The sequence below is a fragment of the Cryobacterium sp. TS_SC_7 genome, assembly GCF_056156285.1.
In genome coordinates this window covers 455,517-1,369,700 of sequence record NZ_CM149589.1, presented here as the reverse complement: position 1 = coordinate 1,369,700, position 914,184 = coordinate 455,517, and the positions used below count along the sequence as shown (strand labels likewise).

Below are 914,184 nucleotides of genomic sequence, written 5' to 3'. Positions count from 1 at the left end.
TGGCCCACTCGCGACGCTGCTCGAACAGGTTCGGGTCGTAGTGGCCGAGCACGGGCTGTTGCTTCAGCAGTCGGCGCTCGCCCGTGGCGACGACGTGGTCGTAGACCGTCGACGGTGTGACGAAGCTGGTGTAGCCGAGACGGATGGTCGGCTGTTCCCACTCGGGATTGGCCGACGTGCCCACGGAATACAGGGGCTCCTCGAAGGCGAGCTCGACGAAATCGAGCCCGTCGCCGCCCGTCACGCCGTTCACGCCGCTCACGGCGACGCGGGTGAGCCCGTCCCGCCGGTATTCGGCCACCACGAAGTCGCGGAACGCGTCGACGTCTTCCAGCCGCACGGCCGGGTCGTGGGGCAGCAGCATCCGCTTCGCACCCTGCGGTTCCGCGGCGGAGACGCTGACCAGTTCGAAGTTGACCGCGTGGTCGTTGTGCACCACCAGCAGGCGGTCCTCGCCATTCAGCACCGCATGCTCCACGCCGTACTCGACGCCGTCCCGCCGCGGCCAGACCACCGTGAACTCGCCGGTCGGGTCGGCGGCATCGAGCAGCCGGGTCTCGGTGGTCACACTCGAACCGGCTTCGATCAGCAGGAACCTGCGGCTGCGGGTGAGGCTCACGCCCACCCAGAACCGCTCGTCGGGCTCGTGGAAGACCGGCACGTCGGCGGAGACCGCGGTGCCCACCTCGTGGCGCCACACGGTGTCGGGGCGCCAGGCATCGTCGATGGTCGTATAGAAGATGTACCGGCCGCTCGGGTCGAACAGGGCGCCCTCGCCGGTGTTCGGGATCTCGTCCGCGAGGGTCTCGCCGGTCGCCACGGTGCGCACCCGCAGGGTGTAACGCTCGTCGCCCTCGGTGTCGACGGCGTAGAGCAGCCGGGTTCCGTCGACGCTCACGTCGGTGCTGCCGAGTGAGTAGAACTCGTGGCCGGCGGCCTCGGCGTTGTCGTCGAGCACGATCTGTTCGCCCGGCAGGCCCGCGGTGGTGGTCTCCCCGGGAAGCGGCTCCGGCAGAAGGGGCGGGGTCCAGTCTCCGGGGTCGGAGATGGGTGCCCGGCAGTGGATGCCGTATTCCTGCCCCTCGACCGTGCGGGTGTAGTACCACCAGGTGCCCTGACGCACCGGAACGCTGAGGTCGGTCTCCTGGGTGCGGCCCTTGATCTCCTCGAAGACCTGCTCCTGCAGCAGGGAGAGGTGCGCGGTGCGGGCATCCGTGAACGTGTTCTCGGCTTCGAGGTGCGCGATCACCTCGGGGCTGTCCTTGTCGCGCATCCACTCGTAGTCGTCGGTGAACACGTCGTTGTGGAAAATGCGCTGCTGCGGTTTCCGGGCTGCGCGGGGAGGAGTGGTCATGGCTCCCAGCGTAGTTCCGCGGGCGTCTTGTTCGGCAGGCCCGGCGGTGTGCGGCGATCGGGAGCGGTAGCGGGCTCGCCCGAGTGCGCAGAAGCGGCGATTTCCTGAAGCGCAGCGAGATGTCTGTCGAAGGCTGTGCGCCCTCGGCTCGTCAGGGAAACGTTCGTCGTGCGGCGAAGATCGTTCCGATCCGGCGACGAGTGCTTCGATGTGGAGAGATACCCGAGTTCCACCAGATTCCGAATCGTCTTGGAGAGGTTCGCTTCGCTGACACCCAGGGTCGCCGTCAGAGTCGCGAACTCTGCGAAGTCCACGGGCCTCAGCATTGCGCAGAGGCGCAGCCGAGTGGGCGCGTGAATCGACTCGTCGAAAAGGGCCTCAGATCCCACGGGACAGCTCCAACCCGTACACCCGGTCATACAGCAGGCCGCCTGGGTACATCGTGAGGAAGCCGATCGAAACCGTCACGACGACCCAGGATTGCTGGCCGCTCGCCGCCAGCCACCCGGTGACGGTGAGCATGGCTACCACCGTGACTCCCATCCCGATCAGCACCAGCAGGGAACGAGGGCCAGGAATCCGATTGGTGGACAGCCCGGTTGCCCTCCTGTACCCAAGCTCCAGGAAGGCGATGGCAGCGCAGGCCAGACCAATAAGGGTGAACATCCACACGGCGTCGGGGATGGCCCGAGCGCCGACGATCGCCGCGGTAGCGACAGCCGCCGCCGGGTAGTACCAGACGGGGGCTTTGGCGCGACTGGCCAGTTTTTGCCGATCCGCCAGAAGTGCGTCAAGAGATGCCTGCGCAGCCGTCGATGCTTCCCGCCCCGAAGAATTACTTTCCATGCAGTTAAGCATTTCACTTAACCAAGAGTTATGCAACCATCGGTGCCGGCCAATCCGTCAGAGCCGCCGGCTCCTGATTAGCCGCCGAGGAGCCCGCTCCCCCCGCCGTGCCCGGAACGCGCCCACCGTGTCGATAGGGTCGTTGACTAGGTGCATCCGTCTGCACCGTGAGGGGGGAACCATGGGCACCGTAGTGGTTGTGTTCGCAGGGCTGTGCGTCGGGGCACTGATGGCTCTGTCCGACATCCCGCGCACCCGGTATCTTGTCTGGTTCTGCGCGGCTGCCCTCGGGCTGGTACTGGCTGCGGTGTTCGTCGAATCGCGGAACGGCTCCTGGTTCGATGGTTCGCTCTTCGCGGCCTCCGCACTCGTGGGGGCATCCGTCTATGGTGCAGAGCTGTGGAGGCGGCTGGGCCTGAGAGAGGCCTACTCCTACTGGGAATTGATCTGGATGACCACTCTCCGACCCGGCTATCTTCGAGCCTCCTGGAAACAAGCGGAAAAAGAGTAGAGCAGCCAGCGCGGCCACTCCCCGCCGGATAGGTCTCGGAGCGTCGGGGGCGCAGACTTGAGGGGTACCCGCCCCACGACGAACGGAACCACCATGACGCAGCCCGCACCCAGCCCGCTCGACACGACCCTGGCGGAGGCGCTGCAGGGGAAGGTCTTCCAGGGGGTGCTGTTCGACATGGACGGCACCCTGGTCGACTCCACCCAGGCTGTCACCCGGTCCTGGCTGCGCTGGGCTGCCGAGGTCGGCCTCGGCCCGTCGTTCACCGGCCCCGAGCACGGGGTTCCGGCGCGTCAGATGATCGCGACCCTGGTGGCCGAGGAGCTGGTGGAGGCATCCGTCACCCGCCTCACCGAACTCGAACTCTCCGACACGGATGGCGTCACGATCCTGGCCGGCGCGGCCGAACTCATGGCCGGCATCCCCGAGGAGCGCCGGGCGATCGTCACCTCCTGCGGCCGTGAGCTGTGCCTGGTGCGGCTCGACGCGGCCGGCTTCGTCGCTCCGCGCACGGTCGTCACGATCGACGACACCAGCCGCGGCAAGCCCTTCCCCGAGCCGTTCCTGCTCGCGGCCGAACGCCTCGGCGTCGACCCCGCGCGCTGCGTCGTGGTCGAGGACGCCCCGGCCGGTCTCGCGGCGGCCCGCGCCGCCGGCTGCGCCACCATCGGCGTCGTCGGCACCCACCTCGCCGCCCAGCTGGAAGCCGACCTGGTGGTGCCCAGCCTCGATCGCCTGCGGGTGAGCGTGCAGGATGATGGCGTGGTGTTCCACCTCGTCACGGGGGAGTAGGAGCCGACCAGGCTCAGCTCTGGTAGATCTCCAGCGGCAGACCGTCGGGGTCGCGGAAGAAGAACATCGCCCTGTGCGTATTCGGGTCCACCCGGAGTTCCTCGCAGTCGACGTTCTTGCCGAGGAGTTCGTCGCGCGCTGCAGGCACGTCGTCGACCTCGAAGGCGAGGTGGCGCAGCCCGAGCGCTTCCGGCCCGCTCCGCCTTGGCGGGGTGTCCGGAAAGGAGAACAGCTCGATCAGGTAGTGGCCGTTCAAGGCGAGCTTGCCCATCCACGACTGCCGCTCGGCCCGGTAATACTCGGCCTCGAGCGTGCACCCGAGCACGTCGAGGTAGAAGGCCTTGGACAGTTCGTAGTCGCTGGCAATAATGGCGATGTGGTGCACTCCGTTGATGAGCATCTCGGCAGTTTCGCATACTCCAGGGGCGGAAGAGGTCAGGATGAAACCGGACAGGCAACCGGGCTCACTGACCGTCGCCCGACCGGCATCCGGTCCGGCCCGCCACCGTCGCCGCTCGCGCTGGCGGAGCCGGGGGCTTCCCGTGCTGCGATTCGCGCTGATCGCCCTGGGCGTGTTGCTGGTCAGCGGCACGGTGCTGGCATCGGTGTTCGTCAACGAGTTCTCCGCCCGAGTGGCCGGGAACGCCGTCGACATTTCCAACGGGCGAACCGCCGCCGCAGGTGCCGGTGCCGCCGCCGACGGCAGGATTCCCGCTCCGGCCCTGCCCTCGATCACCGCGTTCGACGGCGGCTTCACCGTGCTGATGGTCGGCGTCGACAACGCCAGTGACCAGAGCGCGGGCTACGGTTCGCGCGGCGCCACGCTGAACGACGTGAACATCCTGCTGCACGTGGCCGAAGACCAGGCGAGCGCCGTCGTCGTCAGCTTGCCGCGCGATCTCGTCATCCCGCAGCCGGCCTGCACGGATGCCGACAGCGGCACCGTGTCCGCCGCCGTGTCTGCGGCCCCGATCAACGCGTCCTTCGGGCGAGGCGGGCTGGGCTGCGTGGTCGCCACGGTCGAGCGGCTCACCGGTCTGTCGATTCCGTACGCCGGGCTGATCTCCTTCGAGGGGACCGTGGCGATGGCCGACGCGGTCGGCGGCGTGCCGATCTGCCTGACCGAGGCCATCGACGACCCGTACACCGGGCTGAACCTCCCGGCCGGAGTCAGCGTGGTGGCCGGAGAGACGGCGCTGTCCTACCTGCGCAGCCGCCACGGCGTGGGCGACGGCAGCGACCTGGCCCGGATCTCCTCCCAGCAGGCGTACCTCTCCTCCCTGGTGCGGGTGCTCACCAGCGGCAGCACGCTCACCGACCTGCCGAAACTCTCGGGGCTGGCGAGCGCCACCGCCGTGAACCTCCGGCTGTCTGAGTCACTCGCCACCGTGCCGACCCTCGTGAGCATGGGTCTCGTGCTCACGAAGATCGACCCCGACCAGCTGCTCTTCGTGCAGTACCCCACGCTGCCCAACCCGGAGAACCCGGCCAAGCTCGTGCCGGACCCGGCACTCGCCGGGCGGCTCGTGCAGAAGCTCGCGGCCGATGAGGAGTTCACGCTCGCGCCGGAGTCGCTCGGATCCAGCGCGGCCCTCCGGCCCGGCGGCACGGCGGCACCGGTGACCGCGGCTCCGGTGCCGCCCGCGACGGGCACGGTGGAGCCCGAGAATCCGAGGGAGGCTGCGGGTGAGCCGGGTGAGCCGGGGGAGGCCGAGGTTCTCGCGGGACTACGCGGTCAGACCGCCAGTCAGCAGACCTGCTCGGTGGCGTTCGGCGAGTGAGCCGTGCGGCGGGCAACTGCGGGTGGTCGGAGGCACTGTTACCGTAAGCTGTTAGGCGAATTGATTATTAGGAGACTGAGATGAATGCGATGAGGAAGCGCGCAAGCAACGATCTACTGCGTCAGACGGTGGTGCTGGTGAGCGCGATCCTGGCCATCGTCGGATCATTCATCGGGTCGGGCGCCGCCGGCGGAACCCCGATCCAGAACGCGTCGGGCGGGGCGCTCGCCGCCGACGCCACCCCGATCGCCCCCGACGGCCCGGCCTTCGGCATCTGGACCGTCATCTACCTCGGGCTGATCGCCTACGCCGTCTGGCAGTTCCTGCCCGCGCAGAAAACGGATGCCCGCCAGCGCACCCTGGGCTACCCGATCGCGGCGTCGCTCGTGCTGAATGCGGCCTGGATCCTGAGCATCCAGTTCGACCTGCTCTGGCTCAGCGTGCCCGTGATCGTGCTGCTGCTGATCGTGCTGATCCGGGCCTTCCAGCTGACGCTGCTCTCCCGGCCGGGGAACCTGATCGAGACGATCGTCGCCGACGGCACCGTGGGCCTCTATCTCGGCTGGGTCAGCGTGGCGACCGCCGCGAACGTGACGGCCGTTCTCGTGGCTGCGGGCTTCGACGGGTTCGGGCTCAGCTCCGACCTGTGGGCCGTCCTGGTGATCGCCGTGGCCGGCCTGGTCGGCGTGCTCGTCGCCGTCTACGGCCGCGGCCGGCTCGCCCCGGCCGCGTCGCTGTCGTGGGGGCTGGCCTGGCTGGCCGTGGCCCGGCTGACCGGCAACCTGCTCTCCACCCCCGCGGCCATCGCGGCCATCCTCGCCGTGGCCGCCATCGTGATCGTCACCGTGACCCTGCGCGTGCGCACGCCCCGGTCGGCCGTCACCGGACTGGTCTCCGCGTGAGTACCGCCGTCACCCCGGCCGCGCCCGGCGGCGCCACCGCCACCTCGGCCCGGCGGCGCTGGGCCGGCCTCGTCTTCATCAGCGTCGCGGTCGCCCTGATCATCGTGGACTCCACGATCATCAACGTGGCCATCCCCTCGATCGTCGACGACCTGGCGATCACGTCCACCCAGGTGCAGTGGGTGCAGGAGAGCTACACGCTCGTGTTCGCGGCCCTGCTTCTGGTGTTCGGCACCCTCGCCGACCGGTTCGGGCGACGGCGCATCCTGATCCTCGGCGTGATCGTGTTCGCCACGGCATCCGTTTTCGCGGCGCTGTCGCAGACGGGCGAGCTTCTGATTCTGGCCCGCCTGGTACAGGGCGTCGGCGGAGCCATGGTTCTACCCACCACGCTCTCGATCATCAACGCCACGTTCCGCGGCCGCGACCGAGGCATCGCATTCGCGATCTGGGGCTCGACCATCGGCGGCATGGTGGCGGTGGGTCCGCTGCTCGGCGGCTGGCTGACCACCTACTACTCCTGGCGCTGGGCCTTCGGCATCAACGTGCCGCTGGGCGTCGTCATCATCATCGGCGTGCTGGTCTACGTACTCGAATCGAAGGATGCCGGCGAACCGCGCCGCATCGACGTCGTCGGCGCCGTGCTCTCGGTGATCACCAGCGCATCGCTCGTCTTCGGGCTGATCGAGGGCCGCACCTACGGTTGGTGGTTCACCAACAACCCGCCCACGGTGGGTGACTGGACCTGGCCGTACGACATCTCGATCATCCCGTTCGTCTTCCTGGTCACGGTCGTGTCCGGCGTGGCCTTCGTCTACTGGGGGCTCTACCGCGAGCGCGCCGGCAAGACCACCCTGCTCGCCTTCTCCCTGTTCCGGATCGCGTCGTTCCGCAACGGCAACATCGCGGCCATGATCGTCTCGCTCGGCGAGTTCGGCATCATCCTGTCGCTGCCGCTCTGGCTGCAGAACGTGCTCGGCTACGACGCCCTGCAGACCGGGTTCGTGCTGCTCGCCCTCGCTCTGGGTTCCTTCGTGGCCAGCGGGGTGTCCGGCGCCTTCGGAAACAAGACCTCGCCCGAGACCATTGTTCGGATGGGTATCGTCGCCGAGATCGTCGGCGTCGCCGGCCTCGGCCTGGTGATCACCGCGCAGTCCACCTGGCTCGTCGTGGTGCCGTTCCTGTTCGTCTACGGGATCGGCGTGGGCCTGGCCACCGCCCAGCTCACCGGCGTCGTGCTCAAGGACGTGCCCGTTGCCCAGAGCGGCCAGGGTTCCGGAACCTCCAGCACCGCACGGCAGATCGGTTCGGCCCTCGGCATCGCGGTGCTCGGCACCGTGCTGTTCACCTCGGTCGGGGCGTCTCTCGACGCGAAACTGGCCGAGGTGCCCGGGCTGCCGGCCGAGACCCAGAGCCAGATCGTCGACGCGGTCGTCGACAGCGCCGGTTCGGTCATCCCGTCGCTGGAGGAGCAGAGCCCCGAGCTGGCGGATGCCGCGCGTGAGGCGTTCAGCGACGGCACCCGGTACTCCGCGTACGCCGCCGCCGGGTTCCTGGTGCTCGGGTTCCTGGCCACGCTGCGCCTGTCCGGCACCGCGCCCCACGTGGAGCCGCGCCCCGAGGACGCGGCCCCCGGCGCGGACATCCCGGCGGCCGAGACCGCGGGCGAACCCGTCTAGCCGAGCCCGCGCAGGTGGGCGACTCAGGACATCCGTCGCGGCGCAGGTCAGGGAAGCGGGCGCACGGTAGAACGTGCGCCGGCTTCCACAGGGTGCGCCGCGAGCGGCGCACCCCGTGGTCGGTGCCTGGTGCGGGCGACTAGATCTCGGAGTCGTCCAACGGCCCCGCGTTCGGTTCGCCGCTCGTGCGGGGCCCGGGACCGGGCCCCGTTGCGGTGCCCGTGCGCTCCTCCGCCCGCGCCGCGCGACGGCTCGGCTGCGGTTTCTGCACAGACAGTTCGCCACCCAGTCGACCGCCGAACGGGCGGCCGTGGTCGGCGTATTCCTCGCGGAAGTAGGCCATCCGCCACGGGCCCATCTCGATGCGGGCTCCGGTGCGCAACACCTGACCGTCACGACGGCCCTGCCTCGGCTCCCGTTTGGCGCCGCCGGAGACGTCGCCGAGCGGGTACAGCACGTACTCGTCATTCTCGTCGTGACGAATCTCGGCATGGAAGGGTTGCAGCCCGGCCAGCTGCAGGTCGGCATTCGGGGCCGAACCGATGGTGGTGACGGTCGGGCTCAAATCGAACTCGCGCGGCATCTGGCCGTTCCAGTTCTCCGATCCGATCACGAAGATCAGCCGGGGCCGACCTGCACCCGGGGTGTAGTGGGTCGTGGTCACCCGGCGACGAATGCGCCGGTCGAAGGTCGGCACCAGCGGCAGCAGGGTGGTCGGCGGCAAGGTCAGCGACAGGCTCTCCGACCCGGCCGTGCTGCGTCGCCGCAGCAGCGGAGCCAGCGCGGCCCTGCTCCCGAGGGCGATGTGGGCGGAGCCGGTCAGCAGCCGCTGGATGACGGGCGCTTTGACGGCTCCGAGCCGCACGATCAGCCCGTTCGGGCCCGACACGGAGACGCTGAGGCCGCGTTCCGCCAGGTCGCCGGCCAGACCGCGGAGGTCCTTCAGCTTCATGGTGTTGGTGCGCACGAACATCTCGGGCTTGCTGGCGAAGATCTCGACGTCGAGGCCGCTCGCCTTGATGGTGCCCTGCATCCGCTCGGCGCCCGCCGCATCCGCGGGGTCGCCGGTCGGATCCGGCTCCGCGAGGGAGAACTCCAGATCGATGTCGAGGCGGGTGGTGGGACTCATGGCTACTTGGTGAGCGGTTCGGTGCCGGAACCCTCGCTCGTGGTGACCCGCAGGGTGCCGTTCAGCTTCCAGGTGGCCCGCGGTGCGTCCGGCCCGATGTCACGCGGCACCTCCACGGTCATATCGATGAAGCTGTAGTTGATGACGGCGCTCTTGCCGGTCAGGTAGGACCACATCTCCTTGCCGAGGTCGGTCCAGTCCTTGATGTTGTGGGCGTCGGGGCCGGAGGCGTTGGAAGCGGGTGCGGTGTTTTGGCTGTCAGTCACGGTGTGTTCCTTCTCGCTTGGTTGCAGGGAATCGGCACTCGGTCGTCACACATCGGGCCACATACGGCCAGAATCGGATCAACAGTGAACCGCCGCGCGGGCAACCGTCAGGAGCCTCGGCAGCCGCGTGTGAGCCAACCCTAGTTGAGCGCGGCAGTCGGGGGAAGAGCCCGGAAGCACCGGTTCCGGACCGGTTTCGGGCCGGGCTGAAACCGGTGCGGCCCCGGCTCGTGTCAGTGGTCTCGACTAGCCTCGAAATACCCGTGATCGGCGCTTCCGGAGCCGGCTGCGCCCCGCACGAAGGAGATCCGCGTGTTCCTGTCCGGCCCTGCCACCGTCGTTTATTCCGCGAGCGATCTCAGCGCCGCGGCGGCCTGCGAATGGGCCCTGCTGCGGCGGCTCGACGCGAAGCTGGGGCGCATCGACGCCGTCCCCGGAACGGAAGACGCCATGCTCATGCGCACCGCCGAGCTGGGTGACGCCCACGAGCTGCGCATGCTGCACCGGCTGCGCGCCACCCGGAGCGTCGTGGAGATCGACCGCGGCGACCTCGCCGACATCATCAGTGGTTCGACCACCGGTGCCGCCGTCCGCACCGAGGCTGCCCTGCGCGACGGCGCCGAGGTGGTGTTCCAGGCTGCGTTCTTCGACGGGCGTTTCCTCGGCTATGCCGACTTCATCATCCGTTCAGAACCTGTCGGCAGAGCGCACGCCGCCGGCGACGCGCCCGTGTACGAGGTCTACGACACGAAGCTGGCGCGCTCGGCGAAGATCACGGCGCTGCTGCAACTGGCCGCTTACAGCGACCAACTCGAACGGATGGGCGTGGCGACGGGGGAGAACGTGCACCTGCTGCTCGGCGACGGTCGCACCAGCTCGCACCGGGTGCAGGACATCCTGCCGGTCTACCGCACGCGGCGGGCCCGCCTCGAACGGCTGGTCGACGAGCGTCTCGCCGATACCCGGGCCACCCCGTGGGGCGACCCGCGCTACACGGCCTGCGGCCGCTGCGACGTCTGCGAGGAGCAGGTGCGCCTGCACCGCGACGTGCTCCTGGTCGCGAACCTGAGGCTCGGTCAGCGGGCCCGGCTGCGCACGGCCGGCGTGGAGTCCATCGAGCAGCTCGCCACCCGCACCCTGCCGGTCCCCGGCCTGTCCGACGCCACCCTGGCCACCCTGCAGGGTCAGGCCCGGTTGCAGATCGAGCCGCCGCGTCGCGGCCGCCCGCTCAACTGGGAGATCATCAACCCGGCCGCCCTCGCGGCGCTGCCTGCCCCCGACGCGGGCGACGTGTTCTTCGACTTCGAGGGTGACCCGCTCTATCAGGAGGGCGGCGACGAGGGTTCTTCCGGCTCCGGCACCGTCTCCGGCACCGTCTCCGGCACCGGCTCCGGCACCGTCGACTGGGGACTCGACTACCTGTTCGGGCTGGTCGAGCCCGACGACACGTTCCGCACCTTCTGGGCGCACGACCACGCCGAGGAGCGCCAGGCGCTCATCGACTTCCTGGAGTACGTGCGGGAACGCCGCTCGCGGCATCCGGGCCTGCACATCTACCACTACGCCCCCTACGAACGCACCCACCTGCTCTCCCTCGCCGCCCGCCACGGCGTCGGCGAGGACGCGGTCGACGACCTGTTGCGTGCGAACGTGCTGGTGGACCTCTACCCGATCGTGCGTCAGGGGCTGCGCATCGGCAGTCGCAGCTACTCGCTCAAGAAGCTCGAGCCGCTCTACATGGGCGCCGAGGAGCGGGAGGGCGTGGCCAACGCCGCCGACTCGATCACCGAATACGTGCGCTCGCGCAGCCTGCTGGCCGCGGGGCAGACGGATGCCGCCCGGCAGATCCTGCATGACATCGCCCGCTACAACGCGTACGACTGCCGCTCCACCCTGCGGCTTCGCGACTGGCTGCTGGCGCGGGCGGCCGAGCAGACGGGCGACGCCGCGGAGCCGGCGGCGATCCTGGCGGCCCTGACCCTGCCGGTGCGGGAGCCCGATCCGGTCTACCTCGAACTCTCCGCTCTCCTGGCCGAGGTGCCGCCGGCCGACCGCACGGCCGACCAGACCGCCCTCGCTCTCGCCTCCGCGGCGATCGACTACCACCGGCGGGAGCAGAAGTCCTTCTGGTGGGACCACTACAGCCGCCTCAGCGCGCCCGTGGACGACTGGGCCGACACCAGGGATGTGCTCGTCGTCGAGTCGGCCACGGTGCACCTGGGCTGGCACCGGGAAGGCCGCCAGGCCCTCGACCGCCGGGTGCTGCGACTGACCGGGGCGCTCGCGCCGGGCAGCTCGATCAAGGTCGGGCAGCAACCCTTCCTCCTCTACGACCCGCCGTATCCGCCGATCCGGCGCAGCGACGCCCCCGGCGCCCGCACCGCGCACAACAAGGCGACCGTGGTCGACGTGATCGACGAGTCCGTGTTTCTGGTCGAAGAGGTGCTCGAGCGCGACGCGCCCGCACACCGGCAGCTTCCGATCGCCCTGACGCCGGGCACCCCGCCGCCGGCCGGCAGCCAGGTCACCGCCATCTCGGAGTGGGGACGCGCCGTGCTGGACGCCTGGCCGGATCCGTTGCCGGATGCCGCCTTCGACCTGTTGCGCCGCACACCGCCCCGTCTGCACGGTGGGGTCGGTCTGGCCCAGCCCGGCCTCCGTGAGGGCGGGGGAGAAGACGGCGGCGACGTGCGAACAGCCATCCGCGACTCCCTGCTCGCACTCGACCGGTCCTACCTGGCCGTGCAGGGTCCGCCGGGAACCGGCAAGACCTTCGTGGGGTCGCGGGTGATCGTCGACCTCGTGGTGCGGCACGGCTGGCGCATCGGGGTCGTCGCCCAGTCGCATGCCGCGGTCGAGAACATGCTCCGGGCGGTGCTTGCCGCGGGGGTCGATGCCGGGCTGGAGCCCGGTCAGGTCGGCAAGAAGCCGAAGAACGGCGACGAGAAGAAGCCCGTGCCGTGGACCCCACTGGATTCCAAGACGTTCGGCCGGTTCACGGGCCAGTCCGGCGGCTGGGTGCTCGGCGGCACAGCCTGGGACTTCAGCAACGCCGACCGGGTGCCGCGCGGATCCCTCGACCTGCTCGTGGTCGACGAGGCCGGGCAGTTCTCGCTGGCCAGCACCATCGCCGCCGCCGTGGCGGCAGAGCGGCTGCTGCTCCTGGGCGACCCTCAGCAGTTGCCCCAGGTCAGCCAGGGCACGCATCCCGAACCCGTCGACGGCTCAGCGCTCGGCTGGCTCAGCGACGGGCACCAGGTGCTCCCTCCGCACTTCGGTTACTTCCTCAAGACCAGCTGGCGCATGCATCCTCGCGTGTGTGCGCCGGTGTCGGCGCTGTCCTACGAGGGCCGGTTGCTCTCTCACCCCTCGGACCGATTCCTCGACGGAGTCGAGCCGGGTCTGCACCCGATACCCGTGCCGCACTCGCTGAATTCCACGTCGTCGGTGGAGGAGGCCGAGGCCGTGGTCTCGCTGGTGAGCGGCCTGCTCGGCCGCCCGTTCACCTCCGGAGGCCGCACCCGACCGTTGGGCCAGGGGGACGTGATCGTCGTCGCCCCCTACAACGCGCAGGTCGAGCTGCTCCGCACGCGCCTGGGTCAGGCCGGGCTCGGCGAGGTGCCCGTCGGTACGGTCGACAAGTTCCAGGGTAAGGAGGCGGCCGTGGCGATCGTCTCGCTGGCCGCGTCGTCGGCGCAGGAGGTGCCGCGAGGCCTGGAGTTCCTGCTGCTGGCCAACCGGCTGAACGTGGCCGTCTCCCGGGCGCAGTGGGCGGCCTGGCTTGTCTACTCGCCCGCGCTGACCGAGACTCTGCCGACCACCGTGGCGGCGCTCGCCCAGCTGAGCGCGTTCATCACCCTGGTCACGCCGGCACCTGCCTGACCCACCGAAAAGGCACCCTCGCTCCGCCGTTACGGCGCGGAACGAGGGTGCCTTCTGAATTCGTGTTACTCGGCGTCGAGGTCCGTTTCGAGGAGCTTGACGAGGGACTCGAGTGCGGCATCCGCTCCGTCGCCTTCGGCGCGCAGAACGACGACGTCGCCGTTGGACGCACCCAGGCTCATCAGCGACAGGATGCTCGAGGCATCCATCGCGTCTTCGGCCGGGTCGGTCTCGAGGGCGATGGTGACCTCGATGGTCAGTTCGCCGACGGCCGCCGCGAAGATCGAGGCGGGGCGTGCGTGCAGGCCGACGCGGCTCGCGATGGTTGCTTTACGTTCGGACATGGTTCCTCCTAATTGGTGCCCGGCGAAGGGGTGGCTCGCCGGTGATGGTGCGATGCGACGGGTGTCCGAAGCGGCTAGAGACCCAACTCTTCAAGTATGGGCAATTCTGCGCGCACCTTGGTACGCGCCTCGTCCGAATTCCGGGCCGAAACCGCGAGGTGGGCGAGTTTCTGCGCCTGTTCGAGCGTGACGGACTTCAGCACGGCACCCACAGCGGACATCGACCGGCTCGTCATGGACAGGGTGTTGACGCCCAGTCCGACGAGCACGACCGCGAGAACGGGGTCGGCGGCGGCTTCTCCGCAGACGCCGACGGGCTTGTTGTTGCCCTCAGCGATCGATCCGGCCACGGTGAGCTGGATCAGTTGCAGCACGGCAGGCTGCCACGGCGAGTTCAGCGCGGCGAGCGTGCCCAGCTGCCGGTCGGCGGCCATCGTGTACTGGGTGAGGTCGTTCGTGCCGAGGCTGACGAATTCCGCCTCGGTCAGGATGCTCGCGGAGCGGAGCGCTGCGGAGGGAACCTCGACCATGACGCCGGGGGTCTTCAGGCCGGCGACGCGGCACATGGCGGCGAAATCGGCAGCCTCGTCGACCGTGGCGATCATCGGCGCCATCACCCAGACCACGGCGGAGGACGCTTGCGCTGCGGTGGCGATGGCCGTGAGCTGGCGCTTGAGCACGCCGGGGCTGGTCAGGTCGGTGCGATAGCCGCGCACGCCGAGCGACGGGTTGGGCTCGGTGCTGTCGGTGAGGAACGGGAGGGGCTTGTCGGCGCCGGCGTCGAGCGTGCGCACAACGACCTTCTTGCCGGGGAACGCGTCGAAAACGCCCTTGTAGGCGACGACCTGTTCGTCGATGGTGGGTTCGGTGTCGCGCTCGAGGAAGCAGAACTCGGTGCGGAGCAGCCCCACGCCCTCGGCGCCGGCGGCGGCGGCCTTGACCGCGTCAGCGGCCCCGCCCACGTTGGCCAGCAGGGGAACGAGGTGGCCGTCGGCGGTGCTGCCGGTGCCGTCGAACACGGACAGGCTGGCGGCGACATGCTCCCATGCCGTGACCGCGGTGCGCTGTTCGTCGCCCGGGCCGACCAGGAGGGTGCCCGCGGCGCCGTCCACGTAGACCTCGGTGCCGTCGGTGAGGGCTTCCACGCCGGCCGCGGCGACGACGGCCGGCAGGCCGAGGGCGCGCGCGATGATCGCGGTGTGCGACTGCGGTCCGCCGCCGCTGGTGACCAGGGCGAGGACCTTGTTCGGGTCGAGGGTGGCGGTGTCCGCCGGGGCGAGATCTTCGGCGACGAGCACGAAGGGCACATCGGACTGCGGGATGCCGGGGGCGGTGACGCCGCGCAGCTCGGCGACGATCCGGGCCCGTACATCGAGGACATCCGTGGCCCGTTCGGCCATGTAACCGCCGAGGTTGTGCAGCATCTCGGCGACGGATGCGCCGGACTCCCAAATTGCGCGTTCGGCCGACGTTCCGGTGGCGATTAATTTCACTGCAGCTTTTATCAGCATCGGGTCGGTGGCCATCAGCGCGGTGGCCTCGAGAACCGACTTGCTGGCACCGGTGGCTTCCTCGGCGCGGCGTTGGAGCTCCGCCTGAACGACCTTGGCGGCCGCTCGTAGCTCGACGGTCGCCACTTCGGGCGTTGTCGCCGCTTCCAGGCGTTCACCTGCCGGAGGTTCGCTGATCGGTTTGGGCATCTGGCGAACGGATCCGATGATCCGGCCGGGGCTTACGCCTACACCAGTGAAATTCTGCACGGGACAACCTCTATTCTTGCGCAGCAAAAATACTGCGCTATTGATGCTACGCGTCGGCCGCCCCGAATTGCTCGGGGCGGCCGACGTGCTGTTAAGCGTTGACCAGGGCGGGCGCTGCTGCGTTCGCGATGACCAACGGTGTCTTTCGAGCGTAACGCTTCAGAACGATCACCAGGAGTGCCGCGATGACGGTACCGATCGCGATCGCCAGGGCGAAGAGAGCGAAACTGTCGATGGCGAAGAAGACGAACATCCCGCCGTGCGGGGCCTTGGAGGTGACACCCCAGGCCATCGAGAGAGCACCCGTCACTCCGGCGCCGACCATGGAGGCCGGGATCACGCGGAACACGTCTGCGGCAGCGAACGGGATGGCGCCTTCGGAGATGAACGACGCACCCAGCAGCCAGGCGGCCTTGCCGTTTTCGCGCTCCGCTACGGAGAACAGGCGGCGGTCGAGCACCGTGGCCAGAGCCATGGCGAGCGGCGGAACCATGCCGGCAGCCATGACCGCGGCCATGATCTCCCACGGCGCCTGGTTGGCGACGGTTGCCGTGCCGAGACCGGCGACAGCGAAGGCGTAGGCAACCTTGTTGACCGGACCGCCGAGGTCGAAGCCCATCATGAGGCCCAGGATCAGGCCCAGCAGGATGGCGGAGGCGCCGGTCATGCCGGACAGCCACTCGTTCAGGGCGGTGGTCAGCAGCGCGATCGGGCCACCGAGAACCAGGAACATCAGGCCCGAGGCGACGATCGACGCGACCAGCGGGATGATGACGACGGGCATCAGGCTGCGGAGCCAACGAGGAACGTCGAGCTTCGCGAAGCTGGCGGCCGCGAGACCGGCCAGCAGACCACCGGCGATGCCGCCGAGGAAGCCGGCACCCATGAACCCGGCGACGGCACCGGCGACGAAACCGGGGGCGATTCCGGGGCGGTCGGCGATCGCGTAGGCGATGTACCCGGCCAGTGCCGGGACCAGGAAGCCCATCGACAGGGCGCCGATCTTGAAGAAGACGGCTCCCAGGTAGGTGAGCATGCCCCCTTCCGGCAGGTTGAACAGGCTGTTCTGCAGGGTGACCGTGTCGGCGACCTCGGTGATCTCGTAGCCTCCGAGGAGGAATCCGAGGGCGATCAGCAGACCTCCACCGGCGACGAACGGGATCATGTAGCTGACACCGGTGAGCAGGGCGCGCTTGACCTTCTGGCCGAAGTGCTCGCTGGTCTCCGCGGCCTCGGCCGCACTGACGGTGCCGCCGACGCGGCGGGCGTTGGGGTTCTCGGCCGCGGCCAGCGCATCCTTGATGAGCTTGGCCGGCTCGTCGATGCCGCGCTTGACGGGCACCTGGATGACCGGCTTGCCGGCAAAACGCTCACGACCGCGAACGTCGACGTCGACGGCGAAGATGACGGCGTCGGCTGCGGCGATGACAGCCGGGTCGAGCATCGTGAGTCCGGCGGAACCCTGGGTCTCAACCTGGAGGTCGACGCCGGCAGCCTTGGCCGCGGCGACGAGGGACTCGGCCGCCATGTAGGTGTGGGCGATCCCGGTCGGGCACGCGGTGACGGCCACGATGCGCTTCACGTCGGCGGATGCCCCGCCGGGCGTGCTGCCGACGTTGGCGTGGGCGGCACCTCCGGCGGCAACGGGGGTCGGTGCGACGACGCTGGTGACCAGTTCGACGATCTCCGCCTGGGTCTTGGCGGCGCGCAGAGCGGCGGTGAAGGGGGCCTTCATCAGCGAGCGGGCCAGCTTGGCCAGGATTTTAAGGTGTTCCTGGTCCGCGCCCTCGGGAGCGGCGATCAGGAAGACGAGGTCCGCGGGACCGTCGGCGGCGCCGAAGTCGACCGGGGACGTCAGGCGGGCCAACGCCAGCGTCGGCTCCTTAACGGCTGCCGAGCGGCAATGCGGGATGGCCAGGCCGCCGGGGATGCCGGTGGCCGTCTTCGCTTCGCGGGCCAGGGCGTCTGCGTAGAGGCTCTCGATCTCGGTGGCGCGGCCGGCTCCGACGACGAGCTCGGCAAGATGCCGGATTACGCTCGAAGGTGCGGCTCCAAGGTTCTTATCCAGAGCAACAAGCTCCGGGGTGATCAGTGCACTCACTGGACATCCTCCTTTGGATGGGTGTTGAGCAACGTCAGGGTGACGTCACCCGGTCTGGTTTGGTGCAGTGCCGGAACAGTCGATCCGGGCAGGGAGGCGGCTGCGGCCCCGTGGGCTGCAGCCTGGCGAAGAGATTCGGGGGCGGTGTCGCCGGCGATCGTGCTGAGCAGGAAACCGGCGAGGGCCGAATCGCCGGCGCCGACGGTGCTGACAGCGACCATGGGTGGGGTCTGGGCGAGCCAGGCGCCGTCTTTCGTCACCAGCACGGCGCCCTTGGAGCCGAGGGTGGCCAGGACGGCTCCGACGCCGGTGGCGACGAGTCGCTGGGCGGCGCGGGCCACCAGCACGGGGTCACCCTCGAGGCTGTCCGAGTCAGGCAGACCCGTGAGTTCGGCCAGCTCCTCCGCATTGGGCTTGATCAGATCGGGCCCGGCCGTGACGGCGGCGGCGAGGGGGGCTCCGGATGAGTCGACCGCGACTTTCGGGGCGTGCGCGCCGAACCGGCTGCGCAGCTCGCGGGTGATCGCGGCGTAGAAGTCCACGGGCACGCCCGGCGGCAGCGATCCGGCCAGAACGAGCCAGTCGGCACCCTCGGCCTTGTGCAGGACGAGTTCGATGAGTTCGCTCTGCTGGGCGGCGCTCAGCACGGGGCCGGGCACGTTGACCTTGGTCGTGGTGCCGTCGTTCTCGGTCAGCGCGATGTTGCTGCGGATCGTGGCGCCGATGGCCATTCCGAGGTGGGGAACCCCCGCGGCGCGGAGGGCGACCAGCACCGGGTCCAGACCGTCACCGGGGAGGATGGCGAGGCTCGGCACATCCGACGCGACGAGGGCGCGCACGATGTTCACGCCTTTGCCGCCCGGCTCTTCGTGGGAGGAGCCGGCTCGCTGCACCTCGCCGCGGGCCAGAGGGGCGCGGAGCTCGATGGTGCGATCCAGGCTCGGATTCGGGGTAAGCGTGATGATCACGCGATCACAACCTCAACGTCGGCCGCGGCCAGGGCTGCGGAAAGTTCATTAGATGGGAGGGCGTCCGTGATCAGCACGTCGATGTCGCCCAGGGCCGCGAAGCGGATCAGGGTTTCCTTGTCGAGCTTGGAGGAGTCGGCGAGCGCGACGACGCGACGGGCCGAACGAACGATGGCTGTCTTCACGGCGGACTCAATCGCATCCGGGGTGCTGAAACCGAACTCGGCATGCACACCGTTGGCGCCGATGAAGGCGATGTCCGGGCGCAGTGCATCCAGTTGGGCGATGGTGCTGGGTCCGACGACGGCGCGGGTGAGGCCGCGCACCCGGCCGCCGAGGATGTAGATCTGGATTGCCGGGTTGGTGGCGAGCTTGGTGGCGATCGGCACCGCGTTGGTGATCACGAGCAGCTCGTCGGCGGGAGCAGCGGGGGCCCAGTCAACGAGGAGATCGGCGAGCAACTCGGTCGAGGTGCCGGCGTCCAGCAGGATTGATCCGGTCTGGCTCGCCGGGATCAGGGCGAGGGCCGCGGCCGCGATGCGCTGCTTCTCATCACTGTGCTGGGTCTGTCGCTCTTCGAGGCTGAGCTCCGCCATGCTCTGGCGGTCGAACGAGACGGCGCCACCGTGAACGCGGCGGAGCTGGCGCGAGCTCTCCAGGGTGTCGAGATCGCGGCGCACCGTTTCCGGGGTGATGTCGAAGCGGGTGGCGAGGTCACTGACCGTGACCCGGTTCGAACTGGCGACCAGATCGACGATCAGGGCCTGACGCTCTTCTGCGAACATTTTCGACCTCCTCGACGCTGAATTGAAGAATACGAAAATCGTACCTGTGTTTGTTTTTGTTTGTCAAGAAAAACACAGATAAACAAAGATGAGGTTCCGGACGTCCTTGGGGTGTCGGTCGTCGGCGCTAGCGTGAACAGAATGAAGATCCTGCACACGTCTGACTGGCACATCGGGCGCACCTTCCACACGCATCCGACCCTGGAACACCTGCGCCAGGTTCTGGACGCGCTGGTCGAGGTCGTGCGGGAACGACAGGTCACGGTGGTGGTCGTCGCCGGCGACGTCTTCGATTCGGCGATGCCGTCGGCGGAGAGCTACACCCTGCTCGCGGCCGCGCTGCGCGCGATCCGGGAGGCAGGGGCATCGGTCGTGATGACGAGCGGCAACCACGATTCGGCGACCCGGCTGGGCTTCCAGTCGGAATGGGCGGGATTGGCGGGCATTCACGTCCTGACCCGACCGGAGCAGTACCTCGAACCCGTCACGATCCTCGACGACGACGGTCCCGTGCACTTCTACGGCATCCCCTATCTCGAGCCTGCGCTGATCCGCCACCTCAGTTCCTTTCAGGTCGAGGGGCAGCAGCTGAAGACGCACGAGCAGGTGCTCACCTTCGTGATGCAGCAGATCCGCGACGACCTGGCGGTGCGCGGGGGGCGGTCGGTCGTGCTCAGCCACTGCTTCGCAGCGGGCGTGCCCGCCGCCGCCGCCACCGACGCCGTGCGGGACATCACCGCCGGCGGCCTCGACCTGGTGCCCGTGTCCGTTTTCGCCGGAGCGGATGCCCCGCTCGCCCCCGCGCAGGCGGGCGTGGCGCAGGTTGACCCGGACTATGTCGCACTGGGCCACATCCACGGCCGGGCCCGGCTCACCGACCGGGTGCGCTATTCCGGGGCTCCGCTGCACTATTCGTTCTCGGAGGCCGGCAAACCCCGGGGCTGCTGGCTGGTCGAACTCCGGGCCGCTCTCCCAGCGCAGATCGAGTGGGTCTCGCTGCCGGTCCCGCGCCGGCTCAGCGTGCTCACGGGCGAGATCGACCAGCTCCTCACCGACGACGCCCTCACGGAATTCGAGCCCGACTGGGTGTCCGCCATCCTGACCGACCAGGTGCGGCCGCTCGACGGCATGCGTCGCCTGCAGAAACGCTTTCCGCACTGCGTCACCCTCGAGCATCGGCCCGCGATCGTCGCCGACCCGGATGCCGCCAGTTACGGCGACCGCATCCATCGGCGCACCGACCACGAGATCGTCGCCGGATTCCTCGAATTCGTGCGCAACGGGGTCGGGCAGACCGAATTCGAGCGCGACCTGGTGGCGGAACTCCTCGCCGTCGATGCGATCAGAGAGGTCAGCCGGTGAAGATCAAACGCCTGCGGATCGCCGGTTTCGGCCCGTACAAGAACGAGCAGGTGATCGACTTCGAACGGTTCGACGCCGACGGCATCTTCCTGATCACCGGCAAGACCGGGGCCGGCAAGTCGAGCATCCTCGACGCCGTCTGCTTCGCCCTCTACGGCAGCGTGCCGCGCTACGAGGGAACGGAGTCCCCGCTGCGCAGCGACCACTGCGATCCCGACGACCTCACCTTCGTCGAGCTCGAATTCGGTCTGAACGAGAGCGATTACCGCATCTATCGCACGCCCCGGTATGAGAAGGCCAAGAAGCGTGGCGTGGGAACGACCATGTCGCCGCCCGACGCGCGTCTGGACATCCGTGACCTGCCGGGCGAGCCGGGCGCTCCAGGTGGCTGGCGCAGCGTCGCGGCCAAGCCGGTCGACGTCGGTAACGAGCTCAGCCGCATCCTGCCGCTCAAACAAGACCAATTCCTTCAGGTGATCCTGCTGGCGCAGAACCGGTTCCAGCGGTTCCTGCTGGCCAGGACCGATGATCGCCGTGGCGTGCTGCGCACCCTGTTCGGCACGGCCCGGTTCGAGCATCTCGACCTGGAACTGATCAATCGGCGCAAGGGCCTCGACGATGAGGTGCTGTCGGTGCGTCAGAGCCTGGCGGGACTGGCGACCACGGCCTCCCGCCAGCTGCAGCCGGCCGACGCGTCCGGGCCTCCCGTGGTTCCCGAGGTTCTCGATCGCGGCTGGTTCACCGACGCGCTTGTGCACCTGGACGATTCTCTGGCGCACGCGGTGGACGCCGCCGAGCGGTGCACCGCCGCGCTGGACGCGGCGACGGCGAAGCTGCAGTCCGACGAGGAACTGCGCGGCCGGCAGGAACGCCGGGCCGCGGCGCACACCGCCTGGACGGTCCTCGATGGCCGGGAGCCCGGCGTCACCGCCGATCGGGCGGCCGTGCAGGCCGCGAATCGGGCTGCCCGGGTGTGGCCCGCGCTGCAGGCCTGGCAGGAGGCCGACGCCGCGCTCGAGCCGGCCCTCGCCGCCGAGCAGCTGGCCCGCGAGGCCTGGCGCGCGTTCCAGGCCGACCCGGCTGCGACGGAGACGGCGGCGAATCTCACGGTCGTGTCCGAGGATCTCCTCGGCCGACTCGGGTCCCTGAACGATGTGGCGCTGGCCGAAAAACAGCTCCCGGGCATCGAGGGCGAGATCGCGCTGCTGCAGACCGACCTCGACCGGCAGGCGGCGGCCGTGCTCGAGACAGAGTCGCGTTTGGAGGAATTGCCGGAACGGCTCGACGCGGTGGATGTCGAGCTCGCGGAGGCGGCCCTCGGGGCGGCCCGTGAACCCGAGGCGCGGGCCCGGCTGGAGCGGCTGCAGGCGGCCCTCGCCGCGTCCGACGAGGTGCGGCGTCTTGACGCCGACCTGTCGGCGGCGCATCTCGCCGATGCGGTGGCGGCCGGCGAGAACACGGCCGCGGCGGTGCACTACCAGACCCTGGTGGACCGCAGACTGGCCGGCCACGCCGTCGAACTGGCCTCGAACCTCCTGCCGGGCCTTCCGTGTGAGGTGTGCGGCTCGACCGTGCATCCGGCCCCGGCCACCGGCGACGACGAACCGGTCACCGAGGCCGATATCGCGGCGGCCCGGTTGCGCTTGAAATCCGGGCAGGCCCGGCTCGAGCAGACCCATGCCGGCATCGGCACGGTCGCCACCCGGCTGGCCGAGGCCCGTGTGCGGGCCGGGGACCGCGACACCGAGCAGCTCGGTGCCGACCTGGCCGTCGCCGAGGAGACCCTGGCCGCGGCCGGCAGCGCCGGGCTGCGGGAGAAATCCCTTGGCCAGGACCGGAGTCGGTTACGGGCCGAACTCGACGCCGCCGTCCGCACCCTGTCGGGCCTGCGGTCCACGCGCGACGAGGTGGCCGCTCAGCTGGCTGAGCGGCGCAGCGCCCGGCTGGCCATCGATGACCGGGTGGAACTCCAGCGCGGCGACTTCGCCTCGGTCGGCTGCCGGGTCGACCGGCTGCACGCCGAACTGGCGGCGGCGCGCACCCTCGACGAGGCCCTCGGCCTCAGCCGCGAGCATCGCAGCGTGCTGCAGGCCGCCGATGCATCCGTGCAGTCCCAGCTTGTCCGGGAAGGCTTCGCCGACGAGGCGAATGCCGTCTCGGCCCACCGTGCCGAGGCTGACGTCCGCCAGCTCGACGAGCGCATCCGCAGCCACGACGATGAGGTGGCGGCGGCGCGATCCGTGCTCGCCGAGCCGTCGCTCGCCGGCCTGCCTGCCGACCTGCTCGACCTCGCACCGGCCCGGGACGCCGTGGCGGGGGCCGCGGCAGAGCGCGACGCCGCGCTGGCCGCCCGCGGCTCGCTCCGGGAGCGGGTCGCGGTCATGGCCGGGCTGGTCGCGGATGCCCGGGCGCACTTCGACGCCGGGGACGAACTCCTGTCCCGGCAGGCCCAGGTGCGGGAGCTGTCGGCCGCGGTGCACGGCGACGAACCCAACACCAAACGGATGCGCCTGGAAACCTACGTTCTCGCCGCGCAGTTGGAGCAGATCATCGCCGCGGCGAACAACCGGCTGCGCACGATGACCGGCAGCCGGTACACCCTCGAACACGACGACTCGGTGCAGTACCGGGGGAGTCAGTCCGGGTTGGGGCTGATGATCCGCGATGCCCACACCGGGCGCGCCCGGCCGACCCACTCGCTCTCGGGCGGCGAGACCTTCCTGGCCTCCCTGGCCCTGGCCCTCGGTCTGGCGGAGGTCGTGTCGAACCAGGCCGGCGGCATCGCCCTCGACACCCTGTTCGTCGACGAGGGCTTCGGGTCGCTCGACAGTGCCACCCTCGAAACCGCGATGAGCACCCTGGACGGCCTCCGCGCCGGCGGCCGCACCATCGGGCTGATCAGCCACGTCGACTCCATGAAGGAGCAGATCCCGGCCAAGCTGGTCATCACCGTCAGCCCCCAGGGTTACAGCGAGATCGGAGACGTCGTGGTGTCGGGTTAGCCCGATTGCCCTCACCGGCACCCGACTGCCCTGGCCCGACCCGCTCCGGGGGAGTCCCGGTTCTACCGGACCGTGGCCGCGTAGGCCGTCTGGCCCGGGCAGTCGACGAGAATCCGCCCCATGGCATCGTGCTCGGCCGGGGCAACCCACAGACCGTAAGCGGCCTTCACCGAGATCTGACGGGCCACGTACTCGCAGCGGAACGACTTCTGGGCAGGCAACCAGGTGGCGGCGTCCCCATCGCCCTTCTGCGAGTTGGAGCTGCCGTCGGAGGCCAGCAGATTCAGAGGGTCGTTGGCCAGGGCGATCCGTTCGGCCCGGTCCAGCTGCTGGGCGCCGGTCTGCCAGGCGTTCGACAGGGCCACCAGGTGGTCGATCTGTACGAGCATCGAGCTGGTCTCGCCGCGCTCGAACGCGACCGACTCGCCCGTGTACGGCGCCAGCAGCGTGCCGCTGAGCACCCGGCAGGTGTCATCGGTCACGAGGGCGGTCAAGTCGCGGGCCAGGATGTCGTTGCGCGTGTCACATCCGTTGTCGTCGACGTCCTGCCAGGCCGAACCGAACTCGCCGGTTCGGTCGTAGCCCGTCTTCGGGGCCTTGCCCTTGACCGGCAGGGTCGCGAGCAGGTCGGCGGCGTCGCCGGTGGCCGCGGGGGCACCCACGCCGGGAACGGAGGACGCACCCGGCTCGAGGCCCGGCGTGGTGCCGGGGGCGAGCCCGGGTGTGAGGCCTGGCACACCGGCCAGGATCGCCCAGACCAGGGCCAGAAGCGGCAGAACCACCACAAGCGCTGTGGCGGGGCGTCGGGAGCGCCGATTGCGGGCCGACGCCGACGCGCGCGGTGAGTGTGGCATGGTGGCGCTCCCAGGGGTCGGCTTACGACCCTACCGGGCAGCCATAATGGCCCATGACCAAAAACTGGACCCCGCTGGCCTTCGTATACCTGGCGCTTGCCCTGGCCGGTCTCGTGGGCACCTGGACCTTCAACGTGCTCGCTATCGTGCAACTGCGCGACTTCGTCGGGGACTGGGTGAACAGCGGCCCGGCGGTGTCATCGCTGACCGTGGACCTGTTGGTGGTGGCGGTGGCCGGCAGCATCCTGATCATCGTTGAGGCCAGACGCCTCGGGATGAAGCGCGGCTGGCTGTACGTGGTGCTCTCGGGCCTGACGGCCTTCGCCTTCACCTTCCCGCTGTTCCTCGCGATGCGCGAACGAGCCCTGCAGGCACGCAGACTGCAGGTTGCGCCCGCCGGCACGCAGCCCGGCTAATCGGTGTCGGTGGACGACGCCTTCGTCGATGACGGCTTGGCGGCCGGCTTCGTCTTCCGCGGCTGTTGCTTCGCCTTCGCCTTCGCCTTCGGTTCGGTGACCGTGCCGTCGAAGTGCTCCTCCGAGGCCTGGGCGTCCGCACGGGTCAGGTGCACGATCGCATCCTGGTGCTCCGGTGGCGCGTAGATCGTGGCGAGCCGCAGCACCTTGCCGCCGGAGTTCACCACGTTGTGCCGCGCCCCGGCCGGCACGATCACGGCCGAGTTCTTGCGGATCTTCGTTCGGGAGCCGTCGATCCAGATCTCTCCCTTGCCCTTCTCCACCCGGAAGAACTGGTCGCGATCCCGGTGCACCTCCTCCCCGATGTCCTCACCCGGCTCCAGCGCCATCACGACCAGCTGCAACCTCTCCGAGGTGTACAGCACCTGCCGAAAATTGGAGTTGCGGATGGCTGCGTCTTCGATGTCGTCGACAAAACCCTTCATGGAATCCTCCTTCGTTCCCGTGCACGGTAGTCGCGGCGGCAGCCCTGCTCAACCGCCGCGGTTTGGCCAAAAGGGTGAAGTATGCTTCACTGGTTCGCGGAGGGGAGTAATCCCCAGTTTGTGGTCGTCATTACGGTTTCGTCAGTGAAACCCGGCCGCAGGGACCCGATCCGGGTTGGACCAGACCTCCAGTCGAAACAATGACTGGAAGGCAATCCCCATGAACGTTCCTCTGTACGCCTGGCTGGCGGTGTTCGGCGTGATCGCCGTCATGTTGGCCGTCGACCTGTTCGCCCACCGTAAGGCCCATGTGATCGGGGTCCGCGAGGCCGCGGTCTGGTCCGTGATCTGGGTGGTGATCGGCATCGCCTTCGGCGCCGTGATCTGGGTCACGGCCGGGGCCGAGTTCGGACAGCAGTACTACGCCGGCTACCTGATCGAGAAGTCACTCGCGGTCGACAACGTCTTCGTCTGGGCGATCATCTTCGCGGCCTTCGCGGTGCCGCGCCAGTTCCAGCACCGGGTGCTGTTCCTCGGCGTGCTCGGCGCGCTCGTGCTGCGCGGAATCTTCATCGCCGCGGGCGCGGTGCTGATCGAGAACTTCTCCTGGATCCTCTACGTCTTCGCCGCGTTCCTGATCTTCACCGGCTACCGCATGATCCGCACCCGCAACGAACACGCGCACCCCGAGAAGTCGCCCGTGCTGCGCATCTTCCGCCGCTTCATCCCGATGACCGACGCGTTCCACGGCCAGCGCTTCCTCGTACGCAAGAACGGCATCCTGCTCGCCACCCCGCTGCTGGCGGTTCTCGTGCTGGTCGAGGTGACGGATGTCGTGTTCGCCGTGGACTCCATCCCGGCGATCTTCGCGGTCACCAGTGAACCGTTCATCGTGTTCACGGCCAACGCCTTCGCGATCCTCGGCCTCCGGGCGATGTACTTCCTGCTCGCCGACCTCATGCACCGGTTCGTCTACCTGAAGATCGGCCTCTCTCTGGTGCTGATCTGGGTGGGCGTCAAAATGCTGCTGCTCGACGTGTTCTACATTCCGACGAACGTCTCCCTCGGTGTGATCTCGCTGATCATCGCGGTCTCGGTCGTGCTCAGCCTGCGGGCCACCCGGGGACAGGGTCGGCGCGAGGTCGAGGCCGCCCCCGCCGGCGCATTCCGGGAGGCCACCGCCGAAGAGATGGCGGAGATGGAGCCGGTCTGGCGTCGATCGGCTCGCACCCGCGAGCGGGAGGCCCAGAAGTCCGGGCAGAAAAAGCAGGAGAACGAGACCCGCCGATGACCGAGCTGCCAACAATCGAACCTCAGACCCCGGCGACGGATGCCCCCGGCAAGCCGTGGACATTCCTCACCCACCACGCCCACCTGCTCCTCGCCATCGCGGACAACCCCGATGCGCGGGTGCAGGAGCTCGCGGACACGGTGGGGGTGTCGTCGCGGGCGGCACTCAGCATCACGGCCGACCTGGTCGAGGCCGGGTACATCCGCCGGGAGCGGGTGGGCCGGCGCAACCACTACAGCCTCGAGCGGAAGCGGCCGTTCCGGCATCCGTCGACCGCCTCGCACAGCGTGGACGAGATGATCGCCGTGTTCACCACGCTCTCGTCCGCGGTGCCGCAGCCGGATGACCGCGGGCGCGGATCAGGACGCCGGCTCGGCCTCCAGAGCCCGGGCCCGCAGGCGGCTGGCGGCGATCGCGGCCGCGGCCAGGCCGCCGATGAAGACCGCGATGCCGAGCACGTACAGCGCCACCGCGGTGAAACCGCCGGGTTGGGCAGGGTCGAGGAACGGGTAGGTGTAGAAGCCGGTCGTCATTCCACGCACCAGGGCGTAAACCACCCAGAGAACGGGGTAGATCAGGGCGAAGCCGAGACGCTTCCACGCCACGGCGGGTCGCCCCGGCGAGAGAACCCAGTCCAGGGCGATGAAGATCGGCGCCCACACGTGGAGTACCTCATTGGGCCAGCCGACGCCGATGAAGCCGTCGGAAACCACATTGCGCAGCAGCGCGTTGTACACGACCCCGGTGACGACTGCGTACGTGAGGACCGACATCCGCACCGTGGTGAGAAGTTCGGGATCGACACGACTGCGCAAGGCGAGGGAACCCCCGACGAGCAGGACGACCACGTTCATCAGGCTCGACTGGATCGTGAAATAACCGAAGTATTCGGTGGCCACGAAGGCGTCGTTCCAGATCTGGTCGGTGACCTGGGTGGCGATGCTCGCGAACAGCAGCAGGCCCATCCCGATCCGGAGCAGACCGGAGAGGCGTCGGAGGGCGGAGGGCGATGAGGAGTCGGAGGCCACCGTAGAAATCGCTGTTGAAGTCACTGGAAAAGAATAGTGCTGCCGGGCTGGGGAATCAGCAGGGCAGGCCGCTCCACCCTTCCGGCTCACGAATCCAAGTTACGCAATCACAAATCTGGTCCCTACTATTGGGGCCAGACCAAAAATCCTCACTGAGGATCTGACAGGAAGGTCACAGTTGCTGGAAGTAACTGCGCTCCGCTGGACGCTCACAATCGCACTCATTCTCGGTCTGCTCGCGCTGGACCTGGGCCTGGCCATGGCTCGGCCGCACGTCGTCAAATTTAGGGAGGCCGCACTCTCCTCGGTGCTGTACATCGCGGTCGCCATCCTGTTCGGCCTCGTTTTCGCGGCGCAGGTGGGCTGGGGCTTCGGCGCGGAGTACTTCGCCGGGTACATCGTCGAGAAGAGCCTGTCCATCGACAACCTCTTCGTCTTCGTGATCATCATGTCGACCTTCGCCGTGCCGGAAAAGTACCAGCAGAAGGTCCTCATTTTCGGGATCGTGCTCGCACTGATTCTGCGAGGGATCTTCATCGCGCTGGGCGCCGCCCTGCTCTCGCTGTTCTCCTTCATGTTCCTGATCTTCGGTCTGGTGCTGATCTTCACGGCCGTGCAGCTGTACCGGCACCGCGACGTCGACCCCGACGTGCAGGACAACGTGCTGGTTCGGGTGGCCCGTCGGGGCCTGACCGTGACCGACGACTATGTCGACGGTCGAATGTTCACCCGCAGCGCCGGCCGCCGCGCGGTGACGCCGCTGTTCATCGTTCTGATCGCGATCGGCAGCACCGACCTTCTGTTCGCACTCGACTCGATCCCGGCGATCTTCGGAATCACCGACGAGGCGTACATCGTCTTCACCGCCAACGCCTTCGCACTCCTCGGGCTCCGGGCGCTGTTCTTCCTCGTCAAGGGACTCCTCGACCGGCTGGTCTACCTGTCGACCGGCCTGTCCCTGATCCTGGCCTTCATCGGTGTGAAGCTCGTTCTGCACTGGGGACACGGTCTGGACGACCGCGTGCCCGAGATCAGCACGAACCTCAGCCTCATCGTCATCGGTGTGGTCCTGACCGTGACCACGGTCGCAAGCCTGATCAAGACGCGCAAGGATCCCACGGCGCGAGCTCACGCCGGCTCCCTCCGGGCAGCGGATCAGCCCGAGTCCGAGCCGGCGGATCAGTCCGACTCTGAGCGCACGAGCTGACATACAGGTGAGGGGCTGAGCCGCTGCACGGCGAGGTCGGCCCCCACACCTGGATGCGAACCTAGAAGGGGAACAGCAGCCGGTGCAGGAACTGCCGGGTGCGTTCCTCTTTCGGGTGGCGCAGCACCTGTTTCGGGTCGCCGTGCTCCACGATCCGGCCGCCGTCGACGAAAGCCACCTCGGTGGCCACCTCCCGGGCGAATTCGAGTTCGTGGGTCACGATCACCATGCTCCAGCCCTCCAGGGCCAGTTCCTTGATCAGGCGCAGCACGTCGCCGACGAGTTCCGGGTCGAGCGACGAGGTGGGCTCGTCGAAGAGCAGCAGCTGCGGGCGCAGGGCGAGCGCGCGCACGATGCCCACGCGCTGCTGCTGGCCGCCGGAGAGCTCGAACGGGTAGCTGTCCCTCTTGGAACTGAGTCCAACGCGGTCGAGCAGGGCGAGCGCCTCCGCCGTGACCTCGTCTTTCGGACGTCGCTGCACCACGACGGGCCCCTCCAGCACGTTCTCCAGCACGGTCTTGTGCGGGAACAGGTTGTAGTGCTGGAAGACCATGGCCGACCGGTCGCGCAGGGCCGCCAGCTGCTTCTTCGTCGGGGGAGTGCCGAAGTCGAGCGACACCTCGCCGGCGACGTCGATCGTGCCGCCGTCGGCCAGCTCCAGGCCGTTCAGGCAGCGCAGGATCGTGGTCTTGCCGGAGCCCGAGGGGCCGATCAGCGCGAGCACCTGGCCTCTACCCACGGTCAGTTCGATGGACTGCAGAACCTGGTTCGGGCCGAAGCTCTTCTTCAATCCGCGCACGCGGAGCAGGGCGTCGGATTGCGCCGCGGCATCCGGGGCCGTCGGGCCGGCCGGATCGGTCGGGTCAATCGGGTCAGTGGGCGACATAGCGGTCCAATCGCTTTTCGAGAACGCTCTGCACCGAGGACAGGGCCAGGCAGATCACCCAGTAGATCAGGGCGGCCTCGAGGTAGAGCAGCATGAACTCCGAGCTGAAGGCAGCCACCTGCTGCGCCTCGCGGAACAGCTCGGTGACCAGGATCACCGACGCCAGGGAGGTGTCCTTGACCAGGCTGATGAAGGTATTCGACAGCGGCGGCACCGACACCCGGGCGGCCTGCGGCAGGATGATGCGGGTCAGCGCCCGACGATGCGACATGCCGATCATGTACGCGGCCTCCCACTGGCCCTTGGGCACGGAGAGGATCGCCGCCCGAATCACCTCGGCGGCGTACCCGCCGACGTTGAGCGAGAACGCGATCACGGCGCTCGGCCACGGATCGATCACGATGCCCACCGAGGGCAGGCCGTAGAAGATCACGAACAACTGCACCAGCAGAGGCGTGCCGCGCACGATCGAGATGTAGACCCGGGCGATGCCCGACACCCACCCAAGCCGGGACAGACGCATCAGTGCCAGTCCCAGCGCGAGAGTCAGCCCGATCGCGAACGAGGCGAGGGCCAGCGGGATCGTGCCGAGGATCGCCCCCTGCACCATGGGGCCAAGCGAGGACCAGAAAAGGTCCCAGGCAGATTGGTTCATGGCTGGAACGGGTTACTTGGAGACGTCGGACCCGAAGTACTTCTCCGAGATCGACGTCAGGGTGCCGGCGGCGGCGAGCTTCTCGAGGGCGCCGTCGACGGCATCCGTGAGCGCCGTGCTGCCCTTGACGAACGCGAAGGATGTCGCGGACTTCTCATCGGTGTTCGCGGCGACCTTGAGGCCGGCGGCACCGGTCTGCTTCTGGTAGTCGAGGAAGGTCAGGTTGTCGTTCACGGTCGCGTCGACGCGGCCCTGTTCGACCAGGGCGACCGACTGGGCCCAGCCCTCGACGGCCTGAACGTTGGCTCCGCTCTCGGTGGCGAGGGTATTCCAGTTGCTGGTGAGCGACTGGGCCGTGGTCTTGCCGGAGAGGGACTTGAAGGAGGTGATCGACGTGTTGTCGCTCTTCACGACGATGACGCCGGTCGAGACGGTGTACGGGGTCGAGAAGTCGTACTTCGCGACGCGTTCCGGCGTGGCCGTGACCTGGTTGGCGATGACGTCGAAGCGCCCGGCCTCGAGGCCGGCGAAGATGCCGTCCCACTGGGTTTCCTCGAATTTGACCTTGACGCCGAGCTCGGCTGCGACGGCCTCGATGATCTCGACGTCGTAGCCGGTCAGCGCGCCGGAGCCACCCTCGTGGAAGGTGAACGGGCGGTACGTGCCCTCGGTGCCGACGGTGAGCACTCCCGCATCCGTCACGGAGGACAGCGAGGTGTCGGCGCCGGTGGTGGTCGTGTCATCGGTGTCGGCGGCGGAGCAGCCGGCCAGCGACACGGTGAGCGCTGTGAGAAGTACCGCCGACATGATCTTGAGCTTCATTGTTTCTGGCCTAACCGAGGTTGCAGGTGCGTATTCATCGCCGAAAAGCGACGTCCGAAGACTAACAAGGAGTGTGTGCCGGTCAGTATTCCCGTGACACCGTGCGTCACATCGGTCGGGCTGATGTCAACACCCTTGTTCGGGCTTCCGCCTCGCAATAGGCTGCGCGAGGCCTGCGGGCTCACTGTCGACACCGGAACCGCACTCGTCACCGCCCCCTCTTCTGCCCGTTCTCGATCCTCTCTCAGACCTACGCTCGGCCCCACTCGAAGGAGCCCGCATGAATCTCACCGCCGCCCAACATGACCGATCGGCCGGGGTTCTCCTCGGGCTGGCCTGCGGGGACGCCCTCGGGGCAGGCTACGAATTCGCCGGACCGCTGCCCGACACCGCTCCGGTCAGCATGCGCGGCGGCGGCGGATTCCACTGGGCCCCCGGGGAATGGACCGATTACACGGCCATGACGGTTCCGCTTGCGGTGGCGGCGGCGGCCGGCCGGGACCTTCGAGACGAGTCCGTGCTCAACGAGATCGTGGCCCAGTGGGTGAACTGGGCGAAATCGGCGCCGTATGCCGGGACCCAGCTGGGTGCCGTGCTGTCCGGCAGCGAGCCGACCGCGGCCGGCGCGCGCCGCGCGGCCAGGGAACAGCACGAACGCAACGGACGCAGCGCCGGCAACGGCTCCCTGCTCCGGACCGCGGCCGTCGCGCTGGCCTATCTCGACGACCCGGTCGCCCTGGCCGAGACCGCGCGCCGGGTCAGCGAGCTGACCCACTGCGAAACCGATGCGTCGGATGCCTGCGCACTGTTCGGGCTCGCCCTTCGGCAGGCTGTGCTCGAGGGGGAGTTGGACATCCGAGCGGGGCTGCCGACGCTGCCGAGTGAGCGACGTGAGATGTGGACGGCCCGGTTCGACGATGCCGAGCACAAACGGCCCGCAGACTTCCCGGGGAACGGTTGGGTCGTGCAGACTCTGCAGGCCGCCTGGTCGGCGATCACGCACGCCCGGGCCACGGATGCCGGCCAGGTGCGCCGTGCGATCGAAGCGGCGGCCCGGGGCGGCGGAGACACCGACGCCGTCGCGGCGACCGCAGGAGCGCTGACGGCCGCCCGCTGGGGGCTGGCCGCCGTGCCGACGGCCTGGCGCCACCTCGTGCAGGGCTGGCCGGGGCTCCGCGGCGTGGATCTCGTGCGATTGTCGATGCAGGCGGCCCACCGCGGCGAAGCCGGCGAGGTCGGGGGAGCCGTGGCCGACGAGGTCGACCGGCGGCGCACGGTCAAACTGCGCGCAGTGCGCTGACGCTTCGACCGCTCAGGACTTCAGCGCCAGCGCGAACGGCAGCACCGCGACGACTCCCTGCCGGCGAAGCAGACGGCCCGCGACCGTGAGGGTCCAACGGCTGTCGGCCAGGTCGTCGACCAGCAGGATCGGCCGCCCCTGCACCTCATCGAGGGCCGCGGCCAACTCGGGCCCCACCGAGAAGCGGTCCCAGACGTTGGAGAGCCGGTAGGCGCTGTTGCCCCCCGCCGTGCCGGTGGGCCCGCCGTTCACGAGGTCGAGCGAGCCGAGCCAGGGCAGGCGCCCCGCGTCGGCGAACGCCCGGGCCACCGATTCGACCAGCACCGGATGCCGGCGCGAGGGCACGCTGACCACTGCGGCCGGGCGTTCGTCCCAGCCCCACTCCGCCAGCACGCGGATGCAGGCCTGGATCAGGGCGGGGCTCGCCGGGGCATCCGTGCCCGGCGCACCGGAGGCCTGCGCATCTGCGGTCTGTGTGGCGAACAGGTCGCGCAACGGGCCGCCCCAACCGAGGTCGGTGAGGCGGGCGAGGGCGCGGCCGGGCAGCATCCGTTCACCGGCCGGGATGTTGCCGCGCACGTTCACGCCCAGGCTCGCCACCCCGGTGGGCCACTGGGCGCGCGGCTCGATGGCCACCCCGACCCGGTCGAGTGACGCGGCCGCGGCAGTCGCCATCTCGGGTGCCACGTCGCCGGGGAACCAGGCTGTGGTGCAGTTGTCGCAGCGTCCGCAGGGCACCGCGGTGTCGTCGTCGAGCGCGCGCTGCAGGAATTCCATCCGGCAACCGGTGGTGCGCTCGTAGTCGAGCATGGCCTGCTGCTCATTCACCCGGGCGGCGGCGATGCGCTCGTAGCGTTCCCGGTCGTAGAACCAGGGCTGCCCGGTGGCCACCCAGCCGCCGGTGACGCGGCGCACAGCCCCGTCCACATCGAGCACCTTGAGCAGCAGCTCCAGCGGGCTGCGCTTGAGGTCGACGCGGGCCTCGAGCGCGGGAGTGGAGAGCGGGGTACCTCCGTGCTCGGTGAGAGCCCCGATCACGGCCTCCGCCTTGTGCTGGCTGGGCATCGAGGACGTGGCGAAGTACTGCCAGATGTCTTCGTCCTCGACTCCGGGCAGTAGCAGCACGTCGGCGTTCTCGGTGGCGCGGCCGGCACGGCCGACCTGCTGGTAATAGGCAACGGGGGAAGAGGGGGCACCCAGGTGCAGCACGAAGCCGAGGTCGGGCTTGTCGAACCCCATGCCCAGGGCGCTGGTGGCGACGAGGGCCTTGACCTCGTTGCGCTTGAGCATGCCCTCGGATTCCTCCCGCTCAGCGGTGTCGGTCTGCCCGGTGTAGGCGCGCACCGGGTGGCCCGCGTCCCGCAGCAGCCGGGCGGTGTCTTCCGCCGCCGAGACGGTGAGGGTGTAGATGATGCCGCTGCCCGGCAGCTCGTCGATGTGGCTGAGCAGCCAGGCCAGCCGGGTGCGCGAGTCGGGCAGGCGCAGCACGCCCAGCCGCAGGGAGGCCCGGGCGAGCGGCCCGCGGATGGTGACCACCTCGGTGGTCGAGCCCCCGGTGGTCGAGCCTGTCGAGCCCGAGCCCCCGGTGGTCGAGCCTGTCGAGACCGGCGAGCCCCCGGTGGTCGAGCCTGTCGAGACCAGCTGCGCCGCGACATCCGTCACCACCCGGCTGTTCGCCGTGGCCGTGGTCGCCAGCACCGGCACGCCGGCGGGCATCTGGGCGATCAGGTCGCGCAGGCGCCGGTAGTCGGGCCGGAAATCGTGGCCCCAGTCGGAGATGCAATGGGCCTCGTCCACCACGAGCAGACCCACCCGGGCCAGCAGCGCCGGGAGCTGCTCGTCGCGGAACTTCGGGTTGTTGAGCCGCTCCGGGGAGACCAGGAGCACGTCGACCTCGTCGTCCTGCAGCTGCTGCTGCACCTCGGCCCACTCGTGCGGGTTGGAGGAGTTGATCGACACGGCGCGCACCCCGGCGCGGGCGGCCGCGGCCACCTGGTCGCGCATCAGGGCGAGCAGCGGCGACACCAGGATGGTCGGGCCGGCACCCTGACGGCGCAGCAGCAGCGTGGCGACGAAGTAGACCGCCGACTTGCCCCAGCCGGTGCGCTGCACGACCAGGGCCCGGCGGCGCTGGTCGACCAGGGTCTCGATCGCCTCGAACTGCCCCTCGTGGAAGTCGGCGTCGTCACGCCCGACCAGGTTTCGCAGGATCTCGAGGGCCATGGTGCGGGTGTCGGTCATCCGTCCAGCTTCGCAGGTGCGGGTGACAGTGCGCCGAGCGGGGTGCGCACGATGCGCCGACGGTGCGCCGACGGTGCGCCGGACCACGCTCGCGGCGCAGGTTTTGGAAGCAGGCGCACGTTAGACCATGCGCCTGCTTCCACAGGGTGCGCCGCGAGGCCGGGGGATGCGGCTAGAGCGCGTCGAGGCGAGCGGCGACGTCGGCCGGGAACCCGCCCGTGCCGATCGGGCTCCACCGTGTCGGGGTGATCCGGATCAGGGACTTGTCCTGCAACGCCATCGCCGCCCGGTACTCGGCCCAGTCGGAGTGCTCGCCGGCGATGCAGCGGAAGTACTCGACCAGCCCGTCCGCAGCGTCGGGCATGTGCAGCACCTCGGCGTCGCCGTCGACCTGGATCCAACCGCCGTCCCAGTCGTCCGAGAGCACCAGCACGGAGGCGTGCACATTGCGCTCGGCGTTGCGCGTCTTCGCCCGGGACGGGTAGGAGGAGATCACGATGCGGCCGGCAGGGTCGACCCCGCCGGACACCGGCGAGATCTGCGGGCGGCCGTCGGAGCGGGTGGTGGCCAGCAGCATCCGGTGCCTCGGGCGAACGAAGTCGAGCATCTCGGCGAGGTCGACGACGGTGGTGGTTGCAATGTCTCTGGCCATGGTTCAAAGCTACGGCAATACGGATGCCCGGCCGCCGTGTCGCACCACCTCGCTATGCTCCAACGGTGAAGGTCACCCAGGAACTCGAAACCCGCATGCACCCCGACTCCGTCGCCGGGTTCCGCCTGGTGCTCGCGGAGGCGCGGGTGGCCGACACCATCCTGCTGCCGGTGCGGGCGATGGAACGCATGGTGACACCGGTGCAGTGGATGCTGCGTCGCGTCGGCGCGCACGGCATCCGTTTGACCCAGGCCGGCTATCTGCCGCCGGCGGTGGTTGTGGAAGCCAGGGCCCAACTCGACTGGGGTCGGCCCGGCACGGCCAACCGGGAGAGCAACTTCCTGCCGCTGCTCGAGCTGCGCGCGCACCTGCGCACCGTCGGCCTGCTGCGCGTGAGCCACGGCATGCTGCTGCAAACCAGTCGCGGCCGGGCGCTCGCCGAGGCGCCGCGGGAGCTGTGGTGGCACCTGGCCCGGACCGTGGACCAGAGCCGCGACCCGGCCGAGACCGACGCCATCAGACTCCTGCTCCTGCTCATCGCGCGGCGGGGATTCGACGAGAGCGACCTGTTCAAGCAGCTGCTGGCCCTGAGCCTGGAGACCGTCGGCTGGGTGCGGCGAGACGGCGACCCGCTCTCGGCCGAGGCGGCGTTCGACCTGGTGCTGCCGAAATGGCGTCTGCTGCGCGGGCTGGGCGTGTTCGACCTCGGCGCGAGCAGCTACAGGCGGTGGATCGTCACGCCGGGCGGGGCTGCGTTCGCCCGGGCCGCCCTGCAATCCGAGGCGTGAGCGCGTTCGCGGCTGGAGCCGGTACCGCTCACGTCACCGTTTCGAGGACCACCACGGCCGTCTCCCCGGGGCGACGGCGGGCGTACCCGTCGAGGATGAACCATCGAGACTGCGGTGAACCGACACGTTTGAGGGGTGCCAGCCCGGCCGCACCCCTCAAAGTTGTCGGTTCGGCACCATTTCGCCGAGGGGGAAGTCGCGGGTCTCACCGGGGGAGAGGGTGGCCTCGCTGCCTTCGATGCGCACCCGGATCGGGGCGGCGCCTCCGGCCCTCAGTTGCAGGCGCAGGTTGCCGGGAGTCAGTTCCAGGCGGATCGGCTGTTCCCGGTAGTTGATGCTGAAGGTGACCTCTGTGAGTTCCTCCGGCAGCATCGGGTGCAGCCACAGCATGTCCTGCCGGATCTCCAGACCGGTGTAGCAGCGCACGACCATGTCGACCGATCCGGCCATCGCTCCGAGGTGGATGCCCTCGTGGGTGGAACCGCCGAGGATATCGCCCAGGTCACTGTCCAGAGCCCGGGTCAGGTAGGCCCAGGACCGTTCCCGGTCGCGTCGGGCATCCAACCAGGAATGCACCACGTTGCTGAGCGTGGAGCCGTGCGTGGAGCGCGCCGAGTAGAACTCGACCGTTCGCACGATGGCCTCCGGCGGCAGGGCGTAGCCCATCGTCTCGAGCAGTTCGCGCAGTTCTTCCGCGGAGAGCAGGTACAACAGCATGAGCACATCGGCCTGCTTGGAGAGCCGGTAGTTGTTGGTGCTGTCGCCCTCGGCGTTGAGGATCAGGTCGAGCCGGGCGATCGAGGGATACCGGGCCCGGTACGCGTCCCAGTCGAATTCGGGGAGGTCCTCGTAGCCCTCGAACTGGCTGATGACGCCGTCCGCGTGGAACGGCACCCTCAGCCTCAGGCTGATCCGGGCCCACTGGTCGACCTCCTCGGGCCGCAGTTGCAGACGGTTCCAGAGGGGCCGGCAGTAACGGTTCTGCAGCAGTGCCACGGTGTCCACCGCGCGGCGAAGCACCCACGCGGTCATTACGTTCGTATAGGCGTTGTTGCGCACGCCGCTGCCGGGTATCCCCGGGTACCCGTCGTGGAACTCGTCCGGCCCCATCACCCCGTCGATGTCGTAGCGGTCGTCCGCCTCGTCGTAACGGACCAGGCTGGCGAAGAAGCGGGCCACCTCGAGCAGCATCTCGGCACCCTGGTGAATCAGGAATTCGGTGTTGCCGGTGGACTGGTAGTACTCCCAGACGCTGTAGGCGACGGCGAGGCCCACATGCCGCTGGTTCTGGGAGTTGTCGGGCATCCACTGCTGGGAGAGCGGGTTGAAGAGTTCCGTCGGGGTGGACTCGCGCCCATCGATGCCGCTTTGCCACGGGAACATCGCGCCTTCGCAGCCGATTCCCCGGGCTGCGGCCCGGGCCTCGCCGAGGCGTCGGTACCGGTAGCCGAGCAGCGCGCGGCTCAGGTCAGGGCGGCGCAGGGTGAGGATCGGGTAGACGAACAGTTCGTCCCAGAACACGTGGCCGCGGTACCCCTCGCCGTGCAGCCCTCTGGCCGGCACGCTCGCGTCAAGGTCGGCGTCGACGGCCGCCACCGTCTGCAGCACATGGAACGTGTTCAGGTTGAGCGCGAGCGACTGGTGATCGCTCGCGCGCATGCCGACGGCGAATTCGTCCCAGAGGACCTGCCAGGCCAGCTCGTGCGCCGCCAGCAGGTCCGCCGGGTCCGGTAGCCGCCGCATCCAGGCGGCCACCGCCCGCGCCGGTGAGGCGATGGCCCGGTCCCGAGATGTGCTGACGATCACGGTTTTCTCCACCCTGACCGGATGCCCCGGCTCCAGATCGAGGGTGAACTCGTGCGCCACCCAGCCGGCGTCGTCGGTGAGCAGGTGCCGGGGGGGATCAACGGCCTGCTCGTCCCTCCGAACCCGGGTGCGAGCGGCAAGGGCGATGTGGATGCCGGACTGTGTGGTCTCCATTTCGAGCAGCACGGTCTCGGCGTCGACGGCCGCGCTCGTGCGGGGGAGCAGGTGCGTGTCGCTGAGCAACCGGTCCGCGGCCACATTGCGGTTGAAGACACGGCCCTCGAGGGCCGAGCGCACGGTCAGCGGGCCGGACCAGTCCTCGGCCTCGAACGTGGTGTCGAGCACTGCCACATGCGGCGCCGCCTGCGACAGGAACCGCCGGGAGGTCACCCGTGTGGTGCGCCCGGCCTCGTCGCGAAAACGGATGACCCGGGTCAGCAGGCCGCGGCGCAGGTCCAGTTCCTGCAGGTAGGTGACCAGCCGGGCCCGGCCGACGTCGAACCAGTCGCCATCGGCCACCCGGAATCCCAGCGGGAGCCAGTTCGGGACGTTGACCAGGTGCTCGTCTTCGACGGTGCGCTCGCCGAGGTCGGTCTGCACCCGGTTGTAGACGCCGGCAAGGTAGGTGCCCGGGTAGTGCACGCCGTCGTCGGAGGCCTCGGCGGCCGCGCCGCGGGTTCCCCAGTAGCCGTTGCCGAGGGTGCACAGCGCCTCCCGCAGCCCCTCGGTGGCGGGGTCGTAGCCGATGTAACGCAGCAGCCACGGGTCGCTGCCGGACTCTCCGCCCGCCCAGCCGCGATTCTTCCCGGTCACGGCGGGATCCAGGGCGGCCAGATCCAGGCCGGCGAGGTCGGTCAGCAGCAGATCGGCTCCGGCCGAGTGCAGCCGGTCGTCGCCGTTGCGGTCCATGCCGATGACCAGGGCGAATCCACCGCGCGCCGCGGCCTGCACCCCGGCCTCGGAGTCTTCGATGACCACCGTGCGGTCGGGCGTCACGTGCAGCCGCCGGGCAGCCTCGAGGAACAGGGCCGGGTCGGGTTTGCCGGCCAGGTCCATTCGCAGGGCGTCAGTACCGTCGACGGTGACGTCGAACAGGCCCGTGACGCGCGCCGCGGCCAGCACGGCGCCACTGTTGCGGCTCGAGGTCACCACGGCCACCGGCAGACCCTGTTCCCGCAGCTGCTGCAGCAGAGCCAGCGTGCCGGGGAACGCGCTCACTCCGCCCGCGGCGAGCTCGCGGGTGAAGAGCTCCTGCTTGCGAGCGGCGAGGGCGTCGATGGTCGCCCGGCCACGCTTCGGCTCGATCCCGCGCGACGCGAGGAACGCACGGATGCCGTCCTCCCGCGCCCGTCCGTCGACGTACCGTCGGTAATCGATCCCGATCTCGAACGGAGGCACCGGTGATCTGGTCAGCCCCGGCAGCGCCTCGTCGAAGAGGGCCTTCCAGGCCCGGGCGTGCACGGCGGCCGTGTCGGTGACCACTCCGTCGAGGTCGAAGATCACGGCGTCGAAGGCGGCGCGGGACGGGTGCGGCTGCTTGTTCGCCGGGTTCGTTTCACTCATGGGTGCGCTCCTTGGGACCGTGATGGCAGGCCGTGGGTGTCGGGCCGTGACAGAGCACATAGTACGCAGAGTGGTTGGATTGACCCATGACCTTCACACCCGACTACATCGACGACTTCGCCGACTTCATCACCGCCTCCCCGTCGTCGTACCACGCGGCGGCCGAGGTCGCCCGCCGCCTGGACGCCGCCGGTTTCGGCCGCGTCAGCGAAACGGACGAGTGGCCCCAGGAGGGCGGGCGTCGCTACGTGGTGCGCGACGGCGCCGTCATCGCGTGGGTGCAGCCGGACGGCGCCGGCCCGACGACCCCGTTCCGCATCCTCGGCGCCCACACCGACTCGCCCGGCTTCAAGTTGAAACCGAAGCCGACCATCGGCGCCCACGGCTGGCTGCAGGCCGGTGTCGAGGTCTACGGCGGCCCGCTCCTCAACTCCTGGCTCGACCGCGAACTCGAATTCGCCGGCCGCCTCACGACCGTCGACGGCACCGAACACCTGGTGCGCACCGGGCCGTTCTGCCGCATCCCGCAGCTGGCCATCCACCTCGACCGCGACGCCAACACGGCCCTCACCCTGGACCGGCAGCGGCACCTGACCCCGGTCTTCGGCGTCGGCGAGAAGAGCCAGGCCGACCTGATCGGGCACCTCGCCGGTCTGGCCGGTCTGGCGGGGGCGGATGTTGCCGGGTACGACATCTTTACGGCCGACACGGCACCGCCGGCGCGGTTCGGCCTCGGTAACGAGCTCTTCGCCGCCGGGCGGATGGACAATCTCTCCTCGGTGCACGCCGGCCTCGTCGCCCTGCTCGCCGCCCCCGCACCCACCGGGCAGATCCTGGTGTTCGCGGCCTTCGACCACGAGGAAATCGGCTCCGAGACCCGCTCAGGTGCGAGCGGACCGCTGCTCGACGACATCCTGACCCGGATCGGGGCGGGGCTCGGGGCATCCGTCAGCGATCGCCTGCGCGCCTACGCCGGCTCGTGGTGCCTCTCGGCCGACGCCGGCCACTCGGTGCACCCGAACTATCCGGAGAAGCACGACCCGGCGAACTTGGTCGTCGCCGGGGGCGGGCCGCTCCTGAAAATCAATGCCACCCAGCGCTACGCGACGGATGCAGCGGGTGCGGCGCTCTGGGCCCGCACCTGCGCGCAGGCCGGCGTGGCGTACCAGGAATTCGTCTCGAACAACACGGTGCCGTGCGGCTCCACGATCGGGCCGCTGACTGCCACGCGTCTCGGGATCCGCACGGTCGACGTGGGAATCCCGCTGCTGTCGATGCATTCCGCCCGGGAACTATGCCACGTGAACGACCCGGTGGCGCTGAGCGGCGCGATCGGCGCGTTCTTCGCCCCCGAGCACTAGCGACCGGCGGGCGCCTTCGGCAGCCGCGGCGGACGCAGGAATAGGGGCCCCATTACTTGCTAGATAGTTCGTATATCTGATACTTTAACTATCAGAAAGTCGCACTATCATCACGACGGCTCTCTCGTCGTCCGCAGAGGAGATTCTCATGACCGTCCACCTCATCGCCGGCGCCGGCTACATCGGCGAAGCCCTTGCCCGCGCCCTCGTCGCGCGTGGGGACACCGTGCTGCTCGCGACCCGCTCCGGCACGAACGTGCCCGGCACGACGTCGATCACCCTCGACGCGTCCGATCCGGACGCCTTGGCCACCGCAGCAGCAGGCGCCGCCACGATCTTTCTCGCGACCGGTCCTCGCCAGTATCACCGCTGGCCGGAGCTGTGGCCCCCGATGCACCGGGCTGCCATCGAAGCGGCCCACCGGTCCTCGGCCCGGCTGGTGTTGATGGGCAACCTCTACGGCTATGGCGAGGACAGCGCCATGCCCATGTCCGAAACGACGCCGCTGCACCCGACCGAGCCGAAGGGGCAGGTGCGCGCCGAGGGCTGGACGCTCGCGCTCGCCGCTCAGGCCCGGGGCGAGATCGAGGTCGTCGAGGTGCGGGCGAGCGACTACTTCGGACCGGGCGCCGGCCGGAACAGCCAACTCGGCTCAACTTTCTTCGGGCCGGTTCTGGCCGGCAAGACCGCCCGGGTCTTCGGCAGCCCGACCGAACCGCACAGCTGGTGCTACCGGGCAGACATCGTTGCCACCTTGATCGCGGCCGCGGACTACCGCGGTGCGTGGGGCCGGGTCTGGCACGTGCCCGCTGCAAAGCCGCTCTCCCGCGCCGAGATCGCCGAGCGGGTGAATCGGCTCACCGGTGAAGAAGGCAGAGTCAAGGCGCTGAGCCCGGTGTTCCTGCGACTGCTCGGCTTCTTCGTGCCGTTCATCCGGGCGGCCAACGACTCGTCCTACCAGTTCAACCGGCCGTTCCTGGTCGACTCCAGTGAGACCGAGCGACTGCTCGGTGTGCATGCCACACCATGGGCGGAGTCGCTGGCAGCCGTGATCGAAAGCTATCGCGCGCCGGCCGAGCGGGCGGGCGCCTGACCATGGCGGACGCCGACCTGAAGATGGCTGAACTCAGCGCACGCAGCGGTGTAGCGGTCGCGACGATCAAGTTCTATCAGCGGGAGAACCTGCTGCCGGCGGGCGTTCGCACGGGTCCGAATCAGGCGCTGTACGGAGACGCGCACCTCGGTCGCATCCGTCTCATCCGCGGCCTGACCGAGGTCGGTGGCCTCTCCGTCGCCGCCGCCCGGCGAGTGCTGGAAGCCATCGATTCCGAGCTCCCCCTGCCGGAGACATTCGAGATCGCCCAGCATGCCGTGTCCGAGGCGGTCGATCCGACGACGGTGACAGCGGATGCCCTGGCCCACGTCGACACGCTGATGGCGGGCTGGCACGTCTCGGACGACAACCCCGGTCGCCTCGCGGCGGCCCAGGTCTTCGACACGTTCACGGGAATCGGCCAGATCGACGCCGCCGGTTGGTTCCGGCGGTACGCGGCCGCCGCCCTCGTGGCGGCCGAGGCCGACATTGATGAACTCGACGCTCGCATCGAGCGGGCGGCCAAGGCGGAGATCGTCGTCGTGGGCACAGTGCTCGGCGACACTCTGTTCTCCGGTCTGCGCCGGGCGGCCCAGGAGCATCTGTCCTCGCTCCGGTACTCAGCGCCTCCGGCGTCCGAACTCTGAAGAAGATCGCACGCCGAGCCGACGAAATCCGCCGACGAAATCCGCCGACGAAACCACAAGGTCCGAGGAGTGATGTCGCCGCCAGAAACAGCCGGGGACCGGGTCAGCCGGCGTAGACCGGGCGGCGGCGTCCCTGCACGGGATGCCCGGAGCGTGATTCCACGAGATCCTCGTCGTCGGCAAGTGCGCATCCGCCCTCATGCACGATCACCGGCCATACGATGCGCCGGTCGGACCCGACGTGGGCTGTGGCGCCGATTCCGCACTCCCGGCAGTGGATGGTCAGTACCCAGTCGATTGATCTCATACTTGGAGATTTCCTCAGATCAGGGAGATCGACAAGGGGGTGTACTTCGGTGGCGCGATATGCGATGCGTTGTGTGATGCCGCCCAAGGAGGCCGGCTGCCCGGTCAGTGGACAGTGATCCGGTCAAGGAGAAGGGCCGCGATAGCCCGGTATCCGGTGTCGTTGGGGTGGAAACGGTCGCTCGTTCCGCCGAAGACCTTCCGCCCGGCAGGTCCGCGGTTGGCCTCGATCGGGTACAGCCCGTACAGGCTGACGAAGGCTCCGCCCTGCCGCGCGCATTCCCGGTCGATGAGCGCGTTGTAGGTGTCGGACCCGTCCGCGCCGCCCGCGCTGCCCCACGTTCCCACGCAGAGCAACGGCACCCCGGGCGACTCCGTGTGCACACGGTGGAGAAGTGCGCGGTAGCTGCGGGCGAAATCGTCCGGTGCGGTCTGGTCGACCACGTCATTGGTGCCCAGCTCGACCACGGCCAGGTCGAGTCCCTCCGGCACGTCGACCAGCCGGGACACCGCGTGCGTGGTCGCCCCGGCGCGATTCGTGTGGAACTCCTGAACCGGCCCTCCCTTCGCGAGCGCATCGACCATCAGCGGGCGAAAGCCGAGGTCCTGACGCTGGGCGTTCAGACCGTAGCTGATCGAATCCCCGACGAACAGCACCCGTAGCGGGCGATCATCCGTGCGAGTCACGCGCACAGTGCCGTCGGCGGCGGACAGGGGAAGGACCACGCTGAGTCCGACGGCACTCGCGATCAGCACCGCCACGCCGACCGCGACCACCCGGACCGGGAAACGGCGAGGAGGGTTTGCGACCGGGAATCGGCGGCCGTGGTGCGGAGGCATCCGCCAAGCCTAGGCCGGATTCGCCTCGGCGAGGCGTGCGATGCGGGCGCGGGCGGCATCCTCTGAGGTCGAAGACCGGCCCAGCAGCAGGCGAACCAGACCCAGAACGGCTCCGGTCGCCCAGACCGCCGGGAGCAGGGAACGGCGCAGTCCGAGCAGCTCGCGGTATTCGCGGGGGATCGAGGCGACGGCGCCGGCGAACATCACCCGGTAGAACGGCATCATGCCGGGCCGGAGCGGGGGATTGCGGATGAAGCGCACGGCCTCGGCGACGCGCTCGTCACTTTTCAGGATGCCGGCATCCTTGAACGCAGCGAGCTGGGTCTGCAGTTCGGACGCGGAGCGCGGGGGATTGTGCACGCCGACGAGTTCTCCGGCCTTGGCCCATTCGCGCACGTAACCGTCGGCGCCGCCCGGGATGGGGCCTCCCCAGATCGAGTGGGTGGCCAGGAACGCGTCGGTGAAGACGATGTGCACCCAGGCGAGAAGTTCAGGGTCTCCGGCGGCGTAGGGACGCTCGATTCCCTGGGCGTCGCGGTAGGTTCCGGTGACACGGTCGTGGAAGCGCCCCACCCGGGACGACTCGCTCTCGGCCAGCGTCGTGTCGGCGAAGGTCACAGTGACGAGCCACTGGATAGTCCCGGAGAGGCGCCCGAGCGGGTCTTCCTTATAGCGAGACCAGTCGTGCACGCCGGCCATGGCGCCGGGATGGAGGGTCTGCATGAGCAGGGCACGGATGCCGGCGACCATCGTCGCGAGCCCGCCGTGCACGGCCCAGGAGGCGGAGCCGGGGCCGAAGAAGCCGACGTCGTCGCCCAGTTCCATCTTCTCCACCCACTGCGGGCGGCCGTCGCCATTTCCGGAGAGGGTCACCAGAAGATGCGACCGCCAGCTGTCTGTGAACCTGCCCATGGACCGAGGTTAACCCGTCGTGGCTGGGCATCGGCCTCGAACCGTGCGTGCGGCAGCGGTGCGCGTGCCGGGGTGCGCGGCGGGGGTGCGCGGGAGCATCCTAAACTCGAACCATGGCAGTGCCCCGCTTCATCTTCGCCGACCAACTCGGCCCCCACTTCGACGACGGCGGACCTCTCCTGATGGTGGAGTCCGTCGGTGTACTCGGTCGGCACCCGTACCACCGTGCCAAGGCGCACCTGATCCTCAGCGCCCTCCGGCACCGGGCCAGAGAACTCGGTGACCGGGTGGAATACCTGCACGCCGAGCACTACCGCGACGTGCTCACCGGTCGTGACCTCGAGGTGGTCAATCCCACCTCCTGGGGCTCCCGGGCTCTCGTTCGGGAGCTCGGAGCACGGGTTCTGCCGAGCCGTGGCTTCGTGACCAGCGAGGAAGACTTCGCCGCGTGGGCGGAAGGCAGACCACCATCCCGGATGATCATGGACCAGTTCTATCGCCAGGTGCGCACCGAGACCGGGCTGCTCATGCGCGGGCCCGACCCTGAGGGCGGCAAGTTCAACTTCGACCACGACAATCGCCAGCCGCCGCCGAAGGGAGCGGTGAGCCTGGGGCTGCCGGACCCGTTCCGCCCGGTCGAAGACGACATCGACGAGCAGGTGCGCGCCGACCTGGACACGTGGCAGGCCGAGGGACGCATCCACCTGATCGGCGAGGACGGACCTCGCCTGTTCGCGGCCACCCGGACGGAAGCGCTCGCGGCGCTCGCTGATTTCGTCGAGACGCGCCTGAACGATTTCGGCCCGTTCGAGGATGCCTCCCTGCTCGGTGACGAGACGATGGCCCATGCGAAGCTGAGTGTTCCCCTGAACCTGGGGCTGCTGCATCCGCGGGAGGTGATCGACGCCGTGATCGCCGCCTACGAGACCGGGGGAGCCCCGCTGCAGAGCGTGGAGGCCGTGGTGCGCCAGATCATGGGCTGGCGGGACTGGGTCTGGCACCTCTACTGGCACCTGGGCGAGGACTACGTGCGGCGCAGCAACCACCTCGAGGCGAACGTGGCACTGCCGCGGGAGTTCTGGGAACTCGACGGCAGCGCGGTGCGGGCGAAGTGCCTGAGCCATGTGCTCGGGGAGGTGCGCCGCACGGGATACGCGCACCATATCCAGCGTCTGATGGTGCTCGGCAACTGGGCGCTGCAGCGCGGCTACCAGCCGGCTGAGCTCACCGAGTGGTTCACGAACGCGTTCGTCGACGGCACTCCCTGGGTGATGCCCGCCAACGTCGTCGGGATGTCCCAGCACGCCGACGGCGGGATCGTCGCCACGAAGCCGTATGCCTCCGGCGGCGCCTACATCTCCAAGATGAGCGACTTCTGCGGCTCCTGCACATTCAACCCGAAGAAACGGCTGGGCGAGGACGCGTGCCCGTTCACCGCCGGGTACTGGGCGTTCCTCGACCGGGTGGAGCCGCGCATCCGGGGCAATCACCGCATGGCACAGCCGCTCGCCGGGCTGCGCCGCCTGGTCGACCGTGACGCGGTCGTCGCCCAGGAACGCGCCCGCACCGACTGGTGAGTGAGGGTGCACCGCTCCCGCACGCTCGTCGCGGCGCACCGTGTGGAAGCAGGCGCACGTAAGAACGCTCGCCGCGATCCACAACCTGCGCCGCGTCCCGGTGGTCGGGCCCCGCTCCCGGTGGTCGAGCTTGTCGAGACCCGGTGGTCGAGCCCCACTCCCGGTGGTCGAGCTCGTCGAGACCCCGGTGGTCGAGCCCGTCGAGACCTGGCGAGCCGACCCTGTCGCGACCCCGGTGGTCGAGCCTGTCGAGACCCCGGTGGTCGAGCCTGTCGAGACCCCGGTGGTCGAGCCTGTCGAGACCCGGCGAGCCAACCCGTGACCGTTTAGAACACGACTTCGAAAAAGCTTTGACTAATAGGTGACAGACTCTCGACTACGCGTACTATTCCTGATATCCTCAACGCATGACCACCACCGCAGACGACCTCAGAACGGCAACGGATGCCGTCGCTCGCCTGGGCTCGTCCTGCGCCGACTATGAGGCCCTGCCCGACGCTGAGGTGCTGGCCGGCCAGAAGCAGATCGCAGCCGCCCGCCGTCTGCTCGACACCCGCTCCGCCTGGATGGCGGCGACCATCGCCCGCCGCTCCCGGCCCGAGCTCGGCCATTCCGGTCTGGCCGCGCAGCAGGGCTTCCTCTCGCCCGAGGCGCTGATTCAGACGGTGACCGGCTCGACCAAGAACGATGCGTTCAAGCTCGTCGCGGTCGGCACGATGATGGCCGATGCCGAGGCGGCGGAGAAACTGGTCGAGGCTGCCGTGGAATCATCCGATGTGGATGCCGCCGCGGTCGCTTCTTTCGCCGCGAAGGTGCCATGGCAGGCGCCGATCGCCCGGGCCGTCACCGACGGCACCCTCTCGGTCGATGCGGCCGAGTCGATCCGTTCCGGCCTCGGCCAGATCGACGCCGCGGTCACTGCGGAGAAACTCGGCACAGCCCTCGATTCCCTCCTCGTTGAGGCCGCGTCACTGAACGCAGATCAGGTCTTCAAGCTCGCCCGGCGGATGCGCGACCAGCTCGACGAGGCCGGCATCGCCGCCCGCGAGAAGCAGGCCCACGACGACCGATTCCTGCGGGTCTACCGGCTCGGCAACGGCAAGGTGCGCCTGCACGGCCTCTTCGCACCCGAAGACGGCGAATTCGTGCTCTCGACTTTCGACTCCGTGACCAGCCCTCGCCGTGGCGGGGTGCGCTTCGTTGACAAGGAGAAGGCCGCCTGGGCCAAACGTGTGCAGGATGACCCGCGCAGCACCGAGCAGATCGCCGCCGACGCCCTGGTGCAGTTGCTGAAGATCGCCGGTGAGGCCGACCAGGGCCGGGTCTTCGGCGGCCGCCGCCCCGCGGTTCGAGTGATCGTGACCGAAAAGTCCCTCAAGACGGATGGACCGGTGCCCGCCGAAGCCGCCGCCCATGGGCAGATCGAGGGCAGCCCCGTTCCCATCTCGAAGGAAACGATCGACCGGCTGCTCTGCGACACCGGAACCCGCGGCATCCAGGTCGACGACACCGGTCAGATCATCAACGTCGGGCGTGACCAACGTCTTTTCACCGAGGCGCAACGCGCCGCGATGGGAGTGCGGGATGGCGGCTGCCGGTGGGTCGACTGCGATCGATCACCTGCGTGGTCAGAAGCGCACCACATCAACGAATGGCTCGCTGACAACGGGTACACCGACTTTGCCGACGGGGTGTTGCTGTGCCATCCGCATCACCTGTTGCTGCATAACCAGCACTGGAGCATCATCCGCACCGGCAATGACTACTGGCTACGACCACCGGTCGACGTCGACCCGGAGCAGACCCTGATTGCACTGCCGAGTAAGCGGGTGACGCTGTAGGAGCTGGTCTTTGGTCTTTGGTCTTGACGGGCTCGACCACCGGGTCTTGACGGGCTCGACCACCGGGTCTCGACGGGCTCGACCACCGGGTCTTGACGGGCTCGACCACCGGGTCTCGACGGGCTCGACCACCGGGTCTCGACAGGCTCGACCACCGGGGCTCGAGCAGCGCGGCGTGGAGGGTGCCTACCTGACCTCCGTCGGCCAGTCCGTTACACGGACCAGAGCCGCCTGCAGCGCCAGCGCGGACATCCGGGCCTGCTCGACACTGTGCGGGCTGAACACATCGATCGCAAGCGGCGGCGCCTCACCGAACTTCGGAATCTCCACCTCGACTCGGCCGCCGCCGACGAGCGGCACAAAGGGATGGGCCGTGGCGGCATCCTGAACGGTCGAACCCGCCGCCTCCGCGATCAAGCGCAGCGCATCAGGTTTCGTGACATGCGCCTGCGCCACGATCGTTACCGAGTAATGCATGGGTCTCCTTCGCCGCAAGCGGGTAGCAGCGGCCACACGTCGCCGGACACACATCGAGACCAGCCGCGAACACGCTTCCCGATGCAGGCTACGGCATGGCGCTCCCGACCGGGGCCGGGTCGCCCGGGCAGCAGCGAATGCCTCGACCTGCATGGGGAGCCGGAGTACCGTGGCCTCGTCTGCTCACTTCCGTCCCTCGTTCCAGAATGCTCAGAAGCCGGAGTCACCATGTCGTCGCTCACGAACTACGGCCAGGCCATCGCCTCCACGACCGTCGCTCTGCAACGGCTGCTCTCCTCGCCACCGATCGGGCTGCCGGTCACGTCCTACGCGCTCGGCTCCCCGCGAACCGGTGTCACCGGCCCGTCCATCAACCTGTTCCTCTACTACGACAGCCTCATCAGCTACCGGGAGGAAACCCAGCGCGGACCCAGCCGGGTCATTGCCGAACTGCACTACCTGGTCAGCGCGTATCCCGGCGACGAGGTCGACACGGATGCCGGAAGCCACCGCGTCTTCGGCACGGCGCGAGCCGTCATCGAGCGCCACCCCGTGCTGAATGTCCCCATCGGTTCGGCGGACAACCTGCAGGTCTGGCTCTCGCCCTCCCCGCTGACCAACGAGGTGCTGACCTCCCTGTGGCTGGCATCCCAAGCGCCCCTGCGGCTGTCCTTCGCCGTGATGGCGTCGTTCACCCTGGACGCGGCGGAGCGCACTGCGGTGGTCGGCACCGTGCGTGACGTCGTGAAGCTGGCGGGGGCCGGCGCGATCGCCGTGTTCACGGGAACGGATGCCGCGGGCAAGGCCACGGCAGCGGCATCCGTGGCGAGTGAGCTGGGAAAAGCGCTCGTGACCCTGCCGCTGGGGGATATCGTGGGCGCCACCCAATCCGAAACCGAAGCCAAGCTCGCGCGCGTGTTCGAGCAGGCCGAGCACCGGGGAGCCGTGTTGATGGTGGCTGCCGCCGACCCGCTGTTCGGCGTGCGCCCGGAGGAACTCGACGTCGACGACCCCTACGCCGGGGTGGAGATCGGATCGGTCCTTGACCTCCTCGGCCAGGCTCCGAGCGTCGTGATCATTGAGTTGACTCATCCGGCCGGGGATGAGCTGGCGGACCGGACCCGGGTCGAAGTGCGCTTCCCGGGGACACCGCCGCCGTCCACCGAGGATTGACCACGTCGAGCAGGAGGAGCACGAACACCAGCTCCAGCAGGCCGCCGCCGAAGTAAACGGCCTGCAGGAAGCTGAACGGAATGAAGATCATCTGAACGAAGACCCAGATCAGCAGCCCGAACCCGGCGACCGAGGCCGCGGCCGGAGCGGAGCGTCGGCGTTGCCGCAGCAACAGGAACGCGACGAGATGCGTGCCTCCGACGACAGCGACCAGGATGAGACCGGGCAGCAGATAGGAGTCGAACCCGGTGCCCGCGAGCAACTCGGCCGGCGGCACGATGCCGAGCGGGCCGAGGCTGGGCCCGAACATGAGGGCCATCCCACCCGCGAACGAGGTCAGAGCCAAGAATCCCTGCAGAACCAGAAGGGGAATACGCCAGAGCATGTCGACCTCCATTCGGTCGGGTAGCGGAGTCTGCCGGCAGCGGAGTCTGCCGGAAGCGGAGACCGGGACGGAGCCGGTGGCTCCAGTAGACACCTCTTCGCTCCGGTCCGGAACACCTGCTTCCCCGCCTACGCTGGCTGAATGCCCTCGTTTCGCATCACCCTGATCATCGGGTCCCTCCGCCCGGGCGTGGCCCCGGACTCCGTACTGTCGTCGCTCGCGGCCGCCGCCGCCGAGATGACGATCGTGGAGGCATCCGACCTCGCCGTCGTCGCCGGGGCACCCCGCGCGATCGTGCGGTTCACGGCGGATGACGCCGCGATGGCGCTCGAGGTGGGTGACCATGTGCTCGCTGCGGCCCGCGCCCGTGTGGAACCGGTGTCGTGGCAGGTGACGGAGCGGGTCAAGGCGCGCTGGTACCCGGTGCGGTGACGAGCCGCGCCCCGTCGTCGCCGCGGCGCTGCTCCGGCCGGGCCGGCGCGATGATGGTCGGGCGCTGACCGAGCTCCGACACGTCGTCGAGGGCGCCAAGGACCTGGCAGCGCTCCATGCCCCGGTGCCACCAGAGCGAGGCCGTCCAGGCGCAGAGCAGGGCATCGATCAGGTCTTCGCGGTGTTTGTAGGGTCGGTCGACCAACGGTGACGGCACGGTCACCAGGGCGTCCGAGACGGGGTGGGAGCCCAGGTCGAGCGGTGGCGAGGCTCGGGTGAGCCGCCAGATCCGTTGGATCAGGTCGTCGCAGACCGCGGCCCGCGCCGCCCGGCGCTCGTCCGGCGGAAGCGAGGTGCCCATGCGCTTGTAGCGGGGTCTCTTGTCGACGTAGCCGAACTCTGCCGCGCCCACGAGCGTCGTGTAGGGGTAGCACTCGAAGAAGCTGGGGGCTGCCGGATCGACCGGCGTGAGGCCGTCGGTGTAGGTCCAGCCGGAGGCCTCCAGCCGGCGGCGGATCGCCACCCCGCCGGCCCACGGGCGGCCGAGGTTCGAGGCGTTCGCGGAGACGTGCCAGCTGCCGTAGCGACTCCCGGTCTCCCGCTCGCACAGGCGCATGCCGGTGAGGTTGTGAACCACCAGGGGGGCGTCGACCGCCAGCACGGCGCCGGGCTCCCACAGGGAGTCGATCCAGGCCATCACGGCATCCGTGCCGCGGGCCCAGCCGGCGTCGATCACCCGGCCGGTCTCATCGATGCAGGCCAGGCCGGACTCGTTGGCCGGTTTCGACGCGCTGCCTTCGGCCCAGGCCAGGTCAACTCCGAGGAATCGCGTCATGGCTCATGAATAGCACAGGCAGGTGACGGTCGTATGCCGCCGCCGATTATCGGCACCCCCTGTTCGGGCGTAGTCTCTTCCGGATTGTTAGACAATCAGTTAGAGGCAGTGACGATGTTCCAGACCGAGAAACCATCCACGAACGGGAAAGTCATCGCGCTGGCTATTGCAGGTGCCTTCGGAGGGTTCCTGTTCGGGTTCGACGCATCCGTGATCAACGGCGCGGTGAATGCCATTGAAGACGAGTACGCGCTCACGGCGACCCTGACCGGCTTCGCGGTGGCGAGCGCGCTCCTGGGGGCCGCCGCCGGCGCCTATCTGGGCGGCCGGGTCGGCGATCGGTTCGGCCGCATTCCGGTGATGCTCCTGGGCTCGATCATGTTCTTCGTCAGCTCGGTCGGTTCCGCCTTCGCCTTCAGCGTCTATGACCTCGTGCTGTGGCGCATCGTCGGGGGTCTCGGTATTGGGCTGGCATCCGTGGTGGCCCCGGCCTACATCGCCGAGATCTCGCCGCGAGCGATGCGTGGGCGTCTCGGATCGCTCCAGCAGCTCGCCATCACGATCGGTATTTTCTCCGCGCTGTTGTCGGATGCCCTGTTCGCCAACACGGCCGGTGGTGCGGGTGAGCCCTCCCTGTTCGGGATCGACGCCTGGCGGTGGATGTTCCTGGCCTGCGCGTTCCCCGCTGCCGTGTACTTCGTGATCGCCAAGATCCTGCCGGAGTCCCCTCGTTTCCTGGTGCTGAAAGACCGTGAGGATGAGGCCCGTGCGGTCTTCCGGAAGGTGTGGCCCAACGGCGACGTGGACCGGGAGATCCGGGACATCCGTGCCTCGATCAAGGCCGACGCCCTGGGTCAGCGTGCCGGGTCGCTGCGCGGCAAGTCCTTCGGCCTGCGCCCGATCGTCTGGATCGGCATCCTCTTGTCGATGTTCCAGCAGTTCGTCGGCATCAACGTGATCTTCTTCTACTCGACCACCCTGTGGAAGGCGGTCGGCTTCGAGGAATCGAGCTCGCTCACCATCTCGGTGTTCACCGGGCTGACCAACATCGCGGTCACCTTCATCGCCATCGCCCTGATCGACCGGATCGGACGTCGGCCGATCCTGATGACCGGATCCATCGGCATGACGCTGTCCCTGGCCACCATGGCGGTCGCCTTCAGCCAGTCGGTCACCGTGGGCGGCGAGATCAGCCTGCCCGGTGCGTGGGGCCCGATCGCCCTGGTCGCGGCAAACGTCTTCGTGGTCTTCTTCGGCGCCTCGTGGGGCCCGGTCGTCTGGGTGCTGCTCGGCGAGATGTTCCCGAACACCATCCGGGTCAAAGCGCTCGGCATTGCGGCAGCGGCCCAGTGGATCGCCAACTTCCTGGTCGCGGTCACCTTCCCGTCGCTGGCAGCCGTCTCGCTGCCGCTGACCTACGGTATGTACGCGCTGTTCGCGGCGCTGTCGTTCGTCTTCGTGCTGACCAAGATCCCGGAGACCAACGGCATGTCCCTGGACGAGGCGAACACCCTGCTGCCGCCGAGGAACGCGGCGAGAAACGCGGCCAAGACCGCTGCGAGGACCCCAGAGGTCAGATCAGGCCGCGAAGCAGTACCTCAACGCTGACGCCGAGCCGGGCGGCGCGCTCCGACAGGCGGGCGTGCTCGTCCGGGGACAGTTCCAGGGACACGGTGTGGGAGGTCGGCGGCTCGTCGAAAGCGAAGAGTTCCGGATGCGCCGGTCCGGCCGGGAGCTTCCGGGCGACGGTCGGAGCGGCGACGGCCCGTGCCTTCGCCGGAGCGGTCAGCGCGGGCCGACGGGCAGCCGGGGCGTCGCCCGCCCGGACCCAGCCCGGGCCGGCGTTGATCGGTGATTTGCGCTGGAACGCCTCCGACACAGCCCGGGCACGCGTGTCGGCGGCCTCGTTGAGCGGGTGGTTCGCGTGGCCCTTGACCCATTCGAACCGATACGTGCGTCCGGCCAGAGCCTCGTCGAGCTCCTGGAGGAGATCAAGGTTCATCACGGGCTGGCCGTCCGCCTTGCGCCAGCCCTTGGCCTTCCACCCGCGCATCCACTTGGTCACGGAGTTGATCACGTACTGGCTGTCGCACAGCACGAGCAGGTCGTCGTCGAGGTGCGCGGTGGCCCGGAACAGCTCGAGCACGGCCTTCAGCTCACCCTGGTTGTTCGTGGCGTGGTTCCAGCCGCCGGCAGCCCAGCAGGAGTCGTCGACGTACCACGCCCATCCGGCGGGACCGGGATTGCCCAGGGCCGAACCGTCGGCGGCGGCGATGATAGTCATGCTGAGGGCCTTTCCTGGGGTCCCGCGCGTTCAGGACCTGTCTAGTCTGCCACCGCGGGCTACCCGCTGATGCAGGAGCCGGAGGAGACCGGGGCGTCGAGCGCGGATGCCTGAGCCGCGACCGGATCGACCTCCTCCATCGCCAGGGCGTAGCCGAGGTTGTCGGTGATGGTCGACTTGGCGAACATGACGCCGGCCACGACACCGGCTTCGCTGAGCAGAGGGCCGCCGGACTCGCCGTGGTCCACATCGGCGGCCAGCGTATAGATCTGCCGGGACGAGGGATCCGCGCCATAGATGTCGGCCACCATGGCGGGCGCGACGGCGACCACCTCGGCCGGCGCGGACTCGAAGGGCCCGCCGAAGGGGTAGCCGCCGCTCACGGCGAGGCTGCCCGGTCCCAGGTTGTCGCCGAGCGCGAGCGGTTGGGCGTCCAGCCCGGACACCGCGATCACGGCGAGGTCGACGACCGGATCGAAATAGACGACCTGACCCGACTGGGCCCGGCCGTCGGGGGTGACCACCACGGGCTCCGACACCCCGGCGACGACATGGGCGTTGGTGAGCACCCGGTCGGTCGCGATGACGAATCCGCTGCCGGACTGGTTCTGGCCGCAGGCGTAGGCGGTTCCGGTGATTTTCAGCACGGATGCCCGCGCCGCCAGCAGTGCCTCGCTGTCGGTGCCCACGCTGGGCACGACCGGGGCCGGGCCGTTGAAAGCCTCGACGACGCGCGGGATGCCCTCGGTCGCCACGATCGACCGCAGCTGGGCCAGGAAGCTCGTGACCGGGTCGGGGGTCAGCGAGTCGATCGAACGGATCACGCTGGACGAGCTCACGGCCGAGGAGACCACCGGCACGCCGAGGGCGCCGATGCTGAAGGCGATCATCGAGGCCACCAGGGCGGACACGGTGACGGCGGCGCCGGCACCCAGAATGCGATCGATGACGCGGAGCTTGTTGCGGGTTCCCTGAGGGGTGAGCAGGCGGCCGACGGAACGGCCGAGGGAGAGACCGCCGATCAGGAGGACGGCGGCGGTCGCCAGGGTGGCGGCGGTGCGCCACTCCGCAGCGGGAACCCAGGTGCCCACGAGCGGCACCAGGAAGTAGGCGGCCACGGCTCCTGCGACGAGTCCTGCGATTCCGCTGAGGCTTCCGATCAGCCCACTGCGATACCCGGACACGAGATAGCCGAACAGCACGATCAGGAGCACCACATCCAGAATCGTTGAAAACGCCATCCGTGAACCTCGTTCTCTGTCGGTGTCGTGCTTGCCCACCGGCCGCATCCGTCTCGATCCAGAGTACGTGGCCGGGCCTCCCCAGAATGTGAATCCGCCGAGTTGTGCACCGACCGGGCCCGGATCGGGAGGGGAAGCCGCTTCCGATCAGGGTGGATCCATGAACAGGACAATCGTCAAGACCAGGGAAGCGCATGACTTCCTCGCCCTCGTGCCACAGCTCGTCGGGTTCCTGCCCGAGAAGAGTCTGGTGCTCGTCGCCTTCCGCGGCAACCGCACCTGCGGGGCCATGCGGTTCAACCTGCCCGAACCCGGAGCCCCGCAAAAAGTGCTGGGGCGCATCGCCACCACCCTCGTGGGCACCGTCTGCAAGATCCCGGGCGTCGACGCGCTGGTTCCCGTGTTCTACAGCGACGAAACCATCGCGGGCGTGACCGGCCTGCCGCAGGAACGCTTCGCGGAGGTGTTGTGCGCGCGAGCACGACTCTCCGGTTTCCTGGTGCGCGACGCCCTCTGTGTGGCACCGGACGGGTGGGGCTCATACCTCGACCCGGACTGCCCGGCCGGCGGGAATCCGCTGAGCGCGATCGCCGCCTCCGACGTGCACCGGGCCATCCCCGCCGCGGTGCGCACAGACCTGGCCACCCTGCAGAGCCGCGCCGACCTGCCGGCGGTCGACCCGTCGATGAAGGCGAAGGTCGCCCGGCGGCTCGCTCGGTATCAGCGCCTCGGCTCGACGTCGCAGACGGTGCCGGAGCTGCTCGAGCTGGCCCGCGACATCCTCGACCCGGTGCCGGCCGCGGAGGCCGCGCTGGGCTTCGACCTCGAGCAGCTGGGCGTCGACGACGCGGCCACTGTGCTGTACCTCGTGCAGGGGCCGGCCTGCCGGGACCAGATGATGCTGCAGTTCGCCTTCGGCGAGACGGTCGGGCGGCAGACGCACGAACTGAACCTGCGCTATGCGATCATCCAGCGCGCCACGGGGCGCAGCCTCGACGACATCATCGGCGAGGAGCAGGCCGCCGGGAACGACAGCCCGAACACCCGGGCCACCGGCGACCTCATGCTCGGGCTCTCACGGGAACGCCCCGACCCGGAGCGGATCGAGCGGGCGATCCGGCTGTTGAAACTGCTGGTGGCTCTGGCGCCGCGCCGGGCCCGGCCGGCACCGCTGTGCATGCTGGCCTGGCTGTCCTGGGCGATGGGGCGCGGGTCCGTCGCCGGCATCTTCGTCGACCGGGCGCTGGCGATCGATCCCCGCTACCCAATGGCTGAACTGCTGCGCACAGTGTTCGGTGTGGGGCATCTGCCGGATTGGGCGTTTGCGGTCCCGCTGGACGAGACCGCAAACGCCTGAGTCCGCGTGACCGGTGCGCGAATCGGCACCGGGACGCCGAACGCTACAGGTACTTCGGGGCCTCCGAGAGCACGCCGTGCAGGATGTCGCCGATCTCGGTGAACTCGGCAGGGCCGATGGTCAGCGGGGGAGCGAGCTGCACGACCGGGTCGCCTCGGTCGTCGGCGCGGCAGTACAGTCCCGCTTCGTACAGCGCCTTGGAGAGGTAACCCCGCAGCAGGCGCTCGGACTCGGCGTCGTTGAACGTCTCCTTGGTGCCTTTGTCCTTGACGAGTTCGATTCCGAAGAAGTAGCCCTCGCCGCGCACATCGCCCACGATCGGCAGTTCGAGCAGTTTCTCCAATTCCGCGCGGAAGAGCGGGGAGTTCTCGCGCACGTTCTCGTTGAGCTTTTCCTCCTCGAAGATGTCGAGGTTGGCCATGGCCACAGCGGCGGAAACCGGGTGGCCACCGAAGGTGTAGCCGTGGTAGAACGTGGTCTCGCCGTGCTTGAAGGGCTCGTAGATGCGGTCGCTGATGATGGTGGCGCCGATCGGTGAGTAGCCGCTGGTCATGCCCTTCGCGCAGGTGATCATGTCCGGTTCGATCCCGAAGGTGGTCGACGCGAACATGTTGCCGATACGTCCGAAGGCCGTGATGACCTCATCGGCCACCAGCAGCACGTCGTACTGGTCGCAGATCTCGCGCACACGCTTGAAATAGCCGGGGGGCGGCGGGAAGCAACCGCCGGAGTTCTGCACCGGCTCCAGGAACACGGCAGCAACGGTCTCCGGTCCCTCGAACTGGATCATCTCCTCGATCCGGTTGGCGGCCCACAGGCCGAACTTCTCCACGTCGTCACCGAACCCGGAACCCATCTCGTCGGCGCGGTAGAAGTTGGTGTTCGGCACACGGAATCCGCCCGGGGTCACCGGTTCGAACATCTCCTTCATGGCCGGGATGCCCGTGATGGCCAGGGCGCCCTGGGGGGTGCCGTGGTAGGCCACGTTGCGGGAGATGACCTTGTGCTTGGTGGGGCGGCCCTGCAGCTTCCAGTAGTACTTGGCCAGTTTGAAAGCGGTCTCCACGGCCTCGCCGCCGCCGGTCGAGTAGAAGACCCGGTTGAGGTCGCCGGGCGCGTTGGCGGCCAGGCGGTCGGCCAGTTCGATGGCGCTCGGGTGGGCGTAGGACCAGATCGGGAAGAACGCGAGTTCCTCGGCCTGCTTGGCTGCCACCTGGGCGAGGCGTTTACGGCCGTGGCCGGCGTTGACGGTGAACAGCCCGCTCAGGCCGTCGATGTACTTCTTGCCGTTGGAGTCCCAGATGTGATGTCCGACACCCTTGGTGATGATCGGCACGCCGTGACCCGATTCGAGCACCGACTGGCGCGAGAAGTGCATCCAGAGGTGGTCTTTCGCTTTTTGCTGCAGGGCGGCGTTCTCGGCATCCGTGTAGACGCGCGGTGCAGCCGGGGCCTCGGCTACGGTGTCGCCGGCGCTCGCGGTATCGACCGTGGCGTCGACCAGTGCATCGACGTGGGCGTCGACTGCGCTGTCGGTCGCGGCGGAGTGCGTGGTGGGTGCTGTGGTTGTCATTTTTTTACCGTGTTCCCCAGTTGTAGAACTGCTTGTGGAGTTTGAGATAAACGAAGGTCTCGGTGGAGCTGACTCCGTCGAGACCGCGGATCTGAGCATTGAGAAGGTCGATCAGTTCCTCGTCGTCCTCGCAGACGACCTCGACCAGGAGATCGAAGGAGCCGGCCGTGAGAACGACATAGTCGACGGCGGGGATGGCGGACAGCTGGTCGGCGAGCACCCGGGTGTCCCCGGTCGCACGGATCCCGATCATGGCCTGGCGGTAGAACCCGAGCTGCATCGGGTCGGTGACGGCGACGACCTGCATGACGCCGGCATCCGTCAATTTCTGCACGCGCTGACGCACGGCGGCCTCGCTCAGACCGACGGCTTTGCCGATCTCGGCGTAGGAGCGCCGGCCGTCGACCTGGAGTTGCTCGATGATCTTCTTCGAGACCTCGTCCAGCGGTGCCGACTTGCCCGCAACATTGCGCCCGTTTACGCTCATCCAGCGAGTATGCCAGTGGGAGTTGCCTCAGGCAAGCGATTCCGCAGTAATACACAGCAAGGACAACGGAATCCACTGAGTATTGACTGGTTTGGGCTCGATTCCCGCCGAGATGATGCTCAATGTGCGTCGGATCTTCGGCGGCGTCACCGTGGAATCGGATCGATCCCGCAACCGATGGTGTTGACTTGCTCGTGTACTGAATGGAAGGCACCAATCCCGTGGGGCGCGTCGGATACCAACTCGAACCCGGCAGACAAGCCGGTTGGACGTTCGTGGTGGGCCGCGGCTTCATCGCGGCGCTGCCGGACGACACTCCGTCGGCGGTGACCGCGACACTGGCCGCGCTCGTCACGGCACCCCACGTCGAAGCCGAAGCGCTGGTGGCCCTGCTTCCGCTCGGTGGGGAGACCCCGACCGCGCACTTCGCAGTGATCGTGCAGCGCGCCCCCACCGACGAGGACGGAATCCCGGTCTCCGTGATCGCTCGCGGCGACGTGGCGGTCGACGTGTTCTCGGTCGGTGGATCGCGTCGGTTCTCGGCCGGCGGAATCCGCCCCTGGCTGCTGGCTGACTTCCGGTCCGTGATCGGGCTCACGATCGGGTTCGCCGGCCGGCCGGTGGTGCCCGCGGCCGGCCTCGGCTCCGGTCATCCGTTCGGGTTGGGATCTGTGGACGCGACCACACTGTTCTGGTCGTTGTCGGATCTGGCACTGCCGGCCCCGGCCGACGCGGCCCCGGGAGCGGCGGACCCCCCAGACGACCCCCCAGACGACGCCACGATCATCCACGCCGGGGGCAACCAGAGTCCGGCCGACGCGGACACCGTCCTGGGCCGCCCGGCCCGGGCCACCCCGACAGCGGCAGCAGCTCATCCGGTGCGTCCCGCCGAGGCGCGGCTGCGGTTCCGGCTGCCGAACGGGGAGGAGATTGCGCTTGACCGGCCCAGTCACGTCGGGCGCCGTCCGCGGCCGCCGCGCATCACATCCGGTGCTCCGGCGCGGCTGGTGAACGTGGACTCACCGACCTCCGCGGTCTCCGGAACCCACCTCGAAATCCGGCAGGAGGGCAGCTCGGTGGTCGTCACCGACCTCGGTTCCACGAACGGGTCGATCGTGATTCCGCCGCGTGGACGCAGGCTACGTCTCCACCCCGGACAGTCGCTCACGGTGCTGCCCGGTACGACAGTGGACATTGGGGACGGTAATATCATCGAGATCCTCCCCGCAGCCGGCACGACGCCCGCTCAGTAATCGCTCGGCAATTTCGGAAGGCACAACCGTGACCCAGATTGGTCAAGGCTCAACCGGTTCCACCGTCCTCCTTCCAACGGTGCAGAAGACCGTGACCCTGGCCTGGGCGGCGCTGACCGACACCGGTCACCGCAGGCAGATCAACGAAGACAGCCTCGTCTCGGAAATTCCCGTCTTCTCGGTCGCCGACGGGATGGGCGGGCACTCCGCCGGCGACGTCGCCAGCGCCGCCGTCGTCACCCGGCTGGCCGAACTCGCCGGCACGGACCACGTCGAGGCGCAGCAGATCAACGACGCGCTCAGCCGCTCGGTCGTGGACATGGCCTCTGGCGAGGGCGTGACCGACCTCGGCACCGGAACCACCGTCACGGGAGCGGCGCTGGCCGTCGTCTCCGGAGTGCCGCAGTGGATCGTTTTCAACATCGGCGATTCCCGGGTCTACCAGCTCACCTCAGGCGTGCTGGAGCAGATCACCACCGATCACTCCGTGGTCCAGGAGCTCGTCGACGCCGGCCGGATCACGCGGGACGAGGCCGATGTACACCCGCACGGCAACATCGTCACCCGTGCGGTCGGGTTCCACGAACCGCCGGTGCCCGATTACCGCATTCGCCCCCTGCAGGCCGGGATGCGGCTCCTGATCTGCTCCGACGGCCTGACCAAGGAACTCACGGCGTACGGCATCCGTCATTTCCTGATCTCCAACCCGCGAGCGGATGACGCGGCCAAAGCTCTCCTGGAGGCCGCGCTCGACAACGGCGGCCGCGACAACGTCACCGTGATCGTGCTGGACGTTCTCGCCGTCGGCGACGCCGTACCCCCAGAGTTGGGGTAGTTTCCCGCCACCCCAACGGCGGGCACGCTCCTGCACGTCGGCAGGCCCCTAAAATTAGGGGCGCCCGTCGAGTCACCCGGTCGACGTGCGCCTGTTCACACGTTTGACACGCATCGACGGTACCGGGAGGCGACATGGCACGGCGCTTACCCTCGACGCCGCCGAACCTGCCGGGATTCTCCTATCTGCGGCTGCTCGGGTCCGGCGGTTTCGCCGACGTGTTCCTGTACGAGCAGAACATGCCGAGGCGCCAGGTCGCCGTCAAGGTGCTCCTCGCCGAGATCGTCAACGACCACGTACGCCAGCTCTTCCAGGCCGAGGCGAACCTGATGGCGCAGCTCAGCTCGCACCCGTCGATCCTGACGGTCTTCCAGGCGAGCGTCTCCGCGGACGGGCGTCCGTACCTCGTGATGGAGTACTGTTCCTCGACCCTGAGCCAGCGCTATCGCGTGCAACCGCTGCCGGTTCCGGAGACCCTGCGAATCGGTGTGAAAATCGCCAGCGCCGTCGAGACCGCCCACCAGGCCGGCGTTCTGCACCGGGACCTGAAACCGTCCAACATCCTGGTGACCGCGTATGGGCACCCGGTGCTCTCCGACTTCGGGATCGCGGCCACCCTCGGCGAGGCCGAACGATCCGACGCCGTGGGACTCTCGATTCCGTGGTCTGCCCCTGAAGTCCTCCTCGGCGAGATCTCGGGATCGGTCGCCGCGGAGGTGTGGTCGCTCGGCGCCACGCTCTACTCGCTCCTGGCCGGACGTTCACCGTTCGAACTGCCCGGGATCGAGAACGGTTCCGCGGCGATGATGGCCCGGATCAACAAGGCCCGCATCCCGCCGCTGAACCGCGCCGACGTGCCGGACCGGCTGGAGGCGATCCTGACCAGGTCCATGTCCCGGCGGCCGGAACTGCGCCAGGGAAGTGTGCTGGAGCTCATCCGCGAGCTCCAATCGGTCGAGGCCGAACTCGGTCTCGCCCAGACGCCGCTCGAGGTGGCGCGAGACGGCTGGGCGATGGAGTCCGTCGACGATGAGGACGACCGCACCCGCATCACGGGTGTCAACTCCGTCGACGCGTACAGCGCCCCGCGTCGCCGCCGGAAGGCACCGGCCAGCAGCCGGGGCACCCGGTCGGCGACGTCCGGACGGGCCGGCACGGGCACTCCGGGCGTCACCGTGACCACCGCGCCGAGGGCGCGGCGGCGCCTGCTCACGGTCTGGGGGCTGGTGGCCGCCGCGGCCGTCATCCTGGGTCTGGCCGGTACGGCGGCGTCCGTGCTGGTACGCCAGACCGGCACCGAGATCCCCGGGGTCAGCGATCTGACCGGTGAGCTCCTCTCCGGAACGGTCAGGTTCACCTGGTCCGATCCCGGTGTGCGGGACGGCGACAACTACGTGGTGACCCTGCGCACCGGCGAGAGCAGCATCCAGCGCGGAACGGAATTCACGGTCGACCCGCAGGGCCGGGCGCGGGTCTGCGCGACCGTCGCCGTGAACCGGGACGGCAAGAGCGGGGAGCCCAGCGGCGAGAAGTGCGTGGACAGCGCACCCGCCGGTACGCAGACCGGGACTGGCGCCGATCAATGATCCGTCGCTGGCTCGCCACCCACCGGTCACTGTTCGCCACCACTCTCAGTGCAACCCTGGTGGTCGCCGTCGTCGCCACTCTGGCCGTGGTTTCGGGCGGCTACACCGCGCAACGGCTGGACCTCGGTGACGCGGCAGTCTGGGTGACGAACGAGGCCCGGCAGGTGGTCGGACGGGCGAATACGGCCGTGTTCGAACTCAACACGGTCGTCACCGCCGGCAGCGCCAGCCTCGACGTGGTGCAGCAGGGTGCCACCGTTCTGGTGCTGGACCGCGGCAACAGCGCCCTCGACATCCTTGACCCCGCCACCGCGGAGGTGGCCGACAGCGTGGCGCTGCCGCCGGAAGCCGCGTCGGTCATCCTGGCGGGCGACCGCGCGGTGATCACCGCGGACGGCGACGTCTGGAACGTGGCCGAGAACCAGCTGTCCGGATTCGACAGCACCGCTGAGCCGACGCTGGCCTTCGGCGCCGGCTCGGTGATCAGCATGGATGACGCCGGGGTGCTCTTCGCCTTCACACCCGCTACCGGCGAGCTCGCCCGGGTCGATCTCCTCACCAGCGACACCATCACCAGCACCGTCGTGGTGGCGGCGGGCGAACCGGATGACCGCTACCAGCTGACCAGCGTCGACGGCCGCTGGGCGCTGCTGAACGCGTCGACCCGGCGAGTCTTCCACGCCGAGGGCGAGGACGACCTGTCCGGGAGTATCCGAGCCGCCGACGATCCGATCCTGGCCGAGCCGAGCCTCACCGGCGACCGCGTCCTCGTCGCCCACCGGGAAGGGCTCGTCTCGGTTCCCGTCGCGGGCGGCCGGCTGAGCACGCTCGTCACCGGCCGGAACGGCGACGCCGCCGCCCCGGTGCTGGACGGTTCCTGCGCCCACGCGGCCTGGTCGGACGGCACCGTGTGGCGCGACTGCGGAGAGGATGCCGGCACCGCGGGCGGCGGAGCAGCATCCGTCGACGCCAACACGGCCACGCTGTCCGGGGTGGTGGGTGATGCCCGGCTCGCCTTCCGGCGGAACGGCTCCGGACTGGTGCTGAACGACGCCCGCAACGGCGCGTCCTGGGCGGTGCAGCAGGACAACGAACTGATCGACAACTGGGCCGACCTGGTCGACACGGAGGAGGATCAGCAGCAGGTCGAGCAGACCACGGACGACAGCACGCCCGAATACGAGAAGGCACAGGTGCCGCCGGTCGCCGTCGACGACGATTTCGGCGGCAGGCCGGGGCGCACGGTGACGCTGCCCGTGCTGCTCAACGACTTCGATCCCAACGGCGACGTGCTGGTGATCGAATCAGTCACCGACCTGCCCGCCGCGGACGGGCGGCTCGAGCTCGTGGCGGACACCCAGCAGGTGCAGCTGACCCTCGCACCGGAGGCATCCGGCAGCCTGGCCTTCGACTACACCATCAACGACGGGCGGGGCGGCAGCGCCTCCGCCACCGTCACCGTCACGGTGCGCGGCCCGGAGGAAAACTCCGCACCCGTGCAGGCGCGCGCGACGAACACCACCGTGCACGCCGGCGGGCGGGTCACCACCGCCGTGCTCGGCGACTGGATCGACCCGGACGGCGACCCGTTCTACCTGGCTGCCGCGACCACGCCGGAACCCGACCGGGTCAGCTTCACCCCTGCCGGATCCGTCGTCTACACGGACGGTGATTCCGGCGGCGGCGCGAAAACCGTCGGCCTGACCGTCTCCGACGGCCGGTTGTCCGGTTCGGGCACCCTCGCGGTCATGGTGCGCCCACGCGGGTCGGTGCCCATCGTCGCCGAGGCCTTCGTCGTGCTGGCGACCGCGGGCAGCGAGGTGACCGTCTCACCGCTCGAACACGTGCGCGGTGGGTCGGCGCCGCTGCGCCTGAGCAGTGTGCCGGCCAAACCCGAGGTCGATGTCGTCGCCGACTTCGACGCCGGAACGTTCCGGCTGCAGAGCAGCGTGGTGGGCGTTCACGAGATCGAGTACGCGGTGACGGATGGCGAACTCACCGCCACCGGACGCATCCGGGTCCAGGTGACGGCCGCGCCCGATGCGAACACCCCGCCGATCACGGTGCCGCACACCGCCTTCATCCGCGGCCAGCAGGCCACCCTGGTGGACGTTCTCGCCTCGGACTCCGACCCGGCCGGCGGAGTGCTGCTGGTGACCGGCACGACGGATGTCCCCGCCGACAGTGGGATGCGGATCGAGATCCTCGACCAGCGCATCCTGCGGGTGACCCTGACCAAACCGCTCGACGGCGGCACGGCAGTCTTCGGCTACCGGGTCAGCAACGGCCTGGCCGAAGCCGTCGGCACAGTGACCGTGATCGAGATCCCGCCGCCGGCGCAGAAACAGGCTCCCATCGCCGTGCCGGACACCATCTCCGTGCGGGTGGGCGACGCCATCGACATTCCCGTGCTCGCGAACGATGAGCACCCCGACGGGGACCCGTTGACCCTCGCCCCGGCGCTCGCGACCGAGCTCCCGTCCGGCGGCGGGCTGCTGTTCGTCTCGGGCAGCGTGCTGCGGTTCCTGGCGCCGGACACGGCCGGCAACGTCACCGCCGTCTACCGGGTGAACGCCCCGGACGGCCAGTTCGCCAACGCCGAAGTCAGCATCGCGGTGCGTGAGGCCGACCCGACCTCCAACAGCGCCCCCGTGCCGAAGACCGTGACCGCGCGCGTGCTCGCCGGCGACACCGTGAGCATCCCGATCCCGCTGTCCGGCATCGACCCCGACGGCGACTCCGTGCAATTGGTGGGCCAGGAGTCCAGCCCCGAGAAGGGCACCGTCTCGGTCACGGGAACCGACTCACTCTCCTACACGGCCGGGGAATACTCGGCCGGAACGGACACGTTCACCTACTCCGTAGTCGACGCGCTCGGGGCCAGGGCCGTAGGCACGGTCCGGGTCGGTATCAGCCCACGCCTCGACGGCGCCCGCAACCCGGTCGCCGCGCCGGACGAGGTCGTGGTGCGCCCCGGCAGCACCGTGGCCGTGCGCGTGCTCGGCAACGACTCCGATCCCGACGGCGGCACGCTGAGCATCACGGGCGTCGAGGGGAGCGGCGACTCCGGCACCGATGCGGGCAGCGCCGTCGTCGACGGCGACACCGTGGCCGTGACGGCACCGCCGACAGAGGGCCGCTACGGTTTCATCTACGCGATCCAGAACGAGCGCGGCGGCACGAGTTCGACCTTCCTCACCGTCGTGGTGCAGGAGGATGCGCCCCGCTCGCGACCGGACGCGCGCGACACCCACGTGGCTCTCTCCGACGTGCTCGAGGCGCGCACGGTCGACGTCGACGTGCTGGCCAACGTCTTCTTCGCCGAGGGCCCAGCCAGTGAACTGGATCTGACGGTGCCCGACCGCTTCGCACCGGTCGCCGAGATCACGCCCGCCCGGCGCATCCGCGTCACGGTGGGTGCTGCCAGCCAGATCATCCCGTTCGCGGTCGCCCACCCGGAAGACGCGAGCATCGTGTCCTACGCGTTCATCTGGGTTCCCGGGTCGGACGACGCCCTGCCCCAGGTGCGCCGGGGGGTACCCGCGCTCACCGTGCGGAGCGAGTCGCTGCTGACCATCGACATCAACGACTACGTGGTCGCGGTCGGCGGCAAGAAGGTGCGGCTCACCGACAAGAGCCTCGTGCAGGCCACCCATTCCGATGGTGCGGCTCTGGTCGGCAGTGACACCAGCCTCGCCTTCACGAGCGCCGACAAGTACTTCGGTCCGGCCTCCATCTCCTTCGAGGTGACCGACGGGTCAGGGGCGGCGGATGCCTCCGGCCGCACGGCCACCATCGTGCTGCCCATCCTCGTCACGCCCCGTGAGAACCAGCCTCCGGCGTTCGGCGGCGCCGTGCTCGACGTCGAGCCGGGCCAGGAGAAGGTCATCGACCTCACCAAGCTCACCAGCTACCCGTATCCGAAGGACCAGGCCGAGCTGGCGTACACCGTGCTCGACCCGCGCCCGGTCGGTTTCAGCTACACGCTGGTCGGCCAGACGCTCACGCTGCGTGCCGCGGAATCCACTGCGAAGGGTGCGCGGAGCTCCATCACGATCGGTGTGCGGGACGACCTCAACGACGGTCGCGCCGGCCGGATCGACCTCGGCGTGGTCGCCTCCACCCGGCCCGTCGCGATCCCGCAGGCGGATGCCGCCGTCGCCCCGCGCGGGCGCACGACCGTCGTCGAGGTGCTCGCGAACGACGGCGCAACCAACCCCTTCCCGGCGGTGCCGCTCCGCGTGCTCGCCGTGCGAGGGCTGGACGGCGGCCGCGTCCCGGACGGGGTCAGCGTCACGCCCAGCGCCGACAACAGCAAGCTGACGGTCACGGTGTCGGCGGACGCCGCTGCGACCGACCTGAACCTGCAATACCAGGTGGCCGACGCGACCAACGACCCGAGCCGCTACGCCTGGGGCACGGTGCGCGTGTCGGTTCAGGACAAGCCGGACCCGGTGTCCAGCCTGCGCGTCACAGGCTTCGCGGACCGCACCCTCTCGGTCTCGTTCAACGCCGGCGCCTTCAACAACTCGGCCATCACGGGCTTCGAGATCACACTGCGGGATGCCGCGTCGGGTGCCGTGGTCGGCACCTCCCTCTGCCAGGCCACGGCCTGCGAGGTGGCGACGCCCGGCAACGGTCAGAACAACGCGCTCCGGCTCTCCGTCGCCGCCCGGAACACGATCGGCCTGTCGACGCCGACCGTTCTCGGCGATCGGGTCTGGTCCGATTCGATCCCGTCCGCACCCACGGGACTGGTGGCCGAGCCGCTCGACGGCGGGCTGCGCCTGCGCTGGAACACCGTCGCTCCGGCCGGCGGCGGAACCGCGATGCGCGGCTACGTCGTCACCGCGAACGGCGTCGCGGCGCCGGAGGTCAGCGCCACCGGACCGGACTGCGGCGCGGCATCCTGCACCGTCGACGTGATGGGCCTGGCCAACGGAGTGAACACACCCTTCACCGTCAGCGCCCGCAACGACGCTTACCCAGCCCTAGCCGGCTGGAAGAGCGCGTCCGGCAGCGCGACGCCGTTCGGGCCGGCCCGCGCCGGCGGGATAGCAGCCACCGCTGCGGACGCCGCCGGGGCCGTGACCGTGTCCTTCGACCCGTTCGATGGCCGGGGCGCCGTGATCGGCGGCTATTTCGTGCAACAGCTGAACGCCGACCGGGTTCCGACGGGTGCGCAGGCCTGCACCGTATCCGCGTCGGGGGCGGTGCAGGCACCGAGCCAGGGCGGCATCGTTGCCAGGCAGCAGACTCTCGGCGGCGAGGCGAGCAGCGTCGTGTTTGACGACCTGCTCACCGACAACGGACGGTACTACTTCGTGGTCTGGGGGTACAACGCGGCCGGCTGCGCGTCGACAGCCGTGACGAGCGTGCTCGTTCGTCCGGCTCCGGGGCCCGTCACCGACGTGGCGAGCACGATGGCGCCGCGTGGAGAAGCCTGGGATCTGCGTGTCGACGGGATCAGCCCGTCCGCGGGCATCCGTGACTATCGACTGCGCGCGGTGGATGCCTCCGGCGCTCCCGTCCCGGGTTCCGACAAGACCTTCGGCGGGACCGGCTGGCCGCGTGAACTGCTCGGACTCCCCTTCGGCGAGGTCGTGCGCTACCAGGTCTCCGCCTGCACCGACTGGGGCTCCTGCGGGCCGTGGTCCGGCACGCTCACGGCGCCGGAGGCATCCGTCAGCTTCACCGTGACCGGGCTCGGCTACAACCCGGCGACCGGCGTGATCAGCTGGACCAACGGGCCGGACAACAACGACTTCCCCGCCGACTACCGGTGCTCGGTGCCTGGTGACGCGTCGGTGGCCCCGCGCGCCGCCGACTCCCCGAACACCTGCAGTTTCGCCACTGACGGTGCTCCACCGCCCGCCGGATCGGTGAGACTCACGGTGACCGTGAATAATCAGAGCTATACCTACGCACCATGAAACCCACGAAAGTGATCACCCCATGACGATGACCGCGGAGCAGGCGGCCCAGTTCGCCGACGTTTTCGACCGACTGGTGACCGGGGTCGAGCAGGTTCTGCTCGGCAAACACCACGTCATCCGGATGTCGTTCACCGCGCTCCTCAGCGGCGGGCACCTGCTGCTCGAAGACGTGCCCGGCACCGGCAAGACATCGCTTGCCCGCGCCATCGCCCAGAGCGTGCGGGGAACCAGCAACCGGGTGCAGTTCACCCCCGACCTGCTGCCCGGGGACATCACCGGGGTCAGCATCTACGACCAGCGGAGCGGGGCGTTCGAGTTCCACCGCGGTCCGATCTTCGCGAACATCGTGCTCGCCGACGAGATCAACCGGGCCAGTCCGAAGACGCAGGCCGCGCTGCTCGAGGTGATGGAGGAGGGCCAGATCACCGCCGACGGCGTCACCCACCCGGTTGCGGCCCCGTTCATGGTGATCGCCACGCAGAACCCGATCGAACAGGCCGGCACCTACCGACTGCCCGAAGCCCAGCTCGACCGCTTCATCATGAAGGCCTCGATCGGCTACCCGGACCACGCCTCGACGGTGCGGATCCTCGAGGGCGCCGGGCACCGCGCCCACGAGATCACGCTGCCGCCGGTGGTCTCCGCACAGACCGTCGTCGAACTCGCCGCCCTCGCCCGGACGGTGTTCGTGGACGCCACCATCAACGACTACGTGGCACGGCTGATCGACGGCACCCGCACGAGCTCCGAGGTGCGGTTGGGGGTGAGCGTGCGGGGGGCGCTGGCCCTGATCCGCACGGCGAAGACCCTCGCCGCCGCCAACGGTCGTCACTACGTCGTGCCCGATGACATCAAGGAACTCGCCGACGCGGTGCTCGCGCACCGGCTCGTGCTCGACCCCGAGGCCGAGTTCGACGGCGTCACCGCGTCCAGCGTGATCGCCCGAGTGCTGATGGAGACGCCGCCGCCCAGCGACAGGCAGGCTGCGTGACCCAGCGCACGCTGGGGACGGTGGGACCGCCGCTGCCGGCCGCGGCACCCGCGCTGCCGGCCGCGGTCGCTGCGCCGGGGCCGGACGCCGGCGACGGCCGCCTGGCCGACCTCATCGCACGAATCGTGCGGGCCGGCAGCACGGCCGCCGCGGTGCTCGCCCGGGCGCTGGGAGCACTCTCGTCCGTGGTCACCCCGCTCGGTTGGGCCAGCCTGGTCGTCGTCTGCACCGCATTCCTGTTCGGGTATGCGCTCGGCTGGACCGAGCTCGTCGTGATCGGCTGGACCGGACTCGTGCTGATCGTCGCGGCATCCACTTTCCTGATCGGACGGAACGCGTTCGACATCCACCTGCTCCTGCCCGTGGACCGCGTCGTGGTGGGGGAGCGGGTCCCCGGCCAGGTGACCGTCTCGAACCCGACCCGTCGACGGCTGCCGGGGGTGAGCGTCGAGGTGCCCGTCGGGGCAGGGATGGCCGAGTTCTCGGTGCCGAGCCTCGCTCGCGGCGGCAGCTTCGAGGACGTCTTCATCGTGCCGACGCGCAAGCGCGGAGTCATCCCGATCGGTCCGGTGCGAACGGCCCGCGCCGACCCGATCGGCTTGCTGCGCCGGGAAGTCGTCTGGGCCGAGCGGGTGGAACTGTTCGTGCACCCGCGGACAGTGTCGATTCCGAGCATGAGCACCGGTTTCATCCGCGACCTCGAGGGCAATCCCACGCGCGACCTGACGAACAGCGACGTGTCCTTCCACGCCCTGCGCGAGTACGTCCCCGGTGACGAACGGCGCACCATCCACTGGAAGAGCACGGCGAAGACCGGCCGGTACATGGTGCGCCAATTCGAGGAATCCCGGCGCAGCCACCTCATGGTCGCGCTCAGCCTGGCCGAATCCGACTACGCCGGCGAGGAGGAGTTCGAGATGGCCGTCAGCGTCGCCGGGAGCCTGGGCGTGCGGGCCATCCGTGATGCCCGCACGGTCTCCGTGGTCGTCAGCGTGGCGCCGCCGGAATCCACGCGGCGACGGATGCCGGCCCTCCGGCCGCTCAGCACCCTCACCCGCACCCGGCTGCTCGACGATCTCAGCGGCGTGGATCGCTTGGGTGCCGCCCTGCCGGTCAGCGAGCTGGCCAAGGCCGCCGCGGACACGGTGGCCGGTATCTCGGTCGCCTTCCTCGTCTGCGGGTCGGCCACCACCCTCTCCCAGCTGCGCACAGCCGCCGGCCGCTTCCCCACCGGGGTCGACGTCGTCGCCGTGGTCTGTGATCCGGAGACCGTTCCCAGCTTCCGCCGGGTGGCCGAGCTGAGCGTGCTCACCATCGGCTATCTCGAGGACCTGCAGCAGAGCCTCAGCCGAACGAAGGCGGTATGAGCGGGAGGGGCCGGCGCGGAACCGGGGTGCGCCGCGACGGACTGACGGCCCGCGGCATCCGTCTGGACTGGCGTTTCATCGTCGGGAACACGATCGGGCTGTTCCTGGCGACCCTCACGGCCAGCGCGTCGTTCTGGCCGGTCTATCAGAGCCGCGAGTTCGTCGTCCTGGTCGGCGTGACTTTCGTACTGGGTTCGATCATCGCCATTCTGGGGGCGCTCTTCCGCTGGGCGGCGTGGCTGGTGGGGCTGGCGACCGTGGGCGTCTACCTGCTCGCCGGGGTGCCGCTGGCGGTGCCCGGGCAAGCGGTGCGCGGCGTTCTGCCCTCCCTGAGCGGCTTGCTCGACCTGGTCGTCGCGACGGCGCTCGGCTGGAAGCAGCTGGTGACCATCGTGCTGCCGGTCGGTTCCTATCAGGCGCTGCTCGTGCCGGCTTTCATCCTGGTGCTGCTCAGCACCGTGGTCGGGCTTTCGGTGGCCCTCCGCACCCGCGTCGGCGAGTTCGGAACCCTGGCCCCGGCGGCCCTGTTCGTGGCCGGGATCATCCTGGGGCCGACGGTCGAGCATGCCCCGATCGGAACCGGCCTCGGGCTCTTCGTCGTGCTCCTGTTCTGGCTGCTCTGGTTCCGCTGGATGCGCCGTCGCTCGGTGCTGAGAGTCTCGTTGCAGCAGTCCCGCCGCACCACCGCTTCGTCGTCCGACCGGCACGTCGCGGCCGCCCGCGGGCTGGTCAGCGCCGCCGTCATCGTTGCGATCGCCGTCGCCGCCGGCACCGGCGCCGCACTCCTGCTGCCGGCCGACGTGCCGCGGGACGTTCTGCGCGCCCGGGTGCAGCAACCGTTCGACCCCCGGGACTACCCGAGCCCGCTGAGCGAATTCCGCGGCTACCTGCAGGCCGGGCAGGCGGACGCCGTGATGCTCGAGGTGGCCGGGTTGCCGAGCGGCGGCCGGTTGCGCCTGGCCACCCTCGACAGCTACGACGGGATCGTCTACTCCGTGGGCAGCGACCAGGTCAGCAGCGCCTCCGGCTCCTTCACCCGGCTGCCGGACCGTCTGGACCAGTCCGCCGTCGACGGCGACGAGACCCGGCTGACGGTGACGATCGCCGACTACACCGGTGTCTGGGTGCCCGGCACGGGCCAACTCGAACGGATCACCTTCACCGGGCCGACCCGGACTTCGCGGTCCGATTCCTTCTTCTACAACGACAACAGCGGCACTGCTGCGGTGCTCACGGGCCTGGTCCGGGGCGACAGCTACCAGACCTCGGCCGTCGTGCCGAGGGCGCCCGGCACCCTGGCCGACCTGCGGCCCGGTACCGCCGTGCTGCCCGAGCCTCCGGTCCTGCCGGACGAACTCGAACAGGCGCTCGCCCGCTACGTTCGCGCCGGTGACGCGCCCGGGGTGCAGCTGCAGGCCATCCTCGACGGGCTGGCGACGGATGGCTACATCAGCCACGGCATCCTGCCGGACGAGCCCGTGAGCCGGTCGGGCCACGGCGCCGACCGGATCAGTGAACTGTTCACCGACCAGCCCATGCTCGGTGACGCCGAGCAGTACGCCGTGGCGGCGGCTCTGATGGCCCGCCGGATCGGCTTTCCGGCGCGGGTCGTCGTCGGATTCGTCCCACAGCCAGCGGCGGAGTCGGCTGAGTCGGCAGGGTCTGCAGGGTCGGCGCCCGGTGCCGCCACCGTCTCGGTCGTCGGATCCGATGTGTCGGCCTGGGTCGAGGTGCAGTCCGCCGACGGCTGGGCCACGATCGATCCGAATCCGCCCGTGCGCGAGATCCCGGCCCGGGCGCCCGACGATCCGACCGTCGTCTCCCGGCCGCAGACCGTCGTGCCGCCGGCCCTTCCCGATCCGCCGGAAATCCGCGATCTCGCACCGCCGGAAAGCACCAGCGACGATCCGCCCGCACCGCCGAACCCGCTGCTGGCCTTCCTGCTTGCCGCCGCCGCGGTGGCCGGGTGGACCCTCCTCGGCCTCGGCATCGTGCTCTCACCCTTCCTGCTGATCATCGCGGCCAAGGCGCGGCGTCGGCGTCGGCGTCGCAACCGTGCCGCGCCGCTCGACCGGATCCGGGGCGGCTGGCGCGAATTCTCCGACGCTGCGCTCGACTACGGCATCGACGTTCCGGTGGGAGCCACCCGCACCGAACTGGCGATGCTGGTATCCGGGGCGCGACCGCGCACGGTCGCGACGGCGGTGGACCGGGCCGTGTTCTCGCCGGAACGGCCGGGCAACGCGGACGCCGAGGAGGTGTGGAACGCGGTCACCGAACTGCGCCGCTCGCTGGGCGCGGGGAAGAAGCGTTCGGTGCGGCTGCGGGCGCTCGTGTCGTTGCGCTCGCTGGGTCGGTACGCTGGAAGGGCATCCGTTCGTCGGACGCTGCCACCGGGGAGCCGCCCGGGCCAGGGAGGAGTGCGCACGTGAATTGCCTGATCTGCGGGGCACAGCTTCCCACCGGCGCCATGTTCTGCGGCGAATGCGGCAGTTCGAGCACGGCAACGCCGCAAACCAGGAAACGGCCGGATCCCCGTCCGAGCGACACCACGGTGATCCAGCCTCTGCCCCGCCAGCGCGTGGTCATCTCGGTGCCGATCGGGGAGGACTGGCAGACCGAAATCGTGCCGGCGTCACCGCGGGTGCAGGATCCGGCTCCGGCTCCAACCCCGGTTCCAACCCCGGTTCCAACCCCGGTTCCAACCCCGGCTCCAACCCCGGCTCCAACCCCGGCTCCAACCCCGGCTCCCGTGCCCGTCGCAGTGCCCGTGCAGCCGACCGCCTCGCTCTTCGTGCTCCAGTTCAGCACGGGGGAGACGGTGTCCGCCCACGGCACGGGGCTGATCGGCCGCCGGCCGCTGCCCCAACCGGCCGAACACGTCGACATCCTGGTGCAGATCAACGACCTGGGCCGTTCCGTGTCGAAGAGCCACCTCGAATTCGGTCAGCACGACGGCGAGTTCTGGGTCAGTGACCGATTCTCGGGAAACGGCACCATCATCCGTCGCCCGGATGCCGCGTCCGTGCGCTGCGAACCGGGACGGCGTTACCTCGTGCCGCGCGGTTCCCGCGTCGAGATCGCGGATCAGTTCTTCATCCTGAACTGAAACGGGGCCTCACGGCCTCGGCCGGATTGCGACCCGCACTCGCGGTTTCGCCACCGGTCCCTCCCCAGCGCGGCCCGGTGCCGACCCCGCACGGATGCGCGTCGGCACCGTTCGAGCGCCTCCCTGACGTGCTCTGCTGGTGCGGTGATCCGAGCCGACGTCCCGCTGACCCTTCCCGCTCGCCCCGCCGACTCGCCGCGGCCGGGGTTCCCGCTGGTCGCCAGTCTCGCGCCGCTGGCCGCGGCCGGGGTGATCTGGTTGATCACCGGTTCGGCATTCGTGCTGATCTTCGCGGTTCTCGGCCCGGTCATCGCCGTGGCCGGCATGGTGGACGCCCGCCGCACCGGCCGCCGCGCCCGGCGCGCTGCCGCAGCCGACGAGGAGCGCGCCCTGGTGGCTCTGCGGGCGGAGGTGTCTCTGCGCCACGAGCAACTGCGCCGCCTGCGACGGCAACGCACTCCGTCGGCCAACGACATCGTGGCGGCCCCGCACTCGGCCCTGCGGTGGGCCTCCTCGGGTTCGACCAGCGGGGCGGGCGCCGGCACCGAGGTGAGCCTGGGATTCGGAGCGGTGCCCAGCGGGTTGCGGCTCGACGGCGGTTCCGGTCCCGACGACCACCGCGCCCTGCGCGACTGGGCGGCCACGCTCACCGACGCTCCCATTGGCGCGGATGTCGGCGGCGGCATCGGCATCGTGGGGCCGCTTCCGCTCGGGCGGGCTCTGGCCCGGGGACTGCTCGTGCAGCTGGCGTGCGCTCTTCCGCCCGACCAGGTCGCCATCCGCGTGCCCGACAGCGGCTGGGCCTGGGTTGCGGCTCTGCCGCACGACGCGGGGCAGCCTTCGGCCCGCCGGGTCGTGGTCTGTGAAGCCCCGGCGACCGGGCAGGCCCTCGGCACGGCCGGGGGACCGGGGGGAACCGGGACGACGCTGGTCGTTGCCCTCGCCCGCGCAGTCGACGAACTCCCCTGGGGCTGCGACACCATCGTGCGCGTGCAGGGGCCGTCCCGGGCCGAGGTCATGCGTTCCGCCGAACATGCCTGGGGCACCGCCTTCCGACCCGAGCTGATCACCGCGGTGCAGGCGCTGCGAGTCGCCGACGAACTGACCGCGCGGGCGGGGGCGGCCGGACTGGTGCGGGGCCGGCGCTCGATCCCCGCATCCGTTCGCCTGGGAGAGCTGTCGGGACACCTGCTCGACGCTCATCCCCGGCACCGACGTTCCGCAGCGCTGAGCCTGAATTGCGTGATCGGTGTCGGCGAGCAGGGAGAGGTCTCGCTGGACCTGGTGGCCGCCGGGCCGCACGCGGTGGTCGGCGGAACGACCGGCAGCGGCAAGAGCGAGCTGCTCGTGACGTGGGTGGCGGCGATGGCCGCGGTTGCCGGACCCGCCGAGGTGACGTTCCTGTTGGTCGATTTCAAGGGCGGCGCCGCGTTCGCCCCGCTCCGAGCCCTGCCGCACTGTGTGGGACTGATCACCGATCTGGACGGGCACCAGGCGAACCGGGCGCTGGCCAGCCTGGCTGCCGAGCTCACCTATCGGGAGCGCGTACTACGGCGTGCCGGCGTGCGCGACATCGTCGACCTGGCGGCGCAGAACACGCAACAGGCTCTGCCCCGGCTCGTCATCGTGATCGACGAGTTCGCCACCATGCTCACGACTTTTCCCGACCTGCACGCCCTGTTCGTCGACGTGGCCGCGCGCGGCCGATCCCTGGGGGTGCATCTCATCCTCTGCACGCAGCGGCCCACGGGCGTCGTGCGCGACGCGCTGCTCGCCAACTGCACCCTGCGGTTGTCGCTGCGAGTGAACAACCGCGCGGACAGTGTCGCCGTGCTGGGCACGGATGCCGCGGCGGCCCTGTCCGCGGAGGAGCCCGGACGGTGCCTGATCGCCGTGGCGTCGTCGGGGCCGGAGCTCTGCCAGGTGGCCACGACCTCGGCACCCGACATCCGGGCTGTGGCCGAACGGCACGGCAGTGCGCCGGTCCTCCGGCGCCCGTGGCTCGACCCGCTGCCCGCCGCCGTCCGCCGGGGCACGCTGCTCGCCCTGGTGGAGTCCGGCGCAGCGGTCGACGAGGCTGCCCCCGGCTGTCTGCTCGGGCTGCTCGACGAACCGGAGTCGCAGCGCTACCGGGTGGCCCGCTACGACCCTGCAACCGACGAAAGCCTGCTCGTGATCGGTGGCGGGCGGTCGGGCAAGAGTACGGCCCTGGCCTCGATCGCGGCCCAGTTCGCACCCGCCGGGCCGGTCGACCGGCCTGGCGGGGATATCGAAACCGTCTGGGATGCCCTCGTCGAGGCGCGCCGTCGCCTCGAGGCCGGGGAGCGTGCGGCCTCCCGGCTGCTGGTGCTCGACGACTTCGATTCCGTGCACGCACGCTGGGACCAGGAGTACCGCCCGGCGGCCCTCGAACTGCTGGCCGGGCTGCTTCGGGACGGGGCGGAGGGTGGCCTGCGCATCATCATCGCCGCGCAGCGCCTCACGGGCTCCCTGCAGGCGCTGCCGGCGCTGTGCCGCAGCCGCCTGATCCTGCGCCTGCCCGATGTGCCCGAGCACGTCGCGGCCGGGGGCGTTGCCGCGCTGTTCGATACGGGTCTTCCGCCGGGCGGCGGCAGCTGGCAGGGCCACCGCATTCAGCTCCTGCAACCGGACGCGTTGGGTTCCACGCCCGACGACCCGGTCCGTGTGAGCCCCGCGGTCCACCCGGATCCCGTGACACCGGCCGGGAGGCCGGGTCGCACGCTGCTCGTCGTTGCGGGTGCCCCGGCCCGCGCGGCCGCGTCGTTCGGGGCGGTGCCCGGAACACGGGTCGTCGACCTGGCCTCGGCGTCCCCGGCAGCGGTGGCGGAGGCACGGCGCACGGCGGAGGCAGAGCCGGCCGGTCCCGGATCGCTCCGACTGACCGAGGCGGAAACGGGCACCGTCTTCGTCGGCGACGTGGACGCCTGGCAGGCACAGTGGTCGTTGCTGAGCATCCTGCGCCGGAGCGCCGACCTCGTGTTCGACGGGTGCAGCCTCGCCGACTACCGTGCGATCAGTCGCCGACGGGACCTGCCGCCGCCGCTGGCACCGGGCCGCGACCGGGTCTGGGTGCTGCAGCCCGACGGAACCGTGCGGCGGGCCGCGCTGCGGCCGCGGCTGTGATCTCCCTCACCGGCTTCAGGCCAGGACCTCCACCAGCTCGAGAAGCGGCAGCGAGTGCGCAGTCGCCACGGGAGCGCTGGTGACCCGGCCGCCGACCGTGGAGAGTCCGGCGGCGAGAGCGGCATCCGTTCGCAGCGCATCCTTCCAGCCTCGGGTCGCGATCAATCGAACGTAGGGCAGCGTCGCGTTCGTGAGCGCCGAGGTACTCGTGCTGGGCACGGCGCCGGGCATGTTCGCGACGCAGTAGAACAGCGACTGGTGCACCAGGAAGGTTGGATCGGCGTGCGTCGTCGGATGCGAGTCGGCGAAGCATCCGCCCTGGTCCACGGCGATGTCCACGAGTACGCTGCCCGGCTTCATGCGGGAGACGAGTTCGGTGCTGACCAGTTTGGGAGCACGGGCACCGGGGATCAGCACCGACCCGATCACCAGGTCGGAGGTCAGCAAGGCCCGGTCGATCTCATAGCTGTTCGAGGCCACGGTCTGCACCCGTCCGTAGTACAGGGCGTCGATCTCGCGCAGGCGGAACAGATTCGTGTCGAGCACGGTCACCTGGGCGCCGAGTCCGACGGCAACCTGCAGGGCGGCGGTTCCGGCCACGCCGCCGCCCAGCACGGTGACCCGGGCCGGATGCGTTCCCGGCACCCCGGGCACGAGCAGGCCCGGTCCGCCATTGGGCTTGAGCATCGCGTGGGCACCCACGATGGGCGCCAGGCGGCCGGCGACCTCGCTCATCGGTGCGAGCAGCGGCAGCGCCCCCGTCGGAAGCTGCACGGTCTCGTAGGCGATGGCCGTGACGCCGCTCGCCAGCAGCGCCCGGGTCAGGGCCGGTTCGGCGGCCAGGTGCAGGTAGGTGAACAGCAGCAGGTCCGGGCGGAAATAGCCGTATTCGCTCGGGATGGGCTCCTTCACCTTGAGGAGCAGATCGGCGGCGGCCCAGGTGGACGCGGCATCCGGCAGGATCGTGGCGCCGGAGGCGGCGTAGCTCTCGTCGCTGAGTCCGGAGCCGCGCCCGGCCCCCGTCTCGATCAGCACCTCGTGCCCGTGCGCCACCAGATCCTGCACGCCGGCCGGGGTGATCGCCACCCGGAACTCGTTGTTCTTGATCTCTGCCGGAACTGCGACCCTCATGGCGCTCCCTTGCTGCACACCCGCGGCGGTGGACCTCAGGTTCTGGGCGCCAGCCTACCGCCGCCCCACGGCCCTTTTCGAAAGAAAACAACGGCGAACGGTGCTGATCTCGTGCCTGAGATGAGCAAAAATTAACGATTCGGCCTCTCTTGGGTGCGCCGGGGGCGGTCCTGTGCGAGTATCGACCAACTCGCTACGCAAGCCGTGAGAGCTCACCCGCTGAGAAGTGCAAGGAGACCCGACCATGAAGCCCAGGCCGTTGCCCGCCGATCCCATGATTGCTCAGCTCGTCCGTCAGGCGCGGGCGACCCAGATGGGGCGACGCACCCTCCTCGCCGGAGCCGGCGGCGGGGCCGCGGCCCTGGCGCTCGCCGCGTGCTCGACCGGCGGGGCGACCAAGCCCACCGCAGCCCCCGACGAGTCCGACACCAGCAAGCTCGTGCGCTGGGACAACTGGGCGCTCTACATCGACGTCGACGACGCCGGCAACTACCCCACCCTGGACGCGTTCACGGCCGAGACCGGCATCAAGGTGGAATACACCGAGGCCGTCGACGACAACAACACCTACTACGGCAAGGTCAAGGACCAGCTCGCCCTCGGCAAGGACATCGGCGCCGACGCCGTCTGCCTGACCGACTGGATGGTCGGCCGCTGGATCCGTTTCGGTTACACGCAGGAACTCGACCTGGCCAACATCCCCAACTTGAAGAACCTGATCCCGTCCCTGAAAGACGTCGGCTTCGACCCCGGCCGCAAGATGAGCGTGCCGTGGCAGGGCGGATTCGCCGGCATCTGCTGGAACAAGGAGAAGCTGCCGAACGGCCTGGCTTCGGTTGAGGACCTGTGGGGCCCCGACCTCAAGGGCCGAGTCGGCGTCCTGTCCGAGATGCGCGACACCATGGGCCTGATCATGTCCGACATGGGGGTCGACATCGCCGGCGATTGGGGCGACGACGAGTACTTCGCCGCGATCGACGTGCTGGAGAAGCAGGTCGCCGACGGCCAGGTGCGCAACATCAAGGGCAACTCGTACAAGGAAGACCTCATCAATGAGGACACCCTCGCCGCCATCGTCTGGTCCGGCGACATCGTGCAGCTCAACGCCGAGAACGGCGACAAGTGGGACTTCGTGGTCCCCGACAAGGGCGGCACCCTGTGGAATGACAACTTCCTGGTGCCGATCGGCTCCACGCACAAGCGCAACGTCGAGACGCTGATCGACTACTACTACGACCCGGCCGTCGCCGCCGAGGTCGCCGCCTACGTGAACTACATCACACCCGTCGTCGGGGCCAAGGAAGCCGCGATGGCGATCGACCCCGAACTGGCTAACAACCAGCTGATCTTCCCGGACGATGCGACTCTGGCCAAGGCGCGGGTCTTCCGCACCCTGACTGGCGCGGAAGAGCAGAAATACGACGCCGCCTTCCAGGGCATCCTGCTGGGTTCGTAGGGATGTCCAGCGGAGAATTCGCCAGCGCCGGGGCCGACCTCGAGCTCGTCGGCATCCAGAAGAGGTTCCCGGGCTTCACCGCGATCGAGCACCTCGACCTGAAGATCCCGGCCGGGTCGTTCTTCGCCCTGCTGGGCCCGTCCGGCTGCGGCAAGACCACCACGCTGCGCCTGGTGGCCGGCCTCGAAGAGCCGACCGCCGGGCGCATCCTGATCGGCGGCACGGATGTGACGAACCAGAAATCGTTCCAGCGTCCGGTCAACACGGTGTTCCAAAGCTATGCCCTCTTCCCGCACATGACCGTGCTGGAGAATGTCGCCTTCGGGCTGCGCCGGCGCCGGATCGGCGACCCGGTCGCCAAGGCCCACGAGGCGCTGCGCCTGGTGGAGCTGGACCATCTCGCGTCGCGCCGGCCGCAGCAGCTCTCCGGCGGGCAGCAGCAGCGCGTGGCCCTCGCCCGCGCGATCGTGAACCGGCCGGCCCTGCTGCTGCTCGACGAGCCGCTCGGCGCGCTCGACCTGAAGTTGCGGCGACAGATGCAACTCGAGCTCAAGACCATCCAGGAAGAGGTCGGCCTGACCTTCCTGCACGTCACCCACGACCAGGAGGAGGCCATGACCATGGCCGACACGGTCGCGGTGATGAACAAGGGTCGGATCGAGCAGATGGGTGCCCCCGAGGAGCTCTACGAGCTGCCGCGTACGGCATTCGTCGCCAACTTCCTCGGCCAGTCGAACCTGTTCACCGGCCCCGTCGTCGGCAGCACCAGCGAGGCCATCTCGGTGGACGTCGCCGGCCAGAAGGTCGTGGTCCCGGCAGCCCGCGCGCACCGGCACACCGGCGAGGTGACCATCGGCGTACGCCCGGAGAAACTGACCCTGCACCTGACCGAGCCCGTCGATGACGTGGCCCGCAACGTGATGGGCCCCGGACACGTGGTCGACGTCTCCTTCAGCGGGGTCAGCACCCAGTACATCGTCGAGGTGCCGGGCATCGGCAACCTGATCGTCTTCGCGCAGAACATGGCGTTCGGCCCCGTCGCCCACGAGGGTTCCGAGGTGTGGATGAGCTGGAACATCGAGCACGGCTTCGGACTCGAGGACGACGCCTCGGCGGAGCCCCGCTTCGAGGCCGACGACACCACCCGGAGCATCGCGACGCAGAAGCGCTCCTCCCTGCTCACGGAGCTTGAGGGAGCCTAGGATGGCCTTCGCGGCATTCTCCGCCGGCACCACCGGCACCGAAGCGGCCCCCCGCCGCAAGAGCCCGATCGCCCTGCTCCTGCTGTTGCCGGGCATCCTCTATCTGGTGCTGTTCTTCCTGGCCCCCCTCGTGTCGCTGCTGCTGACCTCGTTCCAGGCTCCCTCGGGATTCGGGGACGTCGGCCAGTACTCCTACGCGTTCCGCTGGGAGAACTACGTCGAGGTGATCACGGCCTACTGGCCGCACATCATGCGTTCCTTCGGCTACGCGCTGATCGCCACCGTGCTCGCCCTGGTGTTCAGCTATCCGCTGGCCTACTTCATCGGCGTGAAGGCCAGGGCCTGGCCGTTGCTGCAGAGCCTCATGCTGGTGCTGGTGATCGCGCCGTTCTTCATCAGCTTCCTGCTGCGCACCCTGGCCTGGAAACAGCTCCTGTCCGACGAGTCGTTCGTGATCACGTCTCTCAAGGCCCTGTCGCTGATTGCACCGGATGCCTACTTCACCGGCACTCCCGTCGCCGTGATCTTCGGGCTGACCTACAACTTCATCCCGTTCATGACCCTGCCGCTGTACACGACGCTCGAACGGCTCGACCTGCGCTATCTCGAGGCCGGCAGCGACCTCTACGCACGTCCGTTCGACGTGTTCCGCAAGATCACGATCCCGCTGTCGATGCCCGGCATCGTGGCCGGCACACTGCTGACCTTCATCCCGGCCGCCGGCGACTACATCAATGCGAGCCGCGACTTCCTCGGCGGACCGGACACCCAGATGATCGGTAATGTGATCGAGGCCAACTTCCTGGTGCTGCAGAACTATCCGGCGGCGGCGGCGCTGTCGATCATCCTGATGTCGGTGATCCTGGTGATCGTGAGCATCTACGTGAAACGTTCCGGCACGGAGGAGCTGCTGTGAAATTCTCCCTGGGCAAGTGGCTGCTGCCGCTCTACACGCTGCTGGCGCTGATCTTCCTGATGGTGCCGATCGTCTACACGTTCGTGTTCTCGTTCAACGACTCACAGAAGTCCAACATCACCTGGCGCGGCTTCACCTTCGACAAGTGGCTCAACGTGTGCCAGGTGCAGAACGGCGCCGTCTGCGAGGCGTTCGGCAACAGCATCCTGATCGGCGTGGTGGCCACGGTGGCCGCGACCACGCTCGGCACCATGATCGCGATCGCCCTGGTGCGGTACCGGTTCCGGTTCCGGTCCCAGACGAGCCTGCTCCTGTTCCTGCCGATGGCCACACCCGAGGTCGTGCTCGGCGCAGGCCTGGCCGCGCAGTTCCTGTCGGTGGGCGTGCCGAAGGACATGGTCACGATCATCCTGGCGCACACCATGTTCTGCATCAGCTTCGTTGTGGTGACCGTCAAGGCGCGCGTCGCGGGCCTGGACCCCGCGCTCGAGGAGGCCGGCCGGGACCTCTACGGTTCCGCAACCCAGGTGTTCGCCCGGATCACCTTCCCACTGCTGCTGCCCGGCATCCTGGCGGCCGCGCTGCTGTCCTTCGCGCTCAGCTTCGACGACTTCATCATCACCAACTTCAACTCCGGGCCGGTGACCACGTTCCCCAAGTACATCTACGTGTCCGCCGCCCGGGGTATCCCGGCCGAGGCGAACGTGATCGCGTCGGCGGTGTTCATCTTCGCCCTCGTGATCGTGATCACCGCCCAGGTGTCCCGCGCGGCCCGGGCGAAGCGGTTGGCGAAACAGGGCTGACGCGACGGCTGCGCGTTTCGGCCCGGCCCGCGTTGGTGCGCGGGCCGGGCCGATCTGACGGGCTGGTGGTGTGCGTTACACGTAGCTTGCGCGGATCTCGCCGACCGGCAGACCGCCGCCCTGCACCGCGAGGTGCAGCTCGGGCACGATCGCGTCGACGTCGGAGTGGGCTATCGCTCCGGCATCCGCCAGCAGGCGCAGGGCCACGATCATGGTCGCCCGCAGGTTGCCGTCGAGCATCTTGAGGGCGACAGTGGTGCCGTTGGCGGCGGACGCCACGCAGATTCCCTCGGCGCCGGACTTCACGAACAGGCCCAGGCGGTCGATCACGACCGTGTCGGGCATGCCCGGTCCGGCGATGACCCAGCCGTTCTGCCGCATGGCTTCGCCGAGGAAGCCGGCCTCACGGTAGATGGCGAACGGCGAGTTCGACTTGGACGTGGCGATGCGCGCGATGCCGCGGGCCAGGGCGGTGAGGGAGAGCGCGTGAACCGGCGCGCCGCATCCGTCGACGCCGGACGCCGACGGGCGTTCCCCCGTGAAGCGTTCGACCACGTCGAGAATGCGCTTCTGCAACGGATGTCCCGGCTCCAGGTACCCGGACAGGGCCCAGCCGTTCTGCTGGCAGGCCACGAGCATCGCGGCGTGCTTGCCGGAACAGTTCATGTAGATCGGGGCCTTGCCGGCTCCCAGTCGCACCAGGGCGTCCCGGGTGGGGGAGTCGTCCGGCCAGGCCGCCGGGCAGCCCAGCGCCGTCTCGGGGATGCCGGCGCGGGCCAGGAGCCCGCGCACGAGGTCGGCGTGGCGCTGCGTGCCGGTGTGGCTGGCCGTGGCGATGGCGGCGTCCTCCCCGCGCAGGGTGACCCCGCTGGCCATCACGGCGATGGCCTGGAACGGTTTCATCGACGACCGCGGGAAGATCGGGGTGGTCACATCGCCGAGGGCGCGGAGGACCGCGCCCTCGCTTGTGAGCACGACCGCGCTGCCCGCATGCCTCGACTCGACGAAGCCGCTGCGCTCGACGACGGCGAGTTCGACCGCATCGGAGACGCTGAACGTCTGCCCGGCGTGCACGGGCAGCTCGAATGTCGTTGTCACGGTGTGGGCGGCGCGCTTAGAGCGCGGCGATGGCGTCGTCGATGACCGAGAGGGCATCGTTCAGCAGGGCGTCGCTCACGGCCAGGCTCGGCAGGAAGCGCAGCACGTTGCCGTAGGTGCCGGCGGTGAGCAGCAGCACGCCGTTCTGGGCGGCGTAGGCGGCGATGGAGGACACGGCGGCGGCGTTCGGCGCCTTGGTGCTGTCGCCGGTGCCCGGCTGCACGAGCTCGATCGCGATCATGGCGCCGCGGCCGCGGACCTCACCGATGATGTCGTACTTCTCCTTGAGCGCCCCGAGGCCGGCGCGCAGCGTGTTCTCGATGCGCACACCCTCGGCGAGCAGGTTGTTGTTCTCGATCGACTCGAAGACCGCGATGGCCGCGGCGCAGGAGACCGGGTTTCCGCCGAAGGTGCCGCCCAGACCGCCGGGCTGGGAGGAGTCCATGATCTCGGCGCGACCGGTGACGGCGGCCAGCGGCATGCCGCCGGCGATGCCCTTGGCGGTGAGCACGAGGTCGGGGATCCAGCCGAAGTGCTCGCTGGCGTAGTACTTGCCGGTGCGGGCCATGCCGCTCTGGATCTCGTCGGCGATCATGACGACGCCGTTCGCGGTGCACCAGGCCTGCAGGGCGGTGAAGTAGCCCTCGGCCGGAACCATGAAGCCGCCCTCACCCTGGATGGGCTCGACGACCAGGCAGGCCAGGTCGGTGGGTCCGACGACCTTCTCGAGGTAGGCGATGGTGCGCGCCGCGGCATCCGCACCGCTCAGACCGTCGTGATACGGGTAGGAGCTGGGGGCGTGGTAGACGTCGCTGGCGAGAGGGCCGTAACCGGTCGCGTAGGGCATGGCCTTATAGTTCATGGCCATGGTCAGCACGGTGCGGCCGTGGTAGGCGTGGTCGAGCACGGCGACGGCGCGGCGGCCGGTGTGCTTGCGGGCGATCTTGACGCCGTTCTCGACGGCCTCGGCACCCGAGTTGATCAGTACCGACTTCTTCGCGAAATCACCGGGGGTGTGCTCGGCGAGAAGCTCGCAGACGCGCACGTATTCCTCGTACGGCGTGATGGTGAAGAGGGTGTGGATGAAGTCCTGGGTCTGCTCGACGGCGGCGGCGACCACGCTGGTGTCGGTGTGGCCGATCGTGGTCACGCCGATGCCGGCGCCCAGGTCGATGAACTGGTTGTCGTCGACGTCGACGAGGATGGCGCCGTTCGCCTTCTTGATGTAGACGGGGAGGGCGGAGGCGACGCCGCCGGACACGACGGCGAGCCTGCGCTGCTGGAGTTCCTTCGAGCGTGGGCCCGGGATCGCGGTGACGATCTTTCGTTCCTGCGGCACCGTGTAAACCGGGGTTGCGGAGGTGGACGGGGAGGTCGAGGGCGTCAGCGTGTCAGTCATGATGGGACCAGTTTACCGATCCGTGCGACGGGCGGCGCAGCGAATTGCTGAGACAATCGATTCCCGGGCCGCGTTTGGGCCGGTTGTGGGCCACGGATCGGGCCCGCACGGACGCGCACATCGAAGGAGACGCCGTGATCGGTTCCCACCACTACGCCGTGAACGTCGTCTGGACGGGAAACCGCGGCACCGGCACCAGCGGTTACCGGGAGTACGGCCGGGACCACCTGATCACCGCGCCCGGCAAGGAGCCGATCAGCGCGTCGGCCGATCCGACCTTCCACGGGGACGCCGACCGGTGGAACCCGGAAGAACTGCTGCTGGCCGCGCTCAGCGAATGCCACCTGATGAGCTACCTGCACGTCGCCGTGAAGCACGGTGTGCGGGTCGTCGCGTACACCGACGACGCGACCGGGTCCATGGTGCAGACGACGGATGGCGGCGGCCACTTCACCGAGGCGACCCTGCGCCCGCGCGTCACGGTGGCCGACCCGGCTCAGGTCGAACTCGCGCAGTCTCTGCACGCGGAGGCCGCCCGGCTCTGCTTCATCGCCGCATCCGTGAACTTCCCGGTCGCGCACGAGCCGCAGACGGTCGCCGCCACCACCTGACAGCCCTGAAAGTCGCGCCCCCCACCCGTCGTCGCACCCCCGGTGGTCGAGCTTGTCGAGACCCGCTCCGGAGCGGACCGGGTTTCGACAGGCTCAACCACCGGGTTTCGACAGGCTCAACCACCGGGTTTCGACAGGCTCAACCACCGGCCGCCGGCGGAGCTGCGGGCTACAGGCCGGAGAGGGCGGCCAGTGTTTCCTCGATCACGGAGGCGGCGTCGTCGATCAGGGCCTCGGAGATGACGACCGAGGGCATGATGCGCAGCACGGAGTCCCAACTGCCGGCATCCAGCACGATCACGCCGTTCGTGGTCGCGTGCTTGATGATCGCGGTGAGGGCCTCGGGGTACGGCGTGGTCGTGCCCGGGTGAACGAGCTCCACTCCGAACATGGCGCCCTTGCCGCGCACGTCGCCGACGACCGAGAACCGCTTCGGCCAGTCGCCGATGCGCGCCCAGAGGGCCTTCTCGACGCGGCGGGCCTCGCCGAGCAGGTCGTCACGCTCGATCAGGTCGAAGACGGCGAGGGCGGCCGCGGTGGAGACCGGGTTACCGCCGAAGGTTCCGCCGATTCCGCCGGGCTGCACGGAATCCATGATGTCGGCACGGCCGGTGACGGCGGCGAGCGGGAACCCGCCGGCGATGCCCTTGGCCGTGGTGACGAGGTCCGGCACCACGTCGTGGTGCTCGATGCCGTACCAGGTGCCGGTGCGGGCGATGCCGGCCTGGATCTCGTCGGAGACGAAGACGATGCCGTTCTCGGTGCAGAATTCGCGGAGGCGCTTGAAGAAACCGGGGGCGGGGATGACGATTCCGCCGTCGCCCTGCACCGGTTCGATGAAGAACGCGGCGATTTCGGTGGCACCGATGTGGGTGTTGATGTAGTCGATGGTCTTCTCGGCGGCCTCTTCGCCGGTCAGTCCGTCGCGGTAGGGGTAGCTGGTGGGCACGCTGTAGATCTCACCGGGGAACGGTCCCATTCCGGCGCGCTCCGGCCAGGGGCGGTACGTCATCGCCATGGTCAGGTTGGTGCGACCGTGGAAGGCGTGATCGAGCGCCACGATGGCGCGGCGGCCGGTGAACTTGCGGGCGATCTTCACGGCGTTCTCCACCGCTTCCGCACCGGTGTTCACCAGGATGGAGCGCTTCTCGAAGTCGCCCGGGGTGATCTCGGCGAGCTTCTCTGCGACGGCCACGTAGTTCTCGTACGGGGTGACCGTGAACAGGGTGTGGGTGAGCTTGGCGGCCTGCGCGGCGGCGGCCGCGGCCACCTCGTCGTTCGCATGGCCGATGGTGGTCACGCCGATGCCGCAACCGAGGTCGATGATCTGGTTGCCGTCCACATCGACGAGGATCGCCCCGGCTCCGTGATCCATGTAGATGTTCGCCAGCGTGCCGGCGCCGCGCGAAACCGCGCGCAGACGCCGTTCCTGCAATTCGACGGACTTGGGGCCGGGAAGGGCCGTGACGAGCTTGCGCTCCTGGGGTACCGAATACGTGTCAGACATACCCCCCAGCTTAGGTCGCGTCCATTTCCGGGGTGTTTCCCGGCTAGACGCGTTCGCGGGGGAAGACCTTGTCGGCGATCTTCTGCAGCGTGCCGGCCGGCGGTGATTCGTTGTATTTCCCGGCCAGTTCCTGCCGGGACAGGCCATGGATCGCGGCCATGATCTCGTCGGTCGCGCCGCGCCTGGCCTTGCCCGACTCCGCGGAACCGTGGTGGCCGAGGTCGAGGGGTTCGCCAAAGGCGACCGTGACCTTGCGGATGCGGGGGTACTTCGCACCGACCGGCTGGATCTCCTGCGTGCCGATCAGTCCGACCGGCACCACGACGGCGCCGGTGGTGAGGGCGAGCCACGCCACGCCCGTGCGGCCCTTGTACAGCCGCCCGTCGAGGGAACGCGTTCCCTCCGGGTAGATCGCGAACGCACTGTCCGCCTCGAGGATGCTGCGGCCCGCGTCGAGCGCGTCCTGTGCGGCCTGTCCCGCGCCACGTTCGACCCCGACCGCACCGATCGAGGTGAAGAAGGTGCGCGAAACGAAGCCCGTGAAACCGGTGCCGGTGAAGTAGGTGGACTTGGCCAGGAACTGCACGCGCCGGGGTGCGACGAGCGGAATCACGATGCTGTCGATGAAGGACAGGTGGTTGCTGGCCAGGATCACGGGGCCGGTACGGGGGATGTTCTCCCGCCCGGTGATGGTGGGCCGGAAGACCAGGCGTGCGATCGGGGCCATGATGCCGTAGCCCAGGAAGTAGACGAATCCGGGCCGTTTGGTGGGCTCCGATTGCCCCGCGGATGGGTCGACGGGAGATTCGTCCTGGGGTTCTTCTTTGGCACCGGTCATCCTTGGACCCTACCGCCACGGCCCGCCCCGGCACGAAAGGCGGCGGCGCCACCTACAGTTGCAGGATGCGCAGACGAGTAGTAATTCTCGGGTCGACCGGCTCCATCGGAACCCAGGCCCTCGACGTGATCAAGGCCAATCCCACCCGGTTCGAGGTGGTCGGACTGTCGGCCGGCAGCAACCGGGAGATGCTCGAGGCGCAGGCCGACGAATTCGACGTGGAACACACGGCACTCGGCGCGGACGAGGCCGAACAGCTGGTGCGGGATGTCGATGCCGACGTCGTGCTCAACGGCATCACGGGCTCCGTGGGCCTCGGCCCGACCCTGGCCGCGCTGCGGGCCGGGCGCACCCTCGCGCTGGCCAACAAGGAATCGCTGATCGTGGGCGGGGACCTGGTGAAGTCACTGGCGGCACCGGGGCAGATCGTGCCCGTCGACTCCGAGCACTCCGCCATCGCGCAGGCGTTGCGGTCGGGGACGGCCGGCGAGGTGCGGCGACTGGTGCTGACGGCATCCGGGGGCCCGTTCCGTGGTCGCCGGCGGGGCCAGCTGGCGGAGGTCACCCCGGCGGAGGCCCTCGCGCACCCCACCTGGACCATGGGACTCGTGGTCACCACGAATTCGGCGACGCTCGTGAACAAGGGCCTCGAGGTGATCGAGGCGCATCTGCTGTTCGACGTGGAATACGAGCGGATCGACGTGGTCGTGCACCCCCAATCGGTCGTGCACTCCATGGTCGAGTACATCGACGGATCGACCATCGCGCAGGCCTCCCCGCCCGACATGCGCCTGCCGATCTCCCTCGGGCTGGACTGGCCGAACCGCGTCGCTGCGGTCGGCACCCCGATCGACTGGACCACCCCACAGAACTGGACCTTCGAACCCCTGGACACGACCGCGTTCCCGGCCGTCGATCTGGCCAAGCAGGTGGGGCGCGCGGGCGGCACCTATCCCGCGGTGTTCAACGCCGCGAACGAGCAGGCCGTTGCGGCCTTCCACGCCGGCACCATCGGGTTCCTGGACATCGTCGACACGATCCAGCGCGTCGTGGACACGCATGAGCAGGACGGCCCGCTCACCCGCGAATCGCTGTCCGGAGCCGAGGAGTGGGCCCGCGCGACGGCCGACAAAATGCTCGCCCGCTGAGAGCGCGCAGCTCAGGGACCGGCGTTCAGGCTGTGTCTGTCGAGGCGCGGTAGCTGTCGGCGGTGGTGAAGAGGGCATCCGCCCACGGGGTCTTGGCGACGCCGAGAAGGCGTTCGGTCTCGATGGAGTCGATGATGTACGGCACCAGGAACTGGTAGCTCGAGGCCCAGATCTCGTGCATCATCGGGTTTAGCAGACCGAGTGATGTGAGCAGCCACTGGGGGTAGCCGGCGACCGTGCCATGGCTGCCGTAGTGCCGGTTCAGCTGGGCGGCGATGTCCCAGCGGGTGACCGCCGTGCTCGGCACATGCCAGAGGCGGCCCCACTCGCCCGGGTGGTCGGCCGCGGCCACGAGGGTGGTGACGATGTCCGGCAGGTAACTCCAGCTGTGCACCCGCCCTGGCCGGCCCACGACCCGCGCCGTCTCCGATTGCAGGATGGCGGTGAAGAACCGGTCGCCGAGGTGGGCCGTTCCGGCGACGCCGGGCCCGAAGTAGTCACTCGCCCGCACCTCGACGCCCGTGATCTCGTGGCGGGCGTGGGCATCCCGCACTCGGTGCCAGATTTCCTTCCGCACGAGGCCCTTGGTCTCGGTGGTCGTCTCCGGTGAGTGCTCGGTCATCGGCCCGGTCGGTGACCCGTACGGGTAGAGGTTTCCCATCACGACCAGGCGGGCGCCGGTCGAGGATGCCGCCGCGATCGCCGCGTCGATGACCGGAGGCCACTGCGTGGTCCAGTCGGTGTATCGCGGGTTGGTGCACAGGAAGATCGTCGACATTCCGGTCGCCGCCCGCGTGAAGGCCGGGCCGTCGCCCGCATTCAGCACGACCGACTCTGCCCCGGGTACTCCAGCGCCGGAACGGGTCCCTACCGTGACCTGATCACCCCGGCCGGCAAGGCGCTCGGCCAGCGGGCGCCCGATCATGCCGGAGCCGACAACGAGCTGGTGGGGCATGGGTCCTCCCGGCATCAGGTCGACACTGTCGGCCCTAGTCGTCGCCGTCGTCGTCGCAGTCGTCGTCCTTCTTCTTGCACTTACCGTTGTCCTTGTTGTTGTCCTTGTCAACGGATGCCGGTTCGTCGCTCGGGGCCGGGGCAGGGGCCACCGTCGGCGCCGGCTTGCTCGCCTCGATCGCGGCGGCCAGATCGGCGGAGACCAGGTTGAGGGCGGACTGGATCTGGGCCGCCCGCGCCGCGCTGACCTGGTCGGCCGCGGCGGCGGTCAGCAGGTCGGCCTGCACCGCGTCGAGCGAGGCTTGAGCGGCCTCCAGGTCGCCGGCCGCTGCGGCCGTGGTGAGGGTTTGCACTCCCGCCTGCAGCTGGGTCGCGGTCGTCTGCTGCAGATCGGGGGGCGGGCTCGAGCATCCGGTCAGGGCGGATGCGACGACGACGACGGCGGCCAGCGCGATCGCCAGGCGGGTACGGGGCGTCATGGCGTCACGCTTTCCTGGAGCTGCTTCAGATTGGTGCCGAGAGATCCGTCGACGGCCGGGTAGGTGGCGGCCGGCGGGGCCGGTTCGGCAGCCCGGGGGGAGAAGACCACGACCGCGAGGATGATGAGCGCGACCAGGACCCCGAGGGCGACCAGCACGCGGGGGCGGCGCCACGGGGGAGTCGCGTCGGTGGTGGTGGGCGCGCTGCCCGGAGAGCGTTCGGGTGCGCTGCCGGCCGACCGCGCGGCCGCGGGGGTTCCGGCCGGGGTCAGAAACTCGGTGGCGGCATCCGCGCCGGGGCGGGGCGCGGTGAAGACCTTCGTGGCAGCCAGCACGGCGGTGGGCTCGGGAGCCTCGGTCGCCGCACCGAGCACGGCGGTGGGTTCCAGGATCTCTGTGGCGCCAAGCACCTCTGTGGGTTCCAGCCGCTCGGTGGCACCGAGGACGGCGGTGGGATCCAGGATCTTTGTGGCCCCGAGGACGGCGGTGGGGTCCAGGATCTCGGTGGCCTCCGTGGCCCCGGCGGCTGCCATCGCCACGGTGATCGCGGTCACATCGGCGGTGCTGTCCCCGGTGGCCAGGCGCCGCAGCTGCACGGCCGCGTCCCCGGCACGGAGCCGTTCTGCGGGCTCGCGGGCCGTCATGCCGAGAAGAACCTCGGCCCACGCCTGGCCGAGTTCAACCGGGATGTGCGGTTGACGCTGCAGCCTGGCCATCGCCGACTCGATCGCCGTGCCGGTGAAAGCGCGCTCGCCGGTGAGGCACTCGAGCAGCACGAGCCCGAGCGAATAGACGTCGCTGGGCGGGCCGATCGTGCTGCCGAGGGCCTGCTCGGGGCTCAGGTAGCCGGCCGTGCCGAGCAGCGATCCGGTCGCGGTGAGGCGGGTCGCATCGAAGAGGCGGGCGATGCCGAAGTCGGCCAGCTTGGCGTGCATGGCGCGCCCGGGGAAGCCCGACGGGGCCAGCAGAACGTTCGCCGGCTTGATATCACGGTGGATGATGCCCTGCGCATGCACGTAGTGCAGCGCCTCGGCGAGGTCGGCGCCCATGACGGCGACCTCCTCCGGGTTGAGCGCTCCGGCGGCGATCTTGCTGCGCAGATCCGTGCCGTCCACGAGTTCCATCACGATGAACGTTCGTGAGACGCCGTCGATCACGGCGGTCCCGGCATCGAACAGGGTCACCAGCGCGAAGTGGTTGAGGCTCGCGAGCACCGTGACCTCGCCGCTCTGGCGCTCCGGCCCGGCGTCGTCGGCCGTGTCCAGCCGGAACAGCTTGACCGCGACCGTGCGGCCCAGGAACAGGTCGGTGGCCCGGTAGACGGATGCCATCCCGCCCGTTCCGAGGAGAGCGTCGATTCGAAAACGGTCGGCCAGGCTGATGCCGATGGGGCCGACGGTGGGTTGCTTGGACAGAAGGGACCTCCTCGTGGATCCGTGGAGTCAAGCAAACCACACCTTGCAGAGGGAACGGCCAGCGCCCTTGCAGGCTGGAGTGGGTACTCTACGACTGTGGAAACCGTGCTGCTGTATATTCTGGGCGTTCTGATCGTCGTGGTCGGCCTTGCCCTGTCCATCGGCCTGCACGAGATCGGGCACCTGCTGCCCGCCAAGCTCTTCGGCGTCAAGGTCACCCAGTACATGATCGGCTTCGGCCCCACCCTGTGGTCCCGGCGCAAGGGAGAGACCGAATACGGCGTGAAGGCCATTCCGCTCGGCGGCTATATCGCCATGATCGGCATGTTCCCGCCGGCCAAAAAGGGCGGCAAGGTGCAGGCATCCAGCACCGGTTTTTTCAACCAGCTGGTGCAGGAGGGCGAGCCCGAGAAGAAGCCCGGTGCCATGGCGACCATGGTCGACGACGCCCGGCAGTCCAGCGCCGACACCATCGGCGAGGGTGAGGACCACCGCGCGTTCTACCGTCTGCCCGTCGTCAAGCGCGTGATCATCATGCTCGGCGGGCCCACCATGAACCTGCTGATCGCGGTCGTGCTCTTCGCCGTGCTGTTGATGGGCTTCGGAACAGCTCAGGCCAGCACCACCGTCGGCAGTGTGTCCGAGTGCGTGCTGCCGGCCACCAGCAGCCGGCAGACCTGTGAACCCACCGACGAGCAGGCACCCGGCGCCGCGGCCGGCCTGGCGCCGGGCGACCGCCTGGTCAGCATGAACGGCACCCCCATCGACAGCTGGGACCAGTCCACCGCGATCATCCGCGAGTCGCCGGGCACGCCGCTCGCTGTGGTCGTCGAACGTGACGGCACCGAGCAGACCCTGACCATCACCCCGAAACTCACCGAACGCTACGTGAGCGATGCCGACGGCGAGATCGCAGAGGATGCCGCCGGCGAGCCGGTGACCCAGCAGGTCGGCTTCGTCGGAATCGGACCGGCGGGCGAGCTCGTGCCGCAGCCGGCGACCGCCGTGCTGCCCGCGGTGGGCGAGAACATCGGTGCCGTGGTTCACATGATCGCCAACCTGCCGCAGCGCATGATCGACATCGCCAACGCGGCCTTCGGGCCCGGGGAGCGCGACCCGAACGGCCCGATCAGCGTGGTCGGCGTCGGCCGTGTGGCCGGTGAGATCGCGAGCATCGACGCCATCCCGGTGAACAGCAAGATCGCGAGCATGCTGGGGCTGCTGGCCTCGCTGAACGTGGCCCTGTTCGTGTTCAACCTGATTCCGCTGATGCCGCTCGACGGCGGCCACGTCGCCGGCGCGCTCTGGGAGGGGCTGCGCCGCCAGTTCGCCAAACTGTTCAAACGCCCCGACCCCGGCCCCGTCGACACGGCGAAACTGATGCCGCTCACCTTCGCTGTCGTGGTCGTCCTGGGTGCGATGAGCCTGCTGCTCATCTACGCCGACATCGTCAAACCCATCAACATCTTCGGCTGACGCGCGGCGCCGGGCAGCCCTGCGGCGAGGGTCGTCGAGTGTCGCCGGAAGCGCCGAGAGTCGCCGTTCCGCCAGGTCAACTGGGCAGAAACGGCGACTCTCGGCGTCGGGAAGGTGCCTAGCGGGAGAGCAGCAGCGCCTCACCCTGGCCGCCGCCGCCGCAGAGGGCGACGGCGGCTTTGCCGGTGCCGCGCCGAGCCAGCTCGAGTGCCGCGTGCAGCGCGAGGCGGCCGCCCGAGGCCCCGATCGGGTGCCCGAGGGCGATCGCCCCGCCGTGGATGTTGACCTTCTCGGCGGTGAGTCCGAGCTCCCGGGTCGATTCGAGCGACACCGCGGCGAAGGCCTCGTTGATCTCCACCAGGTCGAGCTCGGCGGCCGTCCAGCCCTGGCGAGCCAGGGCCTGGTGGATCGCGTTCGCGGGCTGGGAGTGCAGCGAGTTGTCCGGTCCGGCGACCTGGCCGGAGGCCTCCACCACAGCCAGCCAGCTCAGCCCGTGCTCCGCCGCGTAGCGGCGGCTGCACAGCACGAGCGCGCTGGCGCCGTCGCTGAGCGGCGATGAGTTACCGGCCGTGACAGTGCCGGCCGGGGTGAAGGCAGGGCGCAGCCGTCCCAGGGTGTCCGTGGTGCTGTCGGCGCGCACCCCCTCGTCGGTGGCGATCACGAGGGGATCGCCCCGGCGCTGCGCAACACTGATCGGGGTGATCTCGTCGTCGAAGAGGCCGGACGCGGCGGCCGCGGCGGCACGCTGGTGCGAGGCGGCCGCGATGGCGTCCTGGTCGGCGCGTTGCAGGCCGAGACGCTCGTTGACATGCTCGGTGGAGAGACCCATCGAGAGGCCGTCGAAGGCATCCGTCAACCCGTCGTGGGCGGCGTGGTCCAGCATGGTGACGCTGCCGTAGGCCCAGCCCGCGCGTGAGCCGGGCAGCAGGTGCGGGGCGTTCGACATCGATTCCTGCCCGCCGGCGACGACGACATCCGCTTCGCCGAGACGGATGAGCCGGGCCGCGTCGATCACGGCGGCCAGCCCCGACAGACACACCTTGTTCAGGGTCATCGCCGGCGTGTTCCACGGGATGCCGGCGCCGATGGCGCTCTGCCGGGCCGGGTTCTGACCCGAGCCGGCCTGCAGGACCTGGCCCATCAGGACGAAGTCCACCTGGTCGGGCGTCACGCCGGCGCGGGCGAGAGCTCCGGTGATGGCGGCGGTTCCGAGCTGCACGGCCGTGAGGCCGGCGAGCTGGCCGTTCACCCGGCCCTGCGGGGTGCGGGAGCCCGCAAGGATGACGACGTCATTGTCGTGCACGGCAGTGGTGTTCATGGTCTGGCTCCTTTGTCGGGCCGATCGGGGTTGGGGCGGGTGAGTTCGGCGGGGGACTGGGCCCGTGTGGGGCCGCCCGGCATCCGTTCAGATTCCGCCCGGGCCTGGCGCGTAAGCTATCGCCGTGGCTGCAATCAACCTGGGAATGCCCAAAGTACCTGAAGTACTCGCTCCGCGTCGCAAGACGCGTCAGATCAAGGTCGGCAAGGTGCTCGTCGGCGGTGACGCGCGTGTGAGCGTGCAGTCGATGACGACGACCCCGACCACGAACATCAACGCGACCCTGCAGCAGATCGCCGAGCTCACGGCATCCGGCTGCGACATCGTGCGCGTTGCCGTTCCCAGCCGCGACGACGCCGAGGTGCTGCCGATCATCGCGGCGAAGAGCCAGATCCCGGTCATCGCCGACATCCACTTCCAGCCGAGCTACGTGTTCGCCGCGATCGACGCCGGCTGCGCCGCCGTGCGCGTCAACCCGGGCAACATCCGCAAGTTCGACGACCAGGTCGGCAAGATCGCCGCCGCGGCCAAGGCCGCCGGCGTCTCCCTCCGGATCGGCGTCAACGCCGGCTCGCTCGAGCCGAGCCTGCTGCAGAAGTACGGCAAGGCCACCCCGGAGGCGCTCGTCGAGAGCGCCGTGTGGGAGGCGAGCCTGTTCGAGGAGCACGACTTCCACGACTTCAAGATCTCGGTCAAGCACAACGACCCGGTGATCATGGTCAAGGCCTACCGCCTGCTCGCCGAACGCGGCGACTGGCCCCTGCACCTCGGCGTCACCGAGGCCGGACCGTCGTTCCAGGGCACCATCAAGAGCGCCACGGCGTTCGGCATCCTGCTCGGCGAGGGCATCGGCGACACCATCCGGGTGTCGCTGAGCGCGCCCCCGGCCGAGGAGATCAAGGTGGGCCTGCAGATTCTGCAGTCGCTGAACCTGCGCGAGCGCAAGCTCGAGATCGTGTCCTGCCCGAGCTGCGGCCGCGCCCAGGTCGACGTGTACAAGCTGGCCAACGACGTCACCGACGGCCTCGAGGGCATGACCGTGCCGCTCCGGGTCGCCGTGATGGGCTGTGTCGTGAACGGACCCGGCGAGGCCCGCGACGCCGACCTCGGCGTGGCGTCGGGCAACGGCAAGGGCCAGATCTTCGTGCGCGGCGAGGTCATCAAGACCGTGCCGGAGTCCGAGATCGTCGCGACCCTGATCGAGGAGGCCAACCGTATGGCCGCCGAGATGCCGCCCGGCGAGGACTCCCTCGGCGCCCCCGTCGTGACGGTCGGCGCCAACTAGCCGAGCTTCACCGCGAATGCTCGCGGCGCAGGTTGTGGACGTCGGCGCACCGTAGAACGTGCGCCCGGTTCCGCCGGGTGCGCCGCGACCCCTGCTCGCGCGCCGTAAAGTAGGTGCGTGCCTATTCGTATGTCCAACTACTTCCTCCGTACCCTCCGCGAAGACCCCTCGGACGCCGAGGTCACCAGCCACCGCCTGCTCGTGCGCGCCGGTTACATCCGCCGCCAGGCCCCCGGAATCTTCGCCTGGCTCCCGATCGGCCTGCGCGTCAAGGCCAAGATCGAGGCGATCGTGCGCGAGGAGATGGCCGCGGCCGGCGCCTTCGAGGTGCACTTCCCGGCCCTGCTTCCGCGCGAGCCCTACGAGATCACGGGCCGCTGGGACGAGTACGGCGACGGCCTCTTCCGGCTCAAGGACCGCAAGGGCAGCGACATGCTCCTCGCGCCCACCCACGAAGAGGTCTTCACCCTCCTGGTGAAAGACCTGTACAGCTCCTACAAGGACCTGCCCCTGTCGATCTTCCAGATCCAGGACAAGTATCGCGACGAGGCCCGGTCCCGCGGCGGGCTGCTGCGCGGCCGCGAATTCACGATGAAGGACGCCTACTCCTTCGACTACACGGATGCCGGCCTCGACCTGAGCTACCAGGCCCAGCGCGACGCCTACGAGCGCATCTTCACCCGGCTCGGCCTCGAGTACGTCATCGTGCAGGCGGACGCCGGCGCGATGGGCGGATCCAAGAGCGAGGAGTTCCTGCACCCGACCCCGGTCGGTGAGGACACCTTCGTGCGCTCGGCCGGCGGCTACGCCGCCAACATCGAGGCGTTCCGCACGGTCGTGCCGCCGTCGATCGACTGGGCCGGCTTCCCGGCCGCCGAGGTCTTCGACACCCCGGACACCCCCACCATCCAGACTCTGGTCGACCGGGCCAACAGCGACCACCCGCGCCCCGACGGCCGCGCCTGGACCGGCGCGGACACCCTCAAGAATGTCGTCCTCGCGCTGATCCAGCCCGACGGAACCCGTGAGCTCCTCGTCATCGGCCTCCCCGGCGACCGCGAGGTGGACCTCAAGCGCGTCGAGGTCGCCGTCGCCCCCGCCGAGGTGGAGGCCGCGAACGAAACCGACTTCGTCAAGTTCCCCGGGCTGGTCAAGGGCTACATCGGACCCTGGTCCGTGAACGGAGCGGTACTCGGCGAGAAGTCGGCCACGGGCATCCGTTTTCTGGTTGACCCCCGCGTCGTCGAGGGCACCGAGTGGATCACCGGCGCGAACGAGGCCGGCCGCCACGTCTTCGGACTCGTCGCCGGCCGGGACTTCGCGGTCGACGGCGCCATCGAGGCAGCCGAGGTGCGCGCGGGTGACCCGGCACCTGACGGCTCCGGCCCGGTGGAGCTGGCCCGTGGCATGGAGATCGGCCACGTCTTCCAGCTCGGCCGCAAGTACGCCGAGGCGCTCGGGCTCAAGGTTCTCGACGAGAACGGCAAGCTCGTCACGGTCACGATGGGCTCCTACGGAATCGGCGTGACCCGCATCCTCGCCACCATCGCCGAGCTGAACAACGACCCCAAGGGCCTGATCTGGCCCGAGACCGTGGCACCCTTCGACGTGCACGTGATCGCCACCGGCCGTGACGAGGTGGTCTTCGAGACCGCCGGGACCGTGGTCGACATGCTCGAGGGAACCCGCCGCGACGTGCTCTACGACGACCGCCGCAAGGTGTCGCCCGGCGTGAAGTTCGGCGACGCGGAACTGATCGGCATCCCTGTGATCGTCATCGTCGGCCGTGGTGCGGCCGACGGCATCGTCGAACTCTGGGACCGTCGCACCGGTGAGCGCACCCAGGTGGCCGTCGCCGACCTGGCCGCCAGCTTCGCCTGACGGACGCCTGGACCGCGCCGCTCCGCCGCGCGCGGAACCGTCGCGGCGCACCCTGCGGAAGCAGGCGCACGGTCTACCATGCGCCTGCTTCCATAACCTGCGCCGCGACGGCCTGAGCGCAGGTCGGAAGACGCAGGTCAGAAGAACGGCCTGAGCGAGGGTCAGAGGCGGGCGAGACGAGCCCGGGCGAAGCAGTACACCCCGTAGGCGATGAGCCCGGCGCCGACCAGCACCAGGATCGCCATCCCGAACGGCAGCGCCACGAGCGACTTCAGCGCGCCGTCCATGCCCGTCGCCTTCTCCGGGTCGAGCGTGAACGCCGCCACGGTGAAGAGGATGCCCAGGGCGGCCAGGGCGATGCCCTCCGCGATGTAACCCACGGTGCCGAGAACGACGACCAGCGTGCCGGCCGGGCCGCGAGGAACCGTGATGCTGTCGGTGAACCCGTGGCTGGCCCCGCGGAAGACGAAAACGCCGCCGATCACCACCACGGCCAGGCCGGCGACGACGAGCAGGACAACGCCGCCGGGAATCGACAGCAGCATCGCGGTCGAGTCGCTGGCGGACTCCGACGAGCTCGACGACGCCCCGCGAGCGAAGGTGAACGCCGTTCCGGCGATGAACAGGAAGACCGCGCCCTTGCCGATCAGGACGGCGCGATGAGCCCACTTGCGTTTCGGGTCGGGTGCCGGTTCAAGGAAGGCCTGCACCAGGTACCACGAACCCAATGCAGCCAGCGCGAAGACCGCGACCCAGAGCGCAAAGACCCCGCCGGGGGTGCGTGCCAGCTGGCCGAGCGCGCCGGACTGGTCGGCGGACTCTGCGCCTGCCCCTCTCGCCACGCCGATCGCGATGGCGCCGATCATGATGTGCAGTAGCCCATTCGTGGCGTAACCGGCCCGCGCGAGCAATTGGAAGGTGCGGCTGCCCTCGGCCGCGCGAGCAGCCTGTTGGGCGTTGTCGGAGACGGAATCGGCGGCCATCCGCCCAGCGTAGCCCCGCCGCCTCGTTCGGGTGACGAGGCACCGAGGATTCGGCTACCCTAGAACGAGCCCGCTGCGCAGTTTCGCGGCGGCAAGATCTGAATAGAGGAGGCCGGCCATGGACATCGACCTCAGCGTGTTGCGGCAGTTGGAGCGCGAGAAAGAGATTCCCTTCGAGGAACTCGTGCAGATTATTGAGCAAGCAATTCTGACGGCCTACGTGAAGCACACCCAGCAGGGTGGAGCCAGCGAGAAGCAGGCCGTCGAGGAAGAGCCGGAAGCGCGCGTCGTACTCGACCGCAAGACCGGCCACGTCGACATTTTTGTGCCCGAACACGATGAAGAGGGCAACGTCGTCGGCGAAGCCGTCGACAACCCCACCGACTTCGGCCGCATCGCGGCCTTCGCGGCGAAGCAGGTCATCAACCAGCGTCTGCGCGACCTGGCCGATGACGCCGTGCTCGGGGAGTTCAAGGGACGCGAGGGTGAGATCGTCGCCGGGATCATCCAGCAGGGGCCCAACCCTCGCATGATCCACGTCGACCTGGGCACGATCGAAGCGATCCTGCCCCCCGAAGAGCAGGTGCCGAGCGAGAGCTATGTGCACGGGCAGCGCATCCGCGTCTATGTCACCGCGGTCGGCAAGGGTCTCAAGGGTCCGCAGATCACCGTGTCGCGCACGCACCCCTCGCTGGTGCGTCGTCTGTTCGCTCTCGAGGTCCCGGAGATCGCCAGCGGCGTCGTCGAGATCGTGTCCCTGGCCCGCGAGGCCGGCCATCGCACCAAGATGGCCGTTCGCGCCACGGAACCCGGCGTCAACGCCAAGGGTGCCTGCATCGGCGAACTCGGCCAGCGTGTGCGCGCCGTCACGGTGGAGCTCAACAACGAGAAGATCGACATCGTCGACTACTCGGCCGACCTCGCCACCTTCGTCGCCAGCGCACTGTCGCCGGCCAAGGTGACCAGCTCCTATGTGATCGACGAGTCGATCAAGGCCGTCCGGGCCCTCGTTCCCGACTACCAGCTCTCGCTGGCGATCGGCAAGGAAGGCCAGAATGCCCGCCTCGCGGCGAAGCTCACGGGTGCGAAAATCGACATCCAGCCGGACAGCATTCTGGAGGACACGGAATAGGGGGTACGATGGATCCCGTTAGAACGTGCATTGGATGCCGTTCGCGCGCTCCGCGATCTTCTCTTCTGAGGGTTGTAGCCCGAGAATTGGAACTCGTGGTGGATGAAACCGCCACTCTGCCCGGGCGAGGCGCGTGGCTGCATCCCACTACCGCGTGCTTCCAGGACGCACAGCGGCGACACGCTTTCGGGCGTGCCCTTCGCGTGACCAGTTCTTTGGACGCGAATCAACTAGAGAACAGGCTGAACAGGCTTATGGATAACTAATGAGCGGCTCGAAATGAGACCCGTCCGTTACTAACGGTCTGCCCCTTTCCGGGTGCAGACCCGGAACAGGAGAATTGTGGCTGCGAAACCACGCGTACACGAGATCGCTAGCGAGCTCGGCGTCGACAGCAAGGTAGCCCTTGCTAAATTGAAAGAGATGGGCGAGTTCGTCAAGGGACCGTCCAGTAGCGTTGAACCCCCGGTGGCACGTCGTCTGCGTGCCGCCCTTGCAGCCGATGGCTCCAGCACCGCGGCCCCCGCGGCTGCCGCCGCACCGGCCGGCACCACCCCCACAGCGTCGGCCACGCCCGCGAAGCCGGGCGGCGCACGCCCGTCCCCGGCCAAGCTCGCCGTCAAGCCGGGTGCCCGTCCCGTCGTCGAGGCTCCCGCAGCGGTTGTTCCCGCCGCGGACGCCCCGCCGATGCCGTCGGCTCCGCTGACCGTCGCCGAGCGTCAGGCTCAGGCCGCCGAGAAGGCTCAGGCCGCCGAGAAGGCCGCCGCAGCCGAAAAGGCTGCCACTGCAGCCGCCGTCGCCGAGACCGCACCCACGAAGGACGCCCCGGTCGCCAAGACCGAGGGTGGCCCGTCCAGCGCCGCCAAGCCCGGGGCATCCGTGCCGAAGCCGCCGGCCGCTCGTCCGGGCAACAACCCGTTCGCCAGCAACCAGGGCATGGGCAAGACCCCCACACCGCGTCCGGGCAACAACCCGTTCGCCAGCGCGCAGGGCATGGGCCAGCGCCCGCCGTCCACGACGTCGCCCAGCAACATTCCTCGCCCCGCGGCCCCGCGGCCCGGAGCACCTCGCCCGGGTGGACCCGGCCAGGCCCCGCGCCCGACCGGTTTCGGTCAGCGTCCGGGTGCCTTCCAGCGTCCCGGTGGCGCTCCCGGCGGCGCCGGCGGCGCCCGTCCCGGCTTCCAGCGTCCTGGTGGCGCCCCGGCCGGAGCCCCCGGCTTCGGCCCGCCCCGCCCTGCCGGTGGTGGCGGCGCTGGTGGTCGCGGTCGCGGCCCCGGTGGCGGAACCGCTGGTGCGTTCGGTCGCGGTGGCGGCAAGAACAAGGCCCGCAAGTCCAAGCGTACGAAGAGAGCAGAGTTCGAGCTGCGCGAGGCTCCGTCGCTGGGTGGCGTGAGCGTACCCCGCGGCGACGGCGGAACCGTGGTGCGTCTGCGCCGCGGTGCGTCCATCACGGACTTCGCCGACAAGATCGACGCGAGCCCCGGAAACCTGGTCACCGTGCTGTTCCACCTCGGTGAAATGGCCACGGCGACCGAGTCCCTCGACGAGGCGACGTTCGACGTGCTGGGCTCCGAGCTCGGCTACAAGATCCAGATGGTCTCGCCCGACGATGAGGACCGCGAACTCCTGCTCGGCTTCGACATCGACATCGACCAGGAGCTGGAAGACGAGACCGACGAGGAACTCGTCGCCCGTCCCCCCGTTGTCACCGTCATGGGTCACGTCGACCACGGTAAGACCGCGCTCCTCGACGCGATTCGCAACGCCAAGGTGGCCGCGGGTGAAGCCGGCGGAATCACGCAGCACATCGGTGCCTACCAGGTCATCAGCGAGCACGAGGGCATCGAACGTGCCATCACCTTCATCGACACACCGGGCCACGAGGCGTTCACCGCCATGCGTGCTCGTGGTGCCCAGGTCACCGACATCGCGATCCTCGTGGTTGCGGCGGACGACGGCATCATGCCGCAGACGATTGAGGCGCTCAACCACGCTCAGGCCGCCAACGTGCCGATCGTGGTCGCAGTGAACAAGATCGACAAGCCCGGCGCCAACCCGCAGAAGGTCCGTCAGCAGCTCACCGAGTTCGGCCTCGTCGCCGAAGAATACGGTGGAGACGTCATGTTCGTCGACGTATCGGCCAAGCAGGGCACCGGCATCCAGGAAGTCCTGAACGCCGTGCTGCTCACCGCCGACGCCGGTCTCGACATGCGGGCCAACCCGGACAAGGATGCTCGCGGTGTTGCCATCGAGGCTCGCCTCGACAAGGGTCGCGGCGCCGTGGCGACCGTGCTCATCCAGTCGGGAACCCTGCACGTCGGGGACTCCATCGTGGCGGGAACGGCCTACGGCCGTGTTCGTGCGATGGCAGACGAGAACGGCGTGCCCGTCCTCGCCGCGACCCCGTCCCGTGCAGTCCAGGTTCAGGGCCTCTCCAGCGTTCCTCGTGCAGGCGACACCTTCCTGGTCATCCAGGAAGACCGCACCGCACGTCAGATCGCCGAGAAGCGCGAAGCCGCCGAGCGGAACGCCCTGCTGGCAAAGGCCCGCAAGCGCATCAGCCTCGAAGACTTCACCCGTGCACTCGAAGAGGGCAAGGTCGAGTCGCTCAACCTCATCATCAAGGGTGACGTTTCCGGTGCTGTTGAAGCCCTGGAGGAGTCGCTGCTCAAGATCGAGGTCGACGATTCGGTTCAGCTGCGCATCATCCACCGCGGTGTCGGTGCGGTCACGGAGAGCGACGTCAACCTCGCCACCGTCGACAACGCCATCATCATCGGCTTCAACGTGCGCCCCGACACGAAGGCACGCGAACGCGCAGCCCGTGAAGGCGTCGACGTGCGCTTCTACTCCGTCATCTACAACGCGCTCGAGGACATTGAGAACTCCCTCAAGGGAATGCTCAAGCCCGAGTTCGAAGAGGTGCAGAGTGGTGTCGCCGAGATTCGCGAGGTGTTCAGCTCCTCCAAGTTCGGAAACGTCGCCGGTGTCATCGTCCGGTCGGGTGTCATCACGAGGAACGCCAAGGCGCGGGTCATCCGCAACGGCGTCGTCGTGGGAGACAACCTGGGCATCGAGTCGCTGCGCCGCTTCAAGGACGACGTCACCGAGGTCCGTACGGACTTCGAGTGTGGTATCGGCCTGGGCAAGTTCAACGACATCCAGATCGGTGACGAGATCGAGACGATCGAAATGAAGGAAAAGCCGCGGGTCTAACGACCAGCGGATGATGGGTGCGGGTTTCGCCGGGTTTCCTGAACAGGGACGCGGCGGGGCCCGCACCTTCGGAAGTTTTTCGACAATAGGAGTAAGACAATGGCAGATCCGGCACGCGCCAGGAAAATGGCCGACCGCATCAAGGTCATCGTGGCCAAGCGCATCGAACGCGGCCTCCGCGATCCGAGGCTCGGTTTTGTGACCATCACCGACGTCAAGGTGACCGGTGACCTGCAGCACGCATCGGTGTTCTACACGGTCTACGGTTCCGCGGAGGAACGCGCGGACAGCGCGGCAGCGCTCAAGGCGGCCACCGGCATGCTGCGCAGCGAGGTAGGCAAGAACATCACCGCCCGCCTGACGCCGTCGCTCGAGTTCATCGCGGACGCCATCCCGGAGAACGCGGCCCTGATCGACGACCTGCTCCGTGAAGCGCGCGAGCGCGACACCCAGGTCGAAGAACAGGCCCGCACGGCGAAGTACGCCGGTGACGAGGATCCCTACGTCAAGCCGCGCGAATACGCCGACGACGAGGATGACGACGACGACGACGAAGACCAGGACGACGACTCGGAGGACGGCCCCGCGGCCGGCCAGCACGCCGAAGTCACCGCCGAAGCGGAGTCGCAGAAGTAGCACAGCAGCACACCCCGGTCAGTGGCCGGCAGGCCGGGCCGTCCGGCATCACCCGTGAGGGGATGCGGGGCGGCCCGGCCTTCGTCGTGCGCCGGGCGCGGCCCGTGCGCGCGGGTCACTCGTGCGGCAGGGTGTACCGGCCGGGACCGGTGGCCACGGCGAGGCCGTCGGCCAGCAGTCCGGCCAAAGCCCGGTCGCGCTGAGCAGGGTCGGGCCAGAGGCCGGTGATCTCGGCATCCGTCACCGGGTGATGCGTTGCCCGCAGTTCGGCCATGATCAGTCCGCGCACCTGCCGGTCGCTGCCCTCGAACTTCTTCTGCACGGCCTTGCGCGGGCCGGAATAGGCCGGGTAACCGGCGAGACGCCAGGCGCAGGAGCTTTGGATCGGGCAGTCGCCGCAGCGGGGGTTCTTCGCGGTGCAGACCACCGCGCCCAGTTCCATCATTCCGGCGTTGAAGATTGCGGCGTCGCCCCGTGGCAGAGGCAGCAGCGCCCCCATGGCGTCCAGGTCCCTGGTGCGGCTGGGCGGTGCCGGTTCGGCTTGCCCGGCCACGGCCCGCGCGATGACGCGTCGCGTATTCGTGTCGACGACCGGATGCCGCAGACCGTAGGCGAACGCGGCGACGGCGCGGGCCGTGTAATCGCCGATCCCGCTGAGGGCCAGCAGCTCATCGATGTCGGACGGGACCACTCCGCCGTGCCGCTGGGTGATTTCCACGGCGGCGGAATGGAGCCAGAGCGCGCGGCGCGGATAGCCCAGTGTCGCCCAGGCCCGTACCGCCTCGCCGGGAGGCACTGCCGCGAGGTCGCCGGGGGTCGGCCAGCGCTCCAGCCACTCCGCGAGACGGGGGATGACCCGGTTGACCGGGGTCTGCTGCAGCATGAACTCGCTCACCAGCACGCCCCAGGCGCCGAAGTCGTGCCGACGCCAGGGCAGGTCGCGCGCGTTGCCCACGAACCAGGCGTTGATGGCGAGGCTGAGGGCAGGCGAGTCGGCGACGGGGCGGGTCTCTGCACAGGCTGTTTTCGTGACGGTGGCATTCACCGTTCTAACCTAGGCTCGAATAATGAAGCTTGTCTCCACTCCCCGGATTGAGTTCCTGCGGGAGCTCTCGACCGAAATCCTCGGCGTCTACGGTCTTGGTCGCACGGTCGTCGCCATCGATGGCACGGATGCCGCGGAGCGAGCAGCCTTCGCGGACGACCTGGCCGCCGTGTTCGACGAGCGGGAGCATCCGGTGTTCCGGGCCTCGCTGCGCGATTTCCGGCGGTCGCGCGCCGAGCAGGAGCGCTTCGGGCCGGAATCACCCGAACGCCTGCTGCGCTACCTCTACGATTTCTCGCTGCTGCGCCGCGTGCTGCTGGACCCGTTCCGCCTGGGCGGGAGCGCCGGTTTCGTGACGCGGGCCTTCGACACCGACCGGGACACCTGGATCCAGCCCACCTGGCTGACCGGGCCGCCCGACGCCACGCTGATCCTCGACGGCGAATACCTGAATCGTAAGGAGCTGCGCGACCTGTGGTCGTACAGCGTTCTGGTGGAGACCGAGGCGGATGCCGTGCGCTTCGGCCCCGGCGAAGGCGACGAGGCCGGCACGGTCAACGAGCACGTGGTGGCCGACCGGCTGTATCGCGGCGAGGTGCGCCCGCGCAGCCGGGCCACGGCGGTCGTCGACGTGAGCAATCCGGATGACCCGCGCCGCGTGTTCCTCGACAGCTGCTGACCGGGTCTCGACAGGCTCGACCACCGGCAGGCGCGACCACCGGCAGGCTCGACCACCGGCAGGCTCGACCGCCGAGTTGCTCGCGGCGCAGGTTGTGGAAGCGGGCGCACGTTCTACCGTGCGCCCGCTTCCACAACCTGCGCCCCGGCGGTCAGCGGCGGAGGGCCGCGAAACGCTCGAGCACGTCGAACGTGGACAGCGGCACCCCGCGCGCCTCGACCTCGTGCACAAGCGCGGTCAGCAGTTCGTTCACGGGCACCCGCACCTCGGCCAGGGCGGCTTCGCGCACGACGGCGCCGTTGAGGAAGTCCACCTCGGTGAGCTGCCCGCGCTTCAGGCTCTGCTGGGTCGAACCAAGATTGGGCACGTCGCCCATGCGTGAGCGCAGCCGCAGCGGCAGAACCTGGCCGAACGCCGCCGGCAGCCGCGAGAACGCGCGCAACGGTCCGTCGCCGAGCCCCTGCAGATTGCCGAAGCGCACCCCGCGCCGCATCCCGACCCGCACGGTCTCGCGCATGCTCTCGGTCATCACGCGGCGGAGCCCGGCATGGTCCACGACCTCCTGAACGCTCAGCCCGGTGATCGCGGGCAGGGCGTTGAGCATGTTGACGACCAGTTTCGTCCACTGGGCGCCGACGAAGTTGTCGAGGGCGAGCGTCGGCACGGCGCCCGCGAGCACGTCCCGCCAGGCGAGGGTCGCGGCATCCGCGACCCCGGTTCCCCGGCCCAGGTAGGTGGGAGCGGCGGTCGTGACCGTCACCTGGCCGGGGGCGGCGTAGTTCGCCGCGATGATCGACAGGGCTCCGAAGCAGTCCGAGCGGGGGAGCAGCGCACTCGCGGTGCGCACCCCGTCGAGGCCGTTCTGGACGACGATCACGGGGGAGCCGTTGAGAACGCGGGCGTTGTCGCCGATGGCCGCGGCGGCATCCTGCGCTTTGGTGCAGACAAGCGTGAGCTGGGGGGTCTCGGCCAGGCGTTCGAGGGCGACGGGATGCCCTCGCGCGGCTCCGAAGGCCCCGGTCAGGGAAATCCCCTCGGCCCGGATGACCGCCAGCGCCGGCCCACGCGCCGTCACGGTCACGGTGTGGCCGGCCCGGGCGAGCAGGGTCGCGAAGGTGCCGCCGAGGGCGCCGGCGCCGATCACCGCAATCTTCATCCCTCCAGCCTAGGTCGCGCACGAAGCGCCGAGGCGCGGCGGGAAAGCTCACACCCGGTGCCGGATACCATGGCAAGAGTGAATGAACAAGCAGCGCAGGGCAAGGTCGGCGCGACCGCCAGCGGCCTCCTCCTGGTCGACAAACCCCAGGGCTGGACCAGCCACGACGCCGTCGCCCGCACCCGCCGTCTGGCCGGTACCCGCAAGGTCGGCCACGCCGGCACGCTGGACCCGATGGCGACCGGCCTGCTGATCCTCGGCATCAACAGCTCCACCCGTCTGCTGACCTACGTCGTCGGCCTCGACAAGGAATACCGGGCGACCATTCGGCTGGGTGCCGCGACGACGACCGATGACGCCGAGGGCGAAGAATTGACACGGGCATCCGTCGCCGTCGTGGCCGCCCTCAGCCCGCACGCCATCACGGCCGGCATCGCCGCTCTCACCGGCGACATCGCCCAGCAGCCGAGTTCGGTCAGCGCCATCAAGGTCGACGGCAAGCGCGCCTACGCCCTGGTGCGCGCCGGTGAAACGGTCGACCTGCCTGCCCGGCCCGTCACCGTGAGCACCTTCGAGCTGCTCTCCACGACGACGGTCGACGGGTTCCTCGATCTCGAGGTGCGGGTCGAATGCTCGTCGGGAACGTACATCCGGGCGCTCGCCCGTGACCTCGGTGCCGACCTCGCGGTCGGCGGCCACCTCACCAGCCTGCGCCGCACCCGGATCGGCCCGTTCCGGATCGAGGCGGCCCAGCCGCTGGCCGAGCTCGACGTCGCGGCCGGCCTGATCGTCCCGACGGATGCAGCCACCCGCCTCCTCGGACGCCTCGACCTGACCGAGCAGCAGGCCATCGATCTCGGCCACGGCAAGCGCATCACGGTGGATGCTGCGTCCCGCACGGTCGCCGGGCAGGGCGACGACGGATCCGGCGGGCCTGTCGCAGCGGTCGCGCCAGACGGCCGGCTGGTCGGTCTGGTCGAATTCCGCGGCGACCACGCCAAGTCCCTGCTCAACTTCCCACGCGACGAGGCCGCCGAATGATCGAGTGGTTCACCTGGCTGCAACTCGGCGTGGCCGGGGTCGCCGGCCTGCTCTGCATCGTTCTCGGTCTGGCCGGCCGCAAGCCCAACGACCTCACGATGGGTGCCACCGCGCTCGTGGAGCTGCTGCTGATCGTGCAGCTCGTCGTGGCCATCGTCGCGCCGTTCACCGGCAACACCGCCACCGGCAGCGTGCTGGAGTTCTACACCTATCTGATCAGCGCCATCCTGGTTCCCGTCGCCGCCGTCGGTTGGGCGTTGATCGAGCGCAGCCGGTGGAGCACCGTCATCCTCGGTGTCGCCGGCCTGGGCGTGTTCGTGATGGTCTACCGCATGTGGCAGATCTGGACGGTACAGGGCCTGTGACCGCTGTGACCGCTGTGATCCGACGCACCACGGATGCTGCGATAATTAGGAAGCCATGACCGCCCCTTCGAGCACCCCCGCGAGCACCCCCGAATCGACCGCCGCGTCGACCGCCGCCGGGGCCGCTCGCAGCTCCCGCGTGACCGGCGTCGGGCGGCTTCTGATTGCCGTCTACGGCCTTCTCGCCCTGGCGGCGACGGGGCGTTCGTTCGTTCAGATCGTCGCCAAATTCGACGAGGCCCCGCTGTCCTACTCGCTGTCCGCGCTGGCCGCGGTCGTCTACATCGTCGCCACGGTGGCCCTGATCAAGAGCGGCGGACGCTGGCGTCGCGTGGCGTGGATCACGATCGGCTTCGAGTTCGTCGGCGTGCTCGTCGTGGGCACTCTGAGTCTTCTCGATCCCGAACTCTTCCCGCACGACTCGGTCTGGTCGCTCTACGGCCGCGGTTACGTGTTCATTCCACTGGTGCTGCCGCTGCTGGGCATGTGGTGGCTGTCCCGCACCGGGAAGGCGCGCCCGTGAAGGTGTTGCGCGGCGTCGCCGACATCCCCGCCGACTGGCCGGCCTCCGCAGTCAGCATCGGCAAGTTCGATGGCGTGCACGCGGGCCACCGGGCGGTGATCGACGAGCTGAAGGGCGTCGCCGACCTCAACGGCCTGGCCTCGGTGGTCGTGACCTTCGACCGGCATCCGCTCGCCGTGCTGGCACCCACCCGGTGCCCGCAGACCTTGATCAGCACCGAACAGAAGCTGGGCCTGCTCGCCGAGACCGGCGTGCACGCCACCCTCGTGCTCGAGTTCACCGCGGCGCTGGCCGCCCTGCCGCCCGTGGAATTCATCGAGAGCATCCTGGTGCAGGGGCTGCACGCGCGCACGGTGCTGGTGGGCCGCGACTTCCGATTCGGCGCCCACGGTGCCGGCGACGTGCACCTGCTGCAGGAGCTGGGGGACCGGTTCGGCTTCACCGTGCGACTGATCGACGATGTGAAACCGGACCGGATGCGCCGGGTCTCGTCGACCTGGATCCGCGAGCTGCTCACCCGTGGCGAGGTCGGCGCGGCCACGACCCTGCTCGGACACCACCCGACCCTGCGCGGCGAGGTCGTTCACGGCGCGAAACGCGGACGCGAACTCGGCTTCCCCACGGCCAACCTGTCCCCGGCGTCCGAGGGGCTCATCCCCGCGGACGGCGTGTACGCCGGTTGGCTGACGGATGCCGGCATCCGCTACCCGGCGGCCATCTCGGTGGGCAACAACCCCACCTTCGACGGTGTGGCGCAGAAGCAGGTCGAGGCCTACGTGCTCGACCAGGACATCGACCTGTACGACCACGTGGTGGAGGTGGAGTTCGTCGAGCGCATCCGCGGCATGGTGGCCTTCACCGGCATCGAGCCGCTGATCGTGCAGATGCACGACGACGTCTCGAAGGTCCGCGGCATCCTGGCCTAGCAGGCAAGCGCGGGCCGCAACTGTTGCCCGTGCGGACAAGTGTTGCCCGCACACCGGCAACAGTCGTCCGATGCGGCAACAGTTGCTCGAGAGGACGCGCCCCTAGACTTGCCCGATGACGGATGCCGCGCCCCGAGCCCTGTGGGCCGGCCGCACCCTGGCGCTGGTCGGCATCCTGCTGGTCGCGGCCAACCTGCGCACGGCCGTGGCGGCGCTCTCCCCGATCGTGACCCAGATCAGCGTCGATGTGCCTCTCGGAGCGGTCGCCATCGGGGTGCTGGGCATGCTGCCACCGGTCTGCTTCGCCGTCTTCGGCATCTTCACCCCCGTCTTCACCCGGCGGGTGGGACTGGAGCAGGTTCTGGTGCTGGCCCTGATCGCCATGCTGGCCGGGCATGCCGTGCGCGGACTGTCCGGTTCGGTGGGCGTGCTCCTCCTCGGCAGCGTGATCACGTTCGCGGGACTGGGCATCGGCAACGTGCTCCTGCCGCCGCTGGTGAAGAAGTACTTCCCGGATCGAGTAGGCCTGGTCACCTCCCTCTATGTGACCATGATGTCCCTGAGCACCCTGCTGCCGCCGCTCGTGGCCGTGCCGGTCGCGGATGCCGCCGGCTGGCGCGTCTCCCTCGGCCTGTGGATGCTGCCGGCCCTGATCGCCCTCGTGCCCTGGATCACGATGCTGGTGCGGCATCGGGCGCAGGGGGTGGCCGGCCCCGTGCCGGAGGAGGCGGAACCGGCGCTGCTGGGCCGCATCTGGCATTCATCGGTCGCCTGGGCCATCGCCGTCGTGTTCGCCGCGTCGTCCCTCAACGCCTACGCGATGTTCGCCTGGTTGCCGCAGCTGTTGATCCAGACCGCCGGGGTGACGCCGGCCCAGGCCGGAACCCTCCTCTCCCTGTATGCGGCGGTCGGCCTGCCGTGTGCCCTGGTCATCCCCTATTTCACCGTGCGGCTGAAGAATGTGGGGGTGCTGGTCTACATCGGCGTGCTCGCGTTCCTGGTGGGCTACCTCGGTCTGCTCCTGGCGCCGACCGTTCTGACCTTCGTCTGGGTCTTCTTCGCCGGCCTTGGTCCGCTGTTCTTCCCGCTGGCTCTGGTGCTGATCAACCTCCGCACCCGCACGCATGAGGGGTCCGTGGCGTTGAGCGGGTTCGTGCAGAGCGTCGGCTACACGATCGGCGCCCTGGGGCCTCTCACGGTGGGTCTGCTCCACCAGCTGACCGGTGGCTGGACCTGGCCCCTCGTCTTCCTGATCGGAACTGCCCTCGCCGTCACCTTCGCCGGTGCCGTGCTGTCCCGCCCGCACCTGCTCGAGGACGACCTCGCCCGCTAGCCGGCGGGCCTCAGGCGACCAGGTCGGCTCGGTGGATCAGGGCTGCGGCGCCGATCAGCGGGCCGTCGCCGGAGAGAGCGGATGCGACGACCCGCACCCGGGTCGCGAAGGAGAACACCGTGCGCTCGGCGACGGCTGCCCGCACGAAGTCGAACAGGTCAGGTGTCACGTGTGAGAACCCTCCGCCGATCGCGACCACGTCGAGGTCCACGAGGTTGGTCGCCGAGGCGATCGCCTGGCCGATGGCCTGGCCGCAGCGCTTCACCGCGGCGACCGCGATCGGGTCGCCGGCGGCGTACGCGGCCGAGAGGTCCTCGCCGGTGAGGCCCGTCCAGCCCTGGGCGCGCGCCCAGGCCACGGTGCGCGGGCCGGACGCGACGGCCTCGAGGCATCCGGTGCCGCCGCAGGCGCAGGGGTCGTCGAACCCGCCGACCTCGATGTGGCCGATGTGCCCGGCGTTGCCGCTGGAACCCGAAACGGTGGTTCCACCCAGGATCAGGCCGCCACCCACGCCCGTGGACACGACCATGCCCATCAGGCTGCCGGCACCCTGCCCCGCGCCGAGCCAGTGCTCGGCGAGCGTGATGCAGAGGCCGTCCAGGCGCAGGCGCACGGGCGCATCCGGCACGAGTGCGGCCACGAAGTCGCGCAAGGGGTAGTCCCGCCAGGCGGGAAGGTTCAGCGGGGAGACCAGACCCGTCTCCACCGTGATCGGACCAGCGGTGCCGATGCCGACGCCGAGCAGGGGAGCGCCGTCCGGCAGGCTTGCGTGCGCACGGCTGAGCACGGATTCGACGGCGGCCGCCAACTCGTCGGCGGTTCTCTGTGGGCCGGTGGGGGAGCGGTGGCGGCTGGCAGCGAGCACGGCGCCGCGCTCGTCGACGAGGGCGGCTTCGACCTTGGTACCACCGAGGTCGACGGCGAGAGCATAACGGGGGAGCATGCTTCGAGCCTAGGGCGTGCCGAGTTCAGCTGCTCATGCTCAGGTGAGCAACATAAACAACAGCCGTTGATCGAGGGAGACCGGCGACCTAGGCTGGGGTCATACCGGACGGAGCACCATGGCGGACACTGACGAGCTATTGTCTATTCGCGCGGCCGAGTTGTACTACGAGGAAAACAAAACACAGGACGAAATCGGCACCGTGCTGCGCCTGACCCGCTGGAAGGTGGGCCGGCTCCTCGCGCAGGCGAAGGCCAGCGGCTTCATCCGCATCGAGATCGTGCATCCCCGCGCCCGCCGTCTCTCCATCGAACGCCGGCTGCGCGAGAAGACCGGGCTGACGGATGCCATCGTCGTCTCCTCCGCCGGCGTCACCGGTGACGAGGAACTCCAGTCCCGCACCGCGCAGGCCGCCGCCGACTACCTCGCAGCCCTGCGCCCGGTGCCGCGTACGCTCGGCATCAGCTGGGGCCGCACCCTGCACGAGGTGTCGCTGCACGTGGCCCAGGGGTGGGCCACCGGAGTCAACGTCGTGCAGATCAACGGCGGTGTCAGCCTCAACCGGCGGGCCGGCACGGCGGCCGCCACGGCCGTCACCATCGCCCACAAGGGTTCGGGCGCGGCGACCCTGTTGCCGAGCCCGGCCATTCTCGAGCATCTGGAGACCAAGAACGCGATCGAAGCCGATCGCTCCGTCGCGGCCGTGCTCAATCTGGGCGCAACGGCATCCGCCTATCTGTTCAGCGCCGGCCAGGCCGACCAGAATTCGGCCCTCGTCGACAGCGGCTACCTCACCGCCGAGCAGATCGCCGAGCTGGTCCGCAAGGGAGCCGTGGGGGACGTCGTCGGCCGCTACATCGACAGCACCGGCAACATCGTCGACCCCGAACTCGACTCTCGCACCGTCGGCATCCAACTCGAGCAGCTCCGCCATGCGAAAACGGCGGTCGCCGTCATCGCCGGGAGTTCCAAGCACGCCATCGCCCGAGCCGTCGTCGGCAGCGGCCTGTGCACCGTTCTCGTCACCGATGAAGAAACCGCCCTCGCCGTGCTCGGCGACGACTCCTGACCGAACCCTGACCGAACCCCGACCGCAAGGACTCTTCATGACAACCAGCCACTCGGTTATGGCCCAGTTGAACACCGGGGAGCGCGCCCTGGCGCTCATCGGCGGGGAAGCCACGGATGCCAACCTGCGCCGCTACCTGCACGGCATTCCCGGCCTCGACGCCGTCGGCCTCGAGCAGCGCGCTGCCGACCTCGGCACCCGCTCGATCAAGACCAGCTCGAAGAAGTGGGCGATCGACAAGATCATCAGCCTGATCGACCTCACCACGCTCGAGGGTGCCGACACCCCCGGCAAGGTGAAGTCACTGGTCGGCAAGGCCCTCACCCCCGACGCCGGCGACCTCAGTTGCCCGCGCGTCGCCGCCGTCTGCGTTTACGGCGACATGGTGCAGCACGCCGTCGCGGCCCTCGGCTCTGCGCACTCCCGGGGCACGGATGCCGGCGTGCGTGTCGCCGCCGTCGCCACCGCCTTCCCGAGCGGCCGGGCGTCCCTCGCGGTCAAGCTCGCCGACGTGCGCGACGCGGTCGACGCGGGCGCCGACGAGATCGACATGGTCATTGACCGCGGGGCGTTCCTGTCCGGGCGGTTCGCTCAGGTCTACGACGAGATCGTGGCCGTCAAGCAGAACTGCCGCCGCCCCGACGGCAGCGCCGCACACCTCAAGGTGATCCTCGAAACCGGGGAACTGAACACCTATGACAACGTGCGCCGCGCGTCGTGGCTGGCCATTCTGGCCGGCGCCGACTTCATCAAGACCTCCACCGGCAAGGTGCCCGTCGCGGCCACCCTGCCCGTGACCCTGTCGATGCTGGAGGTCGTGCGCGACTGGCACCGCCTCACCGGGGCGAAGGTCGGCGTGAAGCCGGCCGGTGGCATCCGCACCTCCAAGGACGCCACGAAGTACCTCGTGACCGTCGCCGAGACCGTGGGCGAGGAATGGCTGTCGCCCGGCCTGTTCCGATTCGGGGCGTCGAGCCTGCTGAACGACGTGCTGATGCAGCGCCAGAAGATGACCTCCGGGCACTACTCCGGTCCCGACTACGTGACGATGGATTAAGGATTACCCCATGAGCTTTCTTGACTACGCTCCGGCCCCGGAGTCCCAGTCCGTGCTGAACCTTCGTGCGGACTACGGACTCTTCATCGACGGCGAGTTCGTCGCCGGTCGGGGGGAGCCGTTCCAAAGCATCAACCCCGCCACCGAGAAGCAGATCGCCATGATCGCGCACGCCAATGCGGCGGATGTCGACGCGGCCGTTGCCGCCGCTCGTCGCGCCTACGACAAAACCTGGTCGAAGCTCTCCGGCAGCGACCGCGGCAAATACCTGTTCCGCATCGCGCGTCTGGTGCAGGAGCGGGCCCGCGAACTCGCCGTCGCCGAGACCCTCGACAATGGCAAGCCGATCAAGGAGAGCCGCGACGTCGACGTGCCCCTGGTCGCCGCCTGGTTCTTCTACTACGCCGGCTGGGCCGACAAACTCGACCACGCCGGGGTCGGCCCGACGCCATCGGCACGGGGCGTCGCCGCCCAGGTGATCCCGTGGAACTTCCCCCTGTTGATGCTCGCCTGGAAGATCGCCCCGGCCCTCGCGGCCGGCAACACGGTCGTGCTCAAACCGGCCGAGACCACCTCGCTGACCGCCCTGCTCTTCGCCGAGATCCTGCAGCAGGCCGACCTGCCGGCCGGCGTCGTCAACATCGTCACGGGCGGACGTGACACCGGCCAGGCCCTCGTCGGTCACCCCGGTGTCAACCTGGTCGCCTTCACCGGGTCCACCGGCGCCGGCCGGGCCATCGCCCGGTCGATCGCCGGCACCGACAAGAAGGTCATCCTCGAGCTCGGCGGCAAGGCGGCCAACATCGTCTTCGACGACGCCCCCATCGACCAGGCCATCGAGGGCATCGTCAACGGCATCTTCTTCAACCAGGGCCACGTCTGCTGCGCCGGCAGCCGCCTGCTCGTGCAGGAGTCGATCCACGACGACGTCATCGAGCGCCTCAAGGCGCGTCTGTCCACGTTGCGCCTCGGCGATCCGCTGGACAAGAACACCGACATCGGCGCCATCAACAGCGCGGAGCAGCTGGCCCGCATCCGTGAACTGACCGACATCGGCGAGCAGGAAGGCGCCGAGCGCTGGAGCCCGGACTGCGTGCTGCCGGAGACCGGCTTCTGGTTCAAACCGACCATCTTCACGAACGTCTCCACCAGCCACCGCATCGCCCGCGACGAGGTGTTCGGCCCCGTGCTCTCGGTGCTCACCTTCCGTACCCCGGCCGAGGCCGTGGCCAAGGCGAACAACACGCCCTACGGTCTCTCCGCCGGAATCTGGACGGAGAAGGGCAGCCGGATGCTGGCCGTGGCCGACAAGCTGCGCGCCGGTGTGATCTGGGCCAACACCTTCAACCGGTTCGACCCGGCCAGCCCCTTCGGCGGGTACAAGGAATCCGGCTACGGACGCGAGGGCGGCCGCCACGGTCTCGCCGCCTATCTCAAACCCGCCGCCGGCCGTTCGGCCGCGCGCGCCGTGCCCCCCGCGGAGAAGACCGCCGTTCCCCGAAAGAAGGCCGCGAAGTGACCCGTCTCGCCGTTCCCAAGACGTACAAGCTCTACCTCGGCGGCAAATTCCCGCGCAGTGAATCGGGACGGGTCTATGCGATCCAGTCCCACGACGGGGAATTCCTCGCCAATGCTGCCAAGGCCAGCCGCAAGGATGCCCGCGATGCGGTCGTCGCCGCCCGGTCCGCCCTCGGCGGCTGGGCCGGGGCCACGGCCTACAACCGTGGCCAGGTGCTCTACCGCATCGCAGAACTGCTCGAGGGGCGCCGGGCGCAGTTCACGGCGGAGATCGTTCAATCGGAGGGGGTGAGCGTCGCGGTCGCCGCCGCCCAGGTCGACGAGGCCATCGACCGCTGGGTCTGGTACGCAGGCTGGGCCGACAAATACCTGCAGGTCGCCGGCAACGCCAACCCGGTGTCGGGGCCGTACTTCAACCTGTCGGTGCCGGAGCCCACGGGCGTCGTCGCCATCATCGCGCCGCAGACCGGCGGTTCGCTGCTCGGACTGGTCAGCGCGGTCGCCCCGGCACTGGTGTCCGGCAACACGGTGGTCGTCGTGGCGAACGAGACCATGCCGCTGTCGGCGATCAGCCTGGGAGAGGTACTGGCCACGAGCGACGTTCCCGGAGGCGTGGTCAACGTGCTCACCGGGTCTCCGGCCGAGATGGCGCCGTGGCTGGCCAGCCACGCCGACGTCAACGCCCTCGACCTGGTCGGCGCCGGCGACCTCGACTGGATCCACCTCGAGATCGACGCGGCCGAGACGCTCACCCGGGTGCTCCATCCCGAGAACGGTCCGGATGCCGCGAGCCCCTCGCTCGCCCGCATCCTGGCGTTCACCGAGACCAAGACGATCTGGCACACCAAGGGCCTGATCTAACCAATTCGACGGAGATTCTGGCGAAAACGGCCGAAAGAATGCTTGTCCGGCCTCAGGGCCGGAAAATCTCCGTCGAATTCGTCAGGGCCCGATTGCCTACCGAGATGCCCTCGTGAGCTACGCCTCGTGCGGCCGCTCGGTGTCGTCGTCGCGGAGCAGATCCTCGAGGGCCTGGTCCACCTCGTCGAGCACGGGCTCGGCACCCTCAGCCGAGCTGGTCAGGCGGGCCACGAGGGCCTGCGGGTCGTCGAGGTCGGTGGACGAGGGCAGAAGGTCAGGGTGGGCCCACAGTTCGTCGCGCTTCTCGTTGCCGACGGCATCCGTCACGGCTTGCCACATGAAGGCGGCCTCGCGGAGGCGGCGGGGGCGCAGTTCGAGCCCGACCAGGGTGGCGAACGCGGACTCGGCGGGGCCACCGGATGCCCGGCGTCGCTTCACCGTCTCGGCGATGGCGTCCGCGCGGGGCAACCGGCTCGTGGCCTCGAGGGTGACCACGTCGACCCAGCCCTCGATCAGGGCGAGCATCGTCTCCAGCCGGGCGAGGGCGGCCAGCTGGGCCTCACTCTTCGGCGGGATCAGCGAGCCGTCGACCATGGCCGCACGCAATTCCTCCGGGTTGGCCGGGTCGAAACCGTCGGCCAGTTGCTCGAGACGGCTCGAATCGATGTGGATGCCGCGGGCGAAGTCTGTGATCGAGCTGATCAGGTGCAGGCGCAGCCAGCGCGAGTGGCGGAACAAACGCGCGTGGGCGAGTTCGCGCACGGCGAGGTAGATCTGGACCTGGTCGGCGGGAACGTCGAGACCCTCGCCGAACGCGGCCACGTTCTGCGGAAGCAGGGCGGCCTGTTGGTCGCTGAGCAGGGGGATCCCGATATCGCCGCCGGAGACGACCTCGGTAGACAGCTGGCCGACAACCTGGCCGAGCTGCATGGCGAACAGGGTGCCGCCGATGCTGCGCATCATCTGACCGGCGCCGGCCATCATGCCCTTGAGCTCTTCCGGGGCCTGGTCCGTGAGCACGCGGGTCAAAGAATCGGAGATGCTCGTCGCCACGGGTTCGGCCAGTTGCGTCCACAACGGCATGGTCGCGGTGACCCACTCCTTGCGGGTGATCAGGCGCGGGGGAGCGGTGAGCTCGGCGACCGAGATCACCTCGTCCAGCCACAGGGCGGCGATGTGGAAGGCCTGGTCGAGGGCCACCCGTTCGTCGGGGGTCACGACGAGCTGCCCCTGCGCTGCGCGTTCCTGCCCCTGGCTGAGCGCGGCGTCCCAGTTGGGGGACCCGTCGCCGCCTCCGCGCAGAGCACCCTGAAGCTGGCTCATCAGCGCTGAGATGCTCGCGGGGTCACCCGGCAGTCCGGCCGCACCGGCCAATTGGCTCGGATCGATTGACGACTTCCCGCTCAGGATGTCGCGCAGCATGTCCCGAAACTCATCTTCGGGATTGGGACCCTCATCGGGTCGGGAGTCATCGTCGGCCATTTCAGGCACCTCTCAGTCACGTGCTTCTACGCTAGCCCGAGATCCCCGGCGCGGACTGGGAAATGTCCTACGCTGGTAAACCGGTGTCCGCCTGTCGCGAACAGCCCGCATAATCCCTGGAAGGAAACCGGTGGCCCTCTTCACCGATCACTCAGCACGACCGCCTGCTCGGTCCGATCGCGCCGTCAGTGCCGGCTGGGTGGTCCTCGGTATAGCGATGATCATCGGCCTCATTCTGGCCGTGACCCCGTCGCCGTACGTGATCGAGAAGCCCGGACCCGTCTACAACACCATCGGCACAGCCGAAAAGGACGGCGAGCAGATTCCTCTCATCTCCGTGTCCGGCGAGCCCGTCTATCCCACCGAGGGAACCCTGGATCTGCTGACCGTCTCGCTGGTGGGCAACCCCGACAACCGACCGAGCTGGTTGACGGTTGCCGCCGCCTGGCTGGATCCCAACCAGGCTGTGATCCCGATCGAGTCGGCCTTCCCGCCCGATGTGAGCACGAAGCAGCGGGAGGAGCAGAACCAGGTGCAGATGGTGAACTCGCAGCAGGATGCGATCGCCGCAGCCCTGACCAACCTCGACTACGACTACCCGACGATCCTCTCGGTCGTCTCCCTGCCCGACGACTCGCCCGCAGCGGGCATCATCGAGGCCGGCGACCAGGTGGTCTCTGTGAACGGTGAAGACGTCGGCGACATCACGGCACTGCGCGGCGCGCTCGCCAGGAACGGGATCGACTCCCCGGCCTCGATCGGCGTCATCCGCGACGGAGAGGCCCGGACCGTGGAAATCACCCCGATTGCGTCGGGCGACGCCGTGGTGGTCGGGATCAACGTCACAAGCGAGTACGACTTCCCGTTCGACGTGGCCATTCAACTGGACTCGGTCGGCGGACCCAGCGCCGGACTGATGTTCGCGCTCGGCATCATCGACACGCTCACCCCGGGCTTCCTGCAGGGTGGCGCGGATGTCGCGGGCACCGGCACGATCAACCAGGCCGGCGAAGTGGGTCCCATCGGCGGCATCCGTCAGAAACTGATCGGAGCAGACGACAGCGGCGCGGACTGGTTCCTCGCACCGGCCGACAACTGCGACGAGGTCACCGGTCATGTACCGAAGGGGATGACCGTCTTCTCCATCGAGACGCTCGACGATGCGCTGGCCGCGCTCGACGCCATCCGTACCGACGCGGACACTGCCGCGGACACCGACGCGCTGGAGCAGTGCCCACTCGGTTAAGCCCGGGCTGCTGCCCAGCGAACGTGCGGCATTCGTTCGGAACGGCTGTCTAGAATGAAACCTGACCGTCGATTTCGAGATCAAGAGGCCAATCCGTGAGTTCACAACAAGCCCGTAGCGCTCCCCAGCGCAGCCGTGCTCCCCTCGCCATTACGGCAGCGATCATTGCCGGGCTGGTGATCATCTTCTTCGTATTCGCAGGGCTCTATGCCGACGTGCTCTGGTTCGACCAACTGGGCTTCCTGAGTGTGCTGACCACACAGTGGTTCGCCGGTGCCGGCCTCTTCGTCATCGGATTCGTCGCGATGGCGGTTCCGGTCTGGGTGAGTATCCAGATCGCCTACCGTTTGCGGCCCGTCTACGCGAAGCTCAATTCGCAGCTCGACCGTTACCAGCAGGTCATCGAGCCGCTGCGCCGGCTGGCGATGTTCGGTATCCCCGCTCTGCTCGGCCTGTTCGCCGGTGTTGCCGCCGCGACCCGGTGGCAGGTCGTGCTGATGTGGCTGAACCGCACGGAGACCGGCCGGGTCGACCCGCAGTTCAAGTTCGACATCTCGTTCTACCTGTTCGACCTTCCCTTCTTCCAGTCGGTGCTGGGCTTCGCCTCGGCCGTTGTGCTCATCTCGGCCCTGGTCGCCGCGGCAACGAGCTACCTGTACGGTTCGATCCGGGTGAGCGGGCGCGAGGTCATCGTCTCCAAGGCCGCACGCGTTCAGATCGCCGTCACCGCGAGCCTCTACCTGCTGTTGCAGGCCGCGAGCATCTGGCTCGAGCAGTATTCCACTCTGACCAACGCGAACGACCTGATCACGGGCGCCGGCTACACCGACGTCAACGCGACGATCCCCGGCCGCGCCATCCTGGCCGGCATCGCCGCGGTCGTCGCGATCCTGTTCCTAGTCACGGCTGTCGTCGGTCGCTGGCGTCTGCCCATCGTCGGCACAGCGCTGCTGATCGTGAGCAGCCTGCTGGTCGGCTCCCTCTACCCGTGGGTCGTGCAGCGCTTCCAGGTGGACCCGAGCGCGAAGACGCTCGAGGAACCGTATATCCAACGCAATATCGACCTCACCCGCGACGCCTACGGTCTGGCGGACATCGAAGAGATCCCCTATAACGCGAGCACGACCGCCGAGCCCGGCGCACTGCGCGCCGACGCCGAGACCACGGCGAACATCCGTATTCTCGACCCGGCCCTGGTCAGCGATGCGTTCTCCCAGCTTGAGCAGTTCAAGCAGTACTACCAGTTCCCGCAGAACCTCGACGTAGACCGCTACACGATCGACGGCAAGTCCCAGGACACCGTGGTCACCGTGCGCGACCTCAAACTCGAGGGTCTGAACGCGGGCAACACCTGGGTCAACTCCACCGTGGTGTACACGCACGGTTACGGCGTGGTGGCGGCGTACGGCAACCAGCGCTCGGCCGACGGCCAGCCTGTGTTCCTCGAGTCCGGCATCCCGACCACCGGATCGCTGCCCGAGTACGAGCCGCGGATCTACTTCGGTGAGACGAGCCCGCCGTATTCCATCGTGGGTGCGCCCGAGGGCAGCAAGCCCGTCGAGCTCGACTACCCGTCGGGCACGGATGGCGCGCAGCAGACGTACACGACGTTCACCGGTGACGGCGGGCCGAAGCTCGACAACGCGTTCAACAAGTTGATCTACGCGCTCAAGTTCCAGTCGGAGCAGATCTTCCTGGCCAACGCCGTGAACGAGAAGTCGCAGATCCTCTACGACCGCGACCCGGTCACCCGCGTGCAGAAGGTGGCGCCGTACCTCACCCTCGACTCCGACGCCTACCCGTCGGTCGTCGACGGCAAGGTCAAGTGGATCGTCGACGGCTACACGACCTCGGCCAGCTACCCGTACTCCACCTCGGTGGGTCTGAGCGACGCGATCGCCGACACGGAGACGCCCCCGCAGCCGTTCGCACTCGACCAGATCAACTACATGCGCAACTCGGTCAAGGCCACGGTCGACGCCTACGACGGCTCGGTCACCCTGTACGCCTGGGATGACGAGGATCCGCTGCTCAAGACCTGGCAGAAGATCTTCCCGACGACCATCAAGCCGATGACCGAGATGAGCGGCGACCTGATGAGCCACGTGCGCTACCCGGCGGACCTGTTCAAGGTGCAGCGCAAGGTTCTCGGCAAGTACCACGTCACCGACCCAGGGTCCTTCTACTCGGTCGACGACGCCTGGACCACCCCGAACGACCCGGTGTCGCCGTCGACGAACACGACCCTGCAGCCGCCGTACTACCTGACCATGCAGGTGCCCGGCCAGGAATCGCCGTCGTTCTCGCTGTACTCGACCTTCATCCCGGATGCCAGTGGAGCCACCAGCCGTAACGTGCTGACCGGTTACCTGGCGGTCGACGCGGACGCCGGTTCGACCGACGGCAAACGGTCAGAGGGCTACGGCAAGCTCCGTCTGCTCAACCTTCCGGAGGATGTGACCGTGCCCGGCCCCGGCCAGGTGCAGGCGAAGTTCAACGCCGACCCGACCGTGTCCACCCAGTTGAACCTGCTCAAGCAGGGTCAGTCGAAGGTGCTCAACGGCAACCTGCTCACGTTGCCCGTCGGTGGCGGTCTGCTCTACGTACAGCCCGTCTACGTGCAGTCAACCGGTGAGACCAGCTACCCGCTGCTGCAGAAGGTGCTCGTCGCCTTCGGAGACCAGATCGCGTTCGAGGACACGCTGGACAAGGCGCTCGACGTGCTCTTCGGCGGTGACTCCGGCGCCAACGCCGGCGACACCTCGGTGCCGCCGTCGGAGACGCCCGTCGAAGGGGAGGCACCCGCTGAGGGTGACACCACGCCGTCGACCTCGACCGGGGACCCGGCGACGGATGCCCAGCTGAAGTCGCTCCTGGCGGAAGCCAAGATCGCCGTCACCGACAAGCAGGCCGCTTTGACGACCGGTGACTTCACGGCTTACGGCGCCGCCGACAAGAAGCTGAACGACGCGGTCGCCAAGATGCTGGTGCTGCTCGACCAGTAGCGCCCAGTAGGCCGCTTCATCCGCTGCGCGGGTGCTGCGCCGTTTCGCGGGAGGCATTTCTCCCGCAGAGCGGCGCAGCACCCGCGCTCCGCGTTGCGGGCATGCTCCGCGCCCGTGTGGTCGGACCGCACCCGGGGCTGTGGTAAATTAGTACTTGTAACGCGGGGTGGAGCAGTTCGGTAGCTCGCTGGGCTCATAACCCAGAGGTCGTAGGTTCAAATCCTGCCCCCGCAACCACTGCACAAAACAGGCCGGTCCAGCAGAAATGCTGGGCCGGTCTTTTTTCTTGTCCGGTCGTCGTCCGTCCCCTGGAGGAATCCGCAATGGCTGAACTGCTCTACCGTCTGGGGAGGCTGGCAGCTCGCCGTGCCTGGGCCGTGATCGCGGTCTGGGGTGTCATCCTCGTCCTCACCGGGGTCGGGTTCCTCGTGGGATTCAAGGGCCTCACGACGAACTTCGACATCCCCGGCACCGCGTCGGGCGCAGTCGCCGAGAGACTCCAGGAGCAGCTTCCGGACTTCGCCGGGGCATCCGGCACCGTGGTCTTCGAGACCACCGACGGGTCGGCGCTCAACGACGACCAACGTGCGCAGATCGGCTCACTCGTCGCCGGTGCCGGCGGCCTGCCGGACGTCGCCGACGTCATCGACCCGTTCGAGGCCGAGCAACAGCGGGCTGACCGTGAGCAGGACGTGGCCGATGGGCGCGTTCAGATCGATGCCGGACGGGCGCAGCTCGACGCCGGGCAGGCCGGGCTCGACGCCGGCCGTGCCCAACTCGCCGCCGCGCAGACCCAGCTCGAGCAGGCCTGGCTACAGCCCGACCAGCCCCTCGAGCAGCTGGCCGCCTACGAGCAGCAGCAGGCTCAGCTCGACGCCGGGGTGGTGGAGCTGGACGCCCAGCAGACCACGCTCGACGACTCCCGCAGCCAGCTCGACCAGGATGCGGAAGAGCTTGAACTGGGCGCCGTGCTCCTCGATCTCTCCGCCGGAATCCGCGTCGTCTCGGAAGACGGTGCGGCCGCCCTCGTGAACGTCTCTTTCTCCGAGCCGCGCATGGAGCTTCCCGCCGAGTCGCAGCAGGCCGTCATGGACCACTTCGAGTCCGAGCCGGTCGACGGTGCTCGGGTGTCGTTCTCCTCCGACATCGCGCAAACCGTGCCGCAGCTGATCGGGATGGGCGAGGTCGTGGGCGTCAGTTTCGCTGCGATCATCCTGCTCGTGATGCTCGGCTCGGTGCTGGCCGCCGCACTACCCATCGTCACGGCCCTCGTCGGCGTCGCGATCGCCTCCCTCGGAGCGCTCTCGTTTTCCGGCGTCGTGCAGATGGCCTCGGTCACACCGTTCCTCGGGGTCATGCTCGGCCTGGCGGTCGGCATCGACTACTCACTCTTCGTGATCAACCGGCACCGCAGGCAGCTGCTCGAGGGCGCCGAGGTGCGCGAATCGATCGGCCTGGCGAACGGAACCGCCGGCAACGCGGTGGTCTTCGCCGGCACCACGGTCATCGTCGCGCTGCTCGCGCTGAATGTCACGGGCGTGCCGTTCCTCGGCCTGATGGGGACCGTCGGAGCCGTGGCCGTCGCAGTCGCCGTGATGATCTCGATCAGCCTGACGCCCGCGATCCTCGGGCTGCTCGGTGAGCGCGTGCTCGGCCGCCGTGCCCGCACGCGCATCGGCCAGGCACACCACGAAGACACGCAGGCCCGGCCGATGCCCACCTGGCGCGCGATCGCCACCGTGCTGGCGGCCGTCGCGGTGCTGCTCATCCTCGCCATCCCGTCACTGTCGATGCGGGTCGGCCTGCCCGACGGGTCCGTCGAACCGGTCGAATCCGCGTCCTACCAGGCGTTCACGGCTACTGAGGAGAACTTCGGTGCCGGCGCGAACGGACCGTTACTCGTCACCGCCACCCTGCCTGAGGGTCTGGATCGCCCCGGGGTGCTCGGCGCCCAGGTCGGTGTGGCGCGCACTCTCGCCGGTCAGGACGGCGTTGTCGGCGTCGCTCCCATCGCCGTCTCCGCGGACAACTCGCTCGCCGCTTTCCAGGTCGTTCCGACCGGGGGACCGAACAGCGAGTCCACGGAGCAGCTCGTGCGGGACATCCGTTCGATGCCGCCCCATAACAGCGGCGTGACGCTCGGCGTTGCAGGTCAGGCTGCCATCAACATCGACATCTCCGAGAACCTCGCAGACGTGCTGCCGACCTATCTGGCGGTCGTCGTCGGGTTGTCGCTGCTGATCATGATTCTGGTGTTCCGCTCGATCCTGGTGCCACTGATCGCGACCGGCGGATTCATCCTGTCGCTGTTCGCGACCTACGGGGCGACCGTCGCCGTGTTCCAGTGGGGGTGGTTCGCCGGCCCGCTCGGCATCGCGACCGGCCCGATCCTGAGCTTTCTGCCGGTGATCCTGGTGGGAGTGCTTTTCGGGCTGGCGATGGACTACCAGCTGTTCCTTGCCTCCGGGATGCGCGAGGCGTACGTGCGCGGGGCATCCGCCCGGCTCGCGGTGGCCCGTGGGTTCCGCGCCGGCCGCTCGGTGGTCACTGCCGCCGGGCTCATCATGGTGTCGGTCTTCGGCGGTTTCGTTTTCTCCGAGTCGACGATGATCCGCTCCATCGGATTCGGGCTCGCGTTCGGTGTGCTCATTGACGCGTTCGTGGTGCGGATGCTGCTCATGCCGGCACTCATGCACCTGCTGGGCCGCGCCGCCTGGTGGCTGCCGCGCCGGCTCGACCGCATCCTGCCCAACGTCGACGTGGAGGGCACAGCGCTCGCGCGACGCCACCACGGCTGAGCCCAGGGCAGGCCGCGCCTGTGGGCTGCCTAGGCCGCGGCGCCGGCCGTTGTGGCTGCGGGTACCTCGACCAGCCGGCCCGTCGCCACATCGTAGATGTAGCCGTAAACCGGGATGCCGCGCGGAACGAGCGGGTGAGCCTTGATGCGGGCCACGTCCTCGAGCACGCTCGTCGCCTGGTCGGTGATGGTCAGCCAGTCGATGTAGTTCCCCTCGGTGGAACCCGGGCCGGAACCGACCTCGTAGAACCCGGCGTCGCCCAGGGCTGCCGTCTCCAGACTGTTGGCGAGCAGCCCACGGATCACCTCGTCGGTGAAGAACTCCATCCCGCAATTGGTGTGGTGGATGACGAACCACTCCTTCGTGCCCAGGAGTTTGTAGGAGATGACGAGCGAACGGATAGCGTCGTCGGACGCGCGTCCGCCTGCGTTGCGCATGACGTGGGCGTCGCCCTCGCTCAATCCGGCGTACTTGGCCGGATCGAGGCGGGCGTCCATGCAGGTGAGGATCGCGAAACCGCGCGCCGGCGGCAAGGCGAGTGCGGACTTGTCGCCGAATTCGTCGGCGTACGCGGCGTTGGCGGACAGGACTTCTGCGAGAACGGTCACGGAGGGATCCTTCACTGTCGAGGGGTGCGGGGGGTCGTGCCGCCATCGTAGCCACCCTCTCTGAGGCGCAGCCCGGCGTCGCAGAATGATTACCCCGTGTGTCGGCCTGCCCCGAGGCTGTGGTAAGTTTGTCCTTGCAACGCGGGGTGGAGCAGTTCGGTAGCTCGCTGGGCTCATAACCCAGAGGTCGTAGGTTCAAATCCTGCCCCCGCAACCATCAGCCCCCGGAACCACACGGTTCCGGGGGCTTTTCTGTTCCCGCCGCACAGGTTTGTGCGACGGGCGTTCCATCAGAAGGAGTCGCTCATGCCACTGGTTCGAATCGATCTGAACCGAGGCCGTTCGAATGCGGCCGTGACCGCAATCGCCGATGCGATCCACGAGGCGATCGTCGAGGTCTATGGCATTCCTCTGCGCGACCGTTTCCAGATCGTCACCCAGCACGATGCGGGCGCGATCATTGCACAGGATGCCGGTCTCGGCTTCGAACGAAGCGAGGGCGTGGTGATGATCCAGATCTTCACCCAGCGGGGTCGTAGCGTCGCCACCAAGCAGGCGCTCTACTCCGGCATCAACGCCCGACTGGGCCTGGCCGGGGTCTCCGGTGAGGACGTCTTCATCGGCTATGTGGAGAGCGGTCCGGAGGACTGGTCCTTCGGCTTCGGAACCGCCCAGTACATCACCGGCGAGATCGCGGTCCCGGCGAGCGGGTCCCCGGTCGAGTAAGTTCGATATGCACCAGGTCACCGGCGAACCCCCGCTGTTTCAGGCCACCGCACGACAGTCGGGAACAGTTCAGTTATGAAGCTCAAGATCAGCCTTCTAGCCGCTTTCGGTGTCGCTTCGCTAGCGCTGGCGGGATGCACCGGCACCGGCACCGGTTCGGGCGACGGCGGTTCGCCGGCGGGGGAGCCGGTCACGATCGCCGTGGTCACCCACGGCACCGCCGGCGACGCCTTCTGGGACGTCGTCAAGAGCGGCGCCGAGCAGGCCGGCACCGACCTCGGAGCCACCGTCACCTACCAGGGCGACGGTGACCCGGTCAAGCAGAGCCAGCTGATCGAGGCGGCCATCGCCACCGATCCGGACGGCCTGATCGTGTCGATGGCCAACCCGGATGGAGTCAGGGGTGCGGTCGAGAAGGCCGTGGCCGCGGGCATCCCCGTGATCACCATCAACTCGGGCCTGGAGAAGTCCCGCGAGTTCGGCGCGCAGACCCACATCGGCCAGAGTGAGTTCATCGCGGGCCAGGGAGCCGGCGAGAAACTGGCTGAGGCCGGCGTGTCCAACGTGATCTGCGTCATCCACGAGGCCGGTAACTCCGGGCTCGAAGAGCGCTGCGCGGGCGCAGCGGACACGGTCGGCGCAACCGTGAGCAACGTGCAGGTCGACGTCGCCAACCTCGCCGATGCCCAGAACACCATCAAGAGCAAACTCCTGGCCGATCCGTCCATCGACGCCGTGCTCACGCTGCAGACCGGCGTAGCCGTGGCCGCGAGCCAGGCCGTCGATGAAGCGGGCAGCTCGGCCACGCTGGCCACCTTCGACGTCTCGGCCGACGTGACCCGGCTCATCCTGGACGGTGGCATGTTGTTCGCCGTCGACCAGCAGCCGTACTCGCAGGGTTACCTGCCGGTGTCGTTCCTGACTCTGCAGAAGCGCAATGGCGATGTCGTCGGTGGCGGGCTGCCCGTCTATTCCGGTCCGGGCTTCGTGACGAAGGAGAACGCGGCCGAGGTCGCCACGTTCGCGGAGAACGGCACGAGATGACCGTCGTCGTGGAGGCAGAGTTCACGGATCGGCTGAAACGGTCGCATCCGCTGCTCACTCTGTTGCGCCGGCCCGAGGTCGGCGCGCTTGTCGCGGCCGTGGCGATCTTCCTGTTCTTCTCTTTCTTCACGCAGGCATTCCTGACCCCTGCTGGTGTGTCCACCTGGCTGTACTCAGCCTCTCTCTTCGGGATCATGGCCGTGGCCGTCGCCCTGCTCATGATCGGCGGAGAGTTCGACCTCTCGGCCGGGGCGATGACGGGCACCACCGGGCTCATCGTGGGTGTGGTGACCACCCAGTGGGGACTGAACCTCGCGCTCGCGCTCGTGCTGGCCCTGGCCGTTGCCCTCGCGATCGGCGCCGCCAACGCGTTCGTCGTGATGAAGACCGGCCTGCCGAGCTTCATCGTGACTTTGGCCACGTTCTTCATCCTGCAGGGCTGCAACCTGGCTGTGACGAAGCTCGTGACCGGCAGCGTCGCCATCCAGGGCATGAATGCTGTGCCCGGTTTCCAGCAGGCCAAGGTCTTCTTCGGGTCGTCGTTCCCCGTGCTGGGCCTGGAAGTCAAGGTCTCCATCGTCTGGTGGATCGCACTCACCGCACTGGCCACCTGGGTTTTGCTGCGCACCCGGCCCGGCAACTGGGTCTTCGCCGTCGGCGGCGAGGTCACGAGCGCCCGGCAGGTCGGGGTGCCCGTCTTCCGGGTGAAGCTCGGACTGTTCATGACCACGGCCGGCGCCGGCTGGCTGGTGGGCATGCTGCAACTCTTCGACGTGTCAACCGTGCAGGCCACCACCGGAGTCGGCCAGGAGTTCATCTACATCATCTGTGCCGTCGTTGGCGGATGCCTGCTCACGGGCGGTTACGGTTCGGCGATCGGCGCGGCCCTCGGTGCCCTGATCTACGGCATGACGCTGCAGGGCATCGTGTTCGCGCAGTGGGACAACAACTGGCTGAAGGCCTTCCTCGGCGGGATGCTGCTGCTCGCCGTGCTGGTCAACCTCCTCGTTCGCCGCCAGGCCGGGATGCGCTCATGACGCCGGCGCCGATCCGTCCGGAGCCGATCCTCGAGGTGCGAGACATCGGCAAGGCCTATGGCGCAGTGCGGGCGCTGCAGGGCGTGTCGGCATCCGTCGGCGCCGGAGAGGTGCTCTGCGTTCTGGGAGACAACGGCGCGGGAAAGTCCACGTTCATCAAGATCCTGGCGGGCGCCCACCCGCACTCGGAGGGCACGCTCCTCGCCTTCGGGGCGGAACGCCGCTTCATGCATCCGCGGGAGGCGCTCGACCTCGGGATCGCCACCGTGTACCAGGATCTGGCCGTGGTCGGGCTGATGCCGGTGTGGCGCAACTTCTTCCTCGGCGCCGAGCTGACCCGCGGCAGAGGCCCGCTGCGGCGACTCGATGTGGCCGGGATGCGCGCCACGACGAAGCACGAGCTCGCCCGGATGGGCATCGACCTGCGCGATGTGGACCAGCCGATCGGAACGCTCTCCGGCGGGGAACGGCAGTCCGTCGCCATCGCGCGCGCGGTGTACTTCGGGGCGAAGGTCGTCATCCTCGACGAACCCACGTCGGCGCTCGGCGTGAAGCAGGCCGGGGTCGTGCTCTCCTACATCGCCCGGGCCCGGGACCGGGGGCTCGGCGTGGTCTTCATCACGCACAATCCCCACCACGCCTACCCGGTCGGCGACCGTTTTCTGCTGCTGCAGCGCGGCCGGAGCCTGGGTGACTTCGCCAAGAGCGAGATCACGATCGACGAGATGACGGCTCTGATGGCCGGCGGTGCCGAACTCGAGGCGCTGGCCCACGAGCTGGAGCGCCGGTAGATTTCGGAGGAGTGCCGGGCGATCACCGCTCGTTATTATGTCTGATGCTCACCAGAATTTATTTCTGCTTTCACTAGAATATGTGTTCTAACTGAGCTAGAATCATCTTGTGACCAACCCCACCGAAACCCTCGCAGCGGATGCCGCGCCCGGCCCGTCAGCCGCGGCGCTGGTGGTGGCTGAGCTGCGGGCTCTCGCGGGTGAACTGGGGTCGACCCTGGCGTGTGCGGGGGTGCGGAGCTTTGACGATGACGGGTTGCTGCAGGTGACCACGGCGGTCGAGGTGCTCGGCCGCCGCGTCGACGCACTCCGGGTGGCGGCGGCCGGGGAGGTCGCCGACCGGTCCCGCCCCGAGCTCGGCACCTCGCAGTTGTCGGCGAAGAAGGGCTGCCGCACCGCCGGCGAACTGCTCGAGCGGCTCACCCTGGTGTCGGGCCCGACCGCCGGGCGACGGATGCGGCTGGGCAAGCAGCTCCGCACCGGCCGCTCCCTGAGCGGCGAACCGCTGCCGCCCACCTTTCCGGCGACCTCGATCGCTCTGGCCACCGGCGCGATCGGCGTCGACACGGCCGACGCCATCCTGACCGCCTTGACGCCCACGCTGCGGTGCACCGACCTGGACTCGGTGCAGGCCGCGGAGAGCGAGCTGGTGGCGTCGGCGACGGGCACGAGTGCGCAGACCCCGGTGCCCGCGCCGGCGGATGAGGTCCGGTTGCAGGGCTCCGTCTGGAAGGCCGTGCTCGCGCCCGACGGGTCGCGGCCCGACGACCACGCCGCGGTGGCGCGGTCGTTCCGGCTCGGCCGGGAACGCGACGGCGTGGTGCCGGTGTCGGGGTCGTTGATGCCCGAGATCGCGGGCAAGCTGCGCCGCCTGTTCGACGCGTATCTGTCGCCGAAGAGTGCGCCGGTCGCCTTCCACGCCGAGGAAGACGCCGACACAAACCGGGAGGGGCTCACACCGGAGCAGGCGCGGGAGCAGGCGCTGCTCGAACGGGATGACCGCACGCCCGACCAGCGGCGGCACGACGTGTTCGCCGTGATCGTCGACGTCGCCGCCCGCGCCGGCGAGGCACCGACCATCGGCGGCGCCCCCGCCACGGTGCTGGTCAGCGTGCGGGAACAGGACCTCAACGCGGACTTCGGCCAGGGCCGCGGCGTCGGCTGGATCGACGGCGTCGATTCCCCGATCCCGATCAGTGCCGTCAAGGATCTGGTCAGCACCGGCGGACAGCAGAAGGTCGTGATCAACGACGAGGGCCGCATCATCAAGCTCGGTTCCCCCGAGCGCTGCTTCACGCCCGCGCAGAGACGCGCGATCCAACTCCGCGACGGCACCTGCATCATCCCCTGGTGCAAAATCCCCGCCGGCATGACCGAGATCCACCACGTCATCCCGCATTCCGAGGGCGGGGAAACCCACACCGACAACGGCGTCTGCCTCTGCTGGTTCCACCACCGCTACCTCGCCGCCTCCGGCTGGGCCATCCGGATGGTGCGCGGCGCCGTGCAGATCATGGCACCACCCTGGCTCGAAACCGGGGCACGCAAATGGCGAAGGGTCACGAAGTCACGCACCCGGATGACCGACGCCATCGAACGCAAGAACATGACCCGCGACGATCAGTAGCCTGTTATCGTCGCGTACCGTGGAGTCCCAGGTTGTCCGACGACAGGAGCCCCATGATCACACCCCGCGATGCGTCCGATCTGGCCGCCCGGCAATCGACCCTGGCCCTCGCGCGGCAGGGTACGAAATTCTTCGGCCGCGAGCTGCACTCGCTCACCGATGACGAACTCGATGGCGACTCGCTTCTGCCGGGTTGGACCCGCCGTCACGTGGTGGCACACGTGGCATCCAACGCCCGGGCGCTGGGCCGACTGGCACAGTGGGCCGACACGGGCGTGGAGACCGTGATGTACGCCTCGCCGGAGGCGCGGAACGCCGAGGTCGCTGCGGGCAGCATCCTCCGCCCTGACGCGTTGCGTCGATCCTGGGCCGACTCGGCCGCCGACCTCGATCGCCGGTGGCAGAGTCTGCCGGCCGATCGCTGGTGTGCGCCGGTGCGGAACGGACAGGGTGCCGCGATCCCACTGCGGGACAGCATCTGGATGCGCGCCCGCGAACTGTGGCTCCATGCCGTCGACCTGGGCCACGGCGCCGGCTTCGAGAGTCTCCCCGGGGAGGTCCTCACGAGGCTTCTCGGCGATATCGTCGGAGCGTGGACGGCTCGCGGTGATGCCGACTACCGGCTCACCGCCACCGATTCGGCGCACGAGAGCTACGGCAGCGCGGGTGCCGCCGAGCACGTCACCGGCAGCCTCGCCGACCTTGCCGCCTGGGCAGCCGGCCGGGGCAGTGGCGGCGTGGTGTCCAGCACGGGGGAGCCCTCAGCGGCCCCGCGCTGGCTCTGATCTGGCCTCAGTCCCCGCAGAGCGGCTTCGACCGGCAGAGCCCGGCAGAGCCCGGCAGAGCCCGGCAGAGCGGCCACGACATGAAGAACGGCCCCGCACCTGGAGGTACGGGGCCGTTCTTCATTCATTCAGGCGGAGAGACTACTTGCCTGTCTTGCGGGCCGGCTTCTTCTCGGCCGGTGCCAGTGCTTCCACGGCCTTGCGACCGGCGCGGACCTCGTTGAACGAGGTGCCGTAGTACGCGGCTTCCATGATCGTCTTCATGTCCGCGAGCATGGGCATCCGCGGGTTGGCGGGTGCACACTGGTCGCCGTAGGCGCCCATCGCGAGGGAATCGAGGCGACCGATGAAGTCCTGCTCGTCGACACCCTGAGCCTGGAAGGACGGCTTGATGCCGACCTGGTCGCGCAGCTTCTCGACGGCCTGTGCGTAGGACTCGATGCCCTCTTCAGGCGTCGAGGCCGGGAGGCCGAGGTGCTTGGCGATCTGCTGGAAACGCTCGGGAGCAATGTAGCTCTCGTACTTGGGCCAGCTGGTCAGCTTCGTCGGGATGAGGCCGTTGTAGCGGATCACGTGCGGCAGGTACGTCGCGTTCACCCGACCGTGGATCAGGTGGAGCTGCGCGCCGGTGACGTGAGCCATCGCGTGACAAATACCCAGGAAGGCGTTACCGAACGCCATGCCGGCGATCGACGAGGCGTTGTGCATCTTCTCGCGCGACTTGATGACGGCGGCATCCGTGCTGTTCGACGTGCCGTTGGCGCTCGTGACGATGTTCTCGAAGATGAGCTTGATCGCGTGCAGGCACAGGCCGTCGGTGAAGTCGTTCGCGTAGACGGAGACGTAGGCCTCGGTCGCGTGCGTCAGAGCGTCGAAGCCCGAGTCTGCTACCAGGAACGACGGCATCGCTGCGGTGAGCGACGGGTCGATGATCGCGACGGTCGGCAGGAGCGCGTAGTCGGCGAGCGGGTACTTCACTCCGGTCACTTCGTCCGTGATCACGGCGAAGGGGGTCATCTCAGAACCGGTACCCGACGTGGTCGGGATGCAGACGAGCTTGGCCAGTTCACCGAGGTCAGGGAACTTGAACGCGCGCTTGCGCACGTCGAAGAACTTTTCCTTCATGTCCGAGAATTCAATTTCGGGGTGTTCGTACAGCAGCCACATGACCTTCGCGGCGTCCATCGGCGAGCCTCCGCCGAGGGCGATGATCGTGTCCGGCTTGAACGCGCGCATTTCCTCTGCGCCCTTCTTGACGGCGGCGACGGTCGGCTCCGGGAGCACGTTGTCGATGATCTGCAGGGAGACGCGGTTCTCGCGACGGTTGAGCACGTCAAGGATCTTGTCGACGAAACCGAGCTTGGTCATGGTGGCGTCGGTCACGATGGTGACGCGCTCGACGTTGCGCATGTCCGCCAGGTAGCGAACGGCGTTCGGCTCGAAGTAGGTCTTTGCGGGAACCTTGAACCACTGCAAGTTGTTGTTCCTTCTGCCGATGCGCTTGACGTTGATGAGGTTGATCGCCGAGACGTTGTTCGAGACGGAGTTGTGTCCGTAAGAACCACACCCGAGCGTGAGCGACGGGATGAACGCGTTGTAGATGTCGCCGATGCCACCGAGCGAGCTCGGTGCGTTCGTGATGATCCGGACCGCCTTGACGCGGATTCCGAACTCCTCGATGATCGCCGGGTTTTCGCTGTGGATGGAGCCCGAGTGGCCGAGGCCGTCGAATTCAACCATCTGCTCGGAGAGCGAGATGCCCTCTTCCGCGTCCTTGGCGTGCAGCACGGCGAGAACTGGCGCGAGCTTTTCGCGGGTCATCGGCTCGTGCGGTCCGACTCCGCTGACCTCGACCAGGAGGATCGAGGTGTCCTCGGGAACGGTGAATCCGGCCTGCTGGGCGATCCAGACCGGCGACTTGCCGACGACGGCCGCGTTGAGCTTGGCCTCGCCGCAGTTGGTCGAGTTGGCCTGGACTCCGAAGATGTAGTCCTCGAGGAGGGTCTTCTCGGCCGGGGTCACGAGGTAGGTGTGAAGGCGCTTGAATTCCGTCATGGCCTCGTTGTAGAGAGGCTCTTCGATAATGACGGCCTGCTCCGACGCGCAGATCATGCCGTAGTCGAAGGCCTTGGAGAGCACGACGTCGTTGATGGCGCGCTTGAGCTTGGCGCTCTTCTCGATGAAGGCAGGAACGTTACCTGCACCGACGCCGAGGGCGGGCTTGCCGCAGGAGTAGGCTGCGCGGACCATGGCGTTACCACCGGTGGCGAGGATGGTTGCGACGCCCGGGTGGTTCATCAGCAGGCTGCTGGCCTCGAGTGAGGGCGTTTCGATCCACTGGATGCAGTTCGCCGGTGCGCCGGCGAGGATGGCGGCGTCACGCACGACGCGCGCTGCGGCCACGGAGGACTGCTGGGCGCCCGGGTGGAAACCGAAAACGATCGGGTTGCGGGTCTTCAGCGCGATCAGCGACTTGAAGATCGCGGTCGAGGTGGGGTTCGTGACGGGGGTCACACCGCAGATAACACCGACCGGCTCGGCGATTTCGGTGATGCCGGTAATTTCGTCGTGGCTGATGACACCGACTGTTTTAAGGTTCTGCATGGAGTTCGTAACGTGCTCACATGCGAAGAGGTTCTTCACGGCCTTGTCTTCGAAGACGCCGCGTCCAGTCTCTTCGACTGCGTGAACTGCCAGCTCAGCGTGCTTGCTGAGGGCGGCTACGGATGCTTTTTTAACGATGTGATCAATTTGCTCTTGCGTGAAGTTCGCGTAATCCAGAAGCGCGACCTGAGCGGCTTTAACCAGGGAGTCAATTTGAGTGGCAAGTGACTCGGTGACTGGTTTGTCGATTATTGTCATTGTGTCCCTTTTTGGCGGCCCAACTTGGGCTTATCGCCTCTTGTCTATAACCTTACGACTTCAGCCAGATGGTCGCATGTCAGGGGAGGCGTATTCGGCCTCCCCGAGACCGGGTCTCGGTAAGAGATATCCTGATCGAGGCACGTTTCTTCGGGCGTGACGGGTCCTTCGTTAATTGTCTGACAACTCTCCTCGCTTTGTCGGGTCGCGCGCGTGCACACGCGCGAAGTCCGCGCGTGCACACACGCGTGCGCACGATGTGCGCCAGCGCCGTTGGGACCGGGTAAGGCCGTTCAGCTGCCGAGACCGCGCACGGTGGCCACGGCACCCTCAACGGATGCGGCGGCGTGCGCGGCATCCGCTGCTGTCGTCGTGGAGGCGAGCGTGAACCGCACGGCGGTCTGGGCGACCTCGGCCGGGTAGCCCAGCGCGGTCAGAACGTGGGAGGGCTCGTCACTGCCTGCCGCGCAGGCCGACCCGCTGGAGCAGACGATGCCGCGCGCTTCGAGTTCGAGCAGCACAGCCTCGCCACTCGTTCCAGGGAAGACGAACGACGCGGTGCCGGGCAGACGCTCGGTCGGATGTCCGGTGAGGCGGGCGGACGGCGTGCCCGCCAGCACTGTGGCGATGAACGCGTCACGCAGGGCAATGATGCGGGGGGCAGCCTCCGCGCGCTCGGCCTCGGCCAGGCGCAGTGCGGTGGCCAATGCCAGAGCCCCCGGGACGTTCTCCGTGCCGCTTCGGCGCCCGCGCTCCTGGCCACCGCCGTGCAGCACCGGCTCGACTGCGATCCGCCGGCGGAGGAAGAGGGCGCCGGTGCCGCTCGGCGCACCCAATTTGTGGCCGGAGATGCTCAGCGCGTCCACACCGAGCGCGCCGACGTCGACCGGAAGCCAGCCGGCAGCCTGGACGGCATCCGTGTGGAACGGCACCCGGGCAGAGCGGGCGAGTGCCGCGAGCTCGGTCAACGGTTGGAGGGTGCCGACCTCGTTGTTGGCGTACTGCACCGAGACGAGGGTGGTGTCCGCGCGCAGGACGGCGCGAAGCTGTTCCGGGTCGACCCGGCCGGAGACATCCGTGTCGAGGAGGGTGACCTCGAAGCCGTGCAGGCGTCGCAGATAATCGCAGGACTCGAGCACGGCCTCGTGCTCGATCGCCGTGGTGATGAGGTGGCGTCCGCGCGGGGCGCCGAGGGCGATGCCCTTGATCGCGAGATTGTCGGCCTCGGTGCCGCCGGTCGTGAAGACCACGTCCGCCGGGCGGCAACCGAGCACGTCGGCAACGCTCGCCCGTGCCTCGGCCAGGGCTGCGGCAGCAGCCTCGCCCACCCGGTGGTGGCTCGACGGGTTGCCGAATCGGCCGGCGAGCTGCTGCCAGAGCACCTCGAGCACCTCTCGGCGCACCGGGGTGGTCGCGGCGTTGTCGAGGTAGATCATGACGGCGTCCGATCAGCCCTCGGTGAGGATGACGACGTCGAGGCCGAGGTCGAGGGAGCGCACGCTGTGCGTGATGGCCCCGACCGAGATCACGTCGACGCCGGTGGCGGCGATGCCGCGCACGGTAGCCAGCGACACACCGCCGCTGGCCTCAACGAGAGCTCGTCCGTTCGTCAGGCGTACGCCCTCGCTCAGGTCGTCGAGCGAGAAGTTGTCCAGCATGATCGTGTCGACGCCGGCGGCGAGCACCGGCTCGATCTGGTCGATCCGGTCCACCTCCACCTCCAGGTGCGTGGTGTGGGAGATGCGGTCGCGAACCTGGCGGAGCGCCTCGGTGAGGTTGAGGCCGCCGGCGGTGAGCACAGCGAGGTGGTTGTCCTTGGCCATCACCGCGTCGGAGAGACTGAATCGGTGGTTGTGGCCGCCCCCGTCCCGCACGGCCGCGCGCTCCAGGACGCGCAGGCCGGGGGTGGTCTTCCGGGTGTCGACGATGCGGGCCCGGGTGCCCTCGATCTCGGCCACGTAGAGCGCGGTCAGAGTGGCGATCCCGCTCATCCGCTGCACGAAGTTCAGCCCGATGCGTTCGGCCTGCAGGATGCCGCGGGCGGACCCCGACACCTCGGCCAGGGCGTCGCCGGCCGCGAATGCCATGCCGTCTGCCACCAGCATCCGCACGACGATTCCTGCGTCGGTCAGCCGGAATGCCGATGCGAACACGGCCCCGCCGCTGAAGACCCCGGCCTCGCGCGCCACCAGCTGGGCGGTGGCAACGGCGTCCGCCGGGATGAGCACCTGCGAGGTCAGGTCACCCCAGGGGGCGTCCTCATCGAGTGCGGCGCGCACAACGGTGTCGATGGCGTTCATGGTCAGCATGCAATGGCCTCCTCGGCCTCGGTGAGGTGGTCCAGGTTCACGGTGCTGTTCATCTCGGCGGCGGTCTCCCCGGCGCCGCGGCTCCAGACGATGGAGTGGGCGAGCTCAGGGCGACTATCGGGAAAGTCCGAGCGGTGGTGGGCACCGCGAGATTCCTGCCGGGCCAGGGCCGAGGCCACAGTGACCCCCGCCAGGTCGAGCAGGTTGGCGTCCTCATATGCCCGAATACGCATATTCAGCGGGGCGGTGCCGTCGGGCTCCGGCCTCCGGGTCGCCCAGTCGGCCAGGGTGACGGATGCGGCGGCGAGTTTCGCCCCGCTCCGCAGCACTCCGGCACACTCCCACATCAGCTGCTGCACGGCCGCCCGATCTCCGGTGGTCGAGCCTGTCGAGACCGGGCCTCCGGTGGTCGAGCCTGTCGAGACCGGGCCTCCGGTGGTCGAGCCTGTCGAGACCGGGCCTCCGGTGGTCGAGCCTGTCGAGACCGAGGTCCCCCCATTCCGCACACCCCGTACCGGCAGGCGCAGCGCGCGCACCGCACGGTCGGCGAACACGGCGGCTTCGAGCAGGGAGTTGGACGCCAGCCGGTTGGCGCCATGAGCGCCCGTGCGGGCCGCTTCTCCCACCGCGAACAGGCCGGGCAGGCTGCTGCGGCCCCAGATATCGGTGAGCACGCCGCCCATCCAGTAGTGCGCGGCCGGCGCGACCGGGATCGATTCCACGGCCCAGTCCAGGCCGGCCGCACGGCAGGCCGCGGTGATGGTCGGGAATCGTCGCTCAAGCAGCTCCCGGCCGAGACCGGTCGCGTCCAGCCGCACCGGAACGCCGCCCTGCCGGGCCATTTCACGGGCGATGCCCCGGGCAACGACGTCGCGCGGGGCGAGTTCGCCGTCGGGGTGCACCTCGAGCATGAAACGGTGGCCGGCGGAGTTTCGCAGTACGGCGCCTTCCCCGCGCACCGCCTCGGACACCAGCGGGGTGCCGGGTACAGCGAGCGCGGTCGGGTGGAACTGGTAGAACTCGAGGTCGGACACGGATGCCCCGGCTCGCCACGCGGCCGCGACTCCGTCGCCCGTCGCCAGGGTGGGGTTCGTGGTGTGCGGGAACAGCTCGCCGGCGCCGCCCGTCGCCAGGATCACCGTGTCGAAGACCAGCGGGGTGAGGATCTCGTCGGGCCCGAGCAGTACGGCCCCGGTCACCCTCCCGTCCCGCACGGTCAGGTCCACCAGCATGGTGTGTTCCAGTATGTTAAGGCGGGCGCCGGGGTCCCGCAGCGATCGGGCGGCGCGCTCCCGCACCGTCGCCACCAGGGCAGCCTCGATGGCGGCGCCGGTGGCGTCCCCGCCGGCGTGCAGCACGCGCGAGCGCGAATGGGCGGCCTCGAGACCCCGGGTCACCCCGGACTCGTCACGGTCGAAGTCGACGCCGAAGCGGATCAGATCGCGCACCCGGGCCGGCCCCTCGGAGCAGAGCACGCGCACCGCGACGGGGTCGCAGAGCCCGGCCCCGGCCCGCAGGGTGTCCTGAACGTGGGATTCGACGGAGTCGTCGGGGAACATGGCCGCGGCGATGCCGCCCTGGGCGTAACGGGTGTTGCTGTCGGGCAGGCCCGCCTTCGTGACGAGCGTGACCCGGTGGCCGGCATCCGTCGCCCGCACCGCCGCGATGAGTCCGGCAAGTCCGCTGCCGACGACGAGCACATGGGTCATGGTCAGGCTCCGCGCGAGACTGGCGGCTTCGCGGCGAGCATCCGCTCGAGCGCGATGCGGGCATTACCGGCGACGTCCAGGGGTACCTGAATCCGGTTCAGCACCTCGGGCGCACGGTCGGCCGTGCCCACAAGCGCCTCGAGCACCCAGGCCAGGTAGCCGGAGTGGATGCGATACATGGTGGAGCAGGGGCAGACCACAGGGTCGAGGCAGAAGATGGTGTGCTCGGGGTGCTCGGCGGCGAGGCGCTGCACCAGGTTGATCTCGGTGCCGATGGCGAACGTGGTTCCGGCCGGGGCTGCCTCGATGGCCTTCTTGATGAAGTCCGTGGAACCGTAGGAGTCGGCGGCGTCGACCACGCTCATCGGGCATTCCGGGTGCACGATCACTCTCACGCCGGGATGTTCCTGTCGCGCCACCGCGATCTGGTCCACCGTGAACCGCCGGTGCACGCTGCAGAATCCGTGCCAGAGCACGACCTGCGCGGCTTCGAGCTCCGCCGTGCTGTTGCCGCCCAGGGGCTTGCGCGGGTTCCACATCGGCATGCGGTCGAGCGGCACACCCATCGCCTTGGCCGTATTGCGGCCGAGGTGCTGGTCGGGGAAGAACAGCACTCGGCGGCCGCGTTCGAACGCCCACTCGAGCACGGTTTCGGCGTTCGACGACGTGCAGACGATGCCGCCGTGCTCGCCGCAGAACGCCTTGAGCGCGGCCGAGGAGTTCATGTACGTCACCGGGATCACGGGCACGCGGCCGTCGGCGTCAGGCTCGGTGCCGTAGAGGTCTTCGAGCTGCTCCCAGCAGTCGGTGACGGAGTCGATGTCGGCCATGTCGGCCATGGAGCAGCCGGCGGCGAGGTTCGGCAGGATGACGGCCTGATCCGCGGTGGAGAGCAGGTCGGCGGTCTCGGCCATGAAGTGCACACCGCAGAAGATGATCGCCTCGGCGTCGGGCCGGCTCTTCGTCGCCTGCGCCAGCTGGAAGGAGTCGCCCACGAAGTCCGCGTGCGCAAGCACCTCGTCGCGCTGGTAGAAGTGCCCGAGAATCACCACCCGGTCGCCGAGCGTGGCCTTGGCGGCGCGGATGCGCTCACCCAGTTCCTGCGTCGTCGCGCGACGGTAGACCTCGGGCAGGTCGCCCTGGCGTGGTGACCCGGTGGGGATGACGTCGCCCATCGACGCCCCGGGGCCGTAGCCCGGCGCGCCGGAATCGAACTCCCAGGGGGCGGTGACCAGGTCGGGGCTGCAGGTGCTTCCGGCGGCCGCTCCCGTGCTGATGAGTCGGATGGTCTGGTCGACCGATGCGATGGTCATGGGGTAACTCCTCGGTGTTCAGAAAAGCGGTGTTCAGAAAAGCGGCGTTCAGACAAGGGGCGTTCAGGCAGGTTGTGCGTGGCCAGGGGGCCTGCGGGGCGGGTGGTCGTCATGCTTATCCGATCGCCGGCTCGAGTGCACCCGAATCGACCGCGTGCACGGAGTCGTTGTAGCGGTACAGCCGCGGCGGGCGGTGCGGCACCCCGGCGACGCGCTGGCCGGTGTCGACGACCGTGCCCGACGATTCGATCGTTCGCCGGAAGTTGGCCGGGTCGAGCGCCTTCTGCAGCACGGCCTCGTGCACCTCCCGCAGCTGCGCGAGAGTGAACGTCTCGCCCAGGAATGCGTGCGCGATACGGGAATACTCGACCTTCGTGCGCAGGCGCCAGAGGGCGTACTCGACGATGCGGTTGTGGTCGAAGGCCAGCGGCGGCAGATGGTCGGCGGAGAACCACTGCACGTTCTTGTCCACGACCGCCAGGGCGGCCTCGTCGGACTCCACGAGTGCCCAGTAGACGACCGAGACCACCCGGCCGCCGGGGGAGCGGCCCGGATCACCGAACGTGTAGAGCTGTTCGAGGTATTTGGGGGTCAGCCCGGTGGTTTCGCGCAGGGTGCGGGCGGCGGCGCCGGCCAGTTCCTCGTCGGTCGGCAGTCCGCCGCCGGGGAGTGCCCACTGGTCGAGGTAGGGCTCGCGGGTGCGGCGCACGAGCGGCAGCCACAGGGTCGAGAAACCCGACTCAAGGTCCGGCCGCAGGGCGAAGATGACCGTCGACACGGCGAGGGCCGCCCCGATCTGTCCGTTCATCCGCACCATCCACTCGGTAAAGGTCAATCTGACTCTAACTGAATGGGACCATCTTATAGTCAGACTGACCAGAAGTCACGCGCCTGGGGCGGGTGACGGGGAGGGCGGGGACTCCGTCAGGCCGCCCGGTCAGCGGCCCTGCGGCACGGATGCCGGTGGGAGCACAGCAGCGCGGCGGGCGTTCCTGCCGGTGAGACCCCAGATCGTGACCCGACCCATGGCCTCGGCCACGATCGAGCCGCTCATCTTCGAGGATCCGAGGGTGCGTTCCACGAATGTGATCGGAATCTCGACCACCGTGAGCCCGGCCCGCACCGCACGCAGCAGCATGTCGATCTGGAAGCAGTAGCCCAGGCTGTCGACACTGGACAGGTCCATGCGCTCGAGCGCGTGGGCGGAGTAGACGCGGTAACCGCCGGTGACGTCACGCTGGCGCAGGCGCAGCAGAACGCGCGAGTAGACGGAACCACCCCGAGACAGCAGGCGGCGGTGCCACGGCCAGTTCTCGACCGCGCCGCCGGTCACCCAGCGCGAGCCCAGCACCACGTCGGCCGCATCCGTCGCCCTCAGCAGCGCCGGCAGCTGTTCGGGGAGGTGCGATCCGTCGGCATCGAGCTGCACCAACCGTTCGTAGCCGCGGGACAGACCCCAGGTGAACGCTTCGAGGTAGGCGGCGCCGAGGCCCTCCTTCCGAGTGCGGTGCAGCGTGTGTACCTGGGAATCCGCGGCGGCCAGCGCGTCGGCCAGCGCTCCCGTGCCATCGGGGGAGGAATCATCCACCACGAGCACGTCGCCCGCCGGCACGCTCGCCCGCACTCGGCCCACGATCGACGCGATATTGTCACGTTCGTTGTAGGTCGGGATGATGATCAGGGTCCGAGCCATGGAGCTACCTTGCCATTTCGATGATGAGCGTGCGGTTCAGCAGGGTCGACGACGTGACCGTGAAGCCGAGCTGCTGCAGGCTGCGGATGTCGTCCCCGCGTCTATTCTCGCCGCTGCCCTCGTACTGCAGCACCCAGACCCGGTCGGTTCCGGTGAGCCGGTCGGTGACGTCGGCCAGAGGCAGCGTCACATCCCACAGGGCGTCGGTCGAGTCGAAGGAGCGGCCCAGGGTGACGTCGTTCAGTCCCGCGAAGGCGTCCGGGTACACGTGCAGGGCCAGCCGGGGTTTCCGCGACGGTCTCACACTCTCGTCGAACACGACCGCATCGCCCGGCTGGGCGCCAGCCCGCACGACCTCGGCCGCCTGACGCAGGTCGGCGCCGTAGTTCTTGCCGAATTCGCTGCGCTGGTCGAGGTAGCTGGGCAGGGCCAGCGCCGCGATGAGCACGAGGGCCGCGGCCTGAGTCCAGCGTGGCCGCAGGCAGGCGATCCCCACGGCGATGGCGATCGCGGCGGCCGGTGTGCAGACCGACAGGTACCGTAGCGAGTACATCGGGGTGATGAGCTGTGTGCCGATCAGGAGTGCTGCGCTCGGCAGGATCATCCAGGCCAGCATCACCGCCAGCGCGGCCCTGGTGTTCGGCCCTGCCGATTCGACCATGGGCACGGCGAACCGACCGCGGCCGGTCACGACCAGGCCGGCGAACACCAGCACGACGGCCACCAGCACCAGACCCCAGGCCAGAATCGCCAGGGACGTGTTGCCGAACCACTGGTACACCGCGGCGGTCAGCACCGCGATCGGAGGGCGGCGCCCGATGAAGGCGATCTGGTCCCGCTGCTCGATACTGGCCAGCATCACGGGTGCGGCCAGGGCGAGGCCGGCGGCGGTCGCCAGCACCCAGGCGCGAAGGCTCGCCATCCTGGCACCTGCGTTCGGCGTCAGCAGCAGCACGGCGAGGCCGAGAACCGGAACCAGGAGCAACACATAGAGGAAGAAGTAGATGCCGGCGGCCAGCAACAGGGAATAGCCGCCCCAGAGCGCGAACCGCGTGCCGGCATTCAGGTCGCGGTCGCGCAGCAGGCGCACCAGCAGCACGGTCAGCCAGACGGCGACCGCCGTGGCGATGGCGGTGGAGCGTGCCTCCGCGCCCATATAGGTCACCCGCGGGAGCACCGCGAAGACGAGGGCTGCGATCACGCCGACCCGGGTGGAGATCAGGGTGCGGGCCAGCGCGAACGTCCCGGCCGTCGCGACGCCGACGGCCAGGGCGCTCAGGGCCCTGGTCGACAGTTCGGAGGACCCGAAGAGGTCGATCCAGACGTGCAGAACGAGGTAGTAGGCGCCGTGCACGGCATCGACATTCCCGAGCAGCGCGAACAACCCGGGAATCGACCGTTCCGCCGACATGACGCTGGCCGCCTCGTCGCCCCAGAACGACGGCTGCCATGACCCGGCCACCGACACGAGAAAGCCGAACAAACCGAGGAGCGCTGCCAGCCCACCCGTTCGACCCAGGGGACGGGTCGGTGCTTCGGTGCGAGCGAGGCGGGAAACCACAGACGGGGAGGACACGCATATACGTTAGGCCACCTCGCTGAACCCTGATACCCGGTCGGGCAGGGCTGCCTGCGGGTGTCGACGGGCAGACGGGCACGGATGCGGCGGGCCGGTTCGCGGTTTCCCACGGCGGCTAGGCTGGCGGCATGATCGATCCCCGCGTGACCCGCGCTGTCGCAGCCGTCGATCCCGGCGCCCACCCCGTGGGGTCTGGTGTCGGAGTGGCCGTGGCCCAATTCGCCCCCGGTCCCGACCAGGCCGCCAACCTCTCCGTCATGCGCGCGCTCGCCGGGACGGCCGTCGCCCGCGGGGCCCGGCTGATCGTCTTCCCCGAATACTCAGCGTTCTTCGAGCCGGTGATGGGGCCGTCCTTCGCCGCAGCGTCCGAGCCGCTCGACGGGGCCTTCGTTGCGGCCCTGGGGACGATCGCCGCCGATCTCGGCGTGCATGTCGTGGCCGGCATGCTCGAGACGACCGACGACCCGGACCGATTCTCGAACACGCTCGTTGCCCTGGACCCGGCCGGCCGCCTGGTCGCGAAGTATCGCAAACTGCACCTCTACGATGCGTTCGGCGACCGCGAGTCCGACTGGGTGCTGGCCGGACCGGTGCAGGAGCCCGAGACGTTCCAGGTGGCGGGGGTGCGGGTGGGCATGCAGACCTGCTACGACATCCGTTTTCCGGAGGTCACGCGACGCCTGGTCGACGTGGGGGTCGAGCTTGTTCTGGTGCCCGCGGAATGGGTGCGGGGCCCATTGAAGGAACAACACTGGCGCACACTGCTGACCGCGCGGGCCCTGGAGAACACCGTCTACGTGGCCGCGGCCGACCACGCGCCGCCGGTGGGAGTCGGCAACAGCATGGTGGTCGACCCGATGGGTGTGGAACTGGTCACGATCGGCGAGACGACGGATGTCGCGGTCGCCTGGGTGGCGACGCAGCGGCTGGAATCCGTGCGCGCCCGCAACCCCGCGCTGGCGCTGCGCCGGTTCACCGTGGTTCCACGCTGACGGGACGTACGATCAGAGGTCGGTGGCGATGGTGTCCTGCGAGGCAGGCGCGGCGCGCACCGTGAACTTCTGGTCCGGGCGCTGGCTTCGCTCGGATCGTTCCGGCCGTTCGGGCTCGGCCATCGCCCGCTCCTCGCCCGTGGCAACCAGACCCTGCGAGCTGTTCGCGGATCGGGTGAGCTGCGCGAGCCAGAGCGGGTTGATGCTGGGCGGCTGGCCGCCGGAGAACTTGAAGTACAGGGGGATGGCCGGATGCAGCCAGGCGGAACTGCGCCCGTTCCCGGCTTCGGCGGCGTTGCGCCAGGAGAGTAGGAAACTCTCCCCGCGGCGAAGTTTCTGCACGATCACGATCTGGAGATGTGCCAGAATCCGGTCGTCGAACTCAACCGTGACTCTGTCATACGTCAACGAACCCATGGCGCGCCGCTCTCAATCGATAGGGCTGTGCAGAAGGCCGCCCACAGCGAGTGGCCTCCTGAGGAATGATCCTCAGTTTGGTCGTATTGATCCCGGTTGACAAGTGAATCCGCCACGCCGCCGCGATCGCCCCCTACTGCGGGACGGGTGGCTGCAGGAGGCCGTGCAGTACCACATCGATCTCGGCGCTGAGAACCCGGGGCAGATCCGTCGCGGTCGAGCGCCCGATGCTCGCACGGATCAGTTCCATATGCAGCACCGAGAACACGGTGCGCGCCGCCAGCGAGGCATCCGTTCCCGGTCGGAGGCGCTCGACGCCGGGCATCGTGCCGTCGAAGCTGAGGAGCGCCGTTCCGATCGCCTCTTCCAGCTGATCGACCAGGGTCAGTGCCTCGGAGCGGTACGGTCCCGGTTCGCCGAAGAGGATCTCACGCTGGTAGACGGCCGTATTCTCCCGGTGGCGGGCCCCTGCGGTGACCAGCGGCCCCAGCAGGGCCATGATCCGGGTGCGCGGGTCCGAGCCGGCCGCCGCAGGCTCGTGCTCCAGGCTGCGGCGCCAGTCGTCGTTGAAGACCATCAGGAGCAGCTCCGCCTTCGATGAGGCATAACGGAAGAGGGTACCGATGGCGACATCCGCCCGGTCGGCGATGTCCTGTGTCGTCACCGCGGAGTAGCCCCGCTCGGTGAACAGTGCCGCTGCGGCGGTGTGGATGCGGGACTGCTTGTCCTGCTTGTTGCGCTCCCGCCGACCGGGGGCGACGGCGCTCGTCGGAGCCTCGTTCGGGGCGGCGCTGGTCGCCTGGCTGTGATCCATCGCCTTCAGCCTAGGTGGCGGACCGGCTTCGGCAGTCGGTCAAAAGAAAGGAGTACGCTCATTTATGAGTTACTTATAATTTTAAATCAGGAGTTGGTCATCATGGGTCGGGTTCAAGGCAAAGTCGCACTGATCAGTGGGGGCGCTCGGGGGATGGGTGCATCGCACGCCCGGCGTCTGCTTTCCGAGGGAGCGCAGGTCGTCATCGGGGACCTCCTCGACGACGAGGGAGCCGCCCTCGCGGCGGAACTGGGTGAGAATGCGCGCTACGTGCACCTCAACGTCACGGAGGAGGCGGACTGGACGCAGGCGGTGACCTTCACAGTCGAGACCTTCGGCGGCCTCGACGTGCTCGTCAACAACGCCGGCATCGCCAGCGCGGCCCCGATCGAGAACTTTCCGATCGACGTGTGGACGCGCACCCTGGAGATCAACCTCACCGGCACGTTCCTCGGAATGCGCGCCGCCATCCCGGCACTGTCCCGGCGGGGCGGCGGATCGATCGTCAACGTCTCCTCGGTGGAAGGGCTCCTGGGCAGTGCGGGGCTGCACGCCTACGTCGCATCCAAGTTCGGCGTTCGCGGCATCACGAAGTCGGTCGCACTGGACGTGGCGCCTCTCGGCATCCGGGTCAACTCGATTCACCCGGGGTTCATCGAAACGGCGATGACCAAGTCCCTCGACGTGAACATGGTCGAAATCCCCCTCCGTCGCGGGGCGAAGCCTGAAGAGGTCTCGAGCCTGGTGCTGTACCTGGCCAGCGACGAGTCCAGCTACTCGACCGGAGCCGAGTTCGTCATCGACGGCGGGCTGACGATCGGAATCCCGCACAACTGACCACGCAGGCCCGGCACAAGGTGTCGCAGCGTGGCGAAGGGCTTCTCCACGTGCGCGAAATGACCGGTGCCGGGCATTGTGGTGTGCTCGAAGCGGGGGATGACAGCATGGAGCCGCGCAGCATCCGTGTGCGCGACGAAGATGTCGGCGTCACCCTGCACCGCACGCACCGCGCACTCGATCCGGGACCACGACCGGTCGGCGTCGTAGCCCCCGGCCAGATCGGATGCCACGGCGAAGGCGTGCGGGCGCAGCTCGGTGGCGAGTGCACCGACCACGCTCTCGTGCAGCAGCTGCGGACGACGAAAGAGCGGAGCCGCAAGTAAGCGCAGCAGGTTCGTGCGGTGGAGTAGTCGGATCAGGACGTCACCATGGCGCCCGGCCCAGGCAAGAGCCCGCATCACCGGCAGCAGGGCGCCATACCCGGGCAGCGCGGCGAATCGGGCGACCGGGTGCCGCACGGTGTCGATGACCGAATAGGTGGTGGCCGAGACGAGGCCGACGAACGCGGTCGACCGGGTTTCGCAGGCGGCAAGTTCGAGGGCGACGAAGCCGCCCAGGGAATGGCCGATCACGCTCCACGACGTGTAACCGAGTGCCCGGGCGATCTCGGCGACGGCGGCCGCGGTCGCCTCGATCGAGCGGGAGGGCCCATCGGCCGGGAACGGCGAATCGCCCCAGCCGGGGAGGTCGGGGATGATCAGGTCGGTCAGGGCCAGCCCGGAGGCGTCGGCTGCGGCCAGCAGCGGCGTCCACGTGGTCCACGAACCGGCGGCGCCGTGCAGCAGGATCGTTGCCGTGGTGCTGCCGGTGCGGCGGCCGTGCCGAACCGAGACGGTGGTCCGGCTCAGGCGCATGGAACTCGTCGTGAGCCGCAGGCTGCGGGCATCCTTTGTCAGCGGGAACGGGCAGTAGGCACCCTGGTCCGGTACTTTCGGCGCCGGGGGGATCCGGCTCGGCAGGACCCGCGGATAGGTGGTCGGCCTGGTCTGGGCGAGGATGCTCATGGGGGTGGTTCGTCACGGCCGCCGCTGTGGATTGCCCGTTGTCATTCGCGGAACGGAATATGTGAGGGATCGGTGCCGTTGCCATCAGGGGGAACCTGCTTCCCCAGGCCGGCTGCGGCGCACGCGTCCCGATGGCACCCCTGCCCCACAGAAAGAGCTATTCGTGAATCTTTTCTCCCCGCTGACCCTCGGTGACCTGCAACTGCCCAACCGGCTCGTGATGGCGCCGCTGACCCGGGTGCGTTCCGGCATCGAAGGTGTGCCCGGCCCCCTCGTCGTGGAGCACTACAAGCAGCGCGCGTCCCTCGGCCTGATCGTGACCGAGGGTACCTACCCCAGCCACGCGGGCCAGGGTTTCCCGGGCCAGCCCGGCCTCGTGACCCCCGAGCAGATCGCCGGCTGGACCAACGTGGCCGACGCCGTGCACTCCGCCGGCGGGCGCCTGGTCGCCCAGGTCATGCATGCCGGTCGCGTCACGCACGAAGGCACGAACGGCGGCCGCGAAGTCGTGGCACCCAGCGCCATCGCCATTGCGGGTGAGACCCGCACCTACGAGGGCAAGGCCGCCTACCCGGTGCCGCACGCCCTCACGACGGACGAACTCCCCGGCGTGATCGCGGACTTCGTGCAGGCCTCCCGCAACGCCATCGCCGCCGGACTCGACGGCGTCGAGATCCACTCCGCGAACGGCTACTTGCTGCACGAGTTCCTGTCTCCCGCCTCCAACCAGCGCGACGACATCTACGGCGGCTCGCCGGAGAACCGCGCGCGCTTCGTCGTTGAGGTCGTCACCGCGGTGGCCGAGGCTATCGGTGCCGGCCGGGTGGGCATCCGTGTCTCCCCGGAGCACAACATTCAGGACGCCCTCGAGACGGATGCCGCCGATGTGCTGGCGACGTACGGCGCTCTGGCCGACGCACTCGCCCCGCTGGGACTGGCCTACCTGAGCGTCCTGCACCGCGAGCCGGCCGGTGACCTCGTGCAGCAGTTGCGGACCCGTTTCGGAGGTCCCCTCCTGGTCAACAGCGGTTTCGGCGAGGTCACCAACCGGGACGAGGCGATGGCCATCATCGCCGACGACCTGGCCGATGCTGTCGTCGTCGGACGTGCCGTGATCGCCAACCCCGACCTGGTCGCCCGCTGGCTCAAGGACCTGCCGCTGAACGCGCCCGATCCGCTCACCTTCTACGGTGCCGGAGCCGAGGGCTACACGGACTACCCGGCCCTGGCGCACTAGCACCAGCTTCCCGGCCCTCTGGCCTGACCTCATCCCGGCCCTCATCCCGGCCCGGCCCTCATCCCGACCCGGCCATGTGCATAACTCCTGCAATTTCTGAAGCGTTTGCGCCCCGCCCCCGGAATTCCGGGGGCGGGATGTCGGCGCCGACGAAATTGCAGGAGTTATGCACGAGGAAGCCGGGCTCCCGGCAGACTGCGGGCACGGCCGGGAGGCTACGGGGGCTGCCGGCTGTTACCGGGGGACGAGGCCTGCCAGTTGTGCGGCGGCGCGCTCGAGCACGTCCACCTTCTTGCAGTAGGCGAAGCGCACCAGCGAGGAGTACTCCGGACGGTGCGCTGCGGAGCAGAACGCGCTGATCGGCACCGCCACCACCCCGGCCAGGTCGGGCAGCGCCCGGCAGAGCTCGGCTCCGTCGGTGTAGCCGAGCGGCGCGGCATCCGCCACGATGAAATACGACCCCTGCGGCCGGCTGACTGCGAAGCCCGCAGCGGTCAGCCCTCGTTCGAGCACGTCCCGCTTGGCCTCAAGGTCGGCGGCGATGCCGGTGAAGAAGCTGTCCGGCAGGTCGAGGCCCCGAGCGATCGCGGGCTGGAACGGCGCACCGTTCACATAGGTGAGGAACTGCTTCACGGCGAGGATCGCAGTGACCAGGGAAGCCGGTGCGGTGAGCCAGCCGATCTTCCAGCCGGTGGTGCTGAAGGTCTTGCCACCGGAGGAGATCGTGATCGTGCGTTCGGCCGCGCCCGCCAGCGCCGCAACCGGAAGGTGGGGAACACCGAAAGTGAGGTGCTCGTAAACCTCGTCGGTCACGATGAGGGCGTCGTGCCGGTGCGCGAGGGCAACGATGAGCTCGAGAGTCTCGGGCGGCAGCACGGTGCCCGTGGGGTTGTGCGGGTTGTTCACGATGATCAGCCGGGTGCGGTCGGTGATCGCGGCGCGGAGATCATCGGGGTCCGGCTGGAAGTCGGGCGCCCGCAGGCGCACAGTTCGATGGATGCCGCCGCCCAGCGCAATCAGACCCCCGTAGGCGTCGTAGAACGGCTCCAGGGTGACCACCTCGTCGCCCGGCTCGATCAGAGCGAGAATGGTGGCGGCCAGCGCCTCGGTGGCGCCCGCCGTCACCAGGACTTCGGTGTCCGGGTCGACGGACAAGCCGTAGAACCGGTGCTGGTGACGCGCAACGGCACTGCGCAGCACGGGCAGACCACGCCCCGGCGGGTATTGGTTCACCCCGTCGGAAATCGCCTGGCGTGCGGCCTCGAGCACCTCAGCCGGACCGTCTTCGTCTGGAAAACCCTGACCCAGGTTGATGGCACCGGTGCGCAGGGCGAGGGCGCTCATCTCCGCGAAAATACTCGCGGCGACGCTGCCGTCTTGCGCCAGCAGCCCGGCCCCCCGGGCCGTGCGTCGCCAGGCCCCGGAGATTGTCATCGTGTCACCTGCATTCCTCCAAACTACGACATGTGGATAGTTCGAGCGCCGCCGGGCCGGATGCCCTAGGTTGGCCGGATGCGGACCGTCACGCGTCACCTCAGCCTGAGCCTGGTGCTGCTCGCCGCGCTGTCACTCGCCGGCTGCGCCCCCGAGCCGGCACCGCAGGCATCGGAGACGACCGCGCCAACGGAGGCCCCCGTCTTCGCCTCGGACGCCGAGGCCCTCGCCGCGGCCACAGAGGCCTATGCGGCGTACCTGGCCATGTCAAGCCAGATTGCTCGAGAGGGTGGCGTCGCACCCGAACGAATGAGGCAATATGCGAGCGGAGGTGCTCTCACTGCAGAGATGAAGTCCTTGAACGGATTGGCCGCAGGTGGTTTGCGAGGGGTAGGGGCTCTGTCCTTCGATTCGATCACTATCCAGGAGGTTGACTTGGCCGTGGGAAGAATAGAAACGTACTTGTGCATTGACGTGTCCGGGGCAGACGTTGTGAATGGGGATGGTGTGAGCACCGTTCCCACTGATCGATCGCTGAGAGTCCCGCTCCAAGTCGGGTTCATCCACCTCGACACAGGTGATCAACTCCTCGTTGAGAAATCAGAGTCATGGTCCGGTTCAAATTTCTGCTGAACGCGGTCACTGTTTCTTGGCTGCTCGCTTCAACGGCCCAAATAGCATCCCCACTTATATTCGACGTGTCCTGCGCGGGGTGGGGAGCGACTCAAGGTGAATGTCAGCCACCAGCAGCATCGGGCAACATCAACAACGGCGGAGTGGACCTGTCGGCGGGGTACGAGACCGGCGGCGGCCAGGCATCCGGCGGCCAGGAGTCCGACGGCGGGTCAGGTTCCGGCGGTGAGGGCGACGGGAGCGGCGACGGGAACGGCCCCGGGGGCGGCGCTCCGGGGGCCGCACCCGTAGCCGATCCGCTGACGGTCGTGCGGGACGACTTCACGGTCGGCTGTATCCCCGGGTCGCCGTGTGATCCCAATCTCATCGTGCGGGTCAGCGACCTCGTCAACTTCCAGCCGTCGGCGCCGACCCAGGCGATGGAGCCTCGCGGCTGGAGCGTGGTGGGGTTGCCTGCGAACTTCATCGCCGCAGCATCCGTTCACACACTGTCGGGCACACTGCTGGGGTTTCCGGCTGAGGTGCGCTTCACCCCGATCGGCTACCGCTGGTCATACGGCGACGGGGCGGAGGCCCGCACCACGGGGGGCGGGGCAACCTGGGCGGCGCTGGGCCTGCCGGAGTTCTCCGATACCGCGACCAGCCACGTGTTCCGCCGTGCGGGCGTCTACTCGGTGCAGGCCTCGGCCGTCTACTCGGCTGAGTTCCGGTTCGCCGGCCCCTCCTGGCGCGCGGTTCAGGGTACGCTGCCGGTGTCGGCCGGCCCCCTCGGCGTGACCGTGGGCGACGCTCGCACGGTGCTCGTCAACCGAACCTGCACCACGAATCCGGCCGGTCCGGGCTGCTAACCGCGGGGATCGACGGGGTGCGGAGCAAGTCACGGCTTCGTCATTGAACGCTCCCAGCTTGCGCATAGCATTCGTACAGGTTCACGCGTCAAGGTGGAATCGCTTGGAAGGAGCACCCATGACCGACAACACACCGGAAACCGGCTCATCACCCGACTCCGACAAAGACGCAGTTCCGTTCGAAGTGAACGCGGCCGGCGAGGCCAACGCCCCGGTGCAGCCCACCTCCGTCAATTCCTCCCCGAGTACCCCCACCGCCCCCACCCCGGCGGATGAGCAGGCGACCGAGGTCATCGCACCCGATTCCCTGCCCATGGGCCCTCAGCCGGCACCTGCCCAGCCTGCCGCCGCTCAGCAGCCCGCTTCGGCCACCCACCCGACACAGTCATACGCCACGGATGCCTTCGGCCGCCCGATCCAGGGTGCACCGTCCCCGAGCACCCAGAACGCCTACGCGCCGACCGCGGCCCCGCAGGCCTACGCCCAGCAGAACGGTCAGACCGGGTACCCCGCCGATCAGGCCGGCGCTGCCCGCAAGGCCCCCCGTCGCTCGGGAAACGTCGCCCTGATCGCGGCCCTCGCCATCGGAGCACTCGTCGGCGGGGCATCCGGCGCCGGCGTCACCGCGTTCATGCTCACCAGCCAGAGCAGCGGCATCCCGGTGAGCGAGGCCAGCGGCCCCAGCAGCGTCGTGGTCAACAACACGGACAGTGTCAACCAGATCACCGCCGTCGCGGCCAAAGCCACGCCCAGCGTCGTCACCATCAGTGCGTCCAGCGACGGCTCGGGCGGAACCGGATCCGGCGTCATCCTGAGCGAAGACGGTTACATTCTGACCAACACCCACGTGGTCACCCTCGATGGCGCCGCCTCCGACGCCGCGCTCCAGGTCACCGGCAGTGACGGCAAGCTGTACACCGCCACCCTCGTCGGCACCGACCCGATCTCTGACCTCGCCGTGATCAAGCTCGACGACGTCAGCGGACTGACGCCGATCAAGTGGGCCGACTCCAGCAAACTCAACGTCGGCGACACGGCCATCGCCATCGGAGCCCCGCTCGGCCTCTCCGGCAGCGTCACCGACGGCATCGTGAGCGCGCTCAACCGCAGCATCTCGATCGCCTCCTCGGCCGCACCGTCCACCCCGGACAGGACCGAACCCGACGACCAGAGCCCGTTCTTCTTCGACCTGCCCGACCAGAACGGCGGCCAGGCTCAGGCTCCCTCCACCGGCAGCATCTCGCTCTCGGTGATCCAGACGGATGCCGCGATCAACCCGGGCAACTCCGGCGGCGCCCTGCTCAATTCCAAGGGTGAACTGATCGGCATCAACGTCGCCATCGCCAGCGCCGGCGGAGACTCGGCTGCGGCCGGCAGCATCGGCGTGGGTTTCTCGATCCCGTCCAACCTGGCCAAGCGCATCTCCGACGAACTGATCGCCACCGGCTCTGCCAGCCACGGCCTCCTCGGCGCCAGCGTCACCAGCGCGGCCGGCAGCGAGGGGAGCACCACCGTCGGCGCCCTGATCAGCGAGGTCTCGCAGGGCGGTGCGGCCGACAAGGGCGGCCTGAAGGCAGGCGACATCGTCACCAACCTGAACGACGTTCCGATCACCGACGCGAACGACCTCACCGCCCAGGTGCGCGCTCTTGCTGCAGGCGAGAAGGCCGACGTGACCTATGTGCGCGACGGCAAGTCGGTCACCGTCTCCGTCACGCTCGGCGAGCTCACCAGCTGACCCCTGCTCCTTCACAGCACCCGCTGCGCCTTCGGTGAGTCCACCGGCGGCGCAGTCGGCGTTAACGGGCCCGATGCGGGCTCTAAAGGGGTGGCTGGTAGGCTCGGACATCCCTCCAGAAGAATGGAACTATGACCAGCCAGGAGCCCACTTCCGGAGTCAAATCCCTGCTCGGGGTTTCCTATGTGATGCCGGTCCTGAACGACGTGACGCATGTGCGCGCCGCCGTGACCAGCCTGCTTCGTCAGGACTATGAGGGACCGTTCGAGGTCACTCTGGCCCTCGGCCCGAGCATCGACGGAACGACCGAACTGGTCGAGGAGATGGCGGCGGTCGATCCGCGCATCCGTATCGTCGCCAATGAGATCGGTTCCACCCCGGCCGGACTGAACACCGCCATTCGCGCTTCGCAGTATCCGGTCGTCATTCGCGTCGACGCCCACTCGGTACTGCCGTCGGACTATGCCCGCATCGCGGTCGAGACCCTGGAGCGCACCGGTGCCGACAATGTCGGCGGTGTGATGGACGCCCAGGGTGAGCAACCGTTCCAGAAGGCCGTCGCCCGCGCCTACGGCACAAAAATCGGGCTCGGCGGAACGCCCCTGCATGTGGGCGGGCCGGAAGGCGCGGCGGAAACCGTGTACCTGGGGTGTTTCCGGATGGACGGCATCGTGCGGGTCGGTCTCTTCGACGAGGGCATCAAACGCGGCCAGGACTGGGAACTCAACCGGCGGCTGCGGGAGGCCGGGGGCGTCGTGTGGTTCACGCCCCGGCTCCGGGTCGTCTACCGGCCGCGCCCGAGCCTGGCCCGGCTGGCCCGGCAGATGGTCTCCACCGGCCTCTGGCGGGGCGAGCTCGCGCGCCGCTATCCGGCGTCCAACGGCATCCGTTACTTCGCGCCGCCCGTAATGGTCCTGGGCGTCTCGGTCGGAATCCTGGCCGGAGTGGCCGGTCTGGTTCAGCTGGTCACCGGGGTGACCCCGTGGCTGCTGCTCGGGTTCCTGATCCCCGCGGCCTATCTGCTCCTCGTGGCCATGGCCACGGTGCTCGTCACCCGGCCGGACGGGTTTCGTGCCGGGGTGTGGTTTCTCGTAGTCTTGCCCTGCATTCACTTCTGCTGGGGGATCGGCTTCCTGCTGGGGTATTTGAAACTCACCACCAACATCACGGCCCATACCGGAAGGCAACCATGACGTCAGCGAATCCCGCGGCGGCTCGCCCCTCCTCGATCGACGAACTCCGCCGGGTGGCCCAGCCGCCCGAGGTGCGGCTGCGGGCGAACGCCGAGCACTGGACGGCGTCGCTCTACCTGCGCGACATCTCCCCGTACCTGACCTGGATGCTGCTGAAGACCCGCATCTCCGCGAACGGGGTCACCGGCCTGATGATCCTGGTCGGCTGGTCCACGGCCGCAGCCCTGCTCATCCCCGGCATCTGGGGTGCGTTGCTCGCGCTGGTGCTCGGGCAGCTGCAGATGCTGGTCGATTGCTCTGACGGCGAGGTCGCCCGGTGGCGCCGACAGTCCTCCCCGGCCGGCGTGTTCCTCGACAAGGTCGGGCACTACACGACCGAGGCCCTCATCCCGATCGCATTCGGCATCCGGTGCGCCTTCTACCCGTTCGAAGCTCCGGCCGACTTCCTCTGGACGACCCTCGCCCTGCTGCTCGCCCTGATCATCGTGCTGAACAAGGCGCTCAATGACATGGTGCACGTGGCCCGTGCGAACGCGGGGATGACGAAGCTCGCCGATCGCAAGCATGAGCAGACGCCGACGTCCAGCCTCATCGCCCGTGCCCGGCGCCTGGCCCGATTCCTCCCGTTCCACCGGCTGTACCACTCGGTCGAACTGACCATGCTGATCTTCGTCGCCGCGGTCGTCGGCAGCTTCCTTGGTGAGCCGACGGTCGACAGGTTCGTGCTGGTCGCGCTCGTCCCGCTGGCTTTCATCTCGCTGGTGGGCCACTTCGTGGCCATCATGGCGTCCAAACGTGTCCGGTCCTGACGCGTCTCCGGTCAGCCTCACCGTGCCGACCGTGGGGGTCGTACTGCTCACGCAGGGCACCAGACCCGATGACCTGACCCGCGGCATCCGGAGCATACTGGCCCAGAAGGGCGTACTCCTGGACGTGGTGTGCGTGGGCAACGGCTGGCAGCCGACCGGCCTGCCCGCCGAGGTGAAGACCCTCGGGCTGCCCGAGAACCTGGGCATCCCGGCCGGCCGTAACCGGGGCGTGTCCCAGGTCTCCGGGCAATATCTGTTCTTCCTCGATGACGACGCGAGCATCCCGGACCCGAATTTCCTGCGTGACGCCATTGCGGTGCTGGTCGCTGACCCGACCATCGGACTCCTCCAGCCCCGGGTGGTGGACCCGACCGGGATCGAATCGCCTCGCCGCTGGATCCCGCGAATCCGCAAGGGCGAAGCCACGCAGTCCAGCAATGTCTTCTCGGTGTGGGAAGGTGCCGTGCTGCTTCCCCGGGCCGTCTTCGACGCCACCGGGGGCTGGGCCGAACCGTTCTTCTACGCCCACGAGGGCATCGAGCTGGCCTGGCGGGTGTGGGATTTGGGGCTGCGCGCCTGGTACGCCGGCGAGCTGGAAGCCAACCACCCGGTCATCCAGCCCACCCGCCACGCCGACTACTACCGCCTGAACGCCCGCAACCGGGTCTGGCTGGCCCGGCGAAACCTCCCGGCCCTGCTGGTGCCCGTCTATGCCGGGTCATGGCTCCTGATCCAGCTGCTGCGGTGGGCGCGCACGCCGAGTGCCCTGCGTGCCTGGCTCGCCGGGTTCCGCGAGGGCTGGACCACCGACCCAGGGGAGCGGCGTCCGCTGAAGCTACGCACGGTGTGGCGGATGACGCGGGCCGGCCGGCCACCTGTCGTCTAACGATTCCGTCGTCAAGATCCCCTTCGGGGGTCATCGTCGCTCGAGGCGACCGGCAACGCCGGTATTCTTGACGCGTGGGTATACAACGGGACGTCAGGCTTGGGCTCAAGCTGGTCAGGGACGTCTCGGCGTCGCGTAAGGCGCAGCGTCTGCTGAACGGGCGGCTGTCGACGCGTGAGCCATTGCCCCGGCAGCATTTCAAGATCGCCGTGTACTTCGCCGATGGCGGCGTCAACCTCTACCAGATGCGCCAGTGGTACAAGCCGCTGGCCAAGCTTGCCGAAACCTGGCCGGTGCTCGTGCTCAGCCGGAGCGGGGCAGGCGCGCTCCCGCTGATCGAGGAGTCGCCGGTGCCGGTTGCCTACGTGCGCCGGGTCGCCGACCTCGAGCGGGTCCTGGCGGAGCAGGACATCCGGATCGTGTTCTATGTGAACCAGAATCCGCGCAACTTCCAGATGATGCGCTACGGGCGCCGCTGGCACGTCTTCATCAATCACGGTGAGAGCGACAAGATGTACATGGTCACCAACCAGATCAAGGCCTATGACTACGCCTTCGTCGCCGGTGACGCCGCCCTCGCCCGCCTCGACAAGGTGCTCTGGGACTACGACTTCGACAAGCGGGCGATCAAGATCGGGCGCCCTCAGGCCGACTACTACTCCGGGACGACCCCCTACCTCGCCGACGAGCGCCAGGTCATCCTCTACGCCCCGACCTGGGAAGGAGACCGGCCGGCCGCCGCCTACGGCTCCATCGCCACCCACGGTGTCGCCCTCGTGACGGCCCTTCTGAAATCAGGCCGCCACCGGGTGATCTACCGGCCGCATCCCCGCAGCGGCGTGGTCGACGCCGAGTACGGCGCCGCCAACAAGGCCATCATCGCCGCCATCGCCGCGGCCAACGCCCGGGATGCGTCCGCCCGGCACATCTACGACGCCAGCCCTGACCTCGGGTGGCAGCTCTCGGCCGCGGATGTCGCGATCGTCGACATTTCCGCGATGGTCTATGACCGCCTGGCCTCGGGCAAGGCCTTGATGGTCACGCGCCCGGTTGATCCGGCCGCCCAGATCGACACCAGCGGCTACCTCTCCGACTGCGAGTGGCTGCAGGACGACCGGGCCGGGAATATCCTCGACGTGCTTGACGACCTCACACACGACAGTGAGGCCCAGGACCGGCTCTCGGTCTGGGTCGAGCGCTACTTCGGCGACACCGGACCCGGGGTGGCCACCGATCGATTCCACGCCGCCGTGGCCCACCTGATGAATGAGTGGGAACGGTGCGACGCCGCGCACCCGCAGGCCGTGCGCATCGAGACGACGAACCCGACCGTCGAGGGGCCGGCGCTCGAAACCACGGACGTCGAGCCGCTTTAGTCCACGCTCCCGGGGGCCTGCGGATCCGGGGTGGGGGGCATCCGTCGACGCCCCATGCGCCCGGTGAGGCCGGCCAACGGGATGCGGGCCAGGCCGGGGATGCGGCGAGGCGAGGTGGTGCGGTCGACGATCTCCCGCACCCTGGGGTCGAGTTCCGGGCGGAATCCGAACGGGGGCTGGCCGAAAGCCAGGCGCGAGGAATGCACGACCCGCTTGCCCAGGATGTGGTTGCCGGCACCCCCGATGATGGCCCCTACGCCGAACGGCAGGGCCTTGCCGATCACGCTGGCGCCCCCCTTCGCGGCAAACTGCCGGATGAAGGAGCTCTGCAGCCGGTCGGTGAGTGGACCCATGATGGCCCGGGGGATGCTGGTCGTGACGAGTTCGCCCCAGTAGGCGGTGCGCGGGGCTCCGGCTCCGGATGCCTGGCCGGCCAGCTGACGCACGAGATCGGATCCTTCCCGGCCGAGCATCATGGTCATGACGAGGGCGCGTGCCCGGTCGGGATCGTCGACGGCGATTCCGTGCACCTCGCTCACGGATTGGGTGAACAGCGCGGTGGCCTCGAGGAACCCGGCCGTCTCGACTCCGGACAGGGCCAGCGTGACGCCCGTCCCGACGCCCGGGATCACGGCGGTCGCACCGACGGCAGCACCCCCGGTGGTGACGGCGGCAAGGTAGCGTCGCTCGAGGATCTGGATGATCTCCACCGGCGACGCGTGGGGTGAGCGACGCCGAACCGAACGGATGTGCGCCAGAACGGCGGGACGGTGGATCGCCATCACACGGTCGAAGCCGGTGATGATTCCCGACGGCAGCTGGCCGCCTTTCGGCATGCCGCCCGTCTCAGAGATCAGTGGTTGTGGCTTTCTGGCCATCAGAGTGCCCTCCTTCGGTCTCGCGTCGAGTTTACGTGCCCAGCCTGCGCCTCTGGCGAAAAACACGGTCCGCGCCTATACACAGAGAATGCCCGAGCCGAAGTCAGAAGCATCCCGTATCCTCGGCGTCCGTCTGCGTCACCGGCGCCGCCAGCTGTCCCTCAACCAGGAAGCAGTCGCGCATCTGGCCGGCCTCAACGTGTCCAATTACGCCAGGATCGACCGCGGCACCGGCAACCCCACTTTCCATACCCTGATTCGGCTCGCCTCGGTGCTCGGCATGGAGCCGGGCGATCTGGTCACCGGGTTCAACGCCGATCACCTGCCGCCCAGCGGAAACGGTGTGCCGGCAACGGATGTCGCAGCCGGCCGCCTGGGTTAGGCCGGTTTGATCCCGTATTGCGAGTTGTAGAGCGCCAGAACCTCGGCGATGGGAGCGTCCAGGACCAGCGCTCCCTTGTCGAGGTAGAGGCCGCGGGTGCAGAACCGCTTCAGGTCCCGCTCGTTGTGGGACACGAAGAACAGGGTTCGCCCGCCGGCGAGCAGTTCCTCGATGCGGCGGTAGCACTTCTCCCGAAACGCCTTGTCACCGACGGCGAGCACCTCGTCGACGAGCAGGATGGGCTCTTCGAGCCGCGAGATCACGGCGAACGCGATGCGCACCTTCATCCCGCTGGAGAGATGCTTGTAGGGGGTCTCGACGAACTCGGCGATCTCCGCGAATTCGATGATCTCGTCGAAGCGCTCGGCGATCTGCTTCTTGGTCATGCCGTGCAGACCCGCGGTCAGATAGACGTTCTCGCGCACGGTGAGGTCGTCGACGAACCCACCCGTGATCTCGATCAGGGGAGCGACGCCCTCGGCTACGCGCACGGTACCCTCGTCCGGCAGGACGACGCCGGTGACCAGCTTCAACAGGGTCGATTTGCCTTGGCCGTTGCGCCCGACCACTCCGATGGCCTCGCCGGGCTGCACGGTGAACGCCACGTTCCGCAGGGCCCAGAACTCGCCGGGACGGATGCGACGCCGTCGCGCCGAGAACATGTCCTTGAACGAACGTCGGCCGCGCCGGTTGCGGCGAAAACGGATGCCGACGCCCGACAGGGTGATCACCGGTGCCGGCATCAGATCTCCTTCAAGACCGCGCGCTCGGTGCGCGTGAAGACAATCAGGCCGATCCCGAGGAAGAGCAACGACATCAGCGCGCTGATCAGAACGAGGGTCCAATCGAGCTGCTCGGGGAAGAACGCGGCCCGGTACAGATTGAACAATCCGCTGAGCGGGTTGAAGCCGGCCCAGAACTGCAGTTCCGTGGGCAGGTCCGCGGTGCCGTAGATGATCGGGGAGGCGTAGAACAGGAAGCGAAGGATGAGCTTCACCGCCCGCTCCAGGTCGCGGAAGAAGACCACGAGAGGAGCGACGATCAGCCCGATCCCCGCGGTCAGGATGGTCTGGATCAGGATCGCAAGGGGGAAGAGCACCACCCACCCGCTCAGCTCGGCGCCGGCGACAGTCGCGAACAGCAACAGCACCGGGATGGAGGCCACGAACTCGATGCCCTTGGACAACACGAGCCGGTTCACCCAGATCGTTCGGGGGATGCGCGTGGACCGAATCAGCTTCGCCTCGCGCAGGAACGCGCGGGTGCAATCGGACACGGTGCCGTTGAACCACATCCACGGCAGCAGCGCCGAGAGCAGAAAGACGATGTACGGTTCGTGGCCGACGGTGCGCTGGAAAACCTGGGTGAAGACGAACCAGTAGATCCCCGCCATCACCAGCGGGTCGAGGATCGACCAGAAGTAGCCGAGCAGCGACGTCGAGTAGCGCACCCGAAGGTCCCGCTGTGTGAGCAACCAGAGGGAATGCCGATACCGGGCGAACGATGTGCGCTGCTCAGGGCGCACTTCCGCGTAACTACTCACGCGCTCTATCGTAGGGGCGCAACACGCGCCCTACGAAAGGCACCGCTAGACGAAGAGGTTAGCCCGCTCGAGATCTTCGGCGAAGTCGACCTCGACCGCGTAGAAATCGGAGATGTCGAGAGGTTCGACCAGAAGGTTGTTCTTCTCGATCGCGAGCTCGATGCCGCGTTCGAAGTAGTCCTGGTCAGCAACCTTGGTGAGGTGGTGCAGCAGCACGGCCTTGTACGAGCTGGAAATGTAGTTGATGCCCACGGCCTCACCGAGGCCGCCCGTGACGGTCTTGGAGAGTTCCTTGATGTAGCCCTCGGCGCTGGTCGTGTACTTGACCTCTTCGTCGGACACCTTGGAGGTGTTCACGGTCACGAAGGACTGGTCACGGGCGACCATTGCCGCGGCGCGGTCGAGGATGGCCGGGTCGAAGACGACGTCGCCGTTCATCCACAGAACGCCGCCGGTGGTGGATGCCTGAAGGGCGCGCATCAGGCTCTTCGACGTGTTGGTCTGGTCATACTCTTCGTTATAAACAAAGGATGCCTGCGGAAAGGCCTCGATGATGTGCTCGAGCTTGTAACCGACGACGATGGTGACCTTCGCCTTCTTGCCGAAGGCGTGGGCAATGTTGTCGAACTGCTGCTGCATGATCGTTCGACCGTCGTTGAGCTCTGTGAGCGGCTTCGGCAGCGAACGGCCCAGTCTGCTGCCCATGCCCGCTGCCAAAATGACTACCTGGGTGGTCACGATTGTCTCCTCAAAAAGAATTCGAGTGAACGAGAAAACTCGTGTTCGTACCGAGTTTGTCTAAGGTTCACTTCTAAGTTCATGTATAGACACACCGTTATGCCAACTCCAGAGTACCCTACGGCTTCCAAAGGAGGGAAGGGGCGCAACCCTTCCGTGTCGTTTTCGTGACCCTCTGGCCGTGGCCGGACCCCGAAGAAATGTGTGCGCGGATGACCCCCGACCTCTGCGATGTCAGACGGTCCTTGGTAGGTTAGCGAGGTGACTCCCGAGCCCCCGAAATCAGAGCCCGACAAGAAGCTGGCGGCTGCGACCGCGCCAGAATCCGCAGAAAAACAGGCATCGGCACCGGCCGAGGTGCGCACAGCGCCGGTGCGTAAGGCCCCGGTCCGCAAGCCGTCGGCTCGCCCCGCGGCTACCCCCCGAACGACCACAGCCCGAACAACCGCACCGCGTAAGCCCGCTGCCACACCGACGCCCACGAAGACGCCGGTTGTCACGCCGGACGGCGAAGCAACTGCACCGACGAAAAGCGCCGGTACGTCGAAGTCCGTTCCGGCCGGCGCGACCGCGGCCCGGGCAACGGCTGCGCGCACAGCCACAGCGAAGTCGGATTCCACCGCCAAGACCGGCGCGGCCCGGGCGACCGCGGCCAAGGCCAGTGCGGCCCGTGCTGCGGCGAAGCGCGCGGCGGCCCTTGCCGCTGCCGCGGCGGCGCTCACTCCGGTCGCCCCCGAACCCACGGCAGTCCCTGCCGATCCGGTGTCTCCTGCTCCGGCGCCGCCGGAGAACGAGATTCCGCTCGTTCCGGAGGCAGGCGCTCCGTCCCTCCCCACAGTGGACGCCCCGGTCGAGCCGGAGATCGACGTGACCGTGGCGGCAGAGCCGGTCGAAAGTGACGCGGCCGTCGAGGCTGACGCGGCCGTCGAGGCTGACGCGGCCGTCGAGTCTGACGAGGCCGTCGAGTCCGACGAGAACGTCGGGTCTGACGAGAGTGTCGAGGCTGTCCAGTCAGACGAGCCTGACGAAGCGGACGAGTCGGACGAGTATGTCGCATCCGTCGCCGAGGTGTCGGCGAAACGTCCCGCGGGGAAACGCGTGCCGCGCAAGCGCACCCCGGTGCCGGTGGCGGCGACGCCGGATCCGGAGGCGCCCGTGGTTCTCTCCGTCAGCGGACTGCAGAAGAGCTTCGGACATACCGTGGCGGTCTCGGGGATCGACCTCGAGGTTCGCGCCGGATCGTTCTTCGGGATCGTCGGGCCGAACGGTGCCGGCAAGACCACGACGCTCTCCATGGTCACGGGGCTGCTCCGGCCGGACGCCGGCAGCGTCACTGTGAACGGAATCGACGTCTGGGGCAGCCCCATGTCGGCCAAACGCGTCATCGGGGTTCTGCCCGACCGTCTGCGGCTCTTCGACCGCCTGACCGGCGCCCAGCTGCTCTACTACTCCGGTGTGCTTCGCGGCCTCGACGATGTCACGGTGCGCCAGCGGTCGGCCGACCTGGCCACCGCCTTCGGCCTGGAGGACGCGCTCAATCGTCTTGTGGCCGACTATTCCGCCGGTATGACGAAGAAGATCGCGCTTGCCTGCGCCATGATCCACTCACCCCGCCTGCTCGTGCTCGATGAGCCGTTCGAGTCCGTCGACCCGGTTTCCGCCGTCAACGTCACGGAGATTCTGCAGAAATACGTCGCCAGCGGCGGAACAGTGGTGCTGTCCAGCCACGGTATGGACCTGATCCAGCGCGTCTGCGACCATGTGGCCATCATTGTGCAGGGCGCCGTGCTGGCGTCCGGCACCATCGACGAGGTCAGAGGCGAGAAGACGCTCGAGGAGCGGTTCATCGAGCTGGCCGGGGGACGCAAAGTGGCGGAGGGCATGGAGTGGTTGCACAGTTTCTCGGACTGAAGGTCCGCCTGCTCGCCAATCTGTTCCGGCGCAGTCCTTGGCAGGTCGTCGGCATCATCGTCGGCCTGCTCTACGGGCTCGCTCTCGCTGTCGGCCTCTTCGTCGTGCTCGTGGGTCTGCGTTTCACGGGTGACGTGGTGGCCGTGCGCGACGGCGTCATCGTCGCCGGGTCGCTGGTCGTACTCGGTTTCGCGCTGTTCCCGCTCGTGTTCGGGATCGACGACAGCATGGACCCGCGCAAATTCGCGACCATGGGCATCCCGACCCGGCGGTTAGCTCTCGGTCTGGCGTTGTCCTCGCTGATCGGCGTGCCGGCGCTCGTCCTGACGGTCGTCCTGGTCGGCACCGTTGTGACCTGGTCCAGGGGGGTGGGGGAGACACTGTTCGCCCTCGTCGCCGGCGCACTATTGCTGGCCACGTGCATGCTGGTGTCGCGGGTGAGCACATCCGTGGCGGCATTCCTGCTGGCGACGCGTCGGTCGCGGGAATTCACCGGCATCATCGGGGTGCTGCTGCTGGTCATGATCGCTCCCGTCGTGCTGCTGGCGCTCAACTTCGACTGGGACCGGTACGGGCTCGATCTGATCGGCGGGGTGGCGGCGATTCTGGGCTGGACCCCCCTCGGGGCAGCCTGGGCCGCGCCCGGGGACGCGTCGACCGGTCTCTGGGGAGAGGCCGTGCTGAAGCTGCTCCTCGCCACGGTCACGACCTACCTGTTGTGGCTGGCGTGGCAGGCGCTGGTGGCACGGATGCTCGTCACACCCGGTCGCGAGGCCCAGGTGCGCCACTACGGCGGGCTGGGATGGTTCGACAGCCTGCCGCACACCCCGATGGGCGCGATCGCCGCCCGCAGCCTCACCTACTGGCGCCGGGACTCGCGCTATTGGATGTCGGTCCTCATCATCCCGGTCATCCCCGTGATCGTGATCCTGCCGCTGTCCTTCGCTGGGGTTCCGATCAGCTATCTGGCGCTGCTCCCGGTGCCGCTGATGAGCGTGTTCCTGGGCTGGACCCTGCACAACGACGTCGCCCTGGACCACACCGCCGTGTGGTTGCACGTGGCCTCCGGCACCCGGGGCTTCGCGGACCGGATCGGTCGGCTGGTTCCGGCTCTCTTCGTCGGGATCCCCATGATCGCGGCCGGCTCAGCCATCAGCGTGTCGGTGTACGGCGACTGGGCGGTGATGCCGGCGATCCTGGGGGTGAGCACCAGCATCCTTCTGACCGGGCTTGGTTTCTCGAGCTATTCGTCGGCCCGCTTCCCATACCCGGCCAGCAAGCCGGGGGACAGCCCCTTCGTGCAGCCGCAGGCATCGGACACGGCCGCGGCTCTGATTCAATCCCTGACCTTCGCGGGGTCCATCATCCTGTCCCTCCCGGCGCTTGTGTGCGGCATTCTGGGCGTGTTCGTGGACCCGGTCTGGAACATCCCGGCGCTCGCCCTCGGCGTCGGTGTGGGCCTGTTCACCCTCGTCGTCGGGGTGTGGCTGGGCTCGCGCGCGTTCGAGCGGCGCGGTCCGGAGATGATCTCCTCGGCCGTCCGCGCCTAGGGAAGCCGACGCTGGCGCGGCATCCCCAGCGGCCGGCATGCGCAGCCAGTGCGCCCGTTCCGGTCGAGAGTGCCCGTTCCGCCGGTCACTCTCGACCGGAACGGGCACTCTCGGTGCCGGGACCAGACCGGCCTGCCCATCCGGGCACGGGTTGTTTTAGACTGGGAGCATGACTGAAAACTTTCGCGTGAGCATCGCAGAGCCCGGCAGCCCGGGCGCAGGCGGCGGCACGTCCACGCTCGACCGCGAGCTCGAGGAGCTCATCAACCAGGAGCAGATCGAGCCGGGCGACCACGAGCGTTTCTCGCACTACGTGCCCAAGGACAAGATTCTCGAATCGGCCATCTCCGGCAAGCCCGTGCGCGCCCTCTGCGGCAAGAAGTGGCTGCCCGGACGCGACCCGGAGAAGTTCCCGGTCTGCCCGAGCTGCAAGGCCATCTACGAGAAGATGAAGGCCTGACCGACCGGGTGTTCACGACCGGGTGATCACGGCCGGTACAGGGTCGGAATCACGGGATCGCCGCGGCCGAGACGGAACGCCTCGATCGGCAGTTCCTGCATGACGGATGCATGGTGCGCGCGGGCGAGGGACGTGCCGGCGGCTCCGAGGTAGCGCTCGTCGATCACGCCGTCGGTGATCAGTGGCACGAGCAGCACCCGGTCCCTGCCCTCGGCCTCAACCGGCAGGGCGGCATCGGCGGGATCCTCGCCGATCAGGATGACCTCCGCGCGGGCGATCCCCGCGGCGTCGAGACGGCGCACGGATCGCTTGCGGCCGCCGACCGAGACCTTCGCAGCCGAGGTCTTGGCGACCGACACCCACTCCCCGGCATCATCGCGGTGGGCGACCAGTTTGTAGACCATGCCCGCGGCGGGTGAGCCTGACCCGGTCACGACCGAGGTGCCAACGCCGAAGGCGTCCACAGGCGAGGCGGACAGCGCGGCGATGGAGAACTCGTCAAGGTCGCTGGTGACCGTGATGTGAGTGTTGACAGCGCCGAGGGAGTCGAGCTGGGCGCGGGCTTCGGCGACCATTGTGGGCAGGTCTCCGGAGTCGATCCGGATCGAGCCGAGGGCGGGGCCGGCCACAGTGACGGCCAGGTCGATGCCCTTCACGACGTCGAAGGTGTCGACGAGGAGGGTGGTCGACGGACCGAAGGCGGCGACCTGGGCGCGGAAGGCATCTTCCTCGCTGTCGTGAAGGAGGGTGAAGGAGTGCGCGGCCGTGCCCATAGTCGGGACACCCCAGCTGCGGCCGGCCTCGAGGTTGCTGGTGGAGGCGAACCCGGCGATGTAGGCGGCGCGGGCGGCGGCGACCCCGGAGTACTCGCCCGTGCGGCGCGAACCCATTTCGGCGAGCGGGCGGCCCAGGCTGACCGACACCATCCGTGCGGCCGCACTGGCGACGGAGCTGTCGTAGTTGAGAACACTGAGAATGAGTGTCTCGAGAATCACGCACTCGGCGAAGGTGCCGTCGACCGTGAACAGGGGGGAGCCGGGGAAGTATGCCTCGCCCTCCTGGTAGCCCCAGATGGTGCCGCGGAACGCGTAATCGGCGAGCCAGTCGAGGGTGGGCTCTCGGACCACGTTGTTGTCCCGGAGCCAGGTGAGTTCGGCGTCCGTGAACCGGAAGGCGCGGATCAGTTCGAGCAGGCGCCCGGTGCCGGCCACGATGCCATAACGACGCCCGGAGGGCAGGCGGCGGGCGAAGGCCTCGAACTGGCACTCCCGGCCCGCGGTTCCGCTCTGGATCGCGGCGTCCACCATGGTGAGTTCGTACCGGTCGGTGCGGAATGCTGAAGATTCGGTCACCGTCGAAGCCTATCCGGCCTGGTCGGTGCGCATTCGTGCCTGGGCTGAGGCACCGGGCCTACAGTGCCCCGAAGGCGACGATGCAGTTCTGGCCGCCGAAGCCGAAGGCGTTGGCCAGGGCGAACTTCACCGGCTTCTCCCGGGCGACCTTCGGCACGTAGTCGAGGGTGCAGTCCGGATCGGGGGTCGTGTAGTTGATGGTGGGCGGGATGATGCCGGTGCGGACCGACAGGGCGCAGAGCAGTCCGGAGAGGGCGCCGGCGGCGCCGATCATGTGGCCGGTCATCGACTTGGGGGCGGTGACGGCGATGGAGTCGGCGGCGTGCCCGAGTGCCTGGCGGATCGCCGAGGTCTCCGCCCGGTCGTTGGCCTGGGTGGACGTGCCGTGGGCGCAGATCATGTCGATGTCGCTCGGGTTGAGTTTCGACTTGATCAGGGCGCGGGTCATGGCCAGGCTCGCGAACTTGCCGGTGGGTTCGGGCGCGACGATGCTGTGGCCGTCGCTGGTCAGGGCGCCGCCCAGCACCTCGGCGTAGATCTGGGCGCCGCGGGCTCGGGCGTGGGAGAGGAGCTCCATCACGAACACGACCGCACCCTCGCCGAAGACGAGGCCGTTGCGGTCGGCATCGAAGGGGCGGCTGGCCTCAGCCGGGGAGTCGTTGTTCGTGGACGCCGCGTGCATGGCGTTCAGGCCGGCGAACATGACGGGTGTGATCGCGGCCTCCACGCCGCCGGCGATCACGACGTCCGCGTCGCCCATCATGAGCATGGTTCGCGCTTCGAGGAGGGCGTACGCGCCGCTGGCGCAGGCCAGGGCGCTCGCGTTGACCGGCCCATGGATGCCGAGGTCGATGGCAACCTCGCAGGCAGCCATGTTCAGCAGGGCGGAGGGCACGAAACGCGGCGGGATACGGCGGGAGTCGCCGGAGTTGACCAGCTCGGTGGCCTCCTGGATCTCCGCGAACCCGCTGACGGCGCTATTGACGACGACCGCCGTGTCGATGCCTTCCATGGAGGTGCCGAAGCCGGCATCCGCCACTGCCTCGCGGGCGGCGGCGATGGCGAGCTGGGAGGACCGGGACGCGCGCTTGACCTGCTTCACGGTCATCCGCTCGGCCGGAACGAAGTTCTTCACTTCAGCTGCGATCTGCGTCGGCAGGCCGGTGGGATCGAAGTGGGTGATCCGCGCGACGCCGCTGCGGCCGCTGGTGAGACCAGACCACGTATCGCGCCAATTGTTGCCCAGGGGGGTCAGAGCGCCCAAACCGGTGATTACGACTCGATCATTCACGGTGATCATCTCCTCAAACGACGCATGTGACGAAAACTTCGGTGCGGCATCCGTCGGTTGGCGGTGGCCATATTCCGAGTGTAGTTACGGCCATATTCCCCGATGGGAACGTGCTGGAGCCCCGAAGCGGAGCCTGAGAATATGCCTTCAATCTCCCTGTTCGGGGGTCGAACGCGTCGTGTGCCGTTGCCACCTCCGACGTACACGGGTGGGGGTCAGGGATTCCGACTAAGCTCGAACGTCGTGACGGATGCACCGATTGGAATCTTCGATTCCGGAGTGGGCGGCCTGACTGTCGCCCGGGCGATCAAGGATCAGCTGCCCAACGAATCGATCCTCTATATCGGAGATACCGCGCATTCTCCGTATGGCCCGAAGAAGATCGCGGATGTGCGTGGCTTCGCCCTTGACGTGCTCGACGACCTGGTCGCCCAGGACGTGAAAATGCTGGTCATCGCGTGTAACACCGCGTCGGCCGCGATGCTCCGCGATGCCCGTGAACGCTACAGCGTTCCTGTGATCGAGGTCATCCAGCCCGCCGTGCGGAGCGCCGTGCGCACCACCCGCAACAAGCGCGTCGGCGTGATCGGGACCCTCGGTACCGTCAAGTCGCGCGCCTATGAGGACGCATTCGCCGCGGCCACCGACATCACGCTGCTGACCCAGGCCTGCCCGCGGTTCGTCGAGTTCGTCGAAGCGGGAATCACCACGGGCGACGAACTACTCTCGGTCGCCGAGGGCTACCTCGCCCCGCTGCGCGCTGCGGAGGTCGACACGCTCGTGCTCGGCTGCACGCACTATCCGTTCCTGCGCGGTGCCATCTCCTATGTGATGGGGGATACCGTGACTCTCGTCTCCAGCGATACCGAGACGGCCAACGACGTGTACCGGCTGCTGGTCAGCCAGGGTCTGGAACGCACTGAGAAGGCGCCGCCCAGCTACCGCTACGAGGCGACCGGCGACAGCGCCGACGATTTTCTGCACCTGGCCCACCGACTGATCGGTCCGGAAATCGGCCGCGTCGACCTGGTAGAGACCGGGTCCTACAACTTGAGCGAGCTTGCCGAGTTCGCCGCATCGCATCCCAACCTCAAGGAGACCCCGTGACCGACACCGTGCGCGTAGACGGACGAACGAACGACCAGCTGCGCCCCGTCACGATCGAGCGCGGGTGGAGTGACCAGGCCGAGGGGTCGGCCCTGATCTCGTTCGGACGCACCAAGGTACTCTGCACGGCCTCGTTCACCAACGGTGTGCCGCGCTGGATGGCCGGCAAGGGCAAGGGCTGGGTCACGGCCGAGTACTCCATGCTGCCGCGCTCGACCAACTCCCGGATGGACCGCGAATCGGTCAAGGGCCGCATCGGCGGACGCACCCACGAGATCAGCCGGCTGGTCGGTCGCAGCCTGCGCGCCGTGGTCGACATGAAGGCCCTCGGCGAGAACACCATCGTGATCGACTGCGACGTGCTGCAGGCCGATGGCGGAACCCGCACCGCGGCGATCACGGGCGCCTACGTCGCCCTCGCCGACGCCCTGGAGTGGGGCCGGGAGAAGAAGTTCCTCAGCCAGAAGGCCCAGCCGCTGACCGACAGCGTCGCGGCCATCTCCGTGGGCATCGTAGGCGGCAAGCCCATGCTCGACCTGGCTTACACGGAGGACTCACGCGCCGAAACCGACATGAACGTGGTCGTCACCGGCCGCGGACTCTTCGTGGAGGTGCAGGGCACGGCCGAGGCCGCGCCGTTCGACCGCACGGAACTCAACTCGCTGCTCGACCTGGCCCTGGCCGGGACGATTTCCCTGACCGAGTTCCAGAACACGTCGCTGGGGCGCTAGAGCCATGCAGGTCGTTCTCGCCACCCACAATCAGCACAAGGTGCAGGAGCTGCGCCGCATTCTCGCGCCGCGGTTGCCCGATCTCGAGGTGCTGGCGTACGACGGCCCGGAGCCGGTCGAGGACGGCGTCACGTTCGCTGAGAACGCGCTGATCAAGGCCCGGGCCGCTGCGGCGCACACCGGCCTGCCGGCCATCGCCGATGACTCCGGCATCTGCGTGGACGTGCTCGGCGGTTCACCCGGAATCTTTTCCGCCCGCTGGGCCGGGCCCGCCCGGGACTCCGACCAGAACCTGCAGCTGCTGCTCTGGCAGCTGGGGGACGTGTCCGCGGAGCACCGCGGCGGGCACTTCACCTGCGTTGCCGCCCTCGCCATGCCCGACGGCACCGAATGGCACGTCACCGGGGAATGGCCAGGCCAAATCCTGGCCGAGCCCAGCGGCGACGGAGGCTTCGGCTATGACCCGATCTTCCTGCCCGACGGCTACGCGATCTCGGCGGCCGAGCTGACCCCGAACGTGAAGAATGAGCACAGCCACCGGGCGAGGGCCTTCGGCAAGCTGATTCCGGTGCTGGAGACGCTGCTGGACGCCTGACCGGCGCATCCGCCCGGCTTGGTGAGAACGGCATTCATTCCCAACTGGCGGCTGAACTGGCGGTCGGGTGCCCACGGCCATACCGTGGAGGCATGGGCCACGACCACGCGCACACCTCAGAGACGAACCGCGCGCGCCTGTCGGCGGCGATCGCCATCGTCGCCGTGGTGCTCGTGGTGCAGATCGTCGGGGCCTGGCTCACCGGATCGCTGGCCCTGCTGGCGGACGCCGGGCACATGTTCTCCGACCTCGCGGGCCTGGTCATCGCACTCACGGCCACCGTCGTCGCCGCCCGGCCCGCCACAGACCGACAGACCTTCGGCTACCAGAGGGCCGAGGTGTTCGGCGCACTGCTGAACGGCCTCATCCTGCTGGCGGTGGCCGTGGCCGTCGTGATCGGCGCCGTCGGGCGCCTGGTCGACGCCGGCGGCACCGAGGTGCGGGCGACGCCCATGCTGGTCGTCGCCGTGGTCGGCCTTCTGGCCAACGTGGCGGCGCTGCTCCTGCTGCGGCCCGCGGCAGGGTCGTCGATCAACATGCGCGGTGCCTACCTCGAGGTGCTGGGGGACACCCTGGGATCGGTGGCAGTCATCGTGGCGGCCGGGGTCATCCTGCTCACCGGTTTCATGCAGGCGGATGCGATCGCGTCGCTGGTCATCGCCGGCATGATCGCGCCGCGCGCCTTCGTGCTGCTGCGGGATGTGCTGCGCGTGCTGAGCGAATCGGTGCCCGCCGACACGGATGTCGCTGAGATCCGGCGGCACCTGCTGGACACTCCGGGTGTGGTGGCGGTGCACGATGTGCACGTCTGGATGATCACCTCCGGCGCCCACGTCTTCAGCGCCCACATCGTGGTCGAGCCGGCCGTGCTCAGTTCAGGAGGATCCGGTGCGCTGCTCGACGCCCTGTCCGGCTGCCTGGCCGAGCACTTCGACGTGGACCACTCCACGTTTCAGCTCGAACCGGCCGAACACGCCGAGCACGAGGAGAACCCGCACCGTTAGTCGTGCTTGTGCTCGTCGTGTTTGTGGTCGTGGGTCTGCTCGAAGGCGTCGGAATCGAGCACGAGGCTACCCGTGGCGGTGGCCGGCGTCGCGGAGGATGCGGTGGTCGCATCCCGACGGGCCTTGGACGCGGCCTGCAGATAGTGGATGACGGTGGGGATGAGGGTGATGACGACCGCACCGATCAGGATGATGTCGATGTAGTTCTGCACGAAGTCCGCGACGGGCGGGATATAGCCGAGGAAGAATCCGAAATAGGTGAGTCCGGCACCCCAGAGCAGTGCCCCGATCAGGTTGTACAGCGAGTACTTGCGGTAGTCCATGTGACCGACTCCCGCGGCGACCGGGGCGAAGGTGCGCACGATCGGCACGAAGCGCGCCACGATCACGGCGACGCCGCCGAACCGCACGAAGAACGCGTTCGTGCGTTCCACGTTCTTGATGCTGAAGAGCCCCGATTCCTTGCGTTCGAACACCTTGGGCCCGAACCTGTGCCCGATCAGGTAGCCGACTTCACCGCCGAGGAACGCCGCGAAGCCGATGGCCAGGGCCACCCACCAGATGTCGATCTGGATCACTCCCGCGAAGGTGAGCAGGCCGGTGATCACCAGCAGCGTGTCGCCGGGGAGCAGGAAGCCGACCAGCAGGCCGGTCTCGGCGAAAACGATGGCGCACACACCCAGGAGGGCCCAGGGTCCGAAGCCGTTGATCAGGACTTCCGGGTCGAGCCAGGGGATGACGGCAGTAGGAACCAGGCTGGTGTGGATCACGAAGAAACTCCTGTGGGCGACGGTCAGATCGGCCGGGCGGCGGGATCACTGTGTGCTCAGGTACAGGCTAGCCCGCTTTGCCGTCAGGAAGCCGTGCGCGATCAGGCCGCGGGGTCGTCGAGGACGGCGCCCCGGGCATCCCGGCGGTTCTGAGCACGGTCGGCGATCCAGGTGCGCACGCCGAACACGATCGAGGCGGTGATGAAGACACCGGCGATCACATAGGCGGCGCTCTTGACTCCCGGGATGGCGGCCGCGTAGTACCCGGTCAGGGTGAGGCCCACACCCCAGGCCAGGGCTCCGACCAGATTGCTGGTCAGGAACTTGTAGTAGTTCATGCGGCCGACGCCCGCGATGACCGGCACGAACACCCGGCCCCAGGGCATGAACCGGGCCACGACCACCGACCACCAGCCGTACTTGTGATAAAAAGTCTCAGTCTTGGCGATGGCCGCCCGTGTGCGGCGCCCGCCATGGCGGTCCAGGTAGGAGCGACCGTAGTGGCGGCCGAGCAGGAATCCGACCTGGTCGCCCAGGAATGCGGCGATACCGGTGCCGACGGCCAAAACGGCGATACTCAGATTCGGGGTCGACGCGGCCACCAGACCGGAGCCGAAGAGCAGCGAATCGCCCGTGATGAACGGAATGAACACCCCGAGGAACACCGCCGTTCCGGCGAAGACCAGCGCCCAGACAAGCAGGTAGAAGACCACGACGCCGGTGTTGGCCAGCAGGTCGCTCAGTTGGCCGTCCAGGGCCGACATATTTCTCATGTGCGGGAGAGGGGACTTGAACCCCCACGCTCGAAAGCACAGGAACCTAAATCCTGCGTGTCTGCCAATTTCACCACTCCCGCGAAGTGCGCCCCCAGTCTACTTCGTGAGCCTGCCCTGCTCGGGAGGACGCAGGTCAGTCGGAGGACGCGGCCCCGAGCAGCGCCGCCGTGAACGCGGACGTCTGCGCCCGGAGGGCCGTGACGACGGCCGCGACGGCAGGTTGGTGCAGGGACTCCTGCCGGAGAACCATCCAGTACTGCAAACGTTCCTGGAACTGCTCCGGCAACAGACGCACCAGGTCCGGATGCTGATCGCCCATGAAGCAGGGCAGGAATCCGATTCCCGCTCCGGCCCGGGTGGCTTCGACGTGCACGAACACGTTGGTCGAGCTGATCGAGGCCTGCATCGACGGAACGAGGCGCCTGGGCGCATCCAGATCATCGACCAGCAGCATCGCGTCGACGAAATAGACCAGCGGATGCTGCGTCAGCTCGGCCACGGTCGTTGGTGTGCCGTGCTCGGCGAGGTAGTCGCGCGAGGCGTACATGCCCAGCAGGTAGTAGCCCAGCCGGAACGATTCGGCCCGGTGAGTCTGAGGCTCGCCCACCACCACCTCGATATCCAGACCCGAGCGGTGCTGCAGGGCCCGGCGGGTCACCGTCACGATCTCGACGCGGAGGGACGGATGCGTGCGCTGCAGGCCCGCGATGGCGGGGGCGGCGATGTAGGCGCTGAAGCCATCCGTCGCTGACATGCGAACGACGCCGGACAGCTGATGCGGCTCGCCCGTCGGTCCGTTCAGAATGGCGATCGCGGATTCGACGTTCTCGGCGGCGTTGAAGGCACGTTTGCCCAGCTCGGTCAGCTCCCAGCCGCCGACCGTGCGGGAGAGCACACGCCCGTCGAGCGCCTTCTCCAGGGCGGTGATGCGGCGGGACACGGTGGTGTGATTCACGCCCAGGCTGTCGGCGGCCGTGGTGAACCGGCCGGTGCGGGCGACGGCGAGGAGGATGAGCAGGTCGTCCGGGTTGGGCAGGGACGCGGAGGCAGACTCGAAGCTCATATCTGCAAGTATGCACACTGCATGTGTCAAAGTGGTTATTGATGCAGAACTGACTGGCGGGAATACTCGGGGGAGCCGTGCTGGGCCGTCAAGGTCCATCCGCCATCCACCACGACGTGTCAGAGACGACACCGAAGGAGACAGACATGAGCGTCAATTCGCGCGTCGAGGCCGGTTCCGGAGGAACCACCTCGAACAGCGGTAACGAGAAGTCCGGCCTGAAGAAGATTGTTGCCGCCTCCATGGTGGGAACGGTCGTCGAGTGGTACGAATTCTTCCTCTACGCCACGGCCGCGAGCCTGGTGTTCGGGACGGTGTTCTTCCCCAACGCCGGCAGCGAGCTGGACGGCATCCTCGCCGCCTTCCTGACCTACGCGGTCGGTTTCCTCGCCCGACCGCTGGGCGGCATCGTGTTCGGCCAGATCGGCGACCGCCTGGGCCGCAAGCACACCCTCCAGGTCACAATCATTCTCGTCGGCGTGGCCACCTTCCTGATGGGGTGCCTGCCCGGCTTCGACACCATCGGCTACTGGGCGCCGGCGCTGCTGATCGGGCTTCGTTTCATCCAGGGCTTCGCCGTGGGCGGTGAGTGGGGCGGCGCCGTGCTGCTCGTCGCCGAGCACAGCCCCGACAAGTCCCGTGGGTTCTGGTCGAGCTGGCCCCAGGCCGCCGTTCCGGTCGGCAACCTGCTCGCCACCCTCGTTCTGCTGACCATGTCCTGGATCCTGCCGGCCGAGCAGTTCATGAGTTGGGGCTGGCGCGTCGCGTTCTGGCTGTCCGCCGTGATCGTGGTCATCGGCTACTACATCCGCACGCACGTCAACGAAGCACCGATCTTCCTTGAGGCTCGCGCCCAGGTCGAGGCCGAACAGGCCATCAGCTACGGGGTCACGGAAGTCATCCGCAAGTACCCGCGCGGGATCCTCAGCGCCATGGGCCTGCGGTTCGCCGAGAATATCCTGTACTACATCATCGTGAGCTTCTCGATCGTCTATCTGGTCACGGTGCACGCGTATGACACCAGCCAGCTCCTGTTCGCACTGCTGCTGGCCCACGTCGTGCACTTCCTCGTGATCCCGCAGGTCGGCCGGCTCTCCGACCGTTTCGGACGCAGGCCCGTGTACCTGGCCGGAGCGATCCTCGGCGCGACCTGGGCGCTGTTCGCCTTCCCGCTGTTCGACACGCAGAACCCCGTGCTGATCATCCTGGCCATCACCCTCGGCCTGTGCTTCCACGCGCTGATGTATGCGGGTCAGCCGGCGATCATGGCCGAGCTGTTCCCCACCCGGATGCGCTACTCCGGCGTCTCCCTGGGCTACCAGGTGACGTCGATCCTGGCCGGCTCGATGGCGCCCATCATCGCCGTCGCCCTGCTCAAGGAATACAACTCCTGGGTGCCGGTCGCGCTGTACCTCGCAGGCGCCTGTGCGATCACCGTCGTGGCTGTGCTCACGCTCAAGGAAACCAGGGGGATCTCGCTGCGTGAGGTCGACGCCGTCGATGCGCGCAAGCACGGCCTGGCGCCGGCCACGCCCGTTCGCTGAGTGCCGCGCGCCGGCTTCACTCCCTCGGGCATGACACACAAAGGAAACCGTAATGACTGATGCATCCGTGGCCGCTTCCATCGCAGGATGGGAGCGGCCCCGGCCGCTCTCCGGCCGAACCGCCCTGGTCACCGGGGGTGGGAGCGGCATCGGGGCCGCCGTCGTGCGTTCGCTCGCGGCCCGTGGCGCCCACGTCATCGTCGCGGACATCCACCGCTCGTCAGCGGACGAACTCGCCGATGAGGTCGGCGGCTCCAGCTGGATCGTCGACCTGGCGAACCCGCTCGCGCTGACCGACGAGGTGCTGCAGAAGGCCTGTGCGGGGGTGGACATCCTCGTCAACAACGCGGGCATCCAACGGATCAACCCGATCCAGGACTTCGCCCCGGCCGACTTCCGGCTCATCCTCGCCCTGATGCTGGAGGCACCGTTCCTGTTGACCCGGGCGGTGCTGCCGCACATGTACGCCTCCGGCTTCGGGCGCGTGATCAACGTCACCTCGGTGCACGGTATCCGGGCATCGCCGTTCAAGAGCGCCTATGTCGCCGCCAAGCACGGCCTCGAGGGGCTGTCGAAGGTCACCGCACTGGAGGGCGGGGAGCACGGGGTGACCAGTAACTGTGTCAGCCCCGGGTATGTTCGAACGCCCCTGGTGGAGAAGCAGATCGCCGACCAGGCGCTGGTGCACGGCATCCCCGAATCGGAGGTGCTCAGCAAGATCATGCTGACCGAGAGCGCCATCAAACGCCTGGTCGAACCGGATGAGGTCGGGTCGCTCGTCGCCTGGCTGGCCGGGACCGAGGCTGCCATGGTCACCGGCGCCAGCTACACGATGGACGGCGGCTGGTCGGCCCGCTGAGCCGGGCGCTGCTGCGCTGCCTGCGCTGCCTGCCTGCCCTGCCTGCGCTGCCTGCCCTCAGGACGTGCCTCCGTGCATAACTCCTGCAAATCCTGTGCGGCGGCGCTGCCGCGGCCCGGAATTCCGGGTGCATCCGGCCGGCCCTGAAGATTTTGCAGGAGTTATGCCCACGGTGTTGGCGCGAGGAGAGGCTCGGGCGTCGCGGCGGGTGGGAACGGCGTCGGGCGGGAAACGTCGGCAGGCTGTGGATAAGTCGGGCGTGGCCGGCGGGGCATGGGCGAGTATGCAGGAATGAGCGAAGCCGTACGCATCATCACCGAGCAGGTTCGCACCCGGGTGCGCCGTGACGGCGTCGACCTCTCCTCGAACAACGGGCTCACCGAGCAGTACGTGCGCGACGAGGTGCAGCGCTACGCCGAGCGGGCGCTCGGCAACTCCTTGCCGCTGATCGCCGACGAGCGCCAGGCGGCCCGCGAGGTCGTGGCCTCGCTGACGGGGTTCGGGGCGCTGCAACCGTTCCTCGACGATCCCGGCATCGAGGAGATCTGGATCAACGCCCCTACCCGCGTATTCATCGCCCGCGACGGAGTGCCCGAGCTGACCACGATGGTGCTCACCGAGCGGGAGGTGCGCGACCTGGTCGAACGGATGCTGCAGGCATCCGGCCGCCGCGTCGACCTCTCGTCCCCGTTCGTCGACGCCTCTCTGCCCGACGGGTCGAGGCTGCACGTGGTCATTCCCGACATCACCCGCCGGCACTGGGCGGTGAACATCCGCAAGTTCACCCGGCGCATCCGTGACCTGAACCAGCTGGTCGGGCTCGGATCGCTCACGCAGCAGTCGTCCGAGTTTCTGCGGATGTGTGTGCTGGCCGGGCAGAACATCCTGGTCTCGGGGGCCACGCAGACCGGCAAGACCACCATGCTCAACGCCCTGCTCTCGGCCACGCGCACGACTGAGCGCATCGTGACGGTGGAGGAGACCTTCGAGCTCGACCTCGCCGCGCGCGATGTCGTGGCGATGCAGTGCCGTCAGCCCAGCCTCGAGGGCACCGGGGAGATCACCCTGCGCCGCCTGATCAAGGAGTCGCTGCGGATGCGCCCCGACCGGCTGATCGTCGGCGAGGTGCGCGAGGCCGAGAGTCTCGACCTGCTCATCGCCCTGAACAGCGGGCTGCCGGGCATGTGCTCGATCCATGCGAACAGTGCGCGTGATGCGCTCGGCAAACTGTCCACGCTGCCCCTGCTCGCCGGCCGCAACATCGACTCGTCTTTCGTTCTGCCGACCGTGGCCGGCTGTATCGACATCGTCGTGCACTGCGAGATCGACCGGCACGGGCGGCGCCGGGTGACGGAGATCCTCGCACCGAGCGGTCAGCTGTCGGGCGCGTTGATCGAGGCCAGCCCGATCTTCCTGGCGCGGAACGGCGTGCTCGAGCCCACCGGGGGCTACCCGACGAAGCTGGCCAAATTCCACGCCGCCGGACTCGACCCGGCCATCGTGCTGCGGGCGGGGGCCGCATGACGCTCGCCCTGGGGGGACTGCTCGGCGCTGGCCTGTTGCTGCTCGCCGCACCGTTCCTGTGGCCGCGCCAGACCGGGCCCGCCCGCATGCGTACCCCGGGGCGGTGGCGCACGGTCCTGGCCCAGGCCGGGCTCGGAAACCTGCCGCTGCCGGCCTTCGTCGCCCTGTCCCTGGTTCTGGCGCTCGCCGCGTCGGCGCTCAGCCACGCCCTTCTCGGTATCGCGGCGCTGTCGCTGGTCGCGGCGCTGGCCGGCCTGGCGCTGCCCGCACTGATGGTGGTCTGGCGGGCGCGCGCCAGGCGGCGGGCGAACCGCGCCGTCTGGCCCGACGTCGTCGACCACCTGGTCTCGGCGGTGCGGTCGGGACTGGCGCTGCCCGACAGCGTGGGCAGCCTGGCCGGGGCCGGTCCGCTGTCGACGCGGCCCGCGTTCGCCGAGTTCGCCCGGGATTATCAGGCCACCGGCAACTTCAGCTCCGCTGTCGACGGGCTCAAGGCGTCGCTGGCCGATCCCGTCGCCGACCGCATCCTCGAAACGCTGCGCATGGCGAGGGAGGTGGGCGGCAGCGATCTCACCGCCGTGCTGCGCAGCCTGGCGGCCTGGATCCGTCAGGATGCCGCGATCCGGTCGGAGGTGGAAGCCCGGCAATCCTGGATCGTCAACGCGGCCCGGCTGGGCGTGGCCGCGCCCTGGATCGTGCTGTTGCTCCTGGCCTCCCGGCCGGAGGCAGCCGTGGCATACAACACCTCCGCCGGGGTGGTCGTGATCGTCGGCGGCCTGGGGGTCTCCGTGGTCGCCTACCGGGTGATGGTGGCTCTGGGGCGGCTGCCCGAGGAACGCCGGTGGTTCCGGTGAGTGCCGCGCAGGCCTGGGCGCTGTTCTTGGGCACGGCACTCGGCGTCGGTCTCTGGTCGCTCGCCAGCCTCGTGCCTCGGCTGAGCCGCCCCCGCCTCGCGCAAAGGCTCGCGCCGTACATCCAGGACGTGTCGGCGGAGGCGCGGCTGTTCGTGGGGCGCACGACGGTGCATCCGTTGCCGGTGCTCGGCACCCTGTTCGCCCCCGTGTTCGGTGCCCTGAAACGCGCGTTCGGCGCGGTTCTCGGCGGGTCGGAGTCGATCGAGCGGAGACTGCGGCAGTCGGGGTCGGACCGCAGCACCGATGAATTCCGGTCGGAGCAGGTGGTCTGGGCTCTCGTGGGTCTTGCCGCCGGTGCCGGGGCGATCGTGGCTCTGCCGACGTTCCGGTCGCTGCCGCTGCCCGTGCAGGTCTTCCTGCCCGTGGTCGCCGGGGCGGGCGGCGCACTGACCCGCGACTGGATGCTCAGCCGCGCTGCCACCGCGCGACTGGCCCGCATGCAGAGCGAGTTTCCGACCGTGCTCGAGTTCATGACGCTGTCGTTGTCGGCGGGGGAGGGCATTCTGGACGCCCTCGGCCGCGTCTCTCGCACGAGCATGGGCGAGTTGGCGAAGGAGTTGGCGGGCGTGGTGGCGGATGTGCGCACCGGAGTGCCGCTCGCGGTCGCCCTGCATGAACTGTCGCGGCAGATCGCATTGCCCTCGGTGACGCGGCTGGTCGACCAGGTCACCGGTGCCCTCGACCGCGGAACCCCGCTCGCTGAGGTGCTGCGCGCCCAGGCGCAGGACGCCCGGGACGAGGCCAGGAGGGGGTTGATCGAGGTGGCCGGCAAGAAGGAGGTGGCCATGCTCGTGCCGCTGGTGTTCCTGATACTGCCGATGACGATTCTGTTCGCGATCTTCCCCGGCCTGTTCATCCTGCAGAGCGGTTTCTGACCCGATTGCCGACGAGAACCCCATGAAAGTCGAACCCGCCCCGAACCCACGAAAAGAATGAGGAGCAATCATGACGACATTGAGACGGCGATTCCCGGACTGGTCGGGCGACGAGCGCGGTGACGTGCCGGGTTGGGTGCTGATCACCCTGATGACCGCCGGCCTGGTCATCATCATCTGGGGGCTCGCCGGACCCGCCCTGAGCGGTGTGTTCCAACAGGCGATCGACCGGGTCAGCGGGATCTGACCGGGCATGGTCGGCACACGGGGGCACCGGGCACGATCGCCCGGTGGTGACGAGGGCTCGGCGGCGGCCGAGTTCGTGATGGTCGGGGCGCTGCTGACCGTGCTGACGCTTGCCGTCCTGCAGCTCGGGATCGCCCTGCTCGTGCGCAACACCGTGCTCGACGCCGCCGCGGAGGGCGCGCGGCATGCCGCGCTCGCCGACAGCGGGCTGGGCGAGGGAGCGGCCCGAACCCGCGAGCTGATTACGGCGACGATCGGCCCGGCCTATGCGACCGATGTGGAGGCGACATTCGGGGACTACGGCGGGTTCCCGAGCGTGCAGGTGCGCGTCGTGGCGCCCCTGCCGCTGCTCGCACTGTTCGGCGTGGATCGCGGGCTCGAGGTGGTGGGGCATGCGGCGGTCGAGACCCTGGATTAGCGGGAGCGCGGCTCGTCGGTGCGCTCCGGGCGATCGCACCGTTCTTCGCAGCGGCGCCGGCTGGTGGCGACCGTCGGCCGTGGCCGACACCGAGCGCGGGTCGGCGTCGCTGGAGTTCATCACGGCCGGGCTGATCCTGCTGGTGCCGCTCGTCTACCTGGTGCTGGCGATGGCGGCGCTGCAGGGCGGCGCCCTCGCCGTGGAGGGAGCCGCTCGCCAGGCCGCCCGCGTCTACGTGCAGGCGCCCGACGAGGCCACGGCCGCGGCGAGGGCCGAACGGGCCGTGCAGTTCGGGCTCCTGGACTACGACATCGACCCGGTCGGCGCCGAGGTGAACGTGGCCTGCACGGGCGGTGTGAACGGATGCCTGACACGGCAGAACTCGGTCACGGTGACGGTGCGCATCCGGGTGGCCCTGCCGCTGCTGCCCGACCTGCTCTCGCTCCGCGACTCGGCCAGCGTGCCCCTGGAGGCCCAGGCCACACAGACGGTGTCCCGGTTCTGGCGGGCCGGATGAGCGGCGCCGGCGTGGGCTCTCCGGTTGCGCCCACCGGAGCACGGGCCGCGCGTATGCCGGGCCGGCTGCCGATCCGGGCCGGAGGCGACGACGGTTCGACGCTCATCCTGACCATTTTCTACGGGTTCCTGGCGATGGTGCTGATCCTCATCGTCGTGGCGGCGACGTCGCTCTATCTGGAGCGCAAACGCCTGCTGACCCTCGCGGACGGCGCGGCGCTCGCCGGGGCCGAAGCATTCGACCTGGGCGCGGTGACCGTCGCCGGCGACGGTTCGGGTGCGGCGCTGCGGCCGGCCCTGTCGTCGGCCGAGGTGTGGGCCGCCGCCACGGAGTATCTCGCCGCCGCCCCGCACGGCCGGATGGAGGAGTTGAGGGTGAGCGATGCGGCATCCGTGGACGGGCGGAGCGCCTCGGTCTCGCTGACCGCCTACTGGCGCCCGCCGGTGCTGAGCATCCTGCTGCCGGAGGGGGTGCCGCTCGAGGTCACGGCGGTGGCGCGGTCGGTGTTCCGCTAGCGTTAGCGTGACGCGCCTGCCCCGGCGCCGGGGGAGGAGCATCGTGACGGCTGAACGCGACCGCCTGACCGGTGCCGGCGCCCAGCTCGTGACCGAGGTGAGCATCAACTTCGGGTCGTCGCTGGCGGGCCTCGCCATCCCGCTCGTGGGCTCTCCCGTCGTGGTCGCCGTGCGGCAACTGGTGATGGCGGCCACGGTGCTGCCGTTCTACCGGCCCAAGCTCGCCGGCCTGACCTGGCGGCGGCTGTGGCCCGCGTTGGCGCTCGGCGTCGTGCTCGCCGTGATGAACCTGACCTTCTACGAGGCCGTCGACCTGCTCGGACTCGGCATCGCCGCCACGATCGAGTTCCTGGGCCCGTTTGCACTCGCTCTGGCCTCGTCGCGTCGCCTGCTCGACTTCGTCTATGCCGCGGCGGCGGCGGGCGGGGTGTTCATGCTGACCTGGTCGGACGGGGCGTTGAACGTGCTCGGCATCCTCTTCGCCCTGACCGCGGCGGCATCGTGGGCTGCCTATATTCTGCTCACCCGCAAGGTGGCCGTGACCTTCCCGGGGCTCGAGGGCATCTCCGTGGCCAGCGTCGTGAGCCTGACGCTTCTGGTGCCGTTCGCGCTGCTCACGGTCGATTGGACCACCCTCAACTGGGGTGTGATCGGGCTGCTGCTGGCCATCGGCGTGCTCTCGTCGGCGTTCCCGTACACGCTGGACACCTACATTTTGCGCCGCATCACCCCGCGCCTCTACGCGATCATCACCAGCTTCGGCCCGGTGATCGCGGCCCTGTTCGGCGCGCTGGTGCTGGGGGAGACCTTCCTGCTGCAACAGCAGATCGCCATTCTGGTGGTGTGCGTGGCGGCCGGCGCGGCCATCGCCAGTCAGCGCGACACCCCGAAATCCGAACTGGAGATCATCGCGGGCGCGACTCCCTGACCGGGCGTGCGGGTATCCGTCACAGGCCGCCCCGGAGCGCCCTGCCCGGCGTTCAGGCCGGTGAGCCGACGAGCCTTTACGTGACGATGATGCCCAGGTGCGCCGCGAGAACGGGCGCGAGCAGGCTGAGCTGGGCGTCGTCGATGGTGGCGCCGCGCAGACCCTCGAGTCCGTGGATGGCGCTGAAATCGCTCGAGCGCAGGTCGGCGTCCTTGAGGGTGGCGCGGGTGACGTCGAGGGTACCGATGCGGCAGTCGCGCAGTTCCAGGCGTTGCACGGTGGCGCCGCCCAGGTCGAGCTCCTCGATGATGCAGTCGGAGAGGAGCACGTCGGTGAGAGTGGCCCCGCGCAGGTTCACGAAGTCGAGCTTGGACCCGTCGATGTGCACCGAGCGCAGGGTGGCCTCGTAGAGCTCGACCGACCCGAGCCGGGAGTGCTCGATCGAAACGTCCCGCCAGCTCGAGCGCGGCGCGGACAAGACAGACGCGTGCAGCTCGCCGGCCACGCAGTCGGCGACGGATGCCCCGCGCAGCTGGGTATCGCTCAGCGACACTCCGCGCAGCTCGCACTCCTGAAAGCCGATGCCGGTCAGGTCCCGGCCGGACAGGTCGCAGCCGGTGAAACGCTCGGCTTCCCGGCTGTCACCGGCGCGGAGGTCGCTGCCGTCGGCATCCGTCAGGCCGGCCAGCACGATGGGGTCGAGCTGCGGGCCGCGGGTCTTCGCGCGCGCCACCTCTAGGAAGCAGAGGCGGCGTCGGCGGGAGGAACAGGCTCGAGCACGAACACCGGGATGACCCGGTCCGTCTTCTTCTCGTAGTCGGCGTAGTCGGGGTACGCGGCCACGGCCCGCTGCCACCACGCGGCGCGTTCGGTGCCGGTGACCTCGCGGGCCAGCATGTCCTGCAGGATCGGGCCATCCTGCAGCTCCACGAGCGGGTGGGCCACCACATTGCCGTACCAGACCGGGTTCTTCGGGCTGCCGCCGAGGGAGGCGATCGCGGCGTAGGCCCCCTCGTGCTCCACGCGCATGAGCGGGGTCTTGCGCAGCTTGCCCGACTTGGCCCCGAGGGTGGTCAGCACGATGACGGGCATGCCGCGGAGGGTGGTGCCCTGAGTGCCGCCGGAGCTTTCGTACAGGTCGACCTGGTCGCGCACCCACTGCTGGGTGCCGGGCTCGTATTCTCCGATGAGGGGCATGTGACCATTAAACGCCCTCGGGTGGACATCTGTTCTTAGTCAGCGGGCAGGTCTGCGGAGGCTCAGGGGCGAAGGCGCGGACGGCGGGGTGCGTAGCGGGGGATATAGCGGCCGAGGATCACGGCGCCGAGCAGCCCGAACACGCCCACCACGCCGCTGGCGATCGAGATGGTGGCGACCGCGGTCAGGCCGGCCACGGCCAGGGGGGCGACCGCGCCGCCCAGGTCCGCGGTGAAGCGCCACGCGCCCAGGAACGGCGCCGGGCTGGTGTTCTTCGGCGCCAGGTCGGCGCCGAGGGTCATCAGCAGGCCGCTGCCGATGCCGTTGGCGAGCGACAGGAGCATGGCCACGGCGATGAACCACTCCACGTTGCCGGGCAGGTCGTGCGTGAACGCGAGGATGAGGTGCCCGGTGCCCAGGCCGATCATCGACGGGATGGCGGTCCACATGCGGCCGAAGCGGTCCATGATCTGGCCGCTGGCATAGAAGAGGGCGAAGTCGACCGCGCCGGCGATGCCGATGATCAACGCGATGTCGGGCACGCTGATGCCGATGCTGACCGCCCAGAGCGGGAGCAGCACCGTGCGGGAGGCGCGCATCGCCCCGACCAGGCCGGCGCCGGTGCCGAGGCGGAGCAGCACTGCGCGGTAGCCCCAGAGGGTGCGGAACAGCCCCTGGGACTCCTCGGCCGCGAGCTCCTGCCCGGCCGGCATGACGGCGCCGTCGGGCGCCGTCACCAGCTCTGGGCTGCCGAAGGTGCTCTCGGGGTCGGGCAGCAGGAGGAGCATCGCCGCCGCGCCGAGGCAGCAGACCACGAATACCCAGAACACCGACTCGGTGCTTCCGGTGAGGCTGAGCAGGGCGGCGGCGATGAACGGGCCGATGAACCAGCCGGCGCGGAAGATGCCGCCGAGGGTGGAGAGTGCCCGGGCCCGGTAGGCCAGCGGCACGTAGCTGGTCATGAACGCGTGCCGGGCGAGGGCGAAGACGGCGGTGGCCAGGCCGATCAGGAAGACGCCGACGCCCAGCACGAGGGGGTTGGGAGCGACGATGCAGATCAGCACGGCGATGATCGCGAGCAGGGATGCCCAGAGCATCGCGTTGCGCTCGCCGATGTGGGCGACCACCCAGCCGCTCGGGATATCCCCGGCCAGTTCGCCCACCATGATCATGGCGGCGATGAACCCGGCGATCGCGAGCGTGGCCCCGAGATCGTCGGCCACGATCGGGATCAGCGGGATGATGGCGCCCTCGCCGATCGAGAACAGCAGCGTCGGGAGAAACGCGGCGAGTGCGACGGAGCGCATCTGGAAGGGGCGCTCGGCGTTACTCATGGCGTCTCGATGCTATCTCGCGCCGGGCCCGGCGCGTTCCGGCCCGGTAGGCTGGGGTCCGACATGATTGAGCTGGAATTCTCGGAGCAGATCGCCGCACTGCGGGCCACGTTTGACGACATCCGGTCGGTGATCGATATCGATCGACTCCGCACCGATATCGCCGACCTGAATGAACAGGCCGGTGCGCCCGACCTGTGGGACGACTCGGACCATGCGCAGAAGGTGACCAGCGAACTGAGCCACCGCCAGTCGGAACTGGCCCGCATCGTCAGCATCGAATCCCGCCTCGACGACCTCGAGGTGCTGGTCGAGCTCGCCAACGCCGAGGGAGATCAGGAATCGGCCGACGAGGCCACCGCGGAACTCGCGAGCATCACGAAGGTGCTCGGCGACCTCGAGGTGCACACGCTGCTCAACGGCGAATTCGACGTGCGCCCGGCGGTCATCACCATTCGTTCCGGCGCCGGCGGCGTGGACGCGGCCGACTTCGCCGAGATGCTGCTGCGCATGTACCTGCGCTGGGCCGAGCAGCACAACTACCCGGTGCAGGTGCTCGACGTGGGCTACGCCGAAGAGGCCGGCATCAAGAGCGCGACCATCCAGGTGGATGCGCCGTACGCTTTCGGCACGCTCAGCGTCGAGGCCGGCACCCACCGCCTCGTGCGGATGAGCCCATTCAACTCCGCCGGCAAACGCCAGACCTCGTTCGCCGCCGTCGAGGTGGTGCCGTTGATCGAGCAGACCGAATCGATCGAGGTGCCCGAGAACGACATCCGCGTCGACGTCTTCCGCTCCAGCGGCCCCGGTGGCCAGTCCGTGAACACCACCGACTCCGCCGTGCGCATCACCCACCTCCCCACGGGCACGGTGGTGAGCTGCCAGAACGAGAAGAGCCAGATCCAGAACCGGGCCGCCGCCATGCGCGTGCTGCAGTCCCGTCTGCTGCTGCTGCAGCGCGAGCAGGAGGCCGCCACCAAGAAGGAACTCGCCGGGGTCATCACGGCCAGCTGGGGCGACCAGATGCGCAGCTACGTGCTCGCTCCGTACCAAATGGTCAAGGACCTGCGCACCAACTACGAGGTCAACAACCCCAGCCAGGTTTTCGACGGTGACCTCGACGGTTTCATCGCGGCCGGCATCCGTTGGCGCAAGCAGGCCCCGCAGGATTAGGCGCTCGATCTGTGTCTCCTGTTTCCGGTTCGGTATGTCGGAGTAGGAATTATCAGGATGCCTGCTTAGGCTCAAGGGGCCATGATTCGTTTTGACACCATCACCAAGAAGTATCCGGGAACGAACCGACCGGCACTGGACGCGATCAGCGTCGAGGTGCTGCGCGGAGAGTTCGTCTTTCTCGTCGGTGCTTCCGGCTCGGGGAAGTCCACCTGCCTGCGCCTGGTGCTGAAGGAGGACCGGCCCACCAGCGGCAGCATTCACGTGCTCGGCCAGGACCTCAAGTCGATCTCCAACCGCAAGGTGCCGTACTTCCGGCGCAACATGGGCGTGGTCTTCCAGGACTTCCGGCTGCTGCCGAACAAGAGCGTCTTCGACAATGTCGCGTTCAGCCTGCAGGTCATCGGCAAGTCGCGCGGTTTCATCCAGGAAGCCGTGCCCGACACCCTGGAGATGGTCGGCCTGGCCGAGAAGGCCCTGCGCCTGCCGCACGAACTCTCCGGCGGTGAGCAGCAGCGCGTGGCGATCGCCCGCGCCATCGTCAACAAGCCGCAGATCCTGCTGGCCGACGAGCCCACCGGAAACCTCGACCCCACCACCAGCGCCGGCATCATGGCCCTGCTCGAGCGCATCAACGCCGGCGGCACGACCGTGATCATGGCCACCCACGAGGCCGGCATCGTCGACCAGATGCAGCGCCGCGTGATCGAACTCGTCGGCGGACGCATCGTGCGCGACGAACGCCAGGGCGGCTACGCCACCGCGGCCATCCCGACCGTGGCGGCCGGCACCGGCCGACGCTCGGCCCGGTCGGCGCCCAGCGGCACGTCCAGCGTCGCGCCCGCGGCTCCGGCCCCGGCATCCGTGTTCGCCCCGGCTCCTGCTCCGGCTACGACTCCTGCACCGCCTCCTGCTCCGGCTCCTGCTCCCGCTTCCGTGAACGCGACCGCCGCCGCCGAGGTTCTCCCGGCCGACCATCCGCCGCTCACCTTCCCCGCGGTGCCCGTACGTGCCCCGGAGCTCGCACCTGCGCCTGCGCCTGCCCCGCTCCCGGCCCTGGACACCACGGTCGAACCGGCACCCGTCGACGCTGACGACACCCAGGACGCAAAGACGGATGTCGCCGACGACGCCCCGGTGAGCGACCTCAGCCGCGCCATGACCCGCCCCGTCGTTCCGATCACCCAGCACGACGTGCCGGAGCAGCTGACCCTGGCCGAGAAGCTCGGGCTGCGTGCGCCGGGCGAGAAACCGGACCAGACCGGCGAACAGAATGTAGGACCTACCCGATGAGACTCGGACTCGTGCTCTCCGAAGCCGCCAACGGCCTGCGCCGCAACGCCTCCATGGTCGTCTCCGTGGTGCTCGTGACCTTCATCTCGTTGACCTTCGTCGGCGCCGCGATCCTGATGCAGATGCAGATCGGCCAGATGAAGAATTTCTGGTACGACCGCGCTCAGGTGGGCATCTACATGTGCACCACCATCTCCTCCGGCGAAACGTGCACGGCGGGCGAGGCCACTCCCGAGCAGATCGACACGGTCAAGGCGCAACTCGAATCGCCCACCCTGTCGCCGTTCATCGACAAGTACTACTTCGAGACCCATGACCAGGCTTTCGAGAACTTCAAGAAGCAGTTCGCCGACAACCCCGTCGTCGACTACGTCACAGCGGACCAGCTGAACGAGACGTTCTGGGTCAACCTCGACGACCCGTCCCAATCGGATGTGCTTGTGGAAGGTCTGTCCGGAATTGCCGGCGTGGAGAATGTGGCTGACCAGCGCAAATACCTGGACCAGATCTTCTCGGTGCTCAACGTGGCCAGTTACACCGCGATCGGCATCGCCGCGCTGATGCTCGTGGCGGCCGCCCTGCTGATCGCCACCACCATCCGTCTCTCCGCGTTCTCCAGGCGGCGTGAGCTGGGCATCATGCGGCTTGTCGGCGCATCGAACCGGTTCATTCAAACGCCCTTCATCCTGGAGGGAGTCTTCGCGGCCCTGCTCGGATCACTGCTGGCGGGGGGCGCGGTTCTCGGCGGCGTGTACTGGTTCGTGCAGGGCTATCTGGGTGATCGTCTGACCAACTTCTCGCTCGTCGGCATGCAGGACGCCCTGGTGGTTGTACCCATCCTGCTGGTTGTCGGCGCGGTCCTGGCCGCGTTCTCCGCGCAATTCGCCATCACGCGCTATCTGAAGGTCTGACCCAGCCCGCTCGCCTCGCCCCCAGTGCGCGCTAGACTGATGGGCTGGTCGGCATCGCGTCGGACACACACCGAGTTGAGGAGCATGCCGTGCCCAGGGAAATAGGCGAGAAGGTCGTTTCGACCAATCGCAAGGCACGCCACGATTACCTCATCGAGGAGACCTACGAGGCCGGAATGGTGCTCAGCGGCACCGAGGTGAAGTCGCTCCGGGCCGGACGGGCTTCGCTCGTCGACGGCTATGCCTTCATCGAGAACGGCGAGATCTGGCTCGACGCCGTGCACATCCAGGAGTACGTCGCCGGCACGTGGACCAACCATCCGCCGCGGCGCAAGCGCAAGCTCCTGATGCACAAGCAGGAGATCATCAAGATCAGCCACAAGACCAAAGAGGGCGGCTACACGCTCGTTCCCCTGCGGCTGTATTTCAAGAACGGCAATGCCAAAGTGGAGATCGCGGTCGCGAAGGGCAAGAAGGAATACGACAAGCGCCAGACGCTGCGCGAGCGTCAGGACAAACGCGAGTCCGACCGGGCCATCTCCGCCCGCAAGAACCTGGGCGACTAGCCTTCCAGGCCTGGTCTGTTGTAGACTAAGGGGCTGTACGAAACGGTCGATCAGATCGGGCCGTGCAGAAGGCAACTCAGTAGATTGACAACTCAACAGCGTGTGACAGTAACCCACTTGATTGCCGGAATGAAGGCAGTGAGTGCACATGGGGATGATCGGTTTCGACATTGCCTGCGCAATTATGAGAAGCGGGTCGAGGATGCAGGGTTATCTCGTAAACGATCTCTGCAAAACAATAAGTGCCAAATCAAACCGCACTGACTTCGCCCTCGCTGCCTAAGCGAGCGCACTAAGAAGTCCGCCAGACCGGGAATGCTCTCTACCCGGATCCTGACGTCATTTAGAGAGATTGCTCCTACTCTGAGCCGCGGGGTGTAGGGGGACTTGAACGAGGGCTGGGCTCGTCGGATCAGATGCCAGTGGCAAGTTCCGGGGCCGAGTAGAACGATTTCACTGGATACACCCGTAGAAGGCATATGACCACAGCAGTGGACCGGGGTTCAATTCCCCGCATCTCCACCATCGGTTGCTGTCACACCTATTGAGCGAAAGCCCGCAATCCTCGTGATTGCGGGCTTTTTTCGTTACCCGTACATCTTCCCCGACTGCTGCAGGCCGACCTTCGAGCGGGCGCGAGCGGCACGTTCGCCGACGGCGACGGATGGCTCCGGGTCGTGTGTGCCGTGCCGTGCCTGATCCACGCGGTGACCATTGTTCTCGGCACAGTCTTCCTGCTCCGTGCTCTGCGCGGGATCGCGCAGGCGCGCCCCTTCGACTCCTTCGGCTCACCAACTGGCGCCGTTTCAGCGTCGTGCTGCGCGCCGGCGGAGTGCTGCACGGTCTGGCCGATACGGTCGCGACCGTCTATCTCGCCTCGGGGATCGGCCTGCTCTTCGGTAGCGGGCGGGTCTCCAGTGAACCGCAGGAGCTGTTCTCGATCCGTGCGCAGTAGCAGGCCACTGATGGGGGCGGCATGACGGCCAGCCGCAGACGCGACCGCCCGGATGTACCAAGATAGGGCCGGGAGGAAGTGCATGGCGGCTGGCTGGGTGAAGAAGTGGGTGCCGGGTGTCGATACCGCGCTCAACTACCGGCGCGCGTGGCTGATCCCCGACCTCAGGGCGGGACTCGTGCTGACCGCACTCCTCATCCCGGTGGGCATCGGTTATGCCAAGGTGGCGGGTCTCCCTCCGGAGACCGGCTTGTACGCCACAATCATTCCCCTGGCCGCCTACGCTCTATTCGGTCCCTCGCGCGTGCTGGTGCTCGGCCCCGACTCCGCGCTGGCGCCCATCATCGCCGCCGTGATCCTGCCGCTCGCCCTCGGCGACGGCGACCGGGCGGTGGCGCTGGCCGGTCTGCTGGCGATCATGGTCGGCCTGATCCTCCTGCTGGGCGGACTGCTGCGCCTCGGTTTCGTGACCGACCTGCTGTCCAGGCCGATCCGGGTCGGCTATCTGAACGCCCTCGGGCTGCTCGTGATCCTGTCGCAGTTGCCGGCGCTCCTGGGCTTCTCGATCGACTCGGAGACGCCGTTCAGTGATGTGGTGGCCATCGTCTCCGGTGTCATCGACGGCCAGATCGATCAGACCGCCCTGCTCTTCGGCCTCGGGTCGCTGTCCATCATCGTCGGACTGTCCTGGGGCAAATCACGCATTCCGGGCGTGCTCGTAGCGGTTGTGCTGGCCACAGCCCTGACCGCTTTCCTCGGGCTGCAGGACGAACTGCCCGTGGTCGGGGCGATGCCGCAGGGACTGCCGGCGCCGGCACTCGGCGGCCTGGTCTGGGCGGATGTGGCGGCGCTGGCCCTCCCCGCCCTCGGCGTGGCCCTGATCGCCTTCGCCGACACCGCCGTGCTGTCGCGCACGTTCGCCGCACGGCGCGGCGAGACCGTCGACGGCAGCCAGGAGATGGCCGCCATCGGCCTGGCGAACGTGGCGGGCGGCCTGTTCGGCGGCTTCGCCATCTCAGGGTCGTCGTCGCGCACCCCCGTCGCGGAGAACGCGGGGTCACGCACGCAACTCACCGGCGTCGTCGGGGCGGTGCTGATCGTGCTGTTCATGCTGCTCGTACCCGGCCTCACCGTCTTCCTGCCGTCGGCGACCATCGCCGCGGTCGTCATCGTCGCCGTCGCCGGGCTGATTGACGTGACAGGGTTCATCGCGCTGGTGCGGATGAACAAAGTGGATGCCGCGCTGTCGCTCGCCTCCTTCCTCGGCGTTCTGGTGGTGGGCGTGATCGAGGGCATCGGGGTGGCGATCGCACTGTCGCTCGGAGCGTTCGTGAGCCACTCCTGGCGACCCTACCGGGCTGAACTCGGGCGCATCCACGGGCAGCGCGGGTATCACGACCTGTCCCGGCACCCGGAGGGCGAACGGTTGCCGGGTATCGCCATCGTGCGCTTCGACGCGCCCCTCTTCTTCGCCAACGGCGGCATCTTCGACGACTACGTGCGTCGCGTCGTCACCGAGGCCGGCAGCGATGTGCACACGGTCATCCTGGCGGCCGAGCCGATCACCGACATCGACACGACCGCCGTGGAGGAACTGCTCGAACTCGATGACTTTCTCGCCTCACGCGGGATCACCCTGATCTTCGCCGAGATGAAGGGTCCCGTGAAAGACCACCTGCGCGACTACGGTCTGGCCCGACGGTTCCCGCCGGAACGGTTCGCGGACACCGTCGGCGAGGCCGTCGACGAGGCGACCGGCACCCTGCGCGGGGACCTCGAGGGCACCGAATGGGAGAACGAAGCCTGACGCCCGGCCTGGGTCAGACGCCGGCGAGCCAGAGGTCAGGGCCGAAGATCTCATAGTGGATGCGATCGGCCGGCACGCCGGACCCCAGCGCCTGGGAGCGCAGGCTGCGCATGAACGGGAGCGGACCGCAAAGGTAGACCGAGGCATCCTCGGGGATCGTCACGTTCTCCAGAGACATGAAGCCCTCGTGATGGCCCTCGCTCGGTGTTTCCAACCAGAGTTCCAGCTCGGCCGTCTCCAGGAGGGCAATGTCTTCGCTCATCTGGTCCCGCAAAGCCCAACGCTCGAGGTTGCTCTCGGCATGCAGCACGAGCACTTCGCGCTTCGAGCCGCTGTCCACCAGCGAGCGCAGGATCGACGCGCTCGGCGTGCACCCGATTCCGGCCGAGGCCAGGATCAGCGGACCGGTGCCCTGATCGAGGGTCACGTCGCCGCACGGCACAGAGAGGTTCAGGGTGTCGCCGACCTGCACGTCACGGTGCAGCACGGGGGAGACCTCGCCGTCGGCGTCGAGCTTGGTGGTGAAGACGCGGGTCGTTGCCGTGCCGGCGGAGAGGGAGTACTGGCGCACCTGGCGGATTCCGTCGGGCATGGTGGCCGTGACGCTCACGTACTGGCCCGGCAGGGCGGGCGTCACGGGGGTGTCGTCGGCCGGCTCGAGGGTGAACGTCACAGCGTCGGTGCCGGCGGCCTCTTTCTTCACGACGACCCAGGGCGCGAGCGGCCGGTCGCTGGCGAGGCCGGAGTAGAGACCCTTCTCCATCTTGATCAGGGCGTGGGCCATCAGCCAGTAGACCTCGGTCCAGGCGCCGGCGATCTCGGCCGTGATGACGTCGCTGAGCTCCTCGGCGATGGCCTCGAAGAGGTACTTGTAGACAATGTCATACTGCTCGGGCTGGATATCGAGCGAGATGTGCTTGTGCGCGATGCGGGAGAGCATGGCCTCCGGCGTGGTGTCGGGGTTCTGCACCAGGTAGGTTGCGAAGACGGCGATGCTGCCGGCCAACGCCTGCTGCTGCGATCCGTTCTTCTGGTTGGACCGGCTGAACAAGCCGTCGAAGAGCTCGGGGTGGGCGGTCAACATCCTGCTGTAGAAGTTCTTCGCGATCTCGGGCATACGCTCGCCCACGAGGGGCAGAGTCGCTTCGATGAGGGGCAGTGACTGGGTGGAAAGCATGCGGACTCCAAGCTATTGGGGGACGCTCAAAAGTAGCATTTATAATGCTAATTACCCGATCTGACCGCATTACCCCTGATCGGGGCGGCGTGGCGGCATGGTCGGCGTCGGCAGGGGAACCAGAACCGGCCCGGGGAAGCCGACGTGGGGGAGTTCAGAGATCACGATGTCGTCGAGCTCTGCGTAGAACGCCTCCCGGGCCCGGCGCAGGGCCGTGCGCAGCCCACAGCCCAGGTGGAGCGGGCAGTCGCCGTGGGGCGTTTCGCAGTCGGCCACGTCGGCGCGGGTGTCGAGTCGGCGCAGCAGCCAGCCCACCGTCGCCGCGCGGCCGGCCGGGCTGATGCGCACGCCGCCGGTGCGCCCACGCACCGACTCGACCAGTCCCAGCTCGCGCAGGCGGATGATGGCCTTGCTGACGTGGGTGTACGGAGTGTCCACCGCCTCGGCGATGATGCGGGAAGTCTGCAGGTCGCCCTCGGGGAGGGTCGCCAGAAACATGAGCGCCCGCAGCGAGACGTCCGAGAAGGCGTTGATCCTCATGGACTAACAGTACGGCCGCCGACCGCGGTGCCGCGCGGTCAGCGTGCTGCGCCGGCCAGAGTGCCGGTCACGGGGCCGGCCGGGTCGGTGATCAGGCAGGAGACGTCGGGGCCGGCTCCACCCCAGCTCTGCTCGGTCGGTGTCAGATAGGCGAAATCGAGCGAGGACGAGCGGTAGTCGATCAGGGCGAACTCCGCGAACCGGGACTCGCAGCCTGATTCGGCCGCTGCGGTCACCGAGTCGTCGCCGGGGAAGGCGTCGCCCGGTACCTTGAACCGGCCGAAGACCTCGAAGTCGTGGCTGTCGGCACAGTCGACGACCGGAACGGTCGAGGCGGTCGCGTCCAGTCCCTCCCAGGCCTCGCGCAGGCAATCCCCGACCAGCAGGGTCGACACCTCGGTGACCTGGCCGAGAGCGGAGGCCGGCACGGGCGTCACGCTCCGCACCGGGGTCGGCAGCATGTCTCCGATCACGCTGCAGCCGCTGAGGGCGCCGGTCATCACGCCGGCCGTCAGGACCAGCATCAGCGACCTGACGCCGGGACGAGGGCGCACGGGGGAACGCCGGCGAGCAGGCTGGCGGGCCGACGAGCGGGCAAGCGGCGAGGGCATGGGGTGGGAACTCGGTTAGCGCGCCGGCAGGGTGGGGGGCGCCGCGGCATCCGTTGTCGGAGCTGCCCCGCAAAGGACCTGCAGTGCCGGCTCGTGCAGCAGGCCGTTGGTGGCCAGCGCGCTGCCGTGCCAGGGGCCGGACTGGCCGTCGGCCGAGGTGAACCGGCCACCTGCCTCCTGCACGATGGGGGCGAGGGCGGCCATGTCGTAGGGCTGCAGGTCGTATTCCGCGACGATGTCGAGGAGCCCCTCGGCGAGGAGCATATACGACCACATGTCGCCGTAGGCACGGGTGCGCCAGACCTGACGGGACAGCGTGACGAGCTCGTCGAGGTGTCCGGTCTGGTCCCACTGCTGGATGCTGTTGTAGCTGAGTGAAGCGTCGGCGAGCTCGGCGACACCGGACACCTGCAGTCGCACGGGGGCGGCGCCGGGAGTGCGCTCATCGGTCATCCAGGCGCCGCCACCGGAGCGGGCCCACCAGCGTTTGCCGAGGGCGGGGGAGCTGACCACTCCCACCACCGGGATGCCGTCGACGGCAAGGGCGATGAGGGTGCCCCAGATCGGGATGCCGCGGAGGAAGCCGGCGGTGCCGTCGATCGGATCGATGATCCACTGGCGCACGCTCGTGCCCTCGGTGCCGAATTCCTCGCCGAGGATACCGTCGGCCGGGCGGCGTTCGGCCAAAGCCGTGCGGATGGCACGCTCGACGGCCTGGTCGGCATCCGTCACCGGGGTGCGGTCGGGTTTGGTCGTCACGACGAGGTCCATCGCGGTGAACCGGTCACGCGAAATCGCATCGGCCAGATCGGCGAGCTCGATCGCTTGCAGAAGGTCGTCGTCGAGGGAGTAATTCTGAGTCTGGGTCACAGTCCAAGACTAGTAATTCTGGCGCGACTCACCGGTTTGTGCCTCGATTGGCGCCGGGGGCAATCCGGCTGTTAGTATCTAGAGTCGGTTCGGGTCGCCCCGGATCGGAGAGAAAAAGAATAAGCACCTCTAGCTCAATTGGCAGAGCAACTGACTCTTAATCAGTGGGTTCCCGGTTCAAGTCCGGGGGGGTGCACCATCAGGAAAAGGCCAGGCCCGTTGCAAACGGGACCCGGCCTTTTTTGTACTCGCTAGCCTGATTTGCAGTCCACAGAACCTTCAGCGTAAGGCGGAAAAAATCAGATCTGCACGAGCCACTAAGGACAGGTCCCACGCGGTTCGAATCTGGCACGATGTCATAGTCAATTGGCTCCTGGCATCGCCCCTGATCATCAATGGGGCGCATCGGTCTCGGCTGCTCAGCCTTGCCGGGATGAACGTCAGAGGTTCCCGAGTGTTGAAAGGGGTCTCGTTCGGATCCAGGATGGTCGTTCTGAAGCCCGGCGCCTTCGTGAATGAGGGCTGCTACTTCGACGGGAATGAGCGCGTGGTCATCGGGCGCGCGGCTGTGGCCCAGGGTGTGCGATTCGTCACGAGCACCCATGAGATCGGACCAAGCGAGTTCCGAGTCGGGCCGCTGGTGACCAAGCCCATCCATGTCGGCGATGGAGCCTGGATCGGTGCCTTCGCCACCATTCTGCCCGGTGTCACGATCGGCAATGGGGCCATCGTGGCCGCCGGCAGCGTGGTGACCAGGGACGTTGAGCCCAACACCGTCCATGGTGGCGTGCCGGCTCGACTGATCAGGTCGCTGGAGGGCTAGCTGACCCGGTGATCGAACAAGCCTCGCCGAGATAGAACGGAACTTCGAAAAAACATTGACAAATAGGTGACAGACTCTCGACTACACCTACTATTCCTGGTATTCTCGAATCATGACCACCACCGCAGACGACCTCAGACAGGCAACGGATGCCGTCGCCCGCCTGGGCTCCTCCTGCGCCGACTACGAGGCTCTTCCCGACGCCGAAGTGCTGGCCGGTCAGAGGCAGATCGCGGCAGCCCGGCGGCTTCTCGACACCCGCTCGGCGTGGATGGCCGCGACCATCGCCCGTCGCTCCCGGCCCGAGCTCGGCCACTCCGGCCTGGCCGCGCAGCAGGGGTTCCTCTCACCCGAGGCACTCATCCAGACGGTGACCGGGTCGACGAAGAACGACGCGTTCAAGCTCGTCGCGGTCGGCCTGATGATGGCCGATGCTGAAGCAGCGGAGAAACGCGTCGAGGCAGCCGTGGAGTCGCCCGACAGCGATCCCGGTCTTGTCGCGGCGTTCGTCGCGAAGGTTCCGTGGCAGGCGCCGATCGCCCGGGCGGTCACCGCCGGCAGCCTCTCGGTCGATGCGGCTGAGTCGATCCGTTCCGGCCTCGGCGAGATCGATGCCGCGGTCACCGCCGAGAGGCTCGGCACCGCCCTCGAGTCCCTCCTTGTCGAGGCCGCGTCACTGAACGCAGATCAGGTCTTCAAACTCGCACGGCGGATGCGCGACCAGCTCGACGAGGCCGGCATCGCCGACCGGGAGAAGCAGGCTCACGACGACCGGTTCCTGCGCGTGTACCGGCTCGGCAACGGCAAGGTGCGCCTGCACGGGCTCTTCGCTCCGGAAGACGGCGAGTTCGTGCTCTCGACTTTCGACTCCGTGACCAGCCCGCGCCGTGGTGGCGTGCGCTTCGTCGACAAGGAGAAGGCCGCCTGGGCCAAGCGCGTCCAGGATGACCCCCGCAGCACGGAGCAGATCGCCGCCGACGCCCTGGTGCAGCTGCTGAAGATTGCCGGTGAGGCCGACCAGGGCCGCGTCTTCGGCGGCCGCCGCCCCTCGGTGCGGGTGCTCGTCACCGAGAAGGCCGTGAAGTCGGGCCAGCCAGGCACCCCGGGGGCCGCCACTGCTCGCGAATCCGCCGCCCACGGGCAGATCGAGGGCAACCCCGTCCCGATCTCGCAGGAGACCATCGACCGGTTGCTCTGCGACACCGGAACCCGCGGCATCCAGGTCGACGACACCGGCCAGATCATCAACGTCGGCCGTGACCAACGCCTCTTCACCGAAGCGCAGCGCGCCGCGATGGGGGTCCGCGACGGGGGCTGCCGGTGGGTCGACTGCGATAGATCGCCCGCGTGGACCGAAGCGCATCACATCAACGAATGGTTGAAAGACAACGGCTACACCGACCTCGCCGACGGAGTGCTGCTCTGTCACCCGCACCACCTGTTGCTGCACAACCAGCACTGGAGCATCATCCGCACCGGCAACGACTACTGGCTCCGGCCACCGGTCGAGGTCGACCCGGAGCAGATCCTCATCGCGCTGCCGAGCAAGCGGGCGACGCTGTAGGAGTTGGTGTCTGGTGTCTGGTGTCTGGTGTCTGGTCTCTGGTCTCTGGTCTCGACAAGCTCGACCTCCGGGTGGGTCTCGACGGGCTCGACCTCCGGGTGGGTCTCGACGGGCTCGACCGCCGGGTGGGTCTCGACGGGCTCGACCTCCGGGTGGGTCTCGACGGGCTCGACCACCGGCCGGGGCTATTCTGTCTGCGGTGCCACCGAGGTGGCACGAACGAGGCCAGTCGAGACACGAGACGTGAGGAGAACGGATGCTGTCGAGCTACCTGATCGCCGAAGCCTACGGACACATCCGGGGCATTGTGCATGTCGTGCTCGAGGATGCCGACGAGCAGCTGCTGACCTTCCGCCCCGACCCGGAGGCGAACAGCATCGCATGGCTGATCTGGCACCTGACCCGGGTGCAGGATGACCACCTGTCCGAGATCATGAACGAGGAGCAGCTCTGGGAGAGCGCCGGCTGGGCTGACAGGTTCGCGCTCCCATTCGACCGAGCGGCCACCGGCTACGGGCAAACCGCTGAGGAGGTTGGGCAGGTGCGCGCTGACGCATCCGTTCTGGCCGGATACTACGACGCCGTGCACTCCCGCACCGTCGCCTGGCTGCCGACTCTCACCGCGGCAGATTTCTCCCGCATCGTCGACACCCGGTGGACCCCGCCGGTCACCCTAGCGGTGCGCCTGATCAGCGTTCTCGCCGACGATCTGCAACATGCCGGCCAGGCTGCCTACGTGCGTGGGCTCGCGGAACGGGCAGGGCGGTGAGAGCACTCGCGGGGATACATGTGGGGAGACACGCGGCCGACGGGTCCGGTCACTGCGTCAGCCGCTTCCAGGCATACTCGTTCTCCGGCCGACCCGGTGTTCCGTAGCGAGGCGACCGGTCCAGCGACCCGGTGTCGGCCAGATGCTCCAGGTAGCGCCTGGCCGTCACCCGCGAGATTCCCAGCTGTTCCATGACCTCACTGGAGGAGACCGGGGCGGTCTGCAGCTTGAGGAACTCGATCACCGCGCCGAGGGTGCCCTCCGACAATCCCTTCGGCCGGGGCAGTTCGGTGGGCGTGCGCAGGCTGGCAAAGGCGTGATCCACATCGGTCTGGCTGGTCACCACGGACTGGCTGCCCAGCTGCTTCCGGAACTCCCGGTACTGCACCAGCTTCTGCGCGAATGTCGCATACGTGAACGGTTTGATCAGGTACTGCACGATCCCGGCCGCGACGGCACCCCGCACGATCTGCAGTTCGCGCACCGCCGTGATGGCGATGATGTCCGTGGTCAGGCCGGCCGCGCGCATCCGTCGGCTCACGTCGAGGCCATGCAGATCCGGCAAGGTCATATCCATCAGCACAAGGTCGATGGGCGTGCCGGCGGATGCGGCGGCGGTGAGGGCGCGCAGCGCGGAGTGGCCGTTCCCGGCCGTGCCCGCGTGCACGAATCCGGTCAGACGACCGAGATAGGCCGCGTGAGCCTCGGCCGCGATGGCTTCGTCTTCGACGACGAGCACACGGATGTCCCGGTCAGCCATGGAAGCCCGTCGTCCTCGTCGCGAGGCCGGGTTCGTCCGCCGCGCGGGACGGCGCCGGCTGCCAGGGGAGGGTGACCGTGAACACGGCCCCGTCGCGGCGGCTGATGCCCAGGCTGCCGCCGAGCCGGTTCACGGTCTGCCGCACCAACGCGAGGCCGAGGCCTCGGCCGAAGGTGCCGGGTTCCTTGGTGCTGTAGCCACGACGGAGGATGTCGGTCACGGCGTCCGGGGCGACGCCGGGCCCGGAATCGGCCACCTCGATCACCACCGCTGTGCCGGTGGACGTCACCGCGAGGTGTACCCGGCGAGGAGCCTCCCCGCCGGCGGCAGCGTCCAGCGCGTTGTCGACCAGGTTGCCCACGACCGTGACCAGGTCCTGTGCCGACAGTCCTGACTCGGCGAGCGTGCCCGCGGCCTCGACCGTGAGCAGCACCCCCAATTCGCTGGCCTGGGCGAACTTGCCCATCAGCAGGGCGCTGAGCACGGGCTCGTCGACCGAGTCGATCATGTCGTCGGTGAGCTGCTGGCTGAGCTCCAGGTCCTGGGTGGCGAAATCGAGGGCTTCGGCGCCACGACCGAGCTCCATCAGGGAAACGATGGTGTGCAGGCGGTTGGCGTGCTCATGAGTCTGGGCGCGGAGGGCATCCGAGAGCGTGCGCATCAACCGCAGCTCGCTGTCGAGCGACTGCAGGTCGGTGTGGTCGCGGATCGTGGCAACCCAGCCCATCGGAGCGGGTTTGGTTCGACCGCTGCCCGGTTTCAGCGCCGGCTGCTGGCTGACGACCAGCACGCGCTCGTCGGTGACGTAGATCTCGTCCAGGGCCGGACGGCCGCTCTGCAGCAGGTCGCTGAGGGCCGGCGGAAGGTTCAACCGGTCCAGGCTCTGGGTGGTGGTCGCGACGACGGACGCCCGTTCTGCGCCCATGGGGCGTGGCGGCAGGCCGAGCAGCCGGGCGGCCTGATCGTTGTACAGCACGACCTCCCCGGTCAGGCCGACCAGCACGAGACCCTCCCGCACGGAGTGCAGCACGGAGTCGTAGTACACGAAGAGTTGGGCGAGCTGCTCGGGACCCCAGCCGAGCGTGACCCGGCTGAGGTAGCGGCCGAGGAACCACGCGGCGACCGTGCCGGCGGCCAGCAGGATCAGGGCCACGCCGAGCACGGCCGGCAGGCGCGCGCTCAGGGCGATGGACAGGTTGCTCGTCTTGACCCCCGCGGCCACCAGAGCGAGCACCGTGCCATCGTCGTCGGTGACCGGCACGACGGCCCGCACCGACGGCCCCAGGGTGCCGGTGGTCACCTCCGTGAACGCCTCCCCGGACAGGGCCGGCTCGACGGCACCGATATAGGGCTGGCCGATCTCCGACTCGGTCGGGTGGGTCCAGCGGGTGCGGTCGGGCGACATGATCGTGATGAAGTCGAGGGCGGCATCCGCCGTGACGGCCAGGGCGTAGGGCTGCAGCACCGCACTGGGATCGGCCGTGCGGCTGGCGTCCTGCACGAGGGGGTTGTCGGCAATGGTGCTGGCGACCGACAGCATCCGTTCCTCGGCCGCCACGAAGCCGCGGTCTCGGGCGTCGACGAACGCTGCGGTGCCCACGAACACGGTCATCGCGATGATGAACAGGGCGTTCGCCAGAAACAGGCGGCGCGCGATGCTCCAGCCTGGCCCCATTGCATCCTTCTCTCGCGTGCACACCGTGGTGCTGCGGCCGGTCGTGACCAATATGACCGCAACAGTGACGCGGGCGCTTCGGTCGACCAGTGTGAAATGCACCACGGATGGCCCGGACGCACCAGCGCCCCACCCCAGCCTAGTTACTAGACAAAGGAGTCTTTTATGGCGTCACTGCCTCCCGCTCGTGTCGACAAGTCCACGAAAAAGTTGGACAAGTCCCACTACCTGTACATGGCGGTCATCGTCGCCGTGATTCTCGGCGTCGTCGTCGGGCTGCTCTTCGGCGGCAAGGACGGCTTCGCCGTCTCGCTCAAACCGCTCGGCGACATCTTCATCGCGCTGATCAAGATGATGATCTCGCCGATCATCTTCTGCACCATCGTCCTCGGCATCGGATCCATCGCGAAGGCGGCCACGGTCGGCAGGATCGGCGGGTTGGCCCTCGGCTACTTCCTGATCATGTCCACCTTCGCCCTCGCGATCGGTCTCTTCGTGGGCAACCTGGTCAAGCCGGGCGCGGGGCTGGACCTCAACGCGACCGCGTTCGTGCCGCCGGAGGCAGCGGAGACGAACTTCTTCCTCGGCATCATCCCCACCACCCTGTTCTCGTCGCTGACCGCCGGCAACATCCTGCAGACTCTGCTTGTCGCCCTGATCGCCGGCTTCGCCCTGCAGAAGATGGGTCCGGCCGGCAAGCCGATCCTCGAAGGCATCGCGCACGTGCAGGCCCTGGTCTTCCGCATCCTGATCATGGTGATGTGGCTCGCGCCGATCGGTGCCTTCGGCGCCATCGCCGCCGTCGTCGGCGCGACCGGTATCCAGGCTGTGATCAGCTTGTTCACCCTGATGGGTGCTTTCTACGCGACCTGCATCCTCTTCATCGTGGTCATCCTGGGCGGGCTGCTCAAACTGGTCACCGGCGTCAACATCTTCAAGCTGATGCGTTACCTCGGTCGTGAATACCTGCTGATCTTCTCGACGTCCTCCTCCGAGGCGGCCCTGCCGCGGCTGATCGCCAAGATGGAGCACCTGGGCGTCTCCAAACCCGTCGTGGGCGTCACGGTCCCCACCGGCTACTCCTTCAACCTCGACGGCACGGCGATCTACCTGACCATGGCTTCGCTGTTCATCGCCACGGCCATGGGTCAGCCGCTCGCCCTGGGGGAGCAGATCGGGCTCCTCGCCTTCATGATCATCGCCTCCAAGGGTGCCGCCGGCGTGTCCGGTGCCGGCATCGCGACCCTCGCCGCCGGACTGCAGGCCCACGCTCCGCAGCTGCTCGACGGGGTCGGCTTCATCGTGGGGATCGACCGGTTCATGTCCGAGGCCCGCGCACTCACGAACTTCACCGGTAACGCCGTGGCCACCGTGCTGATCGGTTCCTGGACCAAGGAGATCGACCGTGATCAGGTCGACCGCGTGCTCAGCCGGGAGGAACCGTTCGACGAGACCACCATGATCGCCCACCACCACACGCCGAGCGCCGCCGAGACGGCGGCCACGACGGAGAAGGCCGCCCAGACGGCGGCGCTCACGGTCTGATCCTGCTCCGGCACGGATGTCCGCGGCGCAGGTTGTGGAAGTGGGCGCACGTTCTATCGTGCGCCGGCTTCCACAACCTGCGCCGCGAATGCGTTAACCTGCGCGGTGGGAGTTAACCGAAACGAAACCTGAGCGTCACCCGCACCGGCTGAACCAGCCCTTATCGTTGCCGTAACCCGCTGCGGGTCGCCACCCTCTTCACCGCAGCACCCCGAGCGCCGACGACGCCGCACGGTGCGTGTCCGCACGCCGGAGAGCCCCTACCTCCGGCCACCGCGAGTCACCCGCCCCCGCCGGAGTCGCCACGCGTCGTCTTCCGGCCTACCCGCAGCGCCCGTCTCCTCTTCCCCGAAAGAGAACACCGAATGACGACCCTTCATTCGCGGCCGCAGCTTTCTGCGCCCCCGCTCGAGATCGAAGCCCCGCACCCGGCCGCAACCTCCGACCTGGCCCCTGCCTCCTCAGCGGTGCTCCGGCCGGAACCGTCCCTGCTCGCCCGGCCGCCGGACCCCGGCCGGGCCCAGTCACCCTCGCTGGTGATGCTCGTGCTGATCGCGACCCTCGGCATTCTCGCCTACGCGAATTTCCTGCTCAACCCGTCCAACCGCGGAGACTGGCTGCCCTACTCGATGGTGCTCCTCGCCGAATCGATCCTGATCGTGCAGGCACTGCTGTCAATGTGGACGATTCTGTCCGCCTCCAGGGACCCGCGTGACTTCGCCTTCCACCTGGCGAGGGAGAGCCTGTTCCGTTCGAGGGAGATCGCCCGCGATGGATTCTCGATGGCTCCCCACCGCTGGGCGATGTACCTCGGCGACGCCCCGATCACGGTGGACGTGTTCATCACCACCTACGGAGAAGACCCGGCGGTCATCCGTCGCACGGTCACCGCCGCGGTCGCCCTTCGCGGTGCGCACACGACCTGGGTGCTCGACGACGGACGCTCCGACGCGGTACGCGAGCTGGCAGCCGAGGCCGGGGCGCGCTATCTGCGACGCCTGAGCAGCAACGGGGCGAAGGCCGGCAACGTGAACCATGCGCTGGCGTTGAGCAAGGGCGACTTCTTCGTGATCTTCGACGCCGACTTCGTGCCCGACCCCGAATTCCTGGTCGAGACCGTTCCGTTCTTCACGGATGCCTCGGTCGCCTTCGTGCAGACACCGCAGTCCTACGGCAACCTGCACACGGTCATCTCCCGTGGCGCCGCGTACATGCAGTCAGTCTTCTACCGCTTCATCCAGCCCGGCCGCAACAGGTTCAACGCGGCCTTCTGCGTGGGTACCAACGTGATCCTGCGCCGCACCGCCATCGACGACGTGCACGGGCTCTACACCGGGTCGAAGTCGGAAGACGTGTGGACGACCCTGATGCTGCACGAACGGGGCTGGCACACCATTTTCATCCCCCAGGTGCTGGCCGTCGGCGCCGCCCCGGAGTCGGTGGAGGCCTACACCAAGCAGCAACTACGCTGGGCGACCGGCGGGTTCGAAATCCTGTTCCAGCACAACCCGCTGAGCTTCCGGCGCCGGCTCACCCTCGACCAGCGGTTGCAATATCTCGTCACGGGCACGTTCTACTTCACCGGCATCTGCCCGCTGCTGCTGCTGCTCGTGCCGCCGCTGGAGATCTTCTTCGATCTGCGCCCGATGAACCTCAGCACGACGGTGTTCACCTGGCTGCTCTACTACGCCGGCTTCTACGTGATGCAGATCCTGCTGGCCTTCTACACGATGGGATCGTTCCGTTGGGAGACGCTCATGCTCGCCACGGCATCCTTCCCCATCTACGTGGCTGCGCTGGTCAATGTGCTCGTCGGTCGGGAGCAGAAATGGAGTGCCACGGGCGACCGGTCACGGGCCAGTTCGCCATTCAATTTCATGATTCCGCAGGTGTTGTTCTTCGTCTTCCTGCTGCTCACCTCGGTCGTCGCCATCTGGCGGGATGTGGGGAACGGCGTGCCGACCCTGGCCATGGCGTGGAACGTGACCAACACCATCGTGCTGGGCAGCTTCGTCGTTGCGGCCGCCCGCGAGGCCCGGCTGCAGCGCCGCGCCGGCAGGGCGGTGATCCGATGACGTGGCAGAGCCGACTCAAGCTGGTCGTCGGGCTGATCGGCGTGTTCGTGCTCGTGGCGGGGCTGACCCTCGTGTTCAATCAACGCCAGGCTCAGGCCACCAGCCGGTCGGCCGCCATCGAGGCGGAGCGGTTCCCGGTGGGCACCGACTACGGCGGCACCGTGCTCGAACGTTTCGTCAGCGAGAACGAGCGCGTGCTCGCCGGCCAGCCCCTCTTCACCCTGCAGAGTGCCAGCCTGCAGGCCGACCTGGCCGAGGGCCTGATCAAGGCGAACACCATCGCCTATTCGGTGACGACGGATGGCGTGATCACCCTCACCGCAGCCGTCACCGGAACCGTCTCGGACATCACGACCGAGCGCGGCTCCTTCGTTCAGGCCGGCCAGGTCCTGGCCACTGTCGACCGGGAGGGTTCGCTGTTCGTTTCGGCGGAGTACGTTCTGTCGAGCCGGGACTACTCCAGGATCGAGGAGGGCGCAGAGGTGGACATCCTGTTGCCGAACCAGCGGATGGTGCGCGGCACCGTGGAATCCCTCGACGTGGAGACCCAACTCGGCCAGGCCAGGACCCTGGTGCGCGTGACCAGCACCGGGCTCAGAGATGGTGAGGACAACGGCCTGGTGGCCCGCGGAACGCCGGTGACCGCGCGACTGCTGCTGCGGGACGACGGGATTCTCGCCGGGGTCGGCGACGGTTTCGTCGACTTTCTGCGCAAGATCGGACTCTGAGATGCATCGTCTCAGCCGTCGGGCGACCACCCTGCTGACGGCGCTGCTGGTGAGTGTGCTGCTGCTGACCGGTTGTGAACCGGCGGCGGGCCCGTCTGGCCCGCCGCCCGGTGCCCGCACGTCGAACGCGGAGGGCAGTGGTGCGGAGGCGGGCAGCACGGAGGTTGTGAGCAGCGACGCGGCAATCGGGCCACTCGTCGGCGCCGTACCGCAGCGCACGCTGAAGCCGCTGCCTGCTGCCCGCCTGGCACCGGGGCTGATCCCACCGACGAACCGCTGGTTCTCGGGCCTCGTCTACGGGCAGCCGTCGATGCCCGTCTTCCCGCTGCCATTGTCGTTCCGGCTGGATGCGGGCGGATTCGCGTTCGGTGTGCCGACCGTCACAACATCCGCCAAGCTGATCGCGGGCGGCTTCACCGGGCACATTGCTGCGGACCTGGGTGCCGACACGCAGACCGTGACCGCCTATGACGAGGCGTCTGTCACCATCACGGCCCGCCGAAACGGCACAGACCTCGGGCGCACCGTGATCGCCCGGGGCTCGCCTTTCGTCACCTTCACGGCGGAGCAGCCCACTGTCGTCTCGTTGGGAACCTCGTTCGCCGCCGCCGCCGGGGCGGGCCGCGCGTGGACCGCGACGATCGCCGGCAGCACCTACGGACTGGTCAGCGGGGGAGTGCTGGATCCGGCGGGAACCGCGCTCACTCTGCAAACCGATCAGGTTGCTACCTGGTTTGCGCTCGCCGAGGGTGGGGCGCTCGCCGACTTCGTCGCCGCGGCCGGGCATCCGATCACCGCCACGGATGTCGCCTACGAGCTCGCCGATGGCCGGGCCCGCACCCGGCTCTCCTACCAAACCCCGGACGGCGGCGACACGCTCGCGGTAGCCATGCCGCACCAGTCCGGGCAGTCCGCGAGCCGGTGCGACTCGGGAACGTACCCCAGCATCTTCGGCGAACTGCGCGTCTGCGCCGGTGCCAACCTGGACTGGTCGGTCGACGAGGTGACGCCGAAGGGATCACTCGACCTCTCGGGCGTCGACGAGACCTGGCGGGTTCGCCTGGCCAAGCAGGTGGAGGAGGACATCGCGGCATCGCCCGGCCTCGCCGCCGACACCTACTTCGGTGGAAAGTCCCTGTTCCGGGCCGCCAATCTGCTCAGTATCGCCGAGCAGGTCGGGGCCGACGACGCCGCCGCCGAGATCCGCGGCCGACTCGTCGACGCCCTCACCGAATGGACCGAGCCGGGCGGATGCCTCCAGCGCGACCAGCGCTGTTTCGTCTACGACCCCGAGGCATCCGGCGTTGTGGGGCTGACGCCCTCCTTCGGATCCGATGAGTTCAACGACCACCATTTCCACTACGGATACTTCCTCTACGCCGCGGGGGTCGTGGCTGCCGGCGACCCCGCGCTGGCCGAGCGCTGGGCGCCGGTGCTCAACCTGCTTGCAGCCGACGTGGCCACCAGCGCGCCGAGCCGCTACTTCCCCGTGCGCCGCGTCTTCGACGCCTACTCCGGCCACTCCTGGGCGGGCGGAACTGCCCCGTTCGGCGACGGCAACAACCAGGAATCAAGTTCAGAGGCCGTGACCGCGTGGAACGGCCTGGCCCTCTGGGCCGCGGCGAGCAACCAGCCCGGCCTCGCGGCCGACGCCGGGTGGATGCTGTCGGCCGAGGCTGCATCCGCCCGCGCCTACTGGACCGACTTCCCTCTCGACCCGGTCAGTCAGAGTGCCTTCGAACACACCATCACCTCGTTGGTCTGGGGTGGCAAACGCGACTACGCCACCTGGTTCAGTGCCGAGCCGAGCGCCATGCTGGGCATCGTGGTGCTGCCGATGAGCCCGGTTGCCGACTATCTGGGCGTCGATCCGGCCCGGGTGCGGGTCAACCTGGCCGACTCGGCACCCGATGGCTACGACGTGCTTTTCGGGGACTATCTGCTGATGTACTCGGTGCTGGCCGGGCCGGAATCCGCTGCCGCGGCCCTCGACCTCGCCATTGCGCTGCCCGATGAGCGCATCGATGACGGCAACAGCCGGTCCTACCTGCTGGCGTGGATTCTGGCGCACCAGAAGCCCTGACATCGAAGATTCTTCGACGCAAAAGCCCCCTGTGTTACCGTTGGAGCTGGTCTTACGACCCTTCACCAGGACGCGAATGTGCAGCCGACGACCCTATCGGGACCGGCCGCCTCGTATGGTGAGGCCCTGACGGAAGCGATCCCAATGATCGCCCCAGCCCACGCTGTCCATCGCGTCGAGGCCGGTCACGGCCTACCCGTCCGACACAGCGTGCATCCGTTTCGTCGGCCGTGATTCGGCCCCGCCCGGTGTGCACCGGGAGAATCCGTGACCGAAACTATTGCCGTGAAGGCAGATCGACTGTACAAAGCGTTCGGGCGTCGCCCGCACGAGGTCGTCAAGAAACTGAAGGCTGGGGCAAGCCGCGACGCGGTGTCCTCGCTGGGTACCGCCGCCGTCATCGACGCCTCCTTCGAGGTGCGCCGCGGCGAGATCTTCGTCGTGATGGGACTGTCCGGTTCGGGCAAATCCACCCTGATCCGCATGCTCAACGGGCTCCTGGACGCCACGTCCGGCACCGTGACCGTGGCAGGCCAGTCGATCACCGGCATCTCCGCAGCAGCGCTGCGTGAGGTGCGCCGCAAGAACATCTCCATGGTCTTCCAGCATTTCGCGCTGCTGCCGCACCGCACGGTGATCGACAACGTCGCCTACGGTCTCGAGGTGCAGGGGATCGGCCGGGAGGAGCGACTGGCCAGGGCGCGCACGATCATCCGCCTGGTGGGGCTCGACGGCTGGGCTGACAGCCTGCCCTCGGAGCTGTCCGGCGGAATGCAGCAGCGCGTCGGCCTCGGCCGAGCCCTTGCCGCCGACACCGACGTTCTCCTGATGGACGAGGCCTTCTCCGCCCTCGACCCGCTGATCCGCCGCGAAATGCAGGAACAGCTGATCGAGCTGCAGGCTGAGCTGGGCAAGACCATCATCTTCATCACCCACGACCTCAACGAGGCCATGTTCCTCGGCGACCGCATCGCCGTCATGCGCGACGGCAGGATCGTGCAGATCGGCACGCCCGAGGAGATCCTGACCGACCCGGCCAACGACTACGTCGCCCAGTTCGTGCAGGATGTCGACCGCGCCCGGGTGCTGACCGCGGCCAGCGTGATGGAGCCTGTTCGGTCCGTTGTGACGATCACCGGCGGCCCCCGTGCGGCGCTTCGCACCATGCGAGACCTGCAGACATCCGCCACGTTCGTGCTGAACCGCGACCGCAGCTTCGCGGGCGTGGTTCGTGACCGCGACGTGCTGGGGCAGGTCAAGGCCGGTGAGACCGACCTCCGCGCCATCGTGCGCACGGATGCGATCTCCGTCAGCCCGGACACCCCTCTGGTCGACCTGGTCGAACCGTCGGTCGGCAGCGACCTGGCCATCGCCGTGGTCGATGAGAAGAACCGGCTGCTCGGCGTCATCCCGCGGGTGACCCTGCTGGCCGCACTCGGCAACGTGAGCACGAACACGGGCGACCTGCCCGTGATCGAGCCCCCGGCGACGATCTCCATCAGCGTGATCACCGAGACACTCCGAGACACCGCTCTGGAAGGAGCCGACCTGTGAACGACTTCCGACTTCCCCTGGGCACCCTCGTCGAGGGGTTCATCGACTACGTCACCGAGACCTTCGGTTTCTTCTTCGGCTTCATCAAGGTGGTCTTCGACGGCGCGTACGAGTTCGTCGACCTGCTGCTGGTCTCGCCGCCCTTCTGGGTGATCGTGCTGCTCGCGGCGGGGCTGGCCCTGGCCACCCGCGGCTGGAGGTTCATGGCCGGCTCCATCGTGGGACTGCTCGTGATCGTGGGCGTCGACCAGTGGGAGAACGCGATGGACACCCTCGCTCTCGTGCTCGTCGCCAGCCTGCTCGCGATCGCGTTCAGCGTGCCGCTCGGCATCCTGGCTGCGAAGTCCAGCGTGGCGTCGGGCATCATCCGCCCGATCCTCGATTTCATGCAGACCATGCCGGCCTTCGTCTACCTGATTCCCGCGCTGATTCTGTTCCGCGTGGGCGTCGTGCCCGGCATCGTGGCCACGATCATCTTCGCGATGGCTCCCGGTGTGCGCTTGACTGAGCTGGGCATCCGCGGTGTCGACCACGAGGTCGTCGAGGCCGGAGCGGCCTTCGGCGCCTCGCCGTGGCGCATCCTGCGCCAGATCCAGTTGCCGTTGGCGATGCCCACCATCATGGCCGGCGTCAACCAGGTCATCATGCTCTCGCTGTCGATGGTCGTCATCGCGGGCATGGTCGGCGCCGGCGGCCTGGGCGCCCAGGTGGTCGCCAGCCTGAACCGCATCGACGTGTCGCTCGGTTTCGAAGCCGGTCTGGCCGTCGTGATCCTCGCCATCTTCCTCGACCGCCTCACGGCGGCGCTGGGCACCGGCGACACTCCGGTCGGCCGCATCCTGACGGCCCGCAAGCGCCGCGCCCAGCAGGCGCTGGCCGCCTGAACCGCACCCACACACTGACCTGCCGAATCACCTGATTCTCTGCTTGACCCCGGTCGCCCGCGAGGGTGACACGAAAGGAAATACATGAAGAACCGATCACTGTCCCTCATCGCCCTCGGAGCTGTCGGGCTCCTCGCTCTCAGCGGCTGCGCCTCCGCCGAGGCCGCCGTCGTCGGCGACGGCAACAAGGACCAGAAAGACATCACCATCGCTGTGTTCAACGGCTGGGACGAGGGCGTCGCGGTCTCCGAACTGTGGAAGGCCATCCTCGACGAAAAGGGCTACAACGCCGAGTTGGAATACGCCGACGTCGCCCCCGTCTACTCGGGCCTCTCCAGCGGCGACTACGACCTGAATATGGATGTCTGGATGCCGGAGACCCACGCCGCCTACGTGAAGGAGTACGGCGATGACATCGTCGACCTCGGCGCGTGGAACGAGGAATCCCGGTTGACCATCGCGGTCAACGAGGATGCCCCGATCGACTCCCTCGCCGACCTCGCCGCCAACGCGGACAAGTTCAACAACACCATCGTCGGCATCGAGCCCGGCGCCGGACTGACCCTGGCCACCACCGACCGGGTCATCCCCACCTACGGCCTCGAGGACATGGAATACCTGACCTCCTCGACCGCCGCCATGCTCACCGAGCTGACCGCCGCCACGAAGGCCGGAGAGAACATCGTCGTCACCCTGTGGGAACCGCACTGGGCCTACGGCTCCCTGCCGATCAAGACGCTCGAAGACCCTGAGGGCACCCTCGACAACACCGAGGCCCTGCACAGCTACGCGAAGGCCGACTTCGCGAAGGACTTCCCGCAGGCCACCGAGTGGATCAAGGGATTCGAGATGGACCTCGACAAGCTGTACACGCTCGAGAAGGCCATGTTCGTCGACTACGACGGCCAGGACTATGAGCCGATCGTGGCGAAGTGGATCTCCGAGAACCAGGAGTACGTGGACTCGCTGACCAGCAAGTAACACGGCAACCCGCGCTCCGTATGAGCCGGATCAGAAGGGCTCAGGTCACCACGACCTGGGTCCTTCTCTCTTTTTCCGGTCGATGACAGTTACCGGGACGTTGTCTGTCACCGACGCAGAGCGGATGCGATCAGGCCGGCCCAGGCTGCGACCCGGGTGTCCTCGCCCGGCGCCAGGGCACCGGCGCGTTTGTCGACCTTGAACCCCGTCGGTGGCGCCACGACATGGGCTCCGGCCTTCTCCAGCGCGCGGGACATACGGCCTGCAGAATTGCCGTGAAGCGACCGGCGCGCCCGGGTGTCGAAGGCGGCGGCCCGAACGCCCCTCAGCGTGCCGGGGCGGAGTTGGGCGAGGAAGGCCTGCAGTCGGGGCGGGGAGCGCCAGCCGGCGACCGGGCTGCCGACCACGAGCAGCTTCACGCCGGTCAGACTGTCTGGGCCCAACCCCGCGACCGGAACCGCGCTCGTGCCCTCGCCGAGTTCGACGGCAACGGTCTCGGCAACGGACTCTGTGGTGCTGGACAGCACAGCGGTGTCGGAGTTCACATCAAAGATGACCAGGATGCTCACGCCGTCCTCCACTGATCGGGTGCTGACCGGTTCAGTGTGCTCCGCCACCGCGGGCCGGGCAAGGCCGTCGGCTACGGGGTGCGCTCCGTCAGGAATTCCGCGAGTTCGCGGCTGATTTCGGCGGCCACGACATCCGTCGACGCGGTGGCCACGCCGTCACCGTTCTCCACGCCGTAGTCGCCGAACCGTGCGTGGTTGGCGCCCTCGATTTCGACGAAACGGGTGTCCGAGGGGAGAAGGTCGGCGCTGTCGGCGATATCTTCCGGGGTGCTCAGTCCGTCGGCGCTGCCGCTGATGCTGAGCACCCTCAGGTCGGAGCGTTGCGGTGGGGCCGCGCAGTAGCTGCCGAACAGCACCAGCCCGGCGACCGCGGGGTCGTCCGCCAGCATGCAGGCCCGCACGCCGCCGATCGAGTGGCCGCCCACGAACCAGGTCGAGACGTCGGGGACGGCGCCGGTGAAGGTGGACAGCGGGCGCTGGTCCAGGATGGCGAGGTTGAGCACCGGCTTGGCGATCGCGACGGTCACCCCGGTGCGTTCGACCGTGCCGGCAAGCTTGTAGAGGTAGGCGTAGGGGTCGACGCGAGCGCCGGGAATGAAGACCAGCCCGGTGTCTTCGGCCCCGACCGTGTCGTCGACGGGCGCGAGGATGACGGCCGTGGGCGTGTCGGTGACGCTCACGTTCGGGTTGGCGAACACCTGATCGGCCGCAGCCCGGTCGGCGACGCGCACCGTGTTCGCCCAGGCCAGGAACACGATCACGACGAGCGCGAACGCGGTCAGGCTCCACCAACCGCCGGCACGGATGCCGCGTTGCAGCCGCCCGGGGCGCCGCGCCGGGGGGAGGGTGGCCGGTCGGTTCATCGGGCTGACGTTCATCGCACTGCGCTCTTCAGGTTCGTGGTCGGTGCGGCCGAATCTGCCGCTCTCCTCCAACCTAGCCCGTGGACGGAATTCAGTCGTCCCTAGCCCGTGGACGGAATTCAGTCGTCGAGGCCGCGGGCGGCCAGGGCCTCGCCGATCGCATCCGCCGCGTAGAGCGAGCGGACGACCACCGGCACCGCCAGGGCGAGCAGGGACCCCTGGGTGCCTCGTGCCCGGCGCGCCTCGATGACCTCGGCCACGATCTCGGCGACGAGGGGGATGCAGCGCAGGGTGAGGGCGAGGAGCAGGCCGACGCGGTCGGCGTCGACCCAGCGCCGCAGCGGCCGGAGCAGCTTCTGGAATCCCTCGAGCACGGCGGTGACCGTGGTCGTCAACGTGAACAGTGCCGCCAGAGCCACGGCGATCAGGAGCCGACCCGCCATCAGGCCGGCCGTGGTCCAGCCGGCGAACAACGCCTGCAGCGGCACAGCGATCACCAGGATCCACAGGGTCGGCCCGATCTGCTTCCAGGCCGCGCGGAGGGGAACGCGCGCCACCAGGAACAGTGCCCCAACAAAGACCAGGCACAGGCCGAGCTGCCAGAGCTCGCCCACCAGCCCGACTCCCAGCACCGCGAGGGAGAGCAGCACGAGCTTGAGCAGCATCGGCGCACGGTGCACCAGCGAGTGGCCGGGGTAGTAGAGACCGATCATGCGGGCCCGTTCATGCCAGCAGCTGACGGTAGGCGCCGAGCGCGGCATCCGGTGCATCGTCGGCAACCACCCGGCCGTCCTCGATCACGATCACCCGGTCGAAGTCGGCGAGCAGGTCGAGCTGGTGGGTGACCACGATGACCTGCTGGCTCAGGCCGAGCAGGAGTTCGGTGATGCGCCGGGCGTTGCGGGCGTCGAGCAGCGTGGTCGGTTCGTCGGCCACCACGATTGCCGGCTCCGCCACGAGCACCGCCGCCAGGGCAAGCAGCTGCTTCTGGCCGCCCGACAGCCGGTGGGCCGGATGGTCGGCGTGCTGGTCGAGCCCGAAACGCTCGAGCGCGGCCTGGGTGCGGGTCGCGATCTCGAGCGGAGTGAGCCCTCGCCGGCGCAGAGTGAAGGCCACGTCTTCGGCGACGGTGGGCATCACGATCTGATTGTCCGGGTTGGTGAAGATGAACCCGACCTGCCGGCGCACCGCCTTGGTGTGCCGGGCCACGTCGAGGCCGCCGACGGTCACGGTGCCCGTGTCGGGCGTGATCAGGCCGTTGATCAGGCGCACCAGGGTGGACTTGCCCGAGCCGTTCGCCCCGACGATGCCGATGCGCTGTTCGGTGAGACTCAGACGGATGCCTCGCAGCACCATCCGTTCGCCGAAGGCATGCGAGACGTCATCGAAGTCGATCGTGCTCATGGCGTGGTGGTGACTGCTCCGGCGGTCGCGTCGACGGGGGCGGCGCCGGCCGTGCGACGTCGGGTGGGGATCAGTCCCGGGTAGGCCTTGTGCACCTGCCGTGCCACCAGCACGGTCACGACCACCTTGACCAGGTCGCCGGGCAGGAACTTGGCGGCGTCGACGAGCGCGACCCAGATCGGCAGACCCAGATTGATCGCGGTGAAGGGCACACCGATCAGGTAGATCACGACGACGCCGCCGAGGGCGGTGGCGCAAAGCGCCGCCCAGAGCCGGTACCGGGGGAGGAGCCGCCCGGTCAGGTATCCGATGACCAGGGCGCCGAGCAGCCAGCCGTAGAGGTAGCCGGCGGACGGCGAGGTGGTGAACCAGACAATGCCGCCCCGCCCTCCGGACAGCAGGGGCAGACCCGCCGCAGCGAGGGCGAGCAGAAGCAGCACGGCGAAGAAACCCTTGCGCGCCCCGAGTACGGCACCGGCCAGCATCACCCCGAGGGTCTGGAAGGTGATCGGCACGGCGACGGCCCCGATGCTCAGGGCGCCGGGCAGGCCGAGCGCGGCGATGAGGGCGGCGAAGATGGCGATCTGCGCCAAGTCTCGAACGCTCAGGATGCGGGGGGCGGGGGTGCGGGCAGGGTGGGTGCTGGCAGTCATGTCCTTCAATCTAGGATTCGGCGGCACCCCGATCCCGAAGAAGACCTACAAAGAATGCTGCTGAACTCTATAGCGGCCCGTCTCCATCTCCGTCTCCGTCCCCGTTCCCATTCCCATTCCCGCCCTCGGCCGAGGTCGGGGTGGCCGCTGGGCGGGGTTTCTGCGGGTAGAGCGTCTCCCCGCGCGCAAGCATGTCGATGTAGGTCGTAATCTTCGCGGCGCGAGTCTCCGGCCGTTTCACACTGCCGAGGCGGAACAGGATCGCGAACCGGTTCTGGGCTGTGAGCGTCCGGAAGAATTCTGCGGTAGCCGGGTTGGCATCGAGGGCGGCCTGGAGGTCATCGGGAACGGGACTCTCCTTCTGGCTGTATGCCGCCTCCCAGCGGCCGTCGGCCTTCGCGCGGTCGACCTCCGCCAACCCGGCCGGCTGCATCCGCCCTTCGGCGATGAGGGTCAGGGCCGAATCCCGGTTGCGCTGGGACCACAGGCTCCGGGCCCGCCGGGGGGTGAATCCCTGCAGGAAGTAGTCGGCGTCGAGGGCGCCCGACTGCCCGTCGATCCAGCCGAAGCACAGTGCCACTTCGAGCGCCTCCGGATAGGTGATCCCCGGCGCGGATGAGTTCTTCTTGCGCAGCTGCAACCGGATGCCGTCGTGCCTGAGATTACTTTCCAGCCACGCCGCCCACTCCGCCGTGGTGGCGAACAGCAGTACTGGTTTGTCGGAATGGGCGACCATGGCGCCCATAGTAGGGGTCCTCGCCGCCGGGGCAACCGCCGCCCTGCGCCGCCGCGGGGGTTCGCAGCCTTCGACGGCCCTCCTCCGGTGGTCGAGCTTGTCGAGACCCGGCGGCCCTCCTTCGGTGGTCGAGCTTGTCGAGACCCGGCGGCCCTCCTTCGGTGGTCGAGCTTGTCGAGACCTGGCGGCCCTCCTTCGGTGGTCGAGCTTGTCGAGACCTGGCGGCCCGCCTTCGGTGGTCGAGCTTGTCGAGACCCGGCGGCCCTCCTTCGGTGGTCGAGCTTGTCGAGACCCGGCGGCCCTCCTTCGGTGGTCGAGCTTGTCGAGACCTCGCGGCCCGCCTTCGGTGGTCGAGCTTGTCGAGACCTCGTAGAACACGACTTCTACATTCGTTCAAATTTTGGTGATAGACTCTCGACTACACCTACTAGTTCTGGTATTCTCGACACATGACCACCACCGCAGATGATCTCAGAACGGCAACGGATGCCGTCGCCCGCCTGGGCTCCTCCTGCGCCGACTACGAGGCTCTTCCCGATGCCGAGGTGCTGGCCGGCCAGAAGCAGATCGCAGCCGCCCGGCGGCTCCTCGACACCCGGTCGGCGTGGATGGCGGCAACCATCGCCCGTCGCTCGCGACCCGAGCTCGGGCACTCCGGACTGGCCGCGCAGCAGGGGTTCCTCTCGCCCGAGGCACTCATCCAGACGGTGACCGGGTCGACGAAGAACGACGCCTTCAAGCTCGTCGCGGTCGGCACGATGATGGCCGATGCTGAGGCGGCGGAGAAACTGGTCGAGGCTGCCGTGGAATCATCCGATGTGGATGCCGCCGCGGTCGCTTCTTTCGCCGCGAAGGTGCCGTGGCAGGCGCCGATCGCCCACGCCGTCACCGACGGCACCCTCTCGGTCGATGCGGCCGAGTCGATCCGTACCGGCCTCGGCGAGATCGATGCCGCGGTCACCGCCGAGAGGCTCGGCACCGCCCTCGAGTCCCTCCTCATTGAGGCCGCGTCACTGAATGTCGATCAGGTCTTCAAACTCGCCCGGCGGATGCGCGACCAGCTCGACGAAGCCGGCATCGCCGCCCGGGAGAAGCAGGCGCACGACGATCGGTTCCTGCGGGTCTACCGGCTCGGCAACGGCAAGGTTCGCCTGAATGGGCTCTTCGCCCCGGAAGACGGCGAATTCGTGCTCTCGACTTTCGACTCCGTGACCAGCCCTCGCCGTGGCGGGGTGCGTTTCGTCGACAAGGACAAGGCCGCGTGGGCGAAACGTGTGCAGGACGACCCCCGCAGCACGGAGCAGATCGCCGCCGACGCCCTCGTGCAGTTGCTGAAGATCGCCGGCGAAGCCGACCAGGGCCGCGTCTTCGGCGGCCGCCGCCCCGCGGTGCGGGTCATCGTCACCGAGAAGGCCGTGAAGGAGGGCCAGCCGGCCCCCGGCCAGGCCGCCCAGGGTGGCCCGGTTCCCGCCGCAGCCACCGAAACCCGCGAAGCCGCCGCCCACGGGCAGATCGAAGGCAACCCCGTGCCGATATCACAGGAGACCATCGACCGGCTGCTCTGCGATACCGGAACCCGCGGCATCCAGGTTGACGACACCGGGCAGATCATCAACGTCGGACGTGACCAACGTCTCTTCACCGAAGCGCAACGGGCGGCGATGGGTGTGCGCGACGGAGGCTGCCGGTGGGTGGATTGCGATCGATCACCCGCGTGGTCTGAGGCACACCACATCAACGGATGGCTCGCGGACAACGGCTACACTGACCTTGCCGACGGGGTGCTGCTCTGCCATCCGCACCACCTGTTGCTGCATAACCAGCACTGGAGCATCATTCGCACCGGGACGGAATATTGGCTTCGGCCACCCGTCGACGTCGACCCGGAACAAACGCTGATCGCACTGCCGAGCAAACGGGCCACTCTGTAGGCGTGGCCCGTGGCCCCGGGTCTCGACAGGCTCGACCACCGTCGCGGGAGCCTCTGGAGGGTGGGTCCCCGGGTCTCGACAGGCCCCGGGTCTCGACAGGCTCGACCGCCGTTGTGGGAGTCTCTGGAGGGCGGGTTGCCGGGTCTCGACAGGCTCGACCACCGGGTCTCGACAGGCTCGACCACCGTCGTGGGAGCCTCGGGCGGGTGGCTCGCCGGGTCTCGACAGGCTCGATCACCGGGGAGGCGAACCTCGGGCGGGTGGCTCGCCGGGTTGAGGGACTGGCAGAGGTCAGGCGACGAGCCGGGCGTGGTCCTTCGAAGAATCGGCGGAGAAGCGCGGCAGCGTGACTGCAGGCATGACGCTCTCCGGTTCGGCCCACACCGAGATGGGGGCCGGAGTGAAGGGCAGGGACGTGGGTTCGGCGACGACCTCGCCGCGCAGCACAGAGGTTTCGGCGCGCAGCACTGCTGCCAGAGACGACGCGATCTGGTGCGCCTTGAGACCGTGGAAGATCACGTCCGTGTCGTCGGCGCTGCGGGGAACGAGGGTCCATTGACCCTGCGTGCCGACCAGTCGGGCGATCTGGGTGTGCAGGAGCTCAAAGACCTGAGCATCGCTGAGCTCGGGAACAGGCGGGGGAGTGACCGGTGCGACCGGTACGACGCGACGTCGACGACCAAACATCCGGAGCCCCTTTCGGCAATCGTGCCCGTGAACTTCCCAGTGTGTCGCTGCCCGAGCATCGAACCCGGCTGACACGCCGGGCGAGAGTCGAGTTAGGTCTCGATCTGACGGTCGTCGGCATCCTGAATGACCGTTCCGATGGCGACGGCGGCGCTGAGCATCCAGCCGATCCACATCAACGCCAGGCGCCAGTCACGGGGACCGGTCCGTGTGGCGTGCAGGATGTTCCATCCACCGGCGAGAACGCCGATCATTGCGCTGCTGAAAACGAACTTTCGCATGTAGACCTCCGGTGCCTACGCTAACCCGGATAGCGCCTGGCTGCGTATTCCCCGACAATCTGACCGATCGGACAGGCTCTGACCGATCGGTCAGCTAGCGTTTGCCGGGTGACTTCTGACGCATCCGTGCCCCCACCCGCGAACGCCCGTCCGAGTGCCAGCGTCGAACTGCGGGCCACGGCGCTGGAACAGTTCGCCTCGGTCGGCTTCGCCGGAACCTCGTTGCAGCAGATCGCCGACGCGGCGGGCTACTCGAAGTCGAGCGTGCTCTACCACTTCGCCTCCAAGGAAGCCCTGCTCGAAGAGGTTCTGACCCCGGCCATCGACCGGCTCGAGGCCATTCTCGAGGTCTTCCTGGCCACAGCGGAAACCGTCGAGAGCCGACGACGATTCGTCAACGACTTCATCGACTTCATCCTCGAATTCCGACTCGAGCTGCACACGTTCATCAATCAGTCCCAGTCGCTGCGCGGCATTCCCGTCATCGACCGGGCGGGGGTGCTGATCGTACGTCTGTCCGACACGCTCTGCCACGGCGAGGCCAGCACGGAGGACCGCATCCGTTTCGGTATCGCCCTCGGCGGCGCCGCATACACACTCGTCGCCGGAATGACGTTCCTCGGCCAGGAGATCGCACCGGCCGACGAAATTCGACCTGCCCTGCTGGTCGTCGTCACCGAATTGCTTGCCCCCGTCACCGTTCGCACCACCCCGTCCCGGAAGTAGCACCCATGGCAACCCTCCTCTACCGAATCGGCCACTTCGCCTACCGCCGCGCGGGCCTGGTGATCGGCATCTGGGCGCTACTGCTGGTCGGGATCCTCGGCGTCGGGGTCGCGCTCGGCGGCCAGACCCAGGAGTCCTACGCGATTCCCGGCACGGAATCACAGGACTCCATCGACAAGCTCGGGGAGGTGTTCCCCCAGGCGGCGGGCGCTGCGGTGCAGGTCGTCTACACGGCGCCGGACGGGGCATCCGTCAACGACGAGCCCTACCGCACGGCCATCGTCGACATGGCCGCCGAGCTGGCGGATGTTGCCGGCGTCGACTCGGTGCTGACACCCTTCGACGAATACGCCTCAGGCGCCATCTCAGACGACACGGAGAGCGCGTTCAGCCAGGTGCAGCTGTCGGGCCTGTCGACCGACGTCACCGCGGAGACCCTCGACGATGTGACCGGGACCCGGGAGATCGCCGAGGGCGCGGGCCTGAAGGTCGCCTTCGGCGGCCAGGTGTTCGCGGACAACACCTTCGGCATCACCGTTTCCGAGGTGCTCGGCCTGATTTTCGCCGGCGTGGTTCTGCTGATCACCTTCGGCTCGCTCATGTCCGCCGGGATGCCGCTGCTGATGGCCCTGATCGGGGTGGGGGTCGCCATCGGCGGCATCACCGTGATCTCCGCCTTCGTGCCCGTCTCCAGCACGGCGCCCATGCTCGCCCTGATGCTCGGCCTCGCCGTCGGCATCGACTACGCGCTCTTCATCCTGTCGCGGCACCGAACGCAGCTCGCCAACGGCGTCGAACCGCACGACTCGGCGGCCACGGCCGTGGCCACCGCGGGCAGCGCCGTCGTCTTCGCCGGGATCACCGTGATCATCGCCCTGCTCGGGCTGCTCGTGGTCGGAATCCCGTTCCTCAGCGTGATGGGGCTCGGGGCCGCCTTCGCCGTGCTGATCTCGATCTTCGTGGCCGTCACACTACTCCCCGCCGTTCTCGGACTGGCCAAGGGGCGCCTCACCCCCAAGGCGGGCAGTCGCGCGCACCGCCGCGCCACCCGACCGGACACCGGCCGGCCCACGCTCGGCCACCGCTGGGTGAATCTTGTACTCCGGGCGCCGATCGTGGCCGTTCTCCTGGTGGTGGGAGTGCTCGGCACTCTGGCGATCCCGGCGCTCAGCCTCGACCTGAACCTGCCCGACGGGGCGTCCGAGCCGGCCGGGTCGACGCAGCGGGAGGCGTTCACCATGCTCGAAGAGGGCTTCGGGCCTGGGTACAACGGTCCGCTCATCGTCGTCGTCGACATCACCCAGACAACGGATATCTTCGCCGACCTCGACACCATCGGCGCGGAACTGCGAACCCTTCCCGACGTCGCGTTCGTCGGCAAGGGAACACCGAACCCGACCGTCGACACCGCCATCATCCAGGTCATGCCGGAAAGCGCGCCGAATGCGCCCGAGACCAAGGCTCTCGTGCAAGCCATCCGAGATCTCGCACCCTCGATCGACGACGACCTGGGCACCCCCATAGCCGTGACCGGCGCGACCGCGGTGGGGATCGACATCTCCAACCGACTCAGCAACGCGCTCGTGCCATTCGCGCTGATCGTGGTGGGGCTCTCGATCATCCTGCTGACCATGGTGTTCCGCTCGATCTTCGTGCCGATCAAGGCAGCCCTCGGCTTCCTTTTGTCGGTGGCCGCATCGATCGGCGCGACCGTGATGATCTTCCAGTGGGGCTGGTTCTCCGACCTGCTCGGGGTCGAGACCCCCGGGCCGATCCTGAGCTTCCTGCCCATCCTGCTGATGGCCGTTCTCTTCGGCCTCGCGATGGACTACGAGGTGTTCCTCGTCTCCGGCATGCGGGAGGAGTTCGTGAAGACCGGCCTAGCCCGCGAATCCATCGTGCACGGGTTCTCCCACGCCGCCCGGGTGGTGACGGCCGCGGCCCTGATCATGTTCTTCGTCTTCTTCGCCTTCGTGCCCGAGGGCACCGGGGCGATCAAGGGCATCGCATTCGCCCTCGCCGTCGGAGTCTTCCTCGACGCGTTCCTGGTGCGGATGACGCTGGTCCCGGCCGCAATGGCTCTCGCCGGCGACGCCGCCTGGTGGTTGCCGCGATGGCTCTCCCGCATCCTGCCCAACGTCGACATCGAGGGTGAGGGTCTGCGCCAGCACCTGGCCGACAAGGAGTGGGCCACCGGCCAGACGCACGCCATCACGGCCGAGGGCACCGTCTTCGGTCTGCCGGAGAGCCCGTTCGGCCCGCTCGACCTCGCCATCGATTCCGGCACGGTCGTCCTGATGACCGGCTCCGCCACGCACCGCCGCGTCATCGCCGCCACACTGGCCGGCCGGCTCGACCCGGTGTTCGGCCGCCTCCAGGTGCAGGGTGCACCGCTGCCGTCCGAACGCGCTCGCGCCCTCCGGATGGTGGCGCTCGCCGACGTGGGCGATAGCCGGGACAACGGCCTGACCGTGGGGGAGTTGCTGGCCGAACGGCTGGACCTGGCGCATCCGTGGTACCGGGCTGCGTCCCGTCGTTCCTTGCTCTCCGGGTGGGTCGGGCACCTGAATGTGGCGGTCGGCAGCGGCCGGGCCGCTCCGGCGACCAGCCCGATCCGGTCCGGCACGACCGTGTCGTCGCTCTCCGCCCTCGATCGCGCCGCCGTGCTCGTGGCTGCGGCGCTCACCGAGAACCCGGGCGTCGTCATCGTCGACCTGGGCGAGGGGTTGCCCGTCGACCCGTCGGGGCGCGACCTCGTGCAGGTGCTGGCGACCCTCGCCCCGGCATCGACCACCCTGATCCTCGGCGCAGCGTCCTTCCCGGATACCGCACCGGTCTACCGCGGTGACCGGCCCGTGCAGACCCTCCACCTCGACTCCCGTGACCGACGCTCCCTCGACGGAGCCCCTTCTGACCGAAAGGCCCTGCAGCGATGAGCACCAGGCTCGAGAAACTCTTCAGCCGCACTCCCGGGGAGCGCCGATGGGCCTTCGGGGCTCTCCTGGCCGGTCTGATCGTGGTGCCGCTCGCGGTGGCCGGCCTCTTCGCCGGCGCCTTGGCGACCGCTGACCAGCGTGTGGACACCCTGCCGGCGATCGTCGTCAACAACGACGAAATCGTCACCACAACCCTCCCCGACGGCACCGAGCAACCGGTGCTCGCCGGGCGACTGCTGGTGACCGAGCTCACCAAGCCGTCCGGTGACGGATCTGAGGCCACCGGTTTCGACTGGACGATCTCCAACTCCACGGATGCCGCGGCCGCCCTGGCCTCCGGCGAGGCCTACGCCGTTCTCACGATCCCGGCAGACTTCTCCTCATCGGTGACCTCGCTGGGCGGCGCCGCGCCCGTGCAGGCGGATCTGGACATCCGCACGGATGACGCGCACTCGTTCCTGGCCGGATCGGTGGCGCAGTCGGTGGGCACGGCCATGTCGGGTGTCTTCGGCCGTGAGATCACGTCGCAGTACCTCAACGGGCTGTACACGAACCTGGCCGTGCTGGGGGAGTCCCTGACCCAGGCGGCGGATGGCGCCGCTCAGGTTTCGACCGGGGTCTCCGGCGTGGCCACCGGACTGGATTCGCTGGCCGGCGGCACGGCCGCCGCGGCCACCGGGGCCTCGACGGCCGCGACCGGCGCCGCCACATTCTCCTCCGGCGTGACCGAGTACACGCAGGGCGTCACGGGCCTCAGCGACGGCCTGACCCAGCTGAACACGGGTGCGGCCGGGCTGGCCCCGCTCGCCACCGGTCTGCCGGCCTACGCCGCCGGGGTGCAGAAAAGCGCCGACGGGTTCCGGCAGCTCAACGCCGCCATGCAGAACGACCCCCGGGTCGCCGATTACGCGCTGACCCTGCTTGAGATCCAGGGGGGACTGGACGCCCTCGCGGCGCAGAGCCCCGGCATCAGCCAGGCCGGTCCCGGCATCCAGGGCGTGCTCGACGGCGTGTCTCAGAGCGCGACCGGTGCGAGCCTGCTCGCGGCCGGCGGCGGCGAGCTGCGCGGCGGGGCCGGCGACCTCGCCACCGGGGTCGCGGGAATCTCCACCGGTCTCTCGCAGCTGGCCACCGGGACAACGGATGCCGCCGCGGGCGCCCGCCAGCTCGAAACGGGTGCGGCCGACCTGGCCAGCGGTCTGCAGGAGGGCGCCGACGGTGCGGCCCCGCTCACCGACACCGACCCGGCCCTGACCTCGGCGGTGGTCTCCGAACCCGTGGGCATCAGCGCGGAGCGTGACAACGCGTTCGCGTCGATCGGCCCGGTGATCGGGATGGTCTTCGTGCCGATCGGGCTCTGGATCGGTGCACTGGCCATCTTCCTGGTCATGAAGCCGCTGTCCGCCATCGCCCTGGCATCGACCGCGTCCACTGGCGGCCTCGTAGTGCGCAGTCTCGGTCGCGCGTTCGGAATCGCCGCCGCCCAGGCCGCGGTCGTGGTCCTGCTGCTGCACAGCACCCTGGGGGTGGCGTGGTCGCTGCTGCCGGCCACGCTGGCCTTCGCGGTGTTCCTCGCCTTCGTGTTCGCGGCGGTGCACCACTTCCTCACGGCCGCCTTCGGCCGGGTCGGCATCGTGGTCTCCCTGGTGCTACTCGCATTGCAGCTCACGGCGGTGGGCGGGCTCTACCCGATCGAGCTGGTGTCCGCGCCGTTCCAGCTGATCAGCCCGTACCTGCCGCTGACCTGGGCCGTGGAGGGCATGCAGGCCATCGTCTCCGGCAGCGCAGGCGGCGCCGGAGGGCCCGCGGCCATCCTGGTGATCTTCGCGCTGGTGAGCGTGCTCGCCTCCTACGCGACCGTCGCGAGGCGGCGCGGCGCCCGCTCCTTCGGGCTGGCGCAGGTGCGCGGCTGAGTGCTGCGCCCCGAACGCCTCACCCCGACCGTGCGGGGCTGGGGCTAGGGGGTGGTCGGGGTCTGGCCGATGCTCAGCCAGCCGTCGCTTCCTCCCCGGGCGTGGGTGCCCGGGGTGCGACCCCCGGCGGCGGCGCGGGCCTCCTTCAGTGCCTGAAGCTGGCGGTCGACATCCGCTTTCGTCGCACCGGCCGATAGCTGCCGTTCAAGGTCCGCGTCGGGCGGTGCCGTGGCATCGTTCAGAGCGCCGCTGGAGAGCAACTCGTCGGTGGCGGCAGCGCGGGCCTGCATCTGGGCGACCCTGTCCCTGGCCCGATCCAGGCCGGCACCGGCGTCGGTCATCTCGGAGCCGAGCCCGGCCGCGGCCTCGTTGGCCTTCACCCGCGCCTCAGAGGCGGCGTAGGTGGCCTTCATCGTTTCCTTCTCTGTGCGGAAGGCGGCGATCCGTTCGGCGAGACGGCGCTCGTTGTCCTGCAGTTGCGCCTGCTGCTGTGCCAATGCCAGGTACTGCTCCCGGATCCCGGCCACCTGGCCCTCGAGGAGCGAGCGGCGTTCCAGCGCCGTGCGGGCGAGGTCTTCCCTGCCCTGGTTGAGCGCTTCCTGGGCCTGGTCGGCCAGCCGCTGGTAGCGACCACCCATATCCTGCCCCTGCAGTTCGATCCGCTTCTTCGCCGTGGCAACCTCGGCCAGGCCCTGGCGCACCTGCTGGAGCATCCGCACCTGCTGCTCATAACTGTCGTCAAGCGCCTCGCGAGGGTCCTCCATCCGGGTCAGAGCGCGGTTGGACTTGCTGCGGAGGATGACCCGCAGCCGCGAGGTGAGGCTCATGATTCACTCTTCCTACTGAGGTGGTGCACGGGGACGGGCCGACGCGCCGGGGGTGAATCCTCGCGGCCGTTGAGGGAGCGCAACTCCTCGACTCCGGCTCGGAGTGCTGCAACCTCATGCTCGACATCAGAGTGCAGCGTCGTCAGGCTGTCATCGGTGAGGTCCCCGAGGCCGGCGGAGACTGCGGAGCGGAGACGGCGCACCAGCCTGGTCACCCGGTCGACGCGGCGGCCCGCCACCGGGATCGCCTCGGCGAGCGCCACGGGATCGGTCTCGCTCGTCAGCAGCCGCAACTGCGATTGCACACTGACGCCTTCACTCTGGATCCGACGAAAGAGTCGGGGAAGCTCGCCGAGCGGACCAGCATTCTGCCGGGCCAGGTCGACGGCCGCCTGACCGCTGGCGAGGGATTCCGTCAGCCGCAACTGCAGCTTCAGAACCTCGTGCTGTGGGCCCCAGCTGAGGCGGGTGCGAGAACGCAGCACCGCGCCGGAGAGAGCGCGGCTGCGGCGAAGGCGCTTGTACACCGCCCGCACCACCAGGAAGAACGAGACGAAGACAACGAGGCTGATGGTCGCGAGCGCGATCAACACCCAGCTCAGCAGAAAACTCAGGTCCATGGGTCCGCCTTTGATCGAACAGGTCTCCGGGGTCGAGCCGTCACGTGACACAACCGATGAGGAGGGGACACGACGGGACACGATTCACACGCCAAAATACGCGCGTTACCTCAAAGTTGTCACCATGCCGATCGACCGTGTCCGAAAGGCCGCTCCGGCAACGGATTCCGGCTCGCTGATAACCTTGGAGTCCAGCAAGGTGGTCGCGCTCAGCGCTCGCCGGAACGGATGAACCCATTACTTCTGCAGCCGAGACAACGGCATCCGCCGGCACGAGCCCGACCTACTCACTGGTTGTGGTGTCCAACCGACTCCCGGTCGAGATCGAGGTCTCCGACGACGGAACCGAAGGCTGGCGCACCTCGCCCGGCGGCCTGGTCACCGCTCTCGAACCCATGATGCGCAGTACTGACGGTGCCTGGGTGGGCTGGCCCGGCATCGCAGACCGCACGTTCGAGCCGTTCGAGAACGACGGCATCTCCATCGTCCCGGTGCGGCTCAGCGAGTCCGAACTGGAGGAGTACTACGAAGGATTCTCCAACGACACCATCTGGCCGCTCTACCACGACGTGATCGCTCCGCCACGCTTCCACCGCGAATGGTGGGAGGCATACGTGCGGGTGAACCGCCGCTTCGCCGAAGCCGCCGCATCCGCCGCCGCCCACGGGGCGACGGTGTGGGTGCACGACTACCAGTTGCAGCTCGTGCCACGGATGCTGCGCGACCTGCGCCCCGACCTCGTGATCGGCTTCTTCAACCACATTCCGTTCCCGCCGTACGGGATCTACGCGCAGCTGCCCTGGCGCAAGCAGATCCTCGACGGCCTGCTCGGCGCCGACCTGATCGGCTTCCAGCGCCTCGCCGACGCCGGCAACTTCTCCCGCGCCGTGCGCCGGCTCTACGGCTACCCGACCCGCGGCGTCGCCATCGACGTGCCTGCCCCCGAGGGCACGCACCGCCGGGTGATCGCCAAGCATTTCCCGATCTCCATCGACGCCGCCGCCTACGAGGAACTGGCGCGCCGCCCCGAGATCCAGGAGCGGGCGCGCCAGATCCGGGAAGACCTCGGCAACCCCAAGACGATCATGCTGGGCGTGGACCGGCTCGACTACACCAAGGGCATCGCCCACCGCATCAAGGCGTTCGGCGAGCTGCTCGCCGACGGCAGCCTGAGTGTGGAGGACGTGACGCTGGTGCAGGTGGCGAGCCCTTCGCGGGAACGCGTCGGCCCCTACATCGCCCTGCGGGACGAGATCGAACTGGCCGTCGGCCGCCTCAACGGCGACTTCTCCACCATCAGCCACACCGCGATCAGCTACCACCACCACGGCTACCCCCGCGAGGAGATGGTCGCACTGTACCTCGCCGCCGACGTGATGCTGGTGACCGCCCTGCGCGACGGCATGAACCTCGTCGCCAAAGAGTACGTGGCCGTGCGCTTCGACCGTGACGGAGTGCTCGTGCTGAGCGAGTTCGCCGGAGCCGCCGACGAACTTAAACAGGCCGTGCTGATCAACCCGCACGACATCGACGGGGTCAAGGCCGCCATCCTCCGCGCCGTCGCGATGCCGCGCCAGGAACGGCTGCGACGGATGCGCGCGCTCCGCCGCAAGGTCTTCGACAACGACGTCGCCGCCTGGTCCTCATCCTTCCTCCGCACCCTGACCGAGGGAGCCGCCGTGCGTCCCGGCATCCCCGACACCCTCGCCGGCGCGCTGAAGGATCTCAGCCGCGCCGACAACATCCTGGTCGCCCTCGATTTCGACGGGACTCTCGCCCCGCACGTCGACAAACCCGAAGACGCGCGCGCCGTGGCCGGCACCCGCGAAGCCGTGCAGCGCCTGCTCGACCTCGACGGGGTCCGGGTCGCGTTCGTCTCCGGACGGGCCCTGGTCAGCCTGCAGCACGTGTCGCAGCCGCAGACCGACGTGCTCCTCACCGGCTCGCACGGGATCGAGGTGCAGCTGGACACCCCCGAGATCGAACTCGACCTCGTCACGGTGGAACTCGAGCAGCTCGACGCCCTCGCGCGGGTGCTCGAGCGCATCGCCGACAGCGTCGACGGAACCTGGATCGAACGTAAACCGGCCGGCCTCGCCCTGCACACCCGGCTGGCGACGCCTCGGAACGCCGCCGCCGCCCAGAAGAGCGCGCGCGACGAGCTGGGTGCGTTGCTGCCCGGACTGACCGTGCGGGACGGCAAGGACGTGATCGAATTCGCGGTGCGCTCCAGCACCAAGGGCGACGCCCTCGAGCGGCTCCGCCGCCACACGGGCGCCGACCGGGTCTTCTACGCCGGCGACGACACCACCGACGAGGACGCCTTCGCCGTGCTCCAGCCCGGCGACGTCGGCCTCAAGATCGGTGCCGGCGATTCGCTCGCCGGCTATCGCGTGCGCGGGCCGGAAGACGTGCCACTGGTGCTGGGTCTCATCGCCGACGCCCGCGCGGCCGTCGCCGCGGAGCGTGAGGCCGCCGCCGGAGCATAAGCCCCGAACGGCGGTCCTCCCTCAACGGACGTTCTAGACTCAGTGCATGACTGAGATCGACATGAAGCCGCGCAGCCGCGACGTCACCGACGGAATCGAAGCCACCACCTCGCGTGGGATGCTCCGGGCCGTGGGTATGGGAGACGCGGACTGGGAAAAGCCCCAGATCGGCATCGCCAGTTCGTGGAACGAGATCACGCCCTGCAACCTCTCCCTGGACCGCCTGGCGCAAGCCGCCAAGGAAGGTGTGCACGGCGGCGGCGGTTACCCGCTGCAGTTCGGCACCATCTCCGTCTCCGACGGCATCTCGATGGGCCACGAGGGTATGCACTTCTCCCTCGTCTCCCGCGAGGTCATCGCGGACTCGGTCGAGGTCGTCATGCAGGCCGAGCGCCTCGACGGCTCCGTGTTGCTCGCCGGTTGCGACAAGTCGCTCCCCGGCATGCTGATGGCCGCGGCCCGCCTCGATCTCGCCAGCGTCTTCCTCTACGCCGGCTCGATCGCCCCCGGCTGGGTCAAGCTCTCCGACGGCACCGAAAAAGACATCACCATCATCGACTCCTTCGAAGCGGTCGGCGCCGTCAAGGCCGGGCGGATGTCCGCAGCCGACGCCAAGCGCATCGAGTGCGCCTTCGCCCCCGGCGAGGGTGCCTGCGGCGGCATGTACACCGCTAACACGATGGCCAGCGTGGCCGAGGCCCTCGGCATGAGCCTGCCCGGCTCCGCGTCACCGGCCTCCGCCGACCGCCGCCGCGACTACTACGCGCACCGCTCCGGCGAGGCCGTCGTCAACCTGCTGCGTCTCGGGATCACGGCCCGGGACATCCTGACCCGCAAGGCCTTCGAGAACGCGATCGCCGTGGCGATGGCGTTCGGCGGGTCCACCAACGTGGTGCTGCACCTGCTGGCCATCGCGAACGAGGCCGAGGTCGAACTCACCCTGGACGACTTCAACCGGATCGGCGACAAGGTGCCGCACATCGGCGACCTGAAGCCGTTCGGCAAGTACGTCATGAACGACGTCGACCGTCACGGCGGCGTCCCGGCCGTGATGCGGGCCCTGCTCGAGGCCGGCCTCATCCACGGTGACGCGCTCACCGTGACCGGCAAGACCGTGGCCGAGAACCTCGCCGAGATCGATCCGCCCGATCTCGACGGCACGGTACTGCGCACCCTCGACAATCCCATCCACGTCAACGGCGGAATCACCATCCTCAAGGGTTCGATCGCGCCCGAGGGTGCCGTCGTCAAGACCGCCGGCTTCGACTCCGACGTGTTCGAGGGCCCCGCACGCGTGTTCGAACGTGAGCGCGGCGCCATGGATGCGCTCACCGCGGGGGAGATCCAGAAGGGCGACGTCGTCGTCATCCGCTACGAGGGACCCAAGGGCGGTCCCGGAATGCGGGAGATGCTCTCGATCACCGCGGCCATCAAGGGCGCCGGGCTCGGCGCGGATGTACTACTCTTAACGGACGGTCGATTCTCAGGCGGCACAACCGGACTGTGCATCGGCCATATAGCACCCGAAGCGGTGGACGCAGGTCCAATCGCCTTCGTGCGCGATGGTGATCTGATACGGGTCGATATCGCAGCTCGCACGCTCGACCTACTGGTCGACCCTGATGAGCTGGCCGCCCGGAGTGTTGGCTGGGCACCTCTGCCTCCGCGCTACACCCGAGGCGTTCTCGCAAAGTATTCGAAGCTTGTCCAGTCTGCGGCCGTCGGCGCCGTCACGGGCTAGCACACACCAATCGTCATCGAACTAGGGAACTGATCACATGACCGCGGAAACCCCCGTGCCATCACCGTCGCCCTCACCTGCCGCGCCTGTTTCGGCACCAGACTCCGGTACGCCCGAGATCATCACCGGTTCCGGCGCGATCATCAGGTCGCTGGAGCTCCTGGGCGTCACGGACGTCTTCGGGCTTCCGGGCGGCGCCGTCATCCCGCTCTATGACGAGCTGATGAGCCAGACCGGCATCCGTCACATCCTGGTGCGCCACGAGCAGGGTGCCGGCCACGCCGCGGAAGGCTACGCCTCGGCGAGCAACCGCGTCGGAGTGGCCATCGCCACGTCCGGCCCCGGCGCCACCAACCTGGTCACGGCCATCGCCGACGCCTACATGGATTCGGTCCCGATCCTCTGCATCACCGGCCAGGTCTTCTCCACGCTGATGGGCACGGATGCCTTCCAGGAGGCCGACATCGTCGGCATCACCATGCCGATCACGAAGCATTCCTTCCTGGTCAAGCGCCCCGAGGACATCCCCGCGGCCATCGCGTCGGCGCACCTGATCGCCTCCACCGGCCGGCCCGGCCCGGTGCTGGTGGACATCACCAAGGACGCCCAACAGAAGAGCGCCCCCTTCATCTGGCCGCCCAAGCTCGACCTGCCCGGCTACCGGCCGGTCACCAAGGCCCACGGCAAGCAGGTGCTGGCCGCGGCCCAGTTGCTCGCCGAGGCCAAGAAGCCCGTTCTCTACGTGGGCGGCGGCGTCATCCGTGCCCGCGCGTCGGAGGAACTGCTCGCGTTCGCCGAACTCAGCAACACGCCCGTCGTCACCACACTGATGGCGCGCGGTGCGTTCCCCGACTCGCACGACCAGCACCTGGGCATGCCCGGCATGCACGGCACGGTGTCCGCGGTGCTCGCGCTGCAGGAAGCCGACCTGATCATCGCCCTCGGCTCCCGCTTCGACGACCGCGTCACCGGCAAGGTCTCCGAGTTCGCGCCGCACGCCTCCATCGTTCACGTCGACATCGACCCCGCGGAGATCGGCAAGATTCGCGCCGCCGACGTTCCCATCGTCGGTGACGCCAAGGAGGTCATCGCTGACCTCACCGTGGCCTACGCGGCCGCGGTGACCACGACGACGCCCGATATCAGCGCCTGGTGGACCTACCTGAAGGGTCTGCGAGAGGAATTCCCGCTCGGCTACTCCGAGCCGACGGACGGCCTGATGAGCCCGCAGTTCGTGATCCAGCGCATCGGTGAGTTGACCGGGCCGGAAGCCGTCTACGCGGCCGGCGTCGGCCAGCACCAGATGTGGGCGGCCCAGTTCATCAAGTATGAGCGGCCCAATTCCTGGCTGAACTCCGGGGGAGCGGGCACGATGGGCTACTCCATTCCCGCCGCGATGGGCGCCAAGGTGGCCGAGCCCGACCGGGTCGTCTGGTCGATCGACGGCGACGGATGTTTCCAGATGACCAACCAGGAACTGGCCACCTGCACGATCAACAACATCCCGATCAAGGTCGCCGTCATCAACAACTCCTCGCTGGGCATGGTGCGGCAGTGGCAGACGCTGTTCTACGACGGACGGCACTCCTTCACCGACCTGCACACCGGCCACGGCTCCGCGATGGTGCCGGACTTCGTGAAGCTGGCGGAGGCCTACGGCGCTCTCGCCATCCGGGTCACCAGTCCCGACCAGGTCGACGACGCCATCAAGCTCGCGCTGGCGACCAATGACCGTCCCGTGGTGATCGACTTCATCGTGAGCCGGGACGCCATGGTCTGGCCGATGGTGCCGCAGGGCGTCAGCAACAGCTATGTGCAGTATGCGAAAGACCACGCACCGACCTGGGAAGAGGAATAACCCGTGAGCACCCACGTTCTGAGCCTCCTCGTCGAGGACAAGCCCGGCCTGCTCACCCGGGTCGCCGGTCTCTTCGCCCGCCGCGGCTTCAACATCGAAAGCCTCGCGGTCGGCCACACCGAGGTTCCCGGGCTCTCCCGCATCACGATCCTCGTCGACGTCGAAGACGCACCGCTGGAACAGGTGACGAAGCAGCTGAACAAGCTGATCAACGTCATCAAGATCGTCGAACTCGACCCGGCCCAGTCGGTGCAGCGCGAACACCTGCTCGTCAAGGTGCGCGCCGACAACACGACCCGGTCGATGGTGCTCGAAGCCGTGACCCTGTTCCGGGCCCGCGTCGTCGACGTGTCCGTCGACGCCGTCGTGATCGAGGTCACCGGAGACTCCGGCAAGACGCAGGCACTGCTGCGCGTGCTCGAGCCCTACGGGATCAAGGAGATCGCCCAGTCCGGTCTGCTGGCCATCGGCCGCGGATCGAAATCGATCAGCGAGCGCGTCTTCAAAAACTAACGGTTGTCGACGGGCTCGACCACCGGGATCCCGGTTGTCGAGCTTGACGAGACACGACCACCGGGTCTCGACAAGCTCGACCACCGACAAGCTCGACCACCGACAAGCTCGACCACCGACAAGATCTTATCCGCCAACAACAAGGAGAACATTTACTCGTGTCTGAGATTTACTACGACAAAGACGCCGACCTGTCCATCATCCAGGGCAAGAAGGTGGCCGTCATCGGCTACGGCTCTCAGGGCCACGCCCACGCGCAGAACCTCCGCGACTCGGGTGTCGAGGTCGTCATCGGCCTCAAGGACGGCTCGAAGTCCAAGGCCAAGGCCGAAGAAGCCGGCTTCACCGTTCTCAGCACCGCTGAGGCATCCGCCTGGGCCGACGTCATCGTCATCCTGGCGCCCGACCAGGTGCAGCGTCACCTGTTCGCCGCCGACGTGCTGCCGAACCTCGCCGCGGGCAAGGCCCTCGTCTTCGGACACGGCTTCAACATCCGTTTCGGCTACATCGAGGCTCCCGAGGGCATCGACGTCGTCATGGTCGCCCCCAAGGGACCGGGCCACACCGTGCGCCGCGAGTACGAGGCCGGCCGCGGTGTTCCCGTGATCGTCGCCGTGGAGAAGGACGCGTCGGGCGCCGCCTGGCCGCTCACCCTCAGCTACGCCAAGGCGATCGGTGGCCTGCGCGCCGCCGGCATCAAGACCACCTTCACCGAAGAGACCGAAACCGACCTGTTCGGCGAGCAGGCCGTGCTCTGCGGTGGCGCGTCGCAGCTGATCCAGTACGGTTTCGAGGTTCTCACCGAGGCGGGCTACCAGCCGCAGGTTGCCTACTTCGAGGTGCTGCACGAGCTCAAGCTCATCGTCGACCTGATGTGGGAGGGTGGCATCGCCAAGCAGCGTTGGAGCGTCTCCGACACCGCCGAGTACGGCGACTACGTCTCCGGCCCGCGCGTCATCGACGCCCACGTCAAGGAGAACATGAAGGCCGTTCTCGCCGACATCCAGAACGGCGCGTTCGCCGAGCGGTTCATCCAGGACCAGGACGCCGGAGCACCGGAATTCCTCGCTCTGCGCAAGAAGGGCGAAGAGCACCCGATCGAAGCCACCGGCCGCGAGCTGCGCAAGCTGTTCGCCTGGAACGCCTCCGCCGACGACGATTACATCGACGGCGAAGCCGCGCGCTAACACCCCAGCGCACGTCGACAGCGGGACCGATCCACGCGATCGGTCCCGCTTTCATCGTTAAAGGGCCGGTGGAACCCCTATCCGAGGTGCATGCTTGCCGCGGTCGGCGCGGGTGTTCAGCATTGTTCCCAGCGGATGACCCCGGCCGCCCTCACGACTTCCCGCGCGGCCAGCCACAGCGCGACGACTGCAATCGCAGGGGACAGTTATGGGTAAACAGACCACACGACATCAGAGCAGGCACTCTCAGGCCTTCGACGAGGTGAGCGACCTCCAGAGGCACATCTCCGGAACCGTCATCACGGCCGGCGACTCCGGCTACGACGAGGCCAGACGAGTCTGGAACGGCATGATCGATCGCCACCCGGTCGCGGTCGTGCGGGCCGCGGTGGCGGCCGACATCGGACCGGTGGTGCATTTCGCACGCACCCGCGGCCTCCCTCTGGCGGTGCGCGGCGGCGGCCACAACGTCGCCGGCAACAGCACGGTCGACGGCGGCCTGGTGCTCGACCTGGGCAGGCTGACCGCGGTCGAGGTGAACGAGCGCACCCACACTGTGCGCGCCCAGCCGGGAGCCACCCTCGCCGACCTCGACCGGGTGACCGAACCCTATGGGCTGGCGGTGCCGGTCGGCGTCGTCTCGGGAACCGGACTGGCCGGCCTCACCCTGGGCGGTGGGGTCGGCTGGCTGACCCGCGCCCACGGCCTGACCGTGGACAACCTGGTCGCGGCCGAGCTCGTGACGTCCGCGGGGGAGACCGTGACGGCGAGCGACAGCGAGAACGCCGAACTGCTCTGGGGGCTGCGTGGAGGCGGCGGCAACTTCGGGGTGGTGTCCACGTTCACGTTCCAGGCGCATCCGCTGCCCGCCGAAGTGCTCACCGGCAACCTCATCTACGGTCGAGACCGTTGGACGGAGGCCCTTCGTGCCTTCGCGGCCTGGACCCACGATCTGCCGGACGAGCTGACCACGATCATCAGCTTGATGGTGCCGCCGCCGGGCTGGAACCTGGGTGACGACCCGCTGATGCTGCTCGGCTTCGCCTGGGCGTCAGCCGACCTCACGGCCGGCTATGAGGTCGTCGACCGGCTTCGCCGGGCCGCACCACCCGACGCAGAGGCGGTTGGACCGGCGCGCTGGCCGGTCTGGCAGTCGTCCGCAGATGAACTGTTCCCCCGGGGCGTGCGCGGGTACTGGAAGAACACCTCCTTCGACCGGCTCGATGACGATGTGATCCAGGTCATCACGCGGCGAGCAGCCGAACAGACCTGGCGGGGTACGGGCTTCGACATCCACCACATGGGCGGAGCGCTCGCGCGGGTCGACGAGGACGCCACGCCGTTCCCGAACCGGGCGGGGCGGTTCTGGCTGAACATCTATGGTTTCTGGCCCGACGCCGCCGACGATGCTGCACGGATCGCATTCGTGCGCGGATTCGCCGCTGAGATGGAGCCGGTCGCCTCGGGCGGTCAGTACGTCAACTTTCTCGGCGCTGAACCGGACCTGGACCCGGCTGCCGCAGCCCTGGCCGTCTTCGGGCCCGCGAAACTCGAGCGCCTCAGCGCTCTCAAGCGCACCTGGGACCCGGACAACGTCTTCCGGCTCAATCACAATATCCCGCCGACCATACCGCGGGCCTTCCGGTGAGCGGAGTACCGTGATCGTCGCCGGGGTGCACCCGGGTCCCGTCGACGAAGGAGTCACCATGAAGGCGCTGGTTTATCACGGTCCCGGACGAAAGACGTGGGAGGACGTACCCGATCCGAAGATCGTCGGGTCGGGTGACGCGATCGTGCGCGTGGACACGACCACCATCTGCGGCACCGACCTGCATATCCTCAAGGGTGACGTGCCGGCCGTGCAGGAGGGCCGCATCCTCGGGCATGAGGCGGTGGGCACGATCGTGGAGATCGGCACCGCCGTGCAGACTCTCGCGGTGGGCGATCGGGTCATCGTCTCCTGCATCAAGAGCTGCGGTCACTGTGCGAATTGCAGGACCGGGCTGTTCTCGCACTGCCTGGGCGACGAGGGGGCATCCGGGACCGGCTGGGTCTTCGGGCACCTCATCGACGGCACCCAGGCCGAGTACGTCCGGGTTCCCTACGCGGAGAACTCCTTGCACCTCCTGCCGCCCGGCGTCACGGACGAGGAGGCCGTCATGCTCTCCGACATCCTGCCGACCGGGTTCGAGATCGGAGTGCAGTACGGCAGGGTCAAGCCGGGGGACGTGGTGGCTGTGATCGGTGCCGGGCCGGTCGGCCTCGCCGCCATCGCCACGGCCGGGCTCTACGGCGCCGGCACGATCATCGCCATCGACACGGATGAGAACCGGCTGGAGCAGTCACGTCTGTTCGGGGCGACGGATGTCGTCGTCTCCGGCAGCCCCGACTGGAAGCAGCAGGTGCTGGCGTTGACCGACGGCGCCGGCGTCGACGTCGCCATCGAGGCGGTCGGCATTCCGGAGACGTTCACCATGGCGATCGACGTGGTGCGTCCAGGCGGCACCGTGGCCAACGTGGGCGTGCACGGCAAGCCGGTGGAGCTGCACCTGGAGGACCTGTGGATCCAGAACATCAGCATCAGCATGGGGCTGGTGAACACCAACACCACACCCATGCTGCTGAAGCTCGTGGCGCAGAAGAAGATCCCCGCCGCCAAGCTGGCCACGCACCGGTTTTCGCTGGACCAGATCATGGAGGCGTACGACACTTTCTCCCGCGCCGCGGAGACCAAGGCGCTGAAGGTCGTGCTCAGCCGCTAGCGCTCGCTCGCCCGGCGCGCCCGGCCCGCACGGTCGGCGCGACTGTTGCCCGTTCGGACATGTGTTGCCGGCACACCGGCGACACATGTCCGCTTCGGCAACAGTTGCGTTGTCGAGGATCAACTCGGCGGATCGGTACTCTGGAAACATGACTTCTGGATACTCCGACGGCGACAACCGGGACGACGCCCTGGGCTGGGCTGGGGACGACGACCCCACGCTCGCTTCCGGGGACGAAGCCGGCGAGACCGGCGAGACCGCGAGTGCCGCTGGCCCCGGCTCCGGCGAACCGCCGGAGGGATGGACCGTGACCGGTCCGGCATCCGCTGTCGAGGCGAAGGCGGCAGCCGATGCCGCAGCGACCCGCGTCGCCACGAGCTCGCTGGCCCTGGTGTCGCTCGGCATCTTCGGCGGAATCTACCTGCTCTACACGATCGGTTGGTTCATCGGCGCGGGCCGCATCCAGATCCCGACGTCCGACGTGGTCTCCGAGTTCATGTTCATGCTCGGCCTGTGGCTGGCCGTGGCAGCCCCTGCGGTCTGGTTCGCGGTGACGTTCTGGCTCACTCGAGCACACCCGCGGGCTCGGTTCGGCTGGCTCCTGATCGGCGTCATCCTGCTCGTTCCACTGTCATTCATCTCCGGACCGGGGGTCATCGCATGACCGATTCCTCTCAGACCGCCACCCCGGTCGGATCCGGGTCCCGGCGGCGCACCCCGCGCTGGTTGTCGACGACGATCGCGATCCTCTTCGGCCTCTTCTACGCCTACGACGTCTGGGAGGCTGTCGGCAACCTCGTGGGCCTGAACATCCTGGCCCAGAGCCTCGATTCCCAACTGAGCGGGTTCGGCATCGTCGTGCTGCTCATTGGCATCCTCGGCCCGATCGTGATCTTTGTACTCGCCGCGTGGATCGGACGTTTCCGCGGTCCTGCCCCACAGGCGGCCCTGTTCCTGGCCGGCCTGTGCCTGAGCGCCGCGATCGCCGTCAACATCTTCACTCTCGGAGCGGGCAGCCTGCTCGCCTAGGCCGAACGCGAAGCCGTCTCGGCGCACCCTGTGGAAGCGGGCGCACGTTCCACCATGCGCCCGCTTCCACAACCTGCGCCGCGAATGGCGGGCGGCCCTGGCGGCGCGGGCGGCGCGGGCGGCGCCGGCTCAGACGATCGCGACGACGATCAGTCCCATCAACACGAGCTGCCCGACCAGGCGCGGCACGAGCGGGATCGCGGCCACGCCGAAGCGGTCCGGGTAGCGTGACGCGAAGGCGTTGGCCGGGAAAACCGCCGCCAGGAACACGACCAGGCAGACGCCCGCCGTCACAATCGTGGGTGGGTAGAGCAACCCGAGCCCGCCGGCGAGCTCGCACACACCGGTCAGGATCACGAGGTTCGCGGGCCGGAGGACCCCGGTCGATCGCAGGCGTGGCGGGATCATCGCCCGCATGGTGCGCGCCACCGTCGGCACAAAATGCGTGATCCCGGCGCCGATGAAAACCACCGCCAGCACGATGCGGAGGGCGAACTGGATGTCGGGGAACGTAACGCTGCTCATGGCTCCATTCTCCAGCCGATAGAGTGTTTTCATATCTGGCGCCCCACGGTCGCGGCGCAAGCCATGCTTTCTGCTGCTATCGGAGGATCCGTTTTCGTGTCAAAACCTGTTGTCCTAATCGCTGAAGAATTATCGCCTGCCACCGTCGACGCCCTGGGGCCCGACTTCGAAGTTCGTTCCGTAGACGGCACCGACCGGGTGGCTCTGCTGGCCGAACTGGCCACGGCGCATGCCGTGCTGGTGCGCTCCGCCACCAAGGTGGACGCCGAGGCGATCGCCGCCGCACCGTTGCTGAAGGTCATCGCCCGCGCGGGCGTCGGCCTCGACAACGTCGACATTAAAGCGGCCACGGCCGCCGGCGTCATGGTCGTCAATGCCCCGACCTCCAACATTATTTCCGCAGCAGAACTGACCGTCGGTCACATCATCAGCCTTGCCCGCCACATCCCGGCCGCTCACGGCGCGCTGGCCCAGGGGCAGTGGAAGCGCTCCAAGTACACCGGCGTCGAGCTCTACGAAAAGACCATCGGCATCATCGGCCTCGGCCGGATCGGCGCCCTTATCGCGGCCCGGATGCAGGCCTTCGGCACGAACATCATCGCCTACGACCCCTACATCACCTCCGCCCGCGCCCAGCAGCTCGGCGTGCATCCGGTCAGCCTCGACGAGCTCCTCGCGCAGTCGGACTTCATCACCATCCACATGCCCAAGACGCCGGAGACCAACGGCATGATCGGCGCGGCGCAGTTCAAGCTGATGAAGCCCACCGCGTTCGTCGTGAACGTGGCTCGCGGCGGCCTCATCAACGAGGACGACCTCTACGACGCCCTCACGTCCGGCACCATCGCCGGAGCCGGCCTCGACGTCTTCGTCAACGAGCCGCCGACCGGCTCGAAGCTGCTCGGCCTGGACAACATCATCACCACCCCCCACCTCGGCGCCTCCACGGACGAGGCCCAGGAGAAGGCCGGCGTCTCGGTCGCCAAGTCGGTGCGCCTCGCCCTGTCGGGAGAACTCGTTCCCGACGCTGTCAACGTCGCCGGCGGCGTCATCGACCCGTACGTGCGCCCCGGTATCCCGCTGGTGGAGAAGCTCGGCCAGGTCTTCTCCGGTCTCGGCGCCCGCAGCCCGCTGACCAGCGTCGACGTCGAGGTTCGCGGCGAGCTCGCCGACTATGACGTCAGCGTGCTTCGGCTCGCCGCGCTCAAGGGCATCTTCACCAACGTTGTCAGTGAGACCGTGTCCTACGTCAACGCGCCTCTGCTCGCCGAGCAGCGCGGCGTCGCCGTGCGCATGATCACCGACAAGGAGTCGCCGGAGTACCGCAACGTGATCACCCTGCGCGGCGCCCTCGCGGACGGCTCGCAGATTTCGGTGTCGGGTACCCTGACCGGTACGAAGCAGACCCAGAAGATCGTCGAGATCAACGGCTACGACGTCGAGGTCACGTTCGAGAACCACCTGATCGTGATGCTCTACACGGACCGTCCCGGAATCGTGGCCGTCTACGGTCGCGAGTTCGGTGACGCCGCGATCAACATCGCCGGAATGCAGATCGCCCGCCACGTGGCCGGCGGCAAGGCGTTGAGCGTGCTCACGGTGGACTCGCCCGTTCCGGCCAGCCTGCTCGCCAAGGTGCGTGACGCGATCGCGGCCGAGGCCATGATCGAAATCTCCATCACCGAATAGCGGTCCCGGCGGTCATCCGCCCGATCACCGCGAGCAACCGGTCCAGCCTCGTCGTCGATGTGTCATCGACGGCGAGGTGGCCGGGGCTCGCGAGGGTGGATTCGTAGTACAGCCCGTCACTGACGAGCATGATCACCTCGGCCACGTCCGGGTCTCCCACCGCCTCCTCGATGACGCTCAGCCACTGGCGCCGAGTTGAGGCCAGGGCAGCGTTGGCCAGCGGATGCGCCCCCTGCGCCAGACGCACGGCCGCACCGATCGACTGGTCGAGCGCTGTTCCCTCGCTCATCGACGTGCGGATCAGGTAGTCGACCGCTCCGGCCGGGGCCGCTCGAATCTGCTGCACATCGTCGGCGACCAGCGCGTCGAGCCGGGCCAGGAGCCCCTCGACGAGCGCGTCCTTCGAGCCGAAATGGTAGAGCAGGCCGCCCTTGGACAGGCCGGCCGCCGCCGCGACGGCGTCGAGGGTGGCCGCCCGTTCGCCCTGGTCGATCAGGAGCTGAGCGAACGCGTCCAGGAGGCGATCGCGTGTGGGGGAGGTATGGTGCGCCCCCGTGGCCGGGGATGCGCTGGCGGAGATCATGGTGCTACTATACCGTCTGGACGGTTTACTTTACCGTCTGGACGGTACAGCATCCGTCTCTCAAGCCGAAAGCAGTCGTTACCGTGTCGAATTCCTTGCGTGAGTCCACCCCCATCGTTGCCGTGAGCCCGGTGATCAGCCCTCATCGCCGGTGGTGGGCGCTGGTCGTGCTCATGCTGCCCGTTCTCCTGGTCTCGATCGACAACACGGTGCTCAACCTCGCACTGCCGGCCATATCCGAGGACCTCCGGCCGACCGGAACCCAGCTGCTCTGGGTGATCGACATCTACCCACTCATGCTCGCCGGGCTCCTGGTGGCCATGGGCAGTCTCGGCGACCGGATCGGCCGTCGACGGCTGCTCCTGGTCGGGTCGGCCGGTTTCGGCCTGGTGTCCGTCGTGGCGGCCTTCGCCCCGAGCATCGAGTGGCTCATCATCGATCGGGCCGTGCTCGGGTTCTTCGGCGCCATGCTGATGCCGCCGACGCTGTCGCTGTTGCGGTCCGTCTTCACCGACCGCAACCAGCGTCGTCTGGCGATCGCCATCTGGGCGAGCGGTTTCGCCGCCGGTAGCGCGCTCGGCCCCGTGGTGGGTGGCGTACTGCTGGAGCACTTCGCGTGGGGATCCGTCTTCCTGCTCGCCGTGCCGCTGCTCGTGCCGCTGCTCGTTCTCGGACCGCTGCTCGTTCCGGAGTCCCGCGACCCGAACCCCGGACGCATCGACGCCCTGAGCATCGTTCTCTCCCTGGCGACCATGCTGCCGGTCGTCTACGGCATCAAGGCCCTGGCCGAGCACGGTCCCACGCCCGTCTCCGTCGGCCCGATCGTCATCGGCCTGGCTGCCGGCATCCTCTTCGTGCGCCGTCAGCCGCGGCTGACCCACCCGATGATCGACCTCGGCCTGTTCCGCGTCGGGGCCTTCAGCGGGGCGATCGGGGTGAATCTGCTCAGCGTGGTCGCCCTCGTCGGCGGACTGTTCTTCGTCTCGCAGTACCTGCAGCTCGTTCTGGCCCTCTCACCGCTGGAGGCAGGCCTCGTGCTTGTGCCGGGACTGGTGGCGATGATCGTGTCCGGTCTGGTGATCGTGCCGATCGCCCGGCGGGTGCGGCCGTGGATCGTGGTGCCGGTGGCACTGCTGATCTCGGCCGGCGGTTATGCGGCTGCCGCGCTGGGCGGGGGCGACCTCGACGCGGCCGGTATCGCATTCGTCTTCGTGGCCCTCGGGATCGGCATCGGCGCGGCCGAGACGGTGTCGAACGAACTGATCGTGGCGAACGCCCCGGCGGAGAAGATGGGGGCCGCATCCGCGGTAGGGGAAACGGCCTACGAGTTGGGCGCCGTGCTCGGCACGACCATCCTCGGTACGATCCTGACGGCGTCGTACCGCAGCTCGATCATTCTGCCGGAGACGCTCACGGCGGCGCAGAGCACGGCGGCCGCGGAGACGCTCGGCGGTGCTGTGGCGGTGGCCGACGGGTTGCCCTCCGGCCTGGCCGAGGTGCTGCTCGGCTCGGCCCGGGAGGCCTTCACCAGCGGAATCGGGCCCACGGCCTGGATCGGGGCGGCCCTGGTGCTGGCGGCGGCGTTCGTCGCTCTGGTCACCCTGCGGAAGGCCACCTGATCAGCGCAGCAGCCACTCACCGTGAACGTGCCAGAGCCCGTCTCGACAACTGCATCGAAACGGGCTCGGCACGACGGCGACCTCAGACGAGTCAGATGTCGTCGACGGAACGCTTCTGCGAGGTGATCTGCTCGCCGCTGGCCGGGTCGACGGCGCTGCGGGTCGTGGTCACGCTGCTGCGCTTGCGGGTCAGCAGCACGATGCCGATGATCATGATGACGGCACCGGCGCCCATCAGGATGTAGCCGACCAGTTCGATGTCCATCCACTCGACGGTCACGTTCAGGGCAAACACCATGATGGCGCCGACGACGAGGAGGAAGATTCCCAATCCGAGACTCATGCGGGACTGCTTTCTGTTGGTTGTCAGGAATTGTCCAGCTTAGACACTCGATCCGTCGCAGTAGGGTTTATCTACAGCCAACTTCCAGACATACGGAGTCGAATGTCCACTCTCATCAAGCTCGCTGTCATTCCCGGCGACGGGATCGGCCCCGAGGTCGTCGCCGAAGCGGTCAAAGTGCTCGAAGCGGCGACCGTGGCCGACGACGTCACATTCGACGCCACCTGGTTCTCCCTGGGCGCCGCCCGGTTCCTGGAAACCGGTGATGTGCTCACCGACGAGGACCTCACGGCGATCGCCGGTCACGACGCCATCCTGCTGGGCGCCGTCGGCGGGGTGCCGGGGGACCCGCGCCTCGCTGACGCGAACATCGAGCGCGGTCTGCTGCTGAAGCTGCGCTTCTCGCTGGACCACTACGTGAATCTGCGCCCGAGCGTGCTCTTCCCCGGCGTGCCCAGCCCGTTGGCGGCCCCGGGCAACGTCGACTTCGTCGTCGTGCGCGAGGGCACGGAAGGCCCGTACGTGGGCAACGGCGGGGCGATCCGCCAGGGCACCGCGCACGAGGTGGCCAACGAGGTCTCCGTCAACACGGCCTTCGGCGTCGAGCGCGTGGTGCGCTACGCGTTCGCGAAAGCCCAGGCCCGCCCGCGCCGCCACCTCACCCTCGTGCACAAGACCAACGTGCTCGTCTTCGCCGGCAGCCTGTGGCAGCGGATCGTCATCGCCGTCGCCGCCGAATACCCCGACGTGACGGTCGACTACCTGCACGTCGACGCGGCCACGATTTTCCTGGTCTCGAATCCGAGTAGATTTGACGTCATCGTCACGGACAACCTCTTCGGCGACATCCTCACCGATCTCGCGGCGGCAATCAGCGGCGGCATCGGTCTTGCGGCCTCCGGGAACATTAACCCCGAGGGCAGGTTCCCCAGCATGTTCGAGCCGGTACACGGATCGGCACCGGACATCGCGGGCAAACAACTGGCTGACCCCACGGCGGCCATCCTCTCGGTGGCGCTCCTCCTGGAGCACCTCGGCCAGACGGATGCCGCAGCCCGGGTGAGTGCCGCCGTGACCGCCGATATCGTGGCCCGTGCGGCTCTCGGCACCCCCCGGAGCACCAGTGCCGTGGGCGATGCCATCGTGACTCGACTGACAGACAAGGGAATCCAATGAGCCAGGCAGCGTTAGACGAGACATCCGGCACCACCACCTTCCCGCTGAAGTTCAGCCTCACCCCGTCCACGGCGGCCCGCACGGAGATCGAGCGTGAGGAGATCCTCGCTGACCCCGGATTCGGCAAGAAGTTCACCGACCACATGGTCGCCATCGACTGGACCATCGACGAGGGCTGGCACAACGCCCGGGTCATGCCCTACGGGCCCCTGCAGCTCGACCCGGCTTCGTCGGTGCTGCACTACGGCCAGGAGATCTTCGAGGGGCTGAAGGCCTACCGCCACGCCGACGGGTCGATCTGGACCTTCCGCCCGGAGAAGAACGCCGAGCGCCTGCAGCGCTCGGCCCGCCGTCTGGCCCTGCCGGAACTCTCCGAGGCCGACTTCATCGAATCGATCCGGCAGATCGTCGCCGTCGACGGCGACTGGGTTCCCTCCGCCCCGGAGACGAGTCTGTACCTGCGACCCTTCATGATCGCCAACGAGAGCTTTCTCGGCGTGCGCGCTGCCCACCAGGTGGGCTACTACGTGATCGCCAGCCCGGCCGGCGCCTACTTCGCCGACGGCGTGGCCCCGATCAAGATCTGGCTCTCGACCGAATACTCCCGGGCCGGCCGCGGCGGCACCGGAGCGGCCAAGTGTGGTGGCAATTACGCCGCCAGCCTGCTGCCCCAGATGCAGGCCTACGACAACGACTGCGCGCAGGTGCTCTTCCTCGACGGGGAGACCAGCAGCCGCATCGACGAGCTCGGCGGCATGAACGTGTTCTTCGTGCACGGCACCGACACGATCGTCACCCCGCGCCTGACCGGGTCGATCCTCGAGGGCGTCACCCGTGACAGCATTTTGCAGCTCGCCCGGGATCGCGGCCTGACCGTGGAGGAGCGCGACGTGACCCTCGGCGAATGGCAGGACGGTGTCGCATCCGGTGCCATCACCGAGGTGTTCGCCTGCGGCACGGCCGCCGTCGTCACCCCGATCTCCCAGCTCAAGGGACCGAATCTCTCGATCGGCGACCCGGATGCCCCGGCCGGCGAGATCACGATGGCGCTCCGCCAGGAACTGACCGACATCCAGTACGGCCGGCTGCCCGACCGTCACGGCTGGCTCACCCGCCTCGACGCCCCGGCGGCACAGGCGTGAAGATCGCGCGGTTCAGCGTCGACGGGCTCATCGCATTCGGCATCATCGATGACGACGAGATCGTGGTGCTCAAGGGTGACCCGATGTTCGCGGGCTACGACACCACCGGGCAGCGCGTAGCCCTGCGCGACGTGAAACTGCTCGCCCCGGTGATCCCGCGCTCGAAGATCGTCGGAATGGCGTGGTCCTACTTCGCTGACGAGGCCGAACAGTCCGCCGCGGCGCCCGGTGAGCCGCAGTTCTTCCTCAAGCCGAACACCTCCGTGGTCGGCCCCGGCGACGCCATCGTGCTGCCGGTGTCGTCGGCGAACGTGCACGTCGAGGGCGAGCTGGCGATCGTGATCGGCAAGATCGCCCGGAACGTGTCGGTTGCCGACGCCGAAGACGTCATCTTCGGCTACACCATCGCCAACGACGTCACCGCCCGCGACCTGCAGGAACGCGACGGCCACCTCACCCGGGCCAAGAGCTTCGACTCGTTCTGCCCGCTCGGGCCGGTCATCGACACCGAGTACGACTGGACCACCTTCACCGTCGAGTCCCGCATCGACGGCGAGGTTTTCCAGAAGGGCACGGCGACCCTGCTCAAGCACACCGTCGCGGAGATGGTCTCCTTCGTCTCCGGCGTCTTCACCCTGCTGCCCGGCGACGTCATCCTGACGGGCGCCCCCGACCGGTCCGCCTCCGTGGTGCACGGGGACACCGTGCAGATCGAGGTCCCCGGCATCGGCGTGTTGTCGAACCCGGTGCACCGCGCCTGATCGCCTGGCGGCGGCCGGAGAGGCCGTCGACGGCCCGTCTCCGGACAGGCCTCGGAACCTACTCGGGTTCCTCGGGGAACCAGGAGCGGACCTGGTCCATCGCCGTGTCGAGCAGCGCCACCGATTCGGTCGCGTTGACCCGGGCGAGCAGCATGGCGCTCAAACCCAGCGAGGCGAGCGTGCGGGCGCGTTCCGGCGCGCGATCCGGCCCGGATTCGCCTGCCGCGGAACCGGCGGCGCGGAGGGCGTCCTGCAGTGCGGTGGTCAGGTCGGACCGGTAGTCGTCGACCACCTGGCGGGCCAGATCGTCGTGGCCGGCGAGACCGGCGGCGCAGTTCACCAGCAGACAGCCTCGCCGGGGGGAGTCCTCCGGCAGTGCGGAGACGGCCGATCGGAGTTCGGCGAAGTACGCCAGCAGGGTGGTCCGACCGATGCCGGTACCGGTGAGGGTGCGCAGCCGGGGTCGGATGACGGTGACCTGGTAGTCCTCGACGGCGGCATCGAACAGGCCGCGCTTGCTGCCGAAGGCGTGGTAGATGCTGGACCGCTTGAGTCCCGTCGCGTCTTCGAGTTCGGCGAGCGACACCAGGTCGAAACCCCGGTCCCAGAAGAGATCCCTGGCGGCCTGCACGACGGTCGTGCGATCGAAGCTCTGCAGCCGGCCCATGGCGGTTCCTCCGATTTCCCTGTGAGTGGTTTTGTGGATCGCTCAGTACACAATATATATTAGACCATCCGTTACAAAAAAGCAGAGGAGCCCACCATGGCCTCGTCCACCACCAGCACTCAGATCCAACTCGTGTCCCGGCCCACCGGCTGGCCGACGGATGCCGACTTTCGCACCGTGACCGTCGACCTGCCCGAACTCGCAGCCGGCCAGGTTCGCGTGGCCAACGAATTCGTCTCGGTCGACCCGTACATGCGCGGCCGGATGAACGACGTGAAGAGCTACTCCGCCCCCTACGCGCTGAACGAGACGATGACGGGCGGGGCCGTCGGCCGCGTCGTCGCATCCGCCTCTGACGCGGTTGCCGTGGGCGATGTGGTCGTGCACCAATTCGGTTGGCGCGATCTCGTTCAGGAGGATGCCGCCGGCTTCCGGGTTGTGCCCGAACTCCCGGGTGTTCCGCTCTCCGCCTACCTCGGCGTGCTGGGCATGACCGCCCTCACCGCCTACGTCGGACTGCTCGAGGTGGCCGGGCTCAAGGAAGGCGACACCGTCTTCGTCTCCGGCGCGGCCGGGGCCGTGGGCAGCATGGTCGGCCAGATCGCGCGGCTCAAGGGTGCGAAGCGCGTGGTCGGCTCCGCCGGCTCCGCAGAGAAGGTCGCACTCCTGACCGAGAAGTACGGCTTCGACGCCGCCTTCAACTACCGGGATGGCAACATCGCCGAGCAGCTCTCCGCGGCGGCACCCGACGGCATCGACGTCTACTTCGACAACGTCGGCGGGGAGCACCTGGAGGCGGCGCTGGACAGCTTCAACGACGGCGGACGCGCCGCCCTCTGCGGTGCCATTTCCGTGTACAACAACACCGAGGCGTCAGGCGGCCCGCGCAACCTGGCCAACATGATCGGCCGCGGGCTGACCCTCAAGGGCTTCATCGTGGGTAACTACGTGCAGCACTTCGCCGCCTTCTCCGCCGACATGGCGGGCTGGCTCGCCGCGGGCGACGTCGTCTTCGATGAGACCGTCGTCGACGGCGTCGACCACGCCGTGGACGCGTTCCTCGGTCTCATGCGCGGCGAGAACACCGGCAAGATGGTCGTTCGCACGAACGTCTGACTCTTCGACAGCATCCATTTCTTTTTGATCACACACTCTGGAGAACCCATGAATTCCGTACTTTTCGTCGTCAGCGCTTCTGACCACTGGACCCTCAACGACGGCAGCCTGCACCCCACCGGCTACTGGGCCGAGGAGCTCGCCGAGCCGCACCGCCTGTTCACCGAGGCCGGCTGGACGATCACCATCGCGACGCCGGGCGGCGTCGCCCCCACCATCGACGCGGGCAGCCTGGCTCCCGCGGCCGCCGGCGGGGAAGACCGCGCCAGGGTCATCGTCGCCTACCTCGACACGATCGGCAGCGAACTCGACGAGCCGCGGGACATCGCCGACGTGACGGTCGCCGACTACGACGTCGTCTTCTACCCCGGCGGACACGCGCCGATGGAGGACCTGGCCGTCGACGCCGTGTCCGGCCGCATCATGACCGAGGCGCTCGACTCCGGAAAGATTCTCGGCGTGCTCTGCCACGCTCCGGCCGCCCTGCTCGCTGCGAAGCGTTCCGACGGCAGCTGGCCCTTCACGGGCTACCGCATGACCGGTTTCACCGACGAGGAGGAGACCCTCGGCGGCCTGGCGCCCAAGGCGCCGTGGCTCGTGCAGAGCCGTCTGGTCGAGCTGGGCGCCGACTTCGTCGCCGGCGAGCCCTGGGGCGAGCACATGGAGATCGACCGCAACCTCTACACCGGCCAGAACCCGGCCTCCTCGGCCGCTCTCGCCGGCGCGATCATCGCCGCCGTCACCGCGAAGTAGTAGTCGAGGCCCGGCGCACCCTATGGAAGTGGGCGCACGTTATAACGTGCGCCCACTTCCACAACCTGCGCCGCGAGCGGCGTGCCGCGAGCGGCTACGGGCGGAGTGCGCGCAGGGCGTCGGCGACGTCGTCCCCGTCATTCCACAGGTGGAAGGCCACGCGCACCCGCCCGGCCCGGCCCGATGCGGTGAGTTTCGCCCGGGTGAGGCGCTCGAGGTCGGTGCCGCCGGCATCCGGCCAGGTCACAATCGCCTGGCCTGCCGGCGCGATCCCGAGTCCGGCGCAGAGTGCATCGCCGAGGCCCACGGCATGGCCCTGCACCGCGTTCAGGTCGAGCCGGCCGAACAGGTCCAGTGCGGGTTCGGCGCCCACCCAGGCGTTCCACGCGGGGGAGACGTCGAACCGGCGCGCGTCGGTCGCGAGGTCCATGTCCGGTCCGTAGCAGGAGGCCCACGGGTCACGGCCGGCATACCAGCCTGCCTGCACCGGGTGCAGCAGGGCGGCCAGGCGTTCGTTCACGGTCAGGAAGGCCACGCCGCGCGGGGCGCAGAGCCACTTGTAGCTGTGGCAGATGGTGGCGTCGAAGGCGGATGCGTCCACCGGCATCCACCCGGCGGCCTGCGTCGTATCGCAGAGTGTGAAGCTCCCGTGAGCACGGGCGGCGGCCACGATGGCCGCGGTGTCGGCGATGGCACCGGTGGCGGACTGCACGAGCGAGAACGCGACGAGCCAGGTGTCGGCGGTGATCCCTGCCGCCAGCTCGGCCAGGGGCAGGTGCCGCACGGTGACCCCGCGGTGCGCCTGGCTGCGGAACGGGAACACCATCGAGCTGAAGTCGCCGTCGACGCAGAGCACCTCGGCGCCGTCGGGCACGCTCGCGGCGACCAGCCCGGCCAGCACGGATGCCTGCGACCCGATCGCGACCCGGCTCACCGGTACCATGACGAGCCCCGCATACGCGTGCCGAACCCGCTCGACCGCCGCTGCGTAGCCCGCGGCCGACGCGGTGCCCAGCGCCCACGCCTCGGCGTCCGTGCGCAGGGCCGCCTCCGTCTCCTTGGTCGGCAGCCCGAGCGTGCAGGCGGCCAGGTAGCCGCGGCCGCCGCGGAACCGGTCGCGCGCCGCACGCACGCCGATCCGGTCCGGCAGTGCAGACAGCGACGATAGGGGCGTGGGGGAGTCGCTCGGGATCATTCCTCCAGCATGCGACCGGCCGCATTCATTCAACAATAGCCAGTCAATGAGGTAAACCATAAGCCTACGTTATGGTTAATACGTGCCCACCATCGCCCCGCCCGAACTCGATTCCACCATGCTGCGCGTCGTGGGGGCCCTCGCCGAGCACGGCTCGATCACGGCGGCCGCCGCCGCGCTCGGCTACAGCCAGCCTGCCGTGAGCCAGCAACTCAAGCGGCTCGAGCAGCGCATCGGCCTGGCCGTGATCGAACGTGTCGGCCGCGGTGTGCGGCTCACCGAGGCCGGTCGCCTACTCGCCCGGCACGCTGCCACCGTGAACGGCGCCCTCGACGCCGCCGCCGGGGAACTCTCCGAACTGCGGGGCCTGCGCGCCGGCCGGGTGCGGATCGCGGCATTCCCCTCCGCCTCGGCGACGATCGTGCCCCGCCTGCTGGCCGACCTCAACCGTCGCCATCCGGGAGTCAGCGTCACCTACCTCGAGGCCGAGCCGCCCGAAGCGGTGGCCCTGGTGCGGCAGAACCAGGCCGACCTGGCGATCACCTTCAGTTACCCCGGCGACCGGGTCGATCCGCATCGCGACAGCGCGGAAGGGCTGGTCGTGACCCGGCTCCGCCGCGACGAGATGTTGCTCGTGCTTCCGGCGGGCCACGCGCGGGCCGGCGACGGGGCCGTCGACCTCGGCGACCTGGCCGAGGAGAACTGGATCGGCGGATGTCCACGGTGCCGCGGCCACCTGCTGGAGCTCTGCGGACATAGCGGCTTCACACCGAACGTGTCCTACGAAACCGACAACGCGGCCGCCGTGATCGGCCTCGTGGCGGCCGGTATCGGAGTGGCCATGCTGCCCGCTCTCGCCCTTGACTCCGTGGGCGCGCAGCCGCTGGTGGCCATCCGTCCCACCCGGGGCCGCGACCACCGCACCCTGCACGCGGTCACGGCGACCGGTGCCGCGGGCGTGCCCGCCATCGCCGCCACCCTGCGCCGGTTGGCGGCGCTGGACTCCTCACCCGCGCCTGCGCGTGCAGCCAACTAGAATCGGACGTGATGTCTGAGACAATTGCGCACCCGTTTTCCACCGCCACCGGCACCGACGTTCGCGTTCGGTTCTGCCCCTCGCCAACCGGAACGCCGCACGTCGGCCTGATCCGCACGGCCCTCTTCAACTGGGCCTACGCCCGGCACACCGGCGGCACGTTCATCTTCCGGATCGAGGACACGGACCCGGCCCGCGACACCGAGGAGAGCTTCGTACAACTCCTCGACGCGCTGCGCTGGCTGCGCCTGGACTGGGACGAGGGCGTCGAGGTCGGCGGACCGCACGGTCCCTACCGCCAGTCCGAGCGCTACGACATCTACCGTGACGTGATCGAGCAGCTCAAGGCGTCCGGTCACATCTACGAGAGCTTCGCCACCGGCGAGGAGATCGAGGTGCGCAACGTCGCCCTCGGCCGCGACCCCAAGGCCGGCTACGACAACTTCGAGCGCGACCTCAGCGACGAGAAGAAGGCGGCCTTCCGCGCCGAGGGACGTTCGCCGGCGCTCCGCCTCAAGGTGCCCGACACGGACATCTCCTTCGACGACCTGGTTCGCGGCGAGATCACCTTCCCGGCCGGTTCGTTCAGCGACTTCGTCGTGGTGAGGCCCAACGGGCATCCGCTGTACCCGTTCGTCAACCCCGTCGACGACGCCATGATGGGCGTCACCCACGTGCTGCGCGGCGAAGACCTGCTCTCCTCCACCCCGCGCCAGATCGCGCTCTACCACGCGCTGATCGACATCGGACTGGCCACGTTCGTGCCGCGCTTCGGGCACATGCCCTACGTGATGGGGGAGGGCAACAAGAAGCTGTCCAAGCGCGACCCCGAGTCCAACCTGTTCCACCACCGCGCCCGCGGCTTCGTGCCCGAGGGACTGGTCAACTATCTCTCGCTGCTCGGCTGGTCGCTCTCCAGCGACCGCGACGTGTTCACGATCGACGAGATGATCGCCGCGTTCGACGTTGTCGACGTGCTGCCGAACCCGGCCCGCTTCGACCTCAAGAAGGCCGAGTCGCTCAACGGCGACCACATCCGGCTGCTCGAGCCGGCCGACTTCGCCGCCCGGGTCATCCCCTACCTGGTGGCCGCCGGCGATGTGGCCGAGCCGCTCAGCGAGGTGCAGCAGGCCATTCTCGAGGTTGCCGCACCGCTCGTGCAGGAACGCATCGCCCTGCTCGGCGAGGCGCCCGGCATGCTGGGCTTCCTGTTCATCGGCGGCGACTCCCTGGTCTACCAGCCGGATGCCCTGGCCTCGCTCCCGAAGAACTCGCAGGAGATCCTGGCCGCGTCCACGGCCGCCCTGCTCGACATTCCCGAAGTGGAATGGACCCACGACCGGGTGCACACCACGCTGACCGAGACGCTGATCGACGGGCTCGCACTCAAGCCCCGTGTGGCCTTCGGCCCCCTGCGGGTCGCGGTGTCCGGCCGGCGCATCTCGCCGCCGCTGTTCGAATCCATGGAGATCCTCGGCAAGGCGGAGTCCGTGCTGCGTCTCACTCGGCTGGCAGCCACCACTCTCGAATGATCCGTGCCGTCGGGGCCGGCCCAGCGGGCCTGCCCCGACGGCGGAACACGAGGCGATGACCGGCGGATTTCGCTCTGAGTTTGTCCCGGCTCCCAGAGTGGGTTAGAGTTACGAGTCGGCCCGTTCTGCGGAATGGGCAGTGGGGTATGGTGTAATTGGCAACACGACTGATTCTGGTTCAGTTGTTCTTGGTTCGAGTCCAGGTACCCCAGCTTTAGATAAGGCCCTCGCTCACGCGGGGGTTTTTTTCATTCAGGCGAGACCGCCCCGGGTTGCCGTGAACTCTGTCAGAAGACGAAATCCCTGTCTGTCGACGGACCCATGGACGGCCGATAACACAACGACACCGACGCCGGCATCTCGGTCGAGGCCGATCCAGCTGCTGAACCCTCCGGTGCTGCCGTTGTGCCAGGTGATTGCGCGGCCCCGGAACTCGAGTGTGATCCACCCTGCACCGATATCGACCCGCGGAGAGAATTTCGAGACTGGCTCGAGCGCGGAAAGGCCCCGAGCCGATCCGGCGAGGATCGAGCGGAGGAAGCCGCGCATTGTGCCTATGGTCGCGCGGACGCCGCCTGCCGGGGCGAGCCCTTCACCTACCCACGCGGGCAGGGGGCGTCCGAACCGACTGAATCCTGTCAGATCCGAAGGCCCCAGGTCCTCTGCGCGCGCCGGCGTCGAGAATCCTTCGCCCAGGACCTCCTGCAGGAGTCGTTCGTAGGTAGTCCCGGCTCCTCTCGCCACGGCGTGCCCCAGCAGCTGAAAACCGAGGTTCGAGTACCTGGGTCGAGGGGCGCCGACTCGCACGGTGCGAGTCTGGTCGAGGAGATCAGCGAGGGTCTCGCCGTACGGGTTCTGGCCTCGGATCCAAAAGTCGACGGTGCGGCGAAGTGGGTGCATCCTCGGCGGCAAGCGGGGAAGACCAGATCGGTGGATGGCCAGGGAACCGAGGCTCACGGAACCAACCTCTCCGTGGCCTTCAAACGGAAGCAAGTCGCGAAGGACCGTCGTCGGCTGGACGAGACCGCGCTCGGTCGCGTCCCGATACAACATTCCCGTGAGCGGCTTGGAGATTGACCCGATCTCGAAGGTGGCCTGATGGTCCGTACCCACCGTTGCGGTCGATTCGCCCTGAGGGGTGATCACGGCCACTGCTGCTGCCCCGGTTGAACGAAAGACGCGGCTCGCAGCACGAACAAGTTCAGTGTCCCCACGCCATTGGGTCTCCATTGAAGTCACCTCTCCGCACGTTCTTGCGTCGGTCAGCTTTTCGTCAACTGTTGTTGACGATTCGTGTGGTTGAACCATAGTTGACCCATTCGCAAAAAGTCAACGACTGTTGACTTGTCCGTCCGGCGTTCTGCGTAATCCTCGGCTACCGCTTGCCGTACTTCCTGTGGACGGCCTGCTTTGAAACGCCGAGGCATTGAGCGATGGCCTCCCAGGAAAGCCCGGCCGAACGCGCGCTGCGAACGAGGCCTGCCTCACTGCGCCCTACCTCCCGATGGAGCTCGGCGATGATGCGTAGGGCTTCAGCTGGTCCCTTGCCGTCCATCTCTCCGACCAGTATTTTCAATCTCTCCGCCTGCATTCGTCAATACTAGTTGACGATGGTGCGCCACCACTGGGATCAGTTCTGAAGTACGGGAGTGAGCGACGCACGAGCTGTGGTCCCGGCACCGGCGCTTGCCTCCGGCTCGAAGGGGAACCGATCTCGTTCGTTCACCCGCGTTCAGCTGGAAGCCGGCCCGGCGCCGACCCCCAGATGACACTCGTGTCATAAACGGCACCTTTTGGGCCGCCGGTGTGCATCATCGTCGCATCGAGTCCGTACCCTCGCTCCGAGTGTCAGGAGAATCATCATGCAACCATCTGCCCGCCCACCCTTCCACTCGGCCTCGAGGCGTCACCTGGCCGGGCCGGCCGTCATCCTGGCGCTTGCGCTGCTGGTGAGCGGCGTGGGTCCGTGGGGCGGGATACGCAGCGTCTTCAGACCGGATGTGGCGGAGGCCGCAATCCCCACGAGCGCCACCGACGTTGCGAAGGTGCCACACTACTTCGGCCCGTACCCCAACTGGGCGAACAGCCCGCAGACGCTGGCGGACGCGATGGTGAAGATCAGCGTCGGCACCTCGACACCGGTCCTGTACGGCAACCCGCTGACCGAGCGGAAGTACGCGACCGATTACGCCAAGCCGACTGGGGAGATGGGCCCGGTGCTGGTCGTGCTCGACCACACCAAGTTGCCCGCGGGCACCCTCAACGACTTTCAAAGCTGGAACCAGGGCATAGCCGGGGCGAGCCCGACCACCTCGGCGGGCAATCTCTTCCACGCCCTGGTGCTTCGACCCACGGGAACCGCGGGGGAGTACACCGTCGTCTTCCGGCGCCGACCGTGAGCACCGGAGAGGTCGAGACCTATTCCGTGCCGGCCGTGCCAGTGCAGAAAGACGACGTGATCGGCTTCTACGGCCAGGGGGTCCCCGTCGATACCGACGTCGCCGCCAACGGCGACACCTTGAGCACCCCGGCCAGCGGCGACCCGACGCTGGCTACCAACGTCGCCCCGGCCAAGGACAGCACGGTGAAGCTCGGAGTGTCGAACTACCCGGACTTTTCCCACGACCGCACCTACTCCTTCGGGGCCGACGTCACGCCGACCATCACCGACCCGGGCACGGGCGCAGAAGCGACTGCCTCGGTCGACCCGAAGACGGGCGCCATCTCCGGTGTCACCGTCACCAGCCCAGGTGCCGGCTACGCGGTCCCGCCCACGGTGGAGATCACGACCGCCGGGGTCACCCCGACCACCGTGGCTCAGGCCACCGCCACGATCGCCACCGGCGTCATCACCGGCATCGACGTCAACGAGACCGGTTACGGATTCACCGCACCCGCAGTGACCCTCACGGGCGGGAACCCCACTGCCGGCTCCGAGGCGCATGCGCAGGCCAGCGGCGCAGTCGACAACTTGAAGCTGACCGACGGCGGCAAGGGGTATCAGACCCAGCCGTTGGTGAACATCACCAAGCCTGACCTCGCAGCCGGCGAGCAGGCAACCGGCAGCGCAACGATGGACGCGAACGGCGTGGTCACCGGCGTCGCTATCGCGAATGCGGGCAGCGGGTACACCTCCGCCCCGACCGTGACCCTCACCGACGCCAGCAAGACCGCTCCCGACCAGGAGGCCACGGTCGAGGCCACCATCGGCGTCACCCGGATCGACGTCACCGACGGCGGCGCGGGCTACGACTCGGCACCGACTGTGACGATCGCGGACACCGTCGGCACGGCCGACAAGGGCGCCAGCGCCACTGCCCGGGTGGCTGTCAAGGGCTCGGTCACCGACATCGTGGTGACCACCCCCGGAGCGGGCTACCTCACCCCGGGGATCAAGAAGTTCGTGGACACCCTTCCCGGGCAGGGAGAGGCCAACGCCAACGACCTGGGCCAGTACATCCCGGTCGCGGTGCCCGACACCACCACCTACCCCGGCACCGACTACTACGAGATCGCCGTTGTGCAGTACCGGATGAAGTTCCACCGCGACCTGCCGGCCACCCTCCTCCGCGGGTACGTTCAGCTCTCGACCAGCGTCGTCCCGGGCAAGAACGTCGCTCTCGGTAACGCGAACCTCGACCCGGCCAAGCCGGACAGTCCCATCAGCTTCACCGGGGTGGACACGCCGCACTACCTCGGCCCGACGATCATGGCCACGAAGGACAAGCCCGTCCGGGTCCTGTTCCGCAACCTGCTGCCCACCGGCGTGGACGGTGACCTGTTCCTCCCCGTCGACACATCGGTGATGGGGGCGGGATCCGGTCCCGACATGATGACGCTGGACCCTGCCACCAAGGTCCCGATGGACATGGCACCGGATGAGAAGAGCGTCCTCGATGGTGTGCGTAACCCAATGTGCGGGGAGACGCCGAAACCAACCACCTGCTACTCGGAGAACCGTGCCACCCTGCACCTGCACGGCGGCATCACCCCATGGATCAGCGACGGCACGCCGCACCAGTGGGTCACCCCGACAGGTGAGAACACGGCGTATCCGAAGGGCGTCAGCGTCAGCAACGTGCCGGACATGCCGGACCCGGGTCCCGGGGCGGAGACCTTCTTCTACACCAACCAGCAGAGCGCGCGGATGATGTTCTACCACGACCACTCGTGGGGCATCACCCGGCTCAACGTGTATGCCGGCGAGGAAGCCGGTTACATGATCACCGACGACACAGAGCAGAAGCTGATGGCGCCCGGCGGCGCCCTCGACGGTCTCGGTATGGGCACTTCCCTCACCATCCAGGACAAGACCTTCGTGCCGAGCGCGACACGGATGGCTCAGCTCGACCCGACCTGGGATGCGACGAAGTGGGGCGGGGAGGGCAACCTCTGGCAGCCGCACGTCTACATGCCCGCGCAGAACCCCGGCGACCCCAGCGGGATGAGCGCGTTCGGTCGCTGGTTCTACGGCCCGTGGTTCTGGCCGCCGGCCAAGGACGCGAAGTATCCGCCCATGGCCAACCCGTACTTCGACCCGAACTGTGATCCGAACGTGGCTGAATTCTGTGAGCCGGCCCTGATCCCCTCGACTCCCAACAATTCGGTCGGTATGGAAGCCTTCCATGACACGCCGATCGTGAACGGTACCGCCTACCCGACAACGATCATGGAGCCGAAGTCATACCGGTTCCGGATCCTCAACGGCTCCGACGACAGGTTCTGGAACCTGTCGTGGTACGTGGCCGACCCCGCCACCGGCACCGAGGTTGCGCTCAAGTCCAGCGAGGTCACCCTGGCGCAGACCGACCCGGTCGTCTTCCCGACGCCGGACACCACGAAGAGCCCCAAGGGCCCGGACTGGATCCAGATTGGCAACGAGGGTGGCTTCCTGCCGACCCCCGCCGTGGTCCCTGCCCACGAGACGACGTGGATCACTGACGCGACCCGATTCGACGTCGGCAACGTCGACCAGCACTCGCTGCTGCTCGCGCCGGCCGAACGTGCCGATGTGATCGTCGACTTCTCGGCCTACAAGGGGAAGACGCTGATCCTCTACAACGACGCACCGGCTGCATTCCCGGCCCGGATCCCCGGATACGACTACTACACGGGCGGTCCGGACATGTCCCCGGCCGGCGCCCCCGCGACCCTGCCCGGCTATGGACCCGACACCCGGTCGGTCATGCAAGTCAAGGTCTCGAACGCCGCACCGGCACTGGCCTTCGACCGGCCGAACACCACGGCCGACCAGATGGGCAAGCTGATGGCCGCGTTCGACCACCACACCGACGCGGCCGGTAACCCCGCCGGCGTCTTCGAATCCGGCCAGAACCCGATCGTGGTCGGCCAGGCCGCGTACAACCAGGCCTACGGGAAGAGCTTCGTCGGCAGCGGGTACTGCAACGCGGCCAGCAACCCCGCCGCCAAGTGCGACGGCTTCGCCCGGATCGCCGAGCAAGGAGGAGACCAGTTCAAGTTCGACACCCTGTCGGGCACACAGCTGAGCGTTCCCATCGAGGGCAAGAGCGTCCACGACGAGATGAACTCGGCGAACTTCGACGAGTGGGGCCGGATGAGCGGCAACATCGGGTTGGAGGCACCTGGAGCCACACCGCTTCTGCAGAACGTCATCCTTTACCCGTACGTCAACCCAGCCACGGAGAAGCTGGACGGAACCAAGGGGACGAATAGCCTCAAGGTGACACCGATCACCACCAACGCTGACGGCACGCAAATCTGGAAGATCACCCACAACGGCGTGGACACCCATCCGTTGCACTTCCACCTCAACGATGTGCAGCTGTTGAATCGAGTCACCTGGGACAACATCATCATCCCGCCCGAAGCGACAGAACTCGGCTGGAAGGACACCGTGCGGGTCAGCCCGCTGGAGGACACGATCATCGCGGTCCGACCCATCCTGCCGAAACTCCCATTCGCCATCCCGGACAGCAACCGGCCACTGAACCCGATGATGCCCCTGGGCGCACGGGGCTCGACGACCGGCCCGAACGGGTCCGAAGCCGGGTTCAACAATACCGACACCAACGGGAACCCGATCGCTCCCATCAGCAACGTCATGACCAACTTCGGCTGGGAGTACGTGTGGCATTGCCACATCCTCAGCCATGAGGAGATGGACATGATGCGGCCCATCTCGGTCAGCGCACCTCGCACCCTCCCCGACGCGCCGGTGGCGAGCTTCACCCGACCCACGAGTGACGTGCTGCTGAGCTGGACCGACGGGACCCCGGTGTCGATCACCGATCCCACCACCTGGGGCAACGCGAAGAACGAGATCGGCTACAAGATCGAGCGCGCACCTCTGGTCGATGGAACGGTCGGCGCGTACGCCCAGGTGGCCACCACACTGGCAAACGTCACCACCTACACCGACCAGGCGGCCGGGACAGGGCAATACGCGTACCGGGTCACGGCTTGGAACGCGGCGGGAAACACGGCATCCGTGCCGGTGCTCACCGCGTCCACGACGCCGAAGGTGACTGCCCAGAACCCCGCACCCGGAGCGACCGGGGTGGCGACCAACGTGCGGCCGACCGTCACGTTCAACGAGGCCGTCACGGGCGTCAGTAACACCAGTTTCGCTTTGAAGCAGGGCTCCACGGCCGTGCCGGCCACGGTGACCTACAGCGCGGCAACGCGAACGGCCACTCTCATCCCGACGACGGCACTCACCGCTGACAAGCCCTACACACTCTCGGTGACCACGGCCATCAAGAGCGGGTCGGGTGGTTCCGTCGCGGCGACGAACTGGAACTTCGTTACCGGGCCGGGCCCGACGGTCACCACCACCAACCCCGCCGCCGGAGCCACCGGCGTCGGGCTGGGAACGACCAGCACGCGGACTCCGTTGAGCGCCACGTTCAATGAGGCCGTGACCGGTCTACCTGCCACCGCGGCCAGCACGCCCAACTTCACGTTGAAACTCGGGACCGCGATCATCCCCTCGAAGGTGACCTACAACCCCACCACCCGAGTCGCCACGCTGACCCCGGATGCCCCCTTGGCCGGTGACCGCACCTACACCCTGTCCCTGTCCAGCGAGGTCAAGGACGTGGCGGGGAACCGGCTCACCGCCAAGACGTGGACCTTCATCACGGGTCCCGCCCCGGTCGTCACAGCTCGGACCCCGATGGTCAACGCCACCAGGGTGAGCCGAACGGCGAACATCACCGCAACCTTCAGTGAGGCGGTCACCGGCCTGCCCGGCAGGCCCGCGGCGAGCGGGAACTTCACCATCAAGCGGACGTCGACCGGTGCCGCAGTGACCGCAACGGCCAGTTACTCCAGCACCACGAAGGTGGCGACGCTCAATCCGAGCGGCACCCTGCTGGCCAACACCCAGTACACCGTCACCCTCAGTAGCGGGATCAAGGACGCTGCCGGCAACCTGCTGACACCCGTCACCTGGAAGTTCACGACGGGCAACTAGCACCGGTCCGAACGACACCGCCGCCCGGATCGAAACCGGGCGGCGGTGTCACAGGGCCGGCGGGGCACTGTCACGCAGGACGAGGAGTGGATTGTGTCCAGAAGAACACCCCGCGAGACCAGGCAGCTTGGATCCCGAGCCCGACGCCCCCTCGGTCGCCGGCTCCTCGGACTGGTCTTCGCAGCGCTGATCCTGACCCTGGCGCTGCCCGCGGCACCAGCCTCGGCGCACGCCGAGCTGCTGTCCACGAATCCGACCGAAGGCGCGGTGCTGGCCGATGCGCCGAGCTCTGTGGAGTTGACCTTCGATGAGCCGGTCTTCCTCGTCCTCGACGGATTCCAGCTCTACGACGGCAGCAACACTCATCGCACGGTTCCCGTCGAGGTGGTGGGGACGACGGTCCGGGCAACGCTGCCGTCCGGACTCGACGAGGGCAGCTACGTGCTCGGCTGGCGGGTCGTTTCCGACGACTCGCACCCCGAGTCCGGCGTGTTGTCGTTCGCCGTGGGCCGGGCCGACGCGTCGGTCCCCACCATCGCCCAGAACGACGCCCGACCGGTCGAGGTCCTGTATGCGGTGCTGACCGCTCTGGGGTATCTGGGCCTGTTCAGTCTCGTGGGTTTCACGGTCTTCGATCTCATCGTCGCCCGCACCACCCCGGCGGGTCGTCGGCTGCCCCGGGTGGCCGCAGCGGTCGCCGTGACCGCCTACGTCGCGCTGGTGCCCCTCGCCGCGGTGCGGGCGCGGGGGGAAGGCCTTGGCGCGCTGTTCGATTCAGCGCTCGCCACCGCGGCCTGGTCAGGGGGGCCCGCGGTGGCCCTGGCCCTGGCCGCCTCCGGGGTGGCGCTGATGCTGTTCAGTCCGCGTTTGCCACGTTGGGTGGGCTTCTGGGTCGGGATGGAGGGTGCCGGGGCCGCACTGGTGTCGGTGCTGCCCGTCGGTCACACTCGCACTTTCGGCCCTGGCTGGCTGGTCATGGGCGCCGACCTGGTCCACGCTGCGACAGCAGCGGTTTGGCTGGGTGGTCTCGTGTCTTTGATCGTGCACCTCACCCGCGTTCGACAACGGAAGGGTGACCCGGTCGCGGCGGCGGTGATCCTGAGCAGGTTCTCTACTCTGGCCGGTGGCCTCGTTGTTCTATTGGGCGTCACGGGGGCCGTCATGGCCGTAGTGCTCATAGGGTCGGTGCCGGCCCTCGTTGACAGTGCCTATGGTCGGCTGTTGCTGGTCAAGCTGGGTATTGTCGCGGTGATCGGTGCCCTTGCGGCGTGGAACCGGTTCGGTCTCGTCCCTCGGCTGGCGCGTGAGGACGTCACCTCGCAGGCGTGGCAACGGTTGGCATTGGCCGTCCGACTGGAGGCGGTCGGATTGATTTTCGTTGTTGGGTTGACCGCGGCCCTGACGCTGCAGAACCCGCGGGCGACCCAGACCGCCGCTGAGCCGGGTCCGGCCGCCTCGGTGGGGACCCCTTTACTCGCCGACCTCGGCACCGGCCACTTGACGGGCCGCTTCAGCCCGGGCGTGGCGGGGGTCAACGTCATCGTCTTCGACCTCACCGACGCTGGGGGCGATCCCGTCGTACCGCTCACTATCCCGCAGGTCAGTGTGGCCGAGCCGAACCTGAGCCTCGGACCGCTGGCCGCCGAGGTTGAGCCCGGGGAGACGCCGGGCAGCTACCGGGCCGTGGTCGTCCTACCCGCCGCAGGCCAATGGACGATCACCGCGGCCGTCCGGGTCAACGCTTTGGAGCAGCCTGCGGCCGTGGCCGATGTGGTCGTCGTGGACTGAGCGGAGCCGGTCCCGACGAGGCTTACGGCGGCGTCAGCTGCGGGCGTCGATCAAGTCGCCGAGAGGATCACCGTCAGCCGAATCGGAGGCGCTGTCTTTGAGCGCGGCCGGTAGCGACGGTCGTATCGGTAATCGCAGGGTGAAGGTCGAACCTTCACCCAGAGAACTGACCACCGAGACGGTGCCGCCACGGGCCTCCGTGGCGGCTTTGACGATGGCCAGGCCCAGCCCACTGCCGGCCCGCTCGCCCGCGGTGGACGCAGTCCGGAAGATCTCGAACACAGTGCCGAGATCCGCGGCGGGGATGCCCGCCCCCGTGTCCCGGACGGTCAGCACGAGCTGGTTGCCCTGGGCGGCCGCCGTCATCGCGATGGAATCGCCCGGACCGGTGAATCGGACTGCGTTCTCGAGCAGGCAATCCAGCACTGCTTCGAGCCGCTCGTTGTCATCCTGAACGGTGCCGACCGTGCTCTGAGCGCTCCATATCCGGTCGGCAGTCACCGACCATCGGCGCAGGACCTCGGTCAGCATCCGGTCGACGTCGACAGCTTCGGGGGCCGATGGATCGGCGACCCGGACCAGGGTCAGCAGGTTGGTCGCCAGCGTGGATGCCTTGACGAGTTCGGCCACCACCAACTCGGCGTCTTCGCGCACCGTCTGCTCGGCCGACTGGTCGGCGATGAGTTGCGCATAGCCCCGGGCGATGGTCAGTCGGGTGCGCACCTCATGCGAACCGAACCGTGCGGCGTTCTCCCGCTGTTCGCTGCGGTGACGGTCGGTCTGCTGAAGCGCCAGTAGGCGCGCCTGAGCGTTCCACTGCCGGTTCACATGCCAGATCAACACCGCGACGATGCCGCCCATCAGGACGATCTCGCTGCACTCTTCCCATCCGATGACACCTGCCAGAGCGTGACGGACCAAGGCGATCCCGGTCACCGCCATGATGGCGAAGAAGACGATCAGGGTGGCACGCCGCGGCCACGGGCACAGTCCGTAGAGCAGTGCGAAACTCGTCCAGACAAGGTGATAGGGAATGGTTTCCTGGCCGGGCAGCGCGAAGGTGAGGTAGCAGTTCACTGCCGCGAACACCGCCCACGCGGCGACGAGGAGGGCCCTAGGCCGTGATCCGATATCCCACATTGCGCACCGTTTCGATCTTTTCGCTCGATAGCTTCCATCGCAGCCGGCGCACGCAGACGTCGACGACGTTCGTGCGGGTGTCGAAGTTCGTTCCCCAGACCCGCTCGAGCAGCTCCGCCCGGGTGCACGGCTCCGGTGCCCGCTGGAGGAGATAGAACAGCAGCATGAACTCCCGTTGCGTCAACGAGATTCGGCGTCCGTCGACCACAACCTCCCGTTGCTGCAAATCGATCTCGACGCCGGCGCATCGAAGGTACCGGATGTCTGTCGCGGTCATTGCCTGCGACGCTGTGGGCGTTCTGATGCGCGTGTTGACCCGGGCAAGCAGTTCGGCGTTGGCGAACGGTTTGGCCAGGAAATCGACCGCGCCGCCGTTCAGGACACCGACCCGGGTCGCCACCTGCGTCATTGATGACAGCACCAGAACCCGACTCGACGGGCGGAATCGCATCAGTTCGGCGAGCACGTCCTCGCCGCGTCCGTCCGGCAGGATGAGGTCCAGGATGATCAGGGTCGGGTCAATCGTGCGGATCGCCGTCAACGCCGCGGCCGCCGTGCCCACCACAGTGACCGTGTAGCCGGCTCCACTGATGACGCGGCTGAGAAGTCTGCCCAACATGGGCTCGTCCTCGACGACCACGATGCGATCCACGTCGGTGTCCGTTTCTTCCCGCGTGTGCCGCGGGCGGCAACTCTGCCACTCAAGGTCATGAAATCAGATGTCTTCGGTACCAATCTGCGCCCGAGCCGAGGGTTGATCGACGCACAGGCAATATAGCCCTGATGTCCTCTAAAAGGAGGACAGCCAGGTCCCCAGAGAGGGGTACAGGTCGACCAGCATCACGGCGCCGGACACGTCGAGCCACAACGTTGCGCTCAGGCTGACGGCGATGCAGCGGGGCACCGCATCGGCTTCAGGAGAACAGGCTCGCCAGGCTCGGAATCGGCAGGAACGGCATGTACTCGTCCCAGCCGAGGAAGAAAGCGAAGAGCACGTGGATGAGTGGTGCCGAGAGCAGCGCGAGCACCAGGTAGAGGACGGTGCGTCGAGCGCCGAGCCTGAACACCAGGGGTGGCACGAACACCGTCACCAGCGCCGGGATCGGGTAATAGACCCACCACGGTAACCCGCCGGTCGCACCGTATTTTCCGAACGCCATGCCGGCTACGACCACGACCACGGAGACGATCCCGACGGCGAGGATGCGCCGTCGGAAGGTCTTCGTGCCGAGGACGAGCCAGAGGAGGCCCAGGAATTCGAGCAATGCTGCGGCGATCATGATCGGAAAATGCCACTCGGTATTCACACCTGAAGATATCGGGGCAGCGGATGCGAGCGGTTCAGCAACACGGCCCTCTCAGGCTCAGCCGGGTCGGGCTGTCTAGGATCGAATCCCCACGACGTCCTGGAGGACCCTCATGAAGTGCCCAACCGATTCAGCAACCCTCGTGATGAGCGAACGCGGTGGCGTGGAAATTGACTACTGCCCCGAATGCCGCGGCGTCTGGCTGGATCGCGGCGAGCTCGACAAGATCCTCGACCGTGCCGAGAAGGAGTTTGCTCAGCCCGCGCCCGTGTCGCCGGTTGCCGCACCGGCGCAGCAGTACGCGGACCCGCGCACGCGAGCGCCGCAATACGGCGACCGGGACCGCGACAGCGACCGGGACCGGGACCGGAACCACTACGACCGCGACCGCTCTGACAACCGTGACGGATACCGCTCGAAGAAGAAAGACAACTGGCTCGGAGAACTCTTCGGGTAGACGTTCCATGTCTCGCTTCCGCGCCGGATTTGTGAGCAACCTCCCAGTGTGATCCGGGCGCCGTGTCGGGCCCCCGGCGTAACATCGAGGTATGAACCGTCTTGGAAGAGGTCGTTGATCATGTCACGCAATTCAGTCAAGTGGCTTCCCGCCATCGTCGTGCCGGTTGTCATCGTCGCCGGTGTTCTTGCCGTGCCGCTACAGGCCGGTGCAGCGGTCGATCTGCCCGACAAGACGGCCGAAGAGGTGCTGCTGATGGTCAGTGACAGCACCGTCACCGCCTACTCAGGAACCGTCGAGAAGACGGCCGAGCTCGGCCTGCCCGACGTAGACCTGGCCGCCGGCATGCCCGACTCGATGAGCGAGTCCGCGCCCGAGGGCACGGCAGGGCCCGGGGCCGACGCCGCCGGTGCGCTCACCTCGGTTCTGGAACTCTTCAGCGGCTCCCACACAGCTCGAATCTACGTCGACGGCAGCGACGCCGACGCCCCCGCGAAGGCCCGCGTGCAGATCCAGGACCGCATGGACGAGCGCAATGTGGTGAGCAACGGCACGGATGTCTGGGCGTACGACTCCAAGACGAACACCGCCAGCTACCTGGCCATCCCCGCCGACGCCCGGGCCACCGCGCAGGCGAAGTTCGCCGAGATGGCAGCCGGCGCCCCTGCCGAACTGTCCACCCCGTCACAGGTCGCCGAGCGTTTCCTCGCCGAGATCGACCCGAGCACCACCGTCTCGGTCGGCACCGACGGCACGGTGGCCGGCCGCACCGCCTACGAGCTGGTGCTCACGCCGAAGGCAACCCAGACCCTGGTCGAATCGGTTTCCATCTCGGTCGACTCCGAGACGGGCATGCCGCTGCAGGTCACCGTGCGCGCGAACGGCCAGGAAGAGCCGGCCTTCGAGGTCGGCTTCACCGCGGTCGATTTCAGCACCCCGTCGGCCGAGCTGTTCGAGTTCACCCCTCCGGCCGACGCCACGGTCGACGAGGTCACGCTGCCGGTCATGCCCGAACAGTCCGCCGACCAGACCAAGCCCGAGATTCCTGCCGAGAATCTGCCGGTCGTCACGGGAACCGGGTGGGACGCCATTGTTGAGGTGCCAGCGGCATCCGTTCCCGCTGAACTCAGCGCCAACCCAGTGATGTCGGAGTTCGCGACCCCGGTCGACGGCGGACAGGTGTTCTCCACCTCCCTCGTGAACGTGTTCCTGGCCGACGACGGCCGGATCTTCGCCGGATCGGTTCCCGTCGAACTGCTCCAGGCCGCCGCCGACGCCCAATGATCCCGACACAGTGACACCCGTCACCCCGGCTCCCGATCTCGCGATCGAGAGCCGGGGTCTCACCAAGCGCTTCGGCGAACAGATCGCCGTCAATAGCATCGACCTGGCTGTGCCGCGCGGGTCCGTCTTCGGTTTCCTCGGCCCCAACGGGTCCGGAAAGACGACGAGCATCCGTATGCTGCTCGGCCTGACTCAGGCCACCAGCGGCCAGATCAGCGTGCTGGGCGAGAGCATGCCCGACAGCCTTCACGACGTATTGCCCCGTGTCGGAGCGCTCGTGGAGGGGCCCGCGTTCTACTCGTTCCTCTCCGGGGCCGCCAACCTGCGCCGGCTCGACACGGCCGACCGCAACGCCCCGTCGGGTACGCGCGGCGCCCGGGTCGAGCAGGCGTTGGCGCGGGTGGGCCTGACCCACGCCGCCGGTAAGAAGGTGGCCGCCTATTCTCTGGGAATGAAGCAGCGCCTCGGCATCGCCAACGCGCTGCTGCAGCCGCGCGAGCTGCTCGTGCTCGACGAACCCACCAACGGTCTCGACCCGCAGGGCACCCGTGAGGTGCGCAGTCTGGTGCGGTCGCTCGCCGCCGAGGGCACCACGGTTTTCGTGTCCAGCCACCTGCTCGCCGAGGTGGAACAGATGTGCACCCACGCCGCTGTCATGAGCGGCGGCAATCTGGTGGCCCAGGGCACACTGGCCGACCTCCGCCACGTCGGGGCGTCGCGGGTGCGCGTCCGCACACCGGATGCCGCGGCGGCGTCGGCCGTGCTGACCTCCCTCGGCCTGACCCCCGTGCAGAGTGACGTGCCCGGGCAGGACCCCTGGGTCGCGGCTCCGCTGCCCCGAGATCTGGAGGCCGCACTGACCGCTCAACCGGAGACCGTCATCGCGGCGCTCGCAGCCGGCGGTGTGCGTGTGCGCGGGTTCCTGATCGAGGAATCCAGTCTGGAAGAACGATTCGTGGCCCTGACCGGAGAAGGTTTCGATGTCCTCCAATAGTGTGCCGTCCCCGCAGTCGTCGAGCACTGCGACGGCGCGTCCTGCCGTACCGAGCCAGCGACGATCGGCCGGGCTGGCCCTGCTCGGCTCCGAGCTCACGGTGCTGTTCCGCCGTCGCCGCACCTGGGCCATGCTCGTCGCCATCGCCCTGATCCCGATCCTCCTGGCCGTCGCCGTGCGGCTCTCCTCGCAGACGCTGTCACCGGGGGAGGGCCCGCCGTTCCTGGACCGGGTCACCCAGAACGGCCTCTTCGTGGCGTTCACCGCCATGATCGTGGCCATCCCGCTGTTCCTCCCGCTCACCATCGGCGTCGTCGCCGGAGACACCATCGCCGGGGAGGCCGGACTCGGCACCCTGCGGTACCTGCTCGTGGCCCCGGCCGGGCGGGTGCGCCTGCTGCTCGTCAAGTACGCCGGCGTGGCCGTGTTCTGCCTGGCCGCGACGCTCACCCTGGCGGTGGCCGGAACCCTGATCGGCGCCGCCCTGTTCCCGGTCGGACCGGTGACTCTGCTGTCGGGCGATGTGATCGGCGTGCCGGAATCGCTGCTCCGTTCCGCGCTGATCGCGCTCTATGTGACGGTGTCGCTGCTCGGCTTCGCGGCGATCGGGATGTTCATCTCCACCCTCACCGACGTTCCCGTGGGAGCCATGGCCGCCACGGTCGTCGTGTCGGTGGTCGTGCAGATCCTGGACGTGCTCCCGCAACTGGCGTGGCTGCATCCGTGGCTCTTCAGTCACTACTGGCTGGGCTTCGCCGACCTGCTGCGCCAGCCCATGGACCTGGGTTCGTTCGGCGACAACGCACTGCTGCAGCTGGGCTACATCGCCGTGTTCGGCGCCCTCGCCTACGGCCGGTTCTCCACCAAAGACATCCTGTCCTGATCGGCACTTACTCTCTCTTCTGATCCTCGTCTGATCCAGGACCGGCTCGAACAGCCGACGACCTTTCCGGAACGGATGCTCGACAGCTGTCGATCCCGGCCGGTCGGCACCCGCGCGGCGCGGTCAGGGGAACGCGGCGGAGGCCCCTGGCGGGGCCGGTCTGGTTCGGGGCCCCCGTTCGAGGCACTACCGTTGCTACTTCAGAACCGTGCTGAACGGGCCTCGCAACCGTGAGGTCCCCAGCGTGGTTGACACGGTCGTCCTCTGGGTGGCTGCGTCTGTGCCGTTTTGAGGAAGAAGCCCCATGCCTGAACGCACCACCGCGGAATCCGGAGCCACGAGTACCGGATCCCCACGTACCGGATCAGCAGCCCGGGATTCCCACGCGGATCCGAGCCTCGCCCGCTCGCTGAGCCGGCGGCACATCCAGATGCTCGCCATCGGCGGCACCATCGGAACCGGCCTGTTCATGGGTGCCGGCAAGACCATCTCCCTCGCCGGACCGGCCGTGATCTTCGTCTACATGATCATCGGCTTCATGCTCTTCTTCGTGATGCGGGCCATGGGTGAGATCCTGCTGTCCAACCTCAACTACAAGTCGTTCAGCGACTTCGCCGGCGACCTGCTCGGCCCGTGGGCGAGTTTCTTCACCGGCTGGTCGTACTGGGCATTCTGGGTGGTCACCGGCGTGGCCGACATCGTCGCCATCTCCGGCTACGTCGACGTGCTGGCACCCGGCACACCGCTGTGGATCCCGGCGCTGCTCACGCCGGTCGTGCTGATCCTGCTCAACCTGCCGAGCGTGAAGGCGTTCGGCGAGGCCGAGTTCTGGTTCGCCCTGGTCAAGGTCATCGCCATCCTGGCCCTGATCGGCACCGGCCTCGTCATGATCATCACCCACTTCACCTCGCCGTCGGGCGCCGTGGCCGGGTTCGAGAACATGTGGAACGACGGCGGCATGTTCCCGCACGGCGTGGCCGGTTTCGTGCTCGGCTTCCAGATCGCCATCTTCGCCTTCGCCGGCATCGAACTCGTCGGCACCGCGGCCGCGGAGACCAAGGATCCCGAGAAGAACCTGCCCCGGGCCATCAACACCATCCCGCTGCGCCTGCTGCTCTTCTATGTGGGCGCCCTGGTGATCATCATGTCGGTCAACCCGTGGCGCACCATCGACCCCGGCAGCAGCCCGTTCATCGGCATGTTCGCCCTCGCCGGGCTCGGGGTCGCGGCCATCGTCGTCAACCTGGTCGTGCTCACCTCCGCAGCGTCGAGCGCCAACTCCGGCATCTACTCCACCTCACGGATGGTCTACGGCCTCGCGCAGGACGGCAACGCCCCGAAGGCCTTCGGCACCCTGAGCCGCCGCAAGGTGCCCCAGAACGCCCTGCTGTTCTCCTGCATCTTCCTGCTCGCCGGACTGGTGCTGCTCTACACCGGCGACTCCTTCATGGGGGCGTTCACGCTCGTCACCTCGGTGGCGTCGGTGCTGACGATGTTCGTCTGGTCGATCATCATGGTCAGCTACCTGGCCTTCCTCCGTCGCCGGCCGCAGCTGCACGCCGCATCGGCGTACCGGATGCCCGGTGCCCGGTTCATGCCCTGGGTCGTGCTGGCCTTCTTCGCATTCATGCTCTGGGCGCTGGGGCAGGCGGACGACACGCGCCTCGCACTGGTCGTCGCCCCGCTCTGGTTCCTGTCGCTCGGCGCCGCCTGGTACGTCAACCGCAAGTCACCGCTACAGCAGGCGCGGATCGAGGAGTGGCGGGCCGAGGCCCGCGCCGAGAAGGCCGCGCTCGTTCGAAGCTAGAGCAGGAGCCCGGGCGACGGGTTAGATCCGGGGCCGGTGCGACCAGCGGTCGGCCTTCATGGCCAGGTGCAGTTCCAGCCGCACCTGGCCGCCGAGCGGGTCGGCGCCGATCAGCGTGCGGATCTTCGCCAGCCGGTTGTAGATGCTGCTGCGGTGCAGGTGCAGGGCTGCCGCGACATCCTGAACCGACCCGTCGGTGTCGTAGAGCAGCTCCAGCATGGGCAGCAGCTCGTGGTTGGTGTCGAAGTCCCGCAGCTCGGCGAAGTAGACCGATTCGACGGGGGACAGGTTGCGGCTGCTGGCGGCGAGGAACTGGTAGACGCCGATCTGGCGAAAGTCGGCGATGGTGCCCAAACGGGCGTCGACGGCGGCGGCCTGCACCGCTTTGCGGGACTGGATGTAGGCATCCGGGAACCGTCGGAGGTCGGTGAACACCTCGCTGAACCCCATCAGGTCTGGCCGTTCCGGGGTGCCGCCGCGCCGGGCGAGTTCGGCCCGGTACCGGTGCAGGATCTCCGTGTGGGCCACTTTGCTCGGGGAATCCCGCAGCAGCACGACGGCGTGGGTCTCGGTGCCGGCGCTGAACCGGGCTGCGTCGATGCCGACCGTGGCGTGCAGGGCGGAAATGCGCTGCAGCAGAACGCCGGCCTCCGGGTCGGGTGTGCCCTCCCGTCCGTCGACCTGCTCGTCGGGGCGGGGCATCAGGGTGGCGAGGTGCCAGGGTCCGGTCGCGTGGATCTGCGACCATCCGGCCACGTCCTCGATGGCGGATGTCTCCGCGTGGCAGGCGGCGAGGAACAGGGCCTCTCGCTGGCGACGGTGCTCGGACTCGGCGGTGTTGGTGTCGAGCAGCGTTTCGGCGAGCCGGTCCAGCTCGCCGCGCACGGCCGGAAGCTCCCGCAGGATCTCGTCGGGGGAATCGTCGTGCGACCCCTGCATCGCCCACAGGTAGCCGACCCGGAACCCCCGCACCATGAGCGGCACGCAGACCCGGCCGAGCATGCCGAGCACGGCGTTGGCGGGAACGACGACGGGCCGCACCGCCGTGTTGATGCCGTGCTGCAGCTGCCAGGCACTGACGTCGGCGGGGACCTTCTTGCTGAGCAGGAAGTTGACCCGCACGCTGTCGGCGAGCGGCTGGTCGCGGCTGTAGGCGAGCAGGCCGCCGTCGAGGTCCTCGAGCGAGAGTGCGCGGTCGAGGCGGGCCGCGAGATGTTCGACCAGGTCTTCGACTTCCGCGGTTTTCATTGGCTCAATGCTAGGGGCCGGAACGGACCCGAAACGGACATCAGGCGACGTTTGCCGGTTTCTCGCTCGACATTTGTCGAGTGACAAACCGGTTCCCCTTTTCGGGGTTTGGCTGCCGCGGCTCGGGTCCGGGCTGGATGCGCCAGAAAAACACCTGACCCGAGACGGTATTTGAACCCTGGGCATCCGGTCGTCTCCATCATCGTCGTCGGCGACAACTCAAGCACGACCGCGCTGCCGGGCCACGCTCGAATTCGTGGATTTAGTCTTGACCCCGCTACTGGTTCGGAGTCGAAACCGGGTCAGGGCCTGTCATACGTCCACTGAGCACAACCAAGCAACGGAGTCGGCCATGATCATCGGTGTCCCCAAGGAAATCAAGAACAACGAGTTCCGCGTCGCAATCACCGCCTCGGGCGTGCACGAGTTCCTGGCCGCCGGCCACACCGTGCTGGTCGAGAAGGGCGCCGGCATCGGCTCCCACATCAACGATGACGAGTACCACGTGGCCGGTGCCGAGCTCGTGGACTCCGCCGACGAGGTCTGGGCCCGTGCCGACATGGTGCTGAAGGTCAAGGAGCCGGTCGCGGCCGAGTACCACCGCTTCCGTAAGGGCCTGATCCTCTTCACCTACCTGCACCTGGCCGCGGAGCCGGACCTCACCCACGCCCTGACCGAGGCCGGCGTCACCGCGATCGCCTACGAGACCGTGCAGACCGCCAACCGCGCCCTGCCGCTGCTGGCCCCGATGAGCGAGGTTGCCGGCCGGTTGGCCGTGCAGGTCGGCGCTCAGTCCCTGATGGCCCCGGCCGGCGGAAAGGGCGTGCTGCTGGGCGGCGTGCCCGGTGTGCGCCCCGCGAAGGTCGTCGTGCTGGGTGCCGGCGTGGCCGGAACGAACGCGGCCGCCATGGCGATGGGCCTCGGCGCCGACGTCACCATCCTCGACATCAACATCGACCGCCTGCGTCAGCTCGACGCGCAGTACCAGGGCCGTCTGAAGACGGTCGCCTCCAACTCCTACGAGATCGAAATCGCGGTGACGGATGCCGACCTGGTGATCGGTTCCGTTCTGATCCCGGGCGCCAAGGCCCCGAAGCTGGTCACCAACGCCCTCGTGGCGCGTATGAAGAGCGGCTCCGTGCTGGTCGACATCGCGGTGGACCAGGGAGGCTGCTTCGAGGACACCCACGCGACCACACACGAGGACCCGACCTACCGCGTGCACAACTCGATCTTCTATTGCGTCGCGAACATGCCCGGCGCCGTGCCCAACACGTCCACCTACGCGCTGACGAACGTCACCCTGCGGTACGCCCTGTCGCTGGCCAACCTGGGTGTGAAGGCCGCACTCGAGCGTGACGACGCCCTGGCCCTCGGCCTGAACGTCGCGGCCGGTCGGGTCACCAACCGTTCCGTCTCCGAAGCCCACGGCCTGCCGTTGGCCGACTGGCGCGAGCTCGTCACCGCCTAGCGGCGGACTTCCGGGGGGTTGCTCGGGGCTGGGTTCCGGGTGGCCGGCGGGTGGCTGGCTCGCCGGGCGCGCCCCGTCGCGGCGCACCCTGTGGAAGTGGGCGCACGTTAGAACGTGCGCCGGCTTCCACAGAGTGCGCCGCGAGCCGTCATAGCCGCCCGTACCGCGGTGGAGCCTGGCGAGACCCGTGACCGGGCGGGGGAGATTGCCCGACCCCGGGCATCCGTTGTCCTCGCGCTTTCTGCGGAGATTTTCGCAACACGCCGCTCATCGGGCCGGCCCAACCGGCGATTCGCGAAAATCTCCTCAGTTGCGTGACGACGGATGCCGGTTCGCGACGGATGTCCCGCGGAGCCCCCTGGCGACCCGCACGCGTCACTCGTAGCGCAGGGCGTCGATCGGGTTCTGCCGGGCGGCGGCCCGGGCCGGGAGGGTGCCGGCGAGGAAGGCGATCAGCATGACGACGCCGATGATGATGGCGATCGAGCTGGGCGCGAACTGCACCACCTGAAGTCCGGGCAGATTCTCGAACACGGTGCTGGCGAGGATATTGCTGACCAGGGAGCCGACGCCGACCGCGACGAGGGCACCCAGGGCGCTGCCCAGAAAACCGATGAAGACGGCCTCGGTGCTGAACAGGGCGTAGACGCGGCCACCGTTCATGCCCATGGCCTTCATCAGCCCGATCTCCCGGGTGCGTTCCTGCACGCTCATCAGCAGGGTGTTGATGATGCCGAAGCCGGCCGCGATCAGCGCGATCACGGCGAAGGCGTTCAGTACGCCGATGATCACATTGATCACGGTCTCGAACGAGCCGATCTGGTCCGCGACGGTCTGCGAGGCGTAGCCCTGGTCCGCGAGGTCGTCCTTGATCGCTGTGATCTCGGCGTCGGTGGCGTCCAGGTCGAACCGGGCGGTCGCGGTGGCGTAGCTCTGCGCGGCTTCGACCGAAGTGCCGGAGAGTTCCACCTCGCGCAACCGGTCAGTCAGCGTCTGGTTGAGCCCGGCCCCGGCACCCAGGATGGTCTCATTCTGCACGCCGACGACGGTGGCCGGGACCTGCTGAGCGGTGCCCGCGAAATCCGTGATGCCGATAGTGACGGTTTCCCCGATGGCCGTCTCCGGCGTGCTGAACCCCAGCGTGTCGAGGTAGTTCGTCGGCAGCAGGATCTCGTCGGCGGTGCTCTCGTTGTCCAGCTGCTCCCCGGCGGCCAGATCAGCCGTGGTGAGCGTGGCGGCCGCATTGACGGTGAGCTCGAACTTGCCGCTGTCGGCGTACTCGATGTACTCGGGAGTCACCTGCACCGACGGGTCGACGCTGAGGATGCCGTCGGTCGCCCTGATGGTGTCGAGGTCGGCCGTGGTGAGCGCCTGGATGGTGCTCCCCGGGCGCGACCCGTTGCCCAGGCTGATCGCGGTGGCCCTGTCGGGGTCATACGGTGCCGGTCCGTCATCCGTTGCCGCCGCGGCGTCGTCGGCCTTGGACACGGTGAGCACGTCCGCCGCCCCGATCGCCGAGACCTGGCTGTTGATGTAGCTCGTCACCCCGGTGCCGATGCCGCTGGTGATGGTGAGGGTGAAGGCACCGATGAAGATGGCGACGACGGTCAGGCCGGTGCGGAGTTTGCTGCGGAAACTGTTCGCGATCGCGCTGGTGATGATGTCGATGAACTTCATGCGTTGCCTCCTGCGGGCTTCGCGAGGGCCTCGGGGGACCGGGTGGGGTCCTCGCGGCCGTCCCGGATATAGATCTGGCGGTCACAGCGCGCCGCGAGGTCGCTGTCGTGGGTGACGATGATGAGCGTGATGCCCTGGTCCTTGTTGAGGGCGAAGAGGATGTCTTCCACGACAGCTCCGGTCGCCGTGTCCAGGTTGCCGGTGGGCTCATCCGCGAAGATCACCTTCGGGTTGTTCACCAGGGCGCGGGCGATGACGGCGCGCTGCTTCTGACCTCCGGACAGGTTGATGGCCTTGTTTCTGGCTTTGTCGGCCAGCTCCAACTGTTCCAGGGCCGCCATGCCTCGGGCTTTGCGTTCTTTCGGGCCGATCCCGGCGATCTTGAGGGGGAGCACGACGTTGTCGAGCACGCTCGCGTTGGCGGTGAGGAAGAACTGCTGGAAGACGAAACCGAAGTCCTGATTGCGGAGCCGGTTCACCTCTTTGCCCTTGAGCTTCTTCGCATCCGTTCCCTCGACCAGCAGCTCGCCGGTGTCCGGGTCGTCCAACAATGCCAGCAGGTGCATCAGGGTGGACTTGCCCGATCCGCTCTTGCCGACGATCGCGACGGACTCACCCGAAAGGATGTCCACGGACACCCCCGTGAGTGCATCGAAGCGGTTGGCCCCGCTGCCATAGGACTTGCCGATATTCCGGGCGGAGAGAACGGGAACTGTCATGGGAGTCGGCATCCTTCGGAGTGAGAAGCGGGCAGGCCGTGTGCAAGCACAAAGTACCGTAGCTGCCTCCCAAACGTGCCGGAACGAGCGCAGCGGGACCCGGATCGATTGATCGGGCCCCGCTGTGTGCCGGTCGTCGGTCAGCGGGCCATTCTCAGGCGGCGGAACAGCCAGACGGCCGCCCCCGCCAGAAGCAGGCCGGCGAGGACCATGATCCCGGGCGCCGCACGGTTGAAGCTCACCGTCTCGGCGCCATCGGCCAGCTTGTCTGACCCCGCGGCCACCTTGGCGTTGCCTGCGCTCAGTTCGGCGGTGCCTGCCGCGAGCGTGTTCGCGCCGTCGAGGAGCGTCCCGGATCCGGCCGATACCTTCTCGGTGCCGGCGGCCAGGGCCGTGGACCCGGTTTCCAGCGCGGTGGTTCCGGCGACCAGGGTGGATGCACCAGCCGCGAGGGTCTGCGTGCCGTCAGCCAGTGACCCGGCGCCGACCGAGATGCGGGTCGCGCCGTCGGCGAGACTCACAGCGCCCGTTGCGAGGGTCGTCGCTCCGGTCGACAACGATGAGGCGCCGGCAGCCACTTTGCCGACGCCGCCCTGCAGGGAACTCGCACCGGTGGAGACCGCGCTGGTGCCTGCCGCGACCCGCTCGGACCCGGCGGTGAGAGCCTGCGTGCCGACCTGCAGTTCCGAGGCGCCCTTTGCTACGGCGCCCGTCCCGGCGGCCACCGCAGCGGCTCCACCGGACACCTTGGCCGCACCGGCGGCAAGGGTCGTGAGTCCGTCGCGCAGCGCCGCTGATTTCGTCTCGAGCACCGCAGTGCCCGCGCTCAAAGGCGTCAATCCGTCTCGGAGGACCGCAGAACCGTCCCGAAGGGCGACAGCCCCGGACTCGACCCCCGCGGTGCCCGTGCTCAGAGTCGTGGCGGCGGAGCTCAATCCCTTGAGGGTGGCCAGGAGGGCTTCCTGAGAGATCGTGTCCGCCTCAACCTGAGCGGAGAGAGCGGCGAGGGCTCCGTCCAGCTTCGTGGCGCCCGCAGCAACGCTGCTCGCTCCGCTGCTGAGGCCGTTCGCTCCCAGCGCGAGGGCTTCCGCCCCGCGCCGGGCCTGGTCCGCGCCCTGGGCGGCAGATGCCGTTCCAGCGGCGAGCAGGACCGAACCGTCGCGAGCCGTCGTGGCACCGAGGGTGACCTCGCCGGCGCCGGTGGCCAGGGTTGCCGCACCGGCGGCAACCTGCGTCGCTCCGGCGGAGACCTTCGTTGCGCCGGTCCCGGCGGTGGCCACGCCGGCGGCGAGAGTCGCCGCACCGGTCGCAGCCGCTCCGGCACCGGTAGCGAGGGTGTTTGCTCCGGTCGCGGCGGTGGCGGCTCCGGCGGACAGCGTTTCCGCTCCCAGCCGGGCGGACTCCGCGCCGATCTGGAGCCTGGTGCTGCCGCTGACGCTCGTGAGTGCGCCTTCGAGGAGGGTCCCCGCCCCGGCCGAGGCGCTCGCCGCACCCGTCGCCAGACTGCCGGCACCCGTATTGGCCCGGGTCACGCCGGCCTGGAGGTCGGTCGCCCCGGCGGCCGCGGCTGCCGCGCCCTCCGACAGTGTTTCGGCGCCCACAGCGAGTTTCGCTGCTCCGCCGGCGACTTTCACGGAGCCGGCTTCCGCTTTCACGGCGCCGGTGGAGAGTTCTCCGGCGCCACTGGCCAGCCGCCCGGTCGTGAGAAAGAAGAAGGTCAGCAGCATGACCAACATCAGGGAGAGTCCGGTCACGGTGGAACGGATGCCGAGAGTGCTACGGCGGGACAGGGCACGGTCAGATCTCATCATTGAGGCTCCTCGGAAGACGCGAGCGGGCATGCGGGCATGCCGGAACTCGCGTGGTGTGTGTGCGGTGCGCGGTCAGACTCCGGCGTGGCGGCTCCTGGTCGAAAGCCGCGCGGCACGGTGGCGCGCCGAAGTCACACGAACGTAGCAGCGCGGCAGGCGCAGAATCGAAGGCTCGAAAAAGTTCAGGGCTGCGGCCAACACATTCCGTGCTGGTCCCGTGATCCTTGTGGGATTCCTACAGAGCTACCCCCCGAAAGGAGTGTCAACCATCACAGGTCGAGGGACTCGTTCGGCTCGAGCGGCAAGAACTCGCCGCCGTTCTGCTCGGTGGCCCACTTGATCCTGGCGTTGGAGAGATCCTTGCCGCCCCGGGAGAGCCCCATTTCGTGCGTCGGGAAGGTGCGGCGCGGCGCCAGCGCGAGCACGTAGTCCATCACCTCACTGATCTTGAGCCACGGTGCGCCGGCGGGCACGGCGAGAGTCTGCACCGTCACGCCTTCCGGCAGCGCGAACGAGTCACCGCCGTAGTACAGCTCGTCGTCGACCAGCACCCCGAGGTTGTCGATCACCGGGATCGTCTCGTGGATGACGGCATGGGTGCCGCCGAAGAAGCGCAGGGTGAACGGCTCGGCGACCACGGTATCGCCGGCTGCGACGACAGTCACGGGATAGTCGGGCGCGGCGGCGGCGACGCCGGCCGGGCCGAAGATCGGAATGTCGGGGTTCATCGAGATGATGCGGTCCAACTGCTCCGGGGTCCAGTGATCGGGATGTTCGTGGGTGATCACGATGGCGGCAGCCCGGGCGGTGTCGGTCAACGGGCTCGTGAACGAACCGGGATCGACGAACAGCCGGCGCCCGCCCTTGTCCAGGACCAGCGCTGCGTGCTCGAGCTTCGTGAGTTTCATGGATCCGATCTAATCCCCAATCCCGGCGAGCTGCAAGCTGGCGGCATACTTGAGCGGTGCCTCCCCCTCTCCACATCGTCGTCGCCATCAATCCAGCCGCCTCATTCAGCAGTCGTCGAGACGTCGGCCCCCGGGTGGTTGCGGCGCTGAACCGGGCCGGACACCGGGTGACCGGTCTGAGTGCCGCCGGCTTCGACGCCCTTCGCCGGGACGTGCAGGCCGCGCTGGTGCCGGAGGTCGACGTTCTCGTCGTCGTCGGCGGCGACGGCATGGTCAGCCTCGGCACCAATCTCCTGGCCGGAACGCGACGGCCGCTGGCCATCGTGCCGTGCGGCACGGGGAACGACCTGGCCCGCGGACTCGGTATCCCGGTCGACGACACGGATGCCGCCATCCGCCATCTGCTCGACGCCCTCACCCGGCCGCCCCGAGCCATCGACGCCGCGCGCGTGCACCGCGGCAACACGACGACCTGGTTCGCGGGCGTACTCTCGGCCGGTTTCGACGCCGTCGTGAACGAACGGGCCAACCGGATGCGTCGGCCGCGGGGGAGTAGCCGGTACACCCTGGCCGTGCTCCTGGTGCTCGCCACCTTCCGTCCCATCACGTACCGGTTGACCGTCGACGGCATGCAGCGCCGGGCGCGTGCCATGCTGATCTCCGTCGCCAACAACGTGTCTATCGGTGGCGGCATGCGTATCGTCCCGGGAGCGCTGATCGACGACGGGCTGCTGGACCTGTTCATCGTTGCCCCGATGTCGCGCGCCGGCTTTCTGCGGGTGTTCCCCAAAGTATTCTCCGGCACGCATACGACCCTTCCGCAGGTCGAGATCACGAGGTGCCGCAGCATCCGGATCGACGCCGACCGTGTCGTCGCCTACGCCGACGGGGAACGGGTGGGCGCTCTGCCGGTGCAGATCGACGTGGTGCCCGGAGCGCTCTTCGTGCACGTCTGACCGCTCAGTTTGGTTTCCTCGCGGGCGTGTGGCATATTAGGTGAGTTGCAAAACGGCCCCATCGTTTAGCGGCCTAGGACATCGCCCTCTCACGGCGGTAACGCGGGTTCGAATCCCGCTGGGGTCACAACACCACCCGGTTCCCTTCTCTGAAGGGGGCCGGGTTTCTATTTTTAAGCGGGAGCCCCGGTAGACTCCACCGAGTGAAGGGAAGCATCCCTCTGGACCCGTTCCGGGCCCGTCGCCGTGGTCGTCCACACGGGCCGCACCGCAGGGGCCTCGGCACGGCGGTATCGATCTGTTGATACGGGAGAGACTTTCGGGTTTCGTGCTGCCTTCAGCACCTCTTTGATTGAAAGGCTCTACCCGCATGGAAATGGCTCTTCCGCTCTGGTTCGAGATTGGGTCACTCGTCGTTCTGACGCTCATCCTGATCGCCGATCTTCTCATCGTCTTCAAGCGCCCTCACGTGCCCTCGATGCGTGAGGCCAGCCTGTGGGTAGCCTTCTATGTGGCACTGGCCCTGGTCTTCGCCCTGCTGATGCTGGTGCTGGGCGACGCGGAGCACGCGGGGCAGTTCCTTGCCGGCTGGCTCACCGAGTACAGCCTGAGCATCGACAACCTCTTCGTCTTCGTCATCATCATGGCCAGGTTCTCCGTGCCCCGGAAATACCAGCAGGAAGTGCTGATCGTGGGCATCATCATCGCCCTCGTGCTGCGCGGAATCTTCATTCTGCTGGGGGCGCAGCTGATCGAGAACTTCAGCTGGATCTTCTACATCTTCGGCGCGTTCCTGCTCTACACGGCCGCGCACCAGGCTTTGGCGAAGGATTCGGACGTGGACGAGGCCGACAACGGCCTGATCCGCTACCTGCGCAAGCACATGAACATTTCCTCGTCGTTCGACGGTTCGAAACTGCGCACTCTGATCGACGGCAAGAAGGTCTTCACCCCGATGTTGATCGTGCTGCTCGCGATCGGCACCACGGACCTGGTCTTCGCCCTGGACTCGATTCCGGCCATCTTCGGCATCACGCAGAGTCCCTTCATCGTGTTCACCGCGAACGTGTTCGCCCTGATGGGCCTGCGCCAGCTCTACTTCCTGCTCGGCGGGCTGCTCGAACGCCTCGAGTACCTCAAGTACGGCATCGCCTTCATCCTGTTCTTCATCGGCGTCAAGCTCGTCTTGCATGCCCTGCACAACAATGAGGTGTTCTTCATCAACGGTGGCGAGGGCGTGGCGTGGGCGCCGGAGATCGACACCTGGACTTCGCTGGGCGTGATCATCGTCTCCATGGCCGTGGCCACCATTGCCAGTGTGATCAAGGCTCGACGGGATGCGCGCCGCCGCGGCCACACCCTCGCCGAGGAAATTCCCCACCTCATCGAGGAATGACATTCGTAGCCCTGCACCGCAGGCAAGTGAACACTGGAGCAGACGTGGCCGTGCAGAGTGAGAGTGAGTTGGTGCTCCCCGAAACCCGGGCGCGCTTCGTGTTCAGCGCGGCCAGCGACGTCGGCCTGGAACGCAAGGTCAACGAGGACAGCTTCATGGCCCAGGCGCCGGTCTTCTTCGTCGCGGACGGCATGGGCGGTCACGCCCACGGCGATGTCGCCAGCCAGACCGTTGCGCGAGTGTTCGACGAGCACATCGCCCGGGGCGCACCCTCGACGCCGGAACGCATCCTCGACGCGATCCACTCGTCGAACGACGCCGTGCGTGACCTGAGCGCCGTCGACGACTACGGCACTGCCGTGTCCGGGACCACCCTTTCCGGTGTGGCATTCGTCGACGCCGGCGACGATGTGGGCTTTCACTGGATGGCCTTCAACATCGGCGACTCCCGCGTCTACACCTGGGACGGACGCACGCTGGTTCAGTTGAGCGTGGACCACTCCGCGGTACAGGAGCTGGTCGACGCCGGTCTCATCTCCCAGGAAGAGGCGGAACAGCATCCGGAACGCAACGTGATCACACGCGCGATCGGTGCGGACGAGTCCGTGGACGCCGATGTGTGGCTGCTGCCGGCGACCGGCCGCCACTCGTTCCTGATCTGCTCCGACGGGCTGACCAAGGAACTCGCCACCGGTGAGATCGAGACGCTGCTCGCATCGTACGACGGGACTGCGGAGCCGGATCGGTCCCTGGCCGAGGTCCTCGTCGACGCGGCACTGGCACGGGGCGGGCACGATAACGTTACGGTCGTGTATGTGGAGTCGGTGCTCGGCAATCCCGAGCAGGACGACCCCGCGAACACGAGTGAGCGAGCGACGGGGATGCACGAGCATCTCGAGGACACGAGGCCGAGAAGCCAGGGGTAAGAGGACAGATGCTCTCGTATGAATACGACGAGTCGGGGGACTGGCTGGCGGCAACGCGGGACGGACAGCTCGTCGTGGTGCGGTCTGACGGCTCGGCGGACCAGGCCGATCGGCTGTGGGTCAGCCTCGACGGAGGAGTGCAGGGAGTTCTCGACGCGCTCACGTCGCGTGGCCTGTTCACGGCACCGTCCTTCGTGTTGGTGACCTGGCAGGGCAGCCTCGTGGACGGTGCCGGCGTCAACGCCATCGTTCGGGGTGACGTGTCCCTGCGACTGACCACCAGTACCGGTTCCGACGAGCTGTCGGGTGCCGGCGTGGCGACCTGGCGGGAACAGTCCTTCGCGTCCGTGAACCGGTTCCAGGTCGAGTGCGGAGCCGGAACCGATCAGCGTCCCTCCGGAACGGCGCTGCCGCTCCTGGCCGGCATGGTGCGCGCCCGCCGTCTGGCGGTGGCGACCCGGATGGCGCCGGCCGCCGCGGCGCCGGCCGCCGCGGCGCCGGCCGTTCCGGTGCCCGCGACCGCGGCGCCGGCCGTTCCGGCGCCCGCCGTGCCCGACGTCATGACCCCGGCGCGGATCGGACCCGTTCCCGGGCTTCCGAGCAGGCCGCCGGCACGGGTGGAAGCCCCGGGTCTGAACCCGATCAGCGACGACACCCTCAGCGCCGAGGCGTTCGGAAGCGGCAGCTTCGGCGCCGACACCGTGGGCGACGACCCCTTCACCGACCAGACCGTCGTCAGTGTCGGGCGGAAGCAGCGCCGGGCAGCACCCGAGCCGGTGGACTCCGACCACCATGACGGGCTGACGGTCATGAGCGGGGACCTCCGCACCCTCCGGAACGCGGCCGAAGCCGCGCGGCCCGCGTCCGTGGTCGCCGCTCCCACGGGGTCCGCCCTTTTCCTGCTTCTGCCGGGCGGCGGCCGGGAAGCGCTCGGTCAGCAGCCCGTCGTGATCGGCCGCGCGCCCAGCGTGAGCCAGGTTCCCGGTGGCCAGCTGCCCCGCCTGGTGAGTCTCGGGGGAGCCGACCAGGACATCTCCCGCAACCATGTGCGCGTCACCGTGGAGGGAGACACCGTCGTCGTGACCGACTTGCTCTCCCGGAACGGCACCGTCATCGTGCTGCCCGGTCGGCCGCCGCAGAAGCTGCGGAAAGGCGAAGCGGCGTCTGTTCTGGTGGGAACCGTGATCGACCTGGGCGGCGGCGTGACCCTCACGGTGGGTGAGCAGCGATGAGTCGCGGCGTCTCCCTGCCGCCCGAGCTGCCCGGCTACGACTTCGTGTCGACGCTGGGCTCGGGCGGATTCTCCGACGTCTTCCTCTACGACCAGCAGCTGCCGCGTCGCCGGGTGGCCGTCAAGGTGCTGCTGACCGAACAGCTCAACGAGTCGACCAGGGCCCGCTTCGTCGACGAGGCGAATCTGATGGCGCAGCTGTCCACGCATCCGTCGATCGTGACGATCTACCATGCGGGTGTCGCGGGCGACGGGCGCCCGTTCCTGGTCATGGAATACTGCGCGGGTCCGAGCCTGTCGGAGCGCTACAAGCAAAAGCCGTTCTCGGTGGAGGACACCCTACGGATCGGGGTGCGCCTGGCCGGAGCCGTCGCCACCGCGCACACGGCCGGGATTCTGCACCGCGACATCAAGCCCGCGAACGTGCTGACGAACGACTTCGGCGGGCCCGCACTCACCGACTTCGGCATCTCGACCACCCTCGACCTGGATCCGTCCGACCCGCAGCGCACCGCCGGCTCCACCGCCGGGCACACCGGCGGCGACGACGAGACCCAGGACGTGGGCCTCAGCGTGCCGTGGTCACCGCCCGAGATGTTCGAGGACGCCCCGGTGCCGGATGTGCGCAGCGACGTGTTCTCCCTGGCCGCCACCCTCCACACTCTCCTTGCCGGCCTCACCCCGTTCGAGATCCGCGGGAGGTCCAACGGCACGCTCGACCTGATCGGCCGGATCGAACGCGGCGTCATCACACCGATCAATCGGGATGATCTGCCCGCGTCCCTGATCGCCGTGCTGGCCAAGGGAATGTCGACCAACCGCGCGAGTCGCTACTCCAGCGCCGTCGACTTCGCCCGGGCGCTGCAGCGCATCGAGCTCGAGCTCGGGTACTCGGCCACGGCCATCGAAGTTCCGCGCCTGAGCGAGACCGAGCCGTCGGAGTCTGCCGGCGCCGGGGAGGACGAGACCCGCGCCCGCTCCGTGGTCACGATCGCGGCGCAGCCGACGCGGACCGCCCGGCCCGCGGTTCCGCCTGCGGCGGCACCCGCCGTCGATGCCGCGGGTAACCCGGTCCGCGGGGCCTTTGTCGTGAAGCATCGGCCGGGGCCCGCGCCGTCGGCGCCGCCCGCGGAAGCCACCGTGCTCCGGGGGCGCCCGGCTGTCGTTGCCACGGCGGCCGCCGTCGTGTCACTCCAGCCTGAGTCCGGACCCGAGAACACCGCTCCGCGGGCCGGGCGCCGCGGACTCATCGCCGGAGTCTCCGCTGCCGCCGGCGTCGTTCTGGTCGCCGCGGTTCTGGCCGCGGTCTTCGTCACGGGAAGCACGACCCCCGGACTTGCGCCGACCGCGAAACCGACCAGCCCCGCCGGCAATGCCGATGTGGTGGCGGGCGTGCCCATGGTGACTCTCGAGGGAACGGCCACCTCCGTCGATGGAACAGTCGTGACCTTCTCCGTGGTCAACCCGGACCCGCAGGACGACGATGTGTACCGGTGGGCACGGGCCGAGGAGCCGAACCAGCCCCAGTTGAGTCCCTCCGCGGCGATCGCCGTGGACCAGGTCACACCGGGAGAACGCGTCTGCATCGACGTGTACCTGCAGCGCAGAGACGGCAAGCTTTCCGAGGCGAATCGAGTTTGCGACCGCTGACCAGCCCGGCGCGCCACGCCGGACGTCCGGCATGTTAGTTTAACTTCGGGGAGAGGCTCTAGAGGCCGCTCGGGGGATGTGCAAGTGAGCAAGGGGTAACGGGTGGGCACCTTCAGCTCGTGGCTTCGTGCCCGCAAGGCTTCGGCCTCCGTGATGGCGATGGTGGTCCTGGCCGGCGTGCCGGTCACCTTCGCGGTGCTGCACCAGGGATTCCCGGTCACCGACGTCGACCTGGTCGCCACGGACGTCTGGGTGACGAACGGGAAACAGCTGCTCGCCGGCCGTCTCAACCGCCAGATCGAAGAGCTCAACGGCTCGGTGAACACCGCCTCGAACGCCTTCGACGTGCTGCAGGACGGCGATGACGTCTTCCTCTACGACCAGAGCGTCGGTTCCCTCGAACGGATCGACCCGGCCTTCACCACCCTCGGGCAACGCGTCGACCTGCCGGTGGGATCCGAGGTTGCCTACGGTGGCGACACCATCGCGGTCATGTCGCCCGCGGGCGGCGAGGTCTGGGTGATCAACGCCGCCCAGGACCTGAACTTCGACCCGAAGACGACGGATCCGGTCGTCAAGCTCGGCAAGGGCGGCCACGTGGCGGTGTCCCCGAACGGTGCCGTGTTCGCCACATCGCCGGCGAAGAAAAAGCTCGTCACGATCGAGGAGCCGGGCAGCGAGCCGCAGCGCAGCGACCTGCCCGCCCTGAGTGCGCACCAGATTGCCGCGGTCGGTGAGACGCCCGTCGTTCTCGACACCAAGAAGGACCGGCTCATCGTCGGCGGCGGAGCCACCATCGAGCTTCCGGTCCCGGCGCTGAAACTGCAGCAGAACGGTGCCGAGAACGCGTTCGCCGTGCTCGCCACGGGAGATTCCCTGCTCCAGGTTCCCCTCGACGGCGGGGACACCGTGGAGATCCCGGCGGGCATCGACACCGCCCTGACCGATCCGAAGGACGTGTCGGCGCCGGTCTGGCTGAACGGATGCGCCCACGGGGCCTGGGCCGGCGCCCAGGCGTACCTGGCGGCCTGCACCGACAAGAAGCCGAACATCCAGACCATCGTCCAGCCGACGCAGGGCTCGACGCTGGAATTCCGGGTGAACCGGAACGTGATCGCCCTCAACAACCTCTCCAACGGGAACGTGTGGCTCGTCGACGCCAATATGCGCCTGGTCGAGAACTGGGACGAGGTGACCCCGCCGCAGGAGGAGGATTCCGAGGAGGGCGATGAAAAGGCCTCGCAGCAGTCCTTCGAGGACACCCTCGCCGAACGCACCCCGCAGAACCGGGCACCCGTCGCGAACGACGACACCTACGGGGTGCGCCCCGGCAAGACCACGGTGCTCTCCGTGCTCGAGAACGACACCGACCCGGACGGCGACGTGCTGACGGTGGTCAACACCAACGGTTTCTCCGACTCGCAGGGGAGCCTGGACTACATCGACGGCGGGCGGGCGCTGCAGTTCACGCCGGCACCCGGACTCGCGGGAACCGTCAGCTTCCGCTACACGGTCGCCGACGGACGCGGAGCCGTCGCCGAGGCCAGCGTCAACCTCACCCTCCGACCGTTCGAACTCAACGAGGCTCCGGTCTCGCACCGTGTCGGAGCCGTGTCGGTCGAGCAGGGCCAGCTTGTCAGCTACAACGTGCTGAGCGACTGGATCGACCCCGACGGCGACGACATCTACCTCGTGTCCGCGTCGCCCACCACCGGCGACGGGGTGCGCTTCGGCCCGGAGGGGTTCATCACCTTCGAGAGCCGCACCGCCGAACTCGGCGTCAAGGAGGTGCAGTTCGTCGTGTCGGACGGCACCCTCACCGCGACGGGCGTGCTCACGGTGGATGTGAAGGCCGCCGGCAGCCTCAACCCCGTCGGCACGCCGGACTTCGCCACCGCCTTCGTCGGCGAGACGGTCCTCGTCGAGCCGCTCGCCAACGACGTGTCCCCGTCCGGCGAGCCGTTAGCCCTGATCGGGGTCAACGACGTGCCCGACACCGTCTCCGCGGTCGTCAACCTCGACCGCGGCACCGTGGCCGTGTCCGCTCCCGCCGCCGGCAGCTACGTCTTCACCTACAGTCTCGGCTCCGGGGCCGCGTCGAGCGTCGGCCTCATCCGGGTGGACGTGAAGGAGAACCCGATCGAGCTGTTGCCGCCGATCGCGGTCAAGGACACCGCCTACCTGCGCGCCGGCGAACCGCTGTCCCTGCCGGTGCTGAACAATGACGTCTCGCCCAGCGGCCGGGTTCTGGCGGTCCAGTCCGTGGACACCGAGGATGCCCAGGACCTGGTCTCCGTCGAAATCCTGGCCAACACCGTTCTGCGGGTCACGGCCGGTGCGGCCCTCACCGAGCAGGTGCAGTTCACCTACACGATCAGTGACGGGCAGGCCACCTCGACGGCCGGCGTCACCGTCGTTCCCGTGCCGCCGCTCGTGAAGCACCAGCCCCCGGTGGCCGTCGACGACTCCGTCAGCGTGCGCGCCGGCGACATCGTGAGCGTCCCCGTGCTCGACAACGACTTCCACCCCGATTCCGCGACGATGACCCTGTCACCGGACCTGGTCGACACCGACAAGGCCGGCGGTCTGGCCTTCGTCACCGGAAAGCAGGTGCGCTTCCAAGCGCCGAAGGAGCCAGGTTCCTACAGTGTCGGCTACGCCATCACGGACCCGTACCTGGAAACGGCGACCGCGATCGTGCGGTTCACCGTGATCGGACCGGACAAGGCGAACAATCAGGCACCCACGCCGCTGCCCCTGACCGTGCGCACGTTCGCTGACTCGAGCATCAAGGTGCTGGTCCCGCTGGACGGAATCGACCCGGACGGCGACTCCGTGTACCTGACCAACGTGACGACACCGCCGGGTCTCGGGCGGATCACCAAGCAGGGCAGCGACTACTTCTACTATCAGGCCTACCCCGGCACCGCCGGCACGGACACGTTCACCTACGAGGTGGCGGACACGTATGGCACCAAGGCGCTCGGAACCGTACGGATCGGTGTGATCCCGCGGCCGGTGGCACTGCTGCCGCCCAACGCCGTGGACGATGCGATCGAGATCAAGCCCGGCCGCACCGGATCGGTCCCCGTCCTGCTCAACGATTCCGACCCCAACGGGTACAAGCCCAGCCTCTCGGAGAAGCTCCCGGAGGTCGCTGACGGGCTCACCGCCACGGTCAACGGCAGCCGCATCATCATCGACGCCCCCGACGTCGAGGGCACGTACACGGTGCGCTACGAGATCACGAACGGGCACGGCGGTGCGGCCACGGCCTTCGTTCAGGTGAAGGTGACCGCGGACGCCAAGGCGCAGTACCCGAGCGCCATCGACCACATCATCGAGCCGAAGGATGTGCTCACGGCCGCGACCGTCGACGTGAAGGTGCGTGACCGGGCCGAGAACCCCAGCGGCCTGATCGAAGACCTCGTCATCAGCCTCGAGGGCCCGAACGCGGCATCCGGCACCATCCTGCCCAATGGAACCGTCAAGGTCACCCCCACCAACGTGCGCCAGGCCATCGCCTACCGCCTCACCAACGACGTCGACAAGCTCAGCGCCACGGCGTTCATCATCGTGCCGGCGAAACCGGATGCTGAAGAAGAGAAGAAGCCCGCCGCCGAGCAGACCTTCCCGCCGCCCTTCCTGAAGCCGCTGCCCGAGCAGCTCGTGCGGATGAACGACTCGAAGACCTGGAACCTCGCCGACATCGTGGAGGTCCCCTCGGGGCGACCGGCCACCATCCTCTCCGCGACGGCCACCAACGCCAACGGCTCCTCGCCGCTGCTGGACCCGACGACGCTGGGCTTCTCCGGCGCGACCGACTACCGCGGACCGGCATCCGTCACCTTCGTGGTCACCGACGGCAGTTCCGCCACGGATCCCGACGGCAACCAGGCGACCCTGACCATCCCGGTCACCGTCGGAGACCCGAACTCCGAAGACGTGGCCCCCACCTTCACCCCGCCGAACGTGACGATCGAGGCCGGCGAGACCGCGCTCGCGGTCAACCTGCGCACCTCGAGCGGACACCCGAACCCTCAGATTGTGGAGAAGCTCAGCTACGGCGCACTCACGGGAGCCTCTGCGGAGGTCGCGGCGACCCTCAACGCCGGGAGCCTCGCCGTCTCGGCGCCGCTCGGCGTGCAGCCGGGCACGAAGGTCACACTCAATTTCACGGTCACCTACAAGGAGTTCACCATTCCGGGGTCGGTGAACGTCACGGTCGTGTCGTCGACGCGGGCCAAACCGCAGGCCGTCGACGATTCGGGGCCGAATGGGAAGGGCATCGAGACCCAGCCGAGCCAGTCCATCCCCGTCCCCGTGCTGGAGAACGACTACAACCCGTACGCGCAGGACGGTAAGCCCCTCACGGTGATCGGGGCCACCATCGAGCAGCAGGTCGGCACCGCCACGGTCAGCCACACCGCGTCCGGCGTGACCGTCAACACCGGGTCCGGGGCGACCGGAACCCTGACGGTGGTCTACCGGATCCAGGACGCCACCAAGGACAAGGCCCGGGAGACCCAGGGACGCGTCACGCTCGTCATCCGCAATACTCCGGACGCGCCCGGCAAGCCGTCTGCCGTCGAGGGGGACGGCAGTGCCAGCGTGACCTTCAACGCGCCGGCGTCGAACAACTCGCCGATCACCGGCTACACCATCTTCTGGACCGGCGGGGGGCAGGAAAACGTGGGCGCCGCGGGAACGCACTCCGTCACCGGCCTCAGGAACGGTACGAACTACACGTTCACCGTCGTCGCGCGGAACGCGATCGGCGCTTCGGGCTCCTCCGCCGGCAGCAACACCGTCATGCCCTTCGGGGTGCCGGGCGCACCGGCCTCCGCGAACCTGGATGCCCCCGGTCAGGGCACCGGCGCCCTGAGCCTGACCTGGTCCGCTCCGTCCAGTGATGGCGGCCGCGGTGTCACGGGCTACAACTACCGGTGGATCCAGGGCAGCAACGGCACCGGCAGCACGAACGGTGGCCGATCGGCTACGGCAACGGGCGCGGTGAACACCCCGTACCAGTACGAGGTTCAGGCCTGCAACGCCCGCGGTTGCAGTAGTGGGTGGACGCAGTCGAATGTGGCCACACCCCAGCCCGCACCGCCGCCCCCGCCGCCGCCCGCCGCCAGGATCGAGCTGTGCCGGGCCGACCAGTACTCCGGAAGCATGTACTACTTCGGAGCCCGTTACTTCAACATCATCCCGGGCAGCTACAAGGTCACGGTGCTCGGCGACGCGAACTTCACCACCGCGACGATCCCGACCAGCCTGACCCAGGGAACCATGCAGACCTACAGCTGGATGGACATCAACGGATCCTTCGGCACCAGGGCCCAGTACATCCAATTCGTCGGGCCGGGCGGCACCTACACCAGCCCCACGATCGCGTGGAAAGACGCCACCCCGTGCGTCTAGGCACCCGGACATCCGTCACCCCGTCATTCGCAACCCAAGCTAGAAGGACACAGCACTAATGGCAGTAACACAGGAGCAGGCCGACTGGTTCGCCGAGGCCTTCGGCCGTCTCGTCGGCAACGTCAACGAGGCGATCCTCGGCAAGGACCACGTGGTGCGCCTCGTGGTCGCCGCGATGCTCACCAGCGGCCACGTGCTGCTGGAGGACTTCCCCGGCACGGGCAAGACCGTGCTCGCCAAGGCTCTGGCCAAGACCCTCGACGGCACCAATTCGCGCATCCAGTTCACGCCGGACCTTCTGCCCTCCGACGTGACCGGGGTCACGATCTACGACCAGGGGAAGGGTGTCTTCGAGTTCCACAAGGGCCCGATCTTCGCCTCGATCGTGCTCGCGGACGAGATCAACCGGGCCAGCCCGAAGACCCAGTCCGCCCTGCTCGAAGTGATGGAGGAGGGGCGGGTCACGGTCGACGGCGTCAGCCACGAGGTCGGCAGCCCGTTCATGGTCATCGCCACCCAGAACCCGGTCGAACAGGCCGGAACGTACACCCTGCCGGAAGCGCAGCTCGACCGTTTCCTGATCAAGACGTCGCTCGGCTATCCCGACCACGACACCGCCGTGGCTCTGCTCCTCGACTCGTCGAACCGGGCGAGGGACTCGAAGATCACGCCGATCATCGCCTCCAGCTCGGTGAACTCGATGGTGCAGCTGGCCTCCGAGGTCTTCGTCGACGCGTCCGTGCTCAGCTACCTGAACGAGATCGTCACCGCCACCCGCACCGACGCGTCGTCGACGCTCGGGGTCAGCATGCGCGGCGCGCTCTCCCTCGCCCGCGCGGCGAAGACCTGGGCGCTGTCCCAGGGACGCAGCTACGTGACACCCGACGACATCCGGGACCTGGCCGTGCCCGTGCTCGCGCACCGCATCATGGTCGACCCGGAAGCCGACTTCGCCGGCGTCACCGCCGAGGACATCGTCAACCGGATCCTGGTCGAGGTCGCACCGCCCGCCTACCGCGCAGCATGACGCGCGTCGCCGAGAAGGTTCCCCGCCGCATCAGCCCGGCGGCCCACGCCGTGGGCAGTGTCCGGCGCTCCCTCGGCGGCGGCATGCGCACCGTCGGGCGGCTGGCCGGTCAGCTCGCCCGGCGCGGCTGGCAGGTCAGCAAACCCGTGACGGATGTCGTGGGCCCGGTCGGCTGGCTCACGCTCGCCGCATCCGTCGTCGCCTTCCTGATCAGCGCCGTGACCGGCTGGAGTGAGTTCACCTACCTGGCGACCACGCTGCTGGCGGCCCTCCTGGTGGCGGTCGGCTTCATCTTCGGCCGTGCCACCTATGCGGTCCAGGTGGCTCTGAACCCACACCGGGTTGTGGCGGGGGAGCGCGCCCTGGGCCAGCTGACGGTGGCCAACTCCGGTGACAAGGGCCTGCTTCCCGTGCGCATCGAGCTTCCGGTGGGTTCCGGGGTCGCCGAATTCATGATCCCGGGTCTTGCGCCGGCGGCGGAGCATGAGGAACTGTTCGCCGTGCCCACGCATCGCCGGGCCGTCATCGTGGCCGGCCCGGCCGTGTCGGTGCGCGGCGACCAGCTGGGGCTGCTGCGTCGCACGGTGCGCTGGACCGACCCTGTCGAACTGTTCGTGCACCCGGTCACCACCCGGCTGCGTTCTTCGGCCGCCGGCCTCGTCCGCGACCTGGAGGGCGAGATCACCCGCAAGATCACCAACAATGACATCTCCTTCCACGCACTGCGCGCCTACGTGCCCGGCGATGCGCTGCGCAATGTGCACTGGCGCACCTCCGCGCGTACCGGCCAGCTGATGGTGCGTCAGTTCGAGGAGACCCGTCGGTCACAGCTGACCATCGTGCACAGCGCCGAGACAACGACGTACGCCTCCGACGAGGAATTCGAACTCGGCGTCTCCGTCATGGCGTCCCTCGCCCTGCAGGTCATCCGCGACGGCACCCGGGTCAGTGTGGTCACCGAGGGCCGGCTTCTCACGACGAAGACGCCCGTGTCCCTCCTCGACGACTCCTGCCGGATCCAGCCGGTCAGCGGCCGCTATCCGACCCTGCGTGACTTCACCCGGGATGCCACCCGCACTCTGCCGGCGCCCAGCGTCGTCATGATGGTGGCCGGATCGCTGCTCGAACTGGCCCGGTTCCGCGCCGCCCAGACTCTGTTCGGGCAGGACACGAAGACGCTCGCGTTCCGGATCGAGCGGGGCTCCCCGCCCCGGCTCGCGAACGTGTCGGGACTCACCGTGCTCACGGTCGGCGAGCTCGCCGACCTGCCCAGCCTGCTCCGACGGGTCAACGGATGAACCGGCTCCGCTCCGTGCCCCAGCGCGCCTGGTCCGACGTCGCCGTGCTCAGCGCCCTGTCCCTGCTCGGCGTGCTGGGCTTCGAAACCTCGTTCGGCGACTACAACTTCCTGCTCGCGGGCGTCGGCGGCCTGATCGTCGGCACCGGGATCGCGCTTCTGGGTCATGCGCTCCGACTGGGCGCACTGGTCAGCGTCCTCGCCGCGATCGTCGCCTATTTCCTGCTCGGCACGCCGTTCACCATGCCCGACCAGGGCGTGCTGCTCGTCCTCCCCAGCCTGACCTCCGTGGCCGGCCTCGCCATCGGCGCCGTGTTCGGCTGGGCGGATATCGTCACGCTCGGCACCCCGGTCGAGGCGCCGTATTACATGCCCGTGCTGCCCTACTTCGCGGTCTGGCTGATCGCCCTCGTCGGAACCATGCTCGCGGTGCGCTGGCTGCCGCGCCGCCCGCGCACGGTGTGGCGCTCCAGCGTCCTCCTGGCAGGGCCGGTCGCGCTCTACCTGGCCGGCATCCTGATGGGAACGGATGAGGCCTATTACGCCGCCGTCCGCGGCATCGCCTTCGGCGTGATCGCCCTGGTCTGGCTGGGCTGGCGCCGCTCGCAACTGGAAAAGGCCTCCGCGGCCGGCGCGAACCGGCTGCTGCGCCGCAAACTGGTCGGCACCGGCACGCTCATCCTCGGCACGATCCTGATCGGCTCCCTGGCCGGGTCGGTGCTCGCCCCCGTGCAGGCCGAACGATTCGTGCTGCGCGAGGAGATCCAGCCGCCGTTCGACCCGTTGCAGTTCCCGAGCCCGCTGGCCGGCTTCCGCCAGTACACGAAGACCCTCGCCGAGACCCCGCTCTTCACGATCGAGGGTCTGGAGACCGGGCAACTGGTGCGCCTGGCCAGCATGGAGGCCTACGACGGCAAACTGTGGAACGTCGCCGGAGTCGACGGCGCGGAGAGCGCCTCCGCCGGGTTCCGCCTCGTCGGGCGCACGATTCCCGACGCCCCGCTGATCACCTCCGTGCGCTCCAGCACCGTCACGATCACCGGGTCCGGGTACGCGGATGTCTGGCTCCCCGGCGTCGGCTATCCCAGCACCGTCGACTTCGACGACCGGGCGAGCAGCGCCCAGGCCGAGAACCTGCGTTACAACGCCGGAACGGGAACGGCCGTGCTCACCAGCGGTGTGAAAAGCGGCTACCGCTATACGACCAGCGCCGCCGTGCAGCAGTCGTACCGGGACGAAGACCTGGTCGAGGTGCCCGTGGCGGCCGTCACCCTGCCGGCCGCCGAGAACATCCCGGATGTCGTCGTGGCCAAGGCGCTGGAATACACCGGCGGCGCCGTGACCCCCGTGGACCAGCTCCGCGCGATCCAGAAGGCGCTGAAGACCCAGGGCTTCCTCAGCCATGGACTTGCCTCCGACGGCATCCCCTCCCGGGCCGGCCACGGCGCCGACCGCATCGACGAGCTCTTCACGCGCAGCCAGATGGTCGGCGACCAGGAGCAGTACGCCGCGGCCATGGCGCTGATGGCGCGCAGCCTGAACCTGCCCGCCCGCGTGGTCATGGGCTTCGCCCCGGAGGTCCCGGACGGTGCCACGAGCGTGGAAGTGACCGGCTCCGACGTGACGGCGTGGGTGGAGGTCGCGTTCGAGGGTGTGGGCTGGGTTCCGTTCTTCCCGACCCCCGACCAGACGGATGTTCCGCAGGACCAGACCCCCAAGCCCAAGTCCGTGCCGCAACCGCAGGTGCGCCAGCCGCCCCGCTCCGACAACCAGTCCGACGACCTGCTGACCGCCATCGAGATCGACGACACGAAGAAAGACGATAAGGACAAGGGATTCGTGCTGCCCGGTTGGGCGTGGTTGCTGGGGGGCACAGTCGGAATCCCGCTCCTGCTGATCCTCGGCCCGGTGCTCGTCATCGGTGCCCTCAAGGCGCGCCGTCGACGGAGGCGCCGCGGTCGCGGCAGCGGCGACACCCGCGTCGCCGGGGCCTGGGACGAGGTGACCGACGGGTATGCGGAACTCGGTTTCGAGGTGCCGCGCCACACAACCCGCCTGCTGGTCGCCGCGGACGTCGAGGCCCAGCTGGACCGTCAGGTCGGGCCCGGCGCCGCGGACATCCGTCTGGCGCCCCTGGCCGAACTCGTCGACCGTGCCGTCTTCAACGGTCAGCCCATCGGGGACGACCTGGTCGAGCAGAGCTGGGCCGACGCGCTGGAATCATTGCACCTCGCGGAAACCCGGGTGGGCCGTCTCCGCCGGATCATCAGCCGATTCCGTCTGCGGACACGTCGGGACTGGAGCCGTGTCGACCTCTCTAAGTCGCGCCGCCGATAGAGTGGCGAGGTGGACACCGCCGAAATCACCCTCCAATGAGGGTCGCCAGCCAAGCTCGCAGACGCACAGTGTTAGCCTGTCATGGTGCTGCTCGGTCGACTCCCTCTTCTCTGCCGCGACGAGTCCCCATCCTGAGGCCTCCCTCGTCGTGGCGTTTCTTGTTGGCTGATCACCCATTGCTGAGGAAGACGCACACACATGACTGACGCACCACGCACCGGCACCCGTCCGCGCACTCTGGCCGAGAAGGTCTGGGACAAACACCTCGTCACCGAGGGCGACGGCGCCACTCCCGACCTCATCTACATCGACCTGCACCTCGTGCACGAGGTCACCAGCCCGCAGGCCTTCGACGGGCTCCGCCAGGCCGGCCGACCGGTTCGCCGTCCCGATCTGACCATCGCGACGGAAGACCACAACACGCCGACCCTGGCGATCGACAAGCCCATCGCCGACCTCACCAGCCGCACGCAGATCGAGACGCTGCGCCGCAACTGCGAGGAGTTCGGCATCCGTCTGCACTCCCTCGGGGACATCGAGCAGGGCATCGTGCACGTCGTCGGACCGCAGCTGGGCCTGACCCAGCCCGGCATCACCGTGGTCTGCGGCGACTCGCACACCTCCACCCACGGCGCGTTCGGGGCCATGGCGCTCGGCATCGGCACCAGCGAGGTCGAGCACGTCATGGCCACCCAGACGCTGCCGCTCAAGCGGTTCAAGACCATGGCGATCACGGTGGAGGGCACACTCCGCCCCGGCGTGACGGCGAAGGACATCATCCTGGCCGTGATCGCGAAGATCGGCACCGGCGGCGGGCAGGGCTACGTGCTCGAATACCGCGGGAGCGCCATCCGCGCCCTCTCCATGGAGGGCCGCATGACCATCTGCAACATGTCGATCGAGGCCGGCGCCCGCGCGGGCATGGTCGCCCCGGATGCGATCACCTACGACTACCTCCAGGGTCGCGCCCATGCCCCGGAAGGCCAGGACTGGATCGACGCGGTCGCCTACTGGGACACCCTCGCCACCGACGACGGCGCCGAATTCGACGCCGAGGTCTTCCTCGACGCCGACACCCTGGAACCCTTCGTCACCTGGGGCACCAACCCCGGCCAGGGGGTCTCCCTGAGCGAGACCGTGCCCGACCCCTCCGGAATCCTCGACGACAACGAACGCTCCGCTGCCGAACGAGCCCTGGAATACATGGACCTCGCGGCCGGCACCCCGATGAAGGAGATCCGGGTCGACACCGTCTTCCTCGGATCCTGCACCAACAGCCGGGTCGAAGACCTGCGCGCCGCCGCCGCGATCGTGCAGGGCCGCACTCTGGCGCCGGGCGTACGGATGCTCGTGGTCCCCGGATCCGCGCGGGTGCGCATCGAGGCGGAGGCGGAAGGCCTCGACACGATCTTCACCGACTTCGGCGCCGAGTGGCGCTTCGCCGGCTGCTCGATGTGCCTGGGCATGAACCCCGACCAGCTGGCCCCCGGCGAGCGGTGCGCGTCCACCAGCAATCGCAACTTCGAGGGCCGCCAGGGCAAGGGCGGACGCACGCACCTCGTGTCCCCGCTGGTCGCGGCCGCCACCGCCATCCGCGGTACGCTGTCGAGCCCGTGGGACCTGGCCCAGGATGGAGACAAGTAGCAATGGAAAAGTTCACAACCGTCACCGGCGTCGCGCTTCCTCTGCGCCGCTCCAACGTCGACACCGACCAGATCATCCCGGCCGTCTACCTCAAGCGCGTCACCAAGACCGGATTCGAAGACGCCCTCTTCGCCCGCTGGCGCAGCGACCCGGCCTTCGTGCTCAACGAGCCGGCCTACGCGGGCGCCCGAGTGCTCGTGGCCGGCGCCGACTTCGGCACCGGTTCCTCCCGCGAACACGCCGTCTGGGCGCTGCGCGACTACGGCTTCGACGTGGTGCTCAGCCCCCGCTTCGGCGACATCTTCCGCGGCAACTCCGGCAAGCAGGGTCTGCTCGCCGGTCAGATCTCCGAGGCCGACGCGCAGCGCCTGTGGGACGTGATCGAGGCCACTCCCGGTATCGAGCTCACGGTCGACCTGGTCTCCCGCACCGCCCGCGTCGGAGCTCTCACCGTTCCCTTCGAGATTGACGATTACACCCGGTGGCGCCTCCTCGAAGGCCTCGACGACATCGGACTCACCCTGCGCGATGAAGCGCGGATCGCAGAATATGAATCCCACCGGGAGCCATGGCGGCCCCGGACTCTCCCGGCAAGGCAGGTTAGTTTATGAGCACAATCAGCGAAATCACCCAGGATCGTGAGAACGGTCAGAGCAAGGAAGACGCGCAGAATCGTGAGCATGCGCAGAGCTGGGGGGCGGCCGTGGGTCTGCAGGGCGACCGGATCACGATCCGCGGCGGTATTCCGCTGGTCGGCCGGATCGAGCTGAAGGGTGCCAAGAACCTGGTCACCAAGGCCATGGTCGCGGCTCTTCTGGGCGAGAGCCCCAGCACGCTCAAGAACGTTCCCAACATCAGCGACGTGCGCATCGTGCGCCAGCTGCTCGAGGTGCACGGCGTCAAGGTCACCGACGGCGCCGAGCCGGGTGAGCTGCTGCTCGACCCGGTCGACGTGGAGAGCGCGCACTTCGCCGCGATCGACGCCCACGCCGGCTCCTCGCGCATCCCGATCCTGTTCTGCGGCCCGCTGCTGCACCGCCTCGGCGAGGCATTCATCCCCGACCTCGGCGGTTGCCGCATCGGCGACCGCCCGATCGACTACCACCTGGACGTGCTGCGCAAGTTCGGAGCCGTCGTCGAGAAGCAGCCCAACGGCATCCGGATGTCCGCACCCAACGGTCTCAAGGGCACCAAGGTGTCCCTGCCCTACCCGAGCGTGGGCGCGACCGAACAGGTGCTCCTCACCGCTGTGCGCGCCGAGGGCATCACCGAGCTCAAGGGCGCGGCGATCGAGCCCGAGATCATGGATCTCATCAACATCCTGCAGAAGATGGGTGCCATCATCACGGTCGACACCGACCGTGTGATCCGGATCGAGGGCGTCGAGCGTCTCGAAGGCTACAACCACCGCGCCCTGTTCGACCGGAACGAGGCCGCCAGCTGGGCGGCCGCGGCCCTGGCCACCGACGGGGACATCTTCGTCGGCGGTGCGCGTCAGCCCGAGATGATCACGTTCCTGAACGTGTTCCGCAAGGTCGGCGGGGCGTTCGACATCGAAGACGACGGCATCCGTTTCTACCACCCGGGCGGCGACCTCAAGCCCGTCATCATCGAAACGGATGTGCACCCCGGCTTCATGACGGACTGGCAGCAGCCGCTCGTGATCGCCCTCACCCACGCCCACGGCGTCTCGATCGTGCACGAGACCGTGTACGAGCAGCGCTTCGGCTTCGTCGACGCCCTCGTGGAGATGGGCGCGACCATCCAGATCCACCGGGAATGCCTCGGCGGGCACCCCTGCCGGTTCGGCCAGCGCAACTTCAACCACTCGGCCGTCATCACGGGGCCGACGAAGCTGCACGGCGCCGACATCGAGGTTCCCGACCTGCGCGGTGGCTTCAGCCACCTGATCGCGGCCCTGACCGCCTCGGGCACGTCGACCGTGAGCAACGTCGGAATCATCAGCCGTGGCTACGAGAACTTCATCACCAAGCTGCAACTGTTGGGGGCTGACTTCGATCTCGAAGGATAATGGGGCTGTGCCAGCATCAGATCCAGCGCCCGTGTCCGATCCAGCGCCCCAGACCCACGTTTCCCCTGTCGCAGTGAACCCGGGCCGGGAGCGTTCGGAGACGAGAACGCCGTCGGTCTTCTGGGCGCTGGCGCTGATGATCCTTCCGGTGATCAACCTCGCCGTGCGGTTCAAGGTCACCGACGCCGAGAAGTTCCCGCGCGCCGGGGCGTTCGTGATGGCACCCAACCACTTCAGCGAGATCGACCCCGTGCTGATGGGCGTGCTCAGCTGGAAGCTCGGGCGCGCGCCCCGGTTCATGGCGAAGGCATCCGTCTTCCAAATCCCCGGGATCGGCTGGCTTCTGCACAAATCCGGGCAGATCCCGGTGCAGCGCGGCGGCAGCGTGCGCGGCAGCGAGCCGGTGAAGGCGGCCCGGCGCCTGGTCGAACGCGGCCAGATGGTCGTCGTCTACCCGGAGGGGTCGCTGACCCGCGACCCCGGGATGTGGCCGATGCGCGGCAAGACCGGCGCCGTGCGCATCGCGCTCGAGCAGGGCATCCCGATCGTCCCGGTCGCGCACTGGGGCGCCCAGGAGATCATGCCGCGCTACTCCAAGCGGCTCCGGCTGTTCCCGCGCAAGACCGTTCTCGTCAAGATCGGCGACCCGATCGACCTGGGTCGCTTCCGCGGGCGCAACCTCGACCCGGCGACACTGAACGAGGCGACCACGCTTGTCATGGCCGCCATCACTCAACTGCTCGAAGATCTCCGGGGTGAGACGGCGCCCGCAAAGCGCTGGAACCCGGCCGAGCACGATCAGAAAGAGACCGGCCGTTTTGAAGCCTAAGGTCCAGCCAGGCAAGCGGGTCGCCGTCCTCGGCGCCGGGAGCTGGGGCACAACGTTCGCGAAGATCCTGACCGACGGTGGGGCCGACGTGGTGCTCTGGGCCCGGCGCCCCGAGCTCGCCCGGGAAATCACCGAAGCCAGGCGCAACAGCGACTATCTGCCCGGCATCAACCTGCCCGTGGGCCTTCGCGCCACCTCCCGGCTCGACCTGGCCCTGGCCGGCGCCGAGCAGGTGTTCGTGTCGGTGCCGAGCCAGTCGCTGCGCGAGAACCTGATTCTGGCGGAGCCGTTCCTGGAGCCCGGCGCCATCGTCGTGTCGCTGATGAAGGGCGTCGAGCGCGGCTCCGGCCTGCGCATGAGCCAGATCATCGCCGAACTGCTGCCGATCGACCCTGACCTGATCGCGGCGATCTCCGGACCCAACCTGGCCCTCGAAATCGCCAAGGAACAGCCCACGGCCGCCGTGGTCTCCTCGAACAGCCTCGAGACCGCGCAGGCCGTGGCCATGCTGGCCCGCAACCGCTACTTCCGCTCGTACGTCAACACGGATGTCATCGGCACCGAATTCGGCGGCGTGCTCAAGAACCTGATCGCGGTCGCCATCGGCATCGTCGACGGCGTCGGCTACGGCGAGAACACGAAGGCGTCGATCATCACCCGCGGTCTCGTGGAGATGACCGATTTCGCCGTGGCCTACGGCGCCCATCCGGAAACCCTGGCCGGTCTGGCCGGGCTCGGTGACCTCATCGCCACCTGCCAATCGCCGCTCAGCCGCAACAACACGGCCGGCCGGCTGCTCGGCCAGGGCTACGGCATCGCCGACGTGGTCAAGCAGATGCAGCAGACCACGGAGGGTCTCGCATCCGTCGGTCCCGTACTCGAACTCGCCCGTGCCAAGGGGGTGGACATGCCCATCGTCGAGCAGGTCCGCCAGGTGCTGGCCGGTACTCTGAAACCGCGGGACCTGGCCCCGCACCTGACAACGGACTCAGCCGAGCCGCAGGGCGAAAGGACGATTGATGACGAACAAGCTCACGGTGGCGCTGCTCTTTGGGGGTCGGTCAAGCGAACATTCGATCAGCTGCGCCACAGCGGGCGGCGTCCTGGCGGCAATTGACCGCGAACGCTACAACGTCATCCCGATCGGCATCACCCGCGACGGCGCCTTCGTGCTCGAAGCGGATGACCCGGCCCGGTTCACGCTGGACGCCGAGCAGCTTCCGGAGGTGTTCGACAACGGCAGCCGCATCCGGTGGCCGGAAAGCAGCCTCAGTCATCAGCTGACGGTCAGCGACGGTGCCGGCACCGGCCACCGTTCGCTGGGCAACGTCGACGTGGTCTTCCCGATCCTGCACGGCCCGTTCGGTGAGGACGGCACCGTGCAGGGGCTGCTCGAACTCGTCGGGCTGCCCTATGTGGGCTCAGGCGTGCTCGCGTCGGCGCTCGGCATGGACAAACACTTCACCAAGACCGTCTTCCAGCAGGCAGCCCTGCCGGTCGCCCCGTGGCGCACCGTCACCGCCGCCGACTGGGCCGAGGCTCCAGGCATGGCGTTCGCGGCGGCCGAGGGACTCGGTCTGCCCGTGTTCGTGAAACCCGCGCGGGCCGGGTCGAGTGTGGGCGTCAGCCGGGTGTCGAACCTGGACCAGCTCGCCGAGGCGATGCGGGTGGCCCTGCTGGAGGACAGCAAGGTTCTCATCGAGGCAGGGCTGTCGGGGCGCGAACTCGAGATCGCGGTGCTGCAGGCTCGTCCCGGGGAGGCGACGCGGGCATCCGTCGCCGGCGAGGTGCGGGTGACCGGCCGCGACTTCTACGACTTCGACGCCAAGTACCTCGGAGCGGACGGCATCGAGCTGGTCTGCCCGGCCGACCTCACCCCGGTGGAACTGGGCGAGATGCAGGCCCTGGCCATCCGGGCGTTCGACGCGATCGACGGCGCCGGGCTGGCGCGGGTCGACTTCTTCCTCACGGCCGACGGCTGGGTGATCAACGAGATCAACACCATGCCCGGTTTCACCCCGATCTCGATGTTCCCGTCGTGCTGGCTGGCCAGCGGCTTCACCTACCCGCAGCTGATCGACGAGCTGATCGAGGTGGCGCTGGCCCACCGCGCCGCCCCCGCTGCGCTCCGCCTGGCGGTCTAATCGCGCGAGCGGGTGCGAGCATCCTCACCGAAACGACGACTGTGAGGGGTTGACGGATGCCGCAACCCCCCAGAGTTGTCGTCTCACCGCGGGTTCAGGTGCGCTACGGGGCGGGCGGCAGGGTTTCGCCGTCGGGCGGCAGCAGCAGGTCCTCGGCGCCGAGGCACTTGCCCGTCGCGGGGATGTTCGCCACGGCCTGCGCCAGGTCCACGAGCACCGTCGAGCCGCTGACCTTGTCCGAGTCGATGACCAGCTCCGTCGCGGGGTCGCGGCCGTAGGTGGTGTACCGGTAGAGCGGGGCATCCGAATCGTCTTCGATCCAGTCGATGCCGTTGACCGTGAGGCACGGGAGCGTCGTGGGCTCGGGCACCGTCACACCGCAGTGCAGCAGGACCGCGCTCGGCGTGCCCCAGGCACCCGTGGCCTGGGCGTTCGTCTCCCGTTCCGGCAGCGAGGCCACCGTCGTCGGCAAACGCACGATGAGACTGGCGCAGGTGGGATTGACGGCATCCGCTGCCGGTTCCAGCGGCACGATCGCCGTGCAGCCGGTGAGCAGAACGGTGCCCGCAACGAGCGTGAGCGCGATGCCGGTGCGGAGGGAGCGGATGCGGGGAGTCATTGCATTCAGGCTACCGTTTGATGCATGACGAATGCTGCGGGCGCGATGCTCCCCACGAGTGAAACGCTGGCCGATCTGAGTGAGGGCGAGGTTCTCGCCCGAATCTTCCCCCGTTTGCCTGGCTCCGCCGCCCAACTGCTCGGCCCCGGCGACGACGCCGCCGTGATGCGGGCCCCGGACGGGCGCTTCGTGGTGACCACGGACATGATGATCCAGGGGCCGGACTTCCGGCTCGCCTGGTCGAGCCCGCACGACCTCGGTTGGAAGGCCGCCGCGACGAACCTTTCCGACGTCGCCGCGATGGGGGCTCGCCCCACCGCCCTGGTCGTCGCGATCGCCGCACCGCCGTCGACGCCGATCTCGGTGATCGAGGGCATCGCCGACGGCTTGCGCGACTGCTGCGAAGCCCTGGCGCCCGGCTGCGGCGTCGTCGGCGGCGACCTGTCCGCCTCCGACGCGCTCACGCTCGCCGTGACGGCCTTCGGCGACCTCGAGGGGCGCGAGCCCGTGCTGCGCTCCGGGGCGCGGCCAGGCGACGTTGTGGCCCTGGCCGGGCGCCTCGGTGAGGCCGCCGAGGGTCTGGACCTGCTCTTTCGTCTCGCCGTGGACGAAACCGGCACCCCGGATGCCGCACTCGCGCAGGCGCTGCGGGCGCAGCATCCCGACGCGGTCGCCGCGCAGCTCGCACCCGAACCTCCCATCGACCGAGGGCCTGCCGCCGCCGCCGCGGGCGCGACCGCGATGCTCGACGTGTCCGACGGCCTCGCCATCGACGCCGGGCGCCTGGCCCGGGCCAGCGGCGTGGGCATCGACTTCACCCGGTCGGCGCTTGGCGAGAATGTGGAACGCGCCCTCGGCGGCGGCGAGGACCACGGTCTGCTCGCCACGTTCCCGCCGGGTGCCGTGCTGCCCGACGGCTTCCGCGCCCTCGGCGTGGTGACGGATGCCGCCGGCCGGGTCCTGCTCGACGGCCGCCCCCACGACCAGGCCGGGTGGGACCCGTACCGCGGCTGGGACGGCGCCGTCGTCTGAGCGCCGTCCGCACGGCGGACGGCCGGCCGCACGTCGGAGAGCGCCCCACCCGTCGGAGTGCCGGCATCCGGCATCCGTCGGCCAGCGTCATCCGAGGCCGTGCCCGCCCGTCGCGGCGCACCCTATGGAAGCGGGCGCACGTTAGAGCATGCGCCGCGAGCCAGAAGGTGCGCCGCGAGCCACAGGGTGCGCCGCGAGCGGCACGACTCAGTCGGCGGGCAGCACGGGGGAGGCGTACCAGACGGTCGTGTCGCCGTAGTCCTTGCGGCGGTCCGACTCCAGGCCGGGACCCCAGAGCGGCTCGGGAGAGCGCGAACTGCGTTCGACGATGACGAGGGCGTCGGGGTCGAGCAGCGACGCCAGGGCGGCGAGGTTGTGGCCGAGCTCGGTCTCGGCGAGGTCGTACGGCGGGTCGATGAAGACCAGGTCGAAGCCCTCGCCGGTGGCCGCGAGGAACGACTGAACGGCCTGGCTGCTCACCTTGATCTTCGGGGCGCCCTGCTTCGGCGCCGAACGCAGCACGGCCTCGGTGTTCTTGCGGCACATCTGCGCCGCGCCGAAGTTGTTGTCGACGAGAGTCACGATGCGCGCTCCGCGGCTGGCGGCCTCCAGGCCCAGCCCACCCGAGCCGGCGTACAGGTCGAGCACCCGGGAACCGCGGATGATGTCGCGCGCGTCGAGCGCCGAGAAGATCGCCTCCCGCACACGGTCACTGGTGGGGCGGGTGCCGGTCTTGGGCACCGCCAGAGGCAGGGAACCGGCAAACCCGGCGACGATTCGCGTCATAACCCGTCGAGTTTATCGTCCTCGGCGCCGCAGGTCAGAGGCGCCGCCTACGATCGAAGCATGAGCGATTCGGAGGCTGCCGAGAAACTCGCCCCGGTGACCCTCGACAGCAGGCTCGCCAACGTGGTGGGCGGCAAGACGGCCGTCGCCCTGGGCAAGGCGTTCGGCGTGGACACCGTCGGCGACCTGCTCAGCCATTACCCGCGCCGCTACGCCCGCCGCGGGGAGCTCTCCTCGATCAGCCTGCTGCCGCTCGACGAGAACGTGACGATCGTCGCCGAGATTCGCAGTGTCGAGGAACGCGCGATGAAGGCCCGCAAGGGATCGATCGTCGAGGTGAAGATCTCCGACGGCCGCGGCATCCTCAGCCTCACCTGGTTCAACCAGTCCTGGCGGGCCAGGCAGCTCCAACCCGGCATGCGCGGCATGTTCGCGGGCAAGGTCTCCGACTACCGCGGCCACCTGCAGCTCACGCACCCCACTTACAAGCTCTTCGGCCCCGGCGCCGACGACGAGCCCGAGATGCCCGAGGATGCCGCGGCCGCCAAACTCTGGATCGAGCAGCCCGTCGCGATCTATCCGGCGACCAACACCATGGCCAGCTGGCAGATCGCGCAGACCATCGCGATCCTGCTCGACAGCGTGGGTCTCGTGCCCGACCCGATCCCGGCGGAGCTGCGCGGCGAGCGCGGGCTGCTGCCTCAGGGCCGTGCCCTCGAGCTGATCCACCGACCGGAAACCGATTCGGATTGGCGCCGCGCCCGCGACACCCTGCGGTTCACCGAGGCCTTCGTGCTGCAGAGCGCCCTGGTGCAGCAGCGGCTCAACGCCCGGCAGCAGCTGTCCACCGCGCGCGCAGCGGTACCCGGCGGCCTGCTCGATCGATTCGACGCCGGCCTTCCCTTCACCCTCACCGCCGACCAGCAGGGCGTGGCCGCGGAAATGGCCGCCGACCTGGCCCAGACCGCGCCGATGAACCGGCTCGTGCAGGGGGAGGTCGGCTCCGGCAAGACCGTGGTGGCCCTGCGGGGCATGCTCGCCGTCGCCGATTCGGGAGGCCAGTCCGCCCTGCTGGCTCCCACCGAGGTGCTGGCGGCCCAGCACCTGCGCTCGATCGTGCGTTCGCTCGGGCCCGAGCTGTCGGCCGAGTTGATGCCGACCCTGCTCACCGGTCAGCTGCCCGTGGCGGAGCGCCGCAAGGCGCTGCTGCGGGTGGTGTCCGGGCAGGCGAAGATCGTGATCGGCACGCACGCCCTGCTCGGAGACAAGGTCACGTTCTTCGACCTCGGCCTGGTCGTCGTCGACGAGCAGCACCGCTTCGGTGTGGACCAGCGCGAGGCCCTGCGGCTGAAAGGTGCCCTGCCACCGCACGTGCTGGTACTCACCGCCACCCCGATCCCGCGCACGGTGGCCATGACGGTGTTCGGCGACCTCGACGTGAGCACCATCGCCGAGCTGCCGGAGGGGCGGCAGGGCATCGAGACGTTCGTCGTGCCGCTCTTCGAGAAGCCCGGCTGGGTGATGCGGGTGTGGACTCGACTGGCCGAAGAACTCGCCCTGGGGCGCCAGGGATTCGTGGTCTGCCCGGCCATCGCCCCGAAGCAGCTGGAGGAAGGGGCGGAGGTCGATCCCGAAGCGGCCGCGCCGGCACTCGTCGAAACGGCACTCGTCGAAACGGCATCCGTCGAAGTGGTGCTCGCCGAACTGCGCCGCAACCCGGCCCTCGCCGCGGCCCGCATCGAACCGCTGCACGGGCGCATGACCAGCGACGAGAAAGACCAGACCATGAGGGCCTTCGCTGCAGGGCAGATCGACGTGCTCGTGGCGACGACCGTGATCGAGGTCGGCGTCGACGTGCCCAACGCCTCCGCCATGGTGGTGCTGGACGCCGACCGGTTCGGCGTCTCCCAGCTGCATCAGCTGCGCGGCCGGGTGGGCCGCGGCGGCGTGCCGGGGCTCTGCCTGCTGGTCACGACCGCCGAGGCGGAGACCATCGCGCGCGAGCGCGTGGAGGCGGTGGCGGCCACGCTCGACGGTTTCGAACTGGCCCAGGTCGACCTCGAGTTGCGCCGGGAAGGCGATGTCCTCGGCAACAACCAGTCCGGGGGCCGTTCCTCGCTGCGCCTGCTGCGAGTGGCCACCGATGGGGACCTCATCGGGGAGGCCCGCGGCCACGCCCAGCGCCTGAGCGAGCATGACCCGCACCTCGAGAGCGTCCCGGCGCTGCGGGACGCGGTGCGTCGTCGCCTGGACGACGCGGAGCGAGCCTCGCTGACCAAGTCCTGACGGGGCCGAGATCAGCCCACGCACAGGAACCGTCCACGGTCTCGGGCTAGGGTGAGCGCTATGCGCAGGATCGCCGTCGTACCTGGTTCCTTCGACCCCGTCACCCGGGGTCATCTCGACGTGATCGCCCGGGCGGCCGGTATCTTCGACGAACTGCATGTGCTCGTCGTGCACAACCCCGGCAAGACGGCGCTGCTGCCGATTGCGCAGCGGGTCGCCCTGCTGCAACGGTCCATTTCGGATGCCGGGCTGCCGGAGAACATCGTGGTCTCCTCCTGGAGCGTGGGGCTGCTCGTGGACTACTGCCTCGAGGTCGGGGCCAGCGTGCTGATCAAGGGCATCCGCTCCCAGGTCGATGTGGCCTACGAGACCCCGATGGCGATCGTGAACCGCAACCTCGCCGCCGTGGAGACCGTGTTCCTGCTGCCCGACCCGGCCAACGCGCACGTGTCCAGCTCCCTGGTGCGCCAGGTTGCCGCCCTCGGCGGCGATATCACCCCGTACGTTCCGCGAGCCGTTGCGGAGTTCCTGCAGAAGGCACCCGTGTGAGCGCCTCGCCCGTTCGTGCGGTCAACGCCCCGGCGCTCGCCGGGGCCACGGACGGGCCTGTCGTCGATTCCGACGACGAGACCCTGATGGATCTCTCAGCCGTGGAGTCGGCGGCGCGCTCGATCATCCGCAACATGGAGACCGTCATCGACGGCAAGCACTCCGCCGTGAGCTGCGCCCTCACCGTGTTGCTGGCCCAGGGGCATCTCCTGATCGAAGACGTTCCCGGTGTGGGCAAGACGATGCTGGCCAAGGCCCTGGCCAAATCCGTGCACTGCACGGTCAGCCGCATCCAGTTCACCCCCGACCTGCTGCCCTCCGACGTGACGGGTGTGTCGGTGTTCAATCAGGTGGACCGCCGGTTCGAGTTCAAACCGGGCGCCATCTTCGCCAACATCGTGATCGGCGATGAGATCAACCGGGCGAGCCCGAAGACGCAGTCCGCGCTGCTGGAATGCATGGAGGAACGCCAGGTCACGGTCGACGGCACCACCTATCTGCTGCCGTTGCCGTTCACCGTCGTGGCCACCCAGAACCCGATCGAGATGGAGGGCACCTATGCCCTGCCGGAGGCCCAGCGGGACCGGTTCATGGCCCGCATCTCGATGGGCTACCCCGACAACGAGTCCGAACTGCGGATGCTGGACGCCCGCGACACCTCGAGCCCCCTGGACGGGATCGAGGCGGTCGTCACCGGGGCCGAGCTGCGAGGCATGATGACGGCCGTGCGGAATGTGTTCGCCTCTGCGGCGGTCAAGGAATACGCGGTCAGCCTCGTGCGCGCCACCCGGGACGATCGCGACCTGCGCCTCGGCGCCAGCCCCCGGGCCACGCTGCAGCTGATCCGGGCGGCCAAGTCCCGGGCGGCACTGCACGGAAGGGACTACGTGTTGCCGGACGACATCGACGCGCTGGCGGTGGCCGTCCTCGGGCACCGCCTGGTGCCCAGCAGTCGCGTGCTCGGCCACCACCAGGACAGCGGCGCCGTGGTCGATGACATCGTGCGCCGGATCGTCGCCGCCACCCCCGTTCCCGTCGGCGCCCCCGGGCACACCTGACGCCATGCCAGTGAATCGGCGACGCGGCGCGGCGTTCTGGTTACCTCGGCTCACCTTCCGAGGCGGGATGTTCCTCGCCCTGGGTGCCGGCCTGCTTCTCCTCGGCCTGATCGGCAATCAGCGCGATCTCCTGTTCATCGCCGGCCTGCTCCTCGCGATTCCGCTGGCCGCCGTCGTCTACGTCTCCGTGCGTCCGCTGCGCCTGCAGGTGACACGGATGCTGCGCCCACCGGTCGTATCGGCCGGCGGCGAGGCCGTGGTGGTGCTCAGCCTCCGTAACCTCTCGGCGCGGCCTGTGACGGGTCTGCGTCTGCGGGACACCGCCGATGCGGGGCTGACGCTGCCGGACAGCACGGAGTTGCCCGGGCTGGCTCGCGCGCAGGGAGGGCAGGGGGCAGGCGCCGACACGCTTCGATTCCAATACCGGAGCACGGTCTCCAAGCGCGGTGTCTACGCGTCGGGACCGGTTCTGATCGGGCGTTCGGACCCGTTCGGCCTTGCCTCCGGCGAGTGGTCGGTGGGGGAGCCGCACGACCTCGTGGTGACGCCCCGGGTCACCCCGTTGGCCGGACGAGGCCTCGCCAGCGCGTTGAACGACGGTGATGTTCCGGAACGGCTGCGGCGGCTCCATCACAACGCGGATCCGCTGATCGCACGCGAGTACCGGCCCGGCGATCCGCTGCGCCGGGTGAACTGGCCGGCCACGGCGCGGCGGGGCGAGATCATGGTGCGTCAGGAGGAAGAGCAGAGCAACCCGGGTGCCCGCCTCGTGCTCGACACGGCCCTGCGCGGCCGTCGTGACGTCCCGTCCGGTGCTGGTGCCGGCGCCGGCGAGGACGCCGATGCGCAGCGCCAGGGCCGCACGCGCGTCGAGCAGGCCTTCGAGGTGGCCATCGAGCTGACGGCATCCGTGGGCGTACACCTGCTCGAAGCCGGGTACCAGGTGGACCTGGTCGAGCTCGGCCCGAGCCAGCTGTGCCCGAGCCAGCCGAGCCCGGGCAGGCCGGGCGGCGGTCAGTCCGAGCCGGGCCAGCCGGGCCAGCCGGGCCAGCCGGGCCAGCCGGGTCAGCCGGGCGAGCCGGGTGAACCGGGCACCGGCGGGGACGCCGGCCGAGGAGGGTTGCGCGGTGAGGCGCCGGCGGTCTTCCGGTCCCCGGGCGGCGCCGTGCTTCTCCTCGCGGGGCTGGCCCGCGTGGTGCCCGTGGATCCGACCGGGCTCTGGGAAGTCCTGGAGCCGGAACCGGCAGCACCGGCAGCACCGGTTGCCCCGGCTGCCCAGGAGCACCCGGGACGCGCGGGCGGGACCGCCGGAACCTCCGCGAACCGAGGGGCCGGGCAGGCCGGCGGCCAGGCGCAGCCCACCTTCGCCGTGCTGGTCTCCGTCGACGCCCGGGACGTGGCCGGGCTGGCGAACCTGGTGACCGTGAGCAGGCCCGCGGTGGCGTTCGTGCTGGACACGGTCGATCCGGATGCCGTACGCCGTCTCCGCGAGGCAGGCTGGCGCTGTATCGGTTTGCGCCAGGCCCGGGACATTCCCCGCGCCTGGACGGATTTCATCGGCGAGGGGCGGCCCGTTCATGACACGGTCTGAAGCCGAGACCACCACCGGCGGCCCGCCGGCCGCCTCCGGTGCCGGGCAGCCCGTTCCGACCATCCGGGCCATGCGCATCGCTTCGGCGCAATGGCCCCTCGCGGGAGCGCTCCTGCTGCTGCTGGCCGTGGCCGGCGGCGCCCTCGCGCCCCTGCTGAACGGGACCGGCTGGTGGTGGCTGATGGCTATCGTCGCCGCCGTGGTGCTGCTCGGCGGCGCCGGACTGCGTCGGGTCGGGGTGCCCGGGTTCCTCGGCCCCCTGTTCGGGTTCGGGTTGCTGGTGGCGACCCTGACGCTGCTCTTCGGCGCGGGAACCGGCTGGGTCCTGGTGATTCCCACCGGAGAGACCCTCGACCGGTTCCGCGACCTGGTGCTCGCCGGGACGCTCTCCATTGAAATGCAATCGACGCCCGCGGAAGCGACCGCCGGCATCCTGTTCCTGCTCGGTGTGGGCGCCGGAATGATGGCGATCCTGATCGACACGCTGGCAGTGGTGCTGCGGGTGCCCGCGCTCGCCGGGCTGCCCGTGCTGGTGCCGCTGCTCGTTCCGGGCCTGGTGCTCGGCGGCAAGGCGAACCTGCCCGCCCTCGTGCTCACGGCCGTCGCCTACCTGGTGCTCCTGCGGGTGGAGATCCGGATGCGCCAGGCCGGCAGCACGGCGTTCACCCCCGGTCGTCCGTGGGCGCCCGTCGCCCCCGGGGGAGCGGTCGTCGTGGGCGGCATCGCGGTCGTGGCCGCGATCGTGGTCAGCGTCGCCATGCCTGTGCTGCCCGGCGGCGGCCTCGCCGGCGCGCGCCCGGGCGGCAGCCTGCTCTTCGCCAACGGTGTGAGTCCCATGATCAACCTCGGACAGGACCTGCGCCGGCCGGACGCGGTGCCCGTGCTGCACTACCGCACCACCGCGACGCGGCCGCCCTACCTCCGGATGCTGACCCTCGACGAGTTCTCCGGCCGCAACTGGACCGCGCGACTCGCCCCGGGGAACCGGGAGAACACCGTCGATGACATCGCCCTGCCGCCCGGTTTGTCTCCGGAGATCGCCACCGGGGAGACCATCACGACGATCGGTATCGACGGCCTGGCGACCCGATGGCTGCCGACACCGGCGCCGGCCCGCTCGGTGACCGGGCTGCTGGGCTTCTGGTACTGGAACGGGACGAGCGGGTCCATAGCCAGTCCGAGCGACACGACCCGCGGGCAGGAGTACACCGTGACGTCGCTCACGCTCGCCCCCACCGCGGAGCAGCTGCGGCAGGCCGAGGCCGACTATCCGTCCGGGATCCAGGACAGCCTCGAACTGCCGGCGCAGACCCCGGCCCTGATCGGCGACACCGCACGTGAGGTCACCGCGGGTGCGGCCACGGCGTACGACGCCGCCGTGGCCCTGCAGGAGTACCTGCGCGGCAGCGAGTTCGACTACGACACCGAGGCTCCCGTGGAGGCCGACTACGACGGCGGCGGCATCGACGTCGTCAGCACATTCCTCGAGGTGAAGAGCGGGTACTGCGTGCACTTCTCCTCGGCGATGGCCGTGATGGCCCGCTCGGTCGGCATCCCCGCCCGGATCGCGATCGGCTACCTGCCCGGGGTCCTGTCGGCGTCGAGCTCCGTCGCCGGGATCGGACGGTACAGCGTCGACACCCACGACCTGCACGCCTGGACCGAAATCTACTTCCAGGGTGTGGGCTGGGTGCCGTTCGAGCCCACGCCGAGCCGGGGCCGCGTGCCCGACTACACGCGCGAGACAAGCGCCGCGGCGCCGAACGACGAGGCCGGCCAGACCGCCCCGTCGGGCGCAGCCCGGCCCGAGGACGCCGGCGCACAGAACGCAGCCGACGGGGAACAGGGCGCGGCAACGCCCGAGGAGGAGGCCGGCGGCCTCCTCCGACTCGGCCTCCTCCTCACCGGGGTGCTCGCCCTGCTCCTGGTGCCGGCCGCCGTTCGGGTGACCCGCCGCCGGTTGCGGCGCCGGAGCATCCTTCGCGGGCCGGACGGAGCAGGCGTGGCCTGGCGGGAAGTGAGCGACACCGCCGTGGACCACGGTGTCGAGGTGCGGGACACCGAAACGCCGCGGGAACTCGCGGGCCGCCTGCGTCGGCTCGTCGAGTCCCGGCCGGGACCGGCCGGGGGCACCGAGCGGGAGAGCGTGAACGAGGCTCTCGAGCGGCTGCTCGTGGCGGCGGAGCGTAGCCGGTACGCGCGATCGTCGGGCACGGGGGACACGGCGCGATCGGCGGCTCTGGTGGCCGACCTCGACGTGGTGCTGCGCGGCATCCGTTCGGGGTCGGAGCGGCGGGCCCGGGTGCAGGCGACGCTGTTGCCGGTATCGCTCTGGCAGCCGGGCGCCCAACGCATCGGACGCCCAGCCGCGAACGCGTAGAATCTCTCCCCGTGAGTAAGTTTAAGAAGACCCCGTACAAGGTCGATGTGCGCGACCTGATCAACCGTCCGGGCACGATGCACGAACGGCACCTTGAAATCAACGTCCCGGAAGACCTCGGCGAAAGCCTGGTCGCCGTGAAGGCAGGCTCGACCCTGATCGCGAATCTGCGTCTGGAGACCCTGCACGAGGGCATTCTCGTGTCGGCCCAGGTGTCGGGAATCGCCGCCGGAGAGTGCGGCAGATGCCTGATCGACGTCGAATTGCCGGTCCAAGTCGAGTTTCACGAGCTTTTCGCGTACTCTCTAGACGAAGCTTATGAAAGTGAAGTTCAAGATGACCACGTGGATCTTGAACCTCTGATCAGGGATGCGGTGGTTTTGTCACTGCCGTTCCAGCCGGTTTGCCGGCCGGATTGCCCAGGTCTCGACCCCGAGACCGGCGAGCGGCTTGCCGAAGCCCCTGAATTCGTACCCGAAGAAAAGCGCGATCCCCGGTGGGCCGCGCTCATGAAATTCCAAGCTTCCGAAAGCAGCGGCACGGATGAAGACATCCAGGCTGAAACGGATAGAGAAGAGAAGTAGTCATGGCAGTCCCGAAGCGCAAGCAATCACGCTCCAACACCCGTTCACGTCGTTCCTGCTGGAAGGCCGAGGCTCCCACCCTGGTCAAGACCATGGAAAACGGCAAAGTTGTCTACAGCCTGCCGCACCGCGCCAAGGTCGTCACCGACGCTGCCGGCACGGCACTGTTCATGGAATACAAGGGCCGTAAGGTCGCCGACGTTTAATTCGGTTGTGCCAGAACGTCTGATGCCGCGCCGACGGATGCCGGGAGACCCGATTGCGGGTTCCGGTCCGTGGAGTCGCGGCATCAGCGTTGTCCGGGGGTATCTTCTCGGTGGGCACTCATGAGTGCTGCGCCTGAGAGGTCGTCGCTGCTGGCGACCCTCGGTGTGCAGATCGATCCGGCCCTGCTGGAACTGGCGTTGACCCACCGCTCGTACGCGTACGAGCACGGCGGCGTGCCCACGAACGAGCGCCTGGAATTTTTGGGCGACTCGATCCTGGGGCAGGCCGTGACGGTCATGCTCTACCGGGAATATCCGCTGCTCGACGAGGGTGACCTCGCCAAGCGCCGGGCCAGCCTGGTGTCGAGCGTTGCCCTCGCGGGCATCGCGCGCGGCATCGGACTGGGCGACTACGTGCGACTCGGCCGCGGCGAGATCCTCACCGGTGGTCGCGACAAGTCATCGATCCTCGCCGACACCGTCGAGGCGCTCATCGGCGCCGTCTACCTCGACTCCGGTGGAGAGACGGCCACCGCGCTCGTGATGCGGCTGATCGAGCCGCTGCTGCGCGATCCCGGGCACTTCGGTGTCTCCATGGACCCCAAGACGAGCCTGCAGGAAGCCGCGGCGCGACTGGGTTCCGGGGCCCCGGTGTACTCCATCGCGGAGAGCGGTCCCGACCACTCCAAGGTGTTCATCGCCACCGTGACCGTGGGCGTGGTCACTGCCGTCGGTGAAGGCACGAGCAAGAAGCACGCCGAGATGGCTGCAGCGCTCGACGCCTGGACGCGCCTCAGCACTCCCTGAACTGCCGGCACGCCGTGTCACTGGAAGGCTCGAATGCCCGAGCTGCCTGAAGTAGAGGTCGTTCGCGCCGGCCTGGCGCCGGCCGTGTCCGGCGCAGTGATCGCCGGCGTCGAGGTCTTCGAACAACGATCGCTGCGGCGCCATGACCCGGCGAGCGGGCCGTTCGCCGACCTGTTGCAGGGGCGCATGGTGCTCGCCGCCGTGCGCCGGGGCAAGTTCCTCTGGCTGCCGCTGAGTTCCGGCCGCGCGCTCGTGGTGCACCTCGGGATGAGCGGCCAGGTGCTGCTGCGCAGCCCCGGATCGGACACGGACCGGCGACTGCGCATCCGTTTGCAGATCGAACACCCGGAGCATGGCGAGCTGTGGGTCCACTTCGTCGACCAGCGCATCTTCGGCAGCATGGCCGTGGACTCGATGCAGCCCACCAGCGATGGGCTGACGGCCGGGTACTCCGGGCTGGCAGGCGGTGCTGTAGGACTGGCTGCAGGCGCGGGCTGGCCGGGGCTGATCCCGTCACAGGTGGCGCACATCGCTCGCGACCCGCTGGACCCGGGCTTCTCGGCGCCGCTCTTCCTGGCGGCCCTCGGACGCAAGAAGACCGGGATCAAGCGCGCCCTGCTCGACCAGACCCTGATCAGCGGCATCGGCAACATCTACGCTGACGAGGCGCTGTTCGCGGCCCGAGTGCACTACGAACAGCCGGCACACTCGTTGTCGCCCGCGAAGGGGCGGGCGCTGCTGGCCGCGGTCCGCAGCATCCTGAACCGTGCCCTGGCCGAGGGCGGAACGAGTTTCGACGCGCAATACGTGAACGTGAACGGGCAGTCCGGGTATTTCTCGCACAGCCTCAACGCGTATGGACGGCAGGGTTCGCCCTGCCCCCGCTGCGGCACACTGCTTGTGCGGCAGCAGTTCATGAACCGCAGCTCACACCTCTGCCCACGCTGCCAGCGACTGCGCTGACGCACCGCCCGCCTGGAACCGCCGCCTCGAAAACAAATTCGAAACTAAGCCATAAAATGAGTGAATAACTCTCGACTACGCGTACTAGTTCTGGTATTCTCGACGCATGACCACCACCGCAGACGACCTCAGACAGGCAACGGATGCCGTCGCTCGTCTGGGCTCGTCCTGCGCCGACTATGAGGCACTCGCCGATCCCGAGGTGCTGGCCGGCCAGAAGCAGATCGCAGCCGCCCGGCGGCTCCTCGACACCCGGTCGGCGTGGATGGCGGCAACCATCGCCCGTCGCTCGCGACCCGAGCTCGGGCACTCCGGACTGGCCGCGCAGCAGGGGTTCCTCTCGCCCGAGGCACTCATCCAGACGGTGACCGGGTCGACGAAGAACGACGCCTTCAAGCTCGTCGCGGTCGGCACGATGATGGCCGATGCTGAGGCGGCGGAGAAACTGGTCGAGGCTGCCGTGGAATCATCCGATGTGGATGCCGCCGCGGTCGCTTCTTTCGCCGCGAAGGTGCCGTGGCAGGCGCCGATCGCCCACGCCGTCACCGACGGCACCCTCTCGGTCGATGCGGCCGAGTCGATCCGTACCGGCCTCGGCGAGATCGATGCCGCGGTCACCGCCGAGAGGCTCGGCACCGCCCTCGAGTCCCTCCTCATTGAGGCCGCGTCACTGAATGTCGATCAGGTCTTCAAACTCGCCCGGCGGATGCGCGACCAGCTCGACGAAGCCGGCATCGCCGCCCGGGAGAAGCAGGCTCACGACGACCGGTTCCTGCGCGTGTACCGGCTCGGCAACGGCAAGGTGCGCCTGCACGGGCTCTTCGCTCCGGAAGACGGCGAGTTCGTGCTCTCCACGTTCGACTCGATCACGAGCCCCCGCCGTGGCGGCGTGCGCTTCGTCGACAAGGACAAGGCCGCCTGGGCCAAACGTGTGCAGGATGACCCCCGCACCACGGAGCAGATCGCCGCCGACGCCCTCGTGCAGTTGCTGAAGATCGCCGGTGAGGCCGACCAGGGACGCGTCTTCGGCGGCCGCCGCCCCTCGGTGCGGGTGATCGTGACCGAGAAGGCCGTGAAGTCGGGCCAGCCGGCCGCCCCGGAGACCGCCGAAGCAACCGAAACCCGCGAAGCCGCCGCTCACGGTCAGATCGAGGGAAACCCCGTTCCCATCTCGCAGGAGACCATCGACCGGTTGCTCTGCGACACCGGAACCCGCGGCATCCAGGTTGACGACACTGGGCAGATCATCAACGTCGGCCGTGACGAACGCCTCTTCACCGACGCACAACGCGCCGCGATGGGAGTGCGGGACGGCGGCTGCCGGTGGGTCGATTGCGATCGATCACCTGCGTGGTCTGAGGCACACCACATCAACGAATGGTTGAAAGACAACGGGTACACCGACCTCGCCGACGGGGTGCTGCTGTGTCACCCGCACCACCTGCTGCTGCATAACCAGCACTGGAGCATCATCCGCACCGGAACGGAATATTGGCTCAGGCCACCCGTCGAGGTTGACCCGGAGCAGACCCTGATTCCGCTGCCGAGCAAGCGGGCGGCACTGTAGGTGTGGCCCCTGGCCCCGGGCCCCTGGCCCCTGGCCCCGGGTCTCGACAGGCTCGACCACCGTCGTGGGAGCCTCTGGAGGGCGGGTCCCCGGGTCTCGGCGGGCTCTGGTCTCGACGGGCTCGACCACCGGGTCTCGGCGGGCTCTGGTCTCGACGGGCTCGACCACCGGGTCTCGGCGGGCTCTGGTCTCGACGGGCTCGACCACCGGGTCTCGGCGGGCTCTGGTGTCGACGGGGTCGACCACCGGGCTCCGGGTCAGTGGGCGTCGCGGCGCCAGGCACCCTCGTAGCCCATCGGCGCGAAACCGATGGCCTCGTTGACCGTGAGCATGTGCCGGTTCTCTTCCGCGTTGTACGTCAGCACTGACGGATGCCCGGTGCGCTCGAGCGTGAGCAGCTCGAGACTCGCGATCTTCAGCAGCATGCCCAACCGGCGTCCGCGGTGCTCGCGGAGCACCAGGGTGTCCTCCTGGCTGACCGCCCGGCCGAGTTCCGCCGGCACCTCCAACTCGGTGAATCCCACGAGGTGGCCGCTCGGCCCATGGAGCACAGCCGAGGTCAGCGTGGTGCGCGGACTCGCCGCGACCTTCTGCTCCTCCTGGCTGACGCGCTCCGGCGTCCAGCGCTGCTCGGGTTCGGCCAGGCCGGCGCTCGGCGCATCCGTGCTCATGCGCGAATAGAGCACCGCCAGATCGGGCAACCAGACCGGCGGGGTGCGATCGATCCACTGCACCACCGAATAGTCCGGGCCGGCATGCAGGGCGGCAACGTCGCCCAGTCGGCGGAGCTGCGCGGGATCCACCGGCAGGGGCAGTCGGCTGGCACGCACGACCTGCTCGAGGAGATAACCGCGGCGCTGCAGAAACCGGACTTCGGGGTTGTCGAGGGGAACCGAGCCGAAACCGGTGGGGGAGGGCAGACGCTCACCCGGCGCATCCGGTGACGGTGCGTAGACGATCTGCACGCTGCGGCCTTCGGAGTGAGCGACAGCCTCGAGCCGGTCGGCGAGGGCCGTGCCGATGCCTCGCCCACGGTATTCGGGAAGCACGCCCACGGCCAGCCACGCGTGGTCGGCGGAATCCTCCGGAAGGGTCTCGTAGTGACCACGCCCGACGATGCGTCCCTCAGTCCGCGCCACGAACAGACGCTTCGGCTCCCACCTCTGGTTGAGCCAGCCGGGCAGGACCTCATCGGCGGTCAACTCCAGGTCCACGGTGCCGTACGCCTCGGCCTCGACCGTGTTGCGCACCCCGTTCGCCGCCACGAAATCCGCCCAGCCGGGAGCCTGCGGGGCGGCGGGGACGGTGAGTTCCTCGATCTCGAAGCGGAAGGTCTCCATGGTGCGCCAGCGTAGCCGCGCTTCCCCATGCCGTCCTGTGCCATGACCGGCCGAACGAATTCGTCGGAGACCGCGCCTACCGAGCGGTGTCGGCGGTGTCCGGTACCGTGGTCGGGAGCGGCACGTCGGGCGTCCGCGGCCCGATGAGCGACGAAAGGGGGCGAACCGGTGTATCTGAAGAGTCTCACCCTCAAGGGCTTCAAATCCTTCGCCCACCCCACCACCTTCGCCTTCGAACCCGGTGTGACCTGCGTGGTCGGCCCCAACGGCTCGGGCAAATCCAACGTCGTCGACGCGCTCGCCTGGGTGATGGGCGAGCAGGGCGCGAAGACCCTCCGCGGCGGCAAGATGGAAGACGTCATCTTCGCGGGCACGTCCACCAAGGGCCCGCTCGGTCGGGCTGCCGTGACACTGACCATCGACAACACGGATGGCGCGCTGCCGATCGACTACACCGAGGTCACCATCTCCCGCACCCTCTTTCGCAACGGCGCGAGCGAGTATGCGATCAACGGGCGAACCTGCCGGTTGCTCGACGTGCAGGAGCTGCTCAGCGACTCCGGCCTCGGCCGGGAGATGCACGTCATCGTCGGGCAGGGGCAGCTCGACGCCGTGCTGCGCGCCAGCCCCGAGGAGCGGCGCGGCTTCATCGAGGAGGCCGCCGGAATCCTCAAGCATCGCCGGCGCAAGGAGAAGACCCTCCGCAAGCTCGACGGTATGCAGGCCAATCTCACCCGGTTGAGCGACCTGGCCGGGGAGATCCGGCGGCAGCTCAAACCGCTCGGGCGCCAGGCCGACATCGCCCGGGAGGCGCAAACCATCGCCGCCGTGGCTCGCGACGCGCGGGCCCGGCTGCTCGCCGACGACGTGGTCACCCTGCGCACCGCGCTCGACGCGCACGGCCGCACCGAGAGCGAGCGGCACGCCGAACGACTCGTGCTGACCGAACAACTCGAGACCCGGCAGCGCCGGCTGCAGCGACTCGAGCAGGAGCAGGTCGGCGATGCCGTCGACCTGGCACGGCGCACGAGCTTCGGCCTCGAATCCGTGCAGGAGCGCCTGCGCGGCCTCTACACGCTCGCCAACCAGCGGCTGGCCCTGCTCGGTTCGCAGGCCGAGTCCTCCAGCGTCGGCCCGAGCGTGACCGCCGCCATGCTCACGGATGCCGCGACCGAGATCGACGCGCTGCGGAGCCGCATCGACGTGGCCGACTCCGCCTGGGCCGCAGCCCGGGCAGAGACCGCCGAGGCCCGGGGTCGCCTCGACGCCCTCGATGAGCAGATCTCCGCGCAGGCCGTGCTGGTCTCCCGGCACGACCTGCAGCTGTCCCGGCTCTCCGGTGCGGCCGAGACCGCCGCCGGCCGCCTGGCATCCGTGCGCGGCGAGGTGCTGAGGCAGCAGAACGCCCTCGACGCCGCCCGCGCCCGGGTGCGGACGGCCGAGGCGAACCTGGCCGGACTCGCCGCAGACGCCGCGGCCCTCGACGCGGCCGCCCTCGACGCCGGTGAGAGCCACCCGGCGGAGGCTGCCGCGGAGGCCAGGGCCGCCGTCTCCCGGTCCGAGGCCGACGTCGAGCGTCTGCGGGAGGCGCTGCACCGCAGCGAACGTGAACGGGACGCCCTGGCCGCCCGTGCGGGGGCGCTGTCCCTGGCCCTGGACCAGAAAGACGGTTCGTCGGCGCTGCTCGCGGCGGCGCCCGCGGGCATCCGTGGCCTGGTGGCCGAACACGTGCGCGTGCGGCCCGGCTACGAGGCCGCGATCGCCGCCGCCCTCGGCTCCCTCGCCGACGCCGTGCTCGCCGACACCCGCGGCGCGGCGATCGACGCCATCGTGCGCGCCCGCACCGACGACCTCGGCCGGGTCGAGCTGATCGTGGCCGGAACGAGCGACGATGTATCCCCGGCCCGCCCCGACCTCTCCGCGGAGGCCGGATTGCTCTGGGCCGACTCGGTGATCGACGCGCCGACCGGGGTGCTCGGCCTGCTCCGGCACACGATCATCGCCGACGATCTCGACGTCGCCCGCGACGCGATGGACCGAGTCGGGCCGTCCGCCGAGGTGTCGCTCACGGTCATCACCCGGGCCGGGGACGTGCTCAGCGACTCCGTGCTGCGCGGTGGCTCCGGCGCCCGGCGCAGCCGGCTCGAGCTGGTGGCCGACCGCGATGGCGCCGCCGACTCCCTCGCCGCGGTGCGCACCCGGATCGAGCAGATCGTCGCGGATCTCGCCGCCGCCCGCACGCTGCTGACCACCCGGAAGACGCAGGCGCACGCCGCCGCAGCCCGGGTTCGGGAGCTCGAATCCCGCCAGACCGTGCACTTCGACAAAACCAACCGCGCCACCGTGCAACTCGAGGCAGCCACCGCCGAGCTGAGCCGGTTGTCCGCCGCCCTCCTGCAACAGGGTGAGGCCGTCGCCGTCGCGGAGGCCGCGAACGAGAAGGCCCGCGCCGAGCGCGACGAACAGCGCGCCCGGCCGCGCCCGGTGCTGGACACCGGGTCCCGCGACGCTCTCGATAAAGCCCTCGAGGTCGCGCGTGAAACCGAGGTCGAGGCCCGGCTGCAGGCCGAGACCGCCCGCGAACGCGTGCGCGCCGGTCAGGCGCGAGCCGATGCGCTGGTGAAGCAGCAGCACGCCGAACAGGCGGCGGCGGATGAGGCTGCCCGGCGTGCGGTCATCCGTCGTCGCCAGGTGGATGCCGCCAGCCGGGTGGCCGCGGCGCTCCCGCTGGTGCTCGCCTCGGTCGACGCCGCCGTCAGCGAGGCCCGGATGCGTCTGGCGACCGCCGAGGCCGAGCGCAGCAGCCAGAACGAGGAGCTCGCGGCGCTGCGCCGGGAGGACAGCACCCTGCGCGCCCGGCTGCAGGCCGTCACCGAGACCGTGCACGGTCTGGAGCTGGCCATCTACGAGAAGAAACTGCACCTGTCCGGTCTGCTCGAACGCGCCGTCAGCGACCTCGGTCTGACCGAAGACGTGCTCGTGGCGGAGTACGGGCCCGACCAGCCGATCCCGAGCACGAACACCGCCGACCCGAACGCAGCACCCCTCCGCTTCGACCGGGAGGACCAGCAGCGCCGCCTCGCCGTCGCCGAGCGCCGCTACGCCCAGCTCGGCCGGGTGAACCCGCTCGCCCTCGAGGAATTCGCGGCGCTCGAGCAGCGGCACCGCTTCCTCACCGAGCAGCTCACCGACCTCACCAACACGCGCCGCGACCTGCTCACGATCATCGAGGAGATCGACGAGAAGATGGGTGTCATCTTCGGCAGCGCCTTCGACGACACCCAGGCGGCGTTCGCCGAGGTGTTCCCGGTGCTGTTCCCGGGCGGGAGCGGCAGCATCCGTCTCACCGATCCCGACAACCTGCTCACGACCGGCATCGAGGTGTCGGTCAAGCCCGCCGGCAAGAAGATCGAGCGGCTCTCGCTGCTGTCGGGTGGGGAGCGCTCGCTCGCCGCTGTGGCCCTGCTGATCGCCATCTTCAAGGCCCGCCCGAGTCCGTTCTACATCATGGACGAGGTGGAGGCTGCCCTCGACGACGCCAATCTGGGTCGGCTGCTGACCATCTTCGAGGACCTGCGCGCCACCAGCCAGCTCATCGTCATCACCCACCAGAAGCGCACCATGGAGATCGCGGATGCCCTCTACGGCGTCTCGATGCGCCTCGACGGGGTCTCCGCCGTGGTCGGTCAGCGCATCGCGAAAGACGACGAACAAGCCTCCTGACAGATCGCCCCAACGGGCGTGCCGACGGCCGGTGATCAGCGCAGCACGGCCAGGAGCCGCTCACAGGCGTCGTCGACCCGGCGGCAGGCCATGGTGCAGGTCTGCCAGCCCGGATGCAGCCCGGCCAGGTACTCGCAGGCCAGCGTCGATGCCCGGGCGGCTTCACGGCAGGTCTCCAACAGGGCGACGGTCGTCGGGCCGTCCCGGCGCATATGCCACGACAGCAGCCGGCTCGTCGACGAGCACACCTCGATGCAGTCCAGGTCGGCGAGGAAGCAGCGGGTGACGTCGCCGTTGCCGTTGATGCGCAGGCAGGCATCCGCGCAATCCTCGCTCACCGCCACCAGGGCGTCGCAGGCGGCGACGCACCGGATGACCTCGGTGCGCATACTGTTCGATCCCGTGCTCACAACCATGCCGACACCGTAAACCCGGGCCGCACGCTTGTCTGGGGGCTTGCGCGCTCGGGCGGGGCTCGCCCGTGAACCAATTCGACGGAGATTTTCGGTGTAGAGCGCTCTATCGGCGTGTTCGGGGCCGGTGCGGGCAAAATCTCCGTCGAATTGGGTCAGGGAACCTGGTTGGGCAGCGCCGTGATCAGGGGATGGTCGAAGGCCTGCACGCCGGTCTTCGCGGCACCGCCGGGGGAGCCCAGCTCGGTGAAGAAGTCCACGTTGGCCCGGTAATAGTCGGCCCAGACCGTGGGCAGGTCGTCCTCGTAGTAGATGGCCTCCACCGGGCAGACGGGTTCGCAGGCGCCGCAGTCGACGCATTCGTCGGGGTGGATATACAGCGACCGCTCGCCCTCGTAGATGCAGTCCACCGGACACTCGTCGACGCAGGCGCGGTCCTTCACATCCACGCAGGGCAGGGCGATCACATACGTCACGTGGTCACCAGCACGGTCTCGGCCGCGATGGCCACCTGCTCGCCGCGCGGCACGACCTTCACCCGTTCTCGCGGCACGCCAGACTCGTCGGCGTCGCCGAGCGCCCGCTCGTGCGCGTCGAGGGCGAGCCAGCCCGACCACGTCGTGTAACGGATGCCGCGCTCGCCGAGCAGGCGCAAGATCCCGTCCCCGGCGGCGTCGCCTCCGCCGCCGTTCGAGGCCGTGGGCTCCGGCAGTTGCGCGAGGTCCTCGACCAGACGGGTCACGGTCTCCAGGGCGTCCCCCTTGGTGTGACCGATCAGCCCGACCGGGCCGCGCTTGATCCAACCGGTGGCGTAGAGCCCCGGCAGCGGGGTGCCGTCGGCAGCCAGGACGCGGCCGCCGTCGTTGGGCAACACCCCGCGCGCCGCGTCGAAGGGCAGCTCGGGCAGTGCGCTGCCGCGGTAGCCGACCGCACGGTAGACGGCCTGAACCGGGTAGTCGAGGAACTCCCCGGTGCCGCGCACGCCGCCGTCCGCGGTGGGCCGGGTGCGCTCGAAGCGCATCCCCTCGACCCGTTCGGTGCCGTACACCTCGGCCGGGCTGTGAAGGAAGTGCAGGTGCAGCCGCCGGGAGGCGCCCGTGGGCTGCCGGGTGAGCCAGCCGTTCAGGGTGCGGCTCATCACCTTGACCTGGTTGTTCGATGCGGCCAGGCGCGCCTCGGACTGTTCGTCGCGGGGGAAGTCCTCCTCGTAGACGATCACGTCCACGTCCGGTACGTCGCCGAGTTCGCGCAGCTCGATCGGGGTGAACTTCACCTGTCCGGGCCCGCGGCGACCGAACACGTGCACATCGGTGACGGGGGATCCGAGCAGCCCGGCGTGCACGTTGGCGGGGATGTCGGTGCTGAGCAGGTCGGCTGGGTGCTTGGCGAGCATCCGCGCCACGTCGAGGGCCACGTTGCCGTTGCCGATCACGGCCACGTCGGTGGCGTCGAGCGGCCAGTCGCGCGGGGCATCCGGATGCCCGTCGAACCAGGAGACGAAGTCGGCGGCCCCGTAGGAGCCCGGCAGGTCGATGCCGGGAATGTCGAGGTCGGCGTCGCGGATGGCCCCGGTCGCGAAGATGACCGCGTGGTAATGCGCGGAGAGGTCGGTGAGGTCGATGTCGGTGCCGTAGGCCACGTTGCCGAGGAATCGGATGGTGCCGGCGTCGAGCATCTCGTGCAGGGAGTTCACGATGCCCTTGATCCGCGGGTGGTCGGGTGCCACCCCGTAACGGATCAGGCCGTAGGGGGCCGGCAGGGAATCGAAGAGGTCGATGGCGACCTCATGGCCCGCGGCCCGCACCATCTGGCCGAGAATGTTGCCGGCGTAGATGCCGGCCGGACCGGCGCCGATGATGGCGACGCGCAGCGGCTGGGGCGGCTGGGGCGGCTGGGGCTGCTGGGGCGACAGGGGCGGCAGGGGCGTCCGGGTCATGAGTGGGCCTTTCGGAGAGCGAGTGCGGAGACGGTGGGACGGGCGACGGGGAGTGCCGAGGCGGGGGGAACGGAGACGGTGGGCACCGGCTCGGAGGAGCCGCGCCGGCGGGCCGGGGCGAAGTGCGGACTGAGCCGCACCACGTCGCCGACCACGACCACGGCCGGGGAGCGCACGCCCCGCTCGGCCGCCCGGGCGGCAATGGTGGCGAGCGTGCCGATGGTGACGCGCTGGTTCGGGCCGTAGCCGTCCTCGATGATGGCGACGGGGCATCCGTCGCCGCGGCTGCCGGTGGCGAGAACCCGAGCCGACCCGGCCAGGGCGCTGACGCCCATCAGGAGCAGCACGGTGTGGTCGGACCCACCCGGCAGGGCGGCGATCTGCTCGTGGCCGGTGACGACCGTGAAACCGTTCGCGACCCCGCGGTGGGTGACCGGGATGCCGGCCGCCGCGGGCACCGAGATGGCGCTGGTGACGCCGGGCACGACCTCGACCGGCACGCCGTGGCTGCGGCAGAACGCCGCCTCCTCGCCGCCGCGGCCGAGAACATAGGGGTCGCCGCCCTTGAGCCGCACGACCCGCCGGCCGGCCAGGGCGTGCTCGACCAGCAGCGCGTTGATCTCGTCCTGGGGTACCGGATGGTGCCCGGGCAGCTTGCCCACGTCGATCACGAGCACATCGGCGTCGAGTTCGCCCAGGAGCCCGCGCGGGCCGAGCCGGTCGGCGATCACGACATCCGCTTCGGCGAGCAGGCGGCGGCCGAGCACGGTGATCAGGCCGGGGTCGCCGGGGCCTCCGCCGATCAGGTGCACGGTGCCGGGGCCGGACGGGCGGCGGTGGTGCCGCAGCGGCAGGGAGCCCGCGTCGAGGCCGTCGGCCACGGCGTCCCGCAGCGCCATCGCGCGGCGCGGGTCACCGCCGGCGGACACGGCGACGGTCACATCGCCGCGGCGGGACACGGCGGGAACCCAGGCGGCCGAGGAGCGATGCTCGGCGGCGTTGACGCACCAGATGCGGGCGGCGTCGGCGTCGGCGGCGACGCGGGCGTCGACATCCGTCACCCCGGTCGCCGTGTGGGCGAGCCAGGCGCCGTCGAGGTCGTCGGTCTCATAGGCGCGCTCGCGCCAGGTGAGCGCGCCCGTGTGTAACAGGGCGCGGAGGTCGGGGCCGGCGACCGGGGCGACCACGGTGACCCGGGCGCCGGCCTGGACCAGGGCGGAGGCGCGGCGGGCGGCCACCGCTCCGCCGCCGACGACGAGCACGGCCTTGCCGGTCAGGCGCAAGCCCAGAGGGTAGAGGTCGGTGCTCATCGGTGTGCTCCAGGGTTCAGGCCGCGGCGGCGCAGCAGCCGGCGTTCCACGGGTGCGAAGACGACGAGCTCCACCAGGATGCCCACCGCGAGGATGATCAGGATGGTCGCCAGCACGGCGGGCAGGTCGGCGAGCTCGCGGCTCTGCTGCAGCATCGAACCGAGCCCGAAGCCGATCGAACCGCCCATCGCGATGATCTCCGCGGCCATCAGGGACCGCCACGAGAAGGCCCAGCCCTGCTTGAGGCCGGAGAGGTAGCCGGGCAGGGCCGCCGGCAGGATCACGAGGGTGGCGAGCTGGCTGCGGGAGGCGCCGAGCACGGTGCCCACCCGGCGCAGCTGCGGTGGCACCTGGTCGATGCCGGAGACGAGGCCGTTCGCGATCGACGGCACCGCGCCCATCAGCACCACGAAGTAGACCGTGGCGTCGGTGAGGCCGAACCAGATGATCGCGGCCGGCACCCAGGCCACGGAGGGAAGCACCTGCAGCCCGGACAGGAGCGGCCCGAGCGCTCGCCGCAGCAGCCGCCACTCGGCGAGCAGGAGCCCGAGCGGGGTGCCGATGGCGACCGCGATCAGGAAGCCGGCGCCGCCGCGGGACAGGCTCGTGGTCACCGCCTGCTGCAGCCGGCCGTCAGCCCAGAGCTCGGCGATCGACGCGGCCACGTTCAGTGGGCCGGGGTAGAGGTCGGGCCGGGGGTCGGCGATGACGGTGTAGAACTGCCAGGCGACGACCAGGGCGAGGAGGAGCAGCACGGGCGGCAGCACGCCGTCGAGGGTGCGGCGGAAAGCGCCCCGCTCGGTGAGGGGAACGGTCTGCAGGGCGTCCAGACCGGATTCGAGGCGGCGGAGTTCGTCGTGCGCAGTGGATGTGGACGCGATGGCGGTGGCGGAGCTCGTGGCGGTGTTCGTGTCAGACGGCATTGCGGCGGATCTCCTCTCGCAGCTGGTCGGTGATTTCGATGGCCAGGCGGGACACCTCGGGCGATTCGATCCGGCGGGGACCGGTGTCGTCGATCCGCCACTCGTTGACGATGCGCCCCGGCCGGCTCGTCATCAGCAGCACCCGCTGGCCGAGCCGGGCCGCCTCGCGCACGTTGTGGGTGACGAAGACGATGGTGCGGCCGGTTTCCCGCCAGATGCGTTCCAGCTCCTCATGCAGCAGGTCGCGGGTGATGGCGTCGAGGGCGGCGAACGGTTCGTCCATCAGGAGCACCTTGCGGTCCTGGGCGAGCGAGCGGGCGAGCGCGACGCGCTGGCGCATGCCGCCGGAGAGTTCGTGCGGGCGCTTGTGGGCGGCGTCCGCGAGGTTGACCAGGTCGAGCAGTTCGAGGGCCTGGGTGCGGCGCCGGGCGCGCGGCACCCCGCGCAGCTTGAGCGCGAGTTCCACGTTGCGCCCGGCGGTCAGCCAGGGGAACAGCGCCGACTCCTGGAACATGACCGCGGCGCTGCCGCTGGTGACGGTGACCGTGCCGGTCGTGGGGTGTTCGAGGCCGGCGATGATGTTCAGCAGCGTCGACTTGCCGCAGCCGGAGGCGCCGAGCAGGCAGACGAACTCACCGGGCTCGATGGTCAGGTTGATGTCCTCGAGCACGACCGGGCCGGCGACGCCGAAGCGCTTGCCGAGCCCCTCGATGCGGATCGCGGGGGCAGCGGAGGTGGTGCCCGCGGCGGCGAGGGTCGCGGGGGTGGCGACCGGGGCATCCGTTGTGGTGTTCATGGTCAGTCCCTTCCGAGTCCGGCGGCGGAGACGGCCGCTCCGCCTGCCTCAGCGAGCACCGCGTTCAACGGTGCGAGATCGAAGAGCCCGTCGAGGGTGCCCGGTTTCGCGGTACCTGCGTCAACGGCGTTCTGCAGCGACACCGGGAACGTCGCTGCATAGGGGTCGGTGGTGAACGTCACGGCGGTGAGGGCGCGGGCGAGCACGGCATCGGGCAGCGGCGTGCCGGTGTCGGCGGTCAACTTCGCGTTGATCACCGTGGCGGCCTCGTCGGGGTGGCGGGTGAGCCAGTCGACGGATGCCGCGTGCCCGGCCACGAGATCCCGCACCGTGTCCGGGTGCGCCGCCAGGTAGTCACTGCGCACGACCAGCACCGTGGTGGGGAATGCTCCATCAGGCCAGAGCGACGCCTCGTCCACGAGCACGGTGGCGCCGACCTCCAGCACCAGGCGGGAGACCCAGGGCTCGGGCAGCCAGGCGCCGTCGATCGTGCCGTTCTGGAACAGGGCGAGGGTCTGCGCATTCTCGGTGGGCACGATGTCCACGTCGCCGCCGCCCGTGGTGCTGGTCTCGAAGCCTTCGGTGGCCAGCCAGGTGCGCAGGGCGACGTCCTGCGTGTTGCCCAGCTGCGGGGTGGCGAGGGTGGTGCCGGCCAGGTCGGACGGGTCGGTGATGCCGGCGCGCACGACGAGGGCGGCCCCGCCGCCGGCGGCACCGGCGACGATCCGCAGCGACTGGCCGGCGCTCTGCACATAACTGTTCACGGCCGGGTTCGGGCCGAGATAGGCGGCGTCGATGGCTCCGGCGCTGAGGGCTTCGACGGCGGCCGGGCCGGCGCCGAGCACCTGCGTCTGCAGCACGGTGTCGCCGAGTGCGTCGGCGATGATGCCCTGTTCCAGCCCGACCAGGGCCGGGGCGTGGGTGACGTTGTCGAAGTAGCCGAGGCGGAGTTCCGCCGCCGGACCGGGGGCTGCGGCCGCGGTGCCCGCGCCGGCGCAGCCGCCGAGCAACGCCGGCAGGGCGGCGGCGACGACGAGGCCGAGGGCGGCGCGCCGGCTCACGCGGGCACCCCGGCCTCGGTCACGATGCCGGCGGCGAGGGTCGCGCCGTCCTGCGGGTGGATCACCAGGAACGCCCCGGCCCGGCGGTTCGCGGCGTACGTCTCCAGCGGGAGCGCGGTGGCCAGGCGCACCGTGACCTGGCCGATGTCGTTCACGTCGAGGCTGCCCGCCGTCTCCAGGTCCAGCGTGTCCAGGTTCAGCCGGCCGGTGACCGTGCCCAGCAGCGCCTGCACCGTGCTCGTGCCGAACTTGACCAGCATCCGGGCGCCCGGGGTCAACGGTCGAGGGTCGAGCCAGAACAGGTCGGCCGTGAGGTCCCGCACCGGTTCGGGCAGGGTACCGGCGGCACCGATCACGGCCCCGCGGGCGATGTCCAGCTCGTCCCGCAGGCGCAGCGACACCGACTGCGGTGCGGACGCCTGCTCGAGCTCCCGGCCGGCGAAGTCGATCCCGGTGACGACCGTGGTGGCTCCGCCGGGAGCCACGGTCACAGCGTCACCGACCCGCACGGTGCCCGAGGCCACCTGCCCGGCGTAGGCACGGTAATCGCGAAAGGCGTGCGCGGCATCCGGTGCCACCGCCACGGCACCCTGGGGGCGCACGACGAGCTGAACCGGCAGCCGGAAGTCCTCCACGGCACTGTCGACCTCGTCGGCGGCCGGCAGGGTCTCGAGCAGTTCGAGCAGGCTCGGACCCGTGTACCAGGGGGTGTTCGCCGAGCGGTCCACGACGTTGTCGCCGGCGAGCGCGGAAACGGGGATCACGTGCACCGCACCGAGCGCCAACTCCTCGGTGACGGCGCGCACGGCGGCGGCGACCGTGCTGAAGGCCTCCTCGTCGTAGCCGAGCAGGTCGATCTTGTTCACGGCGATCACGATGTGCGGCACCCGCAGCAGCTTCACGACCGACAGGTGCCGGCGGGTCTGCTCGAGCACGCCCTTGCGCGCGTCGATGAGCATGATCACGGCATCCGCCGTCGTGGCGCCGGTGACCATGTTGCGCGTGTACTGCACGTGGCCGGGGCAGTCGGCGAGGATGAACGAGCGCCGATCGGTGGCGAAGTACCGGTAGGCGACGTCGATGGTGATGCCCTGCTCGCGTTCGGCGCGCAGGCCGTCGGTCAGCAGGGCGAAGTCGATGCCGCCCGAGGCGCCGCCGAAGCCGCGCTCGGTGGAGGTGCGCGTGACGGTGTCGAGCTGGTCGGCGAGGATCGCCTTCGAGTCGTGCAGCAGCCGCCCGACCAGTGTCGACTTGCCGTCGTCGACCGAGCCGGCCGTCGCGAAACGGAACAGGGTGCCCTGGGCGGTGTCGGCGAGAGGGTGAGTCAGCGTCGGTGACATTAGAAATACCCGTCCTTCTTGCGATCTTCCATGGCGGCCTCGGAGATGCGGTCGTCGGCGCGGGTCGCGCCTCGTTCGGTGATGGTGCTCACGGCGATCTCGCGAACAACGGCGGCCACGGATGCCGCGTCCGAGTCGACCGCGCCGGTGCAGCTCATATCGCCCACCGTGCGATACCGCACGGTGCGGTTCTCGGTGGTTTCGGTGGCCCGGGGCGCACTCACCGGGCCCGTCGCCCGCCACATTCCGTCGCGGCGGTAGACCTCCCGCTCGTGCGCGTAGTACAGCGGGGGGAGGGCGATGCCCTCGCGCTCGATGTAACGCCAGACGTTGAGTTCGGTCCAGTTGCTGATCGGGAATGCGCGCACGTGCTGGCCCACGGTGTGGCGGCCGTTGTAGAGGTTCCAGAGTTCGGGGCGCTGGTTGCGCGGGTCCCACTGGCCGAACTCGTCGCGGAGCGAGAGGATGCGTTCCTTCGCCCGGGCCTTGTCCTCGTCGCGGCGGGCGCCGCCGAAGACGGCGTCGTGGCGGCCGGCGGCGATCGCGTCGAGCAAAGGCAGGGTCTGCAGCGGGTTGCGGGTTCCGTCGGCGCGTTCCTGCAGTCGGCCGTCGTCGATGTAGTCCTGCACGCGGGCCACCTCGAGCCGCAGGCCGAGGCGCTCCACGGTCTCATCGCGGAAGGCGATGACCTCGGGGAAGTTGTGCCCGGTGTCCACGTGCAGCAGCGGGAACGGGACCTTCCCCGGCCAGAACGCCTTCGCGGCGAGGTGCAGCACGACCACGGAATCCTTGCCGCCGGAGAACAGCAGCACGGGGCGCTCGAACTCGGCGACCACCTCCCGGATGATGTGGATGGCCTCGCTCTCGAGCACGTCGAGCTGGGAGAGGCGGTGGGCGGCGTCGGCGGTGCTGGCGGCGTCGGCGCCGCTCGAGGCGGCGGCCTGGGGGGCCGGAGCGTCGGCAAGGACAGGGAGAGCGTTCACAGGTGGAGTCCGCATTCTGTTTTCGCCAGGCTGGCCCAGCGTCCGGATCGGGGGTCGTCGCCGGCGGCGACGGGTTTCGTGCACGGTGCGCAGCCGATCGAGGGATAGCCCTGGCCGAGCAGCGGGTTCACCGGCACGCCGTGTTGCCCGGCGTAGTCGAGGATCTCGTCGAAGCTCCAGGCCGCGACCGGGTTCACCTTCACCAGGCCGTTGCGCTCATCCCAGACGATCAGCGGTGTGTTCGCGCGGGTGGGGGCCTCGTCACGGCGCACCCCCGTGAACCAGACCTCGTAGCCGCCCAGCACGCGGTGCAGCGGCTCCACCTTGCGCAGGGCGCAGCAGCGATTGGGGTCGCGGCCGAACAGCTTGGCGCCGTGGGACGCGTCCTGCTCGGCCACGCCCTGCTCGGGCAGCACGTCCACGATGCGCACCGGCAGCAGCCGGGCCACATCGTCCCGCGTGGCATGGGTCTCGGTGAAGTGGTAGCCGGTGTCGAGGAACAGGACGTCGACGCCGGGCAGCTGCCGGGACACCAGGTGGGGCAGCACCGCGTCGGCCATCGAGCAGGCGACAGCGGCGGCATCCGTCTGGAAGTTGCGGGCGACCCAGGCGATGACCGCGTCGACGGATGCCTCGCCCAGCTCGGCCGCGCCGGCCTCGGCCAGGGCGCGCAGCGCGTCGGGGGTGCGGCGGACGCTCGTGGGGGTGGCGGTGTTGTTCTCGCTCATTGCAGTGCCTCCTCGTCGGCGCGGTGGGCCCAGACGGCGAAGGTCTCCGTGTCGCCCCGGTCGGCCAGGAATCGCAGCACGATGCGCTCGACGTAGTCGGCGAGGTCGTCCGCGGTGACCTTGAGGCCGCGCACGGTGCGGCCGAGCCCGGCTTCGTCCCGGCCGACGGATGCCAGTCCGCCGCCCAGGTGCACCTGGAACCCGGGCACCTGGCTGCCGTCGGCGCCCGGCAGGAGCTGCCCCTTGAGGCCGATGTCGGCGGTTTGGATGCGGGCGCAGGAGTTGGGGCATCCGTTCACATGCAGGCTGATCGGTTGCGGCACGTCGATGCCGGCCAGGCGCTTCTCGAGTTCGAGCACCGCGTCGGTCGCGGCCTGCTTGGTCTCGACGATGGCCAGCTTGCAGAATTCGATGCCGGTGCAGGCGATGGTCGAGCGGCGGAACAGGCTGGGGCGAGCGGCCAGGCCGAGCGCGTCGAGGGCGGTGATGAGTGGCTCGACGTTCTCTTCGCTGATGTCGAGCAGCACCAACTTCTGGTGCGGCGTCGTGCGCAGCCGGGCGGAGCCGTGCTGCTCGAGCAGGTCGGCGAGCCCGGTGAGCATCGTGCCGGAGACCCGGCCGACGAAGGGTGTGACGCCGATGTAGAACCGGCCGTCGACCTGCTTGTGCACGCCCACATGGTCACCCTGCTGGGTCGGCGTCGGGGCGGGAGGGCCGTCGGGCAGCGCCTCGTGCAGGTACTCGTCTTCGAGCACCTGCCGGAACTTCTCCGGTCCCCAGTCGGCGAGCAGGAACTTCAGCCGCGCCTTGTTGCGCAGCCGCCGGTAGCCGTAGTCGCGGAAGATCGAGGCGACGCCGAGCCAGACGTCGGCGACCCTGTCAGGGGTGACGAAGGCACCCAGGCGCTCGCCGAGGCGGGGGTTGGCGGAGAGACCGCCGCCCACCCAGAGGTCGTAGCCGAGGCCGAGCTCCGGATGCCGCAGGGCGACGAATCCGACGTCGTTGATCTCGTGCACGACGTCCTGGCTCGGGTGCCCGGTCAGGGCCGTCTTGAACTTGCGCGGGAGGTTCGCGAGTTCGGGGATTCCGATGTATCTCGCCGTGATGTCGGCGATCGCCTCCGTCGGGTCGAGCAGTTCGTCCACGGCGATTCCCGCCACGGGGGAGCCGAGAACGACCCGCGGCACGTCGCCGCAGGCCTCCGTGGTCTGCAGGCCGACGGCCTCGAGGCGGCGCCAGATCTCGGGCACGTCCTCCACCCGGATCCAGTGCAGCTGGATGTTCTGCCGATCGGTGAGGTCGGCCGTGTCCCGGCCGAAGTCCTCGGAGATCTCGCCGATGACGCGCAACTGGGCCGTGGTGAGTTGGCCGCCGTCGATCCGCACCCGCAGCATGAAGTACTTGTCCTCGAGCTCGTGCGGTTCGAGCGTCGCGGTCTTGCCGCCGTCGATGCCGGGCTTGCGCTGCGTGTACAGCCCCCACCACCGGAATCGCCCGTGCAGATCGGTGCCCTCGATCGAGTCGAAACCCTGCTTGGAGTAGATCTCCTCGATCCGCTCCCGCACGTTGAGCCCGCCGTCTTCCTGCTTCCAGGCTTCGTTTCCGTTGAGCGGGGCCGTGCCGTCGACCTTCCACTGCCCGTTCGGCCGGGAAGCCGGGCGAGGGGGACGCGCAGGCCTGGTCGCTGCTGTCTGACTCGTTTCTGTCTGACTCGGTGACACGGTGGGCTCCTCCTCGTGGTCGCGGTGTCGGCTTCACGAGATGCCGAGCTTGCGTGGGGGAAAACGTACCGAGAACGAGGGCAGGGCGACGCTTCCGGCCGTAACGGCCGGTCACGCGCCGTAGCGAACCGTCACACAGTCGCGCCGTTGTGCTGCCCCCTCTACGGTGTCCCGCCGTCCCCGCCTCCCCGGTCCGGGCGCACCCTGCGGAAGCAGGCGCACGTTAGAACACCCGCCGCGAACCACAACCTGCGCCCCGAGACCGAGCCGCCCCGGTGGTCGAGCCTGTCGAGACCCCGCGAGTCGCCCTCGGTGGTCGAGCCCGTCGAGACCCGGCGAGCCTCCCTCGGTGGTCGAGCTTGTCGAGACCCGGCGCCCCGCCCCTCGGTGGTCGAGCTTGTCGAGACCCGGCGCCCCGCCCCGCTCCCGGTGGTCGAGCCTGTCGAGACCCGGCGAGCCGACCCTTGACTGCTTAGTACACAACTTCGAGTATCTGTCTATAAATATATGACAGACTCTCGACTACGCGTACTAACTCTGCTATTCTCAAACCATGACCACCACCGCAGACGACCTCAGGCAGGCAACGGATGCCGTCGCCCGCCTGGGCTCCTCCTGCGCCGACTACGAGGCCCTGCCCGACGCCGAGGTGCTGGCCGGGCAGAGGCAGATCGCGGCCGCGCGCCGCCTCTTGGACGCCCGCTCCGCCTGGATGGCGGCGACCATCGCCCGTCGCTCTCGGCCCGAGCTCGGCCACTCCGGTCTCGCCGCGCAGCAGGGGTTCCTCTCACCGGAGGCGCTGATCCAGACGGTGACCGGCTCAACCAAGAACGACGCGTTCAAACTCGTCGCCGTCGGCACGATGATGGCCGAAGTCGAAGCGGCGGAGAAGCTGGTCGAGGCGGCCGTGGAGTCGCCCGACAGCGATCCCGGTGTTGTCGCCGCTTTCGAGGCGAAGGTGCCGTGGCAGGCGCCGATCGCCCGGGCCGTCACCGAGGGCACTCTCTCGGTCGATGCGGCTGAGTCGATCCGTTCCGGCCTCGGCCAGATCGACGCGGCGGTCACCGCCGAGAAGCTCGGCACCGCCCTGGAGTCGCTCCTCATTGAGGCCGCGTCACTGAACGCCGACCAGGTCTTCAAGCTCGCCCGGCGTCTGCGCGACCAGCTCGACGAGGCCGGCATCGCCGCCCGCGAGAAGCAGGCCCACGACGACCGGTTCCTGCGGGTCTATCGACTGGACAACGGCAAGGTTCGCCTCAACGGCCTCTTCGCCCCCGAAGACGGCGAGTTCGTGCTCTCCACGTTCGACTCGATCACGAGCCCTCGCCGTGGCGGGGTGCGGTTCGTCGACAAGGAGAAGGCCGCCTGGGCGAAACGTGTGCAGGATGACCCCCGTACCACGGAGCAGATCGCCGCTGACGCCCTGGTTCAGCTGCTGAAGATCGCTGGGGAGGCCGACCAGGGCCGCGTCTTCGGCGGGCGCCGCCCCGCGGTGCGGGTGATCGTAACCGAGAAGGCCCTGAAGTCGGGCCAGCCGGCCCCCGGCCAGGCTGCCCAGGGCGGACCGGTTACGGCCGAAGCCGCCGAAACCCTCGAAGCAGCCGCCGCCCACGGGCAGATCGAGGGCAACCCCGTCCCGATATCACAGGAGACCATCGACCGGTTGCTCTGCGACACCGGAACCCGCGGCATCCAGGTCGACGACACCGGGCAGATCATCAACGTCGGACGTGACCAACGTCTCTTCACCGAAGCGCAGCGCGCCGCGATGGGGGTCCGGGACGGAGGCTGCCGCTGGGTGGATTGCGACCGATCACCTGCGTGGTCTGAGGCGCACCACATCAACGGATGGCTCGCGGACAACGGCTACACCGACCTTGCCGACGGGGTGCTGCTCTGCCACCCGCACCATCTGCTCCTGCACAACCAGCACTGGAGCATCATCCGCACCGGAAACGACTACTGGCTCAAGCCACCCGTCGACGTCGACCCGGAACAAACCCTGATCGCACTGCCCAGCAAGCGCGCGACCCTGTAATCCCCAGGTGGGGCCACAGGGTACGTTTGCCGTCTTTGCTGTCCGTGCCTCCACCAATCGGGAACGCAAGTCACGCTTCCGGGGCCGCCCGCCGGGGCGCATCGCCGATCCCGAGAGTGAGGGCGCCGAGAGCTTTCACCGCCGGACCATCGACGAACACGTTCACGCCATTGGCGATCATTCCCGCAATCAAGGAGAGGTTGACCAGATCCAGCACCTCCTGGGTCTCCTCGGTGAGGAACGGCACCACCTGCCACCCTGGCCATACGTTGACCGCGTAGAACAGCAGAGAATTGATCACGAGGGCGATCGCATAGCCCAACCGCCGACCGGGGCGGGAGGGGCGGGGTCCGGCATCCGTTGACATGGTTGCAGTGTCTGGCCGACGCGTCGGCCGTTCTAGGACCGAAAGTCCCCGGAGATTTCTACATCGTGGCTTCAGACCGCGCTGAGATACCGGCTGACCACTACGTCGACGAGATACAACGGTGCCGGTTCGTCGGGTACCAGGAGCGGCCGGGTCACGACATCCGCCCCGGACTTCTCGACCAGACCCTGGAAATACCCCGGAGCCAGCAGATAGCTGCTCGCGACGATGCGACGACCGGGATTCTCAATGCGCGTGCGCGTGACCATGCAGGCCAGCGGAGGGCGGACCGCCGAGAGGAACCCGAGGGCGATGACACGACCGGATGCCGCGGCGAGCCCCGCCGCCACGGCTCGGCAGTCCGCGACGGCCCGGGCATCACTCGACCCTGCGACGGCCAGCACGACCACATCATCGTCCGCGAGGCCGGCTTCGTCGAGCCGCTGCCGCAGGAGGGCGATGAGCCGGTCGTCCGGGCCGAGGGCAGAGCCGAGCACCACCTGGCGCACGGTCTCGGCGCGCACGGCATCCGTCAGGTCCACGTGCACGTGGTACCCGGCCGAGAGAAGCAGCGGCACCACGACGGCGGAACGGCTCGGCTGCAGTGCGGCCAGGGTTTCCGAGGTGTCCGGGTGCTGCACATCGACGAATCCGAGAGCCACAGTCAGTTCCGGATGCGCGTCCGCGACCGCACGCATCAGCCCGGCGACGGCTGCCTGGCCGTGCGGCGAAGACGTGCCGTGGGCGATGCCGACGAGTGCGGGGGAGGTCTGGGCTGTCACCCCACCATTCTGCCGGGTCGGGGTCGCCGTGTGACCGTACATGTCAGACGTCCGGTGGGGCCGATCTCGTCGTGCGCGCACCCTGCGCCGCAGCGCGCGTGGCACGCCACCGGCAGAGCGGCGCAGCCACCGCGCGAGCCATAGGCTGTAGGTATGGCAGAACGCACCCCCTGGTCTCTTTCCGGCGCACTGCGCGGAATGTTCGCGAAGAAGACAATCGACGCGGAGACCTGGGACGACCTCGAAGACGCGCTCATCCAGGCTGACTTCGGGCCCAGCATCACGGAGGCCATCGTGGCCGACCTGCGCGTCAAGGTCGCCCGGTACAACACGACCGACCCGACCGACCTGCAGCGGATGCTTCGAGAAGGCCTCGAGGAACGGCTCTCCAAGCTCGACTCCACCCTCAACCTCAGCGCGCGGCCCGCCGTCGTGCTCGTCGTGGGCGTCAACGGCGTCGGCAAGACCACGACCATCGGCAAGTTCGCGAAGTTCCTGCGCACGTACAACCGCAGCGTGCTGATCGGGGCCGCCGACACCTTCCGCGCGGCCGCCGTGGAACAGCTCGCCACCTGGGCCGAACGCGCGGGCGCCGACATTGTGCGGCCGCAGGCGCACGGCCAGGACCCGGCATCCGTCGCCTTCCAGACGGTCGAGCGAGCCCTGAAGGACGGCACGGAGATCGTCATCATCGACACCGCCGGGCGCCTGCAGACCAAGGGTGGTCTGATGGACGAGCTGACCAAGATCCGCAAGGTGATCGAGAAGCAGACCCCGATCGCCGAGGTTCTCCTGGTGCTCGACGCGACGACCGGCCAGAACGGGCTGGCCCAGGCCGAGGCCTTCATCCAGCATGCCGGCGTGACCGGGCTCGTGCTGACCAAGCTGGACGGATCCGCAAAGGGTGGCTTCGTGCTGGCCGTGCAGGAGAAGACCGGCATCCCCATCAAACTTGTGGGCCAGGGTGAGGGCATCAACGACCTCACCGGTTTCACGCCGCACGTTTTCGCACAAAAACTCGTCGGATAGGAAAGCCATGACCATCGAACACGACTTCTTCGGAATCCTCGGCAGCGACGACGCTGGCGAGGTCTACTGGTCGGACACGGCCGAACTGGGTGACCAGGACGTACAGATCGACCTCAGCTCGCCCGACGAGGAGTCCGTCTCCACGGAGGCGCTCGACATCGCCGCTGCCATGGTCAACGCCATCGAAGAGCTCGACTCTCAGGCCCGCGAATCGCTTGTCGCCGACCTGAGCAAGGAGGCCTCGATCACGAGTGCCTACATCACGACCGAGCTCGACGAAATGGATCCCGAGGTGCTCGACGACGCCCTGATCTGGGATTCCGGCGACAAGCAGATCGACTTCCTGCGGTCCATCCAGCTGCAGCGGATCGGCTTCCACCCCCACCACTTCCGCAGCGAAGAGCACTTCGCGGTGCTCGAATACTCGATCAGCCCCGATGACACCGATGCCCTGCTCGTCGTCACGATCGACGTGCACGGCGACCCTGTGCTCATCGCTGTCGAGCAGTAACCGGGCCGTCGACCCGGCGGGGGAGAGCCTCCCTACTGAATAGTGCCCTTGGCCGGCTCGCCGAGCGGCACGTTCTGCAGCACCTTGACGTCGGTGGGCACGGCGAGGGCGTCGTCGGTGAGAGCGCCGAGCCGGGCGATACCCGCGCCCGTCGCGTGCACAGCCAGGTCGGCGGGGCTGGCCCAGCGTTCGACCATGACCACCAGGTCTCCGTCGGTGTGAGCGGCGTACAGCTCGCAGCCCGGCTCGGCGTGCACCAGAGGGGAGACCACGGCGAAGGCGTCGAGGATCTCCTGGCTGCGACCGGGCTTCGGGGTGAGGATGGCGACGACGACAACGGACATGGTGACTCCTGACTTCGAGTGCGGTTTGCGCACCCGAACAACCGTAGGCTCCGCGACCGGTTAAACTAAACGCATCATGGCTACTTTTGGAAACCTCTCAGATCGCCTGGCCGAGACGTTCAAGAATCTCCGCACCAAGGGCAAGCTCAGCGCGGCGGATGTCGACGGCACCGTTCGCGAGATCCGTCGGGCGCTGCTCGACGCCGACGTCGCCCTCGAGGTGGTCAAGGACTTCACCGGCAAGGTGCGCGAGCGTGCCCTCGGCGACGAGGTCAGCAAAGCGCTGAACCCCGCTCAGCAGGTCGTCAAGATCGTCAACGAGGAACTCGTCGAGATCCTCGGTGGCCAGCAGCGCCGGCTCGAATTCGCCAAGAAGCCGCCGACCATCATCATGCTCGCGGGCCTGCAGGGTGCGGGTAAGACCACCCTCGCCGGCAAACTGGCGAAGTGGCTCGTCAAAGACGGGCACACCCCGATCCTGGTCGCATCCGACCTGCAGCGCCCGAACGCGGTCACCCAGCTCGAGGTCGTCGGTGCCCAGGCGGGCGTGCCCGTCTACGCGCCGGAGCCCGGCAACGGCATCGGCAACCCGGTCACGGTCGCCCGCGACGGCGTGAAATTCGCCCAGCAGAAGATGCACGACGTGGTCATCGTCGACACCGCCGGGCGCCTCGGCGTCGACGCCGAGATGATGAAGCAAGCCGCGGACATCCGTAAGGCCATCGATCCCGACGAAGTGCTCTTCGTGATCGACGCGATGATCGGCCAGGATGCCGTGGCCACCGCCAAGGCGTTCCAGGACGGCGTCGACTTCACCGGTGTGGTCCTGTCCAAACTCGACGGCGACGCGCGAGGCGGCGCTGCCCTGTCGGTGGCGTCGATCACCGGTCGTCCGATCATGTTCGCGTCGACCGGTGAGAGCCTTGACGACTTCGAGCCGTTCCACCCCGACCGGATGGCCAGCCGCATCCTCGACCTCGGTGACATCCTCACCCTGATCGAGCAGGCACAGGGTGCCTTCGACGAAGACGAAGCCCGCAAGATGGCGGAGAAGTTCTCCACCGACAGCTTCACCCTCGACGACTTCCTCGGCCAGATGCAGCAGTTGCGCAACATGGGCTCGATCAAGAAGATGATGAGCATGCTCCCGGGCGCCGGCGCCATGAAGCAGCAGCTTGAGAACTTCGACGAGCGCGAGATCGTGCGCACCGAGGCCATCATCCAGTCGATGACCAAGGCCGAGCGCACCACCCCGAAACTTCTGAACGGGTCCCGCCGGCTGCGCATCGCGCGCGGTGCCGGCTCCACCGTCACCGAGGTGAACCAGCTCGTGTCCCGGTTCGAGCAGGCCGCCAAGATGATGAAGACGGTCGCCAAGGGCGGCATGCCCAACATCCCCGGTATGGGCCCGGTTCCCGGCGGAATGGGCGGCGGCGGCCGCGGCAAGCCGCAACCCAAGAAGAAGGGCTCGAAGTCTGGCAACCCGGCTAAGCGGGCGGCGGAGAATCTGGCCCTCGCGTCCGGCGAGAAGGCGGCCCTGCCCGCGGGTGCCGGCGGCGGCACGGGCTTCGGCCTCGGCGGCTCCAAGAAGGCCGGCGGACCCACCGAGGACGAGATGGCCGCGCTGCAGAAGATGCTCGGCCGGTAGCACCCGGCCGCCGGTTTAGGATGAGCGCATGACCTCCTCCGCTGCGTCCTCCATGCCCGGCCGGGTGCGCATCGGCGCGCAAATCGCCCCGCAGCACGCCCTGTACCCGAAGATCCGGGAAACCCTGACCGAGGTCGAGGCTCTCGGCACGGACGTGGCGTTCAACTGGGACCATTTCTTCCCGCTGTCCGGGGAGAAGGACGGCCTGCACTTCGAGTCCTGGACTCTCCTGGCGGCCTGGGCCGAGCAGACCTCCACCATTCAGCTCGGGGCTCTGGTGAACTGCAACAGTTATCGCAACGCCGACCTGCAGGCCGACATGGCGCGAACCATCGACCACATCAGCGGCGGACGGTTCATCTTCGGCACGGGCTCCGGCTGGTTCGAGCGCGACTACGACGAGTACGGGTACGACTTCGGCAGTGTCGGAAGCCGTCTGGACGCCCTGGCAGTCGATCTGCCGCGGATCGAGGCGCGCTGGGCGAAGCTGAACCCGCCGCCCGTGCGCGACATCCCCGTGCTGATCGGCGGCGGCGGGGAGAAGAAGACCCTGCGCATCGTGGCCAAGCACGCCGACATCTGGCACTCGTTCTCCACCCCGGCCGTGCTCGAGCACAAACTCGGCGTGCTCTCCGGCTGGTGCGACACGGTGGGCCGGGACCTGGCTGAGATCGAGATCTCCACCGAACTGCGGGGGCGTACGGTCCAGGAGGCCGACCAGCTCTACGACCTCGGCGCGCGCCTGTTCACCCTCGGCCTGTCCGGGCCGCACTACGACCTGGCCCCGCTCACCGACTGGCTGGCCTGGCGCGACAGCAAGAACGCGCTCTAGACATCCGTCGGCTGCGCCGCCCTCTGACGTCAGCCGCTCCCGAGGCTCTGCGGGAGCTGACTGTTCCCGACGCGGACCACTGTTGCCGGTGCGCGGGCAACAGTTGTCCGACACGGCAACAGTTGCCGCCGGGCAGGCCGCTCAGAGGATGGCGGGGATTCCCGTGCGCAGTTCGCGGCTCAGGGACGCCACGACGGCCGGCAGACTGCCTCCGTTGGCCTCGGCGACCCGGAGCTGCCGCTGATAGCTGGCGCCTTCGGTGATGATCCGGTCGAGGCTGCGCAATTCGTTCGAGCAGCCCAGCCGGTCGGCAACGGGGGAGAGAACCCCGATCAGGCGGTGCACATCGTCCTTCACCGGGCTCTGGGCGCCCGTGGCATCCGTGATGATCTCGGCGTCCAGGCCATAGCGGGCCGCACGCCATTTGTTCTCTCGCACGAACCACGGTTGCATCGACGCCACCGTCTCGCCGGCGTCGAGCCGCTCGCTCATCCAGTCGACCAGGCACTGGATGAACGCGGCGATCGCCCCGAGCTCCTCCGTCGTGGACACGCCGTCGCAGGCGCGCACCTCGATGGTTCCCCACCGCGGAGACGGGCGGATGTCCCAGCGCACCTCGGTCACGTCGTCGATCACGCCCGTGGCCTCCATATCGGCCACATAGCGCTCCCAAGCCTCCCAATCCTCGAGGATCCACGGGAGACCGGCTGTGGGCAGTTGCTGGAACATCAGGGCCCGGTTGGACGCGTAGCCCGTGTTCACGCCTGCCCAGAACGGGCTGGACGCCGACAACGCCTGCAGGTGCGGCAGGTAGCCGAGCAGACCGTTCAGGATCGGGATGACTTTGGCCTTGTCCTCGATCCCGACGTGAACGTGGATGCCCCAGATCATCATGTTGCGCCCCCACCACTGGGTCCGGTCGATCAGACGGTGGTAGCGCGCCTTGTCCGTGACCTCCTGATCGAACCACTGGCTGAACGGATGCGAGCCGCTGCAGATGAGTTCGACGCCCCGGGGATCGGTGATCGCCCGTACCTCGTCAACCTGGGCCGCGACATCCGCGACGGCGCCCGCGACGGTGTGATGCACGCCCGAAACAAGTTCGACGGTGTTCAGAAGCAATTCCCCGGTGATGTGCGGATGCGGCGTGCCGTCGGCTCCGGCCAGCGCCGTCAGTACCTCGTCGGCCAGGCAGACCAGGTCTCCCGATTCGCGGTCCACGAGGGCGAGCTCCCACTCGATGCCAATGGTTGACCGTTCTGACCGGGCAAATTCGATCCCCACGCGCGGTCCTTCCGATCCTGGTGCACCCGTTCGGGTGTGGTTTTGTGACAATCCTGACACCGATTCACTCACCGGCGCCACAGCCTGCACGCCGGGCCCGGCCTGGCCGATACCGGGGCGGTATTCGCCCGGCCTCGCTGCAGGCGGTCGATTATCACAAAGTCGTCGATGTCTGACAGAATGATTAGTCGAGTTCTCTTGCGTCCGACCCTCTACTCAGGCGCAGGAAAAAACCTTATTGAGCTTGTGCCGAGTGTGCCCCCACGCTCACGGCCCTCAGTTCGCCAAAAATCAAATACACAGGAGAATTGTGGCTGTCAAAATTCGTTTGAAGCGCATGGGTAAGATCCGTGCACCGTACTACCGCATCGTCGTTGCCGACTCGCGCACCAAGCGCGACGGTCGTGTCATCGAAGAGATCGGCATCTACCACCCCACGCAGGAGCCCTCCGTCATCGAGGTCAAGTCCGAGCGTGCGCTCTACTGGCTGGGCGTTGGCGCACAGCCGACCGAGCAGGTTGAGGCTCTCCTCAAGCTGACCGGCGACTGGGGCATCTTCAAGGGTGACAAGAACGCCGTCTCCACGGTGAAGTTCAAGGAGCCGAAGGCTCCTTTCGTTGCCGACGAGAAGAAGAAGCCGGTTCTGAAGCCGAAGGCTGACAAGCCCGTGGCCAAGGAAGAGGCACCCAAGGAGTCCGAGGCTGCCGCAGAGGCAACCGAAGAGGACAAGGCGTAATTTTGCTCGCTCCCGCGCTTGAGCACCTCGTCAAGGGGATCGTTGATCACCCCGACGATGTGCATGTTGTCGCCCAGACGTCCCCCCGGGGCGAGGTGCTCGAGGTTCGCGTGAATCCCGAAGACCTCGGCCGCGTGATCGGCCGTTCCGGGCGCACCGCCAAGGCCCTGCGCACCCTCGTGGCTGCGCTGGCCGATGGTCGGCGCGTGCGTGTTGACGTCGTCGACACCGATTTCTGAACTGGTAAATGAGTAGTTGGATATGAGTTCGGTGAACGACGGCACTAGCCCGCGCAGCCAGTTGAGGGTTGGGCGCCTGACGAAGGCGCACGGCCTCAAGGGAGCGATCAAGCTGGAATTGTTCACGGATGACCCGGGACGACGTTTCGTCCCGGGCGCCGTGTTCACCCTGCAGGTACCCACGGGTTCCCCGTGGCACGGCAAGAAAATCGAGCTCGTCGAGCTCCGCTGGTACAACCAGCACGCGGTGGGCTTCTTCAAGGATGTCCCGGACCGCGAAGCGGCCGAGGTCCTCGCCAAGGCGATCCTCTGGATCGACCAGGACGATGCGGAACAGTCCGGCGAAGAAGACGCCTGGTACGACCACCAGCTGATCGGCCTTGCGGTCGTTCGCGACGGTGAGAAGATCGGCACTATCGCCCGGCTGGAGCATCTCCCCGCGCAAGACCTGCTGATCGTGAAGACCCCGGCCGGCGAAGTGATGATCCCGTTCGTGAAGGCCATCGTGCCGTCCGTCGACATCACGACCGGCATCGTCACCATCACCCCGCCTCCCGGACTGCTCGAAGAGCTCCCGGAGGAACCGGACGACGATGACGAGAGCGTCGGGAACGACGCCGACACCACCGCAGCCCCGGCTGCCCCCGAAACTGAATCAGAACCCGAGGCCGAGATCGACGGAGTCCCCGGCCGGAGCTGACCCACCCTTGGGGAGAGGCGCGCCGCGCCCGACCGGCTCCCCTCCTCGTCACGACGCGGCACCCTTTTTTCTAGGAGCACCGTCGCATGTCGTACGTTAAACCGAATCAACTCATTGATGACATTATTCACTCCGGTGTTCTCAAGACGAGGCTGACCATCGGCCAAATGGCGGTACGGGGTGTGCTCGCCGGGGCCATCCTCGGAGCGGCCACGACCGTCGCATTAACCGCCGCCGCCCAGACCGGGCTGCCGATCGTCGGGGCTGTGCTCTTCCCGGTCGGCTTCGCGATGATCCTCCTGCTGGGTCTCGAACTGGTCACCGGAAGCTTTGCCCTTATCCCGCTCGCGATCATGGAGGGGCGCACGACGATCGCCCGGGGGCTGACGAACTTTTTCGTGGTCATCGTCGCCCACCTCGTCGGGGCCGGACTCTACGCCTTCCTCTACACCGCGTCGATCACCTATCTGGGCACGGACACCTCCGACCCGATGATCCAGGCCATCATCCACCTCGCCGAGCACAAGGTGCTGCCCTATGAGGCCGTGGGTGCCGGAGGCATCCTGGTCGCGATCATCAAGGCCATGCTCTGCAACTGGATGGTCGCGATCGGCACGATCATGTTCTACACGTCGAAGTCGACGGGCGGCAAGATCCTCGCCATGTGGCTGCCGGTCACCACGTTCTTCAGCCTCGGGCTCGAGCACGCGATCGTGAACATGTTCGCCATCCCGGCCGGGATCATGCTCGGCGCGGATATCACGATCGGTCAGTGGTGGGTCTGGAACCAGGCGCCCGTGCTCTTCGGCAACTTCCTCGGTGCCGTCCTGTTCACCGCGCTGCCGATCTACTTCTCGCACCGCACCAGGGTGAACCGGGCCAGGACCGCCGCCGAGGTCGCCGAGGTCGGTGCCGCCGCCGACGCTGCGCCCGCCGAGCCCACGCTCATTCGCTCGTAGACTTCTCCCGTGCGCATTGACATCATCACGATCTTTCCGGAGTTCTTCTCCGTCCTCGACGTCTCCCTGGTCGGCAAGGCCCGTCAGTCGGGCCTGATCGATCTGCGGGTGCACAATCTGCGCGACCACACGCACGACCGGCACCACTCCGTCGACGACACGCCGTACGGCGGCGGCGCCGGCATGGTGATGAAGCCGGAACCGTGGGGTGACGCGATCGACGCCATCCTCTCCGACGTGCAAGACGTACCGGCGGCAACGGATGCCGCTCCGCTCCTGATCTTCCCGTCTCCCGCCGGTGAGTTGTTCACCCAGGCCATGGCCCGCGAACTGGCCGGGGAGTCGAACCTGATCTTCGGGTGCGGCCGGTACGAGGGCATCGACCAGCGGGTCTTCGACCACTTCGCCGTGGAGGGTCGGGTGCGGCTCGTCAGCCTCGGCGACTATGTGCTGAACGGGGGAGAGGTGGCGGTGATGGCCATGATCGAGGCCGTCGGCCGGCTGATCCCGGGCGTCGTCGGCAACCCGGAGAGTCTCGTCGAAGAATCCCACGAGGACGGCCTGCTCGAATACCCGAGCTACACGAAACCCTCGGCCTGGCGCGGACTCGACGTTCCCCCGGTGCTCCTGAGCGGAAACCACGGCGCAATAGCCGCGTGGCGGCGCGAGCAGCAGCTCGAGCGCACGGCCCGGGTGCGCCCGGACCTTCTGCCGCCAGCGAACTGAGCGGTCCCGCCCGGACTGGCCGGGTAGTCTGATCCCGTGTTCGTACGCAGGGTCTTCTACTACTGGCAGTTCATCGCCGTCGTCGTTCTTCCGGCGTGGCTTCTGATCGGTGCCTCCGTCTACGGGAGCGGCGGCTGGGACGTGGTCGGCAGCTTCTTCACCGGCCTTGTGGTCGGGGTCGGCCTGCTGGCCGTGAGCCTGATCTTCTTCGCCCGCTCCGAGGTGCGCAGCGCCCGGATGGTGTCGTGGCCGGACGTGGGCGTCCTCACCCTCTGGCACGGTCTCATCATCGCCATGGGCTTCACCTATGGTGTCGCGCCGGGACTGGCCGCACTCGTGATCCTGGTCGGGCTCGGCGCCTGCTGGTTCTCGATCTGGGAACTGTACGCCGCCGCCCGCCGCAGTATGCGGGCCATGATGCTGCTCGTGGAGGAGACGGCGCGCGGTCCCGTCTCGCCGAACGGGGTGCCGCCGACGATCCCGCCGACCGACCGCTTCACCCCCACACCGGATCCCTCCGTGATCATCGTTCGGGAGAGCCCGCTGAACGATGACGGTCCGCCCGACCGGAACACCCGGAACACCGGCGGCGACCAGTCCGGATAGCCCCGGAGGCGTCACTCCGTTCTCTCGCCGGCCCTGGGTGCACCTTTTGCAGGCAGGCTCGCTTTCGTGACATAATGGGCGATTGTGCCGTAGCAAGCCTCTGCCACAGGGGAGCTGCACCGTATCGGCATGACACACACTCATTCATTTGCTGTTCCGCACGCCTCGCGTGTCGGACAACATAAGCCGTAGTCGTCCTGTGGCGGATACAGAGAGCGAACCAATATGCATATTCTCGACCAGGTGGATGCACCATCCCTCCGCAAGGACATCCCGGCCTTCCGCGCCGGCGATACCGTCAAGGTCCACGTCAACATCGTTGAGGGCGCCCGCTCTCGTGTGCAGGTCTTCCAGGGAGTCGTCATCGGACGCTCCGGCGAAGGCGTGCGCGAGACGTTCTGCGTTCGCAAGGTCAGCTTCCAGGTCGGCGTCGAGCGTACCTTCCCGGTGCACTCCCCGGTGATCGACCACATCGAGGTCATCACCCGTGGTGACGTGCGTCGCGCGAAGCTGTACTACCTGCGCAACCTGCGTGGCAAGAAGGCCAAGATCAAAGAGAAGCGCGACTAATACCCGTCGCAGTCGACTCTCAGCTTTAGCTGGATTCCCCCTGAGCTCCTCACCCGTACACTGGGTCAGGAGCTCAGGCGGTTTAATGACAGACAATCCTCTGCCCTTGCGATCCGATCGCCGGGGAACAGAAACGAAGCGCACCAAGCGCGGCGTTGCACGATTCATTCGCGACCTTCTGGTCATCTTCGTGGTGGCCCTGCTCATCTCGTTCCTGATCAAGACCTTCCTGATCCGTTCGTTCTATATCCCGTCCGGGTCGATGGAAACCACGCTGCTGGTCAATGACCGCATCATCGTGAATCAGCTCGAACCCGATCTGATCCCGATCACCCGCGGCGACGTCGTCGTGTTCCGGGATCCGGGCGGATGGCTGCTGCCGCAGGTCCCGCTCGAACAGAACCCCGTCGTGGCCGCCGCCGACTGGGTCATGTCCGCCGTGGGGCTGTCCGCGCCCGACAGCAACGACCACCTCATCAAGCGCGTCATCGGGCTGCCCGGCGACCACGTCACGTGCTGCAACGTGCTCGGCCAGATGAGCGTCAACGACGTTCCGATCGCCGAACCCTATGTCTCGCTCCCCGCCGGCGAAACGAGCGTGTCCAAGGATGACTTCGACATCGTCGTTCCGGAGGGCTCGCTCTGGGTGATGGGTGACAACCGGTACAACTCCAAGGATTCCCGCTACAACACCGAGACCCCGGGCAGGGGATTCGTCCCAGTCGACAACGTCGTCGGCCGCGCCATGGTGATCAGCTGGCCGATGGCCCGCTGGACCTGGCTCGACGACTACCCGGAGGTCTTCCAGGGCATCCCCACGGAGACGAGGTAGATGGCGGTCGTGGACCCGACCCTCGACGTCGAACTGGCCCTGCTGGCCGCCGGGGCAACCTGCGTCATCGGCTGCGACGAGGTGGGCCGCGGTGCCCTCGCCGGACCCGTCGGCGTGGGGGTTGCCGTCGTGAACGCCGCCTCTGCCGCCATCCCGGCCGGACTGCGCGACTCGAAGATGCTCAGCCAGCCCCGGCGCGAGCTGCTCGCCCCGCTGGCGGCGGACTGGGCCCTGCAGTCCGCAGTGGGCCTCGCCTCGGCGCTGGAGGTCGACCAGCTCGGCATCATCGCCGCGCTCGGCCTGGCCGGCAAACGCGCCCTCGGGCAGCTGCACGCGGCCGGGGTCGACGTGACCGGCGCCGTGGTGCTCCTGGACGGCAACGACGACTGGTTGAACAAGGCGCTCAATACCCCGCTGAACGTGGTGACCCGGGTGCGGGCCGACCAGGACTGCGCGTCGGTGGCGGCGGCATCCGTGATCGCCAAGGTGCACCGCGACGCGCTGATGATCGCGGCGGATGCCGTGACTCCCGGCTACCAGTGGGCCGGCAACAAGGGCTACGGCAGCGCCGCGCACATGGATGCCATTGCCCTGCTCGGCCCCACCGTGCTGCACCGCAAATCCTGGCTGAAGATCACAGCGTAAGATTGAGACACCATGGAAGAAGATGAGTTCGAGGACTACGACCGCGAGGTCGAGCTGGCCCTGTACCGCGAGTACCGCGACGTCGTGGGCCAGTTCCAGTACGTCGTCGAGACCGAGCGACGCTTCTATCTCGCGAACGAGGTGGAACTGGTGCGCCGTGACACGGAGCACGACTTCTACTTCGAACTGACCATGAAGGATGTCTGGGTCTGGGACGTCTACCGTTCCGACCGGTTCGTGAAATCGGTGCGCGTTCTGACGTTCAAGGACGTCAACGTCGAAGAGCTTGCCTCCAAGGAGTTCGAACTCCCGAAGGAACTCGCGCTCGACGAGTAGCACAACGAATACTCAGGCCGCAGGGTCTGCACACTCGGCGCAACGATGCGGTCGAGAACGAAGGGTATGTCTTTTGCTTCAGGAATCTGATCGCGCCAGGGCCACGTGGATCAACCGGGAGGCACTCGCGGAAGCGATGATTCCCCTGATCGGTCGGCTGTATCGGGAAAACGACGTCGTCACGAGCGTGCATGGTCGGGGGCTGGTGAACCAGTCGGTGATCGGTCTGCTCAAAGCGCACCGTTTCGCACGGCACATCGACGACGTGGAACTGCCGCTCGAGGAGACCCTGCCGCTGCTCCAGGTGCTCAGCACGCTGCGGCTCGGCACCGCGTCGATCGACCTCGGCCGCCTCGCCATGGCGTACAAGCTGGAGGGTGCCGGACGAAGCCTGGAGGAATTCCTCCGTGCCGAGCTCGCAGACGTGGTCGACCGCCAGGGCGACTCCGTTCCCGCGGGCACGGATGTCGTCCTCTACGGTTTCGGACGGATCGGCCGGCTCCTGGCGCGCATCCTGATCGACCACGCCGGTGGCGGACAGGGGCTCCGCCTGCGGGCCGTCGTGGTGCGCCGCGGTTCCGACAACGACCTCGTCAAACGGGCGAGCCTGCTGCGCCGCGACTCGGTGCACGGCCCCTTCGAGGGCACCATCACCGTGGACCCGGTCAATAACACCATCCTCGCCAACGGCACGCTGATCCAGGTCATCTACTCCAGCGACCCGGCCACGGTCGACTACACCCGGTACGGCATCCACGACGCCGTCGTGGTGGACAACACGGGACGCTGGCGCGACGCCGAGGGACTGAGCCAGCACTTGGCCTGCCCGGGGGTCGCCCGGGTGCTGCTCACCGCGCCGGGCAAGGGCGCGTTGAAGAACATCGTGCACGGCATCAACCACGACTCCATCACCCCGGACGACACCATCGTCACGGCGGCATCCTGCACCACCAACGCGATCACGCCCGTGCTCAAGGCCGTGAACGACCGCTTCGGCATCCGGGACGGCCACGTGGAGACGGTGCACTCGTTCACCAACGACCAGAACCTGATCGACAACTTCCACTCGGGGGACCGCCGCGGCCGCAGCGCCGCCCTGAACATGGTGCTCACCGAGACCGGGGCAGCCAAGGCCGTGGCCAAGGCGCTGCCGGAGCTGGCGGGCAAACTCACCGGCAACGCCATCCGTGTGCCCACGCCCGACGTGTCGATGGCGATCCTCAACCTCACCCTCGAGCAGGGCACCACGCGGGACGAACTCAACACGTACCTGCGCACCATGTCGCTGCACTCCGAGCTGCACAAGCAGATCGACTACATCGACTCGCCCGAGGTCGTTTCGAGCGACTTCCTCGGCTCCAAGCGGGCCGGCATCGTCGACGGGCTCGCCACCATCTGCACCGACAACAAGGCCGTGCTGTACGTCTGGTACGACAACGAATACGGCTACAGCTGCCAGGTCATCCGGGTACTGGAGAAGATGGCCGGCGTGCATCCGCCGGTGTTCCCGAAGGTGCTCAGCACGCCGGCCGCCCTGGTCTGATCACCCTGGTCTGATCACAACGCCCCGCTGACCCGGTCGGGTCAGCGGGGCCGAGGCTCGCAGATCACGACCGGGATGTCCCGGCCGGTCTTCTGCTGGTACCCGTCGTAACCTCGGTAGGCAGCCACGATCTGCGGCCAGAGCTCGGCCTTCTCCTCGGGGGTCGCGGTGCGCGCCCTGAGCTTCAGGGTGTCACCGTGCACGGTCAGCTCGACGTCGGGGTTCGCAACCAGGTTGAGGTACCACTGCGGGTGGCGGTCGTCACCGCCCTTCGAGGCGATCAGAACGAAGCGCCGGTTCCCGTGCACGGGGGCGGTGAGCATGGTCGTGCGGCGCTTGCCGCTGGACCGGCCGATGGTGTGCAGTTCGACCGCCGGCATCGATCCGAACGAAGACAGCAGGCGCCCGCCGGAGGCCTTCAGCACCGCGCGGTGCAGCACGCTCATCGTCTTCATCTGCAGATCCGTCAGCTGATTGCGCAGTCCCATGCCTCCAGCCTAGGAGATGGCCGGTCGCCGGGCGACGGCTGGCCGGGCGAACTCCGGCGGCGCTACAGCGGCAGCGCCGCCGCGATATCCACGAGCACCGATGCCAGGTCCACGTCCCAGGTCTCCAACAGTGCGAACAGTATGCCGTAGCCGGCATAGACGCTGACCGGGATGAGCAGCAGCCATTCCCGCAGGGAGCCGGCGCTGCCGAGCAGCGGCACGGCCAGGTAGCCGCCGGACGACCACAGGTTGTCGAGCACCGGCACCTTCCGCCACCATCGGGGCGGTTTCGGGATCCAGGGCCAGAACAGGGGCAGCCCGCCCGTGGTGAGCAGGTCGCCGAGCAGGTGCACGCCGTAGCCCAGCGTGACGCAGACCACGAACCACGACTGCTGCTCCGGGGCGAAGACGGCGATGAAGGCCGCCACCGCGAAGCCGATCAGCCACGCCACCCCCCACTTCTTGTTCGACAGGCCCAGCACCTTGGCCGCGAACGCGATCGCGGCGGCGCTCATCAGGGCCGGGCCCACGCGCACCGGCTCCGTCGCCCACACCGGTTCCCAGAGCACCAGCCCGATCACGGTGGCGAGCAGCCAGGCCGAGGCGAGGCCGAGCAGGCTGTGCAGACCGTGCCGGTGACCGCCGGAGGCTCGGGAGATCCCGGTGGTGACCAGCCGGCCAAGCACGGGCACGGACTGGGAGATGGTGGCTGAGTTGTGGTCGGCGTCGGCCAGGAGAGCCGCCCCGGCGCAGAGCAGAGCGCCGGCGATCGTGCCCACTGGCGTGACGGGGAAGAGGCCGAGGCCGTGGCCGGCGGTCGCCGTCACTGCGACCCAGGCGGCGGCGCCGGTCATGGCATGGTGCGCACCCATCATGAGAGCGGGTCCTAACTGGTTCAGGCTGTCTGTTGCGGGCCGTCGGGGATATGCCGGACCCCGACCGGGCCGATACAACTGTAGGCGGCTTCCATCCCCCGCCCGTGCCGGCCGGCACTAGCGTGGTGTCATGAGCACACCAGTTCCTCCCGGGCCCGCGGTCGCCGCGGCATCCGGCGCAGCGTCTGTCGCCGCGGCATCCGCTCGGGCATCCGTCGTCGTGGAGCAGGCGCTCGCCCTGGCACCACTGATCGACGGCCACAACGACTGGGCGTGGGAGTGCCGCGAGGCCCGGGATTACTCCGTGGAGGGACTCGAGGGCGGGCTGGCCTCCGACACCGACATCGAGCGGCTCCGGGCCGGACGGGTCGGGGCGCAGTTCTGGTCGGTCTACGTCAGCGACGACCACGTCGGCGCCGACGCCGTGCAGGGCACACTCGAGCAGATCGACTGGGTCTACCGCCTCGCCGCGCGCTACCCCGACGACTTCGCCATCGCGCGGAGCGCCGTCGAGGTGGAGGCCGCCCGCGCCGCCGGACGCATCGCCTCGCTGCTGGGCGCCGAGGGCGGGCACAGCCTCAACGATTCCCCTGCCGTGCTGCGCATGTTCGCCCGGCTCGGTGTGCGCTACCTCACCCTCACCCATGTGCACAACACGACCTGGGCCGATTCGGGCACCGACGAACCCGTGCACGGCGGCCTCACCGCGAGGGGCGTCGACTACGTGCGCGAACTGAACCGGCTGGGCATGCTGGTCGACCTCTCCCACGTCTCCCCGGCCACAGCGCACGCGGCGCTCGACGCGACCGACTCGCCCGTCATTTTCAGCCACAGCTGCTGCCTGGCGCTGAGTGACCACCCGCGCAATGTGCCCGACGACGTACTGGGGCGTCTGGCGGCCAACGGCGGAGTGTTCATGCTCACCTTCGTGCCCCAGTTCCTGTCCGAGGACTACTCCGTGTGGTTCGAGGGCGACCAGGCCGGCCCCGCCCCCGTCGTGACGCTGACGGATGTCGCCGATCACATCGAGCACGCCCGCCGTGTCGCCGGCGTGGACCACATCGGCCTCGGCGGCGACTTCGACGGCACCGACGAGTTTCCCGCCGGACTCGAGGGCGTCGACGGCTACCCCGGTCTGCTCGGCGAACTGGCCCGCCGCGGCTGGCCTGCCGCCGACCTCGCCGCGCTGGCCGGTGCCAACGTGCTGCGGGTGCTGCGCGAGACGGATGCCATGTTCGCGGACGCCGGGAACGCGGCATCCGGTGCATCTGTGCCCCGGCTGGTGCGCTGAGCATGCCGGGACCGAGCGTGCGGCCAAACCGCGGAAACCGTGCCTCCGAATCAGTGTCATGACACCTCGACGACACCCTGCCCTCTGGATCGCCGCCGCCGTGTTGCTGGCGGCGGTCGTCGCTGTGGCCGGCGGCGTCCTGATCCGCGGCCAGGGCGAGGCCGGTCCCGGAGCCGCGAACCGCGCCCCCGGCGAGATCGTGGTGGCGTTCTACGGCGACTCCTACACGCGCGGGATGGGGGCGACGGCGCCGGAACTGCGCTGGTCGACCATCGTCTCGTCCGGGCGCGGCTGGACCGAGGTCAACCCGAGCCGCGACGGCCTCGGCTTCGTGAACAACCGCAGGTCGGGCGATGACATCGTCGATCAAGTGATCGCCGCCCGGCCGGACGTGGTGATCAGCACCATGGGGCTCAACGACAACTTTTCGATGCCGGCCCGTGCCGACGAGATCGAGGCGGCGGTCATCCGTGACTTCGAGAGGATCCGGGAGGCACTTCCCGAGGCACGCATCATCGCCGTGGAACCGTTCTGGTACACCGACGAGCGGCCGGAATCCGTGGAGCAGATCATCGGATGGGTGCGGGCGGCCGCGCTCGAAGTCGATGCCGACTACATCGCCGGCGCCTCACACTGGCTCGACGGGCACCCCGAGTGGATGGCCGATGACGGCCTGCACCCCAACGACGCCGGCAATGCCGCCATCGCCGAGCGGATGGACGCAGAACTGACCGCCCTCGGCCTGTAGCCGGCTCGCCGCCTGTCGGCGGCGAACCGCCGCCTGTCGGCGGCGAACCGACACCTTTGAGGGGTGCTCCGCCGCTCCCACCCCTCAAAGGTGTCGGTTCGTGCCAGTGGTGGGCACCAGCGGCCGGTCCTCCCCAGTGGGAGCGGCAGCGGTGAGCGCACAGTCTGCCGGCCGCGCGAGTGCCGGAGGTGCCGGCCCGCCACGCTGGGGTGCGGAGGTGCACGTGGCACGCAAAGACGAACTGGGCAGGCAGGGCGAGGAGTGCGCCGCGCTCTTCCTCGCCGCCGCCGGCTACCGGGTGGTGGAGCGCAACTGGCGCTGCGCGCAGGGCGAGATCGACCTGGTCGCCGAGATCGGGGGAGAGGTCGTCTTCGTCGAGGTGAAGACGCGCTCCGGAACCCGGTTCGGGCATCCGTTCGAAGCCATCACCGTCGCCAAGCTCGCGCGGCTGCGTCGCCTCGCGGCCGCCTGGTGCGAGCAGGCGGAGGCCCGGCCACCCCGCATCCGCGTCGACGCGATCGCCGTGATCATCCGCCCCGGTACCGAACCCGTGATCGAGCACCTGACGGGGGTGTTCTGATGGGGCTCGCGCGCACGCATGCGGTGGCCCTGGTCGGGCTGACCGGGGCCCTGGTCGAGGTGGAGGCCGACATTTCCGGGCAGCTGCCGGGCATCATCCTGATCGGGCTGCCCGATGCGGCCCTGTCGGAGGCCACCGAGCGCGTGCGTGCAGCAGCGAAGAACTCCGGCTGCCCGCTCACCCGCAACAAGCTCACCATCAACCTGTCCCCGGCGTCGCTGCCCAAGCACGGGTCGGGCTTCGACCTGGCCATCGCGCTGGCCTGCCTCGGGGCCGACCAGGTGGTGTCTCCCGCATCCGTGGGCCGGGTGGTGCACATCGGTGAACTGGCCCTCGACGGGCGGCTACGACCGACGCCGGGCATGCTGCCGGCGGTGATCGCCGCGTCCCGGCTGGGGCACGAGACCGTCATGGTCCCGGCCGGCAATGTGGAGGAAGCCTCGCTCGTGCCGGGGGTGCGCGTGATCGGCGTCGCCTCCCTCCGTGACGCGGCGATCTGGCACGGGGCCGACCTCGAACCCGTGCAGGTCGACCCCATCCCGGCGCCCGACGATGCGGCGGCGGAGACGTCCGAACCGGACCTGGCCGACATCGTGGGCAACGACGACGCGATCCTGGCCCTGCAGATCGCCGCGGCCGGCGGTCATCATGTGTTCATGGTCGGGCCTCCCGGCGCCGGCAAGACCATGCTGGCGGCCCGGTTGCCGGGGCTGCTGCCCGACCTCGACCCCGAGGCCTCCCTCGAGGTCAGCTCCATGCGATCGCTCAGCGGCCGGGGCGTGGGGCACACCCTGATCACCCGGCCTCCGCTCGAGGCGCCGCATCACACGGCCACAGCGGCGGCCATGGTCGGCGGTGGCAGCGGCCAGATCCGGCCGGGTGCCGCGGCACGGGCCTCGCACGGCGTACTCTTCCTCGACGAGGCCCCCGAATTCGCCTCCGCGGTGCTCGACGCGCTCCGGCAGCCGCTGGAATCGGGGGTGATCAGCATCCACCGCGCCAACGGTGTCGCGCATTTCCCAGCCCGCTTTCAACTTGTGATGGCCGCCAACCCGTGCCCCTGTGGCCAGTACGGCGCCCCCGACCTGGACTGCACCTGCCCGCCGAGTTCCCGGCGACGGTACCTGGCCCGCATCTCCGGCCCGCTGCTTGACCGCATCGACATCCAACTCAAGGTGCAGCGCATCACCGCGGCCCAGCTGCGCCTGGCCACCGAGACACCTCGCCAGGTGAGCGCTGTCGCCCGGAAACGGGTGGTTGACGCCCGGTCCGCCGCCGCGGAGCGTCTCTCCGGCACCCCGTGGACACTGAACTCCGCTGTGCCCGGGCCGTGGCTGCGCGGATCCAAGGCCCGTCTCGGCGGCGCGGCCACAGCGACCCTCGACCGCGCGCTCGAACGCGGCGGCATCACCATGCGCGGCTACGACCGGGTGCTCCGAGTGGCGTGGTCGATTGCCGATCTTGAGGGCGTCGCCCGGCCGGGCATCGAACAGGTAGGGCAGGCACTGTACCTGCGGAAGGGAATGACGTCATGATGCTGTTCGGGCTGGAGGAAGCCACGGTGGTCGACTTGACCGGGGGCGTGCGGGCATCCGTCGGGTCTGTATCCACGGAGGCCACGGATGCTGCGGCCGCCGCCGACGTGTTCGCTCGCGCCGCCTGGACCGGCATCGCAGAGCCGGGAGACGCCGCCGCCGGACTGCTGGTGCAGGGCCTGGGGGCCGGGCCGGCGCTCACGGCCGTACTCGACGTCTGGTCGGGTGCCCGGCTCGCGCACGCCGTGGCGGCCACGGGGGTGCCGCTGACCGACGACCTTCCGGCCCTGCTCGAGCAGGGACTGCAGCGGTGGCGACCACGGCTGTCGTCGGCTGAGGTGATTCGGTCCCTGCAGCAGGCGGCCCGGGTGTCCGCCCGGCTCCTGGTGCCCACCGACCCGACCTGGCCCGCGGGTGTCGACGACCTCGGGCTGCACGCGCCGATCGCGCTCTGGTGGAGGGGGGTCCCGACGGCTCTGTCCGCGCTATCCAACTCGATCGCCCTGGTCGGTGCCCGCGCGGCAACCGGCTACGGCGAGCACGTGGCGATGGAAGCATCCGCCGGGCTCGTCGACCGGGGCTTCCTGATCGTCTCCGGGGCCGCGTACGGCATCGACGGAATGGCGCACCGGGCAGCCCTGGCGAGCTCCGGGCTGACCGTGGCCTTCCTCGCCGGGGGAGTGGACCGCTATTACCCCAGCGGGCACGATGCCCTGCTCAGTCGCATCGCGACCAGTGGCGCCATCCTGTCCGAGCTGCCCTGCGGGGCCGCACCCACCAAGTGGAGATTTCTTCAACGTAATCGGCTGATCGCCGCCGCCAGCGCGGCTACCGTCGTGCTCGAGGCCGGCTGGCGCTCCGGGTCGCTCAACACAGCCGGACACGCGGCGGCGCTCGGACGCCCGCTGGGCGCAGTGCCGGGACCGGTCACCTCGCCGACCTCGGCCGGCTGCCACCGGCTGATCCGTGAATACGACGCCGTGTGCGTGACCACGGCCGAGGAGATGGCCGAACTCGTCGGCGAACGGATGCTGAGCCTCACCCTCGATCTGCCAGGCTCCGACGGCCAGTCAGGGTTCGACGCCCGCACGAGTGATCAGGTGCGCGTTTTCGACGCCCTGAGCACGCGGGCCGCGCGCACCGTGCCCGACATTGCTCGCCGGGCCGGCCTGTCGGTCAGCGCCGTGCAGGGATCGCTCGGCGCCCTCGACCTCGAGGGGGTGGTGCTCGAGAAGGAGACAGGCTGGGTGCGCGGACGCTAGACCGGTGGTCGAGCCCCACTTCCGGTGGTCGAGCTTGTCGAGACCCGGTGGTCGAGCTCGTCGAGACCCGGTGGTCGAGCCTGTCGAGACCCGGCGAGCCGACCCTGATCATTTAGAACACGACTTCGAAAACTAGCTCACAAATATGTGACAAACTCTCGACTACGCGTACTATCTTTGGTATTCTCAAACCATGACCACCACCGCAGACGACCTCAGAACGGCAACGGATGCCGTCGCCCGCCTGGGCTCCTCCTGCGCCGACTACGAGGCCCTGCCCGACGCCGAGGTGCTGGCCGGTCAGAAGCAGATCGCGGCCGCGCGCCGCCTGCTCGACACCCGCTCCGCCTGGATGGCGGCAACCATCGCCCATCGCTCCCGGCCCGAGCTCGGCCACTCCGGTCTCGCCGCGCAGCAGGGGTTCCTCTCGCCCGAGGCACTCATCCAGACGATGACCGGCTCAACGAAGAACGACGCGTTCAAACTCGTCGCCGTCGGCACGATGATGGCCGATGCCGGGGCGGCGGAGAAACTGGTCGAGGCTGCTTTGGAATCATCCGATGTGGATACCGCCGCGGTCGCTTCTTTCGCCGCGAAGGTGCCGTGGCAGGCGCCGATCGCCCGAGCCGTCACCGACGGCACCCTCTCGGTCGATGCGGCCGAGTCGATCCGTACCGGCCTCGGCCAGATCGATGCCGCGGTCACCGCCGACAAGCTCGGCACCGCCCTCGAGGCGCTCCTTGTCGAGGCGGCGTCGCTGAATGTCGACCAGGTCTTCAAACTCGCCCGGCGCCTGCGCGACCAGCTCGACGAGGCCGGCATCGCCGCCCGGGAGAAGCAGGCCCACGACGACCGGTTCCTGCGGGTCTACCGGCTCGGCAACGGCAAGGTGCGCCTGCACGGGCTCTTCGCCCCGGAAGACGGCGAGTTCGTGCTCTCCACGTTCGACTCGATCACGAGCCCCCGCCGCGGCGGCGTGCGCTTCGTCGACAAAGACAAAGCCGCCTGGGCCAAACGTGTGCAGGACGACCCCCGCACCACGGAGCAGATCGCCGCCGACGCCCTCGTGCAGCTGCTGAAGATCGCCGGCGAAGCCGACCAGGGCCGCGTCTTCGGCGGCCGCCGCCCCGCGGTTCGGGTCATCGTCACCGAGAAGGCCCTGAAGTCGGGCCAGCCGGGACAGCCGGCCCCGTGCCAGGCGGCCCAGGGCGGACCGGTTACGGCCGAAGCCGCCGAAACCCGCGAAGCAGCCGCCGCTCACGGTCAGATCGAGGGCAACCCCGTGCCGATCTCGCAGGAGACCATCGACCGGCTGCTCTGCGACACCGGAACCCGCGGCATCCAGGTTGACGACACCGGACAGATCATCAACGTCGGCCGTGACCAACGTCTCTTCACCGAAGCACAGCGCGCCGCGATGGGGGTCCGCGACGGGGGCTGCCGGTGGGTCGACTGCGATCGATCACCCGCGTGGACCGAAGCGCACCACATCAACGAATGGCTCGCCAAAAACGGCTACACCGACCTTGCCGACGGAATACTCCTCTGCCACCCGCACCACCTGCTGCTACACAACCAGCACTGGAGCATCATCCGCACCGGCAACGACTACTGGCTCAAACCACCCGTCGACGTCGACCCGGAACAAACCCTGATCGCACTGCCGAGCAAACGGGCGGCCCTGCAGGTGTGGCCCCTGGCCCCTGGCCCCGGGTCTCGACAGGCTCGACCTCCGTCGCGGGTGCCTCTGGAGGGCGGGTCGCTTGGTCTCGACAGGCTCGACCGGCGTCGTGGGTGCCTCTGGAGGGCGGGTCGCCGGGTCTCGACAGGCTCGACCCGGGCGCCGTACTGGGCGACACCAGATGCCGCCGGACGTCGGTGGCACACCGTAGTCTGGCGGCACCGACGAAAGGGGAGCCATGTCCGCCGTGCAACTGGGCCAGTACCCGCCCGCTTCACACCTCATTGCGCACATCAGCGACACCCATTTCCTGGCCGGCAACCGGGCACTCTACGGAACGGTCGACACCGACGGGCCTGTCCGCCAGGCCATGGAGCAGCTGGAACGTTCCGGACTGCGCCCCGACGCCCTGCTGTTCACCGGGGACATTGCCGACCGGGGCGAGGCCGACGCCTATAGCCGGATTCGGGACATTGTGGAGGCAGCCGCCGAACGCCTGGGTGCACCGGTGATTTGGGTGATGGGCAATCACGACAAGCGCGAAGCGTTCCGCACCGAGCTTCTGCGTGAGACCGGTTCCGCCCAGCCCGTCGACCGGGTTGTCGACCTCGACGGAGTGCGCGTCGTGGCCCTGGACACCAGCGTGCCCGGATACCACCACGGCGATCTGTCGGATGCGCAGCTGGACTGGCTGGCAGATGTGCTCAGCGACCCGGCTCCGCACGGCACCCTGCTCGCTCTGCATCATCCGCCGCTTCCCACGCTGCTGCCTCTGATGAGCATTCTCGAGCTGCGCGGGCAGGCCCGTCTGGCCGAGGTGGTCGCCGGCACAGACATCCGGGCCATTCTGGGCGGCCATCTGCACCACGCCACCACCGGGCTGTTCGCCGGAATCCCCGTATCGGTTGCCGCGGCCACCTGCTACACGATCGACCCCACCGGCCCGACCCGAGAACTCACCGGGGTGCAGGGCGGCCAGTCCATCAACCTCGTGCACGTCTACGAGGACCAGATCGTGCACTCTCTGGTGCCTCTGGGCGATTTCCCCGGGGCCACCCACTTCGATGCCGCCTTCGTGGCCCGCATCGAGGCGCTCAGCCCGGACGAACGCACCGAAGCGTTCTCCCGGCAGGTGTGACCGGTGCCGTCACCGGTGCCCGGGTCGTTGCAGGCGCAGCTCGACGACTTCATGGTCTACCTTGCCGTGGAGAGGGGCTTCTCTGTGCACACCGTGCGCGCCTACCGCACCGATCTCGCCGGCCTGGTCGCGTTCGCCGCCGGTCGCAACGTGGTCGCAGCCGATGGACTGAGCCTGGAACTGCTCCGGGACTGGCTCTGGGTGGGAACGCAGCAGGGGCTCGCCCGTGCGACCATCGCGCGGCGATCCGCGTCCGCCCGCAGTTTCACGGCCTGGCAGGCCCGCACGGGCGCCAGTGCGGCCGACCCCGCGGTGCGGCTGCGTTCACCGAAGCCCGGCCGCCCGCTCCCGAGAGTGATCAACCACGCCCAGATGCAGCAGCTGCTCACCCACCTCGAGCTGCGCGCAGCGAGCCAGGACCCAGCCGCTCTGCGTGAACTTGCGCTCGTCGAACTGCTCTACGCGTCGGGGCTGCGGGTCTCCGAACTGATCGGCCTCGATGTAGCCGACATCGACCTGCACCGACTCACCGTGCGGGTCACCGGCAAAGGCGACAAGGAACGGGTGGTTCCCTTCGGCGTCCCGGCCCAGACCGCGATCCTCGGCTACCTCGACCGGGGCCGACCGGCACTCGCCGCACATGCCGGCACGGTGCCCCCGACCCGCGCGCTGTTCCTCGGCACCCGGGGTCAGCGCCTCGGGGTGCGGGCCGTCTACCGGTTGGTCGCCACCCTGCTCGCGGATGTTCCGGGCAACGGTCCGGCCGGCCCGCACGCGTTGCGGCACACCGCAGCCACCCACCTGCTCGACGGCGGAGCGGATCTACGCGCCGTTCAGGAGCTTCTGGGCCATGCGAGCCTGGGCACCACTCAGATCTACACTCATGTCTCCGCGGAGCGGCTCAAACAGAGCTACCGCACCGCGCACCCGCGCGCCTGACACCCGCGAATCTGACACCCGCGCGGCCGGCCCTGCATGGCCCGCCCCGGCACGGCAGTCGCCTAGGGAGGTGGCGGTAGCAGCACCGCCCGCGGAACGCCGACGAGATACAAGAGCGGAGTGACGTAGCCACCGTGCAGCCGGGCGCCGAAGTGCAGGCACCGCCCGACGCAGTGCCCGCCGTCAGCCACCTGCCCGACGGGTTGCCCGGCCGTGACCCGGTCGCCGACCGCGACGCCGGCCGACACGGGCTCGAAACTGGACACCAGCCCGTCGGCGTGCTCGATCGAGAGCACGGGACGATCGACCACCACGCCGGCGAAGGAGATGACGCCGTCGGCCGGGGAGAGCACCTCCAGGCCCGGCACCGCGACCAGGTCCAGGCCTCGGTGACCGGGGGAGTAAACGGTGGCCGGCGCCTGGAAGGACCGCAGCACCGGATGCGGAGGAGCCAGCGGCCAGAGCCAGCTTCCCGCCAGGTCCGGTGCAGTCAGTGCCGGGGCAACCGGTTCGCCGGGTTTCCCGGCACTCGGACCGGTGTGGGGCACGCCATCGGCACCCGCCACCCTGTCGGCACCCGCCACCCTGTCGGCACCCGCCACCCTGTCGGCACCCGCCACCCTGTCGGCACCGCCGGGGTCCATGACGGACAGCAGAACCAGCGGCAGCACCAGCAGAGCAGCGATGGACAGACGGAAGAGATTCATGCTCCCACGTTGCGTCACTCGTTTCATTCATGGCCCACGCGTGAGGCATCCGTGGCGGCGGCCGGATTCATCCCGGCTGGGGAGGGATGCCCGCACCTGTCGCCGCGCGCGGGCCACCTCCCGTGGGTGCTAAACTCTTCCAAGCAGCGCTTCGTGCGCTGACTACGCGTGCCCATTCGGCCTCCAGACCCACTCGGTCCTCGCTTCTTTCAGAAGCTGGGCGGTTCTGTGCCGGGCACCAGGAGTAGTGGTCATCCGATCACGACACAAACCGATTGGCGTTCGTCTGCTTCGCAGCGCGCGCCGGACAAGGAGAACGGCTCATGGCCGTCGTAACCATTCGCCAGCTGCTCGACAGCGGCGTGCACTTCGGGCACCAGACCCGCCGTTGGAACCCGAAGATGAAGCGCTTCATCTTCACCGAGCGTTCCGGCATCTACATCATTGACCTGCAGCAGTCGCTCGGGTTCGTTGACAAGGCCTATGACTTCGTCAAGGAGACGGTTGCCCACGGCGGCACCATCCTCTTCGTCGGAACGAAGAAGCAGGCGCAGGAATCGATCGCCGAACAGGCGATCCGCGTGGGCCAGCCCTACGTCAACCAGCGCTGGCTCGGTGGCCTCCTCACCAACTTCCAGACCGTTTCCAAGCGTCTGGCCCGCATGAAAGAGCTCGAAGAGCTCGACTTCGAGGACACCGCCAAGAGCGGTTTCACGAAGAAGGAAATGCTCATCAAGAAGCGCGAGCTCGTCAAGCTTCACAAGAGCCTCGGCGGAATCCGCAACCTCACGAAGACGCCGTCGGCGCTGTGGGTTGTGGACACCAACAAGGAGCACCTCGCCATTGACGAGGCCCGCAAGCTCGGCATCCCCGTCATCGCGATCCTCGACACCAACTGCGACCCGGACGACGTCCAGTACCCGATCCCGGGCAACGACGACGCCATCCGCTCCGTCGGCCTGCTGACCCGCATCATCGCGGACGCCGCAGCCGAGGGCCTCATCCAGCGTCACGCCAAGCCGGAGGCCGAAATCGAGCCTCTCGCCGCGTGGGAAGCCGAACTCCTGGCCGCTCCGGCCGAGACCACCCCGGCAGCTGACGAGACCGTCGCCACCGAGACCGTCGTTGCTGAGCCGGCCACCGAAGAGGTTGCCGTCGAAGCCCCCGCTGCAGAAGCAGAAGCCGAAGCCGCAACCGAGGTTGCAGCCGACGCTCCCGCCGAAGAAACCAAGTAAGGACTAAGCATGGCAAGCATCAGCCTCGCAGACGTCAAAGCGCTGCGCGAGCGTCTCGGTACCGGCATGGTCGACACCAAGAACGCCCTCGTTGAAGCAGACGGCGACATGGAAAAGGCCGTCGAACTCCTCCGGATGAAGGGTGCGAAGGGCAACGCCAAGCGCGCCGACCGTTCCACTTCCGAGGGACTCGTCGCCGCCAAGGAAATCGGCAACACTGCCACCCTGATCGAGCTCGCCTGCGAGACCGACTTCGTCGCCAAGGGTGACAAGTTCGTCGCGCTGGCGGACAAGGTCCTGGACGCGGTCGCCGCTGCCGGCGCCACCACGGTCGAAGAGGGCCTGGCCGCACCGGTCGACGCCCAGACCGTCGGCCAGCTCATCGACGGCGAAGCCGCGATCATCGGCGAGAAGTTCGAACTTCGCCGCGTCGCATCCGTCACCGGTGAGAAGTTCGCGATCTACCTGCACAAGACCAGCAAGGACCTGCCCCCGCAGGTCGGCGTTGTTCTCGGCTACACCGGAGACGACGCAGACACCGCGCGCAGCGTGGCTCAGCACATCTCCTTCGCGAACCCCGAGTACCTCGCTCGCGAAGACGTTCCCGCCGACGCCGTTGAGGCCGAACGCCGGATCGTCACCGAGATCTCGAAGAACGAGGGCAAGCCGGAAGCGGCGCTGCCCAAGATCGTCGAGGGTCGCGTCACCGCGTACTTCAAGCAGGTCGCATTGCTCGAGCAGGACTACGCCAAGGACAACAAGCTGTCCGTCAGCAAGGTCCTGGCCGACGCCGGACTGACCGTGTCGGGCTTCGCCCGATTCAAGGTCGGCGCGTAACCGGACGTTTGATTCACTGAGGGAGATCGGGTTGCAGTCGCAATCCGGTCTCCTTCTCTGTGTGGGCACCCAGTACTCCACGCAGTAGCTTTAGAAGAAGCACAGAACACCGAACGCAGAGCCAGCACAACGGGAAGAAGCGCACAGCATGTCAGACACGGTCAAGAAGCGCAGGGTCCTCCTCAAACTTTCCGGTGAAGCGTTCGGGGCAGGCAGCCTCGGCGTCAACCCCGACGTGATCAGCGCCCTCGCACGGGAGATCGCCGAAGCGGCCAAGCAGGTCGAGATCGCGATCGTCGTCGGTGGCGGCAACTTCTTCCGCGGCGCCGAACTATCCCAGCGCGGCATGGACCGAGGCCGGGCCGATTACATGGGCATGCTCGGGACCGTCATGAACGCCCTCGCCCTGCAGGACTTCCTCGAGCAGGCCGGCGCGGAGACGCGAGTGCAGTCCGCCATAGCCATGACTCAGGTCGCCGAACCGTACATCCCGCGCCGCGCGGAGCGCCACCTCGAAAAGGGTCGCGTCGTCATCTTCGGCGCCGGCGCCGGGTTGCCCTACTTCTCGACCGATACGGTCGCCGCCCAGCGGGCCCTCGAGATCGACGCTGAAATCGTGCTCGTCGCCAAGAACGGCGTCGACGGCGTCTACTCCGACGACCCGCGCACCAACCCCGACGCGCACAAGATCGACCGCATCACGTATCAGGACGCCCTGCAGCGCGGCCTGAAGGTCGTCGACTCAACCGCGTTCAGCCTGTGCATGGACAACGGGATGCCGATGCAGGTCTTCGGCATGGCCCCGCACGGCAACGTGACCGCCGCCATTCTCGGCGCCGATCTGGGAACCCTCGTCTCCAACTAAGCTTGTCAATGCCATCGAAGAAGGAGTCACCGTGATCACGGATGTTCTGTCCGACGCCACCGCCCGCATGAACAAGGCCGTCGAAGCCGCCAAGGACGACTTCGCGACCGTGCGAACCGGACGAGCGAACCCGCAGATGTTCGCCAAGATCCTGGTCAACTACTACGGCACGCAGACACCGCTGGAACAGCTCGCCTCCCTGCAGAACCAGGAAGCACGCACGCTCCTGATCGGGCCGTACGACAAGGGTGCCCTGCGCGACATCGAGCAGGCCATCCGCGACACCCCGAACCTGGGCGCCAACCTCGGCAACGACGGCAACGTCATCCGTGCGACCCTGCCGGAGCTCACGGCCGACCGTCGCAAGGAATACGTCAAGATCGTGCGCACCAAGGCGGAAGACGCCAAGGTGTCCGTGCGTAACCTGCGCCGCAAGGCCAAGGACGAGCTCGAAGACCTGAAGAGCGAAGTGGGTGACGACGACGTGGCACGCGCTGAAAAGGAACTCGAGCTCATCACCAAGGCGCACGTGGACGCCATCGACGACGCACTCAAGCGCAAAGAAGCCGAACTCCTCGAGATCTAAGGACCAGCCAGCCTCATGACGGAAGATTCAGGCGATTCAGGCGATTCAGGCGATTCACGTCAGGGGCTGCCCGGCAAGCGCGAGCGTGGCGTCAGCCGTGCCGAATTCCGCGCCCAGATGCAGTCGAAACGGGTCGAACTCGAGCGTCAGATGCTGGCGACCCGGGCTCAACTGGATGCCACCCAGGAACGGATCCAGGCGCGCACCGGGCGTAATCTGATCCTGGCCACCCTGATCGGGCTCGCTCTGGGCCTTTTCATGCTGTTCAGCCTGATCTTCATCAAAGACCTGTTCATGGTCTGCGCGATCGCATTCGTGGGCTTCACCGCCTTCGAACTGGCTCAGGCACTCCGTCATGCCGGGCGCAACGTTCCGCGGGTCCCGGTGGTGCTGGCGTCCGTAGGGGTCGTTCCAGCCGCGTTCTACCTCGGTGCGGCAGGCCAGTGGTTGGCCACGCTCGCCGGGATCGTACTGATCGGGCTGTGGCGCGTCGCCCTCCTGCTCTGGAAGAACCACCGCGCTCCGGCGAAGGATGTGCTCGGTGACATCGGCGGCGGCTTCCTGATCCAGTCCTATGTCGTGTTCCTGGGCAGTTTCTCGGTACTCCTGGTCGCCCAGCCCGATGGGCAGTGGTGGACGCTCGCCTTCCTCTTGCTGGTGATCTCCTCCGACACGGCGGCCTACGCCGCCGGCCTGAGCTTCGGCAAGCACCGCATGGTTCCCACGATCAGCCCGAAGAAGACCTGGGAGGGGTTCGCCGGAGCGGGCATTGCCTGCCTCGGTGTCGGTGTGCTGCTGTCCGTGTTCATGCTCGGCCAGCCCTGGTGGTTCGGCCTGATCTTCGGTGCGGTCATGCTGCTCAGCGCCACCTTCGGCGACCTGGCCGAATCCCTGATCAAGCGAGACCTCGGCATCAAGGACATGAGTTCGTGGCTGCCCGGGCATGGCGGATTCCTGGACCGACTCGACTCCATCCTGCCGTCGGCCGCAGCCGCCTACGCCCTCTACCTGATTTTCGCCTAGCTGACTTTCGGTTTCGTGAGGCGACAGCACGTGAGGCAGAATGAATCAGTGACCACCACGTTCCCCCGCACTGGCAAGAAGACGCTTGGCTACAGCGCCGCTCAGGTCGATGAGTTCCTCGCCGTTGCCCGTACGGCCTACGACGGTGTCGATGACAGCGTCGTTTTGACGGCCGAAGACATCCGCCACACCGCGTTCAGTATGCACAAGGGCGGCTACTCACCCGCGCATGTGGACGCTGCCCTCGAGCGGCTGGAAGACGCCTTCGCAACCCGTGACCGTGACCGGGCGGCACAGGATCAGGGGTCAGAGGTCTGGCTGGCCGAGGTGCACGGTCTGGCTCAAGTTCTCGTGAACCGGCTCAGTCGCAGAGACGGTCACCGATTCGGCCGGGTGAGCGTCCTCAGCGTCGGTTACAACCGGGCGGATGTCGACCGGTTCTCCCAGCGTCTGGTGCGGTATTTCGAAGACGGCTTCCCGATCACGGTCGATGATGTGCGCTGCGCCGTCTTCCGACCACAGCGCGGCGGCTACCGCGAAGCACAGGTCGACGTCGTCCTCGACGGTGTCGTCGATGTCATCCTCGCCGTTCGCTGAATCGAACCAGCGTTCGATCGGCCCGTTATCTCGCTGTTATGCCGGATTTCAGATAGGCTCGAGAAATCGTGGGTAGACATCTAGAGATCATTTCGTCCGAACACGCCACCAGACCGGCCCAAGTCAGGATGAAAAGGCCTCGCTCCCGCGGGCGTGGCTCCCTCTTCGTCTTCGCTTTCACAGCTGCTGCGGCGTTCGTTCTCGTGAGCGTTGTGGACCCGTATTCCGGCGCCACGGCTTCCCCCTACTTCCAGCTCGCCGGAGATCGATTCGGCGGAGAGGCTGCTCAGGAGATCCAGGTTGCCGGTGCTGTGGCCGCGAACACGTTCACTCGCGACGGATTCACCGTCACCGAGAAGCCCAAGCCCGTTCCCGTTCCGGTTGCCGCGCCGGTGGCCGCGGCTTCCGCACCCAAGTCGACGTCGAGCACCGCTCCGTCGGCCGCCGTTCCCGACCCCGGTTCCGCCCAGGCGATCGCGGCCGACGCCGTGGCCGCCCGCGGCTGGGGCGACGACCAGTTCAACTGCCTGGTGTCGCTGTGGAACAAGGAATCCGGCTGGCGCGTCAACGCCGAGAACAGCTCGAGCGGTGCCTACGGCATTCCGCAGGCCCTCCCGGGCTCCAAGATGGCCACGGCCGGCGACGATTGGCAGACCAACGCCGCCACCCAGATCGAATGGGGCCTCGGCTACATCTCCGGGCGCTACGGAACCCCCTGCGGCGCGTGGGCGCATTCCGGCGACGTCGGCTGGTACTAGCGCACGTCCAGAATCGGGGCCCGCACGTAGACTGTCCCAATGGCCCGCAGCAACCGACCCCGTGGCCGCAAGCCCGGTCCGGGCTCGGATGATGACGGAATCGAACGGATGCGGGCCGGCTGGCGTCGCACGGAAACCCGCCGCGACGGCCTCTGGACGGTACAGCCCGTGTCCGGCCCCCAGGCCGTGAAATCGTATGTCTGCCCCGGTTGCCACCGCGAGGTGGCCCCGGGAACCGCGCACGTCGTAGCCTGGCGCGGCGACGGCGTCATGGGCGAGGCATCCGACCTTGCCGCGAGGCGCCATTGGCACTCGCACTGCTGGAAGATCAACTAGCCGCATCGGCACCGAGGGAGACAGCGTGAGTTCCAGCCTGGAGATTCGTGGCGGTATCGAGTTGCCGGCCGTGCGCGAGGAGATCGAGTTGCACACCGCGGACGGGCTCACCCTGGTGGGTGAACTGGCCACCCCGCTGGGTCGCGCGCCGGTCGCCACCCTCGTGACGCTGCATCCGCTGCCCACCCACGGCGGATTCATGGACTCGCACATCCTGCGCAAGGCGGCCGCGAGACTCCCGGCCCTCGCCGATCTGGCGGTGCTGCGCTTCAACACGCGCGGCACGAGCTCGCCGCGCGGCACGAGCGGCGGCAGCTTCGGCGACGGCATCGACGAACGGATGGACGTAGCGGCCGCGATGGCGTTCGTCGCCGAGCGCGGACTGCCCGACCCCTGGCTGCTCGGCTGGTCGTTCGGCACCGAACTGGCCATCAAGTACGGCCTGGAGCACCCGATTTGTGGCGCCATCCTGCTGTCGCCGCCCCTGCACCGGGCCTCCGACGCCGAGTTGGCCGCCTGGGCGGGCCGGGACGCGAAGCTGGTCGCGGTCATCCCCGAATTCGACGACTACCTGCGCCCGGACGAGGCCAGAACGCGCTTCGCCAGCGTGCCCGGCACTCGTTTCATCGCCGTTGCCGGCGGTAAGCACCTGTGGGTGGGGGAGAGCGCCACTCGAAGGGTCCTCGACGAGGTCGTCGCGGTCGTCAACCCTGCGGCGGCTCCTCTGCCCGAGGAGTGGACCGTTCCGGTCTAGAGCTCGTTCTGCCGGGGGATCACGACCTGCTTGACGATCATGATGGTCGCCGCGGCGACCGGGATGGCGATCAGCGCGCCGAGGATGCCGAGCAGGTTGCCACCGGCAAGGGCGGCCACCACGACGACGGCGCCGGGCACGGCCACGGCCCGGTTCATGATGTTCGGGCTGAGCAGGTAGGCCTCCACCTGCATGTAGATCAGGTAGTAGATCGCGGCGACGAGGGCCGTGAACATCGAGCTGCCGATGCCGGGGATCAGGCAGGTCAGCACGATGATGACCGAACCGGTGATCGTGCCCACGAGGGGGATCAGCGAGAACAGGAACGCGATCAATGCGAGCAGGGCCGGGAACGGCGCCCCGATGATCGACAGGAAGATGAAGCTGAGCACGCCGTTGCAGAGCGCCAGGGCACCCTGGCCGATCACGAACCGGCCGACGGCGGTGGTGATCTGCTCGCTGAGATCGGCGAACCGGGCGCGCTTGGAGGCCGGGACCAACTGGTACATGGCCTGTTTGATGCTGTTCAGCGAAGCCGTGAAGTAGAGCGTGAGGATCAGGATGATCAGTGCGCCGAACAGGCCGCTGACGATCGCCAGACCGGACTGGATGATGGTGCTGGTGATATTGGTGATGTTTCCGCCGACGAAATCGGTGACTGAACCGGTGATCTTCGACAGGGGCAGGGCCGGGAACTGCTTCTGAATGTCAGCAAGGAAGGTGGAGGTGTTGATGGACGTGACGAGGTCCGGAACGGCCTTGGACAGCTTCGTGACCTGGTCGACGATGATCGGCACGACGGCGAAGATCACCCCGGTCAGCACGCCGATGACGGCAACGAGCACCGTCAGGATGGCCGCCCAACGGGGGAACCTCTTCTTTTCCAGCCACGACACGGCAGGGTCGAGCCCCAAGGCGAGGAACAGCGCCGCACCGATGTACGTGATGATCGTCTGCAGCGTGATCACCGAGGTGATGATCAGCAGCCCCACGCCGACGCCGAGGGTCCCGATCAGTCCGACGCGAAAGGCATTCTGAATCTTCACTTGTATCCCCCCGGCTGGTGTCAGCGGTTGTCGTCGTCGCTGGCGGTGACGTTCTCCGCCTGCGTGAGCAGCCCGCGCAGGCTTTCGAAGTAGCCCGCAACAGCGTCGCGCTCAATCCTAATCTGGGACAGGCGCTCCTCGGCGTCCGCCACCAGCGCACGAGTGCGTGTTTCGGCTTCGCTCACGAGCGCGGTCGCGCGTGCCTCGGCGTCGCGAACGATGCGCTCGGAAGTCTCCTCCGCGGCCTTCTTGGACACCTTCGCCTCGTCCCTGGCGGATGCGTCGAGCTGGTCGTTCAGTGCGCGGAGCTCCACCGTGCGCTGGTTCGTCTCGGCCAGCTGGCGGGTGGCGTCGCTGACGAATTTCTGAGTCTGGGCGACGGCTTCCTGGTGCCGGGCCAGCTGGCCCTGCTCGGCCTCGTCCCGACGGGCCTTCAACTCCACGTCCAGGTCGGCGCGGGTTTGGTCGATCTCCCGCTTGAGCTTCGCGGCCTCGTGCTCGCCGCGCTTGCGGGCGGCCGTCAGGTGGTTCTCCAGATCGATGCGGAGCTGCTCGCTATCGGCGGCGAAGTCGGCCCGGGTCTGCTCATGGTCACGGCCGAGGTCGGCCCGGGACTGCTCGATCTCTGCGACGAGATCGACGCGTGCCTTCTCGATCTCGCGGGCGAGGTCTGCCCGCTGGCGTTCGAGGTCGCGGGCCAGCTCGGTCTGTGCCTGTTCGCGCTCGTTCTCCAGTTCGGCTCGAGACTGCTCGATTTCCCGGTCGAGGTCGGTTCGGGCCTGCTCGATCTCGATGGCCAGATCGGTGTTCGCCAGCTCGGTCTCGTGGGCGAGATCGATGCGGGCCTGCTCGGTTTCCCGGGCCAGGTCGATGCGGTGCTGTTCGGTCTCGGCCGCCAGGTCGATGCGGGCCTGCTCGGTCTCCCGGGCCAGGTCGGCACGCTGCTGGTCGAGTTCGTGGGCGACCTCCGCACGGGTCAGCTCGGTCTCGCTGGTGAGGCCGGCAGCGACCTCTCGGGCCTCGGTCGCCTCACGCTGGGCCACCACCCGCATCTCGGCGGCCTCGCGTTCGGCTTCGGAGCGAATCGCGGCCACCTCCCGTTTGACGGTGGCACGCAACTCGGCGGCTTCGGTAGCCACCGCGCCGCGGATCGCGGCGGCTTCGTGCACGGCGTCCCCGGTCAGGGTGGTGGAGTCGTCGTGGGCGCGGGCGAGCAGGTCGTCGGCCTCGGCGAGGGCATCGTCGAGAATGCGCCCGGCCTTCACCGCGGCATCCGACAGTGCCCGTTCGGCCGCTTCCTTGCCCTCCCGGCGGAGCGTCTGCACTTCGCTGGCAGCCGAAGCGCGCAACCGCTCGGCGTCGATGTCAGCCTGGGCGATCACGCGCGTCGACTGCTCCTCGGCGACGCGCAGGGTGTTCTCGAGCTTGGTGCCGAGGCCGGAGAAAGTGGGGCTGCCCACTTCCTCGATTTCCGCGTTCAGGTCGTCGATGTGCGTGTTGAGGCGCTTGATCTCCTTGTTCGCCTCGGTGCCCTGAGTGTTCGCCTGAATCAGCTCGCGGCGCAGACCCTGAATGGTCTTGTCGACCTCGTCACGGTCGTATCCACGGAATACCTGGGTGAAATCGGCTTCTTCGTTCGCCACGCTGTCTCCTCAAAATGGGGCTCTGACCCCTGTTTACGGACTTACACGGGGAGCCTCCATAATTTTAGTCTGTTGCGGAGGGCATGGCGCGTCCCAACTTGAAGGTCTATTAGGTGCCTCTCAGGGGCATCCAGTATCGTGAAACGTCCTGTCTGTTGCTGATCCGGCCCGAATCCGGGTCGTGCGCGCCTGAGCGCGTGATGAGCGGCCGGCGACACAGGAGGGTTGACGTGCGTTTTCTTCTTGCCATTGCGGCATTCGTCCTTGCGGCGGCGATGATAGTTCTCGGAATCGCCCAGCGGACCATTTTTCTCGAGCCGGCCTCGGTGAGCCTCAGCGCCACCGTGGCCGACGATGCCCGATTCGCCGTCGTTGAGCCCAGTGCGCTCAACGCCCGCCCGGGCAGCCAGACGATCACCATCAGCGGATCCGACACGGTCTTCATGGCCTACGGCCGCACCGACGACGTGAAGGCGTGGCTCGGCGGCGAACCCTACGCCGACATCCGTCTGGCCAAGAACGCGGCGACGCTCAGCAGCAAGATCGTCGAGCCCGAAGCAGTGCCCGAATCCGACCCCGATGCGACCGACCCTGCAGCCGCGGCCGAGCCGGAGACGATCACCGACCCCGCGGGCTCCGACCTCTGGCTGGCGGAGTTCACGGCGGCGAACACGCTGACCACCACGGTGAAGGTTCCGGACGGCATTTCGATGATTGTCGCCTCCGACGGCACGGCCCCCGCGCCGACCGACGTCAGCCTGTCCTGGCCCACCGACAACTCCACTCCACTAGCCGGCCCGCTGATCGTGGGCGGCGGCGTCGTCGGCATGGTCGGCCTGATCCTCTACCTGCTCGCCCTGCTGCACCTGCGGCGATCACGTGGCCCGCGCCGCAACCTTCCCCGCGGCCCACGGATGCCCCGACTCCCGCGCGTTCCGCGCCCGAAGGCGATCAAGGCCAACCAGATCACCGGCTCGCGCAAGCCTCTCACCCGGTCCATGATCGCCGTTCCCGTGATCCTGGTCTCCGGCCTCGTGCTCAGCGGTTGCTCGGCCGACTTCTGGCCCCGGAGCATGTCTCCCGAGGCCGCGGTCAGTGCGACGCCTACTCCGACCGGAACCCCCGCACCGGCCCGGGACGTACCGCCGCCGGCCGTGACGGTGCCGCAGCTGGAACGCATCGTGACCGAGATCGCCACGCTGACGGCGGATGCCGATGCGAACCTCAACGCGGACACCATCGCCACCCGGTTCACCGGGCCCGCGCTGGAGAAGCGCCTGGCGAACTACAAGATCCGGGCCGCGGACCCGGCCATCGCAGGCCTGCCCACTCTGCCGTCGTCGTCCCTGCGGCTCACCCTGCCGCAGCAGTCGTCTACCTGGCCACGCGTCGTCATGACGGTGATCCAGGACGAGGCAGACCCCACCGCAGCGCCCACGGCCCTCGTGCTCCGGCAGGAGTCGCCACGTGCCGACTATCTGGTCGAGTACATGATCCAGCTCGAGGCGGCCGCAACGGTACCCAAGGTGGCTCCGGCTACCATCGGCGCCCCGGTCATCGCGCCGGACTCCACCTTCCTCCTGCTCTCACCCGACCAGGTCGCAGCGGCCTACGCGGACGTGCTCTCCCTGGGGGAGGCCAGCCCCTCCTACGCCCTGTTCGAAGCGGAAGGCGACAGCTTCCGCACCCAGGTCGCCGACCTGCAGACCTCGCGCAAGGAAAAGTTGCCGAGCACCGCGTCGATCGAGTTCACCGCCGCTGCCGGCACCGGTCGCACCGTGGCATTGGCGACCAATGACTCCGGCAGCATCGTCGCCGTGAGCCTGACCGAGTCCGAGACGGTCAAACCGGTGGATCCCGGGGCGACGGTCGGCACCGAAGGAGCCAGCAAGGCGCTCTCCGGCATCTCGGCCACGGCCAAGGGCATCACCAGCACGTACGGCGACCAGCTCTTGTTCCACGTGCCGGCCGCCGGTTCGAATGAAAAAATCGTCCTCCTTGGTTTCTCCCAGGGCCTGATCTCATCAACGGAGCTTCCATGAGTGTTGTCCCCCCATCCGGCATGAATCTGCGCGGAGCCGTCGACCTGTCCTCCCTGGTGAACCGTCCGGCCGCTCCCGCGGCCGGCGCACCGGCGGCGGCCGGCGCACCGGGTGCCCCTGCGGCAGGGCCCGTTGCGGTTCCCAGCCTCGTACTCGAGGGCACGGATGCGAACTTCGGCGAGATCCTGGAACTCTCGATGAGCGTTCCGGTCATCGTCGACCTCTGGGCCGAATGGTGTGAGCCGTGCAAGCAGCTCACGCCGATCCTGGAGAAGCTGGTCACGGAGTACGCCGGCCAGTTCGTGCTGGCCAAGGTCGACGTGGACTCGAATCCGCAGCTCACCCAGGCCTTCCAGGCGCAGTCCATCCCGACCGTGGCCGCGGTCATCGGCGGTCAGCCGGTGCAGCTCTTCAGCGGCGCGCTGCCCGAGGGCCAGGTGCGCGAGGTTCTGCACCGCGTCTTCGAGCTCGCGGCGCAGCACGGCGTCACCGGCACGGCTGTGCCACCCGACGCTGCTGAGGGTGAGGCCGTTGAGGCACCCGCCCCCGTCGAACCCGAGCTGCCGCCGCTGCACCAGGAGGCGTACGACGCCATCGAGCGCGGCGACTACGATGCCGCGATCGCTCTTTATAAGACCGCCCTGGCGCGGGACCCGCGGGACCAGATGGCCGTCGCCGGCCTGGCCCAGGTGAGCCTGCTGGCCCGGTTGAACGGCAAGACCATGGCCGAGATCCGCTCGGCCGCCGCTGCCGCTCCCGACGACGTGCAGGCGCAGCTCACGGTGGCCGACCTCGACCTCTCCGGCGGCCACATCGAGGACGCCTTCGACCGTCTGCTGGCTCTCTTCCCGTCGCAGGACCCGGCGGGGCGCAATGAGATCCGCCAGCGCATCCTGGAACTGTTCGAGGTCGTCGGCCAGGACGACCCGCGCGTGCCGCCCACGCGTTCTCGCCTCACCGCTCTGCTCTACTAAACCCGCAGAAGACTTCCGCGAGAGCGCAAAAATTGCCCCTTCGGCGTTACCGAAGGGGCAATTTTTGCGCTCTCGCGAGCGGAGGGTAAGCGGGTCAGCGCTGCAGGCGCAACCAGAGACCGGCCAGCGGGGGCAGCGTCAGCACGGCGGATGCCGGGCGTCCGCCCCACGGAACGTCGACCGCCGTCACGGCGCCCAGGTTTCCGACCCCGGAGCCGCCGAAGTCCTCGGCATCCGTGTTCAGGATCTCCTCCCAGACCCCGGCGAACGGCAGGCCGACCTGGTAGTCGGTGTGCGGTGCCCCGGAGAAGTTGAACAGGCAGGCGATGGGGTTGCCGTCGGCGTCCCAGCGCAGGAACGACACCACGTTCTGGGCGGCCGCACCGCCGTCGAGCAGTTCGAAGCCGCTCGGATCGTTGTCCAGCGACCACAGGCTCGGGTTGGCGCGGTACACCCGGTTGAGCTGGCCGACCAGGTTGAACAGGCCACGGTGGGCCGGCTGGTCGAGAGTCCACCAGTCCAGGCCGCGCGATTCGCTCCACTCAGAGCGCTGCCCGAATTCCTGGCCCATGAACAGCAACTGCTTGCCGGGGTGCGCCCACATGAAGGCGTAGTAGGCGCGCATGTTCGCCAACTGCTGCCAGGAGTCGCCGGGCATTTTGGCCACGAGCGAACCCTTGCCGTGCACGACCTCGTCGTGGCTGATCGGCAGCAGGAAGTTCTCGCTGAACGCGTAGACGAACGAGAACGTGATCTGGTTGTGGTGGTGCGCCCGGTACATCGGGTCGACCGCCATGTACTCCAGAGTGTCGTGCATCCAGCCCATATTCCACTTGAAGCCGAAACCGAGCCCGCCGGCACTCGTGGGCGCCGTCACCCCGCCCCAGTTGGTGGATTCCTCGGCGATCATGACCGTGCCGGGGTTGCGCTTGTACGCGGTGGCGGTGATCTCCTGCAGCAGGCTGATCGCCTCGAGGTTCTCGTTGCCGCCGTAGATGTTCGGCTCCCACTGACCGTCCTCGCGGGAGTAGTCCAGGTAGAGCATCGAGGCCACGGCGTCGACCCGCAGGCCGTCGATGTGGAACTCCTCGAGCCAGTACAGCGCGTTCGCGACCAGGAAGTTGCGCACCTGCTTCTGACCGAAGTCGAAGACGTAGGTGCCCCAGTCCATCTGTTCGCCGCGGCGCGGGTCCGGGTGCTCGTACAGCGCCTCGCCGTCGAAGCGGGCCAGGGCGAAGTCATCCTTCGGGAAGTGGCCGGGAACCCAGTCCATCAGCACGCCGATACCGGCCTGGTGCAGCCGGTCGATCAGGTAGCGCAGGTCGTCGGGGTGGCCGAACCGGCTCGTCGGCGCGTAGTAGCCGGTGACCTGGTAACCCCAGGAACCGCCGAACGGATGCTCGGTGAGCGGCATGAACTCCACGTGCGTGTAGGCCAGCTCGTGCAGGTACTCGATCAGCTGGTCGGCAAGGTCGCGGTAGCTGAGCCCCGGACGCCACGAGCCCACGTGCATCTCGTAGATGCTCATCGCCCGGTTGTGGGCGTCGGTGGCGGAGCGTTCGGTGAGCCAGCCGGCATCCGCCCACTCGTAGGCGGTCTCGCCGATCACGGACGCCGTCTTGGGCGGGATCTCGGTGTAGCGGGCCATCGGGTCGGCCTTGCGCACCCAGTCGCCCGCGCGGGTCTGCAACTCGAACTTGTAGTTGGAGCCCGCGGTCAGCCCGGGGACGAACAGCTCCCAGACCCCCGTGCTGCCCATGTTGCGCATGGAGTGTAGGATGCCGCTCCACTGGTTGAAGTCACCGATCACGCGTACGGCGCGCGCGTGGGGTGCCCACACGGCGAAGGACGTGCCGGAGGACGTGCCGAGCGGGCCGGCGGCGGGCCGGTAGTGGGCGCCGAGCACGTCCCAGAGGCGCTCGTGGCGTCCCTCGCCGATCAGGTGCAGGTCCAGCTCCCCGAGGGTGGGTCCGTAGCGATACGGGTCGTCCACGATCCAGGTGGGGGCGTCGCTGTACCGGGCCTCAAGCTGGTAGTCCTGCAGGCCGAGCGTGCTGACGCCCTGCCAGATGCCGTGGCCCAGGTGGGACATCTCCACGTGCGCGCCCGTGGGCAGCACAGCGAACACCTCGGTTGCGAGCGGCCGGAGGGCACGGATGACGGTGAGCGGGTCGGTCACGCCGGCCTCGCCGAGCAGGTGCTGGCCGAGCACCTCGTGGGGGTTGTAGTAGCTGCCGGCACCGACCGCTTCCAGGACGTGCTCCGGAACGACGGGCAGCGCGTTCACAGGCTGCCCCTTCGCGTGCTTCATTGTGTGAGTCCCTTCACGTGCAGGATGTGCACCGGTTCGGTGAATGCGTCGAGACGCACGAAGTTGTCGGCGGACCATGTCCAGACGGCGCCGGTGATCAGGTCTTCCACCACGAACGAGGAGCCGCGGGGGAGACCGAACCGGGTGACGTCCAGGTGCACGACCGTCTGGCGCACGGAGTGCGGGTCCACGTTGGCCACGATGATCAGCGCGTCGGCCTGTCCGGTGCCGGTGAACGGCGCGTCGAGGAACTTGCTGTAGACGAGGATTCCGTCGTCTTCGCTGCTGTGGATGTCGAGGTTGCGCAACTGCCCGAGAGCCGGGTGCTCGGAACGGATGCGGTTGAGCCGCGTGAGGTAGGGAGCCAGGGAAGCACCGGCGGCCTCGGCGGCGGCGAAGTCGCGCGGACGGTACTGGTACTTCTCGTTGTCGATGTTCTCCTCGGCGCCGGGGCGGGCCACGCTCTCGAACAGGTCGAAGCCCGCGTAGACACCCCAGGTCGGCGCCGCGGTGGCTGCGAGGGCAGCCCGGATCTTGAACGCCGCGGGACCACCGAACTGCAGGTACTCGGAGAGGATGTCGGGCGTGTTCACGAACAGGTTCGGCCGCAGGAAGTCGGCGGTCTCGTGGGCGAGACCCTCGAAGAACTCGGACAGCTCTTCCTTCGTGTTGCGCCAGGTGAAGTACGTGTACGACTGCTGGAACCCGACCTTGCCCAGCCCCTGCAGCAGAGCGGGACGCGTGAAGGCCTCGGCGAGGAAGAACACATCCGGGAATTCGGCGTTGATCTCGCGGATCAGCCACTCCCAGAAGTCGAGCGGTTTGGTGTGCGGATTGTCGACCCGGAAGATGCTGACGCCCAGGCCGATCCAGTGGCGCACGATGCGCAGAACCTCGGCCCGGATGCCCAGGGGGTCGTTGTCGAAGTTCACCGGGTAGATGTCCTGGTACTTCTTCGGCGGGTTCTCGGCGTAGGCGATCGACCCGTCCGGCAGGGTGGTGAACCATTCGGGGTGCTCGGTGACCCAGGGGTGGTCGGGAGACGCCTGCAGGGCCAGGTCGAGGGCGATTTCGAGCCCGTTGTCGCGGGCGGCCGCGAGGAAGAACGAGAAGTCGTCCACGGTGCCCAGGTCCGGGTGGATGGCGTCGTGCCCGCCGTCCGCCGACCCGATCGCCCAGGGCGAGCCCGGGTCGTTCGGTCCGGCGTTGAGCGTGTTGTTGGGACCCTTGCGGAAGGACCGGCCGATCGGGTGGATCGGCGGCAGGTACAGCACGTCGAAGCCCATGGCGGCAACGGCAGGCAGCCGGTCGGCGGCCGTGCGGAAGGTGCCGCTCTGCCAGGAACCGTCGACGCGCTTCACGGCGCCCTCGGAGCGCGGGAAGAACTCGTACCAGGAGCCGACGCCGGCGCGGGTGCGTTCGACCAGCACGGTGCGGGGCTCCGAGACGGACTCCAGCCCGGCCATCGGGCGCACGGCGGCCGCGGCGTTCAACTTCGGGTCGGCGAGCAGCGCGAAGCGGGTGGCGACGGACGTGGCCGGGTCGGCCAGGGTCTTGGCGGCCGCGGTGAATGCGCGACGCTCGGCGAGAGGCCGGCTCTTGTCGGCGCTTTCGCGCGTGAGGAGAGCGGAACCGATCAGGAACGTGAGTTCCACGTCGACCTCGGCCGGGATCTTCAGCGCCGCGTTGTGGCGCCAGGTGGCCCAGTCGTCGGCGTAGGCGCGCACGCGGTAGGTCCAGCGGCCCTGGGCGCCGAGGGTGACGAGCGTCTCCCAGCGGTCGGTGCCCAGGGCGCCTGGGGACATCGGATGCTGGGACTCGGTTCCATCCGGAGCGGTCAGCAGCAGCATGGCGCCGATGAGATCGTGTCCCTCGCGGAACGCCGTGGCCGCGAACGGTACCGCTTCGCCCACGAACGCTTTCGCGGGCCACAGATTGTCGTTCAGCTGCGGGGAGAGATCGAGGATCGGTATCCGGCCGATCCGGGGCTCGACCGGGACTGTCGTCTGGAGTTCCTGAACCGCGCCGGGGGTTTCAGGAGCCGCGCCTGTGCGTTTTACTGTCTTAGCCACGTATCGACCGTAGCGGATTCTGGGTCCAAAGCTCGTGCTACTACCTGCGCGACGCGTCGCGCCCCTAGGCTGGTCTCGTGAAAGCGATCCGCAAATTTACAGTCCGCACCGTGCTGCCCGAGTCGCTCGCCGCGCTCGACGAGCTTGCCGGTAACCTGCGCTGGTCCTGGCATGAGCCGACCCGTCAGTTGTTCGAGCACATCGCCCCCGAATTGTGGCGTGAGACCGGGACCGATCCCGTCGCGTTGCTGGGGGCCGTCGACACGGCCCGCCTCGAAGCGCTGGCGCAGGACGACGGTTACGTGGCCTGGGCGAACTCCACCCGGGACGAATTGCGCGAATACCTCGAGAAGCCCCGCTGGTACCAGGGACTGGAGGGCGACAAGCCCGCATCCATCGCCTACTTCTCGCCGGAGTTCGGCATCGCCGCCGCCCTCCCGCAGTACTCGGGCGGACTCGGCATCCTGGCGGGGGACCACCTGAAGAGCGCCTCCGACCTCGGCGTGCCGCTGGTGGGCGTCGGACTGTTCTACCGGGCCGGCTACTTCAGCCAGGCGATCTCGCCCGACGGCTGGCAGCTGGAGAGCTACCCGTTGCTCGACCCCGACGGTCTGCCGCTGTCGGTGCTGCGCCGGGCCGACGGCTCGCCCGTGCAGGTTTCGCTGGCGCTGCCCGACGACCGCACGCTGCACGCGCGGGTCTGGCAGGCCATGGTCGGGCGCATCCGTCTGTTGATGCTCGACACCGACATCCCGGAGAACACCGACGACCTGCGCCTGGTCACCGACCGCCTGTACGGCGGCGGCGGCGAGCACCGCCTGTTGCAGGAGCTGCTGCTCGGCATCGGTGGCGCGCGCGCCGTGAAGTTGTGGAGCAGCCTGAACGGGCAGGCCGACCCGGAGGTGTTCCACACCAATGAGGGGCACGCCGGGTTCCTCGGCCTCGAGCGCATTTCCAGCCTGATCGGCGAGGGGCTCAGCTTCTCGGAGGCGCTGCAGGTGGCCCGTGCCGGAACCGTGTTCACGACCCACACGCCCGTCGCCGCCGGCATCGACCGCTTCGACCGCAGCCTGGTGCGGCGCTACTTCGAGACCGACCTGCTGCCGGGCGTCGCTGTCGACGACCTCCTCGCCCTCGGTGCGGAGAGCTTCGAGGACGGCAACCCGGACGTCTTCAACATGGCCCTGATGGGGCTGCGGCTGGGACAGCGCGCCAATGGTGTCTCGAAGTTGCACGGTCAGGTCAGCCGGGTCATGTTCAAGGGCCTCTGGCCGGGGTTCGACGCCGACGACGTTCCGATCGCCTCGATCACGAACGGTGTGCACGCCCCCACCTGGACCGACCCGGCCCTGCTCGCCCTCGCGCAGAGCCGGTTGGGCACCAGCGACACGTCCGAGGCGGATTGGGCGTCGCCCGCCGTGTCCGACACGGACCTGTGGCAGGTGCGCGGCCAGATGCGCCTGCAGTTCGTCGAGGACGCCCGCCGCCGCATCGCCGCCGCCTGGGAGGTTCAGAATCCAGGCGGCATCGTGCCCTCCTGGATCGGGCGGGTCTTCGATCCGAACGTGCTCACGATCGGCTTCGCCCGTCGCGTTCCGACGTATAAGCGCCTGACGCTGATGCTGCACGACCCCGAGCGTCTGCGCGCGCTGCTGCTGCACTCGGAGCACCCGATCCAGATCGTGATCGCAGGCAAGTCACACCCGGCCGACGAGGAGGGCAAGCGCCTCATCCAGCGCATCGTGCAGTTCGCGGCCGACCCGGCGCTCCGCACCAAGATCGCGTTCCTGCCCGACTACAACATCGGGATGGCCCAGCTGATGTACCCGGGCACGGATGTGTGGCTGAACAACCCGCTGCGCCCGCTGGAGGCCTGCGGCACCTCCGGGATGAAGGCGGCCCTGAACGGCGCCCTCAACCTGTCCATCCTCGACGGTTGGTGGCCGGAATACTACGACGGCAACAACGGCTGGGCGATCCCGACCGCGGACGCCGCTGGTGACGCCGCCGAACGCGACCGGCTCGAGGCCGACGCGCTGTACGAGCTGATCGAGCACCAGGTCGCACCGAAGTTCTACGATCGCAACGCCGATGGGGTACCCGAACGGTGGGTCTCCTCCATCCGGCAGACCCTCGCGAAGCTCTCACCCGAGCTGAACGCCGGTCGGATGGTACGCCAGTATGTGACCGAGCTGTACCGGCCTGCCGGCAAGGCGGAGGCCCGTCTGTCCGAGAACAACTACCGGGCCGCCCGGGAACTGGCCACCTGGAAGGGGCGGATCGTGTCGGCGTGGCCCGGCGTAGCCGTGGCCCACGTCGAATCCGGCGGCGTCGCCCCGGTGCCGCAGGTCGGCGACGAGCTGCACCTGCGCGCGCACGTGCAGTTGAACGGTCTCTCGCCCGAGGACGTCACCGTCGAGGTGGTCTACGGGAAGAGCCTCGTCAACGACGACCTGACCGATGTCAGCACCATGCCGCTGACGGCGGAACCGACCGTGCCAGGCCTGACGGATGCCGGTACGCCGACCCTGTTCACCGGCACGATCGAACTCGACCGAGGCGGCGCATTCGGCTACTCGGTGCGGGTCGTGCCGCGTAACGAGCTCCTGGTCAGCCCCGCCGAAATGGGCCTGATCGCCGTCGCCGGCTAGCGCTGTTTCCACACCGAGGAAGCGCCTTCGTTTCGACGAAGGCGCTTCCTCGGTGGATCAGGGGCGGGCGATCGCCGCGAAGACCGCTGAGGCGGCCCGGGCCAGGTCGGCCGGCGTGAGCTCGATGTCGAAGCCGCGGCGCCCGCCGGAGACGAACACGGTGTCGAACGTCAGGGCGCTCTCGTCGACCACGGTCGTGAGCCTGCTCTTCTGCCCGATCGGGCTGATGCCGCCCACCACGTAACCGGTTTTGCGCTCGGCGAGCGACGGGTCGGCCATCACGGCCTTCTTCGCGCCCACGGCGGCGGCCAGCGCCTTGAGGTCGAGCTGGCCCGTGACCGGTACGACGCCGACGACCAGCCGGCCGTCGACATCCGTCAGCAGGGTCTTGAACACCCGGCCCGCGTCGACGTCGAGCTTCTCCGCCGCTTCCAGGCCGAAGCTCGTCGACGACGCCTCGTGCGCGTAGGCGTGCGGGGTAAAGGGTATTCCGGCGCGCACTAACGCCACCGTCGCCGGCGTGCCGGCGCTGCCCTCCACCCGTCTGGCCACCGTCAGTGCGCGCGGAGCAGTTGCATCGACGCGGCCGGAACGAGGAACTGGTCGCCGGGGGCGTGCTCGATGACCGCGTCGCTCAGGTCGTCGTGGCTGGAGTCCCAGAGCAGCGAGTACGACGTGACGCCCGTGTGCACGGGCAGCGTCACCGTCACCTCTTCCTCCCGGCCCTGCACGATCAGCAGGATGCGGTTGAACTCCTCGTGCTCCGGGGTGCTCGCCGCCAGGTACTGCAGGGTGCGCTCCTTGGACGAGTGCCAGTCGTCCTCGGACATGGACCGGCCCTCCACGTTGTACCAGTCCATCTCGCTGGCACTGAGTGTCGTCTCGCCGGGGCGTCCGAACCGCACCGGGCGCAGCGCCGGGTTTTCACGGCGCAGCTGGAGCAGACGCCGGGTCACCCGATGCAGGTCTTCCTGCCAGTCGTCGAGGTCCCAGTTCAGCCAGGTGAGCTCGCTGTCGTGGCAGTAGGCGTTGTTGTTGCCCCGCTGGCTGCGCCCGAATTCGTCGCCCGCGGTGATCATCGGCACGCCGGCCGAGAGCAGCAGGGTGGCGAGGAGGTTGCGCATGGCCTTGCGCCGGGCGGTCAGGATGTCCCGGTTGCGGGTCGGGCCCTCCGCGCCGTGGTTGAACGAGTTGTTCGAGTCGGTGCCGTCCCGGTTCGACTCGCCGTTGCCCACGTTGTGCTTGACGTTGTACGACGTCAGGTCGGCGATGGTGAAACCGTCGTGGGCGGTGATGAAGTTGAGCGAGGCGAGCGGGCCGCGCTCGCGGGAGAACGTGTTCGCCGAACCGGCCAGGCGGGTCGCGAAGCGTCCGATGCCGCTGCCGGGGTGTCCGTCGCGGGCAGCCGCGAGGTCGGTCAGCCAGAACGAGCGCATGCGGTCGCGGTAGCGGTCGTTCCACTCGGTCCACCCGTCGGGGAAGTTGCCGGTCTGCCAGCCGCCCATCCCCACGTCCCAGGGTTCGGCGATGAGCTTGACCCTGGAGAGTTCCGGGTCGGCCTGGATTTCGGCGAGCAGTGTGCTGTCCCGCTGGAATTCGACGTTTTCGTCACGGGCGAGGGTGGCGGCCAGGTCGAAGCGGAAGCCGTCGATCTGCACCTCATTCGCCCAGTAGCGCAGCGAGTCGAGCACGAGGCGCCGGGGAACGTCGTGGGAGACGTTCAGCGTGTTGCCGCAGCCTGTCACGTCGATGTAGCCGCCGGCACTGTTCTGCCGGTAATAGGCGGCGTTGTCGATGCCGCGCAGGCTGCTGACCGGGCCGTTCGGACCCTCCTCGGCGGTGTGGTTGTAGACCACGTCGAGGATGACCTCGAGGCCGGCTTCGTGCAACAGCTTGACCATGCCCTTGAACTCCCGGAGCACCGCCTCGGGACCGGCAGCCTGGGACGCCTGGGTGGCGTAGTCGGCGTGCGGGGAGAAGAAATTGAAGGTGTTGTATCCCCAGTAATTGGTCAGGCCCTGCTTGATCAGGCGCTGCTCGGACACGAACGCCTGCACCGGGAGCAGCTCGATCGAGGTCACGCCGAGGTTCTTCAAATAGTCGATCGTCGACTCGTGGGCCAGCCCCGCATAGGTGCCGCGCAGGTGCGCGGGCACCGAGGGGCTGAGGTTGGTCAGGCCACGCACGTGGGCCTCGTAGACCACCGTGTGGTCCAGGGCGATCCTCGGCTTGACCGAACCGGCCCAGTCGAACTCGCCGTCGACGACCGCGGACTGCCACTGGTCGGGGCCGACCCGCACGAGTCCCCGGGAATACGGCTCGATCAGTGTTTTCTCGGGGTGGAAGGAGTTGCGGGGTGCGGTCGGGCCGGAGACCCGGATTCCGTAGCGGCGTCCGGGGGAGAGGGTGCGGGACCGACCGGTCCAGACGCCGTGCTCATCCTTGACCATGGGGACGGTCTTGATGATCCAATTGGGATCGGTGGCGTCGAAGATGCACAGGTCGATGGCGTCGGCGGTCTCCGACCACACGCGGAGTTCGCCGCCGTGGGTCGTGACACGCACGCCGAGGTTGCGCAGGGGATCAGGCGGTGTCATGCGTTCTAGAGTAATGAGTGCGGAAGCAGAGTTTTACCACGGTGGGACTCGCCGGAATCGAGCGAGCGCGGAAGGAAGTCAGATGGCTGTCTATCTGGACCATGCGGCCACCACACCCATGCTGCCCGACGCCATTGAGGCCTATGTGCGGGCGCTGGCCGTGGTGGGCAACCCCGCATCCGTCCACAGCCAGGGGCAGAACGCGAAACGGATGCTCGAGGAGGCCCGCGAGCAGGTCGCCGCCAGCCTCGGCTGCGACCCGATCGAAGTGGTCTTCACCGGCGGCGGCACCGAGGCGATCAACCTCGGCATCAAGGGGCTGTTCTGGGCCAGGCAGCCGCGCAACCGCATCCTCGTGCCCGGCGGGGAACACCATGCCACCATGGACACCGTCGAGTGGCTCGAACACCATGAGGGCGCCGTGGTCGAGTGGCTGCCGCTGGACGCGCTCGGCCGGATCGACCTGGCCGCGGTGGCAGCCGCCATCGCCGCGAACCCCGACGACGTGGCCCTCGTCACACTGCTCAGCGCCAACAATGAGGTCGGCACCCTGCAGCCCGTCGCCGAGGTCGCCGCGCTCGCCGCGGCCCACGGCATCCCCGTGCACGTGGACGCGGTGGCGGCCTACGGGCATGTCCCGATCGACTTCCAGGCACTCAGCCGGGCCGGCGTGGCCGCGCTCAGCGTCTCGGCGCACAAGATCGGCGGCCCGGTGGGGATCGGTGCGCTCGCGCTCTCCCGCCGGGCGACGGTCGAGCCGCTGCTGCACGGCGGCGGCCAACAGCGCCAGGTGCGTAGTGGCACCCAGGACGTCGCGGCGGCCGTGGCGTTCGCGGTCGCGGCGAACACCCTGCAGGATCTGTCGGTGGAGAACGCCCGGGTCGCCGCGCTGCGCGAGCGCCTCGTCACCGGGGCCTGCGCATCCGTGCCCTCGGTCGTGGTGAACGGCGACCCGAACCCGGCGAACCGCCTGCCCGGCACCGCCCACTTCAGCTTCCCGGGGTGCGAGGGAGACTCGCTTCTCTTCCTTCTCGACGTGGCCGGCATCTCGGTGTCCACGGGCTCCGCCTGCCAGGCGGGCGTGCCGGAGCCCTCGCATGTGCTCCGGGCCATGGGCCGGAGTGAGGTGGAGGCACGCGGTGCCCTGCGGATCACCCTCGGGCGCACCAGCACAACGGCCGACGTCGACGCCCTGCTCGCCGCGCTTCCCTCCGCGCATGCCCGGGCGGCCAAGGCCGGCCTGGCAGATCGGGTCCCGGGGCGCTAGACATTTGATCCCGACACCTGTAAGTTATTTCTAACAGGTAGAGGATGCGCGGGGGAGGCGAAGGCTATGTCGGTCGACGACGAGATCGCCCGGCTCGCGGCCCTCGCCAACCCGCACCGGTTCAGAATCATCGCCCTGCTCGCGGAGGAGTCCCTCCACGTCAGCGAGCTCGCCCGCCGGCTGGGGATGTCCCGGGCCCTGCTGTACATGCACCTCCAACGTCTCGAGGCGGCCGGTTACGTCACCGGGCATCTCGAACTCTCCGACGACGGCAAGGCCCTGAAGTTCTTCGAGGTCGTTCCGTTCGAGGTCACCACCAACGTCGCAAGCATCGCTGCGGCGGTCGCAGCCGACACAGAAAGCACACACTGATGGACAACATTCCCTGGTTCGCCTGGATCGCCATTGTCGGTATCATCGCCGGCGTCACCTCGAGCATCGTCGCGGCCGTGCTGCGGTCGCGTGAGAAGCAGGCGGAGTTCGCCGGTGCGGCGGACCTCCACGGCCTCGTCGAACAGGGCACCGCGAGCAACCAGGCCGTGCTCGACCGGCTCGACCTGCTGGACATCCGTCTCGCCGCGATCGAGCGCACCCTGACCGACATCCCCTGACCCTGGCTCGAGGAAGCGGTCGCACGCAGTTGCCCGTTGCGCGGGTGCTGCGCCGCTTCGCGCCGGGCACGCCATGCGCGCAACGGCGCAGCACCCGCACACAGGTGACGCGCGTGAGAGTGCCCGTTCCGGTCGAGAGCGACCGCTGCGGCGGGCACTCTCGACCGGAACGGGCACCCTCGTGTAAGTCCCCGCCCTCACCGACTCGAGGGAGCATGCCTCGCCCGCGTTGGCCAATCCGCCCGGCCCGATTACACTCGACGGGTGAAGGTTTTGGCAGCAATGAGCGGTGGGGTCGACTCCGCCGTCGCCGCAGCCCGCATGGTCGAGGCGGGACACGAGGTGGTCGGGGTTCACCTGGCTCTCAGCCGGATGCCTGGCACCCTGCGCACCGGCAGTCGAGGTTGCTGCACCGTCGAGGATTCGATGGATGCCCAGCGCGCCGCCAACATCATCGGCATTCCCTACTATGTCTGGGATTTCTCCGAACGCTTCAAGCTCGACGTGGTCGACGACTTCATCGCCGAATACGCCGCCGGCCGCACCCCCAACCCCTGCATGCGCTGCAACGAGCGCATCAAGTTCGCCGCCCTCCTCGAGAAGGCCCTCGACCTCGGTTTCGATGCCGTCGCCACCGGCCACTACGCCACGATCGTGACGGATGCCGACGGCAATCGCGAGCTGCACCGCGCCAGCGCCTGGGCCAAGGACCAGTCCTACGTGCTGGGCGTCCTCACCCAGGAGCAGCTGGCGCACTCGATGTTCCCGCTGGGCGCCACACCGTCCAAGGCCGAGGTGCGCGCCGAGGCCGCCGAACGCGGTTTCTCGGTGGCGAACAAGCCCGACTCCTACGACATCTGCTTCATCCCCGACGGCGACACCCGGGGCTGGCTGGCCGAGCGGGTCGCGCCGGCGACCGGGGACATCCTGGACCGTGACGGCAACACCCTCGGCCGGCACGAGGGTGCGGCCGCGTTCACCGTCGGGCAGCGCAAGGGACTGCAGATCGGCACCCCCGCTGCCGACGGCAAGCCCCGGTTCGTGCTCGAGGTGCGCCCGATCTCCAACACGGTCGTGGTGGGGCCGAAAGAGGCCCTCGCGATCGGGGAGATCGCCGGCACGAAGTTCACCTGGTGCGGCGTCGCCCCCGCACACCCGGAGATCGCCTTCGACTGCCACGTGCAGATCCGCGCGCATGCCGACCCGGTACCTGCCGTGGCGCAGGTGGTTGCGGTTTCGGCCGACTCCACCGCCGAGACCAGCGCCAGCCACGGGACCGGTACCGGCACCGAACTCGTGATCACTCCGGCCGAGCCGCTGACCGGAGTTGCCCCCGGGCAGACCGCCGTTGTGTACCTCGGCACCCGCGTGCTCGGCCAGTGCACGATCGACCGCACGGTCAGCGCCGTCGAATCGGCCGAAGACAGCACGATCGACAGCGCCGTCACCGTCGATGCGTGACGCCGAGCAGGATTCCACTGCGGCCGCTGCCCTGCACACCGCCGCCGCTGAGGTCGGCGACCTGACTCAGCGCATCCTGGAAGCCCGCGACGCGTACTACGACCGCAACGAGGTCGTCATCTCCGATGCTGAGTACGACGAGCTGGTGGGCCGTCTCGCCGATTTCGAGCGTGAGTTTCCCGAGCTGGCCAGCCAGGACAGCCCCACCCAGACCGTGGGTGGCCGGGCCGAGACCAGCCTGTTCGACCCGGTGACGCACGCCGAGCGCATGCTCAGCCTCGACAACGTGTTCTCGATCGGCGAATTCGCACTCTGGGCCGCGAAGGTCGAACGCGACGCCGCGCGGCCCGTGCACTATCTCTGTGAGCTGAAGATCGACGGGCTCGCGATCAACCTCCGCTACGAGCACGGGGTGCTGGTCAGCGCCGCCACCCGCGGCGACGGCGTCGTCGGCGAGGACGTCACGGAGAATGTCGCCTGGGTGCCCGGCATCCCGGGAAAACTCGAGGGTACCGGACACCCCGATCTGATGGAGGTGCGCGGCGAGGTCTTCTTCCCGGTTGCCGCCTTCCTCGAGCTCAACGCCGCACAGGTCGCCGCCGGCGAACGTGTGTTCGCGAACCCCCGCAACGCCGCGGCCGGCTCCCTGCGCCAGAAGGCGGAGGGCAAGGCCCCGGAACCACTCCGCCTGATGCGGGCCCGGCTCGGCCGGCTCCGGATGCTGGTACACGGCATCGGTGCGTGGGCCAGCCCGCCGGTCGCAGCCCAATCCGGCGTCTACGACCTGTTGCACGGCTGGGGTCTGCCCACCAGCTCCTACTTCCGGGTGAAACCGTCCGCGGCGCTCGCGGCGGAGTTCATCGAGTACTACGGCGAGCACCGGGCCAGCGTGGACCACGAGATCGACGGCATCGTGATCAAGGTCGACGAGTTGGCACTGCATGCCGAGCTCGGCGCCACCAGTCGCGCGCCGCGGTGGGCGATCGCGTACAAGTACCCGCCGGAGCAGGTCAACACGAAGCTGCTCGACATCGTCGTCAGCGTGGGCCGCACCGGTCGCGCCACCCCGTTCGCCGTGATGCGCAAGGTCCGCGTCGCCGGTTCCGAGGTGCGCCAGGCCACTCTGCACAATCAGGACGTGGTCAAGGCCAAGGGCATCCTGATCGGCGACACCGTCGTGTTGCGCAAGGCCGGCGACGTCATCCCCGAGGTGCTCGGCCCGGTGCTCGAACTGCGGGACGGCACCGAATTCGCGTTCATCATGCCGGCGGACTGCCCGGAGTGCGGCACGCCGCTCGCCCCCGCCAAAGAGGGCGACATCGACCTGCGCTGCCCGAACGCGCGCAGCTGCCCGGCGCAGGTGCGCGGCCGGGTCGAGCACATCGGATCCCGCGGCGCCCTCGACATCGAGGTGCTCGGCGAGGTCGCCGCCGCTGCCCTGACCCAGCCCACCCGTCCAGCCGAGCCGCCCCTTCCCACCGAAGCCGGCCTGTTCGACCTCACCCTCGATGACCTGCTGCCGATCGAGGTCATCGTGCGCGACGCCGAGACCGGGCTGGCCAAGGAGGAGGAGGACGGCTCCGTGCGGTTGCGCACGCCGTTCCGGCGCAACCCCACGGCCGCCGAGAAGAAGCAGGGTGTGGCGGGCGCGCAGCCATCGTCCAGTGCCCTCAAGCTGCTGCGCGAGATCGATCTGGCGAAGACCAAGCCGCTCTGGCGGCTCCTGGTGGCCCTGAACATCCGTCACGTCGGGCCGGTGGCGGCGCGTGCCCTGGCCGGACACTTCGGCTCGATCGACCTGATCCGGGCCGCATCGCGCGAGGAGCTCGCGCAGGTCGACGGTGTGGGTGGCATCATCGCCGACGCGATCCTCGCCTGGTTCGAGGTGGACTGGCACCGGGACATCGTTGAGCAGTGGACCCGGGCCGGCGTTCAGTTCACGACCCCGGGACATCCCGGTCCGGGAGCCGCGGCCGCCGCCGGGGGAGTGCTGGCCGGCCTCACGGTCGTGGCGACCGGGTCGATCGAGGGCTACACCCGTGAAGAGGCGCAGGAAGCGATCATCTCCGCGGGTGGCAAATCGGCCTCGAGCGTGTCCAAGAACACCGACTTCGTCGCCGCGGGGCCGGGTGCCGGGTCGAAGCTCGCCAAGGCCGAGACGCTCGGCCTGCGCATCCTCGACGCAGCCCAGTTCCGTCTGCTCGTCACCGAGGGTCCGGCCGCGCTGGCCGAGACGTCCGCGGAGACGTCCGCGGAGACGACCGTGGAGACCGACCCGGCCTGATTCAGTCGGTCTCCGGGGTCGGCACCTCGGATCTGTCCACCCAGCCGAGCACCATCCGGGTGAACAGGTCCGCGTTCTCGATGCTCCAGACGTGGTGCATGCCGGGGGCGATCCAGGTTCGCGTCTGCGGCAGGTGGGAGACCAGCAGGGGGAAGCTGTCCCGAACGAGGTGCGACTCCCTCTCGCCCGCGACCGCCAGCAGCGGGCCGTGGTAGCCGCCGAGACCCTCCGGGGCGCCGCCGCGGTTCACGTCGTCGAACACGCGCCGGGCGTTGTCGGCGCGCAGGCTCAGCCCGTGCTCGACGAACAGGTCGACCGCGTCGGCGGGCAGGCCGAAGGCCTTCGCCTGGGCTCGCCAGTACCAGGGTCGGTCCCAGAGCGGCAGTTGCAGGGAGTTCAGGAACCGGGCCAGGCCGTGCACGCCGGTGAGCGGAACGCCGGAGACCAGGCACGAGCGCAGCAGGGCCGGGTGCCGGGCCATGACGTGGGTGGCGACCAGACCACCCAGGGATAGCCCCACCAGGTGGGCCCGGCCGCCGCGCGCGTGGGCGGCGATGATGCCGGCCACATCGTCCGCGGCCTGACCGAGGGAACGCCAGTCCTCGCCGGCCCGAGTGCCGAACCCCGGCAGATCCGGGGTCAGCAGGTGTCGACCCTGCAGACCCTCGACCTGGGGCTGCCAGGACCAGGACGCGACATTTCCGCCGTGCAGGAACACGATGGTGTCGGTCCCGGCGGCATCAGCCCCGTGTTCGAGGGGATAGCGGGCCTCCGGGGTGGAGCGTGCGTCGCTCATGCGAGTGCCTCCGTCGTCTCGGTGAGCCAGGCGAGTTCCGCTTCGGCATGCAGGATGCCGTTCCGCAGGGTCGCGAGGCGCAGTCCGTGCCCGAGGTCGTCCTCGGCGCGGTGGCCGGCTTCCCGCCGGGCCTGTTCCTGTTCGATCACGGAGTGCAGTCCGGCCAGCAGGGCGGTGGCCTGACTGTGGCGTGCGTCGAGCACCGCACGCGTGGCCGGTATGCCCAGTGCGCCGACGAAGAACAGCCGCATCAGGAACGTGTCGTGCGGCGTTTCCGGTTCCAGTGGTGAGCGCAGCCACTCGGCCAGGGACGCGCGCCCGGCCGGCGTGATGTGGTGTTCGCGCCGGTCGGGGCGCCCCTCCTGTGGGATGACCAGGGCCTCGGCGAGACCGTCGGTCACCAGTGCCGCCAGCGTGCGGTAGATCTGGGACTGGTCGGCCGACCAGAAATGGGCGACGGATGCCTCGATGCTCTTTTTGAGGTCGTACCCGGTCATCGGGGTGAGGTCCAGGATGCCCAGCAGAGCCATTTTCAACGTCATGCGTATATAAGATCACACCTATAGCAGATCAAGCAAGTATCAATTGTGGTGCTTGTGCCCCCCCGATCGGGGGTTGTGCATCCCCGCTATGGGGGCACGAGCGTGCCGTGCGTTTCAGTAGTCTGGAGGGGCAACGCTTGTCTTTTTGAGGTCGAGCTGATCGCTGCTCGGTGTTCGTGAGGGGACGTACCCAGGTTTGCTGTTGGAAGCGGCGGTTCTGACTGTCTCTCTGGCTCTCAATGGAGTCAGTGAGACCTTTGAAGTGCACGCTCTCAGCAACGCCGTCCAGGGCCAACCGGTGCCGAACCGGGGTGCCGAACCTGCCGCCGCGGACCCGCTCTGGCTGAACCTGTCGGCGCGCGCCGGCACGTCGGTCGGGGTGCCTGCTGCCGGCGACCCGATGGTGTCCGCGCAACCGATCGCCTCCGGCCGGCAGTCCGCCACGGTCGTCACTGCGGAATCCGTGCGTCGGATGACCGGTACGAGTCTTCTGGTCGGCCTGTCCGGCCTGTCGGTCGCCGACCTGTCTGCTTTCGTCGGGCAGTCACCGGGTCAGCTGGACTCCCTGCTCGCTTCGCCGCCGGCAGCATCCGAGGTTGCGGGCCTGTGGAACGAGCTGAGCGGAGCCGAACGGTCATCGCTGCTGGCCGCCGCCCCGAAACTGGTCGGCAATCTGGAGGGCGTGCCCTTTCGCGAGCGGGGCCGTGCCAATTCCCGCTACCTCACGCAGAGTCTCGCCTCCGTCACCCAGAGACTCGCCGAAGCCACCGACGACGCCGAGCGCGCGGAGCTCAGCCGTGAACTCGACGTGCTGACCCAGGTCAAGGCGGCCCTGCGCACTCCCGCCGGAGCGCCCCGTCGTTCCCTGATCCTCCTCGACCCGTCGGGTGGCGGTCGGGCCGCGATCGCCCTCGGTAATCCGGACAGTGCCGATTTCATCAGCTATCTCGTGCCCGGCATGAACTACGGCGTCGAGCCGCAGATGGTCAACTGGACCGATACGGCCGACGCGGTCTACGCCGAGCAGACCCGGGTGCTGCAGGAGCAGGCGAACGCGGCCGGGCAGGGAGCGACCCGGTCGACCGTGGCCACCATCGCCTGGATCGGCTACGAGGCACCGGACCTGTTCAATGTGGGGGGAACGGGTCTGGCGGAAGCCGGTGCGGACTTCCTGGAGCAGTCCGTTCTCGGTATCGAGGCGGACCGCGGCTCGCGCAAGCCCTTCGTCTCCCTCGTCGCCCACTCCTATGGGTCGACCGTGGCGCTCACGGCCCTGGCCCGGGGCACGTTCGGGGTGGACGCGCTCGTGCTCGTGGGTTCCCCGGGCAGTCAGGTGCAGTCCGTGGACAGCCTGAACGTGGCCCGGCGGAACGTCTATGTGGGCAGTGCGGATTGGGACCCGACCGTGAACAGCGCGTTCTTCGGCAGCGATCCCGGTGCGAAATCCTACGGGGCGAACACCCTCGGCGTCTCCGGATCGTACGACCGGAGCACCGGTGACTGGCTGACCGGATCGGTCGGCCACAATGCCTATTTCGATCTCGGCAGCGAGTCCCTGCACAACATGGCGCTGATCGGCACGGGCAACGCGGATCTTGTCACCGACGGCTCCGAATAGAATTGGGGAATCCACCCCCGACGATCGTACGGAGCAACATGTCTGAAATCACGGCCGAGCAGGTTGCCCATTTGGCAAACCTTGCGCGGATCGACCTCAGCTCTGAGGAGATCACCCGCCTCACCTCGGAACTCGGCCAGATCGTTGACTCGGTCGCCAAGGTAGCCGAAGTGGCCACGCCGGACGTGCCGGCGACGAGCCACCCGATGCCGCTGACCAACGTCTTCCGCGCCGACACGGTCGTTCCCTCGCTCACGGTCGAACAGGCCCTTTCCGGGGCTCCCGACAGGGACGGCGACAAGTTCCGCGTGCCCGCAATCCTGGACGAGGAGTAACCATGACCAACGTGATCAAGCTGTCCGCTTCCGCTCTCTCCGAGCTTCTGTCCGATCGGTCCGTCAGTTCCGTCGAGGTGACCCAGGCTCACCTGGATCGCATCGAGGCCATCGACACCGGCGTGCACGCTTTCCTGCACGTGTCCGGCGAGGCCGCGCTTGCCGCCGCCGCCCGCGTCGACGCCCGCCGGGCCGCCGGTGAGGTGCTCGGACCGCTTGCCGGGGTGCCCATCGCCATCAAGGACGTGCTCGCCACCATCGACATGCCCTCGACCGCCGGTTCCAGGATTCTCGAGGGCTGGATTCCGCCCTACGACGCCACCGTGGTCAAGCGCGTGCGGGACGCCGGACTGATCCCTCTCGGCAAGACCAACATGGACGAATTCGCGATGGGTTCGTCGACCGAGTTCTCCGCCTACGGCCCGACGCACAACCCGTGGGACTTCGACCGGATTCCCGGCGGCTCCGGCGGTGGCTCCGCGGCCGCGGTCAGCTCCTTCGAGGCGCCGCTCGCGCTCGGCAGTGACACCGGCGGCTCGATCCGCCAGCCGGCCGCCGTCACCGGGTCGGTCGGCGTCAAGCCGACGTACGGCGGCGTGTCCCGCTATGGCTCGATCGCTCTCGCATCCTCTCTGGACCAGGTCGGCCCGGTCACCCGCACGGTGCTCGACGCCGCACTGCTGCACGACGTGATCGGCGGGCACGACCCGCTCGACTCCACGTCGCTCACGGATTCCTGGCCGTCGATGGCCGCCGCGGCCCGCTCCGGCCTCGCCGACGGCGCCCTCAAGGGGGTGCGGGTCGGTGTGATCAAGGAGTTGAACGGCGATGGATTCCAGGCCGGCGTCTCGCAGCGCTTCACCGAAACCCTCGCGCTGCTCTCAGCGGCCGGCGCCGAGATCGTCGAGGTCAGCGCCCCGAACTTCGAGTACGCGATCGCCGCCTACTACCTGATTCTCCCGGCTGAGGCGTCGAGCAACCTGGCGCGCTTCGACTCGGTTCGCTTCGGCATCCGGGTCAACCCGGAAGACGGCCCCCTGACCAGCGAGCGGGTCATGGCGGCCACGCGCGACGCGGGCTTCGGCCCCGAGGTCAAGCGCCGCATCATCCTCGGCACCTACGCCCTCAGCGCCGGCTACTACGACGCGTACTACGGCAGCGCGCAGAAGGTGCGCACCCTGATCCAGCGGGACTTCGACGCGGCCTTCGCGAAGGTCGACGTGCTGGTGTCGCCCAGTGCACCGACCACCGCGTTCAAGTTCGGCGAGAAGATGGCCGATCCGATGGCCATGTACCTCAACGACGTCACCACGATCCCGGCCAACCTGGCCGGCGTGCCCGGAATGAGCCTGCCGATGGGTCTCGCACCCGAAGACGGACTGCCGGTGGGCCTGCAGATCATGGCGCCCGCGAAAATGGATGCCCGTCTCTACAGCTTCGGAGCGGCCGTCGAGGCGCTGCTCGAAGCATCCTGGGGGCACACGCTCCTCAGCCAGGCGCCGGACCTGGCGTCGACAGAAAAGATCACACGCGCCGCGTTCACAAGCACAGAGGGAGCCATCTGATGAAGAAGGCCGAACTGATGGATTACGACAAGGCCCTGGAGCTGTTCGAGCCGGTGCTCGGCTTCGAGGTGCACGTCGAGCTCAACACCAAGACCAAGATGTTCTGCGGCTGTGCCAACGAATTCGGCCAGGGTGCCAACACGAACACCTGCCCGACCTGCCTGGGCCTGCCCGGCGGGCTGCCGCAGGTGAACGCGCAGGCCATCGAGTCCAGTATCCGGCTGGGGCTCGCCCTCGGCTGCGAGATCGCGGAGTACTCGCGGTTCGCGCGCAAGAACTACTTCTACCCGGACACGGCGAAGAACTTCCAGACCTCGCAGTACGACGAGCCGATCGCGTTCAACGGTCAGCTCACGATCGAACTGGAGAGCGGACGCCAGGTCACGGTCGACATCGAGCGCGCCCACATGGAGGACGACGCCGGCAAGCTCACCCACGTGGGTGGGGCGACCGGCCGCATCCAGGGCGCCGACTACTCGCTGGTCGACTACAACCGCGGCGGCGTGCCGTTGGTCGAGATCGTCACCCAGATGATCGAGGGCGGTGAGGCCGACTCGCCCGAGATCGGCCGCACCTACGTCGCCGCCATCCGCGAGATCGTCAAGGCGCTCGGCGTCTCCAACGCCCGGATGGAAGAGGGCAACGTGCGCTGCGACGCGAACGTGTCCCTTCGCCCGCGCGGCTCGAACGTGCTCGGCACGCGCACCGAGACCAAGAACGTGAACTCGCTGCGGTCGGTCGAACGGGCCGTGCGCTACGAGATCCAGCGCCAGGCGGCGCTCCTGCACGCGGGCGGGACCATCACCCAGGAGACCCGGCACTGGCACGAAGACACCGGCATCACCTCGGCCGGCCGGCCCAAGTCCGACGCCGACGACTACCGGTACTTCCCGGAGCCCGACCTCGTCCCCGTGGCCCCGTCGCGGGAGTGGGTGGAAGAACTCCGCGCCACCCTGCCCGAGCCTCCGGCCGCCCGCCGCAAGCGGCTCCAGGCCGACTGGGGCTTCGCCGACCTCGAATTCCAGGATGTCGTCAACTCCGACCTCCTCGACGCCGTGGAAGCCACCATCGCGGCCGGTGCCGCAGCACAGGCCGCCCGCAAGTGGTGGACCGGCGAGGTCGCCCGCCTCGCGAACGTCTCCGGCGTCTCAGCCGACTCGCTCGTGCAGCCGGCGCAGGTCGCGGCCCTGATCGAGCTGGTCGTGGCCGGCACCCTGACCGACCGACTGGCCCGGCAGGTGCTCGAGGGTGTCATCGCCGGCGAGGGAACTCCGCTCGAGGTTGTCGAATCCCGGGGTCTGGCGGTCGTCTCCGACGACGGTGCGCTCATCGTCGCGATCGACGAGGCTCTCGCTGCCCAGCCGGACGTCCTCGCGAAAATCCGTGATGGCAAGGTGCAGGCGGCCGGGGCCGTGATCGGCGCCGTGATGAAGGCCATGCGGGGACAGGCGGATGCCGCCCGTGTGCGCGAGCTCGTGCTGGAGCGGGCCGGAACGGCCGAGTAATGGGCCTGCGGAACAGGCGCGGGCCCGCCACCGGGCGCACCGCTTCCGGGGCCGGCGCGCTCGGCGTCGGTGCGCAGGTTGTCGTGCGCCTGGACCGCGTGCGCTATCCGGACGCCACCGCGGAGGACCCGAGCGGCGTGATCGTGGCGGCCGGCGAACTCGACGGGGCGGCACTCTACGCCCCCGTGTCCGGGCGTGAGGCCGTGTGGGTCGTGCAGTTCGACGAACCCTTCTTCGGCCTCGACGGATCGGGCCCGCACGCGTCGGCCCGGGTCGCTCAGAGCTCACTCGACGCCGCCCCCGAGGCATGAGCGTCGTGGAGCAGGAACGTCCGGCGTCTTCCCAGGAGATTCGTCGCTGGCGACGGTATCTCGCCGACGAACGGGCCGAGGCGACCGTCTACCGTGACCTGGCCGGGCGTCGCTCCGGGGAGGAACGGGAGATCTTGCTCGCCCTCGCCGATGCCGAGGGTCGCCATGAGGCGCACTGGCGACGCCTGCTGGGCGACCAGGTCGGGCCGCCCCGTCGCGGAGCCCTGCGCACCCGGTTCCTGGGACTGCTGGCCCGACGCTTCGGCTCGGTGTTCGTGCTCGCCCTCGCCCAGCGTGCCGAGGCCCGCTCACCGTACGACGCAGACGCGGACGCCACCGAGACCATGGCGGCCGACGAGCGCATCCACGAGGAGGTCGTGCGCGGGCTGGCCGCCCGCGGTCGTCAGCGTCTGGCGGGAACCTTCCGGGCCGCCGTGTTCGGGATCAACGACGGTCTCGTCAGCAACCTGGCTCTGGTGCTGGGCATCGGCGCCACTGGAGTGCCCGCCGCGACCATCCTCTTCACCGGTATCGCCGGCCTCCTGGCGGGGGCTCTGTCGATGGGTGCAGGCGAGTACGTGTCGGTGCGGTCGCAGCGGGAACTCCTCGAGGCGTCCACGCCGAACCCGGCGTCCCGGAGCGTCCTGTCCCACCTCGATCTGGCCGCGAACGAGCTGACCCTGGTCTATCGAGCGCAGGGGATGTCTCCGGAGAAGGCAGAGATCCATGCGCGTGAGGTGCTGCGCACAGTGGCCATCGCCACCGGCCCGGTCGAGGTCAGGGCGACCGGCGGCCTGGCCCCGGCGGTGGACGAGCATGAAGCCATCGGCACCGGCATCGGCGCAGCCACGTCGAGCTTCTGCTTCTTCGCCTCCGGGGCGATCCTGCCCGTGCTGCCGTACCTGTTCGGCTTCGAGGGGATCACCGCGGTGATCATCGCCGCTGTACTCGTGGGGCTCGCGCTGTTGGCCACTGGTGCCACCGTCGGGCTCCTGTCCGGTGGGCCGCCCTGGCGCCGCGCCATCCGTCAGCTCATCATCGGGTTCGGCGCCGCCGGCGTCACCTACCTCCTCGGACTCGTCTTCGGAACGTCGATCGCCTAGCCCCGGTGGTTGAGCTCGTCGAAACCCGGTGGTTGAGCCTGTCGAAACCCGGTGGTTGAGCCTGTCGAAACCCGGTGGTTGAGCCTGTCGAAATCCGGTGGTTGAGCCTGTCGAAACCCGGTGGATCCGTCGTCACGCAACTGCGGAGATTTTCGGGAATCGCCGGTTCTGCTGGCCCGGTGATCGGCGTGTCGCGAAAATCTCCGAGGTTACCGCGGTCGGCGACGACGGATGCCGGTGGCACCCCTACCGAGGCCGGCGCACCGGGTCTCGACGAGCTCGACCACCGGGTCTCGACAAGCTCGACCACCGGGTCTCGCCGGGGCCGAGAAGGTGACCCGGTAGCCCTGCCGCCGCCTACGGCCGGCGCGGGTCTCGGCCGGTCAGGGCAAGCAGCCGGTGCTGCAGGGGTGCGTTCTCATCGGCCGGCACCGCCGAGGCGAAGAGGCCGCTGGCCTCGAGGGTGTCCCGTTGCGCCTCGAACACCGTCCACACCCCGGCGACCAGGTCGGCGTCCAACGTCTCGTCGGCATCCGTGGCCCGGGCCAGGTCCCAGGAATGGATCGTGACGTCGGAGACCTGCTCGCGCAGATAGTCGGCTGCTGTCACGGTGTCATACGACAGGGTCACCGGGGCGTCCGCCGGTGTCGCCGCCCAGGCTTCGGCTGCCCGTGCCGAATGGGTGGCCCACTCCGTCGTCAGGTCCGGGCCCAGCGGGGCGAGGGAGCGCCGGGCGTCGAGCACGGACAGGCCGCCCAGTAGCGGAGCGACCCACTGTTGCTCGAGCACCACGTGCCGCACGAGGTCGGTCACGGTCCACTCGGTGTCGGGGGTGGAGGCGTTCCACTCGGTGATCAGGTGCAGGCGGGCGGCGAACTCGTCGGCGGCCAGTTTCTGGAGTGCGATCCAGTCGTGCATGTATGGGACTCCCTGTGTGGTGCGGTGGCTCTGGGTGAAACGGTGACACTCTTCAAACGGTACAACCGGCGTCCGCCGCCTCGCATTCCGGCTGCGGCGGAGGCGTCGTTCTCCGATAGCGCAAACGCGAGCAGGGCGCCACCGGCTGTCGCGCCCTGTCACCGGTCCGGGTTAGGGTCTCTCCATGGGCAGGCAGGACGGCAGTGATCGCACGGTCTCGACCGACGCGGTCGACGACAGCACGGCGACCCTGCTTCACATCGACCTGGACGCGTTCTTCGCGTCGGTGGAACTGCTCGACCACCCCGAGTTGGTCGACCGTCCCGTGATCGTGGGGCACCGCTCCGGCCGCTCGGTGGTCACGGCGGCGAACTACGTCGCCCGGCGCTACGGCGTCAATTCGGCCATGCCCATGGCCATCGCCCTGCGGCGCTGCCCCTCGGCGGTGGTGCTCGAACCGCACATGAGCCGGTACAAGGACTACTCCGCCCGGGTGATGCGCATCTTCGGCGACTTCACCCCCCTGGTCGAGCAGCTCGGCATCGACGAGGCCTTCCTGGACGTGGCAGGGGCGCGCCGCCTGCACGGCTCTCCGGCCGAGATCGGGGCGCAGATCCGGGCCCGGGTCGTGGCCGAGACCGGGCTGACCTGCTCGGTCGGCGCGGCCAGCACGAAGTTCGTCGCCAAGATGGCCTCGGGCCGGGCGAAACCCAACGGCCTGCTTGTGGTGCCGGCCGACGACACCCTCGCGTTCCTGCATCCGCTGCCCGTCGCCGCTCTCTGGGGGGTCGGCGCCACGACCGAGCAGACCCTGATCGGGCAGGGACTGCGCACCATCGGTGACCTGGCCGCCATCCCGCTGGCTGCACTGCAGAAAAGCGTGGGTGAGGCCTCGGGGCGCAAGCTGCATGATCTGGCCTGGGGGAGAGATCCGCGGGCCGTCACGGTGGAACACGAGGAGAAGAGTGTCGGTCACGAGGTCACCTTCGAACACGACGTGACGGATGTCGCCCGGCTCCGCAGCGAACTGCTGCGGCAGTCCGACGCCGTGGCGGCCCGGCTGCGCCGCGCCGGCCTCGTCGGCCGCTGCGTGGTGCTCAAGCTGCGTTACGCGGACTTCAGTACCGTCACCCGCTCGCGCACACTCGCCGAGCCGACCGATGTGGGCCGCCGCATCTACGAGGAGGCGGCAGCCAGTTTCGGGGTGCTCGCGGCCCGGGGAATCCGGGTGCGCCTGATCGGTGTGCGCGTCGAACAGCTCAGCGACGGCGACGGCGCCGGGGTGGCCCTGTGGGACCCCGACGACGACTGGCGCGGCGCGGAACGGGCGGTGGACTCGCTGACGGCCCGGTTCGGGCGGGGCACGGTGCGACCGGCATCGTTGCTCGAGCCGAGCGCCCGCGAGCCCGGCACCCGCGAGCCCGGCACCCGCGAGCCCGCGGCCGGCCCCTCTGACCAGCCCAAACCCGACAGGGGGTAGCCTGAAAGCATGACTAGCCTTCCAGAACGACTCGCAGACATCTCCCGTTCCGCCGGCGTCCGGTCGGCGTACGGCGATCCCGTCCAGGTGGACGGCGTGACCCTGATTCCCGTCGCCCTCGTCTACTACGGCTTCGGCGGCGGCGAGGGTGACTCCGCGGCAACCGGCAGCGGTTCCGGCGGCGGCGGTGGCGGTGCGTCCCTGCCGATCGGCGCCTACGTGAAGTCCGGCGCGACCGCGCGTTTCGAACCCAACGTCATCTCGCTGCTCGCCGTGGGCATCCCGTTCGTCTGGGTTGCCGGCAAGACAATCGCGCGCATCATCCGCGCCCTGAAGCGCTAGCAGCGAAAAGCACCGGCCGCCCGGCCGCCCAGCCTCCACGGTTGAGGCGGCCGGGCGGCCGACTGTGCTTCGGCGCGGTCAGTGCCCGGTGCCGCGCCCGGCGCGAGCAGGCTCGGCCTGGAACACGTCGGGAATGCCGTCGTTGTCGGCGTCGAGCGCTTCCTTGTCGGCGATGCGCCCGTAGTGCCGGTCGCGGCTCCGCAGTACCACCGTCGCCAGCAGGGCGGCCAGCAGCGAACCGGTCAGGATGGCCACCTTGGCGTGGTCGTCGTGCGGGCTGCCCTGGCCGAAGGCCAGTTCGCTGATCAGCAGGGACACCGTGAAACCGACCCCGGCGAGCATGGCGACCCCGATCACGTCCACCCAGGCCAGATCCGGGTCCAGCGCCCCGCGGGTGGTCTTGGTGACCAGCACGGTCGCCAGCAGGATACCGACCGGCTTGCCGACGACCAGGGCCACGACGATTCCGATCGCGACCGGGTCGGTCAGCGCCGTCGCCAGGCCGTCCACTCCGCCGATCGTGACTCCGGCGGAGAAGAACGCGAACACCGGCACGGCGAACCCGGCCGACAGCGGGCGGATGCGGTGCTCGAGAATCTCGGCCAGACCCGGGCCGGCCTCCGGCCCGCCGCCGCGGCGACTGCGCAGCACCGGCACGGCGAAGCCGAGCAGCACACCGGCAACAGTGGCGTGGATGCCGGAACCGTGTACGAGAGCCCAGGTCACGAAGCCGAGCGGCAAGAGGATGGCGCCCGCGGCCCATCTCGTGGTGCCGAGCAGGTAGGAGTACTTGTGGGCCAGGAACGCGAACAGGCCGAGCGGCACGATTGCGAGCAGCAGCAGGATCGGTTGGAGGTCTCCCGAGTAGAAGAAGGCGATGATGGCGATGGCGAGCAGGTCGTCGACCACGGCCAGGGTCAGGAGGAAGATCCGCAGCGCACTGGGGAGGCGGGAGCCGATCACGGCCAGCACGGCCACGGCGAAAGCGATATCGGTGGCGGTGGGAATGGCCCAGCCGCGCAACATCTCCGGCCCTGAGCTGAACGCGATGGCGGCGAAGATCAGCGCCGGCACGACGACGCCGCCGACGGCCGCGGCGACCGGTACGACGGCGCGGCTGAAACTGCGCAGATCGCCGGCGACGAACTCACGCTTGAGTTCGAGGCCTGCGATGAAGAAGAAGATCGCGAGGAGTCCATCGGCCGCCCACGCTCCGAGGCTCAGGTTCAGGTGCCACGGCTCATAGCCGACCTGGAAGTCCCGCACCGAATAGTAGAAGTCGGAAGCACCCGTGTTGGCCAGGATCAGCGCCAGAACGGTCGCCACGAGCAGAAGTGCGCCGCCGACGGTCTCCTTGCGCAGGATGGTCGCGACATGCAGGTACTCGCGGTAGCTGCCGCGGCGGAAGACGTTCTGCTTCGGGGCGGCAGGCAGGGATGGTGGTGGTGTCGTCATAGACGAGCCTCAGGCAATCGGGTTTTATGGCACACGAACAATACTGTCGACCAGACTTCCCGACTCACCGCTTCGAGCGTACCGCGTTCGGGCTAGCGTCGCCGCCCACGCCGGCGGTGCCACCACCGGCCGGGCCAGCCGCGCCAGCGTGCGGGAAAGTGCCAGGGACCGCGCACGGGCAGGCCGCGCAGCATGCGTCGCCGGCGCCGGATGAGCACACGCAGCAGGAAGAGCAGCAGCGCGGCGAGGAGCAGAGGAACGACGAACGTCATCGGCACTCGGCCTGGCTGCACCGGTACGCCCTGGATCCCATCCCGTGAGTCTAGGCCGCGGTCTATACTCGAACTGAACACGGGAGTCCGGTCAACCGGGCTGAGAGGAAGCTTCGGAAGCTTCGACCGTCGAACCTGATCTGGATCATGCCAGCGCAGGGAGGCAGATTTTCTCGTTCCCGTGCCCTGGAACCATCTACGGAAAGGGCACGACCAGTGCACGCTACATCCACCCTTCTCACCCCCTCCACATCCCGGCAGCCACGCTCGTACCGCTGGCGTGTCGTCGACATCGTCATCGCCAGCGTCATCGGTGTGGCCAGCGGGCTGATCTTCATCGTCTGGAATCAGGCGTACAACCCGCTCAGCGGACTGCTGACCCCGTTGCTGCCGGGCCTGCAGGCTCTGCTGGGCGGCGGATGGCTGTTCGCCGGGGTCCTCGGCGGCCTCATCATCCGCAAACCCGGCGCCGCGATCTACACCGAACTGCTCGCAGCGGTCGTGTCGACCCTGGTCGGCGGCACCGCCTGGGGAGCCACCATCCTGGTGTCCGGCCTGGTGCAGGGTCTCGGTGCCGAGCTGGTCTTCGCGCTGTTCTTCTACGCCAACTACCGCCTCTACGTCGCACTGCTGGCCGGAGCGGGAGCCGGGCTCGCCCTCGCGGTCAACGACCTGCTGCTCTGGTACCCCGGCTCGGCCGCTCCCTTCATCACCATCTACACCGCCTCCTCGATCGTCTCCGGCATCGTCGTGGCGGGGTTGCTGTCCTGGCTCGCCATGCGCGGCCTCGCCCGCACCGGAGCGCTGTCGCGCTTCGCCGCCGGGCGCTCCAGCCGCACCCGGGTATGAGGGGTCTTCCATGACACCGAAAGCCGCGGCATCCGTCTCGGGCGCGTCCGTCGTGGCCCGCGGCTGGGGCTGGCGGCATGCCGGGCGGCGGGCCTGGGCGGTCGACGGCGTCGATCTCCGGATCGAGCCGGGTGAGCGTGTGCTGCTGCTGGGTGCTTCCGGGGCCGGCAAATCCACCCTGCTGCACGCCCTTGCGGGCGTGCTCGGCGGGGAGGAGGAGGGTGAGCGGCGCGGTCAGCTGCTCGTGAACGGCGCCGAGCCGAGCGCCGCGCGCGGCCAGTCCGGCCTGCTGCTGCAGGATCCGGACTCTCAGGTGATCCTGGCGCGCGTCGGCGACGACGTCGCGTTCGGATGTGAGAACCTCGGCGTGCCCCGCGACGAGATCTGGCGCCGGGTGACGGATGCCCTCACGATGGTGGGCCTGAACGTGCCGCTGGATCATCCGACCTCGGCGTTGTCGGGCGGGCAGAAGCAGCGGCTGGCCCTGGCCGGCGTGCTGGCCATGCGGCCGGGGCTGCTGCTGCTCGACGAGCCGACCGCGAACGTCGACCCAGAGGGGGTTCTCGAGGTGCGGGAATCCGTGGCCCGGGTGCTCGAGCGCTCCGAGGCGACCTTCATCGTGATCGAGCACCGGGTCGCGATCTGGCAGAACCTCGTCAACCGGGTGATCGTGCTCGATGCGGCCGGAGGGGTTCTGGCCGACGGGTGTCCCGACGACGTGCTGACGAGCCAGGGGGACCGGCTCGCGGCCGCGGGCGTGTGGGTGCCCGGGCGGGGCAGCGGCCTGGTCGCCGCCCGGCGGGACGCTCCCGCCGGGACGGCGACGCTGCTGCGGACTCCCGGACTCGCCATCGCGCGAACCAAGGCCGAGATCGTCGCCCGGGACATCGAGGTGGAGGTTCTGGCCGGGACGGCGCTGGCCCTCACCGGGCCGAATGGGGCCGGCAAGTCCACGCTCGCGCTCACCCTCGCAGGCCTGCTGAAACCGGCTGGGGGAGCGGTGCTCGCCGTCCCGGAGTTCGCCGCCGGAGCCGGCCCCGAGCCCATCCGCTGGAAGTCGCGCCAGCTGCTCACCCGCATCGGTACCGTCTTTCAGGACCCCGAGCACCAGTTCGTGGCGGCCACCGTCAGGGCGGAGCTCTCCGTGGGGCCGCGCGCCCTCAGACAGCCGGAGGCGGCGATCACCGCCCGGGTCGACCAGGTTCTGCAACGGCTGCGCCTGGATCACCTGGCGGACGCGAATCCGTTCACCCTCTCCGGCGGTGAGAAACGCCGCCTGTCGGTGGGCACCGTACTGGCCACACAGCCGAAACTGCTCGTGCTCGACGAACCGACCTTCGGGCAGGACCTGCGCACCTGGCGGGAGATCGTGGCCCTGCTCGACGAACTCCTCCGGGAGGGAACCGCCCTGGTCGCGGTCTCCCACGACGTCGATTTCGTGGCCGCCGTGGCGCACCGGGAGTACCGGTTGGCCGGGCGAGCGGCCGCTCCGGCCGTCACCGCGGGCGCGGTGCCGCGATGAGCCTGCTCGCGCCCGCCCAGGGGCACCGGGCCATCTTCCGGATCAACCCGGTGGCGAAGCTGGCGGCAGCCCTGCTGCTGGCGGGTGTGCTCATCCTCACCATCGACTGGGTGTCCGCCGCCGTCGCGCTGGCCTGCGAGCTCGTGCTGTTCTTCTGGGCGGGCCTGTCACTGAAATCCTTCGCGCTGCGCACACTGCCGGTCTGGATCGCCGCGCCCACCGCGGGCGTCACCACCCTGCTCTACGGGCAGTCGGCCGGAACCGTCTACTGGGCGTTCGGGCTTGTGAACGTGACCGAGGGGTCGGTGGAGCTCGCGATCGCGACGACCCTGCGCATCCTTGCCGTCGGGCTGCCGTCGGTGGTGCTGTTCGTGACGGTCGACCCGACCGATCTGGCCGACGGCCTCGCCCAGGTCGTGAAGCTGCCGGCCCGATTCGTGCTGGGAGGCCTGGCCGGGCTGCGCCTGGTCGGGCTGTTCCTCGAGGACTGGCGCGCGCTGGAACTGGCCCGTCGGGCCCGCGGCATCGCGGACGGCGGGGCCGTGCGGCGGCTCCTCAGTCAGGCGTTCGCCCTGCTCGTGCTGTCGATCCGCCGCGGCAGCAAACTGGCGACCGCCATGGAAGCCCGCGGGTTCGGCGCCCCGGGACGGCGCAGCTGGGCCCGCGAGTCCACGTTCCGAGGCCGGGAGCTGGCCCTGGTCGGCATCGGGCTGGCCGTGGCCCTGCTCTCGGTGGGCGTGTCCGTGGCAACGGGAAGCTGGAATTTTGTCCTCACCTGAGAGGCCTCAGGCTTCCCCCGATCCGCTCCACGACCGACGGATGCTGCTGGCCCCCGTGATCCGGGATCTCGCCGCCGTCGGCGCCACGCCCGTCGTTCTCATCGACGGGCCGAGCGGGGCCGGAAAGAGCACCCTCGCCGACGCGCTGGTCGACGCCTGGCCGGGTGCGTTCCGCCCCACCCTGGTGCGGCTGGACGACATCTACCCCGGCTGGCAGGGGCTGGACGCCGCCTCCGTGCACCTGGCCGAGCATGTGCTCGTGCCGCGGGCGCTCGGTCTGCCGGCTGCCTGGCAGCGCTACGACTGGTCGCGGGGCGAACCGGCGGAGTGGCATCCGGTGCGCGCGGACCGTCCGCTGATCGTGGAGGGTTGCGGCACCCTCGCTGCGGCGCACACGGCGCGGAGCGACATCCGGGTGTGGCTGGGCGCCGACGACCGGATCCGCAAACAGCGGGCCCTCGCCCGAGACGGCGAGCTGTTCCGTTCGCACTGGGACGAGTGGGAGGCCGATTGGGAGGCGTACCGCGCACGGGAGCAGCCCGAGCAGCAGGCGACGGTCGTGCTCCTGGGGACTCCGGGCATCCGTCGCCCGCCAGACCGTGCGAGGGGCTAGGTTGAACGTATGGCTGATCAAGGTGCTGAAAACGTTCTTTACACCGCGGAGTTCATCGACGGGCCCCTCGCCGGGCAGGTCGACAACCGGGTACTGATCCACGGCAAGCATGACCCGCGGGTCAGCATGCTGGCGGCCGTCGAAGGCGTCGAGACTCTGTTCTGGTACGACGAGGTCGACACGCGCGACGTGCAGGGCCGCCTGCATGTGCGGTACCGGTTCGACGCCGGCGAGAGCGATCCGTACCTGCCTACCCGCGAAGGCGAGTAGCGGCCCGGACGGCTGACGGGTCGACTATCTGGTCGACTCGATCAGTGCGGAGATCATCGGAACCGGGTGCAGCAGACGCCAGCCGAGTCCGGGGGCGCTGATCGTCTGGTCGAGCACGAGCTTCGACGACACCTCGGCTCCGCCTGCCTCGACCGTGACCCGGCCGACGTCCTTGCCGGCCCGGCCGGTGGCGAAGTTCTCCAGGGTCACCTCGGCGGCGGTCGGGGCCTCGGCCTGCCAGCCGAAGGTGCTCTTCGCCGTGCGCACTGTTCCGGAGGCCGTCTCGCCCCACGGGGTGCTGAACTCCACGTAGGCGTCACCCTGGGCGAGGGTGGGCAGATCGCGCACGCCGGCACGGGCGCTCTCCATCAGGGCCGTGACGTCGGCGGTGAGGGTGTCGTAGTCAGGTTCGCCGATCAGCGCCCCGGCGAACGTGAACACCGAGTCGGGGCCCTGCACCTGGGCGGTGAAGAGGAAGCAGACGCCGGCGCCGTCCGTGTAGCTGCGCGTGATGCCGGTCACGCCTTCCTCGGCCAGGAACGCCGTGGTGTTGTCAACGCCGCGCTGGCCCACCAGGGCCGAGGCAGGCTGGGCGAGGATGCCGGCGACCACCGGGTCGGTGGCGGCCAGGCCGGCCAGCCGGGCGAGATCGCTCGCCGTTCCCACGCTGTCGTCGCTGAGGCCGGTGGCGTCGGCGACGCTCGTTGCGGATAGGCCCTGCTCGGCGAGCCAGGCGTTGGCCGCGGCGGTGTACGCATCGAGGGAGCCGAAGGCCCATCGGGCCAGGGTGTCGGCGTGGTTGTTGCTGGAGCCGAGGATCATCGCCTGGAGCAGCTCCGTCTGGGTCCACCGCTCACCCGGGAAGACGACAACGGCGCGGGCACCGGAATTGCCGTAGTCGATGTAACCCTGGTAGTCGGCGGCCGTGATCGCGACCTCAGGTCCGGTCTCACCGAGGGCCAGGGGCTTGGCGTCGAGGACGACCAGGGCGGTCACGATCTTCGTTGCGGCGGCCATCGGCAGCGGATCGCTCGTGCCGGCCACTGCGAGAGGTTCGGTGGTCGCCAGGGCGGCGGCGTCCATCACGGTCACGTCGGGAGCCGCAGGGTCGGGGGCCATCGCTGCCAGCCCGATGACGGCGCTGCCGCCGGTGGCCGGCAGCACGGGCGGGAACGGCACCGCCTCGCCCGCCGCCGGGGTGACGAGTGTGGCCGTGGCCTCCGGCAGCGGCCCGAGCAGAGTGGCCGGGCCGTACACTCCGACGGTCAGGATGACGAGCGCGCCGACCGTGGCGCCGATGATGCGGGCAGGCCGGGATCTACTCATGACGCAAGGCTAACGGTGGTTCGTCATCCCCAGCCGAGGTCGTGCAGCCTGTCGTCGTCGATGCCGTAGAAATGCGCGATCTCGTGCACGAGCGTGATGTGCACCTGGTCGCGCAGCTCGTCGAGGTCGGCGCACAGTTCCAGCAGAGGTTCGCGGTAGAGCACGATCCGGTCGGGCATCTCACCGAAGCCGTACTGCCCGCGCTCGGTCAGGGCCACCCCGTCGTAGAGGCCGAGAGTGTCGAGGGTGCCGTCCTCGGGCCGGTCCTCGACCACGAAGATCACGTTGTCCAGGCCGTCGATCATGTCGTCGGGCAGCAGATCCAGCTCCTCGACGACCAGACGTTCGAATTCCTCGTGGTCCAGCTGCGGCATCCGTTCAGAATCAGGCACCCGATCAGCATCTCACGCGGCACGCCCGCGGCGGATCAGCCGTTGGCGGCCGCATTGATCGTGATGGTCGTGAGCGCGCCGTCGGCGACCCCCCAGGCGGCAAGGATCTCACCGTAGGAACCGTCAGCGACCATCGACTGCAGAGCGGCCTGCACGGCCTCAGCCATACCGGAGTCCTTTTCCACGGCCATGCCGTACGACGTCTCGTCGAAGGAGCTGCCGGCCTTCTGCAGCTTGCCGGCGGTCCGCTGGATCGCGTAGAGGGTGACCGGTGAATCGGCGCTGAAGGCGTCGGCCTGGCCGAGCACCGTGGCGTTGGCGGCCAGGTCCTGGGTTTCGAACTTGAGCTTGACGATCGGGGGCTTGCCTGCCGCGACACAGTCGGCGTTCTTGGCGGGAATCTCTTCGGTGTCCTCGTAGCTGGCGGACTGCACGGCGACCTTCAGGCCGCAGGCGTCGTCGGGGTCCACGGTCGACCCGGTGGCGGAGGCCCATTGGATGCCCGCGCTGTAGTAGTTGACGAAGTCGACCTGCTCCTCGCGCTTGAGGTTGTCGGTGAACGACGAGTTGCCCACGTCGAGCTTGCCGCCCATGAGGCTCGGGATGATGGTCTCGAAGTTCGCCACCGTGTAGTCGGGGGTCAGACCCAGCTTGGCGGCGACCGCGGTGCCCAATTCGACGCCCCAGCCGATCGGGTTGCCGGAGGCGTCTTTGAACTCATTGGGGGAGTAGTTGGGGCTCGTTCCGATCACCAGCATGCCGGAGGCACGCACCTCCTCCGGGACCAACGCGGCGGCGGCAGTGTCCTCGGTGACGACGCGGGCGGGCGCGGTTCCGGCGGCGCCGGCGACCGGCACGGTGTTGTCGACGCAGCCCGTGAGCGCCAGGGTGGCCAGGGCAGCCACGAAGAGGAGGACGGAGCGAGCGCGCATGAAGGACTACTTTCAGCTGTCCCGAGCCGTCGGACCGATGGAGAGGCCACAGCGAGGACTGGCAGGGGGAAACGGGTGGTACCGGAGATGCGGCCGTGCGACCGGGAGACGATGCTCCGGTCGCACGACCACAGGGCGGCCACTGCGTGTTTCTATTGGGGTGAGTAACGGGGCTTGAACCCGCGGCCTTCCGGACCACAACCGGATGCTCTACCAGCTGAGCTATACCCACCATTCGTTGCTGTCCCGAAGGCCGGCAACTCAGCAAGTGTATTACATGTTCGGAGCGAAAATGTTCACGGCTTCGGCCGCGCTGTTCTTCGCCTGCTCGCTGGACGGGCCCGGGTCGGCCACGAACACGGTCTGACGGTAGTACGCGAGCTCGCGAATCGACTCGAGGATGTCGGCCAGGGCGCGGTGTCCGCCGTCCTTCGCGGGGGCGTTGAAGTAGACCCGGGGGTACCAGCGCCGGGCGAGTTCCTTGATCGAGGAGACGTCGACGTTGCGGTAATGCAACTGGTTGTCCAGGCGGGGCATGTACTTCGTCAGGAATGCCCGGTCGGTGCCGATGGAGTTGCCGGCCAGCGGCGCCTTCTGATCGGCCGGGATGAACTTGAGCACGTAGTCGAGAACGAGGGTCTCGGCCTCGGCAGCGCTGATGCCGTTCGGGATCTCGGTGATCAGCCCGCTGGTCACGTGCATGTTGCGCACGAAGTCGTTCATGTTCTCGAGTGCGGCGGGGTTCGGCTTGATGATGAGGTCGAGGCCCGGGTCGATGATGTTGAGGTCGTAATCGGTGATCACCACCGCGATCTCCACCAGTTCATCGGAGTCAATGTCCAAACCGGTCATTTCGCAGTCAATCCATACCAACCGGTCACTACTTTTTGTCATAGGGCGAGTCTATCGGCGGCCACCGACCGGTCCCGCAGCGAGGCAGCGGACGGTCCGTAGACTACCGATCATGGAATTGACGTACTACTCCTCCGCGTTCTGCGAGCCGTGCATGCAGACCCGTGCGGTGCTGGTCGAGGTGGAGCGGCTGGTGCCGCAGGCATCCGTGCGTGAACTGGACGTGGCCCGGGATACCGGCGAAGCCGAGGCCGACGGCATCCGCACCACCCCCACCGTGATCGTGCGGGACGCGAACGGGGTCGAGGTCTTCCGGGCCACGGGCGTACCGACCCTCGCCCAGGTGCTCGTCGCGGCCGCCAAAGCGATCTGAGCGCCTCCCGGCCGCGTCTGCGGTATCGTTGAACGTTCTTCGCCCCCGTAGCTCAGTGGATAGAGCAGCGGCCTTCTAATCCGCTTGTCGTAGGTTCGATTCCTACCGGGGGCACCGTCTCACCACAGTCTCACCACCGCTTCAATTTTCTCAGGGAGATCACGTGAACCAGCCACGCATGAACGTCGAATCATTCAACCTCGACCACCGCACGGTCGCCGCTCCCTACGTGCGCCTGGCCGACACCAAGGCGCTGCCGCACGGCGACACGCTCGTCAAATACGACGTGCGCTTCACCCAGCCGAACGTGGCGCACCTGGAGATGCCCGCGGTTCACTCGATCGAGCACCTCTTCGCCGAGCATTCCCGCAACCATTCCGACCGGGTCATCGACTTCTCGCCGATGGGCTGCCAGACCGGGTTCTACCTCATACTGCAGGGCCAGCCCGAATACGCCGAGGTTCTCGGGCTGATCGAGGCCACCCTGACCGACATCCTCGGCGCCACCGAGGTGCCTGCCGCCAACGAGGTGCAGTGCGGCTGGGGAGCGAACCACTCACTGACCGCGGCGCAGGACGCGGTGAAGACCTTCCTCGCAGCCCGTTCCGACTGGGCCACCGTCACCGCGTGAGCGTCATCGATGCGATCATCCTGGTCGCGATGGACGAGGAGGCCGCTCCGTTCCTGGCTGCGGCCACCGCATGCGCCTCGCCGGTCACGGTCGGGAAGGCCCGGCAGTACCGCCTGACTGTGGCCGGCCGCGAGGTGCTGCTCGTGCAGGGCGGCATCGGGCTGGTCAACGCGGCCGGGGCGGCGACATCCGCCATCCTGGCTGCCCGGACCGACGATGCCGAAGCGACCCCTCTGCTGATCAGTGCCGGTTCGGCCGGCGGGGTCGGCGTGCAGGTGCAGGTGGGCGAGGTCGTTGTCGGCAGCGAGTACCTGAACAGTGACGCCGACGCACGCGCCTTCGGGTACGTACTCGGGCAGGTTCCGGGCATGCCGGCCCGTTACACCGGCGCCCCCGCAGCGCTGGTCGGGGCTGAGTCCCCGACGCGGATGCCCGACGGATCCGCCCTGGTCGTTCACCGCGGTCTGATGGTCTCCAACGACGCCTTCGTGAGCGTGGAGCGCGCCGAACTCCTTCGTGAGCTGTTTCCAGGTGTTCTCGCGACCGACATGGAATCCGTGGGCGCCGCCCAGACCTGTTTCGCGCACAACGTGCCGTTCGTGGCCATCCGCGGCATCTCCGACCTGTGCGGACCGGTCGACGATCACCTCACCCACGTGGATGACGCGGCCGACCGCTCGGCCGCAGTCGTGCTGGAGACGCTGCGCCGACTCACAGACTGAGCGGGCGCCGGCGAAACAGCCGTGAATCCCGCTGCCCGTTCGCCGGCTTGGTAGATTTGCTGGATGCGAGAACTACAGGCGCGAATCATCGCGGAGCTGAACGTGTCCCCCCGGATCGATCCGGCCGCCGAGGTGAGCCGCCGAGTGCAGTTCCTCGCCGACTACCTGCTGCGCACCGGCGCGAAGGGCCTCGTGCTGGGCATCAGCGGAGGCCAGGATTCCAGCCTCGCCGGCCGCCTGTGCCAGCTGGCCGTTGAGCAGTTGGCCGCGGCGGGACATCCGGCCGTCTTCCAGGCCGTCCGGCTGCCGTACCGGGTGCAGCATGACGAGGAGGATGCCCAATTGGCCCTCGAATTCATCCAGCCTGCGACCACCGTCACCTTCGACATCATGCGGGCCGTCGATGCTCTCGAAGCCGAATTCGCCGATGCCACGGGCCGTCCGCTGCCCGACTTCGACAAGGGCAACGTGAAAGCCCGGATGCGCATGGTCGCGCAGTACGCCCTGGCCGGCTCGGCCGGGCTCCTGGTCGTGGGCACCGATCACGCCGCCGAGGCGGTCACGGGCTTCTTCACCAAGTACGGCGACGGAGGGACGGATCTGCTGCCGTTGACCGGGCTGACCAAACGCCAGGGGCGCGCGCTCCTGGTGGAGCTGGGGGCGCCGGAACGGCTCTACCTCAAGGCTCCGACCGCCGACCTGCTCGACGACAATCCCGGCCAGACCGACGAAGCCAACCTGGGCTTGCGGTACGAGCAGATCGACGACTTCCTGGAGGGACTGCCCGTCGACGATGCGGTCGCCGACACCATCGAGAAGCGCTTCCTGAGCACCGAGCACAAGCGCCAGGTGCCGGCATCGATGTTCGACCAGTGGTGGCGCTAGCCACACGCCCGCACACACGCGTCGAGCCGTGAGCTTCGCTCCTCTCCTTCGTGGAATGGGGGTGAAACTCACGGCTCGGCGGCCACCAGGGGTTCGGGCGGGGGCGGGCGTTTAGCTCTGGAGCGGGGTGGGACGCACTTCGAGTGCCTGCACGTCGTCGAGAAGGCGCTGGGTCTCGGTCGACGGTGAGGTCGGCCCGGCTGCGTAGTTCAGTGGGGCAGGCACGGGAGCGGCGGGCTGGGCGGTGTACTGGTCGTGGTGCTGCTGGGCTGCCCAGGCGTCCTGTTCGGCGATCAGGTTCTTCTCCGAGCTGGACTTCGTGACCTTCCACCGGTCGAGGTCGCTCTGGAACACCTTGCGCGTGCGGCCCGGCTTCTCCTGCCACTCCACCAGACGGTCACGGAATTCGACCAGTGCCGGCTCGAGCTGGTAGCCGAAGGTGGCCGAGGTGCGCTTGAGCTCGGCCAGCTGGTGGGCTGCCCAGTTCGCGGCCACGCTCGACCCCCTGATCGGCAGCAACCGCAGTTGCACGTCGGCCTGTCCCACCGCGCGGTCCGCCAGAACCTGCTCCTGCGGAGTCAGGGAGTTCCAGACGGATGCCTCGGTCGCGGCATCGACGAGGGTGCCGATCACCGCGGCTTTGAGAGCCCGATCGTTCTGCGCGAGGAGGCGTTTGATCGCCCCACGAGAGACCAACGCCGCCAGAAGGCTGGCGACGACGATCGAGACGATGAGCACCACGGCGCTGAAAACCATGGACTGATTGCTGGCTGCCGTGAGCCAGGATACGAAACTATTCCACCACTGCATGAGCGCACTTTACCGGCCCCGGGGCCCGATCTCGGGGAAGGACTCGGCGTGCCCTCCGGGCGGATTTGCGCACGGGTCAGCGGAAGCAGTCGGCTGCGTCGTCGATCCGCCAGAATGTGCCGAGGTTCATCGTGCGGGTGGCGGCAACCATGCGCCGTGCGGCGAAGCGGATGCCGTCGGCCTCGCTGGATTGCTCAATGTGCCCGAGCACCATGCCGGACCGGTTCGAGACCCGCCAGAGACCGTCTTTCACGGGCACGAACTGAAGTCCGCGAATGACCGGCAGTCGTGGGGTGCCGGGGGCTGTGAAGCGGGCTGTCGTGGACGCTGGTGTGGACATGGAATCCTCCGAGATCGGCCGGCCGTGGGTGATGGTTGCTGCGTTCATCACGCTAGGGCGAGCCGCCGACATGGCGTATGTGTCTACCGGAGAGGGCCGTTCAGGAGGGCCTGGTCCTGGCTGGCCAGGTCGAGGTCGACGACCCGGTTCGGCCGGGCGGTCTGCGCGACCACGATGCCGGCGAGCACGAGGACCACGCCCAGCATCTGCAGCCCGTCCAGTGATTCACCGAGCCAGAGGAATGCGAACGCGAAAGCGAAGAGCACCTCGGAGGCGCTCACGATGCCGGCCGCCGTCGCGTTCAGCCGGCCGAGCGCCATGTAGGAGAGCAGGTACGGGGCGAACGAACCGAACACGCCGTTCCACAGCATCAGCAGCCATAGCGGGAGGGACACCGCTTCGAGGTTGCCGTTCAACGCGACATCCTGAACCAGAGTCTGCGGTTCAATCTGCCACCACGCGCTGAACATGAGCCAGAAGGCGCTGGCGAAGAGCATGGACCAGAAGGAGACGGCCAGCGGAGAGGTTGCGGCAACCTGCCGTTCCCCGACCAGGAAGTACACGGCCAGGCAGACCGCGGCGAGGATCCCGGCGAGCACGCCCAGGCCGGACAGGGTGCTCGCCCAGATCTGGGCGACGACGGCCATGCCGATCAGAACGCATCCGATGGCCAGCCAGATGCGGGGCTTGACCCGCTCCTGGAACACGAACCGGGCGACCAGCGCCACGATCAGCACGCCGGTGTACTCGAGCATGAGCGCGATACCCACCGGCAGCAGGCTGATCGCCACCGCGTAGAACCACTGGATCAGGGCAACCCCGGCCACGCCGAGGACGGCCATCACCGCCAACTGGCGCCGGCTGATGCGGAAAGCCCGCCGGTTCGTGGCGAGCAGCAATCCGCCGGCCAGAAGGGCGACGACCGTGACCCGCACGAAGGTCAGCTGGGCCGCCGACAGGCCGGCCTCCACGATCACCTTGGTGGTGCTGCCGTTGAGGCCGAAGAGCAGCGACGCGAGGAGAGCGTACAGGTAGCCCACCGGCTCAGCCCAGGCCGGTGCCGTGCACGGCGTACGGTTCGATCGCGTCGATCTCGCTCGGTGTCAGCGCGGGAGCGTCGAGGGCGGCGACGGTCTGCTCGAGCTGGCCGACGCTGCTCGCGCCGACCAGCACGCTGGTCACGGATGGCTGTCGCAGGATCCAGGTGACGGCGAGTTGGGCGAGCGTCTGCCCGCGCTCGGCCGCGATGGCGTTGAGGGCGCGGGCACGACCGAGGTAGGTGTCGGTCAGCACCTCGTGTGACAGGAAACCGCTCGTCGCGGCCCGCGAGTCCGCCGGAACGGACCCGGTCAGATAGCGGTCGGTGAGCAGCCCCTGCGCGAGAGGAGAGAAGACGATGCTGCCCACGCCGAGCTCGTCGAGCACGGGGAGAAGCCCCTCCTCGACGTGCCGGTCGAACATCGAGTACCGCGGCTGGTGGATCAGCAACGGGACCTTGTGCTCGGCCAGGGCCGCCGCCGCAACCCGCGTCTGCTCGGGCGTGTAGCTGGAGATGCCGACATACAGGGCCTTGCCCTGCTGCACGGCAGAGGCCAGCGCACCCATGGTTTCCTCGATGGGGGTCTCCGGGTCGGGACGGTGGGAGTAGAAGATGTCGACGTAGTCGACCCCGAGGCGGCCCAGGCTCGCGTCAAGGGAGGAAAGCAGGTATTTGCGGGAGCCGAAATCGCCGTACGGGCCCGGCCACATGTCATACCCGGCCTTGCTGGAGATGACCATCTCATCGCGGTAGGCGCGGAAATCCTCGGCGAAGATGCGGCCGAAGTTGGTCTCGGCGGCCCCGGGAGGAGGACCGTAATTGTTGGCCAGATCGAAGTGGGTGACCCCCAGGTCGAAAGCGCGGCGCAGGATGGCGCGCTGTCGCTCGATCGGGCGCTCATGGCCGAAGTTGTGCCAGAGTCCGAGCGACAGCGCCGGCAGTTTCAGACCGCTGCGGCCGGTGCGGCGGTAGGTCATGTCGGCATAGCGGTTCGGAGCTGGCACGAAGGTCATGCCGTTACTCTAGGGGCGTGCAAACTTTTGTGATCGCAGGTGGATGTTTCTGGTGTCTCGATGCCGTGTATCGGGTGTTGCGTGGCGTGAGCGCGGTGGTGTCCGGGTACACCGGCGGTGATGCTCCGAAGCCCACCTACGAGTCCGTCTGCACCGGCCGCACCGGCCATGCCGAGGCCATCGCCGTGACGTTCGACCCGGAGATCATCCCGGCCAGCGTCATCCTCGACGTCTTCTTCACCCTGCACGACCCGACCCAGCTCAACCGGCAGGGCGCCGACGTGGGCACCCAGTACCGCTCGGCGATGTTCTACATCGACGAGGAGCAGAAGCAGCTCTTCGAAACGGCTCGCACCCGCGCCGCCGAGTGGTGGGGCGACGGCATCGTCACCACGATCGAGCCGCTCGGCGAGTACTTCGTGGCCGAGGACTACCACCAGGACTTCTTCGCTAAGAATCCCGGCCAGGGCTACTGCATGGCTGTCGCGGTACCCAAGGTGAACAAGATCCGCAAGTCCTACTCCCAGTACCTCGTGTAACGGTTCGTCCAGCCCTCCCCAGATGCGCGGGGCGGTCATTCGGCACAATATCCGGATGCCGCGCCCGCGCGTTTGTCTGCCCCCGCACACTCGGAGAACGCGATCTGGGGCGGCGGAGACAGGCACGAGCCGTCGCTCCCAGGTCGCCTGCTCCGGGCATCCGTCCGGGGCCCGCTGGAAAAGGGAGACCTAATGAGCGACAGCATCACCGTGACCGGAATCGTGGCCACCACGCCCCGTCACCTCGTGACCAGTTCCGGACTGGCCATCACCTCGTTTCGGCTGGCGTCCAGCCAGCGTCGCTTCGACCGCGTCAAACAGACCTGGGTCGACGCCGAGACCAACTGGTACACGGTGTCGTCCTTTCGGCAGCTCGCCCACAACGTGGTGCACTCCGTGCAGAAGGGCGAGCATGTGGTCGTGGCGGGGCGGCTGCGCATCCGGCCGTGGGAGAACGCCGACCGCAACGGCACCTCCGTGGAGGTCGAGGCCGACACCGTCGGTCACGACCTGGCCTGGTGCAGCACGGTGTACACGCGCTCGCCGCCCACGAACGCGTCGGCACCGCAGCCGGCCGAGCAGCCCGCGGACGGTTTCCTTCCCGCCGATGCCGATGCCGTCGCCGACGCCGAGGAATCACCGCAGGCGCCCGCCGAGGCTGGAGCCGGCATGCTGGTCGGGGTCGATTCCTAGCGGCGCCGTCTCCGGGCCGCCATAGATCTGGCAGACTCGATGGTCTGACCAAACCGCGGTCGCAGGAGGACAACGTGCCGGCAGCATCAGAACGGGTAGCCCAGCGAGACCGAGGCGGCCACCGTTTCGGTCGTACCGGAGCGGCGCTGCTGCTCGGTCTGGCGCTGAGCGTCAGCCTCGTGGCCTGCACCGCCGCGCCTGTCCCGGCTCCCGACCCGACACCATCAGCAGCGGCTCCGACTGCGACACCGGAGCCCGCCCCGGTTCTGCTGCCCGATCAGGATGCCAAGGCCAACCTGCCCTATTTCGACAGCCTGGCGACCGCGGTCGTTGCGGCCGACGACGCCGCCGGTGGGCGGGCGTTCGTGGACGCGCTGGTTGCGGGGGGCTTCGATAAAGCCCAGATGGAAGTCACCTTTGACAAGACCAACGTGGATCTGGCCGCGGACTCGATCCAATTCGCCGTTCGGTTCAACGGGGAGTGCCTGATCGGGCAGCACGGACCGGCCACCGGCGGCTACCAGAGCACGGCGACGTCACTGCTCGCATCGGGAACGTGTCTGGCCGGGGCCACGCGGCAAATAGACTGGTAAGCACTATGGCTGAATTTATCTACACGATGGTCCGCGCTCGCAAGGCGGTGGGCGACAAGCTCATCCTCGACGACGTCACCATGTCATTCTTCCCCGGCGCCAAAATCGGCATCGTGGGGCCGAACGGCGCGGGAAAGTCCACGATCCTGAAGATCATGGCCGGGCTGGACACGCCCAGCAACGGTGAGGCGAAGCTGTCTCCCGGCTACACGGTCGGCATCCTGATGCAGGAGCCCGAGCTCGACGAGACCAAGACGGTGCTCGAGAACGTGCAGGAAGGCGTGGGCCCGATCAAGGCCAAGGTCGACCGTTTCAACGAGATCAGCCTGGCCCTGGGCGAGCCCGATGCGGACTTCGACGCCCTGCTGGCCGAAATGGGCACCCTGCAGGAGGCCATCGACGCTGCCGACGCGTGGGACCTCGACTCCCAGCTCGAACAGGCCATGGACGCCCTGCGCACCCCGCCGGGGGACTACTCGGTGGCGGACCTCTCCGGTGGTGAGAAGCGCCGGGTGGCGCTGACCAAGCTGCTGCTGCAGAAGCCCGACCTGCTGCTCCTCGACGAGCCCACCAACCACCTGGACGCCGAGAGTGTGCTGTGGCTCGAGCAGCACCTCGCCCAGTACCCCGGCGCCGTTCTCGCCGTCACCCACGACCGGTACTTCCTCGACCACGTGGCCGAATGGATCGCCGAAGTCGACCGCGGCCACCTGTACCCCTACGAGGGCAACTACTCGACCTACCTCGAGAAGAAGCAGGAACGTCTGCTGATCGCGGGCAAGAAAGACGCGAAGATGGCCAAGCGCCTCGCCGACGAGCTCGAATGGGTGCGCTCGAACGCGAAGGGCCGCCAGGCCAAGTCCAAGGCCCGCCTCGCCCGCTACGAAGAGATGGCCGCGGCCGCCGAGAGCACCCGCAAGCTCGACTTCGAAGAGATCCAGATCCCCGTCGGCCCGCGCCTCGGCGCCCAGGTCATCGACGCCAAGAAGCTCAAGAAGGGCTTCGGAGACCGGGTGCTGATCGAGGACCTCTCCTTCACCCTCCCGCGCAACGGCATCGTCGGCATCATCGGCCCCAACGGTGTCGGTAAGACCACGCTGTTCAAGACGATCGTCGGTCTGGAACCGCTCGACCAGGGTGAGTTGAAGATCGGTGAGACCGTCGACATCTCCTACGTCGACCAGAGCCGCAGCGGCATCGACCCGAACAAGTCGCTCTGGGAGGTCGTCTCCGACGGCCAGGACTACATCCAGGTCGGCAAGACCGAGATCCCCTCGCGGGCCTACGTGTCCACGTTCGGCTTCAAGGGTCCCGACCAGCAGAAGAAGGCCGGGGTTCTCTCCGGTGGAGAGCGCAACCGCCTCAACCTGGCCCTCACCCTCAAGCAGGGTGGCAACCTGCTTCTGCTCGACGAGCCCACCAACGACCTGGACGTCGAGACCCTCGGCTCGCTCGAGAACGCCCTGCTCGAATTTCCCGGCTGCGCCGTGGTCATCACTCACGACCGGTGGTTCCTCGACCGTATCGCGACCCACATCCTCTCCTACGAGGGCACCGATGAAGATCCGGCGAACTGGTACTGGTTCGAGGGCAACTTCGAGTCCTACGAGCAGAACAAGATCGAGCGTCTCGGCCCGGATGCGGCCAAGCCGCACCGCTCCGCGTACCGCAAGCTGACCCGCGACTAGGGCGTCCGGCATGAAGCTACACGTTCCGGTCCGCCTGCGCTGGTCTGACCTTGACGCCTACGGTCACGTCAACAACGCCGAGCTGCTGCGTCTGCTCGAGGATGCGCGCATCCAGGCGTTCTGGCCGGACGAGGACGGCGATGGGCCCGGTGCGTTCGCGAGTACCGCGGTGCTCGACGGGCGCCCGGGTGCGGCGACGCTGACGCTCATCGCGCGACTGGAAGCCGAATACCTGGCGCCGATCCCGTACCTGAGGCAGCCCGTGGACATCCGTTTGTGGATTGGCAAGCTCGGCGGCGCGAGCCTCGAGGTCTGCTACGAGGTGTGGACCCCGATCGGCCTTGAGCCCGTGCAACTGTACGCACAGGCGAGCACCACGATCGTGCTCGTCGACGCGGAGACCGAGCGTCCCCGCAAGATCAACGACCTGGAGCGTGCCGCCTGGACGCCGTACCTGGAGGAACCCATCCGGTTCAGCCGGCGCGCGGCGCTGCCGGTCGACTAGGGCTGAACCGGTTCCGGTAGCCCGAGGTTGCCTTGGGCGACCGGCTCAGCCCGCGGTGACCGTGTCGCCGGTGATCGTGACCGTCACAGAGGCCAGCGGCGTGGTTGCCGGGCCGGCCAGGGCCGCGCCCGTGGTCGGGTCGAACTTCGAACCGTGGCACGGGCAGTCGAACTCGTCTTTCACCGGCTTGACCACGCAGCCCTGATGGGTGCAGATGGCGCTGAACGCCACCACGGTGCCGGCTGTGGGCTGACTGATCAGGATGGGCTTGCCGTCGAGGGAGGCCTCGATCGAGCCGCCGACAGGAATGTCCGCGAGCTTGGCCACCTCGACGGGCCCGTTGTCGCTGGTGCCGGAGTCGCCGGTGCCGTCTGTCCCGCCCGTGGTGCACCCGACCAGGGCGACGGCGGTGCCTGCCGTGCCGAGCAGAAGCGCGGTGCGGCGGGAGATGTCGGTGGGGTTCGTCATGGTTCTCCTCGGTCGGGGGTGTGCGTGGCGGTCGGGGATGTGCGTACGAGAAGCGCTCTGAGAATCTACTCCGCGTTGGTGGGCACGCGCAGCATGCCCTCCTGGGCCACGGTGGCCAGGAGAAGGCCGCCCCGGCTGTAGATGCTGCCGGTGGACAGCCCGCGTCCCCCCTGGGCGGTGGGGGAGTCCTGAACATAGAGCATCCACTCGTCGGCGCGGCCGAAGCGGTGGAACCACATCGCGTGGTCGAGGCTGGCGACTTTGAGCCCCGGCGTGGCCCACGCCACGCCATGGCGGCGCATGACGGGTTCCATGATCGAGTAGTCGCTTGCGTAGGCCAGGGCGGCACGGTGCAGGTCAGGGTCGTCGGGGAGCGGGCCCATGGTCTTCATCCACACGGCCTGGCGGGCGGTGTGCTCGCCCTTCACCCGCAGGTAGATCGGCGAGGGCAGGTGACGCATGTCGAAGGGGCGCTCGTTCGCCCAGTAGCGGGCGATGGAATGATCGACCTGGGCCAGGGCGTCCGCGGCTGTCGGCAGGGACTCGGGGTCGGGCATGTCGGCCGGCATCTCGATCTGGTGCTCGAGCCCCTCATCCTCATCCTGGAACGACGCGATCATCGACAGGATCGGGTGCCCGTCCTGGTAGGCCTGCGTGCGCCGGGTGGAGAAGGAACGGCCGTCGTGGATGCGGTCCACGGAGAAGGTGATCGGCTGGCCGACATCGCCGGGGCGCAGGAAGTAGCCGTGCATGGAGTGCACGTGACGGTCGTCGGGCACCGTGCGCATGGCGGCGACCAGAGACTGGGCGAGCACCTGGCCGCCGAAAACGCGGCCGAGCGGCATCCACTGCGAGGGTCCGGTGAAGATGTCCTCGCTGGTGCGGGCACCCGTATCGGTGAGGTCAAGGGCGGCCAGGAGGCCCTCCATCGGCAAGTCCATGTGGCCTCCTCAGGCGCGAGACGGCGGGTCGGTGTGACCTGCGCCGTACCTTGGTAGTTTAGGAGCAGATGAGTAAGTCATTTTCTCTCCCAGATTCCCTGTCCCTTCGTGACCTCCAGGTCTACCTGTCCCGCGCCAGCCGCGTCGAAGACGGTTCCGTGCGCCTGGTTCAGGCCGCCGGGGTGCTCGCCGTCTACACCGCGATCCTGTATCCGCGTGGATTGCTCGACTCCAGCCCCACCGTTCTGGGACTGCGCACCTTCGCGCTCACCGCTCCGGTGGAGCTCGACGCGGTCGTTCCGGTGCGTTCCCTGCTCGACCGTCTCGCCCGCCTCACTGCGGCCGTGGAGGTGCCGGAGGCTCCCGTGAGCGTGACCGTGCCGCTCGAGGTGACGACAGTGACCTGGGCCGGCATCTCGCCGCCGCAGGGCGGCTGGGCCCTGCTCGGCGAAACGGATGTTGCGCTCCTCGACGGGGCTGCACAGGCCGGCATCGAGGAGGTCGCCGGTGTGATCCCGGCTGGTACCGGCGCGCAGATCGTGCAGCGGGTGCGGTCCGAGGTCTGGAGTCGACCCATTCCCGGCCTGGAGATCGTTCCGGCCGGCGCGGCCTTCGCGGCCGTCAGCCTGGGCTTTCTGCCGAAAGACGAGCCCGTGCGCCTGTTCGAAACCGGCCTGTGGACTCGGCTGAGCACCAGCCGCGGCCACATCCTCGTGCGCCGCAAGCCCTGGTCGCTGCGGGCCTGATCCTGGCTCCCGGCCTCCGAGCAGGAGAGCACGTCGAGTCTCAGCACCGGCAGTAACCCAACGGCCGTGTTCTCGGACCCGGTTCCGTGTCGCTTGACCGGCCCATCCGGTGAGTCCGGTACGACTTCTGCCTGTTCCCACGGTCAACGATGGTTCCTTGCGTCCGGTGATGTATGCGCTTACACTCATCAGAACGCGCCTGGCGCACCTCAGATCGGCCCGGTCATCCGGTGATCGGTCACCCGGCGCCGACGCGGTCAACGACGACACGAAGGAACAGTCTGTGAAACGAACACCTAAGTTTGCCGTGATGTGCGCCGCGCTGGTTGCGGGAACGCTCATCATTGCGCCGAGCGCCGCCGCCGACCCCGGCACAACGACGGGGTCCCCGAAGGACGATCCCCCCGGAGACAGCACGGTCCTCACGGGCTACGCCGTCGACACCTGGGCCTCCCTCGACGCCATGACCGACAAGAAGACCGGGCTCCCCGCGGACAAGATTCAGGGTGACCTGTCCGAGCCGAGCGACAACACCAGCCCGACCAACATTGGCGGCTACCTGTGGTCGGTCATCTCGGCGAGGGACCTCGGCATCATCAGCAAGCAGGATGCTTTCAAGCGCATGAAGTCCACCCTCAAGACCCTCGAGAAGATCGAGCGGCACGAGCCCAGCGGCATGTTCTACAACTGGTACTCGCCGCGCGACGGTCACAAGCTCACGACCTGGCCGGGCAGCGGCGACCCCGTCGATCCGTTCCTGAGCTCGGTCGACAACGGCTGGCTCGCTGCGTCCTTCCGCATCGTCGCCGAGGCCGAACCCCGCCTCGCCCGATCGGCCGATGCTCTCTACGCCAGTATGGACTTCGGCTACTTCCACAATCTCGAGGGCGGAGCGAACGCCGTCAACGGCGCCGGTCTCAATCGCGGCGGTTTCTGGGTGACGCCCCCTCCCGGCTGCAGCGTTCCCGGCAATTACGGCGACGACGGCTCTGAGGTCTACTACACCTGCCACCACTACGATACGAGTGTGAGCGAAGCGCGAATCGCGACCTACCTCGGAATCGCCAACGGACAAATTCCCGCTGAGGCCTATTACGGAACGCTGCGCACCATGCCCGATCAGGGCTGCGACTTCGACTGGCAGGAACAGAAGCCCACCGGCGAAACGAGGGAGTACCTCGGTGTGCCCGTCTATGAGGGCGTCTACGAATACCGTGGAATGAAACTCGTACCGGCCTGGGGCGGCAGCATGTTCGAGGCGCTGATGCCCGACCTGCTCGTGCCCGAAGCCGACTGGGGGCCGCAATCCTGGGCCGTGAACCACCCGGCGAGCGTGCGCGCCCAGATCGAGCACGGTCTCGACGAGGCCGGCTACGGCTACTGGGGCTTCTCCCCGGCGAGCGATCCATTCGGTGAGTACGCGGAGTACGGAGTCGAGGGAGTGGGCATGAGCACCGACGGCTACGCCTCCGACCGGGAGCGAACCAACGTCGATGCCGGCTACGAGGGATGCCGCGAGGCCAGCAACCCGAACCCCGACTTCGGCGATGGAGTTGTGACGCCGCACGCATCCTTCCTCGCCCTGCCGTATGACAAGCCGGCCGTGCTGAGCAACCTCGCGGGTATCAAGAACGACCTGGCCGCCTATGGCCCCGGCGGCTTCTACGACGCCGTCGCGACGCAGAGTGGCACCATCGCCGACCGGTATCTCTCCCTCGACCAGTCGATAACCATGGCCGCGATCGCCAACGAACTGCTCGACGACCGGCTCAAGGACTACTTCGTCGACGACGCCTTCGAGGTGGCCGTGCGACCGCTCGTCGAAGCGCAGATCTTCGGTTCCAGGCTGGAGTAACCGGGTCACCGCGAGGCCTCCGTCATCATCTCGGCGGTGAGGACCGCGGAAATCCACCGGATGGATGCGCCCGGGACGTTGCGACAGACGGAGCCCAACGAATGCTCGTTGGGCTCCGTCCTGGGGATGTCAGGCGTATGTCTGCGGAGACGCCCCGACCGTCGGGGACGTTGCTGCGGGCGGGATCGCATCCGTTTCGGTCCGGGTGTGCCACGGCCGCTTACTGTGGATTGCCAGGAGCTGTGCGCCGAGACCGAAGAACACCACGGCGACCCAAACAACGATGTTCAGCCACGGAATCTGCAGAGCGACGATGAGGATCACGCCGCCGACGAGCGCCTTCACGACGGGGTGTTGGTTTCCGCGGAAGATGAGCCGACCGATGTAATAGGCGCCGTACACGAACGTCGCCAGCGTGAGCACGAGCCACACCAACAGGCCCGCCAGCGCGAGGGGTGCGCCGATCACGGAGACCAGGAGGGCCAGCACTGCAATGGGTACGGTAACGGATGCCACGAAGCCCACGAGCAACGCCTTCCAGGGTGACGGGATGAGGTGGTCTGTCACCCGCTGCAACAAGCGCGGCACAAGCAGGGCTGCGGCGATGGTGATGAGGCTCAAAGCGACCAGCGCGTAGAGCAACCCGAGAAGCCAGCCGACGAACACGGCCCAGGGTGAGACCTCGACCTCGGGGGGTTGCGCCCGTTCGATGCGCTCCACGGTGCCGCTCACAGTGCCCTCCGCGATGCGCGCGGCGGAGTCGCTTTCATAGGTGACGTTGCCCCCGATCGTTCCGTCAATGGTGAGCTGTCCGGTGCTGACGATCAGGTCACGGCCTATTTCCCCGGCGATCGCGACGTCTCCGCCGGCACTCAGCAGATCGTTACCGATCGATCCGGCGTCGGTGACGTCCACGGTTCCCGCGAAGACCGTTCCACTGCGCGAGACGTCACCGCTGATCACGATGCTGCCCCCGGCAAGACGCACATTGCCGTCAACGGTCCCGGTGATGGTGATGGTCTGGGCTGCGGCGATCACGTCTCCCGTGACGTCGCCGCTGATGGTGACGCTCTGGCCCGACGCGTACACGTCGCCATCGACCTCACCCGAGACGTCGACGGCAAGACCACTGTAGAACTGTGGGCCCTCACCGTCGTTGGCAAGCAATTTGGGCGTCGATGACGCGGCGACTGCGGCTGTCCCTGCGGGCAGAATCAGAAGCCCCGCTGCGAGAACAGTGGCGGCGAATCGCCAGGTGTGTGACAGGACTCTCATTTCTATCCCTCTCTCATGCCTCGTGTGCTTCCCCGATATGGCACTCGTCGGGTTCATGGCCGGATGCTCTGGTAGCGAGTCGGTTCGTTCGGGCTGAATCTGGAGGGTTTCAGTCAGCGAGAAAGATACACCCGGCCGCTTGATTCGATGTCTTTGACGTTCCCACCCCTGAGGAGGGCTCCTGTGACCGTGATCGCATGGGCGCGGCGCTTTCACCCGGATGCCAGGTGGAACCTTCAGCGGGTCATAACCTGAGAAGCATCGTGTCCGAATCGCCGACCCGTCCCGCGACGACGAAGCCGTTACTCACGTAAAGTGCACGGGCTCGCTCGTTGTCGTCTTCAACGCTCAAGCTCAGCCCCTGGAGGCCACGCCCGACTGAGGCCCGTATCGTCCGCTCCAGTAGGACGCGGCCTATGCCCTGGCCTCGATGAGTGCTCACGACGCCCATGCCTAGTTCGGGGATGCCCTCATCAACGAAGCCATATCCGGGATCCTCGGCGGTCATGAACCTCGCCCAAGCCGCACCGACCGGCTTGTCCTCTGCCTCGTAGGCAACGAAACCGAAATCTGAGCTTCGTTTCCAATCGGAGACGTAGTGCCAGATGTCGGGGATATTCATGATCGCTTGCAGAGTCGCAGGTTGCCGGTCTTCGCGCCAGTTGAACGCTTCGAGCAGCATGGCCGCGAGAAAGTCGATGTCCTCAGTGGCAGCGTCGCGGATACGCAATGTCATCGCGTTGTTCCTCAATTCACAAGTGCGGCACGGCAGATTGGTCGACGCGGATTGGTGCGTCTATCGAAGGCACATGCCTTCAGGTTTGGATTTCACGGAGTAGATGGATCTGAATCCGCTGCCGCGTCGATGGTGGCCTTGGGCGTGAACGCAAGTGCCAGGAACTGCTCGCGAGCGTGACTTCCAACGTATAGCAGCGCACTCCCGCTACCGGAGATCAAGACCATCCCGGTGCTTGGTTTCGGTGACCACGCCGGAGAGCCCGCACGGCATCCAAGACGAGTATGGATCACGCACCCAAAAGCGTCTGGCATCAGGCCCCCACGTGGCGTCGGTGCCTGCGTTCATCTCCGATCTCGACATACCGCTCGACAGTGAGCTGCAGGCGCTGACGGAGGAGGCCGCCAGTGAACTTGCCCGCTTCGATGCAGAAGTGGCGCAAATCGCCGCACCATTCGCATCCATTCTGCTTCGCACCGAGAGTGCCTCCAGCTCCGAAATCGAGAACCTCACGAGTGGTGCACGATACAGGTCGATATTTCGATGCCCTGAGCGCCTACCGGTCCGGGGATGTCACCTCGGTAATCCGTTCCATCGCGGAGGCGTCGTTCGCAGCGGTGCACAACGGTCGCATCCTTCCGCTCGATGTCAGCGAAAACGCTCCTCGTCGAACTGCTGAGTGCCGCCCTCCATGGTCCATGCAGCGGCAAACGGCATCAGCGTCTCAATGGTGGCGACGCGAACGCCCTCGGCGGTCGGAAGCAGCACTCTGATGCCTGGGTAGTAATCAAAGAGGACCTGCCTGTCACGCCCGCACGGGCCGACAACACCGCGCCCGTGATTGCCAACAGCGACGATTGTCGTGATTTCTCGGCCGCCCTGTGCACGCGCCGCGCCGAGTGCAACCAGCTCAGCGCACGGACCGCCGGTGAAGTGGAACAGATTCACCCCGGCGAACATGCGGCCGTCGGCGTCTCGAACTGCCGCGCCCATCGTGTGTGCACCATCTTCATCGGGCCCGGCATCCGTGCTCGCGTCGATGACCTCTCTTGCGAGCTCAACGAGCTCAAGGTCTTCGGCCGTCGGCACTTCGAGTTCAGCGTTGGGGAGCATGAGGGTAATCCTAGGGATCGAAACGGATCCAACTCTTGGGCTGCCGCCCGCAAGCCGGACCCTGAGCGCGCGCACCCGCACAACGGCAGGGCTCCGGTGCGCTCTGTCTTCGTAACCGTCCCGACTACCCCGTCCAGAAGAGATTCGCGCTCGGGTACATTCTCCGCCCGCGGATACGCAGCAGCCGATGAGGTGGTGTGGGTGCTGATGGTTCTGAAGACGGTGGAGCGTAGCGACGTTCACGCTCGCTGCGGTAATCAGCGATCAAGGGCAACCTAGCCGGCCGCCAGCAGCGCCGCCCACAGGTCCGCTCGGGCGTGGAACGTGCCGAGGTCGCGGCCGAGCAACTGCTCCGCGTGACCGATCCGGGCGCGCACCGTGTGCCGGTGCACGGCGAGTTCCGCCGCGGCAGGGCCGAATTGCCCATTGTGTTCCAGCCATACCCGCAGGGTCGTGAGCAGCCCCGTACCGTGCGCGGCGTCGTGGTCGGAGAGCGGGCGGAGGGTGGCTCGGCCGACCTCCGAGGCATCCGTCCGGGCCAGGAATGCGAGCACCCCCTGGCGGGAGATGACCTCGAACTCGACCAGGCCGGCTGCCCCCTCACGGGCGCGTTCGAGCGCCTGGCGGGCCTGTGCCACCGCGTGCGGCAGCGTGCGATAGTCGCTCCGGTCCGAGACACCCACATGCAGGCCGAACCCCACCAGATCGTCGAGCAGCGGCCCGGCGGCCAGGTCGACGACGAGCAGGATCTGGCGGCCTTCACGGGCGAAGAACAGGTGGCCCGGGCTTTCCTCGACCCGCAGTTCGAGCAACTCGGCGAGGGCGTCGAGTCGTTCGGGCGGCGGGGCAACCACGGCGACCCGAACCGGCTCGGCCGGCAGGGCTCCCCAGAGTTCGCCGGACACGCTCTGCACGAGCGGTCGGTCGCCGCCGATCAGCGCCTGCAAGAGCCCGGACCGCAGGTGCCCGCGGGCACGGTCCAATGTGCTGTTCTGCTCGAGGGCGAGTCCGGCGAGCGCGATGACGCTGGTCACCACCTGCTGGCTGGCCTGGTCGAGCTCCGCGCCGTCGCCGAGGGCCAGCACGCCGCGCAATTGGTCCCGTCGCCCCAGCGTCTGCAGGGTGAGGGTTTCCCCGTCCTGTTCCAACGTGGTGCCGGCCCGGTGGCCGCGGCGAAGCAACCGGCCGGCCTCCGCCTGCACCCGCGGCAGGGCGGGGGAGGCGTCGGCGCCGGAGAACACGTCGCGGGGGAAGACTCGGTCGAGCGCGCCGCCGGCATCGAAGAGGCCGACCCAGCGACCCAGCTGCCGGGACAGCTCGCTCAGGATGTTGCTGAGGCCGTCCGGTCGCAACGCGGCGTGCGAGATGGCGCGCTGGGCCTCGAGCGCCCATGTGTTGCGGGCGTAGCGCAGTTCCGCGACGAGGTCGCCGGCCGAGCGGGCGACCGCGATGAACGGCGTGTCGTAGGGCACCTCCACCAGCGGCAGCCCTGCGGCGAGGCAGGCCTCCACGAGGGCGTCGGGTGTTCCGGCGCGCACCACCTCGGTGCCGAAGCCGAGGCAGGTTATGCCCCGGGCCGTGAGCCGGTGCACGTAGTCCCGGTAGTAGTCATCCGTCGTCGTCTCGGCGAACTGCGTGCCCGTGGTGAGGAGCACCTGGCCGGCGGAGAGGAACGGCGTGGGGTCGGCCAGGTCGGAGCTGTGCACCCATTCCACGGACTGGTCCAGCGCATGCGTGGGCAGCGCGGGCTCAGCCGTGAGCAGCCGCAACTGGAGGCCGGGCTGGGCCAGCAGACGGCGCAGGGTGGGCAGAAGCGGCGGAGCCAGGGTCGAAGCCATGGCCCGAGTGTACAAGATGGCGAAAGATGCCTGCCGTGTTGTACACCGTGTCGGATGCCGCGGGTGCCGGCCGTGCGTAGCCTTCAGGAATTGGCATCGACGCCGGCCCCCGCGCCGATGCACCGGCAGAACTGGAGCAGCCATGACCCTCGTAGACGCCCTTCCCCTCACCCCGGTCGGCGGACCGTCCCTTCCCCAGGAACGCCGCCTCGTCACCGCCATCCCCGGCCCGAAGTCCCAGGAGCTCAGCCGTCGCAAGAACGAGGCCGTCTCCGCCGGTGTGGGCGTCACGCTCCCCGCCTACATCGTCGCTGCGGGCGGCGGCGTGCTCGTCGACGTCGACGGCAACTCCCTGATCGACCTGGGCAGCGGCATCGCCGTGACCGGCATCGGCAACAGCGCCCCAGAGGTCGTCGCCGCCGTGGCCGCCCAGCTCGCCCAGTTCACGCACACCTGCTTCACCGTGACGCCCTACGACTCCTACATCGAGGTGGCCGAGATGCTCAACCGGCTCACCCCAGGCGACCACGCCAAGCGCAGCGCCCTGTTCAACTCCGGCGCCGAGGCCGTGGAGAACGCCGTCAAGATCGCTCGCCACTACACCGGCAAGCAGGCCGTCGTCGCGTTCGACCACGCCTATCACGGCCGCACCACGTTGACGATGGGCCTGACCGCGAAGAACCAGCCCTACAAGAACGGCTTCGGGCCGTTCGCCGCGGAGATCTACCGCGCCCCGATGTCCTACCCCTACCGCGACGCCGGACTCGACGGACCCGGCGCCGCCCGGCGGGCCATCTCCCAGATCGAGAAGCAGATCGGCGCCGACAACCTGGCCGCCCTGATCATCGAGCCGATCCAGGGTGAGGGCGGCTTCATCGTGCCCGCGCCCGGCTTCCTCCCCACCCTGGTGGACTGGTGCCGCGCCAACGAGGTCGTCTTCATCGCCGACGAGGTGCAGACCGGCTTCGCCCGCACCGGCGACATGTTCGCCAGCGATCACGAGGGCATCGTGCCCGACCTGATGGTCATGGCCAAGGGCATCGCCGGCGGCCTTCCGCTCTCCGCCGTCACCGGGCGTGCGGAGATCATGGACGCTCCCCAGGTCGGCGGCATCGGCGGCACCTACGGCGGCAACCCGCTCGCCTGCGCCGCGGCCCTGGCCACCATGCACAGCTATGAGACCGAGGACCTGGCGTTGCGCGCCCGCGAAATCGGCGCCATCCTGACCGGCCGGCTGAACGCCATCCGTGCCGTCGACAAGCGCGTGGGCGATGTGCGGGGGCGCGGAGCCATGATCGCCGTCGAACTGGTCGACCCCGTCACCGGAGACCCGGATGCCGCCCTCACCGGCCGTGTCGTGGCCGCCGCCCATGCCCAGGGCGTCGTGCTGCTGACGTGCGGGACCTACGGCAACGTGATCCGCTTCCTGCCGCCGCTGAGCATCCCCGACGACCTCCTGGTCGAGGGCCTGCAGGTTCTGGGCGCCGTTCTCGCCGCCGCATGAGCCTCCTCGACACGGTCCCGGCCGCGCCCGCCCTGCTCACCCGCCCCCTCGCCACCACACTGAGCCGCGCGACGGCGACCCCGCTGGCAACGCCGCTGGAGGACGCCCGGTCACAGCTGGACGCCGCCATCGGCGTGCTCGGCTACAGCTCGGGTCTGCACTCTCTGCTCGCGACCCCGCGCCGTGAACTCACGGTGGCTGTGCCGCTCCGGCGCGACGACGGCAGCACCTGCCTGTTCACCGGCTACCGGGTGCAGCACAACCTGTCCCGGGGCCCGGCGAAGGGCGGGCTGCGCTACAGCCCCCACGTCACGCTGGACGAGGTGCGGGCCCTGGCCATGTGGATGACCTGGAAGTGCGCCCTGCTCGACGTGCCCTACGGCGGCGCCAAGGGCGGTGTCACGATCGACCCGCGGCTCTTCTCGCAGGCCGAGCTGGAACGCGTCACCCGCCGCTACACGAGTGAGATCCTGCCCATCATCGGCCCGGAGAAGGACATCCCGGCTCCCGATATGGGTACCGATGAGCGCACCATGGCCTGGATCATGGACACCTACTCGGTCAATGTGGGGTACACCGTGCCCGGAATCGTGACCGGCAAACCGATCAGCCTCGGCGGCTCGCACGGCCGGGCCAGCGCCACCTCGCGGGGCGTGACCCACATCGCCCTCGCGGCGCTGACGCACCGCGGCATCCGGGTGCACGGGGCCACCGCCGCGGTGCAGGGCTTCGGCAAGGTCGGTCACGACGCCGCTGTGTTCCTCACCGACGCCGGCGTGCGCGTGGTGGCCGTCAGCGACCAGTACGGCGCCGTCTACAACGCCCAGGGACTCGACTTCGAGCGGCTGGGCGCGCACGTGGCGGCCACCGGTCGCGTCGTCGGATTCGACGGGGCCGAACCGCTCGACGGCGATCTGCTGCTCGAACTCGACGTGGACCTGCTCGTGCCGGCCGCCGTCGAGGGCGTGCTGCACGCGGGCAATGCCGCCCGGGTCACGGCCCGCGTCATCGTCGAGGGAGCCAACGGACCCACCTCTCCCACTGCCGACGCCGTCTTCGCCGCGAACGGGCAGCTCGTCGTGCCCGATATCCTCGCCAATGCCGGCGGCGTCATCGTGTCCTACTTTGAGTGGGTTCAGGGCAATCAGGCATACTGGTGGAACGCCGCGGAGGTCGAGCAGAAGCTCGCCGAGCGGATGCTGGCCGCCTGGCACCAGGTCGTCGACTACGCGGCCGCCAGGGACCTGTCTCTGCGTGCCGCGGCCACGGTGCTCGCCGTCGAACGGGTGGCGGAAGCGCACCTGCTGCGCGGCCTGTACCCCTGAACGTCACCCCCACCGCTCCACCGCACCACCCGCAGGACCAACTGGAAGATCCGCACTCATCTCCCGCATCGCAACGGAAAGAGACTCATCGTGACCACTCGTGAAACCGAACTCCTCGCCCGCGTCCCGGACGGCCTCTACATCAACGGCACCTGGCAGCAGGGCGGCGGCGCGGCCATCGAGGTCACCGACCCGGCGACCGGTGCCGTGCTCAAGCGCATCGCGAACGCGGATGCCGCCGACGGCATCCGTGCGCTGGATGCGGCCGTCGAGGCTGCCGAGTCGTGGGCGGCCACCGCGCCGCGGGCACGCGCTGAGATCCTGCGCCGGGCCTTCGACCTGCTCCAGGAGCGACGCGACGACTTCGCGCTGCTGATGACGATGGAGATGGGCAAGCCCCTCGCCGAGGCCAACGGTGAGGTCACCTACGGCGGCGAGTTCCTGCGCTGGTTCAGCGAGGAGGCCGTGCGCGTCAGCGGCCGCTACGGGCAGAACCCCGAGGGCACCGGCACCATGGTGGTCTCACAGCGGCCGGTCGGGCCCTGCCTGCTGATCACGCCGTGGAACTTCCCACTCGCGATGGCCACGCGCAAGATCGCCCCCGCGCTCGCCGCCGGCTGCACGGTCGTCGTCAAGCCCGCCGAGCTCACCCCGCTGACCACGCTCTTCTTCGTGCAGCTGCTCGAAGACGCCGGGGTGCCGGCCGGCGTCGTCAACGTGATCACCACGTCGACCTCCGCCGCCGTGGCCGGGCCGATCATCGCCGACCCCCGTCTGCGCAAGCTCAGCTTCACCGGGTCGACCCAGGTGGGCCGCAAGCTCATCCAGCAGGCCGCCCAGGGCGTGCTGCGCACCTCGATGGAGCTCGGCGGCAACGCCCCGTTCGTCGTCTTCGAAGACGCCGACCTGGACAAGGCCGTCGAGGGCGCGATGCTCGCCAAGTTCCGCAACATCGGCCAGGCCTGCACCGCGGCGAACCGCTTCATCGTGCACGAGTCCGTCGCCGCCGAATTCGCCCGCCGCATCACCGAGCGAGTCGGCGCGCTGAAGATCGGCCGCGGCACCGAAACCGGCGTCACCATCGGCCCGCTCGTCAGCGAGGCTGCCGTCGCCGGCACCGACGCCCTCGTGCAGGACGCACTGGCCCACGGTGCCACCCTGCTCGCCGGCGGCAAGCGCCCCGAGGGTGCCGGCTCCTTCTACGAGCCCACCGTGCTGACGGGGGTGGCGCCGGCCAGCGCCATCCTGACCGAGGAGATCTTCGGCCCGGTCGTCGGCATCGTCACGTTCGCTGACGAGGCCGAGGCCGTGCGCCTGGCCAACTCGACCGAATACGGTTTGATCAGCTACGTCTTCACCCAGGACCTGGCCCGCGGCCAGCGGATGATCGACAAGCTCGAAACCGGAATGATGGGCCTGAACACGGGCCTGGTCTCCAACGCGGCCGCACCGTTCGGCGGTGTCAAGCAGTCCGGTCTGGGCCGCGAGGGCGGACTCGAGGGCATCCAGGAGTACCTGTCCACCAAGTACACCCTGATCCCGGCTTCCTGAGAACCGCATCACCGGTAATACCCGCGGCCGGCCGCACACTCGTGGCCGGCCGCACCACCACCCGCATCACCTGCGTCACCGCAGTTTCGTCCCCCACCCCACCAGCACAACGCAATGGAGCACTCCGTGAGCATCATCGAACGTGACATCGTCATCATCGGCGCCGGCGCAGCCGGCCTCACCGCCGCGACCGAGCTGCGGAAGGCAGGCCTGACGGTGGCCGTGCTCGAAGCGCGCGACCGTGTCGGCGGCCGGCTGCACACCGACGAGATCGACGGCGCAATGCTCGAGATCGGCGGCCAGTGGGTCTCGCCTGACCAGGATGCGCTCAAGGAGACCATCGCCGAGCTGGGCCTGGAAACCTTCGCCCGGTACCGCGAGGGCGAGAGCGTCTACATCAACGCGGAGGGGGAGCGCACCCGGTTCGAGGGAGAGATCTTCCCGGTATCGGCCGACACCGAGCGCGAGATGGTGGCCCTGATATCCACCCTCGACGAGCTCGTGGCCCAGATGGACCCCGACCGTCCCTGGGCGCACCCGCGCGCCGTGGAGCTGGACCAAATCTCCTTCCGCCGCTGGCTCGAGGAGGCGACCGATGACGAGGAAGCCCGCGACAACATCAGCTTGTTCATCGCGGGGGCCATGCTGACCAAACCGGCCCACGCTTTCTCCACTCTCCAGGCCCTGCTGATGGCGGCCAGCGCCGGCAGCTTCAGCAACCTCGTCGACGCCGACTTCATCCTGGACGAGCGGGTCGTCGGCGGGCTGCAGCGGGTGCCGATCCTGCTCGCCGAGAAGCTCGGCGATGACGTCTTCCTCAGCCAGGCCGTGCGTACCGTGCGCTGGAGCGAGGCCGGCGTCAGTGTGCTCACCGACGACCTCGAGGTGCGAGCACGCCGCGTGATCGTGGCCGTGCCGCCCGTGCTGTACACCCGGATCTCCTTCGATCCGCCGTTGCCGCGCCGCCAGCAGATGATGCACCAGCACCTCTCGATGGGCTTCGTGATCAAGGTGCACGCCGTCTACGAGACCCCGTTCTGGCGGGAAGACGGCCTCTCCGGCACGGCCTTCAGCCCCTACGAGCTCTCCCACGAGGCGTACGACAACACGAACTTCGGCGATGCGCGCGGCACCCTGGTCGGCTTCGTCTCCGACGAGGCCGCCGACGGTGTGTTCACCATGTCGGCCGAGGAAAGGAAGCAGCGCATCCTCACCTCGCTCTCGCACTACTTCGGCGAGAAGGCCCTGACGCCCGTCGTCTACTACGAGAGCGACTGGGGTACCGAGGAATGGACGCGTGGCGCCTACGCCGCCAGCTTCGACCTCGGCGGGCTCGCCCGCTTCGGAGCAGACCTGCGCACCCCGGTGGGCCCGATCTTCTTCTCCTGCAGCGACCTCGCCGGTAAGGGCTACCAGCACGTCGACGGCGCCATCCGGATGGGACGCGAGACGGCAGCGGAGATCGTGGCCGGGCTCGACCAGCCGGAGTAGCTCGGCGGAATCCGTCACCTCTGCGTCGCGGCGCAGGTTGTGGAAGCGGGCGCACGGTAGAACGTGCGCCCGCTTCCACAGGGTGCGCCGCGAGTGAGCGGCTGGCCACGGCGCTGGCGCAGCCGCGAGCGCCGGCGCTAGTCGTCGAAGGTGTTGAGCATCGCGAACGCCGCGCGCTCGAGGTAGTCCCAGAGCTGGTCGCGCTGCAACGGCGGCAGGCCGGCCTGATCGACGGCGGCGCGCATGTGGAGGAGCCAGCGATCGCGGGCATCCGGGTTCACCTTGAACGGTTGGTGCCGCTGGCGCAGGCGCGGGTGACCGCGCTGCTTGCTGTAGGTACCCGGACCGCCCCAGTACTGCTCGAGGAACATGGTCAGACGTTCGGCTGCCGGGCCCAGGTCCGCCTCCGGGTACATCGGTTTCAGCACCGGGTCGGTGGCGACCCCGCGGTAGAACTCGTTCACGAGTCCCTCGAAGAACGGCCGACCGCCGACCTGCGCGTAGAACGTGTCGCCGAGCGCGGCCCCGTTCTCCCCGTCGCGCAGGTGGACCGCGCCGGGGGTGGCCGGTGCGGGGCTGCCGGGCAGAGGAGTGCTGGCGTCATCAGTCATCGTGGACCTCCGGATCGGGTGCCGTGTGCGTCGGGGCCTCGGTCTTGGGCGTCGGGGCCTTGGCCGGCTGCGTCCTGACGGGGACGGTCCTGGGCGTGGTTGCCTTCGGCGGGAGGGGTTTGGCGGCCTCCGGCTCCGGGGGAGTCTGGGCGGTGCCCGCGGTCTTGGGCCGGCGGGGGGCGCGCGGTGCCTTGTTCTTGCGCACCGGGATGGGCGCGAGGAAGGGACCCGTTGCAGGATCCGGCATGGCAGCGGCGGCTTCCTCGGCGGCATCGGGGGTGTGCCCGGAGGTCGGGGCGGAGGAAGCGGTGACTGCGCCATCCGTGCCGGCCATGACCACGCTGTTCAGGGGGGTGAGCCCGATGCCGAGCCCGTCGAGGGCCTTCTTGAGGTGCAGGCGCAGGTCGCGGGCGAAGTCCCACTTGGCGGCCACCCGGGTCTTCACGACGAGGCGCACGACGAGGGCCTCCGCCGAGATCGACTCGAGACCCCAGATCTCCGGCTTCTCGAGGATGACCGACCGCCACTTGCGGCTGGAGGCCAGCGCCTTTGCGACGCGCAACAGCTCATTCTGCACGGCCTCGACATCAGACGAGTAGGGGATCGCAAGGTCGATGATCACGCGGGCCCAGCCCTGGGACATGTTGCCGACGCGCAGGATCTCGCCGTTGCGCACGAACCACAGGGTGCCGTCGACGTCACGAACCTGGGTGACCCGGATGCCGACGGTCTCGACGACTCCGGACGCGAAGCCGACGTCAACGACGTCGCCCACGCCGATCTGGTCCTCCACGACCATGAACAGCCCGTTCAGGATGTCCTTGACGATGTTCTGGGCGCCGAAACCGAGGCCGGCGCCGAGCGCGGCCGTGAGCAGGGCGAAGGAGCCGAGGATGTCGCTGTTGGCGGTGTTCACGATCAGCAGGATCGTGACGATCAAGAGCGTCACGTTGATGATGTTCGACAGCACCGAACCCAGCGTGCGGGTGCGTTGCACCACGCGCACGGCGGCCAGTGGCGAGACGCTCAGCGCCTGCGTGTCCTCGACGTTCTGGGTCTTCTTCACGCCCGTCACGATCTGTTGCACCACGCGGTCGATCACGAAGCGCAACACCCAGCGGATCACCAGTGCGCCCACGATGATGGCCACGATGTTGATGATCTTGAGCCACAGGATGATGGAGAAGAAGTCGGTCAGTTCAAGCCAGATTGCGTCAAAGTCCATAACGAGTCGAGTCTACAGAGCCGCGCCCTGTCCAAAACCTGAGGGCCCTGTCGCGCTGGTGCGACAGGGCCCTCGAACGGTGCGGGTGGGACGGATGCTGCGGGTGGCTACTCCGCGTCGCGCGCCTGTGCGGCGAGGGCGCGCTCGACCCCGGCGAGGTTCTCAATCACCAGGCGGCGCAGCGCGAGCGGCTCCGGGTTGGCGTCGAGCCAGGTGCGCGTCGCGGCGACGAGCGCCTGGTTGGCGAGCGGCGCCGGGTACAGGCCGAGCACCAGCTTCTCCGCGATCGAGAAGCTGCGCGCCTCCCAGATCGGCTGCAGCATGGCGAAGTACTGGTCGACGAACGGTTCCAGCAGCGTCGTGTCGTTGGCGCGCAGGATGCCGGCGGCCGTGACGCGCACGATGGTGTTCGGTGCGGTGTCCGCGTCGATCAGTGACGACCAGGCGGCCTGCTTGCCCTCCCGGGTGGGGATGGCGGCGCGCGCCTGGGCGGCCGACTGGGCGCCGGTCGCGGTGTTGTCCGCGGCCAGGGCGGCGTCGATCTCGGCCGCTCCGGCCTTGCCGCCGGCGACCAGGGCGATGAGCAGCTCCCAGGCCAGGTCCGTGTCGATCTCGAGGCCGTCGAGCGGCACCGAGCCGTCCAGGAGCGCGGCGACGGATGCCAGCTGGCTCTCGGTGGACGCAATGGCGGCGAAGAACTTCACGAACTGGAACTGCTCGTCGGTGCCGGCCTCGGCGTGGCGGGCGAGGGACCAGAGCGCGTCCCCGACCTCCTTGATCGTCGCCGTGCGGAATTCCTCCGCGACGTAGTACGTGGCGGCGAGCACGACCTGGCCGAGCACGGTGCGCAGCGTGGTGGACTCGGACTCCGTCGCGACATTGCCGAGCACGAGCGTGATGAAGTCGCGCGCCGAGGTCTCGGCGTCGCGGGTCGCGTCCCAGACGGCACCCCAGATGATGGCGCGGGCCAGGGGGCTCTCGATCGCGGACAGGTTTTCGAGGGCCACCTCCTGCGACGCCGGGTCGAGACGGATCTTGGCGTAGGCCAGGTCGTCGTCGTTGAGCAGAACGAGGTCGGGACGCTTCATACCGAGCAGCGACGGGACATCCGTCTGCTCGCCGTCGACGTCGATCTCGACCCGGTGCGTGCGCACCAGGGTGCCGTCAGCCAGGTCGTAGAAGCCGATGGCGAGGCGGTGCGGGCGGATGGTGGGGTAGTCGGCGGCGGCCGTCTGCAGCACCGTGAAACCGGTGATGATGCCGGTATCGTCGACGGCGATCTCCGGGCGCAGGGTGTTGACGCCCGCGGTTTCGAGCCACAGCTTGGTCCACTGGGTGAGGTCGCGGCCACTGGAGGCCTCGAGTTCGACCATCAGGTCGTTCAGCTCGGTGTTGCCCCACTGGTGCTTCTGGAAGTACGCGGCGACGCCGGTGAAGAATTCGTCGCGGCCGACCCAGGCCACCAGCTGCTTGAGAACGGAGCCGCCCTTGGCATACGTGATGCCGTCGAAGTTGACCTGCACGTCTTCGAGATCGGTGATCGTGGCGGTAATCGGGTGGGTGGAGGGCAGCTGGTCCTGCTTGTAGGCCCAGCTCTTCTCCATCACGGCGAAGGTGGTCCACGCTTCGGTCCACTCGGTGGCCTCGGCGGTGGCCATGGTCGACGCCCACTCGGCGAACGACTCGTTCAGCCACAGGTCGTTCCACCACTTCATGGTGACCAGGTCGCCGAACCACATGTGCGCCAGTTCGTGCAGCACCGTGACGACGCGGCGTTCCTTGATGGCGTCGGTGACCTTGGAACGGAACACGTAGGTTTCCGTGAAAGTGACCGCGCCGGCGTTCTCCATGGCGCCCGCGTTGAACTCCGGCACGAACATCTGGTCGTACTTGTCGAACGGGTACGGGTAGTTGAACTTGCCCTCGAAGTATTCGAAGCCCTGGCGGGTCTTCTCGAACAGGTAGTCGGCGTCGAGGTACTCGAACAGGCTCTTGCGGCAGAAGAGGCCGAGCGGGATGACGCGGCCGTCGCTGGAGGTCAACTCGCTGCGCACGACGGCGTAGGGGCCGGCGACGAGGGCCGTGATGTAGCTGGAGATGGTGTGGGTGGGGGCGAACGCCCAGGTCTTGCTCTCGTTGCCGGCATCCGTCGGTTCGGGCGTGACGGAGTTGGAGATGACCTCCCAGGCGGCGGGGGCGGTGACGGTGAAGGCGAACGTGGCCTTGAGGTCGGGCTGCTCGAACACGGCGAAGACGCGGCGGGAGTCGGGAACCTCGAACTGGCTGTAGAGGTAGACCTCGTTGTCGACCGGGTCGACGAAGCGGTGCAGGCCCTCGCCGGTGTTGGTGTACTCGGCGTCGGCGACGACGATGAGCGTGTTCTCGGCGGCCAGGCCGTCGAGCTGAATCCGGATGCCGTCACTGACGACCGACGGGTCGAGCGCGACTCCGTTGAGCGTCACCGCGTGCACCGTGCGGGTGATCGCGTCGATGAAGGTGGACCCCCCAGGCGTCGCGGTGAAGTGCACCGTGGTCTCGCTGCCGAACGTCTCAGGTCCGGTCGTGAGGTCGAGCGTGACCTCATAGCTCGCAACGGTGACGAGCGCGGCGCGCTCCTGGGCTTCGATCCTGGTGAGGTTCTCTCCGGGCAACGGTTTCTCCATCTCGGTTCAGCGGTGTGCGCGCATGCTGACGCTTGTGACGTGGCGCACGGATACCAAGCCTAGCCAAGGAATATGGTGCCTGCATGGGGGTAAGCGTCTGGATATGGGCTCGGAATAGGGTGAGGCACGATGATGAACCTCGACGAACTGCTTTCCGCCTACGACACCCAGCTGCGGATGCGGGTTCCGACCGACCTGCCGCCGGGCATCCACTACGACCTGCAGGGGCCGGTGCTGCGCGTCTCGGGGCGGCACCAGGGGTTCGTGGAGACGGCCCGCGACGTCGGGGTGACCGGCGCCGAGCTTGACGCGCTGATCAGGGAACAGCGCGACGTCTTCGCGGCCCGTGGCGAAGCCGTGGAGTGGAAGACCCGCAATCACGATCTGCCGGTCGACCTTCCGGACCGCCTGTTCGCGGCCGGTTTCCTGCCCGACGAACCGGAGACGGTCGTGGTGGCCGAGACCGCACGCGTCGGCGCGGAGCCCGTGCTGCCGGCTGGCGTGACGATGCGGCAGGCCCACAGCCGATCCGATTTCGAGCGCATCGCCGCGCTGCAGACCCAGGTTTGGGATTCGGACCATTCCTGGCTGGCCGACCAGCTGGAGACAAGTGCGCGCGCGGCACCGCACGACGTGCTCGTCTTCGTCGCGGAGGCCGGCGGCGAGGTAGTCTCCTCGTGCCGTCTCGAATTCACTTCGGGAACGGACTTCGCGGGGCTCTGGGGCGGCTCGACTCTGGCCGCGTGGCGGGGCCGCGGTCTCTACCGGGCGCTGGTGGCCCACCGTGCTCGGCTCGCGCAGGAGCGCGGGGTGCGCTACCTGCAGGTGGACGCCTCCGCAGACAGCGCACCGATCCTGTTCCGGTTGGGCTTCCAGGCCTTGACCATGACGACCCCGTACATCTGGACCCCACCCGCTGCCGGTGGACAGGAATCACCTCCCCGCCCGCCCATGGAATCGCTCACGGAATAGGGTGTCGGCATGAGAGCGAGCACCGACCCGCTGGCGGCGACGTCCGACCGCTACCGCCAGTTCGCCGAGGTGGAGGCGCGCGGCCTGAGCGCCTGCTACGAGGCGTGGGCGCGCGGGGTCGCGGAGGACCCGGTCACCATTGCCCGGATCGACCGTCTCCCGGCCCCGAAACGGCAGCCGAACCTGGTCTTCAGCACGGCGCGGTTCACCGGCGCTCCGGTCTCGGGGTATGCCGCCTTCGCGGCCTGGCTGGCCGCGCACTGGGCCGCCGTCGAGGAAACCTGTCTCAGCCACTCCACCCAGACGAACGAACCTGCCCGCTGCGCTGTTCTGCTCCCGGCGCTCGCCGCGATTCCCGGACCGCTCGCGCTGATCGAGGTAGGGGCATCCGCGGGGTTGTGCCTGTACCCCGACCGGTACAGCTACCGGTATGCGGACGGCGACGGAGCCGAACGGATGCTGCATCCCGTCTCAGGGCCGAGTGCGGTCGTCCTCGACTGCACCACCACGGGACCGGTGCCGGTGCCGCCCGGCCTGCCCACCGTGGTCTGGCGGGCCGGCATCGACCTCAACCCGCTCTCCGTGCACGACGAGACCGACGTGGCCTGGCTGGACGCGCTGATCTGGCCGGAGCATGATGATCGCCGCGCGAGGCTGCGTGCAGCGGTGACCGTCGCCCGGGCGGAACCGGCCCGCATCGTGCGCGGGGACCTCAATGAGCAGATCGTGACGCTCGTCGCCCAGGCGCCCGCCGGGGCCACCGTGGTCGTGTTCCATACTGCGGTGCTCGCCTACCTCGACGAGGCGGCCACGCGCCGGTTCACGGCGACGCTCGCGCGGCTGCCCGTGCGCTGGCTGTCGAACGAGGGACGGAACGTCGTGCCCGCGGTCAGTGAACGGATGCGATCGGTCCCCGCCGCATCCACCGACTTCGTGCTGGCCCTCGACGCCGAGCCCATCGCCTACACGCAGCCGCACGGTCGGGCCCTGCACTGGCTTGCCGACGAAGACGGTCTCGGCTGACGCCCCGGCAGGGCCTGCTTTGGCGGCGCGGCTCAGCGTGCCTCGGCGAGGTCCTTGAGCGTGGCGAGAGCGACCGGCCAGAGCTCGTCGAACATCGACACGTACTCCTCCTCGGTGTCGACCGCCACCTCGACAATGGTGACGCCGTCGGACTCGCTGAAGGAGTAGCTCTCGAGGGCGCCGGAGAACAGCGCCTCGTCACCGGTGCGTTCGACACCCTTCATGATGTCTCCGAAATATTCGACGGTGACGAGCTCGTCCGGCCGGTTTTCGATGACGGTGCCGATCATGCCGCCGATCGCACCGTCTTCGTCGGGCCCCAGGAAACGGATCTCGCTGCCGAGATCCCAACTGCCTTCGTAGTGGGAACCCTCGTTGAACGCGCTCGCCCACTCCTGGTACGTGTCGTCGTCGAGCATCGTGGTCCAGACGGTGTGCGCGGGGGCTTCGATTCGAACGGTGTAGTGGAGTTTTTCCATGCGGGGAGTGTAGCTCCGCCTCGCGGCGACCGCGAGAGATCAGTGCTGCTCCCGGACCGCCTCCGCGCCGCCCTCCGGCATCTCGAGGTCGGCGGTCACGAAGGTCGTCGGGCGGAAAGTCAGACCGACCGCTCCGGCATTGGTCGTCACGCACTGCTCCAGTGTGAACGTCGACGGCACGGAGCCCGAGTCGAAGAGCCGCTTGCCCTGGCCGACGACGACGGGGAAGTAAATCAGCCGGTATTCGTCCACCAGGCCCGCGTCGTACAGGGAGCGGGCCAGGAGGCAACTGCCGTGCACCTGCAACTCGCGCCCCGGCCGGGCCTTGAGCTGTGCCACCGACTCGAGGATGTCCGTGGCGACCACGGTGGAGTTGTTCCAGGTCGGGTCCGTGAGTGTGGTCGAGACCACGTACTTCGGCAGTCCGTTGAGGGCTGTCGCCACCGGGTTGTCCGGGTCGGTGACCTGCTCCCAGTACGCCTGCATCATCTGGTACGTCGTGCGTCCGAGCAGGATTGCGTCGGCCGCGGCGAACCAGCCGTCGACGATCCGACCGAACCCCTCGTCGGCGTGGGGGACGAGCCAGCCCCCGCGCTCGAAGCCGCCGGAGGTGTCCTCGTCCAGGCCTCCCGGGCCCTGCATGACGCCATCCAGGGTGAGGAAGATGTTGACCGTGAGCTTCATTGCCGCCCTCTCCGTGCACTGAGGCAGCACGGCTGGCTGCCTTCGGGCCCAGCGTCGACCGGTGCTCGCGGGCTGTCAACCGCCGCCAACCGCCGTGAACCGTCGCCGACCGCTGCATCACCCGCGGAGCGTCACCAGGTGCCGGGCTTGTAGTCCTTCAGAAAGACGCCGCAGAGGTCTTCGCCGGCCTCGCCGCGCACGATCGGGTCGTAGACCCGGGCCGCGCCGTCGACCAGGTCGAGGGGCGCGTGGAAGCCCTCCTCGGCGAGGCGGATTTTGGTGGGGTGCGGCCGCTCATCCGTGATCCAGCCGGTGTCGACGCTGGTCATCAGGATGCCGTCGGACAGCATCTCCTTCGCGCTGGTGCGGGTGAGCATGTTCAGCGCGGCCTTGGCCATGTTCGTGTGCGGGTGGCCTGGACCCTTGTACCCGCGGCCGAACACGCCCTCCATCGCCGACACGTTCACGATGTAGGTGCGGCGGGCGTCGGATGCCGCGAGCGAGGACCGCAGACGGCTCACCAGCAGGAACGGGGCCGTGGTGTTGCAGAGCTGCACCTCCAGCATCTCCAACGGGTCGACGTCTTGCACATTCGCGGTCCAGCTGTTCTCGTCGTGCAGGTCGGGCACGAGCCCGCCGGCGTCGATCGCGGTGCCGGCGGCGAGTCGCTCGAGCGATGAGGAGCCCGGCGCGAGGGCCAAAGCGGTCAGATCGTCGGCGGTGAGCGCGCCGGTGGCGCCGGCCGCCGCGGCCAGGATCGGGTGGCTGGTGACGGATGCCGCCAGCGCGGTGGGGTGCGCGTCGCTGGTGTGCCCGAACGTGACGATCTCCGGGATGACGCCCTCCGGCAGCGGCGACTGCTCCGCCTCGACCAGCATCGAGTAGGAGCCGGGGGAGCGGCGCACGGTCTGGGCGGCGTTGTTGATCAGGATGTCCAGCGGTCCGGCCGCGGCGACGGAGTCGGCCAGGCCGATCACCTGGGCCGGGTCGCGCAGGTCGATCCCGACGATGCGCAGGCGGTGCAGCCAGTCGCCCGAGTCGGGCATGGCGCTGAAGCGGCGCACCGCGTCGCGCGGGAACCGGGTGGTGATGGTGGTGTGGGCGCCGTCGCGCAGCAGGCGCAGGGCGATGTACATGCCGATCTTCGCGCGGCCGCCCGTGAGCAGGGCGCGCTTGCCGGTCAGGTCGGTGCGGGCGTCCCGCTTCTCGTGGCTCATGGCCGCGCAGGTGGGGCAGAGCTGGTGGTAGAAGGCGTCGACCAGGGTGTACTTCTGCTTGCAGATGTAGCAGGCGCGCGGCACGAGCAACTCGCCGGCCGACGCCTGCTCGGTGCCGAGGCGCAGCTGGGCGCCGACGGTCTCGTCGTCGATGCGGGTGGGGGCGCCGGTCGCGGTCGCGGCGATCACCTGACGGTCGGCATCCGCTATCGCCTGCCGCTTCTCGCCGCGGCGCACCATCTTCACGGACTTGAACATCTTGGCGGTGGCCTGCCGCACGGTGACGAAGTCGGGGTCTTCGGGGTCGATCTCGCTGAGGGAGGCAAGCACGCGCAGCGCGATCGCCATCTCGGCAGGGTCGATGCCCGGGGAGGACTCGGCCACGGGAGCGGGCTCGGTCGAAGGCGTCGTGGTCATCGGACAAGTCTACGATCCTCTCCCCAACCAACTGTTGCCCGGCCGGACGACTGTTGCCGGTGTAGCGGCAACAGTCGTCCGATCGGGCAACAGTCGTGGAGCGGAGCGGGTGGCTAGACCTTCAGCGGCTCGGGCTCGGGCTCGGCCTCTGTCTCCGTCATCAGAGATGACAGGTCCATCGACGAGGTCGGCGGCTCGTACGTCTCATCGAACGGCATCTCGTCGGTGTCCAGGGTGGGGTTGTCGTCCTGGGTGGCGACGAGCTCCCGGGCCTCGAAGACCGTATCCACGCTGGGCATGGACCCGAGCAGCGGGCGCCCGGCCGACTCGCGCAGGAAGAAGATCGCGACGGCACCGATGACGGATGTCCCCATCAGGTAGTACGCCGGCATCATGTCGTTCTCGGTCGTGGCGATCAGCGCCGCGATGATGAACGGCGTGGTGCCACCGAAGATGGCCACCGAGAAGTTGTAGGCGATGCCCATTGCGCCGTAACGGCTTTCGGTCGGGAACAGCGCCGGCAGGGCCGAAGCGAGGTTGGCGACGTAGAACGTGACGGGCAGGGCGATCAGGGCCAGGCCGAGCAGTGTCGTCCAGATTTCTCCGATGTCGATCAGCAGGAAGGCGGGGATGGACAGCACGATGGCACTGGACGCACCCATCCAGAGCACGGGGCGGCGGCCGATCTTGTCCGACAGACGGCCGGCCAGGGGGATGCAGAGCGCCATGACGACGAGGATCGGGATGGTCAGCAGCGTGCCGTGCAACTCGTCGTAGCCCTTGGTGGCCGTGAGGTAGGTGGGCATGTACGAGGTGAGTGCGTAGCCGAGCGTGTTGGCCGCTGCAACGAGGAGCATCGCGACGATGATGCCCCGCCAGTGGTTCTTGAAGATGCTCAGCGGGCCGTTGGACGCGGCGGACTCGTCGGTGAACGACGGGTCGGTGGCGGCCAGTTCCTTGGCGTCCAGGGTGGCCTGGAAGGTGGGGGATTCCTCGATCTTCAGACGGAACCAGATGGCGATCAGGCCGAGCGGTCCGGCGATCAGGAACGGGATGCGCCAGCCCCAGTCCTCCATCACGGGCTGCCCGAGGGTGACCTGCAGGATGGAGACGAGCGCGGCGCCGATGGCGAAACCGAGGTAGCTGCCCATGTCGAGCAGGCTGGCGAAGAAGCCACGGTGCTTGTCAGGCGAGTGCTCGCTGACGAAGGTGGTCGCACCGGCGTACTCGCCACCGGTCGAGAAGCCCTGCACGAGCTTGGTGAAGACCAACAGGGCGGCGGCGAGCATGCCCACCTGGGCGTAGCCGGGCAGAAGGCCCACGGCAAAAGTGGATGCGGCCATCAGCATCAGGGTCATCGACAGCACCTTCTGCCGGCCGATCTTGTCCCCGAGCCAGCCGAAGAACACACCACCCAGCGGGCGGGCGATGAAGGTCGCGGCGAAGGTGCCGAGCAGGAACAGGGTCTGCACCGTCGGGTCGGATTCGGGCAGGAAGACCGGGCCCATGGTCGTGATCAGGTAGCCGAACACGCCGACGTCGTACCATTCCATCGTGTTTCCGACGATGGTTCCGCCGAGCGCTTTCTTGAGTCTCGACTGATCGACCACGTTCACGTGGGACACCTTTAATCGGCGCTGCAGAAGCGGTTTCTTGGTCTTCATCGCGGTGCCGTCGGCGCCGGAATATGAGGTAGTTCTGGGCATTGGAGCTTCTCTCGGGTAGATCACGGTGTTACGAAAATTGAGGGCCCGCTTTCGGGCATAACGAATAATTTTAGCCGAAAATAGGCAATAACCAGACATTTTGCTGGGGATACCCCCTCTGGACAGGGGTTTACCTGAGGCTCCCACCGGCACTTTCTCAGCGAGCGGAGACCTAGGCTGGCCTCATGGCTGACTCTGTGAAGTTCTGGTTCGACCCCTCCTGCCCCTGGGCCTGGATGACCTCTCGGTGGGTGAATGAGGTCTCCGCCCTGCGCGGATTCGACGTCGAGTGGAAAGTGATGAGTCTCGCCGTTCTGAACGAGGACCAGGACGTGTCCGAGGAGTACCGGGCATTCTTCCCGCGGGCACTGAAATACACCCGACTGGTGACGGCCGCGCAGGAACTGCACGGCCAGAACACGGTCAAGGCGCTCTACGACGCCCTCGGCGTCCGCATCCACCCCGGTGGCAGCATCAACCCTGACGAGGTCATCCCGGCCGCGCTCGCCGAGGTGGGCCTGCCGGCATCCTTCGCCGACTGGGCCGACAGCGACCACTACGACGTGCAGATGCGGGCCAGCCACTTCGACGGTATGGAACGGGTCGGCCAGGATGTCGGAACCCCCGTCATCGCCGTCAACGACGTGGCGTTCTTCGGTCCGGTCATCTCGCCCGCACCGAGCGGCGACGCGGCTCTCAAGCTCTGGGACGGCGTGGTGGCCGTCGCCGGCTACGACGGCTTCTTCGAGATGAAGCGCTCGCGCACCGTCGGACCCATCTTCGCCCCGGTGACCACGGTACCGGCCGCGTCGGCCGAGTAAATAGAATCGGATGCATGCGCATCCACATCGCCACTGACCACGCCGGACTCGATTTCAGTCACCAGCTGGTCACGCACCTCACCCTGGCCGGCCACGATGTTGTGGACCACGGACCGAAGGTCTACGACGCCCTCGACGACTACCCCGCTTTCTGCATCCGGGCGGCCGAGGCCGTCGTCGCCGATCTGTCCCGGGGAGTCGACGCGCTCGGCGTCGTGTTCGGCGGCTCGGGCAATGGCGAGCAGATGGCGGCGAACAAGGTGAAGGGCGTGCGCGCCGCGCTGGTCTGGAGCCTCAGCACCGCCAAGCTCGCCCGCGAGCACAACGACGCGAACGTCATCTCGATCGGCGCCCGGCAGCACCCCATCGAGGACGCCATCGACTTCATCGACGCCTTCATCGCCGAACCGTTCCCCGGCGACGAACGACACTGCCGCCGCATCCTGCAGCTGGCGGAGTACGAAACCCACTGCACCATCAACGGCACGCGTCTCGCCGACTAACCGTGCCCGAGGGTCATTCCGTCCATCGCATCGCTCGCCAGTTCGCCCGTAACTTCGTGGGCAAACGAATTCGGTTGTCGTCACCGCAGGGCCGGTTCGTCGACGGTGCGGCGATGCTCGACGGCCACATCATGACGGATGCCCGTGCCGTCGGAAAGCAGATGTTCCTGGAGTTCGACCACGGGCTCTGGTTGCGCGTGCACCTGGGGCTCTACGGGGCCTGGGACTTCGCCGGGGACATCCACGCGAACGGCACGGACGCCGCCCTCAGGAATCGCAGGCGGCGTCCGATCGCGCGCGTGGCGGATGATCAGATGCTCGACTCGGCCGGCGAGGACTCCCTGCACAGCATCGGCGCCCCCCGCCTGACCCGGCTTCGGATGGCGGAGGGCGAGAAGGTCAGCATCGAACCCGACGGCTTCCCGCCCGAACCCATCGGCCAGGTACGGGTGCGCCTGCTGGCGGATGACGTCGTGGCGGACCTGCGCGGGCCCACGGCCTGCGTGGTGCTCGACCCTCAGGAGGTGCAGGTGGCGATGGACCGCCTCGGCCCTGACCCCCTGCTCGATGACGGCCCCGCCGCCGAGGACCGCTTCGTCACGGTGGTGCGGAAGAAGCCCACCCCGATCGGTCGCCTTCTGATGGACCAGTTGGTGGTCAGCGGCATCGGCAACGTCTACCGGGCGGAGCTTTTGTTCCGGGCGGGGCTGAATCCTCACGCGCCGGGCAAGTCGCTCAGCGACGAGCAGGCCCGGGCCCTCTGGCGTGACTGGGCGCACCTGCTGAAGATCGGCGTGACGACCGGGCAGATGCTGACCATGGACGGGCTCGGCGACGCTGCCTATGGGCGCGCCCTGCGCAGACGGGCCGACCGGCACTGGGTCTACAAGCGCGAGGGACTGCCCTGCCGGGTCTGCGGCACCCACATCGCCCTCGAGGAGATGGCCGCCCGCAAGCTGTACTGGTGCCCCACGTGCCAGACCTGACCTGCTCCACCTGATCTGCCCCACGACCAGAACGGGAAACCGATGAGACACAACCCCAGTTTCGCGCTCGACGACCCGGCCGAGATCCGCCGTCTCATCCGGGAGAACCCGTGGGCCACCCTGATCAGTCACACGGATGCGGGCCTGGTGGCCTCGCACTATCCCGTGCTGCTCGACGAGCAGTCCGAGGAGGCCGACGAGGTGGTGCTGGTCAGTCACGTGGGGCGTCCCGACGAGGCGCTGCACGAGCTCGGCCGACATGAGGTGCTGGTGATCATCCAGGGTCCCCACGGCTACATCTCGCCGGGCTGGTACGACGAGAAGCCCGCCGTGCCCACCTGGAATTTCGTCACGGCGCACCTGTACGGCACGCCCGAGGTGCTCAGTGACGAGGAGAACCTGCGGGTGCTGGACCGACTGGTCGACCATTTCGAAGAGCGGATGCCTGAGCCGCGCCGCCTGTTCGGCACCCCGGCCAACGCCGCCTATGCCGCGCGCATCGTGGCCGGCACGGTCGGCTTCCGCCTCAGGGTGAGCCGCCTGACCGCCAAGAGCAAGCTCAGCCAGAACAAACCGGCCGAGACCGTGGCGCGCATCCTGGGCGAACTCGACGGCGACGGGCCCTACGCGAGCCCGGCTCTCGCCGCCGTAATGCGCCGGGCGAACGAGGTGGACCGGTGAGCGAGGACAGGCCCGCAGCGCCACTCATCCCGACGCCCGCGGCGGCACCGCCGCTGGTGTTGCGGAACGGCCGGCTGCCGGGCAGCGACGAGATCGTCGACACGCTCATCGTCGACGGCCGGGTGCGCCGGCTCGGGTACCTCGGTCAGGCGGCGGCGGGCATCCGTTCGGTCGACCTGGCCGAGCGCTGGCTGATCCCGGGCCTCTGGGACAACCACGTTCATTTCAGCCAGTGGGCGCAGACGAAGCAGCGGCTGGATCTGACCGGCGCGAGCAGCGCCGCGGCCGTGGCGGCCCTCGTCGCCGGGTGGGCGCCCGGTGTGGGCTCGGGGGAGACCCTGGTCGGGTTCGGGTTCCGCGACGGTCTCTGGCCGGATGCCCCGAGCCGGGCCCTGCTGGACGCCGCCGCGGGCACCGTTCCGGTCGTGCTGATCAGCGGCGACCTGCACGCCTGCTGGCTGAATTCGGCCGCGCTCGCCCGGCACGGTCACCCGGAGCACCCCACCGGACTGCTCCGGGAAGAGGACTGCTTCGCCGTGGTGCGGGCGCTCGCCGAGGTGCCCGACACTGTGATGGACGCCTGGGCCGACAGCGCCGCCCGAGTCGCGGCATCCCGCGGGGTGGTGGGAATCGTCGACCTGGAGATGAACTGGAACCTCGCCACCTGGCAGCGGCGCATCCAGGGCGGCACCGACGCGTTGCGGGTCGAGTTCGGCGTCTACACGCAGCATCTGGAGCGTGCCATCGCCCTCGGGTTGCGGAGTGGGGCCGGCATCGCCGAAACCGGCGGGCTGCTCACGGTGGGACCCTACAAGGTGATCACCGACGGGTCGCTGAACACCCGCACCGCGTACTGCGTCGACGAGTACCCCGGCCTGGAGGGGCAGCCCGGGTCGCACGGGCAGCTGAACGTGCCGCCGGAGGAACTGCTCACGCACCTCGCCCGGGCCGTCGCCGCGGGCCTCCGCCCCGCCGTGCACGCCATCGGCGACCGCGCCAACGCGCTCGCGCTCGACGCGTTCGAGCAGCTCGGCTGCCCCGGAAGCATCGAGCACGCCCAGCTTCTCGCACCGGAGGACGTCGCCCGCTTCGCCCGGCTGGGCGTGGTGGCGAGCGTTCAGCCCGAGCACGCCCTCGACGACCGGGACGTCGCCGACCGCTACTGGGCGGGACGCACCGACCGGGCCTTCGTGCTGAAGAGCCTGCTGGACGCCGGGGTCACACTCGCGCTCGGGTCCGACGCCCCGGTCGCCCCGCTGGACCCGTGGGTGGGCATCGCCGCCGCTGTGGGACGCACCCGCGACGGCCGCGAACCCTGGCACGCCGAACAGTCCGTTTCGCGGCAGGCCGCGCTGGCCGCATCCGCCCGCGGCAGGCACCGCGTCCTGGCGGGTGACGTCGCCGACCTCGCGGTCTGTGAGATCGACCCGTTCGTCGCCTCCGTGCCCGATCTGCGACGGATGCCCGTGGCCGCCACCCTGCTCGCCGGCCGCTTCACCCACACCGCCCTCTGACCGCCGCCCGGCAGTCGAGCCCCGGCAGTCGAGACCCGGTGGTCGAGCTTGTCGAGACCCGGCAGTCGAGCCCCGGCAGTCGAGCCCCGGTGGTCGAGCTTGTCGAGACCCCCCCCTCCACCCAAGAGCCGGGGGTTACCCCCCGCCGTCATCCGGTTGCCAGCGGGATGTCGCCGGATTCGACCAGCGATCAGGCTGAATCCGACAGACTTACCGGAGGACACCATGACCCAGCCGACCGAAACCCCCCGACGCAGCACCGGCTACGGCGCGCTCTGGCGCCGAGCCCCCCGGGAAGCGCTCTTCCTGCTGCTGACCCTCCCGGTGGCCGTGATCGCGCTCGCCGTGCTGAGCACCGTCTTCTTCACGGGCGTGGGGCTGCTCGCCGTCATCGTCGGGATCGTCGTGGTCGTGGCGGCCCTGTACCTCGCCCGCGGCTTCGGCCTGGTCGAACTCGCGCGTCTGCGCTGGGCCGGCCAGCCTGCCATCACCCCGCCGCGGTGGGACGCCCCGGGGGAGCCTGCCTCCACCCTCCGCGCCCTGCTCGGCCCGCTCGTCAACGGGCACTACTGGCTCTACCTGCTGCACGGCATGGTCGTGAACGTCGTGCTCGGCCTGGTCAGCTGGACTCTCACGGTGATCTGGTTGTCGGTGGGGCTCGGCGGTATCAGCTACTGGTTCTGGGGGCGCTTCCTGACCGGCACCGACGGCGTCTGGCTGCACGACGTGATCCTCGACTGGATGCTGCCGGGCAACACGGTGCAGATCGACCCGCTGCTGGGCGAGAGCATCTTCCAGCTCGCACTCGGCCTGATCTTCGTGCTCACCCTGCCGTTCATCACGCACGCTTTCACCCTGCTGCACCAGTTCACGGCCCGCGGAATCCTGGGTGCCTGGCGGTCCGAGGCGTTGCAGCGCGAGGTCGCCGACCTCAGCGCGTCGCGCGGGGCGGCCGTCTCGGCGGAGGACCAGTCCCTGCGGCGCCTGGAACGGGACATCCATGACGGCCCGCAGCAGCGCCTGGTGAGGCTGCAGATGGACCTCGCCAGCGCCGAACGCAAGCTCGGCACCGACCCGGAGGCCGCCCGCACGCTGATCGCCGAGGCCCGGGAACAGGCGCACGACACCCTGGAGGAGTTGCGGGCGCTGTCCCGCGGGCTGGTGCCGCCCATCCTGCAGGACCGCGGCCTCCTCGCCGGTCTCGAGTCCCTCGCGGCGCGCAGCACCATCCCGGTGCGGCTCGAACTGCAGGTCGATCCCGCGCTGCGGCTGCCCAGCGAGATCGAGCGCAGCGCATATTTCGTGGCCGCGGAGCTGCTCACGAACGCCGCCAAGCACTCCCGGGCCACGAGCATCCGTCTGCATCTGGCGCTGCGCGGCGTGCCGGGGGACGAGAGCACCGGCGCCGCCGGCGCCACCTGGCTCGACCTCTGGGTGATCGACGACGGCATCGGCGGGGCGCGGCTGATCGACGCCCACGGCCTGCAGGGGCTCGACGAGCGCCTCCGCGGCCTCCGCGGCGTGCTCTCGGTGCGGAGCCCCGATGGCGGACCGACCGCGATCGGGGCCCATATCCCGCTGCCCGCGGCCGGGCCGGCGCGCGTCGTCACCGTATCCTGAACGGATGACCGCCCTCGCCCCAGCCCTGCCCCCGGCCACCACGCCGCCGCTGCGGATCGTGCTGGCCGAAGACTCGGTGCTGCTCCGCGAGGGCCTGATCCGACTGTTCGACGAGGCAGGGTTCGAGACCGTCGCCTCCTACGGCGATGCGGATGCCCTGCTCGCCGAGGTCGACGCCGTGCGGCCCGACATTGCCGTGCTCGACGTGCGGATGCCGCCGACCTTCCGGGACGAGGGCGTGCGGGCCGCGCTGGAACTGCGCCGCAGACTGCCCTCGGTGGGCATCCTGCTGCTCAGCCAGTACGTGGAGGGCACCTATGCGCACGAGCTGCTCGCCGCCGGCAACGGGGGACTGGGCTACCTGCTCAAGGACCGGGTGGCTTCGCTCGAGGAACTGCGCGACGCCGTCAACCGGATCAGCGCCGGTGGAACCGTGCTCGACCCGCAGGTCGTGCGTGAGCTGTTGGCCCGGCGCACCGACCCGCTCGCGGCCCTCACGCCGCGGGAGCGTGACGTGCTCGGGCTGATGGCGGAGGGGCGCACCAACGCGGCCATCTCCGCCCTGCTCGTGATCGGGGTCGGCGCGGTCGAGAAGAACGTCACGTCGATCTTCCAGAAGCTGGGGCTCGACGACTCGGGTTCGGACCACCGCCGGGTGCTGGCCGTGCTCACCTACCTGCGACACTGAACGTTTGCTGAGCATCCGGATGTCCGGGCCCGGCTCAGTGAGGAGCAGAATCGACTCATGAGTGAGATCGAGAATTCCAAGCTGGCCATCATCGGAGCCGGGGCTGTCGGGTCGTCCCTGGCCTACGCTGCGCTGATCCGGCAGTCCGCACGCGAAGTGGTGCTGTACGACATCAACGGGCCCAAGGTGGAGGCGGAGGTTCTCGACCTGGCCCACGGCACCCAGTTCACCGGCGCCTCCTGCGTGGCCGGCGGCAGCGACCTCGACGCCATCGCCGGCGCGAACATGGTTGTGATCACGGCCGGCGCCCGGCAGCACCCCGGTCAGTCCCGCCTCGAGATGGCGGGCGTCAACGTCGGGATCCTGCGGGAGCTGATGCCCAAGCTGGTTGAGCGGGCCCCCGACGCCGTCTACATGCTCGTCACCAACCCCTGCGACGTGCTGGCCTACGCGGCCCGCCAGTTCAGCGGGCTGCCGGCCGCACGGGTCTTCGGATCCGGCACGGTGCTCGACTCGTCCCGGCTGCGCTGGATGCTCGCGCACCGGGTGGGGGTCGCGATCGCCAACGTGCACGCCGTGATCGTCGGCGAACACGGCGACTCGGAGTTCCCGCTCTGGTCGCAGGCTCGGATCGGCCCGATCTCCCTGGCCCAGTGGGTGCAGGACGACATCTCGCCCAAGGGTCTGGTGCCGTTCTCCGAGGCGGAGTTCGAGGCCATCACCGAAAGCGTGAAGTCCGCGGCCTACAAGGTCATCGCCGGTAAGGGCGCCACGAACTACGCGATCGGGCTCTCCGGCGCCCGCATCGTCGAGGCCGTGCTGCGCGACGAGGGCGCGGTTCTGCCGGTCAGCTCGGTTCTCACCGACTACCGCGGCATCAGCAACGTGGCACTCTCCGTGCCGAGCGTGATCAACGCCGAGGGCGTCTCGCGCGTGATCGAGGTGCCCTTCAACGACAAGGAGCAGGAACTGTTCGAGCACTCGGCGGCCACGCTGCGGGCGACCCTGGACGGACTCGGCCTCGACTGAGCGTGAAGGGCGGTGGTGTGGAGGGGATGACGGGAATCGAACCCGCGCCATCAGTTTGGAAAACTGAGGCTCTACCATTGAGCTACATCCCCCGAACGCAGTCTCCTGCGCACTCATACAGCGTAGTACACGTTGGGCGGCGTGCGCTGCACCACCCGGCCCGCGGCATCCAGCCTGTGCAGTAGGCTTAACGAGGTCATTCCGTCGAAAGCGTGAACTTTGCGCGCCAAGCGGATGCCCACCACCGGGTCGAGATTTTGTCCGGGGCGTAGCTCAGCTTGGTAGAGCGCTCGGTTTGGGGCCGAGAGGTCGCAGGTTCGAATCCTGTCGCCCCGACCATCACCCCCACATACATCGGTCGAACACAGGAGATTGCCACGTGAAGTCCACGGTAGAAAAGCTGAGCCCCACTCGCGCGAAGGTCACCATCTCGGTGGCCCCCGAGGAGTTGAAGCCCAGCATCACCCACGCCTACGGCCACATCGCCGAGGACATCAACATTCCCGGCTTCCGCAAGGGCAAGGTCCCGCCGGCCATCATCGACCAGCGCGTGGGCAAGTCCGCCGTGCTGGAGCACGCGGTCAACGAGAGCCTCGACGGTTTCTACCGCGCGGCCGTGACCGAGCACAAGCTGCGCCCGCTGGGCCGCCCCGAGGCCGACATCGTCGCCTGGCCCAGCGACAAGGACTTCTCCGGAGACCTTGAGTTGGCCATCGAGGTCGACGTGCGCCCCGAGATCGACCTGCCGGCCTACTCCGGCCTGAAGCTCACCGTCGACGCCGTCGAGGTGTCCGACGCCGAGGTCGCCGAGGAGCTCGACAACCTGCGCAGCCGCTTCGGCACGCTCGTCACCGTCGACCGCCCGGCCACCACGGGTGACTTCGTGCAGATCGACCTGATCGCCGCCATCAGCGGTGTCGAGGTCGACAACGCCACCGGCATCTCCTACGAGGTCGGCTCCGGAGACCTCATCGACGGAATCGACGAGGCGCTCGACGCCCTCAGCGCCGGCGAGACCACCACCTTCAACTCCAACCTCATGGGTGGGGACCACGAGGGTGAGACGGCCGAGATCACCGTCACCGTCGGCGCCGTCAAGGAGCGCGAGCTTCCCACCGCCGACGACGACTTCGCGCAGATCGCCAGCGAGTTCGACACCATCGCCGAGCTGACCGAGAGCCTCAAGGGCCAGGTCGAGCGCTCCAAGGTCTTCGGCCAGGGCACGCAGGCTCGGGAGCTGCTCGTCGAGCAGCTCCTGACCTCGGTCGAGGTCCCGATCCCGGCTGCGATCATCGAGGATGAGGTTCGCCGTCACCTCGAGGGTGAGAACCGCCTCGAAGACGCCGAGCACCGTGCCGAGGTCACCGAGGCCAGCGAGAAGACGTTCCGTCAGCAGATCCTGCTCGACACCATCGCCGAGGCCGAGAAGGTCCAGGTCAGCCAGGACGAGCTCACCCAGTACCTGATCCAGGGCGCTGCTCAGTACGGCATGGACCCGAGCGAGTTCGTTCAGGCCCTCAGCGGCAACGGTCAGATCCCGTCGATGGTGGCCGAGGTCGCCCGCAACAAGGCCCTCGCCATCGCCCTGGGCAAGGCGGAGGTCGTCGACTCCAACGGCAACGCCGTTGACCTGTCCGAGTTCGTCGCGGTTGCCGACGAGGAGTCCGACGAGGACGCCGACGGCGACGAGACCGCTGAAGACGCCGACGCTGAAGCCGCTGAGGCTGAGGCCAAGGCCGCCAAGGCCAAGGCAGCGAAGGCCGCCAAGGCCAAGGCCGCCGCGGCGAAGAAGAAGGCTGCCGCCGCCAAGGAGTAGCTCCGCACCGCTCACGCGGGACGACGGGCCGGATGTCACAGACATCCGGCCCGTTTCGTGTTTTCGCCCCTCGAACGTGGCGCGCCAGCGCGGCGCGGGGCCGCGGGTTATCTGCCGAGGGCGAACAGAGCCGTTCCGGAGCGTTGGCTCCTATAGATTCATTCCTGAAGCGACAAGTGAAACGGAGCGCGACATGGCCGATATGACACCCACACCCGGCGTTTTTGACCGACTGCTGAAAGACCGCATCATCTGGCTGGGTTCAGAGGTCCGGGATGAGAACGCCAACGAGATCTGTGCCAAGATCCTGCTGCTGGCCGCAGAGGACTCGGAGCGCGACATCTTCCTGTACATCAACTCGCCCGGCGGCTCCATCACGGCAGGCATGGCCATTTACGACACGATGAGGTTCGTTCCGAACGACATCGTCACCGTCGGCATCGGTCTCGCGGCGTCGATGGGACAGTTCCTGTTGTCCTCCGGCACCAAGGGCAAGCGGTACATCACGCCCAACGCGCGCGTGCTGTTGCACCAGCCGTCCGGCGGATTCGGTGGCACGGCCGCCGACATCCAGACCCAGGCCAAGGTCATCCTGGACATGAAAAAGCGGATGGCCGAACTGACTGCCGAGCAGACCGGCAAGTCGGTCGAGCAGGTCCTCATCGACAACGACCGTGACAACTGGTTCACCGCTGACGAGGCCGTGGCCTACGGTTTCGTCGACCACCTGCGCGGCTCCGCGTCGGAAGTGGTCGGCGGCGGCGGCACCGACGACTCAGTGAACAAGAACTAGGACGGGCGAGAGACATGGAATTCACCAACTTTGGTCACCAGGCCGGGGGCCGCGCTCCGCAGTCACCCGAAGCCCGGTACATCCTCCCCACGTTCGAAGAGCGCACGGCCTACGGCTACAAGCGCCAGGACCCCTACGCGAAGCTTTTCGAGGACCGCATCATCTTCCTCGGCGTGCAGGTCGACGACGCGTCCGCCGATGACGTCATGGCCCAGCTCCTGGTGCTCGAGAGCCAGGACCCAGACCGTGACATCGTGATGTACATCAACTCACCCGGTGGTTCCTTCACCGCGATGACGGCGATCTACGACACCATGCAGTACATCCGTCCCCACATTCAGACGGTCTGCCTCGGCCAGGCGGCGTCCGCTGCCGCCGTGCTGCTGGCCGGCGGAACGCCGGGGAAGCGCCTCGCCCTGCCGAACGCGCGAATCCTCATCCACCAGCCGTCGGCCGGTGGACAGGGTGGCGGTCAGGCGTCCGACATCGAGATCCAGGCCGCCGAGATTCAGCGGATGCGTGAATGGCTCGAATTCACCATCGCCCACCACTCCAACCGCACCGCGGAGCAGGTTCACAAGGACATCGACCGTGACAAGATCCTCGGCTCGGCCGAGGCCCTCGAGTACGGCCTGATCGACCAGATCCTGACCAGCCGCAAAAACGTGCCCACGCTCGTCAAATAAGCGAGCGCACCATGAACGCGACGGATGTCCAGGCTCGGTTGAGCCGGGCATCCGTCGCGTTCTGCATGTCGGCGGCATCGGGTAGAACGGTGCCGGAACGTTATTCGACGCAAGCGGTCAGCCTGCACCCTGGGTACACGGGCACAAGCTAGGCTCAATGCAGCTGATCGATGGAGGAGGCTGACGGATGGCCCGAATAGGCGAAAGCGCCGACCTGTTGAAGTGCTCGTTCTGTGGAAAGAGCCAGAAGCAGGTGCAGCAGCTCATTGCGGGCCCCGGCGTGTACATCTGCGACGAGTGCGTCGAGTTGTGCAACGAGATCATCGAAGAGCGCCTGGCCGAGGCCACCGCTGAAGACGGGCCCGGCGAGTTCGAACTGCCCAAGCCGAAAGAGATCTTCGGCTTCCTCGAGGAATACGTCATCGGTCAGGAAGCCGCCAAGCGTGCCCTCGCCGTTGCCGTCTACAACCATTACAAGCGTGTGCGCTCCCGGGCCACCCTCACGGCCGCCGACGCCATCCGCGACGACGTGGAGATCGCCAAGTCCAACATCCTGTTGATCGGCCCCACCGGCTGCGGCAAGACCTACCTGGCCCAGACGCTCGCGAAGCGCCTCAACGTTCCGTTCGCCGTGGCAGATGCAACGGCCCTCACCGAGGCCGGCTACGTCGGTGAAGACGTGGAGAACATCCTCCTCAAGCTCATCCAGGCCGCGGACTACGACGTCAAACGCGCTGAGACCGGCATCATCTACATCGACGAGATCGACAAGATCGCGCGCAAGGCCGAGAACCCTTCGATCACCCGTGACGTGTCCGGCGAGGGTGTGCAGCAGGCGCTGCTGAAAATCCTCGAGGGCACCGTGGCCTCGGTCCCGCCGCAGGGTGGGCGCAAACATCCGCACCAGGAATTCATCCAGATCGACACCACGAATGTGCTGTTCATCGTGGCCGGCGCGTTCGCGGGCCTCGACGACATCATCTCCACCCGGGCCGGCAAGAAGGGCATCGGCTTCGGCGCTCCGCTGCACAGCAAGGGCGACGACGTCAACCTGTTCAGCGAGGTTCTGCCCGAAGACCTGCACAAGTTCGGGCTGATCCCCGAGTTCATCGGTCGCCTCCCGGTGGTCACCACCGTCACCCAGCTCGACCAGTCTGCTCTGATGCAGATCCTGACCGTGCCCAAGAACGCCCTCGTGCGGCAGTACCAGCGCATGTTCGAGATCGACGGCGTCGAGCTCGAATTCGAGCAGCCGGCACTGGAAGCCATCGCCGACCTCGCGGTGCTGCGCAAGACGGGCGCGCGCGGCCTGCGCGCGATCATGGAGGAGGTGCTCGGGCCGATCATGTTCGAGGTGCCGTCCAGCGCCGAGGTGGCGCGCGTCGTGGTCACCCGGGCGGCCGTGCTCGACAACGCCGAGCCCACCATCGTGCTGCACAAGGCCCGCCGGGTGGAGAAGTCCGCCTAGGTCTGTCGGCCTGAGCCGAGGCCGCCGTGTATCAACCCGTCTTCGCCGGCGTTGTGGCGGCTATCACCGGTTTCGCTAGCTCGTTCGTGCTGGTTATCGCGGGGCTGCAGGCTGTCGGAGCGAGTGACGCCCAGGCGGCATCCGGCCTGCTCGCCCTCTGCCTGCTGGTCGGCGTCACCTGCATCCTCCTGCCGTGGTACTTCAGGATGCCCATCTCGTTCGCCTGGTCGACGCCCGGGGCGGCGCTGCTGGTGGCCGCCGGGCAGACGCCGAACGACTTCGACGCCGCCGTCGGTGCGTTCCTGGTCTGCGGGGCCCTGATCGTGCTCTCCGGGCTGTGGCCGGTGCTGGGCCGTGCCATCACGAGCATCCCCAAACCGATCGCGAGTGCGATGCTGGCGGGCATCCTGTTCCCGATCTGTCTGGCCCCGGTGACGGCATCCGTCCAGCAGCCCCTGCTCGCGGTACCGGTCGTCGTGGTCTGGCTGGTGGTGTTCAGGCTGGCGCGTCCCTGGGCCGTGCCGGCCGCCATGGTCGTGGCGGCGATCGGCATCGCCCTCACCGCGGGAACCGGCTGGCTGACCGCGCCTTCATCGGCCCCGGCTCTCGTTTTCGTGGCCCCGGTGTTCGACCCGATCGTGATCGTGAGCCTGGGGCTGCCGCTGTTCATCGTGACGATGGCCGGGCAGAACGTGCCGGGTTTCGTGGTGCTGTCCACCTTCGGCTATCAGCCGCCGCCCCGTGCGATCCTGGTCGGTTCCGGCCTGGCGACCGCGGCGGGATCGGTGTTCGGCGCGCACGGCATCAATCTGGCGGCGATCACGGCCGCCCTGATGGCCAGTCCCGATGCGCACCCCGACCGCTCGAAACGGTGGATCGCCACGGCGTCATCGGGGGCGGCCTATCTGGTGCTCGGCCTCGGTGCCGGCTATGCGGCCGCGCTGGTGGCGGCGTCACCGCCGATCCTGATTACCGCCGTGGCCGGTCTGGCGCTCCTCGGGGCGCTCGTCACGAGCATCACCGGCGCACTCGAGGACGAGCGGCGCCGCCTCGTCGCGATTACGACGTTCCTGGTCACGGCATCGGGCGTGTCGGTGCTCGGCATCGGCTCTGCCTTCTGGGGGTTGCTCGTCGGCGGCGCCGTCATGCTCTGGCTCGGCTGGGTGCCTGCCCGTCGCCGCTGAACCCCCGCGACACGACACATTCGGGGGGTCCAGCCTCGCTCACACCCCCGAAACCTGTCGGTTCGAGGGCTCGGAGTCCTAGTTCAGGCCGCGGCGGTCGAGGAGCGGGCGGATGTCGGCGTCGCGGCCGCGGAAGTCGCGATAGGCGGCGAGCGGGTCGGTGCTGCCGCCCACACCGAGCAGCCGGGACCGGAACCGGTCGCCGTTGGCCCGGGTGAGCCCGCCGTTCTCCTCGAACCATTCGCCGGTGTCGGCGTCGAGCACCTCGCTCCAGATGTACGAGTAGTAGCCGGCGTCGTAGCCTCCCGCGAAGGTATGCGCGAAGTACGTGCTGGCGTACCGCGTGGGCACGGCCGGGTTGTCGAGACCGGCGGCGGCGAGGGCGGATGCCTCAAACGCTGCGACATCCGTCACCGTGTCCTCGGCGCCGATCCGGTGCCAGGCCTGGTCGAGCAGGGCCGCGGCGAGGTACTCGCTGGTGGAGAAGCCCTCGTTGAAGGTGGACGAGGCCTGGATGCGGTCCACGAGGTCCTGGGGCATGGGCTCCCCGGTCTCATGGTGGCGGGCGTAATTCGCAAGCACCTCGGGCCACAACATCCACATCTCATTGACCTGACTGGGGAATTCGACGAAGTCACGGTACACATTGGTGCCGGCGAACTTCGGGTAGGTCACCCGGGCGAACAGGCCGTGCAGGGCGTGTCCGAACTCGTGGAAGAGCGTGACGACCTCGTCGAAGCTGAGCAGCGTGGGCTCGCCCGCCGCCGGCTTGGGCACGTTCAGGTTGTTGCAGACGATCGTGGGGGTGCCGAGCAGTGTGGACTGGGAGCGGAGAGCGTTCATCCAGGCGCCGCCGCGCTTGGAATCGCGGGTGTAGACGTCGATGATGTAGAGGCCCACGGGGGAGCCGTCGTCCTCGGCGACCTCGAACACGCGCGCTCCCGGGTGCCAGGCGACGAGGTCGGTGCGCTCGGTGAAGGTCACGCCGTAGAGCCGGTTGGCCGCGTAGAACACGCCGTCCTGCAGCACCCGTTCGAACTCGAAGTAGGGGCGCATCGCCGCGGTGTCCACGTCGTAGCGGGCCCGGCGCACTCTCTCGGTGTAGAAGGCCCAGTCCCAGGCGGCGAGCTCGAAGTCCCCGCCGTCCGCGTCGATCTGCGCCTGCAGGTCGGTCTGCTCGACGCGCGCGTTCCGGGCGGCGGCGGGCGCGAGGCGTCCGAGCATGTCGGCCACCGCCTGCGGCGTCCTGGCCGTTTGGTCGGCCGTCACGCCGGCGGCATGGTTGTCGAATCCGAGCAGCCGGGCGCGTTCGGCCCGCAGCCCGGAGATCTCCAGCACCAGGGAGCGGTTGTCGAATGCTCCGCCCCGGATGCCGCGGGACCGCGAGGCGGCCAGCAGCCGCTCCCGCACACCCCGGTTCGTCAGCTGCGCCAGATACGGGTGCGAGGTGGGCAGCACCAGGGTGATCACGTACCGGCCGGTCAGGCCGCGTTCCGTCGCCGCCTCGGCCGCGGCGGAGATCTGGCCGGGGGTGAGGCCGTCCAGCTCGCTCACGTCGTCGAGCACGAGCGCAAGATCGTTGGTGTCGGCGAGCAGGTTCTTCTCGAACCTGGTGGTCGCCGTGGAGAGCCGCTTGTTGTAGTCGCGCAACCGGGCCTTGTCGTCGTTGCTGAGGCGTGCACCGGCCAGGGTGAACTCGGTGAAATACCGTTCCACCAGATAGCGTGCCTCCGGTTCCAGCGCCAGACCGTCAAGCTGTTCGTGCAGGGTCGCGACCCGGCCGAACAGTTCCGGGTCCAGACGGATGGCGTCCGCGTGCGCCGACAGGAGCGGGGCGAGCTCCTCCTCGAGGGCGTTGGTGAAGTCGCTGGAGTCGGACGAGCTCCGGTTGAAGAACACCTCGGCCACCCGGGTGAGCACCTGCCCGCTGCGCTCGAGGGGCACCATCGTGTTCTCGAAGGTGGGGGCATCCGTGCCCGCGCAGATCGCCGCGATCTCGGCGAGCTGATCCGTCATCCCGGCCAGGAACGCCGGCCGATAGTGCTCCTCAGCAATCAGCGCAAACGGGGGCAGCTCGAAGGGAAGCGTGCTGGTGCTGGCGAAGGGGTTCATTTCCTCACCCTGTCACATCCCCGTCCCATTCACATTTCAGCCATGGAAGAATCCCTGCACACGCCTAGGATCGGGTCATGATCGACGAGCCGGCACGCCCCGAGACCGCTCCCCGGGAGCAGTACACGCACGGGCATCACGAGAGCGTGCTGCGTTCGCACACCTGGCGCACGGTGGCGAATTCCGCGGCCTACCTGGTGCCGCACCTGGATTCCGGGCAGACCCTGCTCGACGTGGGATGCGGGCCGGGAACGATCACGGTCGACCTGGCCCGCCGGCTCAACCCCGGGCAGGTCACGGGCATCGACGCCTCGGAGCCGATCGTGCGGCGCGCGGCCGGCCTCGCCTTCGATGAGGGGGTGCGCAACGTCTCGTTCCGGGTGGGGGACGCCTACGCCCTCGACTTCGCCGACGAGAGCTTCGACGTCGTGCATGCGCACCAGACACTGCAGCACCTCGCCAACCCGGTGGCCGCGCTGCGGGAATTCCGGCGGGTGCTGAAGCCCGGCGGAATCCTCGCCGCCCGCGACGTGGACTCCGGGGGAGTGATGTACCACCCGAAGCTGCCGGGCCTGCAGCTGTGGGAGAACGCCTTCCGGGACGTGCAGAACTGGAACGGAGGCGACCCCGACGCCGGGCGGTCCCTGAAAGCGTGGGCGCGCCAGGCCGGGTTCGGCCAGGTGGAATGCTCGGCGTCGATCTGGTGCTTCGCCTCGGACGTCGAACGCGAGTGGTGGGGGCAGTCCTGGGCAGTGCGGGTGATCGAGTCCGACTTCGCGGCGCATGCTATCGAGGTCGGCGCGGCCGACCTCGCCGACTTGCGGATGATGCAGGCCGCCTGGCTGCAGTGGGCCGGCGACCCCGATGGCTGGTTCGGTGTGCCGCACGGTGAGATCGTCGCCCGGAAGTAGCCCGTGCCGCACACCTGGACCGTCGGGATGACGCAGAGGAGGCCGAAAGCTCTCAGAGGTCGCCGGGCCGGGCCGGACGCGGGGGAGTAACCTGTCGATATCGGGGATCGTGAAAGCGCACCCTGGAACGTGCGACGGGGGGCGAATGAGAACCTGGCAGAGAGTCGTGGTCGGCTGGGACGGCAGTGCCGCCGCCGACCGGGCCGTTGAGTGGGCAAGCGAGCATGTTCGGGCAGCTGGGCCGGGGCAGACGCACACCGTGCGGATTGTGCGGGCCGTAGATGATTCCTCCCGATACTTCGATGAGGCTGAGGCGCGCTGGGCGGTTGCGCTGGCGAATTTGGCGCTGGCCGAACGGGCTGCGCGTCTGAGGTCGACGAATCCGGACCTGATCGTGCAGACCTCGGTCATGCGCGGTGATCCGGCCCGGGTGCTCGACCACTACGCCGACCGGGACACCCTGCTCGTCGTGGGCAGCAGGAACGGCCATGGAGACGACAGCGGACCCGGGTCGACGCTGGTGGAGAAACTGGCCGCACTCACTCGGGGCGCCGTCGCCGTGATACCCGACGGGGACATCCGCACCCGCTCGGGCGTGGTGGCCGGGGTCGACGGATCGGACGAGTCGGTGGCCCTCGGTCTCGTCGCCGCGGAGCTGGCTCTGGGGCGTCGGGACGAACTGCATCTGGTGCACGCCAGCACCGAACACCCCGCGATCGCGATGTCCGGCCTCGGTGTGGCGCCGGACGCCGTGCTCGACCGGGTGCGGAGGCAAGTTCAAGCGGCCTACCCCGATCTTCGGGTGCACGGCCATGTCGACCTGACAGCGTCCCCGGCGACGGCCCTGATCGGGCATTCGCGCGACGCGGCCCTGGTCGTGGTCGGTTCGCGCCGGCCCGGTGTCGCCCGGCGGCTATTGCTGGGGTCGGTCAGCCGGACCCTGGTCAGTAAACCGAGCTGCCCGACCATAGTCGTCGATGCCCGGAACCGAACCGAGAACGCACCGTGGGGAGAGTGACCAGGTGACCGAGCAGGAGCCGACACTGAACCTGACAACCGGCACGGCAGCGCCGGCGGGCACGACGACGACGGTGGCCTGGAACGGGTCTGCCTCGTCCCGGGCGGCGCTGCTGTGGGCGATCGAACGTGAGCGGTCGGCACCCGGCCTGCTGCTGCTGCTCACCGTGCTCGACGAGGCCTATCGCGGTTTCGGCGCGGCGGCGCTGAACGAGTTGGCCGTGGCGGCCAGGCAGGCGCTCCGAGCGGAAATCGACTGGATCCGGGCGACCGAGCCGAGCCTCCCGGTCACCTCGCTACTGCTCGAGGGGAACCCCGACGACATGATTCTGGCGCACTGCGTTCCCGGGTCGATGCTGGTGCTCGGACGTCGGGAAGGTCGCTCGCCCCTGCAACGGTGGTCCCGGGCGGCACGGTTGGCGTCTCGGGCTCCGGTCCCGGTGTCCGTCGTGCCGACTGCCGAAGCCTCCACGCCGGGGGACATTCCGGGGGAGGTTCTGCAACGTTCCGGGGTGATCGTCGGAGCCGACGGATCTCCCGCGTCCCGGCAGGCCTGCCTGACGGCGGCGGCCGAGGCCCACCGCCGGCAGGAGACACTCGATATCGTGTATGCCGGGCCCGTTGCGGATCCGGTGGGGACGGATGACGCGGCGCTGCCTCGCGCGATAGTGAACGACTGTGCGCAGGAGGCACTGTTCGCACACCCGGCGCTGACCGTTCGGCGGCGCTTCGTTCCCGGCCCCGCCGCGCCGGTTCTGCTGCGGCTGGCACAGGACAAGGCCCTGCTGGTCATCGGATCGCGCGGGCGAGGAGCCGTGGCCGGGTTTCTGCTCGGTTCAGTCAGCCGCGCCCTGGTTGCCAATGCCACCGGCCCACTTATCGTGGTCACGGAAATGCCGTCGGTGCCGGACCCGGCACGGGACCCGGCACCAGGTAACGACTAGATCCAGTCGTCTTCGTCGTCGAGTACGATCGACGGCTGCGTGATCGTGGCGCTGTCCTCGGACGGGTCGTAGCGGATGACCGTGCCGTCGTCGAGCTCGAGCACCGGGTTGCCCTCGAGCCAGGTCAGCGTCCAGCGCCAGGCGCTGGAGTCTTCCGCCAGCGCGGTGAGTTCCTCTTCGACCGCGTGGATGGCGATCTCCACAACGTGCGGTAGTCCGGCCGGCGGCGGGCCGCCCAGTGGCCAGCGGCTTCCCATCTTCATTTAGAGCTCGATCTCGTAGGTGACCCAGTCCGTGCGGCTGGCCACATCGTCGTACAGTCGCTGAGCGGTCTCGTTGTCGGCCGCGGTCAGCCACTGCACGGTGGTGAGGTGGCGCGTGGCGGCGTAGTCCTTGGCGAACTCGATCAGAGCCCGGCCGACACCCGTGCTGCGCGAGTCCGGCGACACGAACAAGTCGTCGAGGAACAGGCCGCGGGTGGCGGTGAGGGTGTTCGGCACCTCGCGGTAGTGCGCGAAGCCGATGAAGTCGCCGTCATCGTTGACTGCGACCGCGCCGGTGAGGGACTCGTTCTTGTCGATGATCCAGCTCCAGACCTGGAGCGCCTTCTGATCGGTCAGTTCGCTCTTGTAGAACTCGCTGTAGCCCTCGAACAGTCCCAGCCACGAGAAAAAGTCCTTGTCGCCGAGCGCGCGTACTGTGATTGACATTCGGTTCTCCTAGTTCTCTGGCACCGTGGCGAGCACGATGTCAGTGACAGCCAATTCGCTGCCTTCAATAAAAACCAACTCCGAGATGCGGCCAACGGCCCTCAGATCGGCGGCAGCCTGCCTGAGCAGGGCAATCTCTGCAGCCGTACCGCTAATTACAGCAGAAACAACGGCGGATTTCTGGGATGCCTTCGCATCCGTTTTCGCGCGGCGGATGCCGGTGAGCGCCCGGCTGGACAGGTCCAGCAGTGCCACGTTGCCACCCTGCCCGCCACCGAGGTCGGCCTGCACGGGCCACGGGGCCGTGTGGATCGACGTGTCGTTGGACCACGACCAGGCTTCCTCGGTCGCGAACGGGACGAACGGGGCGAACAGGCGCAGCAGGGAGGCCAGCGCGGTGCGCAGGGCGGCCACTGCCGACGCCTGGCCGGAGCCGGCCTCGCCGTAGGCACGTTCCTTGACCAGTTCGAGGTAGTCGTCGCAGAACGTCCAGAAGAAGCTCTCGGTGAGTTCCAGCGCACGCGCGTGGTCGTAGCCTTCGAACGCGGCTGTGGCCTGGCCGACGACGACGGTCAGCCGAGCCAGCATGCTCTGGTCGAGCGGCTCGGTCACGGGGGCGTCGGCGGCGCCGTCGAACGCGAGGATGAACTTCGACGCGTTCAGGATCTTGATCGCCAGGCGACGGCCGATCTTGATCTGGGTCGGGTTCTTGGGGTCGAAGGCGGCGTCGGTGCCGAGGCGCGACGACGCGGCCCAGTAGCGCACGGCATCCGAACCGTGCTGCTCAAGCATGTCCGCCGGGGTGACCACATTGCCCTTGGACTTGGACATCTTCTTGCGGTCGGGGTCCACGATGAATCCGGACAGGGCCGCATGCTGCCACGGCGAGACGCCGTGTTCCAGCTCGGCGCGCAGCAGGGTGGAGAACAGCCAGGTGCGGATGATGTCCTGCCCCTGCGGGCGCAGCGAGTAGGGGTAGACGAGGTCGAAGAGCTCGGGGTCGCGCTCCCAGCCGCCGGCCAGCTGCGGGGTGAGCGACGACGTGGCCCAGGTGTCCATCACATCCACCTCGCCGACGAAGCCGTTCGCCTGGCCGCGCTGCTCGGGCGCGTAACCCGGGGCGGTGTCGGAGGACGGGTCGGCCGGGAGCAGGTCGCGGGTGGCGACGATGGGCTGGTCGAAGAGCGGGTTCGCGTCGGCGTCCAGCGGGTACCAGATCGGCAGTGGGACGCCGAAGAAACGCTGGCGGGAGACGAGCCAGTCGCCGGTGAGCCCGTTGACCCAGTTCTCGTAGCGCACCCGCATGAATTCGGGGTGCCACTGCAGGTCGGTGCCGTGCGTGATCAGGCGGGCGCGCAACTTCTCGTCGCGTGCGCCGTTGCGGATGTACCACTGGCGGGTCGACACGATCTCGAGGGGCTTGTCGCCCTTCTCGAAGAACTTGACCGGGTGCACGATCGAGCGGGGCTCTCCGATCAGGTCGCCACTGGTGCGGAGCAGGTCGACCACGGTCGCCTTGGCGGAGAAGACGGTCTTGCCGGCCAGCTGGGCGTAGGCGGCCGTTCCGGCCTCGCTTTCGATGGCGTCGGGCATGTCGGCGATGATGCGGCCGTCGAAGCCCATGATGGCGCGGTTCGGCAGGTCGAGTTCACGCCACCAGATCACGTCGGTCACATCGCCGAACGTGCAGATCATGGCGATTCCGCTGCCCTTGTCCTTCTGCGCGAGGTGGTGGGCCAGGACCGGCACCTCCACGTCGAACAGCGGGGTGCGCACGGTCGTGCCGAACAGCGCCTTGTAGCGCTCATCATCCGGATGCGCCACGAGGGCCACACAGGCCGGCAACAGTTCCGGGCGGGTGGTTTCGATCTCGATCGAGCCGCCGTCGGGCTTTGTGAAGGCGACCCGGTGGTAGGACGCCGGCATTTCCTTGTCCTCGAGTTCGGCCTGCGCGACCGCGGTGCGGAAGGTCACGTCCCAGAGGGTGGGGGCCATGGCCTGGTAGGCCTCGCCGCGCTCGATGTTGCCGATGAATGCCGCCTGCGAGGAGACCAGGGAGTCGTGGCCGATCGTGCGGTAGGTCTGGGTCCAGTCGACGCTCAGGCCCAGCATGCGCCAGACGGCCTCGAACTGCTTCTCGTCTTCGATGGTGAGGCGTTCGCACAACTCGATGAAGTTGCGACGGCTGATCGGCAGCTGGTCGGCAGCTTTGGTGCTCTTGCCGTCGCCGCCCTCGAACGGTGCGGTGAAGTCCTCGGTGTAGGGCAGCGACGGGTCGCAGCGCACGCCGTAGTAGTTCTGCACGCGGCGTTCCGTGGGCAGGCCGTTGTCGTCCCAGCCCATCGGGTAGAAGACGCTCTTGCCGCGCATCCGCTGGAAGCGTGCGATGACATCCGTGTGCGTGTAGGAGAAGACGTGGCCGATGTGCAGCGAACCCGAGGCGGTCGGCGGCGGGGTGTCGATGGAGAAGATGCTCTCCCGCGTCGCCGAGTCACGGTCGAAGCGGTAGGTGCCGACCTCTTCCCAGGAGCCGCCCCATTTGGTTTCGAGGCCTTCGAGGGCCGGTTTTTCCGGAACGCTGGCGGCGGTCATGTTTCTCCGATTCGATCTGTGCGGCACCGTGTCGTTGGTGAAGTGCCTGAGTATTGGGCCTTACCCAACTTACCGGATGCCTCGTCTCCCCCCGACTGCGCCCGTCGCCAGGCCGGAGAGCGCCGCCCGGTGCCGCACCGGGTGGCAGGATTGGAGCGGGAAGGGGCACCATGGATGAACCGAGAACGGTGACCGAGGCGCGCCGTACGGTGCTGCGCCGGAAGGTGCGCTGGATCGTCGGGTTCACGATCGGCTACAACGTGATCGAGGCCGCGGTGTCGATCGCGGCGGGTGCGGCGGCATCCTCGACCGCCCTGATCGCCTTCGGCCTGGACTCGGTGATCGAGGTGCTCTCCGCCGCGGTCATCGCCTGGCAGTTCTCCCGCCGGGATCCGGACCGGTGGCAGAAGCCCGCCCTCCGCGCCATCGCGATCGCCTTCTTCGCCCTCGCCGCGTACGTGATCCTGAGTGCGGGTTTCAGCTTCGCCGGGTTGGTGGAGGCCGAGCCGAGTCCGCTGGGAATCGTCATCGCCTGCCTGAGCCTGGTGATCATGCCTGGGGTGGCCGGCGTGGAGCGCCGCGCCGGCACGGAGCTCGGTAGCGCCAGCGTGATCGCCGACGCCCGGCAGCTGCTGCTCTGTGCGTGGCTGTCCGGGTCGATGTTGCTCGGACTCGCGGCCAATGCCCTTCTCGGCTGGGCGTGGGCCGACTCGATCGCCGCGCTCGTGATCGCCGGGTTCGCGATCAAGGAGGGTATCGAGGCGTGGAGCGGCGAGGCTGAGCCGCCGGTGACGCTGGACGTCGCGTAGACCGGCCCGGTCAGTACCCGATCCGGGGGACCGCGCCGAGCAGGGCCTGCGTGTACGGATGCTGCGGTGCGGCGAAGACCTGGGCTGCGGCCCCGGTCTCGACGATGCGGCCCTCCAGCATCACGGCGACCTGGTCGCTGACGTGCTGGATGACCCCGAGGTCATGCGAGATGAAGAGGAGGCTGAGGCCGCGGTCGCGCTGCAGCTCGTCGAGCAGGTCGAGCACCTGGGCCTGCACGGTCACGTCGAGCGAGGACACGGGCTCGTCGCAGATCAGGATCTGCGGGTCGGAGGCCAGCGCCCGGGCGATGCTCACCCGCTGCCGCTGCCCGCCGGACAGCGACAGCGGACGACGGCCGAGCAGCCCCTGCGCGAGCCCCACCGCATCGAGCAGACTCAGCACGCGAGCCCGGTCGGCGACGGATGCCCCGCCGCGCCCGGTGCGGCGGGCTCCGCCGGCGACCGCGTCCCGGAGTACCTGCTCGACGCTCAGCCGCGGGTCGAACGAGCTGAGCGCATCCTGGTACACCGCCCCGAGATGTGGCCGCAACCGCCGGCGTTCCTTCTCCGTGGCGGCGCTGAACGCCTGCCCGAGAACCCGCACCTCACCGGCGTCGGGCCGGGTCAGCGCGAGCGCGAGGCGGGCCGTGGTGGTCTTGCCGGACCCGGACTCACCGACGATGCCGAGGGTCGTTCCGCGCTCCAGCCGGAACGAGACGCCGTCGACGGCCAGGTGCGGGGTGCCGTCCGGCCGGGTGAACCGTTTGACCAGCCCGGTGGCCTCGAGCACAGTGGTCTCGAGCACGGGGCCAGGCGCAGCAGCACGGTCCGACGCAGGCGGGGCGAGGGAGACCGGGGCGGCGGTGCGCGGGCTCAGGCGCAGCCCCCGCGGCTTGTCCACCGGGATCGCGGCGAGCATCTGCCGGGTGACCGGATGCCCCGGCCGGGTCAGCACCTCGTTCGCCGGTCCCTGTTCCACGATGCGTCCGTCGTGGACCACGGCGATCCGGTCGGCGATGCGTCCGACCACGGCCAGATCGTGGCTGATCAGGAGGATGCCGGTGCCGGCACGTTTCAGGCTTGCCAGCAGGTCCAGGATCTGCGCCTGCACGGTCACGTCGAGTGCCGTCGTGGGTTCGTCGGCGATCAGGAGCGGCGGGTCCAGGGCGATCGCCGCCGCGATCAAGGCGCGCTGGCGCTGACCGCCCGAGAGCTCGCCCGAGCGTTTCCGCACCGCGTTGTCGGAGTCCGGCAGTCCGACCCGGTTCAACACCTCGAGGACGCGGGCGTGCCGCGCGGCGGCCCCCAGGCGGGTGTGCAGCCGCAGCGAGTCGCCGATTTCCCGGCCCACCGGGCGCAGCGGGTCCAGGGACACAAGGGCGTCCTGCAGAACCAGGCCCACGTCGCTCCCGCGCCGGTGCCGCCACTGCGCCGCGGTGAGGTTCCGCACGTCGGTGCCCGCGAGGCTCAGCTCGTCGGCGCGCACCCAGGCGTTCTCGCCCGCCAGACCGAGCAGGCTCCGCGCGGTGACACTCTTGCCCGAGCCGGACTCACCCACGAGGGCCAGGCATTCGCCGGGGGCCACCTCGAAGGAGACTCCGTTCAGCACCGGGTCGGTTCCCGGCGCACCGAAACCCACGACCAGGTTCCGCACCCGCACGGCGGCGGTCCGGGACGCGGCCCCGCTCATGAGTGCCGCATCCGTCGCTCGATGCCGCGGCCGAGCGCCGTCGCCGCCACGGCCGTGAGCACGATGAACAGCCCGGGGAAGAAGCTCATCCACCAGGCCGAGCCGATGTAGGTGCGCCCGGCGGAGAGCATCGCGCCCCACTCCGCGGCGGGCGGCGCGGCCCCGAGGCCCAGGTAGCTCAGCGCCGACGCCCAGACGATCGCCTGGCCGATGCCGAGCGTGCCCAGCACGAACAGAGGCGCGAGGGTGTTGGGCAGGATGTGCCGCACCAGGATCTGTCCGGGGCTGCGCCCGAGCACGGTCGCCGCCTCGACGAAGGCGGAGGACCGCACCGACAGGAGCTGCCCACGGATGATCCGGGCGTAGCCGGGCGCGGTCGCCAGACCCACGGCGACGGTCGCCGTGGCAACGCCCGGCCCGAAGATAAGGATGAAGAGCAGCGCCAGCAACAGGCCGGGGAACGCGAACAGCACCTCGAGGAACCGGTTCACCGTGAAGTCGACGACCGGGCCGAGCATACCGGCCAGGGTGCCGAGAACGAGTCCCAGCCCGAGGCCGATCAGGGTGGCGAGGGTGCCGATCAGCAGAGAGCTGCCGGTGCCGTGGCTGACCCGGGTGTAGATGTCCCGGCCGGATTCGTCGGTGCCGAACCAGTGCGCGGGCGAGGGGGTCTGGAACGCCGACAGCGGGTCGATCCCGAGCGGGTCGCCGGGGGCCACGAGTGCGGGGAACAGCGCCGCCGTGACCAGGAACAGGGCGAACAGGCCGGCCAGCACCTCAGCCAGGCCGAATCGGCGGGCCGGGCGCGCCGGTCGGGTCGAGCCGCCGGTGCCGGCGTGCGGCGACCGGCCCAGCCCGGCCTGGATCTCGAGGTCGCTCATCGCGCCCGCAACCGGGGATCAACGATGCGCTGGGCCAGGTCGGTGAGCAGGGTCATCAGGATGTACCCGACCGCCACGATCAGCACCGCGCCGACCACGACCGGCACGTCGCGCACGGTCACCGCGTTCAGCAGCGTGCGCCCGAGGCCCGGACGGGCGAAGATGGTCTCCACCACCACGGCCCCGCTGAGCAGGGACCCGAACGCCCAGCCGGAGAGACTGATCGCCGGCAGCGACGCGTGGCGGATCACATGCACCCAGCGCACGCCGCGCTCGCTCTCGCCCCGGGCGCGGGCGGAGAGCACGAACGGGGATTCCAGTGCGGTGAGCAGGGACTCCCGCATGATCTGGCCGAGGAACCCGGCCAGGGGAACGGCGAGGGTGAGCACCGGCAGCACCAGCCCGGCGGCTCCGGCGCTGCTGATCGGCGGCAGCCAGCCCAGCCAGACGCTGAAGAGCACGATCAGTGCCGTCGCCAGCCAGAAGTGCGGCAGCGCGGCCGCCACGATCTCCAGGCCCGACCCCACGTACCAGGCGACGCGCCCGCCACGGGTGGACCAGGTGGCCAGACCGAGGGCGAGCAGCCAGGCCAGGCCGAGGGCGAGCACCGCGAGCAGCAGGGTGCCGCCGAGCTGGCCGGCCAGGAGCGGGGCGACGTCCTGGTTCAGCGCGTAGGAGCGGCCGAGGTCCCCGGTGACCAGGCGCCCCAGTTGCGCCAGGTACTGCACGAACACCGGCTGGTCGAGGCCGTACTCCGCGCGCACCGCGGCCAGCGCCTCCGGTGAGGTCTGCGATCCCGGGCCGCCCAGGATCGCCTCGGCCGGGTCGCCCGGGATCAGGCGCACGGCGAAGAAGGTGAGGGTGGCCACCATCCAGAGGACGAACGCCGCCCCGCCGAGGCGGGACAGAACGACCCGCGCGACCCGCGAGCCCCGGCCTACTTCAGCCACGCATCGTAGAACGTCGGCGTCGAGACGGTTGGCAGTGCCCGCGCGCCCACCACGTCGGTGCCGAGCAGGTAGTGGTTCTGCTGGTCGAAGAGCGGCAGGATGTGGAAGCCTTCGAGCACCTGGTTCTGTGCTGCCGTGTAGAGGGCGGCGCGCTCAGCGGCATCCGTCACCTGGCCGGCCTGGGTGAGCAGGCTGTCGAGGGCCGGGTCGTTCACCTGGGCGTGGTTCGCGAAGTAGCCGCTGGGCGCGGGCACGATGCCGTCGGAGTGGAAGAGGATGCGCAGAACGTCGGGTCCGACCTTCGTGTACGGAGCGCTGACGGCGTCGTAGTCGTTCTCACCCAGCGCGGTGTACCAGCTGGAGAGGTCCATCGGGCTGAGCGCGACCTCGAAGCCGGTCTCCTTGGCGGTGGCCTGGATCTGCTCGAACAGGGACTGCTCGGCCGGGATCGACTGGTTCGTGCTCACCGGGAAGTCGACCGTGAGGCGCTCGCCGTCCTTCACCCGGTAGCCGGCGTCATCCCGCTCGCTCCAGCCGGCCGAGTCCAGCAGGTCCGCGGCAGCCTCGGGGTCGTACTCGAACAGGTCCGGGCGGGACACGGCGAGTGTTTCGGCGCTGGAGAGGGCGGAGTAGGACCGGTCGGCGGTGCCCTGGAACAGGCTGGTCACGGCGTCGTCGACGTTGGCCGAGCGGATGAACGCCTCCCGCACGAGCGGGTCGTTGAACGGAGCACGGCCGGAGTTCAGCTCGATCCGGTTCGACGCTCCCGGGCGGGGGGCGTCGAGGTGCACGATGGTGTCGCTCTTCTCCGCCGCCGCGATGGTGTCGGGCTGCGCGTTGTCGATCACGTCGACGTCGCCGGACTGCAGGGCCGCATAGCGGGACGCGGAGTCGGGGATGAAGCGCCAGACGATGGAGTCGAGGTAGGCCGGCCCGGTGTGCTCGGCATCCGCGGGCGGCGAGTTGTAGTCGTCGTTCCGCACCAGGGTGATCGAGTCCTGCTGCACCCATTTCTCGACCTGGAACGGCCCCGTGCCGACCGGGGCGGCGCAGTTCTCGTCCTGGCTGCGGGCCAGGGCTGTGGGCGATTGGATGGCCAGCCACGGCTGCGAGAGAGATTCGAGCAGGGCGCTGTCGGGTTCGCTGAGCACCAGGCGCACGACACTGGCGGAGACAGCCTCGGTTCCGGTGACCTTCCCCAGGGCCAGGTAGCCGGTCGACGAGCCCGTTTCCGGGTCCTGGAGGTGCGCCACGTTCGCCTGCACGGCGGCCGCATCGAGCGGCGTCCCGTCGGTGAAGCTCACGTCGGCGGCGAGCGTGAAGTCCCAGGCCAGCCCGTCGGCGCTCTCGGTCCAGGACTCCGCCAGCCAGGGGATGATGGTGCCCTCGGCGTCACGGGACACGAGCGACTCGAGGTACTGCGTGCTGACCAGAGCCTGCGGGTAATTGCCGCCCACATGCGGGTCCAGACAGGTGGGCTCGGCGTCGCCGGAGGCGTACGTCAGGGTCCCGCCGGTGACGGGCTCGGTGGCTTCGGGGGACTCGGCGGTGGCGCAGCCGGTGAGCAGGATGCCGGTGGCGACGAGGCCGACCAGCCCGGTCAGGGTGCGTGATGCGCGGTGGGTCTGCCCCGAAGTGTGCATGGTAGGTCTCTTTCCGCGGCGCCCGATGGGCCGAGTGTGCAATTGTTGGACTCAGTCCACAAATCAAATGGACCTCACCTATCGTAGAACACGGGAGCGGGATGACCGATCACGAACCGAAGCGGGCCGGCCGGCCCCGCGGCTCCTCGCGGGCGATGCTCGAGGAGGCGTCCGCCGAGCTCTTCCTCGAGCAGACGTATGCCGGCACCACCATCCTGCAGATCACCCGGCGTGCAGGCGTCGGCCGGGCCACGTTCTTCAACTACTTCACGGCCAAGAGCGACCTGCTCTGGGTCGACGTCGACGCCGGCCTGGCCGGGTTCCCGGCCGCCCTCGAGGAGTGCGCCGCCGCATCCGGGCCGGTGGAGGCCGTCGACGCCGTGGAGCGGGCGCTGCTGCAGGTCTCTGCGCGCTTCGGGCCGGGCCAGGTGCCCTGGGCGCTCACCCAGGACGAACTGATGGGCACGACCGGCGAGCTGGAGGCATCCGCACTGTCCCGGTTCATGGCCCAGGTGGCCCTGGTCACGCGCTTCGTCGGCGCGCGAGGCGGCACCGGCGCGGCAGGCCCGGGCACGGCTGCCGGCACGGCCGACGGTCGCGAACTCGCCGCCCGGGCCTTTGCGATGGCGGTGCTCGCCGCCGCGGCAGCCGCCGCCGGGGTCTGGGCCCGCGCCGGGGTCACCCGCGGGGCACTCGCCGTTTACGTGAGCGCTGCCATCGCGCCCGTCTGCGCGGGGTACCGCGCACTGCACACCCGGGGGTAGACGCAGGGTAGAATCGAACAACATGACTGTGATCCGGCCATCACCGGTGAGTCTTCGGAAGAACGGCAATCATCCTCGCGGTGGTTCCCAGTAGAACCGAACGGGTCGGGCCCGTCACAGCCTCAGAACAAGCGGTTTCCCGGAGTTTCGGCCTCGGGCGGCAAGCGAGGTGGTACCGCGGCGAATCCCGTTCGGAGTCGGCGTCCTCGTGGAACAGGGGCAGAACTGGCTCTTCCAGCACCGGAGGAGCACAGCCTGCCCGACTCGTCCAGGAGATTCATGACGTACCCCCAAGGCCAGCAGTCCGGTTCCACCGACCAGCCCGGCGGCATCGTGCCCTCGCCGAACTTCCCCCAGATCGAAACCGACGTGCTCGCGTTCTGGAAGAACGACGGCACCTTCCAGGCGTCGATCGACAACCGGGCGGATGCCCCCGAGTGGGTCTTCTACGACGGCCCGCCCTTCGCCAACGGGCTGCCCCACTACGGCCACCTGCTCACCGGGTACGCGAAGGACCTCTTCCCGCGCTTCCAGACCATGCGCGGCAAGCTCGTGCACCGCCGCTTCGGCTGGGACACGCACGGCCTGCCGGCTGAGCTCGAAGCCGAACGCGAACTCGGCATCACCGACAAGAGCGAGATCGAGAAGATGGGCATCGGCGCGTTCAACGCCGTCGCCCGCAGCTCCGTGCTCAAGTACACCAGGGTGTGGGAAGAATACGTCACCCGCCAGGCGCGCTGGGTCGACTTCGAGAACGACTACAAGACCCTCGACGTGACCTTCATGGAGTCCGTGATCTGGGCGTTCAAGAGGCTGCACGACAAGGGCCTGGCCTACGAGGGCTACCGGGTCCTGCCGTACTGCTGGCGCGACCAGACGCCGCTGTCCAACCACGAACTGCGCATGGACGACGACGTCTACAAGATGCGTCAGGACCAGACCGTCACGGTCACCTTCCCGCTCGTGGGTGCCAAGGCCGAGGCACTCGGGCTGACCGCCGTGCGCGCCCTCGCCTGGACGACCACTCCGTGGACGCTCCCGACGAACCTGGCGCTCGCCGTGGGGCCGGAGATCGTCTACGCCGTCGTGCCGGCCGGCCCGAACGGCACCCCGGATGCGACCGTGCTGCGGGAGGGCGCCGCGGCGTCCGCCGCCACCGAGGTTCTCGGCGCCGAATACCTGATCGCCATCGACCTGGTCGGCAATTACGCCAAGGACCTCGGATACGAGTCGGCGGCCGACGCCGTCGCCGCCGTGTCGCGCACCGTCATCGGTGCCGATCTCGAAGGCGTCTCCTACGACCGTCTGTTCGACTACTACGCCGACACCGCCCTCTGGGGCACCCAGAACGCGTGGACCATTGTCGTGGCCGACTACGTCACCACTGCGGACGGCACCGGCATCGTGCACCAGGCCCCTGCCTATGGCGAGGAGGACCAGAAGATCTGCGAGGCCGCCGGCATCCCGGTGATCATCTCCCTCGACGCGGGCGGCAAGTTCCTCGCCGACGTGCCCGAGGTCGCCGGCCAGCTCTGGAGCGACGCCAACAAGCCCCTCACGCAGCTGATCAGGAACGAGGGCCGCCTGCTCCGCCAGGCCAGCTACGAGCACTCGTACCCGCACTGCTGGCGGTGCCGCAACCCGTTGATCTACAAGGCCGTGTCGAGCTGGTTCGTTCGCGTCACGGATTTCCGGGACCGCATGGTCGACCTCAACCAGGACATCAACTGGGTGCCGGAGAACGTCAAGGACGGCCAGTTCGGCAAGTGGATCGGCAACGCCCGCGACTGGTCGATCAGCCGCAACCGGTACTGGGGTTCGCCCATCCCGGTGTGGAAGAGCGACAACCCCGACTACCCGCGCATCGACGTCTACGGCTCGCTCGACGAGCTCGAGGCCGACTTCGGCGTGCGCCCCACCGACTTGCACCGGCCCTACATCGACGAGCTCACGCGCCCGAACCCCGACGACCCCACCGGGCAGTCCACCATGCGGCGCATCACGGATGTGCTCGACGTCTGGTTCGACTCCGGCTCGATGCCGTTCGCCCAGGTGCACTACCCGTTCGAGAACGCCGACTGGTTCGACAGCCACAACCCGGCCGACTTCATCGTGGAGTACATCGGGCAGACCCGCGGCTGGTTCTACATGCTGCACACGCTCTCCACCGCCCTGTTCGACCGCCCGGCGTTCAAGAACGTGGTCAGCCACGGCATCGTGCTCGGCAACGACGGGCAGAAGATGTCCAAGTCGCTTCGCAACTACCCCGACGTCAACGAGGTCTTCGACCGTGACGGCTCAGATGCCATGCGCTGGTTCCTGATGAGCTCCTCCGTGTTGCGCGGTGGCAACCTGATCGTCACCGAGGAGGGCATCCGCGAGGGTGCCCGCCAGGTCATGCTGCCGCTCTGGAGCACCTGGTACTTCTTCTCCCTCTACGCCAACGCGTCCGGCGAGAACGGCTACGACGCCAACTGGCGCACCGATTCCACCGACGTGCTCGACCGGTACCTGCTGGCCAAGACCCGCGACCTGATCGTGGAGGTCACGGCCGATCTGGAGGCCCTCGACAGCACCCAGGCGACCGCCCGGCTGCGGGACTTCGCCGACGTGCTCACCAACTGGTACGTTCGCCGTTCGCGCGACCGGTTCTGGGCCGGCGCCGCGGTCGAGGTCCCGGTCTCGACAGGCTCGACCACCGCGACCACCGCGAACGAGGCCTTCGACACGCTCTATACCGTGCTTGAAACGGTCACCCGGGTGGCCGCGCCGATGCTCCCGCTCGTCACCGAGCGCATCTGGCAGGGACTCACCGGCGGCCGCAGCGTGCACCTGACCGACTGGCCCGACGCCGACCTGTTCCCGGCGGATGCCCCGCTCGTCACCGCCATGGACCAGGTGCGCACCATCAGTTCCACCGTGCTGTCGCTGCGCAAGCAGGCCGGGCTCCGCGTGCGCCTGCCGCTGGCCACCCTCACGGTGGTCACCGCCGACACCGCGGCCCTGGCCCCGTTCGAGGGCATCCTGCGCGACGAGCTCAACGTCAAGAGCGTGCGCCTGGTCGAGCTGGCCGACGACAGCGCGAGCGCCTACGGCGTGACCTCCCGGCTCACCGTGAACGCCCGGGTCGCCGGCCCCCGCCTCGGCAAGGCGGTGCAGCAGGTCATCAAGGCCGCCCGGGCGGGCGACTGGAGCGAAACCGACGGCGTCGTCACCGCCGGTGGCATCGACCTGGTCGCGGGGGAGTATGAGCTCGTGCTGCAGACCGGTCCGGCCGACGGTTCCCCCGTCGACGCCGACGCGGCAACGGATGCCCCGGCCCTGGCCCTCCTGGCGGGCGGCGGTTTCGTGCTGCTCGAGACGCAGACCACGCCCGAACTCGAGGCGGAGGGCTTCGCCCGAGACCTGATCCGCGCTGTGCAGGACACCCGCAAGTCGGCCGGATTCGAGGTGAGCGACCGCATCCGTCTCGATCTCGTCTTCTACTCCGCCGAGGACGCCGAGACCTTCGCCCTCGCACCGGGTGTCGACGTCGCCGCAGAGACCCTGACCCTCCGGTTCGCGACGCATGTGGCAGCTGAGGTGCCCGAGGACAGCCTCCTGCACGGCCTGCCGTCCGAATGGCTGCAGAGCCTCGCCGGTTTCCCCGTGGAGCACTATGTGCTGTTCGAGGCCGGCCAGTACGCCAACCGGGGGACCGTCCTGGTCGCCGTCGCCCGAGAGAACGGACTCGTCCATGTCTGAATCGAAGAAGCCCGGCTCGAAGAAGCCCGGATCGAAGGCGTCGCGCCCACCGGTCGACGCCGCGCGCGAGGCCGGTGACGCCGTCTTCGCCGCCCTCCTCACCCGCGTGGGAGAGGGATCGCCCAAGCCGCGCCTGGCCCCGACCCGCCGGGCGCTCGAGCTGCTGGGCGACCCGCAGACCGTGTACCCGATCATCCACATCACCGGCACGAACGGCAAGACCAGCACGAGCCGCATCACCGAGAGCATCGTGCGCGCCTACGGACTCCGCACCGGGCTGATGACGAGCCCGCACCTGGTGCGCCTCAACGAGCGCATCGTGATCGACGGGGAGTCCATCACCGACGAGGCCCTGGCGGCGAACTGGGCCGACATCGAGCCGTTCCTGCAGATGGTCGACGCCGAGCTCGTCGCCGCCGGCGACGACGCGCTCACCTTCTTCGAGGCGCTCACCGTGCTGGCCTTCGCCTGCTTCGCCGACGCCCCCGTCGACGTCGCCGTCGTCGAGGTCGGCATGGGCGGCGAGTGGGATTCCACCAATGTCGCCGACGGGCAGGTGGCCGTGTTCACCCCCATCGCCCTCGACCACACCCTGCGCCTGGGCGACACCATCGCCGAGATCGCCAGAACCAAGGCGGGCATCATCAAACCGTCCGCCGCCGTGGTCTCCGCCCGGCAGACCCCGGCCGCACAGGCGGAACTCGAGCGCGCTGCAGAGCTGACCGAGTCGACCCTGGCCGCCGAGGGCGAGGGGTTCGCCTGTCTCAGCAGCCAGGTCGCCGTCGGCGGGCAGCTCATCTCCGTGCGTGGCCTGGCCGGAACCTACTCCGATCTGTTCCTTCCGCTCTACGGCACCCATCAGGCCCAGAACGCGGCGGTGGCGATCGCCGCCGTGGAATCGTTCCTCGGCGCGGGGGCCACCGCACTCTCCGGTGAACTGGTCGAGGAGGGGCTCGCCCAGGTCACCTCGCCCGGACGCCTGCAGCTGGTCGGCATCGAACCGACCGTGCTGGTGGATGCCGCGCACAACCCGCACGGCGCCGCGGCCCTCAGCGCGGCGCTGGCCGACTACTTCGACTTCGACGAGATCGTGGCCGTGGTGGGCATCCTTGCCGATAAGGACGCGACCGGCATCATCGCCGCCCTCACGCCCACGGTGACCCGGTTCCACGTCACGCAGTCCCAGTCGGAGCGCGCCATCGGCGTCGACGACCTGGCCGATCTGGTGGCCGGCGTCGGCAGCGAGGAGAGCACCATCCGATTCGACGAACTCAGCCAGGCACTCGACTCCGCGCGGGACTGGGCCCTCGAGGCCCCCAAGCGTGCCGTGATCGTGACCGGATCGATCACCCTGGTCGGGGAAGCGATCACTCTGGCCGACGCCCGGGAATGGCTGGCGAAATGACCCCCGCACCGCGGTCGGTCAAGCGCACCCTCGCGACGATCGTGCTCGGCTTCGAGGTGATCGTGGTGGCCCTGGCCGCCCTCGTGATCTTCGGCCTGGGGGCGCTGCCGCCCCTGCTCGCCCTGGGCGGGGGAGCCCTGCTGGCTCTGCTCATGGTGGCCGTCCTCGCCCTGCTGCGGTATGAGTGGGCCTATGTCGCCGGCTGGATCCTGCAGCTGATCATGGTGGCCGCCGGCTTCCTCAACCCGGCCATGTTCTTCGTCGGCGGCATGTTCGCGGCCATGTGGGCGTACTGCATGATCTCCGGCTCCCGAATCGACAACCAGAACCAGCAGTTCAACCAGTTCAACTCGAACAACGAGAACAACGAGAACAACGAGAAAGAGAACTCATGAGCACTCAGGTCCAGGAAACTCTCGTATTGGTCAAACCGGATGGCGTTGCCCGCAACCTCTCCGGGGAGATCCTGCGCCGCATCGAGCAGAAGGGGTATTCCCTCGTCGACGCGAAGCTCGTGCAGGCCGACCGGTCCCTGCTGGCCGAGCACTACGCCGAGCACCAGGGCAAGCCGTTCTTCGAACCGCTCGTCGAGTTCATGGAAAGCGGCCCGATCCTCGTGCTGCGCATCGCCGGCGAACGTGTGATCGAGGGTTTCCGCTCCCTGGCCGGCACGACCGATCCCACTACAGCCGCTCCCGGCACAATCCGCGGCGACTTCGGCCGCGACTGGGGCACCAAGGTGCAGCAGAACCTCGTGCACGGCTCCGACTCGCCCGAGTCCGCCGACCGCGAACTCGCCCTCTGGTTCTCCTGACCCAGACTGTGCATCGAACAGCCGCTTCCCGAATCTCGGGGGAGCGGCTGTTCTTTTTCAACCGGGCGATCGCCCGGCTACCGGCATCCGTCGCCGGGGTGACGACGCTCGAGCGGGCCCGCCGGGGCTCGCGGCTCAGGGTGTGGAAGCCGGCGCAGGGTAGAGCGTGCGCCTGCTTCCGCACGGTGCGCCGCGACGGATGTGGGTAGGTGACTCTGGGGGATGGCGCACCGGGTCTCGACAGGCTCGACCACCGACGGGGCGGGCCGCGCGGGGCACGTGGTCGGCCTAGAGGCGGTTCAGGAAGTCCATGTGCAGCTGGGCGATGACGGCGGCCACCAGATAGCAGCCGATCGTGATCACCACGATCCACGAGTAGGCGCCCGCCGCGATGCGACGCACGAAGGGGAAGGCCGGCAGGTTGCCTGCCGTGAGGTTGTGCAGGGTCACGGCCAGGAACATCGGGATGGTGATCGACCACGTCACCATGCACCAGGGGCAGAGCACGTCCAGCACGAAGAAGCTCTGAGCCATCAGCCAGATCACGAAGGCGAGAGCGCCGGTCAGACCCACGTTCAGCGCGACCCAGAACCAACGGGCGAACTGCGCACCGGCCAGGATTGCGGCGCCGATCGTGATCACGACCGTCCAGGCCATCAGCCCGATGACCGGATTGGGGAAGCCCAGGATGGCGCCCTGCCAGGAGCCCAGGTTGGTGCTGCACCCCACCAGCACGCTGAAGTTGCAGGACAGCTGGGCCTGCGGATCCTCCAGAATGGCGAACTTGTCCAGGGTGAGCAGGAACGCCGCAGTGAGGGCGATCGCACCACCGATGATGAAGAAGACGGCGAGCCCGATGGGGCGCTTGACAGGCTCGGTGAGGTGCACCATCGGATTATGTCATGTGCCTCGCACGTGTTCCTGAGAATGCATGCGATAATCGGAACAGTCGCTTGAGCCGCGCTCAAGCTGACGCCAGAGAAGGCTTAATGGGCCGTAAATGCCCAGATTCATTGGTCCCACGACCAAAGGTATTAGCAACCAGAGCCAAGAGCCGGTTGCGAACGAAGAGGATTCCCGAGGGTTTCGCGCAAGCGTGATCCTCCCACGAGAGAGTAGCCGGATGGGTGGCGCGGTCGCCCACACCGGTCAAGGAGCGCACCAGTGATGGTGGAAGACAACGAAAACAATAAAAAACGCAAGGGTTTGTTCGGCACGCGACGCACCATGAGGCGTGCCGCCGCGCCCGTGACCGCTCCGGATGCCGCGCCCGCCGCCCCGGAGTCAGCCGATTCGTACGCTGCCCCGGCAACCACCGAGCCGGTCACAGCGACGACGCCGGCCCCCGCCCACACCGATGACGCCGTGACCGAGCCGGCTGCGGCCGCTCCGTTCGGCGAAGCCCCCGACCAAGAACAGGACGCAGCCGTGGAAACGACGCCGCCGCCCACCCCGCCCACCGACGTGGTTCGTCGCCCGTCGACGTCGCTCGTATTCCAGGCCCCGGTCATCGTGCCGCTGCCGGCCCGCACCGGCGTCCGTCGGGACGCCGCGCGCCAGGATCCGCGCCAGGACAACCGTCAGGACACCCGCCCCGACCAGCGGCAGGACCACGATGACGAGGGTGACGAAACGTCGACCGTCCGCCGTCGCGCCCGCCGCCGCACCGGCGACGAGAGCCGGTCCGGATCCGACGACCCGGCGAACACCGTCGTGCGCGTGCGCACCCCCCGGGAACCCGAGCTGATCACCGAGCCCCAGCGCATCAAGGGCTCCACCCGGCTCGAGGCCAAGAAGCAGCGTCGCCGCGACGGCCGCGATGCCGGCCGTCGCCGTCCGGTGATCACGGAGGCCGAGTTCCTCGCCCGCCGTGAATCCGTCGACCGGGTCATGGTCGTGCGGGCCAAGCACAACAAGATCCAGATCGGCGTGCTGGAAGACGGTGTGCTGGTCGAGCACTACGTCGCCAAGAACCAGGACGCCTCGCTGATCGGCAACGTCTACCTCGGCAAGGTGCAGAACGTGCTCCCGAGCATGGAAGCCGCCTTCGTCGACATCGGACGCGGCCGCAACGCCGTGCTCTACTCCGGTGAGGTCGATTGGGACGCCGCCGCAGTCAACTCCGGCAACAGCAGCCAGGCGCGTCGCATCGAGCTCGCGCTCAAGCCGGGCGACAAGGTGCTCGTGCAGGTCACCAAGGACCCGATCGGCCACAAGGGTGCCCGCCTCACCAGCCAGGTCTCGCTGCCCGGCCGCTACCTCGTCTACGTGCCGAACGGCTCGATGAACGGCATCAGCCGCAAGCTGCCCGACACCGAGCGGGCCCGCCTGAAGAAGATCCTCAAGGAGGTCCTGCCCGAGAACGTGGGCGTCATCGTGCGCACCGCGGCCGAGGGCGCCACCGACGAGCAGCTCACGCTCGACGTCAACCGGCTCACCTCGCAGTGGGCGTCCATCGCCAGGCAGGTGGACACGGTGCAGGCTCCGGCCCTGCTGCACAGCGAGCCCGACTTGCTGATCAAGATCGTGCGGGATGTCTTCAACGAGGACTTCCAGAAGATGGTCATCTCCGGCGAGGAATCGCGTGAGGTCATCGAGGCGTACCTGCGCCAGGTCGCCCCTGACCTGGTCGAGCGCGTCGAACGCTACGAGGGTGAGAACGACGCCTTCGACGAGTACCGCATCTCGGAGCAGATCGAGAAGGCCCTCGACCGCAAGGTCTGGCTGCCGTCGGGCGGATCCCTCGTGATCGACCGCACCGAGGCCATGACCGTCGTCGACGTCAACACCGGCAAATTCGTCGGCTCCGGTGGCAACCTCGAAGAGACGGTCACGAAGAACAACCTCGAGGCTGCCGAAGAAATCGTTCGCCAGCTGCGCCTGCGCGACATCGGCGGCATCATCGTGGTCGACTTCATCGACATGGTTCTCGAAACCAACCGCGACCTCGTACTGCGCCGCATGCTCGAATGCCTGAGCCGCGACCGCACCAAGCACCAGGTCGCCGAGGTCACCTCGCTCGGACTCGTGCAGATGACCCGCAAGAAACTCGGACTCGGCCTGCTGGAATCGTTCAGCGAGAACTGCGAGGCCTGCGCCGGCCGTGGCATCGTCATCCACCACGATCCGGTGCTCAAGCACCGCCAGACCGCCCAGCCGGCGATGGAGCGTCGCCCGCGCAGCAAGGCGAGCAGCAACTCCGGCGGCGACAACGGGCACCGTGGCGGTGGCAACGGCCAGACCGGTGGCACCGCGAACGCGCCGCAGGTCGATGCCGTCAAGGCGGGCCACGGCACGCACGGCATCACCGAGGACGCCAAGCACGCTCTCGCCCTGATCGCCGCGCGCACCATCCCGCGCGCACTGACCGGTTCCATTCCGATCATCGCCCTGCCCGAGGCGACGCCGGACTCGACTCCCGCGGAGAAGGCGGCCGCTCCTGCGGCCACCATCGAGGCGCCATCCGTCGCACCCGCAGCCCCGGCTGCCGAGGTCGATCCGATCGAGGCGGCTGTGAACGAGGCCGCTGCCGCGGAGACGTCCACTCCGCCGGCACGCCGCAGCCGCCGGGCGTCCTCCACGCCCCGCCAGCGGGCCGCAGCGCCCGTCGTGCTCGACCAGACCCCGGTGGAGCAGGCGCCGCAGGCCCCGAACGCGGCACCAGCCGTGACCGAGGCCGCGACGGCCGACGACGACGAGCCGGTCGCCATCCTGGACATCCCGGTGAAGAAGTCCTCGCGCAGCCGCCGGACGGTCAGCAAGCAGGTCACCGACCAGCTGCTGGATTCGGTGCTGGACTCCCTGCCCGAGCCCAAGCAGCCCGGCCAGGGGCGTTCGCGCAGCCGCCGGGTGACGACGGCCGGTGGATCCACCGGGTCGGCGCAGCCGATCGTGGCACCCACCTCGGAGCCGCAGCAGTAACGACCCACCCGACCGGGCGACCGATGGTGTGAGGGCCCCCGGGCCACTCGCCCGCCGGTCGCCCGCCGTCGTTAACGCCGCTGCGCCGTCAGGACGCCGGGGGGTGAGTGCGGGCAGCGCGCTCGCGCGCGCTCACCCGCAGGCCGCTCGCACGCAATCGGAGCACCAGTTCCCGATTGCCCACCGGATGCGCCCCCGCGGCCACCAGGGCGTCGTGCAGGCGTTGGGGCACGTCGTAGTGATCCAGATCGAAGCCGCGGCGGGGGATGCCGTTGGCCTCCGCGAACGCGTGCAGTTCGGCCAGGGACGAATCACTGACAAGATGGGACCAGACGGTGCCATGCGCGGGCCACATGGGCTGGTCGATCAACACGGTCATCGTCCGAGTCTATGATCCGCCCTCGGTTTGACCGTTGCAGGATGATCGGCTAACGTTGACTTTTGGTGTGCGATGGGCCTTTGCCCCCGCGATCACCGAGGTTTTCTGAAAGCGACGGGCCGACTTGGTCTGTTCAAAGCAGTAACTTTCCATCACGGGGCCTCACGGCTCCCCAGAGATAGGTACGTAACGTGGTTTACGCAGTTGTGCGCGCCGGTGGGCGGCAGGAAAAGGTAGAGGTCGGAACCATCGTCACGATGGACCGAATCAAAGCCAACAAGGACGGCAACGTCGAGCTGGCCGCTGTGCTTCTCGTCGACGGCGACACGATCACCTCTGACTCGCAGTCACTGGCCAAGATCACGGTTACCGCCGAGGTCTTGAACGACCTCCGTGGTCCGAAGATCGTCATCCAGAAGTTCAAGAACAAGACCGGGTACAAGAAGCGTCAGGGGCACCGTCAGGAGCTCACTCGCGTTCAGGTTACCGGCATCGCCTAGGCCCTGAGGAGCAGAACAGATGGCACATAAAAAAGGCGCGAGTTCCACTCGCAACGGTCGCGACTCCAACGCCCAGCGCCTCGGCGTGAAGCGTTTCGGCGGTCAGGTTGTCAGCGCGGGCGAGATCATCGTCCGTCAGCGCGGCACGCACTTCCACCCCGGCGTCAACGTCGGCCGTGGTGGCGACGACACGCTCTTCGCTCTCGAGCCCGGCTCGGTTGAGTTCGGCGCCAAGGGCGGCCGCAAGGTCGTCAACATCGTGGTGGCTGCCGCGTAGGCATCCACATCGGTAAGCGTGAGGGCGGGCTTCGGCTCGCCCTTTGCGTGTTTTACGGCACTGCATCTTCACAGCACGACGTCTTTACAGCACCACCGATTTGGCACCACTGAGTTTGTTTGCCACCTGAAAGGGGCACCCCCATGGCCACGTTTGTTGACCACGTCACTCTTCACCTGCGAGCAGGCAACGGAGGGAACGGATGTGTCTCCGTCAAGCGTGAGAAGTTCAAGCCTCTCGCCGGCCCTGACGGCGGCAACGGCGGAAGCGGCGGCGACATCGTGCTCGTGGCCGACCCCAACGTGACCACTCTCCTCGGCTACCACCGGTCCCCGCACCGCAGTTCCGCCAACGGCGGCCCCGGCATGGGTGACCACCGCGCCGGCTTCGGCAGCGAGCTGATGGAACTGGCCGTGCCGCTCGGCACGGTGGTGAAGGACGCCGAGGGCAACGAGCTCGCCGACATGACCGAACCGGGCTTCCGCATCGTCGTGGCGCCCGGCGGCCAGGGCGGGCTCGGCAACGCCGCCCTCGCCTCGCTCAAGCGCAAAGCCCCCGGTTTCGCCCTGCTCGGCACCTACGGCTGGGAAGGCGATATCCAGCTCGAACTCAAGACCGTGGCGGATGTCGCGCTCGTCGGCTACCCGTCGGCCGGCAAGTCCAGCCTGATCGCGGCCATGTCGGCCGCCCGCCCCAAGATCGCGGACTACCCGTTCACGACCCTGCACCCCAACCTCGGCGTCGTGGATGCCGGAGAGGTGCGTTACACCGTCGCCGACGTGCCCGGCCTGATCGAGGGCGCGAGCGAGGGCAAGGGGCTCGGCCTTGAATTCCTGCGCCATGTGGAGCGGTGCACGGCCCTGCTGCACATTCTCGACTGCGCCACGCTCGACCCCGACCGTGACCCGCTCAGCGACCTCGACGTCATCCTCGGGGAGCTCGCCGCGTACCCGGTGCCGGATGGCCAGAAGCCGCTCCTCGAGCGTCCGCAGCTGGTCGCCCTGAACAAGATCGACGTTCCGGAGGGCCGCGAGCTCGCCGAGTTCGTCAAGCCCGACCTCGAGGCCCGCGGATACCGCGTGTTCGAGATCTCGACCGTCAGCCACGAGGGTCTCAAGCAGCTCAACTACGCGCTGGCCGAGACCGTCGAAGCAGGCCGCGTCGAAGCCGCCGCGGCGCAGGCCGTCAAGCCCCGCATCGTGATCCGCCCGAAGCCCGTCGACGACAGCGGTTTCGTGGTCAAGGTCGAGGGTGGCTCGTTCGGCAACATCTACCGAATCATCGGCACCAAGCCGGAGCGCTGGGTGCAGCAGACCGACTTCAAGAACGACGAGGCCGTCGGCTTCCTGGCCGACCGGCTCGCCAAGCTCGGCATTGAGAACGAACTGTTCAAGGCCGGAGCGATCGCCGGGTCCACGGTCATCATCGGCCCGGGCAACGGTGTGGTGTTCGACTGGGAGCCGACCCTGACCTCCACGGCCGAACTGATCACCGCTCCGCGAGGCACCGACACCCGGCTGGACGACTCCAAGCGACGCACCAGCAACGAGCGCCGCGAGGAGTACTTCGGCCGGATGGACGCCAAGGCGGCCGCACGCGCCGAACTCATCCGCGAGCGTGAGGCCGGCATGTGGTCCACCGGCGAGGAGGAATACAACGGAGACACCCTCACGGGCGATGGATCCGTCCCGGTGTCGCCCCGCAAGGAGAGCACTACGGAATGAGCAACCGCTCCCGCGCCCAGGTTTCCTCCGCCCGGCGCATCGTGGTCAAGGTCGGTTCCTCCTCGATCAGCGGCGACAACTCCGACCAGATCGCGCCCCTGATCGAGGCTCTGGCCGAGGCCCACGGGCGCGGGGTGGAGGTTGTCCTGGTGTCGAGCGGCGCTGTGGCGAGCGGCATGGACTACCTGAACCTGGATGAGCGGCCGGGCGACCTGGCCACGCAGCAGGCGGCCGCGTCCGTCGGCCAGAACGTGCTCACGGCCCGGTACCAGGAGACCCTCGACCGCTACGGCATCGCCGCTGGGCAGGTTCTCCTGACCGAGGGTGACCTCCTCAACGAACCGCATCGGAGCAACACCCGGCGCGCGGTGAACCGGCTGCTCGATCTGCGCATCCTGCCGATCGTGAACGAGAACGACACCGTCGCGACCTACGGGCTGCGCTTCGGTGACAACGACCGGCTCGCGGCGATGCTGTCGGTGCTGATCCGAGCCGACCTGCTGCTGCTGCTCAGCGACGTGGACGCCCTGTACACCCGGCCCCCACATCTGCCGGGCGCGGAACCCATCGACTTCATCGGCTTCGACCAGGAGCTCGAGGGCATGGAATTCACGGCCAACAAGGGTGCAGGCGTCGTCGGCACCGGCGGAGCGAACACCAAGGTGAAGGCAGCCCGGCTCGCCGCGTCCGCCGGAACGGCCGTTCTCGTCACCGAGACGCGCCTCGCCGCGGAGGCCCTGGCCGGCGGCTCCTGCGGCACCTGGTTCGAGCCCATGCCGACCGCTCCCGGCCGAGCTCTGCTGTGAGCGTGCTGAGTCGACACCAGGTCGCAACAGCGGGCCGCATCGTCGTCAAGGTCGGCTCGTCGTCGATCAGCGGTGCGAACATCGGGCAGATCGCGCCGCTCGTCGACGCACTGGCGGCAGCGCACGGCCGCGGCGCGGAGATCGTGCTGGTCTCCTCCGGCGCCATCGCCACGGGCATGCCCTACCTGCAGCTCGACGAACGACCCACCGACCTGGCCACCCAGCAGGCCGCGGCATCCGTGGGCCAGAACCTGCTCATCTTCCGCTACCAGGACAGCCTCGACCGGTACGACATCGTCGCCGGCCAGGTGTTGCTCACGGCCGGCGACCTCGAGAACCCCGCTCACCGCGGCAACGCCCACCGGGCGATGGACCGGCTGCTCGGCCTGCGCATCCTGCCGATCGTCAACGAGAACGACACCGTGGCGACCCATGAGATCCGCTTCGGCGACAACGACCGGCTCGCGGCCCTGGTCGCCACGCTGATCCACGCCGACCTGCTCGTGCTGCTCAGCGACGTCGACGCCCTCTACACGCGCGCGCCGCACCTGCCGGGCGCCGAACGCATCGACCACGTCGCCTCCGGCGACCGGTTGCAGGGCGTGGAGTTCGGCGCCAGCCGCTCGGGAGTGGGCACCGGGGGTGCCGGCACCAAGGTGTCCGCCGCCCGCATCGCTGCCGAGGCCGGAACCGCGGTGCTGGTCACCTCGACCGGCCTGGTGGCCGAGGCGCTGCGCGGGGACAAAGTCGGAACCTGGTTCGAGCCCGCCCTGCCGTAAACTACCGGGATGCTGCAGACCGACTCACCTCAGATCACCCCGATCCTCGAAGCCGCCCGGACCGCCGCCCGCACCCTGGCCACGACACCGACCGGGCTGAAGAACCAGGCGTTGCACGGCATCGCGGGTGCCCTGCGCGCCGGCGTCGACGACATCCTGTCCGCCAACGCCCTGGACCTTGCCGCGGGCGCCGCCAACGGCCTGTCCACGGGCATGCTCGACCGGCTCAGCCTCGACGATGCGCGCATCAACGCCCTCGCGGACGCCGTGCTGGAGATCAGCCTGCTCACCGATCCCGTCGGTGAGGTCGTGCGCGGGTCCAGCCTGCCCAACGGTGTGCGGATCAGCCAGGTCCGGGTGCCCTTCGGCGTGGTCGGTGTGATCTACGAGGCCCGCCCGAACGTCACTGTCGATATCGCCGCCATCGCGCTCAAGAGCGGCAACGCCGTCGTACTCCGCGGCGGATCGGCCGCGGAGAACACCAACCGGGTGCTCGTGGGATTGCTCCAGGCCGCCATCGAGCGGGCCGGCCTGCCGGCGGCATCCGTTCAGACCATCGACCCCTTCGGCCGTGCGGGTGCCACCGCCCTCATGCAGGCGCGCGGCTATGTCGACGTGCTGATCCCCCGGGGGAGCGCCGGCCTGATTCAGGCCGTCGTCACCCAGTCCACCGTTCCGGTGATCGAGACCGGCGCCGGCGTGGTGCACATCTTCCTCGACGAGTCGGCCGACGAACAGTGGGCGGTCGACATCGTGCACAACTCGAAGGTGCAGCGTCCCAGCGTCTGTAACGCCCTCGAGACCCTCCTCGTGCACCGGTCCGCGGCCGAGCGCCTCCTGCCAGTGGTCCTGGGGAAGCTGGCCGAATCCGGGGTCGTCCTGCACGGCGACGAACGGGTCCGCGAGCTCTATCCGGCCGCCGTCCCGGCCACCGAGGAGGACTGGACGACCGAGTACATGGGCCTCGAGCTGGCCGTGGCAGTCGTCGACTCCCTCGACGAGGCGATCGCGCACATCCGTCGCTACTCGACCGGGCACACCGAGTCGATCATCACCAACGACATCGTCAACGCCGACCGATTCCTCAGCGAAGTCGATAGTGCCGCCGTGATGGTCAACGCCTCGACCCGGTTCACCGACGGCGGGGAGTTCGGCTTCGGCGCCGAGGTGGGCATCTCCACCCAGAAGCTGCACGCACGCGGACCGATGGGCCTGCCCGAGCTGACCAGCACGAAGTGGATCGTGCGCGGCTCCGGACAGGTGCGCGGGTAGGCCCCGCTAGGATGGTCTACCGTGGCGCACGCTTTTGTTCTGTGTCCCTGAATGGAGAACCTCATGTCGTTCCTCAACGTTGTGCTGGCTGAGACCGCACACGTCGCCCTGCCCATGCCGACGTTCCTCTACGGCCTCGTCGGGCTTGTCGTCTTCGCGGCGCTGGGCTTTGTCGTCTGGTCCTACCGGGACGTCGCCAACCGCCACCAGTCCAAGGCGAAGGCCTACGCCGACGCCCACGGCGGCGCACGCAGCGACCACTAAACAACGGTCCCACCATCGATACTCCCGGGGCCCGCCCACCACGCATCGGCGTGATGGGCGGAACTTTCGACCCCATCCACCATGGGCACCTGGTGGCTGCCAGCGAGGTTGCACAGAGCTTCGACCTCGACGAGGTCATCTTCGTGCCGACCGGGCAGCCGTGGCAGAAGGCGGATGTGACTGAAAGCGAACACCGCTATCTCATGACGGTCATCGCAACGGCGTCCAATCCCCGATTCACCGTGAGCCGCGTCGACATCGATCGCACCGGTCCCACCTACACAATCGACACTCTCCGGGATCTGCATGCCGAGCGGCCCGAGGCCGAGCTGTTCTTCATCACCGGCGCCGACGCCATGGGGCAGATCCTGGGCTGGAAAGACGTACAGGAACTCTGGGACCTGGCTCATTTCGTGGCTGTGAGTCGCCCGGGACATGAGCTCAGTATTTCGGGTTTACCCAACCAGGACGTAAGCTTATTGGAGGTTCCGGCTCTGGCCATTTCGTCCACGGACTGCCGGGAACGTGTGAATCGGGGTTTCCCGGTCTGGTATCTGGTCCCCGACGGGGTTGTCCAGTACATCTCAAAGCATCATCTGTATCGGAGTGTGGCATGACGTTGGGTAACAACCCGCAGCCACTGACGCGGCGGCAAGCGCGCGAGTTGGCAAATGGGCACGATCACGCTGCCACCGATTCGGCCGTCCCGCCCGCGCCCCTCGCTCCGGCCTCTGATCTCCTCCCCGCGGGTTCCACTCCGGCCGCCTCCGTCTCCGCCTTCGCTCCGCGCCCGGTCGACGTGCCGCCCAGTGACGCCACCTCCCTGGAGCACACCCTGACCCGCCGGGAGTTGCGCGCCCTGCATGCCGCGCAGACCGTCGAGACCGACGAATACGTGCCGCGACAGGACGCCCCGGCAGAGACGTCGGCAGTGGCGGGCTCTGCGCCCGCGCCCGCTGCCTACACCCCACCCGCATTCGATCCGGCCCCGAGCGTGCACCCGTTCGCCATCGACGCCCTGCACGTTCCCGCGGCGCCGGCCAAGGCGGCCCCTCCGGTCGAGTTCATGATCGAGGCCACCCCGCGCACCAGGGTCAAGGCACGTCCCGGCGTACTGCATCCGCCGGTCGGCCACTGGTCGCTGGCCCGCGACGAGGTCGACGAGCATCGTCCCGGCGTGACCCAGCTCGAGCCTTTTGATCAGATCGTGGCCCGCGGCATCAGCGCCGGTGGCATTCCCACAACGACGAATGCGCTCATCCTTCCCTCGATTCCGCACCAGGGGTCCACGTCGGGCCCGCTCTCGAGCACCGGCGAGATCATGGTCACCGGTTCCATCGACCTGCCTCGCAGCCTCGGCTCCACCGGCGCGCTGCCCCACCTGTTCGACTCGTCCGACATGGACCAGATGCTCGAGCAGCTCGACGAGGGCGGCCATCACAGCGATGTCGCCCCGGTCAGCGCCAGCCGAGCCGTCAGCACCCACGCCTCGACCCGGGGCGTCATGGCTCCGCCGGTCAAGCGCGGCGTCACCGTACCGGCCGTCCTGACCGTCACGGCGGGCGTGCTCGCCTTCGGCGTCGCCGCACTGTTCGTGGCCGGCTACGTCCTCAACATTTTCTAATGCCATCCATTTCGCTTTCACTAACTCAGGGATTCATTCGATGACCGCTTCTGCCCATGCTCTCGAGCTCCTCCAGGTGGCCGCCGCCGCCGCAGACTCGAAAGCGGGGGAGGACCTCGTCGCGATCGACGTGTCCAGTCCCCTTCCCCTCACCGACATCTTCCTGATCGTCACCGGCCGCTCCGAGCGCAACGTGGTGGCCATCGCCGGCGAGATCGAGGACAAGATGACCGAAGCCGGCCACAAGCCGCTTCGTCGCGAGGGTCGCGCCGAGGGGCGTTGGGTCCTGGTCGACTTCGGCGACCTCGTCGTGCACATCTTCCACGAGGAAGAGCGCGTGTACTACTCCCTCGAGCGTCTCTGGAAAGACTGCCCGGTCATCCCCATCGAGCTGCCGGCCCACGAGGCCGCTGAGTAGCGGTGGTCAACAGCAGGCGAAACATGTAGTAGCCTAGAGAAGTTGTTTCGGGGAAGTACCGAAACACAATCTGGGTCCGTGGCGCAGCTGGTAGCGCACCTGCATGGCATGCAGGGGGTCAGGGGTTCGAATCCCCTCGGATCCACCAAGTAGTTCGCAGTGAAAAGTCACGAACAGAAAGGCCCCGACGGTGTCGGGGCCTTTCTTCGTTTAACTGCGTGTTCTTCGTGCAGGCTGCCGCGACGTTCAGTCGTCGACGGGGGCGAACCGGGGCACATCCTGCCCATCGACCCTGACGGTCTCCAGGAACATGGCCAGGGGCCGCACCCACAGCCCCCGCTCTCCGTACAGCGCGGTGTAGACCACTAATTTCTCCTCGGTCTCCGAATGCGAAGCGACGCCGAGCACCTCGTACTGGTTGCCCTTGTAGTGCCGGTATCGGCCGATCGTGATCTCATCCATGGTGCGCTGACTCTAACGCCTTTGTTCGACATTCCTGAACAGCGCTCGCACCGGGACCGCATTCGACGGGCCGAGCCGATCGGCCTGTTGCTGCGCCGGGTCTGGGTCGACTATGGAGGCCAGAGGAGGAGAAGCGATGGTCGTTTTCACGGATCGAGTCGATGCCGGAAGGCAGCTGGCGGAGCAACTGGAATTTCTGCGCGGGCGGGATGCGGTCGTGCTCGGTCTGCCACGGGGTGGCGTCCCGGTGGCCGCCGTCGTGGCCGAGGAATTGGACCTGCCTCTGGATGTGATCGTGGTGCGGAAGCTCGGTGTGCCCGCTCAACCCGAATTGGCCATGGGCGCCATCGGCGAGGGTGGGGTGCGCGTGCTCAACAGCGAGGTGCTCGGTCTGGCCCAGATCGCCGAGGACGAGCTGTTCGCCGTCGAGGCGCATGAGCGGGCCGAACTGGAATCCCGGGTGATCCGCTTCCGGCGCGGCCGGGAACGTCAGGACCTCACCGGCCGCATTGCGCTCGTGATCGATGACGGCATCGCCACCGGCTCGACCGCCCGGGTGGCCTGCGAGGTGGCCCGCGGTCTGGGAGCGGCCCGGGTGGTCTTCGCGGTCCCGGTCGGGGCTGCCGACAGCATCCGTGACCTGCCCGGCGCCGACGAGGTGGTGTGCCTGTCGGTGCCGCCCCAGCTGATCGCGGTCGGCTACCACTACTACGATTTCACGCCCACCACCGATGACGAGGTCAGCGCGCTCCTCGAGGCGGCCGACCGCCGCAGGACAAGACAACGGATGCCCCCGGCCGTATCCGACCCGGCGGACGCGACCGGCGCCGACGCGGAAGTCTCCGCGGCCCGCACCGCAGCCACAGCCGGGGAGGTCGACGTGGAGGTCGAGATACCGGTGGGGGACGTCGTGCTGGATGGTCACCTGCGGGTGCCTCCGGCAGCCACCGGGGTGGTGGTGTTCGCGCACGGGAGCGGCAGCGGCCGCTACAGCCCACGCAACCGGTTCGTGGCCGAGGTGCTGAACCAGGGCGGTCTCGGCACGCTGCTGCTCGACCTGCTCACCGGTGAGGAGGAACCCGACCGTGCCCACGTCTTCGACATCGGACTGCTCGCGCACCGGTTGACCGCGGTGACCGGCTGGTTGGGCTCCCGGCCCGAGACCCGGTCGCTGCCGGTGGGCTATTTCGGCGCCAGCACCGGCGCGGGGGCAGCCCTGTGGGCCGCAGCGGAATCCGGCGGGAGGATCGCGGCGGTCGTCTCCCGCGGCGGCCGACCGGATCTGGCCGGCCGCCGCCTGGGGCAGGTGCAGGCGCCGACACTGCTGATCGTGGGTGGGTCCGACACGATCGTACTGGAGCTGAACCGGCAGGCGCAGGCCGCGCTGGGCGGCCCCAGCCGGCTCGTCGTGGTGCCCGGGGCCACCCATCTCTTCGAGGAGCCGGGAACCCTGGCCGAGGCCGCCGGCCTGGCTCGGGACTGGTTCGTCGACCACCTGGGTGCTGCGGGCATGGTGCCCGGCGCCGCCCGGCAGAAACAGGCGGAGAATCGAGCCACGGGAGCCTCCGAATGAATCCGGCACGCCGCGAGGTGAGCGTGCCGGAGGTGCTGGCGCAGATCCAGGCACTCGCGCTGCCCCTGTCCGGCCGAGACGATCTCGATGCTGTTGTCGACCAGGTCGGTGGTGCCCGCTTCGTCGGTATCGGCGAGGCCTCTCACGGCACCCATGAGTTCTATCACTGGCGGGGCGAGCTCAGTCGGCGCCTGATCGAGGAGCACGGTTTCACCTGGATCGGGGTGGAGGGCGACTGGCCGGACTGCTGGCGGATCAACCGGTGGGTGCGCGGCCACACCGAGCAGCATCTCGACGCCCGCGGCCTGCTGGAGCGGTTCGAGCGCTGGCCCACGTGGATGTGGGCCAACCAGGACGTGGCGGCCTTCCTCGATTGGCTGCGCGAGCACAACCTGGCCTGCCCCGAGGATTCACGGGTGGGGTTCTACGGCCTCGACGTGTATTCGCTCTGGGACTCTCTGCGTCGCATCGTCGTCTGGCTCGAGGCTAACGCCCCTGACGCTCTGCCCGACGCCCTGCGGGCCTGGCGCTGTTTCGTTCCCTACGGTGAGGATCCCCAGCGCTACGCCTGGAACACTCGGCTGGTCCCGGAAACCTGCGAGACGGATGTCGTCGCGCTCCTGATGGAGGTACGCCGTCAGGTCGCCAAACGCACCATTACCGACGAAGACGCCTTCGACGCCGTGCAGAACGCCTCGGTGGCCACCGAAGCCGAGCACTACTACCGCATCATGGTGCGCGGCGACCAGTCGTCCTGGAACATCCGGGACGAGCATATGATGGCGACCGTCGATCGGGTCGCCGCCCACCTCGGCTCGGCCTCGAAGGGCCTGATCTGGGCGCACAACACCCACATCGGCGATGCGCGAGCCACCGATATGGCTCACAGCGGGATGATCAACCTCGGGCAGCTGCTGCGCGAACGTCACTCCGACGAAGGAGTGGCCCTCGTGGGCTTCGCGGGCCACCGAGGAACGGTGCTGGCGGCAGCCGAGTGGGGTGTGCCCGAACAGGTGATGGTGGTTCCGGGCGCCGCCGGCGGGAGTCACGAAGATCTCCTGCACCGTGCCCTCGGCCGGCCTGCACTGTTGGTGTTCGGCGACGACCGCACCGGCCCGTGGCTGTCCGGTTGGCGGGGCCACCGCGCCATCGGCGTGCTCTACCTGCCCCGGCAGGAACACGGCAACTACGTTCCCACCCGGATGGGCGGCCGTTACGACGCGCTGCTCTGGTTCGAGGAGACCGAGGCACTCGGCCCCCTGCACCATGAGGTCCGGCCGGCGGATCAGGAGTATGAGACGGAGCCCACCGGGTTCTAGAGCAGGTGCCCACCCCGATCCGTCGTTCCCCGATACTGGAAGGGTGTCAGAGACTTCGATCCCCACGCCGCGGCCGCCGCACTGCCCCTGCCTGAGCGGCAACCCCTATGCCGAGTGCTGCGGCCGGTTCCACAGCGGTGAGGCGTTCGCGCCCACGGCCGAGGCGCTGATGCGCTCCCGGTACGCGGCCTTCGCCCGGGGGGAGGCAGGTTACCTGCTCGCGACGTGGCATCCGCTCACCCGCCCGGAGAGCCTGGAGCTCGACGCCGACGTGCGGTGGCTGCGCCTCGACATCGAACGGACCGTGCAGGGCGGCCTGTTCGACAGTGAGGGTGTGGTGGAATTCACGGCCTACAGCCGGTCCGGGGGTGTGGCCGCGCAGCAGCACGAGGTCAGCCGGTTCGTGCGCCTGGACCGCCGCTGGGTGTACCTGGAGGCGGTACAGCCGGGCTGATTCGTGCCGGGCGGCCCTCTGCCCCGGCTATGCGCTCGGCAGGAACAGGGCGACCAGGAGTGCGAGGTACACCACGACGAACACGGCCGGCGTGACGAAGCGCACCACGTTGACCCAGGGCGCGGAGGCGATCACGCCGCGGCCGACCGCACTCGCCGCCGGCAGCCCGCGGAGGTCCGCGATGATGGCGAGCCCCTCGTTCGCTGCGGCGATCTGCGCGAGGGCGCCGAGAATGCCGGAGGCCAGCAGGATGCCCGCTGCCGCGATCCGCACGCTCAGCGCGGCTTCCGCGAGGCCGAGGGACAGGAAGGCCACGAGCGCCGTGAGCAGGAAGGTGGGTGCGAGCTGAGACACGATGATGTGCCAGCGGGCCCTGGTCCAGAGCGAAATGAGTTCGTGTTCGGTCATGGGGATCTCCTGTCGCCGGGGCGACCGGATGGTGGCACCTGACCCCATTCTGCCCGGTAATCCCCGGTCACGACTCCGTCGCGGCGCACCCTCTGGAAGCAGGCGCACGTTCTATCGTGCGCCAGCCTCCACACCGTGCGCCGTGAGCCTCCGGGCGGGACCGGCCGGCCCGGCCCGGAATATTCGGCGGGGGCCCCTGGTTTTGCTATTGAATGCATTTGCATAGACTTTCAGGCGGATGTATCGACGACGGCGAGGAGCACGCACCAGATGAATACGAAGTTCGAACTCGGGCTGGACACCTTCGGCGACGTCACCTTCGACGCGTCCGGGGCCCGGTTGTCCCAGGCGAAGACGCTGCGCAACGTGGTGGCCGAGGGCGTGCTGGCCGATCAGGTGGGTCTGGACTTCTTCGGGATCGGTGAACACCACCGGGAAGATTTCGCCGTCTCCGCCCCCGAGGTGGTGCTGGCCGCGATCGCCGGGCAGACCACCGGCATCCGTCTCGGGTCAGCCGTGACCGTGCTCAGCTCCGACGACCCGGTCCGCGTCTTCCAACGCTTCTCCACCCTCGACGCGGTCTCCAACGGGCGGGCCGAGGTCATCCTGGGCCGCGGCTCCTTCACCGAGTCGTTTCCGCTCTTCGGCCTCGAACTCGAACAGTACGAGCTCCTGTTCGAGGAGAAGCTCAACCTGTTCACCGAACTCCTCAGGGAGGAGCCGATCACCTGGTCGGGCGAGACCCGGGCCGGGCTCCGCAACCAGCGGGTGTTCCCGCCCACCGACTCGGGTTCCCTGACCACGTGGATCGGCGTGGGCGGCAGCCCGCAGTCGGTCGTGCGCGCCGCGCACTACGGACTCCCGCTCATGCTCGCCATCATCGGCGGTTCTCCGCTGGCCTTCGTGCCGCTGGTCGAGCTCTACCACCGCGCCCTGGCCCAGTTCGAAAAGCCGACCCGCCCGATCGGCGAGCACTCGCCGGGCTACGTCGCTGCAACGGATGCCCAGGCCCGCGAGGAGATGTGGCCGCACTACGCCGCCATGCAGGACCGGATCGGCCGCGAGCGCGGTTGGGGCCCGGTGACCCGGGAACGCTTCGAACACGACGCCGGCCCGGACGGCGCCCTGTTCGTGGGCTCACCGCAGACCGTGGCCACGAAGATCGCCGCCACCGCGATCGGCCTGGGGCTCTCCCGCTTCGACCTGAAGTACAGCCTCGGCACGCTCGCCCACGAGAAGCTGATGACCAGCATCGAGCTCTACGGCACCGAGGTGGCCCCGCTCGTGCGCGAGCTGGTGGCCGCCGACCGCGCCGACGACGTGACGAGGTAGCTCCGCGGCCCGAACGAATTCGACGGAGATTTTTGCCGAAGCGGACCGGAATCGCCCGGAATCGGCGTTGTGCGGGAGAATCTCCGTCGAATTGGTTCGGCCGGGTGCCGCCTGACCGGTTCGGGCTAGAGCACCAGGTCGGCGAGCGGCCGTTCGTCGACCGACCGGATGCTGGTCACGGTCGCGAAACCCTGGTACAGGAGATCGGCGTCGCTGCCCGGTTCCGCATGTGCGGCGGTGTCGGCCACGGCGAGCCTGATCTGATGCCGGTCCTGCTGGGTCATCGTGGTCTGCACGATGCCGAAGCGGGCCAGCTTTGCCGTGCGGAACTCGGGCATCTGGTCTCCGGCGACATTGGGCACGTTGAGGTTGAGCACGGTTCCGGCCTCCTGATCGAGCAGGAACGGGATCAGCTGGGCGGCGAGGCGTGCCGCGACACCCCAGCGCAGTGTCGTCGGGTTGACGGTGACATCGAGGGACACGGCCAGCCCGCGGCCGCCGTTCACGCCCGAGGTCAGGGCTGCCCCCACCGTGCCGGAGTGCAGGATGGCCCGGCCCAGGTTGGCACCCGGGTTGACCCCGGAGAGCACCAGTTCGGGCGCCCGGCCGAACGCCCCATGGCTGGCGATCAGGGTGATCAATGCCGGAGCCGCGTGCACGGCGTAGCACGGGATGCCGTCCAGCCCCTCCAGGCGCCGTCGGTCGACGAGAATGCGCCCGTCGCTCTCGGTGGCGGTGATGGCCGCGCCGCTGCCGCTGGACTCCTCGGCGGGTGCCGCGACGACGACGTCCAGCCCCGCGTCGTGGGCGGCAAGCGCGAGCCTCAGCAGCCCGGGGGAACCGATTCCGTCGTCGTTCGTGATGAGGGTGGTGAATGTCTGGGTCACCGGTCTTTCACCCTCTGCGCGAGTTGGTCCGGGGTCAGGCTCTGCGTGATGGCGGGGAACTCGGTCATCGGGTAGATGCTGACCAGGTCGCGGAGCGTTCGCACGGTTTCGGCCCGGCCGGTGCCGAGGCCGTGCCGGGTGACGTTGAGCGCTCCGGCCGCAGCGCCGAGTGCCACGGCCTCCTCGATCGTGCCACCGGAGGCGAGTGTGGCCGCGACTCCGGCCGTGAGCGAGTCGCCGGCGCCGTGCGGATCGGCGATCTGCATGGTCGGTACGTGAACCTCGCTGAGGGTGCCGTTGGAGAGCATCAACATCGGCCGCTCCGCACGGCTGATGATCACCGTGCCGGCCCCCTCCTCCCGGAGGACGTACATGGCGTGCACGATCTGCTCGATGCTGTTCTCCGTGATGCGTGCGTCGGCCAGGAGTTCCTCGTCGCTGACTTTGACCACGTTGACCCGGCCTCGGAGGGCGGCCGTGAGACGTTCCCCCGACAGGTCGGCGATCACGAGCCGGCCCGTGGCGCGCAGATCGGCGGCGAGGCGACGGTAGACATCCGCCGGCACCACGTGATCGCCGGCCGGCCCGCTGAGGATGATGACGTTCGCCCCCAGGCCCGCCCGGAGGGTGAGATCGTAGAGCTCGTCGAGGTCGTGCCGGGAGAGTGGATCGCCCTGGGCCTCGGCGAGGTGGATGCGTTCGCCACCGCGCCGGTCGTGCAGGTAGGCAGCCCCTCGGCCTGAGCGGCGCACCGCCAGCACCTCGATGCCCTCGTCACCGACGAGGTGGCCCAGCACCTGCCCGGTCTCACCGGTCAGCACGCAGCACATCGTCACGGAGGCGCCGAGGGCCTGGACCATCCGGGCCTGCCACACGCCCTGGCCGCCGGCATGCATATGCACGTCCGCGGCGCCCTCGCGGCCCTCCACGGTGACCGTGAGGACGGGCGACGGAGCGAAGATCACGACGGCATTCACAGCGGCATGATACCCAGATCCGGCGGCCGCACCAGCAAACGGGCATCGGCCGGCCGCAGCAGACTGTAGCGTACTTAGGGGCCCATCGGCCCGGTCGGCTAGCCGGCAGCACCAGACTCGAACCACGAGGAGCACTCTTTGGAAACCTGGCCCGGTACCGCTTACCCGCTTGGGGCGACCTATGACGGCAGCGGCACGAACTTCGCACTGTTCAGCGAAGCCGCACACCGAGTGGAGCTCTGCCTCTTCGACGACAACGGCGAGGAAACCCGTGTCGAGGTTGTCGAGTCGAGCGCGTTCATCTGGCACTGCTACCTGCCTCTGATTCAGCCGGGCCAGCGCTACGGTTACCGCGTGCACGGGGACTACAACCCCGCAGCCGGCAGCCGGGCCAACCCGAACAAGCTCCTGCTCGACCCCTACGCCAAGGCTACCTGCGGCACCATCGACTGGGACCAGTCGCTGTTCTCATACAACTTCGGCGACCCCGATTCGCGCAACGACGAAGACTCCGCCCCGCACATGATGCTCGGCGTCGTCGTCAACCCGTTCTTTGACTGGGTCGGCGACCGGCCCCTGCGCACGCCCTACAGCGCCTCCCTGATCTACGAGGCCCATGTCAAAGGCCTCACCGAACTGCAGGAGCTCGTGCCGGAGGCCCAGCGCGGCACGTACGCCGGCGTCGCGCATCCGTCGGTCATCGACCACCTCCAGAAACTCGGCGTGACCGCGATCGAGCTGATGCCCGTGCACCAGTTCGTCAACGACGGCACCCTCGAGGAAAAGGGCCTGAACAACTACTGGGGCTACAACACCATCGGGTTCTTCGCCCCGCACAACGCCTATTCCTCCACCGGCGACCTCGGAAACCAGGTGCAGGAGTTCAAGGGCATGGTGCGCAGCCTGCACGACGCGGGCATCGAGGTCATCCTCGACGTGGTCTACAACCACACCGCGGAGGGCAACCACCTCGGCCCGACGATCTCCTTCAAGGGAATCGACAATGAGGCGTACTACCGGCTCATGGACGACGACAAGCGCTACTACATGGACTACACCGGCACGGGCAACACCCTGAACGTGCGCCACCCGCACTCGCTGCAGCTGATCATGGACTCGCTGCGTTACTGGGTGCTCGAGATGCACGTCGACGGATTCCGCTTCGACCTGGCCTCGGCGCTGGCTCGCGACCTGTACGACGTCGACAAGCTCTCCACCTTCTTCGAACTCGTACAGCAGGACCCGGTGGTGTCCCAGGTCAAGCTCATCGCCGAGCCGTGGGACGTCGGCCCCGGCGGCTACCAGGTCGGCAACTTCCCCGCCCAGTGGACGGAGTGGAACGGCAAGTACCGCGACACCGTGCGTGACTTCTGGCGGGGCGAACCGTCGACGCTGGGCGAGTTCGCGTCCCGGATCACCGGCTCCGCCGACCTCTACGAGCACTCCGGCCGCCGCCCCGTCGCGTCGATCAACTTCGTCACCGCCCACGACGGGTTCACCCTCTCCGACCTGGTCTCCTACAACGAGAAGCACAACGACGCCAACGGCGAAGACGGCCAGGACGGCGAATCGCACAACCGCTCCTGGAATTCCGGCGTCGAGGGGCCGACGGATGACCCGGAGGTCCTGGCCCTGCGGGCCCGGCAGCAGCGCAACTACGTTGCGACCCTGCTGCTCTCCCAGGGTGTGCCGATGATCCTGCACGGCGACGAGCTCGGCCGCACGCAGCAGGGCAACAACAACACCTACGCCCAGGACAACGAACTGAGCTGGATCCACTGGTCGGATGCGGACCACCCGCTGATCGAGTTCACGGCCGCCGTGTCGCGGTTGCGCCGCGAACACCCGACCTTCCGCCGCAGCAGCTTCTTCAACGGCCACCCGGGCAACCGCACCGTGGGTGACCCGATGAGCGACCTCGTCTGGCTGACCCCCGACGGGCAGGAGATGCAACCCCAGGACTGGGACGAGCACCTCACCCGCACGGTCGCCATGTTCCTCAGCGGGGACGGCATCCGGGAGCGCGACGCCCGCGGACAGGCGGTGACCGACGTGAACTTCCTGGTCTGCTTCAACGCGGACGCCGAGGATGTCGAATTCACGCTGCCCTCGGCCGAGTACGCCCCCGAGTGGGAGATCGTCGTCGACACCGCGGGGGAGGGCGCCGACGCGATTCCCCGGCCCGCCGGCTCCCTGCACACGGTCACGTCGCGGTCGCTGGTGGTGCTGCGCGCCTATCACGCGCCGGAAACCGCGCCGGACCACTCCGTCGCGGCTTCCCTGGCCGGTCTGATGACGGGGACCATCTCCATCGTCGACCCGGCGCACCTGGTCCAGCCGTGAGAGTCCCGCTGAACACCTACCGCCTGCAGATCACGGCCGGTTTCGACCTGGCCGCCGCGGAGGGAGTGCTTGGTTACCTGACCGAGCTGGGTGCCGACTGGCTCTACCTGTCTCCGCTCCTCGCCGCCGAGGAGGGCTCCGACCACGGTTACGACGTGGTCGACCACTCCCGGATCGACCCGGTCCGGGGCGGCGCCGAGGCGCTCACCCGCCTGGCGGCGGCGGCGACGGATGCCGGGCGCGGCATCCTGGTGGACATCGTCCCCAATCACATGGGCGTCGCGACCCCGCACCGGAACCTCTGGTGGTGGGACCTGCTCCAGCACGGCACCGCGTCCCGCTACGCGGAGGCCTTCGATGTGGACTGGGCCGCGAACGGCGATCGGATCCTGCTGCCCGTGCTCGGCGACGACGCGGACGGGCAGAGTGAGCTCGATCGCCTCGAGGTGGTCGGCGACGAGTTGCGCTACTACGACAACCGGTTCCCGCTCGCCCCCGGCAGCGCCGCGGACGGTGCGGACGGTGCGGACGCCCGCACCGTGCACGCCCGCCAGAACTACGAACTCGTCAACTGGCGCCGCGCGGACGCGCAGCTGAACTATCGGCGTTTCTTCTCCGTGAACACCCTGGCCGGCCTCCGGGTCGAGGTGCCCTGGGTCTTCGACGAATCCCACCGGGAGATCCTGCGCTGGGTTCAGAGCGGTCTGGTGCAGGGGCTGCGGGTCGACCACCCCGACGGCCTCGCCGACCCGGGCGGCTACCTCGACCGTTTGCAGGAGGCGACCGACGGAGCCTACGTGCTCGTCGAGAAGATCCTCGAAGGCGACGAACAGCTTCCCACCAGCTGGGCCACCGCCGGCACGACCGGCTATGACGCCCTCGCCGACTTCGACCGGCTGTTCGTGGACCCGGCCGGGCAGGGCGCGCTCGACGCGCTCGAGGCCCGGCTGCAGGCCGAGGCCGCAGCCGCGACCGGTGATGCGCCGCCGGCGAGCTGGGCCGATCTGGTGCACGCGCGGAAGCGCGTCATCGCCGACCACACCCTGCAGGCCGAGGTCGTGCGCCTGGCCCGCCTGGTGCCCGGCGCCGACGCCACGCCAGGCGGCGCGCCGGACGCCACGACCGTCGACGCGCTGGCGGAACTCCTGGCCTGCTTCCCGGTCTACCGTTCCTACCTTCCGGTGGGCATCGACGAGCTGCGCCACGCTGCCGCTGAGGCTGCCCGCCACCGGCCCGATCTCGGGCCCGCGATCGACGGGCTGCTTCCGCTGCTCGGCGACCCGGCACATCCGCTGGCCGTGCGGTTCCAGCAGACCTCCGGCATGGTCATGGCGAAGGGCGTGGAAGACACCGCGTACTACCGGTACAGCCGACTGACCTCGCTCAACGAGGTCGGCGCCGACCCGGGGGAGTTCGCGGTCGACCCGGCCGAGTTCCACCGCCGCCAGCAGACGCGCCTGGCCACCTTCCCGGCCGCGATGACGACCCTGTCCACGCATGACACCAAGCGCAGTGAGGATGTGCGGGCCCGCATCTCCGTGCTCGCCGAGATCCCCGCCGAATGGGAGAGCACCCTGGCTGTCCTTCGCGCGGCCGCACCCCTCGGCGACGCCCCGTTCGAGAACCTGCTCTGGCAGGCCATCGTCGGCTCCTGGCCGGCCACGCCCGACCGCCTCGTCGCCTACGCCGACAAGGCCGCCCGCGAGGCCGGAACGTCGACCACCTGGACCGACCGGAACGAGGACTTCGAGACGGCCATGCGTGACCTCGTGACGGCCTCCATCGACGACCCGGCCGTGACGCCGACGCTCACCGCATTCGTCGACCGGGTGCGGGTCGCAGGCTGGAGCAACGCGCTGTCGAACAAGCTCGTGCAGCTGACGGCGCCCGGCGTGCCCGACGTCTACCAGGGCACCGAGCTGTGGGACACCTCCCTCGTCGACCCCGACAACCGTCGCCCGGTCGATTACGAGCTGCGGCGCGGCTACCTGGCCCGGGTGCAGGACGGCTGGCTGCCTCCCGTCGACGAGACCGGCGCTGCGAAACTACTGGTCACCACACGGGCCCTGCGCCTGCGCCGCGACGAGCCCGAACGCTTCTTCCGGCACAGCCCGGTCGCCGCGTTCGGCGGGGGCGCGGAGCATGTGATCGCGTTCGACCGCGGCGGCGCGGTCACCATCGCGACCCGGATGCCGCTCGGCCTCGCGGCCGCGGGCGGCTGGGGCGACACGAGTGTGGTCCTGGCCGGCCACCCGGTCGTCGACCTGCTGACCGGCGAACACCACCCCGGCGGAATCGTCAGCGTGGCAGCCCTGCTGCGTCGCTACCCGGTGGCCCTGCTGGTGCCCGCCGACGGCGCCGGCACGACCCGTACAACCGACCAGGAAGGTGCCGACCATGCCCGCTGAATTCGAGGTCTGGGCCCCGACCGCCGAGGCCGTTGCGGTCGAACTCGCAGACCAGACTCTGGCGATGACCCCGCGGGGCGACGGATGGTGGCACGCACCCCGCCCGACGGCCGAGCCCGCCGGCGGACAGGCCGAGCAGCCCGTGGACTACGGGTTCTTGATCGACGGCAAGGGTCCCTACCCTGACCCGCGATCCCGGCACCAGCCGAACGGCGTGCACGCGAAGAGCCGCACGTTCGACGCCGGCGAACACGTCTGGCAGGACGGCGCCTGGACCGGCCGTCAGCTGGCCGGCAGCACCATCTACGAGCTGCACCTGGGCACCTTCACCCCCGAGGGCACCCTCGACGCGGCGGCGGGCCGGCTGGACCACCTGGTCTCGATCGGCGTCGACTTCGTGGAGCTGCTCCCCGTCAACGCCTTCAACGGCACCCACAACTGGGGCTACGACGGCGTGCTGTGGTACGCCGTGCACGAGGGGTACGGCGGACCGGCGGCCTACCAGCGGTTCGTGGACGCCTGCCACCAGGCGGGCATCGGCGTCATCCAGGACGTCGTCTACAACCACCTCGGCCCGAGCGGCAACTACCTGCCGCAGTTCGGCCCGTACCTGAATGAGGCGGGGGACACCGGCTGGGGCTCCTCGCTCAACCTCGACGGACCGGACTCCGACCCGGTGCGCCGCTACATCCTCGACAACGCCCTGATGTGGCTCGGCGATTACCACGTCGACGGGCTCCGGCTGGATGCGGTGCACGCGCTGCGCGACGAGCGAGCCATCCACGTGCTCGAGGAGCTCGCCAGCGAGGTCGACGTGCTGAGCGCCACCTCCGGGCGTCCGCTCAGCCTGATCGCCGAGTCCGACCTCAACGATCCTCGGCTGATCACGCCGCAGGGCTCCGGCGGCTACGGGCTCACCGGCCAGTGGAGCGACGACTTCCACCACGCGGTGCACGTGGCGGTCACCGGCGAGACCACGGGCTACTACGCCGACTTCGAGCCGCTCGGCGCCCTCGCCAAGGTGCTCACCCACGGGTTCTTCCACGACGGCACCTTCTCGAGCTTCCGCGGGCGCACCCACGGCCGCCCGATCGACACGGCTCGGATGCCGGCCTGGCGGCTTGTCGTCGCCAACCAGAACCACGACCAGATCGGCAACCGGGCCACGGGTGACCGCCTCAGCGCGACCCTCGACGCCGGGCAGCTGGCGATCGCCGCCACTTTGACCCTGCTCGGACCGTTCACGCCCATGCTGTTCATGGGTGAGGAATGGGGCGCGAGCACACCCTGGCAGTTCTTCACGTCGCATCCGGAACCCGAACTCGGCGAGGCCGTGCGTACGGGCCGGATCGGCGAATTCGGGCGCATGGGCTGGGACCCGGCCCTGGTGCCCGACCCGCAGGACCCGGCCACGTTCGAGCGGTCGGTGCTCGACTGGGCCGAGCTGTCCGAGCCGGGCCACGCGCGCCTGCTCGGCTTCTACCAGGCCCTGGCCTGGCTGCGCCGCTCCCGGCCGGACGTGACCGACCCGCGCTTCGGCCAGGTCGCGGTCGCGGTCGACGAGAACGAGCGCTGGCTGCGACTCTGCCGCGGCGAGACCGAGATCCTGATCAACCTGTCCACGGAGGCCCGAGAGGTGCCGACGGATGCCCCGGCCCTGCTGGCATCCTTCGCCCCCGCCGGAGACGCGGTCCACTCGCGCACCCCTGCCGCGGTCACCCTCGCGCCACACTCGGTGGCAATCTTCGGCACCCCCTAGCCGGTGGAGGGGCGACCGCGCTGGGCGGCGGTCGCCCGCGCGAGTGTCTAGCAAGTATGCACATTGGTCCAGAAGAAAGTTGGTGCCGTCTGTCAGGATGGGATCCGGACGAGGGAAAGGTGGGCTCCGTGGTAGCGCGTGTAACGGCAACATCGATTGTGGATGCCATCGCGAACGACCTGCGATCCCGCATCCTCGAGGGGGAGCTCACCTCCGAGGCGGCATTGACCGAGACGGACATGGCCGCAAGCTACGACGTCGCCCGCCCGACGGCGAAAGCGGCCATTGAGAAGCTCGTCTCCGAGGGATTGCTGGTGCGTGGGGCGCATAAAAGCGCCCGGGTGGCCGAACTCGGACCGGACTCCGTGCGCGACATCTACCTGGCCCGCGCCTACCTCGAAAGCGAGGTACTGCGCCGCCTCGCCCTCACCCGCACCGTCCCGCACGGGGCCGTGCAGGCGAACCTCGACATCGCGGCCGTGGCCGGAGACTCCCCGCTCGCCGTGGTGGAACCCGATATGCGATTCCACACCAGCCTGATCGACGCCGTCGGCAACGAGCGGATCAGCAAGATGTACCGCTCCCTGGTCAGCGAGGTGCGCCTGTGCATGGCCCGGGTGCAGTCGCTGAACCTGCTCGACACGGCACTGATCCAGGCCGAACACCAGCGCCTGCTCGAACTCATCGCCGAAGGCGACGGCGCCGGAGCCGCCCGGCTTCTCGACGAGCACCTGGGCCGCGCCCGTGAACGCCTGGCGGCGGCCATCGGCGGCGAGGCTGGCCCGGAGGCCCACCTGGTCTCCACCCTGCACCCCTGAGCGCCCCGGAGGCATAATGGGTTATTTTCTCGCACCGTCGACCAGCGCGGCACTGTCCCGGCTGGCTGTCGTCGACGCCAGCCCCGGCTCGGCGCCGCTGGACCGGATCGAGGCCATCCGTTCTCTGCTGGTGGAACTCGATGCCGATCCGGCCACCCTGGTGGGCGTGCGCGACGCGCTGCGCGGGGGCCGGAGCTGGGAGGAGATCGCCGACGCCGCCGAACTGAAGGCCGCCGCGGCGAAGTGGCGCTGGAGCGGGACCGACGCCGAGATCGCCGCGCGCCAGGCAGCCGGACGCAAGCGTGCCGCGCGGCCCAGCGCGGTGCCCACCGACCTGCCTGGGCTGTCGGTGTCGGAGGCAGCGGCGAAACTGGGGGTGACGGTCCAGGCGATCTACCTGCAGCTGAGCCGCGGCAAGGTCGCCGGTCGCACCATCGAACTCGCCGACGGGCGCAGCTATAAACGGGTCTTCCTGGACGGCGACCCCGATGCCCGCCTTGACCGCGTCGAACCGGCAGCAGACAATGACCCCACCGACCCCAGCACCTCTTCCCCTGACGCACACTGATGACGGAGCACGCACCATGACTGATTTCACCTCCACGAGCACGCCCACCCGCACCATGTCGCTGTCCGATCAGAGCGATCAGACCGAGACGCTCCAGCCTCTGGACCCGGCGCCGGAGCCTGAGACGGCATCCGTTGGCCAGCCGGCGCCCAGGCCGGTCCCGCGGTTGACGACCACGGCTGCCCAGCGCACCGCTCTGGTCGTGCTGGTCGCCATCGCGGCACTCGCCGTGGCCTTCATCGTGATGCTTCTCGTGGGCGTGTCCAGCGAGAGCATCAACGCGCTGGCCGTCTTCGCCACGCCCATCGCCTCCATGGTGGCGGCCTACTACGGCATCACGCTCAGCATCCAGCAGGTCCGCAGCGAACGCGCCGAGAAGGAGAAGGCCATCGCCCGAGCGGATGCCGCCGATGCCGCCAGCCGAGAAACCGAGGTCTGGGCGTCGCAGATGGAGTCCGGACTGCGTGTCGCGATGGCCCAGCTCACCGCCGCCCGCATCGGCACCGACTCGGTCACGAAGGCCGCCGGCACCCCCGACGACTTCTTCTAGCCCCGCCTCAACCGAAGAAGAGGGCCTGAACCGACAGGAATGAGGGGTGCCGCTCCGGGCACACCCCTCATTCCCGTCGTTTCGCCGCACGGATACCGCTAGCCTGCCTCCTCGTCGGCGGTGCCGTTCCGCACCCGAACGATCGTCTCCCAGCAGGCGACGAGCGTGAGCACGGATGCGCACACCGCTCCCAGCGCGAGCGGCGACAGGGTGAAGGCGACAGGAAGCGCGAGCAGCAGCAGCGCGATGCCCGCCAGGTGCGACACCAGCAGTTCCCGGGCCACCACGAATCGGAACAGGGTCAGGCCCAGGAGATACAGCAGCGGGCCGCCGGTGATCGCGACGGCCGTCGACAGGATCATCGAGGAATCCGGATGCCCCAGCACCTCCTTGTCGCCGACCGAGGTCAGCACCACGCCGGCGATGATCAGGGCGTGCACATAGGTATAGGCGAATCGGGCGATCCGGCCGGGATCGGTGCTGGTGGCGAGGGCCCGGCTGCCGGCCCGTTCGCCATGGTCGAAGTACAGCCACCACATGGCCGCGCCGCTCACGAAGGCCAGCAGCAGACCGATCACGCCCGGAACGGACACGTCCTGGTCGACGAACGCGAATCCCGTCACCAGGAAGGATTCCCCGAGCGCGATGATCACGAACAGTGCGCTGCGCTCTGCGATGTGCGGACCGGAGAGTTCGGCATCGCCGGGAGCGGCCCGGCCGAGTCCCGGAACCGGGAAACCGGCGCTGGCGGACACGAACTCGATCCCGAGGGCGATCGCCCAGAGCAGCAGCCGGTAGTCGGCCGGGAGCAGCCCCCCGGCGATCCAGAAACTGCCGGCCACGGCAAGCCAGACGAAGATCCGAACGAAGGAACGGTGGAGACCGCGGTCGTGCCGGGCCAGGGCCAGCGCCATGAAGGCCGTGCGGCCGAGCTGCAGCACGACATAGGCCACGGCGAAGATGAATCCCCGGTCACCGAATGATTCATAGATCGAGACGCTGACCACGAGACCGATGAGGGAGAGCCCCAGCACCACCCCGCGCACGGGCAGGCGCGCCGGATCGAGCACATTGGTCACCCAGGTGGTGTGCACCCAGATCCACCACAGGGCGAGCACCAGCACGGCCGACTCGGCGGCTCCCTGCAGGGACTGGTTCTCGTAGAGATGGCGGGACAGCTGGGTCAGTGCGAACACGAAGATGAGGTCGAAGAACAGCTCGATATACGTCACCCGATCCGACTGCTCGGAATCGTCGGGGCGCATGAGATTATGGCGGATCCCGAAGCGGCTGCTGGAGCGAGGGCCGGGGCCTGCGGCGGATGGGACGGTGTCAGGCGTTGCATTCACCCACCAAGTCTGCCTCAGTCCGGGTCGTACGACACGGCCGCCGCACGGTTGCCGGGGAGGGACCTTCTATGACATTCTTTACAAAACGAACGGTCAGTTAGTAAACACGGCGATCAAAGGTGATGAAGCCATGCCCGAAGCATTCCTGGTTGATGGTGTTCGAACTCCCATCGGACGATACGGCGGGGTGCTGGCCGGCATCCGTCCCGACGACCTCGCGGCCGTCGTGCTCGCCTCGGTCGTGGCCCGGGCGGGCCTGGACCCCGCGCTGATCGACGAGGTCATCCTCGGCGCCGCGAACCAGGCCGGCGAGGACAACCGCAACGTCGCCCGCATGGCCGTGCTCCTGGCCGGTCTCCCCGACAGCGTGCCGGGCATCACGGTCAACCGGCTCTGCGCATCCGGTCTGTCCGCCGTGCACCTGGCCGCCAACATGATCAAGGCCGGCGAAGCGGACCTCGTGATCGCCGGCGGCGTCGAGTCGATGACCCGTGCGCCCTGGGTTCTCGCCAAGCCGGAGAAGGCCTTCGCCAAGCCGGGCGAGATCGTGGACACGTCGATCGGCTGGCGCTTCGCCAACCCGCGCCTGCAGGCACGCGACAAGGCGACCTTCTCCATGTCGGAGACGGCCGAGGAGGTCGCCGCCCTCGATGGCATCAGCCGGGCGGATGCCGACGCGTTCGCCCTGCGTTCGCACCGGCTGGCCCTCGAGGCGCAGCGCGACGGCACCTTCACGCCCGAGATCGTGGGTGTTCCGACCCGGGCCGGCGTGATCGAGATCGATGAGGGTCCCCGTGCCGACACGACCCTCGAACGCCTCGCCGGACTGCGCTCGGTCGTACGGCCGGGCGGCATCGTCACGGCCGGCAACGCCAGCTCCCTCAACGACGGCGCCTCCGCCATCGTCGTGGCGAGCGAGGCCGCCATCGAGCGCCTCGGCCTGACCCCCCGCGCCCGGGTGGTGGGCGGGGCCAGCGCCGGTGTCGCCCCGGAGACAATGGGCCTCGGGCCTGTCCCGGCCACGCAGAAGCTGCTGCACCGCCTCGGCTTGACCATCGGCGACGTCGACGCCGTCGAGCTCAACGAGGCGTTCGCGACCCAGTCTCTGGCCTGCATCCGTCGGCTCGGCCTGGACCCGGAGATCGTCAACCGGCACGGCGGGGCGATCGCCCTCGGGCATCCGCTCGGGTCGTCCGGTTCCCGCATTCTGATCACGCTGCTCGGACGCATGGAACGCGAGGGTGCCCGCCGCGGCGTGGCCACCATGTGCGTGGGCGTCGGCCAGGGTTCCTCCCTGCTCGTGGAGCGCGTCTAGGTGTCGCGGGAGTTCACGACCCTGCTGGTCGACTACCGGCCGGACCGCGTGCACGTGCAGCTCAACCGTCCCGCTGTGCGCAACGCGATCGACCAGACCATGATCGACGAGCTGCACCTGGTCTGCGGCGAGCTCGAGCGCGGGCCGCGCATTCTGATCCTCTCCGGCACGAACGGCGTCTTCGCCTCCGGGGCCGACATCGCGCAGCTGCGGGACCGCCGGGCCGAGGACGCCCTGAAGGGCATCAACTCCGGACTGTTCGGCCGGATCGCCCGGCTGCCCCTGCCCGTGATCGCCGCCATCGACGGCTGGGCGCTCGGCGGCGGGGCTGAACTGGCCTACGCCGCCGACTTCCGGCTCGCCTCGACGACGGCCCGGCTCGGCAACCCGGAGACCGCCCTCGGCATCATCCCGGCGGCCGGGGCACTCTGGCGGCTGGCCGCGCTGGTCGGCGAGCCCGTGGCCAAGGAGATCATCCTGGCCGGTCGCATCCTCACTGCCGCCGAGGCGCTGGCCGTGCATCTGGTCACCGAGGTCCACGAGCAGGACGCCCTGCTGGAAGCCGCGCACGCACTGGCCGACCGGATCGCCAAGCAGGATCCCCTGGCGACCCAGCTGGCCAAGGAAGTCTTCCATGTGCCGGCGGCTGCGCATCCGCTGGCCGACAATGAAGCCCAGGCCCGGCTCTTCGAGTCCGAGGAGAAATTCGCCCGCATGACCGCATTCCTGGAAAGGAAGAAGCGATGACGCTCAGCACCGCAACCAGTAGCGAGCCCAGTACCCTGTCCGACCTGGCCCAGCCGACCGTGCCGCACCACGTCGGCGTACTCGGCGGAGGCCGCATGGGCGCCGGAATCGCCCACGCATTCCTGATGGCCGGCGCCCACGTCACCGTCGTGGAGCAGGGTGACGATGCCGCCGCCGCTGCCCGCGACCGGGTTCTCTCGGCCGTCGACCGGTCTCTCGGCCGCGGCAGCGTGACCGCGAGCCGTGCCGAGCTCACCGACCGGCTGACCGTGGCAACGGATGCCGCCGCGTTCGCCGGCTCCGGCCTGGTCGTCGAGGCCGTCCCCGAGGTCGTGGCGCTGAAGACGCAGGCGCTCCGCCTGGTCGAGGCGCACCTCGCACCCACCGCCTGGCTCGCGTCCAACACCTCCTCGCTGTCGATCACCGATCTGGCCGATGCGCTGGACCGTCCGGACCGGTTCATCGGGCTGCACTTCTTCAACCCGGTGCCGGTCTCGACCCTGATCGAGGTCGTCACGGGGGAGCGCACCGATCCGGAGCTCGCCCGGCTCGCCGAGGCCTGGGTGTCGGCCCTCGGCAAGACGCCGATCCTGGTGCGGGACTCGCCCGGCTTCGCCAGTTCCCGTCTCGGCGTCGCGATCGCGCTCGAGGCGATCCGCATGGTCGAGGAGGGCGTGGCCAGCGCCGAGGACATCGACACGGCCATGGTGCTCGGCTACAAGCATCCGGTCGGGCCCCTCCGCACCACCGACATCGTCGGCCTCGACGTTCGCCTCGGCATCGCCGAACACCTGCACGACACCCTCGGCGAGCGGTTCGCCCCGCCGCAACTGCTGCGCGACCTCGTCGCGCGCGGTGACCTCGGACGCAAGAGCGGCCGCGGCTTCTTCGATTGGAAGGACGCATCATGACACTCCTCAGCAATGGCACCAGCACTGGCATCGGCACTGACACGAGCTCTGACACGGTCGTTCCCAGCTACGTTCTCGACGCCTGGTGGACACCAGGCGACGGCGCGGCCGCCCAGCGCGTCCTCGACGCGAGCACCGGGGCCGAGGTCGCCCGGGTCAGCAGTGAGGGGCTCGACCTCGCCGCCGTGGTCGACCACGCCCGCACGGTCGGCCAGGCCTCGCTCGGGCGCCTGACCTTCCACCAGCGCGCCATCCTGCTGAAGAAGCTGGGACAGTACCTGGGCGGGGTCAAGGAGGAGCTCTACGAACTGTCCGCACGCACCGGCGCCACCCGTTACGACTCGATGGTCGACATCGACGGCGGCATCGGGGTGCTGTTCACCCTGTCCTCCAAGGGCCGGCGTGAGATGCCCAACAGCCAGGTCTACATCGACGGCGACGTCGAGGGCCTCTCCCGGGACGGCTCCTTCAGCGGACAGCACATCTACACCCGCATCCCCGGCGTCGCCTGCCAGATCAACGCGTTCAACTTCCCGGTCTGGGGCATGCTGGAGAAGCTGGCCCCGGCGTTCATCGCCGGTGTGCCGACGATCGTGAAGCCGGCGACACCCACCGGGTACCTGACCGAGGCGGTCGTGCGGCACATCCTCGCGTCCGGCATCCTGCCCGCCGGATCCCTACAGCTGATCTCCGGCAGCGCCCGGGACCTGATCGACCACCTCGACTACCGCGACCTGGTCGCGTTCACCGGTTCGGCCGGCACCGCACGCACCCTCAAGGCCCACCCGAACGTGGTCGAGGGCGGTGTGCGCTTCACCAGCGAGACCGATTCGCTCAACGCCGCGATCCTGGGCCCGGACGCCGCGGCCGGCACGGCCGAGTTCGACGCCTACGTCGCCTCCGTGGTGACCGAGATGACCAGCAAGGCCGGCCAGAAGTGCACCAGCATCCGCCGGCTGATCGTGCCGGCCGGTCGCCGCGACCAGGTCGTCGCGGCCGTGTCCGAACGGATGGCCCGCCGCGTCACCATCGGCGACCCGCGTGCTGAGGGGGTCACCATGGGGCCCCTCGCCAGCACCGGCCAGCGCGACGAGGTGCTCGCCAGCGTCGCCCGCCTGATCGACGGCGGCGGTCGCATCGTGATGGGCTCGCTGGACGCCCCGGCCGGAGCCGACCCGGAGGGCGCGTTCGTGGCGCCCATCCTGCTGGCCTTCCACGACCCGGAGAGCCCGGCCGTGCACGAGATCGAAGCCTTCGGCCCGGTGGCGTCCATCATCGAGTACACCGACCTCGACCACGCCATCGCGCTGGCCGCGCGCGGCGGCGGATCACTGGTGACCACCGTCGCCACCCACCATCCCGATGTCGCACGCACGCTCGTGCTCGGCATCGCCGCGCACCACGGGCGGGTGCTGATGCTCGACCGGGTCGACGCGCGCAGCAGCACGGGCCACGGTTCCCCGGTTCCGCATCTCGTGCACGGCGGCCCGGGGCGGGCCGGCGGCAGTGAGGAGCTCGGCGGCATCCGTTCGGTGCTGCACCACATGCAGCGCACGGCCATCCAGGGGTCGCCCGACATGCTGACCGCCATCACGGGGGAGTGGCACACCGGTGCCGCGGTGCGCACGGGCATCCACCCGTTCCGCAAGTCCCTGACCGAGTTGCGGGTGGGAGACCAGACGCAGGGTGGACCGCGTGTGGTCACCCTCGACGACATCACGGCGTTCGCCGAGGCCACCGGTGACAAGTTCTACGCCCACACCGACGCGGAGGCGGCGGCGGCCAACCCGTTCTTCCCCGGAATCGTCGCGCACGGGTACCTGCTGGTGTCCTGGGCCGCCGGGCTGTTCGTGGACGCGGCCCCCGGGCCGGTGCTCGCGAACTCCGGCCTGGAGAAGCTGCGGTTCGTCACGCCGGTGTCGCCGGGTGACAGCATCCGGGTCACGCTGACGGCCAAGCGGATCACCCCCCGCGAGACCGACGAATACGGCGAGGTCTGCTGGGACGCCGTGCTGCACAACCAGAACGATGAGGTCGTCGCCACCTACGACGTTCTCACGCTGGTCGCCAAGGAGTAGCCCGCGGGCGTGAGCCGGTGTGCCCGTCGGGCGTCGAATCAATTCGACGGAGAATGTGAGGAAGAGACCGGTTTCCGGGCCGTTCTGGCCCATTGCGGGCAAAATCTCCGTCGAATTGGTTCGCGCTTGGGCACTCGGCCTCGCCAACGGTTCACCCGATTCGGGTGGTGTCGTGGCACGGTCCTCGTTCCACTATCGGTAGTCGCAAGCAGGGCTCACCCGTGACCGGTGAGTTCCGATGACACCGACAAGGGCTCGGCCCTGGAAATGGAGTGACTCATGGCACATGGAGACAACCCGGTGATGGAGACTCTGGTCGACATCAACGCCGTGTCGCTGTCCCGCACCGAACTGGACAATCGGGCGCTGATGCTGGTGCGCATCGCGGCCCTCGCCGCGGTCGAGGCGCCGATGATGTCCTATTTGCTGCACATCGGGCCGGCGGAGGATGCGGGCCTGACCGTCGATGACGTCGAGGACGTGCTCGTCGCCGTTTCGCCGATCATCGGCACCGCACGCACCGCGGCCGCCGTGGGCAGGATCGCCGAAGCCCTCGGCCTGGCGATTCAGCTGACCTCGGAAGACACTGAATAGCAGTAGCAGTAGCAGGCATGACGCGGTAGATGTAGCTGCAGAGGCATTGGTCCACGATGTCCGGCCCGTCTCTCAAGGGGGGAGCGGGCCGGATGCCGTCCGTCACCGAAGGAGAGAACTCCATGACGAAATCGGTCCGCACACTGCATGCAGGCGCCCTGATCGGTCTTCTCGCCGCGGCTTCCCTGCTGACGGGATGCGCACAGTCGGAGCCGGCCGCGTCACCCACGCCCGCCGCGACCTCGACGGAGTCTCCGTCCGGCACGCCGCCCACCGAGGAGCAGACCGCGTGGGCCGGTGACGTCTGCTCGTCGACGGCCACTCTGAAAACGGATGTCCAGGGTCTGGTGTCGACCGCCGCAGCAGGTGGGGACGACGTGTCGGCCCGGCTGAACGCCCAGATGCAGACCGTCAAGGAGTCGGCGACCGTGCTCGCGGACACCATCAAGGCCGTGCCGGCGAGCAGTGAAGATGATCCCGAACTAGCCGCCGTCAGAGACTCCTCGGATGACCTCAGTTCGTCGATTTCCGACCTGGAGTCGAGCGTGGCCTCTGTGGAGGGCGCGACGGGCACCGACCTCGTCGTCGCCCTCGGTTCGGTAGCCAGCGATGCCGGCGCCTCCCTGACGGCGCTCGCAGCCACGGTGTCCGCGATCGGAACGGCCGCCGCCGACGGAACGAGCACGATCGGGCAGGCATTCGATGCCGCTCCGGAGTGCGCCTCCCTGACCCGGTAGTGCGCGGGGCAGATCAGCGCTCTTCGAGAGACCGCGGTGACTCCGGCTGAACAGTGTGGCGTTCTCCGCGCTTCGGCGGCACATACGCGCAGGTGTCCCCGGCGCACAGTTGCGGCTTCTCCTTCGCGAAGATCCGCTGCAGCTCGCAGCCGAGGCAGATGCCGAACGCGGTCTCCACGAACAGCAGCGACAGGCAGAGGCTGCAGAGCGCGAGGGTGATCCCGTTGCTGACATTGAGGAAACCCATCACCCCGCAGGAGATGAAGGCCATGCCGAGGCCGAGCGACCAGGCCAGCTTCTTCTGTGCTGCGCCTACCCATTCCGGCCGTTGCGCCCGGACCAGCAGCGAGCCCACGATGAGGCTCGGCGTGTATTTGGTGCCGACGAAGAGACGAAAGGTCATATCGAACATGAAGATGGCGCCGAACATGCGCAACGGTTGATAGTCATCCGTGAGTGCAGCGACCATGAAGGCGATGATGCCGCCGAGAAAGAGCAGGCCGGCGGATGCCCGAATCGCACGCTCGTTGACCACGGGAAAATCGATCCCGTCGACGAATTCGCCGATGATCGGCTGTTCCTGGGTGGTCATCTGGTCGTCTCCAGCGCGGTTGCGATCTCGGTCAGAGCGTGAATCCCACCGGCGCGATATGCCGCCCAGTCTTGGTTCGGGCGGGCACCGGGCATGGTCTGTTCCGTCCAGCGGGTCGTGACGGCGATGACCTCGGCGGTAACGGTTCCAGCATCCGTGTCATCGTCGATGCGGCGTGACAGTTCGCTGAGGGCTGCCACTTTGCCCTCCTGGAACTTGGCGGCGGGGTGTGAGCGGCCGTCCTTTGCGAGGGCGCACGAGGTCGTGTCGCCGAGCAGTAGTGACCACTCGCGCACGGCCTCGGCCCGGGCAAGCAGAACGTTTGCTCTGCTGGGTCCGGTTGTCCCGTTAGCTTCCATTGCTGCAGGTGCAGCGATCGGACTCGGCGACGCCGTAGAGGGCGTCCTCGATGTGCTGGCCGCAGCCATCCCAGGTTGCCTTCTTGCAGTTTGAACACGTGATGCGGTAGCACATGGTGGTCCTCTTTCTTGGTTGGTTGCCTCGAGAATAGCATACCCCCTGGGGTATTCACGCGACGGTGGGGGACCTCGGTTTTGTTGCAGTCTCTGCATGGTTCCTTGCTAGCGTCTGGATAGTCACGGGAGCCGCGAATTCTGGGGGAAGAATTGCTGAGAATCATTCGCGGCATCGGGACGATGGGCCGGCGCCAGAGACAAAGAACGCTTCCAGGGCATCTCGACCATTGCGTTTCGTGGTCTGTCCCAAACGGTGAACGACGTCGGCCGGATGCTGCTGGCTCCCGCCATCGGAGCAGCACCGAGCTGAAGGCGAAGCGCTCCGTCTGCGGTGACGGAACGGGTGCACATAGGTTGGTCACATGTCCAAATCGATCGATGAACTGTGGCCGCCCTTCGGGTTGAAAATCACCTGCGGATCTGTGACTTTGTCTCCGGTTCGAGACGCTGACCTGCCCGCACTCGAAGCCCTCGCCGTGGCAGGCATCCACGCCCCGACTGAGATGCCGTTCTTCTTCCCGTGGACCGCCGGGTCCCCGGACGAGGTCCGGTTGCGACTCCTGCAATACCACTGGGCGCAACGAGCCGAGATGACGCCGACGGCCTGGACCCTCGAGACCACGGTGCGCGTCGACGGTGAGGTCGTGGGTAGCCAGAGCATCTCCACCAGGGACTACCTCGTCACGAGAACGGGGGAGACGGGCTCCTGGCTCGGGCTGAAGCACCACGGCCGGGGGATCGGCACCGTGATGCGTCAGGCGCTCTGCACCTTCATGTTCGATCACCTGGACGCCGCCGAGGTCACCTCCGCCGCGTTTCTGGACAACCCGGCGTCGCTCGCCGTGTCGAGAAAGGTCGGCTATCGGGAGAACGGAGTCAGCCGGTTGAAGAGGCGCAACGACGAACTGGCCCTGAACCAGAGACTGGTTCTGAATCCCGAAACCCTGAACCGGTCCGAGACCGAACTGCACGTCGAGGGTGTGGATCAGCTGCGGCAGTTCCTCGGTCTGGGTTCCTCCACAATGTCGCTCTGATCGGGTTATCCACAGGGCGTTCGGGGTCGGGCGGATGCTGCCGGGAATGTCGGTGGGTGCCCGTAACGTGTGTCTCATGAAGCCGTCATTCATTGCCGAGCAGGAGGCTCTCGCGGCGCATTTCGAGGCGATCGCGGAGGCCGAACGGGCCATCGCGCAGGCCTTTGCGCGGCGGGCGGAGTTGGTCGAGGCGGGCCGGCGGTTCGGGCAGTCGCGGGCGAACGCGGCCGTGCGGCTGCCGGGGTCGCGGTGGGATGCGGCGGAGGTCGCGGAGCGGGAGTTCGTGAGTGAGTTGGCGTGCACGATCCGGGTGCCGCGGCGCACGGCGGAGAACCTGATCGCGGAGAGCCGGGCCCTGGCCGTCGAGCTCCCCGCGACCCGGGTCGCGTTGGCGGCGGGGGAGATCAGTTATCAGCATGCGCGGGCGGTGATCAATCAGGCCTGGTCGGTGCCCGAGGAGGCGAAGCCCGCGTTCGAGGCGGCGGTGCTGCGTGCGGCGGGTACGGTGACGGCGTCGAAGCTGAAGTACCGGGCGCGGTTGCTGCGGGAGCGTCTGCACCCGGAGACGATCAGGGCCCGGCATCAGAAGTCGGTGCGGGACCGGGCGGTGTTTTTCGAGCCCGAACCCGACGGCATGGCGTCGCTGACGCTGTATGACAGTGCGGAGAAGGTGGCCGGGGCGTTCGAGCGGGTGACGCTGGCCGCGTTGAGCCTGCAGGGTTCGGGCGAGGAGCGCACGCTGACGCAGTTGACGGCGGATGTGTTCGCCGACGTGATCCTCGACGGGGTCACCCCGTCCGGAATCGGCAAGGGTATTCGGGGTGCGGTGAATGTGACCGTGCCTGTGCTCACGTTGATGGGGCTCGGTGAGGAGCCGGGGTTCCTGGAGGGGTACGGGCCGATCGACCCGGACACGGCCCGGCGGATCGCGGCCGGGGCGCCGAGCTTCACCCGCATCCTGGTGCACCCGGAAACGGGCGCGGTGCTGTCGGTCGGGCGGGACCGGTACAAGGTGCCGAAAGACCTGAAACGATTATTGCGGGTGCGGGACAAAACGTGTCGGTTCCCGGGCTGCAACAAGTCGGCCGCGCACTGCGACCTGGACCATTCCGTGGATTGGCAGTTCGACGGTGTGACCGCGCACGACAACCTCGCGCACCTGTGCCGGGCGTGTCATGCGCTCAAGAGCGAGACCGGGTGGCGGGTGAAGCATCTCGGCGACGGGCTGCTGGAGTGGACATCGCCGACCGGCCGCACGTTCGTGAGCGAGCCGGCCACGATCATCCACTCGGCATCGACGGCCGCGAAACCGGCCACGCCCCCTGCGGAACCGGCACCGAACCCTGCGGAACCGGCACCGAACCCTGCGGAGCCGGAGCCCGAGCCGGGGTCCGACTCAGAGGAAATGCCCGAGCCTGCGCCATTCTGACCGATACAGTCTGAGTGGTTCACACGACCAGCGAGTCGGCTCCATCGATGACGGAACTTGCGACCGCGGCGTGTTCGTCGGGCTTCTGTCGAAGATCCGGGTGATCCTCAAGGTATGACGTACAGACGATGGATGACGGCGTGGGGGTCCGTCGTGCTGGTGGTTTCCCTCAGCGCGTGTTCCGTCATCTCGCCGGACTCCTGGCGCGTGGCGCCGATCGAGTTCGACAATGCACTGGACGACGATGCGTTGGACGGAGGTATCGAAAACCTAATCGATGTCACCTATTCCATGGCGAACATCACCGCAGATACCGCAGGAGGGTTCTGGACCGAGTCCGGTGGTTCCTGGCTGCACCTGGATCAGAGCGGTGACACCCTGAGCCGATTCAACGACGATGACTTCAGCACCGTGCACGGGATCTCGGCCGTCTCCCCCACAGACCTCGTCGTCTCTCGAACCGATCGAACGGATGCCCTCGGCAGCGGCACCGGGATCTTCCGGTTCGATACGCAGGCGGGCACCTGGACACGGATCGGAGTCGATGCAACGGCGATCGGCGACGTCGCCGCGGGGGCAGACGGCCTAATCGTGTTCGTCGATTTTCTGGGAGAGACGGTGCCCGATGTCTATGCCGGTCCGTCCGGTAGCGTGCAGCCGAAGCCGTTCGCCGTCCGGGCCATCGACGCGACAGGGCGGGAAACCACGGTGCTGGGCGCAGACTCAGGTCTGACCGCAACGGCTGTCGCAATCGAGACCGATTCCACCGGCGCTGTCTACGTGAGCACGAACCGGGAGACGTTCGCGATCGACGTCGACGGAACAGTCACGTCTCTCGGCGCGCACTCGAATCGGATGCCGGTGTTGGCCGTGAGTCCCGCCGGGAACGTGCTGGCGGGGAACTCGACCGCGGATAAAGCCACTGACCTGGACTGGTCGCTGGTGCGCGGTTCATCGAAGGCGCAGGACGTCATGGCGAACAAGGGGGACTGCTCGCGTTCAGCGACCGGGGGACTGGCCATCCTGCAGGCCGGGAAGCCGACGGGGTTGCCGTTCTCCTGCGGCGCGAAGGCGGCAGTCTGGGTTACCGACACCGCTTTTGTGCTCTCCATCGGGGACGAGGCTGGAACAATCCTCGTCCGGGTGACTCCGCCAGAATCCGACCCCGACCGCTAAGGCCGCACCAGCAACGCTGGCTCGAAATCAGCCACTTGGGCGCGGCCCGCGGGCGTGTCACGATTGGCCCAGCAGAACAGGAGCCCGCAATGATCGAGGCGTTCGGTAGTGCACTTCCCGTCGCTGTGGCGGTCGCATTGAGTCCGTTTCCGATCATCGCGGTGGTCCTCGTGCTTCTGTCGCCGACGGGCCGGTCCGCCGGTCTGGCATTCCTGGCCGGACGCGTCGTCGGTGTGGCCGCCATCGTCGGGGTGTTTGCCACGATGTCAGATCTCGTCGAGCAATCCGATGATGTTTCACTCCTGGGCGCGGTGGCGCGTGTTCTCGTGGGGGTGTCGCTCGTGGTGCTGGCGGTGTGGAAATGGCCGGGATGGCCGCGAGAGGAGAAGGAGCCGAAACTCCCCGGCTGGATGTCCGCGATCGAAGGCAGTTCACCCTGGCGGGCTGCGCGCACGGCTCTCCTGTTGTCGGTGGCCAACCCGAAGGAAGTGCTTCTCGGTGTGGGAGCGGGCATCATTATCGGCAGCGTCGGCCTTCCTCTGGGTCCGACGCTCGTCGTGGCGGCTGCGTATACGGTGATCGCCTGCCTGAGCGTTGCCGTGCCTGTGCTGGCGTTTGTCGTGGCCCCTGAACGGATGCGAGATCGCCTCGAACACGTACGGGTGATCCTGGTGCGCCACAACGCCGCGATCATGAGCGTGGTGCTGTTGGTGATCGGCGCAGCCCTGATCGGAGGAGGGCTGTCCGACCTGTGACGCACCATTCCGACTTCACATCGGGCCATCAACCGTCCCGCGTAGGCATCAGGACGCAGATTCGGACGCAGGGTCGGACACGGGGCCCGAGCGCAGATCGCTCGGCTGAGCCGTGGCAGGCTGACTCTTCGGCCACACGGTGTACCCGAGGGCCCATATGACTTCTGCGCCGAAGATCACGGCAAGAATTCTGTACAGGTCGGTCAGCGCCTGAGTTCTGTCGGGGTCATCCACAACTAGGGTCAACATCCAGAGGGTTCCGGCAGCAATGAGCACGGCGAGTGCGGTGCGTGCCACGTCTTTCCAGCACTCGGCCGTGTACGCCCAGGCGTACCGTTTGACCGGCGCCGGACCGTCGGAGAAACGATGGGCGAATCGCGAGTCTGCCCAGGTGATCATCTTGTGCCCATAGGCGACGGAGAATCCCAGATAGATCGCCGCTATGCCGTGGAAAACCGTCGCCGTGGCCCCGTTCATCAGGTCTGCCGCAGTCGCCGTGAGAAGAACGATGTCCACAACCGGAGTCAGAGCCAGCAGCACCAGTCCCGTTCGCCTGAGCCGGAAGAGGTACCGAGCGCACAGGCCCAGCACGATCAGAACCCAGAATCCGACCTCGCAGCCGACAATGATGGCTAGAATCACGGTTTTCCTTTCCTCGAGGGGTGCTTTTCAGGGTGGCCCTGCCATTCACCTGCTCGTGGGGTCCCGCAAGCGACCCTAGCGGGGTGACAGCGGTCCCGGGTAAGACACTGAACTTCACGACACGAATCGACTCACGGCCACGCAGGCAACCGGTTCAGGGTTCGACGTCGACCCATTCGTGGCCGAGGGCTTCCAGTTCCGCGCTTCCGGCCGTGACGTGGGCAACGATTGCGGCGAGCCGCGCGGCGTCGTCATCGGCAATGTGCAGCACCGCGTCCTGCCCGTAGTCGGTACCCAGGATGAGCACTCCGCGCTGGCGCAACTCGGCCTCGATGCGACCGGCGTCCGCGTGGGACAGCGCAAGCGTGAACAGTTCACGGCGTTCGCGCGCCACGACCAGCCCCAGAGACTGGGCCTCGTCGATCGTGGTCAGCACGGCGTCTGAGTAGGCGCGCACGAGACCGCCGGCGCCGAGGAGTGTGCCACCGAAATATCGGCTGACGACGGCCACGCAGTCGACGAAACCGCGCCCGGACAGTGCCTCGAGCATCGGGCGGCCCGCGGTTCCTGACGGTTCACCGTCGTCGTTTGAGCGACGCACCTGGTCGGGGGCATCGCTCGGCCCGAGCACGAATGCCGAGCAGTGGTGGCGGGCACTCCAATGTTCCTTGCGTGCGCCCTCGATGGCTGCCCGTGCGGCATCCTTGGTCTCGGCTCTCACCAGACGGCAAAGGAATCTGGAGTGTTTCACTTCGATCTCGGCGTCAAGACGGCTGCCGACGCCGCCGTGCAGAGTGAGATCGGGCATACCCCCAGTCTCTCGCGCATTAGCCCGTTGCCAGCACACCTGCCGAGGCTTTCCGATGTTACGAGTGGTACGGCGCTCCGTCAGTCCGATGGGAAGAACCGCACCCGGCCCCAGAACTCATGGTGCGAAGACCAGCATCTTGTGAACGATGTGACGTTCGCCAGCATCAACGGCGCCGCTCAGCCCTTCCCCAGGGTCAGGGCGAGAACTGCTTGATGCACCTGGGCTGTCGCGCGGGTAGTCAGAGGTCGGCGAGCATGCTCACCGGGGACTCGATGCAGCGCGCGACATAGGTGAGGAATCCCGCGGCCGTGCCGCCGTCGCAGACCCGGTGGTCGAAGACCAGGGACAACTCCACGACCGTGCGCACTGCGAGGGCGTGGTTGACCACCCAGGGGCGTTCAATCATCCGTCCGATGCCCAGAATGGCGGCCTCCGGGTGATTGATGATGGCAGCGGACCCGTCGACGCCCAACGCTCCGAAGTTGTTCAGGGTGAAGGTGCCGCCGGTGAGTCGGGCCGGCGGGAACGAGCCGTCCGCGGCCTGGGCCACGACGCCGGCGATCGAATCCCGCAATTCGCGGGTGGTCATCGCGTGGGCTCCATGCACCACCGGCACCATCAACCCCCGTGGGGTCTGGGCGGCCAGCCCGAGGTTGATCGCTCCGCGCTGGAGGATCTCCTGGCTCGCCGTGTCCACCGAGGAGTTCAGCAGCGGGAACTTGCGCAGCCCGGCCACCGTGAACCGGGCGATCAGTGCGGTCACGCTGAACCGCTCACCGGTGGCGTCGAAGAGGCGGTCCCGGGCGGCGAAGAGTTCGGTTGCGTCGACGTCGAGCCAGACGGTCGCCTCGGGGATCTCCCGTCGCGAGGTGGTCATTCGCTCCGACACCACCTTGCGCAGGCCGGTGATCGGGATGCGGATGTCGGGGGTGGGTGCGGCCCGGGTCTCGACAGGCTCGACCACCGGTGCAGGCCGGGTCTCGACAGGCTCGACCACCGGTGCAGGCTCGACCACCGGTGCGGGCACGGCCGCCGCTGCCCGCTGCCGGATCACTTCCTCGACGTCACGGCGCAGCACGAGCGCGTTGCTCCCGGTGCCGACGAGCAGGGTCGCGTCGAGGCCGTTCTCGCGCGCCAGACGCCGCACGAGCGGCGAGACCACGGGGGAACGGCCGGCCGGGCTGGCCGGAGTGGTGGAAGCCGCGACCGGCGCCACCGTGGCGACCGGTACGACGATTGGTGCGTCGACCGGCGCGGCGACCGCAGCCGCGGAACCGGGCCGCACGCCGAAGCGCGCGGCCGCCGGGCGCCGCACCGGACGCGTGCTCTCGGTCGTGCCGTAACCGATCAGCACGGCACCGGATGCCGACCCGCCGACCTCCGCATCGGGAAACGCTGCGGGCACTGCGACAGGCAGGGCGGCGAGCGGTGCCGCGTCCTCGGCAGCCGGGGAAACCGGCGCATCCGCGGCATCCGTCACCGTCAACAGCACCTGGCCGGCGTGCACGATCTGGCCGGCGACCCCGTTGAGGGCCACGACCACGCCGCCGTAGGGCGAGGGCAGTTCCACAACCGATTTGGCCGATTCCACCTCGACCACGGGCTGGTCGATGGCGATGGTGTCTCCCACGGCAACCAGCCAGGAGACGATTTCGGCCTCGGTGAGTCCCTCGCCGAGGTCGGGCAGGATGAAGTTCTGTCCCATCAGTTCCACTCCCACGTTCCGAGAGCGGCGAGGATGCGATCGGGGGAGGGCAGGAAGTACTCCTCGAGCTTGGGGGAGGGATAGGGGATGTCGAAGCCCGTGATCCGAAGGATCGGTGCGGCCAGGTGGAAGAAGTTGCGCTCGGTGAGCCGGGCGGCCACCTCGGCTCCGTAGCCGCCGAACTGAGCCGCCTCGTGCAGCACGGCGGCACGGGAGGTCTTCCGCACGGATGCGCCCACGGTCTCGTCGTCGAACGGGGAAAGGCTGCGCAGGTCGATCACCTCGACGGAGAGGCCCTCGGCCACGGCGAGCTCCGCTGTGGCGAGCGCCGTTTTCACGGTCGGTCCGTAGGCGATCAGGGTGACGTCGGTGCCTTCCCGCAGCACGACCGCGGTGTTCATCGGCGCGGTGCGCACGGGCAGGCTGAGTTCGGCCTTGGACCAGTACCGGCTCTTGGGCTCGAGGAAGATGACCGGGTCGTCACTGTTGATGGCCTCACGGAGCATCGAGTAGGCATCCGCCGGGTTCGACGGCGAGACCACGGTGAGGCCGGGAGTCGCCGCCCAGTAGGCCTCGGAGGAGTCCGAGTGGTGTTCCACCCCGCCGATGTCACCGGCGTAGGGGATGCGGATCACGAGCGGCAGTTGCACGCGGCCGCGGGTGCGGTTGCGCATCTTGGCCACGTGCGACACGATCTGCTCGAACGCCGGGTAGCTGAACGCGTCGAACTGCATCTCCACGACCGGGCGCAGGCCGTACATCGCCATGCCGATCGCGGTGCCCACGATCCCGGACTCGGCCAGCGGCGAATCGCTCACCCGGCTTTCCCCGAATTCGGCGTACAGCCCGTCGGTCACCCGGAAGACGCCGCCGAGCGGGCCGACATCCTCGCCGAACAGGACGACCGTCGGGTCGTCGCGCATCGCGTCCTGGATCGCCGCATTGAGCGCCGCCGCCATGGTCAGGGTGACCGGCGCGCGCGTCACGGTGGTGTCGTGGAGAGTCATCGGGTTCCCCCTGCTTCGGCGGTGCTGGATGTGGAGGAAGCGGATGCGGCGGCGTGCTCGGCGAGTTCGGCCGCCAGGAAGGCGCGCTGCTCCATCAGGGCGGCGCGCGGGGTTGCATAGACGTGGTCGAACAGTTCAAGTGGATCCACCGGGGCGGAGCGGGTCATGCATTCCCGGGTGTCCGTGGCCAGATCCTCGGCCTCGGCACGGATGTCCGCCCGCTCCGCGTCGCTCAACGCCCCGACCTCGCCGAGGTAGGTGTCCAGGCGGGTGATCGGGTCGCGGCGTCGCCAGATCTCCAGATCTCCGGCATCGCGGTAGCGGCTCGGGTCGTCGGAGTTCGTGTGTGCCTCCATCCGGTAGGTCAGACCCTCGATCAGGGTCGGTCCGTGGCCGGCGCGGGCGTTCTCCACCGCCGCCGAGGTCACCGCGTACATGGCGGCGACGTCGTTGCCGTCGACGAAATAGCCGGGCATCCCGTAGCCGATCGCCTTGTCGGCGATCGTGCGGCAGCGCATCTGCTTGTCGAGCGGCACACTGATCGCGAACTGGTTGTTCTGCACCACGAAGACGACCGGGGCCTGCCAGACGGCGGCGAAGTTGAACGCCTCGTGCGCGTCGCCCTCGCTGGTGGCACCGTCGCCGAGCAGGGTCAGCGCCACAGTGCTGTCCCGTTTGAGCTTGGACGCGGTCGCCAGTCCCACGGCGTGCAGCGCCTGGGTGGCCAGCGGGGTGGCCTGCGCGGCGATCCGGTGGGCGTTCTGGTCGTAGCCGCTGTGCCAATCGCCGCGGAACGAGGCCAGGATCTGCTCGGGCGGCACGCCGCGGGTGAGCAGGGCGATGCTGTCGCGGTAGGTCGGAAAGAGCCAGTCCCCAGGGTCGAGGGCGGCGACCGCGGCAATCTCGCAGGCCTCCTGGCCGAGGGCCGACGGGTACGTCGCCAGGCGTCCCTGCCGGGTCAGGGCGGTGACCTGCACGTCGAACCGGCGGGCGACGACCATGCGCCGGTACAGGCTGAGGAGCGTCGCCGGGTCCGGCAGGACGAACCCGGCTGCGTCGTCCGGCGGCGCGGCGCGGCCGGTGTCATCGATCAGACGGAGGGGGCGCGGCGCGGTGAGGGGGCTCTCGACCAGGCTCTCGACATTGAGGCTCATGACGCAATGCTGCGGCATCTCCTCGCCGTCGACGATGCCGGGGAGACGGATGCGAACGATTGGCCCGAAGCTGCGTCGCGCCGAGCCATTCGTCCGTCAGAACAGCTCTGTCAGCTCCAGCTGTCCGTCGTGCGGGCCGGCGGCAGTCCGGTGATTTCCTCGAGGATGAGGTGGGATCGAGTGGAGATCACGCCGGGCATGCTGTGAATGTCGCGCAGGATGGCCTGGCTCAGCTGCTCGTGGTCCGGGGCGCTGACGGTGAGGATGATGTCGATGTCGCCGCTCACGGCCTGCGCCTTCTCGACGAAGGGCAGTTCGCTCAGCCGACGTGCCATCTCGGCCCAGGACACGTCGCCGATCCTCACGATCACCAGGGCGGAGACCCTCAGCCCGAGCGCCCTGCGGTCGATCTGGGCGCCGAACCCGGTCACCACACCCTGCCGCACAAGATTCTGCACGCGACTGTGCGCGGTCGTCCGGGAAATGTGCACGAGCGTGGCCAGCTGCCGCATCGAGAGCCGACCGTCGCGGCTGAGTTCGGCGACGAGCTTGCGGTCGATCGCATCGAGATCGTCGGGGGTGCCCGGAGCGGCGGGTGTCGAGTGTTGCGTCATTGGAATCCTCAGACTCTGGAAAGTCTCAGACTACTGCCAGCTCCCGCGACTGCCGCATCGCGCGCAGGTAATGGTTCTTGGGCCAGTGGCGCAGCCGGCGCGGCAGCCGCGGGTACACGGCGGCGATCAGCCGGACCAGCCGGTCGAAGCGGCGCTGCTCGCCGGCCGACCAGGGCAGGCCGAACAGCGGCCGTACCGACGCCGGCAGAAGACCGATGGTGACGAACCGGCCGACCGGCATCATCAGCCGCAGCCAGAGCGGCCCGGTGCGCGGGTGCATCAGCTGCCGGGCCACGGCGCGCGTGGCGGCATCCGTCTGAAGCTCACCGAGTCGCCGATCCCAGTACGCGGCGAAGGCGGCCCGATCACGTGGCCACAGTTCCGGAGGCATCTGCAGGGCAGTGCCCAGGACCCCGTACTCCTGGTACAGCGCGTCGGCCGTGGCGTCGGCGAGGGGACCGTAGACCAGCTCCCGCATCGTGAGGGCAGAGTCGTACAGGGTTGCGGCGACCCAGAGCTGCAGCTCCGGAGTGAAGGCGTTGTAGGCGGGGCTCTGCGCCGTCGCCGGGCCCGAGACCGGGCCATGGGCGGCATTGACCCGGCGTCGCGCCTGGGCAATTTCCTCGGGTGATCCGAACACGACGGCGTACACATAGGTCAGGGTGCCGCGCAGCCGATCCAGCGGGCGGGAGGCGAAATCGCTGTGGTGTGCCACCCCGTGGCCGATCGCCGGGTCGGCGATCTGGAGCAGGATGGAACGCCCGCCGGCGGCGATCAGCACGGCCTCGCCGGCCATGTCTTTCATCAGCATGCGTGCCTCCCCGCTCGATTCCCGAGTGTAACGCTGCCACCCGGGAAGCCGGTGGGTGAGGAGCCACACGTACGGAAGCATCCCAGGACTGATCCGCGGGTCTACATTGAGCCGCGAGCAGCGAGCAGCGAGCCGCGAGCCGCATCTCCCCGCGGCCCGAGACGATGGGCACCTGATCTCGGGTCTGATCTCGGCGGATGCCGCCTGGGCTCAGCCCTCGGCCGTGCCCACGTAGTAGGCCGTGACGACTTCCTGGGTGCGCACAGGCTCGGTGCCCGAGATGGGGGCGATGTTCACAGTCCAGCGCGGATCGGTCCGATCGATGCCGTCGCCGCTTCCGGCCCAGAGCGCTCGGTCGTCCGAGCACGAGTACGTGCCGTACCAACCGGGATGTTGGTCGAGGTCGTTCCAGACCCCACCGCTGCGGATCAGGCAGCGCTCGCCATCCCCGAGCAGCAGGCCGAGGGGGCGAGCCTCGGCGAAGGCAACGGATGCCGGAAGCTCGGCGGTCGTGGGCAGGCGCACCACCTCCGTGCTCCAGGGATCGCGGTAGCAGGCCGCGAAACCGGGCGTCGGGCCCGGCCAGCACGCCACGGTGAAGGCGCTCGAGGGAGAGCAGATCAGGATGTTGTCATCGACGGCGACGGGGGAGGGCCGTGCGTCGAGTGCTGTGGTGCCGCAGTCCAGGGTCACGGTCGTGTCGTCGGTCGCCGTGAAGCCCGCGGCGGGCAGGCCGCCCGCGGTGACGGGGCGCACCACCACGCGCTCGGTGGCCGGTGCCGAGGGCGTCGCGGTGGGAGCCGGCGAGGAGGCGCAGCCGGACAGGAGTGCGACCAGGCTCAGGATGATCAGGAGCCGTGGGTGCATCTCGGCCTCCGTTCCACAGTCGCACGCAGTACCGGCACTGTGCGTACCGAACCTGTGCGTACCGAACCTCTGCGCACCGGACCTCTGCGGAGGTGACGGTACGCGCCGCCCCGTGCACCGTCAAGGGAATCCGGCGGGTGCGGGGGTGGCGCCGCCCAAACAAATTCTCCGGTCCGGAATAAAGACGAGTCCTATGCGCTTGCATGAAACCGAGGGCGAGAATCCACCGTCCCGCGAATTGAGGAGAACCCATGACTGAGACCACCGCAGTGAGCATCCCCGGCTACAAGGCCGGAACCTGGACCATCGACCCGACCCACAGCGAGGTCGGTTTCAGCATCCGTCACATCATGATCAGCAAGGTCAAGGGCACGTTCGAGAAGTTCGATGCGACCTTCGTCACCGGCGAGAACCCGCTTGATTCCTCCGTCACCGCCTCGGCTCAGGTCGCTTCGATCAACACGAACCAGGCCGACCGCGACGGTCACCTGCGCACCGGCGACTTCTTCGACGCCGAGACGTACCCGACCATCGACTTCGTCTCCACCGGCGTGCGCCAGGTCAAGGGCGACTTCCTCGTCGACGGCAACCTCACCATCAAGGGCGTCACGAAGCCCGCCACATTCGACTTTGAGTTCGGTGGCTTCGGCACGGACCCGTACGGCAACTACAAGGCCGGTGCCACCGCGAAGACCGAGGTCGCGCGCGCCGACTTCGGACTCACCTACAACGCGGCCCTCGAGACCGGTGGCATGCTGCTCGGCGACAAGGTCACCATCACCATCGAGCTGCAGGCCGCGCTCAACCAGGCGTAGCCGCCGGGCGCACGACCTGCGCCGGAGCACGAAACACGCATCCCCGAGACGAGGGCCCCACAGGTGTGGGGCCCTCGTTTGGTTCGAGTGAGAGTGCGAGTGCGGTTGTGGTTGCCGCTACCGGGGCGGAGAAGCCGCGATGTCCCGGCCGTGCCACACACCTGGCTGCGGCGACACCGCTCGCCGCGCTACGCGCCCTTGATCTCCTCGCGCACCCGACGCAGGTCCTCCATGAGCGATCCGATCAGGATCCAGTGCTGCGGATGCGGCGTGGCAATGGTCAGGGGAGCGGTCAGGGTAGGCGGTTCCAACGACAGGCTGACCTGCTGGGCACCCGGGTGGTCGACCTGTTCGGCGAGCAGCCGCAGATCGTGGGCGGCCCGGCTCAGCTCCACCGTGATCGCGAGCACCGTGGGCTCGAGATGCAGCGAGTGGTCGTAGTGGTCGCGGAGGGACCGGGTCATGCCGATGGTGCGCGCTACGAGCGAGGTCAGCCTGACGAAGAGTTCCTCGTCGACATCGAGGAGGCGACGGTTGACCGCATGCCGGGGGTTGAGCGTGAGACTCTCCTCGGCCTGCTTGAGGGCCTGGTCCGCCTTGGCGAGCATGGGGCGCAACAGCCGCACCTTGATCATCATCTCTTCGATCTGGCTGGCTTTCTGTGGAAAGCGCAGGGCGTCGACGATGCGGTCCAGGGTGTCCGCGACCTCGTAGGCCAGTCGCACGACGGCCTCGTGGGCCGGAGCGAGCAGCACGGGCGGCACGATCAGCGCGTTGACAAGGAGCGCGGCGGCCGCTCCGATCATGGTCTCGACGATGCGATCCCGGGCGTATTCCGCCGTGGCCGTGCTGATCGTGAGCAGGAGCATGGCGCTGATCGGAATCTGGCTCGCTGAGCTGGGGGCCAGCCGGAGCGCCCAGGCCAGCATGATGCAGAACACGATGGCCAGGAGCACCACCCAGCTCGACTGCCCGAAGAAGACGCCGACGCCGTAGGCGATGATGACGCCGCCGATGACGCCCAGACTGCGCTCGACCGCGCGGCCGAGAGTCTGATTGATGTTCGGCTGCACGACGAGCAGAGCCGCGATCGCTGCGAAAACGGGCAACTGCTGAGTTTCCAGAAGAAGCTGCGACAGGGTCCAGCCCAGGGCGACCGCGGCGGATGTCTTCGCGGCCTGGAGCAGTGGAATCCGGCTCGCCGATCGCACACGGGTGTTGATTCTCACGTGTTCAGGGTAGTCGAACGGGGACTGATGCCGGTGAACTCCCGCGGTTAGGGCAGGTCGTCGTCGGTGCGGGCGCCGAACACGATCTCGTCCCAGCTGGGCATCGAGGCGCGGCCACGCTTGCCGTGGTTGCTTGCCGGGCGCGGCGTCACGGACGGCGTCTGCGATGCGGCTGCCTGAGCGGACCAGGCATTGCGGGGTGTTTCCGACGTTGCCGCCGACACCTCGGCGCCGGGGGCGCCAGCAGGCTCGACGGCCGCCACGGGCTGGTCCACGAGACGGATGCCCGGTCCCTCCGACTGCAGGCCGGTGTTTCCGGTGAAGCCCGTGTTGCCGGTGAGGCCCGTTCGGTGACTCTCGGACTGATTGCTCTCGAACGCGGCCGCCTCGCGCTCCCCGCGGCGACGGCGGAGGGATGCGAGCAGGTCCGCGGTCTCGCTCAGGCTCTGCGGCGGTTCGTCGGCGCGCTTGATGGCTGCCCGGGACACCGCCTCCGTCGTGCCGGCCGATCGCGAGTACGGCACCGGGTCCAGGAGCGGAGCGGTGTCGTTCTGCAGGTCCTCCGCCAGGGATTCCCTGAACGTGAAGGCGCCGCTGTCGAATCTGGATACGTCGGCTGGGCTCGTCTCGGCGCCGACGGCGCGCAAGCGCGGGATCAGGGCGCCCTTGAGCTCGCCCTGCTGGGAGAGCGCGATGGCTTCGCTGCCGACCGGCGTGAGGGAGTTCTTCTTCGGTTCGAAGCCCCAGCGGGCGTCGTGGTCGATGTCGTCAGCGGTGAAGGAGAGCTTGACGATCCACCCGGCGCCGGGTTCTTTCCAGCTGGCCCAGCGCTCGTTGGTGGCGCCGAGGGACGCCAGACGCTCCCGGATGACGGTGCCGAAGTTGGCTCCGCCCTCAATCGGGTCAGGGTCGATGGCGGTGTGCACGGGCACGCTCAGCGCGCAGGACACCATGTAATCGCGTTCCGCGACGACCGGGCCTTCGAAACGACGCACGAAATCGATGGATGCGCCCGTGACGGCGGCCACGTCCTCGGCGGACATGCCGGCACGGATGTGGGCCTGCACTTCCTTGGGGCTGAGCTTCGGCCCCGACGTGGGATCCGCCTGGGTTTGGCGAAGCCGGGACTGGAGAACCTCATCGATGGGGATCCGGAACCGGTCACCCTCCTCTGACGCTGCGAGCAGCGCACCGTTCTCGACTCCAATAACTTTCAATTCCTGCATGTTGAAAGCCCTCTCGCGATCACTAGTGCAGCCAAGACTGCCATGTAAAAGCCGAATCGCTGGGGAATACGCCGGGCGTGCCGCAAGTTGATGACTGTGCCGAACAGATACGGCGACGTGTAGTTTGCTATTCCGCCCGGATTGTTGGAAACTATGGCCGCCGAAATCGTTTCTCGGCGTAACTGAATGGATGGGCATGGCAACCGATTACGACGCACCACGGAAGACCGAAGACGACTCGGAGTCGATTGAGGCCCTCAAGGAGCGCGTACCCGACAAGATGTCCGGTGTCGTAGATGTCGACGACTCGGACAACCCCGGTGGTTTCGACCTTCCCGGCGCCGATCTGTCCGACCTCGACCTCGATGTCGTCGTCCTGCCTCCGCAGGCCGACGAGTTCACCTGCGTGGAATGCTTCCTGGTGAAGCACCGTTCGCAGATGTCGCACGAGACCAAGCTCGGCCCGGTTTGCCTGGAGTGCGACTCCTAAACGCGCTTAATCATCTGACGCTGGCCGTCGCGATCCGTTGATCGCGGCGGCCAATTTCTGTGGGTGCCGCGTCGATATGAGCCAGTACGGCGCCGGGTCGGTCTCATCGTCGATCGGTATTTTCACGACCGGTCGGATCCACCCACGGATGAGCAGCCACGCCCTGGCGTCGAGCCGGCGCCCGCGCTCCAGTGCCGCCTCTTCCCCGTCGAAGGGCTGAACCTCCCCGACGAGGTCGGCCGAGATGCTCGCTCGCCCGGCGATGATCTCGCCGTTCCGCACGTGGATCAGCGGAGCCGACAGGATCAGCGTCAGAACGCACGCCGCATACAACCCCGCGGCGATCAGGATCCCGGCGAACATCGAGATCGGTGCGAACACGAGGATGCTGGCCGGGATGATCAGTGCGGTGGCGACATACGGTGCGGGTGAGGCCCAGAGTTTTTCGCGATATTCAGGCATGGCTCTATTCGATCAGACTTCTGCACTAGCCTCGACACGTGGCAGAAAGCGTCGAAGTCCTGATTACCGCGTCCATCCTCCCGAGCTACGCGCATCCGGGCGACGCGGGAGCGGATCTTCATTCCTCCCAGGATCTGGTCCTGGCCCCCGGCGAGCGCGCCCTGGTCGGCACCGGAGTCTCCATCGCCCTACCCGACGGGTTCGCAGCGTTCGTCGTTCCCCGCAGCGGGCTTGCCGTCAAGCACGGCATCACGATCGTGAACTCTCCGGGAACCGTTGACGCCGGGTACCGCGGCGAGATCAAGGTCGCCCTGCTGAACACCGACCAGAACGCGTCGTTCGCGATCGCGGTCGGCGACCGCATCGCCCAGATCATCATCATGCCGGTCGCTCGAGCGGCGTTCATTCCCGTCGACAGGTTGCCGGGCAGCCAGCGCGGTGAAGGCGGGTTCGGGTCAACGGGCCGAACCCAGCAGAGCAGCACGGGCACCGAAACGTCAGGAGACAACCAGTGAGCGACACCGCGAACACGGACGAGACCATGGACGTGTCGGCCAAATCCGCACCGGAGGACCGCGCAACCGAGGGACCCCTCGATGAAGTCGAGGCCAACCCCGTGCGACCCTACGTCGACCTCGGCGGGGTGAAGATCCTTCCCCGTGAAGGCCTGCACCTTCGGCTCGAAATCGAAGAGGGCAGCAAGCGGGTCGTCGCCATCGGGCTCGACTACGCCGGGTCGACCCTGCAGGTGCAGCCCTTCGCCGCGCCCCGATCCAGTGGTCTCTGGCACGAGATTCGCGCGCAGATCGCCGACCAGATCGGCAAGCAGGGTGGCACCACCACTCTGCGCGAGGGTCCGTTCGGCCCTGAACTCGTTGCCGAGATCCCCGTTGCGGCCGGCCAGGGTGCCGACGGATCCAGCCGGCTGGCCCGCTTCATCGGCGTCGACGGGCCGCGCTGGTTCCTCCGCGGTGTCATCGCCGGAGAGGGTGCCGTCAACCCCGATGCGGCGAGTGAGATCGAAGACCTGTTTCGCAGCATCGTGGTGGTGCGCGGTTCGGCGCCGATGCCGCCGCGTGACCTCATCCCGCTCCGGATGCCGGCCACCCCGGCCGCTGCGGCCGGACCGGGCCAGTCCTGAGGAACGCCGGATGACGGAAACCCCGCCGCCCGACGAGGCCCCCGGCCCCGGCGCATCACCGCATGAGCCTGGGTCGTCCGGGCCCGCTGCCGAACCGGGAGCCGGCGCCTTCGCCGAGGGCATGGCCGCCGCAGCCCGGCGGGCAGGTTTCTCGTCGGCCGCCGAGGGCGAGCCGATCAGTGGACGCGCCCTGCTGGCGGCGATGGGCGGCATCCGTGGTCTGGTCGAGGCCGTCCTGCCCGGTCTGGTCTTCCTGATCACCTACACCTTCACCCGGCAGCTTCTGCCGGAGTACTCGCTCCTGGTCTCGCTGGTCGTACCGGTTCTGATCGGCGTCGTCTTCATCGGGCTGCGCCGGGTCAGCCGCCAGACGGTGACGCCGGCCGTCGGCGGGCTGGTGGCACTGGTCTTCAGCGCTGTGCTGGCCTTGTTCACCGGCCGGGCCGAGGACTTCTTCCTGCCTGGGTTCTGGACCAATGGGCTGTACGGCGGTGCACTTCTGATCTCGGCGGTGGTCGGCTGGCCGCTGATCGGCCTGGCCGTGGGGTTCCTGATGGGGGACGGAATCGACTGGCGGGCGGACCCGTCCAAACGACGTGTGTTGACCATCCTCACCCTGTGCTGGGCCGGGCTGTTCGCGCTGCGGCTGGCCGTGCAACTGCCGCTGTACTACTCCGGCAACGTCGAGTGGCTGGGAGCTGTGAAGCTCCTGATGGGCATCCCGCTCTACGCGCCGCTCCTGGTGATCTCGTGGCTGATGGTCAGGACGGTCTACCGGGCGGCCGGCGACAACGCGGAGCGGCGGTCCGAGTAATCTCGCGACACCCTGATCTTTCGGCACCCTGATTTCGCGACACTGACCGAAAAGGCGTGCGAATCGGCGGGGCACCGCTAGAGTTATCTCTACGTCAAGATAGTTTGACGAGGACATCGTCCGCACGTCGCATCCGCCGGTTAGGTAACCCTTGCTGGCAGGCGCAGGCGTCCGGTCGTCAGGATTGAGGATTGCGGACGGTTACCCGTCGGTTTCCACGAAGGAGAGGGCATCGTGTCGGCACTTAATAATGCGGTCGTAAACAGTTTTGGAGCCAAGGACACCCTGCGGGTCGGGTCGACGGACTATGAGGTCTTTCGTCTCGACGCCGTCAAGGGTTACGAGTTGCTCCCGTTCAGCCTGAAGGTGCTGCTGGAGAACCTCCTCCGCACCGAGGACGGCGCGAACATCACCGCGGCACACATCCGCGCCCTGGGGGAGTGGGTTCCAACGGCGGAACCCGACACCGAGATCCAGTTCACGCCTGCGCGCGTGGTCATGCAGGACTTCACCGGTGTTCCCTGCATCGTCGACCTCGCGACCATGCGTGAGGCCGTCGCCGAACTCGGCGGAGACCCGAAGAAGATCAACCCGCTGGCACCGGCCGAACTCGTCATCGACCACTCCGTGATCGCCGACTTGTTCGGCACCGCGGACGCGCTCGAGCGCAACGTGGAGATCGAGTACGAACGCAACGGCGAGCGCTACCAGTTCCTGCGCTGGGGCCAGACGGCCTTCAACGACTTCAAGGTGGTTCCGCCGGGAACCGGTATCGTGCACCAGGTCAACCTCGAGTACCTGGCTCGCGTCACGATGACGCGAGAGGTCAACGGTGTGCTCCAGGCGTACCCCGACACCTGCGTCGGAACCGACTCCCACACGACCATGGTCAACGGCCTCGGCGTGCTCGCCTGGGGCGTCGGCGGCATCGAAGCCGAAGCGGCCATGCTCGGCCAGTCCATTTCGATGCTCATCCCCAAGGTGGTCGGCTTCAAGCTCAACGGCTCCATCCCGGCCGGCGTCACCGCGACGGATGTGGTGCTCACCATCACCGAGATCCTCCGCAAGCACGGCGTGGTCGGCAAGTTCGTCGAGTTCTACGGTGCGGGCGTCGCCCAGGTGCCGCTGGCCAACCGCGCCACCATCGGCAACATGAGCCCCGAGTTCGGTTCGACGGCCGCCATGTTCCCCATCGATGACGTCACCCTGGGCTACCTGCGCCTCACCGGCCGCAGCGAAGAGCAGGTCGCACTCGTCGAGGCCTACGCCAAGCTGCAGGGCCTCTGGCACGACGCGGACAAGGAACCCGTCTTCAGCGAGTACCTCGAGCTCGACCTCGGCACGGTCGTCCCCTCGATCGCCGGCCCGAAGCGCCCGCAGGACCGCGTCATCCTCACGGAGGCGAAGTCCCAGTTCGAGCTGGACCTGCAGAGCTATGCGACGCAGGACCTCACCGTGGTCGACGCCGCCGTCGATGCCTCTTTCCCGGCATCGGACCCGCCCGGCTTCACCGCCGAAGACGAGAACCTCGACCACGTGATCTCGCACAGCCACGTGAGCCACGCCCCGATCAGCGTGTCCAGGCCCGTCGAGATCACCACGCAGGCCGGGGCGAACTACACCCTCGACCACGGAGCGGTCGCCGTCGCGGCCATCACGTCGTGCACGAACACGTCCAACCCGTCCGTCATGCTCGCCGCGGGCCTGCTGGCGCGTAACGCCGTGAAGAAGGGACTCACCAGCAAGCCCTGGGTCAAGACCACCCTGGCGCCGGGCTCGAAGGTCGTCACCGACTACTACGAGAAGGCCGGCCTCACCTCGGACCTGGAGGCCCTCGGCTTCTACACCGTCGGCTACGGCTGCACCGTCTGCATCGGCAACACCGGCCCGCTCATCGACGAGGTCACCGCCGCGATCAACGACAACGACCTGGCCGTCACCGCGGTGCTCTCGGGCAACCGCAACTTCGAGGGCCGGATCAGCCCCGACGTCAAGATGAACTACCTGGCCAGCCCGCCGCTGGTCATCGCCTACGCCCTCGCCGGGTCGATGAACTTCGACTTCGAGACGGATGCGCTCGGCATCGGCAGCGACGGCAACGAGGTGTTCCTGAAGGACATCTGGCCCGACTCCGCCGAGGTTCAGGCCACGATCGACAGCTCGATCGACACCGGCATGTTCACGAAGCAGTACGGCCACGTCTTCGAGGGCGACGAACGCTGGCGCGGACTGCCGACGCCGGCCAGCGAGGTCTTCGAGTGGGATCCCGAGTCCACGTACGTGCGGAAGCCCCCGTACTTCGACGGCATGACCATGGAGACCACCCCAGTGGTCGACATCGTCGGTGCCCGGGTTCTGGCCAAGCTGGGTGACTCGGTCACGACCGACCACATCAGCCCCGCCGGTTCGATCAAGGCGGACAGCCCGGCCGGTGCCTACCTGCTCGAGCACGGCGTCGACCGCGCCGACTTCAACTCCTACGGCTCGCGTCGCGGCAACCACGAGATCATGATTCGCGGTACCTTCGCGAACATCCGTCTGCGCAACCAGCTGCTCGACGGAGTGGAAGGCGGCTACACCCGCGACTTCACCGTCGACGGTGCGCCCCAGGCGTTCATCTACGACGCGTCGCAGAACTACCAGGCGCAGGGCACTCCGCTGGTCATCTTCGGGGGCAAGGAGTACGGTTCGGGTTCCTCCCGCGACTGGGCGGCCAAGGGCACCAGCCTCCTCGGCGTCAAGGCTGTCATCACCGAGAGCTTCGAGCGCATCCACCGTTCCAACCTGATCGGGATGGGCGTTGTTCCGCTGCAGTTCCCGGCCGGTCAGAGCTGGGCGTCTCTCGGCCTGGACGGCACGGAGATCGTCACGATCACCGGGCTCGACGAGTTGAACAACGGAACCACCCCGAAGACGGTTCGCGTGACCGCCGCCCCGAGCCCGCAGTCGGCGGCCGGTAAGGAGACTGTCGAGTTCGACGCCGTCGTTCGCATCGACACCCCGGGCGAGGCGGACTACTACCGCAACGGCGGCATCCTGCAGTACGTCCTGCGTTCGCTGGTCGCGTAGCGGCACCCAGCCGCCTCTCGGCTAGCTTCCGAAACCGGCGCGTAGACTCGGCATGACCGAATCTATGCGCCGGTTTTGTGGTGGCGGATAGCGCAACGTGAAAGGTGTTATCGATGGCGCTACTGGACACGATCTCCGGGCCGAGAGATCTTGATCGCCTCTCGACGGAACAGCTCGTCCAGCTCGCAGCGGAGGTCCGGGCCTTCCTTGTGCGCGAGGTCTCCAAGACCGGGGGACACCTGGGGCCCAACCTCGGCGTCGTCGAGCTGACCATCGCCATGCACCGGGTGTTCGAGTCGCCGCGCGATGCGATCGTCTTCGACACCGGGCACCAGTCCTACGTGCACAAGCTGCTCACCGGCCGCCAGGACTTCGGTTTGCTGCGCCAGTCGGGTGGGCTCGCCGGCTACCCGCAACGCCGGGAGTCGGAGCACGACATCGTGGAGAGCTCCCACGCCTCCAGTTCGCTGTCCTGGGCCGACGGCATCTCCCGGGCCTTCGAGATGACCGGCCAGAGCGACCGTCACGTGATCGCTGTGGTCGGGGACGGCTCCCTGACCGGCGGCATGACCTGGGAAGCCCTCAACAACATCAGTGACGACAACACCCGTCGGCTGATCATCATCGTGAATGACAACGGCCGCTCCTACGCCCCCACCATCGGCGGCATGGCCCGTTTCCTCAACACCGTGCGCACCCGCCAGGCGTACCACAGCGCCTACCTGTCCAGCCGTGAGGCCTTCGAACGGATGGGCGCACCCGCCCGGGCGTTCTTCCGAGGCGTGCGCGGTGGCATGCATGGCTTCCTCTCCCGGTTCACCAACAACGAGGCGCTCTACTCGAACCTCGACATCAAGTACATCGGCCCCGTCGACGGCCACGACATGGCGGCGATGGTCGAGGCGCTCCGGCAGGCCAAGGGTTACGGCGCCCCGGTGATCGTGCATGCCATCACCCAGAAGGGCAAGGGCTACGACCCGGCCGTGCAGGACACCGCGGACCAGTTCCACGCCGTCGGCCAGATCGACCCGGAGACGGGGGAGTCCACGGAATCCGCCGGAGCGCCCTCCTGGACATCCGTCTTCGCCGACGAGCTGTTGCGCCTGGCCACGGTGCAGCCCACGATCGTCGGCATCACCGCGGCGATGCTGCGCCCCACCGGCCTGCACAAGATGGCCGAGAGATTCCCCGACCGGGTGCACGACGTGGGCATCGCCGAACAGCACGCCGTGACCAGCGCGGCGGGCCTTGCCTTCGGCGGCCTGCATCCGGTCGTCGCGCTGTACGCCACTTTCATCAACCGGGCGTTCGACCAGGTGCTGATGGACGTTGCGCTGCACAAAGCCGGCGTCACATTCGTGCTCGACCGGGCGGGCGTGACCGGGCCGGACGGTCCCAGCCACCACGGCATCTGGGACCTGGCCATTCTGCAGGTCGTCCCCGGGATCCGCCTGGCGGCGCCGCGGGACTCGGTGCGCCTGTGCGAGGAGCTCGAGGAGGCCGTGGCGGTCGACGACGCGCCCACCGTGCTGCGCTTCCCCAAGGGGAGCGTCAGTGCCCCGATCGAGGCGGTTCGCCGGATGGCGGACGGGGTCGACGTGCTGCTGGAATCGACCCAGAAGGACGTGCTCATCGTGACCGTCGGGCCGATGGCTGCGATGGGACTCGACGTGGCGGCGCGGCTCGCCGCCCAGGGTATCGGGGCAACCGTGGTCGACCCGCGCTGGGTCGTGCCCGTGCCGAAGAGCATCGTCTCCCTGGCTGCGGAGTACCGGATCGTCGTGAGCATCGAAGACGGCATCCGGGTGGGCGGTATCGGCACCCGCATCCGTCAGGACCTGCGTGAAGCAGGCGTCGACACGGCCGTCACCGAACTCGGTCTGCCCGACGAATTCCTCGACCACGGCACCCGGGCCGAGATCCTCGAACGCGTCGGGCTGACGCCGCAGCGGATCGCCCGCGACGTGGTGGACATGGTCCTCGGCAGCAAGATCCCCCACGCCAGGCCGCTTCCCGCCGACACCATCGACACTGGATCCATCCCGGCCAGCCGCCAGAACGACTAGTCAGGTTCTCAACCGGTTGGTCGCGCCGGTCCCGGAAGGTCGCGACTGACCCGCTGGCGCTGGCGGCCGCGCGATGAACCTGCCCAGCACAACGCCGAGCCGTGAGTTCGGCTCCCCCTTCTTCACGACAGGGAAGTCGAGCTCACGGCTCGGCGGAGTGGCTCTCGTCAGTCGCCTACGGTCGTCGCCGTCGTGTGGGCGATGGACGCGGAGGCCGCGCCCACGCCGCGGATCGGCGGCGTGTGGAACGTGTCGTGGAAGACCCGCTCGCTCGCGCCGACGCGGTCCAGGTAGGGCGTGATCCCGCCCATCTGGAACGGCCAGTTGGCACCGAGGATCATGCACAGGTCGATATCCTCGGCGGCGTGCACGACGCCGTCGTCCAGCATCCGCTTGATTTCGTCAGCGAGGCCGTCCTCGACGCGGCGCAGGATCTGCTCGCCGGTCATCGGGGCGGTACCGCCCGCGACGATCTTGACGGCACCCTTGTCGAAGCCCTTGATCTTGCCCTTGGCGTCGCGCTCCAGGATGGTGCCGTGCTCGGCGAGCCGGTGCAGGTTCGCACTCTCGAAGAAACGGTCCGGGAAGGCGGCGTGGTGAGTGTCCAGCACGTGCGCGCCGACCTTGAGACCCACGAGTTCGAGCAGCTCGAACGGGGTCATCGGCATCCCGAACTTGGCGAGCGAGCCGTCGACGACATCGAACGGAGTGCCCGTGTCCACAGCGTGCATGGCTTCGCCTAGCAGCTTCGCCAGCAGCCGGTTCACCACGAACCCGGGGGTGTCCCGGGTGATGACCGCGTTCTTGCGGAGCTTGGCGGCCACGACCATGGCCGTGGACAGGGTTACCTCGTTCGTCTCGGGGGTGTTCACGACCTCGATCAGTGGCATGATCGCCACCGGGTTGAAGAAGTGGAAACCGACCAATCGTTCGGGGTGGGCCAGCTTGGCACCGATCTGCTCGACCGACAGCGACGAGGTGTTGGTGGCGAGGATGGCCTCCGGTGAGATGTGCTTCTCGATCTCGGCGAAGACATCCTGCTTCACTCCGAGTTCCTCGAAGACGGCCTCGATCACCCAGTCCGCGTCCGCGAACTGTGACTTATCGGTGGTCCCCGTGACCAGGGCACGGAGCCGGTTGGCCTCGTCGGGGGAGATGCGCTTCTTGGTCTCCAGGGCGAGGATCTCACCGTGGATGTACGCGACGCCTTTGTCGACGCGGGCCTGGTCGAGGTCGGTGATGACCACGGGCACGCGCAGGCGGCGCACGAACAGCAGGGCGAACTGGCTGGCCATCAGGCCGGCGCCGATGACGCCAACCTTCTTGATCGGGCGGGCGAGGGCCTTGTCCGGCGCTCCCGCCGGGCGCTTGGCCCGCTTCTGCACGAGGTTGAACGAGTAGATGCTTGCCTGCAGCTGGTCGCCGGAGATGAGCTCGGCCAGGCAGTCGTCCTCCCGCTCGAATCCTTCCTGCTTGTTCCCGCTCTTGGCCGCCTTGATCAGGTCCAGCGCGATGTACGGCGCCCGGGCGACGGTGCCGATGCGGCCTTCAAGCATCTTGCGGGCGATACCGACGGCGACGTCCCACTTCACGAGGCGTTCGACCTTGCCGGGCTGGTTCGGCCGGGCAACCTTGATCTTGCCGGTGATCACCCTGTCAGCCCACTCGATCGACTGTTCGAGGAACATCGCCGAGTCGAACTGCACATCGGCGATGCCGAGCTCGATGGCGTCGGCCGCTTTCAGCGTGCGGTGCTTGAGCGGGTTCTCGATGATCACCTTGAGGGCGTTCTCGATGCCGATCAGGTTGGGCAGCAGGTACGAGGCACCCCAGCCCGGAATCAGCCCGAGGGAGACCTCGGGCAGCGCGATCGCCGGTACGGATGCGTCGACCGTGCGGTAGTCGGCGTTCAGGGCGATTTCGAGCCCGCCACCGAGTGCGAGACCGTTGATGAACACGAAGGAGGGCACGCCGAGCTCGGCCTGCTTGCCGAGCGCGTAGTGGCCGAGCTGCGCGAGTAGTTTGCCCGTCTCGAGCGAGGGGATCTGGCTGACCTTGCTCAGGTCGGCGCCGGCGGCGAGGATGAACGGCTTGCCGGTGACGGCGACTCCGTGGATGTCGCCGAGGGCGGCACGCTCCCGGAGGAGGTCCATCGTCATGCCGAACTCGAGCAGGGTGATGGGCCCGAGCGTGTTCGGGCGGGTGTGGTCCCGGCCGTTGTCGAGCGTGACGAGCGCCAGGGTCCGGCCTCCGGACAACGGCACGTCGCGCACATAGGAGTGCGTGACGACCTCGTCGGCCGACAGGTCGACCAGCGGAGTGAAATCGAGTGCGGAGTAGTCGGTCATCGCTTGCTTGCCTTCCGGTTGAAGTGCGGGTTCTCCCAAATTACGGTGCCACCCTGGCCGAGGCCGATGCACATGGCGGTGAGGCCGTAGCGCACCTCGGGGTGCTCGCTGAACTGGCGTGCGAGCTGGTTCATCAGGCGCACACCGGAGGAGGCGAGCGGATGTCCGATGGCGATCGCGCCGCCGTACTCGTTCACGCGGGGGTCGTCGTCGTCGATGCCGAAGTGATCCAGGAAGGAGATCACCTGCACAGCGAACGCCTCGTTGAGTTCGAACAGCCCGATATCGGTGATGCTCAGGCCCGCCTTGCGCAGGGCCTTCTCCGTGGAGGGGACCGGGCCGAGACCCATGACCTCCGGTTCGACGCCGGCGAAGGCGAAGCTGACCATCTTCATCTTGACGGTCAGTCCCAGTTCCTTGGCTGCCGTGCTGCTGGCCAGGAGGCAGGCGCTGGCGCCGTCGTTGAGCCCGGACGCGTTGCCGGCCGTGACCCGCCCGAAGGGGCGGAACGGGGTCTTGAGAGAGGCGAGTCCCTCCATCGTGGTCTCCGGTCGCGGTGCCTCGTCGCGGGTCGCGAGTCCCCAGCCGGATTCACTGCGGATCGCCACCGAAACCAGGTCGGGCTGGATCTTCTCGGCCGCGTAGGCTGCGGCGACCTTCTCCTGGCTGCGCAGGGCGAACCGGTCGGAGCGCTCCTTGGTGTACGAGGGGAAGCGGTCGTGGATGCGTTCGGCGGTGGCACCCATGTTGAGGGCGTCCTCGCTGACGAGGCGCTCGGACAGGAAGCGCGGGTTCGGGTCGACGCCCGATCCCATCGGGTGGCGGCCCATGTGCTCGACCCCGCCGGCAATGGCCAGGTCGTACGCGCCGAAGCCGATTCCCGCACCCAGCGTGGTGACGGCGGTCATCGCGCCGGCGCACATCCGGTCAATGGCGAATCCGGGCACCGATTTCGGCAGGCCGGAGAGCAGCGCTGCCGTGCGACCGAGGGTGAGACCCTGGTCGCCGGTCTGGGTCGTGGCGGCGATCGCCACCTCATCGATCCGTTCCCCGGGAACCGAAGGGTTGCGCTCCAGCAAGCCGATCATGGCCTTGACCACCAGATCATCCGCCCGGGTGTTCCAGTACATTCCCTTTTCGCCAGCGCGTCCGAACGGGGTGCGAACCCCGTCCACAAACACGACTTCTGCTCTATCGGCCACTTTGCCTCCATCAATCGATCAGGTGTCGGTCGATCCTAAAGGGGCACCCGAGGAGGGTCGAATCGTTGGACGGTTTCTACGAATCTGCTTCCGTTGAGACCTTGGTCGTTTGAAGGACATCCACAAAGGCATCGGCAATACGTTGTGCGGTCACTTCAATCTGCCAGGTGCGAGCGCCCAGATGTGCGAGCGCATCACCGACGGATGCGGGGTCGACGGTCTCCGGCGGCGTCCACGCGACCCGGCGCACGTAATCGGGTGTGACGAGGTTCTCCAGAGGGATGGACAGTTGCTCAGAGACCTCAGTCAGTGCGGCGCGAGCGGCCTTGTAACGCAGATCGGCCTCCGGATTGCGATCGGACCAGGCGCGCGGGGGAGGGAGCAGGTCGCCGTTGCCGCGCAGCGAGGGCAGGTCGGTCGCTGCCAGGCCCGTCTGAATGGCGCCCCACCAGCGATCGAGCTCGGTGCGGCTGGCCCGCCCGCTGAACTCGCGCAGGTCGGCCAGCGCCTGCCGGGTCGCGGGCATGGCCCGTGCGGCCGCGGTGAGCGACGCGTCGGGAACGAGGCGGCCGGGGGAGACGTCCAGATCCTGGGCCAGACGATCGCGGGCCAGCCAGAGCTCTCGGGCGACGGCCAGGCCACGCTGGCTGCGGATGGAGTGCACGCCGGAGAGGCGTCGCCAGGGCTCGGGCCCGACGGGCTTGGCCTCCCGGGCCAGCACCGCAGCGAATTCCTGGGCGGCGATGTCGGTCTTGGAGTCGGCGGCGAGCATGTCGACCATCCGGTCCCGCAGGTCGGGGAGCAGCTCGACGTCGAGGGCGCCGTACACGAGCCAGGCCTCCGGGAGAGGTCGGGTCGACCAGTTCGCGGCGGAGTGTTCCTTGGCCAGGTGGATGCCCAGAAGCTCTTCCACGACCGTGCCGAGGCCCACCCGGGGAATGCCGAGCAGGCGGGCAGCCAGTTCCGTGTCGAAGATGTGCTGGGGGTCGAGGCCCACCTCACGCAGGCAGGCCAGATCCTGGCTGGCGGCGTGGAAGATCCACTCGTCGTCGAGAAGCGCCTCATTGAGTTCGTGGAACTCTCCGATCGCGGGCGGGTCGAACAGGAATGTGCCCGCGCCCCGCCGGTAGATCTGGATCAGATACGCCCGCTGGGAGTAGGTGAAGCCGGACGCCCGTTCCGCGTCGATACCGATCGGCCCCGTGCCGGCGCTGATGGCAGCCGTTGCTGCCAGGTAGGCATCCCGGGTGTCGATTACCTGGTGATCAAGCACGACCGTTGCGGCGTGTGGACAACATGCTGACTCCTTCGCCAGTGGGTGGAAGGCCTGCGAGCATGCAGAGCAGCTCGCCCCATCCTTCGACGTGGGCGGCGAGATTTTCGTCCAGCGGCGTCCACGAGGCACGCAGTTCTATTTGCGCGCCATCGCCCTGCCTGGCAAGTTCGCCGAAGCCTGACGAGATGATCTTAGTCGCCGTGCCTGAGGCCGCGGTGTATCGGGCCCCATGGGCGTCGAGCGCGTCCACCAGCCACGACCAGGCCACGTCGGCGACGAAGGGGTCCAGTCCGATGTCGGTTTCGAGCGGAGCCTGCGCGAAACAGACGACGCGAAACGCCCCGCCCCATTCTTCGGGTTCTTCCGGGTCGTGCAACAGGATGAAGCGCCCCGTGCCCAAATCGGAGTTGCCCCCGTGACGAGCCGGGTTGATATCGGCGGAGTAGGCGACGGCATGCGGGGCGATGTTCGCCGGGGCGGAAATCTCGTTCACCACGAGCTCCGCACGGATGCGTGCACGCTCGATGGATGCGCGGGCAGCGGTGAACTCCGGAGGGAGCGGTTCTCGTGTTTCGGGCACGTCTGCAGACTAGAGTTTTTTCCGTGCAGTGTCGGTCAGGCACGCCGGACAGGGGAGGTAGTCATGCGTGACGGAATGGGTTCAGGGCGGCAGCCAGGACGGATTGTGGCCGTGACCGGGATCGCCGTTGCTGGTGCGGCGGTGATGCTCGGAATCGCGAGCGGCGTTCTCTCGGCCGTGATGGCTCGCCGGATCGTCACGCCCGGGGCTCGGCGCACGGATGATGTGCGAGTCAAGGCCGTCGACCTGGCGGCGGGAACGATCACACTGGCGTCCACGGCGGACTCGGTTCTGCAGGGTGACTACAGCTTCTGGTTCTCGAATGACCGAGGCCATGCGCACCTGGGCGAGGTCCTGCGCCTGACGCCGACCCAGGTGACCCGGCGCATCCTTCGCGTGGACCATGGCGATCTGGCGCGGGCGGAACGCGGCCGGTTCGGCGGGTACTCCTTCCTGGGTCCCTGGGACCTCGGTCTCGACTTCGAGGACGTCGACGTCCCGACCGAGATCGGCGACGCACCGGCCTGGCTGGTCCCCGCGGAGGAACCCGACGGACGCTGGGTGATCCAGGTGCACGGGCGCGGTGTGGCGCGGCAGGAGACCCTGCGCGCGACGCCGGTCTTCCGAGAGGCGGGATTCACGTCCCTGCTGGTGTCCTACCGCAACGACGGGGAAGCCCCCCGGAGCGGCGACGGCCGGTATTCCCTCGGAGACGCGGAATGGCGGGACGTCGATGCGGCCATCGGCTTCGCCGTCGCTCGCGGGGCGACCGAGATCGTGCTGATGGGCTGGTCCATGGGCGGGGCCATCGTGCTGCAGACGGCGACGCGGTCCACGCTCCGCGACCGCATCGTCGGTGTTGTGCTCGACTCGCCCGTGATCGACTGGGCGGATGTCGCGCGGTTCCACGGCGGACTGCTCGGACTCCCGGCGGTCGTCTCGAGTGGCGCCCTGGAGGTGCTGGGGCGACGGTGGGGCGGGATCTTCACCGGGCAGACCGAACCGATCGACTTCCGCCGCCTCGACTTCGTCACGCGCGCGGCCGAGCTGGAACTGCCGGTGTTGCTCATGCACAGCGACGACGACGGGTTCGTGCCCGCCGACGGCTCCCGCAGCCTGGCCGGGCGCCGCCCCGACATCGTGACGTTTCTGCCGTTCGCGGTGGCGCGGCACACGAAGCTGTGGAACTACGACCGCGACGGTTGGAATCAGGCCATCACGAACTGGCTGGCCGAGATCGCTCCCACCGGGCGTACAGCGCGCCCTGATCATCCAGCAGGAGCTGTCGCAGACTGAACCCCGTCGCGACGGGCCGCGCCGACTCGAGGAGACCGCGGGCGCCGAGCACGATCTGGGGACTCGTGGACAGGCAGAGTTCGTCCACCAGGTCCGCTGCGAAGAACTGCCCGGCCAGCAGGGGGCCGCCCTCGCAGACGATCCGGGTGAGGCCGAGGCTGCCCAGGGCCGCGACGACGGTGGCGGGAGTGAGCGTGCCGTCCTGGTCCTCGAGCGGCACGATCACCGCTCCGGACCCGGCCGTCGTGGCCTGCGCGCGGGCGACAGCGGCCCGCGGACAGAGCACGTAGACGCGCTGACTGCGGTCAGCTTCGGTGCCGGCCCGTGGCGCGAGTCGGTGCCCGGCGAGGTCTCCGCTGGCCGTGACGACGGCCAGGGAAGCGCGTGCCGGGATGACGTAGCCCTCCGCACGGACGCTGCCGGCGCCGATCAGGACCACGTCGGCGAGTTGCCGGATCACGCCCAGGATGCGACGGTCCAGCCGGCTCGACAACGAATCCGAGGTGTTGTCGGAGCCGGTGACGCTGCCGTTCAGGCTGGCAATCATGTTGACCCTCAGGTAGGGGCCGGGTTTCGGGGCGTAGCGGAGGAGAAGCCAGTCCCGACTGGCTGGATCGAGCCCGTCGATCGTCCGTGAGAGGCCGGCTGCGTCATCGCCGCAGGCCTGTCCCTCCGACTGCGGAAAGACCCAGGTCAGGGTCACGCAGTGCCCTCGCGCAGGCGGCGTTTGGTGCGCGCGAGCATGGCGGTCATGCCGCGGATGCGCAGGGGCGACACGGCCTTCGTCAACCCGATCGTGTTCGGGTAGTCGTCCGGCACGTCGAGCACCTCCTGGCGGCTGAGACCGTCCAGCCCCTGGGCGAGGATCGAGGCGAAGCCCCGGGTCGTCGGTGATTCCCGCGGAGCGGTCGCGTGGAGATGAACGGCGCAATCGTCGTCGACCTCCACGAATATGAAGACCGGGGATTGGCATTCCACGACCCGTTCCAGCAGGTCCGGGTGATCCGCGTAGCGGGGCGGAAGAGCAGGCAGCTCGTCCGCGAACTCGAGCAACAGAAGCAGCCGGTCCGGTTCCTCGAGTTCGAGGAATTCGTCACGGATCTCGGCCAGTTTCGCGGGCAATTCGGTGGCAGTCATCGAGACTCATTCTGCCATGCGCCGGATCAGGGGTGACGGCACGGAACAGAGACGATGGTGCGCGGCTCGGCCACCTCCGGCCCGTCGAGGTAGGACTCCCAGGGTGGCCCGGTCGCCTCCCAACCGTGCTCGGCGAGCCAGGCATCCGCAGCCCTGTAGGCACCGACGACACCCTGATACGGGCCGATGTGCACGACCTGCACGGCGGTGCCGTCGGGAAGGGATGAGGGGACCACCCGTCCGGACGGCTCCACCGGCACGCTGGTCGGGAAACCCGCTTCGATCTGAAGGCCCTCCGGCGTGGGAACATAGCAGCCGAACGGCATCCCGGTCGGTTTGAGTCCCCGGGTGCCCAGCACAGTCAGGACCTCGCCGAAGGCCGCGCCCAGGAACACGGGGACGTCCGTCTCCGGCACCAGCCCTCGAACGACCGCCGTATGCTGCTCACGCAAATCGACCTGTTCGATGGCGTAGTCCATGAGCGCCATAGTGCCTGCGGAGGGTGCCCACGTCCAGTCTGCGACGGGGCGCAGGTGCGGCTCAGCGGCGGCTCAGCGCGGGGCGGGCGCCGCACCCGGTTCGGTGCCCAGCACGATCGGAACGTGCACGGCGTTGCCCCATTCGGTCCAGGACCCGTCGTAGTTGCGCACGCCCTCGAATCCGAGCAGGTGCGTCAGGACGAACCAGGTGTGGCTGGAACGCTCACCGATCCGGCAGTACGCGATCACGCTGTCACCGTCGGACAGCCCGGCTTCGTCCCGGTAGATGGCGTCGAGCTCCTGGCGGGTGCGGAACGTGGCATCCGGTGCCGCGGCGCGGGCCCACGGCACAGATGCCGCCGACGGGATGTGGCCGCCGCGTAAAGCACCCTCCTCCGGATAGGCGGGCATATGGGTGCGTTCGCCGGTGTACTCCTCAGTGGAGCGCACGTCGATCAACGGGTTGCCGAAGTGGGCGAGGACATCCTCCCGGAAGGCCCGGATGGGGGCGTCGTTGCGTTCGACGACCGGGTACTCGGCCGGTGTGATCACGGGCTTGTCCCGGGTGAGCCCGCGTTCCTCGGCCACCCACTTCTCTCGGCCGCCGTCGAGCAGGCGCACATCCTCGTGGCCGAACAGCGTGAACACCCACAGCGCGTAGGCCGCCCACCAGTTGTTCTTGTCACCGTAAATGACCACGGTCGTGTCGCGGGAGATGCCCTTGGCGCCGAGCATGGCGGCGAAGGCTGCGCTGCCGATGAAGTCCCGTTCCACCGGGTCGTTGAGGTCGGTGTGCCAGTCGATCTTGACGGCTCCCGGGATGTGACCGGTTTCGTAGAGCAGCACGTCCTCGTCCGATTCCACCACCGCGAGGCCGGGGGTGCCGAGGTGCTGCTGCAACCACTCGGTCGTCACCAAACGCTCGGGGTGCGCGTAGGCGGTGAACTTCTCTGCCGGATCGAGATCAACGGGCATGGGGGAAACCTCCTGGGAGCGTCCGATGGACATCGGATCAAATGTGCGCGGTTTAGGCTGTTTACCGGCCCGCTTTTCGAATCTACGCGGTATGGGTCCTGATCGCATCCGCGGTCGAGCTTCAACGATGATGCGCCGAGTGCGGCCAGCGTCCGACACAGAGAACCGGGTATTCCAGCATGGCTCCACAGGCCCTCAGCCAGGTGCAACGATTGGCCGACCGTTCCCCGAGCATCACCGGGCCGGAGATCGTGGCCGAGCTGGTTCCGCCGCCCCAGTTCGAGCACGCCTCCTTCGAGTCCTATCGACCCGACCTGAACTTCCCCTCGCAGCTCGAGGCCGTGGAACGACTGAACACCTTCGCCGGCGCCTGGTCGCCCCAGCGTCCCAGCGGCTTCTTCTCCCGCACCCGCAAGCCCAAGGCGGAGCTGCCGGGCATCTACCTGGACGGCGGCTTCGGCGTGGGCAAGACCCATCTGCTGGCCGCCCTCTGGCATGCTGCTCCGGGGCCGAAGTACTTCGGCACCTTCATCGAGTACACCGCGCTCGTCGGCGCGCTCGGCTATGCGGCCACCGTCAAGCAGCTCTCCGGCGCCCGTCTGATCTGCATCGACGAGTTCGAACTCGACGACCCGGGCGACACCATGCTGATGACCCGGCTGCTGGGTGAGCTGGTGGCCTCGGGCACCCGGGTCGCAGCCACCTCCAACACGCCGCCGAACTCGCTCGGCGAGGGCCGTTTCGCCGCGATCGACTTCCTCCGGGAAATCCAGGCCATGTCCGCCAACTTCGAGATCGTGCGCATCGACGGTCTCGACTACCGGCGACGGGACATCGAGGGCCACGCCATCGCCGTGCCTCGGGACGAACTCGATCAGATGGTGCCCGCACTGCTCGAGCGCGGCTCCATGGTGACCCGGGATGATTTCGGCAGCCTGATCCGTCATCTGAGCACGGTGCATCCGTCGAAGTACATCAAGATGATCCAGGGAATCGACGTCATTGCCCTGACGGACGTGTACCTGCTGACCGACCAGACGGATGCGCTCCGGCTGGTGGCCTTCATCGACCGGGTCTACGACGCGGAGATTCCGATCATCGCCAACGGGCAGCCCCTGAACGAGGTTTTCGACGCGGAGATGCTCTCCGGCGGTTACCGCAAGAAGTACCAGCGGTCCCAGTCCCGGCTCGTGGCGCTGACCACGGGCGAGCTGCCGCCGCACGACTGAACGGCCGTGCCCGTGTGGTCCGCCCGCAGGAAACGCGATGTTAACACCGGCGCGGAGCGCGTAACGCGGTCGAAACCTCCGTGCGCACTCGCCGAAACCTGACAACTCCAAACTAACTCTGTACCCGCCGAGACACGATCTACTGCTCACCCTGTGCACGTCGACGGCACTCACTGTTAGTTAGAGAGAGGTAACCATACCCATGGTTGAACTGTCAGTCCTGTTGGACGCCACAACTGATGAAATAGCTCTGAATCTCAATTCCCTGTGGCTTCTCGTCGCGGCAGCCCTCGTGCTCCTGATGACTCCCGGTGTCGCGTTCTTCTACGGCGGCATGGTCAAGGCCAAGAGCGTTATCAGCATGATGATGATGAGCTTTGGCGCGATGGGCGTCGTCGGGGTGCTCTGGGTGCTCTACGGCTACGGTCTCGTCTTCGGACCGCCGCTGATCCCCGGCTTCCTCGGCAACCCGTCCGAACTGCTCGGTCTCTCGGGACTCCTCGGTGCCGGCGAAGACGGCTCCCTCTCGCCCGACCTGAACGGCCTGGCGTTCGCCGGCTTCCAGGCCACGTTCGCCATCATCACCGTCGCCCTGATCTCCGGAGCCATCGCCGACCGCGCGAAGTTCGGCGCCTGGCTGATTTTCGCCGCCGTCTGGTCGACGCTGGTCTACTTCCCGGTCGCGTACTGGGTCTTCAACCTTGCCGACGGCTGGGCTCCCGCAGCCCTCGGAGTCAACGACTTCGCCGGTGGCACCGCCGTGCACATCAACGCCGGTGCAGCCGGTCTGGCTCTCGCCCTGGTCCTCGGCAAGCGGGTGGGCTTCAAGAAGGGCATCTCCAAGCCGCACAACGTGCCGCTCACCCTGCTCGGCGCGTCGCTGCTCTGGTTCGGCTGGTTCGGCTTCAACGCCGGTTCCGAAGCCGCCGTCGACGGCATCGCCGCCCTCGCCTGGATCAACACGCTCGTCGCTCCCGCCGCCGGTATTCTCGGCTGGCTCATCGTCGAGAAGATCAAGGACGGCAAGCCCACGTCGATCGGTGCCGCATCGGGTGCCGTCGCCGGACTCGTCGCCGTCACCCCGGCCTGTAACATCCTCACCCCGTTCTGGGCCATCGTCCTCGGTGTTCTCGTCGGCGCGGTGTGTGCGGTTGCCATCGACCTGAAGTTCAAGTGGGGCTTCGACGACTCGCTCGACGTGGTGGGCATCCACCTCATCGGCGGCATGATCGGAACGCTCTACATCGGCATCTTCGGTTCGGGGATCGGCCTGCTCGACACCGGCAGCCTCAACCAGCTGTGGGTGCAGTTCGTCGCCGCTTTCGGTATCGCGATCTTCTCCTTCGTGATGGCGTACGGCATCGGCTGGGTCATCCAGAAGACGATCGGTTTCCGCATCAACAACGAGGACGAGGTGGCCGGAGTGGACACCATCGTCCACGGTGAAGAGGGCTACGCGCTCGACGCCGTCTAACGACACACCATCCGGGCCGGTCCAGCCGGACCGGCCCAGCCGGACCGGCCCAGGCGCAGGCGGTGGGCGCATCCGGTCGAATCGGATGCGTCCACCGCCTGTGTGCGTGCCGGGGCCACGTCGGGCCGAGGGAGGTGCTTCGGAGCCGAACCTTGACGCGTTCCGGGCGGCAGGCCACACTGACACAACTTGTCGGGGACCCGAAGCCCGCAAGGAGAACCCTGCCAGGCCCTCGGTGGCTGAGAGCCTGGCAGGGTTCTGTTCTCCCGGTGCGCTCCGTTCCTGACTGCCGCGAGCGACCACCCGTCGGGGTGTGCCTACTCGGTATAGGACGAGCTCGACAACGCTTTCGCCTTCAGAGACTCGAATTCGGCCGGCGAGATCGTCCCGGCATCGAGAAGGGCCTTCGCCCGGCTGATCTCCTCGCTGGCACCGGAACCGGTTCGAGCGACACTGCGGATGTAGTCGTCGGTCTCGGCCTGGTACTGCCTGGACTCCCGGGAACTGCGTTCCGCCATGCCCTGGCCGCGGGCGATCACGTAGATCAGCACCGTGAGGAAGGGAACGAAGAACAGGAAGAGGAACCAGGCCGCCTTCGCCCAGCCGTTGAGCTGCCGATCACGGAACAGATCGAACACAACGGCGAAGAGGGCGAAGAAATAGGAAATGATCGCGAAGGTCCAGAAGAAGAACCAGATCGTTCCCCACAGGTTTTCCCAGAAGTCCATGGCACTTTCTCCTCATCTGCGGGCCTTGCTGTTTTCGAGCGCCGAGCGCCGAGCACGCCAGCGGGTGGCGTGTGCCACCGTCATACGTCCGAGGGGCAGAGCCACCGTCACCCGAACCGGGTGAATTCGGCGTGCTCTATCCGCCGATAGTGCAGAGAGCTAGGGTGACCCTGCCGACCGACCACCCAGGGCCGCGAACGGAGGACGTGTCTCGATGACTGTGCATCGGGTACCAGCCAGCTTCGCGCCGGGAACGACCCGGGTGTTCGGAACCCAGCCGTTCGGAACCCAGCCGTTCGGAACCCACCCGCTGGGAGTCGAATCGCAGATTCCGGCACCCGCCGCGACGGAGGTGGATCGGCCCCGGCTCGACGGAGCATTCCATCGTCTCTGCGCCGGCGAGGTGCGGTGCGTCGGTGTGTGGGCGCCGGCCGGTGCCGGCAAGACGACCCTGTTGGCGGCGTGGGCCCGTCGACTCCGCCGAGCAGGGGAGTCGGTGACGTGGTTGCGCGCCCCGGATCCGGCGGACCTCCGTCCCGCGGATGTCTGGCAGCGGGCCGAGCAGGGTGCGCCGACCCCGTCGGTGTCAGGCGACGGGGGGAACGCGTACGTGTTCGTCGATGACTTCGACCTGCGCAGCGCCGAACAGCCGGGGCTGCTGGGAGAGTGGGTCGCCTCGGTGCAGGACGGCATCCGGGTCGTGGTCGCCGGACGCTCCCGGCCGGGTGCGGGAATGACCCCCCTGCGTGCCTGCGGCGCGATGGTCGACCTGGCGCCCGGGCAGCTGGCATTCGACCGGAGAGAGTTGCTGGCGCTCGCGGCCGGGCATCGGATGGTGCTGACCCAGCAGGAGGTAGACATCCTGATGCACCGAACCGCAGGATGGGCCACCGGTCTGGCGGTGATCGTTCCGAGTCTCGGGGTCGGCGCAGACTCCGCCCGGAGGATACGGGGTTTCGACGGTGACGACCCCGGGGTGGCCGGGTTCCTGCGCGAGGAGATCGTCGCCGGGTGGACCGACACTGATCGGGATACGGTGCTGGGCGCCGCCGTTCGGGACCTGGTCACAGTCGATCTGGCCGTCCACGTGACACATCGAACGGATGCCGGAGCGGTGCTGGATCGGCTGGCCGGGCAGGGGGCCCTGATCACCAGGGAGGACACGGACGGGTATCGCATCCACCCGATCCTGCTGGCCTACCTGCAATCCGAGGCGCGGAGGCACGATGCCGGGGCTGCCGCGGGGGCGCACGAGCGCGCCTCCCGCTGGTTCGCGCGTCGCGGCGAGGGAGGTGACGCCCTCGAACAGGCTCTGGAGTCCCGGCTGCCCCGCCTCATCGCCGAAATGCTCGACACCTTCGGTCTCGACCTCGTGCTCCGGGGAACGCCTGACCTCGTGGTCAGGGCGCTGGAAGGGCAGGCTGCGCTCGTCGAGGGCGAGGCGGAGCCCGCGGCGTCGACCCTGCGGCTGCTCCTGGAGGCACCGTACTTTCCCGACCGAGCGCAGGCCCGGCACCTGCTGACGGGGCTCGGGTCGGTCCGGCCCGGCTCGCCGGCGTGGCCGAGCGGGAACCGGGCGCAGACCTGGACCGCCGTGATCGCTGCGCTGACCGCGTTCCGCGCCGACAGCGACGACGAGATCCGGACCGGTCTGTCCGCGCTGCGCGCTGCCCGTGACGGTCCGGGGTGTCTGCCCCACCTCGGCGTCGACCTGCTGGTCACCACCGCCGAGGCCTGGTGTCACGCCGGTCTGGGCGCGGCGGAGCAGGCCGAGACTGGGCTGCGGGAGGTGGCCGTGAGTGCCCGGAATGCCGGCTACCAGTGGTTGTTCCTGCTGGCCGGTGACCTCGGCGCCACATCGGCGGCCCGCCGGGGTGACTGGAGGCGTGCCGGCCGGATCGACGAGCAGGTGGCCCGGGCCACGGCGGCCTCGACGCGACTCATGATGGGTGCCGGAGCAGCCGAGCCGGGGGAACCGTTCGACCGGGCGGCGGCCCGCGCCTGGGTCTCCCACCAGCAGCGTCGGTATGAGCGGTGCGACCCGCTGGACACGAGCATGCTCGCGAGGATTGTGGCGGCGGACCCGCTGATGGCCGATCACGGGCTCATCGTGCCCGCGCAGGCTCTGCTCACACTGGCGGAGATGGAGGAAGGCCCGAGGCCGCGCTCGGCGCTCGAGAGCATGAATGGGCTCCTGCGGGAAGCCGCCGACGCCCAACCGCGCGTGCTCAGCCTGTGCTGCCTTCCCTGGTTTGATCTGACCTGTCTGCTTGACGGCCGGACGGAGGCCGCACGCGTGGCCATGCTGGTGGACACCGTGCTGGGGACGGATTCGCTGGAGGCCGTGCTGCTCCGTTTTCTCGCGAATCCGCCCGCGCGGGACGACCGCGGCGGCGGCAGCCGGCTCGCGGCAGCCGCCACCCCGGCCGGCCGGTGCTGGCGCGGATCCACGCTCGTGAGTGCCTGGATCGTGCTCGCCGGGATCGCCGCGGAGAGGGACCGCCCGGCCGAAGCGGATGCCCGCCTGGTACGGGCGCTGCGCCTGGCCGAACGGCTGCGCGTCGAGCGGGCCTTCCTGGGGGTCGGCAGGCTCGGGGTGGCCCTCCTCGAGGCGAGGATCGGGCGGCTGGGAGACCTGGACGGCTTCGCCCGCCGGATTCTCAGCCGTTCGGCGCCGGCGCCGGGGACGTCCCACCCGGGGCACACCGCGATGCGCACCGTGGGTCACACCCAGGTGCTCACCGAACGAGAACGGGAGCTGTTGCGGGAGTTGCCGTTCCACCAGACCATCGCGGACATCGCCCGCAAACACAGTGTCAGCGCCAACACCGTCAAGACCCATCTGCGCAACATCTACCGGAAGCTCGAGGCCACGGACCGGGCGCGGGCCTGCGCCATCGCGCAGGAGCGCGGTCTCCTCTGACCAACCAGTAGGATTCGAGGGTCTCGTGACCCGCGCGTCGCGGCACGAGGCCACGCGCATGATCGTCGTGTGCCGGCGGAACGGAAGGACCCCATGTTCGAATTCCTGCTCAGCCCCATCCCCGGCCTCATCACGCTGGGAATCGTCGTCTTCCTGATCGGCCTGATCTACGCCAAGAGCGTCTACAAGAACGCGGGGCCGGACGAGGCCCTGGTGATCACCGGCAAGAAGTCGAAGAAGACCATCGTCGACGGCGCCACCCTCGAGGAATCCGGGCAGCGCGTCGTGCATGGCCAGGGCGTGTTCATCACCCCGTTCTTCCAGAAGGCGTTCAAGATCAGCCTCCGCAGTCGCGCGATTGAGATCACGGCCGTCGCCCAGGACCAGAACGGCGTGACCCTGACCGTGGAAGCCGTCGCGATCGTGAAGGTCGGCGACGACCCGGCGGCCATCCGGGCCGCGGCGCAGCGGTTCCTCGGCCAGGACAAGAACATCGACGGCTTCGCGCAGGAAGTGCTGTCGGGATCCCTGCGGTCGTCGATCGGTGGCACGAACGTGATGACCATCATCCAGAAGCGCGATGAGCTCGGCTCCTCCGTGCTGGCCACCGCTCGGGAGTCTCTGGCCAACCAGGGCGTCGACGTGGACTCATTCGAGATCAAGGGCATCACCGACGAGAACGACTACATCCGCGACCTCGGCCGCGCCGAGCAGGCCAAGGTGCGGCGTCAGGCCGAGGTTGCCGAGCACGCAGCCAACCGGGAAGCCCAGGAGGCCGCCATCCTCGCCGAGCAGGCCATCGCCGAGGCGCAGAACACGCTCGCGCTGCGCAAGGCCGCCCTGCAGCTGGACACCGATAAGGCGGCTGCCGAAGCCGCCGCGGCCAAGCCGCTGGCCGAGGCGAAGGCCCAGCAGGCCATCGTGCAGGAGCAGGAGCTGACCGCTCAGCGCCGTGCGTCGCTGCGCAAGGCTGAGCTGGAGTCCGAGGTCAACGCCATCGCCGACGCCGACGCATACCGCATCCGGGTGACGGCGATCGCTGCGGCCGAGGCCGCTGTGGCCGGCGCGAACGCCGACCGCGACAGCCGGATCGCCAACGCCGAGGCCCTCCGGGCGGAGGGTCAGGCCGAGGCCGATGCGATCCTCGCCCGGGGTACCGCGGAGGCGACCGCCACCCGGCTGTCCGCCGAGGCCGTCGCCGAGCAGAGCGAGGCGCTGATCCAGCTGCGCATGGTGGAGATGTTGCCCGAGATCGCCCGCGAGCTGGCCGCCCCGATGTCGAACATCGACAACCTGACGGTCATCTCCACGGATGGCGCCAGCCAGCTGACCAAGAACGTCGCCTCGGGCTTCACCGAGGTCGACGGGGTGCTCAAGTCCACCATGGGAATCGGCATCCGCGAGATGCTCGGCAACCTCGTCGGAGGCGCCGCCGCCGGTGCCGCCGCGGCGAAGGTCGCCAACCCGGTGCCCTCGCTCACGACCGCCCAGCAGGCCGACGTCGACCACGCCCTGGCCGCTCCGGCCGTCGAGGCGTAGCGCGGCCCGGTATCGGTTCGGGCCGCGCAGGAGCTAGACGGAGACGGCCGCTCGGGCCGCCTTCACCAGGTCGGCGCAGCGTTCGCCGATCATCATCGTGGTGATGTTCGGGTTCACCGTGACCAGTTCGGGCATCACCGAGGCGTCGGCCACCCGCAGCCCGGTGACGCCCTTGACCCGCAACTGCGGGTCGAGGGGCGAACCGGCGTCGGCCTCCGCGCCCATGCGGACGGTTCCGGCGGGGTGGTACACGGTGTTGTGGGTCTTCCGGATGTAGTCGGTGATCTCGGCATCCGTCTGCACCGCGTCACCGGGGTAGAGCTCGGCGCCGGCCCACTCGGCCATGGCCGGCTGCGCCACGATCTCGCGGGCCTTGCGGATGCCGGCCACCATGACCCGCATGTCGTGCGGGTCGGTGAAGTAGCGCGGATCCACCAGCGGCTTGTCGCGGTAGTCGCTGCTGCGCAGCCGGATCGTGCCGCGGGACCGGGCGTGGGTGACGTTCGGGGTCAGGCAGAAGCCGTTCTCCGTGGTCGGGTAGCCGTGGCGGGCCGTGTGCATGTCGAAGGGCACGGAACCGTAGTGGAACATCAGGTCCGGGCGGTCGAGGCCCTCTTCGGTGGTCGTGAAGATGCCGATCTCCCACCACTGGGTGGACGTCTCCGTCATGGGCTTCTTCGCTTCCCACTGGATGACGCCTTCGGGGTGGTCCTGCAGGTTCTCACCGACGCCGGGCGAGTCCACGAGCACCGGGATGCCGTGCTCCCGGAGGTGCGCGTCCGGGCCGATCCCGGAGAGCATCAGCAGCTTGGGCGAGTCGATCGCGCCGGCCGAGAGGATGACCTCGTGCCGGGCGGTCAGCCGGTGCGTCTTGCCGAACGCGGCGTCCACGACGTCGACGCCGGTGCAGCGCCGGTTCTCGTCGAAGACCAGCTTGCGCGCCCGCAGGTCGGTCAGCAGGGTAAAGTTGCCCCGCTGCATGATCGGATGGATGTAGGACACCGACGACGACGCCCGGGTGCCGTCCGCCTGGCGGTTGATCTGGAAGAAGTTGGCGCCGTTGACGACCGTGCTGCCGTCGTTGAATCGGGCCCGCGGGATGCCGGCCTGCTCACAGGCGTCGAGGAGCGCGATCCCGGCCGGGTCGGTCGCGGGCACGTTCATCAGGTGCACGGGGCCGTCATGGCCGTGGTGGGCATCCGTGTCCTCGTTGGTCTCCAGCCGGGTGAACAGCGGCAGGATGCTGTCGGCCTCCCACCCGGCGGCGCCGTGCTTTCCGGCCCACTCGTCCAGGTCTTCCCGGGGTGCCCAGAAGGCGATGCAGGAGTTGTGGCTCGAGCAGCCGCCCAGCACCTTGGCGCGGGCGTGGCGCATGAAGGAGTTGCCGTTCTGCTGCGGTTCGATGGGGTAGTCCCAGTCGTAGCCGGATTCCAGCAGTTCCATCCACCGGTCCAGCTGCAGGATGGCGTCGACGCCGCGGTCGTCCGGGCCGGCCTCCACCAGCGCGACCTGCACCTCCGGATCCTCGCTCAGCCGGGCGGCGACGGCGGCTCCCGCGGAGCCGCCGCCGATCACGATGTAGTCGAATTCCGTGTTCGTCAGTTCAGTCGTCATGAGAGTGTTCCCTTTCTCGCCGGGGGTTACCGGGCCGCGAACCAGCCGGTGACCTGCGGGGCTGTGTTCTGGTAGATGTGCTTGGTCTCCTGGTATTCGGCCAGGCCGGCCGGGCCGAGCTCCCGGCCCGTGCCGGACTGGCCGTATCCGCCCCACTCCGCCTGCGGCAGGTACGGGTGGAAATCATTGATCCAGACGGTGCCGTGGCGCAGGAGCTTCGCGACGCGCTGCGCCCGGCCGGCATCCTGGGTCCAGACCGCACCGGCGAGGCCGTAAACGGTGTCATTGGCGATATTCACGGCGTCGGCCTCGGTGCGGAAGGTCTCCACGGTGACGACGGGGCCGAACGCCTCGTCGACGACCACGGACATCCCTCGGCGCACCTGATCGAGCACGGTCGGGGTGTAGTAGAAGCCCTTCTCCAGGTCGCCCGTGCCCCAGGTGCCGCCGCAGCGCAGCCGGGCACCCTCGGCGAGGCCCTTGTCGACGTAGGCGGTGACCTTGTCGCGGTGTGCGGCGGAGATCAGCGGGCCGGTTTCGGCGTCGGGGTCGAACGGACCGCCCAAGCGGATCTGATCGGCACGGCGCACGAGTTCGTCGACGAACCGCTCCGCGATTGATTCCTCCACAACGAGGCGCGACCCGGCCGAGCAGACCTGGCCCGAGTGCACGAAGGCGCCGTTGAGGGCGTTGTCCACGGCGGCGTCGAAGTCCGCGTCCGCGAAGATGACGTTCGGGTTCTTGCCGCCGAGCTCGAGGGCGACCTTCTTGACCGTGCCGGCGGCCGCGGCCGCGATCAGCTTGCCCGTGGCCAGGCCACCGGTGAAGGAGACCAGGTCGACGTCGGGATGGCTGGACAGCGGTGCCCCGGCGACCGGCCCGGCGCCGAGCACCAGGTTGGCGACGCCGTGCGGCAGCCCGAGATCGTCGAGCAGCCGCATCATCAGGATGGAGGTGTGCGGGGTGAGCTCGCTGGGCTTGAGGATGAAGGTGTTGCCGGCGGCGAGGGCCGGGGCGATCTTCCAGGCGGCCTGCAACAGCGGGTAGTTCCAGGGCGCGATCAGACCGCAGACCCCCACCGGCTCGTGCACGATGCGGCTGAGCACGCTCTCGTCCCCGGCGTCCACGATCCGGCCGGCGTCCTGTCCGGCGAGCTTGCCGAAGTAGGTGAAGCAGTTCGCGATGTCGTCGATGTCGATCTCGCTCTCGACCAGGCGCTTGCCGGTGTCCAGCGTTTCGGCCCGGGCGAAGGCGGCCTTCCGGTCCCGGAGGCCGGCGGCCACGCGGAGTAGGAAATCGCCGCGCTCGGGTGCGGGCGTGGTGGGCCAGGTTCCCGTGTCGAAGGCGGTGCGGGCCGCGCGGATGGCGGTCTCGACATCCGTCGTCGTCGCCTCGGACACGGTGCCGACGGGCGCGCCGTCCGCGGGGCAGGTGATCTGCCGGGTGCCTCCGTCGGAGGCGGCTACCCAGGCTCCGTCGATGAAAAGTGTCGTGGTGCTCACTGTGTTACCTCTTCCGACTCGAAGTCGGCTTCCCAATTGTCTTTGGCCAGGTGATCGTCTGCCACCAGGGTGTTGCCGCCGGGGTTTTCCCGGTTCAGATGCAGGAAGTCCAGGTGCGTCTCGTAGTGGTCGAGAACGTCCGTGATGACCTGCTCCTTGTTGTAACCCATCAGGTCGTAGCCGTGGCTGCCCTCCAGGGAGAACACCTCCATGCGGCAGTACTTGGCACCCGAGGACGCCGAGCGGACCGCATACGTCGGAGTGTCGTACTGCACGGGGTAGATCTGATACTTGAATCCGCGCTCATCGCCCATTCCGACGAGCAGGTCGAGGTGCGGAATCCGCAGCCCCTCCACCACACCCTGGCTGAGGGAGACGTCGGCACCCTGGGTGACCAGTTCGTCGTGCACGTCCTGCAGGGCGGGCTGGGCCACCTCGGCCGCGAATCGTTCGGCCTGGCGCTGGCCGGGATAGGTCATGGCACGGGAGAGACGGTGCCGCCAGTTGCGGCCGCGGGCCGTGTCCGCCGACCGGCCCGACAGCAGTCCGGGCAGGCTCTGCCGGTAGCTGTCGGTGAGCGACTGTTCGACCCGGAGAGCTTTGTACAGGCCCAGCATGATGAACAGAAGCACGGCCGAGAACGGCAGCCCCATGATGATGGTCGCGTTCTGCAGGGTCGGGATGCCGCCCACCAGCAGCATGGACAGCGTCAGCACGCCCGTGGTGACCGCCCAGAACAGGCGCAGCCACTTCGGGCCGTCGGAATCGGCATCCTTCAAGTGCGAGGTGAAGTTCGCCATCACCAGGGCACCGGAATCGGCGGAGGTGACGTAGAACAGCAGCCCGGTGAAGGTGGCGACCGCGGCGCTGAACGGCGCTGCGGGGAACTCGGCCAGCAACGAGTAGAACCCCCGCTCGGGCGAATTCATGGCGACGTCGCCGAAGCCGGCGTCGCCGCCGATGACGATGGCGAGGGCGCTGTTCCCGAAGACGGAGATCCAGATCAGGATGAATGCGAAGGGGATGATCATCGTGCCGGCGACGAACTCGCGGATGGTCCGTCCGCGTGAGATGCGGGCCAGGAACAGCCCGACGAACGGCGCCCAGGCGATCCACCAGGCCCAGAAGAAGAGCGTCCAGCCGTTCATCCAGGCATCCGGGCGATCGTAGGCGAAGGTGTCCAGGGTCATGCCCGGGAACCGGCTCAGTGTGTCGCCGATGTTCTGCACGATGGCGTCGAGCAGAAAACTGGTATTGCCCACGATCAGCACGAACAGCATCAGGCCCACGGCCAGGATGACGTTCAGCTCGGACAGTCGACGGATTCCCTTCTCCACGCCGGAGAGCACGGAGATCGCGGCCATGGCGACCGATAGCAGGATCAGGGAACCCTGCACCCAGACGTTCTCCGGCATGTCGAACATGAAGGTCAGACCGTAGTTCAACTGCACCACGCCGATTCCGAGCGACGTGGCGATGCCGAAGATGGTGCCGAGAACCGCGGCGATGTCGACCGCGTGGCCGATCGGCCCGTGGATTCGCTTGCCGAAGATCGGGTACAGGGCCGAACGGATACTCAGGGGCAGGTTGTGCCGGTAGGCGAAATACCCGAGGGCAAGCCCCATCAGGGCGTAGAGCGCCCAGCCGGTGATCCCGTAGTGGAACAGGGTCCAGACCATGGCCTGGCGTGCCGCTTCCACGGTGCTGCCGTCACCGGTGGGTGGCGCCAGGTACTGGCTGACGGGTTCGGACACCGAGAAGAACATCAGGTCGATGCCGATTCCGGCCGCGAACAGCATGGCCGACCAGGTGAACAGGCTGAATTGGGGTCGGGAATGGTCGGGGCCGAGCCTTGTTTTGCCGACGCGGGAGATGGCCGCGCCAAGCACGAAGATCACCACGAGGGTGACGATCAGGAAGTAGTACCAGCCCAGATTCGTGGAGACCCAGGTCACGACGGAGCCGATGACCTGGTCGGCGTTCTCGGGCAGGAGGATGGCCCACAGGGCGATGATGATGACGCCGGCGGCGGAGCCGGAGAAGACGGTCTTGTTCACCCGGGTGGCGGCGGGTACCGGGGGGAGGCCAGTGGTGCTGGTGGTGTCGGTTCCTGTGATGCCTGTTCCTGTGGCGCCTGTCGGGCTTGGGCCGGGATCGGACCGGCCCGGGGCAGGGGGAATGGAAGGGGGCAGTTCGGCCATGGTTTCGCGCGTCCTTATCGGGTGACGGGTAGTCCGGGGCGGGGGTGTGCGCAGTCGTGCGCGGGGGATGAGCAGCAATCCACAGGGCTCAAGGAACTGTCGCCTCCATCGTGGATAGCGGGTCCTGGCCGTCCTCATCCGAGGAAGGTGACAATTGGCTGACCCTCCATAATGGGGGGTATGACGGCGGAACCCCGCATCCGCTGCCAGCAAAAACGCAGGTTCAGCGGTATTTCCGGTCCAGGAAAGGCTTCGCGTCAGTGGGGTGGAACCGGTTCCCGGGCGAGTAGCATTAACCCGCACGGAGTTCCTCAGGGTGCTCGGTGCAGCACGCTGAGCAAGGGAGAGTTCCAGATGACGGATGCCGCGATGGACCCGATCTCGGCGGTCGCGCCCCGGCTCGCGGGGCGGGACTCCTCCAGCCAACGCTGGTCGAATCTGATGTTCCTGCACTGGCGCGTGGACGCAGACCTCGTGGCACCCCTGTTGCCGGAGGGTCTCGTTCCGGACGAATTCGACGGAACCAGCTGGGTCGGGTTGATTCCGTTCGTGCTCGACCGCGCCACCGTCTTCGGTAGCCCGCCCATCCCGTATTTCGGCACCTTCGTCGAGGTGAACGTGCGCCTGTACGCGGTCGACGCGAATGGTCACCGCGGCGTTGTCTTCGTCTCCCTGGAAGCTTCCCGCCTCGCGGCCGTGCTGGCCGCCCGGGCGCTCTTCTCGATCCCGTACATGTGGTCGCGCACCCGGCTCGAGGTCGTGTCGGGGGAGTACCACTACACCTCCCGTCGCCACCTCGCTGCCGGGGCGCACACCGAGATCGTGGTGCGGCCGACCATGCGTCCGGTGGTCGGAGACCCGCTCGCCGACTTCCTCACCGCGCGCTGGGCTCTCTTCACTCGCACGCGGGGGCGCACGGTGCACCTGCGTAACCACCACGAGCCGTGGGATCTTTTCGAGGCCGAGCTGGTGAGTCTTGACGACACCCTGCTTGCCGTGGCCGGTTTCCCCGGGCTAGCCGCCCGCGCGCCGGATTCCGTGCTCTATTCACCCGGTGTCACGACCTGGTTCGGCGCTGCCGGCTGAGCTGCAGCCGGGTCTGGGTCCGTAGCCGGGGCTGTAGTCGGGGCTGTCGAGCCTCGGTCGATTCCTCCACAATGTCGCCCTGATCGGGTTATCCACAGGACACCCGGAGCCGGGCGGATGCCGCGGGGAATGTCGGTGGGTGCCCGTAACGTGTGTCTCATGAGGCCCTCATTCATTGCCGAGCAGGAGGCTCTCGCGGCGCATTTCGAGGCGATCGCGGAGGCCGAACGGGCCATCGCGCAGGCCTTTGCGCGGCGGGCGGAGTTGGTCGAGGCGGGCCGGCGGTTCGGGCAGTCGCGGGCGAACGCGGCCGTGCGGCTGCCGGGGTCGCGGTGGGATGCGGCGGAGGTCGCGGAGCGGGAGTTCGTGAGTGAGTTGGCGTGCACGATCCGGGTGCCGCGGCGCACGGCGGAGAACCTGATCGCGGAGAGCCGGGCCCTGGCCGTCGAGCTCCCCGCGACCCGGGTCGCGTTGGCGGCGGGGGAGATCAGTTATCAGCATGCGCGGGCGGTGATCAATCAGGCCTGGTCGGTGCCCGAGGAGGCGAAGCCCGCGTTCGAGGCGGCGGTGCTGCGTGCGGCGGGTACGGTGACGGCGTCGAAGCTGAAGTATCGGGCGCGGCTGTTGCGGGAACGTCTGCACCCGGAGACGATCAGGGCCCGGCACCAGAAGTCGGTGCGGGACCGGGCGGTGTTCTTCGAGCCCGAACCCGACGGCATGGCGTCGCTGACGCTGTATGACAGTGCGGAGAAGGTGGCCGGGGCGTTCGAGCGGGTGACGCTGGCCGCGTTGAGCCTGCAGGGTTCGGGCGAGGAGCGCACGCTGACGCAGTTGACGGCGGATGTGTTCGCCGACGTGATCCTCGACGGGGTCACACCGTCCGGGGTCGGCAAGGGTATTCGGGGTGCGGTGAACGTGACAGTTCCGGTGCTCACGTTGATGGGGCTCGGTGAGGAGCCGGGGTTCCTGGAGGGGTATGGGCCGATCGACCCGGACACGGCCCGGCAGATCGCGGCCGGGGCGCCGAGCTTCACCCGCATCCTGGTGCACCCGGAAACGGGCGCCGTGCTGTCGGTCGGCCGGGACCGGTACAAGGTGCCGAAAGACCTGAAACGGTTGCTGCGGGTGCGGGACAAAACCTGCCGGTTCCCGGGCTGCAACAAATCGGCCGCGCACTGCGACCTGGACCATTCCGTGGATTGGCAGTTCGACGGTGTGACCGCGCACGACAATCTCGCGCACCTGTGCCGGGCGTGTCATGCGCTCAAGAGTGAGACCGGGTGGCGGGTGGTGCATCTCGGTGACGGGTTGCTGGAGTGGACGTCGCCGACGGGGCGCACGTTCGTGAGTGAGCCGGCCACGATCATCCACTCGGCGTCGACGGCCGCGAAACCGGCCACGAACCCGGCGGAACCGGGGCCCGAGCCGGGGTCCGACTCAGGCGAAACGCCCGAACCCGCACCCTTCTAGTCGGAGGTTCGGCCGCCGTGGACCCAGTACTGCGCTCAGGGTGACTCGCTCCGCACGACCAGGGGAGCGCACACGGGCTGCGGCCAGAGCTGAAGCAGGTAGAGCTGAAGCAGGTAGAGCTCAGACGGCAGTGCCCAGGTCCCAGGGGGGCGATCGTGGCCCCAGATCCGGCTGTCACGGGGAATTCGACAACGCGGCGACCACGCCTCGAACACTGATCATCGTGAGCCTGCTCGGGCGACTAACGCGATCTGCGAGAGCGGAGGGCCACGCCCCCGACGGGGAGTGCAACCAGCCCTGACGCGCAGAGAAGGGCGATCCACTCTCCGGTGGCCAGGCTCAGCCACAGGCCGAGCGCAAGAATCGACACGCTGAAGACGACTCCGAAAACCTGCATCCAACGTCGTGTTGAGTCGATCTCCGCGGTTGACATGGCCTCAGGCTAGCGGGCGTGCGCCGCGGGTGAAGGCAGCGCCGACGAAAGCCCATACCGCGTGTCTGACATAGTCGGTGGATGGACGACGTCACCCTTACTCTTCCCTCCGGTTCTGCGATCCTTCGGCGTGCTGTGCTGCGGGACCTGACTGCCATCGTGGGGCTTCTCGCGGATGATTCCATCAGCGCGTCCCGAGGCGACACGGGCAAGACGGAAGACCGGCCCGCCTACGAGCGGGCCTTCGCCGCAATCGACGCCGATCCGGCGCAGCAGCTGCTGGTCGCGACGTCGCTCCAGGGCGATGTGGTCGCCACCATGCAGCTCACCGTCATCCCCGGGCTCTCCCGCGTCGGGTCATCCCGGTTGCAGATCGAGGCCGTTCGGGTGCGATCAGATCAGAGGAGCCGAGGGCTCGGCGGGGCGATGATCGAGTGGGCGACGCGCAATGCCCCGGCTTTCGGCGCACACCTCGTGCAACTCACCTCGGACGCCGCCCGCGGCGATGCGCACCGGTTCTATGAACGGTTGGGTTTCACGCCGTCCCACGTCGGCTTCAAATACGCTGTGCCGGCGATCGACTGAGGCTGAGGCCCCTCGACCGTCCGGTTCAGGCCAGCAGGCCGAGGAACCGGGCGGCGAACCCGGCGCACGCCACGGTCGCGGCGAAGAACACGGCCACCCAGACCACGCCCGGCAGGTGGGTCAGACGTGCCAGCTGGTCGGCGTCCGATGCGCCGCCGCGGCTTCTGGACCGCGAACGTTGCAGCTCGACAACCGTGCGCATGGCTCCGAAGAGCAGGAACGCCGTGAGCAGCAGGGCGAAGACGCTCTGCACCGGGGGAGACCCGAACCACGTGATTCCGAAGACCAGGCCGGCTGTGACGAGCACAGACCAGAGCCCGAACCAGTTGCGGATCTGTATCAACAGCAGCGCGAGGGCGGCCAGCAGCAACCACAGCAGGCCGATGTCGTAGCCGTGGCTGAGCATCCCGGCCGCGCCGAGCCCCAGCAGGGCTGGTGCCGTGTAACCGGCCAGCAGGGTCAGCACCATGCCGAGGCCGCGCGGGCGCCCGCTGCTCACGGTCAGCCCCGACGTGTCGGAGTGCAGACGGATGCCGCCCAGCCGGCGTCCGCTCAACGTCGCCACGACAGCGTGGCCGCCCTCGTGCACGATCGTGATGACGTGGCGGCTGACCCGCCACACGGCCGGAACCAGGACAAGCGCGGCGGCGGCCACGATGGTCAGCCATGCCGTGAGCGCGGGAAGAGGGGCATTTCGGGCGGAGAGTTGCCCCCAGAGTCCGATCAGCCCGTCCATGCCTGTCAGCCTAGATGACCGTGGCCGGGAGTTTTATACTGACGACACAACACCGGGTACGAGCGAAAGGACCCACTCCATGAGCGCGTCGGACAAGATCAAGAACACCGCCGAGGAAGCCGTCGGCAAAGCCAAGGAAGCCGCCGGAAAACTGACCGACAATGAGCGTCTGGAAGCGGAAGGCAAAGCCGACCAGGCCAAGGCGAACCTCAAGCAGGCCGGAGAGAACGTGAAGGATGCCCTCAAGGACTGACCGGCAGGCACAAGCATCACTGAACAGACCGTTCTTCACTGAGAGTCCAACCAATGAAAGGTGGGGGAGAACCATGAATGTCCTCCTCGTCATCGTCGCTATTGTCGCCATCGTTCTACTGCTCACGGGAGGATTCGTTGAGTCGCTCAACTTCCTCATCTGGGTCGGCATCGTTCTCGCCGTGATCGCCCTGATCGTCTGGCTCGCTCGCGTGATCTCGGGAAACCGAGCCTGATCACGCTGCTCGCCGAATGACGGAGTAAGCGGACAAATGAAAAAGCCCCGGATATCCGGGGCTTTTTCTCGTGTGGGCGATACCGGACTCGAACCGATGACCTCTTCCGTGTGAAGGAAGCGCGCTACCAACTGCGCCAATCGCCCATGTGGCCAGAGCTGCAACCACGAGTTCTGATACTAGCCCAGAGCGGACGACTGGCGCACATCGAGAGCAGGCAACACGCCGGTGCGGCTCGGTTTGAATATGCGCGGGCCTATCCGCTAGAGTCTTCAAGCGCGCAGAAATGTGTGCAGTTGCGGATGTGGCGCAGTGGTAGCGCATCACCTTGCCAAGGTGAGGGTCGCGAGTTCGAATCTCGTCATCCGCTCGAATGGAATCGGCCGAAAGGCCGGTTCTTTTTGATACGAATCCCAAGTGGTGGGTTGGCCGAGAGGCGAGGCAACGGCCTGCAAAGCCGTGTACACGGGTTCGAATCCCGTATCCACCTCCACTCCAGAAAAGCGATTTTCAGGAACTGGGCGATTGGCGCAGCGGTAGCGCGCTTCCCTGACACGGAAGAGGTCACTGGTTCGATCCCAGTATCGCCCACAGTTGTAGTGCGAGACAGATAAACCCCCGGTAACTCGGGGGTTTTTTCTTTGCCTGCCCGGGGCCTGATTTTACGGGGGAGTCGGCCCTCTCCCGTGCTCTCGGCGAGGGTTCGCCGCTCCGGGTGCGGCGAGCCTGTCCAGAATCGGGTAGAGTCTTCCAAGTCAGCAAATAATGCAGGCGAAGTGCGGATGTGGCGCAGTGGTAGCGCATCACCTTGCCAAGGTGAGGGTCGCGAGTTCGAATCTCGTCATCCGCTCGAATGGAATCGGCCGAAAGGCCGGTTCTTTTTGATACGAATCCCAAGTGGTGGGTTGGCCGAGAGGCGAGGCAACGGCCTGCAAAGCCGTGTACACGGGTTCGAATCCCGTATCCACCTCCACTCCAGAAAAGCGATTTTCAGGAACTGGGCGATTGGCGCAGCGGTAGCGCGCTTCCCTGACACGGAAGAGGTCACTGGTTCGATCCCAGTATCGCCCACAGTTGTAGTGCGAGACAGATAAACCCCCGGTAACTCGGGGGTTTTTTTGTGCCCGACACCGCTGTGCCCATCCGGGTCGGGGTGCGCCGCTAAAGTTGATGGGGTTCGAACAATACTGAGGAGTAATACACGTGGCTGACGGCTTTGAGCTATTCACCGACCGGTCCGTTGTCGCAATGCGCGTCAACGGCGAGCTCAGGGATCTCGCCACGACGGTGACTCCGACCGACGTCGTCGAACCGGTGACGATCGGCTCTCCCGACGGTCTCAGCATCCTGCGCCACTCCGCGGCCCACGTGCTCGCCCAGGCCGTGCAGACCGTGAACCCCGCCGCGCGGCTGGGCATCGGCCCGCCCGTCACCGACGGTTTCTACTACGACTTCGACGTCGCAGAGGCATTCACCCCCGAGGACGTCAAGTCGCTCGAAAAGGCCATGGACCGGATCATCCGGCAGGGCCAGCGGTTCGTGCGCCGCGTCGTGACCGACGACCAGGCGAGGGAAGAACTTGCAGCGGAGCCGTACAAGTTGGAGCTGATCGGGCTCAAGGGCGGTGCCGCGGACACCGCCGACAACGAGTCGGTCGAGGTCGGCGGCGCCGAACTCACCATCTACGACAACGTGGACCCGAAGACGGGGGAGACGGTCTGGAAGGACCTCTGCCGAGGCCCGCACCTGCCGAACACCCGCATGATCGGCAACGGATACTCCCTGACCCGGCTGGCCGCCGCCTACTGGCGTGGTTCCGAGAAGAACCCGCAACTGCAGCGCATCTACGGCACCGCCTGGCCGACCAAGGACGAGTTGCGCGCCTACAAGGCCCGCCAGGAGGAGGCTGCCAAGCGCGACCACCGCAAGCTCGGCGCCGAACTGGACCTGTTCAGCTTTCCTGAGGAGATCGGGTCGGGTCTGCCTGTCTTCCACCCCAAGGGCGGCATCATCCGCCAGGAGATGGAGAACTACTCCCGCAAGCGGCACACCGAGGCCGGCTATGACTTCGTCTACACGCCTCACATCACCAAGTCGAACCTGTTCGAAACCTCCGGCCACCTCGACTGGTACTCCGACGGCATGTTCCCGCCCATGAAGCTCGATGCGGAGTACGACGCCGACGGTCATATGACCCGCCAGGGCGTCGACTATTACCTCAAGCCGATGAACTGCCCGTTCCACAACCTGATTTTCCGCTCCAGCGGCCGCAGCTATCGCGACCTGCCGATGCGACTGTTCGAATTCGGCTCCGTCTACCGCTACGAGAAGTCCGGGGTCGTGCACGGCCTCACCCGTGTGCGCGGCATGACGCAGGACGACGCGCACATCTACACCACCCGCGAAGGCATGAAGGACGAGCTCACCAGCACCCTGAATTTCGTGCTGAAGCTGCTCGCCGACTACGGCCTCGAGGACTACTACCTCGAGCTGTCCACGAAGGACCCGAAGAAATTCGTCGGCACCGACGAGGCCTGGGCGGAAGCGACCGACACCCTGCGCGAGGTCGCCGAAGCATCCGGCCTCGAGCTCGTCGCCGACCCGGGCGGCGCCGCCTTCTACGGCCCGAAGATCTCCGTGCAGGCTCGCGACGCGATCGGCCGCACCTGGCAGATGTCCACGATTCAGCTGGACTTCAACCTGCCGGAGCGCTTCGACCTCGAATACACCGCCCCCGACGGCTCGCGCCAGCGCCCGGTGATGATCCACCGCGCCCTGTTCGGATCGATCGAGCGCTTCTTCGCGGTGCTCACCGAGCACTACGCGGGGGCCTTCCCGGTGTGGCTGTCCCCGGTGCAGGTGGTGGGCATCCCGGTCTCCGAGCAGTACGGCCCGTACCTCGACGAGATCGTCGGCCGTCTCAAGGCCGCCGGCGTGCGTGCCGAGGTCGACCACTCCGACGACCGGATGCAGAAGAAGATCCGTAACCACACCAAGGCCAAGGTTCCGTTCCAGCTGATCGTCGGCGAGGACGACCGTGACAACGGTGCGGTCAGCTTCCGGTTCCGTGACGGCACCCAGGAGAACGGCGTACCGGCCGACGAGGCCATCCGTCGCATCATCGCTGCGATCGAGACACGGGCCCAGGTCACGACTCAGGGCCAGGCCTGACGTGGAGGAGCAGAGCGGCGGGTTCGAGGGGCTCGAACAGTCGTCCGATTTCGCCGCGGTCCCGGATGCCTTCCAACGGCTCTGGACACCCCACCGCATGGTCTACATCCAGGACGGGCAGCAGCCGCACGCCGACGCCTGCCCGTTCTGCCTGGCACCCAGCATGACCGACGAGAAGGCCCTGATCGTGGCGCGCGGTGAACACGCCTACGTGCTGCTGAACCTGTTCCCCTACAACAGCGGACACCTTCTGGTCTGCCCCTACCGGCACATTGCGACGTATGACGAGGCGAGCCCGGAGGAGATCGCCGAAATCGGTAGTCTGACCCAGGTGGCCATGCGCGTGCTCAAGGCGGTGTCCCACTGCGACGGGTTCAATATCGGCATGAACCAGGGCCGGATCGCGGGCGCCGGGATCGCCGAGCACCTGCACCAGCACATCGTTCCCCGCTGGGCGCTGGACTCGAACTTCTTCCCGATCATCGCCGGCACGAAGGCGATTCCCCGCCTGCTCGGCGATGTTCGACGCGAAGTCGCAGACGGCTGGCCGAAGGATGGCAACTAGCCGTATATACCTCCCCACCGGCACCCGCCGGCCGGAACCGACACCACCCAAGGAATAGAATCACAGCTATGACTGAAACCACTTCCGCCTTTGGTTCGAGCCGCGTCAAGCGTGGACTCGCCGACATGATGAAGGGCGGCGTCATCATGGACGTCGTCAACGCCGAGCAGGCACGCATCGCCGAGGACGCCGGTGCTGTCGCCGTCATGGCCCTTGAACGCGTACCCGCCGACATCCGCTCCCAGGGTGGTGTCGCCCGCATGAGCGACCCGGACCTGATCGACAGCATCATCGCCGAGGTCTCCATCCCCGTGATGGCCAAGGCACGGATCGGCCACTTCGTGGAAGCGCAGATCCTGCAGGCGCTGAACGTCGACTACATCGACGAGTCCGAGGTGCTCAGCCCCGCTGACTACGTCAACCACATCGACAAGTGGAACTTCACGGTTCCGTTCGTTTGCGGAGCCACCAACCTGGGTGAGGCGCTTCGCCGCATCACGGAGGGCGCGGCCATGATCCGGTCCAAGGGCGAGGCCGGCACCGGCGACGTCTCCGAGGCCATGAAGCACATCCGCACCATCAAGGGCGAGGTTGCGCGCCTGTCCGCCCTGAGCAAGGACGAACTGTACGTCGCCGCGAAGGAATTGCAGGCCCCGTACGAACTCGTCGCCGAGATCGCCTCCACCGGCAAGCTCCCCGTCGTGTTGTTCGTCGCCGGCGGCGTGGCCACCCCGGCCGACGCGGCCCTGATGATGCAGATGGGTGCGGACGGCGTGTTCGTCGGCTCCGGGATCTTCAAGTCGGGCAACCCGCAGGCTCGCGCGAACGCCATCGTCAAGGCCGTCACGTTCTACGACGACCCCAGTGTGATCGCCTCCGTCTCCCGCGGACTGGGCGAGGCCATGGTCGGCATCAACGTGTCCGACCTCGCCGCGCCGCACCGCCTCTCCGAGCGCGGCTGGTAGCCACCCGTTCGTGAGCGTTGGAGTTCTCGCCCTCCAGGGTGACTTTCGTGAGCATGCCGCGGTTCTTCGGAACCTCGGCGCCGAGGTCGAACTCATCCGCCGCCCGGAAGAACTGGCCCGCATCAGCGGGCTGGTGATTCCGGGCGGTGAATCCAGCGTGATGGACAAACTGGCGCGCGCGTTCGGCCTCGCCGACCCGCTCGCGAAGGCCGTGCGGGCCGGCTTGCCCGTGTATGGAACCTGCGCCGGGCTGATCATGCTCGCCGACTCCGTCATCGACGGGATCCGAGGCCAGCAGACCATCGGCGGGCTCGACATCGCGGTGCGCCGCAACGCCTTCGGCTCGCAGACGCTGTCCTTCGAGACCGACCTCGACGTTCCCGTGCTCGGTGCTTCGCCGGTGCATGCCGTGTTCATCCGGGCTCCCGTGGTGGAGACCGTCGGGCCCCGCGCCCGGGCCCTGGCCACGCTCCCCGACGGACGCTGCGTCGCGGTCGAGCAGGACAACCTGCTCGGCACCTCGTTCCACCCGGAGATCAGCGGGGAATACCGCTTCCACGAATATTTCCTGCAGAAGGTGGCCGACGCCCGCTTCCGTCACTAGGCTCCGCTCATGGCCGACTGGGTGGCGCTCCTGCGCGGAATCAACGTGAACGGGATCACCATCACAATGGCGGACCTGCAGGGTGTGTTCCGCGAACTCGGCCACACGCATGTCCGCACGGTCCTGGCCAGCGGCAACGTGCTGTTCACGTCGGGTGAAACGGATGCCGCCGCGCTCAAACTCCGGATCGAACGCGCCCTGTCCAACGCCTTCGGCTATCAGGCGTGGATCGTGCTCGTCGGCGTCGGCACCCTCGATGCGGTGGTGCGGGACTTCCCGTTCGACGCCCAGCGCGACGGCTGGCATCCCTATGTCGTCTTCGGAGCCGAACAATCCGCTCTCGACGAGTTGATCGAGGCGGCCGGTCCGCTCGACCCGCTCACGGAAGAGGTGCGGCCCGGGGCGAGCGTGCTCTACTGGCAGGTGCGCCGAAGCGTCGGCATCAACAGCCCGTTCAGCAAGCTCAGCGGCAGGGCCCGCTATCGGTCGACCACGACCACGCGCAACCTGCGCACACTGCACAAGGTGCTCGCCGCCGCCCCGGGCGCGTGAAGCCCGTCCCATCAGGCATCGCGGGTTAGAATGGGGCGCACTCCAAGGTGCAGCGACCAGTGGCACAGCAGTGCAGCGACCAGCGGCAGCGAGCACCCCGGCGCCAATCGACAGCCAAGTCACGACAGCCAAGTCACGACAGCCAAAGACAACGGGAGATTCATGTCCGGACATTCCAAGTGGGCGACAACGAAGCACCAGAAGGCGGTCACCGACTCGCGTCGGGCCAAGGCCTTCGCCAAGCTGATCAAGAACATCGAAGTCGCGGCCCGCATGGGCGGCGCCGACCTCTCCGGGAACCCGACCCTGGTCGACGCGATCCAGAAAGCCAAGAAGACCTCTGTTCCCAATGACAACATCGATCGTGCCGTCAAGCGCGGCGCCGGACTGTCCGGCGAAGTTGTCGACTACACGACCATCATGTACGAGGGCTACGCCGCGCACGGCGTCGCCGTGATGATCGAGTGTCTGACCGACAACAAGAACCGCGCGGCCGCCGAGGTGCGCACCACCATGTCCCGCAACGGCGGCAACATGGCCGACCCGGGCAGCGTTGCGTACAACTTCCACCGCAAGGGCATCGTCGTCGTGCCGAAGAGCAACGCCCTCACCGAAGACGACGTGCTCCTCGCCGTGCTCGACGCGGGTGCCGAAGAGGTCGTCGACGACGGGGAGAAATTCGAGGTCTTCAGCGAAGCGCACGACCTCGTCGCGACCCGCACCGCCCTGCAGACGGCGGGAATCGACTACGACTCCGCCGACATCGCCTTCGTGCCCCAGCTCAAGGTCGAGGTCGACGCCGAGACCGCCCGCAAGGTCTTCCGGCTGATCGACGCCCTCGAAGAGCTCGATGACGTGCAGAACATCTACAGCAACTACGACGTGTCGCCCGAGGTCATCGCGGAGCTTCAGGCCGAAGCCGAGTAACGCGGTGTCAGTCCGGGTTCTGGGCATCGATCCCGGGCTGACCCGCTGCGGGGTGGGCATCGTCGACGTCGCCGGCAACCGTTCCGCGACGCTCGTCGACGTGACCGTGCTGCGCAGCTCGCCCGACCTGCCCCTCGAGCAGCGGTTGCTGCTGATCAGCCGGGGCCTGGAAGACATGCTCGACCGCCACCAGCCTGCCGTCGTCGCCATCGAGCGGGTCTTCGCCCAGAACAACGTCAGCACGGTGATGGGAACGGCCCAGATCAGCGGCGTCGCCCTGCTCCTCGCGGCGCAGCGCGGACTCACCGTCACCCTGCACACCCCGAGCGAGGTCAAGGCCGCCATCACCGGGTACGGTTCCGCGGACAAGGCCCAGGTCGGCCTCATGGTCGCGCGGGTGCTGGGCCTGACCGAGGTACCCAAGCCGGCGGATGCCGCGGACGCCCTGGCCATCGCCATCTGCCACGCGTGGCGCACCGGTGCCTCCGGCGGCACCCTGCCCACGGCCGCCGACGTTGCACCCGGCATCCTGACGCCGGCCCAGAAGGTGTGGCGCGCCGCCGAGCGCAACGCGGTGTCGTCGGTGCCCCGTAGTCTGAAGCGGTGATTGCTTCCGTACGTGGCCTTGTCCTGTCTGCCCTGGGTTCCGTGGCGGTGATCGAGGTCGGGGGAGTCGGCCTCGCTGTGCAGGTCACCCCCACGACCGCCCTGAGCCTCCGCGTCGGCACCGAAGCGCTGCTCTCCACCACGCTGATCGTGCGCGAAGACTCGCTCACGCTCTACGGCTTTCCGGCCGCCGATGAACTCGAGGTCTTCGAACTCCTGGTCGGCGTGACCGGGGTCGGGCCGAAATCTGCCCTCGGCGTGCTGGCGGTGCTCAGCCCCAGCCAGATCGCCCAAGCCGTCTCGTCCGAAGACGACGGCGCCTTCCGCAAGGTCAGCGGCATCGGCCCGAAGACGGCGAAACTGATCGTGCTGTCGCTGGCCGGCAAGGTCTTCGTCACGACCACGGCCGCGGCAGCCTCCCGCCCGGCGCCCACGAGCGCTTCGGCGAATGTGCAGGCGGCTCTGATCGGTCTCGGCTGGTCGGAGAAGGTGGCCGCGCAGGCCGTCGAGGAGACCCTCGCCGAGTCGAACGAACCAGAGCTGATCGGTGTGGCCGCCCTGCTCCGCCTGGTTCTGGCCCGACTCGGACCGGCCCAGCAGGCATCGGAGCGTCGCGCGTGAGCGGCGCGCAGGGCCTGGCGGGCGACCCCGGCGTTGAACTGACCCGGCCGGAACTCGAAGGCGACGCCGAACTGGCCTTCGAGGGGGCCTTGCGACCGCGCAGCCTGGGCGAGTTCGTCGGCCAGCAGAAGGTGCGCGGTCAGCTCCAGCTGCTGCTGACGGCGGCCACCATGCAGAGCCGCACCCCCGATCACATCCTCCTCGCGGGCCCGCCCGGGCTCGGCAAGACCACCCTCGCCATGATCATCGCCTATGAGGGCAACCGACCGTTACGGATGTCCAGCGGCCCGGCCATCCAGCACGCGGGCGACCTCGCAGCCGTGCTCTCATCGCTGGTGCCGGGGGAGGTGCTCTTCATCGACGAGATCCACCGGATGGCCCGTTCCGCCGAGGAAATGCTCTACCTGGCCATGGAAGACTTCCGTATCGACATCATGGTCGGCAAGGGTGCCGGAGCCACCTCCGTGCCGCTCGACCTGGCGCCGTTCACCCTCGTGGGTGCCACCACCCGGTCCGGGCTGCTGCCCAACCCGCTTCGCGACCGGTTCGGTTTCACCGCCCACCTGGAGTTCTACGCCGACCACGAACTCGAACAGGTCCTCGGTCGCGCCGCCAAGCTGCTCGACCTCGTCATCGAGAAGGAGGCCCTGGCCGAGATCGCCGGCCGCTGCCGCGGCACGCCGCGAATCGCCAACCGTCTCCTCCGACGGGTTCGCGACTATGCGCTGGTGCACGGGGGAGACGCCGATCTCGCCGCCGTTCACGCCGCCCTCGAGCTCTACGACGTGGACGCCATCGGCCTCGACCGGCTCGACCGGGAGGTGATGCGCATCATCCTGACCCGTTTTGGGGGAGGACCGGTGGGTCTCAACACCCTGGCGGTCTCCGTGGGCGAGGAGTCCGAGACCATCGAGGCAGTCGTGGAGCCGTTCCTCGTGCGAATCGGTTTTCTGATGCGCACCCCGCGTGGACGCGTGGCCACCCCGGAGGCGTGGCGGCATTTCGGCCTGAGCGCACCTCAGGCAGGCGGGCCGCCAGTGCCTCTTATGCTGGATGACCTATAATTCGAGTTGGTTCGCCTAGAACCATTCGTGCGGGTTCCCCCCGGAACCGGCACGCACAGACTTCGGCCCTCGTGCCGCTACCGGAAGGTTCACAGTTTTATGGATCCGTTGACTCTTGTCATGCTCGCCGTTCTCGCGGCGCTCGTGTTCTTCATGTTCCGCAACAGCCGCAAGCGCCAGAAGGACCAGGCTGCACTGCAGTCCCAGATGGTCGTCGGAGCCGACGTGATGACCAACTTCGGCCTGTACGGCACGATCATCGCGATCGATGAAGAAGCGAACAAGGTCGCCCTTGAGATCGCTCCGGGCACCGTCGTTCAGCTGCACCGTCAGACCATCGCCCGTGTCGTCGAACCGATCGTGGCCGAGCCTGAAGATGAGGGTGTCGCCGAACTGAACCAGGACAACGCCACCGTCATGGGCGAGCCCGACTTCGGCCAGCGCATCGCAGACACCGACGACGAGCCCAAAAAGGGCGACGCGTAACCAATCCCTCTCCATGCCCGCGCCTCGGCGCGGGCATGAGCATGAGCATAGAAAGCTGAGTTCTCTGGTGGCAAAGTCGTCTCCGGCCAAGAAGGCCTGGCGTTCCCTCACGTGGCTGGGTGTGATCATCGTCGGCCTGATCGCGCTCAACACGGCCGGCGTCCTCACCGGCGGCGGATCCTGGACGCCCAAGCTGGCCCTCGACCTCGAGGGTGGCACGCAGATCATCCTCGCGCCGAAGCTCGAAACCGGGCAATCCGTCTCCTCGGACCAGCTGAACGAGGCCGTGAAGATCATCCGGCAACGCATCGACTCGGCGGGAGTCTCCGAAGCGGAGATCAACACCCAGGGCGGCCAGAACATCGTCGTGTCCATCCCCGGTGTGCCGGACGACGCCACCATCAACCGGATCGAGTCCTCGGCCAAGCTCGAGTTCCGGCCGGTCCTCGTCGCCGGAGCACCCTCGGTGGCAGCCGTGGGTGAAGACGTGATCGGCGAAGACGGTGTGGCCACGCCCGCCCCGGCGCCCCCGGTCGACCCCAGCCTGGAGAGCACCCCCACCGCGGTTCCCACCGACGGGAGCGACCTGAACTGGATCACTCCCGCTCTCCAGGCCGAGTACGAAGCCTTCGATTGCAGCAAGATCGACAACACCAGTGTGGCCCCGGCCGACGAGCCTCTGATCACCTGCGAGTCCGACGGGTCGATCAAGTACATCCTCGGACCGGTGGAAGTCAGCGGTGAGAACGTCTCCGACGCCACCAACGGCCAGCAGACCACCCAGAGCGGCGCCACCACCGGCGAATGGGTCGTCAACATCGTCTTCGACAGCACGGGAGCGAAGGACTTCGCCACGGTCAGCACGCGGCTGAGCGGACTCACCGGGGCTCAGAACCAGTTCGCGATCGTGCTCGACGGCAACGTCATCTCCGCCCCGCGCACCCTCGCCGTCATCACCGACGGCAACGCGCAGATCAGCGGCAACTTCGACCAGGATTCCTCCAAGGCCCTCGCCGACCAGCTCAAATTCGGCGCCCTGCCGATCAGCTTCACGGTGCAGAGCCAGGACACCATCTCCGCCACCCTCGGCTCGAGCCAGCTCACCGGTGGCCTGATCGCCGGTCTGATCGGCCTCATCCTGGTCGTGATCTACTCGCTCATCCAATACCGGCTGCTCGGGCTTGTCACGGTCGCGTCTCTCACCGTCGCCGCCGTCATCACCTATCTGTTGATCACGATCCTGTCCTGGCGGGAGGGCTACCGCCTGTCCCTGGCCGGCGTCGCCGGTCTGATCGTCGCGATCGGCATCACGGCGGACTCCTTCATCGTCTACTTCGAGCGTGTGCGTGACGAACTCCGGGACGGCCGCGGGCTCGAGTCCTCGGTGGAAGCCGGCTGGAAGCGCGCCCTGCGCACCATCCTCGCCTCCGACGCCGTCAACATCCTGGCGGCCGGTGTTCTGTTCATCGTCGCCGTCGGCAATGTGAAGGGCTTCGCCCTCACCCTCGGACTCACCACCCTGGTCGACGTGCTCGTCGTCATGCTCTTCACGCACCCGATGCTCCAGCTGCTCGCGCGCACCCGGTTCTTCAACGAGGGTCACAAGTACAGTGGGCTCGACCCGCGGGCACTGGGCGCCGCCTACCGCGGCCGGGCAACGTTCAAGACGGCGTCGGACATGCCGTCCGCCAAACTGTCCTCGGCCAGCCGTGAGGCAGCCAAACGCCAGACCATCGCCGAACGCAAGGCAGCAGAACTCGTCGGTTCCAGTACGGATCGATCGACCGATGGGAAGGATTCCTAATGGCCAGCTTCGCCCAGTTCGGCAACGATCTGCACACCGGTAAGCGTTCGTTCGACATCGTCGGACGCCGCAAGACCTGGTACCTGGTCGCCCTGGTTGCTCTCCTCGTGGCCATTGTGGTTCCCCAGCTGCGCGGCGGATTCGTCTTCGGCATCGAATTCACCGGAGGATCCGAGTTCAAGATCTCCGATGTGGCCGAGCAGGACCAGGCCGCGGCCGCCGACGCGGTGACCGAGGTTGTGCCGCTGGCCGCGCCGAAGGTGACCAGCGTCAGCACCACCGGCATCCGGGTACAGACCGACCAGCTCACCAGCGACGAGACCCGCGAGGTGCGCGCCGCCCTGGCGGATGCCTACGAGGTGCCGATCGAACAGGTCACAGCCTCCTTCATCGGCGCGACCTGGGGCCAGGACATCACCGGTCAGGCCCTGCGCGGACTCCTCATCTTCCTCGTGCTCGCTGCCATCGGCATGGCCCTGTACTTCCGCACCTGGAAGATGTCGCTCGCGGCCATGACGGCGCTGATGCACGACCTCGTCATCACCGCCGGTATCTACGGCATCACCGGGTTCGAGATCACCCCGGCGGCCGTGATCGGATTCCTCACCATCCTCGGCTACTCGCTCTACGACACCGTCGTGGTCTTCGACAAGATCCGTGAGAACACGACCGAACCCGGTGCGGAGACGCGCACGTTCGGCGAGTCGGTCAACCTTGCGGTCAACCAGACCCTGGTGCGCTCGATCAACACCTCGGTCGTCGCGGTGCTGCCGGTGGCCTCGATCCTCTTCATCGGAACCCTCGTGCTCGGGGCCGGAACCCTGCGGGACATCTCGCTGGCCCTGCTGATCGGCATCATCGCCGGCGCCTACTCGACGATCTTCATCGCGTCGCCGCTGTACGCTCAGATCCGCTCCGCGGAGCCGGCCGTGCGGAGGGCCGACCAGAAGGTTCTCGCCCAGCGGGCGAAGGCCGGCTCTGTGAAGGCCGGCTCTGTGAAGGTGGCCGAGCAGGTCAAGGCCTGACAGCGAGACTCGTCCTGCCCGGGCCGGAGTGGTAAGCAACCGGCCCGGGAGCAGTGATAATTGATCAAACGGATGGAGGCGACCAGGTGACCGAGCTGACAACCCCGCCTGCCTCCCCGGCTCCGCTCCCGCCCGCGTCCCTGCGGCGACTGGTGCCCCGGATCTTCTCCCGGGCCCAGCCTGTCGGAGCCGTCGACACGCTGCTGAAGACCGTGCGGATGCACCACCCCAAGGTGGACCTGTCGATCATCGAGCGTGCCTACTCCGTTGCCGAACAGGCCCATGAGGGGCAGTTCCGGCGCAGCGGGGAGCCGTACATCACGCATCCGGTCGCAGTCGCCCAGATCCTGGCGGATCTGGGCATCGGACCGAAGACCGTCTCTGCCGCGCTGCTGCACGACACCGTCGAGGACACCGAGTACACCCTTGACCAGCTTCGTGGTGATTTCGGTGACGAGATCACCATGCTCGTCGACGGTGTGACCAAGCTCGACAAGGTCAAGTACGGCGACAGCACGCAGGCCGAGACCGTGCGCAAGATGATCGTCGCGATGTCGAAGGACATCCGGGTCCTGATCATCAAACTCGCCGACCGCCTGCACAATGCGCGCACCTGGGGTTTCGTTCCGGCCGAGTCGGCGATGCGCAAAGCCACCGAGACCCTGGAGATCTACGCCCCGCTCGCGCACCGGCTGGGCATCCAAACCATCAAATGGGAGCTCGAAGACCTGTCCTTCGCGGTGCTGTATCCCAAGCTCTACGCCGAGATCGACAGCCTCGTCAAACAACGCACACCCCAGCGGGAAGAGTTCGTGCAGCACGTCATCGACTCGATCGTCGACGACCTGAAGGCCGCTCGCATCCGGGGCAAGGTGGCCGGTCGACCCAAGCAGTACTACTCGATCTACCAGAAGATGGTCGTGCGCGGCCGCGACTTCGACGAGATCTACGACCTGGTCGGCATCCGGGTGCTCGTCAATTCGGTGCGGGACTGCTACGCGGTGCTCGGCGCCATCCATGCCCGCTGGACTCCGCTGCCCGGCCGGTTCAAGGACTACATCGCCACCCCCAAGTTCAACCTGTACCAGTCCCTGCACACCACGGTCCTCGGCCCGAGCGGCCGTGCGGTGGAAATCCAGATCCGCACGCAGGAGATGCACCAGCGTGCCGAGTTCGGTGTGGCCTCGCACTGGAAGTACAAGGAACAGACCACCGGTAAGAGCGCCGGTCCCGGTCCGCAGAGCGACACCGACATGGCGTGGCTCGCGCACATCTCGGACTGGCAGGCCGAGACGGCCGACCCGGGGGAGTTCCTCGACTCGCTCCGGTACGAGATCGGCGCCAAAGAGGTCTACGTCTTCACACCCAAGGGTCGCGTGATCGGCCTGCCTGCCGACGCCACCCCGGTCGACTTCGCCTACGCGGTGCACACCGAGGTCGGGCACCGCACGATGGGCGCCAAGGTCAACGGCCGCCTGGTGCCGCTCGAGAGCCCACTTCTCACCGGAGACGTCGTCGAGGTCTTCACCTCGAAGAACCCCGACTCCGGACCCAGCAAGGACTGGCTGAACTTCGTCAAGAGCCCCCGGGCGCGCAACAAGATCCGGCAGTGGTTCACCAAGGAACGCCGCGACGAGGCGATCGAGCAGGGCCGGGATGCCATCGCCCGCGCCATGCGCAAGCAGAACCTGCCGCTGCAGAAACTGATGAACCAGGACTCCTTCGCCGAGGTCGCCGCGGTGATGAAGTACGAAGACGTCTCCGCGCTGTACGCGGCCGTCGGCGAAGGCCACGTGTCCACGCAGTCGGTCCTGGAGAAGGTCGTCGCCACGTTGCAGAGCGTCGAGGAGAGCGACGCGACCGACCTTCCCTTCGCACCCCACGGCCGCACGCAGACGCTGCGAAACAGTGACTCCGGAATCCTCGTGCGCGGTGCGCCCGACATCCTGGTGAAGCTCGCCCGCTGCTGCACGCCCGTTCCCGGTGACAAGGTCGTCGGGTTCATCACCCGCGGGGCCGGTGTGTCCGTGCACCAGGCATCCTGCCGCAATGTGCAGTCCCTGCTCAAGGAGCCCGAACGGATGATCGAGGTCGATTGGGCGCCCACGTCCAAGAGCCTCTTCCTGGTGCAGATTCAGATCGAAGCCCTCGACCGGTCCGGGCTGCTCTCCGACGTCACCCGCGTTCTGTCCGAGCACCACGTCAACATCCTGTCGGCGACGGTGCACACCTCGACCGATCGCCTCGCGATCAGCCGGTTCGTCTTCGAGATGGGGGACACCACCCACCTCGACCGCGTGCTGAACGCCGTGCGGCGGATCGACGCCGTGTACGACGTGTACCGCGTCAACGACGGCTGACCCGCACCACGCGGTGCCGACGCGCTAGTACGTGTCGAGATATCGCTGCACGTCGTCCAGCCGGGCGAGGGCCTGCGCCTTGAACGGCAGGTTGGGCGCGTCCAGCAGGCGGCGCGCGGGCTCGACGGTGGTGTGGCCCGCGAACCGGATGAGCGCCGCGATCAGCGGGACCCGGTCCACGGCAGCCTGGAAGGGTTCGCCTGCCGGGTCGGCCGGCTCGGCGTCGTCATGCGGCCAGCGTGCCAGGTCGACGGCCGTCCGCAGGGGCAGGGTGACGCGCAGGCCGGAGATGCTCTGAAGCTGGTCCGAGGGACAGCTGAGCTCGCGGATCTGCAGTCGCGGCGATGGCACCAGTTTCATCCGTGCCGAAACCTGCACGCAGAATTGGTGGCGGCGCGGCACGGGTGCCAGACCGTAGATCCAGGCCGCCGTCATCCGCTCGGCGATCGCCCGCGGCGACGATGGAAGCAGTCCGGCGGCACGGGCGCGCCGAGCGGCATCGTCAATCTCGTCGACCGGGCACCAGAAGTCGCCCAGGCTGAAGAGTTCCCCATCGAGCCGGGCGCTGCACAGCTCGGCGAGGGGAAGGTCCCGGGAAGAGAGCACTGAGCGCAGCCGCGAGGTCATCGACACAGCGTGCGGCCACGGTCGGCCGACCGGAACGCCGAACGGGGATCTGTGGACAGATCCCCGTTCGGCGTGCTGTGGATGGTTGGCTACTGGCTATCAGCTACTGGCCGATGGCCTTCAGCCACGCCTTCCGGGTCTCGAGGGCCTCGGTGGCGGCGGCGATGGCCGCGGCGTCGCCACCGGCCTGCGCGGTGGCCAGTTCGGCCTCGAGCTTGGTGATGGCGTCGTGCAGCTGGCCGGCCAGACCCTCGGCGCGAGCCTTGGTCTCCGGGTTGTTGCGCGTCCAGTGGTCGTCGTCGAGCTTGCGCACGGCGGCTTCCACCTTGCGCATGCGGTCCTCGACGGATTTGACCGAGTCGCGGGGAACCTTGCCGATGGCATCCCAGCGACGCTGGATCGAGCTCAGCGCGGTGCGCGCCTTCGCCCGGTCCGTCTCGTTCAGCAGCAGTTCCGCCTCGGTGAGCAGTTCGAGCTTCAGCGTCAGGTTGCCCGCGAACTCCTCGTCGTCCTGCGCATCGATCTCGGACTTCACCGAGTAGAGCACGTCGCCGGCAGCCTTGAACTTGGCCCACATGGCGTCGTCCTGCTTCTTGCCGCTACGGCCGGCGAGCTTCCACTCGTCGAGAAGGTTGCGGTAGGCCGGGATGCCGTCGGCACCCTTGGGCGCGAGCGCTTCGGCCTGCTCGATCAGGTGCTGCTTGCGGTTGCGAACGTCTTTGTGAGCACTGTCCAGCTCAGCGAAGAACGCCTTGCGGTTCTGCTCGATCGTGGTGCGGGCGGCACGGAAACGCTTCCACAGGTCATTGGCCTCACCCTTGGGGATGCGCGGAGCGTCGTGCTGGTGGGCCTGCCACTTGGCGAAGAGAGCCTCGAGAGCAGCGCTGGTCTGCTTCCACTGCGTCTTGGCCGGATCTTCGGCGGCGAGAGCCTCGGCCTCGGCGACGATCGCGGCCCGCTCGGCGATGGCCGCGGTGGCCGCTGCCTTCGCTTCGGCGCCCTGCTGCTCGGTGAGCTCGGTGACGGCACCGCCGAGGGCGCCCAGGCGAGCGGCCAGCGCTGCCAGGTTGCCGACCGCGTTGGCGGTCGCCACGGTCTCCGTCAGGTGTTTGACGGATTTCGCGATGTCGGCGGCGGGAGCTCCACCCTTGGCGCGCTGTTCGAGGAGCGTGACCTGGCCGTTGAGCTCGACGTATTTACGTTCGAAGTAGGCCAGTGCCTCCTCCGGCGTCGCGTCGGGATACTGACCGACGGCGCGTTCGCCTGATGCTTCGCGCACGTAAACCGTGCCGGTTTCGTCTACGCGACCCCATGGTTGCTGATCTGTCGTAGTCAAGAGCCTCACCTTAATGATGTCGTTGTGTGTGCCCACGGATGAGCCAATACAGAACCAAGCTTATTGCAAGCCTGACCGCTGTTTGTCTGTTCTACTGAACTGATACCTCAGTGATGCTCGTCGGCACCGCGGGGGCGCCGTCCGCAGAGCCGTCGGCGACCCCGGCATCCGTGATCTGAGCCTTGATTTCGTCCAGCCCGCTCGTGACCTTGCCGAGGACCGTGTAGCCGCCCACCGCGTCCGCCGGAATGGTCGTGTCGTCGTACACGATGAAGAACTGGCTGCCCATGCTGTACGCGTTGCCGCCCTGGCGGGCCATGGCCAGCGTGCCGGCCGGGTACACGTTGTCGGCGGGGGCGTTCTCGATCGGCCCGTAGCTGTAACCGGGCCCACCGGAACCGGTACCCTCCGGGTCGCCGCACTGCAGCACGAAGAAGCCGCCGTCGGTCAGCCGGTGACAGGTCACATCCTGGTAGAAACCGGTGTTGATCAAGTCGATCGTCGACGACACGGCCTGCGGGGCCAGGGCGCCGTCGAGTTCGATCCCGAGCGGGATGTCATTGAGAGCCAGCGTGCCGCTCCAGGTGCGGTCCTCGGCGAGGGAACTGGGGGGCACGTCGCCCGTGTTGGCATTCTCGGACGGGTCCGCCGAAGCGCTGGGCGTGGCCGAGGCCGCGGTCGAGGGAGCCGTGCTGCCGGGGCCGGCGGAGAAGAACAGGATCTGGGCCCCGACGGCCAGGGCCACGACGGCAACCCCGGCGACTCCGGCGACGACGTTGTCCCGTGTGCGCCGCTTCACCTGGTGTTCGTTCACCGTCCGACGGGCCTGGAATGCGCGCACTCGAACGCGCGCTTCACGGGCTTCACGATCTTGCTTCTTGTTCGGTACCACGTCGTAGCCTCCAGGCGGCCTTCAGTGGAGGCCAGATCGAGCAGAATGGCCGGGCGGCAACGCCCGAACCTCGTTGAACTCTACGCAACCCGGCCTACCCGGGCAAAACACTCCCTGCACCGAATCGGTCGGGGATCGGCCCGGTCACCGGCACAAACTACGCTGGACCCATGGTGGATTCACAACCGGGACTCCGCAGCGGCGCCACACCCCTGGCCGTGCGGATGCGCCCGACGAGCCTTGACGAGGTCGCCGGCCAGAAGCATCTGCTCACCCCCGGGTCGCCCCTGGTCAGCCTGGCCAGTGACAAGACGGGGGAGCAGGGTGCTGTCTCGGTCATCCTGTGGGGACCGCCCGGCACAGGCAAGACCACTCTGGCCCAGGCCATCGCCCACAGTTCAGGGCGCCGTTTCGTCGAGCTGTCGGCCGTGTCCGCCGGTGTGCGCGACGTGCGCCAGGTGATGGAGGAGGCACGCACCAGCCGCGACCTCTACGGCCTGTCCACGGTGCTCTTCCTCGACGAGATCCACCGATTCAGCAAAGCCCAGCAGGATGCCCTTCTTCCCGGGGTGGAGAACGGGGTCATCATCCTCGTGGCCGCGACGACCGAGAACCCTTCCTTCTCCGTCATCTCCCCGCTGCTGTCCCGCTCTCTGCTCCTGACCCTCGAGACGCTGAGCGACGAGGATCTCGGGGTTGTGGTCGACCGCGCCGTCATCGACCCGCGGGGTCTCGCTGACCGGTTCCGGCTCGACCCCGAGGCTCGAGCGGCCATCATCCGGCTCGCCTCGGGCGATGCTCGGCGTGCCCTGACCGCGCTGGAGGCAGGTTCGGTGGCGGCGGCGTCCTCCACCCCGCCGGACGCCGGCACGCAGCCGGTCATCACGACCGAGATCGTCTCGCTCGCCGTCGACCGCGCCCTGCTGCGCTACGACCGCAACGGCGACGAGCACTACGACGTCATCAGCGCGTTCATCAAATCCGTTCGCGGCTCAGACGTGGACGCCTCACTGCACTACCTTGCGCGCATGATCGAGGCCGGTGAAGACCCCCGGTTCATCTGCCGTCGCATCATCGTGCTGGCGTCGGAGGACATCGGCATGGCGGACCCCCAGGCGCTGCTGATCGCCATCGCCGCCGCGGATGCCGTGGCGTACATCGGCATGCCGGAAGGGCGCATTCCGCTGGCCCAGGCGGTCGTGCACCTGGCGACGGCACCCAAGTCCAACGCGGCCTATGTGGCGCTGGACGCGGCGATCGCCGACGTGCGCGCCGGTAAGACCGGTCGGGTTCCGAAGCCGCTGCGGGACGCGCACTACCCGGGCGCCAAGCGTCTCGGGCATGGCCGGGGCTACAAATACCCCCACGACGACGCACTCGGCGTGCTCGCACAGCAGTACCCGCCGGACGAGCTCATCGACGTGCGGTACTACGCACCCACGGAGCACGGCCATGAGCGTGAGGTGTCCGCCCGACTCGCCAAGTTGCGCAAGATCATCCGGGCCCGGTAGGCCGGCCGAGCGTGCCGCTGTGCTAACCTGAAGGCTGCCTACAACTGGAATTGGCATGCGGCTGCGTCCGATTCCGGTTTGGATGGGTTTCGCTCTGTAGCCGGGCAACCCGTGGCACCACCCCTCTGAACTCCCATGACGCTGTGCCTGTGCCCAGTCAGCCCTGCTGGCTCGCGCCCCAGGAGCACGCCCTGGTTTCCCCTTGTTTGCAGTTCCATCGAAAGGACACCGTGTCTACCAAGTCACGTACCCGCAGTAAGACCCGCCTCTCGCGGGCCCTGGGCATCGCCCTGACCCCGAAGGCCGCTCGCTACCTGGAGAAGCGTCCTTACGCACCGGGCGAGCACGGTCGCACCAAGCGCAAGACCGACTCCGACTACGCCGTTCGCCTCCGCGAAAAGCAGCGCTTACGCGCCCAGTACGGCATCCGCGAAGCTCAGCTCAAGATCGCATTCGAGGAAGCTCGCCGCGCTCAGGGACTGACCGGTGAGAACCTCGTCGAGATCCTCGAGACCCGTCTCGACGCTCTTCTCGTGCGTTCCGCCATCGCCCGCACCACGGCCCAGGCCCGTCAGATGATCGTGCACCGTCACATCCTGATCGATGGCCAGCTGGTTGACCGTCCCTCCTTCCGCGTGAAGCCGGGCCAGCTCATCCACGTCAAGCCCAAGAGCGAGGCCATGGAGCCGTTCCAGGTTGCAGCTGCCGGCGGTCACGTCGACGTTCTGCCGAAGCTCCCGCCCTACCTCGAGGTCGAGATCGACAAGCTGCAGGCCCGCCTCGTGCGCCGCCCGAAGCGCATCGAAGTCCCCGTGACCTGTGAAGTCCAGCTCGTCGTCGAGTACTACGCGGCCCGCTAGGTTCCTTTTCACCCGCTCCGCCGTCAGGCGTTGCAACTGAACTACGCTGGAGAGCGGATCACCCGTGGGGTGGTCCGCTCTTTGCGTATGCACCCGGCTCTCGTATGCCGAATCTGGAATGGATGGTTGGTCAATGTCAGGTGGAGATATCGTCGGTCTCGCGTTCGCGGGCGGATTCCTGGTCCTGGTCCTGGCCCTGGCGGTGCCCCTGTTCAAGATCGGCCGGGTCTTCGACGAAACGACCCGGTCCATCCGTGACCTGACGCACACCGTGACCCCACTGCTCGAGGAATCCACGAAAACCATCCAGGAGACCAACGCCCAGCTGGCCCGGGTCGACACCATCACGTCAAATGTGGCGGATGTCACCGGCAACGTGTCCGCACTGGTGGCGCTCGTCACGGCGACGGTCGGCGGCCCGCTGGTCAAGTTGGCCGGCTTCTCCGCCGGCGTTCGGGCGGCCCTCGGCTCTGTCCGCGGCGGCGGCACCCGTCGGCGGCGCAGCTAGTCGGCTACTCTGGCAAGGGGCCGGTCGAGTCTGGGATTCACCGGTCAGGTGGTCGTTCGAGACACTCGGGCCGCCGTGAGCCACCAGTTTCACCACCTATCAGGGTCTCCACACGTAGTCAGGGAGCATTGTCATGAAGAGTTTCATCTGGTTTGTCGTCGGTCTGACCACCGGGCTTCTCGTCGCCCGTGAGGCCGGCAAGACGCGTCAAGGCAAGCAGTTCTTCGCCGATCTCGACACCAAGGCGCGCGAATTCGGTGAGGCCATCTCGGACGGCTACCGGAAGCGCGAAGCCGAACTGAGGGACGCCATCGGCGACGCGGCATCGAACACCGAAGACGTGATCGACACCCTCACCAAATAAGCAACACCCCTCTCATTTTTCGCTTCAACGAACTACGGAACTAATGCAGACTGCTGAAATTCGCGGGCGCTGGCTCGACTTCTTTGCCGATCGTGGACACACTGTCGTCCCGTCCGCTTCGCTGGTCAGCGACGACCCCACACTCCTCTTCACGGTGGCCGGCATGGTTCCGTTCGTGCCCTACCTGACCGGTCTGGTGCCGGCGCCGTACCCGCGTGCGACCAGTGTGCAGAAATGCATCCGCACCAACGACATCGAAGAGGTCGGCAAAACACCGCGCCACGGCACCTTCTTCCAGATGAACGGCAACTTCTCGTTCGGCGACTACTTCAAGGAAGAAGCGATCGGATACGCGTGGGAGCTGCTCACCAGCTCCGAGGCGGACGGCGGCTACGGCTTCGCCGAGAAGGACCTCTGGGTGACCGTCTACGAAGACGACGACGAAGCGTTCCGCTACTGGCGCGCCCTCGGCCTGCCCGAGCACCGCATCCAGCGTCTGGGCATGGACACGAACTACTGGTCTACCGGGCAGCCCGGCCCCGCCGGCCCCTGCTCGGAGATCTTCTTCGACCGTGGTCCCGAGTACGGCATCGACGGCGGCCCGGCCACCGACGACGACCGCTACGTCGAAATCTGGAACCTGGTGTTCATGCAGTACCTCCGCGGCGAGGGCACCAGCAAGAACGACTTCGTCATCCTCGGCGATCTGCCCAAGAAGAACATCGACACGGGCATGGGGCTCGAACGCGTCGCCTTCCTCAAGCAGGGCGTGCAGAACATGTACGAAATCGACCAGGTGCGCCCGGTCCTCGACCGGGCCGCGGAACTGTCCGGCCGCCGCTATGGTGCGGTGCACGACGACGACGTACGGATGCGCATCGTCGCCGACCACGTGCGGTCGTCCCTGATGCTGATGAGTGACGGAGTCATGCCGTCCAATGAGGGCCGCGGATACATCCTGCGTCGCCTGATGCGCCGCAGCGTGCGCGCCATGCGCCTCCTCGGCGTCGACGCCGCGACCTTCCCCGAGCTGTTCCCGGCCTCGCGCGATGCCATGGCGGGCGCGTACCCCGAGGTCAAAGCCGACTACGCCCGGATCAGCCAGGCAGCGTATGCCGAAGAGGAAACCTTCCTGCGCACCCTCGCCAGCGGCAGCGCCGTGCTCGACCTTGCCGTGGCGAAGACGAAGAAGGCCGAGAAGGCCGTGCTGCCGGGGGACACCGCGTTCCTCCTGCACGACACCTATGGTTTCCCGATCGAGATCACCCTCGAAATGGCCGAGGAAGCCGGCCTCAGCGTCAACCGCGAAGCCTTCGACACTCTCATGAGCAAACAGCGCGCCATGGCCAAGGCCGACGCCAAGGCCAAGAAGACGCACCTCGCCGACCTGTCGGTGTACAGCGCCTTCCGGGCGGCGGGGGAGACGGTCTTCACCGGTTATGACGCCCTGCAGACCGAATCATGCGTGCTCGGCATCATCGTCAAGGGACTGTCCGTCGACCGTGCCGTGTCCGGCGAGATCGCCGAAGTCATCCTCGCCGAGACGGCCCTCTATGCGGAATCCGGGGGACAGGAAGCCGACGCCGGGCTGATCGTCGGCACCGGCTACGAGCTCGAGGTCCTCGACGTGCAGAAGCCCGTCAAGGGACTGATCAGCCACAAGGTACAGGTGCGCTCCGGAGAGGTCGGCGTCGGGGACCCGGCCACCAGCGTCGTCGACCCGGACTGGCGCCGCGGCGCCCGCCAGGCGCACTCGGGCACCCACGTGCTGCATGCGGCGCTGCGCCAGGTGCTCGGCCCGAACGCGCACCAGTCGGGTTCGTACAACAAAGCCGGCTTCTTCCGCCTCGACTTCTCCTGGAACCAGGCGCTGTCCCCGGCGACGCGCAGCGAAATCGAAGAGATCTCCAACAACGCCATCCGGGACAACCTGCCCGTGGTCACCCGGGAGCTGCCTCTCGCCGAGGCCAAGGCCCTCGGCGCGATGGCCCTTTTCAGCGAGAAGTACGGCGACCGCGTGCGTGTGGTCGACATCGGCGGTCCCTGGTCGCGCGAACTGTGCGCGGGAACCCACGTCGAATCCAGTGCGGAGATCGGCATGATCAGCCTCGTCAGCGAGGGTTCCGTCGGATCGACGAATCGCCGGGTCGAATCGCTGGTGGGGCTCGAGGCTTTCCGCGACCTGGCCGCGGAGCGCGCGCTCGTCTCCCAGCTGACCGCGAATCTGAAGACGCCCAGGGACCAGTTGCCCGAGCGCATCAACGAGCTCGTGCTGAACCTCAAGGCCGCGGAGAAGAAGATTGCGGCGTTCGAGGCCCGGGCGCTCACCGACAAGGTGCCGGCCCTCGTCTCCTCCGCCGCGATGGCGGGCTCCGTCAGCGTCGTGGCTGAGAATGTGGGCCCGCTGGGCTCCGCCGACGACCTGCGGATGCTGGTCACGGCCACGCGCACCCAACTCGGCGGTGCGCCGGCCGTCGTGGCCCTGGCAGCAGTCGTCGCCGACAAGCCCGTGGTCATCGTGGCCACCAACCCCGCAGCACGGGAAGCCGGACACCGCGCCGGGTCCCTGGCCAAGCAGGTCGCCGGCATCCTCGGCGGTGGCGGTGGCGGCAAAGACGACCTCGCGCAGGGTGGTGGCACCGACGTGGCCGCCATTCCGAAGGCCCTCATGGCCGTCCGATCAGCCGTAGCAGGCTGAGCCCATGCGTCATGGCGTGCGGGTCGGAGTCGACGTCGGGAAAGCCCGGATCGGCCTGGCCCGCAGCGACCCGCACGGAATGCTGGCCACCCCGGTCGAGACCGTGAGCCGTGACCTCTCCGGCACCCTGGACGTAGCCCGGATCGTGGCAGTGGTGGCCGAGCTGGACGCGATCGAGGTCGTCGTGGGGCTGCCCCTGGCACTGTCGGGCAACCGGACGGCATCGACCAATGATGCCGTGGGCTTCGCCGAGGTTCTGGCCCGCACCCTGGCCGTGCCGGTGCGCCTGGTCGACGAACGCCTCTCCACCGTCGCGGCGCAGTCTGTTCTGCGTGCCGCGGGGCGCAAGGCCAAGACCCAGAAGACCGTGGTCGACCAGGTTGCCGCGGTGATCATCCTGCAGCATGCCCTCGACAGCGAACGCGCCCAGGGCGCGCCCGCCGGCGTCGCCGTTGATCCTGGGACCGAACCGCTTTCAGCCGCCGCACCGCCGGCTGCCGCACCACCTGAAGGGCACCCTCGACGATGACGATCCCTCCTGCCGGCCCCGCCGGACCTCCGCACGTTCCGGCCGACCCGGCGAATCCCGAGAGTCCCGTCGACACATCGAGCTCGCGCCGCGCCCTGCGCGAATCGCGGGAGGAGGGGACCCGGTCCAGCCGCCGTGCCCTGCTGGATTCCGAACCGGCCCGGAAGAAGAAGAAAAGTCGCCGCGGCGCCTGGGGCTGCCTGATCGTGTTCCTGGTTCTGATCGGCCTGGCCGGCGCCGCCGCCGTCCTGCTGCAGGAGCCGATCGGCACGGTCATCGGCATGGTGCAGGGGCCGGCCGACTACGACGGCACCGGCGGTGCGGAGGTCGTGGTGATGATCCATGACGGCGACACCGGGCAAGACATTGCGAACACCCTCGTCGCCCAGGACGTCGTGAAGAGCTACGACGCGTTCTACCAGCTGCTGCGCGAGGAGTCCCCGGAACCCGTATTCCAGCCGGGTGCCTACCGGTTGGCCGAGCAGATGAGCGCCCGCGCGGCCCTCGACGCCCTGCTCGATGCGGACACCAAGCTCGAGCAGACCGTCGTCATCCCCGAGGGCACCACGACCACGGCCATCCTGCAGTTGATCACCGAGGGAACCAGCATCCCTCTCGCCGACCTGAAGGTCGCCGCCGCGGACGTGACACCGTACGGGCTGCCTGCCGAGGCCACCACGCTCGAGGGGTTCCTGTTCCCGGCGACGTACACGTTCCCCGCGGACACCACGGCCACCGATGCCATCCGGATGCTCGTGGACCGGCAATTCGAGGCGCTCGACGCCGCGGGCGTCGCCCCGGCAGACCGCTGGAAGACCATCGTGCTCGCGGCTCTCATCCAGCGTGAGGCCGGACTGACCGAGGACTTCTACAAGGTGTCCCGGGTCTTCCTGAACCGGCTCGACCCGGCCCGGTGGGAGAGCGGACTGCTGCAGTCCGACGCCACCGTCGCCTACGGCACCGGGGCCACCGACCGGGTGACCACAACGGATGCCGAACGCGCCGACGCCGCCAATGCCTACAACACCTATGTGCACCCCGGGCTGCCCGTGGGACCGATCTCGAACCCCGGCGACGTGGCGATCGACGCCGCCGTCAACCCAGCCGAGGGCAGCTGGCTGTACTTCGTATCGTGGAACCTGGACACCGGTGAGACGATCTTCTCCACCACCATCGAGGAGCATGAGGCCGCCGTGGCGAAGTGGCTCGCGTGGATGGACGAGCACCCCGAATATGACTGAGCCCGTCACCTCCACCCCTGCCCCGCCCCCCGCCTGCCGTCTGGCGGTGCTGGGCTCACCCATCGAACATTCCCTGTCGCCCGCGCTGCACCGCGCCGCCTACGGGGCGCTCGGGCTGGACTGGCGCTACGACGCCGTGCGCGTGGCGGCCGGCGGGTTGTCCGACTTTCTCGGTTCCCTGGGGGGCGAGTGGCGGGGACTCTCCCTGACCATGCCCCTCAAGCACGAGGTGCAGGCGCACCTCGACGGGCTCGACCGGATCGCCGAGCAGACCGGCTCGGTCAACACGGTGCTGCTCGGTGAGACCGACGGCCGGCGAACACTGCACGGCTTCAACACGGATGTGACCGGCCTGGTGCGCGCCCTCGCCGAAGCCGGCGTGCGGCGCGCGGTGCACGTGACCCTGCTCGGAGCCGGCGCCACGGCGGCATCCGCCCTGGTCGCCGCGGCCGAGCTGGGCGCCGAGACTGTCGACGTGCTCGTCCGCAGCCCCGCCAAGGCCGCCGCCCTGGTCGCACTGGGCCAGAGCCTCGGGGTCGTCGTCACGGTGCACCCGCTGACCGACCTGCCCAACCCCGAACGCGTGAGCGACCTGGTCATCAGCACCCTCCCCGGAGGCAGCGTCCTCGGCGCGGAGTTCCCCGCCGACCTGCGCCGCACGGCGGTTCTCTTCGACGTCAGCTACGCTCCGTGGCCCAGCTCCCTCGCCCGGTCGTGGGTGCTCGCGGGCGGCACCGCCGTGTCCGGCGAGGGCATGCTGCTGCACCAGGCCCTGGTCCAGGTGCGGATCTTCGTCTCCGGGGACCCGTTCGAGCCCCTTCCGAACGAGGCCGGCGTGCTGCAGGCCATGCGCGGCGCCCTGACCCGACAGGCTGTGACAGGATAGTGGTCATGCTTCGTTGGCTCACTGCCGGAGAGTCCCACGGCCCCGAACTCATCGCTATCGTCGAGGGTTTGCCCGCTGGAATCCCGGTCACTCTAGATGCGATCCGCCTCGACCTTGCGCGCCGCAAACTCGGCTACGGCCGTGGTGCGCGCATGAAATTCGAGCAGGATGAACTGAACATCTCCGGCGGCGTGCGCCACGGTCTCACCATGGGTGGACCGGTGGCCCTGCGGATCGGCAACACCGAATGGCCCAAGTGGGCCGAGGTGATGAGCCCCGAGCCGGTGCAGACCTCGTCCGCCCGCGGACGCGGCGCCCCGCTGACCCGGCCCCGGCCCGGCCACGCCGACCTTGTCGGCATGCAGAAGTACGACTTCGACGAATCCCGCCCGGTGCTGGAGCGTGCCAGCGCCCGCGAAACCGCCGCTCGCGTCGCGCTCGGTGCGGTCGCCCGCTCATTCCTGGCCGAGCTCGGCATCACCCTAGTCAGCCACACCCTGTCGATCGGGCCGGTCCGGGTTCCCGAAGACGCCCTGCTGCCCGCACCCGACGACGTCGACGTCCTCGACGCCGACCCGCTGCGCTGCTTCGACGCCGCGACCAGCGCCCTGATGGTGGCCGAGGTCGATCAGGCCCATAAGGACGGCGACACCCTCGGCGGGGTCGTCGAGGTGCTGGCCTACAATCTTCCCCCCGGGCTCGGCTCGTTCGTGCACTGGGACCGCCGCCTCGATTCGCAGCTGGCGGCCGCGCTGATGGGCATCCAGGCCATCAAGGGCGTCGAGGTCGGCGACGGCTTCCTGACCACCACCCGGCGGGGCTCGGTGGCCCACGACGAGCTCGTGCAGTCCGACGGGCGAATCCAGCGGGTCAGCGACCGGGCCGGCGGCACCGAAGGCGGCATGAGCACGGGAACAGTGCTGCGCGTGCGCGCCGGAATGAAACCGATCTCCACCATCCCGCGTGCCCTGCGCACGGTCGATGTGGCCACCGGCGAGGCAGCCCCCGCGCACCACCAGCGGTCGGATGTCTGTGCCGTTCCAGCCGCCGGCGTGGTCGCCGAAGCCATGGTCGCCCTCGTTCTCGCGAACTCCGTCCTGGAGAAGTTCGGTGGCGACTCCGTCGCGGAGACCCGCCGCAACCTGGACTCCTACCTGGCCCACATCCCGGCGAACCTCCAGACGGGCGCGTCCAGCGACGCCTCCCTCTAGAGACGCCGGAGTACGCAATGGCCGCGCCGACGCATCCGATCCTGCCCCTCGTCTTCATCGGGCCCATGGCCGCCGGCAAGACCAAGATCGGCCGGAGGGTGGCCAAGGCGCTCGACGTGCCGTTCATCGACACCGACCACCGCATCGTCGACCAGCACGGCCCGATCAAGGATATCTTCGAGCAACACGGCGAGGAGCACTTCAGAGCGCTTGAACGTCAGGCCGTGGCCCACGCCCTGACCGAGCAGGCCGTGGTCTCGCTCGGCGGGGGAGCCGTGCTCGACACGGAGACCCAGGCCGACCTGGCCGGGTGTACCGTCGTGTACCTGAGTGTGTCGGCCCGAGCCGTCGGGGCCAGGATCACCGGCGGCAAACGACCGCTCCTGCGAAACGGGATCGCGGACTGGAAGCGCATCTACGCCGAGCGCCGGCCCGTCTACGAGGCTCTGGCCGGCATCCGGTTCGACACCTCACATCGTCCCCTGGACGCCATCGCTGATGACGTCGTGAAATGGACCAAGAAACGATCATGACCGGAGCACCTGTGCCTGAATCCACCGAGCCCATCACTGAGCCTGCCCTCGAGCCCGCCACCACCGTCATCACCGTTGCCGGTGCCGACAGCTACCCCGTGCTGATCGGGCGCGGCCTCATCGACGACGTCGTCGAACAGCTCGGCCCGAAGGTGGCGAAGGTGCTCATCGTGCACACGTCCCACCTCGGCGCCCGCGCCGTCGCCCTGCGCGAGAGCCTGCTCGGCAAATTCGAGGTGCTGATCGCCGAGGTGCCCGACGCCGAAGCCGCCAAGCGGGTCGAGGTGGCCGCGTTCTGCTGGCAGGTCATGGGCCAGGCCGACTTCAGCCGCACCGATGCCGTCATCGGTTTCGGCGGCGGCGCCGTCACCGACCTGGCCGGCTTCGTCGCGGCGACCTGGCTGCGCGGCGTGCGCCTGGTGCAGATCCCGACCAGCGTGCTCGGCATGGTGGACGCCGCCGTGGGCGGCAAGAACGGCATCAACACCGCCGAGGGCAAGAACCTCGTGGGCACGTTCTACGCGCCCGCCGCGGTCCTCTGCGACCTGGACGTGCTCGACGACCTGCCCCGGAACGAGATCCTGGCCGGTTTCGCCGAGATCGTGAAGGCCGGTTTCATCCAGCTCCCCGAGATCCTCGACATCGTCGAAGCGGATGTCGCGGCGGTCACCGACCCGCACACCCCGCAGTTCCGGCGGGTGCTCGAACTCGCGGTCGGGATGAAGGCCCAGGTTGTGGGGGAGGACTTCAAGGAGTCCGGCCTGCGCGAGATCCTGAACTACGGTCACACTCTCGGCCACGCGGTCGAGCACGCCGAACGCTACGGCTGGCGCCACGGGGCCGCCGTCGCTGTGGGCATGATGTTCGCCGCGGAGGTGGCCCGGCTGAGCGGACGCCTCTCCGACGAGGCGGTCGACCGGCACCGCCGCATCCTGGAATCGCTGACTCTGCCCACCACCTACCCGGTCGGCCGGTGGAGCACCCTTCTCGCCACCATGCAGCGCGACAAGAAGACCCGCAGCGGAATGCTCCGTTTCATCGTGCTCGACGACATCGGCAAGCCCACCGTGTTGGAAGGACCCGACACATCCCTTCTCTTCGCCGCGTACCAGGAGATCGGCTCCTAGACGGTATTGCCCGACCGGGAGGCCTAGACTGGCCCCTGATCGGGCTTCGCCTCCGATCGCCGCTGACCAAAGCTGTTCGGAGGTTTCATGACGAGTCCGTGGATCGATCGGCCGGCCGGGTTCGCCGGAGGCAGTCACGGTCGGCTTGCGCAGGCCCACGAAGCCGCCGTCACGGAACGGTATGTGGGTCCCGGGGTACGCCGAGTGGTCAAAGAATCCTGGGAGCGGTCGCTGTCGCTCAGCCTCGATCCGTCCCGGCTCGCTCCCGAGCAGGAGGTCAGCGTCGACGCGTTGCGGGAACTGCGCGACCGGCACCCACTGGCATCGGTGCTGCCGGTGGTGCACAATCTCCTGATCCGCCACACGTTTCACTCCGGCCTGATCGTCGCCGTCGGCGACGAGTTCGGACGTCTGCTCTGGATCGACGGAGACCGTGTCGTGCGTCGGCGGGCCGAAGACATGCTTTTCGTGGAAGGCTCCGACTGGTCCGAGCGCCGGGTGGGCACGAGCGCACCGGGAACGGCGCTGACCCTCGGTCACGGAATCCAGATCCAGCGGGCCGAACACTTCAACGAGCTGGCGCATCCGTGGAGTTGCACGGCCGTGCCCATCCACGACCCGCACTCCGGAGCCGTTCTCGGCGTGATCGACATCACGGGTGGCGACGAAGCCGTCGCTCCGCAGACCCTGCCACTGGTGGAAGCGGCCGTCGCGGCCATGGAGGCTGAACTGCGCATCCAGCGGCTGAGCGCGGCGGCGGGACCGGCCACCGTCGCCCGCTTCTTCGGCGTACCCTCGGGTCCGCCGATCACTCGGCCCGCGCCCGCCCGGCTGGGAGTGCTGGGCGGCGATCACGGCCGGTTGGAGACTGCCGACGGCCCGCTGGAGATCAGCCCGCGGCACGCGGAAATCCTCACCCTGCTGGCGTGGAACCGGGACGGCCTCTCCGCCGACCGGCTGTCGCTGCTGCTCACCGACCAGGCCAACGCCGTCGACAACCTGCGCGCCGAGATGGTGCGGCTGCGCAAGGTCCTCGAACACACCAGCCCGAGGATCAGCATCGCCTCCCGCCCCTACCGTCTGGAGACGGCCATCGAACTGGACGCGCAGCGCGTGCTCGCCTTCCTGGAGCGCGGTGCGCATCGGGTGGCGCTCGGGGCCTACCGAGGGCCCGTGCTGCCGAGTTCGACCGCACCCGGGATCGTCGAGATCCGCGCCGAGGTCTCGGCGCGGCTGCGGCAGGCCATGCTCACGGATGCGTCCGCCGAACTCCTGCTGGAGTACGCCCGCACCGACGAGGCCACCTACGACAGTGAGGTGTGGCGCGCGTGCCTGGAACTGTTGCCGGCCCGGTCGCCGAAACGGGCTTCCGTGGTGGCGCGGCTCAGCCGGATCGAAGCCGAGCTGGACCACGCGGGTCCGGTCTCCGCGCCCCGCAACCTCCCGCAACGCTGAAGCAACGTTCTCTTTCCTAGGCTCAGGCCCAGGTTCGCAACAGGCGAATCCCACCGACAATGTCGTCGACGAGGAGAGATCATGACCGTCTATTCCAACCCCGGAACACCGGGTGCCCTAGTCACCTTCAAGCCCCGCTACGAGAACTGGATCGGCGGCGAGTGGGTCAAACCCGTCAAGGGTCAGTACTTCGAAGACATCTCGCCCGTCAACGGCAAGCCGTTCGCCGAGGTGGCCCGCGGCACGGCGGAGGACATCGAATTGGCACTGGATGCCGCACACCGGGCAGCGCCGGCGTGGGGCAAGACCTCATCGACTGAGCGCGCGGCGGTGCTCAACAGGATCGCCGACATCATCGACGCGAACCTCGAACTGCTCAGCGTCGCCGAGACCTGGGAGAACGGCAAGCCGGTCCGGGAAACCCTGAACGCGGACATCCCGCTCTGCTCCGACCACTTCCGATACTTCGCCTCCGCGATCCGGGCCCAGGACGGCGACCATGCCGAACTGAACGGGGACATGGTCTCGTACCAGTTCCACGAGCCTCTCGGCGTCGTCGGGCAGATTATCCCCTGGAACTTCCCGCTCCTGATGGCCGTGTGGAAGCTGGCCCCGGCCCTGGCCGCCGGCAACGCGATCGTCCTCAAGCCGGCCGAACAGACCCCCGTGTCGATCCTCGTGCTGATCGACCTGATCGGTGACGTGCTGCCACCGGGGGTGCTCAACATCGTCAACGGATTCGGCATCGAGGCCGGCAAGCCGCTCGCGTCGTCGTCGCGGATCCGCAAGATCGCGTTCACGGGGGAGACCTCGACCGGGCGCCTGATCATGCAGTACGCGAGCGCCAACATCATCCCGTCGACGATGGAACTCGGCGGCAAGAGCCCCAACATCTTTTTCAGCGATGTGGCCCAGGAGAAGGACGCCTTCTACGACAAGGCCCAGGAGGGCTTCGTGCTCTTCGCGTTCAACCAGGGCGAGGTCTGCACCGCGCCCAGCCGGGCGCTGCTGCAGAAACCGATCTATGACGACTTCCTGAGCGACGCCGTCGAGCGCACCCGCACGGTGATCCAGGGCAACCCGCTCGACACCGCGACCCAGGTCGGCGCGCAGTCCAGCAACGACCAGCTCGAGAAGATCCTCTCCTACATCGACATCGGCAAGAAGGAGGGTGCGACGCTGGCGCTCGGCGGAGAGCGGGTCGACCTCGGCGGTGACCTGAGCGGAGGCTACTACGTGGAGCCCACCATCTTCGAGGGCCACAACAAGATGCGCCTGTTCCAGGAGGAGATCTTCGGACCGGTGCTCGCGGTGACCAGCTTCACCGATTACGACGACGCCATCTCCATCGCCAACGACACCCTCTACGGGCTCGGAGCCGGGGTCTGGTCCCGCAACGGAAACATCGCCTACCGGGCCGGGCGGGACATCCAGGCCGGCCGGGTCTGGGTGAACAACTACCACGCCTACCCGGCGGGGGCGTCGTTCGGCGGCTACAAGAGTTCGGGAATCGGCCGGGAGAACAACAAGCTCGCGCTGACCGCCTACCAGCAGACGAAGAACCTCCTCGTGTCCTACAGCGAGAACAAGCTGGGCTTCTTCTAGGCACGTGACGCCGGTCCGGCCTACGCTGGCGCGACAGCCGGACCACTCACGGCACCACCGGCCCCGGCCAGGGGCCGCCGAGGCGATAACCCTCGGCGGACCCAGGCCCGGGGGTCGCAACCAGAAGGGAACATCCATGCCGGAGACAGGCGTCACCGCAACGATCACCATCCCGGGAGAGACGATTCCGCGGGTGGAGCTCACGGCCGTCGCGGTCGACCTGCTCCGCAGCCTCTGGGACGAACACGGCCCGCTGATGTTCCACCAGTCCGGGGGCTGCTGCGACGGCTCCTCACCGATGTGCTTTCCGGAGGGCGAATTCATCGTCTCGGACCGGGACGTTCTGCTCGGTCGACTCGACGTCGCACCACTCGGCGGGACCGCGCAGCCGATCGACTTCTGGATGTCGGCGGAGCAATTCGAGTACTGGAGCCACACCTTCCTCACGGTCGACGTCGTTCCCGGCCGCGGCGGCGGATTCTCCGTCGAAGCGCCCCGCGGCGTGCGGTTCCTGCTGCGATCCCGGCTGATGGAGTCCTTCGAGTAGTCCTCTCCTCCACCGATCCCTGCCAGGTGCAATCCTGTGCACCGCGGCTGCGACGGATGCCCGTCCGGGCAGTCTGGTGCGCATGACAACCCCACTCCGACTCCGGGACGCCGCTCCCGTGACCACCACCGAGCAAGCGCGAGAGCGGGTGGCCGAGTTGGTGGGCCAGGCGATCAGCCACCAGCTCTGGTTCATGCTCCTCGACGCCCGGGGGAGGCAGATCCCCCTGCTGATCCCCGTCAGTGGCATTCCGCTCCGCCCGGAACCGGGCGGCGCCGCAGCCATGGCCACCGCGGTCAACCAGGTCCTGGCCGAACACGGGCCGGGCGGCAGCGTCATCCTCACCCTCGAACGCCCGGGAACGGCCGCCCTGACCGCTCCCGACCAGGCCTGGGGACGAGAACTCGCCACCTCCTTCGGCAAGCTGCTGCGCATCACGGGCATGTTCGTCGCCCACGATTCGGGAGTCTGCGAACTCGTGGTGTGACCGCGCCTCGCGGTGGCAGACTGAGACGATGACTCTCACCGGCCGGCGAAACTCACCTTGCGTACCCGGGGCGACGGATGCCTGAGCGCACCCTGGTCCTGCTTCGCCACGCCAAGTCGGATTGGGAGGGCCGGCAGGCCGACCTCGATCGGCCGCTGGCCGCCCGGGGACTCCGGCAGGCCCCGCGGGCCGGGGCACGGCTGGCCGGCCTCATCCACCGGATCGATCTCGCCCTGGTGTCGCCGGCCGTGCGTGCCCGGGAAACCTGGGACCTCGTCGCGGCCGAGCTCCCCGAGGTGCCGCCGACCCGGATCGATGACCGCGTCTACGCTGCGACGGCCGGTCAACTCCTGGCCGTCGTGCGCGCACTGCCCGACGAGGCACACTCGGTCGTGCTCGTGGGTCACAATCCGGGATTCGAAGATCTGGCCGCCCGGCTCACCGGCACCGAGGTCGCCCTGCCGACCTCGGCCCTGGCCGTGATCGCCTGGGACGGTTCCTGGACATCCGCCGGTCGGTCCGAGGGAATACTCCTGGCATCCGGCCGCTGATCGGCCCCGGCGCACGGGAGCGGAGCCTCGTCTGAACCGACGGGTCAGGGCTGTACGCCCGCGCGCGCGGCCCGGCGCGCGGCCCTGCGCTGGGCCGTCTCCCTCACCATCAGCGCCCGCGTCGCCGCCACGTCACCGAGCAGCGGTCGAAACCAGCGCGCGGCCGGGTCGGAGTCGACCAGGATCATGCGCACCAGAAGTGTGAGCGGGGTGGCCAGAAGCGCACCGATGGGGCCGATGATGGCCGTCCAGACCAACACCGACACAAAGGTGACGGTCTGGCTGAGGGCGACGGCGTTGCTGACGAGCCGGGACTGGATCGCGCCCTGCACGATGGCGTTCACGAGGGTGTACACGAGGATCACCGAAATCGCCGTCTGCCAGCCGCCGGCCAGGAACCCGAAGACGACGGGAGGCACCAGTGCGACCAGGTAGCCGACATTGGGAATGAAGCTGCCCAGGAATGAGAGCACTCCCCAGAGGAACGCGCCGGGAACGCCCAGGATCACGAGCGCCACGCCGTTGAGCACGCCCTGCACGACCCCGAGCAGCGTCGTGGTGACCATGTACCGCCGCACATGGGAGGCGGTCGCTCGCAGCGCACCGACCAGATTCCGGTGGGCCGGTTCGAGTTCCCGCAGCAGGGTGGACAGGTAGCTGGCGTCCATCGCCATCAGGAGCAGCGTGGTGGCGATGATGACCAGGGCCCCCGCCAGCCCGGCCACGTTGCCCAGCACGTCCGACACGAAACCGGTGATCTGCGAGGGTTCGAAACCGGACACGATCGTCTGCACCTCATCGGTTCCGACTCCGAAGTCCGTCAGCGCGGCACCGATCGACGCGCCGATCCGGGCGATCTCGGAACTGTACTGGCTGAGGAGGGCGGGGAACTGGGCCAGGGCCAGCAGAAGCGCAGCCAGGAAGGCCGCCAGAACGAGGAAGACCGCCGCGGCAACCGAGCCGGTGGCCAGCCCGCGCGGCACGCCACGGCGTTCCAGGGCGTTACGCAGCGGATGAACGCAGATCGTCAGAACGAGGGCCAGCAGCACGGGGGCTGCAATGGACCTGATGGACGCCAGGCCGAACGCGGCGACGGTGGCGGCGGCCAGGCCGATCAGGATGGCGTCGCCCCGGGGGAGACCTCGGGCGACGTCACGTGACGGTGGGGGTTCGGGGGGAGGCGCCGCGGCGAGGGATGCCGGTGATGCCACGCCGGGAGGCTTTCGTCGGTGCCATCGCATGAAAGCCTCCGTTCCTCGGCGCGTTTCCCCGAACGTAGACCCGTGCAGCGCACCTGGATAGAACGGGCGTTACTCGTCGAGCCAGGACCAGCGGCGCAGCGGCCAGTTCACCACGAAGGCGCGGCCGACAACGTTGCCCACGGGCACGAAACCCTGGTGCGGCGTGTCGGTGTGCAGACGGCTGTCCGCCGAGTTGTACCGGTTGTCGCCCTCGACCCAGAGCGACTCCGCCGGCACGGTCACGGAGAAGTCATGCTCTGAGGCGCGCGTGGCCCCCGCAGGCAGCTTGAGGTACGGTTCGCTGATCGGTTCGCCGTTGACGGTCGTGCGACCCGAGGCGTCGCAGCAGGCCACCCGGTCGCCCGGCAGGCCGATGACGCGTTTCACGAGATGGTCTGCGGCGTCCTGGGCACCCAGGCCAGCCACATCGGAGACCCACCGGACGCCGTCGGTCACAGGGTTCCCGGGCCCGGCCGCACCCTCGCCGGCGGCTGTCAGCCATCCGCCGGGGTCGGTGAACACCACGATATCGCCGCGATTGAGCACGATGAGGTCGGGGACCAGCTCGTTGACGAGGATCCGGTCGTTGATCTGCAGGGTGTCCTGCATCGACCCGGACGGGATGTAGAACGACCGCACCAGGTACGCTCTGCTGAGGAGCGAGATCGACACGGCCACGACGACGATGATCACCAGGTCCCGGAGCAGGCGGCCCCCGCGATGCTCGGACGAAGCACGGTTCCCCACACTCTCGTAATCTGACATTTTCCCCCTGATGCGATGCGGGATGGGGCAGCGGTGTCCGACGGCGGGTGTGGCAACCGACAGCGGGTCAGCTGGAGGGTTGACGCGGGCTGACGTTCGCGCGGAGGGACTCAACCCGCTCGAGCGCTTCGTCTTCCGTTTGGTAGCGCTCCGGCGACGGAATCGTCTGGCCACTGTCCGCGGCGAAGTGAAAACGGTAGCTTCCGGACGCATCCCGGTAGACCTCGAATTTGCCGGCCATGTCACACCCTTGTCCTAGGCCTCGTCCCGGCCGGACGACCGGTTGCGACACCCTACCTCCGGTGCCGGACACCCGATAGAGGCACGGGGAGCGCACAGGCTTTCCGGCTTATGATTGAAGTCGTCCGGCAATCCGATGGGAACCCTTTTCGCATGACTGCGCGTGCACCATTCTTCGTTCGCAATCGGGTGGACGGCACCGACGGGGCTCTCGCCGGGCGGGCCGACGGTACCAGCCTGCGTGACACGGTCACCCGCTACTACTCCCTGACCAAACCCGGCGTGCTGTACGGCAATGCCCTGACGGCCGCGGCGGGCTTTCTGCTGGCAGCCCGGGGACAGGTCGACCTCTTCCTGTTCATTGCGCTCTGCGTCGGCACCACCCTCGTGATCGCGTCGGCCACCGTGCTGAACAATGTGCTCGACCGCGACATCGACACGGTCATGGAACGCACCAAGAAGCGGGCCACGGTCACCGGGCGCATCGGCGTGCGCAACGCGGTCATCTTCTCCATTGTGCTGTTCGTACTCGGAATGGCGATGCTCGTGGCCTGGACCAACTGGCTCGTCGTGGTCGTCGGTCTCGGCGGTTTCCTGGTCTACGTCGTGCTCTACGGGATGCTGTCCAAGCGACTGTCGATCCACGGCACCCTGGTCGGCAGCGTCTCGGGCGCCGCTCCCATTCTGGCCGGTTACGTCGCCGTCACCGGGGCCATCGACGTGGGGGCCGTGCTCGCCTTCCTGGCTGTGTTCCTCTGGCAGATGCCGGAGTTCTACTCCATCGCCATCTACCGGCACGACGAGTACGCCCGCGCCGGCGTTCCCGTCATCTCCGTGGTGCGAGGGATCCCGAACACCACCGTGCAGATCCTCGTCTACACGATCGGCTTTGTCGTTTCGACCCTGCTCCTGCCGGTGTTCGGCTACGTCGGCTACGTCTACACCGCCCTGATGGGTGTGCTCGGCGCCTACTGGATCTGGCTCGGCATCGTGGGACTCCGCGCCGACGATCCCGCGGCGTGGGCGAGGCGCATGTTCCGGTATTCGCTGGTGATGATCCTGGTCTATTGCCTGATGATCTCGGTCGGCCCGGTCCTGCCCTGACCGACGGCCCCACCACCGTCACGCGCGCGCTCCCTTAGGCTGTGGGGATGAGTACAGTCCTCGTTCTGAACGGTCCGAACCTGGGGCGGCTCGGCAGCCGCGAACCCGACGTCTACGGGTCCGCCGACCTCGAGCAGCTCCGCGCCACCCTCACGCAGGCCGCGCCGGAAGGGATCACGGTCGATCTGCGCCAGACCGACGACGAGGCCGAGCTGATCCACTGGCTCTACGAGGCCGTCGACGAGCGCATCCCCGTCATCTTGAATCCGGCGGCGTTCACGCATTACAGCTACGCGCTGCGGGATGCCGCGGCCCTGGTGACCAAGGCCGGCGTGACCCTGGTCGAGGTGCACCTGTCCAACCCCCACGCCCGGGAGACGTTCCGCCACACGAGCGTGGTCAGCGCCGTGGCGACCGGCGTGATCGCCGGTTTCGGCTTCGAGTCCTACCGGCTGGCCCTCGACGTCATCACGCGTTCCCTGCCGCCGGCGGCCTGATCCGCTGCCCGGTCCCGTCTTTGGTGCGCGGGCTGCGGGGCAACTACACTCGTCTGAGGCCGAGTCGGCCGCGCACCTTCCTAATTGAACCAAGTGAACGGAACATCTTTTCATGGCATCAACCGCCGATATCCGAAATGGCGTCGTCCTCAACATCGACGGCCAGCTCTGGGCCGTCACCGACTTCCAGCACGTCAAGCCGGGCAAGGGCGGCGCCTTCGTCCGCACCAAGCTGAAGAACGTCGTCACGGGCAAGACCGTGGACCGCACCTTCAACGCCGGCGCCAAGATCGAGACCGAGAACGTCGACCGCCAGGACTTCCAGTACCTGTACGCGGACGGCGACTCCTACGTCTTCATGGACGTGTCCGATTTCGACCAGCTGCACGTGCCGGCCGTCGTCGTGGGCGACGCGGTCAACTTCATGCTCGAGAACCAGAACGTGACGATCGCCCTGCACAACGGAAACCCGCTCTACGTGGAGCTGCCGGCATCCGTCGTTCTCGAGATCACCTACACCGAGCCGGGCCTGCAGGGCGACCGCTCGACCGGCGGAACCAAGCCGGCCACCGTTGAGACCGGCTTCCAGATCCAGGTGCCGCTGTTCCTCGAGCAGGGCACCCGCGTCAAGGTCGACACCCGTACGGGCGATTACCTGGGCCGCGTCAACTAGTGAGTGCTCGGACCAAGGCGCGCAAGCGCGCGATCGACATCCTCTACGCCGCCGACGTGCGGCAGAGCACCATCCCGGAGTCGCTCGCGATCGAGGCGCAGCGCGCCGCGAGCGAGCCGGCCCGAATGGCGTCGTGGCTCTACGCCCGAGACATCATCGACGGCGTCGTGGATCACCGCGAGGAGATCGACGAACTGATCGAGACGTATTCGCAGGGCTGGACGCTCAAGCGCATGCCCGTGGTCGACCGCGCCATCCTGCGCATCGGCATCTGGGAGATCCTCTTCAACGACGCCGTTCCGCACGCCGTCGCCATCGACGAGGCGGTCGAGGCCGCCAAGATCCTGTCGACGGATGACTCGGCCGGCTTCGTGAACGGCCTCCTCGGGCGCATCGCCCAAACCGCACCATCCGCGTAATCCGGCCTGCCAGGGGGGCAGCATGACGAACACCGAGAACGACCCGATGCGCGCGCCGGATGAGTTTCCGCCGGCCTACGCGCAGCAGCCGTCTCCGGTCGCGCCGAGGACGAACACGCTGGCGATCATCTCGCTGGTGTCCGCCTTCTTCGTCTCCCTGGCGGCCGTTATCACCGGCCACATCGCCCTGGGTCAGATCCGGCGCACCGGCGAATCCGGTCGCGGTCTCGCTATCAGCGGGCTGGTGCTCGGCTACGTGGGCATCGGCGCCCAGGTGCTGGTGGTCGTGATCGCCATCGTCTTCGCCGCGACGGTGATCCCCTTCATCATCGCGGTCGCGAACGGCGGCGCTGCCGGCATGCCCCCGATCTCCTCCACGAGCGAGCCCCGCGCCGACAACCCCGGCACGGACGAGCCGACCGGGACGCTGGCCACGGGCACCGTCGGCGCGGCCCACTTCGACGACGGCTACCTCTCGGTCGGCACCGGCGTGCAGGTCGTCGACGTCTACTTCGACCCGATGTGCCCGTTCTGCCGGCAGTTCGAGGAGACGAACGGCAGCCAGCTGGCCGCCCTGGCAGCCGACGGCTCCATCACCCTGCGGTTGCACTCGCTCACTTTCCTCGACCGCGTATCGCAGGGCACGGACTACTCGAGCCGGGCCTCCGCCGCGCTGACCTGCCAGGCCACCCTCAACCCGGACAACCTGCTTGCCTTCCAGGCTGCCCTGTTCGCGAACCAGCCTGCCGAGAACACCGAGGGGCTGAGCGATTCCGAGCTCGCCGGCCTTGTCGACAGTCCCGTCGACATCAGCGATTGCCTGGCTTCCGGTGACTACCAGGCCTGGTCCCAGGCCAACACCGAGCAGGCCCTGAACGGCCCGATCGCGGATGCGGAGATCAGCCAGATCAGGGGCACGCCGACGGCACTCGTCAACGGCAGCGTCTACTCCGGCGGGCTGACCGACCCGGCCGAGTTCCTGGCGTTCCTCACGGCCAGCTCCATCGGCTGAGCCCGGCAGGGGAGCCCCGGCCAGGTGCTACGCTGGACCACGGAAAAAGACATCCTTTAACAGCCGTCCGGTGAGGCGGGGAAGGAGGTCGGGTTGATGGCACGAATCGTGTTGAACCAGGCTGATATCACTCGGGCATTGACTCGGATCTCCCACGAGATCCTGGAGTCCAACCGAGGTGCTGAGAACCTCGTGATCCTGGGCATCCCCACCCGCGGCGTCGTTCTGGCACGGCGCATCGCCGAGACCATCGCGCGGATCGAGCCCACCGCGACGGATGTGCGGGTGGGCTCACTCGACGTCACGATGTACCGCGATGACCTCGGCCAGACGCGCACCCGCACGCCGACGCGCACGCAGGTGCCCGGCAGCATCGACGGCGTCACGGTCGTGCTCGTCGACGACGTGCTCTACTCGGGTCGCACCATCCGTTCCGCCCTCGACGCCCTCGGCGACCACGGGCGCCCCACGATCGTGCGACTGGCCGTGCTCGTGGACCGCGGCCACCGCGAACTGCCGATCCGGGCCGATTTCGTGGGCAAGAACCTGCCGAGCTCGACCGAGGAACGCATCAACGTGCACCTGCTGGAGGTCGACGGGGACGAATTCGTCAGTATCGACGGCGGGGCAGCGGAGGAAGCGTCATGAGGCACCTCCTCTCCACCAAGGGTATGAGCCGGGACGAAGCGATCCTGCTGCTCGACATCGCCGAGGACATGGCGGATGTGGCGAACCGTGAGGTGAAGAAGCTGCCCACCCTGCGCGGCAAGACCGTGGTCAACCTCTTCTTCGAGGACTCCACCCGCACCCGGATCTCCTTCGAGGCCGCCGCCAAGAGGCTCAGCGCGGACGTGATCAACTTCAGCGCCAAAGGCTCGAGCGTGTCGAAGGGCGAAAGCCTCAAAGACACCGCCCAGACCCTCGCCGCGATGGGCGCGGACGGTGTCGTCATCCGGCACCCGGCCTCCGGCGCGCCGCACGTGCTGGCCGAGAGCGGCTGGATCGACGCAGGCATCATCAACGCGGGCGACGGCACCCACGAACATCCGACCCAGGCGCTGCTGGACGCGTTCACCATCCGTCGCCGGTTGCACCGGGGCGCGGCGCGCGGCAAGGGCCTGGACGGGGTCACGGTTACCATCGTCGGCGACGTGCTGCACTCGCGCGTGGCCCGTTCGAACCTGTGGCTGCTCACCACGCTCGGCGCGCACGTGACGTTCATCGCGCCGCCGACCCTGCTGCCCATGGACATGAGCGGCTGGCCGGCCGAGGCCGGGTTCGACCTGGACGCCGCCATCGACGCCGGGCCGGACGTGGTGATGATGCTGCGCATCCAGCAGGAACGCATGAACGCCGCGTTCTTCCCCAACAGCCGCGAGTACTCGCGCCGCTGGGGACTGGACGATGAGCGCTTCGGCCGTTTGGCCCCGACTACCATTGTGATGCACCCCGGCCCCATGAATCGCGGCCTGGAAATATCTTCAGCGGCGGCCGACTCGGCCGGCTCAACCGTGCGCGAACAGGTCGCAAACGGAGTTTCAGTGCGGATGGCGGCACTGTACCTGCTGCTGTCCGGCGATCGGGAGGATTCATAGATGTCCAGCGACAACGCTGCCAGCACGCCGTACCTGATCCGGGGCGCGACGCTCCCGGACGGTACCCGCACCGACCTCGTCCTCGCCGACGGCCGCATCGCCGAGATCGGCTCCGGGCTCTCCCGCGCCGGTGCGAGTGTGGTCGACGCGGCCGGCTTGATCGTGCTGCCCGGCCTGGTCGACCTGCACACGCACCTGCGCGAGCCGGGCGGGGAACAGAGCGAGACCATCCTGTCCGGCAGTCAGGCGGCGGCCGTGGGCGGCTTCACCAGCGTGTTCGCAATGGCCAACACCTCGCCCGTGCAGGACACCGCCGGCGTCGTCGACCAGGTTCTGGCGCTCGGCGAGCAGGCCGGGTACGTCACCGTGCAGCCGATCGGAGCCGTCACCGTCGGACTCGCGGGGGAGCGCCTGGCCGAACTGGGCGCCATGGCCACGAGCCGCGCCCGGGTGCGGGTCTTCTCCGACGACGGCTTCTGCGTCTCCGACCCGCTGCTGATGCGCCGGGCCCTCGAGTACGTCAAGGCGTTCGACGGCGTCGTCGCCCAGCACTCCCAGGAACCGCGGCTGACCGAGAAGGCGCAGATGAACGAGGGCGCCCTCTCCAGCGAACTTGGGATGGTCGGCTGGCCCGCGGTCGCCGAGGAATCGATCATCGCCCGTGACGTGCTGCTCGCCGAGCATGTCGGATCGCGCCTGCACGTGTGCCACGTGTCCACGGCCGGCTCGGTCGACGTCATCCGCTGGGCCAAGGCCCGCGGCATCCAGGTGACGGCGGAGGCCACCCCGCACCACCTGATGCTGACCGAGGACCTCGTCGTCGGGTACGACGCCCGGTTCAAGGTCAACCCACCGCTGCGCCGCCGGGAAGACGTCGAAGCCCTGCGCGCCGGCCTCGCCGACGGCACCATCGACATCGTGGCCACCGATCATGCCCCGCATCCGATCGAGGCGAAGGACTGCGAGTGGGACGCCGCGGCGAACGGCATGGTCGGCCTCGAGTCGGCCCTCTCCGTGGTGCACGCCTCAGTCATCGACACCGGCCTGCTCGACTGGAACGACATCGCCCGGGTCCTTTCCAGCACGCCCGCCCGGATCGGCCGGCTGGCCGGCCAGGGGCAGGGTCTGCTCGTCGGCGGGCCGGCCGAGCTCACACTGTACGACCCGGCTGCCAGCCGGGTCTTCGGGCGCGGCAGCCTGGCCGGCAAGAGCGCCAACTCCCCGTACCTGGAGATGACCCTGCCCGGGCGCGTGCAGGCCACCTTCCACCGCGGCTACGCCACCGTGCTCGACGGTGCGCTGCGCCCTGCCGCCGAGATCGCCGCCCAGGGGGTGCGCACCCATGGCTAGGACCCTTGCCACCGTCATCACCGTCGCCGTGCTGCTCGGCCTGCTCGGACTCATGCTGCGCAGCTGGCGGCGTCGCAGCCGCCGGGATGCCGGCCTGCCGGCCGGCTACCCGCTGCCGTTCGACGCCGCAGTGGAGCTGGCCTCCGCCGCGGTGCTCTACGTCGCCACGACCCTGCGCGCCCGGCCGCTCGAACGTCTGAACATCCCCGGTCTGGGCTTCCGGGCCCGGGCCCGCCTGACCGTGACCGACGCCGGTGTCATCCTCGCCCTGGCCGGCGAGGAGGCGGTGTTCATCCCCGCCTCGGCCATCGCCGTGCTGGAAGACGCCACGGTCGCGATCGACCGCGTCGTCGAGACCGACGGCCTGCTCCTGCTCGGCTGGCGACTGCCCGGCACCGACGGCCAGATCGTCGACAGCTACTTCCGCATTCTCGACCCATCCGACCGCGTCAGCGTGAACGACGCCATCCGAACCATTGCGGCCGACGCCCTGCGCCCGGCCGCGCCCGATGAAAGCGAGGCGTAGCGTGAGCGACGCAACGACCCCCGACCGACCCACACCTGCCGTGCTCGTGCTGGAAGACGGCCGCCGCTACGAAGGCCGTGCCTACGGCAGCCGGGGACAGACCCTCGGCGAGATCGTCTTCGCCACCGGCATGACCGGCTACCAGGAGACCCTCACCGACCCGTCCTACGCCGGTCAGATCGTTCTGATGACAGCGCCGCACATCGGCAACACGGGCGCCAACGACGAGGACATGGAATCCCGGCGGATCTGGGTGTCCGGCTTCGTGGTGCGGGAGCCCGCCCGGATCGCCTCCAACTTCCGCTCCACCCGCAGCCTCGACGCTGACCTCGAATCCGGGGGGATCGTCGGGATCAGCGGGATCGACACGCGTGCGATCACCCGGCACATCCGCTCGGCCGGCGCCATGAAGAGCGGCATCTTCTCCGGCGACCGGTTCGCCCTCTCCGACGGCGAGCAGCTCGAACTGGTGCGTTCCGGCGCCGCCATGCGCGGCCGCAACCTCTCCGACGAGGTGTCCACGGTCGAACCCTTCTCGGTGCCCGCGCAGGGTGAGCGGATCGGTTCCGTCGCGGTGCTCGACCTGGGCGTCAAGACCTCCACCCTGAATCACCTCGCCGCACGCGGTTTCGAGGTGCTGGTGCTGCCGCAGTCGGTGACGGCCGAGCACGTGCTCTCGCTGAACCCCTCGGCCCTGTTCTTCTCGAACGGTCCCGGCGATCCTGCCGCCTCCGACGCTCACGTGGCGCTGCTGCAGGAGGTTCTGCGGGCGGGAGTGCCCTACTTCGGCATCTGCTTCGGCAACCAGCTGCTCGGACGGGCTCTCGGTTTCCGCACCTACAAGTTGCCGTTCGGACACCGGGGCATCAACCAGCCCGTACTCGACAAGACCACCGGCAAGGTGGAGATCACCTCGCAGAACCACGGCTTCGCCGTGGATATGCCCATCGAAGGCGTGCATGAGTCCCGCACCGGCTTCGGCCGGGTGGAGGTGAGCCACTACAGCCTCAACGACCAGGTGGTCGAGGGCATCCGCTGCCTCGACAGGCCCGCCTTCTCGGTGCAGTACCACCCGGAGTCGGCGGCCGGCCCGCACGACGCCGAGTATCTTTTCGATCGGTTCAGGGACGTGGTGGTCGCGCACAATGCGGCCACCGGAGCAGGAGACGCCAAGTAATGCCCAAGCGCGACGACATCAACAGCGTTCTCGTCATCGGATCGGGTCCGATCGTGATCGGCCAGGCCTGCGAGTTCGACTATTCCGGCACCCAGGCCTGCCGTGTGCTGCGGGCCGAGGGCGTGCGGGTCATCCTGGTCAACTCCAACCCGGCCACGATCATGACCGACCCCGACTTCGCCGATGCGACGTACATCGAGCCGATCACCCCGGAAATCCTCGAGACGATCATCAAGAAGGAACGCCCCGACGCGATCCTGCCGACCCTCGGCGGCCAGACCGCGCTGAACGCGGCCATCGCGCTGCACGAGCGCGGAATCCTGGTCAAGTACGACGTCGAACTCATCGGCGCCTCCTTCGACGCCATCCAGAAGGGCGAGGACCGCCAGATCTTCAAGCAGCTGGTGCTCGATGCGGGCGCCGGCGTCGCCCGGTCCTTCATCGCCCGCACGGTCGAGGAGGCAGTCGGCTTCGCAGGCGACCTCGGCTACCCGCTCGTGGTCCGCCCCTCCTTCACCATGGGCGGCCTCGGCTCCGGCTTCGCCTACACCGAGGCGGAACTCCGCCGCATCGTCGGCGACGGGCTGCACCAGAGCCCCACCAGCGAGGTCCTGCTCGAGGAATCCATCCTCGGCTGGAAGGAGTACGAGCTCGAGATGATGCGCGACACGGCCGACAACACGGTCGTCGTCTGCTCCATCGAGAACGTCGACCCGGTCGGCGTTCACACCGGGGACTCGATCACGGTCGCCCCGGCGCTGACCCTGACCGACCGCGAGTACCAGAAGCTGCGCGACATCAGCATCGACATCATCCGCGCCGTCGGCGTGGACACCGGCGGCTGCAACATCCAGTTCGCGATCAACCCGGCCGACGGCCGCATCATCGTGATCGAGATGAACCCGCGCGTCTCCCGCTCCTCCGCCCTCGCGAGCAAGGCGACCGGCTTCCCGATCGCCAAGATCGCCGCGAAGCTCGCGCTCGGCTATCGGCTCGACGAGATCCCGAACGACATCACCGGTGTCACCCCGGCCAGCTTCGAGCCCACCCTCGACTACGTCGTGGTCAAGGTTCCCCGGTTCGCGTTCGAGAAGTTCCCCGCCGCCGACCAGCGCCTGACCACCACCATGAAGTCCGTGGGCGAGGCGATGGCCATCGGCCGCAGCTACGCCTCCGCGCTGCAGAAGGCGCTCCGCTCGCTTGAGAAGCGCGGATCGTCCTTCCACTGGGGTGCCGAAGCCCGGTCCGTCGAGGAACTGCTCACGGTCGCCGAGATCCCCACCGACGGCCGCATCGTCACGGTGCAGCAGGCACTCCGCAAGGGCGCTTCGATCGAGCAGGTCTTCGAAGCCACCAAGATCGACCCGTGGTTCATCGACCAGATTGTCCTGATCAACGAGATCGCCGTTGAAATCGCTGCCGCCGAGCGTCTCGACACCGACATCCTCCGCACCGCCAAGGATCACGGCTTCTCCGACGCCCAGATCGGCGAGCTGCGCGGCTTCGGCGAAGCGGATGTGCGCAAGGTGCGCCACATCCTCGGCGTGCGCCCGGTCTTCAAGACCGTCGACACGTGCGCGGGGGAGTTCCCCGCGCTCACCCCGTACCACTACTCCAGCTACGACCAGGAGACCGAGGTCGTGGCCAGCGACCGCAAGAAGGTCGTCATCCTCGGCTCCGGCCCCAACCGGATCGGCCAGGGCGTCGAGTTCGACTACTCCTGCGTGCACGCCTCGTTCGCCCTCTCCGAGGCCGGCTACGAGACCATCATGATCAACTGCAACCCGGAGACGGTCTCGACCGACTACGACACCTCCGACCGGCTCTACTTCGAGCCGCTCACCCTCGAGGACGTGCTCGAGGTGATCCACGCCGAGAGCCAGAGCGGCGAGCTCGTCGGCGTGGTCGTGCAGCTCGGCGGCCAGACCGCGCTGGGTCTCGCCAAGGGCCTCGAGGCCGAGGGGATCCCGATCCTGGGGACCAGCCCGACGGCCATCGACCTGGCGGAGGAGCGCGGGCTGTTCTCCGGCATTCTCGACCAGGCGGGCCTGCTCGCACCCCGCAACGGCGTCGCCACCGACTACGCCGGTGCCGTCGTGGTGGCCGAGGAGATCGGCTACCCCGTGCTCGTACGCCCGAGCTACGTACTCGGCGGCCGCGGCATGGAGATCGTCTACGACTCCGCGTCGCTGGCCGACTACTTCACCCGGATGGCCGGGCAGGGCATCATCGGCCCGTCGCATCCGCTGCTGGTGGACCGGTTCCTCGACGACGCCATCGAGATCGACGTGGATGCCATCTTCGACGGCACCGAGCTCTACATCGGCGGCGTGATGGAGCACATCGAGGAAGCCGGGATCCACTCCGGCGACTCGAGTTGCACGCTGCCGCCGGTGACTCTCGGCCGTGCGGAGATCGACCGGGTCCGGGAGGCGACGCTCGGCATCGCCCGCGGCATCGGTGTGCGTGGACTGCTCAACGTGCAGTTCGCCATCGGCGCGGGCGTGCTCTACGTGCTCGAAGCGAACCCGCGCGCCTCGCGCACGGTGCCGTTCGTGGCCAAGGCGCTCGGCATCACCCTGGCCAAGGCCGCCGCGCTGATCATGGTCGGCAAGACCATCGCCGAGCTCAAGGCCGAGGGCAAGCTGCCCCTGATCGACGGCTCGCGGGTGCCGATGGACGCCCCGGTCGCCGTGAAGGAAGCCGTACTGCCGTTCAACCGGTTCCGGACACCTGAGGGCCTCGTCGTGGATTCCGTGCTCGGCCCGGAGATGCGCTCGACGGGCGAGGTCATGGGCATCGACCGTGACTTCCCCCGTGCCTTCGCCAAGAGCCAGCTCGCCGCCTACGGCGGAATCCCGCTCACCGGCACCGTCTTCGTGTCCGTCTCGGACCGGGACAAGCGCGCGATCATCCTGCCGATGCTGCGACTCCAGCAGCTGGGCTACACGATCACCGCCACGGAGGGGACCGCCGAGGTGTTGCAGCGGAACGGCATCCGCGCCGGCATTGTGACCAAGTTCAGTGAGAAGGCCGACGAGGCCGACGTCTCGATCGTCGAGCTGATCCGCCGCGAAGAGGTGCAGATCGTGATCAACACGCCGGGCGGGCGCACCGCCCGGGCCGACGGCTATGAGATTCGCGCGGCCGCGGTGGCCGCTGACCTCCCGCTGTTCACGACCATTGCCGAACTGAGCGCCGCGGTGGCTTCGATCGACGCCATCCGTGGCGGCTTCGAGGTGACATCGCTGCAGGAATACGCGCTCACCCGCACCGCGGCGCTGTGACCCACGCACCCGAACCGAGCGGGTCGACCAGTCCGGTCGACCCGCTCGAAACACCGTCCTTCGGCGACCGGCTCAGCCGTGCCTTCGACCTGCGGGGGCCGGTATGCGTGGGCATCGACCCGCACGCCTGGCTCCTTCGCGACTGGGGTCTGCCCGACACCGCCGCGGGCGCCGAATCCTTCGGGCGTCAGGTTGTGGCCGCGGCCGCCGGTCAGGTCGGCCTGGTGAAGCCCCAGGTGGCCTTCTACGAGCGTTTCGGGTCCGCGGGGTACGTGGCCCTCGAACGGGTGCTCACGGATGCGCGTGCGGCCGGACTGCTTTCGATCGCCGACGTCAAGCGCGGCGACCTCGGCACCAGCGCGGAGGCCTACGGGCAGGCCTGGCTGAGTCCGGGTTCGGCCCTCGAGGTCGACGCCATGACCGTGAACGCCTACATGGGCGTCGGATCGCTCGAACCGGTGTTCGCCCTGGCCGGTCAGACCGGGAAGGGTCTCTTCCTGTTGGCCGCCACGTCCAACCCCGAAGCGGCGGCGTTCCAGCGCGCCGTAGTCGCCGAGGGCGCCCAGGCCGGTCACACCGTCGCCGGGGCGGTCTTCGACGCCGTCAGCGCACGGAATGCACGGAACGGAGTCGGCTCGATCGGCTCGATCGGCTCGTTCGGTGTCGTCCTCGGCGCCACGCTCGACCTGGCCACGTTCGGCATCGACCTCGCCGAGGCGCCCGCCCGGGGGCTCACCCCCATACTCGCCCCCGGCTTCGGCCACCAGGGCGCGCAGGTCTCCGATCTGAGGAACTTGTACGGGGGGTACGCTCAAGGCGTTATCGTGAGTGAATCGCGCAGCGTTTTATCGGCCGGCCCCGACCGAATCAGACAGGCGATTGCGCGCCGAGTAGTTGAAGCAGGAGCTGCCCGTGGCTGAGAATCGCCCTACCCCGCCCGACGTCGATCGGGTTGCCGCCTCGCGCGCCGCCGTGGCGGCCCGCCGCGCCCGCGCCGCTGTCAAAGGCCAGATCGCCCATGGAAAACGCACGGCACTCGAGGTGCTTTCCGCGGCGACCGAGAGTCCGGAAGGTGTCGAAGGGCGCCTGCGCGTGACCGAGTTCCTGATCAGCATTCCGGCGATCGGCGTCACCAAGATGCACCGCATCATGGACAAGCTCGAGATTTCGCCCTCGAAGCGTCTGGGGGGTCTGGGCAAGCACCAGCGCGATCGGCTGCGAGATTTTCTCACCGAGCGCACCATGTCCCGGCGCAGGGATTCCTCCGCGAAGCTCGTCGTGCTCGCCGGGCCGACCGCGGTCGGCAAGGGGACCGTCGCCGCGTACATCCGTCAGCATTACCCCGACGTGCACCTGTCCGTGTCGGCCACGACGCGTGCGCCTCGCCCGGGGGAGACCGAAGGCGTGAGCTACTTCTTCGTCGACGACGCCGAGTTCGACCGGATGGTCGAGACCGAAGAACTGCTCGAATGGGCGACCGTGCACAACGCCTCCCGCTACGGCACGCCGCGGGGTCCGGTCGCGGAGGCGCTGGCCCAGGGCCACAGTGTGCTTCTCGAGATCGACATCCAGGGTGCCCGGGCCGTGCGCCGGGCCATGCCGGAGGCGAGACTGGTCTTCCTGCTCCCGCCGAGCTGGGACGAACTGGTGCGCCGCCTGATCGGCCGGGGCACCGAGACACCCGCCGAACAGGCCCGGCGACTCGAGACCGCCAAACTCGAATTGGCGGCTCAGGGGGAGTTCGATCACCGGGTCGTGAACCACGACGTGGGCGAAGCCGCGCGCGAGGTCGTAGACTTGATGAATCTGCGTACGGCGCCGTTGCTGCCGTAGCGCCCGTTTTCCGTGATTCTGCGCGTTCCGCAGCACAAACCGCTCTGAAGGAGTGACACCAATGGCTACCAAGCTCACTGGCATCATCGACCCGCCCATCGACGACCTGCTGACCAAGGTCGACTCCAAGTACGCCCTCGTGGTCTTCGCCTCCAAGCGCGCCCGTCAGATCAACGACTACTACGCCGACCTCCACGAGGGCAGCCTGTTCGACAACGTCGGCCCGCTCGTCGACTCGACCGTCGACGACAAGCCGCTGTCCGTCGCGCTGCGCGAGATCAACGAGGACAAGCTCGTTTCCCGCCCCATCGTCGAGTAACGCTCCCACCAAGCGCGCAGGATGTCGTCAGGTCGTACGATCGTCGTCGGGATAACCGGCGGCATCGCCGCCTATAAGGCCGTCAACGTCGTGCGCGCTTTCGTGCTGCGCGGCGACACCGTGCACGTCGTGGCCACGGCCGCCGCCCTGCGCTTCGTGGGCAAGCCCACCCTGGAGGCCATCTCCCGCAACCCCGTGCACACGGACCTCTACGAGGGCGTCGCCGAGGTGCGGCACGTGGCCATCGGCCAATCCGCCGACCTCATCGTGGTGGCCCCGGCCACGGCGAACACCATCGCGAAGCTTGCGGCCGGCCTTGCCGACGACCTGCTCGGCAACACCATCCTGGCCAGCACCGCCCCGCTCGTGATCGCTCCGGCCATGCACACGGAGATGTGGAACAACGCGGCCACGGTGGCCAATGTGGCCACCCTGCGCTCCCGCGGCGTCATCGTCGTGGGTCCGGGCGTCGGCCAGCTGACCGGCTCCGACACCGGGGCAGGCCGGATGGAAGAGCCCGACAGCATCGTCGTCGCCGCTCTCGCCGCCCTCGACGCGGCTGATCGAACGGCGGGGCGCCGTGGCGATCCGCGCCGGGATCTGGCCGGCAAGCACGTCGTGATCACGGCGGGCGGCACCCGTGAACCCCTCGACCCCGTGCGCTTTCTCGGCAACCGGTCCAGTGGAAAGCAGGGTGTGGCCCTGGCCCAGGCCGCGCTGGCCCGGGGGGCCCGGGTGACCCTGATCGCCGCGAACCTGGAGGTTCCCGCTCCCGCGTCGGCCGACGTGCGGCCTGTGGGCACCGCGCTGGAACTCGACGCGGCGGTCACGGATGCCGCCGCGCACGCTGACGTCGTGATCATGGCGGCAGCGGTCGCGGACTACCGGCCGGCAGCGGTGCGCGCCGACAAGATCAAAAAGGACGACACCGGAGACTCCCTCCTGCTTGAGCTGACCCGCAACCCCGATATCCTCGCCGGGCTCGCCGCAGCAGGGCGGCCGGGCCGGCTGCTGATCGGCTTCGCCGCAGAGACGGAACCGGATGCGGACCGGCTGCTTGCGCTCGGACGCACAAAAATGGCCCGCAAGGGCTGCGACTTCCTGGTGCTCAACCGGGTGGGCTGGACCGAGGGGTTTGCCTCGGACCGTAACGAGATCACGGTGCTGGATCGCCGCGGAGATATAGTGTGTGAGGCCTCCGGGAGCAAATTGTCGGTGGCGGAGCGCATCCTTGACCTGATCGTCTGAGCCGCCCCGGACATCCGGTGCCGGTTTGCCGATCACCGGTGTCCGGTTCTCTGCGCTTACGCCCTGGACCGTCGAGGTCACGCGGCCGTCCGGTTGCGTTCTGAGGCCGGTCCCATTCTTTTGCACGTTCATTTCTTCAACACGTTGTTCACCAACAGAGACGGGCCAGATGCGCGATCTTCGCCTCTTCACTTCGGAATCGGTAACCGAGGGTCACCCCGACAAGATCTGCGACCAGATCTCCGACAGCATCCTCGACGCCCTCCTGACGGAAGACCCGCACAGCCGGGTCGCCGTCGAGACCCTCGTCACGACCGGCCTCGTGCACGTCGCGGGCGAGGTCACCACCGAGGCCTACGTGGAGATCCCGTCGATCGTGCGCAAGTGCATCACGGACATCGGCTACGACTCCTCCGACGTCTGGTTCGACGGGCGGTCCTGCGGCGTGGAGATCTCCATCGGCGGCCAGTCGCCCGACATCGCGCAGGGCGTCGACAACGCCTTCGAGCGCCGCGAGGAGTCCAGCGTCGAGGACTTCGACCGCCAGGGTGCCGGCGACCAGGGCATCATGTTCGGCTATGCCACCCGGGAGACCCCCGAGCTCATGCCGATCCCGATCTGGATCGCTCACCGCCTCGCCGAACGCCTCGCCGAGGTGCGCAAGTCCGGCGAGCTCGACTACCTCCGGCCCGACGGCAAGACCCAGGTCACCATCGGCTACGACGGCATCACGCCGCGCACGGTGGAGACCGTCGTGCTGTCCACCCAGCATTCGCCGAAGGTGTCCAACGAGCAGCTGCGTGCGGAGGTCGAAGAGCTCGTCATCCGCCCGGTGCTCGACCGCATCGACCTGGACGCGTCGGGGCTGAACATGCTGATCAACCCCACCGGGCGGTTCGAGATCGGCGGGCCCCAGGGCGACGCCGGCCTCACCGGGCGCAAGATCATCATCGACACCTACGGCGGGTCCAGCCGCCACGGCGGCGGCGCATTCAGCGGTAAGGACCCGTCCAAAGTCGACCGCTCGGCCGCGTACGCCATGCGCTGGGTGGCCAAGAACGCCGTGGCCGCCGGACTCGCCGAGCGCCTCGAGATCCAGGTTGCCTACGCGATCGGCAAGGCGTCGCCGGTCGGGTTGTACGTGGAGACCTTCGGCACCGGGGTGATGGCCGACCGGGACATCACCGCGGCGATCCGAGAGGTCTTCGACCTGCGCCCGGCCGCCATCATCCACTCGCTCGACCTCCTGCGCCCGATCTACGCCCAGACCGCCGCCTACGGCCACTTCGGCCGCGAGCTCCCCGACTTCACCTGGGAACGCCTCGATCGCGTCGACGAGTTGAGAAGCGCTGCCGGACTATGAACCGGCACACGCTGTGACCCGGCACCCGCTGTGACCCGGCAGGCGCGCCGTCGATGACCCGCCCAGGCCCCGTGGCCCGGGTGCTGATCGACTCGCCGCTGCCGCAGCTGGACCACCTGTTCGATTACAGCATCCCCGCCGAGCTCTCCGCCATCGCCCTGCCCGGAGTGCGGGTGCGGGTTCCGCTGCGCTCGGCCGGCCGGGTGGCCGACGGGTACCTGATCGAGGTCCTTGAGCCGTCCGCACCGGCCGCAGACCCGGAGGCGCTGCCCGGCCTCGACGCGGGCAGCGACTTCCGAGGCGCGCTCAGCCCGATCGAGAGTGTGGTCTCCGCCGCCCAGGTGCTCACGCCCGAGGTCTGGGAGCTTGCCCGCCGGGTGGCCGACCGGGCCTCCGGGAACGCGAGCGACGTCATCCGTCTCGCCGTGCCCCCACGCCAGGTGCGGGTGGAGAAGGCCTGGCTGGCGGCGCGGGCCACGGATGCCGACGGGCCGGCCGACGGGACGCCGGCCGGGTCAGCCGTGGCATCCCTGGCACCCACCGGCCCTGCCGACCCGGCGACGCCGGGGGCGCGGGCGGCGCGGGCCCTGGCCGACTACCCGGCCGGCACCCTGGACACGGCCGTCGAGACTCACGCTCGGCTCTGCGTCGCAGCGGTGCCCGCACTGCAGCTGCTGCCCGACGGGCAGACGATCGGGCACTGGGCGCTGACCCTGGCCGAACTCGCGGTGGCCGGCCTGGCCGCCGGGCAGAGCGCCATCCTGGTCGTGCCCGACTACCGCGACCAGGACCAGCTGCAGGCCGCCCTCGACCTGCTCGCCCCGGCCGGCTCGGTCAGCCGCGTCGATGCGCGCCAGCCGAACCCGGACCGCTACCGGGCCTTCCTGGCGGCGCTCGGCCCCGAGCCGCGGATCATTCTCGGCAACCGTTCGGCCGTGTACGCGCCGGCGGCGAACCTGGGTCTGATCGCGCTCTTCGACGACGGCGACCCGCTGCAGGGTGAACCGCTCAGCCCCTACGTGCACTCCCGGGACGCGGCGCTGGTGCGCCAGGGCCAATCGGGCTGTGCCCTGGTCTTCCTCGGCCACTCGCGCACGGTCGAGGTTCAGCGGCTGGTCGAACTGGGTTGGCTCACGGCGGTGCATCCCGCGAAGAGCCGGCATCCGCGGGTGATCCCCACCGATTTCCAGTCCGAGCCCGACCAGCAGGCCCGCGCCGCGCGCATCCCGACGGCCGCGTGGCGGGCCGCCAAGGAGGCGCTCGGCCACGGCCCGGTCCTGGTGCAGGTCGCCAGCCCGGGATACGCGCCGATGCTCGCCTGCCAGAGCTGCAAGAAGGCAGCCCGCTGCACCACCTGCCAGGGTCCGCTCGCCCTGGCGTCCAAGAACTCGACCCCGTCGTGCCGCTGGTGCGGGGCCCTGGCCGCGAACTGGAGTTGCACGCACTGCGAGGGGCGCGCCCTCCGGGTGGTCACCCTCGGCACCGGGCGCACCGCCGAAGAACTCGGCCGGGCATTCCCCGGCGCGCGCATCATCATCGCCGACGGCGACCACCCGCTGCAGCACCTGGGCGACGCTCCGGCCCTGGTGATCGCCACCCGGGGGGCCGAGCCCATTCCCACGGGCGGGTACCGGGCCATCCTGCTGCTCGACGGCGAACGGATGCTCGCCCGGGAGTCCCTCCGGGTGGGGGAGGACTGCCTGCGCTGGTGGTGCAACGCGGCTGCCCTCGCTGCGCCGGGCGCCGCCGTGGTGCTGGTCGGTGTGGGCGGGCTCGTCGCCCGCGCGCTCAACTCGTGGCAACCCGAAATGCTCGCCGCAGCCGAGCTGGCCGATCGCCGCCAGCTCAAGTTCCCCCCTGCGGTGCGGGCGGCATCCGTCACCGGAACCGACGCCGATGTCGCGGCCGCCCTGGCGGACCTCGCCGGGATGGACGGTGTCGACGTGCTCGGTCCGGTCGGCACGGAGGATCCCCTCGTGCGCGCGATCGTGCGGTTGCCCTATGCCAGCGGCGACGAGGTCGCCCGCGCGCTCAAGGCCGCGATCGTGCGGAACGCCGCCCGCCGCCGACGCCCGAAGGGGGCGTCCTTCCGCCCCGCGCCTACACTCAAAGTACGATTCGACGACCCGGAGCTGCTCTAAATGAAACTCGTCTTCGCCGGCACGCCCCAGGCGGCCGTGCCCAGCCTGGTCGCCCTGGCCCAGTCCCACCACGACCTCGCGGCCGTGATCAGCCGGGCGGATGCCCCGCTGGGCCGCAAACGACTGCTGACCCCGTCGCCGCTCGCCCGCGCGGCCGCGGACCGCGGGCTGCCTCTGATCAAGACCAACCGTCTCGACGCGGATGTGACAGCCCAGATCGCCGCGCTGCAGCCCGACCTCGGCGTCATCGTCGCCTACGGCGGGCTCGTGCGCGAGCCGCTCCTCTCGGTGCCCCGGCTCGGCTGGATCAACCTGCACTTCTCCCTGCTGCCGCGCTGGCGCGGCGCCGCCCCCGTGCAGCATGCGCTGATCGCCGGCGACCTGCAGACCGGGGCCGCCGTGTTCCAGCTGGTGCCGGAACTCGACGCCGGTGCGGTGTTCGCCCAGTCCGCGCAGACCATCGACTCCGACGACACGGCCGGCAGCCTTCTCCAGGACCTCAGCGGCAGCGGCGCGCGCCTGCTGCTGCAGGTGATCGACGCCCTCGAGGCGGGCGGTCTGTCGGCTGTCCCGCAGTCCGGCCCGATCACTCTGGCCCCCAAGCTGACCCTGGCGGATGCCCGCATCGACTGGACCGAACCGGCCGGGGTGGTGCGCAACCGGGTGCGCGGGGTCACCCCCGAACCCGGTGCGTTCACGGTGATCGGCGACGCCCGCCTCAAGCTCCAGGCCGTTGCCCTGACCCAGGGTTTCGAGGCCCAGCCGGCCGGCCTGATCCGCGAAATCGACAAGAAAGTGCTGGTTGGAACGGGGACCGAGCCGCTCGAGCTCGTCACCGTGCAACCGGCCGGAAAGACACAGATGACGGCAATCGACTGGTGGCGCGGAGTAGCGGCGGCGGAGGTGGTCGCCTCATGAGCGACGACCGCGTACAGGGCCGGAAGAACGGCGCTCGCTCCGAGAGCGGCCGCACCTCGGAGCGTGCGCGCCCTCAGGCTGATGTCGTGCAGCCGGCCCGGCGGGTGGCCTACGAGGTCATCGCAGCAGTGCGGGAATCCGACGCCTATGCGAACCTGCTGCTGCCCACCCGGATCAAGCGGGCGGCGCTCAGTACCGCGGATGCCGCGCTGGCCACCGAGCTGACCTACGGCACCCTGCGCATGCAGGGCTTCTACGACCGGGTGATCGCCGACGCGGCCGGCCGGCCGGTCACCGCCATCGACCCGGCCATCCTGGACGTGCTGCGGCTCGGCGCGCACCAGCTGCTCGCCACCCGGGTCGCCACCCACGCGGCCGTGAACGAGTCCGTCGAACTGGCCCGCCAGGTGGGCTCCCGCGCCGCCACCGGCTTCACCAACGGGGTGCTGCGCACCATTTCCCGTTCCAGCGCCGACGAGTGGCGCGACCGCGTGCTCAGCGAGGCGGTGAACGACGACGACCGCCTCGCCGCCGAGCACTCGCATCCGGTGTGGGTGGTGCGGGCGTTCCGGCAATCGCTGCGGCTCGAAGGCCGTGAGGCCGAGCTCGATGATCTGCTGGCTGCCGACAACGCCGCCCCCAAGGTGAACATGGTGATCCTGCCCGGACTGAGCAACACGGAAGACACTGACGGGCTCGGTGTCGCCAACGACTTCTCACCCACCGGCTTCGTGCTGGCCGGCGGGGACCCCGTGCACCTGATGCAGGACAGCGGCGGCCGGCTGCGGGTGCAGGACGAGGGCTCCCAGCTGGCGGCCCTCGCGCTCAGCCGGGCGCGCCCGGTGACGCCGGGGGAGCGCTGGCTCGACCTCTGCGCCGGCCCCGGCGGCAAGGCAGCCCTGCTCGCCTCCGAGGCGCTGGCCGGCGGGGCCAGCCTCGTCGCCAACGAAATCGTCCCGGCCCGGGCCGCCCTCGTGCGGAAGGCCCTGGCCGCGGTACCGGCCGCGGTGCCTGTCTGGGAGGAGGACGGCACCCGGTTCGGTGCCGAGCACTCGGAGCAATTCGACCGGATCCTGCTCGATGCCCCCTGCACCGGGCTCGGCGCGCTGCGGCGGCGCCCGGAGGCCCGATGGCGCAAGCAGCCCCGGGACGTCGCCGAGCTGTCGGACCTCCAGTCCGGCCTGATCGACGCCGCCCTCGGCGCGCTCAAACCGGGCGGCGTGCTTGCCTACGTCACCTGCTCGCCGCACGTGGCGGAGACCCGGGGGATCGTCGCGTCCGCTCTGAAGAAATGGGCGGGGCGCGTGCAGACCCTCGACACGGCATCCGTTCTGCAGAGCCTGAGCAGCTCGCCGCTCGATCTGGCCGACGCCGTCGGCAGTGTGCAGCTGTGGCCGCACCGGCACGGCACCGACGCCATGTTCATCACCCTGCTCGAGCGCACGGAGTAGCCGCCGGGCCTGCCCGCAGTAGGGTGAAAGCATGGTCACCCGGATAAACCCCAGCATCCTCGCCGCCGACTTCGCGAATCTCGAACGGGACCTGGGGCGCATCCGCACCGCGGACCTGGTGCACGTCGACATCATGGACAACCATTTCGTGCCCAACCTGACGTTCGGGCCCCCCGTCGTCGACCGCCTCGCCCAGATTTCCCCGTTGCCGTTCGACCTGCATCTGATGATCGAGAACCCCGAACGCTGGGCGCCCGGCTACGCGGAGGCAGGCGCGTTCTCGGTCACCTTCCACGCGGAGGCCACGACCAATCCGGTCGGGCTGGCCCGCAAACTGCGGTCCATCGGAGCCCGGGCCGGCATCGCGCTCAAGCCCGGCACGGCCGTCGAACCTTACCTGGAGCTGCTGCCCGAATTCGACCAGGTGCTCGTGATGACCGTCGAACCCGGTTTCGGCGGGCAGAGCTTCATGCCGTCCACCATGCGCAAGCTCCGCACCCTGTCGGAGGCGGTGAAGAAGACCGGACTGGACGTGTGGCTGCAGGTCGACGGCGGCATCACCGAGGACACCATCGTGATCGCCGCCGAGGCCGGTGCCAACACGTTCGTGGCCGGGTCCAGCGTGTTCAACGCCGCGGACCCCGCGAAGCAGATCGCCCGGCTGCGCGCCGCCGCGACCGAACACCAGCACTCGCACTAGTACCCTAGACAGGTGAAGACTTTCGACGAACTGTTCGCTGAACTGAGCGACAAAGCACGTACCCGCCCCGACGGCTCGGGGACCGTTCGCGAACTCGACGCCGGCGTGCATGCCATCGGCAAGAAGATCGTCGAGGAGGCAGCCGAGGTGTGGATGGCCGCCGAATTCCAGAGCGACGACGAAACCGCCGCCGAGATGAGCCAGCTGCTCTACCACGTGCAGGTGATGATGCTGGCGAAGGGCCTGAGCCCTGCCGACCTGTACCGGCATCTGTGACGCATCCGAGAGCGCATCGCCCCGGTCACGCCCGTGAGACTTGATTTGCCAGAGCCTGAAGACGCAGAGAGTACTGAAATGCTGAGAATTGCCGTGCCCAACAAGGGCTCGTTGTCCGAAACCGCCGCGCAGATGCTGTTCGAGGCAGGCTATACCGGCCGCCGCGACCCCCGCGACCTCGTCGTCTCCGACCCGCACAATGACGTGGAATTCTTCTACCTGCGACCCCGTGACATCGCCACCTACGTCGGCTCCGGCGCCCTCGACGTCGGTATCACCGGTCGCGACCTGCTGCTCGACTCGGGCTCCACCGCGCAGGAGATCGCCAGCCTCGACTTCGGCGACTCCACCTTCCGGTTCGCCGGCCCCGCCGGTCGTTTCACCGCCCTGGCCGACCTGTCCGGCCTCCGCGTCGCCACCAGCTACCCCGGACTCGTCGAGGCCTTCCTCGCCGAGCACAACGTCAGCGTCACCCTGGTCACCCTCGACGGCGCGGTCGAATCCGCCGTGCAGCTGGGCGTGGCGGATGCCGTCGCCGACGTCGTGTCCACCGGGTCCACCCTGCGCAAGGCCGGCCTCGAGATCTTCGGCCCGGTCATCCTGCAGTCCACCGCGGTGCTGATCAGCTCCGAGAACGACAAACCCGGCATCGCGACGCTCCTGCGTCGGCTGCAGGGCGTGCTCGTGGCCCGCCAGTACGTGCTGATGGATTACGACATCCCGCAGGTCCTCCTCGACGATGCCTGCCTCCTGGCTCCCGGTATCGAGTCGCCCACCGTGTCGTCCCTGCACGACCCGGAGTGGGTCGCCGTGCGGGTCATGATCCCGCGCCTGAACACCAACCACGTCATGGACGCCCTCTACGAACTCGGAGCGCGCGCCATCCTGATCAGCTCCATCCACAACGCCCGGCTGTAACGGGCGACGACACACAATGGAGGCACGATCGTGAGTCTTTCGGTGCGGGTGATCCCCTGCCTCGACGTGGCCGACGGCCGCGTGGTGAAGGGCGTGAACTTCCAGAACCTGCGCGACGCGGGCGACCCGGTCGAACTCGCCCGCCGCTACTACGAGCAGGGCGCCGATGAGCTCACCTTCCTCGACGTGACCGCCACGGTCGACAACCGCGCCACCACCTACGACGTCGTGCGCGCCACCGCCGAGCAGGTGTTCATCCCGCTCACGGTGGGCGGCGGCATCCGCACCGTCGAGGACGTGTCGCGGCTGCAGGCCAGCGGTGCCGACAAGGTGGGTGTGAACAGCGCCGCCATCCGGCGGCCGGCCCTGATCGGCGAGATCGCCGACCGGTTCGGCTCTCAGGTGCTGGTGCTCTCACTCGACGTCAAGCGCAGCGGGCGCACCGAGTCCGGTTTCGTCGTCACCACCCACGGCGGCCGCACCGAAACCGACCTGGACGCCCTCGCCTGGGCGCGCACCGCCATCGAACTCGGGGTCGGCGAGCTGCTCGTCAACTCCATCGACGCCGACGGCACGAAGGCCGGCTTCGACCTCGAACTGATCACGCTGATGCGCGCCCTGAGCAGTGTTCCGGTGATCGCATCCGGCGGCGCCGGCCGCGTCGAAGACTTCCCCCCGGCGATCGCGGCCGGAGCGGACGCCGTGCTCGCGGCATCCGTTTTCCACAGCGGTCAGCTCACCGTCGGCGACGTCAAGGCGGAGTTGCGAAACGCCGGAATGCCCGTGCGCTGATTTGCGTTCCCTCACAACTGAAACGGCTCCCCGATGACCGACCTGCTCTCCGCCTCCGACGACGCCCTGGCCCGGGCCGTGTTCAACTCCGACGGCCTGCTGCCGGCTGTGATCCAGCAGTGGGACACCGGTGAGGTTCTCATGCTCGGATGGATGAACCGGGAAGCGCTGCGCCGCACCCTCAGCGAGGGGCGCGTGACGTTCTGGTCCCGCAGCCGCCAGGAATTCTGGCGCAAGGGCGACACCTCCGGCCACGCCCAGTACGTGAAGTCTGCCGCCCTCGACTGCGACGCCGACACCCTCCTCGTGCAGGCCGACCAGGTCGGGGCCGCCTGCCACACGGGTGCCCGCACCTGCTTCGACGGGCGCGGCATCGACGTCGTCACCGGCACGCGCCCCGAGGCCGAGGCGGCAGCTGACCCGACATCCACCGATCCGGCCTCCGCCGACGAGCCGAAGGACTGACCATGGCACCGAACAGCTCCAACACCGCGTCGACGACCGCCGAGCAGTTCGCGAACCTGAGCTCCGGCCACCGGGTGATCCCGGTGGTGCGTGAACTCTTCGCAGACGGTGAGACCCCGGTGGGCATCTACCGCAAGCTCGCGGCGGGCCAGCCCGGCAGCTTCCTGCTCGAATCCGCCGAGCAGGGCGGAATCTGGTCCCGGTTCTCCTTCGTCGGGGTGTCCTCGTTCGGTGTGCTCACCCAGCAGGGCGACGAGACCCGCTGGCTCGACTACGGCCTCTCGGCCGAACGGGCCCTCGGCGCCGCAGTCGGCCTCGGCCCGCTGGCAGCCCTCGCGGCCCTCTACGAGCGCTGGGAAACCCCGCGAATGCCCGGCCAGCCACCCCTGACCGGCGGCCTCGTCGGCTTCATCGGCTGGGAGGCCATCCGCCAGATCGAACGGCTGCCCAATCGACCGACGGCCGACTATGACGTGCCCGGTCAGGCCTTCAGCTTCGTCGCCGACCTCGTCGTGATCGACCACAAGTACGGCACGGTGCAGCTCATCGCCAACGTGCTCAATGACGGCCACGACGAGACGGATGCCCTCTGGGCGGCCGCGCAGGCCCGCCTGGACGCCCTGCAGGCCCGCCTGGCCGAACCCTCGGAGGCCTGGCTCGCCGAAGTCGACCTGTCCACGCCCGCGTCTCCGACCCACCGCACCCGCCGCGAGGATTTCCTCGCCGCGGTCGACGTCGCCAAGGAGCACATCGTTGACGGCGACGTGTTCCAGGTGGTCATCTCGCAGCGGTTCGACCAGGACTGCACGGCCGACCCGATCGACGTCTACCGGGTGCTGCGCAGCCTCAATCCCTCGCCGTACATGTATCTGCTGAGCCTGGAATCCACGGACGGGGAAACCTACTGGGTCGTGGGCTCCTCGCCCGAGGCCCTGGTCAAGGTGCAGAACGACCGGGTGTTCACGCATCCGATCGCCGGGTCGAAGCCACGCGGCGCGACCCCGGAAGCCGACGCCGACTTCGAAGCTGAGCTCGCGGGCGACGCCAAGGAACGCGCCGAGCATCTGATGCTCGTCGACCTGGCCCGCAACGACCTGCTCAAGGTGTGCGCCGCCGGGTCGGTGGAGGTGACCGAGTTCATGCGGATCGAACGGTTCAGCCACATCATGCATCTGGTCTCCTCGGTGGAGGGCAACCTGTTGCCGGGCCGGTCCGCCATCGACGTCTTCCGCGCCACCTTCCCGGCCGGGACCCTCTCCGGAGCGCCGAAACCCCGCGCGCTGGAGATCATCGACGCCCTCGAGCCCACCCAGCGCGGCGTCTACGGGGGAGTGGTCGGCTACTTCGGGTTCGCCGGTGACGCCGACCTGGCCATCGCCATCCGCACCGCCACCATCATGGGCGGCGTGGCCCGAGTTCAGGCCGGCGGTGGGCTCGTCGCCGACTCCGACCCGGTCTCCGAATATCAGGAGTCGCAGAACAAAGCGGCGGCGCCCCTCCGCGCGGTCGCGGTCGCGAACGCCATGAAGCGGGTGCGTTAGGTGGCATCGGCACGGCGCGTCAAGCTCACGCACATCCTTGTGGTCCTCGCTGCCAGCGGGCTCGCCCTGCTGGCTTGGACGCAGCCGTGGGTGAACGCCGACGTGGCGCAATCAGGGGCGGCCCGGCAGACCCTCGAGGTCGCGGGCGCCACCGCCGCGCCCGGCGTCACCGCTCTGGCGCTGGCCGGCATGGCCCTGGCCGGAGCCCTGAGCATCGCCGGTCCCGTCATCCGCCTGGTCCTCGGCGTGCTCGAGGTGCTGCTCGGCTTCTCCGTTTCGTTGTCCGCCTTCCTGGCGATCACCGACCCGGCCACGGCCAGCGCCGGCGCGGTCACCGATGCCACCGGGATCTCCGGCACCGAGTCGGTCGTCGACGCCGTCGTCTCGGCCTCGGTGACGCCGTGGCCGTTCGTGGCTCTCCTCGCCGGCGTGGTCATGGCCGGGGCGGGAGTCTCGGTGTTGGTCACCGCCCGCCGCTGGCCCGGGCCGACGTCCCGTTATCAGGCCGTGCGCTTCGAACCCGTCGACGCAGGCGATCCGGGCGTCGGAGCCGGAGCCGGAGCCGGAGCCGGAGCCGGAGCCGGAACCGGAACCGGAACCGGAAGCGGAACCGGGCCGGAACGGGACGCCGTCGACGACTGGGACGGCCTGAGCCGCGGCGAAGACCCCACCGCGCCGCGCTGAACCCGGACCGTATTCCCGGTTTCACCGGCTTCCCGGGCAGGCCGGTGAAGCGCGAGGCCGCTAGACTTGTTCTGCCCGTCAACGCATAAAAGGAGAACCATGAGCTTCGAATCGGTAGATCCAGGCGAAGGCCATTCGATCGCGGCCTGGACCGCCGTCACCATCATGCTTCTGGCCATCACCATCGGCACCGTCGCCTTCTTCCTGGTGATTCCGTGGCTCGTCTGGGCCTCTGCCGGTCTGCTCGTGGTCGGACTGCTGGTCGGCTGGATTCTGTCCAAAGTCGGCTACGGCGTAGCCGACTCTTCGCACCAGGGCCACTAGTCGAGTGCTGTCTGACCTTCTAGCCGGGGCCGTCGCCGACGCTGACCAGCGCCGGGCCGCCCGCCCGTTCTCCGTCGTCGAGGCTGCAGCCCTCGCCCGCCCGCCCGCGATCGACGCCCTCTCGGTGCTCGCTCCCGCCGACCGGGTCAAGATCATCGCGGAGGTCAAGCGAGCCAGCCCGTCGCGTGGCACCCTGGCCGAGATCTCCGACCCTGCCGCCCTCGCCGTGTCCTACGAATTCGGCGGTGCGAGCGCGATCAGCGTGCTCACCGAGGGCCGCAAGTTCCTGGGGTCGCTGTCCGACCTGGAGCAGGTGCGCTCGGCCGTGCGAATCCCGGTCCTGCGTAAGGACTTCATCGGACTGCCATACCAGGTCTTCGAGGCCAGGGCGGCCGGCGCCGACATGGTGCTGCTCATTGTCGCGGCTCTCGACCAGGCCACCCTGGTGTCCCTGCACGATCTCATCCGTCAGCTCGGCATGACAGCACTGGTCGAGACGCACAGTGCTGAGGAGGTCGACCGTGCCGTCTCCATCGGCGCGAGCCTCGTCGGGGTCAATGCCCGCGACCTCTCCACGTTCCAGCTCGACCAGGACCTGTTCGGTCGACTCGCCGACCAGATTCCGTCCGGCGTGGTTCGCGTTGCCGAGTCCGCCGTGAAGACCGCGTCTGACGTGGCGCACTACCGTGCCGCCGGCGCCGACATCGTGCTGGTCGGCGAGGCCCTCGTCACGAACGATCCCATCCGCACGCTCTCCGAATTCCTGGCGGTATAAATGTCAATGTCCCTCAGAACAGAAGCAGGCCCGTACTTCGGCGACTTCGGCGGCAGGTTCGTGCCGGAGTCCCTCGTCGCGGCCCTCGACGAGCTCACCAACGAGTACACACTGGCTCGGCAGGACCCGGCCTTCGCAGCCGAACTGATGGAACTGCACCGCACCTACACCGGTCGGCCGTCGCTGATCACCGAGGTGCCCCGGTTCGCCGCGCACGCCGGAGGCGCCCGCATCATCCTGAAGCGGGAAGACCTCAACCACACCGGATCCCACAAGATCAACAACGTGCTCGGCCAGGCGCTGCTCACCAAGCGCATCGGCAAGTCCCGCGTGATCGCCGAGACCGGAGCCGGCCAGCACGGAGTGGCCGCCGCGACGGCCGCCGCCCTGTTCGGGCTCGACTGCGTGGTCTACATGGGCGAGGTCGACACCGAGCGACAGGCCCTGAACGTGGCCCGGATGCGCCTCCTCGGCGCCGAGGTCGTCGCGGTCAAGACCGGGTCGCGAACCCTCAAAGACGCGATCAACGACGCCATGCGCGACTGGGTCACCAACGTCGAGACCACCAACTACATCTTCGGAACGGTCGCGGGCCCGCACCCGTTCCCCGCCATGGTTCGCGACTTCCAGAAGATCATCGGCGAAGAAGCCCGCCAGCAGGTCCTCGACCTCACCGGGCGCCTCCCCGACGCGGTCACCGCCTGCGTCGGCGGCGGGTCGAACGCCATGGGCATCTTCCACGCCTTCCTCGACGACCCGGAGGTGGCCCTGTTCGGCTATGAGGCCGGCGGAGACGGAGCGGAGACCCTCCGTCACGCGGCGACGATCACCAAGGGGCGCCCCGGCGTCCTGCACGGCGCCCGCAGCCTCCTGCTCCAGGACGAGGACGGGCAGACCGTGGAGTCGCACTCGATCTCCGCGGGCCTCGACTACCCGGGGGTCGGGCCCGAGCACGCCTGGCTCGCCAGCATCGGACGGGTCACGTACCTGCCGGTCACCGACGACGAGGCGATGAGCGCCCTGCGGCTGCTCAGCCGCACCGAGGGCATCATCCCCGCCATCGAGTCCGCGCACGCCCTCGCCGGCACGCTCGAACTGGGCAAGCAGCTCGGCCCGGACGCCACCATCCTGGTGAACCTCAGCGGTCGCGGCGACAAGGACATGGAAACCGCGGGTCGGTACTTCGACCTGCTCGACAAAGGCGCGGAACAGTCATGAGCACCGACACAGGTCACGACCCGGCCACCGGAATGTCGAGCACGGTCGAGGCGACCATCGCGCGCCGTCGCACCGAGGGTGGCGGTGCCCTGATCGGCTACCTGCCGGTGGGTTTCCCGACCCTCAGTGAGAGCATCGACGCTGCAGTCGCCATCGCGAACAGCGGCGTCGACATCCTCGAACTCGGGCTGCCCTACACCGACCCCGTGATGGACGGCCCGGTGATCCAGGCAGCGACCCAGCAGGCCCTCGCCAACGGGTTCCGCCTCCGGCACGGGATCGAGGCCGTTGCGGCGATCACCGCCCAGGTTGACGTTCCCGTTCTGGTGATGACCTACTGGAACCCCATCCTGCAGTACGGCGTCGACCGGTTCGCAGACGACCTGCTCGCCGCCGGCGGCGCCGGACTGATCACGCCCGACCTGATCCCCGACGACTCGGCCGCCTGGGTGGCCGCGAGCACGCGCACCGGCCTGGACCGGGTCTTCCTCGCTGCACCCTCCTCCTCCGACGAGCGACTGCGGCAGGCAGTGGCTGCGAGCCGCGGCTTCGTGTACGCGGTCTCCACCATGGGGATCACGGGTGCCCGTGGCGACGTCGACTCCGCCGCCCGCGTGCTCGTCGATCGTCTCCGGGGAGCCGGGTCCACCAGCGCCTGTGTGGGCCTCGGCATCTCCACCCCCGAGCAGGTCCGCGAGATCCTGGCCTACGCCGACGGCGCCATCGTCGGTTCCGCACTCGTCAAGGCTCTGTCCGACGGGGGAGTCCCGGCCGTCGCCGCGCTCGCCCGAGACCTGGCCGCCGGCGCCCGGGATATCCGGCCAGCCAGCGCAGTCCCGCACAGCTAAGGTAAGTTGACCGAGGCGGTCTCGGCCACTGCAGAGTGTCCGGCGTCACGATGAAAGGTAGTCCCCAGGTGTCTGTTCTTCTGAGCCTCCCGAGCCCGAGCCCCGAATGGAGCTCCTTCACCCTCGGCCCGTTCACCATCCACGCCTATGCCCTCTGCATCCTGGCCGGGATCATCGCCGCCACCGTCATGACCTCCCGCCGGCTGACGAAGCAGGGCGGCGAGCCGGGCGTGGTGCTCGACATCATCCTCTGGGCCGTTCCGCTCGGGATCGTCGGCGCCCGCATCTACCATGTGCTCACCCACCCTGGGGACTACTTCTACGACGGTGCCAACCTGTGGGACGTCTTCGCGATCTGGGAGGGCGGCAACGCCATCTTCGGTGCTCTTCTGGGCGGTGCCGTCGGCGCGTACATCGGCTGCCGGATGTCCGGCATCCGTTTCTGGGCCTTCGCCGACGCCCTTGCGCCTGGAATGCTCGTGGCGCAGGCCATGGGACGACTTGGCAACTGGTTCAACGAGGAGCTTTTCGGTCTTCCCACCGACCTGCCCTGGGGCCTGGAGATCTCGGCCGCCAACCCCGCTTTCCCGATCGGCCTGCCCCCGGAGACACTGTTCCACCCCACCTTCCTGTACGAGATGATCTGGAACGTGGTCGGCGTGGTCCTGATCCTCGCGATCGAACGCAAGGTTGCGTTGCACTGGGGCAAGGCCTTCGGCGTGTACCTGATCTGGTACGGCCTCGGCCGCAGCTTCTTCGAGTCGATCCGGGTCGACCCGAGCGAGATGTTCTTCGGCATCCGCACCAACGTGTGGGCTGCCTATGCGGCAATCCTGATCGGGATCATCCTCATCGTGGTGCAGAGTCGTCGCCACACCGGCCTCCCGGTGAGCGTGTACGTACCGGGCCGCGAGTGGAAGGGCCTCGACCCTGAGGTAGAATCTGAAGAGTTTGATTCGGACCCGGCGAATCACGGTGATGACGCCGTGCCACCCGCCGATGAGAACAACGTTGCAGCCACAAGCACCAGCAACTCGCGCCTCTAGGCTCAGGTAACCTTCAACCTGTTCCACGGCTTGTGACCCGGTATGACGGGCCGCCGCGCAAATGTCTACCTGAGCGGGCCAGCGTTGTCCCCACTTGCCAGTTACTTTCGTGAGGACGGTCCAATGCCGCAAACACCCCTCTTCTCGCGCTTCAGCAGCGTGCCGAAGCCGCAGGGCCTCTACAACCCGGCCGACGAACGGGACGCCTGTGGCCTGGCCATGGTCGCCACCCTGCGCGGCACCGCCGGGCATGACATCATCACGCTCGCACTCGATGCGCTGCGCAACCTCGAGCACCGTGGTGCGGTCGGCTCGGATGCCGGTACCGGCGACGGCGCGGGAATCATCACACAGATCCCGGACGAGTTCCTGCGGACGGTGACCGAGTTCGCTCTGCCCGAGATGGGCCGGTACGCCGTCGGCAACGTGTTCCTGCCCACCGATCCCACCGCCCGGAGCGCCATCAAGCGCCAGATCAACCGGATCGCCCAGGACGAGGGTTTGGTGGTCCTGGGCTGGCGCGAGGTCCCCGTGCGCCCCGACGAGGTAGGCAACCTCGCCCGCGCGGCCATGCCGGCCATCCAGCAGCTTTTCGTGCAGAGCAGCCGCACGACCGAGGACGGTCAGACGCTCGGCGACATCGCCCTCGACCGCCAGGCTCTGCGGCTGCGCAAGCGGGCCGAACGGGAGCTGGCGATCTACTTCGCCTCGCTGTCCTGCCGCACCATGGTCTACAAGGGCATGGTGACGACGCTGCAGCTGGAGCCGTTCTACCCTGACCTGTCCGACCCGCTCTTCGTCTCGAAGCTCGCACTCGTTCACTCCCGCTACTCCACCAACACCTTCCCGTCCTGGCCGCTCGCCCAGCCGTTCCGCATGATCGCCCACAACGGTGAGATCAACACGGTGCAGGGAAACCGCAACTGGATGCAGGCCCGCCAGTCCCAACTCGAATCCGAGCTGCTCGGGGACCTGAACCCGCTCCTGCCCATCGTGACCCCCGGCGGCAGCGACTCGGCGTCCTTCGACGAGGTGGTCGAGCTGCTCAGCCTGTCCGGGCGCTCCCTCCCGCACGCCGTCATGATGATGGTGCCCGAGGCCTGGGAGAACCAGACCGACCTCGACGAGGAGCGACGGGCGTTCTACGAGTACCACTCCATGTTGATGGAGCCGTGGGACGGTCCGGCCGCGATCGTGTTCACGGACGGTTCCCTTGTCGGTGCCACCCTCGACCGCAACGGTCTGCGTCCCGGCCGCTACCTCATCACCGACGACGGCCTCGTCGTGCTCGCCAGCGAGATCGGCGTGCTCGACATCGACCCCAGTCGCGTCGTGCGCAAGGGCCGCCTGCGCCCCGGCAAGATGTTCCTCGTCGACACCGTCGCCGGCCGCCTGATCGAAGACGATGAGATCAAGGCCGACCTTGCCGCCAGCGAGCCGTGGGGAACGTGGCTGGACGCCGGCCGGATCAACCTCAAGGATCTGCCCGACCGGGAGCACATCGTGCACCCGCCGGCATCCGTGGTTCGTCGCCAGCGCACATTCGGCTACACCGAAGAAGAGGTGCGGATCCTGCTCGCGCCGATGGCGCGCCTCGGCGGGGAACCGCTCGGCGCCATGGGGTCCGACACACCCATCGCCGTGCTCAGCGAACGTCCCCGGCTGCTGTTCGACTATTTCACCCAGCAGTTCGCCCAGGTGACGAACCCGCCGCTCGACTCGATCCGCGAGGAGGTCGTCACCTCGCTCAAGCTCGGGCTCGGCCCGGAGCGCAACCTGCTCTCGGTAGGCCCCGAGCACGCCCGTCAGGTCGTGCTCGACTTCCCCGTGATCGACAATGACGAGCTGGCCAAGATCCAGCACATCGACACCGCGCCCGGCAGCCGCACCACGACGACCATCCGCGGTCTCTACCGGTTCGAAGACGGGCCGGACGCCCTCGCGGCGCGCATCACCGCGATGTGCGCCGAGGCCGACGCGGCCATCGAGGACGGCGCGATGTTCCTCGTCCTGTCCGACCGGGACTCCAACAAAGACCTGGCGCCCATCCCGTCGCTGCTGATGATCGCCGCGGTGCATCACCACCTGATCCGCACCGAGAACCGGATGAAGGTCGGAATCGTAGTCGAGGCCGGCGACGTGCGGGAGGTTCACCACGTCGCGCTGCTGATCGGCTACGGCGCCTCCGCCGTCAACCCGTACCTCGCGATGGAGACCTGCGAGGACCTGGTGCGCAGCGGCTACATCACGACCGGCACCCCGGAACAGGCCGTGCACAACGTGATCAAGGCCCTCGGCAAGGGCGTGCTCAAGATCATGTCCAAGATGGGCATCTCGACCGTCTCCTCCTATGCGGGCGCGCAGACCTTCGAAGCTGTGGGCCTGAGCCAGGAATTCGTCGACCAGTACTTCACGGGCACGACCAGCAAGCTCGGCGGTGTCGGCATCGATGTCATCGCGACCGAGAACGAGGCCCGCCACCGGGCCGCCTACCCGGAGGATGCGGCGGTCACCGCCCACGAGCGTCTGGCCACCGGCGGGGAATACCAGTGGCGCCGCGACGGCTCACCGCACCTGTTCAACCCGGACACCATCTTCCGGCTGCAGCACTCCACCCGCACCCGTCGGTACGACATCTTCCGGGAGTACACCAAGCTCGTCGACGACCAGGCGTCGAGCCTGATGACCCTGCGCGGTATGTTCACCTTCACCAGCGGCAAGCGGCACCCCGTTCCGCTGGACGAGGTCGAACCGGTCTCCGCCATTGTGAAGCGGTTCGCGACGGGCGCGATGAGCTATGGTTCCATCTCCGCCGAAGCGCACGAAACCCTTGCGATCGCGATGAACCGCCTCGGAGGCAAGTCCAACACCGGTGAGGGCGGCGAGGACCTCGACCGTCTGCTCGACCCGGAGCGGCGCAGCGCGGTCAAGCAGGTCGCATCCGGACGGTTCGGCGTGACCAGCATGTACCTGTCGCACGCCGACGACATCCAGATCAAACTTGCCCAGGGTGCCAAGCCCGGCGAGGGCGGCCAGCTGCCGCCCACCAAGGTCTACCCGTGGATCGCGCGCACCCGGCACGCAACCGCCGGCGTCGGCCTGATCTCGCCGCCCCCGCACCACGACATCTACTCGATCGAAGATCTCAAACAGCTGATCTTCGACCTCAAGCGGGCGAACCCGTCCGCGCGCATCCACACCAAGCTCGTCAGCCAGTCGGGGATCGGCGCGGTGGCCGCGGGCGTGGCCAAGGCGCTGTCCGACGTGATCCTGATCTCCGGCCATGACGGCGGAACGGGGGCCAGCCCGCTGAACTCCCTCAAACACGCCGGCACACCCTGGGAGCTCGGCCTGGCCGAGACCCAGCAGACCCTGATGCTGAACGGGATGCGGGACCGCGTCGTGCTGCAGGTCGACGGCCAGTTGAAGACCGGTCGCGACGTCATCATCGGCGCCCTGCTCGGCGCGGAGGAGTTCGGTTTCGCCACGGCTCCGCTGATCGTTGAGGGCTGCGTCATGATGCGGGTCTGCCATCTGGACACCTGCCCGGTCGGCGTGGCCACGCAGAACCCCGAACTGCGCAAGCGCTTCACGGGCAAGGCCGAGCACGTGGTCAACTTCTTCGAGTTCATCGCCCAGGAGGTGCGCGAATATCTCGCTGAACTCGGGTTCCGCAGCCTGGAGGAGGCCATCGGCCACCGTGAGGTGCTCGACGTCAACGGTGCCCTGACGCACTGGAAGGCCTCAGGCCTCGACCTGTCGCCGATCCTGGTCGGCCCGGACTTCTCCGCGGGCGAACCCCGTCAATCCGGGCGGGCGCAGGAACACGAGCTCGACCTTCACTTCGACAACGAACTGATCCGCCAGAGCGCCAGTGTTCTGGAGCACGGTGGCCAGATCACCATGTCGCTGCCCATCCGCAACACCGAACGCGCCGTGGGCACCATGCTCGGGCACGAGGTCACCGTTCGTCACGGCGAGAACGGCCTGCCGTCCGGCTCCATCGACGTCACCCTCACGGGAAGCGCCGGCCAGTCCTTCGGCGCGTTCCTGCCCAGCGGGATCATCCTGCGGCTGGAGGGCGACTCCAACGACTATGTCGGCAAGGGGCTCTCGGGCGGCCAGATCACCGTGCGACCCGACCGAGGCAGCCTGTTCAAGGCGGAGCAGAACGTGATCGCCGGCAACGTGATCGGATACGGCGCCACGCAGGGCAGCATGTTCATCCGCGGCATCGTGGGCGAACGCTTCCTGGTGCGCAACTCCGGCGCCACTGCCGTGGTGGAGGGTGTCGGCGACCACGCCCTCGAGTACATGACCGGGGGACTGGCTGTCATCCTGGGCGGCACCGGGCGCAACCTCGGGGCCGGCATGTCGGGTGGAACCGCCTACGTCTACGGGCTCAGCACCGAGAACGTCAACCGTCAGGCCCTCGATTCCGGCGAGCTCACGCTGCTGCCGCTCGGCAGCGCGGATCGCGAGATCGTGCGCGACCTGCTCGAACAGCATCGGGACCAGACCGAGTCCGCCCTGGCGGCCCGGCTGCTGGACGATCTCGACACCACCATGTCCACTTTCGTCAAGGTACTGCCGCGCGACTACGCGGCCGTCCTGGCAACCAGGCAGACCGCCGTCACGGAGGGGCTCGACCCCGACGGCGTCGTCGTCTGGAACCGCATCTTGGAGGCAACCAATGGCTGATCCGAAGGGATTCCTGAAGACGACGGAGCGGGAGCTCCCGCCCCGCCGTCCCGTGTCCGTGCGCCTGATGGACTGGAAAGAGGTCTACGAACAGCGCGACTCCGCCATGCTGAAGCGCCAGGCCGGCCGCTGCATGGACTGCGGTGTGCCGTTCTGCCAGCAGGGTTGCCCTCTGGGCAACATCATCCCGGAATGGAATGACCTCACCTGGCGCGGCGAAGGGCGGCAGGCGATCGAACGGCTGCACTCCACCAACAACTTCCCGGAGTTCACCGGCCGTCTGTGCCCGGCGCCGTGCGAATCGGCCTGCGTGCTCGGCATCAGCCAGCCGGCGGTCACCATCAAACAGGTCGAGGTCTCGATCATCGACCAGGCGTTCGCCAACGGATGGGTGCAGCCCCAGCCCCCGGGGCGCTTGACCGGCAAGACCGTCGCCGTGGTCGGCTCGGGGCCGGCCGGCCTCGCGGCCGCCCAGCAGCTCACCCGGGCCGGTCACACGGTCGCCGTCTTTGAACGGGACGACCGGATCGGCGGACTGCTGCGTTACGGCATCCCCGACTTCAAGATGGAGAAGAAGCACCTCGAGACCCGGCTGGCCCAGATGACCGCCGAGGGCACCCGCTTCCGGGCGGGCGTCACGATCGGTGAGGACATCACCTGGGACGACCTCCGGGCCCGCTACGACGCCGTTGTGGTCGCCACGGGCGCCATGGTTCCCCGCGACCTGCCTATCCCCGGGCGTGACCTGCCCGGCGTGCACTTCGCCATGGAATACCTGGTGCAGCAGAACAGGGTCGGTGCCGGCGACACGGTGGACCAGCAGATCACCGCGGAGGGCAAGCACGTGGTCGTGCTCGGCGGCGGCGACACCGGCGCGGACTGCATCGGAACGGCGCACCGCCAGTCCGCGGCATCCGTCACCAATCTCGCCATCGGGCGTCAGCCCGGAACCGAACGACCCGAGCACCAGCCCTGGCCGTTGTCACCCACCCTGTTCGAGGTGTCGAGCGCCCACGAGGAGGGTGGCAACCGGGAATTCCTGGTGTCGACGGTCGAATTCCTGGCCAACGAGGCCGGCGAGGTGCGCGCCATTCGCGTGGCGGAAACCGAGTTCCTGGACGGACGCCGCGTGCCGAAGGCAGGCACGGAGCGGGAGATCCCCGCGGACCTGGTGCTCCTGGCCATGGGTTTCACCGGTCCCGAGTCGCGCGAGCTGACCGAACAGCTGCACGTGCCGGTCGATGGGCGGAGTAATGTCGAGCGTGACGTTAATTACCAGACCAGTCACGAGGGCGTGTTTGTGGCTGGTGATGCCGGCCGTGGCCAGTCGCTCATCGTCTGGGCGATCGCCGAGGGCCGTGCTGCCGCGGCAGCAGTCGACAAATTCCTCGAAGGCGAGACGCAACTGCCTGCACCGGTCAAGCCGACCGATCATGCCTTCGCAATCTGATTGGTCGCTGATCCAGTGATTCAATTCCAAGAGATCCACCACCTCGTGGTCTCCCACCCATCAACAGTGAACATGCGCCAATACAGCGCGGAAACCGGAGCTTTTTCAGCATGAGACGCGCCAAAATTGTTGCCACCCTCGGGCCGGCAGCTTCCAGCTACGACCAGATCCGAGCCCTCATCGATGCCGGAGTCGACGTTTGCCGGATGAACCTCAGCCATGGGGACTACCAAGTCCACGAGGGTGTTTATGCGAATGTACGCAAAGCGGCGAACGATTCCGGTCGCGCCGTCGCCGTCATGGTCGACCTGCAGGGACCGAAGATCCGTCTCGGCAAGTTCGAGGGCGGCCCTTACGACCTGGCCGTCGGAGACATTTTTAAGATCACCACGGAAGAAATCCTCGGCACCAAGGAGATCTCCGGTACGACGTACAAGGGCCTGCCCCAGGACGTCAAGCCGGGCGACTTCCTGCTGATCGACGACGGCAAGGTCAAGGTCGAGGTTGTCGCCACGAACGACACCGTCGTGACGACCACGGTCATCGTCGCCGGCCCCGTCTCGAACAACAAGGGCATCAACCTTCCCGGCGTTGCCGTGAATGTGCCGGCCCTGTCCGAGAAGGACGAGTCAGACCTGCGCTGGGGCCTCCGCCTCGGCACGGACCTGATTGCCCTGTCGTTCGTTCGCGACGCCGCCGACATCACCCGCGTGCACGAAATCATGGAAGAAGAAGGCCGTCGCGTTCCCGTGATCGCCAAGATCGAGAAGCCGCAGGCCGTCGAGAACCTTGAGGGAATCGTCGACGCGTTCGACGCCATCATGGTCGCTCGTGGCGACCTGGGCGTCGAACTGCCCCTCGAGGCCGTTCCGATCGTGCAGAAGCACGCCGTGGAGCTGGCGCGCCGCATGGCCAAGCCGGTCATCGTGGCGACGCAGATGCTCGAGTCCATGATCCACAGCCCGGTCCCGACTCGCGCGGAGACGTCCGACGTCGCCAACGCCGTGCTCGACGGTGCGGACGCGGTCATGCTCAGTGGCGAGACCAGCGTCGGCGAATACCCCGTCGTGACGGTCCAGACGATGGCGCGCATTGTCGCGTCGACCGAGGACCACGGTCTGGAGCGCATTGCTCCGCTGACGAACAAGCCGCGCACCCAGGGTGGCGCGATCACCCTCGCCGCCATCGAGGTCGCCGAGTTCGTCGAGGCGAAGTTCCTCTGCATCTTCACGGAGTCCGGTGACTCGGCCCGACGGATGTCCCGCCTGCGCTCGAAGATCCCCATGCTGGCCTTCACCCCGGAGGCCGGCATCCGTCGGCGCCTGGCCCTCACCTGGGGCATCCAGACGTACCTGGTCGACCGTGTCACCCACACGGACGCCATGTTCGGTCAGGTCGATGACATCCTGCTCGGCCAGGGTCTGGCCCAGCTCGGTGACAAGGTCGTCGTCATCAGCGGTTCCCCTCCCGGAATCGCCGGTTCCACGAACGACATCCGTGTGCACCGCGTCGGCGATGCCCACAATGAAGTTCACCCGGCCTACGCCAAGAGCTAGCCTCGGCCCGGAAAAGCCCCGCCATCCGTGAATCACGGAGGGCGGGGCTTTCTCGTACCCGGCGCAGGCTGGAGACCAGCGGACCCACCGCGCGGACCTGCCGCTCGTACCCACCGCCCCCGGGCGGCACCCTGTTCCCCTTCGGTGCCGCCCATGAGGCTGTGCGCGTACACTCCGCGATGGAGCATGACCGATCGTCTTCTGGCTTGCGCAGGTCCCCCGACCCGGTAGCGTAGACATGTTCGATCAGGGTTCACGTTATCACCTGTTGGACATGTCTAACGTTCGCCCCATGCCCCCGAAGGGGGTGCTGGCGCCGTCGAGTGGGGAATCCAGCCTGAGCTACGAAACACGCAGGGAGCGGGCGCGCGAGCTCGTGGATGCCCTCGCCCTGCCCTCTCCGTTGACGGCGGTGACACTCCATCGCCACATGGAGGGCCTGCGCGGCAAGCCGATCGTCATTCGCGCTGCGAGTCCTCGGCTTCTCGAATCCGGCGTCTGCGGCCTGTGGATCGCGGTGGCGGGGGAGAACTTCGAGCGCATCCACCATGCACCGACCGACTCGGCGGTTCACCGGCAGCAGTTCATCAACCATGAGTTCGGGCACATGATCCTCCGGCACGACACCGTGCTCGTACCGGCGGAACGGGTGGCGATGCTCGCGCCGCTCATCCCGCTCGATTCCATTGCCTATGCGTTGTCCCGCAGTAACTTCACCGACGAGCAGGAGGCCCTGGCTGAGGCGATCGGTGACCGGCTGGCCCTGATCATGCTGCGCGACAGCGCAGACGCGGCCAACGGCCCACGCACCGGCTTCGGGCGGGTGCTGTGATGCAGGTCATCCTCGTGACCGTGTCGGTCGTCCTCTGGGTCGCTGTCGCGGTCTGTGTCCCCTCCTTCGTGCGTGGACAGCGCCGATTGTTGTTCTGGGTGCTCAGCGCCCTCGCCACGACGCTCACCCTCCAGCCGGATGTCGTGTACTACCGGATCGACCCTCTCATCGGCGGCGTTCACGTCACGTACTTCATCTTCCACGCGACCGCGATCATCTCCGTGGCGCTCGTCAGCAACCTCGTGCAGGAGGCCATCGCACCCCACGGACTGACTCCTCGACGAATGCGGGCCACTGCCGTGTTCGCCGGGTCGATAATTCTCGTGCAGGCCATTCTGTTCTTCGGCGGCGACTGGCACCTGACAGATGACATCCGACAGCCCTTCCTGTCACGGGTCGACTATGCCCTGTACGCCGCGTCCACCTGGATCACGATGGCTTTCTTCTCCGTATCGGTGGCCGTCGCGTGCCTGAGCGATCGGCGCACTCAGCGCCGTACCGTCACGCGGATCGCACTCGGGTCTCTGGTGTTCGGCTGCTTCTGGATTCTGGTCTACACGATGATCAGCCTGGGCAGCGCCGCCGCATCGCTGACCCTGGGTTCCTTCGTGTTCTCGGGGTGGCTCCTGTTCCTGTATCAGCTTTCGTTGCTCGGGGCCCTGATCAGCCTCGCTGTCGGATTGAGTCTGACCGCAGCGGTCGATTCGATCCGGTTCACCGGGAACGCGGTTCAGGACCGGCGGCTGCTCTGGCGGGTCACCCCGCTGTGGGAACGCGTCCTGGCCGGGTCCCCGGAGCTCAGCATTGAGCGCCACCTGTCCCGGCCCGGCCTTCTCGTCGTGCGGAGCCCCGGCGCCCACCTGTACCGGCGCTATGTCGAGATCCGGGACAGCATGCTCCTCGAGCCCGGCCAGCACCTGTCTGCGGGCGAACAAAGGCTGATCGAGCAGGTCGAGGACCACGTGCGCACCCGGCCTCCCGCCTTCGCTTCCCCCGTCAGCGTCACACAACAGAGAATCTCGAGCGGACCGAATAATCATGAGTGATCCCCGAGTGGACGCCGAAGCCTCGTCAGTGACCGACCGAACGATCAGCCCTCAGCGGGAGCTGGCACGTAAATTGAACCTTCTGCTCGACGTGGTCGTCGCCGAGGGGAATACGCCGCACACCTACAAGCAGATCGCAGCCGGGCTTCAGGACCGCGGACTGTCCCTCTCCCGTGCCCGCTGGGCGTACATGATCACGGGGGACGGGCCGCTCGTCACCGACGTCGACCTGCTCACCGGCATCGGCGAGTTCTTCCGCATTCCGCCGGAATACCTGCTCGGATCCGACGACGACCTGCCGGAGCGCGTCGATTCCCAGCTCGCATTCGTGAGGAGCCTGCGCGCCAGGCGCGTCGTCAGCTTCGCGGCACGCACTCTCGGCGATGTCTCACCGGAAACGCTGCGGTCGATCACGGCCCTGTTGGAAGAAGACATGCAGGGCGGCGACACCACGCTTCAGCAAGCCGACAGCTGATCCCCGAGGGATCCCCGAGACTGGGGAAACCCCTTTGAACAGGGATTTTCTAAACGAGGTGTTGGTACCGGTGGTGGGACTCGAACCCACACGTCCTTTCGAACAAAGCATTTTGAGTGCTCCGCGTCTGCCATTCCGCCACACCGGCTCACAACACCTGCATCAGAATACCGTAGGCTTTGAGCCGTGACCGACCAAGATTCAACCCCAGTACCTCCTCGCCGCGTTGTCGTTGCCGAGGACGAGTCCCTGATCCGCCTCGACATCGTCGAAATCCTCCGCGATGCCGGGTTCGAGGTGGTCGGCGAAGCCGGCGACGGAGAAACCGCTGTCGCCCTCGCCACCGAGCTGCGGCCCGACCTGGTCATCATGGACGTCAAGATGCCTCAGCTCGACGGCATCTCCGCAGCCGAGCGCATCACCAAGGCGCACATCGCCCCCGTCGTGCTGCTCACCGCGTTCAGCCAGAAGGAGCTCGTCGAGCGGGCGACAGAGGCCGGCGCGCTGGCCTACGTGGTCAAGCCGTTCACTCCGAACGACCTGCTGCCCGCCATCGAGATCGCCCTGTCGCGCTACAGCCAGATCATCACCCTCGAGGCCGAGGTGGCCGACCTGGTCGAGCGCTTCGAGACCCGCAAGCTCGTCGACCGGGCCAAGGGGCTGCTGAACGAGAAGATGGGGCTCACCGAACCCGAGGCGTTCCGGTGGATCCAGAAGGCGTCCATGGACCGCCGGCTCACCATGCACGACGTCGCTCAGGCGATCATCGAGCAGCTGAGCGCCAAGAAGTAGCACCAGCACTCCGTCGTCATCGGCCGAGCAGACCCGCCTCCCGGCGGTCTGCTCGGCCTTTCGTTTAAGACTGCGGGCGGTTCGGCAGGTCCTTGATCAGATTCGTGATCCGGATCGTCGAGCAGCGTCGGCCCTGATCGTCCGTGACGGCGATCTCGTGGGTCGTCAGGGTCCGGCCCAGGTGCACCGGGGTGCACACACCCGTGACGAAGCCCGACGTCGCCGACCGGGTGTGCGTGGCGTTGATCTCGATCCCCACCGCCAGGCGCCCAGGGCCGGCATGCAGATTGGCCGCCATCGAGCCGAGCGACTCGCCGAGGACCACATAGGCGCCGCCGTGCAGCAGCATCGCGGGCTGCGTGTTGCCCTCGACCGGCATGCGCGCGACAGCCCGTTCAATGGTGAACTCGACGAATTCGATTCCCATCTTTTCGGCCAGGGAGCCGGCTCCCCGCTGGTGGAGCCACTCAAGGGCATCCGTTGTCTGCTGGATCATATTCACCTTCGGTCGCTGCACCGGCCCGCATCGGATGACGCTTGTAGGCTGTCTCTGTGTCAGATTTCGAAAAGCCTACCCTGATGATCATCGACGGCCATTCCCTGGCCTACCGGGCGTTCCATGCCCTCCCCGTGGACAGTTTCCAGACCCACGACGGGCAGCACACCAACGCCATCCACGGCTTCCTGTCCATGCTGCTCAGCCTGCTGCGCAATGAGAAGCCCACGCATATCGCCGTGGCCTTCGACATCTCGCGGTTCTCCTTCCGCACCCGCGAATACGCCGACTACAAGGGCACGCGGGCCAGCACGCCGAGCGAGTTCATCGGGCAGGTGCCGCTCCTGCAGGAGGCCCTGGCCGCGATGAACATCACGACGCTGACCAAGGAAGACTACGAAGCCGACGACATCCTGGCCACCCTGTCCGTGCGCGGCAACCAGGAGGGTTTCCACGTCCTGGTGGTCTCCGGGGACCGGGACACGATCCAGCTGGTCAACGAGAACGTGACCCTGCTCTACCCGGCCAGCCAGGGAGTCTCGGCACTCACCCGGTACGACCCGGCCCGGGTGAAGGAGAAGTACGGCATCGAGCCGGCCCAGTACCCGGATGTCGCGGCCCTGGTCGGCGAGACCAGCGACAACCTGATCGGCATCTCCAAGGTGGGGGAGAAGACAGCCGTGAAGTGGCTCGGCCTCTACGGCAGCCTCGACGGGATCCTCGAACACGCGGACGAGATCAAGGGCGTCGTCGGCAACAACCTGCGCGAGCAGAAAGAGAACGCGATCCGCAACCGCCGCCTCAACCACCTGGTCACCGACCTCGACCTCCCGGTGGAACTTCCCGAACTCATCCGGCGCGCCATCGACGAACCGGCCGTGCGCGATGTGTTCGGCCGGCTCGAGTTCCGCACCCTGCTCGAGAGGGTGATCAAGCTCGAGGGCGCCGGCGGCGGTGACGCCCCGGGCGGCGTTGCGGGTTCAGCCGCAGCGGTTGCCGAGGTGGCCGTCGTGGCCGCCCCCCAGGCTCCGCTCGCCCAGGACCTGCTCGACGAGGAATTGGGTGCCTGGATCGCCCGTGTCGGAGCCACCTGCCCGCAGGGGATCGGACTGTGCGTGGAGGTGCAGGACGGGCGGGCCATCGGCTTCGGCCTGTCCGGCCCTTCCGAGTCCGTCAGCCTGCCCTGGCAGCCCGGACGTGCCGATTACCTTGCGTTCGAGGCCTGGCTGGCCAGTGATGCACCCAAGATCATGCACGATGCCAAGAGTCAGATCAAGGCTCTTCGGCGCAGCAACCTGCCCTTTTCCGGCCTGGTGTTCGACACCCTGGTCGCGGCCTGGCTGCTGCGTCCGGGGGTGCCGGACAAGACCCTCGCCTCCCTCGTCACGCGCTACCTCGACGAGACCCTTCCAGTCAGCGATCCCAACCAGCTGATCCCGGAGGAGAACGAGGCCGGAGGCGTGCCGGTGGAATCCTGGTACACCGTCCGCGTCGCCGCCGCCATCGACGCACTGCTCGACGACGGGTCGCGCGAAGTCCTCACCGCCATCGAGATGCCCACCCTGCTGGCCCTGGCCGACATGGAACTGGCCGGCGTGGCCGTGTCGCACGAGCAGCTGTCCGCCCTGTCCGCCCAGCTGGGTGAGCGCGCCGCCGGGCTGGCGGCCGGCGCCTACGCGGAGATCGGCCGCGAGGTGAACCTCGGCTCACCCAAGCAGCTGCAGGAGGTGCTGTTCGACCAGCTCGGCATGCCCAAGACCCGGGCGAACAAGACCGGGTTCTCCACGGATGCCGGGGCCCTCGCCGACCTGCAGGCCAGCAACCCGCATCCGTTCCTGGACATGCTGCTGCAGCACCGCGACGCCACCAAGCTGCGCCAGATCGTGGAGACGCTGGACAAGGCCGTCGACGAGACGGGCCGCATCCACACCACCTACGTGCAGATCGGAACGGCCACCGGGCGGATCTCCTCCACCGACCCCAACCTGCAGAACATCCCCGTGCGTACCGAGGAGGGGCGTCGCATCCGTGCCGCCTTCCGCGCCGGAAACGGGGCCGAATGCCTGCTCACCGCCGACTACTCGCAGATCGAGATGCGCATCATGGCGCACCTCTCCGGGGACCCTGGCCTGATCGAGGCTTTCAACGCCGGAGAGGACCTGCACCGGTTCGTCGGGGCGAGCGTGTTCGGGGTTGCCCCGGAGGACGTCACGAACGAGATGCGTTCCAAGGTCAAGGCCATGTCCTACGGCCTTGCGTATGGACTGAGCGCCTTCGGGCTGTCCCGGCAGCTGCGGATCGACACGAAGGAAGCCAAGCAGCTGATCACCGACTATTTCGCGCGCTTCGGCGCCGTGCGCGACTACCTGCGCAACGTGGTCGAGCAGGCGAAGATGGACGGCTACACGGCCACCATCTTCGGCCGTCGCCGCCCGTTCCCCGAACTGCACAGCGCGAACCGGATGGTGCGGGAGAACGCCGAGCGTGCGGCCCTGAACGCGCCGATCCAGGGCTCGGCGGCCGACATCATGAAGATCGCGATGAATGGGATCGCCGAGGACCTGGCCGAGGGGGGCCTGGAGTCGCGGATGCTGCTGCAGGTGCACGACGAACTGATCTTCGAGGTGGCCACGGGAGAGTGGGACGCCCTGCGCCAGCTCGTGACGCACCAGATGGAGACCGCCGCGGACCTGCTGGTGCCACTCGACGTGCAGGTCGGGCGCGGCGACAACTGGGATGCCGCGGCCCACTAGACCTCGCCGGCCCGGCCTCCCGAATGCGGGGGCCCGGGCTCCCGGTGCGGTCGGTGGCGTGTTCTAGGCTCGGGACATGACAACCGACACTCAGCGCACCCCCACGGCGATCGACCGGATCGCCGAGGATTGGGTGGACACACTGGTCGGCCTCGACCCGACGGTGGGCACCTACATCGGCCGCACCGAGGCGGACGGACGTTTCGGCGACTACTCGCCGGACGGCGTGGAGCGCAGTGTCGACGCGGCCCGCTCCTTCATCGTCCGCCTCGACGCCGCCCAGACGGTGGACGACGTCGACGTGGTCACTCGCACGGATCTGCGCAGCTCCCTCGCCCTCGACGTCGAGAGCGCCGAGGCAGGCCTGCCTCTGCGCGACCTGAACGTGATCGCCTCGCCGGCCCAGGGCATCCGCGACATCTTCGACCTCATGCCCACCGCCACGGTCGCGGACTGGGACACCGTCTCCGCCCGGCTGCGCGCCCTGCCCGCGGCCATCGACGGGTACATCCAGACCCTCCGCCTCGGCATCGAGCGCGGCAGCATGCCTGCCCGCCGCCAGGTGCGGGAGGTCATTCTGCAGGCTCGGCGCCACGCCGGCAACGACGGCTTCTTCGCCGAGTTCGCCGCCAACGCCAGCCCCGAGGCTGGCTCACTGCCGGCCTCTCTGGCCACGGATCTCGGCACCCGGGCGCGTGCTGCGGCCGCCGCGTACGGCGCTCTGGCCGACTTTCTCGGCACCGAGCTCGAGGGCAGGGCTCCCACCCGAGACGCCATCGGCCGCGACCTCTACGCCCTGCAGTCGCGACGTTTCCTCGGTGCGACCATCGACCTCGACGAAACGTACGAGTGGGGTGTGGAGGAACTGGCCCGCATGACCGCCGAACAGGAGAGCATCGCCGACCAGATCAAGCCCGGCGCGAGCGTGCTCGAGGCGATCGCCTTCCTCGACACCGACCCCCGCCGCAAACTGCACGGCACCGACGCCCTGCAGAAATGGATGCAGGAGACCAGCGACCGCGCCGTCGCCGAGCTCTCCGAGACCCAGTTCGACATCCCCGACGAGATCAAGCGTCTCGAGTGCATGATCGCCCCCACCCAGGAGGGCGGCATCTACTACACCGGGCCCACAGATGACTTCTCCCGTCCGGGCCGGATGTGGTGGTCGGTGCCGGTTGGGATCACCGAATTCGACACCTGGCGGGAACTCACCACCGTCTACCACGAGGGCATCCCCGGCCATCACCTGCAGATCGGCCAGGCCGTCTACAACCGCGCGAAGCTCAACACCTGGCGCCGGCAGCTCGCCGGCACCTCCGGCCACGCCGAGGGATGGGCCCTCTACGCCGAACGACTGATGGAACAGCTCGGCTACCTCGACGACCCGGCGGACCGCCTCGGCATGTTGGACGGACAACGGATGCGCGCCGCGCGCGTCGTTCTCGACATCGGAGTGCACCTCGAGAAGCAGCGGCCCGACGGCTCCGGGCCCTGGACCGCCGACTACGCCTTCGATTTCCTCGGCCAGAACGTGAACATGAACGCCGCCTTCGTCTCGTTCGAGGTGAACCGCTATCTCGGCTGGCCGGGACAGGCACCCTCGTACAAGGTGGGCCAGCGGATCTGGGAAGAACTGCGTGACACCTACGCGGCACGCGAGGGCGACGCGTTCTCGATCAAGGAGTTCCACCGCAAGGCGCTCGACCTCGGCGGGGTCGGCCTGGACACCCTCCGGGCGGCGATGCTCGGGTAGCGTTCGGGACAGGTCGGCGTAGATTCGGGGTGAGGCCGGAGAGTTGCCGGGCCCTCCCGCAAACCGCTAAGCTTGACTGTCACGTTTGTGACGAACTATCCGTTGCCGCACCGGTGCACGAGAACGAGATTCACCTCCGTGTGTGGCCCTATCGATGTCCATCCTGGAGCAACTACTACATGACAATCGCAACGACCGAACGGGCACCCAAGCAGGTCGCCATCAACGACATTGGATCTGCTGAAGACTTTCTTGCCGCGGTCGAAAAGACTCTGAAATTCTTCAACGACGGAGACCTCATCGAGGGCACCGTCGTGAAGATCGACCGCGACGAGGTTCTCCTCGACGTGGGCTACAAGACCGAGGGTGTCATTCCCTCCCGCGAACTTTCCATCAAGCACGACGTTGACCCCTCCGAGGTCGTCAAGGTCGGCGACCTGGTTGAGGCCCTCGTCCTTCAGAAGGAAGACAAAGAAGGCCGTCTCATCCTGTCCAAGAAGCGCGCTCAGTACGAGCGTGCATGGGGCGACGTCGAGAAGATCAAGGAATCGGATGGCGTTGTCACCGGTTCGGTCATCGAGGTTGTCAAGGGTGGCCTCATCGTGGACATCGGACTTCGTGGCTTCCTGCCGGCGTCGCTCATCGAGCTGCGCCGTGTTCGCGACCTGACCCCGTACCTGGGCCAGGAGATCGAGGCCAAGATCCTCGAACTCGACAAGAACCGCAACAACGTTGTGCTGTCCCGTCGTGCGCTGCTCGAGCAGACTCAGTCCGAGAGCCGCACCACGTTCCTCAACAACCTCCAGAAGGGACAGGTCCGCAAGGGCGTCGTCTCGTCGATCGTCAACTTCGGTGCGTTCGTCGACCTGGGTGGCGTTGACGGTCTGGTTCACGTCTCCGAACTCAGCTGGAAGCACATCGAGCACGCCAGCGAGGTCGTCGAGGTTGGCCAGGAAGTCACCGTCGAGATCCTCGAGGTCGACCTCGAGCGCGAGCGCGTGTCGCTCTCCCTCAAGGCCACGCAGGAAGACCCGTGGCAGGTCTTCGCCCGCACCCACGCCATCGGCCAGGTTGCACCGGGTAAGGTCACCAAGCTCGTTCCGTTCGGCGCGTTCGTTCGCGTTGCCGAGGGCATCGAGGGACTCGTCCACATCTCCGAGCTCTCCGGCAAGCACGTCGAGCTCGCCGAGCAGGTCGTTGCGGTCGGCGACGAGGTCTTCGTCAAGGTCATCGACATCGATCTCGAGCGTCGCCGCATCTCGCTGAGCCTCAAGCAGGCCAACGATGGTGTCGACCCCGAGGGCACCGAGTTCGACCCGGCACTCTACGGAATGCTCACCGAGTACGACGACCAGGGCAACTACAAGTACCCCGAGGGCTTCGACCCGGAGACCAACGAGTGGCGCGAAGGCTTCGAAACCCAGCGCGAGAAGTGGGAGCAGGACTACGCTGCAGCCCAGGCTCGCTGGGAAGCCCACAAGAAGCAGGTTGCTTCCGCGAACGACGAGATCACCGCCGTCGGCGATGTCCCGTCCGCCGCAGGCAACACCTTCTCGAGCGAGACGGCCGGCGCCGGCACCCTCGCGGACGACGAGGCCCTCGCAGCACTGCGCGAGAAGCTCTCCAGCTCCAACTAGTAACTGGCTCCACCTAGTAACTGGCTCCACCTAGTAACTGGCTCCACCGCACAACGAAAGGCCGGTCCCTCGGGACCGGCCTTTCTGCGTGGACAAGGTCGGTTGCCCCGGGGTGCGAGGGTCGGGGATTGCCGAGGACCCGCTGGATCGTAGAATGCGAAAATGACTCGCCTGCATCTGCTCCTTGCGCCACTTGCGATCGTGCTGCTCCTGGGCGGGTGCGCAGGGGCCGGCCCGTCGACAACGCAGGCATCGTCCGCGGCACCGCAGGTCACCCCGAGCGGGTCGCCGACAAGCTCCCCGTCGCCGTCACCGACGCCCGCACCCGCACCGTCTGCGTCCGCCCGGCCGGGCGATTGCACCAGCGCGGATACCGAGCTTCCGGCCACGAGCTACACGGTGCTTTCCGACGACGCCACGACGCCGGTGGCCGTCACCTACACGGCGTTCACGCAGTCCGGCGGCACTCCCACTCGAAGTGTGACCGTCTTCGGGCCGGTTGCCACCGTTCTCGCCTACGCCTGCGTCGCGGACGTCAGCGGTGGACCCTGGACGTTCACGGCGACGAGCTCCACGCCGGGGGCGCTCGGCTGCGTTCTGGGTTTCGGCGGGCGGATCGTAGCCCGGGACTCGGCCTACAACGAGGGGCTACTCACCCCGGAAACAGTCGATTGCACGGGCAATCCCGGCCGCTGACTCCCTCGCCCCGTTGCAACTGTTGCCCGTGCGGACAACTGTCGCCGGTGTGCGGGCAACAGTTGTCCGCACGGGCGACATGTGCGGACACGTCGTGAAGCCGCACCCGGCCCGTTAGCATTGCTGCGTGTATCTGATTGGACTGACCGGCGGGATCGCATCCGGAAAAAGCACCGTCGCCCGACGGCTCGTGCGGCGCGGCGCGGTGCACATCGACGCGGACCACCTGGCCCGAGTGGCCGTGGAACCCGGCACGCCGGGGCTGGTGAAGATCGCGGATGCCTTCGGTGACTCGGTCCTGTTGCCCGACGGCAGCTTGAACCGGCCGGCACTGGGCGCGATCGTGTTCCGCGACCCCCACGCCCGGGAGCGTCTCAACGCCATTGTGCACCCGGAGGTGCGGGCGCTCTCGAACGCGTTGATCCACGCCGCGGAAGAGGAGGACCCGAACGCGATCGTCGTCTACGACGTCCCCCTCCTCGTGGAAGCCGGCGTCGACCATCCGTTCGACCTCGTCGTGGTCACCCAGGCCGACGAACAGACCCGGGTGCGCCGCATGGTGGAGTTGCGGGGAATGGACGCCGGCGAGGCGGAACGCAGAATCCGCTCGCAAGCCAGCGACACCGAGCGTCTCCAGGTCGCGGACGTCGTCATCGACACGGGGGGCACCCTCCCGCAGACCCAGGAACAGGTCGACCTGCTGTGGGACCGGGTGAACGCACAGCGCGAGCAGCGCAGTGTCAGAGGCGCTCCGTAGACTGGAGCCTATGGAACCCACGCGCTCTGTCAATCCGTTCGAGGTGGTGAGCGAGTACACACCCAGCGGTGACCAGCCCACCGCCATCGCCGAGCTGGCCGGCCGGATCAACGCCGGCGAGACCGATATCGTGTTGCTCGGCGCCACCGGAACGGGCAAGTCCGCGACCACCGCCTGGCTGATCGAGCAGGTGCAGCGCCCCACCCTGGTGCTGGCCCACAACAAGACCCTCGCGGCTCAGCTCGTGAACGAATTCCGTGAACTGATGCCCAACAACGCCGTCGAGTACTTCGTGTCGTACTACGACTACTACCAGCCCGAGGCCTACGTGCCCCAGACCGACACCTTCATCGAGAAGGACTCCTCGATCAACGCGGAGGTCGAGCGGCTGCGGCACTCCACCACGAACTCTCTTCTCAGTCGGCGTGACGTCATCGTGGTCTCCACCGTCTCCTGCATCTACGGCCTCGGCACACCCGAGGGGTACCTCGAGGCCATGGTCGCCCTGCAGGTGGGCCAGCAGGTCAACCGGGACTGGCTGATCCGCAAGTTCGTGGCCATGCAGTACCAGCGCAACGACATCGACTTCTCCCGCGGTCACTTCCGGGTGCGCGGCGACACCATCGAGATCATCCCGATGTACGAAGAACTCGCCATCCGCATCGAGATGTTCGGCGACGAGATCGAGGCGCTCTACAGTCTGCATCCGCTCACCGGCGACATCGTGAAGAAACTCGACTCCGTCGCCGTGTTCCCCGGATCGCACTACGTGGCCAGTACCGACGTCATGCAACGGGCGATGGGCACCATCCAGGAAGAGCTCGACGAGCGGCTTGTGCAGCTCGAACGCGAGGGCAAACTGCTCGAGGCCCAGCGTCTGCGGATGCGCACGAACTTCGACCTGGAGATGATGGAGCAGATCGGCTTCTGCTCCGGCATCGAGAACTACTCCCGTCACATCGATGCTCGCCAACCGGGGGAGGCGCCGCACTGCCTGCTCGACTACTTCCCGGATGACTTCCTGATGGTCATCGACGAGTCCCACGTCACGGTGCCTCAGATCGGCGCCATGTACGAGGGCGACTCGTCCCGTAAGCGCACGCTCGTCGACCACGGATTCCGGCTGCCCAGCGCCCTGGACAACCGGCCGCTCAAGTTCTCCGAGTTCAAGGGCCGGGTCGGGCAGACCGTCTACCTGTCCGCTACGCCCGGCAAATACGAGATGGGGATCGCCGACGGCATCGTGGAGCAGATCATCCGCCCCACCGGTCTGATCGACCCGCAGATCATCGTGAAGCCCAGCAAGGGCCAGATCGACGACCTCCTCGAGGAGATCCACAAGCGCGTCGAGCGCAACGAACGCGTGCTGGTCACCACCCTCACCAAGAAGATGGCGGAAGAGCTCACCGACTTCCTCACCGAGGCCGGCGTGCGCGTGCGCTACCTCCATTCGGATGTCGACACCCTCCGCCGCGTCGAACTCCTCACCGAATTGCGGGCCGGCGTCTACGACGTGCTCGTGGGCATCAACCTGCTGCGGGAGGGGCTGGACCTGCCCGAGGTGTCCCTGGTGGCCATCCTCGACGCCGACAAGGAGGGTTTCCTCCGTTCGGCGACGTCCCTGATCCAGACCATCGGTCGCGCGGCCCGCAACGTCTCCGGCGAGGTGCACATGTACGCCGACCGGCTCACGGCCTCGATGGAGCGCGCGATCGACGAGACCGACCGCCGCCGCGAGAAGCAGGTGGCCTACAACACCCTGCACGGGATCGACCCGACCCCGCTCCGGAAACGCATCGCGGACATCACCGAGGTGCTCGCCCGCGAAGAGGCCGACACCGCCGAGTTACTGGCCGGCCGTGACGCGCGGCGTAAGGGCGTCGCACCGACGCCGCGGCGGCAGGGGCTGGCGGCAAACGGCGCGAACGACCTGGAATCGATCATCGCCGACCTCAACGGCCAGATGCTCGAGGCAGCGGGGGAGCTCAAGTTCGAGCTCGCCGCCCGGCTTCGCGACGAGGTGTCCGAGTTGAAGCGGGAGCTGCGCCAGATGGAGAAGGCCGGGCACATCTGATCCCGACCTGAACCCGAAACAACCAGTGAACCTCGAACATGTGTTCGCTCAGGGCGTGCCGGTTTGGAGGGTTCGGGTCGGTGGCACTGCATAGACTCGGATGGTGTCAATTTCCCAGATAGAGACCGGCTCAAAACTCAGCGTCCGCGGCGCGCGCGTGCATAACCTGCACAACGTCGACCTCGAGATCCCGCGCGATTCCCTCGTCGTATTCACGGGGTTGTCCGGTTCGGGCAAGTCCTCGCTTGCGTTCGACACGATCTTCGCGGAGGGGCAACGGCGCTACGTCGAGTCCCTGTCCGCGTATGCCCGCCAATTCCTCGGCCAGGTGGACCGGCCCGACGTGGACTTCATCGAGGGATTGAGCCCCGCCGTCTCCATCGACCAGAGGTCGACCAACCGCAATCCGCGCTCGACCGTGGGTACCATCACCGAGGTCTACGACTACATGCGCCTGCTCTGGGCGCGCATCGGCGTACCGCACTGCGCGGTGTGCGGGGAGATCATCCAGGCTCAGACGGTGCAGCAGATCGCCGACCAGCTGATGGAACTGGGCGAGGGCATCCGCTACCAGGTGCTCAGCCCGGTGGTGACCCAGAAGAAGGGCGAGTTCGTCGACCTGTTCAAGGAGTTGGCGGCGAGCGGGTATTCGCGTGCCATTGTGGACGGCAACCAGATCCAGCTCAACGAGCCGCCCGTTTTGAAGAAGCAGCTCAAGCACGATATCTCCGTGGTCATCGACCGCCTGGTCGCGGGCCCCGACCTGCTCAGCCGGCTGACCGACTCGCTCGAGACGGCCCTCAAGCTGACCGACGGCGTCGTGCAGATCAACTACGTCGACCAGGAGGGCGACGAGGCCTGGCAGAGCTACTCGGAGAAGCTCTCCTGCCCCAACAACCACCCGGTTCAGCTGACCGAGATCGAGCCGCGCACGTTCTCCTTCAACGCGCCCTTCGGCGCGTGCCCGGAGTGCTCCGGGCTCGGCACCCGCATGTCCGTCGACGCGGAACTGCTGCTCGGCGACCCGGAACTGAGCATCGCGGATGGCGTCGTGCTGCCGTGGACCACCCAGGGCAAGGGCCTGTTCCAGTACTACGAGAAGCTTCTCGACGGGCTCGCCCGCGACCTGGACTTCTCCCTCGACACCCCGTGGGGCGAACTGCCCTCCGAAGTGCAGGACGCCGTGCTGCGCGGCGACAACTTCGAGGTCAAGGTGAAGTGGAAGAACCGGTACGGCCGGGAGATGAGTTACACCTCCGGCTTCGAGGGCGTCGTGCCCTACATCGAACGCCAGTACCTGCAGGCCGAGTCCGACACCCAGCGCGCCCGGTGGGGCGAATACCTTCGCGAGGTGGACTGCCCGGTCTGCTCGGGCACCCGTCTCAAGCCCGAGGTCCTCGCGGTGCTGGTGCACGGGTCCAGCATCGCGGATGTGTGCAACCTCAGCCTCACCGACGCCCGCGGTTTCATGAACAAGCTCGAGCTGACCGACCGGGAGGCCGTCATCGCCGCGCAGGTGTTGCGCGAGATCAAGGCGCGCCTGGACTTCCTGATCCGCGTCGGCCTCAACTACCTCAACCTGGCGCGGGCCGCGGCGACCCTGTCCGGCGGCGAGGCGCAGCGCATCCGTTTGGCCACCCAGATCGGCTCGGGGCTGACCGGCGTGCTGTACGTGCTCGACGAACCGAGCATCGGCTTGCACCAGCGTGACAACCGGCGGCTGATTGAGACCCTCGTCGCCCTGCGCGACCTGGGCAACACCCTGATCGTGGTCGAACACGATGAGGACACCATCAAGATGGCCGACTGGGTCGTCGACATCGGTCCGGGGGCCGGCGTCAATGGGGGCCACGTGGTGCACTCCGGCTCGTACGCCGACCTGCTCACCAACACGGAGTCTCTCACCGGCGACTATCTGGCCGGCCGCAAGTCGATCCCGACCCCGGCCACCCGGCGCGCGATCGACCCAGCCCGCGAGATCTCGGTCATCGGGGCGGAAGCCAACAACCTCAAGAAGGTGTCGGTCAGCTTCCCGCTCGGCACGTTCACGGCCGTGACCGGCGTCAGCGGATCCGGCAAATCGTCACTCGTCAACGACATCCTGTACCGGGTGCTCGCCAACCGGCTCAACGGCGCCCGCAAACTCCCCGGCCGGCACACCCGCGTCACCGGGCTCGACCAGCTCGACAAGGTGATCCACGTCGATCAGGCCCCGATCGGTCGCACCCCGCGCTCCAACCCGGCCACCTACACCGGCGTCTTCGACAAGATCCGAACCCTGTTCTCCGAGACGATCGAGGCCAAGGCGCGCGGCTACCTGCCCGGCCGGTTCAGTTTCAACGTCAAGGGCGGGCGCTGCGAAGCCTGCTCCGGCGACGGCACGATCAAGATCGAGATGAACTTCCTGCCCGACGTCTACGTCGCCTGCGAGGTCTGCGGGGGAGCGCGTTACAACCGCGACACCCTGACCGTCCACTACAAGGGCAAGAGCATCGCCGAGGTGCTGGACATGCCCATCAGCGAGGCCGCCGAGTTCTTCGAGGCCATCTCCTCCATTCACCGGTTCCTGAACACCCTCGTCGAGGTCGGCCTCGGCTACGTTCGGCTCGGCCAAAGTGCCACGACCCTGTCCGGCGGCGAGGCGCAGCGCGTCAAACTCGCCACCGAACTGCAGCGCCGTTCCAACGGCCGCAGCGTCTACGTGCTCGACGAGCCGACGACCGGCCTGCACTTCGAAGATGTGCGCAAACTGCTGCTCGTGCTGAACAGCCTCGTCGACAAGGGCAACACGGTGATCGTGATCGAGCACAACCTCGACGTGATCAAGTCCGCCGACTGGGTGATCGATCTCGGCCCCGAGGGTGGCTCCGGTGGCGGTCGCGTGCTGGCCACCGGCACGCCCGAGCACGTCGCCACCGTGAAGAAGAGCCACACCGGCATGTTCCTGAAGGAGATCCTGGCGGCGCACTGACCGCGCCGTTAAACCATCATGTCCGAGCCGCTGAGCTACCGCCCCAAGACGGGCGAGATCCCCACGAGTCCCGGAGTGTACCGGTTTCGTGACGAAACCGGCCGGGTGCTCTACGTCGGCAAGGCCAACAACCTGCGGGCCCGGCTGGCGAACTACTTCGCCCCGCTGAACAGCCTGCACGAGCGTACCCGGCGTATGGTCACGACGGCCACGTCGGTCGAGTGGACGGTCGTCGGTACCGAGGTCGAGGCGCTCCAGCTGGAGTGGACCTGGATCAACGAGTTCGACCCGCCGTTCAACGTGAAGTTCAAGGACGACAAGTCCTACCCCTACCTCGCCGTGACCCTCGCCGACGAGGCGCCGCGTGCCCTCGTCACCCGCACCACCGGCATCCGCGGCGCCCGGTATTTCGGGCCGTACCCCAAGGTCTGGGCCGTCTACGAGACCATCGAGCTCATGCTCAAGGCCTTTCCCATCCGCACCTGCAACAACGCCAATTACAAACGCGCCATGCAGTCCGGCAAGCCGTGCTTCGCCGGTCAGATCGGGCGCTGCTTCGGGCCGTGCTCAGGCACGGTCACCATCGAGGCGCACCGCGCCATCGTCAACGAATTCGTCAGCTTCATGGGCAGCCAGGATCGCAAGCTGATCAACAAGCTGACCGCGGAGATGAAGGATGCCGCGCTCACCCAGAACTACGAGGTCGCCGCGAAACGGCGCGATCAGGTGCGGGCCCTCGATGCGGTGCTGGAGAAGAGCGCCGTCGTGCTTCGCGACAACGTCGACATCGACCTCTTCGCCATCGACCAGGATGAGCTGGCCGCGGCGGTGCAACTGTTCATCGTGCGCGGCGGGCGAATCCGCGGTGTGCGCGGGTGGATGGTCGACAAGGAGCTTGACCTCACGACGAGCGACCTGATCGACTCGATCATGCTCACCGCCTACGGCTCAGGGACCGCGCCGCCGCGCGAGATCGTGGTCCCGGAACTGCCCGACGACGCCGAGGCGCTTGAAACCTGGCTGGCCGGCATCGGCAAGCGCAAAGTGAGACTCGTCGCCGCGCAGCGGGGAGAGAAGGCCGCGCTGCTCGCCACGGCCACCCAGAACGCCAAGCACGCCCTGATGCTCTACAAGACCCGGCGAAGCTCCGACTTCGTCGCCCGGTCCAAGGCGCTGGAGGACATCCAGGAGGCGTTGGACATGCCGTCGGCGCCGCTCCGGATGGAGTGCTACGACGTTTCGCACCTCAGCGGCACCAACATCGTCGCCTCCATGGTGGTCTTCGAAGACGGTTTGCCGCGCACCGACGAGTACCGTCGGTTCAGCATCCCCGAGTCGACGGATGACACGGACTCCATCTACCGTACGCTGACCCGCCGCCTGGCGTATCTCGTTCCCGACGACGCGACTCCCGCTGACGGCGACGTCGATGCCACGGGTAAACGCAAGAAGTTCCGGTACCAGCCGAACCTGCTCATCGTCGACGGCGGTCAGCCGCAGGTCGCCGCCGCGGCGCGTGCCCTGCGGGAGTCCGGTGTGACCGGCATCCAGTTGTGCGGCATCGCGAAACGGTTGGAGGAGATCTGGTTGCCGGACTCCGACTACCCGGTGATCCTGCCGCGGAACAGCGACGCTTTGTTCCTGATCCAGCGCATCCGGGACGAGGCGCACCGGTTCGCGATCGTGCACCAGCGGTCGAGGCGGAAGCGCGATATCACGTCGGTTCTGGGGGAGATCCCCGGTCTCGGGCCGGCACGAGTCAAGGTGCTGCTGCAACATTTCGGGTCGGTCGCCCGCCTCAAGGAGGCGCCGGTGGAGGCGATTGCCGAGGTTCGCGGCATCGGTCCGGTGCTGGCGGAGGCGATTCATCGTCACCTGCGCGCCTGAACCGCCCGGCTGATCGGTAGGCTGGACACTTAGGTTCCACTCGATCGAAGGCGCAGCGCAGAATGACAACGGATATCGACAGGCAGGAAATGCTTATCGTGACGGGTATGTCCGGCGCAGGTCGCTCCACGGTGGCCAACGCCCTCGAGGACCTGGGCTGGTACGTCGTCGACAACCTGCCGCCCCAGATGCTGCGCCCGCTCGTCGAACTCGTCGGCCGTGCAGGCACCAGCCTTCCCAAGATCGCGGCCGTCGTCGACATTCGTGGTCGGGATTTCTTCTCCGACTTCCAGGAGATCCTGCACTCACTGCGGAGGACGACCCAGGTACGGGTCATCTTCCTCGAGGCGCGCGACGACGTGCTCGTGCGCCGCTTCGAATCCGTGCGTCGCCCGCATCCGCTTCAGGGGGACGGCACGATCCTCGACGGCATCTCGGCGGAGCGGCACAAGCTCAGCGCCGTGCGCGAGTCCTGCGACCTCGTGATCGACACCTCGGACCTCAACATCCACCAGTTGGCCACATCGATCTCGGACCGCTTCGCCGCCGAGGACGCCGCCGGGGTGCACGTCACCCTGATGAGTTTCGGCTTCAAATACGGTCTCCCCACGGACGTCGACATGGTCGCCGACGTTCGCTTCCTGCCCAACCCGTTCTGGGTCCCGGAGCTCCGGGCGCACAACGGCCAGGATGCCGAAGTGCGGGATTTCGTTCTCGACCAGATCGGTGCGCGGGACTTCATCCGGCACTATGCGGCCGCCTTGGAACCTGTCCTCGCGGGCTACCAGCGGGAGAACAAACGCCACGCGACGATTGCGGTCGGGTGCACGGGCGGCAAGCACCGCTCGGTAGCCATGGCCGCAGAAATCGCGGCCCTGGTCAAGGATTTCCCCGGCGTCGCCGTCAGCATCAAGAATCGCGACCTCGGACGAGAATGACACGAAGACGGCGACTGCTTGCTGCAGGCGCCGACTTCAGCCAGCACGAATACAACCCGGCCAGCTCTGGCCGGGACGACAGAATGGACAAGCGATTGGCACTCACCGCCGACGTTAAAGACGAGCTTGCTCGCGTCGAAGTTTCGAAGACCACGGTGCGTGCAGCGGAATTGGCGACCATCCTCCGCTTCTCCGGCGGACTGCACATGATTTCCGGTCGGATCGCGATCGAGTCGGAGCTGGATACTCCTCTCCTGGCCCGGAGGGTGCGCAAGGACCTTGCCGAACTCTACGGCGTGCGCAGCGACGTCACCGTGATCCCCGCAGCGGGCCTACGCCGGGCCAGCCACTACCTGGTGCGGGTGCTCGACGGCGGCGAAACCCTTGCGCGCCAGACGGGTCTGCTGGATGCGAGACGGCGCCCGATCCGTGGCCTCCCGAACCGGCTCACCACGGGATCGAAGGAAGAAATCGCCGCCGTCTGGCGTGGCGCCTTCCTCGCCCACGGTTCCCTGACCGACCCCGGTCGTTCCGCGGCGCTGGAAGTCACCTGCCCCGGCAATGAATCCGCGATGGCGCTGGTGGGAGCCGCCGGCCGCCTCGGTGTCGTCGCCAAGGCCCGCGAGGTACGCGGCGTGCACCGCGTGGTCATCCGGGATGGCGACGCCATCGGCGCGATGCTCGTGCAGATGGGAGCTCAGGAGACCGTCCTCAACTGGGAGGCACTGCGTCAACGCCGCGAGGTACGCGCGACCGCCAACCGCCTGGTCAACTTCGACGACGCGAACCTGCGTCGATCCGCGCAGGCCGCCGTGGCCGCCTGCGCTCGCGTGCAGCGTGCCATGGAGATCCTCGGTGAGGACATCCCGGAGCACCTCCGGTATGCGGGCGAGCTGCGTCTCTCCTTCCGCGATTCCAGCCTGGACGAGCTGGGCCACCACGCCGACCCGCCCATGACGAAGGATGCCGTCGCCGGTCGCATCCGTCGCCTGCTGGCCATGGCCGACAAGAAGGCGTCCGATCTGGGCATCCCCGGCACCGACGCGAACCTTCCCACGGATCTCGACGACGTCTGAGGTGCCCGGCACCCAGCGTTCATCCACGTTCGTCACAGCCCCAGCCCATCCTGAGTAGACTGGAATGGTTGCTCACGAACTGGCGGCGGAGCATTTCACGCCGGCAAATATAGAGGAGATGCACATTGGCTGAATACACACTTCCGGCTCTGGCCTACGACTACTCGGCCCTCGCGCCGAGCATCAGCGGCACCATCATGGAACTCCACCACGGCAAGCACCACCAGGCCTATGTGACGGGTGCCAACACGGCTCTCGCGCAACTGGCAGAGGCCCGCAACGCCGGCAACCTCACCTATGTGAACAAGCTGGAGAAGGACCTCGCGTTCAACCTCGGCGGCCACGTCAACCACTCGATTTTCTGGACCAACCTCTCGCCCGACGGCGGCGACAAGCCCGTCGGCGACCTGGCCAGTGCCATCGACGACAACTTCGGTTCCTTCGACAAGTTCCAGGCGCACTTCGCAGCCGTGGCGCTCGGCGTTCAGGGCTCCGGCTGGGCCGTTCTGGCCTGGGACTCCATCGGCCAGCGGCTGATCATCCAGCAGTTCTTCGACCAGCAGGCGAACTTCGCCGCCGGCACGATCCCCGTGCTGATGCTCGACGTCTGGGAGCACGCCTACTACCTCGACTACCGCAACGTTCGTGCCGACTACGTGAAGGCATTCTGGAACATCGTCAACTGGGCGAATGTGCAGGAGCGCTTCACCGTGGCACGCGAAAAGACCAACGGTCTTCTGCTCCTCTCCTAGAGGAGCCGGGCCCCTCCGGGGGCCCGTAGCCCGTCCCGTTCAACAAAAAAAACGCGCTTCAGCGCACAAGTAAAAGGAGACATCTGTGTCTGTAAAGATTGGTATTAACGGATTCGGCCGCATCGGCCGTAATTATCTTCGCGCCGTCCTGGCCCAGGGCAGCGACATCGAGATCGTCGCCGTGAACGACCTCACCGAGGCGAAGACGCTGGCTCACCTTCTTAAATATGACTCCATCACCGGTCGCCTGCCCGCCACCGTCGAGGTTGATGGCGACACCATCCTCGTCAACGGCAAGCCGATTAAGGTCCTCGCCGAGCGCGACCCGGCCAACCTTCCGTGGGCTGCCCTCGGCGTCGACATCGTGATCGAGTCCACCGGACGCTTCACCAAGGCCGAGGATGCGCAGAAGCACATCACCGCCGGTGCCAAGAAGGTCATCGTCTCCGCCCCCGCCACCGGCGACGTGGCGACCATCGTCATGGGCGTCAACGAGGCGGACTACGACCCGGCCAAGTTCGACATCATCTCCAACGCGTCGTGCACCACGAACTGCCTCGCGCCCCTCGCGAAGGTCTTCAACGACAACTTCGGGATCAAGCACGGCCTGATGACCACGATCCACGCGTACACGGCCGACCAGAACCTGCAGGACGGCCCGCACTCCGACCTGCGTCGCGCCCGCGCCGCCGCTGTGAACATCATCCCGACCTCGACCGGTGCAGCCAAGGCCCTCGGCCTGGTTCTGCCCGAGCTCAAGGGCAAGCTCGACGGCTTCGCGCTGCGCGTTCCGGTTCCCACCGGTTCCATCACCGACCTCACCGTCGTTGCCGAGCGCCCTGTCACCGTCGAGGCCATCAAGGCTGCGTACAAGGCTGCCGCCGAGGGACCCCTCAAGGGCATCCTGATGTACACGGAAGACGAGATCGTCTCCAGCGACATCGTCACCGACCCGCACTCCTCGATCTTCGACGCCGGCCTGCTGCGCGTCATCGGCGACCAGGTCAAGCTGTCCGCTTGGTACGACAACGAGTGGGGCTACTCCAACCGCATGGTTGACCTCACCGCCCTCGTCGCCAAGAGCCTCTAACGGAGTCCGCAGTGACGCTGCGTACTATCGATTCGTTGGGGCAGCTCGGCGGAAAGCGCGTCATCGTTCGTTGTGACCTGAATGTGCCGTTGCAAGACGGTCAGATCACCGACGACGGTCGCGTGCGGGCATCCCTGCCCACTATCAAGGCACTCATCGAGCAGGGTGCGCGCGTTGTCATCGTGTCGCACCTCGGTCGCCCGAAGGGCGCACCGGAAGCCAAGTACAGCCTGGCTCCCGTCGCGGTCCGACTCGGTGAGCTCCTGGGCGCGGACGTGGCCTTCGCCACGGACACGGTCGGCTCGTCGGCTCAGGCTGCCGTCGCCGCTCTCTCCGACGGCGAGGTGGTGGTTCTCGAGAACCTCCGCTTCAACGCGGGGGAGACCGCCAAGGTCGACGCCGAGCGCGAAGCGTTCGCCACGGAGCTTGCTGCTCTGGGCGATGTGCTCGTCTCGGACGGCTTTGGCGTCGTGCACCGCAAGCAGGCCAGTGTGTACGACCTCGCCGGGATCCTTCCCAGCGCGGCCGGACTCCTGATCGCCGCTGAGCTCGAAGTCCTGGACCGCCTCACCGAGAAGCCCGAAGCGCCGTACGCGGTTGTTCTGGGCGGCTCGAAGGTGTCCGACAAGCTCGGCGTCATCGGGCACCTGCTGCCCCGCGTCAACTCGCTGCTCATCGGCGGCGGCATGACGTACACGTTCCTCGCCGCTCAGGGTCACAAGGTGGGCGCAAGCCTGCTCGAAGCCGACCAGATCGAGACCGTTCGCGGTTACCTTCTGGAAGCGGAGCGCCTGGGCGTGAAGATCGTGCTGCCGACGGATATCGTCGTCGCCTCCAAGTTCGGGGCGGACGCCGATCTGGTGGTCACCCCGGCCAACGCGATCGAGGACACCCCGTTCGGTGCCTCCGGTCTCGGCCTGGACATCGGCCCGGAGACCGGTGCGGCTTTCGCGGCCATCATCCGGTCGTCGAAGACGGTCTTCTGGAACGGCCCGATGGGCGTGTTCGAGATGGCGCCGTTCGCGGAGGGCACCCGTGCGGTAGCCGGCGCGTTGACCGAGGTCGACGGCTTGAGTGTCGTCGGAGGTGGAGACTCGGCCGCGGCCGTGCGCATCCTCGGTTTCACCGACGAGCAGTTCGGTCACATTTCTACCGGCGGCGGCGCCAGCCTCGAATTCCTCGAGGGTAAGCGCCTGCCAGGACTGGAGGTCCTCGGATGGCAGTAAACGAACACCCACGGCGTACTCCGCTGATCGCCGGCAACTGGAAGATGAACCTGGATCACCTCCAGGCCATCGCTTTCGTCCAGAAGCTTGCCTGGAATCTCAAGGATGCGAAGCACGATGTCGCAGCGGTCGAGGTCGCGGTGTTCCCACCGTTCACCGACCTCCGCTCCGTGCAGACGCTCGTCTCCGCCGACAAGCTCCCGATCGCCTTCGGCGGTCAGGATCTGTCGGCTCAGGATTCGGGTGCCTATACCGGCGAGATCTCCGGCGCGTTCCTCGCGCAGCTCGAGTGCCAGTACGTGTTGATCGGTCACTCCGAGCGACGCACGCTGCACGCCGAGACTGACGAGGTCGTCGCGGCGAAGGTCACGGCTGCGCTCAAGCACAACCTGGTTCCGATCATCTGCGTCGGCGAGACCGCCGCAGACCTGGAACTGCACGGCCCGAGCGCCGTGCCGGTTGCCCAGCTGCGCGCAGCACTGTCCGGTGTGACCAATGCGGCCGACTTCGTCGTCGCCTACGAGCCCGTCTGGGCGATCGGCTCCGGCCAGGCGGCAACGCCTGAGCAGGCCGAACAGGTGGCGGCACAGCTGCGTCTCGTTCTGTTGGAAACGCTGGGACAGGATGTGGCCGACAAGACCCGCATCCTCTACGGCGGTTCCGTGAAGGGTTCGAACATCGCGGGCTTCATGCGCGAACCGAATGTTGACGGCGCCCTTGTGGGCGGCGCCAGCCTGGACATCGACGAGTTCTCGAGCATCGTCCGGTTCCAGCAGCACGTCGGTCTGTAACGGAACGGTCTGCGACAATCGGTCTGAAACGGCCGAGTGCTCGATAGCAGGCTCGGAATCAGCCCATCGGCCCCCCAACAGGGGGCCGGTGGGCTGGTTCGTGAGTCAGGCTATGATTATCACTGATCTTGATGGGACTCGTGCCCATCGCACTGTGAAAGGTTTCGCGTGGAGATTCTCCAGGTTGTGCTGCAGGTATTGCTCGGAATTACGAGCCTCCTGCTGACCATGCTCATTTTGCTCCACAAGGGGCGCGGTGGCGGTCTCTCCGATATGTTCGGCGGAGGTGTCACGTCCAACCTCGGCGCATCCGGAGTTGCCGAACGCAACCTCAACCGCATCACCGTGATCCTGGGGCTGCTCTGGATCACGTGCATCGTGATCCTGGGCCTGATCACCAAGTTCGACACGGGGCTTTAGCTTCCCCATCACTGCTCGCGTTTTATAGGTAGACGAGCATCGGCTCAACCGGTCAATCGGCTTCAACGCCCATTTCAAGCGGAGGAACAAAATGGCATCTGGTGGCAGCGCAATCAGAGGATCCCGGGTCGGTGCCGGCCCGATGGGGGAGCAGGACCGCGGTTTTCACGCGGACCGGATCAAGGTGTCCTACTGGGACGCGCTCGGCAACGAGACCGTCCGGTACTTCGCCGCCAATCTCCCCGATGAAGAGATCCCCGAGACGATTGATTGCCCGTCGTCCGGTCTTCCGGCCGGTCGCGACAAGGCCAACCCGCCGTCGGTGGTCAAGCTCGAACCGTACAAGACCCACCTGGCGTATGTGAAGGAACGTCGCACCGAAGAAGAGGCAGAGTCGCTTCTCGAAGAGGCGCTGCAGCAGCTGCGCGTGCGTCGCGGCAAGCTGTCCGCAACGAACTGACGTTCTCACGCACGGTCTCGCATCAACAGAAAGGCCCCGACCTCGGTCGGGGCCTTTCTGATGATGCGGGGTGCTTCGGAACGGTGCTTCGTTCAGAACGTGGACGCGGTGAGGTTCTCCGGAACCTCGGCGGCGGCCTCCTGGTCAACGAAGAAGTTCGTGTACCGTCGGCCCTTGATGCCCGCTACCGGGACTTCGTCCCGACTGGCTCCGGCGAGGGCGAGGCCGAGCGCGGAGGCCTTGTCCGGGCCGGCCAGCACCATCCACACGCACCGGGAGGAGTTCAGAGCAGGGCGGCTGAGGCTGAGCCGCTCCGACGGGGGCTTGGGGGAGTTGCGTACGGCAAGCACGCTTCTGCTGTGCTCGCGGATACCGGGCTGGTGGGGGAACAGCGACGCGATATGGCCGTCCGGTCCCACACCGAGCAGCGTGATGTCGAAGCGGGGCAGGTCTGTCCCGTCGATCGAGCGGGACTCGAGCAGTGCGGCATAGTTCGCGACCGCATCGTCGAGGTCGACGCCCTCGTCCGAGGCCGCGAACGGGTGGATGTTCTCCGGCGGAACCGAGATGTGGTCGAGCAGCGCCGTGCGGGCCTGGAGTTCGTTCCGGTCGGGGTGGTTCTTCGGCACCCAGCGCTCGTCTCCCCACCAGAACGTGACCAGGTCCCAGTCGATGGTGTCGCGGGCGGCGGAGGCGTTGACGGCTTCCAGCACTTCCATCGCGACGGAACCGCCGGCCAGGACCACATTCACCTCGCCCTGCTCGTGCAGGATGTCCACGGTCGTTGTGATGAAGCGGGCCGCCACGGAGGCGGCGAGAGCAGCCCGATTCGGGTGCACGAGTACGCGTCGTTCGTTGGTCACGGTCGTCCTTCGGTTTGTTCTGCGACCACATCGTCAAGGTGCGGTAGGCCGCGCGTGATGACCTCACCATACAGCTCATCCGGGTCGAGCCGGCGCAGCTCATCGCTGAGACAATCACGCAGGCTGCGTCGTTTGAGGGTGAGATCCTGTACCGGTTGCCCAGGCTGGGTGAGGCGGGCTACGTCGGGAACCTCGCGCTCGAGGGAGATGACACCGGCCGCCCGGGTGAGATGGACACTTCGTATGCCGTGGGAGAGCGGACCCGTGGTGAATTCGTAGTCGACGGAAACCTGCAGCTGCAGGGCCAACCACGCGGCGAGCAGGGTTGTCGAGGGTGAGTCGGCGGCCCCGGACACCTGTACGGCAGTGACGGCCTCGAAGGGTGGCTGGTCGAGGACCGCGGCCAACTGCGCCCGCCAGAGGGTGAGTCGGGTCCAGGCGAAGTCGGTGTCGCCCGGCCGGTACGAGCCGCTGAGCAGGTGCAGTGCGGATTGTGGATCCGGCTGGGCGGAGGCATCCGTGATTCGGCGGTGGGCAATCCGACCGAGAGGAGAATCCGCGGGCACGGCCGGCGCCACACCGGGCCACCAGGCCACGACGGGGGCGTCCGGCAGCAGCAGACCCGTCACCAGGCTTTCCGGGTCGCTGGCGGCGTCTCCGTAGGCGCGCAGAACGATGACCTCGCTCGCGCCGGCATCGCCGCCGACCCGGATTTCGGCGTCGACCCGCGGTGCCAGCGGCTCGGCCGAATCCTGGTCTCTGGTCGACAGCACGATCACGCGCATGGGGTGCTCCCGAGACGCGTCGTTCGCGGCCTCGATGGCCTCTTCCTCACGGCCCATGGTGGCGGCGATGATCAATGTGAGCACCCGCCCGAGGGCGACGGCACCGCCCTCCTCCCGGATGCGCACCAGCGCCTTCGAGATCTTGGAGGTGGTCGTGTTGGGCAGATCGACGATCATGGGCGTCTCCAGTGTCGGCCGTCGCGGGACAGCAGTTCATCGGCCGAGACCGGGCCCCAGGTTCCCGGTCGGTATTGCTCCGGTTGGCCCTGCTCCGCCCAGAATTCCTCGATCGGGTCGAGGATCTTCCAGGACAGCTCGACCTCTTCATGTCGGGGGAACAGCGGCGGGTCGCCCAGGAGTACGTCCAGGATCAGGCGTTCGTACGCCTCGGGGCTGGCCTCGGTGAACGCATGGCCGTAGCCGAAGTCCATGGTGACGTCGCGCACCTGCATACCGGCGCCGGGCACCTTGGAGCCGAAGCGGATGGTGACCCCCTCGTCAGGCTGCACCCGGATGACCAGGGCGTTCTCGCCGAGGGGGGTGGAGTTGCCCTTGCCGAAGAGATGCTGGGGGGCCCGTTTGAAGACCACGGCGATCTCGGTGACTCGGCGGCCGAGGCGCTTGCCGGCGCGCAGGTAGAACGGCACGCCGGACCAGCGGCGGTTCTCGATGGTCAGCCGCAGCGCGGCGTACGTCTCGGTGACGGACTCGGGGTTCATCCCGTCTTCTTCGAGGAAACCGAGGACCTTCTCGCCGCCCTGCCACCCGCCGGCGTACTGGCCGCGGGCTGTGCCACGGGCCAGGTCGTCCGGAAGCCGGACAGAGGCCAGCACCTTCTCCTTCTCCGTACGGAGGTCGGCCGCATCGAAGGAAATGGGCTCCTCCATCGCGGTCAACGCCAGCAGTTGCAGGAGGTGGTTCTGGATGACGTCCCTGGCTGCTCCGATACCGTCGTAGTAGCCGGCTCGGCCGCCGACGCCGATGTCTTCGGCCATGGTGATCTGCACGTGATCGACGTAGTTGGCGTTCCAGATCGGTTCATAGAGCTGGTTGGCGAAACGGAGCGCCAGAATGTTCTGGACCGTCTCCTTGCCCAGATAGTGGTCGATGCGGAAGACGGAATCGGCCGGGAAGACCGACTCGACGACGTCGTTCAACTGACGCGCGGTCTGGAGGTCGCTGCCGAACGGCTTCTCGATCACGACGCGGCGCCACTGGCCGTCCTTCTGCTCGGCGAGACCGGAACGACGCAGCTGCTCCGTCACCTGAGGGAAGGCCTTGGGCGGGATCGACAGGTAGAACGCGTGGTTGCCCATCGTTCCCCGCTCCGCGTCGAGTTGGGCGATCGTGTCCTTGAGAAGCTGGAACGACGCGGCATCGTCGAACGATCCCTGCACGAAACGGATGCCCTCGGCCAGCTGGGCCCAGACATCCTCGTTGAACTCGGTGCGCGCGAACTCCTTCACGGAGTCGTGCACGACCTTCATGAAATCCTCGTCGGACCAGTCGCGGCGCGCGAAACCGACGAGCGCGAACCCCGGTGGAAGCAGGCCACGGTTGGCCAGGTCGTAGACGGCCGGCATGAGTTTCTTCCGCGACAGGTCACCGGTGACCCCGAAGATCACGAGGCTGCTGGGCCCGGCGATACGATTCAGACGGTAGTCGTTCGGTGAACGCAGGGGATTGAACTCCGGGGTGATTTCCACCGGGGACATGCGGCTCCTTCAAGGTGGGACAGTCGTACACGATCGGTTCGGCGCCGGCTGGCCGGCGCCGAAGAGATCAGCGCAGGGCGTTGAACAGGGTGGTGATGTTCCGTGCCGGATCGGTCAGCGTCAGCGTCAGAACCGGGCGACCGTGGTCGGCGAGCACGCTGGCGTCACCGCTGGCCTGCGCCTGGATCAGCTCGCCGAATGTGAACGGGCGATCCGGGATGTCAAGGTCGGAATCAGCGGTGGTGAGGATCTGCAGGAACACCCCGGTGGCAGGGCCGCCCTTGTGCAGCTGGCCCGTCGAGTGCAGGAACCGGGGTCCCCAGCCGAAGGTCACCGGTCGCTTGGCCAGAGCAGCCAGCAGCTCGCGAACCTCGACGAGCTGCGGCAGCGCGAGTCGGTTCACGTAAGCCTGCACGGAGATGTAGCCGTCCGGGCCCAGTTCCTCGATCAGCGCGTCGACGGCGGAAGCGAGGTCGCTGGCGGCGCCGATCACGTGGGCGGTGCCGCGGATCTCGATGCCGTCGAAGATGAACGCGGCGGGAGCCGGCTCGGGGCGCGCGTCGAGAAGCCCGCGGGTCGCGGTTTTGGCGGCCTCGACATCCGGCTGGTCGAACGGGTTGATGCCGAGCAGGCGGCCGGCGACTGCCGTCGCGTACTCCCAAACGAGGAACTGGGCGCCGAGGGTGCCGCTGACCCGGATTTCGTCCCGTCCATCGTTGTCGGAGAACACCTCCAGGCCGGCGTCGGCGACGAGGCGCACAACCTGCAGGTCCGGCAGGTCCCACGACAGCTCGGGGGCGTCCGGTTCGAGCACGACGGGAAGGATACCGACGCCCTGCTTGCCGGTGGATTCAGCGATGAGCTGCTCGGCCCAGTCGGCGAAGCCCACGATGTGGGTGCCATCGGAGACGATCGCGAGTTTGTCCCGACGCGGTGTGGACGCGGCGATGGCAGCACCGAGGATGAGGCCCGTGTTCTCGGGGCTGTCAATGGCGAGGGAGAGCGAGATGGCCTCCGCCTCGTCGAGCAGCTCGGCGATGTCCACGCCGGCGAGACCGGACGGAACGAGTCCGAAAGCGGTCAGCACCGAGAAACGCCCGCCGACCGTGGGGTCCGCGTTGAAGACGTGGTAGCCCACGGACCGCGCGTCGGCGTCGAGCGGGGAGCCAGGGTCGGTCACGATGATGATGCGTTCGACCGGGTCGATGCCTGCCTCACGGAAGGCGCGCTCGAAGACGCGGCGCTGGCTGTCGGTCTCGGCGGTGGAACCGGACTTCGACGAGACGACGAGCGCGGTGGTGGCCAGGTTCGCACCGAGGGCCGCGAGGACCTGACCGGGGTCGGTCGAGTCGAGCACGGTGAGGTTGACCCCTGAGGTGCGGGTGATGACCTCGGGAGCCAGCGACGACCCGCCCATGCCGGCCAGGGCGATGCGGGTGACGCCGGCGGCCCGCAGGGAGTCGCGCAGAGAGAGGATCTCAGGGATCAATGGGCGGGAGTCCGCGACGGACTCGGTCCAGCCGAGGCGCGTGGCGGCTTCGGCTTCCGCCTCGGGACCCCACAGTGCCGGGTCGAGAGCGGTGATGCCGGATGCGACGAGGTCGGCTACGAGAGACGGAACGGTGGTGCGCACAGCCTCGGCGGCAGAGCCGCTGACGGAGATGCGAAAGCTCACAGTGCGGAACCGGTGTCAATCGGTGTCGCGGACTCGAGCGCTGCGGTCACGGTGTCCAGCAGCTCGTTCCACGAGATGATGAACTTGGCCACGCCTTCCGCCTCGAGGACCTGGGTGACGTCGTTGTAGGAGACACCCTCGTCGGCGAGGGCGTCGAGAACCCGGTTCGCTTCGTCGTAGGTGCCTCTGATGGAGTTGGCGGGGATGACTCCGTGATCGAGTGTGGCCTCGAGCGTCTTCTCCGGCATGGTGTTGACAACCTCGGGGGCGACCAGGTTGGTCACATAGAGGGTGTCGGGCAGGCTCGGGTCCTTGACCCCGGTGGAGGCCCAGAGGGGGCGCTGCTTGTTCGCACCTGCCTGGATCAGACCCAGGGCGCGTTCGGTCGAGAACGCCTCCTCGTAGACCTGGTAGGCAAGCTGGGCGTTCGCGACGCCGGCCTTGCTCTTCAGGGCGAGCGCGGCATCCGTGCCGATGAGCTCGAGGCGCCCGTTGATCTCGGTGTCGACCCGCGACACGAAGAACGACGCGACGGAGTGGATCGTGCTGAGGTCGATGCCCGCAGACCGGGCCTTTTCCAAACCGGACAGGTACGCGTTGATGACCTGACGGTGACGCTCCAGGCTGAAGATCAGGGTGACGTTGACGCTGATGCCCAGGGCGATCGTCGCGGTGATCGCGTCGAGACCTTCGATGGTGGCGGGGATCTTGATCATGGCGTTGGGCCGGTTGACCTTGGCCCAGAGCTGCTGGGCCTGAACGACCGTGCCGGCCGCATCGTGCGCCAGACCCGGCTCGACCTCGATGGAGACGCGCCCGTCGACACCGTTGGTGCGATCGTAAACCGGACGGAAGATATCGCTGGCCGCGGTCACATCGTCGGTGGTGATCTCGAAGACGGCATCGTGCACACTGGTGCCTGCCGCGGCGAGGGCGGCGACCTGGTCGGCATACGCCTCGCCCTTGCTGAGGGCGCCGGCGAAGATGGTCGGGTTGGTGGTGACGCCGACGACGTTCTTGGTGGCGATCAGATTCGCCAGACCGCCCGATGCGATGCGCTCACGGGACAGGTCGTCCAGCCAGATGCTGACGCCGGCCAGTGACAGCTCGGCGAGGGGGGTGTTCTCAGTCATAATTCGTATCTCCTTGTAATGCAGGTAGTCAGGTGTGGTGGTGTCGCGGCGGCGCAGCTCAGCGCGCGGCGAGGGATTCCTTGGCGGCGGCCACGACGGCATCCGTCGTGATTCCGAATTCGCGGAACAGCGTCTTGTAGTCGGCAGACGCACCGAAGTGCTCGATCGAGACGCTGCGTCCGCGGTCGCCGACGTACTTGTCCCAGGTCAACGCGATTCCCGCTTCAACCGATACCCGCGCGGTGATCGCGGCAGGGAGAACGGATTCGCGGTATTCGGCGCTCTGCTCGCGGAACCACTCGAGGCTCGGAGCGGACACGACACGGGCAGTGATGCCCTCGGCCTGGAGCTGCTCGCGGGCGGCCAGGGCCAGCTGGACCTCAGAGCCGGTCCCGATCAGGATGACGTCGGGGGTTCCGCCGTGAGCTTCGGCGAGCACGTAGGCGCCCTTCGCTACATTCTTGGCGGATGCGAAGACGTCGCCGATGGCGTCGCCCTCGCCGCGCTCGAACACGGGGATGTTCTGCCGGGTCAGCACGATGCCGGCCGGGCCCTGGCGACGCTCGAGGATGGTCCTCCACGCCCAGGCGACCTCGTTGGCGTCGCCGGGGCGCACCACGTCGAGCCCGGGGATGGCGCGCAGGGTCGCAAGCTGCTCGACCGGCTGGTGGGTGGGGCCGTCTTCGCCGAGAGCCACGGAGTCATGGGTCCACACGAAGATGGTCGGGGACTTCATGAGAGCGGCGAGACGGATGGCGGGACGCATGTAGTCGCTGAAGATCAAGAACGTCCCGCCGAAGGGGCGGGTGTTCCCGTGCAGCACGATGCCGTTGAGGATCGCCGCCATGGCGTGTTCGCGGATCCCGAAGTGCAGAACCCGGCCGTACGCATTCCCGGTCCACTCACCGGTCGAGTGCTCGGCCGGAATGAACGACGCGGCACCGCCGATGGTCGTGTTGTTCGACTCGGCGAGGTCGGCGGAGCCACCCCACAGTTCGGGGATGACGGTGCCCAGGGCGGTCAGGACCTTGCCGGAGGCGGCGCGGGTCGACACCTCGGTACCCGCGGGGAAGACGGGCAGCACGTCGTCGACGCCGTCGGGCAGGTCGCCGGAGAGTACCCGGTCGAGCAGGATCTTGCGTTCGGGGTTGGCGGCAGCCCACGCGTCGAACGTCGCGGTCCACGCGCTGTGTGCGGCCGCGCCGCGGTCCCGCGCCAGGCGGGTGTGAGCGATGACCTCATCGGCGACCTGGAAGGTCTGCTCCGGGTCGAACCCGAGTACGGTCTTGACGCCGGCGAGTTCCTCGGCGCCGAGCGCCGAACCGTGGATCTTGCCCGTGTTCTGCTTCTTCGGGCTGGGCCAGCCGATGATGGTCTTCAGGATGATCAGCGACGGCTTGTCCGTGACGGCCTTGGCGGCCTCGATCGCGTCGTTCAGGGCCGCGACGTCTTCGACGTATTCGCCGGTCTTCTTCCAGTCGACCGTTTGCACATGCCAGTCGTAGGCCGCGTAGCGGGCCGCGACGTCCTCGGTGAAGGCGATGTTGGTGTCATCCTCGATCGAGATCTGGTTGCTGTCGTAGATCGCGATCAGGTTGCCGAGCTGCTGGTGGCCGGCGAGCGAGGAGGCCTCACTCGTGATGCCCTCCTGCAGGTCGCCGTCACCGGCGATCACGTAGACGAAGTGATCGAAGGGGCTCTGGCCGACGGAGGCGTCGGGGTCGAAGAGTCCGCGCTCGAAGCGGGAGGCGTAGGCGAAGCCGACGGCGGAGGCCAGACCCTGGCCCAGGGGACCGGTGGTGATCTCGACGCCGTCGGTGTGACCGTACTCGGGGTGCCCGGGGGTCTTGGAACCCCACGTGCGCAGCGCCTTGAGGTCTTCGAGTTCGAGGCCGTAGCCGCCCAGGTAGAGCTGCACGTACTGGGTGAGCGAGCTGTGCCCGACCGAGAGGATGAACCGGTCCCGGCCGATCCATTCATTGTCGGACGGGTCCCGGCGCATGACCTTCTGGAACAGGAGGTACGCAGCGGGAGCGAGGCTCATGGCGGTTCCCGGATGCCCGTTCCCGACCTTCTCCACGGCGTCGGCCGCGAGGAGGCGTGCCGTGTCGACCGCCTTGCTATCAATCGAATCCCACTGCAGTGCTGCCACTTGGTATTGACCCTTCTGAAGACAAGGGAGAAGGTTGCTGACAACCCGCACCCGCTATTGTGCGCGCCCGAGGACATCAGCGTCATCACGGTGTCGCAGCAGATGCCCGGTTCCGGTGGATCATGCCTGCATGCACCGTGATTGGCGAGCATCCCCAGTATAGGCAACGCGGATTGGGACGCCGTGATGTGTTCGCTCCTGACGCACACGCGACCACCGTCGACGGACCCGGTTTCCGCCCGTCGCCTAGACTCGCATCACCGCACCAGCATTAGAGGAGCCATGACCGGAGCCGCCGTCAACACCACAGTGGGCACCCCACTCACCTTCCGCCGCACCGTCATGGCCTACCTCGCTCTGACCAAGCCCCGGGTCGTCGAACTGCTCCTCGTGGTGACCGCTCCCACCATGATCCTGGCCGAGGGCGGCATCCCGAGTCTGTGGCTGGTTCTGGCCACCCTCATCGGCGGCGCCCTGAGCGCCGGCTCGGCCGGAGCATTCAACTGCTACATCGACCGGGACATCGACCGCCTGATGAAGCGCACCCAGAATCGTCCGCTGGTCACGGGCGAATTGACCGACCGCCAGGCACTCATATTCGCGTGGGTGGTGGGGCTCGCATCCATTGTCTGGTTGTGGGTCTTCACCAATCTCCTTGCCGCGGCCCTGTCACTCGGAGCCATCCTGCTCTATGTGGTGTTCTACACACTGGTGCTCAAACGCCGCACCGCGCAAAACATCATCTGGGGTGGCATCGCCGGGTGCATGCCCGTGCTGATCGGCTGGGCCGCCGTGACCGGTGACCTGTCCTGGCCGCCGTTCATCCTGTTCCTGATCATCTTCCTGTGGACCCCGCCGCACTACTGGCCGTTGTCCATGAAGTACCGCGACGACTACCGGGCCGCCGGGGTCCCGATGCTCGCCGTCGTGCGCGGCCGCAGCCAGGTGGGCCTGCAGGTCATCCTCTATGCCTGGGCGACCGTCGCCTGCTCGCTCCTGCTCGTGCCCATCGCCGACATGGGACTGGTGTACATGTTCGTGGCCCTGGTCACGGGCGCCTGGTTCATCTACGAGACGCACCGGCTCTACGGCCTCGCGATCCGCCACGCGGAGGTCTCACCGATGCGCGTGTTCCACGGCTCGATCGCCTACCTCACGCTGCTCTTCGTCGCCGTGGGTGTCGACCCGCTGCTCCCGTTCTAAGCCGGCCGGCCGGCCGGTCCGGACCTGCCGGCGTGACGGGACTACCGTCGCCCGACGAGATCCGCGGTCGACGACGCCGGGGAGGCCCGGCCGGCGATCGGCGCGTGGAGGTTCAGGACCAGCACGGTCATGACGGCCACGAGCACGCAGGACAGCACCATGTGGATGCCGACCAGTCCGGCCGGCAGCCCCGTGTTGGACTGGATCAGGCCGACGCCGACCTGCAGCGCCTCAACGAGCAGCAGCAGCATCGCCCAGCCCTGGGTGGGCAGGTTGCGCGAAAACGCCGTGACCAGGAGCACCAGGGTGAGGGCCAGGGTGAGGTAGGCGGGCCAGCTGTGCACATGCTGCAGGATCTCGGGGTCCAGACCGGTGCGCGGCGCATCGGCGTCCCCGGCGTGCGGGCCCGACCCGGTGGTGAGGATGCCGACGAGGATCGTGATGAACACGACGGCGCTCGTGGCGTAGGCGAGGGCGCGGTACCAGCGCGGCACCACGAGGGTGCGCTGTACCCGGCCGGTGTAGACGCGGTGCACGAAGACGGTGCAGAGCACGACCAGGATCACGGAGATCACGAAATGGAACCCGACAACGTACGGATTCAGTTGGGCGAGAACGCTGATCCCGCCGATGACGGCCTGGGCGGGAATGCCCAGTCCCGCCAGCAAGGCGATCCAGAACAGGTCCGGTCGTTCCTTGCGCAGGCGCACCACGGCGAGGAACGCCGCAATGGCCACCAGACCCAGAGCCAGGCCGAGCAGGCGGTTGCCGAATTCGATGAAGCCGTGGATCCCCATCTCGGGCGTGTTGATCAGCGAGTCGGCCGTGCACTTGGGCCAGGTGGGGCAGCCGAGCCCGGAACTCGTCAGGCGCACCAGTCCGCCCGTGCCGACCAGGAGAATCTGGGCGGCCAGGTAGATCCAGGCGATCACACGCACACGCTTGTCGATCCTGGTCGGCAACCACTCCGAAATACGCTTCACCGGTTCTGCTTCCTCTTCGATGGGCCACATGTGAAAACGCCGGATCGCACCACCGATCACGTCGCTAGCCTGTAGAATTAGGTGTTTCATGGCGGCAGCACAACGGTTGACATAACCGCGGCGCAAGACCACGTCGTCCATAACATCTTAGGTACGCAACGTAGCCGCCCACACAACCCATTTGCTTACCGTGTCTCCGCTGGAGGCCGGTGCGGGAATGACCGGACTAATATCCGGGTTGTCGTGGATGGGAGAAGAGGTAAATATGTCTGACGTCCTGCTTGACCGCCCCGAACTCGCGGGGCTCGGTGTCTACGAGTTCGGCTGGTCCGACTCCGACGCGGCCGGCGCATCCGCTCGTCGCGGCATCTCGCCGGAGGTGGTGACCGACATCTCCAACCTCAAGAGCGAGCCCGAGTGGATGCTGCAGCGTCGCCTCAAGGCCCTCGAACTGTTCGAGCGCAAGCCCATGCCGACGTGGGGCGCTGACCTGTCCGGCATCGACTTCGACAACATCAAGTACTTCGTGCGGTCCACGGAGAAGCAGGCCCAGACCTGGGAAGACCTGCCCGACGACATCAAGAGCACCTACGAGAAGCTGGGGATCCCGGAGGCCGAGCGCCAGCGTCTCGTGTCAGGCGTCGCCGCCCAGTACGAGTCCGAGGTGGTCTACCACCAGATCAACGAGGAACTCGCCGCGCAGGGCGTCATCTTCATGGACACCGACACTGCTCTGAAGGAGCACCCGGAGTTCTTCGAAGAGTACTTCGGCAGCGTCATCCCGTCCGGCGATAACAAGTTCGCCGCACTGAACACCTCGGTCTGGTCGGGCGGGTCGTTCGTCTACGTGCCGCCGGGCGTGCACGTGGAGATCCCCCTTCAGGCCTACTTCCGGATCAACACGGAGAACATGGGGCAGTTCGAGCGCACCCTGATCATCGCCGACGAGGGTAGTTACGTGCACTACATCGAGGGTTGCACCGCCCCGATCTACTCGTCCGACTCGCTGCACTCCGCTGTGGTCGAGATCATCGTGAAGAAGAACGCCCGCGTTCGCTACACAACCATCCAGAACTGGTCGAACAACGTCTACAACCTGGTCACGAAGCGGGCCACGGCGGCCGAGGGCGCCACGATGGAGTGGATCGACGGCAACATCGGGTCCAAGGTCACCATGAAGTACCCGTCGATCTACCTGATGGGCGAGCACGCCAAGGGCGAGACCCTGTCGGTGGCCTTCGCGGGTCCCGGCCAGCATCAGGATGCCGGCGCGAAGATGATCCACATGGCGCCGTACACGCAGTCCTCGATCGTCTCGAAGTCGATTGCCCGAGGCGGTGGCCGATCCGGTTACCGCGGCGAGGTGCGGGTGGACGCCACGGCGCACCACTCCGCGAACACCGTGCGTTGCGACGCCCTTCTGGTGGATACGAAGTCGCGTTCCGACACGTATCCGTCGATCGACATCCGCGTCGACGATGTCCAGCTGGGCCATGAGGCCACGGTCTCGCGGGTCAGCGAGGAGCAGCTTTTCTATCTGATGAGCCGCGGAATGCCCGAAGACGAGGCGATGGCCATGATCGTGCGCGGCTTCATCGAACCCATTGCCCGGGAACTCCCGATGGAGTACGCCCTCGAACTCAACAAGCTCATTGAAATGGGCATGGAAGGATCCGTCGGCTAAATGTCCGCCGCCTCTGCACAACTCAATTCCACTCCAACCACCGCGGTGACAGCCAGTGAAGCGCTGCCCACTGCCGAACAGCATGGCATCAAGGAGCACTCGGACGGCCGTTTCGGCTACGTGCCGGTGCAGACCCGTTCCGATCGCTTCAAGAGCGTGAACGTGGCCGACTTCGCTGCGGTCACGGGTCGCGAAGCGGTCTGGAAGCTCTCGCCGGTGAAGAAGTTCGCCGACCTGACCTCCGGCCCGCTCGACGGATCCGTCTACCCGATCGACCACACCGACGTCGCCGGTGTGCGGGTCGACTGGGTCGACCGCAGCGATTCCCGCATCGGTTCCGCCGGTGCTCCCGAAGAACGTGCGTCGGCGAATGCCTGGTCGAGCTTCGAGCAGGCGCTCTCGATCACGATCAGCGGCGAGGACGCCAAAGAAGCCACGGTGACTCGTGCTGCTTTGGGTTCCGGTGCCCGTGGCGCGCACACCATCATCGAGGCGAAGCCGTTCAGCCGGGCCATCCTGATCCTGGAGAACACCGGTGAGGCTCGACTGACCGAGAACGTTGAGATCATCCTCGGCGAATCCGCGAACCTGACGGTGGTGAGCCTGCAGGAATGGGGTGATTCAGCCGTGCATCTGACGAACCATTTCGCGACCATCGGCCGCGACGCGCGCCTCAAGCATGTCGTCGTGACCCTCGGCGGAAGCATCGTGCGGGTCAATCCTTCGGTGCAGCTGACCGGGATCGGCTCGGACACCGAGCTTCTCGGCCTGTACTTCGCCGACGCGGGCCAGCACCTCGAGCAGCAGGTATTCGTCAATCACGTCGCGCCGAACACGCGCAGCCGGGTCACCTACAAGGGCGCACTGCAGGGCCAGGGCGCCCGTACCGTCTGGATCGGCGATGTGCTGATCGGTCGGGAAGCGGCCGGTACCGACAGCTACGAACAGAACCGCAATCTGGTGCTCACCGAAGGCACCCGCGCCGACTCGATCCCGAACCTGGAGATCGAGACCGGCGACATCACCGGGGCCGGGCACGCGAGCGCGACCGGGCGCTTCGACGACGAACAGCTGTTCTACCTGCAGTCCCGCGGTATCACCGAGGACGAGGCCCGCCGCCTGGTCGTGCGCGGCTTCCTCAGCGAGATCGTGCAGCAGATCGGATCCCCCCTGCTCGAAGAGCGCCTCCAGGCGGCCGTCGAAGCAGAACTGACCGCAACAGAGGACAACTAACATGGCATCCACCAAGATCTGCGGTTTCGACGAACTCGGCGTCAATGAGGCGGTCAAGGTCGAGATCGATGGTGTGCCCATCGTTGTCGTCCGTGATTCGGCCGGCGACGTGTTCGCCATCGGTGACACGTGCACGCATGGAGACATCTCGCTGTCCGAGGGGTTCGTCGAAGACGACACCGTCGAATGCTGGGCTCACGGATCCAAGTTCTCGCTGAAAACCGGAAAGCCGCTCAACCTTCCGGCCTATGAGCCGGTCCCCGTCTACAAGGTCGACCTGGTCGACGGCGACGTCTACATCGACCCGTCCGTCACCGTGGCCGTCTGACGCCGACCACCTCCAGCTCCGGCCTATCGGCCACCCAACTTGCCGGCGTGCGCGCCGGAGAACGAAAGAGAAATCGAATTCATGTCAGTTCTTGAGATCAAAGACCTGCACGTCAGCGTCGAGACCGACCAGGGCACCAAGCAGATCCTGCACGGGGTGAACCTGACCATCAACGAGGGTGAGATCCACGCCATCATGGGCCCGAACGGGTCCGGCAAGTCCACCCTCGCCTATACGATCGCCGGTCACCCCAAGTACACCGTCGACAGCGGATCGATTCTGCTCGACGGCGAAGAGGTCACCACCATGACCGTCGACCAGCGTGCCCGCGCCGGCCTCTTCCTGGCCATGCAGTACCCGGTCGAGATCCCCGGCGTGACCGTGACGAACTTCCTGCGCACCGCCAAGACCGCGATCGACGGCACGGCTCCACCCATCCGCACCTGGATCAAAGACGTGCGCGAGTCGATGAAGCAGCTCCGGATGGACAAGAGCTTCGCCGAACGCAACGTGAATGAGGGCTTCTCCGGCGGCGAGAAGAAGCGCAATGAGATTCTGCAGCTCGAACTGCTCAAGCCGAAGTTCGCGGTGCTCGACGAGACCGACTCCGGACTCGACGTCGACGCGCTCAAGATCGTGGCGGAGGGTGTGAACCGGGCCAAGGAGAACACCGGCCTGGGTCTGCTCCTGATCACGCACTACACCCGCATTCTGCGGTACATCAAGCCGGACTTCGTGCACGTGTTCGTCGACGGTCGCATCGCCGAACAGGGTGGACCCGAGCTCGCCGACCGCCTCGAGGACGAGGGTTACGATCGCTTTCTCACGGAATCGAACGTAGGCTAAATACATGGTCTCCACGCTGACTCCGGCGCGTTTCGATGAAATCGAAGAGGCGCTCAAAGACGTCATGGACCCGGAACTCGGCATCAACGTCGTCGATCTCGGGCTCATCTACGACCTGGGTTGGGACGACGAGAACGACGCCCTGATCATTCACATGACCCTCACCTCGGCCGGCTGCCCGCTGACCGATGTGCTCGAGGAGCAGACCGCCGAGGCGCTGGACGGCGTCGTCGACCAGTTCCGCATCAACTGGGTCTGGATGCCGCCGTGGGGTCCCGAAAAGATCACCGACGACGGTCGCGACATGATGCGGGCCCTCGGCTTTTCGATCTGATCCAGCGATTCACGAATGTAAACGGGGCATCGGCCATCTGGTCGGTGCCCCGTTCGTTCTTTCCAAACGGAGTGGCTCCGGTCACTCCGCCGCTCGGGGGTCCACCGCACTCGTGTCATCCGGGCCGGCGGCCGAGGCCAGGTCGGACTCTTCCCAGTTCTCCAGGTTGATCAGGGACGGGTGCGGCCCAACCTCGGTCTCTCCCTCCTCGAACCTGTCGCCGACCGGTGTGTCCGATTCTCGGTCGTCGGCCGGCTGGTCCGGGGGAGCCCCACGCCCGCCGGGTGGGGGTGGTGTGGTTGAATCGTTGTCCATCGACGCCCTCCTCAGATTCGCGCAGCGACTGCTGCGACTGGTGACGACGGTAGGCCTCAGCCCTGCTCACCGCTAGACGGTACGAGGGCGGTGGGAGGGCGATTGCAGGTTTGGAATAGCATTACAGTCGCTGGAACGCTACTCTAAGCGAATGGTTGAAGTCCTGATGAGCGCGAGATCACGTCGCGATGCCCAGTCCCTGGCGACCCGAACCGTGATCGTGCGCGCGGCGCTGGACCTGATGCTGAGACGGGGCTACATTCCCACGACCATCGTTGCCATCGCGGCGGAAGCCGGCGTGGCCGTGCAGACGGTCTACAACTCGGTCGGCGGAAAAGCAGCGCTCCTGTCGGCCGCGCTCGACGTCGCGTCCGTGCCACCGGAGGGCGGCGAGACCGACCCGACGCCGCTCCGTGCGCGGATCGCCGGGGCCGGTTCCGCCCCGGAGATCCTCCGAATCCTGGCCGACTGGATCGCCGAGCAGAACGAACGCACCTCCGGGGTGCACCGGGTGATTGCCCAGGCGGCCGGTGTGGACGCGGCCATCGCGGAGCTGGAGACCCGGCGCTCCACCCAGCGCCTACTCCAGTACGGCGAGGTGGCATCTCTCCTGCGTGCCCGCCACAGCCTGCGCGGGGGCCTGAGTGATCACGAGGCGGCCGCCACCGTGTGGGCGCTTGGGCATCCGCAGACGTATCGTTCGCTGGTGCTCGACCTGGGCTGGTCCGTTCCGGCCTACCGGGACTGGCTCGAAAAGTCCCTGCAGGGGGCGCTTTCGCCGGTCGGCGCACGCGGAGGCGCAAGCGATCAAATATAGTGGAGAGTTGGCCTGCTTCGGCCGAAAAAATTCTACGACTCCCCTGATCGGACTATTGCTGTGCTGAGTGTGCAAAATCTCGAAATCCGAGTTGGGGCGCGCGTGCTCATGGAAGACGTCAGTTTCCGGGTTTCCGCCGGAGACAAGATCGGCCTGGTCGGTCGCAACGGCGCCGGAAAAACGACGCTGACGAAGACCCTCGCCGGTGAAACCGTTCCGACCAACGGGTCGATCTCGCGCACCGGGGAAATCGGTTACCTCCCCCAGGACCCCCGCTCGGGCGATCCGGACATGCTTGCCCGTACCCGGATCCTGGATGCGCGCGGGCTCGGCACGATTTCCCTGGGGCTCGCCCAGGCCGGCATCGACATGGGCAGTGACGACCCCAAGGTCAGCGCCAAGGCCATGCGGGTCTACGGCAATCTCACCGACGAGTTCAACGCGCTCGGCGGCTATGCGGCCGAGGCGGAGGCCGCTTCGATCGCCAGCAACCTCAATCTTCCGGATCGCATCCTCGACCAGCAGCTCCGTACCCTGTCGGGTGGACAGCGCCGCCGCATCGAACTCGCGCGCATTCTCTTCTCGGCTGCGGAGACGATGATCCTCGACGAGCCCACCAACCACCTCGACGCCGATTCCGTGGTCTGGTTGCGGGAGTTCGTCAAGAATTACCGGGGCGGCTGCATCATCATCAGTCACGACATCGAGCTTGTCGGCGACACCGTGAACCGGGTGTTCTACCTCGACGCCAACCGCATGGTCATCGACATCTACAACATGAACTGGAAGAACTACCAGCGCCAGCGCGTGGCGGATGCGGACCGTCGTAAGAAGGAACGCGCGAACGCCGAGAAGAAGGCGTCGACTCTGCAGCTGCAGGCCGCGAAGTTCGGAGCCAAGGCGAGCAAGGCCGCCGCTGCCCACCAGATGGTGGCGCGGGCAGAGAAGCTGTTGTCCGGACTGGACGCTGTGCGCACCGTCGACCGGGTCGCCAAGTTGCGCTTCCCGGAGCCTGCACCCTGTGGCCGCACCCCGCTGATGGCCACGGACTTGTCCAAGAGTTACGGCTCGCTCGAGATTTTCGCTGCCGTGGACCTGGCCATCGACCGCGGCTCGAAGGTCGTCATCCTGGGCCTCAACGGCGCGGGAAAGACCACCCTGCTGCGCATGCTCGCCGGTGTGGACAAGCCCGACACCGGAGAGATCGTGCCGGGACACGGACTGCGCATCGGCTACTACGCGCAGGAGCACGAGACGATCGACGTCAAGCGCAGCGTGCTGGAGAACATGGTGTCCTCCTCGCCCAACATCACCGAGATGGAGGCGCGCCGGGTTCTGGGCTCGTTCCTCTTCACCGGCGACGACTCGCACAAGCCGGCCGGGGTGCTCTCCGGCGGGGAGAAGACCCGTCTGGCCCTGGCCATGATCGTGGTCTCCGGAGCCAACGTCCTCCTGCTCGACGAACCGACCAACAACCTGGACCCGGCCAGCCGTGAGGAGATCCTCGACGCTCTGGCGCATTACGCCGGCGCCGTCGTTCTGGTCAGCCACGACGAGGGTGCGGTGGAAGCGCTCAACCCCGAGCGGGTTCTGATCATGCCGGACGGCACCGAAGACCACTGGAACAAGGACTATCTCGACCTGATCATGCTCGCCTGATCGTCCTCAGCACACACGAACGCCCGGGCCAGCAGGCCCGGGCGTTCGTATGTCTCCCGGCATTCACCGGTTCTCGATCAGCGACTGTCGATGAGGGCGTCTTCGATCTCCGAGTCGCTGCGCGGCTTGGCCGCCTGGCGCCGAGCCCGCTCCGCGGAGCGGATGCGCTCACCCGGATCGTCGAAGTTCACGGTGCGGTATTCCTGTCTCATCGCCCAGCCCAGGCCGACGAATCCCATCACGGCGAACACGAACCATTGGAAGGCGTACGACAGGTGGGGGCCCTCGTCCTTGACCGGCCGGGTGACGGCGACGGGCCGTTCGTCCGGGGCTGGGTCCTCGCTCGCCATCAGGCCGTAGGCGCCCGTGTAGGTCGGGAGGTCCAGTCGGCCGGCAACGTCCTCCAGGTTGATGGTGGCGATCTGGTTGCCGGTGGCGGAACGCCCGGCAAGGAGCGGCTCGCCCGCCTTGAGCCGGGCGACGACGGTGACTTCCCCGGATGGTGCGACCGGCACCGAGGTCGGGGCGTCCGCCGTCTCACCGGTGGGCAGCCAGCCCCGATTGACGATGAACACCGAACCGTCGTTGAGCAGCAGGGGAGTGAGCACCTCGAAACCCGGGTTGATCTGCAGTGGTCGGTTGCGCACGATCAACTCGTCGTCTCGCAGGTAGGTTCCGGTCATGACGACGGGCTGCCACTTCTGGGACTCGGAGAAGGACTCAAGGCCGGTCAGCGCGTCTGCCAGGGGAACCGGGTCGGCGGCGTAATTGGTCTCGACCTTGTTCATTTCCGTGAGCGCCTCAGCGCGCCGTGAGAGCTGCCAGAGTCCGAGGCCGGAACACACGGCAGCGAAGAGGATCGTCAGCGCGAGGTAGCCCGCCCAGCGCCGGCTGAAGGCGAATTTCCAGCCCATCACGCCGACCCCGTTTCCGAGGTCGCACGAAGGGCCGTCACGGTGAGCGGGAAATCCCGGGTGGTGAGGAAGTCGCGCAGGAAGTCGACGTGTTCGTCACAGGCCAGCCAGGTCTTCACCCGGTCGGCCGAGTGGATGCGCGGATTGCGCCAGTCCAACCGCCAGCCGGCGCTCTCGCGGCAGCCGGCGCGAGAGCAGTTGGTCGTTTCGAGCTCGGCGCCCAGGCCGATCACGTGCCGCTCTCAGTGTGGTTCGGCCGGCGGTACACCTGCACCGCACCCGGACGGATGACCGTGGAGGCGGCCGCGCCGCCCTGCACATTCGCGAAGACAACGGCGAAATAGGGCAGGGCGATCGCACCGATGGCGCAGACGAGAAGCCACCAGCCCTGCACGAAGAGCATCAGCACTATGCAAACCATCCGGATTCCCATGGCGATCAGGTACTTAACCATGCGGGCATGGCGCTCAACCTCGGGCGAGGGTGGCAAAGAGGTGATCGACTGCTGTTTCATGGGGGTCATCGATTCGGTCAATCGGGGAACTTTTTCCCTCTGAATTCTACGTCTCGTCAGGGTCAAACGCAGACGGCCTAAACTGGAATATACGTGCGTACGGTGTTCGTTCGCTGAGAAAAAGAGATTGGACCCAGCATGACGACTGGCAGAACCGTCCTTGTCACCGGGGGCAACCGCGGCATCGGATTCTCGATCGCTGAGGAGTTCATCAGGCAGGGGCACCGGGTCGCAGTCACGGCCCGGTCCGGTGCAGGTCCGGACGGCAGCCTGACCGTGCGCGCCGACGTGACCGACGCCGCGTCGATCGACGCGGCGTTCACGGAGATCGAGGCTGCCCTCGGCCCGGTCGAGGTCGTCGTCGCGAACGCGGGCATCACCCGTGACATGCTGCTGATGCGCATGAGCGACGATGATTTCACCTCGGTCGTCGACACCAACCTGAGCGGCGCGTTCCGCGTCGTCAAGCGCGCGTCCAAGGCGATGTTGAAAGCCCGGTTCGGGCGCATCGTGCTGATTTCCAGCGTGGTCGGGCTCTATGGGTCCGCCGGTCAGGTCAACTACTCCGCCTCCAAGAGCGGACTGGTCGGCCTTGCCCGCTCCGTGACCCGCGAACTCGGTGCCCGGGGGATCACGGCCAATGTCGTCGCGCCCGGATTCATCGAAACGGATATGACCGCGAAGCTGTCCGAGACGCAGCAGGCCGACTACAAGCGCAACATCCCGGCCGGGCGTTTCGCGACGCCTGGTGAGGTGGCACGAGTGGTCACCTGGCTGGCCGGTGACGATGCCGCCTACATCTCAGGTGCGGTCATCCCCGTTGACGGCGGCCTCGGGATGGGGCACTAGCCGCGCAGGCCGAGCAGGGGCAGGACCTGGCTGAGGTCGCGGGTGTCGACCGCCAGGTCCGCCTGCGCCCTCACGATGGGCTTGGCGTTGAAGGCAACGCCGAGGCCCGCCACCCCCATCATCTGCAGGTCGTTCGCGCCGTCACCGACCGCCACCGTCTGGGGGAGTCGGATGCCGTCCAGTTCGGCCCATTCCTGGAGCGCGACGGCCTTGGCCGCGGCGTCGATGATGGGGCCGACCAGTCCTCCGGTGAGATGGCCGTCGATCACCTCGAGCCGGTTCGCCCGCCAATGATCGACGCCGAGGTCGGTCGCAATGGAATCGAGCACCTCGTGGAACCCGCCAGAGACGACGCCGACGCGGCTGCCCTGGGCATGCAGGCCGTCGATCAGGTCCCGGGCCCCCAGGGTGGGGCGGACACGCCGCACGACCTCCTCGAACACGGTCACGGGCAACCCGGCCAGGGTCCCGACCCGCAGCCGCAGGCTCTGGGCGAAATCGATCTCACCGCGCATGGCCTGCTCGGTCACGGCGGCGACCAGGTCGAGTGACCCGGCCGCCGCCGCGAGGAGTTCGATGACCTCGTCTTCGATCAGAGTGGAATCGGCGTCCAGGACGACGAGGAAACGAGCGGGAGCGGTCACGGGTGGACGTGTACTCCCTTGCCGACGACGGTGATGCCGGAATCGGTCACGCTGAAGCCGCGGGCCAGGTCGTGTTCGCGATCGACGCCGACCTCGGCCCCGGCAGCCACGATAACGTCCTTGTCCAGGATCGCCCGGCGCACGGTCGCCCCCGGCTTGATCTGCACTCGGTCGAAGACGATCGAGTCGACCACCTGGGCGCCGGAATCGATCGCGGCCCACGGGCCGAGAACGCTGCGCTCGATGTGGGCGCCGGAGATGACGCAACCGAGGGAGACGATCGAATCGATCATGGTCCCGAGGAAGCCGCGGCCGTCGCGCACGAACTTCGCCGGTGGCGAGTTGAGCTGCTGGCTGAAGATCGGCCACTTCTGGTTGTACAGGTTGAACACCGGGAGCGCGCTGATCAGGTCCTGGTGCGCCTCGAAGAACGAATCGATGGTACCCACGTCGCGCCAGTAGTCCCGGTCGCGGTCCGTGGAGCCCGGGACATCGTTGAGCTTCAGGTCGTAGACGCCGGCCTCGCCGCGGGATACGAAGTCGGGAATGATGTCGCCACCCATGTCGTGGCTCGAATCGGGACGTTCGCCGTCTCGCAGGACCGCCTCGATCAGAGCTTCCGTGTTGAACACGTAGTTGCCCATGGAGGCGAAGACCTCGTGCGGCGCGTCGGCAAGGCCGACGGCGTCCTTCGGCTTCTCGCGGAAATCGCGGATGCGGTCGGGTGTCGCCGCGTCGACTTCGATGACGCCGAACTGGTCGGCCAGACCGATCGGCTGACGGATGGCCGCGACCGTCGCGGCGGCTCCGGAGGCGATGTGCGCCTGGATCATCTGGCTGAAGTCCATCCGGTACACGTGGTCGGCGCCGACGACGACGACGATGTCGGGCTTCTCGTCATGGATCAGGTTGAGGCTCTGCAGAATGGCGTCGGCAGAACCGCTGAACCAGCGCTTGCCGAGACGCTGCTGCGCAGGGACCGATGCGATATAAGAGTTGAACAGGCCGCCGGATACGTGCCACGTCTGGGAGACGTGACGGTCGAGGCTGTGCGACTTGTACTGGGTGAGCACCACTATCTGGGTGAGCCCGGAATTGATCAGATTCGATAACGCGAAATCGATCAGCCGGTAATGGCCACCGAATGGCACTGCGGGTTTAGCACGGTCCTCCGTCAGCGGCATGAGCCGCTTTCCTTCTCCGCCGGCGAGCACGATTCCGAAGATCTTCTTTGACTGCATGTCTTTACAGTAGGGCCAATCGTCACGTGGATCTAGCAGGATTGGGCGTGTCCGGGGCCAGCCTGCGCTAGCTTTGCCTCATGCGAGTGGATCTGTTGACCAAGGAATACCCCCCGGAAATTTACGGCGGGGCCGGCGTGCATGTGGCGGAGCTGGTGAAGGCTCTTCGCACCGATATCGACGTGTCCGTGCGGTGCTTCGGCGCACCCCGTGACGCACCCGACACCTATGCGTACGAGGTGCCCGTGCAGCTGGCCGACGCGAACGCGACACTGGCGACCCTCGGAGTCGACCTCCAGATGGCCCAGGACGTGCAGGGAGCCGACATCGTGCACTCGCACACCTGGTACGCCAACGGCGCCGGACACCTCGCTCAGCTCCTGCACGGGATCCCGCATGTCGTGACGGCGCACAGTCTGGAGCCGTTGCGCCCCTGGAAGGCCGAGCAGCTCGGCGGCGGCTACCGCGTGTCCAGCTGGATCGAGCGCACGGCGTTCGAAGCAGCGGATGCTGTCATCGCCGTCAGCGGCGGCATGCGCCGCGACATCCTGCGCAGTTACCCGGCGCTCGACCCGTCCCGGGTGCACGTCGTTTACAACGGCATCGATCTCGAGCGGTGGAAGCCCACCGACGACCTGGACACCGTGCGGGCACTGGGAATCGACCCCGACCGGCCCGCCGTGGTCTTCGTGGGACGCATCACGCGGCAAAAAGGCCTGCCCTACCTGCTCCGCGCCGCCGCCCTGCTTCCGCCGGAAGTACAGCTGGTGCTGTGTGCCGGGGCGCCGGACACCCCCGGGATCCTGGCCGAGGTCACAGCCGGCGTGGAGGCCCTGCAGAAGGAGCGCTCCGGCGTGGTCTGGATCGACCGGCTGCTGTCGCAACACGACCTGGCCGCTGTGCTGACCGCCGGCACGGTCTTCGTTTGCCCGTCGGTCTACGAACCCCTCGGAATCGTCAACCTGGAGGCCATGGCCTGTGGGCTGCCGGTGGTCGGAACGGCAACCGGCGGCATTCCCGAAGTGGTGGCCGACGGCGTGACCGGCCGGCTCGTTCCCATCGACCAGGCCACGGACGGAACCGGGACTCCCCTCGACCCCGACCTCTTCGTGGCGGACCTGTCCCGAACCCTGATCGAGGTGCTCGCCGACCCCGCGCAGGCGGCCGAGATGGGCCGCGCCGGCCGGGTTCGGGCGGAGCAGATGTTCAGCTGGACTCAGATCGCGACCCGCACCCGCGAGATCTACGCCTCGCTGCTCTGACTCCGGTTAGCGGGGTGCCGGCGCGACGCGCGCGGCACCCCGCACGCGTTTCTGCCAACCGCGACGGCAGATAGCATGGCTACATGGTCAACGTTCTCCACTTCACCGACGTTTCCGTCGTCCGGGATGGCACAACCATCCTCGACTCAGTGAACTGGAGCGTTGATGACGACCAGCGATGGGTGATCCTCGGCCCGAACGGGGCCGGCAAGACCACCCTGCTGCAGATCGCGGCCGCACTGATCCACCCGTCCAAGGGCAGCGCCGTCGTTCTCGATGAACCGATCGGCCGCACCGATCTGTTCGAACTCCGGCCGCGCATCGGCTTCGCCTCCACGGCGATGGCCCGCCGTGTCCCCGCGAACGAGAAGGTTATCGACGTGGTCATGACGGCCGCGTACTCCGTCACCGGACGCTGGACGGAAGAGTACGAGACCATCGACGAGCGCCGCGCCCAGCGGGTGCTGGGGGAGTGGAAACTCGACGCTCTGGCCGACCGCAAGTTCGGCACCCTCAGCGACGGTGAGCAGAAGCGTGTGCAGATCGCCCGGTCGATCATGACCGATCCCGAGGTGCTGCTGCTGGACGAACCGGCTGCCAGCCTCGACCTCGGCGCCCGAGAGGAGCTGCTGCAGCTCCTCGGTGGCTACGCCAGCGAGCCGGCATCCCCGGCCATCATCATGGTCACCCACCACGTGGAGGAAATCCCGCTCGGCTTCACCCACGTGCTGCTGCTGTCCGGCGGTCACATCGTCAGTGCCGGGCCTCTGGCGGAGGCACTGACCGCGGAGGCCCTGACCGAGGCTTTCGGGCTCCCGATCGAGCTGCGCGAGACCGACGGCCGATTCAGCGCCCGCGCAGCCTGACCGAACCGGATGGCTGCCATCGCCACCGGATTCTGCTAAACTTGACAGTCGGTCCTAGTACCGCGCATTTTTTCTGCCGCCCCTGGCGAGTCTGAAATCGCTCAGCGAAGCGCAACTCACCAATCGAACAGCAATAAGGAAGTCTCATGAAGTCTGACATTCACCCCACGTACGCTCCCGTGGTTTTCCGCGACCTCGCGTCGGGTGCGACGTTCCTTACCCGTTCGACGGTCGGCAGCGCCAAGACCATCGAGTGGACCGACGGAACGACCTACCCGGTCATCGACGTTGAAATCTCGTCCGAGTCGCACCCGTTCTACACCGGCAAGCAGCGCATCATGGACTCCGCCGGACGCGTTGAGAAGTTCAACTCGCGCTACAAGGGCTTCGGCAAGTAACACCGCTTCAGCAGCCCGAGCACGAAACGGGAAGGGCGATCGGCTTCGGCCGGTCGCCCTTCCCGCGTTTGTGCGCCCAGCGGGCCGCCGGGCGCCGGTTCAGCGCTCGGGCCAGCCGCCGGCCGCGATGAATTCCGGGTCGCGTTCGCGGCGCATGTACGCCTGGAAGCTCTCCGCCTGTTGCAGAGCCCACTGTGCCTGCAGCACGTGCAGTTCACCGACGGTGAGCGGCAGCGCCTTCACGTGCGCCCGGGCGATGGCCTGCGCGACACGCCCGGCGGCGATCGCGTCCGCGCCGGAGTCGTGGGCGCCGTCCAGGGTGACGCCGTAGAACGCGCTGGTCACCTCGAGGGTGCGTTTTCCCTTGCGGTAGCGATCGACGGCCTTGTCGATCACCAACGGGTCGACCACCGGTGACGGTGCGTCGAGCGGGGCGACTCCGTGGCGAATCGACTCGCGGTTGAGCAGTGTGAGGTCGTAGGGCGCGTTGTACGCCACCAGGGGAAGCCCGCGAGCGAGGTGCTCCCGGATGGTGGCCACGATCTCGGAGACCCCGTCCGCAGCGATCCGGCCGTTCTGCACGGCGTACTCGGTCGTGATTCCGTGCACGTTCGTGGCCTGGACCGGGATGTCGATCCCTGGGTCCAGCAACCAGTCGACACGTTCGAGCACTTCTCCGGCCACATCGATGATGGCGACGGTGGCCGACACGATGCGGCTCGTCTCCACGTCGATGCCGGTCGTCTCGAGGTCGAAAACGGCGAGGGTGTCACTCCAATTACTCATGGGCAAAGCCTAGGGCCGACCACCGTCATCCACGGGCGCCCGCGCGTCCGTGGGGCCGAATCCGGAAACGGGCCCGGGGTCAGCCGCAGTGCAGCCAGTAGAAACTCTGCGCTCCCAGGGTCAGGGTCACGCTTCCCTCCGCGTCGAAGCCGGGGAACACGGAGCCGCCGAAGATGTCGTACAGGCGCAGTCCCGCCAGGTCGGTGTCCTCGATCCGCACGGCGATCGGGTTGTGCGAGAAGCTGAAGACACAGAGGAGCGTCTCGGGCTGATCCCCGAAACTCGTGCCCGACCCGGCGTACTCTCGCGTGAAAGCCAGCACTGACTCGTGGTTCGTCTTGACCACTCGGAGGGCGCCGAGCCCGAAGACCGGATGGTTCTTGCGCACGTGGATGACGTTGCGTATCCAGTGCAGGAGCGAACTGGACTGCGCCAGATTCGATTCCACGTTCGTCTGCGTGTAGTTGTAGACCAGCGACTGCACGACCGGTAAGAACAGTTTCCCGGGGTCCGCCGCCGAGAAACCGGCGTTACGGTCCGGCGTCCACTGCATGGGGGTGCGCGAACTATCCCGGTCGGGCAGCCAGATGTTGTCACCCATGCCGATCTCGTCGCCGTAGTACAGGAACGGGCTGCCGGGAAGTGCGAACAGAAGGGCGTGGGCGAGTTCCATCTCCGCTCGCGAATTATCCAGCAGGGGAGCCAGTCGCCGCCGGATGCCGACGTTCGCGCGCATCCGCGGGTCGTAGGCATACCAGCCGTACATGGCCTGGCGGTACTCCTCGCTCACCATTTCCAGGGTCAGCTCGTCGTGGTTACGGAGGAAGACCGCCCAGCCCGCAGTCGCGGGGATGTCCGTCGTCTCGGAGAGCACCCGCACGAGCTCGTCGGCCCGCTGCGAGCGCAGGGAATAGAAGATGCGGGGCATGACCGGGAAATCAAACGCCATATGGCACTCGGGCTCGGATTCGGATCCGAAAAAGGCCGCCACCTCGCGCGGCCACTGGTTCGCCTCGGCGATGAGGATCCGGCCGGGGTAATCCCGGTCCACGACCGTGCGCAGTTTCCGGACGAACTCATGCGTGGGCGGCTCGCCCTCCCCGTTGCCCTCGTCCGACTCGTACAGGTACGGGACGGCGTCGAGCCGGAACCCGTCGACACCCAGGTCGAGCCAATACCGCACGATCTCGACGATGGAGTCGTGCACCTTCGGGTTGTCGAAGTTCAAGTCCGGCTGGTGCGAGAAGAACCGGTGGAAGAAGAACTGCCGCCGCACCGAGTCGAAGGCCCAGTTCGAGTCCTCCGTGTCGGTGAAGATGATGCGGATGTCCGGGTACTTCTCGTCGCTGTCGCTCCACACGTAGTAGTCACCGTAGGGACCGTCGGGATGCTCCCTGGACTGCTGGAACCAGTCGTGCTGATCCGAGGTGTGATTCAGCGGCAGGTCGATGATGAGACGCATGTTGCGTTCGTGCGCCTTGGTGATCAGTTCCTTGAACTCTTCGAGGGTGCCGAATTCGGGCAGGATGGTCCGGTAGTCGGTGACGTCGTAGCCGCCGTCCCTCAACGGGGAGGTGAAGAACGGCGGAATCCAGAGGGCGTCGATGCCGAGCCACTGCAGGTAGTCGAGCCGGGAGATGAGACCCCCCAGGTCGCCCACGCCGTCACCGTTGCTGTCGACGAACGAGCGCACCATCACCTCGTAGAAGACGGAACGTCGATACCAGCGCGGGTCGAGGGTGAGCCCGGGGAGCTGGATGGGGGCGGTGAAGCTCATGGCGTTCCCTCCGGCGGCCACCAGCCGCCCTAAACTTGGGTTGATGAATGTTCCTTCGCCCTACGACGCCTTGCTCGCCCGGATCCCCGTGAGGGTCCGGGACGTCCCGGTGCTCGGCAGCGTAACCCGGTATTGGGAGTACGGCGATCCGGCCGCCGACACCACGATCGTGATGGTGCACGGGTTCCGCGGGGACCACCACGGCCTCGAGCCCGTGGTCGCCCAGCTTCCGGAGTTCCGAATGATCTCGCCTGACCTGCCCGGATTCGGCGCATCCGGGGTGCTGACGGAGAGCCGGCACGACATCGACGGCTACGCCCGGTGGCTCGAGGAGTTCGTGGCGGTGCTGGCACCGACCGGGCGGGTGGTGGTGCTCGGGCATTCGTTCGGCTCGATCATCGTGGCCGCCGGTGTCGCAGGGGGCCTGCGCGCAGACGACGTGGTGCTGGTCAATCCCATCGCCGCGCCCGCCCTGGCCGGACCGCGTGGCATCCTCACCCGCCTGGCCGTGTTCTACTACTGGGCGGCCGCGCGCCTGCCGGAACGTCTCGGCTTCGCGCTGCTGCGCAACCGCGTCATCGTTCGGGTGATGAGCGTGACCATGGCGAAAACGGCTGACCCCGGGTTGCGTCGCTGGATCCACAACCAGCACGACCGCTACTTCTCCGCGTTCGCGGACCGTCGGGTCGTGCTCGAGGCCTTCACCGCGTCGGTGGGTGCCGACGTCAGCGAGTTCGCCGCCGACATCCCGCAACGCACCCTGCTGATCGCAGCCGAGAAAGACGACATCACCCCGGTCGCTGCCCAGCACCGGTTGCGGGAGCTCTTCCCCGCCGCCACCCTGCAGGTCATCCCCGATGTGGGCCACCTGATCCACTACGAGGTGCCGGCGCAGGCCGCCGACGCTCTGCGTCTCTTCCTGTCCGCCGAGGGGACGCCATGAGAATAGTGTTCGACTGCCGCTACACCCGGTTCGACCGGCACGACGGCATCAGCCGGTATACCGCCGGCCTGGTCACGGAGCTGGGCAAGCTGCACCCGGTGACCATGCTGATCAGCGATCATCGCCAGCTCGACCTGCTCCCGGACCTGCCCTGGCAGCTCGTGAGCGCGCCCACCAGCATCCGGGAACCGTTCATCGCCCGCCAGGTCAATCAATTGCGACCGGACGTCGTGTTCACCCCGATGCAGACGATGGGCTCCTGGGGTCGCCGGTATCGTCTGCTCCTCACCGTGCACGACCTGATCTACTACCGCAACCGCACCCCGCCGAGGGACCTGCCCGGCCTGCTGCGCCTCGCCTGGCGGCTCTACCACCTGTCCTGGTGGCCCCAACGGATGCTGCTGAACCGTGCCGACGGCGTGGTGACCGTCTCGGAGACAACCCGCGGCCTGATCGAGAAGAACCGCCTGACCCGCCGACCGGTCACGGTCATCCACAACGCCGCGGACGCCTTCGCGACGCCGCCCGCCCCGCGCTGTGTTCCGGACACGGGCCGCCTCGTCTACATGGGGTCCTTCATGCCCTACAAAAACGTGGAGACCCTGGTGCGGGCGGCGGCCGAGCTGCCGGATCACGAGCTCCACCTGATGAGCCGGGTCAGCGACGAGGAGCGCGAACGCCTGTCCGCGCTGGCACCCCAGGCGAGGCTCGTCTTCCACAACGGAGTCACCGACGAGGAATACGTGCGGGTGCTCAGCTCGGCGACCGCGCTGGTCACGGCGTCGCTGGACGAGGGTTTCGGCATCCCCCTCGTCGAGGCGATGAGCCTCGGAACCCCCGTCGTCGTGAGCGACATCCCCATCTTCCGGGAGATCGGCGGCGACGCCGCGCTGTACTTCGAGCCCACGAGCACTGACGCGCTGGTCGCGGCCGTGCGTCGGCTCGATGCGGGGGAGTGGGCGGCCCGCTCGGCGGCGTCCGTCGACGAGGCGGCCCGGTTCACCTGGCGGGACTCCGCGGCGCGGCTGCTGGCGTTGCTCACGCAGCCGGGCGGCACCCCGGCCCGGGCCGGCGAAACGACCCGCCGCGCCGACGTCGAGGTGCCGACTCAGCCGGTGTAGTGCGTGTTCTCGGCGACGCCGCGCAGGGTGGCGTCGAAGTGCGTCAGTTCCAGCCGGCCGTCGCGCCAGAGGAAGTCATGCACCGAGCCGTTGGCGATCAGCTCGTTCTGGCGGGGGCGTTCCCCGGCGGTGGAGTGCCGGAGCAGGGTGCCGATCACCCCGCCGTGGCAGACCACGAGCACCGACTGGCCGGGGCGGGCGGCGGACAGGCGCCCGAACGCCGGCAGCACTCGGTCGAGCACCTCCTGCCTCGTCTCCAGGCCGGGCACGGTGACGCCGTCGGGAAAGCGGAGCTTTCGTTCGGCGAAGGTGAGGCCCTCGATCTCACCATGGTGGCGTTCGGTGAGTTCGTCGATGACGAACGGACTGCGCAACCCGAGCTCCCCGGCGATGATCCGAGCCGTCTCGTGCGCCCGGCCGAGCGGGCTCGTCACGATCGCATCCCAGAGGCGGGATTGCAGGCGCAGCCCGGTTTCTGCGGCCTGCGCGCGCCCGGTCGAGTTGAGCGGGATGTCGGTGCTGCCCTGAATGCGGGTGTGCAGATTCCACTCGGTCTGCCCGTGTCGCACGATCGAAAGTCTGGTCATTCTGCCGTTCCTGTTGTCACCGGAAAATGTCTGGTCGCGCGGGCAGGTCAGCCGGCAAGCCGGTCGGCCAGCCCGGCCAGCGACTCGGACGTGCCCGCTTCGAGCTTGATCATCGCCCGGCCGTCTCCCTTGGTTTCCCCGAGGTTGATGACGACGATCGGCAACTTGCGCCGACGCGCCTGTTCCAGCAGGCGGATGCCCGAATTCACGAACAGGGATGAGCCGGCGATGATCAGGGCCTCCGCACCGGAGACGAGGGCGGTGGCCTCGGTGAACTTCACCGTGGGCACCAGCTCACCGAAGAAGACGACGTTCGGTTTGAGCATGCCACCGCAGACCGAACAGTCCGGGATGGTGAAACCGTCGATGTCGGAGACCTCCGCATCTCCGTCGGGGGCGGTGCGCACGGCATCCGTTGTCGCCAGGGCCGGGTTGGCGGCTTCGAGGCGGGCGGCGACGCTGTCACGGCCGAACGCCTGGCCGCAGTCCAGGCACAGGACCAGGTCCAGGGAGCCGTGCAGGTCCACGACATGCCGGGATCCGGCACGCGTGTGCAGACCGTCCACGTTCTGCGTGATGACGCCGCTGATCAACCCCCTGTGCTCGAGCCGGGCAAGGGATCGATGGCCCAGGTTGGGCTCCGCCGCGCGGAACCGGTGCCAGCCGACGTGGCTGCCGGCCCAGTAACGCTTGCGGGCCCGCTCATCGCTGATGAAGGTCTGGAAGTTCATCGGCGTGCGCACCGGGGCTCCCTTGCCGCGGTAGTCCGGGATGCCGGAATCGGTGCTGAGGCCGGCGCCGGTCAGAACCGCGGTGTGACGGCCGCGGAGCAATTCGGCCACGGCGTCCAGAGCGGCGGCGGCGGCAGCGGCGACCGGCAGCGTCTCGGTGGTCATAGTGCTCCATCCTGTCTACACCGATTCTAAACTCGTGAGTTTTCGAGTTGGACACGGAACTGGCAGGCTGGTCGTATCTCCCCGTGAAAGGCGCCCCCGCTGTGCAGATCGTCCACATTGAAAACCTCGACCTGCCCGGTCTTGCCGATTACTCCCGATTGACGGATGTGGCGTTGCGGCGTGTCTCCGAACCGGCCGGCGGCCTCTACATCGCCGAATCGAGCAAGGTGATCACGCGCGCCCTGGCCGCCGGGCACCGTCCCCGGTCCGTTCTGCTGCAGGAACAGTGGCTGCCGGATGTGATCCCGCTGCTCGCGGAGTGGCCGGATGTGCCCGTGTACGTCGGGGCGGCATCCGTGCTCGAACGCCTGACCGGTTACAACCTGCACCGGGGGGCCCTGGCGGCCATGCACCGCCCTGCCCTGGCTCCGGTGCACGAGATCATCCGCGATGCCCGGCGCATCGTCATCCTCGAGGACATCGTCGACCACACCAACGTGGGCGCCATCTTCCGTTCCGTCGCCGGGCTGGGGGCGGATGCCGTGCTGATCACGCCCCGCTGTGCCGACCCGCTCTACCGGCGCAGCGTGAGGGTGAGCATGGGCACGGTGCTGCAGGTGCCGTGGACCCGGCTGCCGGAGTGGAGTGAGGCTGCCCCGCTGCTGCACGAGGCTGGGTTCCACCTCGCTGCCCTTGCCCTGTCCGACACCGCCGTGAGCCTCGACCGGTTCGCCGGCAGCGCCCCGGAGCGGCTCGCCCTGATCCTCGGTGCGGAAGGGGACGGGCTCAGCACCCAGGCGCTCGCGGCCGCCGACACGGTCGTGACGATCCCCATGCTGCACGGCGTCGATTCGTTGAATGTGGCGTCGGCCAGCGCCGTCGCGCTGTACGCCCTGCGCGTCTGAACCCTGGGGCGGCTTGGTAGAGTCGTCGGATGCCATTGACCCGACGCCAAACGTTCCTCCGCCGTCGGGTTGCCGTCTTGGCCGCCCTCGTCATCGCTCTGGGTGGGGTCGGCTACCTGGCCGGTACCGGGCTCGCGCCGGCGCCCGCCGCCGCCGTCGAGCTGATCCAGCCGGCCGCCCTGACCCAGCCGGCGGCAGAGCTGACCTGGCCCGATGCGGGCGCGGGTGCCATCGGCGCGGTCGGCTACCCGGATCTGCTCGGAAGCACCGGTGAGCAGGAGCCGATGCCGATCGCCAGCATCACCAAGATCGTGACCGCCCTCGTGCTGCTCGAGGAGAAGCCGCTGACCGGCAAGGAACCCGGCCCCGACATCACGTTCACCGAGGACGACGTCGACATCTACTACGACGTGCTTGCCGAAGACGGCTCGGTCGCTCCCGTCTCAGCCGGACTGGTGCTCAGCCAGCGGGAGGCCTTCGAGGCCATGCTCCTGCCCTCGGCGAACAACTACAGCATCTCCCTGGCGATCTGGGCCTACGGGTCCATGGACGCGTATCTGGCCGCCGCGGACTCCTGGCTGGCCGAGAAAGGCCTGGCCGACACCAGCGTCGCCGACACCAGCGGGTTGTCGCCCGCCAGCGTGAGCAGCCCGGACGACCTGGTCGAGATCGGCGAACTCGCCCTGGCCAATCCCGTGCTGGCCTCGATCGTCAAGATGGAGACATCCGATCTGCCCGGTATCGGAACCGTCGTCAACACCAACAAGCTGCTCGGCACCCACGGGGTCACCGGCCTGAAGACGGGCACCACGGATGAGGCGGGCGCCTGCCTGCTGTACTCGGCCGAGTTCACCGTCGGTGGCGAGACCATCACACTGGTCGGCGTCATGCTCGGCGGTGACACGCACACCGAGTTGAACGAATCCATCGTGGACCTGCTGGACAGCGTCGAGCCAGGCTTCCGCGAGGTCACCCTGGCCGACAAGGGGGCCGCATACGCGTCCTATGGCACGCAGTGGGGGCAGACCAGCCGGGCCGTCGCGGCCGAGTCGGCCTCCGCCGTGGTGTGGTCTGACACGCCCATCACGGCCGTGCCGACAGCCCGCCCGGTCACCCTGGGCGAGGCCGGCGACGAGGCCGGCGCCGTGGACTTCCAGGTCGGCAGCACCACCGTGAGCGTGCCGCTGGTGCTCGAGGGCGAATTGACCGACCCGGGTCCCGCGTGGCGCTTCACTCACCCCGGGGAGCTGGCCGCAGGCTGACCTGCCCGCGTCCGCCCGGGTCAGTGACGCGGCTGGCTGAACGGCCCGGCGTCGGGGCGTTTGGGCAGCACATGGTCACCGGACGACTGGTGCCGGATCCGGCGCAGCACCCAGGGCAGCAGGTATTCCCGCGCCCACTGCATGTCCTCGGTTCGGGCTTCCCGGAACGTGCGCACCGGCAGCGGTTCGGGCTTGTGCGGCTCGAGCGTATTGGGCACGTTCAGAACGGAGAGCACCATCCGGGCGACGGTGTGGTGGCCGAGGGCGTTCAGGTGCAGCCGGTCCGCAGACCACATGCGGGGATCCTGGATCTCGGTCAGCGACCAGAGGTCGGCGACGACACAGTCATATTTCGCCGCGACCGCGCGCAGATTCTCGTTATAGATCGCGATCTTGCCCCGGATGCCGCGGAACATGGGGGTGAATCCCACATCCGCGCCCGTGAACAGCACGATGGTGGCGTTGTCGCGGCTGAGCCGGCGTATCTCCTCTTCGACTCGGGAGGAGATGAGATCGGGGTCGGACCCCGGACGGAGGACGTCGTTGCCGCCGCCGGAGAACGTGATCAGGTCCGGGTGCAGCGCGAGCGCCGTGCCCACCTGCTCCTGCCTGATCTGGCCGATCAGTTTGCCCCGCACGGCGAGATTCGCGTACGCGAAGTCCGGCGTGCCCTGGCTGAGCACCTCGGCGACCCGGTCGGACCAGCCCCGGTTCCCGCCCGGGCTGCTCGGCTCCGGATCACCCAGGCCCTCGGTGAAGGAATCGCCCAGGGCGACATAGCGGGACCACGGGTGCATCGGCGTCGTCATGCCTCCATTCTCTCCCGTGCCCACAGCCGTCCGCGCAGCAGGTAAGTTCGTATGAAGTGAATACTCCACCCCCTTTCGGTCCTGCCCAGGGGACGAGTGCAGCCGAACACCTCTCGCCGTCGTTCCCGGAGCGCGCCGCGTGGGGCACCGCCGGCAAACTGCGAGCCTGGCAGGCCGAGGCTCTGGAAGCGTATTTCGTGCACCAGCCGCGTGATTTCCTCGCCGCCGCTACGCCGGGCGCCGGTAAGACCACGTTCGCCCTGCGGCTCGCCGCCGAGCTGAAGGCCCGCCGCCTGATCGACAGCATCACGGTGGTCGCTCCCACCGAACACCTCAAACGACAGTGGGCGGATGCCGCCGCGCGCGCGGGCATCCGCCTCGACCCGAACTTCAAGAACGCCAACGGCCGCTACGGCAACCACTATCACGGCATCGCCGTCACCTACGCCCAGGTGGCCAGCCGGGCGGCCCTGCACCGTCAGCTCACGCAGTCCAGCCGCACCCTCGTGATCCTCGACGAGGTGCACCACGGCGGGGACGCACTGAGCTGGGGCGACGCGATCCGGGAAGCGTTCGAACCGGCCACCCGCCGGCTCTCGCTCACCGGCACCCCGTTCCGCTCGGACACCTCGCCCATCCCGTTCGTGAGCTACCTGCCCGACGAGCACGGCATCCGCCTGTCCCAGAGCGACTACAGCTACGGGTATGGCCGTGCCCTCGAAGACGGCGTCGTGCGCCCGGTCATGTTCATGGTCTACGCCGGCCACATGAAGTGGCGCACCCGGGCCGGCGACGAGATGGAAGCCAAACTCGGTGAGGGCAACACCAAGGACGTGACCTCCCAGGCGTGGCGCACGGCGCTGGAACCCACCGGGCAGTGGATCCCCGCCGTACTGCGCGCCGCCGACTCCCGCCTCACCCAGGTGCGGCACGGCATCCCGGATGCCGGTGGGCTCGTCATCGCGACCGACCAGACCATGGCGCGCGCCTACGCGGCCATCCTGCAGGAGATCTCGGGGGAGTCGGTGACCGTCGTGCTCTCCGACGAGAAGGAGTCGAGCGACCGGATCGACGAGTTCTCGCACAACACCTCACGCTGGATGGTGGCGGTGCGGATGGTCTCGGAGGGCGTCGACGTGCCCCGCCTGGCCGTGGGCGTCTATGCGACCAGCGCCTCGACGCCGCTTTTCTTCGCGCAGGCCATCGGCCGCTTCGTGCGCGCGCGGCGCCGGGGTGAGACGGCGTCGATCTTCCTGCCCAATGTGCCGAGCCTGCTGAGCCTGGCCAATGCGCTCGAGCTCGAGCGCGACCACGCCCTCGACCGCAGCAACCGCGACGACGGTGACGACGGGATGTACAACCCCGAAGACGCCATGGTCGCCGACGCCAACAAGTCGGAGAAGGCCTCGGACGACCTCGGTGAGGAATTCACCTGGCAGGCCCTGGACTCCCAGGCCACCTTCGACATGGTCATGTTCAACGGTGATGAGTTCGGTGAGCTGGCCGAGCCGGGCACCGACGAGGAGTTCGACTTCATCGGCATCCCCGGGCTGCTCGAACCCGAGCAGGTTTCGGAGCTGCTGCGCCAGCGGCAGCACCGGCAGGCCAAGCGCTCCACCGACCGCCGGAAGGATCCCGTCACGGGCGAGGTTGCCCCACAGGACCCGCCGCCGCTGTACCGCACACTGAAGGAGCAGCGCACCCTGCTGGCCAGCCTCGTGGGCATGTGGTCCAAGCTGGCCGGCGAACCCCACGGCATGGTGCACGCCGAGCTCCGCCGCGAATGCGGCGGTCCTGCCGTGGCACAGGCCAGTGTGACCCAGCTGCAGAACCGGATCGACCTGCTCCGCCGCCGTCTCGGCCGCAGCTGACCCGAGAGTTCCCGTTCCGGTCGAGAGTGCCCGTTGCGCGGGTCACTCTCGACCGAAACGGGCACTCAGGCGCCGGTTTCCCGCGCCGCGTCGAGAGCGGCGAGGATGTCGGCGAGCAGGTCGTCGGGGTGCTCGAGACCGATCGAGAGTCGCACGATTCCCGCCCCCGGGCGTGCGGCGGCCTCCACCGGGCGGTGGGTGAGCGACGCCGGATGCTGCACGAGGGAATCGACGCCGCCCAGGGACACCGCATGGGTGATCAGGGAGCAGGCCTCGGTGAACCGCACGGCCGCGTCGAATCCGCCGGCGAGATCGAGGGCGATGATGGACCCGGCACCGCTCGCCTGGCGCCCCAGAAGCCCCAGGGGATCCTGGCCGGGCAGACCGGGATACAGCACCCGGGTCAGGGCCGGATGCCCGACCAGGCGATCCGCGATCGTACCCGCGGTGGCCTGTTGGGCGCGTACGCGCACCGGGAGGGTGCGCAGCCCCCGGTGCAGCAGATACGCGGCGAACGGATGCAGGACGCCGCCGGTCAGTGCGCGCACCTGCCGCAGGCGCGCGAGCCAGCTCTCGGGGCCGGACACGGTGCCGCCCATCACGTCCCCGTGGCCGCCGAGGAACTTGGTCGCACTGTGCAGCACGAGGGTGGCGCCCGATTCCACCGGGCGCTGCAGCACCGGGGTGGCGAAAGTGTTGTCGACCAGGACCGGCACACGGCCGGCCGCCGCGACCACGGCCGTGAAATCGGTCAGGGCCAGGGTCGGGTTGGCGGGGGACTCCAGGATCACCAGCCCGGTGTCGGGTCGGATCGCCGCCGCGACACCGTCGGCGTCGACCCAGGTCACCGTCGTGCCGAGCAGACCGGTGGCGAGCACGTGATCGGTGCCGCCGTAGAGGGGTCTCAACGCCACCACATGCGGCGTGCCGGCGGCAACGGATGCGATCAGCACGGCCGTCAGCGCGGCCATCCCACTCGCGAAGGCAACGGTTCCCTCGGTGCCCTCCAGGGCCGACAGGGCCGTCTCGAATCGGGCCACACCCGGCTGCCAGAGCCTCTGGTACACCGCTGACTCCCCGTCCCGCAGCGTGCCACCGGTGGCGAGGTTCTCATAGGAGTCGCCGCCGGATTCGACTCCCGCGAGTGGATTGGTGGTCGAGAGGTCGATCACGGGCACATGTGATCCGGATGCGGTCACCCCCAGCATTCCCCCGTGCACGGCCACGGTGTCCGGGTGCGGGGTCAGCATCCGTGGGGCGGTTTCATCGGTCGAAAGCAGCGGCATCGTTGGCATCATGAAGAGACGAAAACAGAATCTGTGCCGATGCGCAAGAAGGCGTGTAGACCCTTCCAAAACAGGCGGATGAATCGCATAAGCTGCTCAGGGAAGAAAGAGTGTGCCGATGGAACCGAAGAAAGCCGAAATCGACCGGGTCGACCGTGCTCTGCTGCGTGCCCTGTCCGTCAACGCGCGTGCCTCCGGTGCCGCACTGGCCGCGGAGATCGGCGTCGCCGAGTCCACTGTGTCGCTGCGCCTGCGCCGGCTCCAGCAGCTGGGGCACATCCGCGGCTACCGCGCGAACATCGACCTGGCGGCGCTGGGTGCGTCCCTGCAGGCGCTGATCTCGGTGCGGCTGGTCAAGCACGCCCGTGCGCAGATTGATGACTTCCGCTCGGCGGCGCCGCACTGGCCGGGGGTGATCGGCCTCTTCCACACCGCGGGCGCCGATGACTACCTGCTGCACGTGGCCGCGGCGGACGCCTCGGACCTGCGCGATTTCGTTCTCCAGCATCTGGCGGAGCATCCGGCCGTCGCCCACACCGAGACGAACCTCATCTTCGAGTATGTCGATGGCGACGGCTGGCAGGACCTCGTCAAGTAGGCGGCCGGCGTCGGGGACGAGGCGGCGCGACCCTGACCCCCGCGGTCTCGCGGGGCGGACCGTGACCAACTGTTGCCCGACCGGACCACTGTTGCCGGCATACCGGCAACAGTTGTCCGCCTCGGCAACGGATGCCGACACTTGAGTACACGGCCCGGTTAACGAGACAACGCCCCCACCGAGGTGGGGGCGTTGTCGAAGCTCAGTGGGGCGATGAAGCCCGAAGAGCAGTTGCGCTATTTAGAGGGCGCGGATGTTCTCGGCCTGGGGACCCTTGGGGCCCTGGGTTACCTCGAACTCGACCTTCTGGTTCTCGTCGAGCGACTTGTAGCCGTTCGAGGCGATCGCGGAGTAGTGCGCGAACACGTCGGCGCTTCCGTCGTCGGGAGCGATGAAGCCAAAGCCCTTTTCAGCGTTGAACCATTTCACGGTACCTGTTGCCATTATGAAACTCCTCCAGGAGTGTTAGAAAGGCCCCGACTTTCGAGGCCGTTCGTCGCGGTATTCGTCGTCCGCTTCCGAAAGGAATACGCCGCGGCGACCGAGGTCACCACGTTTTAAGACGTGCAAGCACTACAACTACTGAGATAACTCTAGCCCACATCGCCTGGATGCATCCGGAATCTGTGCCGATTCGGTTCCAAAGCGTTACGTTTCGTGCAGGAAATGCTGAAATCCGGGGCAGTGTGCACTACTCAGCGGTGACGAAGTCGATCAACTGCTCGACCCGGCCCAGAAGCTGCGGCTCCAGATCGGCGTAGGTGCGCACCCGGCCGAGGATCCGTTGCCAGGCCCGGGCGATGTCGGCCTGGTCCTCGTGGGGCCAGCCGAGGGCCTCGCAGATGCCGTGTTTCCACTCGATGCTGCGCGCAATGGCGGGCCAGGCGGACAGACCCAGTCGTTCCGGCTTCACCGACTGCCACACGTCGACATACGGATGCCCGACCACCAGCACATTCCGTCCGTGCGGTCCGCGGGCCACGGCCTGCGCGATTCTGCTCTCCTTCGAACCGGTGACGAGGTGGTCGACCAGCACGCCGACTCGCCGGGTCGGTCCCGGCCGGAATTCCTGCAGGAGCGCCTCTAGGTTGTCCACGCCCTCGATGTACTCGACGACGACGCCCTCGATGCGCAGATCGGCACCCCAGACCTTCTCGACCAGTTCGGCGTCGTGCCGGCCCTCGACGAAGATGCGGCTGGCCCTGGCCACGCGAGCCGGGGCATCCGTCACCGCCATCGATCCCGATGCCGTCCGGGCGCGACCCTGGGGCGCGGCACGGGCGGGCACGACGAGCACCACCGGCTCACCGTCGATCAGGAAGCCGCCGCCGAGCGGGAACAGACGCAGCTTGCCGTGACGATCTTCCAGGGTGACGATCTTCTTCTCGACGCGCAGCACGGCTCCGCAGAAGCCGGTCGCGACCTCTTCGACGACCAGATCGGGAACGGCCTCCCTGGTCGGAATGACCTTCCGGCCGGCGTCCCGCCAGCCGGGCGAGAGCACATCCGCGCTGTACCGATCCGCGCTGTACCGATCCGAGCCGTACCGATCCGAGCCGTGTCGTTCCTGCATGTGTCGCTCGTCCATTCCTGGCCAACTTCGCTCCTGCGCCGCGCCGACGCCGCAACCGACGCTAGCGGATACCCGGCGCGATCGAATCGGCGTCGTACGTCGGTAGTAGCCTGTGAACCATGTGCGGGCGATTCATCATCACGGATACGGCGTCCGACCTCGCCGCAATGTTCGACGTCGAGCATGAGGGTGCCGACCTCCCGGAGCCGTCGTGGAACATCAAGCCCACCGAGCAGATCCCGATCGTGCTCGAGTCGGCGAAGTCAGGGCCGGTCGTCCGGCGGCTCGAATCCGCGCGGTGGTCTCTTGTCCCCTCGTTCGCCACCGAGCTCCAGTCCGGTTTCCCGACATTCAACGCGCGCTCGGAGACGGCGGCGGTCAAGCCGACGTTCGCGCCCTCGGTCGCCTCCCGGCGCGCGCTCGTGCCTGCCACCGGCTACTACGAGTGGCGCACGGCCGGCACCGTGAAGACCCCCTACTTCATCCACTCGGATGATGGCCTGCCGCTGGCCTTCGCCGGCCTGTATTCGTGGTGGCGCAATCCGGCGCTGGCCGACGACGACCCCGCTCGCTGGGTGCTGTCGGCGACGATTCTGACCCAGGAAGCCGAGGGGCCGCTGGCGGCCCTGCACGACCGCATGCCCGTCATCGTCGCCGAGGAATGGTGGGACCAGTGGCTCGACCCGCACACGACTGGTGATCAGGACCTGGTGAACGCGGCCGTGGCCGCCTCCCGGGAAGCGGTCGAGAACCTCCGCTATCACGAAGTGGCTCCGGTGCGTGGCGATGGACCGGAACTGATCGAGCCCGTCGGGGAGCCGTCGACCATCTGACGGGCGAACCGGTACGCTCGATTCATCGGCCCGGCGACCAGTGCGGGCATCGCTCGAAAGGAACGCACCATGAACGCCGTCGCCTTCACCGTCGCAATGGCCATTTTCGTCTTCGGTCTCTGGCTGTTCGGGTTCGCGTTCGAGGTGACGGCCTGGCAGCTGCCGATCTTCCTCAGCGGTATCCTGTGCGTCTCCGTCGCCGTGGCAATCCCCGTGCAGATCCTCCGCGACTAGCCAGAGTTCAGGGCCGGCAGAGCCTTCCGTGCGCGCCACACAGCGAACCGACCCGGTCGCCTTCCACGGCGAGGGCCCGGTCTGGTGCGACGGCTGGGGCGGATTGCGCTGGGTGGACATGTTCGCCGGTGACGTGCTCTCCCTGCAGGGCGACACCGTCAGTCGCCGTCACGTGGGCACGATCGCGGCGGCCCTCCGGCCGCGGAGCTCCGGCGGCGCCGTGATGGCGCTGGAACGCGGTTTCGCACTGGAAGACGCCGCCGGCACGATCACCGTACTCGACCCGCTCTGGGACGACCCCGGGCTGCGGATGAACGACGGCGGTTGCGACCCGGACGGCCGCTTCTACTGCGGCACGATGGCCTACGACCAGGCGCCGGGGGCGGCACTGCTGTACCGACTGGATCCGGAGGGCGCAGTGATGGTCGTTCTGGAGGATCTCACCATTTCGAACGGGCTGGAGTGGAGCCCGGACGGGTCCCTCGCCTACTTCAACGACACACCGACCGGCCGGATCGCCGTGCTGGACTACAGCCCCGAGTCCGGCCTGACCGGGCTGCGTCGCTTCGTGGACATCCCGGCCGAGCACGGATATCCCGACGGCCTGACCGTCGACGCCGAGGGCTTCGTGTGGGTTGCCCTCTACGGCGGGAGTGCCGTGCGCCGGTATTCGCCGGATGGTCGGCTCGACGGCATCGTGAGCGTCGGCGCCACCAACGTGACCGCCTGCACATTCGGTGGTCCGGAGCTCAACCAGCTCTTCATCACCACCACGCGGGAGAACCTCAGACCCGGGCAGGACCCGCTGGCAGGGTCTTTGTTCGTGGCCGAGGTCGGCGTGTCCGGCCGCCCGGTCCGAGAATTCGCAGGCTGATCAGCGCAACAAACCGGTTTGCCCGCGGACTCACCACGACCTTCAGGCGAGATGCCAGCCAGGGTCGGTAGTGTGTTTCTCGACTGGCCGGCTGTTCCACTGCCGGCCGCACCAACGCTGAAAGAGATTGCTGGATGTCAGAGAGCCCGGCCGCGGCGTCCCCCTACGAGGTGCTCGGTGTCAGCCCGTCGGCAAGCGACGACGAACTCCGCCGCGCCTACCGTCGACTGCTTCGCCACACGCATCCGGATGTCGGCGGAGACGCCGCCGCCTTCCACGCCGTGCAGATCGCGTGGGAACGCATCGGAAGTCCGGGGAGCCGAGCCGACTATGACCGCCGCCGGTACCCGGACTCTGCTGCCGAGCCGGTGCGTACCGCCTACGCCTCGGGCACCGGGCGGAACCCGGCGACCCAGGCCGGCCCCCGCGCACGAATGTACGGCCATCCGGGCGGCGAGGCACGACAGCGTTACCTGGACCTCCTGCGGGAGTGGGTCGGGCGGGGACGCACCATCGACGACCCGTACGAGCCCGGGCTGATTCGGTCCGCGCCCCGGGAGATCCGGCACTGGCTGGCGAAGGCATTGGCCGAGGAGTCGACGGCGCAGCTCGTGTCGGGCCTCGGGATCGGTTTCACGGCCTGGCACGACGTGGTGGCAGGTGCTCACGGGGCGAAGGTGGACCACGTCGTTCTCGGACCGGCGGGACTGTTCGCGGTCCTTTCCGAGGATTGGAGCGGAGCGGTCGAGCTCCGCCGTGGGGAACTCGTGGGTGAGGCCCTCGGGCCGGACGACCGTCCCGTCGAAGACGTCGAAGTCGCCGTGCGGGCCCTCGCGAAGTCGATCCGCATCCGGTTCACGGCGGCGCTGATCGTGCTTCCCGACGACGCCGTGACGGAGCCGCTGACCGTTCCCGGCCGCGGCCGTCGCCCGACGGTGATCATCCTGCCTAGGTCGCGCCTGATCGGAGTGCTCCGCAGCGGGCTGCCGGGGATGGACCGCGGCAGTTTCGAGAAGGTGTTCGAGGTGCGCAGCCGCCTGCAGGACGGGATCCGGTTCACGTCCGACTAGCGTGCCGCCGGGTGCACGGTTGGCGTCAGCCCAGGCTCAGCTTGTCGACCCAGTGGCGGAGGAACTTCGCGCCGGCCGCATCGTGGATGAGGTCACCCTCGACGATCACAGGGTAGGGGCGGTCGAGGATGCCGTCGGACGGCCGCACGTCCACGTGGGCCACGTCGTACCCGGCAGTGTGCAGATGGTCCGCCATCAGGTAGTCGCTGCGGGAGTCCCCGACCGAGCGCCAGACCTGGGGGAGCGAACCCGACTCGGAGAAGAAGGCCAGGGCGCGCTCCGCACCGCGGTCCTTGTCGAGGGTGACCGACTCGATGTCGGTCGAGATGATCGTCGGGTCGATCCGGAACCCTACGGCTCCGTCGGCATCCGGAACGATGCGATCGCCGAAACGGATGCCCAACCCCAGTCCCACAAGAACCGAGAACGCGGCCTCGTTGAACTCGGCCGCGGCCGCCTGGTAGCTTGCGTCGTCCGCATCCGTGCGCTGCTCGACGGAGACCATGGCCTGCTTCGTCTCATCGAAGAACATCGTCGCGGAGAACCGGTCCGCGACAAGGGAGCGCAGCAGATCGACGGCGGCGCCCGGAAGGGCCACGCTCTCGTCGATGACAACGTCGCCCATGCCCTCGGCCGTGATCGGGAACCAGACGGCGCCCTTCTCGCAGACGCCGTACATCCGCATCGAATCGGGGAGGCCGACCGCCCGCAGCGGGGCCACCACCTGTTCGCGGATGAAGGCCGACGACCGCCCGGTGATGAAGGCGATGGGAACGTTGGCGCCGGCCAGCCGGATCAGGTCCGTGATGATGCTGGGCGTGGCGATGGTGCGGGTGACCGGGCTGGCGATCGGCCCGTCCACGTCGAGGAGCAGGCCGAGGGGGGAGTCGATATCGCGCATGCTTCAGTCTTTCACGGGCGGCCATTCCTGCGGGCCGGACTGCGCGGTGCCGGGTGCCGGGATCAGCGGGTCTCGACCGCGACCGTGCCGTTCGTGGTGACCGCAGTGATGGAACGCCGGGCGGAGGGGTCGGTGGGCACGGAGGCGCTGTCGACCCCGCCGTTGGTCGTGCGGGCGTCCACCCGGTACGGCTCCCCGTCATCAGGCACCCGCACGACGACCCTGCCGTTCGTACTCCGGGTGTCGACGTCGGACGGCGGGTCGATGAAATCGAGTTCGACGCTGCCGTTCGTGGTGGCCGCCGAAACGCGCCCCGACGACGAGCCCCGCACGTCGATGCCGCCGTTGGTGGTGCGCAGATCAAGGTCCCCGCGGCTGCCGTCCGTCTGAATCCGGCCGTTGGTCGTTGCCAGGTCGAGGGACCCGGTCAGGCCTGTCGTCGACAGGCGCCCGTTCTGGGCCAGGACGGTCACGGGCACATCCGCGGGAAGTCGAATCGCAAGGTCGACCGAGCAGAAACCGAACCACTGCGTGGGGCAGCCTCCCGAGATGGTGGTGACGTCCCCCGATGTGCTCACCCGCAATTTCGGTGCTTTTCCGAGGTAGGTGCCCCGGGCGTCGACGTACACCTGGCCGTCGGTGCTGGGTGACAACGTCACCGAGGCGTTCGGCACCGTGGCCAGAACCTGGCTCCCGGCGTCGACGCTCGCCCGATCCGTGTAGGAACCACCGAGACTGGCGCCGCGAAGCACCGACCCGATCAGGATCAGCCCCACCACAGTCACCACGCCTCCGAGGACAAGAGCCACGATGAGCGCGGTCCGGGCGCCCGGAGACAGCCCCGCACGGGACGATTGAGGGGGAGGGGGAGTCCGGCTCATTCGCAGTCCTCCTGGCATTCGAGCGGCCGAGTGCGCGCTGTTGCCCTCGAGAGTACCCTCGACCGGCGCGGGAGCATCTACTCTGGATTGAGATGATTACGCGACGAATGGCTGCACTGCGCCTTGATATCCCGCTCGAAATGGCGCAGCGCCACAACCTTCCCACCCGGATGTCGGAGGCCGAGCTGGCTGAGATCGAGCGCAACCCGCCGGCGTGGCTCGTGCAGTCCCGGGCCAATCGCACCGGCAAGAAGCCGGTCTGGGTGGAGCTCCGCTGCGATGTCTGCGGGTTCACCGAGGCTGCCCGGCCCAAGAAGTGGTGGCCCGCTTTCACGTACCTGACCTGCGACTATCACGGTTCCGAGGAGCTCCCGGATGCCGAGGCCGGTCTGAGTCGCACCGAAGTCGACGGCATCGGCAACGCCTTCATCGGGATCGTCGACGAAGCCCCCTAGGCCCACCGTCTCACCAATTCGACGGAGATTCTGGCTCAACTACCCGTTTTTGATCCCAAAAGCGGTGTCTGGAGCAGAATCTCCGTCGAATTCGTTGGGGGCGGTGTCGCGGCCTAGATGAAGAGCGTCGTCGTCGACTCCGCTGCTTCACCGAGGAAGGTGGCCACTCCGCCGAGCTCCACGCCCTCCATCAGATCCGTTTCGGCGATGCCGAGCAGGTCCATCGTCATCGTGCAGGCGATGAGGCGGGCCCCGCCGGTCTGGGCCGATGCGATCAGTTCCGGCAGGGAGGCAACCGAGTTGTCCTTCATGACCTTCTTGATCAGCGCCGCCCCGGCCCCGAGCATGTTCATCTGCGACAACGGCATGCTGCCCGCACCCGAGGGCATCATGGTGGCGAACATCTTGTCGATCGCCTTGCGCTCCCGCTTGGGCGGGTTTGAGCGCCGCAGCGAGTTGAGCCCCCAGAAGGTGAAGAACATCGAGACCTCGTCGCCCATGGCGATGGCGCCGTTGGCGATGATGAATGCAGCGAGCACCTTGTCCAGGTCACCCGAGAAGATGACGAACGAGGTCTTCCCCGGTTTGGTCACCGCCGGTCCGGCCGCCGACTGCAGGGTAGGGGCAATCACGCCGCCCTTCCGCATGGTGGCGACGTAGCCGGGGCCTTCCGGTGCGATGGCCAGCAACTGGTGGCCGTTGCGCCGGGCCCAGGCCGGGGCGTCGTTGGCGAAGCCGGGGTCGGAGACGTGCACGACGATCTCATCACCGGGGGTCAGCGTCCGCATGTTCTCGGTCAGCTTCATGATCGGGCCGGGGCAGGCCAGACCCGAGCAGTCGAGATCGACCCGCACACCCGTGCCCTGGGTGAGGGCCGCGCTCTTCGCCGCGGCCGCCTTGATGTCGACCGCCTCCGCGTACATGGTCATCGGCAGCGGCGGTTCGTCGCTGTCCGGCTTCACCTCGTGCCAGGAGCGGAAGGTGTCCGAACCGCCCGACAGGGTGGCGACATCCGTGAAACCGCGCTGAACGAGTGCCCGATAGCCCAGGTAGCTGCGGAAGCCGACCGCGCAGTAGAGACGAACGGGCACGGACGGGTCCCAGTCTGCTGACGCCTCGCGGATGGTGCCCAGCGGCACGTTCTCGGCCCCGGGCAGGTGCCAGATGGAGAACTCTTCGGGCGTGCGCACGTCGACCAGGCGAGCGCCGGCCGTTGTTGCCGGGTAGTCCTGCGCATACCAGAGCGTGAGGTCGCCGCGGAGAACATTGCTGGCGACGAAGCCGGCCATGTTGACGGGGTCCTTGGCGGAACCGAACGGCGGAGCATACGCGAGCTCGAGTTCCTCGAGGTCGTAGACGGTCATTCCGGCCCGCAGGGCCGTGGCCATCACGTCGAGGCGCTTGTCGACGCCGTCGAAACCAGCGGCCTGCGCGCCGAGGATGCGGCCGGTATCGGGTGCGAAGAGCACCTTCAACTGCATCATGGCGGTTCCCGGGTAGTACCCGGCGTGCCCGGACGGGTGCACGTGCACGGCCCGGTATGGCAGCCCGGCCGCGAGCAGCTGGCGCTCGGTCGCACCGGTGCCGCCGGCGACCATGTCGAAGATCTTCACGATCGACGTTCCCTGGGTTGACTTGTACTCGGTGGTGCGACCGCAGATGTTCTCCGCCGCAACGCGGGCTTCGCGGTTGGCCGGGCCGGCCAGGGGTGCCAGCCACAGACCGGGGAGCACCGTGTGCGGGGTCTCCACCGAGTCACCGGCCGCCCAGATGTGCGGGTCGGAGGTCTGCATGTGGGTGTCGACCGTGATTCCGCCGCGCGGTCCGATTTCCAGCCCGGCGTCCCGGGCCAGGCTCGTGTTGGGGCGCACTCCGGCGGACAGGATGACGAGGTCGGCTTCCAGCACGGTCCCGTCGGTCAGCTCGACGTTCAGCCCGCCGCCCTTCCGGGCCGTGAAGGCTGCTGCGGCGGTGGAGAGGTGCAGGGAGATTCCCCGGCTGCGGAGATGTTGCTCCACGGGGACGGACAGCTCGTGGTCGAGCGGCGGCAGGATCTGGTCGCTCATCTCGACGACGTCCACGAGCGCGCCGCGGTGTTTGAGGTTCTCCGCCATTTCCAGGCCGATGTAGCCGGCTCCGATCACGACGGTTCGGACGGGTCCGCGGGCGCCCGTGGCGGCCTGGGTGAGTGCGGCATCCAGCTGAGCTTTAATGGAATCCATGTCGCCGATTCGACGCAGAACGTGCACTCCGGCCAGGTCGATGCCCGGCAGCGGCGGGCGCAACGGCTCGGCACCGGGGCATAATGCCAGGGCATCGTAATTCTCGACGTATTCCCGACCGCTGTCGACCTCGCGGATCGTGACGGTGCGAGCAGCCCGGTCGATCCCGGTGACCTCATGGCCGACGCGTACATCGATGTCGAGGGATTCACGCAGGCTCTCCGGAGTCTGTAGAAGAAGTCGGCTGCGATCTGCGATCACCTCGCCAACATGGTACGGCAGGCCGCAATTGGCGAACGAGACGTGGTGGCCACGTTCCAGAACTATGATTTCAGCGAATTCATCCAGACGACGGGCCCGGGCGGCGACGGATGCGCCGGCTGCGACTCCGCCAACGACGACGATTTTCATGGAGGTGCCTTTCGGTTGGCCGGGACAGCGTTCAGGCCAACCCGGCAGATACCCCTATGGGTATGCGGGGCATTCATTCGAGCGTACACCTCACGGGGTGCCTACCGTGCACGCGTGAGGGGGGAGGTCAGCCGGCGCGGGGTGGAGTAATTTGGCCGTAGCCACTCGCAGACCGGAGGACGCCAGACCATGCTTCGTACCCTCGGCGTCTTCGTCGCCCGCCACCGGTTCGCCTCGCTCCTGGTCTGGGCCTTCACGATCGCCGCGTGCGTGGCGACGGCGCTGTTCGGGGTGACCGGGGAGAGCCTGTTCCAGCGACTCTCCAGCGCCGGACCCACCGTGGCTGGGGAGGCGAGCGAGGCCGCCGACCTGCTGGCGGGCGACGACGGGACGGACACGGAGTCGTTGTCCCTGCTCATCCACGGGGTCGACCTGTCTTCTCCGGAGCTGGGCCTGGTCCTCTCCGAGGTCACGTCCGACCTGGCCGAGATCGACGAGGTCACCGGCGTCGTCAATCCACTCGCCGTCCCGCCGCTCCCGGACGGCTCGCCGAACCCGGCCGCGGTTCCTCTTCTGGCGCCCGACGGCACCGGGCTGCTGCTGAGCGTTCAGATGGAGGCGCCCGACGGTGACCTCAGTGATGAACTGCTGGGGGAGGTGGAGGACCGGTTGGTGGTGGCGGCCGACGAGGTCCGGCAGTTCGAGCCGGACGCCACTGTGGAGGTCGGTGGAACCCCGCTCCTGGTGGAATCCCTGGTGGCCGTCGCCGAGGCGGACCTGCAGAAGGGCGAGCTGATCGCGTTGCCGATCGCCCTGCTCGTGATGCTGCTCATCTTCGGTGGTTTCCTGGCGGCCGGCATTCCCCTGATCGGGGCGCTGGCGTCGATCGCCGGGGCTCTCGGGGCCCTCTACGCGTTCAGCTATCTGATGGAGATCGACACCACGGTGCTCAATGTCATCACCGTGATCGGGCTGGGACTCTCCATCGACTACGGACTGCTGATCGTCAGCCGGTTCCGGGAGGAGTTCCGGAGCCTCGTGGACCGGGTCGGCGAGCGCGACACTCCGGCGGAACGGCACGAGACGATGCTGCAGGCCGTCGGCATCACAGTCGACACGGCCGGTCGCACGGTGCTCTACTCGGGACTGACCTTCGCCATCGCGACAGCAGGTCTGCTTGTCTTCGAACCGACGATCATCCGTGCCATCGCCATCGGCGCCGTCTCCGTGGTCCTGATCGCGATCCTGACGGCGCTGGTTCTCATTCCGGCTCTGCTCGGATATTCCGGCGAGCGGCTCTTGCGGCCGGGCCTGCTGACCCGACTCCCCGGGCTCGGGGCCATCCTGACCCGCTTCGGCGACGTCGCTCCGCGGGAAGGCGTCTTCTCCAAACTGACCCGCCACGTGCAACGGGCGCCCGTGCTGGTATCGCTGGGCGGAATCGCCCTGCTCCTCCTGCTCGGCAGCCCGACGCTGAACATCAACGTTTCCAGCGGCGGCGCCGGAGCCATCCCGAAGGCCTCAACCCAGTACGGGTTCGTCACGGCGCTGAACGACCAGTTTCCCCTCGCCACGGCCCCGCTGGTGCAACTCGTCTCGGACACCGACGAGGAATCCGCCGCGGCCTGGGCCGCGGAGGTGGCGACGCTGCCGAACGTCTCGGCCGCGACACCGCCGGTCGACGTGAACGGGTACTGGGTGTCCCGCGTCGAGGTGGATCAGAACGAGGGCCCGGCTGTTGTCCGGGAGATCCGTGACGACCGCCCCGACTTTTTGCACTGGGTGGGTGGCACGGATGCCGCATCGGTCGACTACGTCGACTCGCTGGTTGCCGGCGCACCCTGGGCTGCCCTGATCATCGCCGGTGCCACGTTCCTGCTGCTCTTCCTGATGACGGGTTCCGTGGTCATCCCGCTCACCGCCCTCATGATCAGTGTGATCTCGCTCGGCGCCGCCGTGGGAATCCTGGTCTGGGGCTTTCAGGAGGGCAATCTTGCCGGGCTGCTCGACTTCGACGCCGACACGATCGCCGGGGTGGACCCGCTGGTCCTGACCCTCGTGCTCACTTTCGGGTTCGGCCTGGCCATGGACTACGAGATGTTCCTGCTCGCCCGGATCAAGGAGCACCACGAGCAGGGCGAGAGCACGCGGCTCGCGATCGAGACGGGCCTGCAGAGCTCGGGAAGGATCATTTCCTCCGCGGCCCTGATCATCGTGATCGTCTTCGCCGGGTTCGCCACCGGCAACCTGTTGCAGATGAAACAGATCGGCGTGGCCCTGGCCGTGGCCGTTCTGCTGGATGCGACCCTTGTGCGCACCATCGTGGTGCCCGCCGTGATGACCGCGCTCGAGAAGGTCCTCTGGTGGGCGCCCAGGTGGATGCATCCGATCCACGCCCGCTTCGGGATGCGGGAGTAAGGGGCTACGCCGGGGGCGCCGGTTGCACCTGTCCGGTCGGCAGGGTCGCCTCATCGAGGTCGTCGTGGTGGATCCGGTCGGCCAGCCTGCCCAGCGGCTCGCCGCTGCCGCCCCACTGCTTCGCAATGATCTCCGCGGCGATGGACACCGCCGTTTCCTCCGGAGTGCGGGAACCGAGGTCCAGCCCGATCGGGCTGTGCAACCTCGCCAGATCGGCCTCGGTCAGACCGGACTCGCGCAGCCGGCGCAGCCGGTCTTCGTGGGTGCGCCGCGAACCCATGGCACCGATATAGGCGAACGGACCACGGGTCAGAGCCACCTCGAGCAGAGGCACATCGAATTTCGGGTCGTGGGTGAGCACGCAGACGACGGTTCGCTCGTCCACCAGTCCGGCCGCGACCTGCTCCGCCAGATAGCGGTGCGGCCACCCGACGATGACCTCATCGGCTTCGGGGAACCGGGCCGGAGTGGCGAAGACCTCCCGGGCGTCGCACACCGTGACGCGATAGCCGAGGAAGGAAGCCAGCCGGGCCAGGGCGGCGGCGAAATCGATGGCGCCGAACACCAGCATCCGGGGGCGCGGGGCGTAGCTGTTGACGAAGACCCGCATCCCCTCGCCGCGTCGCTCTCCGTCCGGGCCGTAGGTGAGGGTGCTGTTGCGCCCGGCGGCGAGCAGACCGCGGGCATCGTCGCCGATGGCCCGGTTGGCCCGTTCGGAGCCCAGATCGCCGTCGGAGCCCTTCGGTCGGATGATCAGGTGCCGGCCCAGCCGACGGGGATCGGGGTGCTCGATCACGGTCGCGACCGCGACGGGAACCGAATCGGCGATGTCCTTCTCCACGCCGGCCAGCTCCGGGAAGCTCCCGCTGCTGATCGGCTCGACGAAGACGTCGAGGATGCCGCCGCAGGTCAACCCCACGGAGAAGGCGTCATCGTCGCTGATGCCGTAGCGCACGAGCACCGGCCGCCCGTCCTCGATGACCTGAGTCGCGAGATCGTAGACGGCGCCTTCCACGCATCCGCCGGAGATCGAGCCGACCACTGTCCCGTCCGCGGTGACCAGCATCGATGCTCCCGCCGGCCTGGGCGCGGACTGAAAGGTGCGCACGACGGTGGCCAGGCCGGCGACTCCGCCGGTCTGCCATCCCGTCAGCAACGGAGTCAGAACCTCACGCACAGGTGGTGACCTTTCCGGTGTCGCTCATGCGCGTTTACCGCCCGCCCGCGCGGCGCCCGATGCGATAGGCGACGAACGCGACCGCGGCGATGACGCCGAGGAGTTTGGGCAGGCTGCTGAGCTGGTCCAGGACGATACCCCGGGCCAGATCGAGGGCGTTCAGGCTGGATTCGGCTGCCGGCTGCGGTGGGCGGGACGCCGGCGCCGGCCCGCCCGACGTCGGTGCGGCGGTCGTGGGTGCCGCCGCGGACTGCGCCCGGGCGGACCCGGTCTCGGCGATCGTCTCGTCGGCCGGTTCTGCCTCCGAGTCTGATGCCGGCCCCGCGACCATGGCCTGCAGATTCTCGGCGAACAGGGTCATCATCTGGTCGGTCACACTGCCGATGATGCTGCGCCCCATCGCGGCGACCTTGCCGGAGAGAGCGACGTCGGCGCTGACCGTGCCCTGGGTCTGGCCGTCCATCTCGACGAGCGTGAGGGTGGCCGTGCCCTGCGCGGTGCCCTGACCGCGGGTCTCCTGCGCGCGTCCCTCGAACACGGCCCGATGACCGGAGGCATCACGTTCGAGTACCGTCATCTGTCCTCTGTACTGCATGGTCACCGGACCCAGCTTCACTTTCATTCCGACCTGATAGGCGTCGTCCGAAAGCTTGTTCAGCACCTGTGCCCCCGGCACACAGCCGGCGACACGTTCGAAGTCCATCAGAGTCTTCCACACCTCGTCGATCGGTGCGACGACAGAGAACGTGCTGTTGATGTCCATTATCGGGTCCTCGTATTCTCGTGTGTGTCCGAACGGCCGGCGCGAATCGCCGCCGCCACTTCTGTCAGGGCCGCGTAACTGTGCCCGCTGACGAACGCGTCCAGAAAGGGCAGCGCCGCCTGCATCCCGCCCACCACAGGCTGGTAGTCCAGGGCGACCTTCCTCGGGTTGACCCAGACGATGCGGTAGGCCAGGCGCCGCAGCCGCGCCATCTGGGTGCGCACGGTTTCCGGGTCGTCGAGGGCCCAGCCGTCGGAGATGATCACGATGACGGCGCCCCGGGCGAGACCACGTCGGCCCCAGGCATCCACGAAATGACGGATGCTCTCCGCCAGGCGTGTCCCGCCCGCCCAGTCCTCCGTGCTGGCGGCGGCCCGGGCCAGGGCCTGGTCCGGGTCGCGAACCGCGAGCTGCCGGGTCAGCCGGGTCAGTCCGGTCGAGAAGATGAACGCCTCCGCCTGGGCCCCGGCGACAGCGCCCTGCAGGAGCGACAGGAACACCCGCGTGTACGGCTCCATCGACCCGGACACGTCACACAGCAGGACCAGTCGGCGGAGTCGCCGGCGCCGGCGCGCGAAGACCAGGCGCACGGGCTCTCCGCCGGTGCGCTGCGCCGCCCTGACCGTTCGGCGCAGGTCCAACTGCGGGGTGCTCCGGGAGGTCAGCCAGGTGCGGCGGCTGACCCGTTCCGGCGTGGCGAGATGGATCCGGCGCACCAGTTGGCGCATCCGGGCGACCTCGTCCGGGGCCAGGTCGGCGAAAGACATCTGATGCAGGCGTTCTTCGGCGGCCGCCGTCATCAGGATGGACTCCCGCTCCGGGCCCTCGTCGTCGGCCGAACCGGTCCCGCCGGGGGCCAGGGCGGGCGGTGTGGGCACCAGTGCTTGTTCCGCCGAGCTCGCCGGTCGCTGATCGGCCGGGGTGGGGCGGGTACGCGGCTCGGAACCGATCGAGGGCGGGGCGTTCTGGTCGCCGCGGAGGTCGGCCGGGTCGAGGGAGCCGCCGAACACGGCGTCGAAGACAGCGTCGAACACGGGCAGCTGCTCCCGGTTCGACACGAGCACCACCCGGCACGTCCAGTACAGCGGATCGCGGCCGAGCGGCGGAACCAGCCGGAGGGCCTCCGCCAGCCGGGCAGCGTGGTCGGTCGAGCTCGGCACCCCCGCCCGGCGCAGGGCCGTGGTGAACCCGACAGCCAGGGCCGCGGGCTCCACACTGGTCCGGCCGCCGGACGTCCGGCCGGCGTTCCGGATGCCCGAGGGTGTGAGTTCAGGCATGATCGCCCCCGACCAGCCACCCTGCGCCCCGGCCGACGGCGAGGTCGAGGTCGTCCCGGTTCTTCACGACCGACCCCCAGGTGCGGTCAACGCCGCCGGCGTCGAGCTGGTCGACCCCGAGCACCGTCAGGGCCGACACCCAGTCGATGGCTTCGGCGATCCCGGGCGGCTTGGCCAGGTCCAGCGAGCGCAGCCGGGTGATCGCCGTCGCCGCCTGCAGCGCGATCGGTGCTGCGCTGTCCGGCACCCGCCGGCGCACGATCTCGGCGATCCGCTGCGGTGTCGGGTAGTCGATCCAGTGGTACAGGCATCGGCGGGTCAGGGCGTCGTGCAGGTCGCGGGTGCGGTTGGAGGTCAGGATCACGATCGGCGGATGCGTTGCCCGCACCGTGCCCAGCTCAGGGATCGTCACGGCCGCCTCGGCCAACAGTTCGAAGGTGAAGGCCTCGAATTCGGCATCCGCCCGGTCGATCTCGTCGAGGAGGAGCACCGCCGGACGCGGACCGTGGTGCTCGATCGCCTGCAGCAGGGGTCGGCGCAGCAGGTAGTCGGGACCGAACAGTTCCGTCTCGGGCAGGTCGGTATGCCGGGCCTCGGCCAGCCTGATGCCCAGAAGCTGGCGGGGGTAGTTCCACTCGTAGAGTGCTTCGCCGGCGTCGATGCCCTCATAGCACTGCAGCCGGAACAGGGGCGTGTCCAGCACCCGGGCCAGCGCCTTGGCCGCCTCGGTCTTGCCGACGCCCGGCTCGCCCTCCAGCAGGATGGGCTGCGGTAGTCGCACCGCCAGGAAGAGCGCGGTGGCCAGTCCATCGTCGGCGAGATAGTCCACCTCGTCCAGGGCGCCCCGAAGGGCAGGGACGTCGGGGAGTAACCGGCGAACGTCGTCTTCGGCTCCCGGTCGAGCCCGGCCGGTCATCGTGTTTGTCCCCACTGTCCGGGGCCGAATTCGGCGAGCGCCCGTACATCGACCGCCTTGTCGCCGTGGAGCGCGGCCGGCTCCGGCAGCAGGACCCCGTCCCCGGAGGGCAGGAGCTGTTCGGGTCTGCCCAACCGACGTGACCCTCCGGCGGCCAGGATCAGCCCGGCGGTGCAGAACTCAGGAGGCGCTGACATACCGCTCCGGACCGGCGCGGAAGCTGCGGCGGCAGGACTCCGAACAGAAATAGACGGTTCTCCCGTCGTGGGGGATCCGCAGGGTCGCCTCCGTGACGACGACAGACATCCCGCAGACCGGGTCGACGGCAACCGGGAGCGTCTTCGGGGCGGACACGGCGGGCGCCGACCGTTCGGCTCTCTCGGCGACGAGCTGGGCCAGGATGGACAGCGCGATCTCGGCGGGGGAGCGTGCGCCGAGTGGGAGCCCGGCCGGGCTGTGCACGAGCGCCCGTTGTTGCTCCGAGACGTTGAGGGAGGCCAGAACGGCCGCGCCCCGGGTGTGGCTGGCGACAAGGGCGATGTACGGCACCCTGATCTTCAGGGCTGCCTCGAGGGCGAGTTCTTCATCATGCCCGTGCGAGGCCACAATCAGCGCCGCGTCGTCCGTCTGCGGTGCGGCGTCGGTTCCCTGGGTCTGGTGCATCTCAAGGCCCAGCGGGCCGCCGAGGGCCACCAGGGCCTGCGCCACCGGGCTCGTGCCGATCACGAGCACCCGCGGCGCCGGCACCGACGGCTCGAGGAAGATGTCGACGGCTCCGCCGCTGAGGCACGGGTTGGACACCTGAACGACACCCTCCTCGTGCACGTGCGCCGGCTCGCCCGCCACCACGCGCAGCAGAAGCGGTTCCCGGGCGGCCAGGCATTTCAGCCCATATTCCCGAACCGACGCTTCCACGCAGGAACCGCCGACGAATCCCTCCAGGGTGCCGTCCTCCAGCATGAGTCCGGTGTCACCGGCGTGGGCGCTGGTCGGATGCTGGGCCCTCACCACGGTGGCGCGAACGAACGGGCTCCGGTCTGCCGTGAGTTCCCGCACCCTCGCCGCGAGGCTGTCTGCTATCCCTGACATGGCGACCGGCGGATCAGATCGGCGGTCGCGGCCGGCCCTGCATGGCCTCCCAGACCCGAGCCGGGGTGCACGGCATGTCCATGTGTGTGATGCCGAAGGGGGCCAGGGCGTCGACGACCGCGTTGACGATCGCCGGGGGCGAGCCGACGGTGGCGGACTCGCCGATCCCCTTGGCTCCGATGGGGTGGTGCGGCGAGGGGGTCACCGTGAACCCGGTTTCCCAGTCCGGCACCTCCAGGGCGGTGGGGATCAGGTAGTCCATGAAGGTTCCGCCGAGGTTGTTGCCTTCCGCGTCGAACTCGATGAACTGCATCAGGGCCATACCGACGCCGTCGGTGAGGCCGCCGTGCACCTGACCCTCGATGATCATCGGGTTGATCCGGGTGCCGCAGTCGTCGACGGCGATGAACCGCCGCACCGTGACGTGGCCGGTGCCGGGATCAACGTCGACCACGCAGATGTAGGCGCCGAAGGGGAAGGTCAGGTTCGGGGGATCGTAGGTGACCTCGGCATCCAGGTTGCCGTCGATGCCTTCCGGCAGGGTGACCGTGCCGTGCGCGCCCATCGCGATCTCGGCCATGGTCTTGCCGACGCTCGGGTCACCCTTGACGAACCAGCGCCCCTTCTCCCATTCGAGGTCCTCGGGCCGGGTTTCGAGCATCGCGGCCGCGATGAACTTCGCCTTCTCGCGCACCTTGCGGGCGACGAGAGCCACGGCCGCGCCGCTGACCGGCGTCGACCGGCTGCCGTAGGTGCCGAGCCCGAAGGGGGTCTGGTCCGTGTCGCCGTGAACGACGTCGATATCCTCCGGCGGGATGCCGAGCTCCTCGGCCACGATCTGGGCGAAGGTCGTCTCATGGCCCTGGCCCTGGCTCTGCACCGAGATGCGCACGACGGCCTTGCCGGTGGGGTGGATCCGGAGCTCGGCCCCATCGGCCATTCCCAGTCCGACGATGTCCATGTGTTTGCGGGGCCCGGCTCCCACGGTCTCGGTGAAGAACGAGATGCCGATCCCCATCAGCTCGCCGCGATCGCGCTTCTCCTGCTGTTCGCGCCGCAGTTCGTCATAACCGGCCATCTGCATCGACTTGCGCAGCGCCTGCTCGTAGTTGCCGGAGTCGTACTCCCACCCGGTCTTGTTCTTGTACGGGAACTGTTCGGGTTTGATCAGGTTCTTCAGCCGCAGCTCCGCGGGGTCCATCTCCAGCTTCCGGGCGAGCATGTCGACCAGCCGCTCGACCAGATAGACCGCCTCGGTGACCCGGAAGGAACAGGCGTAGGCGACGCCTCCCGGCGCCTTGTTCGTGTAGACGCCGGTCACCTTGCAGTGCGCGGCCTGCAGGTCGTAACTCCCGGTGAAGATGTGAAAGAAGCCCGCCGGGTACTTCGAGGGCTGCGCCGTGGCGTTGAAGGCGCCGTGGTCCGCGAGCACGGTCGAGCGCACCGCGAGGATCCGTCCATCCTTCGTGGCCGCGATCTCGCCCTGCATGATGTAGTCACGGGCGAAGGAGGTGCTCATCAGGTTCTCGGAGCGGTCCTCCATCCACTTGACCGGTCGCCCGGTCACGATCGATCCCACGACCGCGAGGATGTACCCCGGGTAGATGCCGACCTTGTTGCCGAAACCTCCGCCGATGTCCGGGGACACGATGCGGATCTTGTGCTCCGGGATGCCGGAGACGATCGCGAACAGGGTGCGGTGCGCGTGCGGAGCCTGGCTGGTCTCGTAGAGGGTCAGCGCGCCTTCGATCGGCTCGAAGTCGGCGACCGCCCCACAGGTCTCCATCGGCGCCGGGTGCACACGGGGGTAGACCATCTCCTGGGACACGACGACATCTGCTGAGGCGAACACCGCGTCGGTCTCGGCCGCGTCGCCGGCCTCCCAATCGAAGATGTGGTTGTCGGTGCGGCCCTCGATGTCGTCCCGGATGACCGGGGCGCCGGGATCCAGGGCCTTCCGCACGTCGATGACCGGCGGAAGCACGTCGTAGTCGACCTCGATGAGTTCGAGTGCGTCACGCGCGGCGTAGCGGTCCTCGGCGACCACGAAGGCGACTTCCTGGCCCTGGAAACGCACCTTGTCGGTGGCCAGCACGGCCTGCACATCGGCGGAGAGGGTCGGAGCCCAGGCAAGCTTGAGGCCGAGCAGGTCCTGGCCCGTGATCACGGCCACCACTCCCGGGTGGGCCAGCGCGGCACTCGTGTCGATCGAGACGATGCGGGCATGGGCCACGGGGGAGCGCAGGATGGCGCCGTGCAGCATTCCGGGCAGCACGATGTCGTCGACGTAATGGCCTTTGCCCCGCACGAAGCGGGGATCTTCCTTGCGCTGGATTCGGCCGTACCCGATCGGGCGGTCGTCGTCTCCGGCCGCCGGGTTCGCTGCCCGTTCCTCGATGATGGTCATGCCGTTACCTCTTCTCCGGCGTTCTCGGCCAGCTCTTCGGGCACTGCCGGGTGAGCGGCGGCCCACTGCACGGAACGCACGATCGTCGCGTAGCCGGTGCACCGGCACATCTGACCCGAGATGGCCTCGCGGATCTCTCCGTCGTCCGGATGCGGGTTCTGGTCCAGCAGGGCCCGCGCGGTGAGCATCATCCCGGGTGTGCAGAACCCGCACTGCAGGCCGTGCTCCTCCATGAACCCCTGCTGCACCGGGTCGAGCACGGCCCCGGTCGCCAGACCCTCGACCGTGGTGATGGAGTGGCCGTCGGCCATGGCCGCGAGTACCGTGCAGGATTTGACCGGCTGGCCGTCCATCAGCACGACACAGGTTCCGCAATTGGAGGTGTCGCATCCCCAGTGCGTCCCGGTCAGCCGCAGCTGGTCGCGGATGAAATGCACGAGCAACACCCTCGGTTCGATCTCCTCGGTGATGTCGGTGCCGTTGATGCTCATGCTGATCTGCATGGACTTAGCCTTCCTGTGCTTCGGCGGCGCGGGCGGCCGCGCGACGCAGCACCCGGCGGGTGAGCTCGTCGGCGAGGTGCCGCTTGTAATCGATCGGGCCCCGCTGGTCGGCGATCGGCTCGCTCGCCAGCGCGGCAAGCCGCCCTGCCTCCAGGAACAGGTCTTCCTGCGGGTGCCGGCCGCGCAACAGGTCCTCGGCCTCGGTGACCGTTCCCGCCACTCCGACGGCGGTGAGACCGATGGCGACGTCGTCCATCGTGCCGTCGGCGGCCAGGGAGATCGCCGCTCCCGCCGCCACGACGGCCCAGTCGCCGACCCTTCGTTCGACCTTCTCGTAGGCACTGCCCGAGCGCGGACGGATCGGGAAACGCACCTCACAGAGGAGTTCGTTGTGCGCCACAGCAGTCTCGTAGGCACCCCGGTGGAAGTCATCCATGCTGAGGACGCGCTCGCCGCCGGGCCCCCGGATGACCGCCTCGGCTCGCAGAACCTTGCAGACCGTGGAGAGGTCTTCGGCCGGGTCGGCCTGGCAGAGCGACCCGCCGATCGTGCCGCGGTTGCGCACGGTCGGATCCGCGATCACCCGTTCCGCATCGGCGACGATCGGGAACAGCCGGGAGATCTCCGGGGAGGCAAGAAGTGTTGCGTGGCGGGTCATCGCGCCGACTCGCAGCGTGTTGCCGTCGCGGAGCACGTAGTCCAGTTCGTAGAGCTCGTTGATGTCGATCAACCACTCTGGTCTGGCCAGACGGAGCTTCATCATCGGCAGAAGACTGTGCCCGCCCGCGACGACCCGGGACTCCGGGCCGTGGCGGTCGAGAAGGGCGAGCGCATCGTCGACAGTGCTGGCGCGCACATAATCGAAGGAAGCAGGAATCTGCACAGGGGCCTCCACCTCGAAAGGTGCCCGGCGGCAGCGACGGGCACGGAATTGGAACACATAGTGCTCCGGGCCCCTCAGCTTGTCAACGCGGATCGGCGCGGCACTGGGCATCCGACGGCCGGAACACGAAAAGGCCCCGGCGACGAATCGCCGGGGCCCTGTGCACTGTCTCAACCAGTGCTCGTCCGGTCACAATAAAACTGAAACCGGAAGTCTGTGTGTCAGCATACAGGGCAGTGATTCATTCCGCAGAGAGGTCTTCTCATGCTTCTGATCAACGCCCCCGGCATCGCCGATCCGCTGACCCGCCCATCGGGCGAGGCCGAGCCGCCGCTTCGGGTCGCTCTCGTGCAGCACCGCTGGCACGCCGACGAGGGCGCGTTGCGCGCGGAGCTGGCCGACGGCATCGGTCTGGCCGCCGCTCAGGGTGCGCGCGTCGTCTTCCTGCCCGAACTGACACTGCGCCGGTACCCTGCCCACGCGCGGGCCCAGGGGGTGCCGAAGCAGTCCGCGGAGGAGCTGTTGACCGGACCCACGTTCGCGTTCGCGGCCGAGCAGGCCCGCCTGCGCGGCATCGTCGTGCACGCCTCGCTCTTCGAGCGGCCGCGCGACGATGACGCCCCGGGGGACCCGCGCGGCTACAACACGGCCATCCTGGTGTCGCCGACCGGGCGGCTGCTCGGACGCACCCGCAAACTGCACATCCCGGTGACCGAGGGCTATTACGAGGACACCTGGTTCCGGCCGGGCCCGGCTCAGGACGCCTACCCGGTCTACGCGCCGGAGGAACTGGGCGGCGCCCGGATCGGGCTGCCCACCTGCTGGGACGAGTGGTTCCCGGAGGTGTCACGCCTGTACGGGCTCGGCGGCGCCCAACTGCTGGTCTACCCGACCGCGATCGGCTCGGAACCCGGCTTCCCGGCCTTCGACACGCAGCCGATCTGGCGGCAGGTGATCGTGGCCAACGGCATCACCAGCGGGCTGTTCATGGTCGTGCCCAATCGCCACGGCGACGAAGGCGAGCTGACCTTCTACGGATCCTCCTTCATCTCCGATCCCTACGGACGCGTTCTCGTGCAGGCTCCGCGCGACGAGTCCGCGGTGCTCGTCGCCGACCTCGACCTGGCACAGCGAGAGGAGTGGCTCACGCTGTTCCCCTTCCTCGCCACCCGCCGTCCGGACAGCTACGGGAGGCTGACCGCGCCGGTCGACCCCGCGCATCCGTTCGGTGGAACCGAACCGGAAGAGCAGTCTTGAGCTGGCGGATGCCGGCGGAGACCGCGCCGCAGGACCGGGTCTGGATGGCGTTCCCGGTGGCCGGATACACGCTCGGCACCGATGCACATTCCGCCGACGAGGCACGCCGCACCTGGTCCGCTGTCGCCCATGCCGTGCTCGACTTCGAGCCCGTCACCATGGTCGTCGACCCGGCCGAGGTGGCGACGGCCCGCCGATACCTCTCAGCGGAGATCGAGATCATCCAGGCGCCGCTCGACGATTCCTGGATGCGCGATATCGGTCCGACCTTCGTGCTGGGCGACGAGGGTCGGCTGGGGGCGGTGGACTGGACGTTCAACGGCTGGGGTGCCCAGGACTGGGCGCGCTGGGGCAAGGACGCGGAGATCGGCCGGGTCGTCACCGGTGCCGCGGGCGCGAGCGCCATCTCCTCGGTGCTCGTGAACGAGGGCGGCGGCATCCACGTCGACGGCGAAGGGACGGTGCTGGCCACCCGGACCGTGCAACTGGACCCCGGCCGCAACCCCTACGCCGACCGGGCCAGGGTCGAAGCCGAGTTCGCCCGCACTCTGGGCGCCACCAAGGTGATCTGGCTGCCCCGCGGCCTGACCCGAGACCAGCAGCGCTATGGAACCCGCGGTCACGTCGATATGGTCGCCGCCATCCCGTCACCCGGAACGGTGCTGGTCCACGCCCAGAACGACCCGGCGCACCCCGACTATGCCGTCACGCGCGAGCTCCATGCCGTGCTCGCCGGAGCGACGGATGCCGCGGACCGGACCTTCACGGTCGTCGACCTGCCCGCCCCGGCCACTCTCAGCGACCCGGACGGCTTCGTGGACTACAACTACGTCAACCACCTCGTCGTGAACGGCGGTGTGATCGCCTGCGGCTTCGGCGAAGAACGGGCCGACGAGGCTGCGCGGGAGATCCTCTCCGGGGTGTACCCGGGACGTGAAGTCGTGTCCGTCGAGGCGAGGCCGCTGTTCGCACGGGGCGGCGGCATCCACTGCGTGACGCAGCAGCAGCCATCGGCCCGGTGACGATGCGGGAGGTGGTGCGTCAACCGGTCAGCGAGTGGTGACGGTGCCCCCGAGTGACGCGACCGCCTTGAGCAGGCGGGGGCCCGTGGCGAACCAGGCCACCAGCATCACGGCCAGGGAGCCGGCGAAGATCCAAAAACCGGTCCAGCCTCCATCGCTCGAGGCGGCGTACATGTGGTTGAGGTTCCGGAGGGCGCCGGTCGCGAAGACCAGGGTGACGTGAACCACGATGAAGACCAGGAAGACGACCATCACGCCCACGTGCACGGCTCGGGTCGCGCGGAGCGGAACCAGTCGACTGAACCGGCGAGTGGTCCACAACGGTGACAACCGGATGCCGGTGGCCAGGGCGAGCGGTGCAGCCACGAACACGATGGTGAAGTAGCTCAGCGTCTGGACGGCGTTGTAATTCACCCAGCCGTCCCCGGTCGGCCATTCCAGGGAGGCGTACTGGAGGATCGCCGAGAGGGCGTTCGGGACGATGTCCCAGCTGACCGGGACGATGCGCACCCACTGGCCGGTGGCGAAGAGGAGACCATAGAACAGGAGACCGTTGAGCACCCAGAGCGCATCGAGTGCGACGTGCAACCACACGTTGATGCCCATCCGGGTGGGGGCGTTCCTGGTGCGGATGAGGCCTGTGTTGTGCCGTGTCCAGAACATGGTCGGCCGTCCGGCCGTGCGGATCTGCCAGCCGGACCGCACGATGAAGAGGATGAAGAAGGCGTTCAAGCCGTGCTGCCACGCGAGCCAGGCGGGCATACCGACGGGTGCCCATTCCGGCAGGGCCGACGTGCCCGGAAACTGGACCAGGAACGACTGCACAGCCGGCAGCGCACGAATGCCCTGAGCGGCCAGCACCGTGGCGGCCAGGGCGAAGATCGCGAGCGGGACGACCCAGGCCAGTCTGATGCCGACGGTTCGGCCTGGGCTGATCCGGCCGGGCTTCGCGGCTGTCACCGGTCGCCCCGGAGGGCGAACGCGTATTGCGGCATGGGGGTGTGTCTTTCTGGTCAGGAGTCAGTCGTCAGAGTGTCGACCCGTTCGATAGCGGCTCTGCCATCATCGACTATTTCCCTGCCGCCTGTGATCACGGGCGTCAAAAGACGCAACCTGGGCGAGCGTCGCCAGCCTGCCTGCAGGCCGACGAATCACCGTCGGCCGGTGCGGGAGAAGTGACCGAGGACTAGCTTGATGGCGTGTCCCCTCCGGTGATCGACCCACGGTCCGCCCACGCCGCCGGCGTGGAGCGTCTCCTCGCGAGCTACCGGGCGGTGCCGCGGGCGGCTTCGGTTCGGCTCGCCAAGCCCACCTCCAACCTGTTCCGGTCTCGCGCGAAGCCGAACGCCAGGGGCCTCGAGACGGCGGGGTTGAGAGGCGTCATCGCGGTCGACCCGGACGAGCGCACAGCCGACGTGGGCGGAATGTGCACGTATGAGGACCTGGTCGCGGCGACACTGCCCCACGGTTTGGCGCCACTGGTGGTGCCGCAACTGAAGACGATCACTCTGGGCGGTGCGGTCACCGGCCTGGGCATCGAGTCGACGTCCTTCCGCAACGGCCTGCCGCACGAGTCGGTGCTGGAGATGGACATCCTCACCGGGGCCGGAGAGGTGATCACGGTCTCGCCCAGTGAGAACGAAGACCTCTACCGTGCCTTCCCCAATTCCTATGGCACGCTCGGATACGCGGTACGCCTGCGGATCGAACTGGAGCCGGTCGAAACGTTCGTCGACCTCCGGCATCTGCGGTTCCACTCGATCGCCGATCTGATCGCGGCACTGGACCGCATCGCCCGGACCGGAGCCCTGGACGGTGATCGCGTGGACTACCTCGACGGGGTGGTGTTCAGCGCAGACGAGAGCTACCTGAGTGCGGGCACCCGGTCCGCGGCAGCCGGTCCGGCAAGCGACTACACCGGCCAGGAGATCTACTACCGCTCCATCCAGCACGACGAGGGCACCACACGCGACCGGCTGACGATCCACGACTACCTCTGGCGGTGGGACACCGACTGGTTCTGGTGCTCGGCGGCGTTCGGCGCACAGCGACCACGGATCCGCCGGCTCTGGCCGCGAACGCTTCGCCGCAGCAGCGTCTACGGGACGTTGATGCGGTACGAACGACGATTCCACATCGGCGATCGCATCGAACGGCTCCGCCATCGTCCGCCGCGCGAACGCGTCGTCCAGGACGTCGAGGTGCCGATCGATCGGTGTGCGGAGTTTCTGGATTGGTTCCTGGCCACCGTGCCGATCGAGCCGATCTGGCTGTGCCCGCTCCGGTTGCGCGGCGACGGCTGGCCGCTCTATCCGCTCCATCCAGACCAGACGTACATCAATGTCGGGTTTTGGTCGACGGTTCCCGTGGGACGGACCGAGGGGGAGACGAACCGGCTGATCGAACGCACCGTCAGCGAGCTCCACGGGCACAAGTCGCTGTACTCCGACTCGTATTACTCGCGGGAGGAATTCGGCGAACTGTATGGCGGAGAAGACTACCGGCGTGTGAAGGAACGGTACGATCCCGATTCACGGCTCCTCGATCTCTATGCGAAGGCGGTACAGCGACGATGACCACGTTCAAGGATCGAGTGCCGGACGCCGCGCCAGCGGCACCCAAACCGGTGACACAGGGGAAACTGACCCTCGCCGAAATCATGGAGATCCTCGCCGGGGGGCGTCTCCCACTGAGCTTCACCGCGTACGACGGCAGCTCGGCCGGTCCGCCGGACGCACCGCTCGGCCTGGAACTGAAGACCCCCCGGGGCACTACCTATCTGGCGACCGGCCGCGGCGATCTGGGCCTGGCCCGCGCCTACATCGCCGGCGACCTCGATGTTCACGGGGTTCATCCCGGCGACCCCTACGAACTCCTCCGGGCGCTCGCCGGCGAACTGGTGTTCAAGCTGCCGCCGCCGCGCGTGACCGCCAACATCATCCGCTCCATCGGCGCCCGGCACCTGCGCCCGATCGCACCGCCGGCTCAGGAAGGGGCGCCGCGCTGGCGTCGCGCCGTCGGAGGGCTCCGGCACAGCAAGACGAGGGATGCCGAGGCGATCCACCATCATTACGACGTCTCGAACGGCTTCTACGGGTGGGTGCTCGGGCCGTCGATGACCTACACCTGCGCGTGCTACCCGCGCCTCGACGCCTCATTGGACGAGGCGCAGGAGAACAAGTACCGGCTGGTGTTCGAGAAGCTGCGGCTCAGGGAAGGTGACCGGTTGCTCGACGTCGGGTGCGGCTGGGGCGGCATGGTTCGCTACGCCGCCCGCCGCGGCGTCGACGCCACCGGTGTGACACTGTCAGAGCAGCAGGCCGCGTGGGCACAGCGGGCGATCGCCGACGAAGGCCTGACCGATCTGGCCCAGGTGCGTTTCGGCGATTACCGTGACATCACTGAGACCGGATTCGACGCTGTGTCGTCGATCGGGTTGCTCGAGCACATCGGAGTGCGCAACTATCCGTCGTACTTCGGCTTCCTGCAGTCACGGCTGCGTCCCGGCGGCCTGTTGCTCAACCACTGCATCACCCGGCCGGACAACCGATCCGAGGCGTCCACCCGCGGATTCATCGACCGTTATGTGTTCCCCGACGGGGAGCTCACCGGCTCGGGCCAGATCATCAGTGCCGCCCAGGATGTCGGACTGGAGGTGCTGCACGAGGAGAACCTTCGCCAGCACTACGCGATGACGCTGCGCGACTGGTGCGCCAACCTGGTCGAGCACTGGGACGAGGCTGTCGCCGAGGTAGGACTGCAGACCGCGAAGGTGTGGGGACTGTACATGGCCGGGTCGCGGCTCGCTTTCGAGACCGGCGGCATCCAGTTGCACCAGGTGTTGGCGGTCAGGCCCGATGCCGATGGCCGCGTCAGTGATCTGCCGTTGCGGCCGTGGTGGGCATCCTGAAACCCCGGCGCGACCGGGCCTACGCGCCGGCCGTCGTACCCCGATCGCAGAGATTCCGGGCAAAAAAAATAGGCCGCACAACCGATATCAGTTGTCGCAACCTATTTCCCAGCGAGGTCCGGATTTCGCCGAACCTCTCTCTGTGGGTGGTTCGGAGTATCCATGTTGACTAGTGACTGTGGGGGAGTCGAGGACCGTAGCGCGAGAGCATTCCAGCGATTAACTCCAATAATTCCACGAGGACCACAAATCACCTGGCTCCCGTCCCGTTAGCGCGAACTGCTGCTAGCGGACGATTTCCAGACCATTCACACAATCGAGAAGGTGTTTTGGCAATAAGGGTCGCCGGCGCCAACCCGCCGCAACTGAAGCTCGGGCATGGTTTTTGTCTCCAAAGCCGGTGGCAAGAACATCGAATCCGGTAGGTGAATACGGTAGAGCAATGGGACCGTGGCGCCATCCTTGACCGGAACTATCGTGGAGTGCCTTCGGATGTGGGTGACCGAAGGAGTTGGGAGTTGCGAAGGAGTACAGGAGCCTCGCGTATTGCTCTGTGGGTGTCGCGCGAATTGGAATGACACTTCCAATTCGAGGTTGCTTGGCTCCATGGTGCGACGCCGTTACAGCTGCATAGTCGACCGGATGACGTGAAACGGGTATCGAATCGTAGGATGCATCACCCGTGAGGAGCCAATCACGCTGACGCTCGATATCTCGAATGCGCAATGCCAGTCCGCCGTCGTTGCGGGTCCTTCCAGTGCACGGCACTATGCTCAGCATCTGATCCGGATAACAGTCTCGCTTTCCCCAACGTGGGTTTTCCCATTTGAGCGGGAGTTCTACTGTCGCATCCGAAGCGTAGATGAGGATGTCCCCGCCAGCGTGGAGGATGTCCGTGGCGAGTTTGGTGTGGGTCGGTCCGATTCGCTGGCGCGGCACGATCCAGACGTGTGACAGGAGACGCGGGTCCGCTCTCGCTCCTGCCCAATGGTCCGTGTCCCAGTGTGACAGGACGATTGGCTGGTCTCTGCAGGTACAAAATGAGAGGTTAGGTGGCGTCGACGATGAGTGCTTTCCCATTCCTGCGCCGACGTCGAAGTAGATTCTTGGAGTGCCGGTTGTATCGATTAGAGCATTTGCTCCTCCTTGGCCCACATCGATCGCGAGCACCTGGGAGAGTGCCGGAACGTTTCTGAGGGCCCGCCGGATTTGGGCCTCGTTGGAGTTCGGCCAGCTTCCCATGTCGAAAATGCGCTTCAACGCAGGTCCGGCGCTGCTTTGACGGAGTCGGCTTATTTGGACCTTTTCTCCGTCTGAGTTGAAAAGGCCCTTCGAACCGGCTTCAAAGAGTAGAGCAGGGACACCGCCTGGGTTTCCAGTCTCAAATTCGAGCCAGGGAAGCTTAGGCCCCAGGATGGATCGAGACATCGTGTCTTTCGAGGGATCAATCAACTCGATTCGGACGATTGGTGCGGCGTCGAGGGGGTTCGGGCCGGATGGGCCGGATGCAAATAGTGCGCGCCAGTAGTTGTGCGCTGGCCCATCGGCATTTTCCATATTCGCAGTGAGTGCGAACACACCCGACTCAAAACCGTGCCAGTCGGCTCTGATACCGTCGAGGACTACGGTCGGCTCGGTCTCCCCGTCTGCCTCAACCTTGATCTCGGTACGCGCAAAGTACTTTGTCACTGGCGTTCGCCCTTCAGCGCACTTGGACGGCCACTCGCCGACTTATGAGGTAATCATTCTCTGTTGCGCTCGTTGGCCGGAGCAGGCGACCGCGTAATCGCCGGTTATTGAGCCAATCGGGCTTTTGACCGTGGCTTTCCGTGTCATCCTGGCTCATGCAGATCGAAGAGGCACCTTCAGCCTTCGGAGGTGGGAGTATTCGCGCTTCAGATTGACCGCGGCACCATCGATCTGGCTGCTCCCTGCCTCGAATGTAATTCTGGCCGTTTCAAAGATCTGCAGGTAGGTCTCGGCTGCCAGCGTATGGTCACCGCTCATGCAGACAGCCTGCGCATAGCGCGCCTTGATCGACAGGTAGGACGAGCCAGTCTGGCCAAATACGGCAGCGGCATCATCCACGAGCGATTCATAGAGCGCACGTGCGGCGGGCACCCGCCCCGCTCCGAGTAGCGCAGCGCCCATGTTGTGCCTGGTGCGGAGAGCTGTTGGATGAGCTGGGTGCAACACTCGCGTCTGATCAGAAATCAATTCGCCAAACATACGAACAGCCTCGACCGAACCGCCGAGCTCCATTGTCAATCGGGCAATGTTTTCTCGAGTGACGAGAACGTTTGGGGCGTCTGCACCCAAGACGCGTTCTTCAACCGGAAGGTGCGTCTGATAGAGCGCAAGTGCTTGCGCAAGGTCGACCCCTTCTGTTGCCGCTGCAAGTCCGGCTTTCGCAAGCAGTATTTCCGGGTCGTCAGCAGCCAACCTTCGGCCTTCTTCGTCTATCAGCTCACCATACTCACGCGTTGCATCTGTGAATCGACCGGCTTCCATAAAGGCGCGCGCCAAGTTTTTCCGGATCACAACCGAGTAGGAATCTTTCCGCGCCTTACTGAACATCGGCTCCGCCAGCAGCGATTCAAGCAGATCGATAGCTTCCCCCGGATGCCCAGCGTCCAATACGGCAAGGGCCTCGCAATTCCGAGTGATCAAAACCTCCCGGTCGGAGGCCCCGAGCGCGTCAGCTTGGTCCCTTACTAGGTCACGATACATAGCAACCGCGTCACCCGGACGGCCCGCATCAGAAACCATGGCAGCGATCCAGGAACGAGTGTTGAAGTCGTCCAGGCCACGTTCCCGCTCGACGAGAAGGAGCGACTCAAACAGAGCGAGTGCCCTCAGGGGATCGCCGGATGCCCTACAGCCGAACGCAAAGAAGCGAAGTACTCTGCGATCCGACTCCAATTCCAGATGCAAACGCGGTTGTGCAGCCACGCCGAGAGTGACCACCTCAGTGGCCTCTCGCGGCGAGTCCCGCAAATGTTCCATGATGATGAGTGTCGAGGCGACAAATACCTCGTCCGAAATGTCCGATTTCAAGGCAGGGATTTGGGCAAAGGCAAGAAGCAACCCGGCCGCCTGCAATCTTCCAGGAGCATCATCGTTCTCGGCCACCTCAAGCCTCCGCTGCGCATGGCTGATGAGGAGGCGCTGAATGTCTGTCTCCCTCTCCTCGCCAAGGTCATGGCTCTGCGAAGCGACGTAAAGCTGAGTTGCCTCGTTGAACTGTCGCAGATCCCCGGATTCCCGAATCCATGAAAACCGATCAACGCCTTCGGCCACGGCGCTTTGGTAATCAGTAGAGGCCAACAAACCGTCATCGGCCAAAGCCTTGGCCACTAAGGAGCTGTCCCACATTCGCCCCTTTGTCATGTCGTTTAGCAAGACAGCAGGGATACCCATAGTCGAGAAAGACAGCGCATCTTGCGTCAGCGGGGTGAACGTCTTCCACAGCGTCGTGTAGATTTCCACGATCGTAAGAGGAAGCCGCGCAATGTCCTTTTCGCTTAACTTGAAGGGAACGCCCTTCCGAGCGTTTCGTCCGTAGGCCAATAGGACCAGTTCGAGCTCGAGCGGAACCGAGTATTTTTTCAGTAAAAGGTCGCGTGTGCGAGGTTCGATGTCGGGGTAATAGAAATCCAATAGTTGCGTCAAATCATCGAGATTCAGCTGGGCCAGCGAAGCACCTGCCGGAAAGATCTCGGGCGCAGACTTGTCGTCATGTCGGATTTTCACGAGGCGTTCACCAGCAAGCCCCATTGCTGCAACGAGTTCGTCCTTCTTGCCCATCGCACCGGGCCACCCGGTAGTAATTATCATGATCGGAGCCTCGCTCCGGACAAGCATCGCAAGCAGTTCAAGCAACTGCGCGTCGGCGCTATGAACGTCCTCGATGAATAGGACAACAGGCAATTTCGGTCGGGAGATTGTTGTCAGAATCTTGAACGCATCCAAGAGGTTGTCCTTGTGCTCATGTGTGATCGCCGCTGTGCCCGCTGTGGCCTTGGACTCGTGCCGGTTCCTTGCCCCAGTTTCAAAGGCAGCTGACAGGCCGGCGTTCAGGAGCCATCCGAAGACAGGAATTGTGTTCTGGACAACACCTTCAGAAATTGAGCGGACTATCTCGGCCACGGCGTTTGACTGAGCCAAGTCAACGAGCGTTTTGTGGCCCAAGTCAGCCAATACCTCCTTGGAAATCTCACGACCCTTGCCCCAGAAACCTTTCCCGAGTTTCTCCAAGAATGGAACGAGATCCCGTTCGCGTGGGTTCGACCGGCCCCACTGGATCGTGAGATATGGTTCGTGATTCCTCAAGATTCCAAAATCCTGGACTAGGGCATCCTGCATGTACTGGGCCCGCTCAAAGCACGAAATTCCCCACCACAAGTAGTCAGGCAGGCTCCCAGAGACGTGGTTGAAATCGGGATTCACGCGCTTGCGCCGCGTATGGACCGCGCTGAGGTCGACCTTGTCATCAACGGTGTGGAGAGTGGTTGCAGGCCAGTACTTTGGCTCCGATTGCCGATTCTCCGCCAACCGGGCATAGAACTCACGAACTATTCGGGTCTTTCCCCACCCGGAGGGTGCCTCCAAGGCGACCCAGATCGGCTCCGACCTCTCGGACACTTCGTCGAACGCCATCACCAGACCCTGGACTAGGAGTTCGCGCCCCGCGCCGACGAAACTCGGTTCTGACGGAATATTGGCATTAGTCATCTAACATTTCCTCCCCAAATGCTCCGCAATTCCGGAGTCTTTCACTGAGCGCGCTTCCCCAAGCACTCATGACCATCACGAACAATCGAACGGTAGTTGATTGTCCCATTGCCTTGTGCCCACCAAGACCAGATTGCGATGGGCATCAATCAACTCAATGGCAAGTTTGATGAACGGATAGCCGGAGAGGGTGCTGCTCCGGAACTGCACTTCTGTTGCAGGCCGATGTCGTTGATTCTGCTCACACTGTTTGCGCTGGTCTTGGTGGTGCCGCTCGGATTTAACGAGACCATCTCCACCTTCGCCGCGATGTTGGTCCTGGCCGAATCTATGTTTGACCTGCTGATCCGGTATTGCGTGCACTTTTTACAAGCGTGGAGCATCCGCCATCCAAGTGCGGTAAGAATGTCAGGTGCTCAAGAAAATGACTCTCACCCAATTCAAAGGTTTTCGTAAGTTCGAAGTCAATTTCGGGGACGGCGCTCTCCTGCTCGGTCCGAACAATGCCGGCAAGAGCACGATCATAAGCGCAATCAAAATATGCAACTCCGCGGCGAAGCTGGCGATGCGCGTCGGCGCGAAAGATGTCTTTCATGACGATGGGCGGTCCATCCGTGGCTGGTCGATCTCAACGATCCCGGAGGATGGTTTTGTCGCAGACAACATTCGCCACGAGTTCGAAGACAAAGAAAGCCGACTTGAACTTGAATATAGTTCTGGAGCGAAAATCAGGCTGGTCTGGCCGACCGATGGCCTGGCCTTCTTCTGGGTCAGTTCACCCGATGGAGATGTAACGACGGCAGCGCGAGCAAAGTTGGTGTTGGAAAAGGTTGGCCTTGTTCCGACGTTGACTCCTCTGGATAGTGAGGAAAAGGCACTGACTAAGGACCACCTAGCCAAGCATGTCGAGTCCAAACTATCGAGTCGCCATTTTCGAAATTCACTTCGCCTGATAGAAGTTACAGACGCTGCTGAGTATCAGTCCCTGATCGATTTCATCCTCGAGAACACGCCGGAAATCGCTGAGCTCGTGATCGAACAGGTCTGGCGCGAAAATCCCATGATTGATCTCTACTTCCGTGACGCTGATAGCCACGTTCGGAAGGAGATTTTTTGGGCTGGTGACGGGCTACAGATTTGGCTGCAGATTCTGTACCACGTGTGGCGGAACAGATCGTCGCGTTGCATCGTCCTTGATGAACCGGATGTCTTTCTCCACCCGGACTTGCAACGGAGGCTGGTGCGCGTCCTCGAAGCCAGCGGTCTGCAGATTGTAATGTCTTCGCATGCCTCCGAGGTAGCCTCAGAGTCCGAGCAATCGAACCTCACTTGGATTGAGCGTCGCCTGAAGCGAGCTCGTCGTATCGGTACGGACACACAAATGGCTGAGTTGTCCGGAGGGCTCGGGAGCTCCTTCAACCTCTCCATCGCTCGAGCGCTGAAGGCTCGAGTTGCTCTTTTCGTGGAGGGCCAAGATATGAAGATTCTTCGCACTCTCGCTCAGCGGCTCTCTGCTGTAAATTTCGCGAGTGAGCGCAGGATCGCCGTGACGCCGATTGGCGGCTACTCCCACTGGCCCAGTGTGGAATCGTTCGGCTGGCTCAAACGTCAGTTCCTGGGCGACGATGTCCACGTCGCGGTCCTCCTAGATCGCGACTTTCGTAGCCTTGCCGATGTCATCTCCCTCGAAGAACGTATGGCCGCCAGTGCAGTGTCCGCGCACGTTTGGCGTCGAAAGGAATTGGAAAGCTATCTTCTCGTCCCCACAGCGCTTGCACGCGTTTCCGGTGTTCCGGAGGAAGTGATGCAAGGAATACTTATGGAGTCCACGATGCGACTTCAGGGGCACGTCCGCGCACAGGTCAATAAAGTAGCGATCGAAGTCCGTGAAAGTGGCGTGCGTGTGGAAGAAGCCATCCAAACATCCAATGAGTTGTTCGACGCGTCTTGGGCGACGCTCGATGGACAACTTGCCTGCGTGCCGGCGAAAGATGTTCTGGGGGACGTCAATTCGCGTGTGCTCAGAGAAGGCGGGCGCACATTTAGCGCTCGCAAACTGGCGGAGAACATACGACTTGACGAAATCGATCCTGAAATGGCGAATTTTCTGCTCACCGTGGAATCTCATCTCGAGTAGTGGCGCAATCCCGGGTTAGAGACACTGCGGCGAACTGTGCCGGGCCGGGCGTATTGCCGGTTCGGTTGAAGTCCCGCCCTTTTCTCCGCCCCTAACCAAGCATTCCAGCATCGTGTACCGGCTCCGGACGAAGGGATTGGCTTCTGTGATCTTTCCCCTCGGCCCGGATAACAAGGTCGATGTCTTCGCTCATCCTGCGCATCGGTAGCCGCCCCCAGGCCGAGGGACCGTGCACGCAGCGGAGGAGCCGGCGATCGAGGTCGAGTCGGTAACGCCTGGCTGCCTGCGTTGTCACGAGCTAGCACCCAGTTGCGTTGTTGAATAGAAAACCCACGGCGCGCTCCCGTTGCGGTCGACGACGCGTTGGCTTGTCTTACTCATCCACGGCGGGCGGGAAGCCGTTCGGAACGGCATCGATGGCCCGTATCGTGCTGGACAGCTGCCAGTAGTGCTCAAGGAAGTCCACCTCATCGGCAGAGGGATGCATCAGCCAATAGCCTCGTGCGCCCACGGTGCAGTCGACGATCTCGAGGATCGGACGGGTGCGGTCGTTGACAGTCGGGCTCGCACCGCGGCCGGGAATCCGCGTCACGGTCATCGCGTCAAGGTTGAACCGGTACGTTGAGCCGACCGTGGTCACGATCCAACATCCGCCTTCATCTCCAGTCAAAACGTTCTTCATCGCCGGGTCCTTTCCTTGCATGATTTGATGCGCTGCAGTCCCGAGCCGGCGGCTCATGGCCCCGTGTGCGCCTTGGCCGCTGACAACGGCGATCGGTTGCACCGCCATCGCGTCGATCCGTGTGACGGTCGTAGAAATGCGGGTTGTCGCCCACGCCGGGTTTCCCGTTGTTGCTCCGCCTCCACCTACGCGCAGCAGTAGGCGTAGCCCAGTGAACGGCCAATAAACGTTGTTCTCGCTCAAGCCGACCGCACAGTAGGGCGAACGACGGTCGATCACCAACCGTGGCCTATTGACAATCGGAGCGCGGGGCCGGTGACGGGTGCATCGGGGGTTTGGAAGGTCTATGGGCCAATGAGGGTCGGGTTTGCCCGGTCCTCGGGAGCGAGAGCATGGCAGGCCGTGCCGACGGTCGATCCAAGCAAGTTCGCTAAGAGGGACCAGGTCTCCAATGAGGTCAATCCTGAGCCTGATTGGAGCGATCTACCGATCGGGCGGGCACGGGGTCGATGCGGAGTACTGTACTGGAACGTTGCCAAAAGTACTCAACGGTCTCAATATCGGAGCTTTCGGGATTCAGGAGCCAGTAGCCGAGCTTCCCGACCCGGCACTGGACGATCTCACGGAGCGGTCGAGTGGGCCCATTTTGCACGGGGCCGGACGTGGGATTGGAAAAACGAAACCTGTCGATGGTCATAACGTCCAGGTCGATCCGGTAGGTCGAATCCTCCGTCGTGATGAGCCAGCATCCGCCTTCGATTCCCCACAGGAAATCCGGTCCCGCCGCCGGGCAGTCTCCTGCCGTGCCTTCAGCCATGCCACATTCCTTTCTCGGCCCTGGTATCCCTGCCAGACCTCGTCGGCCTTCTGAAGTTCGGCGCCACGAACATTGCTGGTTTCGATCCGCCAGCTCAGCGACAGACTCGGCGAGTGTTCGAGGACGCGGGCGATCTAGGACGTGATCACCCTGCACGTGGCCTATCGCCTCGCGCGCTGGAAGTCCCCGCGGTCCTTCCCAGTCGCGGACAAGGTCGCCAAATTCGGTGACGAGCGATTCATTGCCCACCCCAGGCCCGATATAGGTGATGCTGACAACGTTGGTGGTGATCCGAGTCGTGAACGCCACGCGGGCGAGGGCCAAGTCGACGAGGAAGATTGCGGGGCTCCCGACGGTCAGAGACACGATTCGCAGGAGCCGAAGTGCGTCCCCGTCCCGGCGCATCGGATTCGGGTCCGCGGAACTGACCGCTGGCTGACGAGTGAGTGTCGAGTTGTCTAAGTCCACTTCGTAGATGGTGGTCGACACAGTTCTGACCGCCCAACGTCCCCGGTCCACGCCGATCAAGGTCCTCATTGTTGCCCTTTCCGTAGCGGTGATTTCTCGGGCCAGGAGTGTCCCCTTTGCTTCCCAAGTGTCGGCGGGGACGACCAGTAGTGGCGCAAACCTATCGGGCCTGTATCTCGGTCGTTGTCGTGCAGGACGACAACCTGGCCCGGCGTCGTGAATGCCGCGCATAGGAGTTCCGATATCGCACGCCGTGCGAGTCGGAAAGGCATCATGTGCCCGTCAACCGCAGTTCAGGAACTGCATCAGTTCTATGCCGCGTTGAGTAAACGCGGCCCACGGTCGCTCACCGGTGACCAGGCGCAATCGCTTCTCTTCTACCGCACGGACCTAAACGTGTTCGCAGACCCCCTCGCCTTTACTGGGACTCACGAGCGCGTAGCGCGCTGGGTGCTGAACGCCCACGCTCTGGATGCAGTCGTGGCCCGGGTGCATCGCATGCCGCGGCAGAACAGCCGTGCGCGAGAGAGAATCTTCGATGAGGAATGGCGTCTGGCGGGCTGGGTGACGGACGAGCGCACGGCTATCCTTTCTGGAAGTCGCTGCGCGTATCAGGCCGAGCGCCTGCTCTGCGTTCAGGGATTCAGCCTCCGACCTCGCGATGAAAGCTGGGATGCGCAATTCCGCAGCTACCGGGCATTCACAGACTCTCACCGCCGTGCGCCACGAGGTCGAAGCGCGGACAAAGTCGAGGGTCGTCTCGCTGGTTGGGCCGCCAAACAGCGCAGGCACTACTGGGACGGATCATTACTCGTGGGTCGCGAACAGAGGCTTAGCGCGCTCGATTTCTGGGCGTGGGGCAGCGGCCCGCGAACGCGAACAACGGTCGATGGATCGACGGTGGCCTGACGCCGGCGCGAGTGCGAAGACAAAGTCCCGATCGCATCTCGCGTCAACGATCGCGGCTTGGTCGCGACACGCCTTGGTCAGCATCGGATCTCGGTCGGGCGCCCATCGGCCAAGATCGCGAGGACATCATCGTCGAGCCTTACCTGCCACGATCGGGGCCGGGCCACGAGTGGGTAGCCCTTGCCGAGGGCGCGGAGGATCCGGTCGGCCGTGTGACCCGCGGAGATCTCCCGGCATTCCTCAAAATCCGAAAGCCCGGTAAGAGAAGTTCCGGTGAGCTCCGCCAAGCACTCCGGCCAGGTACGCATCGGCACGAGCGCTGCGCAGGTCATCCACGAACATGCAATCTTCCACCTCGCCCCCGGTGCGTAGCGCCGTCAGCCTCCAAGGTGGTCCCCAGGAGCCCGGGGCTCGGCGGACTCCGCGTCGACACGCGCACGCCATTGCAGGAGCCGACGAACGTGAAGTGCCACGGTCGCTTCGAGATCGCCCTCGACATTGAACGTTAGAGCGGTCAACTGAAACGGGATGCCGACCAGCGCGACAGCGACGCATCCGACAAGTTCGGGCACAAGAGTGCCCACGAAGAGTGTCTGATCGACGATCGAGATGCGATCGCCGGGGACTCGTTGCTTTATTTCATCAACTAATGCTCTGGCCTTGGGCAGCCACGCGTCCGCTTCCGCACGGGTGCGGTAGGCCTTCGGCGGCCAGGGGGAGTCGTCACTCATGGTCCGGGACGCCTGTTGGGCCAGACTGCCCATCGGCTCTCCAGCAGATTGGTTCTATCAATCGCGCAGTTCCTCCTGTCGTGGCCCTGGAAAAAATGGTCCGGTCAGAGGGAGGGTAGAAGAGCCTGGCATCCGTTAGTTGTCGTGCAGGCAGACAACTTCGAGAAGCGCTTCGATTGCGGATCCTCTCACGCTTTCGCTGCCCTAGTCTGCGGCAACAGAATCACGGCTGACGCCATCATGGCCAACGACGATGCCAATCGAGTCCATCGACTGACCTTGTGGTCCCCGATCGTCGCAGACGAGACCACAGGGCGCACGATGATCCCCAAGCGGTGCCTTGAGAGAGCCGGCTATTGCGCCAGCCCCGCCAAGGCACCGCTCGTGGGGGACGCGAGTTGGCGGCTCTCGGACGGCCCCAGCGGAGCGCTCACGTGTCCGTGGACCGTGGACCCGACTTGGGACCGAGAGAGCTCAGCGCGACGGCCTACCGACTCACCGCCCGGCGAACAGATCGGCTTCCAAGTAGATGGTGCTCTGGGGGATACCCGGCCTCGGGTGTAGATCCGCCAGCGCAATGGACTCTGCGTAACGCTGTGCCCGCGTCACCACGAAGGCCACTGCCGTTTCCTTAGCTTCGAAGTACTTGTGGAACGACGACTCCGAGATCTGCCCGGTGCTCCCATAGGCTCGCCAGATCTCATCAGGGCTACCCAGAACGGTTTCACCGATCGTAAATTCCCCGATGATGCGGCTGATCGGGGCTGTCGCGTAGATCACAATCCGCTTGATGTCCGGTGCCAGTCGGCGCTTCCGGAATTCGGCGCCCTTGGTTCCATCGAGAATCCCGTTCGCGTAGCCGGGATGGATGGGCATCAGTGCCACCCGTTCGCCGGCAACGCCGATAGCTGGCTGTTCGGCGCGGTTTTCGAAATCTGACATGATTGTTTCCTTACTTCTGGGGGGTGAGGCAAGAGCCAATTGACTCAGACGCTCGTGTATATGCGGCGGAAACGAACCCTGCCGAGGGGGTCGGCGACATCAACGGAAATCCACATTGCCGACAGCGACTTCCGGGACTTTTTTGGTGTCGGGGCCTGTTTAGGGCTCCCGCGTCCGCACGACAAAGTCGTGGACTCCCCGCCGGTCAGAAACCAGACATGCGGTGTTGAAAACGATGCCGGTCCGTCCGGCCTGTTTCACCTCGAACGCCGTCGAACGGCACCGATGAATCTTCCACGATCTCGGGGCGAGCGGAGTCGCACCTCGCAGAACTCCACGGTGCGCCATCGAAAGTAGGCAAGACCCACCGGGCCCGACAGGCACTTGCCGAAGATGACGCGTCTCATAACTGACAACATGTACGCGGATTCCTCCGGCGGTTACGAGGCCTAGTTATGAGAGTCGCGCGCCCAATATTCTCGTCGGCAATCTGAGTTCACATGAGACGTCTGATATCCCTAGGGTTGCGAGACCCCGGCATTTTACGGAAAGCGGATCCCCCGGAGACGCCTGGTCGAACATGTATATTTTTGGTCGACGTCTGGACTGAGATCGACGTCTGGACCGAGTTCGGCCTCTCCAGTCGCTGTGCCGACGCGGCGACAGCGCTGGAAACCTCGCCCTGTACCGCGGCTGGCAGCTGCTCCCCGGCTAAGACGCTCGGGCGTTCGGGCTCCACGGCTCTGGCGATGTGCTGGCCGCGGCCGGCGTCTACGCGGCCCGCAAAGAGGACGACGAGTGGAAGATCTCGTTCACGATCATCACGCGCGCATCACGGGACGCGTCCGGAGAGATCCACGACCGCATGCCCGTGTTCTTGACCCCGGACGTGTGGGACCAATGGTTGCGCCCGGAGACGATCAGCGACAAAGAGCAGGCCCTCTCGATGCTTGATCGCAGCTCCGTTGCGATCGCCGAGACCGTAACGGCGCACCCGGTGTCCCGGACAGTCAACAATGTCCGCACTCTCGACAGCGAGGACGAACGGCTGATCGAAAAGATCACACTTGCTTTGTAGATGGCGAGCTTTCGCACAAGGCACCCGGCTACCAGCTGCGAGCATCGCGATTCAACGGGCCGCGTGCAAAGGAGTTCGCCGCTGGGACGCGGGACTCCGGATGGACGTTCCCGAGGACAGACACCGGGGACTTAACCACGCCGAGAACACCTGCTGATCTGGGTCTTGGCTCTGAACGTCGGTGCTCCTCGGTAGGCTCGGATTCAAGTAATCCGGGGGGATCTCGGGTGGGGGAGTGCTGACGATGACACGTTTTCTTACTTCTTGCGGGATGGCGTGAACGCGTCGTGCTCGGCCAGGGCTGATCGTCAGACCCCTCGTCGAACCCCAGTGCCGTTACGTTGTGTGCCCACGACGTTTTCATTGCCTGGTCGCTCATGACTGGTGAAGCTGTCCTCGAGACCGTTCCCACCCGGCGTGCGGATCGCGTTGCTGTCGGGGAGAGCGCGGACCCGGGGCTGTGGGGAAAACTCGATGGCGGCGGGGGCCGGTATCCGCTTCTCTGCCACCTGTTGGACACGTCGGCGGCCGCCTTCGTGCTCTGGGACACGTGGCTGCGCCCAGGCCTCCGCGATCTGATCACCGCCGCCGTAGCGCCGGGCGATGAGGCATCCGCCCGCGCCATCTTCGCGGCCGTCGCCGGCCTGCACGATGTGGGCAAGGCCAACAAGATCTTCCAGGGGCAGCTCTATTCCCATTACCTGAACGCGCCCGTCCACGGGATCGTCGCCGAACTCGCCAGCGCGGGATTCGATGTCACGACTCCGGCCAGCGACGTTCCCGGACAGAGCGTCCCGCCCGTCTACAAGACGGTCCTGCGACGCCATGAAGCCGTGAGCCTGTTCGTTCGCACCGGAATCTGGCCTCGAGGGTCTGACCCCGTCGTCGGCGCCTGGGCATCCGTCGTGGTGGGCGGTCATCACGGCCGATTCCACCCGCGATTCGACACTGAAACCCGAGCCGCAAACTGCCCGACCACCACCGCCTATCTCAACACCCTCACCGAAGCCGAGTGGGGAAGCCAGCAGCGCGCCCATGAGGCCGCCGTGCTGAAGGCATGCAGCGTCGACCGCGAACAGCTTGACGCGCCGCTCTCCGGCGACAAGACCACGACCGCGATCCTCCTCCTGACCGGCATGGTCATGCTCGCCGACTGGCTCGCCTCAAGCACGGATTCCGTCGCGCACGGACACAGCCTCACGCTTGATCCCGCATCTGACCCCGCCGCCTGGACGAACGCCCGGCGCGCTGACTACTTCGAGCACTCCGTCCCGCAGACGCTGGGCATCTACGAGGATCTCGCAGACCCGATCCACGCGATCATGGGTGATTTCGCCGACTCTCCGTCACCCCTGCAAGCTATCGCGCCCACAATCGGCCGCGGCCTCTGGATCGCGACCGAGACCACCGGCTCCGGGAAGACCGAAGCCGCCATGCTGCGTCACACCGCCGTGACCGGCGAAGGCTTGCTCTTCGCCCTGCCGACCCGGGCCACCACCGACGCCATGTTCGAGCGCATCACCGGCTACTACTCCTCGTCGACCAACGCTGCCGCGCTGCTGCACGCTCACCGCAGCCTGAACAGCTTCTACACGAACGCGGCTCAGCCCGGAGACGGACTCCACTCGACACCATGGCTGGCCGATGCGCGCAACGCTCTGTTTGCCCCCGTCAGCGTCGGCACCTGTGACCAGGTCCTGCTGGGGGCACTGCGCCAGAAGAACACTCCGGTGCGGCTGCTCGCTCTCGCGAACCGGCACATCGTCATCGACGAGGTCCACAGCTTCGACCACTACCAGGCAGTGCTGCTGGAAGAGCTTCTGGCATGGTGGGGCGAAACCGACACCCGCGTCACCCTGCTCTCGGCCTCGCTGCCGACCTCGGTTGCCCTCCGGTACGCGCAGTCCTACGGCGGCCCTGACGTTGACGTCACGCCCCAGTACCCCGGCCACATCAGCGTCACCGCGTCCGGCGCCACCAGCGCGCCCGTCACGTCACAGCGCAGCTACTCGCTGCGGGTCCACCTGCACGAAGCGCCGGCGGCCACGCTGATCGACGTCCACCTGGAACGGGCCCTGGCGTATCGACGGCAGTCTGCTGATTCGCGTATCGCCATCGTGGTCAACCAGGTGCAGCGCGCCATCGACATCGCCCGGCGACTCACGGAAGCCGGTGAGCGCGTCATCGTGCTGCACTCGCGCATGGCCGCCGGACACCGCGCCGCGGTGACCCGTGAGCTGCACGAGGTAGCCGGCAAGACGAGCGGAGAGCGCGGCGTGATCGTCGTGGGCACCCAGATCATCGAATCGTCTCTGGACCTCGATTTCGACCACATGCTGACCGACCTCGCCCCGGCCCCCGCTCTCATCCAGCGCGCCGGCCGCCTCTGGCGCTCCACCGCTGTCGTGGACGGCGTGTGGGCCCCCCACCGCTTCCCGCGCCCGACGGTCGTGCCGACCCTCGACGTGATCATCCCCGTCAAGAGCGCCGGAGTGCTCGACCCACGCTCAGCGCTTCCTTATCTGCCCGGCGAACTTCGCCGCACGACGGAGGCCCTGCGCCGCGACGCGCGCGACTCTCGGGTCATCGCCATCCCGGCCGACGTGCAGCAGCTCGTCGACGCGGCCGCGTTCGATCCCCGGAACGCCGACCTCACGGACGCCAGCGACGAACTCGAGCTCATCGACGCCGTGACCAAGCTGCGGGCCGCTGAGCGCGCCGTGGTCCCGTTCCATCATGACCACGCTGACGACACGATCCTCAGCCGCGAGACGACGCATCGCGAACTGTCCGCCGTCACCGAGCCGGACGAGCTGGCCGAGCACAGCACGCGGCACATCGAGCGCCCCACCGTTGACTGTTTCATCGTCGCGCCCGAGGGCTCGTCGAAGTGGGTCTGGCGGGCAGCGGTCGAGACAGCCCTGCACTCGCGCAATCCCCACGTCGTGCGGGCTGTTCTGGGCCTGACCTTCCCGGTGGCCTCGAGCAGCATCTCAGCGAAAAAGGGCATCGAACGAATCCCCGGATTCGATCTCGACGACGAGCAGGGCATGCGCAAGCGCGGACCCATGCAGCGAAAGCTGGTGCCCGTGCGACTCGTCAACGGCGCCGTCTACGACGACCTTCTCGGCGTGCGCTTCCGATGACCACGACGACTTCCCCAGAAACGACTCACGAACCATTCAGCGATCGGAGCAAGACGATTACACAACAGGGAAACATCCGCGAACTGGCCTGGCTGCCAGTCATCGACGCATCGGGCCGCCGGCTGGTCGGACTCGACGAGCTGTTCACCCAGGCTCACCTCATCGAGCGCATCGACGTACGCGCCCCCATCGAGAAAGCGGGCGTGCTGCGGTTCCTCACGACGGTCACCGCGCTGATCGCTCGAGCACAGGGCATCACGAAGCGAAGCGCCGAAGCCGTGGCAACCGATGGTTTCGACCCGGTCGCAATCAAGCAGGCCCTCGACGCCATCGACGATCGCCTGTGGCTGATCCACGAGGAGACGCCGTTCATGCAGGAGGGCCGCTACGCGGCAGCAACGTCCGCCGTGAAGACGGCAGCCAGCATCCGTTCGACCTCGCCCGGAGACTCGACCAAAGCCTGGTGGGGGCGACCCGGCGACGGATTCGCCACCGGCCACGTCGCCTTCATCGACGCACCTGCCGTGCTGATGGGCTTCTGGTTCTACTCGCTCAACAACAACAGCGCCGTCATCCTCGACGGGGTTCCCCTGCCCATGCAGGGTTCCGCCGCGGGCAAGGTCAAGGCCGCCGGCGTCCGTCTCTGGAAGGTCGGCGAGAACCTGGCCGCGACGCTCCTGATGAACACGCCCCAGCAATGGGTCATGGGTGTTGAGCTTCCTGCCTGGGCGCAGACCTTGCAGGGCTCCGGCCAGGGTGACGCCATCGTGGCCGCCACGATCACCGGCAACGCAACACTGTTGCTGCCGAAAGAGATCGACGGCGAGATCATCTTCACCGGAGCGCAGACCGGAAGCGTGCTGCGCCGAGGAATCCCTCCGACTGAGGAAGACCACGCTGCGCTCAAGGCCACGAAGATCCACAACAAGGCTGCGATCGCCTCCAACCGCACGCTCGCTGACGGTGAGCTGCCCACCCCGCTGGAAGACGTGCCAGTGCTCGCGGTCGACGCCTTGAAAGCCTCGCTCGTGGATGCCTGGCGGAACGACCCTCAGATCGTCCTGAAGAAGCAGGACCCGAAGAAGAAGGGTCACCAGAAGGACGAGGACATCCGGGCACTCAACGACGTCCACGCGGGAACGAGCCTCCTGCACAACCTGCGCACCTGGTACCTGCGGGCCTTCAACCCCGACGTCCCGGGTCAGGCCAGCCTCCTCGTGCGCGATGAGTTCACCGTCGAGCTGTTCTCGATCCAGATGGCCCAGAAGGGTTCCTACGGCGAACTGACCGGAGCCTCATGGCTGTCGATGCCGCCAGGAACCGTAGGTGGATCGCCCGAGGTACAGGCTGCGCTGACGAAGTTCGCCGACTACGCCTACGAGCGAGTGCGCGGCGCGCTCTACACCGCCGTGCGCACCGTGCTCCGCGACGACGGACCCGTCAACGCCACCCATGACGATGCACTGAGTCGGTTCAGCTTCCTGGCCGACGGGGTCGTGACCGAGGTCATCGCGGTGTCGCTTCGCGGTGAGGCGTTCACGAGCGCGCATGTGAAGTCGTGGACCAAAGCGGCGATCACGGCCTTCGACGAAGCCATCGAGCCCTATGCCAGCGCACGCCGGCTGCCCGACATCGCCGCCGCCCGCGACCGACTCATCCACACCCTCCAGAAAACCGAAAGTGAGAAGTAACCGTGAGCCTGCCTCCTGAACTACAAGCCTTCACCGGCCGTCTGCTCGCCGTGCGGAATACGCAAAACTCGTTGGCCTCTGACGTGTCCCGCGGGATCTCCGAAGTCACGGAGCACTACGCCTTCCCGTACACCGTGCCCGCCACGGCGGACCTGCATCGTCCGGAGATGATCACCGGTGCCACGCGGGCCCTGGGGATGATCGCCAAGTACAAGCGCACCCCGAACAGCGCGCTCCCGCTGGGTCGGAATTTCGCCAGTATTCCGGGCGTGACTCCCGGCCCGAAAGACGGCGTCAGTGAACGCCTGTCACTCGTCGTCGACCTCGACATCGAACAGGCCGCCCAGATCATCGAGGGCCTCGTCGGCCGTGCCAATGCCGTCAACTTCTACGCGCTCGTCGAACTGCTCACGTTCTGGGACACCGGTGACCTCGAGCGCGACCTGAAGACCCGCTCCCGACTCGTCTACGACTTCTACTCCCGCCCCGATCACACGACAAAGAAAGCCAGCTGACCATGACTGAGAACAACTTCCTGACGATCCACTCGCTGACCGCGCTGCCCTGGCACAACCTCAACCGCGACGACCGTGGACTGCCCAAGCAGGTCCGCGAGGGCGGAAAGACCCGGGGCCGGCTCAGCGCCCAGTCGCTCAAGCGTGCCATCCGCGTCGCCTACGAGCTCGGCTCCCACACCGATGGCACGAACTCCCTGCGATCGCGTGACCTGCACGACGAGATCGTGCGCCGGGCCGCCGTCATCGCTGCCACGAACCAGGTCGATTTCGACGAGAAGGCCGCCCTGAAGATCGCCGTCAAGATCGTGAAGTCCCTGACGTCCAGCGACAAGGACGCTGTCGAGCCGAGCGAATCCGCTGGCCCCGCGAAGGAAGACTCCAAGGACACCGTGACGTGGCTCTCCGGTGACGAGATCGACGCACTCGCCGGCGCGCTGGCCAGCACCGGCGGCACGCTCAAGGTCGCCGACTTCGTCCAGAGCCAGACCGGGAGCCTGAGCATCGCCGCGTTCGGCCGCATGTTCGCCGCCCAGAACGACCTCCAGACCGAAGCCGGCATCGCCGTCGGCCCCGCAACCACCACGCACCCGATCATGATCGAGGTCGACTACTTCACCACCGTCGATGACCTGCCGCGGGAGAACGACCGCGGCGCCGGTCACCTCGGTCAGGCCTTCTACACGTCGGGTGTCTACTACCGCTCCGTGACGATCGACAAGAAGCAGCTGCGCGACTCCTGGACCGGCTGGGACAGCCCGGATGCTGCCTCGCGCCTCGAGCTGCTGGTGCGATCAATCGTCACCGCTCTCCCGAGTGGCAAGGACAACTCCTCCGCGCCGAACACGCGGCCTGCATTGATCCTCGCGGAGACGCAGGCGCACCGCACGGCGTACGAGTTCCACGAACCGGTCAAGGCCGACGCTGACGGCGGTTACCTCGCCGGATCCATCAAGCGCCTGATCGAGCAGGCCGACCAGGCACGCACCTTCGATCCGAGTGAGTTCGGTGACACGTTCATCTCGGGCACGTCGGCCGACACGGGTCTCGCGATCCGCTTCGATCACACCACGGTCAACCTGCCCGAGCTCGCGGAGCAGATCGTCGAATGGCTCCGGCGGTGACGCAGAGCCTGAATAGAACCAGTCTGCTGCTTCGATTTGCAGGTCCCCAGCAGTCCTGGGGATCGACCGAGCTCTCCGACCGGAACTCCGAACCGCTGCCCACCAGGTCTGGTGTCGTCGGCATGCTCGCGGCCGCGCTCGGAGCACCGCGCGGCGACTGGCCGGCTTGGCTCTGGGCCACCGACATCTGGGCGAGGGTCGACCGCAAGGGCGGCCTCAGCTCGGACTTCCACACCGTGGGTCTGGCTGCCAAAAGCGTGCAGGACGTCCGCACTAGGCACCGCCAAGTCACCGGCGGACGCGGCAAGGCTGACTTCATCGTGCCCAAGGGTAGTGGGGCCGGGTGGGCAGTGGGTGGCGGCAGGATGGTCACCAACCGGCAGTACCTCGCGGATGCTGAGTTCCTCGTGGCCATCAGCCACGACGATGCTGATCGTGTCGCCGAGCTGGCGCACGCCGCGCGCAATCCCGTCTTCATGACGTACTTGGGCCGCAAGGCTTTCGCTCCCACGTTCCCGTTCCATCTCGGCGTGCGTGAGGGCGATCCCCGAGCGATCCTGACTGTTCTGCCGACGCGGGCGGAAAAAGACTCACAGCTGTCGCTTCACCACCTCCTCGGCGATCAGAACTACGCAGTGGACACAGTGCAACCGCCGACCATGACCACGCTTGAAGGGTGGACCGTATGAACCACATGACCCTGATCGCCGCACCTACCGTGCGCGTGAAGAGTTGGACCGATCACGGCGAGCTGCATCGCCTGGTGATGGGGCTGTTCCAGTCGGCGAATCTCCCCGGAGAAGCCAACGAAAAGCGGGCCACGAGCAACATCCTGTTCCGCGTTGACGAAGCGTCAACCGGGAAGGTGCTGCTGATCCGTTCGGACATTGCGCCGACCAATCTGCCGCGAGGCGCGCAGACCAAGGCGGTGCCCCAGCAGGTGCTCGAGGCGGGGGAAGCCATCCGCTTCCGTCTGACGGCTAACGCGATCCGTCGGTCCCGGCCGGCAACTCCTGAGATCAAGCGCGGCGTCGGGATCTCGCCCGTCGAGGATGTCGCTGAGTGGGTGACGAACAAGCTGGCCGGCGCCGTCGAGGACGTGACGATCTTCAATCACGACCGCAGCGTCGTGACGAGCGGCAAGTCAGCGCTCCAGCTCGACGTCGTCGACGGCTACGGCCTGGTTCACGATGCAGACGCGTTGCAGCTCCTGTTGCAGACGGGGGTCGGTCGGTCCAAGGCCTTCGGCTGCGGGTTGCTGACAGTGGCACGGGCATAAAGGCTGTGTTTCCCGCCTGCGCGGGGGTGTTCCCTTGAAAAGCAGGAACTCGTCGTATTCGGCGGCCTGTTCCTCGCGCAGGCGGGGGTGTTCCCGAGGCTTGACTGTGGTGTCGCCATGAATCCAGCTCTTCCCCGCGCAGGCGGGGGTGTTCCTCTGACCGCTGATCCTGAGCTGCGTTTCACACGCTTTTCCCCGCACACGGGGGTGTTCCCGCGGGTTTCGCCCGTGGCTTGGGTACGGTTCCCACTTCCCCGCACACGCGGGGGTGTTCCCATGGAACTCAGAATCGAACAGCTGTGATTGCCCTCTTCCCCGCACACGCGGGGGTGTTCCCTGGGCTGATTGCTACCGCAGCGAACAGACAGGCTCTTCCCCGCGCACGCGGGGGTGTTCCCTTGTGGCGGCGGATGCTGGCTTCGCTTGCGCCCTCTTCCCCGCGCAGGCGGGGGGTGTTCCTCAGAGGCCAAGCCTCATGCACCTATGCTGACCCTCTTCCCCGTGAATGCGGGGGTGTTCCCCGCGAAGTCCGCATCGAGCGTGCCTACTCACACTCTTCCCCTCGTATGTGGGGGTGTTCCTGGCTGGCACGTTCACTTGCACGCGCTCGTGGTCTCTTCCCCGCGCAGGCGGGGGTGTTCCTGGGAAGAATATCTACAGTTACCGGCGCGTGTACTCTGCCCCGTCAACGCGGGGGTGTTCCTGGCTGGCACCCGCATTTTCACCCGATAATCTCCTCTTCCCCGTGAATACGGGGGTGCTCCCATCGTGGAGAACATCAACTCCACCAGCTCACACCCTTCCCCGCGCAGGCGGGGGTGTTCCCATCGGAGAGGGCAAAGCAACAGCCACCGAGATCCCTTCCCCGCCCACGCGGGGGTGTTCCCGTGATCTTGATTGCTGCGAGCACCGCACCGATCTTCTCCCCGCGTAGGCGGGGGTGGTCCCTGGCTGGCCGTTGCGCCCGATCATGCGACAATCTCTTCCCCGCGTAGGCGGGGTGTTCCCCGCGCAGCCACAACCCGACTCGAGTTGGGTCACCTGTTCCCCGCATCCGCGGGGGTGTTCCCATGCCCGCTCTGGAATTCCAGACCACCGGAGGCACTTCCCCGCACAGGTAGGGGTGTTCCTTGGTCCATTCCACTCCACGATGGCCGGCTGGTCTCTTCCCCGCGCAAGCGGGGGTGTTCCCATGGGTGAGGTCTTCAGGGGCATCTGCGACATCTCTTCCCCGCGCAGGCGGGGGTGTTCCCACCACCGGGCGCCTCTGCGGCATTCTCCTGGTCTTTTCCCCGCATCAGCGAGGGTGCTCCCGTTCTTATGGATGAGATGACCGGCATCATCGACTCTTCCCCGCCAACGCGGGGGTGTTCCTTATGAGCAGGGCCACTGGTCGCCGCGGCCCATCTCTTCCTCGTGCAGACGGGGGTGTTCCCTTGTTGAACTGTGGGATCGCCGCGAGTATCAGTTCTTCCCCGCGCAGGCGGGGGTGTTCCCGCCCATAAAATGATGCGATCGGAGGATGCCAGATCTCTTCCCCACGTCCGTGCGTGACCAAGCGCCTCAACGATACGAGTCTTCCGCGCGCAGGCGGGGGTGTTCCCATCTTGGTTGGGTCGAACGATTGTGCGCCGCCTTCTTCCCCGCGCACGCGGGGGTGTTCCGATCGTGGACTTTCAGGACTGGGCGAACACGCTCTCTTCCCCGCGTAGGCGGGGGTGTTCCCAGCAGCAGCTTTCCGATCTCCGGTTTGCTCATCTCTTCCCCCGCATCCGCGGGGGTGTTCCCTACCTGATCGACTCCGACGAGGACCCCGACGGCTCTTCCCCGCGCATGTGGGGGTGTTCCCGGCGTGGTGTCCAATAAGCGGAAGGCGTGCCGCTCTTCCCCGCGTAGGCGGGGGTGTTCCGAACGCCGACGAGTACACGCAGACTCTGGCGCCACCTTCCCCGCATAGGCGGGGGTGTTCCATGGGAACACCGCAACGTTACGGGCGGGCTGTGACCTTCCCCGCGTAGGCGGGGGTGTTGTTCCCGCAGCGTTTGCGGCGCTCATGGGATTCCTCGCACCTGCCCCGCGTAGTCGGGGGTGTTCCCGACGACTTGTGGAGGGTTTACCCGGACGAGCGATCTTCCCCGCGCAGGCGGGGGTGTTCCCCCTTTGACTCAATGCTCGTTACCCTGCCAGGCGGGGGTCTTCCCGTGCAGCCACAACCCGACTCGAGCCGGGTCACCTGTTCCCCGCATCCGCGGGGGTGGTCCAGGTGATGTGATGATGGATAAAGTGACCGGAATCTCTTCCCCGAGCAGACGGGGGTGTTCCCTTCGCACCCATGCTCCAGTCCATCCTCGACTCATCTTCCCCGCGCAGGCGGGGGTGTTCCCTACGACTACCCGAAGCTGAAGCTGAAGGTCGGGCCTTCCTCGCGTAGGCGGGGGTGTTCCCGGCGGCAAGGAAACGTTCGTCGTGTTCGACGACCCTTCCCCGCGTAGGCGGGGGTGTTCCCAACGTGCCGCGCAACATCACCGTGGACGCCAATCCTTCCCCGCGCAGGCGGGGGTGTTCCCGACGGCTGGGTGTCGGTGATCGCCCACCACAAGCCTTCCCCGCGTAGGCGGGGTAATCCCAGCGCATCATCGTGATGCGGCAGAACGTGAGCCCCTTCCCCGCGTCGGCGGGGGTGTTCCCACGTACTGCACCGAACCCGTCACGCTCATGGGACCTTCCCCGCGTAGGCGGGGGTGTTCCCGAAACAGAGGTCGACTCGGTGACGCCATCCTCACCTTCCCCGCGTAGGCGGGGGTGTTCCCCCTTTGATGCCGTGCCTGCACCTTGCACAACAACCTTCCCCGCGGAGGCGGGGGTGTTCCCAACTGGTGCGCGCCGATTGTGAACGCTGAGGCACCTTCCCCGCGCAGGCGGGGGTATTCCCACGCCATCGACGTTCTCCATTTTCAAGCAGAAACCTTCCCCCGCGTAGGCGGGGGCGTTCCCGACATCTGCGACGGCGGCAGGACGTTCATGGTTTCTTCCCCGCGCACGCGGGGGTTCCGCCGGCGAAGGAGCATTCCCACTCAGCCGCCTCTGAAGGATCGCCCGTCCCGCGAGTACCGTCCGGCAACTCACGCTCTCCGTCTCCACATCTGGATGACGTTGTCCGCAGCCTCCGCCTCCGCCTCGACCACAACCCGCTCCCGCTCCCGCTCCGCAGCCTGACGGGCCCGGACTTTCCCTGCCACGTCGAGCAGGTCCCACATCTGCTCGCCGGTCACCGACACGCCGCGGGCGCCGGTGCGTCGGGTGCGGCCGCGGATCAGCGCGTAGTGGGTGCGGAACACTGGCGCCCCGATCTGCGCCTGCGCGTCGTGGAAGAACACCACGTTGGATACCGGCCCGCTGCCGTCGTCGAGGGAGAGGAAGACGACGCGTTTGCCGCTTCGCATTGGGGGTGTGTGGGTGGCGCGGCGGACCCCGGCGACGAGGACTTCGGTGCCGCCGGGCAGGTTGACGAGTTCTGAGGCGGGGGTGACTCCGAGTTCTTTGAAGAGGGGGTAGAACCGGTTCATTTGGTGGTGGCTGACGGCGAGGCCGAGGTCTCGGAGTTCCACGTCTGTTTGGGTGCGGCCGCGGAGGTCGAGGGCGGTGACGGACCGGTAGAAGTCCGGCAGGGGCAGTTCGATGTCGAAGGCGAGCTGGTCGGGGCCGACGGGGAGTGCCTTGCCGCCGAGGCCTTGGATGTGGGCGAGGAGGTCGCCGCGGCGGGTCCGGTCGTAGCCGATGAACGAGTCGAGGGCGCCGACTCGGGCCAAGGCTTCGAACGTGCGGCGGCGCGGTCGCACCCGGTCCCGGAAGTCCTGCAATGAGGAGAAGGGTTGATGCTCGGCGATCCGTTGCCGCTCGAGCGCGCTGGAGCCGGCGAGTTCGGGCAGGGCGAGGCGGATAGCGAGTTGCCCGTCGCCCAGCTGCTCCACCCGGTAGTCCAACGCGGACTTCTGGACGTCGAGTCCGAGGACGGGTACGCCGAGGTTGCGGGCTTCGGCGACGATGAGGTCCTTGGGCCACATGCCGGGGTCGTGGGTGAGGAGCCCGGCGAAGAACGTCGCGGGGTGATGCGTTTTCAGCCAGGCGCTCTCGTACGTGGTCCGGGCGAATGCGGCACCGTGAGCTTTGGCGAACCCGAAACTGCCGAACCCGGACAGCACCTTCCATGCCCGGTCGACGACGGGTGCCGGGAACCCACGGCCGGCTGCCCGCTTCCGCACGTACGCTTCGATCTCGGCGAGGTCGCCGGATTTGCCGAGGTGCCTGCGGAACACGTCGGCTTTGCCCATCCCGCAGCCGGTCAGCTCGTCGAAGAGCCGCATCACCTGCTCGTGGAAGACGACGACGCCGTTGGTTTCGGCGAGGAAGGGTTTGAACCGGGGGTGCATGTGGCCGGGTGCGACTTCCCCATGGCGTGCCTTCAGATACTGCAGGGGCATGTTCGCCTGCATGGGGCCGGGGCGGAACAAGCTGATCTCCAGAGTCAGGTCGTTGAAGACCTCCGGTTGGAGCTTCCCGATCAGCTCCATCTGTCCGGGGGACTCGAGTTGGAAGACGCCGAGGGTGCGGGCGGTGCGCAGCATCTCGTAGGTGGGTTCGTCGTCGAGGGGGACCCGGTCCAGGTCGATGGTCTCGCCGGTGAGTCGCCGGTGCTCCTCGATCGCGTAGGCCATCGCTGACTGCATCCGGACGCCGAGGATGTCGAGCTTGATGAGACCCATCGGGTCCATGTCGTGCTTGTCGTACTGGGACATCGGCAGCCCCATCCCCGAGCGTTGCACCGGTGTGCGGTCGAGCAGGGATGTGTCGGAGAGGATGACGCCGCACGGGTGCACGCTGATGTGGCGGGGGAGCCGGTCGAGCTTCGCGGTGAGGTCCACGAGTTGGTCGAGTTGCTGCGACTCGCGCACCTGCTGGGCAAGTTCCGCGAGCTCGGGTTTCTCCTCGAGGGCCCGGCGGAAGTCGCGGGCGTTGAACCGCCACATCTGCTTCGCGATCGCTGCGACCTGGTCTTCCGGCATGCCGAGGGCGAGCCCGGCGTCCCGGACGGCGCCCCGCCCCCGATACGCGTTGGTCATCGACATCAGCGACACCCGGTTCGCGCCGAAGACCTGGAACACCTCCCGGTAGATGTCGTGGCGCCGAGCGGATTCAACGTCGATGTCGATGTCGGGGAGGGTTTGGCGTTCGGGGGAGAGGAACCGTTCCCAGATGAGACCGTTCTCGATCGGTTCGACCGAGGAGGTGCGGAGGGCGTAGTTGAGGACGGAGCCGACACCGGATCCGCGCGCTTGCACCCGGACGCCCATGCCCCGGATCAGGTCGGCGACGCGGGCGACGGTCAAGAAGTAGGCGGCGAACCCGAGGTGCTCGACCGTCTCCATCTCATGGGCGAGCTCCTCGTGCGCGGCGCGGGCGAGGGTGGTGCCGGCGTATCGGTCGTTGATGCCGTGCCGGGCCCGCCGCCACAGCTCAGCGACTGGGTCACCAACGACGCCGATGATCGAGGCTTCCGGCATCCGTGGTGTGCCGAGTCCGATGTCCGCGGCGGGGTCCAGGGCGCACCGGTCGGCCAACTCGTGCGTGGTGCGGAGTAGTTGGTCGAGGGCGTCGGGGTTGCGGGCGCCGGCGTCGACGACCATGCGTGCGACCCGGCGCATGTGTGTCCCGTCTTTGAGCCATGCTTGCCCGTTCGCCTGCGGTTCCTCGAGCTGGGCGAGCGGGGTGAGGAGTCGGGTCGCGTCGGCGAGGTCCGCGGTCGTCGCGTCGCCCGGCTCGCCGTACCGGACGGCGTTGGAGAGGATGGCGGGGGTCCCGGTGTCCTCGGCGAGTCCCAGCATCCGGGTGGCCGCGGCCACAGACCCGCGCTGCCCGGTCGGTGCGAGATGGCAGACGACTTCGAGCGTGACCGAGCCGATGGGCATGACCCGGAGCCACGCACGCAACCCCGCGACCGCCTCGGCGCTGTCCCGGCGTTCCACCGCGAGCCCCACATCCGAGAGCGGCCCCAGGAGCACGGTGAGGGTGCGTCCCTCTGCCCAGGTGGCGAGTCGGTGCCGGTCGATGCTCGGCACCCGGCCTGCCTCGTGCGCGGAACTCACGGCCCGGCAAAGCGCGGCATACCCGCGGCCATCCCCGCCGTGCGCGAGCAGGGTCACCCGGCCGAGCGGCCGGTGCTCATCATCGTGGACGGCCAGGTCCGCGCCGAGGCCCGCCCGGATCCCGGCAGCCGCGCACGCCCGCACGTGCTTGACCGCCCCGTACAGCCCGTCCCGGTCAGTGAGAGCGAGGAAGTCAGCGCCGGCGGCGGCAGCCTGGTCGACGAGCGCCTCGGGCATGGTCACGCCATAGTGCGGGGAGTACGCGGAGGCGACGTGGAGGTGCGGGAAGCTCTGTCGCATCCGTACCTCCAACCCCTGCTATCGAACGTTTATTCGATATGGGGAGTGTAGGTCTGGGCTCTGACACTGACAAGGTGTGCCCGCGTCGACGGACCAATCTCGCCAGACGTTTTCGAGACATAAGCGCCCCGCTACAGCACCAGCAAAGGCCGAAACCTCGCAGACCCACCTTGATTGCAGGCGCATCACCGCTTGAAGAGCCACCAGATAGCACCTCCGGCCGGCGTCAGTTTCCAGTAGACGAACTTGTCTGGTGTGCCACGTTTCAATCATGTGAAAGCTCGAAGTTGGACGAGCATGGCATCCCGTGCTGCCGGGAACGCCAGGGTGAGGGTGAACTCGGACACCCGCCTTGGACAATGTCAGCTCCTCATTCTCAACTTCGGGTGCGTGCCCCGGTGCGGCAACAACGGAGCGAAAGAGGAGAGCCTCACCGCCTGGGCGAGTACCCAGCGTCGGGATCACTGGGGCGGTGCGTTGACTCCTCATCAAATTTGCGTGCTCTGGTGGCTCGCCTTCGGGACGTGGCGCACGGAGACCGTCTCTGTGGGTGAGCCCAGCCCTGGGCCCATCGGGACGGGCTGAAAGTGTCGTCCACTTCGGGACACAGCTCGGCCGCTGATGTCTATCCTCGACGAGGTGCGTGGTGGCTGTTCTCTAGTTGGCGCAGTGAGGCTCCCTCGAGCCAGGGTCCCCTCACTGGTCTTCGGAATGCACGTCCGACGCCCCAGCCACCAGCGCACTCAATGTCGTCCCGATGAAGTCGGCGAAGTCCGGAATCTCCGTGGCCCAAAACATCAGGTCGGTGAGGGTCAGCATGGTCTCACCACGCAAGATGCGTTCGAATCGTTCATGTGTCAGGCCCGCAGCGAGACGGTTGCGTTCGCAGTAGGCCCTCAGCGTGGTGTTCTCGTCGAGGAGATACTCGCGGATGCGGTTGGCGATGGCATGTTGCAGTTCCGCAGCCCCTTGGTGCGGCGACTCGATCACATCACCTGCAAGTCGCATGCTGCTACGTCCGAACTTCTTGGGGTTGGCGACGAAGGAACGGGGAACGAAGACGGCCCCGCCCGGTTTTGGAGGTCTGGGCACCTCTTTAGAATACTCAATATCAACCAGTTGAGTAGTATTTCCCACCACTCAAGTGGGTATTTCCATGTTCTTGCCCAATATTGCACCTGTTTGTGCCCGCAGCCGCCTGAATCGGCGTCGCAAAGAACGTGCGATGAATACTTCACGCCCCACCTCCGCCCTGTCCCATGCCGCCCGCTCGACCCCGAAAAAGGGCCTGAACCCAGTCGCCCGTGCAAAGGTTCCGCGCGCTCCGCGCCCGGCTCCGGGCGTCAAGTACGACGACGACGCCGAGGTGCTTCGCTTTGGAGAGAGCACCGATGATCCCCGCGTCGCGGCGGCGCGAATGACTCTCCATGGGGGGAGCGCGTCTGAGACGGCCAGTGCGGCCATGGAGCTCATCCGATCGGCTATGTCCGCGGCCACGGCTCGGAAGTTGGCGGAGTACGTTCCCGAGTTGCCGGTCGGCCACGTCGAAACAATTCGTTCCTTCGTTGAGAATGCGGTTGTCCTGGCGCTTCCGCAGACCCGCTACTCGGTGGAGACGCTGCTGCGTCCCTGCATGCACTTCGTGTACTGGGCTGTTTTCGTCGTCGGGTGCCCGTTGGATGCCACAGTCGTTTTCGACCGCGAACTCATCGAGCAGTACATCCGATCAGCAGCGCCACGTCGCGACGATGGAACACCGCTGACAGACGGCACCCTCCGCAACTACCGCGCGTGGATCTTCCGGGTTGCGGAGGCCGCCAACCCAGAGAAGAACCCCCGCCGGGCGCTGCCGCTGAATGCTCGCGGAATGGACGAACCATACGACGCGGAGGAGCAGGTTGCCCTTAACAGGTGGGCGGCGGGCCAGGGGACACCGTACATGCGCCAAGCCGCGAGCATGCTCATCGCCTTGGGCGCCGGTGCGGGTCTCAGTTCCGGTGAGATCGCCCTCCTGCGCACCGAATCGTTCACCGTTTCCGAGAACGGCGTCGTCACCATCAACGTCACCGACGGAGACTGCGTACGTCAGGTCGTGGTCGTCGCGAAGTACGAGAAGCGGATCGTCAAGGCACTGAAGAAAACCCCAGAGGGCGCCTTCGTCTTCTTGCCCAAACGCACCCGAAGTGAAAACGACGTGGTCAGCGCCTTCGTCGCCCGTTCCTCCACGCCTCCGGGCAGTCCCACGATCCGCGCCCGTCGTCTCAGGAACACCTGGCTGGTCCATCACCTGACCAACCGGGTCGACGTCTTCACCCTCATGCAGGCCGCCGGCCTCCAGTCGCTCGAATCGATCTCAAGGCTTGCCATCTTCGTTCCGCGCCCGAACGCCGATGAAATCGCCGCACAGCTTCGAGGCAAGAAATGAGCCGGCCTACCCACTCCAGCCAGTGGGAGCAAGCTGAAGTATGGATGGTCAGCACGTTCGGCCACCGCATGGTCGATTACATTCGTGAGTCTCGAGCGGAACCCCTGGGCCTGGCCGTCGTAGAAGTAGACCGCGTCCTCAAGGCCGGTCGAATCCGGCAGACTCTGGCCGCGTGGCGCAGCGAAGACGTGCTGTCGACGGCCGGTCGGAAACCGATTTTGGACGAGACTGCCGTTCTGAGCCTGATCTTGCTCCAGATCCGGATTGGACGTCCCACCTTGATCACGGAACTATCCCACACCCTGCTGCGGCTAAGCCCCAGACAGCGCGCCGTTCTCAACCTCACACACGACGGTAAAGAAGAACGCGTCTACGAACGCATTTGGGCGGCACTGCAGCGCCTGATCGCTCTCGTCGATGAGTTCCCCGGGCGACGCGACAAAGTTCTCACCGAAGCCGAATACCGAAAAGTCGTTGCTGATCGTGATCCCGAACAGTGCCGGGTACGACGGACCCGAATGAGGACCCTGGCCAATGACCTCGTGCATGGGTCCTGGCTACTCCTACCTCAGGAACTTCGCGACCGTTCAGACGGAAACCACGCCATCGATGCCACCTTCGTGCCGCTGCAAGGAAAAGTGGGCAACCCCTCGTCTCGGAACCTCGAGGGCAATCGGCGCACCGCCAACCCAGACGGCGGCTTCTACCGCCGCGAGGGCAGCCACGGAGCCGTCACCCATGCGGACGCTAGTGCGTTTAACAAGTCGGACCCCAAGGGCAAGCAGAAGGGAACCTCCACCGCGAAACTCATGTGGGGCATCGAAGCCGAAATCGCCCGGTTGACGCCCAACCACCCCGGCGAAGTCGACTTCTTCCCCCTGTTGACGACTTCACTCGGGTTTCACATCCCGGGCGCCATCATCGGCGAAGGCTTGAGCCTGCTGGACAATCTCTACAGCAGAGACCACAAGGTGAACTTCGTCATCATGGACCGCGCCTACTCGGGTGCAAAGTACGCAGAATTCCAGTACCCAGCGCGCCTCAAAGGCGCAAAACTCGTCTTCGACTACAAGGACGATGACCTCGGCGTCAAAGCCCACGATCCACGCGGATTTATTCAGGTCTGCGGCTCCTGGTACCTGGACGTACTCCCGGAGGTGCTTCGCGACGCCGACAGGGTCATCAACGCAGTGCGGAAGAAGCACGGCGAAGCCGCAGGCAAGCTCGCCAAAGCAGAGACAGCGCGACGCAAGCGACTCGGGCAGCCCCTGGGCATCTTGCCCAGCATCGACGACAAACACCCCGACTCAGTCGCGGTCGAAGCGACCGATGATGCAGCCATGAACATCGAAGCGGCCAGGAAACTGTGCGGCGGATCTTCCCGGATCCTCCGGCAGGCGGAGGGACTGTACTCACAGCAGCTGGCGGAACGCGAAAAGTTCAGGCTCAAGAGCAAGGGACGCATCAGTTCAGACGGCACCCGCCGCTACTCGATCCCTGCCGACGCACCGGGCTACTCCCGCTGGAAAGCCCAGCCCCTGGCCCAGCAAGGCCAGAGCGTCCTGATGAAACTCCCGACGGGCAAGGAAGCCGACTCTCCCAACGCCGGCGGCCTGAAGCACGAACAGCACTACCCTTACGGCGCCGAGCCGTGGCGAGCAACCTACGCAATGCGCAACGGTGTCGAGTCCGTGAACCGAAACCTGAAGCGCAGCCAGTACGAAGGCATTGCCGACCCGGACAAGCGCGCCGTCCGTGGCAACACGTTCACGTACATCGTGATCGCCCTCGCCTCGGTGGTCGAGAACATGCGTCAGATGCTGAGCTTCTACAAGCGCAAACTCGCGATCACGTCGGTGACGGCAAAGAACCGCCAGCTTCCGGGCACGTTCTGGCAGAGCGCCGGGCCCGCTCCCGTCAAAGACGAGGGTCTACAACCGCCCGGCTAGAACTAGCCAGCTCCCAACACACCCCGCTTACCCGCAACACGAGTCCCTTCGGCGTACCTGAAATCCTCAGGTGCGCCTTTTTTGCGTTTAACGCCCGGGCATTGTTCGGCCGCGAAGAGGCACCGGCAAGCGTTTTTGGGCAAAAGAAAAGGCCGGACAACCGATATCGGTTCTCTCGACCTATTTCCCAAACTGAAGTCCGGAATACTCCGAACTTCTCTCTGTGCCCGAGGGGGGACTTGAACCCCCACGCCCATAAGGGCACTAGCACCTCAAGCTAGCGCGTCTGCCATTCCGCCACCCGGGCCGGGTGTTTCAGCAGCCGTTCCCGGCCGCCGAATAGACAATCTAGCACGGATTTCGGGGCCCTCCCGCCGCGCCCACCGTCTCCGGTCGGCCGTGAGGCCCGGTAGCGTGACAGGCATGCTTTCCTCTGCTGAAGACACCCCGGCCGGCTCTGCACTGGACCTCACGGGCACACTCGCGCGCGACCTCATCCGTTTCGACACCACGAACTACGGCGAGGGCCGGTCGAACGGGGAGACGGATGCCGCCGAGTACGTCGAGGCCAACCTGCGTGCTCTCGGCCTCGCCCCGCAGTTGTTCGACTCCGAACCGGGCCGCACGAGTGTCGTCGTGCGCGTTCCCGGCCGCGACAGCAGCCGTGGAGCGCTCGTGGTCCACGGACACCTCGACGTCGTCCCCGCAGACCCCGAGGCCTGGTCGGTGGACCCGTTCGCGGGCGAGATCAAAGACGGCCTGCTCTGGGGCCGGGGAGCCGTCGACATGAAGAACATGGACGCCATGATTCTCGCGTCCCTGCAGGACATCCTCGGGGCGGGCCGCCAGCCTGCCCGCGATCTGGTCGTGGCGTTCTTCGCCGACGAGGAAGCCGGGGGAGTGCTCGGTTCGCACTACCTCGTCGACACCCACCCCGAACTCTTCCACGGTGCCACCGAAGCCATCAGCGAGGTCGGCGGGTATTCGATCACGCTCGGCGGCCAGCGCGCCTACCTTCTCCAAACCGGCGAGAAGGCCCTGATCTGGATCAAGCTGGTGGCAAGGGGTGACGCGGCCCACGGCTCCCGACTGATCCACAACAACGCCGTGACCCGGCTCGCCGAAGCGGTCGCCAAGGTAGGGCGCCGCGAGTGGCCGATCCGGCTGACCGACACCACAACGCAGCTCTTGGGCGAACTGGCCCGGGTGCTCGACGTGGACCCGCAACGCGTCGGCCCCGACGAACTGGCCCTCGCCACGGGGACCGCCTCGGGTTTCATCCAGGCCAGCCTGCGCACCACGACGAATCCCACCGTGCTGCAGGCCGGGTACAAGCACAACGTCATCCCGGACCGCGCCGAGGCGCTCATCGACATCCGTACCCTGCCCGGTGATGAGGACGCCGTGCTCGCCGAGGTGGCCGCGCTGGTAGGGCCCGAGATCGAGATCGTGATCATGCACCGCGACATCGGTCTCGAGACGGAGTTCGGTGGGCCGCTCGTTGACGCCGTGGTCGAGACCCTCGGCCGGCACGACCCCGGTGCCCCGGTGCTGCCCTACCTGCTCTCGGCCGGAACCGACAACAAAGCGCTCAGTACCCTGGGCATCAAAGGGTACGGTTTCGCCCCGCTCAAGCTCCCCGCCGACCTCGATTTCCCGGCCATGTTCCACGGCGTCGACGAACGTGTCCCACTTGACGCGTTAGTGTTTGGCAGGCAGGTCCTGACCGACCTGCTCTCGAACTACTGATCAGCAAAAGGGCATTTTTGTGAACTTCATCGACGCACTCATCCTGGGACTCGTGCAGGGACTGACCGAATTCCTTCCGGTTTCCTCCAGCGCACACATCCGTATCATCGGTGAATTCCTGGGCACCGGGGCTGACCCGGGAGCCCGGTTCACCGCCATCATCCAGATCGGCACCGAGCTCGCCGTGGTGATCTTCTTCTGGCATGACATCGTGCGCATCATCGGGCAGTGGGCCAAGTCGCTCGTCGGCAAGGTCCCGCGCGCCGACCCGGATGCCCGGATGGGCTGGCTGATCATCCTCGGCTCACTGCCCATCGTGGTGCTCGGCCTGCTCTTCCAGGACCAGATCGAATCCTCGCTGCGCAACCTGTGGATCACCGCCAGCGTACTGATCGGCTTCGGTGTCCTGCTCGGCATCGCCGACTACGTCGGGGCCAAGCGCCGCCGGCTGGGCGACCTGACGGTGCCGCACGGAATCGTGTACGGCTTCGCCCAGGCCCTCGCGTTGATCCCTGGAGTGTCCCGTTCGGGTGGCACCATCACCGCCGGCCTGTTCATGGGCTACGAGCGCGCCGCCGCCGCCCGGTACGCGTTCCTGCTCGCCATCCCGGCCGTTCTCGGCAGTGGTTTCTATCAGATGTACAAGGCGATCGCCAAGCCATGCCTGGAAGGCGCAACCAACTGCACGCCGGAGATTTTCGGGCCGTGGGACACCCTGGCGGCCACAGTCCTGGCCTTCGTCGTCGCCCTGTTCGTGATTAAATTCTTCATGAGCTACATCTCCAAGCGCAGCTTCCTGCCCTTCGTGATCTACCGCATCCTGCTCGGCCTGGTGCTGATCGGCCTCCTGGTGACGAACACCATCGCTGCCTAGTTAGGCTTGAGGTATGCGTGCCTGGAACCGACCTCAAATCCCACGACTGCCCGGTCAAGCCGGTGCGCCCTGGCTGCACGACACCGCCTCCGCCGGTCTGATCGAGGCCAGGCCGAACGACGTCGCCCGTCTCTACGTGTGCGGCATCACCCCGTATGACGCAACGCACCTCGGTCACGCAGCCACCTACCTGGCCTTCGACACCCTGCAGCGAGTCTGGCTCGACGGCGGTTACCGCGTTCACTACGCCCAGAACGTGACGGATGTCGACGACCCGCTCCTCGAGCGCGCCGCCGCCACCGGCGTGGACTGGGAAGTCCTCGCCGAATCCCAGGTGGAGTTGTTCCGCACCGACATGGTGGCGCTGGGGATCATCCCCCCGAACGACTACGTCGCCGTCACCGAGGTCATCGACGAGATCGCGGAGGCCGTCTCCCAGCTCTGGGACGCGGGTCTCGCCTACGCCGTCCCCATTGTCGCGTCCGTGCCCGGCGCGCCCGAGCCGACGGTCGCCGCCGGTTCCGACCTCTACTTCGACATCGCCGCCGCCGAACGGGCCACCTCGTGGAACCTCGGCGACGAGAGCAACCTCGACGCCGACACCATGCACACCCTGTTCGCCGAGCGCGGGGGAGACCCTGACCGCCCTGGCAAACGGGACGCCCTCGACCCGCTGCTGTGGCGATCCGCCCGTTCCGGTGAACCGTCCTGGGAGTCGCGCGTGGGTGCCGGTCGGCCCGGCTGGCACATCGAATGCTCGGTGATCGCCCTGAAAGAACTCGGCACCGATTTCACGGTGCAGGGCGGCGGCAGCGACCTGGTCTTCCCGCACCATGACATGAGCGCCGGTCACGCTGCCGCGCTGTCCGGGCATCCGCTGGCCGGCGTCTACAGTCACACCGGCATGGTGGCTTATCAGGGCGAGAAGATGAGCAAATCGCTCGGCAACCTCGTGCTTGTTTCCGTGTTGCGTGACGGGGGTACCGACCCGCGGGCCATCCGCCTGGCCCTGCTGGGCCAGCACTATCGCAGCAATTGGGAATGGACGGACGCCCACCTGCTCGAAGCCGAATCCCGCCTCGCCACCTGGACCACCGCGTTCGGCCCGGCTGCCGTGGTCGGAACCGGGAACGCCCACTCTGTCGTCGACCAGCTCAGGGCAGCCCTGGCCGCGGACCTCGACACCCCCGCCGCACTGGCCGTCGTGGACGCAGCCTCCATCGGAGGGGTCGACGATCCGGCCCTGGTAGCCGTGGCCGTCGATGCACTTCTCGGCGTCCGGTTATAGCTTCGGGGCCGGCTAGCGCATCAGGGCTGCCGGGGTCCGTCGGGCCCCGGTCGTCCCTCGCCGGGGCCGTCCCGTCCATCGCCACGTTTGCGCAGATACTTCTCGAATTCCTGGGCGATGGCCTCGCCGCTGGCCTCCGGGGAGTCGACCGTGTCCCGGGCCTGCTCGAGTTGCGCGATGTACGCGGCCATCTCGTCATCCTCGGCGGCGAGCGTGTCGATGCCGTTCTGCCAGTCCTCGGCCTCGGAAACAAGTTCGCCGCGCGGGATGACGACGTCGATGATCTCTTCGAGCTTGTCGATCAGCGCCAGCATCGCCTTCGGCGAGGGCGCGTTATGCACGTAGTGCGGCACGGATGCCCAGATCGACAGGGTGGGGATGCCGACCTCCTCCGCGGCGATCGCCAGCACGCTGAGAATGCCGACCGGTCCCTCGTACGTGCTGCGCTCGATCTGCAACTCAGCCCGCACCTGCGGGTTGTCGCTCGAGACGAAGATGGAAATCGGGCGGGTGTGCGGGACGTCGGCCAGCATCGCCCCCAGGAACACGATGCCCCCGATATCCGCCGCCAGAGCTGAGTCGAGGATTTCTGCGGCGAAACTCTTCCAGCTGCGGGAGGGTTCGGTGCCGAGCAGGAGATAGATGTTGCCGGCGTTCGTTCCACTCACCCGCAGCTGCGCGTCGGCGGCGAGGGGCGTTCCGGCCTCAGCGGGAACAGTCGGGCCGTAGAGCACCGCATCGGGCCACTCGAGCTTGCGCCGGCCGTCTTCGCCGCCCGCCGAGATGGTGGGCCGGTTGAATTGGTAGTCGAAGTAGGTTTCCGGGTCGATCTGCATCAGCGGAGCTACGTCGAGCAGGTCCTTCAGGGTGCCCACGGCCCCCGTGGCTGCCTCGCCGGCGTCGTTCCAACCCTCGAACGCCACCACCAGGAGGCGCCCGTTGAGGAACCCGTTAGCCTCTGTCACTGTCTGAAACCTCTTTCGACGGGGTGCCCCGCGTGGCACCATCAGTCAAGGATAGGCGGTGCCCTCTACACTTGAACTCCGTGACCGCGATCAGAACCGATTCCCTCCTGCCCGCAGCCGTGCTCTGGGACATGGACGGTACCATCGTCGACTCCGAGCCGTACTGGATGAGGGCCGAAACGGAACTGGTCGAATCGTTCGGCGGGGTGTGGAGCCATGACGACGGGATGCTGCTGGTCGGATCGGGGCTGTGGGGCTCGGCGTCCATCCTGCAGGGCCGCGGTGTCGACCTCGACGCCGAGTCGATCGTCCAGGCCCTGACCAGCCGGGTGCAGGAACTGCTCCAGGAATTCGGCGCCCCGTGGCGCCCCGGCGCACTGGACATGCTCACCGCGCTCAAGGCCGCGGGAATTCCGATGGCCCTCGTCACCTCGTCGGTCGAACGGATGGCCCAACAGGTCGCTGACCTCGTCGGCTTCCCCGCCTTCGAAACCATCGTCGCCGGAGACATGGTCCAGAACAGCAAACCGCATCCCGAGGCCTACCTGTCGGCGGCCGGGCTGCTCGGCGTCGACACCGAGCGATGCATGGCCGTGGAGGACTCCATTCCCGGTATCGCCGCGGCCGTGGCGTCGGGTGCCGTTGTTCTCGGCGTGCCTCATATGGTCACACTGCCCGCCAGCGCGCACTACGACCTGTGGCCGACGCTGTCCGGCCGCACCCTGGACGGATTCACGGAGCTGTTCAGCGCGCGCCGTGGCCCCGCCGCCCTCACACTCACTCTGCCCGACTCCGAATGACCCACGAACAAGGACGTATTCCACGCATGAGCGACAACCAGGTCATCCAGAACAGCGGTCCTTTCCGGATCGGCGACCGGGTGCAGCTGACCGGACCCAAGAACAAGCTGAACACGATCACCCTCGAACCGGGCAAGGTCTTCCACACGCACCGGGGCATCCTGGCCCACGACGACATCATCGGCCTGCCCGACGGATCGGTCGTCTCCAACAACGTCGGCGTGGAGCACCTCGCCCTGCGCCCGCTGCTGATCGACTTCGTGATGTCGATGCCGCGGGGCGCCGCCATCATCTACCCCAAGGACGCCGCCCAGATCCTGGCCCAGGCCGACATCTTCCCTGGCGCGACCGTGGTCGAGGCAGGAGTCGGTTCCGGAGCCCTGTCGCTCTGGCTGCTGCGCGCCATCGGGCCGGCCGGACGCCTGGCCTCCTTCGAACGTCGCAGCGAATTCGCGGATGTCGCACGCGACAACATCGCGACGTTCCTCGGGTCCGATCCCGCCAACTGGAGCATCACCCTCGGCGATTTGGCCGACACGCTGCCCGAGACGATGCCCGCCCAGAGCGTCGACCGGGTCGTTCTCGACATGCTCGCGCCGTGGGAGTGCCTGGGCGTCGTCTCCGATGCGCTCAAGCCCGGCGGGGTGCTGCTCTGCTACGTGGCGACGGTGACCCAGCTCTCGCGGGTGGCGGAGGCCATCCGTGGCACCGGCCTGTACACGAACCCGGACTCGCACGAGACGATGGTTCGGGGCTGGCACGTCGAGGGTCTGGCCGTGCGTCCCGACCACCGCATGATCGGGCACACCGGATTCCTGATCACGGCGCGTCGCCTCGCCCCGGACACGATCCTGCCCGAGCTGAAGCGCCGCCCGTCGAAAACGGACTTCTCCGATGCCGACGTCGAGGCCTGGACACCGGGTGCCCTGGGCGAGCGCAGCGTCAGCTCCAAGGTCATGCGCAAGCGCGTTCGGATCGCCGAGACCGGCGCTGCCATCTCCAAGGCCCGTGAGCTCGACGCGGGCGAGCCCGACGCCCCGACACCCGACGCCCGTTAGTATTGGCTTCGGCCCGCGGCTGGTCGCGAAATTGCCTCTGTCCCGCATAATCGCTTGCCCCACACTGAAATGAGATCCCGTGCGTAGAGCTCCTGCACTCATCGCTTCCGCCGGCCTGCTGGTCGCTGTCCTCACCGGCTGCAGCGCCCCCGGCGACGCAGCGGACTGCGAGGCGCCGGTCATGGAAGGGGCGGCCTCCAAACTCGTCTCGGTGTCGGGAGAGTTCGGCTCTGCGCCGACGGTGGACTTCCCAACCCCCGTGAAAACCGACACCACGCAGGTCAGCGAGATCATCGCCGGTGAGGGGGCCGTGCTCCGGCCGGACCAGTCCGCGCTGGTGGACCTGAGCGTCTACAACGGGACGACCGGTGCAGTGATCAATGAGGCCATGTACGACGGCACCGCGTTGACCGCACTCATTCTGGACAAGGAGAAGACCCTGCCCGGCCTGGCGAGCGGCCTGGAGTGCGCCCAGGTCGGATCCCGCCTGGCCCTCGTCGTTTCACCGGACGACGGCCTCGGACCCGCCGGCGGCGACGCGAACAGCGGCATCGGCGCGGATGACTCCCTGGTCATGGTGATCGACGTCGTGAAATTGGTCCTCGCTCGCGCCGACGGCACGAACCAGCCCGTGGCCGGCGGTCTCCCGTCTGTCGTCCTGGCGGTCGACGGCACCCCCGGCGTGACCATCCCCTCCAGTGAGCCGCCGACCGAACTGCAAATCGGCGTGCTCAAAAAGGGCGACGGGGAGACGGTCGTTGAAGGCGATACCGCGACCCTGCACTACACGGGCGTGTTGTGGAATGAGAAGACCGTTTTCGACTCCAGTTGGACCAAGGGCGAGCCTGCGCCGTTCCTGATCGTGGATGGTTCCAAGACCCAGGGAGGGCTGATCCCCGGATTCGCCAATGCCGTCATCGGCCAGACCGTCGGTTCTCAGATCATCGCCGTGCTCCCGCCGGATCAGGCCTACGGCGACCAGGCCTCGCAGACGATCCCTGCCGGTTCGACCCTCGTGTTCGTCATCGACATCCTCGGGGTGAACTAGGCTGCGACGCGTCGGCCGACGGATAGACTCGCAGCGTGCCGTCCACCTCTGAGAAGACCAGCCGCGTGTCCGTTGAAGAACGCCTGTTCAGCCTTGTACTCGCGCTGATCGCCACGGAGATCGGTCTGACCAAGGCGGACATCCTGTCCACGGTGCAGGGCTACCGTCAGCGCTATGTCTCCGGCGGGGACAACGCCAGCCTCGAGCGTCAGTTCGAGCGGGACAAGGACGACATCCGTGAACTGGGGATACCGCTCGAAGTGGTGGAGCCGCCGGACGACCCCGGCAGCAACCACCACCTGCGGTACCGCATACCGAAGGGTCTCTACGACCTCCCGGCCGACGTGTCCTTCACCGCAGACGAACTCATGCTGCTCAAGCTCGCCGCGACGGTCTGGCGCGAAGGATCGCTGTCCGCCGAGTCACGACGAGCGATGACCAAGCTGAATGCGTTAGGGATCGACTCCAGTGACCCGGTCCTCGGCTATTCGCCGTCTCTGCGGGTGCGCGAGGCATCCTTCGAACCCCTCAGTAAGGCCATGGACCGCGGTCAAGTCGTCGCGTTCCTGTACCTGAAGCCCGGTGAGTCGGAGCCGCGCCGCCGCCAGGTCGAACCTCGGGCCGTGGTGCTCTTCGACGGCCGGTGGCACCTGTTCGGTACCGACCGGGATGCCGCGGCGAACCGCACCTTCCTGCTCTCCCGAATCGTCGGGCCGGTGGTGGCGGTGCCGGGGGGCACGTTCGTACCGCCCGGGGAAGGCCAGGCCCAGGAAGCCCTCAGCGAGCTGCATGCGCTGTGGAACGCCAACCTGGCCACGATCAGCGTGCAACCGGGCAGTGATGCCGCGGTGCGGCTGTCCAAGCGGCACTCAACGGACTCGCCACAGTCAGGGGAGGGGGACACAACGGTGAACCTGCATTTCACCGACCTCAACGTGCTCGCGGACGAGCTCGCGGGGTTCGGCCCGGAAGTCGTGGTTCACGCGCCCGCGGCGCTGCGCTCTGCCGTCCGGGCACGTTTGGTCAGCGTGCGTGACGCGCACACCGACGCACTCACGACGAGCACGACGGAGGAGGGCGAATGAGCGCCGGCCCGGCGATCGGAGCATCCGACAAACTGACCTTCCTGCTGTCCCTGGTCCCGTTCCTGATGGACCACGACCGCATCAGCGTGACGGCCGTCGCCGATCACTTCGGGGTAACGCCCGACCGGGTCCGCGAAGCGGTCAATCTGATTGCGGTCTCCGGTATCCCCGGGGAGACTCGCCAGTACCTGCACGGTGATCTCTTCGACATCCACTGGGAGGAGCTTGAAACCAACGACCTCATCGTGCTCACCCACCTCGTCGCCATCGACGATTCTCCTCGCTTCTCGGCCAGGGAAGCAGCGGCCCTCATCGCCGGCCTGCAGTACCTGTCGTCCCTGCCCGAGAACGCCGACGTCGACGCCATCGCCTCGCTGATGGCGAAGCTCACCCGCAGCGCCTCGGGTGCCCCCAGCCAGGTGGCCGTGGCCGGTACGGATGCCGGCAGTACCATCGCGGTCGTGCAGGCCGCTGTCCGCCACGGGGTCCAGATCGAGTTCGACTACCTGAACGCCCGCGGCGAACAAGAGCAGCGACTGGTCGAACCCTGGCGCATCCAATCCGTGGATCGTGACTGGTACCTGCGGGGTTGGTGCCACCTTCGAGAGGCGGCCCGAACGTTCCGGCTTGATCGGATGAGCGGGCTGCACGTGACGATGATTCCGACCAGCCCTCGGCCCCTCGAGGCGGAACAGCCCGAAGCGCTCTTCGAGGGATCCGCCTCCGACCTCGAGGTGACAGTCGAGCTGGCATCGGCGGCCGTGCCCCTGCTCGCGGACTACGGCCCCTACGGCGCCGGCGTCCCAGGTGGCGACCGCGTTCGCCGAACGCTGGGGGTGGCGCATTTCCACGGCCTCAAACGCCTCGTCGCCGGTCTAGCCGGTGTCGTCGAAGTCGTTGGCCCGATCGAGGCGCGCGCTGTCGTGCGCGACTGGGCGGCCGCAGGGATCGCCCGCTACGACGAGCCGGACGATGCCGGATTCGACCCGCTTGTGGGGGAGTAGACGATGCCCTGGTGGTCGTGGCTCCTGATCTGGACCGGCCTGGTCCTCGGCCTGGTCGGCATGCTGGTCTGGTTCGCCTTCAGGCTGTTCAGGAAGGCCCTGGCGACGGGAGCTGCGCTCGGCGAACTCAGTGAGCGCGTCGCCGCTGTCGGTCAGGTCCCCGAGATGCCGGAACCGGCCCGATTCCGATCCGCGGTCCTCCAGGAACCTGGCGAGGTGTACCTCACTCTCGAGCTCAGCCGAATCGAACGCGCGCAGCGTCGCCAGCGGCGGCGGGATTCTTTGGTCGCCAGAGGTAAACTAGTAACTACACGCCCCTTGACCCAGAGGACAGACACTGATGCTTAATAACCTGACCGGATGGCACTTCCTGATCATCCTCGTCATCGTTCTGCTGCTGTTCGGTGCGCCCAAGCTTCCCGGCCTCGCCCGCAGCCTCGGACAGTCGATGAAAATCTTCAAGAACGAGATCAAGAGCGACAAGGACGACTCCGACACCACCGGCACCGCTGGCGACTCTTCGAAGGCCGCCGGCACCGCCGACCCCTCGACGAAGTCGTAACTCCCGTGGCGGGGCGAACTCCTCGGCGCACGGCCACCGACGGGAAGATGTCGCTGGGGCAGCACCTGCTCGAGCTGCGGAAACGTCTCTTCCTCGCCGCGGCCGGCATTCTCGTCGGCGCGATCGCCGGCTGGTTCCTCTCCGACTTCGTGTGGGATGCGCTGCGTGAGCCGATCTACGCCATCATCGAGGCGCAGAACCGCACCGCCCAGTTGAATTACCCCGACATCACGAGCGCTTTCGACCTGAAGCTGAAGATCTCCTTTTATGTGGGTCTGGTCCTGTCCAGCCCGGTCTGGCTCTACCAGATCTTCGCCTTCCTGGTCCCGGGTCTCACCCGCATTGAAAAGCAGTACACCTTCGGGTTCATCTTCACAGCGATTCCGCTGTTTCTGGCGGGCTGCGCAGCCGGCTGGTTCGTGTTGCCGAATCTTGTGGGTCTGATGACCAGCTTCGCTCCCCAGGAGGACGCCGCGCTGATCGTCGCGCAGAACTACCTCGATTTCGTGTTGAAACTGATGATCGCGATCGGCGTGGCGTTCGTGCTCCCCGTCTTCATTGTTCTGCTCAACTTCGCCGGAGTGATCAGCGCGCAGTCGGTCATCAAATCGTGGCGGATCGCCGTCCTCCTCATCACTCTCTTCACCGCGATCGCCACTCCCGCCGCTGACGTGGTCTCGATGTTCCTGCTGGCCATCCCCATGGTTGTTCTGTACTTCGCCGCCTACGGCATTGCTTTGCTCCACGATCGCCGCGCCGCCCGGCGCGCCCGTGCCCTCGAACAGGAGTTGGCGCTCTAAGCGCATCCGATGACCTACCTTCAATCGCCCGCCGAACGGTACGCTGCCTCTCGATCCCGTGCCGGACGGCCTCGTCTGGAGGCGTTCCGCGCCGGGCTCCGGTTTGAGTTGGATCCCTTCCAACTGGCGGCCTGCGCCTCTCTTGAAGATGGAAACAGCGTGCTGGTCGCCGCGCCGACCGGCGCAGGCAAGACACTCATCGCCGAATTCGCGATCTACCTGGCCATGCAGAGCTCTCGGAAGAAGGTCTTCTACACCGCGCCGATGAAGGCGCTCAGCAACCAGAAATTCCAGGAACTGGTAGGCGAATACGGCCCGGACGAAGTGGGTCTGCTGACCGGAGACACGAACGTCAACCCGCAGGCTCGCATCGTGGTGATGACCACCGAGGTCCTGCGCAACATGCTCTACGCCGATGCGGACCTGCTCACCAACCTCGCGTTCGTCGTTCTGGATGAGGTGCATTTCCTTGCCGACCGGTTCCGTGGAGCCGTCTGGGAAGAGGTGATCATCCACCTTCCACAGGATGTGCGCATGGTCTCACTCAGCGCGACCGTGTCCAACGCCGAGGAGTTCGGAGATTGGCTGCAGGCCGTTCGTGGTGAGACGGATGTCATCGTGTCCGAGGAACGCCCCGTCCCACTCGAACAGCATGTTCTGGTGAAAAGCAAGATGCTGGACCTCTTCGATGCCGCCGGCCTGGCCGGGACGCACCGCGTGAACCCGGAGCTCGTGCGACTCGCCCAGGCGGGCGGGCGCCCAGCGGCACCTCGCTCGGGCAGCGGGCGCCGAGGCGGTGATCGCGACCGAGGCCGCAGTGCCCCGTCGCGCGGCGGTTTCGAGGCCGGGCGTATGGACCGGTCGGAGATCGTCCGGCTGCTGGAGGGTAAGCACCTCCTTCCAGCCATCTTCTTCATCTTCAGCCGGGTCGGCTGCGACCAGGCCGTCCGGCAGGTCCTGCGTGCCGGAGTGCGCCTGACCGACGCGCGGGAACGTGAGGAAATTCGGCAGATCGTGGATGAGCGCTGCCGCACCCTGCTCGATGAAGATCTGGGAGTTCTCGGCTACTTCGAGTGGCTTGACGGGCTCGAACGCGGCGTTGCCGCCCACCATGCCGGGCTCCTGCCCGCTTTCAAAGAGGTCGTCGAGGAACTTTTCCAGAAGAAGCTGGTGAAGGCCGTCTTCGCCACCGAGACCCTGGCTCTGGGCATCAATATGCCGGCTCGCACCGTGGTGCTCGACAAACTCGAAAAGTTCAACGGGGAGGCCCGGGTCCCGATCACGCCGGGGGAGTACACCCAGCTCACCGGGCGCGCCGGACGCCGCGGCATCGACGTCGAGGGCCACTCGGTCATCCAATGGGCCTCCGGTCTCGACCCGCAGACGGTCGCGTCCCTCGCATCTCGCCGCACCTACCCCCTCAACTCCAGCTTCAAGCCCACGTACAACATGGCCGTCAACCTGATTGAGCAGTTCGGGCGCGAACGCACCCGGGAAGTCCTTGAATCCTCCTTCGCCCAGTTCCAGGCCGACCGGGCCGTGGTCGACCTGGCGCGCAAGGTGCGTCAGCAGGAGGAGTCCCTCAACGGTTTCGCCAGCTCCATGGTCTGCCACCTGGGCGATTTCACTGATTATTCCGCGATCCGACGCAACCTCACCGATGTCGAGCGCCAGAGTGCAGCGGGGGAGACCGGCGCCCGCGCGGCCCGTGAACGGCGCCAGCGCGAGTTGGCGAGCCTGCGCAAACGCATGCGCTCACACCCCTGTCACAGTTGCCCCGATCGCGAACAACACGCCCGCTGGGCACAGCGCTGGTGGAAGCTCAAGCGTGACACGGATGCGCTCAGCCAGCAGATCACGACCCGCACCGGCGCCGTTGCCCGCGTCTTCGACCGGGTGACCGATGTTCTCCTCGGGTATGGGTACCTCGTTCAGAACGCTGAGGGCGTAGTGGCTCTGAGCCCGAGCGGCCTCATCCTCCGGCGTATCTACGCGGACCGCGACCTGCTCGTCGCGGAGTCCCTGCGCCGCGGCCTGTGGAAAAACCTGGACCCGGCCGGCCTCGCCGCCATGGCGTGTGCGCTGGTTTTCGAGCCGCGGCGCGACGAGGGACTGATCGACGAACGCTACCTGCCCAAGGGCCCGTTCAGGGAGGCCCTGCACGAGACCCAGGAGTTGTGGAGCCGCCTCGATGACCTGGAGCGTGACCACAAGCTTCCGGGCAGCAACCCGCTCGCGGTCGGGCTCAGCCTGGCCATGTGGAAGTGGGCCAGGGCCGGTTCGCTCGTCGACGTCCTCGACGAGGCTGAGATGGCCGCGGGTGATTTCGTGCGCTGGACCAAGCAGACCATCGACCTGCTGGACCAGCTCTCCGTCGTGGCCGACGACCCCGTCGGTCGCACCGCTCGCCAGGCCATGGACGCCATTCGGCGCGGCATCGTGGCTTACTCGTCGGTCGCTTAGGCTGGAGACGTGACTGCTGTGATCGAAAGGCGGCTGGCATTGCCCCTGCCGGCTGCCATCCTGTTGGCCGCCGTCGCGGGGGCCATCCTGGATGCGGGTTTCCCCGACCGCTCGTGGTGGATTCTGGCGCCGATCGGCGTTTTCCTGATGCTCCTGGCTTTGCTCGGTCGCGGCTTGTGGTCGGGGCTGCTGATCGGAATGGTTTCCGGACTCTCGTTCTGGCTGATTCACATCAGCTGGTTGACCCTGTACCTGGGACCTGTCCCGTGGCTGGCCCTGGCCGGTCTGCAGTCGATGTTCTTCGGCATCAGCCTGGCCCTGATCGGAGTGGTGCTCCGGTACGGCCCACGGGTCTGGCCGTCCAGGCTGGGACGTCTCGGCATGATCCCGCTGGTGGTGGCCGGGCTGTGGACGGCGCGGGAAGCGATCTCGTCGGTCTGGCCGTACGGCGGATTCGCCTGGGGCCGGCTGGCCATCTCTCAGTCCGAGAGCCCGTTCAATTCCCTGGTTGCCTGGGTCGGGATGTCCGGGCTCAGCTTTCTCCTGATCTGGCTCAGCGCCCTCTGCCTTCAGCTCGTCCGTGAGAGCGGTGGACGCCCCGTTCTGCGGGGAAGCGTAGCCGTGGCCGCCGTCGCCCTGCTGCTGGTCGTCCCCGCGTGGCCGACCGTCTCAAGCGGCGAGACTCGGCTGGCTGCTGTGCAGGGGGCTTCCGACGCGGGGCTGTTCGCGCGGTACTCGCCCGGCCAGATTCTGTCCGACCATACGTCGGCGACGCTGGCCGTGATCGACGAGGAGGTCGACTTCGTGGTGTGGCCGGAGAACGCGAGCGACATCGACCCGCTCCGATCGAAGGATGCCGCGCGGAACCTCGACTATCTGAGCCGCGCCATGGACGTCCCGATTGTCGCGGGAACGATCACCCAGCGTGATGGCCGGTTCTACAACAGCTCCCTGCTCTGGAAGTCCGGCGAGGGGGCCGTGGACGTCTACGACAAGGTCCACCCGGTTCCGTTCGCGGAATACATGCCTGACCGTGCATTCTGGCGCCCGTTCGCTCCGGAGCTGATCGACCTCGTCGCTCGCGATTACTCGATCGGCACGCGCGACAACGTCTTCGACGTCGACGGAATCATGGCGGGGATCGCCATCTGCTTCGATATCGCGGACGACCAGCTCGTGCAGGAGATGATCGATGACAAGGCGGAGATCATTCTCGCGCAGACCAACAATGCGGACTTCGGCCGCACCGATGAGAGCGTGCAGCAGTTGGCGATTGCCAGGCTGCGTGCCATCGAGGCCGGTCGAACCGTCGTGAACATCTCAACGGTCGGTACGAGCGCGATCATCACGCCCGACGGTGCCACGCTGGACAGCCTGCCGATCTGGCTGCCCGGGGCGATGGTGCAGACGGTTCCCCTCAGCGATACGGTCACACCGGCCATGGTTGCCGGACGGGGGATCGAATGGCTGGTGTCCGGCCTCGGATTGGCCGGATTCGTGCTGTGTTCCCTTAACGCGCTACGCGCCCGACGGAATCGGGCGCGTAGCGAGTGAATAGCCGGATCAGGCTGGAAATTACGGCCTGATCGGATTGGGGCGAGAGAGAGGGCCGATCAGGCGCCGATCTTCTGCTGTCCGCGACGTTCGCGCAGGAACGTCAGACGTTCCTCGAGGAGTTCCTCGAGCTCGGCGCGGGTACGACGTTCCAGGAGCATGTCCCAGTGCGTGCGCGGTACTTTCTCGTCGGAATGGTCGACGACTACCGGCTTGGAATCAACCAACCGGGTTGCTGTCTGTGAACAGAAGCGGCACTCCCACTCGTCAGGGGCTTCCGCCTCCGCCGAGAAGATCATTACCGTCTCCCGTGCGCACGTTGCACACAGATACGTGTGACTGACTCGTGGTGAAAAGGTGACACCCTCTTCGCTCTGAAGGCTTTGTGCGCCTAACCTCATGCCACGCAAACTGCGATCCGCCATCGTGTGGTCTCCTCTCGCGATGCAACTCTCAGGTATAAACCATCAAGCTGGACGTTATCTTTCCGTTACGTCAATTCTCGGAGGCAACTCTCAGGTTCGTGCTGCGATGACCTTCACGGCTAGGTCGCATCGATCGGTGACGAGGCCGTCGACGCCCCAGTCCAGGAGCCGGGTCATGTCGTCCGGATCGTTGACGGTCCAGACATGCACTTCCACGCCGGCTGCGTGAATTGCGCGGATGAAGCGCGGAGTGAGGATCCGGAGGAAACGCACCGATTCCGGCACCTGCACGGCGGCGAAACCTGTCAGGGAGCGCCGGACGGGGGCGGCGGTGCCCAGTCCGGCGGCCAGGACCGTGCGAATGATGACCGGGGCGGATGCCGAGGTGGCCACCCCGGGCAGCAACCCGACGGCGGTGCGCCGGCGAGCTTCGGAAAAGGAGGTGATCAGCACGCGGTCGATGGCGCGGGCGTCCCTGACGGCGACGGCGGTCGCCTCCGCTGCTGCCGCCGACTTGACGTCGATGTTGAACCGGGCGTCCGGGAACGCGTCCAGCCCCTCACGCAGGGATGCGAACGTCTGCCCCGTGCCGAGGCCGACCCGGCGGAGCTCAGCCATGCTGAGCCGGTCCACACGGATGCGCGTACCGGCCACGTCACAGTCCGCGTCGTGGCTGAGGACGGCGATGCCGTCGGCGCTGGCATGGACATCCGTTTCCAGGTGGGACGCGCCGGCTTCCAACGCATGTCGGAAGGCCAGCAGGGTGTTCTCCGGTGCGCCGAGGGAGAGGCCGCGATGGGCGAACACCCTCGGCCTGACCCCCTCGAGGAACATGCGTACCTAGGGCCCGGTGGTGGCGGGGGCCTGACCGGCTGGGGAGACAGGCGCGGGGACGACCGAGCCGGCGGCGGCATGACCGAATGCCGCACCGATCCCGTTCATCGCCGCCGTGAGTTCGCTCGGCACGATCCACAGCTTGTTCGCGCTGCCCTCCGCGAGCTTCGGGAGCGTCAGGAGGTACTGGTAGGCCAGGAGCTTCGGATCCGGGTCACCGTCGTGGATCGCCTTGAATACCGTTGTGATCGCCTCGGCCTCACCCTGGGCACGCAGGACTGCGGCCTTCGCATCACCTTCCGCCGAGAGGATGGCCGCTTGGCGCGCTCCCTCGGCCGTGAGGATCGCCGACTGCTTCGTGCCTTCGGCGGTCAGGATGACGGCGCGGCGGTCGCGTTCGGCTCGCATCTGCTTCTCCATCGAGTCCTGGATGGACAGGGGCGGGTCGATCGCCTTCAGTTCCACCCGGCCGACGCGGATGCCCCACTTGCCGGTCGCCTCGTCGAGCACGATCCGAAGCTGCCCGTTGATGTTGTCACGACTGGTCAGCGCCTCTTCGAGGTTGAGACCACCGACAACATTCCGCAGGGTTGTCGTCGTGAGCTGCTCGACGGCGCCCAGGTAGTTGGCAATCTCGTAGGTCGCCGCGCGCGCATCCGTCACCTGGAAATACACGACGGTGTCGATCGACACCACGAGGTTGTCTTCGGTGATGACCGGCTGAGGAGGGAACGAAACGACCTGCTCGCGCATATCGAGAAGAGGCCGCACCCGGTCGATGAACGGGACCAGGATGTTCAGTCCCGGCTCGAGCGTCTTGTGGTACTTGCCCAGACGTTCCACGACCCCGGCATTGGCCTGGGGGATGATCTTGATGGCACGCACCAGGACGACGACCACGAACACCCCCAGAACGAGGAGGAGCGCGGCAATGAAGATCTGCCCAATGAATTCTCCGGTGGAGAGCACTATGTGATGTTCCTTTCCGAGGGGAGGACGACGGCGGTGGAGCCTTCGATCGCAGCCACGTGCACAATCTCACCGGGTTCGGCGGATTGCGTGCTGGTATTGGGGGAGAGGCGAGCGGTCCAGGTTTCACCGTTGGCCAGTTTGACCATCCCGCCCGAGGTGCGAACGGTGGAGAGTACCTGCGCGCTCATGCCGAGCAGCGCGGCCACATTGCTCGGGACTTGATCCGCACCCTTTTTCATCATCCGCAGGAGGACCGGCCGGATGAGCAGGATCAGAAGAACCGACACAACGGCGGCGGTCACGATCTGGAGCCACCACACGGCTCCCAGCAGGTTCGCACCCAGTCCGGCCAGGCTGCCCACTGCAATCATCAGGAAGGTGAATTCCAGGGACAGTAACTCGATGATCACGCAGACAAGGATGAAAACAAGCCACACGATCCACAGGTAATCGGTCAGGTCAGCCATTGATTCTTGCGCCCCTCACATCACGGTTCCCCTCGAAGCTATCACCTGCTCGTCAGGGGGAGTCCAGGCAGGCCGCTCATGTTGCTAGGCTTGCGTCCTGTGAGTACTGCACCCAAAAACATCCTTGACGCCGGCTCTCTCACCGGCAAACGCGCGCTCGTCACGGGGTCGTCCCGTGGTGTGGGAGCGGCGACTGTCGGTCTCTTCGCTGAGGCGGGTGCCCGTGTTGCCATCAACTTCCGTAACAAAGAGGCACGCGCGATCAAGGTCGCCGACGCGATTGTCGCCGCGGGCGGCACGGCCATCACGGTCGGTGCGGACCTGACGGATGCTGCGTCCGTCTCGGCGATGTTCGAGACGATCCGTGCGGAGTTCGGTGGTCTCGACATCCTGGTGATGAATGCGTCCGGGGGCATGGAGAGCGGCATGGCCGAGGATTACGCCATGCAACTGAACAGGGACGCTCAGGTCAATTTGTTGAACGCGGCCCGACCGTTACTGGCCCCGGGTGCTCGAGTGGTCTTCGTCACCAGTCACCAGGCGCATTTCGTGGAGACGACGGTCACCATGGCCGAATACGAGCCTGTTGCACGCTCCAAGCGCGCCGGCGAGGACGCGCTGCGCGCCCTCATCCCGGAACTGACCGAGGCCGGGATCGGCTTCGTCGTCGTCTCCGGCGACATCATCGAGGGAACGGTCACGGCTGTCCTGCTCGAACGCGCCAGCCCGGGCACCATGAACGCCCGCAAGGATGCGGCCGGGCGGCTGTACAACGTCAGCGAATTCGGCGCCGAGGTGGCCCTGGCCGCTGTAGAGGCCGTTCCGTCGAACAACACCCGCTATGTCGGCGATATCGCGGACTATGTGGACGAGGCCGCCGACCGCAGCTGAGGTGATCGCTCGCGGCCCCCGGCTACACGGTATCCGACGTGGCCCGCCGACCGCGGCCGAACGTGAAGGCCTGGACGAGCTGGAAGATTCCGGACAGGACCAGGAACACGCCGCCGATCACGACCAGTACGGTAACCGACTCGACGGGGGACAAGAGCACGACGACGCCGGCGACGATGGCGATGGCACCGAAGACCATGCCGAACCATCTGCTGGAATCCGGCGCCGCTTCCACCAGCCCGGCCACTCCCTCCACGATCCAGGAGATGCCGATGAGCATCCCGAGGATGGCAAGGGAATCCAGAGGATTCCGGATGGCCACGATCCCGCCGACGATCAGCAGCACGCCGAGCAGGATGTTCAGGACCCGGCTTCCGGAGGCTCCCTTCGTGAACAATCCTCGGGCCACGTGCACGATTCCGCTGATCAGGAAGTACAGGCCGAACAACACGCCGAGGATGGCAACCGTCGTGTTCGGCCAGGCCAGGATCAGGATGCCGACGACGAGGGCGAGCAGCCCGGTTCCAGCGATTCCCACACGGACCCCGGTGATCTCCGAGTTGCTGAGTTCTCTCGAATCCATTGAGAGATCGAAAGTCGTGACACTATCGGGCATTGCAGCCGCCTCTCGGGTGGGTGGCGTTCGACACCGACACGGTGGCGCCGGCAGCCTGTTCAGCACACCGTAGTCGGCGCCGAACGTGTCGTCCAGCCCCGACTCGATGTGACCGATAATGCACATTATGTCAGTTCGTAAATCGGGAACCGGTAGATTCTGCAAATTTCCCCGACTCGTGTGTCTCTATGCGAGAACGCGGTACCGGAGGTGAGTCTCGCTGGCGAATGCCGATGTGTCGACACGTTCTAGCTTGATGCGCTTGCTCAGCCCGGTGAAGAGCGAGATCCCTTCTCCGAGAAGGATCGGCACGACGTGCAGCTGGATCTCATCGACAAGTCCGAGATCGAGGCATGTGGGTCATCAGGTACACCGGAACCTTGAGCATGCCCCCGTAGGGAATTTCTCCGTCGTCTATGACCCCTTCCTGACACAGGCGGAGCTTTTCGAGGCAGCGGTGCTTGCGGCAGGTGACACCCGAACGACCACGTCGCCGCCACGGCTACTCTTCTCCGAAGCCCGACTCCAGAAGATCTCCGAGGGCGGCCACGGCTGCGGCCCCGTCTGGATCCGCGGACGAAATCTGCGCGGTCATTCCGCGCGTGAGTCCGAGCGACATCACGGCCAGCAAGCTGGAGGCATCCTTGCCGTTCACGGTGACCCTGGCTGTGAACGTACTGGCCAGCTTCGCGAAGTCGGCTGCCGGACGGGCATGAAGCCCGTCCTTATTGACGAGTGTCACCGTGCGGGTGACGAGTGACGGTGGTGGCGATTCTGCCGCGTTTGTCGAAGGCGCGGGTTCCGCGCCGGCGGCTGAGCGTGCTGCGCGCACCACGGACTCGAGGTCTCCCCCGACCTCGGCGGCGACCGCAGCCGCGACGCCACCCTCGACAAGAGGAGCATCCACAATGCGCACTCGAGAACGCACGTCATCGTCGAGGAAGTCCAGGGCGGTCTCGGAGGTCAGGATCGCCGATCCCAGATCGCACAGCAGCACGACACCCTCGCCGAGGTCAGCCTGCTCAATGCCGCCGACCACCTTGGCGAAGCTGGTCCCGATCTGACCGTCATCCGTCCCTCCCGCCGCGATCATGCGCGCATGGGGTGCCATTTGGCGTGCGAGATCGACCAGGCCCTCTGCGATCATCGAGCTGTGAGACACGAAGACCAGGCCGACTCGACCTGCTGCCGCGGCCACCTCAGGCCGTCGTCGCGGTGGCGGCCGCGGCGCGCAACAGAAGGGCGGATGACTGCGCACCCGGATCCCGGTGACCGATGGCCCGCTCGCCGAGATAGCTGGCCCGTCCCTTCCTTGCGATCAGCGGCTCCGTCGCGAGTGCTCCTGCCTCCGCAGCGTCCGCAGCGGCAGACAGGATTGCCCGATCGTCCGCGCCCCCAGCGAGGGCGGCCTCCGCAGCATCGACGGCCGGGGTCCAGGCGTCGACCATGGTCTTGTCCCCCGATTCCGCCTTCCCGCGCAGGACGATGCCGTCCCGCGCAGCCCTCAGGAAGGCGACGAGGGCCGGGCCGTCCAGTTCGATCGTCCCTGAGATCGCGACGGCTCCCTTGAGGAAGGCCGTTCCGTAGAGCGGTCCGGCGGCACCGCCCACCGTGGAGATGAGAGTGGTCGCAACGAACTTGAAGACGTCGCCCGGTCCGGCCTCCGGGGGTAGGTCATCCAGCTTGTGCAGGACCGCCTGAAATCCGCGATCCATATTCTCGCCGTGATCGCCGTCGCCGATCTCGCGGTCCAAATCGATCAACTCGACTCGGTGCTCGCTCATGACCTGCGCGCTGCTCCGGATCCAGGCTTTCGCCCAGGTGGCGTTCAAGTTCATGGGTTCTCCTTCTACTACCGTCCCCACCGTAGCGCGGCGGTCTGGACGGGCGCATCCCACAGAGACGTCAATTCGTCATCGAGTTTCAGGACCGTGATCGACGTGCCCTGCATCTCGAGGGAGGTGGTGAAATTGCCGACCAGCGTTCTGACCACGGTGATCCCCTGTTCGGCGAGCACCTCGGCCGCACGGCGGAAGACGATGTAGAGCTCGATTTGCGGCGTGCCGCCCATCCCATTGACGAAGAGGAGGACCTGGTCCCCGCGCACGAACGGGATGTCTTCCAGAATCGGACCGAGAAGACGATCGACGATGGCGTCGGCCGGCTCCAGTTTGATCCGCGCACGTCCCGGCTCGCCGTGGATGCCGATCCCGATCTCGATCTCATCGTCGGCGAGGGTGAAGCTGCCTTCGCCTGCATGCGGCACGACGCAGGGGGTCAGAGCCACACCCATCGAACGCACCTGGGAGATGACCTTCTCGGCAACCGCGGCCACCGCGTCCAGGGAGTCTCCTCGCTCCGCCGCGGCGCCGGCGATCTTCTCGACCAGTACTGTCCCGGCCACTCCGCGTCGTCCTGCTGTGTACAGGGAATCTTTCACCGCGACGTCATCGTTGACTATGACGGACCTCACGTCGATGCCTTCCGCTGCTGCGAGATCGGCGGCCGTCTCGAAGTTGAGGACGTCCCCGGTGTAGTTCTTGACGATGTGGAGCACCCCGGCTCCCCCATCGACGGCCTTCGTCGCGGCCAGGATCGGATCCGGCGTCGGCGACGTGAACACGGCGCCGGGAACCGCGGCATCCAGCATGCCGAAACCGACGAAGCCGCCGTGCAGCGGCTCATGCCCGCTGCCTCCACCGCTGACCAAACCTACTTTCCCGGAAACGGGTGCGTCACCGCGCACGATGTAGACCGGGTCCGTCGAGACCCGCACGATGTCGGCGTGCGCAGCACCGAACCCGGCTACGGCCTCAGCGACGACGTTCTTGGGATCATTGACGAGTTTCTTCATGGCTCTTCCTTCGATCGGGGTGAATGAACGGCGCGGTCGACGGGCCGGGCCGGAGTGAGCAGATTCGGTGCTCAACTTACGCTCGCGGCCCGGTCCCGGTAAAGGGGCCTGATATTTGCGCGCCTACCTGCCCATTCCGATTACGAAATGGCCGCGCTATGGTGTTGCCGATCGCTCACCGCGACGGGTTGCTCCGGCACCTCCAGCCTCACCAAGGAAGGTCAACGTGGACAATATTGGAGTTGTATTTCTGTCGGAAGTTCTAGGAACCGGAATGCTCGTCCTCCTCGGAACCGGTGTGGTCGCCAACGTCGCACTGGCCAAGAACAAGGGCCTCGGCGGCGGGTTCCTCATGGTCACGGTCGGCTGGGGATTCGCTGTCTTCGTCGGTGTCATCGTGGCCTACAACTCCGGTGCACACCTCAACCCGGCCGTCACCCTCGGCCTCGTTGCCTCAGGGGCTACGGAGTTCGGTTCGGGCGTTCCGGTGAACTTCCTGTCCGTCCTCACGTACATCTCAGCCCAATTCGTCGGCGCCTTCATCGGAGCCATCATCTGCTGGCTGGCCTACAAACAGCATTTCGACGCGGAACCCAATCCGGCCAACAAGCTCGGGGTCTTCTCCACGGGCCCGGCCATTCGCTCCTACGCCTGGAACATGATCACGGAGATCATCGGCACCTTCGTGCTCGTCTTCGTGGTCCTGGCCTTCGGCGGCGGGCGTCAGGGAGAGAGCGGGGGTCTGGCTGCTCTCGGGGCGCTACCCGTCGCGCTGCTCGTTCTCGTTATCGGCACCTCGCTCGGCGGGCCGACCGGTTATGCGATCAACCCCGCTCGTGACCTGGGACCGCGTATCGCCCACTTCGTCCTGCCGATCAAGGGAAAGGGGTCCTCCGACTGGGCGTACTCCTGGGTCCCGGTGATCGGACCGGTGATCGGCGGCGTTCTCGCCGGCTGGGCATCGCTCTTCCTTCTGCCCATCCTCACCTAGCCCCGTCAGTGGGCCGGTTCAGAGTCTGAATCGGCCCACTTTGTGCTGTCGAAAAGACGGCAACCCGAAGATCGAGAACACATTTTCACTCAGATCGTTCATTTCAAGGAGGCATTTCAATGGCCAAGTACATCATCGCAATCGACCAGGGAACGACGAGTTCGCGAGCGATCATCTTCGACAAGGCAGGATCCATTATCGCGGTCGGCCAGCATGAGCATGAGCAGATCTTTCCACGCGCCGGATGGGTCGAACACGACCCGATGGAGATCTGGAACAACACCCGTGAGGTCATCGGACAAGCCCTGTCCAAGGCGAACCTGACCCGTCATGACATCGAAGCCGTGGGCATCACGAACCAGCGCGAAACCGCCGTCGTCTGGGACCGGCACACCGGCATCCCCGTCTACAACGCCATCGTCTGGCAGGACACCCGCACCCAGCCGATCGTGGACCGGCTCGCCGCCGACGGCGGTGTCGAACGATTCAAGGCGAAGGTCGGACTCCCCCTGGCGACATACTTCTCCGGCACGAAGATCGTCTGGATTCTTGAAAACGTGCCGGGAGCGCGTGCCAAAGCCGACGCCGGCGACCTGATGTTCGGGACGACCGACTCGTGGGTGCTGTGGAACCTCACCGGCGGCCTCGAGGGCGGCGTCCACGCGACTGACGTCACCAATGCCAGCCGCACCATGTTCATGGACCTTGCCACTCTGCAGTGGGACGACGAGATCCTTGCGGCCTTCAACGTGCCGAAGTCGATGCTGCCCGAGATCCGCTCCTCCTCTGAGGTCTACGGCATCGTGAATGAGCACAGCCTGCTCCGGGAGGTTCCGATCGCCGGAATCCTCGGTGATCAGCAGGCCGCCACCTTCGGCCAGGCCGCCTTCGACCAGGGCGAAGCGAAGAACACGTACGGCACCGGAAACTTCCTGATCTTCAACACCGGCACAGAGATCGTGCACTCGAAGAACGGTTTGCTCACCACCGTGGGCTACAAACTCGGCGACGCGGCGCCGCACTATGCACTGGAAGGGTCGATCGCCGTCACCGGCGCCCTCGTGCAGTGGCTCCGGGACAACCTCGGGATGGTCAGTACGTCCGACGAGATCGAAACGCTGGCCAAGACCGTCGACGACAACGGCGGCGCCTACTTCGTGCCGGCCTTCTCTGGCCTGTTCGCCCCATACTGGCGTTCGGACGCCCGTGGCGCACTGGTCGGCCTGACGCGGTTCGTGAACAAGGGTCACATCGCCCGCGCGGCCTTGGAGGCCACGGCTTTTCAGACCCGTGAAGTCTTGGATGCGGTCAACGCCGACTCGGGAGTGCCCCTGACCGAACTGAAAGTGGACGGCGGCATGATTGCCAACAACACCCTCATGCAGTTCCAGGCGGACATCATCGGAGTACCGGTCGTGCGTCCGGTTGTTGCCGAAACCACGGCGCTCGGGGCGGCCTACGCAGCCGGCCTGGCGGTGGGGTTCTGGAGCGACCTCGGGGAACTGCGTGCGAACTGGCAGGAAGACAGCCGGTGGACTCCGAAGATGGACGAGGAGGAGCGCAATCGGCAACTGCGCAACTGGAAGAAGGCCGTCACGAAGACCTTCGGCTGGGTCGACGAAGACGTCGTTTAGCAGGCCCGTCCTCGTCCGAGTGGACTACAGCCGACTGGCTGCGACCCACTCCGCGAGTTTGGCCGTGGCCGCACCGGAGTCGACTGCCTCCGCGGCCACGGCCATCTTGTCGCGGAAACGGTCGAGGATGTTCAGCTGGGCCTGGGACGGATCATTGGCGAGGTCGAAGGAGACCAGCCCGGCGGCGGCGTTCAGAAGCACGATGTCCCGGACCGCGTCAACCTTGCCGGCCAGCATGGAATGAACGACGCCGGCATTGTGGTCAGCGTCACCGCCGACGAGTTCGCCGATCGAGGAACGGCGCAGACCGAGATCGCGCGGGTCGATGTCATGTTCCGTGACCAGACCGCGCGACACCTCCCAGATATGACTGTGCCCGGTCGTGGTCAGCTCGTCCAGGCCATCGTCCCCGCGGAAGACAAGGGCAGTGGCTCCGCGAGTCTGGAAGACCCCGACGATCAGCGGGACGCGATCAAGGTTCGCGACGCCCACGGCCGACGCTTCGGGTCGGGCCGGATTGCAGAGGGGGCCAAGGTAGTTGAAAACCGTTGGGATGCCGAGCTCCGAACGGGCAGCAGCTGCATGACGGAAACCGGGGTGGAACGCAGCCGCATACGCAAAGGTGATCCCGGCCGCATCCAGGATGGCCGCGACCTTGTCGGCGGAGAGCGTCAGGTCGATGCCCAGAGCCGCCAGGACGTCGGACGATCCGGACGCGGAGCTCGCGGCCCGGTTACCGTGCTTGATCACCGGAACGCCCGCGCCGGCACACACAATCGACGCCATCGTCGAAATGTTGACTGTTCCGAACCGGTCTCCCCCGGTGCCGACGATGTCGAGCGCCATGGGGTTCACCATCAGGGGCACGGCATGGTCGAGAATCGCGTCCCGGAATCCGACGATCTCGTCCACGGTCTCCCCCTTGGCCCGCAGCGCGACCAGGAACCCTGCCAACTGAGCCGGAGTGGCCTGGCCGAGCATCACCTGCTCCATGCTCCACGCCGCATCCGACACGCTCAGGTCCTCACCGGAAAGTAGCGCGCTGATGACGTTGGGCCAGGACTGAATTTCAAGCATGAGACGATTTTAGCGAGTTCAACTGTCGGGCCCGAATTCGCTTCCGGGGGCGCGTTTGTTTCAATCCGGTAGTCATTCCGGCAAATGAGCGACAGGCTCGCCCGGATGCGAAAAACACGACAGGAAATCGGCCATAATGGAACGGTGACGAGCCCATCAATTACTTATACGGCCACTGCGCCCGTTGTTAACCGGCCCAACAGCGTGGCTGTGGGCACTATCGTCTGGCTGGGCAGCGAAGTCATGTTCTTCGCCGGGCTCTTTGCCATCTACTTCACGCTTCGGTCTACGTCGCCCGAGTTGTGGTTGTTCGAGGCGGACAAGCACAACTTCAGTTTTGCTCTGGTGAATACGCTCATCCTGGTGTCATCGTCCGTGACCTGCCAGTTCGGTGTCTTCGCGGCCGAGCGCCTCCAGTCCCGGTCCACCGGTTGGAAGCCCAGCCAGTGGGGCATGGTCGAGTGGTTCTTCCTGACTTACGCCCTCGGTGCGATCTTCGTCTCCGGGCAGGTTTTCGAGTATGCGACTCTCGTCTCCGAAGGCGTGTCGCTCACCAGCAATGCCTACGGTTCCGCGTTCTACCTCACCACAGGGTTCCACGGGATTCACGTGACTGCCGGGCTGATCGCGTTCCTGCTCGTCATCGGGCGTGGTTTCGCCGTCAAGAACTTCGGCCACAAGGAAGCAACCAGCGCCATCGTCGTGTCGTACTACTGGCACTTCGTCGACGTTGTCTGGATCGGGCTGTTCCTCGTCATTTACGTTCTTAAATAGAAAGTCGGAGTGGACACCACGTATGACCACGATTAGCACACCCAAGCAGTCCGGCGGTCGCAAAGCCGGCCGCCGCAGCCCGCTTGCCAGCGTCGCCCTCATCGCGATCGGCCTCCTCTTCACAGGCGGTGCATACGCCGCGTTCAGCACCAGCACCGCCAGCGCAGAAACCACCGCCGCGTCACAGCAGACCGTCGGCGAAGGGCAGAAGCTCTTTGCTGCGAACTGCGCGACGTGCCATGGACTGGCGGCGGAAGGAACCGGAAGCGGTCCCAGCCTGATCGGTGTCGGCGCGGCCTCGGTCGACTTCCAGGTCGGCACCGGGCGCATGCCCATGCAGCTCAACGGCCCGCAGGCAGAAAAGAAGGCTGTTCAGTTCACGGAAGAGCAGACCGCAGCCCTCGCCGCGTACGTCGCTTCTCTGGCTCCCGGCCCCGCCCTTCCCGATGCGTCACTTCTCGACGGCGAAGGCGATGCGGCAAACGGTGCCGAGCTCTTCCGCATCAACTGCGCGATGTGCCACAACGTCGCCGGTGCCGGTGGTGCCCTCACCCAGGGCAAGTACGCACCTGCTCTGGCCGGCGTTACGGAGAAGCACATCTACGAGGCCATGGTCACCGGTCCGCAGAACATGCCCGTGTTCAACGACATGAACATCTCCCCCGAGAGCAAGCGGGACATCATCACGTACCTCAAGTACCTCGACACCAACCCGTCTCCGGGTGGATTCGCCCTGGGTGCCCTCGGACCAGTCTCGGAAGGTCTCTTCCTCTGGATCTTCGGCCTGGGGTCCATCGTCGCCTTGACGGTGTGGATCACGGCGAAGTCGAACTGACCGTCGCCCCGTTCGAAACGAACTTATTTCTATGAGAATTCCGATGAAGGAGAACAATGGCCAAGGACGATAACAGCGGGAAGGACCTGACCGCTGCTGACTCGTCGACCGTCGGGCATGAGGGGGCTCCCGCAGGCACCGCCGTCGTCGTACGCGATGCCGTGGCCAACCCGGGATTCCCCCCGCACCGCCCCCGTGTCACCGACCTGAACCCGAGCGCCGAACGGCAGGCGGAACGAGCCGTCTACACGCTGTTCTACCTGTCGATCGTCGGAAGCGTCTTCGCGATCATCGCGTACATGGCCTTTCCCATCATTGAGGAAGACCCGAGCTCCGTCCGGCTCAACAACCTCTTCATCGGCCTTGGACTGACGCTGGCGCTCCTGGCCATCGGCATCGGTGCCGTGCACTGGGGCAAGGCACTCATGTTCGACCACGAGGGCGTCGACGAACGGCACCCCGTCCGCGGTTCCGATGAGACCCGTGAGCGTGCAGTCGAGATCTTCCACGAGGCCAATGTCGAGTCCGGCATCGGTCGTCGCACGCTCATCCGTAACAGCCTGATCGGTGCCCTGATCGCTTTCCCGTTGCCGGCAGTTGTTCTATTTCGCGGCCTTGGACCGCAGGACACCAACCCGTCCGCGCTCCTCGAACACACCATGTGGAAGAAGGGCACCCGGCTCGCGATCGACCCGACGGGCACCCCGATCAAGGCCTCGGACGTGACCCTGGGCTCGGCCTTCCACGTCATTCCGGAAGGCCTTCAGGACCTCGGTCACGGCAAGCTCGAGGAAAAGGCGAAGGCTGCCGTTCTGTTGATGCGTCTCAAGCCCGAGGACATCAACGAGCCGGCCGACAAGAAGGACTGGTCGTACAACGGCATCGTCGCGTACTCCAAGATCTGCACGCACGTCGGATGTCCCGTTGCACTTTACGAGCAGCAGACGCACACGCTTCTGTGCCCTTGCCACCAGTCCCAGTTCGACGTCACCAATCAGTGTGAGGTCATCTTCGGGCCGGCCAAGCGCCCACTCCCCCAGCTGCCCATCACAGTAGACTCCGAGGGATATCTCATTGCACAGAGCGATTTCACTGAACCCGTCGGGCCGAGCTTCTGGGAGCGGAATTGAGCACTGCAACTACGACTACTGAGCTAGTCGAAACGAAGAAGTCGGGCGGCCTCACCGGGGCAGCCGCGAACTACATCGACGAACGCACGAGCATCTCGACGGCCGTCAAGGAGCTGGGTCGCAAGATCTTCCCCGACCACTGGTCTTTCCTGCTCGGCGAGGTCGCCCTCTACAGCTTCGTCATCATCCTGCTGTCCGGGTCCTTCCTGACGTTCTTCTTCCACGCCTCGATGACGCCGGTCGAGTATGACGGCTCCTACCTGCCTCTCAAGGGTGTGGAGATGTCCGCTGCGATGGCATCCTCGCTGGATATCTCCTTCGACATCCGCGGCGGGCTCCTGATGCGTCAGGTCCACCACTGGGCGGCTCTGCTGTTCGTGGCCGCCATCGGTCTGCACATGCTGCGCATCTACTTCACGGGTGCGTTCCGTAAGCCCCGCGAGCTGAACTGGGTCATCGGCTTCATCCTGTTCATCCTCGCCATGGCTGAGGGCTTCACCGGCTACTCCCTCCCCGACGACCTGCTCTCCGGCAACGGACTGCGCATCATCGACGGAATGGTGAAGGGTATCCCCGTCGTGGGAACCTGGATCTCGTTCCTGCTCTTCGGCGGAGAATTCCCGGGCGAACAGATTGTCGGACGGCTCTACTCGCTCCACATCCTGTTGCTACCGGCCATCATCGTGGCACTGATCGCCATGCATCTGCTCTTCGTCGTCGTGCACAAGCACACGCAGTACCCGGGCGCCGGTCGCACGAACCAGAACGTGGTCGGATACCCTGTGCTTCCCGTGTACGCGGCCAAGGCCGGTGGGTTCTTCTTCATCGTCTTCGGCATCGTCATGCTGATGGCGTCACTGTTCACCATCAACCCCATCTGGAACTACGGTCCCTACGATCCCTCCCCCGTGTCTGCCGGAACTCAACCGGACTGGTACATCGGTTTCGCCGACGGCGCACTGCGACTCATTCCGCCGGGACTTGAGTTCGTATGGCTCGACCGCACCTGGTCGTTCAACATCCTGATCCCGCTCGTGGCACTCGGACTGTTCATCCTCGTCGTTTTGATCTACCCGTTCATCGAAGCGTGGGTCACCGGAGACAAGCGTGAGCACCACATCCTTGATCGCCCGCGGAACGCCCCGACACGCACCGCCATCGGTGCCGCCGGCGTCACCTTCTATGCGGCGCTGTGGGCCACGGCGTCCTCCGACATCATCGCCACGCACTTCAAGGTGACGATGGAAGGAGTGATCCACACCATGCAGTTCCTGGTGATCGTGGGTCCCTTCATCGCCTTCTTCGTCACGAAACGGATCTGCCTGGCCTTGCAGAAAAAGGATCGGGAGATCGTTCTTCACGGCTACGAGTCCGGGCGTATTGTGCGACTGCCCGGCGGCGAGTACATCGAGGTCCACCAGCCAGTGGACGAGTACGAGCGCTGGAAGCTGGTCAGCTACAACGACTACAAGCCGCTCATGATTCGTCCGAACGCGAAGGGCAAGATCACGGTCGGCCAGAAGGCCCGAGCCGGACTGTCCCGCTGGTTCTTCGAGGACCGGATCGAACCGGTGTCGAGCACCGAACTCGAGCGCACGCACGGCGACCACCACTAGGCATTTCGCCGCAACAGCAGAACGGGCATCGATGTCACTCCAGACCCTGTCGGAGTGGCTTCGGTGCCCGAACTGTTTTCTCCCCCTCACTCCGTCCGGTCCCCTGACGCTGTGCTGCGCGTCCCGGCATTCCTTCGATGCCAACAAGCGCGGGTACATCTCACTCGCCGGCGGCGCTCGACGGCTGATCGGCGACAGCGTCGCCATGGTGGATGCCCGGGGACTCTTCCTCTCCGCAGGCTGGTACGCCCCGTTACGTGAGCGTCTGGCCGAGCGGGTTGCCGATGTGAAACCGACCCGCATCCTCGACGTCGGCTGCGGTACCGGGTACTACCTGGAGGGGGTGCTCGATCACATCCCCGAAGCCCAGGCCCTGGGCATGGACCTCTCCCCCGTCGCCGTGGCGCGCACGGTGGCCGGCCACGACAACGTCGATGGGCTCGTCGCCGACGTATGGTCAGCTCTCCCGGTGCGGGACGCAGCGGCCGACGTCATCCTCAACGTCTTCGCGCCGCGCAACCCGGCGGAGTTCCATCGGGTGCTGCGCCCGTCGGGCATGCTGATGGTGGTGGTACCCCAGAAGACTCATCTGCAGGAGCTCAGAGCGGCGGGGCTGGCTTTGGACGTTCCGGCGAACAAGGCGGAGAATCTCTCGCAGACGCTGGCCACCCAGGGCTTCGATCTGGAATCGCGCGATGAGCTGTCCGCCGCCCTGGTCCTGAACCCGGAACAGGCCGCCGCTCTGATCGGGATGGGGCCTTCTTCCCACCACACCGACGCCGAGGACGTTGCAGGCCACCTGAGCCCCGTACAGACCGTTACAGCGTCGTTCGAGGTCCTCGGCTTCCGCCGCCGCACACTGTGATCCCGGTCACTCTGACCTCGGTGTAACTCCCCTGACGTTGCCCACAGTCTGAGCGCGGGGCGGGCCGCAATCGAGCTGCGATCCCCGGGGCCCGGCGCAGCCGGCATCCTCCCTTAGAAGATCGATCCCCGAGGTGGGTACGACAAAAAGGCGGCGTCCGGGACCTGAGGTCCTGGACGCCGCCGTGCGCTCTGAGGTGCGCTGTTGGTCAGATCACCGGGCGAAGTTACCGCGGTAGTACTCGTACACCCAACCGACGAGGCAGATCACTCCGATGCCCAGGGCGATGATCGAAATCCAGACACCGACAGCCAGTCCCATGAAGAGCAGGGCTGCACTGGCGGCGAGGAGGATCGGCCACCAGCTCCACGGGCTGTAGAAGCCGACCTCGGGGTCTCCGTCATCGATGTTCGCGTCAAGGCGGTCCTCCGGGAGCTCCCCGCCCTGGGCCAGGTGAACCCGGCTGAGGTAGAAAGCCACGAAGCTGACGAAGATCGCCGACAAACCGAGCGCGAACGTGCCGGCCCACTCGATTCTGTTCTGGGTCGGGTCGAGCAGTCCCCAGACCACGTACGCCACCGTGACGACGACGAAGAATCCGCTGAGAATCCAGAGGAGATTGACGTTGGCTCTCATTTACTTCGTCCTTTGTGACGCTGCGTCGTACGTGGGGGCGTCCGGTGCATCCTTGCCCGGGCCGATGCCGACGGTCATGGCCGCTTCCGGATGGTTCAGGTCGAACGCGGGACGCTCGGACCGAATGCGCGGGATGGATGTGAAGTTGTGCCGCGGCGGCGGGCAGGACGTGGCCCACTCCAGCGAGGCGCCGAATCCCCACGGGTCGTTCACGGTGACCTTGGGGGCGTTCCGTGCGGTGATGTACACGTTCAGGAAGAACGGAATCATCGAGATCGCGAGAATGACCGAGCCGATCGTGGACAACTGGTTCATCCAGGTGAAGCCGTCCTCGGGCAGGTACGACGCGTAGCGGCGCGGCATGCCGACGACTCCCAGCCAGTGCTGAACCAGGAAGGTCGTGTGGAACCCGATGAAGAGGATCCAGAAGTGCCACTTGCCCAGGCTCTCGTTGAGCATCTTCCCGGTCCACTTCGGCCACCAGAAGTAGAAGCCGCTGAACATCGCGAACACCACAGTGCCGAAGATCACATAGTGAAAGTGGGCGACGACGAAGTACGTGTCCGAGACATGGAAGTCGAGTGGCGGAGAGGCGAGAATAACTCCGGTGAGACCACCGAAGGTGAAGGTGACCAGGAATCCGAGGGCCCACAGCATAGGGGTCTCGAACGTCAGGGAACCTCGCCACATGGTGCCGATCCAGTTGAAGATCTTCACCCCCGTCGGAACGGCGATCAGCATGGTCATCAGTGAGAAGAACGGCAGCAGGACAGAGCCGGTGACGTACATGTGGTGTGCCCAGACCGCGACGGACAGGGCGGCGATCGAGATGGTCGCGTAGATGAGTGTCTTGTAACCGAAGATCGGCTTGCGGCTGAAGACCGGGAAGACCTCCGAAACGATGCCGAAGAACGGCAGGGCGATGATGTACACCTCAGGGTGACCGAAGAACCAGAACAGGTGCTGCCAGAGAATGGCCCCACCGTTCGCCGGATCGTAGATGTGCGAGAGGAAGATGCGGTCCGAGGCAGCGGCCAGGAGGGCTGCGGCCAAGACCGGGAAGGCCATGAGAATGAGGAGCGAGGTGACCAGCGTGTTCCAGGTGAAGATGGGCATCCGGAACATGGTCATTCCGGGTGCACGCATCGTGATCACGGTGGTGATGAAGTTCACTGCTCCGAGGATGGTTCCGAATCCGCTGAGCCCGAGGCCGACCATCCACAGGTTGCCACCGACGCCCGGGGAGAACGTCGTGCTTGCCAGGGGCTGGTAGGCGAACCAGCCGAAGGATGCAGCACCCTGCGGAGTGAGGAACCCACCGACGGCGACCAGGCTGCCGAAGAAGAACGCCCAGAACGAGAAGGCGTTCAGCCGGGGGAACGCCACGTCGGGGGCGCCGATCTGCAGCGGCATGAGGGAGTTTGCGAAACCGAAGAACAACGGTGTCGCGAACATCAACAGCATGATCGTTCCGTGCATCGTGAACAGCTGGTTGTACTGTTCCTTCGTCTGCACGACCTCGAGACCCGGTGCGAAGAGCTGGGCACGAATGACCAGGGCCATGACGCCGGCGAGACAGAAATATACGAACGACGTGATCAGGTACATGTACCCGATGACCTTGTGGTCGGTGGAGGTGATCCACCGGACGATGATGTTGCCCTTGCTCTCGACGCCGGTGGGCTTACGAGGTGCTGAGGGCGTTGTGGGTGCGGTGGGTGCCGCGGTAGCAGTACTCATGGCCTAGTTGCCCTCCTGCTCGGTCGGAGCTGATGTGCCCGGCAGATTCTGGTTGCGTTCGTACTCGAGGCCGAGCTGGCCCTCGTTGCCTGCGGCGCGCAGGGACTCGATGTAGGCGTCGTAGTCAGCCTCAGAGACGACCTCGACGTTGAAGAGCATCAGAGAGTGGTACTCACCGCACAATTCAGCGCACTTGCCCGCATAGGTGCCGATACGTTCCGGGATGACCGACATGTAGTTGGTCTTGCCCGGGATCATGTCCTTCTTGTACAGGAAGTCGACGACCCAGAAAGAGTGGATGACGTCGCGGGCGTCGAGTGCCAGCTCGATCTTTTTTCCGACCGGCAGCACCAGCGTCGGGATCTCGGACTGCACCAGTGAGCCCGCAGGACCCTCGACGTCAGGCTGACCCTGGATGCCGACGGAGTAGACGTCCTCATCGATGTAGTTGAAGTCCCAAGCCCACTGCTTGCCGATGACCTGGATCTTGACGTCCGGGGAATCGAACCGGGCCTCGATCTCGGCCTGGTCCCGCGCCGTGAAGGCGAAGAAACCCACCACGAGGATCAGCGGCACGACCGTGTAGAAAATCTCGATCGGCATGTTGTACCGCAGTTGGACGGGCAATCCGGTCTGGCCCTTGCGCCGCCGGTAGACGACCACGGCCCAGATGGTGAGGCCCCACGTGATGAGACCCACGATCATGAGAACGATCCAGGAGGTGGTCCACAGACCTGCTACCCGTTCGGTCTGGTTGGTCACCGCCGGCTGCCCCTCGACGAAGCCGGGGAGATAGCCGTGAAGCTGGGCCTGAGAGCACCCCGCTAGAACAATGGCCAACGACGCTGCGATCGGAATTGCAGCCCATCGGAGACGATGGTTTTTGCGCACCAGTAACCTTTCGGTGGGACTCGACGACACACTTCGCTGGAAGTGCTTTTATAGATTCCCAGCCTACTGCGACGGACGCGTTCCGTTGTGCAGGAACGTGCCGGTGAAGGTAACGAATTCGCCGCCAGTCACAGTTTCTGAGGGAATTGGCGTGCCGGTGAATCGGCCCGCGCGGATTAGCTGAACGAATCTCCGCACGCGCAGCTGCCGCCCGCGTTGGGGTTGTCGATGGTGAACCCCTGCTTCTGGATGGTGTCCTCGAAATCAATGGACGCCCCATCGAGGTAGGGCACGCTCATCTTGTCGACGATGACCTCGACACCGTCGAAGTCGACGAGAGCGTCCCCGTCCAGGACGCGCTCGTCGAAGTAAAGCTGGTAGATCAGGCCGGAACAACCGCCGGGCTGAACGGCGACGCGAAGTCGGAGGTCCTCGCGGCCCTCCTGGGCGAGAAGGCTCCGCACCTTGTCGGCGGCGGTGGCACTCAGACCAACGCCATGGGCGGCGGTGCTGGTGGCTGCTGTGTCGGTCATGGTGCTCCTCATTGTTCGTCGGGTGCTCGCTCGGTCCGTTTCTGCGACCACATCACCGGTGGATTCCACGGGGAATTCTACCGAGCACAACCGGGAATGCACCCCCTGCATTCCCTGCGATCGTTCGTTGGCGGTTGTCAGCTCTCTGAACGCCGGTTCAAACGCGCGAGCAGGAAGGCTTCGCTGAGAATGGCCCGCTTGAATACTCCGAGATGCAGCGATTCGTTGGGGCTGTGCGCACGGGAATCTGGATCTTCAACGCCGGTGACCAGGATCTGAGCATCGGGGAAAACCCGGACCAGGTCCGCGATGAACGGAATCGACCCACCCACTCCGATGTCCACCGGCTCGACCCCCCAGGCCTCAGCCATGGCGCTGCGGGTCTCGGCCACGGCCCAGCCCTCCGTATCGACCAGGAAGGCCTCCCCCGTGTCGACATCGTCGATGTCGACACGGGCGCCGAAGGGCGCGTGTGCGAGAAGGTGTGCCTGAAGGGCCAGGTAGGCCTCAGCCGCCGGCTGGCCCGGTGCGACGCGGGTGCTGATTCGAACGGTGACGACCGGGGTGAGCGTGTTCGAGGCGTTGGCCACGGATGGCGCGTCAATACCCGTGACGGTGATGGCAGGCTGAGACCAGATCCGGCTGAGGACCGTGCCGTGGCCGATCGGGCTGACGCCCGCTGTAAGGCCCGTCTCCAGGCGAAGCTGCCCGACGGAGTAGTCGGGCGTGGGGACGTCGATGCTCGTCAGCCCGGTCACGGCGACCGATCCGTCCTCGGCGTAGAGCGAGGACAGCAGGCGGACGGTCGCCATCATGGCATCCGGAACCGCTCCCCCGAACATGCCGGAGTGCGACGCGTGGTCGAGCGTGCGCACCGTGAGGCGGAAAGTGACGTTGCCGCGAAGAGCCGTGGTGAGCGCGGGGGTGGATACGTCCCAATTGTTCGAGTCCGCCACGACGATGGCGTCAGCGCGAAGGGCCTCCTGGTTCTCTTCGAGGAAGGTGGAGAATGAACGACTGCCGAACTCCTCTTCTCCCTCGATGAAGAGGGCGAGGCCCAGGTCGAAATCCGGCCCTTCCGCTTCGACCAGCGCGCGGATCGCGGCGATGTGGGCCATGACGCCGGCCTTGTCGTCGGCAGCACCGCGACCATAGAGGCGGTCGCCGCGAATGGTCGGCTCGAACGGGTTCGATTCCCAATCTTCGTCCTGGCCGGGAGGCTGGACGTCGTGATGCGCATAAAGAAGAACCGTCGGGCGTCCACGGCGGGCCGCTCGGGTTGCGAGTACCGCGGGGTGACCGAGTTCGGCCCCGCCCGGGATCCCGGCCGCCTTGATCTCCACCGAGTCGAACACACCGAGACCGCGCACCAGATTCGCGACGGCATCCGCGCTACGGGCAACCTGATCGGCATCGAAGGCGTCCCAGGAAACGGACGGAATCCGCACCAGCGCGCACAGGTCCGCAAGTGTCGTCGGCAGGCCCCCCTCGACGGCGGCGCGAAGTTCCTGGGCAGCCGGAGTGATTGCCGCGGGCTCTGTTTCTCGAATATCGGTCATCGGGTAATCTTAAGCCAACCAATTGCAAGGAACTGATGTGGCTAAGCCTGTGAACCCAGACGCACAACCATCCATGGAGACCCCGGAGGAGACCAAGTCTCGCCTGGCGGCCGTTCAGCCTGCCGGAAAAGGACAGGCGACGCCCAGCCGCAAACAGCAGGAGGCGCTGAACAAGCGTCCCCTCGTTCCGGACGACCGCAAGCTTGCTGCCAAGCAGGCCAGAGGCAAGGCTGCCGAGGCTCGCGACCGCGCACGCGTCGGCATGGCCGCCGGCGATGAGAAGTACCTCCCGGTTCGTGAACGTGGGCCGCAGAAGCGGTACGTGCGCGACTACGTCGATGCGCGGTTCAACGTGGGTGAGTTCATGATCCCCGTGATGTTCCTGGTGATCCTGCTGACATTCTTTCCCGACCCGTCGGTACAGACCTACGGCATCCTCGCCCTGTGGGCGTTCTTTCTCGTTGCCGTGGTCGACAGCGTCATCCTCGGCTTCACGGTCACCCGCAAGCTGACCGCCAAGTTCGGAGCCGACAAGGTGGAACGGGTGCGCTGGTACGCAGCCATGCGGGCACTGCAGCTGCGCCCCATGCGTTTGCCGAAGCCGCAGGTCAAGCGCGGCCAGTACCCGGCCTGATCCCGCCGGCGCGGGGCGTTAAAGGTTGTAGGCCCCGCAACGGATCAGCGGCACACGCAGCTCCTCGTCGGTCAGCGATCCGTGTTGACCGACCATCGATCGGGCGGACTGGTTCGGTTCCCGGGAGTCGTAGTAGGCGATCGATTTGCGCGCGGCGACGATGACGTCGCCGATTCGTGGCAGCACCTCAGGGTCGACGGTCCCGAACAGCCCTGCCTCGACCGCTTCCGCGCGCGTGAACACCCAGGACCGGTGGCCCTCGACCTCGCGCCACGCGGTGGCAAGGTCGTCAGCGGCGTCGGCGCCGCAGTTGGGCTCAAGGTACAGGTGCAGGCACCGAGGGTCCCCACCGATGTGGCGGACTCCGTCGACGATCGTCGGCACAGTGTCGAAGAGCACATGTCTGGTCGCCGGGACGTCGATGATGCCGTGGTCGGCCGTGAGCAGCAGCCCCTCGTCGCTTCGCAGCCCGCCTGCGAACCGTCCGGCCGCGGCGTCCAGGGACTCCAGGGCGGCGAGCCAGCGGTCGGACTCCCAACCGTGCGCGTGCGCGGCCACATCCAACTCCGGGACGTAGAGATAGACCAAAGCACGCGGCTCGGTGTCCAGCAGGTGCCGTGCGGCGGCGAACCGGTCGGAGACGCTCTCGGCGGAAACGTAGCGCGCACCACGGAGTGCCGCCTGGGTGAAGCCCGAGGCGGCGTAGCGGCGTGGGCCGATTGCGAACCCGGGGACGCCGGCATCCGCGGCCTGTTCGAAGACCGTTCGTGTGCGCTGCCAGAGCTCCGGGCGCATGTCCGAATCCCAGCCGGTCAGTTGGTTGACGACGCGGTCCCGCTCTGCGTCCAGCACCCGGTAGCCGACGAGACCGTGCAGCCCAGGTTCGACTCCCGTCGTGAGGGTTGTGATCCCTGCGGCCGTGGTGGACGGAAAGACGCCATCGACGACGCTGGTTTTGGTCAGCAGCGAATTCAGGAACCGGGCGTGGCCGGCCCGAGCACGGAGGGCACTGACGCCGAGGCCGTCCGCCAGAACGACGACCGCCCTGTTCGCCGGGCCGAGGCCCAGGGTGTTCGGGAGACCCTGGATCGACGAGAGGGAACTTGAGAGGACATCGGCAAGGCGCAGGGTGCTGAATTGGCGGGCCGGTAGCATGGAGGGCATCGCGCCAAGTCTGACATAGACCCGGCCGGATCGATCAGCGCCTACCCGACAGCGCGTGTGCCGCAACGCGCGCCTCAGCAGAATTCACGAATGAGCCGTTCAGACAGCACTCCGCCCGCCACGTTCACCGAACGCATCGAGGACGTCGATGTCTCGACCGAGATGCAAGGCTCGTTCCTCGAGTACGCCTACTCGGTCATCTACTCCCGTGCCCTTCCGGACGCCCGCGACGGGCTCAAGCCGGTGCAGCGGCGCATCCTCTACCAGATGAGCGAAATGGGGCTGCGTCCCGATCGCGGGCACGTGAAGTCGGCTCGGGTGGTGGGCGAAGTCATGGGCAAGCTGCATCCCCACGGCGACACGGCCATCTACGATGCGCTGGTCCGCATGGCGCAGGCGTTCACGCTGAGGGTTCCGCTGATCGACGGGCACGGCAACTTCGGCTCGCTCGACGACGGTCCGGCCGCCCCGCGGTACACCGAGGCGCGGCTGGCCGCACCGGCCCTCGCCATGACGGAGAACCTCGACGAGGACGTCGTCGATTTCGTGCCCAACTACGACAACCAGCTCACCCAACCGGATGTCCTCCCGGCGGCGTACCCAAATCTGCTGGTCAACGGCGCAAGCGGAATCGCTGTGGGCATGGCCACGAATATGGCCCCGCACAATCTGATCGAGGTCGTCGGCGCTGCCCGGCACCTGCTGGCCCACCCCAATGCGACCCTGGACGACCTGATGGAGTTCGTCCCGGGTCCCGACCTGCCCACCGGTGGCACGATCGTCGGGCTCGCGGGGATCAAAGACGCGTATGCGACCGGCCGAGGGAGCTTCAAGACCCGGGCGCGCGTAACCGTCGAGGCGATCACCGCCCGCAAGGCAGGTCTCGTGGTCACCGAACTCCCCTATCTGGTCGGACCGGAGCGGGTCATCGAGAAGATCAAGGACGGCGTCACGTCGAAGAAGCTGAGCGGGATTTCCGACGTCACCGACCTGACCGACCGCACCAAGGGGCTCCGTCTCGTCATCGGCATCAAGACCGGTTTCAGCCCGGAAGCCGTCCTCGAACAGCTCTACCGATACACACCGCTCGAAGACTCCTTCAATATCAATGCCGTCGCGCTCGTCGACGGCGGTCCTCAGACGTTGGGTCTCCGGGAACTGCTCCTCGTCTACATCGGGCACCGTATCGAGGTCGTCACCCGGCGATCGGCCTACCGACTCGCCCGGCGCAAGGAGCGCCTGCACCTGGTCGAGGGGCTGCTGGTCGCCATCCTCGACATCGACGAGGTCATCCAGGTCATCCGCGCCAGCGACGACAGCGAGCAGGCGCGGACCCGGCTTATCGACGTCTTCGACCTCAGCCAGATCCAGGCCGAGTACATCCTCGAGCTTCGGCTTCGTCGCCTGACCCGCTTCTCCCGGATCGAACTCGAGACAGAACGCGACCAGTTGCTGGCTGAGATCGCTGCCCTGGAAAAGCTGCTGGGCAGCAAAGCGGCCATCCGCACCCTGGTGTCCGACGAACTCGCCTCGACAGCCGAGCGATTCGGAACACCCCGGCGGACGCTGCTGACCGAGGCCAAGCCGAGCATTGCGGGTGCGAACAGCGCCGCCGCCAAGCGGAAGGCGGCCATCCTCGAGGTGACAGACACACCCACCAGGGTCTACCTCAGCACAACCGGAAAGATCGCCCGGGTGGACCTGCCGGCCGACAGTGCAGATCTGCCCGAGAGGATCACGCCGGCGCAGCGTCGCAACAAGCATGACGCTGTCCTATCCGTTCTGGACACCACCAGCCGCACCGAAATCGGTGCGGTCACCAGCCTGGGCCGGCTCATCCGCTTCTCCCCCGTCGACCTGCCCGTGATGCCGCCGACGTCCATCCAACTTGCCGCCGGCGTGGGCGTCGGCGACTATTTGTCGCTTCCCAACAAGGCGGAGAAGGTTCTCGCGCTCGTCGCCCTCGATTCCGACCGGTCGATCGCCCTCGGCACCCGCCAAGGCATTGTCAAGCGGGTCACCGCCGGCGACTGGGCCAACAAACCCGATTTCGAAATCATCGGGCTGAAGCCCAGAGACGTGGTCGTGGGTGCGATTCAAGGTGCTGAAGACGATGAACTCGTCTTCATCGCCTCGGATTCCCAGCTGCTGCGTTTCCCTGCCGGTTCCGTGCGTTCCCAGGGCCGCACAGCCGGCGGAATGGCCGGCATCAAACTCTCCCCCGATGCCCATGTGGTCTACTTCACCAGTGTGCCCTCGTCCAGCGAGACGTCCCTGGTGGTAGCCACTGTGGCCACGGGCAGTTACACCCTTCCCGGGACGGACCCCGGCAGCGCCAAGGTTTCCGACTTCACTGAATACCCGGCGAAGGGGCGAGGAACCGGCGGAGTGCGGTCCCACCGTTTCCTGAAAGGCGAAGACATAGTCTCGATCGCCTGGGTGGGCCCACTGCCCGCCCGCGCGGTCGGGGCGGACGGTACTCCGCGTTCGCTGCCCGAATCCGGCTCCCGGCGCGACGCCTCAGGGGCCATGCTCGACTCGGTGATCGGCACCATCGGTTCCCAGATCGCCTGACTCTGAGCCGGGCAGATTCGTGGGCTAGGGTGGCCGAATGACACACCTCGCAGATTCGGCCATTCTTGTCCTCGGTGCCTCCGGCGGACTCGGACGTGAGATCGCCAGGCTCCTGGCGGACAGCGGCGCTCGCCTCATCCTCAGCGGTCGCAGCCAGGCCAAGCTCGACGCCCTGTCGGTCCCGGGAACGGCGATTGCCGCCGATCTGACGGACCCCGCGGCCATCACCGCTCTCATCGCCGAGGCGGTCAGAGTGAACGGCCGGCTCGACGGTATCGTCAACGCCTCGGGCGTCGTCGCCTTCGGACCCGCACTCGAGGTGACCGACGAAACCCTGAGCGAATTGTTCACCCTGAACACCCTCGCCCCCATCCGCCTGCTCCGGGCCGCCCGGGCGGCCCTGACCGAATCCGCCGAGCAGGGCCGCGAACCCTTCGTACTCACCCTCAGCGGGGTCGTCAGCGAAAGCCCCACCGCGAACCTGGCCGCCTACTCCGCGTCGAAGGCCGCCGTCGCGGCGTTCGGACAGGCCGCAGGTCGAGAACTACGCCGCAGCGGCATCCGCCTTCTCGACGCCAGGCCCGGCCACACCGAAACGGATCTGTCGACTCACCCGATTGCGGGCACGGCACCGCGCCTGCCGACCGGTTACCGCCCGGCCGCCGTCGCGGAACGCATCGTGGCTGCCATCGTCACCGGTGAACGCGACCTGCCGAGCACGTCGTTCCACGTTTAGGCGCTCGAGCCGGAAGTCACACGTCGATGCGCTCGCGACTGAGCTTGTCAGAGCTTTCGATGATGAACTCCTTGCGAGGCGCGACATCATTGCCCATCAGGAGTTCGAACACGTTGCCCGCCATCTCGGCGTCGGCGACCCGGACGCGGCGGAGCGTGCGGTGCGCGCGCTCCATGGTCGTCGTCGCTAACTGATCTGCGTCCATCTCGCCCAGACCCTTGTACCGTTGGATCGGATCCTGGTAGCGCTTGCCGCTCTTCTTGAGGCCGGCCAGCACGGCCTGCAGTTCCTGCTCCGTATACGTGTAGATGGTCTCGTTGGGCTTGGTGCCGGGATGCATCACCACGACCCTGTGGAGCGGTGGCACAGCCGCGAAGACACGTCCCTCGGTGATCATCGGGCGCATGTAGCGGAAGAACAGCGTGAGCAGAAGCGTACGGATATGCGCGCCGTCGACGTCCGCGTCGCTCATGATGATGACCTTGCCATACCGTGCAGCAGACAGGTCAAAGCTTCGGCCGGATCCGGCCCCGATCACCTGAATGATGGACGCACACTCCAGATTCGAGAGCATGTCGGCCACAGATGCCTTCTGCACGTTCAAGATCTTGCCCCGAATCGGAAGCAGCGCCTGGTGCTCGCTGTCGCGGGCAAGCTTCGCCGTCCCCAGAGCGGAATCGCCCTCGACGATGAAGAGTTCACTTGTGGAGACGTCGTTACTGCGGCAATCGACCAGCTTGGCAGGCAGTGAAGAGCTCTCCAGGGCATTCTTGCGCCGCTGGGTCTCCTTGTGTGCCCGTGCGGAGATACGGGACTTCATCTCGGCCACGATTTTGTCGAGCACCACTGCGGACTGCGCCTTGTCGTCTCGCTTCGTCGACACGAAACGCTCATTCATGGCTTGAGCCACGACGTTGGCGACGATCGCACGGACAGCAGGAGTGCCGAGGACCTCCTTGGTCTGGCCCTCGAACTGCGGCTCGGGCAGGCGAACGGTCAGGACGGCAGTCAGGCCGGCCATCACATCATCCTTCTCCAGCTTGTCGGACCCCATTTTGAGGCGACGGGCGTTCAATTCGACCTGGCCGCGCAGGAATTTAAGCAGGCCGGCATCGAAACCGGCCTGGTGGGTACCGCCCTTGGGCGTCGCAATGATGTTCACGAAACTGCGAATGACAGTGTCGTAGCCGGTGCCCCAGCGAAGGGCGATGTCCACGGCGCAATCCCGGACCAACTCGGTCGGAACCATGGCACCCGTGCTGGTCAGAACAGGAACAGTCTCCGAGAAGGATCCGTTCCCAGTCAGGCGCCACGTATCGGTGATCGGGGTGTCGGTCGCGAGATGGTCGACGAATTCTGAGATCCCGCCCTCAAAGGTGAAGGATTCCAGGACGGCGACGTCGGTGCGCCGGTCGGAAATCTCGATGGTCAGGCCGGGCACCAGGAATGCCGTTTGACGGGCCCGCGCGAGTAGCTCCTCGGTTTGGAAGGCGGCCCCCTTGGTGAAGATCTGGCGGTCAGCCCAGTACCGCACCCGGGTCCCCGTCACGCCGCGTTTCACCTTGCCGATGACCCGCAGTTCGCTCTGCTTCTCAAAGGGTGTGAACGGTGCATCGGGGCTCTTCTCTCCCGCGTCCGTGAAAATACCCGGTTCACCGCGGTGGAACGACATGGCCCACGTCTTGCCATCGCGGTCGACCTCCACGTCGAGACGCTCCGACAGGGCGTTGACCACGGAAGCGCCGACGCCGTGCAGTCCGCCGGACGCTGCATACGATCCGCTGCCGAACTTTCCACCGGCGTGCAGTTTGGTGAAGACGACCTCGACACCGGTGAGACCGGTCTTCGGCTCGATGTCAACCGGTACGCCACGGGCGGTATCCCGCACTTCAACGCTCTCGTCCGGGTGCAGGACGATATCGATGCTGCTGCCGAAGCCGCCCAGTGCCTCGTCGACCGAATTGTCGATGATCTCCCACAGGCAATGCATCAGACCGCGTGAATCGGTGGATCCGATGTACATGCCCGGGCGTTTGCGAACCGCTTCCAGGCCTTCGAGGACCGACAGATGGCGGGCAGAATAATCAGAAGAACTCACAACGATCAAGGATACCGATCGCCGGGCCGCGCTCTCTCACCGACACTCGAGCGAAGAGCGCTACGCGGTGAGCGAAATAGCCTGCAACCGACTCGATAACGGGGGCGGACCGTGTTTACATTGAGTTCAGGTTAAATTGGTATCAGTTGGTATCAGTCTGGAGGAGGAAACCATGTCCCAGATCGCAACCGAAAATGGTGCCATCGACCAAGAGAAGGCGCCGCACCAGCTCACCGCGGCAGACCGCTGCGACGCTTGTGGCGCTCAGGCCTACATCCGTGTCGTGGTGAACAACAGCGAATTGCTGTTCTGTGCGCACCACGGCCGCAAGCATCAGGAGAAGCTCGCCGCCATCGCCGAAAGCTGGCACGACGAGTCGAGCCGCCTCCTCGAGGACCAGCGCTCCTAGTTGAAGCTCTTCACCGCGTGAGGGTGTGGGGCAGCCACGGCTGCCCCACACTGTTCGGGGTTCGGCCCGTTACTCTGTCGGAAGGGTCAGCCGCACGGCAATCTGATTGCGTGCGGCTTTTGCTATGTCATCGGCGGCGTGCGTGCGCACACCGGGCAGATAGTCCTGACCAGTCCGGGCGAGGGCGGTCCGAAGCACATGGTCCGCCAAACCGGGATTGCGGGCCAGCACTGGTCCGTGCAAATGCGTGCCGATGAGGGTTCCCATCACGAGGCCCTCTGTTCCGGCTCCGTTCCCGGTGCCCGCCCGCACCTGGCCGAGCGGCGACGCCTCGGCCCCCACATAGTTGCGGGCGTGGTTTTCGAAGCCGATGAGCCGGCCGTGGCGTGAGTCGACCACGATGTCGTCGGTGGCCCGCTCCTGCATCGGAACGGCGCGGCCGGCTACTATGCCCAACCCCTCGATGACGGTGCCGTCACCGAGCTCGATACCCCAGCTCAGCAATTCCCACCCTGTGCCGACTGCCAGAACGGGAACGCCGGCGGTGGTCCACACGCGAATGTCGGCAGCCATCGTCGCGAGAATGTCGCGTGCAGAGATCAGATCAGAGTCCGACCCTGACCCGATCACGACGGCATCCACGTGCTCGGGTACCTCGCCTGCCGTGCGAACGTCGATGACGTTGGCGGGGATTCCCGCCCATCGGGCCCGCTGGGCCAGAACCCGGGCATTGGCAGCGTCCCCATTGGTGTTCAGAAGGTCAGGCAGCAGCGAGATGATCGCGAGCGGACGGGTCATTCCTAGGCCTCACTGTTCGTGGCGAGACCCAGATGGGCCCGAGTGCGGCGCATCGAATCTGCGGAAAAGATGATCGTCTTCATCCCGGTCGATGGTTCGGGGAGGGCCAGAAAATCATCCAGTGCCCGACCGAGGTCTGGTTCGATGCGGTCGACGACAACGTCGTCGTAGGTCAGCTGCAGGGCAATGTCCTGTGCCTTCGACCCGGAGGCGATCCGGACCCGGCCGAGTCCGGATGTGTTGACCGGCCAGAAATAGGACGGGTCACGCACATCGGATCCGATCGCGATGAGGATCTGTTCTGTTCCTGATTCGAGACTGTCCACGTTCAGCTGGAAACTGGCCGGATTCTGGACGAGAACAAATTCAACCTCCTGGCCGCGAACGGTGACGATCTCACCGCGGCCGAACACCGGCGGGATCGCCGAGATGGCATCGATTGCAAGACCTGCGTCGAAACGGTCACCCAAGGCAGCCTGCGCGGTGCACAGTGCCGTCAGCGCGTCCACGGCGTAGTGGGTGCCGCGTGCCGGCAACCGCAGCGGCAGTTCCCGACCGGAAATGCTCACCGTGGCGTTCCGACCGTGTACCTGGGTGAGGAGCATGCCCTCCCCCGCCTCGAGACGGTCGACCGTCGTGGCGCTGTAGCCCAGGCCCCGGGGATTGGCCGCGAGTACTTCAGCGGAGACGCCATAGCGTGCAACGGCGGCGGACCCGTCGAGTTGGGCGACGAGATTCGTCAAGTACTGGTCGTCAGCATTGATGACCACGGTCCCGGTTGCCCGGGCCGCGATCTTGACCAGCATGGCCGCGACCATGTCCGAGTCGTGGAACCGATCAATCTGGTCGACCATGACGTTGGTGAGCGCGACGATCCGCGGAGTCAGCGTCCCGGAGATGAGGGCCCCGTGTCCCTCATCCATTTCGAGTACGGCGATATCCCCCGCGATGTGCCCGCTGAGGCTCGCCTGCTCGAGCAGGGCGGAGGTCAGTCCCTGACTGATGTTGGCCGTGGACTGGTTGGTGAAGACCACCGATCCGTGCGCGCGCAACGCCGCCACCAACATTTTCGTGGTGGTCGATTTGCCGCTTGAACCGGTGACGATGATCAGGCCGCCGGGGAAGCTGTTGAGGGTTCGGGAAAGGAAGCCGGGGGCCACCTTGTTGACGACGAGTCCCGGGACGGCGGAACCGCCCCCAGGCTTCCTCCATCGGGCCAGTTTCCGTACGACTCGTCCCAGGAGAATCGCCGGCGCGTAGCGCAAACCGCTCTCTATTCGAGGTAGTCGCGTAGGGACTGCGACCGGGAGGGATGACGCAGTTTGGCCATGGTCTTGGACTCGATCTGACGGATGCGCTCACGCGTCACCCCGAACGTGTCGCCGATCTGGTCGAGGGTCTTCGGCATGCCGTCACCGAGGCCGAAGCGCATGCGGATGACGCCGGCTTCGCGCTCAGAGAGGGAGTCGAGCAGGCTCTCCAACTGCTTCTGCAACATGGTGAATCCGACGGCATCCGCGGGGACGACGGCCTCCGTGTCCTCGATCAGGTCGCCGAACTCGCTGTCGCCGTCCTCGCCGAGCGGAGTGTGCAGGGAGATGGGCTCGCGGCCGTACTTCTGGACCTCGACGACCTTCTCCGGTGTCATATCGAGTTCGCGACTCAACTCTTCGGGCGTGGGCTCCCGGCCGAGGTCCTGAAGCATCTGGCGCTGCACCCGGGCGAGTTTGTTGATGACTTCGACCATATGCACCGGGATACGAATCGTGCGAGCTTGGTCGGCCATGGCACGGGTGATCGCCTGACGGATCCACCAGGTGGCGTAGGTGGAGAACTTGAAGCCCTTGGTGTAGTCGAACTTCTCGACGGCACGGATGAGGCCCAGGTTGCCTTCCTGGATCAGGTCGAGGAACTGCATTCCGCGGCCCGTGTAACGCTTGGCAAGCGAGACGACCAGGCGGAGGTTCGCGCCGAGCAGGTGGCTCTTGGCGCGGGCGCCGTCTTTGGCAACCCACATGAGCTCCCGGCCGAGGGCGCTCTTCTTCTCGGCGTCGGTCATCTGCGACATCTTGTCTTCAGCGAAGAGTCCGGCTTCGATTCGCATCGCCAGCTCAACCTCTTCGGCGGCGTTCAGCAGGGCAACCTTGCCGATCTGCTTCAGGTAGTCCTTGACGGGGTCCGCCGTCGCGCCGGTGATCGCACTGGAGTAGACCGGCACCTCGTCGTCGTCGTCGACCAGGGAGAGAACCAGGGCACCGCTCGGAAGAGCCTCGGCTGAAGCCGCTCTCTTCTTCTTGGCCTCATCAGAGTCGTCGTCGGCATCCGTGTCGTCGCCGTGAGCAGACTCATCATGGTCGTCCGACGCCGGCTTGGCCTTGGCCTTCGTGCTGGCGGCGCGCTTGCGCGGCGCGGGCTTCTCTTCGCCGTTCGCCGCTGCGGCGGCTGCCGCAGCAGCCTTGGCCAGAGCGGCCTTCGTCGGCTTCTTGGCGGCGGCCGCCTTGGGCGGCGCCGCAACGGCCTCCGGAGCGTCTTTTGTGCTCACGGTGGGCTCTTCGGTCTGCTCGATTTTTGTACGGGTTGCCATTCGAACACCTCTCATGCCGGGGCGTGGACGCCGGCGGCGCTGCCAGACCGGTCCCGACCGAGTGGGTCTGGCGGGAGGTGAGCCTGAGCAGTGTGGATTTTGGGCAGTACTAGGACCCATGTCAAGTCCTGGGATACTCGCACCGGCATCACGGCCGGTGCTCCCAGGTCCAGAACGGGCCCTATTGACAATTATTGCATGCTTTGTGTATGAGACAAGCCAGGCGGAGGACTATTCCGGTCGTTGCCGCCGACGCCATGCGCGCGCCACGGCGACCCAGAGCGGAGCGACCTCGAGTCCCTCGTCGCGGGAAAGCTTGGTGCGAGTGCGGGTTCTGGCACGCAGAAGGAATACCACCCCGATTCCCACCACGAGGAACTGCACGGAGAAGGCGACCCGGAAGGAGCTCAGTGAGTAGAGGTCGGACTCCGCTCCCCCGGCAACCCGCCACGATTCCTGCAGATCGAGCAGGAGCCCGATGAGATAGACCATCACGAAGCTGGCGGTGAAGCCGCCCACGTTCACGACACCGTTCGCCGACCCGTGGTTGCGTTGGGGATTGAAAGTGCGCGCGAAGTCGAAGCCGATGAGCGATCCAGGACCGCCCACGCCGAGAGCGATCAACAGAAGAACCATGAGCCAGAACGGCGGTTCCCCCGGCCACAGCAGGACGGCAGCCCAAGCGGTACCCATCATGGTGACCACACCGAGCACGATGTTGCTGCGGCGCAGCGGGAAGCGGGCTGTCAGAATGCCCAGAATCGGCCCACATATCATCCCTGCGCCCACCAGGACCATGAGCATCGCGGCGGCCAGCGAGGGATCGTAACCGAGCCCGTAGACCATGAAGGGGAAACCCCAGAGCAAAGTGAAAACCGTTCCCGAGGACTGGGTGACGTAGTGCGACCAGAAGCCGAGCTGGGTGCCCGGGCGCTTGAAACTGTGCTTGAGCTGCACCAGCGCGGAACGCCAACTGTTGGGCCGGTTCTCGATGGACGCCCGGTCCGGCTGATCACGCACGACCACGATCACAACGACGAGAGCCACGACCGCGACGGAAGCGGCGGAGAGGAACGTCGTCGTCCAGCCCCAGGTGTGCAACACCCAGGCCAGCGGCACGGCCGACAGGACTTGACCGAGCTGACCGATGTTTCCGAGCCACTGCGAAAGCTGCGGGACGATCCGACCGGTGAACCAGGATGAGATCAGCCGAATCATCGAGATGAACAGCGCCGCGTCCCCGGCCCCGACGAGGATGCGCCCGATCACGGCGACGGAAATATCCGGGGCGAAGGCCAACGTGATTTGCCCGAGGACCATGAGCGACGTGCCCGTGATGATCAGCACGCGCGCGCCGTATCGATCGATCAGAACGCCCACCGGAATCTGGGCGGCAGCGTAGACCGCGAGCTGGACCACCGCGAGGCTGGACAGCAGCGCGGCGGAACCGCCGAACCGTTCGGTCGCCGCGACGCCGGCGATACCGAGGGATGAGCGCTGCAGGACAGCAGAGAGGTACGCGAACGACCCGACGTAGAAGATCAACCAGGACCGGCGCGAGTTCATTGCCCCCAACTTACTCGCGTGTCACTGGAGCCGGATTCACGACGCCGCTATGCAGGCGTCAAACCCTGGGTTTGATCAGGCCGGCGAACCGTCGTCCCTGCTCCGCCGGGTGGCCAGAAAATTTTCCAGCTCGGCGGCGATCTCATCGGCACTGGGCAACTCGCCGTCTTCATCCGTCAGCGGTGAGTGCAGCGTGCTGCCCTCCATGTAGGTGTCGTAACGCTCCTCCAGTGTGGTGACCAGCTTGGCCAGCTCAGGATTGTCGCGAACCTGTTCGTCGATGCGGGCAACGAAGTCCCGATTCTGCTCTCGCACATGGTCGGTGGGGAAGATCAGTCCCGTGGAGGCGCTCGTGCTGTCCAGTGCAGCCAGGGCAGCCAGGGGAAACTCGGTGTCCGCCAGATAATGAGGGACCAGGAGCACGAACCCCGCGACAGAGGCACCGCTCTCCTGAAGCCTGAATTCAAGCAGGTGAAGAGCGTTCGCGGGCACCTGCGTGTGGGGACGCCACACGGACATGTTCTCAATCAGATCGGTTCGATTACCGCTGACGGTCACGCCGATGGGGCGCGTGTGCGGAACCGGCATCGGAATCGCATGCACCCAGGTGGTCGAGGCCACTCTGAAGTGCCGCTCGATCTGCTGAACCGCCGCGGTGAACTGCTCCCAGCGGAAGTCCGGCTCGAACCCGGCGAGCAGCAGGAAAGGCTGCCCGATCTCGTCTCTGGCCAAATACAGTCGCAATGCCGGAGGCTGATAGTCGGTGAGATGATCCTGGTCGAAGTAGATGATCGGACGTCGAGCCCGAAAGTCCAGAAGCACGTCAGCGTCGAAGGACGCGACGACGGTGTGCTCGAGGGTGGCGAGGAGATACTCGGTGAACTGAGAAACCGCACCGCCCGCATCCGCGAACCCGGTCAAACCCGCGACAAGGTGGAGCCCTTCCGGGACGTTCGAGGCGTCCGTGCTCAGCTCGTAGATGTCACCGGGATCGCGCATGTCATTAACTGTAAGCGCCAATTTTGGCCGTGTGCGGGAATCGGCGCCCACACCGTGATGCCCAGAGCGAACAGGCCCGGCGCGTACGATCAGGGGATGACTGCACCTCGCCTGACCATATCCGCTGGACCCGCCCTGGAATCGGAGGTGGACGTTCTCATCGTCGGCGCTCTCCAGTCCGGTGATTCCGCCACGCTGTTCGCCGACCCGGCCTTCGCTGTCCTCGCGGGCCAGCTCGCTCCGCTGGGGATCACCGGCGGACGCGACCAGGTCGTGCGCCTCACCGCCTCCATCGGCGCCGCTCGGAGCATCGCCGTCGTCGGAATCGGCAAGGAAGCCACCATCGACACCCTGCGCCACGCTGCCGGGTCCGCCGTCCGCCAGCTCACCGGGGTCACCTCGGTCGCCTTCGCTTTCCCCACAACCTCGGATGCTGAAGTTGAGGCAGTGCTGGAGGGTGCGGCACTCGGCGCTTACTCCTACACCGCCTACCGTCAGAGCTCACTTGCCGCGACAAAGTTGCCGGCTCAGGAGATCACTGTTCACGCAGCCGATGAGCCGTCCGGGGCCGCCGAGCGCGTCACCGTGATCGCAGACGCGGTCAACCTGGTCAAGGACCTGGTCAACATGCCCCCGTCCGACCTGTACCCCGACTCTCTGGCCCGCCAGGCCGTCGACGCCGCGGTCGGCCTCCCCGTCGATGTGAGGGTCTGGGACGAAGTGCAGCTCGCCGCCGACGGCTTCGGCGGCATCGCGGGCGTCGGACAGGGATCGACGAGGCCTCCTCGCCTGGTCAAGGTCAGCTACTCACCCGAGGGAGCGACGCAGCACCTCGCTCTGGTGGGCAAAGGCATCACCTTCGACACCGGCGGACTCTCTCTCAAGCCGCCGGCATCCATGGTCGGGATGAAGTACGACATGACCGGGGCGGCCACCGTCCTGGCCGTGACCCTGGCGGCCGCCCGTTTGAAGCTGAACGTGCGGATCACCGCCTGGCTCTGCATCGCGGAGAACATGCCCTCCGGCTCGGCCATCCGGCCCAACGACGTGTTACGGATCCGCGGGGGGCGAACGGTCGAGGTGTTGAACACGGATGCCGAGGGACGTCTGGTCCTGGCCGACGGGCTTGTCGCCGCCGGCGAAGAGAACCCGGACGCGATCGTCGACGTCGCCACCCTGACCGGCGCCGCTCTGGTAGCCCTTGGCACCCGGTACTACGCCGCCATGGGTGAGGACGCCCTGGTCGCCCGGGTACTCACTGCCAGCAAGTCGGTCGGTGAGCTGGTATGGCCGATGCCGCTGCCCGAGGAACTCCGCCCCCTGCTCAACTCGGACGTGGCCGACATCGCTAACGCCAAAATCGGCAGCGCCCACGGCGGCATGCTCCTCGCCGGCGTTTTCCTTCAAGAGTTCATCGGCACGCGCGGCGACGGTGACGCCGCCGAGACGATCCCGTGGGCGCACCTGGACATCGCTGGTCCTGCGCACAACACGGGCAGCGCCTGGGGCTTCACGAATGCAGGTCCGACCGGAATCTCGGTTCGGACACTGTTGCGACTGGCGGAGGACTTTTCGCGCCCGTAGTACAGTCGAGTGGGCGACAAATCTCGCCCACTCTTTGCCTGCCCGGAGGCGTCTTCTCGCACTGGGCGGTCCAGGTGGTGATGATGCATAAGGGAGTATCTGGGTGTCGGAACAGAATTTTGACCTTGTCGTTCTCGGCGGCGGAAGCGGCGGCTACGCAGCCGCGTTGCGTGCCGTTCAGCTCGGCCTCACCGTTGGCCTGATCGAAAAGGGAAAGCTCGGTGGCACCTGTTTGCACCTCGGCTGCATCCCGACCAAGGCGCTCCTGCACTCCGCCGAAGTTGCCGACGTCAGTCGTGAAGCGGCTAAGTACGGCGTCAAGACGCAGTTCGACGGCATCGACATGCCGGCAGTCAACGCGTTCCGCAAGAGCATTGTCGCGTCGAAGTACAAGGGGCTGCAGGGCCTGATCAAGTCGCGCGGCATCACCGTCATCGAAGGCGAAGGTCGCCTGGTCGCACCCAACACGGTTCAGGTCGGCGAAGACACCATCGTGGGCAAGAACGTCGTGCTCGCGACCGGTTCATACTCCCGCTCGCTGCCGGGGCTCGCCATCGGGGGCCGCGTCATGACCAGCGAACACGCCCTCGAACTCGAGTTCGTTCCCCAGAAGGTTGCAGTGCTCGGCGGCGGCGTCATCGGTGCCGAGTTTGCGAGCGTGTGGAAGTCCTTCGGCGCTGACGTGACCATCATCGAGGCACTCCCCCACCTGGTCCCGAACGAGGAAGAATCCATCTCCAAGCAGCTCGAGCGCGCGTTCCGCAAGCGCGGCATCGAGTACTCGCTCGGAGTCCGATTCCAGAGCGTGACCCAGCACGAGAACGGCGTCGTCATCACGCTGGAGAACGGCACTGTCATCGAGGCCGAGATCCTGCTCGTCGCCGTCGGCCGTGGCCCGTCAACGGCAGGGCTCGGCTTCGAAGAGGTCGGCGTCACCATGGACCGTGGCTTCGTCCTGACCGACGAGCGCCTCGCGACGAACATCCCCGGCGTCTACGCCGTGGGTGACATCGTCCCCGGCCTGCAGCTCGCGCACCGTGGGTTCCAGCAGGGCATCTTCGTCGCCGAGGAGATCGCGGGCCTGAACCCGATCGTCGTCGATGATCTCAACATCCCGAAGGTGACCTATTGCGACCCCGAGATCGCGTCCGTGGGCTACTCGGAGGCCAAGGCCGCCGAAAAGTTCGGCGCCGACCAGATCTCGACCTTCGAATACAACCTCGGTGGGAACGGCAAGAGCTCCATCCTCGGCACGAGCGGTTCGATCAAGCTCGTTCGGGTCAAGGACGGCCCCATCCTCGGCGTCCACATGATCGGCGCCCGTGTCGGCGAACTCATCGGCGAGGGACAGCTGGTCGTGAACTGGGAGGCGTACCCCGAGGACATCGCCCCGTTCCTGCACGCGCATCCCACCCAGAACGAGGCGCTCGGCGAGGCCTTCCTGGCCTTGGCCGGCAAGCCTTTGCACGCCTAACCGCCGAGTTTCGGCATCACGACATTCAGAACACCACATACAGACAAATGGCTTTGAAGGAGACAATCGCATGAGCGAATCCGTTAACCTCCCGGCACTCGGTGAGAGTGTCACAGAGGGTACGGTCACCCGCTGGCTGAAGAACGTGGGAGACCGCGTCGAAGTCGACGAGCCGCTGCTGGAAGTTTCGACCGACAAGGTGGACACGGAAATCCCGTCCCCCATCGCCGGCGTGATTGAAGCGATCCTGGTTCAGGAGGACGAAACCGTCGAGGTCGGCACCCCCCTGGTCACCATCGGTGACGGTTCTGCCGCCCCGGCCGCACCCGTCGAGGCGCCGGCACCCGTCGAGGCGCCGGCACCCGTCGAGGCTCCGGCACCCGTCGAGGCTCCGGCACCCGTCGCAGCGCCGGCACCCGTCGCAGCGCCGGTTGCGGCACCTGCACCCGTCGCCGCTCCGGTGACCGCGCCGGCACCGGTGTTCGCGCCGACGCCCGTGGTCCAGGCTCCCGTTGCCACTGCCCCTGCGGCGCCCGCCACTCCGGAGCCCGTTGCGGAGACCGCGTCCCGCGGGTCACACGCCGGAACCTCCGGCTATGTCACGCCGATCGTGCGCAAGCTCGCGAATGAGGCCGGAGTCGACCTGTCCCGAGTTGTCGGTACCGGCGTGGGTGGCCGCATCCGCAAGGAAGACATCGCGCTCGCCCAGGCCGCAGCTCCGGCCGGCACCGCAGCGGAAGCCGCGCCAACCGTCGAGGTTTCCGCCCTGCGCGGGACCACGCAGCCCATGTCCCGCCTCCGCAAGGTTGTCGCTGAGCGCGCCGTCATCTCGATGCAGTCATCGGCCCAGCTGACGACCGTTGTCGAGGTTGACGTCACCCGGATCGCGATCCTGCGCGACGCCGTGAAGGCCGACTTCCACGCCAAGACCGGCAACAAGTTGTCCTTCCTGCCGTTCTTCGCTCTGGCCGCCGCCGAGGCACTCCAGGCGAACCCGATCATCAACGCCACCATCGACGGCGACACGATCGTGTACCCGAGCCAGGAGAACATCAGCATCGCGGTCGACACCGAGCGCGGACTGCTGACCCCGGTCGTGCGCAACGCGGGAGACCTCGATCTGGCCGGTTTCGCGGCGCAGATCGCCGATCTCGCTCAGCGCACTCGCGACAACAAGCTGAAGCCCGACGAACTGTCTGGTGGCACGTTCACGCTGACCAACACCGGTTCGCGCGGTGCCCTGTTCGACACGCCCGTCGTGTTCCTGCCGCAGAGCGCCATCCTCGGCACCGGGGTCGTCTACAAGAAGCCCATCGTCGTGACGCAGGGCGGCCTCGACGCGATCGCAATCCGCTCGACCGTGTTCCTGGCACTGTCCTATGACCACCGCATCATCGACGGCGCGGATGCGTCACGCTTCCTCGTCACCATGAAGCAGCGTCTCGAGGCCGGCGCTTTCGAAGCCAACCTCGGCATCTAGTCGCAGGGCGCCCGATTCGGCAGCAGGAAGAACTGAACCGGACACCCTGACTAGTAGTCGAAAACCTCTCTGATCCGCCAGCCGGCCTCGCCCTTGACCACAAGGACCGAGGCCGGCTGTCGTTCCGGGTCTGGTGCGTGGAGCGAGACCAGCGCGGCATCCCCGGTACGTTCCACAAGTGCAGCGGACCACGTCTCCAGCGGTTCCAGCACGGGTGCCCCGCCGCCCTGCTGCACCATGCGCAGGGCATGCGTGTCTGCGGCCAGGGCAGCCGATTGAGCCTGATGAACGCCATCGAGGCAAATTACTGAGACGTCCTGGAGACAACCCCACCGAAGGCGCAGCAGGACCGAAACAGCGAGAACGGGGTCGTCGCCTGTGATCACCTCGTCGGACGTATCCGCTGGGTCGGCGTCCGCGGACGAGGCTATCGTCGTCGGCGGCGTTGCCTCCGGTGCGCTCATGGTGCCGGGAGCGTCGAGGGCGGTGAGCAACAGCCCGGTCGAAACCACTACCGTTGCGGCTGCGAGCACGAGCGGGCCGCGACGGGCGGAGCGGACGGCGCCGATGAATCCGCCCAGGGCCGCGGGAGGCTTCAACGCTCCAACCCGGCCGACGACGGCGCGAGCGCAGGCGGAGGACGCGCCGACCATCCGTTCCCAACCGGACTCCTCCGCATGGCCGTGCACCGTCGCCGCAGGAGCACTGTTCGTGACCGGGTCCGGGAGCGACCGCCGCAGCAGCTCACCGGACACCTCACTCCGTTTGCCGTCGGCCGGGCCGCGGGCGCGGTCCAGCCGCACCGGTCCTGCATCAGCCCATGCGAAGAGGAGATGTTCGAGTTCGTCGACGGTACCGGCCGGTTCGCCTCGGCCGTGCGGCCCGCACCATCGTTCCACCGCACGTCGTGCCGGTCCGGACGAGGTATCGGGATGCACCTGATCGAGGACGGCGCGCACCAGCTGCCCAACGTGCCCCTGCACCGAGTCGAGAACCTCCGCGCGTAGCGAACCCGGGCCGGGCAGGTCCTGAAGCGCACGGAGTCCGATCAGCACCGGACGGCCGCTGGCGTCGAAGAGAATCGTCGACGGGTTCGGGCCGCTATGCACGAGGCCGTTCGCATGCAGTTCGGACAGGGCCGCAGCGATCGGCGCCAGGATCGTGACCGCTTCACCCGGCTGGATCCAGGGATGGTCCCGCAGGTGCCGGCTGAGTGTCCCGCCCGTGACATGTTCGAGCACCAGAGCGGTGCGGCCGTCGGGAAGGGTTCCCAGGTCTTGCAGGGCGGGAAGCCGACCGGTGCTCAACCTCGTCAACGCCAGAATTTCGCGTTCGACCCCTGACTGGTCAGAAACGGGTCGGAACACCTTCAGGACCACGGGAGCACAGCGGTCCGTCGGCTCCGGCGCGGCCTCGCCGGTGCCCGTGGCGGCTATGCGCTCGGGGGCAACGCCAACGTAGAGATCGGCGAGGTCGCTGGACGCGAGACGTCGCAGCACCCGGTACCCGGCGATCAGCGTCAGGGTGTCCGTCGGATCGGCGGACGCTGAAGGTCTGGTGGGGCTGCGTGGACGTCGTGGCCGAGTTCTCATGCAGGAATACTGGACGGGCCGAATCGTCTGCGGCCCGGCCCGGGGTTCCGTGCGGGGACACCCGGGCCACGATCTCCGTGGGGAGGAGGGGCCGGGGATTAGGATGGCTGCATGCTCGACTTTGTCGTCGCGGGGCTAAGCGCCAACTCCGTGCCGTATGTTGAGGGCCTTGAGCTCCAACGCGCAGTCCACCGTTCCGTCGTCTCCGGAGAGAGGCCGGACACCGTCATTTTCCTCGAACATCCGAGTGTGTACACCGCGGGGAAGCGAACCTCTCCCGACGAGAGACCCACCAACGGCACCCCTGTCATCGACGCGGACCGCGGTGGCAAGATCACCTGGCACGGGCCAGGCCAGCTCGTCGGCTATCCGATTTTGCGCCTCCAGGAGCCGGTCGACGTGGTCGGCTATGTGCGCCGCCTCGAGGGAATCCTGATCGACGCGCTGAGCGACGTCGATGTCGTCGGCCGCCGGGTTCCAGGCCGGTCCGGCGTCTGGGTCGGCCCGGTCGGACAGGAGAACAAAATCGCCGCTATCGGAATCCGCGTTGCGGAAGGAGTGACCATGCACGGCTTCGCCCTCAATTGCAACAACTCGCTCGAGCCCTACGAGCACATCATCGCCTGCGGAATCACGGATGCCGGAGTCACAACGGTTTCGGCCGTCATCGGCCGCGACGTGAGCCCCGTCGAACTCATCGCCCCCATCACGTCGCGCTTCCAGTCCAGCCTGGCGGTGACGGCATGAGCGCGGCACCCGAGGGTCGCAAGATGCTCCGACTTGAAATTCGCAATATGGAGACCCCGATCGAGCGAAAGCCCGCCTGGATCAAAACGGTGGCGCGGATGGGGCCCGAATATCGCAAGCTCCAGGACCTCGTCAAGGGTGAGAATCTGCACACCGTGTGTCAGGAGGCCGGCTGCCCGAACATCTTCGAATGCTGGGAGGATCGCGAGGCAACGTTCCTGATCGGTGGATCACAGTGCACGAGACGTTGCGACTTCTGCCAGATCGACACCGGTAAGCCGGCGGAGTACGACACGGATGAACCTCGCCGCGTTGCTGAATCCGTCGTGAAGATGAACCTCCGGTACGCCACCGTGACGGGCGTGGCCCGCGACGACCTGCCTGATGAGGGGTCCTGGCTCTATGCGGAAACCATCCGCCAGATCCACCGTCAGAGTCCGGGAACGGGTGTTGAAATCCTGGTTCCGGATTTCTCCGGCAATCCAGACCATCTGGAAGAGGTATTCTCCGCTCTCCCCGAGGTGTTCGCGCACAACGTCGAGACTGTTCCACGCATCTTCAAGCGTATCCGCCCCGCGTTCCGGTATGACCGGTCGCTTGACGTCATCACCCAGGGTCGCAAGGCCGGCCTGATCACGAAGTCGAACCTCATCCTCGGCATGGGCGAAGAGCGATCGGAAATCAGCCAGGCCCTGCAGGACCTGCACGATGCCGGCACCGACATCATTACGATCACCCAGTACCTGCGGCCCAGCGCACGTCATCTGCCTGTTGCCCGATGGGTGAAGCCCGAGGAGTTCGTCGAGCTCAAGGAGGAGGCGGAGGCCATCGGGTTCCTCGGCGTGCTCTCTGGTCCCCTGGTGCGATCCTCCTACCGGGCGGGCCGCCTCTGGGCGCAGTCCATGCTCGCGACGGGCCGGGAGGTTCCGCCGCAACTGCGCCACCTGGCGGATGCCTCCCTCGGGTTCGCCCAGGCGGTCTCCTGACCCGAAATCGGTCACCCTCCAGGCGGGTGACTCGGTAGTCTTGGAACCATGGCACGCAGCAAGGACAAGACTCCCCGCCCCCCCAAACAGCCCGGCCGCCTGAAGCAAATGTGGCAGGTGTTCCAGATGACGCGGCGCTACGACTCGAAAATCGTGTTGTTCATGATTCTCGCGTTCGTGGTGCCCGTCACGGTCGCCGTCGGACTCGCCCTCATTCTGTCCCCCGGCAACATACTCAACCTCGTGTTGTGGGCCATTTCGGGCGTGCTCGCCGGCATCCTGGCCATGCTGATCATCCTGGGACGGCGTGCCGAGAAGGCCGCGTACTCCCAGATCGAAGGGCAGCCCGGAGCCGTGGGCGCCGTGCTGCGCAGTTCGCTCAAGCGCGGCTGGGTAGGCAGTGAAATGCCCGTAGCCGTCAACGGCAAGACCCAGGACGCCGTTTACCGCGCGGTCGGCCGGGGCGGGGTCGTGCTTATCAGCGAGGGCCCGCGGACCCGCACGGCGCGCATGCTCGAGGAAGAACGACGTATGGTCACCCGGCTGGGTGGCAGCATCGCCATCACGGTCATCAGTGTCGGTCCAGACACCGACGCCGTCCCCTTGCACAAGCTGGCCCGCCGTCTCACGCGGATCAAGCCCACGCTGACCAAGGCCGAGGTGCTCGCCGTGAACAACCGGTTGAACTCCATGACCAAGAAGCTGCCGATTCCCAAGGGAGTCGACCCGATGAAGGCCCGTCCCCAGCGCGGAAACTAGCCAGGTTCGTAACTCTCGGTTCGGAACTCTCGGTTCGTGACTCTCGCCCGTTCGGGCGGGAGTCAGCTGCGGATGAGAACGGTCCCGGCGACCTTGTCATGGAAACCGCGCTGGTCCGAGTCCCAGACCAGGGCAGGGATCGCAAGACCCAGTAGTACAGAACGCACGATCGGGCGCCACAGGCCCACCCATCCGCGCTGCAGCGGCACGACCCGGAGACCGAACAGCCGGTGGCCGATGCTGCCGCCGATGGTCGGGATGAACACGATCTGCAGTGCGACGAAGAGTCCGGACACGGCGAAACCGTTGACCACACCATCCGGACTGAAGAACAGGACGCCGGCTCCGTAGGCGAGGGCCCAATCGATCACGAGCGCCCCGATTCTGCGCCCGACCCGGCCCACCGAGCGGCTACCCTCATTCGGTAGACCGAGACGCTCCCCCGGCCATCGGCTCGGCGGAAGCTGTCCAAAGGTGGTTGAATTCGAGGCTGCGGCAGACACACGATGAGTCTACCGAGCGGGCCTCGCTGTAACATGTGTGAAACATAAGCGTCACTGCCGGGTAATGGCACGCCAGTAGCCTCAATGGAGCCGCAGTGCGCGACTGTCACGATCAACGCCCACGTCGTTTGGAGTAAAACCGCATGTTCCGCGATTCGTCAGAGGTACTCAAATTCATCAAGGACACCGACGTCAAGTTCCTTGACATCCGTTTCACTGATCTGCCGGGTGTGCAGCAGCACTTCAACATCCCCGCGTCGACCGTCGATGAAGAGTTCTTCACCGTCGGGCAGATGTTCGACGGTTCGTCGATCCGCGGTTTCGCGTCGATCCACGAGTCAGACATGCAGCTGATCCCGGACGTCACCACGGCCTACATCGATGCGTTTCGCACCGAGCGCACGCTCATCATGCTCTTCGACATCTACAACCCGCGCAACGGTGAGATCTACTCGAAGGACCCGCGTCAGGTGGCCAAGAAGGCCGAGAAGTACCTCGCGTCGACCGGCATCGCCGACACGGCTTTCTTCGCCCCCGAGGCCGAGTTCTACATCTTCGATGACGTTCGCTATGAAGTGAACCAGCATTCCAGCTTCTACTCCGTCGACTCCAGCGAAGGCGCCTGGAACTCCGGCAAGGAAGAAGTCGGCGGAAACCTCGCCAACAAGACCCCGTTCAAGGGCGGCTACTTCCCGGTCAGCCCGGTTGACCAGCACGCCGACCTGCGCGATGACATCTGCCTCAAGCTGATCGACGCCGGGCTCATCCTCGAGCGCAGCCACCACGAAGTCGGCACCGGCGGCCAGGGCGAGATCAACTACCGCTTCGACACCATGGTCCACGCTGCGGACGACCTTCTCAAGTTCAAGTACATCGTGAAGAACACGTCGGCCGAGTGGGGCAAGACCGCCACCTTCATGCCCAAGCCCCTCTTCGGAGACAACGGTTCCGGCATGCACACGCACCAGTCGCTGTGGGCCGACGGCAAGCCTCTCTTCTACGATGAGGCCGGCTACGGTGGGCTGTCCGACGTCGCTCGCTGGTACATCGGAGGCCTGCTCAAGCACGCTGCCGCCGTGCTCGCGTTCACGAACCCGAGCGTCAACTCGTACCACCGTCTGGTTCCCGGTTTCGAAGCCCCGGTGAACCTGGTCTACTCAGCCGGCAACCGTTCGGCCTCCATCCGGATCCCGATCACGGGCACCAACCCGAAGGCCAAGCGCATCGAATTCCGCGCGCCGGACGCCTCGGGCAACCCGTACCTTGCCTTCGCCGCCCAGCTGATGGCCGGCCTCGACGGGATCAAGAACCGGATCGAACCGCATGAGCCGGTCGACAAGGACCTCTACGAGCTCCCGCCCGAAGAGGCCAAGAACATCCCGCAGGTTCCGGCGTCCCTCGGAGAAGCCCTCACGGCGCTCGAGAACGACCATGACTTCCTGCTCGCCGGCAACGTCTTCACGCCCGAGCTGATCGAGACCTGGATCGACTACAAGCGTGAGATGGAAATCAAGCCGCTGGCCCAGCGCCCGCACCCGTTCGAGTTCGAGCTCTACTACGGCGTCTAAGCCAGAGCCGACACCGGCAACGACCACAAAGGGCCGCATTCCTTCGGGGATGCGGCCCTCTGTGGTTCCCGGCCTGGTCAGCCGCCGAAGGGGCCGGTGCGTTCCACGGGCCCGTAAAACAGACGCTCGAACACCGATCGAGCCCGGCGGGTCACCGACAGATATTCCTCCTCGAGCTGATTGGCCGAGCCGGGCGGGTATTCCAGAACGCGGGCGACACCCTCGAGCTGCACACGGTCAGTCGGAAGCACGTCAGCGGTCTTGTTGGTCCAGAGCGTGATCGCGGATCTGCAGCGGGACGCGAACATCCAGGCCGCAGTGAGGGTGTCGGCATCCGCTTCCCCCACCAGACCCGCAGCGACCGCGGAGCGCAGTGCGCCGAGCGTCGACGTTGTGCGGAGAGCCGCTTCATCGGCGGCATGCTGGAGCTGCATCAACTGCACGAACCATTCCACATCGCTCAACGACCCCCGGCCCAGCTTGAGGTGGCGGTTGGGATCGGCCCCCTGCGGGAGACGCTCGTTCTCGACGCGCGCCTTGATACGTTTGACCTCACGGACCGCCTGGTCACTGATCGCCTTCGGATACCGCACCTCGTCGGCAACGGCCTCGAAGTCGGCCAGGAGTGCGGGGTCGCCCGCGACTCCTCTCCCCCGCAGCAACGCCTGCGCCTCCCAGGTCAGCGACCAGCGACGGTAGTAGGCCTCGTACGACTCGAGGGAACGAGCAACGGAGCCGTTCTTGCCTTCCGGGCGCAGCCCGATATCCAGATCGAGGGGCAGGCGGTTGTCGTCGGTGAGCCGGGAGAGTTCTTTCACGATGAACTTCGCACGGTCATGGGCAGCCTCGCCGGTCAGGGTCCCCGGTCGGAACACGTACATCACGTCGGCGTCCGAACCGAACCCCAACTCGGAACCGCCGAAGCGGCCCATACCGATCACGGCGAATTCGATGCCGTCCGAACTCGGCCCGTCCACGGCGCCCTCGAGGGTGGTCCCACGGATGGCGGCCAGCACTCCCTGGATGACGGTGGCGGTGACGTCGGTGAGCCCGGTCGCTAACTCGTCGATGCTGACCTGGCCCAGGATCGCCGACATTGCCAGCCGAAGCATCTCCCGACGCCGGGCCGTGCGCAGGATCGACGCGGCGGCGTCCGGGCTCTCATGGCGCGCCAGGACGGCGCGGGCCTCCTCACGGAGTGTGGTGGAACTGCGCGGGCGCAGGTCGTCCTCGTCTTCCAGCCAGGCCACGGACTCGGGGATCGTCTCGAGGAGCTCTCCGACGAACCGGGACGAGGAGAGAACCCGGGTGAGCCGCTCGGCCGCCCCGGAGGAATCGCGCAGCATGCGCAGGAACCAGTAGGTCGTGCCCAGACTGTCGCTGAGCCGCCGGAAGGCCAGCAGCCCGTAGTCCGGGTCCGCGCCCTCGGAGAACCACTGCAAAAGCACGGGCAGAAGGTTGCGTTGGATGGTGGCACGCCGGGATACCCCGCCGGTGAGCGCCGCGATGTGGCCGAGGGCCCCTTTCGTGTTGCGGAAGCCGATCGCGGCGAGTCGCGCTTCGGCCTGAGCACTGGTCAGGTTGAGGCCCTCGGCCGGCAGCGCCGCCACAGCGGATAGCAGTGGGCGGTAGAACAGGCGCTCGTGCAGACCGCGCACGCGGTGTTTGGTGTTCACCCAGCGTGTGGTCAGCTGGGCGGCGTTGGGGGCCAGCCCGGTGGCACGGGCCAGGACCCGCAGGCTCGCCTCGTCGCGCGGCACCAGGTGGGTGCGCCGAAGCTTCTCCAACTGCAAGCGGTGCTCCATGAGTCGGAGGATCCGGTACTCATGGGCGAACTCCGCCGCCTCGGCGCGGCCGACGTAGCCGCTCTCGGCCAGTGCGGTCAGTGCCGGCAGGGTGCCCGCCTGACGGACGGTCGGGTCGGTCTGACCGTGAACCAGCTGAAGAAGCTGCACGGTGAACTCGATGTCGCGCAGCCCGCCGGGACCGAGTTTGAGCTGCACCGCGACTTCGTCGTCGGGGATGTTCTTGGTGACGCGTTCCCGCATCCGCTGCACGGACTCGACGAAGTTCTCCCGGCTGGCGCTGGTCCAGACCTTCGGGGAGACGGCCGCGACATAACGGCCGCCGAGTTCGAGGTCACCGGCCAGAGGACGGGCTTTCAACAGCGCCTGGAACTCCCAGCTCTTCGCCCAGCGGTCGTAGTAGGCCAGATGTGACTCCAGCGAGCGCACGAGGGCGCCGGACTTGCCCTCGGGCCGGAGGTTGGGGTCAACCTCCCAGAGCTCGGGTTCGATGGTCGGCTGGTTCAGGCCGCGCATGAGGAGAATGGCCAGGCGGGTGGCGATGTCGACGGCACGGGGCGCGTCCAACCCGGCTTCGGGGTCTCCTTCGGCGACGAAGATCACGTCGACGTCACTCACATAATTGAGCTCGCCGGCTCCGGCCTTGCCCATGCCGATGATGGCGAGACGGGTTGCGCGCACCTCGGCCACCGGAAAGACACCCCGACCGGCCACCTCACCGGACGTCATGCTGCGGGCGACGGCGAGGGACGCCTCCAGCGCGGCCGCCGCGAGGTCGGCGAGCGTGCGCGCGACGGAGTCGAGGCCGGCAACCGGGTCGACCTGTTCGAGGTCGAATGCGGCGAGCTCCGCGAGACGTCGGCGGTACCGCACCCGCAGCGCCACCCAGCCCGCGTCGTCGATCACCGTGGCGAAGCCGTCCCGGCTGCCGACCGAGTCGAGCAGGTCGGCGGTGAGCTCGGCCAGATCCGGCAGAATCGTGCGTCGCTTCGCGAAGACGGTCAATTCCTCCGGATGGCGCAGGAAGAACTCCGTCAGGCCGCTTGACGCACCGACGACGCGCAGAAGCCGCTGGGTCGGATCCGGCTGGCCCAGCAACGCTCGCAGCTCACGAGGTGCCTGGCGCAATAACGAGACGAGTGCCGCGAGGGCGGCATCCGGGTTCGCCGTCTTGGCCAGCAGCGGAAGGAGGATCCCCGGTTCGGGGCCCCCCAGGTCCACCACTTCCTCCAGTCGGATCCGCACTTCGCGAAGCTCGACGAAGCCCACCCGAGCGAGCTCGGTCAGAGTCAGTTGTTCCCGCGCCATCGGGTCTCGTTTCCAGTGCGGCTAGAGCATCTCGAGGTTCTTGTCGAGCTCGAAGGGAGTGACCTGGGATCGGTACTCCTTCCACTCCTGACGCTTGTTCAGCAGCACGTAGTTGAACACGTGTTCGCCCAGTGTCTCGGCGACCAGCTCGGACTCTTCCATGTACTGGATCGCGTGGTCGAGGCTCGCCGGAAGCTGCCGGTAACCCAGCGCGCGCCGCTCGGTGTCGCTCAGACCCCAGACGTTGTCCTCGGCTTCGGGAGGAAGCTCATAGCCCTCTTCGATGCCCTTCAGCCCGGCGGCCAGCATGAGCGAGTAGGCGAGGTACGGGTTCGCTGCCGAGTCGATGGCACGGTACTCGACGCGGGCGCTCTGGCCCTTGTTGGGCTTATAGAGCGGGACCCTGATCAGCGCTGAACGGTTGTTGTGGCCCCAGCAAACGAAGCTGGGAGCTTCGTCCCCGCCCCAGAGGCGCTTGTAGGAGTTGACGAACTGGTTCGTCACCGCGGTGATCTCCGGAGCGTGCTTGAGCAGGCCGGCGATGAACTGTCGTCCGGTCTTGGAGAGCTGGTACTGGGCACCGGCCTCGTAGAAGGCGTTGGTGTCACCCTCGAACAGCGACAGGTGCGTGTGCATTCCGGAACCCGGATGCTCCGACATCGGTTTCGGCATGAACGTCGCGTAGACGCCCTGCTCGATCGCGACCTCCTTGATGACGGTGCGGAAGGTCATGATGTTGTCGGCGGTGGTGAGGGCGTCCGCATAACGCAGGTCGATCTCATTCTGACCGGGGCCTGCCTCATGATGGCTGAACTCCACCGAGATGCCGAGGTCTTCCAGCATGCGCACCGAGCGCCGGCGGAAGTCGTGGGCCGTGCCGCCGGGAACGTTGTCGAAATAGCCGGCATGGTCCACCGGCACGGGGCCGTTCTTGCCGTACTTGGACGACTTCAGCAGGTAGAACTCGATCTCCGGATGCGTGTAGAACGTGAATCCGCGATCCGCCGCCTTGGCGAGGGTGCGCTTGAGGACGTTCCGTGGGTCTGCCACGGCGGGCTGCCCGTCCGGCGTCATGATGTCGCAGAACATGCGAGCGGTCGGGTCGATCTCCCCGCGCCAGGGCAGGATCTGGAACGTGGTCGGATCCGGATGCGCGAGCACGTCCGCCTCGAACGATCGGGTCAGGCCCTCAATGGCCGAGCCGTCGAATCCCAGCCCCTCGGCGAACGCGCCCTCCACCTCGGCCGGGGCGATGGCCACCGATTTCAGGGTACCGACGACATCCGTGAACCAGAGTCGGATGAACTTGATTCCCCGCTCCTCGATGGTCCGGAGAACGAAGTCGCGCTGCTTGTCCATTCACGCCCTTTCTTGTCGCTCCCTAGGCTACTGTCTGGCGTCGACTCTCGGGCGAAACGAGCCGCCGATCGGCGCGTACCGGCCTTGACTACACTTGGGGCATGCCAGAGTCGACCGTTCCGGATGCCCCCCAGCCCGCCACAGATCTGAATCCCTTCATTCCTGTTCCATCCGGACCCAAACGGGTGCGCACGCGTCATTTTCAGAACGCCAAGCAGCAGGGCATCCCGATCACGGGTCTCACCAGCTACGACATGCTCACGGCCCAGATCTTCGACCAGGCCGGCATCGACTTCCTGCTCGTGGGCGATTCGGCCGGAAACAATGTGTTCGGCTACGAGACGACCCTTCCGGTCACCGTCGACGAGCTCATTCCGCTCACCCGGGCCGTCGCGCGCGCTGTCACCCGCGCGCTCGTCGTCGCGGACATGCCGTTCGGTTCATACGAGACAGGCCAGACGGAGGCCCTGCACACCGCCGTGCGTTTCATGAAGGAAGCTCAGGCACACGCGGTCAAGCTCGAGGGCGGGGTGCGCAGCCACAAGCAGATCAAACGCATCGTGTCCTCGGGGATCCCGGTGATGGGTCATGTCGGTTTCACCCCGCAGAGCGAGCACGGCCTGGGCGGGCACATGATCCAGGGCCGCGGCACGGCCGCGGACCAGCTGATCGAAGACGCCCTCGCTGTGCAGGACGCCGGCGCGTTCGCGGTCGTGCTCGAGATGGTGCCGGCGTCGACGGCGGCGCTGGTGACCGCTCGGCTCGAAATCCCCACCATCGGTGTCGGTGCAGGGCCCGACGTCGACGGGCAGTTGCTGGTGTGGACGGACTTCGCCGGCATGACCGAGGGCCGGGTGCCCCGGTTTGTGAGGCAGTACGCCAACCTGCGCGGCGTGCTGACAGATGCCGTACACCGGTTCAAGGACGACGTCGACTCCGGCGCCTACCCCGGCCCTGAGCACAGCTACGAGTAACGCGGAGGCGGCCGGGACTACCGGTCGTCCTCGGCCTCCTCGGCCGCCCACTTGGCGCTGTTCGCGCGCAGTTTCTCCAGCGCGTGCTCGGCCTCGTCACGGGTGGCGAATGGACCGACCCGGTCCGCGGACGGGGACTGCATCCCCTGTTCGACCGCGCCCGTGCGCATGTTGTACCAGTACTGGTGCTCGGTGTCTTGGGACATAGGCTTGATCCTATGCCTAAGGATTCAGTTGGTCACCTCCTCCCGGGAACGGTTTCACCTCTCCGCTCCGTTCCCCGCCACATCGTGCGCCCGGAGTACGTGGGGAAGGAGATGCCCGCGCCCTTCACGGGATCGGATGTGTATCCCCCCGAGCGCATCGCGCTGATCCGTGAATCCGGCCGGATCGCCGCGTCGGCCATCGAAGCGGTGGGACGGGCCATCCGCCCCGGTGTGACGACCGAGGAACTCGACCGGATCGGTCACGAGTTCATGATCGAACGCGACGCCTACCCGTCCACGCTCGGCTACCGGGGCTACCCCAAATCGCTGTGCAGCTCCGTGAACGAGGTGATCTGCCACGGCATCCCCGACGACACCGCTCTCGAGAACGGGGACATCGTCAACATCGACATCACCGCCTACAAGAACGGTGTGCACGGCGACACGAACGCCACCTTCATCGTCGGCGACGCCCCCGATGACGTGCGGCTCCTGGTCGAGCGCACCCGGGAAGCCCTCGCCCGCGGCATCAAGGCCGTCGCACCCGGGCGTCAGGTCAACGTGATCGGACGCACGATCGAGTCCTACGCCAAGCGGTTCGGCTACGGGGTCGTGCGCGACTTCACCGGCCACGGCGTCGGAGAAGCCTTCCACTCCGGCCTGATCATTCCGCACTACGACTCCGCTCCCGTCTACGACACCGTGATGGAGGTCGGCATGGTCTTCACGATCGAACCGATGCTGACCCTCGGCGGGACCGACTGGGACATGTGGGCGGACGACTGGACGGTGACGACCCGGGACAAGAGCATCACGGCTCAGTTCGAACACACCCTCGTGGTGACCGAGCGTGGCGCCGAGATCCTCACCCTTCCCTGACAACCGGTAGGTTTTGACTATGAGTTCAACCATGGCCATCGGCATTGACATTGGCGGCACCGGCATCAAAGGGGCGGTGGTGGACCTGTCCACGGGCAAGCTGCTGTCCGCTCGGGTGAAGCTGCCCACACCCAGGGGCGGCCGCCCGGCCGACATCATCGAGACCACCCGGGCCCTTCTGGCCACGGTGTCCGCCGAGGAGGGCGCCGGCGCTGTGCCGGTCGGCATCTGCTTCCCCGCCATCGTGAAGAACGGTCACACCATGTCGGCCGCCAACGTGTCGGACAAATGGATCGGCCTCGCCGCCGAGAAACTGTTCGAGAAGGGCCTCGGCCACCCCATCCACTTCGTTAACGACGCGGATGCCGCCGGTTACGCCGAGTCCCAGTTCGGCGCCGCGAGGGGGGTCGACGGGGTTGTCATCATGACGACCCTCGGCACGGGCATCGGAACGGCCCTGCTCAACGACGGTGTCCTCGTGCCGAACACCGAACTCGGCCACCTGCAGATCGAGGGCGTCGACTACGAGACGAAGGCCGCATACTCCGCCAAGGAGCGCGAGAACCTGAGCTGGGAGAAGTGGGCCGGCCGCCTGCAGAAGTACTACTCCACCGTGGAGGCGCTGTTCTCCCCGGACCTGTTCATCGTGGGCGGCGGAGTGTCCAAGCACCACCAGGAGTTCCTGCCGCTGCTCCGACTCAAGACGCCCATCATTCCAGCCGTACACCGGAACAACGCCGGCATCCTCGGCGCCGCCGCCCTGGCCGTCAAGCACGGGGTCTGAGTTCGCTCGAATCATTCGCCACGACGGGGAGGGTACAAAAAGATCCTCCGGGCGGCAGGTGCCGCCCGGAGGATCTTTTTGTGTCTGCTGGGGAATGGGCCGGCTATTACGCCGGGTTCTGTCCCGGTGCCGAAGCACCCTGGACGGCCATCTATCTCGGGACTACGTTGCCGCAGCCCTCTAGCGGTCTACCCGGAAACTCGGCGAGCCGCCTTATCGTTTCCTGTCTGACCTTGCTCCGGACGAGGTTTACCTAGCCGACCAGGTCACCCTGGCCTCTGGTGGTCTCTTACACCACCGTTTCACCCTTACCTCCGGCCGAAACCGGAGGCGGTCTACTTTCTGTGGCACTGTCTCGCGGGTTGCCCCGGGTGGGTGTTACCCACCATCCTGCTCTGCGGAGCCCGGACGTTCCTCGGCATCCGCTGACCCGAAGGGCACCGGATGACGCGACCGTCTTGCCGACCCATTCCACAGTCCAGAATACAGTCCGTGGGGCGGGCCGTGCTCCACCTAGATGCCGGACTCCTCTGTGCGCACCAGAATTGCGCCGCAGTCCGGGCAGAACACCACGTCATCGGCCGGTGAGGAGCGCACTGCGTCGAGGTCGCTGCCGGTGAGCGTCATCGTGCAGCCGCTACAGGTGCGCGCACGCAGCAGCGCTGCGGCGTTGCCCCGCCCGGTCACGAAGCGCTTCTCATAGAGAACGGCGAGGTCCTCGGTGATGCTGCCCGCGACGGCCGCCCGGTCCCGGCGGAGTTCGCCGAGCTGGCGGGTCAGATCGGCGAGAGCCTCGTCACGCGAGAGTTCCGCCGACTGGATCTGCTCCCCGATCGCGTCTCGTTCCGCCTCGACCGCAGCCACAGCCGCCTCGCGTTCTTCGAGCCGTTCCATCACGGCGATCTCGATCTCCTCGAGGGCGAGAAGGCGTTTCCGCAGGGAGGTCAGTTCCGTTTCCAGCGCCTGTACATCCTTGACGGAGGAGGTGTGCTGAACCCGTTCGGAATCGCGCGCGATGCGCTTCTCGACCACCTCGACGTCGGACTCGATCCGGGCCAGTTCGGTGCGGACGTCGTCGCGTTCGCCCGCTCGTGTGCTCAGTGTCATCCGGGTGGTGTCAAGCAGCTTCGAGAGTTCCCGGAGCTCGGTGTGCTGGGGAAGCGCTTTCGTCTGGTGCTCGACCTGCTGCAGCTTGATGTCGAGGGCCTGAAGCCGGAGAAGCTCCTTCTGTGCTACGGGAGATGCCTTCACGATGTCCTGACCTTTTTTTCGATTAGTGAGAATGAACGAGCGTTGGGGGTGGATCCGAAGTCCATCGGCAGGCTACTGCACAATCAGGAAGTCCCAGGGATCCGTGCGCAGGGAGCTGCAGGTCACGCGCACACCGGGAAGGAGCGCCCGCAATTGGTCCGCGGCCGGTTCCAGCCACAGCCACTCGCTGGCCCAATGCGACACGTCGATCAGAGCAGGCGTGCCACCGTTCAGCCCGGCCTGTTCGCGTGCCTCCGACGCCGGGTGGTGTCGGAGGTCGGCGGTGATGTAGACATCCGATGCCCGCACCGATGGATGCGCGAGGAGGGAGTCCCCGGCACCGCCGCAGAGCGACACGGTCTCGATCAGGCTGCCGTACTCCCCCGAGGCGCGCACTCCCGATGCGGTCGCCGGAAGGATCTCGGCGACACGGTGGGCGAGCTGGCCCAGAGTGATCGGCTGCGCCAGCCGTCCGACGCGGCCGATCCCGGTTCCCGGCGTGGCACCGGCGGTGATCGGGCGGGCGTTGACGAGGCCGAGGCGGGTGGCCAAGACGTCTGAGACGCCGTCCACCACGACGTCCGCGTTGGTGTGGGCGGCCAGGAGCGCGCAGTCGGCTCGGATCAGCCGGGCGAGCAGGGCGCCCTTGTACCTGTCCTCGGCGATCGACGTCACTCCGCGAAGAAGCAGCGGATGATGGACCAGAAGCAGGTCGGCACCGAGCTCAACCGCTTCGTCGACGGTCGCGGTCACCGCATCAACGGCCAGGTGGATCGTTTCGACCGGTTGGGCGGGGTTGCCGGTCACCAGTCCAGGGGCGTCCCAGTCTTCGGCACCGGACAGCGGCCACAATTCATGGATGATCCGAGTTACATCGGCGAGCGAGACGGGCACCTCGCAAGCTTACCGGTGACTGGGCGCTGCATCCTCCTGGGGCCCCGGCCGGACCCGGCGCAATACCTGGCTACCAGACCATCATTTCGGCCTCGGTGCGACCGAGAGCGCCGTCACGGCCAGCAGGACCAGAACGAGACCCGCCCAGCCGGACGGGGCCAGACGCTCGCCCACGACCAGGATCGCCAGTACCGTGGCCACGAGCGGTTCGATCAGGGTGATGCTGGTCGCCGTGCTGCCGCGGACCGTACGCAGACCGTGGCCGAACAGCAGATAGGCCACGAACATGGGGCCGATGATGAGGTACGCGGTCACGCCCAGGCTGCCCGCGCTTTGGAGCAGCGGAGCACCCGTGACCGCCAGGACGGGCACCAGGCACACCGCCCCTACCCCGAACAGGGCTCCGACGGTGGCCCGCGCACTGTGCCCGGCACCGATCACCCGGTGCGACGCATGGGTGTACAGCGCGTAGCTGAGTCCGGCCAGTAGCCCGAGCAGCACTCCGAGCGGGGCATCGGAGGCCCCGGGGCCGGTCGCGTGCCCGCCGACCAGTAGGGCTGTGCCGGTCAGCGCCGCCAGAGTGCACAGGGCCCAGCGCCTCGTGACGCCCCGTCGCTCCGCCAGGAAGTCGATGCCGGCTGCGAACACTGGCGCCGACCCGAGAGAGACGACGGTTCCGACCGCGACCCCGGCCAGGTGCATCGAGCTGTAGAACGCGAGCGGGTAGACGACGATGCCGGCGATGCCGGCGACCAGCCAGGAACGGATGGAGCGGTCCCGCACGACCTGCCGGGCGCTTCGGGCCGACAACAGCCAGAGCAGGGCTCCACCGCCGGCCATCGTCGCTGCCCCCGTCGCGAGGGGGCTGACGTCGGCAGGCAGAAAGTGCGCGGCCGTACCCGTCGTGCCCCAGAGCAGTCCGGCCAGGAGGATCGGGACGACGCCCGCCTGACGGGCGGGCGCACGCGGCGTCGCCGTCACCATCCCAGGCTGCCCGGGGCCCCCTTGAACGGTCCGACCACCCGGGACGTGATCCAGCCGCCGTAGAAGTCTCCCCGCTGCGGCTCCACCCGTTCCCCATTGACCGTGCACCGATCCATCCGGCCGGGGTACAGGGCGATGCGATCGACGAGCTCCTCGAAGCCACGCGTCGGAGACGGGTAATACCAGGCCGCGGATTCCTCGATACGTCCCGGTACGACAACGCTCAGGTAAGACGCTTCGCCCTTGTATTCACAATAGGAGCGGCCCGGGGCAGGTTCCAGGCTGCCGGCCCGGAACGCTGCTCGGGGCAGGTAGTAGACGGGCGGGTGGCTCGTTTCCAGGACCCGCACCGTGTCAGTGGTGTCGGCGATGACCAGACCGCCGAGCGAGACGACGACCCGGTCGGAGCTCTTCTCCACCCGGGGCGGCCTCGGATAGTCCCACACGGATTCCTGACCGGGGCCGGGCACGACCCGGCCGATGTGACGCGGCTTCATCCGGCCAGCGTACCGGGTGAAGCCGGACGAATCGGGGCCGGTGACTCGACCTCTCGGCGATGCAACTCCGCACCGAAAACGGCGGCCTGGGTTCGGCGCTTCATCCCGAGCGTGCTGAGCACACTGGAGACGTAATTCTTCACGGTTTTCTCCGCCAGGTCGAGGCGCTCGCCGATTTGCCGGTTGGTCAGTCCGCGGGCGATCAGATCGAGGACCTGACGCTCCCGCATGGTCAGGTCCCGGGCGGCCGGGTCCCCTTCTCGCACCCCCGGCGAGGCACCCACGCGGTCGGCCATCAGAGGGATCAACAGCGACTCCCCCCGGGCCGCTCGGCGGATGGCGTCGACGAGACGATCACCGCGGATGTCCTTGAGCACATACCCGGAGGCACCGGCCAGAACCGCCGCACGGGCAGCCTCGTCGTCGTCGAAGGCCGTCAGGATCAGGCACCGGACAACGGCATTTCGGGAACGGATGTCCCGGCAGGCGTCGACGCCGCTGCCGTCCGGCAGCCGCAGGTCGAGAACCGCCACGTCCGGTCGTGTCGCGGCCACCCTGGCCACCGCCTGCCGCCTCGTTGCCGCCTCCCCCACGACCTCCAGGTCACCCTCGGCCCCGATCAGGTCAGCCAGACCGCGGCGCACGATTTCGTGGTCGTCGACCAGGAATACGCGGATCATCGGACGGACCCGTCGGACAGGTCGGACAGGTCGGACAGGTCGGACAGGTCGGCGAGGCTCGCCGTCCAGATCAGGCGGGCGCCGCGCGGCCTGCGGTCGGTGAGCGAGAGCATCCCCTGCCACCGCTCCGCTCGCACCGACAGGCCGGCGACACCGCTGCGCCGAGTCGAACCGGTCAGGCCGACCCCGTCGTCGCTGATCTCGACCCTGAGCGTTCGCGCGGTCACCGACACGCTCACCCACGTCTCCCCGGCCCGGGCATGCCGGAGGACATTGGTGAGCCCCTCCCGCACGACGGCGTGGACGTCGTCGGCCATCGCGTCAGGAACGAGCAGGTCGATCGCACCGGAGAAGGCCAGCATCGGCGGCCGGGGGAACAAGGGTCGGAGTTCCTCGAGCAGGTCCAGGATGCCGCGGCGGACGGACGCCCGCCCGGTGCGTTCCGGTGCCGTCAATCCGAAGACGGCGGTGCGAATCTCCGCCATGACGACATCCAGGGCCCGCGCTTCATTCATCAGGCGCTGACGGAGGGCCTGATCCTCGGTCAGCCGACCGACGGCCTGCACGCCGAGTCCGGCCGCGAAAATGCGCTGGATCACCTGGTCGTGCAGGTCACGGCCGATCCGGTCCCGATCCCGTTGGATCGCCCGGCGCTCCCGGTTGGCGTACCCGGAGTCCAGGCGGAGCGCCCTGCCGGCCAGCCGGGCGAATTCCGAGGCTGCCGCGAGTTCAGCGACGGTGAACGGCGTCGCCCCGCGAGCTCGGGAGGCGGTGACGGCCACGACCGGGCGTTCCTGCCCGGCCAGAGGAACGACCATCGTCGGTCCGATCACGACGGCGGAATCCCTGATCACCGGTTCACCGGGACAGACACCGTCATTCGCATCGCCGTCGGGCCCGTCAATCAGGAACGGTCGACCGCCGTCGAACGCGCGCCCGGATATTCTGCGCGTCGACGAGAGAACCAGACCGGTCATGTTCCGGGCTCGGGGGCCTCGCGCGGCACCAACCCGGATGTCGGCACCGGTCTCCGGCACATTCTCCGAGTCGCCGCACCACGGCACGATCGCGCAGGTCAGTGCGGCATCGGATGCCCCTGAGATGCAATCTGTCAGCACCCCCAGCCGGTCAGCACCCGGCTCGGCCAACAGTGCGTCGACCAGATGCGCCGCCGCAGCGGCCCACCGCACCCGCATTTCACGACTCGGGACTGCATGGAGGGCGCTTTCCCTGCCGTCGTGCCCGTGGTCCTGCACGGTGAGAATAGGGTTGTGGGGCATGGCCGGTGTCCGCCTCTCGTCTGATAGCGGCGAGTGTACCCGGATAGGACCTTCGGCCCTGTCCAGACGCCGCCGACACTGGCAACCTGACGGACGTCGAGCGGTGCGGTGCAATGTCCCAGAGAGCAGGAGTTCCTTGTCATGGTCGAAAAAGTGATCGTCGCCATTGACGGAGGCGCGGCCAGCAAGGCCGCCCTGGAATGGGCTCTCGATCGGGTCCAGACGATCGAACGGACTCAGGGCACTCCCGTCAGCCTGGAGCTGACCGCCGTGGTGGAACTGGGCTGGTCTCCCGCGGGTGGGCCGAGCTACGACATCCAGCCTGCCTATGAGCGTGCACTGGCCGACGCCGTCCGCCGGGTCGAGCAGGTGGCCCCCACGTGCCGGAAGACCAGCTACATCCGCCATGGGGTGCCGATCGACGAGCTGGTGCGCGCGTCCGCGACCGCCGACCTACTGGTCATCGGAACCCGGAAGACCGGCGTCCTCACGGGGAGTGTCTTCGGAACCCTGCCCCTTCGCCTCGCCGCGCACGCCGCCTGTCCTGTCGTCGTCGTCCCCACGAACTGGCAGGCGCGCAGCGGCCACATCGTGGTGGGGATGGAAGATGACGTCACAGCCCTGGTTGCCGTGGACTTCGCGGCGCGTGAGGCCGAAAGATTCGACCTGCCGCTGGACATCGTGCACGCCTGGTCCATCCCCGCCACCGTCGCGGTCGAGTACGGCGCGGTTCTGCCCTACGACGAAATGCGAGACGCCCACGGACGAATCCTCTCCGGGTCGACCCGGCGAGTCCGAGACGCCCACCCCCGGCTGCACATCAGTGAAATCCTTCACGAGGGGTCATCCGCATCCGTACTCGTCGACGCTTCTCGAACGGCCACCCTCCTCGTCGTGGGCACCCACGGCCGGGGCACCCTGGGCAGCCTCTTCCTCGGTTCGGTCAGCCACGACGTGCTCATGAACCTGCCCTGCCCGGTCGCGGTGATCCCCCGGCCTGCCGGCGAGATCCCCGCGCCGGAATCGGCCGCCGCCGGTGCGCAGCAGTGAGCACCCATCTAAGTCGGAGCGGACGGATCGCTCCCCGTGCTCGGTGTCTCGCATCCGCGACCCCTGACTCAGCCGGTGCTACGAAGGCACCGGTCTACGAAGGCACCGGTCTACGAAGACACCGGTCTACGAAGGCTCAGAACCAGGCTGGGGCTCCACCCGGATGACGGCGACCGGGCACGGCATGGTCAGAACGATCACGTGACTGACCGAGCCCAGCCAGAAGCGGGAGAATCCGTGTCGTCCGTGGCTGCCCACCACCAGGAGTCGCGCGCCGGCTGCGGCGGTGACCAGGGCATCCACTGGCAGCCCGAGGTCGAGCCGAAGGTTCAGATCCAGGTCGGGGTAGCGTTCCGCCAGACCGGCAACCGCTTCGGCCAGAACGAGGCGGTCAGCCTCGTCGGGCTCCATCGGCCAGTCGATCATGGCACTGTCCTCGGTCCAGGGGGCCGGCGCGCTCCAGCAGTACAGCGCGGTCAGGCGTTGCCCCAACCGGTCCGCCTGCTCGGCAGCGAACTGCACGGCGGCCAGGGAAGCCTCCGACCCGTCCACCCCGACGACGACGCCCGTGCCGGGCGGGTCGTCGCGCTCGGGCACGACGACGACGGACCCAGCGGCGTGGGCGGCGATTTGGGCCGACTGGGTGCTGAAGACATACTCCCGAAATCGGCCCAGGGCATGCGAGCCCACGATCAGAAGCTCGGCGCCGACGGCCCAGTCAGTGAGAGCCCCGGTGGGTGAGCCCTCGAGCACCGTGGCGTGAAGCGTCAACTCAGGGGCGATGCCGGCAGCCTTCTCAATCTCCCGGGCCAGGAGGAGTTCGGCCTGCTCGCGCGCCGTGCGCAGGAAACCGGCCGGGGAAGTGCCGAACGTCGCGTCCACGACGTGAACCAGTTCGACCTCGAGGCGCCGGGGACGCGCATAGTCGATGGCCCAGCGCAGGGCCGCCCGGCCGGCCGGGCGGCCGCTCATCCCGACCACAACACGATTGTCCACGACGGCCTCCTCCGCTCCCCGGCACAGCGGGCAGATCGAGGTTCAGCGTGACGCGCGACCGCCCGTCCAGGTAGGGCCGAAAGTCCCGGTTGACACACCGTTCTCCGGTACCGATGTCACCGCTGCCGCCACGGCGTTGTGGCAGGTTCAGTAGTCGAACTCGTCGAACTGAGGAGAGTCCAGACCGTCGCCCGTCCACGACGCGCGCCCCGAGGCGGTACCGGCGAGAGCCTTGAGGCGAAAGGTGTGCACGGTGTCCGCTTCGACGAGGTCCGGGTGGACGGATTCGGCGCCTACGCAGGTCATCCCGCCCGGTGCACCGATCAGGATCTGGGTCCGCGTGAGTGTTCCGGATTCGCCGATGATCGGGAGGTCGACGACATCAACCTGGCTGCGGCGGGCGAGAGCTTCGGCATAATGCATCACAGCGTCTGCGAGTTCATCGCCCGTCACGACCGACCCGCCAGGATGGGAAATACGCTTCATGGGGAACCCTTGCCTCGTCACGAAAGAAACACGTGCTGCCAGGGTCCGGGGCGCACCCCAATTCTAGACCGCCTGGTGCCTGAACGGGCCAGAATATTCAGGCGGCCAGGTCTCGGGAAGACCGGGGTCAGGAAATCGGGCGCAGAGGACCGGGTTCAGAGGGCGAGCGTGCGGTTCACAACCTGTTCCGCGACCTCGACCAGAGGCATACCGTTGTTGCGGGCATAGTGACGCAGGAGGGTGAAGGCTTCCTCCATGTTCACGGTGTGGGTGAAGGCGACGACGCCCTTGGCCTGCTCGATCAGCACACGACTGCTGAGCGCGTGCTGCAGTTGGACGCGGGCAAGGTCGCTCTCACGGATGGCGCGTTCCTGAAGGATGCCGATCGTCGCCGTGTCGGCCAATGCCTGCACGGTGCGCAGGTCCTCGATCCCGAGACCGCCGAGATGGTCCCAGAAGAGATTGAGCGATCCGATGGTCGTGGCCCGCAACCGCAGAGGAACGGAGTGCATCGACTTGAAGCCCAGCTCGAGGGCGCCCGCCCGGAAGCGGGGCCAGGCCGGGGCGACGACGTCGAGGTTGGGGATGGCCACCGGCTTACCGCTCGTGTAGCACTCCACGCACGGCCCATTTCCGGCCCTCAACTGGAGGATCTCGATCAGGCGGCTGCGCTCATTGGTCGACGCAACGACTTCGAGGTCGTTGTCACCTCCCGCGGACAGGATGATCCCGACCGCGGAGGCTTCGAAGAGGGTGGCACACGTCTCCACGAGAGTGTGCAGCAGGTCGACGACGTCGTACCCGACGACAAGCGTGTCAGCCAGCGTGACGAAGGTCTCTACCAGCTGACCTTCACGTGTCCTGGTCACCATATTTCCATCCTAAGACCCGTCTAATTCTGAAGTAAAATCAATTTTTCGCGACACCACGTCGTCCGCGACCTCCCGGACTGTGCGCCCATGTGAGAAGGCATATCCCTGGAGGATGAGCAGGGCATCCGAAGCCGACAGGTCGAGCTGGGCAAGCACCATTCCGGTCGCCTGGTGCACGACGCGACGGGAATATCCTTCGTCGGCGCCAAGGTCCGGCTTTATCGTATGCGACAGCAGAACTCGTCGGAGCACCTGCCGCGCGGCGATGCCGACCAGTGCCGTGGCATCGGCCACCTCTGCCCCGGTCAGACTGCGCGGTCGGTGGGAGTAGAGGTCGACGGCTCCGATGTCGAGGGACCCGACGCGCATCGGGAAAGCGAACAGGCCGCCGATGTCCGTCTCGTCGAGTGTCTGCAGGAAAACAGGCCAGGTCGGGTTGCCATGCTGGCGGATATTGGAGGTCAGGATCGGGCGAGGGGCCGCCACGGCATCCCAGCAGGGTCCTTCGCCCAGATCGAATTGCAGCTCGTCGAGGCGGGCCGCAGAGGCGTCGCTCGCGCAGACGGTTTCGGTTCCGAAGGGAGCGCCGAGGGTGGAGATCGCCACACCCGTGACCGGCAGCACGCGCAGGAAGGGCGCGCACAGATCGGCCCGGGTCAGGTGCGCATTGGACAGCTCCAGGGCGGCGGCGCCAAAAGGCGACCGGTCAGACCGGGACAAGACTCAGATCACCCCCGTGGATTCATGGAGCGGGTCAGGGGGGTGTGATTTGTGGGCCCTACCGGGCTCGAACCGATGACATCCACGGTGTAAACGTGGCGCTCTACCAACTGAGCTAAAGGCCCCTGACACAACGGCCGGTGAAGGCTGTGCACCACTATACCGATTCTGCGGGCCGATCGAGGGCAAAGCCGTCCCGCGACACTGCTCAGGCCGGCTGGAGGTCGCCGATCGCGGCGCGATAGGCGTCCATCGACCGTGCCTCACCCGGGGCCGTGATGAAACTGGCCCGGATGATGCCCTCGGGGTCGATCAGGAACGTGGCCCGGTTCGCGAAGCCCTTCCCTTCCAGGAAGACCCCGTATTCCTTGGCGACCGCCCCGTGCGGCCAGAAGTCGGCCAGAAGGTCGAAGGTATAGCCCTCCTGCTCACCCCAGGCGCGCAGCGTGTGCCGCGAGTCGACGGAGATACCGACAAGTTCCACTCCGCTGGCGGCGAACAGTGACAGGTTGTCGCGCAGTTCGCAGAATTCGCCGCTGCAGATCCCTGAGAAGGCGAGAGGGAAGAAGACCAGGGCGACCGACTTCTTTCCGCGGAACTCGCTGAGTTGGACCCGCTCGCCGAACTGGTTGACGAGCTCGAAATCCGGAGCCTGCGTGTCATTTTCCAAAGCCATGAAGCGCTTCCTTTCGTGCGCCCACTGGAGCAGTGCAAGGCGACGCCACAGCCTAGCCCCGCCGACGGCGCGGAACCAAGATGGCCTGCCGGCGCAAAACCGAATACCCCCGCGACCCGCGCTCACCGTTCGCGCACAGACCGGAGGCATAATCTGTAGGCTTGCGTGGTGCCAGCCGTCGTCACCCGACCGCGAGAGAACCGGCACCGCTAACCCGGCAGATTCGTTTCACTGGTCTGCCCAACAGAGAGAGGTCGAGTGTGACTGTCAACGACCAGGACCCGTATTCGGTTAACAGCACGGATGCGGACCCGGAGGAGACGGCCGAATGGTCGGACTCGCTGGACTCGCTCGTAGCGGCCCACGGCCACCAGCGCGGTCGGGAGATCATGCTGTCGCTCCTGAAACGCTCCAAGGAATTGCACCTGGGCGTGCCCATGGTGCCGACCACGGACTACATCAACACCATCGCCGCGGGCAATGAGCCCGACTTCCCCGGTGATGAAGACATCGAACGGCGCTACCGTGCCTGGATCCGCTGGAACGCCGCGGTCCTCGTGCATCGCGCACAGCGCCCCGGGATCTCCGTCGGCGGCCACATCTCGACGTATGCGTCGTCCGCAGCCCTCTACGAGGTCGGCTTCAACCACTTCTTCCGCGGACAGGACCACCCGGGCGGCGGAGACCAGATCTTCATCCAGGGCCACGCCTCCCCCGGCACCTACGCTCGGGCCTTCCTCGAGGGCCGTCTGACCGAAGACCAGTTGGACGGCTTCCGCCAGGAGAAGTCGCACGCCGCCAACGGCCTGTCGTCCTACCCGCACCCCCGCCTGATGCCCGAGTTCTGGCAGTTCCCGACCGTCTCGATGGGCCTCGGCCCGATCAACGCGATCTACCAGGCGCAGACGAACCGTTACCTCACCAACCGTGGAATCAAGGACGCCAGCGACCAGCAGGTCTGGGCGTTCCTCGGCGACGGCGAAATGGACGAGGTCGAGAGCCGCGGGCAGCTGCAGGTTGCCGCCAACGAGGGTCTCGACAACCTCAACTTCATCGTCAACTGCAACCTCCAGCGCCTCGACGGCCCGGTGCGCGGTAACGGCAAGATCATTCAGGAGCTGGAGAGCTTCTTCCGCGGCGCCGGATGGAACGTCATCAAGGTCGTCTGGGGCCGCGAATGGGATGAACTGCTCTCCCGCGACACCGACGGCGCGCTGCGCGACCTGATGAACGCCACGCCGGACGGCGACTACCAGACCTACAAGGCTGAGAGCGGCGCCTACGTGCGTGAGCACTTCTTCGGCCGGGATCCGCGCGCGCTCAAGCTCGTCGAGGGCTATACCGACGACGACCTCTGGAACCTCAAGCGCGGCGGCCACGACTACCGCAAGGTATACGCGGCGTTCAAGGCGGCGTCCGAGCACAAGGGTCAGCCCACCGTCATTCTGGCCAAGACGGTCAAGGGCTACGCCCTCGGCCCGAGTTTCGAAGGCCGTAACGCGACCCACCAGATGAAGAAGTTCACCCTGGACAACCTGAAGACCTTCCGCGACAGCACCCATATGCCGATCACGGATGCCCAGCTCGAGGAGAACCCCTACCTCCCGCCGTACTTCAAGCCGGATGAGAACGACGAGGCCGTCCAGTACCTGCACGAGCGTCGCCGTGCGCTCGGCGGGTACGTCCCCGAACGGCGCAGCAAGTACACCCAGGTCAACCTGCCCGACGACGCGACGTACGCCCCCACCAAGAAGGGCTCCGGCACACAGGAGATCGCAACCACGATGGCCTTTGTGCGCCTGCTCAAGGAGCTGCTGCGCGCCAAGGACTTCGGCCACCGCATCGTGCCGATCATTCCGGACGAGGCCCGCACCTTCGGCATCGATGCCTTCTTCCCGAATGCCAAGATCTACAACCCCAACGGTCAGCAGTACACCTCGGTCGACCATGCACAGCTCCTGGCCTACAAGGAGAGCCCGCAAGGCCAGATCCTGCATGTGGGGATCAACGAGGCCGGCGCGATGGCCGCTTTCACCAACGTGGGCACCTCCTACGCCACGCAGGGTGAGCCACTCATCCCGGTCTACGTGTTCTACTCGATGTTCGGCTTCCAGCGCACGGGGGATGCCATGTGGGCGGCGGGCGACCAGATGGCCCGCGGGTTCATGATCGGCGCCACTGCCGGCCGCACCACCCTCACCGGTGAAGGACTGCAGCATGCCGACGGCCACTCGCCGTTGCTGGCCTCGACGAACCCCGCTGTGGTGTCGTACGACCCGGCCTACGGCTACGAGATCGGCCACATCGTACGCTCGGGCCTCGAGCGGATGTACGGCGGAACCCACACCGACCCCAACGTCATGTACTACATCACCGTCTACAACGAGCCGCAGGTGCAACCTCGCGAACCCGAGGACGTTGACGTGGACGGCATCGTGCGCGGCATCCACCGCGTCAGCGTGTCCGACGTGGCCGGTCCGAAGGCGCAACTGCTGGCCTCCGGCGTATCCGTGCCCTGGGCGCTCGAGGCGCAGGCCCTGCTGGCCGAGGACTGGGGGGTGTCCGCCGACGTGTGGTCGGTCACCTCGTGGGCCGAGCTGCGTCGCGACGGTATCGCCGCGGAGGAGCACAACTTCCTCTACCCCGACGATGCACCCAAGATCCCCTACGTGACAGAGAAACTGGCCGGAACCGCCGGGCCGTTCATCGCCGTCACCGACTTCATGCACGCGGTGCCGGACCAGATCCGACAGTTCGTGCCCGGCGACTTCGCGACCCTGGGCGCCGACGGGTTCGGATTCTCCGACACCCGCCCGGCAGCTCGTCGCTTCTTCAAGATCGACGGCCCGTCGATGGTCGTGCGTGCGCTGGAACTCCTCGCCCGCCGCGGCGAGGTCGACCGCAGTGTCGTGGGTCAGGCCATCGCGAAGTACCGGTTGCACGATGTGACGGCGGGAACCACCGGTTCCGCCGGGGGCGAGAGCTAACCGCCCCCGTGGCACCGACACCGAAGACGAAGGAACAGACGCTCAGCTGGTTGCGCACGATTTCCGGCGAGCTCTCCACGGCGACGCTGAAACGTCTCGAGGACACGCTGCCCTGGTACGGCGATATGCCGCCTGGGCGGCGGTCCGCCGTGGGTCTGGTCGCGCAGGCGGGGATCACCTCGTTCATCTCCTGGTTCGACGACCCTCGGTCCACCCCGTGGATCGCTGCCGACGTCTTCGGTGCCGCCCCGCGTGAGCTTCTGCGCTCGATCAGCCTGCAGCAGACGCTGCAGCTGATCCGCGTCACCGTCGAGGTGGTGGAGGAGCGAGTCAAGGACGGCGGCGAGATCCTGCGCGAGGCCATCCTGCTCTACTCTCGCGAAATCGCCTTCGGGGCGGCGGATGTCTACGCCCGGGCGGCCGAGGCTCGCGGTCTCTGGGATGTGCGCCTCGAGGCCCTCGTCGTCGACTCGATCCTGAGCGGCGAGTACGACGACGAACTGCCCAGCCGGATCGCGGCCCTCGGCTGGCACGGCCACGGCGAGGTCTGCGTTCTGGTGGGCACGACTCCCAAGATGCTCGATGTCGACCAGCTGCGCCGCTCGGCTCGCCACATGGCCGCTGATGTTCTGATCGGCGTGCAGGGCAACCGCCTCGTGCTGGTGATCGGGCGCGCCCACCCGACGCCGACTGATCCCGACGAGGCGATCGGCACGGCATCCGCTCTCAGTTTCATGGAGATCGCCGTGCAACTCGAACCCAGCTTCGGTGCGGGGCACCTGGTGCTCGGTCACGAAGTGCCCAACCTCGTCGACGCCTCCAAGAGTGCCAAGGCAGCCCTGGCCGGCTTCGCCGTCGCCCGGTCCTGGCGCAACGCCCCGCGCCCGGTGCAGGCCGACGATCTGCTTCCCGAACGCGCACTGGCCGGCGACCCCCTTGCCCGGGCGACCCTGATCCACCGCATCTACCGGCCGTTGCAGGCGCACTCGACGGAGCTCCTCACGACGCTCTGGTGCTACCTGGACAACGGGCGATCGCTGGAGGCCACCGCGCGCGAGCTGTTCGTGCACCCGAACACCGTGCGCTACCGCCTCAAGCGGGTGTCCGAGGTCATCGGTTACGACGCGACCGGGGCCCGGGAGGCGCTCATCCTGCAGGCAGCCCTCATCATCGGATCGATCAGCGACCACGACGGGTCCACCCGCCGCCGCTGAATGTTCCACCGTCACCGGGGCTGCCTCAACCGGCAGAACTGGCGGTATCCGACAAACACCCGTCGGATAGTTAGTGGAAGTCCGACACGGCGGGGGCAGACGAGCTTGGGAGACTGGTTCAATGATTATTGTCGTCTGCCCCGGTCAGGGCTCACAAACCCCCGGCTTTCTCGTGCCGTGGCTCACGAACCCTACCTTCGCCGCCGGTCTGGACGAGATCTCCGCCGCATGCGGACTCGATCTCGTGCGGCACGGGACCGTGAGTGACGCCGACACCATCCGCGACACCCGCATCGCCCAACCACTGATCGTGGCAGCCGGACTCCTCACCCTGAACGCGCTCCTGGCGGATGGTCGGCGGGACCGGATCGCCGGCATCGCCGGGCACTCCGTGGGCGAAATCACGGCCGCCGCCGGCGCCGGAATTCTCAGTGTGACCGACGCCGTCCGTTTCGTGAGTGAGCGCGGCAACGCAATGGCGGAGGCCGCGGCGCTGGAGCCCTCCGGAATGAGTGCCGTTCTCGGCGGCGACGAGGCCGAACTGCTGGCCCGCCTGGACGAACTCGACCTCGCACCGGCGAACTTCAACGGCGGAGGACAGATCGTCGTTGCAGGCTCCCTCGAGGCCCTCGCCGCTCTCGCCGACAAGCCGCCGGCGCGAACCCGTGTGATCCCGCTTCAGGTCGCCGGAGCATTCCACACGCGGTATATGCAGCCGGCCGTGGAGCACCTCACGCAGGTCGCCGCGCAGCTCACACCAAGGGATCCTTCCCTTCCGATCTGGACGAACCGGGACGGCAGCGTGGTCTCCAGCGGTGCCCGGTTCGTGGAGTTGCTGGTTGATCAGGTGTCCTCGCCGGTACGGTGGGATATGTGCATGCGTTCATTCGCCGATGCCGATGTGACTGGAATTATCGAAGTCGCACCGGCCGGGGCCCTTGTCGGCCTTGCCAAACGTGCACTCAAAGGTGTGCCCAGTGTCGCGATCAAGACGCCGGACGACCTGCCCGCTGCGTTCGACCTGATCGACCAGCAGAACCTAGTCTGACCGAAAGAGAATATGTCCAAGCCAACACTCCAGCAGTCGCACGGCCCGCAGTACACCCGGATTCTCTCCATCGGCGCCGCCCGTGGTGACCTCGTCGTTCCCAACGACGACCTGGTCGGGCCGATCGATTCGTCTGACGAATGGATTCAGCAGCGTACCGGCATCATCACCCGGACCCGGGCGAGCCAGGACGTCCAGGCCGTCGACCTCGCGACGGACGCCGCCCGCGAAGCCATCGAACGCTCCGGCATCGAGCCGCACCTGATCGACGCCGTCATCGTGGCCACCATCAGCAACGGCCGCCAGACGCCCTCCATCGCCGCCGTGGTTGCCGATCGGGTCGGGGCCAACCCCGCTGCCGCCTACGACGTCAACGCGGCCTGCGCGGGGTACACCTACGCCGTCGCGCAGGCCGACTCCCTGATCCGCACGGGCACGGCCCACTACGCCCTCGTCATCGGTGCGGAGAAACTGTCCGACCTCGTCGACCCCACGGACCGCAGCATCTCGTTCCTCCTCGGTGACGGCGCCGGCGCCGTGGTCATCGGCCCGAGCGACTATCCCGGCATCTCCCCCACCGTCTGGGGATCCGACGGCTCCAAGGCCGATGCCATCACCATGAATCACACCCTGCAGGAATACCGACGCGGTGAATCCGAGTGGCCCACCCTGCGCCAGGAAGGCCAAACGGTCTTCCGCTGGGCCGTGTGGAATATGGCGAAAGTAGCCAAGGAAGCTCTGCAGGTGGCGGGTGTCGAGAGCGATCAGCTTGCCGCTTTCATCCCGCACCAGGCCAATATGCGCATCATCGACGAATTCGCCAAGCAGCTCAAGCTGCCGGAGTCCGTTGTGATCGCCCGGGATGTCGCCACGACCGGCAACACGTCCTCGGCGTCAATCCCGCTGGCCACCCACCGCCTGCTCGAGGAGCACCCGGAGCTCAGTGGCGGCCTCGCGCTCCAGATCGGCTTCGGTGCCGGGCTGGTGTTCGGCGCGCAGGTCGTCGTACTTCCCTAGATTTCACCCAACCCCCTCTAAACTGAATCTCGGTCATACGAGAGACACCCCCAAGGAGAAAAAAATGGCATTGTCCACCGAAGAAGTTCTTGCCGGCCTGGCCGAACTCATTAACGACGAGACTGGCATCGCAACCGACACGGTTGAGATGGGGAAGTCATTCACCGATGACCTGGACATCGATTCCATCTCGATGATGACCATCGTCGTCAACGCTGAAGAGAAGTTCGACGTCAAGATCCCCGACGAAGAGGTCAAGAACCTCAAGTCCGTCGGCGACGCCGTCGACTTCATCGTCAAGGCTCAGGTCTAATCCACAAATGAACAGGCCGGCCGGCAGCCCCGGCCGGCCTGATCTGTGGGTGATGCCCACGTTTGCATGCCTTACGGAGAGTTAACGTCATGACCAAAAAAATCGTTATCACCGGCATCGGTGCGACCTCCCCTCTCGGCGGCACGGCCGCCGACAGCTGGTCCGCCCTGCTCGCCGGTGAATCGGGCGCGAGCACCCTCGACCACGAATGGGTGGCACGGACTCAGCTCCCGGTGACCTTCGCCGCTCAGGCCAGAGTGCCGTCCATTGACGTCCTGGCCCGTCACGAGACCAAGCGTCTCGACCCCTCCAGCCAGTTCGCGCTCATCGCCGGGCGGGAAGCTTGGGCTGACGCCGGCTCGCCCGAGGCGGACCCCGAACGTCTCGCCGTCGACTGGGCCACGGGCATCGGCGGTGTCTGGACCCTCCTCGACGCCTGGGACACCCTGCGCGAGCGCGGTCCGCGCCGCGTCCTGCCGATGACTGTTCCCATGCTGATGCCGAACGGCCCGGGCGCGGCCATCGGAATGGACCTGCATGCCCGTGCCGGCATCACCACCGTCGTCTCGGCCTGCGCATCGAGCACCGAGTCGTTGGTGAATGCCTACAACCGTCTGCAGGCGGGACTCGCCGACGTCGTCATCGCTGGCGGATCCGAGGCAGCGATCCATCCGCTGCCGATCGCATCCTTCGCAGCCATGCAGGCCCTGTCCAAGCGCAACGACGACCCGGCCACCGCCTCACGCCCCTATGACATCACCCGGGACGGTTTCGTCCTGGGCGAGGGCGCTGCGGCGCTCGTCGTCGAAACGGAAGAGCATGCCAAGGCCCGCGGCGCGCGCATCTACGCCGAACTCCTCGGCGGCGCCGTGACCAGCGACGCGTACCACATCACGGCTCCGGACCCCGAGGGTTCGGCGGCGGCACGCGCCATGCTCACCGCCATCAACAATGCCGGCGCGAGCCTCGCGGATGTCTCCCACATCAACGCGCACGCAACCAGCACGCCCGTGGGTGACATTGCCGAGTACAACGCTCTACGGCGCGTCTTCGGCGATCTGCTCGACGGCATCCCCGTGTCGGCGACCAAGGCGTCCACCGGCCACCTCCTCGGTGGTGCGGGCGCGATCGAGGCGCTGTTCACGGTACTCGCCCTGGCGGAGCGCATGGCCCCGCCGACGATCAACCTTGCGAACCAGGACCCGAGCATCCCGCTCGACGTCGTGACCATGCCGCGCACGCTGCCGTCCGGCGACCTGCTGGCACTCAGCAACTCGTTCGGTTTCGGCGGCCACAACGCCGTCGTCGCCTTCCGGTCGATCTAACCTCGTCGGGTACCCGCCCGGAACCAGAAAGGACCCCGACCGGTATCGGTCGGGGTCCTTTCTGTCGAGAGACTCGGGGCCCGGGTCGCCGGCCCAGGCCGGCGAGACCGCTCTAGCCCACCTGATGCAGCCAGACCACGGAGTTGAAATCACTGGCCTGACGGAACGGTTCGAGCTCGTCGTCCCAGGCCTGCCCGAGCGCGACCCGCAACTGCCGGTGCAATTCGAGAGCATTCGACCCGGCGAGTTCCATGGCGTGCCGCAGCCGGTCTTCCGGAACCACGACGTTACCGGCGGTATCCGTCTGGGCGAAGAAGATGCCCAGGCCCGGCGTGTGCAGCCAGCGCCCGCCGTCGGTACCCAAGCCCGCGTCTTCGGTGACTTCGAACCGGAGATGGTCCCAGCCTCGCAGTGCGGAGGCGATCACCGCTCCCGTGCCGCGGTCGCCCTCCCAGTAGTACTCGGTGCGCTGTGAGCCGCGGAGGACCGGCTGCTCGGTCCAGTCGAAGCTGACTGGTTCGCCGAGGGCGTGCCCCACCGCCCACTCCACATGGGGGCTCAACGCGCGGGGTGAAGAGTGCACGTAAATGAAGCCCTGCGCAGTCGCTGCCTGCCGAGCGTGTGAAGCCACCATTGTTTCTCCCGTTCTCTGAGATGCGTCTTCCCCAACGACCTCTGAACGAAACAATGCGGTGAACTGTGAACTTGTCGAAACGAAACGAGACGAACCGGATGGAGCCGCAGCGCCAGGCGTTGCACCACTGAATTATGCCTCAGCACGACGTGCCTTCACAAGGCTGACTGCGGCGCTCCGGGCGGCACGCTCGCTATACTGAGTATGGTTTTTACGTTCCTCTCGGAGGCTCCATGTCTGTGCGCTGCTGCCTGTTGGCCATCCTCACGATCGGCCCTGCCTACGGCTTTCAGCTGCACGGCGAGCTGCACTCCCGCACGGCCGGGCGGAGAGCCGTCAACGTCGGCCAGATCTACGGGACTCTTGAACGACTGGTGAAACAGGACGCCGTTGAGTCGGCCGGCACCACCGCGGACGGTCTGCCGCTCTACCGGGTCACGGCCCGCGGCGAGGCCGAGGCGATCGCCTGGCTGTGCGACACCGAGAGCACACCCGGTGACGAGTGGAACGACCTGGTCGACCGGGTGCTCATCGTCTCCTCGCTTCCCCTCCCGCTCCCGCCGGGAGTCGACGTTTCGCGCGTCATCGTCCGGTACCGGGAATGGTGGCAGGGCCAGGCGGATGCCGTCGGCGTGACCGCGGGCGGAATCCGCGGTCAGGACGCTCTGGCTGCTGCTGCCCGTGCGGCCTTGGCCGGGGCGGCGCTGGCCTGGCTCGGCGAGGCCGCCAGGAAGCTCGCTGACAGCCCGGAGGACTCATTCCAGCACGGGTTGAGCGACGTGCGCCCGAAACGCGGTCGGCGACCGGCCAGCGCGGCCTGAGGACTGTCGTCGACGGTCGGTGCCTGTGCTACTTCGCCTCCGCGTAACTGTCGACCGTTGCGACAGTGAGCAGGAAGTCCACCGGGAAATCCCCGAAGAGGTGCCGGCCTGCCGTATCCGCAGCGGATCGCACGATCTCCTCGACCGCACCGGCCAGCACGGCTGGAGTGTGCACCATCACCTCGTCGTGCAGGAAGAAGACGAGGTGCGGGGCGTGGTCGAATTCCGAGCCGGAGTCCCCAGTGCCGGCGAGAGGCAGCATCCGTAGCTCCCGGCGGATCTCCGCCATCCAGCACAGTGCCCACTCCGCGGCACTGCCCTGCACGATGAAATTGCGGGTGAAGCGGCCCCACTCGCGCGCCTGGCTGCGGGCCCGCCGCTCGTCGGCCTCCGTCGCGCCGGGGTCGTACGCCTGCGCCTGGGTAGCCTGCCAGCGCTCATCGGGGTGCGGGGAGGACCGTCCGAGCCGGGTGGCCACGCTCTCGCCGCGCTCCCCTGCTCGCGCGGCCGTCTCGGTGAGTGCGATCGCGCGCGGGAATGCCTTCGCCAGGCGCGGCAGCAGCCGGCCGCTCTCGCCGCTGGTCGCGCCGTACATGGCCCCCAGCATGGCGACTTTGGCATGGTCGCGGGACTCCACGACGCCGCCGGCCACGATGCCCGCGTAGAGGTCGGTGCCACGGCCTGCCGCGGCCATGGCCGTGTCCGCCGAGAGTGCAGCGAGGATGCGCGGTTCGAGCTGTGCGGCATCCGCCACAACCAGCTTCCAACCTGCATCCGCGACAACGGCTCCCCGCACCTGTTTCGGCAGCTGCAGTGCCCCTCCGCCCCGGGTGGCCCACCGCCCGGTGACCACGCCGCCGGGAATGTATTCGGGGTGGAACCGTCCGTCGACGATCCAGGTGTCCATCCAGTACCACCCGTTGGCGCTGAGCAGCCGGGCCAGCTTCTTGTACTCGAGCAGTGGCTCGATCACGGGATGGGCGAGCTCCTGGAGCTCCCAGGCGCGCGTGGAGGTCACCCGCAGGCCGACCTGGTTCAGTGCCCGCAGAAGATCCGGGTGCGAGTCTGGGTTCAACCGGGGTTCCCCGACGGCGGCCCGAATGCTGTCGGCGAGGCGTTCCAGGCGTTCGGGGCGGAGGCCCGGCCCCACCCGGGGACCGAGCTCGCGGGTCAGCAGGGCGTCGTGGACGTCGGTTCGCCACGGCAGTCCCGTGAACTGCATTTCGGCGGCGATGAGCGCCCCGGCGGATTCCGCGGCCAGCAGTAGCCGGAGGCGGCCGGGCTCCGCACTGTTGCGGACGGCGGCAAGCTGGCGCTCGAATTCGTCAATGACTCCGGATTCGTCGTCGGCGTCGTCGAACAGGTCGAAGAGGGTCGAACCGGATGCGCCAGGGTCGGGTTCCGAGGCCGGCGCCCGGTCCCACCGGCTGTCCTCGGCACGACCCAGGGTGCTCGACCGGGTCAGTGATGACTGGCGCAGGATGGCGTGACACAGGCGCAGGTCGTGGGCCCGGTGCACCCGCACCCCGGCAGTCAGCAACAGGGGGTAGATACGAGAGGTGTCCTCCCACACCCAGCGGGGCAGCCCCGGTTCCCGGGCGAGGGCGTAGGCGGGAAATTCCTGCTTCGTCAGGCGGCGCCCGGTCCCGGCTGCACGGCCGTCCGGGTCGAGCGGCAGCACGAGGATGTCCCCGTTTCCCGTTCGGTTCACCAGAAGGTACACCTGACCATTCTGCCGTCACTCGGTGACGCCGCCGGACGGCGGACTCGCATCGGCCGCGGCCCAGGTCTCCTGCAACAGGGCGACCGTCTCGTCGTCGGACAGCTGGTGGAAGTCGGTGTAAAACGGGCCGATCGCCCAGAACTCCCGCGGGGCCTCCAGCACCACGACGACATCCGCGTACTGCCGCATCTCCTCCACCAGATCCGCCGGCGCGACGGGTATCGCAAGAACCGTCATGGCGGCACCCTGCCGCTTCACCGCGGCCAGAGCCGCCCGGGCCGTGGCGCCGGTGGCCAGCCCGTCGTCCACGATCACGGCGACACGTCCGCGCGGGCTGATCTGCGGCCGGTCCCCGAGATAACGGATGCGACGGCGCTCGATCTCGGCCAGCTCCCGGCGGCGGGCCCGGGCCAGCCCAACGGCGTCGCCGCCGGTGGCGGTGAACACATCCTCGTTGACGATGAGCTGGGGGCTGGCCCCGTCGACGACCGCCCCCATCGCCACCTCCGGATAGCCCGGCGCACCGATCTTCCGCACCAGGATCAGGTCCAGTGGCGCCCGCAGGCGACGGGCGACCTCGATCGCCACCGGCACACCTCCCCGAGGCAGCGCGTACACCACCGGATCCAGCACATGGACTTCGGCCAGGCGGTCCGCCAGTCGATCCGCCAGCAGCCGGCCGGCCTCACTGCGATTCGTGAACATGCCACTCCCGCCCCGCGGGCCTCGTCCGGGCTCCGCCTGCGCCCGATTCTGCCGCCGGGCTCTGCCTTTGTCGAGTGGGGTTCCGCGATCGTGAGCCGCCGTCGGCGTAACCCGCTGAAACAGGGTGATTGGAGCGCCATTCCAATTTATGGAATGACGTTCCAATCAGAATCGGAGAACCTGACGCCACGAGTGCGAACCCACTGGACGCGTCAACGCGGCGATGGCACACTCGATTGCACCAGAACACTGACGGCATCACCGAACGGGACCTGGACCTGCTGTGTATCGACCACTCTCCACCCTCATCGCCCAGACCTGCATCGCGGCCGGGACCGCCCTTCTGCTCACCCTCGGCACATGGACGATGAGCGCTCCCCCAGCCTTCGCGGCCGGCTGCCCGGAGGGGACAGTACCGACCGGCGCCGTCGACGGGAATCAGCAGTGCGCCCCCGTCCCCGACAGTGCAGCCACCCCGCAGCCGACGCCGACACCGAGCCCGACCGACCTGCCACCCCCGCCGACCGATGAGCCCGGTACCGACCCTTCACCGGTACCGACCCCGACGGCCGATCCGGAGCCCGCACCGGCGGTGGTCCTCCCGCCTCCGGCCGCTCCGGCACCGAGCGAGCCGCCCGACGAGGTTGTCACGCCCGCCCCGGCACCGGTCCCGGCTCAGCAAACGGTGACCCCGCCGAAACCGATGGCGAGTCCCACACCGACCCCGGCGGTTCTGACCCCGGAGCCGCCCGCAACCGCGGATCTGACCGGTGTGATGGATCCCGGCGACGGCCCACGTTTGCTCTGGGCGGTCGCCGCCGGGGCCTCCGCCTCGGGACTTCTCGCCGCCATCGTCGCCTTCTACCTGGTGTCGATCCGGCCGTATCTCCTCGCCCGAAAGCGGCCGGGCGTTCTCGGCTGACCAGTCGGGCAGGGCCATTGATGACAACCAGCTCGCGCCCGAGGTGGCGCGCCGGATCCCGGGACCGCGGACGGCGCACTCCGATTGAGGGAGGGTTCCGTCCCCGGCCCGGGCCCGATGCCGGTCAGGGATCTGGTCAGTACCAGTTGTTGGCCACGGAGTGAGCCCAGGCACCGCACGGGCTGCCGTACCCGGCCTTGATGTAGCCGAGACCCCAGGCGATCTGGGTGGTTGCGTTCGTGGCCCAGTCGGACCCGGCGGTCGCCATCTTGCTCCCGGGCAGGGCCTGCGGGATGCCGGTGGCGCCGCTGGGGTTGTACGCCGTGTACGACCAACCGGACTCCTTGTCCCACAGCTGCACGAGGCAGGAGAACTCCGACTCACCCCAGCCGTACTGCGAGGAGGCCATGGCCCGCGCCGTCGCCTGGGCTTCGGCGGGCGAGTTGCCGCCGGCGACCGCCGGCGCGGACACAGCCGCGTCCGCGGCGCGAGCAGACTCGGCCGCTGCCGCCTGGGCCGCTTCCTGAGCCGCAGCCTCAGCCGCCACGCGGGCGGATTCCGCGGCCGCCGCGGCGGCCGTATCGGCGGCGACCCGGTCGACCTCGGCCACGGCAGTGCGTGCCGCGTCCGTCGCCTTCTGCGTCTGGTCGGTCAACTCGATGACGGCATCCGTCTCCAGAGCCTTGTAGTCAGACAATGCGGCAACGGATGTTGCCAGCGGGGTCGAATCCACCTTGTCCGCCATGCTTCCGATCACCTCTCCGGCTTCGCTGAGGGTGCTCTCCGCGTGCTGATGGGCCGTCTTGGTGGCGATGGTGGCATAGACGCTCAGCTGCTCGTGCTGGAGACCGGTGCTCTCGGAGAGCTGCGCGGTGGCGGCGATACTGGCGCTGCTGTCCACGGATGCTTGCGCCACGGCGCCGACGCCGACGATCAGGCCGGCGAGGGCGAGGGCCGATCCGGTGCCGAGAAGGAGTTTCCGGGAGCGGGTGCTTTTTCGGTGGGCGCCGGTTTCACGGCGCGGGGACAGGGGGGAACGGGGTAGAGCAAAGCGCATGACTTCCAAAAGCGATGCGGCCGGACAATCGCTATCCACGGCGCATCTTGATCGGCGGACTCGCGGCACAGAACAGCCGCGCGGGCGAAGCTCCCACCATGCACCCTCTTACTGAATGAATCCTCAGTTTTGGCTGGCAAAGTCATCCGTAATCTGATTGGGCGCTTTCGATGCTCCCGGCCGTGACAAGGGCGAAGGCCTCCCTGCCCGTGTACATTCTTTCCTCGCCGGTCTAAGGTCATGGGGTTCGATCACCCCGGAGTTCGGCGAACGACAAGTGCTTCAGGAGATGACATGTCCCTCGTCCGTGTGCATAATTTCTCGGTCTCACTGGACGGTTTCGGCACCGGGGACGACCAGAAACTCGAGACTCCATTCGGTCACGCCGGCCAACGCCTCATGGAGTGGGCGATGGAGACGCGTACCTTTCGCGAGATGGGCTTCCACGGAGAGTCGGAGGGTTCCTTCGGCGTCGACGAGGCGTTCGCCAGCCAGTGGGGGCCCGGGATCGGCGTGGAGATCATGGGGCGCAACAAGTTCGGCCCGAAGCGCGGTCCCTGGGGCAGCGAGGAGTGGAAGGGATGGTGGGGCGCCAACCCTGTTTTCCACACCCCGGTCGTTGTCCTGACACACCATCCTCGTCCGACACTTGAAATGGAAGGCGGAACAACCTTCTATTTCGTCGACGCCGATCCTGTGTCCGCACTCCAGCGGGCTCGCGCCCTGGCCGGGGACCTCGACGTTCGGATCGGTGGCGGTGTCAGCACGATTCGGCAGTTCCTCGAGGCCGATCTGATCGACCACATGCATCTCGTTACTGTGCCGATCATTCTGGGTCGGGGCGAACGGCTCTGGGATGGACTCGAAGGGCTCGAACGACGCTTCGATATCGAAGCGACCACGTCTCCACGCGGGGTCCTCCACCTGATCTTCACCCGTCGCACGACCCGGTAGACCGGTGCCAGGCGGATCGAGCGGGTGCGTCTCACTCCGGCTCAGGTTCGTATCCGACGAGCCAGTGCAGTCCATAGCGGTCGATGACCTGGCCGTCAGAAGCACCCCAGGGCTGTGGACTGAGGTTGTCGACGATCTGTCCGCCGGCGGCGAGCTTGTCGAACCAGGTATGCAGGACTTGTGCATCCGCGGTCCCGAGCAGCGAGAGCCTGACGCCTTCAATCCGGACACTCGGCTCGCCCGGTGCCGCATCGGATCCCATCACGGCAACAACCCCGTCGAGCACACCGTGAGCAATGGCATTCGGCGGACCGTCGATGCGACCGAAATCCTCATAGGTGTGCAATGAGAGCTCTCCACCGAAGACATCCGCGTAGAAACTGAGAGCTTCACGCGCTGTACCGGGGAAAGTGACATAGATCTGCGGCGCCGTCATGTGCACAGCATACAGATCCGATCGAGGGCATCATCGAGACGGCCGGACGAGGTCGGCGCCTCGCCTGCTGGCCCGGCGACCGCGACGGCGGCATACTGTGCGGATGGGCGAGAGTGTGGATCTGCGCGAGCTGCTGGCGATGCGGTTGGTGACCCAGCGCATCCAGCGGCCTGCCTTTTCTGCTTCGGCCGGCGCGGACGCCGCGGCCGATGTCGTTCGTCATTTGCTCGCCGTGCAGGCGCAGGACTTTCCGCAGGCGGTGTGGGCTCTCGGCCTGCGCTCCGGTGACACCCGTGCGGCGGTCGAGGCGGCACTGGAGCGCGGTGAGGTCGTGCGCTCGTGGACCATGCGCGGCACCCTGCACTTCGTGGCACCCCCCGACCTGCGGTGGATGCTTCAGGTCACCCGGCCGAGGATGCTCGCACAATTCGACACCCGCCGACACGAGCTCGGCCTCGACCAGCCGACGCTCGACCGAGCCAGGGCGGTCGCTCTAGCTGTGCTCTCCGGGGGACGACGGATCGGCCGGGCGGAATTCCAGCGCGAGCTGGAGGCCGCGGGCGTACCGACGACCGGGCAGCGCGGCTACCACCTCATCCTTCACCTGGCGATCACCGGGATCGTGGTCTGGGGTCCGCCGCTGGCGGGCCAGCAGGCGCTCGTGCTGCTCGATGAGTGGGCGCCGGATGCCGGTGAGCGCCTTCCCCCCGCGGACGCCCTGGGACGCTTTCTCTCGCGGTACCTCGCCGGTCACGCCCCGGCGACAATTCGCGACTTCGCCTGGTGGGCCAGGGTGACGCTCACCGAAGCGCGCGCTGCGCTCGCCGCCATTCGCGGGCAGCTCGTCGAGATGCGGTACGGGGACCAGTGCTACTTCAGAACCATTTCGGCAGCGGAGGCGCTTGACTCCCGCGGTTCCGCCGGTCCGGTGCATGCGCTGCCCGGTTTCGACGAGTACCTTCTGGGCTACCAGGACCGGTCTCAGGCGCTGCCGGCCGAAGCCGCCCGGCTGGTCGTGCCGGGTAAGAACGGCATCTTTCTTCCGACCATCGTGTCCGGTGGCCAGGTCATCGGCACCTGGCAGCGGGCCGTGCGGCGGAACGAGGTGGCTGTCACCGCCGAACCCTTCGTCCCGCTGGACGACGCCGCAAAGCAGGCGTTCGCAGCGGCGGTCGCGCAATACGGGGAGTTCCTCGGGCTGCCGGTATCCCTGGCCTGGTCCGAGAGGGCCGGTGCCGTCTTCGACGACGCGTAACGGTCAGCTGACGACCAATGCCGCCGTCCCGTCGTCGCGCGGTAGTAGTCGCGGCAGCACGTCGGACAGGGTCACGACCCCGCGGAAGACGCCGTCGTCGACCACTACGACGAGCTGCTGGCTCGTCGCACGCATGCGGGCGAGGACCTCGTAGACAGGTGTCTCGCCTGCGATCGCCAGGGCGGAGCGTACGAAGGGGGCGGCGGGAGCATCGAGTGCCTCGAGCAGGGTATCCCGCACGTGGACGACGGCGGGTATGCCCCAGTGCGGGTCACCAACCAGAATACGCATGTGGCCGGACTGAGCCGCCGCCCGCTGCACGTCGGCCACCGTCGCATCGAGGGGCACGACGGTCGGCGTGGCTCGGGCGCCGACGAGCGCGTCCAGGCGCAGCGTCTCCATTTCGATCGCCCCTTCGAGCTGCTGCTGGAAGGAGCTGTCGAGCATGCCCGTGCGGGCAGACATCTCCACAAGGTGGCGGATCGTCTCGGCGTTCTGACCACCCACGGCGGCACTCTCCACAGGGACGACACCCGACGCACTCACGAGCTTGTTGGCGATGCTGTTGATCCACATCAGGAGGGGACGGAAGGGCCAGATGAAGATGCGGGACGGGATGCCGATCACCTTCGCCGCAGTCTCAGGGTGGGCGATAGCCCACGATTTCGGCGCCATCTCGCCCACCACGAGGTGCAGGAAGGTGACGATGAACAGCGACAGGGAGAAGGCGAGAAAGCCGGCAGCCCACTCGGGGAGCCCCCATGCCGAGAGTACGGGCCCAAGCCAGTAGTCGAGCGCCGGCTTGGTGACGGCGCCGAGTGCGAACGTGCAGGCCGTGATCCCCAGTTGAGCACCGGCGAGCATCAAAGTCAGTTCGTTCACGCCCTTGAGGGCTGCTCGGGCAGAGCGATTCGTCGCCGCGGTCGCCTCGAGGCGGTGACGTCGTGCGCCCAGCAGTGCGAACTCGATGATCACGAAGAACGCGCTGAGTGCAATCAGGATGACGGTGACGATCGCCACGATAAGCCCATCGCTCATCCGTCAACCCCCGTCGTGTCGTCGGCACCCGGTTCGAAACCGATCTGCGGTTCCCGATCGTCGCCGAGGGCCTCAATGAGGGTCACCCGCACCTCGTGCGGAACGTGACGTTCGACGGTGAGGATCTCGATCTCGAGTGACCTGTGCACGTCGTCGTTTCGGACGAGATCGGCAGGGTCATCGGGCAAGGAAACACGGATGGTCTCACCCGCGAGGGGCAACCCACCACGCTCGGCAATGATGAGCCCCGCGACGGTCTCGAAGTCTCCGACGGGCAACTCGTACCCGATCGCGCGGTGCATCTCATCGACGTGAACGTCACCGCCCATCAGCCAGACTGCGTCGCCGTCAGAGTCGACCGAGGGCGCTGACTCTGCGTCGTGCTCATCGGTGATCTCGCCGACGATCTCTTCCGCGAGATCTTCGAGGGTGAGCACACCGGCAAAGCCGCCGTATTCGTCGATCACGCACGCGAGTTCGTTGCGCGCACGGGTGATCTCGGCCAGGGCATCCGGCAATTTCATCAGCGTCGACAGCACAACCGCTGGCTGCATGAGTGCGGTTACGGGGGCGTGCTCAGAAAGAGTCGAGCCGAGAACGTCAGCGAGTTGCACGACCCCGAGAGGCTGGCTCTCGTCGTCCACCACCGGATAGCGGGTATGGGCACGCGCCATGAGTTCCCGCACCTCACCGATCGTTGTGTCCGGACGGACCGTCGCAACGAGTGAACGGGGAATCATCGCGTGCTCCACGTCCTGGTTGGGGAATTCAAGGATGCGATCGAGCATCAGGGACAGTTCGGCGGGCAGGTCGCCGCTGTTGCGGGAGTCCGAGACGATGCGCTCCAGGTCCTGTGCCGTGGCGCTGGAGTCGACGTCGTGCACGGGTTCGATGCGCAGAAGACGCAACAGCGCGTTGGCCGCGAAATCGAAGATGGCGATGAGCCATCCGAACACCGCAAGGTAGATCGTGGTCGACCGAGCCAGGCCGCGCGCGAGGGGTTCGGGGTTGGCAATGGCGAGGTTCTTCGGGTACAGCTCGCCGAAGATCATCTGCACAACTGTCGCAAGAATCAAAGCGATAACAGTGCCCAGCGTGACGCTGACGGCCATCGACACGCCGACTCCGCCGAGCAGCGTGCCGAGGGATTCACCGATGAGCGGCTGGGCGACGAAGCCGACAAGAAGACCGGTGACGGTGATGCCCAGTTGCGCCCCGGAGAGCATGAATGAGGTCCGCTTGGTGACACCGAGTGCGCGTACCGCTGCGGCGTCCCCTGCTGCCGCGCGGGCGCCGAGCCGGTTGCGGTCCACCGACATGTAGGCGAATTCCTGGGCGACGAAGTAGCCGTTGGCCGCGATGATCAGAAGTGTGATGACGATTCCGAGCAATAACAGGAGCAGGGTTTCAATCACGAGAACGTCATCCCGTCACGCTGCGGCGGGAACGATCGCATTCGGTTGGGAGTCGTGCATGGCCGGTCGATAGCCCAAAGGGCCATGGCTGGTGAGCCCACAGTTGCGGTCAACGCCTCTCGAAGTACTGTCTGAACGGTAGAAGGACTCAGGATATCGGGTAATTCCGCCAGAACGATCCATTGCTAGGGAACAACCAGGTGCAGGGCAGACGGGGCGATGACGCTGGTGACCGGCATACCGACATGGAATCCGGCGAGAGCTTGATCGCGGCGGGTCACGAAGCAGATCAGCGGAAACCCCGCGTCAAGGTCGATGCGCACGATGGAGGATTCCTCGGTCACCGCCGTAACCCTGCTGGCAATGCGGTTGGTCGTCGGCAGGCCCGGCGCGTCGGGGGGTGCCACGTCAAGACCGACGTCCCCCGCCCGAATGCAGATGACGACGCCCCGCCCGGCAGGGTGCTGGTCGTGGACCGTGTCGGGGCTGGCCAGGAGCTCAGCGTGGCCGCTGCGAATCCGCAGTCCACCACGGGAGATTCCCACGATGGTGCCGGAGACGGTGTTCTCCATTCCTACCGCTCGGGCGACATCCCGGTCGGCGGGGCGTTCGAAGACATCCGTGGGAGTTCCGATCTGCCGAACGCTTCCGTCGATCAGGACCACGAGTTGGTCGGCTAGAGAGAGGGCTTCGTCGCGGTCGTGGGTGACGATGATCGCGGGGATCCCGGCGTTCAGGATGAGCTGGCGCAGCTCCGTGCGCAGGCTGAGCCGAGTGGGAGCATCCAGGGCAGAAAGCGGCTCGTCCAGCAGCAGCAAGCGGGGCCGGGGAGCGAGGGTGCGGGCGAGAGCGACACGTTGGGCTTCACCGCCGGAGAGCTCCCGGATCTTCCTGTGCTCGAAGCCACTGACACCGGCGCTCCGGAGCGCCTCCTGGACCCTCAGTACCCGCTCCGACCGGGACATCGAGCCCAGCCCGTAACTCACGTTCTGGGCGACATCGAGATGTGGGAACAGAGCCAACTCCTGGAACATGTACCCGATACCGCGGTCCTGCGCGCGAACGTGTTGGCGTTCGCCGTCGTCGAGTACGTCATCGCCCAGGGTCAGCCGACCCGTCGAAATTCGATCCAGGCCCGCGACACAGCGCAGAATGGTCGATTTCCCCGACCCGGAGGGACCGAACAGAACGGTCACCCCGGGATCGTCCAAGGAGACCTGAAAATCGGCATCAACGATGTGGCGGCGCATCCGGATGGACAGGACGCTCTCCCCCGAGATCATGTCCGCGCCCAGAGCAGCGCACCACGGCGTTGCACTGCATAGGTCGCGGTCAGGACAAGGAGCGAGAAGATGAGGAGCACCAGACTGGTCAAACCGGCGGCTGCGTAGTCGAAGGACTGCACGGAGTCATAGACGGAGATGGAGACGGTGCGGGTCTGGCCAGGGATATTGCCGCCGACCATGAGGACGACACCGAATTCACCGATCGTGTGGGCGAAGGTGAGAACACCCGCCGTGGTCAGTCCGGCGCGTGAGAGGGGAAGAGTGATCTTCCACAGTGTGGCGGCCGAACTCCGGCCCAGCATCGTGGAGGCGTCGAGCAGTCGTCGGTCGACGCCGGCGAATGCTGCGAGCAGCGGCTGAACGGCGAAAGGCAGGCTGTAGAGAATGGATGCGATGAGCAGCCCGGTGAAGGTGAACGCGAGTGTCGCCCCGGTGAGCTCCTTCCACCAGCGACCGAACGGCGACGCCGTCCCCAGCGCGACGAGGACGTAGTAGCCGAGGACGGTCGGCGGCAGCACCAGGGGCAGGGCGACAATCGCCTCCACCACCACGGTCCAACGGCGACGCGAAAAAGCCAACCAAGAGGCGAGAGGCACGGCGATGACGAGCAGGATCGCCGTGGTCAGCACAGCAAGCCGCAGACTCACGCCAATCGCCTGCCAGTCCACCGGTCAGATCCCCGGGAAGGAGAAACCGTACCGGGCGAGGATTTCTGACCCGGAATCGCTGAGCATGACGTCCTTGAGCGTGTGGGCACCCGCGGCCTGGGACGCATCCCCCAGAATGACACCGCCCTGATCGAGCCGAGGATAGGAATCCAGCGGCAACTCCGCCCAGGTGCCTTCCTGGCGGAGGGGGTCTGAAAGCACCAACGACTTGGCCACGATCCCGGCATCGGCGTTACCGGACTGCACGAACTCAGCCGCCTGAGCGACGTTCTCGCCCAGAACGAGCTTGGAGGCGACCTTGTCGTAGAGTCCGGCAGTCTGGAGCGCGGCGACAGCGGCTTTGCCGTAGGGAGCGTGCTCCGGGTTCGCAACGGACACGCGCTTGACCTCGGGCTTGACGAGAATGCGCAGCCCCTCGCCGGGGTCGAGGTCGGAGCCGCCGGGAACCCAGAGCACCAGCCGACCGACGCCATAGGGAAACAGATCCTTCTCGTCGGCCAGTCCCGCATCCACGAGCTGCTGTGGGTAGGTCAGATCGGCGGACAGGAAGATGTCGAACGGCGCCCCGTTTTGGATCTGCTGCAGGAAAGTCCCCGACGATCCGTAGGTGATCTGGACTTTGAGTGAGGGATCGTCTTTCTCGGCCAGTGCGGCAATGTCGTCGAGGGCGAATTTGAGATCAGCCGCGGCAGCGACCGTCACGACCACCGAGCCCGTCCGCACGTCCGACGAATCGGGTTGCGCTGCCGGTGCGGCACCCGTGGCACAGCCCGCGAGCAGCAGGAGCGATGCGCCCAGAGCCAGCATGCGGCCGAAGCGGCTGCTCATGAACGATCCGAAGAGGGCGTCTCGACGAGGACCGTGGTCGCTTTGACCACGGCTGTCGCCAACGAGCCCGGCTCCAGACCCAACTCATCGGCAGCTTCCCGGGTCATCATGGACACCACCCGGAAAGGCCCGGCCTGGATCTCCACCAGGGCGATGAGCCCCTCCCGCTGCACATTCGTGACGATTCCGTCCAGGCGGTTGCGAGCCGAACTATGAGTGTCGGCCGGACCGTCTTGATCGCGGCGTTCTCGAACGAACTTCGCGACCTCAGAACCCGGAATAACCATCCGGCCAACGTCCGGTTGCAGAGCCGTGAGCCGACCCTGATCCACCCAGCGCCGAACGGTATCGTCGCTCACACGCAGCAGTGACGCAACTTCGCTAAACCGCAGATTCGTCATAATCATCGAGAATACACACTGTTCGAGACGAAAGTAGGCTATATGCTCCTTCTTCGAGGGTTTGGCAGTGCGCCCGCCTGCCGAAGAAGCCTCCATTCTTCCTCCCGGCCGCGCTGTGAACGGCATTGGGCGACTTCGGCGCGTCCGCGGTGTCGATGAGGCGCAATGCGGCGTCCCTCCTGCGCACACCCCGAATTTACTTGGCACCCCGTATCGACCGACTGTCGCTCATAACGGAGGCCCTGTCGCAATGTTGCGACAGTTGTTCCGGGGCGACGGGCCGCGAAACGAGGTAGCCCTGCACCGTGTCACAGCGCAAATCGCGCAGGAGTTGCAGTTGGCTCGGGCGTTCGACACCTTCGGCTGTGACCGAGAGCCCGATGGCATGAGCGGTGTCGATGATCCCGCCCACGAGAAGGGCGTCCGAGGGCGAGGAATCGATGTTGTCGACGAAGGTCTTGTCGATCTTCACCGTGGTCAGCGGCAGGCTGCGCAGCAGCGCAAGGGAAGAGAAACCGGTGCCATAGTCGTCCAAGGCGATACTGATTCCGGCCTCCCGGAGCTGCTGGAGCTGGCCGATCGCCCGTGGCAGATCCGTGATCGCGGCACCCTCGGTGATTTCTACCTCGATCAGGTGCGCGGGCACGTTGTGGCGGTGGAGTGCGGACACGAGGTCGGGAACGATGGTTCGGGCTGCGAGTTGGAGTGGAGACACGTTCACTGCGATCCGGCGCGGGGTTCCCGCATCCAACCACGTCCTGGCCTGGGCGCAGGCCTCGTTGATGACTCGCTGCCCGATGCGAAGGATGTCGCCGGACAGTTCCATGATCGGAATGAATTCCGCGGGAGACACGGCGCCCAGCACCGGGTCGGTCCAGCGGAGCAGCGCCTCCACGGCCGAGCGGTCGCCGCTGGCCAGGTCCATTTGCGGTTGATAGTGCAACGTGAAGGCACGAGTCTCGAAGGCCTCCGGCAGGCGCCGCCGGATGAGTGCGTTCCGCACGATCGGAGCAGCCTCTCCGTGCCCGTCGAGCCGCGCGACCTGGCGCTTACCGGCCTGCTTGGCCTTGAGCATCGCTCCGTCGGCGTGGCGGAGAAGCGCGTCAAGCCTGCTCAGCTCCCGTTCCGCCGCGACATCACCGACCGTCGCGATGCCGACGGATGCTGAAACGTGCAGCAGGTGGCCGTCGCAGACGAACGGCACCGACGCCCCGAGCACGACTCGGTCCGCGATGGCAAGGAGCTGCACATCATCCACATCGACCAGCAACACCGCGAACTCGTCACCGCCGAGGCGGGCGAGGACATCGGTGGGGCGGACAAGGTGACGCAGCCGGTCGGCGAATCCGATCAGGATCTCGTCCCCGGCCTGATGGCCGAAGGTGTCATTGATGGCTTTGAAACCGTCGAGGTCGATGTAGAGAACCGCAATGCGGGTCATATCCTCTGTGCCCTCAATCGACGCGGCACCGCTCTCCTCCAGTTGTCGCCGGTTGGGCAGGCCGGTCAGCGGATCGTGCAGAGCGGCATAACGAAACTCGGCCGACAACCGTTCAAAAATCTGGGACACCGAGACGACCCGGGGGCCCTCGTCGGTCAGCACGAGCACGTCCCGGTACCGGTTGCCCTCCGGCATCTCGAGGATGCGCTGCGCCGCGTTCGCCAGACTCATCTGCCCCGGCAGAGCGAAAGAGTTCTCCGGCACCATCTGGATGGCCGTTGACCGGGCATGCAGACCGCGACCGAACCCCAACCGGCCGGTCAACGTGAACTCGACCTGTTCCCGAGTCAGCAGGAAGCAGATTCCGTTTTCGTGCACGACGAGGGAACGAAGCTGTTGGTCCGCACGAAAGACACGGTCGATCTCTGTCACCGGCGTCGTGGCGGACACCTGCTGGACGCTGGTGGCAAGGTCAGCCAGAGACCCGACCCGGTCGGCGCGGTCGAGAACGGTGTCACGGATGGAACTCATCTTTCATGAGTACCCGACCGTGGCCTCCGACCCATCTGGACCCGCCGTAGTTTGCCAGCTGTTCAGCCGCCCGACGGATTCAACCCCGAGCGGCGTATGACTGCTGACAATGCCCGGTGCAGCCGGTTGCGAAATTCACTGAGCCGGGCGGACTGGCCGGCGAGGTTGTGCGGCGCGTATCGGGTCACTCTCGGAGGTAGAGCTCCAGGGCCGGCGTGCGCATCATCGCCAGAGCCCGTTTCTCAATCTGGCGGATGCGCTCCCGGGTCACACCCTCCCGGACGGCGATCTGCTCGAGGGTGCGAGGCTGGTCGCCGTTCAACCCGAACCGGGCCTCCAGAATCATGCGCTCCCGTGTGGGTAGCGCATCGAGATGAAACGTGATGTCAGACCGGCGTAAGGCCAGGGCCGCGTATTCCTCCGGCTGGGGCAGATCATCGTCCATGATCAGCTCAGAGATGTCGGCCAGGCCCTCACCGAGTGGGGTCTGATAGGAGATTGGTTCGACATCCCAGTCGAGCAATGCCCTCACGTCGGCCATCGGAGCCCGGCAGGCCTCGGCCAGCTCCGTCAGGGTGGGTTCGCGATACAGAGTTCCGATGAGGTCACTGCGGATGCGCTTGACCCTGTTCAGCTTCTCCACGGCGTGCAACGGGATCCGAATGGTTCGTCCGGCGCCAACCATGCCCCGGTGGATGGCCTGTCGGATCCACCAGACTCCATAGGTGGAGAACTTGTACCCGGTCGTGTAATCGAATTTCTCCACAGCACGCAGCAGGCCAAGGTTGCCTTCCTGGATCAGGTCCATGATCGGAATCCGACGGCCGGAGTACCGTTTGGCGACGCTGACCACCAGGCGCAAGTTAGCCTCAATGAACCGGGTCTTCGACCGGTCACCGTCACGGGCAAGCCAGGTGAGGTCCCGGGTCAGAACCGGATCGGCCATGCCTCGGGCAAGACGTGCGGCCGCGAACAGCCCAACCTCGATCCGCCGGCCCAGATCAACCTCCTCCTCCGCGGTGAGAAGTTCCACCCTGCCGATCTTTCGCAGGTACGACCCGAACGTGTCCGTCGGCCCCCGACCGTATCGTGCCGACGTGGGACGAGGCACGGAAGCCGGTGGGGCTGCGGTCCACAGAGGTTCGGCCGATTCGGAGTCAGGCATCTCCCATTCGCCAGCCATGGAGTCCTGGTCCGATGAACTCACTGGCTGACCGTCCCACCCGTGATATCTGCCACCGCGCTGGTTACCGAGGGCACATACGTTCTCTTCAGCGGCCGTGTCACATCCATCGCCTCAACAACGTGACCGGGCTGCTGGAAGAAACCCAGCAGAACCGAGACTTGATCGTCGGGTCGCCTGCGCCCCTGAACCATCCAGGCGGTCGGAGAGAGCTCATTGACGCTGACACCAGCATGCGCGAGTGAGGTCTGATCACTATTTTTCATTTCTAACCTGCTTAGATATTTGATCATTGAGAATACACACCGGGCCGAGCCTCCTCAAGAGACAAAATCACCCCGGGTCGGGCAGCAGGTGCCTGCCCAGACAACATGCGTACGGGGCAGGTCCAGGGGGTGGCAGCCTGCATAGAAAGCCCATATACGTCGCCGTTGCGACGTGGTGGGCTGTCATCGTGATCGAGCCGAACGAACTGGTCGGAAAGCGCGGGTCGGCCGTCCAGCGGGAGCCCATTCGTGGAGCGGCGCGGTACAGTCCGCGATCGCAGACGGCTGGCGCTCGCGTCGGCGATGACCTAGGTTGTGAGCACACCCCATCCGTGGCATCTGACGCAGGAGTGAATCGTGACCGCATCCGAGCCGGGTCCCTCCGTTCTACCCCCGAACACCGGCACCCGGGTGATGGGCGGAGCCGGCCAGGTCGGGGACCGGCTGGTCGGTGGAGGGCAGTGGCACGCACTGGCCCGATACGGTCGACACCTGAACGGGTGATGGTGGTCGGCTTGGACCCGTTCGCCACAATGGCGGCCGTGCTCACGGTGGCCGCGATCGTCGCTTTCATCGCGCACCGTGCGCGTCAGCCGCTCATCGTGGCTTTCATACTCGTGGGTGTGATCGTCGGCCCATCGCTCTTGGGCTGGGTGGAGGAGAAGGGCACTCTTGAACTACTGGCCGAGATCGGCATCGCGATCCTGCTCTTCCTTGTGGGTCTCAGGCTAGACATCCGGCTGGTCAAGTCGATCGGGCGTGTGGCGCTTGTCACCGGGCTCGGCCAGGTACTGTTCACCTCACTCGTCGGCTTCGGCCTCGCGCTTCTCTTCGGGATGCCCGTGGTCGTGGCCGCTTACGTGGCCGTGGCGCTGACCTTCTCGTCGACGATCATCATCGTGAAGCTGTTGTCGGACAAGCGCGAACTCGATGAACTCCATGGCAGGATCGCCCTGGGATTCCTGATCGTGCAGGACATCGTCGTTATCGTGGTGATGATCGTCCTCTCAAGCTTCGGCAGTGAGCGCGATGGCTCTTTGATGGAGCAGATTCTGTTCGTGCTGCTCGCGGCAATCGGACTCATCGGTGGCCTTGCCGTCGCGATGCGCTGGGTTCTCCCCCGCCTCCTGACGTTCGTTGCGAACTCGCCCGAGTTATTGATCGTGTGCTCGATCGCCTGGGCTGTGGCGGTGGCCGCTCTCACCGACTATCTGGGCTTCTCCGTGGAAGTAGGCGCGTTCCTTGCCGGCTTCGCGCTTGCATCGACCCGGTTCCGGGAGTCGATCGCGTCGTCCTTGTCGGGCATCCGCGATTTCCTGCTGCTGTTTTTCTTCATCGCGCTCGGCGCTCAGCTCGACTTCTCCTCGATCGGCGAGCAGGTGCCGGCCGCACTGGCTTTTTCCGCGTTCGTCCTCATCGGCAATCCGCTCATCGTTCTCGTGATCATGGGGGTGATGGGGTACCCCAAACGCGTCTCGTTCCTGGCCGGCCTCGCCGTCGCGCAGATCAGCGAGTTCTCGCTGATCCTGGTTGCCCTCGGCCGCGACCTCGGCCATGTGGACAACGACACCGTCGGACTCGTGACGCTCGTCGGGATGATCACAATCGGAACATCCACCTACATGATCCTGTACTCAAAACAACTGTTCGCCGTGCTCGAGCCCGTGCTCGGCATATTCGAGCGCCGCCGCACGATCAACGTTTCGTTACCCGAGCCGAAAGCGTACGACGTGATCGTCTTCGGCAACGGGCGGTTCGGAAGGCGCCTGATCGAGGAATTCGCAATCCTCGGCTACTCGGTTCTGGTGGTTGATTGGGACCCCTACGCGAAGATCGGCCTCGACAATGCGGCGATTGCGGATCGCGTGTCACTGGTTCACGGGGACGCGAGGAATATCGAATTTCCAGCGAGCCTTCCCCTGAGAACAGCAAAGTGGGTTGTCAGCACAATCCCGAACGTTGAGATCAATAAAGTTCTGGCCATCTCCCTCCGAGATCACGGCGCGACCGCCCCGATTGCGGTGACGGTCCACCGCGAAGCGGAAGCGGCCGAGTTCAGCAGGGAGATTGACGAGAAAATCGTCAATCTCGTTCTCGAGCCCTTCGACGACGCGGCAGACGACGCCATCGCCGCGCTGAGAGCCCTCTGAAACCTTCGTGGCAGAGCCGATCTGGCTACTCGATTGGCCGGAGAGTGAACGAAACGACCAGATCAGGCGGAGGGCCTGATCAGATCTCATTCACACACCCGGTGGGGCCTCCTCGAGAGGCTAATACGTGTCGGGGGCAGTCGTCCCGGTGAAACGGCCTGAAACATTGCGGATGCGTCAGTCTCGACCGAACAGGATCCTGGCGGATCTCCGATCCGTCAGGATCTCGTAATGTTTTCGTCGTTGTGCTCGGCGCTTGATGTGGCTTGACTAAATTTTGTCGAGAGGAACCCATGTCCACAACGGCAAGCGCATTGGTCGACACCCCGGCGATGACGCGCGCTTCGCGGATCATGATCGCTGCGCTCCGATGCGGCGTCGCCCTCATGTGGATCCAGAATGTGGCGTGGAAGATTCCCCCGGACTTTGGCCGAGCGAACAACGAGGGCCTGTTCTTCTGGGCCGGCCTGGCGGTGTCGCATCCGGTGTTTGCGCCGTATTCAACGTTCGTTGACGTGGTCGTGCTGCCGAACATTGAGGTCTTCGGATGGTTCACGCTTCTGATCGAGGGCGGGCTGGGCGCATTCCTGCTGATCGGCCTCGCGACACGATTCTGGGCCATCGTCGGTATCGGCCAAACATTGGCGATCACCCTCTCGGTTCTGTTCGCGCCCCATGAGTGGCAGTGGTCGTATTACCTGATGGGGCTGGCTCATCTCGCGATCTTCGCGACCGCAGCCGGGCGCTGCTACGGAGTCGACGGGGTCCTGCGCACGGCGTGGTCTGCGTCTTCCGGACGCGTCTCACGGCTCATGCTGAGGGTGTCATGACGGTCGTATCCGGCACATCGAGTGCCTACGACCGCGGGGCGAATGTGATCGGTGCCGCCGCGATCATCCTCGCCGGTTTCGTGTTCGGCGCCTCGCTCCCGATTGAGTTTCGATTCGTGAACATGGGACCGGTTGGCGCAAGCATCCTCGTGGCCGGCGGCATTCTCTCGATCGTGAGCGGCATCATCCGGAGCCGGCTGCTGCGATTGATTGCAGGGGCGCTGCTTACGGGGGCCGCCCTCCTCCAGCTCGTGGGGCTCGCCCTCTCGGTCCGGCCTCTCGGCGGGGACGCCTCTGCGATGGCGGTGGCCGGCGGCCTGGGCATCGGACTCCTCGCACTCTCGTTTTCACCACCTTCCCCAGCCCAGCCGCACAACCCGACGAAAGGCAGACCGTGATCGACGTTGTCAAACAACTGGAGCCCGTTGTGGAGATCGCCCGCAAACATGCGCACGACGTGGATGCTGAGGGCCGGTTTCCCGAGGAAGCCGTCGCCGCGCTGCGGTCATCGGGACTGCTCGGACTGACTCTTCCGACCGAGGTCGGCGGGCTGGGCCGAGGACCTCGGGAGCTGGTCCTGGTGGCCGGCGCCCTCGCCGGCGCCTGCGGATCGACCGCGATGATCTACCTCATGCACGTGAGCGCCGCGATGCCGATCGCTGCAGCGCCGCCCACGGGGATGCCGGGACTGCTCGCCGACCTCGCCAGCGGCCGCTCGCTTGCCTCGCTGGCCTTCTCCGAAGCGGGTTCGCGCTCGCATTTCTGGGCGCCCGTTTCGCGGGCGACGTCGACACCAGAGGGCATCCGGGTTTCCGCGAAGAAGAGCTGGGTCACGTCGGCCGGCCACGCCGACGTCTACGTCATGTCCACGGGCACACCGGATGCGGACGGTGTGGACCTCTTCGCGATCGCCGCCGGGTCGACCGGCCTGTCGATCGATCGCCCGTGGAAGGGCATGGGCTTCCGTGGGAACTGCTCGAGCCCGATGACCGTCGACGTCGACACGACCGAGGGCTTCCGTTTAGGCGCGGCCGGTGGGGGGTTCGACCTGATGATGGGGCATGTGTTGCCGTGGTTCAACCTGGGTAACTCTGCCGTGTCGATCGGTCTCAGCCGGGCAGCGGTCGATGCCGCCGTGCGGCACACGATGGGGGCGCGGCTCGAGCATCTCGATCAGAGCCTGTCGTCATTGCCGACCATCCGGGCCCAGCTCGCGAAGATGTCGATCGATCTCGCCAATGCGAGCGCCTATCTCGACGTGGCCGCGGGAAAGGTCGCCGCTCCCGAAGATGACACGCCTCTCTTCGTGCTCGGCAGCAAAGCATCGTCAAACGATGCTGCACTGCGTGTCACGGATGTCGCCATGCGCGTCTGCGGCGGGGCGGCGTTCTCTGAGCACCTGCAGATCGACCGCTACTTCCGCGACGCTCGAGCGGGACACGTGATGGCCCCGACATCCGACGTGCTCTACGAGTTCTACGGTCGGGCGATCACCGGCAGACCCCTCTTCGATGCGCCGAAGGCGGCTTCCGGGGCCCCACAGTCCGAGACGGCCGGGGCCGCAGCATGACCGCTCCACTCGTCATCGGCTCGGTCGCCTACTCGCCCAACGTCGTACCGATCTGGGAAGGGTTGCGGGACTACTTCGCCGAGACCACGACACCGATCGACTTCGTGCTGTTCTCCAATTACGGCAGACAAGTCGATGCTCTCATCTCCGGGTCGCTCGATCTCGCCTGGAACACCAATCTCGCCTGGGTGCGCACCGTCGCCCAGACCGATGGCGCCTGCCGCGCACTCGCATCGCGCGACTCGGATCTCATCTTCAAGACGGTGTTCGTGGCTCGATCAGGGAGCGGATTCACGTCACTCGAGAGCCTTCGGGGCCGCCGCCTGGTTCTGGGATCGCGTGATTCGGCACAGGCGGCGATCCTGCCGATACACTTCCTGCGCGAGGCCGGCCTCAGCGAGGGAGACGTCAGTCTCACCCGGATCGACAGCGACGTGGGAAAGCACGGCGACACCGGTCGAAGTGAGTTAGACGCTCTGCGCGCCGTCCTCGATGATCGCGCGGATGCCGCCGCGATCGGCATCAACACGTGGCAGGCGATCGGGCGAGGCGAGTTGCTGCCCGGGGCGTTCGAATCGTTCTGGACTTCGCCCGAGTACAGCCACTGCACCTTCACCGCGATGCCCTCGCTCACGGTTGAGCGCGCGGATCCATGGGTCGCGAATCTGCTCGCCATGGATTGGACGAATCCGCAGCATCGTCCGATCATGGAGATGGAGGGACTGCAGGCCTGGGTGCCTCCGAGGCTCGAGGGCTACGCGTCCCTCGTCGCAGCGGTGAGCGAGCAGAGAATCGCCCCGAGATGGTGACCCCGACCTCACCTGTGAGCCTCCCTGGGGCCGAACGCACCGCGATGGGCGTCGTGCTCGACCTCATCGAAGGCATCAGGCGTGTACCCACTGGCGGAACGGCGACTGTCGAACTTCGGCAAGCACACCCTGCTGCCGCGCTGGACCTCATTGCGGCTTGGTGTGCCGCGAGCGGCAACGAAATCGTCGTGGCCGAGGAATTATCCGTGACCGTTCGTCACGGGCGCACTCCCGACCCGCTCGCGCAACTCGACCCCTCGCAACGACCAGGATCGCGGGTGTGGGTCTACACGAACTTCGACTGTAACCTCGCCTGCGACTACTGTTGCGTTCGCTCGTCACCGAAAGCAGAACGGCGGGCGATCGGAGCCGACCGGCTCCAGCAGATCGCCCGTGAGGCCGCCGACGCGGGCGTCAGCGAACTCATCCTCACGGGAGGCGAGCCTTTCCTCCTGAACGACCTCGATGATCTCGTGAACTCGTGCACCGACCAACTCCCCACGACACTGCTCACCAACGGAATGCTGTTCCGCGGAGCACGGCTCGAACGCCTGCGCCGAATGGATCGGTCCCGGCTCACCCTCCAGGTCAGCGTCGACTCAGCCACTCCGGCCATCCACGACAGTCACCGTGGAACCGGGTCGTGGGCGAAGGCCGTCACCGGCATCCGCATCGCACACGATGAGGGGTTCCGCGTGAAGGTCGCGGCCACTCTCCCCGCCGATCAGATCCACGAACTCGACCCATTCCACGACTTCCTCGACACCCTCGGAATCTCACGCGAGGATCAGGTTATTCGCGCGCTCGCGCACCGCGGCGTGTCCGACTCCGGCATCGAGCTCACGGTCGACTCGCTGATCCCCGAGGTAACGATCACAGCCGACGGTGTGTACTGGCATCCAGTCGCAGCCGATCACGACGACCAGTTCGTGACCCGCGACATCTTTCCCCTTGCCGACGCGATCGCAGAGATCACCCGCCGGTTCGTCGAACACCGCCGCGCGGCCGACCGCGCCGCGGAGTGGTTCCCCTGCGCCTAGACAGCCCGGCTGGACCGACCAGTGCCCGGCAACCATCCCGGGACACCAGGGCGGCGCAATGCCGGTCCGACACTGTGCGTGGTCGGCGATCGGGAGTGCTACCCGGCCTGGACTCCGACATCCAAGTCATCTCTGATTGCTGTGGAACCTCGATCGCCGTCGGCGACCGTCGTGTCGATGACGATTTCCGAGTGCAGGGTGCGGTGCACGGGGCATTTATCGGCAATTTCGCGCAACCGCTGACGCTGCTCGTCGTCGAGGTCACCGTCGAACCGGATGACCCGTTCGATGCGGTCCACCTGGCCGGTTTCGGTCTCGCAGTTACTGCAGTCCTGCGCATGGATTCGGGAGTGCCGCAGCGAAACAGTGACCTTCTCCAGCGGCCACTTCTTGCGCTGGGCATACATCCGCACCGTCATCGAAGTGCAGGCACCCAGGCCGGCCAGTAAGAAATCATAGGGCGACGGGCCGCTGTCGGTACCGATGGGAGCGGGCTCGTCCGCGGTCAGCCGGTGCCGACCGATCCTGATCTGCTGGGCGAAGGCCCCGGTCCCGGTCTCGGCCACGACGACGAGTCCTTCAGCCGGGTCGTCCGGCGTGGAGGATGCAGCCGGCTCCGGGAGCGCGGCGAATGCGTAGCGGCCGGCCCAGGTGGCGAGCATAGCGGCCGCGTAGGCGGCATCCGCCGGCTTCGTGAGCAGGTGGTCGGCCCCGTCGAGCGCCACGAACGATTTCGGATGCCGGGCTGCCTCGTAGATGCGCCGCGCGTTGTCGGCATCGACGATGGCGTCGGTCGGAGAGTGCATCACGAGCAGGGCCGCGCCCAGGCTGCCAATGCGCTGGGCTTGAGGCTGGGCGGCGATATCGTCGAGGAACTGACGACGGATGCGGAAGGTACGGCCGGAGAGTTCAACCTCGGCTTCGCCGCACGCCTCGATCTCGGTGCGGCTCTCACTCAACAGGTGCGAAAGATGATTCGGGTCCGCCGGCGCCCCGATCGTCGCCACGGCCCGCACCTCGGGGATGCGGTGGGTGACGGCAAGCACGGCGGCCCCGCCCAGCGAGTGCCCGATTAGAAGAGTTGGCGCCGCGTAGTGCTGACGCAGATAATCGGCGGCGTGCACCAGATCCTCGATGTTGGAACTGAAGTTGGTGTTGGCGAAGTCTCCCCCGGACTGGCCCAGGCCGGTGAAGTCGAACCGGAGCACCGCGATTCCGAAGTCGGTCAGGGCGCGGGAGATGCGGGCGGCCGCGAGCACGTCTTTGCTGCACGTGAAGCAGTGCGCGAACAGTGCGTAGGCCCGGGGCGTCGACTCCGGCAGGTCCAGACGCGCCGCCAACGCCGACCCCTGGGAGCCGGGGAACGCCAGTCTCTCGCTGTGCCTAATCATGCGTTGTCCGTTCTCTTGTTGATCGTGCGAGGGTCGGGGGCGAGCCGGGTGGCCAATTCGCCGAGGGCGGTGATGGTGTGGTCCGGTGCCGTGAAGTAGCTGGGGTAGGTTTCATCGGTGCGGTTCAGCCACGCGGTGCGGAGGCCCGCCTGGGCTGCCCCATGGATGTCCCAGGGGTGCACGGCCACCAGGAGCAGGTCGGACGGCTGGACGCCGCAGGCATCCGCGGCGTACTCGTAGGCAGAGCGAACCGGCTTCCAGGCCGGGGCGTCTTCCACCGTGAGCAGGGCCTCGAAGTCGCCGCGGAGACCCGCCCGGGTGAGGAGGGACTCGGCCACCTGCGCGGATCCGTTGGAGAACGTCACCAGGCGCAACCCCGCCCGCTTCAGCTCGAGGATGCCGTCGGTGATGTCCGGGTGCAGGCTCAACGTTTCGAAGCCGTCCATCACGTGGCGCACCGCGTCGTCGTGGCCGCGGGTCAGGGCGACGTCGCGGAGGACCCCGCGCAGGATCTCGGATCCGATCATCGAGAATTTCGCGGTGCCGCCCGCGGCGGCCAGGGCGAAACCGTCCCGCAGCAGCGTGGCGAACCAGACCCGGGCCAGGGAGGCCGGAGCGCCGACCTCCACGAACCGGGCGCTCAGCGGGGACATGTCGGAGAGGGTCTCGTTGACGTCGAACACGATCACTGAGGGCGTGCTGGTCATAACGGGTTCCTTTGGTCAGTGCGGGTGGTGCCGGTCGTGCAACCTCGCTGGTCGGTCACGCCGTGCGCCGGGCGACAACGCGCAGTGCGGAGGCATCCTGGATGACAATGCGTCCCCGGCACTGCCGGATCAGGTTACGGGCGGTGAAATCGGCCATGGTCTTGCTGGTCGCCTCCCGGGTCGCGCCGAGCAGCCCGGCCAGCTGCTCGTGCACACCCATTTCGTCTCCGCACTTCTCAAGCAATTTCTCACGCACGGCTCGTGAGGATATGCACGACCGTCAGCCCCAGAGTAGCCCCGTAGATCAGATGCCCCATCAGAGAGAACACGCTGGTCATGTCCAGGACGACGAGGGGCATCCCCAGCATCAGGGGCATCATCACCAGCGGTCCGAGACCCCACCAGATGGCGCCGTCGGCCAAGCCGACGAGGGTTCCGCGGGTATACCCGGTGAGCAGGTAGATCGCGCGTGAAGCTCCAGCCTCCGAGAGTATGAAGGTGTGATGAAACGCCCCTCAATTCACAGTGACAGGCACACCTCGGCCGATTTGATCGATGCCCCAAGCCGCTTCGAGCTCAAGATCAAGCACATCGAGTCAGTAAATGGCCACAAACCGAGAGTGCACTAGGGCATCCCAGGTCACTCCAACCGGGTAGTGAGCGCGCGGCCGAATAGCGGTCCCACCTGTCGTCGACAGACCAGGACAGTGAGAATGGAACTATGCAAAAGATCTCGATCGAAGCCTTCGCCCGCGAACATCTGAAGACCGCCGCCGCCAGCACAAGTGGTCGCGCCGCCGGGACGGTCTTCGGCGGCCACGAAAGAGTGATGCGTCAAACCGTCATCGCATTGCTGACCGGGGTTTCCCTCAGCGAGCATGAAAATCCGGGCGAAGCGACGATCTATGTTCTCAGCGGACGCGTGCGGCTGAAAGCCGGCGACGACGTCTGGGAGGGGCGAACCGGTGATTTCCTGATCGTTCCGGACGCACGCCACAGCCTGGAAGCAGTCGAGGACTCCACGGTCCTAATGACCGTGGCCAAAACGAGCTAGATCGCCTCGTGCGCGCCGCGATCCTGTTCCGAACGCAGCGAGATGTGACACCAGTCCGCGCCCATTCTCGTGACGCCGATACTTCGTGAGTTCGCCCTTCTCCAGTTCCACTTCTACGCTCATTCTTGCCAATTTCGGCCTCCTCGGCTGAAGCACAGAGGGGTGACTAGTTGAAGACCATTCCGCCGTCAACCAGAATCGACTGGCCGGTGACGTAGTTGGAGTCCGGTCCGGCCAGGAACGAGACGACGCCCGCGACGTCGGCCACCACGGCGAGGCGGTCCAGAGCGATGCCCTTGGTGAATTGTTCCCAACCCCACGCCTCCGGCTGGCCGTTGTCGGCGGCCAGCTTCTTCGCCAGGTTCTCCATCAGGGGCGTCCTCACTATGCCGGGGGCGAAGCTGTTGACCGTGATGCCCAGCGGGGCGAGGTCGCGAGCTGCGATCTGGGACAGACCACGAATCGCGAACTGCGTCGACGAGTACAACGTCAGGCCGGGGTTGCCGATGTGGCCGGCCTGGGACGCGGCACTGATGATCTTCCCTCCGTGTCCGAGTTCCGTGAACGCCTTGGTGGCAGCCTGGATTCCGCAGATCACGCTGTTGTACACGGGGCGGTGCTGGCGATGCGCCAGCCGCATTCAGAACAACCACATCGGGCTGGCCGGATGTGACACCAACGATCACGCATACAGGGCGATTGGTGACTCTCAGGCGCGGCGAACGCGTAACCGGCCGATAGCCTTCTGCGCTTCGACGAGGAGGAAGATGACCGCGGAAAGGCCCAGTGTGTAGCCCCACTCGCGGAGTCCCACGGCCGTCGAGCTGAACCACACGTTCATGAATGGCGCGTAGACGAATACGAGTTGAAGGACCAGCAGAATGCCGATCGAGATCCAGATCGCACGGTTGCCCCGAAAGACCTTCACGGTCAGGCTCGATGCCCGGAGGAAGCGTGAGTTGAACAGGAACGCGAGCTGGCTGAAAGTGAGCATCGTGACCGCGGTCGTCTGTGCTTCCGCTGTGGTGGACCCGAGCCCTTGTTCGAGGAAGAAGACCGCAATTGTCGCTGCGGTGATCAACAAAGAGACCCAGACAATCCGGCCAATGTAGGCGCGGTCCAGTATGGATCCTCCCGGGGCGCGCGGCTTCCTGAGCATGATGCCGGCCTCCGCAGGTTCTGACGCCAACGCCAGAGACAGGGTGACAGCGGTGATGAGGTTGACCCAGAGGATCTGGGTGGGTTGCAGCGGCAGCGTGAACCCGAACAACACGGCGAGCAGCAGCACCAGGGACTGGGCTGCGGTCGTCGGGAGGATGAACACAATAGATTTCTGAAGGTTGTCACGGATGCGGCGCCCCTCTTTGACGGCCCGCTGAATGGTGGCGAAGTTGTCGTTGGCGAGAACGATGTCAGCGGCTTCCTTAGTCGCCTCGGTTCCTTTGATTCCCATCGCGACTCCGACGTCCGCACGCCGAAGTGCCGGGGCATCGTTCACGCCGTCTCCGGTCATCGCCACCACTTCCTGGTGGGATTGGAGCGCCTTGACGATTCGGAGCTTGTGTTCCGGGCTGGTGCGGGCGAACACGTCGACGTCGCGGACAACCTTCGCGAGCTGGTCTTGCGACATGGCTTCCAGTTCGCTGCCCGTCAGCACTCGAGAGTCCGCCTGGGCGATGCCCATCTCTCGGGCGATCGCCAGCGCGGTGCCCGGGTGGTCGCCCGTGATCATCTTCACCCGAATACCCGCGCCATGCATTGTGACGATGGCCGTAATCGCTTCGGGCCGCGGCGGATCGACAATTCCGACCACTCCCAGAAACACCAGGCCTGTGTCCAAATCGGAGACGTGCAGCGCGCCCGTTCCCACAGGTGCGTCACTGATTGCGGCGGCGAGCACCCGCAGACCCTGCGCGCTGAGGTCGTCGATGTGCTGCGTCCAGTACGCCTCGTCGAGGGGCTCGACTTCACCGCCGACACCGAGTTGCTTGGTGGCACGCGTGAGGAGGCGATCCGGGGCCCCCTTCATCAGGATGCGCGGCTTTGCGTCGGCCAGCTGATTGAGGGTTGCCATGAATTTGTTGTCGGATTCAAACGGGATGACGCCGAGTCGCTCGTGGCCCGCATCGTCAAAGCCGGATTTGAGGGCAAGAGTGCGGAGGGCACCTTCGGTGGGCTCACCGACGACATGCCAGACCCCCTCGGTTTCACTGACACGGGCGTCGTTGCATACGGCCAGTACTTCAATCAGCTTGCCCAGATCGGGAAATTCAGATGACGCCGCGACCGCGCCATTGTGGGTGATTTCGCCGGTGGGCGCGTAACCGATTCCACCGACCTGGAACGCTCCCCGTGCGGTGACGGCGGTGCGAACAGTCATTTCATTGCGCGTCAGGGTGCCGGTCTTGTCGGTGCAGACTGTGGTGACCGAACCAAGAGTCTCCACCGCGGTGAGCTTGCGGACGATGGCCTGGTGTTTCGCCATCTGGCGAACGCCGAGGGCGAGCGTGATGGTCACCAAGGCAGGTAGTCCCTCGGGAATCGCCGCAACGGCGAATCCGACAGTCGCAGAGAACAGGTCGCCGAAGTCGCGTTCATGGATGAGGCGGCCCACGACGAGCATCAGTCCTGCGACGCCCAGGATGATCAGTGAGATCTTCTTGCTGAAGGCCTCGAGCTGACGGGTGAGCGGTGTGGCGAGCCGGCCGGTCTCGGCAACCATCGACTGGATGCGCCCGATTTCGGTGTTCGCACCGGTTCCGGTGACGACGCCGACGCCGCTCCCTGTAGCAATGAGGGTGCCGGAGAACAGCATTCCGTGACGGTCGCCGATGCCCGAATCGACGGGCACGGGGTCGGTTAGTTTGCCCGCTGGGGAAGATTCCCCAGTCAGAGCAGACTCTTCGACCCTGAGGTTGCTGGCTTCGACGAGGCGGACGTCTGCGGGGACCTTGTCGCCAGATTTCACTCGAACAATGTCGCCAGGGACCAGGGTCGACGCGTCGGCGTTGAGCCAGGATCCACCCCTTCTCGTCTGTGCGTTGAGGGACAGCATCTTGCGAATGCCGTCGAGGGCTTTCTCGGCACGACCCTCCTGGAGGAAACCGATTACGGCGTTGATGACGGCGACGGAGAGGATGACGGCGGAGTCAACCCACTCACCGAAAACGGCAGTAAGGACAGCGGCACCCAGGAGGACGTAGATCAGCACGTCGTTGAAGTGGCCGAGAAAGAGCAGTATCGGGTTCTTCTTTGGCGGAACGGGCAGCGCATTCAGACCGTGCGTGCCCAGACGCTGAGCCGCGTCCGCGGTGCTGAGTCCTTCACGGCTGGTGACGAGAGCGGTGAGTACATCCTCTGCACTCTGAGAGTGCGGCGGTGCCGGTATTCCCGATGTTGAGTCCGGCGATGTGGGGAGGGTGGTGACGCTCAAGGGAGCACCTTTCTGGGAACGTGGATCGGCCACCGAAAGGGGTGGGAGAAGCCGCGTCCCCGACTCTGCGTACGAGTCCGTGATGGGTGGGTGATGTGGTGGGGGTTCGGGCCGCCGCACATGCGGCAGCCTGTCGTCGTGCGGAGAAACCGCACCGAACCGGGAAGGAAGCGGCTCACCCGCGCAACGCGCGGTGACCTCGGCTCGACGCCTAGACGATGATCTGTGCGGGAGAGGAACCCGCGAGAATGGCACCCCAGCTGGAAAGGTACCCATTGGTTCCGGGGTGAGTCATCACCCACGACGTGGGCACAAAGCCCACGCTGAATGCACGCAATTTTGGAAACAAGGCACAACACCTGGACCAGGCCGAGGCCAGGCCACTTGGTCGGCGCGGGTGCCACCGGCTCATTGCGTTTCCTGGTGCCTGAGCTCGAGTGCGAAGTGCAGAAACTCCGATGCAGTGCCGGTGTGGGTGAGGTGGAGCTGGTGCATGGCCCGGGTGCACGCGATGTAGAGCATGCTGCGGTCGATATCGGTGGCGTAGGTGGCGTCATTGACGTGCGGGACGATGACGACGTCGAACTCGAGCCCTTTGGCGATGTGGGCCGAGGTGATGATGATCCCACCGGTGAAGGTCGTGCTGTCGTAATCGAGGAGGGTGAGTTCGATGCCCTCCGCAGCGACAGCTCGATAGAGCTGCTCCGCCTGATTGAGAGTTTTGCAGACGATCCCGAGCGATCGGTATTCGCTTCGCTCGTGCGCGGCGATGATGTCGAGAACGAGCGCGGTCTCGTCCTGCGGAGTGTCACAGCCGACGAGTTGCGGCGGCTGGCCATGGCGTTCGATTGGAACGAGTTTGTCGTTGCGGGAGATGTTCTGAGCGAATTCGGTGATCTCGGTGGTCGAGCGGTAGCTCTTGCAGAGCTCGAGGCAGTCCGCTTCGGGAAAGATGCTGAAAATCGTCTCGAGGTTCGAGGAGCTGAAGGGGTTCACGGACTGGTTGGAATCGCCGAGGATCGTCATGTTGCAGGCGAACAGCTTCCGCAGAACCGCGTATTGAATGGGGGTGTAGTCCTGCATCTCGTCGACGAGCAGGTGACGGATGTCTTCGTAGCTGTCATGGCGCGCCGTCGTAATGATCGTGAAGATCAACGGTGCAACGTCCGAGTGCTCGATGCGCTTCCGGTCGAGCATCTTGAATTGTGCATGGCGCGACGGCTGATCGAAGAACGCCCGGTACAGCGCTAGCGCGTCTCTGTAGGGGAACATCGCCCGAACCTGTTTGCGAACACCGGTCGAGTCGGCGGCGCTCCATTTGCCGTCTCGGTCCAGCACGCGCTGCTTCATCAGGTGGATCGCGCTGTCGGCAACGCGATCCAGTCGGGTGAAGACGGGAGAGGTGTGTCCGCTCGCGTAGGTCTCCGCGACCCAGTCGGCGGTCACCCGCTCTGAATGCTGCAGAATCCCATCGGGCGTGAAGTCCTCTGCCCGGGCGGCTATCCACTCGTTCAGGGTCTCGACGAACTCCGGGGTCGCCTTGGCTCGCATCCGTTCGGCGGCAGCCTGGTCAACATTGTCGAGGAGGCCGCTGACCTGCTCGCTGAAGGTCTGGTGCTGCACGATCTTGGTGAGAAAGCGCGCGGCGATACGGTCCAGGTCGATCTCCGCGACCTGTTCCTCGCCCAGCTCGGGGAGGACGTCGGCGATGTAGTCGGCGAAGACCTTGTTAGGAGACAGGATCATGACGTTGCTGGACGACAGCGTGTCCTTGAACCGGTAGAGCAGAAACGCCAACCGGTGCAATGCGATGGAGGTCTTGCCGGAGCCCGCAACGCCCTGCAGGATGAGCACATTGGCCGTCTCGTTGCGGATCACCGCGTTCTGCTCACGCTGGATCGTCGCGACGATGTTGCGCATCTTGTCATCGGCTGACTCGCTGAGCTCGCGCTGCAGCACCTCGTCACCGATATTGATCGAGCTCTCAAGCTGATATTGCAGCTGTCCGCCCTCGATCTTGTACTGACGCTTGCCCGTGATCTCGCCCTCGGCGACACCCTCAGGCGCGAGGAACGACGCCGAACCGGTCTCGTAGTCGTAGTAGAGACTCGAAACCGGTGCGCGCCAATCGTGCACCCGGAGGTCTTGCGTCTCGGGGTCCCAGAAACCGTGCACACCGATGTAATACGGCCGTGAGGCATCCGTGTCAGTGTGCTGAAAGTCGACCCGCCCGAAGTAGGGCGAGTTTCTCAGCCGCTCGAGGGAGTCACGTGATTTGACCGCGTAATTGCCGACCGTGATCGTCGTTGAGACCTCCATGCGGGCATTCGCCTTCTCGGCGTGATCCATATCGCGCTGATGCTCCCACATCTGGCGCTTCTGTTCACCGATCGAGATGGCCGTGCGGTCGATCGAATCGACCATATTCGCGTGCGCCGATTCCAGAAGCTCGAGCGTCTTCGCGAGGTAACGATGTTCGGCTGCTTCGTCGGTGGAAAGGATCTCTGTCATGTGTTTCTCCTGCGGAGGTGCACTCCGGATGCGTGCATCGCGTCAACTGATCGGATCAGGACTGATCACGGCGTGGCTGATCGCGGCGTTGAGGCACATCAGAGGCGGCCAAACGTCGCAACTCAACCCTAACGTATGTGTTAGGTTGACGGCCCCAGGCCCAGCTATTGGCGTCGGAATGCCACCTCCTGAGCACCCCTAACCTGACGTTAGGGTAGCGTTTCCCTGTCGGCTGTCCTCCCGGGTCCGGCTTCGTTCCCTGCCGGAAGGCCTCATGGCTGTTCTCACGAGTTTGCCCAAATCCACTCGCTACAAGGCCGACCCTTCGGTGCTGACCGCACTGCGTTCTCCGCGCCTGCTGACCCGTGAGGTGCTCGCCGGCCTCGTCGTGGCGATGGCGCTCATCCCGGAGGCGATCTCGTTCTCGATCATCGCCGGCGTCGATCCCCGGGTCGGGCTGTTCTCGTCGTTCGTGATGGCGGTGTCGATCGCGTTCCTCGGCGGTCGACCGGCGATGATCACCGCGGCGACCGGCGCGATCGCGCTCGTGATCGCCCCCGTCGCCCGCGAGTACGGGATGGACTATTTCATCGCCACGGTCATCCTGGGCGGGGTCTTCCAGGTGGTGCTCGGGGTGCTCGGCGTCGCTAAGGTGATGCGGTTCATCCCCCGCAGTGTCATGGTCGGCTTCGTCAACGCCCTCGCGATCCTGATCTTCATGGCCCAGCTCCCCCACCTGCTCGGAGTGCCGTTCATGGTCTACCCGCTGGTCGCCGTGGGACTGCTGATCATGGTGGTGATGCCCCGGCTCACCAAAATCGTGCCCGCCCCGCTCGTCGCGATCGTGCTGCTCACCGTGGTCGTCGTCGTCACCGCGATCAACGTGCCCTCCGTCGGCGATCAGGGCGAACTGCCGAAGAGCCTTCCCGAACTGTTCATCCCCAACGTTCCACTCACCTGGGAGACCTTCACGATCATCGCCCCGTACGCCGTCGCGATGGCGCTCGTGGGCCTGCTCGAGTCCCTGATGACGGCGAAACTGGTCGACGAGATCACCGACACCCACTCCCGCAAGAGTCGCGAGGCCTGGGGCCAGGGCGTCGCCAACATGCTGTCGGGCATCTTCGGCGGCATGGGCGGCTGCGCCATGATCGGCCAGACCATGATCAACGTGAAGGCCTCCGGCGCCCGCACCCGCATCTCCACGTTCCTCGCCGGCGTGTTCCTGCTGGTCCTCGTCGTCGGCCTCGGCGACCTGGTCGCGATCATCCCGATGGCCGCCCTGGTCGCCGTGATGATCATCGTGTCGGTGCTGACCTTCGACTGGCACAGCATCCGTCTGTCCACCCTGAAACGGATGCCGAAAAGTGAGACGACCGTCATGGTCGCCACCGTCGCGGTCGTCGTGCTCACCCACAACCTCGCGATCGGCGTGATCGTGGGCGTGCTCGTGGCCATGGTCGCCTTCGCCCGCCGCGTCGCCCACTTCGTCAACGTCGAACGTACCCTGCCCGCGGACGAGCCTGTGCCCACCGCGTACTACACCGTCACCGGCGAACTGTTCTTCGCCTCCAGCAACGACCTCACGACCCAGTTCGAATACGCGGACGACCCCGACCGCATCGTGATCGACATGACCCGCTCCCACATCTGGGATGCCTCGACCGTCGCCGCACTCGACGCCATCACCAGCAAGTACGAGCGCCACGGCAAGCGTGTGGTGCTCGTGGGGCTCAACGACGCCAGCACCCTTATCCACACCCGTCTCGCCGGCAACCTCGGCGGCGAGTAACCGTGCACCGGTATCAGGCATTCAACGAAAGAGGCCGACGATGATCGCGAGATTCGAGGAACTGGACTGGCAGCCGACGCCGATGGGTGACCTGACTCTTCGGCGTCGCATCGAGCCCACGCTGGGGGTTGAGGTCTTCGAGGTGAAGCTGGGGGACGAGTTCCTCATGTCCAGCCTCTTCACCGTGGCGGAAGAAGAGCTGGCGCACCTGGGCCTCGCCGCCACCGAGGGCGACGAACTGGCCGTGCTCGTGGGCGGACTCGGCCTGGGTTATACCGCACTCGCCGCGCTGGCCGAGCCGCGCGTGCAAGCACTCACTGTTGTCGACGCGCTTCCCACCGTGATCGACTGGCACCAGCGAGGGTTGCTGCCCACGTCGCGCACCCTCACCGGTGACGCTCGAACCACACTGCAGGTCGACGACTTCTTCGCTCTGATGCGTGCTGAGCCGCGAACGGATTCCCCGCGTTACGACGCGATCCTGGTCGACATCGATCACTCGCCTCGCCATCAGCTGGACCCCAGTCATGCCGATCTCTATGCCGTGTCAGGTCTACAGGCGCTTGCGCGTCACCTCCGCGTCGGCGGCACGTTCGCTCTGTGGTCGGACGATCCGCCCGATGACGAATTCATGGCGAGCCTGGCCAGCGTCTTCGTGACGTCCACCGCCCACGTCATCTCCTTCGACAACGGGATCACGGGCGGCAGGTCGACCAACACCGTCTACGTCACCACGACCTAATCCTCAAAATATACTCTTACGTAAGTGTAGAGTTGGGGTGCTGTGATCCGGTAGCGAAAGACGCTGAACCCTCCCCCACTTTTGCAACAGGCAACGACCTTGCCGTGATCACCGCGACGAAACCAGCTGGCCTTGACTACTGCCAGCGTCAAGGAGATAACAGCTATGACCCACACGTCCACAATGACTCCCACGCAAAGGCTCTCCGATGCGGGAGTCAGCATCTGGCTTGATGACCTGTCGCGGGAGCGAATCCAGTCCGGGAGTTTGAAAGAACTCATCAAGACACGCAATGTGGTCGGGGTCACAACCAACCCGACGATCTTCGCGGCGGCCCTCGCCCACGGTGAGTCTTACGCCGAGCAGATCAAGGATTTGGCGGGCAAAGGCACAAGCGCGGCTGATGCAGTCTTTGAAATCACGACCACGGATGTTGCCTTGGCGTCGGATATTCTCCGGCCCATCTTCGTGCAGACCCAGGGGTTCGACGGACGGGTCTCGATCGAGTGCGCGCCCGTGAACGCCCATCGGGCCGATGCCACGATTGCCGAAGCGAAGGCCCTCTGGTCGCGAATCGACCGGCACAACGTGATGATCAAGATTCCCGCTACCGCTGCAGGGCTGGAGGCCATCACGGCGGTCATCGGTGCCGGGATCAGCGTCAACGTGACCCTCATCTTCAGTCTGGACCGCTACCGCGAGGTGATCGCAGCGTACCTGGCAGGGCTGGAGAGGGCGAAGAGAGCCGGACTGGACCTGTCCAGCATCCACTCCGTTGCATCCTTCTTCGTGTCCAGACTGGACACGGAAATCGACCGCCGCCTGGACGCCATTGGCACGGACGAGGCCCACGCCCTCCGGGGACAAGCCGGAATCGCCAACGCGAGGCTCGCATACGAGGTCTACCAGGAAACGTTCACTGACCAGCGCGCACAGGAACTGATCGCGGCCGGAGCCAACGAACAACGCCCGCTCTGGGCGTCAACCGGCGTCAAAGACCCGACCAGGCCCGACACGATGTACGTCGTCGAGCTCGCCGCCAGTGATGTCGTGAACACGATGCCCGAACAAACACTCGAGGCCACCCACGACCATGCCTGTGTTCGGGGTGACACGATCACCGGCTCATACCCGGCCGCGGTAAAGATCCTTGACAGGATCGCCGCCCTCGGCATCTCCTATGCCGGAGTGACCGACCACCTCGAAGCGGAGGGCCTGAACAAATTCAGGGCGTCCTGGAACGACCTCCTCCAAACCGTGCGTGTGGCCCTGGAGGCAGCCGAATGAGCGTCACGATCCGCCGCAGCCGCGACACGGAATCGGCTGTGCGACGCGCAGTCCCCCTGCTTGTCGCGGATAGCGTCGCCACGCGCCTCTGCGCCCAGGATGCAACCCTGTGGGGAGCCGCCACGGAGGCGACCGCGCGAATCAGTCTCGGGTGGATACCGGCAGTCGCCGCCGCACGGCCCCTCATTCCTGAGATCCTCGCCCTGCGCGGTGAACTCGCCGCCGCGGGGATCAGCCACATCGTGCTGGGCGGGATGGGCGGATCCGCCCTGGCATCGGAGATGATCGCCCGCACCGCCGGGGTCGAGCTCACCGTGCTGGACACCGCCGATCCCGGCCGGGTGCGCGCCGCCCTCCACGACCGCCTGAGCAGCACGGCACTCGTCATCTGCTCGAAGTCGGGCGAAACCATCGAAACAAACAGCCAACTCCGCGCCTACGAGAAGACCTTCGTCGGTGCCGGCATCGATCCTCGAGGACGCATCATCGTCGTCACCGACCCGGGCACCCCGCTCGAAGGCAGCGCACGCCACGCTGGCTACCACGTTTTCCTCACTGACCCCCGCATCAGCGGCCGATACTCGGCACTGACGGCCATCGGCCTGGTTCCGGCCGGCCTGGCCGGCGCCGATATCCAGCAGCTCCTCGACGAGGCGGAGGCGATCACCCCGGACCTGGCCGTGGATGCGATCGAGAATCCCGGGTTCATTCTCGGTGCCGCAATCGCGGCCACCAACCCATTGAGGGACAAACTCGGCTTCATCGTCACCGGGACCAGTGCCGTCGGCTTCGACCTCTGGGTCGAACAGCTGATCACCGAGTCCATCGGCAAGCGAGCGGGTGGTCTCTTCCCCTTCACGCTCGCTCCGAACGCACCGGAGCTCGACGCCCGGGAGGCCATGCACCTACCCGATCTGCAGATCGTACGTCTGGTCGATGACACCGACTCCGACGAGGACTCCCGGCCTGGGGACATCATCGTCAGCGGTTCGCTGGGGGGCCTGATCCTCCTGTGGGAGTACGCGACCGTGGTGGCCGGCCGGATTCTGGGCATCAACCCGTTCGCACAGCCCGACATCGAAGCGACGGATATGGCGACGCGCGCACTCGTCCGGATGGGATCTCAACCCGTGCCCCCCGCCCTGACCTCGGAACGAATTGAAGTGCGCGGCTCCGCCGACATCGTCAACGACTCCCACACGCTGAAGGAGGCCGTGGATTCCCTACTGTCATACCTCGGCGACGACGGCTATGTGGCCGTGCAGGTCTACGCCAACCGCCAGGCCCTCCCCCAACTGGCAGATCTGCGCGACAGCCTGGCCACCAAGGCCCGACGACCGGTGACCCTGGGCTGGGGTCCTCGGTTCCTGCACTCCACCGGCCTCTACCAGGAAGGCGGCTCGGCGAAGGGTGTGTTCCTGCAGATCACCACAACCGGATCCACGGATCTCTTCATCCCGGGTCGCCCGTTCACGTTCGAGCAGCTTCTGGCGGCCCAGGCCGCCGGTGACACCCAGGACCTCCTGGACCAGGGACTCCCCGTCATCACAGTGAACCTGCCGACACCGGAAACGAACCTGACCCATCTGATGGCGGCACTCGGCTGACGCCGCCCACCCGACCAGCGGCGGCCGCATCGCCCGCATCGATGCGGGCGCCGTTGTTTCACCAGCGAACGAAGACCAGAGAACGAAGACCAGAGAACGAAGACCAGAAAGGCTAATCGATTCGTATGACTGAACTGCGATTGGAAGTGCTGTCCGCCGGCAACGTAGTTGCGGCCAACAACCTGAGTCTGAAGCCGGGGCAGGAACAATTCATCACCCCCGTTTCATATTCGGTGGCAGCCGCAGCGACAAATCCGGCCGTTTCCTGGCAACGAGTGGTGCTGCACGGTGACCACGTTGTCGGATTCGTCCACGGCAACTTCGACCCCAACGCCGAAGAGGAAGAATTTCGGGCATGCCTCTGGCGCATCAGCGTGCACGCGGACGCCCAGGGTCAGGGCGTCGGGACGTTCGCCGTCGCCGCCCTCGCCGACGAAGCCCGCCGCCGAGGACTCGATCGCGTCACCGTGATCTGGGAACCCGGGGCCGCCGGGCCGGAGGCCTTCTTTCACCGTGTCGGTTTCACCGACGTCGGCCAGACCCGCTACAGCGAGGTCATCGGGGCGCTCGAGCTCTAGAGGCGATGGCCGCGACCGCCACAGCTCAGGCCCGAGGCCCGTTCAGGGAGAGGGCAGTGGGCCGTTTGGGGAGCAGGTTGTCGCCCGAGGACTGCCGCCTGGCCCGTCGAAGCAGCCATGGTGCCAGATAGGTGCGAGCCCACACGAGATCCTCGGTGCGGGCACCACGCCAGGTTCCGTCCGGCATCGCTTCAGGCTTATAGGCCTGGAGTACATTCGCGACGTTGAGCGCCGAGAGCACGCTGCGGGCCACCGCGTGATGACCGAGGGCATTCAAGTGCAGCCGGTCGGGCGCCCACATGCGGGGATCCTGAATCTCGGTCAGGGCCCACAGGTCGGCGACAACGCACTCCTGTCTGACCGCGATGGCGCGCAGATTCTCGTTATAGATCGCAATCCTGCCGCGAACACCGCGAAATACCGGGGAGAAACCCAGGTCAGGACCGGTGAACAGAATGATCGTGGCGTTGTCCCGCTTGAGCCGTTCGATGGCGGCCTCGCACCGGACCGCAACCTCGTCCGGGTCGCTGCGCGGCCGGATGACGTCATTCCCGCCGGCCGAAATCGTGATCAGGTCCGGGCGCAATGAGAGCACCGGCTCGATCTGCTCGTCGACGATCTGCCGGAGCACCTTCCCTCGAACGGCGAGATTCGCATAGGCGAAGTCGTCTGTGCCGGCGCTGAGCACTTCCGCGATGCGGTCGGCCCACCCTCGATACCCGCCCGGGCTACCCGGTTCCGGATCGCCGATGCCCTCCGTGAAGGAATCGCCCAGAGCCACATAACGTGACCACGGATGTTGCTTGGTTCCACTGTTCATAGTCCTCAGATCTTTGTCTCAACCACAAACACTACTCTTACGTTAGAGTAGATATGTGCGGTTCTTTCTGCACGAAAAGAGGTAGCTGTCATGCTTATCGGTGAATTCGCCGACCGGACCGGACTTTCTCAACGCACCGTCCGTCACTATGACGAGATCAAAGTGCTTCAGGCCTCCGGGCGCAGTGAGTGCGGCTACCGTTTCTACGCTCCCGCAGACCTGGACCGGGCCCGGGTCATCCGTGCCATGCGCGCACTATCGCTGAGCACAACCGAGATCCGGGACGACCTGGCGATACTGGACCGGGTCGAATCCGCCTCCTCCACACCCACACCGGCCGATCGCCGGGAGCTGGCGGCAATACTGACCGACGCCGAACGCCGCGAACACGCCCTGCGTGAACGGATCGGTGTGGCCAGCGATTTCGTGGAGATGCTCCGCGCCCTCTGACTCCCCCGGCAACAGATGCCGTGTCACCGTCCCTTCCCGAGGAAAGAATCAATGATCCATCCCCCCGAGGTATCCAATCTCGACGTTCTGTCCGAGGCCCTCCGCCGTCGCACGTTCGCGGTGATTTCCCACCCCGACGCCGGCAAGTCCACTCTCACGGAGGCGCTGCTCTTGCACGCCCACGCGATCGACAAGGCAGGCGCAGTGCATGGCAAGGCCGGCCGACGAGGAACAGTGTCCGACTGGATGGCCATGGAGCAGGCCCGCGGAATCTCCGTCACCTCGGCCGCGATCCAGTTCCACTATCGCGACACCGTGATCAACCTGGTCGACACCCCTGGCCACGCGGACTTCTCCGAGGACACATTCCGGGTGCTCTCCGCCGTCGATGCCGCCGTCATGCTCGTCGACGCCAGCAAAGGCCTCGAGATACAGACAATGAAACTCTTCGACGTGTGCCGGCAGCGCGGCCTGCCCGTCATCACCGTCATCAACAAGTGGGACCGCCCCGGCGAAGACGCCCTCGCCCTGATGGACGAGATCCGGGCCCGCACCGGCCTGATCCCCACCCCACTCACCTGGCCGGTAGGCATCTCAGGAGATTTCCGCGGGGTACTCGATCGCCGGTCCGGCGACTACGTGCGGTACACGCGCACGCCCGGCGGCGCCACGACCGCGGTCGAAGACCGCTTCACCCCGGCCGATGCTGAAACCGAAGAAGGTAATGCCTGGGTGACAGCGTCCGAGGAATCCAGTCTGCTCCGGGTCGAGGGCCAGGACCATGACGAGGCCCGATTCCTCGCCGGGGAGACCACACCCGTGCTGTTCTGTGCGGCCGTGCTGAACTTCGGCGTGCAGCAGCTTTTGGAAACCCTGGTCGAATCCGCCCCACCGGCCGAAGCGCGAGCCGATATCGTCGGCCGCCGCCGCCCCGTCAACGCCGCCTTCTCCGGATTCGTGTTCAAGGTCCAATCCGGAATGAACGCCGCACATCGCGACCACGTCGCCTTCGTCCGCGTCTGCTCCGGAGTCTTCCACCGCGGGATGGTCGTCACCCACGCCGCCAGCGGACGGCCGTTCGCCACCAAGTACGCCCAGCAGATGTTCGGCCAGGAACGCAAAACGACCGACGAAGCCTGGCCCGGCGACGTGGTCGGCCTGATCAACGCGGCATCCCTGCGCGTCGGTGACTCCCTTTACGACCAGGACCCGGTCGAATTCCCACCCATGCCCCTGTTCGCACCCGAGCATTTCCGAGTGGCACACCCGGCAGACAGCAGCAAACACAAACAGTTCCGGCGAGGGATCGACCAGCTCGACCACGAGGGCGTCATCCAGGTCATGCGTTCAGAACTGCGCGGTGACCAGGCGCCGGTGCTCGGCGCCGTCGGACCGATGCAGTTCGAAGTCGTCGAGGACCGAATGACACACGACTTCGGCGCCGCCATCCGCCTGGAAACACTTCCTTACCAGCTCGCCCGGCGCACCGATCGGCAAAGCGCCGAGATCCTCGGGCACGACCGCCAGGTCGAAGTGCTGCTGCGCTCCGACGGCACCCTCCTGGCCCTGTTCAGCACCCCGTGGCGGCTGCGCAACACCGTCAGAGACCACCCCGAGCTGACTCTTGAGGATCTCGCCACGGGCAGCACCGCGGTTCACACCGACTACTAGGCGCACTTCTCACCGGATACACAGACGGGCGGCCGCATTACGCGGCCGCCCGTTCGACGTGCAGGTGACGCCGGGCCGGTCAGGCGTCGACGACGACGGAAGTGATGACCGGGAGGCGGCGGTACTTGCGCTGCATCCACCGGGACACGCTTTGAGTGAAGATGTCCTCGAGTTCGGACCCGTTGACGATCTTGACCTTGTTCGCGGCGGCGAGTGCCTCGTCGATCGACTTGGTCGCACCTCGAATCCATTCGTCATCCTGCACGAAGCCGCGCGCGATGAATTCCACCGGCTCGACGAGCAGGCCGGTCCGGGTGTCCAGGATGCCGAGGATCGTCAGCGCGCCGTCTTCGGAGAGCTGGACACGGTCGGCGAGGGCCTCATCCGACCCCTCGCCGCCCACGGTCATCCCGTGCACGAACACGAGCTCGGCCGCGACTCGGCCGGTGACCTTGGCGACGCCGTCGACGAGGTCGACGACCACGCCGTCTTCCACGACCAGGACCTGTTCCTCGTCGACACCGGTACGGATGGCGAGGTTCGCGTTGGCGGTGAGATGGCGCCATTCGCCGTGCACCGGCATGACGTTCTTGGGCTTGACGATGTTGTAGCAGTAGGTGAGCTCGCCGGCCGAGGCGTGGCCGGAGACGTGCACCTTGGCGTTGCCCTTGTGCACGACGTTGGCACCCCAGCGGGTGAGGCCGTTGATGACCCGGTAGATCGAGTTCTCGTTGCCGGGGATCAGCGAGCTGGCCAGCAGCACGGTGTCACCCTCGCCGATCTTGATGGTGTGCTCGCGGTTGGCCATCCGGGCCAGCGCCGCCATCGGCTCACCCTGCGAACCGGTGCAGATGAGCACGACCTTGTCGTCCTTCATCCGCTCCAAAGCTTTGGCGTCCACGAGCAGTCCCTGGGGGATGTCGAGGAAGCCGAGCTTCGCGGCGATGCCCATGTTGCGCACCATCGACCGGCCGACGAAGGCCACTTTACGGTCGTGACGGGCGGCAGCGTCGATGACCTGCTGGATGCGGTGCACATGGCTCGCAAAACTGGAGACGATGATGCGGCGCGGCGCCGTGCGGAACACGGCGTCGATGGCCGGGCGGATGTCGCCTTCGGTGGTGGTGAACCCAGGCACGTCGGCGTTGGTCGAGTCGACCAGGAACAGGTCGACTCCCTCGGTGCCCAGCCGGGCGAAACCGGGCAGGTCGGTGAGACGGTGATCGAGGGGGAACTGGTCCATCTTGAAGTCACCGGTGTGCAACACCAGGCCGGCCTCGGTGCGGATCGCGATGGCGAGCCCGTCAGGGATGGAGTGGTTCACGGCCAGGAACTCCAGGTCGAACGGGCCGGCCTTGCGGCGCTGGCCTTCCTTGACCTCGATCAGGCGGGGCGTGATGCGGTGCTCTTCGAGCTTGGCGCTGATAAAGGCCAGGGTCAGTTCCGACCCGATGATCGGGATGTCCTTGCGCTCACGCAGCAGGTACGGAACCCCGCCGATGTGGTCCTCGTGGCCGTGGGTGAGCACGATCGCTTCGATGTCCTGCAGCCGGTCCTGGATGGAGGAGAAGTCAGGCAGAATCACGTTGATTCCGGGCTGGTTCTCCTCCGGGAAGAGCACCCCGCAGTCGACGATCAGGAGCTTGCCCTGATGTTCGAAGACGGTCATGTTGCGACCGATCTCACCGAGACCGCCGAGGGGCGTCACTCGGAGGCCGCGCTTCGGCAGAGGCGGCGGGGTGGACAGGTCGAGCTGGTGCTTGGTCAAAGTGACTCATTTCTTGGTGCGAGGCCGGCCGCATACCAGCGTGCCGGTCTCGATATTCAGTGCCGCCCACATTAGGCAGTGTCTGGTGATGGGTGTATCAAAATCGGGGGAACCCTGAGGGCTAGGGCTGAGGCTTCTCGTTGCCGAGGAAAACGGGGACGAACGGGTCCGGAAGGAAGTCCGCCACGTTGTTCGCGGTGACGGCCGGCTCGGAATCGGTGAGCCGATCAATGAAGCCGAAAGCGAGCTCCTGGGTTGCTGGTGCGGCCACACCGGTTTCAACGCTGAATGGTGACGTCACCCAGAGGGTCAGGGCTCGTTGCGGATCGTTGGCGGCGACAGCATCCGTGAAGTCATCGACAAACGTCGAACGGGGTTTGCCGAACCGACCGGTGTCAGCCGGAACCTCGGGCTGGGTGCGCGTCACGGCGATGTAGTACCGCGCGACGGTATAGACGAATAAAAACGCCGGGCCGCCGGAGCTGCCCTCGCGCGCCTTCTCGTCCATGGCTCTCATTTCGAAGATCCACTCCGAGCGCTCGGCGTGCCGGGCCAGGAGCAAAGCGATTTTGGTGAGCATGAAGTCCTGGATCAGGTGCTGATCGGTGCGGGCCAGCGGATGAACGAACATGAGTTGCTCCTCTCCAGAGCGCGAGTGGCGAGTTGCCCCCCACATCTCAACTCTACCGTAACGTAAGGGATGGGTGGCGTATTCGATTACGGCCCGGAGCGAACATCACGTTCGACCCTCCTCTTACGTGAGAGTAAGGTAAAACGGTCGCATACGCGCCACAGCGCCCCCCGTGCGTTCCCCCTACAGTGAAAGGTCTCGTGTCTTCTCCCGCAGCACCCCCCAGGGCCGAAGCCTCGCACCTGCCGCTCAGTGACAGGGCATCGGCGGGCCAGTCCCGCTCTCGGCGGCGGGTCCCATGGACCTGGTTGAGCCTCGTGGGCGCGGCCGGATTGATCTCGGTCATGACGGCGCCCGGCCAAACGGCCGGGCTGTCGGTCTTCACCGATCCGCTCATTGCCGAGTTGGGGGTTTCTCGCACCGACATCTCCGTCAGCTACCTGATCGGAACGCTCCTGGGCGCGAGCGCCCAACCCGTGGTCGGCCGAGCCCTGGACCGGTGGGGCGCCCGCCCGGTCACAATCGCCCTCGGGGTCGCCTTCGCCCTGATCCTGTTCTCGCTCAGCTTCGTCGGTGAGATCGGTGGCCTCACCGCCGGGTTCGTGGGCGTGCGCATGGTCGGACAGGGGGCTCTGACCCTCGCCACGACCACCGCGGTCGCCCGCGCCATCCACCACCGGCGGGGCCTCGCCCTGGGTCTGACCAGCGCCATCGGTTCAGCCGGGATCTCCCTGGCCCCGATCGGCCTGGAACGGCTCATCGCCCTGGTCGGAATCCACAACGCCTGGCGGTGGGAAGCGGCTGCGGTGGCCGCGATCGTGATTCCACTCGCCTTCGCCTTCCCTCGCCGCAGCCGCCGCGCTGTACCAACGGCACCGACAGTGCCATCGACGGCCCAGATCACCATCCAGGGTCCAGTCTGGACGCTGCCCGAGGCCATCCGAACCGGAATGTTCTGGCTCCTCGCCGCTAGCCTGGCCACCTCGGGCATGCTGACCACCGGGCTCGCCTTCCACCAGATCGCCCTCCTGGGCGAGCAGGGGCTCAGCCCGCTGGAAGCCGCGACGAACTTCCTCCCCCAGACGATCACTGGAATTCTGGCGACCGTCCTCACGGGCAGCCTCGTCGACCGGGTCAACCCGAAACTGATCATGGTGTTCGCGATGGGGACGCTGACGGCGACCCTCCTGATGCTGCCGCTCGTGGGATCCGGCTGGACCGCCGTCGTCTACGGCCTGGTGCTCGGCGCAGCGGGAGGCAGCCTGCGCGGGATGGAGGCGGCGTCCTACGTACGCTTCTACGGCACCGTGCATATCGGAAGCATCCGTGGTGTGGCTATGTCGATCGGGCTGGCGTCGACGGCGTTCGGGCCGGTGGCCTTCTCGCTGGGATTCGACGCGACCGGAGGGTTCACCGTTCCGGCGATGGCGCTGGCGCTGATTCCGATCAGCGTGGCCGTCCTGGCGCTCTTCGTGAAGTCGCCACGGCACGCCCGACTACTGGCGGCGTAGCAGGTCCAGGAACTCGTCTGCCATTTTCAGCTGTTGTTGCAGCTTCTCGCGCCGCTCGACTGCGAGGCGGATGAAGTTGCCCAGCTCTTCGCGCACCTCCGGGTTGTCCGAGCCCGACTCTCCGCCCTGGAGTATGTCGATGACCTTCAGCAGCTCGATCATTTCCTCGAGCGAGAACCCGAGCGGCTTCATCCGGCGAATGAGAATCAGCCGCGACAGGTCTTCCTGGGTATAGAGCCGGAACCCACCTTCAGTGCGACCCGACGCCTTGAGCAGGCCGATTTCGTCGTAGTGGCGAATCGTTCGCAACGACAATCCGGTCTTCTCGGCCAGCTCGCCGATGTGCATCGTTCCGGTCGCTGTATCCGCGGTCATCTGGGATCCTTTCGTTCATCAACTAACACCCAACCCTAACGTTAGAGTAGTGTTGCGAGTGTTGGCTGACACTACGGTGTGAGCCCACCCCCTATTGTCACCTGTGACAGTGTCGGCGTGCGCATCGCGGCGCCCCCTCCCCCTTTTTTCTGCCCATCCCGGTTTCTTTCAGAGACCCACGCACTGGAGGCCCCATGGCCCTGCTCCAAAAAACCCCCACGCCCAATCGTTATCAGGCCGAGCCGACGGTGATGACCGCGCTGCGCACACCGCGCATCCTCACCCGGGAAGTACTCGCCGGCCTCGTCGTCGCCATGGCACTTATCCCCGAAGCCATCGCGTTCTCGATCATCGCCGGCGTCGACCCCCGCGTCGGCCTGTTCTCCTCGTTCGTGATGGCCGTGTCCATCTCCTTCCTCGGCGGCCGCCCCGCGATGATCACTGCCGCCACCGGCGCGATCGCCCTCGTCATCGCCCCGGTCGCCCGTGACTACGGGCTGGACTACTTCATCGCCACCGTCATCCTCGCCGGCGTCTTCCAGATCATCCTGGCCGTGATCGGCGTGGCCAAGATCATGCGATTCATCCCCCGCAGCGTCATGGTCGGCTTCGTGAACGCCCTGGCCATCCTCATCTTCACGGCCCAGCTTCCGCAGCTGCTCAACGTGCCCTTCATGGTCTACCCGCTCGTCGCAGTCGGCATCATCATCATGATCGTGATGCCGCGCATCACCAAGGTCATTCCCGCGCCGCTGGTGTCGATCGTCGTGCTGACCATCGCCACCGTCGTTATCGCGATCAACGTGCCCACTATCGGCGACCAGGGCGACCTTCCCAAGAGCCTGCCCGAGCTGTTCATCCCGAACGTTCCACTGAACTGGGAGACCTTCACGATCATCGCCCCGTTCGCCCTCGGCATGGCTTTGGTCGGCATCCTCGAATCACTGATGGCCGCGAAGATCGTCGACGAGGTCACCGACACCCACTCTCACAAGACCCGCGAAGCCTGGGGCCAGGGCGTCTCCAACATGCTCTCCGGGTTCTTCGGCGGCATGGGCGGCTGCGCCATGATCGGCCAGACAATGATCAACGTCAAGGCCTCCGGCGCCCGAACCCGCATCTCCACGTTCCTCGCCGGCGTGTTCCTGCTGGTCCTGGTTGTCGGCCTCGGCGATGTGCTCGCGGTCGTTCCAATGGCCGCCCTGGTGTCGGTCATGATCATCGTGGCCTTCCTCACCTTCGACTGGCACAGCGTTCGCTGGAGCACCCTGAAGCGCATGCCCAAGAGTGAAACAAGCGTCATGGTCTCGACTGTGATCGTCATCGTGATCACCCACAACCTCGCCATCGGCGTCATCGTGGGTGTCATCGTCGCCATGGTGGCCTTCGCGCGCCGCGTCGCCCACTTCGTCAACGTGGAGCGCACCCTGCCCGAGGGTGAAACCGTGCCCACCGCCTGCTACACCGTCACCGGGGCCCTCTTCTTCGCCTCCAGCAACGACCTCACCACCCAGTTCGAATACGCCGACGACCCGGAACGCATTGTCATCGATGTGTCGAACTCGCACATCTGGGACGCCTCCACCGTCGCCGCACTCGACGCGATCACCAACAAGTACGAGCGCCACGGCAAGCGCGTCATCATCGTGGGTATGAACGAAGCCAGCTCCACGATGCACACCCGCCTGGCCGGGAACCTCGGCGGCGGCCACTGAGCCCCGATCCCAACAAAGACGAGTGGCCCCGCCAGCTGGCGGGGCCACTCGTCTTTTCCCCTGTGAGCTCTAAGCCCGGATCGGGGACACTCTCGGCGCATCCGAGATAAAGCGGCCTACACGGTGCCGTGGCTCGGCGTGGCTGACATAGCCGGTGGCCTCCACAGTCTGACGGGACGCCAAGGTGACGTAGCCCCCGACCCCGTCGATGCGAGTGGTTGTTGATACGTAGGAATTTGAATTCACTGTGCTCCTTGCAAAGTTGCAGACCGCTCAACGCGTCAGCGATCGTGGATCGCTCGAGAGCGCGCGAACGAGCTTTCTTGATAATTGTCAGGTTGTTGACTTGCAATAAATGCCAACCAACCCGATCCACTAACTCTACCGTAACGTAAGGGTTAGGTCTTGCGACCGATCACTGGCCCCGTCATCTCCGCCCTGGGACTACTCGGGGAGCAACTCGAACATGACGCCGGTGTCCAGCACTCTAATGCGCAAACGGTCGAGGCTGGGCACCACGAGGTCAGCGTCAAGCTGGTCGGCCGCGTACGTTCCGACGACACCGATCGTCAGGCAGCCCGCCGCACGGCCGGCTGCGAGGCCGGTGGGGGCATCTTCGACCACGACGCACCGGCGCGGATCCGCGCCCAGTCGAGCGGCCGCCTTGAGGAACGGCTCGGGGAACGGCTTGCCGCGGGGCGTGTCATCCATGGTCACGACAGTCGCCGGGATGGCAAAGCCCGCGGACTCGAGCCGGGCCAGGCACAAAGCACGGGAGCAGGAGGTGACGATGGCCCGGCGGTTTTCGGGCAGGGACCGCATGAGCTCCGCTGCCCCGGGCAGGATCTCGACGCCCTCGAGGTCGCCGAGCTCAAGTTCGAGGACGCGAGCGATGGACCATTCGATTTTGTCCTCTGGGACGTGGCGGGCGACCATCTGCCGTGCCGGCACGCCGTGCTCCACGCCGGTGAACGAGGGCCCGAGGCCCGCTTCCGCACCCCAACGCAACCACGAGCGATTCGCGGCCCGCGTCGAGTCGACCAGGGTGCCGTCCATATCGAAGAGAACCGCATCGAAGACCCGGTCGAGAAGAACGTGTCCCGTAGTGCTCTCTATGGCGGCACCTGTGATTCCATCGGCGGTGATGTGTCCCTGTGTCATGTTGCGTTTCCTTCCCTGAAGCCGTGATTGACGGCTTCGGCACTTCCCCAATTTTCCCTTGTCGCCGAGCCAGACGCTCGATACCAAGCCCCTCACGTGGTCTCTCGAGGACACCCCAGGCCATACCAACTGGATTGAGCAGTCAGTTAAAAAACAACAGGAGCAGGCCAGCGCGGCGAAGTGAACGTTGAATAAGGGTGAGCGTCTTGAGTGCTCGCCCATCCAGTGAATGCAAGATTTACTGATCACCTGGCGCTTCAAGCGCGGCAAAGAGTACTTGAACCCAGGACCGATGCCGAGGTCATGGCGGCGGCATGCGAAACGAGAGGGGCACCGCTTGGGCGGTGTCCCTCTCTGTGTTGCCTCAGGTGACCTGGTGCGGTGGATTGGGCGTTCTCAATGAGCGACTGCGGTCGCCAGGCCGGTCACTACAACGGGCACCCCGTTCTGCGTGAGCTGCGTGTCGGCCGTGGACACGTATTCGCCCTCGACCCGGTCTGACTGAACGGTGCTCACGTACCCATTCCGAATGAGAGCGTGCGGGTGTTCTTCGGTCACATAAGTACCGACTAGGTCATCGTCGTGGTTGGTGGCCGTGGTGATGTATGCGTTCATGGTGTTCCTCAGATTCTTTCTCGGCGTCCAGCGAGCTCGAGTTCGCGGTGCCCCAACTGAACCGAAAAGTGATCCGGTGCGGCGGTCAAGCAGCTAAATCGATCGGCGTCGATGTATTCAGTATGAGTGTTACATCGATGGATGTCAATGCATGCAGATCGCTCCCGGTCCTTCGGTTCAGTTGATACGCGTTGCGCAGGAGCGAACGCCCTGAGCCAGAGGCGGTTGCGCCCAGGCTCCTGTGTCGAGGGTGCGGGCGATGGCGTGGATGGCCTCAGGCATGACGCGGTAGTGCACGCTCATCCCGTGACGTTCCTTGGTGAGGATGCCGCTGGCCTGCAGTTTCTTGAGGTGGTGACTGACGGTGGGCTCCGACAGTTTCACGACCGGGGCAGGTCGAGGGTGGCACTGTTCCCCAGCGTGCCGCAAGAGATCGGCGTTACGTCATCGAGCAGCGGAAGCGTTTTGGGCATGGGAACAGTCTGGCACCTTCTTGACAGATATCAAAGAGGTCGCCATACTTTGAATTAGATGAACGTCGAATGATTCAAGGAGCAGTTGTGAGCATCGCCGAACGGATACCGGTCACCACGCGTGGCCGGGTCGGAATCCTGGCCGCAGGGGCGGGCCTGTGGGCACTGGCCTACTGGGTCAACGAATGGCTCTGGGACGTGGTGCTCTACGACGCGTTCGGTATGGATCCCGAGAGCCGGATCACCGAGACCATCCACTTCTTCATCTACGACTCGCTGAAGATCCTGCTGCTGCTGGCCATCATCATCTTCGCCTCCACAGTGCTCCGCTCCTTCATGAGCGTCGAGCGCACCCGCACCTTCCTCGGCGGCAAACGCGAAGGGGTCGGCAACATCCTCGCCGCGGGCCTCGGCGTGATCACCCCGTTCTGCTCCTGCAGCGCCGTGCCGGCCTTCATCGGGTTCGTCGCCGCCGGCGTGCCGATCGGCGTCACGATGAGCTTCCTGATCGCCAGCCCCCTGGTCAACGAGATCGCCATCGGCCTGCTGCTGACCCTCTTCGGCTGGCAGATCACCGCCCTCTATGTGGGGTCGGGCCTCACGATCGCGATCGTGTCCGGCTGGATCCTCGGCCGCCTGCACGTCGAAAAATGGGTGGAACCCTTCGTCTTCGACGTGAAACTCGGCGGCGAGCTGATCGACCCCTCCCTCGGTCTCACTTTCGGGCAGCGGATGCAAATGGGCGTCGAAGAGGTCAAATCCATCATCAGGAAGATCTGGATCTACCTGCTGGTCGGCATCGGCCTCGGCGCACTCATCCACGGCTGGGCGCCCGCCGAGTTCTTCACCACCTACGCCGGCCCCGACAACCCCTTCGGCGTGCTGATCGCGGTCTTCATCGGCATCCCGCTCTACTCCAACGCCGCCGGCATCATGCCGCTCGTCGCCGCCCTCTACGACAAGGGCCTCCCGATGGGAACCCTGCTCGCCTTCATGATGGCCGTCGTCGCCCTGTCACTGCCGGAAATGATCCTGCTGCGCCGAGTGCTCAAGCCCCAACTGCTCGCGATCTTCATCACGACCACCGGCCTCGGCATCATCGCCGTCGGCTACCTCTTCAACGCCATCCTCGCCTGACCCACCACCCCTGAAAGGAACCAATCCCATGATCATCAAGATCCTCGGCCCCGGCTGCGCCAACTGCATCAACCTCACCAAAGCCGCCACCACCGCCGTCACAGAACTCGGCCTCGACGCCACCATCGAAAAGGTCGAAGACTACGCAACCATCGTCGGCTACGGCGTGATGAGCACCCCCGCCCTCGTGATCAACGAGAAGGTCGTCGTCTCCGGCCGTGTACCGAACGTGGCCGAGGTGCGCACCCTCCTCACCGCAGCGAGCCGGTAGCACCACCGAGAACCCCGTCGCGGCAGGATGCCTAGCGCCCGCCTCGGTCCCCAATCCTGAACAGGAAACGCCAGACCATGAACATCAAGATCCTCGGCACGGGGTGCACCAAGTGCGTGACCCTGTACCGTGTCACCACCCAGATCGTGCAGGAACTCGGCCTCGACGCCACCGTCGAAAAGGTCGAAGACTACGCCGTCATCCTCGGCTTCGGCGTTATGAGCAGCCCCGGCCTCGTCATCGACGAGAAGGTCGTCTCCGTGGGCCGGGTGCCGACATCCGCTGAACTCCGAAAGCTTCTGGACCCCTCGAACGCTCGGCCATGACCGTCGGTCACGAGTTTGAACACGGCACAAATCCCGTCCAGCTCAATCAACGCCGTGCCCTGGTCTTTGCGCTGGGCGTCAACGCCGCATTCCTGATCGTCGAGGCCGTGGGCGGGATTGTGTTCGGGTCCCTGGCATTGATCGCCGACGCCGCGCACCTGCTTTCCGATGTCGCCGGGCTTGGAATCGCCCTCGCCGGGCTGACCCTGGCCGCTCGCCCGATCAGCACCCGGCACAGCTTCGGCTTCGCCCGGGCCGAGGTCATGGCCGCTCAACTCAGCGCGCTGCTCCTCCTGGCCGCCGGCGGCTGGATCCTGTTCGAAGGCGTCAGCCGGTTCTTCGAACCCGAGCCCGTCAACGGGGGCGGGCTGGTCCTGGTCGCCACCGTGGGCCTGGTCGTCAACCTCGGCAGCGCCCTCCTGGTGCACCGCGCCCAGGGCGAGAGCCTCAATATGCGGGCCTCGTTCGTGCACCTCGCCACCGACGCCGCCGGCTCCCTCGGCGCGATCATCGCCGGCCTCGTGATCCTGAGCACAGGCTGGCTACAAGCCGACTCCGTCGTCTCCATCGCCACCGCACTCCTCGTGCTCTGGGCCGGCTGGAAACTGCTCCGCGACACCATCCACGTGCTCATGGAAGGTACCCCTCATGGGATGGACACCGACCAGGTTCGCACCAGCATCCTCGCCCAGGACAACGTCGAAGACGTGCACCACCTCCACCTCTGGAACCTGGCCTCCGATGTCCCTACCCTGTCCGCACACGTCGTGATCACCGGAGACCCCACCCTCCATCAAGCCCAACAGTCCGCGACCCAGATCCGGGCCGCTCTCGCCGACACTTTCAACCTCACCCACGTCACCCTCGAACTGGAATGCCCACCCCCGGGCATTCCGACCACCACTCAGAAACAAACCGAACAGAAAAGAGTCCTCTCATGACCTCTCAGCCGACACTCGACCAGGTCCTCGCCGGAATGACCGCCTCCCTGGGCGGCACGCTGCCACGCTCCGTTCAGCTGGCCGCCACCGTCATGCCCGACCTGGTGCTCGAACACGCCCGCAACAGTGGATTCGCCATGCCCAAAGACGAATCCGGTGCCCTCGACAACGAAGCACGCACCCTCATCTACCTCGGCATCGCCCTGGCCACCGGCAGCCACGCCTGCATCGACGCCATGATGGGCAAAGCCCGCGCCGCCGGCATCGACAAGGACAAAATCCTCGAAACCTTCAAGATCGCCCGTTTCGCCGAAGCCACCCGGGTCATGGGCAACAGCGAGCCCCTCCTCGACCAGCTCGCCACCTGGTAGCGGCCGTCACTTAATGAAAACCACGATGCCCCAACCTCCCTCAGTTCACGTTCGCGCCCTGATCACCTGGACTGCGATCTTCCCCCTCGCCACGCTGGCGTTCTTCGCCATGGCCCCCTTCTCCGCCGACTGGAATCCAGTGCTGCGCGCGTTCGTCCTGACGATCATCGTCGTTCCCCTCTCCGTCTACCTCGTCGTACCCCAACTGATGCGCGGATACGGCAAACTTCGCAGCGCTCGTCACTGAAACCCGCGGCCGGCATCCGGCGAGGATGCCGGCCGCCCGGGTTCCGAGGCGCCTATGCCTCAAAACCCTCCCAATCGTTCCACCCGGAAAAGAGAACAACGACATGGCTCCGAGCACGGCAGACCAGCCGTCGAACAATGCTGAGCCACCCCGCGGCTGTGGCGCCCAACTGACCGTGCCCACCCTCGGCGAGCTGGTGATGACCACCGCTCACCTGGGGGCGATCGGCTATGGCGGCCCCGCGATCCTCGCCCTCATGAAGCAGACGCTGGTCACAAAGAAACACTGGATCACCGAGCAGGACTTCATGAACGCGCTGAGCCTGGCCCAAGCGCTGCCCGGAGCCACCGGCGTCACCGTTCTCGGCTACGCCGGATTCAAACTGAAGAAGGTTTGGGGAGGACTGCTCGCACCGCTGGGATTCATCACCCCACCCACCATCCTGATGATTTTGTTGTCCTGGGCCTACTTCACCTACGGCGAGCTACCGTTCGTGAAGTCGCTGTTCGCCGGGCTCGGCGCACTGGTCGTGGCCCTGCTCGTGAATGCCTTCCTCGTACTCGGGAAAGCCGTGTTTCCACAAATCGGTTGGCACAGCTGGAGGAGAATCCTCATCGCCCTGGGCAGCTTCACCGCGGCCTACCTATTCCATATCAACGTTCTGTGGATCGTCCTCGGCGTGGCCACGGCGGGCTTTCTCCTCTTCTCCGTTGGCGCAAAAACCCCGGAATTGAACCCGACCCTGAAATCCGGACCGGCACCCGCTGCAGTTTCCCAGCCCGAGCGACTCTCTGTCCGAGGCCTCGGGCCAGCCGCTGTGGTCGCCGCCATCGTCGCAATCGCCCTGATCGTTCCATACACCCGCGATCTGATGGCCACATTCCTCGGAATCGGCGCCACCGCCTTCGGTGGCGGCTTCGGTAGCATCCCACTCATCCAGAGCCAGGTCGTTGACGCCCACGGATGGCTCACGACCAAGGAATTTGTGGACGGGATCGCCCTGGGACAGATCACCCCCGGGCCGGTATTCATCACCGCAACTTTCATCGGGTACCACGTCGCCGGCGTGATCGGGGCCATCGTCGCCACGCTGGGGGTCTTCCTCCCCTCCCTGACAGCGATGATCCTCCTCGCCGACCTCCACGGTAAAGTCCAGGGACACCGGGCCGTCCAGGCCGTCATCACAGGGCTCCAGGCCGGGTTCATCGGATTGATCCTCTCCGTCGCTGTCCAGTTCGCCTTCAAATCACTGCTGTCCTGGCAGGAATGGGTCATCTTCCTCGCCAGTTTCATCTTCATCGCCATCCTGAAGAAGAACTCGCTCTGGGCGATCCTGGCCACTATCGCCTTCTCATTCTTTTTCATTCGCTAACCCGGCCACCCACCACAAGCGCCTGGAGGGTGAGAGATTAGGCACAGAACAGGAACGAGAAAGGTAAGAGCATGACAACCCCACCAACGAGCTACCGAGTGCACGGCCAGAGCGTATCCGGGGTTGCCGCCTCGATCAACGCGGGCAACCACACCATCCCGATCGACGCCACCTGGGGTGTCGTGGAGCCGTCCGGGCTTCCGGGGCCGGCTGAGTTGCTGGCCTCAGCCTTCGCCGCCTGCCTGCTCAAAAACCTGGAACGGGCCAGCTCCATGATGCCGTTCGACTACGAGAGCGCCGAAGTCGACGTGAAATCCAGGCGCCAGGATTCCCCGCCGAAATTCGTCGAGATCGAATACGAAGTCCGCATCGTCACCTCCGAAGTCCAGCGCCGCGTCGAACTGCTGCACCGCAACCTGAGCCAGTTCGGCACCGTCTTCAACACCCTCGACGCGGTCTGCGACGTGCATGGCACCCTGGTCGCCGTTCCGCCCGAAACCCGATAAGGGTGGTTCAGACCACGTCACCAGGTTCGCGAAGTAGCTGACCCGGCCAGAGCAAGAGATGCTCTCTACGCTCTGGTTCTCTGGTTTCGAGTAGCCGTTCGACCAGGTCTCGATTTTCGTCCCGAATCGTGCGAACGTCCTCGAGGGACAGGCGGGCCGTGGCCGTCAGGGCCCAGTCCTGGTAAGTCTTTCCGGGATAGATCAGGCAGACGTCGCGTTTCGGCACCGAAGACACCCGAGAACTTCACGGTCAGGTCCCGGCCCAGCCGCCGCAGGCGTTGAGGTCATTCGTCGTGTGCGAACCTATGCCTGGGCGGGCAGGATCTCGGCGAGCAGGGCCTGGATGCGGGCCTTGATCTCGTCGCGGATCGGGCGCACGGACTCGATGCCCTGGCCGGCCGGGTCGGCGAGTTCCCAGTCCTCGTAGCGCTTGCCGGGGAAGATCGGGCAGGTGTCGCCACAGCCCATGGTGATCACGACGTCCGATTCCTTCACGGCCTCGGTGGTGAGGATCTTCGGCACGTTGTGCGCGATGTCGATGCCCTCCTCGTTCATGGCCTCGATAGCGACGGGGTTGATCTGGTCCTTGGGCGCCGAGCCGGCGGAGAGCACCTCGACGCGGCCTTCGGACAGGGCCGTCATGAAGCCGGCGGCCATCTGGGAGCGGCCCGCGTTGTGCACGCAGACGAAGAGAACGGTGGGCTTTTCGGTCATGATCGAGGTTTCTTTCTTTACTTCACGGTGACGCGGATGGATGTGGTGATAGGAGACTAAATCCGGTTCGTGACCGGCTGGTCGGCGGCGACGGATGCCTGCGGCGCGGCCCCCGGGAACAGGCGCGGCCGCAGCCACAGCGCCACGTAGACGAGGGCGACCAGCGCCGGAACCTCGATCAGCGGGCCCACGATACCGGCCAGGGCCTGGCCGCTCGTGGCACCGAAGGTGCCGATGGCCACCGCGATGGCCAGCTCGAAGTTGTTGCCCGCTGCGGTGAAAGCGAGGGTCGTGGTGCGCTCGTAGGAGAGGCCGGTGAGCTTGCCGGTGGCGAACCCGGCAGCGAACATGACCGCGAAGTAGACGAGCAGCGGAAGGGCGATCAGGGCCACGTCGAACGGGCGATCGATCACCTGCTGGCCCTGCAGGGCGAAGAGCAGCACGATCGTGAACAGCAGACCGTAGAGGGCGAACGGGCTGACCTTCGGCAGGAACCGGCTCTCGTACCAGTCGCGGCCGCGGGTGGCCTCGCCGACCCGGCGGGACAGGTAGCCGGCCAGCAGGGGGATGCCGAGGAAGACGAGCACGCTCACAGTGATCGCCCAGATCGAGAACTCCGCACTGGTGGTGGACAGGCCGAGCCAGGCCGGAAGGACCTGCAGGTAGAACCAGCCGAGCGCAGCGAACGCGATGACCTGGAAGACCGAGTTGACGGCAACGAGGAATGCGGCGGCCTCCCGGTCGCCGCAGGCGAGGTCGTTCCAGATCAGCACCATGGCGATGCAACGGGCGAGACCCACGATGATCAGGCCGGTGCGGTACTCGGGCAGGTCAGGCAGGAAGATCCAGGCGAGGGTGAACATCAGGGCCGGGCCCACGAGCCAGTTCAGCACCAGCGAGGAGACCAGCAGCTTCTTGTCTCCGGCTACTACCCGGGCGTCCGAATAGCGCACCTTGGCCAGCACCGGGTACATCATCACCAGTAGCCCGATCGCGATGGGCACGCTGACCGAGCCGATCGTGAAGGCGCCGAGCACTTCGCCGACGCCGGGTGCGAAGACGGCCAGCAGGAGTCCGAGGCCCATCGCAACAATGATCCACACCGGCAGGTACCGGTCCGTGAAGCCGAGTCGCGCCGGTGACGTGGTCTGTGGTTCATGGGTAGACATAAGGCTCCGTAGATATTCGCGACGTGTGGATCCGCGACGATGAAATCGACGTGCATCGATACAAGTCTTCCCAATGCATCGACGGATGTCAATTTATGCGCGGATAATGGTTGCATGTCGCTAACCCACCACGTTCCGAACCCGACCTGCGGTTGTTCAACGGCGCATCCCCGCGAGTCGATCGGCGCTGACACCGCCGACAGACTCGCGGCCTCGTTCAAGGCCCTCGCGGACCCGACCCGGGTACGTCTCGTATCCATGGTTTCCGCTAGCCCGGAAGGCGAAGCCTGCGTGTGCGATCTCACCGAGCCGCTCGGACTCAGCCAGCCAACCGTATCCCACCACCTCAAAGTCCTCGTGGAAGCGGACATCCTTCACCGCGCAAAACGCGGAACCTGGTCCTACTACAGCCTGGTACCGGGGGCTCTTGACTCCATCTCAACTCTTCTTCTCAAGATTTAGCCGACGCCGACGGCCAAGAACCCGAAATCGCACTGTCCGGCCGATCTGTGCCGACACAATGTAGTTTGTCTATCTCGGTCGATTTCGGGGCTGTCGACGACCAGGTCAGTCGGGCGCGACCGAATAAGCGGTGACCGCGTCAATGTCGCACTGGAACGTGCGTGCATCAAAGTCCGAGCGTTCCTCCGAACGGGCCTCGTCGGACGAAGAGCGTCACGTTCGATCCGCGCCATTCCGGCGCGAATTCTAGGACCGACCCCGCGCGATGATGTGGCAGACGCTGCCTGCTTCGCAGTCGGCCGGGTCGAGGTCCTTGCTGGCGCTGAGCAGGTGGTGCAGCTCTTTCTCGAGCAGCACGAGTTCTTCTTGCCTTCGGTGCACGTCCTCAAGTTTGGTGGCAAGAAGGGTGGAGACGTGCTTACAGGGAACGTCACCTGCTTGCCGAACGGTGATGATGCTGCCGATTTCGGTTAGCGTCAAATCCGCCGTCTGGGCGGAGCGGATGAATTGCAGGCGAGAGAGCGCCGCTTTGTCATACTGGCGGTAGCCATTCCGATCACGCGCGGCGGGAGGCAATAGGCCGCGGCGTTCGTAGTATCTGATGGTCTGCGGCGTCACGCCGCTCGCACTGGCAAGGTCCCTGATCTGCATCCTTCCATTCCACCACTTGACCTTGCAGCGTGGTGCAACGTTTACCGTGAACACATGGATATCACACTGCAGTACTTCGATGGTTGCCCGAACTGGACAATCGCGGCCGAGCGGCTCGCGGTGATCGCGGAAGAGCGCCCCGGCGTCATCGTGAGCCGGCAGCTGATCGAGAGCGTGGAGGACGCGGAGGCGATCGGCTTCCGGGGATCGCCAAGCATCCTGGTCGACGGACAAGACCTCTTTCCGGGCTTGTCGGCCGCGGCGGGACTCGCCTGCCGTATTTATGCCACCCCCAACGGGTTGGCCGGCGCCCCGACGCTGGAGCAACTGCGCGAAGCGATCGCTGCAGCATAAGCGGCATCCGTCCGGAATATGGCCTTTTCGACTTTGGTGGCGAATTGGCCGGCTCTTTGCTTCCTGGATCTACGGTCGATGACGAACTATCCACGGAGGAAGGCCTGCGCGCGCTGGATCGTGATGTTGCGTCGCGTATCGGTGACCGGGAGATTCTTGCAGATCCGCATGAGGGAGACGGGATCGATGAGCCCGGCTTCGACTAGCGCATCCACAAACTCCAGGTCCTTTTCGTCACCGCGAACCAGCTTCGCGGCACACAGGTCGTGTGGATCGAGGCATCGGGCCAGTGCCCCGTTGGGACCGTCTGGTGCCAGCTGAACGGGTGTACTCCGCATCGTCCCTGAGCGTGCAATGTCGACCTCTTCCGGCTCAACACCCCCTCATAGAACTCGGAGTCGCCCAGCAACAGGAGAGGCCGGCATTCAGCGTGGTGATCTCCTGCGACCCTCAATTTCACATTGAGGCACCCGTGTTCCGCACCCGGTACGCCATCATTCACGGCCGAACCCGGCGCACCGGCCCCAGGGCATGTCTGCAATCGGCGAGCAACTCACTCCCGCCACAGAAAGACTTTAGCTCTGCGGCCATGAGGGTTCCTCTATTCCAGCAACTTGCCGACCTGGGTGACGTCTCCCATGAGGGCCGCGATCTCTGCTCGCACCGGCGGGATCTGCTCGTGCGCGATCGAGCCGTCGGCCGACCACACCAGGTTCACCTGCAAGGCGGAATCCATGTGCGGGTAGTCACTTCGGTTGTGGGCGCCGCGACTTTCCCGACGTTCCAGAGCACAGGCGAGGGTTGCGCGCGCGGCCATGAGAGAGGCACGCAGGTCGAATGCGTGTGCAAGGCCAGAGAAGCCCGCGACATCCGGATGCACTCCGATTCGGGTCTGACGATCGTCGAGGTCGTCCAACTGGCGCAGTCCTTCCAGTAGCCCCGCTTCGTGGCGCACCACTCCGCCGAAATCCGTCATGGTGTTGCGGATGTCGCGCTGCAAGGCGCGCACATTCTCCTGTCCGTCCGAGGCGAGAGTGTCAGTCACCTCCCGCTCGGCTGCCTGGACGGCGTCCTGTGATCGATTCTGAGAGGTGATACCTGCGCTGTACTCGGCCGCAGCCTGGCCGACAATCCTGCCGAACACGAGCAGCTCAATGAGCGAGTTGCCGCCAAGCCGATTGGCTCCGTGCAACCCGCTGGACGCCTCGCCGATAGCGTACATCCCGACGACATCGGTGGAGTGGTCATCCGGTCGCACCCACACTCCGCCCATGGAGTAGTGCGCGGTCGGAGCGATCTCGATGGCGGTGGTAGTGACGTCGAGTACCTGCAATTCGAGCATGGTCTGGTAGACGCGGGGCAGGCGCGTCATGATTGTCTCGCGGGGCAAGTGGGAAATGTCGAGCAGCACGCCGCCCTTCGCGGTGCCGCGTCCCTCCTTGATCTCGGTGTACGCGGCGAGGGCGACCCTGTCGCGGGTGGACAGTTCCATGCGCTCGGGGTCGTAGTTGGCCATGAACCGCTCGCCGAGTGCGTTCCGCAGAACCCCGCCCTCGCCTCTGGCGGCCTCGCTGATCAGGGTGCCTGCGGCATTCTCCGGTTCGAGGATGCCACTTGGGTGGAACTGAACCAGCTCGGCGTCACGCAGCCGACCGCCGGCATCCACTGCCAATTTGAAGGAATCGCCCGTGTTCTCGTCCCGGCGGCTCGATGTGCGGCGCCAGATGCGGTTGTGTCCGCCGGCAGCAATGATGACTGCGTCGGCGATGACCGTCACCCGGCTGCCGTCGCGCAGGTCGAAGCCATAGGCGCCGAACACCACGTTGTCACGCACGAGGATGCGGGTGATGTACACCGAATCCAGGATGGGGACCTCAAGCTGGGAGGCACGGGCCACAAGGGTCCGTTGGATTTCAAGCCCGGTATAGTCTCCTGCGAAGGCGGTGCGACGGTATTTGTGGGCGCCGAAGTAACGCTGACTGATACGCCCGTCACTCTCCCGCGCGAAGGGCATTCCCCATCGCTCGAGGTCCTGGATGCCGCGGCCCGCGTTCTTCGTCACTATCTCGGCCGTGTAAGGATTGGCGAGAAAGTAGCTCTCCTGGATGGTGTCTGCAGCGTGCTGCTGCCAGCTGTCCTCGGCATCCATCGTTGCCAGGGCCGCGTTGATCCCGCCCGCCGCCAGCGATGTGTGCGCGTCGTTCTTTGGGCGTTTACCGACGGCGAGAACGTCAACTCCGCGTTCGGACAGCTCGATCGCGGCACGGAGGCCCGAACCGCCGGTGCCGATGACGAGCACGGAGGTAGAGATTCGGCGACCTGTGAGGGTGTCGTCTGACATGAGGAGGCCTTCCCTGGGAAATAGAACGGAGCCACACCGACCATGGCGTTCTAAGCGAAGTTAGCTCGCGTCGCTGAGCATTCGCCCCGATGACACGGGGGTTGGCTGCGTGCGACCAGCGTCTCCAAGATCAGGGTGAGTTGGGACCTCACGAAGTCCGAGGTTCATCAGAAATCTCCGTCAGGGATCTCCACGGGAAGCGAGTAAACCGGAATGAGCTTTGGTGGGCCATGGCCACGGCCGGACTACCGCGACGGTGCCGGCGTACTGTACCGTTCAGCCGGGTCCTGCGATCAGCTTGAGGAAGGAACTCGATGATTCGATCAGAGTCCAGCGTTGAGGTGCCGCGTTCGGCAGAGGATGTCTTCGCTTTTCTGGCAGACGGCACCAATAACGTCAAGTGGCGAAGCGGCGTGCACGCGATCCGTCACGTTCGTGGACGGGGAGTGGGCGCTGAGTTCGAGCAGCTTCTCACCGGTCCGGGTGGAAGAACAATGCGTGCGAACTACCGCGTGGTCACGTCTAAGGAACCGACCCTGCTTGAGTTCGAGGTCACCGCCGGACCGGCCCGGCCTCGAGGGTCGTTCACGATCACCACTGTCTCATCTGCCTCATGCCGGGTCCTATTTAAGATCGAGCTTGAGCCACAAGGCGTGATGAAGTTTGTGCGAGGGATGATTGAAGCGCAAGTGGCCGCGGAGGTCGCCGCAATTCAGAACCTGCCCCGGGCGATGCGCAACGCGTAGCCCGGCTTCGGGTTGTCATTTTCCATTCACGATTACGCAGATATCAGTACACGCCTGCACAACCGGCGAGGTGGATAGATGACAGCCTCACAGGCTCATGCCGCCGGACAGTGATTGCCTGTCGACGATCCGACGAGTGGTGGCCGCAGCGATCCCGTATCGGACAGTAACCCTCAACGCCGCAGCAGACGTGCCCAGGTGTTCGTCGAGGAAGCACGGTAACTGTGCAACGGTCCGTTGCGCATTTGTATTCGCCCAGCTGCTTGGGGCGCTACCGCAGCGCCAGGTGCTTTCAGGGTAAGCGGCGCATGGAATTGCTTTCTGGCTCGGGATCCAGCAACGTAGCCAGGACGCTGAGCTGTTTCACTGCAGTTGCCTTAAGCAAGGGAAGGCGCTCCTCACACATCTGGCTGATTCTGGGACCTGCTCAATACAGCGTGCGATGTATAGTCATCACATGCTGACTATTGCTACTCGTATCGATGTGATGAACCGGCTTGGTCGCGCAATGGCGGACCCGACTCGCTCGCGCATTCTCATGACCCTGTTGGACGGGCCGAGTTACCCGGCCGTGCTGTCCCGCGACCTCGGCCTTAGCCGTTCAAACGTGTCCAACCACCTCACGTGCCTGCGAGATTGTGGCATCGTTGTGGCGGCACCTGAGGGGCGCCAGACTCGCTACGAAATCGCAGACCCTCACCTGGGGCGGGCGCTGACAGCGCTGGTGGACGTGACGCTGGCCGTTGACGAAAGCGCAGCCTGCGTCGACCCGGCCTGCTCGATCGCCGGATGCTCCGCGGAGACGACCCGATGACCGTCACAGTAACCGACGCCCGCCGAGCGGTCCTGCACCGCCGAGTACGATTCATCGTCGCCTTCACGATCACCTACAACGTGATCGAAGCGGTCGTGGCAATCTGGGCCGGCACGCTGGCATCCTCCGCTGCACTGATCGGGTTTGGTCTCGATTCCATCGTGGAAGTGCTCTCGGCTCTAGCCATAGCGTGGCAGTTCACCCGCAAGGACCCGGAGCGTTGGGAAAAAGCGACCGTGCGCGCGATCGGGATCGCGTTCTTCGCCCTAGCCGCGTACGTCATCACCGACTCCGTTCTCTCGCTCACCGGGGCTCAGGACGTCGACCACAGCCCGCTCGGTATCGGCATTGCGACCCTCAGCTTGCTGGTCATGCCCCTGCTGGCCTGGTTCGAGTTCCGAACCGGCCGCGAACTCGGCTCCAAGAGCGTCATGGCCGACGCCAAGCAACTCGTGCTGTGCATCTACCTCTCCGGCACCGTTCTTATCGGTCTGCTGCTCAACAGCCTGTTCGGATGGGAGTGGGCCGATTCCATCGCGGCCCTCGTCGTTGCTGTTCTCGCGATCCGGGAAGGTTTCGAAGCGTGGCGCGGTGACGTCGAGTCACCATTCGAAGTTCTCAGCGAAATGGTTGAGGATGACGATGACAACGACGAGCAACACGAAAACAGCGTCAGCGACCGACGCAGCTAGGCCATTTTCGGCCCAGAGAGAAAGCACCGGCCCCGTGAAGACCATCACCAAGATCAACATCAGCGTTGCCGCCGCCGTCCTCCTGGCTGCGGCAGTGCCTAGGCACGGTGTTCTCTGAGGAGTTCGAGCACCATCAGTTCTGTGTGCGCGACCTCAACGTCATCGAGACATCAGCCGCCGGTTAGTGCCCCTCCCGCACTGAATTTGCACCGCGTGAAGATGCCGTGCGGGACGGTGGGCGCTGTCGCGTTCCCATGCCCCGCGGCCCTATGATGTCCGACCTGCCTAGGTGCGCACAATCAGGTACGGGCTCCGCACTATGTAAAGAATTATTGACTCGTCGGGCTCGCGCCGCTATTCTCAAAGTCAAAGATTATTGACACGAATGGCGGTTGGCAGCATGAGCTTCCAAGAGAAAAGCACTCTGGCGATGACGGGGATCCTGCTCGCGGTCTTCGGATGCTATTTCGCCCTCGTGCTCGGCGAGGTCTCCCGCTCACCGCTCCGTGATGTCACCTACAAGGGCCTGATGGTCCCCGTGGTCGTTGCTCTGGTGGTCCTGACAGCGGTGGCGCACGCGGTGATCGCGGCGACGGCTCCGGCGGACGCCGACGCAAACGACGAGCGAGACCGGAGCATCGGGCTTCGTGGCGGCCGGATCGCGGGGTATGTCCTCGCCGTCGGCTGCGTCTGTGGGCTCACCCTTGCCATGGTGGAGGCAGACACATTCTGGATCGCCCAGGTCCTGCTCGGCGGCCTCGTGCTGGCGGAGTTGACCGAGGGTGTCAGCAAGTTGGTCCTCTACCGGCGCAGCGCCTGATGACGAAACCGACGCGCGTGTCCAATAGGATCGCGGACCTCCGGGCCCGGGCGGGAGAGATGAGCCAACGCGAGCTGGCCACCCGTATCGGCGTGACCAGGCAGACGGTCAATGCCATCGAGCTGGAGAAGTACTCCCCTTCCCTCGAGGTCGCCTTCAAGATCGCCCGGGTTTTCGATGTGGGGCTGGAGGATGTCTTCCATTACCCCAGCGGCGCGGCCGCCGCGCTGCCGCCCGCCGGCGGAGTTTCTTGACTCCTTCTCAGTGAGATCCCGGGACAGCGGTCAACCGTCGGCCTGGACGAGGGCAACCGCTGCGACGCCCCATGCTTGCCCTGGTCGACGAGCTCCGCCGCACCCGAGGAACCTGCCGACGGCCGGTCCCGGCCTGCGGCCAGCGCCGTTCAGATTCCACCCTGCGCGCCGGGGCGTCAGCCGGGCGGCGGCTTGGACATCCCGAACTCGTTGACCGGATGTCCCGGAGGCTTCGGTTTGTGCTCTGCCGGGCAGTGCACAATCGCGTTCGGGGTTCGTCTTGCGAGCTGCTCCGGATGTTCCCTCTTGGCCAGGCAATCGACGGCGTGTTGCCCCGACCGACCACGCGGTCGTAGGCTCGCGCTACGTAGGGCCCTCAGGTGTCCGCGAATCGAGGGGTGGTCGACATGGAATTCAGTGCTCTTTTTTGGTGGAACTTCTGGGTGGTTGTCCAGGTTCTCGTTGTGGTTGGGGTCGTCGTGGCTCTGGGGCTTTTCATCCGCTGGGGACGGCGCAAGAGCGCCATTCTTGAGGCGGGCCAACCCGCGGAAGGTCACGGGCCCACTGCCGGTAAGTAGCGGACCGGGCGTGGTACTTGGCTTCGGATCGGTGAAAATCGCGGTGGCCATCAACGAATCGCACTGGGCGACATCGCTTTTCTTCAACAGCGACGATGGTACGTTCATCCTCTTCGTGAAGAAGGCGATCCGTCAGGCCGAGGGGGTCGGCGCCGGAGACCCGGTCACGATCGTGTTGAAGCTCCTGCTCTGAGCTCAGCCGCAGACCGGGCCCGGACGGGCCGATGGCCGGCCACAGACATCCGTCGACGACCGGTCAGGTTCCATTGCTGCATCCCCGGCATACACACGAACGACCGGCCTGTCGCGAGGATCGAGCCCGTTTTTCGGCCACTGCGGCTGGGACACAAGACACTTTCACCGCACGGAAGCGGGGTCTACAGTCACGCGCAGCAGGTCCGATTCTTATGAAGCGACCAGGGAGAGCGGGAACACTCGACGAAAGGCGGCCAACGAATTGGAGATCAGCGGCAACTATCCGGGAGCGAGCAGGCGGACGCCGCGCTTGCAGCCCCGATGGTTCATCGTACTTTTCTGGAAGGCGCACCGGGCCCTGGTCCGGGTCACCGGGGGGCGCCGCGGCCTGTGGCGGCCGCGCGACAAGACCTGGGGCGCACTGAGGCTGACTACGATCGGGCGTCGTAGCGGCCAGGAGCGATCCGTGATCGTCGGGTACTACGAGGACGGTCCGAACCTGGTGACCATGGCGATGAACGGCTGGGGCGAAGCGGAGCCCGCATGGTGGCTGAACTTCCAGACGCATCCGAAAGCTTGGGTCCAGCTCTCCGACGGGACCCGCCAGGTCGTCGCCCACGCCGCAACCGGTGCGGAACGGGACCGGCTGTGGGACCGGTGGCGTTCTCTGGACAAGGACCTCGACGGATACGCCCGTCGTCGCCCAACAGAGACGGCCGTGGTGGTCCTCGAGCCGGTGACGTGAGTTGATGGCACCGAACGTGCTGATCGGAAGTCGTGGTCGTCCGACCATCAGTGCTCGCCCCCTCGACTGCTCAAGGATAATTCGGGCTCGTGGAGGCCGTCCAGCCATCGGCGCACGTCGGAGACTCGATAGCGGATCTCCCGTCCAACTCAAATGCCGGACGGACCGCGACCGTCGGTACGCAGGTCATAGATGGCCTGCACCTGCACGCCGAGATACTCGGCGAGTTCGCTTGTCGTCAGTACAGGCTCAAAACCGAGCCCTGTCGACGTTCCCAAACGCCACCCCCAGAGACTCTTAAACTTAGGCGAATCGACGCCGAATCTGCGCCCATGGACGTTCGTGAATGGCATCGCTGGGAAGCCTTTCCCGGGGCACATTCCTGGATCCTGTTGTCGTACAGGCGAGAGTGCGTAAATGATGAACTATGAGCTCCGACCCCCACTCCGCCCCGGTCCCGGATAGTGCCTGGCTGGCTGACGATCTCGCCCGTGAACGCGGCCGGGTGGAGATCTTCAACGCCACCCGCCCCGGCGGCCTGGACGGTTGGACCATGGACCTGCAGCAGTACGAACTGGTGCGCACACACATCCTGGCGGTCCTCGCCACCCCGGACCGCTCCGACGGCACCGTCCTGCTGAAAGACCTGGTGGCATCCACCCAGGACCACCTCGGCGAACACAGCGCCTTTCCCAAAGGTCGACTGCGCAACTACTGCACGTACACCAAGGTCGACCTGGAAGCACGTGGACTCGTCGAACGAGTACCAGGCAGCAGCCCACAACGCGTCCGCCTCGTGAACGCACCCTCCCCATGACCGACCTGACCCTGCCCACGGGAGACGTGAACCTCGCCACCTCCCTCGCACCGTTCCTCATGCTGGCCCGCGACCCCACTGTTCGGCTCTCCCCTGGTCTGTTCGAGCGGGCCACCCTCACTCCTGAGGGGCCGGGGACGATCGCCGTCACCTGGGACCCTGCCCGGCCCGAAGCTGTCGTGCGCACCCACGGCGACGGGGCCGGGTGGCTGCAGCGCCAGGCCCCCGCGATGCTCGGCCTGCTCGACGATGTCACCGGCTTCGCCCCCACGACCGACCCGCTACGAACCCTGTGGCGCCGCCACCAAGGCGACCGGGTCACCGCTTCCGGCACCCTGTGGCACGACCTTGCGTGGTTTATCGTGCAGCAAAGAGTCACCCGCGGCGAAGCCGCAGCCTCATGGTCTCAACTGGTCAACACCCTCGGCTCCCCCGCCCCAGGGTCGGCAGACCTGAATATTCCGCCCTCGCCCGCCGTCATCGGCCGGCTGACCTATGACCGGCTGCATCAGTTCGGCATCGAACGCCAGCGAGCGGAGAACCTCATCGCGGCGGCGCGCTTCGCCTACCGCATGCACCAAGCACCGTGGCCGGACCAGGAAACCACTCTCACTGGCCTGGGGATGGTGCGCGGCGTCGGTCCCTGGACACGGAGTTGCCTGTCGACATTCACCTGGGGATCAGCGGACACCGTCATCACGGGCGATGCCGGGATCCCGTCCCTGGTCACCTGGCTCCTCGCCGGCGAACGGCGCGGCGACGACGAGCGGATGCTTCAGCTGCTGGAGCCATACCGTCCCCACCGTTACCGCGTCATCCGCCTCGCTTTCGCCAGCGGCAGCAGACCGCCCCGCCGAGCACCGCGTACCCCCGTCAACCCCATCCGTAGCCGCTAGCGCGTCAGACCGACCGGTCGGTTTTCATATAGAAAAATTGCATGGATTGTCGGTCACTTTTCCTCAACGCCGCTGCGCGAGTGTCAAAGGGCGGACTGATCCACCATTTTCCTTCGCGCGCGGCTCTTGTCCAGGGCTTGGCCATCGGGCCGTTGCAGGAAGCCGTCTCTCGGTGGGAGGCAATGGTTCAGAAGGAAACGGGTTTCTCGACTCCATTCGATCACCCCCACACCGACCTGTTGTCGAGGGCGAACTGACGGAGGGTGATGGCCGGTTGTCCGGTCAGCTTGCGGATCGAGTGGTTCGGGAACGCGGAGATGTTCAGCCGCACCACGCGGTGGATCATCTTCTGCACCGCGATGTAATCCTCGGGGAGGTTCTCCGCAGCCAGCTGAGCGAGGTACTGGTCTTCGCTGGGCCTGGCGTACCTGATCGGTCGGCCGAGCACGTCGGTCAGGATCGTGGCGACCTCTCGGTAGGTGAGGCTCTGCTCGCCGGAGAGGGTGTACTTCTTTCCGACGTGGCCGGGCTGGGACAGGGTCGTGGCGGCGACCTGCCCGACGTCGCGCGCATCGATGAAAGCGGTTCTCGACCGTCCCGCGGGAACGAAGATCTCACCGCGTTCCCGGATCGGGCCGGCATAGGTGGTGGCGAGGTTCTGCATGAAAAAGTTCGGGCGCAGAAACGTGTACGGGCTCCGAGTCTCCCGCAGGTACTGCTCAACCGCGTGGTGGGGTGTCTTGCGGTTGGCTTGCACGCCCTGCAGGGACAGGAAGGCGATCTGCCGAATCCCGCGTCGGTTGGCCGCGTCGATCACCGGGAACAATGTCCGCTGCACGTCGGCGATCGCCGGCGGTCGCATCAAGAAGAGGCGGTCCGCTCCCTCCAAAACGTCGTCCAGCTGCGCGGGGTCGGCGTCGAAAGAGAATTGCCGGGTTACTGCCGGGTGTGGGATCCGGGCGGAATCGGATTGATCGCGGATGCCGGCGATCACGGGTTGCCCGAGCCGGAGCAGATGTTCCATCACGGCCGAGCCGACCGTTCCGGTCGCCCCGGTCACGAAGACCGCACCCATCAGGAGCCGCCTTTCACCTGCGCGAGCAGCCCGGCAAGGTCGGTCAGTGCCTCGTCCGTCAGCGTGTCAAACCAGGGCGCGCAGCGTTGAATAGCAACGCTCTCGAACGTCTCGATCTGGGCTCGCGCAGAGGTGGTGAGCCGAAGGAGCCGCACCCGCCCATCCTGGTCGGAAGCGAACTGCTCCACCATGTCATGCTCACGAAGCTGGTCCAGGAGTTGCGTGACGGCACCTGGGGTGACCTGCAACAGTGCGGCGAGCTGACCCGGTGTTACAGAGTCCGGCGCGTGAGCGAGGAAGAAGAGGACATCCAGCTGGGTGCGAGTAAGGACCGTGCTGCCGAACGGAGTTGACCGCGGGTTCGCCAGCGACCGTGACAACCGAATGACCGCCGCCAACACCTCCCCGACCTGACTCGACCGGTGAGATGTGAGCACGGGCGCGGATTGTGTCATGCGCTGATGAACGGCATCTGCCCGATGAAGGTGCGGTCTTCCGCTTGGGTGAGGATGAAGTCTGCGAGATCATCTCGACTGATCTGGGTGCTGGCATCAACACCCACCCAGCCCACCCGGCATGTGCCGGTGCCAGCTTTCTCGGTCAGCCGCGGACCGCGGACGACCGTCCACTCCAGCCCGGACGCCGTGAGCACCCGAAGGTGCTGCTCTGCGTCGGCGAGGACATGCCCGGACAGGGTCTTCAGCAAGAACCTGATGATGCGATCGGCGGGACCAGGTCGGTCTGATGGAGCGGATAGACCGCCGCCGGACAGGGTGACGATCCGCTTCACGTCGTGCCGCCCCATGGCATCCACGATGAGTTGGGTGCCCTCGGCCTGCAGCGTCGGCGGCGAACCTTTCACCTGCCCGAACAGGCTGAGCACGACGTTTGAGCCCGCCACCGTCTGATCCACAGCAGCCGAATCCAACACGTCACCGCGAATAACCGTCAGAGCCGGCGACGTCGTTGCAAGCCTGGCCGGATCACGCACCAGAGCCCGCACCTCAAATCCCGCGGCAAGAGCACGTGTCAGCACGCGACGCCCGGTCCTGCCGGTTGCACCGAACAAAGCAATCACTGTCATGCCATTTAGTTTAGTTGCTAAACGTTATGACCGGGTACTACGCCTACGAAGTGGTACGACCAAGCCCGACGTTTGACGGCGTGAGTTCCCCGAGCACCGTGAGTACCTGCACGTATCCCAGTCGGTCCACACCAAATGGAAACAGCTTGTCCATGCCACATTGGCTGATGGAGCCGGGAAGGAGACAGCAGGGTCAGTCTGATCTGGCGGTGGAACTCAGGGGCACCACGACCGTGAAGCGGGCTCCCCGTCCCGTCCCTGCCGATGAGACCGTCACGTCCCCGCCGTGCGCACGCGCGACCTCACGGGCGATCGTGAGACCAATCCCCGATCCGGCGGAGCGGCGAGCCTGTCCTGGTACCCGGTAAAAACGCTCGAAGACACGCTCCGTGTCTTCCTCGGCCAGGCCCACTCCCGTATCGACCACGACAACCTCACCACGACCCCCGGAGCCCTGCGCAGTGATCGTGACGGCACCGCCCGCCGGGGTGGCAAGCAAGGCGTTGCCGAAAAGGTTGGTCAGAACCTGGGTGATCCGGTCCTGGTCCACGTGCACGGGCAGTGGCGTGTCAACGTTCAGTGTCAACGCCACGCCCGCATCGTCGAATTGCGGTGCGAGCCGGGTGGCCGTGCGGCGAGCAAGATCGGCAAGGTCCGCATCGACTGGATGCAGGTCGAGCCGCTGTTCCTGAGCGCGCGACAGGCTGGACAGGTCATCGGAGAGGCGGTGCAAGCGGCGCAGCTCGTCACTGAGGGAAGCGAACGTGTCGGGGCCGGCGGGGAACACGCCATCGATCAGCCCCTCGACGTAGCCGTCCAGGACGGTCAGGGGGGTTCGCATCTCATGCGCGACCTCACCGAGCAGCCGGGTTCGCCGGGCCTCCGTATCGGCCAGGGCCGCAGCCAGCGTGTTGACGTCGGTGGCCAGCGCGGCCAGTTCCGGCTCGGAGGGGACGGGAACCCTGCCCCCATACTTTCCGGCGGCGATCAGCGTCGTCGCGGCCCGCACCGCGTTGAGGGGGCGAAGTAGGCGCCCCGTGACTGCCGCGGCCACAAAACCTGCGGCGATCACGCTGGCCAGCACCCCGACTATCAGCGCGGTCGTGAGAGCGGACAGGAAGGCGGAGCGCACGCTGGTCGCGTCCATCGCCCCCATCGACATGCCGGTGCCGTCACTGTCCATCATCATGCCCAGCCGGTCTTCGAATAGTCGAGGAGCAAGCAGAGAGATGGTCAGATAGGCCACCAGCCCGCCGACCACGGCAATAGCGGCATAGGAGATGAACAGGCGCAGCGAGAGGCGCATCTTCATCGGGGCCCAGCCACGAACTTGTAGCCCACGCCCCGCACGGTGGCGATCAAGTGTGGATCGCCGGCATCGTCGCCGAGTCGCGCGCGCAAACTGCGGATGTGGACATCGACGACGCGCTCGTCGCCGTAAAAATCGTAGCCCCAGACTTTTTCAAGCAGTTGTGCCCGGGAAAACACTCGCCCGGGCTCGGTGGCGAGTGCGGCGAGAAGGTCAAACTCCAGGCTCGACAGCCCCACTAAGGCTCCATTGACCTCGACCTCTCGGTGGGCCGGCTTGATGGACAACCCGTCGAAACGAAGCAGGGCATCTCCATCGGTCCGGTCCCCTCGATTGTCACGACGCAGCATCGCCTTCACTCGGGCCGTCACCTCGCGCGGGCTGAACGGCTTGGTCACATAATCATCCGCACCCACACCGAGCCCCACGAGCTTGTCGACCTCCTCCGCCCTGGCCGTGACGAGGATCACGTACGCGTCGCTGAACCCGCGCAACTGACGAAGCACCTCCAGCCCGTCGATCCCCGGCAGCATCACATCCAGGAGCACGAGAACGGGAGGGTCTTTGCGGAGTCTCGCAAGCGCCTCGGTGCCGTCCGCAGCCTCCGCGACCTCATACCCTTCCGCTTCCAGGTAGCCACGCAGGACGGTCCTGATCTGTGCCTCGTCATCGACTACCAGGACTTTCTGCATCGCTCACCTCTTTCCCCTGATTATCGCTGCCGACAGGCACTGTCTCCGCATTGCGCCCAGAAACTCGGCGAGAGCCCCCCCGCAGGCCCTACCTTTCGAGGACCTTCAACCGCTCTCGATATTCCGTTTCATTCAATTCACCCTTCGCGAAGCGATCATCGAGAATTTGACGCGCCTGACTGCGCTCGCCTTCCCCTCGGCCTGCCGGAAAACCTCCGCGCGACACACTGCGATCCGTTCCACCAGCGAAAATCCGCACAATCCAGACAACGAGGAGGATGACTGCGACGAGCATGAGCAGCCCTACCGGCCACCCCCACGCCATGTTGTAACCGTTTCCCCACATCATTTCTTCTGCTCCTTCAGTTCTTGTTCACTTTTGGACATTGAGGCAATCCGTGGCGGTCAGGTCGTCGCCATTCCAGGGCCCATTCCAGACCCCATTCCTGAACCCGTTCCGGCTCCCGAGTGCATGCCCATTCCCGAACCTATGCCCATCCCCTCACCTGGGGTGTG

At 67.6% G+C, this 914,184-nt stretch carries 829 protein-coding genes, 21 tRNA genes, 2 other RNA genes, 3 pseudogenes and 1 riboswitch (2 of these 856 running past the window's edge); of the genes and pseudogenes, 526 read left to right on the top strand and 329 right to left on the bottom strand.

Features of this window, described 5'->3' with window-relative positions; translation table 11 throughout:
* The 3 genes in view from AC0J5J_RS06355 to AC0J5J_RS06345 are tightly spaced (each overlapping or abutting the next) and all read right to left on the bottom strand, a layout consistent with a single transcriptional unit that may run on beyond the window.
* Positions 1–1,354: the 5' portion of a S9 family peptidase gene (locus AC0J5J_RS06355; protein WP_474900005.1), read on the bottom strand. 812 nt of this gene lie to the left of the window's left edge; the window shows 1,354 of its 2,166 coding nt (coding positions 1–1,354); it begins with the start codon at positions 1,352–1,354; the stop codon falls past the left edge of the window.
* Positions 1,351–1,773: a transcriptional regulator gene (locus tag AC0J5J_RS06350; RefSeq protein ID WP_474900004.1), complete on the bottom strand. Its 423-nt coding sequence runs from the start codon at positions 1,771–1,773 to the stop codon at positions 1,351–1,353. The genes AC0J5J_RS06355 and AC0J5J_RS06350 overlap by 4 nt, the downstream gene beginning before the upstream one ends.
* Positions 1,733–2,200 (bottom strand): hypothetical protein, encoded by a 468-nt coding sequence (locus tag AC0J5J_RS06345; RefSeq protein WP_474900003.1) that lies wholly within the window; start codon positions 2,198–2,200, stop codon positions 1,733–1,735. The genes AC0J5J_RS06350 and AC0J5J_RS06345 overlap by 41 nt, the downstream gene beginning before the upstream one ends.
* A gap of 181 nt (positions 2,201–2,381) precedes the next feature.
* Here AC0J5J_RS06345 and AC0J5J_RS06340 point away from each other — a divergent pair, with 181 nt between their 5' ends.
* Together AC0J5J_RS06340 and AC0J5J_RS06335 are read left to right on the top strand one after the other, a co-directional pair.
* The gene (locus tag AC0J5J_RS06340; protein WP_474900002.1) at positions 2,382–2,711 is read left to right on the top strand and encodes a hypothetical protein; all 330 of its coding nucleotides are present in this window, start codon (positions 2,382–2,384) and stop codon (positions 2,709–2,711) included.
* Positions 2,712–2,804: 93 nt separating this feature from the next.
* Complete coding sequence (locus AC0J5J_RS06335; RefSeq protein WP_474900001.1) at positions 2,805–3,503, top strand: HAD-IA family hydrolase; 699 nt, start codon at positions 2,805–2,807, stop codon at positions 3,501–3,503.
* Between the two features lie 13 nt (positions 3,504–3,516).
* Here AC0J5J_RS06335 and AC0J5J_RS06330 read toward each other — a convergent pair whose 3' ends face one another.
* Positions 3,517–3,903 (bottom strand): VOC family protein, encoded by a 387-nt coding sequence (locus tag AC0J5J_RS06330; protein ID WP_474900000.1) that lies wholly within the window; start codon positions 3,901–3,903, stop codon positions 3,517–3,519.
* A 40-nt stretch (positions 3,904–3,943) separates the two neighbouring features.
* Between AC0J5J_RS06330 and AC0J5J_RS06325 the strand changes: the two genes are divergently transcribed.
* The 3 genes from AC0J5J_RS06325 (at position 3,944) to AC0J5J_RS06315 (ending at position 7,865) form a co-directional block, all read left to right on the top strand.
* The gene (locus AC0J5J_RS06325; protein ID WP_474899999.1) at positions 3,944–5,284 is read left to right on the top strand and encodes an LCP family protein; all 1,341 of its coding nucleotides are present in this window, start codon (positions 3,944–3,946) and stop codon (positions 5,282–5,284) included.
* 80 nt (positions 5,285–5,364) lie between these two features.
* Positions 5,365–6,186, top strand: coding sequence for a tryptophan-rich sensory protein (locus tag AC0J5J_RS06320; protein ID WP_474899998.1), 822 nt, complete (start codon positions 5,365–5,367; stop codon positions 6,184–6,186).
* Positions 6,183–7,865, top strand: a complete 1,683-nt coding sequence (locus AC0J5J_RS06315) for a DHA2 family efflux MFS transporter permease subunit (RefSeq protein ID WP_474899997.1) — start codon at positions 6,183–6,185, stop codon at positions 7,863–7,865. Before AC0J5J_RS06320 ends, AC0J5J_RS06315 begins: the two co-directional genes overlap by 4 nt.
* Before the next feature lie 139 nt (positions 7,866–8,004).
* On the opposite strand, the gene AC0J5J_RS06310 is transcribed toward AC0J5J_RS06315, so the two are convergent.
* Positions 8,005–8,994, bottom strand: a complete 990-nt coding sequence (locus AC0J5J_RS06310; protein ID WP_474899996.1) for an FHA domain-containing protein — start codon at positions 8,992–8,994, stop codon at positions 8,005–8,007.
* Between the two features lie 2 nt (positions 8,995–8,996).
* Positions 8,997–9,260, bottom strand: coding sequence for a hypothetical protein (locus AC0J5J_RS06305; protein WP_174722436.1), 264 nt, complete (start codon positions 9,258–9,260; stop codon positions 8,997–8,999).
* Between the two features lie 312 nt (positions 9,261–9,572).
* Between AC0J5J_RS06305 and AC0J5J_RS06300 the strand changes: the two genes are divergently transcribed.
* The gene (locus AC0J5J_RS06300) at positions 9,573–13,142 is read left to right on the top strand and encodes an AAA domain-containing protein (RefSeq protein ID WP_474899995.1); all 3,570 of its coding nucleotides are present in this window, start codon (positions 9,573–9,575) and stop codon (positions 13,140–13,142) included.
* A 65-nt stretch (positions 13,143–13,207) separates the two neighbouring features.
* On the opposite strand, the gene AC0J5J_RS06295 is transcribed toward AC0J5J_RS06300, so the two are convergent.
* The 5 genes from AC0J5J_RS06295 to AC0J5J_RS06275 form a co-directional block, all read right to left on the bottom strand.
* Complete coding sequence (locus AC0J5J_RS06295; protein ID WP_134425822.1) at positions 13,208–13,486, bottom strand: HPr family phosphocarrier protein; 279 nt, start codon at positions 13,484–13,486, stop codon at positions 13,208–13,210.
* A gap of 74 nt (positions 13,487–13,560) precedes the next feature.
* Positions 13,561–15,246, bottom strand: coding sequence for a phosphoenolpyruvate--protein phosphotransferase (ptsP, locus tag AC0J5J_RS06290; RefSeq protein ID WP_134425821.1), 1,686 nt, complete (start codon positions 15,244–15,246; stop codon positions 13,561–13,563).
* Positions 15,247–15,337: 91 nt separating this feature from the next.
* Positions 15,338–17,347: a PTS fructose transporter subunit IIABC gene (locus AC0J5J_RS06285; RefSeq protein WP_134425820.1), complete on the bottom strand. Its 2,010-nt coding sequence runs from the start codon at positions 17,345–17,347 to the stop codon at positions 15,338–15,340.
* Positions 17,344–18,315 carry a 1-phosphofructokinase family hexose kinase gene (locus AC0J5J_RS06280; RefSeq protein ID WP_474899994.1) on the bottom strand — a complete coding sequence of 324 codons (972 nt, stop codon included), beginning with the start codon at positions 18,313–18,315 and terminating at the stop codon, positions 17,344–17,346. The genes AC0J5J_RS06285 and AC0J5J_RS06280 overlap by 4 nt, the downstream gene beginning before the upstream one ends.
* A complete protein-coding gene (locus AC0J5J_RS06275) occupies positions 18,312–19,100 on the bottom strand; it encodes a DeoR/GlpR family DNA-binding transcription regulator (protein ID WP_474899993.1) in 789 nt (262 codons plus the stop codon). The genes AC0J5J_RS06280 and AC0J5J_RS06275 overlap by 4 nt, the downstream gene beginning before the upstream one ends.
* Positions 19,101–19,241: 141 nt before the next feature.
* On the opposite strand from AC0J5J_RS06275, the gene AC0J5J_RS06270 reads away from it, so the two are divergent.
* Positions 19,242–20,462 (top strand): exonuclease SbcCD subunit D, encoded by a 1,221-nt coding sequence (locus AC0J5J_RS06270; protein WP_474899992.1) that lies wholly within the window; start codon positions 19,242–19,244, stop codon positions 20,460–20,462.
* Positions 20,459–23,464, top strand: coding sequence for an AAA family ATPase (locus AC0J5J_RS06265; RefSeq protein ID WP_474899991.1), 3,006 nt, complete (start codon positions 20,459–20,461; stop codon positions 23,462–23,464). The genes AC0J5J_RS06270 and AC0J5J_RS06265 overlap by 4 nt, the downstream gene beginning before the upstream one ends.
* A gap of 62 nt (positions 23,465–23,526) precedes the next feature.
* On the opposite strand, the gene AC0J5J_RS06260 is transcribed toward AC0J5J_RS06265, so the two are convergent.
* Positions 23,527–24,318 carry an HNH endonuclease family protein gene (locus tag AC0J5J_RS06260; RefSeq protein WP_474899990.1) on the bottom strand — a complete coding sequence of 264 codons (792 nt, stop codon included), beginning with the start codon at positions 24,316–24,318 and terminating at the stop codon, positions 23,527–23,529.
* 53 nt (positions 24,319–24,371) lie between these two features.
* Between AC0J5J_RS06260 and AC0J5J_RS06255 the strand changes: the two genes are divergently transcribed.
* Positions 24,372–24,734 carry a DUF2834 domain-containing protein gene (locus AC0J5J_RS06255; RefSeq protein WP_134425814.1) on the top strand — a complete coding sequence of 121 codons (363 nt, stop codon included), beginning with the start codon at positions 24,372–24,374 and terminating at the stop codon, positions 24,732–24,734.
* Here the strand turns inward: AC0J5J_RS06255 and AC0J5J_RS06250 are convergent.
* Positions 24,731–25,219 carry a cupin domain-containing protein gene (locus tag AC0J5J_RS06250; RefSeq protein WP_474899989.1) on the bottom strand — a complete coding sequence of 163 codons (489 nt, stop codon included), beginning with the start codon at positions 25,217–25,219 and terminating at the stop codon, positions 24,731–24,733. The genes AC0J5J_RS06255 and AC0J5J_RS06250 overlap by 4 nt on opposite strands.
* A gap of 220 nt (positions 25,220–25,439) precedes the next feature.
* Between AC0J5J_RS06250 and AC0J5J_RS06245 the strand changes: the two genes are divergently transcribed.
* Entirely contained in the window at positions 25,440–26,510 is a 1,071-nt protein-coding gene (locus tag AC0J5J_RS06245; RefSeq protein WP_474899988.1) for a TerC family protein, read from the top strand.
* Positions 26,507–26,668, top strand: a pseudogene (locus AC0J5J_RS06240) (helix-turn-helix transcriptional regulator); the annotation flags it as partial. The gene AC0J5J_RS06245 and the pseudogene AC0J5J_RS06240, both read left to right, overlap by 4 nt.
* A gap of 201 nt (positions 26,669–26,869) precedes the next feature.
* On the opposite strand, the gene AC0J5J_RS06235 reads toward AC0J5J_RS06240, so the two are convergent.
* Positions 26,870–27,562, bottom strand: coding sequence for a Pr6Pr family membrane protein (locus AC0J5J_RS06235; RefSeq protein WP_474899987.1), 693 nt, complete (start codon positions 27,560–27,562; stop codon positions 26,870–26,872).
* Positions 27,563–27,716: 154 nt separating this feature from the next.
* On the opposite strand from AC0J5J_RS06235, the gene AC0J5J_RS06230 reads away from it, so the two are divergent.
* On the top strand, positions 27,717–28,745 hold the full coding sequence (locus AC0J5J_RS06230; protein WP_134425810.1) for a TerC/Alx family metal homeostasis membrane protein: 1,029 nt from the start codon (positions 27,717–27,719) through the stop codon (positions 28,743–28,745).
* Positions 28,746–28,806: 61 nt separating this feature from the next.
* On the opposite strand, the gene AC0J5J_RS06225 is transcribed toward AC0J5J_RS06230, so the two are convergent.
* Genes AC0J5J_RS06225 through AC0J5J_RS06215 form a run of 3 tightly spaced genes read right to left on the bottom strand, consistent with a single transcriptional unit; the run spans position 28,807 to position 31,108 of the window.
* Complete coding sequence (locus tag AC0J5J_RS06225) at positions 28,807–29,631, bottom strand: amino acid ABC transporter ATP-binding protein (protein ID WP_134425809.1); 825 nt, start codon at positions 29,629–29,631, stop codon at positions 28,807–28,809.
* Complete coding sequence (locus tag AC0J5J_RS06220) at positions 29,618–30,286, bottom strand: amino acid ABC transporter permease (protein ID WP_134425808.1); 669 nt, start codon at positions 30,284–30,286, stop codon at positions 29,618–29,620. The genes AC0J5J_RS06225 and AC0J5J_RS06220 overlap by 14 nt, the downstream gene beginning before the upstream one ends.
* 12 nt (positions 30,287–30,298) lie before the next feature.
* Positions 30,299–31,108, bottom strand: a complete 810-nt coding sequence (locus tag AC0J5J_RS06215; protein WP_134425807.1) for an amino acid ABC transporter substrate-binding protein — start codon at positions 31,106–31,108, stop codon at positions 30,299–30,301.
* 280 nt (positions 31,109–31,388) lie between these two features.
* Here AC0J5J_RS06215 and AC0J5J_RS06210 point away from each other — a divergent pair, with 280 nt between their 5' ends.
* Positions 31,389–32,408, top strand: coding sequence for an ADP-ribosylglycohydrolase family protein (locus tag AC0J5J_RS06210; RefSeq protein ID WP_474899986.1), 1,020 nt, complete (start codon positions 31,389–31,391; stop codon positions 32,406–32,408).
* Positions 32,409–32,420: 12 nt separating this feature from the next.
* Here AC0J5J_RS06210 and AC0J5J_RS06205 read toward each other — a convergent pair whose 3' ends face one another.
* Together AC0J5J_RS06205 and AC0J5J_RS06200 are read right to left on the bottom strand one after the other, a co-directional pair.
* Positions 32,421–34,649 carry a DEAD/DEAH box helicase gene (locus tag AC0J5J_RS06205; protein ID WP_474899985.1) on the bottom strand — a complete coding sequence of 743 codons (2,229 nt, stop codon included), beginning with the start codon at positions 34,647–34,649 and terminating at the stop codon, positions 32,421–32,423.
* Between the two features lie 172 nt (positions 34,650–34,821).
* Positions 34,822–35,301 (bottom strand): PPOX class F420-dependent oxidoreductase, encoded by a 480-nt coding sequence (locus tag AC0J5J_RS06200; RefSeq protein ID WP_134425804.1) that lies wholly within the window; start codon positions 35,299–35,301, stop codon positions 34,822–34,824.
* Between the two features lie 65 nt (positions 35,302–35,366).
* On the opposite strand from AC0J5J_RS06200, the gene AC0J5J_RS06195 reads away from it, so the two are divergent.
* Entirely contained in the window at positions 35,367–36,089 is a 723-nt protein-coding gene (locus AC0J5J_RS06195) for a hypothetical protein (RefSeq protein WP_134425803.1), read from the top strand.
* Between the two features lie 156 nt (positions 36,090–36,245).
* Here the strand turns inward: AC0J5J_RS06195 and AC0J5J_RS06190 are convergent, their stop codons facing one another.
* Positions 36,246–39,458: a beta-phosphoglucomutase family hydrolase gene (locus AC0J5J_RS06190; protein WP_134425802.1), complete on the bottom strand. Its 3,213-nt coding sequence runs from the start codon at positions 39,456–39,458 to the stop codon at positions 36,246–36,248.
* Between the two features lie 86 nt (positions 39,459–39,544).
* On the opposite strand from AC0J5J_RS06190, the gene AC0J5J_RS06185 reads away from it, so the two are divergent.
* The 3 genes from AC0J5J_RS06185 (at position 39,545) to AC0J5J_RS06175 (ending at position 42,559) form a co-directional block, all read left to right on the top strand.
* On the top strand, positions 39,545–40,819 hold the full coding sequence (locus AC0J5J_RS06185) for a M18 family aminopeptidase (protein WP_474899984.1): 1,275 nt from the start codon (positions 39,545–39,547) through the stop codon (positions 40,817–40,819).
* 148 nt (positions 40,820–40,967) lie between these two features.
* Positions 40,968–41,912, top strand: coding sequence for an NAD-dependent epimerase/dehydratase family protein (locus tag AC0J5J_RS06180; protein ID WP_474899983.1), 945 nt, complete (start codon positions 40,968–40,970; stop codon positions 41,910–41,912).
* Between the two features lie 2 nt (positions 41,913–41,914).
* A complete protein-coding gene (locus AC0J5J_RS06175; protein ID WP_474899982.1) occupies positions 41,915–42,559 on the top strand; it encodes a MerR family transcriptional regulator in 645 nt (214 codons plus the stop codon).
* A 103-nt stretch (positions 42,560–42,662) separates the two neighbouring features.
* Here the strand turns inward: AC0J5J_RS06175 and AC0J5J_RS06170 are convergent, their stop codons facing one another.
* From AC0J5J_RS06170 to AC0J5J_RS06160, 3 genes are all read right to left on the bottom strand, one after another.
* Positions 42,663–42,866 carry a hypothetical protein gene (locus AC0J5J_RS06170; protein WP_474899981.1) on the bottom strand — a complete coding sequence of 68 codons (204 nt, stop codon included), beginning with the start codon at positions 42,864–42,866 and terminating at the stop codon, positions 42,663–42,665.
* Positions 42,867–42,970: 104 nt separating this feature from the next.
* Positions 42,971–43,705, bottom strand: coding sequence for an SGNH/GDSL hydrolase family protein (locus AC0J5J_RS06165; RefSeq protein ID WP_134425798.1), 735 nt, complete (start codon positions 43,703–43,705; stop codon positions 42,971–42,973).
* 9 nt (positions 43,706–43,714) lie between these two features.
* Positions 43,715–44,617, bottom strand: coding sequence for an oxygenase MpaB family protein (locus tag AC0J5J_RS06160; protein ID WP_134425797.1), 903 nt, complete (start codon positions 44,615–44,617; stop codon positions 43,715–43,717).
* Between the two features lie 113 nt (positions 44,618–44,730).
* On the opposite strand from AC0J5J_RS06160, the gene AC0J5J_RS06155 reads away from it, so the two are divergent.
* The 3 genes from AC0J5J_RS06155 to AC0J5J_RS06145 all read left to right on the top strand — a co-directional run bounded on the left by AC0J5J_RS06155 (position 44,731) and on the right by AC0J5J_RS06145 (position 48,035).
* Positions 44,731–46,194, top strand: coding sequence for a cryptochrome/photolyase family protein (locus AC0J5J_RS06155; protein ID WP_134425796.1), 1,464 nt, complete (start codon positions 44,731–44,733; stop codon positions 46,192–46,194).
* A 163-nt stretch (positions 46,195–46,357) separates the two neighbouring features.
* Positions 46,358–46,516 (top strand): hypothetical protein, encoded by a 159-nt coding sequence (locus AC0J5J_RS06150; RefSeq protein WP_474899980.1) that lies wholly within the window; start codon positions 46,358–46,360, stop codon positions 46,514–46,516.
* A gap of 85 nt (positions 46,517–46,601) precedes the next feature.
* Positions 46,602–48,035: a DUF222 domain-containing protein gene (locus AC0J5J_RS06145; RefSeq protein WP_474899979.1), complete on the top strand. Its 1,434-nt coding sequence runs from the start codon at positions 46,602–46,604 to the stop codon at positions 48,033–48,035.
* 186 nt (positions 48,036–48,221) lie between these two features.
* On the opposite strand, the gene AC0J5J_RS06140 is transcribed toward AC0J5J_RS06145, so the two are convergent.
* Positions 48,222–48,512, bottom strand: a complete 291-nt coding sequence (locus AC0J5J_RS06140) for a hypothetical protein (protein WP_474899978.1) — start codon at positions 48,510–48,512, stop codon at positions 48,222–48,224.
* A 228-nt stretch (positions 48,513–48,740) separates the two neighbouring features.
* Between AC0J5J_RS06140 and AC0J5J_RS06135 the strand changes: the two genes are divergently transcribed.
* Entirely contained in the window at positions 48,741–49,685 is a 945-nt protein-coding gene (locus AC0J5J_RS06135; RefSeq protein ID WP_474899977.1) for a Pvc16 family protein, read from the top strand.
* On the opposite strand, the gene AC0J5J_RS06130 is transcribed toward AC0J5J_RS06135, so the two are convergent.
* Positions 49,588–50,070: a hypothetical protein gene (locus tag AC0J5J_RS06130; RefSeq protein ID WP_174722435.1), complete on the bottom strand. Its 483-nt coding sequence runs from the start codon at positions 50,068–50,070 to the stop codon at positions 49,588–49,590. The two genes, AC0J5J_RS06135 and AC0J5J_RS06130, sit on opposite strands and share 98 nt — an antisense overlap.
* Positions 50,071–50,211: 141 nt before the next feature.
* Between AC0J5J_RS06130 and AC0J5J_RS06125 the strand changes: the two genes are divergently transcribed.
* Entirely contained in the window at positions 50,212–50,502 is a 291-nt protein-coding gene (locus tag AC0J5J_RS06125) for a hypothetical protein (protein ID WP_134425792.1), read from the top strand.
* Here AC0J5J_RS06125 and AC0J5J_RS06120 read toward each other — a convergent pair.
* Complete coding sequence (locus tag AC0J5J_RS06120) at positions 50,474–51,337, bottom strand: DUF429 domain-containing protein (protein ID WP_474899976.1); 864 nt, start codon at positions 51,335–51,337, stop codon at positions 50,474–50,476. The two genes, AC0J5J_RS06125 and AC0J5J_RS06120, sit on opposite strands and share 29 nt — an antisense overlap.
* Positions 51,338–51,451: 114 nt before the next feature.
* On the opposite strand from AC0J5J_RS06120, the gene AC0J5J_RS06115 reads away from it, so the two are divergent.
* The gene (locus tag AC0J5J_RS06115) at positions 51,452–52,945 is read left to right on the top strand and encodes a sugar porter family MFS transporter (protein WP_474899975.1); all 1,494 of its coding nucleotides are present in this window, start codon (positions 51,452–51,454) and stop codon (positions 52,943–52,945) included.
* Here AC0J5J_RS06115 and AC0J5J_RS06110 read toward each other — a convergent pair.
* Positions 52,911–53,621: an RNase H family protein gene (locus AC0J5J_RS06110; RefSeq protein WP_474899974.1), complete on the bottom strand. Its 711-nt coding sequence runs from the start codon at positions 53,619–53,621 to the stop codon at positions 52,911–52,913. The two genes, AC0J5J_RS06115 and AC0J5J_RS06110, sit on opposite strands and share 35 nt — an antisense overlap.
* A 59-nt stretch (positions 53,622–53,680) precedes the next feature.
* The gene (locus AC0J5J_RS06105; RefSeq protein ID WP_474899973.1) at positions 53,681–54,862 is read right to left on the bottom strand and encodes a MarP family serine protease; all 1,182 of its coding nucleotides are present in this window, start codon (positions 54,860–54,862) and stop codon (positions 53,681–53,683) included.
* Between the two features lie 160 nt (positions 54,863–55,022).
* On the opposite strand from AC0J5J_RS06105, the gene AC0J5J_RS06100 reads away from it, so the two are divergent.
* Positions 55,023–56,219 (top strand): DUF4192 domain-containing protein, encoded by a 1,197-nt coding sequence (locus tag AC0J5J_RS06100; protein ID WP_134425787.1) that lies wholly within the window; start codon positions 55,023–55,025, stop codon positions 56,217–56,219.
* 43 nt (positions 56,220–56,262) lie between these two features.
* Here AC0J5J_RS06100 and AC0J5J_RS06095 read toward each other — a convergent pair whose 3' ends face one another.
* Together AC0J5J_RS06095 and AC0J5J_RS06090 are read right to left on the bottom strand one after the other, a co-directional pair.
* Complete coding sequence (locus AC0J5J_RS06095) at positions 56,263–57,792, bottom strand: aspartate aminotransferase family protein (RefSeq protein ID WP_474899972.1); 1,530 nt, start codon at positions 57,790–57,792, stop codon at positions 56,263–56,265.
* Positions 57,793–57,796: 4 nt separating this feature from the next.
* Positions 57,797–58,279, bottom strand: a complete 483-nt coding sequence (locus AC0J5J_RS06090) for an Lrp/AsnC family transcriptional regulator (RefSeq protein ID WP_474899971.1) — start codon at positions 58,277–58,279, stop codon at positions 57,797–57,799.
* A 221-nt stretch (positions 58,280–58,500) separates the two neighbouring features.
* Here AC0J5J_RS06090 and AC0J5J_RS06085 point away from each other — a divergent pair, with 221 nt between their 5' ends.
* From AC0J5J_RS06085 to AC0J5J_RS06045, 9 genes are all read left to right on the top strand, one after another.
* Positions 58,501–59,532, top strand: coding sequence for an FHA domain-containing protein (locus tag AC0J5J_RS06085; protein ID WP_474899970.1), 1,032 nt, complete (start codon positions 58,501–58,503; stop codon positions 59,530–59,532).
* Positions 59,533–59,560: 28 nt separating this feature from the next.
* Complete coding sequence (locus AC0J5J_RS06080) at positions 59,561–60,367, top strand: PP2C family protein-serine/threonine phosphatase (RefSeq protein ID WP_134425784.1); 807 nt, start codon at positions 59,561–59,563, stop codon at positions 60,365–60,367.
* A gap of 134 nt (positions 60,368–60,501) precedes the next feature.
* A complete protein-coding gene (locus AC0J5J_RS06075; protein WP_474899969.1) occupies positions 60,502–61,953 on the top strand; it encodes a serine/threonine-protein kinase in 1,452 nt (483 codons plus the stop codon).
* A complete protein-coding gene (locus AC0J5J_RS06070) occupies positions 61,950–67,886 on the top strand; it encodes an Ig-like domain-containing protein (RefSeq protein WP_474899968.1) in 5,937 nt (1,978 codons plus the stop codon). The genes AC0J5J_RS06075 and AC0J5J_RS06070 overlap by 4 nt, the downstream gene beginning before the upstream one ends.
* Positions 67,887–67,908: 22 nt before the next feature.
* On the top strand, positions 67,909–68,880 hold the full coding sequence (locus AC0J5J_RS06065; RefSeq protein WP_134425781.1) for an AAA family ATPase: 972 nt from the start codon (positions 67,909–67,911) through the stop codon (positions 68,878–68,880).
* Positions 68,877–70,247 carry a DUF58 domain-containing protein gene (locus tag AC0J5J_RS06060; protein ID WP_474899967.1) on the top strand — a complete coding sequence of 457 codons (1,371 nt, stop codon included), beginning with the start codon at positions 68,877–68,879 and terminating at the stop codon, positions 70,245–70,247. The genes AC0J5J_RS06065 and AC0J5J_RS06060 overlap by 4 nt, the downstream gene beginning before the upstream one ends.
* Positions 70,244–72,679, top strand: coding sequence for a transglutaminase TgpA family protein (locus tag AC0J5J_RS06055; protein ID WP_474899966.1), 2,436 nt, complete (start codon positions 70,244–70,246; stop codon positions 72,677–72,679). Before AC0J5J_RS06060 ends, AC0J5J_RS06055 begins: the two co-directional genes overlap by 4 nt.
* Before the next feature lie 320 nt (positions 72,680–72,999).
* Positions 73,000–73,356 carry an FHA domain-containing protein gene (locus tag AC0J5J_RS06050; RefSeq protein ID WP_474899965.1) on the top strand — a complete coding sequence of 119 codons (357 nt, stop codon included), beginning with the start codon at positions 73,000–73,002 and terminating at the stop codon, positions 73,354–73,356.
* 144 nt (positions 73,357–73,500) lie between these two features.
* Positions 73,501–76,500, top strand: a complete 3,000-nt coding sequence (locus tag AC0J5J_RS06045) for an FtsK/SpoIIIE domain-containing protein (protein WP_474899964.1) — start codon at positions 73,501–73,503, stop codon at positions 76,498–76,500.
* A gap of 15 nt (positions 76,501–76,515) precedes the next feature.
* On the opposite strand, the gene ald (AC0J5J_RS06040) is transcribed toward AC0J5J_RS06045, so the two are convergent.
* Positions 76,516–77,631, bottom strand: a complete 1,116-nt coding sequence (gene ald, locus AC0J5J_RS06040; RefSeq protein WP_474899963.1) for an alanine dehydrogenase — start codon at positions 77,629–77,631, stop codon at positions 76,516–76,518.
* 244 nt (positions 77,632–77,875) lie between these two features.
* Here ald (AC0J5J_RS06040) and AC0J5J_RS06035 point away from each other — a divergent pair, with 244 nt between their 5' ends.
* The 4 genes from AC0J5J_RS06035 to AC0J5J_RS06020 are packed head-to-tail and all read left to right on the top strand — an operon-like array spanning position 77,876 to position 82,008.
* Entirely contained in the window at positions 77,876–79,087 is a 1,212-nt protein-coding gene (locus tag AC0J5J_RS06035) for a polyamine ABC transporter substrate-binding protein (RefSeq protein WP_134424293.1), read from the top strand.
* Between the two features lie 2 nt (positions 79,088–79,089).
* Positions 79,090–80,289 (top strand): ABC transporter ATP-binding protein, encoded by a 1,200-nt coding sequence (locus AC0J5J_RS06030; RefSeq protein WP_134424292.1) that lies wholly within the window; start codon positions 79,090–79,092, stop codon positions 80,287–80,289.
* 1 nt (position 80,290) lies between these two features.
* Positions 80,291–81,205 (top strand): ABC transporter permease, encoded by a 915-nt coding sequence (locus AC0J5J_RS06025; protein WP_134424291.1) that lies wholly within the window; start codon positions 80,291–80,293, stop codon positions 81,203–81,205.
* On the top strand, positions 81,202–82,008 hold the full coding sequence (locus AC0J5J_RS06020; protein WP_174722398.1) for an ABC transporter permease: 807 nt from the start codon (positions 81,202–81,204) through the stop codon (positions 82,006–82,008). The genes AC0J5J_RS06025 and AC0J5J_RS06020 overlap by 4 nt, the downstream gene beginning before the upstream one ends.
* 75 nt (positions 82,009–82,083) lie before the next feature.
* Here the strand turns inward: AC0J5J_RS06020 and AC0J5J_RS06015 are convergent, their stop codons facing one another.
* Positions 82,084–83,106: an asparaginase gene (locus AC0J5J_RS06015; RefSeq protein WP_241972701.1), complete on the bottom strand. Its 1,023-nt coding sequence runs from the start codon at positions 83,104–83,106 to the stop codon at positions 82,084–82,086.
* A 16-nt stretch (positions 83,107–83,122) separates the two neighbouring features.
* Positions 83,123–84,505 (bottom strand): 4-aminobutyrate--2-oxoglutarate transaminase, encoded by a 1,383-nt coding sequence (gene gabT / locus AC0J5J_RS06010; protein WP_134424289.1) that lies wholly within the window; start codon positions 84,503–84,505, stop codon positions 83,123–83,125.
* A 134-nt stretch (positions 84,506–84,639) separates the two neighbouring features.
* On the opposite strand from gabT (AC0J5J_RS06010), the gene AC0J5J_RS06005 reads away from it, so the two are divergent.
* Positions 84,640–85,116, top strand: a complete 477-nt coding sequence (locus AC0J5J_RS06005; protein WP_474899962.1) for an OsmC family protein — start codon at positions 84,640–84,642, stop codon at positions 85,114–85,116.
* 169 nt (positions 85,117–85,285) lie between these two features.
* Here the strand turns inward: AC0J5J_RS06005 and AC0J5J_RS06000 are convergent, their stop codons facing one another.
* Both AC0J5J_RS06000 and AC0J5J_RS05995 read right to left on the bottom strand, forming a co-directional pair.
* Complete coding sequence (locus AC0J5J_RS06000; RefSeq protein WP_134424287.1) at positions 85,286–86,623, bottom strand: aminotransferase class III-fold pyridoxal phosphate-dependent enzyme; 1,338 nt, start codon at positions 86,621–86,623, stop codon at positions 85,286–85,288.
* A 43-nt stretch (positions 86,624–86,666) separates the two neighbouring features.
* The gene (locus AC0J5J_RS05995; RefSeq protein WP_134424286.1) at positions 86,667–87,461 is read right to left on the bottom strand and encodes a lysophospholipid acyltransferase family protein; all 795 of its coding nucleotides are present in this window, start codon (positions 87,459–87,461) and stop codon (positions 86,667–86,669) included.
* 65 nt (positions 87,462–87,526) lie between these two features.
* Here AC0J5J_RS05995 and dxr point away from each other — a divergent pair, with 65 nt between their 5' ends.
* Positions 87,527–88,609: a 1-deoxy-D-xylulose-5-phosphate reductoisomerase gene (gene dxr / locus AC0J5J_RS05990; RefSeq protein WP_474899961.1), complete on the top strand. Its 1,083-nt coding sequence runs from the start codon at positions 87,527–87,529 to the stop codon at positions 88,607–88,609.
* Positions 88,610–88,634: 25 nt separating this feature from the next.
* Here dxr and AC0J5J_RS05985 read toward each other — a convergent pair whose 3' ends face one another.
* From AC0J5J_RS05985 to AC0J5J_RS05975, 3 genes are read right to left on the bottom strand one after another with little or no spacing between them, the layout of a single operon-like run.
* Positions 88,635–89,564, bottom strand: coding sequence for a Rossmann-fold NAD(P)-binding domain-containing protein (locus AC0J5J_RS05985; RefSeq protein WP_134424284.1), 930 nt, complete (start codon positions 89,562–89,564; stop codon positions 88,635–88,637).
* Positions 89,565–89,598: 34 nt separating this feature from the next.
* Complete coding sequence (locus AC0J5J_RS05980; RefSeq protein WP_134424283.1) at positions 89,599–90,042, bottom strand: hypothetical protein; 444 nt, start codon at positions 90,040–90,042, stop codon at positions 89,599–89,601.
* Positions 90,039–91,400, bottom strand: coding sequence for a serine/threonine-protein kinase (locus tag AC0J5J_RS05975; RefSeq protein ID WP_474900200.1), 1,362 nt, complete (start codon positions 91,398–91,400; stop codon positions 90,039–90,041). Before AC0J5J_RS05975 ends, AC0J5J_RS05980 begins: the two co-directional genes overlap by 4 nt.
* 153 nt (positions 91,401–91,553) lie before the next feature.
* Between AC0J5J_RS05975 and AC0J5J_RS05970 the strand changes: the two genes are divergently transcribed.
* Positions 91,554–92,933, top strand: coding sequence for a M50 family metallopeptidase (locus AC0J5J_RS05970; RefSeq protein ID WP_474899960.1), 1,380 nt, complete (start codon positions 91,554–91,556; stop codon positions 92,931–92,933).
* Between the two features lie 118 nt (positions 92,934–93,051).
* Here AC0J5J_RS05970 and AC0J5J_RS05965 read toward each other — a convergent pair whose 3' ends face one another.
* Positions 93,052–94,251: an acetyl-CoA C-acetyltransferase gene (locus AC0J5J_RS05965; protein WP_474899959.1), complete on the bottom strand. Its 1,200-nt coding sequence runs from the start codon at positions 94,249–94,251 to the stop codon at positions 93,052–93,054.
* A gap of 124 nt (positions 94,252–94,375) precedes the next feature.
* Here AC0J5J_RS05965 and ispG point away from each other — a divergent pair, with 124 nt between their 5' ends.
* Positions 94,376–95,536: a flavodoxin-dependent (E)-4-hydroxy-3-methylbut-2-enyl-diphosphate synthase gene (gene ispG / locus AC0J5J_RS05960; RefSeq protein WP_174722334.1), complete on the top strand. Its 1,161-nt coding sequence runs from the start codon at positions 94,376–94,378 to the stop codon at positions 95,534–95,536.
* Between the two features lie 129 nt (positions 95,537–95,665).
* Positions 95,666–97,417, top strand: a complete 1,752-nt coding sequence (locus AC0J5J_RS05955) for a proline--tRNA ligase (protein WP_474900199.1) — start codon at positions 95,666–95,668, stop codon at positions 97,415–97,417.
* 161 nt (positions 97,418–97,578) lie between these two features.
* Here the strand turns inward: AC0J5J_RS05955 and AC0J5J_RS05950 are convergent, their stop codons facing one another.
* A complete protein-coding gene (locus tag AC0J5J_RS05950; protein ID WP_474899958.1) occupies positions 97,579–98,400 on the bottom strand; it encodes a DUF1206 domain-containing protein in 822 nt (273 codons plus the stop codon).
* A 118-nt stretch (positions 98,401–98,518) separates the two neighbouring features.
* Here AC0J5J_RS05950 and nusA point away from each other — a divergent pair, with 118 nt between their 5' ends.
* The 4 genes from nusA (at position 98,519) to rbfA (ending at position 103,384) form a co-directional block, all read left to right on the top strand.
* Entirely contained in the window at positions 98,519–99,532 is a 1,014-nt protein-coding gene (gene nusA, locus AC0J5J_RS05945) for a transcription termination factor NusA (protein ID WP_134424279.1), read from the top strand.
* An 8-nt stretch (positions 99,533–99,540) separates the two neighbouring features.
* Positions 99,541–99,798 (top strand): YlxR family protein, encoded by a 258-nt coding sequence (locus AC0J5J_RS05940; protein ID WP_474899957.1) that lies wholly within the window; start codon positions 99,541–99,543, stop codon positions 99,796–99,798.
* Positions 99,799–99,874: 76 nt separating this feature from the next.
* A complete protein-coding gene (gene infB / locus AC0J5J_RS05935) occupies positions 99,875–102,748 on the top strand; it encodes a translation initiation factor IF-2 (RefSeq protein ID WP_474899956.1) in 2,874 nt (957 codons plus the stop codon).
* A 99-nt stretch (positions 102,749–102,847) separates the two neighbouring features.
* Positions 102,848–103,384 (top strand): 30S ribosome-binding factor RbfA, encoded by a 537-nt coding sequence (rbfA, locus tag AC0J5J_RS05930; protein WP_134425026.1) that lies wholly within the window; start codon positions 102,848–102,850, stop codon positions 103,382–103,384.
* A 115-nt stretch (positions 103,385–103,499) separates the two neighbouring features.
* Here the strand turns inward: rbfA and AC0J5J_RS05925 are convergent, their stop codons facing one another.
* Positions 103,500–104,354, bottom strand: a complete 855-nt coding sequence (locus AC0J5J_RS05925; protein ID WP_474900198.1) for an HhH-GPD family protein — start codon at positions 104,352–104,354, stop codon at positions 103,500–103,502.
* Between the two features lie 97 nt (positions 104,355–104,451).
* Between AC0J5J_RS05925 and AC0J5J_RS05920 the strand changes: the two genes are divergently transcribed.
* Positions 104,452–105,108: a nucleoside/nucleotide kinase family protein gene (locus AC0J5J_RS05920; protein ID WP_474899955.1), complete on the top strand. Its 657-nt coding sequence runs from the start codon at positions 104,452–104,454 to the stop codon at positions 105,106–105,108.
* Positions 105,109–105,259: 151 nt separating this feature from the next.
* On the opposite strand, the gene AC0J5J_RS05915 is transcribed toward AC0J5J_RS05920, so the two are convergent.
* Positions 105,260–106,264 carry a ketopantoate reductase family protein gene (locus AC0J5J_RS05915; RefSeq protein WP_474899954.1) on the bottom strand — a complete coding sequence of 335 codons (1,005 nt, stop codon included), beginning with the start codon at positions 106,262–106,264 and terminating at the stop codon, positions 105,260–105,262.
* 69 nt (positions 106,265–106,333) lie between these two features.
* On the opposite strand from AC0J5J_RS05915, the gene truB reads away from it, so the two are divergent.
* From truB to AC0J5J_RS05890, 5 genes are all read left to right on the top strand, one after another.
* Complete coding sequence (truB, locus tag AC0J5J_RS05910) at positions 106,334–107,305, top strand: tRNA pseudouridine(55) synthase TruB (protein WP_474899953.1); 972 nt, start codon at positions 106,334–106,336, stop codon at positions 107,303–107,305.
* Complete coding sequence (locus tag AC0J5J_RS05905; RefSeq protein ID WP_134425022.1) at positions 107,302–107,670, top strand: hypothetical protein; 369 nt, start codon at positions 107,302–107,304, stop codon at positions 107,668–107,670. The genes truB and AC0J5J_RS05905 overlap by 4 nt, the downstream gene beginning before the upstream one ends.
* A gap of 55 nt (positions 107,671–107,725) precedes the next feature.
* Positions 107,726–108,193, top strand: coding sequence for a hypothetical protein (locus AC0J5J_RS05900; RefSeq protein WP_420898546.1), 468 nt, complete (start codon positions 107,726–107,728; stop codon positions 108,191–108,193).
* Complete coding sequence (locus tag AC0J5J_RS05895) at positions 108,190–109,119, top strand: bifunctional riboflavin kinase/FAD synthetase (RefSeq protein ID WP_474899952.1); 930 nt, start codon at positions 108,190–108,192, stop codon at positions 109,117–109,119. Before AC0J5J_RS05900 ends, AC0J5J_RS05895 begins: the two co-directional genes overlap by 4 nt.
* Before the next feature lie 115 nt (positions 109,120–109,234).
* Positions 109,235–110,452 (top strand): MFS transporter, encoded by a 1,218-nt coding sequence (locus AC0J5J_RS05890; protein WP_474899951.1) that lies wholly within the window; start codon positions 109,235–109,237, stop codon positions 110,450–110,452.
* Positions 110,453–110,462: 10 nt separating this feature from the next.
* Here AC0J5J_RS05890 and AC0J5J_RS05885 read toward each other — a convergent pair whose 3' ends face one another.
* The gene (locus tag AC0J5J_RS05885) at positions 110,463–111,395 is read right to left on the bottom strand and encodes an ROK family protein (RefSeq protein ID WP_134425019.1); all 933 of its coding nucleotides are present in this window, start codon (positions 111,393–111,395) and stop codon (positions 110,463–110,465) included.
* A gap of 118 nt (positions 111,396–111,513) precedes the next feature.
* Here AC0J5J_RS05885 and AC0J5J_RS05880 point away from each other — a divergent pair, with 118 nt between their 5' ends.
* From AC0J5J_RS05880 to AC0J5J_RS05865, 4 genes are read left to right on the top strand one after another with little or no spacing between them, the layout of a single operon-like run.
* Positions 111,514–112,464, top strand: a complete 951-nt coding sequence (locus tag AC0J5J_RS05880) for a sugar-binding transcriptional regulator (RefSeq protein ID WP_134425018.1) — start codon at positions 111,514–111,516, stop codon at positions 112,462–112,464.
* Between the two features lie 58 nt (positions 112,465–112,522).
* Positions 112,523–113,521 (top strand): deoxyribose-phosphate aldolase, encoded by a 999-nt coding sequence (deoC, locus tag AC0J5J_RS05875; protein WP_474900197.1) that lies wholly within the window; start codon positions 112,523–112,525, stop codon positions 113,519–113,521.
* Positions 113,522–113,531: 10 nt separating this feature from the next.
* Positions 113,532–115,040: an aldehyde dehydrogenase family protein gene (locus AC0J5J_RS05870; RefSeq protein WP_474899950.1), complete on the top strand. Its 1,509-nt coding sequence runs from the start codon at positions 113,532–113,534 to the stop codon at positions 115,038–115,040.
* Positions 115,037–115,900: an aldehyde dehydrogenase family protein gene (locus tag AC0J5J_RS05865; RefSeq protein ID WP_474899949.1), complete on the top strand. Its 864-nt coding sequence runs from the start codon at positions 115,037–115,039 to the stop codon at positions 115,898–115,900. Before AC0J5J_RS05870 ends, AC0J5J_RS05865 begins: the two co-directional genes overlap by 4 nt.
* 117 nt (positions 115,901–116,017) lie before the next feature.
* Here the strand turns inward: AC0J5J_RS05865 and AC0J5J_RS05860 are convergent, their stop codons facing one another.
* Entirely contained in the window at positions 116,018–117,382 is a 1,365-nt protein-coding gene (locus AC0J5J_RS05860; protein ID WP_474899948.1) for a zinc-dependent metalloprotease, read from the bottom strand.
* Between the two features lie 130 nt (positions 117,383–117,512).
* On the opposite strand from AC0J5J_RS05860, the gene AC0J5J_RS05855 reads away from it, so the two are divergent.
* The 4 genes from AC0J5J_RS05855 to AC0J5J_RS05840 all read left to right on the top strand — a co-directional run bounded on the left by AC0J5J_RS05855 (position 117,513) and on the right by AC0J5J_RS05840 (position 124,431).
* A complete protein-coding gene (locus AC0J5J_RS05855; protein WP_474899947.1) occupies positions 117,513–118,628 on the top strand; it encodes a YlbL family protein in 1,116 nt (371 codons plus the stop codon).
* 95 nt (positions 118,629–118,723) lie between these two features.
* Positions 118,724–121,633, top strand: a complete 2,910-nt coding sequence (locus AC0J5J_RS05850; protein WP_174722418.1) for a UPF0182 family membrane protein — start codon at positions 118,724–118,726, stop codon at positions 121,631–121,633.
* Between the two features lie 160 nt (positions 121,634–121,793).
* A tRNA-Met gene (locus AC0J5J_RS05845) sits at positions 121,794–121,870 on the top strand.
* A gap of 86 nt (positions 121,871–121,956) precedes the next feature.
* On the top strand, positions 121,957–124,431 hold the full coding sequence (locus AC0J5J_RS05840; RefSeq protein WP_474899946.1) for an MMPL family transporter: 2,475 nt from the start codon (positions 121,957–121,959) through the stop codon (positions 124,429–124,431).
* Positions 124,432–124,460: 29 nt separating this feature from the next.
* Here the strand turns inward: AC0J5J_RS05840 and AC0J5J_RS05835 are convergent, their stop codons facing one another.
* Positions 124,461–125,039: a beta-class carbonic anhydrase gene (locus tag AC0J5J_RS05835; RefSeq protein ID WP_474899945.1), complete on the bottom strand. Its 579-nt coding sequence runs from the start codon at positions 125,037–125,039 to the stop codon at positions 124,461–124,463.
* Between the two features lie 140 nt (positions 125,040–125,179).
* On the opposite strand from AC0J5J_RS05835, the gene AC0J5J_RS05830 reads away from it, so the two are divergent.
* From AC0J5J_RS05830 to AC0J5J_RS05800, 7 genes are all read left to right on the top strand, one after another.
* Positions 125,180–125,256 (top strand) — tRNA-Met (locus AC0J5J_RS05830).
* Between the two features lie 89 nt (positions 125,257–125,345).
* On the top strand, positions 125,346–125,765 hold the full coding sequence (locus tag AC0J5J_RS05825) for a tautomerase family protein (RefSeq protein ID WP_134425011.1): 420 nt from the start codon (positions 125,346–125,348) through the stop codon (positions 125,763–125,765).
* 75 nt (positions 125,766–125,840) lie between these two features.
* On the top strand, positions 125,841–126,809 hold the full coding sequence (locus tag AC0J5J_RS05820; RefSeq protein ID WP_134425010.1) for a sugar ABC transporter substrate-binding protein: 969 nt from the start codon (positions 125,841–125,843) through the stop codon (positions 126,807–126,809).
* Positions 126,806–127,846, top strand: coding sequence for an ABC transporter permease (locus tag AC0J5J_RS05815; protein ID WP_474899944.1), 1,041 nt, complete (start codon positions 126,806–126,808; stop codon positions 127,844–127,846). Before AC0J5J_RS05820 ends, AC0J5J_RS05815 begins: the two co-directional genes overlap by 4 nt.
* The gene (locus AC0J5J_RS05810) at positions 127,843–128,637 is read left to right on the top strand and encodes an ATP-binding cassette domain-containing protein (protein WP_474899943.1); all 795 of its coding nucleotides are present in this window, start codon (positions 127,843–127,845) and stop codon (positions 128,635–128,637) included. Before AC0J5J_RS05815 ends, AC0J5J_RS05810 begins: the two co-directional genes overlap by 4 nt.
* A gap of 109 nt (positions 128,638–128,746) precedes the next feature.
* Positions 128,747–130,264, top strand: a complete 1,518-nt coding sequence (locus AC0J5J_RS05805; RefSeq protein ID WP_474899942.1) for an HNH endonuclease signature motif containing protein — start codon at positions 128,747–128,749, stop codon at positions 130,262–130,264.
* 53 nt (positions 130,265–130,317) lie between these two features.
* The gene (locus AC0J5J_RS05800) at positions 130,318–131,049 is read left to right on the top strand and encodes a maleylpyruvate isomerase family mycothiol-dependent enzyme (protein ID WP_474899941.1); all 732 of its coding nucleotides are present in this window, start codon (positions 130,318–130,320) and stop codon (positions 131,047–131,049) included.
* Between the two features lie 141 nt (positions 131,050–131,190).
* Here AC0J5J_RS05800 and adhE read toward each other — a convergent pair whose 3' ends face one another.
* From adhE to AC0J5J_RS05760, 8 genes are all read right to left on the bottom strand, one after another.
* Entirely contained in the window at positions 131,191–133,911 is a 2,721-nt protein-coding gene (gene adhE / locus AC0J5J_RS05795) for a bifunctional acetaldehyde-CoA/alcohol dehydrogenase (RefSeq protein ID WP_474899940.1), read from the bottom strand.
* 293 nt (positions 133,912–134,204) lie between these two features.
* The gene (locus AC0J5J_RS05790) at positions 134,205–135,347 is read right to left on the bottom strand and encodes a cysteine desulfurase family protein (RefSeq protein ID WP_474899939.1); all 1,143 of its coding nucleotides are present in this window, start codon (positions 135,345–135,347) and stop codon (positions 134,205–134,207) included.
* Between the two features lie 12 nt (positions 135,348–135,359).
* On the bottom strand, positions 135,360–136,220 hold the full coding sequence (gene nadC / locus AC0J5J_RS05785; RefSeq protein WP_134425003.1) for a carboxylating nicotinate-nucleotide diphosphorylase: 861 nt from the start codon (positions 136,218–136,220) through the stop codon (positions 135,360–135,362).
* A complete protein-coding gene (gene nadB, locus AC0J5J_RS05780) occupies positions 136,214–137,929 on the bottom strand; it encodes an L-aspartate oxidase (protein ID WP_474899938.1) in 1,716 nt (571 codons plus the stop codon). The genes nadC and nadB overlap by 7 nt, the downstream gene beginning before the upstream one ends.
* A 2-nt stretch (positions 137,930–137,931) precedes the next feature.
* Complete coding sequence (gene nadA, locus AC0J5J_RS05775; RefSeq protein ID WP_474899937.1) at positions 137,932–139,242, bottom strand: quinolinate synthase NadA; 1,311 nt, start codon at positions 139,240–139,242, stop codon at positions 137,932–137,934.
* Between the two features lie 115 nt (positions 139,243–139,357).
* On the bottom strand, positions 139,358–140,059 hold the full coding sequence (locus AC0J5J_RS05770; RefSeq protein ID WP_420898548.1) for an NUDIX hydrolase: 702 nt from the start codon (positions 140,057–140,059) through the stop codon (positions 139,358–139,360).
* A 120-nt stretch (positions 140,060–140,179) separates the two neighbouring features.
* On the bottom strand, positions 140,180–140,935 hold the full coding sequence (locus AC0J5J_RS05765; RefSeq protein ID WP_134424999.1) for a polyprenol monophosphomannose synthase: 756 nt from the start codon (positions 140,933–140,935) through the stop codon (positions 140,180–140,182).
* Between the two features lie 4 nt (positions 140,936–140,939).
* Positions 140,940–142,511, bottom strand: a complete 1,572-nt coding sequence (locus AC0J5J_RS05760; protein WP_474899936.1) for a glycosyltransferase family 39 protein — start codon at positions 142,509–142,511, stop codon at positions 140,940–140,942.
* Positions 142,512–142,642: 131 nt separating this feature from the next.
* On the opposite strand from AC0J5J_RS05760, the gene AC0J5J_RS05755 reads away from it, so the two are divergent.
* Entirely contained in the window at positions 142,643–143,506 is an 864-nt protein-coding gene (locus tag AC0J5J_RS05755) for a carbon-nitrogen hydrolase family protein (protein ID WP_474899935.1), read from the top strand.
* Positions 143,507–143,518: 12 nt separating this feature from the next.
* Here the strand turns inward: AC0J5J_RS05755 and AC0J5J_RS05750 are convergent, their stop codons facing one another.
* Positions 143,519–143,923, bottom strand: coding sequence for a DUF7882 family protein (locus tag AC0J5J_RS05750; protein WP_241972782.1), 405 nt, complete (start codon positions 143,921–143,923; stop codon positions 143,519–143,521).
* A gap of 133 nt (positions 143,924–144,056) precedes the next feature.
* Entirely contained in the window at positions 144,057–144,737 is a 681-nt protein-coding gene (locus tag AC0J5J_RS05745) for a TetR/AcrR family transcriptional regulator (RefSeq protein WP_134424996.1), read from the bottom strand.
* A gap of 102 nt (positions 144,738–144,839) precedes the next feature.
* Here AC0J5J_RS05745 and AC0J5J_RS05740 point away from each other — a divergent pair, with 102 nt between their 5' ends.
* Positions 144,840–145,574 (top strand): glucose 1-dehydrogenase, encoded by a 735-nt coding sequence (locus tag AC0J5J_RS05740; RefSeq protein WP_134424995.1) that lies wholly within the window; start codon positions 144,840–144,842, stop codon positions 145,572–145,574.
* On the opposite strand, the gene AC0J5J_RS05735 is transcribed toward AC0J5J_RS05740, so the two are convergent.
* Positions 145,511–146,581 carry an alpha/beta fold hydrolase gene (locus AC0J5J_RS05735; protein ID WP_474899934.1) on the bottom strand — a complete coding sequence of 357 codons (1,071 nt, stop codon included), beginning with the start codon at positions 146,579–146,581 and terminating at the stop codon, positions 145,511–145,513. The two genes, AC0J5J_RS05740 and AC0J5J_RS05735, sit on opposite strands and share 64 nt — an antisense overlap.
* Before the next feature lie 163 nt (positions 146,582–146,744).
* Between AC0J5J_RS05735 and AC0J5J_RS05730 the strand changes: the two genes are divergently transcribed.
* Positions 146,745–147,818: an alkene reductase gene (locus tag AC0J5J_RS05730; RefSeq protein WP_134424994.1), complete on the top strand. Its 1,074-nt coding sequence runs from the start codon at positions 146,745–146,747 to the stop codon at positions 147,816–147,818.
* 234 nt (positions 147,819–148,052) lie between these two features.
* Here the strand turns inward: AC0J5J_RS05730 and AC0J5J_RS05725 are convergent, their stop codons facing one another.
* Complete coding sequence (locus AC0J5J_RS05725; RefSeq protein ID WP_474899933.1) at positions 148,053–149,252, bottom strand: aminotransferase class I/II-fold pyridoxal phosphate-dependent enzyme; 1,200 nt, start codon at positions 149,250–149,252, stop codon at positions 148,053–148,055.
* Between the two features lie 78 nt (positions 149,253–149,330).
* Between AC0J5J_RS05725 and AC0J5J_RS05720 the strand changes: the two genes are divergently transcribed.
* From AC0J5J_RS05720 to AC0J5J_RS05690, 7 genes are all read left to right on the top strand, one after another.
* A complete protein-coding gene (locus AC0J5J_RS05720) occupies positions 149,331–149,885 on the top strand; it encodes a hypothetical protein (RefSeq protein WP_474899932.1) in 555 nt (184 codons plus the stop codon).
* A gap of 143 nt (positions 149,886–150,028) precedes the next feature.
* Complete coding sequence (locus tag AC0J5J_RS05715; protein WP_474899931.1) at positions 150,029–150,733, top strand: PKD domain-containing protein; 705 nt, start codon at positions 150,029–150,031, stop codon at positions 150,731–150,733.
* 118 nt (positions 150,734–150,851) lie between these two features.
* Positions 150,852–152,471: a S1C family serine protease gene (locus AC0J5J_RS05710; RefSeq protein ID WP_474899930.1), complete on the top strand. Its 1,620-nt coding sequence runs from the start codon at positions 150,852–150,854 to the stop codon at positions 152,469–152,471.
* Between the two features lie 131 nt (positions 152,472–152,602).
* Positions 152,603–153,664: a glycosyltransferase family 2 protein gene (locus AC0J5J_RS05705; RefSeq protein WP_474899929.1), complete on the top strand. Its 1,062-nt coding sequence runs from the start codon at positions 152,603–152,605 to the stop codon at positions 153,662–153,664.
* Positions 153,661–154,473: a CDP-alcohol phosphatidyltransferase family protein gene (locus AC0J5J_RS05700; protein ID WP_134424989.1), complete on the top strand. Its 813-nt coding sequence runs from the start codon at positions 153,661–153,663 to the stop codon at positions 154,471–154,473. The genes AC0J5J_RS05705 and AC0J5J_RS05700 overlap by 4 nt, the downstream gene beginning before the upstream one ends.
* Positions 154,460–155,359 carry a glycosyltransferase family 2 protein gene (locus AC0J5J_RS05695; protein WP_474899928.1) on the top strand — a complete coding sequence of 300 codons (900 nt, stop codon included), beginning with the start codon at positions 154,460–154,462 and terminating at the stop codon, positions 155,357–155,359. The genes AC0J5J_RS05700 and AC0J5J_RS05695 overlap by 14 nt, the downstream gene beginning before the upstream one ends.
* 74 nt (positions 155,360–155,433) lie before the next feature.
* Entirely contained in the window at positions 155,434–156,735 is a 1,302-nt protein-coding gene (locus AC0J5J_RS05690; protein ID WP_474899927.1) for a hypothetical protein, read from the top strand.
* On the opposite strand, the gene AC0J5J_RS05685 is transcribed toward AC0J5J_RS05690, so the two are convergent.
* On the bottom strand, positions 156,732–157,613 hold the full coding sequence (locus AC0J5J_RS05685; RefSeq protein ID WP_420898545.1) for a hypothetical protein: 882 nt from the start codon (positions 157,611–157,613) through the stop codon (positions 156,732–156,734). The genes AC0J5J_RS05690 and AC0J5J_RS05685 overlap by 4 nt on opposite strands.
* A gap of 88 nt (positions 157,614–157,701) precedes the next feature.
* Here AC0J5J_RS05685 and AC0J5J_RS05680 point away from each other — a divergent pair, with 88 nt between their 5' ends.
* Positions 157,702–157,995: a helix-turn-helix domain-containing protein gene (locus AC0J5J_RS05680; RefSeq protein ID WP_166785529.1), complete on the top strand. Its 294-nt coding sequence runs from the start codon at positions 157,702–157,704 to the stop codon at positions 157,993–157,995.
* On the opposite strand, the gene AC0J5J_RS05675 is transcribed toward AC0J5J_RS05680, so the two are convergent.
* The 3 genes from AC0J5J_RS05675 to AC0J5J_RS05665 are packed head-to-tail and all read right to left on the bottom strand — an operon-like array spanning position 157,992 to position 160,276.
* Positions 157,992–158,738: an ABC transporter ATP-binding protein gene (locus AC0J5J_RS05675; protein WP_134424986.1), complete on the bottom strand. Its 747-nt coding sequence runs from the start codon at positions 158,736–158,738 to the stop codon at positions 157,992–157,994. The genes AC0J5J_RS05680 and AC0J5J_RS05675 overlap by 4 nt on opposite strands.
* Positions 158,738–159,538, bottom strand: a complete 801-nt coding sequence (locus AC0J5J_RS05670) for an ABC transporter permease (RefSeq protein ID WP_241972779.1) — start codon at positions 159,536–159,538, stop codon at positions 158,738–158,740. The genes AC0J5J_RS05675 and AC0J5J_RS05670 overlap by 1 nt, the downstream gene beginning before the upstream one ends.
* A gap of 45 nt (positions 159,539–159,583) precedes the next feature.
* Complete coding sequence (locus tag AC0J5J_RS05665; protein ID WP_134424985.1) at positions 159,584–160,276, bottom strand: phosphocholine cytidylyltransferase family protein; 693 nt, start codon at positions 160,274–160,276, stop codon at positions 159,584–159,586.
* 261 nt (positions 160,277–160,537) lie between these two features.
* Between AC0J5J_RS05665 and AC0J5J_RS05660 the strand changes: the two genes are divergently transcribed.
* From AC0J5J_RS05660 to AC0J5J_RS05650, 3 genes are all read left to right on the top strand, one after another.
* On the top strand, positions 160,538–162,187 hold the full coding sequence (locus tag AC0J5J_RS05660; protein WP_474899926.1) for an ABC transporter ATP-binding protein: 1,650 nt from the start codon (positions 160,538–160,540) through the stop codon (positions 162,185–162,187).
* A complete protein-coding gene (locus AC0J5J_RS05655) occupies positions 162,163–163,737 on the top strand; it encodes a hypothetical protein (protein WP_474899925.1) in 1,575 nt (524 codons plus the stop codon). The genes AC0J5J_RS05660 and AC0J5J_RS05655 overlap by 25 nt, the downstream gene beginning before the upstream one ends.
* A 169-nt stretch (positions 163,738–163,906) precedes the next feature.
* Positions 163,907–164,197: a DUF3039 domain-containing protein gene (locus AC0J5J_RS05650; protein WP_474899924.1), complete on the top strand. Its 291-nt coding sequence runs from the start codon at positions 163,907–163,909 to the stop codon at positions 164,195–164,197.
* A 26-nt stretch (positions 164,198–164,223) separates the two neighbouring features.
* Here AC0J5J_RS05650 and AC0J5J_RS05645 read toward each other — a convergent pair whose 3' ends face one another.
* The gene (locus AC0J5J_RS05645) at positions 164,224–165,549 is read right to left on the bottom strand and encodes a nicotinate phosphoribosyltransferase (protein ID WP_474899923.1); all 1,326 of its coding nucleotides are present in this window, start codon (positions 165,547–165,549) and stop codon (positions 164,224–164,226) included.
* A 58-nt stretch (positions 165,550–165,607) separates the two neighbouring features.
* The gene (locus AC0J5J_RS05640) at positions 165,608–166,840 is read right to left on the bottom strand and encodes a beta-ketoacyl-[acyl-carrier-protein] synthase family protein (protein WP_198414247.1); all 1,233 of its coding nucleotides are present in this window, start codon (positions 166,838–166,840) and stop codon (positions 165,608–165,610) included.
* A gap of 243 nt (positions 166,841–167,083) precedes the next feature.
* Here AC0J5J_RS05640 and murI point away from each other — a divergent pair, with 243 nt between their 5' ends.
* The 4 genes from murI (at position 167,084) to AC0J5J_RS05620 (ending at position 170,277) form a co-directional block, all read left to right on the top strand.
* Positions 167,084–167,947: a glutamate racemase gene (murI, locus tag AC0J5J_RS05635; RefSeq protein ID WP_474899922.1), complete on the top strand. Its 864-nt coding sequence runs from the start codon at positions 167,084–167,086 to the stop codon at positions 167,945–167,947.
* Entirely contained in the window at positions 167,944–168,678 is a 735-nt protein-coding gene (rph, locus tag AC0J5J_RS05630; RefSeq protein WP_134424980.1) for a ribonuclease PH, read from the top strand. The genes murI and rph overlap by 4 nt, the downstream gene beginning before the upstream one ends.
* A gap of 4 nt (positions 168,679–168,682) precedes the next feature.
* Positions 168,683–169,273: an RdgB/HAM1 family non-canonical purine NTP pyrophosphatase gene (gene rdgB, locus AC0J5J_RS05625; RefSeq protein ID WP_474899921.1), complete on the top strand. Its 591-nt coding sequence runs from the start codon at positions 168,683–168,685 to the stop codon at positions 169,271–169,273.
* Positions 169,274–169,365: 92 nt separating this feature from the next.
* Entirely contained in the window at positions 169,366–170,277 is a 912-nt protein-coding gene (locus AC0J5J_RS05620; protein WP_474899920.1) for a cation diffusion facilitator family transporter, read from the top strand.
* Here the strand turns inward: AC0J5J_RS05620 and AC0J5J_RS05615 are convergent.
* The 4 genes from AC0J5J_RS05615 to AC0J5J_RS05600 all read right to left on the bottom strand — a co-directional run bounded on the left by AC0J5J_RS05615 (position 170,274) and on the right by AC0J5J_RS05600 (position 172,886).
* Positions 170,274–171,047, bottom strand: coding sequence for a DedA family protein (locus tag AC0J5J_RS05615; protein ID WP_420898544.1), 774 nt, complete (start codon positions 171,045–171,047; stop codon positions 170,274–170,276). The genes AC0J5J_RS05620 and AC0J5J_RS05615 overlap by 4 nt on opposite strands.
* Positions 171,048–171,148: 101 nt before the next feature.
* The gene (locus AC0J5J_RS05610; protein ID WP_241972776.1) at positions 171,149–171,820 is read right to left on the bottom strand and encodes a DedA family protein; all 672 of its coding nucleotides are present in this window, start codon (positions 171,818–171,820) and stop codon (positions 171,149–171,151) included.
* Between the two features lies 1 nt (position 171,821).
* Positions 171,822–171,903 (bottom strand) — tRNA-Leu (locus AC0J5J_RS05605).
* A gap of 53 nt (positions 171,904–171,956) precedes the next feature.
* Positions 171,957–172,886 carry a LysR family transcriptional regulator gene (locus AC0J5J_RS05600; RefSeq protein ID WP_474899919.1) on the bottom strand — a complete coding sequence of 310 codons (930 nt, stop codon included), beginning with the start codon at positions 172,884–172,886 and terminating at the stop codon, positions 171,957–171,959.
* A gap of 146 nt (positions 172,887–173,032) precedes the next feature.
* Between AC0J5J_RS05600 and AC0J5J_RS05595 the strand changes: the two genes are divergently transcribed.
* The 10 genes from AC0J5J_RS05595 (at position 173,033) to AC0J5J_RS05550 (ending at position 181,226) form a co-directional block, all read left to right on the top strand.
* A complete protein-coding gene (locus tag AC0J5J_RS05595) occupies positions 173,033–174,430 on the top strand; it encodes an MFS transporter (RefSeq protein WP_134424976.1) in 1,398 nt (465 codons plus the stop codon).
* Positions 174,431–174,482: 52 nt separating this feature from the next.
* Entirely contained in the window at positions 174,483–175,289 is an 807-nt protein-coding gene (locus AC0J5J_RS05590; protein WP_134424975.1) for a 3-hydroxybutyrate dehydrogenase, read from the top strand.
* A gap of 291 nt (positions 175,290–175,580) precedes the next feature.
* Positions 175,581–176,813 (top strand): CpaF family protein, encoded by a 1,233-nt coding sequence (locus AC0J5J_RS05585; RefSeq protein ID WP_474899918.1) that lies wholly within the window; start codon positions 175,581–175,583, stop codon positions 176,811–176,813.
* Positions 176,810–177,667 carry a type II secretion system F family protein gene (locus tag AC0J5J_RS05580; RefSeq protein ID WP_134424973.1) on the top strand — a complete coding sequence of 286 codons (858 nt, stop codon included), beginning with the start codon at positions 176,810–176,812 and terminating at the stop codon, positions 177,665–177,667. The genes AC0J5J_RS05585 and AC0J5J_RS05580 overlap by 4 nt, the downstream gene beginning before the upstream one ends.
* A complete protein-coding gene (locus AC0J5J_RS05575; protein WP_241972775.1) occupies positions 177,655–178,602 on the top strand; it encodes a type II secretion system F family protein in 948 nt (315 codons plus the stop codon). The genes AC0J5J_RS05580 and AC0J5J_RS05575 overlap by 13 nt, the downstream gene beginning before the upstream one ends.
* Before the next feature lie 70 nt (positions 178,603–178,672).
* Entirely contained in the window at positions 178,673–178,849 is a 177-nt protein-coding gene (locus AC0J5J_RS05570) for a hypothetical protein (protein ID WP_474899917.1), read from the top strand.
* A gap of 6 nt (positions 178,850–178,855) precedes the next feature.
* On the top strand, positions 178,856–179,266 hold the full coding sequence (locus AC0J5J_RS05565; RefSeq protein ID WP_474899916.1) for a TadE/TadG family type IV pilus assembly protein: 411 nt from the start codon (positions 178,856–178,858) through the stop codon (positions 179,264–179,266).
* A gap of 79 nt (positions 179,267–179,345) precedes the next feature.
* Complete coding sequence (locus AC0J5J_RS05560; RefSeq protein ID WP_474899915.1) at positions 179,346–179,783, top strand: hypothetical protein; 438 nt, start codon at positions 179,346–179,348, stop codon at positions 179,781–179,783.
* Positions 179,780–180,298: a pilus assembly protein TadG-related protein gene (locus AC0J5J_RS05555; RefSeq protein ID WP_474899914.1), complete on the top strand. Its 519-nt coding sequence runs from the start codon at positions 179,780–179,782 to the stop codon at positions 180,296–180,298. Before AC0J5J_RS05560 ends, AC0J5J_RS05555 begins: the two co-directional genes overlap by 4 nt.
* Before the next feature lie 43 nt (positions 180,299–180,341).
* Positions 180,342–181,226, top strand: coding sequence for an EamA family transporter (locus AC0J5J_RS05550; protein WP_241972772.1), 885 nt, complete (start codon positions 180,342–180,344; stop codon positions 181,224–181,226).
* Positions 181,227–181,302: 76 nt separating this feature from the next.
* Here AC0J5J_RS05550 and AC0J5J_RS05545 read toward each other — a convergent pair whose 3' ends face one another.
* The 3 genes from AC0J5J_RS05545 to AC0J5J_RS05535 all read right to left on the bottom strand — a co-directional run bounded on the left by AC0J5J_RS05545 (position 181,303) and on the right by AC0J5J_RS05535 (position 183,757).
* Positions 181,303–181,959: a pentapeptide repeat-containing protein gene (locus AC0J5J_RS05545; RefSeq protein ID WP_474899913.1), complete on the bottom strand. Its 657-nt coding sequence runs from the start codon at positions 181,957–181,959 to the stop codon at positions 181,303–181,305.
* Positions 181,960–181,961: 2 nt separating this feature from the next.
* Positions 181,962–182,423, bottom strand: coding sequence for a nitroreductase family deazaflavin-dependent oxidoreductase (locus AC0J5J_RS05540; protein WP_474899912.1), 462 nt, complete (start codon positions 182,421–182,423; stop codon positions 181,962–181,964).
* A 62-nt stretch (positions 182,424–182,485) separates the two neighbouring features.
* The gene (locus AC0J5J_RS05535) at positions 182,486–183,757 is read right to left on the bottom strand and encodes an MFS transporter (RefSeq protein ID WP_474899911.1); all 1,272 of its coding nucleotides are present in this window, start codon (positions 183,755–183,757) and stop codon (positions 182,486–182,488) included.
* A gap of 63 nt (positions 183,758–183,820) precedes the next feature.
* Between AC0J5J_RS05535 and prfB the strand changes: the two genes are divergently transcribed.
* The 7 genes from prfB to AC0J5J_RS05500 all read left to right on the top strand — a co-directional run bounded on the left by prfB (position 183,821) and on the right by AC0J5J_RS05500 (position 190,462).
* Complete coding sequence (gene prfB / locus AC0J5J_RS05530; RefSeq protein WP_134424968.1) at positions 183,821–184,930, top strand: peptide chain release factor 2; 1,110 nt, start codon at positions 183,821–183,823, stop codon at positions 184,928–184,930.
* An 81-nt stretch (positions 184,931–185,011) separates the two neighbouring features.
* Entirely contained in the window at positions 185,012–186,223 is a 1,212-nt protein-coding gene (gene ftsE, locus AC0J5J_RS05525) for a cell division ATP-binding protein FtsE (RefSeq protein ID WP_474899910.1), read from the top strand.
* Positions 186,220–187,134 carry a permease-like cell division protein FtsX gene (ftsX, locus tag AC0J5J_RS05520; protein ID WP_134424966.1) on the top strand — a complete coding sequence of 305 codons (915 nt, stop codon included), beginning with the start codon at positions 186,220–186,222 and terminating at the stop codon, positions 187,132–187,134. The genes ftsE and ftsX overlap by 4 nt, the downstream gene beginning before the upstream one ends.
* 89 nt (positions 187,135–187,223) lie before the next feature.
* Entirely contained in the window at positions 187,224–187,700 is a 477-nt protein-coding gene (smpB, locus tag AC0J5J_RS05515; RefSeq protein ID WP_134362550.1) for an SsrA-binding protein SmpB, read from the top strand.
* 150 nt (positions 187,701–187,850) lie between these two features.
* Positions 187,851–188,225: a transfer-messenger RNA gene (gene ssrA, locus AC0J5J_RS05510) on the top strand.
* A gap of 289 nt (positions 188,226–188,514) precedes the next feature.
* Entirely contained in the window at positions 188,515–188,655 is a 141-nt protein-coding gene (locus AC0J5J_RS05505) for a hypothetical protein (protein ID WP_474899909.1), read from the top strand.
* An 82-nt stretch (positions 188,656–188,737) separates the two neighbouring features.
* Positions 188,738–190,462 carry a SulP family inorganic anion transporter gene (locus tag AC0J5J_RS05500; protein ID WP_474899908.1) on the top strand — a complete coding sequence of 575 codons (1,725 nt, stop codon included), beginning with the start codon at positions 188,738–188,740 and terminating at the stop codon, positions 190,460–190,462.
* 13 nt (positions 190,463–190,475) lie between these two features.
* Here AC0J5J_RS05500 and AC0J5J_RS05495 read toward each other — a convergent pair whose 3' ends face one another.
* The 4 genes from AC0J5J_RS05495 to AC0J5J_RS05480 all read right to left on the bottom strand — a co-directional run bounded on the left by AC0J5J_RS05495 (position 190,476) and on the right by AC0J5J_RS05480 (position 193,660).
* Positions 190,476–191,639 (bottom strand): globin domain-containing protein, encoded by a 1,164-nt coding sequence (locus AC0J5J_RS05495; RefSeq protein ID WP_474899907.1) that lies wholly within the window; start codon positions 191,637–191,639, stop codon positions 190,476–190,478.
* 69 nt (positions 191,640–191,708) lie between these two features.
* On the bottom strand, positions 191,709–192,179 hold the full coding sequence (locus tag AC0J5J_RS05490) for an RrF2 family transcriptional regulator (protein ID WP_474899906.1): 471 nt from the start codon (positions 192,177–192,179) through the stop codon (positions 191,709–191,711).
* 38 nt (positions 192,180–192,217) lie between these two features.
* The gene (locus AC0J5J_RS05485; protein ID WP_474899905.1) at positions 192,218–192,703 is read right to left on the bottom strand and encodes a septum formation family protein; all 486 of its coding nucleotides are present in this window, start codon (positions 192,701–192,703) and stop codon (positions 192,218–192,220) included.
* 102 nt (positions 192,704–192,805) lie between these two features.
* Positions 192,806–193,660: an inositol monophosphatase family protein gene (locus tag AC0J5J_RS05480; RefSeq protein WP_134424960.1), complete on the bottom strand. Its 855-nt coding sequence runs from the start codon at positions 193,658–193,660 to the stop codon at positions 192,806–192,808.
* A 123-nt stretch (positions 193,661–193,783) separates the two neighbouring features.
* Between AC0J5J_RS05480 and AC0J5J_RS05475 the strand changes: the two genes are divergently transcribed.
* From AC0J5J_RS05475 to AC0J5J_RS05460, 4 genes and pseudogenes are all read left to right on the top strand, one after another.
* A tRNA-Lys gene (locus tag AC0J5J_RS05475) sits at positions 193,784–193,859 on the top strand.
* A 459-nt stretch (positions 193,860–194,318) separates the two neighbouring features.
* Positions 194,319–194,468 (top strand): annotated as a pseudogene (locus AC0J5J_RS05470) (DapH/DapD/GlmU-related protein); the annotation flags it as partial.
* A gap of 127 nt (positions 194,469–194,595) precedes the next feature.
* Complete coding sequence (locus tag AC0J5J_RS05465) at positions 194,596–196,047, top strand: DUF222 domain-containing protein (RefSeq protein ID WP_474899904.1); 1,452 nt, start codon at positions 194,596–194,598, stop codon at positions 196,045–196,047.
* A gap of 256 nt (positions 196,048–196,303) precedes the next feature.
* On the top strand, positions 196,304–196,816 hold the full coding sequence (locus AC0J5J_RS05460; RefSeq protein WP_474899903.1) for a mycothiol transferase: 513 nt from the start codon (positions 196,304–196,306) through the stop codon (positions 196,814–196,816).
* A 49-nt stretch (positions 196,817–196,865) separates the two neighbouring features.
* Here AC0J5J_RS05460 and AC0J5J_RS05455 read toward each other — a convergent pair whose 3' ends face one another.
* Together AC0J5J_RS05455 and AC0J5J_RS05450 are read right to left on the bottom strand one after the other, a co-directional pair.
* Positions 196,866–197,576, bottom strand: coding sequence for a response regulator (locus tag AC0J5J_RS05455; RefSeq protein ID WP_474899902.1), 711 nt, complete (start codon positions 197,574–197,576; stop codon positions 196,866–196,868).
* On the bottom strand, positions 197,569–199,251 hold the full coding sequence (locus tag AC0J5J_RS05450; protein ID WP_474899901.1) for a sensor histidine kinase: 1,683 nt from the start codon (positions 199,249–199,251) through the stop codon (positions 197,569–197,571). The genes AC0J5J_RS05455 and AC0J5J_RS05450 overlap by 8 nt, the downstream gene beginning before the upstream one ends.
* Before the next feature lie 165 nt (positions 199,252–199,416).
* Here AC0J5J_RS05450 and AC0J5J_RS05445 point away from each other — a divergent pair, with 165 nt between their 5' ends.
* From AC0J5J_RS05445 to AC0J5J_RS05415, 7 genes are all read left to right on the top strand, one after another.
* A complete protein-coding gene (locus tag AC0J5J_RS05445; protein WP_134424954.1) occupies positions 199,417–200,796 on the top strand; it encodes a cation:dicarboxylate symporter family transporter in 1,380 nt (459 codons plus the stop codon).
* Positions 200,797–201,161: 365 nt separating this feature from the next.
* Positions 201,162–202,871: a glycosyltransferase family 2 protein gene (locus tag AC0J5J_RS05440; RefSeq protein WP_474899900.1), complete on the top strand. Its 1,710-nt coding sequence runs from the start codon at positions 201,162–201,164 to the stop codon at positions 202,869–202,871.
* The gene (locus AC0J5J_RS05435) at positions 202,868–203,599 is read left to right on the top strand and encodes an HlyD family efflux transporter periplasmic adaptor subunit (RefSeq protein ID WP_134424952.1); all 732 of its coding nucleotides are present in this window, start codon (positions 202,868–202,870) and stop codon (positions 203,597–203,599) included. The genes AC0J5J_RS05440 and AC0J5J_RS05435 overlap by 4 nt, the downstream gene beginning before the upstream one ends.
* A 1-nt stretch (position 203,600) precedes the next feature.
* The gene (locus AC0J5J_RS05430; RefSeq protein ID WP_474899899.1) at positions 203,601–205,682 is read left to right on the top strand and encodes a glycosyl hydrolase; all 2,082 of its coding nucleotides are present in this window, start codon (positions 203,601–203,603) and stop codon (positions 205,680–205,682) included.
* A gap of 285 nt (positions 205,683–205,967) precedes the next feature.
* Positions 205,968–207,236, top strand: coding sequence for a quaternary amine ABC transporter ATP-binding protein (locus AC0J5J_RS05425; RefSeq protein ID WP_241972771.1), 1,269 nt, complete (start codon positions 205,968–205,970; stop codon positions 207,234–207,236).
* Positions 207,233–208,120, top strand: coding sequence for an ABC transporter permease (locus AC0J5J_RS05420; RefSeq protein ID WP_474899898.1), 888 nt, complete (start codon positions 207,233–207,235; stop codon positions 208,118–208,120). The genes AC0J5J_RS05425 and AC0J5J_RS05420 overlap by 4 nt, the downstream gene beginning before the upstream one ends.
* An 84-nt stretch (positions 208,121–208,204) precedes the next feature.
* On the top strand, positions 208,205–209,101 hold the full coding sequence (locus AC0J5J_RS05415) for a glycine betaine ABC transporter substrate-binding protein (protein WP_134424948.1): 897 nt from the start codon (positions 208,205–208,207) through the stop codon (positions 209,099–209,101).
* 107 nt (positions 209,102–209,208) lie between these two features.
* Here AC0J5J_RS05415 and AC0J5J_RS05410 read toward each other — a convergent pair whose 3' ends face one another.
* The 6 genes from AC0J5J_RS05410 to AC0J5J_RS05385 all read right to left on the bottom strand — a co-directional run bounded on the left by AC0J5J_RS05410 (position 209,209) and on the right by AC0J5J_RS05385 (position 213,326).
* The gene (locus AC0J5J_RS05410) at positions 209,209–209,670 is read right to left on the bottom strand and encodes a flavodoxin family protein (protein WP_134424947.1); all 462 of its coding nucleotides are present in this window, start codon (positions 209,668–209,670) and stop codon (positions 209,209–209,211) included.
* A 71-nt stretch (positions 209,671–209,741) separates the two neighbouring features.
* Positions 209,742–210,533, bottom strand: coding sequence for an alpha/beta hydrolase (locus tag AC0J5J_RS05405; RefSeq protein ID WP_134425031.1), 792 nt, complete (start codon positions 210,531–210,533; stop codon positions 209,742–209,744).
* 119 nt (positions 210,534–210,652) lie between these two features.
* Positions 210,653–211,246, bottom strand: a complete 594-nt coding sequence (locus AC0J5J_RS05400) for a CbiQ family ECF transporter T component (protein WP_474899897.1) — start codon at positions 211,244–211,246, stop codon at positions 210,653–210,655.
* Positions 211,247–211,256: 10 nt separating this feature from the next.
* Positions 211,257–211,937, bottom strand: a complete 681-nt coding sequence (locus tag AC0J5J_RS05395; protein WP_474899896.1) for an energy-coupling factor ABC transporter ATP-binding protein — start codon at positions 211,935–211,937, stop codon at positions 211,257–211,259.
* Positions 211,934–212,590, bottom strand: coding sequence for a biotin transporter BioY (locus AC0J5J_RS05390; protein WP_474899895.1), 657 nt, complete (start codon positions 212,588–212,590; stop codon positions 211,934–211,936). Before AC0J5J_RS05390 ends, AC0J5J_RS05395 begins: the two co-directional genes overlap by 4 nt.
* A 67-nt stretch (positions 212,591–212,657) precedes the next feature.
* Positions 212,658–213,326 carry a YdeI/OmpD-associated family protein gene (locus AC0J5J_RS05385; RefSeq protein ID WP_474899894.1) on the bottom strand — a complete coding sequence of 223 codons (669 nt, stop codon included), beginning with the start codon at positions 213,324–213,326 and terminating at the stop codon, positions 212,658–212,660.
* 449 nt (positions 213,327–213,775) lie between these two features.
* Between AC0J5J_RS05385 and AC0J5J_RS05380 the strand changes: the two genes are divergently transcribed.
* The gene (locus AC0J5J_RS05380) at positions 213,776–215,257 is read left to right on the top strand and encodes a DUF222 domain-containing protein (protein WP_474899893.1); all 1,482 of its coding nucleotides are present in this window, start codon (positions 213,776–213,778) and stop codon (positions 215,255–215,257) included.
* Positions 215,258–215,548: 291 nt separating this feature from the next.
* Here AC0J5J_RS05380 and AC0J5J_RS05375 read toward each other — a convergent pair whose 3' ends face one another.
* Positions 215,549–215,944: a hypothetical protein gene (locus tag AC0J5J_RS05375; protein WP_474899892.1), complete on the bottom strand. Its 396-nt coding sequence runs from the start codon at positions 215,942–215,944 to the stop codon at positions 215,549–215,551.
* A gap of 92 nt (positions 215,945–216,036) precedes the next feature.
* Positions 216,037–216,225 (bottom strand): hypothetical protein, encoded by a 189-nt coding sequence (locus AC0J5J_RS05370; RefSeq protein WP_134424940.1) that lies wholly within the window; start codon positions 216,223–216,225, stop codon positions 216,037–216,039.
* 108 nt (positions 216,226–216,333) lie between these two features.
* On the opposite strand from AC0J5J_RS05370, the gene AC0J5J_RS05365 reads away from it, so the two are divergent.
* The 3 genes from AC0J5J_RS05365 to AC0J5J_RS05355 are packed head-to-tail and all read left to right on the top strand — an operon-like array spanning position 216,334 to position 221,800.
* Positions 216,334–216,951 (top strand): TetR/AcrR family transcriptional regulator, encoded by a 618-nt coding sequence (locus tag AC0J5J_RS05365; protein WP_241972769.1) that lies wholly within the window; start codon positions 216,334–216,336, stop codon positions 216,949–216,951.
* Between the two features lie 5 nt (positions 216,952–216,956).
* Positions 216,957–219,887 carry an MMPL family transporter gene (locus tag AC0J5J_RS05360; RefSeq protein WP_474899891.1) on the top strand — a complete coding sequence of 977 codons (2,931 nt, stop codon included), beginning with the start codon at positions 216,957–216,959 and terminating at the stop codon, positions 219,885–219,887.
* Positions 219,884–221,800, top strand: coding sequence for a YhgE/Pip family protein (locus tag AC0J5J_RS05355; protein ID WP_474899890.1), 1,917 nt, complete (start codon positions 219,884–219,886; stop codon positions 221,798–221,800). The genes AC0J5J_RS05360 and AC0J5J_RS05355 overlap by 4 nt, the downstream gene beginning before the upstream one ends.
* Positions 221,801–221,844: 44 nt before the next feature.
* Here AC0J5J_RS05355 and AC0J5J_RS05350 read toward each other — a convergent pair whose 3' ends face one another.
* Both AC0J5J_RS05350 and AC0J5J_RS05345 read right to left on the bottom strand, forming a co-directional pair.
* Positions 221,845–222,627 (bottom strand): PspA/IM30 family protein, encoded by a 783-nt coding sequence (locus AC0J5J_RS05350; protein ID WP_474899889.1) that lies wholly within the window; start codon positions 222,625–222,627, stop codon positions 221,845–221,847.
* Positions 222,624–223,247 (bottom strand): hypothetical protein, encoded by a 624-nt coding sequence (locus tag AC0J5J_RS05345; protein WP_474899888.1) that lies wholly within the window; start codon positions 223,245–223,247, stop codon positions 222,624–222,626. Before AC0J5J_RS05345 ends, AC0J5J_RS05350 begins: the two co-directional genes overlap by 4 nt.
* A 236-nt stretch (positions 223,248–223,483) precedes the next feature.
* Here AC0J5J_RS05345 and AC0J5J_RS05340 point away from each other — a divergent pair, with 236 nt between their 5' ends.
* The 9 genes from AC0J5J_RS05340 (at position 223,484) to AC0J5J_RS05300 (ending at position 234,826) form a co-directional block, all read left to right on the top strand.
* The gene (locus tag AC0J5J_RS05340; RefSeq protein WP_474900196.1) at positions 223,484–225,736 is read left to right on the top strand and encodes a bifunctional alpha,alpha-trehalose-phosphate synthase (UDP-forming)/trehalose-phosphatase; all 2,253 of its coding nucleotides are present in this window, start codon (positions 223,484–223,486) and stop codon (positions 225,734–225,736) included.
* Between the two features lie 46 nt (positions 225,737–225,782).
* Positions 225,783–227,477, top strand: coding sequence for a dihydroxy-acid dehydratase (gene ilvD, locus AC0J5J_RS05335; RefSeq protein WP_134424934.1), 1,695 nt, complete (start codon positions 225,783–225,785; stop codon positions 227,475–227,477).
* Between the two features lie 37 nt (positions 227,478–227,514).
* The gene (locus tag AC0J5J_RS05330; RefSeq protein WP_474899887.1) at positions 227,515–229,335 is read left to right on the top strand and encodes an acetolactate synthase large subunit; all 1,821 of its coding nucleotides are present in this window, start codon (positions 227,515–227,517) and stop codon (positions 229,333–229,335) included.
* A 3-nt stretch (positions 229,336–229,338) separates the two neighbouring features.
* Complete coding sequence (ilvN, locus tag AC0J5J_RS05325; protein ID WP_134362524.1) at positions 229,339–229,848, top strand: acetolactate synthase small subunit; 510 nt, start codon at positions 229,339–229,341, stop codon at positions 229,846–229,848.
* Positions 229,849–230,006: 158 nt separating this feature from the next.
* The gene (ilvC, locus tag AC0J5J_RS05320) at positions 230,007–231,035 is read left to right on the top strand and encodes a ketol-acid reductoisomerase (RefSeq protein WP_134424932.1); all 1,029 of its coding nucleotides are present in this window, start codon (positions 230,007–230,009) and stop codon (positions 231,033–231,035) included.
* A 208-nt stretch (positions 231,036–231,243) separates the two neighbouring features.
* Positions 231,244–232,683: an FAD-binding oxidoreductase gene (locus AC0J5J_RS05315; RefSeq protein ID WP_474899886.1), complete on the top strand. Its 1,440-nt coding sequence runs from the start codon at positions 231,244–231,246 to the stop codon at positions 232,681–232,683.
* A 58-nt stretch (positions 232,684–232,741) separates the two neighbouring features.
* Complete coding sequence (locus tag AC0J5J_RS05310; protein ID WP_134424930.1) at positions 232,742–233,797, top strand: zinc-dependent alcohol dehydrogenase family protein; 1,056 nt, start codon at positions 232,742–232,744, stop codon at positions 233,795–233,797.
* 148 nt (positions 233,798–233,945) lie between these two features.
* On the top strand, positions 233,946–234,461 hold the full coding sequence (locus AC0J5J_RS05305; protein WP_134424929.1) for a DNA polymerase III subunit gamma/tau: 516 nt from the start codon (positions 233,946–233,948) through the stop codon (positions 234,459–234,461).
* Positions 234,458–234,826, top strand: coding sequence for a hypothetical protein (locus AC0J5J_RS05300; RefSeq protein ID WP_134424928.1), 369 nt, complete (start codon positions 234,458–234,460; stop codon positions 234,824–234,826). Before AC0J5J_RS05305 ends, AC0J5J_RS05300 begins: the two co-directional genes overlap by 4 nt.
* A gap of 129 nt (positions 234,827–234,955) precedes the next feature.
* On the opposite strand, the gene AC0J5J_RS05295 is transcribed toward AC0J5J_RS05300, so the two are convergent.
* The gene (locus AC0J5J_RS05295; RefSeq protein ID WP_474899885.1) at positions 234,956–235,351 is read right to left on the bottom strand and encodes a DoxX family protein; all 396 of its coding nucleotides are present in this window, start codon (positions 235,349–235,351) and stop codon (positions 234,956–234,958) included.
* A 96-nt stretch (positions 235,352–235,447) separates the two neighbouring features.
* On the opposite strand from AC0J5J_RS05295, the gene serA reads away from it, so the two are divergent.
* Positions 235,448–237,040, top strand: a complete 1,593-nt coding sequence (gene serA / locus AC0J5J_RS05290; RefSeq protein WP_474899884.1) for a phosphoglycerate dehydrogenase — start codon at positions 235,448–235,450, stop codon at positions 237,038–237,040.
* On the opposite strand, the gene AC0J5J_RS05285 is transcribed toward serA, so the two are convergent.
* On the bottom strand, positions 237,030–237,623 hold the full coding sequence (locus AC0J5J_RS05285; protein WP_474899883.1) for a TetR/AcrR family transcriptional regulator: 594 nt from the start codon (positions 237,621–237,623) through the stop codon (positions 237,030–237,032). The two genes, serA and AC0J5J_RS05285, sit on opposite strands and share 11 nt — an antisense overlap.
* A gap of 95 nt (positions 237,624–237,718) precedes the next feature.
* On the opposite strand from AC0J5J_RS05285, the gene AC0J5J_RS05280 reads away from it, so the two are divergent.
* Complete coding sequence (locus AC0J5J_RS05280) at positions 237,719–239,242, top strand: MFS transporter (RefSeq protein WP_474900195.1); 1,524 nt, start codon at positions 237,719–237,721, stop codon at positions 239,240–239,242.
* A 91-nt stretch (positions 239,243–239,333) separates the two neighbouring features.
* Here AC0J5J_RS05280 and AC0J5J_RS05275 read toward each other — a convergent pair whose 3' ends face one another.
* Entirely contained in the window at positions 239,334–239,585 is a 252-nt protein-coding gene (locus AC0J5J_RS05275; RefSeq protein ID WP_474899882.1) for a DUF6458 family protein, read from the bottom strand.
* A gap of 102 nt (positions 239,586–239,687) precedes the next feature.
* Here AC0J5J_RS05275 and AC0J5J_RS05270 point away from each other — a divergent pair, with 102 nt between their 5' ends.
* Genes AC0J5J_RS05270 through AC0J5J_RS05260 form a run of 3 tightly spaced genes read left to right on the top strand, consistent with a single transcriptional unit; the run spans position 239,688 to position 242,664 of the window.
* Positions 239,688–240,761: a 3-isopropylmalate dehydrogenase gene (locus AC0J5J_RS05270; protein WP_134424922.1), complete on the top strand. Its 1,074-nt coding sequence runs from the start codon at positions 239,688–239,690 to the stop codon at positions 240,759–240,761.
* Positions 240,758–241,903 carry a branched-chain amino acid aminotransferase gene (locus AC0J5J_RS05265; protein WP_474899881.1) on the top strand — a complete coding sequence of 382 codons (1,146 nt, stop codon included), beginning with the start codon at positions 240,758–240,760 and terminating at the stop codon, positions 241,901–241,903. Before AC0J5J_RS05270 ends, AC0J5J_RS05265 begins: the two co-directional genes overlap by 4 nt.
* The gene (locus AC0J5J_RS05260; protein ID WP_474899880.1) at positions 241,900–242,664 is read left to right on the top strand and encodes a fumarylacetoacetate hydrolase family protein; all 765 of its coding nucleotides are present in this window, start codon (positions 241,900–241,902) and stop codon (positions 242,662–242,664) included. Before AC0J5J_RS05265 ends, AC0J5J_RS05260 begins: the two co-directional genes overlap by 4 nt.
* A gap of 58 nt (positions 242,665–242,722) precedes the next feature.
* Here the strand turns inward: AC0J5J_RS05260 and AC0J5J_RS05255 are convergent, their stop codons facing one another.
* Positions 242,723–243,331: a TetR/AcrR family transcriptional regulator gene (locus AC0J5J_RS05255; RefSeq protein ID WP_474899879.1), complete on the bottom strand. Its 609-nt coding sequence runs from the start codon at positions 243,329–243,331 to the stop codon at positions 242,723–242,725.
* Between the two features lie 96 nt (positions 243,332–243,427).
* Between AC0J5J_RS05255 and AC0J5J_RS05250 the strand changes: the two genes are divergently transcribed.
* Both AC0J5J_RS05250 and AC0J5J_RS05245 read left to right on the top strand, forming a co-directional pair.
* Positions 243,428–244,447 carry an NADP-dependent oxidoreductase gene (locus AC0J5J_RS05250; protein ID WP_474899878.1) on the top strand — a complete coding sequence of 340 codons (1,020 nt, stop codon included), beginning with the start codon at positions 243,428–243,430 and terminating at the stop codon, positions 244,445–244,447.
* 48 nt (positions 244,448–244,495) lie between these two features.
* Positions 244,496–245,200 (top strand): type 1 glutamine amidotransferase domain-containing protein, encoded by a 705-nt coding sequence (locus AC0J5J_RS05245; protein WP_474899877.1) that lies wholly within the window; start codon positions 244,496–244,498, stop codon positions 245,198–245,200.
* A 94-nt stretch (positions 245,201–245,294) separates the two neighbouring features.
* Here the strand turns inward: AC0J5J_RS05245 and AC0J5J_RS05240 are convergent, their stop codons facing one another.
* Entirely contained in the window at positions 245,295–246,395 is a 1,101-nt protein-coding gene (locus AC0J5J_RS05240) for an aminotransferase class V-fold PLP-dependent enzyme (protein WP_474899876.1), read from the bottom strand.
* A gap of 118 nt (positions 246,396–246,513) precedes the next feature.
* Between AC0J5J_RS05240 and AC0J5J_RS05235 the strand changes: the two genes are divergently transcribed.
* The 3 genes from AC0J5J_RS05235 to AC0J5J_RS05225 all read left to right on the top strand — a co-directional run bounded on the left by AC0J5J_RS05235 (position 246,514) and on the right by AC0J5J_RS05225 (position 249,175).
* A complete protein-coding gene (locus AC0J5J_RS05235) occupies positions 246,514–247,431 on the top strand; it encodes a LysR family transcriptional regulator (protein WP_474900194.1) in 918 nt (305 codons plus the stop codon).
* Positions 247,432–247,442: 11 nt separating this feature from the next.
* The gene (gene gltX, locus AC0J5J_RS05230) at positions 247,443–248,963 is read left to right on the top strand and encodes a glutamate--tRNA ligase (RefSeq protein WP_474899875.1); all 1,521 of its coding nucleotides are present in this window, start codon (positions 247,443–247,445) and stop codon (positions 248,961–248,963) included.
* A gap of 140 nt (positions 248,964–249,103) precedes the next feature.
* Positions 249,104–249,175: transfer RNA gene (locus AC0J5J_RS05225), tRNA-Gln, on the top strand.
* A gap of 40 nt (positions 249,176–249,215) precedes the next feature.
* Here the strand turns inward: AC0J5J_RS05225 and AC0J5J_RS05220 are convergent.
* Positions 249,216–250,193 carry a serine hydrolase domain-containing protein gene (locus AC0J5J_RS05220; RefSeq protein WP_474899874.1) on the bottom strand — a complete coding sequence of 326 codons (978 nt, stop codon included), beginning with the start codon at positions 250,191–250,193 and terminating at the stop codon, positions 249,216–249,218.
* 145 nt (positions 250,194–250,338) lie between these two features.
* Positions 250,339–250,554, bottom strand: a complete 216-nt coding sequence (locus tag AC0J5J_RS05215) for an AsnC family protein (protein WP_474899873.1) — start codon at positions 250,552–250,554, stop codon at positions 250,339–250,341.
* 271 nt (positions 250,555–250,825) lie between these two features.
* On the opposite strand from AC0J5J_RS05215, the gene AC0J5J_RS05210 reads away from it, so the two are divergent.
* The 3 genes from AC0J5J_RS05210 (at position 250,826) to AC0J5J_RS05200 (ending at position 258,207) form a co-directional block, all read left to right on the top strand.
* Positions 250,826–251,362, top strand: coding sequence for a hypothetical protein (locus AC0J5J_RS05210; protein WP_474899872.1), 537 nt, complete (start codon positions 250,826–250,828; stop codon positions 251,360–251,362).
* Positions 251,359–256,419, top strand: a complete 5,061-nt coding sequence (locus AC0J5J_RS05205; RefSeq protein WP_474899870.1) for an Ig-like domain-containing protein — start codon at positions 251,359–251,361, stop codon at positions 256,417–256,419. Before AC0J5J_RS05210 ends, AC0J5J_RS05205 begins: the two co-directional genes overlap by 4 nt.
* A gap of 93 nt (positions 256,420–256,512) precedes the next feature.
* Entirely contained in the window at positions 256,513–258,207 is a 1,695-nt protein-coding gene (locus AC0J5J_RS05200) for a copper resistance CopC/CopD family protein (protein ID WP_474899868.1), read from the top strand.
* Positions 258,208–258,240: 33 nt separating this feature from the next.
* Here AC0J5J_RS05200 and AC0J5J_RS05195 read toward each other — a convergent pair whose 3' ends face one another.
* The 3 genes from AC0J5J_RS05195 to AC0J5J_RS05185 form a co-directional block, all read right to left on the bottom strand.
* Positions 258,241–259,347: a sensor histidine kinase gene (locus AC0J5J_RS05195; RefSeq protein WP_474899866.1), complete on the bottom strand. Its 1,107-nt coding sequence runs from the start codon at positions 259,345–259,347 to the stop codon at positions 258,241–258,243.
* Complete coding sequence (locus AC0J5J_RS05190; RefSeq protein WP_474899864.1) at positions 259,322–259,999, bottom strand: response regulator transcription factor; 678 nt, start codon at positions 259,997–259,999, stop codon at positions 259,322–259,324. The genes AC0J5J_RS05195 and AC0J5J_RS05190 overlap by 26 nt, the downstream gene beginning before the upstream one ends.
* Before the next feature lie 262 nt (positions 260,000–260,261).
* Positions 260,262–260,627 carry a hypothetical protein gene (locus AC0J5J_RS05185; RefSeq protein ID WP_474899862.1) on the bottom strand — a complete coding sequence of 122 codons (366 nt, stop codon included), beginning with the start codon at positions 260,625–260,627 and terminating at the stop codon, positions 260,262–260,264.
* 139 nt (positions 260,628–260,766) lie between these two features.
* Between AC0J5J_RS05185 and AC0J5J_RS05180 the strand changes: the two genes are divergently transcribed.
* From AC0J5J_RS05180 to AC0J5J_RS05160, 5 genes are all read left to right on the top strand, one after another.
* On the top strand, positions 260,767–261,111 hold the full coding sequence (locus AC0J5J_RS05180) for a TFIIB-type zinc ribbon-containing protein (protein ID WP_474899860.1): 345 nt from the start codon (positions 260,767–260,769) through the stop codon (positions 261,109–261,111).
* Positions 261,112–261,231: 120 nt separating this feature from the next.
* A complete protein-coding gene (locus AC0J5J_RS05175; protein ID WP_474899858.1) occupies positions 261,232–262,395 on the top strand; it encodes a LolA family protein in 1,164 nt (387 codons plus the stop codon).
* A gap of 10 nt (positions 262,396–262,405) precedes the next feature.
* On the top strand, positions 262,406–263,389 hold the full coding sequence (locus AC0J5J_RS05170) for an ABC transporter ATP-binding protein (RefSeq protein WP_474899856.1): 984 nt from the start codon (positions 262,406–262,408) through the stop codon (positions 263,387–263,389).
* Complete coding sequence (locus AC0J5J_RS05165) at positions 263,376–264,272, top strand: ABC transporter permease (protein ID WP_134424897.1); 897 nt, start codon at positions 263,376–263,378, stop codon at positions 264,270–264,272. The genes AC0J5J_RS05170 and AC0J5J_RS05165 overlap by 14 nt, the downstream gene beginning before the upstream one ends.
* A 304-nt stretch (positions 264,273–264,576) precedes the next feature.
* Complete coding sequence (locus tag AC0J5J_RS05160) at positions 264,577–266,079, top strand: amino acid permease (RefSeq protein WP_474899854.1); 1,503 nt, start codon at positions 264,577–264,579, stop codon at positions 266,077–266,079.
* 21 nt (positions 266,080–266,100) lie between these two features.
* Here the strand turns inward: AC0J5J_RS05160 and AC0J5J_RS05155 are convergent, their stop codons facing one another.
* Entirely contained in the window at positions 266,101–267,327 is a 1,227-nt protein-coding gene (locus tag AC0J5J_RS05155; RefSeq protein WP_474899852.1) for a PucR family transcriptional regulator, read from the bottom strand.
* A gap of 352 nt (positions 267,328–267,679) precedes the next feature.
* On the opposite strand from AC0J5J_RS05155, the gene ald (AC0J5J_RS05150) reads away from it, so the two are divergent.
* The gene (gene ald, locus AC0J5J_RS05150; protein WP_134424894.1) at positions 267,680–268,798 is read left to right on the top strand and encodes an alanine dehydrogenase; all 1,119 of its coding nucleotides are present in this window, start codon (positions 267,680–267,682) and stop codon (positions 268,796–268,798) included.
* Between the two features lie 375 nt (positions 268,799–269,173).
* Here the strand turns inward: ald (AC0J5J_RS05150) and AC0J5J_RS05145 are convergent, their stop codons facing one another.
* The 4 genes from AC0J5J_RS05145 to AC0J5J_RS05130 form a co-directional block, all read right to left on the bottom strand.
* The gene (locus AC0J5J_RS05145) at positions 269,174–270,475 is read right to left on the bottom strand and encodes an ABC transporter permease (RefSeq protein WP_474899850.1); all 1,302 of its coding nucleotides are present in this window, start codon (positions 270,473–270,475) and stop codon (positions 269,174–269,176) included.
* Positions 270,472–271,194, bottom strand: coding sequence for an ABC transporter ATP-binding protein (locus tag AC0J5J_RS05140; protein ID WP_474899848.1), 723 nt, complete (start codon positions 271,192–271,194; stop codon positions 270,472–270,474). The genes AC0J5J_RS05145 and AC0J5J_RS05140 overlap by 4 nt, the downstream gene beginning before the upstream one ends.
* 140 nt (positions 271,195–271,334) lie before the next feature.
* Positions 271,335–273,005 (bottom strand): hypothetical protein, encoded by a 1,671-nt coding sequence (locus AC0J5J_RS05135; protein WP_474899846.1) that lies wholly within the window; start codon positions 273,003–273,005, stop codon positions 271,335–271,337.
* Positions 273,006–273,274: 269 nt separating this feature from the next.
* A complete protein-coding gene (locus tag AC0J5J_RS05130; protein ID WP_474899844.1) occupies positions 273,275–273,913 on the bottom strand; it encodes an MBL fold metallo-hydrolase in 639 nt (212 codons plus the stop codon).
* A 56-nt stretch (positions 273,914–273,969) separates the two neighbouring features.
* Between AC0J5J_RS05130 and AC0J5J_RS05125 the strand changes: the two genes are divergently transcribed.
* The 16 genes from AC0J5J_RS05125 to AC0J5J_RS05050 all read left to right on the top strand — a co-directional run bounded on the left by AC0J5J_RS05125 (position 273,970) and on the right by AC0J5J_RS05050 (position 296,806).
* On the top strand, positions 273,970–274,869 hold the full coding sequence (locus AC0J5J_RS05125) for a diacylglycerol/lipid kinase family protein (RefSeq protein ID WP_134424889.1): 900 nt from the start codon (positions 273,970–273,972) through the stop codon (positions 274,867–274,869).
* Between the two features lie 54 nt (positions 274,870–274,923).
* Positions 274,924–274,996: transfer RNA gene (locus tag AC0J5J_RS05120), tRNA-Glu, on the top strand.
* Positions 274,997–275,239: 243 nt separating this feature from the next.
* Complete coding sequence (locus AC0J5J_RS05115) at positions 275,240–276,265, top strand: TerC family protein (protein ID WP_134424888.1); 1,026 nt, start codon at positions 275,240–275,242, stop codon at positions 276,263–276,265.
* Positions 276,266–276,291: 26 nt separating this feature from the next.
* Positions 276,292–277,191: a PP2C family protein-serine/threonine phosphatase gene (locus AC0J5J_RS05110; RefSeq protein ID WP_474899842.1), complete on the top strand. Its 900-nt coding sequence runs from the start codon at positions 276,292–276,294 to the stop codon at positions 277,189–277,191.
* Between the two features lie 8 nt (positions 277,192–277,199).
* Complete coding sequence (locus AC0J5J_RS05105) at positions 277,200–278,423, top strand: FHA domain-containing protein (protein WP_474899840.1); 1,224 nt, start codon at positions 277,200–277,202, stop codon at positions 278,421–278,423.
* The gene (locus AC0J5J_RS05100) at positions 278,420–280,072 is read left to right on the top strand and encodes a serine/threonine-protein kinase (protein ID WP_474899838.1); all 1,653 of its coding nucleotides are present in this window, start codon (positions 278,420–278,422) and stop codon (positions 280,070–280,072) included. Before AC0J5J_RS05105 ends, AC0J5J_RS05100 begins: the two co-directional genes overlap by 4 nt.
* 102 nt (positions 280,073–280,174) lie before the next feature.
* Positions 280,175–285,496, top strand: coding sequence for an Ig-like domain-containing protein (locus AC0J5J_RS05095; RefSeq protein ID WP_474899836.1), 5,322 nt, complete (start codon positions 280,175–280,177; stop codon positions 285,494–285,496).
* A gap of 58 nt (positions 285,497–285,554) precedes the next feature.
* On the top strand, positions 285,555–286,523 hold the full coding sequence (locus AC0J5J_RS05090; RefSeq protein WP_474899834.1) for an AAA family ATPase: 969 nt from the start codon (positions 285,555–285,557) through the stop codon (positions 286,521–286,523).
* Positions 286,520–287,821, top strand: coding sequence for a DUF58 domain-containing protein (locus AC0J5J_RS05085; protein ID WP_474899832.1), 1,302 nt, complete (start codon positions 286,520–286,522; stop codon positions 287,819–287,821). Before AC0J5J_RS05090 ends, AC0J5J_RS05085 begins: the two co-directional genes overlap by 4 nt.
* Positions 287,818–290,157 carry a transglutaminase TgpA family protein gene (locus tag AC0J5J_RS05080; RefSeq protein WP_474899830.1) on the top strand — a complete coding sequence of 780 codons (2,340 nt, stop codon included), beginning with the start codon at positions 287,818–287,820 and terminating at the stop codon, positions 290,155–290,157. Before AC0J5J_RS05085 ends, AC0J5J_RS05080 begins: the two co-directional genes overlap by 4 nt.
* 198 nt (positions 290,158–290,355) lie before the next feature.
* Complete coding sequence (gene leuC, locus AC0J5J_RS05075; protein WP_134424530.1) at positions 290,356–291,801, top strand: 3-isopropylmalate dehydratase large subunit; 1,446 nt, start codon at positions 290,356–290,358, stop codon at positions 291,799–291,801.
* Positions 291,802–291,803: 2 nt separating this feature from the next.
* Complete coding sequence (gene leuD / locus AC0J5J_RS05070; protein WP_474899828.1) at positions 291,804–292,412, top strand: 3-isopropylmalate dehydratase small subunit; 609 nt, start codon at positions 291,804–291,806, stop codon at positions 292,410–292,412.
* A gap of 92 nt (positions 292,413–292,504) precedes the next feature.
* On the top strand, positions 292,505–293,833 hold the full coding sequence (gene murA, locus AC0J5J_RS05065) for a UDP-N-acetylglucosamine 1-carboxyvinyltransferase (protein WP_134424540.1): 1,329 nt from the start codon (positions 292,505–292,507) through the stop codon (positions 293,831–293,833).
* Positions 293,834–293,969: 136 nt separating this feature from the next.
* Entirely contained in the window at positions 293,970–294,662 is a 693-nt protein-coding gene (locus AC0J5J_RS05060; protein WP_474900193.1) for a lysophospholipid acyltransferase family protein, read from the top strand.
* A complete protein-coding gene (locus AC0J5J_RS05055) occupies positions 294,652–295,779 on the top strand; it encodes an NAD(P)H-dependent glycerol-3-phosphate dehydrogenase (RefSeq protein WP_134424528.1) in 1,128 nt (375 codons plus the stop codon). Before AC0J5J_RS05060 ends, AC0J5J_RS05055 begins: the two co-directional genes overlap by 11 nt.
* Positions 295,682–296,806 carry a D-alanine--D-alanine ligase family protein gene (locus AC0J5J_RS05050; RefSeq protein WP_134424527.1) on the top strand — a complete coding sequence of 375 codons (1,125 nt, stop codon included), beginning with the start codon at positions 295,682–295,684 and terminating at the stop codon, positions 296,804–296,806. Before AC0J5J_RS05055 ends, AC0J5J_RS05050 begins: the two co-directional genes overlap by 98 nt.
* A 103-nt stretch (positions 296,807–296,909) precedes the next feature.
* Here AC0J5J_RS05050 and AC0J5J_RS05045 read toward each other — a convergent pair whose 3' ends face one another.
* Positions 296,910–297,425 carry a DUF3515 family protein gene (locus AC0J5J_RS05045; RefSeq protein ID WP_474899826.1) on the bottom strand — a complete coding sequence of 172 codons (516 nt, stop codon included), beginning with the start codon at positions 297,423–297,425 and terminating at the stop codon, positions 296,910–296,912.
* 24 nt (positions 297,426–297,449) lie between these two features.
* Here AC0J5J_RS05045 and thiL point away from each other — a divergent pair, with 24 nt between their 5' ends.
* Complete coding sequence (gene thiL / locus AC0J5J_RS05040; protein WP_241972718.1) at positions 297,450–298,457, top strand: thiamine-phosphate kinase; 1,008 nt, start codon at positions 297,450–297,452, stop codon at positions 298,455–298,457.
* A gap of 207 nt (positions 298,458–298,664) precedes the next feature.
* On the opposite strand, the gene rsmD is transcribed toward thiL, so the two are convergent.
* Complete coding sequence (rsmD, locus tag AC0J5J_RS05035; RefSeq protein WP_474899825.1) at positions 298,665–299,243, bottom strand: 16S rRNA (guanine(966)-N(2))-methyltransferase RsmD; 579 nt, start codon at positions 299,241–299,243, stop codon at positions 298,665–298,667.
* Between the two features lie 60 nt (positions 299,244–299,303).
* Between rsmD and AC0J5J_RS05030 the strand changes: the two genes are divergently transcribed.
* The 10 genes from AC0J5J_RS05030 to AC0J5J_RS04985 all read left to right on the top strand — a co-directional run bounded on the left by AC0J5J_RS05030 (position 299,304) and on the right by AC0J5J_RS04985 (position 311,234).
* Positions 299,304–301,529, top strand: coding sequence for an ATP-dependent DNA helicase RecG (locus AC0J5J_RS05030; RefSeq protein ID WP_474899823.1), 2,226 nt, complete (start codon positions 299,304–299,306; stop codon positions 301,527–301,529).
* 60 nt (positions 301,530–301,589) lie between these two features.
* Positions 301,590–302,078 (top strand): pantetheine-phosphate adenylyltransferase, encoded by a 489-nt coding sequence (gene coaD, locus AC0J5J_RS05025; protein ID WP_134424523.1) that lies wholly within the window; start codon positions 301,590–301,592, stop codon positions 302,076–302,078.
* A gap of 86 nt (positions 302,079–302,164) precedes the next feature.
* Positions 302,165–303,136 (top strand): AAA family ATPase, encoded by a 972-nt coding sequence (locus tag AC0J5J_RS05020; protein ID WP_474900192.1) that lies wholly within the window; start codon positions 302,165–302,167, stop codon positions 303,134–303,136.
* Between the two features lie 67 nt (positions 303,137–303,203).
* Positions 303,204–304,727, top strand: a complete 1,524-nt coding sequence (locus AC0J5J_RS05015; RefSeq protein WP_474899821.1) for a DUF58 domain-containing protein — start codon at positions 303,204–303,206, stop codon at positions 304,725–304,727.
* Positions 304,714–307,107 (top strand): transglutaminase TgpA family protein, encoded by a 2,394-nt coding sequence (locus AC0J5J_RS05010; RefSeq protein WP_474899819.1) that lies wholly within the window; start codon positions 304,714–304,716, stop codon positions 307,105–307,107. The genes AC0J5J_RS05015 and AC0J5J_RS05010 overlap by 14 nt, the downstream gene beginning before the upstream one ends.
* 11 nt (positions 307,108–307,118) lie before the next feature.
* The gene (locus tag AC0J5J_RS05005; RefSeq protein WP_474899817.1) at positions 307,119–307,691 is read left to right on the top strand and encodes a YceD family protein; all 573 of its coding nucleotides are present in this window, start codon (positions 307,119–307,121) and stop codon (positions 307,689–307,691) included.
* Positions 307,692–307,693: 2 nt separating this feature from the next.
* On the top strand, positions 307,694–307,897 hold the full coding sequence (rpmF, locus tag AC0J5J_RS05000; protein ID WP_066596228.1) for a 50S ribosomal protein L32: 204 nt from the start codon (positions 307,694–307,696) through the stop codon (positions 307,895–307,897).
* Positions 307,898–308,017: 120 nt separating this feature from the next.
* The gene (gene rnc / locus AC0J5J_RS04995; protein ID WP_134424519.1) at positions 308,018–308,704 is read left to right on the top strand and encodes a ribonuclease III; all 687 of its coding nucleotides are present in this window, start codon (positions 308,018–308,020) and stop codon (positions 308,702–308,704) included.
* A 33-nt stretch (positions 308,705–308,737) separates the two neighbouring features.
* Positions 308,738–309,667 carry a bifunctional DNA-formamidopyrimidine glycosylase/DNA-(apurinic or apyrimidinic site) lyase gene (gene mutM / locus AC0J5J_RS04990; protein WP_474899816.1) on the top strand — a complete coding sequence of 310 codons (930 nt, stop codon included), beginning with the start codon at positions 308,738–308,740 and terminating at the stop codon, positions 309,665–309,667.
* A 106-nt stretch (positions 309,668–309,773) separates the two neighbouring features.
* A complete protein-coding gene (locus tag AC0J5J_RS04985; RefSeq protein WP_474899814.1) occupies positions 309,774–311,234 on the top strand; it encodes a DUF222 domain-containing protein in 1,461 nt (486 codons plus the stop codon).
* A gap of 257 nt (positions 311,235–311,491) precedes the next feature.
* Here the strand turns inward: AC0J5J_RS04985 and AC0J5J_RS04980 are convergent, their stop codons facing one another.
* On the bottom strand, positions 311,492–312,574 hold the full coding sequence (locus AC0J5J_RS04980; RefSeq protein WP_474899812.1) for a GNAT family N-acetyltransferase: 1,083 nt from the start codon (positions 312,572–312,574) through the stop codon (positions 311,492–311,494).
* 168 nt (positions 312,575–312,742) lie between these two features.
* Between AC0J5J_RS04980 and smc the strand changes: the two genes are divergently transcribed.
* Positions 312,743–316,297 carry a chromosome segregation protein SMC gene (smc, locus tag AC0J5J_RS04975; RefSeq protein ID WP_474899810.1) on the top strand — a complete coding sequence of 1,185 codons (3,555 nt, stop codon included), beginning with the start codon at positions 312,743–312,745 and terminating at the stop codon, positions 316,295–316,297.
* 35 nt (positions 316,298–316,332) lie between these two features.
* Here smc and AC0J5J_RS04970 read toward each other — a convergent pair whose 3' ends face one another.
* The 11 genes from AC0J5J_RS04970 to AC0J5J_RS04920 all read right to left on the bottom strand — a co-directional run bounded on the left by AC0J5J_RS04970 (position 316,333) and on the right by AC0J5J_RS04920 (position 327,508).
* On the bottom strand, positions 316,333–316,713 hold the full coding sequence (locus AC0J5J_RS04970; RefSeq protein ID WP_134424513.1) for a four-helix bundle copper-binding protein: 381 nt from the start codon (positions 316,711–316,713) through the stop codon (positions 316,333–316,335).
* Between the two features lie 152 nt (positions 316,714–316,865).
* Entirely contained in the window at positions 316,866–317,186 is a 321-nt protein-coding gene (fdxA, locus tag AC0J5J_RS04965) for a ferredoxin (RefSeq protein WP_134424512.1), read from the bottom strand.
* Positions 317,183–318,646: an FAD-dependent oxidoreductase gene (locus tag AC0J5J_RS04960; protein WP_474899808.1), complete on the bottom strand. Its 1,464-nt coding sequence runs from the start codon at positions 318,644–318,646 to the stop codon at positions 317,183–317,185. Before AC0J5J_RS04960 ends, fdxA begins: the two co-directional genes overlap by 4 nt.
* Complete coding sequence (cobA, locus tag AC0J5J_RS04955; RefSeq protein ID WP_474899806.1) at positions 318,643–319,956, bottom strand: uroporphyrinogen-III C-methyltransferase; 1,314 nt, start codon at positions 319,954–319,956, stop codon at positions 318,643–318,645. Before cobA ends, AC0J5J_RS04960 begins: the two co-directional genes overlap by 4 nt.
* Positions 319,953–320,879, bottom strand: coding sequence for an ABC transporter permease (locus tag AC0J5J_RS04950; RefSeq protein ID WP_474899804.1), 927 nt, complete (start codon positions 320,877–320,879; stop codon positions 319,953–319,955). Before AC0J5J_RS04950 ends, cobA begins: the two co-directional genes overlap by 4 nt.
* Complete coding sequence (locus AC0J5J_RS04945) at positions 320,869–321,675, bottom strand: ABC transporter ATP-binding protein (RefSeq protein ID WP_474899802.1); 807 nt, start codon at positions 321,673–321,675, stop codon at positions 320,869–320,871. Before AC0J5J_RS04945 ends, AC0J5J_RS04950 begins: the two co-directional genes overlap by 11 nt.
* Positions 321,676–321,677: 2 nt before the next feature.
* A complete protein-coding gene (locus AC0J5J_RS04940) occupies positions 321,678–322,736 on the bottom strand; it encodes an ABC transporter substrate-binding protein (RefSeq protein ID WP_474899800.1) in 1,059 nt (352 codons plus the stop codon).
* Positions 322,733–324,076: a sulfate adenylyltransferase subunit 1 gene (locus AC0J5J_RS04935; RefSeq protein WP_474899798.1), complete on the bottom strand. Its 1,344-nt coding sequence runs from the start codon at positions 324,074–324,076 to the stop codon at positions 322,733–322,735. Before AC0J5J_RS04935 ends, AC0J5J_RS04940 begins: the two co-directional genes overlap by 4 nt.
* Positions 324,076–325,059: a sulfate adenylyltransferase subunit CysD gene (cysD, locus tag AC0J5J_RS04930; protein ID WP_474899796.1), complete on the bottom strand. Its 984-nt coding sequence runs from the start codon at positions 325,057–325,059 to the stop codon at positions 324,076–324,078. Before cysD ends, AC0J5J_RS04935 begins: the two co-directional genes overlap by 1 nt.
* A complete protein-coding gene (locus AC0J5J_RS04925) occupies positions 325,056–325,787 on the bottom strand; it encodes a phosphoadenylyl-sulfate reductase (RefSeq protein WP_474899794.1) in 732 nt (243 codons plus the stop codon). The genes cysD and AC0J5J_RS04925 overlap by 4 nt, the downstream gene beginning before the upstream one ends.
* Positions 325,784–327,508 (bottom strand): nitrite/sulfite reductase, encoded by a 1,725-nt coding sequence (locus AC0J5J_RS04920; RefSeq protein ID WP_474899792.1) that lies wholly within the window; start codon positions 327,506–327,508, stop codon positions 325,784–325,786. The genes AC0J5J_RS04925 and AC0J5J_RS04920 overlap by 4 nt, the downstream gene beginning before the upstream one ends.
* Positions 327,509–328,061: 553 nt before the next feature.
* Between AC0J5J_RS04920 and AC0J5J_RS04915 the strand changes: the two genes are divergently transcribed.
* A complete protein-coding gene (locus tag AC0J5J_RS04915) occupies positions 328,062–329,546 on the top strand; it encodes a DUF222 domain-containing protein (RefSeq protein WP_474899790.1) in 1,485 nt (494 codons plus the stop codon).
* A 70-nt stretch (positions 329,547–329,616) separates the two neighbouring features.
* Here the strand turns inward: AC0J5J_RS04915 and AC0J5J_RS04910 are convergent, their stop codons facing one another.
* Both AC0J5J_RS04910 and AC0J5J_RS04905 read right to left on the bottom strand, forming a co-directional pair.
* Entirely contained in the window at positions 329,617–329,913 is a 297-nt protein-coding gene (locus AC0J5J_RS04910; protein ID WP_474899789.1) for a hypothetical protein, read from the bottom strand.
* Positions 329,914–329,984: 71 nt separating this feature from the next.
* Positions 329,985–330,695 carry a sirohydrochlorin chelatase gene (locus AC0J5J_RS04905; protein WP_474899787.1) on the bottom strand — a complete coding sequence of 237 codons (711 nt, stop codon included), beginning with the start codon at positions 330,693–330,695 and terminating at the stop codon, positions 329,985–329,987.
* Positions 330,696–330,848: 153 nt separating this feature from the next.
* Between AC0J5J_RS04905 and ftsY the strand changes: the two genes are divergently transcribed.
* On the top strand, positions 330,849–331,724 hold the full coding sequence (gene ftsY / locus AC0J5J_RS04900) for a signal recognition particle-docking protein FtsY (RefSeq protein ID WP_474899785.1): 876 nt from the start codon (positions 330,849–330,851) through the stop codon (positions 331,722–331,724).
* Between the two features lie 7 nt (positions 331,725–331,731).
* Positions 331,732–332,235 (top strand): DUF2004 domain-containing protein, encoded by a 504-nt coding sequence (locus AC0J5J_RS04895; RefSeq protein WP_134425467.1) that lies wholly within the window; start codon positions 331,732–331,734, stop codon positions 332,233–332,235.
* A 32-nt stretch (positions 332,236–332,267) separates the two neighbouring features.
* On the opposite strand, the gene AC0J5J_RS04890 is transcribed toward AC0J5J_RS04895, so the two are convergent.
* Complete coding sequence (locus AC0J5J_RS04890) at positions 332,268–332,579, bottom strand: putative quinol monooxygenase (RefSeq protein WP_134425466.1); 312 nt, start codon at positions 332,577–332,579, stop codon at positions 332,268–332,270.
* A gap of 76 nt (positions 332,580–332,655) precedes the next feature.
* Here AC0J5J_RS04890 and ffh point away from each other — a divergent pair, with 76 nt between their 5' ends.
* Together ffh and AC0J5J_RS04880 are read left to right on the top strand one after the other, a co-directional pair.
* Positions 332,656–334,227 carry a signal recognition particle protein gene (ffh, locus tag AC0J5J_RS04885; RefSeq protein WP_474899783.1) on the top strand — a complete coding sequence of 524 codons (1,572 nt, stop codon included), beginning with the start codon at positions 332,656–332,658 and terminating at the stop codon, positions 334,225–334,227.
* A 28-nt stretch (positions 334,228–334,255) separates the two neighbouring features.
* Positions 334,256–335,059: an LLM class F420-dependent oxidoreductase gene (locus tag AC0J5J_RS04880; RefSeq protein ID WP_134425464.1), complete on the top strand. Its 804-nt coding sequence runs from the start codon at positions 334,256–334,258 to the stop codon at positions 335,057–335,059.
* Between the two features lie 141 nt (positions 335,060–335,200).
* On the opposite strand, the gene AC0J5J_RS04875 is transcribed toward AC0J5J_RS04880, so the two are convergent.
* Entirely contained in the window at positions 335,201–336,343 is a 1,143-nt protein-coding gene (locus AC0J5J_RS04875) for a glutamate--cysteine ligase (RefSeq protein ID WP_474899781.1), read from the bottom strand.
* A 310-nt stretch (positions 336,344–336,653) separates the two neighbouring features.
* Between AC0J5J_RS04875 and rpsP the strand changes: the two genes are divergently transcribed.
* The 11 genes from rpsP to AC0J5J_RS04820 all read left to right on the top strand — a co-directional run bounded on the left by rpsP (position 336,654) and on the right by AC0J5J_RS04820 (position 344,235).
* Positions 336,654–337,079, top strand: a complete 426-nt coding sequence (rpsP, locus tag AC0J5J_RS04870; protein ID WP_134425462.1) for a 30S ribosomal protein S16 — start codon at positions 336,654–336,656, stop codon at positions 337,077–337,079.
* A gap of 2 nt (positions 337,080–337,081) precedes the next feature.
* Positions 337,082–337,318: an RNA-binding protein gene (locus AC0J5J_RS04865; protein WP_134425461.1), complete on the top strand. Its 237-nt coding sequence runs from the start codon at positions 337,082–337,084 to the stop codon at positions 337,316–337,318.
* Positions 337,319–337,340: 22 nt separating this feature from the next.
* Positions 337,341–338,018 carry a ribosome maturation factor RimM gene (rimM, locus tag AC0J5J_RS04860; protein WP_474899779.1) on the top strand — a complete coding sequence of 226 codons (678 nt, stop codon included), beginning with the start codon at positions 337,341–337,343 and terminating at the stop codon, positions 338,016–338,018.
* A gap of 86 nt (positions 338,019–338,104) precedes the next feature.
* Complete coding sequence (locus AC0J5J_RS04855) at positions 338,105–338,977, top strand: formate/nitrite transporter family protein (protein ID WP_134425459.1); 873 nt, start codon at positions 338,105–338,107, stop codon at positions 338,975–338,977.
* A gap of 9 nt (positions 338,978–338,986) precedes the next feature.
* Complete coding sequence (trmD, locus tag AC0J5J_RS04850; RefSeq protein ID WP_134425458.1) at positions 338,987–339,703, top strand: tRNA (guanosine(37)-N1)-methyltransferase TrmD; 717 nt, start codon at positions 338,987–338,989, stop codon at positions 339,701–339,703.
* Positions 339,704–339,739: 36 nt separating this feature from the next.
* Entirely contained in the window at positions 339,740–340,309 is a 570-nt protein-coding gene (locus tag AC0J5J_RS04845) for an MFS transporter (protein ID WP_474899777.1), read from the top strand.
* Positions 340,310–340,534: 225 nt separating this feature from the next.
* The gene (rplS, locus tag AC0J5J_RS04840; protein ID WP_134368536.1) at positions 340,535–340,879 is read left to right on the top strand and encodes a 50S ribosomal protein L19; all 345 of its coding nucleotides are present in this window, start codon (positions 340,535–340,537) and stop codon (positions 340,877–340,879) included.
* A gap of 85 nt (positions 340,880–340,964) precedes the next feature.
* Positions 340,965–341,711, top strand: coding sequence for a signal peptidase I (gene lepB / locus AC0J5J_RS04835; protein ID WP_134425456.1), 747 nt, complete (start codon positions 340,965–340,967; stop codon positions 341,709–341,711).
* Positions 341,712–342,356, top strand: a complete 645-nt coding sequence (locus AC0J5J_RS04830; protein WP_474899775.1) for a ribonuclease HII — start codon at positions 341,712–341,714, stop codon at positions 342,354–342,356.
* Positions 342,357–342,368: 12 nt separating this feature from the next.
* The gene (locus AC0J5J_RS04825) at positions 342,369–342,692 is read left to right on the top strand and encodes a DUF2469 family protein (protein ID WP_066596196.1); all 324 of its coding nucleotides are present in this window, start codon (positions 342,369–342,371) and stop codon (positions 342,690–342,692) included.
* A gap of 73 nt (positions 342,693–342,765) precedes the next feature.
* Entirely contained in the window at positions 342,766–344,235 is a 1,470-nt protein-coding gene (locus AC0J5J_RS04820; RefSeq protein ID WP_474899773.1) for a glyceraldehyde-3-phosphate dehydrogenase, read from the top strand.
* A gap of 41 nt (positions 344,236–344,276) precedes the next feature.
* On the opposite strand, the gene AC0J5J_RS04815 is transcribed toward AC0J5J_RS04820, so the two are convergent.
* The gene (locus tag AC0J5J_RS04815) at positions 344,277–344,723 is read right to left on the bottom strand and encodes a nitroreductase family deazaflavin-dependent oxidoreductase (protein ID WP_134425453.1); all 447 of its coding nucleotides are present in this window, start codon (positions 344,721–344,723) and stop codon (positions 344,277–344,279) included.
* Between the two features lie 62 nt (positions 344,724–344,785).
* Positions 344,786–345,598, bottom strand: coding sequence for a metal-dependent hydrolase (locus AC0J5J_RS04810; RefSeq protein WP_474899771.1), 813 nt, complete (start codon positions 345,596–345,598; stop codon positions 344,786–344,788).
* A 130-nt stretch (positions 345,599–345,728) separates the two neighbouring features.
* On the opposite strand from AC0J5J_RS04810, the gene AC0J5J_RS04805 reads away from it, so the two are divergent.
* From AC0J5J_RS04805 to AC0J5J_RS04770, 8 genes and pseudogenes are all read left to right on the top strand, one after another.
* Positions 345,729–346,889, top strand: a complete 1,161-nt coding sequence (locus tag AC0J5J_RS04805; RefSeq protein WP_474899770.1) for a dipeptidase — start codon at positions 345,729–345,731, stop codon at positions 346,887–346,889.
* Between the two features lie 58 nt (positions 346,890–346,947).
* The gene (locus tag AC0J5J_RS04800; protein WP_474899768.1) at positions 346,948–347,637 is read left to right on the top strand and encodes an SGNH/GDSL hydrolase family protein; all 690 of its coding nucleotides are present in this window, start codon (positions 346,948–346,950) and stop codon (positions 347,635–347,637) included.
* A 223-nt stretch (positions 347,638–347,860) separates the two neighbouring features.
* Entirely contained in the window at positions 347,861–348,217 is a 357-nt protein-coding gene (locus AC0J5J_RS04795; protein WP_474900191.1) for a YraN family protein, read from the top strand.
* On the top strand, positions 348,217–349,752 hold the full coding sequence (locus AC0J5J_RS04790) for a YifB family Mg chelatase-like AAA ATPase (RefSeq protein ID WP_474899766.1): 1,536 nt from the start codon (positions 348,217–348,219) through the stop codon (positions 349,750–349,752). Before AC0J5J_RS04795 ends, AC0J5J_RS04790 begins: the two co-directional genes overlap by 1 nt.
* A complete protein-coding gene (gene dprA, locus AC0J5J_RS04785) occupies positions 349,749–351,014 on the top strand; it encodes a DNA-processing protein DprA (RefSeq protein WP_474899765.1) in 1,266 nt (421 codons plus the stop codon). The genes AC0J5J_RS04790 and dprA overlap by 4 nt, the downstream gene beginning before the upstream one ends.
* 193 nt (positions 351,015–351,207) lie before the next feature.
* Positions 351,208–352,434, top strand: a pseudogene (locus AC0J5J_RS04780) (DUF222 domain-containing protein); the annotation flags it as partial.
* Positions 352,435–352,933: 499 nt separating this feature from the next.
* On the top strand, positions 352,934–353,833 hold the full coding sequence (locus tag AC0J5J_RS04775; protein WP_474899764.1) for a metallophosphoesterase: 900 nt from the start codon (positions 352,934–352,936) through the stop codon (positions 353,831–353,833).
* 3 nt (positions 353,834–353,836) lie between these two features.
* Positions 353,837–354,772 (top strand): tyrosine recombinase XerC, encoded by a 936-nt coding sequence (locus AC0J5J_RS04770; protein WP_474899762.1) that lies wholly within the window; start codon positions 353,837–353,839, stop codon positions 354,770–354,772.
* 62 nt (positions 354,773–354,834) lie between these two features.
* On the opposite strand, the gene AC0J5J_RS04765 is transcribed toward AC0J5J_RS04770, so the two are convergent.
* Positions 354,835–355,479 (bottom strand): M23 family metallopeptidase, encoded by a 645-nt coding sequence (locus tag AC0J5J_RS04765; RefSeq protein ID WP_474899760.1) that lies wholly within the window; start codon positions 355,477–355,479, stop codon positions 354,835–354,837.
* 323 nt (positions 355,480–355,802) lie between these two features.
* Between AC0J5J_RS04765 and rpsB the strand changes: the two genes are divergently transcribed.
* From rpsB to AC0J5J_RS04720, 9 genes are all read left to right on the top strand, one after another.
* Entirely contained in the window at positions 355,803–356,714 is a 912-nt protein-coding gene (rpsB, locus tag AC0J5J_RS04760; RefSeq protein WP_134425445.1) for a 30S ribosomal protein S2, read from the top strand.
* A 9-nt stretch (positions 356,715–356,723) separates the two neighbouring features.
* Entirely contained in the window at positions 356,724–357,551 is an 828-nt protein-coding gene (tsf, locus tag AC0J5J_RS04755) for a translation elongation factor Ts (protein WP_134425444.1), read from the top strand.
* A gap of 148 nt (positions 357,552–357,699) precedes the next feature.
* The gene (pyrH, locus tag AC0J5J_RS04750; RefSeq protein ID WP_134425443.1) at positions 357,700–358,416 is read left to right on the top strand and encodes a UMP kinase; all 717 of its coding nucleotides are present in this window, start codon (positions 357,700–357,702) and stop codon (positions 358,414–358,416) included.
* Between the two features lie 31 nt (positions 358,417–358,447).
* Complete coding sequence (gene frr / locus AC0J5J_RS04745; protein WP_134425442.1) at positions 358,448–359,002, top strand: ribosome recycling factor; 555 nt, start codon at positions 358,448–358,450, stop codon at positions 359,000–359,002.
* A gap of 15 nt (positions 359,003–359,017) precedes the next feature.
* Positions 359,018–360,025, top strand: coding sequence for a phosphatidate cytidylyltransferase (locus AC0J5J_RS04740; protein WP_241972823.1), 1,008 nt, complete (start codon positions 359,018–359,020; stop codon positions 360,023–360,025).
* A 48-nt stretch (positions 360,026–360,073) separates the two neighbouring features.
* A complete protein-coding gene (locus AC0J5J_RS04735; protein WP_474899758.1) occupies positions 360,074–360,622 on the top strand; it encodes a DivIVA domain-containing protein in 549 nt (182 codons plus the stop codon).
* Positions 360,623–360,825: 203 nt separating this feature from the next.
* Positions 360,826–361,380, top strand: coding sequence for an aggregation-promoting factor C-terminal-like domain-containing protein (locus AC0J5J_RS04730; RefSeq protein ID WP_474899756.1), 555 nt, complete (start codon positions 360,826–360,828; stop codon positions 361,378–361,380).
* A 39-nt stretch (positions 361,381–361,419) separates the two neighbouring features.
* Entirely contained in the window at positions 361,420–361,716 is a 297-nt protein-coding gene (locus AC0J5J_RS04725) for a hypothetical protein (RefSeq protein WP_134425439.1), read from the top strand.
* Between the two features lie 37 nt (positions 361,717–361,753).
* Complete coding sequence (locus AC0J5J_RS04720; protein WP_474900190.1) at positions 361,754–362,470, top strand: alpha/beta hydrolase; 717 nt, start codon at positions 361,754–361,756, stop codon at positions 362,468–362,470.
* Here AC0J5J_RS04720 and AC0J5J_RS04715 read toward each other — a convergent pair.
* Both AC0J5J_RS04715 and AC0J5J_RS04710 read right to left on the bottom strand, forming a co-directional pair.
* A complete protein-coding gene (locus AC0J5J_RS04715; RefSeq protein ID WP_134425438.1) occupies positions 362,467–363,516 on the bottom strand; it encodes an AI-2E family transporter in 1,050 nt (349 codons plus the stop codon). The two genes, AC0J5J_RS04720 and AC0J5J_RS04715, sit on opposite strands and share 4 nt — an antisense overlap.
* Positions 363,517–363,536: 20 nt before the next feature.
* Positions 363,537–365,159 (bottom strand): hypothetical protein, encoded by a 1,623-nt coding sequence (locus tag AC0J5J_RS04710; protein WP_134425437.1) that lies wholly within the window; start codon positions 365,157–365,159, stop codon positions 363,537–363,539.
* A gap of 230 nt (positions 365,160–365,389) precedes the next feature.
* Between AC0J5J_RS04710 and AC0J5J_RS04705 the strand changes: the two genes are divergently transcribed.
* Complete coding sequence (locus AC0J5J_RS04705) at positions 365,390–367,201, top strand: DUF8094 domain-containing protein (protein ID WP_474899754.1); 1,812 nt, start codon at positions 365,390–365,392, stop codon at positions 367,199–367,201.
* Positions 367,198–368,175, top strand: a complete 978-nt coding sequence (locus AC0J5J_RS04700; protein ID WP_474899752.1) for a tetratricopeptide repeat protein — start codon at positions 367,198–367,200, stop codon at positions 368,173–368,175. Before AC0J5J_RS04705 ends, AC0J5J_RS04700 begins: the two co-directional genes overlap by 4 nt.
* A 94-nt stretch (positions 368,176–368,269) precedes the next feature.
* Here the strand turns inward: AC0J5J_RS04700 and glgB are convergent, their stop codons facing one another.
* Entirely contained in the window at positions 368,270–370,486 is a 2,217-nt protein-coding gene (glgB, locus tag AC0J5J_RS04695; protein ID WP_134425434.1) for a 1,4-alpha-glucan branching protein GlgB, read from the bottom strand.
* On the bottom strand, positions 370,483–372,558 hold the full coding sequence (locus AC0J5J_RS04690) for an alpha-1,4-glucan--maltose-1-phosphate maltosyltransferase (protein ID WP_474899750.1): 2,076 nt from the start codon (positions 372,556–372,558) through the stop codon (positions 370,483–370,485). The genes glgB and AC0J5J_RS04690 overlap by 4 nt, the downstream gene beginning before the upstream one ends.
* Positions 372,559–372,635: 77 nt before the next feature.
* Between AC0J5J_RS04690 and glgP the strand changes: the two genes are divergently transcribed.
* A complete protein-coding gene (glgP, locus tag AC0J5J_RS04685; protein WP_134425433.1) occupies positions 372,636–375,209 on the top strand; it encodes an alpha-glucan family phosphorylase in 2,574 nt (857 codons plus the stop codon).
* 57 nt (positions 375,210–375,266) lie between these two features.
* Here glgP and ybaK read toward each other — a convergent pair whose 3' ends face one another.
* Together ybaK and glgX (AC0J5J_RS04675) are read right to left on the bottom strand one after the other, a co-directional pair.
* On the bottom strand, positions 375,267–375,761 hold the full coding sequence (gene ybaK, locus AC0J5J_RS04680) for a Cys-tRNA(Pro) deacylase (protein WP_134425432.1): 495 nt from the start codon (positions 375,759–375,761) through the stop codon (positions 375,267–375,269).
* Positions 375,762–375,763: 2 nt separating this feature from the next.
* Positions 375,764–377,806, bottom strand: a complete 2,043-nt coding sequence (glgX, locus tag AC0J5J_RS04675) for a glycogen debranching protein GlgX (RefSeq protein ID WP_474899749.1) — start codon at positions 377,804–377,806, stop codon at positions 375,764–375,766.
* A gap of 82 nt (positions 377,807–377,888) precedes the next feature.
* Here glgX (AC0J5J_RS04675) and AC0J5J_RS04670 point away from each other — a divergent pair, with 82 nt between their 5' ends.
* From AC0J5J_RS04670 to ligA, 5 genes are all read left to right on the top strand, one after another.
* Positions 377,889–379,073 (top strand): cysteine desulfurase family protein, encoded by a 1,185-nt coding sequence (locus tag AC0J5J_RS04670; protein WP_474899747.1) that lies wholly within the window; start codon positions 377,889–377,891, stop codon positions 379,071–379,073.
* 66 nt (positions 379,074–379,139) lie between these two features.
* The gene (locus AC0J5J_RS04665) at positions 379,140–379,445 is read left to right on the top strand and encodes an ArsR/SmtB family transcription factor (RefSeq protein WP_474899745.1); all 306 of its coding nucleotides are present in this window, start codon (positions 379,140–379,142) and stop codon (positions 379,443–379,445) included.
* Positions 379,445–379,684, top strand: coding sequence for a hypothetical protein (locus AC0J5J_RS04660; RefSeq protein WP_134425428.1), 240 nt, complete (start codon positions 379,445–379,447; stop codon positions 379,682–379,684). Before AC0J5J_RS04665 ends, AC0J5J_RS04660 begins: the two co-directional genes overlap by 1 nt.
* A gap of 264 nt (positions 379,685–379,948) precedes the next feature.
* Positions 379,949–381,145, top strand: a complete 1,197-nt coding sequence (gene mnmA, locus AC0J5J_RS04655; protein ID WP_174722426.1) for a tRNA 2-thiouridine(34) synthase MnmA — start codon at positions 379,949–379,951, stop codon at positions 381,143–381,145.
* Positions 381,138–383,429, top strand: a complete 2,292-nt coding sequence (gene ligA, locus AC0J5J_RS04650) for an NAD-dependent DNA ligase LigA (protein WP_134425427.1) — start codon at positions 381,138–381,140, stop codon at positions 383,427–383,429. The genes mnmA and ligA overlap by 8 nt, the downstream gene beginning before the upstream one ends.
* A gap of 1 nt (position 383,430) precedes the next feature.
* Here ligA and AC0J5J_RS04645 read toward each other — a convergent pair whose 3' ends face one another.
* Entirely contained in the window at positions 383,431–384,225 is a 795-nt protein-coding gene (locus tag AC0J5J_RS04645; protein WP_474899743.1) for an alpha/beta fold hydrolase, read from the bottom strand.
* Positions 384,222–384,767, bottom strand: a complete 546-nt coding sequence (locus AC0J5J_RS04640) for a PadR family transcriptional regulator (RefSeq protein WP_134425425.1) — start codon at positions 384,765–384,767, stop codon at positions 384,222–384,224. The genes AC0J5J_RS04645 and AC0J5J_RS04640 overlap by 4 nt, the downstream gene beginning before the upstream one ends.
* A gap of 262 nt (positions 384,768–385,029) precedes the next feature.
* On the opposite strand from AC0J5J_RS04640, the gene AC0J5J_RS04635 reads away from it, so the two are divergent.
* Genes AC0J5J_RS04635 through AC0J5J_RS04610 form a run of 6 tightly spaced genes read left to right on the top strand, consistent with a single transcriptional unit; the run spans position 385,030 to position 391,204 of the window.
* Positions 385,030–386,385, top strand: a complete 1,356-nt coding sequence (locus AC0J5J_RS04635; RefSeq protein ID WP_474899742.1) for an alpha/beta hydrolase — start codon at positions 385,030–385,032, stop codon at positions 386,383–386,385.
* A 38-nt stretch (positions 386,386–386,423) separates the two neighbouring features.
* Entirely contained in the window at positions 386,424–386,720 is a 297-nt protein-coding gene (gene gatC, locus AC0J5J_RS04630; RefSeq protein ID WP_166785559.1) for an Asp-tRNA(Asn)/Glu-tRNA(Gln) amidotransferase subunit GatC, read from the top strand.
* A gap of 2 nt (positions 386,721–386,722) precedes the next feature.
* Entirely contained in the window at positions 386,723–388,285 is a 1,563-nt protein-coding gene (gatA, locus tag AC0J5J_RS04625) for an Asp-tRNA(Asn)/Glu-tRNA(Gln) amidotransferase subunit GatA (protein WP_134425423.1), read from the top strand.
* The gene (gene gatB / locus AC0J5J_RS04620; protein ID WP_474899740.1) at positions 388,285–389,790 is read left to right on the top strand and encodes an Asp-tRNA(Asn)/Glu-tRNA(Gln) amidotransferase subunit GatB; all 1,506 of its coding nucleotides are present in this window, start codon (positions 388,285–388,287) and stop codon (positions 389,788–389,790) included. Before gatA ends, gatB begins: the two co-directional genes overlap by 1 nt.
* A complete protein-coding gene (locus AC0J5J_RS04615) occupies positions 389,790–390,101 on the top strand; it encodes a hypothetical protein (RefSeq protein ID WP_474899738.1) in 312 nt (103 codons plus the stop codon). Before gatB ends, AC0J5J_RS04615 begins: the two co-directional genes overlap by 1 nt.
* Positions 390,098–391,204, top strand: coding sequence for a VIT1/CCC1 transporter family protein (locus tag AC0J5J_RS04610; RefSeq protein WP_474899736.1), 1,107 nt, complete (start codon positions 390,098–390,100; stop codon positions 391,202–391,204). Before AC0J5J_RS04615 ends, AC0J5J_RS04610 begins: the two co-directional genes overlap by 4 nt.
* 357 nt (positions 391,205–391,561) lie before the next feature.
* Here the strand turns inward: AC0J5J_RS04610 and AC0J5J_RS04605 are convergent, their stop codons facing one another.
* Positions 391,562–392,122, bottom strand: coding sequence for a TIGR03086 family metal-binding protein (locus AC0J5J_RS04605; protein WP_474899734.1), 561 nt, complete (start codon positions 392,120–392,122; stop codon positions 391,562–391,564).
* A 184-nt stretch (positions 392,123–392,306) separates the two neighbouring features.
* On the opposite strand from AC0J5J_RS04605, the gene AC0J5J_RS04600 reads away from it, so the two are divergent.
* Both AC0J5J_RS04600 and AC0J5J_RS04595 read left to right on the top strand, forming a co-directional pair.
* Positions 392,307–393,602 (top strand): DNA polymerase IV, encoded by a 1,296-nt coding sequence (locus tag AC0J5J_RS04600; RefSeq protein ID WP_474899732.1) that lies wholly within the window; start codon positions 392,307–392,309, stop codon positions 393,600–393,602.
* Between the two features lie 9 nt (positions 393,603–393,611).
* A complete protein-coding gene (locus tag AC0J5J_RS04595) occupies positions 393,612–393,944 on the top strand; it encodes a hypothetical protein (RefSeq protein WP_134425417.1) in 333 nt (110 codons plus the stop codon).
* A gap of 78 nt (positions 393,945–394,022) precedes the next feature.
* Here AC0J5J_RS04595 and nhaA read toward each other — a convergent pair whose 3' ends face one another.
* Together nhaA and AC0J5J_RS04585 are read right to left on the bottom strand one after the other, a co-directional pair.
* On the bottom strand, positions 394,023–395,399 hold the full coding sequence (nhaA, locus tag AC0J5J_RS04590) for a Na+/H+ antiporter NhaA (RefSeq protein ID WP_134425416.1): 1,377 nt from the start codon (positions 395,397–395,399) through the stop codon (positions 394,023–394,025).
* 92 nt (positions 395,400–395,491) lie between these two features.
* Positions 395,492–395,671 (bottom strand): hypothetical protein, encoded by a 180-nt coding sequence (locus AC0J5J_RS04585; RefSeq protein WP_134425415.1) that lies wholly within the window; start codon positions 395,669–395,671, stop codon positions 395,492–395,494.
* Between the two features lie 68 nt (positions 395,672–395,739).
* Positions 395,740–395,850: riboswitch (TPP riboswitch) on the top strand.
* A gap of 37 nt (positions 395,851–395,887) precedes the next feature.
* On the opposite strand from AC0J5J_RS04585, the gene AC0J5J_RS04580 reads away from it, so the two are divergent.
* Genes AC0J5J_RS04580 through AC0J5J_RS04560 form a run of 5 tightly spaced genes read left to right on the top strand, consistent with a single transcriptional unit; the run spans position 395,888 to position 399,704 of the window.
* Entirely contained in the window at positions 395,888–396,520 is a 633-nt protein-coding gene (locus AC0J5J_RS04580) for an ECF transporter S component (protein ID WP_474899730.1), read from the top strand.
* Between the two features lie 10 nt (positions 396,521–396,530).
* Positions 396,531–398,042, top strand: a complete 1,512-nt coding sequence (locus tag AC0J5J_RS04575) for an ABC transporter ATP-binding protein (protein ID WP_474899728.1) — start codon at positions 396,531–396,533, stop codon at positions 398,040–398,042.
* Positions 398,039–398,821, top strand: a complete 783-nt coding sequence (locus tag AC0J5J_RS04570) for an energy-coupling factor transporter transmembrane component T family protein (RefSeq protein ID WP_474899726.1) — start codon at positions 398,039–398,041, stop codon at positions 398,819–398,821. The genes AC0J5J_RS04575 and AC0J5J_RS04570 overlap by 4 nt, the downstream gene beginning before the upstream one ends.
* Before the next feature lie 40 nt (positions 398,822–398,861).
* A complete protein-coding gene (locus AC0J5J_RS04565; protein WP_134425411.1) occupies positions 398,862–399,434 on the top strand; it encodes a nucleoside/nucleotide kinase family protein in 573 nt (190 codons plus the stop codon).
* A gap of 9 nt (positions 399,435–399,443) precedes the next feature.
* Positions 399,444–399,704: a hypothetical protein gene (locus AC0J5J_RS04560; RefSeq protein WP_134425410.1), complete on the top strand. Its 261-nt coding sequence runs from the start codon at positions 399,444–399,446 to the stop codon at positions 399,702–399,704.
* A gap of 24 nt (positions 399,705–399,728) precedes the next feature.
* Here AC0J5J_RS04560 and AC0J5J_RS04555 read toward each other — a convergent pair whose 3' ends face one another.
* The 5 genes from AC0J5J_RS04555 to orn all read right to left on the bottom strand — a co-directional run bounded on the left by AC0J5J_RS04555 (position 399,729) and on the right by orn (position 403,248).
* Positions 399,729–401,030, bottom strand: coding sequence for a D-alanyl-D-alanine carboxypeptidase family protein (locus AC0J5J_RS04555; RefSeq protein ID WP_474899724.1), 1,302 nt, complete (start codon positions 401,028–401,030; stop codon positions 399,729–399,731).
* Positions 401,031–401,053: 23 nt separating this feature from the next.
* Positions 401,054–401,404 carry a metallopeptidase family protein gene (locus tag AC0J5J_RS04550; protein ID WP_474900189.1) on the bottom strand — a complete coding sequence of 117 codons (351 nt, stop codon included), beginning with the start codon at positions 401,402–401,404 and terminating at the stop codon, positions 401,054–401,056.
* Positions 401,405–401,457: 53 nt separating this feature from the next.
* On the bottom strand, positions 401,458–402,354 hold the full coding sequence (locus AC0J5J_RS04545) for an ABC transporter substrate-binding protein (protein ID WP_474899722.1): 897 nt from the start codon (positions 402,352–402,354) through the stop codon (positions 401,458–401,460).
* A gap of 156 nt (positions 402,355–402,510) precedes the next feature.
* Positions 402,511–402,586: transfer RNA gene (locus AC0J5J_RS04540), tRNA-His, on the bottom strand.
* 41 nt (positions 402,587–402,627) lie between these two features.
* A complete protein-coding gene (orn, locus tag AC0J5J_RS04535) occupies positions 402,628–403,248 on the bottom strand; it encodes an oligoribonuclease (RefSeq protein ID WP_134425329.1) in 621 nt (206 codons plus the stop codon).
* A gap of 70 nt (positions 403,249–403,318) precedes the next feature.
* Here orn and AC0J5J_RS04530 point away from each other — a divergent pair, with 70 nt between their 5' ends.
* The 5 genes from AC0J5J_RS04530 (at position 403,319) to nadE (ending at position 405,817) form a co-directional block, all read left to right on the top strand.
* Positions 403,319–403,579, top strand: a complete 261-nt coding sequence (locus AC0J5J_RS04530; protein ID WP_474899720.1) for a YbbN family protein — start codon at positions 403,319–403,321, stop codon at positions 403,577–403,579.
* A gap of 41 nt (positions 403,580–403,620) precedes the next feature.
* Positions 403,621–403,693 (top strand) — tRNA-Arg (locus AC0J5J_RS04525).
* A 64-nt stretch (positions 403,694–403,757) separates the two neighbouring features.
* Positions 403,758–404,210: an S-ribosylhomocysteine lyase gene (locus AC0J5J_RS04520; protein WP_474900188.1), complete on the top strand. Its 453-nt coding sequence runs from the start codon at positions 403,758–403,760 to the stop codon at positions 404,208–404,210.
* The gene (mtnN, locus tag AC0J5J_RS04515; RefSeq protein ID WP_474899718.1) at positions 404,207–404,932 is read left to right on the top strand and encodes a 5'-methylthioadenosine/S-adenosylhomocysteine nucleosidase; all 726 of its coding nucleotides are present in this window, start codon (positions 404,207–404,209) and stop codon (positions 404,930–404,932) included. Before AC0J5J_RS04520 ends, mtnN begins: the two co-directional genes overlap by 4 nt.
* A gap of 63 nt (positions 404,933–404,995) precedes the next feature.
* Positions 404,996–405,817, top strand: a complete 822-nt coding sequence (gene nadE / locus AC0J5J_RS04510; RefSeq protein ID WP_474899716.1) for an ammonia-dependent NAD(+) synthetase — start codon at positions 404,996–404,998, stop codon at positions 405,815–405,817.
* Between the two features lie 111 nt (positions 405,818–405,928).
* On the opposite strand, the gene AC0J5J_RS04505 is transcribed toward nadE, so the two are convergent.
* The 4 genes from AC0J5J_RS04505 to mgrA all read right to left on the bottom strand — a co-directional run bounded on the left by AC0J5J_RS04505 (position 405,929) and on the right by mgrA (position 409,019).
* Positions 405,929–406,627 (bottom strand): hypothetical protein, encoded by a 699-nt coding sequence (locus tag AC0J5J_RS04505; protein ID WP_134425325.1) that lies wholly within the window; start codon positions 406,625–406,627, stop codon positions 405,929–405,931.
* A 76-nt stretch (positions 406,628–406,703) separates the two neighbouring features.
* Positions 406,704–406,967: a hypothetical protein gene (locus AC0J5J_RS04500; protein WP_474899714.1), complete on the bottom strand. Its 264-nt coding sequence runs from the start codon at positions 406,965–406,967 to the stop codon at positions 406,704–406,706.
* A gap of 83 nt (positions 406,968–407,050) precedes the next feature.
* On the bottom strand, positions 407,051–408,007 hold the full coding sequence (locus AC0J5J_RS04495; RefSeq protein WP_474899712.1) for an EamA family transporter: 957 nt from the start codon (positions 408,005–408,007) through the stop codon (positions 407,051–407,053).
* Between the two features lie 4 nt (positions 408,008–408,011).
* Complete coding sequence (mgrA, locus tag AC0J5J_RS04490; RefSeq protein WP_134425322.1) at positions 408,012–409,019, bottom strand: L-glyceraldehyde 3-phosphate reductase; 1,008 nt, start codon at positions 409,017–409,019, stop codon at positions 408,012–408,014.
* Positions 409,020–409,036: 17 nt separating this feature from the next.
* On the opposite strand from mgrA, the gene msrA reads away from it, so the two are divergent.
* The 5 genes from msrA (at position 409,037) to AC0J5J_RS04465 (ending at position 413,037) form a co-directional block, all read left to right on the top strand.
* Complete coding sequence (msrA, locus tag AC0J5J_RS04485; RefSeq protein WP_134425321.1) at positions 409,037–409,558, top strand: peptide-methionine (S)-S-oxide reductase MsrA; 522 nt, start codon at positions 409,037–409,039, stop codon at positions 409,556–409,558.
* 192 nt (positions 409,559–409,750) lie between these two features.
* Positions 409,751–410,251 (top strand): single-stranded DNA-binding protein, encoded by a 501-nt coding sequence (locus AC0J5J_RS04480; RefSeq protein ID WP_474899710.1) that lies wholly within the window; start codon positions 409,751–409,753, stop codon positions 410,249–410,251.
* Between the two features lie 74 nt (positions 410,252–410,325).
* Positions 410,326–410,844: a DUF6993 domain-containing protein gene (locus AC0J5J_RS04475; RefSeq protein WP_474899709.1), complete on the top strand. Its 519-nt coding sequence runs from the start codon at positions 410,326–410,328 to the stop codon at positions 410,842–410,844.
* Between the two features lie 5 nt (positions 410,845–410,849).
* Complete coding sequence (ettA, locus tag AC0J5J_RS04470; RefSeq protein ID WP_474899707.1) at positions 410,850–412,532, top strand: energy-dependent translational throttle protein EttA; 1,683 nt, start codon at positions 410,850–410,852, stop codon at positions 412,530–412,532.
* Between the two features lie 10 nt (positions 412,533–412,542).
* Entirely contained in the window at positions 412,543–413,037 is a 495-nt protein-coding gene (locus AC0J5J_RS04465; protein ID WP_134425318.1) for an acyl-CoA thioesterase, read from the top strand.
* Positions 413,038–413,082: 45 nt separating this feature from the next.
* Here the strand turns inward: AC0J5J_RS04465 and AC0J5J_RS04460 are convergent, their stop codons facing one another.
* Together AC0J5J_RS04460 and AC0J5J_RS04455 are read right to left on the bottom strand one after the other, a co-directional pair.
* Positions 413,083–413,505 (bottom strand): QcrA and Rieske domain-containing protein, encoded by a 423-nt coding sequence (locus AC0J5J_RS04460; protein ID WP_134425317.1) that lies wholly within the window; start codon positions 413,503–413,505, stop codon positions 413,083–413,085.
* Positions 413,506–413,570: 65 nt separating this feature from the next.
* Positions 413,571–414,446 carry an acyl-CoA thioesterase gene (locus tag AC0J5J_RS04455; RefSeq protein ID WP_241972818.1) on the bottom strand — a complete coding sequence of 292 codons (876 nt, stop codon included), beginning with the start codon at positions 414,444–414,446 and terminating at the stop codon, positions 413,571–413,573.
* Between the two features lie 68 nt (positions 414,447–414,514).
* Here AC0J5J_RS04455 and AC0J5J_RS04450 point away from each other — a divergent pair, with 68 nt between their 5' ends.
* Together AC0J5J_RS04450 and AC0J5J_RS04445 are read left to right on the top strand one after the other, a co-directional pair.
* A complete protein-coding gene (locus AC0J5J_RS04450; RefSeq protein ID WP_474899705.1) occupies positions 414,515–415,192 on the top strand; it encodes a DUF8185 domain-containing protein in 678 nt (225 codons plus the stop codon).
* 310 nt (positions 415,193–415,502) lie between these two features.
* A complete protein-coding gene (locus AC0J5J_RS04445; protein ID WP_474900187.1) occupies positions 415,503–417,047 on the top strand; it encodes a glucoamylase family protein in 1,545 nt (514 codons plus the stop codon).
* 129 nt (positions 417,048–417,176) lie between these two features.
* Here the strand turns inward: AC0J5J_RS04445 and AC0J5J_RS04440 are convergent, their stop codons facing one another.
* The 4 genes from AC0J5J_RS04440 to AC0J5J_RS04425 form a co-directional block, all read right to left on the bottom strand.
* Complete coding sequence (locus AC0J5J_RS04440) at positions 417,177–418,322, bottom strand: DUF8173 domain-containing protein (RefSeq protein ID WP_474899703.1); 1,146 nt, start codon at positions 418,320–418,322, stop codon at positions 417,177–417,179.
* Positions 418,323–418,566: 244 nt separating this feature from the next.
* Complete coding sequence (locus tag AC0J5J_RS04435; protein WP_474899702.1) at positions 418,567–419,058, bottom strand: N-acetyltransferase family protein; 492 nt, start codon at positions 419,056–419,058, stop codon at positions 418,567–418,569.
* A 648-nt stretch (positions 419,059–419,706) separates the two neighbouring features.
* Entirely contained in the window at positions 419,707–420,171 is a 465-nt protein-coding gene (locus tag AC0J5J_RS04430; protein ID WP_134425313.1) for a cytidine deaminase family protein, read from the bottom strand.
* A gap of 275 nt (positions 420,172–420,446) precedes the next feature.
* Complete coding sequence (locus AC0J5J_RS04425; protein WP_474899700.1) at positions 420,447–422,009, bottom strand: PucR family transcriptional regulator; 1,563 nt, start codon at positions 422,007–422,009, stop codon at positions 420,447–420,449.
* Between the two features lie 142 nt (positions 422,010–422,151).
* Between AC0J5J_RS04425 and gabT (AC0J5J_RS04420) the strand changes: the two genes are divergently transcribed.
* The 4 genes from gabT (AC0J5J_RS04420) (at position 422,152) to AC0J5J_RS04405 (ending at position 427,880) form a co-directional block, all read left to right on the top strand.
* On the top strand, positions 422,152–423,513 hold the full coding sequence (gene gabT / locus AC0J5J_RS04420; protein WP_134425311.1) for a 4-aminobutyrate--2-oxoglutarate transaminase: 1,362 nt from the start codon (positions 422,152–422,154) through the stop codon (positions 423,511–423,513).
* On the top strand, positions 423,510–424,838 hold the full coding sequence (locus tag AC0J5J_RS04415; RefSeq protein WP_474899698.1) for a Glu/Leu/Phe/Val family dehydrogenase: 1,329 nt from the start codon (positions 423,510–423,512) through the stop codon (positions 424,836–424,838). The genes gabT (AC0J5J_RS04420) and AC0J5J_RS04415 overlap by 4 nt, the downstream gene beginning before the upstream one ends.
* 90 nt (positions 424,839–424,928) lie before the next feature.
* Positions 424,929–426,389 (top strand): NAD-dependent succinate-semialdehyde dehydrogenase, encoded by a 1,461-nt coding sequence (locus AC0J5J_RS04410; RefSeq protein WP_420898558.1) that lies wholly within the window; start codon positions 424,929–424,931, stop codon positions 426,387–426,389.
* A 114-nt stretch (positions 426,390–426,503) separates the two neighbouring features.
* On the top strand, positions 426,504–427,880 hold the full coding sequence (locus AC0J5J_RS04405; RefSeq protein ID WP_134425308.1) for a flavin monoamine oxidase family protein: 1,377 nt from the start codon (positions 426,504–426,506) through the stop codon (positions 427,878–427,880).
* A gap of 137 nt (positions 427,881–428,017) precedes the next feature.
* Here AC0J5J_RS04405 and AC0J5J_RS04400 read toward each other — a convergent pair whose 3' ends face one another.
* The 3 genes from AC0J5J_RS04400 to pepN all read right to left on the bottom strand — a co-directional run bounded on the left by AC0J5J_RS04400 (position 428,018) and on the right by pepN (position 432,367).
* On the bottom strand, positions 428,018–428,491 hold the full coding sequence (locus AC0J5J_RS04400) for a globin (RefSeq protein WP_474899696.1): 474 nt from the start codon (positions 428,489–428,491) through the stop codon (positions 428,018–428,020).
* A complete protein-coding gene (locus AC0J5J_RS04395; protein WP_474899694.1) occupies positions 428,484–429,716 on the bottom strand; it encodes a mechanosensitive ion channel family protein in 1,233 nt (410 codons plus the stop codon). The genes AC0J5J_RS04400 and AC0J5J_RS04395 overlap by 8 nt, the downstream gene beginning before the upstream one ends.
* Positions 429,717–429,823: 107 nt before the next feature.
* Positions 429,824–432,367, bottom strand: a complete 2,544-nt coding sequence (gene pepN / locus AC0J5J_RS04390) for an aminopeptidase N (RefSeq protein WP_474899692.1) — start codon at positions 432,365–432,367, stop codon at positions 429,824–429,826.
* 141 nt (positions 432,368–432,508) lie between these two features.
* Between pepN and AC0J5J_RS04385 the strand changes: the two genes are divergently transcribed.
* Together AC0J5J_RS04385 and AC0J5J_RS04380 are read left to right on the top strand one after the other, a co-directional pair.
* Positions 432,509–433,351 (top strand): GNAT family N-acetyltransferase, encoded by an 843-nt coding sequence (locus AC0J5J_RS04385; protein WP_474899690.1) that lies wholly within the window; start codon positions 432,509–432,511, stop codon positions 433,349–433,351.
* A gap of 9 nt (positions 433,352–433,360) precedes the next feature.
* Positions 433,361–434,374: a DUF2332 domain-containing protein gene (locus tag AC0J5J_RS04380; protein WP_474899688.1), complete on the top strand. Its 1,014-nt coding sequence runs from the start codon at positions 433,361–433,363 to the stop codon at positions 434,372–434,374.
* Between the two features lie 32 nt (positions 434,375–434,406).
* Here AC0J5J_RS04380 and AC0J5J_RS04375 read toward each other — a convergent pair whose 3' ends face one another.
* The 4 genes from AC0J5J_RS04375 to AC0J5J_RS04360 all read right to left on the bottom strand — a co-directional run bounded on the left by AC0J5J_RS04375 (position 434,407) and on the right by AC0J5J_RS04360 (position 438,877).
* Positions 434,407–434,853: an SRPBCC family protein gene (locus tag AC0J5J_RS04375; protein WP_474899686.1), complete on the bottom strand. Its 447-nt coding sequence runs from the start codon at positions 434,851–434,853 to the stop codon at positions 434,407–434,409.
* A gap of 39 nt (positions 434,854–434,892) precedes the next feature.
* The gene (locus AC0J5J_RS04370) at positions 434,893–435,537 is read right to left on the bottom strand and encodes a dihydrofolate reductase family protein (RefSeq protein ID WP_474899684.1); all 645 of its coding nucleotides are present in this window, start codon (positions 435,535–435,537) and stop codon (positions 434,893–434,895) included.
* A gap of 131 nt (positions 435,538–435,668) precedes the next feature.
* Entirely contained in the window at positions 435,669–437,171 is a 1,503-nt protein-coding gene (locus AC0J5J_RS04365) for an SDR family NAD(P)-dependent oxidoreductase (protein WP_474899682.1), read from the bottom strand.
* A gap of 113 nt (positions 437,172–437,284) precedes the next feature.
* Complete coding sequence (locus AC0J5J_RS04360; RefSeq protein WP_134425300.1) at positions 437,285–438,877, bottom strand: MFS transporter; 1,593 nt, start codon at positions 438,875–438,877, stop codon at positions 437,285–437,287.
* 185 nt (positions 438,878–439,062) lie between these two features.
* Here AC0J5J_RS04360 and AC0J5J_RS04355 point away from each other — a divergent pair, with 185 nt between their 5' ends.
* From AC0J5J_RS04355 to AC0J5J_RS04320, 8 genes are all read left to right on the top strand, one after another.
* Positions 439,063–439,698, top strand: a complete 636-nt coding sequence (locus tag AC0J5J_RS04355; RefSeq protein WP_474899680.1) for a mycothiol-dependent nitroreductase Rv2466c family protein — start codon at positions 439,063–439,065, stop codon at positions 439,696–439,698.
* Between the two features lie 14 nt (positions 439,699–439,712).
* A complete protein-coding gene (locus AC0J5J_RS04350) occupies positions 439,713–440,201 on the top strand; it encodes a ribose-5-phosphate isomerase (protein WP_474899678.1) in 489 nt (162 codons plus the stop codon).
* A 2-nt stretch (positions 440,202–440,203) separates the two neighbouring features.
* The gene (locus tag AC0J5J_RS04345; protein ID WP_474899676.1) at positions 440,204–441,187 is read left to right on the top strand and encodes an Fpg/Nei family DNA glycosylase; all 984 of its coding nucleotides are present in this window, start codon (positions 440,204–440,206) and stop codon (positions 441,185–441,187) included.
* 42 nt (positions 441,188–441,229) lie between these two features.
* Positions 441,230–441,868: an FMN-binding negative transcriptional regulator gene (locus tag AC0J5J_RS04340; protein WP_474899674.1), complete on the top strand. Its 639-nt coding sequence runs from the start codon at positions 441,230–441,232 to the stop codon at positions 441,866–441,868.
* On the top strand, positions 441,865–443,382 hold the full coding sequence (locus AC0J5J_RS04335) for an amidohydrolase (RefSeq protein ID WP_474899672.1): 1,518 nt from the start codon (positions 441,865–441,867) through the stop codon (positions 443,380–443,382). The genes AC0J5J_RS04340 and AC0J5J_RS04335 overlap by 4 nt, the downstream gene beginning before the upstream one ends.
* A 225-nt stretch (positions 443,383–443,607) precedes the next feature.
* Positions 443,608–445,002 carry a sensor histidine kinase gene (locus AC0J5J_RS04330; RefSeq protein WP_134425295.1) on the top strand — a complete coding sequence of 465 codons (1,395 nt, stop codon included), beginning with the start codon at positions 443,608–443,610 and terminating at the stop codon, positions 445,000–445,002.
* 4 nt (positions 445,003–445,006) lie between these two features.
* Positions 445,007–445,690, top strand: coding sequence for a response regulator (locus tag AC0J5J_RS04325; protein WP_474899670.1), 684 nt, complete (start codon positions 445,007–445,009; stop codon positions 445,688–445,690).
* A gap of 57 nt (positions 445,691–445,747) precedes the next feature.
* The gene (locus AC0J5J_RS04320) at positions 445,748–446,719 is read left to right on the top strand and encodes an L-lactate dehydrogenase (protein WP_134425293.1); all 972 of its coding nucleotides are present in this window, start codon (positions 445,748–445,750) and stop codon (positions 446,717–446,719) included.
* Between the two features lie 18 nt (positions 446,720–446,737).
* On the opposite strand, the gene AC0J5J_RS04315 is transcribed toward AC0J5J_RS04320, so the two are convergent.
* Positions 446,738–446,811 (bottom strand) — tRNA-Gly (locus AC0J5J_RS04315).
* A 170-nt stretch (positions 446,812–446,981) separates the two neighbouring features.
* On the opposite strand from AC0J5J_RS04315, the gene AC0J5J_RS04310 reads away from it, so the two are divergent.
* From AC0J5J_RS04310 to AC0J5J_RS04285, 6 genes are all read left to right on the top strand, one after another.
* Positions 446,982–447,058 (top strand) — tRNA-Pro (locus AC0J5J_RS04310).
* 40 nt (positions 447,059–447,098) lie between these two features.
* Positions 447,099–448,535 carry a trigger factor gene (gene tig / locus AC0J5J_RS04305; RefSeq protein ID WP_166785546.1) on the top strand — a complete coding sequence of 479 codons (1,437 nt, stop codon included), beginning with the start codon at positions 447,099–447,101 and terminating at the stop codon, positions 448,533–448,535.
* 160 nt (positions 448,536–448,695) lie between these two features.
* A complete protein-coding gene (locus tag AC0J5J_RS04300; protein WP_277613102.1) occupies positions 448,696–449,328 on the top strand; it encodes an ATP-dependent Clp protease proteolytic subunit in 633 nt (210 codons plus the stop codon).
* 14 nt (positions 449,329–449,342) lie between these two features.
* Positions 449,343–450,014, top strand: a complete 672-nt coding sequence (locus tag AC0J5J_RS04295) for an ATP-dependent Clp protease proteolytic subunit (RefSeq protein ID WP_134425291.1) — start codon at positions 449,343–449,345, stop codon at positions 450,012–450,014.
* A gap of 187 nt (positions 450,015–450,201) precedes the next feature.
* Positions 450,202–451,482: an ATP-dependent Clp protease ATP-binding subunit ClpX gene (gene clpX / locus AC0J5J_RS04290; protein ID WP_134425290.1), complete on the top strand. Its 1,281-nt coding sequence runs from the start codon at positions 450,202–450,204 to the stop codon at positions 451,480–451,482.
* Positions 451,483–451,508: 26 nt separating this feature from the next.
* Positions 451,509–452,666 (top strand): benzoate/H(+) symporter BenE family transporter, encoded by a 1,158-nt coding sequence (locus AC0J5J_RS04285; RefSeq protein ID WP_474899668.1) that lies wholly within the window; start codon positions 451,509–451,511, stop codon positions 452,664–452,666.
* A 78-nt stretch (positions 452,667–452,744) separates the two neighbouring features.
* Here the strand turns inward: AC0J5J_RS04285 and AC0J5J_RS04280 are convergent, their stop codons facing one another.
* On the bottom strand, positions 452,745–454,778 hold the full coding sequence (locus AC0J5J_RS04280; RefSeq protein WP_474899666.1) for a M3 family metallopeptidase: 2,034 nt from the start codon (positions 454,776–454,778) through the stop codon (positions 452,745–452,747).
* A gap of 77 nt (positions 454,779–454,855) precedes the next feature.
* On the opposite strand from AC0J5J_RS04280, the gene AC0J5J_RS04275 reads away from it, so the two are divergent.
* From AC0J5J_RS04275 to AC0J5J_RS04265, 3 genes are all read left to right on the top strand, one after another.
* Positions 454,856–455,689: a methyltransferase domain-containing protein gene (locus tag AC0J5J_RS04275; protein ID WP_474899664.1), complete on the top strand. Its 834-nt coding sequence runs from the start codon at positions 454,856–454,858 to the stop codon at positions 455,687–455,689.
* 145 nt (positions 455,690–455,834) lie between these two features.
* Complete coding sequence (locus tag AC0J5J_RS04270) at positions 455,835–456,707, top strand: universal stress protein (protein ID WP_474899662.1); 873 nt, start codon at positions 455,835–455,837, stop codon at positions 456,705–456,707.
* A gap of 4 nt (positions 456,708–456,711) precedes the next feature.
* On the top strand, positions 456,712–457,650 hold the full coding sequence (locus tag AC0J5J_RS04265) for a universal stress protein (protein WP_474899660.1): 939 nt from the start codon (positions 456,712–456,714) through the stop codon (positions 457,648–457,650).
* Here the strand turns inward: AC0J5J_RS04265 and AC0J5J_RS04260 are convergent.
* The 3 genes from AC0J5J_RS04260 to valS are packed head-to-tail and all read right to left on the bottom strand — an operon-like array spanning position 457,647 to position 460,952.
* Positions 457,647–457,913: a hypothetical protein gene (locus AC0J5J_RS04260; RefSeq protein WP_134425284.1), complete on the bottom strand. Its 267-nt coding sequence runs from the start codon at positions 457,911–457,913 to the stop codon at positions 457,647–457,649. The two genes, AC0J5J_RS04265 and AC0J5J_RS04260, sit on opposite strands and share 4 nt — an antisense overlap.
* Positions 457,914–458,360 (bottom strand): GNAT family N-acetyltransferase, encoded by a 447-nt coding sequence (locus tag AC0J5J_RS04255; protein WP_134425283.1) that lies wholly within the window; start codon positions 458,358–458,360, stop codon positions 457,914–457,916.
* Positions 458,361–458,369: 9 nt separating this feature from the next.
* A complete protein-coding gene (gene valS, locus AC0J5J_RS04250) occupies positions 458,370–460,952 on the bottom strand; it encodes a valine--tRNA ligase (RefSeq protein WP_474899658.1) in 2,583 nt (860 codons plus the stop codon).
* 170 nt (positions 460,953–461,122) lie between these two features.
* On the opposite strand from valS, the gene AC0J5J_RS04245 reads away from it, so the two are divergent.
* Positions 461,123–461,761 (top strand): cation efflux transmembrane domain-containing protein, encoded by a 639-nt coding sequence (locus AC0J5J_RS04245; RefSeq protein WP_134425281.1) that lies wholly within the window; start codon positions 461,123–461,125, stop codon positions 461,759–461,761.
* 10 nt (positions 461,762–461,771) lie between these two features.
* Here the strand turns inward: AC0J5J_RS04245 and AC0J5J_RS04240 are convergent, their stop codons facing one another.
* The 4 genes from AC0J5J_RS04240 to AC0J5J_RS04225 are packed head-to-tail and all read right to left on the bottom strand — an operon-like array spanning position 461,772 to position 466,925.
* The gene (locus AC0J5J_RS04240; RefSeq protein WP_474899656.1) at positions 461,772–463,451 is read right to left on the bottom strand and encodes a dipeptide ABC transporter ATP-binding protein; all 1,680 of its coding nucleotides are present in this window, start codon (positions 463,449–463,451) and stop codon (positions 461,772–461,774) included.
* The gene (locus tag AC0J5J_RS04235) at positions 463,448–464,332 is read right to left on the bottom strand and encodes an ABC transporter permease (protein ID WP_134425279.1); all 885 of its coding nucleotides are present in this window, start codon (positions 464,330–464,332) and stop codon (positions 463,448–463,450) included. The genes AC0J5J_RS04240 and AC0J5J_RS04235 overlap by 4 nt, the downstream gene beginning before the upstream one ends.
* Positions 464,329–465,282 (bottom strand): ABC transporter permease, encoded by a 954-nt coding sequence (locus AC0J5J_RS04230; RefSeq protein ID WP_474899654.1) that lies wholly within the window; start codon positions 465,280–465,282, stop codon positions 464,329–464,331. Before AC0J5J_RS04230 ends, AC0J5J_RS04235 begins: the two co-directional genes overlap by 4 nt.
* Positions 465,270–466,925, bottom strand: coding sequence for an ABC transporter substrate-binding protein (locus AC0J5J_RS04225; RefSeq protein WP_474899652.1), 1,656 nt, complete (start codon positions 466,923–466,925; stop codon positions 465,270–465,272). The genes AC0J5J_RS04230 and AC0J5J_RS04225 overlap by 13 nt, the downstream gene beginning before the upstream one ends.
* 101 nt (positions 466,926–467,026) lie before the next feature.
* Between AC0J5J_RS04225 and AC0J5J_RS04220 the strand changes: the two genes are divergently transcribed.
* From AC0J5J_RS04220 to ndk, 5 genes are all read left to right on the top strand, one after another.
* On the top strand, positions 467,027–467,689 hold the full coding sequence (locus AC0J5J_RS04220) for a TetR/AcrR family transcriptional regulator (RefSeq protein ID WP_474899650.1): 663 nt from the start codon (positions 467,027–467,029) through the stop codon (positions 467,687–467,689).
* 279 nt (positions 467,690–467,968) lie between these two features.
* Positions 467,969–471,433, top strand: a complete 3,465-nt coding sequence (gene ileS, locus AC0J5J_RS04215; protein WP_474899648.1) for an isoleucine--tRNA ligase — start codon at positions 467,969–467,971, stop codon at positions 471,431–471,433.
* Complete coding sequence (locus AC0J5J_RS04210) at positions 471,426–472,838, top strand: bifunctional folylpolyglutamate synthase/dihydrofolate synthase (RefSeq protein WP_134424105.1); 1,413 nt, start codon at positions 471,426–471,428, stop codon at positions 472,836–472,838. Before ileS ends, AC0J5J_RS04210 begins: the two co-directional genes overlap by 8 nt.
* Positions 472,835–473,233: a DUF4233 domain-containing protein gene (locus AC0J5J_RS04205; RefSeq protein WP_166785486.1), complete on the top strand. Its 399-nt coding sequence runs from the start codon at positions 472,835–472,837 to the stop codon at positions 473,231–473,233. The genes AC0J5J_RS04210 and AC0J5J_RS04205 overlap by 4 nt, the downstream gene beginning before the upstream one ends.
* Entirely contained in the window at positions 473,230–473,652 is a 423-nt protein-coding gene (ndk, locus tag AC0J5J_RS04200) for a nucleoside-diphosphate kinase (protein WP_134424103.1), read from the top strand. The genes AC0J5J_RS04205 and ndk overlap by 4 nt, the downstream gene beginning before the upstream one ends.
* 288 nt (positions 473,653–473,940) lie before the next feature.
* Here ndk and AC0J5J_RS04195 read toward each other — a convergent pair whose 3' ends face one another.
* On the bottom strand, positions 473,941–474,543 hold the full coding sequence (locus AC0J5J_RS04195; protein ID WP_474899647.1) for a vitamin K epoxide reductase family protein: 603 nt from the start codon (positions 474,541–474,543) through the stop codon (positions 473,941–473,943).
* Between the two features lie 336 nt (positions 474,544–474,879).
* Between AC0J5J_RS04195 and AC0J5J_RS04190 the strand changes: the two genes are divergently transcribed.
* Positions 474,880–477,573, top strand: a complete 2,694-nt coding sequence (locus AC0J5J_RS04190) for an Rne/Rng family ribonuclease (RefSeq protein ID WP_474899645.1) — start codon at positions 474,880–474,882, stop codon at positions 477,571–477,573.
* 88 nt (positions 477,574–477,661) lie between these two features.
* Here the strand turns inward: AC0J5J_RS04190 and AC0J5J_RS04185 are convergent, their stop codons facing one another.
* Positions 477,662–477,952: a DUF4031 domain-containing protein gene (locus tag AC0J5J_RS04185; protein WP_474899643.1), complete on the bottom strand. Its 291-nt coding sequence runs from the start codon at positions 477,950–477,952 to the stop codon at positions 477,662–477,664.
* Between the two features lie 191 nt (positions 477,953–478,143).
* On the opposite strand from AC0J5J_RS04185, the gene rplU reads away from it, so the two are divergent.
* The 11 genes from rplU to AC0J5J_RS04130 all read left to right on the top strand — a co-directional run bounded on the left by rplU (position 478,144) and on the right by AC0J5J_RS04130 (position 485,764).
* Positions 478,144–478,452, top strand: coding sequence for a 50S ribosomal protein L21 (gene rplU / locus AC0J5J_RS04180; RefSeq protein WP_104103412.1), 309 nt, complete (start codon positions 478,144–478,146; stop codon positions 478,450–478,452).
* Positions 478,453–478,471: 19 nt separating this feature from the next.
* Entirely contained in the window at positions 478,472–478,729 is a 258-nt protein-coding gene (gene rpmA / locus AC0J5J_RS04175; protein ID WP_104169636.1) for a 50S ribosomal protein L27, read from the top strand.
* Between the two features lie 143 nt (positions 478,730–478,872).
* A complete protein-coding gene (gene obgE, locus AC0J5J_RS04170; RefSeq protein WP_474899641.1) occupies positions 478,873–480,453 on the top strand; it encodes a GTPase ObgE in 1,581 nt (526 codons plus the stop codon).
* Positions 480,450–481,259 carry a glutamate 5-kinase gene (gene proB, locus AC0J5J_RS04165; protein ID WP_134424099.1) on the top strand — a complete coding sequence of 270 codons (810 nt, stop codon included), beginning with the start codon at positions 480,450–480,452 and terminating at the stop codon, positions 481,257–481,259. The genes obgE and proB (AC0J5J_RS04165) overlap by 4 nt, the downstream gene beginning before the upstream one ends.
* Positions 481,256–482,038, top strand: a complete 783-nt coding sequence (gene proB, locus AC0J5J_RS04160) for a glutamate 5-kinase (protein ID WP_134424098.1) — start codon at positions 481,256–481,258, stop codon at positions 482,036–482,038. Before proB (AC0J5J_RS04165) ends, proB (AC0J5J_RS04160) begins: the two co-directional genes overlap by 4 nt.
* 9 nt (positions 482,039–482,047) lie before the next feature.
* Entirely contained in the window at positions 482,048–483,310 is a 1,263-nt protein-coding gene (locus AC0J5J_RS04155; RefSeq protein ID WP_474899639.1) for a glutamate-5-semialdehyde dehydrogenase, read from the top strand.
* A gap of 63 nt (positions 483,311–483,373) precedes the next feature.
* Positions 483,374–483,574: a hypothetical protein gene (locus AC0J5J_RS04150; protein ID WP_134424096.1), complete on the top strand. Its 201-nt coding sequence runs from the start codon at positions 483,374–483,376 to the stop codon at positions 483,572–483,574.
* A gap of 14 nt (positions 483,575–483,588) precedes the next feature.
* Positions 483,589–484,191 carry a nicotinate-nucleotide adenylyltransferase gene (gene nadD / locus AC0J5J_RS04145; RefSeq protein WP_474900186.1) on the top strand — a complete coding sequence of 201 codons (603 nt, stop codon included), beginning with the start codon at positions 483,589–483,591 and terminating at the stop codon, positions 484,189–484,191.
* Positions 484,188–485,198, top strand: coding sequence for a hypothetical protein (locus AC0J5J_RS04140; RefSeq protein ID WP_474899637.1), 1,011 nt, complete (start codon positions 484,188–484,190; stop codon positions 485,196–485,198). The genes nadD and AC0J5J_RS04140 overlap by 4 nt, the downstream gene beginning before the upstream one ends.
* 40 nt (positions 485,199–485,238) lie before the next feature.
* Positions 485,239–485,616, top strand: coding sequence for a ribosome silencing factor (rsfS, locus tag AC0J5J_RS04135; protein WP_474899635.1), 378 nt, complete (start codon positions 485,239–485,241; stop codon positions 485,614–485,616).
* 72 nt (positions 485,617–485,688) lie between these two features.
* Positions 485,689–485,764: transfer RNA gene (locus AC0J5J_RS04130), tRNA-Ala, on the top strand.
* A gap of 98 nt (positions 485,765–485,862) precedes the next feature.
* On the opposite strand, the gene AC0J5J_RS04125 is transcribed toward AC0J5J_RS04130, so the two are convergent.
* Positions 485,863–486,078 (bottom strand): DUF1653 domain-containing protein, encoded by a 216-nt coding sequence (locus tag AC0J5J_RS04125; protein WP_134424092.1) that lies wholly within the window; start codon positions 486,076–486,078, stop codon positions 485,863–485,865.
* Positions 486,079–486,214: 136 nt separating this feature from the next.
* Between AC0J5J_RS04125 and AC0J5J_RS04120 the strand changes: the two genes are divergently transcribed.
* From AC0J5J_RS04120 to AC0J5J_RS04110, 3 genes are read left to right on the top strand one after another with little or no spacing between them, the layout of a single operon-like run.
* Positions 486,215–487,651: a phosphoribosyltransferase family protein gene (locus AC0J5J_RS04120; protein WP_474899633.1), complete on the top strand. Its 1,437-nt coding sequence runs from the start codon at positions 486,215–486,217 to the stop codon at positions 487,649–487,651.
* A complete protein-coding gene (locus tag AC0J5J_RS04115; RefSeq protein ID WP_474899632.1) occupies positions 487,648–488,970 on the top strand; it encodes an erythromycin esterase family protein in 1,323 nt (440 codons plus the stop codon). Before AC0J5J_RS04120 ends, AC0J5J_RS04115 begins: the two co-directional genes overlap by 4 nt.
* A 43-nt stretch (positions 488,971–489,013) precedes the next feature.
* Positions 489,014–489,424, top strand: a complete 411-nt coding sequence (locus AC0J5J_RS04110; RefSeq protein WP_241972682.1) for a YchJ family protein — start codon at positions 489,014–489,016, stop codon at positions 489,422–489,424.
* Between the two features lie 27 nt (positions 489,425–489,451).
* Here the strand turns inward: AC0J5J_RS04110 and AC0J5J_RS04105 are convergent, their stop codons facing one another.
* The gene (locus AC0J5J_RS04105) at positions 489,452–489,832 is read right to left on the bottom strand and encodes a hypothetical protein (protein ID WP_474899630.1); all 381 of its coding nucleotides are present in this window, start codon (positions 489,830–489,832) and stop codon (positions 489,452–489,454) included.
* 270 nt (positions 489,833–490,102) lie between these two features.
* Here AC0J5J_RS04105 and AC0J5J_RS04100 point away from each other — a divergent pair, with 270 nt between their 5' ends.
* Positions 490,103–491,164, top strand: coding sequence for an LLM class flavin-dependent oxidoreductase (locus AC0J5J_RS04100; RefSeq protein WP_134424088.1), 1,062 nt, complete (start codon positions 490,103–490,105; stop codon positions 491,162–491,164).
* A 125-nt stretch (positions 491,165–491,289) separates the two neighbouring features.
* On the opposite strand, the gene surE is transcribed toward AC0J5J_RS04100, so the two are convergent.
* On the bottom strand, positions 491,290–492,051 hold the full coding sequence (gene surE, locus AC0J5J_RS04095; protein ID WP_474899628.1) for a 5'/3'-nucleotidase SurE: 762 nt from the start codon (positions 492,049–492,051) through the stop codon (positions 491,290–491,292).
* The gene (locus tag AC0J5J_RS04090; protein WP_474899626.1) at positions 492,048–493,028 is read right to left on the bottom strand and encodes a PfkB family carbohydrate kinase; all 981 of its coding nucleotides are present in this window, start codon (positions 493,026–493,028) and stop codon (positions 492,048–492,050) included. The genes surE and AC0J5J_RS04090 overlap by 4 nt, the downstream gene beginning before the upstream one ends.
* A gap of 138 nt (positions 493,029–493,166) precedes the next feature.
* Here AC0J5J_RS04090 and glgX (AC0J5J_RS04085) point away from each other — a divergent pair, with 138 nt between their 5' ends.
* From glgX (AC0J5J_RS04085) to AC0J5J_RS04060, 6 genes are all read left to right on the top strand, one after another.
* Positions 493,167–495,371, top strand: coding sequence for a glycogen debranching protein GlgX (gene glgX / locus AC0J5J_RS04085; RefSeq protein WP_134424086.1), 2,205 nt, complete (start codon positions 493,167–493,169; stop codon positions 495,369–495,371).
* Positions 495,368–497,779, top strand: coding sequence for a malto-oligosyltrehalose synthase (treY, locus tag AC0J5J_RS04080; protein WP_474899625.1), 2,412 nt, complete (start codon positions 495,368–495,370; stop codon positions 497,777–497,779). Before glgX (AC0J5J_RS04085) ends, treY begins: the two co-directional genes overlap by 4 nt.
* Entirely contained in the window at positions 497,769–499,538 is a 1,770-nt protein-coding gene (treZ, locus tag AC0J5J_RS04075; protein ID WP_474899623.1) for a malto-oligosyltrehalose trehalohydrolase, read from the top strand. The genes treY and treZ overlap by 11 nt, the downstream gene beginning before the upstream one ends.
* A 128-nt stretch (positions 499,539–499,666) precedes the next feature.
* Complete coding sequence (locus AC0J5J_RS04070; protein ID WP_134424083.1) at positions 499,667–500,356, top strand: GntR family transcriptional regulator; 690 nt, start codon at positions 499,667–499,669, stop codon at positions 500,354–500,356.
* Positions 500,357–500,372: 16 nt separating this feature from the next.
* Positions 500,373–500,924: a hypothetical protein gene (locus AC0J5J_RS04065; RefSeq protein ID WP_134424082.1), complete on the top strand. Its 552-nt coding sequence runs from the start codon at positions 500,373–500,375 to the stop codon at positions 500,922–500,924.
* 16 nt (positions 500,925–500,940) lie between these two features.
* On the top strand, positions 500,941–501,474 hold the full coding sequence (locus tag AC0J5J_RS04060) for a hypothetical protein (protein WP_474899621.1): 534 nt from the start codon (positions 500,941–500,943) through the stop codon (positions 501,472–501,474).
* A gap of 98 nt (positions 501,475–501,572) precedes the next feature.
* Here AC0J5J_RS04060 and AC0J5J_RS04055 read toward each other — a convergent pair whose 3' ends face one another.
* Positions 501,573–502,823 carry a low temperature requirement protein A gene (locus AC0J5J_RS04055; RefSeq protein ID WP_474899619.1) on the bottom strand — a complete coding sequence of 417 codons (1,251 nt, stop codon included), beginning with the start codon at positions 502,821–502,823 and terminating at the stop codon, positions 501,573–501,575.
* Between the two features lie 130 nt (positions 502,824–502,953).
* Here AC0J5J_RS04055 and AC0J5J_RS04050 point away from each other — a divergent pair, with 130 nt between their 5' ends.
* The 6 genes from AC0J5J_RS04050 (at position 502,954) to AC0J5J_RS04025 (ending at position 509,205) form a co-directional block, all read left to right on the top strand.
* Positions 502,954–504,138 (top strand): acetyl-CoA C-acyltransferase, encoded by a 1,185-nt coding sequence (locus tag AC0J5J_RS04050; protein WP_134424080.1) that lies wholly within the window; start codon positions 502,954–502,956, stop codon positions 504,136–504,138.
* Positions 504,139–504,885 carry an enoyl-CoA hydratase/isomerase family protein gene (locus AC0J5J_RS04045; protein WP_474899617.1) on the top strand — a complete coding sequence of 249 codons (747 nt, stop codon included), beginning with the start codon at positions 504,139–504,141 and terminating at the stop codon, positions 504,883–504,885.
* A complete protein-coding gene (locus AC0J5J_RS04040) occupies positions 504,882–505,796 on the top strand; it encodes a 3-hydroxyacyl-CoA dehydrogenase family protein (RefSeq protein WP_474899615.1) in 915 nt (304 codons plus the stop codon). The genes AC0J5J_RS04045 and AC0J5J_RS04040 overlap by 4 nt, the downstream gene beginning before the upstream one ends.
* Positions 505,793–507,874, top strand: a complete 2,082-nt coding sequence (gene paaZ, locus AC0J5J_RS04035; RefSeq protein WP_474899613.1) for a phenylacetic acid degradation bifunctional protein PaaZ — start codon at positions 505,793–505,795, stop codon at positions 507,872–507,874. Before AC0J5J_RS04040 ends, paaZ begins: the two co-directional genes overlap by 4 nt.
* Before the next feature lie 279 nt (positions 507,875–508,153).
* Positions 508,154–508,468: a carboxymuconolactone decarboxylase gene (locus AC0J5J_RS04030; RefSeq protein ID WP_134424076.1), complete on the top strand. Its 315-nt coding sequence runs from the start codon at positions 508,154–508,156 to the stop codon at positions 508,466–508,468.
* A 122-nt stretch (positions 508,469–508,590) separates the two neighbouring features.
* Positions 508,591–509,205: a hypothetical protein gene (locus AC0J5J_RS04025; protein ID WP_474899611.1), complete on the top strand. Its 615-nt coding sequence runs from the start codon at positions 508,591–508,593 to the stop codon at positions 509,203–509,205.
* 13 nt (positions 509,206–509,218) lie between these two features.
* On the opposite strand, the gene AC0J5J_RS04020 is transcribed toward AC0J5J_RS04025, so the two are convergent.
* Positions 509,219–509,797 (bottom strand): DUF4395 domain-containing protein, encoded by a 579-nt coding sequence (locus tag AC0J5J_RS04020; RefSeq protein ID WP_134424074.1) that lies wholly within the window; start codon positions 509,795–509,797, stop codon positions 509,219–509,221.
* Positions 509,794–509,997 carry a hypothetical protein gene (locus tag AC0J5J_RS04015; RefSeq protein ID WP_134424073.1) on the bottom strand — a complete coding sequence of 68 codons (204 nt, stop codon included), beginning with the start codon at positions 509,995–509,997 and terminating at the stop codon, positions 509,794–509,796. The genes AC0J5J_RS04020 and AC0J5J_RS04015 overlap by 4 nt, the downstream gene beginning before the upstream one ends.
* Positions 509,998–510,635: 638 nt before the next feature.
* Between AC0J5J_RS04015 and AC0J5J_RS04010 the strand changes: the two genes are divergently transcribed.
* The 4 genes from AC0J5J_RS04010 (at position 510,636) to AC0J5J_RS03995 (ending at position 514,667) form a co-directional block, all read left to right on the top strand.
* On the top strand, positions 510,636–511,307 hold the full coding sequence (locus AC0J5J_RS04010; RefSeq protein WP_474899610.1) for a GNAT family N-acetyltransferase: 672 nt from the start codon (positions 510,636–510,638) through the stop codon (positions 511,305–511,307).
* A 76-nt stretch (positions 511,308–511,383) separates the two neighbouring features.
* Positions 511,384–512,736, top strand: a complete 1,353-nt coding sequence (locus tag AC0J5J_RS04005) for an HNH endonuclease signature motif containing protein (RefSeq protein WP_474899608.1) — start codon at positions 511,384–511,386, stop codon at positions 512,734–512,736.
* A gap of 114 nt (positions 512,737–512,850) precedes the next feature.
* Entirely contained in the window at positions 512,851–513,912 is a 1,062-nt protein-coding gene (locus AC0J5J_RS04000; protein ID WP_474899607.1) for a hypothetical protein, read from the top strand.
* Positions 513,913–514,001: 89 nt separating this feature from the next.
* Entirely contained in the window at positions 514,002–514,667 is a 666-nt protein-coding gene (locus AC0J5J_RS03995; protein ID WP_134425273.1) for a GAP family protein, read from the top strand.
* A 48-nt stretch (positions 514,668–514,715) separates the two neighbouring features.
* On the opposite strand, the gene AC0J5J_RS03990 is transcribed toward AC0J5J_RS03995, so the two are convergent.
* The 8 genes from AC0J5J_RS03990 to AC0J5J_RS03955 form a co-directional block, all read right to left on the bottom strand.
* Positions 514,716–515,309, bottom strand: coding sequence for a hypothetical protein (locus tag AC0J5J_RS03990; protein ID WP_474899605.1), 594 nt, complete (start codon positions 515,307–515,309; stop codon positions 514,716–514,718).
* A gap of 154 nt (positions 515,310–515,463) precedes the next feature.
* On the bottom strand, positions 515,464–516,117 hold the full coding sequence (locus AC0J5J_RS03985; RefSeq protein WP_474899604.1) for an IMPACT family protein: 654 nt from the start codon (positions 516,115–516,117) through the stop codon (positions 515,464–515,466).
* 241 nt (positions 516,118–516,358) lie between these two features.
* The gene (locus tag AC0J5J_RS03980; RefSeq protein WP_474899602.1) at positions 516,359–517,825 is read right to left on the bottom strand and encodes a dihydrolipoamide acetyltransferase family protein; all 1,467 of its coding nucleotides are present in this window, start codon (positions 517,823–517,825) and stop codon (positions 516,359–516,361) included.
* A complete protein-coding gene (locus AC0J5J_RS03975; RefSeq protein ID WP_134425268.1) occupies positions 517,825–518,832 on the bottom strand; it encodes an alpha-ketoacid dehydrogenase subunit beta in 1,008 nt (335 codons plus the stop codon). The genes AC0J5J_RS03980 and AC0J5J_RS03975 overlap by 1 nt, the downstream gene beginning before the upstream one ends.
* Positions 518,829–519,986, bottom strand: a complete 1,158-nt coding sequence (gene pdhA, locus AC0J5J_RS03970) for a pyruvate dehydrogenase (acetyl-transferring) E1 component subunit alpha (protein ID WP_474899600.1) — start codon at positions 519,984–519,986, stop codon at positions 518,829–518,831. The genes AC0J5J_RS03975 and pdhA overlap by 4 nt, the downstream gene beginning before the upstream one ends.
* Before the next feature lie 110 nt (positions 519,987–520,096).
* Complete coding sequence (locus tag AC0J5J_RS03965) at positions 520,097–520,600, bottom strand: Lrp/AsnC family transcriptional regulator (RefSeq protein ID WP_474899598.1); 504 nt, start codon at positions 520,598–520,600, stop codon at positions 520,097–520,099.
* 25 nt (positions 520,601–520,625) lie between these two features.
* Positions 520,626–521,411, bottom strand: a complete 786-nt coding sequence (locus AC0J5J_RS03960) for an oxygenase MpaB family protein (RefSeq protein ID WP_474899597.1) — start codon at positions 521,409–521,411, stop codon at positions 520,626–520,628.
* Positions 521,412–521,621: 210 nt separating this feature from the next.
* The gene (locus AC0J5J_RS03955) at positions 521,622–522,278 is read right to left on the bottom strand and encodes a hypothetical protein (protein ID WP_474899596.1); all 657 of its coding nucleotides are present in this window, start codon (positions 522,276–522,278) and stop codon (positions 521,622–521,624) included.
* 251 nt (positions 522,279–522,529) lie between these two features.
* On the opposite strand from AC0J5J_RS03955, the gene AC0J5J_RS03950 reads away from it, so the two are divergent.
* Entirely contained in the window at positions 522,530–523,093 is a 564-nt protein-coding gene (locus AC0J5J_RS03950) for a YceI family protein (protein ID WP_134425263.1), read from the top strand.
* A gap of 188 nt (positions 523,094–523,281) precedes the next feature.
* Here AC0J5J_RS03950 and AC0J5J_RS03945 read toward each other — a convergent pair whose 3' ends face one another.
* The gene (locus tag AC0J5J_RS03945; protein ID WP_134425262.1) at positions 523,282–524,322 is read right to left on the bottom strand and encodes an FUSC family protein; all 1,041 of its coding nucleotides are present in this window, start codon (positions 524,320–524,322) and stop codon (positions 523,282–523,284) included.
* Positions 524,323–524,369: 47 nt separating this feature from the next.
* Entirely contained in the window at positions 524,370–525,548 is a 1,179-nt protein-coding gene (sepH, locus tag AC0J5J_RS03940; RefSeq protein ID WP_474899594.1) for a septation protein SepH, read from the bottom strand.
* A 196-nt stretch (positions 525,549–525,744) separates the two neighbouring features.
* On the opposite strand from sepH, the gene AC0J5J_RS03935 reads away from it, so the two are divergent.
* The gene (locus tag AC0J5J_RS03935; RefSeq protein WP_134363594.1) at positions 525,745–526,038 is read left to right on the top strand and encodes a DUF4193 domain-containing protein; all 294 of its coding nucleotides are present in this window, start codon (positions 525,745–525,747) and stop codon (positions 526,036–526,038) included.
* 6 nt (positions 526,039–526,044) lie between these two features.
* On the opposite strand, the gene AC0J5J_RS03930 is transcribed toward AC0J5J_RS03935, so the two are convergent.
* Positions 526,045–526,500: a DUF3093 domain-containing protein gene (locus AC0J5J_RS03930; RefSeq protein WP_134425260.1), complete on the bottom strand. Its 456-nt coding sequence runs from the start codon at positions 526,498–526,500 to the stop codon at positions 526,045–526,047.
* Positions 526,501–526,538: 38 nt separating this feature from the next.
* Here AC0J5J_RS03930 and dut point away from each other — a divergent pair, with 38 nt between their 5' ends.
* The 5 genes from dut to dxs all read left to right on the top strand — a co-directional run bounded on the left by dut (position 526,539) and on the right by dxs (position 533,590).
* The gene (dut, locus tag AC0J5J_RS03925) at positions 526,539–527,015 is read left to right on the top strand and encodes a dUTP diphosphatase (protein ID WP_134425259.1); all 477 of its coding nucleotides are present in this window, start codon (positions 526,539–526,541) and stop codon (positions 527,013–527,015) included.
* A gap of 26 nt (positions 527,016–527,041) precedes the next feature.
* On the top strand, positions 527,042–527,641 hold the full coding sequence (locus AC0J5J_RS03920) for a DUF3710 domain-containing protein (protein ID WP_134425276.1): 600 nt from the start codon (positions 527,042–527,044) through the stop codon (positions 527,639–527,641).
* 10 nt (positions 527,642–527,651) lie between these two features.
* Complete coding sequence (locus AC0J5J_RS03915) at positions 527,652–528,455, top strand: DUF3159 domain-containing protein (protein WP_474899592.1); 804 nt, start codon at positions 527,652–527,654, stop codon at positions 528,453–528,455.
* A 234-nt stretch (positions 528,456–528,689) separates the two neighbouring features.
* Positions 528,690–531,524 (top strand): aconitate hydratase, encoded by a 2,835-nt coding sequence (locus tag AC0J5J_RS03910; RefSeq protein WP_134425257.1) that lies wholly within the window; start codon positions 528,690–528,692, stop codon positions 531,522–531,524.
* A 113-nt stretch (positions 531,525–531,637) separates the two neighbouring features.
* On the top strand, positions 531,638–533,590 hold the full coding sequence (gene dxs / locus AC0J5J_RS03905) for a 1-deoxy-D-xylulose-5-phosphate synthase (protein WP_134425256.1): 1,953 nt from the start codon (positions 531,638–531,640) through the stop codon (positions 533,588–533,590).
* Positions 533,591–533,757: 167 nt separating this feature from the next.
* Here the strand turns inward: dxs and AC0J5J_RS03900 are convergent, their stop codons facing one another.
* From AC0J5J_RS03900 to AC0J5J_RS03885, 4 genes are all read right to left on the bottom strand, one after another.
* Complete coding sequence (locus AC0J5J_RS03900; RefSeq protein ID WP_134425255.1) at positions 533,758–535,938, bottom strand: 3-hydroxyacyl-CoA dehydrogenase NAD-binding domain-containing protein; 2,181 nt, start codon at positions 535,936–535,938, stop codon at positions 533,758–533,760.
* Positions 535,935–537,140, bottom strand: a complete 1,206-nt coding sequence (locus AC0J5J_RS03895) for a thiolase family protein (protein ID WP_134425254.1) — start codon at positions 537,138–537,140, stop codon at positions 535,935–535,937. The genes AC0J5J_RS03900 and AC0J5J_RS03895 overlap by 4 nt, the downstream gene beginning before the upstream one ends.
* Before the next feature lie 76 nt (positions 537,141–537,216).
* Complete coding sequence (locus AC0J5J_RS03890) at positions 537,217–538,413, bottom strand: HRDC domain-containing protein (RefSeq protein WP_474899590.1); 1,197 nt, start codon at positions 538,411–538,413, stop codon at positions 537,217–537,219.
* Complete coding sequence (locus tag AC0J5J_RS03885) at positions 538,406–538,996, bottom strand: DUF3000 domain-containing protein (protein WP_134425252.1); 591 nt, start codon at positions 538,994–538,996, stop codon at positions 538,406–538,408. Before AC0J5J_RS03885 ends, AC0J5J_RS03890 begins: the two co-directional genes overlap by 8 nt.
* Before the next feature lie 111 nt (positions 538,997–539,107).
* On the opposite strand from AC0J5J_RS03885, the gene AC0J5J_RS03880 reads away from it, so the two are divergent.
* Positions 539,108–540,292 carry an alpha/beta hydrolase family protein gene (locus tag AC0J5J_RS03880; RefSeq protein WP_474899588.1) on the top strand — a complete coding sequence of 395 codons (1,185 nt, stop codon included), beginning with the start codon at positions 539,108–539,110 and terminating at the stop codon, positions 540,290–540,292.
* On the opposite strand, the gene AC0J5J_RS03875 is transcribed toward AC0J5J_RS03880, so the two are convergent.
* The 4 genes from AC0J5J_RS03875 to AC0J5J_RS03860 form a co-directional block, all read right to left on the bottom strand.
* Positions 540,213–540,995, bottom strand: coding sequence for a dihydrofolate reductase family protein (locus tag AC0J5J_RS03875; protein ID WP_474899586.1), 783 nt, complete (start codon positions 540,993–540,995; stop codon positions 540,213–540,215). The genes AC0J5J_RS03880 and AC0J5J_RS03875 overlap by 80 nt on opposite strands.
* The gene (locus tag AC0J5J_RS03870) at positions 540,992–541,429 is read right to left on the bottom strand and encodes a SufE family protein (protein WP_474899585.1); all 438 of its coding nucleotides are present in this window, start codon (positions 541,427–541,429) and stop codon (positions 540,992–540,994) included. The genes AC0J5J_RS03875 and AC0J5J_RS03870 overlap by 4 nt, the downstream gene beginning before the upstream one ends.
* 26 nt (positions 541,430–541,455) lie before the next feature.
* Positions 541,456–541,908 carry a GyrI-like domain-containing protein gene (locus AC0J5J_RS03865; protein WP_474899583.1) on the bottom strand — a complete coding sequence of 151 codons (453 nt, stop codon included), beginning with the start codon at positions 541,906–541,908 and terminating at the stop codon, positions 541,456–541,458.
* A 72-nt stretch (positions 541,909–541,980) separates the two neighbouring features.
* The gene (locus AC0J5J_RS03860) at positions 541,981–542,883 is read right to left on the bottom strand and encodes a sulfurtransferase (RefSeq protein WP_474899581.1); all 903 of its coding nucleotides are present in this window, start codon (positions 542,881–542,883) and stop codon (positions 541,981–541,983) included.
* 179 nt (positions 542,884–543,062) lie between these two features.
* On the opposite strand from AC0J5J_RS03860, the gene zapE reads away from it, so the two are divergent.
* Both zapE and AC0J5J_RS03850 read left to right on the top strand, forming a co-directional pair.
* Positions 543,063–544,112 carry a cell division protein ZapE gene (gene zapE / locus AC0J5J_RS03855; RefSeq protein ID WP_134425247.1) on the top strand — a complete coding sequence of 350 codons (1,050 nt, stop codon included), beginning with the start codon at positions 543,063–543,065 and terminating at the stop codon, positions 544,110–544,112.
* A 202-nt stretch (positions 544,113–544,314) separates the two neighbouring features.
* Positions 544,315–545,586, top strand: coding sequence for an ammonium transporter (locus AC0J5J_RS03850; protein ID WP_134425246.1), 1,272 nt, complete (start codon positions 544,315–544,317; stop codon positions 545,584–545,586).
* Between the two features lie 317 nt (positions 545,587–545,903).
* Here the strand turns inward: AC0J5J_RS03850 and AC0J5J_RS03845 are convergent, their stop codons facing one another.
* Entirely contained in the window at positions 545,904–546,314 is a 411-nt protein-coding gene (locus tag AC0J5J_RS03845; protein ID WP_134425245.1) for an SHOCT domain-containing protein, read from the bottom strand.
* A gap of 214 nt (positions 546,315–546,528) precedes the next feature.
* On the opposite strand from AC0J5J_RS03845, the gene AC0J5J_RS03840 reads away from it, so the two are divergent.
* Positions 546,529–549,237, top strand: a complete 2,709-nt coding sequence (locus AC0J5J_RS03840; RefSeq protein ID WP_474899579.1) for a LuxR C-terminal-related transcriptional regulator — start codon at positions 546,529–546,531, stop codon at positions 549,235–549,237.
* A gap of 93 nt (positions 549,238–549,330) precedes the next feature.
* Positions 549,331–550,776 (top strand): flotillin family protein, encoded by a 1,446-nt coding sequence (locus AC0J5J_RS03835; RefSeq protein WP_134425243.1) that lies wholly within the window; start codon positions 549,331–549,333, stop codon positions 550,774–550,776.
* Between the two features lie 33 nt (positions 550,777–550,809).
* Here the strand turns inward: AC0J5J_RS03835 and AC0J5J_RS03830 are convergent, their stop codons facing one another.
* The 3 genes from AC0J5J_RS03830 to betT are packed head-to-tail and all read right to left on the bottom strand — an operon-like array spanning position 550,810 to position 556,093.
* Positions 550,810–552,390 (bottom strand): GMC family oxidoreductase, encoded by a 1,581-nt coding sequence (locus AC0J5J_RS03830; RefSeq protein WP_474899577.1) that lies wholly within the window; start codon positions 552,388–552,390, stop codon positions 550,810–550,812.
* 26 nt (positions 552,391–552,416) lie between these two features.
* The gene (locus AC0J5J_RS03825; protein ID WP_474899575.1) at positions 552,417–553,892 is read right to left on the bottom strand and encodes an aldehyde dehydrogenase family protein; all 1,476 of its coding nucleotides are present in this window, start codon (positions 553,890–553,892) and stop codon (positions 552,417–552,419) included.
* The gene (gene betT, locus AC0J5J_RS03820) at positions 553,889–556,093 is read right to left on the bottom strand and encodes a choline BCCT transporter BetT (RefSeq protein WP_474899573.1); all 2,205 of its coding nucleotides are present in this window, start codon (positions 556,091–556,093) and stop codon (positions 553,889–553,891) included. The genes AC0J5J_RS03825 and betT overlap by 4 nt, the downstream gene beginning before the upstream one ends.
* A gap of 354 nt (positions 556,094–556,447) precedes the next feature.
* Here betT and AC0J5J_RS03815 point away from each other — a divergent pair, with 354 nt between their 5' ends.
* Both AC0J5J_RS03815 and AC0J5J_RS03810 read left to right on the top strand, forming a co-directional pair.
* The gene (locus tag AC0J5J_RS03815; protein WP_474899572.1) at positions 556,448–557,179 is read left to right on the top strand and encodes a YqjF family protein; all 732 of its coding nucleotides are present in this window, start codon (positions 556,448–556,450) and stop codon (positions 557,177–557,179) included.
* Between the two features lie 159 nt (positions 557,180–557,338).
* A complete protein-coding gene (locus AC0J5J_RS03810; protein ID WP_474899570.1) occupies positions 557,339–558,649 on the top strand; it encodes an HNH endonuclease signature motif containing protein in 1,311 nt (436 codons plus the stop codon).
* Positions 558,650–558,890: 241 nt separating this feature from the next.
* Here the strand turns inward: AC0J5J_RS03810 and AC0J5J_RS03805 are convergent, their stop codons facing one another.
* Positions 558,891–559,082, bottom strand: coding sequence for a hypothetical protein (locus AC0J5J_RS03805; protein WP_474899568.1), 192 nt, complete (start codon positions 559,080–559,082; stop codon positions 558,891–558,893).
* A gap of 81 nt (positions 559,083–559,163) precedes the next feature.
* Here AC0J5J_RS03805 and AC0J5J_RS03800 point away from each other — a divergent pair, with 81 nt between their 5' ends.
* The gene (locus tag AC0J5J_RS03800; protein ID WP_474899566.1) at positions 559,164–559,667 is read left to right on the top strand and encodes an N-acetyltransferase family protein; all 504 of its coding nucleotides are present in this window, start codon (positions 559,164–559,166) and stop codon (positions 559,665–559,667) included.
* Positions 559,668–559,692: 25 nt separating this feature from the next.
* Here the strand turns inward: AC0J5J_RS03800 and AC0J5J_RS03795 are convergent, their stop codons facing one another.
* The gene (locus AC0J5J_RS03795) at positions 559,693–560,403 is read right to left on the bottom strand and encodes a M50 family metallopeptidase (protein WP_474899564.1); all 711 of its coding nucleotides are present in this window, start codon (positions 560,401–560,403) and stop codon (positions 559,693–559,695) included.
* Positions 560,404–560,482: 79 nt separating this feature from the next.
* Here AC0J5J_RS03795 and AC0J5J_RS03790 point away from each other — a divergent pair, with 79 nt between their 5' ends.
* Both AC0J5J_RS03790 and AC0J5J_RS03785 read left to right on the top strand, forming a co-directional pair.
* Positions 560,483–560,656, top strand: a complete 174-nt coding sequence (locus AC0J5J_RS03790) for a CsbD family protein (protein ID WP_134425234.1) — start codon at positions 560,483–560,485, stop codon at positions 560,654–560,656.
* Between the two features lie 73 nt (positions 560,657–560,729).
* Positions 560,730–560,891, top strand: a complete 162-nt coding sequence (locus AC0J5J_RS03785; protein ID WP_166785541.1) for a hypothetical protein — start codon at positions 560,730–560,732, stop codon at positions 560,889–560,891.
* A gap of 73 nt (positions 560,892–560,964) precedes the next feature.
* Here AC0J5J_RS03785 and AC0J5J_RS03780 read toward each other — a convergent pair.
* Positions 560,965–561,037: transfer RNA gene (locus tag AC0J5J_RS03780), tRNA-Val, on the bottom strand.
* 152 nt (positions 561,038–561,189) lie between these two features.
* Between AC0J5J_RS03780 and AC0J5J_RS03775 the strand changes: the two genes are divergently transcribed.
* The 19 genes from AC0J5J_RS03775 (at position 561,190) to AC0J5J_RS03685 (ending at position 575,641) form a co-directional block, all read left to right on the top strand.
* Positions 561,190–561,261, top strand: a tRNA-Gly gene (locus AC0J5J_RS03775).
* A 49-nt stretch (positions 561,262–561,310) separates the two neighbouring features.
* Positions 561,311–561,384: transfer RNA gene (locus AC0J5J_RS03770), tRNA-Cys, on the top strand.
* A 26-nt stretch (positions 561,385–561,410) separates the two neighbouring features.
* Positions 561,411–561,482, top strand: a tRNA-Val gene (locus tag AC0J5J_RS03765).
* Between the two features lie 187 nt (positions 561,483–561,669).
* Positions 561,670–561,741: transfer RNA gene (locus AC0J5J_RS03760), tRNA-Gly, on the top strand.
* Between the two features lie 49 nt (positions 561,742–561,790).
* Positions 561,791–561,864: transfer RNA gene (locus AC0J5J_RS03755), tRNA-Cys, on the top strand.
* A 26-nt stretch (positions 561,865–561,890) separates the two neighbouring features.
* A tRNA-Val gene (locus tag AC0J5J_RS03750) sits at positions 561,891–561,962 on the top strand.
* 177 nt (positions 561,963–562,139) lie between these two features.
* On the top strand, positions 562,140–564,062 hold the full coding sequence (thrS, locus tag AC0J5J_RS03745) for a threonine--tRNA ligase (protein WP_241972631.1): 1,923 nt from the start codon (positions 562,140–562,142) through the stop codon (positions 564,060–564,062).
* 1 nt (position 564,063) lies between these two features.
* Complete coding sequence (locus tag AC0J5J_RS03740; RefSeq protein ID WP_134423637.1) at positions 564,064–564,627, top strand: HIT family protein; 564 nt, start codon at positions 564,064–564,066, stop codon at positions 564,625–564,627.
* Between the two features lie 68 nt (positions 564,628–564,695).
* On the top strand, positions 564,696–565,592 hold the full coding sequence (pdxS, locus tag AC0J5J_RS03735) for a pyridoxal 5'-phosphate synthase lyase subunit PdxS (RefSeq protein ID WP_134423636.1): 897 nt from the start codon (positions 564,696–564,698) through the stop codon (positions 565,590–565,592).
* A gap of 10 nt (positions 565,593–565,602) precedes the next feature.
* Positions 565,603–566,196, top strand: coding sequence for a pyridoxal 5'-phosphate synthase glutaminase subunit PdxT (gene pdxT / locus AC0J5J_RS03730; protein ID WP_134423635.1), 594 nt, complete (start codon positions 565,603–565,605; stop codon positions 566,194–566,196).
* 9 nt (positions 566,197–566,205) lie between these two features.
* Positions 566,206–566,748, top strand: a complete 543-nt coding sequence (locus tag AC0J5J_RS03725; protein WP_134423634.1) for a DUF1697 domain-containing protein — start codon at positions 566,206–566,208, stop codon at positions 566,746–566,748.
* A 162-nt stretch (positions 566,749–566,910) separates the two neighbouring features.
* Positions 566,911–567,675, top strand: a complete 765-nt coding sequence (locus AC0J5J_RS03720; protein WP_134423633.1) for a YebC/PmpR family DNA-binding transcriptional regulator — start codon at positions 566,911–566,913, stop codon at positions 567,673–567,675.
* Positions 567,676–567,679: 4 nt separating this feature from the next.
* Positions 567,680–568,282 carry a crossover junction endodeoxyribonuclease RuvC gene (gene ruvC / locus AC0J5J_RS03715; RefSeq protein WP_474899562.1) on the top strand — a complete coding sequence of 201 codons (603 nt, stop codon included), beginning with the start codon at positions 567,680–567,682 and terminating at the stop codon, positions 568,280–568,282.
* On the top strand, positions 568,279–568,902 hold the full coding sequence (gene ruvA / locus AC0J5J_RS03710; protein WP_134423631.1) for a Holliday junction branch migration protein RuvA: 624 nt from the start codon (positions 568,279–568,281) through the stop codon (positions 568,900–568,902). The genes ruvC and ruvA overlap by 4 nt, the downstream gene beginning before the upstream one ends.
* A 14-nt stretch (positions 568,903–568,916) precedes the next feature.
* Positions 568,917–569,966, top strand: a complete 1,050-nt coding sequence (gene ruvB, locus AC0J5J_RS03705; RefSeq protein ID WP_134423685.1) for a Holliday junction branch migration DNA helicase RuvB — start codon at positions 568,917–568,919, stop codon at positions 569,964–569,966.
* Positions 569,967–570,086: 120 nt separating this feature from the next.
* The gene (yajC, locus tag AC0J5J_RS03700; protein ID WP_474899560.1) at positions 570,087–570,452 is read left to right on the top strand and encodes a preprotein translocase subunit YajC; all 366 of its coding nucleotides are present in this window, start codon (positions 570,087–570,089) and stop codon (positions 570,450–570,452) included.
* A 67-nt stretch (positions 570,453–570,519) separates the two neighbouring features.
* Entirely contained in the window at positions 570,520–572,256 is a 1,737-nt protein-coding gene (gene secD, locus AC0J5J_RS03695) for a protein translocase subunit SecD (protein WP_474899558.1), read from the top strand.
* Positions 572,256–573,281 carry a protein translocase subunit SecF gene (gene secF, locus AC0J5J_RS03690; RefSeq protein ID WP_474899556.1) on the top strand — a complete coding sequence of 342 codons (1,026 nt, stop codon included), beginning with the start codon at positions 572,256–572,258 and terminating at the stop codon, positions 573,279–573,281. Before secD ends, secF begins: the two co-directional genes overlap by 1 nt.
* 86 nt (positions 573,282–573,367) lie before the next feature.
* Positions 573,368–575,641 carry a RelA/SpoT family protein gene (locus tag AC0J5J_RS03685; protein WP_474899554.1) on the top strand — a complete coding sequence of 758 codons (2,274 nt, stop codon included), beginning with the start codon at positions 573,368–573,370 and terminating at the stop codon, positions 575,639–575,641.
* Positions 575,642–575,665: 24 nt separating this feature from the next.
* Here the strand turns inward: AC0J5J_RS03685 and AC0J5J_RS03680 are convergent, their stop codons facing one another.
* The 3 genes from AC0J5J_RS03680 to AC0J5J_RS03670 form a co-directional block, all read right to left on the bottom strand.
* Entirely contained in the window at positions 575,666–576,268 is a 603-nt protein-coding gene (locus AC0J5J_RS03680; protein ID WP_474899552.1) for a hypothetical protein, read from the bottom strand.
* 103 nt (positions 576,269–576,371) lie between these two features.
* On the bottom strand, positions 576,372–577,604 hold the full coding sequence (locus tag AC0J5J_RS03675) for a DUF349 domain-containing protein (RefSeq protein ID WP_474899551.1): 1,233 nt from the start codon (positions 577,602–577,604) through the stop codon (positions 576,372–576,374).
* 91 nt (positions 577,605–577,695) lie between these two features.
* Positions 577,696–578,496, bottom strand: coding sequence for a peptidylprolyl isomerase (locus AC0J5J_RS03670; protein ID WP_474899549.1), 801 nt, complete (start codon positions 578,494–578,496; stop codon positions 577,696–577,698).
* A 170-nt stretch (positions 578,497–578,666) separates the two neighbouring features.
* Between AC0J5J_RS03670 and AC0J5J_RS03665 the strand changes: the two genes are divergently transcribed.
* The 16 genes from AC0J5J_RS03665 to AC0J5J_RS03590 all read left to right on the top strand — a co-directional run bounded on the left by AC0J5J_RS03665 (position 578,667) and on the right by AC0J5J_RS03590 (position 594,609).
* Positions 578,667–580,007: a replication-associated recombination protein A gene (locus tag AC0J5J_RS03665; protein ID WP_474899547.1), complete on the top strand. Its 1,341-nt coding sequence runs from the start codon at positions 578,667–578,669 to the stop codon at positions 580,005–580,007.
* A 230-nt stretch (positions 580,008–580,237) separates the two neighbouring features.
* Positions 580,238–580,867 (top strand): 30S ribosomal protein S4, encoded by a 630-nt coding sequence (gene rpsD / locus AC0J5J_RS03660; protein WP_134423623.1) that lies wholly within the window; start codon positions 580,238–580,240, stop codon positions 580,865–580,867.
* A gap of 133 nt (positions 580,868–581,000) precedes the next feature.
* A complete protein-coding gene (locus AC0J5J_RS03655; protein ID WP_474899545.1) occupies positions 581,001–581,375 on the top strand; it encodes a DUF948 domain-containing protein in 375 nt (124 codons plus the stop codon).
* Between the two features lie 133 nt (positions 581,376–581,508).
* Positions 581,509–581,739: a hypothetical protein gene (locus AC0J5J_RS03650; RefSeq protein WP_134423621.1), complete on the top strand. Its 231-nt coding sequence runs from the start codon at positions 581,509–581,511 to the stop codon at positions 581,737–581,739.
* Between the two features lie 43 nt (positions 581,740–581,782).
* Entirely contained in the window at positions 581,783–584,437 is a 2,655-nt protein-coding gene (gene alaS, locus AC0J5J_RS03645; RefSeq protein WP_474899543.1) for an alanine--tRNA ligase, read from the top strand.
* 4 nt (positions 584,438–584,441) lie between these two features.
* The gene (ruvX, locus tag AC0J5J_RS03640; RefSeq protein ID WP_474899541.1) at positions 584,442–584,966 is read left to right on the top strand and encodes a Holliday junction resolvase RuvX; all 525 of its coding nucleotides are present in this window, start codon (positions 584,442–584,444) and stop codon (positions 584,964–584,966) included.
* Positions 584,963–586,207 (top strand): endolytic transglycosylase MltG, encoded by a 1,245-nt coding sequence (gene mltG / locus AC0J5J_RS03635; RefSeq protein ID WP_474899539.1) that lies wholly within the window; start codon positions 584,963–584,965, stop codon positions 586,205–586,207. Before ruvX ends, mltG begins: the two co-directional genes overlap by 4 nt.
* Positions 586,200–587,093, top strand: a complete 894-nt coding sequence (locus tag AC0J5J_RS03630; protein ID WP_134423618.1) for a shikimate dehydrogenase family protein — start codon at positions 586,200–586,202, stop codon at positions 587,091–587,093. Before mltG ends, AC0J5J_RS03630 begins: the two co-directional genes overlap by 8 nt.
* Before the next feature lie 5 nt (positions 587,094–587,098).
* Positions 587,099–588,304 (top strand): chorismate synthase, encoded by a 1,206-nt coding sequence (aroC, locus tag AC0J5J_RS03625; RefSeq protein WP_474899537.1) that lies wholly within the window; start codon positions 587,099–587,101, stop codon positions 588,302–588,304.
* Between the two features lie 17 nt (positions 588,305–588,321).
* Entirely contained in the window at positions 588,322–588,837 is a 516-nt protein-coding gene (locus tag AC0J5J_RS03620) for a shikimate kinase (RefSeq protein WP_474899536.1), read from the top strand.
* Positions 588,834–589,964, top strand: coding sequence for a 3-dehydroquinate synthase (aroB, locus tag AC0J5J_RS03615; RefSeq protein WP_134423615.1), 1,131 nt, complete (start codon positions 588,834–588,836; stop codon positions 589,962–589,964). Before AC0J5J_RS03620 ends, aroB begins: the two co-directional genes overlap by 4 nt.
* Before the next feature lie 87 nt (positions 589,965–590,051).
* A complete protein-coding gene (locus tag AC0J5J_RS03610; RefSeq protein WP_474899534.1) occupies positions 590,052–591,419 on the top strand; it encodes a transcriptional regulator in 1,368 nt (455 codons plus the stop codon).
* Between the two features lie 81 nt (positions 591,420–591,500).
* The gene (gene exaC, locus AC0J5J_RS03605; protein ID WP_474899532.1) at positions 591,501–593,024 is read left to right on the top strand and encodes an acetaldehyde dehydrogenase ExaC; all 1,524 of its coding nucleotides are present in this window, start codon (positions 591,501–591,503) and stop codon (positions 593,022–593,024) included.
* 136 nt (positions 593,025–593,160) lie between these two features.
* Positions 593,161–593,571 (top strand): DUF779 domain-containing protein, encoded by a 411-nt coding sequence (locus tag AC0J5J_RS03600; protein ID WP_134423609.1) that lies wholly within the window; start codon positions 593,161–593,163, stop codon positions 593,569–593,571.
* A gap of 82 nt (positions 593,572–593,653) precedes the next feature.
* A complete protein-coding gene (locus AC0J5J_RS03595; protein WP_474899530.1) occupies positions 593,654–594,058 on the top strand; it encodes a hypothetical protein in 405 nt (134 codons plus the stop codon).
* Positions 594,059–594,135: 77 nt separating this feature from the next.
* Entirely contained in the window at positions 594,136–594,609 is a 474-nt protein-coding gene (locus tag AC0J5J_RS03590) for a SixA phosphatase family protein (protein WP_474899528.1), read from the top strand.
* A 44-nt stretch (positions 594,610–594,653) separates the two neighbouring features.
* Here AC0J5J_RS03590 and AC0J5J_RS03585 read toward each other — a convergent pair whose 3' ends face one another.
* The 3 genes from AC0J5J_RS03585 to AC0J5J_RS03575 form a co-directional block, all read right to left on the bottom strand.
* Positions 594,654–595,820 (bottom strand): AI-2E family transporter, encoded by a 1,167-nt coding sequence (locus AC0J5J_RS03585; RefSeq protein WP_474899526.1) that lies wholly within the window; start codon positions 595,818–595,820, stop codon positions 594,654–594,656.
* A gap of 99 nt (positions 595,821–595,919) precedes the next feature.
* Complete coding sequence (lepB, locus tag AC0J5J_RS03580; protein WP_134423601.1) at positions 595,920–596,615, bottom strand: signal peptidase I; 696 nt, start codon at positions 596,613–596,615, stop codon at positions 595,920–595,922.
* 67 nt (positions 596,616–596,682) lie between these two features.
* On the bottom strand, positions 596,683–596,856 hold the full coding sequence (locus AC0J5J_RS03575; protein ID WP_134423599.1) for a YegP family protein: 174 nt from the start codon (positions 596,854–596,856) through the stop codon (positions 596,683–596,685).
* A gap of 152 nt (positions 596,857–597,008) precedes the next feature.
* Here AC0J5J_RS03575 and cyoE point away from each other — a divergent pair, with 152 nt between their 5' ends.
* The 37 genes from cyoE (at position 597,009) to AC0J5J_RS03390 (ending at position 637,415) form a co-directional block, all read left to right on the top strand.
* Positions 597,009–597,959 (top strand): heme o synthase, encoded by a 951-nt coding sequence (gene cyoE, locus AC0J5J_RS03570; RefSeq protein WP_166785456.1) that lies wholly within the window; start codon positions 597,009–597,011, stop codon positions 597,957–597,959.
* Positions 597,960–598,006: 47 nt separating this feature from the next.
* On the top strand, positions 598,007–598,456 hold the full coding sequence (locus tag AC0J5J_RS03565; RefSeq protein ID WP_474899524.1) for a type II 3-dehydroquinate dehydratase: 450 nt from the start codon (positions 598,007–598,009) through the stop codon (positions 598,454–598,456).
* Between the two features lie 112 nt (positions 598,457–598,568).
* Entirely contained in the window at positions 598,569–599,129 is a 561-nt protein-coding gene (gene efp / locus AC0J5J_RS03560; protein WP_104100509.1) for an elongation factor P, read from the top strand.
* On the top strand, positions 599,129–599,548 hold the full coding sequence (gene nusB, locus AC0J5J_RS03555) for a transcription antitermination factor NusB (RefSeq protein ID WP_134423593.1): 420 nt from the start codon (positions 599,129–599,131) through the stop codon (positions 599,546–599,548). Before efp ends, nusB begins: the two co-directional genes overlap by 1 nt.
* A gap of 22 nt (positions 599,549–599,570) precedes the next feature.
* Positions 599,571–600,560, top strand: coding sequence for a DUF4190 domain-containing protein (locus AC0J5J_RS03550; RefSeq protein ID WP_474899522.1), 990 nt, complete (start codon positions 599,571–599,573; stop codon positions 600,558–600,560).
* Between the two features lie 93 nt (positions 600,561–600,653).
* Entirely contained in the window at positions 600,654–601,208 is a 555-nt protein-coding gene (gene pyrR / locus AC0J5J_RS03545; protein WP_474899520.1) for a bifunctional pyr operon transcriptional regulator/uracil phosphoribosyltransferase PyrR, read from the top strand.
* The gene (locus AC0J5J_RS03540) at positions 601,205–602,155 is read left to right on the top strand and encodes an aspartate carbamoyltransferase catalytic subunit (protein WP_134423586.1); all 951 of its coding nucleotides are present in this window, start codon (positions 601,205–601,207) and stop codon (positions 602,153–602,155) included. The genes pyrR and AC0J5J_RS03540 overlap by 4 nt, the downstream gene beginning before the upstream one ends.
* Positions 602,156–603,505 carry a dihydroorotase gene (locus AC0J5J_RS03535; protein ID WP_474899518.1) on the top strand — a complete coding sequence of 450 codons (1,350 nt, stop codon included), beginning with the start codon at positions 602,156–602,158 and terminating at the stop codon, positions 603,503–603,505. It begins immediately after the preceding gene.
* The gene (locus AC0J5J_RS03530) at positions 603,498–604,031 is read left to right on the top strand and encodes a PH-like domain-containing protein (protein WP_134423582.1); all 534 of its coding nucleotides are present in this window, start codon (positions 603,498–603,500) and stop codon (positions 604,029–604,031) included. The genes AC0J5J_RS03535 and AC0J5J_RS03530 overlap by 8 nt, the downstream gene beginning before the upstream one ends.
* Positions 604,015–605,208: a glutamine-hydrolyzing carbamoyl-phosphate synthase small subunit gene (gene carA, locus AC0J5J_RS03525; RefSeq protein WP_474899516.1), complete on the top strand. Its 1,194-nt coding sequence runs from the start codon at positions 604,015–604,017 to the stop codon at positions 605,206–605,208. The genes AC0J5J_RS03530 and carA overlap by 17 nt, the downstream gene beginning before the upstream one ends.
* Positions 605,208–608,495 carry a carbamoyl-phosphate synthase large subunit gene (gene carB / locus AC0J5J_RS03520; protein WP_134423580.1) on the top strand — a complete coding sequence of 1,096 codons (3,288 nt, stop codon included), beginning with the start codon at positions 605,208–605,210 and terminating at the stop codon, positions 608,493–608,495. The genes carA and carB overlap by 1 nt, the downstream gene beginning before the upstream one ends.
* Positions 608,492–609,415, top strand: coding sequence for an orotidine-5'-phosphate decarboxylase (gene pyrF, locus AC0J5J_RS03515; protein ID WP_474899514.1), 924 nt, complete (start codon positions 608,492–608,494; stop codon positions 609,413–609,415). The genes carB and pyrF overlap by 4 nt, the downstream gene beginning before the upstream one ends.
* A complete protein-coding gene (gene gmk, locus AC0J5J_RS03510; protein ID WP_134423576.1) occupies positions 609,408–610,328 on the top strand; it encodes a guanylate kinase in 921 nt (306 codons plus the stop codon). The genes pyrF and gmk overlap by 8 nt, the downstream gene beginning before the upstream one ends.
* Positions 610,329–610,389: 61 nt before the next feature.
* Positions 610,390–610,647, top strand: coding sequence for a DNA-directed RNA polymerase subunit omega (rpoZ, locus tag AC0J5J_RS03505; protein WP_134363655.1), 258 nt, complete (start codon positions 610,390–610,392; stop codon positions 610,645–610,647).
* A gap of 21 nt (positions 610,648–610,668) precedes the next feature.
* Complete coding sequence (gene coaBC / locus AC0J5J_RS03500) at positions 610,669–611,895, top strand: bifunctional phosphopantothenoylcysteine decarboxylase/phosphopantothenate--cysteine ligase CoaBC (RefSeq protein ID WP_474899512.1); 1,227 nt, start codon at positions 610,669–610,671, stop codon at positions 611,893–611,895.
* Positions 611,896–612,064: 169 nt separating this feature from the next.
* Positions 612,065–613,258 (top strand): methionine adenosyltransferase, encoded by a 1,194-nt coding sequence (metK, locus tag AC0J5J_RS03495; RefSeq protein ID WP_134423574.1) that lies wholly within the window; start codon positions 612,065–612,067, stop codon positions 613,256–613,258.
* 53 nt (positions 613,259–613,311) lie between these two features.
* A complete protein-coding gene (locus AC0J5J_RS03490; protein ID WP_134423573.1) occupies positions 613,312–615,399 on the top strand; it encodes a primosomal protein N' family DNA-binding protein in 2,088 nt (695 codons plus the stop codon).
* Positions 615,400–616,317: a methionyl-tRNA formyltransferase gene (fmt, locus tag AC0J5J_RS03485; protein ID WP_134423572.1), complete on the top strand. Its 918-nt coding sequence runs from the start codon at positions 615,400–615,402 to the stop codon at positions 616,315–616,317.
* Positions 616,314–617,768 (top strand): RsmB/NOP family class I SAM-dependent RNA methyltransferase, encoded by a 1,455-nt coding sequence (locus tag AC0J5J_RS03480; protein WP_474899510.1) that lies wholly within the window; start codon positions 616,314–616,316, stop codon positions 617,766–617,768. Before fmt ends, AC0J5J_RS03480 begins: the two co-directional genes overlap by 4 nt.
* A 31-nt stretch (positions 617,769–617,799) precedes the next feature.
* Complete coding sequence (rpe, locus tag AC0J5J_RS03475) at positions 617,800–618,468, top strand: ribulose-phosphate 3-epimerase (RefSeq protein ID WP_474899509.1); 669 nt, start codon at positions 617,800–617,802, stop codon at positions 618,466–618,468.
* 12 nt (positions 618,469–618,480) lie between these two features.
* A complete protein-coding gene (locus AC0J5J_RS03470; protein ID WP_134423569.1) occupies positions 618,481–618,744 on the top strand; it encodes a phosphoribosyl-ATP diphosphatase in 264 nt (87 codons plus the stop codon).
* 78 nt (positions 618,745–618,822) lie between these two features.
* The gene (gene hisG, locus AC0J5J_RS03465) at positions 618,823–619,662 is read left to right on the top strand and encodes an ATP phosphoribosyltransferase (RefSeq protein ID WP_134423568.1); all 840 of its coding nucleotides are present in this window, start codon (positions 618,823–618,825) and stop codon (positions 619,660–619,662) included.
* A gap of 30 nt (positions 619,663–619,692) precedes the next feature.
* Positions 619,693–620,454, top strand: coding sequence for an imidazole glycerol phosphate synthase subunit HisF (hisF, locus tag AC0J5J_RS03460; protein WP_134423567.1), 762 nt, complete (start codon positions 619,693–619,695; stop codon positions 620,452–620,454).
* Between the two features lie 33 nt (positions 620,455–620,487).
* The gene (gene hisI / locus AC0J5J_RS03455; protein WP_134423566.1) at positions 620,488–620,919 is read left to right on the top strand and encodes a phosphoribosyl-AMP cyclohydrolase; all 432 of its coding nucleotides are present in this window, start codon (positions 620,488–620,490) and stop codon (positions 620,917–620,919) included.
* A 2-nt stretch (positions 620,920–620,921) separates the two neighbouring features.
* Positions 620,922–622,460 carry an anthranilate synthase component I gene (locus AC0J5J_RS03450; RefSeq protein WP_474899507.1) on the top strand — a complete coding sequence of 513 codons (1,539 nt, stop codon included), beginning with the start codon at positions 620,922–620,924 and terminating at the stop codon, positions 622,458–622,460.
* Positions 622,461–623,144, top strand: coding sequence for a Trp biosynthesis-associated membrane protein (locus AC0J5J_RS03445; RefSeq protein WP_474899505.1), 684 nt, complete (start codon positions 622,461–622,463; stop codon positions 623,142–623,144). It abuts the gene before it with no gap.
* A 99-nt stretch (positions 623,145–623,243) separates the two neighbouring features.
* Positions 623,244–623,468, top strand: coding sequence for a DUF6704 family protein (locus AC0J5J_RS03440; RefSeq protein ID WP_134423561.1), 225 nt, complete (start codon positions 623,244–623,246; stop codon positions 623,466–623,468).
* Positions 623,469–623,472: 4 nt separating this feature from the next.
* Positions 623,473–624,243, top strand: coding sequence for an indole-3-glycerol phosphate synthase TrpC (gene trpC, locus AC0J5J_RS03435; RefSeq protein WP_134423559.1), 771 nt, complete (start codon positions 623,473–623,475; stop codon positions 624,241–624,243).
* Between the two features lie 6 nt (positions 624,244–624,249).
* Positions 624,250–625,461: a tryptophan synthase subunit beta gene (gene trpB, locus AC0J5J_RS03430; protein ID WP_134423557.1), complete on the top strand. Its 1,212-nt coding sequence runs from the start codon at positions 624,250–624,252 to the stop codon at positions 625,459–625,461.
* A 32-nt stretch (positions 625,462–625,493) separates the two neighbouring features.
* Positions 625,494–626,309, top strand: a complete 816-nt coding sequence (gene trpA / locus AC0J5J_RS03425) for a tryptophan synthase subunit alpha (RefSeq protein ID WP_474900185.1) — start codon at positions 625,494–625,496, stop codon at positions 626,307–626,309.
* A 50-nt stretch (positions 626,310–626,359) separates the two neighbouring features.
* Complete coding sequence (gene lgt / locus AC0J5J_RS03420) at positions 626,360–627,355, top strand: prolipoprotein diacylglyceryl transferase (protein ID WP_134423555.1); 996 nt, start codon at positions 626,360–626,362, stop codon at positions 627,353–627,355.
* 123 nt (positions 627,356–627,478) lie between these two features.
* The gene (gene gltB, locus AC0J5J_RS03415) at positions 627,479–632,056 is read left to right on the top strand and encodes a glutamate synthase large subunit (protein ID WP_474899504.1); all 4,578 of its coding nucleotides are present in this window, start codon (positions 627,479–627,481) and stop codon (positions 632,054–632,056) included.
* Entirely contained in the window at positions 632,049–633,506 is a 1,458-nt protein-coding gene (locus tag AC0J5J_RS03410; protein WP_134423551.1) for a glutamate synthase subunit beta, read from the top strand. The genes gltB and AC0J5J_RS03410 overlap by 8 nt, the downstream gene beginning before the upstream one ends.
* 110 nt (positions 633,507–633,616) lie before the next feature.
* Positions 633,617–635,062: a pyruvate kinase gene (gene pyk, locus AC0J5J_RS03405; protein WP_134423549.1), complete on the top strand. Its 1,446-nt coding sequence runs from the start codon at positions 633,617–633,619 to the stop codon at positions 635,060–635,062.
* Positions 635,063–635,300: 238 nt separating this feature from the next.
* On the top strand, positions 635,301–635,894 hold the full coding sequence (locus tag AC0J5J_RS03400) for a hypothetical protein (protein WP_474899502.1): 594 nt from the start codon (positions 635,301–635,303) through the stop codon (positions 635,892–635,894).
* Complete coding sequence (locus AC0J5J_RS03395) at positions 635,894–636,940, top strand: DUF6545 domain-containing protein (RefSeq protein ID WP_474899501.1); 1,047 nt, start codon at positions 635,894–635,896, stop codon at positions 636,938–636,940. Before AC0J5J_RS03400 ends, AC0J5J_RS03395 begins: the two co-directional genes overlap by 1 nt.
* The gene (locus AC0J5J_RS03390; RefSeq protein WP_474899499.1) at positions 636,933–637,415 is read left to right on the top strand and encodes a hypothetical protein; all 483 of its coding nucleotides are present in this window, start codon (positions 636,933–636,935) and stop codon (positions 637,413–637,415) included. Before AC0J5J_RS03395 ends, AC0J5J_RS03390 begins: the two co-directional genes overlap by 8 nt.
* Positions 637,416–637,477: 62 nt before the next feature.
* Here the strand turns inward: AC0J5J_RS03390 and AC0J5J_RS03385 are convergent.
* Positions 637,478–637,563 (bottom strand) — tRNA-Leu (locus AC0J5J_RS03385).
* 38 nt (positions 637,564–637,601) lie between these two features.
* Here AC0J5J_RS03385 and AC0J5J_RS03380 point away from each other — a divergent pair.
* The gene (locus AC0J5J_RS03380) at positions 637,602–638,207 is read left to right on the top strand and encodes an ANTAR domain-containing response regulator (RefSeq protein WP_134423541.1); all 606 of its coding nucleotides are present in this window, start codon (positions 637,602–637,604) and stop codon (positions 638,205–638,207) included.
* Positions 638,208–638,271: 64 nt separating this feature from the next.
* Here the strand turns inward: AC0J5J_RS03380 and AC0J5J_RS03375 are convergent, their stop codons facing one another.
* Positions 638,272–638,703 carry a hotdog fold thioesterase gene (locus tag AC0J5J_RS03375; protein WP_134423539.1) on the bottom strand — a complete coding sequence of 144 codons (432 nt, stop codon included), beginning with the start codon at positions 638,701–638,703 and terminating at the stop codon, positions 638,272–638,274.
* A 56-nt stretch (positions 638,704–638,759) separates the two neighbouring features.
* Here AC0J5J_RS03375 and polA point away from each other — a divergent pair, with 56 nt between their 5' ends.
* From polA to AC0J5J_RS03295, 16 genes are all read left to right on the top strand, one after another.
* A complete protein-coding gene (polA, locus tag AC0J5J_RS03370; protein ID WP_474899497.1) occupies positions 638,760–641,456 on the top strand; it encodes a DNA polymerase I in 2,697 nt (898 codons plus the stop codon).
* A gap of 76 nt (positions 641,457–641,532) precedes the next feature.
* The gene (locus AC0J5J_RS03365; RefSeq protein ID WP_474899495.1) at positions 641,533–643,209 is read left to right on the top strand and encodes a DUF885 domain-containing protein; all 1,677 of its coding nucleotides are present in this window, start codon (positions 641,533–641,535) and stop codon (positions 643,207–643,209) included.
* A 179-nt stretch (positions 643,210–643,388) separates the two neighbouring features.
* The gene (rpsA, locus tag AC0J5J_RS03360) at positions 643,389–644,846 is read left to right on the top strand and encodes a 30S ribosomal protein S1 (protein WP_134423533.1); all 1,458 of its coding nucleotides are present in this window, start codon (positions 643,389–643,391) and stop codon (positions 644,844–644,846) included.
* A gap of 162 nt (positions 644,847–645,008) precedes the next feature.
* Positions 645,009–645,542 (top strand): hypothetical protein, encoded by a 534-nt coding sequence (locus AC0J5J_RS03355; protein WP_134423531.1) that lies wholly within the window; start codon positions 645,009–645,011, stop codon positions 645,540–645,542.
* 127 nt (positions 645,543–645,669) lie between these two features.
* Positions 645,670–646,299, top strand: a complete 630-nt coding sequence (gene coaE / locus AC0J5J_RS03350) for a dephospho-CoA kinase (RefSeq protein WP_134423529.1) — start codon at positions 645,670–645,672, stop codon at positions 646,297–646,299.
* 10 nt (positions 646,300–646,309) lie between these two features.
* Positions 646,310–648,373, top strand: coding sequence for an excinuclease ABC subunit UvrB (uvrB, locus tag AC0J5J_RS03345; RefSeq protein WP_134423527.1), 2,064 nt, complete (start codon positions 646,310–646,312; stop codon positions 648,371–648,373).
* A 103-nt stretch (positions 648,374–648,476) separates the two neighbouring features.
* A complete protein-coding gene (gene uvrA, locus AC0J5J_RS03340) occupies positions 648,477–651,344 on the top strand; it encodes an excinuclease ABC subunit UvrA (protein WP_241972615.1) in 2,868 nt (955 codons plus the stop codon).
* Between the two features lie 18 nt (positions 651,345–651,362).
* On the top strand, positions 651,363–653,231 hold the full coding sequence (uvrC, locus tag AC0J5J_RS03335; RefSeq protein ID WP_474899493.1) for an excinuclease ABC subunit UvrC: 1,869 nt from the start codon (positions 651,363–651,365) through the stop codon (positions 653,229–653,231).
* 62 nt (positions 653,232–653,293) lie between these two features.
* Entirely contained in the window at positions 653,294–654,169 is an 876-nt protein-coding gene (rapZ, locus tag AC0J5J_RS03330; protein WP_134423521.1) for an RNase adapter RapZ, read from the top strand.
* Positions 654,170–654,264: 95 nt separating this feature from the next.
* Positions 654,265–655,245, top strand: a complete 981-nt coding sequence (gene whiA, locus AC0J5J_RS03325; protein WP_134423679.1) for a DNA-binding protein WhiA — start codon at positions 654,265–654,267, stop codon at positions 655,243–655,245.
* A gap of 125 nt (positions 655,246–655,370) precedes the next feature.
* Positions 655,371–655,997, top strand: coding sequence for a superoxide dismutase (locus AC0J5J_RS03320; protein ID WP_134423519.1), 627 nt, complete (start codon positions 655,371–655,373; stop codon positions 655,995–655,997).
* An 85-nt stretch (positions 655,998–656,082) separates the two neighbouring features.
* The gene (gap, locus tag AC0J5J_RS03315; RefSeq protein WP_134423517.1) at positions 656,083–657,087 is read left to right on the top strand and encodes a type I glyceraldehyde-3-phosphate dehydrogenase; all 1,005 of its coding nucleotides are present in this window, start codon (positions 656,083–656,085) and stop codon (positions 657,085–657,087) included.
* 11 nt (positions 657,088–657,098) lie between these two features.
* Entirely contained in the window at positions 657,099–658,313 is a 1,215-nt protein-coding gene (locus tag AC0J5J_RS03310; RefSeq protein WP_134423515.1) for a phosphoglycerate kinase, read from the top strand.
* Positions 658,304–659,104, top strand: a complete 801-nt coding sequence (tpiA, locus tag AC0J5J_RS03305) for a triose-phosphate isomerase (RefSeq protein WP_134423513.1) — start codon at positions 658,304–658,306, stop codon at positions 659,102–659,104. The genes AC0J5J_RS03310 and tpiA overlap by 10 nt, the downstream gene beginning before the upstream one ends.
* Positions 659,105–659,272: 168 nt before the next feature.
* The gene (secG, locus tag AC0J5J_RS03300) at positions 659,273–659,524 is read left to right on the top strand and encodes a preprotein translocase subunit SecG (RefSeq protein ID WP_104170978.1); all 252 of its coding nucleotides are present in this window, start codon (positions 659,273–659,275) and stop codon (positions 659,522–659,524) included.
* A gap of 91 nt (positions 659,525–659,615) precedes the next feature.
* Complete coding sequence (locus tag AC0J5J_RS03295; protein WP_134423512.1) at positions 659,616–659,984, top strand: RNA polymerase-binding protein RbpA; 369 nt, start codon at positions 659,616–659,618, stop codon at positions 659,982–659,984.
* 92 nt (positions 659,985–660,076) lie between these two features.
* On the opposite strand, the gene pgl is transcribed toward AC0J5J_RS03295, so the two are convergent.
* The 6 genes from pgl to tkt form a co-directional block, all read right to left on the bottom strand.
* Positions 660,077–660,847, bottom strand: coding sequence for a 6-phosphogluconolactonase (gene pgl, locus AC0J5J_RS03290; protein WP_134423511.1), 771 nt, complete (start codon positions 660,845–660,847; stop codon positions 660,077–660,079).
* Entirely contained in the window at positions 660,844–661,809 is a 966-nt protein-coding gene (locus AC0J5J_RS03285) for a glucose-6-phosphate dehydrogenase assembly protein OpcA (RefSeq protein WP_134423510.1), read from the bottom strand. The genes pgl and AC0J5J_RS03285 overlap by 4 nt, the downstream gene beginning before the upstream one ends.
* Complete coding sequence (zwf, locus tag AC0J5J_RS03280; protein ID WP_134423509.1) at positions 661,806–663,347, bottom strand: glucose-6-phosphate dehydrogenase; 1,542 nt, start codon at positions 663,345–663,347, stop codon at positions 661,806–661,808. Before zwf ends, AC0J5J_RS03285 begins: the two co-directional genes overlap by 4 nt.
* Positions 663,348–663,414: 67 nt before the next feature.
* Positions 663,415–665,022: a glucose-6-phosphate isomerase gene (locus tag AC0J5J_RS03275; protein WP_474899492.1), complete on the bottom strand. Its 1,608-nt coding sequence runs from the start codon at positions 665,020–665,022 to the stop codon at positions 663,415–663,417.
* Entirely contained in the window at positions 665,019–666,155 is a 1,137-nt protein-coding gene (gene tal, locus AC0J5J_RS03270) for a transaldolase (protein ID WP_134423506.1), read from the bottom strand. The genes AC0J5J_RS03275 and tal (AC0J5J_RS03270) overlap by 4 nt, the downstream gene beginning before the upstream one ends.
* A 58-nt stretch (positions 666,156–666,213) precedes the next feature.
* Positions 666,214–668,307, bottom strand: a complete 2,094-nt coding sequence (tkt, locus tag AC0J5J_RS03265; protein WP_474899490.1) for a transketolase — start codon at positions 668,305–668,307, stop codon at positions 666,214–666,216.
* Between the two features lie 282 nt (positions 668,308–668,589).
* Here tkt and AC0J5J_RS03260 point away from each other — a divergent pair, with 282 nt between their 5' ends.
* Entirely contained in the window at positions 668,590–669,510 is a 921-nt protein-coding gene (locus AC0J5J_RS03260; RefSeq protein ID WP_134423504.1) for a heme o synthase, read from the top strand.
* 41 nt (positions 669,511–669,551) lie between these two features.
* Here AC0J5J_RS03260 and AC0J5J_RS03255 read toward each other — a convergent pair whose 3' ends face one another.
* The gene (locus AC0J5J_RS03255; protein WP_134423503.1) at positions 669,552–670,493 is read right to left on the bottom strand and encodes a COX15/CtaA family protein; all 942 of its coding nucleotides are present in this window, start codon (positions 670,491–670,493) and stop codon (positions 669,552–669,554) included.
* A gap of 265 nt (positions 670,494–670,758) precedes the next feature.
* Here AC0J5J_RS03255 and sufB point away from each other — a divergent pair, with 265 nt between their 5' ends.
* The 5 genes from sufB to AC0J5J_RS03230 all read left to right on the top strand — a co-directional run bounded on the left by sufB (position 670,759) and on the right by AC0J5J_RS03230 (position 674,918).
* Positions 670,759–672,177, top strand: a complete 1,419-nt coding sequence (gene sufB, locus AC0J5J_RS03250) for a Fe-S cluster assembly protein SufB (RefSeq protein ID WP_134423502.1) — start codon at positions 670,759–670,761, stop codon at positions 672,175–672,177.
* Positions 672,178–673,410 (top strand): Fe-S cluster assembly protein SufD, encoded by a 1,233-nt coding sequence (gene sufD / locus AC0J5J_RS03245; protein WP_134423501.1) that lies wholly within the window; start codon positions 672,178–672,180, stop codon positions 673,408–673,410.
* A gap of 1 nt (position 673,411) precedes the next feature.
* Entirely contained in the window at positions 673,412–673,738 is a 327-nt protein-coding gene (locus tag AC0J5J_RS03240) for a non-heme iron oxygenase ferredoxin subunit (protein ID WP_134423499.1), read from the top strand.
* Between the two features lie 81 nt (positions 673,739–673,819).
* Entirely contained in the window at positions 673,820–674,584 is a 765-nt protein-coding gene (sufC, locus tag AC0J5J_RS03235) for a Fe-S cluster assembly ATPase SufC (RefSeq protein ID WP_134423498.1), read from the top strand.
* Between the two features lie 4 nt (positions 674,585–674,588).
* Complete coding sequence (locus AC0J5J_RS03230; protein ID WP_134366452.1) at positions 674,589–674,918, top strand: metal-sulfur cluster assembly factor; 330 nt, start codon at positions 674,589–674,591, stop codon at positions 674,916–674,918.
* An 81-nt stretch (positions 674,919–674,999) separates the two neighbouring features.
* Here AC0J5J_RS03230 and AC0J5J_RS03225 read toward each other — a convergent pair whose 3' ends face one another.
* Positions 675,000–675,233: a hypothetical protein gene (locus AC0J5J_RS03225; RefSeq protein ID WP_134423497.1), complete on the bottom strand. Its 234-nt coding sequence runs from the start codon at positions 675,231–675,233 to the stop codon at positions 675,000–675,002.
* Positions 675,234–675,384: 151 nt separating this feature from the next.
* On the opposite strand from AC0J5J_RS03225, the gene AC0J5J_RS03220 reads away from it, so the two are divergent.
* Together AC0J5J_RS03220 and AC0J5J_RS03215 are read left to right on the top strand one after the other, a co-directional pair.
* Positions 675,385–676,050 (top strand): TetR/AcrR family transcriptional regulator, encoded by a 666-nt coding sequence (locus AC0J5J_RS03220; protein ID WP_474899488.1) that lies wholly within the window; start codon positions 675,385–675,387, stop codon positions 676,048–676,050.
* Positions 676,051–676,110: 60 nt separating this feature from the next.
* A complete protein-coding gene (locus tag AC0J5J_RS03215) occupies positions 676,111–677,709 on the top strand; it encodes an ABC-F family ATP-binding cassette domain-containing protein (protein WP_134423495.1) in 1,599 nt (532 codons plus the stop codon).
* A gap of 77 nt (positions 677,710–677,786) precedes the next feature.
* Here AC0J5J_RS03215 and AC0J5J_RS03210 read toward each other — a convergent pair whose 3' ends face one another.
* Genes AC0J5J_RS03210 through AC0J5J_RS03200 form a run of 3 tightly spaced genes read right to left on the bottom strand, consistent with a single transcriptional unit; the run spans position 677,787 to position 679,137 of the window.
* Positions 677,787–678,623, bottom strand: a complete 837-nt coding sequence (locus AC0J5J_RS03210) for an SURF1 family cytochrome oxidase biogenesis protein (RefSeq protein ID WP_474899486.1) — start codon at positions 678,621–678,623, stop codon at positions 677,787–677,789.
* Positions 678,623–678,856 carry a hypothetical protein gene (locus AC0J5J_RS03205; protein ID WP_134423492.1) on the bottom strand — a complete coding sequence of 78 codons (234 nt, stop codon included), beginning with the start codon at positions 678,854–678,856 and terminating at the stop codon, positions 678,623–678,625. The genes AC0J5J_RS03210 and AC0J5J_RS03205 overlap by 1 nt, the downstream gene beginning before the upstream one ends.
* Complete coding sequence (locus AC0J5J_RS03200; protein WP_134423678.1) at positions 678,853–679,137, bottom strand: DUF3099 domain-containing protein; 285 nt, start codon at positions 679,135–679,137, stop codon at positions 678,853–678,855. Before AC0J5J_RS03200 ends, AC0J5J_RS03205 begins: the two co-directional genes overlap by 4 nt.
* 138 nt (positions 679,138–679,275) lie before the next feature.
* Between AC0J5J_RS03200 and fabG the strand changes: the two genes are divergently transcribed.
* Entirely contained in the window at positions 679,276–679,986 is a 711-nt protein-coding gene (fabG, locus tag AC0J5J_RS03195) for a 3-oxoacyl-ACP reductase FabG (RefSeq protein ID WP_134423491.1), read from the top strand.
* Here fabG and serB read toward each other — a convergent pair.
* Together serB and glgC are read right to left on the bottom strand one after the other, a co-directional pair.
* Positions 679,983–680,630 carry a phosphoserine phosphatase SerB gene (gene serB / locus AC0J5J_RS03190; RefSeq protein ID WP_474899484.1) on the bottom strand — a complete coding sequence of 216 codons (648 nt, stop codon included), beginning with the start codon at positions 680,628–680,630 and terminating at the stop codon, positions 679,983–679,985. The two genes, fabG and serB, sit on opposite strands and share 4 nt — an antisense overlap.
* Positions 680,627–681,871 carry a glucose-1-phosphate adenylyltransferase gene (gene glgC / locus AC0J5J_RS03185; RefSeq protein WP_474899482.1) on the bottom strand — a complete coding sequence of 415 codons (1,245 nt, stop codon included), beginning with the start codon at positions 681,869–681,871 and terminating at the stop codon, positions 680,627–680,629. The genes serB and glgC overlap by 4 nt, the downstream gene beginning before the upstream one ends.
* Positions 681,872–681,951: 80 nt before the next feature.
* Between glgC and glgA the strand changes: the two genes are divergently transcribed.
* The 3 genes from glgA to AC0J5J_RS03170 all read left to right on the top strand — a co-directional run bounded on the left by glgA (position 681,952) and on the right by AC0J5J_RS03170 (position 684,397).
* Positions 681,952–683,133: a glycogen synthase gene (gene glgA / locus AC0J5J_RS03180; RefSeq protein ID WP_134423488.1), complete on the top strand. Its 1,182-nt coding sequence runs from the start codon at positions 681,952–681,954 to the stop codon at positions 683,131–683,133.
* Positions 683,134–683,216: 83 nt separating this feature from the next.
* The gene (locus tag AC0J5J_RS03175) at positions 683,217–683,999 is read left to right on the top strand and encodes an ABC transporter ATP-binding protein (RefSeq protein WP_474899481.1); all 783 of its coding nucleotides are present in this window, start codon (positions 683,217–683,219) and stop codon (positions 683,997–683,999) included.
* Positions 684,000–684,145: 146 nt separating this feature from the next.
* Positions 684,146–684,397: a type B 50S ribosomal protein L31 gene (locus AC0J5J_RS03170; protein WP_134423485.1), complete on the top strand. Its 252-nt coding sequence runs from the start codon at positions 684,146–684,148 to the stop codon at positions 684,395–684,397.
* A 99-nt stretch (positions 684,398–684,496) separates the two neighbouring features.
* Here AC0J5J_RS03170 and AC0J5J_RS03165 read toward each other — a convergent pair whose 3' ends face one another.
* On the bottom strand, positions 684,497–685,183 hold the full coding sequence (locus AC0J5J_RS03165; protein ID WP_474899479.1) for an exonuclease domain-containing protein: 687 nt from the start codon (positions 685,181–685,183) through the stop codon (positions 684,497–684,499).
* Positions 685,184–685,262: 79 nt separating this feature from the next.
* Positions 685,263–686,960 carry a maltose alpha-D-glucosyltransferase gene (gene treS / locus AC0J5J_RS03160; protein WP_134423483.1) on the bottom strand — a complete coding sequence of 566 codons (1,698 nt, stop codon included), beginning with the start codon at positions 686,958–686,960 and terminating at the stop codon, positions 685,263–685,265.
* Positions 686,961–687,003: 43 nt separating this feature from the next.
* Here treS and AC0J5J_RS03155 point away from each other — a divergent pair, with 43 nt between their 5' ends.
* Both AC0J5J_RS03155 and AC0J5J_RS03150 read left to right on the top strand, forming a co-directional pair.
* Positions 687,004–687,903, top strand: coding sequence for an alpha/beta fold hydrolase (locus AC0J5J_RS03155; RefSeq protein ID WP_474899477.1), 900 nt, complete (start codon positions 687,004–687,006; stop codon positions 687,901–687,903).
* Positions 687,900–689,024, top strand: a complete 1,125-nt coding sequence (locus tag AC0J5J_RS03150; protein WP_474899475.1) for a glycosyltransferase family 4 protein — start codon at positions 687,900–687,902, stop codon at positions 689,022–689,024. Before AC0J5J_RS03155 ends, AC0J5J_RS03150 begins: the two co-directional genes overlap by 4 nt.
* On the opposite strand, the gene AC0J5J_RS03145 is transcribed toward AC0J5J_RS03150, so the two are convergent.
* Both AC0J5J_RS03145 and AC0J5J_RS03140 read right to left on the bottom strand, forming a co-directional pair.
* Entirely contained in the window at positions 689,012–689,611 is a 600-nt protein-coding gene (locus tag AC0J5J_RS03145; protein ID WP_474899473.1) for a histidine phosphatase family protein, read from the bottom strand. The genes AC0J5J_RS03150 and AC0J5J_RS03145 overlap by 13 nt on opposite strands.
* Before the next feature lie 47 nt (positions 689,612–689,658).
* Positions 689,659–690,507 (bottom strand): Sir2 family NAD-dependent protein deacetylase, encoded by an 849-nt coding sequence (locus AC0J5J_RS03140; protein WP_134423478.1) that lies wholly within the window; start codon positions 690,505–690,507, stop codon positions 689,659–689,661.
* A 101-nt stretch (positions 690,508–690,608) separates the two neighbouring features.
* Here AC0J5J_RS03140 and AC0J5J_RS03135 point away from each other — a divergent pair, with 101 nt between their 5' ends.
* Together AC0J5J_RS03135 and AC0J5J_RS03130 are read left to right on the top strand one after the other, a co-directional pair.
* A complete protein-coding gene (locus tag AC0J5J_RS03135; RefSeq protein ID WP_134423677.1) occupies positions 690,609–691,412 on the top strand; it encodes a TrmH family RNA methyltransferase in 804 nt (267 codons plus the stop codon).
* A 29-nt stretch (positions 691,413–691,441) separates the two neighbouring features.
* The gene (locus AC0J5J_RS03130) at positions 691,442–692,674 is read left to right on the top strand and encodes a D-alanyl-D-alanine carboxypeptidase family protein (protein ID WP_134423477.1); all 1,233 of its coding nucleotides are present in this window, start codon (positions 691,442–691,444) and stop codon (positions 692,672–692,674) included.
* A gap of 20 nt (positions 692,675–692,694) precedes the next feature.
* Here AC0J5J_RS03130 and AC0J5J_RS03125 read toward each other — a convergent pair whose 3' ends face one another.
* A complete protein-coding gene (locus AC0J5J_RS03125; RefSeq protein WP_134423476.1) occupies positions 692,695–693,483 on the bottom strand; it encodes an SGNH/GDSL hydrolase family protein in 789 nt (262 codons plus the stop codon).
* A gap of 56 nt (positions 693,484–693,539) precedes the next feature.
* Between AC0J5J_RS03125 and AC0J5J_RS03120 the strand changes: the two genes are divergently transcribed.
* The gene (locus AC0J5J_RS03120) at positions 693,540–695,354 is read left to right on the top strand and encodes a DEAD/DEAH box helicase (RefSeq protein ID WP_134423475.1); all 1,815 of its coding nucleotides are present in this window, start codon (positions 693,540–693,542) and stop codon (positions 695,352–695,354) included.
* A gap of 65 nt (positions 695,355–695,419) precedes the next feature.
* Here the strand turns inward: AC0J5J_RS03120 and AC0J5J_RS03115 are convergent, their stop codons facing one another.
* Positions 695,420–696,604 (bottom strand): trans-sulfuration enzyme family protein, encoded by a 1,185-nt coding sequence (locus AC0J5J_RS03115; RefSeq protein WP_474900184.1) that lies wholly within the window; start codon positions 696,602–696,604, stop codon positions 695,420–695,422.
* Between the two features lie 154 nt (positions 696,605–696,758).
* Between AC0J5J_RS03115 and AC0J5J_RS03110 the strand changes: the two genes are divergently transcribed.
* A complete protein-coding gene (locus tag AC0J5J_RS03110) occupies positions 696,759–697,238 on the top strand; it encodes an Lrp/AsnC family transcriptional regulator (protein ID WP_134423472.1) in 480 nt (159 codons plus the stop codon).
* Between the two features lie 240 nt (positions 697,239–697,478).
* On the opposite strand, the gene cspE is transcribed toward AC0J5J_RS03110, so the two are convergent.
* Both cspE and AC0J5J_RS03100 read right to left on the bottom strand, forming a co-directional pair.
* On the bottom strand, positions 697,479–697,682 hold the full coding sequence (cspE, locus tag AC0J5J_RS03105) for a transcription antiterminator/RNA stability regulator CspE (RefSeq protein ID WP_035840308.1): 204 nt from the start codon (positions 697,680–697,682) through the stop codon (positions 697,479–697,481).
* Between the two features lie 247 nt (positions 697,683–697,929).
* Entirely contained in the window at positions 697,930–698,811 is an 882-nt protein-coding gene (locus AC0J5J_RS03100) for a DUF3097 domain-containing protein (protein ID WP_474900183.1), read from the bottom strand.
* A gap of 119 nt (positions 698,812–698,930) precedes the next feature.
* Here AC0J5J_RS03100 and AC0J5J_RS03095 point away from each other — a divergent pair, with 119 nt between their 5' ends.
* The 4 genes from AC0J5J_RS03095 to AC0J5J_RS03080 all read left to right on the top strand — a co-directional run bounded on the left by AC0J5J_RS03095 (position 698,931) and on the right by AC0J5J_RS03080 (position 701,822).
* Positions 698,931–699,644, top strand: a complete 714-nt coding sequence (locus AC0J5J_RS03095; protein WP_474899471.1) for an SOS response-associated peptidase — start codon at positions 698,931–698,933, stop codon at positions 699,642–699,644.
* A 69-nt stretch (positions 699,645–699,713) separates the two neighbouring features.
* Entirely contained in the window at positions 699,714–699,878 is a 165-nt protein-coding gene (locus AC0J5J_RS03090; protein WP_166785455.1) for a hypothetical protein, read from the top strand.
* Positions 699,879–699,906: 28 nt separating this feature from the next.
* Positions 699,907–700,752 carry an SMP-30/gluconolactonase/LRE family protein gene (locus tag AC0J5J_RS03085; protein WP_134423469.1) on the top strand — a complete coding sequence of 282 codons (846 nt, stop codon included), beginning with the start codon at positions 699,907–699,909 and terminating at the stop codon, positions 700,750–700,752.
* Positions 700,753–700,886: 134 nt separating this feature from the next.
* Positions 700,887–701,822 (top strand): J domain-containing protein, encoded by a 936-nt coding sequence (locus tag AC0J5J_RS03080; RefSeq protein ID WP_474899469.1) that lies wholly within the window; start codon positions 700,887–700,889, stop codon positions 701,820–701,822.
* 25 nt (positions 701,823–701,847) lie between these two features.
* Here AC0J5J_RS03080 and AC0J5J_RS03075 read toward each other — a convergent pair whose 3' ends face one another.
* Both AC0J5J_RS03075 and AC0J5J_RS03070 read right to left on the bottom strand, forming a co-directional pair.
* Positions 701,848–702,723 carry a Cof-type HAD-IIB family hydrolase gene (locus AC0J5J_RS03075; RefSeq protein ID WP_134423467.1) on the bottom strand — a complete coding sequence of 292 codons (876 nt, stop codon included), beginning with the start codon at positions 702,721–702,723 and terminating at the stop codon, positions 701,848–701,850.
* A 62-nt stretch (positions 702,724–702,785) separates the two neighbouring features.
* A complete protein-coding gene (locus AC0J5J_RS03070) occupies positions 702,786–703,532 on the bottom strand; it encodes a DUF4097 family beta strand repeat-containing protein (RefSeq protein ID WP_474899467.1) in 747 nt (248 codons plus the stop codon).
* Between the two features lie 164 nt (positions 703,533–703,696).
* Between AC0J5J_RS03070 and AC0J5J_RS03065 the strand changes: the two genes are divergently transcribed.
* Positions 703,697–704,059: a hypothetical protein gene (locus AC0J5J_RS03065; protein ID WP_134423464.1), complete on the top strand. Its 363-nt coding sequence runs from the start codon at positions 703,697–703,699 to the stop codon at positions 704,057–704,059.
* Between the two features lie 113 nt (positions 704,060–704,172).
* On the opposite strand, the gene AC0J5J_RS03060 is transcribed toward AC0J5J_RS03065, so the two are convergent.
* Positions 704,173–706,692: an FAD-dependent oxidoreductase gene (locus tag AC0J5J_RS03060; RefSeq protein ID WP_474899466.1), complete on the bottom strand. Its 2,520-nt coding sequence runs from the start codon at positions 706,690–706,692 to the stop codon at positions 704,173–704,175.
* A gap of 189 nt (positions 706,693–706,881) precedes the next feature.
* Here AC0J5J_RS03060 and AC0J5J_RS03055 point away from each other — a divergent pair, with 189 nt between their 5' ends.
* Entirely contained in the window at positions 706,882–709,110 is a 2,229-nt protein-coding gene (locus AC0J5J_RS03055; RefSeq protein WP_474899464.1) for an MMPL family transporter, read from the top strand.
* 4 nt (positions 709,111–709,114) lie between these two features.
* Here the strand turns inward: AC0J5J_RS03055 and AC0J5J_RS03050 are convergent, their stop codons facing one another.
* From AC0J5J_RS03050 to AC0J5J_RS03015, 8 genes are all read right to left on the bottom strand, one after another.
* On the bottom strand, positions 709,115–710,287 hold the full coding sequence (locus AC0J5J_RS03050; RefSeq protein ID WP_474899462.1) for an XdhC family protein: 1,173 nt from the start codon (positions 710,285–710,287) through the stop codon (positions 709,115–709,117).
* 34 nt (positions 710,288–710,321) lie between these two features.
* Positions 710,322–711,050 (bottom strand): SRPBCC family protein, encoded by a 729-nt coding sequence (locus AC0J5J_RS03045; protein WP_474899460.1) that lies wholly within the window; start codon positions 711,048–711,050, stop codon positions 710,322–710,324.
* Complete coding sequence (locus AC0J5J_RS03040; RefSeq protein ID WP_474899458.1) at positions 711,050–712,327, bottom strand: vWA domain-containing protein; 1,278 nt, start codon at positions 712,325–712,327, stop codon at positions 711,050–711,052. The genes AC0J5J_RS03045 and AC0J5J_RS03040 overlap by 1 nt, the downstream gene beginning before the upstream one ends.
* Positions 712,320–713,243, bottom strand: coding sequence for an AAA family ATPase (locus tag AC0J5J_RS03035; RefSeq protein ID WP_474899456.1), 924 nt, complete (start codon positions 713,241–713,243; stop codon positions 712,320–712,322). Before AC0J5J_RS03035 ends, AC0J5J_RS03040 begins: the two co-directional genes overlap by 8 nt.
* Positions 713,244–713,423: 180 nt before the next feature.
* The gene (locus AC0J5J_RS03030) at positions 713,424–714,332 is read right to left on the bottom strand and encodes an XdhC family protein (RefSeq protein ID WP_474899454.1); all 909 of its coding nucleotides are present in this window, start codon (positions 714,330–714,332) and stop codon (positions 713,424–713,426) included.
* A gap of 13 nt (positions 714,333–714,345) precedes the next feature.
* Positions 714,346–716,739, bottom strand: coding sequence for an aerobic carbon-monoxide dehydrogenase large subunit (locus AC0J5J_RS03025; RefSeq protein ID WP_134423448.1), 2,394 nt, complete (start codon positions 716,737–716,739; stop codon positions 714,346–714,348).
* Positions 716,736–717,242: a (2Fe-2S)-binding protein gene (locus AC0J5J_RS03020; protein ID WP_134423446.1), complete on the bottom strand. Its 507-nt coding sequence runs from the start codon at positions 717,240–717,242 to the stop codon at positions 716,736–716,738. Before AC0J5J_RS03020 ends, AC0J5J_RS03025 begins: the two co-directional genes overlap by 4 nt.
* Positions 717,243–717,246: 4 nt before the next feature.
* On the bottom strand, positions 717,247–718,125 hold the full coding sequence (locus tag AC0J5J_RS03015) for an FAD binding domain-containing protein (protein ID WP_474899453.1): 879 nt from the start codon (positions 718,123–718,125) through the stop codon (positions 717,247–717,249).
* Positions 718,126–718,389: 264 nt separating this feature from the next.
* On the opposite strand from AC0J5J_RS03015, the gene AC0J5J_RS03010 reads away from it, so the two are divergent.
* Entirely contained in the window at positions 718,390–719,382 is a 993-nt protein-coding gene (locus tag AC0J5J_RS03010; protein ID WP_474899451.1) for a nitrilase-related carbon-nitrogen hydrolase, read from the top strand.
* The gene (locus AC0J5J_RS03005) at positions 719,379–720,404 is read left to right on the top strand and encodes an agmatine deiminase family protein (RefSeq protein WP_474899449.1); all 1,026 of its coding nucleotides are present in this window, start codon (positions 719,379–719,381) and stop codon (positions 720,402–720,404) included. Before AC0J5J_RS03010 ends, AC0J5J_RS03005 begins: the two co-directional genes overlap by 4 nt.
* A gap of 27 nt (positions 720,405–720,431) precedes the next feature.
* On the opposite strand, the gene AC0J5J_RS03000 is transcribed toward AC0J5J_RS03005, so the two are convergent.
* Complete coding sequence (locus AC0J5J_RS03000; RefSeq protein ID WP_474899447.1) at positions 720,432–721,364, bottom strand: cytochrome b/b6 domain-containing protein; 933 nt, start codon at positions 721,362–721,364, stop codon at positions 720,432–720,434.
* Positions 721,365–721,603: 239 nt separating this feature from the next.
* On the opposite strand from AC0J5J_RS03000, the gene AC0J5J_RS02995 reads away from it, so the two are divergent.
* Together AC0J5J_RS02995 and AC0J5J_RS02990 are read left to right on the top strand one after the other, a co-directional pair.
* Positions 721,604–722,980 carry an FAD-binding oxidoreductase gene (locus AC0J5J_RS02995; protein WP_474899446.1) on the top strand — a complete coding sequence of 459 codons (1,377 nt, stop codon included), beginning with the start codon at positions 721,604–721,606 and terminating at the stop codon, positions 722,978–722,980.
* On the top strand, positions 722,977–724,314 hold the full coding sequence (locus AC0J5J_RS02990) for a class I SAM-dependent methyltransferase (protein WP_474899444.1): 1,338 nt from the start codon (positions 722,977–722,979) through the stop codon (positions 724,312–724,314). Before AC0J5J_RS02995 ends, AC0J5J_RS02990 begins: the two co-directional genes overlap by 4 nt.
* Positions 724,315–726,156: 1,842 nt before the next feature.
* Here AC0J5J_RS02990 and AC0J5J_RS02985 read toward each other — a convergent pair.
* Positions 726,157–729,048, bottom strand: coding sequence for a hypothetical protein (locus AC0J5J_RS02985; protein WP_474899442.1), 2,892 nt, complete (start codon positions 729,046–729,048; stop codon positions 726,157–726,159).
* Between the two features lie 138 nt (positions 729,049–729,186).
* On the opposite strand from AC0J5J_RS02985, the gene AC0J5J_RS02980 reads away from it, so the two are divergent.
* Both AC0J5J_RS02980 and AC0J5J_RS02975 read left to right on the top strand, forming a co-directional pair.
* Positions 729,187–729,504 (top strand): hypothetical protein, encoded by a 318-nt coding sequence (locus tag AC0J5J_RS02980; protein ID WP_474899441.1) that lies wholly within the window; start codon positions 729,187–729,189, stop codon positions 729,502–729,504.
* A complete protein-coding gene (locus tag AC0J5J_RS02975; protein WP_474899440.1) occupies positions 729,461–731,185 on the top strand; it encodes an ATP-dependent nuclease in 1,725 nt (574 codons plus the stop codon). Before AC0J5J_RS02980 ends, AC0J5J_RS02975 begins: the two co-directional genes overlap by 44 nt.
* A 373-nt stretch (positions 731,186–731,558) precedes the next feature.
* Here AC0J5J_RS02975 and AC0J5J_RS02970 read toward each other — a convergent pair whose 3' ends face one another.
* The 4 genes from AC0J5J_RS02970 to AC0J5J_RS02955 all read right to left on the bottom strand — a co-directional run bounded on the left by AC0J5J_RS02970 (position 731,559) and on the right by AC0J5J_RS02955 (position 735,734).
* Entirely contained in the window at positions 731,559–732,110 is a 552-nt protein-coding gene (locus AC0J5J_RS02970; RefSeq protein WP_474899438.1) for a hypothetical protein, read from the bottom strand.
* A 214-nt stretch (positions 732,111–732,324) separates the two neighbouring features.
* Entirely contained in the window at positions 732,325–732,684 is a 360-nt protein-coding gene (locus AC0J5J_RS02965; protein WP_474899436.1) for a hypothetical protein, read from the bottom strand.
* Positions 732,685–734,438: 1,754 nt separating this feature from the next.
* Complete coding sequence (locus AC0J5J_RS02960) at positions 734,439–734,792, bottom strand: hypothetical protein (RefSeq protein WP_474899434.1); 354 nt, start codon at positions 734,790–734,792, stop codon at positions 734,439–734,441.
* A 495-nt stretch (positions 734,793–735,287) separates the two neighbouring features.
* Entirely contained in the window at positions 735,288–735,734 is a 447-nt protein-coding gene (locus AC0J5J_RS02955) for an ASCH domain-containing protein (RefSeq protein WP_474899432.1), read from the bottom strand.
* Positions 735,735–736,485: 751 nt separating this feature from the next.
* Between AC0J5J_RS02955 and AC0J5J_RS02950 the strand changes: the two genes are divergently transcribed.
* The 7 genes from AC0J5J_RS02950 to cas6e all read left to right on the top strand — a co-directional run bounded on the left by AC0J5J_RS02950 (position 736,486) and on the right by cas6e (position 744,567).
* Entirely contained in the window at positions 736,486–736,812 is a 327-nt protein-coding gene (locus tag AC0J5J_RS02950) for an SOS response-associated peptidase family protein (RefSeq protein ID WP_474899430.1), read from the top strand.
* 377 nt (positions 736,813–737,189) lie between these two features.
* Positions 737,190–739,958, top strand: coding sequence for a CRISPR-associated helicase Cas3' (cas3, locus tag AC0J5J_RS02945; RefSeq protein WP_474899428.1), 2,769 nt, complete (start codon positions 737,190–737,192; stop codon positions 739,956–739,958).
* Positions 739,955–741,649, top strand: a complete 1,695-nt coding sequence (locus AC0J5J_RS02940) for a type I-E CRISPR-associated protein Cse1/CasA (RefSeq protein ID WP_474899426.1) — start codon at positions 739,955–739,957, stop codon at positions 741,647–741,649. The genes cas3 and AC0J5J_RS02940 overlap by 4 nt, the downstream gene beginning before the upstream one ends.
* Positions 741,650–741,651: 2 nt before the next feature.
* Positions 741,652–742,164 (top strand): hypothetical protein, encoded by a 513-nt coding sequence (locus tag AC0J5J_RS02935; RefSeq protein WP_474899425.1) that lies wholly within the window; start codon positions 741,652–741,654, stop codon positions 742,162–742,164.
* A gap of 2 nt (positions 742,165–742,166) precedes the next feature.
* A complete protein-coding gene (gene cas7e / locus AC0J5J_RS02930; RefSeq protein WP_474899423.1) occupies positions 742,167–743,288 on the top strand; it encodes a type I-E CRISPR-associated protein Cas7/Cse4/CasC in 1,122 nt (373 codons plus the stop codon).
* Positions 743,285–743,977: a type I-E CRISPR-associated protein Cas5/CasD gene (cas5e, locus tag AC0J5J_RS02925; RefSeq protein WP_474899421.1), complete on the top strand. Its 693-nt coding sequence runs from the start codon at positions 743,285–743,287 to the stop codon at positions 743,975–743,977. Before cas7e ends, cas5e begins: the two co-directional genes overlap by 4 nt.
* Positions 743,974–744,567, top strand: coding sequence for a type I-E CRISPR-associated protein Cas6/Cse3/CasE (cas6e, locus tag AC0J5J_RS02920; protein WP_474899419.1), 594 nt, complete (start codon positions 743,974–743,976; stop codon positions 744,565–744,567). The genes cas5e and cas6e overlap by 4 nt, the downstream gene beginning before the upstream one ends.
* 3,122 nt (positions 744,568–747,689) lie before the next feature.
* Here cas6e and dnaE read toward each other — a convergent pair.
* Complete coding sequence (dnaE, locus tag AC0J5J_RS02915; protein ID WP_474899417.1) at positions 747,690–751,010, bottom strand: DNA polymerase III subunit alpha; 3,321 nt, start codon at positions 751,008–751,010, stop codon at positions 747,690–747,692.
* 696 nt (positions 751,011–751,706) lie between these two features.
* Positions 751,707–752,102 carry a hypothetical protein gene (locus AC0J5J_RS02910; RefSeq protein WP_474899416.1) on the bottom strand — a complete coding sequence of 132 codons (396 nt, stop codon included), beginning with the start codon at positions 752,100–752,102 and terminating at the stop codon, positions 751,707–751,709.
* A gap of 52 nt (positions 752,103–752,154) precedes the next feature.
* Here AC0J5J_RS02910 and AC0J5J_RS02905 point away from each other — a divergent pair, with 52 nt between their 5' ends.
* Together AC0J5J_RS02905 and AC0J5J_RS02900 are read left to right on the top strand one after the other, a co-directional pair.
* Positions 752,155–753,435, top strand: coding sequence for a hypothetical protein (locus AC0J5J_RS02905; RefSeq protein WP_474899414.1), 1,281 nt, complete (start codon positions 752,155–752,157; stop codon positions 753,433–753,435).
* Positions 753,436–753,479: 44 nt separating this feature from the next.
* Positions 753,480–755,384: a hypothetical protein gene (locus tag AC0J5J_RS02900; RefSeq protein ID WP_474899412.1), complete on the top strand. Its 1,905-nt coding sequence runs from the start codon at positions 753,480–753,482 to the stop codon at positions 755,382–755,384.
* Between the two features lie 224 nt (positions 755,385–755,608).
* On the opposite strand, the gene AC0J5J_RS02895 is transcribed toward AC0J5J_RS02900, so the two are convergent.
* Positions 755,609–755,691: transfer RNA gene (locus tag AC0J5J_RS02895), tRNA-Leu, on the bottom strand.
* A 116-nt stretch (positions 755,692–755,807) separates the two neighbouring features.
* Here AC0J5J_RS02895 and AC0J5J_RS02890 point away from each other — a divergent pair.
* From AC0J5J_RS02890 to mshC, 3 genes are read left to right on the top strand one after another with little or no spacing between them, the layout of a single operon-like run.
* The gene (locus AC0J5J_RS02890) at positions 755,808–757,133 is read left to right on the top strand and encodes a M20/M25/M40 family metallo-hydrolase (protein ID WP_134423434.1); all 1,326 of its coding nucleotides are present in this window, start codon (positions 755,808–755,810) and stop codon (positions 757,131–757,133) included.
* A gap of 19 nt (positions 757,134–757,152) precedes the next feature.
* A complete protein-coding gene (locus AC0J5J_RS02885) occupies positions 757,153–758,007 on the top strand; it encodes an undecaprenyl-diphosphate phosphatase (protein WP_474899410.1) in 855 nt (284 codons plus the stop codon).
* A 13-nt stretch (positions 758,008–758,020) separates the two neighbouring features.
* The gene (gene mshC, locus AC0J5J_RS02880) at positions 758,021–759,295 is read left to right on the top strand and encodes a cysteine--1-D-myo-inosityl 2-amino-2-deoxy-alpha-D-glucopyranoside ligase (RefSeq protein ID WP_474899408.1); all 1,275 of its coding nucleotides are present in this window, start codon (positions 758,021–758,023) and stop codon (positions 759,293–759,295) included.
* 20 nt (positions 759,296–759,315) lie between these two features.
* On the opposite strand, the gene AC0J5J_RS02875 is transcribed toward mshC, so the two are convergent.
* Positions 759,316–760,260: a proteasome assembly chaperone family protein gene (locus tag AC0J5J_RS02875; RefSeq protein ID WP_241972612.1), complete on the bottom strand. Its 945-nt coding sequence runs from the start codon at positions 760,258–760,260 to the stop codon at positions 759,316–759,318.
* An 80-nt stretch (positions 760,261–760,340) separates the two neighbouring features.
* On the opposite strand from AC0J5J_RS02875, the gene AC0J5J_RS02870 reads away from it, so the two are divergent.
* The 9 genes from AC0J5J_RS02870 to lnt all read left to right on the top strand — a co-directional run bounded on the left by AC0J5J_RS02870 (position 760,341) and on the right by lnt (position 770,634).
* Positions 760,341–761,060, top strand: coding sequence for an HAD family hydrolase (locus tag AC0J5J_RS02870; RefSeq protein WP_277613078.1), 720 nt, complete (start codon positions 760,341–760,343; stop codon positions 761,058–761,060).
* A gap of 26 nt (positions 761,061–761,086) precedes the next feature.
* On the top strand, positions 761,087–762,118 hold the full coding sequence (locus tag AC0J5J_RS02865) for a tRNA (adenine-N1)-methyltransferase (RefSeq protein ID WP_134423426.1): 1,032 nt from the start codon (positions 761,087–761,089) through the stop codon (positions 762,116–762,118).
* Positions 762,119–762,197: 79 nt separating this feature from the next.
* Positions 762,198–763,166 carry an FKBP-type peptidyl-prolyl cis-trans isomerase gene (locus AC0J5J_RS02860; protein WP_474899406.1) on the top strand — a complete coding sequence of 323 codons (969 nt, stop codon included), beginning with the start codon at positions 762,198–762,200 and terminating at the stop codon, positions 763,164–763,166.
* Positions 763,167–763,201: 35 nt separating this feature from the next.
* Positions 763,202–764,251 (top strand): helix-turn-helix transcriptional regulator, encoded by a 1,050-nt coding sequence (locus tag AC0J5J_RS02855; RefSeq protein ID WP_474899404.1) that lies wholly within the window; start codon positions 763,202–763,204, stop codon positions 764,249–764,251.
* A complete protein-coding gene (locus AC0J5J_RS02850; protein WP_474899403.1) occupies positions 764,248–765,255 on the top strand; it encodes a helix-turn-helix transcriptional regulator in 1,008 nt (335 codons plus the stop codon). Before AC0J5J_RS02855 ends, AC0J5J_RS02850 begins: the two co-directional genes overlap by 4 nt.
* 340 nt (positions 765,256–765,595) lie before the next feature.
* Complete coding sequence (gene tatA / locus AC0J5J_RS02845; RefSeq protein WP_134423418.1) at positions 765,596–765,817, top strand: twin-arginine translocase TatA/TatE family subunit; 222 nt, start codon at positions 765,596–765,598, stop codon at positions 765,815–765,817.
* Positions 765,818–765,864: 47 nt separating this feature from the next.
* Positions 765,865–766,617, top strand: a complete 753-nt coding sequence (tatC, locus tag AC0J5J_RS02840) for a twin-arginine translocase subunit TatC (protein WP_134423416.1) — start codon at positions 765,865–765,867, stop codon at positions 766,615–766,617.
* A 9-nt stretch (positions 766,618–766,626) separates the two neighbouring features.
* Entirely contained in the window at positions 766,627–769,080 is a 2,454-nt protein-coding gene (locus AC0J5J_RS02835; protein WP_474899401.1) for a DEAD/DEAH box helicase, read from the top strand.
* Between the two features lie 9 nt (positions 769,081–769,089).
* The gene (gene lnt / locus AC0J5J_RS02830; protein WP_474899399.1) at positions 769,090–770,634 is read left to right on the top strand and encodes an apolipoprotein N-acyltransferase; all 1,545 of its coding nucleotides are present in this window, start codon (positions 769,090–769,092) and stop codon (positions 770,632–770,634) included.
* A gap of 59 nt (positions 770,635–770,693) precedes the next feature.
* Here the strand turns inward: lnt and AC0J5J_RS02825 are convergent, their stop codons facing one another.
* The 4 genes from AC0J5J_RS02825 to AC0J5J_RS02810 form a co-directional block, all read right to left on the bottom strand.
* The gene (locus tag AC0J5J_RS02825; RefSeq protein ID WP_134363750.1) at positions 770,694–771,059 is read right to left on the bottom strand and encodes an RNA polymerase-binding protein RbpA; all 366 of its coding nucleotides are present in this window, start codon (positions 771,057–771,059) and stop codon (positions 770,694–770,696) included.
* Positions 771,060–771,149: 90 nt separating this feature from the next.
* Positions 771,150–771,866, bottom strand: a complete 717-nt coding sequence (locus tag AC0J5J_RS02820; protein ID WP_241972610.1) for a glycerophosphodiester phosphodiesterase family protein — start codon at positions 771,864–771,866, stop codon at positions 771,150–771,152.
* A 33-nt stretch (positions 771,867–771,899) separates the two neighbouring features.
* Positions 771,900–772,841 (bottom strand): SPFH domain-containing protein, encoded by a 942-nt coding sequence (locus AC0J5J_RS02815; protein ID WP_420898527.1) that lies wholly within the window; start codon positions 772,839–772,841, stop codon positions 771,900–771,902.
* Positions 772,842–772,861: 20 nt separating this feature from the next.
* Complete coding sequence (locus tag AC0J5J_RS02810) at positions 772,862–773,332, bottom strand: NfeD family protein (RefSeq protein ID WP_134423408.1); 471 nt, start codon at positions 773,330–773,332, stop codon at positions 772,862–772,864.
* 99 nt (positions 773,333–773,431) lie between these two features.
* On the opposite strand from AC0J5J_RS02810, the gene AC0J5J_RS02805 reads away from it, so the two are divergent.
* Positions 773,432–774,223 carry an SDR family oxidoreductase gene (locus AC0J5J_RS02805; RefSeq protein WP_474899398.1) on the top strand — a complete coding sequence of 264 codons (792 nt, stop codon included), beginning with the start codon at positions 773,432–773,434 and terminating at the stop codon, positions 774,221–774,223.
* A 22-nt stretch (positions 774,224–774,245) separates the two neighbouring features.
* Here AC0J5J_RS02805 and AC0J5J_RS02800 read toward each other — a convergent pair whose 3' ends face one another.
* From AC0J5J_RS02800 to dhaK, 5 genes are all read right to left on the bottom strand, one after another.
* Positions 774,246–774,806: an HdeD family acid-resistance protein gene (locus tag AC0J5J_RS02800; RefSeq protein WP_474899396.1), complete on the bottom strand. Its 561-nt coding sequence runs from the start codon at positions 774,804–774,806 to the stop codon at positions 774,246–774,248.
* A 219-nt stretch (positions 774,807–775,025) separates the two neighbouring features.
* Positions 775,026–775,151, bottom strand: a complete 126-nt coding sequence (locus tag AC0J5J_RS02795) for a hypothetical protein (protein ID WP_474899394.1) — start codon at positions 775,149–775,151, stop codon at positions 775,026–775,028.
* A 190-nt stretch (positions 775,152–775,341) separates the two neighbouring features.
* A complete protein-coding gene (gene dhaM / locus AC0J5J_RS02790; protein ID WP_277613077.1) occupies positions 775,342–776,037 on the bottom strand; it encodes a dihydroxyacetone kinase phosphoryl donor subunit DhaM in 696 nt (231 codons plus the stop codon).
* Position 776,038: 1 nt separating this feature from the next.
* Positions 776,039–776,677, bottom strand: a complete 639-nt coding sequence (gene dhaL, locus AC0J5J_RS02785) for a dihydroxyacetone kinase subunit DhaL (protein WP_134423402.1) — start codon at positions 776,675–776,677, stop codon at positions 776,039–776,041.
* Positions 776,678–776,691: 14 nt separating this feature from the next.
* Positions 776,692–777,693 carry a dihydroxyacetone kinase subunit DhaK gene (gene dhaK / locus AC0J5J_RS02780; RefSeq protein WP_134423400.1) on the bottom strand — a complete coding sequence of 334 codons (1,002 nt, stop codon included), beginning with the start codon at positions 777,691–777,693 and terminating at the stop codon, positions 776,692–776,694.
* A 226-nt stretch (positions 777,694–777,919) separates the two neighbouring features.
* Here dhaK and AC0J5J_RS02775 point away from each other — a divergent pair, with 226 nt between their 5' ends.
* Positions 777,920–778,684, top strand: a complete 765-nt coding sequence (locus AC0J5J_RS02775) for an MIP/aquaporin family protein (RefSeq protein ID WP_134423398.1) — start codon at positions 777,920–777,922, stop codon at positions 778,682–778,684.
* A 119-nt stretch (positions 778,685–778,803) separates the two neighbouring features.
* Positions 778,804–780,318, top strand: coding sequence for a glycerol kinase GlpK (gene glpK, locus AC0J5J_RS02770; protein ID WP_474899392.1), 1,515 nt, complete (start codon positions 778,804–778,806; stop codon positions 780,316–780,318).
* Between the two features lie 24 nt (positions 780,319–780,342).
* Here glpK and trpD read toward each other — a convergent pair whose 3' ends face one another.
* Entirely contained in the window at positions 780,343–781,395 is a 1,053-nt protein-coding gene (gene trpD, locus AC0J5J_RS02765) for an anthranilate phosphoribosyltransferase (RefSeq protein WP_134423394.1), read from the bottom strand.
* Positions 781,396–781,500: 105 nt separating this feature from the next.
* Here trpD and ctaE point away from each other — a divergent pair, with 105 nt between their 5' ends.
* From ctaE to AC0J5J_RS02740, 5 genes are read left to right on the top strand one after another with little or no spacing between them, the layout of a single operon-like run.
* A complete protein-coding gene (gene ctaE, locus AC0J5J_RS02760) occupies positions 781,501–782,169 on the top strand; it encodes an aa3-type cytochrome oxidase subunit III (protein WP_134423392.1) in 669 nt (222 codons plus the stop codon).
* 22 nt (positions 782,170–782,191) lie between these two features.
* A complete protein-coding gene (qcrC, locus tag AC0J5J_RS02755) occupies positions 782,192–783,004 on the top strand; it encodes a cytochrome bc1 complex diheme cytochrome c subunit (RefSeq protein ID WP_134423390.1) in 813 nt (270 codons plus the stop codon).
* A gap of 56 nt (positions 783,005–783,060) precedes the next feature.
* Positions 783,061–784,134: a cytochrome bc1 complex Rieske iron-sulfur subunit gene (gene qcrA / locus AC0J5J_RS02750; RefSeq protein ID WP_134423388.1), complete on the top strand. Its 1,074-nt coding sequence runs from the start codon at positions 783,061–783,063 to the stop codon at positions 784,132–784,134.
* Positions 784,131–785,750 (top strand): cytochrome bc1 complex cytochrome b subunit, encoded by a 1,620-nt coding sequence (gene qcrB / locus AC0J5J_RS02745; protein WP_134423386.1) that lies wholly within the window; start codon positions 784,131–784,133, stop codon positions 785,748–785,750. The genes qcrA and qcrB overlap by 4 nt, the downstream gene beginning before the upstream one ends.
* 31 nt (positions 785,751–785,781) lie before the next feature.
* On the top strand, positions 785,782–786,615 hold the full coding sequence (locus AC0J5J_RS02740) for a methyltransferase domain-containing protein (protein WP_134423384.1): 834 nt from the start codon (positions 785,782–785,784) through the stop codon (positions 786,613–786,615).
* Positions 786,616–786,828: 213 nt separating this feature from the next.
* Here AC0J5J_RS02740 and ctaF read toward each other — a convergent pair whose 3' ends face one another.
* The 5 genes from ctaF to AC0J5J_RS02715 all read right to left on the bottom strand — a co-directional run bounded on the left by ctaF (position 786,829) and on the right by AC0J5J_RS02715 (position 791,974).
* Entirely contained in the window at positions 786,829–787,251 is a 423-nt protein-coding gene (ctaF, locus tag AC0J5J_RS02735; RefSeq protein ID WP_134423382.1) for an aa3-type cytochrome oxidase subunit IV, read from the bottom strand.
* A complete protein-coding gene (ctaD, locus tag AC0J5J_RS02730) occupies positions 787,252–788,991 on the bottom strand; it encodes an aa3-type cytochrome oxidase subunit I (protein WP_134423380.1) in 1,740 nt (579 codons plus the stop codon). It lies immediately after the preceding gene.
* Positions 788,992–788,994: 3 nt separating this feature from the next.
* Positions 788,995–789,882: an aa3-type cytochrome oxidase subunit II gene (ctaC, locus tag AC0J5J_RS02725; RefSeq protein ID WP_474899390.1), complete on the bottom strand. Its 888-nt coding sequence runs from the start codon at positions 789,880–789,882 to the stop codon at positions 788,995–788,997.
* A 176-nt stretch (positions 789,883–790,058) separates the two neighbouring features.
* On the bottom strand, positions 790,059–790,415 hold the full coding sequence (erpA, locus tag AC0J5J_RS02720) for an iron-sulfur cluster insertion protein ErpA (RefSeq protein ID WP_134423376.1): 357 nt from the start codon (positions 790,413–790,415) through the stop codon (positions 790,059–790,061).
* A 137-nt stretch (positions 790,416–790,552) separates the two neighbouring features.
* Positions 790,553–791,974 (bottom strand): dipeptidase, encoded by a 1,422-nt coding sequence (locus AC0J5J_RS02715; protein WP_134423374.1) that lies wholly within the window; start codon positions 791,972–791,974, stop codon positions 790,553–790,555.
* Positions 791,975–792,011: 37 nt separating this feature from the next.
* Between AC0J5J_RS02715 and AC0J5J_RS02710 the strand changes: the two genes are divergently transcribed.
* Positions 792,012–792,608 carry a DUF3043 domain-containing protein gene (locus AC0J5J_RS02710; protein ID WP_474899388.1) on the top strand — a complete coding sequence of 199 codons (597 nt, stop codon included), beginning with the start codon at positions 792,012–792,014 and terminating at the stop codon, positions 792,606–792,608.
* Positions 792,609–792,626: 18 nt separating this feature from the next.
* Here the strand turns inward: AC0J5J_RS02710 and AC0J5J_RS02705 are convergent, their stop codons facing one another.
* A complete protein-coding gene (locus tag AC0J5J_RS02705) occupies positions 792,627–793,772 on the bottom strand; it encodes an alkaline phosphatase family protein (RefSeq protein WP_474899386.1) in 1,146 nt (381 codons plus the stop codon).
* A 90-nt stretch (positions 793,773–793,862) separates the two neighbouring features.
* Here AC0J5J_RS02705 and AC0J5J_RS02700 point away from each other — a divergent pair, with 90 nt between their 5' ends.
* Together AC0J5J_RS02700 and AC0J5J_RS02695 are read left to right on the top strand one after the other, a co-directional pair.
* Positions 793,863–796,346 (top strand): DNA gyrase/topoisomerase IV subunit A, encoded by a 2,484-nt coding sequence (locus AC0J5J_RS02700; RefSeq protein ID WP_474899384.1) that lies wholly within the window; start codon positions 793,863–793,865, stop codon positions 796,344–796,346.
* 37 nt (positions 796,347–796,383) lie between these two features.
* Positions 796,384–797,082: an SDR family NAD(P)-dependent oxidoreductase gene (locus AC0J5J_RS02695; protein WP_134423368.1), complete on the top strand. Its 699-nt coding sequence runs from the start codon at positions 796,384–796,386 to the stop codon at positions 797,080–797,082.
* Between the two features lie 16 nt (positions 797,083–797,098).
* Here the strand turns inward: AC0J5J_RS02695 and AC0J5J_RS02690 are convergent, their stop codons facing one another.
* Complete coding sequence (locus AC0J5J_RS02690; protein ID WP_474900182.1) at positions 797,099–799,180, bottom strand: DNA gyrase/topoisomerase IV subunit B; 2,082 nt, start codon at positions 799,178–799,180, stop codon at positions 797,099–797,101.
* Between the two features lie 172 nt (positions 799,181–799,352).
* Between AC0J5J_RS02690 and AC0J5J_RS02685 the strand changes: the two genes are divergently transcribed.
* Positions 799,353–799,589, top strand: coding sequence for a DUF7455 domain-containing protein (locus tag AC0J5J_RS02685; protein WP_134363773.1), 237 nt, complete (start codon positions 799,353–799,355; stop codon positions 799,587–799,589).
* A 69-nt stretch (positions 799,590–799,658) separates the two neighbouring features.
* On the opposite strand, the gene AC0J5J_RS02680 is transcribed toward AC0J5J_RS02685, so the two are convergent.
* The 5 genes from AC0J5J_RS02680 to AC0J5J_RS02660 all read right to left on the bottom strand — a co-directional run bounded on the left by AC0J5J_RS02680 (position 799,659) and on the right by AC0J5J_RS02660 (position 805,536).
* Positions 799,659–800,387, bottom strand: a complete 729-nt coding sequence (locus AC0J5J_RS02680) for a type 1 glutamine amidotransferase (RefSeq protein ID WP_474899382.1) — start codon at positions 800,385–800,387, stop codon at positions 799,659–799,661.
* Positions 800,388–800,389: 2 nt separating this feature from the next.
* Positions 800,390–801,547, bottom strand: a complete 1,158-nt coding sequence (locus AC0J5J_RS02675) for a MurT ligase domain-containing protein (RefSeq protein ID WP_134423362.1) — start codon at positions 801,545–801,547, stop codon at positions 800,390–800,392.
* Positions 801,548–801,660: 113 nt separating this feature from the next.
* Entirely contained in the window at positions 801,661–802,971 is a 1,311-nt protein-coding gene (locus AC0J5J_RS02670) for an RNA polymerase sigma factor (RefSeq protein ID WP_134423360.1), read from the bottom strand.
* Positions 802,972–803,202: 231 nt separating this feature from the next.
* Positions 803,203–804,537 carry an MFS transporter gene (locus AC0J5J_RS02665; protein WP_134423358.1) on the bottom strand — a complete coding sequence of 445 codons (1,335 nt, stop codon included), beginning with the start codon at positions 804,535–804,537 and terminating at the stop codon, positions 803,203–803,205.
* Between the two features lie 75 nt (positions 804,538–804,612).
* On the bottom strand, positions 804,613–805,536 hold the full coding sequence (locus tag AC0J5J_RS02660) for a proteasome assembly chaperone family protein (protein ID WP_474900181.1): 924 nt from the start codon (positions 805,534–805,536) through the stop codon (positions 804,613–804,615).
* Positions 805,537–805,632: 96 nt separating this feature from the next.
* On the opposite strand from AC0J5J_RS02660, the gene AC0J5J_RS02655 reads away from it, so the two are divergent.
* The 3 genes from AC0J5J_RS02655 (at position 805,633) to AC0J5J_RS02645 (ending at position 810,074) form a co-directional block, all read left to right on the top strand.
* Positions 805,633–807,120: a leucyl aminopeptidase gene (locus tag AC0J5J_RS02655; protein WP_134423356.1), complete on the top strand. Its 1,488-nt coding sequence runs from the start codon at positions 805,633–805,635 to the stop codon at positions 807,118–807,120.
* A 103-nt stretch (positions 807,121–807,223) separates the two neighbouring features.
* Positions 807,224–808,594, top strand: a complete 1,371-nt coding sequence (gene lpdA / locus AC0J5J_RS02650) for a dihydrolipoyl dehydrogenase (RefSeq protein ID WP_134423354.1) — start codon at positions 807,224–807,226, stop codon at positions 808,592–808,594.
* Positions 808,595–808,664: 70 nt separating this feature from the next.
* Positions 808,665–810,074, top strand: a complete 1,410-nt coding sequence (locus AC0J5J_RS02645; protein ID WP_134423352.1) for a 2-oxo acid dehydrogenase subunit E2 — start codon at positions 808,665–808,667, stop codon at positions 810,072–810,074.
* Between the two features lie 50 nt (positions 810,075–810,124).
* On the opposite strand, the gene AC0J5J_RS02640 is transcribed toward AC0J5J_RS02645, so the two are convergent.
* On the bottom strand, positions 810,125–811,666 hold the full coding sequence (locus AC0J5J_RS02640; RefSeq protein ID WP_474899380.1) for a hypothetical protein: 1,542 nt from the start codon (positions 811,664–811,666) through the stop codon (positions 810,125–810,127).
* A 111-nt stretch (positions 811,667–811,777) separates the two neighbouring features.
* Between AC0J5J_RS02640 and lipB the strand changes: the two genes are divergently transcribed.
* Genes lipB through AC0J5J_RS02625 form a run of 3 tightly spaced genes read left to right on the top strand, consistent with a single transcriptional unit; the run spans position 811,778 to position 814,158 of the window.
* Positions 811,778–812,413: a lipoyl(octanoyl) transferase LipB gene (gene lipB / locus AC0J5J_RS02635; RefSeq protein ID WP_134423348.1), complete on the top strand. Its 636-nt coding sequence runs from the start codon at positions 811,778–811,780 to the stop codon at positions 812,411–812,413.
* Entirely contained in the window at positions 812,410–813,399 is a 990-nt protein-coding gene (lipA, locus tag AC0J5J_RS02630) for a lipoyl synthase (RefSeq protein ID WP_134423346.1), read from the top strand. The genes lipB and lipA overlap by 4 nt, the downstream gene beginning before the upstream one ends.
* 48 nt (positions 813,400–813,447) lie before the next feature.
* Positions 813,448–814,158: a DUF4191 domain-containing protein gene (locus tag AC0J5J_RS02625; RefSeq protein ID WP_134423344.1), complete on the top strand. Its 711-nt coding sequence runs from the start codon at positions 813,448–813,450 to the stop codon at positions 814,156–814,158.
* Positions 814,159–814,220: 62 nt separating this feature from the next.
* Here AC0J5J_RS02625 and AC0J5J_RS02620 read toward each other — a convergent pair whose 3' ends face one another.
* On the bottom strand, positions 814,221–814,661 hold the full coding sequence (locus tag AC0J5J_RS02620) for an RDD family protein (RefSeq protein WP_134423342.1): 441 nt from the start codon (positions 814,659–814,661) through the stop codon (positions 814,221–814,223).
* 143 nt (positions 814,662–814,804) lie between these two features.
* Here AC0J5J_RS02620 and glnA point away from each other — a divergent pair, with 143 nt between their 5' ends.
* Positions 814,805–816,229: a type I glutamate--ammonia ligase gene (glnA, locus tag AC0J5J_RS02615; protein ID WP_134363786.1), complete on the top strand. Its 1,425-nt coding sequence runs from the start codon at positions 814,805–814,807 to the stop codon at positions 816,227–816,229.
* A gap of 77 nt (positions 816,230–816,306) precedes the next feature.
* On the opposite strand, the gene AC0J5J_RS02610 is transcribed toward glnA, so the two are convergent.
* Positions 816,307–819,342 (bottom strand): bifunctional [glutamine synthetase] adenylyltransferase/[glutamine synthetase]-adenylyl-L-tyrosine phosphorylase, encoded by a 3,036-nt coding sequence (locus AC0J5J_RS02610; protein ID WP_134423340.1) that lies wholly within the window; start codon positions 819,340–819,342, stop codon positions 816,307–816,309.
* A 21-nt stretch (positions 819,343–819,363) separates the two neighbouring features.
* Positions 819,364–820,701, bottom strand: coding sequence for a glutamine synthetase family protein (locus tag AC0J5J_RS02605; RefSeq protein ID WP_134363788.1), 1,338 nt, complete (start codon positions 820,699–820,701; stop codon positions 819,364–819,366).
* Positions 820,702–820,802: 101 nt separating this feature from the next.
* Between AC0J5J_RS02605 and panB the strand changes: the two genes are divergently transcribed.
* Positions 820,803–821,675 (top strand): 3-methyl-2-oxobutanoate hydroxymethyltransferase, encoded by an 873-nt coding sequence (panB, locus tag AC0J5J_RS02600; protein ID WP_134423338.1) that lies wholly within the window; start codon positions 820,803–820,805, stop codon positions 821,673–821,675.
* A 17-nt stretch (positions 821,676–821,692) separates the two neighbouring features.
* Here panB and AC0J5J_RS02595 read toward each other — a convergent pair whose 3' ends face one another.
* Positions 821,693–821,881, bottom strand: a complete 189-nt coding sequence (locus tag AC0J5J_RS02595; protein WP_134423336.1) for an SPOR domain-containing protein — start codon at positions 821,879–821,881, stop codon at positions 821,693–821,695.
* Positions 821,882–821,893: 12 nt separating this feature from the next.
* Between AC0J5J_RS02595 and map the strand changes: the two genes are divergently transcribed.
* Positions 821,894–822,760 (top strand): type I methionyl aminopeptidase, encoded by an 867-nt coding sequence (map, locus tag AC0J5J_RS02590; protein ID WP_474899379.1) that lies wholly within the window; start codon positions 821,894–821,896, stop codon positions 822,758–822,760.
* Between the two features lie 19 nt (positions 822,761–822,779).
* Positions 822,780–823,544 (top strand): polyphosphate--glucose phosphotransferase, encoded by a 765-nt coding sequence (ppgK, locus tag AC0J5J_RS02585; protein ID WP_134423332.1) that lies wholly within the window; start codon positions 822,780–822,782, stop codon positions 823,542–823,544.
* Positions 823,545–823,635: 91 nt separating this feature from the next.
* Here the strand turns inward: ppgK and rnpB are convergent.
* The 7 genes from rnpB to AC0J5J_RS02550 form a co-directional block, all read right to left on the bottom strand.
* Positions 823,636–824,013: RNase P RNA component class A (gene rnpB / locus AC0J5J_RS02580), an RNA gene on the bottom strand.
* A 44-nt stretch (positions 824,014–824,057) separates the two neighbouring features.
* Positions 824,058–824,795: a zinc ribbon domain-containing protein gene (locus tag AC0J5J_RS02575; RefSeq protein ID WP_474899377.1), complete on the bottom strand. Its 738-nt coding sequence runs from the start codon at positions 824,793–824,795 to the stop codon at positions 824,058–824,060.
* Positions 824,796–824,867: 72 nt separating this feature from the next.
* Positions 824,868–825,689: a Nif3-like dinuclear metal center hexameric protein gene (locus tag AC0J5J_RS02570; protein WP_474899375.1), complete on the bottom strand. Its 822-nt coding sequence runs from the start codon at positions 825,687–825,689 to the stop codon at positions 824,868–824,870.
* An 81-nt stretch (positions 825,690–825,770) separates the two neighbouring features.
* The gene (locus AC0J5J_RS02565) at positions 825,771–826,673 is read right to left on the bottom strand and encodes a DMT family transporter (protein ID WP_474899373.1); all 903 of its coding nucleotides are present in this window, start codon (positions 826,671–826,673) and stop codon (positions 825,771–825,773) included.
* A complete protein-coding gene (locus tag AC0J5J_RS02560; RefSeq protein WP_134423324.1) occupies positions 826,667–827,170 on the bottom strand; it encodes a DUF427 domain-containing protein in 504 nt (167 codons plus the stop codon). Before AC0J5J_RS02560 ends, AC0J5J_RS02565 begins: the two co-directional genes overlap by 7 nt.
* Positions 827,167–827,850, bottom strand: a complete 684-nt coding sequence (locus AC0J5J_RS02555; protein WP_474899371.1) for a response regulator — start codon at positions 827,848–827,850, stop codon at positions 827,167–827,169. The genes AC0J5J_RS02560 and AC0J5J_RS02555 overlap by 4 nt, the downstream gene beginning before the upstream one ends.
* A complete protein-coding gene (locus AC0J5J_RS02550) occupies positions 827,847–829,130 on the bottom strand; it encodes a sensor histidine kinase (RefSeq protein WP_474899369.1) in 1,284 nt (427 codons plus the stop codon). Before AC0J5J_RS02550 ends, AC0J5J_RS02555 begins: the two co-directional genes overlap by 4 nt.
* A gap of 141 nt (positions 829,131–829,271) precedes the next feature.
* On the opposite strand from AC0J5J_RS02550, the gene AC0J5J_RS02545 reads away from it, so the two are divergent.
* Positions 829,272–830,180: a universal stress protein gene (locus tag AC0J5J_RS02545; RefSeq protein WP_134423318.1), complete on the top strand. Its 909-nt coding sequence runs from the start codon at positions 829,272–829,274 to the stop codon at positions 830,178–830,180.
* A gap of 126 nt (positions 830,181–830,306) precedes the next feature.
* Here AC0J5J_RS02545 and AC0J5J_RS02540 read toward each other — a convergent pair whose 3' ends face one another.
* The 6 genes from AC0J5J_RS02540 to AC0J5J_RS02515 all read right to left on the bottom strand — a co-directional run bounded on the left by AC0J5J_RS02540 (position 830,307) and on the right by AC0J5J_RS02515 (position 833,930).
* Positions 830,307–831,176, bottom strand: a complete 870-nt coding sequence (locus AC0J5J_RS02540) for a universal stress protein (protein ID WP_474899367.1) — start codon at positions 831,174–831,176, stop codon at positions 830,307–830,309.
* A gap of 147 nt (positions 831,177–831,323) precedes the next feature.
* Entirely contained in the window at positions 831,324–831,662 is a 339-nt protein-coding gene (locus AC0J5J_RS02535; protein ID WP_134423314.1) for a hypothetical protein, read from the bottom strand.
* A gap of 155 nt (positions 831,663–831,817) precedes the next feature.
* Positions 831,818–832,534 carry a GAF and ANTAR domain-containing protein gene (locus AC0J5J_RS02530; protein ID WP_134423312.1) on the bottom strand — a complete coding sequence of 239 codons (717 nt, stop codon included), beginning with the start codon at positions 832,532–832,534 and terminating at the stop codon, positions 831,818–831,820.
* Positions 832,535–832,543: 9 nt separating this feature from the next.
* Positions 832,544–833,140 (bottom strand): GAF and ANTAR domain-containing protein, encoded by a 597-nt coding sequence (locus AC0J5J_RS02525; protein WP_474899365.1) that lies wholly within the window; start codon positions 833,138–833,140, stop codon positions 832,544–832,546.
* Between the two features lie 166 nt (positions 833,141–833,306).
* Positions 833,307–833,379: transfer RNA gene (locus AC0J5J_RS02520), tRNA-Val, on the bottom strand.
* An 83-nt stretch (positions 833,380–833,462) separates the two neighbouring features.
* Entirely contained in the window at positions 833,463–833,930 is a 468-nt protein-coding gene (locus AC0J5J_RS02515) for a peroxiredoxin (protein WP_134423310.1), read from the bottom strand.
* A gap of 260 nt (positions 833,931–834,190) precedes the next feature.
* On the opposite strand from AC0J5J_RS02515, the gene aceE reads away from it, so the two are divergent.
* From aceE to AC0J5J_RS02485, 6 genes are all read left to right on the top strand, one after another.
* A complete protein-coding gene (aceE, locus tag AC0J5J_RS02510) occupies positions 834,191–836,917 on the top strand; it encodes a pyruvate dehydrogenase (acetyl-transferring), homodimeric type (protein ID WP_134423308.1) in 2,727 nt (908 codons plus the stop codon).
* 8 nt (positions 836,918–836,925) lie between these two features.
* Positions 836,926–838,131 carry a PucR family transcriptional regulator gene (locus AC0J5J_RS02505; RefSeq protein WP_134423306.1) on the top strand — a complete coding sequence of 402 codons (1,206 nt, stop codon included), beginning with the start codon at positions 836,926–836,928 and terminating at the stop codon, positions 838,129–838,131.
* A gap of 121 nt (positions 838,132–838,252) precedes the next feature.
* The gene (locus AC0J5J_RS02500) at positions 838,253–839,179 is read left to right on the top strand and encodes an ACP S-malonyltransferase (RefSeq protein WP_134423304.1); all 927 of its coding nucleotides are present in this window, start codon (positions 838,253–838,255) and stop codon (positions 839,177–839,179) included.
* Between the two features lie 12 nt (positions 839,180–839,191).
* The gene (locus AC0J5J_RS02495; protein WP_134423302.1) at positions 839,192–840,196 is read left to right on the top strand and encodes a beta-ketoacyl-ACP synthase III; all 1,005 of its coding nucleotides are present in this window, start codon (positions 839,192–839,194) and stop codon (positions 840,194–840,196) included.
* A gap of 64 nt (positions 840,197–840,260) precedes the next feature.
* Positions 840,261–840,509: an acyl carrier protein gene (locus tag AC0J5J_RS02490; RefSeq protein ID WP_134363808.1), complete on the top strand. Its 249-nt coding sequence runs from the start codon at positions 840,261–840,263 to the stop codon at positions 840,507–840,509.
* 89 nt (positions 840,510–840,598) lie between these two features.
* Positions 840,599–841,834: a beta-ketoacyl-[acyl-carrier-protein] synthase family protein gene (locus AC0J5J_RS02485; protein ID WP_134423300.1), complete on the top strand. Its 1,236-nt coding sequence runs from the start codon at positions 840,599–840,601 to the stop codon at positions 841,832–841,834.
* Positions 841,835–841,946: 112 nt separating this feature from the next.
* Here the strand turns inward: AC0J5J_RS02485 and AC0J5J_RS02480 are convergent, their stop codons facing one another.
* Positions 841,947–842,468, bottom strand: a complete 522-nt coding sequence (locus AC0J5J_RS02480; protein ID WP_474899363.1) for a DUF3145 domain-containing protein — start codon at positions 842,466–842,468, stop codon at positions 841,947–841,949.
* Positions 842,469–842,701: 233 nt separating this feature from the next.
* On the opposite strand from AC0J5J_RS02480, the gene AC0J5J_RS02475 reads away from it, so the two are divergent.
* Positions 842,702–843,289: a PadR family transcriptional regulator gene (locus AC0J5J_RS02475; RefSeq protein ID WP_474899362.1), complete on the top strand. Its 588-nt coding sequence runs from the start codon at positions 842,702–842,704 to the stop codon at positions 843,287–843,289.
* A gap of 28 nt (positions 843,290–843,317) precedes the next feature.
* Here the strand turns inward: AC0J5J_RS02475 and AC0J5J_RS02470 are convergent, their stop codons facing one another.
* Together AC0J5J_RS02470 and AC0J5J_RS02465 are read right to left on the bottom strand one after the other, a co-directional pair.
* Positions 843,318–845,012, bottom strand: a complete 1,695-nt coding sequence (locus AC0J5J_RS02470) for a bifunctional 3'-5' exonuclease/DNA polymerase (protein ID WP_474899360.1) — start codon at positions 845,010–845,012, stop codon at positions 843,318–843,320.
* A 15-nt stretch (positions 845,013–845,027) separates the two neighbouring features.
* Entirely contained in the window at positions 845,028–845,717 is a 690-nt protein-coding gene (locus AC0J5J_RS02465) for a phosphoribosyltransferase (protein ID WP_474899359.1), read from the bottom strand.
* A gap of 283 nt (positions 845,718–846,000) precedes the next feature.
* Between AC0J5J_RS02465 and AC0J5J_RS02460 the strand changes: the two genes are divergently transcribed.
* Complete coding sequence (locus AC0J5J_RS02460; protein WP_474899357.1) at positions 846,001–846,639, top strand: hypothetical protein; 639 nt, start codon at positions 846,001–846,003, stop codon at positions 846,637–846,639.
* Positions 846,640–846,775: 136 nt separating this feature from the next.
* Here the strand turns inward: AC0J5J_RS02460 and AC0J5J_RS02455 are convergent, their stop codons facing one another.
* Positions 846,776–847,696, bottom strand: coding sequence for an aggregation-promoting factor C-terminal-like domain-containing protein (locus AC0J5J_RS02455; RefSeq protein WP_474899355.1), 921 nt, complete (start codon positions 847,694–847,696; stop codon positions 846,776–846,778).
* Positions 847,697–847,990: 294 nt separating this feature from the next.
* Between AC0J5J_RS02455 and AC0J5J_RS02450 the strand changes: the two genes are divergently transcribed.
* Complete coding sequence (locus AC0J5J_RS02450; protein WP_474899354.1) at positions 847,991–848,650, top strand: dihydrofolate reductase family protein; 660 nt, start codon at positions 847,991–847,993, stop codon at positions 848,648–848,650.
* 31 nt (positions 848,651–848,681) lie between these two features.
* Here the strand turns inward: AC0J5J_RS02450 and AC0J5J_RS02445 are convergent, their stop codons facing one another.
* Positions 848,682–849,086, bottom strand: coding sequence for a VOC family protein (locus tag AC0J5J_RS02445; protein ID WP_134423287.1), 405 nt, complete (start codon positions 849,084–849,086; stop codon positions 848,682–848,684).
* A 103-nt stretch (positions 849,087–849,189) separates the two neighbouring features.
* Here AC0J5J_RS02445 and AC0J5J_RS02440 point away from each other — a divergent pair, with 103 nt between their 5' ends.
* On the top strand, positions 849,190–850,341 hold the full coding sequence (locus AC0J5J_RS02440; protein WP_474899352.1) for a winged helix DNA-binding domain-containing protein: 1,152 nt from the start codon (positions 849,190–849,192) through the stop codon (positions 850,339–850,341).
* 3 nt (positions 850,342–850,344) lie between these two features.
* Here the strand turns inward: AC0J5J_RS02440 and AC0J5J_RS02435 are convergent, their stop codons facing one another.
* The 9 genes from AC0J5J_RS02435 to AC0J5J_RS02395 all read right to left on the bottom strand — a co-directional run bounded on the left by AC0J5J_RS02435 (position 850,345) and on the right by AC0J5J_RS02395 (position 859,425).
* Positions 850,345–851,379 carry a CNNM domain-containing protein gene (locus AC0J5J_RS02435; RefSeq protein WP_474899350.1) on the bottom strand — a complete coding sequence of 345 codons (1,035 nt, stop codon included), beginning with the start codon at positions 851,377–851,379 and terminating at the stop codon, positions 850,345–850,347.
* A complete protein-coding gene (locus AC0J5J_RS02430) occupies positions 851,376–852,794 on the bottom strand; it encodes a hemolysin family protein (RefSeq protein ID WP_474899349.1) in 1,419 nt (472 codons plus the stop codon). Before AC0J5J_RS02430 ends, AC0J5J_RS02435 begins: the two co-directional genes overlap by 4 nt.
* 185 nt (positions 852,795–852,979) lie before the next feature.
* Positions 852,980–854,077, bottom strand: coding sequence for an ABC transporter ATP-binding protein (locus AC0J5J_RS02425; RefSeq protein WP_474899348.1), 1,098 nt, complete (start codon positions 854,075–854,077; stop codon positions 852,980–852,982).
* Positions 854,074–854,727 (bottom strand): molybdate ABC transporter permease subunit, encoded by a 654-nt coding sequence (modB, locus tag AC0J5J_RS02420; protein WP_198414210.1) that lies wholly within the window; start codon positions 854,725–854,727, stop codon positions 854,074–854,076. The genes AC0J5J_RS02425 and modB overlap by 4 nt, the downstream gene beginning before the upstream one ends.
* Before the next feature lie 24 nt (positions 854,728–854,751).
* A complete protein-coding gene (gene modA / locus AC0J5J_RS02415) occupies positions 854,752–855,576 on the bottom strand; it encodes a molybdate ABC transporter substrate-binding protein (RefSeq protein ID WP_474899346.1) in 825 nt (274 codons plus the stop codon).
* A complete protein-coding gene (locus AC0J5J_RS02410; protein WP_474899344.1) occupies positions 855,573–856,073 on the bottom strand; it encodes a TOBE domain-containing protein in 501 nt (166 codons plus the stop codon). The genes modA and AC0J5J_RS02410 overlap by 4 nt, the downstream gene beginning before the upstream one ends.
* Before the next feature lie 100 nt (positions 856,074–856,173).
* The gene (locus tag AC0J5J_RS02405; protein ID WP_134423271.1) at positions 856,174–857,949 is read right to left on the bottom strand and encodes a putative bifunctional diguanylate cyclase/phosphodiesterase; all 1,776 of its coding nucleotides are present in this window, start codon (positions 857,947–857,949) and stop codon (positions 856,174–856,176) included.
* Positions 857,950–858,133: 184 nt separating this feature from the next.
* The gene (locus AC0J5J_RS02400; RefSeq protein ID WP_420898526.1) at positions 858,134–859,060 is read right to left on the bottom strand and encodes a sigma-70 family RNA polymerase sigma factor; all 927 of its coding nucleotides are present in this window, start codon (positions 859,058–859,060) and stop codon (positions 858,134–858,136) included.
* A gap of 92 nt (positions 859,061–859,152) precedes the next feature.
* Positions 859,153–859,425, bottom strand: coding sequence for a hypothetical protein (locus AC0J5J_RS02395; RefSeq protein WP_474899342.1), 273 nt, complete (start codon positions 859,423–859,425; stop codon positions 859,153–859,155).
* Between the two features lie 330 nt (positions 859,426–859,755).
* On the opposite strand from AC0J5J_RS02395, the gene AC0J5J_RS02390 reads away from it, so the two are divergent.
* The 7 genes from AC0J5J_RS02390 (at position 859,756) to AC0J5J_RS02360 (ending at position 865,797) form a co-directional block, all read left to right on the top strand.
* Positions 859,756–859,902 (top strand): hypothetical protein, encoded by a 147-nt coding sequence (locus AC0J5J_RS02390; RefSeq protein WP_474899341.1) that lies wholly within the window; start codon positions 859,756–859,758, stop codon positions 859,900–859,902.
* 38 nt (positions 859,903–859,940) lie between these two features.
* Positions 859,941–861,548 carry a cation:proton antiporter gene (locus tag AC0J5J_RS02385; protein ID WP_474899339.1) on the top strand — a complete coding sequence of 536 codons (1,608 nt, stop codon included), beginning with the start codon at positions 859,941–859,943 and terminating at the stop codon, positions 861,546–861,548.
* 314 nt (positions 861,549–861,862) lie between these two features.
* Positions 861,863–862,378, top strand: a complete 516-nt coding sequence (locus tag AC0J5J_RS02380; protein ID WP_198414208.1) for a DoxX family protein — start codon at positions 861,863–861,865, stop codon at positions 862,376–862,378.
* Positions 862,375–862,776: an Rv1678 family membrane protein gene (locus AC0J5J_RS02375; protein WP_474899337.1), complete on the top strand. Its 402-nt coding sequence runs from the start codon at positions 862,375–862,377 to the stop codon at positions 862,774–862,776. The genes AC0J5J_RS02380 and AC0J5J_RS02375 overlap by 4 nt, the downstream gene beginning before the upstream one ends.
* Positions 862,773–863,948: an Rv1679 family acyl-CoA dehydrogenase gene (gene fadE16 / locus AC0J5J_RS02370; RefSeq protein ID WP_198414207.1), complete on the top strand. Its 1,176-nt coding sequence runs from the start codon at positions 862,773–862,775 to the stop codon at positions 863,946–863,948. Before AC0J5J_RS02375 ends, fadE16 begins: the two co-directional genes overlap by 4 nt.
* Positions 863,945–864,757, top strand: a complete 813-nt coding sequence (locus tag AC0J5J_RS02365; RefSeq protein WP_474899335.1) for an Rv1680 family SBP-like protein — start codon at positions 863,945–863,947, stop codon at positions 864,755–864,757. The genes fadE16 and AC0J5J_RS02365 overlap by 4 nt, the downstream gene beginning before the upstream one ends.
* On the top strand, positions 864,751–865,797 hold the full coding sequence (locus AC0J5J_RS02360) for an Rv1681 family radical SAM protein (protein WP_420898523.1): 1,047 nt from the start codon (positions 864,751–864,753) through the stop codon (positions 865,795–865,797). The genes AC0J5J_RS02365 and AC0J5J_RS02360 overlap by 7 nt, the downstream gene beginning before the upstream one ends.
* 98 nt (positions 865,798–865,895) lie before the next feature.
* Here the strand turns inward: AC0J5J_RS02360 and AC0J5J_RS02355 are convergent, their stop codons facing one another.
* From AC0J5J_RS02355 to AC0J5J_RS02340, 4 genes are read right to left on the bottom strand one after another with little or no spacing between them, the layout of a single operon-like run.
* Positions 865,896–867,188 (bottom strand): bifunctional alpha/beta hydrolase/OsmC family protein, encoded by a 1,293-nt coding sequence (locus tag AC0J5J_RS02355; protein ID WP_474899333.1) that lies wholly within the window; start codon positions 867,186–867,188, stop codon positions 865,896–865,898.
* Positions 867,185–867,895 (bottom strand): haloacid dehalogenase type II, encoded by a 711-nt coding sequence (locus tag AC0J5J_RS02350; RefSeq protein WP_474899331.1) that lies wholly within the window; start codon positions 867,893–867,895, stop codon positions 867,185–867,187. The genes AC0J5J_RS02355 and AC0J5J_RS02350 overlap by 4 nt, the downstream gene beginning before the upstream one ends.
* A 55-nt stretch (positions 867,896–867,950) precedes the next feature.
* Positions 867,951–868,151 (bottom strand): helix-turn-helix domain-containing protein, encoded by a 201-nt coding sequence (locus AC0J5J_RS02345; protein ID WP_474899329.1) that lies wholly within the window; start codon positions 868,149–868,151, stop codon positions 867,951–867,953.
* On the bottom strand, positions 868,144–868,317 hold the full coding sequence (locus AC0J5J_RS02340) for a hypothetical protein (RefSeq protein ID WP_474899327.1): 174 nt from the start codon (positions 868,315–868,317) through the stop codon (positions 868,144–868,146). The genes AC0J5J_RS02345 and AC0J5J_RS02340 overlap by 8 nt, the downstream gene beginning before the upstream one ends.
* A 299-nt stretch (positions 868,318–868,616) precedes the next feature.
* On the opposite strand from AC0J5J_RS02340, the gene AC0J5J_RS02335 reads away from it, so the two are divergent.
* Positions 868,617–868,949 carry a cupin domain-containing protein gene (locus tag AC0J5J_RS02335; RefSeq protein WP_134423255.1) on the top strand — a complete coding sequence of 111 codons (333 nt, stop codon included), beginning with the start codon at positions 868,617–868,619 and terminating at the stop codon, positions 868,947–868,949.
* A gap of 166 nt (positions 868,950–869,115) precedes the next feature.
* On the opposite strand, the gene AC0J5J_RS02330 is transcribed toward AC0J5J_RS02335, so the two are convergent.
* The 3 genes from AC0J5J_RS02330 to AC0J5J_RS02320 form a co-directional block, all read right to left on the bottom strand.
* The gene (locus AC0J5J_RS02330) at positions 869,116–869,589 is read right to left on the bottom strand and encodes an SDR family oxidoreductase (protein WP_474899326.1); all 474 of its coding nucleotides are present in this window, start codon (positions 869,587–869,589) and stop codon (positions 869,116–869,118) included.
* A gap of 69 nt (positions 869,590–869,658) precedes the next feature.
* The gene (locus tag AC0J5J_RS02325) at positions 869,659–872,382 is read right to left on the bottom strand and encodes a cation-translocating P-type ATPase (protein ID WP_474899324.1); all 2,724 of its coding nucleotides are present in this window, start codon (positions 872,380–872,382) and stop codon (positions 869,659–869,661) included.
* A gap of 408 nt (positions 872,383–872,790) precedes the next feature.
* Entirely contained in the window at positions 872,791–874,893 is a 2,103-nt protein-coding gene (locus AC0J5J_RS02320; protein ID WP_474899322.1) for a HelD family protein, read from the bottom strand.
* Positions 874,894–875,185: 292 nt separating this feature from the next.
* Here AC0J5J_RS02320 and AC0J5J_RS02315 point away from each other — a divergent pair, with 292 nt between their 5' ends.
* The 5 genes from AC0J5J_RS02315 to AC0J5J_RS02295 all read left to right on the top strand — a co-directional run bounded on the left by AC0J5J_RS02315 (position 875,186) and on the right by AC0J5J_RS02295 (position 880,899).
* Entirely contained in the window at positions 875,186–876,685 is a 1,500-nt protein-coding gene (locus tag AC0J5J_RS02315) for a SulP family inorganic anion transporter (protein WP_474899320.1), read from the top strand.
* Positions 876,686–876,725: 40 nt separating this feature from the next.
* A complete protein-coding gene (locus AC0J5J_RS02310; RefSeq protein WP_474899318.1) occupies positions 876,726–877,427 on the top strand; it encodes a spermine/spermidine synthase domain-containing protein in 702 nt (233 codons plus the stop codon).
* Between the two features lie 165 nt (positions 877,428–877,592).
* Entirely contained in the window at positions 877,593–878,714 is a 1,122-nt protein-coding gene (gene tal / locus AC0J5J_RS02305) for a transaldolase (protein ID WP_474899316.1), read from the top strand.
* Positions 878,711–880,321, top strand: coding sequence for a glucose-6-phosphate isomerase (locus tag AC0J5J_RS02300; protein WP_474899315.1), 1,611 nt, complete (start codon positions 878,711–878,713; stop codon positions 880,319–880,321). The genes tal (AC0J5J_RS02305) and AC0J5J_RS02300 overlap by 4 nt, the downstream gene beginning before the upstream one ends.
* Before the next feature lie 125 nt (positions 880,322–880,446).
* Positions 880,447–880,899: a GNAT family N-acetyltransferase gene (locus AC0J5J_RS02295; protein ID WP_474899313.1), complete on the top strand. Its 453-nt coding sequence runs from the start codon at positions 880,447–880,449 to the stop codon at positions 880,897–880,899.
* A 25-nt stretch (positions 880,900–880,924) separates the two neighbouring features.
* Here the strand turns inward: AC0J5J_RS02295 and AC0J5J_RS02290 are convergent, their stop codons facing one another.
* Positions 880,925–881,719: an SGNH/GDSL hydrolase family protein gene (locus AC0J5J_RS02290; RefSeq protein ID WP_474899311.1), complete on the bottom strand. Its 795-nt coding sequence runs from the start codon at positions 881,717–881,719 to the stop codon at positions 880,925–880,927.
* A gap of 90 nt (positions 881,720–881,809) precedes the next feature.
* On the opposite strand from AC0J5J_RS02290, the gene AC0J5J_RS02285 reads away from it, so the two are divergent.
* The gene (locus AC0J5J_RS02285) at positions 881,810–882,169 is read left to right on the top strand and encodes a MerR family transcriptional regulator (RefSeq protein WP_474899309.1); all 360 of its coding nucleotides are present in this window, start codon (positions 881,810–881,812) and stop codon (positions 882,167–882,169) included.
* Between the two features lie 51 nt (positions 882,170–882,220).
* Entirely contained in the window at positions 882,221–883,840 is a 1,620-nt protein-coding gene (locus tag AC0J5J_RS02280) for a peptide chain release factor 3 (protein ID WP_474899307.1), read from the top strand.
* Between the two features lie 79 nt (positions 883,841–883,919).
* Here AC0J5J_RS02280 and AC0J5J_RS02275 read toward each other — a convergent pair whose 3' ends face one another.
* Both AC0J5J_RS02275 and AC0J5J_RS02270 read right to left on the bottom strand, forming a co-directional pair.
* Positions 883,920–885,608 carry a ribonuclease J gene (locus AC0J5J_RS02275; RefSeq protein ID WP_474899305.1) on the bottom strand — a complete coding sequence of 563 codons (1,689 nt, stop codon included), beginning with the start codon at positions 885,606–885,608 and terminating at the stop codon, positions 883,920–883,922.
* Positions 885,609–885,729: 121 nt separating this feature from the next.
* Positions 885,730–886,239, bottom strand: a complete 510-nt coding sequence (locus AC0J5J_RS02270; RefSeq protein ID WP_474899303.1) for a hypothetical protein — start codon at positions 886,237–886,239, stop codon at positions 885,730–885,732.
* A 317-nt stretch (positions 886,240–886,556) separates the two neighbouring features.
* Here AC0J5J_RS02270 and AC0J5J_RS02265 point away from each other — a divergent pair, with 317 nt between their 5' ends.
* Complete coding sequence (locus AC0J5J_RS02265) at positions 886,557–887,750, top strand: MFS transporter (protein WP_474900180.1); 1,194 nt, start codon at positions 886,557–886,559, stop codon at positions 887,748–887,750.
* On the opposite strand, the gene AC0J5J_RS02260 is transcribed toward AC0J5J_RS02265, so the two are convergent.
* Entirely contained in the window at positions 887,736–888,125 is a 390-nt protein-coding gene (locus tag AC0J5J_RS02260; protein ID WP_134374996.1) for a MerR family transcriptional regulator, read from the bottom strand. The genes AC0J5J_RS02265 and AC0J5J_RS02260 overlap by 15 nt on opposite strands.
* A gap of 194 nt (positions 888,126–888,319) precedes the next feature.
* Here AC0J5J_RS02260 and AC0J5J_RS02255 point away from each other — a divergent pair, with 194 nt between their 5' ends.
* Positions 888,320–889,840, top strand: coding sequence for a SulP family inorganic anion transporter (locus AC0J5J_RS02255; RefSeq protein WP_474899301.1), 1,521 nt, complete (start codon positions 888,320–888,322; stop codon positions 889,838–889,840).
* Positions 889,841–890,284: 444 nt separating this feature from the next.
* Here the strand turns inward: AC0J5J_RS02255 and AC0J5J_RS02250 are convergent, their stop codons facing one another.
* From AC0J5J_RS02250 to AC0J5J_RS02240, 3 genes are all read right to left on the bottom strand, one after another.
* On the bottom strand, positions 890,285–891,001 hold the full coding sequence (locus tag AC0J5J_RS02250; protein ID WP_474899299.1) for an HAD family hydrolase: 717 nt from the start codon (positions 890,999–891,001) through the stop codon (positions 890,285–890,287).
* A 396-nt stretch (positions 891,002–891,397) separates the two neighbouring features.
* Positions 891,398–891,616, bottom strand: coding sequence for a hypothetical protein (locus tag AC0J5J_RS02245; protein ID WP_474899297.1), 219 nt, complete (start codon positions 891,614–891,616; stop codon positions 891,398–891,400).
* Between the two features lie 177 nt (positions 891,617–891,793).
* The gene (locus AC0J5J_RS02240) at positions 891,794–892,000 is read right to left on the bottom strand and encodes an ArsR/SmtB family transcription factor (protein WP_474899295.1); all 207 of its coding nucleotides are present in this window, start codon (positions 891,998–892,000) and stop codon (positions 891,794–891,796) included.
* A gap of 176 nt (positions 892,001–892,176) precedes the next feature.
* Between AC0J5J_RS02240 and AC0J5J_RS02235 the strand changes: the two genes are divergently transcribed.
* The 8 genes from AC0J5J_RS02235 (at position 892,177) to AC0J5J_RS02200 (ending at position 897,260) form a co-directional block, all read left to right on the top strand.
* Complete coding sequence (locus tag AC0J5J_RS02235; RefSeq protein WP_474899294.1) at positions 892,177–893,226, top strand: permease; 1,050 nt, start codon at positions 892,177–892,179, stop codon at positions 893,224–893,226.
* A gap of 28 nt (positions 893,227–893,254) precedes the next feature.
* Positions 893,255–893,497 (top strand): thioredoxin family protein, encoded by a 243-nt coding sequence (locus AC0J5J_RS02230; RefSeq protein WP_474897727.1) that lies wholly within the window; start codon positions 893,255–893,257, stop codon positions 893,495–893,497.
* Positions 893,498–893,574: 77 nt separating this feature from the next.
* Positions 893,575–893,823 carry a thioredoxin family protein gene (locus AC0J5J_RS02225; protein WP_474899292.1) on the top strand — a complete coding sequence of 83 codons (249 nt, stop codon included), beginning with the start codon at positions 893,575–893,577 and terminating at the stop codon, positions 893,821–893,823.
* Entirely contained in the window at positions 893,820–894,764 is a 945-nt protein-coding gene (locus tag AC0J5J_RS02220) for a cation diffusion facilitator family transporter (RefSeq protein ID WP_474899290.1), read from the top strand. The genes AC0J5J_RS02225 and AC0J5J_RS02220 overlap by 4 nt, the downstream gene beginning before the upstream one ends.
* Complete coding sequence (locus AC0J5J_RS02215) at positions 894,761–895,135, top strand: carboxymuconolactone decarboxylase family protein (protein WP_474899288.1); 375 nt, start codon at positions 894,761–894,763, stop codon at positions 895,133–895,135. Before AC0J5J_RS02220 ends, AC0J5J_RS02215 begins: the two co-directional genes overlap by 4 nt.
* Before the next feature lie 25 nt (positions 895,136–895,160).
* Complete coding sequence (locus AC0J5J_RS02210; RefSeq protein WP_474899286.1) at positions 895,161–895,382, top strand: hypothetical protein; 222 nt, start codon at positions 895,161–895,163, stop codon at positions 895,380–895,382.
* Positions 895,383–895,407: 25 nt separating this feature from the next.
* Complete coding sequence (gene chrA / locus AC0J5J_RS02205; protein WP_474899285.1) at positions 895,408–896,754, top strand: chromate efflux transporter; 1,347 nt, start codon at positions 895,408–895,410, stop codon at positions 896,752–896,754.
* 71 nt (positions 896,755–896,825) lie between these two features.
* Positions 896,826–897,260, top strand: coding sequence for an OsmC family protein (locus AC0J5J_RS02200; protein WP_474899283.1), 435 nt, complete (start codon positions 896,826–896,828; stop codon positions 897,258–897,260).
* Positions 897,261–897,563: 303 nt separating this feature from the next.
* Here the strand turns inward: AC0J5J_RS02200 and AC0J5J_RS02195 are convergent, their stop codons facing one another.
* Together AC0J5J_RS02195 and arsB are read right to left on the bottom strand one after the other, a co-directional pair.
* Entirely contained in the window at positions 897,564–897,974 is a 411-nt protein-coding gene (locus tag AC0J5J_RS02195; RefSeq protein WP_474899281.1) for an arsenate reductase ArsC, read from the bottom strand.
* Between the two features lie 56 nt (positions 897,975–898,030).
* Positions 898,031–899,143, bottom strand: a complete 1,113-nt coding sequence (gene arsB, locus AC0J5J_RS02190) for an ACR3 family arsenite efflux transporter (RefSeq protein WP_474899279.1) — start codon at positions 899,141–899,143, stop codon at positions 898,031–898,033.
* A gap of 114 nt (positions 899,144–899,257) precedes the next feature.
* Here arsB and AC0J5J_RS02185 point away from each other — a divergent pair, with 114 nt between their 5' ends.
* Complete coding sequence (locus AC0J5J_RS02185) at positions 899,258–899,605, top strand: ArsR/SmtB family transcription factor (RefSeq protein WP_474899277.1); 348 nt, start codon at positions 899,258–899,260, stop codon at positions 899,603–899,605.
* A gap of 246 nt (positions 899,606–899,851) precedes the next feature.
* On the opposite strand, the gene AC0J5J_RS02180 is transcribed toward AC0J5J_RS02185, so the two are convergent.
* Positions 899,852–900,256 (bottom strand): MerR family transcriptional regulator, encoded by a 405-nt coding sequence (locus AC0J5J_RS02180; protein ID WP_474899275.1) that lies wholly within the window; start codon positions 900,254–900,256, stop codon positions 899,852–899,854.
* Between the two features lie 54 nt (positions 900,257–900,310).
* On the opposite strand from AC0J5J_RS02180, the gene AC0J5J_RS02175 reads away from it, so the two are divergent.
* Positions 900,311–900,610, top strand: coding sequence for a thioredoxin family protein (locus AC0J5J_RS02175; RefSeq protein WP_474899273.1), 300 nt, complete (start codon positions 900,311–900,313; stop codon positions 900,608–900,610).
* Between the two features lie 601 nt (positions 900,611–901,211).
* Here AC0J5J_RS02175 and AC0J5J_RS02170 read toward each other — a convergent pair.
* Positions 901,212–902,951, bottom strand: a complete 1,740-nt coding sequence (locus tag AC0J5J_RS02170) for an FAD-binding protein (protein ID WP_474899271.1) — start codon at positions 902,949–902,951, stop codon at positions 901,212–901,214.
* A gap of 314 nt (positions 902,952–903,265) precedes the next feature.
* On the opposite strand from AC0J5J_RS02170, the gene AC0J5J_RS02165 reads away from it, so the two are divergent.
* From AC0J5J_RS02165 to AC0J5J_RS02135, 7 genes are all read left to right on the top strand, one after another.
* The gene (locus tag AC0J5J_RS02165) at positions 903,266–903,697 is read left to right on the top strand and encodes an SRPBCC family protein (RefSeq protein ID WP_134423251.1); all 432 of its coding nucleotides are present in this window, start codon (positions 903,266–903,268) and stop codon (positions 903,695–903,697) included.
* 457 nt (positions 903,698–904,154) lie between these two features.
* Positions 904,155–904,511 (top strand): Cd(II)/Pb(II)-sensing metalloregulatory transcriptional regulator CmtR, encoded by a 357-nt coding sequence (gene cmtR, locus AC0J5J_RS02160; RefSeq protein WP_474899269.1) that lies wholly within the window; start codon positions 904,155–904,157, stop codon positions 904,509–904,511.
* Entirely contained in the window at positions 904,508–905,203 is a 696-nt protein-coding gene (locus AC0J5J_RS02155; RefSeq protein WP_134423247.1) for a cation diffusion facilitator family transporter, read from the top strand. Before cmtR ends, AC0J5J_RS02155 begins: the two co-directional genes overlap by 4 nt.
* A gap of 400 nt (positions 905,204–905,603) precedes the next feature.
* Positions 905,604–906,023, top strand: coding sequence for a hypothetical protein (locus AC0J5J_RS02150; RefSeq protein ID WP_134423245.1), 420 nt, complete (start codon positions 905,604–905,606; stop codon positions 906,021–906,023).
* On the top strand, positions 906,023–906,277 hold the full coding sequence (locus AC0J5J_RS02145; RefSeq protein WP_134423243.1) for a helix-turn-helix transcriptional regulator: 255 nt from the start codon (positions 906,023–906,025) through the stop codon (positions 906,275–906,277). The genes AC0J5J_RS02150 and AC0J5J_RS02145 overlap by 1 nt, the downstream gene beginning before the upstream one ends.
* A 588-nt stretch (positions 906,278–906,865) precedes the next feature.
* Positions 906,866–907,048: a DUF1905 domain-containing protein gene (locus AC0J5J_RS02140; protein WP_166785449.1), complete on the top strand. Its 183-nt coding sequence runs from the start codon at positions 906,866–906,868 to the stop codon at positions 907,046–907,048.
* A gap of 312 nt (positions 907,049–907,360) precedes the next feature.
* Positions 907,361–907,795: a nitroreductase/quinone reductase family protein gene (locus AC0J5J_RS02135; RefSeq protein WP_474899267.1), complete on the top strand. Its 435-nt coding sequence runs from the start codon at positions 907,361–907,363 to the stop codon at positions 907,793–907,795.
* Between the two features lie 149 nt (positions 907,796–907,944).
* On the opposite strand, the gene AC0J5J_RS02130 is transcribed toward AC0J5J_RS02135, so the two are convergent.
* The gene (locus tag AC0J5J_RS02130; RefSeq protein WP_134423237.1) at positions 907,945–908,148 is read right to left on the bottom strand and encodes a helix-turn-helix domain-containing protein; all 204 of its coding nucleotides are present in this window, start codon (positions 908,146–908,148) and stop codon (positions 907,945–907,947) included.
* Between the two features lie 74 nt (positions 908,149–908,222).
* On the opposite strand from AC0J5J_RS02130, the gene AC0J5J_RS02125 reads away from it, so the two are divergent.
* Together AC0J5J_RS02125 and AC0J5J_RS02120 are read left to right on the top strand one after the other, a co-directional pair.
* Entirely contained in the window at positions 908,223–908,612 is a 390-nt protein-coding gene (locus AC0J5J_RS02125; protein ID WP_474899266.1) for a DUF6958 family protein, read from the top strand.
* Positions 908,609–909,508, top strand: coding sequence for a DNA-3-methyladenine glycosylase family protein (locus AC0J5J_RS02120; protein ID WP_474899264.1), 900 nt, complete (start codon positions 908,609–908,611; stop codon positions 909,506–909,508). The genes AC0J5J_RS02125 and AC0J5J_RS02120 overlap by 4 nt, the downstream gene beginning before the upstream one ends.
* 220 nt (positions 909,509–909,728) lie before the next feature.
* On the opposite strand, the gene AC0J5J_RS02115 is transcribed toward AC0J5J_RS02120, so the two are convergent.
* The 7 genes from AC0J5J_RS02115 to AC0J5J_RS02085 form a co-directional block, all read right to left on the bottom strand.
* Positions 909,729–910,583 (bottom strand): SDR family oxidoreductase, encoded by an 855-nt coding sequence (locus AC0J5J_RS02115; protein ID WP_474899263.1) that lies wholly within the window; start codon positions 910,581–910,583, stop codon positions 909,729–909,731.
* Entirely contained in the window at positions 910,583–910,984 is a 402-nt protein-coding gene (locus AC0J5J_RS02110) for a MarR family winged helix-turn-helix transcriptional regulator (protein WP_474899261.1), read from the bottom strand. The genes AC0J5J_RS02115 and AC0J5J_RS02110 overlap by 1 nt, the downstream gene beginning before the upstream one ends.
* 50 nt (positions 910,985–911,034) lie before the next feature.
* Positions 911,035–911,667: an NAD(P)-dependent oxidoreductase gene (locus AC0J5J_RS02105; protein WP_474899260.1), complete on the bottom strand. Its 633-nt coding sequence runs from the start codon at positions 911,665–911,667 to the stop codon at positions 911,035–911,037.
* A gap of 193 nt (positions 911,668–911,860) precedes the next feature.
* The gene (locus AC0J5J_RS02100) at positions 911,861–912,979 is read right to left on the bottom strand and encodes a sensor histidine kinase (RefSeq protein ID WP_474899258.1); all 1,119 of its coding nucleotides are present in this window, start codon (positions 912,977–912,979) and stop codon (positions 911,861–911,863) included.
* Positions 912,976–913,668 (bottom strand): response regulator, encoded by a 693-nt coding sequence (locus AC0J5J_RS02095; protein ID WP_474899256.1) that lies wholly within the window; start codon positions 913,666–913,668, stop codon positions 912,976–912,978. The genes AC0J5J_RS02100 and AC0J5J_RS02095 overlap by 4 nt, the downstream gene beginning before the upstream one ends.
* 88 nt (positions 913,669–913,756) lie before the next feature.
* Complete coding sequence (locus tag AC0J5J_RS02090) at positions 913,757–914,017, bottom strand: SHOCT domain-containing protein (protein ID WP_474899254.1); 261 nt, start codon at positions 914,015–914,017, stop codon at positions 913,757–913,759.
* Between the two features lie 56 nt (positions 914,018–914,073).
* Positions 914,074–914,184, bottom strand: the end of a protein-coding gene (locus AC0J5J_RS02085) for a hypothetical protein (protein WP_474899252.1). Its footprint extends 441 nt past the window's final position; the window shows 111 of its 552 coding nt (coding positions 442–552); its start codon lies beyond the right edge, outside the window; it ends in the stop codon at positions 914,074–914,076.

Bases quoted from the DNA above. Each gene is read 5' to 3' on its own strand.
- AC0J5J_RS06350 (WP_474900004.1), bottom strand. From the start codon at position 1,773: ATGACCGGGTGTACGGGTTGGAGCTGTCCCGTGGGATCTGAGGCCCTT.
- AC0J5J_RS06345 (WP_474900003.1), bottom strand. From the start codon at position 2,200: ATGGAAAGTAATTCTTCGGGGCGGGAAGCATCGACGGCTGCGCAGGCA.
- AC0J5J_RS06340 (WP_474900002.1), top strand. From the start codon at position 2,382: ATGGGCACCGTAGTGGTTGTGTTCGCAGGGCTGTGCGTCGGGGCACTG.
- AC0J5J_RS06335 (WP_474900001.1), top strand. From the start codon at position 2,805: ATGACGCAGCCCGCACCCAGCCCGCTCGACACGACCCTGGCGGAGGCG.
- AC0J5J_RS06330 (WP_474900000.1), bottom strand. From the start codon at position 3,903: ATGCTCATCAACGGAGTGCACCACATCGCCATTATTGCCAGCGACTAC.
- AC0J5J_RS06325 (WP_474899999.1), top strand. From the start codon at position 3,944: ATGAAACCGGACAGGCAACCGGGCTCACTGACCGTCGCCCGACCGGCA.
- AC0J5J_RS06320 (WP_474899998.1), top strand. From the start codon at position 5,365: ATGAATGCGATGAGGAAGCGCGCAAGCAACGATCTACTGCGTCAGACG.
- AC0J5J_RS06310 (WP_474899996.1), bottom strand. From the start codon at position 8,994: ATGAGTCCCACCACCCGCCTCGACATCGATCTGGAGTTCTCCCTCGCG.
- AC0J5J_RS06295 (WP_134425822.1), bottom strand. From the start codon at position 13,486: ATGTCCGAACGTAAAGCAACCATCGCGAGCCGCGTCGGCCTGCACGCA.
- AC0J5J_RS06275 (WP_474899993.1), bottom strand. From the start codon at position 19,100: ATGTTCGCAGAAGAGCGTCAGGCCCTGATCGTCGATCTGGTCGCCAGT.
- AC0J5J_RS06270 (WP_474899992.1), top strand. From the start codon at position 19,242: ATGAAGATCCTGCACACGTCTGACTGGCACATCGGGCGCACCTTCCAC.
- AC0J5J_RS06260 (WP_474899990.1), bottom strand. From the start codon at position 24,318: ATGCCACACTCACCGCGCGCGTCGGCGTCGGCCCGCAATCGGCGCTCC.
- AC0J5J_RS06255 (WP_134425814.1), top strand. From the start codon at position 24,372: ATGACCAAAAACTGGACCCCGCTGGCCTTCGTATACCTGGCGCTTGCC.
- AC0J5J_RS06250 (WP_474899989.1), bottom strand. From the start codon at position 25,219: ATGAAGGGTTTTGTCGACGACATCGAAGACGCAGCCATCCGCAACTCC.
- AC0J5J_RS06245 (WP_474899988.1), top strand. From the start codon at position 25,440: ATGAACGTTCCTCTGTACGCCTGGCTGGCGGTGTTCGGCGTGATCGCC.
- AC0J5J_RS06225 (WP_134425809.1), bottom strand. From the start codon at position 29,631: ATGTCGCCCACTGACCCGATTGACCCGACCGATCCGGCCGGCCCGACG.
- AC0J5J_RS06220 (WP_134425808.1), bottom strand. From the start codon at position 30,286: ATGAACCAATCTGCCTGGGACCTTTTCTGGTCCTCGCTTGGCCCCATG.
- AC0J5J_RS06215 (WP_134425807.1), bottom strand. From the start codon at position 31,108: ATGAAGCTCAAGATCATGTCGGCGGTACTTCTCACAGCGCTCACCGTG.
- AC0J5J_RS06210 (WP_474899986.1), top strand. From the start codon at position 31,389: ATGAATCTCACCGCCGCCCAACATGACCGATCGGCCGGGGTTCTCCTC.
- AC0J5J_RS06205 (WP_474899985.1), bottom strand. From the start codon at position 34,649: ATGACCGACACCCGCACCATGGCCCTCGAGATCCTGCGAAACCTGGTC.
- AC0J5J_RS06200 (WP_134425804.1), bottom strand. From the start codon at position 35,301: ATGGCCAGAGACATTGCAACCACCACCGTCGTCGACCTCGCCGAGATG.
- AC0J5J_RS06190 (WP_134425802.1), bottom strand. From the start codon at position 39,458: ATGAGTGAAACGAACCCGGCGAACAAGCAGCCGCACCCGTCCCGCGCC.
- AC0J5J_RS06185 (WP_474899984.1), top strand. From the start codon at position 39,545: ATGACCTTCACACCCGACTACATCGACGACTTCGCCGACTTCATCACC.
- AC0J5J_RS06180 (WP_474899983.1), top strand. From the start codon at position 40,968: ATGACCGTCCACCTCATCGCCGGCGCCGGCTACATCGGCGAAGCCCTT.
- AC0J5J_RS06175 (WP_474899982.1), top strand. From the start codon at position 41,915: ATGGCGGACGCCGACCTGAAGATGGCTGAACTCAGCGCACGCAGCGGT.
- AC0J5J_RS06170 (WP_474899981.1), bottom strand. From the start codon at position 42,866: ATGAGATCAATCGACTGGGTACTGACCATCCACTGCCGGGAGTGCGGA.
- AC0J5J_RS06165 (WP_134425798.1), bottom strand. From the start codon at position 43,705: ATGCCTCCGCACCACGGCCGCCGATTCCCGGTCGCAAACCCTCCTCGC.
- AC0J5J_RS06160 (WP_134425797.1), bottom strand. From the start codon at position 44,617: ATGGGCAGGTTCACAGACAGCTGGCGGTCGCATCTTCTGGTGACCCTC.
- AC0J5J_RS06155 (WP_134425796.1), top strand. From the start codon at position 44,731: ATGGCAGTGCCCCGCTTCATCTTCGCCGACCAACTCGGCCCCCACTTC.
- AC0J5J_RS06145 (WP_474899979.1), top strand. From the start codon at position 46,602: ATGACCACCACCGCAGACGACCTCAGAACGGCAACGGATGCCGTCGCT.
- AC0J5J_RS06140 (WP_474899978.1), bottom strand. From the start codon at position 48,512: ATGCATTACTCGGTAACGATCGTGGCGCAGGCGCATGTCACGAAACCT.
- AC0J5J_RS06135 (WP_474899977.1), top strand. From the start codon at position 48,741: ATGTCGTCGCTCACGAACTACGGCCAGGCCATCGCCTCCACGACCGTC.
- AC0J5J_RS06130 (WP_174722435.1), bottom strand. From the start codon at position 50,070: ATGCTCTGGCGTATTCCCCTTCTGGTTCTGCAGGGATTCTTGGCTCTG.
- AC0J5J_RS06125 (WP_134425792.1), top strand. From the start codon at position 50,212: ATGCCCTCGTTTCGCATCACCCTGATCATCGGGTCCCTCCGCCCGGGC.
- AC0J5J_RS06120 (WP_474899976.1), bottom strand. From the start codon at position 51,337: ATGACGCGATTCCTCGGAGTTGACCTGGCCTGGGCCGAAGGCAGCGCG.
- AC0J5J_RS06115 (WP_474899975.1), top strand. From the start codon at position 51,452: ATGTTCCAGACCGAGAAACCATCCACGAACGGGAAAGTCATCGCGCTG.
- AC0J5J_RS06110 (WP_474899974.1), bottom strand. From the start codon at position 53,621: ATGACTATCATCGCCGCCGCCGACGGTTCGGCCCTGGGCAATCCCGGT.
- AC0J5J_RS06105 (WP_474899973.1), bottom strand. From the start codon at position 54,862: ATGGCGTTTTCAACGATTCTGGATGTGGTGCTCCTGATCGTGCTGTTC.
- AC0J5J_RS06100 (WP_134425787.1), top strand. From the start codon at position 55,023: ATGAACAGGACAATCGTCAAGACCAGGGAAGCGCATGACTTCCTCGCC.
- AC0J5J_RS06095 (WP_474899972.1), bottom strand. From the start codon at position 57,792: ATGACAACCACAGCACCCACCACGCACTCCGCCGCGACCGACAGCGCA.
- AC0J5J_RS06090 (WP_474899971.1), bottom strand. From the start codon at position 58,279: ATGAGCGTAAACGGGCGCAATGTTGCGGGCAAGTCGGCACCGCTGGAC.
- AC0J5J_RS06075 (WP_474899969.1), top strand. From the start codon at position 60,502: ATGGCACGGCGCTTACCCTCGACGCCGCCGAACCTGCCGGGATTCTCC.
- AC0J5J_RS06070 (WP_474899968.1), top strand. From the start codon at position 61,950: ATGATCCGTCGCTGGCTCGCCACCCACCGGTCACTGTTCGCCACCACT.
- AC0J5J_RS06065 (WP_134425781.1), top strand. From the start codon at position 67,909: ATGACGATGACCGCGGAGCAGGCGGCCCAGTTCGCCGACGTTTTCGAC.
- AC0J5J_RS06055 (WP_474899966.1), top strand. From the start codon at position 70,244: ATGAGCGGGAGGGGCCGGCGCGGAACCGGGGTGCGCCGCGACGGACTG.
- ald (WP_474899963.1), bottom strand. From the start codon at position 77,631: ATGAGGGTCGCAGTTCCGGCAGAGATCAAGAACAACGAGTTCCGGGTG.
- AC0J5J_RS06035 (WP_134424293.1), top strand. From the start codon at position 77,876: ATGAAGCCCAGGCCGTTGCCCGCCGATCCCATGATTGCTCAGCTCGTC.
- AC0J5J_RS06030 (WP_134424292.1), top strand. From the start codon at position 79,090: ATGTCCAGCGGAGAATTCGCCAGCGCCGGGGCCGACCTCGAGCTCGTC.
- AC0J5J_RS06025 (WP_134424291.1), top strand. From the start codon at position 80,291: ATGGCCTTCGCGGCATTCTCCGCCGGCACCACCGGCACCGAAGCGGCC.
- gabT (WP_134424289.1), bottom strand. From the start codon at position 84,505: ATGACTGACACGCTGACGCCCTCGACCTCCCCGTCCACCTCCGCAACC.
- AC0J5J_RS06000 (WP_134424287.1), bottom strand. From the start codon at position 86,623: ATGTCTGACACGTATTCGGTACCCCAGGAGCGCAAGCTCGTCACGGCC.
- AC0J5J_RS05995 (WP_134424286.1), bottom strand. From the start codon at position 87,461: ATGACCGGTGCCAAAGAAGAACCCCAGGACGAATCTCCCGTCGACCCA.
- dxr (WP_474899961.1), top strand. From the start codon at position 87,527: ATGCGCAGACGAGTAGTAATTCTCGGGTCGACCGGCTCCATCGGAACC.
- AC0J5J_RS05985 (WP_134424284.1), bottom strand. From the start codon at position 89,564: ATGCCCCACCAGCTCGTTGTCGGCTCCGGCATGATCGGGCGCCCGCTG.
- AC0J5J_RS05980 (WP_134424283.1), bottom strand. From the start codon at position 90,042: ATGACGCCCCGTACCCGCCTGGCGATCGCGCTGGCCGCCGTCGTCGTC.
- AC0J5J_RS05965 (WP_474899959.1), bottom strand. From the start codon at position 94,251: ATGAACACCACTGCCGTGCACGACAATGACGTCGTCATCCTTGCGGGC.
- AC0J5J_RS05955 (WP_474900199.1), top strand. From the start codon at position 95,666: ATGTCCAACTACTTCCTCCGTACCCTCCGCGAAGACCCCTCGGACGCC.
- AC0J5J_RS05950 (WP_474899958.1), bottom strand. From the start codon at position 98,400: ATGGCCGCCGATTCCGTCTCCGACAACGCCCAACAGGCTGCTCGCGCG.
- nusA (WP_134424279.1), top strand. From the start codon at position 98,519: ATGGACATCGACCTCAGCGTGTTGCGGCAGTTGGAGCGCGAGAAAGAG.
- AC0J5J_RS05940 (WP_474899957.1), top strand. From the start codon at position 99,541: ATGGATCCCGTTAGAACGTGCATTGGATGCCGTTCGCGCGCTCCGCGA.
- rbfA (WP_134425026.1), top strand. From the start codon at position 102,848: ATGGCAGATCCGGCACGCGCCAGGAAAATGGCCGACCGCATCAAGGTC.
- AC0J5J_RS05920 (WP_474899955.1), top strand. From the start codon at position 104,452: ATGAAGCTTGTCTCCACTCCCCGGATTGAGTTCCTGCGGGAGCTCTCG.
- AC0J5J_RS05915 (WP_474899954.1), bottom strand. From the start codon at position 106,264: ATGAAGATTGCGGTGATCGGCGCCGGCGCCCTCGGCGGCACCTTCGCG.
- truB (WP_474899953.1), top strand. From the start codon at position 106,334: ATGGCAAGAGTGAATGAACAAGCAGCGCAGGGCAAGGTCGGCGCGACC.
- AC0J5J_RS05905 (WP_134425022.1), top strand. From the start codon at position 107,302: ATGATCGAGTGGTTCACCTGGCTGCAACTCGGCGTGGCCGGGGTCGCC.
- AC0J5J_RS05900 (WP_420898546.1), top strand. From the start codon at position 107,726: ATGACCGCCCCTTCGAGCACCCCCGCGAGCACCCCCGAATCGACCGCC.
- AC0J5J_RS05890 (WP_474899951.1), top strand. From the start codon at position 109,235: ATGACGGATGCCGCGCCCCGAGCCCTGTGGGCCGGCCGCACCCTGGCG.
- AC0J5J_RS05885 (WP_134425019.1), bottom strand. From the start codon at position 111,395: ATGCTCCCCCGTTATGCTCTCGCCGTCGACCTCGGTGGTACCAAGGTC.
- AC0J5J_RS05880 (WP_134425018.1), top strand. From the start codon at position 111,514: ATGGCGGACACTGACGAGCTATTGTCTATTCGCGCGGCCGAGTTGTAC.
- deoC (WP_474900197.1), top strand. From the start codon at position 112,523: ATGGCCCAGTTGAACACCGGGGAGCGCGCCCTGGCGCTCATCGGCGGG.
- AC0J5J_RS05870 (WP_474899950.1), top strand. From the start codon at position 113,532: ATGAGCTTTCTTGACTACGCTCCGGCCCCGGAGTCCCAGTCCGTGCTG.
- AC0J5J_RS05860 (WP_474899948.1), bottom strand. From the start codon at position 117,382: ATGGCCGACGATGACTCCCGACCCGATGAGGGTCCCAATCCCGAAGAT.
- AC0J5J_RS05840 (WP_474899946.1), top strand. From the start codon at position 121,957: ATGGCTGAACTGCTCTACCGTCTGGGGAGGCTGGCAGCTCGCCGTGCC.
- AC0J5J_RS05825 (WP_134425011.1), top strand. From the start codon at position 125,346: ATGCCACTGGTTCGAATCGATCTGAACCGAGGCCGTTCGAATGCGGCC.
- AC0J5J_RS05820 (WP_134425010.1), top strand. From the start codon at position 125,841: ATGAAGCTCAAGATCAGCCTTCTAGCCGCTTTCGGTGTCGCTTCGCTA.
- AC0J5J_RS05815 (WP_474899944.1), top strand. From the start codon at position 126,806: ATGACCGTCGTCGTGGAGGCAGAGTTCACGGATCGGCTGAAACGGTCG.
- AC0J5J_RS05810 (WP_474899943.1), top strand. From the start codon at position 127,843: ATGACGCCGGCGCCGATCCGTCCGGAGCCGATCCTCGAGGTGCGAGAC.
- AC0J5J_RS05800 (WP_474899941.1), top strand. From the start codon at position 130,318: ATGATCACACCCCGCGATGCGTCCGATCTGGCCGCCCGGCAATCGACC.
- adhE (WP_474899940.1), bottom strand. From the start codon at position 133,911: ATGACAATAATCGACAAACCAGTCACCGAGTCACTTGCCACTCAAATT.
- AC0J5J_RS05790 (WP_474899939.1), bottom strand. From the start codon at position 135,347: ATGATCTACCTCGACAACGCCGCGACCACCCCGGTGCGCCGAGAGGTG.
- nadC (WP_134425003.1), bottom strand. From the start codon at position 136,220: ATGCTGACCATGAACGCCATCGACACCGTTGTGCGCGCCGCACTCGAT.
- nadB (WP_474899938.1), bottom strand. From the start codon at position 137,929: ATGACCCATGTGCTCGTCGTCGGCAGCGGACTTGCCGGACTCATCGCG.
- nadA (WP_474899937.1), bottom strand. From the start codon at position 139,242: ATGACCATCGCATCGGTCGACCAGACCATCCGACTCATCAGCACGGGA.
- AC0J5J_RS05770 (WP_420898548.1), bottom strand. From the start codon at position 140,059: ATGGTGCGGATGAACGGACAGATCGGGGCGGCCCTCGCCGTGTCGACG.
- AC0J5J_RS05765 (WP_134424999.1), bottom strand. From the start codon at position 140,935: ATGGCTCGGACCCTGATCATCATCCCGACCTACAACGAACGTGACAAT.
- AC0J5J_RS05755 (WP_474899935.1), top strand. From the start codon at position 142,643: ATGATCGATCCCCGCGTGACCCGCGCTGTCGCAGCCGTCGATCCCGGC.
- AC0J5J_RS05750 (WP_241972782.1), bottom strand. From the start codon at position 143,923: ATGGGTTCGTTGACGTATGACAGAGTCACGGTTGAGTTCGACGACCGG.
- AC0J5J_RS05745 (WP_134424996.1), bottom strand. From the start codon at position 144,737: ATGGATCACAGCCAGGCGACCAGCGCCGCCCCGAACGAGGCTCCGACG.
- AC0J5J_RS05740 (WP_134424995.1), top strand. From the start codon at position 144,840: ATGGGTCGGGTTCAAGGCAAAGTCGCACTGATCAGTGGGGGCGCTCGG.
- AC0J5J_RS05735 (WP_474899934.1), bottom strand. From the start codon at position 146,581: ATGAGCATCCTCGCCCAGACCAGGCCGACCACCTATCCGCGGGTCCTG.
- AC0J5J_RS05725 (WP_474899933.1), bottom strand. From the start codon at position 149,252: ATGACAATCTCCGGGGCCTGGCGACGCACGGCCCGGGGGGCCGGGCTG.
- AC0J5J_RS05720 (WP_474899932.1), top strand. From the start codon at position 149,331: ATGCGGACCGTCACGCGTCACCTCAGCCTGAGCCTGGTGCTGCTCGCC.
- AC0J5J_RS05710 (WP_474899930.1), top strand. From the start codon at position 150,852: ATGACCGACAACACACCGGAAACCGGCTCATCACCCGACTCCGACAAA.
- AC0J5J_RS05705 (WP_474899929.1), top strand. From the start codon at position 152,603: ATGACCAGCCAGGAGCCCACTTCCGGAGTCAAATCCCTGCTCGGGGTT.
- AC0J5J_RS05700 (WP_134424989.1), top strand. From the start codon at position 153,661: ATGACGTCAGCGAATCCCGCGGCGGCTCGCCCCTCCTCGATCGACGAA.
- AC0J5J_RS05685 (WP_420898545.1), bottom strand. From the start codon at position 157,613: ATGGCCAGAAAGCCACAACCACTGATCTCTGAGACGGGCGGCATGCCG.
- AC0J5J_RS05680 (WP_166785529.1), top strand. From the start codon at position 157,702: ATGCCCGAGCCGAAGTCAGAAGCATCCCGTATCCTCGGCGTCCGTCTG.
- AC0J5J_RS05675 (WP_134424986.1), bottom strand. From the start codon at position 158,738: ATGCCGGCACCGGTGATCACCCTGTCGGGCGTCGGCATCCGTTTTCGC.
- AC0J5J_RS05650 (WP_474899924.1), top strand. From the start codon at position 163,907: ATGACTGAAAACTTTCGCGTGAGCATCGCAGAGCCCGGCAGCCCGGGC.
- rdgB (WP_474899921.1), top strand. From the start codon at position 168,683: ATGCAGGTCGTTCTCGCCACCCACAATCAGCACAAGGTGCAGGAGCTG.
- AC0J5J_RS05620 (WP_474899920.1), top strand. From the start codon at position 169,366: ATGGGCCACGACCACGCGCACACCTCAGAGACGAACCGCGCGCGCCTG.
- AC0J5J_RS05610 (WP_241972776.1), bottom strand. From the start codon at position 171,820: ATGAGAAATATGTCGGCCCTGGACGGCCAACTGAGCGACCTGCTGGCC.
- AC0J5J_RS05600 (WP_474899919.1), bottom strand. From the start codon at position 172,886: ATGAGCTTCGAGTCTGCCTCCGCGTCCCTGCCCAACCCGGACGACCTG.
- AC0J5J_RS05595 (WP_134424976.1), top strand. From the start codon at position 173,033: ATGAGCGTCAATTCGCGCGTCGAGGCCGGTTCCGGAGGAACCACCTCG.
- AC0J5J_RS05590 (WP_134424975.1), top strand. From the start codon at position 174,483: ATGACTGATGCATCCGTGGCCGCTTCCATCGCAGGATGGGAGCGGCCC.
- AC0J5J_RS05585 (WP_474899918.1), top strand. From the start codon at position 175,581: ATGAGCGAAGCCGTACGCATCATCACCGAGCAGGTTCGCACCCGGGTG.
- AC0J5J_RS05580 (WP_134424973.1), top strand. From the start codon at position 176,810: ATGACGCTCGCCCTGGGGGGACTGCTCGGCGCTGGCCTGTTGCTGCTC.
- AC0J5J_RS05570 (WP_474899917.1), top strand. From the start codon at position 178,673: ATGACGACATTGAGACGGCGATTCCCGGACTGGTCGGGCGACGAGCGC.
- AC0J5J_RS05565 (WP_474899916.1), top strand. From the start codon at position 178,856: ATGGTCGGCACACGGGGGCACCGGGCACGATCGCCCGGTGGTGACGAG.
- AC0J5J_RS05555 (WP_474899914.1), top strand. From the start codon at position 179,780: ATGAGCGGCGCCGGCGTGGGCTCTCCGGTTGCGCCCACCGGAGCACGG.
- AC0J5J_RS05540 (WP_474899912.1), bottom strand. From the start codon at position 182,423: ATGCCCCTCATCGGAGAATACGAGCCCGGCACCCAGCAGTGGGTGCGC.
- AC0J5J_RS05535 (WP_474899911.1), bottom strand. From the start codon at position 183,757: ATGAGTAACGCCGAGCGCCCCTTCCAGATGCGCTCCGTCGCACTCGCC.
- prfB (WP_134424968.1), top strand. From the start codon at position 183,821: ATGATTGAGCTGGAATTCTCGGAGCAGATCGCCGCACTGCGGGCCACG.
- ftsE (WP_474899910.1), top strand. From the start codon at position 185,012: ATGATTCGTTTTGACACCATCACCAAGAAGTATCCGGGAACGAACCGA.
- ftsX (WP_134424966.1), top strand. From the start codon at position 186,220: ATGAGACTCGGACTCGTGCTCTCCGAAGCCGCCAACGGCCTGCGCCGC.
- AC0J5J_RS05500 (WP_474899908.1), top strand. From the start codon at position 188,738: ATGGCGGCTGGCTGGGTGAAGAAGTGGGTGCCGGGTGTCGATACCGCG.
- AC0J5J_RS05495 (WP_474899907.1), bottom strand. From the start codon at position 191,639: ATGCTTTCCACCCAGTCACTGCCCCTCATCGAAGCGACTCTGCCCCTC.
- AC0J5J_RS05490 (WP_474899906.1), bottom strand. From the start codon at position 192,179: ATGAGGATCAACGCCTTCTCGGACGTCTCGCTGCGGGCGCTCATGTTT.
- AC0J5J_RS05485 (WP_474899905.1), bottom strand. From the start codon at position 192,703: ATGCTGGTCCTGACGGCCGGCGTGATGACCGGCGCCCTCAGCGGCTGC.
- AC0J5J_RS05465 (WP_474899904.1), top strand. From the start codon at position 194,596: ATGACCACCACCGCAGACGACCTCAGACAGGCAACGGATGCCGTCGCC.
- AC0J5J_RS05460 (WP_474899903.1), top strand. From the start codon at position 196,304: ATGCTGTCGAGCTACCTGATCGCCGAAGCCTACGGACACATCCGGGGC.
- AC0J5J_RS05455 (WP_474899902.1), bottom strand. From the start codon at position 197,576: ATGGCTGACCGGGACATCCGTGTGCTCGTCGTCGAAGACGAAGCCATC.
- AC0J5J_RS05450 (WP_474899901.1), bottom strand. From the start codon at position 199,251: ATGGGGCCAGGCTGGAGCATCGCGCGCCGCCTGTTTCTGGCGAACGCC.
- AC0J5J_RS05445 (WP_134424954.1), top strand. From the start codon at position 199,417: ATGGCGTCACTGCCTCCCGCTCGTGTCGACAAGTCCACGAAAAAGTTG.
- AC0J5J_RS05440 (WP_474899900.1), top strand. From the start codon at position 201,162: ATGACGACCCTTCATTCGCGGCCGCAGCTTTCTGCGCCCCCGCTCGAG.
- AC0J5J_RS05435 (WP_134424952.1), top strand. From the start codon at position 202,868: ATGACGTGGCAGAGCCGACTCAAGCTGGTCGTCGGGCTGATCGGCGTG.
- AC0J5J_RS05430 (WP_474899899.1), top strand. From the start codon at position 203,601: ATGCATCGTCTCAGCCGTCGGGCGACCACCCTGCTGACGGCGCTGCTG.
- AC0J5J_RS05415 (WP_134424948.1), top strand. From the start codon at position 208,205: ATGAAGAACCGATCACTGTCCCTCATCGCCCTCGGAGCTGTCGGGCTC.
- AC0J5J_RS05405 (WP_134425031.1), bottom strand. From the start codon at position 210,533: ATGAACCGACCGGCCACCCTCCCCCCGGCGCGGCGCCCCGGGCGGCTG.
- AC0J5J_RS05400 (WP_474899897.1), bottom strand. From the start codon at position 211,246: ATGATCGGTCTCTACTACCCCGGCCACTCGCTGGTGCACCGTGCGCCG.
- AC0J5J_RS05395 (WP_474899896.1), bottom strand. From the start codon at position 211,937: ATGAGCACGATCGACTTCGATGACGTCTCGCATGCCTTCGGCGAACGG.
- AC0J5J_RS05390 (WP_474899895.1), bottom strand. From the start codon at position 212,590: ATGACTGCCAGCACCCACCCTGCCCGCACCCCCGCCCCCCGCATCCTG.
- AC0J5J_RS05385 (WP_474899894.1), bottom strand. From the start codon at position 213,326: ATGGTCGCCCATTCCGACAAACCAGTACTGCTGTTCGCCACCACGGCG.
- AC0J5J_RS05380 (WP_474899893.1), top strand. From the start codon at position 213,776: ATGACCACCACCGCAGATGATCTCAGAACGGCAACGGATGCCGTCGCC.
- AC0J5J_RS05375 (WP_474899892.1), bottom strand. From the start codon at position 215,944: ATGTTTGGTCGTCGACGTCGCGTCGTACCGGTCGCACCGGTCACTCCC.
- AC0J5J_RS05370 (WP_134424940.1), bottom strand. From the start codon at position 216,225: ATGCGAAAGTTCGTTTTCAGCAGCGCAATGATCGGCGTTCTCGCCGGT.
- AC0J5J_RS05360 (WP_474899891.1), top strand. From the start codon at position 216,957: ATGGCAACCCTCCTCTACCGAATCGGCCACTTCGCCTACCGCCGCGCG.
- AC0J5J_RS05355 (WP_474899890.1), top strand. From the start codon at position 219,884: ATGAGCACCAGGCTCGAGAAACTCTTCAGCCGCACTCCCGGGGAGCGC.
- AC0J5J_RS05350 (WP_474899889.1), bottom strand. From the start codon at position 222,627: ATGAGCCTCACCTCGCGGCTGCGGGTCATCCTCCGCAGCAAGTCCAAC.
- AC0J5J_RS05345 (WP_474899888.1), bottom strand. From the start codon at position 223,247: ATGGACCTGAGTTTTCTGCTGAGCTGGGTGTTGATCGCGCTCGCGACC.
- ilvD (WP_134424934.1), top strand. From the start codon at position 225,783: ATGACTGAGATCGACATGAAGCCGCGCAGCCGCGACGTCACCGACGGA.
- AC0J5J_RS05330 (WP_474899887.1), top strand. From the start codon at position 227,515: ATGACCGCGGAAACCCCCGTGCCATCACCGTCGCCCTCACCTGCCGCG.
- AC0J5J_RS05315 (WP_474899886.1), top strand. From the start codon at position 231,244: ATGGGTAAACAGACCACACGACATCAGAGCAGGCACTCTCAGGCCTTC.
- AC0J5J_RS05310 (WP_134424930.1), top strand. From the start codon at position 232,742: ATGAAGGCGCTGGTTTATCACGGTCCCGGACGAAAGACGTGGGAGGAC.
- AC0J5J_RS05305 (WP_134424929.1), top strand. From the start codon at position 233,946: ATGACTTCTGGATACTCCGACGGCGACAACCGGGACGACGCCCTGGGC.
- AC0J5J_RS05300 (WP_134424928.1), top strand. From the start codon at position 234,458: ATGACCGATTCCTCTCAGACCGCCACCCCGGTCGGATCCGGGTCCCGG.
- AC0J5J_RS05295 (WP_474899885.1), bottom strand. From the start codon at position 235,351: ATGAGCAGCGTTACGTTCCCCGACATCCAGTTCGCCCTCCGCATCGTG.
- AC0J5J_RS05285 (WP_474899883.1), bottom strand. From the start codon at position 237,623: ATGATCTCCGCCAGCGCATCCCCGGCCACGGGGGCGCACCATACCTCC.
- AC0J5J_RS05275 (WP_474899882.1), bottom strand. From the start codon at position 239,585: ATGAGTCTCGGATTGGGAATCTTCCTCCTCGTCGTCGGCGCCATCATG.
- AC0J5J_RS05270 (WP_134424922.1), top strand. From the start codon at position 239,688: ATGTCCACTCTCATCAAGCTCGCTGTCATTCCCGGCGACGGGATCGGC.
- AC0J5J_RS05265 (WP_474899881.1), top strand. From the start codon at position 240,758: ATGAGCCAGGCAGCGTTAGACGAGACATCCGGCACCACCACCTTCCCG.
- AC0J5J_RS05255 (WP_474899879.1), bottom strand. From the start codon at position 243,331: ATGGGCCGGCTGCAGAGCTTCGATCGCACGACCGTCGTGCAGGCCGCC.
- AC0J5J_RS05250 (WP_474899878.1), top strand. From the start codon at position 243,428: ATGGCCTCGTCCACCACCAGCACTCAGATCCAACTCGTGTCCCGGCCC.
- AC0J5J_RS05245 (WP_474899877.1), top strand. From the start codon at position 244,496: ATGAATTCCGTACTTTTCGTCGTCAGCGCTTCTGACCACTGGACCCTC.
- AC0J5J_RS05240 (WP_474899876.1), bottom strand. From the start codon at position 246,395: ATGATCCCGAGCGACTCCCCCACGCCCCTATCGTCGCTGTCTGCACTG.
- AC0J5J_RS05235 (WP_474900194.1), top strand. From the start codon at position 246,514: ATGCTGCGCGTCGTGGGGGCCCTCGCCGAGCACGGCTCGATCACGGCG.
- gltX (WP_474899875.1), top strand. From the start codon at position 247,443: ATGTCTGAGACAATTGCGCACCCGTTTTCCACCGCCACCGGCACCGAC.
- AC0J5J_RS05220 (WP_474899874.1), bottom strand. From the start codon at position 250,193: ATGGAGACCCAATGGCGTGGGGACACTGAACTTGTTCGTGCTGCGAGC.
- AC0J5J_RS05215 (WP_474899873.1), bottom strand. From the start codon at position 250,554: ATGCAGGCGGAGAGATTGAAAATACTGGTCGGAGAGATGGACGGCAAG.
- AC0J5J_RS05210 (WP_474899872.1), top strand. From the start codon at position 250,826: ATGCAACCATCTGCCCGCCCACCCTTCCACTCGGCCTCGAGGCGTCAC.
- AC0J5J_RS05195 (WP_474899866.1), bottom strand. From the start codon at position 259,347: ATGTGGGATATCGGATCACGGCCTAGGGCCCTCCTCGTCGCCGCGTGG.
- AC0J5J_RS05185 (WP_474899862.1), bottom strand. From the start codon at position 260,627: ATGATCGCCGCAGCATTGCTCGAATTCCTGGGCCTCCTCTGGCTCGTC.
- AC0J5J_RS05180 (WP_474899860.1), top strand. From the start codon at position 260,767: ATGAAGTGCCCAACCGATTCAGCAACCCTCGTGATGAGCGAACGCGGT.
- AC0J5J_RS05175 (WP_474899858.1), top strand. From the start codon at position 261,232: ATGTCACGCAATTCAGTCAAGTGGCTTCCCGCCATCGTCGTGCCGGTT.
- AC0J5J_RS05165 (WP_134424897.1), top strand. From the start codon at position 263,376: ATGTCCTCCAATAGTGTGCCGTCCCCGCAGTCGTCGAGCACTGCGACG.
- AC0J5J_RS05160 (WP_474899854.1), top strand. From the start codon at position 264,577: ATGCCTGAACGCACCACCGCGGAATCCGGAGCCACGAGTACCGGATCC.
- AC0J5J_RS05155 (WP_474899852.1), bottom strand. From the start codon at position 267,327: ATGAAAACCGCGGAAGTCGAAGACCTGGTCGAACATCTCGCGGCCCGC.
- ald (WP_134424894.1), top strand. From the start codon at position 267,680: ATGATCATCGGTGTCCCCAAGGAAATCAAGAACAACGAGTTCCGCGTC.
- AC0J5J_RS05145 (WP_474899850.1), bottom strand. From the start codon at position 270,475: ATGAAGTTCATCGACATCATCACCAGCGCGATCGCGAACAGTTTCCGC.
- AC0J5J_RS05140 (WP_474899848.1), bottom strand. From the start codon at position 271,194: ATGACAGTTCCCGTTCTCTCCGCCCGGAATATCGGCAAGTCCTATGGC.
- AC0J5J_RS05135 (WP_474899846.1), bottom strand. From the start codon at position 273,005: ATGATGAGATCTGACCGTGCCCTGTCCCGCCGTAGCACTCTCGGCATC.
- AC0J5J_RS05130 (WP_474899844.1), bottom strand. From the start codon at position 273,913: ATGAAACTCACGAAGCTCGAGCACGCAGCGCTGGTCCTGGACAAGGGC.
- AC0J5J_RS05115 (WP_134424888.1), top strand. From the start codon at position 275,240: ATGGAAATGGCTCTTCCGCTCTGGTTCGAGATTGGGTCACTCGTCGTT.
- AC0J5J_RS05105 (WP_474899840.1), top strand. From the start codon at position 277,200: ATGCTCTCGTATGAATACGACGAGTCGGGGGACTGGCTGGCGGCAACG.
- AC0J5J_RS05100 (WP_474899838.1), top strand. From the start codon at position 278,420: ATGAGTCGCGGCGTCTCCCTGCCGCCCGAGCTGCCCGGCTACGACTTC.
- AC0J5J_RS05090 (WP_474899834.1), top strand. From the start codon at position 285,555: ATGGCAGTAACACAGGAGCAGGCCGACTGGTTCGCCGAGGCCTTCGGC.
- AC0J5J_RS05085 (WP_474899832.1), top strand. From the start codon at position 286,520: ATGACGCGCGTCGCCGAGAAGGTTCCCCGCCGCATCAGCCCGGCGGCC.
- AC0J5J_RS05080 (WP_474899830.1), top strand. From the start codon at position 287,818: ATGAACCGGCTCCGCTCCGTGCCCCAGCGCGCCTGGTCCGACGTCGCC.
- leuC (WP_134424530.1), top strand. From the start codon at position 290,356: ATGACTGACGCACCACGCACCGGCACCCGTCCGCGCACTCTGGCCGAG.
- leuD (WP_474899828.1), top strand. From the start codon at position 291,804: ATGGAAAAGTTCACAACCGTCACCGGCGTCGCGCTTCCTCTGCGCCGC.
- AC0J5J_RS05060 (WP_474900193.1), top strand. From the start codon at position 293,970: ATGATCCTTCCGGTGATCAACCTCGCCGTGCGGTTCAAGGTCACCGAC.
- AC0J5J_RS05050 (WP_134424527.1), top strand. From the start codon at position 295,682: ATGACGAACAAGCTCACGGTGGCGCTGCTCTTTGGGGGTCGGTCAAGC.
- AC0J5J_RS05045 (WP_474899826.1), bottom strand. From the start codon at position 297,425: ATGACTCCCCGCATCCGCTCCCTCCGCACCGGCATCGCGCTCACGCTC.
- thiL (WP_241972718.1), top strand. From the start codon at position 297,450: ATGACGAATGCTGCGGGCGCGATGCTCCCCACGAGTGAAACGCTGGCC.
- rsmD (WP_474899825.1), bottom strand. From the start codon at position 299,243: ATGACGCGAATCGTCGCCGGGTTTGCCGGTTCCCTGCCTCTGGCGGTG.
- AC0J5J_RS05030 (WP_474899823.1), top strand. From the start codon at position 299,304: ATGAGCGATTCGGAGGCTGCCGAGAAACTCGCCCCGGTGACCCTCGAC.
- coaD (WP_134424523.1), top strand. From the start codon at position 301,590: ATGCGCAGGATCGCCGTCGTACCTGGTTCCTTCGACCCCGTCACCCGG.
- AC0J5J_RS05020 (WP_474900192.1), top strand. From the start codon at position 302,165: ATGGATCTCTCAGCCGTGGAGTCGGCGGCGCGCTCGATCATCCGCAAC.
- AC0J5J_RS05015 (WP_474899821.1), top strand. From the start codon at position 303,204: ATGTTCCTCGCCCTGGGTGCCGGCCTGCTTCTCCTCGGCCTGATCGGC.
- AC0J5J_RS05010 (WP_474899819.1), top strand. From the start codon at position 304,714: ATGACACGGTCTGAAGCCGAGACCACCACCGGCGGCCCGCCGGCCGCC.
- rpmF (WP_066596228.1), top strand. From the start codon at position 307,694: ATGGCAGTCCCGAAGCGCAAGCAATCACGCTCCAACACCCGTTCACGT.
- rnc (WP_134424519.1), top strand. From the start codon at position 308,018: ATGAGTGCTGCGCCTGAGAGGTCGTCGCTGCTGGCGACCCTCGGTGTG.
- mutM (WP_474899816.1), top strand. From the start codon at position 308,738: ATGCCCGAGCTGCCTGAAGTAGAGGTCGTTCGCGCCGGCCTGGCGCCG.
- AC0J5J_RS04985 (WP_474899814.1), top strand. From the start codon at position 309,774: ATGACCACCACCGCAGACGACCTCAGACAGGCAACGGATGCCGTCGCT.
- AC0J5J_RS04980 (WP_474899812.1), bottom strand. From the start codon at position 312,574: ATGGAGACCTTCCGCTTCGAGATCGAGGAACTCACCGTCCCCGCCGCC.
- AC0J5J_RS04970 (WP_134424513.1), bottom strand. From the start codon at position 316,713: ATGGTTGTGAGCACGGGATCGAACAGTATGCGCACCGAGGTCATCCGG.
- AC0J5J_RS04960 (WP_474899808.1), bottom strand. From the start codon at position 318,646: ATGACCCGGACGCCCCTGCCGCCCCTGTCGCCCCAGCAGCCCCAGCCG.
- cobA (WP_474899806.1), bottom strand. From the start codon at position 319,956: ATGAGCACCGACCTCTACCCTCTGGGCTTGCGCCTGACCGGCAAGGCC.
- AC0J5J_RS04950 (WP_474899804.1), bottom strand. From the start codon at position 320,879: ATGCCGTCTGACACGAACACCGCCACGAGCTCCGCCACCGCCATCGCG.
- AC0J5J_RS04945 (WP_474899802.1), bottom strand. From the start codon at position 321,675: ATGAACACCACAACGGATGCCCCGGTCGCCACCCCCGCGACCCTCGCC.
- AC0J5J_RS04935 (WP_474899798.1), bottom strand. From the start codon at position 324,076: ATGTCACCGACGCTGACTCACCCTCTCGCCGACACCGCCCAGGGCACC.
- AC0J5J_RS04925 (WP_474899794.1), bottom strand. From the start codon at position 325,787: ATGAGCGAGAACAACACCGCCACCCCCACGAGCGTCCGCCGCACCCCC.
- AC0J5J_RS04915 (WP_474899790.1), top strand. From the start codon at position 328,062: ATGACCACCACCGCAGACGACCTCAGGCAGGCAACGGATGCCGTCGCC.
- AC0J5J_RS04910 (WP_474899789.1), bottom strand. From the start codon at position 329,913: ATGTCAACGGATGCCGGACCCCGCCCCTCCCGCCCCGGTCGGCGGTTG.
- ftsY (WP_474899785.1), top strand. From the start codon at position 330,849: ATGGCAGAACGCACCCCCTGGTCTCTTTCCGGCGCACTGCGCGGAATG.
- AC0J5J_RS04895 (WP_134425467.1), top strand. From the start codon at position 331,732: ATGACCATCGAACACGACTTCTTCGGAATCCTCGGCAGCGACGACGCT.
- AC0J5J_RS04890 (WP_134425466.1), bottom strand. From the start codon at position 332,579: ATGTCCGTTGTCGTCGTCGCCATCCTCACCCCGAAGCCCGGTCGCAGC.
- ffh (WP_474899783.1), top strand. From the start codon at position 332,656: ATGGCTACTTTTGGAAACCTCTCAGATCGCCTGGCCGAGACGTTCAAG.
- AC0J5J_RS04880 (WP_134425464.1), top strand. From the start codon at position 334,256: ATGACCTCCTCCGCTGCGTCCTCCATGCCCGGCCGGGTGCGCATCGGC.
- rimM (WP_474899779.1), top strand. From the start codon at position 337,341: ATGAGTTCGGTGAACGACGGCACTAGCCCGCGCAGCCAGTTGAGGGTT.
- AC0J5J_RS04855 (WP_134425459.1), top strand. From the start codon at position 338,105: ATGTCGTACGTTAAACCGAATCAACTCATTGATGACATTATTCACTCC.
- rplS (WP_134368536.1), top strand. From the start codon at position 340,535: ATGCATATTCTCGACCAGGTGGATGCACCATCCCTCCGCAAGGACATC.
- lepB (WP_134425456.1), top strand. From the start codon at position 340,965: ATGACAGACAATCCTCTGCCCTTGCGATCCGATCGCCGGGGAACAGAA.
- AC0J5J_RS04830 (WP_474899775.1), top strand. From the start codon at position 341,712: ATGGCGGTCGTGGACCCGACCCTCGACGTCGAACTGGCCCTGCTGGCC.
- AC0J5J_RS04825 (WP_066596196.1), top strand. From the start codon at position 342,369: ATGGAAGAAGATGAGTTCGAGGACTACGACCGCGAGGTCGAGCTGGCC.
- AC0J5J_RS04815 (WP_134425453.1), bottom strand. From the start codon at position 344,723: ATGGGACTGCGCAATCAGCTGACGGATCTGCAGATGAAGACGATGAGC.
- AC0J5J_RS04810 (WP_474899771.1), bottom strand. From the start codon at position 345,598: ATGATGGGTGCGCACCATGCCATGACCGGCGCCGCCGCCTGGGTCGCA.
- AC0J5J_RS04805 (WP_474899770.1), top strand. From the start codon at position 345,729: ATGAGCACACCAGTTCCTCCCGGGCCCGCGGTCGCCGCGGCATCCGGC.
- AC0J5J_RS04800 (WP_474899768.1), top strand. From the start codon at position 346,948: ATGACACCTCGACGACACCCTGCCCTCTGGATCGCCGCCGCCGTGTTG.
- AC0J5J_RS04790 (WP_474899766.1), top strand. From the start codon at position 348,217: ATGGGGCTCGCGCGCACGCATGCGGTGGCCCTGGTCGGGCTGACCGGG.
- dprA (WP_474899765.1), top strand. From the start codon at position 349,749: ATGATGCTGTTCGGGCTGGAGGAAGCCACGGTGGTCGACTTGACCGGG.
- AC0J5J_RS04775 (WP_474899764.1), top strand. From the start codon at position 352,934: ATGTCCGCCGTGCAACTGGGCCAGTACCCGCCCGCTTCACACCTCATT.
- AC0J5J_RS04765 (WP_474899760.1), bottom strand. From the start codon at position 355,479: ATGAATCTCTTCCGTCTGTCCATCGCTGCTCTGCTGGTGCTGCCGCTG.
- rpsB (WP_134425445.1), top strand. From the start codon at position 355,803: ATGGCCGTCGTAACCATTCGCCAGCTGCTCGACAGCGGCGTGCACTTC.
- tsf (WP_134425444.1), top strand. From the start codon at position 356,724: ATGGCAAGCATCAGCCTCGCAGACGTCAAAGCGCTGCGCGAGCGTCTC.
- pyrH (WP_134425443.1), top strand. From the start codon at position 357,700: ATGTCAGACACGGTCAAGAAGCGCAGGGTCCTCCTCAAACTTTCCGGT.
- AC0J5J_RS04740 (WP_241972823.1), top strand. From the start codon at position 359,018: ATGACGGAAGATTCAGGCGATTCAGGCGATTCAGGCGATTCACGTCAG.
- AC0J5J_RS04725 (WP_134425439.1), top strand. From the start codon at position 361,420: ATGGCCCGCAGCAACCGACCCCGTGGCCGCAAGCCCGGTCCGGGCTCG.
- AC0J5J_RS04700 (WP_474899752.1), top strand. From the start codon at position 367,198: ATGAGTGTTGTCCCCCCATCCGGCATGAATCTGCGCGGAGCCGTCGAC.
- glgB (WP_134425434.1), bottom strand. From the start codon at position 370,486: ATGAAGCACGCGAAGGGGCAGCCTGTGAACGCGCTGCCCGTCGTTCCG.
- glgX (WP_474899749.1), bottom strand. From the start codon at position 377,806: ATGACACCGCCTGATCCCCTGCGCAACCTCGGCGTGCGTGTCACGACC.
- AC0J5J_RS04670 (WP_474899747.1), top strand. From the start codon at position 377,889: ATGGCTGTCTATCTGGACCATGCGGCCACCACACCCATGCTGCCCGAC.
- AC0J5J_RS04665 (WP_474899745.1), top strand. From the start codon at position 379,140: ATGTCGGTCGACGACGAGATCGCCCGGCTCGCGGCCCTCGCCAACCCG.
- AC0J5J_RS04660 (WP_134425428.1), top strand. From the start codon at position 379,445: ATGGACAACATTCCCTGGTTCGCCTGGATCGCCATTGTCGGTATCATC.
- ligA (WP_134425427.1), top strand. From the start codon at position 381,138: ATGCGTGACGCCGAGCAGGATTCCACTGCGGCCGCTGCCCTGCACACC.
- AC0J5J_RS04645 (WP_474899743.1), bottom strand. From the start codon at position 384,225: ATGAGCGACGCACGCTCCACCCCGGAGGCCCGCTATCCCCTCGAACAC.
- AC0J5J_RS04640 (WP_134425425.1), bottom strand. From the start codon at position 384,767: ATGACGTTGAAAATGGCTCTGCTGGGCATCCTGGACCTCACCCCGATG.
- gatC (WP_166785559.1), top strand. From the start codon at position 386,424: ATGTCTGAAATCACGGCCGAGCAGGTTGCCCATTTGGCAAACCTTGCG.
- gatA (WP_134425423.1), top strand. From the start codon at position 386,723: ATGACCAACGTGATCAAGCTGTCCGCTTCCGCTCTCTCCGAGCTTCTG.
- gatB (WP_474899740.1), top strand. From the start codon at position 388,285: ATGAAGAAGGCCGAACTGATGGATTACGACAAGGCCCTGGAGCTGTTC.
- AC0J5J_RS04615 (WP_474899738.1), top strand. From the start codon at position 389,790: ATGGGCCTGCGGAACAGGCGCGGGCCCGCCACCGGGCGCACCGCTTCC.
- AC0J5J_RS04610 (WP_474899736.1), top strand. From the start codon at position 390,098: ATGAGCGTCGTGGAGCAGGAACGTCCGGCGTCTTCCCAGGAGATTCGT.
- AC0J5J_RS04605 (WP_474899734.1), bottom strand. From the start codon at position 392,122: ATGCACGACTGGATCGCACTCCAGAAACTGGCCGCCGACGAGTTCGCC.
- AC0J5J_RS04600 (WP_474899732.1), top strand. From the start codon at position 392,307: ATGGGCAGGCAGGACGGCAGTGATCGCACGGTCTCGACCGACGCGGTC.
- AC0J5J_RS04595 (WP_134425417.1), top strand. From the start codon at position 393,612: ATGACTAGCCTTCCAGAACGACTCGCAGACATCTCCCGTTCCGCCGGC.
- nhaA (WP_134425416.1), bottom strand. From the start codon at position 395,399: ATGACGACACCACCACCATCCCTGCCTGCCGCCCCGAAGCAGAACGTC.
- AC0J5J_RS04585 (WP_134425415.1), bottom strand. From the start codon at position 395,671: ATGACGTTCGTCGTTCCTCTGCTCCTCGCCGCGCTGCTGCTCTTCCTG.
- AC0J5J_RS04575 (WP_474899728.1), top strand. From the start codon at position 396,531: ATGACACCGAAAGCCGCGGCATCCGTCTCGGGCGCGTCCGTCGTGGCC.
- AC0J5J_RS04570 (WP_474899726.1), top strand. From the start codon at position 398,039: ATGAGCCTGCTCGCGCCCGCCCAGGGGCACCGGGCCATCTTCCGGATC.
- AC0J5J_RS04565 (WP_134425411.1), top strand. From the start codon at position 398,862: ATGCTGCTGGCCCCCGTGATCCGGGATCTCGCCGCCGTCGGCGCCACG.
- AC0J5J_RS04560 (WP_134425410.1), top strand. From the start codon at position 399,444: ATGGCTGATCAAGGTGCTGAAAACGTTCTTTACACCGCGGAGTTCATC.
- AC0J5J_RS04555 (WP_474899724.1), bottom strand. From the start codon at position 401,030: ATGAGTAGATCCCGGCCTGCCCGCATCATCGGCGCCACGGTCGGCGCG.
- AC0J5J_RS04550 (WP_474900189.1), bottom strand. From the start codon at position 401,404: ATGCCGCAGCTGGACCACGAGGAATTCGAACGTCTGGTCGTCGAGGAG.
- AC0J5J_RS04545 (WP_474899722.1), bottom strand. From the start codon at position 402,354: ATGCGCGCTCGCTCCGTCCTCCTCTTCGTGGCTGCCCTGGCCACCCTG.
- orn (WP_134425329.1), bottom strand. From the start codon at position 403,248: ATGACAAAAAGTAGTGACCGGTTGGTATGGATTGACTGCGAAATGACC.
- AC0J5J_RS04530 (WP_474899720.1), top strand. From the start codon at position 403,319: ATGGAATTGACGTACTACTCCTCCGCGTTCTGCGAGCCGTGCATGCAG.
- AC0J5J_RS04520 (WP_474900188.1), top strand. From the start codon at position 403,758: ATGAACGTCGAATCATTCAACCTCGACCACCGCACGGTCGCCGCTCCC.
- nadE (WP_474899716.1), top strand. From the start codon at position 404,996: ATGCGAGAACTACAGGCGCGAATCATCGCGGAGCTGAACGTGTCCCCC.
- AC0J5J_RS04505 (WP_134425325.1), bottom strand. From the start codon at position 406,627: ATGCAGTGGTGGAATAGTTTCGTATCCTGGCTCACGGCAGCCAGCAAT.
- AC0J5J_RS04500 (WP_474899714.1), bottom strand. From the start codon at position 406,967: ATGTCCACACCAGCGTCCACGACAGCCCGCTTCACAGCCCCCGGCACC.
- mgrA (WP_134425322.1), bottom strand. From the start codon at position 409,019: ATGACCTTCGTGCCAGCTCCGAACCGCTATGCCGACATGACCTACCGC.
- AC0J5J_RS04480 (WP_474899710.1), top strand. From the start codon at position 409,751: ATGAGCGACAGCATCACCGTGACCGGAATCGTGGCCACCACGCCCCGT.
- ettA (WP_474899707.1), top strand. From the start codon at position 410,850: ATGGCTGAATTTATCTACACGATGGTCCGCGCTCGCAAGGCGGTGGGC.
- AC0J5J_RS04465 (WP_134425318.1), top strand. From the start codon at position 412,543: ATGAAGCTACACGTTCCGGTCCGCCTGCGCTGGTCTGACCTTGACGCC.
- AC0J5J_RS04460 (WP_134425317.1), bottom strand. From the start codon at position 413,505: ATGACGAACCCCACCGACATCTCCCGCCGCACCGCGCTTCTGCTCGGC.
- AC0J5J_RS04455 (WP_241972818.1), bottom strand. From the start codon at position 414,446: ATGGACTTGCCGATGGAGGGCCTCCTGGCCGCCCTTGACCTCACCGAT.
- AC0J5J_RS04450 (WP_474899705.1), top strand. From the start codon at position 414,515: ATGAGTAAGTCATTTTCTCTCCCAGATTCCCTGTCCCTTCGTGACCTC.
- AC0J5J_RS04445 (WP_474900187.1), top strand. From the start codon at position 415,503: ATGTGCGCCGCGCTGGTTGCGGGAACGCTCATCATTGCGCCGAGCGCC.
- AC0J5J_RS04440 (WP_474899703.1), bottom strand. From the start codon at position 418,322: ATGAGAGTCCTGTCACACACCTGGCGATTCGCCGCCACTGTTCTCGCA.
- AC0J5J_RS04435 (WP_474899702.1), bottom strand. From the start codon at position 419,058: ATGACATTGCGTATCCGCGACGCTGCCACTGAGGACATCGACTTTCTC.
- AC0J5J_RS04430 (WP_134425313.1), bottom strand. From the start codon at position 420,171: ATGCTCCCCAACGCTGAACTCGAAGTGCCGACGGCCGAAGACCTTGAG.
- AC0J5J_RS04425 (WP_474899700.1), bottom strand. From the start codon at position 422,009: ATGGCTTCGACCCTGGCTCCGCCGCTTCTGCCCACCCTGCGCCGTCTG.
- gabT (WP_134425311.1), top strand. From the start codon at position 422,152: ATGACCCTCGTAGACGCCCTTCCCCTCACCCCGGTCGGCGGACCGTCC.
- AC0J5J_RS04415 (WP_474899698.1), top strand. From the start codon at position 423,510: ATGAGCCTCCTCGACACGGTCCCGGCCGCGCCCGCCCTGCTCACCCGC.
- AC0J5J_RS04405 (WP_134425308.1), top strand. From the start codon at position 426,504: ATGGAGCACTCCGTGAGCATCATCGAACGTGACATCGTCATCATCGGC.
- AC0J5J_RS04400 (WP_474899696.1), bottom strand. From the start codon at position 428,491: ATGACTGATGACGCCAGCACTCCTCTGCCCGGCAGCCCCGCACCGGCC.
- AC0J5J_RS04395 (WP_474899694.1), bottom strand. From the start codon at position 429,716: ATGGACTTTGACGCAATCTGGCTTGAACTGACCGACTTCTTCTCCATC.
- AC0J5J_RS04385 (WP_474899690.1), top strand. From the start codon at position 432,509: ATGATGAACCTCGACGAACTGCTTTCCGCCTACGACACCCAGCTGCGG.
- AC0J5J_RS04380 (WP_474899688.1), top strand. From the start codon at position 433,361: ATGAGAGCGAGCACCGACCCGCTGGCGGCGACGTCCGACCGCTACCGC.
- AC0J5J_RS04375 (WP_474899686.1), bottom strand. From the start codon at position 434,853: ATGGAAAAACTCCACTACACCGTTCGAATCGAAGCCCCCGCGCACACC.
- AC0J5J_RS04370 (WP_474899684.1), bottom strand. From the start codon at position 435,537: ATGAAGCTCACGGTCAACATCTTCCTCACCCTGGATGGCGTCATGCAG.
- AC0J5J_RS04365 (WP_474899682.1), bottom strand. From the start codon at position 437,171: ATGACCACGACGCCTTCGACCGAGCCCGCTCCCGTGGCCGAGTCCTCC.
- AC0J5J_RS04360 (WP_134425300.1), bottom strand. From the start codon at position 438,877: ATGCCCAGAACTACCTCATATTCCGGCGCCGACGGCACCGCGATGAAG.
- AC0J5J_RS04355 (WP_474899680.1), top strand. From the start codon at position 439,063: ATGGCTGACTCTGTGAAGTTCTGGTTCGACCCCTCCTGCCCCTGGGCC.
- AC0J5J_RS04350 (WP_474899678.1), top strand. From the start codon at position 439,713: ATGCGCATCCACATCGCCACTGACCACGCCGGACTCGATTTCAGTCAC.
- AC0J5J_RS04340 (WP_474899674.1), top strand. From the start codon at position 441,230: ATGAGACACAACCCCAGTTTCGCGCTCGACGACCCGGCCGAGATCCGC.
- AC0J5J_RS04330 (WP_134425295.1), top strand. From the start codon at position 443,608: ATGACCCAGCCGACCGAAACCCCCCGACGCAGCACCGGCTACGGCGCG.
- AC0J5J_RS04325 (WP_474899670.1), top strand. From the start codon at position 445,007: ATGACCGCCCTCGCCCCAGCCCTGCCCCCGGCCACCACGCCGCCGCTG.
- AC0J5J_RS04320 (WP_134425293.1), top strand. From the start codon at position 445,748: ATGAGTGAGATCGAGAATTCCAAGCTGGCCATCATCGGAGCCGGGGCT.
- AC0J5J_RS04295 (WP_134425291.1), top strand. From the start codon at position 449,343: ATGGAATTCACCAACTTTGGTCACCAGGCCGGGGGCCGCGCTCCGCAG.
- clpX (WP_134425290.1), top strand. From the start codon at position 450,202: ATGGCCCGAATAGGCGAAAGCGCCGACCTGTTGAAGTGCTCGTTCTGT.
- AC0J5J_RS04280 (WP_474899666.1), bottom strand. From the start codon at position 454,778: ATGAACCCCTTCGCCAGCACCAGCACGCTTCCCTTCGAGCTGCCCCCG.
- AC0J5J_RS04275 (WP_474899664.1), top strand. From the start codon at position 454,856: ATGATCGACGAGCCGGCACGCCCCGAGACCGCTCCCCGGGAGCAGTAC.
- AC0J5J_RS04270 (WP_474899662.1), top strand. From the start codon at position 455,835: ATGAGAACCTGGCAGAGAGTCGTGGTCGGCTGGGACGGCAGTGCCGCC.
- AC0J5J_RS04260 (WP_134425284.1), bottom strand. From the start codon at position 457,913: ATGAAGATGGGAAGCCGCTGGCCACTGGGCGGCCCGCCGCCGGCCGGA.
- AC0J5J_RS04255 (WP_134425283.1), bottom strand. From the start codon at position 458,360: ATGTCAATCACAGTACGCGCGCTCGGCGACAAGGACTTTTTCTCGTGG.
- valS (WP_474899658.1), bottom strand. From the start codon at position 460,952: ATGACCGCCGCCAGCGTTCCGGAAAAACCGGCCCTCGAAGGCCTCGAA.
- AC0J5J_RS04245 (WP_134425281.1), top strand. From the start codon at position 461,123: ATGGATGAACCGAGAACGGTGACCGAGGCGCGCCGTACGGTGCTGCGC.
- AC0J5J_RS04240 (WP_474899656.1), bottom strand. From the start codon at position 463,451: ATGAGCGGGGCCGCGTCCCGGACCGCCGCCGTGCGGGTGCGGAACCTG.
- AC0J5J_RS04235 (WP_134425279.1), bottom strand. From the start codon at position 464,332: ATGAGCGACCTCGAGATCCAGGCCGGGCTGGGCCGGTCGCCGCACGCC.
- AC0J5J_RS04225 (WP_474899652.1), bottom strand. From the start codon at position 466,925: ATGCACACTTCGGGGCAGACCCACCGCGCATCACGCACCCTGACCGGG.
- AC0J5J_RS04220 (WP_474899650.1), top strand. From the start codon at position 467,027: ATGACCGATCACGAACCGAAGCGGGCCGGCCGGCCCCGCGGCTCCTCG.
- ileS (WP_474899648.1), top strand. From the start codon at position 467,969: ATGACGTACCCCCAAGGCCAGCAGTCCGGTTCCACCGACCAGCCCGGC.
- AC0J5J_RS04210 (WP_134424105.1), top strand. From the start codon at position 471,426: ATGTCTGAATCGAAGAAGCCCGGCTCGAAGAAGCCCGGATCGAAGGCG.
- AC0J5J_RS04205 (WP_166785486.1), top strand. From the start codon at position 472,835: ATGACCCCCGCACCGCGGTCGGTCAAGCGCACCCTCGCGACGATCGTG.
- ndk (WP_134424103.1), top strand. From the start codon at position 473,230: ATGAGCACTCAGGTCCAGGAAACTCTCGTATTGGTCAAACCGGATGGC.
- AC0J5J_RS04195 (WP_474899647.1), bottom strand. From the start codon at position 474,543: ATGGTGCACCTCACCGAGCCTGTCAAGCGCCCCATCGGGCTCGCCGTC.
- AC0J5J_RS04190 (WP_474899645.1), top strand. From the start codon at position 474,880: ATGAGGCGTGCCGCCGCGCCCGTGACCGCTCCGGATGCCGCGCCCGCC.
- AC0J5J_RS04185 (WP_474899643.1), bottom strand. From the start codon at position 477,952: ATGACCGTGTTGATCGACCAGCCCATGTGGCCCGCGCATGGCACCGTC.
- rpmA (WP_104169636.1), top strand. From the start codon at position 478,472: ATGGCACATAAAAAAGGCGCGAGTTCCACTCGCAACGGTCGCGACTCC.
- obgE (WP_474899641.1), top strand. From the start codon at position 478,873: ATGGCCACGTTTGTTGACCACGTCACTCTTCACCTGCGAGCAGGCAAC.
- proB (WP_134424099.1), top strand. From the start codon at position 480,450: ATGAGCAACCGCTCCCGCGCCCAGGTTTCCTCCGCCCGGCGCATCGTG.
- AC0J5J_RS04155 (WP_474899639.1), top strand. From the start codon at position 482,048: ATGCTGCAGACCGACTCACCTCAGATCACCCCGATCCTCGAAGCCGCC.
- AC0J5J_RS04150 (WP_134424096.1), top strand. From the start codon at position 483,374: ATGTCGTTCCTCAACGTTGTGCTGGCTGAGACCGCACACGTCGCCCTG.
- AC0J5J_RS04140 (WP_474899637.1), top strand. From the start codon at position 484,188: ATGACGTTGGGTAACAACCCGCAGCCACTGACGCGGCGGCAAGCGCGC.
- rsfS (WP_474899635.1), top strand. From the start codon at position 485,239: ATGACCGCTTCTGCCCATGCTCTCGAGCTCCTCCAGGTGGCCGCCGCC.
- AC0J5J_RS04125 (WP_134424092.1), bottom strand. From the start codon at position 486,078: ATGGATGAGATCACGATCGGCCGATACCGGCACTACAAGGGCAACCAG.
- AC0J5J_RS04120 (WP_474899633.1), top strand. From the start codon at position 486,215: ATGGTCGTTTTCACGGATCGAGTCGATGCCGGAAGGCAGCTGGCGGAG.
- AC0J5J_RS04115 (WP_474899632.1), top strand. From the start codon at position 487,648: ATGAATCCGGCACGCCGCGAGGTGAGCGTGCCGGAGGTGCTGGCGCAG.
- AC0J5J_RS04105 (WP_474899630.1), bottom strand. From the start codon at position 489,832: ATGACCGAACACGAACTCATTTCGCTCTGGACCAGGGCCCGCTGGCAC.
- AC0J5J_RS04100 (WP_134424088.1), top strand. From the start codon at position 490,103: ATGAATACGAAGTTCGAACTCGGGCTGGACACCTTCGGCGACGTCACC.
- treZ (WP_474899623.1), top strand. From the start codon at position 497,769: ATGCCCGCTGAATTCGAGGTCTGGGCCCCGACCGCCGAGGCCGTTGCG.
- AC0J5J_RS04065 (WP_134424082.1), top strand. From the start codon at position 500,373: ATGGGTTATTTTCTCGCACCGTCGACCAGCGCGGCACTGTCCCGGCTG.
- AC0J5J_RS04060 (WP_474899621.1), top strand. From the start codon at position 500,941: ATGACTGATTTCACCTCCACGAGCACGCCCACCCGCACCATGTCGCTG.
- AC0J5J_RS04050 (WP_134424080.1), top strand. From the start codon at position 502,954: ATGCCCGAAGCATTCCTGGTTGATGGTGTTCGAACTCCCATCGGACGA.
- AC0J5J_RS04040 (WP_474899615.1), top strand. From the start codon at position 504,882: ATGACGCTCAGCACCGCAACCAGTAGCGAGCCCAGTACCCTGTCCGAC.
- paaZ (WP_474899613.1), top strand. From the start codon at position 505,793: ATGACACTCCTCAGCAATGGCACCAGCACTGGCATCGGCACTGACACG.
- AC0J5J_RS04030 (WP_134424076.1), top strand. From the start codon at position 508,154: ATGGCACATGGAGACAACCCGGTGATGGAGACTCTGGTCGACATCAAC.
- AC0J5J_RS04025 (WP_474899611.1), top strand. From the start codon at position 508,591: ATGACGAAATCGGTCCGCACACTGCATGCAGGCGCCCTGATCGGTCTT.
- AC0J5J_RS04020 (WP_134424074.1), bottom strand. From the start codon at position 509,797: ATGACCACCCAGGAACAGCCGATCATCGGCGAATTCGTCGACGGGATC.
- AC0J5J_RS04010 (WP_474899610.1), top strand. From the start codon at position 510,636: ATGTCCAAATCGATCGATGAACTGTGGCCGCCCTTCGGGTTGAAAATC.
- AC0J5J_RS04005 (WP_474899608.1), top strand. From the start codon at position 511,384: ATGAAGCCGTCATTCATTGCCGAGCAGGAGGCTCTCGCGGCGCATTTC.
- AC0J5J_RS04000 (WP_474899607.1), top strand. From the start codon at position 512,851: ATGACGTACAGACGATGGATGACGGCGTGGGGGTCCGTCGTGCTGGTG.
- AC0J5J_RS03995 (WP_134425273.1), top strand. From the start codon at position 514,002: ATGATCGAGGCGTTCGGTAGTGCACTTCCCGTCGCTGTGGCGGTCGCA.
- AC0J5J_RS03985 (WP_474899604.1), bottom strand. From the start codon at position 516,117: ATGCCCGATCTCACTCTGCACGGCGGCGTCGGCAGCCGTCTTGACGCC.
- AC0J5J_RS03980 (WP_474899602.1), bottom strand. From the start codon at position 517,825: ATGGGACAGAACTTCATCCTGCCCGACCTCGGCGAGGGACTCACCGAG.
- AC0J5J_RS03975 (WP_134425268.1), bottom strand. From the start codon at position 518,832: ATGACTCTCCACGACACCACCGTGACGCGCGCGCCGGTCACCCTGACC.
- pdhA (WP_474899600.1), bottom strand. From the start codon at position 519,986: ATGAGCCTCAATGTCGAGAGCCTGGTCGAGAGCCCCCTCACCGCGCCG.
- AC0J5J_RS03965 (WP_474899598.1), bottom strand. From the start codon at position 520,600: ATGACGCAACACTCGACACCCGCCGCTCCGGGCACCCCCGACGATCTC.
- AC0J5J_RS03960 (WP_474899597.1), bottom strand. From the start codon at position 521,411: ATGCTGATGAAAGACATGGCCGGCGAGGCCGTGCTGATCGCCGCCGGC.
- AC0J5J_RS03955 (WP_474899596.1), bottom strand. From the start codon at position 522,278: ATGCACCCACGGCTCCTGATCATCCTGAGCCTGGTCGCACTCCTGTCC.
- AC0J5J_RS03950 (WP_134425263.1), top strand. From the start codon at position 522,530: ATGACTGAGACCACCGCAGTGAGCATCCCCGGCTACAAGGCCGGAACC.
- sepH (WP_474899594.1), bottom strand. From the start codon at position 525,548: ATGCAGGAATTGAAAGTTATTGGAGTCGAGAACGGTGCGCTGCTCGCA.
- AC0J5J_RS03935 (WP_134363594.1), top strand. From the start codon at position 525,745: ATGGCAACCGATTACGACGCACCACGGAAGACCGAAGACGACTCGGAG.
- AC0J5J_RS03930 (WP_134425260.1), bottom strand. From the start codon at position 526,500: ATGCCTGAATATCGCGAAAAACTCTGGGCCTCACCCGCACCGTATGTC.
- AC0J5J_RS03920 (WP_134425276.1), top strand. From the start codon at position 527,042: ATGGACGTGTCGGCCAAATCCGCACCGGAGGACCGCGCAACCGAGGGA.
- AC0J5J_RS03915 (WP_474899592.1), top strand. From the start codon at position 527,652: ATGACGGAAACCCCGCCGCCCGACGAGGCCCCCGGCCCCGGCGCATCA.
- dxs (WP_134425256.1), top strand. From the start codon at position 531,638: ATGGCGCTACTGGACACGATCTCCGGGCCGAGAGATCTTGATCGCCTC.
- AC0J5J_RS03900 (WP_134425255.1), bottom strand. From the start codon at position 535,938: ATGACCGACTACTCCGCACTCGATTTCACTCCGCTGGTCGACCTGTCG.
- AC0J5J_RS03870 (WP_474899585.1), bottom strand. From the start codon at position 541,429: ATGACTGCCACCGAATTGCCCGCGAAACTGGCCGAGATCCGTGACGAA.
- AC0J5J_RS03865 (WP_474899583.1), bottom strand. From the start codon at position 541,908: ATGGACTACGCCATCGAACAGGTCGATTTGCGTGAGCAGCATACGGCG.
- AC0J5J_RS03860 (WP_474899581.1), bottom strand. From the start codon at position 542,883: ATGCCCGTTGATCTCGATCCGGCAGAGAAGTTCACCGCCTACGCGCAC.
- zapE (WP_134425247.1), top strand. From the start codon at position 543,063: ATGGCTCCACAGGCCCTCAGCCAGGTGCAACGATTGGCCGACCGTTCC.
- AC0J5J_RS03850 (WP_134425246.1), top strand. From the start codon at position 544,315: ATGGTTGAACTGTCAGTCCTGTTGGACGCCACAACTGATGAAATAGCT.
- AC0J5J_RS03845 (WP_134425245.1), bottom strand. From the start codon at position 546,314: ATGGACTTCTGGGAAAACCTGTGGGGAACGATCTGGTTCTTCTTCTGG.
- AC0J5J_RS03840 (WP_474899579.1), top strand. From the start codon at position 546,529: ATGACTGTGCATCGGGTACCAGCCAGCTTCGCGCCGGGAACGACCCGG.
- AC0J5J_RS03835 (WP_134425243.1), top strand. From the start codon at position 549,331: ATGTTCGAATTCCTGCTCAGCCCCATCCCCGGCCTCATCACGCTGGGA.
- AC0J5J_RS03830 (WP_474899577.1), bottom strand. From the start codon at position 552,390: ATGACGACTGAACTGACGAACACGGAATTCGACTACATCGTGATCGGC.
- betT (WP_474899573.1), bottom strand. From the start codon at position 556,093: ATGGCCGAACTGCCCCCTTCCATTCCCCCTGCCCCGGGCCGGTCCGAT.
- AC0J5J_RS03815 (WP_474899572.1), top strand. From the start codon at position 556,448: ATGACGGATGCCGCGATGGACCCGATCTCGGCGGTCGCGCCCCGGCTC.
- AC0J5J_RS03810 (WP_474899570.1), top strand. From the start codon at position 557,339: ATGAGGCCCTCATTCATTGCCGAGCAGGAGGCTCTCGCGGCGCATTTC.
- AC0J5J_RS03805 (WP_474899568.1), bottom strand. From the start codon at position 559,082: ATGTCAACCGCGGAGATCGACTCAACACGACGTTGGATGCAGGTTTTC.
- AC0J5J_RS03800 (WP_474899566.1), top strand. From the start codon at position 559,164: ATGGACGACGTCACCCTTACTCTTCCCTCCGGTTCTGCGATCCTTCGG.
- AC0J5J_RS03795 (WP_474899564.1), bottom strand. From the start codon at position 560,403: ATGGACGGGCTGATCGGACTCTGGGGGCAACTCTCCGCCCGAAATGCC.
- AC0J5J_RS03790 (WP_134425234.1), top strand. From the start codon at position 560,483: ATGAGCGCGTCGGACAAGATCAAGAACACCGCCGAGGAAGCCGTCGGC.
- AC0J5J_RS03785 (WP_166785541.1), top strand. From the start codon at position 560,730: ATGAATGTCCTCCTCGTCATCGTCGCTATTGTCGCCATCGTTCTACTG.
- thrS (WP_241972631.1), top strand. From the start codon at position 562,140: ATGCGCGTCAACGGCGAGCTCAGGGATCTCGCCACGACGGTGACTCCG.
- pdxS (WP_134423636.1), top strand. From the start codon at position 564,696: ATGACTGAAACCACTTCCGCCTTTGGTTCGAGCCGCGTCAAGCGTGGA.
- AC0J5J_RS03725 (WP_134423634.1), top strand. From the start codon at position 566,206: ATGGCCGACTGGGTGGCGCTCCTGCGCGGAATCAACGTGAACGGGATC.
- AC0J5J_RS03720 (WP_134423633.1), top strand. From the start codon at position 566,911: ATGTCCGGACATTCCAAGTGGGCGACAACGAAGCACCAGAAGGCGGTC.
- yajC (WP_474899560.1), top strand. From the start codon at position 570,087: ATGCTCGCCGTTCTCGCGGCGCTCGTGTTCTTCATGTTCCGCAACAGC.
- secF (WP_474899556.1), top strand. From the start codon at position 572,256: ATGGCCAGCTTCGCCCAGTTCGGCAACGATCTGCACACCGGTAAGCGT.
- AC0J5J_RS03680 (WP_474899552.1), bottom strand. From the start codon at position 576,268: ATGACCTCGCGGCTGCGCTCAGTGCTCTCTTCCCGGGACCTTCCCCTC.
- AC0J5J_RS03665 (WP_474899547.1), top strand. From the start codon at position 578,667: ATGGTGGATTCACAACCGGGACTCCGCAGCGGCGCCACACCCCTGGCC.
- AC0J5J_RS03655 (WP_474899545.1), top strand. From the start codon at position 581,001: ATGTCAGGTGGAGATATCGTCGGTCTCGCGTTCGCGGGCGGATTCCTG.
- AC0J5J_RS03650 (WP_134423621.1), top strand. From the start codon at position 581,509: ATGAAGAGTTTCATCTGGTTTGTCGTCGGTCTGACCACCGGGCTTCTC.
- alaS (WP_474899543.1), top strand. From the start codon at position 581,783: ATGCAGACTGCTGAAATTCGCGGGCGCTGGCTCGACTTCTTTGCCGAT.
- ruvX (WP_474899541.1), top strand. From the start codon at position 584,442: ATGCGTCATGGCGTGCGGGTCGGAGTCGACGTCGGGAAAGCCCGGATC.
- mltG (WP_474899539.1), top strand. From the start codon at position 584,963: ATGACGATCCCTCCTGCCGGCCCCGCCGGACCTCCGCACGTTCCGGCC.
- AC0J5J_RS03630 (WP_134423618.1), top strand. From the start codon at position 586,200: ATGACTGAGCCCGTCACCTCCACCCCTGCCCCGCCCCCCGCCTGCCGT.
- aroC (WP_474899537.1), top strand. From the start codon at position 587,099: ATGCTTCGTTGGCTCACTGCCGGAGAGTCCCACGGCCCCGAACTCATC.
- AC0J5J_RS03620 (WP_474899536.1), top strand. From the start codon at position 588,322: ATGGCCGCGCCGACGCATCCGATCCTGCCCCTCGTCTTCATCGGGCCC.
- aroB (WP_134423615.1), top strand. From the start codon at position 588,834: ATGACCGGAGCACCTGTGCCTGAATCCACCGAGCCCATCACTGAGCCT.
- AC0J5J_RS03610 (WP_474899534.1), top strand. From the start codon at position 590,052: ATGACGAGTCCGTGGATCGATCGGCCGGCCGGGTTCGCCGGAGGCAGT.
- exaC (WP_474899532.1), top strand. From the start codon at position 591,501: ATGACCGTCTATTCCAACCCCGGAACACCGGGTGCCCTAGTCACCTTC.
- AC0J5J_RS03600 (WP_134423609.1), top strand. From the start codon at position 593,161: ATGCCGGAGACAGGCGTCACCGCAACGATCACCATCCCGGGAGAGACG.
- AC0J5J_RS03595 (WP_474899530.1), top strand. From the start codon at position 593,654: ATGACAACCCCACTCCGACTCCGGGACGCCGCTCCCGTGACCACCACC.
- AC0J5J_RS03590 (WP_474899528.1), top strand. From the start codon at position 594,136: ATGCCTGAGCGCACCCTGGTCCTGCTTCGCCACGCCAAGTCGGATTGG.
- lepB (WP_134423601.1), bottom strand. From the start codon at position 596,615: ATGTCAGATTACGAGAGTGTGGGGAACCGTGCTTCGTCCGAGCATCGC.
- AC0J5J_RS03575 (WP_134423599.1), bottom strand. From the start codon at position 596,856: ATGGCCGGCAAATTCGAGGTCTACCGGGATGCGTCCGGAAGCTACCGT.
- cyoE (WP_166785456.1), top strand. From the start codon at position 597,009: ATGACTGCGCGTGCACCATTCTTCGTTCGCAATCGGGTGGACGGCACC.
- AC0J5J_RS03565 (WP_474899524.1), top strand. From the start codon at position 598,007: ATGAGTACAGTCCTCGTTCTGAACGGTCCGAACCTGGGGCGGCTCGGC.
- efp (WP_104100509.1), top strand. From the start codon at position 598,569: ATGGCATCAACCGCCGATATCCGAAATGGCGTCGTCCTCAACATCGAC.
- AC0J5J_RS03550 (WP_474899522.1), top strand. From the start codon at position 599,571: ATGACGAACACCGAGAACGACCCGATGCGCGCGCCGGATGAGTTTCCG.
- AC0J5J_RS03540 (WP_134423586.1), top strand. From the start codon at position 601,205: ATGAGGCACCTCCTCTCCACCAAGGGTATGAGCCGGGACGAAGCGATC.
- AC0J5J_RS03535 (WP_474899518.1), top strand. From the start codon at position 602,156: ATGTCCAGCGACAACGCTGCCAGCACGCCGTACCTGATCCGGGGCGCG.
- AC0J5J_RS03530 (WP_134423582.1), top strand. From the start codon at position 603,498: ATGGCTAGGACCCTTGCCACCGTCATCACCGTCGCCGTGCTGCTCGGC.
- carA (WP_474899516.1), top strand. From the start codon at position 604,015: ATGAAAGCGAGGCGTAGCGTGAGCGACGCAACGACCCCCGACCGACCC.
- carB (WP_134423580.1), top strand. From the start codon at position 605,208: ATGCCCAAGCGCGACGACATCAACAGCGTTCTCGTCATCGGATCGGGT.
- rpoZ (WP_134363655.1), top strand. From the start codon at position 610,390: ATGGCTACCAAGCTCACTGGCATCATCGACCCGCCCATCGACGACCTG.
- coaBC (WP_474899512.1), top strand. From the start codon at position 610,669: ATGTCGTCAGGTCGTACGATCGTCGTCGGGATAACCGGCGGCATCGCC.
- metK (WP_134423574.1), top strand. From the start codon at position 612,065: ATGCGCGATCTTCGCCTCTTCACTTCGGAATCGGTAACCGAGGGTCAC.
- AC0J5J_RS03490 (WP_134423573.1), top strand. From the start codon at position 613,312: ATGACCCGCCCAGGCCCCGTGGCCCGGGTGCTGATCGACTCGCCGCTG.
- fmt (WP_134423572.1), top strand. From the start codon at position 615,400: ATGAAACTCGTCTTCGCCGGCACGCCCCAGGCGGCCGTGCCCAGCCTG.
- AC0J5J_RS03480 (WP_474899510.1), top strand. From the start codon at position 616,314: ATGAGCGACGACCGCGTACAGGGCCGGAAGAACGGCGCTCGCTCCGAG.
- rpe (WP_474899509.1), top strand. From the start codon at position 617,800: ATGGTCACCCGGATAAACCCCAGCATCCTCGCCGCCGACTTCGCGAAT.
- hisG (WP_134423568.1), top strand. From the start codon at position 618,823: ATGCTGAGAATTGCCGTGCCCAACAAGGGCTCGTTGTCCGAAACCGCC.
- hisI (WP_134423566.1), top strand. From the start codon at position 620,488: ATGACCGACCTGCTCTCCGCCTCCGACGACGCCCTGGCCCGGGCCGTG.
- AC0J5J_RS03450 (WP_474899507.1), top strand. From the start codon at position 620,922: ATGGCACCGAACAGCTCCAACACCGCGTCGACGACCGCCGAGCAGTTC.
- AC0J5J_RS03440 (WP_134423561.1), top strand. From the start codon at position 623,244: ATGAGCTTCGAATCGGTAGATCCAGGCGAAGGCCATTCGATCGCGGCC.
- trpB (WP_134423557.1), top strand. From the start codon at position 624,250: ATGTCCCTCAGAACAGAAGCAGGCCCGTACTTCGGCGACTTCGGCGGC.
- trpA (WP_474900185.1), top strand. From the start codon at position 625,494: ATGTCGAGCACGGTCGAGGCGACCATCGCGCGCCGTCGCACCGAGGGT.
- lgt (WP_134423555.1), top strand. From the start codon at position 626,360: ATGAAAGGTAGTCCCCAGGTGTCTGTTCTTCTGAGCCTCCCGAGCCCG.
- gltB (WP_474899504.1), top strand. From the start codon at position 627,479: ATGCCGCAAACACCCCTCTTCTCGCGCTTCAGCAGCGTGCCGAAGCCG.
- AC0J5J_RS03410 (WP_134423551.1), top strand. From the start codon at position 632,049: ATGGCTGATCCGAAGGGATTCCTGAAGACGACGGAGCGGGAGCTCCCG.
- pyk (WP_134423549.1), top strand. From the start codon at position 633,617: ATGAGACGCGCCAAAATTGTTGCCACCCTCGGGCCGGCAGCTTCCAGC.
- AC0J5J_RS03400 (WP_474899502.1), top strand. From the start codon at position 635,301: ATGTTCGATCAGGGTTCACGTTATCACCTGTTGGACATGTCTAACGTT.
- AC0J5J_RS03395 (WP_474899501.1), top strand. From the start codon at position 635,894: ATGCAGGTCATCCTCGTGACCGTGTCGGTCGTCCTCTGGGTCGCTGTC.
- AC0J5J_RS03390 (WP_474899499.1), top strand. From the start codon at position 636,933: ATGAGTGATCCCCGAGTGGACGCCGAAGCCTCGTCAGTGACCGACCGA.
- AC0J5J_RS03375 (WP_134423539.1), bottom strand. From the start codon at position 638,703: ATGATCCAGCAGACAACGGATGCCCTTGAGTGGCTCCACCAGCGGGGA.
- AC0J5J_RS03365 (WP_474899495.1), top strand. From the start codon at position 641,533: ATGACAACCGACACTCAGCGCACCCCCACGGCGATCGACCGGATCGCC.
- rpsA (WP_134423533.1), top strand. From the start codon at position 643,389: ATGACAATCGCAACGACCGAACGGGCACCCAAGCAGGTCGCCATCAAC.
- AC0J5J_RS03355 (WP_134423531.1), top strand. From the start codon at position 645,009: ATGACTCGCCTGCATCTGCTCCTTGCGCCACTTGCGATCGTGCTGCTC.
- uvrB (WP_134423527.1), top strand. From the start codon at position 646,310: ATGGAACCCACGCGCTCTGTCAATCCGTTCGAGGTGGTGAGCGAGTAC.
- uvrC (WP_474899493.1), top strand. From the start codon at position 651,363: ATGTCCGAGCCGCTGAGCTACCGCCCCAAGACGGGCGAGATCCCCACG.
- rapZ (WP_134423521.1), top strand. From the start codon at position 653,294: ATGACAACGGATATCGACAGGCAGGAAATGCTTATCGTGACGGGTATG.
- tpiA (WP_134423513.1), top strand. From the start codon at position 658,304: ATGGCAGTAAACGAACACCCACGGCGTACTCCGCTGATCGCCGGCAAC.
- AC0J5J_RS03295 (WP_134423512.1), top strand. From the start codon at position 659,616: ATGGCATCTGGTGGCAGCGCAATCAGAGGATCCCGGGTCGGTGCCGGC.
- AC0J5J_RS03285 (WP_134423510.1), bottom strand. From the start codon at position 661,809: ATGATCGTCGATCTGCCCAACACGACCACCTCCAAGATCTCGAAGGCG.
- zwf (WP_134423509.1), bottom strand. From the start codon at position 663,347: ATGTCCCCGGTGGAAATCACCCCGGAGTTCAATCCCCTGCGTTCACCG.
- tal (WP_134423506.1), bottom strand. From the start codon at position 666,155: ATGACTGAGAACACCCCCCTCGCCGAGCTGTCACTGGCCGGCGTCAGC.
- AC0J5J_RS03260 (WP_134423504.1), top strand. From the start codon at position 668,590: ATGACCGGAGCCGCCGTCAACACCACAGTGGGCACCCCACTCACCTTC.
- sufB (WP_134423502.1), top strand. From the start codon at position 670,759: ATGTCTGACGTCCTGCTTGACCGCCCCGAACTCGCGGGGCTCGGTGTC.
- sufD (WP_134423501.1), top strand. From the start codon at position 672,178: ATGTCCGCCGCCTCTGCACAACTCAATTCCACTCCAACCACCGCGGTG.
- AC0J5J_RS03240 (WP_134423499.1), top strand. From the start codon at position 673,412: ATGGCATCCACCAAGATCTGCGGTTTCGACGAACTCGGCGTCAATGAG.
- sufC (WP_134423498.1), top strand. From the start codon at position 673,820: ATGTCAGTTCTTGAGATCAAAGACCTGCACGTCAGCGTCGAGACCGAC.
- AC0J5J_RS03230 (WP_134366452.1), top strand. From the start codon at position 674,589: ATGGTCTCCACGCTGACTCCGGCGCGTTTCGATGAAATCGAAGAGGCG.
- AC0J5J_RS03225 (WP_134423497.1), bottom strand. From the start codon at position 675,233: ATGGACAACGATTCAACCACACCACCCCCACCCGGCGGGCGTGGGGCT.
- AC0J5J_RS03220 (WP_474899488.1), top strand. From the start codon at position 675,385: ATGGTTGAAGTCCTGATGAGCGCGAGATCACGTCGCGATGCCCAGTCC.
- AC0J5J_RS03210 (WP_474899486.1), bottom strand. From the start codon at position 678,623: ATGGGCTGGAAATTCGCCTTCAGCCGGCGCTGGGCGGGCTACCTCGCG.
- AC0J5J_RS03200 (WP_134423678.1), bottom strand. From the start codon at position 679,137: ATGAAACAGCAGTCGATCACCTCTTTGCCACCCTCGCCCGAGGTTGAG.
- fabG (WP_134423491.1), top strand. From the start codon at position 679,276: ATGACGACTGGCAGAACCGTCCTTGTCACCGGGGGCAACCGCGGCATC.
- glgC (WP_474899482.1), bottom strand. From the start codon at position 681,871: ATGCAGTCAAAGAAGATCTTCGGAATCGTGCTCGCCGGCGGAGAAGGA.
- glgA (WP_134423488.1), top strand. From the start codon at position 681,952: ATGCGAGTGGATCTGTTGACCAAGGAATACCCCCCGGAAATTTACGGC.
- AC0J5J_RS03175 (WP_474899481.1), top strand. From the start codon at position 683,217: ATGGTCAACGTTCTCCACTTCACCGACGTTTCCGTCGTCCGGGATGGC.
- AC0J5J_RS03170 (WP_134423485.1), top strand. From the start codon at position 684,146: ATGAAGTCTGACATTCACCCCACGTACGCTCCCGTGGTTTTCCGCGAC.
- AC0J5J_RS03165 (WP_474899479.1), bottom strand. From the start codon at position 685,183: ATGAGTAATTGGAGTGACACCCTCGCCGTTTTCGACCTCGAGACGACC.
- treS (WP_134423483.1), bottom strand. From the start codon at position 686,960: ATGAGCTTCACCGCCCCCATCCAGCTCCCCGGGCTCACCCTCGACCCG.
- AC0J5J_RS03155 (WP_474899477.1), top strand. From the start codon at position 687,004: ATGAATGTTCCTTCGCCCTACGACGCCTTGCTCGCCCGGATCCCCGTG.
- AC0J5J_RS03150 (WP_474899475.1), top strand. From the start codon at position 687,900: ATGAGAATAGTGTTCGACTGCCGCTACACCCGGTTCGACCGGCACGAC.
- AC0J5J_RS03145 (WP_474899473.1), bottom strand. From the start codon at position 689,611: ATGACCAGACTTTCGATCGTGCGACACGGGCAGACCGAGTGGAATCTG.
- AC0J5J_RS03140 (WP_134423478.1), bottom strand. From the start codon at position 690,507: ATGACCACCGAGACGCTGCCGGTCGCCGCTGCCGCCGCCGCCGCTCTG.
- AC0J5J_RS03130 (WP_134423477.1), top strand. From the start codon at position 691,442: ATGCCATTGACCCGACGCCAAACGTTCCTCCGCCGTCGGGTTGCCGTC.
- AC0J5J_RS03125 (WP_134423476.1), bottom strand. From the start codon at position 693,483: ATGACGACGCCGATGCACCCGTGGTCCCGCTATGTCGCCCTGGGCGAT.
- AC0J5J_RS03115 (WP_474900184.1), bottom strand. From the start codon at position 696,604: ATGCTGACCCCGCACCCGGACACCGTGGCCGTGCACGGGGGAATGCTG.
- AC0J5J_RS03110 (WP_134423472.1), top strand. From the start codon at position 696,759: ATGGAACCGAAGAAAGCCGAAATCGACCGGGTCGACCGTGCTCTGCTG.
- cspE (WP_035840308.1), bottom strand. From the start codon at position 697,682: ATGGCAACAGGTACCGTGAAATGGTTCAACGCTGAAAAGGGCTTTGGC.
- AC0J5J_RS03100 (WP_474900183.1), bottom strand. From the start codon at position 698,811: ATGCAGGAACGACACGGCTCGGATCGGTACGGCTCGGATCGGTACAGC.
- AC0J5J_RS03095 (WP_474899471.1), top strand. From the start codon at position 698,931: ATGTGCGGGCGATTCATCATCACGGATACGGCGTCCGACCTCGCCGCA.
- AC0J5J_RS03090 (WP_166785455.1), top strand. From the start codon at position 699,714: ATGAACGCCGTCGCCTTCACCGTCGCAATGGCCATTTTCGTCTTCGGT.
- AC0J5J_RS03080 (WP_474899469.1), top strand. From the start codon at position 700,887: ATGTCAGAGAGCCCGGCCGCGGCGTCCCCCTACGAGGTGCTCGGTGTC.
- AC0J5J_RS03075 (WP_134423467.1), bottom strand. From the start codon at position 702,723: ATGCGCGATATCGACTCCCCCCTCGGCCTGCTCCTCGACGTGGACGGG.
- AC0J5J_RS03065 (WP_134423464.1), top strand. From the start codon at position 703,697: ATGATTACGCGACGAATGGCTGCACTGCGCCTTGATATCCCGCTCGAA.
- AC0J5J_RS03060 (WP_474899466.1), bottom strand. From the start codon at position 706,692: ATGAAAATCGTCGTCGTTGGCGGAGTCGCAGCCGGCGCATCCGTCGCC.
- AC0J5J_RS03055 (WP_474899464.1), top strand. From the start codon at position 706,882: ATGCTTCGTACCCTCGGCGTCTTCGTCGCCCGCCACCGGTTCGCCTCG.
- AC0J5J_RS03045 (WP_474899460.1), bottom strand. From the start codon at position 711,050: ATGGACATCAACAGCACGTTCTCTGTCGTCGCACCGATCGACGAGGTG.
- AC0J5J_RS03040 (WP_474899458.1), bottom strand. From the start codon at position 712,327: ATGCCTGAACTCACACCCTCGGGCATCCGGAACGCCGGCCGGACGTCC.
- AC0J5J_RS03035 (WP_474899456.1), bottom strand. From the start codon at position 713,243: ATGACCGGCCGGGCTCGACCGGGAGCCGAAGACGACGTTCGCCGGTTA.
- AC0J5J_RS03030 (WP_474899454.1), bottom strand. From the start codon at position 714,332: ATGTCAGGGATAGCAGACAGCCTCGCGGCGAGGGTGCGGGAACTCACG.
- AC0J5J_RS03025 (WP_134423448.1), bottom strand. From the start codon at position 716,739: ATGACCATCATCGAGGAACGGGCAGCGAACCCGGCGGCCGGAGACGAC.
- AC0J5J_RS03020 (WP_134423446.1), bottom strand. From the start codon at position 717,242: ATGCAGATCAGCATGAGCATCAACGGCACCGACATCACCGAGGAGATC.
- AC0J5J_RS03010 (WP_474899451.1), top strand. From the start codon at position 718,390: ATGCTTCTGATCAACGCCCCCGGCATCGCCGATCCGCTGACCCGCCCA.
- AC0J5J_RS02990 (WP_474899444.1), top strand. From the start codon at position 722,977: ATGACCACGTTCAAGGATCGAGTGCCGGACGCCGCGCCAGCGGCACCC.
- AC0J5J_RS02985 (WP_474899442.1), bottom strand. From the start codon at position 729,048: ATGACTAATGCCAATATTCCGTCAGAACCGAGTTTCGTCGGCGCGGGG.
- AC0J5J_RS02980 (WP_474899441.1), top strand. From the start codon at position 729,187: ATGGGCATCAATCAACTCAATGGCAAGTTTGATGAACGGATAGCCGGA.
- AC0J5J_RS02965 (WP_474899436.1), bottom strand. From the start codon at position 732,684: ATGGCTGAAGGCACGGCAGGAGACTGCCCGGCGGCGGGACCGGATTTC.
- AC0J5J_RS02960 (WP_474899434.1), bottom strand. From the start codon at position 734,792: ATGAGTGACGACTCCCCCTGGCCGCCGAAGGCCTACCGCACCCGTGCG.
- AC0J5J_RS02955 (WP_474899432.1), bottom strand. From the start codon at position 735,734: ATGTCAGATTTCGAAAACCGCGCCGAACAGCCAGCTATCGGCGTTGCC.
- cas3 (WP_474899428.1), top strand. From the start codon at position 737,190: ATGACTGGTGAAGCTGTCCTCGAGACCGTTCCCACCCGGCGTGCGGAT.
- AC0J5J_RS02940 (WP_474899426.1), top strand. From the start codon at position 739,955: ATGACCACGACGACTTCCCCAGAAACGACTCACGAACCATTCAGCGAT.
- cas7e (WP_474899423.1), top strand. From the start codon at position 742,167: ATGACTGAGAACAACTTCCTGACGATCCACTCGCTGACCGCGCTGCCC.
- cas6e (WP_474899419.1), top strand. From the start codon at position 743,974: ATGAACCACATGACCCTGATCGCCGCACCTACCGTGCGCGTGAAGAGT.
- dnaE (WP_474899417.1), bottom strand. From the start codon at position 751,010: ATGCGACAGAGCTTCCCGCACCTCCACGTCGCCTCCGCGTACTCCCCG.
- AC0J5J_RS02900 (WP_474899412.1), top strand. From the start codon at position 753,480: ATGGTCAGCACGTTCGGCCACCGCATGGTCGATTACATTCGTGAGTCT.
- AC0J5J_RS02890 (WP_134423434.1), top strand. From the start codon at position 755,808: ATGCTTTCCTCTGCTGAAGACACCCCGGCCGGCTCTGCACTGGACCTC.
- mshC (WP_474899408.1), top strand. From the start codon at position 758,021: ATGCGTGCCTGGAACCGACCTCAAATCCCACGACTGCCCGGTCAAGCC.
- AC0J5J_RS02865 (WP_134423426.1), top strand. From the start codon at position 761,087: ATGAGCGACAACCAGGTCATCCAGAACAGCGGTCCTTTCCGGATCGGC.
- AC0J5J_RS02850 (WP_474899403.1), top strand. From the start codon at position 764,248: ATGAGCGCCGGCCCGGCGATCGGAGCATCCGACAAACTGACCTTCCTG.
- tatA (WP_134423418.1), top strand. From the start codon at position 765,596: ATGCTTAATAACCTGACCGGATGGCACTTCCTGATCATCCTCGTCATC.
- tatC (WP_134423416.1), top strand. From the start codon at position 765,865: ATGTCGCTGGGGCAGCACCTGCTCGAGCTGCGGAAACGTCTCTTCCTC.
- AC0J5J_RS02835 (WP_474899401.1), top strand. From the start codon at position 766,627: ATGACCTACCTTCAATCGCCCGCCGAACGGTACGCTGCCTCTCGATCC.
- AC0J5J_RS02825 (WP_134363750.1), bottom strand. From the start codon at position 771,059: ATGGCGGATCGCAGTTTGCGTGGCATGAGGTTAGGCGCACAAAGCCTT.
- AC0J5J_RS02810 (WP_134423408.1), bottom strand. From the start codon at position 773,332: ATGGCTGACCTGACCGATTACCTGTGGATCGTGTGGCTTGTTTTCATC.
- AC0J5J_RS02800 (WP_474899396.1), bottom strand. From the start codon at position 774,806: ATGGATTCGAGAGAACTCAGCAACTCGGAGATCACCGGGGTCCGTGTG.
- dhaL (WP_134423402.1), bottom strand. From the start codon at position 776,677: ATGAACTTGAACGCCACCTGGGCGAAAGCCTGGATCCGGAGCAGCGCG.
- dhaK (WP_134423400.1), bottom strand. From the start codon at position 777,693: ATGAAGAAACTCGTCAATGATCCCAAGAACGTCGTCGCTGAGGCCGTA.
- glpK (WP_474899392.1), top strand. From the start codon at position 778,804: ATGGCCAAGTACATCATCGCAATCGACCAGGGAACGACGAGTTCGCGA.
- trpD (WP_134423394.1), bottom strand. From the start codon at position 781,395: ATGCTTGAAATTCAGTCCTGGCCCAACGTCATCAGCGCGCTACTTTCC.
- ctaE (WP_134423392.1), top strand. From the start codon at position 781,501: ATGCGAAAAACACGACAGGAAATCGGCCATAATGGAACGGTGACGAGC.
- qcrC (WP_134423390.1), top strand. From the start codon at position 782,192: ATGACCACGATTAGCACACCCAAGCAGTCCGGCGGTCGCAAAGCCGGC.
- qcrA (WP_134423388.1), top strand. From the start codon at position 783,061: ATGGCCAAGGACGATAACAGCGGGAAGGACCTGACCGCTGCTGACTCG.
- AC0J5J_RS02740 (WP_134423384.1), top strand. From the start codon at position 785,782: ATGTCACTCCAGACCCTGTCGGAGTGGCTTCGGTGCCCGAACTGTTTT.
- ctaF (WP_134423382.1), bottom strand. From the start codon at position 787,251: ATGAGAGCCAACGTCAATCTCCTCTGGATTCTCAGCGGATTCTTCGTC.
- ctaD (WP_134423380.1), bottom strand. From the start codon at position 788,991: ATGAGTACTGCTACCGCGGCACCCACCGCACCCACAACGCCCTCAGCA.
- erpA (WP_134423376.1), bottom strand. From the start codon at position 790,415: ATGACCGACACAGCAGCCACCAGCACCGCCGCCCATGGCGTTGGTCTG.
- AC0J5J_RS02715 (WP_134423374.1), bottom strand. From the start codon at position 791,974: ATGACCGATATTCGAGAAACAGAGCCCGCGGCAATCACTCCGGCTGCC.
- AC0J5J_RS02705 (WP_474899386.1), bottom strand. From the start codon at position 793,772: ATGCCCTCCATGCTACCGGCCCGCCAATTCAGCACCCTGCGCCTTGCC.
- AC0J5J_RS02700 (WP_474899384.1), top strand. From the start codon at position 793,863: ATGAGCCGTTCAGACAGCACTCCGCCCGCCACGTTCACCGAACGCATC.
- AC0J5J_RS02695 (WP_134423368.1), top strand. From the start codon at position 796,384: ATGACACACCTCGCAGATTCGGCCATTCTTGTCCTCGGTGCCTCCGGC.
- AC0J5J_RS02685 (WP_134363773.1), top strand. From the start codon at position 799,353: ATGTCCCAGATCGCAACCGAAAATGGTGCCATCGACCAAGAGAAGGCG.
- AC0J5J_RS02680 (WP_474899382.1), bottom strand. From the start codon at position 800,387: ATGACCCGTCCGCTCGCGATCATCTCGCTGCTGCCTGACCTTCTGAAC.
- AC0J5J_RS02670 (WP_134423360.1), bottom strand. From the start codon at position 802,971: ATGGCAACCCGTACAAAAATCGAGCAGACCGAAGAGCCCACCGTGAGC.
- AC0J5J_RS02665 (WP_134423358.1), bottom strand. From the start codon at position 804,537: ATGAACTCGCGCCGGTCCTGGTTGATCTTCTACGTCGGGTCGTTCGCG.
- AC0J5J_RS02660 (WP_474900181.1), bottom strand. From the start codon at position 805,536: ATGCGCGATCCCGGTGACATCTACGAGCTGAGCACGGACGCCTCGAAC.
- AC0J5J_RS02655 (WP_134423356.1), top strand. From the start codon at position 805,633: ATGACTGCACCTCGCCTGACCATATCCGCTGGACCCGCCCTGGAATCG.
- AC0J5J_RS02645 (WP_134423352.1), top strand. From the start codon at position 808,665: ATGAGCGAATCCGTTAACCTCCCGGCACTCGGTGAGAGTGTCACAGAG.
- AC0J5J_RS02640 (WP_474899380.1), bottom strand. From the start codon at position 811,666: ATGAGAACTCGGCCACGACGTCCACGCAGCCCCACCAGACCTTCAGCG.
- lipB (WP_134423348.1), top strand. From the start codon at position 811,778: ATGCTCGACTTTGTCGTCGCGGGGCTAAGCGCCAACTCCGTGCCGTAT.
- lipA (WP_134423346.1), top strand. From the start codon at position 812,410: ATGAGCGCGGCACCCGAGGGTCGCAAGATGCTCCGACTTGAAATTCGC.
- AC0J5J_RS02625 (WP_134423344.1), top strand. From the start codon at position 813,448: ATGGCACGCAGCAAGGACAAGACTCCCCGCCCCCCCAAACAGCCCGGC.
- glnA (WP_134363786.1), top strand. From the start codon at position 814,805: ATGTTCCGCGATTCGTCAGAGGTACTCAAATTCATCAAGGACACCGAC.
- AC0J5J_RS02610 (WP_134423340.1), bottom strand. From the start codon at position 819,342: ATGGCGCGGGAACAACTGACTCTGACCGAGCTCGCTCGGGTGGGCTTC.
- AC0J5J_RS02605 (WP_134363788.1), bottom strand. From the start codon at position 820,701: ATGGACAAGCAGCGCGACTTCGTTCTCCGGACCATCGAGGAGCGGGGA.
- panB (WP_134423338.1), top strand. From the start codon at position 820,803: ATGCCAGAGTCGACCGTTCCGGATGCCCCCCAGCCCGCCACAGATCTG.
- AC0J5J_RS02595 (WP_134423336.1), bottom strand. From the start codon at position 821,881: ATGTCCCAAGACACCGAGCACCAGTACTGGTACAACATGCGCACGGGC.
- map (WP_474899379.1), top strand. From the start codon at position 821,894: ATGCCTAAGGATTCAGTTGGTCACCTCCTCCCGGGAACGGTTTCACCT.
- ppgK (WP_134423332.1), top strand. From the start codon at position 822,780: ATGAGTTCAACCATGGCCATCGGCATTGACATTGGCGGCACCGGCATC.
- AC0J5J_RS02565 (WP_474899373.1), bottom strand. From the start codon at position 826,673: ATGGTGACGGCGACGCCGCGTGCGCCCGCCCGTCAGGCGGGCGTCGTC.
- AC0J5J_RS02560 (WP_134423324.1), bottom strand. From the start codon at position 827,170: ATGAAGCCGCGTCACATCGGCCGGGTCGTGCCCGGCCCCGGTCAGGAA.
- AC0J5J_RS02555 (WP_474899371.1), bottom strand. From the start codon at position 827,850: ATGATCCGCGTATTCCTGGTCGACGACCACGAAATCGTGCGCCGCGGT.
- AC0J5J_RS02550 (WP_474899369.1), bottom strand. From the start codon at position 829,130: ATGCCCCACAACCCTATTCTCACCGTGCAGGACCACGGGCACGACGGC.
- AC0J5J_RS02545 (WP_134423318.1), top strand. From the start codon at position 829,272: ATGGTCGAAAAAGTGATCGTCGCCATTGACGGAGGCGCGGCCAGCAAG.
- AC0J5J_RS02535 (WP_134423314.1), bottom strand. From the start codon at position 831,662: ATGAAGCGTATTTCCCATCCTGGCGGGTCGGTCGTGACGGGCGATGAA.
- AC0J5J_RS02530 (WP_134423312.1), bottom strand. From the start codon at position 832,534: ATGGTGACCAGGACACGTGAAGGTCAGCTGGTAGAGACCTTCGTCACG.
- AC0J5J_RS02515 (WP_134423310.1), bottom strand. From the start codon at position 833,930: ATGGCTTTGGAAAATGACACGCAGGCTCCGGATTTCGAGCTCGTCAAC.
- AC0J5J_RS02500 (WP_134423304.1), top strand. From the start codon at position 838,253: ATGATTATTGTCGTCTGCCCCGGTCAGGGCTCACAAACCCCCGGCTTT.
- AC0J5J_RS02495 (WP_134423302.1), top strand. From the start codon at position 839,192: ATGTCCAAGCCAACACTCCAGCAGTCGCACGGCCCGCAGTACACCCGG.
- AC0J5J_RS02490 (WP_134363808.1), top strand. From the start codon at position 840,261: ATGGCATTGTCCACCGAAGAAGTTCTTGCCGGCCTGGCCGAACTCATT.
- AC0J5J_RS02485 (WP_134423300.1), top strand. From the start codon at position 840,599: ATGACCAAAAAAATCGTTATCACCGGCATCGGTGCGACCTCCCCTCTC.
- AC0J5J_RS02480 (WP_474899363.1), bottom strand. From the start codon at position 842,468: ATGGTGGCTTCACACGCTCGGCAGGCAGCGACTGCGCAGGGCTTCATT.
- AC0J5J_RS02475 (WP_474899362.1), top strand. From the start codon at position 842,702: ATGTCTGTGCGCTGCTGCCTGTTGGCCATCCTCACGATCGGCCCTGCC.
- AC0J5J_RS02465 (WP_474899359.1), bottom strand. From the start codon at position 845,717: ATGTTCACGAATCGCAGTGAGGCCGGCCGGCTGCTGGCGGATCGACTG.
- AC0J5J_RS02455 (WP_474899355.1), bottom strand. From the start codon at position 847,696: ATGCGCTTTGCTCTACCCCGTTCCCCCCTGTCCCCGCGCCGTGAAACC.
- AC0J5J_RS02450 (WP_474899354.1), top strand. From the start codon at position 847,991: ATGTCCCTCGTCCGTGTGCATAATTTCTCGGTCTCACTGGACGGTTTC.
- AC0J5J_RS02445 (WP_134423287.1), bottom strand. From the start codon at position 849,086: ATGACGGCGCCGCAGATCTATGTCACTTTCCCCGGTACAGCGCGTGAA.
- AC0J5J_RS02440 (WP_474899352.1), top strand. From the start codon at position 849,190: ATGGGCGAGAGTGTGGATCTGCGCGAGCTGCTGGCGATGCGGTTGGTG.
- AC0J5J_RS02435 (WP_474899350.1), bottom strand. From the start codon at position 851,379: ATGAGCGATGGGCTTATCGTGGCGATCGTCACCGTCATCCTGATTGCA.
- AC0J5J_RS02425 (WP_474899348.1), bottom strand. From the start codon at position 854,077: ATGATCTCGGGGGAGAGCGTCCTGTCCATCCGGATGCGCCGCCACATC.
- modA (WP_474899346.1), bottom strand. From the start codon at position 855,576: ATGAGCAGCCGCTTCGGCCGCATGCTGGCTCTGGGCGCATCGCTCCTG.
- AC0J5J_RS02410 (WP_474899344.1), bottom strand. From the start codon at position 856,073: ATGGAGGCTTCTTCGGCAGGCGGGCGCACTGCCAAACCCTCGAAGAAG.
- AC0J5J_RS02405 (WP_134423271.1), bottom strand. From the start codon at position 857,949: ATGAGTTCCATCCGTGACACCGTTCTCGACCGCGCCGACCGGGTCGGG.
- AC0J5J_RS02395 (WP_474899342.1), bottom strand. From the start codon at position 859,425: ATGATCAAATATCTAAGCAGGTTAGAAATGAAAAATAGTGATCAGACC.
- AC0J5J_RS02375 (WP_474899337.1), top strand. From the start codon at position 862,375: ATGACGGTCGTATCCGGCACATCGAGTGCCTACGACCGCGGGGCGAAT.
- AC0J5J_RS02365 (WP_474899335.1), top strand. From the start codon at position 863,945: ATGACCGCTCCACTCGTCATCGGCTCGGTCGCCTACTCGCCCAACGTC.
- AC0J5J_RS02360 (WP_420898523.1), top strand. From the start codon at position 864,751: ATGGTGACCCCGACCTCACCTGTGAGCCTCCCTGGGGCCGAACGCACC.
- AC0J5J_RS02355 (WP_474899333.1), bottom strand. From the start codon at position 867,188: ATGATTAGGCACAGCGAGAGACTGGCGTTCCCCGGCTCCCAGGGGTCG.
- AC0J5J_RS02350 (WP_474899331.1), bottom strand. From the start codon at position 867,895: ATGACCAGCACGCCCTCAGTGATCGTGTTCGACGTCAACGAGACCCTC.
- AC0J5J_RS02335 (WP_134423255.1), top strand. From the start codon at position 868,617: ATGCAAAAGATCTCGATCGAAGCCTTCGCCCGCGAACATCTGAAGACC.
- AC0J5J_RS02330 (WP_474899326.1), bottom strand. From the start codon at position 869,589: ATGCGGCTGGCGCATCGCCAGCACCGCCCCGTGTACAACAGCGTGATC.
- AC0J5J_RS02320 (WP_474899322.1), bottom strand. From the start codon at position 874,893: ATGACAGAGATCCTTTCCACCGACGAAGCAGCCGAACATCGTTACCTC.
- AC0J5J_RS02310 (WP_474899318.1), top strand. From the start codon at position 876,726: ATGATCGCGAGATTCGAGGAACTGGACTGGCAGCCGACGCCGATGGGT.
- tal (WP_474899316.1), top strand. From the start codon at position 877,593: ATGACCCACACGTCCACAATGACTCCCACGCAAAGGCTCTCCGATGCG.
- AC0J5J_RS02300 (WP_474899315.1), top strand. From the start codon at position 878,711: ATGAGCGTCACGATCCGCCGCAGCCGCGACACGGAATCGGCTGTGCGA.
- AC0J5J_RS02295 (WP_474899313.1), top strand. From the start codon at position 880,447: ATGACTGAACTGCGATTGGAAGTGCTGTCCGCCGGCAACGTAGTTGCG.
- AC0J5J_RS02290 (WP_474899311.1), bottom strand. From the start codon at position 881,719: ATGAACAGTGGAACCAAGCAACATCCGTGGTCACGTTATGTGGCTCTG.
- AC0J5J_RS02285 (WP_474899309.1), top strand. From the start codon at position 881,810: ATGCTTATCGGTGAATTCGCCGACCGGACCGGACTTTCTCAACGCACC.
- AC0J5J_RS02280 (WP_474899307.1), top strand. From the start codon at position 882,221: ATGATCCATCCCCCCGAGGTATCCAATCTCGACGTTCTGTCCGAGGCC.
- AC0J5J_RS02270 (WP_474899303.1), bottom strand. From the start codon at position 886,239: ATGTTCGTTCATCCGCTGGCCCGCACCGATCAGCACCTGATCCAGGAC.
- AC0J5J_RS02260 (WP_134374996.1), bottom strand. From the start codon at position 888,125: ATGACCGCGGATACAGCGACCGGAACGATGCACATCGGCGAGCTGGCC.
- AC0J5J_RS02255 (WP_474899301.1), top strand. From the start codon at position 888,320: ATGGCCCTGCTCCAAAAAACCCCCACGCCCAATCGTTATCAGGCCGAG.
- AC0J5J_RS02250 (WP_474899299.1), bottom strand. From the start codon at position 891,001: ATGACACAGGGACACATCACCGCCGATGGAATCACAGGTGCCGCCATA.
- AC0J5J_RS02245 (WP_474899297.1), bottom strand. From the start codon at position 891,616: ATGAACGCATACATCACCACGGCCACCAACCACGACGATGACCTAGTC.
- AC0J5J_RS02230 (WP_474897727.1), top strand. From the start codon at position 893,255: ATGATCATCAAGATCCTCGGCCCCGGCTGCGCCAACTGCATCAACCTC.
- AC0J5J_RS02225 (WP_474899292.1), top strand. From the start codon at position 893,575: ATGAACATCAAGATCCTCGGCACGGGGTGCACCAAGTGCGTGACCCTG.
- AC0J5J_RS02220 (WP_474899290.1), top strand. From the start codon at position 893,820: ATGACCGTCGGTCACGAGTTTGAACACGGCACAAATCCCGTCCAGCTC.
- AC0J5J_RS02215 (WP_474899288.1), top strand. From the start codon at position 894,761: ATGACCTCTCAGCCGACACTCGACCAGGTCCTCGCCGGAATGACCGCC.
- AC0J5J_RS02210 (WP_474899286.1), top strand. From the start codon at position 895,161: ATGCCCCAACCTCCCTCAGTTCACGTTCGCGCCCTGATCACCTGGACT.
- chrA (WP_474899285.1), top strand. From the start codon at position 895,408: ATGCCGGCCGCCCGGGTTCCGAGGCGCCTATGCCTCAAAACCCTCCCA.
- AC0J5J_RS02200 (WP_474899283.1), top strand. From the start codon at position 896,826: ATGACAACCCCACCAACGAGCTACCGAGTGCACGGCCAGAGCGTATCC.
- AC0J5J_RS02195 (WP_474899281.1), bottom strand. From the start codon at position 897,974: ATGACCGAAAAGCCCACCGTTCTCTTCGTCTGCGTGCACAACGCGGGC.
- arsB (WP_474899279.1), bottom strand. From the start codon at position 899,143: ATGTCTACCCATGAACCACAGACCACGTCACCGGCGCGACTCGGCTTC.
- AC0J5J_RS02185 (WP_474899277.1), top strand. From the start codon at position 899,258: ATGTCGCTAACCCACCACGTTCCGAACCCGACCTGCGGTTGTTCAACG.
- AC0J5J_RS02180 (WP_474899275.1), bottom strand. From the start codon at position 900,256: ATGCAGATCAGGGACCTTGCCAGTGCGAGCGGCGTGACGCCGCAGACC.
- AC0J5J_RS02175 (WP_474899273.1), top strand. From the start codon at position 900,311: ATGGATATCACACTGCAGTACTTCGATGGTTGCCCGAACTGGACAATC.
- AC0J5J_RS02170 (WP_474899271.1), bottom strand. From the start codon at position 902,951: ATGTCAGACGACACCCTCACAGGTCGCCGAATCTCTACCTCCGTGCTC.
- AC0J5J_RS02165 (WP_134423251.1), top strand. From the start codon at position 903,266: ATGATTCGATCAGAGTCCAGCGTTGAGGTGCCGCGTTCGGCAGAGGAT.
- cmtR (WP_474899269.1), top strand. From the start codon at position 904,155: ATGCTGACTATTGCTACTCGTATCGATGTGATGAACCGGCTTGGTCGC.
- AC0J5J_RS02155 (WP_134423247.1), top strand. From the start codon at position 904,508: ATGACCGTCACAGTAACCGACGCCCGCCGAGCGGTCCTGCACCGCCGA.
- AC0J5J_RS02150 (WP_134423245.1), top strand. From the start codon at position 905,604: ATGAGCTTCCAAGAGAAAAGCACTCTGGCGATGACGGGGATCCTGCTC.
- AC0J5J_RS02145 (WP_134423243.1), top strand. From the start codon at position 906,023: ATGACGAAACCGACGCGCGTGTCCAATAGGATCGCGGACCTCCGGGCC.
- AC0J5J_RS02130 (WP_134423237.1), bottom strand. From the start codon at position 908,148: ATGCCATTCACGAACGTCCATGGGCGCAGATTCGGCGTCGATTCGCCT.
- AC0J5J_RS02125 (WP_474899266.1), top strand. From the start codon at position 908,223: ATGAGCTCCGACCCCCACTCCGCCCCGGTCCCGGATAGTGCCTGGCTG.
- AC0J5J_RS02120 (WP_474899264.1), top strand. From the start codon at position 908,609: ATGACCGACCTGACCCTGCCCACGGGAGACGTGAACCTCGCCACCTCC.
- AC0J5J_RS02115 (WP_474899263.1), bottom strand. From the start codon at position 910,583: ATGGGTGCGGTCTTCGTGACCGGGGCGACCGGAACGGTCGGCTCGGCC.
- AC0J5J_RS02105 (WP_474899260.1), bottom strand. From the start codon at position 911,667: ATGACAGTGATTGCTTTGTTCGGTGCAACCGGCAGGACCGGGCGTCGC.
- AC0J5J_RS02100 (WP_474899258.1), bottom strand. From the start codon at position 912,979: ATGAAGATGCGCCTCTCGCTGCGCCTGTTCATCTCCTATGCCGCTATT.
- AC0J5J_RS02095 (WP_474899256.1), bottom strand. From the start codon at position 913,668: ATGCAGAAAGTCCTGGTAGTCGATGACGAGGCACAGATCAGGACCGTC.
- AC0J5J_RS02090 (WP_474899254.1), bottom strand. From the start codon at position 914,017: ATGATGTGGGGAAACGGTTACAACATGGCGTGGGGGTGGCCGGTAGGG.